A 922,746-nucleotide genomic window follows, 5' to 3' on the forward strand; every position below is an offset into this window, starting at 1 on the left:
CATGCCCAGTTCATGCCACTCTTTCATTCTCAAATAGGAAAGAAAATTGGTTTTGCACAGTTTGCGCAGTTTACTTTGCGAGAGATGGCGGCGCTGATGTTCGTAAAAACGCCACAAGTTCAGGAAAAACAGGAAATCGGAACGCTCGTCTTCCCAGCGTTTATGCGCCTGTCTGGCCGCCTGCATGTTGGCTTCATTGATATCGCGCGGATCCTGTATGCTCAAAGCACTGGCGATAATAATCACCTCGGCCAGCACACCGTTTTTCTCCGCTTCCATCACCATTTTGGCCACGGATGGATCAATCGGCAGCTTAGCGATTTTGCGCCCCTCATCCGTAAGGCGACGTTTTTCATCCAAAGCGCCCAATTCGAACAACTGACGATAACCGTCATTGACCGCTTTATCGTTCGGCGGCTCAATAAATGGAAAATTCTTCACTGACCCGAGACGCAGCTGCGCCATGGTCAGAATAATCGACGCCAGTGAAGTACGGTGAATCTCCGGATCGGTAAACTCCGGTCGGCTGCGAAAATCTTCTTCGTCATACAAACGAATGCAGATCCCTTCGCTGACACGACCGCAACGCCCCTTTCGCTGGTTGGCAGAAGCCTGGGAAATTTTCTCGACCGGCAGACGCTGTACTTTGGAGCGCACGCTATAACGGCTGATTCGAACCTGTCCCGGATCAATCACATATTTAATACCCGGAACCGTCAGGGAGGTTTCGGCGACGTTGGTACTTAGGATAATGCGTCGTTTCTGCGAAGTCTGGAAGACCTTATTCTGCTCAGCCATGGAAAGTCGTGCATACAGCGGAACGATTTCGGTATTTTTCAGGCTTCGTTTACGTAAAATTTCAGCGGTTTCCTTGATGTCCCGCTCACCAACCTGAAACACCAGAATATCGCCAAACGGGTCTTCGTACCCCAACTCTTCGACCGCATCGGCAATGGCCGTACCCATATCCTGCTCGATTTCGTTTCCTGCATCGTCTTCGTAGGTCACCAAAGGACGATAGCGGACTTCAACCGGGTAAGTTCGTCCCGACACTTCGACGATCGGCGGGCGTTTGCCCCCGACGGTAAAATGGTCGGCAAAACGTTCAGTGTTAATCGTCGCCGAGGTAATGACGACCTTAAGATCCTTACGTTTTTGAATCAGCTGTTTGAGAATCCCCAGCAGAAAATCGATATTGATGCTGCGCTCGTGCGCCTCATCGATAATAATCGTGTCGTAGCGATTCAGGTACGGGTCATTCTGCACCTCGGCCAGCAGTATCCCGTCGGTCATTACCTTCAGCAAACTCTGTTCTTTGACCTGATCCAAAAAGCGCACCTGATAACCGACCAGGTCGCCGATATGCGAACCCAACTCCTCGGCAATTCGTTCGGCAACACTACGTGCCGCAAGACGTCGCGGCTGCGTACAACCGATTTTCCCGAAAACCCCCTGACCCGCCTCGAGACAGATTTTAGGAATCTGCGTGGTTTTCCCGGAACCGGTCTCCCCGGCAATCACCACAACCTGATGGTTTTTGATTAAATCGACCAGTTCATCTTTTCTGGCAGAAACAGGTAAATTGTCCGGATAAGAAATTTCCGGAAATTTTTTTAATTTTTCTTCGACTTTTTCAATAGATTTTTTTAATCGGTTAATCCATCCCGATCCACAAACTTTTTCAGGATTATCAATGGATTCAGGCTGATCTTTAAGCGCCCTGAGCAATTTATGTCTGTCTGAAAGCAGCGTCTTATGATTGATAAGATCAATTAACTCTTCTTTTTTGTTAGGTAAATTCAATAACATAGGTTGACTACTGCATTTTAATCCGCATAATAATTAGTAAATTCTAATATGCTTATTAGCTAAATTTATGACAAGCCCAAAATTTTTTTAGGCATTGAGATATACAAAAAATTTGTTTGGGTGACAGTCAGGACGGTTTCAAGTCATGTGTTCTGCATATTTCGAGAAACCGGCATTATACCAAACTCAAAAAAAAGGCTCCGAAACTATGAAAATTCGCCAATTATTTGATTACGACACTTGGACCTACACCTATCTGTTGTGGGACGAAGAAACCAAAGAAGCGGCGGTTATCGACACGGTAATCGAGCAGGTCGATCGCGACATGCAACATATCGAAGAGCTAGGGTTGAACGTAAAATACCTGATGGAAACACACATCCACGCAGACCACATCACGGGTGCCGGACCTTTGCGTAAACGTACCGGTGCGGAAATTGTTGTCCACAAAAATTCCGAATCCCAGTGCGCCGACATCCTTGCCGAAGAAGGCGATGTTTTCAAACTGGGTGAACAGGAAATTCGTATTTTGCATACGCCTGGCCACACTAATACCGACATCACCTATCTAATTGACGGTGCAGCTTTCACCGGCGACACTCTATTGGTTCGCGATTGCGGTCGTACCGACTTCCAATTGGGTAGTAATGAAGACATGTACAACTCACTAACCAATAAACTGTTCAGCCTTCCGGAAGACACCATGGTTTTCCCTGGGCATGACTACAAAGGCTTTACCCAGTCCACAATCGGTGAAGAGAAGAAATACAATGTTCGCGCTGGTGAAGGCAAGTCTTATCAGGACTTCTCGACCATCATGGACAACCTGAACCTGCCGCGTCCTCGTCGTATCGACATTGCGGTTCCAGGCAACCTGAAATGCGGTAATCTGGACGAAGAATAAGGTCTGACAAAGCCCTGCGAAAGCTGAAAAAAGCTAAAACAGATCAGGGCTTCGAACATTTTCCTTTAGCCTTAAAGCAAAAAGGCTCTGCATCGTCATAATGCAGAGCCTTTTTTATTGCGCCGGTTGTGCCGAGCCAGTCGCTAGCTTGTAAAGACTGGCTCGCCTTTCGAAACTCAGTGTACTTCGAGAACCTCAACCTTGTAGTTAAGCGTTTGCCCCGCCAGAGGATGATTTCCATCCAGAAAGACTTTATCTTCGTCGATTTCGATAATACGGAAAGTCACTGTATTGCCGTCCGGATCTTCCGTTTCAACAGTCGAACCGACTTCAATCTCGACATTATCGTCAAAATTATCAGGGCCGGCATACACGATCAGGTCGTCATTTACCGGGCCGTACGCTTTTTCCGGTGGCAAAGTCAGTTTGGCTTCAAACCCCGGCTCCTCGCCTTCCATGAACTCTTCCAATCCCGGAATAATCTCGCCTTCACCTTGAATATAGATCACCGGATCAGAATCAAAAGTGGAATCAATCAGGTTTCCTTCTTCATCTCTCAATTCATAATGAAAAGAGACGCGACTGCCCTTTTTAATTTTCATTAAATCCCCTTTGCTGCAAATAAGCGCTTGAATGCTTTAAAATAACCGGCGTATTTTAACCTGAAAAGAGATAACACATGCGGCAAATATTTCTGGATACCGAAACCACCGGTTTCAACCCTGAAGAGGGTGACCGGATCATCGAAATCGGCGCGGTCGAGCTGATTAAACGACGACTGACCGGAAATAACTACCATCAGTACATCAACCCGGAGAGAAGCATTCCGGCCGAGGCGATTCAGGTTCACGGCATCACCGACGAACGTGTTAAAGATGAGCCGAAATTTGCCGAAGTGGTCGACGCTTTTATGCAATTTGTCGAAGGTGCCGAACTGATCATTCACAACGCGCCTTTCGATGTCGGATTCATCAATCACGAATTGTCGATGCTGCCGAACAACCGATGGGGGCGTATCGAGGATCACTGCCTGATTACCGACAGTTTGAAAATGGCCAGCAAAATGTATCCGGGGCAGCGCAACAACCTGGATGCTCTATGCCGCCGTCTCTATATCGACAACTCTAGTCGTACCTATCACGGGGCCTTGCTGGATTCTGAAATTCTCGCCGACGTTTATCTGGCCATGACCGGCGGTCAGACGGCGCTTTCACTGGACAGTGATAATGGTTCCATTGCCAATAATTTGGATATCAACATTCAAACGCAAGATCGTGCGCCCTTAAAGGTGATTCACGCCAATAGCGAAGAGCTGGCGCGTCATCAGGACAAACTGGCGGAAATTGCCAAAAAATCCGGTAAGGAACTTAACTGGTAACGGTAAGTACCGCACGGCTCAGGCACTTTTCTGCAAGAATTCATCCATTGCAATATTGGCCAGCTCGTCCACCCTCTCGTTTTCCGGATGGCCGGAGTGCCCTTTAACCCAGTGCCATTCCACCTTGTGCGGCGCTATTGCCGCATCCAGCCGCTGCCATAACTCCTGATTCTTAACCGGTTTATTGGCCGCAGTGCGCCAGTTTTTCTTTTTCCAGTTCGCCATCCAGGTCGTAATGCCATTTTTGACATACTGAGAGTCCGTGGTAATAACGACATGACACGGCTTTTTCAGGGCTTCGAAAGCCTGAATCGCGGCCATCAACTCCATCTGATTATTCGTCGCTTCGGCTTGTGCACCCTTAAGTTCCTTAAGATGCTCGCCATATTTAAGCAGCGCTCCCCAGCCTCCCAAGCCCGGGTTACCGCGACAACCACCGTCGGTATAGACTTCCACTATTGGCTGCTTGGCTTGTGTCATGATGATTCCTTATTGTTGGTTTTAACGGTGTTGGCCTGCTGACAGCATTTGGCCCCGGCTATTTTAGTCGAATTCAAAGCGCCGCCGCGAATCGATTGCCAGCGCGGCATATGCCACTTCAATCCGACCAACGTCGGTGCATCGACTTTCTTTTTGGCAACCAGGCAATACACATTGCCAAATTGAAAACCCAAGCGACACAAAACTTTCTCGAAACCGGCGGTAACTCGTCCCCAGAAGCCTTCCTTTGTGGCACAGGATGCGCACTGTATCGGACTGTAGTTTTCAAGCGTTATTTCATACCCCAGAACCGATAACCAATCCTTTAACTTGGACGGTGCGAACAAGTGTGCCTGCTCGAACAGCCGGTCGGTATGTAACCATTTATTCCGCCACACCCAACAGCCTTTAGGATTAAAACCGCTGATGACAACATGCCCTTCCGGCAACAGCATTGCATCCAGCTGGCGCAGCAGATAATGCGGGTCTTCGGCCGTCTCAAGCGTATGCGGCAATAAAATGACATCCACTTTATCGTGACCGATCGGCAGAAAATCCAAATCAGCCAGAACGAAATGCACCGAGTTTTCCAGAACCGATGCTGGAGGATAAACGCAGTCGAGTAACACCTTGGCGTTGACCCGGCTGTGTTGCAGCATATCCTCGTTCGAAATCGATCCGACCTGCAACAGAAAATAACCGAACAGTTTATTCAAAGCGCTGTCGATCAGCTGTTTTTCATGCTCATAGACCGAGCATCGTCCCGAAGAGGCGTATTGTCGCTTCAATAACTGCTGAAAACTGGTTGACATGGGACACACCTTAAGTCGCGTTTTTTTGGGATATCTCAATACTTTTGCCGTCAAACCGCAATTATCCCCATAGAAAAAACTGTTATTAATCAGTAAAATCCTTATCTTAATTCAAAATTCTAAGATTCGACATGATACAGATTGCGGGCATACCGGCCCTGGTGGGCACTTACGACAATTATATTTGGGTTCTTTATGATACCAGCAAACGCAAAGCATGGGTTTTCGATCCGGGTGAATCAGCGCCAGTAATCGACTATTTAGAAGCGCATAAATTGCACCTTGAAGGTATTTTAATCACCCACCGCCACTTTGATCATGTCGACGGCATCCCCGGATTAAAGCAAACCTATCCGGATGCAATCGTATACGGTCCGGTGAAAACGCAAAATCCGTTGATTGAAAAACGGCTTCAGGAAGGCGATGAGATCAAGCTCAGCGACGAATTAAGTTTCAAGGTTCTGGACACGCCCGGACACACGGAAGACCACATCAGCTACTACAACGAGCACGCATTATTCTGCGCCGATACGCTTTTCACCGGCGGCTGTGGACGACTGTTGGGCGGAACCCCGCAAGAATTTGCCGAATCGCTGATTAAACTCCGCAACCTGCCCGATCATCTCGACTTCTACTGTGCGCACGAATACACCGAAGATAATTTGCGCTTCGCCGCTTATGTCGATGAGAATAACGCCGCACTGAAAAAACGCATCGAAAATCTGGACATCCATTACCCGCAAATACACAATGGACAGGTCTCGACTCTTGGCTTGGAAAAAGAAACCAACCCTTTTTTGCGTTTTGATCAGCAACCGATAAAGGACAAACTCAAGTCGCAAGGCAGCGATGATTCGGCCGAGATGCTCTTTGCAACCCTAAGAGAGTGGAAAGACCGCATCGACCAAGGTCTCGAGTCCATTGACTGAGCACAATAATACTAAGCATGATAAAACAATGAATAATCACTTTGACGCTACAGCCCAGAAAAAAACCGAAAAATCGACTTTTAGCGCCCTTCTTCCCCCTTTCCCGAACACGCTGACGAAATCTCTGAGCTTATTAGGATTGGGACTGGCGACATTGCAACTTAGCGGCTGTAATCTGCCGCTGCTGTCCAAGTCTTCCGGCGATCATTACGAACAGAAATTGATCAAACCACAAACACCGGAAATCACCGCTGCGACAGTACCTGCAAAGCAGACGAGCCAACGCGAAGTCCTACACCTTGGCGACAAGCCGGAAATCAAAAAAGAGATCGAAGCACAATATCTTGCCCAAGAGAAGGCAAAGCCGACCAGCAATAATTTGTGGGATCACTTCAAAGGCGAGTTCAAGCTGGTCGAATTCAATCAGGGCCATTTCGACCACTCGATCTCATACTATAAAAAGCGTCAAAAACACATCGTCTCGGTCTCCGCTCGCGCCAAACCCTACCTGTATTACATTGTCGAAGAAGTTAAAAATCGGAATATGCCGTTGGAAATCGCCCTGCTGCCGATGGTCGAAAGCGGCTTCCAACCTCATGCCAAGTCGCACCGCAAAGCACTCGGATTGTGGCAGTTTATGCCCGGTACAGCGGAAATGCTCGGTCTAGAACGAAACTGGTGGTATGACGGCCGCCGCGATGTTGTTCAAAGTACACAAGCGGCTTTGACCTACCTGCAACGTCACTACAACAACACGCATGACTGGCTACTATCGCTGGCTTCCTATAACGCCGGATACGGCAATGTCCTTAAAGCGATCAAACGCTACCAGAAAAAACATGGACAGAGCGAACAGCTGCCAAGCTTCTGGCAGATCAAAAAATACCTGCCGAAAGAAACCCAGAACTATGTTCCGGCTTTACTGTCGCTGGCTTACCTGATCGAACATAATGACCGCTATCAGCTAGCACTTGAGCCGATCGCCAACAAGCCGTTTTTCGATGTCGTTGAGCTGGATAAGCAGGTCTCTCTGTATGCCGTTGCCAGCAATACTCAAACATCGCGAGAACTTCTGGCTATGCTGAACCCAGGCTATATCCGTAAAGCGACACCGCCGCAAGGGCCGCATCATCTATTGCTACCGGTCGGCAAAGATGACGTTTTCAATGAACGTTACCAGAAAAATGCCGCTGTTTTCCGCGTCAACTGGCAAAAACACAAGGTACGATCGGGCGATTATCTGGGCAAGATCGCCAGCCGTTACGGCACCAGCGTGTCGGCAATCCGTAAACTCAACAATATGCGCGGCAGCTTTATCCGTGTCGGACAAACACTGCTCATTCCCGTTGTCAGCACCTCAACGCAACTGGCAAGCAGCAGTCCGACTGCGCCAAAACCGCCAGCAAAGCAACAATCTCGAAAACCGGATAACGTCAAAAACCGCGTTCCGCAAAACCTGCTTGTCTATCATGTACAGAGTGGCGACACCCTGTCGGAAATTGCCGAACGTTTTTCCGTAAGCACTGATGAATTGCTCAAATGGAACAAACTGTCCAAAAAGTCACTCCTGAAAGTCGGCCAAAAACTGTTTTTAGCTGAAAACAAAATTCAGGGACAGCAACTGACCTACAAAGTGAAATCCGGTGAAACCCTGAGTGAGATCGCTTCAGTGCATGGTGTATCGGTAAACCAGCTGATGCAGTGGAACCGAATTCAATCGGCCAAAACCATTCAACCGGGTGAGCAACTTACCATTTGGCAAGGGCCTAAAACCAGCAAACACACCAAGTACACGGTCAAAAACGGCGATAACCTGTGGGATATTGCCAAAGAGTTCAAACTGTCGGTCAAAAGCCTTGCTCAATACAACCGCCTTACGCTTAAGAGCATGCTGCAACCCGGCCAAATCCTGAAAATTCCTTTCAATATCTAACCGTTATCGGGCAGATAAACTCTCTTAGTGGTGAGCATAAAAATATATGATTTATGCTCGGCCACGCCAACCTTGCACCATTTGCTAAAATTAACCCTCAATCGGCGCGACAAAGAATGACCGTCGATTTTTTAAATCCTGCAAAAAGCCAAGACGTCTATGCCCTTTTATCACTGCAAATCTCCCAACTTAATCGCCGCACTGCTGGTCAGTCTGTTAGCGTTTCTTTTAACGCCGGTAGCTGCGCAGAGCAAAGAGAGCAAATTGACTGTCGAACAACAGGCCTACATAGATGCCTATGAGGCAATCAAGCGTAACGACCGCCAGAGCATTGCCAAATACAAGAAGCAATTAAAAAATTACATTCTCTACCCTTACGTCCTCTATCACGACTACCGAGTCAATATCGCGCATACGCCTCCACGGGTAATTCGTCACTTCATCACCTCCAATCCGGATCTGTATCTGTCCGAGAAATTACGCACACACTGGCTGAAACACCTGGCCAAAAAAGAACACTGGAAAACCTATCTGGCCAACTATAAGGCGCAGAAAAGCACCAGTCTGCAATGCCACTACTTTACCGCCGCCTTCAAGCACGGCAGCGAAAAGCTGAAATCCGAAGCCATCAAGCAGGCGCAGAGTGTCTGGCAAAGTCTGAGCTCAACTCCCAAGGCTTGTGCCCCGGTCGAACGCTATCTGCGAAATCATAAGCAGTTTACCGCCGCCATGGTTTGGAAACGGATCACGCTACTGATCCATAAAAAACGATTCAAGCAGGCGGAAGCACTATCCAAAGATCTTTCGACAAAAGACCGTAAGGCAGTCGCTCATTGGATTAAGATCGTTAAAAATCCGCAACTGGCGAGCCAACCGATTCGTGAAATCAGCGGAGTGGTTCGCAAAGAAGCTTTTATGCAAGCCACGCGTTATCTGGCTAGTTCCAACCCGACGCTGGCCAAGCAATCTCTGGATCGGTTTGCCGAACAATACGGCCTGAATCGTGCTCAGTACCACGACCTTGAAAGACGCATTGCCCTGCGCAGCGCTTACCGTTATAAAGACGAGGCTAAATCACTGCTTCTGGACGTCAATAAAAACGGCAGCCGCACCGAAGAAACCCTGCGCTGGCAGGCACAGATCGCCATTCGCGAATCCAAGTGGATCGACCTGCTCGATACCATTGACATGATGCCCAAAACGGAACAGAACGACCGTCAATGGCAGTATTGGAAAGCACGCGCTCTGGAAGCCCGCGGCGATAAGGCAACCGCCAAGAAAATTTACAGCCGTCTGGCGACAAAACGTAATTATTACGGTTTTCTCTCCGCCGACCGCATCGGTACCGACTATAAGTTCAATCCGAAACCCACCAAGAAGACTGATCCTAAGGCGCTGTTGAAAAAATACCCATCACTGCAGCGCATCAAAGAATTGATTGCCATCGACTGGATCAGAACGGCGCAGGTAGAGTGGTATCACTTTCTGCCGAAAGCGAACGCCAATGAGCTGGGATCGATTGCCGTTTTGGCCGATCAGTGGAAACAGTATCCGCACGCAATTCGCAGTCTGGCACTGGCTAAGGAATGGGATCAGGTCGATCTGCGCTTTCCGACACCGCACAAAACCCCGGTAATGCAGAATGCCGAGAAAAATGAAATCGAAGCGGCATGGATCTATGGCATTATCCGCCGGGAAAGTGCTTTCAATCCGACAATCCGTTCTTCTGCCGGTGCAGTCGGTTTAATGCAGATTATGCCGAAAACCGCCAAATATATCGGCAAACAGATCGGGGTTAAAAATACCTCAGTACATGCTCTGACCGAAGCTAAAAACAATATTCAACTCGGCAGCGCCTATATGCGCTATCTCTCCGACAAATATAAAGGCAATAAGGTTCTTGCGACCGCAGCTTATAACGCCGGACCGCACAGAGTGCGACAATGGACTGAGAATCTTCCGGAAATTGAAGCCGATCAATGGGTCGATGCCATCCCTTTCACCGAAACCCGAAATTACGTTAAAGCGGTGATGGAATATACAACCGTATTCAACTCCCTGCTGCATGGAAAATACAATCGTCTGAGCGACAATATGCCGCGCATCGGAAACAAGAAGTTGGCGCAGAAATAAGCCGCATAACGACTTCCCCTCTTAACAGGTCCATTCGTTAAATTCAGAGCAAAAAAAAGCCGCGGTATCGAACCGCGGCTTCAAATAACTTATCTCATTAGAAATAATCAGAGGAGGATACTCATGAAGAAACATGAATGAGCTTAGTTTATTAGCAAATACTTATTCTGTCAAGCATTAATAAAACTCAGACTCAAATTAAATGATTTTATACCCATAAATTAAAGGGCCTTTAATTCTTCCTCAATACTCCTAATAAATTGAAATTGTTAAACAAATTTTTCGCCCGATCTATTTAGTGCAGCAAAGCAGTTAGATTTTTCGCCAGGTAGTTCCCTGAGGACTATCCAACAGCTCAATTCCTTGCTCTTTCAACTGATCACGAATTTCATCGGAACGGGCAAAGTCTTTATTGACGCGCGCCTGTTTGCGCTCTTCGATCAAAGCTTCAATCTGCGCCTCGTCCAATTCCGAATCCGAAGGCTGAGATTTAAAGAAAGCCTCGATATCCTCTTCCAGAAGACCGATCTGGTTGGCCAGCTTAACCAACAACCCTGCCAGTGCAGCATCCTTGGTTTTATTGACTTCTTTCGCCAGTTCAAACAGTACCGCCATCGCTTTCGGCGTATTAAAGTCGTCATTCATTACCGCCATAAAGTCGGCTTCATATTGTGAATCCGCCAGCGGAGCGCCAATCTCAACATTCTGTAGGGCAGAATACAGACGACCGACACTGGCTTTGGCCACTTCCAGGTTTTCTTCGGTGTAGTTCACCGGGCTGCGATAGTGGCTGGCCAACAGGAAGTAACGGATCACTTCCGGATGGTACAGCTTCAATACTTCACGAATGGTAAAGAAGTTGTTCAAGGACTTGGACATCTTCTCATCGTCAACACGGACAAAACCGCAATGCATCCAGGTATTGACGTAATGTTCGCCGGTGGCACATTCCGACTGGGCAATTTCATTTTCATGATGCGGGAAGGACAGATCCATACCACCGCCGTGAATATCGAAATGGTTCCCCAGACACTTGGTCGACATCGCCGAACACTCAATATGCCAACCCGGACGACCGCCACCCCAGTTCGAATCCCACGATGGTTCGTTTTCTTTCGACGCTTTCCACAGAACGAAGTCCATCGGATCCTGCTTAACTTCATTAACATCGACACGTGCACCCGCTTCCAGATCTTCAAGATTTTTACCAGACAGACGTCCGTACTTCTCGAAAGCGTTGACCTTAAAGTAGACGTCACCGTTACTGGCCGGATAAGCAAACCCTTTATCGATCAGAGTCTGAATCATATGCTGGATTTCATCCATATATTCCGTCGCTTTCGGCTCCATATCCGGACGCAGAACATTCATGGCCGCTTCATCGGTATGCATTTCTTCAATCATGCGACTGGTCAGAGACTGAATCGATTCATTATTTTCCAGCGCGCGCTTGATGATTTTATCGTCGATATCGGTAATGTTGCGGACGTATGTAACGTCATATCCCAAAGCACGCAGATGACGAACCACCGTATCGAAAACCACCATGACGCGGGCATGGCCGATATGACACAGATCGTATACCGTAACGCCGCAGACATAGATGCCCACTTTATTTTCATGGATCGGTTTAAAGATCTCTTTTTGACGGGTTTCGGTATTAAAAATCTGTAAGCTCATAGGATTTCCTGTGAAAATGGCAACTAAACGGAATTCATTCGGGCGCAATCTGAACTTCAAGCCTCGCAAGCACTTTGTCAGACTCTATTCAAGGTCCGAAAAAGCGAATCTGCGACACTAAAAATCAGCCTTGGCGCCAAAGGACACCAATTCTGTCTTAATCAACGGCGCCCCAGGTGTTAGAATGCGCCTATTGTATCTTACTGGCTGAATTTTTTTTGGAGTGAATCATGTCAAGACGTTTATTTTTAGCCCTTAAAGCCGCTTTTTTAAGCTTACTACTGAGCCACGCTTTTACAGCGCAGGCAGCAGAAAATCCTCAGGTTCTAATCGAAACCAATAAAGGCAATATTCTGGTTGAACTCTATCCTGAGAAAGCCCCTAAAACCGTGGAAAACTTTTTGACCTACGTGAATGAAAAATTCTATGACGGCACCATCTTCCACCGTGTCATTAAAGACTTCATGATTCAGGGCGGCGGCTTTGATAAATACATGAACCGCAAACCGACGCATGCACCGGTTCAGAATGAAGCGGACAACGGTCTGCGTAACCGCATCGGTACTCTGGCGATGGCGCGAACCAATGACCCGCATTCAGCCAGTTCACAGTTTTTCATTAACACCAATCAGAACAGCTTCCTGGATCATCGCGAAAAATCTTCGTCGCGCGCTTGGGGTTATACCGTTTTCGGACGTGTTATTAAAGGTATGCGCATCGTCAACGAAATCAGTCACGTTCGCACCGGATTTAAAGACGGTATGGGCGATGTACCGGCAGAAACCGTCGAAATCATCAAAGCACGTCAAATTAAATAAGTTCAATTCTAGATTTAATTCTATAAAGGTTTAATTATGTCTAAAGTCATTATCAGCACCACTATGGGCGATATCACCATCCAGCTGGACGAAGAGAAAGCGCCGATCGGCGCGGAAAACTTTATCCACTATGTTATGGAAGGCTTCTTCAACGGTACGCTTTTCCACAGAATCATTCCTAACTTTATGGTTCAAGGCGGTGGCATGCTTCCGGGAATGGAAGACAAGCCAGCCGGCGAGCCGATTGAAAACGAAGCGGATAACGGCTTGAAAAACGTTCGCGGCAGCGTCGCCTACGCGCGCACCATGGACCCTCACTCGGCAACGACACAATTCTTCATTAACCTGAAAGACAACAGTTTCCTGGATCACACCAGCAAAGATATGCAAGGCTGGGGTTATGCGGTGTTCGGTCAGGTCGTTGACGGAATGGATGTTGTCGATGCGATGGCGAAGGTGGAAACCACCAGTCGCCGCGGCCACCAGGATGTTCCGGTCGAAGACATCCTGATCACTAAAACCACGCTGATCGAAGACTAAGTAATCATTACATCTGCTATCAGCAGACATACTGCTTACAATCGAGCCAAGTCAAAATCCGGGAACTTTCCCGGTTTTTTACTTATCAATGCCGTGAAACCTTCAAACTTGTTATCCCTCTATTGTTTCGAGCAATCTATAACAAATCAGCTCTAACAGCTTCCATTCTCTTAAACGCGGCTTTAACCCATAATTCCCATTCGCTATTGGTCGGTTTTTACATTAAGATTTCCCTGAATTAGCAAAGTATGTACACAGATGCCCGATCAGACCCAGCAAACCAGCCTCGTTATCGCTGATATCCACCTGCAACCCAATCAGCTGCAGCACCCTATCAACCAAACGTTTCTGCGCTTCCTTCAGCAAAAGGCGATTCATGCGCAACGGCTGTATATTCTCGGCGATCTCTTTGAAGTCTGGCTTGGTGATGATATCGGCCTGCAGCAATACCCGACGGAAATACAAGCCTTAAAGGAACTCAGTAATTCCGGGACTGAACTCTATCTGCAGTACGGCAACCGCGATTTCCTGATGCGCAAGCGCTTCCAGCAGGCCAGCGGCGTCCACCTGTTAGCGGATGAATACACGCTGACAATTGGCGACCGAGAAGTCCTGATACTGCATGGCGACCAGCTCTGTACCGACGATATCGATTACCAGAAAATGCGTCGTATTTTCCGTAACCCGATCATTCAATGGCTGTTTCTGCATCTGCCGAAAAGCAAACGAATCAAAATCGGTGAAAAGATGCGCCAGGAGTCGATACAGGCAGGAAAAACCAAAAACGCAGAGATTATGGATATTACCGAAGAAGCCCTGCAAGCGCTCCTACAACGCCATCCAGGCTGCACGACGGTCATCCATGGTCATACACACAAACCGGCGCAGCATACACACCACTTCAACGGCCAGGATTATCAGCGTTATGTTCTGAGCGATTGGCGCCCCGCCACACAATATCTATCGCTAACGGCCGACGGTATTGAAACCCACGAATTTGAATAAAACGCACCGCTTCCCGCACCGACAATAAAAAACCCGGCCTGTGAGCCGGGTTCTGTCTAACCGTTTTGGACAATCCGTTCTTAAAAGATTTTACTGACCAGAACGTGTTTTTCACCTTCGGATTTAGCAATGACCGCCGCACCGACCGAATCACTGAAGACGTTAACCGTGGTACGCATCATATCCAAAAGGCGGTCGACCACCATTAGCAGACCGATGGCTTCGGCAGGCAAACCAACCGCAACCAGAATAATCGAGATCGCCACCAGGCTTGCCGAAGGAATTCCCGCCACCCCGATAGAAGTCGTCAAAGCAATGAACACGATCAATACCTGCGTACTTAAATCAAGCGGCACACCGAAAAGCTGGGCAATAAAAATCGCCGCGACACACTCATACAAAGCCGTCCCATCCATATTGATCGTCGCTCCCAGAGGCAGAACAAAACTGGTGACACGGTTGGATACCCCGGCACGATGTTCCAGCGAGTTCATCGTCACCGGTAAGGTCGACGACGATGAACTGGTGGAAAAAGCGGTCAAAAGTGCCGGAAGCATCGCCTGATAATGCAGCCATGGATTTTTAACGCCACCGATAAAGCGCAGTATCATCGGCATGACAACGGCGAAATGAATCAATAATGCCGAGACAACCGTCACAAAGAACAGCGCCAGATTATCGAACTGCGCAAAACCGTTTTTGGCAACCGAAGACGCAACGAGACCAAATACCCCGATCGGCGCAAATTTCATAATCAGCCCTGTCATCAGCATCATGACGTCGAAGACCCCTTGCCAGAAATTCTGAAGGGTTTCCTGAGCCGCGCCTTTGATCTGAGTCATAAAAAAACCGAATAACAAACTGAAGAAGATCAGTCCCAACATCTGCCCTTCAGCGGCAGCTTCGACCACATTGGTCGGAATCATGCGCAGAAATACATCAACGGCATCACCGGCCGAGCGCCCTTCGATCACTTCGCTGATATGTTCTTGCGATTCAAGTTGCGGCGGAGGTTGATCGCTGACGCCGGGCTGAATGATATTCACCATCGTCAGACCGATAATGACCGCAATGAAACTGGTAAACAGATAGTAAGAGATCGTTTTAAGCCCCAAACGGCCAAAACCGCCATTGGAGCCGATACCCGAAACGCCGGTAATGATCGCCGAGACCACCAGCGGTACAACAATCATTTTCAATGCATTCAGGAAAAGCGTTCCGATAAAGGTATACACAGCCAGCCAGTGCACCCCCAGAATGGTCCCTTCTTCACCGCTCCAGGTTCCCATTACCACCGCCAGTAGCAAGGCGATCAGAATTTGCCAGTGCAAGGCCAATCTCATAACAATCTCCAGTTGTGTATTTTTTTCAGCTATAAAAAAAGCGCCTTATACAGCGCTTTTTACTCAACAAGACGGCTTAATTAAGCGTCCGGGCATTGGTGCCAAGCCATATAAGGCCCTAGATTATATACTTCTGCAAAGCCCATAGACAGAAGCATCTGCATCGCCATTTGCGAACGCTGACCTGAACGGCAGAAAACGACTACCGGACGAGATTTATCCAGCTGCGCCGCCAGTCGATCCAATTCTTGTAAAGGAAGGTTGGTTGCTTCAGGAATTTTGCTCGCTTCGTATTCTTCCGGAGTACGAACATCGACAAGCTGGGCATTTTTGTTTTTGACTAATTGTTTCGCTTCTTCACATGCGATAAACATGACATCTATCTCCAAACTACTGTTTATTTTTTAATTTGCAGGTAATAATACAGAAATATTCGATAATCTCAATATCAACAAATCCATTTTAATAAATAAATTTTATCGCCAAATACACCAAAAAACGAAAAGTCGAGATTTTAATATCAAAATCGCTCACTTCTCATTTTGAACGACTCTACTCATTAAACACCCCTTATTTCAGCAAACACTGAAATCCTTTCTCCTGCCGGACTTACCACACAAGCGCATAAACCAGCCAAATTGACACTGCGGCAAAGATTGCGGCAATGACATCATCGGCCATAATACCGAAACCACCTTCCAAATGCGTATCGAGCCACTTGATCGGCCAAGGCTTCACTATATCGAAAAAGCGGAAGGCGATAAACGCCGCCAGCCAGGCAAGCCAACTCTGCTCCGGTAACAGAACCATCACTATCCAGATACCGACAAATTCATCCCAGACAATTCCACCGTGATCATGCACGCCTATCGCATCGGCCGATTTCTGGCAAATCCAGCTACCGGCGAACAGCCCGATTAAGAGAACAATCCAGGCCGCCGTTTCCGACCACAATAAAATCGGCAGAAACAGAATCAGCCCAGCCAAAGTGCCCCAGGTTCCCGGCGCCGGTGTAATCAGGCCGGAACCGAGACCGTAGCCCAGAAACTGGGCAGGGTCTTTAACGATTTGGTTGAATGGGGGCGCAGGAATTTTATTTTTGTGATTAGACATAATTTATTAGATAGCGACTTTATAAGGATATTGGAGAGTATTTTACGGAAAAAGAATCTGAACAGAAAATTTAGCCGCTAAATTCTTGTGTATCGATTATTTTCAACACCGCCCTTGTTAGAAGATTCTAAATGATTCTATTCTGCTTTCTCTTGCAGCATCTTTTGTGCACACTGTCGAACAGCCGGGTCTGAATCCTTGGCTAATTCTCGAATAGCTAAGTCGGCCGGAGCATTGTGCATGGCACCCAAAATCTGGCAGAGCTGTACTCGTTTTTGAGTCTGCCGGTTTTCACGCGAGTAGTTATTCAATTCTTGCCTTATATCGGCAACCGCAGCAGAACCGAGACGGATAAGCCCATTTGCCGCACTTTCCTGGGTCTGCGGTTCTTCGTCCGGCTGAATTGCTGAAACAAGTACCGGTGCCGCCCGGGCATCAACGATCTGCGCCAAAGCTGCAATTGCTTCATCACGGGTTTCCGCCATCCAGGCGGATTGTATAAGGACAGGCACCGCTCGAGAGTCCCCTATCGCACCCAGCGCCTGGGCGCTCATTTCTCTGCCCAGCCAATCTTCATCAGCAAGTTGCAGTAAATCCGTAAGCAGCGGAATCGCCCTTACATCTTTTAGCCGGCCAAGAGTCGGAATAATTTCCGCCCAGATCCCAGTCCTTTGATTAAGGTCTTCTTTGAGTAAACTTAGCAATTCAGGGACATCAGATTTTTCTGCAAGCAGACAGAACTGACGAATGCCGCGACTTTTCTCTTCAAGGTCGTTTGATTGGACCCGTTGCAAGGCCTGCTTTTTTTCACATTGACGATGACATTCAGTCATTATTGCCTCAAACCCCATTGCGACATTCTGATGGCGTCTTTGGCACTGCTCCAGGCAGTTTTGCATCGCAAACTCTTGAATTTCATCGAATGCCTGCCGGTTCTCCTGCAAAGAATCCCTGACCACAGGATCCGATTTCGTTTGTGGATGCTTGCTGCTCAAATTATCCGCTAATGCCTGCAAGGGAAGCTGCAGCAGAAAAAAGAAAATAAATAGGTTGTGAAGTTTATGGATCATGCAGGACATCCCGAAAAGGTCTAAAGGCGAATCGGTTTACAGCGTAAAAACTGAAAAAACTCTACCGCATCATACAATGGAGTCAAAAAGCGTGTAAAGGCATACCCTACCCGAAGATAGATGCTGCAAACCCATGAATAATAAAAAGGTAAAGTTGAACAGAAAATTTCTTCTGATTTATGAGTATTAAAAAAAATACTTTAGACCCTGTTGAAAATTCAATCTATGAAAATCATACTAGATAAGCCATAGCTCTCAAGCTTTTCAGAGAATTCCGGAGGACAAGAATGAAAAAAATCAGCATGATGCGAATGATCTTGATGGGCTTTCTGCTCATTACCTTTACCCTGCAGACCGCGCAGGCGGACACTCTGGCTGAAAAGAAACGGTGGTATAACGAACTTAACCAGATGGTTAAAGACCCCAATGTCCTCTGGCTTCCCACCTCCATCTTTATGGAGGATGTACAGTTTTTGACCATTGATCAGGTCAAAAGAAATATCACCCAAAATCTCCTTTCCAATCCACAGTTTAATGTCCACACCTCGCGCGAATTTCTTGAGCAATATATCCGAACATCGATCAGACAAAGTATTGAGCTCTCCAATTTATCAAAGCTACATGCAAAACAGACCCTACTTCCTCAGTTGGCAGATGAAATCCAACGTTTGGAGTCGCAACAGGGAAATGACTGGCGCAAAGGCGGGAAAGAATTCAGAGATCTGATGACTGAATTAAATTCTCGTCCCGCTCCGGATTATTCAGCAGGCTCTAACCAGGCCATCTCTGATAATAACGAACCACACTACGCCTCCTGTCCGAAGTTCAATACCAAAAGTAAGCGTTGCTGGCCTGCCTATACAAGTGGTGTAACCGGTGGCAACACCTATACCCAATGCTGCTATTATGCAGGGAGCGGCAGCCATATCATTTCTGAAACTCCCTATCTTCACGGAAAAAAAGATGGCACCGAACTTCAATGGACCAAGCATTCAAATAGCTTCTATTTTGCCAAACGAAAAAACTGGAAAAACGGCAAACTTGACGGAATTTTTGAAACCTACACTTGGATGCCGGCAGTAAATGGGCCTTTTTTAACTTCGGTTGACCAATATAGCCAAGGGCAAAAAGTGGGGCACAGCGTTGATTATAAGGTTTCCGGTAAACGAATCGAGACTATTTGGTTTAACGGTGTTAGTGAAAAAATTTATTACTATAATCCAGACGGCTCTCTGGAAAAATGCGCTACAAAAGATCACGCCACCAGACGTTGGAGAGACTGCGATACAGGAAAACTCTGGTAATTTTTTTCATAAAAGAGTGTAAGGAATTCAAATCAACTGCGACTAAGTAGTGAACAACTCAAAACCCGGGCTTTAATCGCCCAGTTATTTAAGTTCAGCTTTTTATAAATCAGAGGTCGCTATCATGAAAACCAAAACATTTTTTTACTCGATTCTTTCCGCAATGCTTTTGTCTGTATCGATGAATGCCAGCGCTGCTGCAGATAATCCTTTTACCACTATTCAGAACGGCTTTACAGTAATTGCACAGACCGAAACATCGGAAGGCAAATGCGGTACGGCCAAGTGTGGCGGTCAACAGAAAGAGGCAACAAAGTGCGGAGCCGTTCAACCCGCTCAAGAACCATCTAAATGCGGGGCCGGTAAATAAACTCATTACTTTGTCTAACCGTCCTGGGCATACGATGATCTAGATTCTATGCTCAGGTCTTCCTTTCTCTCCTCAATTCAAAGGAGAAAGATCATGAACACGCTTATCATAAAATCTGCCAACCTCTATCAGACGGCTCTTTCAGGATTAATGCATTTTGACGGCTTGGCGCCACTATTACTGCGCCTCTATCTTGCCCCGATCTTTATGCAGGCTGGCTGGAATAAACTGGCTAACTTTTCGGACACCGCCGCCTGGTTTGGTAACCCTGAATGGGGGCTCGGACTGCCCTTTCCCGAACTGATGACCCTACTCGCCGGCGGCTCGGAATTTCTTGGCGGTATCGCTTTGATTGTCGGCTTGGCAGTGCGCTGGTTCTCGATCCCCTTAATGATCACCATGATTGTTGCCGCTGTCACTGTACACTGGCCTAACGGCTGGCTGGCTATTTCAGATGCTTCAAGCTGGCTCGCCAATCAACAGGTATTGGATGCACAGCAGCAGCTGGCGATGAGCCATCAAATTCTACAAATGCACGGTAATTTTGAATGGCTGACCAGTAATGGACAGATTGTTATTCTCAATAACGGGATTGAATTTGCCGCTACCTACTTCATAATGCTATTAAGTCTGCTGTTTACCGGCGGCGGTCGTTATGTCAGTGCCGACTATTGGATTCACCGTTGGATACAAGGAGACGCGACAAATCGATAAGAGTCAATACAAGGAAGGCTGAATAATCAATGCCAGCGGAACCATGTCAAAATTGCAGCCAAGCAGAATTCGAACAACGCATAGATCCTCTGCGACCTAGGCTGATTGCCTTTGCAAAATCACATCTGAAATTCGAAGCAGATGCCGAAGACGCGGTTCAGGAATGTTTAATAAGCGCCTGGAAACGATTAGAAAAATTTGAGGGCAAATCATCGCTGGAAACCTGGGTATTTGGCATTTTGCGACACAAATTGATTGACCTTTATCGTCGCCACTCAAAAATTCAGACTTTCGAATATGACGAATCAAAGCTACCCGATACCGACGGCTGGTTTCAAAAAGACGAACACTGGCACAACGAACATGCGCCTTCGAGCTGGAGTAGCCCTTATCAAACGTTGGAAAACGAACATTTTTGGCAAGTGTTTGATATCTGTGTCTTTCACTTGCCGGAACAGACTTCGCGCGTATTTACCCTACGCGAGTTTATGGGGTTTGAAACTTCACAAATTTGCGAATCTCTGCAAATTACCGAACACAACTGCTGGACCATTCTGCACCGCGCACGACTAAGACTGCGCGCCTGCTTGGAACAAAACTGGTTCACAGCGCAGGAGAAACCATTATGAAAGCAATGAGTTCCTGTAAACACGCTACCGCACTGATGTCGCAAAAACAGGACCGCAAACTGACCTTTAAAGAGCAATCCTGGCTGATGACTCATCTGGCCCTGTGCCACAACTGCCGCCGTTGCAACAAACAATTTGAGCTCTTGGACAAGGCTTGTGAACAGCGGCGAGAAACACTCGAAAAGGCCGATCAATAATTTTCAATCGAACCTGATTCCTAATAAACCGCCCTCTCTCGCTCAACAGATTGAGAGAGAACGCTACAATTTATCAGGAGCAGGAATTTTATTTTTATATTGAAACGTCAAGAACGGTGCTTAAAAAGAATGGGCACGAATGCAAAACGACGCTGCATCATTTCGAGATTAAACCGCAAATTGCTACCGTGACAGGTTTTTAATTACTCCGACGCTTCCATCACTATCACGACACCCGAAGGGTCGAACTCCTTAACGATCTGACGCACGCTCTGTACTTTATTATTATCGATAATAAGCATCAGCAATCGTCGCTCGTTTCCGGTGTGCAGCATTTCGCCCTCTAGAATCATGCCGCCTTCGTGTCCCAATTTATGCATCAGCTGCATTTTAATGGTTTCGGCATTGTCCGAGGAGATATGCACGACTTTCTTGGACGGACGTCCGGAGAGAATCAGATTGATGCCTCGTCCGCTGACATAGACCCCCAATAAACTCCACAGCATACTGTCAAGATTAGGGAAAACAAACCCCGCCGAAAAAACGATCAAAGCATCGACAAGGATAACCATATTCCCCTCTTTCCAATGCGTTTTGCGCGCAACAATGCCGACAATGATCGACGGACCTCCCGGGGAGGCGCTGGAATGAAGAATCAACCCGACTCCCAGGCCGATAAACATTCCGCCAAACACCGCCGCAAGGACAGGCTCATGAGTCAGAGCAGGAAGTTTTAGGAGCTCCAGCAAAATATCCGTAGAGAGTGCAATAACGAGAATCGCAAAAACGGTTCGAAACGCATAACCGCGTCCGATAAACTTTATGCTGATGAGAATCAGAGGGATATTGATCGCCAACATAATCATCCCGACGGAAAAGCCTGTGAAATAATTCACCAGAATCGCCATCCCGGGCGTTCCGCCGGAGGTGATTTCGTTTGGAACCAACAACAGACTCACTCCGCTAGCCAGAACCATCCCGCCGACAAGGATCAGCAGATAACGGCTCAATTCTTTGGTGTATTTCGTTTGCATGATTTTCCTTTTTTTACAGTGCAAGCAACTCTATTGCGCCAACAAGAGAGAACTCTCAATATACAGGAAGTACTGACATTTGTAGTTTTCGCAGAAGCGATCGACGGATGCTCGATCAAATTTCGCCAAAACAACCAGAAACAAAAAAGGCGCTGATGAAAATCACCAGCGCCTTTCTTTTTAACAACATTCTTTGATTAGAACGAGTTTATTTACCGCGTTTTTTCGCCGCTGTACGCAGACGCAGCGCGTTCAGCTTAATAAAGCCTTCTGCGTCTTTATGGTTGTATGCACCGCCGTCGTCTTCAAAAGTCGCAATCGCTTCGTCGAACAGGCTGTTTTCAGAAGTACGACCCACACAAACCACATTACCTTTGTACAATTTAATGCGAACGTTACCGGAAACATTTTCCTGAGACTTGTCGATCATCGCCTGCAGCATTTCACGCTCCGGAGCAAACCAGAATCCGTTATAGATCATCTCGGCATACTTCGGCATTAATTCGTCTTTCAGGTGCGCGGCATTACGATCCAGAGTAATCGATTCCATTGCGCGGTGCGCCTTAAGCATAATGGTTCCCGCCGGTGTTTCGTAACAACCACGCGCTTTCATACCGACAAAACGGTTTTCAACCAAGTCGTCACGACCGATACCGTTTTCGCCACCGACTTTATTCAGGTATTCCATCACGGTTGCCGGAGACATGGCTTCACCGTTAATCGCTACAATATCACCTTTCTCATAAGTGATATCCAGATAGGTCGGCTGATCCGGTGCATTTTCCGGTGAAACTGTCCACAGCCACATATCTTCTTCCGGCTCATTCGCAGGATCTTCGATAATGCCGCCTTCATAAGAGATGTGCAGCAGGTTGGCGTCCATAGAGTAAGGCGATTTTTTGCCTTTTTTCTTCTCGATGGAAATTCCGTGTTCTTCAGCATACGCCATCAGTTTTTCACGGGACATCAGATCCCACTCACGCCAAGGCGCGATGACTTTAACGTCCGGCATCAGAGAGTAAGCATTAAGTTCGAAACGGACTTGATCGTTCCCTTTACCGGTTGCGCCGTGAGAGATTGCGTCCGCACCGGTTTCCTGAGCGATTTCGACCAGACGTTTGGAAATAAGCGGACGAGCGATTGAAGTTCCAAGACGGTATTCACCCTCGTAGATCGCATTGGCACGCATCATCGGGAAAACGAAATCACGCGCGAACTCTTCACGCAAATCTTCGATATAGATCTCTTTAATGCCCATCGCCTGCGCTTTAGCTCGAGCCGGCTCAATCTCTTCACCCTGACCGATATCGGCAGTGAATGTAACGACTTCGCAGTTATACTCATCTTGCAACCACTTAGCGATAATTGAGGTATCAAGGCCGCCAGAGTAGGCTAAAACGACTTTTTTAACTTCGGACATTGCTGATTTCCTTTCCCGGTTTCTTAAAAATTTTGTGTCTTCTATGAATTGCGCGGATTATACCTTAAAATCCACATCTTAGAGAAATAAACAAAGGGATTTTAGGTGGATTTTTTATCTTCCAATCTCTGTTTGAATGATGATTTTACAGCCCTCTCGAGGCGGGACGACACTATGACCAAGTTACTCGACTTTTTTAAAGTCACTCCTCAATATCTTATTCCCCAGCATCTGCTGTCGAGCCTGATGCACTGGTTTATGCATGTCGAGGTGAAATGGATCAAAAACGGCATTATCAGACTGTTGACCCGACTGTACGGGATCAATCTCGACGAGGCCGCCAGCAGTGACCCGAACGACTATCCGCATTTCAACGCCTTTTTCACCCGTGAATTGAAAAAAGACGCCCGCTTGATCGATGAAACGCCGAATTCCTGGTGTTCGCCGGTTGACGGTCTGGTCAGCCAGTCATGCAAAATCGAACAGGGCAAAATCCTCCAGGCCAAATGCCACTATTACTCGGTTGAAGCCCTCGTTGGCGGTGACATTGAATATGCCAAACAGTTCCATAACGGCGATGCGGCGGTTATCTATCTTTCGCCGAAGGACTACCACCGTATTCATATGCCAAGCGATGCCAAATTGATTTCCATGACGTATGTTCCGGGAGATTTATTTGCGGTCAATCCGGCCACGGTCAGAAACGTTGAAGGTCTGTTCGCACGCAACGAGCGTCTGGTTCTGCGCTTTGAAAACGAACACGGTCCCTTCTGTCTGGTTATGGTAGGCGCGATTTTTGTCGGTTCGATGGAAACCGTTTTCCAGGGCAAAATTACACCGGAATACCGCCCGACCATCGAATATTGGGATTATTCTGATCAGGATTTGCACTATGCAAAAGGCGATGAAATCGGCCGTTTTAATATGGGATCGACCGTTGTTCTGCTCACTCCGGAAAATCAAATGCCCGATTTAGGAAAAATCCCTGCGAATACCCCTATTCAAATGGGACAACATCTGGCAGACTATCCAGATACATTGGCGTAAAGACCTTATAAGACCAAAATAAACCAAGTACAAAAATCCGCGCAAAGACCAAGTTAATTGAGGAAAACAATGAAACTGATTACAGCTATTATCAAGCCTTTTAAATTAGATGATGTTCGTGACGCCCTTCATAATATCGACATTCATGGTATGACAGTAACCGAAGTTAAAGGTTACGGCCGCCAGAAAGGTCACACAGAGATGTACCGTGGCGCGGAATATGTTGTCGACTTCCTGCCAAAACTGAAACTGGAAATCGCCATTAGCGGAGACCTTGTCGAAGCGGCGGTTGAAGCCATCATCCAATCTGCGCAAACCGGTAAAATCGGTGACGGGAAAATCTTTGTCACTAATATCGAACAGACGGTTCGTATCCGTACCGGCGAAAGCGGAGTTGAAGCGCTTTAAAATCGACCATACGGCTTTGTGCAACTTAGCACCCAATCAATTTTCTCAATGCTAAGTCTAAGCAAAGCCGCTTTCTTCAAGCCTGCCCTCTTCTTAACTTGTTCGACTATCTAACTCTCTTTATCCTTGCACTACTGTCGGCCACCTTACTGCCCGGCGGTTCGGAAGTCTATCTGCTGACTCTCGCACAGGAACCGCAATCCGTAATCTGGCTTCTCTGGCTGATCGCAACCATCGGTAACACTCTTGGCTCGGCAATCAATTATCTGCTAGGTCGCTATCTGTTGCATTGGCAGGATCGAAAATGGTTTCCGGTATCCTCGACCCAGCTGAATAGAGGGCAGAAATGGTTTAACCGCTATGGTTACTGGTCACTGCTTCTGGCGTGGGCCCCCTTGTTCGGCGACGCTTTAACCCTGATTGCCGGCATTATGCGCCTGAAATTTATGCTTTTTTTGCTTTTGGTTTTTACCGGTAAAGCGATCCGTTACGCCTTGGTTCTCGGCGTCGCGCAAGGTGTCGTATTACTTTAGAAGAACGCCCCGGGCTCTCAGCTGTCTTTACTGCTTCTTTTCAACAATCTGTTTTTTCCATGATCGTTTTTGGCAAACTGCTGCTGAAGTGCCGCAAAATGCGCCACCTTTTTATCGATCAAAGCATTCAGGGTTCCAAGCGGATATTTGCCATCATCTGCTCGCAGCCCCATTTCAACACCGGTCAAAAGCGTCATCGCCTCATCAATCATCGATACGGCGTACAAGTGGAATTTTCCTTTTTCGACCGCCTGACAGACTTCATCCTTAAGCATCAGATGCTGGATATTGGATTGTGGAATGATCACCCCTTGTTCACCACTGAGACCGCGCTCGCGACAAATATCGAAAAAGCCTTCAACCTTTTCGTTGACTCCGCCGATCGCCTGAATTTCTCCGTGCTGATTGACCGACCCGGTAATTGCCAGACTCTGTTTGAGCGGTACTTCCGCAATTGCCGACAGTAATGTACACAGCTCGGCCGCAGATGCGCTATCGCCTTCCAGAGAACCGTAAGACTGTTCGAAAACCAAGGTTGCGGACAGCGCCAGTGGCTGTTCTTTTGCATAATGGGAAGCGAGATAGGAAGAAAGAATCATTACGCCTTTGGAGTGAATTGCCCCGCCCAGTTCGACTTCGCGTTCGATATCAATCACTTTGCCGCTGCCAAGGCGCGCCGTAGCGGTAATCCGCGAAGGACGACCAAAAGCGTAGCCGTCCAATTCGATTACGCTTAAACCGTTCACCTGCGCAATGACTTCTCCGGAGGTCGCAATCTTATAGATGCCGCGGATAACCGCTTCCTGTAAACGCTCTTTGATCTGTCCCATCATAAACAGTCGCATATCGATTGCCTGTTGAACATCCTCTTTGGCAATCGATTCACGCTGCTGTTTCCGCGCCCAGTGGTCCGCCTCGACCAACAGATCGCTGAGATTCCCCATGTGCAGCGACACCCTGAAAGCATCCTGAGCCATACGCGAACTCTGTTCAATCACTTTTTCCACCGCACCCCTATCCAGAGGCAGTAAATGGTTTCGTTGTTGAATTCCGGCAATAAGGCGGACATAGAGTCCAATATTATCGTCATCGCGAATCATGTCCTCCGAGAAATCTGCGGAGACCTTAAACAGACGACTGAACTCGGGATCATAGTGCTTCAATAGATAGTACAAAAGACGGCTACCGGTCAGAACCACCTTGATATCCAGCGGAATCGGTTCCGGCTGCAAAGACGTTGTACTGGCCAGACTCATTAACTGTTCAAGCGATTCGATTTTGATTTCCCGCGACGACAGCGCGCGTTTGAGGCCCTCCCACGCATAAGGCGAACTTAAGATTTTACGCACATCCAGAACCAGATATCCGCCGTTAGCCTGATGCAAAGCGCCCGGTTTGATCAGCGAAAAATCGGTAATCAGCGAGCCGAAATGGGCAATGTGCTCGATACGGCCGATCAGGTTCTGATAACTTGGATGATCTTCAAATACAACCGGCGCACCCTGAGTGGCCGTGTGGTCGACCAAGACATTGACCTGATAGGCATTAAAATCCGGTGGGAGCTTGTTGCTTCCGGTCTGACTGGAGTCTTTCATCTCCGCCGCATACTTACGGAACAGATCGGTATTTTCAATAACGTCTTCGGTTACTTTATCGACAAAATGAAGCACCGAATCCAGTTCAAGATATTTCTGCTTCAGGTCTTCGGCATACTGTTTTACGGTGCCTTGCGAAACTTCGCGATTAAGCTGTTTCACCTTGGCCCGACTCTCTTTCTGCCATTTCGGGATCTGCCGCAAAATGCGCTTAAGCTCGTCACGCACCTCTTCCACAACCTGAGTAACCGCCTGCTGTTCTTCGTCCGGTAACTGGGAAAATTCCTCGGGCGACATGACTTTATCGCCCTGCTTCGGCCCGAGATTCCAGCCACTCGGCGTCCGCATCATCATGATATTATTCTTTTCCGCCTTGGCAGCGACTTCATCCAGACTCTGCTCTTCACGACGCAAATATTCTTCATTAATAGTTTGCATGGCAGCATGATATTCATCACTTTCGAACGCCGCCGGCAAGGCGATCAGCAAATCATCGATGAAACGCAACATATCCTGCTGAAGCTGGCGCCCCATTCCTTTCGGTAAAGCCAGCACCAAAGGCTTGTGCGCCTGCTCAAAATTATTGACGTAGCACCAGTCACTCGGCACAGCCGTCTCTTCGGCTTCTTCAGTCAACAGTTCGCGAATTGTGGTCTGTTTGCCGAGCCCACTTGAACCGAGAACAAACAGGTTATACCCCTCTTGCTTGATGCCTATGCCGAACTTCAGCGCCTGCATTGCCCTCGACTGGCCCAAATGTTCTTCCAACGGCTCAAGTTCGTCTGTCGTTTCAAAAGAGAATTGGCTGAGATCGCAGGCATGATACAGCTCTGACTGCTTGACTGTGAATTGATTGATAGCGGATTGAGAGTTTCTCGACAGGCTTTGCATAACACCATCCCTAATAGGCATTTTTAACAGGTCGTTTACCTGCAATAATTGACTGCAATGCCCTGAGGATAGCACGCGATTTAGAGAAAATGGATCGCTTTTTACGAATAAATACGCAAAACTATAGAGAGATCAAGAGGTAAACCGTGCACGACGAAACTCCGAATCGCACGGCGTCTTTAAAGGGTTACGTTAATTGGCTGGATAGCACGGTTTCACAGAATGGAGACGGCAACCCGGTTGACCTGCCGTCTGTTGGCTCGACCTTCGCCAAAAGGAATCAACTCCCACTCCCAGCTTTCCGTCTCCGGAGGCGGTTCGACTTCCCACCAGGTATCCAAGCGGTCGGTTTCTTCGTCGTAGACGTTGTATTCCACCGATTCCCGATCGGCAATCAGGCAGACCCGGCATGCAAAACGCTGCAGATAATCCAGATGTGAGCGAATCAACTCCCTGCCGAGTTCATCCGCCTGAAGTTCAGAAATACGGTAATTGACAATCAACTGGCGCACTGGAATCAGCGGCAACTGTGTAATCAGATTTAAAGAAACCACCAGATCGACCCGTTCATCGTCCAACCAGCGTGATGGTTGAGGAATGCTCGGAGCACCGTCAAAAACGCTCTCGAGTGATTCGGTGACATCGTGCTCGATCAGTTCGACATTGGAATAGAGCGCCGCCTGCCTGCGGGCCGCCTTGAGAAAGACCAGATCGACCAACAACACCCGCTCGAAATGCTGCGCCAAATAGTCTAAAGGCACATCGCGCAGGGAACCTGCTCCGATAATCAGTACCGTGTGCCGAGAATCTAGATCTTTGGCCGCATCAACAATCGTTTCTTCGCAATGACGGTAATGCTTGTCCCACTGTCGGCGACAGCGTCTGGCACGTGCGGACATGGCAATAGCCTCTTTCAGAAACCCTTTGTTGCGAACATAAGAAAATGCAACCGGTGTCGTAAGGTATTGCCAAATTTCCCGTATCACAGGCCTGAGCCCTCTTAATCTTCCAGTCCCAAAGCCTGCATCTTACGGGTCAGGGTATTACGCCCCCAACCAAGCAGTGCCGCCGCTTTCTGTTTATGCTGACCGCTGGCTTTAAGGGATTCCTGGATCAGTACCGTTTCGAATTTCGGTTCTGCCGAAGTATGCAGCCCCTCTTTTCCGGTGGACAGGAACTGCTGCGCCCAGCGTCTTAAAGGCGTTTCCCAGTTATCGTTTTCCAGTTCGCCGGAAAGGTCTTCGCTCGGTTCCTGAAGTTCCAGCGGAAGATCTTCGATATAAACCGTCTTGTCCGGGGCCATAATCGTCAACCAGGTACACAGACTGCGCAGTTGGCGGACGTTCCCCGGCCATTGCTGCGAAGACAAGAATTTCTCGACTTCTTTGCTGAGCGTTTTCTCTTCCAGACCAAGCGCTTTGGCTTCCTGTTCCAGGTAATAACGAGCCAGAAGCGGAATATCTTCACGTCTTTCACGTAACGCCGGTACCTTGATACGGATAATATTCAGACGGTACAGCAAATCTTCACGGAAACGCCCTTCGCGTACCAGTTTTTCCATATTCTGGTGGGTTGCAGCCACAATTCGCACATTGGTATGAATCGGGTTGCGACCACCGACGCGATAAAAGCTACCGTCGTTGAGAACGCGCAGCAGTCGCGTCTGCAGGTCAACCGGCATATCCCCGATCTCATCCAGGAACAGGGTTCCGCCATCGGCCTGTTCGAAACGCCCGATGCGCTGCGAATGCGCTCCGGTAAATGCGCCTTTCTCATGCCCGAATAATTCCGATTCGAGCAGTTCCCGCGGAATGGCCGCCGTGTTCAAGGCGACAAAAGGACCTTCGGAACGCGGGCTCAACTCATGCAACGCTCTGGCCACAAGTTCTTTACCCGTTCCCGTTTCCCCGTTAATCAGGACGGTTACATCCAGCTTGGAGACGCGCCCCAAAACGCGGAAAACTTCCTGCATTGCCGGTGCGCCACCGATAATATTCAACGGTTGCTTACTGGCTTTGTTGCTGCGTCGCGACTTGACCATACCACCGGAAAGATAGCGTTTTACGGCACGCTCGATCAGAGAAGTCGCCTCATCAATATCAAACGGTTTCGGAAGGTATTCAAACGCTTCGCTCTGATAAGATTTCACCGCCGTATCCAAGTCGGCGTGAGCGGTCATAATAATGACCGGAATCTGCTTATCCTTCTCATGGATCGCTTCCATAAAGGTCAAACCGTCCATGTCCGGCATACGAACATCGGAAAGAACTGCCGAGGGAGGAAAGTCCTCTATGCTTTTAAGTGCCATTAGAGGAGAATCAAATACCTTAACAATATAGGGTTTGTCCTCTAAAGCGGCTTCCAATACCCAGCGGATGGAGGCATCATCATCCACCACCCAAACAATTGGCATTACTTCCATTTCCTCACTCATTTTCTAGCGTTCCTTCTGCTTCAGTGGAAGATAAACATTAAATGTGGTTTTACCCGGTTCGCTTTCCGCTACGATCAGGCCTTCATGCTGTCGCAGGACATTCTGTGCGACCGGCAATCCCAGACCCGATCCCTCTTTTTTCGAACTGACCATCGGATAAAAGATCGAATCAAACACTTCCGGCGGAATTCCTTCGCCTTCATCGCTAATGCTGATCATGGCGACCAGCGGATAAGTCTGGGTTCCAAGGGTAAACTTGTGCTCAACCCGTGTCTTGATCGTCAAAAGCCCGCCGAACTGTTCCATTGCCTGCATCGCGTTCTTGATCAAATTCAGCAGGGCCTGCACCATCGCTTCAAAATCAACGGTTACTTCGGGAATCGACGGATCATAGTCCAGTTTGATGTAAACATTGGCCGGCTTTTCCCCTTCGATAATCTGTAGTACATAGCGGATAATCTCGTGGATATTATGTGCTTCTTTATGCGCCGACTGTTTTGGCCCCAGCATCCGATCAACAAGATTTTTAAGGCGCTGCACTTCACGGGAAATAATTTCCAGAAAGTCATTCGCTTTATCTTCCGGCTCATAGCGTCGCTGCAAAAGCTGAGTTGCGCCAAGAATACCGGCCAGTGGATTTTTCACTTCGTGCGCCAGCGTTCTGATCAGCAAGTTACCCGCTTCGTATTGGTGCCAACGTTCGTCTTCTTCTACGATTCGATGGTGACGTTCGGTATTGTAAAGTTCAAACAGCCAGCCTTTTTCGTCGCCCAGTTCGTAAGGCGAAATGGTACAACTGACACGGACCTTAAACAGGTCGCTCTGTTCTACGACATATTCGTGAATGGTGATTTTTTTCTCGTTCGCCAGACTCAGAGAATCGATTAAATCTGGCATCAGCATCTGCCATTTGGTGCCGAGTACCCGGTTCGGACTGAGTTGAAAAATTTCCCCGGCGGCAACATTCATAAAGGCGATCTCTTCGCTTTCGTTAACCCAGATTACCGCTGTCGTCAGCCCTTCCAAAACTTCGCGAAAAAATTCTGTCTGTCCAGTCGACATAAGGCTCTGTTTACTTTTTTCGACCATTCAACTCCACCATTTAGAGACTCTGAAGAGCCCAGTCATTTTCGGCGCCTGTCAGCAAGCCCCGTCTGATTAATTTCAATAAGGTATGCAGGCAAGATTCCTGCATAAATGCCCGGCCTGGTATGTTAAAACGGCCGGTTTCGAGAGTCCCCTACCAAATAATGTTCCAAAAACGATAAAAGTGGCTAAGAAAGCTTCGAGAACCCACTTATTTCGATTGCGCCATCATTTCCCGAACCACCTCTGGATCGGGGAATGCGAAGACGTAGATAACCAAAAACAGGACATAGAAGACAAAGCGTCCCAGCCCTTGAAACTGAAGTCTCGGGTGACTGATTACCGCAATCGCAAGGCCGGAGACCACCCCGCCAACCGCGCCCAGTGTTGCCGCCAGCATTGCCAAGAGGGCTCCGAGCGCCATCATGTAGTAGTGCCAAGTAAACTTTGCTTTTTGTTGATTCATTGCTAATATCCTTGCTAAATCAAATTCAGCCGTAAGTGGCCAAGCGTATGTTGCGCTCATTTTACTCGAAAAAGAAACAGATTACTTACTCTAATTAACTGTTTTAGTGCATGCTTGCACCAAAATATTTTCTCAAATAAAAGGTTATAGGAAGCAGTATGAAAAACCCTATTGTTGTCGTTGGGCTAGGCGAACTGGGCAGCGTCTTCGCTCGTGGATTTCTCCGTCTTGGTTACCCGGTTCAAGGTGTCAATCGTGATCAAAACATGACCCAGCTAGCGAATGATATACCAAACCCGGAAGCCGTGTTAATTTCAGTCGGTGAAGCCGACATTCATCAGGTCCTTTCGGAAATTCCCGACAGCTGGAAAAATAAACTGATTCTGCTGCAAAACGAGCTTCTTCCGCGCGACTGGAAAGCCGCCGATTTACCGATGCCAACAGTGATTTCCGTCTGGTTCGAAAAGAAAAAGGGAATGGATTCGAAAGTGGTACTGCCTTCACCTATTTTCGGCGAGAGAGCCAAACTGGTCTTCGATGCCCTAGCCAAAGTCGATCTGCCAGCTTACATCGTCGACAGTGAAGAGGAACTGCTGTATGAACTGGTACGCAAAAACCTTTATATCCTGACGACCAATATCGCAGGGCTGGAAGTCGGCGGAAATGTCGAACAGCTTAAAAATGAGCATGCCGACGTGATGCAGGCTGTCGCGCACGATGTTTTGGAGATCCAATCCTATCTGAGCGGACAGACTCACGATGCCGAACGATTGATTACGGGAATGCTGGAAGCATTTGACGGTGACCCGCAACACGGTTGTATGGGACGCTCGGCTCCTGCACGATTGAAACGTGCTTTGACTTTTGCCGACCACGCCAACCTTGAGGTTCCGAAACTGCGAGAAATCGCCCGTAATGCCCTGTAAACAAGGTTGCTCATCAGCTGCCGTACAGGCAGCTGCATTCTTTCTTACACTAAGTAAGCAATCCACTAAAACGCCAAATCGCAAATTTCAACACGATAAGTTTGTCCATCCGGCTGAATAATGCCCTGACACTCCACAAACGCATTCCTTTCTGCAAGACTATTCATGCACCAAGTATTTGCTAGAATACGGGTCTAATATTCACTTTTCACTATGAGTAACGCCATGCTTGTTGAACTCACTCACCCTCTTGCCAAAGATCTGGTCAATCGACTGCGTTCGACTCGAACGGAAGCTTCCGCATTTAAAGAGATTATCGAAGAACTGAGTCGGATCCTGATTTACCGGGCTTTGGAAGAAATCGATTTACAACCGAAACAAACCCAAACCTGGCGCGGAGAATCCGAATACCCGCGAATCAATCAGCAGGATATTGTCCTGATTCCGATTATGCGCGCCGGGCTTCCAATGCTCGATGGTCTTTACTCCCTGTTACCGCACGCGCCAAACGGCTTTATGGCGATGCGTCGAGATGAAGTGACCCATGAAGCCAAATTTTATTACGACAGAATCCCAGACTGTAGCGACAAAACCGTGATTCTTCTGGATCCGATGGTTGCCACTGGCGGATCATTGAACGATGCCGTCGCCGTCATCCGTGAACGGAGTCCGCGAAGAATAATCTCTTTGAATATTATCGGCGCCCCGGAAGGCATCCAACGTGTTCGAGAACGCCATCCAGAGCTGGATATCTATATTGCACAGATAGACGAATGTCTGGACGAAAATAAATTTATCTTTCCGGGATTAGGCGATGCCGGCGATCGTGCCTTTAATACGCCGGAATAAGCATACAAAGCCCTATTTACAACGGCCTGATGTAGACGCTTACTCCAGGCCGGCCAATTTTTTAAGCTGCTCGAGGCCTTCTGCTTTCTGCACATTGAGACTGGTAAAGTCTACCGAAACAGCGACTGTTTTCATGGCTGTATTCTCCACCAGTTCCTCAGTATCTAAATGCAGATCGGCAGGACTGAGAATCACGAAATCGTCTCCCATAACGCGGAATACAATCGCCTCTTCTTCCAGCCCCATCAAATACTCTGCAACCGATTTCAGCACTTCGTTTCCCTTAAGCCAGCCGGCATGCTGATTCAGTTCGGCAAAGCCGTGCAGACAGACCAATTTGGCATGTTTGAACTGGAAATCCAGGCCGTTAATCAGCATAAACTCGAGATAATTTTCGTTATAAACCCCGGTCAACTGATCATTGAAGAAGTAAGCGAAGCGTTGCTGTTCGATTTCCGTTTGCGGCAACTGCTTGGCATCTTCCTCGACAATCACGTTCCGCAGCACGACTTGCGCAGCAGCAACCACCTGCTCGTCGTACTGTCGACCTGCCAGTTCATTCAGCTCCTGCAAAGCGGTTTCCACTGATTTCCGCGGCTTATAGATTCGATAGGAAGTCATGGCATCGAATGAATCGGCAACCGCCATAATGCGCCCTTCCAGGGGAATTTGCTCGCCCTTAAGACCTTGCGGATAACCACTGCCATCAATCCATTCATGGTGATGACGCATAATTTCCGCCAGATCCTGATACATTTTAATTTTGGAAAGTGTCTGATAACCTGCGGTAACGTGCTGCTGAATCAACTTATACTCCAGTGGAGTCAGTTTCCCCGGTTTGAGCAGTACCGAATCCGGAATAACGATCTTCCCGATATCATGTAAAACCGCTGCCCGATACAGTCGTTCAACACTCTCTTCCGGCAATTCCATCTGGCGGGCGATCAAGGCCGAATACTCCGCGACGCGTTGAGTATGACCGGCTGTATAAGAGTCGCGCTGCTCAATCAAATCAACCATTGAAAGAATGGTTTCTTCGTAATTACTGATGCGATCCTGCTGCAAACGGATACGCTCGTTTCGCTGCTCAAAAGCATGCACGGCAAAACCCAAATCCCCCGCCAACTGCTCCAGCATACGCATCTCTTCATAATCAAACCCTTCTTCACGCTCGCTGAAAACCACAAGAACGCCGAACGGCAGATTAAATGCATCCTGCCGAAGAGGCAGAGCGACCACACTGCGACATCCCAAAAGAACGGACGGCAATTGCTCCTGAAGACTTTGATTTGCAGAGATACTGCGTAACGCCAGACTGTCTTCATCTGTATCGAGCAGCGCTCGCATCTGTTCGGCCGAACCGAAAGATCTACCGACTATCTGTAGCCTCTGCGGCAGTGCGTCCTGGATTTCGACAGGAAACTCATCCGGAATACCTTCTAATTTGCCGACCCAGGCGAAACGGTAGTCAGGATGAACGATCAATCGATCACAGGCTGCTTTGAGCATCTGCTGCTCCGCATCGGAGGTAATAATAATCTGATTGACGTCGGCAACCGTCTCCACCACACCACGCAGCAGCCTCTCGTGCAACATCAACCCTTCAATCTCCTCGGTACGCTCTGCAACCCGATTCTCCAAACCGGCATTCAAATTGCGCAACTCTGCATGATGTTTCTTGAGACGCTGATTCATGCTCAATACATAAAAAGCCAGAGACAGCAGCAAAACCATCAACAGAGTAACGATGACCAGCCAATACCAATAGTGTTCCAGAACCTGTTGCCAGCTTACCTCACGCAAATAGGCGTAAGGACCGACCTCCAACTCTTTCAGCGCATCGTGTACACTCTGATAATTCAACGGCAAGGTCCAGCCTGCCAGATTGGAACTTTGAAAAGAAGGGTCCTGCGACGAAATCTGCATTAAAGCGACGGCGACTTTAATCGCTAAAGCTTCGCTGACTCCGGAAACCTTGGCAATCGGCCATTCGGGATAGAGGTCTGTACTGAGCATATAAGGAAAGCCGGCGGGATGCCTTGGTGCCAGAACAACAAAGTCATTCAGAGAAATCCCTCCCTCTGCGGCCATTTTCTCCAAGGTTCCGGTTCGAACGATCCCGACATCGGCGGCACCTTCGGCAACCGCATAAACCACTGCATCGTGAGTACCGATAAATTCAACACGCTCCAGATCGCGATCAATATCGATGGCGTGATGCTTTAACTCGCGCCAACCGATCTGCCAGCCACCGAACGACGCCGAGTCCACCGCCGCCAAAGTCCGTCCTTTAAGATCTCTGAGTGTTTGTATATCCTCTCTATCGGCTCGCGTAAAAATTACACCGCCGTAACGTTTTAACTCGCTACCGCTTACGCCTTTGGTTCGCATGGTCGCAACGGGAGTAATGCCGTCGTTCTTCTCTAATTCAACATAAAAGGCGGGATTGGCAATAATAAAATCCACCCGGTGCTGTCGAACCAGTAAACGGGTTTGTTTAAAATCCAATGGAAGAATAGAGAAGTGATGTTCGGGAATCTGCTGATTGAGTTTTTCGGCAAGCGGCTGCCAATCGACCATGGCTTTTTCTTCACCGCGTAAAGCGAGTACCCCGATACGGACTTCCGCGGCAGAAGCATTCCATCCCAACAAGCAAAAAACAATAATCAGCGTTCTTTGTAAAAGCCGTTGCGGCATAGCGAATCCTCTTGTTCGAGAACACTTTGGTCGACTCGATTTCAAACAAATTCCACTACAGAATATACATGAAAGGCTCATGAATCATTAATTCTCGTTAATAGAGAGTATAAAATAATCCGTGAGATGAATAGGGTAAAAATACAATAACGCTCAAATAACCGATACAAGAGAGATAGACAAACTTAAGTTGCGTGTAAGGGTGAGAGTGCTTTCAACGCTGTTACTAACCGGGAAATAAAAAACCCCGCCAAATCAGAAATTTGACGGGGTTTCAAAATATGGTGGGTCGTGCGCGGCTCGAACGCGCGACCAATTGATTAAAAGTCAACTGCTCTACCAACTGAGCTAACGACCCATATTGTAAGTTTTACAATCGGTTTAATGATTAAAACCAATCGTTTATTCCGTGGTGGGTCGTGCGCGGCTCGAACGCGCGACCAATTGATTAAAAGTCAACTGCTCTACCAACTGAGCTAACGACCCGTTCGGAATGCGGCGTATTATACAAGCCTGAAGCTTACGCGCAAGTCCTTTTACGCATTTTTTTACAACTTTTTTTCAATTTAAACGCCGGTTTTCGCCTTGCTCCTTAAGCCTCAAATAAATGCTTCTGTAAAATCAAACGTTTAGCGGTTAATTCCATTTCTTTTGCATGACATACAGGCTTATGCACCATTTTGGTATAAGGTTGGATCCTCGACTCCCGCTTCTTTAAACCCTTGCTTTCTTAAACGGCAAGAATCGCAGACACCACATGCGCGCCCCTGATCATCGGCCTGATAGCAGGAAACGGTCAACGCATAATCAACCCCAAGTTGATGGCCGGTCTGGATGATTTCGGCTTTGGATAAATCAATCAACGGCGTCTGAACGCTTAAGTGGTGCCCTTCTACTCCGGCCTTGGTTGCCAGATTGGCCATTTTCTCATAGGCTTCGATAAATTCCGGGCGACAATCGGGATAACCGGAGTAGTCGACGGCATTGACGCCGATGAAAATATCATCGGCACCAATTACCTCCGCCAATGCCAGCGCATAAGATAAGAACACCGTATTTCGTGCCGGAACGTAGGTTACCGGAATGGTATCCTTTTCCACCCCGCCCACCGGAACCGCCATCGAATCATCGGTTAAGGCCGATCCACCAATCTGACGCATATCGACATTCATCACACGATGCGTCCGAGCGCCCATGCTTTGAGCCAGACGCTCGGCCGCATGCAGTTCAGCTCTGTGGCGCTGCCCGTAGTCAAAGCTCATTGTATGGCACTCAAAACCGCGATCTTTGGCAATCGCCAGAACGGTGGCCGAATCCAGTCCGCCGGAAAGTAAAATGACGGCTTTTTTGCTCTCTTGCATTCTCTACTCGCTTATTCATTCGGAAATTTCAGTTTCTTGCCGGCTATTATAACGGGCGAAAACAAAAAAACCCGCGATGAACCAAAGATTCATAGCGGGTCGGGTATCAGCCGAAAAAATCGACTTTTACATTTTTTCCAGACGTTTCTGAGCGTTATTCGCCGCACGGCTTTCAGGGAAGAGATTCACTACCTCCTGATAAACCTGTTTGGCCTCATCAAGACGCTCAAGCTTTTCCAGAGCGTCCGCCGAACGGAGCATGGAATCAGAGGTTTTCACGGAATCCGGATAACGCAGATAGACCGCCTGAAAAGCCTCATATGCCTTAGCAAACTGGCCCTTGATAAAGTACCCCTCGCCCATCCAGTAGTAGGCATTGGCAGCCAGATCACTTTCAGCGGAATTTTCGATAAACCCTGAAAACGCCTTGATTGAACCATCGTAATCGGAACTACGCATCAGACCGAAAGCATCCTGATAAGCCTTTTTCTCTGCTGTGGTTGCCGGACGGGTCTTGATCGGCAGTACGGAAGCAGGTTCTGCCGCCTCTTCATTCTGAACTGGTTGTGCTGTTTCAGTTGCCGCTGGCGGTGTTTGAACTTTCGGCTGGCCCTGCGTCTGAGTTGTCTGGGGCTGAGCAGGCACAGCCTTAAGCGCACGCAACTCATCCTCAAGAACGATGATTCGCGCACCCTGCACCGTGAGTTTATCGTTCATTTCATTGAGCCGCGTTTGCAGATCAGCGAGTGTTTTCTGCAACTCGGCGTTCTGCGGCGTACTGGTATGAGCGCTCACCGCCGCAGACTGCGGCATATCGCGCTGAATACGATCTAATTGATCCTGAAGTCCCTGAATTTCCCGCTCCTGATCATTGATCTTACGGGTCATCTCCAACATGACCGGATTACTGGCCATACGTTCAAGGCGTTCAAGGCGCTGCTCGATACTCTGAGCCTGAGCAGTAGACGCTACAAACAGCAAAGAGAGCGATGCCGCAAGCCATGCCTTTTTAACTGATACATTTTTTGGATTCATTCCTTTCCCTGTTCAATGAGTGCACCGATTAGGCTTACTTCAATTCAATTTCCACACGACGGTTTTTTGCCCAGGCCGCTTCATTACTTCCCAGGTCAGCTGGATACTCTTCACCCATACTGACGGCTTCCAGACGTTCCGGAGCAATACCTAAAACGATCATCGCCTTTTTTACCGCTGCGGCACGTTTTTCACCCAGTGCCAGATTGTACTCCGGCGAGCCGCGCTCATCGGTATGACCGCGCAAAATAGCGCGCCGCTCAGGATTGGCCAGAAGCACTTCGGCATAATAATTAACGGTTTCCATCGACTTTGGATCCAGATCGTACTGGTCGAAACCGAAATAGATAATCGGTTCATAAAGTGCGTTTTCCAACTCGTAAGTCGGAAGATTCGGATCCAATAGATCAACGTTGTCCATGCCATCCAACGGATCGACACTGCCCATCGACTGACCGTCTGCACTGATCACTTCAACCCCCTGAATTTGCGGCGAGTTCAAGTCTTCGTTCTTGAGTCGGAAACCGTCCAATCCCGGAGCGGTATCGTTACCATCCAAAGCCTGGTCGACATCTTTTTGCGGCGGCGTACTACAAGCCGCCAAAGATGCGCTCAGTGCCAAAAGTAGCACTTTGGAAAAAGTTTTCATTTTATCTCCTTATGCACCGTCTTAAACGGGCTACTGATCTAGAATTCGTTTACAAACACCTGTCACCCGGTTCTAGCGATTAAGGTACGGCCCCCACGCCGGCTCGCGTACTTCAGCATTTTTGACCTGCAGGGTCTGTGAAGTTTTACCATCAACCGTGACCACAGCCAATTGACCGCGTCCGCCCTTGTTCATTGCATACAGGATCATTTCGCCATTCGGCGAAAAGCTTGGCGACTCGTCAAGGAAAGTATCGGTAATCACCTCGAACTTTTTGGTTTGCTGATCAAGCAATCCGATATGGTAACCGCCACCACCGTGAACCACAGCGACATAGCGCCCGTCCGGCGAGACTTCAGGGTTGGAGTTGTATTTTCCTTCAAAGGTAATGCGCTGGACATTCATCGTATCCAGGAATACCTGAAAAACCTGCGGTTGACCGCGACGATCGGAGTTGAAAAACAGCGATTTGCCATCCGGCGCCCAAGTCGCCTCGGTTTCGATCGCTCGATCGCGCGTCACCTGTTTCAAACCTCCGCTGGCGACATCCATAATATAGATGTCGGCATTACCGCCTTTGGATAGAGTCAGTGCCAATTGCGTTCCATCCGGCGACCAGGCCGGCGAGCTGTTGATCCCGCGATAACCGGCGATCTTTTTACGATAAGTTCCATCCAGGCTCTGTACATAAACCTGTGAACGGTTTTCTTCGAAAGAGACGTAGGCCAACTTACTTCCGTCCGGCGACCAGCTTGGCGACATAATCGGTTTACTCGATTTTAGAATCGGTTGTGGGTTATAACCGTCGGCATCAGCCACTTCCAAGGTGTAAAAACGTTGCTTGGCACCACGCAACATAGTCACATAGGCGATTTGAGTATTGAAAGCACCGCGGATACCGGTAAGTTCTTCATAGACCGCATCACTGATCTGGTGCGCGACCTGACGCAGACTCGCCTCCGGAACATTGCTCCAGCGCTTGCCCATTACCTGTTCTTTGCGCAATACATTGACCAGACGCATATCCACCTGATAGAAACCATTGCTCAGACGAATCACCTTACCGATCACCATATTGTCGATATTCATCGGACGCCACTGGGCATAATCGATTTCGTTCAGTTCGCTTGGCAACGCCGGCATCTGTCCGCTGGACAACGGCTTAAAGCGACCGCTGCGTTTCAGGTCGGCCGAAACCACCTGGGCCAGATCCTGAACCCGGCGGTCAGAACTTTGAAAAGGCACGACGGCAATCGGTAACGCATTATCGAACCCCTCACTGATCTCGATCGTCAACGCGGCTTTCGACTGCGCCGAAAACAACATCAAAATCAGACTTAAACTTAGCGCCCACAAGTTTCGATAATGCATTTTGATTTCCTACATTTTAAGGTTTAAAGGTAAACAGAATCTCTTTTTCATACACTTCCGGTACCGGAGCCTGCGGCAGAGGCGATGCGCGGTAGACCGCATTTACTGCCGCATCCTGGAACTGTTTGGATGCCAGGGCATTACAGTTCAGGACTCGGGCCGAGATAATCGAGCCATCGCGACGCTGCAGAATATGCAAATCACACTGCGCCTCAGGCGATACATTTGCCGGCGTACGCCAGTTGTTTTTTACTTTGGCAGCGATTTCTGTGACATAGCGGACTTTCAGGCTTTGGATCTGTCTGTTACGTTCTGCTTCCAGGCGCGCACTCTCTTCGGCTTTCAGCTGACGCTGCAATTCGGCTTCACGAGCCGCCTGTTCGGCACGCTGACGCTCAAGCTCTTTACGCTTGATTTCCGCTTCCAGCTCTCGTTTGCGTTTCTCTTCTGCCAGACGTTTTTTCTCAGCCTCTTCCGCTTTATGCTGAGCTTCCAAACGCTTCTGTTTTTCCGCTTCAGCACGTTGGCGCTCTTCTTCGGCCTTGCGCTTTTCTTCTTCCGCTATACGCTTGGCTTCCAGTTCTTTCTGGTGGGCTTCCTCGGCCAGTCGTTTCGCCTCTTCGGCTTTGCGTTTTTCTTCGGCCGCACGCTTACGCTCTTCCTCAGCTTTACGTTTTTCCAGCTCCGCCTGCTTGCGCTGTTCTTCGGCAACCCGCTTGGCCTCGTCGGCCTTGCGTTTTTCTTCTTCCGCTTTACGTTTTGCCTGCAGTTCTTTCTGCTTCTGTTCCTCTGCAAGTCTCTGTGCTTCAGCGGCTTTGCGCTTTTCCTCTTCGGCTTTGAGACGCTGTGCTTCTGCCTGACGTTCAGCCTCCTCAGCCTTACGCTTTTCTTCGGCAGCCTGACGTTTTGCTTCTTCTAAACGCTGTTTCTCCTGCTGCGCCTCCTGCGCCAGACGCTCCTTCTCCTGAATACGCGCCTGTTGCTGCTGTTCGATTAATTTAATCTGCTCCTGAACCTGTTTGGCATCGACGGTTCGGGTTTGCATCGGCTGCACAAGATTCGGCTGAGGCTCCTGAGGTTCTTGAGCGGCATCCGAACCGATCTCGATCTTGACCGGGTCACTGAACAACTCCCACTTGATCGCCAACAGCGTGAAAATGGCCAGATGCATCAAAACCGCAAAAGCAAAGGATTTCGGATATTGCTTTAAAAAATCCAGCATCGCTTAGCGCTCCTGAATTTCAGGTTGCGTAATTAACGACACATTATTGACCCCGTTGGCCTGCAACAGCGTAAAGATTTGAATCACTTTACCATAGGGCGCAGAGCTATCCCCTTGGATGTAGAACTGCTGTTCCTGATTGACTTGGGAACGTGCCACAACTTCTGCGACCAGAGTCTGAACTTCACGGTCGCTGATGATAATATCCGGCTGAGCCGACGTGCGGTACAAACCGTCACGGGTAATGGTAATGACAAATGGAGGCGCAACCTCAAGCTGCTCGACGGTTCGTTTCTCGACTTCCGGCGTTTTCGGAAGATCGACGCTGACCGCCTGCTGCACGATCGGCGCCGTCACCATAAAGATAATTAGCAGAACAAGCGTCACGTCGATATAGGGAACGACATTGATCTCCGCCATCAGGCGGCGTTTTTGTCTGGAACTGCGCATACCTTGTCTGAACATGGCAAATTCCTCTTAAGCTTCGGACACGTTATGAACGCTTGGCTGAGATTCCGTTTCTTTTTTGGTGCCGGCTTGCAGGTGATGCGCCTGACGCTGCAGGATACTCATAAACCCCTCGGCAAAGTTTTCATAATCACCCAAAAGACGATCTACTTTTGTGCTCAAACGGTTATAGGCAATAACCGCCGGAATGGCTGCAAACAAACCGATCGCCGTTGCAATCAGAGCTTCCGAAATCCCCGGCGCAACCGTGGACAGTGTCGCGTTCTGTACATCGCCAAGTGATTGGAAAGCGTGCATAACCCCCCAAACGGTTCCGAACAGCCCGATATAAGGTGCCGAGGAACCGACGGTCGCCAATAACGGCAAACGCAGTTCCAGTTCGTCCGCCTGACGGCTGAAGGCGATCTTCATTGCTCTTTGTGCACCCGCCAGTAAATCGTTGGAGTTGGTCACGCCTTGTTTTTGCAGACGCATAAACTCCTTGAAGCCGTCGGCAAAGATGACCGCCATTCCCTCGGAAGTATCACGAGTGGCTTCAACTTTGTAGTAGAGATTGGTTAGATCTTGAGCTTCCCAGAAATCATTTTCGAAGTTGCGTGCCGTTTGCACAGATTTTTTCAACTGATAGGATTTTGCAATGGCAACGGTCCAAGCGGCAATAGACATCACGGCCAAAATTAACATAACGATTTGAACGACCGGGCTGGCCATTAAAATGAGATCTAAGATACCGCTATCCATATTTGTTAACCCTACTCTAAACTATATCTGTCAAAAGAAAATTGTATTACTTTTATTGGCGTTTAATATCCGACTGCACAACACATTGAATACCCACACAGTCAATAAGTCTTTATATTAGCTGCAACTTATTTCAAAATACCGCATTGCACTTTACCCATTCGTTTGCGGTTTTTCAACACCCAAATGCTGATAGGCTTGATTGGTTGCCAGACGTCCGCGCGATGTGCGTACGACAAATCCTTGCTGAACGAGAAACGGTTCAATCACATCCTCGATGGTACCTCTTTCTTCACCCATTGCTGCCGACAAACTGTCGATACCGACCGGCCCACCATCGAATTTATTAATCAATGCGTCCAGAAAGCGCAGGTCCATCTTATCCAGACCAAGTTGATCGACTTCCAGCAGGTTTAGCGCAGCATTGGCGATCTCCTGGGTAATAATCCCGTCCCCGCGAACCTGAGCATAATCACGCACCCGACGCAGAAGTCGGTTAGCGATTCGCGGCGTTCCGCGAGCGCGTCTGGCGACTTCCATCGCCCCTTCCAAATGCGCTTCCAATCCAAGGATATTTGCCGAACGGGTGACGATCTGACACAACTCGTCATGCGAATAAAACTCCAGGCGCTGTACAAGGCCGAAACGATCGCGCAACGGCGACGTCAAAAGTCCCGCCCGCGTGGTCGCGCCAACCAGAGTAAACGGCGGCAAATCGATCTTGACACTCTGTGCGGCCGGCCCTTCGCCGATAACGATATCGATTTGAAAATCTTCCATTGCAGGATAGAGAACTTCTTCAACAACCGGGCTAAGTCTATGAATCTCATCAACAAAAAGTACATCATGCGGTTCAAGACGCGTCAGAATGGCCGCCAGATCACCCGGCTTTTCAATCACCGGCCCGGAGGTTTGACGCAAAGTTACGCCCATCTCTTGAGCGATAATATTCGACAAGGTCGTTTTCCCCAGCCCTGGCGGTCCGTACAACAAAACATGATCCAGCGGTTCCGCACGCATTTTAGCCGCCTGCATCGACAGACTTAACTGCTCGCGAACCGCGCCCTGTCCGATATATTCGAAAAGCTGCTGCGGACGAACAGACGGCACATTGTAAATGTCGTCCTCGGTCTCTTGGGCACCGACAATACGATCCGTTTCAATCATTTAGATTTTCACCCCTTGCAGCGCGGCCTTAATCACTTCTTCAAGAAGCATTCCGTCCTGGTACGCCTGTTTGACCATTTTTTCCGCCTGAGTCGATTTGTATCCTAAAGCCAATAATGCCTCAACCGCCTTATTGACAACCATGACTTCACCCTTAAGATTGTTAAGAGAATTTTTAGCTTCTCCAGCCATATCGCCTGAAGGCTGAAGCGTGAAATCTTCCGTCGCATAGTTAAGCAGCCCAGCTTCGACCAGAGGTTTTAGACGATCACGGATCTCGATCTGCAGACGTTCGGCGGTTTTCTTGCCGACACCGGGAATTCTTGTCAAAGCGGTAACATCGCCCTGCTCGACAGACTGACAGAATTCATTGACCGACATCGAAGAGAGAATCCCCAAAGCCATCTTGGCCCCGACACCGTTAACCTTCAATAAGGTTTTGAACAGAGTTCGCTCCGCTTCCGAAGCAAAGCCGTACAGCTGGATCAGATCTTCACGTACATGCATATGCGTCAGCAACAGCACCTCGGATTCCTCATCACCGCTTTGCAACTGGTAGAAAGTCGACATAGGCGCTTCCACCTCATAACCGACGCCGCGAACGTCAAGCCACAGTAGAGGCGGCTGCTTCTTCACCAAGATTCCTTTTAAAAAACCGATCATATCCTATTGATTCCAAAAAGATAAATTAAAATTTTGTACCCTTAGAAAGGGTTTCCGCATCCAATCCCAGTGACATATAACGATCATGACACAAAGCACAGGCTAAAGCGTCCGCTGCATCTTCCTGCGGACACTCCGTTAACTTCAAAAGATTCTGCACCATATATTGCACTTGGGTTTTTCCGGCATGCCCTTTACCGACAATCGTATTCTTAACTTGGGTAGGGGTATATTCCATAATCGGCACATCTTTGATTGCAGCGGCACATAAAATCACCCCGCGAGCTTGTCCCAGCGTAATCGCCGATTTAGGATTTTTATAGACAAAGACTTTCTCTACCACAACCACATCCGGCTGATATTGGTCGATGATTTGGCAGATTGATTCGAAGATATTTTTAAGACGTTGCGATCCGGAAAGTTTTTCGACCCGGATCACTCCACTGACAATATAGTTGGGATTAAAGCGACCGGATTCGATAACACCGAATCCGGTTTTGCGAGAACCTGGGTCAACACCTAAAATCCGTTTTTTCGCTTTTTGCAAGAGCTTCTCCTGCCGTTAACCCAGTGAAGATTAAAGATAAATGATTAAACGGAGCAAGACTATTTAGTCTGAACCAGTCCCGCTTGACGGGAAAATTCGAGCATCCTCTGCACAGAGTTCAAGGCCTTTTTACGTACCTCTTCGTCAAGCACAATTTCCGGCGCCATATTACGCAAACAATCGCGCAGATTTTCCAAACCGTTCATCGCCATCCACGGACAGTGCGCACAGCTTTTGCAGGTTGCGCCATGCCCGCCGGTCGGCGCCACATACAACTGTTTTTCCGGAGCCAATTGCTGCATTTTGTAGAAGATATTGTAATCCGTAGCAACAATAAACTCTTTATCCGGCATCGTCTGCACAGCGTTGAGCAGAACTTTGGTAGACCCGACCACATCAGCCTGATCGACCACCGATGCCGGCGACTCCGGATGAACCAGAACCTTGGCTTGAGGATGTTTTGTGCACAATTCATCCAGTTCAAAACTCTTGAACTCATCGTGCACAATGCAGTGTCCCTGCCAACGGATCATTTCGATTCCGGTTTCTTTTTCGATCCAGTTGCCAAGATGCCGATCCGGTGCCCAGATAATTTTTTCACCTTTCTCTTTGAGATGACGCACTATCTGCAAAGCATTCCCTGAGGTCACAACCCAGTCGGCAATTGCTTTAACCTCGGCACTGGTGTTGGCGTAAACCACAACCGTATGCTCCGGATGCTGGGCACAGAATTCGGCAAATTCTTTGGCGGGACAACCAACATCAAGAGAACAGGTTGCTTCAAGATCCGGCATCAGAACGGTTTTTTCCGGGCTGAGCATTTTCGCAGTTTCGCCCATAAAACGTACGCCGCAGACAACGAGAACGTCGGCAGCGGACTGTGCACCGAAATTGGCCATTTCAAGCGAGTCCGCGACAACGCCGCCGGTTTCTTCCGCCAGAGCCTGCAATTCATCATCGACATAATAATGCGCCACTAGCTGAGCATTATGCTGTTTCAGAAGTTGCTTGATCTCATCCTTAAGTGCCTGCTTCTGCTGCTTGTTCAACCACGGCTGAGTCGGCGCGTCCGAAGCAAGCTTCTGGATACGCGACTCAAGCTGAACAGGAATCTGCTTGGCGTGAGACTCTGACATCAAAACTCCTATTTATCCGCAGATCGTACCGGCTTACGGAAACGCAACAACAACTCTTGCAGCTGGGCATTATCAACCATTCCCGGTGCTTCGGTCAGAGGACAAGCCGCCGATTGTGTTTTCGGGAAAGCGATTACATCGCGAATCGAAGGAATATCACCCAGAATCATGACCAGACGATCCAACCCGAACGCCATACCGGCATGCGGAGGACAACCGTACTTCAGAGCATCCAGTAGGAAGCCGAACTTATCTTGTGCTTCTTCGTCGCTGATTCCCAGCAACTTGAAGACCGCAGCCTGCATCTTGCTGTCGTGAATACGGACCGAACCGCCACCGACTTCCAGACCGTTAATAACCAGGTCATAGGCGCGTGACAGCATCTGGTGCGGCGCATCATGGTTAAGAATTTCTTCGGTTGTCGCTTTCGGCTGGGTAAACGGATGGTGAATCGCCACCATACGCGCTGTCTCTTCGTCTTCTTCAAACATCGGGAAATCAACAACCCAAACAGGTTTGAAACGCCCTTCCAGCATTCCCAGATCTTCACCCAGTTTAACACGCAGCGCACCGATCGCATCGTTAACGACTTTCGCACTGTCTGCACCGAAGAAGACGATATCGCCATCCTGAGCGCCAACACGTTCCATGATCTGCATTACCTGATCAGGGAAGAATTTAATGATCGGAGACTGCAAACCGTCGATTCCGGCTGACATATCGTTGACCTTAATATAGGCAAGACCTTTGGCGCCGTAAATACCGACAAATTTGGTATATTCGTCAATCTCTTTACGCGACATGGAACCCGCTCCCGGAACGCGCAGAGCGACTACACGCCCTTTCGGGTCTTTCGCCGGACCGGCAAAAACCTTGAATTCGATATCCTGTAGAAGGTCGGCAATGTCCACCAACTGCATGTCGATACGCAGATCAGGGCGATCAATACCGTATTTCTCGATCGCTTCGGCATAAGTCATGCGCGGGAAATCCCCTTCGAATTCATAGCCGATCGCTTCTTTGAAGATGGTTTTTGTCAGACCTTCCATCGTCTGCATAACCTGTTCTTCGCTCATGAAAGAGGTTTCGATATCCAGCTGGGTAAATTCCGGCTGACGGTCGGCACGCAGATCTTCATCACGGAAACAGCGCGTGATCTGATAATAGCGATCAAAACCGGACATCATCAGCAGCTGCTTGAAAAGCTGTGGCGATTGCGGCAAGGCAAAGAATTTATTTGGATGGGTACGGCTTGGAACCAGATAATCACGCGCACCTTCCGGCGTCGACTTGGTCAGAATCGGCGTTTCCATATCCATAAAACCGTTGTCGTCAAGGTAACGACGCATAGCGCGCGTAATCCCGTAACGCAATCTCAGGTTGTTCTGCATTTCATCGCGTCGCAAATCGATATAACGGTATTTCAGTCGCGTCTCTTCACCGACATTCTTCTCGTCCAATTGGAACGGGATCGGTTCCGCCATACTCAAGACATCAAGTTTCTCGGCAACGATTTCGATTTTACCGGTCGCCATATTCGGGTTAATCGTTCCCTCGGTACGAGGAATAACTTTCCCGGTAATGCTCAGAACACATTCGGCACGTAATTTTTCGGCTTTGCTGAAATTTTCAGCAGCATCAGGATTAACAACAACTTGAACAAGCCCTTCACGGTCACGCAGATCGATAAAGATTACGCCACCGTGATCGCGACGACGGTGTACCCAACCGGCAACCTGTACCGTCTGATCGATTAAAGTTTCTGTTACTTGTCCACAATAATGCGTACGCATATTCATTTAACCCTTTTGCTAAAAGTCTTTTAAAAAATTTCAAATCTATCGGTAAGCCATCTTACCTTGCCCCGCGAAGGGAGCTGTTAAACGGGCGGCAATATCAATTTCAACGCCCGATTAACCGTAATACTATCTATCGGAATTCTTTTCCTCGCGAACCGCTTCCGCTTTACTCAATTCTTCCGCAGCCTGCGGCAGTGAGTCCGGCGCAACAACACCTCCGGAAATCACCATTTTCAAAGCATCATCGACCTCAATATCCAACTTAACCACCTCTTTGCGATCCGCCATGATAAAGAAGCCGGAGGTCGGATTCGGCGTCGTCGGAACAAACAGATTGACGACTTCATCGAATCCGGTTTTTCGCTGCGGCTCCGACATATTTTTTCCGGTTTGGAAAGCCAGCGTCCACAACCCTTTACGAGGGTATTCAATCAGAAAGACATTCTGGAATGTCTGCTCGCCGGAGCCGAAAACCGCCTCGGCAATCTGTTTCACCGCTTTGTAAATGCTTCGAACCAGCGGAATTCTCGACAGAATCGATTCCCAAATGCCGACCAATTTACTGCCAAGAAGGTTCGCGGCCAGAACACCGGTAATCAAAATCAGCAGGAAGGACAGAAGAATTCCCAACCCCGGAATATTGAATCCCAAAAGGGTTTCAGGTCGGTATTCCAACGGCAGCAATAACAGACTGCGATCAAACAGATCAACCAGGAACTTGATGACGGCGAGGGTCACACCAAGAGGGAGCCACACCAGAAGACCGGCAATCAAATAACGCTTTAAAAAGGACATGGCCTTATACACCGTTGAAAAAACTTAGCCGCTTATTATAAAGGAATAATACTCAGATTTGAAAAGGAAACCGGCGGTTTTCTTCGGTGATCGAAGAATAAACCGCGATTCAATCCCGAACGCACTTCAAGTCGGGTTAATACTGCACAAACTCAAGACATAAAACCGTTTGCACCAGACTTATTCAGCAGTGCGTAAAAAGAGACAAGACGGAATAAAATCGGGCGTAATCGGTCAGATATAGATTTCAATCGGCGGCTCCTTGGCAAGCCGCTTGATCAGGTCGCCGCGCGTCACCATACCGATAGGCTGCTCGACGGAATTCATGATAACCAGAGCACCGACACGATATTCGCTGAATACCTGAGCAACCTGACGGATATCGGTATCCCGACTAGTGGTAATCACCTGTTTCTGCATAACATCGAAAACCTGCTTCTCGCCGCCAACCTCAATTTCGCCATTGTCGTCCAGCAATATTTTATGCAGCAAACGTTCCCGACTAAGAAGACCGACAAGCGTCGTTTCGTCTACAACCGGCAGATAGTCGATTTTCAAGCGCGTCATCCGATCGAATGCCTGTGCCAGAGTCGCCTCCTGGTTGATGGTAATCAGCGGTTCGGACATAATTTCGGCGACCTGAACCGCAACCCGTCTCTGTGGCTGCTCCTTGGCGCTCTGCTGATAAGCTCTCAACGCCTTGCTTTGACCGGCCAGAACCGACTGCTGCTTCCCCTCGTCCGGTTTCAACTGCTCTAACCCGGTATCCTCCACTTTATTTACCCGAGTGGCAGGGTCAACCCTCAGAACAGGAAGCTGCTGCACGGTTAAAGCTAACGACTGGCCTTCCGGGCTATAGACAATAAACATATCCGACTCTCGATAAATTCAAAAACACATCCCGGGAGACAAACCGCCCGGTGCATATACAATTATATCGGCTTGAATTTCAGTAACTTAATGCAAACAACAACGACGAGTGTACTTTATACACATTCCCTACCATTTAAACGTCGGCAAACAAATTTTGTACAGCGCAACGCTAATTCATTAGAATAATTCTTTTTCGCCGCTAACGGGCGAGATTCTCCATCTCCGACAACCTCAGGAATTGACGTTTGCATACTCAACTAAACCTCTATCAACAGCGCATCAATCAATACTTGTCACTGAAAGTAAGTCAGCTTAAGCAGACAACTTGTCCGCAAAAACTTCAGGAAGCTATTGCCTATGCGACTCTGGACCAGGGAAAACGACTTCGACCTGCATTGGTTTATGCTTGCGGGGAAGCCCTGAATATGCCTCTGGAAATACTGGATACGCCTGCGGCTGCCGTTGAATTGATTCATTGCTACTCACTGGTACATGACGATCTTCCGGCAATGGACGATGACGAGCTTAGAAGAGGAAAGCCGACCGCGCATATTCAATACGACGAAGCGACGGCTATCTTGGTTGGCGACGCTCAACAGACCCTGGCATTCCAACTGATTGCGACCGACGGACATATCAACGATCACAATAAAATCGAGATGATCAAAGTGCTGACGCACGCCGCCGGCTTAAACGGGATGATCGGTGGCCAGCAGATCGACATCGATTCCGCCGGAAAGTTACCGGAGCAATCGGCACTCGAACGGATGCATCAGCTAAAAACCGGCGCGCTGATCCAGGCCTCCCTTCTCCTTGGTGCCTGCCAGCATCCTGCATACCCGCAAATCAAGGAAGACCTTATCATCTACGCCAAGGCGGTCGGACTGGCCTTTCAGGTACAGGACGACATTCTGGACATCACTTCCGATACCGAAACCCTTGGTAAACCGCAGGGATCGGATCTAAAAGCAGACAAATCCACATATCCGAAACTGCTTGGATTGCGCAAGGCACAGGCCTATCGTGACAACCTGGTCATTGAAGCCAAAAAAGCCCTGCAACGCCTGCCGTTTAAGAGTGATTTTCTGTGGGATTTAACGGACTATATTGCATCACGCGAGCATTAAAGACAAAATCCGTATAAAACCGTTAAAATCCAACCAATTTCAGAGACTTATCTTTTAATCGCTGTGTAATTTAAGATATAATTATTTGCTTAATTTGAATTTTTCAGGGTAAGCGTAAATGGCGCAAAAATTTGTATTAAAAACCGTTCTTGATTTTGCCGCAGCCCACACTCTGCAAGGCTACCCCGGCGACTGTTCGAAACTGCACGGACATAACTGGAAAATTGAAGTCCAGATTGTCGGCAGTCAACTGAATGAAATCGGAATGGTCGTTGACTTCAAGGAAATCAAACGTCACGCCAAAGAGGTGATCAAAGAGTTGGATCACACCTATCTGAACGACCACCCGCATTTCACTCAGATCAACCCGACGGCTGAAAACATTGCTGCATTCCTGTACCGCCAGATTGCTGAACGCATCAGCGATGAACGAGTTGCTATGCACAGCATTACCGTCTGGGAAAACGACCGCAACTGCGTCATCTATTCGGAAGACGAATAAGGGGCTCCGCATGTTTTCAATTATCAAAAAGCCGGGAAATATAAACCCGGCTTTTTTGTATCCGACAAACGCCCGATATTTTCGCAAAACCCGTTTCGGCTTGACCTTTTCAAGCCTTACTTTTAGCATTTGTGCAAAATATTCATTGAGACTCAATTCATGCAAACACACCTAATGACGCCAATTGTGGAGCTGCCTCTCTTTTTAACGATTGCATTTTCCCTTCTTCTCGGTCTGATTATCGGCAGCTTCTTAAGCATGCTGACCTGGCGCATGCCGCGCTTTTTATTCGAAGCGGACGAAAATACCCCGCATTACAAAATAATGAGCATGGATCGTTCACATTGTCCGCATTGTCATGTCGCCCTGCCCTGGTACCGACTTATCCCACTCTTTAGCTGGCTTTACAGCAAAGGTAAATGCCACAACTGCCACGAACCGATCTCTAAACGCTATCCACTGATCGAACTCAGCAGCGCACTGTCGACAACTGCGGTCATCATGTATTTCGGCCTTTCACCCTTAGGGCTTGTCGCTTTGGTTTTTACCTGGTACCTGCTGGCCATTACCGTCATTGATATCGAACATCAATTGATTCTAGACAACCTGAGCTTGCCATTGCTTTGGCTCGGCCTACTCTTAAATACTCAGGAAGTTTTCACCAGCCTCGAAATGGCCGTCTGGGGTGCCGCACTGGGCTACCTGCTTTTATGGCTGGTTTTTCACGGCTTTCGTCTGGCCACAGGAAAAGAAGGAATGGGGTATGGTGATTTCAAAATGCTGGCGGCATTGGGCGCTTGGTTCGGCGTCATGGCGCTCGCGCAAATTGTGCTGATCGCCGCCGTAAGCAGTATTGTGATCACAATCCTTTTAAGCCTGATCAAACTGCAAAAACACGATGCGCCTTTTGCTTTCGGTCCATTCTTGGCACTGGCCGGCTGGATCACCCTCTTTGCCGGAAGCAACCTTATTTAAAACACATGCATAAAAAAAGCCGGAAATAATTCCGGCTTTTTACATTATCGGGCTCGCACCAAGGGTTCTGGCTCAGCTTCCCAACTTTTCTTCATCGACATCGCAGACCTGAGTCATTTTCAGACCATTACTCTGAACGAAGTTCATAACATATTGATACATATTGGGGTTTTTAATTTCCAGCTCGGTATCGATAATCAAACACTTCTGCCCTTCATACAATTCAGGATGCAGCAAATCGGAATACACCAGTCGATGCGATTCACCAAAGGAAGCACCCATTGAAGAAATCCGATCAATCCAATCACTTGGCCTAAATTTTCGACCGTCCTCGGTCACACCTTGAATAACGTATTTACAATGCACTATTCTCTTGCCTATTTGCATTTCTTAAAACTGCGAGGATTTTATCATAACTAGTTAAAATTCCGAGTGTTCAGTAGATTATTTTTAACTATCAAGTTAATAAGCATTTTAAATACATAAAAACCCGCATATCCCTCAGCATAGAAGACTGCATAAGAATAAGCTTATGAAATCATTAAATTCGTTGTAAACTAAACCCCAAAAAATGGCATAATAAGCGGTTTGGTGCGGTTTTCATTTATGAAATCCCTAAGAGAAGGTAAGAGGCGTCAAAACCCTCTCTGATCTCTGGCAATTCGCGGATGCGCACAGACGAAAGCGCACACTTAATCACATAAAAAGTAGTAACCATGAGCACGTATCAGACTGACGATTTACGGATTAAAAACATTACCGAAGTTCGCTCTCCGCAGGACCTGCATGAGCTTTACCCTATCACCGAGTTAGCGTCGCAAACGGTGTACGATACTCGCCAGCAGATCCATAACATTCTGGCTGGACGTGACGACCGTATCCTGGTGGTAATCGGCCCATGCTCCATACATGATCCGGGCGCGGCCAGAGATTATGCCGCTCAGCTTAAAGGACAGATCGAAAAGCATAAGGACGACCTGCTGATCGTTATGCGCGTCTATTTTGAAAAGCCTCGCACCACCGTCGGCTGGAAAGGCCTGATTAACGATCCAAACCTGGACGAGTCTTTCGAGATCAACAAAGGGTTAGGCCTGGCGCGTAAATTACTCTCCGACGTCAACAACATGGGCGTACCGGCCGCAACCGAATTTCTGGATCTGATCTCGCCACAGTATGTTGCCGACCTGATCTCTTGGGGAGCTATTGGGGCTCGTACAACCGAAAGCCAGGGACACCGTGAACTGGCATCCGGGCTTTCCTGCCCGGTCGGTTTCAAAAACGGTACCGACGGCAGTGTGCGTATCGCGGTTGACGCCATTCGCGCAGCCAACAACCCGCACATTTTCATGTCCTTGACTAAAGAAGGTCATTCGGCGATTTTTGAGACGACCGGAAATGAAGATTGCCACGTTATTTTACGCGGAGGCAATCAAGGCCCGAACTATGAAGCGCCATACGTTTCAAAAGCCGTCCAGCAATTGAGCGAAGCAGGTGTACAGAGCAAACTGATGGTCGATTGCAGCCACGCGAACAGCAACAAAGACCACACCCGCCAAATGATTGTCGCTCAATCCATTGCCGACCAGCTTAAAGACGGTTCGGATGCAATTATGGGTGTCATGGTGGAGAGTCATCTTGTCGGCGGAAGACAGGATGTTCAGCCAGGCAAACAGTTGACCTACGGGCAGAGCATCACCGATGCGTGTATCGACTGGGAAAGCAGCACCGAATTGCTCGACATGCTAGCTGAAGGTGTACGCCAGAGACGAGAAAAGTCAAAAGCGTAATCACCATCGCGTCTGATAGAGACAATAAAAAAGCCGTCAATCGACGGCTTTTTTATTACCTTGAAACTTTAAAAATGCTGAAACCCAGCAAAATCCGGTACAGCATCCCCCTCTCCGCACAGCGTCAACTCGATTCCGGCATACCCAGTAATTTCGCCGATCCTGGAGAGGACAACGTCATGTTCAGCAGCCAATGCCTGCAAAGCAGACCAGTTTTCCGGCTTCACCGTCAGACAGAGCTGGTACTCGTCACCTCCGCTTAGCGGCATCTGCCACAAAGCTTCTTGAGCAACAAGTTTGCGTACACCCGAAGAGAGCGGTAGATCGTTCAATTCAACCCGTGCCCCAAGGGGCTTCCCGGTGGACATCGAGGAGCGCTCAAGAATGTGCCCTAAATCTTGCAACAAGCCATCGGAAATATCGATCGCGCTATTGGCCAGAGGATACAAACATTGCCCCATAGCCAACTGGGGGATCGGTCGATTCAAGTAATTCAAAGCGTGCCGTTGATCTTGCTCACTCAACCCCGTTTTCAATTCAGTTGATAAGGTATCCAGCGCCAAGGCCAACCCCAAAGCTCCCTCGCCGAGAACGCCAGTGACCGCAACAATATCTCCCGCTTCAGCTCCTGAACGCAGGACTGCGCGCCCTTTGCGAACAACGCCTTTAGCACTGACCGTGAGCGTCAGAATATCGCTGCGCGTCGTATCTCCCCCAACCAACGGAATTTTCATACCGGTTGATGCAACCAGATCATGAAATCCTTGACTGAAATCAGCCATCCATTGCTCAGACTCGGCACAGGTTTTCGGTAAACTCAACCCAAGAGAAAAACCGATTGGCGACGCCCCCATCGCGGCCAAATCACTCAAATTGACCGCTAAAGCCTTCCAGGCAATGTCATAGGCCCGGGTTTCATGCGGAAAGTGGACGCCACTGACCAGAGTATCCGTTACCACGACCAATTGATGCTCCGGAGGAATAGTTATCAGCGCACCGTCATCGCCGATACTCAAATCACCTTCCGGCAAACCAAGGCTTAGAGGAGTGAAATAACGCTCAATCAGATCAAATTCCATAAATCTCTCTGGCAAAATGCAAAAAAGCCCTCAGACGAGGGCTTTCCTGTAATGAGTCTAAATTGACAAAACCGGCCGCTACACTGGACGCACCGCGATACGGCTAGGCATTGACTTCCAGGCTTCGAACCTGCTTGGCAACCTTATCAAGAACGCCATTAACAAACTTATGACTCTCTTCAGCCCCGAAGCGTTTGGCAAGCTCAACCGCCTCGTTAATGACAACCTTGTAAGGCGTTTCCAACTTACTGCGCAACTCATAACTGCCGATACGCAGAATGGCACGTTCAACCGGATCCAGACGCTTGATATCACGATCGATAAAATCAACATACATCTGATCCAGATCGCCGGCTTCTTCGGTAACCTGATTCAACAACTCTTTAAAAAGATCGAAATCCAGTTGCTCCAGATAACCGTCTTCACTGAACTGTTTCATAATCTCCAGAACAGAAGCATTCGTCAACTGCCACTGGTAAAGCGCCTGCAAAGCGACTCGGCGCGACTGACTGCGCGGCGAGACTTGCGGCTCTTTTTCTATAATTTCTTCGCCCTGTCCAGGCTGAATCGAATCGGTAATTTTCATTAAATCTGCTTCAATACATTAACCATTTCAATGGCCGCAAGAGTGCATTCTTCACCCTTGTTACCCGCCTTGGTACCGGCACGTTCAATCGCTTGTTCAATAGTGTCTACAGTCAGAACACCAAACGAAACCGGGACACCGGTCTGCAACTGAATCTGTCCAATGCCTTTCACGCATTCACCGGCAACATAATCAAAGTGTGGCGTTCCGCCGCGAATCACCGCGCCGATCGCAACAATCGCATCATAATCGCCTGACTGCGCCATTTTATTGGCGGCAACCGGGATTTCAAAAGCGCCAGGAACCATGACTTTTGTAATATTGTCTTCGGAACCACCGTGACGAACAATGGTATCGACCGCACCCGCAACCAGGTGATCGACGACAAAACTGTTAAAACGACCTACTACCAGACCGATTTTCATTCCTTGTGCGGTTAGATTTCCTTCAACTGTTTTCATGTATTCCTGAGCCTCTTATTTTTGATCTTCAATCTTGTGATTATTTTCTATGACGCTGATTCAGCGACCTTAGGCATAGCCGCATATTTTGCCATAAAAACCGTCGTCCGAAGGGTAAAAATCCATTGCATTCTGAAAATAATGCATGGATTTCACAATCGTCAGACATCCTTTTTCGGCATAACTTCAACCACTTCCAGGCCGAAACCGCTCAATGCACTCATTTTCATTGCGGAACCGATGATCTTCAGTTTCTTCATGCCCAGATCGGCAATGATCTGCGCACCAAGACCGAAGGTTTTGGTGTCATCCGGATTCTGCGTTTCCGGAACCTTAATACCGCGATCCATCATCTGATAATGCTGGATCTTATCCAGCAAGGCGCCGGCTTCTTCATTCTTGCGCAACACGACAATCGCCCCGCTGCCCTCTTCGGAAATCTGCTTCATTGCCGCCTGCAGCGACCAGCCGCACTCCGGACGCTTGGAACCGAAGACATCACACAGGGTATCCAGCATATGCACGCGGACTGCCGTCGGCTGATCCGAAGAGATCTGTCCGTAAACCAATGCAAAATGCGCTTTCTGATCAAGTACATCCTGATAACCGATCAACTTGAACTCGCCGAACTCGGTCGGCAAAAAACACTCTGAAACGCGCTCGATGGTTTTCTCGTTCTTCAAACGGTATTCGATCAGATCAGCAATGGTACCGATCTTTATTCCATGCTCTTTAGCATAGGTTTCAAGATCATCGCGCCGCGCCATCGAGCCATCTTCGTTCATAATTTCAACAATAACAGAAGACGGTTCAAAACCGGCAAGGCGCGCCAGATCACAACCCGCTTCGGTATGTCCTGCACGCGTCAAGACACCACCCGGCTGCGCCATCAATGGGAAAATATGCCCCGGTGTAACGATATCCTGAGGACCGGCATCCTGAGCGACCGCAGTACGTACCGTAACGGCGCGATCCGCCGCTGAAATCCCGGTAGTCACTCCTTTGGCCGCCTCGATCGAGACGGTAAAGTTCGTTCCGTGAGGATCCGTATTGTCACGCACCATCAGCGGAAGATGTAGCTGATTGCAGCGGTCACGGGTCATGGTCAGACAGATTAGGCCACGTCCGTAACGGGCCATGAAATTAATGTCTTCAGGGGTTACCGTCTCGGCAGGAACCAACAGATCACCCTCGTTTTCACGGTCTTCGTCATCCATCAGAATGACCATTTTGCCCTGCTTATAATCTTCAATCAGCTCTTCTATTGTATTTAATGCCATCTTATTTAAATCCGTGTTCCGCCAAAAAGTTTTCAGTAATATTGGACTGCGCTTCTGCCTGCGGAGCATTCAGCATCCGCTCCAGATATCTCGCCAGAAGATCAACCTCCAGATTGACCTTGGTACCGACCTCGAAATATTTAATGGTCGTTTCCTGACGGGTATGCGGCACGATATTAACATCAAAAACACACCCGTCGACTTTATTGACCGTCAAACTGATGCCGTTAATACAAATCGAACCTTTAGCCGCTATGTATTTACAGATGGTTTGCGGTGCCTCAATCTGATAACGCCACGATCGGGCATCCTGAGAGATCGTCTTAACCTCACCCACGCCGTCTACATGACCGCTCACCAGATGCCCACCGAGACGATCCTGCAAGCGCAAGGCTTTTTCCAGATTGACCGGCGTACCCGGCGTCCATTCTTCGGCCGTGGTAACGCTTAGCGTTTCAGAAGAAACATCGGCAACATAGAAATCTTTGCCGAATTCGATTGCGGTAAGACAGATCCCGTTGGCGGCAATGGAATCCCCTTGCGCCACATCATTCATATCCAGTTTTCCAGTGTGGATCGTGACTTTCCAGTCGCCATCACGCGGCTCGATTTTACTGATTTTTCCTTCAGCTTGGATAATACCCGTAAACATAATTATGATTGCTTTGTTGGTTTGCTATTAATTGCTTTTAAGATGACGTTTCGGTTTTAGAATCATTCGTATATCGTCACCAAAAGTGCTGATATCAGTGACCGAAAACTGTAACTTATCATTCATATTTGTGACCGACGGCAAGACAAACATCGGTTTGGCTTGGTCCCCCATCAGAACCGGGGCGACAAAAGCGTGGATTTCATTAACAAAACCGGATTCGACAAAGGCTCCGGCGACAATCGCACCACTCTCAACCATCACATCATTGACCTGCTCTTCGTCCGCAAGATAGTGCAAGACGGACTCAATATCCAGTTTATCGTCCTGAGCGGCGACGGCGACCAGCTCGACACCATGACGGTGAAACTCCTCAACCCGCTCCAAACTGTTTTCAACGGTCTCTTTGGAGGTCATGACAATCGTTCTGCCGGGAAGCGCAAGCATTTTGGCCTGCATAGGCAGACTTAAATTCGGATCAAGCACCACTCGTATCGGATTGGCTTCTTCCGCACTCAAATTCATTTCAGCCAAGAGCGCTTCATCCAGCCGAACGGTCATACTTGGATCATCCGCCAATATCGTACCAATCCCGATAATCACTGCACCGGCATGGGCGCGCATCTTATGTACTTCAACCCGTGAATCCGCACCGGTAATCCATTGACTTTCACCATTTGCCATAGCCGTACGACCATCCAGGCTACTGGCCATTTTCAGGCGAACATAAGGTAAACCGGTACGCATGCGATGCAAGAAACCATGATTCAATTCATAAGCCTCTTTTTCAAGCAGCCCGACCTGCACGTCAATTCCGGCATTTTGCAGGCGTTTAATTCCATTTCCGCCCACCAATGGGTTCGGATCTTGCATCGCCACAACCACACGACTGACTCCAGCATCAATTAGCGCATCGCTGCACGGCGGCGTCCGTCCGTGATGCGAACAGGGTTCCAGAGTGACATAAGCAGTTGAACCGGAAACATCCTGCGCATTGTTCAGTGCATCCGCCAGAGCTTCTTTTTCCGCGTGCGGCTGGCCGGCTTTATGGTGCCACCCCTGACCGATCACCTTATCGTCCTTAACCAGAACGCATCCTACCGCCGGATTCGGCTTGGTTGAATAAAATCCCTTATACGCCAGCGCAATCGCCTGCTGCATATAGGTCTGATCTTCGCCTTTCCACATCACACCAACTCCTTTCGGTGAGCTTTTGCTATCGCTGCGCAAAGTTATTTTGACTTTGCCGTTGTCGAAACCATCAAACGCTCGATCTCTTCACGAAACGCATTCACATCCTGGAAAGAACGGTAAACCGAAGCGAATCGGACATAGGCGACCTGATCCAGTTCGCTTAGTTCATCCATCAACCATTCACCGATCTGGCTTGAAGAGATCTCTCTAACCCCTTCGGTCATAGCGCGTTTCATAATCGAATTGACCACCTGATCAATCGATTCACTCGCTACTGGACGTTTCTCTAGCGCCTTGATTAAACCGCGACGGATTTTCTCTTCATCAAAACGCTCACGATTTCCGTCACTTTTAACAACGCGCGGCAGTGAAAGCTCGGCGGACTCATAGGTGGTAAAGCGTTCACCGCACTGAATACACTCACGGCGGCGGCGAACCTGAACCCCTTCGGTCGCCAGACGGGAATCTACAACTTTGGTATCCGGGGCATTACAAAATGGACAGTGCATAGTGTTTCCTAATTTTTTTGAATCGGCGTTCCCGGCCGAACATAAATAAGCAAAAATAAGTTATCGCTAAATTAAGATTTTACTTATTTATCTTGAGCCCAGAATTGAAAAAACCACCAGATTTGGTGGTTTTTTCTGTTTAAAACAAGTTTATAACACAAGAGAAAGCCCAACGCGAACTTTTCGCACTGCGTTGCATGGCGCGCTCTAGATGCATACGGACTTATTTATAAACCGGCTTGGCTGCGCAAAGTGCAGAAACTTTTTCACGTACCTCTGCAACCACGCTTTCATCCCAGCTCTCGCTAGACTGATCACACGCGTCGATGACATCACACATCCAGGTTGCAAGGTTGGTACAGTCTTCCACATCGAAACCGCGAGTAGTTGCCGCAGCGGTACCGACACGGATACCGGAAGTTACGAATGGAGACATAGGATCGTTAGGAACCGAGTTCTTGTTGATCGTGATATGCGCCGCATCCAGAGCCGCATCAACCAGCTTACCGGTCAGACCTTTTTCAATCAGGCTAACCAGGAACAGGTGGTTTTCAGTCCCGCCGGAAACCACATCGCAACCGCGCGCCTTAAAGACTTCCGCCATTGCTTTGGCATTTTTGATTACGTTAACGCAGTAATCTTTCCATGAAGGTTCCAGACACTCTTTAAAGGCTACCGCCTTAGCCGCCATAACGTGAACCAGAGGACCACCCTGACCGCCCGGGAAAATCGCCGAGTTCAGTTTCTTTTCAAGATCCGGGTTAGACTTGCACAGAATCAGACCACCGCGCGGACCGCGAAGCGTCTTGTGAGTCGTTGTGGTGACAACGTCAGCGAATGGAACCGGATTCGGATATTGACCACCAGCAATCAGACCGGCAACGTGCGCCATATCGACAAACAGGTAAGCACCGACAGAATCGGCAATCGCACGGAACTTCGACCAGTCAATAACCTGAGAGTAGGCAGAGAAACCGGCCACGATCATTTTCGGCTTGTGCTCGTCAGCCAACTTCTGAACTTCGTCATAGTCGATCTGACCGCTAACCGGATCGATACCGTACTGTACTGCATTGTAGATTTTACCGGAGAAGCTTACGTGAGAACCGTGTGTCAGGTGCCCACCATGCGCCAGACTCATACCCAGAACGGTATCGCCCGGCTCGCACAATGCCATGTAAACCGCTGCATTTGCCTGAGAACCGGAGTGCGGCTGAACGTTCGCATAATCTGCGCCGAACAACTCTTTCGCGCGATCAATCGCAGCCTGCTCAACAATATCAGCAAACTCACAACCGCCGTAGTAACGCTTGCCTGGGTAACCTTCCGCATATTTATTCGTGAAGTAAGACCCCTGCGCTTCCATTACGCGTGGACTGGTGTAGTTCTCAGACGCAATCAGCTCAATGTGAGTTTCTTGACGATTCTCTTCATTTTTAATCGCATCGGCAATCAGATCATCATATCCAGCAATCGTCATGTCTTTTGTAAACATTGTTAAGCTCTCCGTTAAAGTAGAAAAGAGGCGGTCTATCGCGGCTTTTGGAATTCGCAACCCACAACCGTCTCATTAGAATCCAAAGCCAGAATTTTAATCTTTTTGGCCTGACACGGCAAATTAAAGGGCTAATTTTTATCAATAATCATGAAAACAGAAAGTAATAGTCTTTAACTGTTTTTCGATTCTCGGTAAACTTGCCGTCATTCACAGTTAATCCAATCCAGATTAGCCTCTAATCTATTCAGAAATTTAGGAACTTCCATGGCGCAATTTGTTTACACCATGAACCGCGTGGGGAAAGTTGTCCCACCGAATCGTCACATCTTAAAAGATATCTCTTTGTCCTTCTTTCCCGGCGCTAAGATCGGTGTTCTCGGTCTCAACGGAGCCGGTAAGTCGACGCTTTTGAGAATCATGGCGGGCATCGATACCGATATCGTCGGTGAAGCACGTCCGCAACCGGGGATCAAGGTCGGTTATCTGCCACAGGAACCGCAGCTGGACGAATCGAAAGATGTACGCGGCAATATCGAAGAAGCGGTTAAAGAAGTCAAAGATGCTCTGGCTGAACTGGATGCGGTTTACGCCGCTTATGCCGAACCGGATGCTGATTTTGATGCTCTGGCCAAAAAACAAGCTGAGATCGAAGACATTATTCAGGCTAAAGACGGTCACAATATCGACCGTACTTTAGAAATTGCCGCCGACGCTCTGCGCCTGCCGCCTTGGGACGCCGATGTTTCCAAACTATCCGGTGGTGAAAAGCGCCGTGTTGCCCTGTGCAAGCTATTGCTGGAAAAACCGGACATGCTGCTGCTTGACGAACCAACCAACCACTTGGATGCTGAATCGATCGCGTGGCTGGAACGCTTCCTACTTGAATTCCCGGGAACCGTAGTGGCGATCACCCACGACCGTTACTTCTTGGATAATGCCGCGCAATGGATTCTGGAGCTTGACCGTGGTGAAGGCATCCCATTCGAAGGAAACTACTCTTCGTGGCTGGAACAGAAAGAGAAACGTCTTGAACAGGAAGCCAAATCCGAAGCGGCGCGCATGAAAACCATTAAAAGCGAATTGGAGTGGGTTCGCCAAGGTGCTAAAGGCCGTCACGCCAAATCCAAAGCGCGTCTGGCCCGTTTTGATGAGCTGAGTTCGCAAGAACAGCAGAAACGCAACGAGACCAGCGAAATCTTTATTCCGGTTGCCGAACGCCTTGGTGAAAAAGTCATTGAAGTGAATAACCTTTCAAAATCTTTCGGCGAGCGTCTATTAATTGACGACCTCTCTTTCAACCTGCCACAGGGTGGAATTGTCGGGATCATCGGTGCAAACGGTGCCGGTAAATCGACCCTGTTCCGCATGCTGACCGGACAGGAACAGCCGGATTCGGGCTCTGTTGAATTCGGTGAAACGGTGAAATTATCCTATGTTGACCAAAGCCGCGATGCGCTGGATGACAATAAATCGGTCTGGGAAGAGATCTCTGAAGGCGACGATATCTTTATGGTCGGCAATATCGAAGTGAATTCACGCGCCTACTGCTCGCGATTCAATTTCAAAGGTGGCGATCAGCAGAAGAAAATCGGTCAGCTTTCCGGTGGTGAACGTAACCGTGTTCACCTGGCTAAAATGCTGCGCAGTGGCGGTAACGTCCTGCTCCTGGATGAACCGACCAACGATCTGGATGTAGAAACGCTACGAGCGCTTGAAGAGGCCCTACTGGAATTTGCCGGCTGTGCGGTGGTTATCTCCCACGACCGCTGGTTCCTGGACCGTATTGCGACGCATATTCTTGCATTCGAAGGCGACTCTCATGTAGAGTGGTTCGAAGGAAACTTCACCGATTATGAAGCCGACCTTAAACGCCGTAAAGGTGCGGATGCAGCACAGCCTCACCGCATCAAGTACAAGCCGATTTCAAAAGGCTAAAATAACTGTAAACGGCTGTTTTTATACAGCCGTTTTTTGTATGCCCTACTCAACAAATTTTCGTGTGGAGACAACTAAATGAGCGACGCGCTGAAACACACTTACTCTCATCTTGAGGCGATAGCCAATGCAATGCCCGACCCGATTTTCATTATGGGCCGGGACGGCACCTATCTGGACATTGTCGGCGGTCAGGAGCGTACGCTCTATGCTGACGGTTCCAGCCTTATCGGTAAAACCTATCATCAGGTACTGCCGGAAAAGATGGCTGACCGTTTCTTGAAAGTCGTGCAGAAGGCAATCGCATCCAATACGCTGCAAGAGATCGAATACCAGCTGGCGAATGACGAAGTCAACGGCGTTTCCGAAGGCCCTTCCGGCGGGCAATGGTATGAAGCGAGGGTTTATCCGGTTGACAGCGAAAGCTACGGACAACCGGCTGCGATCTGGCTGGCGATTAATATTACCAGCCGCAAGCATATGGAAGAACAGATCGAGCACCTCTCTTCCAATGACCCTTTGACGAATCTGTATAACCGCGACTTCTTCCTTGACCTGCTCAACGAAGAACTCAATCGCGCCAAGATGAATAATCAGCCACTATCCCTGATTAAGATCAATCTGGATTGCTTCAAAAACATTACCGACGGCTATGGTCACGAAATGGGCGACAAAGCGATTTTAGGTGCGGCTCACGCCATTCAATCGGTCATCAAGGATATGGGGCCGATCGGCCGCTTGAGCTGCGATCAGTTCATGGTCGCCCTACCGGAAGTCAAGGCTGTTGACGCTCTACGCATCGGAAAGCTGATTCAGGAAAAAATCTCCGGGCACAAATTCAAACTGGATGACGGCCAAACGACTTGCCTGACCAGCCATGCCGGTGTTACCGAGTTACGTAGCCCGGACGAAGACAGTCAAATCCTCTTCAAACGCGTTAACGAAGCCATTCAAAGCTTAGCCAGCACGCGCGAAATTATCCGCATTATGTAATCGCTTCCAAAGCGGCTCCCTGAACTGGAAAGCCGCTTTTTTTATCTCTAAAAACTATAAAACGAGGAGTAACCCTATGCATCTATTCAAAAAGATGATTCCAATTCTGCTGATCGCTCTGGCATTTTTCGGACTGAACACTCAGGCGCAGGCCGCCGATGACGGTGCCAAGGTGGTGTATCATGTCGATTTTGCCGACCCGACCCGTTACTCGGCAACCCTGACTTCCATCAACAATATTATGAACTTCTACGAATCCGAACTGATGGAACCGGAAGTCCATCTGGTCTTTGTCGGTTACGGTCTGCGCTTTACCACCGATGATGCCTTAAAGGGCACGCCTTACGAGCATGACGCAGCGTTACTGGAACGTCGTGATGAATTAAAAGGCCGTCTGGATGCGTTAATCAACGTGCGCGGAGTCAAAGTGCACTTATGCGACAAAACCCGCGATGAAGTCGGGCTTCCGCAGGATAAGGTCTATAAAGGCATTCAGTTTGCGCCGTCCGGCGTCGCCAAGATTGCTATTTTGCAGAGCGAAGGTTTTGCTTATTTGAAGATCCAGTAATATTCAAATCCACCCCTTCCCAGCCTGTAACAAAAACGCCTGCTTAATGCAGGCGTTTTTATATTTGAAACAGATAGAAGCAGCAGGTTTAGAAATCAACCCAATCTTCACCACTACCGTAGTTTGACTGACCCTTTCCTTTTCCGTCTTTACTTTGTATCTGTATCGGCTCTTCTTTTTTGGCTGCAGGTGCAGCAATTGATTTAACTTCACTCTGCACTGGCTTTGCCGAAACAGGAGGCAACTGAGAAGAAAGTTTGGTCGTTCTGAAGAATGACATTTTCTCCTTGAGTACTGTTGCCTGATCACGCATGCTTTCCGCTGCGGCAGAGGTCTCTTCAACCAAAGCAGCATTCTGTTGTGTCACCTGATCAATCTGACCGATGGCAATCTGCAGCTGCTGAACACCCTGGGCCTGCTCATTTGAAGCGCCTGAAATCTGCTCACTCATACGCGTGACCTGCTCGATTGAATCCGTAATCTGATTAATCACTTCTCCGGACTCCGTTGCCAGTTTGGTCCCCTGATCAATACGATTCACACTTTCATTGATAAGTGATGAAATGTCTTTGGCCGCTTCAGCTGATTTTTGCGCCAGCGCTCTGACTTCTCCAGCGACTACCGCAAAACCTCGACCGTGCTCACCTGCACGGGCCGCTTCTACCGCCGCATTCAACGCCAGCAAATTTGTCTGGAAAGCAATACCGTCAATCATAGAGACAATTTCAGAAATTTTATGGCTTGACTCCTGAATAGCATTCATCGCCACAATTGTTTGACTCATTACTTCAGACGCAGCTTTCGCCTTGGATTCGACTTCATGCTCAATATTGGTCTCTTCAGAAGCGCTCTGTGCATTATTTTGTACAGAAGAACTAAACTCTTCCATCGTTGCACTACTCTGCTCAATTGAAGCCGCCTGTTCTTGAACTCTCTGACTCAAGTCCATTGACCCGGCAGCAACCTCATCCGCTGCAGTCGCCACAGTTCCTGCAGCCTCCATTGCAACAAATACAATTTCATCAAGACTAGCAATCGACTTGTTAATCGCGTCTTTCAGAACAGCCAGCTCTCCTTCATAAGATTGAGTAATGGATTGCGTTAAATCCCCTTCAGATTGAGCGACAACAATACGCTTAATATCGCTAATCGCTTGACTCAACGAATCCATCGAGCTGTTCACTCGCTCTTTCAACTCAGCTAAATCGCCTCTCGCTTCAACCTGAACCCTCTGATCAAATTGCCCTTTATTCATCGCAGACATGACATTAATAATTTCGACCATCACAGTATTAATACTGTTCAAGGCATCATCGACCTGTTGACTGAAAGATTTTGGAACTCGTGGATCCATTTGGATATCAAACTGCCCTTGATACAACGCCTGCATCACTTTTGACAATTCGCTCATCATAAAGTCCACACTTTCCGCTGAACCATTAACACCTTGCTTCAGAATGTCTAGATCACCTTTCTGTTGACTATTGACCCGTTTGGTAAAATCTCCGTTTGCAATGGCACTGACAACGGTATTTGTTTCACTAATGCTGGTTTTAATCGCCATGAGCATTAAATTCAATGCCTTAGATATTTCGCCCAGCTCATCACTTCGATCAGATAGTTTCTGGTTGAAATTCATGGTATCAACCACCTGATTAACCTCTTGAACCGTCGAATGAATTCCCTTACGAATTGACTGAATCAACGTCCAGGATATGGCGACAATAAGTACCAGGAAAAACAATCCCGAACCAAGCATTAAATTTTCCTGAAAACCGGCAAAAGCTTCTGCTTCAGCCTGGGCTTCATGGCTCACTTCTCTCAAGTGTGCTCTGAACTGATCGATTTTCTGTAAAGTTTGCACCGAATCAGGGTTGATTACCGTCAGATAATGGTGATTGGCGTGAGTAAACTCCCCTTTAGAATAAAAGCGAATTCCTTCCTCAATGTCCTGAAAATATTTAAGCAAACGTTCTTCAAATGCTTTTACATCCGACGTAAATTCCTCTGCGGACTCATGCCCTTTAAATTCGCTTAACTGCGTCTTAGTCTCTTCAATCAAATCTTGCATTTTATCCCAATGCATCGACGTCGGGTGATCATGCATTTTGACAATATCGGGATTGGATGGGTCATGTTGCAAAGTCAAAAGATACTGCATATTGATCGATTGAATCTGATTATGAAAACTGGCAGCCTCCGATAACTCGACTATCTGATTGGTATGATGAATAATTTCTTTTTGCTTCTCACTACTCCATAAACTCAAAATAGAAACCAAAACAATCGATATAAAGGCTACCGCCGCCAAAAGTATCAACCTTGCCTTAATAGACATAATCCCATCCCTTAAAATTTTTCTTTATCTGTATTTACGTAACTATAAGCACTATATAAAAAGATTTACCTATAGATTAGCCATCTTGATATAGTAAACGCCTGAATACAGGCTAAAAAATCAAATCTAAGCTGGACTGAACCTATAAAAACATCATATAGGTTTTTTCCAAGTAATACGTAAAATTAATCAGGGTATAAATTCTTCACTCACTCATAAAAAGAAAGGGGATCCAATGCCATTAATAGTAATTCATTTACCCGAAAACACCTTTTCTGCCGAACAAAAACAACGTTTTGCCAAACAGGCAACCGATACCCTTCTTGCTCTTGAAGGAATGTCCGGTCATCCCAAAGCGCAAAATCTCAGCTGGGTTCAATTCTGTGAATTTAAACGAGACGATTTTTATATGGCGGGTCATAAGGTTGATAAACCGCATTACCGGTTGGACATCAGCATATTCCAAGGCACGATGGCCGGCGATAAAAAGGAACAGCTGACCGAACAGCTCACCGATCTGATCTTGCAGGTTGAAGAAACCGATCATAATTTACTGAATGCCGCTCGCGTCTGGGTCATGATTAATGAAGTTCCCGACGGTAACTGGGGCGGAGCCGGGAAAATCTACCGCATTCAGGACTTGATGAAAATGATGCGTTAACAAACAGTTAAAACGCTTCTTTTTTGGCTTTCCAGTCTGCCAAAGGCAAAATCACCGGTTCCTCGCCGTTCTGTCTGAACCATGAATCAACGGCGTACAGCCGACCGTCAGGTATTTCTCGAATGACCGCTGTCCAATGCACATCAAAAAAGAGAGGGTTGCGCACAACTCTTGGCATAACCTGATGATGCTTTAACCAGCCGTTCGCAGAAAAGAATTTGAGATAGGTCGTCGTATTAACCGACTCATCAATACAATCCATCTGCCCGCGCTCGCCGGTTCCGTCGTTTTCCGCCTTATCCCTCCAAGTACCAACGCTCTTTCCGGTCAACTTTTCCATCAATGCTACCGCTTCGGCAATTGCGACACGCTCTCTTTCGGGTTCAATTCCCCCCTCCTGAAACACTTGTTGAATTTGTAATTTTTCGTCGACGTCAAACTCAACTTCATCAAGCTGTTTACAACCGTATTCATGACAGACCATTACACGGTTTGCAGCCGCATCTTCATACAGATGCGCGATATCGGGTGCGGCAACCCAACCGCATCCTTGCAGAGAAAGCAGGGATAAAACAGTAAACAAGCGAACACTGAATGTATAAATAACAGGAAAAGTAAGACGACTGGAATAAATCACCGAAAGCACACCTATATGCATCAAACTCGATTTCTACATAACATCGATAAAAGATGCTTTTTAAATTAACACATCGCCGACGATAATCCACAGGCATAAAAAAACCCGGCGCAGATAAACTGGGCCGGGTTCTTTTGAGTGTTATAACTTAATTGAAAATTAAGCCATTTCACCTGGGTATGCTTCGATACCAGGGTTATCTGAAACACCTTTAAGCTTAGGATGGTTAACTTTCTTAAGCTTCATGTCGTTTTTGTGACGACGTAGGTAATCAGCAGTAACATCCCACATTAGACGACCTTCACCGATTGCCTCAACCTGCGCCCAACCGGCAACAGTATAAGTTTTGTTCGCTTCAAGCGGAGTACCATCGTCAAGACGCATGTCAGAGATACGGTTACCAAGTGCCGCATTAGGCTCACAAGTGTAATCCATACCACCAAGACGAACCATATCACCACCAGACTGTAGGTATGGGTCTTTCTGGAATAGGTTTTCACAGATACCTTCAAGGATATCTTTCATTTGCGCACCTGTCACTTCAGACTTGTAGGTTTCACCGTAAGTCATAGAAGTTTCGTCCATTACGCGTTCCATAGTGATGGTTTCACCCGCTAGTACAGAAGTACCCCAACGAACACCGGCAGACATTGCGATTTGCGTATCGTGCTCTTCACGTAGTGCGTTTACGATGATTTGATCCCAAGTCCCCATGAAGTTACCACGACGGTATAGAGTGTCTTCCGCTACCGCTAGCTCTTCACCAAGGATCTCGCCGTAAGTTTTACCTAGACGATCTTTGTTTACGTAAGCACTTTCACGACGTGATTCGATTACGTTGTTGTCATACTTGGTGTTGTATAGGTCATCGATGAACTTCTGAACGCCTGCATCCGCTTCAACAACGTTAGAGAATACTGGTAGAAGCGAGTAGTTAACACCTTTAAGCTTACCGTTCTGGATATCAAGGTCCATACAACCAACGAACTTACCGTTAGAACCAGCGTTAGTAACGTAACAAACACCGCCTTCAGGAGTTTTAACATTGATAGTTTTAGGAACACCATCGTGCGTGTGACCACCGAAGATTGCATCGATACCAGAAACACGAGAAGCCATCTTGATATCAACGTCCATACCGTTGTGAGAGATCATGACGATCGCAGCAGGTTTTTCGTTTTCACGGATGTGATCAACCGTTTCCTGAAGCGCGTCTTCACGAAGACCGAATGACCAGTCAGGGAAGTTAGACTGAGGGTTCGCGTTAGCTGTACGAGGGAACGCCTGACCAACAACCGCAACACGCTCGCCGTTAACAACTTTGATTACATATGGTTTGAATGCACGAGCTTCGTCTTCGTCGTATAGACCGATACCGTTGTTCGCTTCAACCATTTCACGGTAAGCGTCACCGAATAGTGAATCTTCTTTAACACGGATGTTCTGTGCAACGAACTCACCTTTGAAGTTGTTCAGGTTTTTAAGAACTTCTTCTTCTTTATAAGTGAATTCCCAGTGACCAGTCATAATATCAATACCGATCTGGTTTGACGCTTCAACCATGTCCGCACCACGAGTCCATAGAGCTGTACCGGAACCGTGCCAAAGGTCACCACCATCCATAGTGATCGTGTTTTGCTGACCGCCAGCTTGATCGCGAAGCATATCTAGAACAGTTTTAAGGTGTGCGAAACCACCTACTTTACCGTAAGTTTCAGATGCATCCTGGAAGTTTAGGTAGGTGAATGCGTGTGCAAGTTCTGGGTTAGCGTTCTTATCAATACCTAGTTCTTTAAGAAGCTTGTCACCAACAACGTGAGGAAGCTTACCAAACGCCGGACCTGTACCCAAGTTTACATTCGGCTCACGGAAGTAGATTGGCTTCAACTGAGCGTGTGTATCTGTAATGTGTAACAGACGAACCTTACCTTTCATAGGTTTGTTGTAGATCTCCGCAGACGCTTTTGCAGCAGCAGCTTTATCCGCACCACCAGACATTGCAGAAGCCGTACCTGGCAACATACCTGCCGCAGCAGCCATAGACATTACATGTAGAAATTCTCGGCGATTTAAAGACATCAGGTCTCTCCGTTGTTATTTTAAATTACATCGCTAACGCGAATATTTCTCTTAAAAAGGTCGAAGCTTCCAACCTTCCTGACCGGTAAGATTTAAGCCGGCCCAAAAAATTCTGTCAAATTTAAGGGTTCAGCAAATCAAAGTCAAATAAATGAATGTTATTCATTATTAGAATTTATTTATTAGGATTTACTAATAAATTTTTCCTCTTATATGAGAACTTAATTTACTTCGATCCTGTTACGTAAAAACCCGGATGACCCGGGTTTTCAATTATTGAATCAATGATTTGACGGCAATCAGCCAACCCATTTACGAGCGTTGCGGAACAGACGCATCCACGGAGCATCTTCCTGCCACTCATCCGGATGCCACGAGTTCTGTACGGTACGGAACACGCGTTCAGGGTGCGGCATCATAATCGTCACACGCCCATCCGGAGTTGTCAGACCAGTCATGCCGTTAGCCGAACCGTTCGGGTTGAACGGATAAGCTTCGGTCGGATTACCGGCTGCGTCAACATAACGCACACCAACCAGACCTTCGACCTGCGAGGCATCACCGGCACCGAAATCCATACGCCCTTCACCGTGTGCTACGGCAACCGGAATACGCGTACCTTCCATGCCTTTTAACAGGATAGATGGCGATTCTTCAATCTGAACTTGCGAGAAGCGCGCTTCGAACTGCTCGGAAGTGTTACGTACAAACGCCGGCCAGCTTTCCGCACCCGGAATAATCTCTTTCAGGTTCGACAACATCTGACAGCCGTTACAAACCCCAAGAGTAAAGGTATCTTGACGCTGGAAGAAACGCTCAAAAGTGCTGCGCGCCGTATCATTAAACAGAATGGAGTTCGCCCAACCGCGACCGGCTCCTAAAACGTCACCGTAGGAGAAACCACCACAGGCAACCAGACCGCGGAAATCGTCAAACTGCACTTCACCGGAAAGCACGTCGCTCATATGCACATCAATCGCATCGAATCCGGCTTTAGTGAAAGCGGCGGCCATTTCCTGCTGACCGTTAACCCCCTGCTCACGCAGAATAGCCACTTTCGGGCGAGCCTGTCCGGCAAACTCAGCGGTAATATCCTCATTGATATCGAAAGTAACCAACGGATTAATTTCGGTATTCGCATCGTTCTCGATCGCTGCAAACTCCTGTTTCGCGCACTCTTCGTTATCACGAATCGCCTGCATACGGTAAGAAGTTTCGGACCACCACTTCTGCAACTGTTTACGTGGCATGTTGAAGATTTCTGAACCATTCGCCGCAATTGCGATCTTATCGTCAGCTGCAAGCGTCCCGATAAAGTGGCTCATAGCAGAAAGACCGTGTTCGGCCAATACCGATTCAACAGCCGCTTTATCGGCAGACTTGATCTGCACAACGACACCGACCTCTTCGGCACATAGTGCAGCCACCGGCTCGCCGCCCAAAGCAGAGATATCAATGTTAAGACCGGTATGACCGGCAAACGCCATCTCAAGCAGTGTTACCAATAGACCACCGTCGGCACGGTCATGATAGGCCACAATCTTATCCTCGGCCAACAACGCTTGAGTCGCATTGAACAGGTTCAATAGATCATCCGCAGAATCCAGATCGGCCGAAGTTTCTCCTACCTGACCGTACACCTGTGCCAGACAGCTGGCACCAATACGGTTTTGACCTTTACCAAGATCGATAACCAGCAGTTCGGTATCACCCAAATCAGTACGCAGTTGAGGCGTAACGGTTTTGCGTACATCTTCAACCGGCGCGAAGGTCGTGATGTTCAGAGACATTGGCGAAATAACCGCTTTATCTTGATCACCCTCTTTCCAAACGGTCTTCATCGACATAGAGTCTTTACCGACCGGAACCGCAATGCCCAATGCCGGGCACAATTCCATACCGACAGTTTCCACTGCGTCATACAAAGCCGAATCTTCACCCGGATGCCCTGCGGCGGCCATCCAGTTAGCAGAGATCTTAATGTCCGACATCTTATTAATCTTAGCGCAGGCAATATTAGTAATCGCTTCGGCGATCGACAGACGCGCAGAAGCTTTCGGATTGATCAGTGCGACCGGAGGACGCTCACCGGAAGCCATCGCTTCACCGGTGTATCCGTTATAGTCGGAACAGGTGACACCGGCATTCGCCACAGGAACCTGCCACGGCCCGACCATCTGATCCCGTGTCACCATACCGGTAATGGTACGGTCGCCAATAGTGATCAGGAAGTTCTTCGACGCAATGGTCGGCAGCTTCATCAGACGTTCGGCTACGTCGTTCAAATCCAGATTAGCGGTTTCAAATCCAGCCTGCGGAATCTTGCGGGTTTCCGCAGTACGGTGCATCTTAGGCGGCTTGCCCAGCAAAACATTCAGAGGCATGTCGACCGGATTGTTTTCAAATACAGTATCGTTGACGACCAGTTCCTGTTCCTTGGTCGCTTCACCGACAATCGCATAGATAGCGCGCTCACGCTCGCAGATTTCGATGAACTGATCAATCTTGTCCGGATAAACGGCAATAACGTAACGTTCCTGTGATTCATTCGACCAGATTTCCATCGGCGACATGCCAGGTTCGTCGTTCGGCACTTTACGCAGATCAATCTTCCCGCCGCGACCGGCGTCATTGACCAGCTCAGGGAAAGCGTTCGATATACCGCCGGCACCTACGTCATGGATAGAGGCAATCGGCGAATCTTCACCCAGATAAGTACAACGGTCGATGACTTCCTGTGCACGACGCTCCATTTCAGGATTTTCACGCTGCACCGAAGCGAAATCCAAGTTTTCCGCACCGGAACCGGTTTCAACCGACGAGGCGGCACCACCGCCAAGACCGATCAACATCGCCGGCCCTCCAAGAATCACCAGTTTGGCGCCAACCGGAATTTCCCCTTTCTGAATATGCATTTCGCGAATGCTTCCCAGACCACCGGCCAGCATAATCGGCTTGTGATAACCGCGGATCTCTTCGCCATCATGGGTAATCAATGCATTTTCATAGGTACGGAAATAACCGTTGATTGCCGGACGCCCGAATTCGTTATTGAACCCGGCTGCACCCAGCGGCCCTTCGATCATAATGTCCATCGGCGTAACAATACGCCCCGGCTTACCGTATGGTTTCTCCCATGGCTGTTCGAACCCTGGAATATTCAGGTTCGAAACAGTAAAACCGGTCAGACCCGCTTTCGGCTTGGAACCGCGACCGGTTGCCCCTTCGTCACGGATTTCACCGCCTGAACCTGTCGCCGCACCCGGCCAAGGCGAAATCGCCGTCGGGTGGTTATGTGTTTCGACTTTAATCTGGAAGTGTACCGGCTCGTCGGAGAACTGGTACTGACGGGTCTGTGGATTCGGGAAGAAACGCGTCGCCATCGGCCCTTCGATTACCGCAGCGTTATCACTGTACGCCGAAAGCACACCCTCGGAGTTGCACTGATAAGTGTTACGGATCATGCCGAACAGCGACTTGTCTTTATCCTGTCCGTCAATTGTCCAATCGGCATTGAAGATTTTATGGCGGCAGTGTTCGGAGTTCGCCTGAGCGAACATCATCAACTCGGCATCGACAGGATTGCGACCCAATCCGTTAAAAGCGTCTACCAGATAATCAATTTCGTCTTCCGAAAGTGCCAGCCCCATTTCTTTGTTCGCAACCACAAGCGCATCACGACCACCACCCAGTACGTCGACCGTGGTCATCGGTTTAGGCGACTGATGCGAAAACAGATTTTCCAGTGTCGCAAAATCATGGCTGACAACTTCAACCATACGATCATGTACCAGCGCTTCAACAGTCGCTTTGTCGGCAGCCGTAACACCTTCAAAGTGATAAACAATACCACGCTCGATACGCAGAACTTTGTCGATACCGCAGGTGTGGGTAATATCGGTCGCTTTAGAAGACCATGGAGAAATCGTCCCGATTCGCGGCGTTACAATACAGCTGTCTTCACCCAGATCACCGTTTTGATCCGCAGCGTCTTTGTTCAGCAAGACATTCAGATGCGCTTTTTCTTCAGCGGAAAGTTCCGAGGAAAGGTCAACAAAATAGACAAACTGAGACTGTACCGCGCCAATGGGCGCGGCAGCTTGTAACTTTGCTAACAACTGATTTAAACGATAAGCGGAATGAGCGGGATTTCCCCAAATAATTTGCATAGTTTTTTGTCCTTTCGAAAAAAACAAAGCCCTCAAATAATGAGGGCAAATCTTTAAGTCGGATTATTTTGCCAGTAATCCGAGGCTTTCAAATACGTAGCGTCTCTGCTCGGCGTTAAGCGGCGTATCGCCGTCCAGGGCCGAAACTTTCAGCAGACTTGTCTGGTCGTCGTTTTCTGTCAGCGTCAACTTAACGCGTTCAGGAAGATCGGTTTTGGATCTTTCCTTCCAGAAAGCCAGGGTGTCAAAGAACCCGGTCTCTTCGCGAACCGATTCCGGTACATCCACTTCCATACGTTTAGTCTCGCCATTGCTCTTATGGATATTCCAGTTAGCGCGATAAATCGTAGATTGCAGATAATCCCACGAGGCATCGATAGACGCTTTCATGCGCAGACCTTCAAACTCTTCGCCGTCAACCGTCTCTACCTGCTGAACACTGGCTTTAAGCTGCGCCAGAGCAATCTCTTCGGTTGATCCGAAGAACAACATCGCCTGATACAGTTCCTGAGCTTCAAGTACCGGACTGTACGGACGCATCTGCCAAGCCGCAGAAGTTAGCGTGTCATTGCGTTCACCCGGCTCAACCATTTCGTGGTGGTTAATGTAGACACGGGTTACCCCGTTTTGCATATCGGTTTCGACACGGGCGACATACTTATCAAAGGCTCCGTCGGCCAGTTCCGGGCGCCAGCTGTTTAACAGCTTGCTGATCGCGCTTTCATAACGATCGGTCGGCGCCAGTTCTTTGCGACTCACATAATCCGTTTTCAGAATACCGATATCTTTACGCGCTTCGGCAATCTTAAAGCCCTGGTTACTGAAGAAGCGTTGCAGTCCGGCCCACACCTGATCACTGTCAATCGTGGCAAGTTCCAGCCAACGTTCGGAAAGATTGAACTTGATCGACACGCCATCGGCCTTGAAGGTCGGAATGTAATCATTCTTCATCTGCTCTTGGGCAATTGCATTCTCAGCCTGACGCAACGCAGGCGCCAACTGATTTTCTTTTCTACCCGGATCAAACAGATTAGGAGGAATTTCTAGAGATTTAACCGTTTTCGCTTCACCGTCGCGGTAAGACTCATCTGAGCCGAAGAGATTGGAGATGGTTGAGCATCCGCTCAGGCCGAATGTCATCACAAGGGTAGAAGCTACCAGCGTTTTTTTCGCAAAGCGCATAAACTTTTAAACCTTAAATTTTAGTTTGCTGAAAAGTTTTTTGGCTATCTGCCTGTGACCAGCTTTCACAGGCAACCAGATAAATGTTTAACGAATTCCGGCGCTCTGCATCGCCTGACGAACGGTCTGCTGGGCAGATTCGGACAAGACCGTTAAAGGCAAACGAATGGTATGACCGATCAAGCCCATTTCCGCCAACGCCCATTTTACCGGAATCGGATTGGCTTCGATAAACAGATCTTTATGCAGTGCAGTCAAAGGCGCATCTACTGCACGAGCAGTTGCTTCGTCCCCTGTCAGAGCCGCCGCATAAACATCATGAACAGCTTTCGGTGCAACGTTAGCAGTTACCGAAATACCACCGTGGCCTCCGGCAAGAATAAAATCCACTGCGGTCGCATCGTCACCGGTATAAAGCGCAAAATCTTCACTTACACCGGCTTTGATCTGAGCAACACGGCTGATATCGCCGGTCGCTTCCTTGACGCCGATAATATTATCAATCTCCGAAAGACGAATAACGGTCTCCGGAAGCATATCGACAGCAGTACGCCCAGGCACATTATAGAGAATTTGCGGAATATCAACCGTTTCAGCCACTTTTTTATGGTGCAGGTAAAGACCTTCCTGAGTCGGCTTATTGTAGTAAGGGGAAACCAACAGACAGGCATCGGCGCCGGCATCCTTGGCACACTGCGTCAGCTGGATCGCTTCTCGGGTCGAGTTAGCACCGGTACCGGCAATAACAGGAATGCGGCCGGCGACCTTCTGAACAACAAAACGCACTACTTCACAGTGCTCATCAAAATCCAGAGTCGCGGACTCTCCGGTAGTTCCTACTGCAACAATCGCATCGGTTTGCGATTCTATATGGAATTCAATCAACTTTTCCAAAGCGGCATAATCGACAGATTCATCTTCTAACATGGGCGTAACTAAAGCCACCATACTGCCTGTGTACACAGTAAAACTCCCCAATCCTATAACGCAAATTTTAAAAAGGTAATATTACCCTTTCCCCCAAGACACTTCAACCAAATTCATCCCCTTTAACCCGCTCTCTCCGGGCTGACTGCAACTGCTTGATCCACGCTTAGCCAAGCGCAAGTTTTTTTGCTTTTTTTCGGTTGCCTGTTTTTTTAAAAATGGCATACTGGAATTTCAGAGGCATTCTAACGTAAAAGATCAAAACCGAATCGTAGGCCTTAATCAACTTCAGCAAATAAAAAAATAAAGGATCGAGAATGATGGCAAAAATCGGCGATCGCCTGCCACAGTTTTCACTTCAAGCAACCAACGAAAGAACCCTTTCCGAACAAGACTTCATCGGCCGCTACAGCGTCTTATATTTCTACCCCAAAGACTCAACTCCCGGTTGTACTACCGAAGGCCTAGACTTCACAGCACTGCATAATGAATTCGCCGCGCTTGACGCCCAAATCTTCGGTATCTCCATGGACTCCATGCGCCGTCATGAAAACTTCAAAGACAAGCAGGGATTTACCTTTGACTTGATTTCCGACCCTGAAGCCGAACTGTGCCAGGCACTTGGCGTCTACCAACTCAAGAAAAACTTCGGCAAGGAGTACATGGGCATTGTCCGCTCAACTTTTTTAATTGATCCGGAAGGAAAGGTTGCCGCACTCTGGAGCCCAGTCAAAGTCAAGGGCCACGCAGAAGAGGTACTACAGACATTAAAACAAATGCTTTAAATTCATACACGACGCCAGCAAAGGGTTGACACCCCATTCAAGGCCGACGTACAACAGCCTGACATAAAGGAAATTGCCATGACCGATGAACCACGCCGCCTGTTTATCCTAGACACCAACGTGCTGATGCACGATCCTATGGCGCTCTTCCAATTCGAAGAACACGATATCTATTTACCGATGACCGTTCTCGAAGAACTGGATGCCGGTAAAAAAGGGATGTCGGAAGTCTCCCGAAATGTACGAGAAACCAACCGACTGATCGACCAGATTATCAACAACGCTTCTTTCGAAGAAATTCAAAACGGCCTCAGCCTGGAACGCATTCACCCTAACAGCGGCCTTGAACAGCTGCATTTAGGAAAACTGTTTTTCGAAACCGAACCGATGGTCGCCAAACTTCCGGCGCACCTGCCGAGCCATAAAGCAGACAATCACATTCTACAAACCGGTCTCGCGCTTAAGGAAGAGTATCCGAGCCGTAATGTTACGCTAGTGACCAAAGACATTAACATGCGTATCAAATCTTCCGCCGTCGGACTGCACTCGGAAGATTACTACAACGACCGCGTACTGGAAGATGCCGATCTTCTGTACACCGGATGGGAAGAACTGGAAGAGAACTTTTTCGAAACGCACGGGCAGAACATGCGTTCATGGCAAGAAGACGGCAGCACTTTCTATGAACTTGAAGTCGGTCATGACTGCAAATGGCAACCCAATGAAGCACTGGTCAGCGCAAACGACTCCGGTTTCAGCGCAATGATCCGCAAAATCAGCAATGGCGTCGCCACTCTGGAATACATGCGCGACTATACCTCGCCGACGCACAGTATCTGGGGCATCACAGCTCGAAACAGCGAACAGAACATTGCCTTGAACCACCTGATGGACCCGAATATCGATTTCGTTTCCCTTCTGGGTGTAGCTGGTACAGGTAAAACCCTCCTTACCCTCGCGGCCGCACTGGAACAGACTTTGGACCAGAATCTGTACAACGAAATCATTATGACGCGAGCCACCATTCCGGTCGGGGAAGACATTGGCTTCCTGCCGGGTACGGAAGAAGAAAAAATGACTCCGTGGATGGGCGCCTTGATGGACAACCTCGAAGTACTGACCGAATCCGACGGTTATACCGACTGGGAAAAAGAGAGCACTCAGGAACTGCTGAGCAAACGCATCAAAATCAAATCCATGAACTTTATGCGCGGACGAACCTTCCAGAAAAAGTTCATTATCATCGACGAAGCACAGAACCTGACGCCAAAACAGATGAAAACCCTGGTCACGCGTGCTGGCGAAGGTACCAAAGTCATCTGTCTGGGAAATATCAGCCAGATCGACTCGCCTTATCTGACAGAAACCACAACCGGTCTGACCTATATCGTCGACCGTTTTAAATCTTGGGAACACAGCGCACATATTACCTTGCAACAAGGTGAGCGCTCCCGTCTGGCAGAGTTCGCTTCGGATAATCTGTAAAAGAACCAGCCCCGTTTAGACGGGGCCGTTTCTGCTTGCAATACCTATAAAAAAACCGGGCATTGCCCGGTTTTTTATGTCGTCTGAAAACGCTGGCGGTTCGCTTAGCGACCCATGGTTTTCTGCTCTTCCTCGGTCGGAATACGGAAACCCAACTCCTGTGCACGAGCGCGACAGTAGTTGATAGCAAATTCCAGCAATTCACCAACCGCACGATGACGGAATTTATGTTTCTGACGCACATGCGAGAACGGACGCAAAATTGGCGGATCGAGCGGAATCGCTTTAAGCGTGTTCAACTTCAGCTCTTTAACGATAGTGGTACGGGAAACCACTGCCACCCCTACATCGGACTCGACAGCCATTTTAACCGCTTCAGGACTACCCAACTCCATAACAACATTAAGATCGCTATAACTGAAGCCCTGCTCACGAATATAAGAGTCGATAACCTGACGCGACCCGGAACCTTCTTCACGAGAGATGTAACCGAATTTACGGAAATCTTCGACCGTCACCTTATCGCGCTTGGCAAGCGGGTGATCCAAAGGACAAATCAGCTGCATTTCATCGATACGACAAACATCCACTTCTAGGTTTTTGTTCTGTACCGGCGCTTCCACTAATCCCAAATCGATCATGTTATTCTCGACCATTGAGACAATCGCATCGGTATTACCAACCTGCAGACGAATATTGACATCTTCATACTGTTTTTTGAAAGCACCAAGAAGACTAGGAAGCATATATTCGGCGATGGTAGTACTGGCGCCAATTACCAGAGTCCCGGTCACTTCACCCGTTAGTTCTCGAACCTCGGAATTCATTTTTTCGTACAATTCAAGAATCTGATCGGCGTAGTCATAAACAACCTTACCGGCTTCTGTGAGAGTGATTTTATTGTGAGTTCGGTCGAAAAGACGGGTATTGAAGAAATCTTCAAGCTGCTTTACCTGAAAGGTAACAGCCGGTTGAGTCATATGGAGTGTCTCTGCAGCTTTGGTAAAACTCATTACCTTAGCAACGGTATGAAATACCTGAAGACGTCTATCTGCCATGCGCTCTGTCCTTTTGTCATATTTTTATAAATTAGCGGTGAATATAGGCTTTTAATCGGAAAAAGTCAATCCTATTAATCGCCGGATAAATATACTTTAAATCAGCATTGAAACTGAAATGACCCTTCTCGGCTAAAGATCGTCCTGTTTAGCGGAAGAAACGGCATCCTCCGGCTTTTTATCCGACTCACGTTTTTTATCACCGGCGCTTAACTCTTGACTCTGCTTATGCATAAAAAGCGCTTCTTCTGAATTCTTCTCCTGCTGCAGTCGCTGCAAGTGCTCTTCGAGAAGCTGATAACGTTGCAACTCTTTCTGCAAACGATCAACTTCTTGGGTCGAATGCAGCATAATGCTTTCCACATGTTTCTCGATATCCATACTCTGCTTAATCAGACGCTTTTCGGTCTGGCGGACATAATTCAGAATATCTTTCTCCAGCTTTCGCTGGTCCGAACCGATCAGAAACGCCGAGAAGTTCGCCGTCACCAGCGAGAAAAACAGCACTCCGAAAATAATCAGAACGGTACCGAAAATTCGCCCCTCTTCGGTAAAAGGTACTACATCACCGTAACCGACAGTGGTAATGGTGACGATCGCATACCAGATCCCGTCAATAAACGGCCGATCTTCGATATAAGAAAAAATGCTACCGGCCCCAATGATCAGAAACACGAAACCGATCAGAATCTGCCCGAATCGATTGCGGCCGAGGAGCAGCATCGCATCCTGAAAAAAGCTGGTGATAAAACGCAAAAGCAAGACAAGACGCAGCGAACGGAAAATCAACGCCCAATCCCCCTGCCAATTAACCCATGGCACGGCCAGCATCACTATTAGAAGATTTAACCAGTTTTCGGCAAGGTAACGGCGTTTCTTGTCTACCAGAGAAAGATTGACGACCAGTTCGCAAAAGAAAACACTCCACAGAACCGCATTCAACCAAGGGGAATCGATCGGATAATCACTTAAGGCAAGGATAAGCTGAACAAAGACCAGAAGAAGCGCAAAAGCGACCAGGTATTCAAAAATTTTCCCGACCCTAAGCGCACGGCTATTTTCTCTGTCATGTACGCCCGCAACACCCAAAAGCGCTTTAATCTTCATTCGGCATCCTAAAATTTCGCTTGAATTACTGGGTCCAGAGCCCAAATATCGACTTTATTAGAGAAAGCTTACCTAAGGTACGCACGGGAAAACAGTACTCGATGGAAAATTTTCGACAGACTTGCTCGAACGCAATTAACGGCAGCAATCGTTAAAGCGAATACTTCCTAGCCATCTCGGGAAGCGCTTCACGCCCATTTAACGCCTGTTCCATCAACCAGTTTTTGCCGGGTTTAAGACGTTCCGCAAGCGGAAGCATCGTTTGTCTAAAACCGTTTTTGAGTGGATTATCCTGATACAACCAGGCAAACCACTCCATTGAGCGTTGCACAATCGCATTGTCGCCTCGACGCCAACGCTCATATTGTCGTAGTACCGATAAAGAGGTGAAGTTACGCCCTTCGGATTTGGCACGACTCAGCGTTTCGACCAGCGCCGCAGCATCCAGTAACCCGAGATTAACCCCCTGACCTGCTTGCGGGTGAATGGTATGCGCAGCATCTCCGATCAGGGCCAGACCCCGCTTGACATAATGGTTAGCGTGCTGACGAACCAGAGGGAAAGCGCCTCGTCCACCGACTTCGACGACCTGTCCAAGACGGTAGTCGGACGCTTTTCCAACTTCCGCGGCGAATTGTTGATCATCCAAGGACAAGGCCCAGTCACATTTTTCTTTCGGCAGATACCAAGCGATCGAACTGTAATTGTCCTGCATCGCTAAAAAAGCGAAAGGACCGTCTTTCGTATATCTCTGCCAACAGCAATCCTGATGCGACAGTTCGGTTTTCACCGTACCGACCACGGCACACTGGTCATAGTCTTGAGTGCTCAATCCGATCTGAGCCAGCTGCCTGACCAGAGAACGTCCACCATCCGCAGCGACAATCATGCGGGCATTTAGCTTTCGGCCGTCGGCGAGCGTCAAACTCGAATTAGACAATCCATCCGCAGGCAATTTTAAAGCCGTAATCTCCTGATCAAGCAAAACCGTGAGGCTCTCACAGGCGTCGAATTCCTGCCAAAGCGCATATTGAATCAGATCATTCTCAATCACATGCCCAAGATCTGTTTCACCAACATCGGCGGCATTAAATGTCACTTCAGCCGTCGTAAACTCATCCCATACCCGCATGGCACGAAAAGCATGACAACGTTGTTGACAAATTGCCTCCCAAGCACCGAGGTTGCGTAAAATATTCTCTGAGGCACGCGTCAGAGCACTGACCCGAACCCCCAAAGGCTCATCCGCACTCCAATGAGGCGCCTTGCGCTCCAGCAACAGCACTTCAAAACCGTTGCGAGCCAGACCGATAGCAGCAGCGGCTCCGACCATCCCTCCACCGACAATAATGGCATCCCATACAACATCGTCATTCACAGGCGGTAAGAATTTTGATTCTGTACTCATAACTTTACAATCTACTTTAGCGTTCTGAATAATGAGGTTTCGCAAGGCTCGGAAAACTAGGATTTACCCATTGCAAATCGTGAAAAACGTTTCTTCGCTCCAGGGAGTGCCTGCATGGCCATCAGCCCAAGCCCTCGAAGATGCCCGACCAGAGCCGATTTATGCTGAAAGATATCAATCAAGCTATCCGTCATCCCCATGACTTTCTTATGATCAGGTTGACGAAGCTCGGCATAATGCTGCAAAAATTCCGGCCTTGAAATATTCTCAACGGCACTCGCTCCGACGCCTTGTTTGGCGACCTCATCCAAAAAGACCGCAATATCGCGAATACCCAAATTCAACCCCTGAGCGGCAACCGGGTGCTGCGTGTGTGCGGCATTACCCAACAACAAAGCGCGCCCACGAGTAAAGTTTTCGACATAGGTTTCCTGCAACGGATAGGCAAGACGTTTGGAAACCGAAACAAAACCACCTAATCGTTCACCCATCTTCTCACTGAAAAGTCGCAAATATGCCTGATCGTCCAAAGCCATAACATCCTTAAGCTTTTCATCCGGACAGACCATCACCGCTTTATGGAAACGCCCCTGCATCGGCAAAAGCGCCACCGGTCCCTCGGTCGTAAAGCGTTCATACGACCATCCATGAGGATGTTCAGCCGTTTCCATTTGGGCCAGAATTGCGTGAGCGCCGTATGACTTTTTCTGCAATGGCAGACCAAGCGATTTGCGCACCTGGGAGTCGGTACCATCGGCACCAATCAGCAACTGAACCTTAAAGGATTTAACTTCTCCGTCGATGCTTACTTGAGCCTGAATTCCGTCCTGATCCTCGGTAAAATTTTCCAGTTTCGCCGGTGCCAGAATCTCGATCTGCTCTTTATACTCTTGAACCGACTGCCACAGAACCTGCCCAAGATCACGCCCCTGAATACTGAAACCAAGCGCATTGACATTCATCTCATCGGCATCGATTATGGTAATTCCCATAAAACCTTTCTGCGAAACATGAACATGCTCTATCGGAGTCGCAAATGGTTTTAACGCCTGCCAGACACCAAGATTCTGCAAAACTTCAATGGATCCGAAAGAGAGCGCCAGAACGCGACCATCAAATGCGTTTTCACTTTTTTCCGTGTCTGTGTTCTGTTGCTGGCTAGGCGGCTGAGACTCCAGCAACTGAACGGAAAATCCCTGCCTAGCCAGTCCTAATGCTAGCAAAAGTCCGACAGGACCACCGCCTACGATCATAATTTGCGACGCATCTTGAACCGATTGATCACTCTTCATTAGCTTTCCTTGGGAGTTAAAGTGCCACTGAAACGATGTTATGCATTCTCTGCGAACCAGGCTTCAATCTCTTCGACTGTTCGCGGCAAACCTGTGGTAAGGACTTCATGTCCTGCATCAGTCACAAGCACATCGTCTTCGATACGAATACCGATATTATGCCATTTGGCGTCCACATGAGTATGTCGACTGGAAATATAGAGCCCCGGCTCAACGGTCAGCACCATCCCCGGCAACAAAGGCCGCCATTCGCCATCAATTTTGTAACGCCCGACATCGTGCACATCCAGCCCGAGCCAGTGCCCGGTGCCGTGCATAAAGAAATCTTTATAAGCTTCACTTTTTACAAGGTCGTTCACATCCCCATGCAAAATCTGCAATTCGACCAATCCCTCAGTCAAAACTCGCAAAGTGATCTGGTGCAATTCATCATAGGTTACGCCGGGTTTAACAGCGGCGATAACACTTCTTTGCGCCTTCAGAACCAGGCGATAGAGTGCGGCCTGTTCCTGTGAAAATTTACCGCCAGGAGGAAAGGTATGGGTGATATCTCCGGCATAACCTTGATATTCGGCACCGGCATCAACCAATAGCAACGCCTCCCGATTCAGCTGATCGCTGTTTTCGGTATAGTGCAGAATACAGGCGTTCTCGGCGCTGGCGCTAATGGTATTGAAGGAGACTCGCTGCGCGCCCTGACGAATAAACTCCGCCTCAAGATCCGCCTGAACCGCTGCTTCCGTCGTATAAAGCGCCGCCGCACGCATTGCCGCCAAGTGACCTTTAACGCTGATTTGCGCTGCTTGTCGCATTACGGCTATTTCCGACTCGCTTTTAATCAACCTTTGCTCATGCAGCAGTTGATCCAGATCGGCAATGGCAGCCGGACTTGCAATGCCTTTGCGTACTTGCGCTTTGAGGCTTGCCAGCAAAGGGGTAAGCACCTCAGTCCAGTGAGCAAAATCCGCAAAGCTGACCAGAATGGTTTCAACGCCGCCGACCAGTTCAGGCAGGTGTTCCAGCAATGACTCGATTTCGAATGCCTGATCCAATCCCAGCTTCTCTGCGGCAGCGTCAACACCAAGGCGTCGCCCCTGCCAGATTTCCTGCTCGAGATCTTTAGGGCGCAGAAAAACAGCGGTTTCCTCTTTGCCGTTGTTTTTAAGCAACAACAGAACAGCATCAGGTTCGGCAAAGCCGGTCAGATACCAGAAATCGCTGTGCGTACGGAATGGGAATTCGACATCACGGTTGCGAATCTGTTCTTCACCGGAAAAAACCAAAGCCGCACTGTTATCGGGCAGCTGCGCAAACAGTCTCTGACGATTTTCTAAAGGTCCGTGTAGAGGTTCGTGCATTTAAACTCCATATTAAACTTGTGCACATGCATTACCAATCAATGGATCTGATGCTGTCCTTGAGGTGGATCCATAATCGGTGCCGCCTGCGTCGGGTTCAGCTCCTCATTCAGCATAATTACGCCGACTTTGACAAACTCGTAAAGTTCCGTCAAATCCTGCTCGACCTGCTCGGTAGTTTCCTTTTCCAGATCGATAAGGGTACTGACGTCAATGCGCGCGATTTCACTCAAATCATTAATGACCTCACGCACTTCTTCGCCAAGCGTTTTTTCCATCTCATTAAGCCCGCCGGCCAGACCGATACCGTACAGAATACCTTCACACAGCTGCCCCAGCATAGCGGCACGCAACACCATATCTTCATTGTCGTCAGGCAAACACAAAGACAATTCAAACCCGGAACCGTTTAATCCTTTATTGGTCTCGTTGTACATTTCGTGCAAGGCAATCAGGAAAGATTCCTTGATCGATTTAACCTGCGCCTCTTCAAGCAGTTTTTTAATCCACACGGTTTCCTGAATTTCGTTATCAACACACAGCAAGCCGATCAACATTCCCTGCAAAAACGAGGGCGATTCCAACTCGGGATACGGCGCGACGGCTTCATTGATGCTTTGAAAATCCATACTTAATATCTCTTGTTAAAGCGGGTTAATTGGGGAATAATACCATATCTGCTGTTATACAAAACGCCATCTATTTAAATAAAAACGCCCGGCGAGATAAAATATCTCGAAGCCTGGGAAAATCGAAGCCGGACACACCACCGGCCCCGCAGCACAAGCTATTTCACCCCCTTTCTCAAGAGATTTTGGAGACAAGGGATTTTGCGTTCGAGAACATTTAGGAGCTACACCCATGGTTGAAATCAACGTGATGGGGCATCGGTTTAACTTTCAATGCGAAGATGATGAACGGAAGCGTCTGCAAGAAGCCGCCAATCTGATTGAGCAAAAGATGAATGAACTGCCTAAAGGAAGTCGCAACGAACGCCACCTGATCATGGTATCGATCAATATCGCCTATGACTTGTTGCAACTGAAAGAAGAAGCCATGCATAACAGCGCCGATCTGAAAACCAAGGTTGAGGCTATCCATAAGATTCTGACGAACGCCATTCAGGAAAAAAAATCTGACGGGCAAAACAAAGCAAATCAAAATTAGACGGCTGCGGTGAATTCACCGGGATTCAATAATCGATAACGCTTTTTCATAAAATTCTTTTTATCCGGCAGCATAATTCAATTAAATAAACTTACCATTAATCGCGTTCAACGCCTTTTAAAAGCGTAGTTATATTGAGATTTTCATTACCAACTGATCGTTTTTCAATCTGGCTCTTCGCCTTGTCGGACAATTTTTCACAATCACACCTTAAACCGCATTTCACCAAACTCTTATTTTGCTATAATGTACCTACGGCATGTGGTCACGGGCTTAAACCCCGTTCCGATAATTACGACTTTGGGGCCAGATATTTGAAACGGTGCGCATCTCGCTAGTTCTGCTAGCCCGAGAAGCCTAAGTTTCTTAAGGAGGCTGCCACCTGAACTTCACGGTTCAGGGATTTTAGCTCGGACTGCATGCTTTCTCTTTCCCCTCTTTCACTCGTATAATGACTTTCCGACTTATTAGCTTTGCTTCCGAAAACCATGAGTGATTTAACCGCCGTCCCAGCAAAACTTCTACGTACCTCTCTGCGTGAGCGACGTAATCTTCTTTCACACCAACAACAGAAACACAACGAAGAGAAAGCTTTGCTTCAGGTCCAAAAACTTCTGGCGCAGGAAAACTTGCAAACGCCACTCAATATAGGGCTTTTTCTGAGTCAGGATGGAGAACTCGGCACAGGGAAAGTAATCGAATACCTGTGGTCACAAACCGAACACAAAGTGTTTCTGCCAATTCTGGCCGAAGACAATCATATGTTTTTCGGTGAATATCGTCCCGAAACCAAACTTCAGAACAATCGTTTCCAGATTCCGGAACCGGTTAATGAAACCGTCATCTGCGCAGGCGAATTAGACTGGGTGCTGACCCCTTTGGTTGGTTTTGACCGTTGCGGTAACCGCATGGGAATGGGAGGCGGGTTTTATGATCGAACCTTTGCGTTCAAACACGAACAGAAAGAAGAGTCGCCTTATCTGGTTGGCTGGGCGCACGCCTGTCAGGAAGTTGACCGTCTAGACAGCCAACCGTGGGACGTGCCTCTAAACGCAATTATTAGCGAAAAAGAAACCCTGTGGTTTTAAGACTGGCACCGGCCGTATCAGGTCATATTGTCCAGACGAGCTAGCAGCTGCTCGGTAACCGGGATACGCAACACCTTACCGCGATAAATATGATCGGCATTTTTGATCCGGTTCACCTGTTTGATCCGGGAAACCTCGGCGTTAAAACGGCGCGCAATTCCGCTCAGAGTATCGCCCGACTGAACTTTATAGCGCACAAACAGTGTGTCCGGCATAGTATCTGGCGAATTATTGATATTGTCGACAACATAACGGTTCAGCCCTTTCACGATTGCCGAAGCCATTTTTCTCTGGAACTTGGGATTCACCAGATTTCGTGCTTCGTGCGGATTGGAAATGAAAGCCGTTTCGATCAGCATCGACGGAATATCGATCGATTTCAGTACCGCAAATCCGGCGGATTGAACATGCTCCTTATGCAGGGAGACTCGCCCTTTCATCTCCGCCAATACAGAATTCGCCAGTTTTCGACTGTGTTCAACATTCGCCTGACGTGACAAGTCACTTAAAGCATAAGCAACATCATTATCAAACCCGCTCAAGCTGACATCCTGCAGATAGGCATTCTCCCGCTTCGCTAAAAGGCGCGCCATCGTGCTGCTTGCCCCTCGACGGGATAGAACATAAACGGAGCCGCCGCGAACGCGGTGATCGCTAAAAGCATCGGCATGAATGGAAATGAAAATATCCGCACCTTGCTCTTTGGCAATCTTAACTCGCTCATGCAGAGGGATAAAAACATCCCGGTCACGCGTTAACACCGCACGCATATGCGGCTCGGCATCAATTTTCTTTTTCAATTGTTTTGCCAGCTGCAAGGTGACGTCTTTTTCCATGATTTTTTTCTGACGGTTAATCGCACCGGAATCCTTACCGCCATGACCGGCATCCAGGGCAATCACCACCTCTTTAACACCTTTTTCAGGAAGGTGCAGCGGATTTTTCAACTGATCGGACAGCTCTCTAGCCAGTTGCTGCAGCGTTTTTTCCGCAACCGTATCGGAAACTTTATGTTCAACTACACTTGCAGTTTTCTGTTTTGCTTCGCTGGATTTAATGTTTGGGGAAGGTTTTGCACTTTGATGAGCAAGTTCAGAGGTTTTTCCATGATGTTCATTATGCGTCGAAACCGGTTTTGCAACGGTTGTCGTTTTTTTGACGATTTTTTTCTCAGCCACGTCCAAAGAAGATTTTTTATTGGCATTTAGTTCGCGTAAATCGACCACCAAACGCTCGAATCCCTGGGCATTTTTGGCCAAATGAAAACTGGAAACATCCAAAGTTCTATGTAATTTCAGGGTAACCTTCGTCACCTGCGGATTCGAGTCGACATCCAGCTTATACAATCGAGGGTCATTTAGAGTTTTATTTTTAAAGCTGATCCGGCTTTCGGCCTGCTTAAACACCACTTCCACACGTGACGGATTACTTAGGCGCATCACTTTGTAATTAACGCGATCTTTAAGATCGAAGACTACACGGGTTTTTTGCGAATCCTGACCGACGCGAATCTTATCAATAGCACCTTTGGCCCAGACCGAAGAAGAGCCTAAAAGCGCGCACAGCAAAACGGCAGAAGTCAGTAACTCCGCCTGTCGTTTTACCTGCTTGATCGATCTTAATAACATTTCGCAAACTCCTGATGTCGGCATCATATTGACCTCCGAAATAACAGCAACCCGTTAATCGTCACTCCATTGCATTCTGTAGCGCCCGGCTTTTTCGGGTTTTAAAAACCGGTCGAAAAAGCTTAAGCAAACTGCTTGCCAATTTTGCACACAACTCCTATTCAAGGTGCTCGACAACTTCCTGTCCAATGACCGTATAGGCCCGTAAATTCAGATTTCTACCGGCCTCCTGATATTGCAGGTCAATGATAATATCGGCCGCCGGAAGAACCGGCTGGCCTTTTTCCGGCCACTCTACCAAAGCGATATAGCGCCCTTGAAACAGATCCCGAATAGCAAGAAACTCCAATTCCTCCGGATCACACAGACGGTACAGATCAAAATGGTGAACCTGCGCGGGCCACAGCCCTAAATTCACCTCATAGCTTTCAACCAGTGTATAGGTCGGGCTCTTCACCTTTAACCGCGAATCATAAGATTGAATAAGAGCACGTGAAAGGAAGGACTTTCCGGCTCCGAGATCCCCGTTCAAATAAACAACAATCCCGTTTTCCTTCTCACAGCCAAGCACTTCTTTAAGCGCTTGCGCCAACTTTTGAGCAAAAGAGACAGAAGCCCCCTCATCCTCTAAAAACCGCTGCACGAGATTCGCGCTCTGCGTCATACCAACTCCTTTATCTGTACCAGGACGTCTCTGATAGAATAACGGCTAAGCACCCGATTCCTGATCGGCCCTAAACCCAAACCAAACGCCCCAATCGCTGAATGTCTCGCAATGAATAATTTGACCGCTTACGATCCTGAACAACTCGCCAGGCAGATCAAAACCTGGGGAGTCGAGCTCGGTTTTGCCGATATCGGCATTACCGAATGCGATCTGAGCGCCTATGAAGACGGCTATTTTAGCTGGCTGGACAAGCACTTTCACGGCGAAATGGACTATATGCAGGCTCATGGAACCAAGCGTACACGCCCCCAAGAATTGGTACCGGGCACTCTCCGTTTGATTTCAGTCCGCATGAATTATTTCGACGGTACGGCCGCCAATGCCCTGCAACAGCTTCACGCGCCTGAACGGGCCTATATATCCCGCTATGCACTCGGCAAGGACTACCACAAACTCCTTCGTAAGCGACTGCAGCAGCTGGCCGAAAAAATTCGTCTCCAGGTACCCGATTTACAATTCAGAGCTTTTACCGACAGCGCTCCAGTTCTTGAACAGGCGATTGCCGAAAAATCCGGTCTGGGCTTCATCGGCAAAAACAGTTTGATCATTCATCCTCGCGCTGGCTCCTGGTTTTTTCTCGGCGAACTTTATGTCAACCTGCCTCTTCCGGTCGACGCGCCTTTCGAAAAACAGGGCTGCGGTCCCTGCGATGCCTGCATCCGCGAATGTCCGACCCAGGCGATCATGGAAAATAATCAGGTCGATGCCCGACGCTGTATCTCCTATCTGACCATTGAATACGACGGCGTTATCGACGAATCGCTACGTCCGCTCATCGGCAACCGCATCTATGGGTGCGATGACTGTCAACTGGTCTGTCCGTGGAACCGTTTCAGCGCCTTTACAAATGAACAGGCTTTCGCCCATCGCGCCCCTCTGGACAATAGCGAACTGTTACAGTTTTTTTCCTGGACCGAAGAGCAATTCCTCAAGCATTTCGAAGGCTCTCCGATCCGGCGTATCGGTTATGCGAAATGGACACGCAACCTCGCCGTTGCCCTTGGGAATCTGGTGCAGACGAATCCTGACGCTCACTCGACACACGTTCTGCAGAAAGCCCAACAAGCGGTCGACGATAAAATTGGCCTGCTCAACGAGATGGTCGATATTCATCTTCGCTGGGCCTCAGAGCGTCTCCGTATCGGTCTACAACAACGTCTCGCCGAAAAAAAACCGCTGGACTCGATTGCCGTCGAACTCAAACCCATTGAAGAGATCAGCCCTTTCAAAGTCCGTAAATACCACTATCCGCAAAACCGTAAAGCAAAATGAAGCTGCGATTTCGCTTTACAACATGTCAAAAATCGATCCCTGCGTCGCAGTAAACAGCTTGGCATAAAGTCGCGAGGCATAGGTGTTAGTCATACCGGCAATATAGTCGGAAATCACCCTTTGCTGTTCCTGCTCGGTTTTCTGCGCCTGATATTTGGCAAAATGTTTGGCCGGCAGAAGCGCTCCCGGATTTGCGCGCAAGGATTTAAACAGTTCCAGAACAATCAACTGCCCTTTGTACTCCATCTGCTTCACCTCTGCGATCGTAATGACGTTTTTAAAAACAAATCGCTTAAGCAATTCCAGAACCGCCATCGCCCCCTCTTCAAGTCGAGCCTGGTAAGCCAGCAACGGGTGGCTGAAGTTCGGATTTTCATCCATATAAATGGCTTCAACCATAATCCCCACCATCTGACTGACCGCGTGCTTACGACCTTTGGAAGAGTTGCTGAACAGCCTTTCAGTCATTTCGTCGCCCCATAACGGGTAACGCATCAACTCGTCACTATCCATGACTTCCTTTTGCCATATTTCGCGCCCGACCATCTTCATAGCTACCGCATCTTCCAGGTCATGAATACCGTAAGCAATATCGTCGGCCAACTCCATAATCGTGGTATCCAAAGCCTTATACTGAGTCCGGCTATGCCCGCCGTCACTTTCAGCCACTCGGGTAAAGAGCGATCGATCCGATTCGTTGAAAGGCTGCAGAGCCCACTCCAGAATCGGCATCTCCTCTTTGTAGATACTTTTCGGAGGCAGCCAGCTATTAAAGTCCAGCACCCGGAAATCACTGGTTTCCGGACTTTGCAATTTATTCTGATAGTCCGCATGTTTCGAGAGAACATCTTCATAGACCGCCGGGTATTTCATCACGCCCAATGTTGCTCTACGCGACAGATCGAGACCGTTTTCCCGCGTGTATTCACCCAGTTTGGACAGTATCCGCAAAGTCTGCGCATTACCTTCAAAGCCTCCGTAATGGCGCATCATATAATTTAATGCGACCTCCCCACCGTGCCCGTAAGGAGGGTGTCCAAGATCATGCGCCAGGCAGATCCCTTCAATCAGATACATTGAAGGCAGCCATTGAACATACTCTTTTTCGCGGCCAGCATCGTCGATGCCGACCGTAATCAATTGCTCAACCAGCCCGGAACCGATCTGCGCCACTTCCATGGAATGGGTCAATCGCGTGCGGAAAAAGTCGGATTCATTCAGACCGAATATCTGCGTTTTAGCCTGCAGCCTTCTAAATGAAGCAGAGTGAATCACTCTGGCCCGATCTCTCTGATAGACGATTCTGGCCGGGCGAGAATCTTTTCCGGAAAGAAAGTCGGTGTAACGCTGAGTCCATTCCATTTGCTCTAACATCGGAGGCACACTCTTGGTAAAAGGGTTAGAAACTGCTTTAAAATCAAACATATTAAATAATTTTCTAAAACAGATTCCAACTTTTTCCCCTTAAAAAGTTAAAAAAAGCCATTATTTCCACGAAACCGTCGCTACACAGGATGCAAAAACCGACCTCAATCAAATAAAGGCGAAAAAGTTATTCCCGAATGGGACAAGACTTAGCGATTTGCAGAATGCTGTTTTATACTTAACCTTTCAGAAAAATATCTGAATCGCTGTCAATTGCTCCCGCCCCTATGACGGGCTGAAAGATCATTTGTCGCGCATTCTTTCACTGGTTGTCCCTTGGAGTTGTAGCATGCACCTGATTAAAACGCTCTTGAAAATCCTCTTAGCCCTGATACTTCTATTAATCATCGGCATCGGAGCCTTGTTCGTCTTAGTCGAGCCCAACGATTATCGCCAGGAGATCACCGATCTGGTCAAGAAGCAGACCGGACGGGAACTGACCATTGGCAATATGAGCCTTTCGATCTACCCGCATATCGGAATCAATCTCGAGCAGGCAAAACTCAGTAACGCGCCGGGCTTCTCCCAAAAAGAGATGTTGCAGGCCGAGGTCATCAGTGTTGGAGCGGAAATTCTGCCGCTGCTACAGAAACGTCTTGAAATCGACACCCTGACCCTGAAAGATTTAAAACTGCATCTGCAGAAAGACGAGAACGGCAAAACCAACTGGGACGACTTGATGAGCAGCGATGGCAAAGACGATCAGCATGCTGAAAAGCACGATTCCGAACATGCGATGGATCTGGCTGCGCTCAGTTTCGGCGGTCTGGATATTCAGAATGGCCAAATCACATGGCAGGATGCGACTACCGGCCAGGATATTGCCGTTCAGGATCTCAATATTGCAACCGGCGAAGTCAGTTTCGGCAGCTATTTCCCGGTCAGTGTGCACGCCTCAACCAGCCTGAGCCAACCGCAACTAAAAACCGTGGTCGATTTGAGCATCGAAGCCAAAGTTGAAAAAAACGGCTCCTACGAATTACGCAATCTGCAGCTGAATAATCAGACGCAGAGTTCAGAATTGCCGGTTCAGCAGGTTATCGCAAAACTCAACATCCCTTCACTGGATCTCGCTCTTCAAGAGAACCGAATCGCGCTGGCCGACATGACGCTTGATGTTGAAACAAGCGGTGCCAAAGACTTTCCTCTGGCCGCGATCAATAACCAGATCAAAATGGATCAACTGCAACTCAATCTGAACGACATGTTGTTGCAGATCCCGCAAATCGCCATTGCAACCCAAGCTAAAGGTCAAGCCGACTTTGCCATTGCCGACTTGAGCAGCCAACAAACGGTTGAAAACTTGAGCTTCGATATCAACAAGCAACAATTGAATGCATTCGTGCGCAGCAGCACCGATGCCAGCGGTCCTGCCCTGACAAAAGGTATCAAACAAGCCAAACTCAACAGCCAAATCCAAGTCGACCTTGAGCAACAGATACTTAATATCGAGCAGCTGCAATTACAGGCCATGGGATTACAGGCATCGGGACAGGTTAAAGGCCAGCAAATCCTTGCCGAACCGGTTATCAGCAGCAACCTGCAAATCGCAGAATTCAATCTGAAACAGCTTCTAACAGCCATGGGAGTTGAACTGCCTGCGATGTCGGGAAATGACCGTCTGCAAAAAGTCGCCGCCGTCATGGACGTCAAATTCGATGCAAGCAAACAGTCCGCTCAACTTAACCTGAAAAATCTCACTGTCGACGACAGCACGCTTAAAGGGAAAGGTTCAGTGGCTAATTTTGAAAAACCACAGATCCGCTACGATCTGGCTTTAGACAAAATCGACCTGAACGCTTATCTTCCGCCTAAAACCGAAACCTCGGAAAGTGGCACTCAAAGCGACGAAGAGCTGGTTATCGAACTGCCTAACGAACTGATCCGCTCTCTGGATATCAAAGGGACACTCAAGGTCGGAGATCTGATCGTCGACAAGTTGAATCCGAAAAATATTCTGGTGACCGTCACGGCAAAAGACGGCAAGGTTAATATCACCCCGCTGAAAGCGGACATCTTCAAAACCACCGTGAATGCCAAAGCCGGATTGGATGTCACCGGTGATACGCCTCAATACAGCCTACAAACTCAAGCGCCTAAAGTGCCGGTCGGCGATGTCCTGATGGCCTTTACCGGTGACGACAAACTGAGCGGCTTGGGAAGCGTAAATCTTGACCTGAATACGCAGGGGAAAACCATTAAACAGTTTATGGCCAATCTCAACGGACGCTCCGATGTCGATCTAACCGACGGAGCCGTTAAAGGCTTTAATCTGGCGCAAAGTATCCGTGAAGCGCGCGCAAAACTTAAAGGCGAAACCCTGCCAGAAAGCAGCGAACCGAAACAGACCGATTTCAGTTCACTGATCGCCAAAGCGAATATCGTCAACGGCTTAGTGACCACTGAGACCCTGAGTGCGCTTGCCCCATATATGCGCATTAACGGCGAAGGCACCATCAACCTAGGCAAGGAACAACTCGACTATTTGGTCAATACCAAAATTGTCGGCACCGACAAAGGCCAAGGCGGAAAAGAGCTCGATGACTTGAAAGGCCTGACCATTCCGGTTCGACTTAAGGGGAACTGGCTTGATCCGAATATCTCTCTGGACCTGAAATCGCTGTTTGCTGAGAAAGCCAAAATGGAGTTGGAAAAGAAAAAAGCCGAAGCGGTAGAGAAAGCCAAAGCGCAAGTCGAGGAGAAAAAAGAAGAAGTCATTGAAGACACTAAGAAAAAAGTCGAAGACAAACTAAAAGACGCCCTAAAAGGCTTCGGCTTCTAAAACCTTACCTCCTCCCCCTTAAAAGCCCCGATTACTCAGTAGTCGGGGCTTTTTTTATCCCGGCAATCGGCCTATTCATTCTTTAACCGCTGTTCTTCGCTTGCATATGTTCACTCACGCACAAGGAAAAACAGACACAGAAAATCAAAATACGCTAATATTATCAATTCGTTATAAAATGTCGTTTTATTGCGTTATTGCAATAATCGCTTTGCGATTTCATTAGACCATTTCGTAAAATGGATCGCATGAAACCGGAATAAAGACTCAATTCCACTAGATCGATTTCCGGACAAACTACTGAGGTTTCCAGGAAGAAATGATTCGTTATCTTCGATTAAAACTACATCAGATCGGCCGCGCCACGAAACGTTCGACGTTTCTAAACAAGTATTTCCCGCGTTTCCGCGACCGTGTCTATTGGGCCGGGGATCGAGCTTCCTTTGCCCGTGCCGGATTTATCGGCGCCTTCTGCATGATGCTTCCGGTACCTTTTCAAATGGTTCTGGGCTCTATTTTTGCCTATTACGCCAGAGCCAATATCCCTTTGGCGACCGCCTTGGCGTGGATTACCAACCCTTTAACTATGTGGCCAATCTGGTATGGCGGCTACATTTTCGGAACCTGGATACTCGGCACACCAGACCTTTTCCATGCGTCACAGGGAATTGTCATCGGCTCCACGGAATGGTTTGAAAACGTCTTCCCACATATCTGGCAACCGTTCTTTATCGGTAACTCGACGCTGGGACTGATTTTTGGGACAACCTTGTATGTCATTATCGGCCACTTTAACTGGCACTTCCTGCGCAATCTTTTCAGCAAAAAGAACCGGGCCTAAGCCAACGGCGCTTTGACAGCTCCTCATTTCAAGCGGTTCCGTACAACAAAACCCGGAACCGCCCCCAACCGCAAACCAGCTTGAGGCACTTGATCACAAGGGAGTCGCGGCTTTTTCGACATCTGACAAGATCCCTGCCGCACAATGCGTAATCTGCTTGGTAACTTCCTCGTAAACTTCGCTCTGTGTCATGCTAAAATACGCCGATTTGAACCATGAATTTTGAAGGTAACTGCCCAAGATGAGAACCTCTAATCTACTTCTTGCAACAACGCGTGAAACCCCTTCTGACGCCGTAGTCGCCAGTCATCAGCTAATGATCCGTGCCGGTATGATCCGCTCTCTGGCCGGAGGTCTGTATAACTGGCTGCCGATGGGACTTAGAGTTTTGCGCAAAGTGGAAGCGATTGTACGGGAAGAAATGAATCGCGCCGGCGCTCAGGAACTGCTTATGCCGGTAGTGCAACCGATGGAGCTATGGGAAGAGTCCGGGCGCGACGAAGATATGGGACAGGAAATGCTGCGTTTTACCGACCGTCACGACCGCCCTTTCGTGCTCGGCCCGACGCATGAAGAGATTATTACCGATCTGGTACGTCGCGAAATTCGCAGCTATAAACAGCTACCGGCCAATTTCTATCAGGTACAGACAAAATTCCGTGACGAGCGCCGCCCACGTTTTGGTGTAATGCGTTCGCGCGAGTTCATTATGAAAGACGCCTACTCTTTCCACCTGTCGCAGGAATCTCTGCAGGAAACTTACGACACCATGTTTGAAGCCTACAACCGTATCTTTAGCCGTATCGGTTTTGAATACCGTCCGGTACAGGCGGATACCGGAGCCATCGGTGGTGAAGGCTCACATGAGTTCCATGTGTTGGCCGACTCTGGCGAAGACGATATTGCCATCTGTAAAGAATCCGGCTATGCCGCCAATGTCGAATTAGCCGAAGCGGTTGCGCCAGGTAAACCTCGTGCAGAGGCGAACGAATTGCTGGAAAAAGTCGCCACCCCGAACCAGCATTCCATTGAAGAAGTCAGCGACTACCTTCAGGTCAAGCGCAAAAAAACCGTTAAAACCATGTTGGTTAAAGGGGCTACCGAAGAACAGCCTGTTATCGCGCTGGTCGTTCGCGGCGATCATGAATTGAATGAACTCAAAGCCGAAAAACACCCTCTGGTTGCAACACCTTTCACTCTGGCAACCGATGAAGAGATCCAAGCCGCGGCCGGTTGTAACGCCGGTTCGATCGGACCGGTCGGTTTACAAATCCCGGTATTGGTTGACCGCACCGCTGCGGCCAGCGCCGACTTTATCTGTGGTGCAAACGAAGACGGTTATCACTACAAAGGCGCTAACTGGGAACGCGATGCTCAAATCAGCGAAATCGTTGATCTGCGTAACGTGGTCAAAGGCGACCCTAGCCCATGTGGTCAAGGCAAGCTGGAAATCTTCAAAGGAATCGAAGTCGGTCATATCTTCCAGCTCGGCAATAAATATTCGAAGGCGTTAAATGCGACCGTTCAGGACGAGAACAGCCGTTCACAGGTATTGGAGATGGGATGTTACGGTATCGGTGTCACCCGTGTCGTGGCGGCAGCCATTGAGCAGAACTACGATGACCGCGGAATCATCTGGCCGGATGCGATTGCCCCGTTCCAAGTTTGTATTGTTCCGATGCAAATGCATAAATCACCACGTGTCGCCGAAGCGGCTCAGGCGCTGTATGACGATTTGATGGCCAAAGGCATCGACGTACTGCTTGATGACCGCCCAGAGCGTCCGGGTGTAATGTTCTCCGATATGGATTTGATCGGTATTCCGCACCGTATCGTAATCGGCGAACGTGGCTTGGATAACGGCATGATTGAGTATAAGTACCGTCGTGACGAGAAGGCGCAGGACATCGCGCAAGCCGAATTCATGGACTTCCTGCTTGCACAGTTAAAAAACTAAGCCCAGAATTTAAAGAAAAAGACGAGACAACAAATATGTTTTTAGACAGTTTTTATCAAATGGATCAGGGCTTGATTACCATTACACCGGAGCAAGGAAGTCGCTTTGCCAAAGAAGTCGCCAATGACTTCAACCCCTTGCATAATCCGGATGCCAAGCGTTTCTGCGTTCCCGGCGACCTGCTTTTCTCGCTTGTTTTAAGCACTATGGGCTTATCGCAGAACATGGCCTTCAAATATACCGGAATGGTCGGCAAAGGCGCCGCTCTAAAATTTCCGCAAGCCGGCGACGGCGAATTTGCTATCTGCGACGTGAACGACAAAAGCTATCTTGAAGTCAGTTGTTCCGGCGCAACCTCGGACGATCAAACGCTGATAGAAAATTTTGCGCGCGCTTATGTGGCTTTTTCCGGACTCAGCTTCCCGCATATCCTTGTGCCGCTGATGGAAAAAAATCAAGTCATGATCAATCCTGATCGCCCTATGGTGATTTATGAAAGCATGGCATTTGAACTGCATGATCTCAATCTTGACAAGCCACAGCTTAAATTAACCGACAGCAGCCTTCAGGTAGACGGTAAGCGCGGTCTGGTCACGCTGAGTTTCGACATTCTGGAAAATGACATTCTGGTTGGCACAGGCCAAAAAACCATGACACTTGGCGGCCTTCGCGAGTACGACAAGATCAAGATGCAGGGATTGATCGATCTTTATGAGCAGTCCAAACAGGATTATCTTGAAGTCGCCTGATTCCTTCCTCTAAAAGCAGGCCCGTACCTCTACGGGCCTTTTCTCTTCTGCAATCCCTCCTCAATAGCATCTCAACCTCCCCGCGCCCTTCATAAGGCAAACCCGCCCGAAAACAGCTATAATCAGCCCTGCATTCGATTAGGGAGAAATTTATGGGTATTCAATGGTATCCGGGCCATATGCATAAAGCGCAAAAAGAAGTCCGTGAGATTTTCAATCAGGTTGATGTCTTTATCGAAGTCTTGGATGCGCGAATCCCCTTCAGCAGCCAAAACCCGCTGGTCGAACAGATCCGTAGTGATAAGCCGACCATCAAAATCCTTAATAAAACCGATCTGGCCGATCCGCAAAAAACCGAACAGTGGCAGGAATATCTGGAACAGGAACAGAGTGTAAAAACTCTGGCATTTAACGCCCAGCAATCCGACAAGCGTGAGCAGATCATCCAGTTGATCAAGAAAATGGCTCCGACTAAAGCGGATACCATCAAAACTATCCACGCCTTGATTATCGGTATACCGAATGTCGGCAAATCCACCCTGATCAATAACATTATGGGCCGAACAATTGCCAAAACCGGTAACGAACCCGCTGTCACCAAACAGCAGCAGCGCATCAAGCTGGAAGAGAATATTATTCTGATCGACACTCCGGGTATGCTGTGGCCAAATATCGAAAACGAGAACAGCGGCTATCGCCTGGCGATCACCGGCGGCATCAAAGAAACCGCATTCGAGCTTCCGGATATTGCTTCCTATGCTTGCGAGTATCTGATGCAGGCTTATCCGGATGCCCTTATGAAACGTTTTGAACTCGACGAATTACCGCATACCGATATCGAACTGCTGGAAACCATCGGACGTAAACGCGGTTGCCTGCGTTCCGGCGGAATGGTTGACTTGGAAAAGGTATCACGCCTGTTCATTATGGAATATCGCGACCGTTATTTCGGCGACATCACGCTGGAAACCCCAGAAATGATGATTGAAGAATTAAAACAGGTCGAAATCCAGCGCCAAATCAAAGAAGAAAAGCGCAAAGCCAAAGAAGAGCAAAAGAAAGCGCGTCGATCCCGTCATAAAAAAAATAAGCGCTAATGCCTGCGTTTTTCAGTTTGCGCAAATGCTGTAACACCTACAATAGATACAATTCGCAAAGCGCGCAGACATAAAAAAACCTGAGCCACTCTCTCAAAAACAGAAAAGTGATGCTCAGGTATCAATCAGGCGCAAAGCCTTTTGGGAAATAAACAAATTGGATCGACCTAGCCCACTTAAGCTACTCAAACGCCAATAAGACTAGCTTACGAGAAACTGGGTCACTCACTAATCAAAGCGAGTTCGAGTAGATTAATCTTTCAATTACTCTCCTCGACATAGCCAGATGTCTGCTTTTGCCTTACTCTGTCATGCAAAAGAAGCCTTCTTAACTACGCAAACTATTGTAGGAAGTACGCACCTCGGACGAAAGGGCATGTAAAAAATTTTTTTTGAAAAAATATGCCTAATCATCTGACACCCCGCCCGGAGCGAGGTTCGAAAAATAGCAATATTCCTGCGGAACAGGCAAAATAAGAAGGCACAGAGTTGTTCTGTACCACAGCGTCAATTCAGTCAAGTTACATAAGACGGGGCAATCAGAGTGTTTAGATTTAGTGACTATCTACGCATATGCCGTGAAAATAAAGGGGTAACGCAAACTGAATTAGTGGACGAATTAATCGCAGCAGATTCAGTTTTCCATTCCCTGGACGCCACGACATTAAGCCGCTGGGAACGCGGCGTATCGAAGCCTGCCTTAAGCAAGCAAACCTTAATCATCAAATACTTTTCCAACCACTTTGGAAGAGTCTACCCTTTTCTGGAAGAAGCGGAGCCGATCAAAATCGAAAAAAGCTTCTGCGCCATCGGTTTCTCCAAAATGCTCGGTCGACATAAAATGGTCATGGATTTTCCGACTCAAAGCATGGACATCAACCTCTTCCGGATTCAGCTTTTTCAGGACTCCAGCCATCAGCAGACCGCCGTCAGAAAAAACTACCTGATTCTCAAAGAACTCTACGGCTCCAATTTCAGCGAACAGCAGCACCAGATGCTGGCTGAACACCCTGCCAATTATTTTTCCATCTGTGACTATATGGGCGACTACTACGGGCACTTCTTCGCCTTGAAACTGACAACAGTGGCCTTTGAAAAAGTCATTAACTTCTCGATAACGATCGACCAACTGACTCTGGACGATATCGCCGCTCAGGATGAAGTAGGCAGCTATTACTATTTCGGCTTCTTCAGTATCGGCGAAGTCGTCATCTCACTCATCTGGATCAACTTCTATACCCACCTGATTAAAGAACAAAAACGGGTTCGAAACTTGGGCGCAACCATCGTCACCAAAGAAGGCGAAACCATTGCCAAGAACATGAATACCGAAAACACCTGCAGTATTGAAGTCGGCGGGCAGACGATCAGTAGTTTTCAGGCGACACCGGCACAAATGCTGATCACCGAAAACATCGTCAAGATGCTGTTCAATCCCGAGAGCTGTCCGGAGTTGCACTAGTCTGCAAAATGCAGAACTCGTTTTTGCAAAGACTCCAAAGTTATCGCTCTGCGGAAATTCACCCGGTCATGGATTGAAAAATTCAATCGACCATGGCAAAGCAACAACTTATTTTTATTTATCCATCAATAAAACAAAGTTATAAACAATTTTTTAATTTGAATATCAAAAGTTTTGAATCCAGAAACGCCGCATTTCCGAGCAAATGCACAGCGTTTACTCTATACTTTGCTGATAACTTTCTCTTTTAAACAAGGAACTTATAGATGAAATTGAAACCTGTTATAGCGGCAGTCGCGCTTGGCCTGGTAAGTAATATCGCCTATGCAAAAAACATTACAATTGACGGTGAAGACAAAGGTAACCTTGATCTGATGTTCAAGGTGATGACGATTGTCGATGGGAAAGATAACGGTTTTGATCCGAACTACGGAACTTCCGAGTTATTGAAAATGAAGTACACCACCCCGTCTTTTAACGGTGTACGCTTCTCTGCCGGATCCTACATCACCGGTGACCTTCTAGGCACTAACGATAACACTCTTGATGCCGACCAAAAGCTGGCACGAGGCATGTATGTCACCAACGACCAGTCCGCTGAACAGCTTCTGGGCGAATTGCACTTGAAAGGTCAACACGGCTCGTTTGACTGGTTTGCCGGTCGCGTCATCTATGACTCTCCGTTGACTACCGCTGCGGTCAGCACCATGCCGAATTTCCATACCGGTGCCGGGGCCACCTTTAAAGTTAACGAAAGTTTTAAAGTCGGCCTGGCGCAAATTACCCAGATCGCCTTTGGCGCACGTGCTGCGACGGAATGGGGGCTAATCGGGGAAGGAACCGGAACAGCAGGAACGGCAATCAACCCGCTTGATAAACAAGCTGAATTCCTTGATATTGCCGATGCAACCATTGCTAACAACACTGAAAACACCAATGGCATCACCACTTTAAACGCAAGTTACAAATTGGGCAAAAACGCGAATATCAGTCTCTGGAACTACTATGCGGAAGATATCAGCAATAACGTCTATGTCTCTGCCGACAATAAATTCCCGCTGGCGGACAAGCGAGCGATCAAAGTCGAATTGCAATATCTGAACCAGACCAACGTTGGTGCCGATCTGGCCGGTGATCTGGACTACAGTCTTGCCGGTGCCAAAGCAACCTATATCACACCGAAATGGTCTGCTTATGTAGCAGCGAACAACAGTTTTGGCGATACGAAAATGCTCAATGCCTGGGGCGGAGATCCAGCCTATACCAGCAGCATTTTCTCACGCAATGCATACCGTGAAAACGTGACCGCCTTTAAAGTAGGGGCGAAGTATAAAATCACGCCGAAGTGGATCCTGTCTGCAAGTTATGCCGATTACGGCCAGTCCGACACTTCAACAGCGACTTTGACGCCGTCATCGGACGCAACGGAAGCAAACGTCACGCTGGTTTGGAAAATGAATAAAAACACCCTGTTTAAACTATTCCATTCAAGCCGTACCAGTGAATACGACACGGACAGCAACGACCGCACTCAGGCTCATACCCGTCTGGCGGCTGTGGTTAAATTCTAATCCGCATCCAGTGCAAATAAAAAAGGCAGAGAAATTCTCTGCCTTTTTTATTTTATTCAGAATACCTGAACCGTCACTTGAATTCCCCGCTCCAACAAAAGCAGCCTAACTCTAACTTTATTCAGTCTATCTTCTTTTCCTGTAAATACTTTTCTGCCATCAACATCGCATCGTGCGGCGCAACGCCCTGATGCATAAAATCAAATGCCACTTGCATTTTTTCGGAAATAAAACGGCGCTCAAAATCACTAAGCATTGTCTTCCAATCTTCCCTGTCCTCAACCTTAAGCGGTGTATGGGCAATAAGCTTCGCCAAAATACTTAACGCCATTGCAGATTGCCCCGAGTGCTTAAAAAAGAGTCCGAAGCTTTCGACCTGCTCGATAATATAGCGTAATAAATCCTGCTGTTCTGAGGCACTCATAGGTTCGGCTTGCGGTTGCAAACGCCATTTGATCTGTTGCACCAGATCGGCGACAAGCTGATCTCCATCGTTTTGCTGAGCCTGCATCTCTGCGACAGCCAGATCCAACGCTAAAGAAGCTTCCTGCAGATCGGACGGATCTGTAGAAAGCGGAGACCCTTCTTCGATGAAATTGAATTCATCCATTTCACTGCTGTATAGGGAAATTTCCGCTGTAGCCGCATCGGTTATTACCAGGCGATGATGACTGAGCAGTTGAGAACTGGTTATCTGCACAATGTGACAACCACATAGAAAGCGTTCACCTTCCTTTTGGATATGAACGACCTTTACGGAATTCAGGCTATAGATCTCGCCGTCGTCCAGATTTTGCACCCGCAGACTGATCTCCTGCCCGGGCAGAAACCAGTCTGCATCGTTTATCCAGAAGCCGAGTCCGGTTAAATTAACATCATGGCCGTCAAACGGCTCGGAGAACTCGAGATCGTCAAAATCAGTAACCAGAAAACGTCGTTCGACACGACAGGACTGGCGTTGATCCATTTCCAGTTGAAACATGCAATTCCCTGTAGAAGGAGGAGGTTTGTCACCGAATAATCAGGACTTGGGCTTGAATCCTAATGCCAGACATTCCGCTTCAGGTAGCCAGCCCAGACAACTGCGGACTTTCAGTGACTGATAATTTCGCAGTATCGGCAAAATCGTCACAATACCCCACAGTATCTGATACCAATGCCAACCAATTGAGGATGGCTGTGAAGCCCACCAAAGATTATTGACGCCGAAGTGTTTGGTCTTAAAAATCAGATGAACGGCCAGACGCCAATATTTCATCCCGTACTTTATGCGAGTCGACCACATAAAACTCTCCCGAAGCGTTTAGTTTGGCGCCAGTTCAATCATCGGCGTGTTTTCTTTAAACACCGTCGTCCCGACCGGCGCGTGGATTTTACTGATTTTACCGTTTATCGGCGACTTTATATACAGATACTTGCTCCAGGACTGATGCATCGCAACCTGAGATTCGGCATAATCCACTTCCGACTTGGCAAGATCGTACGCCAACTTGGCCGCATCCAAAGCACGACGGGTGCTTACGGTACGGTCAAACAGATCCTGTGCCTGATCCAATTCAATTTGAGCATCAGCCAGTTTGGCTCGCGCCATGCCGACCTGTGCCTGCAATGACTTCAATTTAGCATGATATCGGCTCGCGTCCAGATCCAGCAGCTTCTGACCGACTTTCACCTGCTGCCCTTCACTGACATAGAGTTTATTAACCTGGCTGGAAACCAGCGAACCGATGACAACATTCTGCGCCCAACCCGCGCTGGAAACCAAGCCCAGACTGATGCCCAAAACCCATGGAGTGAAAGAACGGAAAGCGGTTTTCGAAAAATGACTCATAATACAAACTCTCTTTAAAATTCTTTAGGCAACAGCTTACTGCTGTATCGCCTGAGACAAGGCATCACTTCCCTTAGCCTCTCCGGAGCTAAAGGACTCAAGCGGTTTGCCGAGCAGATAATCCAGTTTCGCCCACAGCAGTGCTTTTCTGAACTGCCACTCGACCTGATTGTAGTTCGCCTGAGACAGACGTACCATCGAATCCCCTAAATCCGTAGCGGATTCGTTTTCATACAAGGCGCGACTGTAGTCAAGATATAGATCCGCGTAATCGGCAAATAAATTATTGGATTTTTCTTCCGCGGCAAGCATTTGAATCTGGAAATACAGATCGGTGACTTCTTGACGCAACGCCTGCGCCAACTCTTCATACTGCGCCTGATAGGAAATCAACTTCGCCTTTTCTTCTTCAACTCGGGCTTGCTGCAGACCGGAGTCGTAAAGCGGCATTGCAAGACTCAAATCGGCACGCCAGCGGCCCTCGCGTAACTCCGGATGACTGGAAAGCTGTCCTACCCAGGCGTCTGCACGTAGTTTGGGGCGATTCAGTTGATGCGCCGCCTGAACCTGTTTGAGCTGCCCCTCCCACTGAGTCTTAAGCGCACGCAGCAAAGGATGCTGTTCTATCTGTTGCTGCAGTTCGCTCAAGGCAAGCGATTTCGGATCGCGATGATCAAAATCAGACAGATCCGGAAAGGCCAGTTTGTCCGGGCGGGCATCGGCATAGCCGATAACATTGGCCAGATAAAGACGCATTTTCAACAGATTTTGCTCAGAACGGGAACGCTTCAATAACGCTTTTTGATAGGTATTTTCCGCTTCGATAAGCTCTACATCAGAAAGCCGGCTCAAGCTATGCTGATCCTTGCTTTTGTCGAAAGCGATATATTCGACCGCCATCGCTTCGTTGTCGATGCGGTACTGAAAATCGGCCAGCAATGCATCGAAAAAAGCGCTCATCACCTGAAGCTTATGGTTTTCCAACTGTGCCTGCTGTTTAATCTGTGCCGCATCGGAAAGCGCATACAGACTCTCCTGATAAATTTTGTTCAAGTCACCGTCATACAAAACTTTCCCGAAATGCAGTGCCAGAAGGTTGTGGTTTTGCGGCTCTTCGGTAAATTCGCGACGCGTTAAACGTCCTTCCAGATCGATTTTAAAACCGTTGGTTGAGTTCAATGTCTGCGCTTGCGCCAAAGCAACCCTGCTTTGCGCTTGCGCCAGCAGATTCGCGCCCGACTTCAATGGAAAGTCATTCAAAAGATATTTCAACGTCAAAGGGTTCGGCAGCGGTTCCTGCAGAGACTGGCTGAGAACGGACCAACTTTCAGCAGCCGGCTTTTGCGGCCCCTGTACCGATTCGGGCGCGGGATCCTGAGCTGCGGCGGCCGAACTCATAGCCAATGGCAGAGCGCCCAACAGGAAAAACAGTTTCAGCTTAAATGGCTTGTTCATTCATTTCACCTCAAGCTGATTAACGGGCGGCTTTCTTGCGTTCGCGTTTATAGGCGGTAAAAGACTGTTTCTGGTAACTACCGTCCAGAACATACTCCGCCAGCCACTTGAACTCCTCTTTGGTTCTGGTCGGGCCGGTATAACGTACAATCGGCTTGCCGTCCAAACCGAAAATAATCATTACCGGTGTGGCGCGAACCCGAAAAACTTTTTCGGCCAGTTCCTGTGCAGTCATATGGTTCCCCATAAAGTCGACCACTTCGTTACTGCCCTCGATATCGTGCATAAAGGTCAGGAAGTTATCCCGATATAACTTAATAACGTCCGGCTCCTGCATAATTGTAGTTCGCATACGATGACAGAACGGACATTCATCCATATAGAAAAACATGAATACCCCTTTTTTGCCGTCCTCTTCAGCGGTAACCAGGTCTTCTTGATAATTACCGAAGGATTCGTCAAAAAACGGATCTTGCGCTTGAGCGGAAGTGCTGAATAGCGAAAAACTAAAAATGGAAACAACTGCCAGCAGTGCGGCAGATCTGAACAACTGCATAATACCTCCTCTTTAGGGTCCTTTTGTATCTATTTTTGTAACAGGACCGGTGCAATATAGCAGGCTTTCAAACTAAGTAAAAGTACCCTGTAGTATAAAAAAACTGGGGGCGTGGAACGGTCTCTTCCTGTAACGGCTAACCCCGTCCCACCTCGTTTGGCCTGCGACTAGCGGGACTGACTGAAGTTTTTTATAAAGTCCTCAAGCATTGCTCCGTCAACCATTCCGGTACGAGCGGCGACAATCTGTCCTTCCGGCGTCACCATATAAGTCGTCGGCAGTCCGCGCAAGTTACCGAACGGCGAGGTCTTGCCATCCGGTTTTCCTTCAAAACGAACGATCGGATAGTTCACCATTTGCGATTCGGCGAAGTTTTTGACTTTCTGCGGATCGATATCTTCATAGTTCACACCGATAACCACTGCGTCCTTCTCTGCATGCGCTTCATGGAACATCACCAGGTCCGGAATCTCTTTCAAACATGGCGGACACCAGGTCGCCCAAAGGTTAACGACCACCCATTTACCGCGATAGTCGGATAATTTGCTTTTGTTTCCGTCCAGATCAATAAATGTAATCTCTTTGCTCTCTTCGGCCTGCACCGATGTACTGAAACCTATAAATACCGCCGAGGCCAAAAAAACGGTAAGCAGTTGTTTTGATAGTCGATTTTGTAAATACTTCATAATTCAGTCCAAAATTAAATATTGATTCAAGCAGGTTTAATTTAACGCCACTCCATGCCGAAACTGTCGGCATTGTATCCAAATCACGGCGCAAAACGAACCTCTTAAGCTATCAAGCCAGAGTTTAGCCATAGTTAACGGAAAAGATTTCAATAGGAGAAAGGAATAAAGGATTGCGACGGCAAGCGCCGTCGCTTCGAAAAGCGGTTACGCCCCTGCATCCGACAGAATGGATTTCACGAATGCCAGAGTGAGGCGGCGTTTCTCCACCAGCGAAGCCTCTTCAAGAACACGCAGAACGTTCATCAACTGAGGCAACTCGCCGGAAACATTCTTAACCAGAAACTCGCCGACATTGTCCGGCAGCTCGAATCCGCGTTTGACGCTGTGTCGTTGCAGCGCCGTAATCAGCTCGTTTTTATCACTCAAGTGCAACAGTTCAACCGGCAGCACACTCACCAGAGCCTTAGCCAATTCCGGCAAAGCAATCTGCCACTTTCCGATCGACGTATTACCGGCAAACAGCAATGTATTGCCCTGTACACTGGATTTGGTAATCAGATTGGCTAAAGCGGTCTCCCACGTCTTTTTCCCGATAATCGAATCAACATCATCCAAACAGACCAGTGAAGTTTGTTCCAATCCGTACAGGACATCCGGAATCAGCGGCAGACTGGCATCACCCAGCGGCAGGTAGACACTGTCCTGATTACGCTCGGTCATATAGCGGCAGGCCGCCTGAAGGATATGCGTTTTACCGACCCCCTGCTCTCCGCCCAGATAAAATGCACTCCCGCGTGGCTGAGAGAGATTTTTCTGCAACACATTCAATGCCAAAGCAACAGACTCCTGTTCGGCAACAAAAGTCTCAAAACTGGCGTCGTCTCGCAACCCCATTTTTAATGGCATTTGAACATACACGTTTACTGTCTCCTAAAGCTGTTTACAGGCATTTATAATGATTGAGAGGAATGTTGCAGTTGCTTAAACATTGCATTTATTGCGCGACTTCCGGCAACTCCGGAACCTCTTCCACCGGTTCGACATATTGGAAACGCATATCGATCTGGCGCAACATTTCGGAAGACGAAGTAATGGAAAATTGCGACAGGCGCTCCAGCCAGCCGATAAAATTCGCGTAATCTCCGCGATAGGCGACTTCAAGGCGCGCAGAATCTTGCTCGACCGTAACCAGCTTAATCTCGGTCACGGTAGGCAACGCCTGTTGCAACTGAGTTTTTGCCTGTTGCAGTGATTTGATATCGCCGATGTTGCTCAGGTTGATACTGATTTGATCACGACTGTCCAGTATCTGCCGATTCACCTCGACTAGTCGCGCCGCAACCATATCCAGCATATTATGCAACAGCGTCTGTCGGTCACTATCCAGCGTTTTACCCTTCGCCAAAATTGAACCGTTATCGGCAAACAGATGCCAGCTTAACTCATACTCCTGCTCGCGTCGCACCAACTTGAAACTCAGAAGATTGTTCTGATCCGACTGTACCAACACATCCTGTAAAGGCGTGATATTGTTCACCGGGTTGATCGGATAGATCCACGGCATGGTTTCCTGTGGCCATGAAACCGGCAACGCCAACTGTTCCGCATAATCCTGAAGATTGATATCGACTCGGTAGCCAAGCGCTTCCTGATCGAGTTTTGTAATGGTGTTACTCTCGACAAGCGTTCCCATAACCAACAGCTTTGGGCGCAGGTTCAGCGGCCAGACTTTAATCTGCATTTCGGCCAAGGCCTGTTTCAGTAAAACCTCATCGTATTTAAGACGGATTTTCAGACCGACCTTAACCCCTTCCTGCATCACGGGAACATAAGCATAGCTTTTCAACCAACGTCGCGAATTACTCAACAGTGACTCTGTACGCGGCGATGAAAGTAACGAGCGTTTGCCGGTCAAACGCACCAGCAACAAACGCATCCCCTCTTCGGCCAGTTGATTTAAAACCGGTTCGGATAATTTATATTCAATGGTGGCTTCCGGGTTCGGATTATCCAGCTCTACCGCATAAAGGTCTTTTTCAAGAACCGTCGGAACAACATTATCTGAGACGCTTAACTGGGTGGAATCTTCCGGAACGGCTAAAGCAGTCTGAGCCGTAAGCCCGCTGACAGACAAAGTCATAGCGGAATAGAGTAGTATTTGCTGAAAACTTCTCATATGGCGACCTAAAAATTTCGTTACAATATCATAATATTTTTTTAGGAAGCCTTTGGCGTTTTTTGTCGGCAGTGTAAACGCCCCGTTTCCGGGAAACGTGATACGCCTAAGCACGGCATATAAAGACGTCAATTCAAAACTCAATTTACCTCCCGCAATTATAGCGGGTAACAGACTATCTAGAGTTAGTAAAAGTTATGACCACGAACAACCAATCGATTAGTTATAAAGACGCCGGTGTCGATATCGACGCCGGTAACGCCCTTGTCCAAGCAATCAAACCAATTGCAAAAGCCACAACCCGTCCTGAAGTACCGGCCTCTCTAGGCGGTTTCGGCGCGCTGTTTGAACTGGACATGGCAAAGTACAAAAACCCGATTTTGGTTTCAGGTACCGATGGTGTCGGCACCAAGCTTCGCCTGGCGATCGACAGCGGAAAACATGACCAAGTCGGGATTGATCTGGTTGCGATGTGTGTCAACGACCTGATTGTTCAGGGGGCAGAACCGCTTTTCTTCCTGGATTATTATGCCACTGGGAAACTGGAACTGGACGTTGCAACCGACGTCGTCAAGGGTATCGGCGACGGCTGTCTTCAGGCTGGATGCGCACTGATCGGCGGAGAAACCGCTGAAATGCCTGGCATGTACCCGCAAGGCGATTACGATCTGGCCGGCTTCTGTGTCGGGATTGTTGAAAAATCGGATCTGATTGACGGCTCCAAAGTCAAAGCCGGCGATGTCATGCTGGGTCTAAGCTCAAGCGGCCCTCACTCGAACGGCTACTCGCTGATTCGTAAAATCATCGAAGTCAATAATGCCGATATCAATCAGGAAATCGATGGTCAACCACTGATCGATGCCCTGATGGCGCCAACCCGCATCTACGTCAAGCCGTTGCTTGAACTGATGAAAGAAATTCAAATCCACGCTCTATCGCATATTACCGGCGGAGGCCTTCTGGAAAACCTGCCTCGCGTTATGCCAAACAACACGCGTGCGAAAATCAACACCAACGCCTGGCACCGTCCAGCGGTATTTGACTGGATTGCCGAAAAAGGCAACGTTGATTATGAAGAAATGCACCGTACACTGAACTGCGGTATCGGAATGGTAATCGTTGTTGATGCCAACGATAAGGACAAAGCGATTCAATCGCTTGAAGCCGCAGGCGAAACGGTTTCAGTAATCGGAACCATCGAATCTTCGGAACAGGAAGAACCAAGCGTTCAACTGACTGCGAAATAAGCAACCCTCTTGCATTCGATCATGCCGTAACCGGCCTCCTGGCACGGCTACGGCAGATACATCTTCAGTCCTTCTACATCAAAACCGGTTTATCAAGCCGACCAATTTGCTTTCTGGAGCATTTCTGTAAATGACCCTAAAGACCCCTTCCGAACACCAACCCAAAAAAATCGCTGTATTAATATCCGGCAACGGTTCGAACTTACAAGCGATCATTGATGATCAGCAAAAACATCCTCAGCTATACCGAATTGCCCTGGTCGTCAGTAACCGTCCAAATGCTTACGGCCTCAAAAGAGCCGCACAGGCCGGCATCCCAACACTTGTTATCGACCACACCAACTACAGCGATCGGGAAAGTTTCGATGCCGAGTTACAGCGACAACTGGATCAAAGCGAAGTCGACCTGATCGTTCTTGCCGGATTTATGCGCATTCTGACTCAAGGTTTTACGCAGCATTTTCTTGGTAAGATGCTCAATATCCACCCTTCGCTGTTACCGAAATACACCGGATTGAACACTCATCAGCGCGCGATTGATGCAGGGGATTCTGAACACGGCTTAAGCATTCACTTCGTCACTCCGGAACTGGATGGTGGTCCGGTAATTTTGCAAGACAAGGTTCTTATCGAGCCGGGCGAATCGGCCGACAGTCTGCAGCAGAAAATCCATCAGCGGGAGCATATCGCCTACCCATTGGCGGTGCGCTGGTTCTGCGAAGGAAAAATTGCATTACAGGATAATCGAGTGCAATATCAGCAAAAAACCTTACAGGAACCGCTACAGCTTAATGAAAGCCGAGACCTGTAAAAGCATAAACTAGTTTGTGGAGGCATCTTTGAAGCATCGACTCTATCCCAAAAGCAGCGCCGATAAGTTCGTCTATATTATTGCTGCCCTGCTGCTTAGTCTTCCACTTCTGCTGAACAAAGCATTGGCTTCCGAACAAGCACAGCCGATCCCAGACTTCGATGCGACCTTTCTCGTTCATGCTTACGGTGTCGACCTCGGCAAAAGTCGACACCAGTTGCATTGCGAACAACAGGATTGTGTCCTGACAACCCTATCCAAACCGGAGGGCTGGGTAAAGATCTTTTTTAAAGACAGTGCCGAAGAAACAATTCAATTGAAGCAGACCGCGCAGAGCATTCTCTGGCAAGGCTATCAAAAGCAGGCGACTCGCTATAAAGGCGACGATGCGAAAATCAAATCAACCACCTACCAGCTTGAATCCGACGACCAACAGATCGTTTATCTTGAGAAAAAACGTCAATGGCCATGGAATCCAGGTGTTTTCGACGCCACTTCGATTGCTTATGCAATTCAATGGTACGCGCTTAATCACAAAGACCTGGCGACGGCACAACTTGTCCTGCAGACGACCAAGGAACAGTACCCGATTAAATTCAGCATTCTGGCACAGCCGGAAACCCTTAAGCTCAAATACGGCAAAGAGTCGAGCCAGAAATATCGTTTTGGTAATCAGCGTTTTGAGATAGACTTATGGCTGCTGCCGGAAAAACAGTACTTCCCCGGCAAACTTCGCATCTATGATCGGGAAGAAGACAAGACCATCGTACTTGTTTTGGAAAAAGCGCCAAAACTGCAAACCTCCTAATTTGCCTTATTTAATTATCAAAGACAAACAACATGAAATTAAGCGATCGCGATATAAAAAAACACCTTGAATCCGGTAAGATCAGTATTGATCCTCAGCCGCCCGAAAGTAAAATCAAAGGAATCAGTGTCGATTTGCGCCTCGACAATAAATTCCGCGTATTCAATGATCATACTGCCCCTTTTATTGACCTGAGCGGCCCCAAAGACGACGTTCAACGCATTATGGATACCGTGATGGGCGATGAAATCGAGATCGCCGAAGGCGAAGCGTTTTTCCTCCATCCGGGCGAATTGGCGCTTGCCGCCACTTTTGAATCGGTCACCATACCGGATGATCTGGTCGGCTGGCTTGACGGCCGATCGAGCCTTGCCCGTCTCGGACTGATGGTTCATGTTACCGCGCACCGTATCGATCCGGGCTGGCAGGGACAGATCGTTTTGGAAATATTCAACAGCGGAAAATTGCCTTTGGCTCTGCGTCCGGGCATGGACATCTGTGCAATCAACTTTGAAACTCTTTCCAGCGCTTCAACCACGCCATATAACAAGCGTCTTGATGCCAAATACCGCAACCAGAAAGGACCAACAGCCAGTCGCATTAACCAGGACCAGCAAGCACAGAGCAACTCCCCACAACTCGACCTCCTTTCGGATTGAAGAATCCCGGCAACAGGCGCATAATTTATTTATGCGCATTTTTTTGCCGTTTAGACACAAAATTCTCTTTACCAAGCACGCGAAAAAATCGATAATTCGCGCTTATAAATAAGTTCACTGTTACGAAAAAGTACCAAGCGTTTATCCACCCTTTTTTTGCCCTGGTTGCCTAAGGAGTCAGCATGCATATCGGATTTATGATCGCAAACTGGTCGGAGTTGACTCCGAGTAAAAATTCGACAATTCTGGTCATTCGGGAATGCCTTCGCCGCGGACATAAAGTATCGATACTTTATCCCGAAAATCTAAGGGTGAAAAACAATGTCGTGTACGGCAGCCTTCTGCGCATTCAGGCGATGGAGAAGATTCCCGAAAACATCAGCCAATTCTATAAAAAAGTAGAATTCAAAACGCTGAGCTCTCCTCTGCACAGTCTGGACAGCCTGATGATTCGTAAAGATCCGCCGATCGATCCGATCGTCTTCAACTTCCTGGATTCGATTAAAAACGAATGCGTCATCATTAACGGAATCGACGGCATTCGTAAAGCGAACAATAAACTTTTCACCACCACCTTCAGCGATCCGAATAACGACTATCTGCCGATTACCCATGTTTCCAAAGACAAGGACTATATCCGCCAGACAATCAACGAAATGCCGGGGGACAAGGTAATCCTTAAGCCTCTGGTGGGTTCCGGTGGACACGGCGTCATCGTACTTGAGAAAAATGCCCAATCGAATATCAGCTCGATTTTGGACTTCTACATTTCCGGTAAAGGCGACAGCAACTACATCATTATTCAGGAATATATTGAGGGTGCCGAACAGGGTGACGTTCGCGTACTGATGCTTAACGGAAAATTCCTCGGCGCTTATAACCGTCGCCCTCCGGAAGGCGATATTCGCGCCAATATTCAGGTCGGCGGCACCGCCCATAAATACACAATGACCGAATCGCAGATGAAAGTGTGCCGTAAGATCGGTCCTCGTCTCGCTGCCGACGGGCTGTATTTTGTCGGCGTCGATATGATCGGCGACAAAATTCTGGAAGTGAATGTTCTGAATCCGGGTGGAATCAGCAACATCAATAAACTGGATAAGTCCAAACTACAAATTCAGGTTGTTGATTTCATTGAAGAAAAGGTTCATGAAAAGCAGGAAAAACACGCCGAACTGGAATATCTGCTTAAACGCCTCAGCGATCTGCGCCAGAACGACCAGTAAAGAACGTCAGATATAATAAAAAAGGGCTCGAAAGAGCCCTTTTTTGTTTTTTGATTCAGGAGATTACAGCCCTCGCTGCAATCCGGCTAGCATCCTAGCCTAGCCGTTAAGCGGTTTTAGAAACAGTTTGTATCCCGGATTACCTGACTCATTCGCATACGGATAGCCCAGATTTTCCAGATACACTTCAAAATCCTGCTGTTCATGAGAAGGCACCTGAATCCCGACCAGAACCCGGCCATAAGCAGCACCGTGATTACGGTAATGGAACAGACTGATATTCCACTCTTCGCTCATATGCGTCAGAAAATTCAGGAGTGCTCCCGGACGTTCCGGGAATTCGAAACGGTATAGCAATTCGTCAGGCAAACCGTTGGCATGTCCGCCGACCATATGTCGCAAATGCAGCTTAGCCATTTCGTTATCGGTCATATCCTCTACCGGATAATTCCGCTCCCGAAGTTCTTGAACAATCGCTTCTCTCTCCGGCTTTCCGCCTTCGGTACGAACACCGACAAACACCACAGCCTGATTATCATCGGAAAAGCGGTAATTGAATTCGGTAATCGAACGACGACCGCCAAGAATGTCACAGAACTGTTTGAAACTTCCAGGTCGTTCGTCGATGGTAACTGCAAAGATTGCTTCGCGTTTCTCTCCGAGCTCGGTTCTTTCTGAAATATGTCGCAGACGGTCGAAATTCATATTGGCTCCGGACACAATGCATCCCAGAGTCAAACCGCTAAAGTTATACTTCTCGACAAAACGCTTCATCCCTGCGACCGCCAAAGCGCCGGCCGGCTCCGAGATCGCCCGGGTATCTTCAAAAATGTCTTTTACCGCGGCACAGATTTCGTCGGTCGTGACGGTGATCATTTCATCGACGCAGCTCTTGGCAATTTCAAACGGCCTTTCGCCGACCTGAGCCACAGCAACACCGTCAGCGAATAAACCGACCTGTTTTAGAGTCACGCGCTCGTTGTGTTTCAACGCCTCGGTAAGACAAGCGGCATCTTCCGGTTCGACACCGACAATCCGTGTTTTCGGCCAGACCTGTTTAATCACTGCGGCAACCCCGGCAATAAGCCCACCGCCGCCAACAGCAACAAAGATCACATCCAGAGGCTTCGGATGCTGGCGAAGAATTTCCAACGCGATGGTTCCCTGCCCCGCGATCACATCCATATCATCGTACGGATGAATAAACGTCAGCCCTTTTTCCAGCATCAGTTCCTGTGCATAAGCGGACGCTTCGTCAAAGGAATCACCGTGCAGAACAACCTTTCCACCCAGACGCTCCACCGCATTATATTTGATCGGCGGTGTCGTATTAGGCATAACAATCGTTGCCTCAACCCCCAGCTTCGCCGCCGACAAAGCGACTCCTTGTGCGTGATTCCCCGCCGAAGCCGCAATCACACCACGCGCTTTCTGCTCTTCAGTCAGGTGAATCATACAATTGTAAGCACCACGCAACTTAAAAGAGAAAACTGGCTGTAAATCTTCGCGTTTAAGCCATACTTGGTTTTGAAAGCGCTTGCTCAGTAAGGGAGCCGGTTCAAAAGGCGTTTCTTGGGCAACATCGTAAACCGGAGCACTTAAAACACGTCGTAAAATCTGTTCAGGCATGAGAATCCATTAGGGTTACGGTTAAAAAATTAAACAAGCGATCATTATAGAACATCACAATACCCGAATATAGAAATGACAAACGATTATGCCAAAGTAATAACGCAATCGCACTTCGACAGCTTCTCCCTTTTTCCCAGTAATGAAAAATACTCTCCGGCACCAAGCGCATGCAGCAACGAAAAACTCCCCCCTCTCTCACATCTCTTGCACACGCTTTTGGTCAACGATTCGATTAAGAGCTCTTATCGGAGAAATGCGGCATCGGTTTATGGCTGCTATAAAACATCAAATTACACGCCGATAAAACCTAATGACAACCAACAAGAAGAAGCAAATACAATACTAATACATATACTTAACAAGTTATTTTGTATCATTAACATAATTCTCAAGGAAATCTCAACGCTCTGATCTCTTATCAGAGTCAATATACTCGCGTCGGACCAACATTCACCTTTCTGCATGCGTCCGGAAAAATTTTGAGCAAACGATGAACTATTGAATCTGAACTATTGAGTCGATTCAAAAATCATTCAGAAACGATGTGAAATAATATGAGCAACAAACTGACACTGGCTATTATTTTAATCGGCGCCTTACTCGGCTTCGTTCTCCTGAGTACGCCAATGCAAGAAAGCAACACACATTCACAAGCCCACCTGATACTTGATGATAAACCTCAGGGCGGCGACTTTACGTTAACCGCATACGATGGACAGCACGCTCTCAGCGAGTTAAAAAACAAACTGGTTCTGGTCTACTTCGGCTACACCTTCTGTCCGGATATTTGTCCAACTAACCTGGGAAATCTCTCCGTCGCATACCGTAACCTGACGCAGGAACAAAAAGACCAACTGCAGATTCTGTTTGTCTCGGTTGATCCTGAACGCGATACGCCGGAGCGTCTGCAACAGTACGCAAACTATTTCGAAGCGAACATTCTTGGCCTGACCGGTTCACCAGAAACACTAAGCGAGATCGCCAAACGGTATGGCGTGGTCTATCATAAGGTGGACGATCCGAACAACGGGACCAATTACGCGGTTGATCACAGCGCATTTACCTATGTAATCGATCAGAACGGCGCACTCCAGGAACAATTGCCGCACGCGACATCACCCGACCAGTTTGTCGCAACCATCGAAAAATATTTGAACTAAAACGAGAGAACTCTTTTTATGAAAAAAACACTTGTCGCACTTTCTTTCGGCGTTATCACAAGTCTATCATCGTTTGCCGCTCTGGCTGTTCAGGCAGATAACATCAGTGTCGAAAACCCGTTTGCCCGTGAAGTACCGCCAACAGCACCTGCATCGGCCAGCTTTATGACGCTGAAAAACGCTTCCGGCAAGGACATCAATCTGGTTCAGGCTCATTCGGAAGTCGCAAGAGCAGTAGAACTGCATACACATATCAATGACGGCGGAGTGATGCGCATGCGCCAGATTGACAAGATCACGATTCCGGCAAACGGTACTACTGAGCTTAAGCCCGGTGGGCTGCACATTATGCTGATCGGCCCACACAATCCGATCAAGGTCGGGCAGACCGTTACCGTCGATCTGGAGTTCGCCGATGGCAGTCATAAAAAGGTCGATATGCCGGTAAAATCCTTTATGGGAATGGGCATGCAGAATCAGCAAAAGGGCCAGCACCGCTGCGGTAGCGGCATGCATTAATCAGAATTATCGGGAGATAATTAAATAAGGCTTTACTGATATTTTAAAAGTCTTTAAAATCAACCGCCTGCATAAAACAAGGATAAGCATTATGAAAAAAGGCATTCTTTCAACTGCCCTTTTAATCGGCTCTTTCACAATGGGGTCAGCGATGGCTTCAGGGGATTCGCCAATGAATCGCGGCGGCGAACTGCCACAGAAAAAAACGCTTGATCTTTGCGTAGAGTATTCAACACTAGAAAATGACGAACAGCGTCAGGCGTATTTCAAAGAGTTGGAAATCCGCGGACAGCTAAGCGTTAAAGATCATAAGCTGGTATCACAAGGCAAAGTGGAAAACAGTATGACCATGTGCGGAATGTATATGGCCAAAGGAAAACCGATGGCCGAACAGTCGCGCCAGATCCGTCCGATGACATTCAAAACAGTACATGTTTACCAAGATATGTACCTTGTGACGCAATCCGGAATGGTGGTTGCCACTTACGAACGTAAGCCGGGTGTTTTGCCTCCTGAGCTGGAAGTTGCAGCCCCAGAGGTTGAACCATCACCGACTCTGAAGCACCATTAAACAGCGTCTGCTTCGCTAAAGCCGGTAATCCATTGAAATTACCGGCTTTTTTTATATCCGAATAAAAATCACCTCTCGATCGGGTGCTATACAATGCATACGGATTTCATTACAATAGCCAGTTAGCTTTAAAAAACACGAAAATAAAATAATAACTTTGATGAAGGATTCTCAACCATGACACAAGATGAATTGAAATTGAAAGTCGCACAGGCAGCCATTGAATATGTCGTTCCGGACACCATTATCGGCGTCGGTACCGGTTCAACTGCCAACTTCTTTATCGATGAGCTGGCCAAGATCAAAGGGCAAATCAAAGGTACGGTTGCCAGTTCGGAAGCAACGGCTGAACGTTTGAAAGGTCATGGCATTCCAGTTTTTGATCTGAACAGTGTGGATCAAATGTCAGTCTATATCGACGGCGCAGACGAAGCCGATCCTGGATTACACCTGGTTAAAGGTGGCGGTGGTGCCCTGACCCGTGAAAAGATCGTTCTGGCAGTTGCCGATAAATTTGTCTGTATCGCCGATGATTCGAAAAAAGTCGACGTATTGGGTAAATTCCCACTTCCGGTCGAAGTTATCCCAATGGCTCGCAGCTATGTTGCACGAGAAATCGTCAAGCGCTTTGGCGGTGAACCGGTTCTGCGCGATGGTTTCACCACCGACAACGGCAATGTCATTCTTGATATCCACGGGCTGCAAATCGTTGACCCGGTCGCAATGGAAACCGAACTGAACAGCATCGTCGGCGTCGTTACCAACGGACTGTTTGCCGCTCGCAAAGCGGACATTTTCCTGTGCGGAACCAAAGACGGCGTTGAAACCATCAGCGCTTAAACCAAGCAGATACATATAATAGCTGTACAACCCAGAGTGAGGTCCGCGGATTACGCGCGGCCCTTCCGCTTTAAGGAGTGAAAAATGCAGAATATTGGTAGTAAGCTATTTGGCGTGGTCGTAATCGGCCTTTTAGCGACTCTGGTTTACGTCACGGTTTTTTCCGACGGTCTCGGAAAAGCCCCGGAAGTCATGGTCACGAATAACCAAGGCGAAGAAATTGCCCTCAACAAACCCAAAAAACCGGTTTTGGTCAACTTCTGGGCGACCTCTTGTCCAAGCTGTATTCAGGAAATGCCGGATATGGCAAAAATGAAACAGGAACTGGGCGACCGTTTCGAATTGATTGCCATCTCCATGGAATATGATCCACAGGAGCAGGTGCAAAAGTTCGTTCAGGCTAACCCTTACCCGTTTGTTTTCGTCATGGATAAAGACGGTAAAATCGCCAAATCCTTCGGTGACGTCCTCCTGACTCCGACCAGCTTTCTGATTGCCCCTAACGGTAAAATCGTCTACAAACAGGTTGGTGAGCTGCATTTCGCGGATGTTACCGAACGCATTAAACAGATGAGCCCGCAGTTCTAAGCTGCCGCTTAACGCCGAAAAGCCTCTTGTCTGAGGCTTTTTTTATTTAAAGTCTCTGTAAAGAATTCCATGAACACAGTTACCAAATCTCGAATTCAAGGGCTCTATGCCATCACTGACCCATCACTCTGCCCGAACGATCAGTTGCTCGCTAAGGTTGAAGCGGCCATTCAGGGCGGAGCCAAAGTCCTCCAATATCGCGACAAAACGCAAAGCACCGAAGTTCAGATCAAAATGGCCAGCCGTCTGGTCACCCTGTGTCGGCAACATAACGTCTGTTTTATTATTAACGATGACATTCAGCTAGCGAAAACCGTGCAGGCGGACGGTGTTCATCTTGGTAAAGACGATTCGGCCATCGAATCGGCCAGAGAAACTCTCGGGCAAAACGCCATTATCGGCATCTCCTGCTATAACAGTCTGCAGCGTGCACAACAGATGCAGCAGGCCGGAGCAGATTATGTCGCTTTCGGGCGTTTCTTCCCTTCCAGGAGCAAACCCCAGGCCCCTCAAGCCGACTTACAGACGTTGATACAGGCCAGAGAGCAACTGGAAATTCCGATTGTTGCCATTGGCGGTATCAACCGGAATAACGCTCACCAGGTAATCGGTAGCGGAGCCGATTCGGTTGCCGTTATTCAAGGGGTCTTTGCACATGAAACACAAACAGCGATTACCGAGGCAAGCCGACAAATCAGCACTCAATTCACGTTATAATAGCGCCACTTGAAAAATCTGCCGCGCCCGACTTCCGGTCGGCGCACATAAGAAAGGATATTTTTATGAGCAAATCACACGACCTGTTTATTGCAGCCCAGAAACATATTCCCGGCGGCGTCAACTCGCCGGTTCGCGCTTTCAAAAGCGTCGGCGGAGATCCGGTCTTCTTCAAGGCGGCAAAAGGTGCCTATCTGACCGATGAAGACGACAAGCAGTACATTGACTATGTCGGCTCATGGGGTCCAGCGATTCTAGGGCACGCGCATCCGGAAGTGATTCAGGCAGTCCAGGAACGTGCAGTTGACGGCTTGAGCTTCGGCGCACCGACCAAAATCGAAACCACTATGGCGGATCTGGTCTGTGACCTGATCCCGTCAATCGACATGGTGCGCATGGTCAGCTCGGGAACTGAAGCAACCATGACGGCAATCCGTCTGGCACGCGGTTATACGGGGCGCGATAAAATCGTTAAATTCGAAGGCTGTTACCACGGTCACTCCGACTCGCTTTTGGTGAAAGCCGGTTCCGGCGCCCTGACATTGGGGGTTCCGTCTTCACCTGGCGTGCCAAAAGCGCTGGCAGAATCAACCCTGACACTGACGCATAACGACGCCGACGAGGTCCGTAAGGTCTTCTCCGAAATCGGCGACCAGATCGCCTGTATTATCGTGGAGCCGGTTGCCGGAAATATGAACTGCATTCCGCCGGAGGAAGGATTTTTGCAGACCTTGCGCGAGGTATGCGACGAGCACGGCAGTGTATTGATTTTCGACGAAGTCATGTGCGGCTTCCGCGTACATCTTCAAGGCGCGCAAGGCTACTATGGAATTACTCCGGACTTGACGACTTACGGTAAAGTTATCGGCGGCGGAATGCCGGTCGGTGCCTTCGGCGGTAAAAAAGAGATCATGTCACACATTGCGCCACTTGGTCCGGTTTATCAGGCCGGAACCCTTTCCGGAAACCCTCTGGCCATGGCGGCCGGTCTGAAAACGCTGGAGTTGATTTCCGCCTCAGGCTTCTTTGAAGATTTGAGCGCCAAAACCGCCAAACTTTGCGCAGGGCTGCAACAGGCAGCGGACGATGCCGGCATTGCGTTCACGACCAACCAAGTCGGTGGCATGTTCGGCTACTTCTTCAGCGAAGAGAAAAATATCTCCCGTTTCGCTCAGGTTGCGCAAGGCGATATGGAACGTTTCAAAAAGTTCTATCACGGTATGTTAAACGAAGGCGTTTATCTGGCTCCTTCCGCTTTCGAAGCCGGATTCGTTTCTCTGGCGCATAGCGAAGAAGATATTCAGGCAACCATCGATGCCGCAGCCAGAGTAATGAAAACGCTATAATCATAAAATTTAAGCGTTTTTCATCCTAAAAGAGCCGCTTCCCCCACCGGGAAGCGGCTCTTTTTTATGTATTATCTGACTTTTATTTCAGCTCTCAAAACAAAAAACAAATCCACCGGATTGCGTCATCAACTGGCCGCACGTTTTCGCAATTTGTCAAAGTCAGCAATCAATCTATCGCGATTGAGCAGTTGTGGAAGCGTATAAATAAAAGTCTTTCCAGTCACTCGCTCAACATTTCCAATCCTACTAGAGAGAACTTCTTTCCGGTCATCACCGCAAATTTCTATACGCAACCCTCTGCGATTAAGCGGGAAAATACACTTTTCAATCACACCTATCGAATGCCATGGAAAATGATAGTAGTCGTTGTAATCGTCACTTTGAATATAAAGTCCTTTCAGGTTGGCCTGCATGGTCACCAGAAAAAAACCTTTGAGATAATTGCGAACAATCCCAAAAAGAACCAAGGCATACAACGATAGACTTAAAACCTTAAGCCATAAAACAATCGGAAGTAGCAGCAAGGCCAAAGGGAGCGCCAGTAATCCCGCCACAACAAACATCTTGGCATACGCAGGCGGGGTGACTTTAATGACGGGAGATTCAATCTCATTTCCATGAATTAACTCCATCCCTTTACCTCAAAAAATCCGATTAAGTCTCAATATTAAACCTGAATTTGAGTCTAAATATACTTTATCGCTCGCAAATCAACAAAACAGGGACAACCAGTCAAACGACCATAAAAGATGATTGATTTAATCAAATCAACCGATTCACACAGTCTCGATAAAACAACGTTTCATGAGTCCACTTTTTACACAAATAACTTACTTCCGCTTAATCGAAGCGCCCGCTTTTTCTTTTAAGGGTTCGTCCGGCCAGCGATGCTTCGGATAGCGACCCCGCATCTCTTTAGCCACCTCGAAATAGGAGGTTTTCCAGAAATTAGCTAAATCCGCCGTAGTCTGAATCGGTCTCTGTGCCGGGGAAAGCAGTTCAAACGTCAGGGCGACTTGTCCGCCGCCCACCCTTGGAGAAGCCAGTTCGCCAAATAACTGTTGCAATTGCAACGAGACTTTAGCCTGAGACTGCGAATAACCAATAACATAATCGCGCCCTGTGGGAGCTGTATAGTGTTGCGGCGCTTCCTTATCCAGAAGCAGCAAATCGCTGTACGCCAGAATCGACTGTAAAATCTGCGCCAGATTGAGTTTTTGCAACTCGGCCACGCTGCTCATACCCAGCGTATAAGGTTCGAGCCATTCCAGCGACTCGCTCAATGCTTTCTCGCTTAATGCGTTCAGGGATTCAAAACCGGAAAACTGTGCCAGCCATCCCGCCCGCTCGACCAGTGATTGTGCCGCTTTGCTCCAGGGAAGCAGACTCAGGTCTTTCTGCACCGCCTGTAATAAACAGGCTTGGGCTGCATCGTTCGGAACCTCTCCGGATTCCCGAGACTGAATCAGAAGTTGGTCGAGCCAAACCGCTTGCTGCGCCACAACCCGCTGTTTCTGATCATCAAAATACACCGAACATTCTTCGCGCAGCGGCAGTTCTCGATCAACACTCTCCCAGTCCAGCGCAGCGGCGGAAAAAACTCTGCCCTGCTGAGTTCTACTATCGGTGGCGGCATCAACCTGCAAAGCAACGATATACTCACTCTGTAAAGCATCGTTCTCCGGCAAGGCTACACCGCGGCCATTCGCCAGCTTGTAATGGCCGGCCCGCCCTCTCTGTTTCCCGATTCGATCGGAAAATGCCAACGCCAACAGAACGCCAACCTGATCAACCTGTGTTTCACCTGAAAGGTTCTGAACATCCAAATCAAAACGACGATACAGACGGCTTCTGGTGCGCTGAAAATTCTGCCAGCGCGCATAATGCAGACGCTTAGCAGCCGTCTTATCTCGCAACGCCTGCCACAGCCAATGCAGTCGCAATTCAATATCCACGGTATCCGCTTGACTTCGATCCCGAGCAGGATCCCCCTCTTGTAATAAAGCTACCAGATCACATCCCAAAGTGAGGCACTCTTTTTCTCTGGCCACGAGCAGTAATTTAGCCAGGCGCGGTTCCGGATGCAGCGCCATTGCGGCCTCGCCTTGCGCAGTCAGACGTCCTTGCTCGGTAAGCAATTGCAGTTGCAACAAAGTCGTCTCTGCCGCCGCAATATGCGCCTTGGGCGGAGGGGTTAACCAGTCGATTTCATCTGCAGTCGCCACACCCCATTGCGCCAACTCCATTCGCAGGCTTGCCAGATCGGCGCGACAAATCTCCGGAGCATCGTGTTCATTTAACCCATGCTGCTGCATTTCGCTCCAAAGACGATAGCAATGGCCGGCCCGAACACGGCCGGCGCGTCCCATTCTCTGAGTAGCCGACGCTTTACTGACGCGCTGTAATTGCAGACGGCTCATGCCGACATTCGGGTCATAGAGCAGGTTTTTCTGCAATCCCGAGTCGATCACCGCCGTGATGCCTTCCAAGGTAATCGACGTTTCGGCAATATTGGTGCTGAAAATCACTTTTCTCTGCTCTGTCACCTTAAAAACCGCATCCTGCTGTTTACTGTTCAGGCTTCCGTATAAAGGCAAAGCCAATACTTCAAACCGGTTACAGATTGACTCGCATTCCTGCATCGCCTTGAGAATCTCGCTCTGCCCGGCCAGAAACAGCAATATATCGCCATCCGATTCCTGTAATGCCCGCGACAGTACAACTGGAAGCTGCAGAAAACGATTTAATGGCGTGTGCGGTGGCGCGGGGTAATAGGAGAGCGTCACCGGGAAAGTTCGCCCGGGACAGGAGATAAAACCGGCATCGGGCAAGAAACGCCGGATTTCGTCTTGATCCAGCGTTGCCGACATAATCAAACATTTCAGATCGTCACGCAGTCCTTGCTGTATCTCCAATAGCAGACTTAGTCCCAAATCAGCCTGCAGGTTTCGCTCGTGAAATTCATCGAATATGACCAGGCCGATGCTTTCCATTTCAGGATCTTTTTGAATCAGACGGGTCAACACCCCCTCGGTCAGAACTTCCAGACGGGTCTGCTTTGACACCCTATTTTCGTTGCGAATCCGGTAGCCGACTGTGTGACCGATATCTTCTCCTAACTGCCGCGCCAAAAATTCTGCCAATCGTTTTGCCGCCAGACGACGCGGTTCCAGCATCAGAATTTTCTTGTTCGCGAAAAGCGGCGATGCGATCAGTGACAAAGGCACCTGAGTCGACTTACCGGCTCCGGGTTCGGCCTGCAATACAAGCTGTCGGGCATCTCGTAGCTGTTCAAGTAAATCGGGAATAATGGCGTCAATCGGTAGACTCATAACAATCGGGCAATCGCTGTAAAATAGGACAAATGAATTCTTCTGCGTGGTGATTTTACTTTTTAATGGCTTCAAGGGTGTCGGGATTTCAGTTTTATTGTTATTTAAAGAATCCCTTGTTTAACCTGAAAACCGCTTTTAGCTGCATCGGTAAAATCACCATCACTGTTTCCGGAAATAAATTTTGCCCATTACAAGTACTTAAGTTTTTAACATTAAAAAAACTTGTATCGCAATAAGATTTTATTTAACCTTATCCGATACACAACACGCTAAAATAAGAATAATTTTTACATTTTTTTGAAATCTATATGCCTCAACAGACAGCTGCAAATCCAACCCTACTGAGCAGTGCTTTTAAACACGCCCTAAAGAGTATTCTGAAACCTTTAATCAAGTTACTTCTGAGTAAAGGAATCACTTACACCTCATTGCTCGAGGCGCTTAAACAGATCTATATTGAGGTTGCAGAAGAATCCTTCAAGCTGGAAGAAAAGCGTTTGACGGACAGTCGCATCAGTCTCTTGACCGGAATTCACCGTAAGGAAGTCAAACGTCTGCGGGAAAATCTCTCCGACGAGCTCAGTGAACCGGAAATCAAAGCCGGCGTCAGCGCCGCGATTATTGCATTGTGGCAGGCATCCGAAGATTACACCGATGAAAACCATAAGCCGCGGGTTCTGCCTCGCAGCGGCGAAAAGCCCTCTTTCGAGAGTCTGGTTTACGACGTATCTAAAGATAAACACTTTCGTTCCGTTCTCGATGACTGGCTCCATCAAGGTTTGGTAACTCAGGATAAGAACAACCAGGTCAGCCTGTGTGTTGAAAGTTTTGTTCCGGACAAGGACGAAGATGAGAAGATCTTTTTCGCCGGGCGCAATATCCACTATCACATCGAAATCATCAACCATAACCTGCATCTGCAGCGCCTGAACAGCAACGAACCGATTGATCCTTTGCAGGCAGCAGCAGCGGCGCCGATGTTCGACCGTTCGGTATATTACAAAAACCTGACCCCAAAATCTGTAGAAATACTCGAAAACAAAGCCAAGGAAAGCGCCCTGAATACCCTGTTGGAGATTAATCAGATGGCGAGCCATCTGCAGCAGAAAGATCAGGGGCAGGAAGATGCGGTTTCACAAATGCACTTCGGCAGCTATTTCTACCGTAAACTCAAAACACCGGATCAATAGAATACAGTCCATTTAGCATTGAAACCGCAAGACATGGAAAAGCGGATAAACTGGCCAACAACGCCAGAAAAAATGAACGGATTGATCCAAATTCTCTTTTTTTAAAACTTATCTTATGAATAACCCATCCAGCGATACCAAGACGCTCATCAAACTGTTTAACACAACTTTCCTTAAGACGCATAACACCGAACTGGTCTGTTGCGAGCCGGAACCTATATACCGACCGGCGGATCATGCGTATCCGCATCACCGGATAGTGTTTGCCCACGGTTTTTTCTCTTCAGCTCTGCATGAAATAGCGCATTGGTGTATTGCCGGAGACGAACGTCGGTTATTAGAAGATTTCGGCTATTGGTATGAACCGGATGGACGAACAGCTGAACGACAGGCCGAATTCGAACGCGTTGAAGTCAAGCCACAGGCTTTGGAATGGATTTTTTCGGTTGCCAGCAATCATCAATTTCATTTCAGTGCGGACAACCTTGAAGCCGGCCTTGCGATATCCGAAGAATTTACGACAAACGTTCGAAAGCAAGTGGAAGACTATCTTACCGATGGCTTACCCCGTGATGCAGAAATCTGGAAAAATGCGCTCGTCAAACACTATCGCGCGCACAACAGTCCTCTCCAGCTTAATGAATTTTGAGCATTGGCGGATTTAGCGGCCTGACATTACAAATGTCTGATTAAAGTATTCCTGCAGGTATCTTAAATGCACAATCACCTCTTGTTAGGATGGAGTTTCTAGCCTGTCACCATACATGGCTAGCCGCCAAGGTTTAGGGCATTTCGCTTGAAACAGGCGACTGAAACGGAACTTCCAAGATTGAAGGGCTTACCGCAATGCTGAAAATCCGCCCCTATCAACCTCAGGATCGGGACAAAGTAAATCAAATAGCGATTGATGCGTTCACTGAATTTCAAGAGCATTACAGTGACTGGAAAGCGATTAAATCTGTCGTGAGTAATATGTCTTCCTTAGCCAGCACTTCGGACCTCCTTGTCGCGGAAATCGATAGCGAAGTCGTCGGAGCGGTTGCACTGGTTCACCCCGGACAAGACAAAAACGTAAACATCTTACCAACTTGGGCGTCAATTCGTATGCTCGTTGTATCGCCTTCGCATCGCTCGAAAGGTATCGGCAAACGCCTGGTTCTCGAGTGTCTAAAAAATGCTCGACATCATGGCTATAATGAAATTGCGTTATTTACCAGTCCTATGATGAAAGTCGCCCTACCGATGTATTTGCGAATGGGCTTCAAGAAAGAAAAAGATATAGAGCCGATTGCAAATGTGGAATATGCTTTATATAAACTAGAACTGTCCACTCAAACCCTTTGATATCGCAACCATAAACTGATTGAAACCTTTAAACAATCGCCATTCCAGACTGAAAAAGGGTTATCTCGTCTTACCACAAGGACACCAGCATGTCACAATTAAGCGAATTTGCTCTTCAGGCCGACTACAACCGGTTAATGAATCAACGTCAATACAATGCCTGTGCAAACTTGTCGGAAGCGCAGTTAAAGCAAGATCAAGGCGCTTTTTTCAAATCCGTGCTGGGGACTTTGAATCATATTCTCGTCGGTGACATTATTTGGTTAAAACGTTTCGCTGCACACCCTTGCTCGCAAAAACCACTTGCTTACGTCAATCAATTGGCCAAACCGGCATCATTGGACAGCCTTTTATTTACCGACTTAAGCGAACTTCATAAAGAACGGGACAAAATAGATGCATTCATTATCGATTGGATCGGCAATCTGGACGAAGGTGCAATGCGGGAATGTATCACCTATACCAATATGGCAGGAGAGCGTTTTTCGAAACCTATGCCAAGTCTGATCACTCACCTCTTTCTGCACCAAGTGCATCACCGGGGACAAGTAACTACTTTGCTGTCACAATACGGCGTCGATTTTGGCGAAACCGATCTGATTGAATTGATTGATGAATGCTAAAAGCGCCCGACTTTAGCACAGATAATTTCGCCAGTAGAAACACATCAGAGCGACGCGTTCCTGCAACCGAAAAAGAGTTTACCCTTTAAAAAGATATTGGATTGAGGTAAGCTTAATTTTCATGCAATTGTCGTTATTCAGGGACGAATTCAGATACTAGTGCCGACAGCACTTATCTTGGTTGGAGGACTCAACCCCTTCAATTCCGGTTCATTTACGGCCTTCGGGCTTTAGATATCAGGAGTTGAATATGTCCCTTAAACATTCTTTGCAAACATTGGCAGGCAGCTGCCTGCTGAGTTTCTCAAGCGTTTTATTCGCAACCCCGGTAAACGTTAATCTGGCAACCTCCTATGAAATTGCCGAATCCCTTCACGTCGAACAACGACTGGCGGAACGAATATCCATCCACTGCCAATATGTCACCTGCCGAAACGCGAAAGACCTGCTCGACATCACCGGCATTAACAAAATCATGCTCAAACAGATCGAGAAAGATCTGATTTTCAATATTATGGATAGAGGCACCGGTTACAGCGACGACTGTTAAACATCTAAGCTTTTGGTGGCTTAATCAGCCACCAAATAACAAGAACCAGAATCGCCAACAGGCCAACTTCAAACAAAGCCCACATCAAGACTGACCGAGCGCGTCCAACAGTTTCTGATGAAGGCCACCAAAAGCCCCGTTACTCATAATCACCACCCGATCACCCGGCTCAAGAAAACGCGTTAACTTCTGTAGCAGTGTTTCATAAGCGTCGGCAACCTGTAACGGCTGAGAGAAGTTCTCGGCGGCAAGCTGCCAGTTCCACTGCGGATCGATAAAAGCAAACACCGCATCTGCGTCGGCAAAAGCATTCGGCAAGGTCTGAGCATGGATTCCCATACGCATGGTATTTGATCGCGGCTCAAAAACCGCAATCAGACGTCCACCATCGGATTCCTTGATCATCGACTGTCTGGCCCCTTTAAGCGTGGTCGCAATCGCGGTCGGGTGATGGGCAAAGTCATCGTAGATACGAATTCCGCCGACTTCACCTACCAGAGTCATGCGACGCCGGATGCCCTTGAAACGACACAACGCTTCAACCGCAATACGCGCCGGTACCCCACAGTGAACGGCCGCGGCAATCGCACTCAAGGCATTACGCACATTATGTAGTCCGGTTAAAGGCCAGTTCACCCGGCCGAGACAGCTTCCTTTATACAAAACTTCGAACTCGCTGCCATCGTCCTGATAGAGCCGGAAACTCCATTCGGCACCAGAACCCTGACGTTCGATCGGCGTCCAGCATCCCTGATCGATGACTTCCTGCAAAGCCTTATCCTCTTTCGGCACAACGATCAGTCCGTTCTGCGGAACGGTGCGAACCAGATGATGGAACTGTCTCTGGATGTCTTTAAGCGAGTCAAAAATATCCGCATGATCAAATTCCAGATTATTCAGGACACAGGTTCTCGGATGGTAATGAACGAACTTGGAACGCTTATCAAAAAAAGCCGTATCGTATTCATCGGCTTCAACCACAAAAAACGGACTCGATCCCAGGCGCGCCGAAACGCCGAAATTCTCCGGAACGCCGCCGATCAGAAAGCCCGGATCCAACCCTGCGTCCTGCAAAATCCAAGCAACCATCGACGAAGTTGAGGTCTTGCCGTGGGTACCGGCAACGGCGACAACCCAGCGATCCTGCAAAATATTTTCCGCCAGCCACTGCGGGCCGGACAGATATTTCTGCTGGGCGTTCAATGTCGCTTCCACCGTCGTCTGACCACGGCTTTTGGCATTTCCGATCACGACGCAATCAGGCTCTTCCTGAAGAAATGCAGTATCTTCGTCATCCGCTACAGCGATACCGGCCTGTTCCAGCTGAGTGCTCATAGGGGGATAAATCGCCTTATCCGAACCACTGACCTGATCGCCTTTGGCTTTCGCCAGCTGTGCAATGCCGCCCATAAAAGTACCGGCAATTCCGAGAATATGAATCTTCACCAGAGTGCGTCCTAATCCATTTATACTGAAAATAATCAAAGGGCTATTGTACGCAAAGCCGCTAAAGAGTGATACCAGTGGAACGAAATACGCATTAAAACAGCCTGAGACAATTGCGCCGCAGCGGACTTCTGGCTAAACTTCGCTGTATGACACATCAAGACAGAAAATCCCGCGCCTATCGATATATCGACAGCCATCAGCAGTTAGCCGAACTTTGTTCCCGTTTAAGCGATCAGAGCGACCTCACCTGGCTGGCGATCGACACCGAGTTTGTCCGCGTCGACACCTATTATCCGCAGCTCAGTCTGGTACAGATTGCGACCCAGGAGCGCGACTTTTATCTGATCGACCCTCTCGCCATCGAAACCTCATATCAGGACGCATCGGCTAATGAAGCTTCCGCTCTCCGTCCCCTTGTCGACCTTCTACAGAACGAACGTATCTGCAAGGTGTTTCATAGTGCCCGACAGGATATTGAAGTACTTTATCAGCTGGAAAGCCGCATGCCGCAAAACCTTTTCGACACACAGATTGCGGCGATTTTTCTGGGGCACGGAGACCTGGCAGGATTCGCCAGAGTTATCGAAGCGGAGTTGAATATAAAATTGCCGAAGAGCCAGACACGTACCAACTGGCACGCCCGTCCACTCAGCGAGGAACAGATCGAATACGCTCTGGACGATGTCGATTACCTGGCCTCTCTTTATCAAAAATGTCTGCAAACGCTCGGCGATGACGAGTTACACGCCGTCACGGAAGACTGTCAGCAACTGTTACAGCCCCAGCTGTACGATCTCGAACCGGAAAAGGCATGGCTAAAACTCAAAGGCCTCAAACGCTTCAACCCGAAACAGCTGGCCATCGTGCAAATTTTGGCTCAGTGGCGTGAAGAGTACGCCGTTGAACACAATCAGCCTAAAAAATGGACTTTGAGCGACGAGGTTTTGCTGCAAATAGCCAAGCGCCCGCCCAAAACCGTTCAGGCGCTGTACAAGGTACCGAATATCAAAACGTCCAGTGTCCGAGAATTCGGCGAGACCTGGATCGCTCTGATTGACCGGGTTTTCGAACAGAATCCGGAAAGTTACCCGACTCTGCCAAAAGCCGGTAAACACCCTTCGGCACAGGAAGAAATTCTGCTCGCCTTAACGCAGTCGGTCTGTCAGCAAATCAGCCTGCAGTACAAAGTGCAACTCTCGAATCTGAGCAGTAAAGAAGAATTGCTGACGCTGATTCGCCATCCGCACCAATCGCCGTGGTCGGGGTGGCGTCACCTGCTTATCGGAATTCCATTGCAAAAGCTTCTGGAAGGCCGTGCCTCTCTGAAACTTGAAGGCCAAGAAATCCGGATTCAATGAATCTTCTGCAAAGAACGATATCCAATTCTTTATTAATTGACGCCATTTAATATTTTTATAAAGATTTTGCATTAGAATGGAACTTAAGTAATCTCTAATTATTGATCCGCTAAATTTCGGGAGTTGAAAATCATGCCTAAAGCGAAAAACGTGCTTTATGCTCAAGCCGGTGGAGTGACCGCCGTCATTAATGCCAGTGCCGCAGCAGTCATCGAAACCGTACAGAAACATCCCGAAACGTTTGGCAAAACCTACGCCGCCATCAACGGCATTAAAGGCGTCCTTGAAGAAGAGTTGGTCGACTTAAGCGAAATCGATCTGGCGACACTGGAAAAGTTGAAATATCAACCTGGAGCCGCCTTCAAAGCCTGCCGCTTTGATCTCGACCCTCTGGAACACAATCCGCAGCAGTATCAACGCGTTTTAGAAGTCTTCAAACACTACGACATCGGTTATTTTTTCTATAACGGCGGCAACGGTTCAATGGTCACGGCGCAAAAGGTTTCTGACTACTGCTGTGAGCAGGGACATGAAGTGATCTGTATCGGCGTCGCCAAAACGATTGATAACGATCTGGCCTTGTCACATTGCAGCCCTGGATACGGAAGCGCCGCCAAATATCTGGCAACCAGCTTCATCGAAGCGACGATCGATATTCTCTCAATGCACGATACCTCGACGAAATTTTTCGTCATGGAAGCAATGGGACGTAACGTCGGTTGGTTAACACTGGCCGCTGGACTGGTCAAAGAGGTTATTCCGGATGCGCCCTTACTGTTGCTGCCGGCCGAACGTCCCTTCCGACGAGAAGCGTTTCTTAAACGCCTTGAACAGTTAGTCGACGAGAAAGGCTATTGCGTCTGCATGGTTTCCGAAGGTTTACAGGACGAAAACGGTAACTATGTCAATATCACCGCGGTGGAACACACCATTGAACAGGATTACACCCAACTGGGCGGCGTCGGACAAGTAATCGCCAAAATTGCCGCCGATCAACTGGACTGCAAAACCCACTGTGCGATTCCGGATTATCTACAGCGATCCGCCAGCCACTGCGTTTCGCTGACCGACTGGGAAATCGCGTACGGTGCTGGAGAAGCCGCTGTACTAGCGGCGCTTGAGGGCGAACATGGCACCTTACCGGTGGTGGTAAAAACTTCCGACACCCCGTTCAACTGGACCTTTGAGTCAGTTACTCTGCAAGATGTGGCCAACCTCGAGCTCAGGGTACCGGACGAGTTTATCAGCGAGGACGGTATGGATATCAGTGAAGCCGGGTTGAACTATCTGCTTCCGTTGATTCAAGGAGAGCATCGTCCCGACTACCGTAACGGCCTTCCTGAAGTCAGCCCGATTGACTTTATGCCTGTCAAACCCTGCCTATCCGCCTTTAAAGCAGTCAAATAAAATTTGACTCTCTAGTGAGCGGTTTCAGTAACCGCTCACTAGAGAATTCCCATCTCTAACCACTTAATACCACCCCGCCTAATACCTTCTCAGCCTCTTTTGCATATTCTCTGCAAAAAGCTCGAAAGCGGTATAAAAATATTACCATTGGATAATTTGTATCTAAAATAGTCATTATATGACATTATTTTTTGGTAAAAAATTCATACAATGAATATCCAAACCTCTCGGGAATGATAAATCATGCTTGATGAAAATAAACTGCAGCAGCTTCTGTTCGAATGTGCCGAACAACGCCAAGCCGCTTTAAGTGAACTCTATACGCTGACTTCTCCCAAACTCTACGGCGTTGCCCGTCGTCTGTTACAAAGCCATCCTCAAGCGGCTAAGGCCTTGCAGGAAGCCTTTGTCTACATCTGGTACCGAGCGTTTGAATATACTCCGGATCAAGGCAGACCCTTTGCCTGGATGACAAGCATTGTCCGCAATCAGGCATTCAGACTGATGCGTCTGGAAACGTCACAAGAAAAACGTAATCACTTACTGCTCGGTGAGCGGGAAGTCTATATGCGCAATGACCGTTTTTTTGATGAATACCATGCCAGAAGCAATCCGCTTTTAAAAGAATTACAGGAATGCCTGGATGAGCTCGAACCCTCGCAGAGACATGCGATCCTGCTCTCCTATTATTACGGCTACTCGCAATATGAGATGGTCAATAAACTTAAGCATCCCGTCGGTACGCTTCGAGCTTGGATTCGTCGCGGTATGAAGAGAGTTCGGAGCGTGTGCGATGCATATCAATAACCCCGAATTACGCCAAAGACTGGCAGACGACTATGTGATCGGCCTGATGACAGCGGAAACCCGACGAAACTTTGAAAAAAGACTGCATACCGATCCTCTGCTGAGGGAAGCCCTGCAAAAAAGCGAAGCCTTGTGGAACAACCTTGGCCTCGCCGTTCCAGATGAAATTCCCCCAAAGATGGTCTGGTCGCGGGTTTCCGAACGCCTATTTGAAGAAAGCGAACAGAACGAGATCACCTTCCTCAGAAACAATTTAGGCTCCTTGTCCGAACCTCAACCGAACAAAACCGCCGGCTGGTTGATCGCATGGAGCCTGATCGCAACCTTAAGCCTGATTACACTGCTTCCCTACACGCTCTACCAGCACTATCTTTCTGTCGGTTCGGACGCCATAGAAGTAGCCAGCCCCCATCATCACTCTCTTTGTGTTCTCTCCTCCAACGTCAAGGGGCCGGGCTGGCTGGTGGAAACAAGCGAAATTAACCGCAGCTTACGCATCTATATGCTTCAAGCCACTCCTCTGGACAGTAACCACACCTATCAGCTATGGCTTCTTACCGACTCCGGACAATTAATCAAATCCTTCGGTTTTATGCCGGAAACCCTGCATTACGAGCGCACCTTAAGCCAGTATGAAATCGAACTGTTAAATGACGCCGTCTACCTGTCAGTCACCATCGAGCCCGCCGGAGGCTCTCCTAACGGGACGCCCTCAACAGCCCCGATTTTTTTAGGCAAACTTCTGCCAAGTGACATGATTCACCCCGCAACAGATCATTGACCTGTTTATTGTGAATAGGCGTGTTTAATTTCTTCGCAGGGACGAAAACCGTTATTATTGGTCATGACAAATTCACCGGTCGAACATGGAGCTTTTATGGGCAAACTTATCTGGCTAACGATTTTTTTTGGTGTGCTGATCTGGTCGGCAATCAACCCGGCCGATCGCTATACCTGGTGGCTTGAAGTTGCTCCAGCTCTGATTGCACTGGCGATACTGGTATTCACTTACCGACGTTTTCCACTGACACCGTTAATCTATCAATTGATTCTTGTACACTGCATTATTCTGATGATCGGCGGGCACTACACCTATGCCGAAGTTCCGCTGTTTAACTGGATGCAGGAGTGGTTTGACTGGAGTCGCAATCATTACGACAAGGTGGGGCATTTTGTACAGGGATTTGTTCCAGCGATGGTCGCCCGTGAACTCTTTATCCGTCTTGAGATCATCGATCCCCTGAAAAACGCCTGGCGCAACTTTCTCATCGTCAGCGTCTGTCTCGCCATCAGCGCCTTCTACGAACTGATCGAGTGGTGGGTTGCCCTGCTCTCGGAACAGGCCGCCGAGTCCTTTTTGGGAACACAGGGTTATGTCTGGGACACCCAATCCGACATGTTTTACGCTTTGATCGGAGCCATCATGGCTCTCGCCATACTTGGCAAAACCCACGACCGACAACTTAATCGATAGGCTCGAAATACAAAAGCCCCATAAAAATGGGGCCTTATCTCATCTAATACAAGTTTAAGAAAAGTTAAGCAACCTCAGAATATCCTCCTAAATCTTCTTTAACATGAGAAAGCATTTCAAATTCCTCCTTAGCGGATTTAGCCACCAATTGTTTTTGACTGTAAATAAAGTAATAAGCTGCACCAATAGCAAATAGAATCATCGTATAGTTAAATGCTCTTGGATCAAACGCATAGACTCCAGTCAGAGCCAGCAAAGAAAGTATCAAAGCTATGCCGGATGTAAAGATGCCTCCCGGTGTTTTATAAGGACGTTCAAGTTCCGGCTGCTTAATTCTCAACAAAATATGACTCAAGGACATTAATGCATAAGAAATGGTCGCACCAACTACCGCCATTGCCAGCATAAGATCTCCCTCACCACTCAGAGAAGCGATAAAGCCTAGTACACCTGGAATAATTAACGCTCGCGACGGTACTTTCTTTTCATTTGTGATAGAAAGCGATTTTGGAAGATAGCCTGCTCTGGACAGAGCAAAGACCAGTCGGCTATAACCATAAATAATCGAGAAAAATGAGGCAATCAGTCCGACCAAGGCCAAAACGTTCACTAAAGTTGCCAAGCCACTGTACTCAACACTATTCAGTGCATCAACCAGAGGAACCCCGCTTTCACTGATTATTTTGGCGCCTGCAGCACCCGCCAGCAGCAGCACAACCAATACCGCCGTAACAATCAGGAACAGCATTGCCGCGATAATCCCCTTTGGAACATCTTTAGCAGGTTCTTTTGATTCTTCCGCTGCCAGAGGCACACCTTCAATTGCCAGAAACAACCACATTGCAAATGGTAATGCCGCCCAGACACCATACCAGCCCATCGGCATGAACTCGGTTGCACCGAAGGCATCGGTCACCGGAATATCAAACAAATTGCTAGCATCGAAATGCGTAATCAAGGCAAAACCCGTCGCCAAAATAGCAAATACAGCCAAGCCGCTAATCACCATCATAATCTTCAAAGCTTCCCCGACCCCCATTAAGTGAATACCGACAAACACCAAATAAAACAACGCATATATTATGGGCCCGTTAACGCCGATAAGCGCCTCAACCGCGGAGCCAATGAAGATAACAATTGCCGCTGGCGCCAAGGCATATTCTATTAATACGGCCAGGCCGGTTAAATAGCCGCCGGTTGACCCCATTGCCTGACGGGCAAAGCTGTAGCCCCCGCCCGCAGTTGGAATCGCCGCCGACATCTCGGCCAACGAGAGGACTAAAGTGAAATACATCAGCGCCATTAAGCCCGCCGCCATCACAAACCCTCCCCAACCGGCTTGCGCCAATCCGAAATTCCAGCCGGCAAAGTCGCCGGAAATAACATAAGAGACCCCAAGGCCGGCTAATAGAAACCAACCGGCTGTCCCCCGTTTTAATTGCCGTTTAGACATATATTCATGATGACTGCTTTCACTGTGACTCATACTTACCTCCAAGGTTCTTCATCAATCAAAAAGGTTTACCAAAAAATTTTCTGTTTCGTTCTTGTGTTCGATTACATGCTCATCACTGCGATCCTTTAAGTGAACACCGGAAAGTTGTTTCCGGCGTGACTCTCGAAGCAGATAAAATGCACGTTCAGCAGCTTCTTTGAAACTTAACCCCATCGGCCGGACATTAGAAATACAGTTTCTACAGGCGTCCGTCAGACCAACCCGAGGCGCCCAGGTCAAATAAAGTCCAAGGCTATCCGGAGAACTTAACCCCGGTCTTTCACCGATCATCACTAAAACTGCTTTAGCCCGTAAACTCTCGGCAACTTCATCGCCAATGGCGACCCGCCCCTGTTGCACAACGCTCAAAGGCGCAAGGCGCCACTCTTGACCATCCTGTGTAAGCTCCTCAAGCAACGCAGCCAAAAACGGCGTTACATTGTTTTGCACCGCTTTGGAGGAGAGTCCGTCAACGACAACCAGAGCCAAGTCGTATTCTTTCCCCGGGCCTGAGCAATAAGTCGAGAGTAAATCCCGCATGGAATGTTGCAATCGGCGCCCAAGATCCGGACGCTGAAGATAGTGCATGCGATCTTTTGCCTGAGAAGCCAATAAAATGGGGGCAGAAGGAAATGTGGCTTGCCGTATAGTCGCCAGTTGCGCCAATAGAGCCGTTACATCCAACGGCGTATGAACCGCATCCCTCGCCTGAGCGTGCGCCAGCTGGAACTCAAGCATCTCTTCCGTCGGCAAACTTACGCCGGCCCGCCCTAAACCGATTCTGGCCGATGTAAATTGACGTAAACTTTGCCAGGGGTTTTCGGTCACACTTGCCGTCTCGCACACTTTCTCTACTCGAGATGTTGTTGATTCATGCCGCTGCGTTTGCTTCATGCTGACACCCTCTTTAGAGTTGCCGCGAAAGGTTCCGGTATGTCTGAAGCCAAAGTGAACTTACCGCTATCGGAAAAAATTTCCATTCGTTGCAACCACTCGGCAAACTCCGGTGCCGGAGCCAGATCCAATACGCGGCGCAAATAAAGCGCGTCATGAAAGGAAGTCGTCTGATAATTCAGCATAATGTCATCCGATCCTGGAATCCCCATTACAAAGGAACAGCCCGCAACCCCCAGAAGAGTCAACAGCGTGTCCATATCGTTCTGGTCGGCTTCGGCATGATTCGTATAACAAACGTCACAGCCCATAGGGAGACCGAGTAATTTGCCGCAGAAATGATCCTCAAGAGCGGCACGGGTAATTTGCTTTCCATCAAACAGATATTCAGGCCCAATAAACCCGACAACCGTATTGACCAGTAAGGGCGAAAATTTACGCGCCACTGCGTAAGCGCGAGCTTCACAAGTCTGCTGATCAACATTATGGTGCGCATTGGCTGACAAGGCGCTCCCCTGCCCGGTTTCAAAATACATCACATTTTGACCGACGGTTCCTCGCTTAAGCTCCAGTGCAGCCTGTTGCGCATCGCCCAACATTGCAAGATTAAAACCGAAGCTACTGTTGGTCGCTTCGGTACCGCCGATGGATTGAAAAACCAAATCCACTGGAGCGCCGCGTTCGATTGCTTCCACTGTATTGGTTACATGAGTCAAAACACAGGACTGTGTTGGTATCTGATAACCCTGAATTACGTCATCAAGCATCTTCAATAACTTAACTGTCTGGTTAACATTGTCGGTTGCCGGATTAATACCGATAACCGCATCCCCATTACCGTAAAGCAATCCATCAAAAATGCTGGCTGCAATGCCGTTCAAATCATCGGTCGGATGATTCGGCTGCAAGCGAGTCGACAAGCGCCCCGGTAGACCGATGCTGCTGCGGAAAGCCGTGCTGACCCGACACTTCTTAGCCACCAGAATCAGATCTTGATTACGCATTATTTTGCTGACAGCTGCGGCCATTTCCGGCGTAATTCCCGTACTTACCTTGCTTAGGACATCGCTATCGCAATAATCACTCAGTAACCAATTACGAAAGTCTCCGACAGTCAAATGCGCTATTTCGCTAAAGGCTTCGAGATCGTGTTCATCCATAATCAAACGCGTTACCTCATCTTCTTCATAAGGAATCAACGCCTCATTCAGAAAATTTTGTAAAGGCACTTCTGCTAGCGCTAACTGCGCTGCACTGCGTTCAACAGCCGAACAAGCAATCACACCAGCCAGACGGTCACCCGAACGTGCTGGTGTCGCCTTAGCCATTAAATCGGCCAGATTATTAAAGCGATATCGAGTTTGCCCAAAACTATAGTGGTAAGCGGCGCACATTAACGTTGCGACTCCTTTCAACAAAACCTTAGATAGAAAAGATGAATGCAAGCCTTGAAGGCGGTATCAGGAATAAACCTTGCTAACTACCTGCTGTCAAACGCATAGTTAGTACGTCTTTCCAACCACTACTTGGCTGCATTCACCTTTATTTTGAGGACAAGCCATAAATATTCCGAGCGGATATCAAGTTTTGGCAAATCAAAATAAATACTTTATTTTCAAATACTTAATACGATCCATTTATTTCTTTAAGACAAAAGAAATATTCTTGAATCATGGAGTGGGAGAAAAATGCACCAAGAACAAAATTTACTGCGTCCAAAAAGATGCATTTTAGAGACCAATGATCTAGAGAATCAGGCTGAAGGCTTAACCAATTGGCAGCAAGAATACGATCAAATCAGCAACGGTAAGTTTTTTGGTCGAATAGAAAAAGTTGAAAGCGGCGGCATGCATTTCTTTAGCGAATACACCAGCCACACCCTGCATCAGGACTGCCAGATCTGGCAAAATGCAGTCTGGTTCGGTATTCCACAATTAAATCAGGATATATGTAGGATAAACGGTCAAATAATAGAACAAAATGCCATCGCCTGTCGTAACAGTAAAAGCAGTTTTGAACTGATTACACCCGAAAATTTCACCATATACGGCATAGTGCTGGAAGAGAAACTACTGCAAAGGCTTTCCGATAAGCAGGGAATTAATTTAATTGAAAACGCCCATCTGGGCATTCAGGAACAATTTCGTGTTAACAGTGAACAAAACTATCTTCTGCAATCTATTTTAAGCCGCTTAACTCACCCTCAAGACAGTCAGGTGGATCAAAGAATCCCTCTGGACTTTTTGACTAACGCTCTGTTAAGCGCCCTGCCACAAGAATTAAGTCGAGAGTATTCTTGTACTCCAAGCTATAAACAACGAAAACTTGTCGTTGACCGAGTGCGCGACTACCTAAGCCAATGCCGCGACGACCAACCAATTTCAATGCAAGAGTTATGTGAAATCGCTTGCGTCAGTCGCCGAACCCTGCAATATAGTTTCGAAACCATTCTCGGCTGCAGCCCTCTCAAGTTTTTACGCGCACTGCGTTTAAACCAGGTACGAAGAAAACTGAAATCGTCACAGGAAGATGAAACCATTGCCGATATCGCATCCTATTGGGGGTTTTGGCATGCTGGTCAGTTCAGTCGCGATTACAAACTATTATTCGGTGAATCACCTTCCCAGACACTGGCAAAAGCCAAAAAAGATTAGAGCGGAATAAATCCGCTCTTAAAACGCAAAAGACTTGAACAGGTTTCCATCCCTGCAAATATTTTCAGACATGAGGCAGAGGTTTACTCACCGACCTTAGGGCCGATCCAGATCTGCTGAATATTAACAAACTCCATAATGCCGTGCGGCCCGAGTTCGCGGCCGTAGCCGGAGCGTTTAATCCCCCCTGCTCGGCAATCGGTAAAGCATCCATATCCGCTCGAAGAGCAATATGATCACCGGGACGATTGATTCCTAAAATGGCTACCGTTCCCAAAGTCGCACAGGATCGCCATTCTATTCCCCAATCATCAAGACAGCTACGAATCTTCTCAGCGGTTTGCTCTTCTTCCCAGGTTAATTCCGGATATTGATGAAACCAATGACGCAATTGAACCGCTTGTTGAACGGCCTCTTTCCAATCCACAGATTTCTCCTTTCCAAGGGTTTCAAACTGCTAATGAAGAAAAGTCGACCGTTAATCGACCATAAAAAGCTTAACTTTCGACTCGCTTCCCGTACTGACAACCGTCAGATATTCTCCCATCCTATCCTTTCACAACATCAGTTTAAAGGCGGCAACGGAAAAACTTTCCGGTAGGGATTCAAGCGACAGCTCATTACAAAAGAAGGTAAACAGGAATTAAAAGTGGTTCAGAAAAGAATATAGCAGCGCTTTAAAAACGAAGCGAAATGGCGCGCCCGAGAAGATTCGAACTCCCGGCCTTCCCCTCCGGAGGGGGACGCTCTATCCAGCTGAGCTACGGGCGCGAATAAAGAAGCCAGTATTATAAGGGTTTGCCGATTGGTTTAAAATTTTTTTCTCGGAAAAATAAAATCAACCGTGAGTTTCACTTAAACAACGGCAAATCAAGCGTACTATATATCCGTTGACAAAGCACTCCTTAAAAAGCTCAACGCGATACGATAACCTTTTAGTCGTACGCTACTTATCCAATCGTATCTCCTTCTTTACAATTAAAGCCGACAGTACATATTGGCAAAACCCGAATAAAAATGCGATAGTGCAAATACGTCAGTGAAACAATCAGCAATGGAATCAAAATGTGTCGAGATCACGATCATCATAAATGGATGCAGCAAGCGATCGATTTATCGCTTGAAAAAATGAATGCCGGATTTGGCGGCCCTTTTGGTGCCGTTATCGTCAAAGACAATAAAATTATTGCGCAAGGTTATAATCAGGTCACCTCACTAATGGATCCAACCGCACATGCCGAAATCACGGCTATCCGTAGCGCATGCCAAACATTAAATAGCTTTGACCTGTCCGGCTGTGAAATCTACACCAGTTGCGAGCCCTGCCCGATGTGTTTGAGCGCCATCTACTGGGCACGTCTCGACAAAATTTACTACGCCAATACGCGACAAGACGCGGCGAAAATCGGTTTTGACGATGAATACTTTTACAAAGAGGTGTGCTCTCCCATTGAACAGAGAAATATCCCTTGTATACAGATCGGTCATGAGCAAGGACTCGAAGCCTTTAAAGAATGGCAAAACAAACCGGACAAAGTTCTCTATTAAAAATAGCCTCAGTATCCTTCATAGTAAAAACCATATGGAGGCAAATACTAAATTCGCCTAACAAAAAAATTATTAGAATTTACCTGTAAATTATCTTTACTTTTAAAGGCCCGTGCATAATATAGTGATTTAAAAGGATCGCTTCCAAACGGAAATGATCCAAATAAAGCAATATATGGGTAAGCTGGCTACAAAGTTATTGAGGCACGAATTCAGCCTTAATTGATCGCCGAAAACAGTTTAATAATAACTGCTACGGCAATATCAAAACCGGGCTGAAAGTATCAAGATCAACCAAGATGGTTAAACCACACTGATCACACGATATTTTTTGTGCAAATTACAATAACGATACTCAACCGCCGCGCTATTATGCGCGGCTTTTTATTTCTCTGAAATGCTTTTCAACCGCCTATAAAAAAGCCCCGACATATGCCAGGGCCTATAACCTCATGATTGACTTGAGTCAGAGATTTATTTGCTCAGATCATCTTCCAATTCACTTTCGATAATCTCTTTCAGAGTTTCATCTGGTGCAGGAGCTTCAGCGACCCCTTCAGGAGCAGCTGTCGTACCTTCTGGAGCGACATCAGGAGACGTTCCTGTCTCACCGGCAAGCAGATCTTGACCTTCACTCTCAGCGCCTCCTTCAGCAGGCACTTCAGTTGCTACATCGACATCTCCTTCGCCTTCGGCTTGGACGAGGTCTTCCACCGAAACGCTTTCAACTCTGGCACTTGCTTGAGGTACCATCATGGCTTCGGTTCCGGCAATCGCTTCGAAATCGAATGACTCATCCATTGCCATCATGGCTGCATCTACACTGGAAATCACCTCGATATTAAGCGTCGATGTATCCGTATCTTGAGGCGCAGTATCGTTCACATCAACCACGCTATAGCTGATTTCAGGCACTGAACCGACATAGCCGGCTTCCGGTGTAAAGCTGTAGTTACCATCGGCTTCAACCGTTACCGTTCCGTAACCGGTCATTACCGCGGTATCGCCTGCATCATAAGTAGTGCCTTCGACCGTAAAGTCATTTACTTCATGGGTTTGATCACTATCATTATCAATGACATTGTCTAGCAGGTTACCTGTCAGAACCGTGCCCTCCTCAACAATTGCCGATTCGCCGACGTCTTCGAACATCGTATCGTCGTTATCTTCATTGACCTGATCAATACCTACCAGAATTGTGCCATTTGCACTATCGCCATCCTGATCCGTTCCGGTCGCATCGAAGCCCAGAGCAACATCACTTGGATACAGAGCACTGAAGCCGTCAACGACAATACCGAAGTTTTTACCGGTAACATTACCTGCGCCAGTATCGGCAATGACTCGAACGTAAGCGTAATTCTCATCACCGATAACAGTATAGGTGTAATCGGCAGCAACCAAGATACCAGCACCGTCAGTATCGATGGAAACATTCCCCAACGTATCTTCAATCCGAACATCAACATCGACCAGATTGCCGTCCAAATCATAGGCTTCAACCGTAAAGGTTGCACCTTTCAAATCACTGGCAATCGAAGGGCCACCCGGAATGATGAACGCAAAGTTATTGATAACACTTTCCGTCAAATCCGCTGGGGAAGAAACGGTGATGCCCAGATCATCGATAACCGTATTACTTGATCCGTTAAGTCCGGAATTTTCATAGAAATCGAACTGCAACCACTCACCGCTATTTAACGATTGACCGCTACCTGCACCAAACTCGTGTGAGTCAGTATTAACAGTTGTGCTCGCGCTGACGATAACATCGACTCCAGAACCGACAGGATCTGTGTCGGTGCTGCCCAAGTTAGTCAGACCGAAGTAATCGGCGTTACCACCGGAAACATCCTGGTTGTTTTCAAACGGTACATCATCATCCTGCACCACAAACAAACCATCTACCGCATAGAAGTCATAAGTACCGTCAGTTGAATCAATCGATAGTGTAAACACAACCATTCCGTCAGCAACCCCTTGAACCTCGGTCGCACTGACTTGATTCCACATCACCGGATCAAAGTCATTACCAAAGTAAAGAAGCTGACCATCTGCAGTTGTCACCTGACCACCGTCACTGTAGTTACTGATATCTAAGTTATACCCGTTTACAGCAGCTCGGTCTGCACCAGCCGAGAAGTTCAAAGATACGTCTGCAACCGTTTCGCCTGGTGTTACCACGGAAATTTCCGGCATGAAATCAATTGGCGTATCATCATTAATCGTCAGATCGAATGACGTTGTCGCCGGAGATCCATCGGAATCTTCCACCAAAACATCAATCGGAATCTGTAGATTCAACTCTTCCGTATCATCCGCCAGGTTCACATCGTGATGACGAACTGCCTGATAGAGTGAGACATCATAGTCGGCACCGGAGTTATCAATGTTATACAACTCCACAGTGAAGACCAGATAACCTTCATCACCGGGACTGGTACCCTCTTTATAACCAACCAAGGTATGACTTACTTCGTCCCAAGTGGTCAGAACACGGGAACCGTCCAGCGTCGTAATGCCGGTTGCGTTCAACTCGCTGGCGTAAGTTGTCGAAAGAGCAACGCTACCCAATGTATCGTTACCCAAGACGAAAGCCAATGAGCCCGTTGTATCAGGAACAATATCACCAACCCCACCTGGGTTACCGATAGTGCCAATATCATCTTCATCAACAGAAACTGTTTCAGCCGTAACGGACGGATTATCCGAATCATCCAATATGGTTGTCGTAACAGGACTGCCGATGGAAACATCCTCAAAGTTACCACCAAAGGCGTCCGAAATACTCACCATAAAATCTTCGGGATTTTCCGCATTCGGATCATCCAGCGTTTGTACGCTAAAGGTCACCTCGTCACCATTCCCGTCGGTTGGATAGGTATCACCGGCTTTGATGACAAAGTTCTGGGATTCGGTCACAAGATCGCCTGAATCTGTATCGATATGACTGCTCACCACTGTAACCGTCATATCTGTTTCCGGAGGATTATCAACGCTCAAATGATAGACGGCTGCTTCACCTTCTACCACAGAGGCAGGACCGGAAATACTCACAGTTGTTGTGTCAATTGAATCAACAATTAAGGTTGATGCGCTGGCGCCACTGTAATCAACGTTTTCGTAGTTACCGCCAGTCGTGCCGGTCACATTGACATCAATACTGTCGCTGTCCACATACACATCTTCGAACTCTGCTTCATCAATAGTAACGGAGGTACTACCGGAGAACTGGTTCGCCAGAATAGTAATACTTTCGCCGTTTGACAGATCAACCGTCATGTCGGTCTGCGGTGCGTTATCCACACTGGCAACGTAAGTGATCACACCACCGTCTTCAGTCAGTTGTGGCGTCGCCGTCAAACTGACCGTTGTGGTATCAATGGTATCGACAATCGCAGTCGAAGCACTGGCACCGCTGTAATCAACGTTTTCGTAGTTACCGCCAGTCGTGCCGGTCACATTGACATCAATACTGTCGCTGTCCACATACACATCTTCGAACTCTGCTTCATCAATAGTAACGGAGGTACTACCGGAGAACTGGTTCGCCAGAATAGTAATACTTTCGCCGTTTGACAGATCAACCGTCATGTCGGTCTGCGGTGCGTTATCCACACTGGCAACGTAAGTGATCACACCACCGTCTTCAGTCAGTTGTGGCGTCGCCGTCAAACTGACCGTTGTGGTATCAATGGTATCGACAATCGCAGTCGAAGCACTGGCAGCGCTGTAATCAACGTTTTCGTAGTTACCGCCAGTCGTGCCGGTCACATTGACATCAATACTGTCGCTGTCCACATACACATCTTCGAACTCTGACTCATCAATAGTAACGGAGGTACTGCCCGAGAACTGGTTCGCCAGAATGGTAATACTTTCGCCGTTTGACAGATCAACCGTCATGTCGGTCTGCGGTGCGTTATCCACGCTGGCGGTATACAGAATCACACCACCGTCTTCAGTAAGCTGTGGCGTCGCCGTCAAACTGACCGTTGTGGTATCAATGGTATCAACAATCGCAGTCGAAGCACTGGCGCCACTGTAATCAACGTTTTCGTAGTTACCGCCAGTCGTGCCGGTCACATTGACATCAATACTGTCGCTGTCCACATACACATCTTCGAACTCTGCTTCATCAATAGTAACGGAGGTACTACCGGAGAACTGGTTCGCCAGAATAGTAATACTTTCGCCGTTTGACAGATCAACCGTCATGTCGGTCTGCGGTGCGTTATCCACACTGGCAACGTAAGTGATCACACCACCGTCTTCAGTCAGTTGTGGCGTCGCCGTCAAACTGACCGTTGTGGTATCAATGGTATCGACAATTGCAGTCGAAGCACTGGCGCCACTGTAATCGACATTTTCGTAATTACCACCAGTCGCACCGGTCACAGTAACATCAATACTGTCACTGTCTTGATAAACATCCTCAAAATCCGATTCATTGACAGTAAACTGTGTACTACCAAAGTTTTGGCCCGCCAAAATAGTAATACTCTGACCATTGGACAGATCCACAGTCAAGTCCGTTTGAGGTGGGTTGTCCACCGCGGCAATATAGGTAATTACACCACCATCTTCAGTCAAGCTTTCTGTTGCCGCCAAACTGACGGTGGTCGTATCAATCGTATCAACGATAAAGGTTGATGCGGTTCCGTAAGTCGTATAGTCATACTCACCTGCGTCACCACCGGTTGCATTAGTGATTTTTACAATGATCTCGTCGCTGTCTTTATAAACATCTTCAAAGTCAGATTCTTCAACCATGGTTGAAACCGAACCTGAAGTTTCGCCTTCGGCAATCGTAACAGACAGGCCATTATCCAGTGTTACCTCTACATCGCTGCCTTGAGGCGCTTCATTAATGGTAACGGTATAAACGATTTCACCGCCGTCTTCGGTTAATTCCGGCGTGGCTTCAAGGCGTAAAACAGCGTTATCAGGAACAACGGTAATTCCAACTACCGCATCGGAATAGTTTCCATTACCATCGGTGATTTGATAAGAAAAAGAATCACTACCGTTGTAATCCTGATTCGGAGTATAGGTATAGGTACCGTTTCCGTTGTCCACAAGTGAACCGTTTTCAGGCTGTGTGACCGAAACGATTGTCAGGTCATCACCGTCAATATCGGTGTCGTTTGCCAACAAATCTTCAGAGGTAATTACAAGACTGGTATCTTCTTGTGTGATAAAGGCATCATCCGCAGCAACCGGAGGGTTCTGCAATAGATCCTCGCCTTCCGGAGAGATCAATGCATCCTGCTCAGCAAAAGGATCGGACTCGAATGCCAGAGGATCGGTTGTTTCAACCACACGTGCCACCTGAGGCACACCACCTTCGGCCTCATATTGAGCACCTTCGGCATCATCCAGACTGTAAATTTCAAGCGTCATGGCCCCGCCTGCTTCAGCGGCACCACCACCGGCAGCTGTTGCATCCAAAGCTTCTAACAAATCACCGCCTTCAGGGTTATCAATTGCTGCCAGCGTCTCTTCAAGAGAGCCCGGCTCAATCACATTGTCACCTTCGGAAGCAACCTGCTCTGACAAAATACTATCCGTCAAAGCCAGAGTCTGATTTGGGCCTATATCAACCTTTTGACCATTGGTCAGCATAAGCGTGACAGCACCATCCACCCCTGTCTGAATAACATCGCCTAAATTTAAAATATCAGCAACTTCCACTAATCTGGAATTACCATTCTGATCATAGACAAGTGCTGAGTTTTGTACGTTGATAATGGTTGCGACTTGAGTTGACATGGTGTCCTCCTACTCGGCCTGAAAAACGAATTTTATTCTTTCTGTGATTTAATTCTAATTAAGAGAAAACAGTATTTCATCGTACAAAAGTAGCAATTGCCTGTCATTTACTCCATTTCTTGATCGTAAATCATTTTTAGAATGAAACCCTTCTTCAGACTTTTATTTGACATCAATTTACGTTTTAGGAAGAACTTTGTAACCAGAAAACCCTTCGGATATGGCGTTTTTCCAACTGCTGTTATAAGGAGCAAAAAACAAAAAAGCCCCGCTTAAAACGGGGCTTTCTATCTCCAGTCTAACGTTTAATCATTAATTATTGTCTAGCTCGCTATCAATAATCTGTTTCATGGTTTCATCAGGCCCTTGAACTGCCTCGGAACCTGCAGGGTCAACTGCACCACCAGGAACGCCACCAGCCGAACTGTGATCAGGCACGCCATCAGGAATATTGGCATTGCCCGCACCGTTTTCGGAAGCTTCCTGAGCAAGGAGATCCTGACCACCTTCATCCGATCCTTCAGCAGGTGATTCAGAACCGAGGGCAACCTCTCCTTCTGTCTCAGTCTGAACAAGATCTTCAAACGAACCATCAAATTCCGTTCTTAATTCTGCGGAAAGCGTGGTAATTCCCGCTCCAGTTTCCAACATCGCGTAGTCGAACGATTCTTCAACCATCATGGCGGCAACAGGGGTTGCTACAACTTCGATATTGAGCGTTGAAGTATCGGTATCTTCAGGTGCGGTATCGTTTACATCCAGCACACTATAGGTAACTTCAGGAACAGCCCCTACGTAACCGGTCTCAGGTGTAAAGCTATAATCACCATTTCCATCTACAGTAAGGCTACCCACTCCGCTAATGACGGCTGTATCCCCTGCAGCGTAGGTTGTTGCATCACCATCGACTGTGAAGTCGGTTACCTGGTGAGTCTGATCAGCATCATTGTCAATAACATTCAATAACAGATTGCCGGACAGAACCGTATCTTGTTCGACAGAAGCCGATTCACTGACATCCTCAAACATTGAGTCATCGTTACCATCACTGACCTGATCAATACCAACCACAATAGTTCCGCTGGCACTGTCACCATCCATATCGGTTGCTGTCGCATCAAAGCTCAAAGCGACATCACTCGGATTAATTGAACTGAATCCGGAAATGACAACGCTAAAGTTTGTACCTGTGCTATTTCCGTCAACACCTGTAATAACAACATTAGCATAAGGTTCATCACCGACTACTTTGTAGTCATACCCTTCTATCGCTGTATAGGAACCATTTAGATTGGTTGCAACCGGAATACCGTTACTATCTACAACCGTAACAGCTACTGCATCGCCATTAGAGTCATAAGCGGTTACAGAGAATGTAGGCGTTGTATTACTCGCTGTATCTGAAACCGTGAAAGTGAAATTATTAATTTCGCTTTCCGTTGAACCAATTCGCGGATCGGTTTCACTACCACCATTCAATGTTGAATCGGAGTAGAACTCGAAATTAAGGAACTGGCCAGCATTTAACGAAGTATTACCTGTACCAAATTCTACCGAGTTAGTATTTACTGCCCCAGTACCAGTCACGACAACATCCGTATCGGTTCCGCCAAGATCGACAATACCGTAGTAGGTATCGTTACCCGCTTGCACCGGCTGATCATTAGTAAACGGAACATCGTCAGTTTGAACCAGGAACTGTCCATCAACGGCACTGAAGTTATAGGTACCGTCAGAATTAATGCTGAGAGTAAACACAGCCTGCTCATCCACTGTGCCGGCATCAACAACCCCTTGTACTTCAGTTGAAGAAACACTGTTCCATGTAATTTCTTTGAATTCAGGGCCGAAGAACAGCAGCTGTCCATCTGCATTGGTTACTTGCTGACCGTCCGCAACACTGATGCTATAACCATCCGCTCCAGCACCATCCGCACCTGCAGAGAAGTTCAGCGGAACATCTGTAACGCCATCGCCAGGGGCAACCGCAGAGATATCTGCCATAAAGTTGATTGGCGTATCATCATCAATGGTTAGGTCAAATGAAGTTGTTGCCTGCAATCCACCAGATGCATTGACGACTACATCAATTGGAAGAACAAGGTCATTCGCTTCGGTATCATCGGCACTGGCTGGTTCGTGATGCTGTAGCGGCTGATAAAGGGTGATCTCATAACTTGCCCCTGAATTATCCAATGAGGTCACTTCAACCTCAAAGACCAAGTAGTCAGGCAGTCCTTCATCACCGGACGGAGCACCATCTTTATAACCGATTAAGGTATTGCTGACTGGATCCCATAGGGTCAGCACAGCCGTACCGTCTACAGTGCTGAGTCCAGTTTGATTTAGGCCACCCACATTGGTTGAAAGCATAATACTATCTAGATTCTGGCCACCCAAATCATATGTCAATGTTCCGGAAATGACCGGGGTGGTTAGATCATCCACTCCGCCTGGATTACCAACAACGCTTGCAATATCATCCTCGTCAACAGAAATATCTGTTGCTAATGCATCGTTATCTAAAATGGTACCGGTTGCAGCTACACCGCCTACAGTGACGTCGTAGAACTCTGTACCTTCATAATCAGCATCTTCTTCAGCATAGGTGGTGATATCAAACTCGGTCACACCGGCTGGTACCGTAATGGTACCGTCGCCATTGTTTACAACACCGTTGGTGAACTGCAGATTACTCCAGTCTTCCGGCTCGGTGGTGTTGTCCGCAATGCTGAAACTGTAGGTTTCATCATTGATGCTTTCACCACTCATGGTGACGGTATGCGTCAAGGTACTGCCTTCCGGTTGAGTATCGGAAGTCACACTTTCAACTGTGATTTCGCTGGTATCGGTAATGGTACCGGTCGCCGCAACACCGCCTACCGTGACGTCGTAGAACTCGTCGCCTTCATAGTTCGGGTCGGTCGCAGCATCGGTGGTGATATCAAACTCGGTCACACCGGCAGGCACCGTAATGGTACCGTCGCCATTGTTTACAACACCGTTGGTGAACTGCAGATTACTCCAGTCTTCCGGCTCGGTGGTGTTGTCCGCAATGCTGAAACTGTAGGTTTCATCATTGATGCTTTCACCACTCATGGTGACTGTGTGAGTCAAGGTACTGCCTTCCGGTTGAGTATCGGAAGTCACACTTTCAACTGTGATTTCGCTGGTATCGGTAATGGTACCGGTCGCCGCAACACCGCCTACCGTGACGTCGTAGAACTCGTCGCCTTCATAGTTCGGGTCGGTCGCAGCATCGGTGGTGATATCAAACTCGGTCACACCGGCTGGTACCGTAATGGTACCGTCGCCATTGTTTACAACACCGTTGGTGAACTGCAGATTACTCCAGTCTTCCGGCTCGGTGGTGTTGTCCGCAATGCTGAAACTGTAGGTTTCATCATTGATGCTTTCACCACTCATGGTGACGGTATGCGTCAAGGTACTGCCTTCCGGTTGAGTATCGGAAGTCACACTTTCAACTGTGATTTCGCTGGTATCGGTAATGGTACCGGTCGCCGCAACACCGCCTACCGTGACGTCGTAGAACTCGTCGCCTTCATAGTTCGGGTCGGTCGCAGCATCGGTGGTGATATCAAACTCGGTCACACCGGCAGGCACCGTAATGGTACCGTCGCATTGTTTACAACACCGTTGGTGAACTGCAGATTACTCCAGTCTTCCGGCTCGGTGGTGTTGTCCGCAATGCTGAAACTGTAGGTTTCATCATTGATGCTTTCACCACTCATGGTGACGGTATGCGTCAAGGTACTGCCTTCCGGTTGAGTATCGGAAGTCACACTTTCAACTGTGATTTCGCTGGTATCGGTAATGGTACCGGTCGCCGCAACACCGCCTACCGTGACGTCGTAGAACTCGTCGCCTTCATAGTTCGGGTCGGTCGCAGCATCGGTGGTGATATCAAACTCGGTCACACCGGCAGGCACCGTAATGGTACCGTCGCCATTGTTTACAACACCGTTGGTGAACTGCAGATTACTCCAGTCTTCCGGCTCGGTGGTGTTGTCCGCAATGCTGAAACTGTAGGTTTCATCATTGATGCTTTCACCACTCATGGTGACTGTGTGAGTCAAGGTACTGCCTTCCGGTTGAGTATCGGAAGTCACACTTTCAACTGTGATTTCGCTGGTATCGGTAATGGTACCGGTCGCCGCAACACCGCCTACCGTGACGTCGTAGAACTCGTCGCCTTCATAGTTCGGGTCGGTCGCAGCATCGGTGGTGATATCAAACTCGGTCACACCGGCAGGCACCGTAATGGTACCGTCGCCATTGTTTACAACACCGTTGGTGAACTGCAGATTACTCCAGTCTTCCGGCTCGGTGGTGTTGTCCGCAATGCTGAAACTGTAGGTTTCATCATTGATGCTTTCACCACTCATGGTGACGGTATGCGTCAAGGTGCTGCCTTCCGGTTGAGTATCGGAAGTCACACTTTCAACTGTGATTTCGCTGGTATCGGTAATGGTACCGGTCGCCGCAACACCGCCTACCGTGACGTCGTAGAACTCGTCGCCTTCATAGTTCGGGTCGGTCGCAGCATCGGTGGTGATATCAAACTCGGTCACACCGGCAGGCACCGTAATGGTACCGTCGCCATTGTTTACAACACCGTTGGTGAACTGCAGATTACTCCAGTCTTCCGGCTCGGTGGTGTTGTCCGCAATGCTGAAACTGTAGGTTTCATCATTGATGCTTTCACCACTCATGGTGACGGTATGCGTCAAGGTGCTGCCTTCCGGTTGAGTATCGGAAGTCACACTTTCAACTGTGATTTCGCTGGTATCGGTAATGGTACCGGTCGCCGCAACACCGCCTACCGTGACGTCGTAGAACTCGTCGCCTTCATAGTTCGGGTCGGTCGCCGCATCCGTGGTGATATCAAACTCGGTCACACCGGCAGGCACCGTAATGGTACCGTCGCCATTGTTTACAACACCGTTGGTGAACTGCAGATTACTCCAGTCTTCCGGCTCGGTGGTGTTGTCCGCAATGCTGAAACTGTAGGTTTCATCATTAATGCTTTCACCACTCATGGTGACGGTATGCGTCAAGGTACTGCCTTCCGGTTGAGTATCGGAAGTCACACTTTCAACTGTGATTTCGCTGGTATCGGTAATGGTACCGGTCGCCGCAACACCGCCTACAGTGACGTCGTAGAACTCGTCGCCTTCATAGTTCGGGTCGGTCGCCGCATCCGTGGTGATATCAAACTCGGTCACACCGGCAGGCACCGTAATGGTACCGTCGCCATTGTTTACAACACCGTTGGTGAACTGCAGATTACTCCAGTCTTCCGGCTCGGTGGTGTTGTCCGCAATGCTGAAACTGTAGGTTTCATCATTGATGCTTTCACCACTCATGGTGACGGTATGCGTCAAGGTACTGCCTTCCGGTTGAGTATCGGAAGTCACACTTTCAACTGTGATTTCGCTGGTATCGGTAATGGTACCGGTCGCCGCAACACCGCCTACCGTGACGTCGTAGAACTCGTCGCCTTCATAGTTCGGGTCGGTCGCAGCATCGGTGGTGATATCAAACTCGGTCACACCGGCAGGCACCGTAATGGTACCGTCGCCATTGTTTACAACACCGTTGGTGAACTGCAGATTACTCCAGTCTTCCGGCTCGGTGGTGTTGTCCGCAATGCTGAAACTGTAGGTTTCATCATTGATGCTTTCACCACTCATGGTGACGGTATGCGTCAAGGTGCTGCCTTCCGGTTGAGTATCGGAAGTCACACTTTCAACTGTGATTTCGCTGGTATCGGTAATGGTACCGGTCGCCGCAACACCGCCTACCGTGACGTCGTAGAACTCGTCGCCTTCATAGTTCGGGTCGGTCGCCGCATCCGTGGTGATATCAAACTCGGTCACACCGGCAGGCACCGTAATGGTACCGTCGCCATTGTTTACAACACCGTTGGTGAACTGCAGATTACTCCAGTCTTCCGGCTCGGTGGTGTTGTCCGCAATGCTGAAACTGTAGGTTTCATCATTGATGCTTTCACCACTCATGGTGACGGTATGCGTCAAGGTACTGCCTTCCGGTTGAGTATCGGAAGTCACACTTTCAACTGTGATTTCGCTGGTATCGGTAATGGTACCGGTCGCCGCAACACCGCCTACCGTGACGTCGTAGAACTCGTCGCCTTCATAGTTCGGGTCGGTCGCAGCATCGGTGGTGATATCAAACTCGGTCACACCGGCAGGCACCGTAATGGTACCGTCGCCATTGTTTACAACACCGTTGGTGAACTGCAGATTACTCCAGTCTTCCGGCTCGGTGGTGTTGTCCGCAATGCTGAAACTGTAGGTTTCATCATTGATGCTTTCACCACTCATGGTGACGGTATGCGTCAAGGTGCTGCCTTCCGGTTGAGTATCGGAAGTCACACTTTCAACTGTGATTTCGCTGGTATCGGTAATGGTACCGGTCGCCGCAACACCGCCTACCGTGACGTCGTAGAACTCGTCGCCTTCATAGTTCGGGTCGGTCGCAGCATCGGTGGTGATATCAAACTCGGTCACACCGGCAGGCACCGTAATGGTACCGTCGCCATTGTTTACAACACCGTTGGTGAACTGCAGATTACTCCAGTCTTCCGGCTCGGTGGTGTTGTCCGCAATGCTGAAACTGTAGGTTTCATCATTGATGCTTTCACCACTCATGGTGACGGTATGCGTCAAGGTGCTGCCTTCCGGTTGAGTATCGGAAGTCACACTTTCAACTGTGATTTCGCTGGTATCGGTAATGGTACCGGTCGCCGCAACACCGCCTACCGTGACGTCGTAGAACTCGTCGCCTTCATAGTTCGGGTCGGTCGCAGCATCGGTGGTGATATCAAACTCGGTCACACCGGCTGGTACCGTAATGGTACCGTCGCCATTGTTTACAACACCGTTGGTGAACTGCAGATTACTCCAGTCTTCCGGCTCGGTGGTGTTGTCCGCAATGCTGAAACTGTAGGTTTCATCATTAATGCTTTCACCACTCATGGTGACTGTGTGAGTCAAGGTACTACCTTCCGGTTGAGTATCGGAAGTCACACTTTCAACTGTGATTTCACTGGTATCGGTTATGACCGTGTTAGCCGTATCATTAACACCGATAACAACCTCTTCGAGACTGCTGTTGTGGCTAACAGAGACGATCTGAGCAACCAGAGGCTCATCGCCCTCATAATTGCTATCGGTCAGGGCTTCAACAGGGAAAGAGGTACTTGAGCCACCGGTAATCACTACAGAATCAGGCAGTGTGCTGGTATCGGCCCCGCCGGATGCTTCACCCGACCATTCCAGATTAACGGTGACGGTTTCTCCTACTGGAACGACAACCGGATTGCCTTGGTCATCAACAAGGTGAACGGTGTAATTAACAATCTCACCTTCCGGAACAGATTCGCTATCGACAATAATTTGCGCATAAACGGTATCAACAACCGGGGTAACGACAATATTTCCCGTTGCAGTGTCATAGCCGCCATTGCCATCAGTAATTTGATAAGTAAAAGAGTCATCACCGTTATAGTCCGGATTCGGTGTATAGGTATAGGTTCCATCACCGTTATCAATAAGCGAACCATTATCAGGCTGAGTTACTGAAACGATGGTCAGACTATCGCCATCCGCATCGGAGTCATTAGACAGAAGGTCTTCGGAGGTAATCAAAAGACTGGTATCTTCAGGCGTTGTAAAAGCGTCATCAACAGCAACAGGAGGAACCTGCAATAGATCTTCACCTTCTGGTGAAATCAATGCATCTTGAGCGGCAAACTCGTCGGATTCAAATGCGAGTGGATCCGTAGTCTCTACAACACGAGCAACCTGAGGAACACCACCTTCTTCTTGGTATTGCGCGTCAGCAGCATCATCTAGGCTATAAATTTCCAGCGTCATAGCCCCGCCTGCATCAGCGGCTCCACCACCAGCAGCAGTCGCATCCAAGGCCTCTAACAGGTCGCCACCTTCAGGGTTGTCAATTGCCGCCAATGTCTCTTCCAGAGAATCAACTTCGATCGAGTTATCCTCAACGGCATTCACTTGCTCTGCCAAAAGGTTACTGCTCAGCGTTAAAACCTGATTCGGGCCAAGACTGACCTTCTGTCCTCCGGTAAGCATCAACGTTGCTGATCCGTCCTCACCTGTCTGGATAATGTCTCCCAGATGCAATACATCTGCGACTTCTACGAGTTTACTATTTCCGTTCTGATCAGTAACGATAACGGAATTCTCTGCTTGAATAATGGTTGCGACTTGAGTTGACATAATTACTCTCCTAACTCTGTCTGAGATTTATGCATGTATTTTTATTGTTATTTGATTGTAAATAACGAAAATCCGCATTTCATCGTACTAAAGTATTAATAAGACTCTATTTACACCATTTCTTGATCGTAATTTACTTTTGAAACAAAACTTCATTAAATCTTTATCGCACAGATGTTTGTACTTTTTTATTGGATATAATCCATAACTATATTAATAATATTTCTTATCGACTAATTAAAGTTGCACAATAGTTTTATACATTGACTTTCGCAAGAAAGTACAAAAAAAACATAATCACAAGAAAAAAGGATACTCATTATGACTACTCAGCCAGACCGTTCTTTTATTCGTAAAGGTTTAAAGTTCCTCGCTTTATCCGGAATGATCGTATCTATGCCATCACTGGCGGTTTCTCCAGCGCCTATGTCGCCAAACAACCTTAACGATACGATTCAGTACGCCATCGATAAAAACCCTGAAGTTCAAGCACAGTGGCATAACTTCCTAGCGTCACAACAGGATACCAACAGCGCTGAATCCGAGTATCGTCCAAACCTGGACTTCTTTGCCGATTATGCTTTTATGTACAAAAGCTATACTCAGAACGAGCGTTATGACGGTGCCAGCGCCAAGCTATCGCTGACACAAATGCTGTACGACGGACACCGCACTGAGAAAAACACGGAAAGCTTTAAAAATACCGAACTGGTTCGCTATTTTGAACTTCTAAGCTCGGTAGAAAACACCGCTCTGGATACTTATACCGCCTATCAAGATGTCTTGAGATACCGCAAACTGACTGAAATCGCTCAGCAAAACTACCAAAACCACCTGGATGTTTATAAAAAGATCGCTGCCGGTGTTGAGACAGGGGCTACGCGACGTGCAGACCTTGAACAAATCAGCGGTCGTCTGGCATTGGCCGAATCCAACCTACTTACTGAAAAAGCGAACCTGCATGACGTCAGCGCCCGCTTTTTGAGAATTGTCGGCAGCATCCCTTCGAAAGATCTGGCGAATGTCGATTTTGACGAGAACACGCTTCCAACCACATTTGACGATGTCATGAATAATGCCTATCAGCACAATGCCGCATTCCATGCCGCAATTCGCAATATTGATGCAAAACGCAGCAGCGTTGAGCGCGAAAGAGCCGGCTTTAAACCTCGCCTTGACTTGGTCGGCGAATACGGAGCCCAAACTTACGATCTAGAAGGTAATGATGACGCAACCCAAAACGGAAGACTGGCTTTGGAGTTCCGTTATAACATTTATAACGGTAAACGTACCGACTCCCAAGTTCAACGAGCTTTGGAAGAAGTCAGTAGAGCAACTTATTTGCGCGAAAAAGCCTGTGTCGATATGCGTCAAAACCTGCAAATTTCTTTTAATGATGTACGCAAGTTAAATGACCAGATGCCAATTCTGAACCAACACTTAGATGCATCCGATAAAGTTCGAGTAGCCTTCAAGGATCAATTCTCGATCGGCCAAAGAACCCTGCTGGATTTATTGGATACCGAAATTGAATATTTCCAGGCTGGACGAGCCTATGCCAATGCGGTTTACGACCGAAACATTTCCACCGCTAAAACTTTGGCGGAAATGGGTCTACTGCTCAGCACACTGAATATTGTCAAAGGCGAAATGCCAAGTCTTGCCGACCTTGGAGCCGAAGAAATCCCGGTCGATCCTGAAACGACTTGCCCGATTGCTCAAATTCCTGACTTGTACGGCGAAGTCGAGCACCCAGGCCCACTTGCAATGCCTAAGGCAACAAAATTCGAAGTTCCAGCAGCTGACGATGCAGATGGCAACACTTATCGTTTGACCGTAAACTTCAAATATAACTCTTCTATCATTGACCAGAGTTATGCCAATGATATTGCCGAATTGGCTCAGTTCATGAAAGATCACCCTGATACTAAGGTTGAAATTCAGGGGCATGCTTCACTGGAAGGACCTGACACCTATAACCAATGGCTATCGGAAAGACGAGCAGAAGCCGTTGCAACCGAACTGGTTAAAACGCATCAGATTGAAAAATCTCGAGTCAGCAGTGTCGGCTTCGGTGAAACGCAACCGATTATCAATGCGATGACACCTGAAGCCCATAAAGCCAACCGACGTGTTGAATCTAAAATCACTTTAATCGTCAAAGAGTAAAGGGTTTTTAAAATCGACTTAAAGCCACTAAAACATTCGTTTTAGTGGCTTTTCCTTTTTTATACCGACTATTTTTTGCCAAAAATAGCTTTTAACAAGCAAATGTCTATAAAATAGAGCGTAAAAAAATGGAAGATAAATACTGTAGCTTTATATGAGTACTGATCTGCAACAACACGACCCTCTGGCAAACTGCCTGCTACACTTGTGCCAGCTTCACGACAGACCAATCTCCAGAGAATCGTTATTGAACGGTTTGCCTCTGGAACAAGGTTTTCTGACTCCTTCAACTTTTGAAAGAGCTGCCAAAAGAGCCGGTTTAAGCAGTAAAGTACAATCACGTAAACTTCAGCAGATCAATCCTCATCTACTTCCTTGCATATTGCTATGCAAAAACCCGACCACCGGTGACAACGACGCCTGCATTCTGTATGGGTTCGACGATCACAACGCACAGGTCGCTTTTTCCGAATTACCTGACAGCACCGATTCGATTCCACTCGAAGAATTGGAAGAGCAATATATCGGACAGGTGATTTATGTTCGTCCCGAGTTCCTTTATCAGAACCAGTCATTGAAAATCGAAAAGCCATCATTGCATTGGTTTTGGGGCGTAATTCAGGAAAGCCGGGGACTGTACAAAGACATTATCCTCGCCTCGGTAATGATCAATTTATTTGCAATCGCCATGCCCCTTTTTGTCATGAATATTTATGACCGCGTAGTGCCGAACCATACAACGGAAACGCTATGGATTCTGGCGGCGGGAATTTTTATCGTCATCGTGACTGAATTGGTATTGAGATTGATGCGTAGCTGGTTTATCGATCTCGCAGCAACACGCACCGATGTAAAACTTTCCTCAACGATTATGGAGAGAATCCTGAATATGCAGCTGGCTAACCGCCCATACTCCTCTGGTTCCTTTATCTCCAATGTACAATCGTTTGAAGCCATTCGCAGCTTTATCGGCTCACTGACCGTCACCACACTGGTCGATCTGCCGTTTGTCCTGTTATTCACCTTAATTATTGCTTTGATTAACCCGATATTAATCATTCCAATCGTTATCTCGATTATTATCGTTTTAAGCTATGCCTTAAGTGCACAGCAGAAAATGCATGAACTCTCAATCGATTCCATGGAAGCCAGTGCAACCCGAAACGATACCCTTTACGAAGGGATCTCCAACATCGAAACGCTCAAAAGTTTTAATGCGCAAAGCCGCGTGCAGTCACGCTGGGAAAAAGCCACACTTTTTATTACCCGCAATACCGCAAAAATGCGTTTCCTTTCCGCGTCAATTACCAGCGGTGCCCAATGGATACAGCACCTTGCCGGTGTCAGTGTGATTATTCTTGGCGTTTACCTGATTATCGAGGGTGAAATCTCCCAAGGTGGACTGATCGCCGCCTATCTTTTAACATCCCGTGCTATGGCGCCAGTCAGCCAAACGGCGGCACTTTTATCTCAATACCATTTTGCCTCCACCTCTTATCAAGCGCTCGAAGAGATTATGAAACGGCAGGTTGAACGTCCAGCCGGTAAATCCTGGATCAGCCAAGGTAAACTGAGAGGCGAAATTGATTTCCAACAGATTGATTTCAAATACCCGAATGATGAACGTCATGTATTGAAAGGTGTAAACTTCAAGATTAAGGAAGGTGAACATGTCGCTATTCTTGGTCGCAATGGCTCCGGCAAGACAACTGTCGAGAAACTGCTTCTTGGATTGTATCAACCAGAAAACGGTAGCATCCTTATTGACGGTATCGACTTGCGTCAAATCGACCCTGCAGAATTAAGACGCAATATCGGCTACATCCCTCAAGACATTGTTTTATTTAATGGAACCCTTAAAGACAACCTGACCTTTGCTGCACCTTTAGCCAGCGATGAACAGATTCTGAATGTCAGTAAAATCACCGGTCTTGAGAGTTTAATCCGCTCTCACCCTGAAGGATTCAATATGCAGGTTGGCGAAAGAGGCCAGCAGCTATCCGGCGGACAGAAACAGATGGTGGCACTGGCCCGTGCATTGATCAACGACCCGCCGATATTGTTATTTGACGAACCGACGGCATCCTTGGACTTCTCTGCTGAGAATCAATTTAGCCGCAATTTAAAACAGATTATTAAGGGTAAAACCCTGATTACCATTACACACAGAACAAGTTTACTTAATTTAGTAGAACGCATTATCGTCTTTGATAAAGGCAGATTGGTTGCCGACGGTCCAAAAGATCAGGTACTTGAGGCGTTGAGACACGGACAAATTGGAAAAAATGCATCATGAGAATGGATAACTCCAAAACAGCCGAAGAAGCAGCATTCAACGAAGTCGGCTCTCTCAGCAATAAAATTGGCGGAAAAGGAAAACCGCTAATGGATCTGGCTATTCCAAGAACGAATAAAATTAATGCCAGTGACTGGGTTGTCGATGCCGAATGGGCGCGAATCCAACAGCAACCGATTCGTGCCAAACGTGTTCTCTATATGGTTGTAATCACGATTATCCTGCTCATCATTTGGGCAGCCAATGCCAGTCTGGATGAAATTACACGCGGTGTAGGCAAGGTCATCCCATCGCAAAAACTGCAAATGGTACAGTCATTGGATGGCGGTGTTATCAAGGAAATACTGGTCGCAGAGGGTCAACAGGTTAAAAAAGGCGATCTGCTGCTGAAAATTGACGCAACCCGCTCGCAGTCGAATTTTTTTGAAAATGAAGCGCAAAGTCTTGCGCTACAGGCTGAAATTATCCGTCTTCAGGCACTGACGGAAAATACTACTTTGGAATTCCCGGAATCATTGGTACAGGCCGCACCGGATATCATTGAACGGGAAAAACGTCTTTACCAGTCAAACCAGTCCGAGTTCAATGAACAAAACAAAATTTTACGCTCTCAACTCTATCAGCGCCAGCAAGCACTGCGTGAAGCCGCTGCGGCAGAGGCACAGCATGAACAAAGTATCGCCCTGCTCTCAAGAGAGCTGGCCGCAACCCGCCCATTGCTTAAATCCGGTGCCGTTTCCCAGGTAGAACTGCTACGTCTGGAAAGAGAACTCAACAGGATGCGCGGTGATTTAGCCAAAACGCAAGCTATTATCTCCCGTAACCGCGGCGCCATTAACGAAGCACGGAACAAAATCGCCGAACTTAAGATCACAACGGATAAACGTTGGCGCGAGCAACTCACCGAAGCTTCGACCAAACTCTCAAGTCTGGAACAAGTGGCAAAAGGGCTGAGAGACGTTGTCGCACAGACTGAAATCAGAGCACCAATTAATGGAACGGTTCAGCGTCTTCTGGCCAACACAATCGGAGGGGTTCTCAGTCCTGGACAAACCGCTTTAGAAATCATCCCAACGGACGATAACCTAATTATCGAAGCAAAAATTTCTCCTAAAGATATCGCCTTTATTCGAGTCGGTCAGGATGCAACCATTAAATTCAGCGCTTACGATTTCGCAATTTACGGAGGTATGGACGCGATCGTCATGCAGATCAGTCCGGACTCCATTACCGATGAAAAGAACGAGACCTACTACATGGTAAAATTGCGTAATAACAGTACGGATTTATCTGATAAACTAGAGATTATTCCAGGTATGACTGCACAAGTGGATATCATTACCGGCAAAAAAACTGTCCTTGAATATCTTTTCAAACCCATTTTACGCGCTTCTTCCGAAGCAATGAGAGAGAGATAAGATGCAACTATTCACCGAAAAAGGCTTTACCACCGATCATTGGAAATCCGTTTTCCCTGACATCCAGGTTGAATTTGTTGAAGAGATGAATATTGATTCCGATAAAGAGCCAACGCCAAATGGACTGACTTGGATCGTAACGCAAACGCCCGGTTGGCAGAAGCGAATTAGTCAGTTTGCAAAACAGGGAAATAAAGTCATTGCACTGACCCGACAAGCTGACCTGAACGAATTCAAAGATGCATTTTCTTCAGGCGCAACCGGTTATCTTGACGCATTATCCAATGCGGAAATGTTGAAGCTAGCGAAACAGACTGTTGAAAAAGGCGCCGTCTGGCTCCCTTCGCCAATCGTAAACGATCTTATCAAAAGAACCTCTCAGAAAATTGAATCCAAATACCAGCCTAATCTTGATGAATTAACTCAGAAAGAAAAAGAAGTTGCTGAAAAAGTAGCCTTAGGTGAATCGAATCATGAAATCGCTGAAGAGATGAAAATTAGCGAAAGAACCGTTAAATCTCATCTAACACAAATCTATAACAAACTGAATCTTCGTGACCGACTGCATCTTATGCTTTATATCAGAGGCGCGGTCAATTAACAGGACAAACCGGTTTATGATGCTTTTCGGTGACTTCACCGAAAAAAGCACGCACAGCTTCCCACAATACAAATAAGAGTAATCAGGTACTAAAAACAATGTTGAGCCAAGGCGAACTACCCTCCCTGACCATGAATGCATGGCAAACTTTACTCAACCTGATGCCCAATCCGGTCGCCATACTACAACGGGTTCCTGGCGCGGATAAAGATAATGACGCCTTAATTCTGGTCAATAAATCCTATCTGGAAACCATTGGCTATCCGCTCGAAGAAACCCCTGATCTCCACACGTGGTTTACAAAGACTTGTCCTGACGACGACTATCGCAATCTGATCACAGAACAATGGAACACACAACTCTCGGCAAACAACGACAAAACCCATAATACACTTTCAGTTCCCTGCCATTTAAGCTGTCAGGACGGTGAAAAAAGATGGCTGCAGATATCCACTCACCGTCACTACCCCATCACCGATAATCTTCGACTGATGGTCATGCTGGAAACCTCGGAACCCGAAGAGATCATTCAATCGTTACAAGAAACGACAAAAGCCCTGCAAGCCAGTAATCATGAACTCCTTAAGCAAAAATCTCTATTAAAACAGACACAAGAGCTGGCCAAAGTAGGAAGCTGGGAATTGGACCTGCAAACCGGGCTGATTAACTGGTCAGACGAGATATATCAGATGCACGGAGCGGAACCCGGAAGCTTTCAGCCGGATTTGGCTTACTTACTGAATGTTTCCACTGAGGCCGACGAAGCACTGAAACTCAAAAAAGCATTGGAAACGGCCATCCTTACCGGGGAAAAGCAACACCTTACCCACAAGGTTAAACGTCGCGACGGTAAAACAGGAATTATAGAACTAACCGGCCTTATTGAATACGATGAAAACAACAAACCGATAAAAGCCGTAGGTTCTTCGACCGATATCACGCATGCCTTAGAACTGCAGACACAAAACAATGAGCTTGCTGAGATCATGGAGCGAGCCTACCAGGAAATCTTTATCTACAGCACTCACAACTCGAAATATCTATACGCCAACAAAGATGCTCTGGAAAGCCTAGGGTACTCTCTGGAAGAGCTTCAAAAAATGAGTATTGATCAGATCTATCCACATTTGACCAATGGTGAACTCGAGCAATACAGCATTCAAGCCGAGAAAAACCCCACTCAACAGAAGTTACTTTCACAGGTTCGAAAAAACGGCACCTCCTATCCGGTTAAGGCCAATATTCAGAAAGTCCAATTCAAAGGCGAGGAAGCCATAGCCCTTTTCAATAGAGACATCAGTGAATTAAAGGAAGTCGAGGAAACGCTGCGCGAACAAAACCAGTTGTTTGAAAACATTTTGCAGACCGTACCAACCCGTATTTTCTGGAAAGATAAGAACGGCGATTACCTTGGCGCTAACCAGCATTTCCTGAATGACCTGAAAATAAGCAGTCAGGATGAACTTCGAGGCAAAAACGATCTGGAAATCGAATGGCCGTCCGGACAAGGAAATGCCTACTTCAAGCAGGACATGTTTGTGCTGAATGAAGGCCGTTCTCTGCTGCAACTCGAAGACGCGTTCATTGATGACGATGGCAGTATTCAAATCTGGATGATGTCCAAACTTCCCCTCAGAGATGAAACCGGTAAAGTGACCGGCTTGCTGGGTACTTATCAGGATATCAGCAGCCACCGGCAGCTGGAAATTAAACTCCGCGAGCAGACTCAGACGCTGCAGCATCAGGCGTACCACGATGCACTAACCCAGCTTCCGAACCGGGCGCTACTGTATCAACGAATCGAACAGGCGATCCATAGAGCCGAACGCAATAACAGCCAGTTTGCCGTTCTTTTTATCGACCTCGACCACTTTAAACAGATCAACGATTCTTTAGGTCACGATACCGGTGACCAAGTACTACAGGCAATGGCCAGACGCCTCAGCGACAGCTTGCGCAAGGACGATACCATTTCCCGTTTGGGCGGTGATGAATTCACGATTCTGCAGGAACCGCTAAACGATTACCAGGATGCTTCGGCACTAGCGCAGAAACTGATCAATGCAACCAGTCAACCATTGACGATTAGAGATCATACTTTTTATCTGTCAAACAGCGTCGGTATCAGTATCTACCCGAAAGATGCCATTACGCCGGACGCGCTGCTCAAAGCGGCGGATGCCGCCATGTATCGCGCCAAAGATCAGGGGCGTAATAACTTCCAGTTCTATACCAACGATCTGACGGAACAGGCGTTCGAGCATTTGTCGATGCAGACGAAAATCCGCCAGGCACTGGATAGCGAAGAATTCATCCCCTACTTCCAGCCGCAGATCAATGCACAAAACGGCAAACTGGTCGGACTGGAAGTCCTTGTCAGATGGAAAAACAAAGACGGTGACATCATTCCACCAAGCGATTTTATCCCGATCGCGGAAAAAACCGGCCTGATCGTGCAGCTCGACCGACAAGTGATGCGAAAAGCCATTGAGCACTATACTCAATGGAAAAAACTCGGCGTTATCGAAGGCCGTCTCTCTTTGAATCTTGCCGTCAAGCAAGTACAACAGAAAGACTTTTTCACCTTTATCTATAACCTGCTGAGTAAGATGCAATGTGAAGGCTCCTGGCTCGAACTGGAACTTACCGAAAGCGATATCATGACCAATCTTGAAGAGATGTCGCAAAAAATGAATCAGCTTCGCGAACTCGGCATCAAAATTTCCATTGACGACTTCGGTACCGGCTACTCTTCGCTTTCCTACCTTAAAAAGCTCCCGGTCAGAAAACTTAAAATCGATCGCTCCTTTATCCGCGACTTGCCTGACGACGAGGATGATGCCGTTATCACCAAAACCATTATTTCCATGGCGGAAAATCTTGGACTGGAGGTTATTGCCGAAGGCGTCGAAACCGTTGAACAACGCGAGTTTCTGTTGCAGAACGGCTGCTATCAATTGCAGGGCTTTCTGTACAGTAAACCCCTCAATGCCACTGAAACTTTAGCCTACCTTCAGAAGCTGTAAACCGGTAAAGCCCTTCTTTCTTTTCCACAGAAACTGTGGATAACTATTTAAAAGATGGGGCGAAAATCAGGCTAAGTTATTCTTTAGCCAACAATTTCTCCAGCAATGCTTAAAGTTTAAGCAATCAGTCAAAATTTGCCCTTTCCAGAACATAGATTTCGTTGTATTCTGGTGAGTTCAGATTATGCTTCAGCACATCCAATTTCATACGTCTCACCGCAAATAGAAGGAATCTTTATGCGCATCTATGCCGAGACCGAAAATACTCCCTCCGTTGATCTATCCAACCGCCCCTACAGTTGGCAACGCATCTTCGATCTGGTGATCCGACATAAAAGCGCACTTATCAAAGCGCATATCATTGCGCTACTGGCTATGCTGGCAACCGTTCCGCTGCCCCTGCTACTGCCAATTCTGGTTGACGAAGTACTTCTGGACAAACCCGGCTACATCATCAATACATTGAACACATGGGTGCCTGATGACTGGCACGGACCGATTTACTATATTGCCGCGATTACCGTCATCACCGTCTTCCTTCGCCTGCTTGGACTCTTATTCGGTGTCTGGCAGATGCAGCAGTTTACCGTCATCGCCAAAGAGGTCACTTTTCAAATCCGTCGAGACCTCTTGTCCAGAGTGCAGAAAGTAGCTATGTCTCGCTATGAAACCATGGGCAGCGGCAGTATCTCCGCCACCATGGTCAACGACGTCAACACCATCGATAACTTTCTGGGGACCACCGTCGGCAAGCTGATTATTGCGGTTTTTTCTCTCATAGGCGTCACCGTAATTCTGCTCTGGCTGCACTGGCAACTGGCTTTGTTCATCCTGCTGATGAATCCTCTGGTTATTCATCTAACGATGCGCCTTGGCCGAATGGTCAAAACGCTCAAACGCGATGAAAACAGCGCGCTGGATATTTTCCAACAAGCTTTAACGGAAACGCTGGACGCACTGCAGCAGATCCGCGCCTCCAATAAAGATCACTCTTTCTTTGAGCGTATTCGAAGTCAAGCTCAGGATATTCGCACCCACTCTGAAGCCTATACCTGGAAAAGCGATGCCGCTAGCCGTTTCTCATTTATGGTTTTTCTGGTCGGATTCGACATTTTCCGCGGTGTCAGTATGCTGATGGTTGTTTTTTCCGACCTTTCTATAGGCGAAATGATGGCGGTCTTCGGTTATCTGTGGTTTATGATGGGACCGGTTCAGGAAATACTCGCGATCCAATACAGCTACAGTGCGGCCAGCGGTGCTTTACAGCGCATCAATAACGTTCTCGACCTGGAACAGGAACCAAGCTACCCGCTGAAACACAACCCGTTTCTCGGTTCAGAGCCGGTGGAATTGAAAGTAGAAAACTTACACTTCCACTACCCCAGCCGCGATGAACCGGTACTGAACAACCTTAATTTCACCATCCATCCGGGCGAAAAGCTGGCACTGGTCGGTGCCAGTGGCGGCGGGAAAACCACCCTGGTACAGCTGCTGCTCGGCTTCTATCAGGCCGATCAGGGAATCATCTCGTACAACGGCATTCCGGTTGAGGAAATCGGTCAGGATACAATCCGGCAGAATGTCGCGACCGTCCTGCAACACCCGGCGCTGTTCAATCAAAGCATCCGCTTTAACCTGACCTTGGGATCAGAGATAAACGATGAACAGTTATGGCAAGCTTTAGAACAGGCCCAGTTGGCGGAAAAAATCCGTGAACTGGATAATGGCCTGGAAACCGTTGTCGGACGCAACGGCATTAAACTCTCCGGAGGCCAGAGACAGCGGCTGGCGATTGCCCGTATGATCCTGCAGGATCCGAAGGTGGTTATCATGGACGAAGCGACATCGGCACTGGATATGCAGACCGAGCGACAGCTTTATCAGGATCTGGCGCCCTTCCTGAAAGGACGCACCACGCTGATTGTCGCCCACCGCCTGAGTTCTATTCGACAGGCTGACCGGATCATGGTCTTTGAAGATGGCCAAATTATCGAAAGCGGCAGCCACGATGAATTAATGGCCAATCAGGGAACCTACCACACCCTGTATCGATAAAAACCTTTTCAAAACACAAAAGCCCCGGCTAAATCGTTTAACCGGGGCTTTCGCTTGAATGGCTTATCTGTAAATACTTAGGCTTTTTTAGACTTACAGTCCAGTTTATAGGCCGCCTTCATGGTATTTTCCAGCAAAGTTGCAATGGTCATTGGTCCGACACCACCTGGAACCGGAGTAATCCAGCTGGCGCGTTCTTTAGCCACTTCAAACTCGACATCACCCACCAGACGGCCGTCTTCAAGCCGGTTAATCCCGACATCAATGACAATCGCTCCCGGCTTGATCCACTCGCCTTTAACCATTTCCGGAATCCCGACGCCGACAACGACCAGATCCGCTTGCGCGACTTTTTCCGGCAAGTTTTTGGTTGCGCTGTGGCAGATCGTTACCGTCGCACGCTCGTTCAGCAATTCCAGCAACTGCGGAACCCCGACAATATTTGATGCACCGACTACAACAGCATCCAATCCTCGCAGCCCGATCCCGGTTTTGGACAACATGGTCATTACGCCATGCGGCGTACAAGGCGCCATAATCGGCATACGCGTCGCCATACGGCCAACATTGTATGGATGGAAGCCATCGACGTCCTTACACGGATCGATACGCTCAATGATCTCCTCCGGGTCGATATGATCCGGAACCGGTAACTGAACAATGATCCCATGAACTTCCGGATCCGCATTCAGCTTATCAATCAAAGCCAGAACTTCTTCCTGTGTTGTCTCAGCCGGCAGAACCTCGGAAACGTCATTGAAACCGGCTTTTTCACAGGCGATTTTTTTATTACGGACATAAACTTGAGAAGCAGGGTCTTCCCCCACCAGAATAACCGCCAGTCCGGGACGACTGTTTCCTGCTGCAACCTGACGATCAACTTCCTGACGAATGGATTCCCGCAACTCTGCGGCAATCGCTTTACCATCCAAAATTTGTGCTGACATAAGAGGCACCCACTCCTTAATTGATAGGAAAAATTGCATTGTATGATACCGTAAAATGTCACATAAATTTCACTGCAAACATAGCTTCTGTTTATAAGAAAGATAAAAAAACCTTTAGAGCTCAATTCTCTCGACAACACCGGCGAATTTTCCTCGCCGTTCCGACCGGTTTGATCACATGAAATTTGCGAAAAGATGGTATCTCAAGCGTAACCTTCGGCCTTATAAAACCTCGCTGTTGTCACATATTTAAATCCACGATAAAAAAAATATATCTTTGATTTATAAAGTTTTTATTACCCCCATCAGTATTATTTCTCTTGTATTCCCCTACAAAAAAGGGGAAAATTACCTTACAAACAGATGGGAAATAAAATAAGAAGATAGACATGGGAAATCAATACGACAGACGCAGTAGTCAGCGCTATTCAGTACGCATACCATGCCGTGTTATTTGTAACGGCGTACAAGTCAAGGCAACGCTGGTTGACATCAGTGAAGAGGGTTTGGGGTTTGTGACTTCGATGCCTTTTCTGTATGAAGGGCGAAATGTCGAGGTGGTCTTTGAAGTAGGCCAACTGCACACCGACGAGAAAGATGGTGCTTTGCATCTGACACTGGAGATTCGCAATCAATTCAGCGACTCCTTTGCCAAACGCTTCGGCGCAAAACTTCGGGAAATTCCGCAGGATTACCTGCGCTATCTCAAAAATATACTTAATAAAAGCCGCTGCAACCTGCTGTGCGACGTTATGGCAAAAACTGCTGTTTAATTCTATTCGCTAGCATTCAATAGTCGAGACGATCGATAGGCCTTTCAGCTCAATTTGCTAAAGGTCTATTTTTGTTTCAGACGTTCCTGCAGAACCGGGAAACTGATGACGGCAGCCACGCCCCAGACAAAAATATAGACCCAGAGAGGGAAATCATCCAGCGCAAACAAGAGTACCGAGGCCATCACCCCCAACACCAAAGCGCCTAGGGCACTCCTTTCGGCAACCCCCATAGCTTGCCAAGTAGACAGTATTCCAATCATCCAATTTTTTTCAAAATCACCCGCTTGCGGCTCATGCAAACTCTCCAGAATAGAACTTTCGCTCTCAAGCGCAGTCAATATTTCACTGTCATTGACAAACTGCACCCTATCCCCCAGAGCGTTCTTAATAACGACCAGCTTTTGATCATTATTCAAACCTACATTTTCCAGAGCCTCGACCGCAAGCCCGAGATAAACCTTTGCCAAACGGTGCAAATGACGCATATACATCTGATTGGGAGCGGCATAAGTTGGTATCAAGTCCGGACTGAGATTAGGCAAAAGTTGTTCAATCATTTGGGCCTTGGTAGGCAAAACCGATAGCTCGAACTGCTCGCTTAATGCCTCCAGCTCATCTTTGCTTAAAAGTTGTAGCGAAAGTTCACGAACTTGTCTGGTTTTTGGTAACGGATCAAGAAACCCCTTTTGCAACAACCATTTATCACGTTCCGTTAATACAAAAAACGGTGTTGGGTAATCCTGATAAAGTTCCAAAATCTGCGGATGACAAGGTATCTGCACTCTCTGCCAAAAGCGGCTGTTTTCAATAACCCTTGCAAACGACGTTAAAACCGGGAAAGAACCTATTTCGGAAGTTTCCGAAACCTGAACAGGGGAAGAATGAAGGCCAAGCGAACTCGCCTCTTTTTGCACGTCACTGGGATTTAAGTCTTCGGCAGCATTGTTGGTTTCAGGCATTCAAGCCTCCTCATCAAGAACACGAAAACACGATTTCTGTGTCACAAAAACGTTTTGAGAATCACCCCATTAAAACCCATTAATCCTTGAAAGAGTGAACAAATATCGTCTGCGAAACAAACTAAGTGTCCATTAAATGATTAAAATCATTCTATCGGTTTACAAGCAATTGAAAATAAGCGCATATCCTGCCAACCTATCTGAAGCAGCCATAGAATTCTCTAACGACGTCAAAGTCTGGAAAACGTCGGTTAAAACGACTATCGATTATTTATTGGCTTTGCTCTGTCGAATACCGGCATAACGTCTTAAAAATATTCATATTTTCGCACTCCGCTTTCAAACCTATTCAATCGCCATGGGGAGTTTTTCCAATGAGCAAAACCACGGACTTCTACTCACAACAGTCACCCGAGGTCTCTATCAACCAGCTGCAGTCCAAGCGTAAAATCGGTTTAAGCGAAAAACAGGTTCGGGATCGACTTGAAGAATACGGATTGAATGAGGTTCAGGCTACCGAGGAAAGCGTTCTTAAAAGACTGATGAAACGTTTCTGGGGACCTATTCCCTGGATGATCGAAGCGGCTGCACTGCTTTCGGCCAGTGCCCAGAAATGGGAAGACTTCAGCATTATTATCGTGATGCTGCTGGTGAATGCCGTGCTCGACTTCCTACAGGAACATCGAGCTCTTAATGCACTAAAAGTCCTTAAGCACAATCTTGAAACGGAGACCCATGTTTTAAGGAATGGAAAATTCCAGACCATTCCCAGCAAATACCTTGTCCCCGGCGATATTATCGAACTGAAAATAGGTGACCGGGTTCCTGCCGATGTTCAACTGATCGACGGGGAGTATTTACTCCTCGACGAATCGGCACTTACCGGTGAATCACTCCCCGTCAGTAAAGAAACAGGCCAAGTCGCGTACACCAATACTCTGGTCAAACAGGGACAAATGCAGGCTATTGTAGTCAATACTGCGACAAAGACACGCTTCCATTCCGTAGTCGCTCTGATTACGAAAACACAACAGAAAGAGACGAGTCATTTCCAAAAAATGGTCCTTAAAATCGGGCATTTTCTGATCGGTTTTACACTTCTACTGGCCATTATTATCGTTCTGGTCGCACTTAGGAACGGAGATCCTTTCAGCGAAATACTGCAGTTTGTTCTAGTGTTGACCGTTGCTTCGATCCCGGTTGCCCTGCCGGCAGTTTTATCCGTCACCATGGCGGTCGGTGCAATGAATCTGGCCAAAAAGCAGGCAATCGTCTCTAAACTGACCGCGATTGAAGAGATGGCTGGCATTGACATTTTCTGCTCCGACAAAACCGGGACACTGACTCAGAATAAAATGCAGATTTCCGACCCTATACTGCTTCCCGGCTATGAATTGGATACACTTTTCCTGAATGCAATTATGGCTTCAAAGGAAACCAACCGCGATCCGATCGAAATCCCCATCTTCGACTATGCACAGAAAAGCTTCCCGGAGCTGCTGTCTTCTTTACCCGAACAATCGAGCTTCACCCCCTTTAATCCACATGATAAATACACAAAAGGCGGTTACCAGAAAAACGGCAACCACTATATCGCCCTGAAGGGCGCTCCTCAGGTAATTTTCAAACTCTGCAATCTCTCCCCTGAAGGACTTGAGCAGATGCTGAAACAGGTCGATGAACTGGCAGCCCACGGCTATCGGACCCTGGCCATAGCCCGGCAATCCGAAATGCAAATCGAGTTGATCGGGCTCTTACCGCTTTATGATCCGCCGAGGGAAGACTCCAAAGACACGATTGACCGTATGGAATCTCATGGCGTTCAGGTCAAAATGATTACTGGCGACAACCTCGCTATTGCACGCGAGATAGGTAAGCTTTTGGGACTCAAAGGCGCTGGAATTCAAGCGTCCAAGCTCAGCGGCGGCGGCGGACAAACCCTTCTGGAACTGGCGCAAGTCTTGACTCAATCCATCTATCAGAACTTAAAGCAGGATGTTACGCATACTGAAGCGGGACAGTTTGCCGACAAAGTCATTCAACAACTCAAAGAAATGTACGACACCCGACTACTGGATCGTGAATTCATCTACCAGCATGAATCGGCGATTGTCGAACTGATTGAAAGCACCGAGATCTTTGCCGAAGTCATACCGGAAGATAAATACAGAATCGTCGATACACTGCAAAAAGGCGGACATATCGTCGGCATGACAGGCGATGGTGTCAATGATGCTCCAGCCTTGAAAAAAGCCGATTGCGGAATTGCAGTTTCGGGGGCTACAGATGTCGCACGAGCCTCTGCGGATATCATTCTGACTCAACCGGGGCTTTCCGTCATCAACGATGCCATTATCCAATCCAGAGAGACCTTCAAGCGCATGCAGACCTATGCGACTTTTCGCATTGCCGAGACCATTCGTTTGATTCTGTTTATCACTCTCGCAATCAGCGTCTTCAATTTTTATCCCATCACGGCAATTATGGTCATTCTTCTGGCCCTGCTGAACGACATTCCGATACTTACCCTGGCCTACGATCACGTAAAAAGCAATGGTACGCCTGTCCGCTGGCAGATGAAGCGGCTCTTAACCCTATCCACCGTTCTCGGCATTTCCGGCGTCATTTCCTCATTTCTGCTGTTTTTGATCCTGGAAGCCGAAGGCTTTGAGCAGGATATCATTCAAACAATGATCTTTCTAAAACTGGTCGTAGCCGGCCATATGACTCTGTGGATATTACGGAATGACGGCTGGTTCTGGGAAAAGCCCTACCCTTCTCCACTACTACTCGGCGCTATTTTGACAACTGAAATAATCGGAACACTCTTCGCGGTCTATGGTCTGTTCGTGACGGCGATCGGTTGGGAAATGGCTCTGCTGGTTTGGAGTTATGCCATTGCATGGATGTTGATCAACAATGCGGTAAAAATCGTCACCGTCAAGTTGCTGAATCGCTACCAGAAAGAAGAAACCGAAAAACCTTCTGCGGCTTTTTCCCAATGAATAAATACATGACAAGGGTATCTCACAGGCTCATTAAAACCCTCAAGCGAAGACAGACTTTTTTCAGATCAAGGAAAAAGTGGATCCAAGAAAAACATTAAGCAGCTCAACTTGTTAAGTAAAGCACAATAGGTTTATAGTAATTATCATTATGGAGAAAAATCTGCATATATTTCTTTTTTCGTTTCTTACAACGAAAATCTTCTCTACACACAAACGCGATCCGGGCAATGAACTGATGATATCTTCGCCCGACATAGACATTTTCGACTCAAACAACAAACCGGAAGACTATGAAACCATCCAGCGATGCCTCCAGCGACGCACTGCATATTGCTCTAATCAGTATTCACGGATTAATCAGAGGCCATGACCTAGAGTTAGGTCGCGATGCCGATACCGGAGGACAAACACTCTATGTCCTCGAACTGGCTCAAGCCTTGGCCAGGCGCCCCGGCGTAGCCGAAGTCGAACTTTTCACCCGTCGCGTTGAAGACCCTGCCGTTTCCGACGACTATGCCCAGCAGACCGAACAACTCAATGATAAATTAAAAATTGTCCGTATTGATGCCGGCCCCAAGGCCTATATTTCCAAAGAACAGCTTTGGGATCATCTCGATGTTTTTGCCGATAATATGGCTAACTATTTCCGCCGTAAAGCGAGGCTGCCGGATATCGTGCACAGTCATTACGCCGACGCAGGCTATGTCGGCTCCCTGCTGGCCAACCAGTTTTCGATCCCGCTGATTCATACCGGCCATTCTTTAGGTCGTGTAAAGCGCGCCCGGCTGATCGCCAGCGGGCTGAATACCGATCAGATTGAAAACCTCTATAACATGTCGAGACGAATCGATGCCGAAGAACATACGCTCGCAACCGCCGAAAGAGTTATTACCAGCACTCATCAGGAAATCGAAGAGCAGTATGAAATCTATGATTTCTACCAACCGGAACAGATGCGGGTCATTCCTCCGGGCACCAACCTGCAACATTTCAAACCGCCACAGGGAAACGAGCTTTCCGGCGAACTATATCAACGCCTGAGCCAACATCTGAAGGAACCGGACAAACCGATTATTCTCGCCTTGTCGCGCCCCGATCAACGCAAGAACATTTCCGCTCTGGTCGAAGCCTACGGAGAATCTTCACAACTGCAGGACAAAGCCAATCTGGTGATCGTTGCCGGAAACCGTGACGATGTAGACGATCTCGAAAGCGGTGCCCAAGAGGTATTCCATAAACTCTGGGCGAGCATTGACCGCTACGACCTGTACGGAAAAGTCGCCTTGCCCAAGCACCACTACCGCAGCGAAGTTCCCGAAATTTATCGTATTGCAGCCGCGTCAGGCGGTGTTTTTGTCAATCCGGCTTTAACCGAGCCCTTCGGCTTAACGTTGATTGAAGCCGCGGCTTCCGGTCTGCCGATTGTCGCAACCGAAGATGGCGGCCCGCGAGATATTCTGTCTAACTGCCACAACGGCATTCTGATCGACCCGCTCGAACCCAAAACCATTACCAGTGCGCTAGAAGATATTCTGGCGCACGCTGCCAAAACAAAAGAAATGATCCAACAGGGTTTGCAAGGCGTTCAGACGCATTATTCCTGGGAAGCACATACGCAAAGCTATCTGGAAATGATCTGCCCGATCATCAAGGAAGCGGAACGTCTCGAGCGCAAACCGCTCACCCGACGTCAGGGGCTTTATAAGGACCGCGCTTTTGTCAGTACCCTGGATCAGAATCTGATGGAGTATCCGCAAGCACTACAGCAAATGCTGGCAAAATTGAAAGAGAACCGCAAAACAACGCTGTTTATCATTGCTACCGGCCGTCGATTGGATTCAGCACTTCGACTGTTAAAACAACACCGGATTCCGGAGCCGGATGTTTTGATTACCAGCGGAGGAACCGAAATTAACTATGCTCCGAAACTGACCACCGATAAAGCCTGGGAACATCACCTGGACTATCATTGGATGCCGCATAGAGTTCGTGCCATACTAAAAGATTACCCTGGTCTCAAATTACAGCCAAAATCGGAACAAACACACTTCAAAGTCAGTTATTTCATTGATACTGAAATTGCCAATCTGGAAGAAATCAAATGCCTGTTGCATCAGGAAGAGCAGTCCGTCAATGCAATGCTGTCATTTGGACAATATCTCGACATTCTGCCGATACGCGCCTCGAAAGGAATGGCTTTGCGCTACGTTGCCGACCGCTGGCAGATTCCGTTGGAAAAAATTCTTGTCGCCGGCGGCTCCGGTGCCGATGAGGACATGATGCGCGGCAATGCCCTGGCGGTTGTAGTCGCCAACCGGCACGACGAGGAACTCTCGCAGCTGACGGACCTTAAACACATCTACTTTGCCAAAAACAGTTACGAGAAAGGCATCTTGGAAGCCTTTGACTACTACGATTTTTTCGGTACCTGCCAGTCACCGCTTACTGCGCCAAAGGAGGGATGATGACCTCAATTTTATTATGTACCGATCTTGATCGAACCCTTATCCCGAACGGAACCCAACCGGAGCACCCCATGGCTCGACCTCTGTTTCGGGAACTATGCGAACTGCCGGAGATAAGCTTGGCGTATGTCACCGGGCGCCACCTGGAGCTGATGCAAAGCGCCATTAAAAACTTCCAGCTGCCGCAACCCAACTACGCCATTACCGATGTCGGCACCAAAATCTATCACCGGGATTATCAAGACTGGCACCCGATGCGGGTCTGGGAAAATGAAATCGATCAAGGCTGGTCCGAACAGAACCTTGAGCAGATACAAACATCACTGCGAAAAATTTCCGGACTGAGGCTCCAGGAGCCGTCCAAACAGAATACCCACAAAATCAGTTTTTACGCGGACTTGCAACGACAGGATTCGAGCGATTATCTGTCGCAAACCAAAGAGTGTCTTGACCGGTTCGGACTGACGCACAGCCTGATCTGGAGTATCGATGAAACCATTGATCTGGGGCTTTTGGACATATTGCCGCCGAATGCCACGAAGCTGCACGCGATCGAATTTTTGCGGGATTATCTGAACTTTCCGTATCAGGCTACGGTGTTCTCGGGTGACAGCGGCAACGATCTGCCAGTGCTGATCAGCCCCATCCAATCAATACTGGTCGCCAACGCCACCGACGAGCTGAAATTTCAAGCGTACAGTGAAGCGCAGCAGAACGGAAACCAGCTACAGTTTTTTCAGGCGGAAAATACCCACCATTCCAACGGCAACTATGCCGCTGGCATTTTGCAAGGCGTCGAACATTACTTTCCGCATATCAAAGAACGATTACACGATTGGGATAAACTTTATGACTGATTTCAACTCCGTCACGATTTTCGGCGAGGTTCTGTTTGATTGTTTTCCGAACGGAGAAAAAGTACTCGGCGGCGCGCCTTTTAATATCTGCTGGCATCTACAGGCTTTCGGCGACAGTCCGGTTTTTGTTTCACGCATCGGACAGGATGATCTCGGCACGCAAATTCTAAACAACGCCAGAGACTGGGGGATTGAAACACAATTTATTCAACAGGATTCCCTACACCCTACCGGCCAGGTGCAGATCGAGTTGACTGACAATGAGCCGCATTATGACATTACAGCCCACAGTGCCTATGACTTTATCCGTTTTGACGAAATGAATTTAAACCATCTCGGCGGCATTCTTTATCACGGCTCCCTGGCTCTGCGTTCAGCCGATTCCAAAGAGCAATTTGCGCGTTTACAAAAAGCCGCCGACTGGTCCGTTTTTCTCGATGTAAACCTACGAGCGCCCTGGTGGGACAAAACCTCGCTTTTCGAGTGGCTTCATGTCGCCAAATGGGTCAAACTTAATATCGACGAGCTGCATGAACTTGGATTCAACAATCCTGATCTGCAAAAAGCCATGCATGACTTTCGCAACAAATTTGCTTGCCAGCAATTGATTGTCACCCAAGGAGCCGAAGGTTCGTCAGTACTGTGCGAAGAAGGATTTTTCCGCCAAACACCGCCGAAGATAAAACACTTTGTCGATACCGTCGGCGCCGGTGATGCTTTTACCTCCGTCTACATTCACGGACTGCTCCATGACTGGCCAATACAAAAGACGCTGCAACAAGCACAGACTTTCGCCGCAAAAATCATCGGTTTGCGCGGAGCCTTGAGCACAGACCCGGATTTTTACCGCAACGCTTTCATGCAATAAGCTGCTAAGATAAAAATTCCTTCGAACTTTTTTCGACGAAAAACAGACAAAAACCGGACAACCCCCGACGAGAGCCCTATGTACGAGCAAATTTCACACTCGCTGCTGAACGACATTCTTAACCAAATCAAACCCGAAATATCCGATCAGGATTTACGTCATTTCTATACCCGGCTTGGTGCCAACTTTTACGCCATTCACGGCTTGTTTGAACGCCTTTACGGAGACCGACCCGATTTCAATGAACAGGCATTGAAACTGGTTGAGACCATGGCCCGTAAATACATTAAACGTTCGGAGAAACTCAAACAGATCGATATCGACCGGGAAAAAGACTACAACTGGTTCCTGAGCCAAAAATGGGTCGGTATGGCGCTTTACGCCAACGGATTTGCCGGCGATCTCAAAGGAATGAAAAACCATCTGAATTATTTTCAGGAACTGGGCATTAATATGGTTCATATTATGCCGATCATGGAATGTCCTGACGGACGAAGTGACGGTGGTTATGCCGTCAGTGACTTCCGCGCCATCGATGACCGTGTCGGAACGCTCGAAGACTTGCAAGCGCTCTCCAAAGAAATGCACTCTCGGGATATCTTGCTGGCTCTGGATGTGGTGCTCAACCATACATCCGATGAGCATGAGTGGGCGCAGAAAGCCCGGGCCGGCGACGAAACTTATCAGGATTACTACTACACCTTCAAAACCCGTAACATCCCGGATATGTTCGAAGAAAGCATGCTTGAAGTTTTCCCCGAAACCGCTCCGGGCAACTTCACCTGGGATGAGGAAATGCAACGCTGGGTAATGACCGTCTTCAACGATTACCAATGGGATTTGAACTACAGCAATCCATCGGTCTTTATCGAAATGCTCGACATTATTCTCTACTGGGCCAATCAGGGAGCAGACATTCTACGCCTCGACGCAGTCGCCTTTTTATGGAAGAAAATCGGCAGCACCTGCCAGAACGAGCACGAAGCGCACCTGATTCTGCAGTTGCTCAAAGACTGCTGCCAAGTGACGGCTCCGGGCGTACTATTTATCGCCGAAGCGATTGTCGCACCGGTTGAAGTCACAAAGTATTTTGGCGAAGATGCCGTTATCGCCAAAGAGTGCGAGATCGCCTATAACGCAACCTTTATGGCTCTGCTGTGGGATGCGGTTGCGACCAAAAATGCCAACCTTCTGACTCAGGGAATCAAAAGTTTGCCGGTTAAACTGGAACGTGCGACCTGGCTCAACTATATTCGCTGCCATGATGATATCGGTCTGGGGTTCGATAATCAGGACATCATTCAAGCCGGTTACGATCCAAACTCTCACCGACGCTTCCTGATCGACTTTCTGACTGGAAGATACGAAAATTCGCATTCGCACGGTCTGCCGTTCGCCGAAAACTCAAAAACCGGAGACGCCCGTATTTCAGGCTCACTGGCGTCACTGGTCGGACTCGAATATGCTCTGAAGAACAACGATATTCAGGCACAACAGGATGCCATCCAGATTATCACCCTGCTGCACAGCATGATCCTTTCGTTCGGTGGAATCCCTCTTCTTTATTACGGTGATGAAATCGGCACCTTGAACGACGACTCCTATCTCGAAGATCCGAACAAAATGGATGATAATCGCTGGGTTCACCGTCCGTTTATTGACTGGGATAAAGCCGAAAAACGGAATACCCCTGGAACGGTTGAATATGAAATCTTCAGCGCGATCAAAAAAATGATCAGCGTCCGTAAAGAGATCGAAGTGTTTTCCGACTTCAATAACCGCGAACTGATTGACGTCGGCAATCCGAACCTATTCGTTTTCAATCGCTATAGCAGTCAACGATATAACGAACAGGTACTTGTGGTCGCGAATTTCAACAACCAGCCGCAAAAACTGGATATGCAGGATGTCGCCGGCTGCATGAAAGAACGCGAGTGCCAGTTTATCGACCTTTATACGCGCCAGAAGCCGGAGATATTCAATAACACCTTGGTTATTCCCCGTTTCGGCTTTTACTGGCTAAGCACGATCTAGGAGCACTAAAACCCTATGCGCAGCTTTATCGCTCTTCCCGTTGATAATAAAACCTCGGAATCGCTGTCGATAATTAGTAAACGTCTACAAACATTGCCCTGGGCAGATCAAGTTCGCTGGTTTCCTGAAGAGAATTATCATCTGACTTTGCAGTTTCTCGGATCGAAAGTGCCGCCAGAAAAAATACAGCAGGTAATGGACTCAATGGAGGAGTGGTTTTCCGAGGGGATGAGTTTTTTCGACGCCGAGGTACGGCAGATTCAGCTGTTTCCGACGCCGAACAAACCGCATACCGTAATCGCATCTCTGGATGCGACCCTACCGATGCAATATCTGGTCAGAGAAATCGAACAACACCTGAAACCCATCGGCCTGGAAGCCCGTAAACAGACCTTCCGGCCGCATATCAGCCTGGGCAGAATCAAAACCCATAGTGATCCAAGCGCAATACACATTCCAGCCGATATCGGGCAACTTGATGATGTCTGGCTTAAAGTTGAACGGATTACGCTCTATAAGAGCCAATTAACGCACACATCCCCCATCTACACGCCATTAAAAAGCATACAGCTGGAAACCTATGATTAATCAGTTGATGGCGTCTGACGCTTTATTGAATACCGAACGAATTTCATGGGACGCAATTTCCCCATCCGAATAAAGTGCAGGAACATGATCCTTCAAAAAAGCACTATTTTGCTTGCCTTCATAGACGGAAAAACCGCCAAAGATTAATAGTGATACACCAATAATCGTCAGTATTTGATATTTGGTTTTATTAGAAATATAGAAAAGAATCAGCGCGTAAATTATAGAAATGGCACCCATCGCCAGGATCAGATCACCGTTTGCAAACATAGATTATCCAGTTATTGGTTAAACAGAAACAGACTCGTACTAAGCAATTGCGTTGTCTTATCGTCAACAGCCTCTTTATCGGTTCTATGCCGATCAGTGAAAACATTATCTTGTGTCAGGCAACAACACAACAACTTTTTCAAATTGGTCACGTCAGATTGAAATACAGCCTATGGCTGCAACGGAAGTATTGCGAACGCCTAAACCAAATTACGACGAGTAACAGTATCCGTTTCACTATGCTTTGCAAACACACTTAAGCAACTGTCTGCGTCTAAAAGAAATTAAAAATCAGCTTTAAGATTCTGAAAGAACTGGGAAAGCAAAAAGATAAGACTAGTCTTGGACTATAAAAATTCAGGAAAAAGCAAAAAACAAAAAGGAAATAAAAGAAGAAAATAAATGGTCGGAGTAGAGGGATTTGAACCCCCGACCACCTGTACCCAAAACAGGTGCGCTACCAGGCTGCGCTATACTCCGAAACAGAAAGCTAAGTCTAGAGAAAAACTTAACTTTTGTTGAAAACCCGAAAAGAATCGAATCTTCAGAATGTGGGGCGAATGACGGGGATCGAACCCGCGACAACAGGAATCACAATCCTGGGCTCTACCAACTGAGCTACATCCGCCGTAATGTATTGATTGACACGCCGTAAATGGCACGCCCATCAGGATTCGAACCTGAAACCCTCGCCTTAGAAGGGCGATGCACTATCCAGTTGTGCTATGGGCGCATAATATCGAACCACAAATACCTTGGACCAAATTGAATGGTCGGAGTAGAGGGATTTGAACCCCCGACCACCTGTACCCAAAACAGGTGCGCTACCAGGCTGCGCTATACTCCGAAATCAAGATGTGGCGTATTGTATAGAGCGTAGCCTAGGGTGTCAACTGGCAAATTACAAAATAATTTATTTTTTTCCCATAAATGCCAAAGCTCGTTAAAACGCCCTTTTCAAGCCCCTAAAAAGAAAAAACCGCACTCGGCGAAAACCGAGTGCGGGCTTTGATAATAAGACATAATTGCAGTGAGATTAGAGGTTATAGGAAAAATTTCAACGATGGAAGTTTTCAGCCTCATAACCTGCAAGCAATCAGCAAGAAAAATTTTCTCTCTGATTTTATCTCAACAGCCCCTCTCTGGATTCTTGCAGTTCCTTGAGCATACACTCGACATCCGTTGATCCTGCCATGCACTCGTCGTTGTCTCGATGATTCAACTTATCCTGACTTGGACCGGCTCCGGTTGCTTCCAATGAATCAAAATCAATCCCCAGATCTTCGTCCGCAGCTGAAGCTTGAGCAATGTTATGGGATGAAAGCTTCTCTCCGTCAACACCGTAATCCGTAACCCAGGAAAGCATGATTAGCGAAGCCAACATACCACCATATATCGAGAAAAACGAGGAGTATACAAACCTCCCCATTATTTTACTGAAAACGACCCATAAACCTAAAAACAGGAGTATAAGAAATAAAATGGAATCCATCATTTAAAACCCAATAACTGCAAACTTAACCCGATTAAAAACAAACGGTTATGAGTTCATGGTACAGAAATAACAGCTAAAGGTAAAAATATTTTACTTACTAAATTCATATATTTTGATGTCATGTTCGGTTTCTGATGCGTGAAAAAAACGCTTAAAAAAGCGTACACACCGCGCGAACAGGGCTTCAATAAAGGAAGAATATCTCTGATACTTATAAAGGACTGAAAAACTCTTCTGGCAAGGCTTGATGGCGCGCATCGATAAAAAGAATAATCGCAATGCCAGGCTTTAACTGAGTTATTCAAGAGAGAATCTTGATCACCCTTTAGGCGTATTTGCAGGACAATAAATAAATGTGGATTTTAAAAACGAAAAAAGCCGAACATTTCTGTTCAGCTTTTTGAAATAATGGCGGTGGACTAGGGATTCGAACCCCAGGTAGGCTACTAACCTACAACGGTTTTCAAGACCGCCGCCTTCAACCACTCAGCCAGTCCACCTTGTCTTGATGGGTGCGTATTATAGAGTGCCTACGAAGATTTGCAAGGCAATTTTGTCATTTTTTACTAAAATATTTGGATATTTTTTTAAGCGCCGTCCGTCATGAAAAAAGACCTTAATAAAAACAGTCACTTAAGCTTTTCGGAACAGGTTTATCAGTTACTACTGGATGTTCCCAAAGGCAAGGTGACAACCTATGCCGCTCTGGCTCATGCTCTTGATAGCCGTGCCTATCGGGCCGTCGGCAGCGCCATGGCCAAAAACCGCCTGCCGTTGATTATCCCCTGCCATAGAGTGATCAAAAACAACGGTGAAATCGGCAATTATGCTCTGGGTAAAAAGACTAAAGAAAAGCTGCTGAAGCTGGAAGGAATCCGGATTAAGGATGGTAAAGTGCTGGACTTGGAACAGGTACTGTTTGTTTTCGGCAAATAAAAAGCCCGGCTGTTGAGACCGCCGGGCTAATCACTTCACTGTAGAAGAACAGAGATGAATTACAGTGTTTCAGTTCCGCCTAAATATGGACGAAGCGCCATCGGTACCGTAATAGAACCATCCGCATTCTGGTAATTTTCCAGAATGGCAACCAAGGTACGACCCACAGCCAAACCGGAACCGTTCAATGTATGCACCAGTTGCGGCTTGCCTTTAGCACCACGAAAACGTGCTTTCAAACGACGCGCCTGGAAATCTTCGAAATTCGAGCAGGACGAAATTTCACGGTAAGCTTCCTGCCCCGGCAGCCAGACTTCCAAATCGTAGGTTTTCGCCGACGAGAATCCGATATCGCCGGTACACAGAGTGACGACACGGTACGGCAGTTCAAGCTTCTGCAAAATGCTTTCCGCCTGAGCGGTTAACTCTTCCAAAGCCTCGTGCGACTTCTCGGGATGTACCAGTTGTACCAGCTCGACCTTCTCGAACTGGTGCTGACGGATCAGACCGCGCGTATCACGCCCGTAGGATCCCGCTTCGGAACGGAAACACGGAGTGTGCGCAACACATTTACGCGGCAACTGATCTTCTTCGATAATTTCATCGCGGAACAGATTGGTTACCGGTACTTCGGCGGTCGGAATCAGATAAAGATCGCGGTCATTGGTATCGTGTTCTTCGTTTTTGCTGATCTTATAAAGATCGGCTTCGAATTTCGGTAGCTGACCGGTTCCACGCAAACTGTCCTGATTGACCATAAACGGCACATAAACTTCTTCGTAACCGGCATTGGCATGCTGATCAAGCATAAATTGGATCAAAGCGCGTTGCAGACGAGCCATAGAACCTTTCAGCACCGAGAAACGGGAAGAGGTGATTTTAACCGCTGCATCATTATCGAACCAACCACGTGCCTCGGCCAAATCAACATGATCTTTAACATCGAAATCAAATTGACGCGGTTCACCCCATTTACGAATTTCGACATTATCGTCTTCAGAATTACCGACCGGAACCGATTCATGCGGAGTATTCGGAACACCAGCTAGAATATCATCCAGTTGCATCTGAACTTCATCCGCCTTCTGTTCGGCTTGCTCAAGCTGAGTTTTAAGATCTTCGATTTCCTCCAAAAGCGGTGCAATATCCTGCCCTTGCGCCTTGGCTTTACCGATCTCTTTGGAACGACTGTTTCTAAGTGCCTGTAGATCCTGGGCTTTAACCTGCCACTCTTTACGCTGTGCTTCCAGCGCTTCAATCTGCGCGACATCCAATTCATAGCCGCGGGTTTTCAGCTGTGCGGCGACATTCGCCAAATCACTTCTTAAACGTTTCGGATCTAACATTTATCTATCCTAAGTAAAATTTCAAACAAATCATTTTCAAACCGAATGCTTCCCAATGCTTACGGCGCTAGGAAGCCAAAAACTGTCTGCCGCCGATCATGCCGAGCCAGACGGCGCTCAAGGTCAAAATCAGACTGAGCGCCATATTTGCCACCGCCTTGGTCATTTCACCGACCTGAATATACTGCATCGTTTCGTAAGAAAACGTTGAGAAGGTGGTAAAGGCCCCCAAAAAACCAACCAGAATAAACGAACGCCATTCGTTCGACAGCGACCATTTATCAATCAATAAGACGGCCAGCAACCCCATGGCAAAGGATCCGGCAACATTTACCGCCAAGGTTCCCCAGGCGAAGTCACGCCCGAACCAAACATAAACCTGATGCGAAACGGCAAAGCGCGCTACTGCACCGAGAGCGCCACCGGCGGCAATCGCCCACCAACTCCAAATACTCATAAGATCCCCTTTGCCGTTGACTCAGTTCAGTCTCTAAACCGTTTACCGCCTTCTATTTACGGCGTTTATAAATCGCTTGCTGGTTGAGGTTTTGCAGATGCCTCATTTTAGCGGAAATTTTTATCTCCAAGCCTCTTTCTACAGGCTGGTAATAGCCTCGCTCTTCCATCTCTTCCGGGAAGTAACATTCACCGGCGGCAAAGGCTTCCGGCTCATCGTGCGCATAACGATATTCCTTGCCGTAATCCAGTTCGGCCATTAACTTGGTCGGCGCATTACGCAAATGCAACGGCACCTCGTAAGAACCATGCTGTTTAATATCTTTCAATGCCGCCTTGTAACCCATATACACTGCGTTCGACTTCGGCGCGACCGCCAGATAGGTTGCCGCTTGTGCCAACGCCAGATCCCCTTCCGGAGAGCCGAGACGTTCATAAGCTTCGGCGGCATTAACCGCTACCTGCAATGCCTTCGGATCGGCATTGGCAATTTCTTCGGAGGCCATGCGAATCAACCTGCGCGCCAGATAACGCGGATCAACGCCGCCATCCAACATACGGGTCAGCCAATAAAGTGCCGCATTCGGATCGGATCCGCGTACCGACTTGTGCAGAGCAGAAATCTGATCATAGAAAGCTTCGCCACCCTTATCAAAACGTCTTAAGCCGCCTTGAATCACTTCCTTGGCATGAGCCACCTGAATATTAGCCTGCAAGCCATTATCTGTAGGCGCCCAGTCAACAAAATCAATTACCTGTTCGAGGAAGTTCAACAGACGACGCGCATCGCCATCACTGGCACCAATCATCATTTCCGCGGCTTTAGGCTCGATACTCAAAACGACCTCTTTGCTCCCCCCTTCAGCAGACATCTCTTCGCTGAAGTCCTTCTGCAATCTGTTCAGCCCCTTTTGCAGAACTTCATGCAACTCCTCTTCATCAAGAGAGCGCAAAACCAATACCTTGGCGCGCGAGAGCAAAGCGTTATTCAATTCAAACGACGGATTTTCCGTGGTCGCACCAATAAATACAAAAGTTCCGTCTTCGACAAAAGGCAGAAAGGCATCCTGTTGCGCTTTATTGAAACGATGTACTTCATCCACGAACAACAATGTTCCCTGATTGAACTGCTCACGCTGCATCTTGGCCTGTTCAACAGCTGCACGGACCTCTTTGACGCCGTCAAGAACGGCCGAAAGACTGATAAACTGCAAATCAGACTGTTTGGCTAAAAGACGTGCCAGAGACGTCTTACCCACCCCCGGAGGCCCCCAGAAAATCAGCGAATACAGTTTTCCCGATTGCAGCATACGCGTCAGCACACGGTTCTTACCGAGCAGATGACTCTGACCGATATAATCTTCCAACGCCTGTGGTCGCAGACGATCGGATAAGGGCTGATACAAGGATTTACTGTTCACGTGGGTCACGATAATTGACTTCAAAGTCCGTTCTGAATCGGCTCGCCGATCAGATCCGCCCCTTTCGGCAGAGTAAAGCGGAAGTTGTCTTCGGCCAGCGGCTGATTGATCTGAATATTGCTGAAAACGATTTTGGTCACCTTGTCCGGCCCTTCATACAACCAGGCTTCGGTCATCACGCCATCCTTCAGACCGATCTCGATGCTCTGGAAATAGGTCCCCTTTTTCGGCTCAAGGTTATACCAATTCATACCCAGACGCTCTCCGGCATCGATAATTTCAAATTTCTCTTCGATTTTTTCATCGTACAGCAACCAGCTGAGCGGAATATCCGCTTGCACTTCGGCAATCGGGCGCACAGTGACCTGCATCAGATCCTTATCCCAAACCCAAAGATTCGCCCCGTCGACGACAATTTTCTGTCCATCTTTCGGTGCATACTCCCAAACCAGCTTGCTCGGGCGGGACAACTTAAAATGCCCTTTTTCGCTCTTCTGGTTGAACTGCAGATAATCCTCTTCCTGCAGAGTCTGAGAAAAGTCCGCCTCGAAAGTTTTCAACTGATTGACAAAATCCTGCAATGGATGAGCATACGCCGGTACGGCAAGAAACGTCGCCCCGAGTAGCAGCGTTTTCAGCAAGTGTTTTAACATCTAATCTTCCTAGAAATATCGTTATTCGCGCAGATGGTCTCCGCCGACCAATACTTCGCGCTGGCCGCTGGAGGTTTTCGAAGTTGAAATCAATCCGGAACGTTCCATCGCCTCGACAATTCGCGCCGAACGATTATAACCAATCGAGAATTGCCGTTGAATCAGCGATACCGATACTTTGCGGTTTTCGATGGCAAAATTCACGATTTGGTCATACAGTGGGTCGTCTTCGGCACTTTTCGGACCGCCGCTTTTGTCTGTCTCTTCCGGTTCCGCCGACTGAGTGATGGCCTGCAGATACTGCGGCTCCCCCTGAGATTTAACAAACTCGGCGACACGGATAACTTCCTCGTCACTCATAAAGGCGCCGTGAACACGTTTCGGTGAACCCGAGCCCGGCGCGAGATAAAGCATGTCCCCCATTCCCAGAAGTTGCTCGGCGCCTCCCTGGTCAAGAATGGTACGGGAATCGATTTTGGTATTAACCATAAAAGAAATACGTGTCGGAATATTCGCTTTGATCAAACCGGTAATAACGTTCACCGACGGGCGCTGTGTCGCCAGAATCAGGTGAATCCCGGCAGCACGCGCTTTCTGGGCAATACGGGCGATCAACTGCTCGACCTCTTTACCGACCACCATAATCATATCGGCAAATTCGTCGACCACCACCACAATATACGGTAATGGCGACAAGGTCGGCGGCGCTTCGGCTTTATCATGCCCGAAAGAGGCCGCCTGCTGATGCAACGGATCAATAATTGGATTGCCTTCGTCGATCGCTTTCTGAACTTTCATATTGAAGCCGGCGATATTACGCACACCCATCTTGGCCATTAACTGATAACGGCGATCCATTTCGAAAACACACCAGCGCAACGCATTGGCTGCATCATTCATATCGGTTACCACCGGCGTCAGCAGATGCGGAATATCGTCATACACCGAAAGTTCAAGCATTTTCGGATCGATCATAATCAGACGAACTTCCTGCGGCGTACTCTTATACAACATACTCAGGATCATACTGTTGACCCCGACTGACTTACCGGCACCCGTTGTCCCTGCAACCAGAAGGTGCGGCATACGGGCAATATCCGCCACTACAGGCTTTCCGGAAATATCTTTACCGATCGCAATACTCAACGGCGACTTCGACTTCAGGAATTCGCCTGAAGAGAGAACATCGCGGAAACTGACGATCTCGCGTTTCTCGTTCGGAATTTCGATCCCGACCACCGATTTCCCGGGAATGACATCAACGACACGCACCGATTTAACAGAAAGAACGCGCGCCAGGTCCTTAGCCAGATTATTGATCTGCGACACTTTGACCCCTGGGGCCGGCAATATCTCGAAGCGGGTCACAACCGGACCAGGCTGCACCGACTCGACCGTTACCTTGACCCCGAACTCGGCCAAACGTTGTTCCAGCAGTAAAGACAGATCGGTCAATTCCTCTTCGCTAAAGCCGTCATCATCCGGTTCGTAAGGATCCAGCAACTCCAGAGAAGGCAATTGCATATTATGCTGCTGATGATAAGCGCTCGGATCGCGATTACAGGATTTTACTTCCGGAGTTGAACCGTCTTCACGCCCGGGCTTGGCCACATCCGCAGTCGCTTGCGCAGCATTTGGCACATTGACCTCGCCCCCCTCAACTTCTTCCACATAAGGGGTCAATTCAAAATCATCCGGAGACTGTGTTGCTGCTTGAGAAGCCGCGGCATTGTCAGACTGAACCTGCATATCCTGTGGCGTTGGCACCTGTTCAGGGAGTCCTTCTTTAGGTGAAGAATCCGCAGAAACTTCTACCGCTTTGGGTTCGGATCTTGATTCAGGCTTGGATTCGTTGTGTATCACAGGCTTCTGAGCCGGCTGCGGTAGAGGATCATCCGGATTGATCGGCGGCATAACTTTATCTTCGACAATCGGATGCGCCGTCGGATTTCCTCTATTTTTCAGACCGTTCAAAGTATTAAACAGAGCCGATTTAACGCCTTGCAGACGGCTATTGTTGGAATCCGGTTTATCCTGAGAGGTTGAAGAGGCTTCAGCATTCGACTCATTTCTAAGGATCTTAACGTTTTTAACCGGCGATGCCTCTTCAGCAGCGGAGAAATCCACAGCCGTAACTCCTTTTTCGCGGGCAAAAGGCAACAAAGCATCTCGCACACGGCAGATTAATTTTTGGCATTTTTCGGATTCGTTGACTCGGTTCTGCCACTGCTGTTTGCTCCACTCAATAAGATTCAGCGTCAGACGTCCCGTCACCTCAAGAATCGTCAGCCACGACTGACTCAATAGCAGACTGATGGAGATGGCGAAAGTTCCCAGCAGAATCAAGGTCGTTGCCAGAAGATCCATAGACTCGACCAACTGGTTACTCAACACCTTGCCCCAGATACCGCCCGGAGAAAACGGCAACTCGTTGGAAAAAACTTCCGGATGCAGAAACAGGTTCGCCATACCTGCGCCGGCACTGACCATCAGCAGAACGCCGAGCAGGCTGAAAAAGAAACGATAAAAATCGATCTCACCTTCATCCTCCCGCAAGGGTAGACGCAGTGTGAACCAGCCGGCGAGCAAAATTCCGACCGGGATGAGATAAGCAAACACACCGAATACCGCAAGTAGGAAAGAAGAGATCCATGCTCCGGTCTTGCCACCGTAATTCTGAATTTCACTGCTCATTGAGGATGAATTGAATCCAGGATCGTCCTGATGGTAACCGACTAGAACAATGGTAAGAAAAACCGCAAACAGAATGCAGAAAATCAGAACAACATCTTTAAACACCCAAGAGTAGGACATGCCGACACCAGAAGGTTTGGCATACTTCTCAGCCTCCCTTAGCGTATCGCTGAGTTCAGCCGTCATTCGATCCTGATCGGCAATACCATCCTGCACGCCTTCCTCCGTATCTCCAAGCGGCTTGTCTTTAACTTTCGCTTTCATGGCCGCGCTCTTGCGACGTGCGGCAGACATTTTAATCGCAGTACGACTGGTTTGATCTAATGGCACAGTATCTACTTTCACTTTCTCATCAAATGAACAATTTTCTCGGGCAGAGAACGCCCTCTCCGTTTTCCTGCTGAGTGAAGTCCGTAAATGGCAAACAACCGCTCGAACGCCTGTTGCGTGTCTATTGTCACGGCCGTACGACGGCTCCATCGATTGCTTAAAACGCTCACCCGGCTCCTGATTTTTTATCCGAAAAATTGCGTCACAATTTTACAAATCGAATATCAAAAAAGCGGTTGTGAAAGCCGTCAGAAAACATCAATAGGCCCCGGAAAACTGCTAAAATTCTAGCACATTAACCTTGGAAACCTGCGAATAACTCCTAATGTTTTCCGCTTCCGATCCAGGAGGCACCATACTCTTCGGAAATTTTAAGGCTATGCGCAGTTTTCCTAAAGAGAAAAGTACCAAGATCACATGTAAAATGGCAATCCATACCATTTCATGATACAAATCACTGTTCTCACGGAATTGTTCAACAACCAAACGCATAAAATTTAAAGGAATTTCTATGTCAGCAAAACACTGTAAGCTTCTTATTTTAGGTTCAGGTCCTGCAGGCTATACCGCCGCGGTTTACGCTGCCCGCGCGAATCTTGAACCGGTGATGATTACCGGTATGCAGCAAGGCGGTCAGCTGACGACAACGACGGAAGTCGATAACTGGCCGGGCGATCCTGAAGGCCTTACCGGCCCGGATCTAATGGTGCGCATGCAGAAGCATGCGGAACGTTTCGGCACGGAAATTCTTTTCGATCATATCCATACGGCAGAACTGACCCAGAAACCGTTTAAATTAATCGGTGACAGCGGAGAATATACTTGCGACGCACTGATTATCGCCACCGGTGCCACGGCAAAATACCTTGGTCTGGAATCTGAAGAAGCCTTTAAAGGCAAAGGGGTTTCCGCGTGTGCAACTTGCGACGGTTTCTTCTATCGTAATAAGAAAGTCGCTGTCGTCGGCGGAGGGAACACCGCTGTTGAAGAAGCGCTGTATCTTTCGAATATCGCGTCCGAAGTTACCGTCATTCACCGACGTGACCAATTTTCATCCGAAAAAATTCTTGCCAAGCACCTGATGGAAAAAGCGGAAAACGGCAATGTCAAAATCGAATTCCATTCCGAATTGGAAGAAGTACTGGGCGATAATATGGGCGTCACCGGATTGCGCATCAAGAACAATCAAAGCGGTGAGAGCAAAGAACTTGATGTTGCCGGCGTCTTTATCGCCATCGGGCACACTCCGAACACCGGTATCTTCGACGGCCAGCTGGAAATGGAAAACGGCTATCTGAAAGTACAGAGCGGATTACAGGGCAACGCGACCCAGACATCCATCGAAGGTGTCTTTGCTGCCGGTGACGTAATGGATCAGCATTACAAACAGGCAATCACTTCGGCGGGAGCCGGTTGTATGGCCGCACTGGATGCGGAAAAATACTTGGATAATCAGGAATAAATTCGAACCGGTCAAAAACCACCTTAAACGGTGGTTTTTTATTGTCTTTACTAAAATTTTCAACATTCAAAAAAGGAATCGACATGCGTTTACCGATGACGGTTTTTGCCGCATTCAGTTTCATTACCCACCCTTCCCTGACTCAGGCCGACGAGCACACTCAATCCGCTCCGACAATTCAAGCAGAATTGACCACCATCGAACAGAAGGCCAGCTATACACTCGGCGTCGATCTCGCCAAAAACCTGGCGAAACAAGGCCTCAAAATCGATGCTCGAGCCTTGGCAATGGGCTTGGACGATGCTTTACAACAACGATCGCTGGCTTTGACTCCGGAAGAGATGAATACAGCGGTCATGGAAGCTAAAAAAATAATGCAGGCCGAACAAGAAGCACAGAGAAAAATTCAGGCAGAAAAGAATACCCAGGCAGGAAAAGATTTCCGTCAGAAATACGCTGCGCAGGAAGGTGTGTTAGAGACTCAGAGTGGTATCTTATATAAGGTTCTGCAACAGGGAGAAGGCCAGTCCCCGACACCTGAAGACAGCATCTTCGCGCACTACGAAGGAAAGTTTATCAACGGAAAAATCTTTGACAGCTCCTATAAGCGTGGACGCGCATTAAGGATCCAAACATCCGACGTCATTAAAGGCTGGGGAGAAATTCTGCAGAGAATGAAACCAGGAGATAAATGGGAAGTGGTGATTCCGCCGGAACTGGCCTATGGAGAAAAAGGCGCCGGCGATATGATCGGCCCGAACGAAACACTGCTTTTCACTATCGAACTGATCTCTTTCGGAAAAGAGTAACAACTAATCCGTCCGCAAAACCAACAGGCCTCTTTAAATCTTATGATTTAGGGAGGTTTTTTTATGCGTAAAAAAATAGCTTAACAGCGAAGAACAAGCTGTAGAGAAAATAGATTCGGTAAAGAAAAGAATAAGAGTCGTGGGAAAAAAAGCCCCAAACAACTTACAAGAATTTATTTGGGGGGTTCCATATAAGGGGAACAATCTTAGCTCTTTTAGAGGAGTGTTGTAATGAAACAACGGTTGTCATAGTAATCGAATACGAACCAGATATCAACATCCTCTAATATTAAAAAGTATGAATAAATTCTTAATGACTCAACAGATTATACATACTTAACTACATATTTTTATCCCCACCCACACAACATCAATAAGTTATTTTTATAATAGATCAAGATTTCCTGACAATTGACATCAATCCAGACAATCTCTTGCGTCCATGCTTTCGATGAGATAGTAAGCCGGTTCTTCATACGGATGGCTGGCAAAAAAAGCCTGCAAAACCGCTTTGATCTTCTGCTGCGCAACATAGACCTCAACTTTATATTCCGGCACGACTTCAAGACGTCCTTGATCACCGATAAATGGCTGACTGCCTTCCAGCGGCTCGAACTGCCCTTGCCCTTGAACCTGCCATGCGCAATGACGATAATCTCCCTGAATACCCGCCCCCGCATCGAAAATCGCCTGCTTGACCTCCTGCAGGTGCGATTCGGGAACGTAAAAAGCAAAGTGGTAAAATGCCATTTTATCTTCTCTCCTGTTTTCCAGAATTTACCCAAACGCGGACTTTATTCACTACAATAGTGCCACGAAAAAGACAATGGAGACATTAAACACTATGCGAACCTTATTAGCGACTTATGCCGGTATTCTGATGTTAGGCATCGCCTCACTGCTGACCCAAAACCACTATTTCGCCAATATCGCCGGTTTTATCTCCGCGATCGGTTTTATGATTATTTTCTTTAAAGACCGGCCGGAAAATGAAAGTGATTCCGCAAAAAAAATGCGCCGTTACTGGTATATCGTATTTGCCACCGGTATCTTTTTCAGTCTGATTTTCGGTAGCTTCTGGAACACCCATATGGGGAACATGGAAGTCCGTTAAGGGCCGATAAAACAAAAAGCCCCGAAATAAACGGGGCTTAAGTCAAATCTCTATAAAGATTGCTTATTTTTAGAAGAGTTCGATTTCACCTTCATCCATTGACTCGGTATTCACCCGACTCATACGAGATTCCTCAATCATCTGTCGTTTAGCGTGAATTTTCTCGCGGAACTGATCAATACGTTGACGATATTCTTCTTCACTTTGTGCCGGCTGCGCTTGATTCTGCTCGAGGAATTCACCGATTTCTCTAGAGAATTGATTCAACTGTTCCAAATGATTCATCGTCTGCTCAACCAACTGACGGACAATATCCTCAAACTGAAGGGAACGGACTGCATTGGACACACTGGTTTCGATTTCGGTAATCATTCCGGAAACATCGCCCAGTTTTGACGAGATACCGTCGTTCATTGCCGACAGGTCGCCCAGCATACCGCTAACCTTATGCTGCGAAGAAACGGCATGTTCCATGTCTTTACTGGCGGTTTCGCTGACGATATTACGCACCTGATCAACCGTCGTGCGCGCTTTTTCCGCCTGTTTACGAATCTGCTCATTGAGGATATTGGAATTCAACGACAGTTTGCGGACTTCGTCGGCGACCACGGCAAAACCGCGCCCTGCTTCACCGGCACGTGCAGCCTCAATCGCCGCATTAAGCGCCAGAAGATTCGTCTGATCGGCAATCCCTTTAACATCTTCAAGCAGATTAAAAATCGCCTCGATCTGACCGACCATATCATCGATTTTATCGACGGTCTCTTTACTGCGCTCGGAAGCATTGGTCAGAAGATCGATCAGATACTGCAGTACCGATTTGATTTCAGAAGAAAACTTCTGAATCGACATCTGATTACTGCCCTCGCCACCGAGATTGTCTAACAGCGAAAGCACCAGTTCGTATTCCGCACGCGTCTGCTGATGCAAGCCAGAAAAACTGCTGTTCAGAGTCTCAATCGCTTCGGCGACCAGATCTTTCACCTGAACCAATTCACCGCGGACAACTTCCACCTCGCGCTCGATTACCGCATCCACATCTTTCATCACTACCTGCAGCGTCTCATCCGCGGTAGTCGCTTTCAACACGGCCTCAGCAACTTGAGAAGAAGAGGCGGACATTGATGTGCCTGCCGCTTCCTGCAACGCCTGGCGTCGACGTAGCGTTTTTAACTGCCGCTCCTCTTGCTTGGCAAGATTTGCCGCTACCAAAAACCAGCTTATGGAGAGCACAACAATCATCAGGATATTGACAACCGTGTTCTCAGACAAGCTTAAAACAATGGCCAATAAGGTTACCGTCAAGGGTATCCAATAGGCTCTGGCTAAATCGAGCATGACATTTTTCCTTTTATATCCGGCTTAAATAAGCTTCTTTTGTCAACGAGTAAGACGAAGCACGGATTATGCCATTTAAAATTAAACATTTATTCTTAATACGATCACTCTGGATTCGCGAAAAGCGATACGTTGCAGGCCCGCATCTTTCGTACAGCGGCAACTCTAAGACAAGTAACCGTCAATAAACGGTACAGATTTACCGTATAGCATTACCGGTAACAGCGGTTAACGGCTCCCGAGCTCAAGAATTTTCTGCGCAATCTGCTCTAATGGCAAAACAAAGTCGACCGCGCCGATTTTGACCGATTCGCCCGGCATTCCCCACACGACACTGGTTTTCTCGTCCTGGGCAACCGTTTTAACGCCCAGTTCATGCAGATCTTTAAGACCTTGAGCACCGTCGGCGCCCATCCCGGTTAGAATCACACCAACTGCCCCGGTTCCCACCGCCTGTTCAACTGAACGAAACATCACATCCACGGAAGGCTTATGACGGTTAACCGGCGGCCCGTCATTTAAGCGACAAACCAGACGAGTTCCCTCGCGCATAACCAATAAATGTTTATCACCCGGCGCGACATACACATGCCCTTTTTCAATAGGCATACCGTCTTCGGCATGATGTACCGTCATGGCTGCAATGCTGTCCATACGATTCGCGAAAGGCGCACTGAATGCCGCCGGAATATGCTGAGTAATCACGATAGGCGGCGAATCGGCTGGCAAACGCAATAAAATTTCCTTAATCGCCTCAGTCCCACCGGTTGAAGAACCTAACGCGATTAACTTAAAGCCTGTTGAGGCTCTGGAAACGGACGGCGTCTTTTTCGGTAACACGGCGTCGGCGGTATATTTTTCCGGAGAGGAAACTGTTGCCACCGTCGGCTGGCGCTGTTGATTGGAAACATAGCGTGCATACTGGCGCTCCAGCATGTAACGGCTTACTTTAGATGCAGTCTTAACCTTGCGTCTGATCTCGAAAGCGTAGTCTTCGAAGGTATGATGGAGATCGATTTTCGGCTTGGTAACAAAATCAACCGCTCCGAGATCCATCGCTTCAAAAGTCACATCCGCGCCCTTTTCAGTCAACGTCGAAATCATGACAACCGGCAAAGGGTGCAAACGCATCAGGTTTTTTAAAAACGTCACGCCGTCCATTTTCGGCATCTCTACGTCCAGCGTCAGCACATCCGGATGCAGCAGTTTGATTTTTTCACGTGCGTCATACGGATCGGAAGCCGTTCCGACCACCTCGATTTCCGGATCGGAACCGAGCATCTCGGATAGCATTTTTCTGACCAGCTCGGAGTCATCGACAATCAATACTTTTACCGACATATGAAATTCCTTTTCAATTTTCTATCACGCCAAAAACCATTTAAATCGGCACGTTTATCAACTGATTTTGCGATAAATCGTTTTACCCAACAATTCAAACCGGTCACAGACGTTATACAGCGATTCCGAATGACCGACAAACAAATAGCCGCCGTTCGGCAGACGGTCGGCATAGCGGTCGAACAGCCGCGCCTGGGTCGGTTTATCAAAATAGATAACCACATTACGGCAAAAGATCACATCGATCGCGTCGCGAATAGGCCAATCCGCCATCAGATTCAGCTGGGAAAATTCGATAATATCCTGCAGCTCTTTTTTCACCTTGGCAAAACCTTCACGCGCGCCGGTGCCTTTCAAAAACCAACGTTTTTTACGATCCAGATCCATCCCTTTCAAACGATCGACATTATAGACACCATTAACCCCCGTCTGAACCACATTCGAATCCAGATCGGTCGCAATCACTTTCGCATCCCAGCCAGCCGGCACCGTTTCTTTGAGAACAATGGCAATGGAATAAGGTTCTTCTCCGGTCGAGCAGCCTGCAGACCAGACCCGTATCTTACGTTTGTCGGCATTTTTCTCCAGCAACTCCGGAATGACCGTCTGTGCCAAATGTTCGAAATGGTGGTTTTCGCGGAAAAAGAAGGTCAGATTGGTCGTAATCGCATTGATTAGATGAACGAATTCTTCCTCACCCTGCTTATCGACAAAATCCAGATACTCTTTGAAACTTTGTTTCTCCAAAAAGCGAATTCGTTTCGCCAGCCGGTTATATACCAGATTCTTTTTGGATTCATTCAGATCGATTCCGGCAAAGTCGTAAACAATCTTTTTTATCTTATCGAATTCTTTATCGGTAAATACAAACTCGCGCTCATCCATGATATTTACCCGTCCTCTCAATGCCTAGTTAACGGATTTTGCTCCGTTAACGTTGAATGGTATGCTTGCGAAAGATTATTCGAGTCGTTATTCGAGATCGCTTTTCGACAAGCTCTACGTATCCAAACGGCCGCTAATGGCCGCTTAATGGGATAATTTTGACAAAAACCTTAAAATCCGGGGTTAATAATGCTCACAATCACCCACAATCTTAACTCAAGTCAACTAGCTCCGGACCTCCAGAAATCTCTGCTCGCCTCCCTTAAAACCGGGCAGATACTTAACGCTTCGATTGAAAAAATTAACGGTCAGGAAGTGACGTTGCGCGTAGGACAAAATGTATTCACGGCCAACACAACCGTCAGCGGACTGCAGACAGGCGAGATACAATTAAGCGTCAAGCAAACTCAACCGTCTCTGGTTCTGGCTATCGCCCAACGCCCGCAATTAACCGCCTCTTCGCAGGAGGTGATTCAGGCTGCAATCCGTCAACACCTGGTCAATCAGCAACCTCTCGGTCAGATTAGTCAACAACTGACACAACTCTTGAACCAACTGCCCAGTCAGCTACAACCACCGCTGACCGCTTTACTCGAACAACTGCGTAAACCGCTTAGCGCAAATACAGGCAACGATCTGAAAAACCAGCTCAATAACAGTGGACTGTTCTTGGAATCCAAACTGCTGCTGGGGAAGTCCGACGGCAACACCCCCAAACAAGATCTCAAAGCCCAATTCCTGCAATTCAAACAACTGGCCCAGCAAAGTAGCGGTGTACAGAATGCCGCAACGCAACTGGCCAGCAAATTAAGCGATCAGGCAATCAGCAAAATCACCCTCAATCAGCTGCAACTGTACCAGAATCCAGCGGTGATCGGTTTTGAATTCGCCCCACCCAATCCACAAACTATCGATGATCAGTTGGAATTCAGAAAAAAACGCACGGACAAAGGCAATCGCTGGGAGGTTTTTGTCAATCTGCAGACCTCTGACGGTGAACTGAAAAGCAAAATCAGCTTTGACGCCGAAGAGAATTTATACTGCGGCATCTGGTGCCAAAACGATACCCTTGGCAAGCGAATCGAAAGCAAGATCACCGAATTGCATGACTTATTCGAAGCTCTGGATCTGCAAAGCGTCCATCTGCGTCTACTGCCCTCACCGCCAGAACAAAGCAAACAGGGACAAAGAGTCGCCCTGATCGATATTCATATCTGACGGTTCCTAGCCTCTGGCGTAATTTGTGGCAAATCAAGTCGCCTGATAAATTTTCATTCAGTTCCGTTATACCCCTAGACCTTTAGTGGGTAATCGGTTAATTTACCCTAAATCCCATTACTAAAAGAGTTTTGCGCATGGAAAACGCGGAAAAAAACCTGGACGATATTCAGGAACAGATTGATCAAAGCCACTCCGATGATGATCAGGTTTTAAGTTTTGTTCTGGGGAATGAAGAATATGGCGTCGATATCCTGAGAGTACAGGAAATAAAAGGCTGGGAAAAAACCACCGACATTCCGAATACACCTGACTATGTCATGGGGGTCATCAACCTTCGTGGCGCGGTTGTGCCGATCGTCGATCTCAGAGTCCGTTTCGGGCTGGATAACATCACCTATAACGACTCGACCGTCGTGGTGATCGTTCGCGCCGAAGACACCAACGGCAGTCACAAGATTATCGGCATGGTGGTTGACGGCGTATCGGATGTACATTCGGTCAGCCAGCAGACGCTACAGGCTGCCCCGTCGATGTCAGGCACGATCAACACGGAATACGTCAAAGGATTGGCTACGGTGGGGGATAAAATGGTCATTATCCTGCATATCGACCAGTTGATTAACGACGGCATTCTATCGGCGATAAAAAAATCGCTTAATATTGAATAGGCCTTGTTTTAAGGCCCGTATCATACGACAATAAAAATCATTTGATTGAAAGCAAAAAGAGAGATTAGGATGTCAAAAATCTTAGCAGTGGATGATTCAAAATCAATGAGACAGATGGTTAGCATGTCCCTGAAATCGGCCGGACACGACGTCACGGAAGCGGAAGACGGCTTAGCAGCATTGGATATTGCCAAACAAAACCAATTCGATCTCGTAGTCACTGATATCAATATGCCGAATATGAATGGCATTGAATTAATCACCGCATTGCGCGCAATGCCGAACTACAAGTTCACACCGATTCTATGTCTGACAACGGAATCCTCCGGCGACATGAAAACCAAAGGTAAAGAAGCGGGTGCGACCGGCTGGATCGTTAAACCTTTCAGCCCTGAAAAACTGCTTTCGGTTATCGGACGCGTCCTTTAACTCCTGCCGGTTGCGAAACTGCCATTTAATTGACCTGATAAAGGATTTAGTGATGAGTTCTACCATTACTTTGAACGACAGTCTGATCATTAACCAGATTGAAGAACAGTTTTCGCAACTGAACGCCCAGTTCAATGAAGCGGAAAACGACATTATCATCGATGCTGCGGCAGTTGATACGATTGACACTGCCGGACTGCAATCCTTGCTGATGCTGATTCAAACCGCTGAAACCAACGGAAAAAGCATTCGCTGGGAATCGCCATCTGAAACTCTGGTTACTTCCGCCGATAAACTGGGCTTGAGTGCAATCCTGCGCTTGAACGCCTAACCCCCCGCCACTTTTCTCAGCCATACCGGCACAGCAATGCCCTCCTCCACAAATACGCCACCGCAAGCGGTTTCTCTGCAATACGACGGAGACGGCGCGCCTAAAGTGACCGCCAAAGGCCAAGGCTATATTGCCGAAGAGATTATTCAGGCCGCAAAAGAACACCATATCCCGATCCAGCAGGACAGCGAACTGGTCGCTCTACTCGGTCAGGTTCAGTTGGATCAGGAAATTCCGGAAAAGCTCTATGCAGCAGTGGCACAGGTTCTTCTGTTTGCGTATGAAGTCAGCGGCAAAGAACTGCCGCGTAAGTCGGAAGATTTATAGCGAAGTCGTGACGAATTTATTCGTGATTGGCAAAAATGGTATCCACATCGACCAGAATAATGACACTGTCCTGATAGTGGGCAATCCCCTGAATATGGCGCGAGGCATTATCTTTTGTCGATGAAAGCGCTTCAAACTTCTTCTCGGGAATATCTTTAACTTCCATCACAAAGTCCACCAGCATCCCCACCGTCCGCTCGTCATCCAGCTCGACAATAATGATCCGTGACAGATCATCGATCTCTTTCGGCATCATATCGAACATAATCCGCGTATCGACTACGGTAACAATCACCCCACGGACATTGATTACGCCTAAAACCTGACGGTTTGCCCCTGGAACCGATCTGATCTGCCCGACGCGCAAAACTTCACGAATCTTGCTCACTTGTATTCCGTAGATCTCATTCTCAAGAGCGAACATCACACAACGGACGCTCGGCCCCATAAAGTCTTCTTCATCCATATCGTTCATGATCGAGACATTATTAACGAATCCTCTACTACCGCTTACTTGCATAAATCACCTCAAATTCTTTATGACTAATACTGGAAGCGCTGAATCACACCGGGGAGATCCAGAATCAATGCAATATTACCGTTACCGGTAATGGTCGCTCCGGCATAACCAGAAAGCTTCTTCAACATAACCCCTAAAGGTTTGATCACGACCTCTTCCTGTCCATTTACCTGATCGACCACCAGTCCGGCCCTCTGATTCCCGATGGAAACAATCACGACTTTATCGTCGTCATAACTCTCTTTGCTGCTTCCCGGCGACAACCAGTCATCAAGGAAAAACAACGGAATACTTTTATCACGCAAACGCACCATTCTCTGACCGTCAATTTTGTTAGTCTTCGAAGCGTCATAATCGAAAATTTCCTGCACGCTGGTCAACGGAATCGCATAGCTGTCTTCACCGAATGCGACCATTAACGTTGGCAGAATAGCCAAGGTCAAAGGCACTCTGATACTGATTTGCGTACCCTGCCCAAGAACCGAATGAATATCGATACTGCCGTTAAGCTTGGTGATCATATTTTTGACCACATCCATACCGACCCCACGGCCGGAAATATCGCTGATCTGTTCGGCCGTCGAAAAACCGGCGGAAAGAATCAGTTCAAACGCAGATTTATCATCCAACTGATTCGCCGCAACCTCGTCCATCAGTCCTTTTTCGACCGCTTTTCGGCGCAGGACATCCGGGTCCATCCCTTTTCCATCGTCGGTAATTGACAGCAGAATGTGATCGCCTTCCTGTTCCGCAGCCAAAATCACCTGACCGGTTTCCGGCTTACCGGCAGCAATGCGATCCTGAGGCATTTCAACGCCATGATCCACAGAGTTACGAACCAGGTGAACCAAAGGATCGGCCAGGGCTTCGACGAGATTCTTATCCAGATCGGTTTCCTCACCTTTAAGCTCGAGAGCGATTTTTTTGCCGAGCTTTCTTGCCAGATCGCGGACAACACGCGGAAAACGGCCGAAGACTTTTTTAACCGGCTGCATTCGGGTTTTCATCACCGAAGCCTGCAGGTCAGTGGTAACATGATCTAAATTCCCTACTGCGTTCGAAATCTCTTCCGAACTGCCACTGCTGCCGCGCAGAGTCAAAAGACGGTTGCGCACCAGAACCAGTTCTCCGACAAGGTTCATAATTTCATCCAGTCGGCGGGTATCGACACGAACGGTAGATTCGGGGTTACTCTTGGCCAGCGGTTTGGGAGTCGTACTGCTGTTACTCTTCGGAGCCGGTGATGGCGTTGCTTGCGCTGCGGGCGCCGCCGGAGCTGAAGAAAGTTGCACGGCTTTTGCCGGAGGAATATCGAGCGTATCCTCATCATGCAACATCAGATCGCGCTGATTCAACAAGGCTTCAAATTCGTCGTCGGTAATTTCGCCATCAGGATCCACGCCTTCGGGCAATTTCAATTCGACAGTTGATGAAGCGTCTTGCGCCGCTGAAGATTGCTGGAGTTGGTCACGCTGATTTAACAGAGCCTCAAACTCGTCATCGGTAATATCACCGTCGGGATCCACACCTTCCGGTAATTCAAGTCTGACATTTTCCGGTTGCGACGATGCACCCGGCTGATCCGCATCGCCGAGGAGGAAATCACGCTGATTTAATAGCGCCTCAAATTCGTCGTCGGTAATTTCACCATCCGGATCAACCCCTTCCGGAAGCTGTAAAGAGACATCTTTAACAGGTTCAGCCGCTTGAGGGGCTGGCTGCACAAGTTCCGGCTCGGCAGCAGCGCCTTTGGTCAACTGATCAAGTTCAGCCAATAGCTGCGGATCGTTTTCCGGAAGATCACGTTCACCGGCATTCAAAGCTTCAATTGAATCGGAAATGACGTCAAACGCCCGCAGAATAACATCTGCTGCAACCGCATCATAGGAAACGTCGCCATTACGGATCTTATCAAAGACGTTTTCCGCTCTGTGGCAAACTTCGACCAGCGGCGTAATCCCCAGAAAACCGGCGCCGCCTTTGACCGTATGAAAACCGCGAAATACGGCATTAAGCAAATCCGCATCGGTCGGAGACTGTTCAAGCTCAACCAGCTGCTCGTTCAACTGGTCAACCAACTCAGATGCTTCGACCAAAAAGTCGCTTAAAATTTCTTCATCCACGATCATACCCTCTGTTAAAACTTGAGAAGCACGGCAAACCGGTTACGCTGCTCGCCTTGCGTTCTTCCATTGCCTGAAAACCGGCAATAATTTCTTATTAGGAATGATTCAGCAATCAATATGCCAAACAGAGTTTTTAGGACTAAATACCAAGATCACTCAGAAGGTCATCCACATCGTCCTGCGAAGCGACCGATTCTTTTTTGGATTCGCGCGTGACATTCGGACCGATTCCCTTCTCAAGCTCCTGTTCCGATTTCGGTTTATCCGGAATCGCATTGTAGTCGTGACCGGCATCCTGAATCAGCGCGATCAAGCTCTGTTCAAGCGAAGAGATAATTAAAATCACACGATTCAGAACCTGACCGGTCAGGTCCTGGAAAGATTGCGCCAGCATAATATTATTCAATTCGTCTTGCAGACGTTGCAGCGCGGCCGCAATATCGCTCGACGGATTTTGTCCCATAACCTGCTCAATTAGAGCCAGACTGTTTTCGGCACTGGTCAATGTCTTGTCACTGGCCTCCTCGACCGTATCAAGAACGTACTGCAAACGCTCGGCGGCATCCGGGATATCGTGTTTGGTCTGCATCAGAAGCGGTAAATGATCCAGTTCGTCCAGAGTCTGATGCAGATCACGGGTAAGAGAGGAAACTTCCTGATAGATGGATTTGTCATCTTGGGCGGAGAGCTGTTGGGTCAATACGCGGGCAGTCGCCTGATCACCGGATTCCAGCGCTTTAACCAGATCTTTGGCCAAAACGAGTTGAGGGTTATTCTGGGAGGCTTGAGTCATCAATTAAATTCCTGAGGGTTATGGGAAGAACAGCAAACAACCCGCATTGAGCCTGGAAAGGACAGGCTCGATCTGTATTTATTATAAGAATTATTAAGCTTGCTGACGTTGAGCGACGCGCTCGAAGATTTTTTGAATTTTTTCGTTAAGAGTCGCCGCAGTGAACGGCTTGACAATATACCCGTCAACACCGGCCTGAGCCGCTTCCAGAATCTGTGAGCGTTTGGCTTCGGCGGTAATCAAAAGAAACGGTGTATCTTTTAATTGCGCATCGGCACGAACACGGCGCAGAAGCTCGATTCCGGTCATCTCCGGCATATTCCAGTCACTGACAATAAAATCGTATTTCCCGGACTGAATCATCGGCCAGGCGGTCGCACCGTCATCCGCTTCGTCAAACTTGCTAAAACCAAGCTCTTTAAGCAAATTCTTAACGATTCGACGCATTGTCGAAAAATCGTCAACAACCAAAATATTCATATCTCGATTAATTTGCATCTGCTTTCCTTACTTTCATTTATATTCCATAAAAATTTTGCTGATTCTATCACAGCCAGGCATCCATACGTGCGCGGATGCGTTTTATCGCCTGCGAATGAATCTGACTAACCCGCGATTCGCTGACATCCAAAACCTGTCCGATCTCTTTGAGGTTCAATTCCTCGTCATAATACAGAGCCATCACCAGTTTCTCTTTTTCCGGGAGATTCTCGATCTCTTCGGCCAGCGCTTGCTGGAAATTATCGTTGGCTAATTCCTGAAGCGGCGTCTGACCGTTTCCAACCATGCGATCTTCGGCAAGCTCGTCATGATCCGGTTGGTCAATCGACAGCAACTGAGCCGAATTAGTGTCGTACAAAGCCTTGTGATACTCCTCGAGACTCACATCCAACTCTTCAGCCACTTCATGATCATGCGCTTCGCGACCAAGACGCGATTCAACCACATTGATCGCTTCACTGATCTCACGCGATTTACGGTGCACCGAACGCGGCGTCCAGTCTCCCTTGCGGATTTCATCCAGCATCGCACCGCGAATACGGATACCGGCATAGGTTTCGAAACTGGCGCCGTGATTATCACTGAACTTCTGCAACGCCTCAATCAGCCCGATAATACCCGACTGAATCAAGTCATCGACCTGAACACTGTCCGGCAAACGGCCCTTGAGATGGTAAGCAATGCGTTTCACCAGAGGAAGATAATCCTCAAGGTTTTTCACCTTCGGCTGAGCTTGCTTCTGTACCTGTTCGTAGATGTGCGCCCCGGTCATGATCGGTTAACTTCCCTGAAATAGGTTCTCGACAAAAAACTGTAAATAGCCGCTGGCATCTTTGGAAATCGGCCAGCGCTCAACACTGCGCGCCATGGATTCAAAAGATTTCGCGGCCAGACTGTTCGGACGGTATAGCGTCACGGGGATCTGTTTCTGGACGGCGTCTTTCAAGGAATAATCAAAAGGCACCGCGCCGAAATAATCCAGCGATACATCCAAAAACTGTTCCGTCACTCTGGATAATTTATCAAACAATTGCTTACCGTGTTCCGGTGTTCGAGCCATATTCGCCAACAGACGGAAACGCGACACCTTGTAATCACGGTTAAGCACCTTAATCAACGCGTAGGCATCGGTAATCGAAGCCGGTTCGTCGGTCACCACGACAATCACTTCCTGCGCAGCACGGCAGAAACTGACCACACTGTCGGCGATCCCGGCGGCCGTATCGATCAGCAAAACGTCCAAATCGTCAGCCAGTTCGCTGAAAGCATTGATAATCCCGGCATTTTCCATCGCATTCAATTGCGCCATCCGTTTAACACCGGAGGCCGCCGGAATAATTTTAAGCCCGCCAGGACCTTCCTGAATGACTTCACGCAGCGTTTTCTGGCCGTCAAGCACATGCGACAGGTTATATTCGGTATGCAGTCCGAGCATGATATCAACATTCGCCAAGCCCATATCCGCATCCATCAGCAACACCCTGTTGCCCATTTTGCTCAGAGAAATTCCCAGATTAACGGATACATTCGTTTTACCGACACCACCCTTTCCACTGGCGACGGCAATCACTCGAATCGGTTTTTGTGTGCCTGCTGCTCTCTGCATAGTCGATTGATTCGGCTGCTGTGCCTCTTTCTCCTGCGTTTGATTTGCCTTGTGCTGTGTGTGCAGATTTCTTAAACCTGCCGCCTGATCATTGAGCATTCGAGATCTCCTTAGCCATTCCCAAACGGAAGCTTTGCTCATCAATATTCTGTTTATTCTGTTGTCCGAGAACGATCGCACGATCGATCAAATCCCGCGGACGGATCATTTCCAAATCTTCCGGGACTCTCTGCCCGGTACTCAAATAACCGATCGGCAGATTGGATTCCAATAATACCGTCAACACATTCCCCAATTGCGTCGCCTCGTCGAGTTTCGTCAGGATACATCCTTTGAGGACGATCTCGCCGAAGGAGCGGACAATATCGCGCATTACACTCAACTGCGTTGCGGCCGACATCACCAGATAATTTCTCACCATATTGACGCCATGATGTCCGGACGTCAGTTGACGGGAAAGCTGCAGATCTTTCTGGCTCATCCCGGCGGTATCGATCAACACCAGTTTTTTGTTGGCCAGCGAGGTCAGCAGACTGTATAACTCCCCCTGAGTATTCGCCAAATGCACCGGAACCTGAATCAGGTCGGCAAACAGTTTCAACTGCGCCTGAGCACCAATCTTGTAACTGTCGGTGGTCACCAAAGCGATATCGGCCGGACTATGGCGCATGACAAAGCGGCTGGCCAGCTTGGCAATGGTAGTCGTTTTACCGACCCCGGTCGGCCCGACCAGCGCGACAATCCCACCGCGATCCAGAAGATCCCGTTCATCCGATGTGATCTTCTGTTCCAGTAAACCCAGAATGGACGACCACTCCAAAGAATTCTGTTCGCTCGCTTTGGCAATCAGACTCTGGCTCAACTCCCAACCGAAACCGAGTTCCATCAGACGCTTCAATAAGGCGATCTTTTCCGGATTGGCCAGCTCTTCCTGCCCCCAAGCCAGGCTGGTAACCTGGTTTTCCAGCAGGCTGCGGACCTGTTTAAGCTCTTCTGCCATCTTCTGCAGTTCAGGCGCTTGCATCGCAGAGGAGTTATGGCCGTCAAAAGCGACCTGCGAGCGCTCGGTCGAGGACATACGCGAACTTTCGGTATAGTACCCGGAGGATTCCGGGCGCTCTTTTTCCGCCTGCTGATAAGCCATCGCTTCCGGATCGAGGGCTGCCACGATTTCGACACCCTCCGCCGTCTCTTTTGTCGACAAAATGACAGCGTCGTCTCCATGTGCGTCGCGGACTGCGTTCATCGCCTGACGCATGTTAGGCGCAAAATAGCGTTTGATATGCATCTATCCCCCTTGTCCTACATTCGCGACCACACTGATCTGTCGATTTTCCGGCACTTCCGAATACGCCAAAATCACCAGACTAGGCAGGCTGTAACGGAAAAGGCGCGCTAACTGAGCGCGAATCTGCGGTGCAACCAGCAGAACCGGCGTCTGTCCGTTCACTTCAATTTTCTGCGACTCCTCTTTGAGAGTGCCGTGCAAACGTTCCGCAAGGCCCGGTTCGACCGCTAACTGTCCCTCCGGAGCGCCTTGAGTTGCTTGCAGCAATATCTGTTCCAGACTTGGGTCTAATGTGATCACTTTCAGTTCGCCTTCGTTCCCCACCAGCTGCTGAACGATCGATCGGCCCAATGCGGTACGAACCGCCATGGTTAATTCCGCAGCATCTTTACTGATGTCCGACTTACTGGTCAAGGTTTCCAGTATCGTACGCATATCGCGGATAGCAACCTTCTCCTGCAACAGGTTCTGAAGCACTTTCACCAGCGTCGCCAGAGAAAGTTTATCCGGAATCAATTCGGACACCAGTTTCGGCGATGACTGCTTCAACTTGTCCAGAAGCTGCTGGACTTCATCGTGACCGAGCAACTCGTACGAATAGTCCTGAATCAACTGACTGACATGAGTCGCAACGACCGTACTGGCATCCACGACAGTATACCCCAATGCCTGCGCCTGATCCTGGTTCTCAGGCACAACCCAAACCGCCTCCAGTCCGAAAGCGGGATCTTTCGTCTTGATGCCGGCAATTTCGCCGAAAACCTGTCCCGGATTGATCGCCAGTTCCTTATCCGGAAAAATCTCCCCCTCTCCGGACTCTACGCCCATCAGCATAATCCGATACTGATTCGGTTTCAGGTCAAGATTATCGCGAATATGTACCGGCGGCACCAGAAAGCCGAGCTCTTGGGAGACTTTACGGCGCACGCCTTTGATACGATCCAGCAGTTGACCGTTCTGACTCTGATCAACCATAGGAATCAGGCGATAACCGACTTCCAGCCCAAGGACATCGACGGCCTGTACATCATCCCAGCTAAGGTCTTTGGGTTTCTCCGCCTCTTCGCTCTGCGGAACCGTCCCTTCAACCGGTTTGGCCGCCTCTTCCTCCTGCCGCTTATGAATCAGGTAAGCGCCGGCACCGGCAACACCGGCAAAAGTCAGAAAGGCCGCATTCGGCATCCCCGGAATTAAGCCCATAAAACCGATGACCCCGGCGGTTGTCCCCAAGGCTTTCGGGTTGGAGAACATCTGCATTTGCATCTGTTCGCCCATATCTTTTTTATCGCCGCCGGTAACGCGGGTAACAATAATCGCGGTCGCCGTCGACAACAACAGCGCCGGAATTTGCGCCACCAGACCATCGCCCAACGTCAGGATGGTATAGATTTCGGCCGCCTCGCCGAAGCTCAGTTGGTGCTGCCCGACCCCGATGGCAAAACCGCCGATCAGGTTGATAAACAAAATAACCAGACCGGCAACGGCGTCGCCGCGCACGAATTTACTGGCACCGTCCATCGAACCGTAAAACTCCGCTTCGGTTGCAATCTCGGAACGGCGCAACTGCGCTTCTTCCTGCGTGATCAATCCGGCGTTCAAATCCGCATCGATCGCCATCTGTTTACCCGGCATGGAATCCAATGTAAATCGAGCACTAACCTCAGCGACACGCCCGGCACCTTTGGTGATAACCACAAAGTTAATGACGACCAGAATGGCGAAAACGACCAGACCCACCGCATAGTTTCCGCCGATAACGAATTCCCCGAAGGCCTCGATAACATTACCGGCGGCGTTACCGCCCTGGTGACCTTCCAGCAGAATGACGCGGGTAGAGGCGATATTCAACGAGAGTCGGAAAAGGGTCGCGACCAGAATAATGGTCGGAAAAATGGCGAAATCCAGCGGACGCTTGGCATACAGGGTTACGATCAAAACCACCAGCGACAGTGCGATATTGAAGGTGAAAAAGATATCCAGCATAAAAGGCGGCAACGGAATCGTAACCATCCCCAGCAAAGCCAGCACGGCAAAAGGCACGGCGATGCTTTTGCTCCACCCCTGCTTGATACTGTTCAATATCTGACTGAAATCCATTTATTTAATCCAAATACCTATGTCTCCTGGGCGCAGCAATAGCTACGCCAAGATTTATTCAGTTCGCACATTCTCCGGAATCGGTAGATTCTGGAAATCAACATCCTGTGCGCTGCCGTGTTCCTTAAGCTGGAACACATACGCCAGTACCGCCGCCACCGCCTTAAAGAGATCATAAGGAATCGGTTGATCGACTTCGGCATTATAGTACAAAGCCCTTGCCAGTGGTGGGGCCTCTACCACCATAATATTATGCTCCTGAGCGATCGTTCTGATCTGAGCGGCCATAAAGTCACTGCCGATGGCAACCACCACCGGTTCACTCATATTTTCAGGATCGTATTTCAGTGCAACGGCAAAGTGTGTCGGGTTGGTAATGACAACATCCGCTTCCGGCACTTTCTGCATCATACGCCGTTGAGACATCTCCCTCTGCACCTGACGAATCCGCCCTTTGACTTCCGGATTCCCTTCCTGCTGTTTAAACTCTTCCTTGACTTCCTGCTTGGTCATTTTCAACTGACGGTTATGATTCCAGAGCTGGAAAGGAACATCAACCAGCGCAACCACCAGCAGCGAGAGACTGACAAAAATAAACGCCTCAACAATGATTTTCCCGGAGTGCGCCAACGCGAAATCTTTTGGTTCGACGCCCAGTCCCAGCACTTCCGAAAAAATCATATACAGAAAAGCCGTCGCCATACTGATCACGAGCAAAAACTTAGCCAAAGCTTTGAAAAGCTCCATCAGAGCCTGGGCAGAGAATATCCGCTTAATGCCTTTGATCGGACTGAGTTTGGAAAACGACGGCGCCATCGCCTTGGTACTGAACGCCCAGCCACCGAGCAACATCGGGGAGACAATGGCAATGAACAGCATCAGCAGAAGGAAAGGCAGGATCATCAAAATGCCTTCGATCATAATGGCGATGATCAGATCGGCCAACTTTTTCTGATCGAAAGCGACATCGCGTGAAAAACTTAAGCCGCGCGTGAGGAGCGTTTCAAAATCGTTCATCATCTGAGCGCCATACAGATACAGAAAGACGGCGGCGCTCAACGTCATCAACAGCGTCGTTAACTCTTTAGAACGCGGAATCTGCCCTTTCTCTCGCGCATCCCGGAGTTTTTTCTCGGAGGGTTCTTCGGATTTTTCCGTTCCGTCTTCGTTTTCCGCCATATCTCAGCTCGCCCCTAAGGAGAAGTCAGTTGCAAATGGGTCAACGTCTCGATCGCCCTGTGTACCAGCTCCTGCAAGTGCGGGAGTATGACCGGCGTGGTCAAGGTCAACATCACCAGACCGGCCAACAAGGTGACCGGGAAGCCCACTGCAAAAATATTCAACGCCGGTGCCGCTCGTGTCACTACACCAAAAGCGACATTCACCAGCAATAGCGCCGTAATAGCAGGTAAAGCAATCAATACGCCAGCGGAAAACATATAACTGCCGAACTCGAAAATCAAGCGCAGGCTCTGCTGATTCAGAAACTCCACGCCTATCGGCAGATATTCAAAACTGTCCACCACTACATGCAATACCAGAATATGGCCATTTAACGCCAGAAACAGTAAAGTGACGATAATAACGAAATACTGTGAGACCACCGGCGTGCTGACTCCGCTGGTCGGATCCGTCATCTGCGCAAAGGCCAACCCCATGCCCATTGCAATCAAATGACCGGCGACGACAAACGCCTGAAAAATAACCAGAAAAATTACGCCCATTGCCAGCCCGATCAAAACCTGCTGCAGAATAAACAGAACCCCTTTCCAGGTAAACGGATCCACCGGCGGCGGAACCGCAATGGAGGGCACGGCGGCAATGGTAATAAACAGTGCGAGAATCACTTTCGTACGCGTTGTAACGGCGCGGTTGCCGTAAAGCGGAATAAGCGACAGCATTGCCCCTATGCGCACAAAAGGATAGAAGTAGAGTCCTACCCACTGCAGGAATTCAGTATAAGAGAAACTCATGCACCGTGACTCGACATAGGCAGGCGGCCTAACCGATATAGGCCGGAATATTGAGAATCAGTTCGCGGGTGAAAGAGACAATCGTTGTCAACATCCAAGGCCCGATAATCACCAAAGCCAAAGCGACAACCGCCAGTTTGGGAATGAAACTCAAGGTCATTTCGTTGATCTGAGTGGCCGCCTGAAACATCCCCACCAGAAGACCGATAATCAAAGCCGGAACCAGAAGCGGTGCGGCCAGCATTGCCGTTACTTCCAGCATCCGCTGACCCAGAGTCAAAACGAATTCCTGTTCCATCAAATACCTCCCGGCACCACAAAACTATTGGCCAGCGTCCCGACGACCAGCGCCCAGCCGTCAATCAGCACAAACAGCATCAACTTAAAGGGAAGCGAAATAATCATCGGCGACAGCATCATCATCCCCATAGACATCAGCAAACTCGAGACCACCAGATCGATAATCAGAAACGGAATAAACAGCATGAAACCGATCTGGAATGCCGTTTTCAGTTCCGAAGTCATAAACGCCGGAATCAAAACTTTAAACGGTACCGACTGCGGATCGGTCAAAGTAACATCGGCCATCTCGGCAAACATCCCAAGATCGTCTTCTCGCGTCTGCTGCAGCATGAACTCATGCATCGGTTTGGAACCGATTTCCACCGCTTCCTTAAACTGAATCTGCTCATCCAGATAGGGCGATACGGCCGTGTCATAAATCTTATCGAAGACCGGCGCCATAATAAACAGAGTCAGAAACAGGGCCAGACCGATCAGAACCTGATTGGAAGGTGTCTGCATGGTGCCAAGCGCCTGACGCAAGAGTGCCAAAACAATGACAATGCGCATAAACGAAGTCGTCGCAATCAACGCCGCAGGCAGAAGCGTCAGACCGGTCATCAACAACAAAATCTGCAGTGTCAGAGTGTAATCCTGATTGCCAGCGGCATCGGTTTCAACGGTAAATGCGGGGATTCCCGGCTCGGCCCAACTGATTACCGGAAAAAAAAGGAACAGCAACGGTAGATATCGAATCACGAACGCGCCTCCTGCTTGCTCGACTGAGCTGTCGAAGGCGTCTTTTGATCCGTGTTCGGCGTTCTTGATTTTGGCTGCATCGCTTCCTGTAAGCGCTGCGAGAAAGCACCGCCGGCGAAATTAGACAGCGGCTTCTGTTCGACTTCGACTGGTTCTGAAAGTTGATGTAACTTACTGATTTTACTGGTAGTCACTCCGACCACAATCTGCTCTTTTCCGGCCTGCAATAACAGAATGCGCTCGCGCGGCCCGACGGAAAGCGCGCCCAGAACTCTGAGATTGCCTTCCGCGACGCCAGGGAAACGACCGTAACGGCGTAGCAGCCAGGCGGCAGCAAAGATAATCATCAGGATAAAAATCAGCGACAGAAGAATCTGAGAAAAATAATCACCCGGCTGAGGAACCGCTTCACCTAAGGTGACTTGAGCAGATGCTTTATCGGCGTTCTCGGCCAAAGCAAATGAGGAAAAGAGCATTAAGAGAGTGGTCACTCCCTGAAGAAAACGCCTAGCACCAGAATGAGTTGTTGCCTGAAACATGAACAAGCCCTTGTATTTAGCTTTCAAAGTCTACGGTACGAAGCATATCATCATACCGTTCTTCGGACTACTTGAGCTTGCGAATTCTTTCTTGCGGGCTGACAACGTCGGTCAAACGCACCCCGAATTTATCATTGATCACCACAACTTCACCATGCGCGATCAAAGTGCCGTTGACCAGCAGATCAAGCGGTTCACCGGCAAGACGATCCATTTCGACCACCGAGCCTTGCGTATAAGACAAAAGGTTGCGGATCGACACCTTGGCACGACCGATTTCCAGCTGCAAAGTCACCGGCACATCCAGAAGCACGTCCAGATCCACTTTGTTTTTACCCGAAGCGGAGCTGTCGGCAATATCCTCAAAATCGGCTTTACTGGCATTCGCCTGCTCGTTGAGGGCATCTCCCCAAGCGCTCATATCATCGGCATCACCAGCAGCGGAATCGCCTTCTGCGGAGCCTTCCGCTTCCGCCTGTTCCGATAAAGCTTCATCCCATGCGCTTAGATCATCTTGTTCACTCACCGTACCACTCCTTCACATTCTCTACAGTTCGGTCCTGATAGGCTGGATGATGCAATATCTGTTCCACCTTGACCGCTTTTTTATCTTTGCTACGTCCAAGTTTTCCACGCATGATCGCTATATCCTCGGCCTTAATAGAAACCTGTTCCGGCATCTCGATCGGAATGATATCGCCGGTTTTCATCTTCATCAGATCGTCGAAACTCATTACCACGTCCAGCAGGTTGACACTCAAATCGACTTCGATATTTTTCGCTTCTTCCTTAAGCGTGCGCGACCAGCGATTATCACTTTCACCCTGCAGGTTCTGCATCCCTTCTTCGAGTTTGTCGCGAACCGGCTCCAGCATGGCATAAGGCATCACGATATCAACCCGTCCTTCAACGCCTTCAAAACGGATATTGATCGGGCTGACGACAATCATGTCGGTCGGATCGACAATACCGGCAAACTTCGGATTCATCTCCGAGTGCATATACTCGATTTCAATATCCATCACCGGCCCCCAGGCCTTGCGCAGATTGTCCGAGATAATATCCAGAATACTGCGCACCATGCTCATCTCAACCGGCGTATATTCGCGCCCCTCGATTTTGAACGGCAACAGACCGGTTCCGCCGAAATAGATATCCACAGCGGTAAATACCAGCTTGGAATCGAGTGTAAACAGCGAGACACCATTCAGCGGATTGACGCGATAAATATTAAGGCTGGTCGGGACAAACAGGTTACGCAGATAATCGATCATTTTAATGATCTTAACTTCCGACGCCGTCACCTCGACGCTGGCCATAATCATTTCATTGAAATGGCGTTGAAAACCGCGTGCAAAACGCTCATTGATAATATCCAATGCCGGTAGACGGCCGCGCACAATGCGCTCCTGATTGGTAAAGTCGTAAACTTTGGCACCAACCGCTTCCGAGCCATCGTCGTTTTCGGTTTCGATATCGCCGCCGCCCATCCCTTTCAACAGGGCATCGACTTCATCTTGGCTTAAAATATCATCCATGAGACTGTTCCATAGTGTTTGGCGTCATCAACACATCAAGTTATTGCATAACAAAACGTGTCATATAGACATCTTCAACCAGATCCGGGTAGATATTACTCTTTTCCAGAACCTGACGCGCTACATCCAGAAGTTCCGCCCGCAATTTGTCCGGGCCTTCCGCTTGAATCAGATCGTTATAATGCTGATTACGCAACAGGCGTTGAATATCGTTCTTCAAAATTGGTCGCAGGTGCTCCATATCCTCAACCACCTGAGGGTAATAGGTCATAAACTGCAAATCGACCGCCAGATATTTGGCCTTGCCGTCACCGTTGAAATTGACGACAAACTTATCCATCACAAAATAGACCGGCGGCGCTTCAGGAGCCGGTGGATCATACTGCTTATATTTTGGCGAATAGGTCTTGGCATGCCCCTTCGGTTCTTCACCATGCTCCGCCGAAGCGTGCACTTCTTCGCTAGCACCATTCGAAGCGCCATTCCCCTGAGAATTTAGCAATAAATAAGCCATGACGCCAATTCCGACCAGTAACAGAATGACGATAACCAACAGGATAATAATTAATCCCTTACCGCCTTTTTTCTCTTCTTTTACTTCCTCTTCGGCCATGCTCTATATCCCCTTTAAGTCAAACTTTTGTCAATCAATTCGGTCAATCAAGGCTGTTGAAATATCATCTGATCCTGAAGATCTTCAATCTGCGGTGCCTCGCTCAGGCTGCGCAACTTCTCTTCCGCCTCTTTATTAAGAACAATAATACTGATTCGACGGTTACGTGGATTATACGGATTCTCCCTATCAAAAGGCACCGTATCCGACATTCCGACAACCTGAGCAATATGCGCGGCGTCGACCCCGCCTTCAATCAACAATCTACGGGCGGCATTGGCCCGGTCGGCTGAAAGTTCCCAGTTGGTATATTCCGAACTTGAATGATAACCCGACGAATCGGTATGTCCGGCAATACTGATTTTCTTATCCGTGTTCGCCAGAACCGATCCGACCTCTTTCAATAATTTAGCGGCATAATCTTTCGGCAGATCGACACCGGTACCGAACATCGGGCGTTTGCGATCGTCGAGAATCTGCACCTGCAAGCCGTTCGGCGTGATTTCTATCTTGAGCTGTTCTTTAAGCTGATTGAGTACATCGTTTTCGGTGATTTTATTCTCCAGCTCCAGCTTCATCGCTTCCATTTGCGCCAGCTCTTCTGCCTTGCCCGAGCCATCTTCTTCACCCTCTTTCCCCTTAGGCGCATCCTTGAAACCACCCATATCAATCATGGCATCGGACGTCTGTCCTGCTTCCTTGGTCTCTACCAGAGTAGAAGGCGAAGCTTCGATCACCGTCGGGTCGCGAAAAAATTCCGCCATCGCTTTCATCTCTTCGTCATTGGTTCCGCCAAGCACCCATAACATAAGAAAGAATGCCATTGCGGCAGTCATAAAATCGGCAAACGCAATTTTCCATGCCCCGCCATGAGCGACATGCGGACATTTGTTTAATCGCTTGATAATAATGGATTGTTCGTCACTCATGCTCTGTTCCTAACAATCTGCCGATCGAGTTTATTTCTGACTCTGCAGATATTCATCCAGTTCCTGGAAACTTGGACGATCATGTCCAGGTGCAGCCTTACGCCCGAACTCGACTGCAACCTGTGGCGCATAACCGTTCAAATTCGCCATAAGACAGGTTTTAATCACGTGAAAGAAAGCCGCCTCGGCATCGGCACGGTTTGCCAACTCGGAAGAGATCGGAGCAACAAAACCGTAAGCAACCAGAATCCCCAAGAAAGTCCCGACTAGAGCAACCGACATATGATGGGCAATTTCCATCGGCCCGGCATCCAGATAAGTCATGGTAATCACGATCCCCAAAACCGCTGCCACAATACCGAATGCAGGCAAAGCTTCGGCAACCTTACCGATAGCGCCGCTGGGCATCATCGCCTCATGATGATGCGCATCCAGTTCCAATATCATCAAGTCTTCAAGCTGATATGGATTGCTGGCACCACTGACCATCAATCGTAAATAATCACAGATAAAGTCGACGGCATGATGGTTTTTAACCACATTTGGCGCGCTGTTGAACAGCTCGCTGGAATGAGGCTCTTCAATATCCGCCTCAATAGCCATTAAACCCTCGCGGCGTGCTTTATTGAAAATTTTAAACATCAATCCAAGCAATTCAAGGAACAGCTCTTTATTGTAAGGAGACGGTTTTGCCAGCCCCAAAGCGCCGGAAAACCCTGCTTTGATCACCCAGCCCGGGTTGGCGATGATGTAAGCACCCAGTGCACCACCACAAATAATCAAGACTTCCAGCGGTTGTATCAGAATGCCGAAACTGCCGTGCGGGAGGTATCCCCCTAACAGCGTTCCTATGACCACTAAAGTACCGGCAATTGCTTTCATTATAAATTCTTCCTGTCTCTTAACTCTCTACAGCAAACCGCTGTCCAGAATTTGACACCTTGAACGGTTATTTTCTCTCGTTTCAGTCACTCTGCAAGACTCGGGCCAACTCACTCTGCGCACCTTTGAGCTGTTCAAGATTCTGATCGATTTCCGATAGAATACGACTCACCTGACTGGCTTCGTTCTGAGTCGCTCCGACGCGCCCCTGGCCACTTTCCATGACCTGAACCGCATTACGGGCCCGCTGTTGCAGCTCTTCGATAATACTTTGAATCTCGGTCGTCGCCTGCTGCGTTTTCCCCGCCAAGATGCGGACTTCATCCGCTACCACAGCGAAACCGCGTCCATGCTCACCGGCACGGGCCGCTTCGATTGCCGCATTCAATGCCAGAAGATTAGTCTGTTCGGCGATATCACGAATCAGAACCAATACCGTACCGATATTGCTGGAATCTTCTTCCAACTGCTTAATTACCGTTGAAGCATGCTCGACTTCATCCGTCAAACCGGAAACTTCGGAGATAACCTGCTGTGCCGACCCCATTCCCTGCTGAGAACCTTCGGACAATTCACCGACCAGAGCGGAAAGTTTCTGCGACAATCCAGCCAGTTCGGCTCGATCATAAGATTCCGTCTGCTGAACGACGGGGGCAGAACTCATCTCTTGTTGCTGAGCATAACAGGCCGCGAGCGTTTCATTTAACTCTTCCATCTGCTGTTCAAGTTCCTGCGCCCTGGATTGAGCACTTGAAGCTTCAATCATCTGCTTGGTGACCGCTTCCGAAGCGGACTGCAGCAAATTATTCAACGCAGTGACCAGTCGCGGATCACTGGTTTCGGATTTAATCTCGACCGTAAAATCTTCACCACGACTGATTTTACGAACCTGTTCGACCAACTCTTCCTGATCACAGCTTCCCGGCTTGTTACACCAAAAGAGGTAAACCAAGGCCCCGACAATCACGGCACTGACCAAAGCGACCAGAGCGACAAAACCGATCGTCGGTATACCAGCAATCTCTGACCCTGCCTGAGCGGAACCGGCGAGCATCAATAAACCACTAAAAGTCACAAAGCGCATTTTCATATTCTGCTCCTAGGCATAAAAGTCGACAAGACTGTCGGAAGACAGTACATCTGCAAGCTGCTCATCACTCTCTGAGACTGCGCTGCTTCCAGACTGTTTAAAATTTCCTGACGATTGCGCCAACTCTTCTTGATCCGCCTGCTGGTCGGCAAAAGAGTCACCGCTATTCACATCCACTGAAGTCAGGTTCACTCCGGCCTGCTCCATCATTTCACGCAAACGCGGGATAGATGCATCGATTGCCTCACGCGTTGCTCCGTTTTGCGCGACAACGCTCAACTGAACCTGCTGATCGCGATCAAAATGCAATTTAATCTGAATCGGTCCGAGTTTTTCCGGGTTCAATGTAATCTGCGCCTGCTGAACCTGAGCATTAAGCATGTAGTTCACTCTCTGACCGAATGCCTGGCCCCATTGAGGGTGCTTCACCGGCAAAGGAATCGTTTGCATCGAAGGCGGCAAAGTCGCACGTCGCTCGCCACTGAGTCCCTCGGCGGTATTACCACCGTCCATCAGAACCGAAGCTCTCTGCAAGGCTTCATCCGCAGCCCGGGTCAGCGCCTGCTGACGCGCGCCGACATCCTGATCCATACGTTGCTGACTCATCTGCGCAGACAGATTTTGTCCAAATTGACTGAACTGTTGTCCCTGCTGTTGAGACGCTTGACCACCTGACGAACTCCCCTGACCTCCGGCTGCGCTCTGTTCTCCACCGGCAGAAACTTGTGTCGACCAGTTCGCGGTTTGCGCACTGGCTGAGGTTGATCCACCGGCTGACGAAGACGCCGTTGCCTGAGTCAGGCCGGCAGAGGAAGCCGGAACAGAGGACTGCGCATTATGGTTTATTTCGACAGTTTTCTGAGCGGCTTGCATTGTCTGCGCAACCGCATCTTCAGCTTGTTTCTGCTCTGAAACCAATCCTTCCACATGATCCGCCGTAGAATCAACAGAAACCTTTACTTCTGCATTAGCGGTCGGCAGCACATCTTCGTCCAAATCCGACAGCAAAGCCTCTTGATGCAACTCCTCGCTCAAGTCCGCTTCAGTCTGTTCATCAGTGCCTAAGGATGCCAAATTCTCTGGTACATCCTCGTTGTGAACAGAATCTGCCACCTCAACCGGTTGTTCAGTGAACTCGGCACTCATCTCGGTTATATCTTGTTCAGATTCCGCTACGGACTGCCCATTATCCTTGTTTGCCGTCGGGCGTACAGTATTTGGGTCAACTTTTTCGTCGCTTAGACGATTTTTCTGTTGGATATTCGATGAAACCTCAACCAGAGGCTTGTCTTTCTCACCATTTCGCTCATTGAACGCTTCGCCAAACGAAACATCAGAAACCGTTTTCAACGTATCGGCAGACGTTTTAAACCCTATAACAACTTCGGTTTCAAGACCGGCTTCCGTCGTTAGAGAGTCGATATTAGTCTGGAGCTGATCGGCAATCTCTTCCTCGCTCATATTCGGAGAAATACCTGTCCTCAAATCGGCATTAAGCTGCTGTTTCGGCACCTCCGCCAACTCCGGGTAAGCTTTCTGAAGGCGGTTCGACAACGCATTCACAACCTGACTCGGTTGATTTCCTGATTGCTGCAGACTTCTCAACCATCCTTGAGGCAATTGCAGCAACGATTCCGTATCCGAAGAGTCGGTATTTTCAGCATCCAAAAAATCAGGTACCCGTTCAGAAGATATTTCTGCTTCCCCCGTCAGGGAATCCGCTTCCAGACTCGAAGTAGCAGCAGGAGAAACTGCATTCGCCATTCCGCGCTCAAGACGCTCCGCAACCTCATCACCCTTCCCCAACAAACGATGAATTGCCATCGAAACCGAATCGACTGACTCTCCGTCGCCGGTGTCCAACAAAGCGTTCGCAACACCTTTAAACGCGGCAGGGTTGTCAGCATCCAGCGCTTTATCGGATCGTTTCTCCGACCATTCAGAAATTGATCCCATCCGCCCTTTCAAACTCTCAAAAAGTTCAGGGAAAGCGGTCTTATCCTGCGAATGTGGCAATTCTTGCCCGTCGGCGGCAGAGCCTTTCAAAGCGGCAACGGCACTGATAGCGGGACTTCTCTCTTGCGTGTGTTCAAGCACTAACATGGTTATCTCTCTCTGCTTGTTCGTTTTACCAAGTGCTCAGCAACTACCATGCCTATTTCTAGATTGCTTTAAAATTACTTTAGTGATGAGAGTGGGAGTTTTGGAAGGCTTGCTGGGAAGCAAGTTCATCAAGCATTTTCTGTTCTTGACGACTAAGACGGGAATCCATCTGTTTCTGTTTTTTGTCATACAACGATTGCAAGGCTTTTAACCGCGCTCTTTTTTCGCGCCAGGCATCCAACGCCTTTTCAACCATTTCCTGTTTTTCAGTCACCTGCTGAGTCTGCGCGGCAATAGCCTGATGCAACTTTTCGCCGAAAGCCTGATGCGTACGTAACTCGATCACGCCCATCGCCACTTTAGCTGTCGGCGCCTGAGCATACTCATCGGTATAGGCCTTTAGCGACTCTAACTGCTGCTGGGCATTCTGGAATTGTTCCTGCATATAGGCGACGGTTTTACCGGCGTTATCCATTTCGATTTCCGCCAACTCAACCAGTTTATGCCATCGCTGCAAATTACTCGCCATTCAGCCTCCAACCCCGTCAGCCCAAAGCACGCTTAAGCGCATTCAATGAGTGCTCAAACGGATACTGCTCTTTAATCGCTTGCGCAAGGAATCCATTCAAAGCTTCCTGCTTATCGATCGACTCGTCAATCAGCGTATCGGATCCCCGTCTATAGGCTCCGACATGAATCAGATCCTGATTCTGCTGGTAGGCGGAATACAACTGCTTGAATCTTCTCGCCATCGCGATCTGGTCATCTGAAACAATTTCAACCATAACGCGACTGACGGAAGATTCGATATCAATGGCCGGGTAACGTCCACTATCGGCAACTTCCCGCGATAAAACGATATGTCCGTCCAGCACGCCTCGAGCCGAATCCACAACGGGATCAGACTGATCATCCCCTTCCGCCAGCACCGTATAGATGGCGGTAATCGAACCACCGCCGGTACTGCCATTGCCGGCTCTTTCGACCAGTTGCGGCAGCTTGGCAAATACCGATGGCGGATACCCTTTGCTGGCAGGAGGTTCCCCTACGGCCAACGCAATCTCCCTCTGAGCTTGGGCAAATCGGGTAAGCGAATCCATCAGCAACAAGACGTTTTTTCCCTGATCCCGAAAATACTCGGCAATCGAAGTCGCCAGCATAGCCCCATGTAAACGCATCAACGGCGGATCATCGGCCGGAGTGGCGACCACGACGGATCGTTTAAGCCCTTCTTCACCAAGGTTGTTACGAACGAAATCGTTAACTTCACGTCCCCTTTCGCCGACCAGACCGACTACGACTACATCCGCATTGGTAAAACGCGTCATCATACCGAGCAGAACACTTTTACCGACACCGGTACCAGCCATCAGACCGACCCTTTGCCCCTGCCCAAGAGTTAAAAGCGCGTTAATCGCTTTAATACCGACATCCAGCGGTTCGGAGATAGGACGCCGGCTCAAAGGATTGATCTTCTTACCGCTCAACGAGACGTAACGCTCGACTTTGATAGGGCCTTTACCGTCCAAAGGCTTGGCAGAACCGTCCACAACCCGACCGAGAAGCGCCGGCCCGACTCCGACTTTAATACCGCCCTCGACCGGCACAACCTTGGCATTCGGTGCGAGGCCGTGAATACTGCCGATCGCCATTAAATACAGACGGTCGTTATGAAAGCCGACGACTTCGGCCTCGACCGGAGGTTCGTTACCGTTAAAAATCTGACAGCGGGATCCGATAGCCGCATAGGTGCCGACGACTTCCAGCGTCATTCCGACCATACGAACCAGACGTCCGGCGACCTGTAAGGAAGGTTTTTGCCAGTGCATCTGGCGAAGGGTTTGCAGCTTATCTTCCAACCCCGAATTCAGCGTTTCACGGAATTGGTCGATATCTATGGCATTAGGTGACGTTTGCGGATTGTCCAGACGATCTTTCGACATCCTCATCCTCCCAGTTCTGAACCTCCGAATCCGCTGCAGTCGCCGGTGCAGAGAGCTCCGAATCAATCTCGCCGCTCCCCTGACTTTCAGACTCGATTTCTTCGGCTGACAAGGCTTCACCATCCCACGGCATACTATCGAGAGAATCTTCGCCGGATTCAGCGGAAATCTCTTGATCATTCAGCATTTTGGCATTGGCGGCCAGCTGCTCCTGCAGACTGACAAAACGCTTCTGCCAACAGTTATGCACGGAACTGTCGTTCTGTTTGACCAGACAACTTCCCGGGCGGATCTTGGGATCCGCACTGAGTCGCCATTGCTGCCCCCACTGCGGTTGAATCTCTTCAAGAAACGCCAAATCGTCCGGGTTCAAAAAAACCTCGATCGTCTCATCCGACTCCGGAAGCGCCTGAATCGACTCTTGAACAACTTGATTCAGCCATTCGGTATTTTTCGGTAAGTGTTCGTTAAGTAACTGCTCGGCAAGGAATGAGGAAAATGCGACAATTTCATCAAAAAGTTTCTGCCGCATCTGTTGCTGAGGCGCCTGCAGACTTTGCAGAAGACGGGTCGCCGTTTCGATTTTTGGGAAAAGAAATTCTCGTGTTTCCGAATAGGCCTGCGATTTACCGGTTGCCAATCCTTCTTCCTGACCGACTTTAAATCCGGCTTCATACCCTTCCTGGTAAGCCGAATCGTAAACCTCTTTTTGCAAAATCTCACTGCGCTTCTGCAATTCCGGCTGAATCTTGCGTTCAACCTCCTGCATGATCGTTTGCTGTTTGAGCGCTTCCTGCTCCTGTTCAACTTCTTCAAAGTCGCTCAGAGACCAAGGGGTTATTGCCTCTCTCGGAACCTTGGCAGACAACTCCTCTTCGGAGATCAACTGTCCCTGTATCAGAGGCTGCACAAGTTGCTTGGCATTCTGGGCGTCATCATGAGAACCGGACATTTACACGAACTCCTCCCCGGCGCCCGGCATCATAATCTTCTCTTCTTCCGCCAGACGTCGGACAATCTGGATAATCGTTCTCTGTGCATCTTCTACCGCGCTGAGCTTGACTGGTGCGCCGGTTTCCAGGTCATCACGAATAATTTCTGCCTGACGTTTAGAGACATTGGACAGGAATTTCTCGCGCAACTTATTGTCCGCACCTTTAAGCGCAACAATCAGTACATCGCTTGGAATTTCGCCAACCAGAGTCTGAATACCACGGTCGTCGATACCGTTAATATCGTCGAAGACGAACATTTTGTCCTGAATCGCACGACTGACATCTTCATGCTCGACCGAAATATCATCCAGAATACGCGTATCGACACCACCGCCGACCAGGTTAAGGATCTCGGCCGCACGTTTCTCACCACCGATAGCCGCCAGCTTACCGCCTTCTCCATCACCTGAGGCCGCTTCAAGGACTCTATTCAAATCAAACAATGCGCGTGGCTGAATGGTAGACAGGGTTGCAATACGGTAGATAACTTCCGCCTGAAAACGTTCAGGTATTCCGCGCAGCACTTCGGCAGCCTGATCGGAGTCGAAATACGACAATACGATCGCCACCACCTGAGGGTGTTCGTTACGCAACATATTGGCGATGGTTGAAGGATGCATCCATTTCAATGCCTCCAGTCCTTTCACCTGATCGCCCAGCATCGTGGCGTCAAGCATGCTGCCGGCCCCCTCACCCAATGCATCCGCCATAAGTGACTGCGCATATTCGCTCGGATCCACACCCAGTGCATCTTCACCCAACTCGTTAAGGAAAGAGCGCATGACATAATGAATGTCACTGTGGCTGACGCTTTCGACGGAGGTCATCGCAGACCCCAACTGCTGAACTTCCCGCGGATTCAGGTGCCCCAATACTTTGGCTGCAGTCTCCTTGCCCAAAGCAAGCAGAAATATGGAGGCCATTTCAATACTGGGGATATCTCTTTGAGGTACTTTTTCCTCAATCTGAGCGTTATCATCTGCCATCTCTAGTACCTGTATTTATCCATTGACGCAGCACATGAGCCGCCACTTTCGGGTCGTTTTCGACAATCGAGCGAACCTTCTCGAGAAGTTCGTGTTCAGCCTGCGATTCCGCTTCTACCGAAGCCGCCGTCTTCTCGACTTCCTCGTTCATCTGCTCAAGCGCTTTGGAAATCTCGTCCGCATTTTCAAGCTCTTCGGCATCTTCTGCCACTTCTTCCGGATACTCCAAAATCTGCTCTTCGCGTTTCGACAGATCTCTCAGAAGCGGTCGGATAACACCGAGAATAATGATCAATACTGCCAGACCTGCAAGGAACTGCTTAACAAAATCCCAGAACCAGGCTTCCTGCCAGATCGGCGTGGTTTCGACCGGCTCTTCCGGCGTCACCGCAAATGACGCGTTAACCACCGTCAGAGTGTCGCCACGAGCTTCGTCTAAAGCCACGGTATCACTTACCAGCTGACGATAACGGAGAAGTTCATCGTCGGTCATGGCAACACGCTCTACCAGACCTTCATCATTTAAAGCCGTCTTGTCATCCAGCACCACGGCGACGGAAAGACGACGAATGCTGCCGACCGAATTCTTGATATGGCTGATGGTACGATCCAGCTCATAGTTACGGGTTTTCTTTTCACTGGAACTTTTGAGATTCGGATCACCTTCCGGCGAATACCCCTCTTCCGGTGCCAGACCTGCCCGCGGAGGCTGATTGGTCAAAGCACCGGGGATACCGGTCGGGCCGTTGTCACGGTTAATTTCGCGAATTTCCTGCTCCGAACGGATCGCATCCGGATCGGGCTGGTAGTTCTCACGCGTCTGCTCTTCCTGAGTAAAATCCAATTCGGCCGTTACCTGAGCACGAACCTTATGAACCCCACCAACGATCGGCGCCAAAAGATCGACAATTCGGTTGGAAAGCGTCTGTTCAACCTGACGGGTATAGTCCAGCTGCTTCATGCTCATATGCAGCATGCTGTTACTGCTTCGGGTTTCGTCAGTGAGAAGATTTCCGTTCTGATCGACGACCGTTACATCGGTCGGTTCCATATTCGGAATACTGGATGAGACCAGGTAGACAATGGAGCTGACCTGCTCTTCATTCAGAGAGCGGCCGGGATAGAGCTTGACTGCAACCGATGCCGACGGCTTCTGTTGCTTACGAACAAACACTGAACGTTTCGGCAAACCGAGCATAACCCGGGCCGATTTAACGGCATTAATACTGGCTACCGATTTGGCCAGCTCGCCTTCAAGCGCACGATGGTATTGAGTGGTTTCCTTGAACTGGGAGATCCCGAACCCCTGTTCGACATCCAGCAGCTGATAGCCGCTGGCGGCCTGCTTGGGAAATCCGGCCGCGGCCAGTTTCAAGCGCAGTGAATGCACCTGATCCGACGGCACCAGAATGCCGCCGCTATTGGTATCGATTTTGTACTGAACGGCATCCTGCTCGAGCGTCTGAACAATTTCGTTCATATCCTGAGGATCGATACTGCCGAAGAGCAATGTATAAGGCTTGGCCTGAGACCACATAACGATCCCGACGACCAGCGCCAGAACCGCAGCCAAGGCAACCACCAATCCCACTTGTTTGGCAATCGGAAGAGAGGTCAGATTATTAATAAACGTCGACCCCGCCGAAGGCGGCGTGTCCAGAGGATTATTAATGGTTGCTTGAGGTTCTGCCATAGGACAATCTTTTCTTTAATGACGGGCTATCGGAATTTACAGAGCATAATTAAATCGGCATCTGAGTAATTTCTTTATAAGCGTCGACCAGTTTATTACGAACCTGAGTCATCGCTTGAAACGACAGACTGGCTTTCTGCGCCTGTAACATGACTTCCGAAAGTTCGACACCCGGGTCGCCACGTTCGAAAGATTCTTTCATCTCTTTGGATAGATTCTGCTGCTCGTTGACCGCTTCGATCGAGCTATTGAGTAACTGGGCAAAATTTTCCGGTTTACCTGCTGCCTCAACAGACTGAATCCCTTGCAGGGGATCAACCGGCTTCGATTGTGCCTGCGCTGCCAAAGAGCGCATCTGCAACATTAAACTTTGCGTATCCACTGTACTCATTTTTCGCTCGTCTCCGTAATAGCCCGTTTCGATCAAAATATTCTTTTGCAGAAACGAGCAAAGCTTGTGCCACTTGCCGAGTTTTATTCATAATCCTGGCTGGCATTATAGCCTTTTCACCCAATTCAACCTTAATTTAATCAAGGGAAACGCATGGGTTTAACCATTTTTATGACTCTACCGCGTTTATAGCCCGACAGTTAAGGAACTTCAACCCCCTGCTCCTTAAGCTTAGCTATTTTATAACGCAGGGTTCGCGGACTGATATTGAGCGCCTCGGCAGTTTTTTGACGGTGCCCGGAAAACTGCTTAAGGGTTTGCAGTATCAGTTGCATTTCCCGCGCTTTAAGATCGACAGGCAAGGCTTCTTCAAAAAAACTGGTTTCGGTAAATTCCGCTTCATCATTACGCACAAACGCCTCACGCGGATGCGTTTCAGCCTCTCGACTTTCAACATCGCTGAACTGTTCCGAAGATGCGTCGGATGAATTATCCGGTACAACCGTTTCGCTTTCGCCGCTCAAACTTAAAGTGATATCCATTCCGTCATCCAACAGGATATCGCTCTCTTTAATGGTGTCACCGGTCATCATGAGCAAAGCGCGCTGAATAACATTATCCAACTCACGAATATTGCCTGGCCAGCCGTACTGCAGTAAACGCTTCATAGCCGGCGCGGAAATCATCGGTTGCACTCGGCTCAAACCGCAGTGTCGTTGAATAAGACGCTCGGCAATCGCCGCAATGTCTTTCGGACGTTCTTTAAGCGTCGGCAGACGCATCGGAAAGACATTCAAGCGATAATACAGGTCTTCACGGAAACCGCCTTCACGAATTGCGCTTTTCATATCGATATTGGAGGCGCTTAACACACGAACGTCCAACTGCAGTGGCTTAGTACTACCGATACGCTCCACTTCCCTTTCCTGCAACACTCGCAATAATTTAGCCTGCAGGTCGGCCTTCATCTCACCAATTTCATCCAGAAACAAGGTTCCGCCCTGCGCCTGCTCGAACTTCCCCGGCATGGCTTTATAAGCGCCGGTAAAGGAACCTTTTTCATAACCGAACAGTGTGGCTTCAAGCATATTTTCCGGAATGGCAGCGCAGTTTATAGCAACAAACGGCTGTCGTGCACGTCCGGACTGAGCATGAATATAGCGTGCTAACACTTCCTTACCGGTACCGCTGGCTCCGCTGATATAGACACTGGCATCGCTCTGAGCCACTTTTTTTGCCATCATTTTCAGCTGAATCGTCGCCGGATCGGCAGCCACAAAATCGTCTTCGCTTGACGCATCGCGGTTGAAATACGCCTGAGCCTTTTCTACCAGCACTTTGGCTTCAAACGGTTTTTCGATATAGTCGACCGCGCCGTATTTCATCGCTTCAACCGCCTGCTCTACAGTACCGTAGGCGGTCATCAGTACAATCGGTAAATAAGGCTTGAAGGCTCGGATCCGCTTCATCAACGTATAGCCATCCATGCCGTCCATACGGATATCACTGAAAACCATGCCGATTTCATCATCCAAAGCTTTCAGCGCTTCTTCGGCACTACTGACCGCAAGGACGTCGAAGTGATTGATGGTCAGAATGTCGACCAGTGCCTCCTGCAGTTCGGCATCGTCTTCAACCACCAGAATTTTCGCAATACTCATAGCCACTCCTATTCCGCCTCCAGAGGCAAACGGATTCCGAATTGAGAACCGTACCCGACAATCGATTTCACCCAGGCTTCGCCATGATGCGCTTCTGCAACCGCTCTGACGACCGCCAGACCCAAACCGGTTCCCTTGGCACGGCTGGTATAGAAAGGTTCAAAGACCTTATGCAGATTTTCCGCCTCAATCCCGGGGCCGTTGTCGCTGACGATGATATCAATATACGCTTCGCTTCGCTTGACACTGATGCGAATCAATGCCTGATCCGGAATATGATCAAGCGCATTATTGACCAGATTCTGCAAGGCCGTTGAAAGGCCGTCCATATCTCCGTTAATCTGCAGGTCACCGGCACTGTGATCATAACTCAGGTGGGCATGGGCATTATTCACCCGCTCTTCCAGGTTACGCATGGTCAAAGCGACGAGTTCTTCGACAGAAAGCGGTTTCCGCGAACTTTTACCGCCCTTGGCATACTGCAGCATATCCTGAACCAGAGATTCAAGATGATGCAGGCTGCTTTGGACTTTCAAGGCAAATTTTTCACGCTGCGCTTGCGTCAGTTCGGCTGCATTTAACTGAGAAACATAAAGAAGAGCTGAAGATAAAGGGGTTCGAATCTGGTGGGCCAGAGACGCCGCCATCTCGCCCATGGAGGTAAGTCTCTGATGACGGCTGACATGCTCCTGCAGTCGTCGTGCATCGGTCACATCTTGCAGCAGAAGAATTCGTCCGACTTCCTGATCCAGAGCGGTATTAGCCAATTGAAACACTTGCCCCTGATGGGTCACCAATTCACCGGCACTGTTTTTTTCAAGGAATACGTTGCGCTGAACAACCGGCCAGGTTCGTCCTTTCGCATCCTCTCCAAGGAGGTTTTCGGCGCTGGGGTTCATTTCGGTAATCCGGTTTTCACGGTCGAGGACAACAACGGAAGCGGGAAGAAGCTGCAGTAAACGAGTCAGACGGTCCGCCATCCGCTTCTTTTCGAGATCACTCTGCGCCAGCTGATCCTGAAGATCCGCCGTCCGCTTCTGGAGCGCGTTATAGCTTTCCGTCAATCGCTCGGAGGTCTGATTAAAGAGCGCAAACGCCTCTTCCAGCTCTTTGATTCGTTCTTGTTGCTCAGCTGACTGCAAAGCTTATCCTCTAGTTGAGTTCATATTTACGAATCTTCTCGACCAGAGTCGTACGATTGGTTTTCAAGAGTTTGGCGGCCTGAGAAACATTACCTTCGGTTTGCGAAAGCGCTTTCTGAATAAGTTTGACTTCCATCTCGACCAGATAGGATTTCAGGTCCAGACCGTTTTCCAGATCCATCACGCTTTCTTGCGCCGATGATTTATCAAGCGCGTCTTCCTGTACAGACTCCTTAAGCGCCACGCCTGCCGGCTGCGCATCCGTTATCTCGTCCGCTTGCGTTGTTGCGATAGCATCCTGTTCACCGACACTTGCCTCGATAACTGCCGCTTCGACAGGAATCGTATCGCTTACTTCGACCTGATAACGTTCCGGTAAATCCTCATAAGCCACCGTCTGACCTTCAAAAAGAATTGTTAAACGCTCAGCCAGATTCCCCAGCTCTCGCACATTCCCCGGCCACTGATATGCCTGTAAAGCACGCAACGCCTGCTCGGAAAGTTGCGGCGTCTGGCGTTCAGCCTGCTGAATCTGCGAAAACATGAAATCCAGCAACTCCGGAATATCCTCAGGCCTTTCACGCAAGGACGGCATCTCGATCGGAAAAACATTCAAGCGATAGAACAGATCCTCGCGGAAGTTGCCTTCGGTGATATGTTCTTCAAGGTTTCTATGGGTCGCCGCCACCACGCGAACATCACACTCAAAGGTCTTGTTTCCACCGACCCTTTCATAGTTTCTTTCCTGCAGTACCCGCAACAGTTTTACCTGCATCGGCAGAGGCATATCGCCGATTTCGTCCAGAAAAATCGTGCCTTTCTCCGCCATCTCAAAACGCCCTTTGCGTGCGGTAATCGCACCGGTGAAAGCGCCTTTTTCATGTCCGAACAATTCGCTTTCCAGTAACTCTCCCGGAATCGCTCCGCAGTTGATCGGAACAAATGCGCGTTCCGCTCTTTTGGAAGCGTTGTGAAGCGTTTGCGCCACCACCTCTTTCCCGGTTCCGGACTCTCCCAGAATCAGAACCGTCGCATCGGTTTTTGCGACCTGTTGAATCAATTTTTTGACTTTTTGCATGGCCGGGCCGGAGCCGACAAGAGAGGAAAACGGATCAAAAGACATTAACTGGACTCACCCTTCAAAGATTAGCTTCTATTTAAAAGGCAATAAGAGGAATTGTCAAAAAATTGACGTGCTTTTTACGAATTAGTGCGTAAAGATAATTTACTTTCAGATTTAATTTGCTCTGGAAAGAGAGAATAAAGCTAAGCACTTGAATTAAAAAGATTATTTAACATTCTAATTTAGAAGAAAAAAACCAACACATTGACTATTGCCAAGACCTGCGGGTAGACAGGGATAATTTTCTTCTATTTAGTTAATTCAACGCAACTTTTTAAAGATTGACATACTTGCGAACGGATTTATTCGCGTTCAAATCTTTGGAAAACGCCTGGACTAAATTTGCCTGTTTCTTTTCAAGGAGGGTTTGTAGCTGATCAGCATCTTTTTGCAAAATCGGACGAATGACTTCAAGTGCGACACCGTGTTTGGTCACCATCTCTTCCAATAACGTTTGCCACTGTATTTGCTGGATCTGTAACTCCGAAAACCGATCCTGCTCAGCCAGAAGCAGGAGGTTTTTTGACGAGCTAAGCAGCTTCAATTTATCTTTACGAAGCTGCTCAGGAGAAGTCTGTAATTCTGAATTCGTCATGGGAAATTACTGCAACTGATCTTTCGAAGCACGCTTGATCTCTTCCGGCATCTGCTGCCAGGCGCCTTGAAGACCGGAAATATGCTCAATTACCTCGTCAATCTTGGCAATATCATTCTTAGCCGTCGCTTCAAAAACCGTTCTATGGCAATAGTCATACAGAGAAAACAGATTCTCGGCAACATCTCCACCTCTTTCCAAATCCACGCCATCCTTTAGGCTGCTGATAATTGCCAGAGCCTTATTGGAAAATTCCGCTTTTTTGGCAAACTGCTTCTGTTCAATAAAAAGTTTTGCCAGCTTTAGGTTTTTAATTGCGCCGGAATACAGCATATCGACCAGCTTATGCGGGGTCGCTTCCGAAACGGCTGTTTCAACAAAATTCTTCGCGTATTGTTGCGCCATTTTATTTTGTGCTGCATAACTCATCTTAAACTCCCTTATGTTTTTCTTATATATTGAGCATTCCCATTCAATTAATTATCGTTGCCACTGTTAAACGTCGCCGTCAGATAATTTCTTGTTTGCTCTGCACTGGAAAGTATCGACTGCAAAGCAGAAAACTGAAGTTGATATTTCATTAAAAGTCGTTCATAACGTGCATCAATCTTTTCTTGTTTCTCGTCGTACTGTGTATTTTTATCGTTCAAGCTGTCAATTCGCTGAGATACCAGACCGTTTTCATCTTCAAAAAGATTATTGATTACCTCTTCCATGCGACTTGCAAAGCCCTGGGTAAAGTTAATCGAACCGCGAGCACCTGTTGCCCCGCCAAGTACTTCAAATTGCAAGCCGCGCACTTCTGCCGGCTCGGTTCCGATAACCGCATAATCGGAAATATTGATCCGACGACCATCTTCAGAAGAGGCATAGGCCCCGATATTCAGCGTACCGGTCGCGGTGGTAATTGTACCGTCAACATTCTGACCCACATCCGCAATCGCGCTTCCATCGGCAAAACCAGCGTTCGCCAGACCGGAGAAGTTGCTTAGATCAATATTGGAAAAAGCCCCAAAACGGCTGGAACTGATATTGAGAATCCCACCTTCGGTCGAAACCGATACCGATGCGCCTACCGCTTGAACTTCGGCATTGTTATTGATTCCCGATTGAATACGTCCCGCCAGCTCGGAAAGTGTATAGTCCCCGGCAGCAATCGTTAAAGTAGAACTGTTAGCGTCATCGATCACAAAATCAAAACTACCGTCTGCTGCCAGATTAATCAAATTTTCACCGGTGTAATCGGTCTGCGTGAAGCCTTGATTGGAGAGGCCGGTAACATTCGAAAGTGAAACCGAACCCTGACCCGCTGCGGCATTGAATTCAAAGCGCGATTGCGTCGAATCGTACGACAGACTAACCACACTGGCTCCAAACGCAGTATCGACCACGCCTTGCATTGCCGCCACCAAATCGTCTTTGCTTGCATAATCACCGGCAATACTGCTGAAATCAATGATTTGACTGCCCGAAGCACCGGTGGTCATGGTAAACCCGGCATTCGCATCCAACGTTAAAACAGCTTGCTGATCATACACTTGACCGGAAGCAACCTGCTGATCCGTTCCGGCGCTTACCGCACCGGAAGCCACCGTTGCACGATCGGCCAATTGGGTAATATCCAAAGTATAAGAACCTGCTTGTGTACGGTCATTACCGCTTAATACATTAACCAGAGGGTCGTCCGAAGACCCGCCTTTGGAAAACAACGATTTCAGTGCATCCAGGTTCGAAGCGGCCACTTCCTCAAAGCGCGCCTGATCAAAACTCATCTGACCTTCAAGATCGATACTGAGACCGATTACCGACAGACTGTTATAAGGCGAATTAATCTGATCCAGAGTACCACGCAAAGAAGTTTGCAGTTCACTGCGTACCTGGCGTAGCAAAGAAGATCCGGCCAAATCGCCCCAGTACTCATACTCTTCGGAGTCCTGCTGATCCGAGGTCAAGGATTCGTAAGAACCCAACTCGTCAAGAATAGTATCCAACTGATTGTAGACATCGACAAAAGACTGTATCGATTCAACCACCGAATTCGTATCCTGATTGACGGACAAAGTATTAACCGTTCCCGGTTGCGCCGATTTAAGGTCAATCTGCATTCCTGGAATCACTTCATCGAACTGGTTGGTTGAACTGGTTACCGCCAGACCGTTCACCACCATAATCGCATCCTGAGCGACGGAGGTCGTCGTTAACCCATTGGTATCAAAATCGGCCAGACCGGAGATCTGCATCTCATTGGCCGCACCGGTATTCTGCGAGGTAAACATCAACTGATAACCGTTTCCGGTATTGATAATCGAAGCATTGACACCGTAATCACCGCTGTTGATGGTTTTCTGCAACCCTTCCAAGGTGTTATTGGTCGCATCGACGGTAATATTGTGCGTGCTGCCGGCAATCGAAATGCTCAGGGTTCCGGATGAAATGGTATCCGAAGCAGAGCTGTATATTTTATTCGCGACCTGAGTGTTGGCCTGAGCAAGTTGTCTCGCTTCAATCTGATAGCTCCCGCTCACAACAGAGCCGGTGACCGTACCGGAGACAACGGCATCATTCGAAGACGAAACAGCCGACTGCATAAAGGTGTCCGGATTCGAAAGATCCTGCAAATAGGTTTTAAACGCCGAAACATTCGACTGCAGATAGGTCAAAGCGTTTAATTCGGTATTGGTTTTATCCCGATTACTCTCCAAAATCGCTTTCGGGCCAGCAACTTCCGCTTCAGCCAAAACTTTTGACATATTACCAATATCAAAGGTGCTATTAGTCAGGGAGTTTAAGAGCGTAGTACCAATTTCATTTGCCATTTCAGGACTCCTTAGGCTTTCTTTCGATCAGTCAGCCCAATCAAAACAATCATCTTACTTATATTTGTATTATCGGCAGGAAAAGTCAAAACTTTAAATAAAAAAAGCGGCCATAAAGACCGCTAAACACACAAGGGAACTGGTTACTCAGGCCTGCTCATCTGTCAGCAAACCTGTTGGAAATTGAGAGGTTTCAGAATTCTGCTTCTGTAACGCCAGATAATCTGAAATATTCTTGGAGATATTTAAGAACGCTTCGGACGGAATCTGTCTGATCACTTCGTCGGTTTCGTTATTCTTAATTATAATCACCATTTTCTGCGATGATTCATCTTTTTCAAAACGCAGATAATTCTGCAGTTTTTCCAGCTGCTGATTGATTCTTTCCAGATTCGCATCGACTTTCTGGGAACCGCCATCAACAACTTGTAAATTCTTGGCCGCAACATCCGATTTTGTTTGCACATCGTCAGTCACTTGAGCCGTTTGCCCCCCGACAAGCTGTTCCGGGGATTGTGAAACAGACGAACTCCGAGTATTGGTATTCGCCTGCTCACTCAAGGTTTTAGAGACATAGACAGACTCAGAACGCAGTGGTGAAATACCGTAACCTTCTGCCATCGGATGCCTCCTGTAAAAAACCTTATTGTTTATATGATTTCATTGATTAAGCTACCTGTCAAACCTTCAGACGGAGCTCCCGTTTGGTTAACCCCTTCTAAGTATGCTTGAAGCTGATGGAGCATCCTTAAAGCATCTTCGGAAGGAATTTGTCTAATCAACTCATCCGTTGCCTTATCCACTACTTGAACCACTGTTGAATCAGATCCCTGATCGACACTGAAAGTAACGGATTGTTGAAGCTTGCTCATCAGCCGGTTAAGGCTTTCCGCTTGAGCAACTAACTCTTCCTGAGAGACTTCTTTTACCTCAGAAACTGAGGTGGCTGAATTAACAACCGGGTCAGGTGTATTAGACTTCTCCTGCCCTGTCAGTTTATTCACTGACTGAGCGGGAGATGATGTCATTGATGTAATATCCATGATCACCTCCTACTCAATCATGCCCTGATATTATCGGAGCAGTGACAGAACGTTTTGCGAGTTAGAGTTAGCCTGACTCAACATGCTCATACCGGCCTGCTGTAGAACCTGGGTACGTGCTAGGTTTGCAGATTCCTTAGCGAAGTCAGCGTCTTGAATACGTGAGCGCGCCGCGTTCATGTTTTCATTAACGTTAGCCAAGTTAGAAACTGTACTTTCTAGACGGTTTTGTACCGCACCCCATTTTGCACGGAATTCATTGATTGATCCCAATTTGGTATCAATCGAAGTGATTGCAGTCGAAGCGGCTGTTGCTGTTGAAATGGTCAATCCACCAAGATCAGACCCCAAAGTCAATGCATCATAGGTCGATAGTTTTACTTGGTTTGCCGAACCGACTTGCCATCCGACGTGTACGCTGAATTGAGTAGCCGAGCCATTCAACAAGTTTTTATCATTAAAGCTGGTTGTTTCACCAACACGTTTGATTTCAGCCGCAAGCTGAGAGTACTCGGTGTTCATCTGTGCACGGTTCTCATCCGAATAAGTACCGTTCAATGCCTGAACACCCAACTCACGCATACGCTGCATCATATTGACCACTTCTTCCATGGATCCATCCATAGTTTGTGCCAAACTGATACCATCGTTAGCATTACGGATCGCTTGGTCAGTACCTCTAATCTGCGAGGTCATACCGGTAGCGATTGCCAGACCTGCCGCATTATCTTTTGCGCCGTTAATTTCCAAACCAGAAGTCAAACGCTCCATCGAAGTAGATTGTTCAACCGTAGTTTTATCCAAAATACGAGTCGCATTGATGGCGGCCATATTTGTATTGATTACCATTGCCATGATATATCTCCTTTTTCAACTTTGTTAGTCGTGCCCTAGTCGGCTTGCTAACTATTTTGTTATCCGCCAACTAGGTGGCAGATTCTTTTTGGGTTACCCCAAATTCAGTTCTGTAAAGTGGATCCACCTGGCCGCTTTACCAATTATTGCAGCAACTGCAGTACATTTTGTGACTGTTGATTAGCCTGGCTAAGCATGCTCATACCCGCTTGCTGCAGAACCTGTGTTCTTGCCAGGTTGGCAGATTCGGAAGCGAAGTCTGCATCCAGCGTTCTTGAACGCGCTGCGTTCATGTTTTCGTTAACGTTTGCCAAGTTGGAAACGGTGCTTTCAAGTCGATTCTGAACCGCACCCCATTTCGCACGGAATTCATTGATTGACCCCAATTTGGTATCGATTGAAGTAATGGCAGTTGAAGCTTTCGATGCAGTGCTAAGAGTAAGAGTACCAAGACTACTTCCCAACGCATCAACATTGTAGGTAGAAACTTTAATTTGATTCGCTGATCCTACTTGCCAACCAACATGGACGCTGAAAGTATCATTTGAACCATTCATCAATTTTTTGTCATTGAATGCAGTTGTCAATCCAACTCGAGAAATTTCAGCCGCCAACTGTTTGTACTCTGTATCCATCTGAAAGCGGTTTTCATCGGAATAGGTTCCGTTCAATGCCTGAACACCCAACTCACGCATACGCTGCATCATATTAACCACTTCTTCCATGGCACCATCCATAGTCTGTGACAAGCTGATACCGTCATTCGCATTACGAATCGCCTGATCCGTACCACGAATCTGCGTGGTCATTTTGGTCGTTACCGCTAAGTTCGCAGCATCATCAGCTGCTTTATTAATTCGCAACCCTGAAGTCAAACGTTCCATAGAAGTTGACTGATCTTTTGAAGTTGTATCCAGAATACGTACCGCGTTCAGGGAAGCCATATTTGTGTTGATTACCATTGCCATGATATTTCTCCTTGTGTGAGATTCTGTGTGTGTTTGTAACTATTATTTTTATTTGTTTGCTTTTTTAAGCTGAGACATTTCTTGCCTTCAATAGGGTTAACGACTCAAACAAAAAAACTTTAGATTTTTTTTAAAAAAATAAAAAAAGCGGCCTATAGCCGCTTTTGTACACAGGAAAATCAGAGTGTTTAAGGTAATTGAGCCGCCAGACCGGCCAAGGTTTTCTGGTATGCGGATGCCGCCTCTTCACGACTGAAAGATTCAAGACGCTGGCGAGCCTGATCAAAACGTTGCAAATCAATCAGGTGCTGTACCTGCTTCAATTGTGTCTGAGCATCTTGCGGATGTTTTTGCAGATACATTTCAAGTACACCGCTTGCCGCCTCTTTACTGCCCATTAAATCCAGCATGTCGGCATACGGAACCATATACTCTAATGAGAAATGACACAATTGTTCGAGAATATTCAATGTCGAACTGTGATCGGCTTGTCTTGTTGAAATACCCAATGCAAATTTCAGTGCATTGTGGCGCAGGAATGGCGTAACAACACTCTGATAACGGAGCAAGGCCTCCGCCTCTTGATTATTCAGTTCCATCCACATCGCTTCGGCAATTCTCGCGATATCAAGCTTCAATGACGTTTCCTGCTCAGGCCATTCCTGTTTAGACATGAAATCCAATGAATCGTATAACTCTTGTGAATCTCGATCTCGGTAGGCTTTTTCTATCCGTTGATACAAAGACTTAAGATTGGTGCTTCTTTTTTTCAGGTTCGCCACTTGCTTGGTTTCTTTAACTTGCAGAACATCCCTAAACAGGCCAATTGATTCTTCAATAATCAATCTATCTTCATCTTGCTCAGGCACTCCGTGCCAATTCTGCCAACATAGAGCCCGGCCAAACTGGTTCAGCTTTTCCCACTCGCTAAAGAGCGGTGACAGATTTTGCCGAGTCTTTAATTCTCTTTCTCTTAATTGCAGACGCTGCTCCGATAATCTGATCTGTTCCAGAAACCTTTCGGTCGCCTGTTGCACACCATTGAAAAACGAGTGCAGCTGTTCGCTGACCTCTTCCTGCGACATGTTCGTTTCGTCGGAAACATGCTGAAAACTGCCTGTGAACGAGCTGTAATCATAGTGAAAAAGAGTATCTCCGTCTTCACCGATCAATTTATTGACTTTATTTTTGGCTTTAAGGACTTTCTTAACAATTTTCGAATCCTCTTGCCCGTCGCTGTACAGCTTAGGGATAAACTTGACGGCTTGTTTCGCTTCGTTTATCAAATCCAGAAAACGTCGTTTTTGTTTTTCAATCTGCTTTTTCGTTGATTGCAGGTGCTTCAACACTTCCTCTGGAGAAAGGCTTAACTGTGTGCGTAACTCACTCATTAATGCCAAAGTCTGCTCGGTATCGGTAAAAGAGATGCTTTCCTGAGGAATATAACTTACCCCTTCTATATAAGCGGCATCGAGACTTAAATGAAGAAAATTCAATTCCGCATTCTGTCCTTTGTAGTGTTTAACCTGCTGCTCGATCGTATCCCGACTGATTGCATAACGCGGTTGTGTACTGACCCACTTACCGGCATTGTTTTTCACCTTCTGCAGATCGGAGAACATAAAGGTCCCCCCGATCTGAGCTTCATCACTGCTGGACTCATATGCTTGACCGCCGGGAAAGCAGAGATCTACACCGGAAAAAATAAAATTCTCGCAGCCTAATTCAAACGCCAGATGGAGCGCGGTATTGATAACATTCGGCCCAGGCGCATTAAGATTCTCTTCGCCCTTGGTTAACCAGGGAAATTTCGCCCCCGTATAAGCTTTAAGTCCCGACCACTGGGAAAGAATAGCGGAATTGATATGGTAGGAATTGAGCAAAACCGACTGATCGGCAAACTGAAAAATACCTTTTGAGTTATCGAAGCTGACATCATGCGGATCAACCGAGATAAAGAAATCCGGAGTAATCCCCTCTTTGGCCAATCTACGCGCGATACGGGCCGCCGAAAAAATAACCATTCCTTCCCGGTTTTCTCTAATCCATTCGATAGACTGATCCAATGTCGGACCGCCCCCCAGAATTAAAGCCGTAGTACCTTCAAGAGCCTGTCTTAGGTTGATAAAAGGAACGTTATTGTCGGCAAGATTATTCAGTTGCGCGTCAATAAAAGGCTTTGAATTCAGAGAGATCAATTCTTTGGATATGAACTTATTGTAGCGTTCCTCAACCGAAGTCCACAAAGCGCGCATAATGCTTTCCGGTTGAGAATCCAGAACACCGATCGAGCGTACCAGACGCACTCTTTGCTGTACGACATAGTTCATATGCGAAACAGCTAAAAGTGCCAGATCATAATCACTGGGAACAACAAAAATTGATTTTTCTTCAATATCATTCAATTCCCGGCTTTCAATGACTTCCGGCAATTCGATAAAAACGTAGGATGTGCTTTCCGGTAACTCCGGATGATTTTTAAGATATTCATACAACAGACCAGAGTCCGATCCGACAAAGACATTTAATACATCTTTCTGGAGAACCAGATCGGCGAACTCTTTTTCAAAGACCATTTCCGAAGATTTTTTGGTAAACGACAGGCCATTTAATGACTCGTAGTAGGAGTCACCATATTTATTCTGGCTCAATGGCCCCAAATTAAAATCCATAATACCCTCTTCTGTTTTTGCGCTTTTTTCTGATCTTTGTTTATTAATGATTCAGAGGTGTAAAGTGCACCTCGTAATCCACTTGTGCCTGTTCAAAATCCGGAAGATGGCCGATATCTTTCCAATATTCTGTAATCGGAAACGCACCGACTTTCGCGGCAGGATCAAGCGTCAATTCATCCAGCAATGTCGGCATGTCGTAAAATTCGTTATAGGGAATTGCGGCAATCTGTTTCGGTGACAACACATAAATACCGGCATTGACGAAATAACGATAGATCGGTTTTTCGACAATCTGCTGAACCGTCTCATCTTCAATTTCCACGACGCCATACGGAACCTGCTGCGAGTATTCACGCACACAGACGGTGATATCGCTTTCATTACTGCGATGCGATTCAAGCAGAGCGGTAAAATCGACTTTGGTCAGAAGATCGCCATTCATCACAATCAAATCGTCGGTCACTTCTTTATCGATAAGGCTCAAAGCACCCGCCGTTCCAAGACGCTGCTCTTCCTTGATATAGTCAATCTCAACCCCCCATTTCTCACCATGACCGAAATAATCCTGAATCTGGTGTCCGAGATAATTAATGCAGAAATAGAAATGGCTAAATCCCTGTTCGATAAAACGCTCCAGAATCGTTTCCAGAATCGGCTTGCCACCGACTTTCAGCAAAGGCTTTGGCGTATCTTCTGTCAAGGGCCGCAACCGCATTCCCTGGCCGCCAAGCATCAGCACCACCGAATTCGGCTGGTTACTGTACGGCATGACTTTGTCGTAAACCAACTGTACCAGCTTACCGTCTCTATCGATAATCGGCAGATGCCGGCAACGGGCGCGTTTCATAATCTGAACCCAGCCCATCATATTCAGCTGATCCGATCCGGTCGCTGGGCGAAGATTAATCGCTTCTTCGACCGGAGAATCCAGAGTACTGCCGGACAGCAAAGCTCGACGGATGTCGCCATCGGTCATGACCCCTTGCAGGACACCGTTTTGATCGGTCACCAAAACAATCTGCATAGCGTAACGGTCCAGCAGAGCCATCGCCTCTCGTATGGAGGCGCCGATACAAAGGGTAATCTGCTTAAAATCAGAATAAAGCTTCATGGTTTACGATCCTATCTCATCAACCTATTCAGGCTATCGACATCCGTTTCAACTTGTTGAATTAAATGCTCAAATTTTTGCCATTCACTCTGCAGCCAGTATCCCGAAACGACATATCGTTCAATTAGAACACACTGCGAACGAACGCAACAGGCGATCATCGCCTCAGCCAAGCTCATCGGGCTATCCAGTATGCCATACGCCTGAAAAAAAGCGGCTACTGACGACGCCCAGTTTTCAGTATCCTCATCTCTCAATGGCAGAAAAACTCGATGAACCAGCATGGCCACATCCATTATTCTGGGCAGATAACTGTAATGACTGTTTTCAAAATCAATCAGTAACGGCGTGCCGTTTTCACCGGCCAGAAGGACATTACCGGGATTTAAATCGCCGTGCACAACCTGAGCCTGGGCCAGATCAAAATGCAGTAACTGCAGCCTCTTCTCAAATTCGCCAACGAAATTTCTCGGCTCTGATTTGGAATCCGTTCGGCAACCAATCATTTCCCAGAATTCCGCAAGTTTCCGATCACGAAATTCCCGCCAGCTCTCTTCAAAATCGTATAAACGCTTCTGCCATTGCAAACGTACCGTTTCGCGCTTGCTCTGGTTTAACTCCTGTGCCAGACAGTTATGAACTGCAGCAAGGTGTCGACCTAACTTGCTGGCCGTCTGAGGGTTTAATTCAAACGGCAGCAACTCAAGATAAGGCAGACGACAGATGCAATAATCCTGTTGCCGGTAAACGGACATTTGTCGAGAACACAGTCCTGCCTGCAACAACAGCTCTTCAAAATGAGCCGAATGTTTTTCCAACTCGAATGCCGCAGCCGGTAAGACCTTATAAAAGTCCTGCCAATTTTTCTGTTCTGTAGGTTTTGCCCGAAAAAAACCCAAAGGAAACTGATAACTGCTCGGTAAAACCTCTAAATCAACTTCATCTAAACCCAACAGACCCTGCAAAAATCTCCTGTGCTCTATTGAGAGCGGCTGGAAGCCTTCCGCGCCATGCCGATGATCTAAAAAAGCCGGAAGTTTATGCATTCTTCTCTAATTCCCGCATGATGAAGTCGTTATTAAACACACAACCAAACCTAGTCCAACATATGCCACTCGATGGGTTGACCTAACTTGAGCTCCTGGCGAAGTTTTCTGCCGGCAACCAACTCCCAGTGCTCAACCGGAATTCCCAAAGCCGGCCAAGCGAATTGGGCTTTATCCAGCGTTAATTTTTCTCCCGGTTGCAAGTCGCATTTTGCAACAACCCCCATTCGGGCGGCATGCGTTGCCTGCGGAGCCGGTCGCATACCGTACCTGGTCGCTTCGGAAATGGCCGCAATCTGTTTGAGCACTTGCGGCACCTCTTCAACCGTCATTGCATGAGCCGTATCCTGCTCTCCCTGCATGGATTGAAACATAACGCCTTTTTCCAGTATCGAAGCGCCTAAAGGAACCGCTGCCAGCAACATCTCATTCCCGTCATAATGATCTGACAAACCGACCGGACAATTAAAAGTTTCCTGCAGAATTGGCAGCATGGATAAATACTGTTCGCTCGGCGGAGCCGGCGGTGCGACAGGGCTGTGCTCAATCAGCATATCCCGGCCTCCCGCCTGTCGGAACCACTCGACCGCGCGGGCGATTTCATAAAAATGCGCCTTACCAGTATCAATAATGGTCGGGATTCCGGATTGTGCGAGATATTGGATCAACGGCTGATGAACCAGATTCGAAGAAGCCACCTTTATTGCCTTTGCGCCGATCGAACGGGCGAAATCCGCTCCTTCAATATCATAGACAGAAAAGACCAGATGCAATCCCTTGGAGGTCGGATAGGAAAACATCGCTTCATACTGTGCAAAAGAAACGATCTTGCGCTCGATCAGCCGACGGTAGTTTTCCTGTTTAAACGCCTGCGCATTTTTGTCGTAATAACTCGCCTGGAAGTCTGCATCCAGAGCGACATCGGCAGTATGAAGAATCTCTCCCTTGATACACTCGACGCCCATATTAACCAATGACTCAACCAGTGCGTGTGCCTGATTCTGATCCTGGTTAAAAAAGGTTCCAACCTCCGGCAAAAAAATTGGTTTCTCGGACTTTAGATCCTGATAATCTCTGAATTCAAACATCCCGCGTCCTTCTTATTCAGCGCGCCGCTTTAAGTACAAACTGCAAACGGTACTTGGCTTGATCCTGACTGAAAGCTTCGGGAGCCATTAAAACCGGAAATAACAACTCTTTGAATACACCAACCCATTCGGCTTTAATCTCTTGGCGATTTTGCGGGCTGATCGAAGCCGCCATTTTATTCAGCATAGGGAAAATCGGTCTTAATCCGAGATTCCAGATATGCGCGATCGATGCAGGGAAAATATTTCGTTGCTCGACAACTTCCAAACCGGCCGCTTCAAATAATTCTCGCCAGCCTTCTTCCGATCTTAAGCCAGGATTCGTCGCCTGTCGCCCGCGATTCAACATCTCCTGCCATTCGGATGAGGTTGATGGGAACATCTTGCCAAAGTCCAACTGCTTTTTCTCGGTTGTGAAAACGTCAATAATCATTTCACCGTCTGGCTTCAATTTGTCCTGCATCTGCTTTAAAGCCACGTCGGTTTCGGCAACCCAGTACAGGCTATTGCAATAAATCTTATCCAGACTGTGGCTTGCAATCGCTTGCACATTGTCTCTTAAATCCGCCAAATGCAGCGCCTCGTAGAAATCCAAATGCTGCGCCTTTTTAAGCAGATTTTGCTTATGATCGGTTCCGACTGCATAGTAAACCTCCGGCTTTACATTCACCTTCGGAAAGTACTGCTCGTCATAATGATCAAACAGATCGACATTTTTCGCCGCAACATCTTTGGTCGACTGAGAGCCGATCCCGGCTAGAAACAGATCGAATTCAGGAGCAAAACGGCCTCCGCATTTGAAAAAAGTATTCACTCCGTCGCCACAGGCAAAATCTGCCGCTTTCTGTCCTTGTGTCGGCTTCAAATCCACACCATGAACCACATAAGAAGCCAGCGCCAATGCGTTTTCCGGTCTCAACCACCAGAGATTCAAAGCATCTTCTAAAACCTGATCGGCCTTTTCCATCATCTCCATTGCAACCATTCAGACACTCCTTCAATTTCAATCTTTTGGTTTTAAAAAACGTTCGTAAATCGCATGCGCATAAATCAGATCTTCTTCTATATCGATATCCACCGAACGGAATTCCGGCATCGGGAGAATTCTGAAATGGCTGCTGTAAAAACTGTTTTCTTTCAAAAATACTTCCGTCCAGGCTGAATAAATCGCACCGTTTGGATAGTACATATCGGGGTAATCCTGACTGCGCGTTTTACCATGAACCACCATAGTATCTTTAACCAGAGGTTCCGCCGTCATACAGTCATCCGCCTTAAAAATAAAATCGGGAACCGTCGGACTGGTCTTCATCGAGATAACCGAATCGTACTCTTCGGTCAGCAACTGATGCGCGTCCCGAATATCCTGAGCCGAACGAAAAGGACAGGTCGGCAACAACAGACAACACTGCGCGAAGTTTTCCCCTTCCTCGGCCAACTCAAGAAGCAGCTGGCCCAAGACCTGCGGCGCAGTTATCTTATCGCCGGAAAGCGCATCGGAACGCTGATGCAACGAAACCCGATCGCGCCCATACTCCTTGGCGACCCGTAAAATTTCCGGGTCATCACTTGAGACCACAATTTTGTCGAAGACACCCGATTCGATGGCGGCTTCGATCGTCCAGGCCACAAGCGGCTTACCATTCAGCAAAGCAATATTTTTTTTGGGAAAGCGTTTTGATCCGCCTCGGGCGGGGATAAAAGCGATCGATTTCATTAATGTCTATTCACTCTGGCTATTGGATATCTTTTAACTGCATAAAACTCTCTGCTGCCATACAAGCAACTTGCGAGCCACGTAAGCTAGCCAAGGCACGAATAGACACTTCACTTCTCGGAAAAGGGTGTGGGGCCATCTCGGAAGCAAAAATTCGCATAATGTCGATTTTGCCTTCCAAATGGTCACTGATATCGATAAAAAGATTCGGCTGGAATCCCGAATCCTGAGTGTTCAAACCGAAATTGGTTTCCGACAGAGTTTCATAGACTCGAACTCTTTTGACGCTCGGGTAACGAAACGATTTGCTACAAGCAACCGCCGCGTCAAACACATAAGCATGATCGGAATGCGCATCGCCACGATATGGCAGATAAAGCGTTGTCGCGCCGATTTCCTGAACAACCTGAGCGATAGAGGTCACAAGATCCGACATGGGTACCAGATCCAGTTGCATTACCGGCCAGCCGAGATGATGTGTTTGCGCAAATCCGTAAGCTTTAGCCGCGGCTTCGATCTCCGCTTGCCTCTGCTGCTGTTTTTCCGGCGCGAACCCCAGGTCTTCGCGCATTTCCGTAACAATCAACCAGTGAACCTCATCTCCTTTCGCTTTGTGCTTAAGGAGCGCGCCGCCGCAGCCCAGAGTTTCATCATCCGGATGCGGAGCAATAACTAACACAACGTCTTTTTCTTTCATAATCTCTAATCTAAATATTGTTCTGGTTGAATCCGCAAATTCCCCTGCCATTCGGTCAGAAGAATATAGCCGTCATAAGTTCTGATAATCGGTCGCACTTTACCGTTGGTTTCCTGTAGCCAAACGCATTTTCCCGGTTCATGATCCAAAGCGGCCCAAGATTCTCGACCGCTTACCGGATAAGGTTCTGCCGCCCACAGAATAAATTCTTCTCCCGAATGCGAAAAAGTCGCTCCGGGATACGGACGTGTTAAAGCGCGAATCAGATTGATAATGGCTTCGCTGGACATCCGCCAGTCGATTATGCCATCCAGACGACTGCGTTTACGCCAGAGATTGCTCTGCGTCAGGTCCTGCCGCTGTGCTCGGAAATCAGGATCTTGCAAGCTTTGTACCACTTCCGGCAATTGCCGTTCGGCCATTTTTTTAATTTTTTGATAGAGATCAAATGCGGTATCGGTAAAAAGAATTTCAAAGTTTTTTTGCGAAACGATGGGACCGGAATCCGCCCCCTGATCCATTTGAAAGAAAGTCAGCCCCGACGTTTTAAGCCCCAGAGCCTTGGCCCATATCAATGGATGACGGCCACGGTTGCGGGGAATCAATGCCGGATGCGCACCAATGACTCCTTTCGGTGCCAGTTCCAGCAAAGGCTCTCTAATGAGCTGTGACCAACCGAAACAGAAAATCACTTCCGGCTTCCGCTCAGAAATCCATTGCAAGATATCGTCTGAATTAATATTGTCGGTTGTGATCGCAGGAATGGCGTTGGCGTCCGTCAGAGGAAGCAGATCGGCAAAATCGGAATACGCCTCCGGCCGACTGGTCGTAACCACGCCTGCGACCTCGGCTTGCATGGTCAGCAAAAGTTCTAGGCAGTGCCTGGAAAAATCCACTGCGCCAATCAATACAATTCTCACGCCTACTCCTTAAAACATGATTCCGGCAGATCATAAAAGCGTTTTTTTAAAAGCCGGCTTTTATCGTTTAAATTTACCTGAAGCAATTGAGCAACGATTTTTTCGGCAGCCCGCCCCTTCCCATACGGATTTTCCATGGCCCGAAGGCAGGAAAGAAAACCTTCGGAAAGCGCCGTCTGTACCGCCGCCTGAATTTTTTCCCGCTCGCAATCGACTTGAAGTACATTCTCAGCCTGAATTCGACCGGCCTGGCGATCGCCGATATTCACCACCGGCAGACGAAAACTGGCCGCCTCCAAAATACCGCTGGAAGAATTCCCCACCATCGCCGCTGAATGCTGCATCGCAGACATATAGCCTTTCATGCCTAAACTCGATACCAGTTTGAATCTCTGCGGATAACGCTCAATGGCTGAAAGCAATCGCTTCTCGATTTGCTGTCCGCCGGTATCCGCATTCGGTAGCGTCGCCAAAACCTGATAAGGTAATTCCTCCAAAGCGGAGACCACTTCGTCAGCCTGCGCTTCCGCTTCCTCATACGAGTCTAAAGTCACCGGATGAAAAGTCACCAGTAAAACCGGTTGACTGAAATCCAGCCCGGTCTTTTGCTCCAGTTCCTGCCGACTCCAAGCGGAAAAACGCCTGAAGTTATCCAACCCTATCGCCCCGACATTCCACACTCTATCCGGCGACTCTCCCATCTGCAGGACCCTCCGGCGATAGGCTTCATGGGCAACAAAATGCAGAGATGCCATTTTCGTGACACTGTGTCGTATCGCTTCATCAATCAGGCCAAAGGTCGCTTCCCCACCGTGCAGATGGGCAATAGGAATTTTATGGATCAAAGCACTGTTACAGGCAGGCAGTAACTCGAACCGGTCCCCCAGAACGACAAGGAGATCCGGCTTAAGCTTTTCAAAGAGCAGAGAAAATTTAACCATACCCGTTCCCATCGCCCGGCACAGGTCGGTTTCAGAGTCGCCGCTCACTTCCAGATCCACCGTTTCCAGCGGCTCGACCCGATCATCCTCAATCTGCTGCAGAGTGCGTCCCTGAGAAGGCATGAGGTGCGCACCGGTCGCGATCATAAACGGATCAAAATCCGTCTTCTGCAACTCGAGCCAGAGCGGCTTGAGCAAACCGTAATCAGCCCGGCTGGTCGTCAACAATGCAATGCGTTTACGACTCACAATTCAATTCCTTCGCCTGCGTGATAATCTTTTTGCGCAACCGCGTCCATCACCTTGTCCCAAGCCTGAGCAAATTCACCCGAAGAGGAACGTTTGATATCGCAATTGTCCGCAGAAAACGGTTCGCCGCTAGAAATCGGTCGCTTGGCGACAATGCGCTTACGGACAATGGCGATGTTTGCCTGTTCGGATGCAGAAGGCTCCTTTAACCCGGAACCTAAAGCCTGTTCGACATGCCGAATAGCAGTGACCATGGCCTTCAATTCATCCGGTTCCAAGCTGGCTTTGTGATCCGGACCGGGCATATGCTTATCCAGCGTAAAGTGTTTTTCGATCACGCGGGCGCCCAGCGCGACTGCAGCAATCGGCACTTCAATGCCTAAAGAATGATCTGACAGGCCGACCGGTAGATTCAAGGCCTGTTGCAAAGTCTGCATGGCCCGTAAATTAACGTCTGGGAAAGGGGTTGGATAGGCGGTATTGGCATGTAAAACACTCAATTTATCTGCTGCCAAACCCGCTTCAAGCAAGGTTTTAACGGCAAACGCAACTTCATCCAGGTCACTCATGCCGGTCGAAAGAATCGTCGGCTGGTTCAACTTGGCGATTTGCCGCAGATAAGGTACTGAAAGCACTTCGCCTGATGGGATTTTCCAGCGTTTCATTCCCAAGCGATTCAATAATTCAACGCTTTCGGCATCGAAAGGCGTCGACATGAACTCAATATTTTTTTCAGCACAGTAATCGAGTAATTCACGATGAGCACTTTCATCAAGCTCCAAACGTTGCAGCATTGAAAACTGGCTCTCTTTGACACCGGTATTTTCGGTTTGATAAGCCGCCTGCTCGGCCGACTCAGTCACCAGATTATGGGCTTTGAAGGTCTGGAACTTGACTGCATCCGCACCGGCCTCTACTGCAGCATCGACAAGTGCTTTGGCCGTCTCGAGAGAGCCGTTATGATTGACGCCGGCTTCAGCAATAATAAACACGCTCATTTAATCGTTCCTGTATAAGTACCGGGCTCGGTAATATCTTTCAGGACCGTACTGTTGGCACCGATCACCACCTTATCGGCCAGAGCAATCCCCTGTTTCAATACCGCTCCGCTGCCGATAAAACAGCTGTTTCCAAGTACGACGCCGCCATTTACTTTGGCTCCCGTGGCAATATGACAGTGGTCGCCGATAATGACATCATGCTCGATCAATGCCTGAGAATTGATAATGCTATTCGCCCCGACCTTTACATAGGCATTGACCAGTGCTTGATGCATTACAATGGTTCCCGAGCCTAATTCGGCGGAACTGGAAACATAGGCCGTTGGCGAGATAATCGTCGGCAGAATGGCGCCCAGTCTTTGCAGCTTTTCGAAAAGGGTCTGTCTTATTTTGGCGGACTTGATCTGGCCTACGGTAATCAGACAATGCGGGAATTGTTCGATCAATGCCGGCAGTTCGGAATCGAAACCAATAAGCGGATAAGGCGTTTTGCTGTCGGCCGTTGCACCGTCCGCTTCGACAACCCCCTGAACTTTATAAACGCCGTCGGCTTCAATCACATCAATGCAACTGCGACAATGCCCCCCGCCGCCGATCAATAAAAGAGGCGTTCTATCACTCACGACAAAGAACCCCGCTCGGTAAATTCACCACTCTGGAAGCCAGACTTTCAGTTATTGGCAAATCTGTTTTAAAAGAGTGACGATAGATATCCAACTGATGCATCGGCGTCCACAATGGGCGCGTCTGGATATCCTGGGCATTGGAGTCCGCCAAAAACGCCTGTGCTGACTCCGATTGATCGAATGTAATGGCATTCAGCCAGTAATTAGCTTGCGTATTGTCCGGTTCGACAAGAAAACCAAATCCTCGACTGTCAGAAAATGCTCCCTGATAAAAGTCTGCCAGCTTGCGCTTTTCCTTCAGGAACTCCGGCAACTGCTGAAGCTGAGCTACCCCCAAAGCGGCATTCAAGTTCGGCATACGGAGGTTATAGGCGATTTCATCGTGTTCAAACAACCAGGCGTGCGGTTTTTTGGCCGTCGTACTGAGGTGCTTGGCCTCTTTTGCCAGGCGTTCATTGTCTGTTACCAGCATTCCTCCGCCGCCAGTGGTCAGAATTTTGTTGCCGTTAAAACTGAAAACGCCGATCTCGCCAAAAGTCCCGGTATGCTTGCCTTTATAAAATGACCCGAGACTCTCCGCCGCATCTTCAATCAAAGCAATGCCGTATTTCTGGCAGAGCATGGCGATAGCATCGATCTCACACGCAAAACCCAAGGTATGCATAGGCACACAACCACGGATAGGTTTTCCGGAAGCTTTATGAATTAAATGGCCGTTTTTATGTTCGGTTTGCGTCGCCAGGAAGTCTTCCAAACCGCTGGCGCTCATCCCTAAGGAAGAACTGTCGACGTCCAGAAACAGCGGTTCGGCGCCAAGCATTGAAATCGCATTGGCGGTAGCGACAAAACTCAGAGACTGGGTCAAAACCAGATCTCCAGACTGAATACCGGCAACCCGCATCGCCAGCATCAGTCCAAGCGTTCCGTTGACCACCGCCACCGCATATTTTGCTCCGGTAAATTGTGCTATTTGCCGCTCGAACTCATCAACATACTTACCAACCGAAGAAACAAAGGTCGAGTCAATGCAGTCGATCAGCTTGGTTTTTTCCTCGCCCTGAAAGCATGGCGCATGCAGAGGCACAAAACCATCGCCATAGTGGCTGCGCACGGTCTCGATAATCGAGGCAAACTCAGACATTATAAATATCCGCTTTATACTGTTTCAGGTTGTCGGGTTGTGTAAACCAATCGATGGTTTTTTGCAGACCGGAACGGATATCCTGTTGTGGGGTAAAACCGGTCAGCTCTTTGATCAAGGTGTTATCGCACCACAGGCGGAAAACTTCGGAATCCTTCGGTCTCAAGCGCTGTTCATCGGTAACGAACTCGACGTCACTGCCCATCAGTTCCTTGATTAACAGCAAAGTATCCTGCACGGAAATTTCAAAATTGGAACCGATATTGACCGTCTGCCCAACCGTTTTGTCGGAAGCGGCAATCGCCATCATGCCCTGACAGGTATCCGTGACATAATTAAAATCGCGTGTCGGAGAGGTATCGCCAAGCTGAATCTGTTTTTTGCCATTAGCAATCTGGGTGATAATCGTCGGGATAACCGCGCGTGCCGATTGTCTCGGGCCGTAGGTATTGAATGGACGCGCAATACAAACCGGTAACTCGAAGGCGTTGTAGTAGGACATTGCCATCGAATCGGCACCGATCTTACTGGCGCTGTATGGAGACTGAGGCTGCAGAGGATGCTTCTCGTCAATCGGTACATATTGCGCAGTCCCATAAACTTCCGATGTCGAGGTATGCATTAAGCGCTCGACACCGTTTTCGAGACACGCTTGGGCAATATTCAAAGTTCCGTTAATATTGGTTTCGACATAGGAATTCGGTGCGACATAAGAATAGGGAATCGCAATCAAAGCCGCCAGATGAAATACGGTGTGACAATCTTTGGTAATCTGCTTACAGAAAAACGGATCGCGAACATCACCGCTCACCACCTCAATCTGATCCTTGTAAGGCGAATGGTCCAGCCAGCCCCAGCTGTTAAAAGAGTTATAGATGGCCAGAGCTCTCACCTTGGCCCCCGCTTGCACCAGCTGCTCGGTCAAGTGGGAGCCGATAAACCCGTCCGCACCTGTAATTAAAACCTGCTTCCCTTGCCAGTCGCTCACATCGCTGTCCTTCTATACTTGATTGTTTTTCTGTCGTGCCGATAACACCTTGTCCAGATACTGCCGTGCTTCTTCCGAAGTATGCTGATAGCGCAAAGTTTGGTACAGCTGCTGTGGCGAAAGCTGATTAATCTCCTCCATCGCCCGCTGCGGGTTATTGGCAAACAGTTTAAGCACCGTATTTAATCCAGCATTATAAGCAGATATCACTAGGAGTTCACGATTCTTGGGGTCTTTCACTTCTTTAAAATACAAATCATGTAAAAGCCCCAGATAAGCAGTACCGATACGGATATTATTCTGCTCGTCAAACAACTCGGACTCGGTTGGCAACTGCATTTTGCCGTCGATCAACTCGTACACATCCCTGCCGGCCGAGCCGGCTTTGATCTGCATTAACCCGATCGCATTGGAGCGGCTTCGCGCCTTGGGGTTAAAGGCACTCTCAACCCGCATAATCGCCATTACCAGATCATAAGGCACCTTATAGCGCAAAGCATAATACTGCGCCCAGTTCCGGTAACGGTCAAGTCTGGCCATCTCATCGCGCGAGTTGAATTCTTCAGTAATTTTCGCCATCGGCGTATCGCTCAGAGGAATCTGAACATGCAGATACTTGTCCCCTTGATCGTCAACCCAGTAGGCATGTTCGGCCAACAGTATCTTGGCGTACTCATAAGCTTGTGCCGGATAGCGAATCGAGTGCTGCGACTTATCCAGAATACGGTTGTAGTAATAAGGCTTAATGGATAAATCGAATTTCTGAACATTCTGCAGGTCACTGTCCCCTGCCGGATTTCCCGATAAAAGCAAATGGCTGATCGCCTTTTTCATTCTGGTCGTCGTTGCCAGCGCTTCGGGAAATTCAATAATAATCTCGTCGTCATATTCAACTGCTTCAATCCGATCTTCTTTAACGATCTCAGAATGGACCTGACTGGCGGTTTGTTCGGTATCGACGGTTGAAGACGAGCTTTTTGCCGAGGCAATAGCGGAATGGGTAGACGCCGGTTTTTCCACTGTCAATCCCGAAGCATTCTGCATCAAAGATAGAGACAGCCAGGGCCACAACGCCTGAGAAAAGCCCGTCTTCTCGGATAAGGCGACAGCACTCTGTGTGGACAGTTCGTCGGTTTCATCGCTTTGAGAAAGCGTCTCGTTATTCAGGGACGGATAAGATGAATTTGATTTATGTCGCTCTTGAGGGAGTGCATTGGGCGTAACAAGATTTGCTTTCTGTGACGATACAGGGTCAACCGTGGAGGTATTAGAAAAAGTGCCGGCGACCGGAGCGCCAGAAAAATCGGAGGAATGTCCTGCCTGCTGCAGCCAATTGTGCATGGAAGAAGCGTAAGAAGCCGTCAGCAGCAAAAAACCACCGACAGCCAGTAACCAGAAATTTGACGCTTTTGCCATGTTCACAACCCCTCTACAGAATGGTTATGATTTCAGCAAAAGCTATACCAATTATCTCAGATAATCAAATAACGACATGCCATTGACTTTAGTAAAGACCTGTTGCGCCATTTGCAGCGCATTTTGACTTTTCGTCAAATCCGTTACGCCTTGAACGACATCAGTCTCTTCTAGCTCCATTCGACGCTCTTCCAAAGAGAGCTTGAAGCTTTCGCCGGCATTATATTGGGTCTCAATACGGTTCTGACGACCACCGATCTCCGCTCTGACCGTGTTCAGTTGATCCAGAGAAGAGTCGATATCATTCACAACCGCTTCCGGAGGCGGATCTCCGGCAAGCAGGCTGTCTCTCAAAACAATCAGACTATTGAGGATATTCGCATCAACTCCGGCAGGTGTGGAATTTCCGTCGACCTGGAAAACTTTGCCACCGTTATCGGTAATTCGAACTCGTGCAGCATCCCCCTGATCGTCCGCTCCCAGACGGTTGTCATCGTCAAAACCGATTTGAACGAAACGGGCTCCGTAATTGGCCAGATTATATTCTGCTGCCTGCTCCGGTGTCGCTGCCGCCGCAACCCCTTGCGGACTGCCGATATAAGCATAATATCCGGGGTTGTTCGGATCTTCGATAAATGCCGCCTGCTGGTTGACGCTGTTACCGGCAAAAAGCAATTCGCCGTCCGAATTCCGGTAATTCATCATGCTCAGCTGCTGTTTGATAATCTGATCAATTTCTTCTGCTGTCTGCTGACGGTTTTCCGCCGAATAGGTTCCGTTCAACATCTGAATCGAAAGTTCGCGAACACGCTGCAAAGATTCAATACTGTCGGTAATCGCAGTCTCTTCCTGAGCCAATTGATTTTTCGCATAAGCGCCATTTTCCGCGTACTGATCAATGGTATTCATCGTACGGTTCAACGCATGCACCTGACTCAAGCCGACTGGATCGTCACTTGGCGCATTGATTTTTTTCCCTGTGCTCAACTGCAACTGTGCATCCAGGACATTTTGCTGATGATTCTGAATCGAATTTAGCCCCTGACTATGAAACAGGTTGGTTGAGATACGCATGATACTATCCTCTTACTACACTCAGCAGCGTCTGAAAAATCGACTGCGAAGTGGAAATAATCTGTGCCGACGCTTCATAGGCCTGCTGGAAACGGATCAAGTTCGCCGCTTCTTCATCAAGACTGACCCCCGAGAGCGACTCGCGTTGATTCATAATCTGGTTGTACACATTCTGCTGCGCGGTCAATTGAATTTCCGTACCGCGGACATACATCCCGACGTTGGACGCCATACTCGAATAGCCGCCAAGAATATTCAGCGTAGCCTCGCCGTTTTCGTCGGAAAGCAGAATTTTCTGCGAAGCGAAGCTGGCCATGTTCGCCATATTGACATTATCACCGTAAGCGGCAGGTGCCGGCGTTTCATCGTCCAGACCTGCGACCCCGGTATCGACAGGAGACTGTCCTCGAGCAGCGACATCATTCGGATTCTGCAAAATCGTGGTGAACTGTTCCAGCATCTCCTGATGAGGTTTAACTAAAAACTTATCGCCGTCGTTATTGGTTTGCCCGCTGAAATCGAATTCCAGTCCATCAACCTTGTAAACATCGCCATTCACGGCATCTGGCGTAATCTGTGCACCGGTTTTATAGTCAAAGAACTCGTAACCGGTTCCATTGGCGCGAATTTCGTAGTCACGTGCCTGCATCTGGCCTATTTCACTTAGAGCCTGCTGCAGATAAGCCTCTTTTTCGCCATAAGTATCCGGTTGAGTGGCTGCCGTATATGGAGGCGTACCGTTCAGCCCCGTCAGAGCCGTGGTGTCCGGATTAAACGTCACCGTTATTCCGCTACCGTCTTCAATATTTCCCTTGGCTGACATGGCTGTTGCCGACAAACTCTGAAAGAAATCCCCTCCGGCATCACCTTCCAGATCATACCCCTGATAATGCTGCCAATTAATGGCGGCGACGAAACCGTTAAGCGTCAAGCCCAATTCATTCTGAGCCTGATCCAATAGATTTTCACGCACATCCAGAACCGCACCCAATTGGCCACCGGAAATCCGGTCACTGATCATCTGCTTCTGACCACCGATCGACATATAGATTTCCATCCGTCTGTCATCCTGATAAGGACTCAGGTCGGCCATAATATAGGTTTTATGGTTATCGGCCAAAAGCGGAAGATTGCCGGGAGAAGTGAAGATATCCAGACCGCCGTCTTCCTGAGGAAAAGTCTTGATATCGATATAACCGCTGAGTTCAAGGATTGCCTGATCACGCTGATCAAGCAGATCGTTCGGCGGCTGCGTACCGGTATTCAACGCACGCTCGACTTCCTCGTTGATCTGCTGGATGGTGTCCAGACGATCGTTAATTTCTGTCATTAGGCCACTGATTTGGCTATTAATCTGCTCCTCGGTATCATCCAGTACCGAAGCCAAATTTCCGATATGCGTTTCCAGATTCCCCGCTTCGTCCAGCAGCATCTGGCGACTGGTCTGCGAGGTCGGATTATTAGCGACATTCTGCAGGCCGTCAAAAAACCGCTGCATGAATTCCTGCACACCTTCATCGTTACTGGCGATCACCCCTTCAACCTGAGTAGCCAGTGAAAGCTGCTGATCGTAACGCTCGACAGCAGAATTACTGGAATTGAGTTGCGTCTGGATATAGTCGGATTGGATGCGCAGAATCGAATCTACCGTCGAACCACCACCGTTAAAGGAAGCACCTATCAGAGATGGCGTATTGCTACTGATTTCCGCTCTCTGACGAGAATAGCCTTCGGTCGAAACATTGGCGACGTTATGACTGGTGACGTCCAGAGCCTGTTTATAGGTATTGGCCGCCTGGGAACCTATCGTTAACATATCTGCCATAATTCTTCTCCAATACCTGCTTCCGTGGAAAAATTCATTCTAAACCAATCTTAGTGAAATCGATAAAGTCAGCGATTTACAAGTTTCTCAATGCCAAAGCATTTTGCGTTGTAGGGGCTGCTGCCTGAGCTTTTTGCTCGCTCTTTTGCTCTTGCATCTGGTAATACGCTTCCGGCGTGTACACATTATCGATCTTCGGCGCCAGCTGCTCGACAATAGTATCGGCCAGTCCGAGAGAACCTTTAGCCGATAGCGACTGCGCCAACTGACTGTCATGCCAGTCTTTGAAAAAACCGCCCTGACCACCGTCAAGCCAACCGTCGTCAAAAGAAACCTTTCTCGCTTCTTTCATAATCTGTTGCAGAAACAAAGCCTCAAACTGCTCGGCAACCGGGCGCAAAGCCTCCTTCGGATCTTCCTGAGCCTGAGATTTCAAAGCATTTAACGACTTGGCATCCGCAACGTTCTGAGCTTGTTTTGCCGCCGCCTGCGAAGCGGATAGCGAATTTAATTCCAATCCTTCCATCATCGTCCCCTCGGCAATCAGATAATCATCAGTTCCGCTTTCAACGCGCCCGACTGTTTCAGCGCTTCGAGAATCGCGACCAGGTCACCCGGCGCTGCGCCGACTTTATTCACCGCCTGCACAATGTCATTCAGCGACACCCCTTTCGGAAACTGGAACATACGCCCCTCACCCTGCTGAACATCAACGCCGGAATTAGGTGTCAACGCCGTGGCCCCGCCGGCAAAGGCATTTGGTTGGGAAACATCGATATCTTCGCTGATCTTAACCGTCAAACCGCCGTGGGTAACCGCGGCCGGACTGACGGTCACATGCTGCCCGATAACAACCGTACCGGTACGCGAGTTAACAATAATCCGCGCCGGCGCTTCACCAAGAACCACTTCCATATTTTCCAGCATGGATAAGAAAGCCACACGCTGGTTCGGGTTGCGAGGTGCCATCACTTCAACCGTCTCGGCGTCCAATGCCTTGGCGGTTCCACCACCCAACTGTTCATTAATGGTATTCACCAGATTAGTTGCCGTCGTAAAGTCGGCATTTTTCAGGTTCAGCTTAATCGTATTTCCGAGGTCAAAACCGGTATTGACGGTTCTCTCCACTGTCGCACCATTCGGAATGCGCCCGACACTAGGCACATTAATGGTAATGCGTGAACCGTCGGCACCGCTGGCATCCAGACCGCCCACAACGAGATTACCCTGCGCCAGAGCATAGACATTACCGTCCACCCCTTTCAACGGAGTCAACAAAAGTGTCCCACCGCGCAAGCTTTTCGCATTCCCTAAAGAAGACACGGTAATGTCGATTTTTTGACCCGACTTGGAAAACGCCGGCAAGTCGGCATGTACCGCAACTGCGGCAATATTTTTAGCGTTCGTTTTAACCCCGTTCGGAACCTTGATACCGAACTTATTCAACATACTCAGCAGGCTCTGTTCGGCGAACGGCGTTTTATCACCAGAGCCATTCAGACCGACAACCAGACCATAACCGACCAACTGGTTGGAGCGTACTCCGGCAACATTGGCGATATCTTTCACCCTTTCCGCGTAACTTAAGGTGCTCCACAACATCAACAGTGTCAGCAAAATGACGGTAATACGTGCCATATGCCCCTCCTTTCAAACCTTTCCAGGCGTTTTAACGCAACCCGGAGAAAGCGTTATTAATTAAAAATCACAAGTTAACCTGAATATAGCACTGTTTATGCCAAAGTTATTGCATGCAAGGATTGAAGAGAAGAAAGAGATAAGCTGTTGTACAGAAGAGAGACACAAAAAGAAAAATGCTGATCCGCAAAAAGGAGATGAAAAACGGATCAGCGCAAAAGGAAAGCTTTTGCCAAAATTGGATTATAAAACCCTTTCGACCCAAAGCCCAGAGGATTTAGCGATTAAATCCCTTAAAATTCATAAATTTAAATCCATTCTCCGACAAAGAATGTTCAAACGATTCAATTAAAACGGCCAGTATTTGCTTAACCACTCTGTTGCGGCGCCGGCTCTAGCCGTACTGCCTGCCATGCCGACGTCTTTGTATACCAAGCGTACATCGGCTACCTTAGTCGAAGAAATCGTATTATCCGGCTGAATATCTTCCGGACGGATAATTCCGGCAAACTGAACCACTTCGTCTCCATCATGAATCGTTAACCATTTTTCACCACGGATCATCAGATTCCCGTTCGGAATGACTTCAACAACTGTCACGGCGATCGATCCGCTTAAACTAGAGTTCTGTTTGACATCACTTTTACCCGAAAAAGCCCCTTTGGAACCGTAACCGATACCCAGACCAACAACAGGTGATGTCACCCCATCCACCACATCACCGGCAAACCCTTTAGGGCGCGTCACACTGATCGGAGAGTTAATGCCAAAATCCTGACTATTGGATTTATTGTATTTGGCCTCATCTTTCTTATTCGCAGAGATACTCTCATCCAGTGAGATCGTAATAATATCGCCGACCCGGTGTGCTCGCGAATCGTCAAACAGCGTCATGGCGCCAGTCTGATATAGTGAACCGTTATTCGGCTGCTTCTGCTGCGGAATATTCAACGGATAAGCCGGCTCGTAATTCAGCGTTTGATGACGCTCTGGTGTGGTACTGCCACAGCCGGTCAGCTGCACTGCCGCCAACAGGCTGACCACCATTAATGAAATTCGTTTGTTCAAAATCATAATCCCTCCTCGCAAACCTGCTCAGTTATTATCGAGATTAGGTGTTATTGTTCAGATACTGCATCATGCCATTGGCCGCAGAAATCGCTTTCGAGTTCATCTCGTAAGTACGCTGCGCTTCAATCATTCCGATCAGCTCTTCTACCGTATTAACATTCGATGCTTCCAACGCCCCTTGCAGCACGGAGCCCGCTTCTGCAGTTCCAGGGTTATTAATGTTCGGCGCACCGCTGGCAGTAGTTTCGCCATAGAAGTTTTTACCTAAAGACTCCAGACCGGCCGGATTGATAAAGGTCGCCAGCTCAATCTGACCGACCTGCACCTGCTGAGTATTTCCCGGCTGGCTGACATACACCGCACCGTCGCTGGTGATAGAAATATCGGTCGCATCCTGCGGAATATTGATGTTCGGTTCCAGTAGATAACCGGATGAAGTGACAATATCGCCGTTCTGATTCACTTCAAACGAACCGTCACGTGTATACATCAGGTTTCCATCTTGATCCAGAGCCTGAAAAAAGCCTTTTCCTTCAACCGCCATATCCAGCTGATTATCGGTCACCATCAAGTTCCCCTGGGTATGGATTTTCTGGACACCAATTGCCTTGACCCCGGTACCCAACTGCAAACCGGACGGTAATGTATTCGCTTCGTCCTGCGTTGCCTGAGCGCCCGGTTGACGAACATTCTGATAGATCAGATCATTAAATTCGGCACGCCCTGTTTTATAACCGTAAGTATTGGCATTGGCCAGGTTATTGGAGATCGCCGCCAGACGGAACTGCTGAGCTTCCAAACCGGTTTTAGCTACATAAAGTGCATTATTCATAACAAAATCCCCTTAAATTCCTTAACGTACCGACAATAATGAGTCGGATTTTTGAGAGTGGGTTTTACTGGTCGCCATCATCTTGACTTGCAGTTCATATTTACGGGACAGTGAAATCATTTCCACCAGTGCTTCCGCAGTATTAACATTACTGGTTTCCAAAGCACCGCTGACAACCGAAATATTTGCCTGATCCAACTCGCCTGCATCCTCACGCAGACGGCTAAATCCATCCAATCCCTTATACAACTGTTTCTCGTCCGGCGCGACCAGACGCAGACGATCAAGAACAATCAACTGATTTCCCTGACCGTCGGCCGGAACAAAAGAAATCGTTCCATCGTCACCGACAGCAATGCTTTTATACGGCGGCACATTAATCGGCACCCCCGCTTCGTTTAAAATCGGGTTTCCCTGCACATCGACCAGGTCACCGTTTTCTTTGACCTGCATACTGGCCGTGCGGACAAAAGCCTCATCCCCTTTCGGAGTCTGGATGGCCATAAAGCCATCGGATTTTGTCACCACATCCAGATCTCGTCCGGTCACCTTTATCGCTCCGGCAGAATAATCGGTTGCCGGTCTTTCATCCAGTGCATAGGTGCGCGTATGTTGACCCGGCCCTTCCATATGCTGGGCACGGAAAATATTGAAGTCTTTTTTGAATCCATCTGTTGATGCATTCGCAAGATTATTGGAATTATTGGCTTGTGCGAGCATTACCTCTTTGGCACCACTCATAGCAACATATAACATCCGATCCATCTTTCGACTCCAATATGAAATTTGAAAAATTGAGGCGCGGTCGCCCGACGCCTCGAAACGATTTGCCTACTTCAAACCACAGTAATGCGATTTACATAGGTCATTTATAAATTCCCTTGTGTGTTAGCGTTTTGACTAACTTTTTTGTTTCATGGAGTATTTAGCAGACACCGTGCCAAAAAAATAGAAAATAACTTAAAAAAAGCTAAAGTTTGTTAAGTTCCCGCCGATTAACTCAATACGGGAAAATAAAAAACCGGCAATAAATGCCGGTTTTTTTAGTTCACGAAAAAGCGTAATTACAGGTTCAGAATAGTCTGTGTCAGCTGCTGTGAAGTCGAGATCACCTGAGCCGAAGCCTGGTAAGTACGTTGCGTCTGAATCATATTCACCAGCTCACCGGCAACATCCACATTCGAATACTCCAAAGAACCGGCATTCACCGTACCCATCCCGTTACCCTGAGGGGTTGCCAGCTGGACGGCACCGGAAGCGAAGCTCTCGGCATAAGTCTGACCGCCTAGCTTTTCCATGGCGTTTTTATCGGCAAAGTTCGCGAGAGCCAACTGGGCAACCGGAACCGAACGACCGTTTGAGTAACGCGCTTCAATAACGCCGTCCAAACCGGTATTCAAACCAACAAGATCCCCTACCGCATAACCGTTCTGAGTGGTTCCTCGCTGGTTATAAGAACCGGCAAACTGAGTCATGGATTCGAAATCAACTGCAATCCCAAGAGGAATATCAATCGGCCCACCTAAAGGATCGCTGGCACCTGTCAAAGGATTGTCAATCACAAATTCCAGTAAAGGATCGGTTGAATCCGCGGCGGTAAGCGCAGCGTTACCAATATCCGCTTGTTCGAAGGCACCGATAAATCCGCCATTGGTATCGAATCGCAACTCATAGATCTGACCCTGATCACCACCGGCTGTTGGCGTGTGTCCGGTATAGGTCACATTCCCCTGAGCATCCGTATCGGTAATAGTGTATTGGACAACCCATGAAGTGTATTTAGGATTGACGCCATCATTGACGACTTCATTTTTATAAAAGTTTGCATTCAGCGTATGCTCGCCACCCAAGCTATCGAAAATCGTCATCGGGTAGAAGTAATCCGGAGCACCGTCATACGCATTGGCATTATCATCACCCGGAGCGGTTAACTGAGTTAAATCCGCCGTGACCGAAACACCGCTTTGATCGACATTGTTCGCCGCTTCGCCGTCCAGGTTAATGTCGTAATTCATTTCCGAGGTCGCTTTCGGAATTTTGTTCAACTCATCCAGATCAATCGAGCTTAGAGCCGTACTGAAAACCGGATTCGCCTCAGTAGATCGGGTCTCATCCAACAGGAACCCCTGCACCTTATTCCCTTCCTGAGTTGTCAGAAATCCGTCTTTATCGAGTTTAAATGAACCGTTGCGAGTATAGACATTGTCATACTGCTGAGTCTGATCTTCCAAGACAAAGAACCCTTCGCCGTCAATCGCCATATCCAGTTCACGACCGGTGTTATTAATGGTCCCCTGACCGAAATCCTGGGTGATCGACGCTACTCGCGTCCCGTTACCGGCAGAGTTCTGTGCGCCGGAAAACATATCCGCAAACTCGGTTCTGGAACTTTTGAAACCGACCGATTGCGAGTTGGCCAGGTTATTGGAAATGACGCCCAAACCGGTTGAAGCGGCATTAATCCCACTTAGTGCATTTAAATCGTATGCTGAACTCATAATATCCCTCCAATCTCCGATTTTCTAACCGGAAAAGTTGTGTGTTGTTAATCTGTATTAAACGTATTGCATAAAATGAAGTAAAAATCTGTATATCGCCAAGTCTTGTGTCACCTAACCCCCAATCTCGCGAACGGAATCCATTGAAACGCGCTCACCGGTGGCAAGCGTCAGAGTCATGCTTCCATCGTCATTGATACTGACGGAACTCACCTGCGAAGCGACCACACTGTTGATCGACTCCAAGTCACCCTCCGCACTCGTCCCGTAAGCGGTTAAAGAGTAAACACCGCTTGGCATTTCATTCCCCTGATCGTCCAGCCCATCCCAGCTGACAACCTCTTCGCCGACGCCAAGAGAACCGAGTGAAATTTCTCGAACCATACCGTTATTGCTGGAAATCACCAGAGTCGCATCTTCCAAAGGTTCTTCCGGCGTCAGGCGGAACTGCGATGCACTACCCGAGGTATGCGAAAAATCCTCGCCATCCACCTGAACGTTTTTACCGATCATGGTTGCGGCCTGCATCGTCTGCATCCCCTGAAAACTTTTGGTCATCGCCATAATCGACTCGTTCATGCGGGTCGTCGCTTCCAACTGATTCATCTGCGTCAGATCGGTAACAAAGCTGGTCGGATCCATCGGCTTTGAAGGATCCTGATTTTGCAGCTGTGTGGTTAACAGACGAAGAAAATCTTCCTGCCCCATGACATTACTGGGAGCCGAAGTGGACGGATTCGAACTCTGCTGCATCGATTTAACATAGTCGGTGCCTTCGGTCGTAATCATTGAACTGTAATCAGACATGGTTCTGTCTCCTTAAAACGTGTTATTGACCCAGCTGAATCGTGCGTAACAAAAGCTGTTTCGAGGTATTCATAACCTCAATATTGGTCTCATAGGAACGCGATGCGGACATCATGTTCGCCATTTCTTCAACAATATTGACATTCGGACGGTAGATATAACCTTCGTCATTCGCCATTGGGTGATTCGGGTTGTATTCCATCTTCAGCGGCGCCTGATTCTCAACAATTTCCTTAACCCGAACCCCGGATGCCGGTTGATTGATGCTGTCTTCAAGAATCGTCTGAAACACTGGCTGCTTGGAGCGATAAGTATCCTCAGCATTTGAGCTGACGCTATCGACGTTGGCCATATTTGAGGCAACCGTATTCAAACGGACCGTCTGCGCATGCATCCCCGTTGCGGAAATATCTAAAACTTTAAATAAAGACATGGTTCTCTCCTATCGGCCGATTATTCGCCTTTGAGGGCGCCGCGAATACCGCTGATTTTGCTGTTAATAAATTCGAGCGTCGCCTGATGCTGCATGGCGTTTTCCATAAACTGCGCCTTTTCGACATGCTCTTCAACGGTATTACCATCCAAAGATGGCTGAGTCGGCATACGGTATTTCAAAAAATCGCTGGTACTTAACAGCGACTCCCCGCCCAGGTGTTGACCGCTGGTTTTACTCATTTGCAGAGACTGCGATGAAAAACGATCACTTTCCTGTTGCAAGGCCTGACGAAAATCTACATCGCGCGCTTTGAAGTTTGGCGTATCGGCATTCGCCAGATTGCTAGCCAATACTTCTCCGCGCAAAGTCCGGATTTGCAACGCCTTTTCATGGATACCGAAAATCGAATCCGCCATTTTGAACTCCCTAGCCAGCCCCCTTTCAGCTTGTGCCAAATAATCGGCACCCAAAGGATCACTGACGGTTAAATTACTTTCTAGTAGAGATTCAGCAAAGCCGATGCCAAAAAAGCGAAAAGAAATGTTTTTTTGAAAAAAAAAGCCTAAAGAAAGGAAGAAAGCGGCCGATAACTCAAGTTAAGGAAAATAAGCGGAAAAATTTGCCGCCGTAAATTTTTTCACTATTAGGCAGCGGCAAATAAAAAATTGAGGGAAAACCGACAACAGAGTTGTGCCGGAAACTTACCAGGGACGGATACGATCTCCGATCTGAACCAGGTTTTTCTGAGTGATCAATTCGGCTACCGCGAATTCGGAATGGATCGCGGTAATTTTGAGAAAGGCCCCCCGGCTGATATTCAGAGCCAAGATCGCGTCCTGCAAAATTAACCGGCATATCGATTCGGTGGTAAACCGCCAGATCATCGCCGACTTTAACACCGACCTCCGGAGTCAAATACAAATAATATTTGCCGTCGCGAACATCAATGACTTCACTCTCGAAACGCTGACAATGTAAAAAGTTCAACACATTGTCAACTTCTTGACTTAACAGCGCATCAAAACCTTTACCGGTATCCGTAGCAAAGAAAGCATTGGTGGCAAACGGTCGCTCGCGGCCGACACGAACCTTGCCCTTGATATCAAAACCGGCTCGAGCCTGATGCACAATCTTCTTATTCAAAAGATCGACCAAATACCAATCCGCTTCGATATAGCGACCGTCATCGGAAATATCCAGATCGTAATGACGCTTTAGCTGGTTCTGCCAGCCGTTATCCTCAAGCACGGACCCCACTGAACGCAACACCGAAAGCAACAGATATTGCGCTCCGCTTGAACTGTATATTTCCTGCAGTAGCTGCGGATCCAGATTCGGAGAGATCTGTCTGTTTGGCTGAATATCTATAGCCCGATCTAATTTCCCCAGATTCTTCTGCCCTTCATTTAAAAGGCGGCGCTCTAATTCCAACTGATACCCGGATACCAGATTCCGGATATCCCGAGCCCCGGAAACATCCTTAACCGCCAGTGGAGCGACCAGTAAACGCGGGAAATATTTACGCCCGTTCAAATCAGGACAAAGACCTCGCTCGGAACTTAGGCAAACCTCAACTTCAACTTCGTAATTCAGAGGCTCCGGCTTGGCTCGTCCATAGAGATCTTCCGGGTCTTCCAAGCCCCCTTTGAGCAGAGTGTAGCTTTTGACATGACTGTTACTGACAAAACGGGAAGTTTCCAGCGTCAATTGCTGATTCTGCATAGTGATATCACTGCCGACTTTCACATCGCGCTGCATGGAAGCATTCTTTAACGCATCCCGGATCGCCATTTTTTTGGCAAATTCCAAATCCACTCCGTCGGTCGACGCACGTCCTTTGACAAGCAGACATTCAGATAACGCCTTTGAAGACGCATCATTGAAGAGATTCTGTTTCTTTTCCACCGCTCGCGCCCCCGGAACACACTCCCCTCGTTCATTACGTTGATACTGGACACCGGGAAGACATTCTGTTTGTGACGGAGATTGCGACGCGGAAGAAACTCGCAGCTCATCAAGCCAGGATCCGCTATCCGCACTCGCCGAAGAAATGAAAAACGCGGTGAGTAAAAGCGCACTAAAAAAACGATTGACCAGGTTAAACACAAAACCGCTCCACGGACCTGTTTTCCAAATGACTGATAGGTGGTTTACCATCTGTAATACTCCGATTACTACCTGTTACGGCCTGTTATGGCCTTCTTAACCCGTCTTTTCACTTCCGGAGGCAGTAACCTCATCGATGCGCGAGACAATAACGCGCGCCAATTGATCGGAATGCCACTTGGAGATAAAGGTATTGGCCCCGACTTTCTCGGTCAACTTATCGTTAAAGCCGCCGCTCAATGAGGAATTCAAAACCACATACAAATCTTTCAAGCGGTCATCCTTGCGAATGCTTGAGGTAAGCGTATAACCATCCATTTCCGGCATTTCGATATCGGAAATTACCATCAGAACTCGCTCGCTGACCGGTAATGCCATCCCCTGATCCGCTTCATCGGCCCATTTTCTCAAGAGCTCAAGCGCTTTCTTACCGTTATTGACAATCTTATTGGCGATGCCCATATGATCGAGAATATTCTTAAGCTGCGAACGAGCCACCGCGGAGTCATCGGCACCCAAAACAAAAAAGTTTCGTCCCTTGGTTTTTGCCAGATTTCGATCGATATAATCATCGGAAAGATCGGTTCGATTGCCAGATACCTCGACCAGAACCTTTTCGACATCAACAATCTCGACCAACTGATCCTGTGCACGGGTAATACCGGTTAAGTAATTTACGTTCTGCAGAGTTTCCGGAGGCGGCAAGATATCTTCCCAGCGCAGATGCACGATGCGATCGACATCTTCAACCAGAAAGCCCTGAACCGAACTGTTAAATTCGGTCACAATCGTCAAGCTTTCAGAATATTTTTGCGGATCGATCGGCTCCAGATCCAGAGCTTTCGCCAGATCAATCATCGGCATGGTCTGACCACGAATATCCGCCACCCCGACAATTCTCGAATCCGCTTTAGGAACAGGGGAAATCTGCGGCGTACGAATGACTTCGCGCACCTTAAACACATTTATGCCAAAAAGCTGCGCTCCGCGAATCGTGAAAAGCAGCAATTCCATGCGATTCATGCCTGCCAAAGAAGTACGTTGATCGACCCCTTTTAGAAAATTAGCCATGAATTTCTCCTTGTTATTCTTGAAAGACGGTACGCTTGGCCGCCTTGATCGGGATTCATTTCCCTACAATAGATATGAGTTTACTGTATTGCACACGCATTTAAAGAGAAAACTCTGCGTCTGCATTCCCGAACCCTTCGGCCTCCGCTTGCTTATAGACCTTCAAATCGGCACAATGAAACCAGCTTGCAATCAATTCCGTTAAAAAAGTTTTCGAAACGACCTATGCCTTTTACCGCCAATCAAATCCGCATTTCTTTTTCCAGACGGCTTTTCCTTGCCGTATCCGGTCTAATAATGCTCTTTGCCTTGGCCCCGGAAGCGCGAGCCACGGAGCAATATCAGTCTGTCGATGAGATTCACCAACGGGTTCTGGAACACATAAAGCAAAAAGCTAACCAAAAAATATTAGAACCGACATTTAAAATTCGCGAACTGAGCAAAACCCTTAAATTGGGCAAGTGTCAGACCGCCTTGAAAATCTCTGACAGAAACCCGAACGACTATGTCGGACGCATGACCATAGGCGTCGGCTGCGAAACCCCGAAATGGCAAGTATACATACCCGCTGAAGTGGACGGTAAAGTACGCGTTGTAATGACGACGCAGGCGCTATTAAAGAAAACCACTATTTCCGCCGATAAAGTGAAAGAGGTTCTGATCCCATACCGCAAGGCACCGCGCCAGAGCCTGCAAAATATCGATACGGCAATCGGAATGCGAACCAAACGCCCGATCGGCGCAGGGCAAATTTTAAAAGCCAGAGATCTGCAACCGCCCTATCTGGTTTTTAAAAAACACAAAGTCAATATCGTAACCTACATTGGCAATATCGAAGTTAAAACCACAGGGATTGCACAAGCCGATGCCGTCAAAAACGAACAGGTGGCCGTCAAAAATTCGGCATCCGGAAAAGTCGTAAAGGGCATAGTTATTGCTCCCAACACCGTATACATTCCTTGAATGTGTCTAAGCAGATGAAATTTATAAAATTAATCGCTAGAATAACGATTAATTTGACTTAAATCCCCGGCAAGGGATAAAGAGTAAAAAAAATTTATTTTTTTTTCTAAAGTTATTTCAGACGTAGCCGTTATAAGAATTAACGAAATAAGATATTTGTCTAATTTTTAGACTCTTATAAAGATATAGAGGCAGAAAAATGGATATTAAAACAATAAACACCCCCGCTGTAAGCGGTCGCAGCAACAGCGACCCCGGCAAGCCAGTGGCTGGGGATGCGGCTACAGCGAAACCTTCCGTATCGGATGAGTCCGGCAATAACATCGATAAAGTTACCTTGACCGAAATGCAGGGGAAGCTACGAGCGTTAGAGCAAAAAACGCAAAGCATCAATAATGAACGTGAAGAGCGTATCGCACAGATCCGCGAAGCCATTAACAATGGCTCATATCAGGTTAATTCGGAAAAAGTTGCCGAAAAACTGATGCAGACTGAAATACTGCTTTCGCGAGTTTAAGGACGTCAAATCGTGTCCGACGCCAATCAAGCCAATAAGAATGCGCTAAAAATCATCGAACTGCTGTCACCGGTAGTCGATGATTTTTTTATTTGCCTGGAAAAAGAATCTTCCGCCATCTCGAATGGCACAGTAGACATGCTGGAAGAGATGACCGAAGGCAAACAGCGCTCGGCCTTGAACCTTGAAAAAGCAACACAAATGGCGCAAAACTACCTGCAAAACACAGATCACACACTGGAGCAGTTGCTCGCGTCCGAAACCGCAAGGGACACTCTCTCCCTTGAACAAACAATTTCAGAACAACTGCATGCACTGACAGCTAAAATTCGCCAATGCTATGACCTTAACCAGGCTAACGGGATCGCCATTCAAGCACTGAAAAACATCAATCAGCACACCTTGAACCTGATCACCGGCAAGGAAAAAGAAGTTAAACTCTACGGTTCCAGCGGCGCCGCTTCTTCCTCAGGAAAAGGGCCTGGATCTCACCTCGGCAAAGCATAACCCTCTCTCCTTTTAAAGATTCTAAAAACCCAGGTCCATTCTGGCTTATTTTCTGCTTTCTCTAACCAAGCTCTCTGATGAGATTCACGTCATATACCCGCCACATGTATTCGCGGGAAAACTGGGCGAAATCAAGTTAGACGGTTTTTTCTGTTCTATCACTTTGGCTTAGAGCGTAAAAACACTACACTTTAACGACCGGAATCTGGAAACAAATTATTATGAGTATTGGACAAAGATCATATTTCCGCATTGATGTAATGATGCGTTGCAGCTATCGAATCGTCAAATCCACAGATATTGAAGACACGCCTCTGCCTGAAAACAGAGACAACAGTTATATCGAAAGCTATATGATGCAGGATCTTATCGAACTGGATAAGCACATCAATGATGCAATCGTTAAAATCAACGAACGCAGCTCTCTGCTAGCGACTGCTTTAAATGCTCTTAACAGCAAAATTAATTTTTTAATGGATACGGTTGATACGTCGCAGATTATCAAAGCGATTCCGCACCGCCCGGTCAATCTGAGCGGCAACGGCATTGCATTTGATATAGAAGAGGACATCGATATCGATGATAAGATTGATTTGCTGATGCAGCCTTTGGAAAATGAAGCGCCGATCTTGGTTCGAAGCAGCGTGGTCAATATTCAACCGAAAGAATTTGGGGCTATTAGCCGCGTCGCCCTGACTTATGACGATTTAAGCGAAGAAGATCGTCGTAAACTGATCTTCTTTATCCAAGCCAAAGAGATCGAACTGGCACAAAAAGAAAGAAGAAACCCGACCGATCAAAACGGCCTGATTTAAATCTAGGGATAAGTGTAACGCTTATCCTCACCACCTTGGCCAACCTTCTCTTTCGACTTTTTCTGCTGTTCCATCTGTTTATCCAGGCTTTTCACCTTGCGCTCGAGAAGATACACCCGGTTCATCCCCTGTTCAAACTGCTGCTGTTGCTCAGCCTGACTGCGAGAAACCTGTTTCACCGTTTTGTCCTGCTTGCTGACTTTGGATTCCAGCACGCGCACACGAGTGCTGATGCTGGCCGCCGCCGCGACACCTTCAAACAAAATCAAGGCACCCAGCACCACAATTTGCAGTTGCCGTTTACTCATAACGTTTCTCTCTACAATGCGCGCATTCAAGCGCGATTAACATCCTGGAATTTACTGATAAGACTGAATCCGGTAAGCCGCTTCCGGCTCACGGGCCGAGACCTCATCACCGGTATAAACAAAGGCCTTTTCGAAGAATGCTTTATCGACATAAACTTCCAGAACGGTTTCATAGTTGTTGTCCGCCATTGGCGTGACACTCACTACTCTCGCTCCACGAACCACGGCATTAATGCGGGCACGGAAAGAGTCATTTTTGGCCGTCAACGTTGAAATCGAAGTGTTACTGTCAATTTTAATCCCGGAAAGCTGTTCGGCCAGAGAACGGTACGCATCCAATTTCGATGCACGGATGGCCATCAATCGTCGCTGACCCGTCGTATAAGCCGCAAACGTACTTTCGGCACCATAACCGATACCGGTAATTTTGATCAGCTCAGATTTATCTTTCTTCACGGCTGCTTTCTCAGATTCATCGTTCTGAACAATCTGCTGATAGATCTTTTGATGAACTGGAGCTGGTTCACTTTGCTGAGTTCCCTGCTGATCGCAGCAGTCATTTCCTTGCGTGTAATTTGGTGTCGCGCTACATCCGCTCATTGCGGCAATGGACAATGCCACCGCGCTAGCCAAAAGATGTGACTTCTTCATTTTAAGTCTCCTTGTTATTATCGCTTTGTCTCAAGCGTCTAATATTATTAACGGCCGAACCGTCGAATTATTTACTACTTTTTTTAAATTATTGCTCTTGCAGATAAATCACTTTTCCAGCTTCTTCTGAATACAATCGGTTACTGTCGCGATAGTATTCAGGCACAACCATATAGCTGCCACGATCCTTTTCGAATCCGAGCTGATCGACCATTTTCTGCGAAGTTTCCTTGACCCAGGGAACCGGTTTCTGACTGCAGCCCGATACGAGCAACACCACCCAAAACAAGAACCCGACAAGTATAAAATTACGTTGCATAAGCCTGCCTTTCTACACCCGTAACACTATGGGTAAGAATCACCAACACCTTGATCATAAAACATACCGTCAGGCGTTTGGTAACGGTACTGACTTTCCTGTTCGGCTTTCTGCTTCGCCTCTTCGGCGGACTTTTCCGCGGCTTCCAGACGACGCTTCTCTTCCAACAATTTCAGTTTTTCGACACTCTTAACCGAGTGCAATACATCCTGCTGTTTTTGCTGCATGGCTTTAAGCTGTTTTTTGACTTCATCCAGAGCTCGCTGGGTTTTAATCAGACGGTAATTAATGGAATCGATCTTCTTCACAACCTTAGGATCGATCTCTGCGGATGCAACGACGGATGAAACAACCGGTGAAGCAACCTGCGGCACCGTCACTTTTTCAGTTTCAATCGGCTCAGGTGATGGTTCTAGCGTTTTTTGGGAGTCAACATTGAGCGCTCCCCCTTGCATTTTCAAAACATCTCCCGCCATCTGCTCAATCTGAAAATTGACGGCATCCAGTTTTTTCTCGACTGAATCCAAATTATCCTTAAGCCCGATGGTCGCGCTGATATTCTGTTCACTACTGACCTTGATCGACTCAATCATGGTCTGGGTTTCTTCGCTAACCCCTGCGTGCGAGGCCGCCATAGCACTCCAAACACCGATACCGATTGCAGTTAAAACCAGCACAACCGTCGAAGCGCCAAAAATAATGATTAGTTTTTTTAGGGAATCCATCTCTGCCACCGTTAATTGTGATTTGGCCTGATTATTTTTTGAGGCGCGTTTCTTAAGTACCGCTTCGAAGTCTTCATCTTCCAAAGGGGACTCAACGCTATCCGAGGATTTGGTATCGGCTTGCACCGCTTCTTTTAAAGCGGCTGCGCCAGCAACAGCAGCTCCGACTGCCGCGACATCTTCTGCATCTAAAGCGGCTTCTTCGGGAGCGGAAGCTTCCGGCTCCTCCGGTTGCTGTTCACTTGATTCAGGTTTATTGTCTTCGACGACATCCGGCTCGGAAGCCTCTTCTTCAGAACGATCGGGTTCCTCTTCAGGAAGCGATTCAGGGGCCTGTGGCTGAGGGGTAGGAACCTCGGCCGACTCGAGATCATTATCAATATCTTCCAAATCGGTATTTGCATCCAATTCTGCTTCATCCAATAAAGCATCGATACTGTCTAGATCATTTGGATCAATTACATCATCCGGGGTTGCCACAGATACATCCTTAGGTTGTTAAGTCCGAAAAAACGCTGGCCTGCCACACAATATGGCTTGCCAACAGTTTATTAATCGGTCACAACAGGCGTAACTTTAGCTGCGTCGAGTAAATAAACGGAGGGCAAGAGGTAAAATTGTCCGGAAAGCCGAGTCTCGACCTGACCGACAGAGGTATTGATTAACCAGTTTTGCTGATCAAACCGCTCTGAAAGGGTCAAAATCTCGATTGCCGCAGTACCTAAAGCATAAAAAATGCCAGTTTCTGCTTCCGGGCGGAAGTTGACTGATTGCTGATAAGCGTCATAAAGATAGGTGGGTAAAAACGCATAGGTTTTTTGCCATGAGGTTTGGTAAAGACTCAAGTCAGTCAGTTTCGGGGCTTGTGGTGAAAACCACAGATGGCGAGTATCGGAGAGCTGATAAAGATCCAGAAACGGAGAGACTTGAACGGCATCTTTAGAAGGCAGCAGACTGACCACGACATCGAAATCCTTTCGTGATCGAGGCACATACTCGATCGAGCGGCGGATCTGCTTACGCAATACTGCCGCACGAGTTTTCGACTCGCGGATGCCCAAACCTTCTTCAATGCTATCATCCAGACTTTTCTCGACGATCTGGGTATCAAACGGAACAGGATTGGCAGATTGCGCATTCAGAACGGCAAACTCATCCACCAATCCCATCGCCTTATCGCCATCCTTCACCAACATCAGAGCGCCTCTGTGGAAGTTCTCATGAATGTGATTCACCAACTTTGACAATCCGCCGGATCGTCCCGGTGACAGCGACTTCTCATTGGAAAAATAATGCAGCGGCGCATCATTCAAGTAAAGTGTCGGGATTCCGGTCTGTAGATCGTGCCATGCCTCGATATTAAGCTTTTTCAGAGGCCCGATTATCAGATCGGGCTGATAATGCTTCAGCCGCTCCCACAGGGAAAACAAGCTGCCGTACTCTTCCGTGTCGAAACGTACCAACTGCCCTTTGTAGCCCAGACGCTGCAAAGCCTGCTCCATTCCTTGAAGAATTCGCGACCCGGCTCGTCGATAGTCTCCGCTCATCGGTAACACCAGCGCAATCGTCGCATCCGGGTTTTGCAGATCAAATTCAAAAGAACTCCCCTGCAACCCCAAAAATTCAAATAGGCTTGGCATTCCTTTTTCACGTTTCAGATAGCGCTTTAGCTGCTCGACACGGGCTTCGTATATCGGCAAAACACCTGCGTTTTCCAGTTGCTCCACATACTGCCGTAATGATTTGATATCACCGTTTTTGATCGCCAATTCGGCCCGCAGGATAAGAATCTCTTGGTCAATCTGTTGCAGCTGGCTCTGCATCGCTTCTGGGCTTTGCTCTGCTTTCGCCTCATTGTGCTGCGACTTTTTCTCAGAGGAAGAATCGGAACCGAAACCGAACAGTTCTCCCAAACTAAAGGCAAAAGTTGCCGATGAGTAACTTAAACTCAAAGACAAGACCAGCAGCCAACTTTTACGCTTCAATTTCATCATCTTTCCAGCTCCGATACCTTATCCCAATGCACTTAAGCTAAAGACTTGCTCGCAATTTCATATACATCTTTGGAAACATTATCTCGATCGAGGATACGCTGTAAAGCCGCACGCATCAACTTCTGACGCTCAGCATCGTAGCGTTTCCAGTGCGTGAAAGGCCCGAGCAATCGAGCGGCAATCTGTGGGTTTAACTCATCGACTTTGATAATCTGCTCAGCCACCATCTGATAGCCGGCTCCGTCCGCACGATGGAACCCGACCAGATTCAGACGCGCGAAAACGCCCAGAAGACTACGAACCCTGTTTGGATTCGTCAATGAGAAGTCCGGGTGCGACAACAGGCTCTGTGCTTTTTCCAGCGCCGTCTCGTTTTGTGTTTCGGCTTGCATGGCAAACCATTTATCAATCACCAGATTATCCCCTCGCCATCTTTGGTAGAAATCCTGCAATGCCTGATCCGTTTGCGAATGACCTTGATGAAGCATGATTTTCATCGCTGCAAGCACATCGGTCATATTATGCTGAGCACGATACTGCTCAAACACGCGTTCCTGATGTTGCGCAAGACAACCAAGGTACGCCAGCGCAACATTTTTAAGCATACGCTCGGCTATCTGTCGTTTATCATAACGGTATTCGGAATCATCCTGCATGCGTAAGTAGGTGTTGCGCCATTCATCCTGCAGCGCTTGCGCCAGGCCATTTTTAAGCCAATTATGCGCTTGGTGAATCGCATCCACATCAACCTCTCGGTACTGCTCACCGATATAACCTAACTCAGGCAACGTCAGACTCATCGCTACCAGCGCCGGATCCAGAGAATGATCAAGCAACAGCTTCTCGGCAGTATCGACAAGCAACTGCGGAACAGCGTACTCTTCGACCGATTTCAAAGCCGCTACCTTGGCCTGTACCGTTCTTAACAACAAAGTCTGCATCGCCTCCCAACGGACAAAACTGTCTTCATCGGCAGAAGCCAGCAGCGCTAACTCCTGATCGCTGTAATCGTAACTCAGTTTCACCGGCGCAGAGAACCCGCGCAAAAGCGACAATATGGGCTGAGTCTGCACGCCGTTAAAAACGAACTGCTGCTGCGCTTTCGTCATTTTCAAGACCGCATTGGTCTCACTGCGCAATTCAACCGTCTGCAAATGGCTTTCAATCGGCTGCAGTTGCAAAGAATGACCTTCGGAATTCAACATCCCGAAACCGATCGGTATCAACAACGGCTTGAAATCTTCTGTCTCGGGTAAACTCTGCTCGCAGTTCACCGTTAAAGTCTGCATCTGAGCATCATACTCACTCTCGATCTTCAGAACAGGCGTACCCGACTGGACGTACCAGTTATGCATCTGCTGCAGATCCACACCGTTGGCATCCGCCATGGCGTTACGGAAATCTTGAACAGTGACCGCCTGACCATCATGACGCTCGAAATACAGATCCATACCTTTACGGAAACCGCCTTCACCAAGCAGCGTATGATACAAGCGAACTACTTCCGCTCCTTTTTCATACACCGTCATGGTATAGAAGTTATTCATTTCAATATAAGACTGCGGCTGGATCGGATGCGACATGGGTCCGGCATCTTCAGGAAACTGATTGGAGCGCAATCGCTTAACATCTTCAATTCGTTTGACCGCCGGGGAGAGCATATCCGCGGTAAACTCCTGATCACGGAAAACCGTCAAGCCCTCTTTCAAAGTCAACTGAAACCAATCGCGACAGGTGACACGGTTTCCGGTCCAGTTATGAAAATATTCGTGGCCGATCACCGCTTCGATTCCCTCGTAATCGACGTCAGTTGCACTCTCCGGCTTGGCAAGAACAAATTTGGAGTTAAAAACATTCAACCCCTTGTTCTCCATCGCGCCCATATTAAAATCGTCCACCGCGACAATCATATAGATATCCAAATCGTAGATCAGTCCGAAACGGCTCTCATCCCACGCCATAGAGCGCTTAAGCGATTCCATCGCATGCTCGCACTTATCGATATTGCGTGGTTCGACATAGATTTCCAAAGCAACATCCCGCCCGTCTTGTGTACGGAAAGTATCGGAAATTTTTTCCAGATTACCGGCAACTAACGCAAACAGATAGCACGGTTTTTTGAAAGGATCCTGCCACACTGCGTAATGTTGCCCGTTAGGTAAATCACCGGACTCGGTTAGATTACCGTTAGCCAAAAGGTAGCGATTTTGCGATTTATCGGCAACCACCTTGGTCGTAAAGACACTTAACACATCGGGACGATCAAAGAAGTATGTGATTTTCCTAAAGCCTTCCGCCTCGCACTGGGTGCAATAATTACCGCTCGTCCGATACAGACCTTCCAATGCGGTATTTTTCTCCGGGTTAATCCGGGTCACAATTTCCAGTTCAAACTGTTCCTTATCGGTTGAAAGGCTCAGTCCGGTTTCTTCAACTCGACATTGGGAGGTAACATCTTCGCCATCCAAATGCACCGAGAGTAAATCCAAACTCTCACCATCAAGCCACAGATCGCCAGCGCGCAAACGCCCTATCTGCATACGATTGGTTACCTGCGTCGCTTCTGGCTGAAGCAGAAACTCAAGAAACACCGAATCAACGGTGAATGCAGGCGTTTGATAGTCTTTGAGATAATTTACTTTCGGAGCACTCTTTGTCATAGAAAACCTTAAGAAAATGGAGTTACAAAAAAACCCCTCTTTTACAGTCAAAGAGGGGTTTTATTACAAGTTTGGCTGATATTTTAGCGCGAAAACGAATTAATAATTAAATTCCGCACGACGGTTTTTCGACCATGACGCTTCTGAATGGCCTTCGTCAACCGGCATATCTTCACCAAAGCTTATAACATTAATACGGTTTGCACTGACCCCTTCGGCCATAATCGCATTTTTAACCGACAAAGCACGGCGTTCACCAAGCGCAAGGTTATATTCACGAGAACCACGCTCGTCACAGTGCCCTGCGATTGTCAGCTTGGCTTGTGGATTCTGACTCAAGTATTCAGCGTTCATTTTGATAATGTCATAATATTCGGTACCAATGTCCGAACGGTCATATTCAAAATAAATCACTTTACCGCTCAATAGCGCCTTCATCTGTTCCGGCGTCAGTGCTTTTTTGCCTGCGTCAAGATCGGTTGCACCGCTCTGAGCGCCTTGATCGGCAGCACTTTGAGTTGTTGAAGCGGCACCATCAGCTTTAGGCTCACTGTATTGGTAATTATCGTTCACTTCCGGTGTGGCACTACAGCCGATCAAAGCTGAGCCCATCAAGGCCGTGGCAAAAAGTTTAGCGTATTTCTTCATTATTCAGAACCCCTTTAAAAATATAACGTTAACAGTTAACTATCCAGTGATTATCAGTTATTCGACACTATACCGCATTAAACTTTAAAAAATAAGCGTCTTAGCGCAAACAGCGCAACAGAAAAAAAGACAGTTTTAACTACTTGATATAAATCAAGTTAATGCCGCAGAGCCTAGTCATAAAGAAAACTACAGGTAAAATTTATCTACCTATTTTGCTAAGATGGTTGAAAATTTAGAATTTGTGCTAGAGAAGCAAAGATACAAGCTGGAGATTAAAAATCATCCACAAGCATACTGACAAAAAAGACAAAAGTATCAGACAAAAAAATCCCGGCAGATTTGCCGGGTAAGCGGGCTACATTATGAAAAACCGTTGAGAAAACCTTTCAAACACTCAACGCCTTCACAATCCTTATTAGAACATAAAACAGCCATGCTTTCTTGTTCTGAATCAACTTCAATTACCAAATGAAAAGCGGAATTACGCCGTTGCTTTGCATGAATCACAGCTTGAGTGCACGCCGGCGATATGCATCAGACGCTGCATATCATGAATCATGACTTCTTTCTTCTTCCAGGTAACGATATTTTCTGCATGAAATTTAGCGAGAATGCGAGATACCGTCTCTGGCGTTAATCCCAAATACACGGCCACATCACGATGCAGAATGCTTAATCTGAATTCATCACTGGCATAACCACGGTTACGGTAACGCTCGGACATATTCCAAACAAACTGAGCAACCCTTTGATCTGCATTGCGGCGAATCAAGAGTTCCGAATGCATTCGACCATCCAGAACTTCTTTACTGATTGCATTAAGCATCTGTTGGTTCAGATTCGGAATCGATTCAGTCAGTTCGGTGAATTTTTCAAAAGGAAGGGTACAAACACTGGTGGTATCAAGCGCGACAGCACTATATTGATGCTGTTTACTGCCCAAAGCATCGATTCCGAGAACATCGCCCGGCAGGTAGAAGCCGTGTACAATCTCTTCACCGCTATCCGTGAACGAATAAAGCTTTATCACTCCGGCTCGTATCGCAAACAGTGCGCTGAACTTATCACTGGCTTCAAAGAGATGCTGACCTTTCTTTAAAGGTGAGCGTCTGTCCACAATATCATCCAAACGATCTACGTCTTCGCGGCGCAAACCAGTAGGGAAACACACTTTTTGCAAACCGCAGTTTTTGCAGCTGACATTAAAGGCTGACTTAACTTCTTTCATAGAACCGTCTACTTAATTGTCCTTAATCAAGTTTTGATTGTATCCCTTTTAAAAATACGAATCACTAAAAAAATTATATGATTATTCTATATACACATAAATACTTACTCAAGACTTTATTCATAGTTCTTAAGGAATTTATATTATAAAAAGGTAATGTGACTATTTTTTAATCAGCAGTTTAACACCCTTGTAATTTCCTGCGTTTAAAGCACTTATTTCATAATTACTCACAAAGTTATCCACAGTTTCTGTGGAAAAACACACAAGTCCCCCACCACCAGCCCATTTTCCGAACACAAAAAACATTCCCTTTATTTTCAATAACTTATATAACAAAAATAAAACCTGTTTCGAGCCAATACTAAATAAAACACCTCCTTGTCAAGTCAATACAAAAATTTTATTCACTTTTATTTTTGTCAAGAGTTAAAAGATTTTTTTCAGGCAAAAATTCTCTCAAATGACGCTTATGTTAAAATTGGGCAAACAGTAACATCGGATAAACTTTTTTAATAAAGGATTAAGGAAATGGCAAAATTTCTGGCAATCGGGAATGCCGTACTGGATACAATTTTTACCGTTGAGCAACACCCTAAAGAGGATCAGGAGATCCGAGCCATTAGTCGAGAAAACAGAGTCGGCGGCAATGTAAACAACATGCTTTACGTCCTTAACCAACTCGGTCACGAAGCGGCAATTTGCTCAACAAGCGCAACCGATACGGAATCAAAACAGCTCATCACAGGGATGCAGGAGCGCGGCATTGACTGCACACATATCCAAAAGTTTATTCAAGGCAGTACGCCAAACTCCATCGTGACTCTTAACGCCCATAATGGTAGCCGCACAATCGTCCACTATCGCGATCTGCCGGAAGTCAGCTTTGATTTTTTTGCCAAAATCGAAATCGAAGAGTATGACTGGATTCACTTTGAAGGACGCAATGTCGATAATCTGCAAGGAATGCTCAATATCAGTAAAACCTTCCTTGATAATCAACCGATCTCAATGGAAGTAGAAAAACCGCGCGAAAATATTGAATCGCTTTTCCATCAAGCCAACCTGATTATCTTTTCGCATCACTATGCTGGAGCCAAAGGCTTCAACAACGGTGAAGAGTTGCTGAACGACATTGCCAAGTTGGCTCCAAACAGTCAGCTGGTCTGTACTTGGGGTGCCAAAGGTGTCTGGTATAAAGCGCTCAACGCGAAAGTCGAACACCTGCCGGCATTGCCGGTCAACCCGGTTGTCGATACCCTTGGCGCCGGGGATACATTTAATGCAGGTTTACTAAGTAAGCTATCCGAAGGCGCGTCCCTGTCCGAGGCATGCGAATTTGCCAACCATCTGGCCGCGCAGAAAATTCAGAAGATGGGACTGGATGATATCCTAAACGCCAAACCGGAAAACCAACCGATTGCCAATATTAAACAGCTGAGCAAAGCCAAAGCGACGGTGATCGACTTAAATAACCGCGGCGGCGTTATTCTCATTAAGCAGGATGAAGAAGTTCGCGCCTACGAAAATAATTGCCCGCATCAGAATGTGCCTCTTAACGAAGCCTACAAAATAGATGTAAACCCTTTTGATCAAACCATGAAGTGTTCGGTACACGACGCCTTCTTTAAAATTGACGACGGCGAATGCGTAGAAGGCCCTTGCTGGGGGGAGCATCTAACGCCCGTCAGCATCCGCATGGATGATCAAGGGGATATTTACTTGGTATAGAATTAAAAAAGGCTCACAATTGTGAGCCTTTTTTTAACTTGGACATTTTTATAAATTTCTCTGTCGGAAAGCTTCGTAAAGCGTCACCCCTGTGGCAACGGAGACATTCAAACTCTCAACACTCCCCACCATTGGAATGGCCGCCAGATGGTCGCACGCCTCACGCGTCAGACGTCGCAACCCAGTTCCTTCCGCCCCCATCACAATTCCGATCGCCCCCGAGAAATCCTGCTGATAAATGGTCTTGTCAGTCTCACCCGCCAAACCGATCATCCACATACCATTCTGCTGCAACTCTTTCATGCTGCGCACCAGATTCGTGACCACAACCAGCTTAACGGTATCCGCCGCACCACAGGCCACTTTTCGCACTGTCGCATTAACCCCGACAGACTGGTTTTTAGGAATGATGACAGCATCAACCCCAACAGCGTCAGCGGTGCGCAGAATCGCGCCTAAATTATGCGGGTCCTGAACTTCGTCCAGAAAAACAAACAGCGGATTAGCCGTTTCTTCGGCGATTTTCAGCAGATCCGCTTCGCTCAAATCTTTCTGCTTTTCAACCATGGCCATGACACCCTGGTGATTGCCATCGATCTTGGCAAAAACGGATTTATTAACCAACTCGACCTGCAGGTCCAAAGAACGCGCCTGATCCAGTAGTGCCTGTTGACGTGGATTCAAACGCCCTTTCAGAAAAGAGATGCTGAAAACCGACTGCGGAGCCTGCTTGATAAAGCGTTCAATCGCATGAATGCCGAAAATCAACTGTTGCTTCACGATTTCGCCTTCGGCTTGGAAGATTTACCTCCACTACGCTTCTTGCGATAGTAGCGTTTCTTACGTGGCTTTTTCTTAGCGCCATTATCGTCTTGTGATTCGCCTTCGGCCGGAGCAGAATCCTCACGAACCTCTTCGGATTCGCCGGTATCCTCGGATTCCGTCAGGCTCTCGATAAAACGCAAATCTACTTTGCGCTCATCAAGGTTAACCTGAGCAACCTGAACCTTTATGCGATCACCTAAACGGTAAACTTTACCTGTACGCTCCCCTTTTAGGCAGTGACGGGCGTTATCGTAATGGAAGTAGTCGTCACCCAACTCGGTAATGTGCACCAAGCCTTCAACATACAGAGGATCCATTTCAACAAACAGACCGAAGTTGGTTGCAGCAGTGATCACCGCTTCATACTCTTCACCCAGTCGGTGAGAAAGGAATTCGCACTTCAAGAAGGTTTCTGCATCACGGGTTGCATCGTCTGCACGACGTTCAGTATCCGAACAGTGCTGCCCCATCTCCACCATTTTGGCATCATCATAGATAAAGTCCGAAATGGGCTGCTTACTCCAAACATGACGGATTGCACGATGTACCAACAGATCCGGATAACGTCGAATCGGTGAAGTAAAGTGCGTATAGTTCTCATAATTCAGACCAAAGTGACCTTTGTTTTCAGGGTGGTACACAGCCTGATTCATCGAACGCAGCATAACCGTCTGCACCAGATGTTTGTACGGCTTATCCTCTACCTGAGCGGCAACTTCAGCAAAATCCTGAGCGGTTGGCGTATCGCCACCGTTTAAGGTCAAACCAAAGTCCGCCAGGAAAGTGCGCAGGTTCTGCAAGCGGTCTTCCATCGGCGATTCGTGAACACGATACACGATCGGCATTTTGTGCCATTTCAGGAAACGCGCCGTAGCCACGTTTGCCATCAACATACATTCTTCGATCAGTTTATGAGCGTCATTGCGCACGACCGGAACAATCTCTTTGATCTTACGCTCGTCATCAAACACAATGCGCGTTTCAGTAGTATCAAACTCCAGCGCACCGCGTTCTTCACGAGCCTTCTGCAGAACCTTGAACAATTCGTATAGCGTATCGACGTTTTCGATCTGCTCGGAATACTCTGAACGCAGCGGAGAATTGGCATCGGTAACCATTTCGTTAACCTGAGTATAGGTTAAACGCGCCTTGGAGTTCATTACTGCCTGATAGAACTGAGTACGTTCAAGCTTACCGCTCTCGTCAATCGCCATATCAGCAACCATACAAAGACGGTCAACATGAGGATTCAATGAACATAGCCCGTCGGAAAGCTTGGACGGCAGCATCGGAACCACGCGCTGCGGGAAATAAACCGAGTTTCCGCGCTTGAGCGCTTCCTTATCCAACTCGGTTCCAGGCTTAACATAATGCGATACGTCGGCAATGGCGACGATAAGCTTCCAGCCGTTCTTGCGACGCTTGGCAAACACCGCATCATCGAAATCTTTCGTATCCGCGCCGTCAATCGTCACCAGCTGCAGATTACGGAGATCCTTACGTCCTTCCAGATCCGCTTCAGTCACCTCGTCACCGATCTGATCCAGCTCGGCAATCAGGGCGTCCGACCAGCTATTCGGAATTCCGTGGGCGTGAATTGCCGAATCGATTTCCATCCCCGGAGCCATATAATCCCCGACGACTTCAACCACTTTCCCGATCGGGCCGGAACGTGCCGACGGCTGATGCAGAATTTCAACCAGAACAATCTGATCTTCCTTCGCATCCATCAAACCATCCTGCGGAATGAATACATCCTGCGCAATGCGATTATTATCCGGACGTACCCAAGCCATACCGTCTTCCAGACTCAAGCGTCCCAGAAGCTGGGCGGTACAGTGTTCGGTTACCTCAACGATAATACCTTCCTGACGTCCACGACGATCCTCTCCGACAACCGACGCGATAACGCGATCGCCATGCAGGATTTTATGCATCTCTTTTTCGGACAGGAACAGGTCCTTGCCGCCCTCATCGGGAACAACAAAACCGAAACCGTCCGGGTGGCCAAGAACGCGACCTTTAATCAGATCCATCTTCTTCAGCAGACCGAAAGCACCGCGGCGGTTTCGGATCAACTGGCCGTCACGCACCATCGCTTTCAGACGGCGCGACAAAGCTTCATAGCGTTCTTCGTCATCCTCGTCGACATTTACCGCTTTGGCTACTTCAAACAGGCGCAAAGGTTTCTGTAACTCTTCCAGCGTCTGCAAAATAAATTCACGGCTAGGGATTGGATTGTCGTACTTTTCTGCCTCACGCGTTGCATGAGGATCGTTAAGGTCTGTTTGTTTTTCAGTAGTCACTGTTTACCATCTAATCTAATTTGGATTCCACGATCTGCAGAACCCCTATTCAAACAAGGCTCCCGAGGCTTTTAACAGCGGAATCGTCTGCAAAATTTGGGCCATTATAACAAAAGAAATTGACCGGTTCCGTTAAAGACGTAACTCAGATAAAAAAGTCAAATTGAAAACCGATTCTCACCCTCTTCCTCCCCCTTTTCCAGCCATTGAAAAAACGTCACTCCCAAGCTTTACCAAGGCGATAAAAAAGGCGGCTGTATTGTGCACACAACCACCCTCTCACAACATCCATCATTATGCTTGATGAATAAACGCTTAACCTTCTAATGCAGACAACTCAGCCTCCATCCAATCAGTGTCTTGCGGATAAAGTTTATGCGCCAACTCTCTTAATGCCGACTGCAGAGCCTCCTCCAAAACCGGGTGATAGAAAGGCATTCGCAACAGATCCATAACCGTCAACTTCTGCTCAATCATCCACGCCAGAAGATGCGCCATATGTTCACCTTCAAACAAAAACAACTCTGCACCCAACAACTGTTTGCTTTCCTTATCCGCAAACAGCGAAATCGCACCTTTATCTTGCCCAATAACAATCGCTCGGCCGTTAGCACAGTTCAATTTAAAGGTTACCACCTCGATTTTATCCGCATCGAGTTCCGTGTAACGCTGGCCAACCAGCCCGATTTGCGGATCGGTAAAAGCGACCCCTAAACTGGTTTTACGCGCATAGGCCGAAATCTGCGGATAGGAGACGGCATTAAGCACTGCCATACGCCCTTCATCTCCCGCTTCATGCAGAATCTGACGGTAACCGTTCACATCTCCGGCAATAAAAATCGGCTTGTCCTCGATCTGCGAAGTATGCAGGTTAAAGTTCGGCATACCACGCCCATCCAACTCGACACCCGCAGCCGCCAGATTCAAGTTGTCGATATTCGGACGACGGCCAAGCGACGCGAAAACCGCATCGACATACACTTTTTCCTCGCCGATCTGTACCTCGACTTCCTCCGGATTATCCGGGTTCAGACGCAAATTCGCGGCAACCCCCAAATGCACCGGAAACTCTTTGGAAAACTCGGCAACCGCCTCTTCTACCACCTCAGGTACACTGAGTCCACCCAAGGTATTGAGCATCTCGACACCGACCACCTCAATACCTAAACGAGCCAGAGCCTGCCCTAACTCCAATCCGATAACACCAAGACCAATTACTGCAATACGCTTTGGAAGCGTTTCGAGCTCAAAAATCTCGTCACTGGTCATAAGCTTATCACCCAGCTCTTTCCACGGAGTAGGCACAACCGGACGAGAACCGTTAGCGATAATAATGCGCTCCGCTTCAATCACTTCGTCATTCACTTTGAGCTGATTCGGAGCCACAAATTCTGCATAACCTTCAATCAGCTGCCCAGGGGCAAGCGTATCCGTCGAGCCGGATTTCACTCCACCGGTAAAACGATCACGCAAAGCACGAACTCTTTGCATGACCTTAACCAGATCGACTTCCTGCTGTTCGGCATTCTCAATGCCGATTTCCGCCATATGATGACGCTGGTGATAATGATTCGCCGTATGAATCAGAGCTTTCGAAGGCATACAACCAACGCGGGCACAGGTCGTTCCGTAAGGCCCGCCCTGAATCATGACAAAATCTTCGTTGCGCTTCTTTAAATAAGAGAGTGCCGTCAAACCGGAAGTTCCCGCGCCGATAATCGCGTATTTCACCTTTCGCATAATTTTCTCCAATACACACAAGCAAACAGTACTCTCTTATATTAGTTAAAATCCATATTTAAAAGTTGAACCAGCACAAGTATTCATCTGAAATCAAAAAAACAGCGCAAAGCAATTTTGAATGACTAAAATAGGTGCTGGACTCACAAGGATTGTATTCAGGTATATGGCAGGAATCCGCTTACCGACTAAAAGGCCTCTGCACAGAGCATTGCTTGTCTTCAGTGTATTCTGTTTCAGTGCCTGCGGCCTCACTCTCAGCCCGTCGGCAGCCTCGCAGGAAGCGATTCTGTCGGATAAGACTCGTACTGGCGATTCAATCAATCAACGCATCAACAGCCAGTTTATCGGCGATCTCGAAGAGATTCGCAAACGCCGGATACTGCGCGTTCTGGTCAGCTACAATCGAACCAACTTTTTCCATACCGATAAAGGCCCGCGCGGAATCGAATATGAATTGATGGCCGCTTATGAAAAATACCTCAACCGCGGACCGCGAAAAGAACGCTTCAAAACGCATCTGGTTTTTCTGACACGCCCTTTCAACCAACTGATTAATGCACTGACACTCGGCGAAGGCGACATTGTCGCATCCGGCTTAACCATTACGCCGGAACGTAAACAACTGGTCGACTTCACTGCCCCCTACATCAGAAACGTCAATGAAATTCTGGTTTCCTACAAGGGTGCAAAGCCGATAACCCGCATTGAAGAACTGGCCGGTGAACAGATCATTGTCGTTGCCAACAGCAGCTATATCGTGCAATTGCAACAGATCAATCTGGCGCTGGGCGGCCTCGGACTGGAAAGCATGGAAATCATTCAGGCCAACGAACTGCTCGAAGCCGAAGATATTCTGGAAATGGTCAATGCAGGTCTGTTCCATTACACGATTGTCGACAGCCATATTGCCAACATCTACAGCTCCGCCTACAAAAATATCATCGTGCATGACGACTTCATTCTGCGTAACGGCGGCGAAATCGCTTGGGCAATCAACAAAAACCTGCCTAAATTCAAAGCTTCGCTGAACGATTTCATTGAAAACTATGCCCGCCAGGGCCGCTATCTGGGCAATGTCCTGTATCGTCGATACTTCGAAAACACCGCCTGGATCCAGCACCCTTTGGATTTTACCGCACTGGATAGAACCCCTTGCCTGCAGTATTACTTTGAAAAATACGCCCAGTTTTACGATTTCGACTGGTACCTGATCGCCGCTCAAGCCTATAAAGAATCCAAATTCGACCAGAAACTGGTCAGCCGGCGCGGCGCTTACGGCGTCATGCAGATCAAGCCCAGTACCGCCAATTCCAAGCACGTACGCATCGCCAACATCAAAACTGACATGGAAAACAACATCCATGCAGGGATTCGCTACCTGGCCTCCCTGCGCGACTATTACTTCGATAAACCGGAATACGCTCCCGAAGATGTCATCAACTTCTCACTCGCCGCTTATAACGCCGGCCCAGGGCGAGTTCGCCAATTACAACGCATTGCCAAAAGAAAAGGACTTGACCCTTATAAGTGGTTCTACAATGTGGAAACCATCGCTCGTAACGAAATCGGACTGGAAACCGTCAACTACGTCACCTTCATTCAAAAGACTAAAGAAGCACTCAAACTGGCGACCCAGCTGGAAAAAGAGAAAAGGCTGTTAAAACAGCAACATCTGAATGAATTAAACCCGGAAAACAGCAATTCTCCGGGTCCTGTCGATGATGATTTGCGATTGGATTATTCGCCGTTCGACGAAACTGATGACTCCGGCGAGGAGCAGGAGAAGAATGAGGGCGATGAAGATATCACGCCCGCCGTGTCAAATCAGCCTGCACCAGCCATAGAACCTAAAACCCCACCCCGTTAGCCCGGCGTTATGCCGGAATAATTAAGACTGTGGGCGGTAGACGCGCACGTTGTCAAACCCTTCATCCCGAAGATACTGTGCATGCAGCTGGCTCATCACCCCTTTATCACAATACAACAGATACTGTTTATCCTGATCCAGACTCTTGAACTCACGCCCCAGCACATTAAACGGCATCGTAATATGTTCAAGCCCAAGTGGTCGTGCCTTACGCTCTTCGTCACGACGAATATCAATCAGCACCGCATCGCCGACCTCATTCAACACTTCTACCGCCTGCGTCTGATTGACATCTTCGATAATCTGATCGACATTCAAATACTGAGCATCCTCAACCGCTTTATCCAAAACCGCCAAATCGAAATGACTCTCTTCGCGCTTGGCGCGTTCGAATGAACCGCTGGTGACCGGGTTGCGAGAAATCACTCCACAATACTCCGGCATCGACTCGGCAAATTCACGGGTTCCGATCTTATCGGCAATAGCCATAATTTCCGGTTTATCCATGACCGCCAGAGGGCGCAGTACCAGTTTATTGCTCGCTTCATCGATAATTGCCAAGTTTCGTAGCGTCTGACTACTGACTTGAGCGACGCTTTCTCCGGTAACCAACGCATCGATCCCCATATTGTGCGCTACCTGTTCAGCAGCCTTGATCATCAGACGCTTGAGCATCACGCCCATATAACTTTCATGCGAAGCACGGAAAATCTCGTCCACGACACCGTCAAAAGGCACTGAAACAAATTTCACACGATGCGATGCGCCAAATTTATTCCACAGATAAAGCGCCACTTGCTTTACACCGATTTCGTGCGCAGCACCGCCAAGATTAAAGAAGATAAAGTGCGTCTTAAGACCGCGCTTCATGGTTAAGTAGCTGGCAACGGTGGAATCAAAACCGCCGGACATCAGTGAAAGAACTTCACCTTGCCCCCCCATTGGAAAACCGCCAAGTCCGTCAAAACGACCGGTTACCACATTTAGAATTTTATCGTGCAGATCAAGCTTCACCGTGACATCGGCATTTTTCAGATCGACACCGGCACTCTCACCAAGCTGAAACAGGCGACTACCTACATAACGCTCGATCTCATTCGAGTTAACCGCATGGTTACCGGCACGCTTTACGCGAACCACAAAACGCTTACCGCGAATTTTATCGGCAAAAAACTCAACCGCCTTATCGGCGATTAAATCCAGGTCGTCGCCGGTTTCAAAAGCTTCAACTTCCCAAAACTGCTGAACCCCCGGTGTACGTTGCAGCAGACTGCGTACCGCCAGATGCATTTCACTATCGCAATACACCTCGATCTTATCGTGAAAACGGCGTACCCGACTTTCGCCTTCAATGCGTCCCAGCAAACGCTTTAAATTATCGGTCAACATCATAATCATACGCTTTTTAACCGGCGCGCCCTTGACCATAATTTCCGGGAAAAACTTAACAATAAATTTCATCAAATTAACTCAATACTACTTTTTTGAAAAGGCGATACAATCAGGCGTCACAAAAGGATATCGACTCTTATCGAAGGATCTCTCAACCCGACGACAGATCTTTATAAACAAGGACTCAGAACCGCCAAATTAAAACAATTTCGCTATTTTACCCTATCCTGTGCGCCACGTCTGAGAAGGCGTTCACAACCCTGTTACAACAAGGGTTGCAAATACGTAAGCACAGTAACAGCAGGTAAAAGGTTTGCGAATTTTTCGGCCGGCATGGTATGATTAGCGGAATTTGTAATTTCAATTTAAACAGCGAGAAACTCGATGAAAAGACTTGATCAAGTATTGGCTGCGGACAAAGTTCCAGCGGAATTAGAACTGGTTATCAATGATGTAATTGTTGCGTGTAAAGATATCGCATACAAGCTACGTCAAGGTGAACTGGCTGGTATTCTAGGCGCAACCGAAGATGAAAACGTTCAAGGTGAAACACAAAAGAAACTAGACGTTATCTCTAACGATCTGCTTAAAGATATGCTTGTTTCCAACCCTTTCGTTCGCGGAATCGGTTCTGAAGAAGAAGACTACACTGTTGCAGGTTCTGCAGAAGGTAAATACCTGGTAACTTTCGATCCACTAGACGGTTCTTCAAACATCGACGTAAACCTTTCTGTTGGTACCATCTTCTCTATTCTTGAAGCACAAGACGATCGCTCAGGCGACCAGCAAGAAGTTTTCCTACAGAACGGTCGCAAGCAGGTTGCTGCCGGTTACGTTCTATACGGACCTTCTGCACTGCTTGTCATGACAACCGGTAACGGTGTTAACATCTTCACTCTAGATACGACTGTTGGTGAGTTCGTTCTTACCAAGTCAGGCATCCAGATCCCTGAAGACACTGCAGAATTCGCAATCAACATGTCTAACCAGCGTTTCTGGGAACCAGAAATGAAGCAGTACATCGATGACTGCCTTAAAGGTGAAGAAGGTCCTCTAGGCAAGCGCTACAACATGCGTTGGGTTGCTTCCATGGTTGCTGAAGTACACCGTATCCTTATGCGCGGCGGTATCTTCATGTACCCTTGGGATAACCGTGATCCGTCTAAAGCCGGTAAACTTCGTCTAATGTACGAAGGAAACCCTATGTCTATGATCGTTGAACAGGCCGGTGGTGCATCTTCAACAGGTCGTATGGACATCATGGACGTTCAGCCTGAAGGTATTCATGACCGCGTTCCAGTTGTTCTTGGTTCTAAGAACGAAGTGGCTAAGGTTGTTGGCTACCACAACAAATAATCGAATTTTCACTTGATTCGACTAACACCCGCTCAATGCGGGTGTTTTACGTTAAAACACTTAATTTAAGGAAGTTACACTATGGGTTATGCAGCAGTTCCTGCCGGTAAAGACGTCCCTAACGACGTTAACGTAATCATTGAAATCCCGGCTTTCGCTCCACCGATCAAATACGAAGTGGACAAAGATACCGATCTTGTCTGGGTTGACCGTCTTCAAGGCTCCACTCTTTCCTACCCGGCTAACTACGGTTACATCAACGACACCCTTTCCGATGACGGTGATCCGGTTGACGTTCTGGTTGTCACACCGCACCCGCTTATGATCGGTTCAGTTATCCGCTGTCGCCCGATCGGTATTTTCAAAATGACCGATGACGGTGGTGAAGATGCCAAAGTAGTCGCAGTACCAGTCGACAAACTTTCTCCGATCTACTCAAACATCGAAAAAGTCGAAGATATTCCGCTTCTTAAGGAGCAGATCGAACACTTCTTCAGCCACTATAAAGACCTGGAACCAGGAAAATGGGTTAAGGTTGACGGTTGGGGCGATGTTGAAGCTGCCCGCCAGGAAATCCTGAACGGAGTAGAAACTTACAACGCGAAAAAAGCGTAAGTTTCCCGTTTTAGATTGCAGAAAATGCCGGAATCATTCCGGCATTTTTTATTTTAATACTGCCTCACCGCCCGACACATTTCTTCCATTTTTACCCCCGCTCAACGACGGCACTCCCCCTTCTCCGTTAATAAACCGATTTTCAAGGCATTTGATTGTGCATCAAGGCAATCATAAAAAAATTCTGCTATAATATTCGCTAATTTTGTTTTGAATAAATTGAGAAGACATATGGCAGAAAATCGTGACAAACAGCTACGAGCGCGAGTGAAGCTTCTTGGGAATATTCTTGGTAAAGTCATTGAGAATCAAGTCGGCAAGGAAACTTACAACGCGGTAGAAAAATTACGCAAAGGCTACATCCAGCTTCAAAAAGAAGACGATCCAAATCTTCGTCAAGAACTCACGACATTCATCCAATCTCAAACCTCAGAACAGCTCAATCTTATTATTCGTGCCTTCAATGTGTATTTCAGTTTGGTTAACCTGGCTGAAGAAGAGCATCAATACCATGAACGCCAAAGCCAGCTTAGATCCGACGGTCCTCTTTGGCCCGGCTCGGTACTGAACACCATTGAAGAATTCAAGGAACAAGGATTAAGCGGCAGCCAAGTACAAACACTGCTTAGCAAACTGAACTACATCCCGGTTTTCACTGCGCACCCGACAGAATCGAAACGTCGCTCCGTGATGGACAACCTGCGCCGCATCTTCCTTGATATCAGCGCACTTAACGAAGCGGAAAACTACAACAACGGCTACGTAATTGACACACTACATCAACAGCTTGAATCCCAGATTCAGGTACTTTGGCAGACCGACGAAGTTCGCCGCCAAAAGCCGACCGTAGAAGACGAAATCCGTAACGGTATCTACTATTTCCGTCAATCGCTGTTTGATGCGGTTCCGAACGTTTATCGTTATATGGACCGCGCTCTGGCCAAGCATTACCCGGACGACAAAATTGAAACGCCTAACTTCCTGACCTTCGGCTCATGGATCGGTGGTGACCGCGACGGTAACCCGTTCGTCACCCACGACACGACCATTCACGCCCTGCTGCTACAAAGCCGCGCGGTGATGTACGAATACCAGAAGCGCGTTTTTGATCTGAGCTCCAAACTGACTCATTCAAAACACCTGTGCCATATCTCGCAAGAGGTTGTTAACCGCGCCGCTATCGTCGATACGGACCTGATCAAATCGGTTTTCAATAGCCGTCCGGAACGTTTCAGAGACGAACCTTACCGTCGTTTCCTATATTTGATTCACGGCAAACTGAAACACAATCTGGAACATATCGAAGCGCAGCTTAACGGCGAACCTTTCGACAAGAGTCCTTTCGCTTATGACTCCGAAGACGACTTCCTGAACGACCTGCAGATCATCTTTGATTCACTGTGCGGTCACGGCGATAAAAATGTTGCCGAAGCCGAATTGCTTGACCTTATCCGTCTGGTAAAAACCTTCGGTTTCTATCTGATGCGCCTGGATATCCGTCAGGAATCTACGGTACATACCGAAGCGGTTGCCGATCTGCTGCAACACCTGAATATCGACTATAACGCCCTTAGCGAACAAGAACGAATTGACGTTCTGGCAAACCATGTCGCTTCGGCAACCGTAATCGATACCCAGCACCTTGATCTGCAGGACATGACCCGAGAAGTACTCGAAGTCTTCAATGTCATGCGCCAAATGCGCCAGGAAATCAGTCCGAAAGCGTTTAACAACTACGTTATCTCCATGACACATGAAGCAAGTCATATCATGGAAGTCTTGTTCCTGGCTCACCAGGCCGGACTTGCCGGTTATAACGCAGGTCAGGCCTATTGCGATATCCGCATCAGCCCGCTATTCGAGACCATTGTTGACCTTGAGCACATTGTTCCGGTCACTAAAGCGCTGTTCGATAACAACACCTATAAAGAGCTGCTGGCGGCATCCGGCAACCAGCAGGAAATCATGCTTGGTTATTCGGATTCGGCCAAAGACGGCGGAAACCTGTCTTCAGCTTGGAGCCTATACCAGGCACAGCAACAAATTATGAAACTGGCCGACGCCAACGGTATCGATTGCCGTCTATTCCACGGACGAGGCGGAACTCTGGCTCGTGGGGGCGGCCCGACGCACCACGCAATCCTGTCACAGCCGACAGGAACCGTACGCGGTTCGATTAAATTCACCGAACAAGGTGAAGTTCTATCGTACAAATACAGCAATGCTGAAACCGCTATGTACGAACTATCGCTGGGCGTAACGGGATTGATGAAAGCCAGTCAGAACCTGGTTAAACCGGTCACTGCGGACAACAGCAAGTATCTGGATATCATGCAGCAGCTAGCTAAAGATGGGGAAGCCTGCTACCGTGAACTGACCGATCATACCGACGGTTTCTTCACGTTCTTCTACGAGGCTACTCCGGTTACCGAAATCGGTCTTCTGAATATCGGTTCCCGCCCGTCACACCGTAAAAAAGGCAATCTGTCGAAATCTTCGATTCGCGCCATTCCTTGGATTTTCGGATGGGCTCAGGCTCGTCTGACCTTCCCGGCCTGGCAGGGAACCGGGTTTGCTATCGACCAATGGATCAACCAGCACGGCGAAGAAGAGCTCAAAGCCATGTATAAAGAGTGGCCTTTCTTCCGCGCTCAAATGAGCAATATCCAAATGGCTCTGTCAAAAACCAACCTGGTGATCGGTAAGGAATACAGCAAACTCGGCAGCGATCAGGAAATTGCGCAAAATATCTACAACCAGATCGCCACAGAGCATACACGTGCCTGTAAACGTATTCTGGAGATCAGCGAAAACGAATACCTGATGGCGGACAACCCGACCATCGCGCTTTCGTTGAAACGCCGCAATCCATATCTGGTGCCTCTGAACAATATCCAGATCGAGATTTTGCGTCGTTATAAAGACGAATCGCTAAGCGATGAAGATCGCAATATCTGGCTGACGCCGCTATTAAACAGCATCAATGCTATTGCGGCCGGTATGCGCAACACCGGTTAAAACCGAGCGCTATCGCAAATAAAAACGCCGGGGTTAAAATATTAATCCCGGCGTTTTTTGCTTTTTGGGACAGGCTGACTGACAATCAGTCGAAGATTATGTCAGGATTGTCATCCCATACTTCGAAAAAACCCAGTATAATAATCGCCTTATATTTGCCATTTAACTCGGCCAAAAGCCATTAACATCTATTCAGTTCAAGTAACAACGAGAGAACTATGCAAATTACCTTACTTAAATCCAAACTGCATCGAGTTACCACAACACACTCCGAGTTGGACTACGAGGGATCATGCGCGATTGACGGCCATTTAATGAAGATGGCAAACATTCGTGAATACGAACAGATTCAGATATACAACGTCAACAATGGCGAGCGTTTTACTACCTACGCCATTCTTGCCGAAGAACACAGCGGTATCATTTCGGTCAACGGTGCAGCCGCACACAAAGCTTCACCGGGCGATCTGCTGATTATCGCAACCTATGCGACCATGAGCGAAAAAGACGCCGATAAATTCAAACCGCAGATGGTTTATTTTGACGAGAACAATCAAGTCACACGGACATCGAACGCCATTCCGGTACAACTGGCTGAAAAAGCAAGCTGATTTCTTCTGTAAACAGGTGAATCCTCCGGACTCACCTGTCCTCACCCAAAACCGGTAAAGTCGGGCGATTTCTTTTCGCAACCAAGACCTCTACGCGTCGGTTTTTTGCAAACGCCTCTTCCGTATTACGCACATCAATAGGCTGAGTATCCGCCACCCCGACCGCCATACCTTGAGACGGTTCAATACTGCCGTCACGGATCAATTGCGTAATGACCGATGATGCACGTGCGCTGGAAAGCTCCCAGTTAGAACAGAAACGACCGCCGACAACCGGACGACTGTCGGTATGCCCGACAACTTTCACGATCAGATCGGATTTATGCAGAGATTGCAGCTTGCGCAACAGAACCATAAAGCGCGGCTTAAGCTCGGCCTTCCCGGGGTCAAAAGCAATCTGCTCCGGAAAGACCAGCTTTACTTCCTTACTGACTTCATCATACTCAACGGAAATCGCTCCTTCGCCAGAACCGGCAAAACGGTTACTGAGCTCTTTATAGAGCTGCATCATTTCCCGATTGACCATCTCGTTTAAAGCCAGTTTATGCTTAAGTTCCTCTATGACCAGAGGGTCGGCCTCAATCTCTTTCTGCACCGACTGGAAAAAAGCCTCCTGCTCCGGCGTCAACTCACTCCCCTGCCCGAGGGTCTCATTAAAGGATTTAACGATCGCTTCGTATTTCGAAATATCCACCGAAGACATGGCAAACAGAAGGACAAACAACGCCATCAACAGCGACATCAGGTCGGCAAAAGTCGCCATCCATTGCGGACTGCCGCCTTTTTTATTACTCACCCGACTCATCCTTCGCTTTAGGATTAACCGTTCCCTGAAGGTACGGCTCCAGAAGATCGCGCATGACCGCAGGATTATGGCCGCGGGCGATACTACCGACCGCCTCGATAATCATGGCCTGACGGTAGGTTTCGTTTTTCGCCCAGGACTCGATCTTATCGGCAATCGGCAACGCCAGAAGATTGGCAATCATCGCACCATACAAGGTGGTCAGCATCGCCACTGCCATAGCCGGTCCAATCGAAGAAGGATCATCCAGATTAGAGAGCATCTGTACCAGTCCGACCAGTGTACCGATCATGCCGAAAGCCGGCGCCGCCTCACCGATGGATCGAAAAACACCGGCACTGGTTTCCGCTTTATCGGTCAATAACTTGGTCTGTTCGTGCAGACTCTGACTAACCAGCTCGGCTGAATAACCGTCAACCAGCATACGCACACCGTTTTGATAAAAACGATTACCTACCTCGTAATCTTCCATCGCCAAAGTCCCTTTGGCGCGAACCAAGCGTATCAACTCTTCGGTAATATCAACCAGCTCGTTGAGATCGGTTTTCTCTTTATTCACCTTAAGAACGTCAAAAGACATTCCGATCGCGCTGAAAGAATTGGCCAAAGAATAACGAATCATGGTCGCAGCGGCCGTACCTCCGACAACAATCATCATGCCGGGAATATTAAAAAAGACGCCAAGTGAAACACCTTCCCCCATGGACATGGCAACAAGAACGATGGTAATCCCGGCCAATAGACCAATCAGAGTGGAGTAACTCATAATAAGAAAGACTCTTGATAACGTTTGACGCCCGAAACATGACTCGGGCGCTTAATTTAGAATGGAAATTATTTTTGGATACTAGCCAAGAGAAAGCAATATATTATCCAATAAGCGCGTTTCTCCCAATCTTGCAACGGCAAGGATGACAAACGCCTGATCCTGATCACTCGATTCAAGAAGCGTCTCAGGATGACGGATTTCAATATAATCAACTGTATCAAAACCGGCCGCCAGAACCGCTTCCTGTGCCGCATGACGCAGATCGGCAAAGTTACGATTACCGGATTCCAGCGCCAATGCGACGTCCATCAAAGCCACTTGAAGCTTCGGCGCGACCTGCAATTGGTGATCGGTCAGATATTGATTGCGCGAACTTAGCGCCAAGCCGTCAGCATTGCGCGCAATCGGCGCCGCAACAATTTTAACCGGCAAAGCCAAATCCTCGACCATCGCCTGGATTACTTTTAACTGCTGATAGTCCTTTTGACCGAAAACCGCCAAGTCCGGCTGAACCATATTAAACAACTTCAGCACCACAGTGGAAACACCGTCAAAATGTCCGGGACGACTAGCCCCTTCCAACAAACCGGTTAATGCTTGTGAAACAAGCACTTTAGTCTGGTGCTCCTGACCATGCGGATACATCTCCTGCACACTCGGGAAAAACATCAGGTCCGCCTGTGCTTCGGCCAGTTTCTGACGATCTTCCTCAAAAGTCCGCGGGTAGCACTCAAAATCCTCATCCGGACCGAACTGCAGCGGATTGACAAAAACGCTGCACACAACCTTATCCGCTTTCTGTTTAGCCAGTTCGATCAAACTCAAATGACCGGCATGCAGGTTTCCCATCGTCGGTACAAATCCGACAGTCAAACCCTGGCGTTTCCACTCTTTAATCTGGGCACGCAGTTTACTTAAAGTCTCAACAACTCTCACGATATTTCTCTCTCGAATCAAGGGGCTATCAAATGTTCTTGCGCAGGGAACGCCTGCGACTTAACCTCGGAAACATAACTCTCGATCGCTTCTTGAATCGAAGCGCTCTGCTGCAGATAATTCTTACTGAATTTCGGCGCTCTGCCCAGAGTCACCCCGAGAATGTCATGCCATACCAGAACTTGACCCGATGTGTGCACGCCGGAACCGATACCGATCACCGGAATCTTAAGCTGCAAGGTAATCTCTTGCGCCAAAGTCGCCGGCACACATTCAAGCACCAGCATATCCGCTCCGGCATTCTGCAAATCGGCGGCATCCTGCATCAGTTTCTGCGCCGATTTTGCATCCTTGCCATTGACCTTGTAACCGTACTTTTCAACCGACTGAGGTAACAAACCTAAATGGCCGCAAACCGGAATGCCAATATCGGAAAGCGCTCTGACGGCAGGTAGCGCTCGCGCGCCACCCTCCAGTTTAACCATATTCGCCCCGCCCTCCTTCATCAGCTGAGCGGCCGAGGACAATGCCAGCTCTACCGTGGCATCACTCATAAACGGAAGATCGGCAATACAGTAAGCGGAATGATTGGTTCTTTGCACCATTTGCGTGTGGTAGACCATCTGCTCGATAGTGACCGGCAAAGTTGTTTTATGCCCTTGAACGACCATCCCCAGGGAGTCACCGACCAGAATGACATCAACCCCGGACTGCGCTGCCCAATGAGCCTGAGAAGCGTCGTATGCCGTCAAACATGCGATCTTTTCTCCCTGGGAATACATTTTTTGCAGATCTGATAAGTTTTTGCACATGGTGTTAACCTACGGTGATTTGAAGCGATAATAAAAGGGAATGGAGAGGGCATAATTTACCGCAAAAGCGGTCTTAAGAAAACTGACCGGACCAAGAAAAGAATAATCTAAATCGTTCTTAGGAAACTGTCCTGCAGGCCCGCGATCAACTCTTCCACCTTGTCGCGCCCCGGAACAAGAATACCCGGTGCAATTTCCGCCAATGGAACGAGAACAAAGTCACGCAAATGCATTTGCGAATGCGGAATCTGCAAATGCTCGCTTTGTAACTGCAAATCATCATAAAGCAGAATATCCAGATCGATAGTTCGCTCACCCCAGTGACGTTTTTTGACGCGCCCCTGCTCGATCTCCAGCCTCTGTAGCTGCTGCAACAGTTCATCCGGCGCTAGCTGAGTTTCCAGCAAGCACACCGCATTCACATAATCCGGCTGATCTTGAGGCCCTAAAGGGCTCGAGGTATAAAGCGCCGAGCTTTTTATTACCCGACTTTGAGGCAGACTATCCAGAGCGCGCAGTGCCGCTCGAATCTGTTCGGCGGGCTGATCTAGATTCGCCCCCAAACCAAGAAAAACACGATGAGCCATCCATCACGCCTTAAGAGCTTGTATCTTCATGACCGCTCTCAACCTTATCCGCATTCTGGCTACGTTTGCGGTAAAAATTTCGGTTACGACGTCGCGGGCGACGCTTGCGCTGCGGCTTCAAATTGGAGACAAACGCCACTCGCTCAACCGGAGTTTTTTCCTGATATTCCGTCCACCATTCGAAAAGATGTTCCTGATCGGTTTCCCCGGCAGCAACACGAATACCCAGAAAATCATATGCCGCCCGGAAACGCGGATGTTCAAGAAGCGCCTGAGCACGCTCCCCACTACGTTTCGGCAAACGGTACTGCAACCCCCAGATCTCGCGAATCTGCGCCGTAAAACGCTTCGGAATAGCGGTATTGGCAATCTGCTTTTCAATGACTTCGTTCGCGGCGGCAAACAGCGCATTCTGATGCACCATTCCTTCGTCTAGCAATTCCTGCTTTCTCTGAACCATCGGCTCCCACAACATGGCGGCAAACAGAAAGGACGGGTTGACCGATTTTCCGCTGCGGATTCGCGCATCCGTACTCTTTAAAGCCTCAATGACCAGCATACGCGGAAAACCTTCCACTTCCTGTTTCAAAATCGCATCCGTCTGCGGAAAGAGGTGCTCAAATAGGTGATAGTGACGCAGTTTTTCGAATACCTGCAAAGCCACACCGCTATGGAACAGCTTCAACACTTCTTCGAACATACGGGCATTGGAAACATCCAAAAGAAGGTGCGCCAGAGCAGGAATTGGTTTCTCGGTTTTCGGCTCGATCTGAAAACCGAGCTTGGCGGCAAAACGCACAGCGCGAATCAAACGAACCGGATCTTCACGGTAACGCGTTTCCGGATCGCCGATCAGACGTAAAACGCCATCATCAATATCATCTACCCCTTGCCGGGTATAATCCAGAATAGAGAAATCATTAATGCTGTAGTACAGCGCATTAACGGTAAAATCACGACGCCATGCATCTTCATCGATCGTGCCGTAGATATTGTCTTGCAGCAATCTTCCGCTCTCATCGACTTCGCGCTTCTGAGCAAACTTTTTACGCCCGAAAAATTTATTATCGCGCGGTTGACTGACACTCTGCCCACGGAAAGTCGCGACCTCAATCACAACCCGACCGAAGCGAACATGCGCCAGACGGAAGCGGCGCCCGATCAAGCGACAGCGCTTATGAAAAACTTTTTTAATCTGTTCTGGTTCGGCGCTGGTTACCACATCGAAATCTTTCGGCTCCAAACCCAGCAAAAGATCGCGCACGCAGCCGCCGACCAGGTAAGCATCATAACCGGCGCGCTTAAGAGAATAGAGTACATCCAGCGCCGCTTTCTCGATTTCTCTCCGGGAAATATCATGCTCATCTCTGGTAATGACAAGAGGAGAATGATCGTCTGAACTTGAGGCGTTAGAGCCGGTAAAAAAGGCACTGATTTTTCGAATAAAACTCTGCATAGATTGTGATTTAATATCTCTGAAACGCTGCCTGCTGACCGCTAAACTAATTGCACTGTAAACTAGGTTCAGTTTAAAAGTGATGAAACTTTAAGAAAGTCATAAAAAATTTTTCCCATTTTAACGCCTTTTGCCCAGACTGCAACGCAAGTACTCGATTTTCCGCCTGCTTTCCAGCCTTTGCAAGCACACTTTAATCAAAAACGACTACCATCCACTCGACAGACCAGGAACCCGGCAAATGACCCCAAACGGAAAAACTGCAAAAATCCCGCACCCGATCTGGTCTTACGGACTGGTTTTTTCCCAGTTCGCACTGATCGCCCTACTGACTTATTTAAGCTTTCCCTGGTCGCTCGATTACTGGGTACTCGTCATCCAAAGCGCCGCCATCTTTCTGGGCCTATGGGCACTTAAAAGCATGCATCTGGGGCATTTCAATATCATCCCCGACCCCATGCCGGAAATAGATTTGGTGACGACAGGTCCGTACCGTTTTATCCGTCATCCGATGTACGCCAGTATTCTTTATTTTTTTGCGCCGGTTGCAATAAGCGAAAACCGTGCAGCTATCTGGGTACCGTTTCTGTTACTGGCCTTAACCTTGATCCTCAAACTCTCTTACGAAGAAGCCCTTCTTAAACGCAAACTGCAAGATTATGCACTTTATCAAGAGAAAACCTGCAGACTGCTTCCCTATCTTTTTTGAACCGTTCACCCCTCTGGCGATTCTGCCTTAAACGTGCGAAAATACTTCGCTATTTAAATTATTTTCTGCCGGCTGCGGCATCGATCAACCCCAACAAAAGTTTAGACGAACCATGACAGCAAAACCGACTCTTTTTAGCGGAATCCAGCCTTCCGGCGACCTGATGATTGGCAACTATATCGGCTCAATTAAAAACTGGGTCAAAATGCAGGACGACTACAACTGCCTGTTTTCCCTGGTCAATATGCACGCCATTACGGTAGAGCAGAGCCCTATCGACCTTAAAAACCGTAGCCTGGACTTTGTTGCATGGTATCTGGCATCCGGAATCGATCCGGACAAAAGCACGGTATTTATTCAATCGCACGTCCCGGAACACGCTGAACTGTCGTGGATCCTGAACTGTTATACCTATATGGGCGAGTTGAACCGCATGACGCAGTTCAAAGATAAATCTGCGAAACACTCTCAGAACATCAATGTCGGGCTTTTCGACTACCCGGTTCTGATGGCTGCTGATATCCTGCTCTATCAAACCGAAATGGTTCCAGTCGGAGCAGATCAGAAACAGCATCTGGAATTAACCCGAGATCTGGCCATTCGTCTGAACAATAAATTCGAGCGCGAAATATTTAAAGTACCGGAACCTTTCATTCCACCAGCGACTTCCGGCGGTCGAATTATGAGCCTGCAGGATCCGACCTCGAAAATGTCGAAATCGGACGAAAATAAGGACAACTTCATCGCGCTGGCCGATGACCCGAAAAAAATCCTTAAAAAATTCAAAAAAGCGGTTACCGATTCCGGCTCCGAAATTTACTACGATGTGGAAAACAAACCGGGCGTTTCCAACCTGCTGACCATCTACTCGGTGATCAGCGGCAAATCAATCGACGAAGTGGTCAAACACTTCGAAGGCAAAATGTACGGCCACCTGAAAGTCGAACTGGGTGAACTGGTAGCCGACTATCTGTCGCCGATACAGGAACGCTTCAAGCAGATTCGCGGAGACGAAGCAGAGCTTAAAGCGATTCTTGCCGACGGTGCTAAAAGCGCTCGCTCGCAAGCACAAAAAACGTTGCAAGACTTCCAGGAAACAATCGGTTTCGTTCTTCCATAAAACAATCCCGATATCAAAAGAGGGCAATCCGCCCTCTTTTTATCTATTCATAAAGCATTCAAATAATACTTTTTCTCAAACTTTCCAAGCATCAATAACCGCACTAAACTCAGATCCTCTGCTTTTAGGCCTTGAATCATCGCCATTATTCCTGTTAATAGACCATTTACCTACAGATAACAGCGCAGCCGCAAAAAAAATACCCCAACAAGCTCGCTGGCCCGCGTAAAATAAGTACTTATTCGTATTTCTATTACACTTCAGGCTCCCCTATTATTTATGGGGTATATACAAAACAAGCCTGCTGAGAGGATGTCAAGCATGGAAAAAGGCAACACCGGAAAGTCCATTAAACTTCTCCTGACGATCTATACGATCCTGTTTTTAGCGATCAATATCATCGGAGTCTCTATCTATATCGCTGTTGATAAACAATACAACACCGAACTGCAAACCCTTCAATCCGATATTCAGGAAAAACGCACCATCTTCCATGAAATCGATGCCCAGCTCGGTTACGGACAATTCATTCACAACTTTAAGAACTTCATCCTGCGCGGCGACAGTGATTACCGTACCTCCAGCTACCTGGAAGCATTCAACCAAAACGTTCAAAACATTAATCAGGCACTCGATAACTACAAAAAACTTGGCGACCTTTCAGCCGTAGAGACGCAATCTATTGAGACCATCCGTAATACCGTCAATGAATTCTCACAGAAAGCGCAAGTTGTCATGGAGTTGAAACAACAGGGAGCACCGGCCGATTATATTGACAGTCAGGTGGTTGTCGATGACCGCCCTGCGATCAAAGCCAAAGCGGACTGGTTTGAATATATCGAAACCACCAGTAATGACCGAATTATTCAACTGAACCAGGAAAGCGCCACTTTTCGCATGACCGAATTACTTACCTTCGTCATTATTCTTGTCCTGATCAACTTCTTGGCTATAGAGCTACTGGTTCGACAGCGACTGGTTAAGCCGATTGTAGCTTTGCGCGACAGCATTCTTACCGCCTTCCCGGACGAAGAAGGTATGAATCTGGATGCGGTAATGCCGGAAACCGGATCGGCGGAAACCCATAAACTCGGGCAATATATCAACTGCATGATCCGTGCAATCCGCTGCAACATGAACAAAGCGGAAATCATCACCCACGTCGTCGACCAGAGTACCTCGAATATTATGATCGCGGACGAAGATCTCAATATTACCTATATGAACGAGTCGATCTTAAACACGCTGAAAAACGTTGAAGCAGACATTCAGAAAATGCTGCCACACTTCAAGGCCGATGATTTGATCGGTAAAAACATCGACATTTTCCACGTAAATCCGGTGCATCAGCGTAAATTATTGAAAGAACTGAAAGACACCTATATCGCCGACCTCGCGCTTGGCGAACTCCACCTGAAAATCATTGTTAACCCGATCTGGAACATTGACGGTTCTCGTGAAGGCTTTGTTACCGAATGGAAAGACGTCACTCAAGAAGCGAAGATGGCCGAAATGCAATCCAAGGTCGAAACCAACCTGAAAACCATGGTCGAGAAAGCTGCTAAAGGCCATATCGGCGAACAGATCGATGTCAGCGTTCTCGACGGTTTCATTTATGATCTGGGTGAACAGATCAATCATATGTCCAGCGCCATTGCCACAGCCAACCACAATATTGCCGATGCGATTCACGCTTTGGCGGACAGCGATTTGACCCATCGAGTGCAAGGCGAATTCGAAGGCGGCCTTGGCGAGATAAAAGACGCCATTAACAGCTCGCTGGACAACCTGTCGCAAACACTGGCAGAGGTCAACCATGTTGTACACGGCATCGCCGAAGACATGAGAGCAACATCCGTCCGCAATGAAAACCTCTCTGGACGCATCCAGCAGCAAGCGGCGTCGATCGAACAGACCGCCGCAACAATGGAAGAGATGACCTCCACAATCCGCAACAACGCTTCAAATGCCCAACAGGCCGACCAACTAACTGAAAAAGCCTCGCAAAAAACTCAGCAAGGGGCCGCAATCATGGCGCAAACCATCGAAGCGATGCAACAGATCAAAACTTCTTCGGAACAGATCGAACAAATCATCGGACTTATCGACTCCATCGCCTTCCAGACCAACTTACTGGCCCTGAATGCGGCTGTAGAAGCCGCGCGAGCAGGTGAACACGGCCGAGGATTTGCCGTCGTAGCCGGTGAAGTTCGCGCACTGGCAGGAAAATCCGCCGATGCTGCCAAAGAAATCAAAGGCCTGATCGATCGCTCGGTTGACAAAATTCAACAGGGAACCGAACTGGCGCAAAACTCTGGAGAATCGCTCAATGAAATCAATGACGCAATTCAACAGGTTACCAGCATTGTCGCAGAAATCGCCGCTTCATCGAATGAACAGGCTCAAGGTGTCGAACAATTGAATCAGGCGATCGCCTCACTGGACAGCAACACTCAAGAGAATGCCGTTCTCGTCGAAGACTCGGCCCGAAGTGTCGCCGCAATCGAGCAGCAAACATCCGGGCTGGTTGAACGCATGCAGCAATTTAAAATCTCGGCCGAATTCACCGAACAAGCCAGAAGAAATTCGCAAAAGCCTCACGGAAACCAAACTGCTGCGATCGCAACAAACCCGAGCAAGGCGACAAAGATCGAAAAACCCAAACCGCAAACTCAACCGACCAGTGAAAATTCGGCGTCCAAATCGGAAATTATTAGCCCGCTCAAAAAGAATACGACCGACGAAAGTTGGGAAGAATTCTAAATCCAAACCTGCCAATACAAACTAAAGGCCCGCATAATGCGGGCTTTTTTATACATTAGCATTGCGTAATATAGAAGCAGACAATAGAGGAGAAATTATTTTTATTTTAATTTCGTGGCAAAGATAAGTACTCTTAATACATGGTTATAAGCCATATTCCGCAATAGCATCAGAGGTATCATTATGAAAACTACCACTTTAATTGCATCCGGCGCTTTGATCGCGTCCATCTTCTCCGCCCCAATTGCCAGTGCACAAACAACGCCTTCAACCAAACAAATCAGTTGCGAACTCATGAAAGTCGTTGCACAAGACGTAATCAGTTCCCGACAAGAAGGCCTGGTAATGACCGCTGTCGGCAACCGCTTACTTGAGCAAGGCTGGGAATACAAACAAGCCAACAGCATCGCCTACCAATATTTACAAAAAGCCTACCAAGTTCCTGTTCAACTTGATGATGAATCCAAACAGCACGTTATTCAGCAGTTCAGCAATCAGGCATATGAAGAATGCCTATGCAACTGGAGCGCTAAACCACAACAGGGAATCTAAACTGCACAACAAACCGACTTATGACATTAAATAAAAAAACCCAGTAGCCAAAAACTACTGGGTTATTTTTTTGCCACCGATAAAACAGTGTAAAAGCAAAAAACCCCGTCAGTGAACACTAACGAGGCTTTGAAATAATGGCGCGCCCGAAGGGAGTCGAACCCCTAACCGCTCGGTTCGTAGCCGAGTACTCTATCCAGTTGAGCTACGGGCGCTTTGTTTGTGGCGCGTATTATAGTTATCAACTTTATCTGTGTCAAATAAAATTTAAACTTTTTTGCGCTAGGCTTGCTTGTTCCATACGGTTCATCGCTTGCCTGTTGAGCGCGTATTATAGGGGCTAAAAAACGCCTGTCAACTCTTTTGCGGCGATTTTTGAAAACTTTCACCAACAGCAATTCAATGTACGAAAACACACCAATTCTCACCTCTGTCAAACTTACCCTACACGGCTTGAAAAGAAAATTAAAAGCGTCTCCTGTTACTCAGGCTTGTTTAAGAAAACCTGTCCTAATTTTCATCTAAATAGTTGATTTTAAGCAGGCAATACGAAATTGACAGTATCCTAGGCTTATGAAATCATAGTTGTAAGCAGAATTTACTTGGCATTACTCCTAAGCTGCCTTCATCATTTTAAGGATCATGCAGTGGCGATATTTTTTTCTTACCTCCTTAAAACAGACCTTAATCGGCGGAAATTATTCTCTGCTTTGGTTGGCATTCTTTCATTGAGCCTGCTCTTGAATGCCCAAACCTCTGCCGCGGCCGATGCCACCGTCTCCGTTATCGTCCACTACCCGAATGGCCATGTCGTCGAATATCAGCAGCAAAATGCCTACAGCCCGGAAATGATCGATAAAATATTCACCTCCAAATTGCGAAGCTGGCCCAACGGCTTGCCGATACAAGCCTTTATCCTTCCTGTAAACAACCCCGTTCACAGAGAATTTGTTCACAAATACCTGAATACCAACGTTTACCAGATTCAACGAATCTGGAATAGGCTGATTTTCAGCGGTCGCGGTATCGCTCCGATAGAACTCCAAAATGAAGAAGAGATGATCCAAAACGTTTATAAAACCCCTGGTGCAGTTGGCTACATTGCAACACGAAACCTTTATCGACTCTCACAAACATCTATTCTAAAGGAGAGCAAATAATGTTCCCGGCCATGCATCTCCGAAACCGTTTCGGCAAACCCGTCAGCAAACTTTTCTACGCCATGATTCTAGCCTCAACACTGGCAGTATCTCCTGCAAGCGCAGAAGTGCAAGCCAACGCTTTTATCTCTCAGGGGTTCATCAAATCGTATGACAGTCCGTTTTTAACCAAGGACTCGGAAAAAGGCTCCCTCAAACTAAATGAAATTGGCTTAAACCTGAACTGGATTTACAACTCCGACTGGCGTTTCAGCGGCCAACTTCTCTCACAGACTTTCGGCGATATCTATGAAGGCGAACCCAAGATCGATTACCTTCTTGCCGATTATCTGATTTTTGACAATGGACTCAATAGCGCAGGCATTCGTGCCGGACGCGTCAAAACCCCTTATGGACTGTACAATGATTCGCGTGATTACCCTTCATCTCGGCCGGGGATATTTTTACCAAGCGCCATCTATTTCGAAGGACTGCGTGACTTCATGGTGTCCACCGACGGCGTCAACCTCTATTCAACCCACTTTCTTTCCGGAGGAACCTTGGAAGTTGATGCCTATTATGGTGAAAAATCAACTTCTGACGATTCATTAGAACTCTACCTTCTAAAAGGGATCGATAACCGAGGTGACATCAACCGTATGAGAAAATACGGACTCAACCTTTATTTTGAGCCGAACGCTCTTCCAAACCTGCACTTTAATTACAGTTATATGAATGCTGAACCCATGATCGATCTTGACCCAGCTGTCACAAGCCTTATTAGCAATGCTCGATATACTGTGGGTCTACATATGCTTTCCGCCCAGTATCAGTATAAGAATCATATTTTCAGTTCCGAATACCTGGATATCCAAACCCATACGGATATCGAATACACTTTCCAGCCCTCTGACAATATCGACACCAAAGGCCATGCTTACTATTTCCAGTGGCAATGGCTTCCGTTACCGAGTCTGGAAACCTGGATCCGTTACTCTTACTACTTGGGAAACAACGACAAAAGAGATGAAGACAATCTGCGCGGTTACAGCAAGGTCTCGACCTTGGCATTACGCTGGCATATTCTTCCGGAGTTAAACTTCACTGCGCAATACGATCATCGCCAAGGGCACGCGAATATTCCGATCTTCCCGGATTATGACGACAATGAAATGGATAAACACTGGTCAGTGCTGTCGGGTCAGTTAAACTATCACAAACAGTTCTAACCTCATCAAGGACCTGACCCCCTATGAAGGCACAAAAGATCCATACCGCAACTTTGAGTTTACAGGCCGTTTCGGTATTGATTTTTGCCTTGTTTGTCTGGATATTGGGAGAAAACCTCTCAACTCTGTCCGAGGAAATCAAATGGATCGAGAGTTCTAAAGACGCCATCAATATCATAGAAACGACCAATCAATTAAGCGAAGAGGACAACCTCGGTTACCGACTGATTAATGGTGAAAGCCGTTACTTTAGCGCTTGGCAGGCTTCACAAAAAAAAACCGATGCCTTAATGACGAATTTCCTCGGAAGCACTCCGCTCTTCGAGATTCCCGGACTTGAAATCGCCTGGACAAACTTTAAAGACAAACGTCAGGTAATCGAGAATTGCGCCAGCGGGAAAAGCTGTTATTACTCTCCCTACGAAGGCGAAGAGATCCCACCTCTTGAACTCCAGAACATCCTAATCAATGCCAAGAAAAAGCTTTTTAACAGCCATTACTTCAATAACAACATCAGTGCATTAAGCGAGTTTGCCTGGCAGTTTAAAATCTGGAACAGTCGCTACCGCAGACTTTTAAGCATGCTGGAAATTTATGCCGAAAAGCCAAGCCCACAGCTGCGTAAACACATACTCGACATCAGCCTGATTATGGAAAAAAACGGGCTGCAACTGGACGCCGACCAAAATCTCTTCCAAACCTACCCGCTGATTTTCGAAAAGCTTGGAACAATCGCTAAAGACTACCAGCAAATCACGATCGATTATCTTCGCCCCCTGCATCAGTCGGGAAATAAACTCGTCAAACTCGAACATCTTCCGGACAGCAGTCACAATACGATTATCGAACACTCCAATGCGATGCAGAGTTTGGTTTATGAAACCATTATGCAAGAAGTGAACAAGCTTTATCACACCCGCTTCAACAACATCCTGTTTAAGTCCTTACTGATGCTGTTCGGCTTTATCGCCCTGATCGTACTGATTCGTCTGGTAAAAATTTCAGCACTCGAACCACTACGCCAGAATGAAGCCATTCTTGAAAATGCCGCCGCCGGAATTATCCAAATCAATGCACAAGGCGTGGTGACCCGTGTTAACCGCTCTGCCGAGGAGATGTTCGGTTATTCGGGCCAAGAGATGATCGGCAATAATATCGAAATCATTATGCCCCCTTCTTATGCCAACCACCATCAGGAGTACATTAACCGCTATCTTCAAAACGGCCACGGTCATATCATCAATCAGGGCGAGCGCGAGGTTGAAGGGCTGCGCAAAAACGGCACCACTTTTCCGCTTGCGCTGGCCGTATCGGAAATTAAATTACAAAACGATTCGGAATTTATCGGCATTTTGACCGATCTCACCGAGCGCAACGAAGCCCGAGACGCAGCGCAATTAAGAAACAAACTGCTGGACGCCTTAAAAACCGCCACCGAAGCTTCCGTAGCGACGCAAGACGGAGAAAACAAAGTCTGGGACAAGCTTCTTAAAGTCATCCTCGGCATCACCGGCAGCGAATCCGGATTTATTGCTGAAGTCGTCTATAAGGACGACAATCACCAGCGTTGCCTTAAAATGCATGCCATGAGCAATCTAGCCTGGGATAAAGAGTCCCAGTATATGTACGATCAGTTTAAACAATCACAAGAATCATTTTGCTCACCGGATACTCTGATCGGAGAAGTGCTCTATAAAGAGCACATGATCATCAACAATAATATGGAAAATGATCCCCGTTCGCAGAAAACGCCAAACGGCCACCCCAAACTTAAACGCTTTATCTGCATTCCGATCAAAAAAGGCAACCAACTCATTGGGATTTACGCTTTGGCTAATGCGAGAACGTCTTACAACGAGAAAGTTGTCGAGTTGCTTGAACCGTTCCATAGCACTTGTCTGGTCATGTTTACCGGCATGCATGAAGCTGAAATTCGTAAACAGCTGATGGAAGAATTGCATACCGCAACCCAGGAAGCCATTAGCGCCAAGGAACAGGCCGAAGCTGCTGCAGAGACCAAAGCGATATTTTTGGCCAATATGAGTCACGAAATCCGCACACCAATGAACGCAATTATCGGTATGGCTTATCTCGCCCTGAGAACCAAGCTTGATCCGCGGCAAAAATATTATGTCGAGCGAATCCATTCGGCCGGCGAATCGCTTTTAAAAATCATTAACGACATTCTGGATTTTTCGAAAGTCGAAGCCGGCAAGATGGAAATCGAATCCATCCCTATGAAACTCGAAGAAGTACTAGGGAACTCGGCCAGCCTGCTGGCGGAAACCATCCAGCAACGCCCTTTGGAACTTTTGGTGGAGATTAAATCCAAAGATGTTCTCGGTAACGCCGGCTGGGTTTTGTGCGACCCGCTGCGTCTTGAGCAAGTCATTAACAACCTGCTGTCCAATGCTTTGAAATTTACCGAAGAAGGCTATGTCAAACTGAGTATCGACGGTAAGTTCACCGGAAAAAGCATCCAGGTGCATATCGAGGTTCAAGATACCGGTATAGGCATGACTCAAGACCAGGTCGCAAACCTGTTCCAGCAATTCAGTCAGGCGGATGGTTCAACAACCCGAAAATACGGCGGTACAGGGCTTGGGCTGGCAATTTCGCAAAAAATCATCAACCTTCTTGACGGAACAATCCGCGTCAAAAGCGAAAAAGACAAAGGATCGACATTTTATTTTGACCTGGATCTGCCAGTCGCGCCTCAACGTCGTGATCCAACACAAATCAAAGAAAACCTCAAAGCGCTGATTGTCGACGACGTGAAAATTGCTCAGGAAACCCTCGGTAACCTGCTTAAAATCTACGGCCTGCAGATCACCAGCTGTTCAGATGTTGATGAAGCTCAGAAAGTGGTCTGTACCAAGGAGTTCGACCTGATTTTCATTGATATGGTCATGCCTGAAAAAGACGGTGAAGAGTTTATCAAATTCATCAGGCAGAACTGCCCCGCTCAGCTGCCTAAATGCATCCTTGTCTCCGCCTACGATCAAGAATCGATGGCCGAACTGGGTAACCGGTACGAGATTCCGGATGTCCTGAGCAAACCGGTATTACCGAAACATATCGAACAACTTCTGGCGCAGCACTTCCCTCATCTGCGCAGCACTTTAAAACTGGAGACGACAAACGGTCAAATCGAACAAAGTATGGATCTGAACGTCTCAGGAATGAAAATATTGCTGGCGGAGGATAATCTTTTAAACCAGCAGATTGCGGTTGAGTTAATGGAATCCAAAGGCGCCCAGGTAACCGTGGTCAATAACGGCCTGGAAGCCGTCAACGAATTGCAGGCCAAAGGACCCGATTTCTACGAGATGGTATTTATGGATGTGCAAATGCCCGAAATGGACGGCCACACCGCAACCAAAACTATTCGCAAGGATCCTCAATTCAGCAAATTGCCGATTATCGCCATGACAGCACATGCACTTGAAGAGGAGCGTCAACAATCCTTTGCCAGCGGCATGAACGGCCATTTAAGCAAACCGGTTGACCCGCAGGAACTTTACCGGATTCTGGGCAAATATTACCACGGTGACGACTCTACTTTTGCCGACTCAAACGTCCCCGACAACAAAGAGATCATTCATCCGCACAAAGGTCAGGCTTTCAAATGGGTCAATCTTGACGACGGCCTGCGCATGGCCGGTGGCTCGGAAAAACTGTACCACTCAATTCTTGAACAGTATGTGGATAAATACCAAAATCTGCCGGAGAATTTCCTTCAGCTTCAGAAAGAAAACAACTATCCGGAAATGTTACGCCTGATTCACTCCTTTAAGGGAATCAGCGCAACGGTTGGCGCGCAGGAACTTTCCGCACACAGCGCTGAGCTGGAAAACTTCCTGAAAGAGCATGAACAAGACTGGACGACAAATCAGAGCGAACTTGAAGAACGCTTAACCACGCTGGAAAATGCCCGTCAGGCAGCCTTTGAAGAACTCTCCGTGTATGTACAGACCGTAAACGAAGAAGCCACGGAAGCACATTCTGCGGCACCGGCATCAGTTGACACCAGCGAACATCAAGATAAGCTGAGTCAGCTCAAGGCAATGCTGGAAAATTTCGATGGCGAAGCCACCGTCTACTTTGAAAACAATCAAACGCTGTTTGAGACGCTGCTGGATAAAAAACGTTTCAACACGCTTTTACACGCGATCAACAACTTTGATTTCGACAAAGCCCTGGAAATTGTTAATTCAACCGACGAATAAAATGAAGAAGGCATTATCGGCAAAGATCCCCCTCTTATCTTGGCGATGGTTCCCTCAGAGATAAGACAAGCGTTCGAAGCAAACGACGATCAACAAACCTCAGCGCGAGTGATTGCTATACAGCAGCCAATTAGGGGATCTACGCGCCCAAACTCAATGGCGAGTCGGTTTGTTACACAACGCGAACCAGAAAAGGCTTAACAAGGCGCAAACGCGTTATTAAGGAATATGAAATTACATTATCTATAAATCCATCAAATGATTGAATCATCATAAATTCCACTCTTATATATGATAGAAGCGGTTTAATGTTTTTTTGGCATAGATAGAAAAATGGGAATGCTTCATGAATAAACAGTTTGTCGCTGTTATTACCGTTATTTTGTTTATTTCCCTCGTGTTTATTTATGACGTTTACAGTAACGTCACCAATACATACCGAAATATTTCCAGCCAAGTCGAATCGCAACAAACAAAACGTAACCTTCTAACGACTATGCACAATGCTGCTCGTGAACGCTCGTTAATTCTCTTGCAGATGATGGCGGAAACGGACGAATTTATTCTTGATGAATATTCTCTACGATTAAGCTTGCTGGCCAATCGCTTTATCAACGCCCGACAAGAACTCTATACCCTGAAGCTGAGCGACAGAGAAAAAGCATTGCTTTCCGAACAAACGGCCCTGACCAAAATCAACGCACCACTGCAGGATAAAATTTCTCAATTATTTCTTGATGGCGCCAAAGAAGAAGCGACGACGATTCTGCTCAATAAAGCAATCCCTGTCCAAACCGAAATTCTAAATAAATTAGCGGGCGTCATTGAGCTGGGGAGTATCGAGTCGGCCCTCTTGGTGGATAACGTCAACCAGAAGCTTATCGGTTCCAAACTGCGGTTTGGTCTGATTTTCGTGATTTTTTTGGCGCTGGTTTTATTTTTATTTTTCTACGCCTTTAGAAGCTCCCGCAAGGAGCAACGTTTACTGGCTTCCAACTTGAAAATGCAGCAAGAAATCTCCGAACAGCTGCAAACCTCGAAAAACAAACTGAGTCAATATACCGATGCGCTATCGACCTTCACCGTGATGTTAACCACTGACGGAATGATTGAACTGGTTAACAACTCTGCCGCGACATCCATGGGAAGTAATCAAGACAACTGGGTTGGACGCTATTTTTTCGAGTGCTACTGGTGGGGAGATAATGCGCTTCGTTCGCAAATTAAGTCAGACATTCAAATGTGTGCCTCGGGGCAGCAGATAAATAAAGAAGTGACCATTCGCTCTGCGAATGGGGAAAAAATGATCATTCACTTTATCTTGACCCCTATTCGTAATTCCGAACAGGAAATCACCTACCTGGTTGCCGAAGGGCAAGATATTACCGAGCGAAAGCTCGTTGAAAAGAAAATTTCTTATCAGGCTTCGCATGATGCCTTGACGGATTTGATAAACCGATATGAATTTGAACACCGCCTGTCTCTGCTGCTGCAAAGAGCTGAAGATCATCAATTACACTACGTTTTTTACCTGGACCTGGATCAGTTTAAAATTGTCAATGACACCTGCGGCCACAGTGCCGGTGATGCGTTACTCCGTCAAATCCCTCGTTTGATTCAGCCCTATATTCGCCAGTCTGATGTCTTAGCCCGCCTCGGAGGCGACGAGTTCGGTATTATTCTCGAAAACTCGAATCAGGATAACGCCAAATCCATTGCCAACGAGATTATCAATGCGATTCGCGATTATCAATTTGCCTGGGAAGGCAAGGTATTCCGCATTGGTGTAAGCATCGGAATCGTCGAAATTGATGACTCCATGACAAAACCGGACATGATTATGAAGTGGATTGATTCCGCCTGTTATGCCGCGAAAGACAAAGGGAGGAATACTTTCCATTTTTATGTATCGAACGATGAAAAATTACAGCTCAGAGCCGAAGAAATGGGCTGGATTTCACGTATCGAGTCCGCGTTACAGGAAAACTTGTTCGAGCTTTACGCACAACCCATCATGACCATTAATAGTGACAAGGATTCCGATAAAGGCAAAATTAATTATGAACTGCTGTTACGGATGAATTCCAACACTGGCATAGCCCTACCCGGCGCTTTTCTGCCCGCCGCAGAACGATATGACAAAGCGATTGATATCGATTACTGGGTATTTTCCAAAGCATTTGAGCTCTTCAGGGAATATCCCGATTTTTTACCTTCAATCGGTTATTGCGCCATTAATATTTCTGCGCAATCCCTGACCTCTCACGAATTTTTAACCTTTTTAACTGCCAAGTTTGCCGAGATGGGCAGCCTGGCACCAAAGTTCTGTATTGAAGTCACGGAAACCACTGCAATCGCGAATTTAGAGAATGCTCAGCACTTTATCTCTACTTTAAGAGAAAAAGGAGTGACCTTTGCACTGGATGACTTTGGCAGCGGGCTATCCTCTTTCGGATATTTAAAGACCTTGAAGGTAGACAAGTTAAAAATTGACGGTATGTTTGTCAAAGACATTGCTAACGATCAGATTGATCATGCCATGGTTAAGTCGATTCATGAAGTCGGCACGGTAATGGGACTCAAAACCGTTGCTGAATTTGTTGAAAACGACAGCGTACTAGAAAAGCTTAAGCAGATTGGCGTGAACTATGCACAAGGCTATGGAATCGGCAAACCACAGCCCTTAATTGAAATTTTACAACGTTAAACTGGTCAACATTTCTTGAATCCAATCCCTGTATTGGTCGGATAAAAATACAATTAAATCTTAAGATCTGTCGAACTTCGGCAAACCGAAGATTTCAGACATAAAAAAACCGCGACAAGCGCGGTTGATTTATCAATATGGCGGAGACGGAGGGATTCAAAAACTACTATCAATAAAGGAATGTAAAGCATAAAAAATAAAATATACTCACTTTTATACTCACATTTAAAAGAGTCACTTTGAACAGGAACGGGATTTAAAACCTAACCTGACTTGCCTCTAGCTCTTTTTTTGACCTTCTTATGGATCTCCCCCCGACCAAATCTTCTAACACTAAGAGGCTTTCCGATTTTATTGTCATTCAAACTGACATCCATAGGAACACTAAAAACAATATCAGAAGTAACAAAATAGTCTATTAAATAATTCAACGCCTGCTTTGAGCTACCATCCCTCTTATCAAACTCCCCGTGCAATGATTCAAGCGCACTTTTTCTTTTCGGTACTTGTGGCCGCAACCCTAATTTGTCTATATTCTTGATTAAATTTGACTGACTCGGCAAAGCTATATAAACCGAATAAGGTCCTTTACACGTTCCAACGCGACCTGTCGTAGGCTCCTGTTTTATGCAGTTTTCCTCTATGGACCTGTTGTTAACATTTAGCTTATTCCATGCTATAAACAATTCCTCTAAAATGTTTTCTTCAAACGATGCGCCGAACTCTTTTTCAAACACCAATAACAACTGCACCCCCCAAACCGGATGCGTTTTGTTTATAAAAGCATCTTTCTCTCCAACAACTTCAATTTTCCACACAAACCCTTTTACATCTGGCCAAAAGAACGCTTCCTTCGATTTTATCAATTCATTCCAGCTCTTAACTAAGCCCTTAACATCAATAGCATCAGGCCTATGAAAATCATGAAGTAAGAAGACTCGCATCATGTAAGGAGAATCTGTATTCTTTAAAACGCTCTGTAAATATCCTTTCAACCCCCCTCTTTTTTTTGCCGTATTCACATCAGAAAAAGCTAAAAGCGTGTCCTTTCTATCATCAACCCATACTTTTAAAGCATCTGATATTTGTTGAATTTCATCCAGTACAGCCTTACCTAAAGCGTATTCATCTGCACACCATTCTTTATATGTAATCAGTCTTTCTTTACCTTGAATTCCATTCAAAAACCTACTTAGCGGAGAACCAGATTCGAATTTTGAGAAGCAAAATAAATACAACTTATTATATTTACTTGAGCGTCCTATAAATGTACTTGGAAGTTGATACACCCTCCCCAATATTTTATGCATACGCTCAAGAGCACCTCCTTCTAAAATTCGTATTGGAATAAAGCTATTTTTATAGTGCTCAAGTAAAAAGGGATTCCTCTCCCAGACTCTCAACTCATTTTCTACCTCAAACCGATACCAACCATAATTATCTACATATTCAAGAATCTCTTTTTCTAACAAAAGTATATTTTTAAGCGCCTTGCTTTTACCTTCCAAGGCATTTACCAAATTGATTACTTTTTTACCTGCATCATTGCACCACAATATTTCAGGGACAACTTTATTGACCATCCTTATCTGATTATCAATTTTATTTATTCTAGCATTCGTCATTACACTTCCCGTCACATCGAACAAACGATTTCGACTAGTATTAAGTTAGAAGTTTTTTTATATAAAGTAACATTAAAATAAATTAAAAAACAATAACTTATAGTCCAAAATAAGGGAAAGCATTATAGCAATCAAACATCACCGCCAGACACCTCAATTCCATCTAAAAAGAAAAACCTCATTCCACAAAACGAGCAAGACGGCAGCCCCCCCCTATACAAAACTCAACAAACATAAACTTGATAATCGCTAGAAAAAAGCAACCCAGTGAATACAAAAGATGCAATCACTCAGCTAGGACTTGCTTTATTCTTCGTGTAAATACTTAGGCTGCTTAGTGCACATTTAAACAAATAAAAGTACAATGCAATAATTCGAAAATTCAGTGAAAATACATGACGAACCAAGAATTCAAATCCAAACTCTTTGCCGCCGCTGATAAGCTGCGTTCCAATATGGACGCGTCCGAATACAAGTACCCGGTTTTAGGGCTGATCTTCTTAAAATATGTCTCCGATGCCTTTACCAATTTTCGCACTGAGTTAGAAAAGCGCATTTCCGATCCAGACGATGAGTTGTACGAAGAGCCTGAATACCGCGATGATGTCTTAAACGACCGCGACGAATACACCTCTGAAAACATCTTTTGGACACCGGAAAAAGCCCGTTGGGCGTATCTCCAAGCCAACGCCAAAAGCCCTGATATTGCCAAGATTTTGGACGATGCCATGCGTGAAATCGAGCATGAGAACCCAAAACTCAAAGGCATTCTTTATAAAGAATTCTCGCGCCTTAATATTGCCGATAAACTGGGGCAACTGATTGATGAATTCTCAGTGATTAACTTCGATCAAGGCGAACTCAGCCGTGGCGATGCCTTTGGTCAAATTTTTGAATACTTCCTAGGTAACTTTGCCTCCAGTGAAGGTAAACGAGGCGGTCAGTACTACACGCCCGTTAGCATTGTTGATTTAATCGTTGAGATCCTCGCTCCGAAAAAAGGCCGGGTCTACGATCCAGCTTGTGGATCTGGCGGTATGTTTGTGCATTCTGAAAAGTTCGTCATGAACCATCACGGTAACCCAAACGACATTTCCATTTACGGTCAAGAATCCAACCCTACCACTTGGAAACTGGCAGCCATGAATCTTGCCATTCGAGGGTTTGAATTTGACCTTGGACGCGAACCAGCCGACACTTTCCATAACGACCAGCACAAAAGCGTGAAAATGGACTACGTACTCGCAAATCCTCCATTTAATATTTCTGACTGGGGACAAGCCGCGCTGATTGAAGATGCCCGCTGGCAATTTGGTGTGCCACCGGCCGGCAATGCTAACTTTGGCTGGCTGCAACACATGTATGCCAAACTTTCACCCAAAGGTCGTGCCGGTGTGGTGTTAGCTAATGGCTCCATGTCGTCTAATACTTCAGGTGAAGGCACCATTCGTAAAGCGATGATTGAGGCCGATATTATCGATTGCATGATTGCCTTGCCTGGTCAGCTATTTACCAACACCCAAATTCCAGCCTGTATCTGGTTTGTAAACCGCGACAAAGGCGCACGAAAAGGTCAAACCCTGTTTATTGACCTGAGAAACAAGGGCCAGATGATTAGTCGTGTACAAAAAGAACTGAACGCTGAGGACATTCACGAAGCTGCCCAGCTGTATCACAACTGGATGCAAGATGAATTTGCCGATGGCGATTATGAAGATATACCAGGCCTGGTGAAATCCGCTGATTTGACAGACATCCAAAAACACGACTATGTTCTTACCCCGGGGCGTTATGTCGGCGCGGCAGAAGTCGAAGACGACGGCGAACCCTTTGCCGAAAAAATGGCACGCTTAACCTCCCAACTAAGCGAACAATTCAAAGAAAGCGACCGTTTAGAGGCTGAAATTAAAAAGAACCTAGCGGGGTTGGGTTATGAGCTTTAAGGAGTATAGCTTTCAAGATTTATTATCTAATATAGTTGATAACAGAGGAAAAACCTGTCCAGTAACAGATTCTGGAATTCCCTTGATAGCAACAAATTGCATTAAGAATGACTCGTTATATCCTGTGTATGAGAAAATCAGATTTGTTGATGATGAAACTTATCAGAACTGGTTTAGGGGACATCCAGAGCCAGAAGACATTATTTTCGTTTGTAAAGGTAGTCCTGGACGAGTTGCATGGACTCAAAACCCTGTACCATTCTGTATTGCTCAAGACATGGTTGCAATTAGAGCAAATCAGGATTTAGTTTTTCCTAAATACCTTTTCGCTCTACTACGTTCTCCTAAGACTCAAAAAAAAATTGAGGATATGCATGTGGGGTCATTGATTCCTCACTTTAAAAAAGGTGACTTTAAAAACCTATACCTAGATATCATCGAAGATAAAGTTATACAGAAAAAGATTGGCGATATATATTTCAGCTTTTGTGAAAAAATAGAAGCCAACCGCCAAATCAATCAAACCTTAGAAGAAATGGCGCAGGCGATTTTTAAAAGCTGGTTTGTCTATTTTGAACCCGTTAAAGCCAAAATCGCCGTCCTCGAAAACGGCGGCACACAAGCCGACGCCACCCTTGCCGCCATGCAAGTCATTAGCGGAAAAACTACTCAACAACTACAAACCCTACAAGCTCAACACCCCGACAAATATCAACAACTCCACCAAACCGCCGATCTCTTCCCAAACGCCATGCAAAACAGCGAACTTGGCAAAATCCCTAAGGGGTGGCGAGTCAGCGAAATTGGAAATGAAGTAACTGTTGTTGGAGGAGGTACGCCATCAACTAAAATCCCTGAATTTTGGGATGACGGTGAGATTAATTGGGCAACTCCCAAAGATTTGTCATCGCTTCAAGATAAAGTGTTGTTAAACACCGATAGAAAAATTACACCGGCTGGTTTAACAAAAATTTCATCTGGGTTGTTGCCAGAAAATACTGTTTTAATGTCCTCTCGTGCCCCTGTTGGTTATTTGGCTTTGGCAAAAGTACCTGTTGCAGTCAATCAAGGTTTTATTGCCATGAAATGTGAGGGTGAACTTACACCGGAATTCGTTTTACAGTGGTGTGACTCAGTCATGGATCAAATCCAAAATCGTGCTTCGGGTACAACCTTTATGGAAATTAGTAAAAAGAACTTTAAACCTATTGCCGTAATTGTGCCTTCAAAAGCCGTGATGGAAAGATTTAGCACAACTGTTGGTAATTTGTACGATGGAATTAAATCAAATGTCGTTCAATCCAAGAGCTTAGCCAAAATAAGAGATTCATTGTTACCAAAACTTTTATCTGGTGATTTTAATTAGTAAAGAGTAAAGAGAAGTTTAATGTCAAATTCATGCATCCCTTTAAGTGATATATACCAGCAGAAGATCAACTTTATTATAGGATCAGGAGCTTCACATGGTTTGTTTCCTACACTATGGCTGCCATTAAAAGACTCTAATGATGAGACTAAAACTGAAACCTTAGAAACCCTTGCCACCAAATTAGAGCAAGGTGGGTGCAAAAATCATTTAACTTTACTCTTCATGTATTATTTTAGAAAAGTGATTGAGCCAGCAATAAATTTCAATCCTAATGATTTTTTGATTGATAACCCTTGTGAAAGGGATTCTTCCAGTGACGATTGTCTAAAAAGAAAAGTTTTAGATAATTATGAAACTTTTATAGACTCTATAGTCCGTCTTCTGCAGCAAAAAAGTGCTTTTAGTCGCCGATGCAATGTTTTTACTACCAACTATGATGGTTGTATTCCTTTCGTAGCTGATTATTTACTTAAAAAGAATTCTCTTGATTTTGTCTTAAATGATGGTGCAACGGGGTTTCTAGATAAAACATTATCTGCGAAAAATTTTAGTAATTATGTTTGCAGATCTGGAGTGTTTGGAAAAAACTCTACAGATATTCCGCAAATTAATTTAATTAATCTTCATGGTTCTGCGTATTGGAGAAAAAGTGCTGATGTTATTAAGGTCGATTATTCATCGCATGAGGCAGATGTTGTTATTCCAGAATCAGTAGGAACAAGTTTAGCTCAACTTGATTCAGTATTGAATGATGCAACAAAAAATACTCGTGATGTTTTAGCTATAGATGTTCAACTATCCTCTCAAGAAATTGAATCGTTTTGGAACTCATACAATCAATTACCTATCGTTAACCCAACGAAGTGGAAATTTCATGAAACAGTGTTTGAAGAACACTATTATCAAATGCTTCGGCTTTTAAGTTACCAATTGGAAGAAGCGAACTCGGTACTCATCAGTTTTGCTTTTTCTTTCGCAGATGAACATATTCTTAACTTAGTAAAACGATCTCTATCAAATCCAAAGCTGAAAGTTTATATCTGTTGCTTTAATGATCAAGAGAAGGCCGTTATGCATGAGCGTTTTAAAGGGTATCGTAACGTAGAACTTATCGCTCTTGACGGAAAGGTGCTGGATTTTGATGCTTTCAATGAAACAGTTTTTAACGCTGATTTACTTCGAGATGGTGAATAGATGAGCATTGATGTAGGAGAAGTTATCGCTGTTAGAGGCACTCAAGTTACGTTGAGGATTTTTGAGGAATCCAGCTTAGAAACTTTGTTTTATGAAGGCGACAAATACAAAGGCGTTTCAATAAGGGAATACCTGAGTATTAAACGTGGATTTCGCCAAATTGTTTGTATGGTCGAGGGAGAGTTCCTTGATGAAAATCGTTTTGACAACGATGACAATAAAAAACAATACATTAGAAAGGTTGAAGTAAAGCCAATAGGTTATTTCGAGCAAAACAGCTTTTATGATGGTGTTAAGGTCATGCCAATGATTAAAGATAAGGCCTATTTGTTGAATGAAAAACAAGTTGGTCAAATTTTTAGTCAAGGAGCTGATGGAACCTTCAAAATTGGCAATATGTTAAAAGAGGATATTCCTGTCTTCCTTCCGTGGAGTAAAATTTTTAATAGTCATATAGGTATCTTTGGAAATACGGGAAGCGGAAAATCTAATACTCTAACAAAACTGTATACGGAGTTATTTGATAGTTTCGAAGATGTAATCAAGGGTAAAAGTACTTTCTTACTAATCGACTTTAATGGCGAATATGTCGGCAACCAATTGATTAAAGATACTTCTAATAAAAAGTCTTATAAATTAAAGACACGAGATGACTCTGGTGACAAATTTCCACTGCCAAGTTCACAGATTTGGAACACAGAAATTCTTGCTCTGTTGTTTCAGGCTACTGCAAACACCCAAACTCCATTTTTAAACAGAGTTGTCGAGGGAAGAGAAAAATTTAAATCTAATCCTGATAGCTTAGCAATTTATATAAAGAAAACATTCGAACATTGTTTTGTATCTACATCCCAAAATAACGATTCTCTTAACCAGTTGAAAGTTATAGCTAAGCATATTGGTGCAGAAGATCTCGAAGAGAAGTTAAGTAAAATCTTTTGGTATGACCAAGGTGGAAAATTTGCTTGTCATAAACCGCCACCTAGTACGTCTTGGGAGTTTTTTGATACACAAGATGGTTATGATGCAAACCTTAAACCTATAGTCGACACTATTGATGTTGAAGATATCTCTGTGTTTGATGAATTACTTGTCAGAATTAACTTGCAACTGTTACGGGATCTGAATAACGGATATATTCAATACGAGCACATTCAACCACTTTTAAAGCGGGTCGAGTCTGCCATGACTGACTTAATTAAGATATTCAACGTTTCGGATAATGCTGAGAGTCCTTTTAAGCTTTTGAATGTTATTTCCTTGAGAGATTGTAACCAAGCTACGAAGAAAATAGTACCGTTATTACTTGCAAAAATGTTTTATCAAGAACATCGAAATTCCGTGACGAACCCAGTAGATAAAACACTTCATTTCATAATCGATGAAGCACACAACATACTTTCCCAACAGTCCAATAGAGAGCATGAAAGCTGGAAGGATTATAGATTAGAAATGTTTGAGGAGATAATTAAAGAAGGTCGAAAATTTGGTATGTTTTTAACTTTATCAAGCCAAAGACCAGCGGATATTTCTCCAACGATCATGTCTCAACTTCACAACTTTTTTATCCATAGGCTTGTAAATGACAAAGATCTTTTTTTAATTGATAACACAATTAGTACCCTAGATCGTATGTCAAAAAGTTTAATTCCCAATCTTGCAAAAGGCAGTTGCGTTGTAACCGGAACAGCATTTGACTTACCAATTGTAATGCAAGTTGATTACATTGAAAACAATGAGCATAGACCTGCTAGTGACGATGTAAACCTTCAAAAGCTGTGGTCTGAAAACGTAGAGGTGGACTTTTTCTAATGCTGATTAACGAAGATACTTTAGAACAAGCCACCCTCCAATGGTTCTCTGATCTTGGATATGAATACGTTTGTGGCTATGACATTCAGCCTGACGGCCCTTCACCCGAGCGAGAAAGCTATCATCAAGTTTTATTGAATGAGCGTGTGCAAAAGTCGATGCGAGAGTTTAATTCGCACTTGCCAGCACAGGCTTTAGAGCAAGCGTTTGATTTATTAATCGAACGCACTGCACAAGGTTTGGTGAATCGTAATGAGCAGGTCTATTACTGGTTGCGTGATGGCATTCCGGTTGAGTATTCCAAAGACGATGAAGTGATTGGCGATAAGGTGCGCTTAATTGATTTTGAGAGTATCGACGCTAATGATTTCCTAGTGGTTAATCAGTTTAAGGTTAAAGACCTCGCCAAACCACGCAAGCCCGATATCGTACTTTTTGTAAACGGCATTCCATTGGTGGTGATTGAGCTGAAAAACCCCGCTGATGCCGACACCGATGTGTGGAAAGCTTTCGACCAGATCGAAACCTATAAAGACCAAATCCCATCCCTATTTGAAACCACACTGGCCAATATTATTTCTGACGGTTTAGAAGCGTTGATTGGTTCGTTGACTGCGTCTAAAGAACGCTATATGCCTTGGCGAGTGGTTAGGGATGAAAACGATATTCCAAAAGGACAATGGGCGTTAGAAACACTAATCAAAGGCTTTTGTGACAAACACCGTTTGCTGGAATTTTTCCGCAACTATGTACTGTATTTAGGTAAAGAAAATCGCTTTAAAGTCATAGCTGCTTATCATCAGTTTCATGGGGTACGTGCGGCGGTGCGTAATGCGTTACTTGCAGTCAATCATAAAAATGATGGCAAAGTCGGTGTCTTCTGGCATACCCAAGGTTCGGGCAAGTCTTTTAGTGCCTTGTTCTTCTCAGCGATTACCATGACGCACCCAGAAATGTGCAATCCTACGATTTTAGTGGTGACTGACCGCAATGATTTAGATGGCCAGCTTTATCAAGATTTTGCCGCAGCAGAAAAGATTTTACGTGAAAAGCCGGTGCAAATTGACAGTCGTGATGAAGTGAAAGCAAAATTGATGAACCGCCCATCCGGCGGTGTTTTTTTTACTACTATTCAAAAGTTTGCGCCATCGGCGGATGAAAACACCTATCCCGTATTGTCGGACCGCAAAAACATTATTGTCATTACCGATGAATCTCACCGCTCGCAATATGGCCTGCGTGCCACGCTCGATCCCAAAACAGGGAAAATCAAATACGGCTATGCCAAATATTTGCGCGATGCGTTCCCGAATGCGTCTTTCCTTGGCTTTACCGGTACTCCGATTGATCAAGTGGATAAAGACACCCGCGCCGTGTTTGGGGATTATGTCTCGATTTACGACATAGAAGATGCCGTGAAAGATGGCGCAACGGTTCCACTGTATTATGAAAGTCGCATTATTGAACTGGATGCCGATGAAGATGTGCTGAAAAGCATTGATGAGGAAGTCGAATCGATTATTGATGATGACGATGTTAATGTGTCAAATCGTGCTAAATCGAAATGGGCTGCTCTGGAAGCCTTAGCCTCCGCTGCACCTCGTATTGAAAAACTAGCGGCTGACTTTGTTGAACACTTTGAAAGTCGTTGTGAAAAGCTAGACGGTAAAGCAATGATTGTGGGCATTAGCCGCAATGCCTGTGTTGATCTGTATGATGCAATTACCAAACTGCGTCCAGAGTGGCACAGTGACGATTTAAACAGTGGTGCGATTAAAGTCATTATGACCTCATCGGCGCAAGATGGCGCTAAACTTGCCAAGCATTCAACGTCTAAAACCGAAAAAGACACCCTTGCCAAACGTTTTAAAGACCCTGAAGACCCGCTACGCATTGTGATCGTGCGGGATATGTGGCTAACCGGCTTTGATTCGCCTTCTGTGCATACACTCTACATTGATAAGCCCATGAAAGGGGCAAACCTTATGCAGGCGATTGCTCGTGCCAACCGTGTGTTTAAAGACAAGCCTGGTGGTTTGGTCGTGGATTACATCGGCATTGCCAATGAGCTTAAAGAAGCGCTGATGAATTACACCAAATCTGATGGTAAAGGCAAACCGGTGGTGGATACCGCAGAAGCGGCGCAAAAGTTACTGGAAACGGTGGAACTCGCCAGAGAGATGTTGCATGGCTGTGATTACTCTGGCTTTGAAGATCCTAAAATAGCCATGAAGGTTTTACCACTGGCGATGGATCATATTTGTGGTGTAGATCCGGGCGAAGTCGGTGCTGAAGTCAGAACTACGGATAATCCAGGTGTTAAACAATATTTGGATATAGTCGCTGCTATGTCTAAAGCACAAGCTTTAGCCGGTGAGCATGAAGATGTGTTGCACTTAAAGCCCGAAATCGCTTTTTTTCAAGCGGTTGGCTCAATGCTAAAAAAATTCACCAACACCAAAAAGAAAGTCTCTGATGAAAATCGGGATCATGCCCTCAAACAGCTTTTATCGCAATCAGTCTATGCGGGTGACGTGATTGATATTTACTCGAAGATTGGTATTGAAAACCCAGATATTTCGATTTTGGATGAGCGATTCCTTGATGAGGTCGCACACCTTGAGCAAAAGAACCTAGCGGTTGAGTTATTGGAAAAACTGCTTGCAGACAAAATTAAAGCACGAGGCAAGTTGTTTGTCGCTCAGGAGAAGAAATACTCCGAGTTGCTGGAACAATCCATTATCAAATACCGCAACCGAAGTATTGAAACCGCTCAAGTCATTGAAGAGATGATCGAGTTGGCCAAGAAATTCAATGACGCTATTGCCAAAGGTGATGAGCTAGGCCTAAACGATGATGAATACGCCTTCTATGATGCCCTAGAAAAGAACGAAGCCGCTGTAAGAGAGCTTGGAGATAAAACCCTGAAAAAGATAGCGTGTGAACTCACAGCTCTGCTTAAAAAAGAGTCTCGCGTCGACTTTTCTAAAAAAGACAACATCCAAGCCAAGATGCGTAAATCCATCAAACGGCTGCTTCGCAAATACAAATACCCGCCAGACGGACAGCTTGAAGCGGTAGAGCGTGTGATGCAACAGGCCGTGGCTATTGAAGATAATTGGGTAGAATAACAATTAAGGGAAAAGAAAAGCCGTTAATACCCTAACACCTTGCCAAGTGAGCCACGAGCAACGGCAAGACTAACAAAGACTGAAAACCGGTCAAATATTTCTTACGCCGTCTGACCTAAACTTGAACCAAAATTCCTACAACCTCTCCCAAACTTTTTTGTCTCGGCTTTGAACAGATATGACAACCTATAGAATGCATCACCAATCTGCTCATCGGCGCTCGTATTGTTAAGATCAATATACTCCACTGGTTTCTGGCAATACTTTGGGTTAGAGCATGCATGTACTAACCTTTGAGCAGGATAATACGGATACCCAATTGCATCTGCCCATGCTTTGGCTATTAACTCATATAGATTGTCTCGCCCGCCAAACCGCCCTAAAGTCATATAAGCATCCTTATTTAAAAATAGCGCAAAATGATAATGAGGGCGTCCGGATGCCCTACCATACTCCTTTACCCAAAGATAATTGACTTCGGTTTTATGAACCCTTTTTCCAGACCTTAACTTCTCAAGCTGATCCTGTTCTATGAACTCTTTAAGCCCTCTAGTAAACGAGTTAATCATTCCTTCATTAAAAGCATTGCCATAGTCCTGTGGAAAACGTAAATCAAATCGAAACATAGCGGTTCTGACTTGCCGGTTAATTGCCCACAAAAATGATCTGAATCCCTCTTCAACATATTCTGCTATTAAAGCGCCTCTTTCCGACATGACAGGAAATGATTGGTATTTAGAATAAAGGTACAAGCTTAAGTTTCTATTTGAAGGATGTTTAGGATAGTCAAACATAATCGATACTCAACATTTTTAAAATAAACATTAGCTATCCAATATCGATGACTAGAACAGGCCTTGTTTCACATGCCTTTACAACCAATTTTTGATTAACCCCCCTTCTTTATTACTATACCGACAGGAAATACCCAAAATCCCCCAGTCATATCGAGGAAATCGCCGAAAGTAATAACACTCTGGCAGTTAATAAATATCAGCTCATCATCGAATTTGATAGCCACTCATACAAGTTGAAAAATCCGTAATTTTTTACACGCCCCAAATACGATTCAAACCAATCTCAGGTACATACCACTCTCCTGAAGACGAAGCCGTTACTTCGTCAAACTTCTGCCATATCTAGGAGAAAGCTATGAACATTCATTGCCCTGCTTGCGGGTCAAAGCAAGTGATTACAAGAAACCTTGGCAAGAAGACTGCCGGAACGATTGGTATAGCCGGTGGTGCTTATGCAGGTTTTATCGGTGCAGCCAATGGTGCTCGTACTGGTGCCCATATAGGTGTTGTTAGCGGACCAGTAGGCTTAACGCTTGGGACGCTCGGTGGTTCAATTCTTGGCGCTCTTATCGGGGCTACATCAGGCGGTGTTACCGGAGCCAAGTTAGGTGAACGAATAGACAAAACGGTTCTGGATAACTTCCACTGCAAACAATGTGGTCACAGCTTTTCTGAATCCGAATAGTGATCTATGCCTGAATAAACAAGATTGGAGAAATATCATGAGTGAATTACACAACACTGTTACCAACACTAACAATCACCCTAGTACAGATCAACACTCTGCTCGATCGTACGCACAGGCGAAACGAATGCTGGCAACTCGTAACCTGAGTCAAGACCAGTGGTTAAAAGCTCGGCTGAAAGGCATCGGCAGTTCGGATGCGTCCGCTGCGGTTGGCTTAAACCCATACAAATCCCAGCTTGAGCTTTGGATGGAGAAGACCGGACGCATTACCCCTGAACAACCGAGTGAAGTTGAAGACAGCCCACTATTATGGGGAACGGTACTTGAACCGATTGTTGCAGAACATTATGCCAAACGCACTCAACGTAAGGTACGTCGTGTAAATGCAATCCTCCAGCATAGTGAACATGAATGGATGCTTGCTAATCTGGATCGTGACATTGTCGGTGATGAAGAAGTACAGATTCTGGAGTGCAAAACCGCCGGCATTCATTCTGCCAAGTTTTGGGAGAACGGGGTTCCAGAGTACATTCAATTACAGGTACAACACCAATTGGCCGTCACTGGACAATTCGCTGCCGATGTCGCCGTACTGATTGGTGGTCAGAAGCTAGAGACCTACCGAGTAGAACGAGATGATGAGTTAATCAAACAGCTCATTAAACTCGAAGCGCTGTTTTGGAAAAGAGTGGAAGATGACATCCCGCCGCCGGTTGATGCAAACAGCTCTTCAGCTCAGGCACTCCGGCTCCTCTACCCTCACGATAATAATCAAACTCTTAATCTTGAAACAGATGAGGAAGCTAACCGGAGATTTAACACTCTTCTCTCAGTACGCGAGCAATTAACAATCCTGTCAAAACAAGAAGCCTTGTTAAAACATCAATTACAAGAAACGATTGGTGAAAACAGCATCGCCTTATTTGAACAAGGAAAAATAACTTGGCGACAGTCCAAACCTAGCACTCAACTTGATACAAAACGCTTTAAACAAGAAGAGCCCAAACTCTATGAAAAATACTCCAAACCCAAACTTGGTACGAGACGTTTCTTAGTTCAAACCACACACTAACCCCAGATAACACGAAATAAGCCCAGCCATCTCGCTGGGCTTTTTTATGCCCTTTTTCCAGTAAGGAGAACACATCATGTTAAAAGGATTCGCTTTAACCCCACCAACCATCGGGCGGATATCCATTGGACAGATCATTGAGAAGAACGGTAAACGCTTACCTAAGAAAGATGATCAGTTCACGATCACCAGTCAGATTCAAACATCGGAGGGCTGGATCAAACATCCCCTAGATAAAGCTCTTCGCAGCCAATCAGCCAATGGAAAACTTCGTGAGATTCCAATACAGGTTCTGTTTAACCAGCCCGATCTAAACCTTCGTGCTGAATACTGTCTATTTGATCGACAAACGGCTAGACCAATCTGTACGGGTAACGGAGAAACTTGTCTTCGTCACACGCCAAATGGATTTGAATCATTGTCTTGCCCGAGCCCTGAACACTGTGAGTTTGCATCTGCTGGCTGTAAACCGTACGGACGCCTCAATGTAGTCATCACACCAGAACCGAATCACGATAAGGATCCAATAGGCAGCTTTGTCTTTCGTACAAGCGGCTTTAATTCCATTCGCACACTGGCATCTCGATTGAGCTACTTCCAAGCCTTATCAGGTAATCGTCTTGCCTGCTTACCACTGGCTTTAAAGATACGCGGTAAATCCACCCGACAGAGTTATGGACAGCCAATTTACTACGTTGATCTGACTTTACGCGATGGTACTGACCTTGAATCGACTTTAGAACAGGCAATAAACCTTGAGCAGAAACGCTTGGAGATGGGCTTTGATCAAAGTGCTTTAGATGAAGCCGCTAAACGGGGTTTTGGTAATGGGTACTTTGAAGACGATGAAGACACCATCGAATCAGTGATTGAGGAATTCTATCCAGAAGCAGGTATTAACGCTCAATCAGTTTCAACGTCCTCTGCTAACTCGCTGACCGATCGCATGGATCAGCAGATACAACAACTAAACCGTCATTAAACAACACTAATTTATAGGAGATGCCTCATGGCCATGAATATCTTAACAACTCAGCAACTGTTTAAAATCGCACCTGCCATTTTTGCTGAATCACCAGATAAAGCTGTGTCTGATCGTTACGGTTTTGTACCAACGATTGATGTGGTGGAATCTCTGCAAAACGAAGGTTGGTATCCAGTGCGTGCCCAACAAACCAATGTCCGTAACTCAGACAAACGAGACCTTGCTCGACACATGATCCGCTTTCGCCAAGATCCAGACCGTCAAATGGCCGTGGGCGATTCAATTCCGGAATTGGTACTGACGAACTCCCATGATCGTAGCTCCGCTTATCAGTTGGATTTAGGATTATTTAGATTGGCATGTTCAAACGGCATGGTCACACCGGCTGGTGACTTAGGCAATATCCGAGTCCGTCACGGTAAAAACGTGGTGGACAACATTATTGAAGGATCGCTGCAACTGGCAGGTGAGATTCCGCATATCTCAGAATCGGTTGATGACTTTCAATCGACATTGATTTCCAGTGAAGAAGCGTACTTGTTTGCGAGAGCGGCATTGTCTTTACGCTATGGAGAGGAGTGGCAAGCACAAAGCCCGATTTCACCTGAATCACTACTGCAAGCACGTCGTAATGAAGATAAAGAACCTAGTCTTTGGAAGACCTTTAACCGAGTGCAAGAGAACATGATGAAAGGAGGTGTTTTAGGAAGATCAAATAATGGCCGTAATACTCGAACTCGCGCTATTAAATCTGTTTCCGAAGAAGTACGCCTGAATCGCGCACTATGGCAGTTGACGGAAGAGTTTTCAAAGCTTAAACACCATCATCCTAAGCAATCAATGAAAAAAATCTATGCTGCCTAGTCCACTTGAGATAGCTGTTAAAACTGTTCAGAACCAAACAACGGAGCCGATCAGCAGGGAAGCAATCATGGATATGACAAATTACCTTGCCAAACAACGGCTTCGTCAAAGGTTCCAACCTTCACTTCATCACACCTCTCCCATGCATCTACATCTTGCACACATGATGTATTCAGCTTCCCCCTGGCCAAAACATCGAGTTTTTAACCACGAGGCATTCTTCCAAGGCACTATCGATTAAGCGTCCCTTCTTCGAGACGTTGTAAAACAGCGCCTTAAACTGATTGAACTACCCATTCTTGACCATTCAATCGCAGGAACAAAAAAGTTTTTTCTCTCACTTACTCAAGCAAACAAAGTGTGTAGCCAACAGTAATTCTTTACGCAGCAGCCATATGGTTTAGAGCGAGACAGGCTCGTTCAATTCAAACCAATTTAAGAAGGATTACAGCAATGAACGACAACGTTAAAAACAATATGGTTGAAACAGAAGATAAAGAAACAATCGAACAAAACTATGACATCAGTCATGAAAACTTCATCACTCTACAGCAAGTCATGAAACGAATCGGCTTATCGAAAAGTGCCATTTATCGAAGACTAAGTTCTAAAGAAGAGCTATATGACCCTACATTTCCCAGACCTGTTGTATTAGGCCAAAGCACTAAGCGTTGGCTGGAAAGTGAAATTCATACATGGATGAAAGCACAAATTGATAACCGTAAAATTGCCGCATAAAAAATGGACGGGATAACCCCGTCCAGACTAAATCAAACATCTCTATTCAAAGCCACATTTTTTAAAGCAATTTTCCCATTCTCTTTACTAACTACTTTATAGTCTCTCAACTTCTTCAAAGACCCACCCCCTCCTCCTTAAACAGCTATTGCTATTGCTATTGCTATCGCTGCTACTGTTGTACTAAGCCCTAATACAGAAACTGCTCCAGCAGCAGGAGTTAAAGCGAAACTTTTATTTAGTCACTATTTACAATCTTCTTTCGATAAATCAAGGGCGAAAATTTCTTTTAAAATTGGCTTATAACCTGTATGGCCAAGATTTTCTTGGGCGCTTTCTGCATTGATATTCTTTATTTTTGTTAGTTTTTGCTTATGACACTTTTCGATACCTGCTCGACCAATAGGTTCACCATCTTCGAATTTAACCGCTTCCCCTACTTTATATAGAGTCTGAAGTATACGATCACCCGAAGAATAGTAATTATAAATATTTCCTGAAACAGCCTTATCGATACCAAACCAATTTACTCCCTTGGCTTTCCCTGCATCCTTTTCAACCGTATTATTTACAGCTCCAGCCAATAAATGAACTGTATCAATAAACTGTTTATCTTTAGTAGCAAGAGCTGACAAACAAGAATAAATAACCCTAGACCCCAAAGAGTGACCTATCAATATATATTCTTTGTCTGTCCTAGAAATGATATCCGCTAGCAAAGCTCCTGTTTGATATGCCTTTACGCTTGCCACAGACCAAGGGTTATTCGCTACCCCCAGAGCTTGGAAAGCCATTCCTAATGGCGCTACTTTCTTCGCTGCTTTTTTTGAAGCAGACATCGCAAGACTTTTTGCGCCTCTTCCAATTCCAGACTTACCGCCAGTGACCAAGCTATAATCAGCAATATCTCTTAATCGCTTTGACTCCCATTTAACATGATAGACCTCATTTTCAGGGTATTTTTCTCTTATTCCTTCAAGCCAAGCATCTGGAGACTTCAAATCTTCTTGAGTAAGAAAGCCGTCAATGCAAATTACTACTGGCTGCTTGCCATGCTTAATTCTGACAATATCGAATCCTTCAATATCACCATAATAACTGTTTGCAATTACAGCTCCATAACGCCCCCCTAAAGCAGCTCCCGTTGCGGTTACAACAGCAACACCACCGGCCATACCCGCACCGCCAGCAGCGAGAGCGCCTCCACCTAAAGCGGCAAGCCCTCCATTTGTTGCTGCTGCACCGCTAAGCCCCAGAAAACTCGAACCTACAGCTCCCCCTATAGCAGGTGCGGCCATTAAAGCCATTGGTGCAATTGCTGCAACGCCACCAACTGTCATGGCGGTCGTCATACCTATTTTTTTATAGTTACGGTCTGATCTTTGAACAATCTCTCTATATTCACCAATGGTTTCAAGTTTCCACGCTAAAGTTTCAAATTTTGCTATAGAACCTTCATGCACTGCACAAAAATTACCAGACCAAATTCCCACTTCATCACTTACACTATCTTCTGAATTATCCGCATATTTAGCTTTGTTATCACAAGCACGGCATTTGGTTACTTTGTTCCCGCAGTTATCACACACATAAATATTTCGAGATAAACTATTCTTCTCACTTAGAGTGCAAGTTGTCTTTTCAAAACACCATGAACAATAACTTTCAATTTGATCTAGGCCCGAATCCAAATATTCATCTGATAATTCTGAAACAGTTTTCTCTACCTTATTTGATACATCTGATGCTAGATCACTCACGGTATCTGTTACACTGCTTGCGACTTCTTTTACATCATCTGCTAAAGTTGAAGCCTTCTTAAGACCTTTATCTAAAGATTTTTTTAAATTATTAAACACCTTATCCCTCTCTAAAGTGAATCCACGGTTAAAATATTAGTGCCATTCATATACTAAATTTAATACTTACATCCCAATAATTGAGCTATAACTTTCAACATAAAGTTATTAATAACTTCCTTTTACAAATTTTCATTTCCGCACTTAGGACATTTTTTAGGTAAAGGCTTTATTAAGATATCAGACTGTGGTGTACAGAGCTGTATCCAGCCAAATTTATGACATTTCAATTTAAATGGGTAGGTTTCCAAACCATTAAACACCCTCAAAATTAGACCTTTAAATTTGTTAAATTTAGGATAGTATTCTAATAAGTAGAGTAACGTAATTTAAATCAATTTATTACAAAATAATTCCCTATGCACAATATCATTGTTCTCATCGCTACAACCCCAAGAGTATCTATGCTCAAAGAGAATGCGCTTCCTTCCATAATCAATCAGACAGTTCAACCTACAGCAGTAGTAATCGTTTCAGATCGCCGTTCTTTAAATAAAGACGAAGTTTTATGCTTTAACACTACTATTGGCAAGGAAATCCCTTTATATACAATTACAAACTCAAATAAAGCAGGTGTTGCTGGTAGCTGGAATACAGGAATTGATTTCATATCTAAAAAATATCCAGAGAGCTACATCGCAATTATTGATGATGATGATCAATGGCATACAAACCATTTATCAACTTGTATTTCTCACAGTGCTAATGGCACTGCCGATGTAGTTCTCTCTGGAATCAATGTCATCACAAATAAAAAGAAGGTTAAAGCTAATATCCCGTTAAATATTTCTATTAATGATTTTCTCGTTGGAAACCCCGGATGGCAGGGATCTAATACATTTATTAAAGCCAATCTCGCTATCAAAATTGGTGGATTCACAAATGGACAGATAAGCGGAAATGACAGAGATTTCGCTATTCGCGTTTTAGAATCAGAAGCAGTTAAAATCACTTATACTACTGAAGCTACCGTTGATTGGAGGTGCAATCAATCACCAGAAGCTCTTTCTGCTCCCGGCTCTAAACAAAAACTAAAAGGGTATGCTCAGTTTTTAAAATTACATGGCCACAAAATGTCTTCTAAAGAGCGGTCATCTTTTTTTGCTAGATCAGAACAACTATTCTCAATTTCCAAACAAGATATTCTTAAAGAACTCGAACTACTAACCTCAGCCAATGAATAAATATCAAACTCACGCACCAAACAGATACAGCGACATACTTTGTGGACGAAATGTGCAGTTAATTCACGATGCCGCTCCTGAATTCAAAAAGGCTCAGGTTTTGATAGCCATACCACATAAAAACCAATATGAAGAGTTAGCTAGAGCTTTAATCAGTGCAACCAATCAGACACTAGTAAATCAGCACTTAGCTCGGATTGTTGTAATGGACGATAATTCTGAGCATGACTGGACTGAAAAACTAAAAGGACTACTTAAACATCCATCGATCACTCTACTGAAAGCAGAATGTGGTTCACCTGCAAGAGCCCGAAACCTTCTTTTAGATTGGGCAGATAGCCAAACTAATATAAGTTGGGTAGCCCGGTTAGATGCTGATGATGAATTCCATTCAGAAGACAGTCTTCATGGGTTGTGGAGTTCGGTTCACAAAACAAATAAAGTCGCGGCTATAGGAAGTAATCAACTTCGACAAAACGGAAAAATACTACCAGAAGAGAATATTGCTAAACCAGAGGAACTGTGTGATCACATCGAGCTGGCAGAATTCATCGAACGGTTTGCTTCAGGAAAACAAAACCGCGAACTTCCCTCATGCAACTTACTTCTAAAAACCAATATAGGACTGAGATACCCCAACATTAGAAGCGCTGAAGATCACTGGTTTGTCTGTAAACTATTAATGTCATATCAATCAAAAATTGCTGTATGTCCTTACCCTATTTATTCAATTTACTCACTTGAGGGAAAAGACACAAACATCAACAAATCCACTTCTTCGTGGCTGGAACAAAGATCTCGACTGGCTTATATGGCTAAAAAGTGGAGTTACTTTTTATCTAAAAAACAAAATGTAATAGGAGCAGGGTTAGAAGGAATAGCTTTTCTTCATAACAACCAAGTTATAAAGAAATTTTTCCCATGGGCAATTACAGACTCAGAAGTGGATAATCTAAAAAAGTTAATTTCGAAAAATAACTTACCTATCCCCAAAGTCAGATGGTTCAAAAATAACGGATTATGGCAATATCAAACTGATTACTTGGGAGACATATATAAAGAATCTAAAATACCTAAACAAAAAATTCTTACTTATCTTAAAAAACTCTATAAAGCTGGTGTAAGTACTCTTAATGTCAAAAGAGAGAATCTACAAATAACGCCAAGTGGTGAACTGCAATACATCGACATCGGTAAAGACATCCAACCCTTGAGCACATCAAATTATAGAGACATGTGTGCTCGACTATATTCCATAGGTATTCTTGGAAACAAAGATGAAGAAGTGGTTCGTAGATACACTTGGCGCCGACAAGATGAGGCATTAAAAGCTTTGCCAGGCTTTGAACAGTTCTACTCTGAGCTCATAGCTTCAATGCACCCGCAGTGCACAAGCTACATTAAGGACTCTACACCAAAAGCAACATGTCAAAATAGAACAGTAACATTACTAATTAAATGCTGTGGACAAGATGCGAAAGTCCTAACAGATCAGGTAGAGCATATCACCACCCAGCTTTGCTATCCAACTACGTTTTCTAAAACTATTCTACTTATAGACTCACATCAAGGTGCATTTTTACGCCAATATTCGGAATCAAATCTAAGCTCGGTTATAGAACAGGCTCAAACACTCAAAAAAACAAAGATAATTGATGAATTTCTAGTCTCTCCCAATGACTTAGAATCCATTAAAACAACCTACGAAAAATGGTTTGCTTGTTCAGAATGTACAGAAACTCACACCTCAAACAATGCTCCTCTTTTCCCTCAAATATGGGGGTTTGATCAAATTACGACCCCCTATGTATTACAGTGTGATGTGGACATACTGATTGGTCGACGTAATTGGCAACACAGTTATTTAGACGACATGTTAGAAGCCTGTTCACCAGAAAATATTTTGAGTGTTGGATTCAATATATCTAAGAGAAGTTCCTGTTTTAACCCTTATCGTGGCGAGCCAGGAGAGTTTGCCGCTGAAGTTAGATTTGGCCTTCTCGACTTAAGAAAGATTCATCGCCTTCTTCCAATCAAAAATCCAATATCAGGTAATAAGCTATCGTTAACATGGCATCGAGCGCTACAAAACACAATGCGTGAAAAAGGTTATCGTGCTCTCAGAGGAGGAGACCCTAGCAGCTTTTATGTGCATCCCAAAAATGAACATAAGTGTTTACCAGAACTGGGTATCGCCAAAGACTTGATTTCGCAAGGTCGTGAACCTGATAAGCAATACGAACAATTTGACTGGATTCCAGAAGCAAACTGGAAATATGATCATAGAAATGAACCTGTGGTATTTCTTCTAAAAGGAAGACATACAAACCATGCTTTACTCCAGCGCTGTTTAAATTCCCTTCGTAATCAAAAAAATCAAGACTTTGGCATTATTCTTCTTGATGACGCGAGCGGCCCTTCCCACAACTGGAGTTACCCACTTTTATTAGGAGAGTTACAAATAAAAACAACTTTAATAAGGAGAAGTGTCCCTGTAGGCAGAATGCCCAATTTTCTTATGGCAGTCAAAGAGGTCTGTCAGCGTCCTGAAACGTTAATAGCGGTGTTAGACCAAGATGACTGTCTAATGCAAAACACTGTCGTTGACTCTCTTCTTGATGCCCAAAAAAATGGTTCTGATTTGATTCAGATGCCGATGTACCGCCCCAATAAACCAATAAATCTTTATCGTCCAAGTTATAAGAGCCCAAGAGAGGAAGCAGGTGCAAATGTATGGAGTCATCTAAGGGTATTCACCAAATACCTATTTGAGCAAGTACCAGAAAAATATTTTAAACGTCAGGATAAAACGACCTGGTTTGACTCAGTCACTGACTATTTAACAATGCTACCGATGGCAGAAATAGCAGAAAATCCTACGTTCCTTGACACCGGTTATACATACTGGCATTCACGTAAAGATCGCGACTCTGAAGAAAAACAACAGGAAAATTTATTAATTGAAGAACTCTTATCTATGCCTTCTCTTTTTTATTCTGATAAATTCTCTGTTGTACAAGTGCCAGAATTCTTTGAAGACGAGAAACGCTGATTGAAAGCTGATTGTCATACATCCACCAATTTGAGGTATTTTTCTCATTTCTAGAAAGATAAAAAAGTGGTTCTATAGACTTCAACTTTTCATAATCTGCCTGTTTCAGCCACTTTTGATTGCTTATATTTGAGAACTCATGCCACAAATGTCGCCCTTCTTTTCTAGATCGCGTTGGCAATTCCAGTAATTCAGAAAAACTAGGGAAAAACTCAGACTTCCCACCACTATCCACTTTCAACCAAAACTCAGGCCAGTCTAATTGCTCTAACCTAGAAAAAGCAAATCGTCTTTCCCCTAACCAATTATGATAAGCAGCAGGTAAGGCTTTTCTATGAGGATAATCTGACGGCCTAATCAAGGAAGGCAGTAAATCCATACGACTTACTCGTATAGGTTCACCGTATTCAAGCATTGTCATTATTGTCAGGAAGCCCAATGACGGCTTGTTTCCGAGTTGTCTTTCTAACTCTAAACTATTAAATTCAAGCTTCTTAGAAAAGTCTGTACCAGGTGTTTTTCCGCAAATAAGGAAATTTTGCTCAACTCCTGATAATTTACTATTGGTGATGGTTAATTGCGTTTTTACATGGCAAGTTAAAGGCTGATTAAATCGAATAACCTTATCATGTTCATTCAGGGCTAATTTGCCTTGACCATTCCCAACAATATGCCACATCCCTACCCCAGCTCGTAAAACTAATTCCTTTTTATAAAAGGATTGATATCAGAAATTATTAACTATAAACCAGACTTATTGAAACAGCCTCTTAAATATATTGACCATTCTTCCATCATCTTCTTGCGAACATCTAAATACTCAGCTTTATTATAAATTCCACGAATCTTATTTTTCTCTTCATGAGAAAGCTGCTTTTCAATTGCGTCAGCAGGCCACCCCATTTCATTAAGCATCGTACTGGCCGTATGCCTGAACCCATGCGTTGTTAATACATCAGGGCCGATATCAACCGTTCTCAAAGCCACCCGTAAACTATCAGGAGTTATAGGCCTAGTTTTCGACCTTGGACTAGGAAACACAAACTGACTATCCGTTTTCACCTCTAGGGCCTCACGCAAGATCCCTTCAACAAAATTACTCATTGGAACAAGGTGTTCTCTCTTCATTTTCATTTTGTGGCTTTCAATTCGGACAATCTTCCCATCAAAATCAACATTCTCCCATTTGATTGAGACTAACTCACTTGGACGTAAGAACACATGGGGAGCGATCTTCAAGGCACTTGATACAGAGAAACCTCCGTTGTAACTTTCAATTTTAGATAGTACGACTGCTAACTCTTCTTTAGAAGTAATATGAGCGAAGGATTTTACTGTTTCTTTCTTGAAGACATCTTGAGGTAAATCCCTAGTCGGATCAAAAGAACAGATGCCCATTCCCACTGAATACCTAAAGACACGGCTCGCATAACCACGAACCTTCTTAAGCATATTTAAGGTTCCCTTTGTTTCTATACGCTTAAAGACGTCTAACATATCCATTGCCGAAATCTCTGCAATGTTTCTATCTTTTAAAAATGGTAGTAAATGATTCTGGCAACGTTCATCAAGATCTTTAGCATAACCTTCACTCCAACTTTCAACATTATGACGATACCACTCTAAGTACATATCGTAAAATGTTTTAAACTCTAACTCTGAAGTTAACTCGTCTTGAACTTGTTGACGGGGATCTATTCCTGACTTAATCAATGCCTTTAAATCATCCCGGGCACGACGTGCTTCAGCCAGAGAAACTTGCGGGAAGTTACCTAGAGACAGCATGGTTGCTTTGCCATTAATACGACAGCGATAGCGCCAAGCCTTAACCCCACTGGGTTTTACTTCTAACACTAAACCATGAGAATCCGTTTCTCGATAAAGCTTTTCTCGAGGCTTTAGATTTTTAATTTGTGTATTGTTTAACACCCTGTACTCACATTTTTTCTACCATTCCTAGCTTGTACTCACATTTATACTCACAAAAAAAAGGAATGTAAAGAAACGGAATGATTCAAAATGGGAAGAGCTCTTAACGTAAGAACACGTCAAAACCCTTTAAAAACGGGAGTTTCAGACATAAAAAAACCGCGACAAGCGCGGTTGATTTATCAATATGGCGGAGACGGAGGGATTCGAACCCTCGATAGAGCTACAAACCCTATACTCCCTTAGCAGGGGAGCGCCTTCAGCCTCTCGGCCACGTCTCCTAAAATTGTGGGCGTATGATACAAGTTATCAATGGTCTTGTAAACTATTTGAGAGAAATTTTTCAGAAACTTTCGAGGGAAAATAGTGAATCTTAAATTCACAACAGAGCAAGAGAAAATCGGTGGGAAATGTTATGAATTCGCGTCACCTTGTAGTGCCTTATCCGTTACATCAGAGGACTGAAGATCATCCTCATTAGCATCCTGCTTCTTGTCTGTACGAGTGCTTTCAGCATTTACTTTCGCATTGCTGTCCAACAACTCTTCCCGGTGAATGGGGATGTTCTGTGGCGCTTCAATACCGACTCTGACCTGACTTCCTTTTACAGAAAGAACGGTGACTTTGATATTGCCGTCAATAACCAGCGCCTCTCCTTCCCGTCTTGTTAAGACCAGCATATTGCCCCCTCCACTAGAACATAAACTCAAGTATAAGGTTTTGCCGTTGAGAAAAAAACGCGGCGGCTGGAAATGCCCGAAGAGAATTACCGATAATTGACTGAAGATAATTCTCTTATATTCAGTAAGTTAAATTACTTCAAGCGAATTTTTGACCAGGAAAGAGCTCCCAAATCCGCGATTATCAGGTCGATTCGACAACTCGAAAAGGAGCGACTGAAAATAAAAAACCCGCTAAGAAATGTCCTTAGCGGGCTTATTTACTAACAGGATCAAGTAGCGTACTTACTTGGCTTCAACCCATGCTTTAACAGAGGCCAAAGCCTCTTCAAGCTTGCTTGGATCGTTACCACCGGCTTGCGCCATGTCCGGGCGACCGCCACCTTTTCCACCGACCTGCTGGGCAACATGGTTGACCAACTCACCGGCTTTATAAGTACCGGTTACCGCTTTACTGACACCGGCAACCAGAGCGATATTATCGCCGTCAACCGCCGCCAGAACCAATACCGCAGGCTCAAGCTTGTCTTTCAGCTTATCAGCGGTTTCACGCAGCATATTGCGATCCGCACCTTCCATCTTGGCCGCCAGAACATTAACGTCACCGACTTTGATCGCTGCATTAGCCAGATCATCTCCTTGCGAAGACGCAAGTTTAGCTTGCAGAGCTTTCAATTCTTTCTCAAGCGATTTATAGTCCGCCATCAGCTGATTGACTTTATTTTCAACCTGAGCCTTATCGCTTTTCACCACGTCCGCAATGTTCAGCAGAGCGTCTTCTTCTTCATAAATGACTTTCCAGGCCGCCTCACCGGTAATTGCTTCGATACGACGAACACCGGAAGCGATACCGCTTTCAGAAAGGATGCGGAAAGGACCGATATCGCCAACCGAATTGACGTGCGTACCACCACACAACTCGACTGAGAAATCCCCCATATCGACAACACGAACAACATCACCGTATTTCTCGCCGAACAGCGCCATCGCGCCGCGTGCTTTGGCATCTTCGATCGCCATTTCAGAAATGGTAACCGGGGTATTATTCATGATTTCCTGATTGACCAGACGCTCAACTTCACGCAACTGCTCCGAAGTAATCGGCTCAAAGTGAGCAAAGTCAAAACGCAGTCGGTCATATCGAACCAGAGAGCCCTTCTGATTTACATGTGAGCCCAAAACTGTTCTCAAAGCCGAGTGCAACAAGTGCGTCGCAGAGTGATTACGTTCGCAGTCGCGACGCTTGGTGATATCAATCTTGGCATGGACTTTCTGCCCGACCGCTACTGTACCCGCAGTCGCCTTACCGTAATGCAGGAATAAAGAACCCTGCTTTTGCGTATCGTCGACATGGAAGCTGTGCATCCCTTCGGTCAAACTACCGCAATCACCGGTCTGACCACCGGATTCGGCATAGAATGGTGTCTGATCCAAAAGTACGACCGCGTCCTGACCTTCATTGATCGACTGCACTGATTGGCCATCGACAAAAATCGCAATAATGCTGGCATCCGCTTCATCCTGCTGATAACCGATAAATTGTGTGCTGCCGTCAAATTCAATACGCGCATTACCTGCCGCACCGAAGTTCGATGCCGAACGCGCGCGTTCGCGCTGTGCTTCCATTGCTTCGCCGAAGCCGGCTTCGTCTACGGTCAGATTCCGTTCACGCGCCACGTCTGCCGTCAAATCAATCGGGAAACCGTACGTATCGTAAAGCTTAAAGGCCATGTCGCCATCGATGACGGTACCGTCCATCTCTGCAATATAGTCTTCCAGCAGTTTCATACCGTTTTCCAGAGTCTCGGCAAAACGCTCTTCTTCCATTTTCAGAACGCGTTCGACATTGCCCTGTTCTTTCGCCAGTTCAGGATAGGCTTCACCCATCTGTTCGACCAAAGTCTGAACCAACTGATGGAAAAACGGTTGGCTCTGACCCAGCTTGTAGCCGTGACGGATCGCACGACGGATAATACGACGCAAGACATAACCACGACCTTCATTCGACGGCAAAACACCGTCGGTAATGGTAAAGGCGCAAGAACGGATGTGATCGGAAATAACGCGCAGAGAACTGTTGCTCAGATCTTTTTCACCGGTCAGTTCAGAGGCTTTTTTCACCAACGCCTGGAACAGATCGATGTCGTAGTTGTTGTGTACGCCTTGCATAACCGCCGCCAGACGTTCAAGCCCCATACCGGTATCAACCGAGGGTTTCGGCAATGGCGTCAGGGTGCCGTCCGCGGAACGGTCGAACTGCATGAATACCAGGTTCCAGATTTCGATATAGCGATCGCCGTCTTCATCCGGTGATCCCGGAGGCCCGCCGGCAACGTCTGCACCGTGATCATAGAAAATTTCCGAACAAGGTCCGCAAGGGCCTGTGTCACCCATTGACCAGAAGTTGTCTTTGGCACCGCAGCGGGAAAAACGCTCCGCCGAAACACCCATTTCTTTCAGCCAGATGTCTTCGGCTTCCTGATCTTCTTCAAAAACCGTCACCCACAGTTTCTCTTCCGGAAGTTTCAGTTCCTCAGTCAGGAATTTCCAGGCAAACTGAATCGCTTCGCGTTTGAAATAATCACCAAAGCTGAAGTTACCCAGCATCTCGAAGAAAGTGTGGTGACGAGCGGTATAACCGACGTTTTCCAAGTCGTTATGCTTACCACCTGCACGAATACAGCGCTGGACCGAAGTCGCTCGCGTATAGTCACGCTGCTCCTGCCCAAGAAAAGTATCTTTAAACTGTACCATCCCTGCATTGGTGAAAAGCAGTGTCGGATCGTTCATCGGCACCACAGGGCTTGAGTGCACTGAGGTATGCTGGTTTTTCACAAAAAAGTCGATAAAAGCTTTTCTGAGTTCTGCACTGGTCATAAGTCGTTAAACCTTAAAAAATAGTAAAAATTTATTTTCCTGACGGATAGCCCATCAAGAAGAATGTAATTCCATTAAATACGCTCTGCACTCTATACAGGAGGCATCAAAGTTAGCGAAACACCCGCCAAATCAAATCTGGACTGAAACCGCGGTTCTGCAGAAAACGCATCCGTTTCGCCTGCTCTTTAGGTGCCAGACGCCCTTCACTGTCGCCGTATTTCTTTTCCAGAACGTCTTTCATCAATGCCAGCCAGTCACTGGAATCCAGATCGAGAAAAGCATCCAGAAGATCGCTGCGTGAACTGTTCATGCGCGCTTTCTGGCGAATTTTCATCGGCCCGTTCCCCTTGGTCAACAGGCTATTCACCAACTGCTCCAGATAACGTTCGTCACTTTGCCAGTTATTCTCCTGACAACAAAGCAGGCACGCCTGCAGCTGCTCATGAAACTCTTCTTCACTGACCGCATATTTCTGCAACTGCTCAACATTGGCAGCCATTTTTTTGCGCAACTTGGAAACTAGCTCAAGATCACCGTGTTCGCGCTGACTTAACAGTCTTAAAGCGCGGTTCTGAAGATCCTGTTGCAACTGGGCCGTCTGCGCCTGTTTTCCGTCGAACGGCTGCAAAAAATCCTCATCCCAGCTGGCCTCGAGAATCGAGTCCTTTTGCGATGAGGATTTTTCGGTTGCATCCAGCCTTTCCGTATCAACGCCAAGTTGCGCCAGAAAGTCTTCTGCTTTTTTCAAAATCGGAATCCGCTATTTTTCTCTAGCTGCCGTCAAAAAGTGACTCTGGTGCCTCTTCAATCTCGACACTGTCTTCCGCCGGCGCTTTTTTAGTCGGCATCAGATTGGTTTTGATCTGCGACATCAAATCACCTGCCACGTCACGGTTATCAATCAGAAACTGGCGGGCATTGTCTTTCCCTTGGCCGATTTTGGCACCATTATAACTGTACCAGGAGCCAGATTTTTCAATCAGCTTCTCTTTGACACCGAAATCCAGAATCTCGCCTTCACGAGAGATCCCCTGACCGTAAAGAATATCGAATTCAACCTGTTTGAACGGAGGCGAAACTTTGTTTTTCACGACCTTGACGCGCGTCTCGTTCCCCAAGACCTCATCGCCTTTCTTGATTGCACCGATACGACGGATATCCAAACGAACCGACGAATAGAATTTCAATGCATTACCACCGGTAGTGGTTTCCGGACTTCCGAACATGACACCGATTTTCATACGAATCTGGTTGATAAAAATCACCAGAGTGTTGGTGCGCTTAATGTTCGCGGTCAGTTTACGCAGAGCCTGAGACATCAGACGAGCCTGAAGACCGACATGCGAATCTCCCATATCGCCTTCAATTTCCGCTTTCGGTGTCAAAGCCGCTACCGAGTCGATAACCACAATATCGACCGCGCCCGAACGTACCAGTGCATCGGCAATTTCCAACGCCTGTTCACCGGTATCCGGCTGAGACACCAGCAGGTTATCAATATCCACGCCAAGTTTTTCGGCGTAGATCGGGTCCAAAGCGTGCTCGGCATCAATAAAGGCCGCCGTACCACCGGTTTTCTGCATCTCCGCAATCGCATGCAACGTCAAGGTCGTTTTACCGGAGGATTCCGGACCATAGATTTCAACAATTCGTCCGCGAGGCAGACCGCCGATACCAAGTGCAATATCCAAGCCTAGAGAGCCGGTCGAAACCGCTTCGATATCGCGTGGCGCAGAGTTATCGCCCATACGCATTATCGAGCCTTTACCAAACTGTTTCTCAATCTGGCCTAGGGCGGCACTCAGAGCTTTCTTTTTATTGTCATCCATGGGTTTTGAATCCTCATTTATTGTCGTAAAGCCACGTTGATGCGGCTTTGAGTTTGCAAGCAATCGCGCAAGAGATTCGCCAATTCTTTACGAGAACACGACTCCCGAAAAATTGGCCTGAAATTATCCCATAATCACACCGTAAATCCTAGAGAAGGTGTCAATAAGAATTCATCATTTGCTGAACTCTTGCCCGGAAATGACAATAGTAAACCACAAACTTGATTACTGATACAAAAATTAAACACTGGGGAGGAGGTTTTTCTATCCTTAGACGGTATAAGAACCCCCTCTTTTCACCAGACAATAAAAAAGCGCCTGCCGAACAGTTCGACAAACGCTTACCGCAGCCACTAAATTCTGGCGATTTAAATCAGGTCGGAAATCCCCTGCAAAGCTGCACGGGTTGCTTGTTCACGCACCGCCTGACGATCTCCGTCAAAGACAAAACACTGGCTTTCGACTTTATCATGTCCCTGTTTGGCCCATGCCAGCCAAACGGTGCCAACCGGCTTCTGTGGTGAACCGCCGCCGGGACCTGCAATACCGCTACAGGCAACGGCAACGGTTGCGTGCGATTGCTGCAAAGCGCCAAGTACCATCTCTTCGACGCAAGCCTGGCTGACCGCCCCCTGCTTCTGTATGGTCAGCTCTTTAACACCAAGCATTTCACGTTTGGATTCGTAACTGTAAGTGATATAAGCGCGGTCGAACCAGGCGGTACTTCCGCCGATTGACGTGAGTGCTTCGGCAATCATCCCGCCGGTACAGGACTCGGCGGTGACCACAGTTTCATTTTTTTCCACCAGTTTCTGCCCCAGAGCAGACATTTGATCGGTAAAATCCATCCTTCACTCCAAATTTATTCACGACAGCCGACTGCATTCACTTTCTGCAATTCTATCCGGCCATCCGGAAATTGCTGCGCTTGCGTTGATCATTGTTGCCATTGGAAAAATTATCGCCTAGCATACCCCTTTTTCAATACCTTGCAAAACCTCCTGCGCAAAAAAAGAAAATAAGGACAATTCAAAAGCCTATGAGTAACCACACGCCGATGATGCAACAATACTTGGCAATTAAAGCGGAGCATCCCGAACATCTGCTTTTTTATCGCATGGGTGACTTTTACGAATTGTTTTATGAGGATGCGCAAGAAGCATCCAAGCTGCTCGATATCACGCTGACTGCACGCGGTAAATCCGCCGGCGCGCCGATCCCGATGGCCGGGATTCCACACCATTCCGCCGAGGGCTATCTGGCCAAGCTGGTGAAACTCGGCAAGTCGGTGGCGATCTGCGAACAGGTCGGAGACCCGAACAATTCCAAAGGCCCGGTGGAACGCAAGGTCGTACGCATCATCACGCCGGGAACGCTGGTCGAAGACGCCCTGCTGGAAGAAAAAAGCGAGAATCTGCTGTGTGCGCTGTGCGAAAGCGGAAAACACCTTGGCCTGAGCTATCTGGATGTCGCCAGCGGACGCTTTGAAACCACACAGATCGAAAACGAAGAGCAACTGTTTGCCGAACTGGAGCGCTTAAAACCGGCGGAAATCATCTTGCCGCAAGGAACCGATTTCGCACAGAGCATGCAGGACAAACTGCCGGCAAACAGTCCATTACAATTCTATCCCGCCTGGCACTTCGACGAGCAAAGCGGACGGCAAAATCTGTGCCGCCACTTCGGTACTCAGGATCTGGTCGCTTTCGGTTGCGAAAGAGCGCCAGCCTCGATTGCCGCGAGCAGCGCGATACTGCATTACGCGCAAGCCATGCTGCAAAACGACATCAGCCACATTCACAGTCTGCAGACCTATCAGATCAGCGACTCACTGGTATTGGATGCCATCAGTCGCCGCAATCTGGAAATCGATACCAATCTCAACGGAGGCCATGCCAATACGTTAGCTTCACTGCTGGACAATACGGTAACGGCAATGGGCAGTCGTTTGCTTAAACGCTGGCTTAACCAGCCCCTGAGCGATCACAAGGTTCTGATTGCCCGCCAGGATGCGATTGAAGAGCTGGTTAATCTAGCGCAGATCGATACCTTCCAACAGGAACTCAAACAGATCGGCGATCTGGAACGTATTCTCGGACGCATTGCTTTAGGCTCGGCGCGTCCGCGCGACCTTCTGCAACTCGGACGCAGCGTCAACGCCCTGCCTGCGCTGCAGGATTATCTGGCGCAATACCGTGCCAAACGCCTGCAACAGCTGGCGGAAAAAATTCAGACCTTCCCGGAGATCGCCGACCGACTTGACCGGGCAATTATCGACAACCCGCCGGTACTGATCCGCGATGGCGGCGTAATTGCCGACGGTTTCGATGATGAGCTGGACGAACTGCGCAACCTGAAAGAAAATGCCGGACAATATCTGCTGCAATTGGAAGAACGCGAAAAAGAGCGTACCGGTATCAGCACCCTCAAAGTAGGCTACAACCGGGTTCACGGCTACTACATCGAAGTCAGTAAACTGCAAAGCGAACAGGTTCCGCCGGAATATGTACGACGCCAGACGCTCAAAGCGCAGGAACGTTACATCACACCGGAACTGAAAACCTTTGAGGACAAAATCCTCAGTGCAAACGAAAAGGCTCTGGCGCGCGAAAAATGGCTCTACCAGCAGCTGATCGACGGTTTGAACGAAGACTTACACCCTCTGCAGCACTGCGCTCAAGGATTGGCGGAACTGGATCTTTTAATCAATCTCGCCCATCAGGCGGTTCATCTCGGCTTATCGCGTCCGCACCTGAGTACAAAACCCGGGATCGAGATCGAACAGGGACGCCACCTGACCGTTGAAGCCCTATGCAGCGATCCGTTTATTGCCAATGACTGCACATTCAACGGAAAGCGCCGCTTACAGATTATTACCGGACCCAATATGGGCGGTAAATCGACCTTTATGCGACAAACGGCGCTGATCGTATTAATGGCCTATATTGGCAGTTTCGTCCCAGCACGTTCGGCGACGATTGGTCCGGTTGACCGCATTTTCACGCGTATCGGCGCCTCCGACGACCTGACTTCAGGCCGTTCGACCTTTATGGTCGAAATGACTGAAACGGCTAATATTCTGCATCACGCCAGCGAGAATTCATTGATACTGATGGATGAGGTCGGCCGAGGCACATCGACTTTTGATGGTCTGGCTCTGGCTTGGGCGATCGCCGAGCAGATGGCTAAACAGATTAAGGGCATGTGCCTGTTTGCGACTCACTATTTTGAATTGACCGCTCTGGCGAATGAGTACGGCAACACCGTCAACATCCATCTCGACGCCATTGAACACCAGGATAAAATCGTCTTTCTGCATCAGGTTCAGGAAGGCCCAGCATCACAAAGCTACGGTCTTCAGGTTGCCGCTCTGGCCGGAGTGCCGAACGATGTCATTCAAAGAGCCAAAGAACATCTGCACGACCTGGAGAATCAGAGTGTAGCCAATTCAGTCCATAAAACCGCCGCCGATGACAAAATTCAACAGTTTGATATGTTCAGCAGCATGCCGGATCCAAAGTGTGAGGCGATGGAAAAGTTTGATCAAGAACTACAACAACTCGAATTGGATAACATGACGCCTAGAGAAGCGCTGGATTACCTGTATCAATTGAAGACGCAACTCAAAGGTTTGTAACCCCCGAAAACAGAGACAAGAGAAATTGACCATGACACAAGCGATGATCGCGGACATCAACCAGGAAAACTTCTCGGAGCTGGTCGCCTTTGCCTCCAAACGCCATCCGGTTGCCTTGGTTTTCTGGAGTGATAAAAACACTGACAGTCTACAGATGAAAGAGGCTTGGGAAGCCCTGGCGCAGCAGTTTGCCGGGAAAATCATCCTCGCCAAACTCAATGTCGACCAAGAGAACGAGCTGGCAAAAAAACTGGGATTTGAACAGTTACCTCTGTGTAAAATGGTCAAAGACGAAGCTTTTATTGCCGAGCAAAATCAGTGGTCCGATAAAGCTGCCTGCGAAGCGCTTTTACACGAAGTTGTGCCACAGGATCCGAGCGAAGCAAAACGGGAACAGGCGATAAACGCCATCCGCCATGGCGATTTTGTCCAGGCCGAGCGACTGATGCTTGAAGCGATTGAGTTGAACAACAATCATCCAGAGCTGCACCTTGACCTGCTGGACATTTTTCTCAAACAGGGAAAAAACCAAGCTGCGGAAACGCTTTTTCAACAACTTCCGGAATCGATACAGCACTCGCCGCGCGGAAAATATTTCGGCGGGATTTTCTATTTTGCCGACAAAGCCAATCAAGGGCCGGACATTAACACGGTACAAAACACTCTGGCAGAAAACCCGGATGACCCGCAAGCACTGTACGCCATAGCCTGTATTCTGATGCTGAACGGTCGTATCGAACAAGGATTACAGGCACTTTTAAAACGCTTGCAGATTGAAAGCGCTGCCGGAATCGACAAACAGGCTCAGGAAGCTCTTGTGCAAGCATTCAATATGCTCGCACCTTTTAAACCGGAACTGGTGAAAACCTACCGCCGCCAAATGCAAAACATACTCAGTTAACCGAGTTAACTTCCCGGGAACGCGAATGCGACCAGGACACAAGCAATAAGGATAGCTATGCCAACTCTAGACGACTTGAAAAACACACTTTGTTTAGGCATCGCCGGTAACTTTGCCGGCCACTTGGAACAGGCCGGAGAAACCCCAGATTTCGTGAACGTCAAAACCAAAGAAGCCAAGGCGCCAAAAGGCATTTTTCCGTATTATGTACCGGGCTCGGAAAAACAGGTCGGTGAATTCCCTCTGTCCGACTGCACCATCAAATACCCGCAAGATCTGGCGGAAAATGCACACCTGCAAGCTGAACCCGAGGTTTGTGTTCTATTTCAGGCCAAATACGAATACGGCAAAATCGCCTCACTTCAGCCGGTGGCATTCGCCGCATTTAACGATTGTTCAATACGCAAACCCGGCGCGAAAAAAATCAGTGAAAAGAAAAACTGGGGACCGGAAACCAAAGGAATTGCCGCAGACTTTCTACCAGTGAGCTCTCTGGATGAAGGTGGAGAACTGGAATCCTTCCGCATAGCCTCTTTTCTGATTCGCGACGGGGAAATTCATATCTACGGCAACGACAGCGCAGTTAACAGCTACTCTTATTTCTACGGCAAACTTCAGGAGTGGATGATCGAAACGCTGAACCATCAGGCGGACTTCGGCCCACTGGAAAATCTGAACCAGATCGTTCACCAGGCCGGTTTTCCGAAGCAGTTGATGATTAGCCTCGGCGCAACCACCTACACTGAATTCGGCGAAAATGTCTTCCTGCAACCGGGCGATAAAATAAAAATCTACGTCTATGACGGCAAGCAGAATACCTCTGAAGAGATCGCAGCACATGCTTCCGGTCAGCCTGTAGACCTGCGCAAAGCCTCCGTTTTGCAACAGCAGATCCGCTAAAGCGAGTCCTCCCTTCTCATGTCACAAAAAACAGATGAACAGCTTCTCAAGCCGGTGCAAACCTGGCTTGAGCAGGTCGTAATCGGATTGAACCTGTGCCCTTTTGCCAAACGCCCTTGGACAAACCATCAGGTACATCTGCAAGTCACCCGGGCCAACAGTGACGAGTCGTTACTTGAGGATCTGGCACTGGAAATCCAAGCCTTGCTGGCGCAGCCGATTGAAAAACGCGAGACCACCGTGATGATCGTGGCGCAGCATCTGCAAGCGTTTGACGATTACAATCAATTTCTCAACTGGGCCGAAGCACTGATTGAACAACAGAACTGGCAAGGCATTATTCAGCTGGCCAGCTTCCATCCGGATTATCAGTTTGCCGGCACACAAGCGGATGATGCCGAGAACCTGACCAATCGTGCCCCTTTCCCGCTGTTGCATATCCTGCGCGAAGAGAGCCTCGAAAAGGCATTGGCTCGCTATCCGCACGACCCGGAAAGTATTTTTGAGAACAATATCCGTTGCATGCACGAACTGAGCGAAGAACGCAAACGCGAACTCTTTCCATACCTTTTCAGCTAAATCTTCCCTGAGCGGAGAACCCGCTACAGATCCTCCAGAAACGAAAACTCGCTACGCTGATGCGCAACCTGCCGTTGCAGTTCCACCATAGAGATTGAAAAGTCGTTCCACGGCTGCTGCTGACAATCCAGCAGGCAGTCGCCGTTGGCGTTGAAGATGACCGAACCGCCGGCATAGTGCAGAGTGTTTTCATCCTCGCCGACGCGATTGACCCCCACGACAAAACACTGATTTTCAATCGCACGCGCCTTCAGAAGTGTCCGCCAGTGCGTTTGACGGGAACTCGGCCAGTTTGCAAGCACAAACACGATCTCAACCTCTCTGGCAAGCTGACGGAAAAGCTCGGGGAAGCGCAGATCGTAACAGATAAATACCGCAGCTCGGAGACTCTGCTCGGCACACGCTATGTGAAAAACACGGTTTGAGTCTCCGGCCTTATAGATCCGGTTTTCACCCGCATAGGAAAACAGTCGTTGTTTGGAATAAGCCTGTTTCAGTTTCCCGGCTTGCGTCAAATACAGGGCCCGATTATAGAATTCGCGCCGACCTTGACCCGGTTCATCGCTTTGGGCGACACCAGCCAGAATATTCAGGTGATACTCTACAGCAAGCGCTGACAGAGCCTGCGAAACCTCCCCATGCGGACTTTCCGCAAACTTTTCAGGCTGCATGGAAAAACCGCTGGCAAACATTTCCGGGAGCAGTAACAGCTGACAGACATCTTCATCTCCGACAGATTTCTGGCCGACTCGTTCATTCAGGAGCCCTCGCAAGTCGCGCAAACTGGCGTCAATATCGAGCCATTGCGGAGCAAACTGGGCTATATACAAGCGTAACTCGCTACCTTGCATAAACAGCTCCTCTATCAAAACAGGGTCCCGAAAAGCAAAAAACCGCTTACAGAATAACATTCTGCAAGCGGCCTGCGTTAGCCGGTTATATGACCGAAACGCTGTAACTACTGCTCAAGCGTTTGCAGATAAGACTCATAGTCGCCACGGTAGTCTTCGATACCGTTTTCGCTCATGACCATCAAGCGCGTCGCGATCGAAGAAACGAATTCACGGTCGTGTGAGACGAAGATAACCGTACCAGGATAATTTTCCAGCGCGATATTCAAAGATTCGATCGACTCCATATCCAAGTGGTTGGTCGGCTCATCCATAATCAGTACATTTGGTTTCTGCAGCATCAACTTACCGAACAGCATACGTCCCTGCTCACCACCGGAAAGTACCTTAACCGATTTACCGATCTCTTTTTGCGAGAACAATAGGCGCCCAAGAATACCGCGAATCGCCTGTTCATCATCACCTTCCTGCTTCCACTGGCTCATCCAATCCAACAGACTCAAATCTTCTTCAAAGTCGGCAGCATGATCCTGAGCGTAGTAACCGATAGTGACATTTTCCGACCATTTCACCTCACCGGCAGTCAACTCGGTATCGCCGACCAGACACTTAAGAAAAGTGGTTTTACCGATCCCGTTGCCCCCGATGACCGCCAGACGTTCTTCAACTTCCAGCATCATGCTGAAGTCTTTAATGACTTCGTTATCGCCGTCTTCGTCGTGATAGGTTTTACTCAAGTTCTCGATTTCCAGCGCCAGACGGAACAGTTTCTTATCCTGTTCGAAGCGGATAAATGGGTTAACGCGGCTCGACGGCTTCACCTCTTCCAGTTGAATCTTGTCGATCAGTTTGGCACGAGAAGTCGCCTGCTTCGCTTTAGAGGCATTCGCCGAGAAGCGGCTGACGAAAGTCTTCAACTCGTTGATCTGCGCCTGTTTCTTGGCGTTATCGGACAATAGACGCTCGCGCGCCTGTGTCGAAGCGACCATATACTCGTCATAGTTACCCGGATAAACACGCAATTCGCCATAATCAAGATCCGCCATATGGGTACAGACCGAGTTCAGGAAGTGACGGTCGTGGGAAATAATGATCATAGTGCTCTTACGATCATTCAAAACCCCTTCCAGCCAGCGGATGGTATCGATATCCAAGTTGTTAGTCGGTTCGTCGAGAAGCAGAATATCCGGATCGGCAAACAGTGCCTGTGCCAGAAGAACACGCAGTTTCCAGCCCGGAGCCACTTCGCTCATAGGCCCGAAATGCTGTTCGACCGGGATACCGACGCCCAAAAGCAATTCACCGGCACGCGACTCGGCGGTGTAGCCGTCCATTTCGGCAAATTTCACTTCCAGCTCGGCAACCAGCATCCCCTCTTCTTCGGACATTTCAGCAAGCGAGTAAATGCGGTCACGCTCTTTTTTCACTTCCCACAGCTCGGCGTCGCCCATAATAACGGTATCGACAACACTAAACGCTTCATAGGCGAACTGATCCTGCTTCAATTTACCAAGACGCTCATCCGGATCCAGACTGACGGTACCGCCGGTCGGCTCCAGATCGCCCCCGAGAATTTTCATCAGGGTGGATTTACCGCAACCGTTGGCACCGATCAAACCGTAACGGTTACCCTCACCAAACTTAACGGAAATATCTTCAAAAAGAGGTTTTTCACCAAATTGCATGGTGATATTAGCGGTTGATAACACGACGGCATCCCAAATAACTGATAATCAAAGCGCGTTATTTTGCCATAAGCGGCGCCGAAAATGGCACCTTAAATCAGAAATAGACGACTAATCCCTCATCCCGGGAAATTATTCGAAGCGGATCGGATTACCGAGCGCCTGCATCGATTCGTTCAACTTGCGCTTTAAATAGAAACCATAGAACTCGTAAGCCCCCGAGAACAGCGGCGTGGTCAACTGGTCGCCCTCGGAATCGACAAAAACCATTGCCGGCAGACTGGTGATATTGAACAGCGTTTGAAACTCTTTGCGCTGCATCGGTTCGCCGTAAAAGTCGATCACCGTTCCGTCCACATTCACCTCGATTTCACGGAACATGACCTTGTCGTCGAAGACACCGCTGAGGAGATTCGGCAGTAACGCTTCCTCTTTCAACATGATTCCGGAGCGCACCCCTTTATGCACCAGCAGGATGGCAATCGGCTGATTCAATTGCGCCGCCTTTTTTCCGTCTTCAAGAAAATTGCTCGCCGGAACCAGTTCCGCTGCCGCAACCTGAAAACTGAGTAACAGCGCCGTTAACATCAAATAAATTCGCTTCATTCCTTTCACTCCCGCCGGTTCAGTAAAGCCCTCTTACCTTAGCGTCTAAAGCGCATCCTGCCAAGAGCGGACAACACAATAAAAGTTGTTTCGCCACAATTCTTGATGAATTTTAGAACCGCAGACTCTTGATCGCCTGCACCGACAAATCTCCGCTATGCTAAGCTTTGAAAAAATCCTTAAGGAGTGTGTGGTGAAAGGCATAGTGTTTTCTGAGTTTATTGAACTGGTCGAAGAAAAGTTCGGTCTTGAGATTCTGGATGCCATTATCGAAGAAGCCGATCTGCCATCGCAAGGCGCTTACACGCAGGTTGGCACCTATGATCATAAAGAATTACTGGTCTTGCTTGATAAACTCAGCGCCCATAGCGGCATCGACGCTACCTCGCTGAGCAAAATCTTTGGTGAACACCTTCTCAAACGCTTCGCAGAACTGTATCCGCAATTTTTTGTCGATATCGACAACTGTTTCGATTTGCTGAAAACCATCGATACCAGGGTGCACCTCGAAGTACAACAACTCTATCCTGAAGCGGAACTCCCCTCTTTCGACAATATGATGGTGAATGCCGACACTATGCAGCTGATCTATCAATCCAGTCGTCCGTTTTCGGCGCTAGCCTATGGTCTGATCAACGGAAGTGCCAGCTATTTCGGGGAAACGATCGACATCCAAATGAACGACCAGTCCGACGCCGGCAAAAGTTTTGTGGTCTTTACCCTGAAAAAGCGCGCATAACCTCTCCACATTAACGCTCTAAATCTACAGCAGGTTTCGGTACCACCGCTTCAGAAAAGCAAAAAGCCGCCGGGTTGCAATGAACCCGGCGGCTTTTGAACGGCAAAGAACTTAGCGTTCTATTACATTTCGATCACATCACTTCGGACAACAGACGGTTCATGCGCTTAATGAATTCGCCCGGTTCCGCCAGCTGATCACCTTCTGCCAGCTGAGCCTGCTCAAGAAGGAATAGAGACCACTCTTTGACCTTCTCATCATCCTCAAGCTTATCCAGCTTCTGCACCAGCGTATGCTCCGGATTCAGTTCCAACACCGGCTTCTGTGCCGGAACGGACTGTCCCATCTGCTCCATAATTCGCGCCATGTGCGATGAAATTCCACCTTCAGCAGTCACCACACAAGCCGGTGAATCGGTCAAACGGTGCGTAATGCGCACATCCGACACTGAATCTTCAACCGCTTTTTTAACCTTTTCGGTCAAGGCTTCGCGCGCCTTTTTGTCCTCTTCAGACAGATCTTTTTCAGCATCTTCTTCGAACTCTGTAAGATCCGCCGAAGTAATCGACTTCAACGCTTTACCGTCAAATTCGTTCAGATGCGAAACCAGCCATTCGTCGATGCGATCCGACATCAGCAGGACTTCGATTCCTTTCTTGCGGAACATTTCCAGATGCGGACTGCCTTTGGCTGCCGCATGCGTATCGGCAATAATGTAATAGATCGCCTCCTGACCTTCCTGCATCCGGTCGACATACTGCTCAAGAGAAACATTCTGTTCCTGGCTACCCTCGTGAGTCGAAGCGAAACGCAACAGCTTGGCAATCTTGCCTTTATTGGCGAAATCTTCGACCACACCTTCTTTCAGGACATTACCGAACTGCGACCAGAAACCTTGATAAAGTGTCTTATCATCATCTTTAGCCAGTTTTGCCAGCTGATCCAAAACTCGTTTAACCGAAGCGGAACGGATTTTATCGACAACCTTGTTGCTCTGCAGAATTTCGCGCGAGACATTCAACGGCAGATCGGCTGAATCGATCACCCCGCGGACAAAACGCAGATAAGCCGGCATCAGATGTTCGGCGTCATCCATGATAAAGACACGTTTAACATACAGTTTCAGGCCGTAACGACGCTCGCGGTCGTAAAGATCGAACGGTGCCTGCTTTGGAATATACAACAGCGAAGTATATTCCAGAGTCCCTTCCACCTTATTGTGGATGTGCGCCAGCGGCTCGTTGAAGTCATGCGAAATTGTCTGATAGAAGTTGGTGTAATCTTCTTCGCTCAATTCGGACTTCGGCTGCGTCCAAAGCGCGGTTGCCTTGTTAACCTGCTCCAGTTCGTCCGTCGACTTTTCTTCCTTGGCTTCTTCGTCCCATTCGGTCTTGACCATTTTGATCGGGAAGTTAATGTGATCGGAATAGGTCGAGATAATATTTTTCAGGCGGAACTGATCCAGAAATTCATCCATATCCTCTTTCAGATGCAGCGTAATCGTGGTTCCTTTGGTAGCTTTTTCAATGTTCTCCAAAGTGAACTCGCCTTCACCTTTCGAGGTCCAACGGGTACCCTGTGCTTGATCGTCACCCGCTTTACGGGTTTCCAACGCCACTTCGTCGGCAACAATAAACGAAGAATAGAAACCAACCCCGAACTGTCCGATCAGATTGGAATCTTTCGCCTGATCTCCGCTCAGGCTCTCAAGGAATTTTTTGGTTCCCGAGTTGGCAATCGTTCCGATATTGGCAATGACTTCATCACGGGTCATACCGATACCGTTATCGGCAATCGTAACCGTACGCGCTTCTTTATCGAAGCGCACTTCGATCGCCAATTCATCCTGCCCCTCATGCAACGCATCATTCGATACGGCCTCAAAACGCAATTTGTCCAAAGCGTCGGATGCGTTGGATACCAGTTCGCGTAAAAAGATCTCCTTATTGGAATAAAGCGCGTGAATCATCAGCTTCAGCAGTTGATTCACTTCCGTCTGAAACGCATGAGTTTCGGTATTGCTCATTATTCTTGTCTCCACTTATTTTTGAGTAAGTAAAACGGGGCCTGACGCCCCTTTTAATGATTTAACAAACTGATGCTAGATATGGAGGTGATGGACATTTTTTTCAAGGGCGTAAAATAAAAAAAGCACAGAATTTCTTCTGTGCCAAAGGCGTGCCTGTACCAACTATCACACGCTGTTTGTTGTAGAACTTGGAAATATTTGCCCTCAGAACGCGCTCATATTAGAGCGCGCAGAGAGTTTAGAAATCGTTGTTGCTGGCAACATCTGAATTTTTTGCAACTGCAGTCAGAGAGGCCGTAATGTGATCCGGTGCCGACATAATGCTCATAAAGCTACCTTCGCCGGCCATTGATAGACTCGGCCAGTTGATTGCAATACGGAATTTACCGTTCAGCGCCAGTACTTCGTCATCACTTACCAGAATCTCATATGGGAAGTGTGCCGCATGCGAGTGCTTGGTTGCGCTGTTGATCTGGCTGTTGATATTACCGTCAGCACCGGATTTGTAGTTAAGTGCCACACCGAACACACTCATTTTCTTACCAGGAATATCGATACGATACACTTTTTCAGCTCCACCGCGCTTCGCTTTTAAGCCATCTTCAACCGCTTTTACCGCTTCTTCATAAGAACCGTATTCCGCCAGCTCATCTTCATCATCGAAGTAAGGCATCGCGAACATATAGTGATAACCGCGCAACTCTTCCGCAGTCAGCCCTTTTTCAGCACCGAACTCCTGCTGTTTACCCAGTGCTTTTTCGATCGCAGCCTGAACGCCACTGATATCTCCGTCCATACGGTAAGCGTTAAAGTGATAACTCGGGTTGGTGTAGCTGACTTCGACTTTTCCACCCTTATTGGTTACTGCAACACGCTCCATTGCACCGAAGCCGCCATTTTCCGAATTCCCTGCCATCGATTTCAAAGCGTCATTCGTAACCACGATGATATTGGCCCCTTGATCCGGAGAATACTTACCGACAACTTCGAAACCGGCTTGTTTCAAAGCCTGTTCAGTAGATGTTGTAGCCGCGTTAAGGTCACCGCTTGGAGCACTCCCCAGGATAAATGGCATCATCGCTGCCGCCATAGCGCTGATAGGCGCTCCCATCAGAGCAGCACCGATAAAAAGTTTACCGATCAGCCCATTTCCGGAACTTTGCTTGTTCATTCTCATTCTTCACTCCTCATTATTTTTGTAATCAAGTTAAGTTTGCCGGATCATTCTTATAAAAAATATTTACCCTTAAAAGATAAAAAAATTTATTGGTTTATAAAGGAGCAGAATAAAATGCTTTCTATCGCGCTGAAAAAGCAATTTCAAGCAAACCATATAAAAAAAGCCCGCATTTAACTCATAAAATGCGGGCTTTTCATTTGTCTTGATATATAAGGATATTAATTAATTTTAAATTAGCAATTCCTTATTCAGGAGGCCATAACAACGAAACTAGAAAAACTCTACCTCGTCTTCAGCCTGATCTTCCTCATGCATACGCGAACGCATACGATCCTTCATCACTTCAATCGCTTCTTCGGCCGGAACATGCTGATCAAAAATCAATTCAAACAATTCCTCTTCTTCACGCATAGTCGTTCCTTTGCGTACACTGGCCTTAAAATCTTCCCACTCCTGAGGACTCTTAACGCGCATTTCATGCGAAACGATCTCCGCCAAACCGGAAAGACCGTGGGAAACATGCGACAGACGCTGACTCAATTTGTCGTAAAACTGGAAGGCGATAATCGCCTGCTGCATTTTTGCGGAGAGTTCACCGGCTTCATTCAACAGAAGACTGCTATGTGACTGTACGGCTTCTCCAGCCTCTTCGGCCTGCTCTAGCAGATTCTGACTCGCCGCCTGAATCTGTTCGATATGCTGAGACATGTAGGTGAAAGAATCGATCAATGCATTGACCGAGTTATCCCCTTCGGTAATCGACAAATCAATTTGAGCAATCGATAAATTCAGAATCAGTATCGTCTGCTGTACCTCTTTTGCGCCCAAAGAGTAATCAAAGTTATTCATATCGTTTCCTAAACTGCACGCCCAAAGGCGTAGTGGCATTTATAGCTCTTATTTTCAGGCGGCACTCAACTGCGCACCGCTTCCTTTATTATGATTCGACAGGGTTTCTGTAACATCAAGAATAAGTGAAACCGTTCCGTCTCCGAGAATGGTCGCACCAGCAATACCGTCAATCTTCATAAAGTTGCTTTCCAGGCTCTTAATCACGACCTGCTGCTGTCCAAGCAAATCATCGACAAAAATTCCGGCCCGTTGCCCGCCGTCTTCAACCACGACCAGCAAGCCTTTTTCCAAATCTTCCTGAGCATCGTGGACACCAAGCTTCTTATGCAGACGAATAACCGGAATATAGGCGTCACGCAATTTGTACAGTTCAGTCTCGCCGGCAATGCCTTTGACCAGAGATTTGTCGACCTGAATCGACTCGATAATCGATACCAGAGGGAAGACATAGGTCTGAGAACCGACGGTACATAACTGTCCGTCCAAGATCGCCAGCGTCAGAGGCAGACGAATGGTAAAGACACTGCCGACGCCTTTTTCGGTTTTAACGTCAACCGAGCCGCCAAGCCCTTTGATATTTCGGCGTACCACATCCATACCGACACCGCGCCCAGAAATATCACTGATCTGTTCTGCGGTCGAAAAGCCCGGATGGAAAATCAGATCAATAATTTCGTCACGCGTCAGGTGATGCTCCGCATCGATAACCCCTTTTTCAATCGCTTTCTGTTCAATGCGTTCGTGATCGATTCCGGCACCGTCGTCGGTAATCTGAATCAGAATATTCCCGCCCTGATGGAAAGCGGCCATCTTGACCGTACCGGTTTCGGGCTTACCTTTTTCCGCGCGTACTTCAGGCATTTCCACACCGTGGTCAATCGAATTACGAACGATGTGTACCAGCGGATCCGTTAACTGTTCAAGCATGGTTTTATCCAGCTCGGTTCCTTCTCCTTCCATAACCAGATCGATTTTCTTACCCAGTTTCTGGCTGACATCGTGCACGATACGCGGCATACGGTTAAAAGCGAAGCTGACCGGCAGCATGCGGATATTCATCACGCTTTCCTGAAGCTCACGGGTATGACGTTCCAAATGCGTCAAACCTTCCTTGAGCTTATCGACCCAATCGGTATTGCTACTGCTTTCGGTATCCTGCTCCGCCTGCTCTCCGAACTGACTCAGCATCGACTGAGTAATAACCAATTCACCAACCAGATTAACCAGCTGATCGATTTTGCTTAAATCGACACGAATGGAGCCTTCCGCCTTATGACCTTTATCGGCAACCGCCGCCTTGGCTTTTACCGGTGCTTTCTGAGCCGGCGTAGCGGCTGACTCAGTCTCCTGCTTCGGCGGCTGTTCAACCGCTGGTACAACTTCGCTTACGCTGGCAGCTTGTTGCGCAACCGCTTGTTCAACAGCAGGCGATTCGGACTTCTGCGGCGGATGAATATGAATTTCGGCTCCATCGCCATCAATCCATTCGAAAACTTCGCGGATCGCTTCTTCATTAACCTCATCGCCTTCGAGTTCCAGAGTCCAGGAAAGATAAACATGTTCCGGATTGAAAGCATGGATTTCCGGAAGTTTTTCGGTATTGACGGTTACCTTCAGATCACCGAGCGTTTCCAACTCGCGGAAAATTCGAATCGGCTCATTACCCGTCTGCAGCAGTTCAGCCTCGGGAATCATGTCGATTTTCCAGGATCCGCCAACGGCTTCCGGTTCAGCGGATGCATCCTGTCCGGCTTCATCGGAAGAAGCGCCGAGGATGTTCTCCATCCATGCCTGAACTTCGCCCGCTCGCTGTTCGTCGATGGGTTGATGTTCCTGCAGACGTTCCAGCATATCGCGCAACACATCCACCGCAGCCAGCATGGCATCAATCGAGTCCTGAGTGACCTCTCTGCGGCCATCGCGCATTTCATCCAACAAGGTTTCCAGAACATGAGTAAAACCGGCAATTTCGGTAAAGCCGAAAGTTCCGCTTCCCCCTTTGATAGAGTGCGCCGCACGGAAGATCTCGTTAATCTTCTCGTTATCCGGAACGCCCGGCGGAAGATTCAGCAATCCGTTCTCCATCACGTCGAGTCCTTCAAAACTCTCTTCCAGATAGGTTTGGCGGAAGGTTTCCATCATGTCCATAGTTATTTCCTCAGAATAGTTCTACATCGCCTTCAACAGGTTTCGATTCGATGTTGTGAATATATTGATTTTCCTGTGCGGCAAGACTTTGATTATGCATAGGGTTCAGTCGGCGGACCCGTGCACGTCCGCTGTTAGGGTAATAGATCACTTTGCGCGGGAAAACGTCTCCGATGTCTTGGGCCACCAGTTGAAAGCCTTCGGTATAGACATAATCGAAAGCGAAACCGATGTTGTACCAGCCGATATTGGTCATGGAACTCATAATCCGCCCACCACCGAACAGCTTAAATTCCAAACGCTCACGTCGACCGCCCTTGGTCAGAATCGAGTTGACCAGATTCTCCATCGCATAGTTTCCATAACGATTGGCGTCGGAAAGTTCGGATACGGATGCGGTATTTTTTTCCACCGGAAGCATAAAATGGTTCATGCCTCCGACACCGGCGATAGGATCGCGAACACAGGCGGCGATACAGGACCCGAGAACCGTTTCAATCCTTTCATTATCTTGGGTGACATAGAACTCACCCGGTAAAATTTTTACGGACGTAATCCCTTCGGCCGGATCAATACTAATCTGCATAATTCTTCAAATCGACACCTGCAGCGAACTCCCTTCGCTTAAACCAATCTGCCGAACCGAAACCGACAACAAGCAGTCAAACGCCGATTCCGCCTCAAATAACATAAAAAATATGGGGTTTATATTCGCATTAAAGCCGGCAACTAGCAAGGCTTAGCATCACCTGATACAGCGGAATTTTGGGTTGATTGTGATGAATCAACTTTTGCCTGTTTCTGCTCACGTCGGCGACGTTTAAAAAAGTGACGGATTTTCTCGGCGCACGGTTCCTGTAAAACGCCAGCAGCAATCTGGCACTGATGATTGAGTTCCGGTGCCTGCAACAGTTGAAAAACCGATCCTGCCGCACCCGTTCGCGGATCAGGGGCGGCATAGACGACCCGCCCTACACGCGCATGCACCAAAGCACCGGCACACATAGGACAAGGTTCCAGCGTCACGTACAGCGTGGTATCGACCAAACGATAATTATGCATGGCAGTGCCGGCATTGCGCATCGCAACCACCTCAGCGTGTGCCGTCGGATCGGAATCGGTAATTACCCGGTTCCAGCCTTCCGCGATCAGCTCACCCTCGGCGACAATAACCGCTCCAACCGGCACCTCACCGAGCTGCTCCGCTTTATCCGCCAACTCAAGCGCATACTGCATCCAGAAAGCATCCTGCTGCTCTTGAGATAAATCTTCATGTACTTGCATAAACAAAACTTTATTTAGATACAAAAAAGGCCTTCTACAAAAATTTATAGAAAGCCTATTATTCTGCCGATCATTTCTAACTAAAACGGATTTAGTTCGAGGCGTAGCGCGCGAAGTTTATCGTGAATAAACGAGCAAGCTACAACAAAGAAATAAACCGTTTTAGGACGAAATTATTCCCACTCGATGGTTGCCGGCGGTTTTGACGAGATATCATAAGTTACGCGCGTAATACGCGGAATCTCGTTAATGATGCGTCCGGAAACATGTTCCAGAAACTCATACGGCAGGTGCGCCCAACGCGCGGTCATAAAGTCGATTGTTTCCACCGCGCGCAAGGCGACAACATAGTCGTAACGACGTGCATCGCCAACCACACCAACCGATTTAACCGGCAGGAAGACGGCAAATGCCTGCGAAGTTTTATCATAAAGATCCCACTTATGCAGTTCTTCGATAAAGATATGATCCGCAAGACGCAAAATGTCCGCATACTCTTTTTTCACTTCGCCAAGAATACGTACACCCAGACCTGGTCCCGGGAACGGATGACGATACACCATATTATATGGCAGACCTAAAGCGACCCCCAGTTTACGGACTTCGTCCTTAAACAGTTCGCGAAGCGGCTCAATCAGAGACATCTTCATATCTTCCGGCAAACCACCAACATTGTGATGTGACTTGATTACTTTCGCTTTACCGGTTTTCGAACCGGCCGACTCGATCACATCCGGGTAGATGGTGCCCTGCGCCAGCCAGTTGACGCCTTGCAGCTTGGCAGACTCTTCATCAAACACTTCAATGAATTCACGTCCGATAATCTTACGTTTCTCTTCCGGATCCGTTTTACCGGCAAGTGCGCTCATAAAACGATCTTCAACATCGGCACGAATCACACGGATGCCCATATTCTCCGCAAACATCGCCATGACCTGATCACCTTCCTGGTGACGCAGCAGTCCGTGGTCAACAAATACACACGTCAGCTGATCGCCGATTGCTTTATGCAACAGAGCGGCAACCACAGAAGAGTCAACACCACCGGAAAGCCCCAACATAACCTGATCGCTACCTACCTGCTCGCGAATACGCTTAATGCTGTCGTCGATAATATTTTCGGTCGTCCAAAGTTTTTCACAGCCACAAAGATCGACAACGAAACGTTCGATCATGCGCTTACCTTGCTTGGTATGCGTCACTTCCGGGTGGAACTGAATACCGTAGAAATTTTTCTCTTCGTTCGCCATACCGGCAATCGGGCAGTTCGGCGTAGACGCCATCAGTTTGAAACCTTCCGGCAGCGCATCAACGCGGTCCCCGTGCGACATCCAAACATCCAGCATGCCGTAACCTTCCGGCGTCACTTCGTCCTCGATATCAATCAGGAACTTGGTGTGACCGTGCGCACGAACCTGAGCATAACCATACTCATGTTCCAGCGCATTGATAACCTGGCCGCCCAGTTGCTGAGCCATAGTCTGCATACCGTAGCAGATCCCCAGAACAGGAACACCCAGCTCGAACACCACCTGTGGCGCAACCGGCGCATCATCACCGGTAACGGTTTCCGGACCTCCGGACAGGATAATCCCTCTCGCTCCGAATTTTTCCACGTCGGCCGCATCGATATCCCACGGTTCAACTTCACAATAAACACCGATTTCACGGATTCGGCGGGCTATCAGTTGCGTATATTGAGAACCGAAATCAAGAATCAGGATGCGGTGCTCATGAATATTTTGTTGTGACATATTTTTATTCCAAAATCGCTTTGTTATAAAACAGACAAGGCTTTTGCAGTGATCCTGCAAAAGCCTTGCATAAGCTTAAGAGTTCACCAATCGACTAGATGCGATAGTTCGGTGCCTCTTTAACAATCGTAACATCGTGTACATGGCTTTCCGACATACCGGCAGAAGTGACACGAACAAAAGAAGGTTTCTTATTCATAGTCGGGATATCTTTACAACCGGTATATCCCATCGCCGAGCGCAGACCACCTGCCAACTGGTGAATAATCGGAGAAAGCGGACCTTTATAGGCAACACGACCTTCAATCCCTTCAGGAACCAGTTTGTCTTCCGCGTTCGACGACTGGAAGTAACGGTCCGAAGAACCGGTCGGCTGAGCCATAGCCCCCATAGATCCCATACCGCGGTAGGACTTATAGGCACGACCTTTCAGATATTCGATCTCACCAGGAGATTCTTCGGTACCGGCAAACATTGAACCGAACATACAAGCCGAAGCACCGGCGACGATCGCCTTGGCAACATCGCCGGAGAAGCGCATACCACCATCTGCGATCAGAGGCACACCGGTGCCTTCCAGTGCTTTAGCAACATTCGAGATCGCCGAAACCTGTGGCACACCGACACCGGCAACAATACGAGTGGTACAGATCGAACCAGGACCAATACCAACCTTAACACCATCTGCACCAGCCTTGACCAGATCAAGAGCCGCTTCTCCGGTTGCAATGTTCCCGCCGATAACCTCAATTTGCGGATAATTCTGTTTAACCCAGGCAACACGATCCAATACACCTTGCGAATGACCGTGGGCAGTATCGACGATAATGACATCAACGCCGGCTTCAACCAGCGCTTTAACGCGATCTTCAGTTTCCTTACCGGTCCCGACCGCAGCACCAACACGAAGACGACCTTCGGCATCTTTACTGGCGTGCGGGTGATCAGAGGATTTCATCATATCGGAAACGGTGATCATTCCGCGCAGTTTGAAAGCATCGTTGACAATCAGAACACGCTCGATACGGTGCTGGTGCAACAATTCAAGAACGTCCTCACGGCTGGTGCCTTCTTTAACCGTTACCAGTTTTTCTTTCGGCGTCATGATTTCTGAAACCGGCAGAGACATGTCGGTAACAAAACGGATATCACGGCTGGTAACAATACCCACCAAGTCATCACCGTCCATAACCGGTGCGGACGAAACGCGGTTATCTTTGGTTTTGATAATCACTTCTTCAACGGTCATATTTTTCTGAACCGTAACCGGATCGGAAATTACACCGTGTTCAAATTTTTTCACTTTGCTGACGGTACGCGCCTGCTGTTCGATGGTCATATTCTTATGGATGATACCGATACCACCTTCCTGTGCCATTGAAATGGCCAGGCGAGCTTCAGTAACCGTATCCATAGCGGCAGAAACGAATGGAATATTTAACGTAATATTTCGAGTCAGTTGAGTTTTCAATGACACATCTTTAGGCAACACAGTCGAGTGCGCAGGAACCAAAAGAACGTCATCAAAAGTGAGGGCTTCTTGCAATATTCTCATTTCTTTCTACCTTATACAAAAGCTTATAGGCTAATTAGTTATTTTTCTAAAACCAGCTGAAATCTGCAGTAAAAACGAACAGACCGTTAAAAATCAATCACTTAGATTAATTTCTCTTGGTTTGCTATAAGAAAAATAACCCCAATATTTTAAGTTAACGGCTATTATAAAGATTGACACGGACGGGGTAAACTTAATAACGTATGCATCTATGTAAAAAACAGTGAAAAATTGCTTTGAAACAGCCATTCTTCACCGCTTACTACATAACAGACATAACGAGTAGCTAAAAAAATCAAACAGCTCAAGTTAACTGAGTTTGGCCGTTTCAAAAAAACAGGAACGCGACCAAAACTCAAAATAACATTTTGGAGGACGACGAATGAAAAAATTACTAACTGGTGTAGCTCTAACGCTTGCAGTATCAGCTTTTAACTCAGCGGCTTACGCGAGCACTGATACCGATGCAATGATGGATAAAGCGGCACAGCTACACAGCCAAGCGAAAGACGGCGGTTTTGTCTGGAAACAGAAAAAAATGAAGCAGCCTTACTTCGACACTTATGCAGCCCAGTACGAAGAAGCCAAGAAAAAAGGCGACATGAAAAAAGCGCAAACTGCTGCTGAATTCGCACTGAAAACAGCTGAAGGCGAAGTTCGCCAGATGACTGCAGAAGTCAAAGCAGGTTGGGAAAAATAATCTCCTCCTGACTGACATCACCGATGTCGATTATAAAAAACCCGGACTGCTCCGGGTTTTTTATTGCCTGTTTATTAACGGCTCCCCCTTTCTATCCACAGCCTACTTTCCCTTTAGATGGGTATCATCGCTGAAGCTGCATAACCACTCCGGTTTCAATGCCACTATGGCCGCAATCAACATCCCATTCACAAACCCTTCCGGCGTAGCCATCATCGGGATAAACGGAAAATACTGTTGTGCCAGATAGTCAAAACTGTGCACCTCGTTCAACCCCATGATCAGACCGCCCAATAACAGCGCAACGACAACACCGATACCGGCAGCCAAAAAAGCGTTGAAAAAAACATACACAAAGAAGTTCTGCTCCAGATAACGCTGGCTCAAGCGCAACATCCCCTGAGTAATGGCAATCGGCACAATTCCCATCAGAATGGCATTCACCCCCAGACTCCACCAGCCCAAATCGGAATAAAAAGTGACACCGAGAAGCGCCAGCAGCATTCCCATAAAGGCGAACTGAACGCCGAACATCAGGGTCATCAAGGTCATTAATAGAAAATGGAAGGTGATGCCTTCACCCAAACTGGCCCCGAGCTGCCAGATTAAAAAGACCGCCAGCGAAACGAACAGCCAGATATTCTGCGCGCCGCGATCATCCTTAACCTTAAACCACGGAGCCGTCCTTAAAGACCAGATCAACATCGCCAACAGACTCAACCAGCCAAAAACCAGCAGACTGAAACTTAACTGACTGGAATAGAGATTCATTTACAGACTCCTAAATCAAGCTTTGCCGCATAGAAGCGGCGGGATTACGGTTTTTCAACAAAGAGCACGCGCTTAGGTACAATAAGCTCTCAATGAAAACACGAAATTGAGCACAACCGAACCATGCCTTTCAAAATTATTTTTGCGATGCTATACGATTTTATCCTACTTTGCGCCATCTGGTTTGCGGCCAGCATTCCTTTTGTGCTTTGGCAGGGAAGCGGAGAATTCGCCACCAACGATAAAATCAATCTGGCCTTTCAGATCTACCTGATCGCCATCACCTATCTGTACCTGACCTACTTCTGGACACAATCCGGACAAACGCCCGGGTTACGAACCTGGAAACTGCAACTGCAGCGTGAAGACGGTTACCTTCTGACACGGCACAACGCCAACCTGCGTTTTTTGCTTGCGGTTCCGCTGACACTCTTTTTCGGCCTGACCCTGATCGGTTTTATTACTCCGAAAAAACAACTTTTGCACGACCAACTGGCAAAGACTAAAATAGTGCCCATTTCAGATTAAGCAATTCAGGACAAGTAATGCCAACCCTAATTATTCACAGCCCGACGCTCAACGATGCGCAACACACCCTACTGAAATCCGTCGGTGATTTACAAGCTTGCAACAATCACTATCGCATTACATGCGATGAGATTGATGCCGAAAAACTGTTTGAGTTGCGCCAAGAGTCGGAACTCGACATCAACCTTTTACCGGAAGGTTTCGATGGCACCCAGGTGAAACTGTTGATCAGCGATATGGATTCCACTTTGATTTCAATCGAATGCGTCGATGAAATTGCCGATTTTATGAACATCAAAGACAAGGTATCCTCCATTACCGAAGCAGCCATGCGCGGTGAACTGGATTTCGAAGGCTCGCTGACTCAGCGCGTCGGACTGCTTAAAGGGCTTGACTACAGTGCTCTGGAACATGTGTATCAAGAACGCCTGACACTGAACCCGGGCGCGGGAGAATTAATCAGCGGACTGAAAGATAAAGCGATCAAGTTTGCACTGGTTTCCGGAGGCTTTACCTACTTCACCGACCGTTTGAAAAGCAAATTGGGCTTGGACTTTGCACGCGCCAACGTTCTGGCGGAAAGCGACGGTAAACTCGACGGGACAGTCGTCGGTGGCATTATCGGCGCTCAGGCGAAAGCGGACTTCTTGAATGAGCTGTGTGCGGAGTTGAACATTTCGCCAAACCAAGTGATTGCCGTCGGCGATGGCGCCAATGATTTATTGATGATGCAAGAAGCGGGACTCAGTGTTGCCTACCACGCCAAACCGGCGGTACAAAAACAGGCGAGCACTTCTCTAAACCATCGTGGTCTTGATGCCATTCTCGACTTCCTGAGCTGATGTAAACAATAGTCTATTCAGTCCAAATAAAAAAACCGCGCTCTGGAATCCCAAAGCGCGGTTTTTTTAACGAAAGCCTCTTCCCTGAGGCCCAATTGTTAACGATCAATCAGGAGAACATTGCCTTCTCAACTTCCTTAATCGCAACAACGATGAATTTACCTAGCGCAGAATCATAACCAGGCCACTTGCTGGCAACATCCTTCATAAAAGGCTTATCCATAATGATCGGCTTCATTTCAAAGTCCGATAGACCTTCATCGTAAAGCTCTTCTACTGAGGTATAGATCGTCTCCATGAACTCGATACCTTCATTGATAAGCGATACATCATCCGCCTTGCCGTGCATCGGAACGAAATGCTTGATATCCATCTCGGCCATTTTGCTCAGCCCGTCGATGGTGCCGCGGTAAGAACCGTCTTCCATGTTCGCAACACGGCGCATTACCATATCGCCGGTATAGACAAGCTTGTCGGTAACCACTTCAACCGCCAGATCGGAAACAGTATGCATCTGACCGAAGTGATGGATACGGAACTTCACGCCACCCACTTCAAACTCTTCACCGCCCGCAAAGGTTTTATTCGGCAGAGTAATCACCGTACCGGTAATCTTGTTATTGGTATTGGACTGCATAAAGTCAAACCAGAACTTATCCTGACCGGATTTCAAGTTATCGATACATAGCTGATGAGCATAGATCTCAACATCCGGGTTTGCCTCGACGAAAGCGTGATTCCCTAGCCAGTGGTCGCCGTGAAAATGCGTGTTAATTAGCTTAACAACCGGTTTATCCGTCACTTTCTTGATTTGACGAAGCACCATCTCCCCGATCTGCACGGAGCTACCGGTATCAACCACAACCACTCCGGCGTCTGTTACTACAAATCCTGGGTTAGAGAACATACCGAAGTTATCCGGAGTCGGGTGCGGACCCATTGCCGGAATCATATAACAATGCTCTGTGACTTTGACCGCATCAATATCAGGAACCTTTGGCCCACGGAACTCTTCGAGATCCTGAGAAGCATACAGTGGACGCAATGCCGATGCACCAACCAGACCGGCACCCATTGCAAAAGCGGACTTAAAAAAATCACGACGTTTCATTAAACTCTCCTAATCGAAAATTTGTAACTGGCCACGGTAACCGCTTGATGAAAAGCACCGTTGACCGAGATAACCCGACGATTTTATCACCATTCGCTATGAGCTGCAGAAAACCGAATTAACAGAACTGAAACCGCAAAAAGAATCTTAATAAAATGTGGAGGAAGAATGACACCTCATCCATATTTTTTTCAACACAGCGCGCAAAGTTTAATTTATAATCATTCTCATTTCTAAATAACAGTATAAAAAACAACAATGGAACTATTAAAAGCCTATCTGGATTACGCCGTTTTTGGAATTTTAGGCCTCATGGGATTTATTGCCCTGTGGGTCACTTTACAGAGAATTTTCTACTACCGTTCCGTCAAATGGCAGGATTTCCAACACGCCGAACACCTGAATATTGCATTGACCAAACACCTGACGACCCTTTCGATCGTTGGTGCCAATGCACCGTACGTCGGTCTTCTTGGAACCGTACTGGGTATATTGATCACTTTTTACGACCTCGGACAAGGCCAGAATCTGGATACCGGAGCCATTATGCTTGGTCTAGCCCTTGCACTGAAAGCAACCGCGGCCGGGATTGCCATCGCCATCCCAAGCATCATGGCCTATAACGGTCTGGTTCGAAAAGTGGACGTCATTAACGCACAGTTCCGCGCAATGAAAACCGACACTAACCAGTAATACGCCAAGGAAACTCCAATGAAACGCTTTGACAATATCAATGTCATTCCGCTGATTGATGTCATGCTGGTTTTGCTGGCGATTGTACTGACGACCGCCAGCTTCATTGTGCAGGATAAACTCAATATTGAATTGCCGAAAACGGAAAACACCGAGTCTTATCAACCTAATACGGAATTAGACCCTCTGTCATTGGCAATCGACCAGAACAACCAGATCCTTGTTAAAGAAGAAATCCATAGCACGGAGCAACTGGCTTCCGTGTTTGCCGCTCTGCCAAAAGAACAGGCGATTACGCTCCGCGTTGACCAGCAGGCCAATTTCGGTACTTTCGTTGAAGTCGTTGACCTGCTTAAAGGCCAGAACCTTAACAATCTAACAATTCTTACAGAAAAAAAATAATCTCATCTCATGCGCCGTTGTTCTCTTTTAGCCACCCTGTTAAGCAGTTTCATCTATCTGCTGATTATCGCCGTCGGTATCTGGTTATGGATGAAGCCAGTGGAGAAACAACAGCAGGCGCTTAAACAGGTCGATATCAATCTGGCGATGTTTGCCGCACCTCAGCCGCAACCGGAACCTAAACCGGAACCTAAACCGGAACCTAAACCGGAACCTAAACCGGAACCTAAACCGGAACCTAAACCGGAACCTAAACCAGAGCCTAAACCGGAGCCTAAACCGGAGCCTAAACCGGAGCCTAAACCGGAGCCTAAACCGGAGCCTAAACCAGAGCCTAAACCAGAGCCTAAACCAGAGCCTAAACCAGAGCCTAAACCAGAGCCTAAACCAGAGCCTAAACCAGAGCCTAAACCAGAGCCTAAACCAGAGCCTAAACCAGAGCCTAAACCAGAGCCTAAACCAGAGCCTAAACCAGAGCCTAAACCAGAGCCTAAACCAGAGCCTAAACCAGAGCCTAAACCAGAGCCTAAACCAGAGCCTAAACCAGAGCCTAAACCAGAGCCTAAACCAGAGCCTAAACCGGAGCAGGAGACGCAAGAGGAACCGATTTCCGAACCTATCAAGCCGATTGAAGCGCAACCGGTCACCGCTCAGACGGCAAAGCCAATCGCCAAACCCAAACCGATGCCGCCAAAGTTCAATGCTCAGCAGATCGCCTCAGCCGAAAATGCTTATTTGCAGGCGCTGCGCCAGCAGATCATGCAATACGCGCAAGATACTTACCCGCGCCGCGCCAAGCGCCGTCATTGGGAAGGTGAAGCGCTAATCAGTTTCACATTATATGCAGATGGGCGCATTACCGATTTGAAGCTGGTTAACAGCTCTGGACGAGACATCCTCGACAAAGCAGCCCTATCGATCATTACCGAAAAAATGCGCTCACAATTCAAGGCCTTTCCGGAAGCAATCGGTCGCGACAGCTGGCAAATACGCGTTCCTGTCAGCTATGAGCTGCGCTAAACCTGATTTCAACACTCAATCAAATCGGTGCTGAATCAGCCCGGCTGTTAAAAATTTGCTAAACTATGCCTTTTTTGAATTCGCAGGAAAAAGACATGGACTTTACTGTGCCGAGCAAAAGCATTGCCGAAGTACAAGACGATCTGGTAAAGCGTTTTACCCACTTTGCCAATCCAAAAGATCGCTATCGCTACCTGATCGACATGGGAAAAACCCTACAGGGAATGGATGAGAGTTTTCAAACCGAAGAGAATCGTATCCACGGCTGTCAGTCGCAGGTATGGATTCATATTGAAGAAAACGACGGCCGCCTGTTTATGCAAGCCAAAAGCGACGCCGCCATTGTCTCCGGTCTGATCGCCCTCCTGCTACGTGTCTATAACGGACGAACGCCTGAAGAGGTTGCAACGGCGCCTTTAGACTTTCTTGGCAAAATCGGCCTGTTGCAACAGCTCTCGCCGAACCGTTCGACCGGTCTCTACCATATGATCAAGCGCATTCAGTCTGAAGGTAAAAAACGTATCGCGGCTTAAACGTCGAATCCGCAGCTCCGGGCTGCGGTCAACTTTTCTAACATTTCCCTTAAAAAAACCACTCCCGGACTTCATCCGCTCAGAATTTATCGGTATGCTTTTAACTCGACCTAAAAGACATCATCAGATAATCAAAAAAGGATGGAGAATCGAATGTCCTACTTAAAAAACAGTCCGAATGCAGAAGGCTATTTTGGTGAATTTGGCGGCGCATTCCTGCCACCGGAACTAGAACCCCATTTTGCCGAGATCAACAAAGCCTATCAGGAGCTGGGACGCTCGGCGGACTTTCTGAATGAACTGAAATACATCCGCAAACACTATCAGGGGCGTCCGACGCCGGTTTATTAAGCGCATAATCTGAGCAAGGAAGTCGGCGCGCACATTTACCTGAAACGTGAAGACCTTAACCACTCCGGTGCCCACAAGCTGAACCACTGTATGGCTGAAGCACTTTTGGCTAAACACATGGGCAAAACCAAACTGATCGCCGAAACCGGTGCCGGCCAACACGGCGTGGCACTGGCGACCGCCGCGGCCTATTTCGGAATGGAATGCGAAATCCATATGGGCGAGATCGATATTGCCAAAGAAGCTCCGAACGTCACTCGCATGAAACTGCTCGGCGCAACGGTCGTTCCGGTTTCTTTCGGCGGACGCAGCTTGAAGGAAGCGGTCGATTCCGCATTCCAGTCTTATGTTCCACAGGCTGATACGGCGCTCTTCGCGATCGGCTCGGTTGTCGGGCCGCATCCGTTCCCGATGATGGTACGTAACTTCCAGTCGGTTGTCGGGCATGAGGCGCGTGAACAATATCTTGAGATGACCGGAGAACTTCCGGATCAGGTGGGTGCCTGTGTCGGCGGCGGTTCCAACGCCATGGGAATGTTTGCCGGCTTCATCGAAGACGAAGGCGTCGGCCTGAACGGCGTCGAGCCGCTGGGTAAAGGTACCAATCTGGGTGAACACTCGGCCACCATGACCTACGGAAAACCGGGCATGATTCACGGCTTTAAATGCCTGCTTCTATCAGATGAGGAAGGCAATCCGGCTCCGGTTCATTCGATCGCGTCTGGACTGGATTATCCCGGCGTCGGTCCGGAGCACTCCTATCTTAAGACCTCCGGCAAGGTCAACTACCACGCCGTAACGGATCAAGAGACTCTGGATGCATTCTATAAGCTATCGCGCATGGAAGGAATCATCCCGGCGCTGGAAAGCTCGCACGCCGTTGCCTGGGCAATGAAACACGGTCAGGAGAATCCCGGCAGTACCATTCTGATCAACCTGTCCGGCCGTGGCGATAAAGACATCGACTACGTCGCCGACAATTTCGGAACCGGCGAATAAGTTCTTTAACACAGAGGCGCTTACAATTTTGCTTTGTAGGCGCTCACCGCTAATGTAATTTTCAATTCCTTACAGACCCAGTCAATAAAATAAAGAACCCGTTTTTACAACATCTGATTCTGTGAAATCAGATACAGCATGCCCAAATTGAGTAAAACGCTCAACCAAAAACCCACTCTAAACGAAATCTTTTTTGTCTTATGCCGATAGCGCTGCTGCGCCAGGATCGCGCCAATCCAGCCACCCGAAACATCGATTAGATGCAACATATTCTCCGGCAATCGCCAAGCCTTTCGCTGCGCAGCATCTTTGTCATACCAATAGAAACTAAAAGACAAAAGACTCATCAGTACATAGACGGGCACAACCCAGATAGTCAGCAAGCCGCTTAAGACAAGATAGATCATGGCAATTAAAAACAGCGCGATAAAAACAAACCCAACATAATTTATTGAAGAGCCCTTTTGTTGCTTTAGGTAATCGCCATAAAGGATCGCATTTTGCGCACACGGCCGCCCCTGCTTATCACGCCCGACAACAAAACTGATTTTCTGCCCCTGCTCGGGACGCCAATCGAATTCTTTAATATGTATAAACAATTCTTTGGCATTACTGTCGGGTTTTACAAAACCATAACCCTTTTGCTCATTCCACTTAACAATTGACCCGGTTAATCTCATTAAAAACGCCACCTGTAGATTTCAATAACAAAAATCTACCATTAATTAAGCCTGCAAAACGATAAAAACAACCGCAAATAAAAAACCCCGCTAAGAATCAACTTGCGGGGTTTGTATTGCAGCCGGTTTATACCCGGCCAGCGAATTCGAATCGGTAACGATTACTGAACGCTTAGCATTGGCGCAACAATCTGGTTTACCAGAACAATTGGAGCCACCAGCAACAGAGCGCCAATAATGCCGTATTTGATCAATGAACTATTTTTTCTTGTGTTATTTTCGTTGTTGTTAGACATGTCAAAACTCGCTTGTCAGTTTAAAAAAGCGACAATATATAACATTCACTTATTAAATCTTATTTAATTTATTTATCAATCAAAAAAATAATTAAATACCCTGACCATCCCTACCCGTTTACCTGGATCTTTAGCAAGCTGTCTTCTAAAACCCACCCATAACATGCAATAAAAAACCCCGCGAAGGCAGACCTTGCGGGGTTCCATCAGAGCCGGTTTACGCCGACTCAAATATCCGTATAGTGGATTAAGCGACTTTAAGCTGATCCTGAGTAGTCGCTTCCAGCTTGGCGATACGGTCGTTCAAATCAGGGTGCGACTTGAACAGGTCACCGAATGAAGACGGTGCTGCCGAGATACCGAATGCCGCCATCTGGTCAGGCAACTGTCCAGGCTGCATAGTCTGCAGGCGACGCAGAGCGGCAATCATATTCTCTTTACCGGCAAGATAAGCACCGCCGTTATCGGCATGGAATTCACGGTAACGCGAGAACCACATAGCAATGATACTGGCCAGAATACCGAACAGAATCTGCGCTACGATATCGGTAATGATAAACGCCCAACTATGCCCCTCTTCTTCGTTCTTAAGTACAACGCGGTCAACCACATAAGCGACGATTTTCGCGAAGAAGATAACGAAAGTGTTCAGCACACCTTGAAGAAGCGCCATCGTCACCATATCACCGTTGGCAACGTGTGCCACCTCGTGACCCAGAACCGCTTCGACTTCGTTACGCTGCATAAAGCGCAACAGACCCGTAGAAACGGCAACCATGGAGTTGTTTTTGCTCATACCGGTCGCAAAAGCGTTCGGTTCAGGCGAGTCGTAGATCGCAACTTCCGGGCATTTAATACCGGCTTTTTCCGCCTGACGACGAACCGTCTCGACCAACCACTGCTCGTCAGCATTGCGCGGTGTTTCGATGACTTGTGCACCGGTAGTCATTTTCGCCATCCACTTCGACATCGCCAAAGAGACAAAAGAACCGGCGAAACCGAAAATCAAGGCAAACATGAACAGGTTACCCAGATTCAGACTGGTTCCCTGCATATAGTTACCGACCCCTAAAAGGTTCAGCATAATCATTGCAACCGCGATGACCGCAATGTTTGTTAACAGAAATAAACCAATTCGCTTCATGAAACTCTCCTTAGCCGTTGGTTATGAACTCACTTATCAAGAAATATGTATGACTAATATAAGGTTTTTCTATAACCTTTCAAGCCTTTTGAACATTATTATCTGCTGATTGTACCGATTCGGCGGATTTTAGCGAGTATCAAGAGTGACAAAATTCGCTTAAACCCTGACAAAATCTTGAAGCAACAAAAAACGGGGTGACGCCAAAGCAGTTCACCCCGTTTCATCCGTCCGTTACGACAAGTAATTTAGCTGTTCAATTTCTCTTTCAACAGCTTATTGACCTGCCCCGGATTGGCCTGTCCGCCGGATGCTTTCATTACCTGACCGACAAAGTAACCCATCATCTTCTCCTGACCACCTTTATAGGCTTCAACCTGAGAAGGATTATTGGCCAATACTTCGTCAACCATCGCTTCAATCGCACCGGTATCGGTAATCTGCTTCAGACCTTTGGCTTCGATAATCTCATCGGCACTTCCCTCACCTTTCCACATAGCGTCAAACACCTGTTTGGCGATCTTACCGGAGATCGTATCGTCCTGAATACGGTTAATCATGCCCGCCAGCATCTGTTCACTGATCGGAGAATCCGCAATATCCAGACCCGCTTTATTCAGCGCTCCCGCCAAATCAGACGTAATCCAGTTGGCGCAGACTTTAGCGTCTTTGCCTCCAGTATGCTCCAACAACGCTTCGAAGTATTCCGCCATGGCGCGTGACGAAGTCAGCACACCGGCATCGTACTCGCTCAACCCTAAGTCAGCCACATAACGCGCACGCTTGGCATCCGGCAACTCCGGCATGGTCGCACGTACTGCATCAATATCTTCGTCGGTAATGCGTACCGGCAACAGGTCCGGACAAGGGAAATAACGGTAATCGTTGGCTTCTTCCTTGGTACGCATTGAACGCGTGGTATTGGTTTCCGAATCGTACAGACGGGTTTCCTGAACCACCTTGCCGCCGCTTTCGATCAGATCGATCTGGCGCTCGATTTCAAACTCAATCGCTTTTTCGATAAAGCGGAAAGAGTTGATATTTTTCAGCTCGGCACGCGTCCCCAGCGGCTCGCCCGGACGACGAACCGACACGTTGGAGTCGACACGGAAAGAGCCTTCCTGCATGTTTCCGTCACAAATCCCCAGGAAAGTCACCAGTTCGTGCATTTTACGGGCGTAAGCGACCGCCTCCTGCGCCGAAGACAGATCCGGCTCGGAAACGATTTCCAATAGCGGCGTACCGGCACGGTTCAAATCGATCCCGGTCATCCCCGGTACGATCCCGTGATTCGATTTGCCGGCATCTTCTTCCAAATGCGCACGGGTCACACCGACACGTTTGGTTTCACCGTCAACCTCAATATCCAGATATCCTTTACCGACGATCGGATAGTCCATCTGTGTGGTTTGGTAACCTTTCGGCAAATCCGGATAGAAATAATTCTTACGGTCAAAAACCTGTTTTTTACCCAGCTCGGCATTCAGAGCCAAGCCCAGCGCAATCCCCTTATCGATAACCGCATGGTTTACCACTGGAAGCATTCCCGGCATACCCAAATCAACCGCGCAGGCCTGGCTGTTCGGTGCCGCACCATAAGCGATTGACGCGCCTGAAAAGATTTTTGATTTGGTGGTCAACTGAGCGTGAATCTCAAGACCGATTACAACTTCCCAACTCATTAAATTCTCTCCCTGCGCTTATTGGTACTGTGCTGGCGTTTGTTTGTGCCAGTCGGTGACTTGTTGGAATTGGTGCCCGATATTCAGCAGCTTCGCTTCCGAGAAGTAAGGCCCGACAATGTGCAAGCCTACCGGACGACCGTTGGCAAAACCGGCCGGAACCGACATCCCCGGGAAACCGCCAAGGTTAACCGGAATGGTATACAGATCCGCCAAATACATGCTGGTCGGATCATCGGTTTTTTCACCGATATTAAACGCAGGCGTTGGTGCAACCGGCCCCATAATCACATCACACTGTTCGAAAGCATTCGTAAAGTCATCACGAACCATACGGCGCAGACGTTGTGCTTTCAGATAGTATGCATCGTAGTAACCCGCCGACAGCGCATAGGCTCCGACCATAATACGACGCTTCACTTCGGCACCGAAACCTTCGGCACGCGAACGCTTGTAAAGGTCTTGCAGATCGGCAGGGTTCTCACAACGGTAACCGAAACGCACACCGTCATAACGCGACAGGTTAGATGACGCTTCCGCCGGAGCCAGAACATAATAAGAAGGTACTGCCAGGTCTTTGTTCGGCAGACTGACCGGAACTGTCGTCGCGCCAAGTTTTTCGATCTCGGCGATCGCATCTTTTACCACTTTCTCAACTTCCGGATCCAGACCGTCACCGAAGTATTCAGCAGGAACACCAACTTTCAGACCTTGCAGTGAATCCCCCAGATTCGCCGCAAAGTCCGGACGTTCCATCTCCAGACAGGTTGAATCACGCTGATCGAACGCGCTCATCGCGTTCAACATCCACGCCGACTCTTCCGCCGAACGTGTCATAGGCCCGGCCTGATCGAAACTGGATGCGTAGGCAATAATCCCGAAACGCGACACGGTTCCGTAAGTCGGCTTAATCCCGGTAATCCCGCAGAAACTAGCCGGCTGTCGAATCGAACCACCGGTATCGGTACCGGTCGCCATAGGCGCCAGGTTCGCCGCGATAACCGCCGCCGCTCCACCGGAAGAACCGCCCGGAACCGCATTCAGATCCCAAGGGTTTTTGGTCGGGCCGTAGTACGAGCTTTCCGATGAAGACCCCATTGCGAATTCATCCATATTGGTTTTACCCAAAATCGGCATTCCCGCTTTTTTCAGCAAGGCAACAACGTGCGCATCGTAAGGCGCGATAAAGTTGTCCAGCATTTTCGACGAACAGGAGGTTTTAACGCCGTCGGTACAGAAAATATCTTTATGCGCGACCGGAATACCCGTCAGGACACCGGCGGAGCCGTTTTTCAAACGCTCATCCGCTTCGCGCGCCATTTCCAATGCCAATTCAGGCGTCACCGTGACGTAAGCATTCAGTTCCGGATCAAATTGAGAGATGCGGTCCAGATAGTGCTGTGTCAGTTCGACACTGCTGATCTCGCCCGCATGGAGCTTTTCGCTCATCTGTTTTACGCTTAGAGTGTGTAACATGCTTTTTCTCTTATCATTCAATTACTTGCGGAACAAGATACATATCTTGCGCAGTGGCTGGTGCAACGGCCTGAAGTTTCTCGTGCTGATCCGTTTCGGTAACCTCATCCGTGCGTAGACGCTGCGTTACCTCGTGCGGATGCGCCATAGGCTCTACACCGTCGGTATTGACCGCTTCCATCTGCGCAAACAGATCCAGCACCTTACTCAGTTTTGCAGAGACTTGCTCTACTTCATCGTCTGCGACATCAATCATCGCCAAACGCGAAATATATTCCACTTCGCTTTTTCCAATAGACACTTCGACACTCCCAATCTGGAAATTTGATATGGCCCGCGACCTTACCTTTACGGCCAAAAGCCGTAAAAAGCGACGAAAATACGCAAGGCCACGCCGGGCAAAAAATAACGCAATAAAATACCATAAAACCGCCTTCATATACAGTCCGGGCGAACGGACTTTATCTGAAAACCGGCTTTATTCCGAAATGAGCTTCGCTTAAGCGCTGGGCAAACTTACGCAGGAAATCAAAAGCCCTCGGGCTAAGATCGAATTCTTTTACAAAGCGCCATCAAACATAAGCATTTTATAATACAAACAGCAGCCAACTGAATACCTTAGCCAATCCTCCTATTGCCGATCGATCACGCTTGGCTTGCGCCCTATTTTTCTCATCCGTTTTACACAGAGAATACTTCTACCCTCAAATTAATTCAGTTAGAATAGGCCAATTGTTTAATTTTGACCGACATCAAGGATTCACCATAATGTTTCGCAAATTAATGGGGCTTTTCTCTAACGACCTTTCTATCGACCTTGGAACCGCCAACACCTTAATCTATGTCCGCGGTAAAGGCATGGTACTGAATGAGCCTTCAGTCGTCTCGATTCGCAACAATCATCGCGGGAGCGGCATGCGTTCGATCGTCGCCGTCGGTGAAAACGCCAAAATGATGTTGGGTAAAGAGAATAAAGACATCGAAACAGTCCGTCCTATGAAAGACGGTGTCATTGCCGACTTCGAAGTCACTGAAAAAATGCTGCAGTCTTTCATTCGCAAAGTACACGAAGCGAAATTTTTTCAGCCTAGCCCTCGCGTTCTGGTCTGCGTTCCTTGCGGCTCAACTCAAGTAGAACGCCGTGCAATCCGCGAATCCGCTGCAGGAGCCGGCGCACGTGAAGTTTATCTGATCGAAGAACCGATGGCAGCCGCCATCGGTGCCGGTATGCCGGTTTCCGAGCCGACCGGTTCCATGGTTGTTGATATCGGCGGCGGCACGACCGAAGTCGCCACCCTGTCGCTGAACGGGATTGTCTGGTCGGATTCCGTCAAAGTCGGTGGTGACCGTTTTGACGATGCCATTATTAAATATGTGCGTCGTAACTACGGCATGGTCATCGGTGAATCGACTGCTGAACGCATCAAAAAAACCATCGGTACCGCTTACCATGAAGTTAATCCGCAAACGATGGAAGTTCACGGCAGCAATATGGCCGAATCGGTTCCACGTCGCTTCACATTGAACAGCAATGAAGTTCTGGAAGCACTGCAAGAGCCGTTGCAGGCGATCATCAGCTCGGTTCGCACCGCTCTGGAAAACACTCCGCCGGAACTGGGTGCCGATATCGCTGAACACGGTATTGTTCTGACCGGCGGCGGCGCGCTTCTGCGCAATATCCACACATTAATTTCCGAAGAAACAGGTATTCCGGTGATTATCGCCGATGATCCTTTGACCTGTGTTGCTCGTGGTGGTGGTCGTGCCCTCGAGCTGATGGACGAAAAAGGTCTTGATGTCTTCTCTTTTGACTAAACCGTCAATTCAGGAGTGACCTATCAAGCATTCGGCAACAACCCCTCAGCAGGAAGCCATTCACTTTCTCGTGGCCTTCATTCTCTCCTTGAGCGTGATTGCTGCGGATCGCTATGGCGATTTCATGGGCGACTTTCGCAGCGCCCTGCTGACGCTGCTCGATCCGGTTGAGCGTATCGCTCAAGCGCCGAAACTAATCTACGACAACCTGACCACCGACTTCACTTCGTATGACGAACTGAAACTGGAAAACGAGCGTTTAAAAGCCGAACTGCTGTTGCTTAACGCAAAACAGCAGCAGCTGCTCAAGATGGAACAGGAGGTCGGTCGCTTACGTGCCCTGCTTGGCACAACGGGTCAAGTCAACAATGCCACCTTTCAGATCGCTACCGTTAACTATTTCTCCAATAATCCTCTGTCACAATTTATTACCATAAACAAAGGCAGAATGGATGGGGTTCAACCCAAACAGACGGTCATTGACGCGAAAGGAATTATCGGCCAAGTGGTTACCACAACGCCGAGCTCCTCACGGATATTACTGATTACCGACCCGGCACATCAAATTCCGGTACGCATTCAGCGAACGGGGCAGAGAGGCATCCTCAGCGGAAGCGGGTATGATGCGACTCAACTGAACTTTATTCCTAAAAGCAGCGAAGTCCGCGTCGGCGACCTACTGGAAAGTTCCGGACTCGGCGGCGTTTTTCCGTCCGGCTATCCGGTTGCAGTGGTGACAAAAGTCATCAGTCAGGACAGCGCTCCTTATTATGAAATTCATGCCAGCCCGCTCGGCGAACTCCATCAGGCGCAACAGGTACTGATTCTCAAGCAGTACCGGGATTCACTGACGGAAATTAAAACGCAACCAAGCGAGACTTCGGAACAGGACGCGCAGAAGGAATCCAACGCCGAAACGGAACAAACCAAAGCCACCGAAAATTAAACGGGTGTCACTTCTGACAGGATAGAAAGAAACGATTATGGGTGATAATTTTATTTACATTTCCAGCCGTCAGGTGCGCTGGCTTATCGTTCTGAGCTTTGTCTTTGCCCTGATTCTGGACAGCATCAATATCATCGGCCAGAACTACCTGTTCCTACCGCCCTTCACCCTGTTGGTGCTGCTGTACTGGGCCGGTCACTTTCTCGACTATACCTATATGGGTACCGCTTTTGCCATAGGCTTGTTCGCCGACACCATCTATCAGAACACTCTGGGTGTGCATGCGCTGATCTATGTCGTTCTTACTTTTGCCATGTTGCGCCACCGCCTGCGTTTCCGCGGCTATACCATCTGGCAGCAAAGCCTCAATATCGTCGGTTTCTGTTTTATTTACCAGATCATGCATCTCTTCACTCTGGCTCCAAAGCTTGACGATCAGCAACAGCTTGCCTACTGGATTATGCCGTTGGTCGGCGGTGTTTTATGGGCCTTGATCGCACTGTCGCTCAACCGCCTGAGCCAGCAGAATGTGACTGAAAATTAAGTTCACCGTCACTATGCAAGAAAGACTGGAGTTCAGCACCGATCGGGAAAACCAGAGACGCAAACGTCAGTTTCGCCAGCGACTGATTGTCGCGTTTGTCTTTACCGCTTCGCTGTTTCTGTTTCTCATCGGACGCATGGCCTACCTGCAATGGTTTAACTACGAGCGTTACCACGGCCTTGCTGAAGGGAACCGTATCTCGATTGAGGTTTTGCCTCCTACCCGCGGTAAGATTTATGACCGCAACCATGTACTGATTGCCGATAACCAACCGGTTTTCGCGATCAAGATGATCCGTGAGGACATGGACGACATCGATCTCTTTGAAGAAGATTTAAAGAGCATTCTCAGCGACTATCCGACGGAACGACTGGATAAATTTTTCGATAAATTCCGCAAGGGACGCCGCGCAAAAACCTATACTCTTCCGTACACACTGAACGAGCAGGAAGCAGCGCGTTTTGCCGTCATCAGCCACAAGCACCCGGGCGTCACTCTGAGCAGCCGCCTAAAACGCACTTACCCATTTAAGGACATCGGCGTGCATGCCATCGGCTATGTCGGTCGCATCAATCAGAAAGAGCTGCAAAAACTGGATGAAAAACGCTACCGCGGCACCGAGATTATCGGAAAATCCGGAATCGAGAAATACTACGAAAATATCCTGCACGGTTATCCCGGCGTACAACAAGTTGAAACCAATGTCCGCGGCAGCGTACTGCGCAAACTGGAAACTACTCCGGCCATCAGCGGACAGGACATTCATCTGACGCTGGACATCACCCTGCAGGAATTTGCCGAAAAACTGATGGGCGAAAGACGCGGCAGTATCGTCGCAATAGATCCACAGAGCGGAGAAATTCTGGCGTATGTCAGCACGCCGACGTTCGATCCGAACCTCTTTGTTGACGGGATTGATGCCAAAACCTACAGACAACTGCTTAACGATCCGAACCGGCCGTTCATCAACCGCGCGATAAACGGCCAGTACCCTCCGGGTTCGACCATCAAGCCGTTTGTCGCTCTGGGTGCCATCGAAAACGATTACATTACGCCGACCAAAAAGGTCTACGATCCCGGCTATTTTGAGTATAAGGGGCATCGATACCGTGATTGGAAACGCTGGGGCCATGGCTTGGTCGATATGCACAAAGCGATTGCCCAGTCCTGCGATACCTATTTCTACGAACTCAGTCTCGACATGGGAATCGATGCCATCCATGACGCCATGGCCCCATTCGGTTTCGGCGAGCGCAGCGGAGTGGATATCCCCGGCGAATCCAAAGGAATTCTTCCCTCGCAGGAATGGAAACGCGCGGTCAAAGGCAAACCATGGTATCGCGGTGAAACGATTATCTCCTCGATCGGCCAAGGCTACCATCTCTCTACGCCACTTCAATTAGCACGCGCCACCGCGATCCTGGCTAACCGAGGTAAACAGATTACACCTCATCTATTGCAAAAAATGCAGGATGAGTTCGACGCGCCCATGCAGATCGAAATCAAAAAAATCGAAAACTGGGAAAAAGTTATCCAGGGCATGGTCGCGGTCATGCACGGCAAAACCGGAACCGCGCGCCGTTACGGTGCCGATCTGCCTTTTACCATGGCAGGCAAAACCGGAACAGCACAGGTTTTCAGCTTGAATGAAGCAGACTATGATGCCGCCAAACTGGACAAATCGTTGCATGACCACTCGCTGTTTGTCGGCTTCGCGCCAGTCGAAAGACCGCGCATTGCCGTAGCCGTCATCGCCGAAAACTCCGGAAGCGGCTCGAAAACTGCGGCGCCGATCGCCGTCAATGTGATAAAACGTTATTTAAGACCGGATCTGCCCCTCACGCCGATACCGGCAGAAGCAGGATATGACCGATGAAAATAGTCGATCAAAGCGAACAAATGTATCGTAGAAACCGCGGTTTCCTGAACCGTCTTCACCTCGACGGCCTATTGCTTCTTGGCATACTGCTGCTTTTGAGCACCAGCGTCGCGGTCGTTTACAGCGCCTCGGGCGGCGATTGGGATGTAACCCAGCGACATATTATTCGTGTCACTTTCGCTCTCGGGTTAATGGTGCTTTTTGCGCAGATTAAACCTTCGCTGATCTTCCTGTTCACCCCTTTTCTGTTTCTGTTTGCTCTGGCACTGCTGATAGCGGTGCCACTTGTCGGGGAAATCGGCAAAGGCGCCCAGCGCTGGCTGGAGTTCGGGCCGGTTCGCTTTCAGCCATCGGAATTGATGAAAGTGGTCCTGCCGATTATGGTCGCCTGGATTTTCGCCCACAGCAGCTATCCACCGAGTTACCAGCGCATCGTATCAGCTCTTTTGGTCATCGCGATCAGCGCCGGACTGATCGTCATTCAGCCGGATCTGGGGACCTCCCTATTGATTGCCATGTCCGGTCTATTCGTCATTTTCTTTGCCGGGCTGCCGTGGAAACTGATTTTCGGCGCTCTGCTGCTGGCAGCAGCCAGTGTTCCGATCGCTTGGGAATATATGCATGACTACCAGAAGCAGCGCGTTTTAACCTTTCTGAACCCCGAGTCCGATCCTTTAGGCGCCGGCTACCATATTATTCAGTCGAAGATCGCTATCGGCTCCGGAGGCATTGAAGGTAAAGGCTATCTGGGCAGCACTCAGGCGCATCTGGAATTTCTTCCGGAAAGTACCACTGACTTTATTTTCTCGGTGCTTTCCGAAGAGTTTGGACTGATCGGCGTCATTCTGTTACTGGCCATGTATCTGTTCGTTATCGGTCGCGGACTCTATATTGCCGCCAGCGCACAGGATCAATTTACCCGCCTGATCGCCGCCAGCCTAACGATGATTTTCTTCGTCTATGTCTTCGTCAATATCGGCATGGTCAGTGGGTTGCTGCCGGTTGTCGGACTTCCGCTTCCGCTGATCAGTTACGGAGGTAGCTCGCTGGTTACGCTGATGATCAGCTTCGGAATCATGATGTCGATTCAGACCCACCGTAAGATGTTAACCGAGTAAGCAAACTCGACTTTTTACGCTTCAAGGGTTTTGTCATTAATGCACTGAGGTTGCATTTAGGTTTTGCGACAAAATATGGTAAATTAGCAAACAATTTTATTATTGATATCCGAGCCTTCGCGCCGGCTGTCATTTCTTTTCTACTTTTTAGAAAATTGAGAAAATCTGAATACTATGCATTACACACAAGCTTTTAGCACCTATTTGCGCCTCTTCTTTTTAAGTCTGACGGTTCTTTTCACACCGCAGAGCATGGCTACGCCGGTTGCCGACGCGCTTGCTGCACCGGTTCCGCACGTCGTGCCTTCTCCTCCGGAAATCGCCGGTAATGCCTACCTGTTGATCGACTTCAACAGCGGCCGCGTTCTGGCGGAAAAGAAATCCAATGACCGTGTAGAGCCGGCCAGTCTGACTAAAATCATGACCGGCTATGTTGTAATCAACGAACTGCGCAACGGCAATATGAAAATGGACGACATGGTTACCATTTCCAAAAAAGCGTGGAAAATGCCTGGCTCGAAAATGTTTATCGAAGTCGGCAAGCAGGTTTCGGTTCGCGACCTGATCAAGGGTATGGTTATCCAGTCCGGTAACGATGCCAGCGTCGCTCTGGCCGAGCACATCGCCGGCAGCGAAGAAGTTTTTGCGCAGTTGATGAACAAGTACGCCAAATCTCTGGGCATGACCAATACGCACTATGTCAACGCGACCGGTCTGCCACACCCTGAGCACTACACCACCGCTCACGACCTGGCTATTCTGACTAAAGCATTGATCCAGAACTTCCCGGACGAGTACAAGTGGTATTCTGAAAAGAAATTCACTTTTAACGGCATTACACAATACAACCGCAATAAACTGTTGTGGCAGGACGAGACGGTTGACGGCCTGAAAACCGGTCATACCGAAAGTGCCGGTTTCTGTCTGGTCTCTTCCGCCAAACGCGACGAAATGCGTCTGGTCAGTGTGGTTCTTGGAACCAGCAGTGCCAACACCCGTATTCAGGAAACGCAAAAGCTACTTAACTACGGTTTCCGTTTCTTTGAAACACACAAACTGTACAACGCTTTCCAGCGTCTTAAAGACGTAACCATCTGGGAAGGGAATCGCGACTTGGTCGGCCTTGGCTTGAGCAACGACCTGTATGTCACCATCCCTCGCGGGCAGTACAAAAACATCAAGATCGACACCTTGGTCGAGCCTACTATCAAGGCTCCGGCCAGCCAAGGCGATGAACTTGGTTCACTACAGATCACGCTAGGCGGTGAAGAAGTCGCTAACCGACCTCTGGTCGCTTTAGATACCGTCGAAGAAGGTTCTTTCTTCAAGAAACTGATCGACCAGCTGAAGTTGACTTTCAAGTCTTTATTCGGTAACGAAGCCTGATAGAGAAAGATCCTTTTAGGATACCGTCAGTCTGAAACGGTAGCGGCGCAGGCCGCACTTGCAGAACCCCATACAGAGTCGCGATCCTTAAAAGGTCGCGACTTTTTAGTTGCTGACGCTAAAATATAAGCATTTCAACCAGCCAACCAGAAGCGGATTTTGTTGATCTGAGTGGCGAAGAATACAGAGAACACCTATGACAAAAGATTTACACACTCCCGATAGCGAAACGCTGATTGAATTCCCGTGTGACTATAAACTCAAAGCAATGGGCCGCAACCATGACGAGTTTATCGATCTGGTGTATGAAATTACCTGTAAATACGCACCCAATACACCGCGGGAAAATATCTATATCAATAACTCGAAAGGCCAAAAATTCATTTCGGTGAATATTACCTTCTATGCTACCTGTATCGAACAGATTCACGGCATTTACGGTGACCTGAAAAAGCATCCTGAAGTCCTGATGACCCTTTGATCGCCACGTTATGGACTTGATTGTCAAACAACTCGGCCGGCAGGACTATCAAACAACCTGGCAGGCGATGCAGGCGTTTACCCAGCAACGCGGCGAAGAGACCCCGGATGAATTGTGGATCGTCGAACATTCTCCGGTTTACACTCAGGGGCTCAACGGCAAGAGCGAACACCTGCTGCGCCCAAACCCGGAAATCCCGGTTGTGCAAACCGATCGTGGCGGCCAGATCACCTATCACGGCCCTGGACAGCTGGTGATCTATATTCTCGTAGACCTCAAACGACGCAAGCTCGGTGTGCGTGCACTGGTCAGCATTATCGAAAACGCCATTATCGAACTGCTTGCGACCTTTCATATCGAAGCCGTAGCCCGTGCCGATGCGCCCGGAGTCTATGTCAACGGACAAAAGATCGCCTCGCTCGGTCTGAAAATCCGCAAGCAGAAGAGTTATCACGGACTGGCATTGAATGTCGATATGGACCTCACCCCCTTTCAGGCAATTAATCCTTGCGGTTTGCTTGGTATGCAAATGGCGCAACTCAGCGATTTCGTCACAGCTGCACAACGTCCTGAACTCAGTGAGTTAGGAGCCCATCTGTGCCGTATTCTGCAACAGCAACTGGATGCCGGCGCCCCCACAGGCACTCAGTAAAACTGCGTGGATTTCTTAAAACTTTACGGATGGCTTATAATAGCTGCCTTTCTAGCGAACACGAGTGAAAACTTATGTCTCAACCGCCGCAGCGACAAGAGATTACTATCGAGCAAATCGGCTCTATAAAAGAGCGCAATGCCGCTATGCCCAAAGGGCAGTACAAAACCAAATCTCTGAAACACCGCCCGGACCCGAATGCGGAAAAGCTTAAAAAACCGCGCTGGATTAAAGCCCAGTTACCGAAAGCCAAAGACATTCACCGTATTCGCGAATTAAAAAACATCATGCGTGAGCAGGGTTTACACAGTGTCTGTGAAGAAGCCTCCTGCCCGAATCTGGGCGAGTGTTTCGGGCACGGCACGGCTACCTTTATGATTATGGGCGACATCTGTACCCGTAAATGCCCTTTCTGCGACGTTACCCACGGCCGCCCGAAACCGCTTAATCAGGAAGAGCCGGCCCATCTGGCGCGCACGGTTAAAGCGATGGGATTGAACTATATCGTGATCACTTCGGTTGACCGCGACGATCTACGCGACGGCGGCGCGCAACATTTTGTCGACTGTGTCCACGAGCTCAGAGAACAATCGCCAAACACCAAAATCGAAACACTGGTACCGGATTTCCGCGGCCGTCTCAGCGTGGCCTTGGAAACCCTATCCAAACAGCCGCCGGATGTCCTCAACCATAATCTGGAAACCATTCCTCGCCTATATGAGGAAGCGCGCCCAGGTGCCGACTACCAATCGTCACTGGACCTGCTGAAACGTTTCAAGGAAATGCACCCGGAAGTGAAAACAAAATCCGGTCTGATGGTCGGCCTTGGCGAAAGCATGGAAGAGTTGTTGCAGGTCATGCGTGATTTGCGTGCTAACAATGTTGAAATGCTAACCGTCGGCCAATATTTACAACCGAGCAGTTATCATTTGGCGGTCAAAAAGTACTGGACGCCGCAAGAGTTCAAACAGGTTGAAGAAGCCGGTTACGAAATGGGCTTCGAGAATGTGGCATCCGGCCCGATGGTCAGATCGTCCTACCACGCCGATCTGCAGGCCAAAAACGATAACGGCAAACAAGATATTCAATTCAATGCGCTTTAATTTTGGAATAAAATCATGGCACAAGATGTAATTCAGCGTTTTCTATTTAAAGAACACAGTATTCGCGGGCAGGTAATCCAGCTGGACGAAGCCTGGCAAAAGATGACCCATGATCGCCACTATCCTGAGGTAATCAGTCAACTGTTAGGCGAACTGACCGCGGTCAGCGTTATTCTGGCCAGCGGTCTGAAACACGACGGCAAGATCACCTTGCAGATTCAAGGCAAAGGTCCGGTCAACCTGCTGGTGGTTGAAGTAACCCATGACTTCAAACTCCGCGGAGTGGCTAAAACCTCTCAGCCAATCGAAAATCAGAAGACAATGGATGAACTGCTTGGTAATGGACAGATACTGGTCACACTGGAAAATAACCAGACCAACAGTCACTTCCAGAGCTATGTTCCTCGTGAAGGTGACACGGTAGCGAAATGTTTTGAAACCTTCTTCCAACAATCCGAACAGCTGCCTTCCAGATTATGGCTGGCCGCTGACGAGAATCAGCTTGGCGGCCTACTGTTGCAGAAAATGCCGGATACCGACAACAAGGATGCTGACGCCTGGGATCGCGTCAGCCATCTGGCGGAAACGGTCAAAGATGAAGAATTGATGCAATTGCCGAGCGAGGAATTGTTGCATCGCTTGTTCCATGAAGAAACCGTCGAACTTTTCGAAGGCAATACCGTTGTCTATGAATGTCCGCAAGACAAATCACGTGTCGATGATATGCTGCGTAAACTCGGTGAAGAAGAAGTTCGCGAAATGCTCGAAGAACAGGGAGAGATCGTTATTCACAATGAGATCTGTAACTATCATATCCGCTACGATGCCGAGGATGTTGATGCCCTGTTTGCAAAACACGAAACACTACAATAATCGATCCTGCCCTGAATCCATCGAGGGCAAGGCAAACAAAAAAACCGCTGCAGGATTTTCCCGCGGCGGTTTTTTATTACCGGAAAAGCGTTGTCCCGGCAAAGCCGAACACTGACAAACGAATTTATTCTTCCAGTTTGCGCGTAAAGACCCAGTCGGTTTCATTCGACATTTCCGGCTCAAATTTATAACCCTGATAATCGAAATATTTAAGCCCTTCGGCTTCCTCCAACTTGTGATCCGCCGCATAACGCGCCATCAGACCGCGCGCCTTTTTCGCATGGAAGCTGATAATCTTATATTTACCACCTTTCCAATCCTTGAAAATCGGCGTAATGATCCGTCCATTCAACGCTTTTTTATCAATCGCTTTGAAATACTCATTCGACGCCAGATTTACGATTGTCTTGCTGCCCTGCGCTTGCAGATCCCGGTTCAGAGACTCGCTTAATTTCGCCCCCCAGAACTGGTATAGATCCTTACCTTTATGGTTAGCGAACTTGGTGCCCATTTCCAGACGGTATGGCAACATCAGATCACACGGTTTCAAGAGCCCGTAAAGACCGGACAGGATACGTAGATGATTCTGCAGATAATCGATCGACTCCTGATCCAGGCTGTACGCATCCAGCCCCTGATAGACATCCCCTTTGAAAAGCCATGCCGCCTGCTTTGCTCTATCTTCAGCAAACGGATAAGCCCACTCCTGAAATCGCTGGTAATTCAACTCGGAAAGTTTTTCGCTGATGCTCATCAGTTGGCCGATCTCCACCGGTCCAAGCTGCTGCAGCTGCTCAATCAGCTCCTTGGCTTCCTCAGCAAACTGAAACTGGGTCGCGGTCGCAGTCTGAACCGGCGTCTTTTCATCCAGCGACTTGGCCGGAGAAACAAGCATTAACATGGTGAACTCCTGAAAAAATTAACGGGGTAGAAAAATTCGCTGATAAAAAACCCAGCACAAGGCCGGGTTAGAGCGAAGCTGGCAACGCTTTACTTATCTTCCGGAAGAACCAGGTTCAGCTCCAGAACCTCGAAACCGTTCTCTTCATCAATTGAGATCTTCAACTGATCCTGATCGATTTCAACGTATTTAGCAATTACCTGCAAAATTTCATCACGCATTTTCGGCAGATAGTCCGGCGCTTTGGATTCCGTTCTTTCATGCGCTAAAAGGATCTGCAAGCGATCCTTTGCCAGATTTGCAGACTTCTTTTTTCGTTGCCCGAGTAGATAGTCTAGTAAAGCCATAATTATTTTTTCCCGAATAGTTTATTAAGGAAGCCTTTCTTCTCTTCAGTCAGGAAACGGTGCTCCTTCTCTTCACCCAAGAAACGCTCAACAATATCCAGGTACGCCTGAGCCGCATCGGAGTTGTCGTTCAAAACAACAGGCTCACCCGAGTTTGAAGCATTCAATACTTCCTGTGATTCAGGGACTACACCCAATAGCTTGATGCTTAGCAGGTCGATAACGTCATCATGCGACAGCATTTCACCGGCATTGACTCGGCCAGGGTTATAGCGGGTTAGTACAAGATGCTCGACAACCGGATCATCACCCTTCTCGGCACGGCGCGATTTGGCTTGCAGAATCCCCAGAATACGGTCGGAATCGCGCACTGAAGAAACTTCCGGGTTGGTCACGACAATCGCCTCGTCCGCGAAATACAGCGCCAGCTGAGCGCCCTTCTCGATACCGGCCGGAGAGTCACAGATAATGTAGTCAAAGCCGTCCGCTTTAAGCTCTTCGATGACTTTCTCAACGCCTTCCAGTGTCAAAGCGTCTTTATCACGAGTCTGTGAAGCGGCCAGAATATACAGACCTTCAACACGTTTATCTTTAATCAATGCCTGTTTAAGGGTCGCTTCACCCTGCACGACATTGACGAAATCGTAAACTACGCGGCGCTCGACACCCATAATCAGATCCAGATTACGCAGACCTACATCAAAATCGATAACCGCAACCTTGTTGCCTTTCAGCGCCAGCGCCGTTGAAATGCTCGCGCTCGTCGTGGTTTTACCGACTCCGCCCTTTCCAGAAGTGACCACTATGACTCTTGACACTCTAAACTCTCCTAATCTCTGATTAATCTTAATAATCAACTATTTAAAATTAAATATGGTTTATCACCAATTGTTCTTGTTGTAATTTGACTTCAACCAGACCGTTGCCTTTGAACTCTTCGGCAATGTCGTCCGCCAGCTGATAAACACCGGCGATGCAAACCAGTTCCGGATCCAGCTGCTTGGCAAAAATTTTCGCCTCCATTTCACCGGATGAACCGGCAATCGCCTTGCCCTGCATTTTACCGAAAACGGTGATATTACCGTCAGCAATAATCTCCGCACCCGGATTGACCGACCCCAAAATAATCAGGTCGCGGTCTTTCGCATAAACCTGTTGTCCGGAACGCACCGCACGCTCGATCACCAACGCAGACTTCAATCCGCCGTCGTCCAATACCACAGGTGCATAATTCTGTTGCTCTTGCGCCGCCTGCTGGTCAGCGGCCGGCTCTTCTTTTTTCTCTTTGGTCGTCGGACGACGCGTATCTTCCGGGAAAATTGCCAGACCGGCGAAGTTCGCCTGACTCTGAATCATCGGATCCTGCGAACGCAATCCGATCGGAATCATCTGCAACTGATGCAGGTACTCAACCAGCAAGGCGAGAAAAGTCGGATCGCTGATTTCAATTTTAGGTTCGAGAATGATCGGAATTCCGACAAAGAAACTCGGTGCCTGCTCGATCTTTCTGGCCAGAGCCGCTTTGGTTTCATTAATATCCGCTGAGTGGAGATGCAGAACGGTAAGAGAGAGTACCGAACCTTTTAATTCTATGACTTTTTCAGACATTCGTTATGACTTTATCGTTTTTGTTTATATGTATTTTTATATGCATTGGATCTGCTACCGATAAACATCTCAACAGTATCCTATCAGGCTGCCCTGACGCCGCTGAAAGCGACTTGTTCGATGTTTTTCCTAACGGGAAAATCGCTCGCGAATCGAGGTTACGAGACCCGCTGTAAAACCTTGCGAAACATCTCGCACTGATTTTAGATTTTAATTGCCGTAAATACTACCTTATGGCAGAAATAAGCACCGATTTTCGCACAAAATAGATTAAGGGGTAATCCCCGCGCCTTCCAGAAAGTGTTTCAAACGGGTGACATCCCCTTTATCACTCAGCTCGTGTCCGTGATGCGGCAGACTGATAATCAACTCCGCATGGCCGACACGAATGCGCGCTTTACTCGCGGTCGTATAGTCGATTTCGGCACCGTAATGCTCCAGAGTCGCAGCCAGCTTTTTCCAATCCAGATTGGTCGCAATCGGATGCGCAAAAACCTTACGCAGCATATTTTTATGTTTCTGACTCATCTCCGCCTCCTTAAGATCTGCGATAGCGTCGCCACTCTCTCAACGCTCTGGTACTACACATCATAGTCGATCTATCGCAAATTACGTTGCAGCAGGTCAATTTCCTTCTCACTCAGGTGGCGCCACTGCCCCGAAGCCAGACCACTTAGCGGCAAACCGGCGAACTCGACACGCTGCAGACGCAGAACCTGCAGCCCGACCTGTCGACACATACGTCGAATCTGCCGGTGCAACCCCTGCTGCAATACTATCTGCAGAATATTCGGCGCCAGCAGGGAAACACTGCAAGGCAAGGTCTTTTGTTCGCCTAACAGCATGCCGTCCGCCAACTGTCGTTGCTGCGCTTCGCTGACGACTTTATCGACAGTGACCAGATAAATTTTGTCCTTACCCTGACGCTTGTGCAGCAGAGCATCGGCAAACTGCCCCTGGTTGGTCAAAAGCAGCAAGCCTTCCGAATCTTTGTCCAGACGTCCGATCGGAAGCCAGTGCGACGGCAGAGCAAGCCCTGCATCGATCAAGGCTTGCGTCAGATTCCCCTCAACCTCGTGCGCTTTTGAACAGACCACGCCTCTGGGCTTGTGATAAAGCACAAACCAGCTCTCGGGAAGAAAATTGGCGACCGGACGGCCTGCGACACGAATCTGATCCGCTTCGGAAACCTGCATCCCCAACTCGGCCGGAAGACCGTTTACTTCGACTTTACCGGATCTGACCAAGCGGTCGGCCGCACGGCGGGAGCAGACTCCGTAACGACTGAGGTATTGATTAAGGCGCAAAACCGCTCCTTAGGCGTCAGGACATAAATGCTGCTGAGCTTCCTGCAACCGATCCAGCGTACCGATATCCGACCAATAGCCATGAAACACTTCGCCGTCGAGCAGCTGCTTGTTCATTGCCGCCCTAAGAATCGGTGCCAGCGCAATAAAATCGACTTTCATCCCGGAAAACAACTGCGGCTTCAACACGCTCAACCCGGCAAACGTAAATTCGCCCTGTTCACTCACTAGTCCGTTATGCAGGCCGAAATCCCCCTTGGCATTGAACGCCGGGCTCGGTACAAGCGTTAAATGCCCCATTTTTCCGGAAGACTGTTGCAGTTGGCGTGCAGACTGCACCAAGCAGTTAAAGTCATAGTCACAGTAAACATCGCCGTTAATCAACAAAAACGGCTCTTCGCCCAGTTTCGGCAATGCATTAATAATCCCCCCAGCCGTTTCCAGACCGCCTTCGGGTTCGGGCGAATAATCGATTTCCAGCCCCCAACGCTCTCCGTTTCCCAAACCCTCTTCAATCTGCTGGCCAAGCCAGGCATGATTGATCACCACTTTACGGATTCCGGCAGCCGCCAATTTCCGCAGATGATACTCGATCAAAGGCACGCCACACAGCGGCACCAGCGGTTTGGGAAGTTTATCGGTTAAGGGACGCAGACGGTTACCGCGTCCGGCGGCCAGAATCATCGCACACGGAATAAACGCGTTTACCTCACTCATGAGGCCGCCTTGGATGAGGCGACCGCTGAAAATTCGCGATTCAGTTTTTCCACTTGCGGAAGCCACTGGTTTTCGATCCAGCCGACCAGAGGGCCCATTTCCTTGTAGCTCGATCCCACGGAAACGATATATTGCAGAGTCTGCGGAATATCGTGCAGATAGCCTTCCTTACCGTCACGATGCCAGAGACGGGCAAAAATCCCGGAAGCCTTAAGATGTCGCTGAATACCCATCAAATCGAAAGCACGCTGAAAATCATTCCATTGCCCCTTATCCAGAACCTGGTACTGACACAATTCCAGGAAGTAGGCTCGCAGCCACTCTTCAACCTGCTCCCGAGGCCAGGCGATATAGCAGTCGCGTAACAAAGAGACAGCGTCATAGGTCAAAGCGCCGTTAACCGCATCCTGAAAATCGAGAATACCCGGATTGCGTCCCGGCGCAAGCATTAGGTTGCGACTGTGATAGTCTCTGTGCACATAAGTTTGCGGCTGTTGCAGCGCAGAATCGATCAGGTACTGCTTCATCTCCTGCCACTGCGCTTTTTGCAGTTTATCGAATTCGCGGGTCAGGTGTTTTTCGCCAAGCCAGTCCGGAAACAAGTCCATTTCGCGATTCAGCAGCTCAGAATCATAATTCGGTAAACGCTGAGCCTCCTGACGGGAACGACTCTGCAGTCGCACCAGGGCACTTAACGCCTGCCGATAAAGTTCGTCGACACGGCTTTCATCAACATTTTGCAGTTCGCTCAGGTAAGTTGTTGATCCAAGATCAGTCAATAACAGAAAGCCCTGCTGCAGATCCTGATCCAGCACCTTAGGGACATTCAGGCCGATTTCCTGCAGCGTCTGCGCCACATCGATAAAAGGACGACAATCTTCATGCTGCGGCGGTGCATCCATAATAATCAGACGATCATTGTGATAGCCGAGTTCCTCGGAACTCGGCTCGCTAAAAGGCGCGCTCAACTCTATTCGGAAGTAGCGTCGGAAACTCGCATCACTTGAAGCCGGTACCGGCTCACTAAAAGTTCGTCCCTGTAAAATCGGCAACTGTTCAAGCCAATCACAAATCTGTTGAAATCTTTCGTCCATTAGTCGTTAATCCAGTTAAAATAGGCGATTCACGAATAATTCATTATTGTCTGCGTAATGTCAAATATCGGGCCTCATTTCCAACTGCATTCTATACCGCATTTAAAACGTAAAACGCTGCTCTGTACGCTCGCAGCCCTTGGCGTTGTCGGCGCTACACCCGTTTATTCGCTAGAAGAATTCGCAGGCAAAACAGAATTAACCGCAGAACAGAAAGCCTGTCTGCCTGCGCTGATCACCCCGCGTCCGGAAATCTGGCCGAAATCCGACCTGAGCGAAATGGTCGGCCCGATGCAGGAAGACGATGCGCTTTTAAATCAACCGATCCGCATTCGTGCCGACGCTCTTGAGCAGCAGGGTAAACAGTCTCTGAACCTATCCGGCAATGTCGAACTCGAACATCCGAAAATCCGTATCTACTCCGATGAGTTACAAGTCGACCTTGAAAACAAACGCGCACAGATGCAAGGCAATATCCGTCTGTTGCAGGAACAGTTCAGTCTGACCGCGCAACAACTCGACATCGACGAGCAGAACCTGAAAATCGGCCCTAACCGCTATCAGATCATTCCCAGCCGGGCTTACGGCGAATCCGATGCGATACAGGTCAACCAACAGAAACAGCGCGCCGAACTGAAATCGGCCAGCCTGACGACCTGTAAGCTGAACAGCAAAGGGAAAAAAGACTGGGATCTGCAAGCACGGGAAATTGTGGTCGATCAGCAAAAGCAACGGGTTATCGCCAGAGACGCAACACTGAAAATCAGAGAAATTCCGATTTTCTACAGCCCATACTTCGACTACCCTTTGAACGATCGCGCCAGCGGATTACTCTTCCCGGAAATCGGCTCTTACAAAGCGCTGAATAACGATGAACGCACCCAATACATCAAAATTCCGTACTATTTTGCCTTGGCGCCCAATTACGATGACACCGTGAACATCATCCCCATGTCGCAACAGGGGCTGGCGTTGGACAATGAATTCCGCTACCTCGGCAATATGGGCAGCAGCCGTCAGCGTTGGGAAATCGAAACCAGTCTGTACCGCAGCGATGAAAGTTTGAGTGAAGCCGAAAACCCGCGCTGGCGTATGGCCGTCAATAATCAGCAGCAATGGGGCGAACATATCAACGCCCGAATCAACTGGCACCAGACTTCGGACGCCAACGTCTACAACGACGCGCCGATCGATAAGGATTACACCAACGCGACCCGTGCCCCGCAGGAAATGCAGCTGAACTATCAAAGCGAACGTTTTTCCGCTCATGCACTCTACAGCGGTTATGAAAAGCTGATCAATTTTCAAAACAACTATGAGAAACGCCCTGAAGTCGGCATGCAGTATCGTCAGCCGCTTAACGCTGCGACGAACTCTGTCTTACCGGGCGACCTCGACTGGTACTTCAACAGTCAGGTGACCGATTTCCGTCTCAAGGATACCGATACCTCGCGAGCAGAAGGAATGCGCTGGCACAATCAGAGCGGGTTACGCTACGAACAGAGAAAAACTTACGGTCAGTTCAATGCCCAACTCAACGCCTATTACAGCGACTACCAACTGGACAACAGCGTCATAGAAAGTGAAGAACGCTTTATTCCGCAAGCGGTCATCGGCGGCGGACTGATTTTTGATCGCCCTGTTTCGATCGCAGGGAAGTCCTATACCCAGACGCTGGAACCGCAGATTCAATATCTGTACACTGCTTACCGCGAACAGAGTCAACTGCCGCTTTTCGATTCCGCTCTGCGCAGCCCAGATTTCAGCAACCTCTTCGCACTGAATCCTTACGTGGGTTCCGATCGCATCGCCGACACCCATCAGGTCAGCGTTGCCCTTAGCAGCCGCTTTATCGACGACAGCGGCAAAGAGCGCCTGAATCTCGGTATCGGTCAACTGTACCGTTTCACAGACGCCAAAGTTCTTGCCGAAGACGGTTTCAACGGCGACAGCGGCGCATCGGATATTTATACGAAAGCGCAGCTGAATCTGGATGCCTTACGCCTGCACTCTACGCTGCTATTCGATCCACAGCAAAAAGAGTTTACCGCCAGCAGCAACCGTATTTTCTGGCAGGTGAACGAGCGTAATGAACTGTTTATTAACCATATTAAAATGGATCAGTCCTCTACGCAGACAAACGAAAACCTGATGCTGGGTGGTTATTCCAAACTGAACCAAAACTGGCAGATGAGTCTGGTCACGAATTATGACCTGGATTTAAACCAGACTGTTGAATCACAATTGAGTCTGCGTTACGAAAGCTGTTGCTGGGCAGTATCTGCTACAGCGGAACGCACACAACTGGAAAATGATTTGTATAATGACAGCATTCAATTTCAGTTCGAATTCAAAGGACTCAGTAATAACGACCAGTCTTTGAAGAAGAACTTGAGCAACCTATTTAACTTTTAGTGATACATGATGAAATCAAAACTTAATTCCACCCTGCTTTCCCTATTGACGCTGTTTGCCGTCGGCGGCCCTATCAGCGCGGTTCATGCTGCCGAAACACCGGTAAGTTCTCAGGATGCCCTGGTCGACAGCATCGTTGCGGTGGTCAATGACCGCATCATTCTCAAAAGCGAACTGAACGCCAAATTACTGGAACAGGCGGAGCAGCTGAAAAGCCAGAATATTTCGGTACAGGACGTTGACGCCCTGCGAGAGCAAGTACTGGATAGTTTGATTTTACAGGCCGTGCAACTCAGCCGCGCTGAACAGATCGGCTTGAAGATTTCCGATCAGGAACTCAACCAGCAGATGGAAAAAGTCGCCGCGCAAAACAACCTATCATTGCTAGACTTGCGCAACCGCTTGAATCTGGAAGCGGACAACGGCTTTAACCGTATTCGCGACAAAATCCGCAACCAGATGATTATCCAGAAACTGCGTCAGAAAGAAGTAGTCAGCCGCGCTCAGGTGACCGAAAGCGAAATCAACAACTACCTGAAACGAATGACGTTGGCGAACAAGTATCGCGAAATCGAACTCCAGCACATTCTAATCGCCCTGCCGGAATCGGCAACCCAGCAGCAGCGCCGTGACGCCTTGCAGAAAATAACGCAACTGCGTCAGCGTATTGTTCAGGGAGAAGATTTTGCTCAGTTGGCGGTACGCTATTCAAACGGCGCCAAAGCGCTGGATGGCGGGAATCTCGGTTGGATGAAAGACAGCGAAGTACCGACCTTCTTCTCGAAACAGGTCGAACAGCTGTCTCTGGGCCAAGTCAGTCAAGTAATTCAAAGCCCGAGCGGCTTCCACCTGATTAAAATCGCCGATGAACGTCAGGCGGGAACCCAAAAAGTGGACGAATACCACCTATACCGTTTCCTGATCCTGAGTGATGACGCCATGCAACAATCCGAAGCGCCGCAATCTCTACAGAGTGTCGTCGCCAATATCAAGAGCCTTGAAGATTTCGAGGCGCTTAACCAGACCTATTCCGATATTCCGGAAGAGGTTAACGCCGACAGCGATATGGGCTGGCGGGCTCAAGAGGAACTCGCCCCCGAACTGCAGAGTATTGTTGCCACACTGGATATCGGTCAGGCAACCCAGCCGATCGCCACCGACCGCGGCTGGCTGATCTATTATCTGGATGCAGTACGCTCGGTCAGTGAAGATGCTGCGGACAAGAAAGAACAGGCCGCCCGTGCGGTGCGTATGCGTAAGGCCAACGAGATGTTTGATCTTTGGTTACGCCGTCTGAGAGACGAAGCGTTCGTACGCATTAATTTATAATTCAGTACATACGCTTGATCAATCCAAGACCAGAGCGCACAACCGCGCTTTGGTCTTTGTTTTTTATTCAGGCGCATGAAAACAAATTTCAATAAAATTTTGAACAGGATAATTGAGTGACTGCACGATTTGTCATTACTTCAGGGGAACCGGCCGGAATCGGTCCGGATTTGGTACTGCAACTGGCGCAACAGGACTGGCCGATCGAACTGGTTGTTCTCGCCGATAAATCCCTGCTCCAGCAAAGATCGGCCATGCTTGGCTTGGAAGTGGAAATGATCGATTACGATCCCGAGCAACCGGCACAACCAAGCCGCGCAGGTACCTTGCTGATCGAACAGATCAACCTGCCGCAGGCCGTTGAAACCGGCAAGCTCAACCCGATCAATGCCCGCTATGTGATCCAGATGCTCAAGCGTGCAATCAACGGCTGCATGAATAAAGAGTTTGCCGCCATGGTCACCGGACCGATTCACAAAGGCGTGATTAACGACGCCGGCCTGAAATTCAGCGGCCACACCGAAATGCTTGCCGAAGTCAGCGGTACCAAACAGGTCGTGATGATGCTGGCGACCCCGGGATTGCGCGTCGCACTGGTCACGACCCACCTACCGCTTAAGGATGTACCGGAAGCGATCACGCAACCGTTGCTGACCGATATTCTGAGTATCACCCATGATTCCTTGAAAAACCAGTTTGCCATCGACGACCCGCGTATTCTGGTTACCGGCCTAAACCCGCACGCCGGCGAAGACGGTCATATGGGCCGCGAAGAAATCGACGTCATTAAACCGGTTCTGAACAAACTTGGCGAGAACATGAACGTCCAGGGGCCTTATCCGGCAGACACCCTGTTTACACCGAAATACCTGCAACAGGCCGATGCGGTGGTAGCCATGTATCACGACCAGGGACTGCCGGTACTGAAACACATGGGCTTCGGCAACGCAGTCAACATCACGCTGGGCTTGCCGTTTGTACGTACCTCAGTTGACCACGGCACCGCGCTGGATCTGGCCGGAAGTGGCAAAGCGGATATCGGCAGTTTCCACTACGCGATCGAAGTCGCGATGCAGATGACTCAGCAGGTTTAACAGTTATGGCAAAAGCCCCAAACAAGCGTCGCGAAGCCGGCAGCGGACATAAACATAAAAAGCAGTTCGGTCAAAACTTTCTGAACAACAGCCGCATTATCGACCGAATCGTCGCGGCAATCCGTCCGCAAGCGCAGGATCACATGGTTGAAATCGGTCCCGGCGAAGCGGCCTTGACCGAACCATTGATCAAGACGGTTTCCCATCTGGACATTATCGAAATCGATAATGACCTGATCGGCCCGTTAAAAATCCGTTTCGCCTGCGAACCGGCGTTTCATCTGCATCACACCGATGCATTGACGTTCGATTATTCGACACTGCTTAAAACGCCAGACGAACAGCTTCGAGTTGTCGGCAACCTGCCTTACAACATCTCCAGCCCGCTGATGTTTCACCTGCTGGAGCATGCAGAGAATATCCGCGACATGCATTTTATGCTGCAAAAAGAAGTCGTCGACCGGATTTGCGCCCAGCCGGGAAGCAAAACGTTTGGCCGTCTCAGCGTGATGATGCAGTACTACTGCAAAACCGAACATCTATTCGATGTCGGGCCGGAAAACTTCACTCCGCCGCCAAAGGTCGACTCAGCAATTGTGCGTTTATTGCCATACAAAGAGAAACCACTGCTGGCAGAGGATGAGGCTTTATTCGAAAAATTCGTCAAACAGTGTTTTGCCCTTAAACGCAAAACCCTGCGCAACAACCTCAAAGGCTGGCTGGAGAGTGAGCAGATTGAGGCCTGCGGTATCAACCCTTCGGCCCGCGCCGAGACTTTGCAATTAGCCGATTTTGTTACCCTGTGTAACTATTATCGAAAAACCCTGAACACGTAATTCTGATCCATGAAAAATACCTATATCATCGGCGACCTGCAAGGCTGTTTCGACGAGCTGCAACAGCTACTCGGGAAAATCAATTACCGACCGGAAGAAGACTGCCTGTGGTTTGTCGGCGATTTGATTAACCGTGGGCCGAAATCGCTGGAATGCCTACGTTTCGTCAAAGCGCTCGAAGAACAGGGTAAAGCGAAAACCGTACTCGGCAACCATGACTTTCACTTGCTGGCGGTCTATTCAGGGCTGGTAACTTTCCTGAGTAAATCCGATACTATCCAGCCGATACTGGATGCGCCGGACGCTGATGAACTTGTGGATTGGTTGCGTAAACAACCGTTAATGATTCACCACCCGCAACAGAACGCGGTCATGGTTCACGCTGGAATTCCGCCGCAGTGGAGCATTGAAGAGGCGCTGCAATTCGCCTCCGAAGCACAGGTTCCGCTGCTTGGTGATGACTGGCAGACATTCGTACGCGAGGAACTGTTTGGCTCGGAAGACACATCCTGGGATCCACAGATGTCCGGCTGGCCGCGAATCCGTTACATTATTAACGCCTTTGCCCGCATGCGCTATTGCGATAAAAAAGGTACGCTCAACTTTAAGCTCAAAGGCAGTCCGAAAAAAGTTAAAAAACTCAAACAGAGCGATCCAGCCCTGAAGGGAATCAAACCTTGGTTCAAGTTTAAAAAACGTAAAAGTCTGGGCACGGAGATCTTTTTCGGGCACTGGTCAACGCTCGGTGAAGTGGACAAACACGATGTCCACTCGACCGATACCGGCTGCCTGTGGGGTGGCAGTCTGACCGCTTACCACCTTGAAAGCGGTCAAAGACTCTGTATCGACTGCCAGCAGCAGATGGCGCCAAAAGGATCAAATTAAGCGATTTTGCAGGCAAACCGTTACAGAAAACGCCGATTAAGGTATTCTTATTGCTTAAAGAAAACTCAGAAAATTCTTAACAGGGCAATATTCACGAGGACAGCGATTCACTATGGCGCAGAAGAAAATGGCAACGGACGCCAAGGCCGCTTATAAGCAAACCGCAGAACAAGAGACGAATTCGCAACCGCTTCCCGACCCGAACGAGTTATTGGATCGTCTCCAGGCGGTGGATTGCGAACAGTACGATGTCGATAAGCTGGCCGAACTCTATAAAGGACAGAAAGTCTGGTATTCGGCGCTGGCGATTCCGGTCAGCACACTGGTTCTGACCGTGTTTACCCTGATCGGCGCTTTCGTATTCGACCAGCCGATTATCAGCTTTATTGTCGCCGCCGCTCTTCTGTACTGGATCGCCAGCATGATTGACGGCCAGCAAAAGCATATTCCACTACAGGCACGCAACGAGGTCATCCAACGAATTGCCGCAACCGAAGGCGAACACGGGCTGGTTCCGCACTTTAAAGACTTTCTGCCGAAGCGTTATCGCCATCTGTGGCAATCCCTGCGTAAAGGTAACTATATCTATATCGACCAGTATGTTCAGGCGGTAATGCTGCTTCAGAAACAGATCGAACGGGACAAATTCATTAAATTTTGGTACCTCAAATATCCGCACACAGCGCCGGAGGCTGAGGAAGAAGAACACCCTTTCGCAGATATTATCCGCAACCAGAATCCTTCCTGACAGCTTAATGCCCGCCGCCGCATTTTGGCGAGGCGGGAATTGATTCACCCTTAGCCATCCATTCTTCAGGCGTATAGGTATGCAACGCCAAGGCGTGGAATTGCGGCATTAACTCCGATAAAACCTTATACACCGCCTGTTGACGTTTGACACGAGTCAAATCGATAAAATCCTCGCTGACCAGCGTCAGTTTAAAGTGCGACTCACCCGCCGGTCCGGCATGCATATGGCTCTCGTTATCCAGCTGCATAAAGCTGATGGCAAAATTCTCTTCAATGGCTTTTTCGATTTGTTGCTGCAAAGACATAAATCCTTCCCAAGTAATATAAAAATCAATTCAAAAAGAGATTATAAAGAATCGAACTGCGAATGGGTCAGCCTATGTTCATAGATAGACACTGCATAATCCCGCTTCAACTCAGTATAATAACGAACACCTAATTCAAAACATAACTGCCTTTATTTGGAGTCAATATGTCCCTCTCCCACAAATTCATGGCCCTTGGACTAGCACTTAGCCTTAGCTTCCCTGCACTGGCGAGCGATGTCCCTGCCGCTAAAAGCACCTTTCAATTGAAACCGGTTCCGGAACTGCAGGATCCGCCAAGTGACCGTTTTCCCGGCGACCCGGCCGAGCACAAAGCGGTCTATATGTGGAATAAACACGATACCGATTATCAGATCGGTATCCTAAACTCGATTCAGGCAATGATTAAAAAATACGGCGACAATGTCGAGATCGCCGTCGTCGCCATCGGACCTGGGCTGCATGTACTGGCCAAAGAGCCGCAACGCAAAGTCGACCAGCTGATTTATGATCGTGTCGAAGGTTTCGCCAAAGACTATAACGTACGCTGGATTGCCTGCGGGAATACCATGAATACGATCCATTGGGAGCACTCCGATATGCGTCAGTTCGCCGAATACTCCGAGGTCGGTGCGGCAGCCTTAATGGAATTGCAGGAAGAAGGTTACAAACTGCTGGTCTGGTAATTCCTGAAAAGCAGAAGAGCACAAAGTCGGTTGAGATTTAGCCGCAATGTGCTCTTTTTTATATCGAAACCGGCTATTTCTTATCTGACTGCATGGCCATCAGCTGATCCAGCTTCGTATGCAGTGACTGCATCTCGTCCTGAACACGTTTTTCAAAGGATTCATGCTCTTCAAGCGTCAATCCCATCTTTTCCGCTTCCATCTTTTTGTGCTCTTCGGCCAGAACATCGACCACGATTCCGATCATCATATTCAGGAAAACAAACGCCGAGAAGAAAATAAACGAAATGTAATACATCCAACTCAGACTGTACACCGCCATAGTTTCGTACATAACATCGGTCCAGTCCTCGAAAGTGGCAACGCGGAACAATGTCAGCAGCGAAATACCTAAATCGCCCCACAGATTCGGGTTGATCTGCGAGAACAGCAGATTACCGATCACGGCATACAGATAAAAGATAATGAACATCAGCAAGGCGACATATCCCATGCGCGGTAACGCCGTAATCAAAGCCGTTACCAGCACGCGTAATTCCGGTATAAAAGAGATCAAACGCATGACACGGAAAAGGCGCAGCATTCGCGCAATCAGCGCATATTCCGTCGAATCCATCGGAATCAAACTGACCACGACAATCACGAAGTCGAAGACATTCCAGCCTTTCTTGAAAAAGTTCAGTAATCGATCCTCGGCCGCCATGCGGATCATGATTTCAATCAGAAAGAACAGCGTAACGGCATAGTCCAGGGTTAAAAGAATCGATTCGTACAGCGGATCCAGCTGATAAGTTCGAATACCGATCATCAGCGATGAAAAGATAATCACCGTAATAACAAACATCTCGAAAAGTTTGTTATCACGAACCATTTGAAATCTTCGTTGAAAACCGTTCCAGGTCATATTCATGCTCACTATAAAAACTGATAAATTTAACTTATGGGTTGATCAGGCGGTATTTTACTGCAAATATTGCCAAGGTGTTCACCTTTGAAATTGCTAGAATAACAATTTCGAATACGATCAGAATGGAGGAAGAAACTATGTCGAAAATCACAGTCATCGGACAGGGAGAGTGCGAATTTGACGGGCAGTTTTCAATGCTGGAAGCGCTGGACGAAAGCGGCTTTGATATGCCGTACAGCTGTCGCGGCGGTAACTGCGGCGCCTGTCGCGTCAAACTGGTTTCCGGAGAAGTTGAAGAAATCCAGACACCGATCTATGAAACCGGGGAAGGCGAAATTCTGACCTGTAGCGTGATTCCGCTAAACGACGTGGTTATCGAGCTACTTTAATCTGAAAACAGAGCCCGGAAAACGGTTAAACCGCAAAAGAAAACCCCGCCGGAAATCCCTTTCCGACGGGGTTTATCTGTATCATCGGCCGGATAAAAATCCGGCTTGTAACCTGACTAAATCTTACTTGATTTTAGCTAGCTGTTTCTCAACAACCGCTTTAGGTAGCGCGATGTAACCATCTTTTTCTACGTCTTCCTGACCTTTCTTAGAAAGAACCAACGTCAAGAATTCCTTAACAACCGGCTCAAGCTCTTTGTTAGGCGCTTTGTTGACATAAACGTAAAGCAGACGAGACAGAGGATAAGTACCGTTCACCGCGTTAGTCGGATTCGCTTCAACGAAAGGCTTACCGTCTTTCTTCGCTAGAGGAACCGCTTTAACACCAGCCGTTTTGTAACCGATACCAGAGTAACCGATACCGTTGATCGATGCTGAAACCGACTGAACCACAGAAGCCGAACCAGGCTGTTCGTTTACAGAAGATTTGTAGTCACCTTTACAAAGGGCTTTCTTCTTGTAGTAACCGTAAGTACCGGAAACCGAGTTACGACCATAAAGCTGGATAGACTTGGCAGCCAGATCCCCTTCAACACCCGCCTGACCCCAAGTAGCGATATCTTCTTTCGCGCCACACTTACGGGTAGAAGAGAAGATTGCATCAACCTGAGGAATCGTCAAACCTTTGATTGGGTTATCTTTGTGTACGTAAACCGCTAGCGCATCAATCGCAACCGCAACTGGAGTTGGCTTGTAACCGTGCTTCTCTTCGAACATCGCGATTTCTTTATCTTTCATCTTACGGCTCATAGGACCGATGTTTGAAGTGCTTTCAGTCAGAGCTGGAGGTGCAGTAGAAGAACCTGCCGCCTGAATCTGAATATTAACGTTCGGATAAGTACGTTTGAACTCTTCCGCCCAAAGAGTCATCAGATTCGCAAGAGTATCGGAACCGACAGAAGAAAGGTTACCGGAAATACCAGAAACTTTCTGATATTCAGGCAGGTCATCTACCGCATAAGCGTTCGCTGAAACAAAAGAAGCAGCGGCAATACCCATTGCTAGAAGAAGGCTAGATTTTTTCATTGGAAACTCCAGGTAAGTGAAATCAATTTGCTTAAAAAGTGATCCAAATTATAGGTAGGCTCTGTAACCCCCTCTTGACATAAATATGACATTCACATGACAAACGGAAAGGAAGAATTCTTGTCCCATCTCCATAAACCTGTGCGTTCAAGTACTCTCTCCTTCTTTCCGGCCAGACCAGATCGCCGTTTCATAGTGCAATTGGAAAATCGCTTAATGACAAATTTTGACTTGCTAAGCTATTCAGCTTCAATTTTCTGTAACATTTCTTCTTAATCGGAAGAAAAATTCTATACAATTCCCCAGACTGATAAACACATAAAAAATCGGAAGGCCTTATGGATTTTCGCGATATACATGACTTAGAAAACGCCACAACCAAAAGCCGAAAAGAGATGTTCCGTTTCGGAACGGCAATGCTCTTTATTGTCTTGATCATTCTTTTCACCTCAAACATGCAAATCGGAACCGGCACGGTCAGCACTGAACTGGTTATTGCGGCCATGATCGGTGGCTATATGGCATTGAATATCGGTGCCAATGACGTCGCCAACAATGTCGGTCCGGCCGTCGGCTCGAAAGCTCTGACACTGACCGGAGCAATCATTATCGCTGCCATTTTCGAATCGGCGGGCGCATTGATTGCCGGCGGAGATGTCGTCAGCACCATTAAAAAAGGGATTATCGACCCGGCATTGATCGGTGACGCCGATACCTTTATCTGGCTAATGATGTCCGCTCTGCTTGCCGGTGCTGTCTGGCTTAACCTGGCAACTGCGCTCGGCGCCCCTGTTTCCACCACTCACTCGATTGTCGGTGGCGTACTCGGTGCTGGGATTGCAGCCGCAGGCTGGAACATTGCCAACTGGGATCAGATGAGTGCCATCGCCGCCAGCTGGGTAATTTCCCCTGTCATCGGCGGATTGATCGCTGCTGCCTTCCTTATGTGGATAAAAAAATCCATCACCTATAAAGAAGACATGCTTGAGGCCGCAAAAAGGGTGGTGCCGATTTTAATCGCGATCATGGCTTGGGCATTCTCAACCTACCTGATCTTAAAAGGTCTGAAAAAAGTCTGGAAAACCGACTTTATTACCGCCCTACTTATCGGTCTTGCCATAGCCAGCGTCGTCTATCTTATGGTGAAACCGATGATCGCCCGTCAGGCCAGATTTCTCGACAGCAGCAAGGCCAGCATTAACCAGCTATTCACCATGCCGTTGATCTTTGCCGCAGCGCTATTGAGCTTTGCGCACGGCGCCAACGACGTCGCCAACGCAGTCGGCCCGCTGGCAGCAATCAACGATGCGCTACAAAGTCATGAAGTCTCCACCAAAGCCGAAATCCCGTTATGGGTCATGGTAATCGGTGCCTTGGGAATCTCGTTGGGGCTGATGCTTTTCGGCCCTAAACTGATCCGTACCGTCGGATCGGAGATCACTGAACTGGATCAGATGCGCGCTTTTTCGATCGCTATGGCTGCAGCCATTACCGTTATCGTTGCCTCTCAGCTCGGACTACCCGTCAGTTCAACACATATCGCCGTTGGTGCTATTTTCGGGGTCGGTTTCCTGCGTGAATATCTAAAGCGTAGCTATGCTAAAGCGATTCAGGAGATCAAGGATCACCATCAGGGTGAAGATGAACAGGAAGTTAACGAATTCATCAACCGCTTCTCCAAAGCCTCGGTTCCGGAGAAAAAAGTGATGCTGGCGCAGTTAAAAGAGAAAAAAGCGGAAGTTGAGTTGAGTAAAAAAGAACGCAAATCGCTGAACAAGGTATATCAGAAAGAGCTGGTTAAACGTTCGGCCTTTTTGAAAATCGTTGCCGCTTGGGTTATTACCGTTCCGGCCTCCGCCCTGCTCGCGGCGTTCCTTTTCTTTGCTATCCGCGGAATGATGCTGCCGTAAGACAGGACGTTTCGACCGGACAAAATAAAACCCGCTTAATGCGGGTTTTATTTTGTCTGCTAATCATTCCTGCGAGAGTTACACGGCCACTTTTAGCGACGCCTAAATCAACGCATCAGACAGACTTCATCAGGCGTCCTTCTGAGTGTGAACCACCCGACTAAGTGCAAAACTGCAACCGAAAGTACTGCCTACGCCCGGCATACTGCTCACTTCCAGATGAGAGTCGTGCTTATCCAGAACATGCTTAACGATTGCCAGACCGAGCCCTGTACCACCGGTCACTCGCGAACGGTCTTTGTCGACGCGGTAAAAACGCTCGGTCAGTCGTGGAATATGCTCGGGAGAGATTCCCAAGCCCTGATCGGATACGCTGAAATGCGCCCCCTCTTCATCAGCATACCAGCGGACACTGACTTCACCGCCATCCGGCGAGTAGCGGATCGCATTCGACAACAAATTCATGAATACGCTTTTCAGCGGCTCCGGCATACCTTTAATCATCAATCCCGGGGTAATTTCAAATTTCAACCTATGCCCTGCCGATGCCAACTGCTCGACTTCCGCTTTCAGCTGTTCGAGAATTTTCGGCACATCGACCTCTTCCTGTTTGGCATTGATTGACCCTGCTTCGATTGAAGAAAGCGTCAGAAGATCCTCGATAATTGCACGCATTCGAACCGTCTGGTTACTCATATGTTCTAAAGGCGTATCCCACTGCGGTTCGTGCGGCATGTCGGTTAACAATTCCAGATAACCGTGCAAGACGGTCAAAGGCGTGCGCAATTCATGCGAAGCATTGGCTACAAAGTCGCGGCGAATCTGCGCCAGCTGATACAACTCTGTTATATCCGTGGCAATCAACAGACGGTGATTTTCAAAATAATTAATGATCTTGACTTCAAAAATCCGCGACTGATCCAGGGTCAGAGTAATGGCACGGCGGTAATCGCCAGATTTCAGATATTCCAGAAAATCCGGTTGTCGGATAATCGCCTCTATCCGGCGTCCGACATCCTGACGAAGCAGGCCAAGCATTCGCGTCGCAGGCTCGTTAAGCCATTCGATATAGTGATTCTGATCAATCGAAACCACCGCCGACGGCAGTAGCATCGAAGCCGCCTTAAACTGCTCGGATTTATAGAAGTTCAAATCCGCGTGCTTTTCCAGAGCGCGCTGCTTCTTCGAAACCTGATAGGAGACTTCGCTCCACAAACCGGTCAACGGCGGATGCGCATCAATACTGGTACCCTGAATCCATTTTTCGAAGCGCCGTACACTCCATAAATGACGGCCGATATACAAAACGACAAAACCGGCTGAGGTTGAATACCACCAGCCGGTCAGCCAGGCAAATCCGAAAGCAAGCCAGAGAGCCCCAATGACCCAGGTCAGCTCGCGTTTAATTCCACTTGTTAACAATCAGCTTATTCCTCAACAACTGAAAAACGATATCCCGAACCACGAATAGTCTGAATGTAATTATCCACTCCGACGGGTTCCAGAAGCTTGCGCAAACGACGAATATGCACATCGACAGTACGTTCTTCGACCACGACATTCAGCCCCCAGACCTGATCAAGCAGCTGAGTTCGAGAGAACACCCGGTTCGCATGCGACATAAAAAAGTTAATCAACTTAAATTCAGTCGGCCCCAACTTAAGTTCTTCACCATCGACATAGAAACGGTGGCTTTCAATATCCAAACACATACGACCGGCAATAATCTGCTGCCCGTCGTTCGCGCCTACAGCACCATGCTGGCGGCGAAGAATGGCATTCACTCTCGCAACCAAAGCCCGCGGAGAGAAGGGTTTAACGACATAGTCATCGACCCCGGCATCAAAACCTTGAACCTGAGCCTCTTCCTCGCCCCGCGCAGTCAGCATGATAATCGGCATATCGCGGGTCTGATCATTCTGACGCAGCTTCTGCGCCATAGTCACTCCGGAAATTCCCGGCAGCATCCAATCCAAAAGGATCAGATCCGGTGTTTTATCCAAAGCCAGGCGCATGCCCTGCTCAGCATTATCGGCTTCTTCGACCCAAAAACCCGACGAGCTTAGCGTAAATTTAAGCATATCGCGGATTGCGGCTTCATCTTCAACAATGAGAATCGTTTTTTGACTCAAACCTCTTCTCCAAACAGTAAAATAACGTCTCTATTCCTGTGACAAAATTCTTGCCATAGTCTCTTCATCAAGATCACGCACATCTTGACCTTTAACCAGATAAGCCACGCTTTCACCGATGTTCAAGGCATGATCTGTAATACGCTCGGCAGCACGAACCGCCATCAGCATACGCAACTGCAAATCTACCTTATCGGCAGTGTCAGAAGCAAGCAATTCCGCCTTAATTGCCTCAACCGCCTGATGAAGGACTTCATCCATGCGCTCTTCTTCATGATAGATCGACATCACATCGGTCGTATCCAAACGGGAGAAACCATTCAAAGCGGTTTTAATCATCTGGCTGCTCGCCGCCATCAGCTGACGCAGATGAGTGTAGGCGGGCATAGATGAGCAGTCACCACCAAGCGTACACTGCTCCATTGCCATTTTGGCAATTTTGACCGCTTCGTCGCCCATACGCTCAAGATCCATCGCAATGCGAATCGCCATCACAATTAGACGCAAGTCAGATGCTGTCGGCTGCTGTCGAGCCAGAACCGTCGCGCACAGACGGTCGATCTCCATCTCGCCGCGGTTAATATTTTCATCCTGCAACATGGCGGCTTTCGCCAGTTCGATATCATTGTTCTCCAATGCACGGTTCAGATCCGCCAGCTGCTGCTCGACCAGACCGCCCATTTCCAAAACTTCATTAAACAGAGCCTCAATATTGCGGTTCATCTGTTCTGAAATATGGGTGTTAAATTCATCACGATTCATAATTTTCTCCTCCCGCTAAAATTAACCGTAACGGCCGGTAATATAATCTTCGGTACGCTTCACCTGCGGATTGGTGAACAAAGTGTCCGTATCGGTATATTCAATCAGCTCACCCATATACATAAAGGCCGTGTAATCCGAGACACGAGCCGCCTGCTGCATATTGTGGGTTACGATCAGAATAGTGAAATCTTTCTTCAATTCAAAAATCAGCTCTTCGATCGCCAGAGTTGAAATCGGATCCAGTGCCGAGGTCGGCTCGTCCAGAAGCAGAACTTCCGGCTTGATCGCGATTGCGCGGGCGATACACAGACGCTGCTGCTGACCACCGGACATCCCCAGTGCATTATCATTCAGACGATCCTTGACCTCTTCCCACAATCCGGCACCCTTCAGCGCCCACTCAACGCTTTCATCCAGAACACGCTTATCTTTAATACCTTGCAGACGCAAACCGTAACAAACGTTTTCATAGATCGACTTCGGAAAAGGATTCGGCTTCTGGAACACCATGCCGACACGACGACGCAAAGCGGCAACATCCATTCCTTTGGCGTACATATCGTCGCCATGCAGAGTCATTTCTCCTTCCACACGGACAATATCGATCAAATCGTTCATACGGTTAAAACAGCGTAACAGCGTTGACTTACCGCATCCCGAAGGACCGATAAATGCCGTTACGCGGTTTTCCGGCAATTTCATCGAGACATTGGATAATGCCTGCTTACTGCCGTAGTACAGGTTCCAGTCATTGACTTCAATCGCAACCTTCTCATCCTCCAAACGAAGATTACGGCTGTCGCGATCCATTGTAATGCTTACGTTACTTTCACTCATAATTTAACCCTTCTAGCCAACTCCGTTGGCAAATTTAAATCTGTATTTACTTTAAATATGCTCAATTTACCCACTGAATTGGCTTAATTATCCAGTGCCTTATATTTCTCACGCAGGCGGTTACGAATCGAAATCGCGCCCAGGTTCAAACCGACAATAATCAGCACCAGCAGCAGCGAGGTGGCATAAACCAACGGCTGAGACGCTTCGACATTCGGGCTCTGGAAACCGACATCATAAATATGGAAGCCCAGGTGCATAAATTTACGATCCAGATGCACAAACGGTGCAATTGCATCAACCGGTAACTCCGGAGCCAGTTTAACCACACCGACCAGCATCAGCGGCGCAACTTCACCGGCCGCACGCGCGACCGCCAGAATCAGACCGGTCATAATCGCCGGAAGCGCCATCGGAAGTACGATCTTGCTGATCACCTCAATCTTGGTTGCCCCCAGCGCCAATCCGCCCTCACGTAATGCACGCGGGATTCGGGAAAGCCCTTCTTCGGTCGAAACAATCACCACCGGCAGCGTCAATAAAGCCATAGTCAGTGAAGCCCATAGCAGACCCGGCGTTCCGAAGGTCGGACTCGGCAAGGCATAACCATAGAACAGTTCGTCAATTGATCCACCAAGGATATAGACAAAGAAACCGAGACCAAAAATACCGAATACGATCGACGGCACCCCTGCCAGATTGTTAATCGAAATTCGCACCATACGCAGCACTGGGCCGTCTTTGGCGTATTCGCGCATATAAACCGCTGCAATGACCCCCATAGGCGTGACCAGAATGGTCATAATTAACACCATCGTAATGGTACCGATCATCGCCGGGAATATACCGCCTTCGGTATTGGCTTCACGCGGATCTTCGGTCAGGAAACGCTTGATACCGTGGAAAAAGAAGCCCAGTTTGTCGGCAAAACTCATTTCGTTCGGCTGCCAGTATTCAACGATATTTTTCACCGGAACATTCAATGTCTGACCGCCACTGACGCTCATCGTCAATTCACCCAGTGTTTTCTGCAGCTGATAAAGCTCTTGCGTCTGTGCCTGATACTCGCGGAACTGCTCATCTAAGGCCGCACGTTCGTCCTTCATAAGCTGCGCTTTCGCATCCGTCCAGTCGCCTTCGGCTTGCAGACGTTTTTCTTCAAGTCGAAGTTGTTCGATTTTATAGTTGATCAAACCGATATCGCCTTTTTCGATCGACTTGATCTCGTCATGCAGGCGTTTGCCTTCAGCGACCTGTTTGGCAAGCGCTGCCTGTACGTCAGAACCGCTAAAAGTGTCACCCGCGACCTTCAGGCTCTGATACCAACCATAAACATTACCGTATTCATAGCGCTCGATGACCACTGCATCCTGAGCAATCTTCGGCTCGTCGCTGACCAGTTCGTCGCTGCTTAACCAGCGAAAATCGATACCATACAGATCACGGTTACCAACCTTGATCAGCAGCTGTGGGACTTCCTGAGGCGCCTGACCTTCGCCGGCAGAAACCTCTTTCATTTTGCTGTCGCGCAACTCGCCGACAACGCTTTCGATCTCTTTACCGTTTTGTAGCTGGTACTCATACACCTCATGCGGCCAGAAATGCACCAACCCCTTATAGGTAATCATTGAAAACAATCCGAATACCAGTACGACGCTCAACGCCACCATAGCGGAGCTCATCCAGATCCAGTGTTCGCCTTTTTTGAACCATTCTCTCATTATGAAAATCCTTATAGTGAACCGTACTTGCGACGCATACGCTGGCGAACCACTTCGGCAAGCGTGTTAAAGAAGAAAGTAAAGATAAACAGAACCAGTCCGGACAGGAACAGGACGCGATAATGTGAACTGGCCACCTCCGCTTCCGGCATTTCAACCGCCAGGTTCGCCGATAACGTACGCATCCCTTCAAACAGGTTCGTATTCATCAACGGCGTGTTACCGGAAGCCATCAGTACGATCATCGTCTCACCGACGCCGCGTCCAAAGCCAAGCATGATCGCCGAGAAGATTCCCGGAGACGCCGTCGGAATCACTACGCCGACAAGCGTCTGCCAACCGGAAGCACCCAGCGCCAGAGAACCGTTGACCAGATAGGAAGGCACGTTATAAATCGCATCTTCCGCAACCGAGAAAATCGTCGGAATCAGCGCGAACCCCATAGCAAAGCCGATGACCATAGCGTTACGCTGATCAAAATCAATGCCTGCTGAATAGGTCAACCAGTGACGCATATCACCGTTGAAGAAAGCGTTTTCCAGCGGCGAACTCAATTGCAGCGCGAACCAGCCAAGGAAGATAATGACCGGGATCATCAACACCGCTCGACGACCGACCGGTACTTTCTGACGAATCGCTTTCGGCAGTTTGGTCCAACCATAGCCAAACAGAATAATACCCAACGGCAAGACGATGAAGATCGCGAAGAATCCGGGAAGATTCGCTTCCATATGCGGAGCCAACCACAGGCCGGCGAGGAACCCGAGGATAACCGTCGGCAAGGCCTCGATCATTTCCACCGAAGGCTTAACCCATTGACGGGTCTGGCGATCCATAAAGAAGGCCGTATAGATCGCGGCCAAAATCGCAATCGGCACGGCAAACAGCATCGAATACAACGCCGCTTTGATCGTGCCCCAGGTAAGTGGCATCAAAGAAAATTTCGGTTCAAAGTCCGAGCTGGCTGATGAAGACTGCCAAGTATAAGACGGCTCTTCATAACCTTCGTACCAGACCTTGCCCCACAGACTTTCAAGCGAGACGTCCGGATGTTCATTCTCGATCATATAATGAACCAGATTTCCCTTAGCCGTCTCGACCAGCGCACCGTTGGCACGCGGAGCCATTACGACGCGATTCAGAGATACATCCGCCGCCTGTTCGGTTCCCAAATAACGATGGGCTGTCGAATGCAACAAGTGAAACTGACCGTTGGCATCGGTTACTGCGAAACCTTTACGCGCTTTTTCGATGCCGATCGAGGTGATCGCCGATTGGCTGACATCGAACTCGCGGATACGCTGAAGTTTGAAACTGTTATCCGCCTGACGAACCGGGAACCATTGATAGACCTTCCCTTTTTCAGTTCCGACCATAATCGAATAATCGCCCAGCAGGAAGCGAACAACACTTGGTTTATCATCCTGAGCCAATTCGACCTGTTCGATAACCTGCGGCGAACTGACGTCACTTAGATCGATGTATTCGGTCTTTCCGTTCGCATCGATGTTATACAAATTACGCCCCAGGCTGTCGAGTAGAAGCCACTGGGTCGGCAATGAAGCCTGCAGAGAACCGTCTGTATCTTCTTCCAGCTGAATGCTGTCCGACAACATGGATTCGACCTTACTGAAAAGCATGACTTTGATTTCGGCGGAATCTTTGAGCTGATAAACAATACGCACTTCAGAATCGGATTCACGTACTGCAAGATGCTCAATCGCGCCGTCGGCCAATTTGATCGGCTCTTCCCCAAACGGATAGGTTACTTTTGGGGTAATGGTTTTGACATTATTCGGATAGGTAACGGAATAGCCATATTTTGCGACCAGAATCTCACCTGTCGAAAGCCCGAAAGCCATAACACTTTTCAGCTCATTAACAACGGTAAAACTGGTGACCTGTGCTCCATTCAGGGGCAGCATTTCCTGCGTAGTCGCACGCCCTTTGACTAAGTCAAAACCGTAGGCATTCCCGGACTGGGTAAATCTGAGACCGGAAGTCTGATATTCATCAACACCGTAATAAAGGGTGGCCTCACCCGCACCACCAGGCAAAGCAAATGTCTGATGCTTTTCTATATGCGCCGGCACAAACAACGGCAGAACCACATAGAAAAGAAAGAACATAATCAGCATCACAGCACCGATAATGCCTAAACCACCGACCGAGATACCGATTTTCGAAAGGTAATCGCGAAGATTACGACGTTTGATACGCTTTTCAAAAGCAGGCCCTGAGAGCGCTTTATCCAAGGCATTATCTACGGAATGACTCATAATGTTTACCTATCCAAACTAATATTTATTGGTGGAATCACAGACGGCAAACAGTAAAAACTGTCATTACCTGAACTCTGTTTTTCTACCTATATAACTTAAGCCTGAATGGTAGAGATTGAATGTGACATTCAAATAACATTTTGCGCTCTTTTTCATGTTCTTGTAACATAACTGTCACATTATAAATCAGCAGTTTGCACCACTACTAAACACCAGTTGACCCAAATTGAAGCCAGCCTTTGCACAAATGTCGTTCTTTGGAGAAAACTGAACAATCCATTCCACAATCAAATCAATCATTTAGTGCATTAAGAAAAAAAAGGTGCAATCTGGCACGATTCCAGCTAACATCAATTCTGTTTTTTATTTCAAATAACCCAGTCATATAGGATTATTAACAATGCCACAAGCAATCTTAGACTTAATCAAAGAAAACGACGTTAAATGGGCGGACCTGCGCTTTACCGATACTCATGGTAAAGAACAGCACGTAACCATTCCTGCTTCTCGTGTAGACGAAGACTTCTTTACTGACGGTGAAACTTTCGACGGCTCCTCAATTCAGGGCTGGAAAGGCATCAACCAGTCAGACATGATCCTTATGCCTCAGACTGACGGTTACTACATGGACCCGTTCACCAACGATCCGACTATCGTTATCCGTATGATGATCGTTGAACCGTCAACGATGGAAGCTTATGAAAAAGATCCTCGTGGTATTGCCAAGAAAGCAGAAGCTTACCTTAAATCAACCGGTATTGCGGACACTGCATTCTTCGGTCCAGAACCTGAATTCTTTATCTTTGACGATGTTCGCTGGGGTGCGGACATGTCCGGTTCATTTGTTAAAATCAATGCCGGTGAATCGACTTGGGAAGCCGAGCGCGTTGTTGAAGGCGGAAACCTGGCTCACCGTCCACGTGTTAAAGGTGGTTACTTCCCGGTTCCTCCTGTTGACCAGCTACATGAAGTTCGTGCGGATATCTGCGCAATGGGTGAAGCAATGGGTCTTAAACTTGAAGCACACCACCACGAAGTAGCTGGTGCAGGTCAGTGTGAGCTTGCCGTTGCAGGTAACACTTTGACAGCAAAAGCGGACGAAGTTCAGATTCTTAAATATGCGGTTCACAACACCTGTCAGGCACTTGGTAAAACGGCAACGTTCATGCCTAAGCCGATTGTTGGTGATAACGGTACCGGTATGCACATCAACCAGTCACTATCTAAAGATGGTAAAAACATCTTCGCGGGTGACATCTACTCAGGTCTTTCTCAAGAAGCACTTTGGTATCTTGGTGGTCTGATGAAGCACGCACGTGCACTGAACGCATTCTGTAACCCAGGTACGAACTCGTACAAGCGTCTGGTTCCAGGTTTTGAAGCGCCAATTCTTATCGCTTACTCTGGTTCCAACCGTTCTGCTTCGATCCGTATCCCATACGCGCCTTCAGAAAGATCTCGTCGCGTAGAACTACGCTTCCCTGATCCAACTGCGAACCCATACCTAGCGTTCTCAGCGTGTCTGATGGCTGGTCTTGACGGTATCATGAACAAAATCGATCCAGGCGCTCCTTCAGAAAAAGATCTATACGATCTTGAGCCTGAAGAAGAAGCAGGTTACGAGTCTCTATGTGCATCTTTGGAAGAAGCTCTGGACGCACTGGACAAAGACCGTGAGTTCTTGACTGCTGGCGGCGTATTCACTGATGAAGCGATTGATTCTTACATCAAGCTTAAAATGGAAGACGTTACTCGACTTCGCGCGACAACTCACCCAATCGAGTTTGACATGTACTACTCAAGCTAATCCTACGGATACAGCTCGTCTTCTGCCTGTCCTTAACAAACAGGCAGATACAAAAAAGCCTCGAAATTTTCGAGGCTTTTTTATTTCTGCCAACAATAACAAAACGTCAAAACGCAACTAAAGCGCTCATCCACCCAACTCAGTCAACCATTAGCTTCTGCCAGATTGCAGCAACATTCTCACGCTGTTGCGGATAACAACTATTCGGCACCATCGCCTTCTCGTTCTGCAGTGAAAGACGATGATATTTGGAGCGATACACTTGATAAGCTTCCATCAGAGCCTCAACCTGACCGGTCTCAAGTAACTGATGCTCAGCTACCTTTTCCAGAATCCGCATATTATCGCTAAATTCCGTCAGATCCGGATATTGATAGGCATGACCGAGTACCAGATACTGCATCATGAATTCAATATCAACGATTCCTCCGCGCCCCTGCTTCAGGTCAAACACCCCTTGATTCGACTTATCCAGAGAGTCTTGCATCTTCTGACGCATCTCCACTACTTCTTCACGCAACTTGGACAGCCGGCGCTCTCTGGCAATAAACGCCTGTTTAAAACCGTTAAAACTCTGCACCGCTTCATCACTACCGGCCACCGCCCGCACCCGGACCAGAGCCTGATGCTCCCAGGTCCAGGCTTTATTCTCGATATAGTTACAGAATTCGTCAAAACTGACCACCATCATGCCTGAAGCGCCATTCGGACGCAGACGGGTATCCAACTCATAAAGCACCCCTGCCGGCATCAGCGTGGTAATCAGCGAGACTACCTTCTGGCCCATGCGTACAAAATACAGGGAGTTATCCAGTGAGCGACCGGTCGGCGAAACCGACTGCGCACCGGGCTCAACGCCATGATAAAGCATCACAACATCCAGATCGGAGCCATAGCCAAGCTCGATTCCGCCCAGTTTTCCGTAACCCAAAACCAGCATCGGATTCGGATCCGACTCATTCAAACCACCAGGCAGCCCGCTCTTATGCTTCATTAGGCGCCAGGCAAATTCGACCGTGACCTTAAGCACCGCTTCGGCAATCCAAGTCAAATAGTCACTGACTTTCATAATATGTACATTGCCGGTCACATCCGCAGCGGCAACCTTGAACACCTGAGCATGTCGCCACTGACGTAAATCCTGCATAAAGCGCTCTTCATCCAGATCGCACTGCTCCATCAACATCCAGGCTTCTTTCAATAGCGATTCGGCATCCAGCGGCGCATAAAGACTGCGCTCATCGATCAGCTGATCCAGCAACGCCGGATACTTGACCAGCATATCGCTTAACCAAGCACTGACATGACACAACTGCAACAGATTTTTAAGCGCCTGAGGGTTCTCTTTCAACAACACCAGATAAACACTGCGGCGTGCGATCGCCTCAATGACCGCCAGAGCACGCCCAAGTGCCACCTCGTCATATTCAGGCTTCAGTGCCTCATGCAACAGCAGCGGCATGACTACATCCAAACGATCCCGGCCATCCTTACTCAACATCTGCAAAGTTCTGGAACTTTTCAACCCCTTAAGCAGAGCGAGCACCTCCGCTCTACGCTCATCGGACAATTCAAACTCGGTAAGCAAATCAGAATCATCCAGATCGCCCTGCCAAAGCTGATCCATCGAATCACGCTCGCCGATCACATCCTGCTCGGCAAACACCTGGGAAAACTGATCCTGAACAAACTGACGATGATCACTCAAGACATCAATAAAGCGCTCGTAGGAGGCAAACCCCATCGATTCAGCCAAAGACTGCTGCTGCTCCGGATTCTGAGGCAAATCATGCGTCTGCAGGTCGTTCCACATCTGCAAACGATTCTCAGCCCGGCGTAAAAAGCGGTACGCCTGACGCAGTTTTTCGGCGACTTCCGCATCCAAAAAACCACGCTCTTCCAACAACGCAAGCATCGGTAGAAGCTGACGCCCCTGCAGAGCACGATCGCGGCCACCATGCACCAATTGAAACGCCTGGACAATAAACTCCACCTCGCGAATACCGCCAGGACCGAGTTTGATATTATCCAGCATCCCCTTCTTATTGACCTGATCGCGAATCATACGCTTAAGATCGCGCAAAGAATCCATGGCGGTGAAATCGACGTAACGGCGATAGACAAACGGGCGCAAAACTTCAAACAACTCAGCGGCCTGCTCGGACTCTCCGGCCATTACTCGCGCCTTAACCAAAGCGTAACGCTCCCAGGCACGCCCGTGAACTTCGTAATAATGCTCCAAGGCTGAAAAACTAACCGCCAGAGTACCTGCATCACCAAAAGGACGAAGGCGCATATCCACACGATAAACAAAGCCATCACCGGTCACTTCAACCAATGACTTGTTCATCGCCTGACCGAGACGCACAAAAAATTCCTCATTCGAGACTTTTCGTGCACCGTTAGTCTGCCCGCGCTCCGGATAAGCAAAAATCAAATCGATATCGGATGAGAAATTCAACTCTTGACCACCGAGTTTGCCCATACCGATTACCAGCATCTTCTGCGGCTCGCCGGATTCGTCCCCGATCGGCACACCATAACGTTCAGACAATTTGGCATAGTGCCAATCCAAGGCCGCATTTACCAAAGCATCCGCCAAATCCGATACTTCACGCATTGACTCCTCAAGATCCGCCAAACCACCTAAATCGCGAATAGCAATACGAGCCATTATCTGATTACGCTCTAGCCGTAGACGCTGTTTCAACGTCGCCTCGTCGCCACTGGACACAACGTGTTCATACACCTGGCGATACAAAGCGCCCTGCTCCAAGGCTTTTTCCCACGGCCGCACTTCCAACAGCTCCGGATAGCGACGCAAATTTCGCTCGACAAACGGGCTCCACTTTTGAACCTGCGCTAAATCATATTTCATTCAACTTCACCTTTGATTCCGGCTGTTCCTTGATTACTCTGGCTCCCCATTTTAAAGCCAGACATTTTATAGATATAGAATTGTGTTTGACGCCGGTCATCTAATGACCATATTTCACTCGGCTCCACTCCTGGAACTGCAAAGCTGTTACTGACAAAAACCGCTTCGTCCGGCAATTCGCGAAGCAACTTTTCCCACAGGCGCGACATAGGCTGAGGAGAGAGAAACGCGTACACAAGATCATACTCAGAGAGGTTCGTCTTCCAGATATCTTGCGCCAAAACGGTGCCTCCTGACAGAGCCACCCGCAACTTAGCTAAAAGCACCGAAAGCAGTGCTGTCTCTACACCATCAGAAATCTTAATCTCCGGCTGTTTAGACATAAAAGCGACATTTGCGCCGAAACCGCATCCCAAATCGATAAAGCGCGTACTCTCGGCCTCCTTAGCCAACAGAGCCAGGGCTCGTCGCGCAGTTTCATTGCTTAAGTACAAGGGAACACTTTCCGTGAAAGCATTTTTGAACAGCAGCCAGACCATCAGCGCCAGAAGTAAGCCAAACAATGGATTGATACCGCTTGATACAGCAAGATAAAGCAGATAAGGGAACAGCAATTGAATCCAGCCCCACCAGCGCGGCAACCCTAACAAGCGGCTAAAAAGTACGGCCAAAACCGCTTGTACGGTAAGAAGTATCCAATCGCCATAGGGCGGCTTAATGAAATACGTTGCCGCTAATACCGCCAAAGCCAAAAACCCCAACGCCAACAACTGAGCGACAAAAGCAAGAAAAATCCTCGGCACCCTGTTAAACCAATGCAACAAACTTTCCCTCTGCACCAAACAAAAACACCCCTTTTGCACCAATTACAAACACAATTGCACCATACAAAAACAATTCACCGGCATAAAATCGGACGATTTTCGAAAAAAAACCCAAAAAACGAATTATCTAATTGATATGAAAGGAATTTTTAAAACTATGGCACGTTAAATGTTTATTGAAATTCGAACTTTACATTCAAATACATCAGAGAGGTTAGTATGAAACTGGTTGTTGCAATTATCAAACCTTTTAAACTCGATGACGTACGTGAAGCCCTACACAACATTGATGTTCATGGGATGACCGTTACCGAGTCTAAAGGTTTTGGCCGCCAAAAAGGCCACACCGAAATCTATCGCGGCGCCGAGTATGCGATTGAATTCTTACCAAAGCTACGCGTTGAAATCGCGGTCGCAGATGATCAGGTCGAAGGCGTGATCGAAGCGGTAAGTGAATCAGCTAAAACCGGGAAAATCGGCGACGGAAAAATTTTCGTTATGCCACTTGAACAGGCGATCCGTATCCGTACTGAAGAATCCGGCGATATTGCACTGTAAAAGATAGGGGAAAAACAATGGAACAAGTATTACAACTCAGTTATGCCCTCGACACATTTTATTTCTTGATGTCTGGGGCACTCGTTATGTGGATGGCAGCTGGTTTTGCCATGCTGGAAGCCGGTATGGTCCGCGCCAAAAACACAACGGAAATTCTCGCTAAAAACGTCGGGCTTTTTGCTATCGCCTGTATTATGTATATGCTAGTTGGTTACAACATCATGTACCCTGGTGAAGCAGTATCAAGCTTCTTCCCTGGCATCAGCTTCCTTCTAGGTGGTGACAATGCCGTTGCAGATGTTATTGCCGGTGGCGATGACGCTCCTTACTACTCAGGTATGTCTGACTTCTTCTTCCAGGTCGTTTTCGTTGCGACTGCAATGTCAGTAGTCTCTGGTGCGGTTGCTGAGCGTATGAAACTGATGGCGTTTTTCACTTTCGCAATCGTTTTCACTGCATTCATCTACCCTATGCAAGGTTTCTGGAAATGGGGCGGCGGTTTCCTTGACGGTCTAGGATTCCTTGACTTCGCAGGTTCTGGTGTTGTTCACATGGCTGGTGCTTCTGCAGCTCTAGCAGGTGTTATTCTTCTAGGTGCCCGTAAAGGTAAATACTCTGCTGAAGGCGAGTCTCGCGCTATCCCTGGTGCAAACCTACCTCTTGCAACTCTAGGTACGTTCATCCTTTGGTTGGGCTGGTTCGGTTTCAACGGCGGTTCAGAGCTTAAAATCTCTAACGTTGACGAAGCGAACGCTGTTGCAATGATCTTTGTTAACACGCTAATGGCTGCTGCCGGTGGTGTTATCGGTGCCCTAGTAATGTCTAAGATCAAATTCGGTAAAGCGGATCTGACTATGATGCTGAACGGTGCCCTTGCAGGTCTGGTTGCAATCACAGCTGAACCTTTGACACCTAGTGCTCTATCTGCAACTCTAATCGGTTTCGCAGGCGGTATCATCGTAGTATTCTCAATCCTGATCGTTGACCGTACTTTCAAAATCGATGATCCAGTTGGTGCGATCTCAGTTCACGGTGTTGTCGGTATCTTCGGTCTGATCGCGGTAACCTTCACTAACTCTGACGCTTCACTTGTTGCTCAGCTTACAGGTATCGCAGTGATCTTTGCATGGGTATTCATCACAAGCTTGATCGTCTGGGCGATTATCAAAGCGGTCATGGGCATCCGTATCTCTGAAGAAGACGAGTACGAAGGTGCAGACCAATCAGAATGTGGTATGGAAGCTTATCCAGAATTCACTAAGTAATTCGAAAGCTTGCCACTAAAAGAACCTTACCAAACTCCTCGGTAACGTTTCACCCCGCTTAGGCGGGGTTTTTTTATGCCTGATATAAGCAGGCTTTTTTGATAAAGGACAACTTAAACACAGTTTGCCCCATCAATACTCAGGCTTCCGCAATGGTTACGGGTAAAATCTAAATTGCCAGAACCAACCAGGAACCTGCAATGAACCGAAAGCTATCCACCCTCCTAATTACGACACTGCTCACGCTGCCAATCGCCTTCCCGGTAAATGCCGAAGAACAGGAGGCTCTCAGTTACTCACCTAAATATAAACAGTTCGATGCACCGGAAGAAAAAATTCCAAAGTATTTTTCGATGGAAAAAAATGTGGTGAACTTTCGCGGAGAAGGCAAAGCGAAATTCCTTGCCGTAGACCTGAAATTCATGTCTTATTATCCGCAACTGGTGGAAATCGAGATGGAGCACCTGCGACCGATTTTAAAGAATGATGTAGATCGCGTTCTTCGAAATCAGACTTACAGCGATTTGAAAACGCCCGACGGCCCGGATCAACTGCGCGAAGAGCTGTTGAACACAGCCCGTTCGATCCTGGAAAAACACAATCTGTACCCGGGGCTGCTCGAAGACGTCTATCTGGAACGCTTTGTAATGCAATAATGCACAACAAGGTCCTGACAAAAGTTTTGTCCGCTAACGGCCGAGATTGCGCATTTTATAAAGAAAGCTCAGCCAGCGTTCTTTCAACGTTGGCTTTTTCTCTACCAGGTGTCCGTACACCATCAGAACAGGCGTTTCGCTTGGATTGTACAACGGGTGTCGATACCAGTTGATCAACTCTTCATACTCCATTCCGCTGTCGTGTGCGACCAGCTGCCAAGGGATAACGTCATCCGAACCGATCGGCTTCAGTTCACCGGGCAAAACCTGAAGTGGCATTTTACGATCTATGACCACTGTTTTTGTTTTGCCGGACTCCATCCAGATGCGCACAACCTCCCCCTGTTCCAGCAAGGAGCCATACGCAAGAAACTGATATTTGGCTTGCAGGTTACTGACCGGATCATCCACAATCGGAGGCCCTTCCGGAAACTTAAACTGACAGTAACCTCCTGAACAACAAGACATTTTACCCGGGCTCCTATTCGATAATTTCTTTAATATGACCGCCAAAAAGCGTAAACTTAATATATAAGGAATTCAGTTTTGCGGAGATCATATCATGGCTATTAACGGTTACAACGTCTTAAATATACCGTCATACGCGTTGAATAATGAAATCAGCCGTACCAATCAATCCATGACCAGCGGATCGCAAATCAATCAATCGGCAGACAATGCCAGCGGTCAGGCGATTGTTACCGCACTCAACACGCAGATTACCACTCAGGATATAGCTGGCCGTAACACTCTGGACGGCATGTCTCTTTTGCAGACAGCGGACGGAGCCAGCGCAACGATTGCCGAACGCTTGCAACGCATGACCGAACTGACGGTACAGGCTTTGAACGGTACCATGAGCGTTTCGCAAAGAAGCATGCTTGATCAGGAATTTCAGCAAAACCTAGCCGGCATTAACGAAATCGCGCAAAACACCAGTTTTAACCAGCAAAATTTGCTGAACGGCGGCACCAGTTCCATTGAGATAGCCATGGGCGATACTAGCACAAGCCTGAATCTTCCCGATTTAACGACGAACGGTTTAGGACTGTCCGGACTGTCCATCGACAACCCGGCCAACGCCTCGACTGTACTCGACGGTTTGGGCAGTGCAATGGAATCCCTTAGCTTGACTCGAAGCGGATTCGGCGCCCAGCAACAGGGGTTAATGACGGCTTACAATAACCTCCAGACACAAAACGAAAACGCTCAAGCAGCGCGAAGCCGAATTAACGACACCAACATGGCTCAGGCTTCAACCGATCAGGCCAGACAAAACATGCTACTGGATGCGCGCATCACCATGCAGGCGCAAAGCAACCAGCAACAAGCTTCCGTTCTGCAACTACTGAACAGCTAAACTCACTGCCTCTCTCCTTTGGCAGATAATTAAAGCGGCGCAAGCCGCTTTATTTTTGCTGCAAACAATCACCCCATTCAAGAAACAACAAACAACGATTTACTGACTTAGCTATGACAAGCCTATGCTGGATTGCTATAATCTCACGATTATTTTTCACAATATTTTAATGAGTTGATTAAGAGTTCCATGGATAAGCATTTCGACCCTAACGCAATTGAAACCAAGTGGTATCAGACTTGGGAAAACCAAGGTTATTTCAAACCGAGCTACCAGGATTCCGCAGATCCGTACTGCATCATGATTCCTCCGCCGAACGTCACCGGTTCTCTGCATATGGGGCACGCTTTCCAAGACACCATTATGGATACCTTAATCCGCTTTAACCGTATGCGCGGCAAAAACACGCTATGGCAACCGGGGACAGACCATGCCGGTATCGCAACGCAAATGGTTGTTGAACGCCGCCTGGCCGCCGAAGGCTTAAGCCGTCATGACGTCGGCCGAGAAAAGTTCATTGAAAAAATCTGGGAATGGAAAGAAGAATCCGGCGGCACGATTACCAAACAGCTTCGCCGCATGGGTGCTTCTCCAGACTGGAGCCGAGAGCGTTTCACTATGGATGACGGTCTCTCCGAGGCGGTTAAAGAAGTTTTCGTTCGCCTATACGAAGAAGACCTGATCTATCGCGGTAAGCGATTAGTTAACTGGGATCCAGTTCTGCACACCGCAGTTTCCGACCTCGAAGTTATCTCGGAAGAAGAACAAGGGAACCTGTGGCACTTTAACTACCCACTGACCGACGGTTCAGGTCACCTGACTGTTGCCACTACTCGTCCGGAAACCATGCTCGGAGACCAGGCCGTTGCGGTTCACCCGGAAGATGAACGTTATAAAGATCTTGTTGGTAAAACCATCACTCTGCCACTGGTTGGCCGTGAAATTCCGATTATCGCCGACGATTACGTCGATATGGAATTCGGAACCGGTTGCGTGAAAATCACCCCCGCCCACGATTTCAATGACTACGAAATGGGGAAACGCCATAATCTGCCGATGCTGAACATCCTAACCGTAGATGCTGCGATCAACGACGAAGCGCCGGAAAAATATCGCGGCATGGATCGCTTTGAAGCGCGTAAAACCATCGTTGCCGACTTGGACGAACTTGGACTGCTGGACAGCATAAAGCCACACACGCTAATGGTACCGCGCGGCGACCGTTCGCACTCGGTTATCGAGCCATTCCTGACCGACCAATGGTATGTAGCGGTTGAATCCCTAGCCAAGCCGGCAATCGACGCAGTCAAAAACGGCGATATCGAGTTTGTGCCAAAGAACTGGGAAAACACCTATTTTGAATGGATGAACAATATCCAGGACTGGTGTATCTCGCGCCAAATCTGGTGGGGACACCGCATCCCGGCCTGGTACGACGCCGACGGCAAGGTTTATGTTGGCCGCACCGAAAACGAAGTGCGTGAAAAATACAACATCTCAGCCGATATTGAACTAAAACAGGATGACGATGTTCTGGATACCTGGTTCTCATCAGCACTCTGGACTTTCTCGACACTGGGCTGGCCGGAAAAAACACCTGAACTGGAAACTTTCCACCCGACTTCGGTACTGGTTACCGGTTTCGACATCATCTTCTTCTGGGTAGCCCGTATGATTATGATGGGTCTGAAATTCACCGGTCAGGTTCCATTCAAACAGGTTTATGTACACGGTCTGGTACGTGACGGCGAAGGTCAGAAAATGTCTAAGTCGAAAGGTAACGTACTGGACCCTATCGACCTGATCGACGGTATCGATCTTGAATCACTGGTCAGCAAACGCACCTACGGCATGATGCAACCGGAGAAAGCAGCGAAAATCGAAAAAGCGACCCGTCGCCAGTTCCCGGACGGCATCGAGCCTTACGGAACCGATGCCATCCGCTTCACTTTCGCATCTCTGGCATCAACCGGTCGCGACATCCGTTTTGACTTGCAGCGTGCCGAAGGTTACCGCAACTTCTGTAACAAGCTGTGGAACGCGACCCGTTACGTGCTGATGAACACCGAAGGTTTCGATACCGGCGTTGACGAATCTCAGCCTTGCGAACTCTCACTAGCAGACCGTTGGATTACATCTCGTCTGCAACAGGTAGAAGCGGAAGTTCAGAAGCACTTCGACAGCTACCGTTTTGACTTGGCGGCAAACGCGCTATACGAATTCACCTGGAACGAATACTGCGACTGGTATCTGGAGCTAGCGAAGCCGATTCTCAACAAAGACTCTTCAGCCGAAGCGAAACGCGGCACGCGTAAAACGCTGGTTCGCGTACTGGAAGCCCTGCTGCGTCTGATGCATCCGGTTATGCCGTTTATTACAGAAGAAGCCTGGCAGGCGGTCGCCCCTCTAGCAGGTAAAGACGGTAATACCATTATGACCCAGCCATACCCAGAAGCGGACGAGAGCAAGATCGACAAAGCCGCAATGGCCGAGTTGGAATGGGTAAAACAATTCATTGTCGGTGTACGTAAAATCCGCTCCGAAATGGATATCGCACCAAGCAAGCCGCTACCGGTGTTACTTGCCGGTTTGAACGCGCAAGACCAAAGCTGGTTAAACAATAACCAGTTGTTCTTGCAAACCCTGGCAAAACTTGAAAACATCACGGTTCTGGACAATGAGGCCGAAGCACCGGAATCCGCGGTTGCACTGGTTGGCGAAATGAAGGTATTAATCCCAATGGCCGGCTTGATCGACAAGGATGCCGAACTGGCACGCCTTGACAAAGAGATCAAGAAACTGCAAGGTGAGATCAAACGTCTAAGCGGCAAATTAAATAACGAAAGTTTTGTCGCTAAAGCGCCAGAAGCGGTCGTTGCCAAAGAACGTGAAAAATTGGCCGATAGTGAAACCGCCCTAACCAATCTAGAGGGACAGTATGAAAAAATCTCTAAACTCTAATTCCGTCTTTTCCCGCGCCAAGCCGCTTGCCTTGGCAACACTATTGGGTGCATCGTTTTTGCTGGGCACACACAGTACTCCTGTTCAGGCGGCGGTAAGTGGCTACACCAATTATGTCACCGATTCGATTGATGTTCCGGTTCGTCGCGGTGCGGGTTACAAATACAAGATCTCGCAAATGCTGAAGTCCGGTACGCCGGTTAAGATCCTTGAAGTCAATAACGATGGCTGGGCCAATATCCAGTACAGCAAAGGGTCGAAAACCCATACCGGCTGGATGCCTTCGAGTATGCTTCAAAACCAGCCGATTGCCAAAATCCGACTGCAGGAGCAGATTGAAAAGACCAATAAAGTCGAAGAGAAATTCAATACATTAACTTTGGAACTGAACACGCTAAAAGAGCGTTTTGAAGCGGCCAGTGATGAACTGAGCACAATCAAACAGGAAAAGTTCGAACAAAGCCAGGAACTGGAACACCTTAAATCTATTTCCAGCAACGCCGTTGCGATGGATGAAGAAAATAAGGCGATGAAAGTTCGACTGAATGAGATCGAAAGCCAGAATGCCATTATGCGTGAACAGATCGATCAGTCAGAAGATGCGATTAAACGCCAATGGTTCCTGACCGGTGGCGGAGTTCTCCTACTCGGCTTGCTGCTTGGCCGCTTCTTCCGAATGCCGACTAAACGCAAACGCTGGGGCGAAATCTAAGGTTAACCCCCTTATCTTAAGGCATAAAAAAATCCCGCCATGGCGGGATTTTTTATTTACAACATATATGAAAACGAATGTTTTCCGATCGTTTTATGCTGCTGGCTCTTCAGGAGCTGGGTCAGCAGGTACCTCCAAAGAAACACCTGTCGTTATTTCTCCCTCAAAAACTTCTACAGGCTCCACAGCTCGATAATCATTAGTATCAGTGGTCGTCACCTCACCTGTCTCGGCATTTGTTGTTGTTTCAGAGATCACACAATTAAAAGCAACACTATAACTTCCTGCCGGAAGATAGCCTACTTCAAATTCATAAGCACTGCTATCCGAGTTATAACTAATTAAAGAAGAGCTAACTTCTTCAATACCTTCAAGCTCTAGTAAATCATAAGTGCCATTAAAAGCATAAACCACCGGCGATGCCACATAAGTGGTGTCTCCAGTATTCTCTGGAGCAATACACTCACTCATTAAAGTTGCTCCAACAGTTCCTTCTATATGGCCAATTGAATTATCCTGTTCGATACGCAAAACCGGTTTAAGCTTATATTCGCCATTTCCCTGAGCAACGATTGATTTACGCACATCAAAGTCAATTGTAAAAGCCACATGACCATTTTCTGGAACACTCAGGCTATCTTCAGCAACAATCTTCAAACCTGTTTGCTCAAAACTAGGTCCTGCAAGCACATGAGGTACACCATCATTTGTGACGATATACGTATCATAATCAGCTGGATCTTCCTTTGGATCATCCAGTACTACATCCAAGCGAATCTGCGTATATTCACCAGATGGCAGGGGCTCCTCGCTAAGCAGACTTTCTTTCTGAACTCCTTGCAATGTAAGTAGATCAATCTTTTTGGGAACATCAAATACAAAATCTTCCCATTCATCATCTCCTTGCTGAACAGAAAGACCAGTAATGGTAATCCAAACCTCTTTAGCACTATCAATTGGAGCATCTGTAAGGCTAAACGATACAGTTCCTGAACCAGAGCTTGAATCTCCTCCTCCGCAACCCGTCAGCATCATTGCTGGCAGAAGACTGGCAAGCAGTAGTTTTTTCGCCGTTTTAATATGAGATAAATTTGTCATTGTTTTCCTCCTCGGCCTTTTTTAGGCACTGTACTTATGGGCAAGTTAATTTTTTTAACTGGCTTTTAAAAAGAATAACAAATCCTTTGTTACCCTCGATAGAGTAAATATTAGTTATTCTTACATTATACCCCTGCTAAAACTCAGTCTATTATCTCAACTCAATAACCGCAATACGCAGCACTCCCCCTAAAAACAAAAAAGCACCTGAAATCAGGTGCTTAAATAGTCTACGGATAAGAATCTTAAAGAATTCTTTTATTTATCGTAGATCTCCTTGAGCAACTCTTTGGCCGGAACATACCCTGGGATCAGCCTGCCATCATCCAGAAGAATGTTCGGGGTTCCGTTCACTTGAAAGAACTGAGCCAGTTGCATATGCTGCTTAATCGGATTATCACACTGCTTCTCAGCCACTTTCTGCCCCTTCATCACCTGATCCAGAGCCTCCAGAGGCGTATCTGCACACCAGGCGGAAACGGCATCGGTATAGGATTGCGAAGCAACACCTGCTCGAGGATAAGCGAGATAACGGACGGTCACACCGGCCTTATTCAATTCCGGCACTTCCAGATGCAATTTTCGGCAGTAAGGACAGTGAATATCGGTGAATACGGTAATGGTTGACTTGCGCTGCGCCTTTTCGTCACCAGGATAAATCCACATTGACGCTTCAGGAATTTCCGCCAAAGCCTCGGTTCTCTGCTGCATACTGACCTGTCGCGTCAGGTTCACCTTATTTTTCAAATCAATCAGATCGCCTTGCACTAGAAATTGGCCGTCTTCACTCATATAAACGACATCCACCCCCAAAATCACCTGATAAAGCCCTTTAACGCCGGTCGGCTGGATATCAAAATGATCCAACCCGGGAATCATCGTCTGCAGCTGTTTCTGGATAGCCGAGAAATCATGTGTTTGAGTCGGCTGAGCGGCCGGCGGCTGAGCATAAGCTGAAACCATTACAGAGCTAAAAATAAGCCCACCCAAAAGTTTTTTCGCAAAATTCACTGTGTTGCTTCCCTGAGGTTGATAAATTCACTTGGGCCGACCCAAAGAGAGCGCCCTAAAAAGTGCACATCAATATACCACGCTCAAATCAATTTTTAAGTCAAAGAGTCGCTCAAAACCTTTGAAAACCGTTAAATTATTAGGGAGTTATCAGGAATAATATCGCCATGCTACGAATCGTTTTAACTTTAACCCTCTCTTTGATGCTGATCGCCTGTCAACAAAGCTCAAATACACCGGCTCCCAACGAGAAACCTGAACTTCTCATCTACAGCGGTATCACTATGGTTCGCCCGCTGCAACAGCTTGCGACCGAATTCGAAAAGCAAAAAGGCGTTAAAATCACGATCATTCAAGGTGCTTCCGGTTTTATTCTCAAAACTCTGAAAAACCAGCAGATCGGGGATATCTACTTCCCAGGCTCGACCATCTTCCGCTCCAAACCCGAGAACCAGCAAATATTCGATCGCTATGTACTGGTCGGCTATAACCGTTTGGCATTAATCGTCCCCAAGGGCAACCCAAAACACTTGAACTCGGACTTAAACCAGCTAACCGACCCGGAACTCTCGATTGTGCTTTCTTCGCCCGGCAGCAGCTCTGTTGGCAAAGCGACTGAGGCACTGTTGAATCAATTAAAATTAAAAGATCGTGTTTTCGAAAATGTCACCTATTTCACTACCGACTCGCACCGCCTTTTCAAATCGATTCAAAACGGCGACGCTGATTTAGCCGTAAACTGGTTCGCCACCACCAAATGGCCGGAAACAGAGTCTTACATGGATGCCATTCCGATTGATCAGGCGCTCGCCCCTAAACGCTCACTGGAGTTAATCCTGCTTAAATATTCGAAAGATAAAGCGCTTGCATTGGAATTCATGACCTACGCCAGTTCTAAACATGGTCTGGAAACCTTTGCCCAATACGGTTTCCTGAACGAAGAGGAACTCAAAATGCTGTCAGCCTCCCCGCAGCAGATCAAAGTATTGGAGCCAAATAAATGACGACCCGTATCACCGAAAAAAAACCATCCATCGTCACCCGAACCGGCATCAATCTATTTCTTTTGCTGATCATTTTTATCCTTGGGCTAGGGGCTCAGGCCATCTTGAATTTCAGCATTACCAACTATACCAACGAACTGGATAAAAAAATCCGTAATGCCGAAGTCGAAAACAATCTCGGCCTGGAAGTTATTTTGGAAATCTACAAGATCGAAGCCAGCTTCTTCCAAGTAACCGCTTTCCCGAATAAACACCTGCGAAAAATTATCGAACATGAAATAGAAGAGAGTCAGGAAGAGATTACCCATGTCTTGCAAGTATTGAACCAAGGCGGAACCTATAAACACAATCTCGACTTGAACTTGCCGAATACCGAAGAACAATTCGAGATCATGTTCTACAAGCCGATAACTGCCGATCAATTTTCGTTTGCCGAGGCCGACGTCCTTCCCAAGCTTGGACTCATTACACATAAAATAAAAGAGCTTAATCAGCTGCTCAAACAAATCGACCGGTATCGCCTAACTCAAGACCCCCGCCTGGGAAAAAGCATCTCGACACTGAAACTTGAGGTTAAGCTGTTTGAACCGATTTTCCACCGCCTCAAAGAAGACGCCAATCAGATCTTCTACACCCACCGCCTGAACTTTACCCAGATCCGCAAAGAAGTTGAAGAGCAAAAACGTTTCTACAAAAGCCTGCAGATATTCCTGACCCTGTTCTTACTGATTGCAGGGTTATATGCTTTCTGGCGCCTGAGTCGAAACATCCATCGCACATCGCAGGAAATCGAAAAAACGCATGACTACACACGAGACATCCTGAACTCCCAAGACAACATTATTATTGTTAACGATGGGGAAAAAATCATTGATGTCAGCGGCGGATTCTTTAAATTCTTCTACGAATACCCTGATCTCGATGCATTTTCCGCAGACTACAACTGCGTCTGCGATCTCTTTGTCAAAGAAGAAGGTCTGGTCTATAAATTCGAAGATAAAAGCTGGATCGAATATGTCGTCGAAAACCCGAATAAAACGCATAAGGCCAAACTGCGTTATCACGGCACTGAGCATATTTATAAAATCTACGGACAAAAATCCAAAAAATATCAGCGCTATATCATCTCGCTACTGGACATTACCGAATTTGAAAAGATTAACCGCGATCTTCAGGAACAGAAAAATCGTGCGCTCGAAGCAACCCGCTCTAAAGGCGAATTCCTGGCCAACATGTCACACGAAATTCGTACACCGCTGAATGCGATTCTCGGATTCATTGACCTGCTCAAAGAAAAACCGCTGGACCCGGAAGGAAAGAAATACCTTGAAACGGTCACGCAATCGAGCCATACCCTGCTTGGCATTATCAATGACATTCTCGATTTGACCAAAATTGAAAGCGGTAAACTGGATATCGACATCAGCGAGTTTTCACCGAAAGACGAGTTAACCGGTGTTGCCGATCTGTTTAGAGCGCGTTGCAGCGAGAAAAACATCAATTTCGTCACCCATTTTGCGGAAAACCTCCCAGGCGGAATTAAGTCCGACGCTCTGCGCATTAAGCAAGTAATCTCAAACCTGCTGTCAAATGCGGTCAAATTTACCGATCCCGGAAAAACCATCACTCTCGATATCAGCTACAACCCTGGCTGGTTGCGTATTTCAGTCGAGGATGAAGGTATCGGCATGACACGGGAAGCGCAGGAAAAAATCTTCGAGGCGTTCTCTCAGGCGGAAACCTCGACAACCCGAAAATATGGTGGTACGGGACTTGGCCTGACCATCAGCTCACGCCTGATTAAAATGCTGGGCGGAAGTCTCAAGGTGACTTCTCGTCTTGGAGAAGGAAGTAAATTCTATTTCAGCATTCCGGTTCAAGCGGTAGAACTCACTCAAAAAACTCAGGCACCTGCCGAAGGGAAAGAACTTGTCCGTTACAGCGGTGATATTCTTCTGGTTGAAGACAATAAAACCAACCAGATGCTGATGGTTGCGATTCTCAAGAAATTCGGTTTAAGCTGCCTGATCGCCAACGATGGCTTGGAAGCCTTGGAACAAGCTAAGAACCGACGTTTTGATCTGATCCTGATGGATGAAAACATGCCGAATCTGAACGGTATCGAAGCCACCAGACAGATCCGCGAACACGAAAAACAGAGCGGAGCGCACAGGCAACACATTGTGGCGCTGACGGCAAACGCCATGACCGGTGACCGGGAACGCTTTATCGAAGCGGGCATGGACGAATACCTGACCAAGCCGGTGAACATCGGCGAACTGACCAAGGTATTCGAGAAGTTTTTGCCTAAAAAATAGTCGCCGTCATCACCCTCGTGGGTGATGCTGCTGATGCAGGCTTTGCAATCGCTGTTTGGCAACATGCGTATAAATCTGCGTGGTCGACAGATCGCTGTGTCCGAGCAAAAGCTGAACACTGCGCAGATCGGCGCCGTGATTGATCAGATGGGTTGCAAAAGCATGCCTTAAGCCGTGCGGCGAAAGTTTATTGAAGATCCCGACCGATTCCGCCAGCTTGCGCACCCGATGCCAAAGCGTCTGACGCGTCATTGGACGACCGAGGCGGGAAACAAACAGCGTTGACGCTCTTTTCTTTCCGACCAGTTCACTACGCGCGCCCTGCAAATAGCGTTGCAACCATTCCGAAGCCACTTCGCCGATTGGCACAATGCGCTCCTTGGCTCCTTTACCGGTCACCTGAACCACCCCGGCGGATAAATTAAGCTGCTCGAACGGCAGACCGACAACTTCGGAGACCCGCAGTCCCGATGCATACATCAGTTCCAGAATGGCACGATCGCGAATCCCCAGCGCCGTAGTCAAATCCGGTGCCTCAAGCAGCGCCTCAATCTGCACTTCGCTCAATACTTTGGGGATCTTACGTTCGGCTTTCGGTGCCTTAAGCTGCTGAACAGGATTATTTTCAATCGGGTACTGCTGATTGGCCCACTGATAGAAGCGTTTGATACTGCTTAACATACGCGCATTCGAACTCGCTTTTCGCTTTGCCATCAGTTGTAATACAAAATCCTGAAGACTTTCGGAGCTCAGTGTTTCCCAAGGCTGACGGCTTTCCAGTAACCAGTCACGGAATTTCTGCAGGTCTGTTCGATAAGCCGCAACCGTATTGGTGCTCAAGCCCTGATTAAATTGCAGATATTCCAAAAACTCCAACAGCGGCATTGCGGCGGACATAAATCACTCCGAATTCAACTCTTGAGCCAAAGTATAGCGGAAAGCGTTTGTTAAAAAACAGTGGGCAATAAAAAAACCCCGCCAGAAAATCTGACGGGGTTTTTCTTAAAGAAAAGGTTTTCAGCCCACGCGGGGCGGAAATTATACTTTTTCTTTGATACGAGCCGCTTTACCGGATAGGTTACGCAGATAGTAAAGTTTCGCACGACGAACATCACCGCGACGCTTAACAGTAATACTGTCAACTAGCGGGCTGAAAGTCTGGAAAGTACGCTCAACGCCTACACCGTGAGAGATTTTACGAACGATGAAGTTAGAGTTGATACCACGGTTTTTCTTCGCGATAACAACACCTTCATACGCCTGTAGACGTTCGTTTTTACCTTCAACAACTTTAACTTGAACAACAACAGTGTCACCTGGCGCGAAAGCCGGGATTTCTTTAGTCATTTGTTCTGCTTCAATCTTTTTAATGATATCGCTCATTTTAAGCTTCTCCATTAGTGGCTCTTTATCTATAGCGAGCCTCAGGGGTTTTGCCCCTGTGAACTTTATCCAACAATACACGCGACAAGGCGTCAGAGGTTGAATCCTAATTGTAGACTCCGGTATCGGAGTGTGACCTACTCGCCGTCCTGATATCGGGCCAGTAGATCCGGGCGTCGCTGCTCAGTGCGCAGTAACTTTTGTTGGTGACGCCAAGCGTCGATTTTGGCGTGATTCCCCTGCAACAGAACCTCCGGTACGCGCATTCCATTAACCTCTTCAGGCCGTGTGTAATGCGGACAGTCCAGAAGACCGTCGGAAAAAGAGTCCTGCTCTGCCGACTGATCATGCCCCAAGGCACCCGGCAGCAAGCGAATCAAGGAGTCCATCAGCATCATAGCCGGTAGCTCCCCGCCACTGACGACAAAATCGCCAATACAAATTTCTTCATCCACCTCGGTTTGCAGCAGTCGCTCGTCAATGCCTTCATATCGACCGCAAAGAAGCGTGATCGAATCCAGCTGTGCGAGCTGCGCCACCTTCTCTTGAGTCAGCGGCTGCCCCTGCGGGGAAAGGTAGATCACATGAGGTTTTGTTGTCTGTGCCTGACGAATCGCATCAACGCTGTCTTTAAGCGGCTGATACATCATCACCATGCCAGGTCCGCCGCCATAAGGACGGTCATCGACCGTTTTATGACGATCATGGGTAAACTCACGGGGATTCCAGGTATTCAGGCTGTATAACTGCTTTTGCAAAGCCCGGCGGCTAACGCCGGACTCCGTCAAAGCCCCGAACATTTCCGGAAAGAGGGTGATGACATCAAATCTCACTCGTTCTCTTCCGCCTGCCAATCCACCTTGATCCGTTTGCCCTGGACGTCGATCTCTATAATGAACTCATCCATTACAAACGGAATCAGTTCCTCAGTCTCGCCCTTGACACGCAAAACATCATGCGCACCGGTTTCGATCAAATCGGCCACTTCGCCGAGGTTGACACCCTGCAGGTTTTCCACCTGGCAACCGATCAGATCGATCCAGTAAAATTCGTTCTCACCCTGTTTCAGTTGTGCGCGATCGATTGCGATCTCGCACCCCATATATTCACGCGCTAAATCGCGATCACCGATGAGATCAAGTTTGGCAACCAGGGCTTTACCGCCCTGCTGCCCTTTGAAGTCTTCAACTTTGACTTCCAACCACTCGCCTTTGTGTTTAATCCACCAAGGCGAATAGCTAAAAATATTTTCGCGGGGTTCGGTATCGGAGAAAATCTTCACCCATCCATGAACCCCGAAAACGCCGTTAATCTGGCCGACAGGCAAAAGATTTTCCGGTAATTCCGCCATAAAACTTTCCTGTTAGCCAAAGAATCAATTAAGCGTTTTTAAGGATGCTCTTAACGCGGTCGCTCATTTGCGCACCTTCAGCAACCCAGTGGTCAACACGCGCCTGATCAACACGTAGTTTTTCTTCTTGACCACGCGCGATAGGGTTGTAGAAACCTACCTGCTCAATGAAACGGCCGGTCGCGCTGAAACGCTGATCAGCAACAACTAGCTTGTAAAAAGGACGCTTTTTAGAACCACCACGGGCCAAACGAATAACTACCATAACATTTTCCTTTATGTTGTCAGGCGATGAGAGGAAACCCTCTCAACAATTTCTTCTAGTTTAAAACTATCTGTATGCCCGTTTTCGGCAAGCCAAAAACAGGAAAGCCGCGATTATAATGAAACCGCGGCCTATTATCAAGCCTTTCTTAGAGTAAAAGGCATTTTATTTATACTGCAAAAACAAATGCTTAGATGAGTATCAATGCATTCCCGGCGGCATCCCGCCCCCCATTCCCGGAGGAAGCTTACCGGCCAGACCGCGCATCATGTTTTTCATGCCGCCGCCTTTCATCTTCTTCATCATTTTCTGCATCTGCGTAAACTGCTTAAGCAATTTGTTGACGTCCTGCACGGAAGTACCGGAACCGGTCGCTATACGACGCTTGCGCGAGCCTTTGATAACAGCTGGGAAACGTCGTTCCTGCGGTGTCATAGAATGGATAATCGCCGCCAAACGACGGAATTCTTTTTCCGCCATGTCATTATCGACCTGACCTTTAAGCTGCCCCATACCCGGCAACTTACCGAGCATACCGCCGATACCGCCCATTTTATTAATCTGTTGCAGCTGTTCCAGAAAGTCCTCCAAGTCAAACTGACCGGACTTCTGAATTTTCTGAGCAAATTTTTCCGCCTTTTTCTTATCGATTTTGCTTTCGGCTTCTTCGATCAGGCTCAGTACATCGCCCATGCCGAGAATTCGGCCGGCCATACGCTCCGGATGGAACGGCTCCAGTGCATCGGTCTTCTCACCGGCACCCAGGAATTTGATCGGCTTTCCGGTGATTTCGCGGATTGATAGCGCCGCACCGCCGCGGGCATCACCATCTGTCTTGGTTAGAATAACCCCGGTAAGCGGCAACGCATCGTTAAACGCTTTAGCGGTATTGGCCGCATCTTGACCGGTCATGGCATCGACAACAAACAGCGTTTCCGCCGGCGTGATCGAGTCATGTAGACGTTTGATCTCACCCATCATATCTTCATCGATATGCAGACGACCCGCGGTATCCAGAATCAACACGTCGGCAAACTTCTTACGCGCCTCGGCATGAGCATTGCGCGCAATCTCGACAGGATCCTGATCGGCCGTAGACGGGAAGAAATCTACCCCGACTTGCTCAGCCAGAGTCTCAAGCTGTTTGATCGCAGCAGGACGGTAAACGTCAGCTGACACCACCATGACCTTTTTCTTTTCCCGTTCGGTCAACCATTTGGCCAGTTTCCCGACCGACGTGGTTTTACCCGCCCCCTGCAGACCGGCCATCATAATGACCGCCGGCGGCTCCACATTAAAGTTAAGCGGGCTCGCCTCTTCACCCATGACCGTCGTCAGTTCGTCCTTAACGATCTTGATAAACGCCTGCCCCGGATTCAGGCTGGTGGAAACTTCCTGCCCGACGGCGCGCTCCTGCACTTTGGTGATAAATGATTTAACAACCGGCAGCGCGACATCGGCTTCAAGCAGTGCTCGACGCACATCTCGCAAGGCATCTTTAATATTCGATTCGGTTAGACGCCCCTGACCTTTCAGGGTTTTTAATGTTCGGTTTAAGCGATCGGATAAATTATCAAACATCTCTTTCTCCACTTTGCGCAAAGGCCTTAGTACTCACACCCGACAAGGCGATGCTTTACGCTCTAGCGCTCTTCTATTCAAAAATTAATTCCGCTATTATAAACAATTCATTCACTAATTTATGTACCGATCAGAACAAGCGGTGCAGATTTCGTTCACAAGACAACACGTTCGGACGCGCAATAAAGCCAGGCCGGGCAATTTTCAGCAAAGGACATCTATGATACTCAGTGGATTCAGCGCACTTATCGCTAGCATTCTTTATTTGTTTGTTAGTCTGTTGATCTGGCGAAAAATCCGGTTTGTTGAAAAAGTCGATCCCGGCTACCAGCGTAAGCACATTCTGCTTTCCGCCTCTCTAGCCGCTGTTCTGCATCTGTTCTCGCTAAGCCAGACTTTATGGCAGGGTTACTTCGTCTTTAATTTTGCCAACGCGCTTTCCATGATCACGCTACTGGCGACAATGATTTTGCTCTACCTTAACCGCAAGATGGTCGTTGAAACTCTGGGAATTTTCGTCTTTCCTCTGGCGGCCCTGAGCACCCTTCTTCCGATCGGATTTAATGAACACACTCGTCTGCCGCTCGAACTCGGCAGCCACGTACTGATCTCAATCGCGGCCTACAGTACGCTCGGCATCGCGACAGCTCAGGCGATCTTGTATTCAATTCAGGAAAAACGATTCCGCAAGAAGCAGCTTTCTAACCTGATGCGCGCACTGCCGCCGTTACAGGAAATGGAGAACCTGATGCTGAAACTGCTTCTCATCGGTTTCACCATGCTCAGTTTTGCGCTCTTAAGCGGCATCTTCTTCGTTGAAGACCTGTTCGCCCAGCACCTGATTCACAAAACCTTTTTCGCCATCCTGTCCTGGCTGGTCTACGGCTGGTTCATTGTCGGCCATTACCGCTATGGATGGCGTGGTCAGAAAGCAGTTCGTTATGTAATCTGGGCTTATCTTCTCCTGATTGTAAGCTTTATCGGTACCGAACTGATTCTGCACGCCCTGTACGACTAAGATAGCGCCATACCACAGTTCAGTGCCGACATCCTGGAAAAGAGGAAACTCTTTTCCCAAAGTCTTTTTATAAGCCGAATAAAAAAGTATAATTGAACTCCGATTCATAACCTGTTTGAAAGACTTTGAACTCACTTGATGTCTCAATCCTGTTTGGGATTCTTATACTGCTGATTATTCTCTCGGCCCTGTTTTCCAGCTCAGAAACCAGCATGATGGCGTTGAACCGCTATCGCTTGAAGCACAAGGTCAAATCCGGCCATAAAGGTGCCATTCTTGCGCAACGTCTGCTGGAAAAGCCTGACCGTCTTCTGGGCGTGATTCTGCTTGGAAACAATTTCGTCAATATTTTCGCCTCCTCGATCGCAACCATTATCGCCATGAAGCTGATCGGAGAAGCAGGCATCGCTCTGGCCGCCGGTCTGCTGACGCTGGTCATTCTGGTCTTCGCCGAAGTCGCACCGAAAACCGTTGCCGCCCTTTATCCGGAAAAAATCGCCTATCCGGCAGCCTATGTCCTAACGCCATTGCTGAAACTTCTGTCACCGCTGGTCTGGTTGGTGAACTTTTTCGCCAACGGTTTTTTACGCAGCCTCGGGATCAAGGTAAAACACCATGACGACGACCACGCTCTGACCCATGAAGAATTACAGACATTGATCAACGAAGCGACCAGCCAGCTGCCGGCGCACTATCGATCCATGCTCAGCAGTGTCCTGCAACTGGAGAGCGTTACGGTTGAAGACGTGATGATTCCTAAACAGGATGTGTATGCAATCGATGTTGATCAGCCGATCGAAGAGATTCTAAAAGACCTGCAAAAATCGCCTTACACCCGAGTACCCATCTATCGCGGCTCTCTCGACGAAGACCTGATCGGCATTCTTAACCTGCGCCGAGCACTGCCGGTACTGATGCGCGGAGACGTCACCCTAAAAGATCTGATCAAAATCAGTCGCCAGGCATATTTCATCCCGGAAACCACCTCCTTAAGCGTGCAACTGGGCAAATTCAATCAGAAAAAACGCCGTATGGCGCTGATTGTTGATGAATACGGCGACCTGCAAGGACTACTGACCGTCGAAGATCTTCTTGAAGAGATCGTCGGTAAACTGTCCACCGACGCCAAAGCCAAACCGAACAGCGATACAGTGGAAATGAACGAAGACGGTAGTATGGCAATCGATGCTTCGGAATTTATCCGTGACCTTAACAAGGATTATGAACTGGATCTTCCGACCGACGGGCCGAAAACCATTAACGGCCTGATTCAGGAAACCATGGAATCGATTCCTCCGGTCGGCACCTGTATCAAGGTGGACGACTATGTGTTCGAGGTCACGAAAATTTCCCAAAACGCGATTGAGACGGTCAAGCTCTCTTTCTATACCAATCAGAGAACAAGACACAGTACCCATGACTAAACACCCATTCAACGCCGCGGAAGAGTGGCAGAAGCTTAAAAACGGTATCCGTCAGCTGGCCAAACAAGAAATCTTGCCACGCTTCGAAAAAGTCGGATTTGAAGAAAAACAAGACGGGTCGCTTCTGACCGAAGCGGATCTCGAGATGCAGAAAGCAACACAAAGTTTTCTGCTTCAAAACTGGCCGCAGTTCGCCTTTCTTGGCGAAGAGATGTCGCAACAGCAACAGGAAGACGCATTAAAGAGCACCCAGGGTTGCTGGATTCTGGATCCGATCGACGGCACCAGCAACTTTGCCAGCGGCATTCCAGTTTACGCCGTCTCACTGGCACTGATGATCGAAGGCCGACTGGTCGCCGGTCTGGTTTATGATCCGGATCGTGACGAAATGTTTGCCGCCCGCCACACACTCGGTGCTGAACTGAACGATAAACCGCTTATTGCCAAAACAGCTAAAACCAAACTGAAGCAGACCAGCGGGATTATCGACTTCAAACGCCTGACACCGGAACTGGCGTGCCGGATTATTCATGACAATCCATACTCGTCACAGCGCAGCTTCGGCTCGGTCGCTCTAGACTGGTGCTGGATCGCTGCCGGGCGCGGCCATATCTATCTGCACGGCGCGCAGAATATCTGGGATTACGCAGCCGGCTATCTGATCCTGCACGAAGCCGGTGGTCAAAGCTGCACCCTGGACGGTGAAGACGTATTGCTTCCTAAAGTGCAAAAACGCGCTGCCGTCGCCGCAACCACACCGGAACTTTTCCAGCAGTGGCATGACTACCTGCAGATATAAGCGCTTCTGAAATTCTTCTAAAAAAACAAAACCCCGGCATCAACCGGGGTTTTGTCTATTCCGTTAAAGCGAATGTTCGAATCAGAAATTCCACACCAGCTGTGCACTCAAAATGTCGACAGCGGAATCATAATAGCCGCGCAAATCATATGACCCGAGCGAAGTCGTGACGTTGTAATCGACATCCGAACGATTGGCAAACAGATGACTGTAGCCGACATCCAGATTCATCCGCTTATTAAGCTGGTAACCCAAACCGACAGAGACCCATTTACGATTGGAATCCGGCGTGCGCGGTGAACGGCTGTACTTATCCGGCACCGGGGTATAGTCGATTGCCAGCCCCCCTCTTAATTTCAGCTGTCGGTTAAATTGATGAATCATCCCGACGGCATAACGCATACTGTCTTCAAAATTCTGATTGGACTCCGAACTCGAACCGTCCTCTAGCTCGATTATCAACTCGTCATAGCCGGACCAGCCGGTCCAGGTTGCACTCGCCAATAACCGAGTGTGCTCTGAGAGGCGGTAGTTCATCGCCAGACTGGCAGATGCCGGCAAAACAACATTAGAGGACGCATCCATATCATACAAAACACCCCCCAATGCGGCATTGATATCGGAATAATCAATCTTTCCTTCTACATCATGCTGCATTTTTGAGCGATAGGAAAAACCGATATCCAAGTCCTCATCCGCTTGATAGAGCAACCCGAGATTATAACCAAACGCCCAGCTGTTACCGCTGACCTTGGCATTTCCATCGCTATCGCCAATAAAAGACTGATCGACTTTCTGCTCTAAAATCACATCCACATATTGGGCATTCAGACCAAAACCGAAACTCAGCTGATCATTCACCTTCCCTGCGATTGCCGGATTAAGATTCAAAGTCTTCAGATCGGTTTCCGTTGCATGATAGCGACCGACCCAGTCTTCGTCATAAGAGATGTGCTGGCCGAAAGGGACATTGACGCCAAAACCAACGTCATAGGCCCCCAAACGGCTTTTCCAATAGACATTAGGAACAAAACCGACTGTAGCGCCATTATCGCCTTCGCCGCCAATCGGCGTGGCACCGTTTTTGACGGATGCCTGCTCGGTAAAATCCGCCTTAGGCGAAATAACATGACCACCGATAATGAGTTGATCGCCTTCGAAACGCGTCAGGCCGGCCGGATTAAACCACATAATACTGGCATCCTCGGCATTGGCCGCAGCCCCCGCATAGGACAATCCCTGTCCGCTTGCGCTCTGCTCGATCAATGCAAATCCAGACGCCATTGCCGATACCGGGGCAAGCCCCATTGCAACCAACAACGCTCTACTCGAAAAAACGTTCATACTCACTCCTCAGATCAATTCACAGAGCCATTCGTTTCGACAAGTCATCGTTACGACAGCACCTGCATTCAAATTACCGATTGCCGTTTATTCCATCTGTTACGGCTATTCTTCGTTTTTTAAAAATCGATTTTTCTGTCTGCATCAAGACAGACACAACTCTACAACGCATCCAAAGCCTGCTGCAAGGTTTTCACCCCGATAATTTCCATATCTGGAATTCCGCCCTTTGGCACATTACTGAACGGTACGATTGCCCGGGTAAAACCGTGCTTGGCCGCCTCGAATAGACGCTCCTGCCCGCTAGGAACCGGACGAATTTCTCCGGCCAGCCCCACTTCACCAAAAATAATCATCTCCTGCGGCAAGGCGCGGTTGCGCATACTGGAAAGAATCGCACACAGCAGAGCCAGATCGGCACTGGTCTCGAACACCTTAACCCCGCCGACGACATTCACATACACATCCTGATCTCCGGCCTGCACACCGCCATGACGATGCATCACGGCCAACAGCATGGCCAGCCGGTTCTGCTCCAGACCAACTGTTACCCGCTTCGGCGCACCATACGGCGACTCGTCAACCAGCGCTTGAATTTCCACCAGCAAAGGACGTGACCCTTCCCAGATAACCATCACGACTGAGCCGGGTGCAGGTTCTTCCCCGCGACTTAAGAAAATCGCCGACGGATTCTTTATCTGTCGCATGCCTTTTTCGGTCATGGCAAAGACACCCAGTTCGTTGACGGCCCCGAAACGGTTCTTTATCGCGCGCAACGTACGGAAACGACTATCCGATTGCCCTTCAAGAAACAATACAGTATCGACAATATGCTCCAAAACACGCGGCCCGGCCACTTCACCGGACTTGGTGACATGGCCGACCAGAAAGATCGCAATATTATTCTGTTTGGCAAAACGGGTTAAGTAAGCGGCACTCTCCCTGACCTGAGAAACACCACCTGCCGCACTGCCTATCTCTGCCAGTTGCATGGTCTGTATCGAGTCGACAACCATGACCTTTGGCGATTCTTTCTGTGCCGCGACACTGATCTCTTCCACATCGGTCTGAGTCAACAGACGCAGATTATCGTCCGGCAACTCCATGCGTTTAGCGCGCGAAGCCACCTGCTGCAAAGACTCTTCACCGGTTACATAGAGTACCGACATGCGCGTACTCAGCGCACACATGACCTGCAATAGAATCGAGGATTTACCGACACCGGGATCGCCGCCGATCAAAACGACCGACCCGGGAACAATCCCGCCTCCGAGAACACGATCCAACTCGGACATATCACTGCTGATTCGCGGCACTTCACTCAGATCGACATCCTTGATCGACTGAACCGCGCTTGCGGAAGCGCCTGAATAACTGGCATTACCACTTTTAGCCGTCTTTTTACCGCTGCCGAGCTTGATCTCTTTCAGCGTATTCCAAGCTTTACAAGCCTGACACTGACCAGCCCACTGGGCATATTCCGCACCGCACTCGGTGCACACATAAGCTGTCTTCGCTTTTGCCATTTTTCTCTATCGATTAATTTTCAAGAAGGGTCATTATAACGGTGTAGCAGTGTAATCCCTTTAAATGTACCGTCGGCGACAACATCCGGATACAACTCTGCGAAATTTTCCGAGACACCATGCCGCATCACTTTTCTTACATGAGCCCGGCTTAGGAGACGGGGCTCGACGACGCCGCAGGAGTGAGCGATTGATTCCACTTCGCGCATAAGATTGCGGTGGTAATTAGCAACTCGCTGCGATTTTTTATGCGGTAGCAAACCGCGCTGCAAACGTGGATTATGGGTGGTTATGCCGGTAGGACAACTGTCCAGATGGCACTGCATCGACTGAATACATCCTAAGGAGAACATGAAACCGCGCGCCGAATTAACAAAATCCGCGCCCATGGCGATCGCCCAGGCGACCATTGTCGGATTAATCAGTTTACCCGAAGCGATCACCTTGATTCGCGAACGCAGACCGTAACGGTTTAAAGTGTCAATCAATAACGGTAGAGATTCGTTAATCGACATGCCGACATCGTCCATCAGTGCCACCGGTGCGGAACCGGTACCGCCTTCGGCACCGTCCAAGGTAATGAAGTCCGGTGCAAACGTCTCACCTTTAATCAGGATATCCCGGCATAAAGAATCAATCCAATCCTGAGAACCCATCACAAATTTAAAGCCGACCGGCTTTCCGGTCACTTCGCGAATATGCTCGATCATTTGCAACAGATCTTCGTTACTGGCGATATCCGGATGGCGATTAGGGCTGATCGAATCCTCGCCGATGCGAATGCCACGGATTTCGGCGACTTCATCCGTCACCTTAGCCGCCGGAAGAATCCCCCCTTTTCCCGGTTTGGCCCCTTGGGAGAGCTTGATTTCAAACATTCGGATCTGTTCATAAGCAGCCATCTCCCTGAGTTTTTCATTACTCAGATTGCCGTTTTTGTCGCGGAAACCGTACTTCGCCGTACCGATCTGCGCCACCAGATCACAACCGCTCTCCAAGTGATAGGGGGAAACACCGCCCTCACCGGTATTGAGCCAGCAACAAGCCAGTTTAGCCCCCTGACTCAAGGCGCGCACCGCCGGCCGGGAAAGTGCGCCATAGCTCATGCCGGAGATATTGAACAGCGATTCCGCCCGATATGGCATTTTGCAGCCTTCGCCGATTACCATCGGTGGCGATGTAACCGCATCCTTGACCAGCATAGGAAAGGCGCAATTAACAAAAGCAATCTTGCCCGGATGCGCGGCATCACGAGTCGAACCAAAACTCTGTACCGTAGACAATCCTTTGGCAGCACGATAGACCCAGGAGCGCTGGGCACGATTGAAAGGCTTTTCATCCTGATCGGCCGCAAACATATACTGGCGGAAAAACTTCCCCAAAGACTCCAGTAAATAGCGAAAACGTCCGATTAACGGATAATTTCGACGGATAGCGTGCTCCGTCTGCAGACGGTCCTGAAGATACATGGTCAGCAACCAGAGAACAATGATCCCGACAACCAGAATAAACAGCAACGACATCCAGTGCAGAACCTGCTGCACTACATCCATAAGCGCACTCATAAAACTCTCCTCAAAACCGGAAATCTTGGGCTCCACGCTAGAATGCCATCTTTTCAGGTATAAAAAAAGCCCGCAATAAATGAATTATTGCGGGCTTATACGCTAAAGCGTGTATCGCTTAGTGCTTGATATCGCGCCAGTACTCACGCTTCAACAGATAGGTAAGAAGCAGCAGCACCAGCAGGAAAGCAATTACTTTCCAGCCCAGATCGAATCGTTCAAGCTTGCCTGGCTCACCGGCATATTCAAGGAAGTTGGTGATATCACGCGCGGCCTGCTCATAATCTTCCGGAGCATAATGACGCTGCATCCCTTCCAGAACATTCGGCATGGACGTCCCTTTCAGAGCGCTGTTATCCCAGTTGCCGTTCTCATCCAGATGATAGGCACGCAGGAAAGTATAGATATAATCAGGCCCTTTCAGACGCGCCATCAAAGACAGATCCGGCGGCTCGGTTCCCAGTATATCCATTGCAACGCCCGGAAGCATACGTGTTTGAACATCATCAACGACCTTGGCCTGGTTATAAGCCATTTTCGCTACGACTTCATCGTCACTCCAACCAACATCACGGGCAATGCGGTTGTAACGCATGTATTTGACCGAGTGACACGCCATGCAATAGTTACTGAACAGAACCGCACCACGCTGCAATGAGTCCTGATCACGCAGATTATTATTGGCCTTTTCCAGTTCGATAGCCGGCCCTCCTGCCGCCTGTGCGACAGAGGAAACGCTTAGAATCAGAAAGCTGATTAGTAAAAATACGTTTTTCATCTATTTCACCCTCTCCGGTACGGGTTTAGTCTTTTCCCGGGCCGATGTGTACGGCAGAATCAGGAAGAACAGGAAGTAAGTCGCAGTAAAGATCTGCGCCAATACTGTCAGAGTCGGCGTAGCCGGCTGAGTCCCAAGATACCCAAGGATAATAAATGAGATGACAAACATCGCCAGCAGCAGTTTGAATGACAAACCACGGTAACGAATCGACTTCACCTTACAACGGTCCAGCCAAGGCATGGCGAACAGGAACATAATCGCTGCACCCATCGCAACAACACCGAGGAATTTATCCGGCACCGCACGCAAAACCGCATAGAACGGCGTGAAATACCATACAGGTGCGATATGCTCCGGCGTCTTCAGCGGGTTAGCCGGCTCGAAGTTAGGCGGCTCAATAAAGAAGCCACCGCCTTCCGGCCAGTAGAAGACCACAAAGGCAAACAGAATCGCAAAGAACACCGCACCCATTGAATCTTTCACCGAGTAGTAAGGGTGGAAAGGAATTCCGTCGAGAGGAAGCCCCTGCTCGTTTTTGACCTTTTTGATTTCAATGCCGTCCGGGTTATTCGAACCAACACGGTGCAAAGCAACAATGTGCATAAAGACCAGAATCAATAGAACCAGTGGCAAAGCAATAACATGCAGAGCGAAGAAACGGTTCAGAGTCGCATCGGAGATAATGAAGTCACCACGTACCCATAGCGCCAGATCCGGTCCGATCAAAGGGATAGCACCGAACAGCGAGATAATAACCTGAGCACCCCAGTAAGACATCTGTCCCCATGGCAGCAGATAACCCATAAAGGCTTCGGCCATCAATACCAGGAACAGCATCATACCGATCAGCCACACCAGTTCACGCGGCTCTTTATAGGAGCCGTACAGCAGGCCACGCATCATGTGCAGGTAGATGACAATAAAGAAAGCCGATGCACCCGTTGAATGCATATAACGAATCAGCCAGCCCCACTCAACATCGCGCATGATGTACTCGACGGAGTTAAAGGCTTCAGCCGCACTCGGCTTGTAGCTCATTGTCAGCCAGATACCGGTAACGAACTGGTTGACCAGCACCAATAGCGCCAGCGAACCGAAGAAGTACCAGAAGTTGAAATTTTTCGGCGCATAGTACTCGCCGACATGCTCATTCCAGGTACTGACCAGCGGGTAACGCTTATCCAGCCATCCCAGGACAGTCCCCTGCTTCGCTTCAAATTTAGTATTTTGGTTATCAGCCATTATGCCGTCCCTCCTTCGGTTGGACCTTCACCGATGCGCACAATGCTGTCGCTGACAAAGCGGTATGGCGGAATCTCCAGATTCGTCGGTGCCGGTACCGCTTTGAATACACGTCCTGCCAGATCGAATCGTGAACCGTGGCACGGACAGAAGAAACCACCCTGCCAATCGTCGCCGACATCCGGCGAACCGATTGCCGGACGATACAGAGGTGCGCACCCAAGGTGCGTACAGACGCCGACCACAACCAAGAATTCATCTTTAACAGCACGGGTTGGATTTTTACAGTATTCCGGCTGATCCGATTCATTTGAAGCAGGATCACGCAACTCGCCATCCATATTCGGCAAATTGGCCAACATATCCGGAGTACGTCTGACAATCCAAACAGGTTTCCCACGCCAAGCGACGGTCAACATCTGACCCGGCTGCAATTTGCTGATATCAGCATTGACCGGAGCACCGGCGGCTTTGGCCTTTTCACTAGGTTGCCATGAGCTAACAAACGGAACCGCCAAAAAGGTGGCTCCCGCTGCCCCGACAACACCCGTTGCGCCTGTAAGGATTCTACGGCGCTGTAGGTTTACACTAGAATCATTATTGTTTTTTATCGACATAGCTGTCTTCCTAGTTAGGGAACTCGCAAATAAACGCTTGCGAACTCCTTTTGTCTACAAGCAAATCGGCCCTATTCTACAGAAGGGCTTGCTAAACTTAAATCAGTATCTACTTATAGAGTTATTAATAAATTTTTTCTATAGCACAAAATAAATTTATCGAATAATTTCGCAGTTGTCCAAAAACGGGCGTCTTTACACCGGATTTGGGACATCAATAAAAGTCACATCCAAGCCAAATTTGGCCTGCAAATGTTCGCCCAAAACCTGAATTCCCAGGCGTTCGGTCGCATGATGACCGGCGGCAAAATAATGAATTCCGCATTCTGCAGCCAGATGAGTCGTCTGCTCCGACACTTCGCCGCTGATGAACAGATCCGCCCCCATAGCAATCGCTTTATCGATATAGTTTTGCGCTCCACCGCTGCACCAGGCGATCGTTTGTAGCTGCTCCGGACCGCCTTTTAACCACAAAGGGTCACGACCCAGAGTCTGTTTGACGGTCTGATAAAAGGTATCTGCCGCAATCGGTGATTCCAGTCGCGAACAGAATACCAATCCGTCCTGATCCGTGACCGGAAGACCCCATAATTTACCCAACTGCGCGTTATTGCCCAGTTCAATATGCCCATCCAATGGCAAGTGATAACCAAAAAGATTGATATCATGCGTGAGTAGCGACTTGATCCGTTTTTGTTTGAAACCAACGATCTGCTGAGGCTCGCTTTTCCAAAAATAGCCATGATGAACCATTATCGTATCGGCACCGCATTCAATCGCCTTATCAATCAAAGCCTGACAGGCGGTAACGCCGGTAACGATCTTTTTGACCTCTCTTTGCCCTTCGACCTGTAAACCGTTAGGCGCATAATCTTTATACAAACTCACTTCCAACAGTTCGTCCAAATAAGACGCTAACTCATCTCTGTGCATACTTTTCTCCCTGTTTTCAGACATTAAAAAAGCCACATGGTGCAACACCAGTGGCTTTTTTTTAGCAAGCAGACAATCTGAAAAGATTAATCTTTTACTCGGTAACGTGCCGAAGCAGCGTGCGCCTGCAAACCTTCACCGTCGGCCAATTCGCCGGCGATCTTACCTAGAGTGTTGGCACCGTCTTCAGAAACCATAATCAAACTTGAACGTTTCTGGAAGTCGTACACTCCCAAAGGTGACGAGAAGCGCGCAGTACGCGAAGTCGGCAGAACGTGGTTCGGACCGGCACAATAGTCACCCAGCGCTTCGGCAGTATAACGCCCCATAAAGATCGCACCCGCGTGACGGATCTTAGGCAGCAGCGCCTTCGGATCGTCAACCGACAGTTCCAAGTGTTCAGGCGCAATGATATTAATCATTTCAATCGCCTGGTCTTCATTGTCGACAACGATAATCGCACCGCGGTCATCCAACGCTTTTTGAATAATTTCTTTACGCGGCATAGTCGGTAGCAACTTGTTCATGCTGTCGTAAACCTGAGCGGCGAAGTCAGCATCCTGAGTGACCAGAATCGCCTGCGCATCTTCATCGTGCTCGGCTTGCGAGAACAGATCAACCGCGATCCAGTCAGGATTGGTTTTACCATCGCAGTACACAAGAATTTCCGAAGGCCCGGCAATCATATCGATACCGACGGTGCCGAATACCAGACGCTTGGCCGTTGCAACGAAGATGTTCCCCGGACCAACGATTTTATCAACCGCAGGAACCGTCTCGGTTCCGTATGCCAGAGCCGCAACCGCCTGAGCACCACCTAGCGTGAAGACGGCATCGACTTCGCAGATTGCCGCAGCCGCCAGCACCATTTCATTCACTTCACCGTCCGGAGTCGGTACAACCATAATCAGTTTTTCGACACCGGCCACTTTGGCCGGAATCGCATTCATGATTACCGAAGACGGATAAGCCGCTTTCCCGCCCGGAACATACAAACCTACGGAATCAAGCGGAGTAACCTGCTGCCCCAACATAGTGCCGTCGGCTTCTTCGTAAGTCCAGGAATCCTGAACCTGACGCTCGTGGTAATCGCGAACACGCTGAGCGGAAATTTCCAGCGCTTCGCGCTGCGCTGCCGGGATATTCTGCAACGCCTGCTGCAGACGATCTTTGGAGATTTCCAACTCGGCACCGCTTTTCAGTTCAAGACGGTCAAATTTGGCGGTATATTCCAACAACGCCGCATCACCTTCCTGACGAACGCGGGCACAAACCTCGTTAACGATATCATTGACCGATTGGTTCGATACCGTTTCCCACGCCAATAGTTGATCTAACTCTTCTCTAAATCCTGCCGCATTGGCAGATAAACGACGAATATTTAACATCTTACTTCTCGATCACTGATTTAAACTGTTGAACAATGTGATTAATCTGGTTGAACTTAGTCTTATAAGCGTGCTGATTTACAATCAGACGCGAACTGATATCGGCAATATGCTCCATCGGCACCAAACCGTTGGCACGTAATGTATTCCCGGTATCCACCAAATCCACAATACGGTCGGCAAGATCGATCAGAGGTGCGATCTCCATAGAACCGTAGAGCTTGATCAGATCAACCTGCTCACCTTTTTGCGCATAATAAGCCTGCGCGGATTTAATATATTTTGTCGCAATTTTAAGACGATGACCATGAGGCTTCTCAACTTCCGGACCGGCCACCATCAATTTACATTTGGCGATCTGCAAATCCAGCAGTTCATAGATATTATCCGTTGGCGCTTCCATCAGAACATCTTTACCGGCGACACCGATATCGGCAGCTCCATGCGCAACATAAGTCGGCGCATCGGTTGCACGCACAATCAACAAACGGATATTGTCGTGATTGGTCGGGATAATCAGTTTACGGCTTTTGCTCGGATCTTCCAGCGGCTCAATCCCCGCCGCTTCCAGCAACGGCAAGGTATCCTTGTAAATACGCCCTTTGGACAAGGCGATCGTCAATTGTTCATTCATAGTCATCTAATCTGTAAATCGTTTTAAATTGGTTGCAAGACCGGTAAACCTTCGAATCAACGGCGGTAGATATGTGCACCGATCTTATGAAATTTTTCTTCAATCAACTCGTAACCACGGTCGATATGATAAACACGGTCAATCACGGTTTCGCCCTGTGCAATCAAACCGGCCAACACCAGACAGGCGGAAGCGCGCAAATCGGTCGCCATCACATTCGCGCCCTTAAGCTTTTCCACGCCGGTAATCCGCGCCGTATTGCCGTCAATAGCAATTTTTGCACCCATTCGGGCCAGCTCGGAAACATGCATAAAACGGTTTTCGAAAATCGTCTCTTCAATCTCCGATTCGCCGTCGGCAACCGCATTCATCACCATAAACTGCGCCTGCATATCGGTCGGAAACAACGGATAAGGTTCAGTGACGATATTCACCGGCTTCAGGCGTTTGCCGCGCATATCCAATGTAATAGTATCCGCAGTTGTAGTCACTTCCGCCCCCGCCTCGATAAATTTATCCAGAACGGCATTTAAATGCTGCGGATTGACCTTACTCACCGTCAACTTGCTTTGCGTTACCGCCGCGGCGGCCAGATACGTCCCCGCTTCGATACGATCGGGAATCACCGAATATTCCACACCTTTAAGGGATTTCACGCCTTCGATGACCAGTGTATCGGTTCCGATACCGGTAATTTTGGCGCCCATCTTAACAAGAAACTGTGCCAGATCGGTTACTTCCGGCTCACGCGCCGAATTGCGTAAAGTCGTGGTTCCTTCCGCCAGAACCGCTGCCATAATCAGGTTTTCCGTTCCGGTTACGGTAACAATCGGCATCTCAATATCGGCACCGTGCAAACGGCCATTGCTTCTGGCAAGGATATAGCCGTTTTCGACTTCAATTTCAGCCCCCATTTTACGCATGCCGTCGATATGCACATTCACTGGACGCGAACCGATGGCACAACCACCCGGCAGAGAAACCTTTGCTTCGCCAAAACGCGCCAAGAGAGGACCGAGAACCAGAATCGAAGCGCGCATGGTTTTAACCAGCTCGTAGGTCGCTTCTCTGTGGGACACAGAACTGGCATCAATTTCGATACAGCGGTTTTCGTCAAATAACAGGCCGACGCCCATTGCGCCTAGCAGATGCAGGGTTGTAGTCACATCCATCAAATGCGGAACGTTTGCCAGCTTGACCGGTGTTTCGGCCAGCAAACAGCCCATTAAAATCGGTAAAGCGGCGTTTTTAGAGCCGGAAATTTCCACTTTGCCAGAGAGTTCTCCCTGACTGTTATCGATAATGAGTTTATCCATGTTTGTTTAATTCCGCCCTAAAAGAAGACGCCCTGTTATTTGTTTTAAAGGTTTGTTTTTAGGCGTAACGTTACGCCGGCGTTTGGGTTTTGATCGACAAAGCGTGCAGAGCACCGCTCTCGATATCCGCCTTAAAGATATCGTTGACAATTCTGTGACGTTGCAGCGGGCTCTTGCCCTCAAACGCATCGCTGGTAACCACGACAGCAAAATTGCAGTCCGCACCACTGGTTTCAACTTGGCTTCCGGGCAGAACTTCTTGAATTTTCTGACGAATCGTTTCCGGTGACATAGTGACTCCTGAATAAAATTATTGGCGTATTTTAACGCCTTTGTTTAATAAAATCAGATTTATCACCGAAACCGCGAACAGGAACAGCAGCGTAATCGAAAGACTCAGCCAGATCGAAACATCTGCCTTTTCGAAAAAGCCGTAGCGGAAGCCATCGACCATATAGAAAAACGGATTAAAATGCGACAGCTGCTGCCAGAAGTCCGGCAAGGCCTTAATCGAATAGAAAACGCCGCTTAAGAAGGTCAAAGGCATAATAATGAAGTTCTGGAACGCAGCCAGATGATCGTACTTATCAGAGACGATCCCAGCCAGCATACCCAGTCCGCCCATCATCGCTGCGCTGAGTATCGCGAAAACCAGAATCCAGTGTGGCGCCTGCCAGCTCAAGTCGAAACCGACCGCCCCGACAACCAGAATTCCGGCTCCGACAGCCAGGCCACGAACAATCGCCGCCGCAGTAAAAGCAAGATAAAATTCCAGCGGCGAAATCGGACTCAAAAGCACAAAGGTCAGATTGCCGTGCATCTTCGACTGTATCAAGCTCGACGAACTGTTGGCGAAGGCGTTCTGCAGAATCGCCATCATGACCAAACCGGGGATCAAAAACTGGCTGTAAGCCAAGCCACTGAAAACATCCAGCTGCGAATCAATGACCTGACCGAACACCAGCAAATACAACAGCGTCGCAACAACCGGCGCAAAAATCGTCTGCACGGCCACCGAATAGAAACGACGCACCTCTTTAACAAAAAGCGCCCAGCACCCTGCCCAGTTCAACATGCCGTTTCTCCTGTTGCGACAGAATGATCTGCCGTTAAATCGATAAACACCTCTTCCAGCGTCGCATCGCGACTGATAATGTCTTCAACCGGTACGCCTGCCTGACTCAAATGCCCCAAGACATCCGCCAAAGCGACATCCTTATCGACACGGAAAATCAGCGCATTAGCTTCCGTTTCCACCAGAATTTCCTGTAACGGCTGCGGCAGTTGCGGAGTTTGCTGCAGATAGGTTTTTGGAACGACGACTTTCAGGTAACGATAGGCATGTTTAGACAACAGAGCCGAAGTCTGATCCAACGCTTTAATCTGTCCCTTCTGCATAATCGCAACACGATCACAAAGCGTCTCCGCCTCTTCCAGATAGTGGGTGGTCAGAATAATGGTATGCCCTTTTTTGTGCAATTCACGGGTAAAGTCCCACAAAGTACGACGCAAATCCACATCGACCCCGGCCGTCGGCTCATCCAGAACCAGCACCTGCGGTTTGTGCACCAGAGCCATTGCAATCAAAGCACGGCGTTTCATTCCGCCGGAAAGTTGATGGGTCAGAGAATCCGCTTTATCCGCCAGAGCCAGACGCTCCAACAGTTCATCAACCCAAGCCCGCTGCTCGCGCCCTTTAAGACCGAAGTAGCCGGATTGCAGCAGAAGCAATTCACGGATATTGAAAAAAGGATCGGCAATCAACTCCTGCGGTACCAACCCCAAAGCGCGACGGGTTTGGCGATAATCGGCAACGACATCCTGCCCCATGACCCTGATCGAACCCGATGAAGGCACGACCAAACCGGACATGGCATTGATAAGCGTCGATTTACCGGCACCATTCGGCCCAAGAAGACCGAAAAAAGCCCCCTCTTCGACATCGAAGCTTACGCCCTTAAGGGCCTGTAAGTCTCCATACTGTTTTTTAACATTACAAAATTCAACGGCAGACATAGAATAAGAAAAAATCGAGTTATATTGAAAGAAGAGACAACTAAGAGAGAACGACAACCAACTCTTCAAGGTCATAGAGATCAAGCAGTGTTTCCACCTGATCACCGGCATTAATCAGCTCAATCGGCTGTTCGGCCTTAACCGCCCAATAAGCGATCAACGCCAAAACTGAGCTGTCCACTTTTCGGCTGGCGGAAAAATCCACTTTACGCACGGGTAAAGTAAGTACGCGGTTCTTTTTCAACCACTTATCAAGATTGGAAACGGTCAGATCTTCCGGAAGAATCAAGGTAGCCTGATCCTGTTGCCAATTCGCGTCTAAGGGCTTCGCCATAAGTTCCGCCTAATTAACAGCCGGTTCGGATTGGATCGGCGTAGAGTCGTTCTTTTTCAACTCATCAATCACCGCATCCACGCCTTTTTGGTCGATCATCGCTCCGTAAACGTTACGGAAACTGACCAGCGTACTGATATTGTTGAAAGTAAAATCGTACAACAACCACTTCTTGCTTTCCTTATCCTGGAAAGCGCGATAAATGACCTCGACGACCTGACCGTCTTTCATGGTAATCGTCGAGGTTACTTCTGCACGGCGCGGCTTAGGTTCCTTAACCTGATCGACCGAAGCGGAAACCACCTCCAGCTTCAGAAAGTTACTGGAGTAGCTGCGGATCAAATTCTTGGTAAAAGCCTCGATAAACTCCTGACGCTGCTTATCACTCGCAGAACGCCAGTGAATTCCCATAACGAAACGGGCCATTTTCTCTTGAGCAACATACGGCAGCACATACTCTTCAGCGAACTTAACCACTTCTTCGGTACTGCTCTGCAGCTTTTCGCGGTTTTCATCAACCTTAACAATCAGCAACTCGGAGAGCTCCTGAACCATTTTCCCCGGATCGTCCTGCGTTACCGCCTGAGCTTTCAGACTCATCAGCCCAAGTATGAATACCAACCCTAATGACAACCAGAATCCGACAGTGCGAACATTTGTGTTCATATTTAGTCTCCGCTTTCCGTAAACTTAACTAAAAATTGACCGATCAGCTCTTCCAGAACCAACGCCGACTGCGTGTATTCGATCTCAGAGCCGTCTTCCAGATACTCCATATCTCCGCCCGGCGTAATCCCGATATACTGATCACCCAGCAGTCCGGAAGTCAAAATCGAAGCAGAAGAATCAAGCGACAACTCATTATACTGGCGATCGACATCCATCCACACACGTGCCTTAAAGGTCTTCTGATCGATCGTAATATTGGTCACACGGCCGATGACGACGCCACTAAGCTTGACCGGCGCACGAACCTTAAGGCCGCCGATATTGTTGAACAGCGCACTGATCTGATAACTTGGCGTCTCTTTCAAAGCCGAAAAATTACTGACCTGCAAAGCGATCATCAGTAAAGCGCCGAAGGTCATTACAACCAAAGCACCCACCCACATTTCAAATTTTGTCTTTTGTTTCATCCTGACTCCTGATCAGCTCAAACGCTGTCAAACAACTGTTGCGCTAATCAAACATGATTGCGGTTAAGATAAAGTCTAGCCCGAGCACGCCCAAGGAAGCATGCACGACTGTCCGGGTTGTAGCCAAACTGACGCCTTCCGAAGTCGGCACGGCATTGACCCCTTGAAAAAGAGACACGATCGCGATTAATACCGCGAAAGCGACCGATTTAATAATTCCGTTAATGACATCGTCATTCCAGTCAACCGAGGAATTCATCTGCGACCAAAAGGCGCCATTATCGACACCAAGCCAGCCTACCCCGACCATGTAACCGCCGATAATCCCCATAGCGGTAAACAGCAGAGCCAGCATCGGCAACGCCAAAATCGCCGCCATGAAACGTGGTGCATAGATATATTTCAGCGGATCAACGGCCATCATTTCCAACGCCGAGACCTGTTCGGTAGAACGCATAAGCCCGATCTCCGCCGTCAGTGCAGAACCGGCTCGACCGGCAAAAAGCAATGCCGCGACGACCGGCCCCAACTCGCGCAACAGCGACAGTGCGGTCATAGTTCCGACCGCTTCTTCGGAGTTATAGTCAACCAGCACATTATACCCCTGCAGACTCAGTACCATGCCGACGAAAAGCCCGGCGGTAAGAATAATCGGCAGAGACAGTACGCCCGCGATATAGACCTGCTTAACCCATAGATCAAAGCGTAGAAACGCCGCCGGCAGCGCCGGTAGCATTGACAGGACAAACAGAGCGCCCCGTCCGATCAAAGCCAAGCTGGAAAGAAAGCTGGCTCCGATCGATCCCAGAAATTCACTGATTGAAAAACGACCCCGCATTTAAGTGCCCTAAATTAGTTAACTAAACCTGACAAACAGTCATTCGAAAATTTATTTTGCATCTCGCAAAGCGTTCAAGCTTTGCTGATAAGAATCTTTACTGAAATGGAAAGGAACCGGCCCATCGGCCAAACCATGCACAAACTGATTCACGAAAGGATTCGATTCCGACAGAATCGTCTCCTTATCGCCCTGAGCAATGATCTTTCCTTCCGATATAACGCACACATAATCGGCGATCGAAAGTACCTCGTCCACATCGTGCGACACGACAACCGAAGTCAAGCCCAAAGCCTCGTTCAGCTTGCCGATCAGTTCGATCAAAACCCCCATAGTGATGGGGTCTTGTCCAACAAACGGCTCGTCGTAAAAGATCATGTCCGGATCGAGCGTAATGGCTCTCGCCAGAGCTACGCGGCGAGACATACCGCCGGAAAGTTGCGCCGGCATCAGATGACGGGCACCTCTAAGACCGACGGCCTGAAGCTTCATCTGCACCAAAGGCTCGATAATGTCATCCGGCAACTTGGTATGCTCGCGCAATGGAAAGGCGACATTCTCGAAGACGTTCAAATCGCCAAGAAGTGCTCCGCTCTGGAACAACATGCCCATACGGCGGCGCAGTTCATACAACTTTGACCGTGACAGCTTGTGGACATCCTGTCCATCGACCAGAATCCGTCCTTTATCAGGCAGCAGCTGACCCGCGATCAATTTGAGCAAGGTCGTCTTACCGGTTCCGCTTGGCCCCATAATCGCAGTCACTTTCCCACGGGGAATCTGCAAACTGATGTCATCAAAAATGACGCGTTCGTCGCGCGAGAAACTAACACCTTCAATCTGAATTAAACTATCCGCCATGGCTCTCTACATTTAATTTTAGTTTTCCACCCAATTTTCCACTCAAGGAAAGTCGCGGTGTTAAGTACCGCGTTTAGTTTAACGTTTCCTAATAAGCACGCAAATAATTAAATTGTGAATATATTATTGCTGCCAAAGGGCGCGAGTCTCCCCTTTTTAACTCAATACCCCAGCAGTTCGGCAACGGTTTTAAGGTTCTGCACCGAGCTAATCGACATTTCCGGATTGGCTACACAGACCGGCACCGCCGACTTCTGCTGCGGAATGGAGGCAACAAGATCTTTCAATAAATCGGCCTGCTGCTTGCCGTCTTGCGGTAAATCGTTAATCCACGCCATCGGCTGGCCGGAGACAACAACACCGTCATTGCGCCATGACCAACCCGGAAACGTCAAACGGGACGAGACAAGCGTTACCGGGAGGCCCTGTATTTCGCTCGGAGGCAACTGCATTTCTGCCAAAACCGCACATCCGATCAAACGCTCGGCAAAGTCGCTACCCTGAGTCAGCTCAAGCAACCTTTCCAGCTGCGCCAATTGCTCTTCGGCCACAATTAACAGCAGCAGTGTATTCTCGTTCAGACAGTCGACAAAATCGTCAAACGGTTCCTCGTCCAACCCTTCATCAAGCAACCAGGGCAGCCATATATGCTGTGGAATTGCGGCCAGGCGGAAATGATTCAAATAGAAATCCAAACGCCACTCTTCCGGCAAATCATCCGGATAAAAAGTGTCCTGCCATTGCGAATACTGCCACCCGAGAGTGGTCACTTCCAGATTATCCAATCTAAGATTTTCCATAAAGTCCCGTCCCCCGCGATCACTCAATAACTCAAGCTGAAATGGTTACTCAAAATAAAAAGCCCGCTTATTTTAGGAGCTAATGCACAGAATTGCCAAAATATCTAAACACACAAACCGTTCCGAGATTGTGACAAACTGCTGCAAAGCCTGCCAGAGTGGCCCGTAACGGTGATCTGCGGCGAAAAAACAAGCAACATCCAGACGATTATCTCCATAGATTAGATAGCAGGAGTTATAAATATGTTTTATATTGTTAAACAATTTCCGCTATAATCTCAGCCCGAAAAAAGATAACTTACTGAATTCATACGCCTATGACAACAACACTTATCCTTCCAAGCTTGCTGCTCATAATCGGCCTGGCGCTTCTGGTTTGGAGCTCCGATGTCTTTATTGACGGTGCGGCGAGCACCGCAACACATATGAAGATATCCCCCCTGATTATCGGTGTTGTCGTTCTTGGCTTCGGTACCTCCATGCCGGAAATCATTGTGGCGATTCTGGCCGCCCTGGAAGGCAGCCCAAGCTTGGCAATCGGTAACGCCATAGGTTCAAACATCGCCAATATCGGTCTGGTTCTCGGAATTACCGCACTGATCACCCCTGTCATCGTAAAATCCTCCATACTCAAACGTGAACTGCCGGTTCTACTGGCTATTTCGTTCGGTGTCTACCTATTGGTTCTGGATGGCAACTTAGGCATGTGGGACGGTGTGATTCTGCTGATTGTCCTGGTAACCGTCATGACCTGGATGATTAGAAGCAATAAAGCTCTAGACCCATCCGACCCCCTGGCGCAGGAAACTGCTCATGAGATGGAAGAAATCGCGGATCTTTCGCAGAAAAAAGCCCTGATTTATCTGATCGGAGGCCTGATCATTCTGATGATCAGTGCACGCATGATGGTGTCCGGCGCCGTCGAAATCGCCCAATTTTTCGAAGTCCCAGAAGTCGTAATCGGTCTGACGATCATTGCAATCGGTACCAGCCTGCCTGAATTGGCCGCCGCCATCGCTGCCGCACGCAAAAATGAAGCCGACCTGATTATCGGCAATATCGTCGGCTCCAACCTGTTTAATATTCTCGCGGTTCTTGCGGTTCCGGCTCTTCTAGCACCATCCCTTCTTGAACCGGAAATCCTGAACATCGACATGCCGTTCATGCTTGCCTTAACCGTCGCCATGCTGCTCTTGGCTTTATCCAAAAGCGGCGAAGCTAAAATCAATCGCCTACGTGGCTTTTTGCTAAGCCTTGCCTTCTTGAGTTATTTGTATATGCTTTATCTGCGTTCCACCGGTTCGCTGTAAAACCGACCAATATAAACCAGGGAAACTGAACGATTATGCAGATCGCCGCAGACATTGCCGCTAAAGCCAAAAAGATCAAATTTCTGATTCTGGACGTTGACGGCGTCATGACCGACAACCGTCTGTACTATTCCGACGACGGCCAAGAGATAAAATCCTTTTATACCCGAGACGGACACGGCATGGTGCTTTTGAAAAAAAGCGGCGTAGATATCGGCATCATCACCGGGCGCAAATCCAACCTGGTCGCCAAGCGTTGCCAAGATCTGAAAATCGAACATCTTTATCAAGGCGTTCCGGATAAATTGCCGAGTTTCCTTGAACTGGTTGAAAAGCTTGGTCTCGAACTGGAACAAATCGCTTACATCGGAGATGATATTCTCGACTTGCCGATTCTTATGCGTGTCGGCTTCAGCGTCACGCCGGCAGACGGAGAAGAGGAAGTCAAAACGCGCGTCGATTACACCTCTAGTTACATCGGCGGGAAAGGCGTTGTCCGCGAAGTGTGTGAAATCATCATGCGCTCTCAGGACACCTGGCAACAGCACATGGACTTCTATATGCGAGGCCTTGCAGAATAAGCCCGTCATAAACTTTCTGCATTTTATGTTTTATAATAGGTGCTTCAAAATGGTTAACCAAAAACACCTATGCGCCTGACTCCTTCAAAACTGCTGATTTCCACGCTTACTCTGGCCGCTGTAGCGATCTGGACCAACGTCTGGCTTGAATCCAGTCAGAAAGAGCAGGTTAGCGATATTGCCGCAACCTTGAAGGAAGCAACCTGGCAGTTCAGCGAGACGCAAATTTGGCGTCCGGGCATCGAAACCGAGAGCAATACTCTCAACTTTACCGCCGGACAGATCCGTTACCAGCAGAACCGAGAACTCAGCCATATCGACCAGCTGGTTCTAGTAGATTTCCGACAGAACAGCCTCAACCTGATCAGCAGTCAAGTTGCCGTTCTTGACCCCCAATTCAATATCACTCTTTCGCAGAATGTCCGCTTTAGCCACTATGCGCAACAGGACGAAACACCCGCTTGGCAGCAACAAATTCAGCTCACCGGGGAACAATTTACCTATAATAATCCTCAACGCCGCCTGACAAGTTCGCAACCCGTTACGATTACCCAGCTGTATGCCGTCACCGAAGCCGGAAGCCTAAGCGCCGACTTAACCAACGGCGAATGGCTGTTCTCTGACGGCGTCAAAGGAACGATACAACCGCAGACAATGGCGAAAGACGACAAGTAAAAGCCAGGAATAATCATGCCAAATGCTCCCCATACCTTTCAGCACATATTGAACAAGCTTCTGCTCGGAGGCGCTCTGTGTCTCTTTGCCTTGACCCCTCTGCATGCCGAAGAACGACCGTCTGAAAGTCAGGAACCGATTAAAATCAGCGCCGATCGCCTGCTGGTCAACGAGAAGCAAGGCGTCAGCCGCTACCAGGGGAATGTTCTGGTAAACCAAGGCTCCCTCCAGCTTCAAGGCGAACAGATCGAAATTGTTCATCCTGGCAATCAGCTGCAGAAGATCGAAATTCTCGGTAAACCGGCGCGTTTCCAGCGTGTCGACGCCAGCACACAGAATCTGACACGAGGAGAGGCTGAGAAAATCATCTATCAGGCGGACAAAGACATTTTGACCTTTATCGGCAATGCTCGGGTCGAAGAGAACGGTAAACACCAGATTAGTGGCTCCAAACTGGTGTACGATCTGCAGAAACAGACATTACAGGCTCAGAGCGACAGTCAGAAGCAGAACCGAGTCGAAGTGATTCTGGTTCCCGAGCAGAAAAACAAATAATCCATCAACCTAAAAGACTGAATCGAATCCATGGCTCATTTCTACGCGCGCAATCTGGCAAAAAGTTATAAAAAGCGACAAGTCGTTACCCAGGTCGATCTGGATGTACACAGTGGTGAGGTTGTCGGCCTGCTCGGACCGAACGGTGCCGGCAAGACCACGACTTTCTATATGATGACCGGGCTGATCAAAAACGATGGCGGGCAGATCTTTCTCGACAATCACGATATAACGAATATGCCAATTCATGAGCGCGCTCATTTGGGAATCGGTTATCTCCCTCAGGAAAGCTCCATCTTTCGCCAACTGACCGTCGCCGACAACATTAAAGCGATACTGGAAATGCGCAAGGAACTGGATCGCGACCAAAGAGCGCAACTTTTCGAGAGTCTGGTTGACGACCTGCAAATCGGCCATATCCTCGAGCAACCCGGCCAAGCGCTTTCCGGCGGTGAACGCCGCCGTGTCGAGATTGCCCGCGCTCTGGCGATGGAGCCGAAATTCATTCTACTTGACGAGCCTTTCGCAGGGGTCGACCCGATCTCCGTCAAGGATATTCAAAACATTGTGATTCACCTCAAAGAGCGTGACATCGGCGTACTGATCACTGACCACAATGTACGCGAAACCCTTGGCGTCTGCGACCACGCCTATATCCTGCATGCAGGAACCATTCTCGCTAAAGGGCCTCCGCAGGAAGTGCTCGAACACCCTGAAGTCAGAAGAGTCTACCTCGGTGAGAACTTTGCATAAAGAAATAAAATTTGTCAAAAATTCAGCATTTCTTGAGCGGAGTCATATTAAATTTTTCTTGTAAAAAATTGCACCGATTCGGATCTTTCATTTAATAAAACAACTGCTATACTGAAATTGAAGACAGGAAAAAGAGCCTAAAATAATAAAAGAGAGTTTATAATCCCTTCTTTTTAAAATGACTCTCACACTTGTCAAATCGCAATCAGATAACTAAAGGAGCGATTGTATGCAAATCAACATCACAGGCCACCACATCGACGTAACCGATGCCCTTCGTAGCTATGTTTCTGAAAAACTAGAAAAATTAGAGCGCCACTTTGATCACGTAACCAATGTTCACGTCATCCTGACTGTAAACAAGCAGGCTCAGATTGCTGAAGCGACGGTACATGTTTCAGGTGCGGATCTTTTCGCTCAAGAAGAAACAGAGAATATGTACGCATCTATTGACGGCTTGGTTGACAAACTTGATCGCCAAATCATCAAACACAAAGAAAAAATCGGCAGCCACAAGCAGAAGTCCGGTGGCGTTAAAAACATGGCAGCAGAAGCCTAAGAGTTTAACGCTCAAACCAGTCACCCAAAAGACCGGTACAAAAAGTCAAAACGCCTCGATTATCGGGGCGTTTTTTTATGTTTATGAAACTTTCTTGACACAGACATAAAAACCCCCGCCCGGCATTCTCACAGCCTGTTAGAATAACGCTTACAAGGCGCGCCAAACGGGTCTTTCCAAGCGATTTTTCCCGACCTGCGCATCCAACGACCGTACGGTGCAAAAAGCCAAAACCCAACCTGGCTTAAAATTTGTTTGCCCAAAAAGCATAATCGACCAAATAAAAGGCAGCCCGTGAGTAACAGCAATATCGACAAAAAGATCATTACCGATCAGCTTCTCAATGCCGTCAAGGATCAAAACCTTGAATTGATCTCTTCCTTAAGCAACCAGTTTGTTGCCGAAGAACTCGCAGAACTGTTGGAATCCACGCCTCCAAAAGAACGATCTGTTCTTTGGAGTGCCATAGCGGCGGAAATTCAGGGGGAAATTCTTACCCACCTGAACGAAGAAGTGCGAGCCAACCTGCTCGGTGAACTGGAAACACACGAGATTGTCGAAATCACCGAAGAGCTGGCCGTCGACGACATCGTTGATATTGCCCAATCTCTGGAGCAAAAAGAGCAGATCGAGTTTGTCGAATCGCTTGGCGAAGAAAACCGTGAAGCCGTGCAGATGGTATTGGCCTTTGAGGAAAATACCGCCGGTGGTCTAATGAGCACGGACTTCATCTCGGTTCGTGCCGACATAACACTTGGCGTCGTACTGCGTTATCTGCGCCAGCTTGGCGACCTCCCTCCGTCAACAACCGCCCTGCTGGTTCGCGATCGCGACGATCACTATGTCGGTTCTTTACAGCTGCGCTATCTTCTGACTCATGACGAGGACAGCGAAGTTCATGAATTCGTCGATCAAGCGGTGCCGGCAATCAACGTTTATACCTCGGCCAAAGAAGTCGCACATCTGTTCGAGAAACAGGATTTGATTTTCGCGCCGGTGGTCGATGATCAGAACCGAATTCTCGGCCGTATCACCATCGATGATGTGGTCGATATCATCCGTGACGAAGCGGAACACGAACGTATGGCCAGCGCGGGTCTGGACGAGGATGAAGATATTTTCTCGCCGCCGAGCCGTTCGGCCAAACGCCGGACTTTCTGGCTCGGGATCAACCTGCTGACAGCGATTTTCGCCTCGATCGTGATCGGGCTGTTTGACGCTTCGATTGAAAAAGTCGTCGCACTGGCGGTGCTGATGCCAATTATTGCCAGTATGGGAGGAATTGCCGGAACACAGACTGCGACCATTGTTATTCGCGCTCTGGCCACCGGAAAGCTTGGGAAATCCAACAGTCGTTCTCTACTGATCAAAGAGTCGACGGTCGGTCTGTATAACGGTTTAATTTGGGCGGTTTTGACGGGGGCTGCGGTGATGCTCTGGTTTCAGGACTGGCAACTCAGCGCCATCTTCGCCACCGCCATGCTGGTCAATCTGCTGGCAGCGGCTTTTGCCGGCGCGATGATTCCGCTGATTTTGCAGCGCATGCGTATCGATCCGGCTCTGGCTTCCGGCCTTATGCTGACAACCGTTACCGATTCGCTCGGCTTCTTCGTGTTCCTCGGTCTGGCAACGATTGTCCTGTTGTAAACCGAATTATTCGAAAACGCGATAATAGCCTTTATCGGCCAGTGCCAGCATCGGCTTGTCGCCGGATGAGTCACCGTAGGCATGGACAAAATCGAATTCATCAAGCACATAACGTTGCTTGATACGACGCACCTTCTCTTGCCCATAACAGTTGTTACCGTCAAATTTACCGCTTAAGACGCCATTTTCAACGGCAAATTCGGTTGCGATTAATTCAAAACCTTTTTGTTCGCACCAGGGTTCAAGCCAATTACGCAAGGACGCAGAAATGACGACGATTTTCGCGCCCTTCTGTTGATAACGCTCAATCGCCAGCTTTGCTTTCGGACGCAACAGCGGCTCAATCCGGCTTAAAGAATACCTCTCGGCAAGCGCATTAAAACGTGCCTCGTCCCAGCCTCGAAAAAAATGCCCCAGGAGTTTTTCTTTCGCCTTATCATTCGGCATCAGCTTTAGGACATACAAGCTCAACCACGGTGACAGACACAGAAGCCCCCAATAGTAGCGCCAACGTCCGCAGGCAAACTGAATAAAATCCGGGAGACTGTCTTTTGTGGTCAGGGTTCCGTCAAAGTCAAACAATACCAAGCCTTTTCTGTCTTTGGAAAGCTCCGCAACCGATGAAGCGTTTTCTTGCGACATACTCAGATACTCATCTTTTTAAAGATCGCTTCCGGAATATGACGAATAATCAGCATCACCAACCACCAGACCGGTTTGACGTAGATGACATTACGCCCTTTCTGCTGAGCTTTAACGACCATTTTGGCAACCTGTTCCGGCTGGGCGGTCAGTTTCTCCGGCAGATCCATCCCCGCTGTCATTTTGGTCGCCACAAATCCCGGTTTAACCGTCAGCACCTGAACCTCGACTTCCGCCAGGCGATTGCGCAGGCCGGACAGATAGGCCGTAAAACCGGCTTTGGCGGAACCGTAAATATAGTTTGCCTTGCGTCCGCGATCTCCAGCCACTGAGCTGATTCCGACAATAAACCCGCTTTTCTTTTGTTCGAAATCGGCTGCAATCGGCTCCAGGACCGCCACCAGCGCATTAAAATTGCTCTGCAAAATCTTTTGTGCCAAAGCGGCATCCTGCTGCGCCTGAGTTTGATCGCCCAGAAATCCTAAAGCCGTCACCACTCCGACCGGCGCCGGAGTAAGACCTTGATAAAACGTCGACTGTTCTTCCAGCTTTAAGGCATCCCATTCCAACAGACGTACCTCGACTTGATGACGGATCTGCAGATCGCTTTGCAAACTTTCCAGCTCGGCTACATTGCGTGCAGCCAGATACAGATTAAATCCCAAACCGGCATATTCGCGGGCAATTGACTGGGCCATATCGCTTTTGGCGCCCAGAATCAGAACGAACCCTTTATCACTCATAATCATCCTTAAATTTTATAACCCCAGTCGTACAGACTGCCGGGAATTCAATGTCTTATCCAGTCCATGCTGCCTGCGAAAAGTCCGGAACTGTTCGATCTGCGGATAGCCTTGCTCGAAAACCGCTTTCGGCACGCGCGCATCCTTGGCCAGATAGAAACGTCCGCCACACTTCACAACCACTTCATCGAGACGTTCCATAAGCCCCCAAAGCGAAGGCTCAACCTTAAAGTCCAACGCCAGACTGTAGCCTTCCATCGGAAAAGAGAGCCAGTTGGCATTATGCTTTCCATACAACTTCAGCACTGCCAGAAAAGAGCCTTTCCCGCTTGCGGCTATGATCTGCAAGATTTCCTGCAAGCCTTGATAACTGTGCTCTTTCGGCAGGATAAACTGATATTGAACAAAACCGTCTTTACCGTAAATACGGTTCCAATTGGATAACGCATCCAGCGGATAGAAAAACTGATCGATCGACACCATCTGCTGAGAGATTTTCTTGCGGACCTTGTGATAGTACAGCCAGTTAAACGCGGACAGGGTCAAGCGGTTAAGCGCAAATTTCGGAAAGTTAAAAGGGATTGCTGGCCCGCGCGGAGAACGATAGTCCAGATCGCCGTCAGCGGCAAAATCTCCGACCATCAGCAGACTGCGCCCGAGGTTTTTGCCTTTGGCCAGACAATCAATCCAGGCAACCGAATACGGCGATGCCTGATAGTCTTCAAAAGCCGCGAAAGTCTCTTCTAGATTAGCTGATTTAATGGTCGTTTGTTCGATATTCTGCGATTCAATTGTTTTTAACTGCAGCCTTGCCTCCAGAATCACCCCAGTTAACCCCTGCCCGCCACAGGTTGCATGAAACCAGTCGCTGTTTTCGTTCTCGGAGCAATCGATGATTTCGCCGTTCGGCAGCATCAGCTTCAGATCCAGAACGCTTTGACTGAAACTACCGAAATGATGATGGTTTTTACCGTGCACATCGGAGGCAATGGCGCCGCCGACGGTAATCAGTTTCGTCCCCGGGGTTACCGCCAGAAACCAGCCGTGCGGAACCACGACTTGTAATATTTCGGACAACAGAACACCGGACTGCACCCGGAGTATGCCGCTTTCCTTATCAAACTGTAAAAAGTGATTCAATTTCCGAGTCACTATCTGCTTATCGGCAATTGCGCTGTCGCCGTAACTGCGCCCGTTACCGTAGGCAATGACGTCACCCTCATCATCCAGAAAGCCGGCAATTTCCTGAGCACTCTGTACCGAACACGCCTTACTTTTGCTGCGTGGAAAACGCCCCCAACCGGAAAGATTCTTTTGCGGACAAAGCAGCATCAGTGCGAATCCTGCAACTGGACAGCAGCGGAATTAAAGACATAACGCCGGTCGAGAAAATATTTAATCAGATAGCCGATCGCCAAACCGACGACTGCGCCGACGTAGAGCGCGCCCGGCCATGCAAATAGCCAATCGAACAGCCACTCGGTACCCCAGAAAATAAAAGTTGTACCAACACCGGTCAAAGTATATTTGGCAAATTTCTTCCCATGATCGCGAATATGTTCCGACTTATCGTAAAAAATAAACCATTTATCCAGCAGGTATTTCACGACCAGTCCGGCAGCCGTCCCCCAGAACATGGCAACAAACAGATAACCAACGCCCTGATACAATGCCAGACTCACGGCCTGAAACAACAGGTTCAGCAAGGTCGCAATCACAGCAAACAAAATATAGCGTTGCGCCAGTTTCATAAGCGATCCTTAGTAGAGAATCCAGACAAAAGTTAAAATCCAACCCAGTAGATTCAACTGAACAAAACGATCTTGTAAAACCACTTTGGTCGGAGAACCGCTGTCCTGATAAACAAATGCGATCTGCAGATAACGCAAGACACCAAGAATGACGAAAAACGCCGTCAAATAGAGATATTCACTGTGCAGGCGAGCAATAACTTCCGCGGACGTGGTATAGAGAATATAAGCCATGATCACCACCGAAGCCATAATTGCCATGGCGATATCGAGCAACTGCAGATTGTAACCGTCAATCACCTTGCGCATTTTCTGCCCGGTTTCCATAAAGGTCAGTACGTCGTCGCGCCGTTTTGCCAACGCCAGAAACAACGCCAATAGGAATGTCATCACAACAATCCACATTGAAAGCGCCATGCCCGAAGCCAAAGCACCGATAAACAGGCGCAGAACAAAACCGATGGCAATCGTTGTCACATCCAGTAAAGCGATATGCTTGAGTTTAAAACTGTAGGCAATATTCAAGACAAGGTAGAGCAGTAAAACCCATAGAGCCTCAAGCGACAGACTCCCCATAATCACGATGGCAATAACAACCAGCCCTATCATCAGAGCAAAACCCTGTTGCGGTTTTACAGCACCTGATGCCAGCGGGCGAGTACATTTTTTAGGATGCTGACGATCATCTTCAATATCGCGATAATCGTTAAGAATATAAATTGCGCTGGCGCCCAGAGAGAAAGCCACAAAAGCCCAAAACACCTGAATCAGCAATTCCAGGTTAGTAATCTGCAACCCAAAAAACAGCGGCAGAAACAGAAACAGGTTTTTAACATATTGATGCGGGCGCATCAGGGCTATTAACGCTTTAATCGGCATAGTTCAATCGCAACAGTGATAAAAAATTCCCGCCTTCTGAGCAGACAAGATAGATAATTTCAAGAAGGCTAATATTAACGGATTTAAAGGTTAAATGCGCCCCCACTGCTAACCTTTTCAAAAAATCGCCTGAATTATTGAGCGCAGAAAGGATTTCGCCACACTTTTCTGTTCAAATTTCATTAAAATGAAAAAATTCATACTCTCAAAGAGAGCCAAAAAAACCTTTCTACATCAAGAAAAACCTGAGGAGTTTTCAATGAAAAAACAGATCTTTACCAGCCTCGCACTTGTCGCAGCAGTCGGCTTAAGTGGTTGTAGCCAAAACCCGAATAAAACTAAAGAAGAAAAAGAGAGTGAAGCGAATGTCGCGACAGTACTGGGGGCAATCGGCGGCGCCGTTCTGGCACGACAAATGGGCGTAGACAGCCGTACCGGTACCGTCATTGGTGGTGTTATCGGTGGTGTCACCGCGCGTAAAATTTACCAGGACGTCAATAAAGACACCGCTAACGATCCAAACACAAATGTAGAAGCGGTTAATATCGACGGGCAGGAATACATCAAAGTCGATGTACGAGACGTTAACTTCCGCTCCGGATCTGCGCACCTTGACCCGGAAATGCTGGACCGTTTAGGGCCTGTATTGAATGCTCTGCGCAACTACCCTAATACCCGAGTCCATATCGAAGGGCATACTGACAGTGACGGCAGCCGTGCTTTCAATCAGCAGCTTTCAGAGAACCGTTCCAAAAACGTCGCCTTCTACCTGATGGATAACGGTATCAGCCGCGATCGCATTATCACTTACGGTTACGGTGAAGATCGTCCGATTGCCAGTAATGACACACCAGAAGGCAAACGTATGAACCGTCGCGTCACCTTCCTGATCAGCGAATACTAAGCGCTGAATAAAATAGCCGCGACTGCTTTTCTCTGCGTTCGCGGCTACAACCATATCCAGACTAATTCACATCCGTCATTGCGAGCTGCAAGCGAAGCAATCTATTTCAAGGCAAAATCCATAAAAAATAGATTGCCGCGTCACTCCGCTCCTCGCAATGACCAAACCACTGTTTACCGTCATTGCGAGCCGAAGGCGAAGCAATCCATCTCAAGGCATCATCATAAATAAAATAGATTTCCGCGCCGGGCTCAGCCCTCCTTGCAATGACAATCCCTTTGAAGTTTATTCCGAACCTCTAAAGGACTAATTCAGTGCGCAAAGCCTGAATCCATTTCAAAGAATCGATTCGTAAAGATCGTTCCATTCAGGATTAATCAACTCAATAAGCTGGATTTTCTTTTTTCGGCTTCCAGCTTTTAACTGTTTTTCCCTTTCAATCGCCGTTCGTATATCTGCAAACTGTTCATAGTAAACAAGATTGTCCAGACCATACCGCTTGGTAAAACCTTCTACCAGGTGGTTTTTATGCTGATGAACCCGTTGCACCAGATTACTGGTCACTCCAATATACAGAGTGCCGTTTTTCTGATTGGTCATTATGTAAACAAAACCCTGTTTCATAAAAACCTCGAGTTATTTAATTAGATTTGACCGTCTGGATTGCTTCGTCACTCCGTTCCTCGCAATGACCAAACACTAGTCATTCAACATTCAACATTCAACATTCAACATTCAACATTCAACATTCAACATTCAACATTCAACATTCAACATTCAACATTCAACATTCAACATTCAACATTCAACATTCAACATTCAACATTCAACATTCAACATTGATCATTCAACATTAAACAATTCAGCGGCATTTTGATAAGCGATTTTATGCGCCACGTCCGGCGGGAGATCCCCCAGCCATTCGCGTATATTGCTCACAACCTGATCGAAGTTCTCCCAACGCTGAACACTGTATGTGTCAACCGCGGCCATAAAGCGGTTCTGATGGGTAACAAACAGCTCGCGCCACTCTTTGCTCAGCTTACCGTTACTCAATAGCATGCCGTCTCGAACGGACGTATCGATATAAAGCCCTTGCGGGTATTTTCGTAGCATAGCGTTCAAAAACTCCGTTTCGGGGCGAGTTCCCAGATGCGCCCAAAGCACCGTTGCATCCGGGTAGAGTTCAAACACCTTATCCACCACTTCGGCATCACCATGCACCTGAAGCGGTAACCGGTGTTGTTTCGCCAGCAGTACGACCTGCTGGAAAACGGGGCTATTAACCTTATCCTTAAACAGGTGCAACTCGCCGACACCGCGGTAAAATCCGCTCTTTAAAGCCTTCTCTGTTGCCAGCACAACAGAAAGATCGTCCATCCATTTAGCTTTGTCGTGAAAACCGTGGTAGAAACTGTAGAAAGGTATGATTCGCTGCGGCATGGCACGATAAAGAATTTCCGTGCCGTCGGTCGGCGCGCTGGAAACCTGGGCAAATGCAACCTGATTACGGTCAAAAATCGCCTCAATTTGCTGTGGCGAAAAGTTCTGTACATCTTCCGCCGCATAGTGCAGATGAGCGTCAAACAGCTTGCCTTGGTAGACACTGTTATCACTCTTTATGTTTGAACGGCTTGTCGCAGCAGAAGATTCACTTGCCAACAAAACTTCGGGCTCATGCGCCTGAACGGAAGAAATTGATAGAGAGCCCGCAATAGAAATAAACAGGCCGCAATACAGCCCTTTGACAATACGTTTAAAAAACGAGATGGAAAATGCTTGGCAGACCATAGTGTTCTTATTCAGATTCTTTTTTACTGCTTGCCATAGCATTACGGATTAATGCCCAGAACACACCCAACATAAGCCCCAGCACCATAGCTACCGCCATAATAAGGGAACGTTTAGGCTTGGATTTTTCTTCTGGCACCACCGCCGGATCAATCGTTTTGAAGACAACATCATCCGAAGTATTGGCCAGCATCATAGTTTTGATATTGGCTTCCATCATCTGATAAATCGACTGCCTGACCTCTGCCAGAGAAGTCTTTTTAAGCTGCTGTTCCAGATAGGCATTCGAACGCTGCGCTTCGGCAAGCGACTGCGTTTTCATCAGCTGATTAATATCCTGCACCATTTGAGTCGCCCACTGCGCCGCTAATACAGGGTCGGTAAATTCTACTGAAACAGTAACAAATCCAGAATCCTTAGCCGTAGAGACCGTAAGCATTTTACTAAATTCTTTATAAGCATCCCACAAACTAGGCTCTCCTGGCGCTAACGGTTCTCTCTGATAACCGCCCTGACCACCGGTAGAGGCAGGCATAATCAATGCCTTAATAGATGCCATAACTCCGGGAGACTGTTCAATCCAGACCTTTTTATCCGCATCCCAACTCTTAGAAAAAAGATAAGGCTTAAGGTTATTCTCCTGAATAAAACGTTCACCGAATTTACGCGACTGCAAAATGGCAATCGCCGTACCGGTATCGGAGGCACCACCGCCACCAAGATTAATTCCTGCCAATGATGCCAAACCGCCAAACTGCGCGGCCAATCCCGCACTTTTGCCCTCAGACTGAACCGGCGCCAAAACCACTTGAGCTCTATAGTAGTTTTTGGCATTCAACGCATAAACCAAAGCGGCAATCATGACCACTACAGTAATCAGAGCAATGCCCCATTTACGCGACCAGACGGCGTGCCACAGTTCACGCAAATCAATTTCATCATCCGCGTAAGCCTGCTGATAATTAGAAGTATAGTTCGGTGGACAGTTTTGCAGGTTCTTTTCCGGCGTATTCAAATCGCTTCGCTGACTCATCAGAAAACTCCTACTGCATTGAAACTAGCCAATGCCAAACCGACCTGACCGGCTATCGTTGCGATCTCTTTCCACAACTCAAGCGGTTGCAGTTTCTCGACGTCCATCGGTATCACTATGACGTCACCCTGATCGATCTCCGTTCGCGCCGAAGCATAAAAGAAACCGCTTTGCTGCAGAGGCACGACTCGTCCGGAAGCTTTAACGATATAGGCGCGATCCATATCCGCCAGACTGTTTGGTCCGCCGGCCATCTGAATGTAATCCGAGGCATCCATATTGCCGTCGAAATTAAAGGTCTGCGTCGCAAAGACTTCTCCGATAACCGATACCGTTCTAGGTTCTTCCGGCACATGCACTTTATCCAGATCCTGCAACAGCACAGAAGAGAAGGCGGCGTAGTAATTTTCGTCACGATTCACCAGACTCAGTCGCCCGGTTGCCTTAGCCTGATTCGCCTGTTGCAAAATCTTGGATAACTGTTCGGTTGCCTCTGATGAGGTCATGGACGTCTTCTTGGAAGCATTCTGTGCCAGAATCGATTCCAACTGATAACGCATTTTTTCAAGTTCCTGATTCTGTTTATCCAGCAGTGCCTGTCTCTGCAAGATGGTTCCGCGAATAAAGGCCTGATTGGTAAAACCGCCGGCGCGCTGAATCAGATCGGCCAAAGTTTCCTGCTCCTTGAGAACATAGGTTCCGGGAAATTTGACTTCCCCTGACAGGGTAACAACCCGTCTTTCCGTCCAGTCCGGTTTACGCTTAACTACCAGACTATCCATTGACTGCAGTTTCAGCGACGCAAGCGACTGTTCGTCCAGAGAGACGATTTGGTTCTCAACTCTTAACTGCTGATCCTGTTGGCTGATATTGCGACTGACGACCTCGCCTTTCAAGGTATAGGCGGACTCGGCAAACCCACCCGCCAGTTCAACCAGCTCCTGAGCGCTCATTCCTTCGGTCAGGGGATACTCACCGGGAAATTTGACAAAACCTTCCACCGAAACAACTTGTGCCGGCAATTCAGACGTTGACTGCTCACGCAAACGTTTTACCAGAGCTTGCACCCTCATATGAGAATCATTGACTTGGTTCTTGTCAGAAGAAACACTCTTTTCATCTTCGCTGTTATCAACCAATTCACGTGAATTATCCGCCTGAATTTTCGACAGTTCACGCTTCTCGCTCTCGATCTCTTCGATACCGTTGACATCCAAAACAATTAACTCATCCATTGCCTGCGCTTTAAGCGACATCTCGGAATTCAAGCCGATCAACAATACAGAGACCTGACGGTTATAGGCATTTTCTCGTTTCAGAAGCGCTTTTTCCATTGAAGTCAAAGACGCTCCACCGGCAACAGAAAGCAGTTCCTGAATGCTCATCCCCTGTACATAAGGATACTCCCCCGGATAGTTGACGCTTCCGGAAACAGAAACAACCTGCGCCAGTTGATTTTGATTTGCCTGACGTTTCAACTCCGCCACCCAAGGCTGTAATACTTCGACCCGATTATCATCGAAATTCAACACAAGTAACTCGTCGCGCGCCTGCAGGGAAATATTCTCGGCACTTTTCGGGTTTGACAATGCCGCTTTCAGATTCACCATCAGAACCTGAATATTGCGTTCAATGCCGACTTCACGCTTGATAAAGACATGCTCCAAATCGGTTCGAGCCAAGAACTCATCAGCCGATTGACCTCTAAACAGGTCTGCAATTCGCAAGCTGTCGCGCCATTGATACTCACCCGGGCGACTAACGCTGCCGCTCACCAGAACAATATCTTTATATTCATCAACGGAAGCCAATACGCGGATCGAATCACCGTTCTGAATGCGTTGCTGCAAAACCTTTTTCGCCCGCAAATTAACATCTTTCACTTCGCGGAAACCATCCTCGCGAATACGCTCCAGCTTGGAGTGCGCCGGACTGGCATCCTGCGTAAAACCACCTGCCAACTGGATAATTTCACGCAGAGTGCGTTCTTTTTTCAATTCATATACTGCCGGGCGTTTGACTTCGCCGGCAACGGTAACCGTCTTTTTCAGCGTCGGTACAAACAGCACGTCACCATCCAGAAGACTCACATCTTTGGACATATCACCTTTTAACAGAAAATCATATAAATCCAGTGTGGAGATCACCTTGCCATTACGCTTAAGCTGAATATTACGCAAAGAGCCGATCGTTTTGATTCCACCGCTGGAGAGCAACGCGTTGGACATAGTAGACAGGCCACTGACAACATAAGCCCCCGGTTTATAAACATCCCCCAGGACAAAGACTCGAATCGAACGTAAAGCCCCCGCCGTCACACTGACTTCCACGCCGATCACTGCACGGGTAATTTCCGATTCAATCATTTTTGACGCTTCGTTGAAGCGCATTCCGGCAATCTGGAGCGGCCCTACATTCGGCAACTGAATATTCCCCTCGCGATCGATCTGCAAGATGTAAGAATCATTCTCCGCACCGTAAATCTGCACATTTAAGGTATCTCCCGGCCCCATGACGTAATCCGCCGGAACCGGTGCATTAGCCAGTGGCGCAAAGGTTGAAGGCGTACCGGCAAACAGGTCATAACCGAAAGGTTTGACCTCTTCTTCAATTGCTGTTGTTACCTGGCGTTCCTGCAAATCGGCAGCATCAATGGATTTTTTTGCTTCCTTGGCCTGCATTGAACGGCTAAGATCTTCTTCAACTTCACGACTTTCAATTACCGGTTCTGCCGTGGTTTCTAAATTTGACTCTACAGGCATCTGTGTAGAGCTATTCTGGATCAGGTCAGGAGCATACTGTTTGATCAACGCCTCCTGCTGCGATTTGGGCAGCGACTTAAGCATTTCCAGTTGCGCGGCGCTCGGCTGCACAGCAAACCCGGCACTTCCCCATAAGCCGGTGAATAGTACACTGCCGATAACCAACGCCTTGGGAAGCACGCCCTTCTTGTAAATCTTTCCTAATCCAATATTCATTAAAATCAGACCTAAACTTTAACTTTAAATATTCAATACAGAGACGACTCTCGTCGTCAGCCAGTATTCCTTACAACGCCTTCAATACCTCTAATAGAGATAACTGAGGCTCAACCCCAAACCGGCATTATTATCCATCAACTCCGACTGATGGTTAAACTTTTGATAAAACAGTGTCGGTTCAATTTTAAAGTGCTTATTCCAATAAAATTCGCCGGTCAGCGTCATACCAAGAAACTCAACATCCTCTCCCTGCACACTTTCGGGGAACAACGGCATAACGGTTTCGCTATGATCACTTGCTTGCCATTCAGCGTATTTAACAGAGGACTTCACCGCCCATCCGGATTGCGCAGACCATATACCGCCAAGAGTCACGCTGCGCCCGCCATAGCCGATATTACTGGCAAAACTCTGATCATTATGACGAAAACCGGCCGAAGAGTCATCCTGATCCACGCCCTGTTCGAAGACTCCTTCGGTTGCATCCAAGGCTTCAAGGTACCAATGCAATCGGCCTCGTAATGAAGGAAAATCCGCATAAGAATTGATACCTAAAAGCGCGTTCCATCCCTGGTCAGCCACAGAATCGACCTCTTTAGCCGCTTGCCCGTAAAATGAAAATGGCTGATCTAAGACAGAAAATCCGTAGCGAAAATCAATCCCCATCAGGCTTTGCTTGACCGGCTCATCGGCGACGACATTAACATCGTCAAATGTCAGCCCGGCAATCCCAATCTGCAAACGCTTAAATGGTCGGGCTTCGATTCGTGCAGAATAAAAGTTGACCGACTTATCATCCGGATTTGGCGTCGACGAGTCCTGCAAAGAACCGATAAAAGCCTGATAATTCAGCGGACCCAGTGCATCGAAAAGAGGGAGAGAAGATGGTTCGGAGCTGACGCGCTGAAAATGTACTCCGAATACCGGACGCGACTGCGTCGACCATAACAGACTACTATCCTGACCCGGTCCCCACCAACGGTTTTGCGAGCCGACCGTCACCACAGTATCGGCAAGAGTTGTCGCAATATAACTCCCATCCAGGCGATTATCGCCCTCGGCACGAGACAGATTAACTTGAAAAGCGACGGACTTATAAACCTGACGAGTCACAGCGCTGGCCGAAGAGCCTTGACCATAAACGCTACGGCTTTCAAAGGCTGAAAACAGAAGCGGTTCGGAAACAGTGGAGATGCGCAACAACTTTTCCGGCTTCAGATCCAACTGTTTGGAACGCACTCTCGACACGCGACTTTTCAGACGGTAATAAGCCGCTTTTTCAACCTTGTTCAATGAATCCAAGTTCGATACAGACGTTAAAGCGCGATCCAAATCCGGCGCATATATCGGCCAGCTTCCCGAGGTTACCGGCAAAACACCACGATCACTGAGAAGTTCGATATCCAATTTCAGACGGATATCCGAGGGCTCAAACCAGACGCTGGCGCGCGCGGAAAAGGATAAAAAAGCCAAAAAGAAAAAAAACCATAGCGGTTTTCCAATAAATGCCAATCTAAGCATTCTTAACATTTACCACACCTAATTTCGGTTTTGTGTCTAGATCCTTTTTGTAGGATGAAACCTGCTCTGGAGAAACCTTGAAGTAATCGACAATCCCAGATGTATGATTAAACCCGGAAACAACCTGACCGACCAATTGTGCCAGTTGCTCATAATCTGAATTCCTGATCGCAGCCTTCATCTGAACAAAAGTCGTTTCAAGTTCTTCAAGCGGAACAAAATATTCATGCGCTTTCATTATCTTCGGATGGCTTGTGCCGTCAATATCCTCTCCAATCAATAGTTCCTCATACAGTTTCTCCCCTGGACGCAAGCCGGTAAACTGAATTTCAATATCACCATTCCCCTCTTCATCCATTACTTCCAAACCTGACAGACGAATCATTCGCTGTGCCAAATCGACAATTTTTACAGACTTCCCCATATCCAAGACAAAAACATCGCCACCGGTTCCCATAGAACCAGCCTGTATTACCAGCGATGCCGCTTCCGGAATAGTCATAAAAAAACGGGTAATCTCAGGATGAGTTACCGTGAGCGGACCACCGGCTTTAATTTGCTGGCGGAATAAGGGAATAACCGAACCGGATGAACCAAGCACATTCCCAAAGCGTACCATCACAAAACGAGTACTGCGGTACTGCTCCTGCAATGCTTGCAAAGCGAGCTCAGCCATTCTTTTGCTGGCCCCCATAAAGTTCGTTGGCCGTACCGCTTTATCGGTCGAGATCAAAACAAAGTTTTTTACACCACTTTCAGCGGCCTTCTTGGCAATCGTCATAGTACCAAAACTGTTGTTCTGAATACCTTCAGCAATATTATGCTCAACTAAGGGGACATGTTTATAGGCCGCAGCATGGTATACCGTATCAACCGAATACATATTCAAAATCTTCTCAAGCTTAACGCCATCCTGAACCGAGCCCAGAATTGAAACGATATCAACTCCATGACCTTGCAGTTCCTTATCAATCTGATACAGAGCAAACTCACTTAGTTCATACAAAATAAGTGATTTAGGGTTTAGTTTGACCACCTGACGGCAGAGCTCAGAGCCAATTGAACCACCCGCACCGGATACCAAAACCACCTGATCTTTGACACAGTGCTCCAATAATTCAGCTTTGGGCGGCACGGTTTCCCGACCAAGGAGATCTTCAATACCGACCTCACGAACATCGGAAACCTGAACCTGACCGCCGACAATCTGATCCATAGGAGGCAGAATTGACACTTTAACGCGTTTCTTTTCCAGCCAACTCAAAATGGATTTTTTCTTTGCCGGAGACAGCGAGGGAATAGCTAAAAACAGATCCGTGACAGACTGCTGCTCGATAAGCTCATCCAGGTCTTCCGGCTTAAAAACCCTGACGGCATGAATATCATAATTCTGTAATTGAGGACAGTCATCAATGAAGCCAACAACCCTGACGAACGGCATCTTAACCGTTGCATTAAATAACTGCTGACCGGCACTACCCGCGCCATAAATGACGACTCTCTTCTTATCAGAATATAGTTTTCGACTCACACCATCATTCAGCAAAGAGCGCGCAATCATCCTGCTGCCGGATATAGCCAGTAAAGCCAGAAGCCAGGCAATAATCATAGCCGAACGAGGAAACTCAAGATTGAGCATAAACAGCACGGCAGTCCATAAAACAAAAGCGATTGAAACCGCCAAAAAGACCGTATAAGCAAAACGCACGCCTATATAGCGTACAACAGCACGGTAAAGACCTAGACGGATAAAGACAGGAATTGCCACTAGAGGAAGGATAGGGATACCGATCCATTGAACAGGCGTTGGCCAATACAGCTCTCCAAAACGCAGGGTAAGGGCCAAATAAGCAATAACCATTAAAGCACAAGTATCAATCACTAAAGAGAGCAAACGCTTCTGCCAGCGGGGAATCTGTAAAAGAGGGGTAAAAAGCGAAGTAAAACGTGTCATATTTTTATACTAAGTTAAGGTTTTATCCGATCACCGGAACCTTTTCCAGTCACAGTCTGCAAAATATATTTAAAGTAATTTACCAGTGTCATGGAGTTAATCATTTTCGCATCGGTTTGGGCTAATAGTTCAGGCGTGGACATATCAATTTCATTCACCTGCGATAGGCCTGTAATACCTGGGCGAACTTTAAACACTCCCTGTTTTTCACGTGCAGCGGTTAACTCTTCCTGGTTGAATAACCCTGGGCGCGGCCCCACCAAACTCATCTCGCCTTTTAAGACATTCCACAACTGAGGCAATTCATCCAATTTGGTTTTACGCAAAAAAGCACCAAACTTTGTGATCGAAGAAGTACTTGCCAAGTGTGAGGCCACTGACGCTGTATCCTTTTTCATAGTACGAAACTTCACCAACGTAAACGGTTTTTGATTACGCCCCACCCGTTCCTGAAAAAACAGAGGAGAACCGGTATCAAATAAACCGATTACAAATAAAACAACCAAAACCGGAAAGCCAACCATTAAACCCAACAATGAAAAAAACAAATCTAGTAAGCGAATCATTTAAAACTCTTTTTATCATATTCGGCCATTTTAGCGAGCTGTTGATCCATGGTTATCACTAGCTTCCAGCCTAATAATTCATGCGCCTTCAAACTATCGACCTGTAAATTAGCAAACAACCTGTCTGCAACAGCTCCCTTACCTAATAACTTTGCGGCAAATTTCATTAAACCGACAGGGATAGGCAACAAACGCGATTTCACGCCGTAAGCTTTTGCCACACTACGCAACAATTCAGAAGTAGAAACTTCTCTACCATCTGAAATCAAAAACACTTCATTTGCCGCCTTCGGAGAACGCTCTCGATCTGCACACAAGGCAATAAAATCCACCAAATTATCCAAAGCCACTAAAGAACGTTGATTTTGAACCGAACCCAATGGCAACGGAATTCCTCTTTTGACCCAATTTACTAAACTAGCAAAATTTCCCGGAGCACCTGGCCCATAAACCAAAGGGGGACGAATAATTACCACTTCCATCCCAGTTTCATTGGCAATTTCTAACAATCCTTGCTCTGCTTCATACTTAGACAATCCATAAGGATCAACAGGCGGCTCAGAAATTTCCGCTTCAAAAGGCATTCCAGCACTAGTCATCTCCCCATTAACCTTTATCGAACTAATAAACACAAACCTTTTTACGCCTGATTCAGCCGCCAAAGAAGCTAAAGTCAAAGTTGCATCTCGATTAACCTTTCGATACTCCGCTAATGGATCAATAGATTCATCATTCATAATATGCGCCCGCGCTGCTGCGTGCACCACCACGTCACTATTTTTTAGAGTCATCGCTAGCGAATCTAGACCATTAAAATCTTTACCGTCGTTTTGATTTTGTTTACGGTCATTGTAAGAAACAAAATGAGGAGGCAACCCTCCAATTTCAGCCAAAGCACTTAAATCCCAAGTCAAAGACTTTACACCGGCTGGTAAAGAATGTGATCCTTCACGAACCAAAGCAAAAACATCCACTCCATCGTCGACTAAGCGCTTCAACAATGCCGACCCCACAAATCCCGTTGCACCGGTTAAAAAAATCATAATTTGTTTTCCTTAGATGACAAGCTTACCTCCTCAAACCAAGACTCAAGCTGGGAAATTAAAGTATATCGATCAAACTCTTTCTCAGCATAGGTGTTGGCATTTACTCCAAAATTGAGCAACTCATCCTTAGTACATTCAGATAAGCTGATCATATTTTTGGCGAGACCTAAATGATCCCCTGATTTCGCCGTTAATCCACACTGAGCCTCATCCACTACTCTCGACCCCTCTCCTGACAACATAGTTAAAATTGGTTTACCAGCAGCCATATAGGTTTGAATTTTACCTGGAATAGTCATAGAAAAAGCTTTGCTTTCTTTTAAAGTAACCAGCAAGGCATCCGCAGCAGAATAAAATGCAGGCATATCATCTAAGGGAAAACGCCCAAGTAAAATCACAATATCCTCTAAACCTTTTTCCTTAACCTGATGCTTTATGCCATTAAACGCACGACCATCGCCCACCACATAAATTTTGATATTATGGTTATGCGATTTAATCTCCTCTGCGGCTAAAAGAATTGCTGGAAAGTCTTGTGCGTCACCAATATTGCCTGCAAATAAAACTTTAAATGAACCTGATTCCATGAGTTCATTGACACTTGAATTACTTGATTCCAAGAAAACAGGTTCCGACCAACTTGGAAAATATTTAATTTTATTTTCATCTTCACAATACTGTGAAATCCCTTCATAAAAAGCCTTTGATTGACCTAAAACGAGATCGCAGCGGTTGTAAATATAGCTAACCAGCTTTCCAACCCAAGACAAGATTCGTGGAGACTTAACAACGCCAATCGCCTCTAAGGTTTCTGGCCATAAATCTAAAACCCAAAATACAACAGGTGTTCCTTTTAGCTTTTTATAAAAAATAGCGGGGAGACAAACCGTTACCGGAGAAGGCTCATAAACAAATGTGACATCAAACCGTTGTTTTCGTAACTTAAAAAAGCCGATTATTGACGCAGACAAAACATAACTAATGTAATTAGAGACAAGTTTTCTCCCACTCCCTTGTCCACGCATTACTATAGGAACACGGACAACACGACAACCTCTGTATTCACTAAATTCATCAGGCTTAGCCTCAAACTCAGGAAACAACTCACCAGAAGGATAGTTTGGTTTGCCCGTCAAAATAGTGACTTCATGTCCTCGTTTAACGAGTTCTTCGGCAAGATCATTGATTCTGAAGTTTTCAGGCCAAAAATATTGAGAAACGATCAGAACACGCATAGCTTAGTATTGTTTCCACACCACACGATTTACATAATCGGTATAACTATGAACAATACGTACGATTTTGTCCGATACATTCGGCATAGAATAGTCATAAACTTGGCGGATTAATCGTTCATCATCTCTCGGCTGACTGTCGATAACCGCTAAGCTCTGCATAATTCTGTCTTTATGCAAACCGGTCATAATCACCGCCGCTTCTTCCATGCCCTCTGGACGTTCATGTGCTTCACGCAAATTTAAGGCAGGGAAGTTCATAATCGAAGATTCTTCGTTGATTGTTCCGCTGTCTGAGAGCACTGCTTTTGCGGATAATTGCAGCTTGTTGTAGTCCTTAAAACCAAGTGGTTTTAACAAACGCACCAAAGGATTAAACTCAACACCCATTGCGTCCACACGCTTTTGAGTTCTAGGATGCGTCGAAACAATCACCGGCATTTGATAAGTTTCAGCAATTGTGTTCAAGGACTCCACCAAGTTTAAAAAATTCTTATCGGAATCGACGTTCTCTTCGCGGTGAGCACTCACCACAAAGAACTGGTGTTTTAAAAGCTTCAAACGCTCTAAAACGTCTGACTGATCAATTCCTTCACGATAAGTATTCAACACCTCAAACATCGGGCTACCGGTTTTAATCACCATGTCAGCAGGCAAACCTTCAGCTAGTAAATAATCACGAGCAATTGAACTGTAAGTTAGATTAATATCAGCCATATGATCGACCAGGCGACGGTTTATTTCTTCCGGAACACGCTGGTCGAAACAACGATTCCCCGCCTCCATATGGAAAGTCGGAATTTTGCGACGCTTGGCGGGTAAAACAGCCATACAACTATTGGTATCGCCCAATACCAGCAAAGCTTCAGGCTTTACTTCCGCCAAAACCTTATCAACTGCAATAATGACATTACCAATGGTTTCTGCACCACTGGCACCAGCGGCACCTAAGAAATAATCCGGCTTGCGAATCCCTAGATCATTAAAGAAAATCTCGTTCAATTCATAGTCATAGTTTTGGCCTGTATGCACTAAAATATGCTCACAATGCTCGTCAAGCTTCTTCATCACACACGCCAAACGAATAATTTCCGGTCGTGTGCCCACCACTGTAACAACTTTTAATTTCTTCATTTCAACCCTTAAAGCGGTTTTGCATAAGTATCTGGATTTTCTCTATCAAAAATCTCATTCGCCCACAACATAACGATCATTTCATCATCACCTATATTGGTAATATCATGCGTCCAGCCAGGCACTGTTTCGACAACCTGAGGTTTATCACCTGCTGTCGTGATTTCATAATATTCATTAGTCACAACATGCCGAAACTTAAATAAGGCCTCGCCCTTTAACACCAAGAACTTTTCTGTTTTCGAATGATGATAATGTCCGCCGCGCGTAACTCCAGGATGCGCAGTAAAAAATGAAAACTGCCCGGAATCCCTGGTTTTAAGCATTTCCACAAAAACGCCTCGGGGATCTTCATGCTTAACCAAATCATATGAAAACGCATTCGGCTCTAGAAAACTCAAATAGGTAGCATGTAAAGCCCTGTCCAGACCAAGACCAACCTGCTCGGTGATAAGACTTCTCCTCGAATCATGATAAGCTTCTAGCTTCTCAGCCAGATCACCAAGTTTAATCTCATAAATGGGTGTAACATCACAAAAACCGGCAAGTGCATCCGAATCATCCAAAATAGAAACAAAACGGTTAACAACATCATCGACATAAACTAAACGTAGATTAGCCTCTGCATCGTTTATTTGAATCGGCAAACCACGAGCGATATTATGGCAAAACGTCGCTACAACCGAATTGTAATTAGGCTTGGACCATTTCCCAAAAACATTTGGCAATCTAAAAATAAATACCGGTGTTCCAGCTCTATCGGAAAAATCAAGCAGTGCTCTTTCTGCCAAGCGTTTGCTTTCACCATAAGGGGTGTCTAAGTCCACTTGAATAGAGGAACTGTAAATAACAGGGATAGAGCGACGAGTTTTTTCGACCGCATTAATCAGTTCAGAAGTTAAATCTGTATTACCAGACTTAAAATCCTCGGTATTTTTCGGACGGTTAACTCCAGCAAGATGAAATATAAAATCAACGCCTTCTAGCTTAGCCGATAGATCAGACAAGGAATCGTTACGTGTCAACGTTTCGATACACAAATTATCTCTTTCGGACAAATGAACATAAAGATTTTTGCCAATAAAACCATCTGCTCCAGTAATTAAAACTTTCATTTTTATTCCTCTGGAGTCACCTGTTCACCACGAACGATCTTTTGCATGAAATCGAGCTTCAATAACAATTGCTTCATACCCTCAACATCCAAACGCTGGGTATTGTGCGAGTTGTAGTCTTCAAGCTCAGAGACATGCTTGTCACCCACTTCAACATATTTAGAGTAGTTCAAATCACGCAAATCCGGCGGAATACGGAAATAGTCACCCATATCTTCAGCACAAGCCATTTCTTCGCGACTACACAGCACTTCAAACAACTTTTCACCATGACGAGTACCGATAATATCAATTGGATGTTCAGCCAGGCCAATCATTTCACGCAAAGCAATCGCCAAGGTTTCCACTGTCGCCGCAGGGGCTTTTTGCACAAAAATATCACCGTTATTGCCATGTTCAAATGCATACAGAACCAGATCGACTGCATCAGCCAGTGTCATCATAAAGCGGGTCATATTTGGATCAGTAATCGTTAAATTTTTACCCGCTCGCATCTGTTCAATAAACAAAGGAATCACCGAACCACGAGACGCCATCACATTGCCATAGCGCGTACCACAAATAACCGTTTGTTCATCACTCACTTCACGTGACTTGGCAACAAATACCTTCTCCATCATCGCCTTAGAAGTCCCCATCGCATTAATCGGGTACACCGCCTTATCGGTACTCAAACACACCACACGTTTCACACCATTTTGAATGGCCGCTTCCAAAACATTATCCGTGCCGATTACATTCGTTTGCACCGCTTGCATAGGATAAAACTCACACGAAGGCACTTGCTTTAACGCCGCCGCATGAAAAATAAAATCCACACCACGTGTTGCACTTAGCACCGAATTGAAATCACGCACATCGCCAATATAAAACTTCAACTTAGAATTGGCATAACGCTTACGCATATCATCTTGCTTTTTCTCATCACGAGAAAAAATCCGAATCTCTTTCAAATCCGAATCCAAAAACCGCTTTAATACTGCGTTACCGAACGAGCCTGTACCGCCTGTGATCATTAACACCTTATTATTGAACATTTTGTGCCCTTAATATCTTAACTAAACTCTTTAATTCATCAAAAGAATAGACTTTTAAAATACTTTCATCTTTTAACGATGGAAACATAAATTCAAAATACGCTCTATCTTTCATATCCACCAAAATAGCTATTGGAACTGAGTGGTTATAAATCGCCTCAAGTAAAACTGTGGACTTTCTTGCAAGACAGATACTATTTGAGATTGCTTGGTCAAAATCGTCTACTAAGCAAGACTCATCAATAACTGATCTATAATTTTCTAGACTGTCTTTTCCATGCAGCTTAACCAAAAAATCAAAACCTTGCCTTTTCAAAAAATCAATAATTACAAGATTTTTTTCAGGTTCTCTCGACTCAGGAAAAAAAACAAGCTTCTTCGAACTTAATGCTTCTGTATGCCTTGAAAGCATTTTGAAAACTACATTTTCATCAAATAAAAATTTTGTTCTACTCTGAGCGTATAAACTCTCTAAGTGATATTTTGCAGACTCAGAATTACAATAAAAGATATCACCTACTAAGCCACCCGGCATCTTAAACGAATACTCAAGCCCATGAGGAATGCATACTGATTTTATTCCCACCTCATGACAAAGCCGCTTTTCAATTAAAGCAAATCGGTCTTCTTTATTACCTGTATAGAAAACATGTGGCTTAACGTTTTTAAGCAACCTGCTTAAATAAAATCCAAATGTTACCTTATGAGAAAGTCGTTTACGATAATAACTAAGCATACCTACCGCGGAAACAAACCCGAGGTGTCTTCGTACCATTAAAAAAAGCGAAAAAAAATCCTTAATGCTTAACCAGGGTATGACAAAAACCCCGATTAACCGGGAAAGAAAAGATTGAGAGTAAAGACTTAGCTCAACGTCAGCCGAACTAAAGACAAGTGAATCAGCATAAAACAGAACACCTTGATTTTTTAGAAAGGCCATTTTGGAATATGTCGCTGGCGAGCGAATCACCGCTAAGGACTGAGTTGGATTTAACCTTTTCTCATTACGTCTATATTTAAGTAAAACGTAACTGGGTATGACAACCGAATAAAAAACACTGATAAAAAATAAATACACACCATGTAAGGTAAATTTGAAATAATTCCAATAACAAACTGAATTCTCTATCTCGGTATTATTTTGCATTTTCAATTGGCGTGTACGCTCAAGTTGAGGAACGACAAAATAGAGAAAAAATTCGTTCACATAATCATTTCGTTCAACAATCCGGTCAGAATAATTATTAACTTCTTCTAAAAATTCAGCCGTATAAAGTTCATCGGCTTTATTTTGATCTTCTACTAGTTTAGCGTTTGCTTGGTCATCAATCATAAAATAGCTAAATCTTCAATATTACGGTAGCTTTGTATTTTATTTTCATCGACCCAAGCCTGCCAGACCTTCACCTCTGTCCAATCGCTTAAAAAAACGAAATCCAAGCCTGCTTTACTAGCGGCCTTGTAGTCATACTTACTATCCCCTAAAAACAAAGCATTGCCATTGATGTTTTTACTAGATTTTTCTCTCGCTAAAATTTTATCTTTATCATCTGGACTTCCAAAAATCCCGCCATCAAAGAGTTGATATAATCCACGCGCTTTAAACACTTCTCTTAGCTCAGCCTGATCTCCTCCAGAAACAATTAACCAATTTGCATCAGCGGTTTTCTGTTTCAATGAGTCCAATTCAGGAGCCACCTCACACTCCATCAACCCCTGTTTAACAGCATTGGCAAAACGGTTTAACAAATCTTGCAAAATAGAATCAACAATCGAGATCTGCATAATCTCTTTTAAGAAATACTCAAACTTTAAGTAACGCGAAACCCCGCCATTGGCAACATGGTAATCAACTAATGCTTGCGCCGGCTCGTGACCAAAATGTTTAGTGGCTTCATAAAAGGCTTGAGTCTTAATCTTGTTAGAGTTCAAAACAACACCATCACAATCAAACACTAAAGTTTGGTAATCCGTTAATAATTTATTCACCCCCAATGCTCCCTTAACGCCGCCTCAACTCTCTCCACATCCTCTGGCACATCCACTGCTAAACTACCAGGCCTGGTTTCAACCATACGAATAGGCTGCCCCCACTCTAAGAAGCGAATAATCTCAATATCCTCAGATTGTTCTAAAATGCTTTTTCGACCAAATTCACCATAAGCTAAAAGCTCTTGCCGATTAAAAGCATAAATACACACCTGCTTATAATATTGAAGCGGCGCATTCTTCTCTTCTTTAAACCCAGGTAAGGCTTGGCGTGACATATAAACCAAACGCTCATCTTCCGTAAAAATTACTTTTGGAATATTTACACTCTGCGGATCTTCATTTTTCCCAATCACAGAATAACCATTAATCACATCGGTCATGTGTATTTTTTTGGCTTCAATGACCTTTAAAATATCTTCGGGATCAACTAAAGGCTCATCACCCTGTACGTTAATATAAACGTCAGCTTCAATTTTTTTGGCTACTTCAGCAAGGCGATCTGTACCGGTTAAGCATTCTTCAGACGTCATTACCACTTGATATCCCATTTCTAAAACAGCCGATTCAATTTGAATATCATCAGTAGCGATATAAACATTATCTTTTCCAACAGCCCTTGCACTAAGCTCCGCGACCCATTGAATCATCGGTTTACCGAGTAACTTAACCAAAGGCTTACCGGGAAATCGGCTTGATTTATAGCGTGCCGGTATGACGACAATTGTTTTCATAAAACCATCCTAAAAACTGTTAAAACCCATAAATGGACTGAGTTGGAATGTCATAACGTGTTGGCGTTAATGAGCTTAAAGAAACAAAACCAAACGATTTATAAAGTTGCAATAGATGCTCCATTTCTCGGCTACGTGGATCATCCGCAGAATAACCATCAAACCCTACCAAATGAATTTTCTTCGCTCCACCACTATTCGCAATCGCTAAAACATATGAAAAAACTAACGAATTCGGCAAAACACAAGAAAATTCATCAAACACAAACTGATCCTTCTCTACATACAAACCAAAATCAAAAACAGGTTTACCAGAAAGCTCATTCTGTACATCTTCAGGCAACATAGAATAAGGCGTAATCAAAGGCTGAGAGAGTTTTGAATATTGATGACAATCGGCAAGTAAACGCACGGGGTGACAAGCCGCTCTAGCACAAACCAACTCTTGATCAAGGCTCGATTCGGTATTTAACGCAATAACATAGGGCCGATAGCACTTAATATACTTTTCAATTGCCAGCTTATGATCTTTAACACTTGGTCCTGACCCAACTACCAATACATCTCGACCAGCTAAAACCTCTTTAGGCGACCATGAGCCACTTTGTTCACCCGAATAAAAATGGCGTGCTGCCTCAAGAGTATCTAAGCTAAATTTTTTACCACCCTCAACACGCAAATGCTCAATCACCGCAATCATATCTTCATCACTGTACCGTGCATCTTGTAACATTTCCTGTATATAGCTAGGGTGTATACCATATTGTCCAGCAAGATAATAATACGGATTGGTTCCCCAGCCATATTTTGCTTGCAGCGGCTTGAAATATGAGCGAATCACCTCAAACAACTTGGTTGGGTTGCCTGCATTTTCAGGATATTTTTTAATCGCCATGGCTAAAAATTCAGTCTGCGCATTACCCGGCCCACGTCCCATACCAGTAACCGTTGAATCTACCCAGGTTACACCCGCATTAATTGAAGCCAGTGTATTAGCAATCGCTTGATTCATATTATCGTGAGTATGAATACCCAAATGGCCTTTCCACTCCTGTTGAAAAGCTCTAACAATTTCGCACGTTTGCTTTGGATCCAAACTTCCCATCGAATCCGCAAAATACAATACATCTATGGGGTAACCACAGGCCTCTCTTGCCAGATTAGCAATTTCATCTACAGAACGATCAGCCACCTGCATTAGATTAAAACCGACTATGTAGCCTTGTTCTTTCAACCAAGCCGAGATCGGTAAACAAGCCTTAAATTCATGTACATGGCAGGCTATACGCACTAAGGAAATAGGAGAATCTTTTTTAGGGGTAAAAAGACGCTTTAGACGATTCAACTGAGTTTCTGGATCACTTAGCTCAGAACCATTAACCATCACACCAATTTTTGACTTTAAACCATCTGGTATTGGAAGCGTTTTCAAAAAACCATCTTGACTAAACGCATAAGGGCCCTTGAAACCATTGTTTTTTAACGAGCGAAATCCAATCTCGACATAATCAAGACCAAGCGCATCCATGGCTAATAAATAGTCATAGACGAGGTTTTCGTTAAAATTCCAAGCGTTATAGTACCCGCCATCACGAAGTGTACAGTCTAAATGTATCAATTTTTATCTCAGCTTCTTTAGTAAAATTTTTAATGACTTCAAATATTTTACTTTCGAGAAAAAATACAACCTAAAAATACTACCGTAACGTTTCTTTAGGTAAGCATCAATAAACTGCTGATTTTTTAAAACCTCTGCTTCCTTATTCGGTTTAGGCAAAAAACCTTCAAAAACATCTACAAAATCATCCGATGCACCCGAAGAGTGGGCTCCTATTATAGAAAGCCCAACATTCTTAATCATGTTTCTTTCAGGTAAAATTTGTAGTTGATTATTAGCTCTAAAATTGATGTCGTATTGGTAAGCCCATGAATTTACCTGCTTAGATTCAATAAGGCCATACATTCCTTCAACAAGACATCTTTCAGCCCAGTTCAAAGGCTTTAATACTTGTTTTTTTATAATTTGGTTTGAGCTCACATCTAAATCAAGACCAATTACACGATCCGCCCAACTAGCCCAACCCCAACAAAAAAACTTAGATGAAAATAAAAAGCCGTTTTCGGGGTCAAACTCACCAAGTTCATTTCGACCACCAATTGAAGCTACACTCCTATCATATTTATAGAATTCAAGCATTTCTTCGCAAAACTTAAAGAAATTTAAAGAAGGTACAATATCATCTTCTAAAACAACCCCTTTCTCTTCTTGCGAAAAAAACCATTGGACAGCCTCATGAACAGATTTTTTGCATCCTAAATTTTTTTTCTGAAAAAGGGTTTTTACCTCGCAATCCCAATCAATGGCAGATTCAACATAGTTTCGAAGCTCTAAAACCTTCAAATCTTCACCTTTTATCCATTCTCGCGGTCCATCAGAAGCCAAATATATAACGTCAGGAGCATATTCCCTAACCGACGCTAATACTTCGGACAACGAATCCAACCTATTAAAAAAAACAATCAAAACAGGGAGCTTATTATTCATAATAATTCAGTTATTAAATGCCCTTGAAGAAGAAGCATAAAGAGACAATAAAATAAAAACATCCTTCAATTGAGCCAGATTAAAACTAAACATTTTTATAAGCAAAACTGAGAAAATTGATGACAAAAAAATCCTTAAATAAATATTTTTTTGAGTACAAATACGAAATAAAACAAGCAAAACCAGAAGAATAAAAAAAGAAAGACCAAGCACACCAAATGATACAAAAAGTTCTAGCATTAAATTATGAGGATAAGACCCTTCTGTATAATTTTGATAAGCATAAGTCCCCCACCCAACAAAAGGTTTAACTGAAACCATATCAATAGCTATTGCATATAGTTCAACTCTTTCAAGAACCGAACCTGATTCCAATGGGTTTGAATACCTTTCATTAAGAGCACTTACATCCAGTAAAAATAAAATAAAAGAAACCAACACAGTAATAAGCATACCAACTAAAAACATTCGTTTTGAAGACGTAATTAACAATATCAAAAAGAACGTTAATGCCGCCAGCATAGAAGCCCTGCTCCCGGTCAAATACAAAAGAGTGAGTAACAAAATAATTGAGAGAAACAGTATAGTAAACTTAATAAAACTGGTATCCACCATACCAAGAGTCATAAATACAATTAAAATAAAAAAAATTGATGCTAAGCCTACTGGATTTATCAACTCTCCTCCCAATCGAGCTCTTATCAAAAGTTCTTCAATCCCAACTACAAACAAAGAGTGAAATATACCTATAACCAAAACCAACAATGATGCGTATGACAACATTTTGAAAAAGAATACTTTATCAAAAACATTATTCATTGCAGCTCTTATCAAAAAATAAGGAACAACCGAATAAACAGTAAGCTGGACTAGAAAAAAAATTGAATCCTTATTAACATCTGTTAAAAGCAACCAAAACCAAGAAACCACAAAAATAAAATAAGGAAACAAGTCCTCATACATGAAACTTAATCTAAAATTCCTAACTTCAAAAACAAATACAAGAGAAAAAATTGTAAAGAAAATAAAAAAAACAAAAGTAATGAAAAATGACATTGAGTAGAAATTACCTATTTTTAAAAAATAGGAACTAGCAAAAGAAACCAAAGATAGCGCTAAAAAAAAAGACATCCCCTTTAAAGTTTTCATAGAATTTTAATGCCTTCCAATATCTCTAACCAAGTAAACTGGATTGACCCAGTAGACCCAAACAGACATCCAAAAAACTTGAGCAAGAACCACCAGATAAAGAGTCTGTTCTCCTTCATGAGAAAGTTCAAAAACAATAATTTGAGAACCCAAAATCATTATTGTAGAAAAAACGTAATTCCAATGAAAAAGAACTTTATTTTTTATTTCATAAACCTGAGAACTGGTAACTCTTAGTAGCTCAAGAAATGCAAACACAACTAACAATAAAAACAACCCTGAATCCTTAACGAAATAATCTTCCTTACTATAAGAGACAAATTGCAACACAATCTCTCCTAAATAATAAAAAGAAAACACACCAAACAAAAACAACATAAAAGTCACTATGAAGTATCTCTTAACTTCATACGCATTAAAAGACTCTGTTTCAATATATTTCTTATATAAATCGGGCAACCCTACTGACAAAGGAACTTGAGAAAATGACACAACCACCATCAAAACTCTTAACGTCAAAACAAATTGGGCAAAATCATTGATAGCATAATTTACAAACAATAAACTTGAAGAATAACTTGAGAAAAACAAAGAAACCTTAATTACAAAGTTCTTATAAACATTTTTCAAAACATCCTTAACAGGCTCAATATAAAAATCAAAAGACAAGCATTTTCTCGAAAAAAAATAATAAACTAAGAATTCTATAAAAGAAAACAACAAATAATTGAAAACTAAATAAACTACAGCAAAAGCATAATAAACCAGAAAAACAGAAACAACCAATCTAGAGCCATTAACTAAAAACTGTACACGCCTTTGAAAAACAATCATTCCTCTAGACAAAAGTGAAGATTTAAAAACGGATGAAAAAACCAGTACCGATGAAACAAGAGAATAGACGATAATCTCATAGTAGTACTTGTCAAAAAAAACACTTCCAAAAATGAAAGAAAAAAACAAAACAGTAATAAAAGTGACTACTGAAACCACTGCATAAACAATGACCAAACTTGCAAATACTGAGTTATATGAATAACATTCGTGGTTTAATTGACCTTCAACATCAACATACTTACCACTTTTATCAATATAACTTAAGAATCTTGTAACAACAGAGATCAAACTGGTTTCAAAAACGACTCCAACCAATGCAATTAAAGTCACAAACAACCATAATTCATACACCTCTTCACCATAACCAGACCTTATCAAAGGTAGCAAAACTACCAGACTCACCAAACCCAAAAATTGGATTAACCAAGAATAAAGACTAGCCATTAAAAAAGCCCATTAGCTTCCTATACCCTGCCCTTAACACAGAATTGCCAAGTAAACAATAATAAACATGCTCTATATCAAGAAGTGGACATTGACTAAAACAAGCACATCTAAAAGATTTAGAAGTATACATATCCTTTAAACCAAAATATGAAATCTTATACTTAGTACTCACCAAGCCCAATTTCAAAAAACTTCCGATATAAAAATACTTACATATTAAAACCTTATGGAGATCAATAAGATCAACATCATTATTTAATACCTTTTCCATCAAATTCAGGTTTTCTACACCATCTAAAAAATTTATTACTATCCATTGCTCAGCATTCAATACTGCATGTTTTTTATTAACATTATTAATCACTAATAGGCTCGAAGGGTAGAGATCAATATCAAACACTTTTTTTAGAAGTTCCGTTTCGCCAACATAAACCCAGTCACAAACCGCAAAATACCGCTCTCTTCTCAATGGGTCAACAGAAGTCAAGTTAACTACTAATAGTTTAGAGAGCACTTGATCAATAAAACAATCAATCAATTTGCTATTGTTAAAAACTACATCACTCCTTACTTTTACACTATATTTTCTAGTTGAACTATTAAGTCCTTTTCGACTGCTAATTATTTGCCTATTGACATTTAAAATCCCTGAATCTGTTTTTATGCCTCCAGGATCATTTGAAAAAACCACTTTATCAGACACCTCAGCCAGCTCTGAATCTAGTGCTTCAGCTTGAACCCAAGTAGATAATATCAATTCCGATCCAGGAAAATTTTTTCTTATGCTTTTTAATACCTCTAAGGTTACATAACTAGAACGGTACTTTCTCGTATCGATAGCACCTTGAATGATAAATGCAAAGTCAGAGTATTTGTTTATATTCTTCATATTCATCTGGAACACCGCAAAAAATCACATTTTCACCACCAATAACGCTATAACGTATATCTTTACCCTCTGAAATCAAATCGTTATACATTGGAGCAATATAGTATTCACCAGCCTGAACCTCATCTAAATTCTTTTTTTTAAAATTTTTGAAAATTCGACAGAAGTCAGAGCAATAACGCCAATAATACAAACCTGTGCAGCAATATTGTGAAATCTCCTGTTTTTCGGCTGTCATTTCAACTGTTTGTAATGACTCATCAGCTGGCAAAACATTACTCCAGTTTGCTCCTGAACCGATAAAAGTTTCCAGATAACCATCTACAGATTTAATATCAAACTCCGTTGGCCATGAAAAATCAGGACGAAAAGTATCGATATTAAAAATAAGCAAATCCTCATCACCTTTCAATCGAGCCTGAGTCACCCCCAAAAAAACAGTTTCTGCCTGTCCTCTTGTCGGCTCTGATAATATGACGATGTGGTAATCATTGATACCTAAACAAGCACATTCACGCTCGATAAACTCTCTCGTTTCAAAGACATCTAAAGCAATAAATAAAAATTTTTCAGAGTCAAAATACTTCTCAAAACTACCAACAGAATGAGCAAAAAGAGTTTTCCCCTTTGCTTCAAGCATATATTTAGGCAGTTGGTATCCTGCTTTTTTAAAACGACTGGATAAACCAGCCATAGGTATCACAATCATCAGCTCAACTCACGCAACAATTTAAACAAACGTAATGCATTGGCAATAAATGCCTGTTGCCTTTCAGGCCGATCGGCATGTAATGGCAGCATTGATAAAAAAAGATGCACAGTAATCCCTAAGATCTCTTTTTCATCATACCCTTGCGGCTTCAAAACCATTTCTCTAAAACTGTCAATCATCTCCAAATGTAGTTTTTGATTCTTAGAAAAAGATATCTCGAAATCCATATTTTTATTTTTTTGCAGCGAAAAATGTCCTGCAATTATCAGATCATAAAGCCCTACAACAGAATGATAAAGTTTGGCCAGATCATAACGCCGATCTCCATACAAGCTAAGTTTTCCACTAGGTGTAATGCCACGAGGGTCTATACATTTAACAGCTTCGACCCTGCTATCGAACAAAATATTGCTAAAACACAAGTCACCATGCACAATTGCAACATCCCGTTCCGTAGCAGGTTGAATATAATTAGAGGAAAGTTTCGCCACCTCGACTAAGCTATACGCATCTTCTCCAACAAAACATACAGGAGCCTGAATATCAAAAGCACTTTGCCGAGCATACTCTTCTAGCCGATCTATAGTTTTAGGCAAATACAGACTGTTAATCTCGTCCAATGTTGTTTGTTCGACTTCTTCAGGTCTGAATCGACTAAAATCTGAAAGCATTGATGAAAGACAGTTAAATATGGTTTGCCAACACCCTTTAGCAATACGACTAAAAACAAACAAGTCACTTAGTGGCAATTGATACAAATACTCTAATTGATAATTAGCATTACGGTAACCTTTCCCTCCCATATCCAAACCCAGCAATGCTGGTGTATATAATCTCAATGGCAAAGGCAGATTAGCGAACCAACTTCCTTCAGCATAAATTTTCTTGGATCTTTTTTTAGAGGTTTTAGATACAGAACGTAATCCAATATTTAAGTCATTGAACGCCCTCTGGGTCGTCATTCGAGTACGAGAATGATAAAAACTATTGATATGACCAAAGTCGAGCCAATCTCCATTAGTGATTAGTTCTACAGGATACTCCTGATGATAAGAGACAATTGCTTGAACAAAATCACTTCTTGACTCGACCAACGACTTCATAAAAAACAGGGGATTCTCAAAACGAAAAAAACCAGACACAACCTGATCACAGTCATTTGACCATTCATCATGAACGAGCTCTAACGAACGTACTTCTTGCCCTAAAGTTGCTCGCTTATAAAAACCTCGGTTTGGATGAACAGAAATAGCATCACCACCATTAAAAACACCATTTATAAAAAGCGTATCCCCATGCAAAATGGTCAATTCGTTATGATGTTTAGCGGTTGCATTCCAGCAGTAGAGGAGAGAATCACTCAGTGACAAACCATCAGGCACCTCTAATACTTGAACCCCAAGAGCCGCTAGACGCCCCTGGTCATACACATCTATTTCGTAGGAACTCGGTACAGAAAGGTATAGATCCTCCGCACTCTCATTCCACTCCTTTAAGAGCTGCACCTGATATTCATACAATCGCTGATTACCTATTGGCAAAAAACTAGGGGGCAGCAATCCGACTTCGGAAGCAAACTCTCCTTGAAGATAGGCTCCAGAAGCAATTAAAATCACTTATTACCACCATCTTTAAAGGGATTCTCTTTAGCTAGAAGCTCCTTAATTTCATCATATGAGAGTGACGCAAACTCTGACGGGCGAATAGACTTATCATCCACATAAAACCCGTCAAACCCGCACCATGGCTTTCCAACATGGATCTCATCATATGGAACCTTATGCTTTTCTAACCATTCAATAATGCCAGGCAACGTATGTACATTGATTTTTCCAACATTCCCATCAAATGTACGCATATTTCTACTCGTAGACACAACTATCTCAAACCCTAATTTCTTATATTTTCGACATGCTTCAAAAACATCTTGATTAAGTGGTTTTTCGGGATACCCAGTTTGTTCATCAATGGTTAATGTGCCATCAAGGTCAATTACAATTCGTTTCACTGAAAAACTACCCTTTTACACTTGGTCACACATAAAAAATCCATATATCTACAACCCCTACTAGCACCTAAAAGACACTAAAAATATTCCCTATCTTAAGCTGATTACTCACTAAACAAGATACTTAGTTCAATGAGACAAATTTAAACAAAACATCTTTAGAAAGCCAAAAAATAATTACTCCACTAAGGCTTTTCCAATATAAAGTTAAATATATCTGCTAAAAAAAGCCTAAACCTCTATATTAATAATTAATCACATAAATATTTTTATTTTCAAATCAAAGACACCCATTTTTAAACAAAAAAACAAATTACTACTAATTTGTTTTCTTCAATTCAAAACCTAACTGTATCGATGAACTTATAGACATCAGCAATCCAGCTCTTGTTATTGAAGTACATAACAAAAAGAACGGCCCCCAATCCCCTCATATTTTTTGAACATTTTATTTCTAAATTTTATTTGTAATATTGTCTGTACCATTCAACAAATTTACCTATCCCCTCTTCTATCGAGGTACTTGGTTTGAAACCGGTATCTGCGATCAGATCGTCAACATCGGCATAGGTGATCGGCACATCCCCGGCTTGCATAGGCAATAGATTCTCTTTAGCCTTTTTGCCACAGGCATCTTCGATGGAGGTAATAAAACGGCGAAGCGTAACCGGTTGGTGATTTCCGATGTTATAAACCTTGTAGGGCGCTTTGGCATTGGTAATTTCGGAAACTTGCGGCTCGGGAATGCGGTCCATGACTCGGATCACGCCTTCAACAATATCGTCGATATAGGTAAAGTCGCGCTGCATTTCACCGTTGTTATAAACGTCTATTGCCTTACCTTCAAGAATCGCTTTGGTGAATTTAAAATACGCCATATCCGGACGTCCGAAAGGTCCGTAAACGGTAAAGAAACGCAAACCGGTGGTCGGAATGCCGTACAGGTGGCTATAGGTGTGGGCCATCAATTCATTGGATTTCTTAGTCGCGGCATACAGACTGATTGGGAAGTCGACACGGTCATCGGTACTGAACGGCTGTTTGGTATTCATGCCATATACTGAACTGGAACTGGCGTAAACCAAGTGTTTCACTTTGGAATGACGACAACCTTCAAGAATATTCACGAAACCGACCAGGTTGGAATCCACGTAAGCATGCGGATTATCAATCGAATAGCGCACACCGGCCTGAGCGCCCAGATTCACGACCACGTCAAACTGCTGTTCGGCAAACAAGGTTTCAATCCCTCTGCGATCCGCCAGATCCAACTCAATAAAGCGGTAATTGGCCGCATGTGAATGTTCCGCTAATTCAGCCAACCGATCATGCTTTAGTTGCGGATCATAGTAGTCATTCAGGTTATCGATACCGACAACTTGATCACCACGGTTGAGCAACTGCTGTGTCAGGAAAAAACCGATAAAGCCGGCTCCGCCGGTCACTAATACCTTCGCCATCTTTTAGTCCTTCCCAAACAGGTCGCGAGTGTAAACCTTATCAGCAACATCTTGCACTTCATCGACCAAACGGTTGGCGACAATTACATCGCTCATCGCTTTGAAAGCATCCAGATCGGTGACGACTTTTGAATGAAAGAACTCTGTTTCACCCTGTTCGATCAGAACCGGTTCATAGATAACCACTTCAATCCCTTTAGCCTTAATGCGCTTCATAATGCCCTGGATCGCTGACGCGCGGAAATTATCCGACCCCTGCTTCATAATCAGACGATAAATACCGACAACCTTCGGATTGCGCTTAATAATTTGATCGGCAATAAAGTCCTTACGCGTCGTATTGGCATCAACAATCGCTGCGATCAGGTTCTGCGGAACATCGCTGTAATTCGCTAGAAGCTGCTTAGTGTCTTTAGGCAGACAATATCCACCGTAACCGAAAGATGGGTTGTTATAGTGGTCGCCAATACGTGGATCCAGGCCCACCCCTTCAATGACCTGCTTGGTGCTCAGGCCATGCGTCTCGCAATAGGTATCCAACTCGTTAAAATAAGACACACGCATCGCCAGATAGGTATTCGAGAACAGCTTGACCGCCTCTGCCTCGGTCGCATCGGTAAAGAGAACCGGAATTTCACTCGCCGGTTTCGCCGCACCTTCCACTAGAAGATCAGCAAAAGCCTGGGCGCGATCGGATTTTTCGCCGACAATAATACGTGACGGGTAGAGATTATCGTACAGCGCCTTCCCTTCTCTCAGGAATTCAGGCGAAAACAGAATATTATCGCAATTAAATTTGGCTTTAACGGAATCGGTATAACCAACCGGAATAGTCGATTTAATCACCATTACCGCTTCGGGGTTAATCGCCAGCACATCGGCAATCACCGCTTCGACTGATTTGGTGTTAAACGTATTGGTTTCGGTATCGTAATCGGTCGGCGTGGCAATCACGACGAATTCCGCTTCTGTATAAGCCAACTCTTTATCCAGAGTTGCCGTAAAATTCAGCGGTTTATTGGCCAGAAAATCAGAAATCTCATCATCGACAATCGGCGACTGTTTTTTATTTAACAGATCGATTTTTTCCGGCACGATGTCCAAAGCCATTACTTCATGATGCTGAGCAAGCAACACCGCCAAAGACAAACCGACATACCCGGTTCCCGCAACTGCAATCTTCATAAACACTCTTTAGCTAAATTAATCCAAATCTAAATACAATCTTGTCATTTTAAAGACATTAAATGACAAAGGCGTGACGATCCGAAACAGGATTTACTGACAACCGTTTCTTCACACCTGAGAAAAGTTTCAAAATTAGAGACGAATATTAGCCAAGGCGCAACAGCATTGCAAATAACAACGCAGAAATTATCAAAGATAACAGTACTTATTTAGAGGAGTTTATGCAAAAAATTACTTAAGGAAAAGTAATTGGTACGACCGAGTGGATTCGAACCACCGACCCCCACCATGTCAAGGTGGTGCTCTAACCAGCTGAGCTACGGTCGTATATATAGAATTGTATGGTACCAGAGGTCGGACTCGAACCGACACGGTGTTGCCACCAAGGGATTTTGAATCCCTCATGTCTACCAATTTCATCACTCTGGCACGAATTGTGGCGCGTATTTTAATCAGCCCTCCCCATACTGTCAAGCGATTAAGTGAACTTTTGACTATTTTAGTTAACCAGTCGTTCACATGACGAATATACAAAACAAAGCACCACAACCTGCTCACTCGCTTAAGCGCTTGAAAACAAAGGGGCAATCGGCGAAAATAGCGCCCCTTTCCGAACAGCCGGCACCGAGAAACTATCCCGTGAAACGACAAGACTTTTATTTCGATCTTCCCGAAGCGTTGATTGCCCAGCAACCTGCCAAAGAGCGACGTGACAGCCGACTGCTGGTTTTACAGGGTGACGGCACAGTAAAAGACGCCCGCTTTCCGGACATTCTCGATTTCATCGAAGCGAACGATCTGCTGGTCTTTAATAACACTCGTGTCATTCCGGCCCGGCTGTTCGGCCAGAAGGCAACCGGGGGCAAAATCGAACTGCTGATCGAGCGGATTATCAACGACACAACCGTATTGACGCATATCCGCTCAAGCCGCTCACCGAAACCCGGCACGGTATTAAATATTGAAAATGCCTTTGAGGTGGAAGTCATTGGTCGCGAAGAGGCGCTGTTTGTCGTTAAGGTCATTAATAACAACCACACCGCACTGGAGCTGATTGAAAGCCACGGTCATATGCCGCTACCGCCTTATATCGAGCGCCAACAGGAAGGACAGGAAGATTCCGCTGCTGACAAGGAACGCTATCAGACGGTTTATTCGGAAAAACCCGGTGCCGTTGCCGCCCCGACTGCCGGCCTGCACTTCGACAACGACATCATGCAGGCGATCAAAAACAAGGGCGCCGACATCGGATTCGTCACACTGCATGTCGGTGCTGGCACCTTTAAACCGGTTCAAGTCGACGATATCTCCGAACACGTCATGCACTCGGAATATTTGGAAGTGGACGCACCTTTAATCGAGCAGATCGAACAGTGCCGGGCTAGAGGCGGCCGAGTCATCGCCGTCGGAACCACTTCGGTTCGCAGCCTGGAAAGTGCCGCCAAATTCAGTGCTGGAAAACTGCAGCCTTACCGCGGGGAAACCGATATCTTTATTACCCCTGGCTATCAATTTCAGGTAGTGGACGTTCTGCTGACCAACTTTCACCTGCCGGAATCGACTCTGATTATGCTGGTCTCGGCGCTGGCAGGATATGAGCAGACTATGAACGCCTACCGCCACGCAGTCGAACAGCAATACCGTTTTTTCAGTTATGGAGATGCCATGTTGGTATTTCCACCAAAATAACGCTTCACAAAACGACTAGTGGACTGCAAATACCTTTTTCTGTGCTTCCGATACTCATGTACTTCAATGTACACTCCGTTCCGGTTCTCGAAAAAGACATTTTCGCCACACAATTCAGTTTGTGACAGCGTTATTTCCGAATTATTAAAGAGTTAGAATAATGGAATTTGAACTAGATAATACCGATGGTCGCGCTCGTCGCGGACGTTTGAAATTTAAGCGCGGGATCGTGGAAACCCCGGCCTTTATGCCGGTCGGAACCTACGGTTCGGTTAAAGGCATGACCCCGGAAGAAGTTGCCGAAACCGGAGCGCAGATCATCCTCGGGAATACCTTCCATCTGGCCTTGCGTCCGGGCACCGATATTATCGAACTGCACGGCGATCTGCACGGTTTTACACACTGGGAAGGCCCTATTCTGACCGACTCCGGCGGATTCCAGGTTTTCAGCCTCGGCCAGATGCGTAAAATCAAAGAAGAAGGCGTTACCTTCCAAAGCCCGGTAAACGGCGAAAAAATCTTTATGGGTCCGGAAGAGTCCATGGAAGTTCAGCGCAAGCTCGGCTCCGACATCGTCATGATCTTCGACGAATGCACCCCTTACCCAGCCAGCCACCAAGTGGCTCGCGAATCAATGGAGATGTCTCTACGCTGGGCCAAACGTTCCAAGGACGCGCACGGCGACAATCCGTCTGCACTTTTCGGAATTGTTCAGGGCGGGATGTATGAAGATCTGCGTAAAGTCTCAATTGACGGCCTCAAGGAGATCGGCTTCGACGGTTACGCAATCGGCGGCTTGTCGGTCGGCGAACCGAAAGAAGAGATGATGGCGACGCTGGACTATACCGAACCGCATATGCCGCAAGACAAACCGCGCTATCTGATGGGCGTCGGCAAACCGGAAGACATTGTTGAGGCGGTGCGTCGAGGGATCGACATGTTCGACTGTGTAATGCCGACCCGCAATGCACGTAACGGCTTCCTCTTCACCCGTGAAGGCGTAGTCAAAATCCGCAATGCCAAACACAAAACCAGCCTTGAACCGCTGGATAAAGAGTGTAACTGCTACACCTGCCGCAACTACAGCCGTGCCTATCTGCACCACTTGGATAAGTGTCGTGAAATTCAGGGCGCACGCTTGAATACCATTCACAATCTGACCTATTATCAGGATCTGATGAAAGGCTTGCGCGAAGCGATTGCGGAAAACCGACTGGACGATTTTGTTCAGGAATTTTACGACGGTATCGGCCAGCCGGTTCCGCCTCTTCAGCCGCTGGAAGCCGGCGAATAAAGACTCGCTCTATGGAGGATCAGGCCCTCAGTGGCCTGGGCCCTCCAAATTAACGCTCAGCAAATCGCAGAGCAGCAATAAGCCTCGATAAAAACAGCGCCGCGCTCATCCCGGTCAAAGCCGCCAGCATCCACAACCAGCCGTGCAGACTCCCGGATACGATCGCACTGAAAAACCCGCCGACATTACATCCGTAAGCGGTTACCGCACCATACCCCATTAAGGTTCCCATAGCGGAATCCTTAACCCCTCTTCCTAACTTGGCAAAAGGCCGATTAACCTCTTCAATCAGCAGCTTATCGTCTTTCGCCTGATCTTTATGCAAACCGCCTTGCAGCGCAAACGCCAGACTGACTCCGATCAACATCCCGACGCTGGTCAGAACAATCCCGTCATCCAGCAAGCTTTTCGAGAGCGCAGTTTCGTTCTGCGCACTGAATGCCCAGAACTCCCATTCAACCGGTAAAGAGAGCGTTTGAATCCCCAGAACACCGAGTTTCGGAAAAATCCAACTGACCGCCCACGGCGAGTGACTGCTCAATAAAATCAGAAAATTCAGTACCGCCAGCAACAGCACTGCCAGCATAAGCGGTGATGCACGGAAAAACAGTGGATCGACAACACCAAACCGCTTTTGCTCGCGATACAGCAACAGCTTATAGAGTGCCAAAATAACAATGAGATGCAACGCCAGCCCCAAATACCAGGGCAAATCTACAGCTGCGGAAAAACTGCCCCAAACCGGCATATCGAGCCAGAAATCCGCCTGAGACGCTGCGAACGTACCGCCCACAACCATCCATAAAAACACCAGATAAAAGCGCCCGTTCAGGGACCCCATATGACGTAAGGTACCAGAGGAACAACTTCCGACTAGAGCCATCCCGAGACCAAACAGAAAGGCCCCGACCAGTACATTCATACCCAAAGGACGAATCGCCCCGGAAACCTCGACGCCTTGTGCCGGCAGCAACGCCAGAGCCGGAAAGAAAAGCACCCCGCCAAACGCCAAAAGCAACAGATGTGAACGCATGCCGAGAGTTCGACTTTCCACCAAACCCTGACGCCAAAAATTGGCGAAGCCGAAGCTGAAAAATTGAAAAACGACGCCCAACAGAATCCCCAGCGCCAACATTTGCGGCTGAGCTGCATTCAACATCAACCCAACCAGTGCCAATAACACTGCGCTGACAAAAACGATCTGTCTGTTAACTGTAACTTGCACGCGCCCCTCACTCCACAAAGATTGCTCCACTTTCGCTTTGCAGAATAACCCTGCAAAACACAGGATTATTTTATCTGATTAGTTTTTTAAATAACTGGTGATAAACCAAATTTGTGATTGAAATTTTAGATGACGGGATAACCTGATTCAGGGCAGTTTTAGGACAAACCATCCGCGCACAATTAAACGCTCTCCATCTCAAAGAAGCTCCAGTTAGCATCAAGCTAAACTTTGAACGCTTATCTGCTCTGCATTTCATACAAGAGATTTTGACAAATTGGACTCAGCCAAACGAATTCAGTAAAAAATTCAGATTTTGAGGATTTTTTAATAAAGCTGTGCCAAAATACAGCGGTTTATCTTTTAAAAGACATTAGGAGTGATCTATGAGCTTTTTTATCAGTGATGCGATGGCGGAAGGAACTGCAGCAGCACAAGGCGGCGGCTGGGAAGGCCTGATTCCGTTAATTCTACTATTCGTGGTCTTCTACTTCTTGTTGATCCGACCACAACAGAAGAAAGTAAAAGAACATAAAAACCTGGTTGAATCGCTGAAAAAGGGCGACGAAGTCGTCACCTACGGTGGTCTGCTTGGCAAAATCCGCGACATCAACGATAGCTTTTGCGATCTGGAAATCGCTGATAACGTGACGGTTAAGGTTGAACGCCAAAACATCTCACGCCTTCTTCCGAAAGGCACTATGCGCGAAGGTAGCGAATAAACCAGCGCAAATAGAATAAGGGGCATTGGCCCCTTTTGTTGTTTCTAGGGCAGTTATTTTTGCGGGCTGTCAGCAACTATCTGGAAAATAATTTTATGTTTCAAACGCAACAGAAAATCATCAGCAACCAATATCCGGCATGGAAATATCTGCTGCTGGTGGTGGTTACCGTTATCGGTATTCTCTACGCCATGCCGAACATTTTCGGCGACGATCCGGCGGTACAGGTATCTCCGGCCAAGTCTGTCGAATTCAACGATCAGACCCGAACGCAGGTCGCCGGCATTCTCGAAAATGCCAATCTGGCGGTGAAATCGTCTGAATTTGAAAACGGCAAATTCCTGATCCGTTTCAAAAACACCGAAGACCAGCTTAAAGCCAAATCACTCCTTAAAGAGGCGCTTGGCCGTTCCGCCGTTGTCGCACTTAACCTCGCTCCGGCAACACCTGCGTGGTTAAGCGGCATGGGCGGACAGCCAATGTATCTCGGGCTTGACCTGCGTGGCGGTGTCCACTTCCTGATGGATGTGGATATGGAAGCGGCGGTCGAGAAAGCCTACCAACGCAGTGTCGACGAAATTAAAGGCCGCCTGCGCGAAGAGCGCGTGCGTTATCTGCCGTTCGAAGCGGAAAAAACCCAGATTGAAATCGCCTTCGCCTCGGCGGAATATTTCCAGAGCGGTGCCGAGCTGTTGCAAAATGAATTTGCCGACCGCTTTATCGTTACCACTGACGAAACTACCGCGAAACCGCGTGTCACTCTGCGTTTGACGGACAAGGCCATTGCCGAAACGCAAAAATACGCTCTGCAGCAGAATATCACTACTCTGCGTAACCGTATCAACGAACTGGGTGTCGCCGAGCCGGTTATCCAGCAACAAGGCGATCGCCGCATCGTTGTTCAGCTGCCGGGTGTTCAGGACACTGCACGCGCCAAGGAAATACTTGGCGCCACCGCAACGCTTGAATTCCGATTGGTGGATGAAAAAGGCGATCCGTTGCGTGCGGAAAAAACCGGATTCGCACCGAACAATGCCTCGTTGGAACATTTCCGCGACGGCCGTCCGATCCTGTTGCAGCGCCAGATTATCGTTTCCGGTGAAAACGTCATCAACGCTCAATCCAGTATCGACCCACAGCAAGGCTCGCCAATGGTCAGCGTAACGCTGGACGGCGCCGGCGGCCGTAAGATGCTGGCGACCACCAAGCAGAACGTCGGTAACCGCATGGCAGTGCTGTATATCGAGAATCGTGTCGACACCATCGAAGTAGACGGTAAAAAAGTCAAAAAACGAGTTACCACCAAAGACGTAATCAATGCGGCTGTCATCCGTGGACAGTTTGCCGACCGTTTCCAGATTACTGGTCTGGACTCGCCTCAGGAAGCTCAGGACTTGGCACTCCTACTACGTGCCGGTGCCCTGGCCGCACCGATGGAGATCGTCGAAGAGCGTACCGTTGGGCCAAGCCTTGGACAGGATAATATCAACCAGGGCTTTATGTCGGTTGTCGTCGGATTCGTTCTCGTGCTGATTCTGATGGTCTGGCGCTATAAATTCTTCGGAATGATCGCCAATGTGGCTTTGACGCTGAATCTGGTCATTATCGTTGCGGTACTATCCATGCTGCAGGCCACCCTGACCCTACCGGGGATCGCCGGTATCGTTCTAACCGTCGGTATGGCCGTGGATGCCAATGTACTGATCTTCGAGCGTATCCGCGAAGAGCTCAAGAACGGTTCCATCCAGAACGCCATCTACTCCGGTTACGAAAAAGCCTTTGTTACCATCGCCGATGCCAATATCACCACCCTACTGGCGGCGATCGTGCTGTTCAGCTTTGGAACCGGGCCGATCAAAGGCTTTGCGATTACGCTGTCAATCGGGATCATCACTTCGATGTTCACCGCGATTCTAGGCACACGCGCCATTATCAACTGGTACTACGGCAACAAGCGTGTTGAGAAACTGTCTATTTAGGGATTCGATATGAGTACAGCGACTGAAACAAAAATGATTAACTTTATGGGGCAGCGCTTTCTGGCGATGGCGCTCTCCGCGGTGGTGATTATCGCCTCCCTTGGCGGCCTGTGGATGAAGGGCTTGAACTTCGGTATCGACTTTACCGGCGGTACCCTGATTGAGGTCTCTTACCAGAAACCGGTCGACCTGACGGTATTGCGTAATGATCTGGCTGAAGCCGGATTTGACGAAGCGGTCGCGCAACACTTCGGCGCGGCGGAAGATGTTCTGATCCGCATCGCGCCACGCGATGGCATGAACTCGGCGCAATTGAGCAACCAGGTCATGGACGCTTTGCGTAGTGCAAGTGCGGACCCGATTGAACTGCGCCGAGTTGAATTTGTCGGCCCTCAGGTCGGTGATGAACTGACTGAAGACGGTGCTCTGGCCGTTCTTTACGCCCTTTTCGGTGTTTTGATTTACGTAGCGTTACGATTCGAATGGCGCTTCTCTTTGGGCTCGGTAGCCGCGCTGGTACATGATGTTATCATTACTCTCGGTGTTTTTGCCTGGACCCAAATGCAGTTCGATCTGACGGTGGTAGCGGCCATTCTTGCGGTTATCGGTTACTCACTCAACGACACCATCGTTGTATTTGACCGTGTGCGCGAAAACTTCCGTACCATGCGTGAAGCGGATCCGGTAGAGGTGACCAATATCGCCGTCAACCAAATGCTTTCGCGAACCATTATGACTTCCCTGACCACTTTACTGGTTCTGCTGGCTCTATTCTTCCTCGGTGGCGAAGTGATTCACGGTTTTGCCGCCGCGCTGATTGTCGGTGTCGTAGTCGGTACCTATTCTTCAACCTACGTGGCTTCCGCGATCGCTCTGATACTCGGCGTATCCAAAGAAGACCTGATGAAGGCACCGAAAGAGGATCGCAATACGGAATCCGAAGAGGCCGAGTTGCAACGTTTATTCCTGGAGCAGGAAGCTAAACGCGAAGCGAAGCTGGCTTCTAAAGGGATTAAAGAAGACGAGTAAAAAAATCTATGGCTCTCGTGCACAAAACAGAGTAAATTAAAGCGGCTACATAGCCGCTTTTTTATTGGGAAATCAAAAAAAGTTACTCATCTCTATGGACTCAATAAGTTTACAGAAACTGCAGGACGCCAAAGCGCTGGCACAGAAATTTGCCGCTCAGGTTGAAGCAAACCCTCAATTAGAGTCGAACAGCAGCGACGACACCGCCAAAAGCGGAAAACAGCTCAAAAGCAAAGCCAACTTCGCCCGTAAAAGTTTCCAACCCAAAATCAGCACTTACGAAAAAGCCTTCTGGCGCGAACGTCTCTGGCTCAACCCGCTTCTGGCTCTCAGCGCTCTATTGTGGTTTCCATTTATCCTGCAACTCTTTACCGACAATCTCTGGTTCAACCTGATCGCCCTTCTACTGTTCGTCAGTCTCGAATACTGGCTTACCCGCTCCGTGTGCACGCCTTTGCACACGGTTCAGCCGCCTTTATGGCAGCGCTTCCTGCTCTTCTATGCCCTACGCAGGGGAGCCGTCGCCGGTGCATTGGTGCTTGTGTACGGAGCTTTGCAAAAAACCGGGCTGCCGCTGATTCTTATCTATACAGGAGCAATTTTCCTGTATTGGGTAATGCAAAGTTTTCTCTACTGGCAGCGCAGAAAATTCCAGCGTCTGCAAATTGCACAACTGAGTTAGGAGATCGCATGAGTACACCTGAACCACAAAATCTCAGCGAAGCGCTGGAACTCTACAACGACCTTTACGCGCTTACTTCGCAAACCCAAGGCTTCCCTTATGCCGAGGAATGTCTTTTGAGCGCACTGTATCGGCAGGCGACAATCGGCGACTGCATCGGCTCTCGACCGAGCCGCAAAGAATACTTTGAACGCCACAAATTCGATGTCTGGCACGAACTCAAAGGCATGCCGCAGGAGGATGCCGAAGTACTCTTTATCCAAGAGCTGATGAGAGTCAACCAGGAATTGACCCAAACCATCGAAACGACCGCCGCCTGAAGCCGCCGGAAAGTGCTTTAACAAAATAACCGATATTACCTGCGGAGTTTTTGAGTTCGGGCACGCACGCTTGTATAATACCGCTCTTTGATTTTGCCCTATTTTGAGCATCTTATTATTCGTAAGCGGTTGATATTCCATGTCTTTACAACTTGAAACCTCCAAACGTCGCACCTTTGCGATTATCTCCCACCCGGATGCCGGTAAAACTACCGTGACCGAGAAGCTGCTGCTTTACGGTGGAGCCATTCAGATGGCCGGTGCGGTCAAAAGCCGCAAAACCGATCGCGGGGCGACTTCCGACTGGATGAAAATGGAGCAGGAACGTGGAATCTCGGTTGCATCCTCGGTCATGCAGTTCCCGTATAAAGGCGCGGTCATGAACCTGCTGGATACTCCGGGGCACGAGGATTTCTCCGAAGATACCTATCGCGTACTGACCGCAGTTGACTCGGCACTGATGGTTATCGACGTCGCCAAAGGGGTTGAGGACCGTACCATCAAACTGATGGAAGTCTGTCGTCTGCGTACCACACCGATCCTGACTTTTATCAACAAGCTCGACCGTGAAGGGAAAGAGCCGATCGACCTGCTGGACGAAGTCGAAGAAGTCCTGAATATCGCCTGCGCGCCTATGACCTGGCCGATCGGTATGGGCAAACGTTTTAAAGGGATCTACCACCTGTATAACGATACCGTGCGTATTTTCGCACAGGCTGATGGACAGACCGCATCGGAAGGCGAACTGATCAATGGCTTGGACAATTCTCGCCTTGACGAGCTGCTGGGCGCTCAGGCCGAAGAACTACGCGAAGAAGTTGAACTGGTACGCGGCGCCAGCCACGAATTTGATCTTGAGCTGTTCTTGGCCGGAGAACTGACACCGGTCTTCTTCGGCTCGGCGGTTAATAACTTCGGCTTGCAGGAACTGCTGGACGGCTTCGAGCAATATGCACCTGCTCCGAAAGGCCGCGAAACCGAAGACCGCTATGTGGAAGCGAATGAAGATAAAATGACCGGTTTCGTCTTTAAGATTCAGGCGAATATGGATCCGAAACACCGTGACCGTGTTGCTTTTATGCGTATCGTTTCCGGAAAGTACGAAAAAGGCATGAGCCTTAAGCATGTCCGTATCGGCAAGGACGTCAAGATCGCCAAGGCGATCACCTTCCTGGCGAATAAACGCGACCATGCCGAAGAAGCTTATCCCGGCGACATTATCGGCTTGCATAACCACGGAACCATCAAAATCGGCGATACCTTTACTCAGGGCGAAGACTTGAAATTCACCGGAATACCGAACTTCGCGCCGGAACTTTTCCGTCGCGCGCAGCTGAAAGATCCGATGAAAATGAAAGCACTGCAGAAAGGCTTACAGCAGCTTTCCGAGGAAGGCGCAACTCAGCTGTTCCGTCCGGTCAATAATAACGATCTGATTCTTGGTGCCGTCGGTGTCCTGCAGTTCGAGGTGGTCGCACAGCGTTTGAAAGACGAATACAACGTCAACTGTATTTTCGAGCCGGTTAATGTCAATACCGCTCGCTGGGTCATCGGCGACAAGGCGGAAATTGAGAAGTTCACCAAAAAGGTTACGGAAAACGTCGCCTATGATGCTGCCGATCAGCTGGTCTATATTGCGCCGACCCGTGTCAACTTGAATCTGATTCAAGAACGCTGGCCGGATCTGCAATTTGTCGCAACCCGCGAGCATTAATCCAAACCGTTTGTTACGGACGCGATTTAAAAAATAAAAAAGCCGGAAATCATTTCCGGCTTTTTTTGTTTACAGCGTCGTAAAATCAGCGCCCCATTTTTCCACCCATTCCGCGATCCATTCGGTAATTGTCGCGAATCATATCGCCACGGCGAGCGTCTTCGTCTCTAAACCGATCCTGATAAACCTTACGCTCTTCTCTCTGCTGCTCTTCACGATATTTATAGGCATTTCTTTCCTGTTCTTCGCGATATTTTCGGTTTTCGCGCTCGCTCTCTTCACGGTATTTACGCTGTTCCTTTACCGCTTCGTTATACTGCTTGCGCTCTTCAACCCGGTACTGTTGCTCTTGCTGCAATCGGCTACGTTCCTGTTGCATCTGTTCTTTCTGAACTTGCACAGCCTGCTTATCTTGCGGTGCGGCTTGAACCGCAACAGAACCCAGTAACGATGTCATCGCTAGGGAAATTAAACCAATCTTAAATTTTTCTGATTTCATTATTGTCTCCTTTCTGTTCCTTATCGAACGGAACGGCTTCAAGTATAGTTCTGCTACATGAATTTAACCTGAAAAAGCCTTATCAACTGTGCAGTTTCTCTGTTAGCAATTTAAGTTCACAAAATACTGCAATAACATTGGGACAATAAAAAACCCCGGTCTGAATACTCAGGCCGGGGTTTCGGAATATGGCTCCCCAAGCTGGACTCGAACCAGCGACATACGGATTAACAGTCCGGTGTTCTACCAACTGAACTATTGGGGAAAAGTCTTTCAAAATCGCCTAAACGATTTGATGAGGCGTATTATATTGAGCAGAATCTGCATTGCAAGTTTTTTTAAAAAAAATTATGCGCTTGCAGTCGATTCCGACTGCGAATATCTTCTAGCGTGCGACTAACTGCAAACCCGATTTTTACCGCTGTTTTTCGCCTGATACAACAATTCATCCACTCTTTGATAAATGGCATCAAAGCTTTCGTCTTTACGTATTTCAGCCACACCCAAACTGATGCTCACATGCCGCCCCTGCAGTACATCTACATTTTCGTAAACGGCCAGACGGATTTTTTCAGCCAGAACCTCGCCTTCCGATAACACCGTTTGCGGCGCAAGAACGACAAACTCTTCGCCACCGACTCGGAAAAGCAGATCCGTCTTTCTGACCACCGAAGTAATGACTTCGCTCATTCTGATAAGCACGTCATCCCCTACTTTGTGACCGTATTTATCATTAATGGCTTTAAAATCGTCGATATCAAAAATAATCATGCAGAATGGCTGCTGGTAGCGGTTAAACAGATCCAGCTGCTCTTTCATCCGTTCATTGAAATATTTTCGATTACGTAACTGGGTCAGCTCATCGGTATTGGTCAATCTGAGCAACTGCTGCTCATAGTAGCGCATTTCGGTATGGTCGACCGAAATCACGATGACCTGGTTGGTATCCGGAATCAACGACAGGGAAGAACTCAGAATTTTTTCTTTGCCGTCTTTTCCGATACAGACCCTTTCAAAGTCTTCATAGAAACCTTTGTAGAACACCTCTTGCATGATCTTTTTATTCTCTTCCAGATAGTCCGGATGCGTCAGATCATAACAGGAAATTTTCAACAGCTCTTCCTGCGAGTAGCCCAGAAGATCACAGTATTTCTGGTTCGCTTTCAGGTAGCGCATATCCTGATCAACAACGGCAATCCCTTCTCGCGCCGTATCGAAAATCGCCTGCAACTCATGCGTTCTATCGACAAGAAGGCGCTGCTGCTGATTTTTCTCGGTTACGTCTCTCACCGAAGCATAGATCAGATCCTGCTCTCCGACACGGATCAGGGTTGCCGAGACTTCCGCTTCATAAGTTGTACCGTCTTTACGAGTATGAATTCTTTCTAGATTTAACGGTTTGTCATGGGAAAGCAGAGAAACGACATCGCCGAAATTATCCTCAGACATTTCCATATCCCAATCCCAGACACTCAGTTGCAGAGCCTCTTCCAAAGAGTAGCCGAGGAACATCTGAACGCGCTTGTTCGCTTCAACTACTTTGCCATCGGTATTCAGAATAAAAATCGCATCCGACGCATTGTTCATCAGCTCAAGCAGTTTTTTGCGCTCGCTTTCGTAACGTGCCTGAATCAGATGTTTTTCGGTAATATCATAGATACTGCCAAGCGAGCGGACGTACTCGCCGTTGTCGTCATAGATATGATGCGCCCGCTCCTCAACATATTTCGTTTCACCATCGGCAGTAACGATCTGATGGGTTACGAAATACGCTTTCTTTTCCGCCATGGATTCAGAAAAAGCGACTTGCAGTCTGGCTCGGTCACTCTCGGGGATATAGGACAGAAAATCTTCGAAGGTGATTTTTCGAGAATAATCGTGAACCTTGAAAATATCGAATACGCCTTCGCTCCATTTAAGATATTGCGCCCCGTTTTCAAACTCCCAAAAGCCGATTTTTGCCACCTTGGAAGCCTCGTTCAAACTGCTGTTCAGCTTATCGATCGTGTCGAGCCGTAACAGAGTCGAACCGAACAGCTTAACCACTACATAGGTCATCACAATGGAAAAGAACAGAACCACGAAGAATACTGCCGTTTCTCTTTCGGCAAGCTGATCGCGCTGACTCTGCGCAAAAGACGCTTTCAGTTTGAAAAGAATGCCGAGTTCGGTATTAATCGGCGTATTGAGCTTCTTAAAATAGAAATTGCCACCGTCATAAGATTGGCTTTGCAAAATCGCCTGATAAAGCGCGGGATACTCATCCGCCAACAGATAAGGCTTGTCCTGATAACTTCCCCAGCTTTTGGACGGATCGTAATGGAGTAGAATTTCGCCTTTTTCGTTAAGCAGAATCGAGTCATACAGCGGCGCATTCATCAGGCTGTTAAGCGTTTTCTCCATAAAGAAATTAATTACCAGAATACCGCCGAATTCTCCATCAACAGCGACAGGAAGAATCGCTCTCAAGGTCGGAATAAACGGCTTAACGACCGCACCGTTTTCGGTCTGCAAATCGATATCCGAAAACCAGACTTCATTCAGAGGCTTGTTTTTGGATTGCTGAAAAAAGTAACGCGAACTTTTGTCCTGCAAATTTTCAGTCGCAACCACCTCAACCGGTGACTCATAATGGGAGCGATGTACACGGACGACTTCCATCCCGTCGCGATCGATAAAGCGGATCTGCATAATGTCATGACAGTTACGGGTAAAATTACCGAATAGCGCCTCTACCGAATCCTGTTGCAACGGATTCTGCAAAAAATTCTGAAATGCGGGAAAGCCGGAAATCGACTGCAGCTTATGCTTGGATTGGTGTAAAAAACCAAGCAGAAAGCGCTCACGTTCAACACTTTTGTTCGTGGCATTCTTCAAGGCCGCGTTTTCAATATAATCACTGAAATACACTCTATCCAGAGTGTTGTAGGCAAGAGAAATAGAAATTCCGAACCCGAGTAGAATCAGAATCAGGATTTTAATTTGGCGTGATTTTAAAACTTTCAACCGTGTTTCCGGAAATGTGTTTTTATCTAATTATTGTACAATTTATAGGGATAAATAAATAGTGTGCTTTATGCATGACATTCCGCCTGTTTCCCGCTAAATTAGGCACTTACACCCTCTACGCAACCACTAAATCTATGCCGGAAAAATTACCCGAAATCACCTTCGAGGTCATTGACTCAATCGACCGAATCGATGCCAATCAATGGAACCGTCTGCACCAGAGCAGCTACCCTTTTATCCAGCACCAGTATCTGGCCGCGCTGGAACGTCACGGCTGCGTCAGCGAACGCTTCGGCTGGATTCCGAAACATCTTCTTTTGCGTTCAGGTGGAGACTTGATTGCCGCCATGCCGCTGTATGAAAAACACAATAATTACGGAGAATTTGTCTTTGACCAGCCTTGGGAGCAGGCATGGAACAGCATCGGCCTGAACTATTATCCGAAACTGGTCAGCGCGATCCCCTACACGCCTGCCCGAGGGCCGCGCCTGCTGATACACCCGGATTTTCGGAATAATCCGCAGTTAATCGAGCAGATTATTGAAACGCTTAAAAGTCTGAGTCAGCAGCAGGAATACAGTGGCTTTCACCTGTTATTCTCCGACGAACAGGCCGAGTTAGCCAAACAACCTGAAATACTCAGCCGCCACGATGTCCAGTTTCAATGGTTTAATCAACAGTATCGCGACTTCGACGGATTTCTCGCGACGCTAAAATCCAAAAAACGCAAAAATATCCGCCGCGAGCGCAAGAGTGTCAAGGAACAGGGCATAGACTTTCGTTGTCTGGACGGCCGCCAGACCACAGATAAAGACTGGCTGGAGTTCGACTATTTCTATCAGAAAACCTTTCTCGAAAAGTGGTCTACGCCAACCCTGAACTTCGACTTTTTCCGTGAAATTGCCCATACCATGGCAGACAAAATTCTGCTGGTTCTGGCGGATAAAGACGGTGAAACCGTGGCCGGTGCCCTGATGTTCAAATCCGATCAGGTTCTATACGGTCGCCACTGGGGATGCAGAGAACAGATCAAAGATCTGCATTTCGAAGCCTGTTTCTATCAGGGGATCGAGTTTGCCATCACCCACGGACTGCAACGTTTCGAACCGGGTGCCGGCGGCGAGCATAAAATTGCCCGCGGCTTTGTTCCGGTCCGCCTCCAATCCAGCCACTGGCTGACGGTTAACCCTTTCGTCGAGCCGCTTAACCGCTTTATTCACGAAGAACGGGAAGTCATTGCGCACTATATCGACGACCTGTGGCAGAGTTCCCCCTATCAGGAGACGGAAAACCTGCAACGTCTGGCGCAGGAAAGTGAAAAGGTGACGGTTTAAAACGATTTAAAGCGAAAAGACCACTTCCAGCGGATTATGATCGGAGATCGCTTTCACATCAAAGGCGCGCGCGGATTCGACCGACAGCCCGCGGTAGAAAACATAATCCAGTATCTGACGGTTAAGGGTTTTAATCGGTGTGACGTCCGGATAAACGACTTGCAACAATCCCAGCTGACGCACGGCGTTTTCCAATATGGCGACTCGGGTTTTATTCCAGGTATTGAAGTCGCCGCTGACAATCATCGGGCCGCTCTTTTCGCTTATCAAACTCCAGAGTAACGTCAATTCTCGCTGAAAAAGCCGATTGGGCACGAAATTGATAGCATGGATATTAATGTGCGTCAAAACCTGCCCATCGCTTAAACGATGCTCGGTAACCAGAGCGGTTTTATGCGTCGTCCAGCCCAATTCCCGACTGCGCGTCAGCAATTGGTGTTGTGCGCTCATCGCAAACCGGCAAGCGGTCAATACGCCGAAATGTCTGCGCCGGGTTTCAATATTCGGCGCCATGATAAACGGCAGATTAAAGAAGCGGTTCTGCATCGGGAAAATTGCCGCCTCCTGCATGGAGAGTAGATGCGGTGTTTCGATTTCCAACAATTGCTCGATCGGTCGATGGGTATAGTGGGAAAAGTCGGTTTTTTGCAGATTCCAGGTCAGTAAACGAAACGGATTAGGCAGAACGGCGTCGGCGTCAAGCGACGTACCGGCATGAGAAATAAGCGTCAGTTTCGGTTTGAACATAGCAAAGGCGGCCAACAGGAATCGTATCTTGCTTCCGATTATAGAATAGGCGCAAAGATCCGCGTAAAGTTTTCAAACAGTCTGCGCCCTCTTGTATCCGGAACTTGATAATGCTGACTCTCGGCGACTACTTCCTCAACCCATTGCCCGGCCTGCTTGATCAACAGCGGATCATACACCCAGCTGGTCAGCTCATGATTAATGAAAAGCGATCGGTAATCGAGATTGGCCGTACCGAACAGCATCGCCTCGCGGTCGATAAAGACCAGTTTGGCATGCAACATTTTACCGGTATAGAAATGGATTTCGCCCCCCGCTTCATGCAACTCCCGCAGATAGGAACTGCGCCCCAGATCAAAAATCAGGTGATCCGATTTTTCCGGCGAAACCAGTATGACCTTGACCCCACGCTTCATTGCAATCATCAAAGCCGTCATGATTGATCCCTCGGGAATAAAATACGGCGAGACGATAACAATTTCCTGCCGAGCGGCGTAAACCGCCTGCATCAGCGATTCAAAAAGCGGTTCTTTATGAATATCCGGACCGGAAGGAATGGTTTGAACCAGTTTTTCCGTCGTCGAGATCTCTCGGATTTCAATTTGCGGCAGGCTTTCCTGTGTCGAATAGCGCCAATCCTCATTAAACACTATATGGTAATGTGACAAAACCGGCCCTTGCATTTGAAACAACAGATCCTTCCAGCGACCGTTTTTCGGCTTGTCACTCTCCGAACCGAGATAGTCGTTCGACAAGTTCATTCCGCCGGTAAACCCGAGGGCATCATCAAAAAGATAGATCTTGCGGTGATTGCGCAGATTAACCTGACTATTGAAAAAGTTTTTGAAGACTGGCTGGAAGAACGCGACCTGACCGCCGGCAGCAAGTAATGGACGCAGTGCTTTCGGACGACGGTAAAGCGCAAAAGAGCCGACGGCATCCAGCAACAGCCGAACTTCGACTCCCTGACGGGCTTTTTCGGTCAAGGCGTGCAGAATACGCTCACCGGTGACGTCCAATTCAAAAATATAGGTTTCAATATGAATTCGCGATTGTGCCTTTTGCAGTGCCTGCATAAACGCTTCAAAAGCCTGACTGGAATCATCCAACAGCTCGACTTGATTGCCGCCCGTGGTACAGGCGATCTGATCGGCAACCAGTAACTGATCGACCTGCCGCGCCAGAGGGTTTTCTGCGGGAATCACCAGACTGTCACGCGGCTTAATCGGAATCACGATATTCGGTTTATTGCGCTTATAGAGCAGTTTCCGCGAACCGAAAATCAGGTATAAAAGAATGCCTAGATAAGGCAACAGCAACAGCGTCAGCAACCAGACCGTGAGATTCTGCGGCGAACGTTTCTGGTACAGCATATGCACCACCGCCGACAACACCAGAAAGATATAGGCGAAATAGAAAATGGCTAAAAGCGGATTAAAACCGATATCCATAATTGGGCACCCCAGAGACTTAAGGTCTCGATAGCATAGTCGCTTAATCACAAGATTGAAAGCTGGGACGAGCTGTCTGCACGGTCAGGATAAGCCAGCAAAAACGAAAAAGCCCCGGCCTGAATAATTCAGACCGGGGCTTCGGAATATGGCTCCCCAAGCTGGACTCGAACCAGCGACATACGGATTAACAGTCCGGTGTTCTACCAACTGAACTATTGGGGAATTGCATTGCTAACAAGTCATTTCTGACTGTTGGAGCGTATTATATTGACTCGCTTTGTCAATGCAAGTATTTTTCATAAAAAATTTTCCGCCTCGACAGGCATCTGTTCATTTCATTACACCTTCCCTGACAGTGTGATTTTGCGCGCCGCTCTCCATTCCCAAATATGTCAAACACACAAATCAGCAAAAACGAATATTGACAGCACAACAGAGAAAAATTTATATTATGCAACCGTTATATACAAAATGAAATAACGTATATCTCTAGCATTTAAATAATAAAAAGCTCGACAACAGCATGCGGGCTTTTTTTACAGCTACCGTTATGTACAAAGATAAATACTGAATCTGGCGAGCACAATCATGACTAGACCCCCATTTACCAAAAGCGCCTTACAGCATGCGCTTCTTATCGCGAGCGCTTTTTCCTTGGCCGGCACCGCTCACGCACAGGACAACGTTTTTAAACTGGGTGAAATCACCGTTCTGGAAAATGATGAACCCAAAACTTATTCTGCCGTAGACAGTGGAATCGCTCAGGAAAAAGGCGATAGCAATGTCGGGGAAGCGATTCAGGAGATTCCTGGTGTCACTCTGCAGATTGGCGGTCGTCGCGCCGAAACGCGCGCTAACATCCGCGGTTTTGATTCACGGCAGATCACACTGAATCTGGACGGCATCCCGATCTATGTTCCTTACGACGGCAATATCGACCTGAGTCGCTTTCTGCTTGGCGATCTGAGTCAGATCGAAGTCACCAAAAGCCTGGGCTCGATGCTGGAAGGTCCGAACAATATGGGCGGTTCGATTAATCTGGTGACCCGTCGCCCGCACACGGATTTCGAAGGCGACATCAATGCCTCGATCGAAGGTGGACGCGAAGGCGTCTTTAAACAGACACAAAATGCCCGGATCGGCGGCATCATTAACGAAAACTTTTATTTTCAGGGCGGCGTCAGTGCCGTGCAGGCAGACAATTTCCCGCTTTCCGCCGACTTCCAACCCAAGGATAACGCAGGCAGCATCTATCAACCGGAAGGCGAACGCTTAAGATCCGGAAACGAAAACCTCAGCGCCAATTTAAAGCTAGGGTATACGCCGAACAGCCATGACGAATACACCCTGAGTTACTACCAGACCGAAGGCTCCAAGGAATCCAGTCCTTATGCCGGCACTCAGGATACCGTTCGCTACTGGGACTGGCCGCAATGGGACAAACAGAGCCTGTATTATGTCGGCTACACCGAGTTTGGCGCCAGCGACAAACCCGGCTATCTGAAAACCCGTCTTTTCTACGACAAGTTCGACAACGCCTTGAACTCTTATGATGACGATCAGTACAACAGCGTCACCAAAAAATACGCTTTCCGCTCGCAGTATAACGATTACAGTATCGGCGGTTCGCTGGAAGCGGCTGTGCCGGTCGACAAGCACCTGCTCAAAACCGCGCTTTTTCTGAAAAAGGATGAACATAAAGAGCGCGACCTGGATTCGGATATACAAGACTTGGATAACAGCTGGCGCACCTTTCAATCGGAAACTGCCAGCCTTGGCTTTGAAGACCGCATCAACATAACCCCTCAAACCCAGTTCACGCTGGGATACCGACTTGACCACTACAAGCTGACGAAGGCCGACGACAACGACGATGCCACGCAACCACAAGGTGCGCAACAGCAGAGCAACTGGCAAATGAAACTCGACCACGATCTGGGCACCCAGCGCATTCTCGCCGGAATCTCGCTCAAGTCGCGTTTTCCGAATATGAAAGATCAGGTTTCCTATCGTCTCGGGCAGGCCATCCCGAACCTGCAACTGAAAGCCGAAAAGGCGCTGCATTACGAACTGGCACTGCTGGGAGAGCTGAATACTTTGCGCTACCGTGCCAATGCGTTCTATGCGTCGATTCAGGATGCCATCGAAACTGTGACCGTGGCCAGCGACCAGTGCGGCAGCACTACCTGTGATCAGAACCAGAATGTCGGTACCGCGTCCTCCAAAGGATTTGAATTGCAGGCAAGCCTGCCGCTCAGCACAACGCTTGATCTTAGCCTCAGCTATAGCCGGCTAATCCGCGATTATGCGGATGATGCCATTGTAGCGACCTATGCCCCGGAACACAGCGCCAACCTGAGTCTGGATTGGTTTGCCAATTCCGACTGGCACCTAGGCTTGGACGGTCACTATCAGTCCGATAGCGAAACCCGCTTTGACGGCAGTCGACCGACTGACGGATTTAGCCTGTGGGATATCCGCGCCCACTACCGCATCAATAAAGCGTGGCATGCCGACTTCGCGCTCAAAAACCTGCTCGACGCCGATTATGAAATTGCCGAAGGCGATCCTATGCCGGGCCGCACATTTTGGGCGAATATCCAATATCAGTTTTAATACGGGAGTAGTTTAAATGTCAGTATCCTCTTTTTGCTTTAGGCCAAGCAAACGGTATAACACTTCCCGTTGCCAAGATCCGCACGCAAGATTTTTACGGCGTTGGAAAAACTGTCCGATAACGCTTTTGCTATGCATGGGACTTTTTCTGGGTACGCCGGCTTTCGGCGCGCAAACCGCTCAACAAACACCGGAGAAGTGCGCGATCGAAGCCGAACCTGCGCGCGTTTACGGCGCCAATCCGATTGTGACCTATCTGCTGGTTGCTATGGCGCCGGAAAAACTGATCGGCTGGAACTTCCCGCCGGCACCTCAGGCAAAACACGTGTTTGCGGATGAGCTCATGCATAAACCGATTATCGGCGGCTGGTTCGGACAAGGACGGACACCGAATATGGAAGTATTGCTGGCCAGCAAACCGGATCTGATTGTCATGTCCGGCGCCATGGTGCATGCCAAACGTCAGGCAATGTTGGGGAAACTCGGCATTCCCGTGTGCAACCTGCGTCTGGATACCCTTGAAGACTACCCTCAAGATCTGAGAAATCTCGGTAAATGGCTCGGCAAAACCGAACGCGGCGAAATGCTGGCGCAAAAATTCGAACAGCTTCTACAACGTCAAAAACGCTTGAAAGCGCTTTTGCAGCAACGCAACGTGACGCCCAAAACCGTTTATTACGCCGAAGCTCCGAATGGCCTGGCGACCGAGTGCCGCGGTTCGATTCATGCTGAAACGTTGCCTTGGGCAGGAGCCTTGAATCCGCATCGTTGCCCGGCAGATCAGGGCAAATACTCGCGTTACGGCAAAGTCGAAATCAATATCGAGCAACTGCTTAAATACAATCCGGATGCGATCGTCACCCAGGAAAAAATTTTCTACGACAAGGTTTATCTGATGCCCACCTGGCAAGGTCTGAGCGCGATACAAAACAAGCAGGTTTTTCTGGCGCCGCAAACCCCTTTCCGCTGGCTGGATCGCCCGCCCTCTTTTATGCGCATTCTGGCTGCACAGTGGCTAATGCAGAAACTCTATCCGCAGGTGCGCGAAGTTGCCGAACTGGATACGGTCGCCGAGACACAGGAAATTTTCCAACTCTTTTTTCAAACCGATTTAAGCCGCGCACAGGCGCAATCGATTTTACAGGGAAAAACACTATGAAACCGAATCTGAACGCTCATCCTCAACTGGGGGTCATGCTGCATATTACCCCGGAACTGAATCAGACTCCGCAAGCGACCTACAGCGCTTTTACCGATCTGGTGCACAAACTGGACGTCATCGGTTTCGACAACGCCTGGGTGACGGAACATCACTTTAACGACATGAGCCTGACTCCGGCGCCGCTGCATCTGATCGGTCACCTTCTGGGGAAAACCGAAAACATTAAAATCGGCTGCGCTGCGCTTTTGCTCGGTTTCCACAACCCGATCGAGATCGCCGAACAACTGGCGGTCTTGCAGTCTCTCTATCCACAAAGGATTTTGTGCGGTTTTGCCAAAGGTGGTCCTTTCGAATCGCAAAATGCCGCCTTTAAAACCGACAAGGATCTGAGTCGAGAGCGGATGAATGAAGCCTTGCCTGCGCTGATGCAATTATGGAGTAGCGACACGCCGCAGAACCATCGAGGAAAACATTACCAGTGGGAAAACATCAATCTGCAACCGCGTTGTGATTTGCATTCACAGCAGTTGTTTGTCGCCACCGGTGACGAACAGAGCGTGCAGATGGCGGCGCAAAATGGACTAGGATTAATGAGTGCTCAATTCTGGGACAGCGACAAAATCGATCAACAGATCAAACTGTACACACAATTCGCGCAACATACACCGAATATGATGGTGGCCCGCGGCCTGTTTATCGATGACAACTCTTCGGTCGCCAGACAGATGGCGCTGGAACATATCGAACTTTTCCGCGAAGAGAAGGCCAAGCACTGGGGCAAACACCCCGGGCCCATGGCAAAACTGGATCCCGAAGCGCTTTTGAGTCGCATGCTGTGCGGTTCGCCCGATCAGGTTCGACAACAACTGCAACGCCTGCTGAGAATGGGCGTTAAGCATCTGGCGCTGAACCCTCTGACACACAGCCACCAGGTGCGCTTTCAACAGTTACGCTGGTTCAAGGAGGAAATCTGGCAACCTTTAATGGCGCAGAGCAATGCGGCCTGATCTGTATCAGCCGAAAGCCTGCTGCGGCATTTTTTCCGGGGCACAAGTATTACTGCTCTTGAGCCTGATTCTGCTCGCCGCCGCCCTGCTCTCTTTAAGCCTCGGGCGATACGACTTTGCGCCTTTAGGGAGTCTGGCAGAGTTATTCAAATATTGGGATCTGATCGACGGCGCAGCCGATCCGATGGTGACCAGTATTCTGCTTGATGTCCGCCTGCCGCGCATTGCGGCGGCTATTATGATCGGTTCGGCTCTGGCGATCAGCGGCGCCGCCTTTCAGGCGCTGTTTATGAATCCGCTGGTCTCCCCCGGAATACTCGGTGTACTCTCCGGCGCGGCTTTCGGTGCCTCATTGGGGATTTTGCTCTCCGAACAGATCTGGGTAATGCAGCTGCTGACTTTTATCTTCGGTTTACTGGCGGTGTTTATCGCCTTAATGCTGGCCAAAGGCGAACTCAAGCAGAACATGATTATTCTGGTACTCGGCGGCATGATTACCGGTGCGCTTTTCAGCGCCTTTCTTTCGATTATCAAGTATGTCGCGGACCCCTACAGCAAACTGCCGGCAATTACTTACTGGCTTATGGGATCGCTGGCGAATGTGAATGGCGAATTACTCCTCTGGCTGCTGCCGTTTGTTGTGCTCGGCCTGCTGATTCTCAGCCTGCACGGTCATGTCCTGAATGTACTCAGCCTCGGGGACGATGAAGCACGCAGTCTCGGAGTGAATGTCGAACGCAAACGCCTTCTGGTGATCGTTATTGCAACGTTTTTAAGCGCTCTGACAGTGACGCTTGGCGGCATGATCGGCTGGGTCGGCTTAGTCATTCCGCATATCGTCCGCCTACTGCTCGGAGCCGACAACCGCTTGCTTCTGCCGGCCTCTGCGCTTTTAGGCGCCATCTATCTCTTAATGGTCGACAACCTGGCCAGAATGGCGCTGAGCATCGAAATCCCGATCGGTATTTTGACGGCGCTAATCGGCCTGCCGGTTTTTGCCTGGGCGCTGAAAAACGCCAAAAAGGGCTGGCAAAACTAGTTTTGGAGGAGAAGTAATGAAATTCTTTAACCGGTCACTTAATGTTCATCGCTCGGAATGGCCGCACAGTTCCGCGCCAGCAGTACAGAATCAAGCAAGCAACTCGCTCAGGCCTCTACTGACAGCGGATGGTTTAGCGGCTCGGCAGGGTTGCAAAAACATATTTTCGGACATTGCTTTGCACTTAAATTCCGGTGAAGTCGTGGCCCTGTTGGGGCCGAACGGCTGCGGCAAAACTACGCTGTTGCGTACTATGCTAGGGTTTCACCCAAAAAGCGCCGGCCGGGTTGAGATCAACGGTCAGGACAGCTCGCAACTGAGCGCCGAACAGATTGCGCAATGGATCAGTTATGTGCCGCAATACCATCGCACCGCTTTCGGCTATCCTGTCATCGACATGGTACTTATGGCAACTCGCGGAGCGAAGACCTCATGGATCAAATCCTCGGCCGAGCAATACGACACAGCGATAGAGGCTCTGAAATGGCTTCATATCGAACATCTGGCGCACCGCCCCTATACCGAACTCTCCGGCGGACAACGACAGATGGTGCTGATTGCACGCGCCTTTGCCCAGAACACACCGCTGATTATGATGGACGAACCGACTAACGGACTCGACTACGGCAATCAGATTAAACTGCTGGAAAAGATCACTCAATTGAAAATCGCCGGGCGCACGGTGCTGTTTACCACCCATCACCCGGAACACGCCATCGGAGCGGCCTCTCGTGCCATTACGATGTATAACGGACGGATACTGAAAAACGGTCCTCCTGATGAAGTCCTACAAGCACATGACATTCAACGCCTCTATCAACTCTCGTCTAATCAGCTTCCGGCAAACGTCTTTTAATCCGACGATTGATCGGACATAAAAAAAGCGGCTCACCGAGCCGCTTTTCCTTTTGATCACTTAAATACTGTAGATCTTAACTTAATTTTGTCGCTCAATTTCTCAGTTGAACCCCCGGACCGGTTGCGCCATCCATTCCCAGCGTTTCCAGTTCGTTGATTTCCTGGAAGTCCTGAATCCCTTCGGCGATCAATTGCAGACCGATCGAATGCCCTAGGGTACAGGCGCCTCGTACAAAGCTCTTCGTCTCCTGATCCTGCTTGGAGATATTGTGGATCAGCGCCGAATCGATCTTAATATAATCCAGACCGACTTCCTGCAGTCGGGAGATATTGGCAAAGCCGGAACCGGCTTTATCCAGACCGACTTTACAACCCAGCGGTTTAACCAGTTCACAGAACTCGACAAAGTGACCGATATCTTCCATAACCGCACGCTCAGGCAGCTCCAGCCAAAGCCGGTCGGCAACACCGCTGTTCTTGATCGCCTCGATCAGCTGATCGCGGACGTCCAGATCTTTCAAGGTTTCAATCGCCAAATTCACCGCAACCGAGTGTCGAATGGCGCCATTTTTCATCTGGTCAAGCAGATATCCAGTCAACGCCATATCCAACTGCGGCAACATATCGAATCGACGGGCCCAAGGCAGGAATTCGCCGGCGGTAATGGTGTTCTCTTCCACTTTCAGACGCATCATCGCTTCGTGATGCAGAGGTCGGTTTTTAATATCCACCACCGGGAACAGCTGAGCCACCACACTTGAAGCATCCAACGCTTTCTCCAACAGCTCGCGCCATTGTTGCGAATTTTTCAAACCGTCCTGCACAGCCCCCTTGTCTTCCATGACCAGCAATGTCTGTTGCTCATTCTCCGCTTTTACCAGCAAAGCGTCCATTTTCTGGAAAATATTCTGTCGGCTGTCATTCGCCTTGAAGGAGGAGGCCGCCATCGGCAACTGCAACTCAACCTGATCTTTATAGGTATTGGCGTAAGTCGCCATAAAGACTTCCAGCGCTTTTGCCAAAGCATCCATTTCCTGAATATTGCTGAGCATAATCGCAAAATCGGTACCGCTCAGACGACCGAAAGTGCTATCGTCAAACTCTTTGTCGTGCTGACGGATGGTCTGAATGATTTTTTCCGCGACGCCTTTCAGCAGCGCATCGGTTTTTTCATGCCCCAAGCTCTGATTGATTTTGACCAGATTGGCAACGCGCAGGAAAATCATCGCATTGCGGGCGTTTTTGTCTTCATTCGCTAGGACACTTTCCAGTTTGCTGACAAAAAACTCGCGATTGGCAAAACCGGTCAGGGCATCATGCTGATTTCTGTAACGCATCTCTTCGAGACGGCGGCTTTCGTTTTCCAGCATGGTGCGAACGCGCGCCGACAAAGTATTCATCGCGCGAACCAGACGGTTGAACTCCAGTGTTTTCGGTTCTTCGGACGTGATAAAGCGGCGCCCGCCAATCGCCTCCGCCTGCTTGACGACATCTTCCAGAGGACTGGTCAGAATGCGCAATACCCAGGTTCCGATGGCTCCGAGTATCAGCGCGGCGACAAAGAACCACATCAGAAACTGCAACATGGTTTTCCATAGGGATTCATAAGCGAAACGGTCGTCACTCTCGACAATCAGGGTACCGTACTGCTGCCAGCCGTCTTGAACCTGTGCAATGCCTTTTCCGACTTTCAGAGGAATCAGCGCCTTGAACCACTGCGGAACCTGAGCGCTGATTTCCACTTCATGAGTTTTACTCAGTCGCTCGTCGCCGTTCGGATCCAACAGTTCGATGCGCTTATAGTTCCCGGTGTCGAATTGCGCCGCAATCAATAGCTCAACCATCACTTCGTCTTTTTCCATCTGTGACAGCATTAATGCTAGGGAGTTGGCGTTATCGCTGTTTTTCAAGTTCAGCTGCTCGATGTAATAGCTTTTGGCGCTATAGGTACTGATGAAAAAACTGGTAAAGAACACCAGAATCATCAGGCCAATAATCGCTATCCATAACTGCTTGACCAAAGACATAACCTACTCCTCTTATTGAATGCGTGCGGTTATATGCATCCCATTAAAATTTAAATTCCTATCCCGACTAACGCAGGCTGATGCCTTCACGTTCAATCTTACTCATGACCTGCTGCCAGCGCGACAATCGCGCCATAGGGTTGGACTTGGTCGCTTTCGACAAGCCCGCCCACAAACCGCGGCTGTTGAAACTGAACACCGGCTTAAGATCCTGACGGGTGTTGGCCAGTTTGACCTCGCCAATCAGATTATCCAGAATCAGCGGCATCGAATTCGGCGTCGGATAGTAGCCCAGTACCAGATGCGCCTGTGTTCGTCCGCCGTAGAAAGCCTTAACGTAAATCAGCCGCAGGTGCGAATCATCCACCCCTGCCAGACGCAGGGTGACATACTTGGCAATCGCATAATCTTCGCAGTCTCCCGCGCCTTTCCCGAAAGTTTCGGCAATGGATGCCCAGTGATCCTTGACCCGGTTATTACTGATATCGGACTGATAATAGACCACCTTATTGACGAAATTATTCACTTCGACCAGCTTCTGCTGATCCGGCAGTGTTTTAATTCTTTCCAACATCTTTTGCCAGGTTACGGCCAGACGTGCGCGCTGTTCACCGTGCTGCGAATAGATAGTCTGATAAAAACGGTCGAAATCCAGAGAAAGATTTCCGAGAGTGGGCCGACCGAAACTCCCTAAAAGAAGCAGGCCAAAGATCAGAGATAACGACCAGAAAAGAAGCCTGCGACGCATCAAGCAGACCTCCATTCCCGCCGCTGAAGCCGATATCCTTTCCTGTCTGCAAAAAGCCGACGGAGGCTCGTTTCAAAGCTTTTACAAGCGAAAGAGATCGCACAAAGAGCGGCATTATCGCCAAGATACTGAAACGCCATTACTCTCCCTGCTCCCTCAAAAAGATTCATTTAGCGATAACCTTATCAGAATCGGGTGCTTTGGCAAGCTGATATCGCGCCTCAGCACCGGGAAATCGGCTAATTCGTGACGGCAGTCAAGAGATAGCGCTTCAGAAGGCGTTGCTAAAGGAGGTCAACTCATAACGGGTACGGTCAATCATCGCGGAACAATAGGCTTCACCATAGGCTCCGCTGGTAAAACGGAACTGCCCTGCGCTGTAATCCAGATGGTAGCAACGATTGGCTTGCAGTTCGACCCTCATCACTTGCGAACGCTTGCGCCCGGAGTGATCGCGGTAACTCACTTTAAACTGATAGGTTTTCGGCACCAACAACAGCTTGTCCCGGAAAATATACTGATCGTTCAAATACACTTTCGGGTACAACTTATTGAAAGAATCCGCCAGATTCACCACCAAAGCGTAGTGCTTTGACGGCCGATCCGGCTCCGGTTGGGTCTGCGGAGTGCTACAACCGTGGAGTAGCGCAGCCGAGATAATAAAAATCAACCCTGCTGACCACAACTTGGCTGAACGTCGAACAAGAGAATAAGCAGCTTGAAACACAGTAGTTATCCATATAACTTAATCAAAAAAAGTTGACTCATTATAAATGAGCAAAAGGCGAATAAAAACGGAGAAATATCAGGGTTAAAGGCAAAAACGAGAGAATTATTTAAGCGATTTGCGCACCTTTTTGAGAATGGCGTTCTGTTTCGACTGAAGATGCTTTCTCAGCTGCTTGAGAAATTCCGGATCCAGATCAACAGCGTATTTACGGATCAGATTCCCTGCCTGAGAAAAATCATGAAATTTTCCGAGCTGCTCCTGCAGGAATTTCAACTCGGCCAGCAATTTGTTTTTATTGCGGTAATGGTGTGCGACCTGATAGCGCAGACGCTTCACTTTCAAGCGAATCTTGTGAACCTGTTTCTCTTCCAGATCAACCAGCAGAAGACGCTTCCTGATCTGGCGAAACTGTTTTTCGATCTGTTCAAGTTCTTCAACACCTTCCGAAACGGCCAGAGAATCCTTCTCGCGGGTAAAATTGGCCCGCAAGTTACACAGCTCCGGCAGAATATCCAGCTGCAGAAAATTTTTGAAATCGTCGTCCAACTGATTGCGAATCCCCAGCAGTTCCTTCCTCAGCTGATCGCCCGCATCCCGCATATCTTTGGGAAATCCCGGAACAACCTGCAACATCAAAACATCCAAGTCACGAATTTTATTGCTTGCCTGAATCACCCTTTTGAAAAACTCACGATGATAATCGTCTTTCGGCAACAGAGACACCAATTTGCGCGCTGACACTCGCAGCTCGTGCAGAGTTTTCTCCTGCTCTTGAAGAACGTTCTCCAACTCAAGATAAACGACAAGTTGGTCGTAAAGTTTTTGCGCCACAGGATTCATCTTGAGCCAGCTCTCCCAATTAACATCGCTACGTCTTGCCGGAAATCTTGCCACAGAGCCTTTTAAGAAATTTGACACTCTTGTGACAAAACGCCTCATCGGCAACCATTGCCGTCATATTTCGCACATAAAACAAAATATAACAATCACTTAGCCTTAGCAATCGGAAGATCCTCCCAGCGCGTGGTATAGCGCGGCGACAGTAAATTACGCGCCATCTGCCAACCTTGCGGACGACTTGATCCGCTTGAGGCCAAAAACAGACTGCCACGCCCATGCTTGCGATTTAACTGATCCATTACCGTCATCAGCTTATCCTGACGGGGGTTGGCGGAAAATTTCGGTTGCGCGGCAAAAAGATCCAGTTGCAACTGCGTCTTGGGCTGCAGCTCGGACAAAACCACTCCGGCTTTGTGAAAACGGAACCCCGGCCGCCAGATCTGTTTCAAAGCGCGTCTGACAATTTTGGCAAACAGCACGCTGTTATCCGACGGATAAATCAGGCTGGTCGCATAACTCGGCGCATAATAAGTTTCCGGTGCATAAGGATCGGTGCGAATAAAAACCGTCACAATCTGGCAAACACTGTTCTGCCGACGCAGTTTCTCCGCCGCTCTTGAACTGTAGACAATCAAGGCCTCGACAAGACGTTCGAAGTCGCTCACCTTCTGTGAAAAAGAACGCGATACGACAATCTGCTTTTTGCCTCCTACCTGTTCCAGCTGCAAACAGGAAATACCGTTCAATTCCGCCGCAGTCCGTTCCAGCACCACACCGTACCTGGCTCTCAGGCGCGACCTGTCAGCCTGTCGCAAATCTTCCACCGTAATAATGCCATCCCGGCGCAAAGCCTGATTTAGGCTTCTACCGACGCCCCAAACCTGCCCGACGTCAACCTGTTTCAAGAGCTGCGACAAGGCCCCGTGCTGCAATTCGGTCAAATCGCAGACACCTTGATACTGCGGCAGTTTTTTTGCCAGATGATTGGCCAACTTGGCCAGCGTTTTCGTCGACCCAAATCCGACCGCCACCGGCAACCCCAGATCTCGTCTGACCGCAGCCCGGATCTGCTCCCCGTAGGCGGCCAAGCCCTGAGGGTAAAGCGCCGGGTGTACCGCGGTAAATTCCAGAAAAGACTCATCAATCGAATATACTTCCTGCCGCGGAGCAAAGCGTCCCAAGAGTTGGTGCATACGATTGGACATATCGGCATAGAGCTCGTAATTTGAACTGAAAACTTTGGCCCGATGCTTATCCAGCAGCCATTTCACTTTGAAATAAGGCTGAAACATCATGTTATCCGGTCGGGCTGCGTAATAACCTCCGTCACCGAGGCTTTTTACTCTGGCAAGCAGCTCGCTGTTGAGGCTTTTGGCTTCGGCATTGGCGGCAACGATACAGCCGTCGTTATTGGATAGAACCACCACCGGCCGCCCTTGCAGAGCGGGCTCGAAAGCCATCTGACAGGACGCATAAAAAGCATTCCCGTCAATCAGCGCAAAGATTCGCCCCATACAACCTCTTTTGATTTATGTTACAATATCCAAAAATTGCATTCTACGGCAAAGAGAACAACATAAACAAGCAGATTTTATTAAGCTATTTCAAACGCTTAAATATCAAAGACGACAAGCCTCCATTTACCTCGGCTGAAACCGATACAATATGGAGCAGTTTTGCGGAAAGTCGAACGGTAAACGTTACTCTTACTCAAATGGAAATTGATTTATGACAATAGGACATGGCGGGAAACGAAGCGGCGCGGGACGCAAAAAAGGCAGCGGCGCTTTTGGCGAGGCGACTAAGGTTGTACGCATTCCGGAGTCTCAGGTCGATACTGTCAAACAGTGGCTCGACAACTATAAACAAAACCTCAGCGACGCCAGTCTGCAGCAGCTGGATGCGCTCAGCGGCATGGTAGAGGAAGCCGAGCAGTTGCTGCCTCTGTACAGCCATAAGGTGATCGCCGGTTTCCCCTCTCCTGCCGACGACTTTGTCGAAGCACGCCTGGATTTAAATGAAAAGCTGGCACCGAACCGCCACAGTTCGTTTCTGTTGAAAGTTCAGGGGGATTCGATGCGCGACGCCGGAATCTTTGACGGCGATATTCTGGTGGTCGATCGCAGCCAGTCTCCGCAGAGCGGAAAAATTGTTATCGCCGCGTTGGACGGCGAATTAACGGTCAAACGCCTGGCCATCCGCCAGGACGGCACCTTTCTACTGCCGGAAAATCCCGATTATCCGGAAATCAAAGTCAGCGAAGAGAATGACATGGTGATCTGGGGCGTTGTGACCTCCTGCATTCATCAGTTTTAATTTAAACGTACCGCCATCTGAAAAACACGGTTATTAATAAAACTTACCCTACGACATTTACTTATTTTTGGTAAGCGAATAGGATAAAGCAATGGGTATCCAGTTCGTATCAGACATTATTTAATCCAGATTTTTCTCGGCGGTAAGTTTTATGGATAGAAAAGAAGCGACTACTGACAATCGGCCAATGATTCTCTGTGTCGATGACGAACCTCTTAATCTGAAACTTCTTGTTGACCTCTTAAGCCATCGCTTCGCAACCCGAATCGCGACCAACGGCCAAAAAGCGCTGGAGGTCATCGCCCAACACAAACCCGACCTGATCCTGCTGGATGTAATGATGCCGGTAATGGATGGTTTCGAAACCTGCACCAGACTGCGTAGGGATCCGCAAACCGAAGACATTCCAATTCTCTTTATTACCGCCAAAAACCAACCCACCGATGAAGAACACGGACTCAAAATCGGCGGCAACGACTTCATTTCCAAACCCATCAACCCCGGCGTCCTGCAAGCCCGAATCGATACGCAACTCAAACTCAGATACGCCCAGGAAAAAATCCGCCAGCGCGCGGAAACTCTGGAGGAAGAAGTCACACAACGCCTTGACGAGATCAATCGCCTCCAGGACAGCAGTATCTTTGTCATGACCTCAATGGCCGAATTTCGCGATGAAGCTACCGGCAATCACATCCGTCGAACACAATATTATGTTCAGGCATTGGCCAGAGAGCTGGCCAAAAATCCCGAATTTACTTCTCGTTTGAGCGACGAGCGGATCGAACTGATGACCAAATCCGCCCCCTTGCACGATATTGGCAAAATCGCTATTCCGGATAATATTCTGCTTAAACCGGGAAAACTGACCTCCGAAGAATTTTCCGTCATGAAAACCCATGCCGAAAAAGGCTTCCGTATTCTGCAACGTGCCGCCGAGTCCATGGGGAACGGCGGTCAATTTCTGGAGGTGGCTCAGGAAATCGCTTACTACCATCACGAAAAGTGGGACGGTTCCGGTTACCCGCATGGCCTGGCCGGAGAAAACATTCCCCTTTCGGCACGGATCATGGCAATTTCCGATGTCTATGATGCACTAACCAGCGAACGGCCCTATAAAAAAGCCTTTTCTCAGGAGCAGGCGCTGGAGATCATGCTGGCCGAATCCGGCATGCATTTTCAACCGGTCTTACTGGAGACTCTGACGCAGATCAAAACGCAATTGCTCGAAATTGCCAACCGCCACCCTGACAAAAAACAACAATAATCTTTAATACTCTATGCGAATAAACTGCAAAAACTCACCTGTCGTTTTTTTTTAAACGAGTTCATAGAAATTCAATAATTATTGGTTAGAATGAAAATATGCCTTATTCGAAATACAAAAACTGAAAACAAGAGCGAATAGATGAAAAAAGTTGTGATCCCCGTTGCCGGACTCGGCACCCGATTCTTACCTGCTACCAAAGCCATTCCCAAAGAGATGATTACGCTGGTTGACCAGCCTCTGATTCAATATGTTGTCTGCGAGGCGATTTGCGCCGGATTTACCGATATCATTCTCGTCACCCACTCTTCAAAAAACGCTATCGAAAACCACTTCGATCATAATTTTGAATTAATGACGACCCTTGAAAACAAAGGGAAACACTCGCTGATCAACGTCGTTGACAATATTCTACCGAGCGACGCCAATATCATCTCCATCCGCCAACCGGCACCACTTGGACTAGGGCACGCCATTCTGTGTGCAGAACCGATTATCGGCGATGACGATTTCGCGGTCATTCTGCCGGACGTCATTTTAAATTCGAAATCCTGCGATCTGGCCAAGATGGTGCAAGCCTTCCAGACCAGCCGCAAGAGCCAGATTATGGTCGAACCTGTGGCGCACGAAGATGTGCATAAATACGGCGTGGTCGACTGCCAAGGCGTTGATGTGGACCCAGGACAGTCTGCCAATATGGTCGGCATGGTCGAAAAACCGAAAAATGAAGAAGCGCCATCCAATCTGGCAATTACCGGACGCTATGTGCTCGACAATCGAATTCTCGGCATTCTGCACACAACCCCGAAAGGTGCCGGCGGCGAAGTTCAACTGACCGATGCGATCGCGACCCTGATGAAGGAGCGCGGAGCTCAAGCTTACCAAAGCGCCAGCAAAAGCTATGATTGCGGCGATAAATTAGGCTACTTGAAAGCAACTGTCGAATTTGCCATGCAACATCCGGAACTTGGTAAAGAGTTCAAGGAATGGCTGGAAACGGAGATTAAATGAAGCAGCTAAAAGCTTATCAACCCTTAAGCGCCCTGGCTGAACAACTCAAACAGACACACCTCAACAGTCTGTTTGACGATAATGCGCAACGCTTTGCACAATTTCATGTTCAGATGCCGGGCATCATGCTGGATTTTTCCAAGCAGAAAATCACTCAAGAGGTGCTTGACGGCCTGGTTTCCATGGCGGAAGAAGCCGATTTGAAACAGTGGATCGAGCGCCTCATCGAGGGTGACGAACTGAACCACACCGAAGGCCGCAAAGCCTGGCATACCGCACTGCGCAATGTCAGCAACCCGGTTCCGGAAGTTGCCGAGCAGTGGGATAAGATGGCGTTTATCGTTGAGGAACTCCACCTCCAACAGATGCGCGGTTATTCGGGCAAGGCGATTACCGATGTCGTGAATATCGGTGTCGGCGGCAGCGACCTCGGACCACTGATGATTACCCACGCTCTGGAAATGCAAAAGCTTCCGCAAAGCCCGGACATCCACTTCGTTTCGACCTTGGACGGCCGTCAGTTGCAATCTCTGCTGGCCAAGCTAAATCCTGAAACCACCCTGTTTATTGTCGCGTCGAAATCTTTCACCACCATTGATACCCTGTCCTTAGCGGAAACGGCAAAGTCATGGATGAAAGCCAACTGTCAAAGTAACTGCCAGTCGCAAAACGCGATTATGCGTCATTTTATCGGTGTTTCAGCCAACCCAGCCAAGATGAGCGAATGGGGAATCCTGCCGCAAATGCAACTGGCCTTCTGGGACTGGGTCGGCGGACGCTTTTCAATGTGGTCTAGTATCGGCCTGACTATCGCGATTCAGCACGGCATGGAAGGTTTTAAAGCAATGCTTGAAGGCGCCCACGCGGTGGATGAGCATTTCCGCAACGCCCCCTTCAAAGAAAACATTCCAGCCTTACTTGGCCTGATCGGCGTGTGGAACACCAACTTCCTTAACCTCGCCGGACAGGCGATTCTACCTTACGACTCGCGTTTGAAGCACTTCGCCGGCTACCTTGAACAGCTGGTAATGGAAAGTAACGGTAAACACACGCAACGCGACGGCACCTTTGTCGATTACCGTACCTGTCCGATCCTGTGGGGTGAAGTCGGGCCGAACGCTCAGCACGCCTTCTATCAGCTGCTGCATCAAGGCACAGAGCGTGTTATGTCCGACTTTATTCTGTTCAAGGAAGGACAGGGAAGCGACGAACGCTCTACTTTCCACCAGAACCTGAATATCGCCAACTGTCTTGCGCAAAGCCGCGCCATGATGGTCGGACAACAAAGTGACGACCCGCACAAACACTACCCTGGAGACCAGGTTTCCAATACCTTGCTGCTCACACGCGTCGATGCCTACCATCTGGGAATGCTGGTCGCGATCTACGAACATAAAGTCTTTACCGAATCGGTCATCTGGAATATCAATCCTTTCGATCAATGGGGGGTTGAACTCGGTAAGAAAATTGCCCTGAGTATCCTCGAATCGATAGATCAACGAGATGCATCCGAACTGGATCAGTCAACACAGGGTATTCTGCAGCAAATCTGGGAACATAAAACATGATTATTAACGTATTTGGCTCAACCATCAGCGCACTGGTTACCGCCGCCTGTCTGGCCGAGACCGGAAATAACGTCACCCTGATCGGTCAAATCCCAAACGAACTGGCCGAACCGGGTCTGAAGAAACTGCTCAAACAACAAATGGAGCTTGAGACCTTGCAGGTCTCAGAAAGCCATCAGGTAAATGCCGATTTTCATATCTTCGCCTATGGCGATGGCGATTGCTCGCAGGCTCTGAAAATAACGGCAAAACTGGCCGAAGAGAAACACGATAACAGCTGTCTGATCATCCGCTCCAATTTCAGTATTCATATCGTTCGCGACATTATCGAAGCGGCGCAAATGCCGATTATCATCAATCCGGACTTTGCTCCGGAAGGTGCGGCCATCGAGGGCTTTCAACGCCCGGATCGAACCATTATCGGTGCAACCAACGGTGATGCGGTCGCAAAATTCCGTCGCTTACTGGCGCCGTTCAACCGTTTCCGCGACACCTTTATCCAGATGACGCCAGAATCGGCCATTTTGACCAAATACGCGACCAACGTCCTTATCGCGACACGAATCAGCCTAATGAACGAACTGGCACTGGTAGCCGAACAGATGAACGCCGACATTGAAGAAGTTCGCCAAGGGCTGGGCTCTGATCACCGTATCGGTTTCTCCTATCTGTATTCCGGGGTAGGATTCGGTGGCGCCTATCTCGAACGAGACCTGGAACGCGTACAGACACTGATTGACGAGTCCGGTTCCAAAGAGAACCTGCTGAAATCGGTCTACAATATCAACCAGCAGCAGAAAGAACTCTTGTTCCGCAAACTCTGGACGCACTATCAGTGTGACCTTGATAAGAAGAAAATCGCGATTTGGGGGGTCAGCTATAAGCCCAACACCAACTCAATCGACGGTGCACCGAGTCTGGTCATGATTGAAGCCCTTCTGCATCAAGGATGCGAGTTGCACATATTCGACCCCAAACTGGACGATATTTTCCAGAACTGGATGCAGGCCAACCTAAACAGTGAACAACGCTCGCGAATTCATACCCATGCCACGATGTATGAATGTCTCGACCAAGCCGATGCACTCTGTGTTCTAACCGAATGGAAAAGCTTCTGGAGCCCGAACTTTACGACCATCAGGGAAAAAATGGCCGCGCCAGTCATTCTTGACGGTCGTAACCTGTACGACAAAATCTGGCTACAGGAAAACGGCTTTACCTACTTCGGGGTCGGGCGTTAACTCTCTCACTCAAAATTTACTGCAAAGCCCAAAATCATTTTGGGCTTTTTTATTTGATCACGGAAAACCCCATGCAAAACCTAAGCTGCTTTAAAGCCTACGATATTCGCGGAGAAGTTCCTTTAGATTTGAATAACGATCTGGCTTACCGGATCGGGCGCGCCTATGCCAGCGAATTCACCCCGAAAAACGTGGTGGTCGGTCACGACATCCGTCTGGAGAGCCCCGATCTTAGTGCCGCCCTGTGCCGCGGATTGACTGAAAGCGGCGTCGAAGTCTGGCATCTGGGTCTGTGCGGAACCGAGGAGGTTTACTTCGCGACCAGCCACTATCAGGCCGATGGCGGTATCATGATTACCGCCAGTCATAATCCGAAAGGCAATAACGGTATGAAACTGGTTACGGCTGGCTCCAAACCGATCAGTAAAGACACCGGCCTGCTGGAGTTGAAAAGACGAGTGCTGGAAAAAGACTTCGTGCCAACCGTCGAACAAAGCGCACAGATCCACCCGAAACACGATAAAAGCGCCTATATTCAGCAATTGCTGAGCTATATCGACCTTGATAGCATCAAACCGTTCAAAGTCGTGGTCAATGCCGGCAATGGCGCTGCCGGACCGACATTCGATCTGCTCGCCGAACACCTGCCCTGCGAATTCATCCGCATCAACCACGAAGCGGACGGTAATTTTCCGAACGGCGTCCCCAACCCAATGATCCCGGAAAACCGCAAAGTCACGGCAGATGCAGTGATCGAACACCACGCGGACTTTGCCGTTGCCTGGGATGGCGATTTTGACCGCTGCTTTCTGTTCGATGAAAACGGCGGCTTTATCGAGGGCTATTACCTGATCGGTCTGCTCGCGGAAACCCTGCTCAAAAACCACCCCGGCGCCAAAATCGTCTACGACCCTCGTCTGACCTGGAACACGATAGAACAGGTCACCCAGGCCGGAGGGGTTCCGGTGCAGTCGAAAACCGGACACGCTTTTATCAAAGAGCATATGCGCAAAATCGACGCCCTGTACGGCGGAGAGATGTCGGCACACCACTATTTCAAAGACTTTTTCTTCTGTGACAGCGGCATGATTCCGTGGCTGCTGATTATGCAGCTGATGAGTCGAAGTGGGAAATCACTGAACCAACTGATCCGTGAACGTGCGGCGGCCTATCCGTGCAGCGGTGAATTGAATTATAAGGTTGAGCACAGCGACAAGATCATCGCAGCAGTCAGAGAGCATTACGCCGATCAGAATCCCGAAATTGATCTGACTGACGGCGTTGGCCTGGCGTTCGCCCAATGGCGGCTGAATATCCGCACCTCCAATACCGAACCGTTATTGCGCTTGAATGTAGAAAGCCGTGGCGACCCGCAACTGGTGGCGCAAAAAGTCAAAGAAGTCGAGGCGATAATAGATCAATTTGCATAATGCCGGAATAGCCGAATGGCCAAGCCGATAGCCTCCGCCTGTTGATACGGATACAGCGATCCCTTCATTGGATTTAAGAGGCTACGGCAGCCGACGCATCCAAAGCAATGCGATGGCCAATAGAATAAGCGCTGGCAAAAAAGCGCCCAGCGCGATCGGAAGCTGGTAGACCAGAGCCAGATTACCGATCAGCATATTGACCAGCTGAAAGCCCAGACCGACGACGATTCCGACAAACACCCTCTGCCCTGTACTGATCTGACGCTGAGACCCGAAAATTAACGGAAAAACGATCGCCAGCATCGCGAAAGCGACCAACGGCATTGCCAGCTTACGCCAGAAATCCAGCAGATAAGGCCCTGCATCCAGCTCATTCTGCTGCAGGAATTGAATATAGGCATAGAGATCGACAAGACTCAAATAACGGCTATCCATATCCAGCTTGGCGAGATCATCCGGTGCAAAGGGCAACCCCAGAGGAGTCTGATCAAGTTTCTGGAATTTCAAACGTAACTGGCGCAGACGCTCCGGCTGTAATTGAGCATTATCCTCCAGAAGCACTCGACTCAGATCGTCAGGCAGATCGGTGAACAACAACCCCATGGCCTGGCCCTGCTGCATTTTCCAGCCGCGACGTTCGTCATAAACCACTTTCGGGCTTGATTGTACTTTCTGCAAACGCCCGTCTTTGAGGTGATATAGGGTGACCTGACGCAACTCTTCGGCGGACACAACCCGCCCTATATGAATATAGCGCTCGCCATCTTTGACCCAGAAACCCTGCGAATTTCCTAAAGAAAGACTCTTATTCAACGCCTCTATACGCATTTTCTGCGCATAGGACTCACTCTGTGGCGCGACATATTCGCCGATCAATGCAATCACTAACCACAGCAGAAACGCGCTTTTGGCGACGGCAAACAAAATACGTCGGATTGACCAGCCAGTCACTCGCAAAACCGTCAGTTCGCCGTGATTGGCTAAAGATCCCAAACCCATTAAAGTCCCGATCAACAGCGCGACCGGAAACAACTCGGAAAAATAACCGGGAACTTTCAACACCACAAACAGCGTTGCCTTCGCAAAGGTAAAACTCTCGTTTACTTTGCCGAACTGGTACAACGCCTCAAAGAAACTCAGCAGCGCAACCAGCACCATCAAAACCAAAAGGCTGAAAGAGATGACCGTTTTTCCTAAATAACGTTCCGTAAGATTCATCGCTCCCCCTCTTGAACGGAGCGCTTATTCCCCGTAGCGGTAGATCTTGAAAAAACGGCAGTAATGCGATGTTTCAACCAACCGAAAACACCTAATGAGAAAAACAAAAACAGCAGCGGAACCGGCCAAAGCCCGATCGTTGCCGGCCAGTAGCCGTCTTCAATCGCATTTCGCCCGGCGATCAATAGCTGATTAAACAGAATGAAGAATACGATAGCGATAAATACTTTCGAAAAACGTCCCTGACGAGGGCCGGTTCTGGAAAGCTGAAGACCGAGCATTCCCAAAACCAGAATCCCCAAGGGAGCGGCAATGCGCCATTGCAGAATGGCCTGCTCTTTAGGATCTTCGGAATCAAACAGGGTCAAAGTAGACAGCTCTTCTTTTTCCGGATCGCGGCGACTTCCGGTAAGTTCGGGCAAAACACCTTCAAAAGACTCGAAATACTGTACTTCAAAGGCTTGTTCAGCCCGTTCCTGAGTCGGCTCAACGCCAAGAGCCAGGTTCAGGTTCTGATAACGCCAGCCCTGTTGCAGCCTCAGGACAACCTGATCGTTATGGGTAATGAACTGCCCCTTGGGCGCCATTAGAATCAGATCGTTCTGCTTATCGAGGAACTTAACCCAGACATCTTCCAAAGAGCCATCGGCGGTGATCGCCTTGGCATAAAAGACCCCTTTGTTTCCGGGAAGCGAATTAAATTTCCCGGGAACTAGGGCCGCAACCGGAGAGACCACTTCCTGCTTATCCAGCAACACCCTTTCCTGCGATAACGCATAGGGCGAAAAATAGTGTGTGATCGAAACACCGAGCAGAGTCAATGGCAGCAGAAACCATAACAGCAAACGGCGAAAATAACTCGGTGCAACGCCACAGGAATTCAGAACCACCATTTCCTGATCCTGATAGAGACGGCCGAATGTCAGCATGACCCCGATCATGGTCGCGAGAGGCAGTATCAACTCCAGTACGGTCGGCAGTTTCAACAACAGAACCTGACCGACAACCGCCACCGGCAGTTTGCCTTCCATTGCAATGGCCAGAAGCTTAGTCGCTTCGGCACCAAAAGTGATCAGCAACAGGACAATCAGTACAGCCGAAAAAGACCATAAAAGCTCCTTAAGGAGCATCTTATCGATAATGCGCAAAGTGCCGTTCCATTAAGATGATGAGTTAAGTGATTATTAAGATTATCGCAAACTGCCACTATTATAGCCGCATACTGGCGAAACGATTGGCTGAACCTGCAGAAATCGATTTCAAAGCTGATATTCCGCGTCATTTATGATTCAATAACCCAAAATATCCACAGCCCTTCTCCTGACAAGCTCCGGGCTTGCCATAACTTAAAGGATGAAAGAATCAAGACTATGCAAAAAATTCAATTTTCCGCAACCGCCAGCTCAACTCTGGATCATTTTGACAGCCTGATCGTCGCGGTCAATGCCGACGGCAACCTGATCAGCAACGATTTGACAGATAAGATCCAGATTCAGAACCTGATCAGCCAACTTCACCAGAGCGGTGATTTCACCGGAAAAACCGGCAGTTGCCTGATGTTGAGCATGCCAAACGGTGTGGATGTACAAAGACTTTTCCTGGTTGGATTGGGAGACACTGACAAGCTGAGCGACAAGGCTTATCTTGGCGCACTACAAAACGCTGCCAAACAGGTACTTGCCAGCGGCAGCAACCAACTTCTCAACGGCTTGGCCGAAGTCGCTCCCAAAGGACGCAACAGCGATTGGTCTGCACGCCAGAACGCCCTGATTTTTCAGAAAAGCTTCTACCAGTACACGCATCCGAGCCGCGGAACTTTCAGTAACGACACTCCGAAACTGAATGCCATGAGCTTCACTGTTAACGCGGATCAGAAATCCCTTTCTCTAGCGCAGGCAACAGCACTCGGCATGGAATTAACTCAGGATTTGGCGAATATGCCGCCAAACTACTGTACACCTTCCTACCTGGCGCAAACCGCGCAAGAGCTGGCCAATACCTATGGTTTCAAGGCTCACATACTGGAAAGAGAACAGATGCAGGAAATGGGCATGGGGTCATTTATGGCCGTCGCTCAAGGCAGCGCGACTCCGCCGAAGATGATCTGTATCGAATACAACGGCGGCGGTGATGAAGCACCGATCGCCCTAGTGGGTAAAGGTGTCACTTTCGACACTGGCGGTATTTCGCTTAAACCGGGCGAATCCATGGACGAAATGAAGTACGACATGGGCGGTGCCGCCACCGTTCTGGGCGTCTTTAAGGCGCTTGGCGAGTTGAAGCCGAAAATCAATGTCGTCGCGGTCATTCCTTCAACCGAAAACATGCCGGGCGGAAAAGCTGCAAAACCGGGCGATGTCGTCACTTCGCTTTCCGGACAGACCATCGAAATCCTCAATACCGATGCCGAAGGCCGTCTGATCCTGTGCGATGCGCTGACCTACGCGCAGCAGACTTACAAACCGTGCAAAGTAATCGACATGGCGACTTTGACCGGTGCCTGCATTATCGCTCTGGGCAACCACGTTTCCGGCATCCTCGGTAACGACCAGACGCTGGTCGATCAGATCCGTGCCGCCGGTGACGAGACTTATGACCGTTTATGGCAGCTGCCGCTTGGCGAAGAGTGGGACGAGCAGCTTAAATCGAATTTTGCCGATATGGCGAATATCGGCGGACGTGCTGGCGGCACCATCACCGCCGCACAGTTCTTGGCTCGTTTCACCAAAGAAGTGCCTTGGGCGCATCTGGATATCGCCGGAACTGCCTGGGTCAGCGGCAAGGATAAAGGGGCCAGCGGCCGTCCGGTTCCAGCAATGGTCGAGTTCCTGAACCAGCAGGCAAAAAGCTGATCAACGATGACCGAAGATCAGCAAAATACCCCACAGGAAAACACCGAAAACACGGCTGCCCGGGACGTGCTGTTTTATGTTTTGAACAGCACCGACCAACAGAGTCGCGACCGGTTTCTGTGCCAGCTGCTGAATAAGATTTATCAGCAGGGACGTCGATGCGACGTGCGTTTTGCTTCCGAGCAGGATGCGCGTCGCTTTGAACTGACATTATGGAACTGGAAAGCGACCAGCTTTATTCCGCACTCGGTGATGCATGAAATGGCAGCACCGATTCAGCTTTTCGGCGAACGTCTGTCGAAAAAATGCGCCGACGTACTGATCAACCTGCACCCGGATTTCTGCGAAGATTACTCGGATTACCAGCGAACTATCGAAATCGTTGACCAATCGGAATTTCTGGTTCAGAAAGGCAGAGTGCGCTGGAAAGACTACCAGCAGAGACAGTTGACACCGACCGTGCACAAGATTGGCTTCGACTGAGCGCCTTTTACTATACAAAACATGATTTAGCACATCTCAAAAAGCAATAGTTCACTCTTAAACTAGGCTTTAAAACCCCCATTAACTATAATTGATTGCATCTTTTACCAATCGCCCCGGGGTATGTTTATGGATATTACCAGCCTGTTGACTTTCAGCGTCGAGCAAGGCGCTTCCGACCTTCACCTCTCATCGGGTCAACCGCCGATTCTGCGAATCAATGGCGACATTACCCGTATCGATGCGCCCGATTTCGAAGCCGAGCAGCTACAGATCCTGATCTATGACATTATGACCGATGCCCAAAGACGGCATTTCGAAGCGGAACTGGAAGCCGATTTCTCATTTGCAATCCCCAAACTGGCGCGTTTCCGTGTCAACGTCTTTATGCAGAACCGCGGTATCGGTGCCGCCTTCCGTACCATCCCGAGCGACATCCTGACCCTGGAAGAACTCAAAGCGCCGCCGATTTTCAAAGATATCTCCAGTTTCCCGCGCGGCATCGTACTGGTAACCGGGCCGACCGGTTCCGGTAAATCGACTACGCTGGCGGCGATGATCGATTTCGTCAATAAAAATTTTGCTTCGCATATCCTGACGATCGAAGATCCGATCGAATTCGTTCACCAGCCAATTATGAGTTTGATCAACCAGCGTGAGGTGCATCGTGACACCAAGAGTTTCAGTAACTCACTGCGTTCCGCCCTGCGTGAAGACCCGGATGTCATTCTGGTCGGGGAAATGCGTGACCTGGAAACCATTCGTCTTGCGTTGACCGCCGCGGAAACCGGGCACTTGGTATTCGGAACCCTGCACACCAGTTCGGCAGCGAAAACCATTGACCGTATTATCGACGTATTCCCGGCTGCTGAAAAAGAAATGGTACGCTCGATGCTCTCGGAATCTCTACGAGCCGTTATCTCGCAAACCCTGCTTAAGAATACCTCCGGTGGCCGTGTCGCGGCTCACGAAATCATGCTCGCCACCAGCGCCATCCGAAACCTGATCCGTGAAGCGAAAATTCCGCAGATGTACTCGGTCATCCAGACCTCCAACCAACTGGGCATGCAGACACTGGATCAGGATTTGAAACGTCTGATGGAAAGCGGCATCGTCACCCGTGAAACGGCCCGCTCCAAAGCGGTCAACAAACAAAACTTCAGCTGATCCCCGTCATCAGACGAGGAGCACCAGAGACAAGGAATTTTTACTATGAGCGAACAGGAACTGACCGATTTTCAAAAACTTCTGGTTCACTTTACCGAACAGAACGGTTCCGACGTATTTGTAACCGCCGGTCGACCGATCGTCATGAAAAAGGACGGTGGATTGGTTAATCTGACCAAAGACATCGTCACTCAGGATATGGCTCGCGAACTCTGTTACGAGATCATGAATCACGATCAGCTGACAACATTCCAGACCACCTCGGAAGCCAACTTCGCCTACCGTATTTCGGGGCGTGCCCGTTACCGTGTCAATGTCTTTGTGCAACGCGGTACTCCGGGAATGGTCATCCGTTCGGTCCATACGGAAATTCCCGACTTTCACTCTCTAAACCTGCCGCCGGTTCTTAGAGAACTGGTTTTGAAAAAACGCGGATTGATTCTGATCGTAGGGGGAACCGGTTCCGGTAAATCAACCACTCTGGCCAGTATGATCGGGGTGCGCAACCATGAAACCCAGGGGCATATCATCACTATTGAAGATCCGATCGAATTTATCCACCGTCATGCAGGCTGCATCGTGACGCAGCGCGAGGTCGGGGTCGATACAGACTCCTATGAAAACGCCCTGAAAAACACCCTGCGTCAGGCACCGGACGTCATTCTGATCGGGGAGATTCGCGCCAGAGAAACCATGGAACATGCGATCGCTTTCGCCGAAACCGGACACTTGTGTTTATCGACACTGCACGCCAACAATACCAACCAGGCATTGGACCGGATTATCAACTTCTTCCCGGTTACCCATAAAAACCATCTTTTACTCGATCTTTCTTTGAACTTACGTGCTATCATCTCGCAGCGACTTATCCCCAAGATCGGCGGGGGAATGATTGCGGCAGTAGAAGTTCTGATTAACTCGCCGCGCATCGCCGAACTGATTCTTCAGGGAAGTGTCAGTGAAATTAAAGAGATTATGGCCAAGTCGACGGCTCAGGGAATGCAGACCTTTGACCAGCATCTGTTCGAACTTTACGAGACAGGACAGATCAGCTACGAAGAAGCGCTGAGAAACGCCGATGCCATGAACGATCTGCGCCTGAACATCAAACTTAACAGTAAGCGCCCGCCACCAATGGCCATGGGAGATACCTCCGAAGAACAGGGCTTTACCTTAAGAGAAACCAGTACGGAATGATCTTTTCAAAAACAAAAAAAATAATTAACCAATCGCTTCTACTCGGAATGGCCGGCCTCTGTCTGGGGCTGGCAACAACTTCCGCCCATGCCTTAAGCGGGACTCAGACGTCAATCGACGGCTACTGTAAAGAATGGTCCGAAAAGCTACGCACGATCCAGTACCAGGGCTGCAAGGAATTAGATCTTCAGGTCGCCGATCAACGCAGTTTTGAAAAACGCCTGCTGACCTATAAAGAGTTCGTACCACTAAACAGCGACCCGAACAAAGGAACCCCTGCGCTTCCTAAAGGGAAAATCCTTTTTATCAGCGGCATTCATGGCGATGAATATTCGGCAATCAGTATCACCTACCTGTGGATGCAGGCGATGCTCAACAACCGGGAATCAACGCAACACCACTGGCTTTTCTTGCCGATCGCCAACCCGGACGGACTTTTCCGCAGCGATCCGGCCACCCGCGTCAACGCCCGTGGCGTAGACCTGAACCGCAACTTCCCGACACCTGATTGGGATGATGCCGCTCTAAACTTCTGGAAGCAGTACTATCGTAAAAATAAACGCCGTTATCCCGGCCCAACCGCGGCTTCCGAAGTGGAAACGCGCTGGCTGGTCGATACCATCAAACGCTTCCAACCGGATGCAATCATCTCGATTCACGCGCCATACGGTCTTTTGGACTACGATGGCCCGGAACACGCGACACCAACAAAGATCGGTATCCTCACCCACCGCGAACTTGGGACCTATCCGGGGTCACTGGGGCGCTATGCCGGTGAGTTTTTAAAGATTCCGGTTCTAACGCTTGAATTGCGCTCGGCCGGCAGCATGCCGAAAGAAGAAGATATCGTACAGATGTGGCAAGATATCGAACAGTGGTCCAACGAAAAAATTGAGCATCAGGAAAAGGATTTCTAAATTACGGCTGGCTCTCTTGCAACCAATAAAAAAGGCCGTTGCGATAACGGCCTTTTTTATTACTGAATGATGTATCCCGGCTAACGACGGAAGACATATTTTATTTCGTTGTTTTCGGTGTCTTGAAGCACCACTTTCCAGTCCCCTTCCATATCTCTGCGCCAGAACTGGTGCACCATCTTATCCTTCTCCTTGGCAGGATAAGTCACATAGAACAGATCTTTTTCGTTCGGATAGAGATAAACGCTGACCTGCGACCAGTCGACTTCCGGTTGATTGTCGCCCAACCACGCTCGAACCTCTTTAACCAGATACTTTGAATCCAGGCTGAAATTCAGGTTCTCGCTTTCCTCGTCGACGATCAGAATCGGCGTACTCAGCGGCAGCTTGTATTCGGATAACAGCTTCTGCATGGCGCTGTTATTCAGTACTACACAGCCCCGACTTGAACGCGGTGCACGAGTATAGGTATTACGCGGAACGCCGTGTAACCAGATACCTGAGCCGGTTTTCCCCTGAGACTGATCCCACTTATTCGGATAATTCAGCGGCAAAGCGCCGACACCGTACAAATCCGGCAACTTGTCATCCGATATCATATCAACTACATGGTATACACCAATTGGAGTACGCTGATCACCTTCACGCTGTTTACCGGCACCTTTCGCACCGATGGTGACATAGTAGTCCGCTAATTGCTCGATCTGCTTTTTTGCATTGCGTCCGAACAGATAAAGGCGGCTCTCTTTGAGGTTAACGATCACAACATTCTTTTGCGGCCCGGCCTTAAGTACATAATGGTCAAAACCGGAGTTCTGCTGCAGTGCGCCTTGGGCAAATTCCCAACGTACCTTGGCTTCATCCTCAAGCTTGCTGATTTCATCTTTGTGCGCTTTGCGATAGGCATCGATCATACTCGGCTGCCCCGCTTTCAAAGCCAGCAAATCCGCTTTGACCAACTGTACCAACTTATAAGTGGGATGCTCTTCACTGAGCTGGTCAAAAGTATTCAATGCCTGTTCAAATGACAGGGACTGCATGGATTGCAACCCGGACAGTAGTTTCTGCTCAACCTGTAAAACTTCGTCAGCCTGCGCCACCTGAACGGTCGCCGCCAGAGACAAAGCGAAAACAAGTTTAGTTTTTCTTAGCATAAACTACTTCCTCTTGAATGATCTTCCAGTCGCCGCGATCTTTTTTCCATAACAGCACTTTATGGATTGTATCCTGAAAGCGGTCAGACTTGTAGCGTTGTCTGAAATCCACTCGGACTAATTCACTTGTGATTTCAACTGCTTGAACATCATCCAGATACACTTTAATGAATTCCGGATTGCGCAGACTGCGGTGACGGCTACGCTCCCAAGCTTCGTAATTCATACCGTTTTTGGGCATGAACTGGCGATCGTCGTAGAAACTCAGATAACGGTCAACATCCTGGCTGGCCCATGCCTGACGCCAGCCTTCCACCAGGCCGGTCACCTCAAATGCAGCCTCACTGAACCGCTTCTCAGGCGCATCCTTTTGATCCTGGCGGGTATTTTCCGTCTTCGCCAATCTGTTAAGGTCAATGACTAGCCAATCGCCCTTCGGCTCTTTGAGTTTGCTTTTTTCGAAAACGCGGTTATAAGCTTTTTGAGCCTGATAAGCGTATATCTGATTTAAATTATCCAGTGTTTTGGCGACCTGTTGATCGGCCTGCAAGGCGGCATCAAGGCGTTTTTGCGCCTGATCGTATTTCTTCTGGCGCATCAGCACCACCGCCAGATTGTTTTCCAATGCGCGCTTTAATTCCGGTGCATTAGTGGGGTTCTGGCTAAGCTGGTTCCAAATTTTATAGGCTTTTTTCAAGTCATCACGTTGAGCGGCAACCCACCCTTCCTTAAACGCTTGTGCCTGCTGTTTCGGCGTAAGAAAAGACTCCTGACCGGCTGCATGAGCGCTGCTTAACTGCAAGGCGGATGCGATTGCAAACGCGAGCACAAAAGACGTTTTCCGAATGTTTTGACATGACTTTCGACAAGACTTTTTATATGCCGACAAGAAACCGTTATCCATTTCTATCCCAAAGTAAAAAATTTCCATCAAGCGGGCTATTCTAGCCTAAATCTCCGACTCCGACCATGCTCGATTTAAGAGTTTTAATCTGATCGCGCAGACCGGCAGCCGTTTCGAAATCGAGATCTTTGGCCGCCTGATACATTTTTTTCTCTAACTTCTTGATATGGCTCGCAATCTGCGCTGGGGTCATCTGTTCTTGCGCATGATAATCCGAACTGCTTTCCGCCACTTTTGCCGTACTGCCTCGACTGCTCGCTTTAGCGGCATAAGGCGATCCTTCAAGGATATCAGAGACTTTTTTGTTCAACGGCTGCGGCGTGATCCCACGCTCTTCGTTATAACGGATCTGTTTGGCACGACGCCGCTCGGTCTCGTCCATCGCCGCTTTCATCGAACGGGTAATCTTATCGGCATACAGAATCGCCTTACCATCGACATTTCGCGCCGCACGCCCGATCGTCTGGATCAAGGAGCGTTCGGAACGCAGAAAACCTTCCTTATCGGCATCCAGAATCGCCACCAACGCCACTTCGGGGATATCCAACCCCTCTCGAAGCAGGTTAATTCCGACCAGAACATCGAACTCCCCTAGACGCAGATCGCGAATGATTTCAATCCGCTCGACCGTATCGATATCCGAATGCATATAACGCACCCGAACATTGTGATCCTCAAGATATTCGGTCAGGTTTTCCGCCATCCGCTTGGTCAAAACGGTCACCAGAATGCGCTGTCCTTTCTCCGCGCGCACTTTGATTTCACCCAGCAGATCATCAACCTGAGTCAATGCTGGACGAACTTCCAGCTCCGGATCAACCAAACCGGTCGGGCGCACCACCTGCTCGATAATCGTATCAGTGTGCTCGCCTTCATAAGTTCCCGGCGTCGCTGAGACAAAAATCGTCTGCGGCATGAGTCGCTCGAACTCCTCGAACTTCAGCGGGCGGTTATCCATCGCCGACGGGAGACGGAAACCATAAGTCACCAGATTCTCTTTACGAGACCGATCCCCTTTGTACATCCCGCCGATCTGGGGAATCGTGACGTGACTTTCGTCAATGACCATCAAGGCGTTTTTGGGCAGATAGTCCATCAGAGTCGGCGGCGGTTCGCCCGGCCCTCTTCCGGAAAGATAACGCGAGTAGTTCTCGATCCCCTGACAATATCCGAGCTCCATCATCATTTCGATATCCAGTTTGGTGCGCTCTTCAAGGCGCTGGGCTTCGACCAGCTTGCCCATCTCGCGCAACTGGCTCAAACGCTCTTTAAGCTCCACCTTAACCTGCTCGATCATTTCCAGCACGCGCTCGCGCGGCGTGACATAGTGGGTTTTCGGATAAATGGTAACGCGGCTTGGCTTACTAAGCGTTTCGCCGGTCAAAGGGTCGAACCAGACAATCTGCTCAACTTCATCGTCAAACAGTTCGATACGTACCGCATACTCTTCGGCTTCGGCCGGAAAGATATCAATCACGTCGCCGCGTACACGGAAAGTACCACGCCACAATTCGATATCGTTGCGTGTGTATTGCATGGAGGTCAGACGCTGCAGAATATCTCGCTGAGAAATTTCATCGCCGAGACGCAACTGCAGAATCATCTTCAAATACATTTCCGGGTCACCAAGACCATAGATGGCCGAGACCGTCGCGATCAAAATAACGTCCTGACGTTCCATCAACGCTTTGGTTGCCGACAAACGCAACTGTTCTATCTGCTCATTGACCGAAGAGTCCTTGGCGATATAGGTGTCGGACGCCGGGACATAGGCTTCCGGCTGGTAGTAGTCGTAATAGGAAACGAAATACTCCACCGCATTGTTCGGAAAGAAGCTTTTCATTTCGCCATATAACTGGGCGGCCAGCGTTTTGTTATGCGCCAGAATAATGGTCGGACGCTGTACTTGAGAAACCACATTGGCAACAGTAAACGTCTTACCGGAGCCGGTTACCCCAAGCAAGGTCTGGTATGCTTCGCCATGCTGCAAGCCTTCAACCAGCTGCTGAATCGCTGTCGGCTGATCACCGTTCGGGGCGTAGGATGAGACTAATTCAAATTTCTTAGCAGTTTTCGCCACAATTATTCCTTTTTAACTACCCCTAAATCCAGTAAAATGCCCAGTAATATTTTTGTAATAGAGCAATGATTTTACGCCCCTTCCCGACAGGGGATCTCGAAAAACCCATTGTAGGAATTTTTATGGGTTTTTATCCCGCACATGTTTAAAGAGGAAAGCCGAGTCTTTCACAAAGACTTGAGCACTGCAACCACCTCTAATTTGATCCCCCGGAAACTCCGGAGCCGATCAGGGACTTTTGAGATCGCCTCTTTCATCCTTCCGGCGTGCGTATTATACAAGCTCGAGAATTTGTGGAGAACAACAATACAATGGCCCTTCTATCCGATCGCGTGAATCGAGTAAAGCCTTCTCTTACTCTTGTTATTACCGCTAAAGCCGGCGAAATGAAACGAGCCGGCAAAGACATTATCAGTCTCGGTGCAGGAGAGCCTGACTTTGATACGCCGGATCACATTAAGGCCGCGGGGATTGCCGCCATTGAAAACGGCGAAACCCGTTATACCGCAGTGGACGGCACAGCTGAATTGAAAGAGGCGATTCAGGCCAAATTCAAACGCGATAACAATCTGGAATATGCGGCCAATCAGATTCTGGTCTCTTCCGGCGGAAAGCAAAGTTTCTATAATCTGTGTCAAGCCGTCCTGAATGACGGAGACGAAGTAATTATTCCAGCGCCTTACTGGGTTTCCTACCCAGATATGGCATTGCTGGCAGGCGGAGAACCGATCATTATCCACGCCGGTATTGAACAGGGCTTTAAAGTCACTGCCGAACAGATTGAAGCGGCCATTACACCGAAAACCAAACTGCTGGTTCTGAACAGCCCGTCCAACCCGACCGGCGCCGTTTACAGTGCCGACGAGTTGAAAGCGATCGGTGACGTATTGGCCAAGCATCCGCAAATTCTGATTGCATCGGATGATATGTACGAACACATCATGCTCAGCGATAAAACATTTACCAATATCCTGGAAGTATCGCCGGAACTGTATGAACGTACCGTCGTCATGAACGGTGTTTCCAAAGCTTATTCCATGACCGGCTGGCGTATCGGATATGCCGGCGGCCCGGTGGACATCATTGCGGCAATGCGCAAAGTTCAGTCGCAAAGCACTTCGAACCCTTGTTCGATTTCGCAAGCGGCCTCAGTCGAAGCGCTGAACGGACCTCAGGAATGCATTCAGACAATGCTGGTGGAGTTCAAGAAACGCCATGAATATGTCGTCGAGCGCGTTAACCGGATTCCAGGCTTTAAATGCCTGCATGCCGACGGTGCTTTCTACGCATTCATGGACATCTCCGAAGCCATGAAAATGAAAGGCTTTGCAACGGATGCCGACTTCGCCACCGCGATTCTGGAAGAAAAACTGGTTGCTGCGGTCCCGGGCTCCGGCTTCGGCAGTGAAGGTCACCTGCGAATCTCTTTTGCAACCAGCATGGAAAACCTGGTCGCCGCATTGGATCGTATCGAAGCCTATATGCAGGCTTAACCCTTAATCCGCCCCTTAAATGAAAGCCGCCTTTATGGCGGTTTTTTATTTTGCTTCGTACAGCTGACTCTCCAGACTCAAACTACGTACCTCCCGAGCGGAAAACCTCTGTCGTATAAAAACGGGAAAACGCGGCAGACCATGCCGAGTCAAACCACTGTATTTAAACGTGACCATCGCGCCAACTTCCGGTGGTTTCGCTCGCTCCCGATCGCTCAGCCCGGAACCAAGGTAAATAATCGTCCGGGAGGAAACCGGTAATTCCGGAAACAGACGAGGCTTCTGATGATTCAGCAAGGCACACGACAAAGAACCGACCTTCCCCTGCAAGCGCCCTTTACCTGGCTTATAGCCGACAACAATGCACTCTGCATCACTGTAAGGTTTTATTTTAAGCACACTTTCTAATCGCCCCGTTTGATAATCCAAAGCGCCGTTACGGAGAATAATCCCTTCACCTCCTGCACCCACTATTTTCCGGAAATAAGAGGTTAACTGCTTTGAGGAATTAATTCGATGCTGCGCAATCGGTTTCAGATATTCTGACGGATGCGCACGCAGATAATGTTTAAGTATAGACATTCTTGCCATGAGACCTCCCTCCTGATTTGGAACCTCAAAAACCCTGTAGGTCACGGCTCGCCAACCCTCCTCCCACTGCCTGCTGTCGTCTGAAGAGCGAATCAATCCACTAATAAACGAAAACTGACCTGTCGCGCTCCACAGCTCCCCGTCCAATGCAAAAGGTGGCAATGCATCGGTAAACCAAGCCGGGGCAGAGATTTTGTTTCCCTGCCGGGTCACTAAACTTGCTCCATTCCAGTAGGCCCGGACGCCGTCATACTTACGGCTTAAAAACCACTCGTCCGCTCCGTCTGCGGAAACTTCTATCAAACGGCCTGCTTCCGATAAAGACAATGACGTCGGCAAAAATAATTCCGGTCTGGTCGCTATGTCCGCGCTGGCGAGACCACTCGCCACCCAGCCGGAAAAGGTTACAAAAAAGCCCAGCAGAGCCGGGCTTACAGTCGATAATGCCGTGCGTTTCAATGCATTAATCCTCGAAACGTAAATCTTCACGAATTTTCTCCAGCGTTTTAACGCCAATTCCTTTAACGCTCAGCAGGTCCTCCGGCTGCTTGCATTGAACTTTCTGGCAGTACTCAACAATCCTCTGAGCTTTTACGCTACCAATACCATTCAATGCCTGAGCAACTTCTTCACCGGAAGAGGTATTCACATTGACCGGACTGGCATAAACAAAATGACTGAAAACCAACATAGACAACAATAAAAAAATTCTCATTAGACCCTCCTAAAACAATAATTATCTACATGCATATACAACACTATATACATACGCATTTTATACACATAAACCCTGCAGATTTACAAACAGTATTTTTTATACAAAGCAACAAATATACTTATTAAAGTGTATTTTTATTAACGATAAAGGAAACTTTATTATCAATACAAACTTAGAAGGCGGCTTAGTACCGTGCTTTTTCAGGTAAAGATCAGCAATAGCCAAAAGATAGCGATAAAATAAATGAGTCAATGAACAACTCTGCATTTTCAACAACTTTAAAGGATTCACAATGACCCCTAAAGAGCGTTACCAGAAACTGGAACAGCTTCTCAGCCTGGAAAATCCGGTTCTGTTGGAAATCATTCAAAGTTACAAGAATCTTGATAAGGTGGGATATAAAACCGGCCTCTTAGCGCGGACAGAGTCCTATGCGGAACATATTTCGTGGTGGCCGCTAATTTCAGTACTGGGAACTTTTTCTGCGGGTAAATCCAGCTTTATTAACCAATATGTCGGCAAAAAATTACAAACCACCGGAAACCAAGCGGTCGATGATAAATTTACCGTGATCTGCCATGGTAACAGCGACGAAATCACCACCTTACCGGGACTCGCCTTGGACTCAGATCCACGTTTTCCGTTTTACGGCATGAGCGATCAAATCGATCAGGTCGAATTTGGGGAAGGGAGCCGAATCGACAGCTACTTACAGTTGAAAACTACCAAAGCGGACGCTCTACGAGGAAAGATTCTAATCGACTCCCCCGGCTTTGATGCCGACTCACAAAGAGACGCGACCCTGCGGCTGACAAACCACATCATTGACTTGTCGGACCTTGTCTTAGTCTTCTTCGATGCCCGCCACCCAGAGCCAGGAGCCATGCGTGACACGCTGGAACACTTGGTTGCCTCAACCAGAACACGTCATGACGCCGACAAAGTTCTGTACATCCTTAACCAAATCGACACTGCAGCCAAGGACGATAACCTGGAAGAAATCATCGGTTCCTGGCAGAGAGCCCTGTCTTCCAAAGGCCTGATCGGCGGCAACTTTTTTGCAATCTATAACGAAGAAGCGGCCGAAGCCATTTCCGACCCTGCGGTTAAAGAGCGCTTTCAACGCAGGCGCGACAAGGATATTCAAAAGATCGTACAACGCATGGATAAGGTCAGCATAGAACGCAGTTACCGTATTGCCCGCGCCCTGGAAAATGTCGCGCATGAAATCACGCAAACCCAAATTCCTCGCCTGCAGCAGGAACTTGCTAAATGGCGCAAACGCGTGCTATTGGCAGACGCTGGCGCATTTACAGGAATTTTTGTACTCCTGATCTTTATTCTTTCAAGCTTCGGCGCTTTAGACACTCCGTTTTCCGAATGGTCAATCGTCACCGCGATTGGAGAGTCATCGATTTTTGCCGGCCTGCTTTTCGTCGCCATTTTAATGGCCGGCTTCAGCCTGCATCAGTTCATCCGTCTGAAATTATCGCAATGGCAACAGAAAACATTACGCCAACAGGATGAATCGCGCTTGGCAAACGCTTTAGCCCACAGCACGCGTTTTTGGCGCGGCCTGTTTAATGAAAATCCTCGAGGTTGGAATCGCGGTACACAAAAATTGCTCGGCAAAATCGGTCAGGCATCGAAAAAAGCGATACAAAAACTTAACGACCAGTTTACCAACCCTTCTGGGCAAGAAAACAACTCACCGAAATCAGCCGGCGTGGATAAAGAGATGCGACACGAAGCGGTCGACGGTATGACGAAATCAGAACTTAACGCAGACTCGGAAAGTCAATCGGAACGAACAGAAGAAAAATAAGAGAAACTTAAACTAACAGGACGAAGAAATTGATCAGAAACCTGTATTCAGAAATTATCAAGCTAGATTATCCGACCCCTCAAACGGAAAAACCAGCGCTTACGCGCTGGCATAACATCTCAATTTAAGGAGTCAAACAAAAGCAATTACATCAAGTCGAATGTTTTGCTCAGACCCACTACAAAGTAGGTATCGTCTTCAGCATTTTCACCACTGAAGATCAAGTTGGCAGTAAAGTCCAGACCGTAATCCAGAGTCGTGCCGTAAGCGATGTCAAAGTAGCTCGCACCATCTTCGAAATCATCATCTTCATAAACGGTTGTACCGTAAGTCAAAGAAACACCGGTAACATATGGGTCTAGATCAAGAGAAGCAGCATAGTGGTTATAATCAAGCTCATCAGGACCAGTATTATCTTTACCTAGATCCAGATTGAAAGACAACATGCTTACGCCAACAGACAGGTTAACTTCTTCAAACGCCTGGAAATCGGAATCACCTACCTCTTCCGAGTAGCTGTATGCGGTATAACCTACACCGAAATCAAAATCAGAGATTTTGCCGGCCCAACCGATATACAAATCGTATTCATTCTGATCTGCGCCCATAGTCGAACCCCAGATACCGGCATAAATACCCATATCGTTCTGGTAGTCGATACCACCCTGCATAGACAGACCACCAGTTTGGTCAAAACCACGGAATACATAGTTCGTGACACCACCTAAATTAGCGGTAACACTTGCTTCGGCATGCGCTGCTGGAGCCGCGGCAAATGAAGCCGCACCAGCAATTGCCATTGCTGCCATTAAAGGCTTGATAGATAATTTTTTCATATACACTCTCCCAATCAAGATGTCATTTAAATTAAAACAAAAACAACTTAAATACCAGTTTTCGTTTCTATTACATTATCAATAAGTTACTTTAAACTAAACAAAACCCGCCTGATTTAAAGTCTTTTTTGAGTATTTTAACTTAAGGTTTTGGTGCAAACAATGCACCCTATTAAAATCTGCCGTCAATCCATTACAATTCTGAATTGAAAGCCTTAATTTGCTGACTGGCCTGTTGTAAAAAGGTTTCAAAATCCTTTTCCATCTTCCGAAACAGTGCAATCAAAGCCTTTCCTTTCGGCGTCAAAACACTCCCGCCTCCCGACTTGCCCCCTTGCGCTTTAACCACAAGCGGCTCATCATAAATCTCATTCAATTCGTCGATCAGCTTCCAGGCTTTTTTGTAAGACATACCCATCTCTTTTGCCGCACGGTTCATCGAGCCGAAACGTTCTATATTTTCCAGAAGCTCAACCCGCCCGATACCGACAAAACTGGCATTTTTTCCTTTAATCCAAAAACGCGCGTGAACCCAATCCGAATAAGCTCCGCCCGGGATCTTTTCACTCGCTTTAATCTCTTCATCCAGTTTAGGTTGACTCATACTAATTAAAACTACCTCATATTATTCTTTGAAACCATTGGATTATCAGAGAAAACGCATAAATCTCGCTCAACCACGATCCAGATCAATTTTAAACAGCAAAGCGCCTTAAAAACTGTTCTAAATCAGGACTTAATTTATCAAAAAAAACCTGAAAAGATTGACAATCTTTGCAGGAATTAGCACGATAATAACGCCTTCAAAACCTCAACTCCAAAAGCAGGTTTAAAGGAAAAGAAAACCAATATACAAATTAAAAACCTTAACTCAAAGGAATAGTCTTTATGAACGTTGGCTTAGTTGATCGCATTATCCGCATCTTGATTGGTGCACTGCTTATCGCGCTTTCTTATTTCGATATTATCGGCGCGTGGGGTTATATTGGTGTTATCCCGCTTGTTACCGGTTTAATTAAATGGTGCCCACTGTACACGCTTCTAGGTATTCAGACCTGTCCGGTACACGCTAATATTAATTACGACAAGTAAAGATTCCGGCAGTCGCTTCGACTGCCGAATCCCCTCCATAATTAAATCCCATACATGACTCCATCAAACCGCCCCAGCTGTAAAATCAATTTAATTTGCGGAACCCTGGGAGCAGGAAAAACCACTTTACTGCGCCACCTGTTAAAGCAAAAACCGAGTGACGAAACATGGGCGATCATCGTTAATGAGTTCGGCGCTATCGGCCTTGACGGAGCCATACTCAGCAGTCAGAATTCAGCAAGCGTTCACGAGATTCCCGGCGGTTGCATTTGCTGTAGCGCCATGCCCGAGTTACAGGAAACGCTCGATACATTACTCCGCGAATACAGGTTTGACCGCATCCTGATCGAACCGACCGGCCTCAGCGAGCCCGAAACCCTGGTTGACCTGCTAAGAAATCTCAAACAGGAACTCGGTGCACAAAAATCGGTTTTTCTTGAAAATATTATCTGCGTATTTGCTGCCAACGAACTGGATCCACAGCTATGGCAGACAAAACTGAGTTACCGCAATCTCAGCCACATGGCCGACATAGTATTGTTAAACAAAAGTGACCTATGCAGTGACGAACACCTCAAATCTCTTACTGACTATGCCTCCGGTCTCTACCCCCCGAAACAGGCGGTTGTATTAACTCAACAATCAGAGGTCGATGCAGCTCTACTCAAACCGACTGCGAAAGCTGAAGGCCTGTACTTTTTAAACGATCCGCAAACGGCTAAAACCACCTCACCGAAACAGAAGAGCCTCCATCAACCGCGTCGTATCGTTCACGAATCCATGCCTGACCACCCTCTGCTTCTCGACTACCAACAGCAACAAAGCCGCGCAACCCTTAGTTATGGCTGGCTGTTTTCTCCGGAAGCCGAGTTCGATTGGCAAAAGCTGCACACCCTGTTCGAAGACTTCAACAATGAACCTTCTGTGAGCGAACTGAGACGAATGAAAGGCGTTTTTCGTGTCGGTAAACCATGGATGTTATTCCAATGGAGACAGAAGCAACTCAGTCGAGAACTGATCAGCTATCGCAAAGACTCACGAATCGAAATCCTGATAGCAGCACAGCAAACCGATAAACCATTTAATCCCTCTGACTTCTATCGAGGCCTAATAAACTGCCTAAAAACGCAAGACGGATAAAGTTATGAAATTGCAAGCCCCCAAGACCAATATTCAATCCGTTTTCACACTAATTTTTTTTAAAAGTAAATAAAAAAATTTTTCTTTTTTTAATTTTTGTATTCACAAAGTTATCCACAAGTTATCCCTGACAAAAAAGTACTGAAAACTCGGGGTTTAGAGATTATTTCCACAGAAATCCGCAGTGCAACCTGTGAATTATCCCCACGTTTTAACCTCTTGCGATTCATATAAATTTACACTATATTCTGTGTAACCGAGCAGACGCATCACCATATCTTGTAGAGCTTCTTTACCTTTAACACTATAGATTAAGGCACACAGTTCACAAGCTACTGCTCATCTAGGCGCTAAGCCTATGAAATAGAAAATAAATCTGTCAATTCCACCGAAATTGACGATGTTTTATTTATACACAGGTTAAAAGATCCGTTCATGAGTCAGCCAAACATCCTAGTTACTAAGCGCAATGGTGCCACCGAAGCCATTGATCTGGAAAAAATTCACCGCGTCATCCGCTGGGCCGCAGAAGGCCTGGAAAACGTTTCCGTTTCCGAAGTCGAACTGCGCTCGCACATCCAGTTCTACGAAGGCATTAAAACCGCCGATATTCACGAAACGATCATCAAGTCTGCAGCAGACCTGATCTCCGAAAGCGCTCCGGATTACCAGCACCTTGCCGCCCGTCTTGCCATTTTCCACCTGCGTAAAAAAGCATTTGGTCAGTTCGAACCGCCGCATCTGGAAACCCATATCCAGGCAATGACCGATAAAAAGGTCTACGACAGCCAAATACTGGAAGACTACACTTCCGAGGAACTGGACGAACTTAACCGCTATATCGATCATGGCCGTGACATGAATTTCAGCTACGCCGCAGTAAAGCAGCTTGAAGGAAAATACCTGGCTCAGAACCGTGTCACCAAACAAATTTATGAAAGCCCGCAGTTCATCTACATGCTGATTCCGATGTGCCTTTTCGGTCACTACCCGAAAGAATCTCGCCTGCAGTATGTCAAAGACTTCTACGATGCGGCGTCGCTGTTTAAACTGTCTCTGCCGACGCCAATCATGTCCGGCGTTCGTACTCCGACCCGTCAATTCAGCTCCTGTGTACTGATTGAATGCGGCGACTCTCTCGACTCGATTAACGCGACCTCCTCTTCTATCGTGAAGTACGTTTCGCAACGTGCCGGGATTGGTGTCAACGTCGGACGCATTCGCGCCCTCGGTTCGGAAATCCGTGGCGGCGAAGCTTATCACACCGGCATGATTCCGTTTATCAAACACTTCCAGACAGCGGTTAAATCCTGTTCACAGGGTGGTGTTCGCGGCGGAGCGGCAACCCTGTTCTACCCGATCTGGCACCTAGAAGTCGAATCCCTTGTGGTACTGAAAAACAACCGCGGCGTCGAAGAAAACCGAGCCCGCCATCTGGATTACGGCGTACAAATCAACAAGTTGATGTACCAACGCATGCTGGAAGGCGGCATGATCACACTATTCAGTCCGTCCGACGTACCAGGCTTGTATGACGCTTTCTTCGCCGATCAGGATGAATTCGAACGCCTGTATAAGATATACGAAGCCGATCCGACCATCCGTAAAAAACAACTTAAAGCGATCGAACTGTTTACCCAGGTCGCCCAAGAGCGTGCACAGACCGGCCGTATCTACATTCAAAACGTGGACCACTGTAACAACCACAGCCCGTTTGATGCGCACCAGGCTCCGATTCATCAATCCAACCTGTGCCTGGAAATCGCTCTGCCGACTAAACCGCTCAACTCTGTCGAAGATCCGGACGGTGAAATCGCACTGTGCACGCTTTCGGCATTTAACTTGGGTGCCCTGGAAAACCTTGATGAGCTGGAAAAACTTTCCGATCTGATCGTTCGCGCGCTGGACAGCCTGCTTGACTATCAAGACTATCCGGTTCCGGCAGCGGAACGCGCCAGCATGGGGCGCCGTACATTAGGAGTCGGCGTAACCAACCTGGCTTACTATCTGGCCAAGAACGGAACAAAATACTCCGACGGCTCCGCCAACGGACTGGTTCACCGCGCTTTCGAAGCAATTCAGTACTACCTTCTTAAAGCGTCCAACAGATTGGCGCAGGAACATGGTGCGTGCGATTACTTCAATGAAACCACCTATTCGCAAGGCATTTTACCGATCGACACCTATAAAAAAGATATCGACACTGTCTGTGATGAACCGCTGCACCTGGACTGGGAAGCGCTGCGCAGCGATATCAAACAACACGGTTTGCGTAATTCGACACTAACGGCTCTAATGCCTTGCGAAACTTCTTCGCAAATTACCAACTCAACCAACGGGATTGAACCGCCACGAGGCTATGTTTCGGTCAAAGCGTCCAAAGACGGTATCCTGAAACAGGTTGTACCAGGCTTTAAAGAGTGCCGCGATAATTACGAGTTGCTATGGCACATTCCGAACAACCACGGCTATCTGCAACTGGTCGGAATCATGCAAAAATTCGTTGACCAGGCGATTTCCGCCAATACCAACTATGATCCGTCACGCTTTGACGAAGATAAGGTGCCAATTAAAGTCATCCTTCAAGACCTTCTATACGCTTACAAGATGGGATTAAAAACACTTTATTATCACAATACCCGTGATGGTGCTGACGATGCACATGAAGACGATGGTTGCGCCGGCGGCGCCTGCAAACTGTAACACTGTGTTACCTAGAAAAAGCCCTTTTAACCAAGGGCTTTTTTTATGCCCGAAGCACATTCCCCTCTAAAAAACCCACACGCTAAAAACCGATAAACAAGATACCAATCTAAAAAGTCCACCCTTCCACATAAGAAGCAATAAGCCGTTTTATTGACCGATCAATTCTTGATCCAGAACAAAAAACCAAACATTGCACCAATAATAAAAAATCCTCACCAATAAAGTGCGGAATAAACCTTTTAAACCAAACAAAAACCATTTCAAACATTGTATTTCAATGATTTATAAAAAATGGCATGTTCAATGCTTAAAGAGAGGCGAAATTTTCTTCAACCACTCAATCTAAGGAAAATTCTATGGATAACAAAATTTCGCCAGCAACAATGAAACGACGAAAAGTTCTTAAATCACTCCTTGCCATTCCAGCAGCCATGGCTCTGGCAGGCGGAACTTTCGGTTCTCTTGCTCACGCTTCAGAAGCTAACACTACAGGCCTGGCCGTCACTGACGACACGGTAAAAGTGGGGATTCTTCACTCTGTAACAGGGACTATGGCAATCAGTGAAACCGGTTCCGTTCAGGCAGAAAAACTGGCCATTGAGCAAATCAACGCAATGGGCGGTGTTTTAGGCAGAAAGATTGAATATATTCAAGAAGATGGTGCAAGTGACTGGCCAACCTTCGCTGAAAAGTCTAAAAAACTATTGGTTAACGACAAAGTTGCGGCGGTATTCGGATGCTGGACATCTGCTTCACGTAAAGCAGCACTTCCAGTATTTGAACAATACAACGGTATGCTTTTCTACCCGACTTTCTATGAAGGGCTAGAGCAATCTCCTAACGTAATCTACACAGGTCAAGAAGCGACTCAGCAGATCCTGAAAGGTATCGACTGGGCGAAAGAAACCAAAGGCGCTAAGAAATTCTTCCTACTTGGTTCTGACTACATCTGGCCTCGTACTTCAAACAAAATCGCTCGTAAACACATCGAGAAACTTGGTCTGAAAGTTGTTGGTGAAGAGTACTACCCTCTTGGTCACACTCAGTTCAACTCAGTTATCAACAAGATCAAACTTAAAAAACCAGACGTAATCTTCACGACTGTTGTAGGTGGCTCTAACGTTGCATTCTACAAGCAGCTTAAAGCAGCCGGTATCGATCTAACTAAAGAAAAACCATTAGTACTGACACTATCTGTTACCGAAGATGAAATCCTAGGTATTGGTGGCGAGAACGTTGAAGGTCTATACGCTTCAATGAAGTATTTCCAGAGCCTACCGAACGACAACAACAAAGCATTTGTTGAAGCCTTCAAGAAAAAATGGGGTGAGAAGAGCGTTATCGGTGACGTAACTCAAGCAGCTTACCTAGGTCCTTGGCTATGGAAAGCAGCAGTAGAAAAAGCAGGATCTTTCGATGTTGACGCTATCAAGAAAACACTTCCTGGTATCGAATTGACTACGGCTCCTGAAGGTTATGTAAAAGTTCACCCGAACCATCACCTATGGTCTAAATCTCGTATCGGTCACGCTAAAGCAGACGGTACCTTTGAGGTGGTTTACGAATCAAAAGATTTGATTGAACCAAACCCATTCCCTAAAGGTTATCAATAAGCACTTAGTGCGCGCGCAGCTAAAGGCTGCCGCGCCTAATTAAATACTTTCTATAGAGAGTATTTAATTAGGCGAATTCAAAATAACAAGATCTTTTTTTCACTTCCGAACAACTCACTTTATCCACTAGGAGGAAAGTACATGTTTGCCGATTATACATGGGCTGAACTCGGCTCAATCTTTGCAATGCAAGGCTTCTCTGGATTAATACTGTTTGCAGTATTACTCCTGATGGCCTTAGGTCTAGCGATCATCTTTGGACAGATGGGCGTAATCAATATGGCACACGGGGAATTTATGATCCTGGGCGCTTATATTACCTACCTCACATCCAATCTTTTTGCCGACTTTCTTCCTAGCCTGTTCGACATCTATTTCTTTGTCGCCATGATTTTTGCCTTTATAGGGACTTTCATCCTAGGCATGCTTGTGGAGTGGAGTCTAATTCGCCATCTATACAAAAGACCACTGGACACGCTTCTAGCGACATGGGGACTGAGTCTAATCCTACAACAACTTTACAGAACCGTTTTCGGGCCTCGTGAAGTCGGCGTAAGTCTTCCGGATTGGATGATGGGATCTTATGCACTGACAGATACCATCGAAATTCCGATTAACGGGATTATCGTTATGGTCATTACTTTCGTTATCACCGTAGGCGTTTTCCTATTCCTACAAAAATCACGAAAAGGTAAACAAGCGCGAGCAGTCGTTCAAAACCGTGCCATGGCAGGTGCTGTTGGTATTAACACCGCTAAAGTCGACCGTTTCACCTTCGCACTGGGTTGCGGGATTGCCGGGATTGCCGGAGCGACTTTCACCATGATCGGCTCGACAGGACCAACTTCAGGCCAGCTGTATATCGTAGATACCTTCCTGGTCGTCGTATTCGGTGGTGCAGCAAGCTTACTTGGAACCATTGCATCTGCGTTCTCAATTGCACAAGCACAATCCATTATGGAGTTCTTCTTAAGTGGCTCTATGGCAAAAGTATTAACCCTACTAGCGGTCATCGTAATTTTGATGCTACGTCCGCAAGGCTTGTTCTCGCTTAAAGTGCGTAAATAGGAGGCATAATGTTACAAAGTAAATTTAAATCGTTAACCCCAAGAAATGACGTACTGTCATTTGTTGTACTCGCAGTTTTGCTGCTTGTCCTACTGCCTCTATTGTTTGATATTTTCCGACTAAACCTGATCGGGAAATATCTAACCTTCGCATTCGTGGCAATCGGCCTGGTTTTATCCTGGGGTCTGGGGGGAATTCTCAGTCTGGGGCAAGGTATCTTCTTTGGTATCGGCGGCTATGCCATGGCGATGTTCCTTAAACTGGAAGCATCGACACCGGAAAATACGGCAATCCAATCAACTCCTGGAATTCCTGACTTTATGGACTGGAACCAGCTAACGGCTCTGCCATGGTTCTGGGAACCCTTCCACAGCTTCGGTTTCACACTTGTAGCAATCATCGTCTTACCGGCAATTTTTGCTTACATTATCGGTGCTGCAATGTTTAAACGACGCGTGGGCGGGGTGTATTTCGCAATCATCACTCAGGCAATCGCTGCAATCTTGACCATCCTTATCATTGGTCAGCAGGGCTACACAGGTGGTGTTAACGGTATCACTGACTTGAGAACGCTACTTGGCTGGGATATCCGTACCGATTCAGCCAAATATGTACTCTACTTTGTCAACGCCATCTTACTGCTAGCGGTTCTAGTTGCTGCACAGTACATTCGTAAAAGCAAACTGGGTCGTCTACTGGTCGCAATGCGCGACAGTGAAGACCGTGTCCGCTTCTCCGGATATGACGTAGATAACTACAAAATTTTCATCTTCTGTATTGCAGGGATCTTCTCTTCGATCGGTGGCGCCATGTTCACGCTGCAAGTCGGATTCATGTCGCCTTCACTGATCGGTATCGTTCCATCGATTGAAATGGTTATCTTCGCAGCCGTAGGTGGAAACCTGTCTATCTTCGGTGCCGTTTACGGAGCGCTGATCGTCAACTGGGCAAAAACCATCTTGTCCGAATCCTACCCGGAAGTATGGTTGTTTGCGATGGGTGCACTGTTCATCGCGGTTGTACTGGCATTCCCTAAAGGTTTGGCAGGACTGTATGAGACTTACCTTCAGCCAAAAGTCGACAAGTTTCTCGACAAGAAGCTAAAGAAAGATAAAGCAGAGTAAAAGGAAATTTGGAGAAGACCATGTATCAACAAAAAGATTTTGTACTCAGTGTTGAAGGCTTAACGGTTTCATTTGATGGATTCAAAGCGGTGAACAACGTTTCCTTCTACATCGAAGAACAGGAAATTCGCGTCATTATCGGCCCTAACGGTGCCGGTAAGACCACCATTCTGGATCTTATCTGCGGAAAAACCAAATCAACAGAAGGGTCCATTAAATTTAAAGGTAAAGAACTTACCAAACTGCGTGAGCACGAAATTGTTCACGCTGGTGTCGGCCGTAAATTTCAGAACCCGTCAATCTATGAAGATTTAACGGTATTTGAAAACCTGGAGCTTTCTTACCCTAAGGGCAAGAAAGTATGGGGTGCTCTAACCTTCACTCGAGACCAAGCGGTTATCGACAAGGTAAATGAGATTGCCGAAATGATTTTCTTGAAAGAGATGCTGCAAAGCAAAGCCAGTCTACTGAGCCACGGCCAGAAGCAGTGGCTGGAAATCGGCATGCTTCTGATCCAGGACCCTGAGCTGCTTATGCTGGATGAACCTGTCGCCGGTATGTCGGTTTCGGAAAGAAAGCAAACCGCGGCACTACTGCAAAAAATTACCCAAGACCGTTCAGTACTTGTTATCGAACATGACATGCACTTCGTTGAAGAGATTGCTGACCGTGTAACTGTAATGCACCAAGGTCAAGTACTTTCGGAAGGTTCAATGGATCATGTTCAGTCAGATCCGAAAGTTATCGAAGTCTACCTAGGTCATTAAGAGGAGATCTACAACATGTTAGAAATTAAAGACTTACATGTCGCCTACGGAGAGAGTGAGGTCGTAAAAGGGTTAAATCTTTCTCTTAAAGAAAACGAAATTATCGCGGTACTGGGACGAAACGGGATGGGTAAAACCACACTCATGAAATCCCTGATCGGCATGATCCCGTCCAAAAGCGGATCGGTTCAACTCAAAGGCAAAGAGCTTAACGGAATGAAAAGCCATGACCGCGTTGCGGCTGGCGTCGGCTTCGTTCCTCAGGGAAGAATGATTTTCTCGACTATGACCGTCGAAGAAAACATCGAAACCGGCCTGACAACAACCAAGGAAACCAAGGTTCCGGAAGAGCTGTACAACATCTTCCCGATCCTGCGTGACTTCCGCAAACGTCGAGGCGGGAACCTTTCCGGTGGGCAACAACAACAGCTGGCCATTGCCCGCGCGCTGGCCAGTAACCCTGACGTGCTGCTACTGGACGAACCGACAGAAGGGATCCAGCCATCGATCATCAAAGAGATGGCACACACCCTGAAAGAGATCCGCGATTCGCACGGGTTATCCATCATCGTGTCTGAACAGGTTTTGAGCTTTGCACTCGATGTTGCTGACCGAATCATCGTCATTGAGAAAGGCAAAATCATTCACGATCAGCCTAAAGATGAAGTCGATGAAGACCAGATAGCGAAATTCCTATCGGTTTAACAACAAACGGAATTCCTCTCAACCACTAACTTCTCACAACCACAACGGAGCTTTTAAAATGGCTGAAACGATAGTTAAAATCGATCTTTCAAAGTCCGCCTACGAAAATGAACAAGTTCATAACCGCTGGCACCCTGACATTCCTATGGCCGCCACAGTCAAGCCAGGTGATGATTTCATCCTTGAATGTTATGACTGGACTGGTGGACAGATCAAAAACGACGACGACGCATCGGATATCCGTGACGTTGACCTGTCTCAGGTTCACTTCCTTTCCGGTCCGGTCGGCGTTGAAGGCGCACAGCCTGGTGACCTTCTTGAAGTCGATATCCTTGATATCGGTACTTTTGAAGAAAGTAACTGGGGGTTCAACGGACTTTTCTCGCTTAACAACGGTGGCGGCTTCCTGACCGATCACTATCCTGATGCACAGAAAACCATCTGGGACTTCAACGGTATCATGACCAAATCTCGCCATATTCCTGGCGTTGAATTTGCAGGTCTTCTGCACCCGGGTCTGATCGGTTGCCTACCTTCAAAAGAGATGCTTAAAGAATGGAACGAGCGTGAAAAAGCGCTTTACGATACAGAACCTGATCGTGTTCCTGCACTGGCTACCCTTCCATACGCTGAGACCGCTCACATGGGTCAGATGAAACCGGATGCAGCAAAAGAAGCGGCTAAAGAAGGTGCTCGTACGGTACCACCACGTGAACACGGCGGTAACTGTGACATCAAAGATTTGACCAAAGGTTCAAAAATCTACTTCCCAGTATACGTAGATGGCGCCGGTCTATCGGTTGGTGACCTACACTTCAGCCAGGGTGACGGTGAAATCACTTTCTGTGGTGCGATCGAAATGGCAGGATGGATTCACCTGCGTGTCAACCTGATCAAAGACGGTATGAACAAGTACGCAATCAAGAACCCGATCTTCAAACCAAGCCCTCTGACTCCTCGTTACGACGACTACGTTGTCTTCGAAGGTATTTCGGTTGACGAAGAAGGCAAACAGCACTACCTGGATGTGAACGTCGCATACAAGCAGGCGTGTTTGAACGCGATCGAGTATATGAAGAAATTCGGTTATACCGGTGAACAGGTTTACTCACTACTGGGTACCGTTCCGACGCAAGCACATATCAGTGGTATCGTTGATATTCCAAATGCGAGCGCGACACTTTGGATGCCAACCGGAGTATATGACTTTGATATCAACCCTAACGCCGAAGGACCAACCAAACAAGTCGATGAAAGCGTCAAGGTTCCAATCGCTCCGGACGAGAAATAATTTAAGGAGTTTTGCCAATGCCTGTTTATGATTACAAATGCCAAGAACATGGAATTTTTCATGAGTTAGCGACCATCGATGATGCCGCTGAACCCATGCCTTGCCCACACTGCCAAGAACTTGCGCCACGAATCCTAATGGTTCCGCCGGAAATTCTTGATATGGCGCCTGAAAAGCGAAAAGCCATTGAGAGAAACGAAAAAGCCCAGCACGAACCAAAAATGTCGACTAAGGAAAGTCGTGCAGAGGATGAAGAACGTCGCAAGTTTGAAGAAAAGCTCCACAAACACCATCACAAGGGTTGTGGTTGCGGAGGCCATCATAAGAAAAAGGCTTCCAATCTAATGTGGACCGCAAATGGCGAGAAAATGTTCCCATCAATGCGTCCTTGGATGATTAGTCACTAAATAGCTTCGGCAAAGAAAAAGCCTCGAATATTCACCTGAATATCGGGGCTTTTTTCATCTCTACAAGCCACGTTTCCAAGTTACTGTACCGGTCCGTTTCCAACCCCCCTTACCTTCTCAAGTCACCGTTAATTGACATTACTGAGTGCTGCACGCATTGGGAAACAAACACCACCTGTACCGTACCGATCTTAAACGTCAACTGTATTACAAAGGATAGATAATTTGAAACTCGCAACATGCATACTCCTGCTTACAGCCTTCTTTTCTGCTCAAAGCCTGGCAAATGACGCCGACGATAAGAAGCAGCAAATTGAAATCGGCAAACTTTACTACCAGAACCTGTTCGCTAACCAACCAGGAAAAAGCTATGAACTGCTTTCATCCAAGGACAAGGAATCCTTTAGCAAAGAACAATTCTCTCGAGTCATCGCTTTAAAAACGGCCGTTTTGGATAAAAACAGAGTGGTCACCATCAAAGGGGCAAGTATTACCGAATCCGATGACAACATGGCTGTGGTCCAGGTCTCGGCAGAACTCTCAACCCCGGGCACTAAGGAGGTAAAAACAGTCAAGGCAACGCAACTACTGCTAAAAGAAAACAATGAATGGAAAGTGTATTCTGCGCACGCAATCGCATCAATCCTCATGCAAGCTAAATATGCATGCGATAAGGACACTTCTATCGCCAAGCAACTAAAAGAAGAAGGCTGCACCCTTTATTACGGAACAAAAAACCCGAACATAGAGCAAAAATAATTAATTCGCTATCGGATGACAGGCACGGGCTTATAACATAGCGTGCTATTTATGAATCTGGAACTGGCGCTGAGAAGGTGAAGAAAACCGTATCATCAGAGTGTCTCCCTCTTCTCAAAGCGAAAAAAGCCCCTTAAAGAGGAGTACACAGATCAAGGTAAGCAATCAAGCCAGGAACGACTTAAAGACCTTTAAATAAAGCTTAGTCAGGATTTGCGGAAGCTTCTCCGCATGCTCGACCACCTCATAATGCCCTTTTCTGAAAATTTTCTGCACGTAATCGTCTGCATTCTTATCTAGAGAAAGGCAAAATGTCTTGCAACCGGTCGACTCAATGTCTTTAATCGCCACTGCGCTATCTTCAATCAAATACTGAGAGTCATACACATCGATATCAGAGGGCTGACCATCGGTAATCACCAGAATCAGTTTATGCCGCTCAGGACGTCGGCTGATTTTATGAAATGAATGCCTTAGTGCCGTACCCAGTCGCGTTGAATAAGCGGCTTTGGCCTGCCCCAAAGTAGCCAGAGAGCTTTCCGATTCGCCATCGAAGTCTTTAAAGTTGTAATAGGACACTTCACCACGGCCGTTGGAATTAAACCCCTGAATCGCATACGAATGCCCGAGACCGTCGAGCAACTGAGAAAGTACGACCGTGGAATCCAACGTTAGATCCAACACACTCTCGCCACCTTCCGCATGCTGATCGTTCATCGATTCAGATAAATCCAGCAACACCAGCAAGGACAGTTCGTGCTGACGTTCGCGGACGTGATCGATATAGATACGCGACTCCGAGGCCGCACCGCCTTTTTTCAATTCAACCAGCTGATCGACAAGGGCCTCGAAATCGAGTTCCACACCATCTTCCTGCTTCTTTCTGCGATGCATCTGAGACTGATAGGATTGAATAATATGCTGCAGCTTGTTTACAAAGCTTCGATAGTGCTCTATCCGCTGTTCAAGCGCGTTTGAATCTTGTTCGTGGAAAGTAATTTCATCCAGCGAACACCACTTCTGCTTCCAGCGGGCGATCTTATAATCCCACTCGGGATAGGCAAACATTTCATGCGTCGGCGAATGTTTTAACAGTGAGGACTGAACCTCTTCATCGACGGTTGTAAAAACCAGCCCCTCAACCTCGCCGGCTCCCTCTTTATAACTGGAAACCGACTTACCATCCAGCACTTCTTCGTAACCGATTCCGGTAACGCTGACCGACTCGTCATCTCCGCTAGCCTGTTCACTTTGGGTCGCGACTTCTTCATAGGCATTCCACAGATAGGAATTATCATCGCGGTAATCAACCAGCCTGAATTCATCCCTTTCATTCATACTGATACGCATCTGACCGATATCGTTGGCCAGTGCGAGACCGATTGAACGGAAAAGCAATGGATTTTCGACATCCTCATCTACCGCCTGCTGAAAAAGCCGACGCGCTTTAGTGACAAAAGGATTGTCCTCGATATCCACCTCATTCACCAAGGCATAAGCGACGGCATAGGCGATCTCGGCAAACTGCAACGAGTTAGACGGCGTTTTAGTGAAATGCCTGCGGAAAAGCGAGCGCATACCCGGAAACACCTGAGACGCCAAATATTCCACTCTGGCATCTTCTAAAAGCGAAATCAGAACCAGTTGGCGATTATTCAAACCGGAGGAGTCTTGGGGTACGGAATACACAAGGTGTGCAGCCGCATGTAAAGCCGAACTCAAGAAGCGCTGACGGGCTTCTTTAAAGGTCTCAGCTTCAATAAATTCGGGAAGGAAAATGGTACCGGCTCTGACAAGCGGCACCATTTCATTATCGTTTAGAGGAAGCACTCTGAATGAGCGCCCCCAGAAGGCTAATAATGTAAGTTCTAATTGACGCTGTACATCATTTAATAAAACGTGGTAACTCATGCATACATCGTCAATTCAGAGGAGCTTAGCGATGCTCGGTTGAAGTCTCTTCGTTAGGAATGCCGTCGATAGGACACTCTGCAGTTCCCACTGTCTTACGGGTAATCTTCTCAACCTGCTCTTTGGCTTTTTCAGGATCATTGATCCAAGTTGAATAGAACTCGTAAGGACACGCTGCCACACCCTGATCATCTTCACCGGAGTTGATCTTACCGGTGTAACCGCGGTGCAGAAGCTTGAACAGGTGGTTTTGAGACTGAGCGTTTTTACGGAAGTCACGGATTTGCGAAACGGATAGCTCGGCATACTGAATACCGTAATCTTCTTCACCACACTCACCCAGGGTATGACCGTCGAAACCGATAATCGCAGAGTGACCGAAGTAAGAGTAAACACCGTCGAAACCACTTGCGTTAGCAACCGCTACGTAAGTATTGTTCATCCAGGCCATCGCTTTAGAGACCATGACTTGCTGCTCTTTAGCCGGATACATGTAACCCTGACAACGAACCACCAGTTCGGCACCCTTCATCGCACAATCACGCCAGATTTCAGGATAGTTACCGTCATCACAGATAATCAGACTGATCATCATACCCTTAGGCCCTTCGGTAACATAAGTCTTGTCACCTGGGTACCAACCTTCAACCGGACACCAAGGCATAATTTTTCTGTATTTCTGAACAATTTCACCTTCGTCATTAATCAGAATCAAAGTGTTGTATGGTGCCTTGTTAGGATGCTCTTCGTGCTGCTCACCGGTCAGGGAGAAAACACCCCAGGTTTTCGCTTTCTTACAAGCTTCAGAAAAAATTCGTGTTTCGTCACCAGGAATTGTCGACGCGGTGTCGTACATTTCCTTGGCGTCATACATAATGCCGTGAGTAGAGTACTCAGGGAAAATCACCAGATCCATCCCCGGTAGCCCCTGTTTCATGCCAATAATCATGTCGGCAATTTTCTGTGCGTTATCAAGCACTTCGGCCTTTGTATGCAGGCGCGGCATTTTATAGTTAACAACCGCGACACCTACTGTATCGTTACTGGAAGAGATATCTCCATGTCTCATGCTAATTCCCCATAAACTCTGAATTACTAATTAAAAACATTAAAACTGCGCTATCGTCGAAATGGGCAATAACTCTCAGCCCCAGCGCAGTACATAGGAACTATCAATAACAAAAGACATGCCAAGATCCTTTATTTCAAACCTGAGACAAAAAAATAACTATCTAATTGATTTAAAAGAAAAAAATATCTTAAAGACAAAATAAGATATCCAGTGAAAAATTCAACACACATTACTACATGGTTGAATGAGGGGCTTGCACCATAAAAGTGCATTTAATTTCAAAAACGCAACACTCTCTGGAACACCTATTCTCAAAACACCACCCGATCTCCAAAAACAAAAAAACAGGCCGAAGCCTGTTTTTTAAGAGTCATTTGCCATCAACTAAAGAGAAGATAGCCACCAACACCGATAGAGGTCACCCCCATAAGCGAATAACCGCCGCGCAGCAGCACTTTAGACTGCATCAGTTTTTGATTCAACAGCATGAGCGCAAAGCCGAAAACCACAAAGATAATGGCCACGCCCAAGGTAAAGCTAAAAATCATCATCGAGCTAACCGCTTGCTCGGACAAGGCCGCTAACGACACCAGCATACCACGCGCACCGCCGATACCCATCAGCACACCCAGCGTTGCCGCCATTGCCCAACCCCTTTTAGTCACATCGGTCGTCTGCCCGTCGGCATGGCTGTGGGATTTTCCATACCAGATATGAATATGCTCACGGCCATCATGCGAGTGTTTGCTCAGGTGAATACGATCGGCAAGCACCAGATACAAAAGATAAGCCCCCATTATCATTAACAGCGAAACACCAGCAATATCACCCCAGGACAACAGATCCTCGGAAAGATCAAACTGCTGCAACAACAAGGCAAACAGATACAAGCTGACACCATGTCCAATGGCAAAACCGAGCGCCACCTTAAACACGCGACGGCGCTCACGACCAATCGAAAAATCAGCAATCGCCGTAAGATGATCCGGCCCGAAAGCGTGCAGCATGCCATAAAAGAAGACGATTAACAGGCCGGTTTCCAACATCACAACATCCCTTTTTCAACAATAAAGTCGACGACCGTCTGCAGACCATCGAGCTTTTTCAGATTGGTAAATACATATGGCTGTTCGCCGCGCTGCATTTTAGTATCGCGATCCATCACCTCCAGACTGGCACCGACATAGGGGGCTAAATCAGTCTTATTGATAATCAGCAAGTCCGACTGCGTAATACCCGGCCCGCCTTTACGAGGAAGTTTATCGCCAGCCGCAACATCAATGACATACAAAGTCAGATCAGAGAGTTCCGGACTGAATGTCGCGCTCAGGTTATCGCCGCCGGATTCGATAATCACCATATCAAGGCTATCGAACTTTTCCTGAAGCTCTTCGATCGCGGTTAGATTCATCGACGCGTCTTCGCGAATCGCCGTATGCGGACAACCACCGGTTTCAACCCCGACAATACGCTCTTCATCCAAGGCGTTCTGTCGAATCAGGATCTGCTGATCTTCCTTGGTATAGATATCGTTCGTCACAACGGCAATATTGTAATCGTCGCGCATTGCCTTACATAACATCTCAATCAGAGCTGTTTTTCCCGAACCAACCGGCCCGCCAATTCCCAATCTCAAAGGACCTTTCATGCGTACTCCATCGCTTTCTTATGAACGAAATAATCGTGAATATTGAATTTCATGCCTGGCACTGAGAATGGCGTAATTCGGCAAACTCATCCCCAAAGCATCTTTTGGTAAATTTTGCGCCGTTTCAACCGCTTCCAGCACAACTTCGTCTAATTCGAGCATCATCACCTGGGCCTGCGTCTGACCGATCGAACAGAGCTTCAACAATGCGGCAATCTGGTTTTCAAGCCAACTCCAGGCAAAAGCGGTCAATGCCTGCTGCAGATCAACCCGCCAAGCCTGGGCAAAGCGGGCATAAACCACGGGAAATGAAGTCTTGCGGTTAAACCGATCCTCGATCGGCACGCCCATCGGCTCTGCCAGCCGTAGCAGAGCGCGACTCAAATGGGTATCTTCCTGCAAAAGTTCCTCGGTCTCTCTCAGCGCCCGACTGGTCTTGGCCAGTACATTAAGCTGCGTATAATCCTCTTGCTCCCAAAGCGCATAGGCCTGAGCAATCACGGCCAAATCATTGTTAGCCAGCGAATGCCTGAGTAGCAAAGTCATCCATGCCTTGGCTTGCCCAATATCCGCAATCTGACCTTGATGAACCGCAGCCTCCAAGCCTTGCGAATAGGCGTAGGTACCAATCGGCAAACTCGGACTATTGAGTTGCAGGAGCCTGAGGAGTTTTTGTTGTGACACTCGTAAACCCCGTTAATCAGTGATGATGGTGGTGTTCATGGCTGTGCGCATGTGCATGAGAGTGCTCATGTCCGCCGTGATGATGACCGCCCCCATAAGCACCGCTCTCCGGCTGGAAACTTGCCATTTCGGAGGTAACCGTTCCGCCGAGCTGGCGCACCATATCATCCAGAACATGGTCGTGCACATAGCGCAACCATTCCGGCTCGACCTGCAAAGGAACATGGCGATTCCCCAGATGATAGGCAATGCGTAACAGCAGATGGGTGTCGGGCGCTGTAATCGTCGAGACCGATTCCAAGGCTGCTTTAACGACAACGCTTTCCCCCTGCTGGTTACTCAGCACATCGCCCTCACGCAACACCGTACCGCGCGGCAAGAACAACCCAACCTCTTCTCCACTGTCCAGAGAGGCTTTTAAACGGCTTTTCTCGCGCTGACTGAAACTCAGCGTCAAGGTTCCAAGATTCAAATCATCTTGTTTCGCCTGATTAACAACAAAAAACTCTTTCATAAACGATTTCCTTAAAACAAAAAGTAGCGCTGAGCCAGTGGCAACTGGTCAAAAGGCTCGCAAATGATCAATTCACCATCCACCTTCACTTCATAGGTTTCCGGGTCAACCGTAATATTCGGCATCAAATCATTCAGAACCATATCCTGCTTGCGGATATTGCGCGTATTACGCACAGGCTTGACGATCTTCTGCAGCTTCAATTTATCCGCAATCCCGTCCTCATAGGCCGTCTGCGAGACAAATGTAATCGAAGTATTGCTCATCGAAGGCCCTTGAGCGGCAAACATGCCTCTATAGTGAACCGGCTGAGGAGTTGGAATCGAGGCATTGATATCCCCCATCGGCGCTGCGGCAATCATGCCGCCCTTGATAATCATTGAAGGCTTAGCTCCGAAAAAGGCCGGTTTCCACAGCACCAGATCGGCAAATTTTCCGACTTCGACCGAGCCGACATAATCGGCAATACCATGAGTGATTGCCGGGTTGATAGTGTATTTCGCGACATATCGCTTGGCGCGGAAGTTATCGCAATCCCCACCCTCATCTTCAGGCAGAGCGCCTCTCTGAACCTTCATCTTGTGCGCCGTCTGCCAGGTACGGGTAACCACTTCTCCGACTCGACCCATTGCCTGCGAATCGGAAGAAATCATCGAAAACGCGCCCAGATCATGCAGAATATCCTCTGCCGCAATGGTTTCGCGACGGATTCTGGACTCGGCAAAAGCGACATCTTCGACAATATTCGGATCAAGGTGATGGCACACCATCAACATATCGAGATGCTCGTCAATCGTATTCACTGTAAACGGGCGCGTCGGATTAGTTGAGGAAGGCAAGACATTCGGCAGCTTACAGGCCACGATAATATCCGGGGCGTGCCCGCCTCCGGCACCTTCCGTATGATAAGTATGGATAACACGATCTTTCAGGGCAGCAATCGTCTCTTCGACAAAACCGGATTCATTCAAGGTATCCGTATGAATAGCAACCTGTATATCGTAGTCTTCGGCAACCGACAGACAGTTATCGATAGCGGCAGGCGTGCTGCCCCAATCTTCATGCAGTTTCAGTCCGATAGCACCGGCTTCCACCTGCTCGATCAACGGATCGGGAAGCGACACATTCCCCTTGCCGAGAAAACCAAGATTCATTGGAAAAGATTCTGCGGACCGTAGCATCTGATGAAGATACCAAGGGCCTGGAGTACAAGTCGTTGCATTAGTACCGGCCGCAGGACCGGTTCCACCGCCGATCATGGTCGTTACTCCGGACATAAGCGCTTCTTCAATCTGTTGCGGACAGATAAAGTGGATATGCGCATCGATACCACCTGCGGTCAGGATCTGACCTTCTCCGGCAATCACTTCCGTTCCGGCACCGATCTCAAAATCCACTCCCGGCTGAACATCCGAATTACCGGCTTTACCGATGGCGGCAATATTTCCATCCTTAATACCGACATCGGCTTTAACGATTCCCCAGGTATCCAGGATCAACGCATTGGTAATAACGGTATCCATAACCCTGTCAGAACAGGCCTGTCCCTGCCCCATACCATCGCGGATAACCTTACCGCCACCGAATTTGACCTCTTCGCCGTATAAAGTGTAATCCTGCTCGACCTTGATCCACAGCTCGGTATCGCCCAGACGCACCTTGTCGCCGACAGTCGGGCCATACATCTCGCTGTAAGCTTTTCGATCCAATTTATAACTCATGCATCCTCCCCAAGCGGTCCCATGACTTTCTGTTGAAAACCGTAAACTTTGCGTTTACCGCCAATGGCAACCAACTCGACTTTGCGAACCTGCCCCGGCTCGAATCGCACGGCTGTTCCCGCCGGAATATTCAAGCGAAATCCCTTGGCCATTTCCCGGTCAAACTGTAATGCCGGATTTACTTCATAAAAGTGGTAATGCGACCCAACCTGAACAGGACGGTCCCCCGCATTGGCGATTTCAAGCGTAACCACCTCTCGGCCGACATTCAGCTCTACGTCACCTTCGGCGACTAAAATCTCTCCCGGAATCATCTCGACCTCCTATACAATTGGCTGATGCACGGTAACAAGCTTGGTTCCATCCGGAAAAGTCGCTTCTACCTGTACTTCATCGATCATTTCGGGGACACCATCCATCACCTGTTCCCGACTTAGGACCGTGGTTCCAAAATCCATCAGTTCGGCAACCGTTCTTCCATCCCGGGCACCTTCCAATATCGCACAACTAATCAGCGCAATCGCTTCCGGATAGTTCAATTTCAGGCCGCGGGCGAGCCTGCGTTCTGCAACCAGACCTGCCGTAAACAGCAACAACTTATCTTTTTCTCTTGGTAAAAGCTCCACTCCGCCTCCTTATAACCTTACTTAACGAATACCGATCCTAAGTCTTCCAAATTCTCGGATAGACCGGAGGAACGCCAATTACTAAAGACCTTGAAATCTCCCAAGCGCGTATCAAGCGACTTTTCAAATCATCGAGATCAGAATCCAATGTTCGTAAAACCAACACTTCATCGACCAGTGAAATGCCGCACGAAACCGACCACGCCTCCTCAAGCAGCAGCGAGCGAATTTCTTTAAGAATGTTTTTATCCGCATGATAAAAAAGCATAGTCGCCATCAGCGTCTGTGCATCAAGGGAAAAAGGACTGCTTAAAAGTTCCGATTGGCCCGAGAACACAAACCGGTCGATAAAAATCGGTTCTTCATGCAAATTGATCGTCAAACTCTGAACCAGCTGACCGTTCTCGAATGCTTCTTGCATGGCTGGACGGCCCAAGCCGACGATATCCCAGGCAATCAACCGGCAATTTGTATCGTGCAAATTAAAGACCAGACTGTTCTTGACACTGGAGCGGTCGAAAAACAGGGTTTCCTGAGGCAGCCATTCAAGCTCACATCCGCCCGATACTTCGACCGTTTGAGTTTGACAGGCTGTTTTGCCCAGACTCCGATAGAATTTCGTTGCCGCAGGCGTACTGATCAAAGCCTTGGAGTCAGGCTGCATATCGACATTTAACGACAACTGGTCGCCGGCAACGACGCCGCCCGGCGGGTGAATGACCAGAATCGTCGGTCGATCTTCTTCCTGATAGTAAGGCCGTTGCAGTACAAGAGGACCAAAGTGTTTCTTATCTTTTACAACGGTTTTATTCCATCGGTTAACCAATGAAAAAGATAAAAAACCTTTCCATCCCTGATTCAGTGAGGTATTAATCATTTTGAATAAAAAAAGGAGCCGCAGCCCCTTTTTTCCTAAACTAGGCTGACAAACGTCAGATTAGAAAGTAAAGCCGTAAGTAAGTTGCAACAGAGGCTTCTCTAGTGCAGTATCGTCTACCGCATCACCGAACGCCTTGCTCACTTTGAAGCTTAGGTTGTCAGTTGCCGCATAGCTGATGTTTACATCGCTGTATTCAGCTGCGTCGTTATCTGACAGAGTTGTACCGTAATGAAGACCGATCGCTCCCATTCCGTAATCTAGAGAAACGTACTTGTAGTTATCTGCATCATCAGTCTCTGTATTGATATATACAGTTGCAGAGAAATCTTTATAACCTAGACCAAGAACATATTCAGAGATCAAGTTCACATCACCATTCACGTCTGGATCGCGATCATAGCTTGAACCAGCTGCTGCAGGATAGAAATAAGCGGCATAACCGATATTCAAAGAAACATCACCGAAAGTTGGTGCATAACCACCGTAAACATCGAACTCAGTACTTCCAGAAGCACCTTCAGAAGAAGTCCAAGTACCTAGATACAAACCTGATTCATGAGAATAATCGGCTCCACCAAAAACAGTACCAGCACTCTCACTGATCTGTAGACCACGCCACAGATACATGTTACTTACTGCTGCGTTATAAGAAATCTCACCCGCTTGAACTGATGCAGGTGTTACCGCCATAGCTGCAGAACCAGCAACAGCAAGTGACAGAAGAAGTGGTTTTAGTTGTAGTGATTTTTTCATCTATTAAATCTCCAAGACGGGTTTGAGTTGTTATAAAAAAGCAAATTAATTTCACAAACCCTATTAACCCGATATAGGCCAAAAAATAAATAAATCTTATATTTCAATCACTTAAAATTTATTACCAAAAAACAAGGTTTTTACCAAGCTTACAAGAGCACCAAAAAGAAACGTCAAAAGACACTACTTGGTGCAATAAGGATTCACTTCAATCCCCTACAAAGCAGGCGACAAAGTGTTGGGAAATGGCGGTATTTGCAGCCCGAAAACAAAAAAGCCTCCGGTGCTTGCCGGAGGCTTTTTTAACAAGAACGCGTAATTTGAGCTTTTACATAACTTCAGGAATGGCTGGCCACGGGTAATCTTTCTGGCAGACCGAAATAAAGAAAGGATTTAACAGGGTTGGCGTTTGCACATATTCCAGAGGGTGACCGGCGGCATTTAACACCGCGCCTCCGGCAGCCTCCAGGATGGCTTGCGAGGCCGCCGTATCCCACAGAGAGGTCGGACCGAAGCGAGGATAGACATGAGCCTTGCCCTCCGCGACCAGACAGGTTTTTAATGCCGAGCCCATTTTGACGGTTTCATTGCTACCCAACTCCGCCATAAACTGCTGGGTTCTTCCTCCATGGCGACGACTGACGGCGACTTTAGTCACTTCTTCCTCGCTTAAGCGAGCCGCTTCGATCGGCTCGGCTGCGGACAACAGATCTCCCATATTCAGGTTATCCATATCCTGCTGATAAATATCCAGCGGCAGTTTATAGGCGCATGCCTCTTCACGAAGCGCATAATAAAGCGTCCCCACTTCTGGGCCGAAGACCACACCAAGAACAGGATGATGCTCGACAATCAAAGCAATGTTAACGCTGTATTCACCGGTACCGGCAATAAACTCTTTCGTTCCATCCAGAGGATCGACCAGCCAGAATATCGGCCAGTGGCGTCGCTCCTCGAACGGAAAACGGGAAACACTTTCCTCGGTCACCAAAGGGATATCCGGAGTCAGTTTCTGCAAGGCTTGAAAAATCAGATTGTCGGCATAGCGGTCGACTTCGGTAACCGGTGTTCCATCCTTTTTATGCTCGACAGCCAATTCCCGGTTATCCCGGTACATTCTGGAAATTTCCAAACCGGCATTCAAAGCGATCCGACACACTTCCGGAAGCCATTGTTGAAGCTGGGTCAACGTAATCGCAGACTGTTGCATTTAAATTTTCCCCAGATGTTTCAGAACCAATAAAAGTGCTGCATAAGCGCGTCCTTCGGAAAAGTCCGGATGGGCAACCAATTCCTGCCAGTCATCCAGATGCCACGGAACGACTTCCAACGGCTCCGGCTCATCGCCTGGCGCTTCGGAAGGGTGAAGATCAGTCGCCAACACTATATGTGTCTGATGCGTCATATAACCGGCCGCCAGACTGACACTGTCCAGCAACTCGACCTTTTTCGGAAGATGACTGATCTCTTCCTGGCTTTCTCTTATCGCAGCCTCTTTCCAACCTTCACCCGGATCAATCTTACCTTTCGGAAAACCAAGTTCATAACGCCCGACACCGGCACCAAACTCGCGAATCAACAGTAAAGTTCCGTCTTCCAGAACCGGCACGATCAATACCGCTCCGCCATCGCCGGCAAGCAGGCGTTCATAGACTACTTCCGCGCCGTTCGAAAACGCCAGATGCTGCGATTGAACCGTAAAAATCCGCGACTTGGCCGCGATTTTTTCCGCTAGAATAGAGGGCAGTTTTTGACTCATACAACCTCGTCAGGCTTTAGATATTAACGATCAAATAATCATACGCTAAAGGGGAAAGGCTTGCCAATGAACTGGAACCAGATCGACACCGTTTTGCTGGACATGGACGGCACCTTGCTGGATCTGCACTTCGATTATCACTTTTGGATGGAAAGCGTGCCCGAAGCCTACGCACATCAGAACCATCTCTCCATCGAACAGGCCAAAGAGCAGATTCACCAGCAGATTCACTCGCAGACCGGAACCTTGAACTGGTACTGCTTGGACTACTGGAGCGAAACGCTGAATCTCAATATTGCCGAATTGAAACGAGAATTCAAAGATCAGATCAAGGTTCACCCGGAAGTCATCGATTTTCTGGCCGCTTTGCGCCAGCATGGCAAAACCGTCGTCATGGTCACCAATGCGCACCGTGACAGCCTGGCCATTAAACTCGAGATGACCGAAATCGGTCAGTACTTCGATCATTTGATCTCGGCACATGACTTCGGCATTCCAAAAGAGGACATCCGCATCTGGAGCGAGATCCAGCATGTTCAGCCGTATGATCCAGAGAGAACGCTACTGATTGACGATAACCTGCATGCGCTGCAAACTGCCAGGGAATATGGTATCGCTTTCCCGCTGTGCGCGACTCATGTCAGCCCGAAACTGGACAAGATCGACCCACAAGGCTTTGCGCATTTTGAAAAATACTCGGAAATCATGCCGCGCTGAACACAAATCCGCTCAGAGGCGAAGAATCAGCACCTTCTCGACCACACGATTGCCTTTACGCTCGAAAACCTCCTGATCGACAACCTCAATCGAAGAAAAACCGCCGAACAGCTGGCGGACTTCCTGCTCGCTCACTGAAAACGGCGGACCGGCCATCGAAGACTGATCATATTCCATAACCACCATTAAAAACGGTACCCCTTTCGGCAAAATCCGTTGCAAGTGCTGCGCATACTCGAGGCGCATCTGCGGAGGCAGAGCAACAATTGCCGCTCGATCATAGACCGCGCCGACCGCTTTGCAGTCCTCGGCCGTCAAACTGAAAAAATCACCGCACAAAAGCGTCATCTGCTCCAGCTCATAACCACAGAAACAATCGTGCGGCACCGGCCGAGCCGCCAGGTTATTTTCCTGCAGAAATTCGTCTAAAGCCTTCTGCGACAACTCTACACCGATAACATCATGCCCTAAGTCACGAATCCAAAGCATATCCAGCGTTTTTCCGCACAGCGGCACCAACACCTGCTCGTCTCCGCGCAAACCTAACTTGGGCCAAAAATCCCGTAAAAAACGATTAATCTCTTTCTGATGAAAGCCAACAACTCCGCTTTCCCACATCTCGTGCCAAAAATCCGCCTGCACTGCGTACTCCCTGATAACTTGCTGCGTATGCGTTTATAATAAGCGCGCAAAATTGTGCCATATTTTACAAGGATCGGCGATGGAACAGACGCAAAACGCTAAAAGCTCAAAACTCTGGCATAAAGCCTGGTTCAAGAACCTGTTAACGGTTTTGGTTTTCGTCACCGTCTTTTTGGCATTGCGCCCGTTTATGCAAGGTGACGTCCTCGAAGGTCAGGCGCCGAAACTGCAACTGACCAGCCTGAACGGACAAACGCTGGACCTGCAGAAAATGAATGCCGAAGGCGAAGTGGTACTGATTCACATCTGGGCTACCTGGTGTCCGATCTGCAAATTCAGCCGTGACGGCATTGAGGATATTGCCGCCGATTACAAAGTAATCAGTATTGCCACCCAGTCCGGCGATGACGAGCAGCTTCTGAGTTATGCCCGCCAGCACGAGATGAACGCCGACTATCTGGTTAACGATCTGGACGGCGCGCTCGCTGCGCAGTTCGGCGCCAAAGCGGTACCGGCGGATTTTGTCATTTCCCCGAACGGCGAAATCGCCTTTGTCGAAGTCGGACTGACCAGTTCCATCGGTCTGCGCTTTCGTCTCTGGTGGGCAGGACTCTAGAGCATTCATATGAAATTTAACGGCATGATTATCCATACGGCGCGCGACGAGTACGGCCTGGTTCAGGTTGTCGAAAATCGCACTACCCGCAAACTGCACTTCGACTCACCTGTCGAGCAAAGCTGCATTTTCCGCAACGCGCCCATGACCTTGAACTTCGAATACCAGCAGAAAATGATCGCGCTGGTCAACGAACATTTCCAAGCCCGTAAACAGCCCAAAAACTATCGGGTATTGATGCTCGGCATGGGCGGCGGCACCATGGCGCACCACCTTTATCACAGCCTACCAAATCTGCAAATGACAATAGTCGAACTGCGCCAGATCGTGATCGATATTGCTTATAAATTTTTCGGTTTGCCGGATGCTCCGGAAATCGAAGCGGTACAAGCCGATGCGATTAAATACATTCAGGAATTAGCCGACGAGTGCGAAAGCGACGCAATTTTTAAGTACGATGCCATCCTGATCGACATTTTCGATGCCGAGGGACTGCCTTCCGAACTGAGTTCCTCTTCTTTTCATCAGGCGATTAGCCGCTGTCTGAAACCCGGAGGCCGCTTGATTTTCAATTTATGGAACCGTATCGAACCGGGCAGAGAAAGGGAAAACACTGAACAGAGTGCGGAAATCCTCGCCTATTGGCAGAGAGAAGAAACCCATAAAACACAAAACCAGTATCTGATGCATTCGACCAGCAATCTGATTTTGTGTCTGGATTTTTAATTCTCAGTCGTTATCCGACAAACGCTGGCCTGTCATGCGTTTTAAAGTGGCGTCCTTGTCGATAAAGTGATGTTTCAAAGCCCCTGCAATGTGCAGAACCACGGCCAAAATAATCAGATTACCGCCCAGCCCGTGCAATGTCTTGCCTAAACCGGCCAGAGTTGCATTCAACGCAATGACTTCCTGCGGGTTTTGCGGATCCGGGTTTCTGGCCAGCAATTCCAGTCCGAAAAATGGAATACCATGGCCGCCCAGCCCGGACATCATCATACCCGAAATCGGCATCAGAACCGTCCCAACAATCAACACCCAGTGAACAACTTTAGATAAAGTGATTTCCAGAGGTTTGTACTCGCGAACCGGCTCAAGCCAACCGTTTTTCACTCGCCAGTAGATACGCCACAAAATGAAGGCCAGCAGCAAAACTCCGAACGACTTATGCCACGGATAGAGTGCAAAAACCTCCGCTTCGTCCATATAGACGCCGGAGGCCAACATCGCAATCATTCCGAAAGCGACGACCCAATGAAGAAAGAGAGTCTGTCTGCTGAGTTGTTGTTTTGTATCCATTTAATCCTCCTGAGAGCGGTGAGCTGATCATAATAAAAGCGCTTTGAACATTTTAGGAAACGGCGGCCGTTGATTATGAAATTTTTATTATGTCTGCTGACGGTCGCCGATTAATCCTACAAACTTAAGCTGCTGGACCAAATGCTCGCTGCGGTAACTTGGCGCGCTGTTCGTCCGTCAACAGCTTATGTACCTGCTGGCGTGTCTGCTGACGCATCTGTTGCATGTTCTGTTGTTTTTGCATCAGTACCTTACGAATCGCATCCTGCTGCTGCTTGCTTAAATCCAGTTTTTGGGTCATGCGCTCGATCCGGTTTTCCACTTTCAGCTGCATCAAAGCTTCGCGTTTTTCAGCACTCATGGCTTTGTTTTGAAAATGCCCTTTTTGCATTCCACCGCCATAACAGCCTTTACGAGCGGCGTCCTGCAGACGGTTATGTTTATGCTTCATGCATTGCGAATGACCATAACTGCCTTCGCCTTTGTACATTCCTTTGTTCTGACAGAAGTCTCCGTTGCCGGCAAAAGCCAATGTCGTAATACCACTTAGAGCAACGATACCGATAATAGATGCTACTTTTTTCATTGTCATTCTCCTGAACCATTCATTGAAACCGAAGGGTTTGCTTCGGGTTGTGTTCAGTATGCAATCGAATCGTGCAAACTTTATGCAAGGAAAAAGAGAAGCTGTGCAAGATTATGCATCGCTCGGAGAGACATCCTCCGCAAAAGCATTCGCGGCAAACTTGTAACCGACGCCGTAAACTGACTGAATCCAATCATTTTCCCCTAAAGCCGCATTCAACTTCTGACGCAGCTTTTTAATATGGCTGTCGATGGTACGGTCAGAGACGATCCGGTGGTCGTGATAAATGCTGTCGATCAGCTGAGCCCGGGAAAAAATTCGTCCCTGCGCCTGAGACAAGGTACGCAGAATCTCAAACTCCACTGCCGACAGATCCACTTTATTGCCCTGATAACGAACCTGATAACGCTCGCCATCCAGAATCCAACCGTTATCCTGAGGGGGCTCGCCGACCGGTTTGGCGCGACGCAGGAGCGCTTTGACACGAGCAACCACTTCGCGCGGACTGAACGGTTTGCAGATATAATCATCCGCCCCCATCTCCAAGCCGAGAATCCGGTCAACTTCTTCGACTCTGGCGGTCAACATCATAATCGGTATCTGGCTGAAAGCGCGAATCTGCTGACAAAGTTCAATGCCGTCGCTATCCGGTAGCATGATATCCAGAATAACGCAGTCGGCCGGATTATCCTTGAGCCATGGCACCACTTCCGCGCCACGGTCAAAATACTGCGTCTCATAGCCGAAACTGTGCAGATACTCGATTAAAATTTCGGCAATTTTGACTTCATCTTCGACGATGACGATTCTCTCTCGGCTCATCCATGCTCCTTTTTCGGCAATCTCACCGCAACTTGCAAACCACCTGATTCAGAGGCGGTGAACTCTAGTGACCCGCTATGCGCGTCAACGATTCGACTGACCATCGCCAACCCCAACCCGGCGCCTCCAGAGCGGCGATTACGCGACGGATCGGTACGGAAGAAACGTTCGGTCAGTTTCTGCAAGTCCTCCGTTTCGACGCCCGGTTCCGAATCTTTCACGAGTATCAGCCAGTTTCGATTTTCTTCCTGCAGCGATAATTCAATCCCCCCTTGAGCGCCGTTGCTGCGCGTGGAATCGGTATAAGCCACGGCATTATGCAGCAGGTTACTCAACATCTGCGTCAGGCGCTTTTCATCACCATGCACCAAAGCCTTCAGCGACTCTGGAACATGCAACTGGAATGCAACGCCCTTGGCTTGCGCCTTGGCACGATAATTCGCCGACACCATATGGATCAACTGCGTCAGATCCACCGTCTGCATCACATACTGCAAGGCACCGACATCGCTCAAACTCAGTTGATAAAGATCTTCGATCAAATGCTGCAACAACTCCACTTCCTGGTGCAGGTTGTGCAAACTTTTATCATCCATCGGGCGGATACCGTCGCGCATGGCCTCAATGGAGCCTTTCAGTACCGTCAAAGGCGTGCGCAGTTCGTGTGAAATATCGGCAACCCACTGATTACGGCTCTGCAGAGAAGCCTGCAAAGTATTGGCAAGATGGTTGAAATCTCTTTGCAAAGCGCCGAACTCGTCCGAGCGACTGACCTTGGTGCGTTTCTGATAATCTCCTTGCGCCAGAGCGCGAACCGACCCGGTCAGTTCACGGATCGGCACCAGAAAATGGTTAGCCAGCGGCCACAGAATAATCAGAACCAGCAAGGTAATCAGAACTGCGCCCAGCGTTAGAATCTTGAATTGCGTCTGGGCAAACTCGATATCGGCCTGCTCGATCAATTCACGCAAGGGGTGATAACCGATCTGCGCAACAACTTTATCGTTCACATAGACCGGGAGGCGCATGCAGGCTTTTGTCATTTTCGGACCGAGAACCATCTGTCCGTCGCTGCTCATCAAACTGACACGCTCTTCGAATGCATCCGGCGCATACGGACGTCTTCTCGGCTCGCGTTTGAGAATAAACGGCAATATGGCCGGGTTTTGACTTAAATCGATACGATGCGAAAGGTGCAGCAGCCGCTGCCAGTTTGCAAGAGGAAGATCATCGACCTCTTCGGTCGATTCATATTGCAGATAGACTTCCAGATTGTTTTTCAGACGTTCCAACCGCTGCTGATCTCTTTGATCCACATAGTGCAGAATCGTCTTGTGCAGCACATATTGATTGCTCCACAAAAGCGCCCCGAGAATGACAAACCCGAACAGCAGCAGAAAACCGACCAGTTTTAAACGAATCCCCATAGCCTTCCCTTTGGCACTATTTCGGTTACTTTACCGTAAAATCGACAGGCAAAATTGCAAAAAATATGCAACCCGAACCGAGGCGAACTCAGCTTAATCCCGAACCATAAACTGCTATACTCATAACCAGATTGATCCATTCCTAATAATTCACAGCAGGCATCAAAGAGTCCGCGATTCCATGAAACGATTTTCACATTTATTCTACGCCATTCTGACTATCATCCTTTTTAACCCGCTCAATTTGGCACAGGCGAACCCGGGAGCTGAAGAACATTCCGATTCGGACAAGGCTCCGAAGCTCGCTTATCTGGTCTCCGATATCCATATTCCTTTCTGGGAGATCATGAGCCGAGGCATTCAGGAGCAGGCGCGAACGCTTGGCTATCAGCTAGAGATATACAGCGCGCACAACGAAGCTAAACGCGAACTGAAAAACACCCTCCAAGCCATTAAACAGAATGTTTCCGGAATCATTGTTTCGCCAACCAACTCTTCCGCTTGCGTCACCATTCTCGAATTCGCCCGCAAAGCCGGCATTCCGGTTGTTATCTCGGACATCGGAACCGAAAGTGGCGACTACGTCAGCTATATCTCTTCGGATAATTTTCAGGGCGCCTACCAGATCGGACAGGTGTTGACCGAAAAGATGCACGCTCTCGGCTGGCAAAACGGCAGTGTCGGTATCATCGCAATTCCGCAATCGAGAGAAAACGGAAAAAGCCGAACCGCCGGATTCCTGAAAGCGTTGGAAGAAGCCGGTATTAAAGGCGGCGGTCTCAAACAGCAGATTACCTTCTCCTATCAGGAAACCTATGACTACAGCATCGAACTAATCAAACAGACCCCGGATCTGAAAGCGATCTGGCTTCAGGGCTCCAATCGTTACCGGGGAGCTCTGGACGCAATACGTGACAGCGGTAGAGAAGGCGAAATTCTATTGCTGACTTTCGACGCCGAACCGGAGTTTCTGGAATTGATCCCGCAAGGCGTCCTGATCGGCTCCGCCATGCAGCAGCCGTTTTTAATGGGCGCCACGGCCGTTTCGGTATTGGATAATTTTTTACATGGGAAAAAGGTCGAGAAAGAGATTAAACTTTCCGTCTTACCGATTTCCACTGCGAACATCGATAAAATGCAGTCGACTATTGAACGAAATGTACTGGGAATACTGAAGTAACCTGTGAACGTGAAATCCAAACCGATCAAAAACAACTCGATCTATCTGAGATCCGGACTGATCATTATCGCCTCGGTGCTACTGGTCATGGCCGTCACGACTTTTTTTGCCTACCAGGGCGAGAAACAGCGTCTCGATCTCGAAATCAAGGAAAACGCGCATCGCACCATGATCGCCGCCGAAGATCATATTACCGACATGATCGCTTCCTACTCGGTCAACGAATACAGCAAAATCATTCATAACGAAATCGAACACAACGGCCTCTTTGCGATGATTATCCAGGACAGCAATATGAGCGCTCTCCTCGGAGAGGCGGTTTATTACAAAGGTTATATTCGCAACCCGAAAGGAGAAGTCGTCGAATACGACCCTGACAACAGTCTCCAGAATCAGCAACTGCGCGAGGCCTATTTTTCTCTGAAAAAAAATCTGACCGATGCGCAAGAAAACCCGCTTGGCACTATCACGGTGTATATCTCCGATAACGAACTGAAAAAACGTCTGGACGGTCTGTTGATCGATAACCTGCTCAGCGCCTTGGCAATTTCGCTTTTGCTGGTCACCACCCTGTTTATTATGATGCGCATGCAGCTTTTGCGCCCGCTGACGGAGATTATCGAAACTATTTCCCACCGGGATTCCGACGGCCTGCCGAAACACTTTGTACCGATCAAAGGGCCTAACGAGATCCAGACGCTGGGCCGAACCCTTAATCACATGGTCGGCGCCATCAAAGCCTCACAGGGCCAGCTGCTGCAACAACAAGAGGCACTAAAAGCTGCGACCAACCGCTTCCAACTTGCCATTGACGGCTCTCGCGACGGGCTTTGGGACTGGCTTATCAAAGAGAATGACATCTACTTCTCGGAGCGCTTCGCCAATATGCTCGGCTACGAGCCGGAAGAGCTGGATTCAACACCTGATGCCTGGATGCAACTTATCCACCCCGACGACCTGGATAAGATGAGTTATCACATTAACCAATACCTGAAAGGTAAAGGCGACAAAACCTACGAAAGCACCTTCCGCATGCGGACCAAACAAGGCGAATGGCGCTGGATCAGTTCGCGGGGCAAAGCCCTGTTTGACGAAAACGGCGAGGCAGTCCGTTTTGTCGGTTTTAACTCGGACATCACCAAAGCGATACAACAGCAGGAAGAGCTGCAGGAACAGAAAAACATTCTGCAGTATTACGCCAGCCACGACCCGCTGACCGGTCTAGCCAACCGCAGTCTGTTTTATGACCGGCTCGAACAGGCCATCAAGAAATCACAGAGAAATTCCGAGAAACTGGCCGTCTTCTTTATCGATCTCGATAACTTCAAAGAGATCAATGACTCTCTGGGGCACGATATCGGCGACGAAGTGCTCAAAGCGGTTTCCGAACATCTCAAAAAGCTGATCCGCTCCGGCGATACTTTCGCCCGTCTGGGCGGCGATGAGTTCACAATCCTGATTGAAGAGCTTAAACAGGAACAGCACGCCTCGATCCTGGCGGAAAAAATCGTTAAAGATCTCAATCAGCCGATCCTCGTGCGTAACCATGAGCTTCATCTCGGCTGCAGTATAGGTATCAGCATCTATCCAGAAAACGGCGACAACCCGACCGATCTGCTGAAAAATGCCGATGCCGCCATGTACCGCGCCAAGAATCAGGGGCGTAACAACTTCCAGTATTATTCACGGGAGATGACCGAAGAAGCTTTCGACCGTTTGAATATGGAAGCCAATATCCGCTCCGGAATACAGAACGACGAGTTCGTGGTCTATTACCAACCGCAGATCGATTTTAGCAACCGCAAAATTATCGGCATGGAGGCTTTGGTCAGATGGAATCATCCGGAACTCGGCTTTATTCCTCCGGCGAAATTTATTCCGGTAGCGTCCAGCACCGGGGTGATTGTCGAGCTTGACCGCCATGTCATGAAAAAAGCCGTTCAGGACTTTGCCGGCTGGCATAAACAGGGATTGGAACCGGGTCGTCTTTCGATGAACCTGAATATCAAACAGTTGCAGCGCGAAGACTTTGTCGAATTCCTCAAATGGTTGATTACCGATTCCAACTGTCAGGCTCGGTGCCTGGAACTTGAAGTGACCGAGGGCGAGCTGATGAATAATCCTCAGCAGTCGATCCAGCTCCTGAAACAGATCGATCAGCTTGGCATCACCCTCTCTCTGGATGATTTCGGAACCGGCTACTCGTCACTGTCGTACCTGAAACGACTGCCGATCTCCAAACTGAAAATCGACCAGTCCTTCGTACGCGACCTGCCGGACGACAAAGAGGATGCTGCCATTACCGGTGCGATTATCGCTCTGGCGAAGAGTCTGAAGCTGGATATTCTGGCCGAGGGTACCGAAAACGAAGAACAGGTTCGTTTTTTGAGTGAGCAGGGCTGCTCGAACTTCCAAGGCTACTATTTTGCCAAACCGATGCCTGCCGATAAGATCAAAGACTATCTGAGCCAATTCCGCTCCGAAGCGTTCGCGGAAGATAAAGGGTAATGACACTGAAACGGCTGAGCGCTCTGTCAAAAAGATAAATCAAAAATAAACCGAGGCAAGCGAAGTTTTAAAAAGCGCAATCGGCGAAGCGGAAACAACGTCTCCCGGAGCAGAGTCCGCTTCCGGAAAGACGCCAAAAAGAATGCTCGGGAGCAATTATTCTTTTGATCTGAAAATGCAGTTTTCAGCGTAGGATTTCGCTTCGTTTGCAGACCACTCCCCTTTCGGCTTCTGATCCATCTCTTCACACCAGGCCTGACTACCGACTTCAGCCGAACAGCCACCAAGAATCAGTCCACTCAGCAAAACCGTTAAATAGAAACTTTTTTTCATTTTCTTTCCTCTATGTAAATACACCGGCGGAGACGACCGTCCACTCCGCTTGAAAATATGCTATCACTATCCGCATAAAACTTCGCAAAATCATATCCCTAAAAACCGCATGGACACTGTTTTTCCGCGACAGATCCATTCCCGTTTCCGTTTCCGCAAAAGAAGCCGGACAAATCGAATCCTCTGCACTCGACGCAATACAAGGTTTATAATCTGCAAATTCTTTATTGAGCACTAAGGTATTTGTATGGCACTGCTGTTTCTACGCGATATTCAACTCAGCTTCGGCTCGGCGCCGCTACTCGACAAAGTCAGTCTGCAGATCGAACCGAACGACCGTGTCTGTATTGTCGGACGAAACGGCGAAGGCAAATCCACTCTGCTCAAGGTCATTGAAGGCATTATTCCGCCGGACGACGGAACGCGCATCGTGCAGGATGGCGTGCATATCGCCAAATTACAACAGGAAGTACCGCACGACACCCATGGTTCGGTATTCCATATCATCGCCCAGGGACTCGGCGACATCGCTCCGCTGCTGGATAAATTCCATAAATTGAGTGTCAAAATGGAGCAGGATTACTCCGACGAGGTTTTGGCGCATTTCACCCAGGTACAACAGGAAATCGATGCCAAAAACGGCTGGGAGTTGAATCAAAAAGTCGATACCGTCATATCCAAACTCGGTCTGCCGGCCGATGTCGAATTCTCAACCCTTTCAGGCGGAATGAAACGCCGCGTCCTGCTCGCTAAAGCCCTGGTTCAGGAACCGGACATTCTGCTGCTCGACGAACCGACTAACCACCTGGACATCCCTTCAATCCAATGGATGGAAAACTTTTTGACCTCGATGCGCTGCGCACTGGTTTTCATTACCCACGATCGTTCGTTCCTGCAGGCGCTGGCCAACCGCATCGTCGAACTGGATCGCGGAAAACTCTCCAACTGGGAATGCGATTACCATACCTATCTTGAACGCAAGGCCGAATGGCTTGAGGCGGAAGCCAAACAGAATGCCGAATTCGACAAGAAACTGGCTCAGGAAGAAGCCTGGATACGTCAGGGAATCAAAGCGCGTCGTACCCGCAACGAAGGTCGCGTACGTGCCCTGAAGCAACTGCGCGAGGAACATAAGGCGCGCCGTTCGCAGCAAGGCAAAGCCAATCTGCAGACCAATATTGCCGACACCTCCGGAAAACAGGTTATCGAAATCAAAGAGCTGGGCTTCAACTATCCGAATAAACCGATCGTTAACGGCTTGTCGAGCGTGATAATGCGCGGAGACAAGGTCGGCATTATCGGTGAAAACGGCTGCGGTAAATCCACGCTGATCAATTTGCTGCTTGGCAAACTGGAACCTCAGGAAGGTTCGATCAAACTCGGTACCAACCTTAAAATCGCGTACTTCGACCAGCATCGTGCGCAGTTGAATGAAGAGTTGCCGGTCATCGAAAGCGTCCTCGAGGAAAGCGATCATGTCGAAATCAACGGTCAACGCAAGCATGTCATGGGCTATCTGGGCGATTTCCTGTTCAGCCCGGATCGAGCGCGCCAGCCGGTCAAAGCGCTCTCCGGCGGGGAACGAAACCGACTTCTGCTGGCGCGCGTCTTTGCCAAACCGTCCAACCTGCTGATTCTGGATGAGCCGACCAACGATCTGGACGTCGAAACACTGGAACTGCTTGAAGAGCTGTTGATGAACTATCAGGGTACGGTGCTGATCGTCAGCCACGACCGTGAATTCCTCAATAATGTCTGCACCAGTTCACTGGTCTTCGACGCGCCGGGCGACGTCAACGAATACGTCGGCGGCTACGACGACTGGTTGCGCCAGCGTCCGAGACACTATACGGAACAGAATAAAACCGAAAAACCGGAAAAGAAAACCGAGAAAAAATCAGAGACTCCAACTGCGCCCAAAAGCGAAAATAAACCGCCGCAAAAGAAAAAACTCAGCTACAAAGACCAGCGCGAATACGACGCGCTACCGCAATTGCTGGAAGACCTGGAAGCACAAATCGAGACTCTGAACGAAGAAATCTCCCAGCCGGATTTCTACTCTCAGGATCAGGAGACGATACAAGGCGTGCTGGGCAAACTGCAGGAAAAAGAAGCCGAGCTTGAGGCTGCCTTTGAGCGTTGGGAAGAGTTAGAGGCTCTGATTTCATAAAACATCACACTTTCAAGGGGCTTGCACGCCCCGCCCTTCTATTAGCCAGAACCTATCATAAACACTAGAAACCATTGTATTTACCTATAGAAACTTGAAATAGAGTTTTCACTTTGTTAGGGTATGCAGCAACTTTAAGCAACCAAGACTTAAATTATCTTTTTTCATACTGCAATTACATTGCTGTCTTTTGCGTTTAGGCGCACTTTTTTAGGCCGTGAAAACCGGTCAAGTCTAATCCCTAGGGCAAAACCCTCAGGATCAATCGTAAGGCATATGCAGCGAGGGACAACCCTGCCTCAGTCAATTCACCGACTTTACGCTGTTTCGAATATGCTCTTAACGTCTTTTGTGTTTCTCAAATTAACTTTTGTTTCAGCGCGATTGGTCAAAGATTCATCTTTAACCGAAGACTTCTACTATGGAGATCGATACAGATAATTCACTGATTAGATATCGCCGTCCCCGTCTGGAAGACGGCCTCAGAATTTACCAACTGATTGCCGATTCACCTCCTCTGGATCTGAATTCGAGCTATCTGTACTTTTTGCAAAGTTCGCATTTCGCCGATACTTGTGTTGTTGCCGAAAGTGACGGCGAATTGCTGGGTTTTATTTCCGGCTATCTACGCCCGGACAAACCCGAAGAGCTGTTTGTCTGGCAGATGGTCGTCGCCCAAACGGGCCGTGGCCGAGGTATCGCCAAAGGTTTGGTCAAGCAATTGATCAAACAGAGCCTGGCTTTCAGTCAAGCACCTTTGCAATCCCTAAGCTGCACAATCAGTCCGAGCAATCAGGCATCGCAAGGCGTGTTCAAGAGCCTGGCAAAAGCTTTCGGACTGACTCTACGCAGCGAAACCTTTCTGACCGAGGCGCATTTTTCCGGTCAGGAACATGAAGCGGAGGATTATTACTTCCTAACCGCTCCCGATGGCCAAAGCCTGAATGATTACTTAACCGATATTTAAATAGCACCAATAACACTATTTAAACCGTTTTAAACAAATTTAAGATTGAGAGAAAACTATGTCAGATTTAGAAATTTTTAATACTTATGAATCCGAAGTTCGCGGGTACATTCGTTCTTTCCCGACTATATTCGACACCTCTAAGGGTGCCGAAATTTGGGACACCAATGGTAAACGTTACATCGACTTTTTCGCCGGTGCCGGTGCCTTGAACTACGGCCACAACAATCCGACAATCAATACCGCGATTATTGAATATCTGCAACGTAACGGTATTGGTCACGCCCTGGACATGGGGACGGTCGCCAAGAAAGAATTTATCGAAGCTTTCGTTACCAAAATCCTGCAACCGCGTCACCTGAACTACAAGCTGCAATTTGTCGGCCCGACAGGAACCAACGCCATCGAGACGGCGCTGAAAATCGCGCGTAAGGTAAAAGGCCGCAAACAGGTAATGAGTTTCACCAACGGTTTCCACGGTATGTCGATGGGTTCTTTGAGTATTACCGGTAACCAGTATTACCACGACGACAGTTACGGCGTTCCGGGTTATACCTATCAGGTACCTTTCCATAACTACCTTGGTGATAAGGTCGATACCATCGCTTACCTGCGCAAAATTCTTGAAGATGCATCTTCAGGTACCGAACTGCCGGCAGCGATCGTACTGGAAACCATTCAGGCCGAAGGTGGGATTAATGTCGCCGGTCCACAATGGCTGAAAGACCTGCGTAAGATCTGTGATGACTTCGACATTCTGATGATTGTGGATGATATCCAGGTCGGTAACGGTCGTACCGGTGACTTCTTCAGTTTTGAACGCGCCAACATTCAGCCTGACATCGTTACGCTGTCGAAATCCATCGGTACCGGTCAACCTATGTCGCTGGTACTGATGAAACCGGAACTCGACAAATGGTCTCCGGGTGAACACTCAGGTACCTTCCGCGGTAACAACCTGGCATTTGTCGCCGCTGCCACCGCTATCAACGAATACTGGTCTGACGACAACTTTGCCAACGAAAACAAAGAAAAATCCAAATTAATTGAAGAGCGTATGCAAGATTTGGCGCTTTCGTATCCGCACCTGACGAAAGATGTTCGCGGACACGGCTTTATCTGGGGGATTGAATTCCGTGACCCGGAATTGTGCGGCAAAGTATGCAGCGAATGTTTCGAAAAAGGTCTCGTCATTGAAACGGCCGGTTCGGAAGGCAATGTCATTAAATTCTTGGGGCCTCTAGTCATCTCTGAAGAGCTGATCAACGAAGGTTTCGACATCCTGAAGAACGCGATTAAAACCTGTTCGGCAGATTACTAATCCAGAAACGATGAATAAGAAAAGGCTTGCCGCTCGGTGAGCCGAAAACAAGGAATTTCCATGATTGTAAAAAACCTATATGACGATGTTATCGGCACCGATGCCGATGTTGACAGTAAACAATGGACCAGCCGCCGTTTGCTGCTGGCCAAAGACGGCATGGGCTTCTCCCTGCACGACACTTTGATCAAGGAAGGCGAAGATCTTCACCTCTGGTATAAAAACCACCTTGAAGCGGTGTACTGCATTGAGGGTGAAGGTGAAATCTACGATAAAGCGACCGGAATTACTCACCCGATCCGCGAAGGGACTGTCTACGCATTGAACGAGCATGATCAGCATATCCTTCGCGCCAATAAGGGCTCGCAAATGCGCATGGTCTGTGTATTCAACCCACCGGTCACCGGGCGTGAAACGCACGACAAAGACGGCTCTTACAACCTTCCAAGCGAAGACTAAGCGTTTTTAAGGATCCTTTCGGAAAGGCGTATTTTTTTAATGAATCGCGCTTTCCGAAGAAGATTAATTCTTCCCTTGAGAAAAGTGTGGCGGTAAAATATCGCCCATTTTTCTCAGGCAAGTAAATGGCCCTTAAAAATCGTTTTAGAGATCGCTAAACCTATGTCAAACCAAGAAAATTCACAAAGCGCGCCCCGTCAACTAAGTGTTGAAAAAGTCGGCGGCACCTCAATGAGCGCCTACGAAGCGGTGCGCGATAACATCGTGCTCTATCCGGCATCCCCTTACAATCGGGTTCTGGTCGTCTCGGCCTACGGCGGCGTGACCAACCTGTTGCTTGAGCACAAAAAAACCGGACAACCCGGTGTTTACGGCTTGTTTGCCCGTGGCGACGACAGCCATAACTGGCAGGAAGCGCTGGAAACCTTGCGTGCAGAACTGTTAAAAATCAACAGTGAACTGTTCAGCGACGGTGAACAGCTGAAACATGCCAACGCCTTTATCGATGCCCGTATCACCGACACACGAGAAGTACTGGTTCACCTGCATGAAATCTGCCGTCACGGCCACTTCGAACTGCGTGAACATCTTTTGACCGTGCGCGAGCTGCTGGCTTCGATCGGTGAAGCCCATTCGGCCTACAACCTGGCTGAATTGCTCAAGAACCAAGGGGTCAACAGCGTATTTGTCGACCTGACCGGCTGGGATCGTAAAGAGATCCTGCCTTTGGACGAGCATATCGAAACCGCTTTCGCCGATGTCGACTTTAGCACCACCTTACCGATCGTCACCGGTTATGCACACTGTGAAGAAAACCTGATCAGTACCTTTGACCGCGGTTACTCGGAGATGACCTTTAGCCGCATCGCCGTTATGCTGAAAGCGACCGAAGCCGTCATTCATAAGGAATTCCACCTTTCTTCCGCGGACCCACGTCTGGTCGGTGAAGAGAACGCGGTACCGATCGGAAAAACCAGTTACGACATTGCCGACCAACTGGCCAACCTCGGTATGGAAGCGATTCACCCGGGTGCAGGTAAAGGCTTGCGTCAGGCACGAATCCCGCTGCGCATCATGAACACTTTCGAACCGGAGCATCACGGTACGCTGATTACTGCGGACTATAAGAGCGAGGAACCGAAAGTCGAAATCATCGCAGGTATGGATTCACTGATTGCTGTCGAAATCTTCGATCAGGAAATGATGAACGAACAGGGCAACTACGAAGCCCAGATTCTGAAAGTGACCAATCGCAATAAGTGCCAAGTGGTAAGTAAGGATTTCAACGCCAATACGATCACCCTGTATATCAACAGTACCTTGAACAAGGTAAACCACGCGACCAGTCAACTGGAAGAACTGTTCCCATCGGCGCAGATTACCACCAGCAAACTGTGCATGGTTTCGGCAATGGGCAGTAATATGCGCGTCAAGGGGCTTCTGGCCAAAGCGATCCAAAGCTTGGCCGACAAAGGCATCAATATCGAAGCCATGCATCAGAATACCCGTCAGGTAGAGATGCAGATCTTTGTCGATTCCGACTGCTACGCAACCGCCGTCAAAGCGTTGCACCAGAAACTGATTGAGGTGCACGATCACGGTATGGCAATCGCCTCGCACTAAAAGTGCTACATACGCGCCGGCATTCGATCGGCCTTGAAAAAGAAAAGCGATGACGGATCTTCCGCCATCGCTTTTTTTCACTTCGTAGCCCTGAAAATTACCGGCGCGATCTCCTCTGCTCCCCATAGTGGAGATTAAACCGAATCATCTGCAAGAAGCAACATGTAATACTCGCCGTAACCACTATAAATTGTTACCATTAAAAACCAAAAACACAACCTATAGTAAAAAAACACAAGAAAGAGAGAACTCCTGAAATATTTTAAATGACAATTAATCTCATTCAGTACTAAAATAGTCAATCTCTTAAAATTTCGGGGCCAAGCCCCTGTTTCGATTTAGAAGGAATAAACGGATATGAGTTGCCAAGATAAAAACACCTACTCAACTTTTTGTCAGGGTCACAATAATGCAATGAAAGAGCCGATGTTCTTTGGACAAAATGTGAATGTGGCGCGTTACGATCAGCAGAAATATCCGTTTTTTGAAAAATTGATCGAAAAGCAACTTTCCTTCTTTTGGCGCCCTGAAGAAGTAGACATCTCAACCGACCGTTCCCAGTATTCGCAACTGCCGGAAAACGAGCAGCATATCTTCGTCAGCAACATTAAATACCAGACCCTTCTGGACTCGGTTCAGGGACGCAGCCCAAACGTCGCGTTGCTGCCTCTGGTATCCATTCCTGAACTGGAAACCTGGATCGAAACCTGGGCCTTTTCGGAAACGATTCACAGTCGCTCCTATACGCACATTATCCGCAATATCTTCACCAATCCGTCCGAAGTATTTGACGATATTGTCGATAACGACGAAATCACCAAGCGCGCACTGGCTGTCACCTCGCACTATGACGAACTGATCGCCTTGACCAACAAAATGTACGCCGAAGAGATTGACCTGAATGACAATCCGGAATTCCGCAAACAGATCAAGAGCCAACTTTATCTGACCATGGTTTCGGTCAATGTTCTGGAAGCCATCCGTTTCTATGTTTCCTTCGCCTGCTCATTCAGCTTTGCCGAAAGATCGCTGATGGAAGGTAACGCCAAAGTCATCAAACTGATTGCCCGCGATGAAGCTTTGCATCTTTCTGGAACCCAGAACATCCTTAATCTGATGGCCGATGGCAAAGATGACCCTGAAATGGCTGTCATCGCCAAAGAACAGAAGGAAGCGGCCATCGAAATTTTCCGCTCTGCAGCGCAACAGGAAAAAGAGTGGGCCGAATACCTGTTCAAGGACGGCTCGATGATCGGTCTGAATGCCAGCATTCTCAAAGAGTATGTCGAATACATTACCAATGTGCGCATGAAAGCGCTGAATCTGGAACCGATTTTCGAAAACCGCAGTAATCCGCTGCCATGGATGAATAACTGGCTGGTCAGCGATAATGTACAGGTCGCTCCGCAGGAATCGGAAATCAGCTCCTACCTTGTAGGGCAAGTCGACTCCAAAGTCGATACCAACGACTTCAGCGACTTCTCCCTATAAGGGTTACACTTCTCATTTTCCGTCGGCGGCAGAGTTTCTGCCGCCTCTCTCCCCCCGTCATAAATTTTTCACCTAGCTGTGACATAAGCGTCATTCGTGCTCACTAAACTGGCCGAATGAAACGATGTTATTTAGCTTTTTTACGCCACGCACAGTACGAACAACAGCCGCAGACGCCAAGCGCCCTACAACCCTACGGATTGACTGAAGAAGGGTTTGCGCAAAGCCGCAAGGCCGCCAAAGCGCTGCAAAAACTGATCAAGCACCAAAAGTGGCAACTTTACCCAAGCATTTACAGCTCGAATCTGTTGCGCTCCTGGCAGACTGCCACCGAAATCAAGCACCAACTCAAACAGTCCTGTCAGATAGAAACGACCTCTGCGTTGAACGAGCGTTCCGTCGGTGCTCTGGCCAATCTGACGCTTGAACAGATTGAAGCAGTGATTGACCAGGATCCTCGGTTCGCACCTCTGCCACCGCACTGGAAAAGCAATTCCGACTTCTGCCTGCCGGTAGACGGTGCCGAATCCCTTATGCAGGCCGGCACACGTGTCAGCCAGTTCATTCAACAGACTGCTCTTCAGGTCATGGCCAACAGCGAGTCGAATAATCAGTTGATCGTAATGGTCGGCCATGGTGCAGCCTTTCGTCATGCCGCCTATAAACTCGGTCTGCTGGAAAAAGCGGAGATCGGTCGTTACTCAATGCACTATGCGCAACCGATGGTTTTCGAATGCCGCCTAAAGGGACACCAACTGGAAATCGACCTGCTCGCCGGAAAATGGAAAGTGCGTCAGGAAGAAGAACGCCCTGATTAAACGGATCGCAAAATTTTAGTGGAGGACTTCTGATGAATGCCCTGACAGAAAGTTGGTCGACTGCCAACGAATTCAATCCCCCTCACCGCTGGCAGACGCCGGGAAAAGATATCTACTTTTTCTGCGACCTGCATGCCGATGCCGACGCTCTGCTCAACTCCCTGAAATTAAGCGGACTGATCGAACAGCGTTCGACTCATGAAACGCTTTATCTTTCACCCGGCGCAGAAAACGCTCAGATTCTGATCGGCGGGGACTGCTTTGACAAAGGCCCGAGTAATCTGGCGCTATTCCGTCTGTTGAATCAACTGCGTACACGCCATCCCGACCTGGTTCTGCTGTCAGGCAATCACGATCTGAGAGTCTATGCCGGACTTTTAGCCACCAATCATCTGGACGATCTGCGACAATCCCACTTTTTCGTACGAATGGGGCGAAAAACCGCCGCTTTTTTCGCCGAAATCTTCGAGCAGTATTGCTGGAATGAAAAAGTTGAACCTTTACCACAGAGCCTGATTGAAGCTCAGCTGATGCCCGACGAGCAGTGGTTTGAACTTTTTCCGCAGTACGCCTGTAACTTTATGAGCGACAAACAGCTCAAAAAAGAGCTCAAGCAGATCCGCAAAAAGAAACTGGACTTCATCGAGGCGTGGAGTGCATACGGTTATGACTGGAATCAACTGATGCAAGCGGTTAACAAAGCCAAGCAGTTGTTCATCGAAGCAGAGGGGGAATTTTCCTGGTTCTTCCAAAACCTGCAATTAATGCAGCAGCATGGCAGTTATCTTTTTTGCCATGCTGGAATCGACGACCGGATCGCACACCGTCTGCTGAAAGAACCGGTCGAACGCATCAACCAACAGTTCAATCAGGCATTACAGCAAGGCAAGATTTTCGAAATCTACTACAGTGAACTGGGGAATGTCGTGCGCACCAAATACCGCAATAAAGACTGGGCCTTTTCAGAACTGGGCGCGCAGGCTCTGAAAAACCAGCGAATCTATGCACTGGTTAACGGACATCGGGCCCACCACAACGGTCAACAACTGGTTATTCGTCAGGGCATTCTGCATTTTGAATGCGATACGGAACTTAACGCCAACTGCCGAGCCAAAAGCAACCTGCCGGCAAACGGTCAAGCTGTTACAATATTCTCTTCCGACGGCACGGTTCAGGCGTTAAGCAACGATCTGAGCGCGCCGAAACAGTTCCACCCTTCAAGGTTCACAAACCCGAACGTTAGATACAATTGATCAGCGGGTAAAAGAGGGCGTTCATAATGGCAAAGAAACCGCAATACTTCGAGCATGAATCTCTGCAAGACAAAGAGTCCGTTGTTAATTATCTGAAAGCCCTGTCCAAAGGGATCGAAAAGGGCGAAATTCTGCTGTCGGACGATGAAGATACCCAGATCATCAATACCAGCGAACTTACGCAAATGAATATCAAAGCCAGCAAAACCAAAAAAGAACAGAGCCTGCGCATCAAACTCAGCTGGACCAACGATACCGATGACGACGACCCGGATAATGCACCGCTTTTTATAAAAGCCAAAAAGCCCAAGAAAAAGAAATAAGCCTCTTGTTCACCGATCTGTCTTGTCAATTTCACGGTACACAACCACTATGAATCATTTTCCCGAGGTCTATGAAAGTCTGCGCTTTCTATTGATCGATCTGCAAAAACAGCTGCAAACCATCTACGACGGCATCGCGGAAAATGATCCGAGCCTGTTCCTTAAAAGCCTCGAACGTATCGACTATATCGAAAACGCCCATCTCAGCTTACTGAACCGCTCTTACAACAGCAGCCTGCGACAAGACCGCGAATATCAGGCTCAGCTGCAGGGCTTTGAACATATTTCCTATAGCCTGCATCACCTCTCCTCGCAGCTCGAAGCCTTATGCTTTCAATTGGAACAGTGCAAATCACTGAAACTGTTGCAGAAAAAGCGTATCTTCGCAGCGCTTGAAGACCTCAATAAAGGATTGTCGCTGATCGAACCGGCCGTCGAAAGTGAAGAGCTGACCCTGTCGATCGACATCTGCCAGCTCCAGGGGCGGATTGAGAAAAGCTGTCGTCAGCAACTGGACCGCTATCAGGACAACCTGAAAACCGGACAGTACAGCCAGGCACTGATGCAAAGCAGCTTTATCGTCCGCGACATTCTGAATATGGCCGATGCCCTACTTAAAATCGGAGAAGGAATTATCTCCGGTAAACTCGGTCAGTTTATCCAGATTGACCGTTATCAGACGCTGGAAGCCAGCTTGTCCGAACTGGATTACGACCTGACCGAACAGAGCATCAATATCCACTCTATGGGCGAAACCAAATCCGGCTGTACGATTTCCGGCGTCACCTCGGCCAGCGAAGCGCAGGAAGAGATTCTGGCGATCTTTAAACAGGGACGTAAAGACAAGCTTCTGGAAGAAAAGATCGGTATCGAAAGCTGGCACGAGAAATTCCCCGGGATCGCTCCGGAAGTGTATTCCTATCAGAAACAGGGCGACAAAGCCGCATTGCTGTTTGAATACCTGACCGGAAAGACCTTCGACAAGCTGCTTCTGGAAGACCGTCAGGCGCTGCAATCCGGTCTGAACCGATTGTTTGCCACCCTCAGCGAAATCTGGCAAGCCACCGAAAAAAGCAAGCCGATCAGCGCTAACTTTATGCGGCAGCTGCAGAAACGACTGAAAAACGTCTACGCCGTACACCCTGAATTCAACCTTAAAAGCAAGGGACTGCGCATCGGCGATGCCCAGCAGGCGTCATTGGAACAGCTGATCAAGCAGGCCGCCAAACTGGAAGAGAAGTTTCAGGTGGCCAATGCGGTTTATATTCACGGCGACTTCAATGTCGACAATATCCTTTACGATGCCGAAAAGGACGATATCAGCTTTATCGACCTGCATCGCTCCGAATACCTTGACTACACTCAGGACCTCTCGGTACTGATGGTCTCTTTCTACCGCCTGACCAACTACGATCCGAAAGTGCGTCGGCGCATCCGTCTGACCATCGAAGCGATTTACGACTTCGGTGCCGACTATGCCGAACAGAATAACGATAATGACTATGCAAAACGCATGGCACTCGGACTGGCGCGTTCTTTTATCAGCTCGACCCGCTTCGTGCTCGATAAGGAACACGCCAAATCCATGCTCTTTAAGGGGCGTTACCTCTTGGAACAACTGATAAATCTTCCGAAAAAAGAACTGCCCAACTATCAGCTACCAAAGGAGCTCTTCCGTGACTAATTTGAAAATTGGCGTTGTCGGTATTCCCGGCAAATGGTCAACCGAAGTCCTGGCCGACGAGATCGAAGCGAAAACCGGTTTCCGGATGGTCATCGATATCGAAAAAGTCGTCGCCGATCTCTCGACGCCGAAAGTCACCTATCAGGGGCAGTGCCTGTGCGAACTCGACGGCATTATTATCAAAAAGATCTCTCAGACCTACAGCCCGATGGTGATCGACCGTCTGGAAATTCTGCGTTTCGTCGAATCCTGCGGTGTGAAAGTCTATTCCAAACCGAGCGAGATCATCCGCCTGGTGGATCGCATGAGCTGCACCATCTCCCTGGCGCGGGCAAAAATCCCCATGCCGAAAACGTGTATTACCGAAGATCACGACGCCGCCTTCAATACCGTCAAAGAATTCGGTGAAGTGGTGCTCAAGCCGCTGTTTTCCACCAAGGCGCGCGGTATGGAAGTGATAAAGGCGGATCAGAAGGAGAGCGAAATCCGCAAACAACTGCAGGCGTTCTATCACACGCATCAGTTTTACTACATTCAGCAGAAAATGAATTTGCCCGGTCATGACATGGGGCTGGTTTTCCTCGGCGGCGAATATCAGGGCGCCTATGCCCGGGTCGCCAACGGCGACAGCTGGAACACTACCATTCACTCCGGAGGCAAATACGCCGAAGTGAAGCCGTCGCAGGAAATCATCGACATGGCCCAAAAAGCACAGGCGCAGTTTGACCTCTCCTATACCACGGTCGATATTGCCGAAACCGATCAGGGGCCGGTCTGTTTTGAAGTGTCTGCATTCGGAGGGTTCAAAGGCGCCAAAGAAGGATTGAACCTTAATATGGCGCAGGCCTACACTGATTACGTCATTCAGGATTTACAGAAAAGCGATGCCAATGATTAATGCGTCCCTGATTTCGGAATTGATTGCCAGCCAGCCTGAGGTGCACTCTTCCTGCCTGGAGATTAACCTTAAAGACGCCTGTTACCGAGTGCACAGCAACAGTGAAACTTTGTTGCAGGAGCTGGCCGACTATTTCGGTAATCTGTCCGTGTGGAGCGACGAGGACACGAATAGCGATAAGACGCAAACTTGGGAGACGATTTTTATCTTCGAATCGTCCCTTGCTGAAGAACTGATTGCCGCCACCGACTGGCAGGACTGGAAACGCGAAGCCGGCAAAAGCGGACGCAAAGATGCGGTTTATGATCTCGACACTGCGCACGGCAAACTGCGCCTGCTGTATAAGGTCAAAACCGGGATGCTGTTCCTGCAACCGGCCAGACCGACCCCGGAGTTTCCTCTTATGGCCTTCGGCCCTGCGGAAAAGCATCCCAACCAGATTATCAACTTTATTCTGACCCAGTATCTGAACCGGCATATTCGAAGCAACTGGCTGCTCGGGCACGCCGCAGGCTTGCAGATCAAACAACAGGGTGTCGCCATCGCCGGGCTCTCCGGCGGCGGTAAATCGACTCTGATGCTGCATCTTCTGGAAGAAGGTGAACACTTTATCAGTAATGACCGTCTGCTGTTTAAAGCGGATGCCGCAGAGCACATGCTGATGCGCGGCATCCCAAAGCAACCGCGAATCAACCCGGGCACAATTGTTCATAACCCGCGTCTGCACTCGCTGATTAGCGAACAGCAACGCAGCGAATTTCTCGCCATGCCACAGGAAGCACTGCGCGCTCTGGAGATGAAATTCGATGCCCCGGTAGACCGGCTGTATTGGGAAAACTGCTATGTTCAGGAGCGTGAACTGGACTGGATAGTGATTCTGAACTGGCAGGCGGTCAGCAATGAACGCACTCAAGTGCATCGCACAACTTTGCAGGAGTCGCCGCACCTGATCCCGGCACTGGTCAAAAGCCCCGGCCCTTTTTACAGCGACGCCTCGGGCGAATTTCTGAAAAACGGTCTGATTCCGAATCCCCTCGACTATCAGCAGGCTTTAGGCAAAGTACCGGTTCTGGAACTGACCGGCAAAATCGATTTCACCGAAGCCAAATCGTTAATACTCGACCAACTGAATCAGTCGTCAGAAAACCTGTAATTGAATCAGAACTGCGGCAGATACAGCGCCTGCCCGCTCTCGTCATGAAAGCTCTGCAGCTGCATCTCCAACGCTTCCTGCAGAATCAGCGGTTGCAGGACCTCTTTGGCTTCGCCCTCAGCGACAACCTGCCCCTGTTTAAGTAGAAGTACCCGATCGGCTAGCTGCATGGCCAAAGGCAGATCATGCACTACCATAATCACGCCCAGTCCCTGTCTACACCACTGACGTAACATCGCCGCAAAACACTGCTGATGACGCATATCCAGAGCGGCATTCCACTCATCCATCAGCAGCCACCTGCCGCTGAAATCCATTTCTTCGCCGCGCTTTTCACAGTCGCCAAGAGGCCAGATCTGCGCCAGAGCACGCGCCAGCTGCGCCCGTTTAAACTCCCCGCCGGACAGACTCAAGATCGAACGATCCAGCAGGTTATCCAAGTCGCAAATCGTGATAATACGCTGCAGACAGCGTTCGAAGCGCCCTTCATGCCGATAGGCTTCCAGTAATTCACTGCTGTACTGAATTTCCAATCCCAAACTGACGAGTTGACGGACGGTGAAATCAAACTGCACCCCTTGCTGCTGCTCGACGACGGCCCGTTGCAGCGCAAGCGCCTGTAGACTGATACTGGACAGCGCCTCTTTGTGCCAGAAAATCTCGCCCTCGGTCGGTTCGAGGCTTTTTGCCACAAGGCTTAGCAAGGTGGATTTTCCCGCGCCGTTCTGCCCTAGAATGACATTGATCTGCCCACTCTGGAATTCGGCATTGATCTCTTCAAGCAACTCCGTTTTAGCGATTCGGTAAGCGAGGTTCTGACAGACGATTCGTTTCATTGACGCCATCCTCTACGCTGTTTAAGCAACATCATCAGGAAGAAAGGGGCGCCGATCAAAGCCATCAGAAGCCCGATCGGCAACTCGAGAGGATGCAGCATGACTCGCGCCAGCCAGTCGGCCAGAACCAGCAGTATCGCTCCGCCAAGGGCACTTAAAGGCAAAACCAGACGATGATCGGAGCCGACCCATAAACGGACAATATGCGGCACCACCAGACCGACAAAACCGATGACACCGACCACCGAGACGGCACTGCTGACCATCAGGGCGCTGAAAATCATTACCTGCCATTTGAAACGACCTGTATCGAAGCCCATATAGCGAGCACTGTTTTCGCCCAGAACAAACGCATTCATCGCTCGGACCAGCCGCCACAAAACCGCCGTACAGAACAGCACCACAGCCGACACACCCACTACCGATGGCCATGAAAGATTGACCAGCGACCCCATCAACCAGAAAGTCACCGTCCGCAACTGCACCAGATCCGCGACACTAAGTAACAGCTGAGTGGCCGCACCCATAATGGCATTAACGGCCACCCCAGCCAGCAGCATCAGCGCAATATCGGTCTGACCCGATTTCGTCGCCAGTCGGTAAATCAGCAGCGTCGCCAGAAGTCCGCTGGCAAAAGCGAAAAAACCGATCTGCCATAATGCGACCTGTTGCCAGAGCCAGCCGCCAAGCACCATAATCGCTACCGCACCAAAGGCGGAACTGCTGGCGACGCCAATCAATCCCGGCTCGGCCAGCGGATTGCGGAAAAGCGCCTGCAAGGCAACACCGGCGACGGCCAGACCGGCCCCAACAATGATCGCCATCAGGACGCGCGGCAAACGGAACTCCTGCAAAATAAACCACTGCTGGGTACTGACCCCTTCCGTCAGCAAGGTACTCCAGTTCAGCGAACTGTGCCCGACAAACAGATGCCCGAGCACAGCCAGCAGCAGAATTCCGCCCAATATCGCCGATCTGCGTGCCGGAAACGCTCCCGAAGCTTTTCTCATGTCATTGCCTCGGGTGCCTGCGCTTTCAATTGCGCCTTTTTCCAACCCAGATACTGTTCGCTGAGCGTTGCGACCACAGCACCGTTCCAGATCACAATAAACCAGATCAGGTACAGCCAAAGCAGAAACAGCGGCACGGCGGCAAAAGCGCCGTAGATAAGATCATAGGTCGGGAAGAGCTTGACGTAGATTCCGAAACCGACTTTGAGCAATTCCATCTGCAGCATGGCCATAAAACCGCCTAAAAAAGCCGCCCGGGTGGAAACGTGACAAGCCGGAACGAATTTATACAGCAAGGTAAATCCGAGCCAACTCAAGGCGACCGGAATAATTTTCAAACCGAACAGCAGTTTCTCGATAAAAGGCGTGGTATCGCTGACCAAAGGCAATGCCAGAATCGCCGAGCTCACCAACAGGCTCAATCCGAGCAGAATCGGCCCAAACAGACTGATGCCGAGATAGTGCAACAGACTGACCCACCAGCGCCGTTTTGCCCCCTCAGGCCAAAGCTGGTTGAGTTTCTGATCCACTTTCCACAGCAGCATCACAGTGGTTAGAAACATCATAATCAGCCCCGGCCATTTCAGATGCGTTGCCTGAAACGAGAACTGCAACAGATAATCCTGAATCACCGGTTGGGAACTGGGCATCAGGTTTTTGACGACCTGATCCATGACCAACGCTTCGAAATCGTAAAAGTAACTCGATACCGAAAACAGCGCCAGCATCACACCCAGCATCGGCACGATTCCAATCAGCGAGGTATACGCCAGAATCGCGACGGCATCGGAGCCTTTCTGCTGCTGAAAACGCACCGCCGACCTGAACCAGAAACGCCAGTGGGCAATGTTTTTAAACACGGAAAATGAACTTTTGTAATCTGTTTGTCGTGCCGAAGGCATAGTCGGGAGGATCCTTGGAACAGTTTTTAGACATTTGCGCCTATAATAACGCCGCCGGAGCTTTTTTTCTTGCTCTGCGTGCCTTTGAAGGCAAAAACCGAGGCAACTTTTTCAAACGGAAAATCAACGGGGAAATAGAGTGGGTGTAAAACAGTGGCAATTCTGGATAGACCGCGGCGGAACCTTTACCGATATCGTCGCGCAGGCTCCCGACGGCAAGCTGTACACTCATAAACTGCTTTCGGAAAACCCAGAACGCTACCAGGATGCCGCCATCGCCGGTATCCGGCATTTCCTTCAGGTCGCCGAACCGGCACCAATCCCGGTTGAACAAATCGCCTGCGTTAAAATGGGCACGACCGTCGCCACCAACGCCCTGCTGGAACGTAAAGGCGAAGCGGTGGCGCTGGTAACCAACCAAGGCTTTGCCGACGCTCTCAAGATCGGCTATCAGAATCGCCCGGACATTTTCGCTCTGGAAGTCCGCACCGCGGCACCGCTGTATCAAAAGAGTATTGAAATCCCCGGACGAATGGATGCCGACGGCAACGAAATCGAAGCGCTTGACGAAGCGGCAACCAAAGACGGTTTACGTACCCTCAAACAAGCCGGCTACCAGGCCATTGCGATAACCCTGCTGCACAGCTATCTCAACCCACAACACGAAAAACAGGTGGCTCAATGGGCGCAGGAGATCGGTTTTACCCAGATATCCACGTCTGCGGATACATCGGCATTGATCAAATATATCGCGCGCGGCCGCACGGCGGTCGTTGACGCCTACCTCAGTCCGATTTTACACCGCTATGTACGTCAGGTTGCCGGTCAGCTTCCAGGCGTTGATCTGCAGTTTATGCAGTCTCATGGCGGCCTGTGTCAGGCAGAGCGTTTTCAGGGAAAAGACGCCATTCTCTCAGGCCCTGCAGGTGGTATCGTCGGTGCCGTCAAAACCGCGCAAATGGCCGGTTTTGATGAAATCATCGGTTTCGATATGGGTGGCACTTCGACCGATGTCTCGCACTATGCCGGAGAGTTGCAACGCAACTTCGAAACCGAGGTCGCCGGTGCGCAAATGCGCGTGCCCATGCTCGATATCCACACGGTCGCCGCCGGAGGCGGGTCGATTATCCACGCCCATCACGGTGAGTTGCGGGTCGGCCCGGAATCTGCCGGAGCCAATCCGGGACCGGCGGCTTACCGACGTGGCGGCCCTCTCAGCGTAACCGACGCCAACCTTCTTCTCGGCCGCATTCAAAGTCAGCACTTCCCGGCCGTTTTCGGTGCCGACGGTACACAACCGCTGGATCGAGAGATCGTCGAGCAGAAATTTTCCGCTCTGGGCCAGGCATTGAATATGACGCCCGAATCACTCGCCGAAGGCGCTTTGCTGATCGCTGTCGAGACCATGGCGAATGCGGTGCAGACCATTTCTACCCAACGCGGCTATGACCTGAAAGACTACACCATGGTCAGTTTCGGTGGTGCCGGAGGACAACATGCCTGCGCCGTTGCCGATAAATTAGGGATTGCTCAGGTTTTGCTGCATCCTTACTCGGGCGTTCTCTCCGCTTACGGTATGGGACTGGCGCAGAATTCGGTACTGATTACCCGCTCCCATCAACAGCCTCTTGAACACCTCAAAGAGCTGCATAACAACTTGGAATCGCAAAGAGCGGAAGCCAGAAAAGCACTGGAACAGCAAGGCGCTCAGTTCGCCGAAGACAAAATCACCCTGCATCTTAACTACCAGGGCAGTGACACCACTTTGGATGTCCACTGGCAGGAAGAATCCGGTGCCAACGACTATCGATGTGCCTTTGAGATTCAGCACCAGCGGCAGTTCGGCTTTCGTCTGGATGCGGACATCCATATCCACAGCATCAGCGTTGAAGCTTTGAGTACCGCCCATCAGGCCCGCAAACTGGCGCCTGCCGACAAGGCTGTGGCCGAAGCCGAAGAACAGGTGCAAACCTATCATGACGGCCAATGGCACGATACACTGGTTTTTCAGCGCGATCAGCTCGCTTTGCATCAGATCTTGCAGGGACCGGCGCTGATTCTGGAATCAACCGGCACCATCTATCTGCAGCAGGGATGGCAGGCAAAACTGCTGCAAGACGGACAGCTGCTGCTGGAAAAGAATCTGCAGCAAGACGCCGCTCAAGCGCCTGCGCAAGACACGGGATCAACGGATTTGAATGCGAAGATCGACCCGGTTAAACTCGGACTTTACAATCACCGCTTTATGGCGATTGCCGAACAGATGGGAGCGGTTCTGGCGAAAACTGCACACTCGGTCAATATCAAAGAACGTTTAGATTTCAGCTGCGCACTTTTCGACCGCTACGGCCAGTTGATCGCCAACGCCCCGCATGTTCCGGTTCACCTTGGTTCAATGGGCGAATCGGTTAAAACCGTCATTCAGCGGCATGCCGAACAGCTTCAGGAAGGCGACTGTTACGCCCTGAACAACCCTTACGCGGGCGGAACCCACTTGCCGGATATTACCTTGATCTCACCGGTATTTATTGATGGAGCCTGCCAATTTTATGTCGCATCACGCGGGCATCATGCCGATGTCGGTGGCCTGACGCCCGGTTCCATGCCGGCTGACAGTCGTCATATTGAAGAAGAAGGCGTTCTGCTTGACTGTGTGCAGGTTGTTAAAGCCGGCGAACTGCAGTCCCGGATCATTCACGACGCTTTTAGCCAGGCACGCTATCCGGCACGCAATCTAACCCAGAATCTGCACGACCTTCAAGCGCAAATTGCCGCCAACCAGACCGGAATAAGCGGTTTGCAAAAACTCTGTGCCAAAACCGGCGTGTCCGAGGTCAGTGCTTATATGGCATTTGTTCTGCAGCATTCCGAGCAGGCAGTCAAAGCTTTGCTTGCACAATTAAACAACGGACACTTCTGTTACAACACCGATCAGCAAACGCAAATTTGCGTGCGCATCGACATTAATCGCAGCGCTGGGAAAGCACGTATCGACTTTACTGGAACCAGTGCGCAACAGAACAATAATTTCAATGCCCCCTATGCCATTACCCGCGCGGCAACGCTGTATGTGCTACGCACCCTGATCGATCAGCCGATTGCGCTGAACGACGGCTTTCTTCAACCTATCGAGCTGGTTGTTCCAGAGAACTCGATGCTCAACCCGAGTTATCCGGCCGCGGTGGTTGCCGGTAATGTCGAAACCTCGCAAGTAGTCACGGATGCACTCTACGGCGCCTTGAAAGTTCAGGCCGCTTCACAGGGAACCATGAACAATCTGACTTTCGGTGATGAAACCTGGCAGTATTATGAAACCCTGTGCGGAGGAACCGGAGCTGGGAAAAGCTATAACGGAGAAGATGCCGTGCACAGCCATATGACCAATTCGCGCCTGACCGATCCGGAGATTTTCGAGCTGCGCTATCCGGTTCGTTTAAAACGCTTTGCGATTCGCCACAACAGCGGCGGAGAAGGTCGTTTTCACGGCGGTAACGGCTGCGAAAGACATATCGAATTTCTCAAACCGATGACGGTCTCAGTGCTGAGTAACCACCGCACTGTCGCCCCTTACGGCATGGACGGCGGCGCTCCCGGAAAAACCGGACAACAGGGTTATCTGGCGCAAGAAAGCGACCATGTCGAATGGTTGCAGAGCACCTTTACACAAACCTTCAAATCCGGTGACCAGCTATGGATGCATACGCCGGGCGGCGGCGGTTACGGTAAAAAGTAGTACGGCAAGAAGAGCGTGAAAACGCTTTCTTATAGCGAATTCAAACAGGGAAACGGCTGCGGCTAATGCTTCGCTTGCCGTAATCAATCCCGGAAAATTCGGCAAAGTCCTGCAGACTCCTTTCGCTTCCCAAACCAAAAGCACCTAACGGCTTGCCGTGATACAGCAGATCGGCCATTCTTTGCCGCGCTAAATCTTTCAGCTCATACCAGCGGTAATCTCTCTGCGAATCCCATTTTTCATGCCAATGATGGGCATCATAGGCGTTATCCGGCAGCTTATAAAGATGATACAAAGGAATATGCGGCGGGTGAAAAATATCCCAACCACGAGTAAAAGCACGAATCGCAAGATTCTGCTCTTCGCCGTGAAAGTACAAACGCGGATCATAGGGCACTTCATCCACAAATCGCCCCCAAGTAAAGATAAAGCCGCCTGCCAGATGAAATCCGGGAACCATTTCGCGCGTCATTAAATGTTCCGCACGAAAATGCAGAACCGGATCGTCATCTTTTAATGCTTCTTCAGCCTTCGGTCTGAGGGCCAGAACCGTTTCCTTGGACGGCGTGGATTTGATTACCGGCTGAGTGCCTTCGAACTCAAAGGCATACGGATAGGTTGACAGAATCGGCTTGGATGAAAGCCCATCCAGCGAATGAAACTGCTCGATTAAAACCGAGTCCCATCCCTGCTCGAAATAAGTATGCGAATCAATCTGCAATAAATAAGTCTCATTCTGGTAAAGCGAGAAAACCAGTGACCGGGCCCAGGAAACGCCTCGACTCTGTACCGGATCGATATGCACATAGCGGATCTGCTTCTGGAACTTGAAACGGCGGATTATGTCATTGCGGCTTTGTGGGTGCTGATCAACCACCCCGAACACCAGCCGTTCGGGATTATCTGCCTTGGCATAAGCCTGAGCCAGCGTAAACAGCAAAACTGGATCGACATAAGATGCCAGAGACACAAAGATCTTATCCATGCCCGCTTCCCTGTTTACGCCCTGACCAATCCGGCCTCGACCGTTTGCCGTACATCAGCGCCCTGCAGTTTCTGCAGAAGATGCAGAGCGAAATCCATTGCCGTCCCCGGGCCTCTGGAGGTAATAATCTGACCGTCTTCTACAACAGATTCATTTGAAAACTGCATGTCATGCGCCGGCTGTTTTTCAATTACCCCAGGATAACTGGTTGCCTGCTTGCCATCCAGCAAGCCGGCGGAAACCAGAACCTTCGGCGCCGCACAGATTGCGGCCGCCAAACCACCCATTTCAACCGTATTTTTGAGTTTTGCAATAATTCGCGGATCTGCCTGAAGATAATCTGCGCCCGGCAAACCACCCGGCAAAACGACCAAGTCATAATGATCGTCGATCACTTCATCCAGTGTTTTCTGGGCAACTAACTGCACGCCGCGACTTGCGGTGATGATGGTATTGTCATCCAAACTGGCGGTCACGACCTCGACGCCACCACGCACAAGAATATCGATAATGGTAACCGCTTCGAGCTCTTCACACCCTTGTGCCAAAGGAACCAGTACTTTGCTCATTTTTCACTCCCTATGCCGTTTTGTTTCATCCTGACAAATAAAAAAGCCACCGTCACTTTCGTTCAGGTGGCTTTATTTCGCTCATACGCGCCGCTTATTTAAGCTGCTGGGCCAGAATCATAGTTCTGACAATACGCATGGCCTCGCTCAATTCAAAGTCTTTATCCAGCAGCGCTTCCGTTTCCTTGGAAACTCTCTCCTGCTCGGTCAGCTCTTCTTCCTCTTTATCGCCATTCCCGTTGGACAGGTGACCGGAAAGGTCCTTCTCTTTGATGTTACCGATCTTGGACTTTTCGACCTTCTCAACTTTCAGCAAATCGATCTTCACATCCGGTTGAATCCCTTCGGCCTGAATCGAACGTCCCGACGGCGTAAAATAACGAGCCGTGGTAATCTTCATGGCTGCTCCGTTATTCAGCTGCATCAACGTCTGTACCGACCCTTTACCGAAGGTATCGCGGCCGGCGATAATCGCGCGTTTCTGATCCTGAAGCGCCCCGGAAACGATTTCAGAAGCCGAAGCTGAACCTTCATTCACCAACACGACAATCGGCTTACCTTTCATAAGATCGCCACCTTCGGCTTCGAAACGCATCTGTGAATTACGAATACGACCTTCGGTGTACACAATGAGTCCGTCATCAAGGAAAGCGTCGGAAACTTCAACCGCTGCGGTCAAAACGCCGCCCGGGTTGTTACGCAGATCCAACACAAGCCCCGACAAAGGCTTGCCATTCTCTTTTTCCAAAGTTGAAATCGCTTTGCTCAGATCCTGGCCGGTACGCACCTGGAACTGACTGATACGAACATAGCCGATATCGTCTTTAAGCATACGCTGCTTAACGCTTTTCACCTTGATGACTGCTCGCGTCAATTCAACCGTAAAAGGCGCATCAACACCGTCACGTACGACGGTCAATTCGATTTTGGTTCCCGGCTTACCGCGCATGATCTTGACCGCTTCGCTCAAGGTTTTGCCCTTAACCGGCTCGGAACCGAGTTTGATAATCAAGTCACCGGCTTTCATGCCCGCTTTCTCAGCAGGAGTATCGTCAATCGGAGAGATGACCTTCACAAAGCCGTCTTCCATACCGACTTCCATTCCTAACCCGCCAAATTCGCCGCGCGTATGTTCTTCCATCTCCTTGGCGTCAACCGGAGGCAGGTAAGCCGAATGCGGATCCAGGCTGGAAAGCATGCCGCTGATTGCGCCTTCAAGCAATTTTTTATCATCAACCTGATCAACATAATCTGTGGAGATTCTTTCATAGACTTCAACAAAAGCACGTAGCTCCTGCAAAGGAATGGAATTGGTCTGTTGAACGGTCGTTTCGTCACGATCCGCCCATACAGTGGTTCCGACAGCAATCATAGCTCCAAAAATTACGCCGGTTCCGACCCACATGACTTGTTTTATTTTCGATATAGCCACAAGGCTCTCCAATTAGATAAATCTTCAAAATAATCTAGCATTTATAATGTTTTCAACCACAGGATTCAAGTTTGTTCGCCATTTTTCCACAAAAAAATATTAGCAACTCATAAAATATCCTTGAGGTGACTTATTCAGGCAACTTCTATAGAATTTACATAAATTTTCAGTAATATCGTTATATAGTGAATTGATCAGAATGAGTGAAGAAAACGTCCCATTTGAAATGAAAGAAGACAATATCAATAAAGCCTCTAAAGCATTAAAAGCGATGGGGCATCCTCTTCGGCTGAAAATTCTTTGTGTTATCGGACAAAATGAATTGCCTGTAATGGAAATTGTCAAACAAGTGGGAACAACTCAAAGTAACATTTCCCAACACATCGATATTCTGCGTGAAAAAGAGATTATCACCTCCCGCCGGGAAGGCAGCAAAATCCTTTGCCGAGTCCGCGATCATAACATTCTCACTCTAATGAGTGCGATGCAGCAGACCTTCTGCCCGACCGAGAACTAAGCACTAAACACCGTTCTCAGTTCAAAGCGAAAGGCGACATCAGCCTAAGGTTCGAACCCCCATTTTCTATAAATGCTTTTCCTGCAGAGGAAGCATTAAGCACCGTTCAGATTCATACGCAGATCAAACTGCGCTCTTGCCGCCTGAAGCTGATCGGTTCTCTGCGCTAAATTGGCACCATCAACCCGAACTGACTGATTATCCATCTGCGCCATCTCAGCGTTAGGAAGGATAGTACTCGCCGTTTCCATCCGGGAATCGCTGTCAGCCCCCTGTATGGAATCTGCTCCCTGTACCTCTGAAGATTCAGCGGTATTGCCGTCATCCTCTGTCGTTTGCCGAGCCATTTCCGCGCGTGCCTGCATCATCATCTGTGATGCTGCGGACGCGACCCGCATATCCTGTGCAGAAGGCTCGGCAGGCGCCAAGGCAGCATTTTGTACTACGATCGCTTTTTGCAGAGTCGCTTCCGGATCATTAGCAACGGCCGAAGTATCTATCCCCACTTCTCCGCCAATAGCATAGCGTTTACCATCCGGCCCTGTCTGATAGGTAAAACTCATTCCCCGTGCATAGGCTCCGGCAACACTTAAGTGTGCCATTTCATGCGCACGCACTTCCCGATCGCGAGATTTCAGCTGACTGATCACCTGCTCGACTTGTTGCTGGCTAAGTCGCTGATCTTGAGTCTCTTGAGGAGCCTGACTGCCGGAAACGACTTGCTGCGACTGATCGGACACTGTTCCTTGATCCGGAACTCGTTGCGAAGGCTGAGATTTTAGATTCTGTTCTGTAACGGAATTCGTGTTCGAAAACGGTAACTGAGTAGCACTCTCCTGAGGCATCACTTTTCCCTGCCCGGTCAAAGCCGAACTCAAAGGAATTGAGGTTGCAGGTTGTGATGAGACAGTGCTGAATGAAATCGCCATTGTTTTACAAAACCGTTAAAAATTACAGTCGATAAATTGATTATAATAAAAACAATCGGACTTGATAAATAAAAGTCACTTACGAATCATAGACTTAGTTTTTTTGGAGGTCTATTATGGCGATTTCCACAGACGTATCAATGAATGCGCTGCCAATGCAACCGACCTATAGTCAGCAGCAGGCGCCGGTCGGTATGCTGAAAAAATCCATTGATCAGCAAAGCCAGGCGGCAATGATGTTAATCAACAGTATTCCGCAAATTCCCAGTAATCCGGCACCGCAGGGAAGTTTGGGACAGAATATCGACGTCAAAGCTTGAATACCTCGACTGAGAAAACGCGGAACCAGAAACGACAAAGCCGATCCGTCTCTAGTGACTGACCGGCTTTTTTTCAGCTCTTCTTGTAAAGAAGCTGTTTTTACTCAACTGTTACCGATTTAGCCAGATTACGCGGCTGATCAACGTCGGTTCCCTTAATCAGCGCAACATGATAACTCAATAGTTGCAGCGGGATATTAAAGGTGATCGGCGCGGTAATTCGTCCGACATTGGTGGTTGCCTTGACGACATGAAAGTTATCATTATCGCTACTGACACAAGAACCTTCGTCTTCAAAAACGATCATCTGACCGCCACGCGCCTTAACTTCCTGAAGATTGGATTTCAATTTCTCAAGTAACTCGTCCTTCGGAGCAATGGCGACTACCGGAATCTGCTCGTCGATCAACGCCAGAGGGCCGTGCTTCAACTCGCCTGCCGGATAGGCTTCAGCATGAATGTAGCTGATCTCTTTAAGCTTGAGTGCCCCTTCCATGGCAATCGGGAACATGGTTCCACGCCCGAGAAACAGAGCACTGGTTTTATCTGCGAAGGAGAGCGCAATCTGCTTGATTGTCTCTTCATGCTTAAGCGCATTCTGAATCAGCGTCGGTAGCTTTTGCAGCCCATGAACAATCGTTTTTTCACGTTGTTCCGTTAAGCGCTTCTGTACCTGACCGATAGCCGTCATTAACAGCGCCAGCGCTACTAATTGGGTGGTAAACGCCTTAGTCGATGCCACACCGATTTCCGGACCGGCATGCGTCAGGAAAACCAGATTCGACTCACGCGTCAAACTTGACTCCGGCGCATTACAGATGGTCAGGGAAGCGATTCCCGGAAACTGCTGTTTAGCCTCTCTTAAAGCAGCCAGAGTATCCGCCGTTTCACCGGACTGACTGATTGTAACCAGCAACGTTTTATTCCGGATCACTGGATGGCGATAACGGAATTCGCTAGCAACTTCAACCGAACAAGGCAGCCCGAGGATATCTTCAAACCAGTATCTCGCCACCATTCCGGCATGATAACTGGTACCGCAGGCGATGATTTGAATATTCTCGATCTCGGCAAAAATGCTTTCCGCGCGATGACCGAATGCGGAAACCAGAACCGAAGAATCCGTTATACGCCCCTGCAAAGTATCGATAACCGCCTGCGGCTGCTCGAAAATCTCTTTGTGCATATAGTGCCGGTGCTCGCCAAGCTCGACAGAGTGGCTGCTTAAACTGGAGGTAACAATCGAACGTTCAACCGGTTCGCCGTCTTTGTCGAAAATCTGCAGCTGATCGCGGCGGATGCTGGCAACATCCCCTTCATCCAAGAAAATAAATTGCTGCGTCACCGGTAGAAGTGCGGAGACATCCGAGGCGATAAAATATTCGCCGATTCCAACGCCGATCACTAAAGGGCTGCCACAACGGGTCGCCACTAACAGATCGGGCTGGTCGATGGCGATTACGCCCAAAGCGTAAGCACCGTCCAGATGTTCCACCGTGGCTTGCACGGCTTTAAGCAAGTCGCCGTTAGCGTTATCCAATTCGGAATCCAGACAATGGGCAACCACTTCGGTATCGGTTTCCGAGGTAAAGCGATACCCCTGTTCAATCTGCTTTTCTTTCAGATCGGCAAAATTTTCAATAATACCGTTATGAACCACGGCAACGCGATTGTTACAGATATGCGGGTGTGCGTTCTGCTCAGCCGGTACTCCATGAGTTGCCCAACGGGTATGCGCGATGCCGATTTGTCCTTGAAACGGATGTTCCGTGCGTTCGATCTTATCATTTAACTGTCGAATTTTGCCCAGTGAACGCACTCGCTCGATTGCTCCCTCCGAACTGATTAAGGCAATACCGGACGAGTCATAGCCACGATATTCAAGACGACGTAAACCCTCAAGTAAAATAGGAGTCAGATTCCTTTCCGTGACTCCCCCAACAATTCCGCACATAGTTATTTTTCTCGTATCAAAATTTACCGCTTATAGTAGCATTCACGGCCGTAAGCCCCAACCAAAACCTCGTTATAAGGTCAAAGATAATTACTGTCCAACTGGCAATGGAACAGAGAGCATCCGGATAAACTAAAAAAAGCAAAGCCGATTCATGTCGGCTTTGCTTTTCTAAGGCGACCTTTCAAGCGATCCCTAACAGGCAATATCAACCGAACCGGTATCGATCGGCGTTAACCCCCAAATCTCGTCGTTATACTGCTGCATGGTGCGATCGGTCGAAAAGATACCACTGCGCGCGGTATTAACGATACTTTTACGCACCCAGCTTTCACGATCCTGATAGGCGTGTGCCGCCTGTTCCTGAACGGAAATATAACTTTGGAAATCCGCCAAGGTCATCCATGGATCTTGCGAAGATTTCATCGAACGAATAATCGGATCAAAAATCCCCGGCTCAAACTGATTGAAATGACCGGATTCAAGCAGCCCCATCACCGCCTGCAGATCGTTGCTCTGATCAATAAAGATCTGCGGATTGTAATAGCGACGCAGTTCTTCCACTTCGGGAGTTTTCAAACCGAAAAGGAAAAAATTTTCTTCGCCGACCGTTTCCAGAATCTCGACATTGGCGCCATCCAAGGTACCGATGGTTAAAGCGCCGTTCATCATAAACTTCATATTCCCGGTACCGGATGCCTCTTTACCGGCTGTCGAAATCTGCTCAGAGAGATCCGTCCCCGGGCAGATAACCTCCATCGCCGAGACCCGGTAATTCGGAAAGAAGGCCACCTTAAGTTTATCACCGACATCCGGATCTCGATTCACCACATCGGCGACATTATTGATCAACTTGATAATCAATTTTGCCATGGCATAACCCGGAGCCGCCTTACCGCCGAAAAGTACTGCGCGATTGGTCCAGTTATCGATTTGACCCCGCTTGATGCGCGAATACAGATGAATGACATGCAACACATTCAATAATTGGCGCTTATATTCATGAATACGCTTGACCTGAACATCGAACATTGACTCCAAAGGCAAGTTTACGCCGGTTTCTTCCAAAACCAGATCTGCCAGACGCTTTTTGTTCTTCTGCTTTACTTCATGCCAGCGTTTACGGAACATTGCATCCTCAGCCAAAGGCTCGATCTGTTGCAAATCCTCCAAATGCGTAATCCAGTTTTCGCCAATATGCTCTTTCAGCAACGCGCGCATATCCGGGTTGCATCCCGCCAACCAGCGACGCTGGGTTACACCATTGGTTTTATTGTTGAACTTCTCCGGCCACAGCTGATAGAAATCATTGAACAGCCCTTCTTTAAGAAGATTGGAATGCAATTCGGCCACGCCGTTAACCGAGTGGCTGCCGACAATAGCCAGATACGCCATACAGATATTGTCATTCTCGTCGACAATCGACATTCGACGCTGTCGTTCCGTATCCGCAGGCCACTTCATGGCAACTTCGGTCAGGAAACGACGGTTGATCTCGTAAATGATATCCAGCGGCCGGGGCAACAATTTCTGAAACAGTTCTCGCGGCCATTTTTCCAGCGCTTCCGGCAGCAACGTATGGTTGGTATAAGCCATGGTCTGCGTCGTAATGCGCCACGCTTCGTCCCATCCCATACGCTCTTTATCGACCAGAAGTCGCATGAGTTCGACTACCGCCAAGCTAGGATGCGTATCATTTAACTGGAAAGCGTTATATTCAGCAAAATCACTGAAATCGGAACCGTATTTTTCCGTCCATTGTGTCAGCACATCCTGAAGGGATGCGGATACCAGAAAATACTGCTGTTTGAGACGCAATTCCTTACCGTTTTCGCTCGAATCGTTCGGGTACAAGACCTTGGTGATATTCTCCGCTTCCGATTTCTTCGCGACCGCTTCGTGATACGAGCCGGCATTGAATTCGGACAGGTCAAACCCTTCCTTAGCCATCGCCCACCACAATCGCAGAGTATTGACCGTCTCGTTTTTAAAACCGGGAATAGGGACATCATACGGAATCGCCAAAACCACATCGGCATGTTCCCAGTGCGCAATCAGATTACCGGAAACCGGATCAATATACTCTCGCGATTCCCCGCCGAACTTGACGACTTGCGTATATTCCGCCCGCTGAATCTCCCATGGATGGGGGCCGAAACCCAACCAGTGATCGGGCTGTTCAACCTGATAGCCGTTCTGGATTATTTGCCGGAACATCCCGTATTCATAACGGAGACCGTACCCCATAACCGGTAGTTTCAACGTCGCGCAACTGTCCATAAAACAGGCCGCCAGACGCCCCAGACCGCCGTTGCCCAGACCCGCATCGCGTTCGGTATGCTCAATCTCTTCGAAATCCAGACCAAGATCGTAAATCGCTTTTTCCGTCGCGCTCTCGATACCTAAATTCAATAGATTATTTGTCAGTGAACGGCCGATCAAAAACTCCATTGAGAGGTAGTAAGCTTTTTTGAGTTTTCCATTATGATTGTATGCGGCCCAGGTTCGTTTCCAATGCGTCATCAAGCGATCACGCGTTGCATAGGAAAGCGCTTTAAAAAGATAGTAGTCCTCGGACGTCAGCTGTCTTCCCAAGGTATGGCATAAGTACTTCAAAAAGTCCGCTTCGATCGCGTCTTTGTTCATGCCGATATGAGGCAACATATCGCTGATCACTTCCAGTCTTTTGGCTTCGATTTCCGTTGGCATCAGACTATCTCCTTATAAAGGGATTCATACTGTTTGGCACTTTCTTTCCAGTCGAACGTCTGTAGCATCCCCTGCTTTTGAATCTGTTGCCAGCGACGTTTCTTGTTCGTGAACAGATAAAGCGCATGCTGAATGGTCGAAAGAAGGGCATGTCGGCTGGGCTCATAAAAGACGAAACCGGTCGCCTCTCCGGATTTCAATGCATCCTCGTTCGCATTCACCACGGTATCGGCAAGACCTCCGGTATGATGGACAATTGGAGGCGTTCCGTAAGCCAGACTATACATCTGATTCAAACCGCAAGGTTCGAAACGAGACGGCATCAGGAACATATCTGTTCCGGCTTCGACCAGATGTGCCAACTCTTCCGAATAACCGATATGACACCAGACTCTTTTCGGAAAATCCCGTGCAATGCGGCATAGCTCCGCTTCAAAATGTTTATCTCCCGAACCGATAAAAGCAAAATTGGCATCCGTTGTGGCCAATATTTCCGGCAGCACAGACAGCACTAGATCGATTCCTTTCTGCGCTACCAGCCGACCGACGAAACCGATTAGCGGTCTGTCCAGCCATTCATCAAAATGGTTTTCATCCGGCAATGACTGATCCGGATGCAGAGCGCAAAAGGTCTTTAAAAGTTCCGCTTTGTTTTTTCTTTTGGCGCTGGTGCGTCCTTTCTTCTCGGAATAGCGGTAAGGAATCAATGGATCGCTGTGCGGATTCCAGACATGCTCGTCAATTCCGTTAAGAATACCGACCAGACGGCCCTGTTCGGCTCTTTCCTGAAGAATCCCTTCAAATCCGTACGCGTACTCATAGGTGCAGATTTGCCGCGCGTATGTCGGGCTGACCGTCGTGATCCAATCGGCATAGGCGACACCGGCTTTCAGCATCGAAAAATGCCCCCAAAACTCCACACCGTGCATTGACCACAGATTGTTGGGCAATCCTAATCCATCAAACAACTGCTTCGGAAAGTTGCCCGGGTAAGCCATATTATGGATGGTAAAAATCGTTTTCGGGCGATGGATTTCGACACTCAGTAAACCCGCGGCCAACCCCGTCTGCCAATCGTTGAGGTGAACCACATCAGCCGCCCACTTAAGATTGCAACGATCCATTGCCAATTCAGTAATCACCTTGGAAAACACACCGAAGCGTTCGCCGTTATCCCACCAATCAGTTCCATCCTCGGCCAGATAAGGATTCCCGGCACGACCGAAGAGTGCAGGAATATCCACCAACCAGACCGGAACCTCTATCGAATCAAAAGCACCGGCTTTTAATTGCAGAATACGGACATCCAACTGTTTGCCGCACCCACCGATCTTGAAACTGGCAACCTGACGATAGGACTTGTCCGGCAGTTTTTCCATCACATCGTGATAGGCAGGAAGCACCATGCGAACCTGATGTTTAAGCTTTTTCAAGGCGTTGGGCAAACTGCCGCTGACATCCGCCAGACCGCCGGTTTTAATTAAAGGATGCGCTTCCGAAGTGGCAAATAAAATTTTCATAATGGCTGTTCAAATCCGTTTTCTTAATCTTTTCTTTTTAAGACCAGTACACCCAAAGGCGGCAGGGTTAAATCCAGATGGAAGGGTTGATTCATCCAATCGCCCTCCTGCGCCGGAAGGTGGCCGCCATTGCCGAGATTTCCGCCCCCGAAACATTCCGCATCCGAATTAATCAATTCCAGATACTCGCCCGCCTCCGGAACACCGATACGATAATTTTCGCGAGGAACCGGCGTGAAATTGAAAAGGCAGATTACAGTCTCGTCATCACTGTGACGCATAAAACTCAAAACCGACTGCTGGTAGTCGTGACAATCAATCCAGCTGAAACCATCGCTTTCAAAGTCTCTCTGGTGCAAGGCGCTATGCTCCTTATACAGGCGATTCATTTCCCTGCTGAACAACTGAACGCCCCGGTTTAAAGGATGATCACACAAATACCAGTCCAGAGAATGCGACTCGGACCACTCTCCCCATTGGGCGAACTCCGATCCCATAAAGAGCAGTTTTTTACCCGGGTGCAGCATCTGATATCCCAATAGCAGTCGTACATTTGCCGCTTTTTGCCAATCATCGCCCGGCATCTTGCCGATCAGAGATCCCTTCAGATGCACCACTTCGTCGTGCGACAAAGGAAGAATGAAATTTTCCGAATAGGCATACATCTGACTGAATGTCAGTTCACTGTGATGATAGGAGCGGAAAACCGGCTCTTTCTCAATATAGGACAACGTGTCGTTCATCCAACCCATATTCCATTTCATCGAGAACCCGAGTCCGCCCATCCAGGTTGGACGCGACACCATCGGCCAGGAAGTCGATTCTTCGGCCATAACCAATACGCCCGGAGCCTGAGCATGGACTTCGGCATTCATCGTCTGCAAAAATTCAATGGCGTCCAAATTTTCCCGACCGCCATATTTGTTCGGCAGCCAGTCACCGTCATTTCGCGAATAGTCCAGATAAAGCATGGACGCAACCGCATCAACCCGCAGACCGTCGATATGCAACTCCTTAACCCAATAGAGCGCATTCGCAATCAGGAAATTTCGGACTTCATTGCGTCCGAAGTTGAAAATATAGGTCCCCCAATCCTGATGCTCACCCATACGAGGATCTTCATGCTCATACAACGCAGAACCGTCAAAACGCCCCAATGCAAAACTGTCTTTTGGAAAGTGTGCCGGAACCCAATCGAGAAAAACGCCAATCTGATTCTGGTGACAGTGGTCAACAAAATAACGGAAATCGTCCGGCGTTCCGAAGCGGCTTGTCGGAGCGAAATAGCCGGTCGTCTGATAGCCCCATGACTGGTCAAGCGGATGTTCTGAGACGGGCAAGAGTTCAATATGGGTATAACCCATCCACTGAACGTATTCGACCAGACGGTGCGCGATCTCCCGATAATTGAGAAAATTCCCGTCATCGTCTTTTTGCCAGGAACCCAAATGCACTTCATAAATATTGATCGGTGCCTTATGCCAGTCGGAATGCCCGCGCGCCTGCATCCAACTCTGGTCTTGCCAGCGATAATCCGATTCGGTAATCCGGCATGCGGTCGCAGGACGAATCTCCATCGATTGCGCGTAAGGATCGGTTTTGACCATCACCTGACCGCTATCGCGGTTACGGATCTCGAATTTATACAAATCGCCCAGCTGCAATCGCGGAATAAAGATTTCCCAAACACCTGAACCACCCAGCACTCTCATTGTATGACGCAAGCCATGCCAGCCGTTAAAGTCGCCAACGACCGAAACACGCTCGGCCGATGGAGCCCAAACCGCGAAACGTACACCGGATATGCCGTCGACTTCCATAACCCGTGCGCCGAGAACTTCATACAGATGCCAATGACGCCCTTCGGAAAACAGATGCAGATCCAACTCGCCAATCTGCGGTAAAAAAGTATAAGGGGATTCCGCCTTATGCCACTCGCCATTGCCTTCGCACCATTGAACCTCGTAATGCTGCGGCAGTTGATGGAATTGCTCCTCGTTCAACAGAGCATAAAACAGATCACTGTCTGGGTAGCGGAGCAGATCGATAAAATCCTCTTGCAGCAGTTTCACTCTTGCTCTTTCTGCCGTCGGCAGCCATTCGCAGATAACCCACTGTTGGGAAGAACCAGCTTGTACGGCATGAATTTTGTGAACCCCCAGAAAATCGTAAGGATCATGATGACGCCCTTGTTGCAGACGATTAACATGATCTTTGACTTCTGGAATTAGACGATCCAACGGTTCGGCAGCCTGAAAGCTATTTGGCATAATTTTTCCTTAAATCGAACTTCATTACCGCGAAATGATTAAAGCACTTTCGCGATTTGTTTTTATTATCACGCACTGTCACCGCGATCGGTCAAGGCAACTAAAACAGCAATTTCCTTAGACGTTTCTTTCGAAAGCTGGGACCAATCAAACTGCCAGCGCCAATTTCCCTCGGCGACGCCCGGAACATTCATCCGGTGTTTAGAATCCAGCATTAGAAAATCCTGCATCGGAACAATGACTCTTTGAGCGACCGAAGCAAAAGCGGCGACGATTAACGGCCATGGCATAGCGTTTTCCAGACCGGATTTTTCCAAAAGCGATCCGCAGTGTTCTTCAAGCTGCTGCCACACCCAAGCCTTACCGCCTTCGTCGAGCGTCTCAAACCAGCCGATGGTCGTATCGTTGTCGTGTGTCCCGGTATAGGCCACCGAATTGACGACCTGCTCATCCAGCGCATGCGGATTATCAGGCAGACCGTTAAAACCGAACTGCAATACCGACATGCCCGGTAGATCGAATTTCTCCTTGAGCTCAACCACCTCTTCGGTAATGACCCCGAGATCTTCGGCGATTAAGGGTAAATGTGGAAACTCCTGCTGCAACTTCTCTAGAAGCGCTTCGCCCGGAACCTCTTTCCAGTGACCATTAATCGCGGTCTCTTCCTTTGCGTCAATCTGCCAGCACGCCTGCAGGCCTCTGAAATGATCGATACGCAGAAGATCAAACTGTCGCAAGGCATGTTCGATTCGCCTTATCCACCAGGAGAAACCGTCTTTCTGCATCGCATCCCAGTCATAATGGGGATTTCCCCAACGCTGGCCGGTTTCGGAAAAATAATCCGGCGGCACGCCGGCGACCACTTTCGGCATCAGCGACTCATCCAATAGAAACTCTCCGGTATTCGACCAGACATCCGCACTGTCCAAAGCAACAAAAATCGGCATGTCACCGAACAGCTGAATACCTCTCTGATTGGCGTCACTCTTGAGTTTCTGCCATAAATAATCGAGTACGCACTGCTGTTGCTTCAGTTGTTCGATTCGTCCCTGATGCTGCCTGCTAAAACGCTTCAAACTCTCCGGATCGCGTCGTTTGAGTCCTTCAGGCCAGTTCACCCAACTGGCTCCCTGCAATTGCTCGCGAATCGTTACAAAAAGCGCATAGTCCTGTAACCAGTGCGGTTCATTCTGCAAAAATTCGGCATAACGTTCGGCGTTGAGATACTGCATCCAATCGTCCGGCAAAAAAGCCGGATTAAACGCAAAGGCCGATAAGGCCGAATAAGGCGACAGGTCGGCATGCGGATGATTCAGTGGCAACGTCTGCCAGATACTGAGACCGGATTCCTGAATCCAATCCAGAAAACGCCACGCTTCGGAATTCAATTGTCCCAGTTTTCCCGCCGCATTCGGCAAGGAGGTAATATGTAATAAAACGCCGGCTTGGCGTAGTGGTGGATCGGACGGCTCGGCTCTATCAATCAACTTTTTCACTGCAACCGCCTCCCGATACTAATTTCGACGCATGGTGCCGGAGTTTTCCATCTCTCCGCCCCCGAAAGAGATCGGAGTCTCCAGGTTTACCGGCGGAGGCTCATCCAGAATCTGATACAGCTTACGCAGATGAGAGCGGAACAACAGATCAAAATCACTGACACTGTCGGCCGGGTTATATCCTCCGAACCACCAGAACCAATCCGAACCTTCACAGATGGCCAACTGCTCGGTCGCCTGCTTCTGTTGCTGGGCCGTCAACTGGCCCGACGCGACCTTCTTATCATACGCCTGTTTCGCCTCGATCAATCGATCCCAGCCAACATTCTTATCCGGGTCGCCCATCCAGGTTGAAAAAGAACCATACACCCAGCTTCCTGCCTGAATTTCCGGCAACGGAATCGGTTTAACACCGGATTGCAAAGCCTCGCTGAAAGTCGTCAATTCCACATGAGAGTGATCGGAAAGTACCGAATAGAGTTCAATCAAAAAGTGATAAGCGTTATCCGGGTAGTACTCCCAGGCATTTTCTCCATCGAGAATAACGCTGACGGTATGCGACTGCCCGTCTTTACAGACAAAATTAGCAATATTGGTCAAATGATTGGCAAAATCGTTCGCCGCATCTTCGGCACGCCAGTCTTTGTACTGAAATCCGATCAGATCGGAAAGACCGTCGTCCCGGAAAAACAGCGAGCACTCTTTCCCTACCGGACGCATCGGACGGTACAGCGCCTTTTTACTGTTAAGGTCGTGTTCATTAATATGCGATTTTTCGCAGGAGTGGCGCCAAACCCCCTCTCCCGAAGCACTCCACTTAATTTTATATTCATCCAGCAAAGCGATCGCATCGTTACTGATCGCGCCCTCAGACAGCCAGACCCCGCCAGGTTTACGGCCGAAATAATGTTCAAAGACCTCAAGTCCTTTCTTCATATGCCAATGCGCTCTTTCCCGACCGCCCGGATATTGCGGATAGGACGGCATAGGCGCGTTCGGCATCGCTTCCAGCAGACTGTCGAAGTCCAGTAACAACGGAACAATCGGATGCCCGTAAGGCGTCATCGAAAGCTCGACCTGACCGCTGTCCTGCAGGGCTTTGTAACGGGGAATAATTCCGGAAATAGCATCCGCCATAATCTGCATCAACAAGCGTTGATCTTCCGCAGAAAAATTACGTTTTTTGAACATCAGCGTCTGAATACGCGAATCGTCCTGGCGCAGACTCACCCCCATCCATGCCAAGTGATACCAAACAAGCAAATCGGTAAAAAACTGGCTGTTAAGGTAGGTGATCAAGGTCTGATTCGGCTCATCCAGCAATTTGCTTTCATTCAGCAAATCGACCAGTTCTCGAAAAGCGGGGAAAACATTAATAATGGTCGGTGCATGCGCTTTCTGGCAGGCTTCCGCAATCGCAATACGCTGCTCGGCATCTTCAGGAATGGCTTGTGCACCGGAAACCCAATTCAGCAACGGATCGGACATCAGACTGCCTTCATCCAGCCACGCCTGAATCTGCGCCTGATAATCATCCAGCTGCTCGAGCAAAACTGGAGCAAAATTCACCACTGCCTTGGCCGCTGGCTGTTTTTCAAGGTGCCAAACCATATCGGTATAATCTTTAAGGGCATGCAGATAAACCCAAGGCAGTCGATAGATGCCATCCTCACCATCGCGATAGTGCGGCTGGTGCATATGCCAGCACAAGACAACTTTAAGTTTATTTTCCTGCATAATGCTTACCTTTTTTTAATACCTGAAAATCCCTTAGCGAACGACATGCAATCTCTGGCCGAACATATCCGGGGTCACCAGAACAATACCGGACGATTCTTCAACATAAAAACGTTCGGCATCCGCTACCGGGTCTTCGCCGATAATGGTGCCCGGAGGAATGACGGTTCCTTTGTCGATCACGGCATTCTGAATACGGCAGTTACGCCCTACCTCAACACGCGGCAAAATGACCGAATCCTTAATCAGGCTGTAGCTATGAATATGGCATCCGGTCGAGATAATCGAACGCTTAATACGCGCACCGGAAACAATGCAGCCGCCGGAAACGGACGAATCAATCGCTTCCCCTCGGCGTCCTTCGTCATCGAAAACGAATTTAGCCGGTGGATACTGAGCCTGGTATGTCCAGATCGGCCAGTCACGGTTATAGAGGTTCAACTCCGGTTCGACCGAACACAAATCCAGATTCGCCTTCCAGAAGGATTCGATGGTTCCGACATCACGCCAATAAAGCGGTTCTTCTTTTTCATCTACAAACGGATAGGCACGGACATACTGATCGTCGATAACCGACGGAATAATATCCTTACCGAAATCGCGGCTCGAACTTGGATTATCGCGATCTTCAATCAATTTCTGATACAGGAACTCGGTCGAAAAAATATAGATCCCCATCGATGCCAATGCCATATCCGGTTTGCCCGGCATTGCTTCGGGATCCGACGGTTTCTCGGTAAATTTAGTAATGCGCAACGTCTCATCGACCGACATGACACCGAACCCTTTGGCCTCTTCACGCGGTACTTCGATACAGCCAATCGTTACATCTGCACCTGAATTGGCGTGATCGAGAAGCATTTTGCTGTAATCCATCGAGTAGATATGATCGCCACCAAGAACCAGAACATATTCCGGATTATGGCGACGCATAATATCCAGATTCTGGTACAACGCATCCGCGGTTCCTTTATACCAGTCTTTATCGATACGCTGCTGTGCCGGAAGCAATTCGACAAACTCTCCGACTTCATAGCGCATAAAACTCCAGGCACGTTGGATATGACGGATCAGAGAGTGCGACTTGTACTGAGTCAAAACCCCGATCTTGCGAATCCCGGAATTCACGCAATTGGAAAGAACAAAATCGATAATCCGGTATTTTCCACCAAACGGCACAGCCGGCTTGGCACGCCAGCGGGTTAACTCTTTCAGGCGGCTTCCTTCTCCTCCAGCCAGAACTAGGGCCAGGGTTTTGCGGGTTAAATCCGAGCTGGTTTTGGTCTCAGTGTAATATTTCATTCAATCTCTATCCTCATCTAGCTATCATCGCTTTAAAGAAACGTTCCATTTTGGTGTCGTGCACCAAAATGCATCGCAAAGGAAACCATTTAAAGCAAAAACATGCCTTGAAATGCCTACAGCAAAAAACAATCCTGATTTATTATTTTCTGTTTAACAGACCAGTTTTTTTAAGGTTTTATGACGTCTCAGTCACCTATTCAATAAACTTTTCAGGTTTCCGGTACGCTTTTAGACATGCATCTTTGGCTAGGATAGCAAAAGGGAAAATACTCGGCTCAGATTCTCTTCCGTAATCCAAGGAATCGTATAAAATCTTGATACTACGCAAATTCACATAATTCAATTTAAAAACGAAATCGATTAAAAACCGCAACAGATCACCCAGAAGAGGGTAAAACCGACCCCGCGTTCGGCTTTCACTTTTAGGCAAGCCGCCCGAGAATATCGGTATAATCTGAACCGTTTAAAAAGCAAACGCGATCTGTATTACTTTTTTCAGCAAGGACGCCACTGTCGATGACCAATCAATACCAAAATATAGCCAAACGAGTTTTCAATATAGAAGCCGAAGCCATTGCCAATCTTAGCCAGCAACTGACTGACGACTTCGATCAGGCAGTGGCCGCAATTTTGAAGACGCAAGGCCGAGTGGTTATTTGCGGCATGGGAAAATCGGGACTGATCGGTAAAAAAATCATGGCAACTCTGGCCAGCACCGGAACGCCGTGCTTTTTCATGCACCCCGGCGAAGCTTTTCACGGCGATCTCGGGATGGTTGCGCCAAACGACATTTTTCTGGCCTTGTCCAACTCGGGTGAAACCGAAGAAGTGATTCGCCTGCTGCCATTCCTGAAGGACAACGGTAATACACTGATCTCGATGACCGGCAGACCACAGTCCACTCTGGCAACCAACTCCGATTACCATCTTAATATCGATGTTCCTCAAGAAGCTTGCCCGCACCAGCTGGCCCCGACCTCCTCGACTACCGCAACCCTGGTGATGGGAGATGCTCTGGCCGTGGCGCTGATGGAAGCACGCGACTTCCAACCGCACCATTTTGCACGCTTCCATCCGGGCGGAAGCCTTGGACGTAAACTGCTGACTCGAGTAAAACATGAAATGAGTGCCCAAGTTCCAACCGTCGACCCGCAGGCTCCGATGAGCGAAGTGATCCACGCGATCAGTCAGGGACGCTTGGGCTTATGTGTCGTCGGCAACGGCGTAGGCATTATCACCGACGGCGACCTGCGCCGTCATATGGAACAGGATCCTGCCGGCTTAATGCAAAAAACCGCTCAGGACATCATGAGCCGCCAGCCGAAGTTCATCTCTGCGGAAGCGCGTCTATCCGAAGCTGAAGAAGTCATGAACCAACATAAAATCACCGCCCTACTGGTTCGCGAGAAAGAGCAGGTCGTCGGTATCATTCAAATCTACGATCTGAAATAAACCTTCGTAGAATGCCATGCGAAATCTGCTCTATCTGCTGCTGACCCACCTAGCCCTTCCCGCTGTTGCCTGGATCAGCTGGCGCAAATGCCTTAGAGCCCAAAAAGACAATCCGTCCCTGCCGGATTGTTTTGCCGAAAAGTTCGGCCGCATCCACCCGCAGAAACGGCATGGCATCGTCATCCATGCCGTTTCGCTAGGCGAAACCCGTTCCGTCCTCCCTTTAATCAGCGCCTTGCAGAACCTGCATCCCGACCTGCCGATCACCTTGACCAACGGTTCGGTACGCGGCGCAAAACAATTAGCCGGAACCCTGCCCGAAGGCGTCGAGCATCACTTTCTACCTCTCGACTACCCGTTTGCGGTCAAAGGCTTCCTAGAGTCTCTGCAACCCAAGCTGGTCGTTATTGTCGAAACAGAAATCTGGCCAAACCTGATTCGCGCCTGCGAAAAACAGAATATCCCGATTGTTCTGGCCAATGCACGCTTAAAGACAAGTTCAATGCGCTCTTATCGAAAATTCGGCGGCGCCTGGCTACAAAGCAGACTGCAGGCATTTAAGTGGATTGGCTGCCAGTTTGAGGCAGATAAGCAACACTTTATCGAACTTGGCGTACAGGCCGATAAACTGAGGATTCACGGCAACCTCAAATTCGACCTGACGCTCGATCAGCAACTCGCACACAAGGCCAGGGCGTGGAAACAGCAATTTATTCCGACCGCCGGAGAAAGGTTTATCTGGGTTGCTGCCAGCACCCATAAAGGCGAAGAAACGTTAATGCTTGATGCCCACCGCACCCTGCAGGCGAAACACCCGAACGCGCTTTTGATTCTGGTTCCACGCCAAGCCGATCGATTTTCGGAAGTCGAACAGTTACTTCAGCAACAGCAGAGCAATTACGCCACACGCTCCAGCCGGACCCCCATACAGCAACAAACGGAAGTCTTACTGGCCGATAGCGTCGGAGAAATGATGCTTTGGTTTGAATTGGCGGATGTCGCTTTTGTCGGTGGCTCTCTGGTGCCTTTCGGCGGCCATAACATTCTCGAGCCTGCCGCAGTCGGAACGCCGGTTATCTCAGGAAAATGGCACCACAATCTACAGACACTCTACGATGCGATCAAACAGGAAAATGGGGTAGTTATTGTCGATAGCGCCGAAGCCCTGGCCCAACAGCTACTTCTGTTTGCGGACGCACCCGACCGACGTCAGCTTCAGGGCCAGCAGGGCTATCGGGCATTCCGCAAACACAGCGGCGCCCTGCAGAACCTGCTGCAGGACATTGAGCCGTCACTCAAAAATCATAATCGCCAATAAAAAAGGAGCCTGAGGCTCCTTTTAAAAACAGACTGACCAAGCTGGCTTTTTTATTGCATTCCGTTGATCGTCTTATATTCAGCCATCAAAGCAACCGGCTTCTCTTTTTTATTACTCTTATTCAGAACAAAAACCACCGTTTCGCCTTTAGGACCCGCACCGATCTGCGTATACATATAAGACGGTTCACCAACTTGACGTACAGCATCCATATCTTCTTTTGAAGCGAACACATAAATACGGCCATGCTTTCTCATTTCGCCATAAAACTTGCCTTCAACCTGCGCCTTGCCATCCCAGATCATCGCAGCCGGAGTTTCTGAGCCCTTCTTCTTATCTGCTTTCGCCAGACCGAAGACCAATGTCTCGCCGTGCGGCCCGCCGCCGATACGCGTCAGACGGTAAGCCGTTTCACCGACACTCAAAAATGACTGATAAGTCGCAAAGTCGTAGAAACTGTAATAACGGCCATCATGAACCACATCAAACAGCTTAGTTGTAACCGCTGCTTGCTGAACCGCCGACGCCTCAACCTTTTGCTCTTGTGCTACAGGCGCTTCGTTTTTTACCTGCGCAGACTCACACCCTGCCAACAAGGCCGCACTGATCGCGGCACCAATTACTGCTTTAGAAAACTGCATGGGAACACCCTTTCTCTGATTATTTAAAATTCGTCAATACGCCTGAAAAACGTTGCGCCAAGAATAAAATAAATTAGTAACAGACAAATAACAGCTTGATGACAGTTTTGTTTAAGGTCTAAAAACGCCGAAACGACAGACAATAAAAAACCCGCTTAAGTTAAACTTAAGCGGGTTTTAACGGACAGAATTTCTGTTCGGTTTAGTGCGAGTAGGCTTTATGCGAAAGATAAAGAGCCAAGGCAACTAACATGATCGCCAAAGAGTAGTACAGCAATTCCAGTGGTGCGGTCGGCTTGAGGAAAATCGCCTGCTCGAAGAACATGACCACCAGAATCATCAGAATCACTTTGGCCAGCTTATCTTTAAGATCGTCCAGCGAGTTGATAATCAGAATTTTACTGGTACTGTTGCCTTTCGCCAGATCGATTTTGGAAATAAACAGTTCATACAACCCCAAAGCGAAAATCAACATAATCGCCCCGAGTAGAAAGCCGTCGACCGAACCGACTACATGCGCCACCGTCTGTGCTTTCAAGGTCGCGCGATCAGCATCGCCCAACTCATGATAGTGCGTCAAGTGGGCGATGGTATAGAAGACATCGATCGTCGTGGTATAAAAAATCGCAAACGCCGTCAGCAGACTGGCGATAACCGCAACCATGACCACATAACGGCTATTCCATAGAGCCGATTCCACCACCCTTTCGGTAACGCCTTGCTCTCTTGGCGTACAGACCATTGTGGACTCGTCAGTCATCTCTTCGAACGTTTCTTGTTGCGCTTGTTTTGCTTGTTGCGCCATAAATTTCTCCTTAAACCGAATAAACGGAAAACGTTTATTCTCCGCGTTTCAGACTCTCGATCGTCAAATTATGGTTAGTATAGATACACAGATCGGCGGCAATGGTCAGAGATTTCTCAACCACATCGTGCGCACTGAGTTCGGTATTCTTCATCAGAGCCGCCGCTGCCGCGTAAGCGTAATTACCGCCGGAACCGATAGCGATGAAATCTTCCTGCGGTTCAATCACATCTCCGGTACCGGAAATCAATAACATATTGTCCTGATCAGCGACCAGCATCATCGCCTCGAGCTTACGCAAAGCGCGATCGGTTCGCCAATCCTTAGCCATTTCCACTGCGGCACGCATCAAATGGCCGCTGTGCGTCTGCAAACGCGCTTCAAAGCGCTCGAACAATGTAAAAGCGTCGGCGGTCGCTCCGGCAAAACCGGCAATGACTTTACTGCCGTACAGACGGCGCACCTTGCGCGCATTGCCCTTCATCACAACATTGCCCAAAGTAACCTGGCCGTCACCGCCAATCACCATTTCACCTTCGCGTTTTGCACATAATATTGTGGTACCTCTGAAGGACATCGGCTCTCCTTTATTTCTGGTTTATTTCGAGTACACCGCTGCGAAACGGCGGGGTAATATTTCCATAATCGTTCAATATTAGCAGGCACTATTCTAAAGGAAATCCGCAACAGAAACGAGATGAATAAAATAACGGCGGAATGATTAAGCGTCTCTATCACTCGCTTCAGAGCGAAAAAGTCTGCGCACAATTATTGGCGGCGCTTCTTGGCTCGAGGGTGCGTCTGGTCATAAACTTTGGCAAGGTGTTGCAGATCCAACTTGGTATAAATCTGCGTGGTCGAAAGATTCTCATGGCCAAGCATCTCCTGAACCGCGCGCAGATCTCCGCTGGATTCCAATACATGGGTAGCGCAAGCGTGTCGCAATCGGTGCGGCGACATCTTGGTCGGCAGCCCTGCCTCAGCGGCACGCTTATCCAAGCGAGACTGAATCGAACGCACACTCAAGCGGTTCCCGAACCGGTTTACGAACACCGCCTCTTCTCCGGTTTTCGCATACTCATGGCGTATTGCCAACCAAGCCTGCATGGCCTGCTGCGCTTTAGAACCGACCGGCGCCAAACGTTCTTTGGCTCCCTTCCCGAAAACCTGAACCCAACCTGCAGAAAGATTATCCAGTCCGGGCGACAAGTCCAGCTGAGCACACTCGCTGACACGCAGTCCAGCCGAATACAGCAGTTCGAAAATCGCCTGATCCCGCACATCCTGCCAAGAATGCAGTGGTTGATCCAGCAACTGTGAAGTCAGATCCACATCCAGACTTTTCGGCAAAGGCTTAGGGAGTTTAGGCGCTTTCAGCCCTTCGGCCGGATTGATTTTGAGCTGTTTGCGTTCCAGCAGAAACTGAAAAAAACTGCGCAGGCTGGAGAGTTTACGCGCCAGGGAGCGCGCCTTGATTCCTTCGGCAAAACGCTGACTGATAAAGTGCTGGATATCTTGAGAATGCAGCCGAGTCCATTCGACACGGCCGGATGAAGAAACTATCTGCAGATCTGAATGCGTCAGATAGTCGATAAATTCGTTTAAGTCCGCGCGGTAATTCTTAATGGTATGAGGCGATCGGTTCTGCGCCTGCATCGATTCGCAGAATCGGACAACGGCCGTATCTAATTCCTGCGACGAAGCATAGCCCTGCTCTTCCCGAGACAACTCAGTCACTCCTTCTCCGAGGCGGTCGCCGGCTCCACGACACGTAACTTTGCACGTTCTCCGGAAGACGCCTTCGGTTTTCTCAAAGGCTGGGCCTCTTTATTGAACAGGCATTTCAACTTGGCATCGACCATTTCGCAAATCAGACGTAAAAAGAAGTGTCCGAAGTCGTTTTCAAACCGCAGATCATGGCTGCCCAAAACCAGTATCCCCCAAATCCGTTCTTCCCCTAAAGGCAAAATACACACGGAATGAATCGACTCGCCGTTTTCAAACAACCCTTGACGCCACTCCTTTTCCAGAGCGCCGCAGAACGGTGTCTTCGGCGATAAGAGCGCACTTAATGCGGCGGTCCACTTTGCTGACATCCCAAGCTGGCGAATACCGGCAACACTGCGAATCGGCATATCAAAAGAGTGAATCACACTCTGGTCAACCCGGAACAACTCACGAAGCTGATCATGCAGCAACCGAACCGCCTCTTCTTCCGTTCGACTCGCCATCAACCCCGAATTCAATTGCATCACCCGTTGGAAAAGCTGACCGTTCTCTCCGGCAATATCCAGCATGGTTTCAACTTCGACCTGATAACGGTCCCGCTGTTCGCGGAACTGGTGTAGCTGACGTTCAATCAATGAAATGGCATTGCCGGTCTGCGGATGTGGCAAACTCAGCGTCTCCAGCAATTCCGGATGACTATGAAAAAAATCCGGATGCTCATGCAGATAACGGCTGACCTCCTCCGGCAACAGAGTACGATCACTCATCGGCAATGACTCCCTCGAAAACCGTTTCCGCCGGCCCAGTCATCCAGACGACGGAATCGGGCTTACCACTCCATTCGACCAACAGGTCGCCGCCCGGCAGGCGAATTTTGACACGATCGCTGACCAGTCCCCAGTTATGCAGTACCACCATCGCGGCACAAGCACCGGTTCCACACGCCAGAGTTTCCGCAGCGCCGCGCTCGTAAACGCGCAAACGCACTTCTTCGAAATCGAGTACCTGAGCAAATCCGACATTGACCCTTTCCGGAAAAAGTTCGTGCGACTCCAGGGCTTCACCCAAAGCTTCAACCGGCGCGGCATCGATGTTGTCGACCTTAACGACCGCATGCGGATTCCCCATGGAAACCGCACCAAGCACCACGTCTTCGCCAAGAACAGGAACCAGATAGCGTTGCTGCTGCTGCGGCACCAAAAAAGGCAAGCTCTGCGGCGCAAAGTTCGGCACCCCCATATTCACTTTGACCCAGCCGTCATCCTGAACATACAGCACGATAATGCCGGAAGCGGTCTCGACGCGAATCTCTTTTTTATCGGTAAGCTGCTTGTCGACCACAAAACGGGCGAAGCAACGCGCGCCATTACCGCACTGCTGAACTTCGGAACCGTCAGCATTAAAAATACGATAGCGGAAATCCACATCGACCTGCTGCGCCGGTTCGACCACCAGCAACTGATCAAAACCGATACCGAAATGGCGGTCGGCCCAGCGACGAACCTTTTCTTCGGAAAACGTCACCTGCTGGTTGATGGCGTCTATGACCATAAAGTCATTGCCAAGCCCATGCATTTTGCTAAAGCGTAACTCTTTCATCCTGTATTCTTTATTGTTATTTCTCTTAATTGCCCCTTGCACTGCGGATATTGATGCAGTCGGACAGCGTTGTGCCACATGCCCGGGGAGGCATTTCACTTCTGCTGAATTTAGCAAACAAAGCGACAACAGGCAAACCGCCATAAAAACCATTTTTCCGTTCAAGCAAGCGCCTGGAGACGCTTCAGAGGAAGCTTAGACAGCTGTCGGAAAAAACATTTTGCTTTGTAAGGAAGTATTATGACTTATTCACTGCTTCCTTAGCGACAAAAAAGCTTGATAAGTTTTATAATGCCCCCATTAATCCAATTCGGCGGAAAACTCCCGCCCCATCGAAAACCAAATAAGCATTCCAGATTAGAAAGAGATTGAAAGGACCCGAATTATGATGACGCCAAAAGAGATTGTGCACAGCTTAGACGCCCATATCGTTGGTCAAGCAGAAGCAAAAAGAGCCGTAGCCGTTGCGCTGCGCAATCGCTGGCGTCGCAGTCAACTGTCCGAAGAGTTACGCGCCGAAGTGACACCGAAGAACATTCTGATGATCGGACCGACCGGGGTCGGTAAAACCGAAATCGCCCGCCGTCTGGCGAAATTGACCAACGCCCCCTTCCTGAAAATCGAGGCAACCAAATTCACCGAAGTCGGCTATGTCGGGCGAGATGTTGATTCGATTATCCGCGATCTGGCGGAAACCGCGGTCAAAATGCAACGCGAGCAGGCGATGAAAGAGGTGCAGCGTCAGGCGGAAGATCGTGCCGAAGAACGTATTCTGGATATTCTGCTGCCTCCGGCGCGCGGCCGCGAAGAGGACAGCTATAACAATATGTCCGAAACCCGCCAGAAATTCCGCAAGCGTCTGCGCGAAGGCGATCTGGACACGAAAGAGATCGAAATCGACCTTAGCGCAGCGCCAAGCCATGTGGAAATTCTCGGTGCGCCGGGAATGGAAGAGATGACGCAACAGCTGCAAGGCCTGTTTGAAGGCATGGGTCAAGGCAAAAAAGAGAAGCGCAAGATGCCGATCAAACAGGCGATGAAAGCGCTGATCGAAGAAGAAGCGGCAAAAATGGTCAATGACGAACAGATTAAGGCGCAGGCCATCGAAAGTCTTGAACAGAACGGCATCGTCTTTATCGACGAAATCGACAAGGTAGCCAAAAATCAGGATAACAGCAGCGGCAGCGTTTCCCGCGAAGGCGTACAGCGCGACCTGCTTCCCCTGATTGAAGGCTGCAGCGTGTCCACCAAATACGGCATGGTTAAAACCGATCATATCCTGTTTATCGCGTCGGGCGCTTTCCATCTTTCCAAACCGTCGGATCTGATTCCGGAACTTCAGGGGCGTCTGCCGATCCGCGTCGAAATGAAATCCTTGAGCGTAGACGATTTCGTACGCATTCTGACCGAACCGAAAGCCGCCCTGACCACTCAGGCAATCGCCCTGCTGGGAACCGAAGGTGTCGAACTTTCGTTCACCGACGAAGGGATCCGTCGTCTGGCGGAAATCGCCTTCCAGGTGAACGAAGGCACGGAAAATATCGGCGCCCGCCGTCTGCACACCGTTCTGGAACGCCTGCTGGAAGACATCTCCTTCGAGGCGTCCGATATGCGTGGTGCGCGAGTGGAAATCACCGCTCAGTTTGTCGATGAGCGTCTTGGCGAACTGGCGGTCGACCAGGATCTGTCACAATACATTCTATAAATTGGAGAGAATCCGTGCCGCATCCAATCGAAATCAAACTGCACCAGAAATCGCGTAAACTGGAAATCGGTTTCGATACCGGGGAAACCTTCGAGCTCAGCTGCGAGTTTTTGCGCGTCTACTCTCAGTCGGCCGAAGTAACCGGCCACGGCCCCGGGCAGGAGACTCTGCAACTGAATAAACAGAATGTGAACATCGAGGCTATCACGCCTGTCGGCAATTACGCCGTCAAGCTGCATTTCGACGACGGTCACGACACCGGACTTTATACCTGGGAACGCCTGTACGATTTAGGGAAAAACCAGCACAAGTACTGGATGGATTATCTGCGCCGTCTTATGCGCGAGGGGCATTCCCATCCTGAACTGGACGCATTAAAATCGCAACAAACCCATTAAATGACCGTCAGTACAGCCGGCTAGCAAAACGAGGAAAATTATGAGCGACAAGAAATCCACCATCGACTTTGGCTTCACCGAGGTTCCCCTCGAAGAGAAAGTCAAACGCGTCAAAGGCGTCTTCGACTCGGTTGCCGGCAATTACGACATTATGAACGATGTCATGTCGATGGGTGTTCACCGCCTGTGGAAGCGTCAAACGATCGATCTGAGCGGCGTGCGCCCGGGGCACAAGGTTCTGGATCTGGCCGGTGGTACCGGTGATCTGACCAAAGCCTTCGCCAAGCGCGTCGGCAAAAGCGGTCAGGTGGTTCTAGCCGACATTAACGAAAGCATGGTTCGGGTCGGCCGCGACCGCCTGATCAACGAAGGCATCATCGGCAATGTGGAATACACCATTACCAATGCCGAAGCGCTGGCTTTTCCGGACAACACTTTCGATCTGGCAACCATCGCCTTCGGTCTGCGTAATGTCACCAACAAAGACAAGGCTCTGGCCGAACTGTACCGGGTTTTGAAACCGGGCGGTCAGCTGATGATTCTAGAGTTTTCCAAAGTGACCAATCCGGCTTTCGCCAAGCTCTACGACTTCTACTCGTTCAATATCCTGCCCAAAATGGGCAAAGTCATAGCCGATGATGAAGAAAGCTACCAATACCTGGCAGAGTCGATTCGCATGCATCCGGATCAGGAAACCCTGAAACAGATGATGCTCGATGCCGGCTTCGACAAGGCCGAATACATCAATATGACTCAAGGCATTGTCGCCCTGCACCGCGGCTGGAAGTACTAGACGATCAGGAATAAAACCATGAGCACCGAACTGCAAAGACTCCCGATTTTTCTCGCCGAAGCACTGGAGAAGACATTAAACGGCAGCTTACGACTCGACAGCGATCACGGCGCTTCGATCAAAGCCTTGCCGGAATGCATCATCACCTTGCAGATTCTGCCGCTGAAAACGCCTTTCTACTGCCTGATCAATGAACAACAGATCTCGGTGCAGACTCACCTTCAGGGAGAAAGCGACGCCTCCATCTCCGCTCAGGCGGCAGACTGGATCGCGCTCAAGCATGCGAAGGATCTGTCCTGCTTCGAACTTGACGGTAATCGCGACTTGGCGCAACAGTTCCTGCACGCTCTGGCCGCAATCGATATCGACTGGGAAGAGCACCTCTCCAAGATCACCGGTGATCTGATCGCGTTCAAAGTCGGTCACGGAGTACGATCCTATATGCAGCTCAAACGCGACCAGCGCGATTACATCATGCAAACCCTGAAAGAGTACCTGCAGTTCGAACTTCAGGCCGTACCGAGCAAACCGCAGATCGCCGCTTTCAGCCAGGAAGTCTCCGCTGTCGAGCAACGCCTGCAAGAGCTGGAACAGCGTTTTAACCAGCTCGACGCCTCTTCAGTCAACCGTTAACCCCATTTAGAAGCACATTCATGAAAGCCATCAAGCAACTGCGCCGCCTTATTAAAATCAACCGAGTCCTGAGCCATTACGAAATCGATAAAATGGTGCTGAGCGGCAGTAAATTCGCCTGGCTGGTCTGGTTTAACAAACTCTTTCCGTGGAACTGGAAAACGCCGTCCAAACTGAGCCGTGGCGAACGCATTCGCCTGGCTCTGGAAGAACTCGGACCAATTTTCATCAAACTCGGTCAGGCACTTTCGACCCGTAAGGATCTACTTCCGTACGACATCGCCATTGAACTGGCCAAATTGCAGGATGATTGCCCGCCGTTTGACGAACAGCACTCGCTGCAACTGATCGAAAAAGCATTGCAAAAACCGGTCGGCGAAGCTTTTTCGGAATTTGACCCTATGCCGATGGCCTCCGCGTCTATCGCTCAAGTTCATGCGGCCAAACTGCACGACGGCACCGAAGTGGTCGTCAAGGTTGTGCGTCCGGACATTAAGCCGGTGATCGAACAGGATGTGGCGATTATGTATATCCTTGCCAGCCTCTTCGAAAAGGCCGTCAAAATCGCCAAACGCCTGCATCCGGTCGAAGTGGTCGCGGAATTCGAAAAAACCATTCTCGACGAACTGGATATGATCCGCGAAGCGTCAAACGCCGCGCAGCTGAAACGCAATTTCGAAGACTCGGATCTGTTGTATGTGCCGGAGATTTACTGGTCGCACACCGCCGAAAACGTCATGACGATGGAACGTATTTACGGCATCCGCATTTCGGAAACCGAAAAGTTGATTGAAGCCGGCGTCGATCTCAAAGACCTTTCTGCCAAAGGCGTAATCATCTTCTTCACTCAGGTCTTCAAGCATAATTTCTTCCACGCCGACATGCATCCCGGCAATATTTTTGTTCTTCCCGACGGTCGTTACGCCGCGATCGACTTCGGTATTATGGGAACTTTGACGCCGGAAGATCAGCGTTATCTGGCAGAAAACTTTCTGGCATTCTTTAACCGCGATTATCTGCGCGTTTCCGAACTGCATATCGAATCCGAATGGGTGCCATCCGATACCCGTGTCAATGAGCTGGAAGCGGCGATTCGTTCTGTCTGTGAACCGATCTGGGATCGCCCGCTGAAAGAGATCTCCTTCGGTCTGGTGCTGATGCGCCTGTTCCAGACTGCACGACGTTTCGGGATGGAGATTCAGCCGCAACTGGTTCTGCTACAGAAAACCCTGCTTAATATCGAAGGACTGGGACGCCAGCTGGATGACGAACTGGATCTGTGGGATACCGCCAAGCCTTTCCTCGAAGATTGGATGCAGGAACGTGTCGGACCTAAAGGCCTGGTTAAAAACATCAAGGCCAACCTGCCTTTCTGGATGGAACAAGCACCGACTTTACCGGGTCTGTTGCACACAACACTAAACAAACTTGCGCATCAGGGCGTAGGCCTGCAGTCTGAACAGTTACAGAAAATCGAACGCGAACTGGAAAAGCAGAACCGCCAAAACCGTAACCGCTGGATCGCCGTTGCTCTCGCCGCTGCGCCATTCCTGGCCGCCAGCCAGAATATGCCGCTGGATCAAAATGTCACCTTGGCAATCTGGCTTTTGGCTGTCTGGTTCCTGATTAAAAAATAAATGCGATCTTCGTGAATAGCCGGGCCAGACCCCGGCTTTTTACTATTTAGCGCACTGTATTTATGGAGAAAATTATGTTATCCCGTCTGGCCCTCTTGACACTGTTTTCCGTACTTTTAAGCGCCTGCGCCAGTTCAAACCCTCTAGGCATGAGCGATGAGCAATGGCAACAGCTTACGCCAGACGAGCGCAAAGAGCTGTTATTACGCGAACAGCAGATCCGTGCCGAGCGCAGCAAAGCTCAACAGATTGCGAACAATCAGGCTCGCGAACTGGAGCTTCAGCGACAGATTGAAGAACAGAAACGTCTCGATAAACTGTACGCTGCACCGCAGAACGGCAATGTCATTCGCGTTAATATTATGGGCGGCAGTTTCCAGCGCGATAAGCAGCACTATAAAATCATGCCGCAGAGCTACACGCTGGCTCGGGGAGAACGCTATGAAATTGATATCGAATTGCGTGATGCCGCTAACGGCCGCTTGAGGGATCTGCCAGCCTATCTTCATTATCGTCCCGACGGAGCCGGTGTAGAATTGAGTCTGCATTATCAGAACAGTTCGGATCAACTGCGCTTTCTGAATGATGGCGACTGGCAGTGCGGCAGCCACTATCAGCAGTCGCTGAGACTGGACAAAAAAGAACTGATCAAACTGAAAACCTATATCGAATACCTTGGCGGCAAGGCAAACCGCTGCAACCGATATCGATAACAAATACTAGTGAGGAGTCCTACCGATGCGAAATTACCATAAAAAAAGCTCGGTCAGCCTGAAAACCATCCTGCTCGGCCTGCTACTGAGCCTAAACCTTTCCCATGTAAGTGCCGGAGACGTACTTCCGCTGGCCGTCGACCTGCAGAAAGCGGGGCAATCCGCCGCCAAAAAGAATGTTCCGGTGGTTATTTTCGCCACGGCAACCTGGTGTAACTACTGCAAGAAACTGGAACAGAATATTCTCTACCCGCTTCTGCAGACGACCGATCTGGAAGAGTACGGGCATTTCAGTCAGCTGGTTCTCGACAAGGATCACTGGATGATGAAAGATTTCCAGGGACGAGACATCGAAATGAAAACTCTGGGACCGAAACTCGGCGTCAAGGTTGCTCCGACGACACTGATTTTCGACTCTCAGGGCAACCAGATCGCCGATCCGATTATCGGTCTTACGCTTGAAGAGTTCTATCCGGGAAATCTCGAACGCGCCATCAATCAGGCACTGGAAAAGCTGGGCAATCCAAAACGGGTCGACATCTATAAGATGGTTGAAGAGAGCAAAGTGGATTATCAGCCGCAATAATCTCTCTTCCCCCCCGTGACCATATAACGCAAAAGGCTCGGAACTCCCGAGCCTTTTTACTTTTAAATGACTTTTAAACAGCTGTTAAACGCCTATTAAAACGTCCTAGACAACTAACGCAGCTGATAACGCGGTTCACTCATTAAAGGCGCAACCAGCTCGACATCGCGATCCTTATCCAGCATCTCGATCATATCGTCGTAGGACTGAATCGGTTTGACATCGATAATCACCGTATCCGGCTTCGGCAAGCGGGTCACCAGACGAAAACCGTAGCGTTCAATCACCTCATCAAGGTGCTTCGCCCGATAGGTTTTTAAAAGAAAAGTTCCGGTCAGAACCGCATTACGCCCGGTCTTTTTATTCAAAAGCACCGGCATAAACTGCAAGTTTTTGCCCTGTACCGTTCGTAGCTGAGGCCCGCAGGTTCGGCGTTCAAACCACGGCTCCGGTGTCTGATAGATATACCAGCCGCCATGACGCTCGAGCAACTCCAAGCCCATCGCTGCCGGCAAATCCTCCGGCGCCGTCATGGAAGCAACCCGCTGCAACTTTGCTTCATACACCTCGGATCCAGCCATCTGCGTTACCAGCTGACAAGGCAATAGATACGCCTGTACCTGAAAAGAGAGGAATAAGCCGGCGATTGCCAGTAATTTCAAAAAGGTTCTTTTAAACAGCATATTTACGACTCATGCACATAGAATTTAAGAGACCAATCGACCAGCTTTCCTTCGCCGGTCAGCTCGGCTTGTGAATCCAGATCACGGACAATTAACTTCCAGTCGCCATTCAGGTTTTCACCATAAAACGCATGACTGATCATCGGGTAATCAATAATATCTTGCTGCTTATCAAATCCATGGAACGGGGTCATTAAAATGCTCTGGGTACCATTCGGCGACTCGAGAAGTATTTGATAATCGCTGAAATCAAAGTTTGTTGCTTCAATTTCGGGATGCTCTGAATCATAATTTGGAAGCCCATCGGTTCCTGAAAGAGAAATAATAAGCTGAACACTCTCGACAATCGGGTTCCCCGTCTCGTTAACGCTTAGAGTTTCACTAATCCCTGATGCAGATGCATCGGGGATCTCACCGGTATTGGTAACCGGACCGGCGAAACCGTTGTCTCCCGGAAGCAGTTGCATTGCCGGAAGGAGCGAGTAACCGTTCTTCGCCATACTGATAGCGGCATCCGCATCCAGAGCGCCAAAACCGAAATAATTGGAAAAATGATAACCTGCCGCATTATCGACCCAGCCATCTTCGAGCACAACCTGACTCAACCCAAGCGTCAAAGTTTTTTCGGCGTAGCCCGGATCGATCTTACGCGCCGTTGTTGCCAGAATATGCTTGATATCACGCCAGGTCAAAGCCGGATTCGCTTCCAGTAACAAGGCCGCGGCGCCACTGATGATCGGCGTCGCTGCGGAAGTTCCGTTAAAAATACTGATGTAATTACACTCAAGGTTCTCTTGCGTATTTCCATTATCGAAATCCGAAGAACTGTAGGTAGAATCGGTTTGACTATAACCCGCGTCACAGCCGCTTTGATCCGTTGTCAGCATGGCGGGGCTGAGCTGCCCGTATTCACCACCCGGAGCTGCAATCCAAATCGACGATCCTGTACTGGCATAGCTGGCTCTCTCGCCCTCTGCGTTAAATGCCCCGACCGGGATCACAAACGGATAAGCCTGATCACGTTCAAGATTCGTATTGAAACAGGTCACACCGTTTTCGATTGCCTGGGTACATTTCTCTACCGGCAGCGGGTTATCCGCAGGATTGACGTACTCACTGTCTTCGTGACCGGAAAACTCATTCCCGGCCGCTTTGAAATACAAAGCACCTTTGCCTTCTCGCAGATTTTCCGTTCCCCACTGTTGCGCATACACTAAAACAACGTAATACAGCTCTTCCCCGCTCGGCAGATCATAAGTTATGGTTCGTCCGTAACTCAAATTGAAAATATCGACCTGAGGAGAAGTTAATTCCGGGTAATTGCCGTTATTGACAGTATCCTGATAGCCCAGCGCAGCCAATTCGTTCGGATAGTCCTGGGCCAAAAGCATATTGTACCCGCGCAGTTCTGCGCTCGGCGCCACGCCCGTTATACCGAGTGCATTCCCCCCGCGGGCAGCGAGATAACCGGCGACACTGGTGCCATGCCCACCGCTGGAATAGGTCGCGGTCGGGTTATGTAATCCCTGTCCATTGGAAGGAACCGTGTCTTCGGCGACATAAGTGAAGTTATAAGACGCATCGGGAACAACATTCTGCTGCAGGTCTTCATGGGCAATTTCCAGATCGGAATCAACGACCGCGATTTTGATGCAATCACCGCTGTACCCCTGAGCCATCTGACCGGCGGCGAAAATATTAATATCTTCACCGGCGACACCACCGCTTCCGTCAGCGGTCAAAGCTGTTTGGCCAGTATTTTCCAGATACCACTGATACCCGAACAGAGAATCATCAATCGAAGTTATCGGGGAATCTTCGCCGCAGGTTTCGTACTCAACCGCGGGTGTATCCGATGAACCGCCTCCACCGCCGCAGGCGGTTAAAACACTCGAACATCCCAACAGCAGCAACAAATTAAATCCGGACTTCATATATCAACTCCATGGCAGCCCGATTAATTGAGCGCCCAATTCCCCTGAAAACGGCTCTGTGCCGAAGAGTCCGAAGAGTCCGAAGAAGACTTCATCAGACTGGCCCAATTAGGCAAACTCTCAGCAGAGGGCGCCGAAACCTTGACTAACCCCTGATATTGAATCGATTGCAATCCCTTTTCCCGTTTAAGCGGCGTCAAAACAATTTCACCGCTCATCGTCCATTTTTGTTCGGCAGAGAGTTTAATAATGACCTGCTCATCCTGCTGACTGACGGTAATAAACACCGGCGGCAAGGATTCCCCCAGAAAGCTGAATCCGTTGAGACGCATGGCGCCCTGTGTTTTTTGCAACCATTGTCCGGCATCGACCCACCGGGTTTGCAGAGAAATCCCCTCGAGTCGTCCGCTTAAACCGTTCAACCAGCGTCCGATATCCCGATTCAATGCCAGCAGCGGCATAATATCTTCAAACTGGAGCGTACCTTCACTGAGACTTAGCGCAAGGTCGCCCGACAAAAGAGACCACTCTGCGGAGAACGGCAATTCACTGCTTCGTCCGCGGAACTGCCCGTTCAGCTGCGGATGCAACAGCAACCAGTCGAGATAAGACTGCTGCCAGCGCAGAATACCCAAAGGCTGATAATCCGGATTCGCAAGCCCGATAGCCAGAGAACCCTGCGCCAAATCTCCTTTAAGTTCACTTAACTGAACAGGCTTGTTTTCCATGCCTATAAATGAATTCAAGGCACTGATTTTAAAAGAACTTATCAGTGAGATACAAAACAGCACTATTGCCAAAAATAATAGCAGAATTACCTGTTTCTTTCTAAAGAAATACATATAAATCAATCTTTATTATGAGTAAACCGGCGCGTTTCCAGCCACCAAACACCTGCACCTACTCCGGTACAACAAATTCAATCTGAGCCTCGACCACACCGCCTTCAAGAGGAACTATCTGCGCCCTTTGACTGACAACACCTTCCTGCTCCAGGGTCGCCAACCATTGCAAAAGCCTCGGGGCATCCGCCTGTTTGAATACCACTTTCACCCCCTTGGATGTCAGATCGACTTTGCTGATCTGTTTATGCAGATTAAGTTGGCGTAAAGACTGTTGAACCTTGCTCATCAACTGATTGCGGTTTGAAATCGCCGCCTGATTCTGCTCCGGTCCCTGACGCTGCCAAAGAGGTATCTGTTGATTAAGCCACTGCCATTGGTTCTGTGCATTCAACAACTGCTGATGCGCTTCCTTCTGCTGTTGCTGAATCGGCTGCCACAACAACGCGTACAGCAACACCCAGAAGAGGAAAATACCCAGCATCGCCAGCAACACTTTTTCCCGGTCGGCCAGCGGTTGCCAGAAAGCATTAAAGCGCAGCTTGATCGGCTGCAGAAGATTTTCAATTTGCGACCACATTTAACTCTCCCAGAGCCACTTCAGGCGTGACATTCTTAATGCTCAACTGCGCCTGCAGTTTACCTGCCCGCTGTTGAATCTGCTGCTGCAGCTTTTGCAAATCACCGCTCTGTTTCGCCGTCAGACGCAGATTCAATTTGCCGCCCTGAGCCTGGCGCTGCCAATTCAATTCATCGATACGAACTTTTGTCTGCCCGGATAACACCGGTTCGAGCTGGTAAACGAGCGGCATTAAACGCGCACTCGTTACATCTTGCGACGGCGCTCTCAGGCGGGTCATGGTCTGCGTCTTGATACTGACCACTCTCTTTACATCAGGAAACATCGCTTTAAAGAGCTGCTCGCTCTGAGAACGGTAAACCTGCGCATCCTGCAGCGCCTGCTCCTTTTCTAGCCAGTTTGATCCCAGCAATACCACGAACAGAAGCCCCGCGGCCAGATTCGGCCATAACCATTGACGCCAGAGATTTTGCGACTCCTTCAACGCGAACTCGCCGACCGCCAGATTGGTGCTCTGTAACTGCTGCCAGGCACTCGGCGAAAAGGCGATTTTCTGCCATTGCGCCTGCTGAGGCGTCAAATTGCGCACCTCCTCGGAAGAAGATGCCAACTGCTCGCTAAGCGTTTCGGGAATGGCAAAACCGCTATAACGCCCATCACGATAGATCACCACCGGCGCTCCGGGAAGCACCATCGCGACAGATACGTCAGTTTCCGGTTCAGGCAGAGCGAAACAATCGGCGCTCAACAGACAGTTATCCAGTTCGAGACGCTTAAGGGCTTGATACCATTGATTCATTAAAACCTTGGCGATCACGGCAACCTGTAACTGTGTTCCCTCTTGCGCCGGCTGTTTGTGCAAAATAACAAAATGGTAATTCTCGACCGCGTCGGACAGTTGCTCTTCCAGTGCATACGGCAGGGCTGCGCGCAACTCTGACTGACGGCTTCCCGGCAAAACAACCTGCGCTATAACCAACTGGGAAGTCGGAACCCAGACAACACCGATCTGTCGGAGCTGTTCCGAAGTGATACGCCCCTGCTGTAGAAGCGATTCAACGCTTTCCTCTTTGACATCCGCTGCCCCGTCGGCGAATTGCCGCAACAGCAACTCCCCCTGCAGATTGAAGCACAGAGCCTTAGCGTCGGCTTGTAAAGTTACATTCGAGTTATTCGGGGACACTTAACCACCTTTGCAGTATCTTCACCTGATTTTGCTCATTACGATAGAACAGCCCTGAAACCTGCTGCCGCGCCAGACCAAAATCAATTCGTCCGTTTAAAATAAAAAAATCACTTCTGACCGAAATCAGGCCTTCCGGCAAATCCTTAGCCACCTCTTCCAGAGTCAGCCCCGTAACGCCGATCAGAAAACGATGGAAATCATCCACCTTCTCGGCCGGATTGCCGATCCTCTGGTTTAACCAGGCCTGCACAACCTGCACCGTCATCCAGGGACTCAAACTGAGCAACACCGCTTCGGAAGCGGTATTAATATTGACCGCAGTCTCCTGCGGCAAGGCGCTTAAGTTCGCCACAAGCAGCGTTTTCTGCTGAAAAGTTAACGTCTGCACTCCTTGCAGATTGAACACTTCCTGCGGCGTAACCATCGGCTGATTGGCGGCACTGAAAGCCGGAGTATTCAATAGATATTGATCGCTTTCCGCGCCACCCGCCAACGGCTCTGAATCACGGTCAATCCAGTCCTCGATCAGATCCGCCAGATTCAAATTCAGGTTCTGCTGCTGGGCATAACGGTTAAAAACCGCATGCCACAACTCTTTACGCTTAGCGTCAACACTCAACAGAGCGTTTACATTCAGTTTTGCCTGAGCATCCAGCAACTCGCCGGAAATTTCGCCGTCCTCAAACGGAATCGGCGGCAAAGGCTGCGCCCAGAGTTCGCCCAGATGATCGGTTTTATTGTTTTTCCCATCCAGAGCCAATCCCTGTTTCACCCAGGACTCCAGCCCCCAGGCAACACTCAAAGCCTGTGTCTGATGCAGCATATAACCGCTGCGCTGAATCTGTGCCTGTTGCTTGCTTAAAAGCTCCGAACTGATAATCGCCACCAGAGCAGCCACCAGAATTACAGTAATCAAGGCGAAACCGGACTGAGTTTGTCGCTGCCGACTACTCATTGACTCCCTCCTGTCCGGAGACACTGTCCAATGCGGCTGCCGGATAAGGGTTAAACTCCATCCAATCCGTGCCTAAAAAAAGCCGCTTCACTTCACCAAGCCGATTAAGCATGCGCACCTCGACGGCCTTCGGCAGGAGATTATTTAACGGCGGTGTTTCACGGTTTTCCGGCGGCCAGTTTTCCCGCCATTGACTCTGCTCATCGAGAAAACGCAAATCAAACCTTTGCACATCCTCAAGCAGAACCCTTCTAACCGGAACCGAATCCGGCGCCCGATCCATCACCGGCCACAGCAGACGCACCAGCTGCTTGTTTTCCAGACGATAGGCCACACGATTCAGCCCATAAGAACCCGCCATCGCCATAGGACTTTGCGCATCACTTAAACGACTGAACTCCAAACCCAAATCAACGCGATAGGTCATAGCAGGAAGTGAACCGCCTAAACCGTCGTTGACCGCTCTTGGAGCCATCTGAATCAGATCCTGTTCCAGCCACCACCAGGCACCTTGCAGGCGCTTCAGTTCCTGCTGATGCGTCTCCAGAGACTGATTGACCCGTACTCCCGAATCGATCGTCTGGTAAGCCAGCATACTGATAATCGCGGCGATAGACATGGCGATCAACAACTCGATCAGGGTAAAACCTTTCTGCGATTTCATGGTACGCCCACCACAGTGACCAGACGAGTACTGACAGATGCGTCATCGCCTGTAGACGCTGTATCCGGCTTGACCTCTATCGTCAATTTTTTGAATTGCGCCAACTGTGTCGCTTCGATCTTCTGGGTAAGAAGCCAGTTTCGTCCCAGCATCTTCTCTTCACGGGAAAACTGGTTGCTGCCGGTTTGGATCTGTTGCTGCGTTAACGCATTTTGCGCGACCCAGGTGGCGACCACTTTTTCTTCAAGCAAAGCCTGATTGTGAGTTGTGACACCGAAACTTCGACTCATGGCCGCCAATGCAATCGCTGCGATAACCAAAGCGATCAGCACTTCAATCAGCGTAAATCCGCACTGGCGCTGTACCGTCTTTTCTGCCATACCTGCCTCGTTAAACAGCATCACTCGCAACCAATTCAAATTCCAGCCACTGGTCCCACTGCAGGATCGTGTCTTCAGCCTCGGCATTTTTCACTCGCCAGCTGATTGATCCCGGCTGAACCTCTCCGCTCGGCAAAACCCACCAGCCTCTGTTAATCAGGCTTTCCTCACGGCTCTGCAACATAGGCAGTTGCCACTCGACGTCAAAAGACGCTTTCCACGACAAGGCTTTGGCCTCGTCATCTTTATGCCACTGCCCTTGCTGCCACTTGAAAAGCGTCAACCCCTTATTATCCGGAATGAGCAGATACGTCCTCTGCTGCCATGTAGCCTGATCCTGAGCATAATGAAACAGCGCCTGAATCTGACTCGCCTGCTGGCGGGACAGGGCGCTGTCGCTGTTTTTGAAACTCAGACTGGCGGCCGTCAACAGAAGGCCGATAATCAAGAGTACGACCATCAGCTCGATCAGAGTAAAACCGTTTTGCCGAAGACGCACCCGAGGCTCCAAATCGTCTATTTCTGTTGCCAGTTACCGATGGTGGCATTTATGTCTTCACCGCCTTCTGCACCATCCGCACCATAGGTGAACAGATCGAACTCCCCATGCTCGCCGGGAGAAAGATACAGGTAAGGATTACCCCACGGATCCAGAGGCAGGGTATCCAGCAGCTTTTTCCAATTCTTCGGCTGCGGATCATCGCTTGGCTGCTTAACCAGTGCCTCCAACCCCTGGTCGGTTGTCGGATACTGATAATTGTCCAGCTTATAAAGCTGCAGAGCCGAAGCGATCGCGGCGATGTCCTGCTTCGCCTTCACTATTCTCGCTTCATCCGGGCGATCCATCAGTTTCGGTACTACAAATCCGGCCAGAATCGCCAGGATGACGACCACCACCATCAATTCAATCAAGGTAAAACCTTTCTGACGTGACTGTTTCCACTGCTGTCTGTCTAATCTCATTTTCTTTATCCTAAATTTACAGTTAACCTATCATCTGATTCATTTCGAAAATCGGCAGCATAATCGCCAATACGATGACCAGCACGACCGCACCCATCACCATAATCAAAATCGGTTCGATCAGGCTGACCAGAGTCGAAGCGGCGTTTTCCACCTCGTTCTCGTAATGCTGCGCACCGCGCAACAGCATCGAATGCAGCTGCCCTTTACCTTCCCCTGTTCCGACCAGGTTCAGCAACAACGGCGGGAACACTTTCGATTGCTGCATTGAATAATGCACGCTTTTCCCCTGACGGACCAGTTCGACCATATTCATCACCGACGCTTTCAGCGGCTCTAAAGTCATCACTTCAGCGGAAATCGCCATGGCGTCGCGCACCGGAACACCGGAGGCCAGAAGCACCCCAAAAGTCCGCGCCCAGCGCGCAGCGGCCGAATATAATAAAAATTTTCTCGCCCCCGGCAGGCGCAGCCAAATCTGATGGATCCGGTAACGGCTTTTTTCCCGCGAAAGAAGCCAGCGGTACAGTAACCATACGGAAATCAGCGCCAACCCGATCCAGCCCCAATTGGCCTGAACAAAATCGCTGGTTGTCAGCAAACCTTGAGTCAACGGCGGCAGCGTCTGTTGCATATTATCGAATACCGTCACGACTTTAGGCACAACATAAACCATCAGAAACAGCACGATTGCGATAGACACCACAACCATCAACACCGGATAGATCAGCGCGGTTTTGAGCTTTTTGTTCAACTGTTCACGCTGCTCGATGGTGTCCGCCAGACGCGACATCACTTCAGTCAAATGACCGCTGTGTTCGCCTGCCTGAATAATGGCGATATAGTCGGACGGCACTTTATAGGGAGCTTTCTGCAAAGCCTGCGTCAGCGAATACCCTTCCCCGACCTTGGCGTGCAAACTACGGATAAAACGCATCATGACCTTTTTCTCAGCCTGTTCGGTCAGCGCCTTTAACGCCTGATTAAGAGGCGTCCCGGCATCAAGCAGAGTATGCAATTCACGGGTAAACAGCGCCAGATCGGCTACCGCCAACTGACTCTGCAGAAATTTTGCCGAGCCGTCGGCCGTTTTACTCGTTTTGGCTTGAATCTCCTGCAGCGCAATTGGCGTCAATCCTTGGTCGCGAAGCTGCTGACGCGCCAAACGTTCGGAATCGCTCTCCAGCATGCCTTTCTGGGTTTTTCCGCGTCTATTAAGCGCCTTGTATTCAAATACCGCCATCTCGATTCAAGCCCTGCCTACGACTGAGTGACCCGCAAAACCTCTTCCAGAGAAGTTTTGCCGTCCAGCACCGCCTGATAACCGCTTTCGTTCAACGAAGGCGTGGTTTCGCGCAGATAAGCTTCGATTTCCGATTCGGAGTGGTTGGAGTGGATCATAGAACGAACCTCTTCGTCGACCAGAAGCAATTCATACAGTCCCATGCGCCCGGAATACCCGGTCTGCTGGCAGTGATCGCAACCTTTAGGCAGATACAGCAGCGCCTGTTGCACACCAAGCAGTTCGCATTCCGCCTGATCGGCAGAGTGCGCCTGTTTGCAATGCGGACACAGACGTCGTACCAGACGCTGCGCGAGCACGCCGTTCAGACTCGAAGCGAGAAGAAACGATTCGATGCCCATATCTCTTAAACGGGTGATGGCACCGATGGCCGTATTGGTATGCAAAGTAGATAGCACCAGATGCCCGGTTAAGGATGCCTGCACGGCAATCTGCGCAGTCTCATGATCACGGATTTCCCCGATCATGACAACATCCGGGTCCTGACGAAGCAGCGCCCGCAAACCTTTGGCAAACGTCAGTTCCGCTTTGGTATTGACCTGAGTCTGGTTAATGCCTTCGATGTTATATTCGACCGGATCTTCAATGGTCATAATATTGCGCTGAGAATCGTTCAGTCGTGTCAATCCGGCATACAACGTTGTGGTTTTACCGGAACCGGTCGGGCCGGTCACCAGAAAAATCCCGTGCGCCTTGGACAACGCCAGCTGCATGCCCTGCTCCAGCCTTTCCGGCATACCGAGATCTTTGAGGGTCAAGCGTTCCGCACCTTTATCCAACAGACGCAACACAACCCTTTCTCCGAAACTGGACGGCAGAGTGGAAACACGCAAATCCACCGCACGACCGCCGAGTTTCAAGGCGATACGACCATCCTGAGGAATTCGTTTTTCGGCAATATCGAGACGCGCCATAACTTTGATACGCGACACCAGCATCGAAGCCAGCGCCGGTTTGGGAGACAATACGGTTTTGAGTACGCCGTCGACCCGGAAACGGATACGCAACTGATTTTCATACGGCTCGATATGCACATCGGACGCTTCCGAACGGATCGCTTCGGTCAGCACTGCATTGAGCAATTTAATAATCGGCGCATCGTCGGCACTGTCCAACAGGTCTTCAGGCTCTCCGATTTCCGCCACCACCGAAGCCAGATCGTCGGTCTCGATCGAATGCGCGACCTCGATGGAATTCGAACCGCTGTCGGCATAAGCACGCTGCACTTTGGCTTTGAACGCCTGTTCGGAAATTTTTTGCCAGCGGATTTCAGCAATCCCCGAAGCGAGTAGGCGAGCCTGAACATCCTGCAGTGCCACTATGGGCGTCTGTTCGGTGAAAAAGACCTCTGGCCCATTATCGGACTGCAGCAGAACCTCGTTCTTGCGGGCGAAGCTGAACGGCAGATCAATAGTCGCCATTGGCAATCGCCTCATAAGCCTCATAGGCACTCTGAGCCTTTATTTCGTCAGCCGTCTCGACTTTATCCTCAGCGACCGGTGTCGGTGCGGATACCTGCTGCGCTCGATTCTGATCCGACTTCAACGGAATATTCTGAGGATTTTTTTCCGGCGTATTGTTCTGCCACTGCTGATAGTCCGGCAGCTTAGGACGCAATCCCGGCGTCACCCAAGACTTTTGCGGCTGATCCAGCAAACGCTGTTGCTGTTCGTTGATATATTTATATTTCTGCTGACTGTAGAAATCACTTTTAAGGTTGTCGCGTACAATTACCGGGCGCAGGAAAACCATCAGATTGACTTTCTCACGCGTGTTTTTGGTTGAGCTGAATAAAGCCCCCAAGCCCGGAATATCACCCAGTCCGGGAACTTTGGAATCAACCTGAGTCTCTTTCTCATTAATCAATCCGCCCAATACGACCACATTGCCGTCGCCGACAATCACTCTCGTCTTAATCTGTCGTTTGGTCGTTTGAATATCAACGGCCTCGCCTTTCGGAAGAACGTCGGACACTTCTTGATCGATTTCCAAATAAATTTCGTCACCTTCGTTGATCTGCGGCTTGACCACCAAGCTTAAACCGACATTTTTACGCTCAATGGTGCTAAACGGATTGGACACACTGGTTGTAGTCGACGTATAACTCCCGGTCTGAAACGGCACTTCCCGTCCGACCAGAATTTCCGCTTCTTCGTTATCCAGCGTCAGCAGCGAAGGCGTCGCCAGAATATTCGATGCCGAATCGCTGTGCAGGGCCTGCAACAAAGCTCCCCAACCGCTATTCGAATCATAATCACCGACCGCAAAATTAGCACCGGTACTTAAAGCACCGACCTGCGCCAAAGGATTGCCGATATTACCGAGAATGGTTGGTAAAGTACCGGAAAAATTAATCAACCCGGCACCTTTGTCACCCAACGCGCCCCACTCAACCCCCAGATTGGCAGCACGGTCTTCCGAGATTTCCACGAAAATCGCTTCGATCAGCACCTGGGCGCGGCGAATATCCAACTGACGGATTACTTCTTTTAATGCGGTTAAAATCGGCGTCGGCGCACTGATGACCAGTGCATTCATACGCTCATCCGCTTCAATACTGATCTGTTCCTTGAGCTGCTTTTGATTGGCCAGAGTCAAAGGATTGGCCGAAGTTGCCGGCGCCGCACTTTTTGATTCGCCAACACCATTATCAGCCGGCGCCGCAGGTGCAACATCGGCCGGCGTATCGTTAGCCACCGCAGCCTGCGCCAAAGATTGGTTTGACGAGATTTTTTGCAGCACCGGAACCAGATCCGCCGCCTTCGCATAGCGCAGATAAATAACCTGAACCCGCCCTTCAGAAGCCATCGGCACGTCCAGTTCCGCCAGCAATGCCCGCAGCATGATGCGCTTCTGCTCGTCTCCGGTCAGAATAATTCGATTGGAACGCTCATCGAAAGAGATCGTGACATCGGTACCGCCTTTATTTTTCGGAATCAGACCTTTCAAGGTTTTGGCCAGATCCTCCGCCGGCGCATGTTCAACCTGAATCACTTCAAATTGACCGTAATTATCGATATCCACTTTGCGCAATACCGATTTGATGCGGCGGATATTGGCAACGGTATCGGTAATGATCAAACGGTTGCTTTCCGCCAGCCCGACTAGATGGCCTTCACGCGCAACCAACGGACGCAAAACAGCAACCAGCTTGGTGGCCTCGACATGCTGCACATCCAGCACCTCAGTAACCCAGTCTTCAGACGTTTCCTTGTAATTTCGATAACTCAGCTGGTCCTTTGCCAGATTGGCCGGAACGATCTTTGTCACTCCGCCGGATTCCACCGCAACATAACCGTGGACATTGAGAATAGACAATAGTGTCTGATACAGCTCCTGCGGATTCATGCCCTCCGGGGCAATCAGCGTCACCTTCCCTTTTACCCGCGGATCAACGACAAAGTTATGTCCGGAAATTTTTGCCACCGCTTCGATAACCTTTTCCAGTTCAACATTCTGGAAATTACCGAAACTCTGCTCACTCATGGCCTCGTCAACCTGTGCAAAAATCGGCACACTGTAACCTGCAAAGCAGAGTGAACCGGCCAGTAAAACGCCTTGAAGCCATTTATGGGTCGAGTTAAAAAGCGGGGTCTGTTTCATGAAATCAAGCCTTTAAAATTAGCCGGTTTTATTAATCGTTTTACGGTTCAATGTTTATGCTACTGCAATACCACGGACAGACTTTGCTGCTGTCCACTACGTTCGATCTGCAGATCAAAACGGGACTTCTGTAACAGTTTCTGCATCTGTTGCGGATCCTCGGCCAGTGTCGAAACCGCCACGCCGTCTACCTGTAGAATTTTGTCACCGTTTTTAAACCCGAGACTTTCAAACAGCTGCCGCTCACGACGCGGCCAGACTTGAATAGCATTAACCTGTCCATTGCCCTTCAACATACGGAAACGGACATAACGATTCAGAGCGAGGGGAGACTTGCGAACTTCGTCACGAATCTTTTGCAAATCCGCGCTCTGACCTTGGTTTAAAGAAGCGTTACCATTGGTTTCAACAGCCTTTCCGGGCAAATCACTTTCTTCAAGCATCAACCGTTCCAAGCCGCCACGGTTATTCAAGACGACAAAATCCGGTTGAATCTGTTCAACCGCAACCCCTTGACGCAACACCTCCCCCTCTTTCAAAACAAACGTCTCCCGCCCGGATTCAATAACCGCCACGGAAGATTGCGGCGTATAAATCACACCGGTAAGTTTGACATTCAAGCGGGTTTGTTTGATCTCGTCCTGGTTAAGCAATTCTGCTTTGCTCTTGGACGCGTTTGCCTCGGGCTGACCGAAAAGAAAAGACGGTTTTTGCGGCATCAGCTCAACGGAAGAGTTATCCGATAATTTCTGTAAACTCGGCACTAACACCTTGACCGGTGGTTCAAGCCATATGGCAATCAAGTTTCCGATACCCCATACAGACATCAAGAACAAAGCCAGAGTCGCCCCCTGAACCAGAAAAGTCTGAATGTTTTTTTGTAGAACGGAAAAACTCAAGATCACCTCTGAGCGATGAAAAACAAGAAATTAATCGTAAATTGTAGCTTAATCTCAATAGGGTTTGGTTATCAATAATCGAAGGATAGATGACGATTGCGTGACAAACGAAAGGAAAGGTAAGCAAAATGCGTTTTTAGTAGCGTTCTTTTAGATACGACGCCGAATAAAATTCATTGCTTTCCATGCTCACTCGGCGCTCTCAACCTGCGGTATGGAAAAGAAATGCAACATTCTATTGATTAACGCACTTCTTAATATCTGAATATCTACTCTCTAAACTTAAACAATGCCGCCAACCCATCTAGGCACGACATTTTCAAACCCTAGTTATGAGTGTTTTTTCAGCATCAAATCCCGTAAGAGTTTCGAACGAAAAGAGACACGCGTATTATTCTTTTGCTCGACAAACTTCCTAAATTCTTCATTGCTGTGAATGACCTGACAACCGTAGACGTTGTGGTCGTGCAATTCGGTAACGTGCATCACTCTCAATACACACTCCACAGAATCCAATCCAAGCTCGGTAATACCACCTATCTCGAGAATAACATGCTCATGCAAAAAAAATTTGGAGCTCGAAATAAAACCAACCCCGTTTGCATCAAGAGAAAGATCTTTTAGATGGCAAGGATACTTGACCCCTCTTTTCTCGATGACACATTTTCTACGTGCATTAATCCTATCGGATAACCTACGGTTAGTACCCATACCCCTCCCAAAAAGTCACTATCCATGTAAATGAGCGTGCTCCAATAGTACACTTAGTTTTACGCAATTAGCAACCAGAGCCAGTACCGAAGTTCGTTTGAATCAATTTCCAACATCAGATCGGGCAGAGAGGTCGAAAACCCAACAGAAATGCAAAATAAACACTGTCGGCTTGAGCGGTTTGAAGCGAGCTTAAAGAGTAAAGAAGAAACCCTTTCCCACCTCAAAAATCAGATAATAAAAAAGCCCGTAAACATAGGTGTTTACGGGCTTTTAAAATATGGTGGCTACACCGGCCTTTAACTACCCAACAAATTCAAATACTTAAAACACACCCATAAACTATTACCCTCAATATTACCCGCTTTTTTCAAAGTAACCCCCTATTTTTTATCTTTTTGGGGGTGGTTCGCTGTTTGTTCTATTCAAGGCAGAAAATATGCTTTGTTCGGGTCTCAAAATGGAACCCGAACTCTGGACCCCATCTTTATTAATTTGCTTGCCTTGGCCAACACATACGCTAAGAACACTAAACCGGCTGAACCTTATTACAGCTAAACACCTAAGTAATATAAAAACCGCTTGGCATTTTTGCCAAAGGGGAAACACCCCGCGCGCAAATTGGCCTAGGTGTGTCTTTCAGTTTTCGGTCACTGGACCCACTAACCAACCAGATCACATACCGCAACACCGGCAGGCGATAACCATTCTTATTTATACCTTTTATTTTTTAATAGAGAAAACTTAGTAAATAGAGGGAACTAGGGAATAAACCGGAACCCCCTACTATAAAAAATACATCTACATAAAAACCGCGGTTCTAATTCCCCGTGCATGGAAAACATACGCAAGGACCCAACCCAAGCACCGGCCTACATACTTGCCTTTCATATCCCACCTTAAAAAATATTGGTCGTGGTATTTTTTGACCGCCCACTATGAACCGCTTCAATTCTGGGAAATCAAAAAGCTAATATATAAGCACTTTTACTAGATACCCCCCCCTATAAAATTTGCCGTGCGAGTACGCAAAACTAGGGCTACGGTCTAGGTCTAAGGCCGCCTAGACTTTTAGACCCGCCCTTGCCCTATGGCCAACCAGATCACCAAGGAAAAACCGCGGCCGGTTTCTGCTTTCCGTTCGGAATTTACAGCAATTAGAAAAAGTTACCGGCTATCGGTTCGCGTTCACTTTTTGGCAAATCAACACAATCAAACCGCCACCAAAGCAAACCGGCCGAACTTAAAAACCTTTTCCCTAGTTCCCTCTATTTACTAAGTTTTCTCTATAAAAAAATAAAAGGGTTAAATAAGAATGGTTCTTACTGATTTGGCAAAGTGATAAACGCGGCTTATTCCGGTTTCGTTTTCTGCTTTGGTAAATGTGGGGGCGTATTTTGTAATATGCCGTTTTTCGGTGGGAATGGTGGGAACAGTGGGAACCGGCAAGCGTCGCGCGGCTTGCAGCGGTTCCCCCTAAATTTTTCGTGGTGGGAACGGTGGGAACTTTTGCGAGTTTTGATAACAAAAAGGCGCGTTAAGTTTACTGAGTGCCATTTTTGAATTGTGTAACTCTTTGCCCGCCAACCGGTATTAGCCTACAACCACAAACCAAACGCCCCAACCGCCATTAACTAAATTTATGCTCTGGCCATTATCGAACATTCAACTAAGCACCTGCACCAAAGCGGTGAATCTGTTGCAGGTTGCCTATAAATCTCATACGCGACCTAGCGCTTTTCCGCGCCTCTACGCACCCGTACAGGGTAAATTGTTGCAGGGACCCTGAAAAAATCGCGCGGGAGTTTTCTTTATGGCCAAAAGGCCAAGCGCGTTTTTTAGTTCACGACATAGCCGAACGGATTAGAGTTAATAGAGATAAAAAGGCAGATAAACAAAAGCCCCGTAAAGGGGCCAAGGTTTAACGATTAGAAAGGATTGATAAGACACACCTAGGCCTGTGCTTGTTGCTCAGTGCTTGGCTCTGGCTCTTCACCGTGGCCATGATTCAGAATTGAAGCGTACACCGCGTAAACACTCACCTTGTTTTTACGGTGTGCCTCTTCTTTTTCTTTATTCAGTTCAGGCGGTGCAATCTTGTAGGTATTGCGCTGTTTCGTCTTACCGGTACGCTTATCAAATTCCGCTTTATTGGTCTTTAAATAGCCGTACTTGCGTAACACTCTAAACACTGTCTTAGGGTCTAGGCCGCTGATTACTTCGTTAAAGTTACTGGTAGTAAAACAGAATAGCTTTTGCTCTGCTTCATGGTCGTACTTAACGTAACCATATTTATAAACGGTCTTGGCTTGATGGTCGCGGTGCGCGTCCATATCCATAAAGCCGCCCTCGTTATTGCGCTCAATAAACACCTTAACGCGCTCTATGGCTTGCTGTTCTTCCAGTGAATCGCTAATGCTTGGCTGACTGTACATCCAGTTCTTAGCGCATTCCCCGACCAACTTAAACGCCATGCCTTGTGGCCAACCAGTAAGCCCCCAAACGGTAGCCAGTTCACCGGCACCGGCTACCGTGGCAAACATACCCAAACCACGCCCAATAGTGCTATTTGCATCTTTAGGCAGATAGGTTTGCATAAATGCCTCTTGAGCCTTTCTAACCGCCTCTAGCGCGCCCTCCTTATCCGTTATTAGTCTATTAATGAACTCAATACCCGCTAAACCGTAATACTCGCCAGTATTTGCAACAATCGTTTTAGATTGCTTTATAGCGCCCTTTTTCCCCTCCCCCATACCGCTAAACAGTTCGTCATAGATACCAAGTGCCTCACTGCACTGGGCTTCAATATCCAGTAAACGCACCTCTTGGCCCGCTTTGGCTTCTAGCCCCGCGGATTTCATCGCATTTTTTAAACTCAACTCCCCAGTAGAGAGAAACAAGGTACGCCAAGACATAATCTTGCCGCCATTATTGCCGCGTGTCTTGGTTAAGCCATTGGCCAACATATAGACCGTTTTACCGATTACTTTAGGGTCCATCTCCCCCATTTCATCAAGTAATAACAAGTTATCGTTATGCTGATAAGCGGCAATCTCTAAGCCGTTATCCGTAGCCCGCCAAGTCTGTTTACGTTGGTGACTCCCCCAAACCGAACCGGCCATAAATAAAGCCGTGGTTTTCCCTTGTGAAGAATCACCGCGTAAATGCAGGCCGCCACCCTCAACACCAAGAGGAGTTAATAAAGGCGCGGCAAAGGCGGCACTAATCGCCAAACATGGGCGGCTATTGTTTACCGCAAAAGCGCTGACATTTTCCCGCCATTCTTGCAAAGTGCCTTTTGATTCAAACCCTAGGCTAGCCGGTATCTCACTTTGATAAACAACTTCTTTAGAATCAGGCGGTGCAATGGTCCGATCAGGTAGAACATAAACACTGTTCTCTAAGTTCCAACCGGTTTTATTGGTGCAAGTTACCACCTTGGTTAAGGGGGTGTTTTGAATGAACTCATTCAGCAAATTCTTAGCGCGGCTCGTATGCAAACCACGCACCCCCATATTTAGCAAAGTACCATGTAACAGATCACCGCGGCCGCCTAGCATTTCGGCAGGCATTACCCATTTTTTCACACGGTTTAAACGGTCTTTAAATTCCAGAACATAACCCCAGTTATTGCCCTCAATATCACACGTAACCGCGCTAACTTTGATATGCGAACAAATCCGCACCTCTTTAGCGTTCTCATGGTCTGGGTCTTTAAAGCTGATACCGCTAGCACCCGACTCAAACCCCTCCGGAAACACGGCATTTTTATAGAAATCATCGGCTACCGCTTTTTTAAAACCTTTCTTAGCCTTTTCAAAATCTAACGGCTTGTTATCACTCATACGCGCCCCCAGATTTCATTAACGGCTACACCTCGACCAACTACAGGACGTTGCAACCCTTGCGGGCAATCCAACAAAAAGCGGTCGTTCCAATCGCTACCGGCTTCACTCTCTGCAAACTCAGGATAATTCATAACACAATCAATCGCCTTAGCCGCGGCCTTAGCTTTAACTAGCCCAACATTAACCCCCGTGGTGCGTTCAGTGTCGCGGTCGTTATCCGCGGCAATGGTAAAGGCCGCAGTGGGGAACGCCTGCTTAAACGCTTGCGCTACCGGCTTCAAATTAGCGGCATTAAAGGCACAAATTACATTCGCGTAACGCTCGTAAAACCCTGCAATGGTCAAGCCGGTGGCCACCCCCTCACAAAGAATAAATTCACGGCATTCATAAGATAGGCGAACCGGAAAGAAACCGCCCTTAACGCGGCCACTTTTTAAAAACCACTTAAAGCCGGTGGCGCTGATTTGTTGCAAGTTCCAAGGCTCATACTCGGGGGCGGTAATACCCGGCTCGTATGGGCGCTTAATAGTTCGCATTGCATCGGTAAACTGATACACTGGAACAATCAAATTTAAGCCAATTTGATAAACATTATCTAGGGGTGAACCAATCACCCCTTTTTTATTCAAATATGGGTGTTCAGGATTGCACCGAACCGCCCGCGCTAACATATCCACCGCTTGCGCTTTTGTTGCCCGCTGATTCAATGCCGTTTCGCGCTTTTGCTGTTCCTCTTCCTGTTTACGTTGTGCCTTGCGCTGTTTCTGCTCATCGCGTAAACGCTGTTTATCTGCTTTGCTCATTGGTGCAAACTTAAAGCCGTTATCCTTGGCCATACTCACCAAAGTAGCGATCGTGACACCGCCACCGGCTTTAATGCTTTTCCAAGTGGCATTAAAAGCATCCTGTTTAAAACTCTCAGCCGTTGCGCTCCAATCTTGGGCCACGCCTTTTCCAGAATCACCAAACTCGGATTTAATCGCCATAAGAACGCGGGTCCATGTTTCACGGTCACACTCAGCGCTAATAAAATTCAGCATATTGGCCACGGTGCCAAGGTCTAAAGGTTCGTTATTTATCATCAAAGCACTCTCCTTTCCCTAATTGAATAAAGCTATGCTCGACTTCTCTAAATGGAACCAAACTAGACCCTGCCTTATCAGCATCTACCAACAAATTAAACTGCTTGATCTGCTCTAAAGTAAGTGCCAAATAGCAATCTTTTAAGGTTCCGGCTTGCCTTGCAATTTCATCACCGCGACCACGCCCAACAAACTTTAATAAATGCACCAAGCTAAGCGCCTCCTTAACCGTAAAATCTGGAAATCGTTTAAGGGCCGCTATTGCGTTCTCATAACCACACACCCAAACAACCGGCATACCATGCGCCAAGCGGTGAATATGCAAACTAGGTGGGATAGCGCCAAAGATTTCACCTTGCAGATCATCGGCTAGCAGTGAACGGACCGCGGTTAATTTGGGCTCTACCGGCCCGCGTTCATCTTGTCCTTTCGGTGAATAAAACGGCTGTAAGATTGCTTCCTTATGCTTGCGTAATGCACCAGCTGTTACACCATTGGGGAAATAATCATCATGGCCACCCAATACACCGGTTAATACAGGCACCTTATAACCCGCTTCCAATAGCAAAGGTTCAGTGCTTAGCGTTACCGATTCAGCCGCTTGGTACATCCACTTAACTTGCTCAATGATTTCATTTAGCCGGATTGCTTGCGCCTTATTTCGGTAATCTTGGTAATCCCGATCAACTCCGTTAAAAATGTAATCCTCTTTGGTATCTTTAGAAAGCAAGCGTAATTGTTCACCCCCTAGATACACCAAAATAGCGCGGTTCTCTTTATCCGTGCCATTAGGTAGCGGGATATTAATTTGACGGCCTACAGGGGGCGCAACTTCTGGAATATTGAAACCGGTTACAGACTCAACAACCGACTTTAAAAGCAAATACGTTTTAGCATCATGTGAAAGATTCATAAAAGCGCCTCCTGTTGGCTATCGCTTTGTACTGAATAGGCGAACTTGTACACCTTGCCGCCCTTGGCTTTTTGGATAACACACACGCTCTTTCTAGTGTCCATCAGGTAAATAAACCGCTCGCTTTGCCCATTGCGAACCGCGGTAAACTTGCGCCAATGGTCATCAAACACAATAGGCGGCATTCGCTTGATCTGATAACCGTTAAACTCGGTTTGCAAGGCTTGGCGAAGCTTGGCTTTAATATCGTCATTCATCTGCCGCGCCCTCTTCTGGTAATGGCTTACCACCATGCTTGAAATGCTGTTCAATCCCGAAATTAGCGTTCGACTGGATATAATCCAACTGGTTTAACAGGTCCATTTCATCCTCTAACCAGAATGCAAAGGTTTCAATCTCATGCTGTTCTAAAGGGTTATCTTCAAAATGCAAACCGGCCCGCAATAACTTGGCCATTAACTTAATTCGATCAGGTCTAACTTCAAATTCATTACTGCTTAACTGCCGCGCTGTATGCAAAGCCTCTAACTGCTTATCGGTTCGCACAGGGTTTGAGTAATCCACTTCAAGATTTTTTGAAAACTCAGGGGTTCTTAGGTGTTCGATTAGGGTAGCTAGATTATTCATTACTCACCCCCTCCTGCCACGTTCACGGCATTCGGTAGCATGACTTGCATTTGTGGCACACCTTGAGAGGCTAACCAAAGGGCTAGGCTATCCAGTGTTTCAAAGTAGCGCGGTGCATTGGTGGAATGGTTTTTAACCGTGGCCATTTGGCCGCGTTCGGTTTCGATAGACAAAACCCAAGCACCGGCAAACGATACGGCAATAAAGCGCTTAATAAAGCTGTTTTCAGGCAGATTAATAGAAAATGAGAACTGCCCCACGGTAGCGCGGGTAATAGGTGACATAGCCATAGTTTGGCCTCCTTGCGGTTTTAGTAAAGCTTGGCCACCTGTTTTAGTTTCAGGTGGTCGGGTATCACTAATCGCCGCAAGACGACTGCACTTCTTCCCCTGTAAAGGGTCTTTTATCCGTGCATTAACCCGACCATATTTAGAAATACGGTTACGGTTTTTCATGCCTATACGGGTACAGATACCCCATAATTTAGGCACAAAAAAAGCACTGTTTAAGACTTTGCTCTGTCTCTTGCGGTTTTTAGTTAGGCTTGCAATATTAGCGGCAATCGAACGCGGGTGCAAGTTGAAAACGGTTACAGCGGTCATACTGCACCCCCAAGCGCGGCCTGTTTTCGCGCTTCAATAAATTGGTAAACGTCCGAACTATCCCAAACACTGGTATTTTCAGAAAGCTTGATAGGTTTAGGGAACTGCCCAAGGCGGGCTAATTTATAGATTTGCGCACGGCTTAGCGTGGTGATCTCGCACACCTTACCAATGCGGATTAAAGCACCAAAAGGCGGTAACTCGGGGGCGGCGGTTTCTGGGTTTGGCGCTTGGCCATGAATTGGCACCACATTACCGGCTTGGCTTGTGGCGGTTTTTGGGTCTTGGGTCATAACAATACTCTCTATTTCGGTTTAATCGAAGATAGAGCCGTTTAACTTGTCTATTCGCGGCTCTTGAGACGTATTAATGACCTGTAAAAAATGGAAAACAAAACAACTAAATTAAGCTTTCGAATGTTTTCTATTACTTTCTAAAACTTCTGAAACACCTATCAATAAAGGGCTTCAATGTTTTCTAAAAAAAATTAAATATTTCTGGGAAAAGGGAGTTTGTACCAACCTGAACCAAGCCTTTTGGCTAATTCTTTCTGGATTGAGTCTTTGCTTACATTTCTCCCGTTCGCATTTTTATGCCCTAATTCTTCTAGTCGAACCTCCAACTGTTCCGCATAAAACCCTGCTTGACTTATAGGAAATTTATTCTTTAAATCTTGAAGCTCAAGATACATTGCTTCTTGCCAAGATTTAGCCTTTTCTTTTATTTTTAAAACATGGCCAGATTCAGAGTTAAACCCCCGTAGCATTTTTTCCTTTCTTTTATTGATTTGCTCAATTGTTGGCATTGGCGCGTACTCTTCGACTTGATCAGGCGTTAAGCCATGATTCATAAAGCCTGCTTTTTGCTCAAATGCCATGAGATTTTCGCGGGTAGTAAAAACTTCATTAAAGTTAACAGGATCCAATTCAGCAGACCTATAGAGAATTTCACGCTGCCGTGGATCCACTTCATTAAGAATTTTTGCAACCTCAATAAATTTAGCCTCTTTACCTAAAAAAGAAATTTCATCTATTTCAATCTGGAAATCACGATTTATACTCATCATTTCTATTTGTAACATCGGTTGCTTAAATTCACCATTCGCCTCCATTGGGTACTGATCAATAAGCTCAAACCCTAACTGATCTATTTCATTTTCAGTTACACCGTGCTCAGTTTCACTAACGCTATCTCTACAAAACAGCCTATCCCATAAACGCCAACCATCTTTAAAAGGCGGAACTGTTCTGTTACTACACATAACGTTTACATGACATAAAAAGTAATTCGCGTTGTATAAAAAGTGAAGCTCCTGTTCATCGTGATATTGTGTAATTAATGTTGCGAACTGGTCTAAACAATCTTTATCTTTCGGTTTGCCAATTTGGCCAAACCCCCAACGATAGAACAAAAAATCAAAGTTTGGGTAAATAGGTATAGGGGCATAAAAGTTACTCATACGCGAACCTCAAACCACCAAAGACAAAGCACCGGCCTGCCTTATGGTGATCTATCAAATTTAAGCCAATACCACGCCCATTAAGCGCGGCTGTTTATGTATTACCGTCTATTGCGGTCTATTTCATTATGATAACGGCTTAAATAAATAATTGGGGGCGCAAATAACCGGCTATTTTTGAATAAGGCGAACGCCACTAACTGGCATAGGAATACAGAAAAGAAAACGACAACCGGCCGCATAGGTCCTATGTTGGACTGGTTCGATAAATACTACCGACACCTAGAAACAAAAACGCCCCACTACTATAGGCGGGGCGTTCTCTTTCAATTTAACATAACGTAGCACCATATTAAGCCGCTATACTAATCAAACCACCGTCCTAGAATTCTAGAAATGATACCTACACCGGTTTCACCCGTCTTTGATAGACGCTGAGCAAAGAAATAATTCTTTACCGCAAAGAACGCTCCTACAAGCCCTAAAACAATACCTAGATACTCAACCCAGTGAATACGATGCTCAAGCACTAACCGCAAAGCACCGCTTAATGGTGATTGAGTTGAGCGACTTTCAAACCAGTTCTCTAACCAGATAGGAACCATCCAATAGAAGAGAATAAAGAACACCGCCCCCATTAACGCGGAACCCCACCAAGGCAAACGATTGCCTACGGCTACCGAATCCCGAATTAAAGCACCGGCTGAATTTCTACTTCTTCTACGATAACGGCGGGCCATTGGCTTACCTCTCTATATTGGCTTCAAAACCAAGAAACAAAAACGCCCCTCGATGGGGGCGTGTTATCGTACTACTTTGGTTCTGCGAACACCGGCTTTTGCCCAGCTTCCCTTGGCAAAAATATACCTTTTATGCAGTCATGATTAATTATCGCTATTTGAATATGACTTCCTGTATAGAACTTAGCCCCATTATAGACTTCATCACCTTCAATGAATACCGCTCTTACTGAATCAAATGGTGGATTCCCTATTTCTTCCCAAAGAGTACAAGCATGGCGAATAACAGCACAATCCAATTCTCTCTTACTCTCGTCTGTATCACTTGGATAAAATTTTGCATTGACCGGCATAGTCTTCCCTTCCTGCGCCAGGATGTCTTTCAAATCTTCATAGGCAACAGGTAAAAAATCAATGTACCTTTGATCTAGCAAATCCATACAGTTACCTAACTCAATAACAGAACCCAAAACAAATGGGTCTTTAATGCTTGACTCTTTGCGTTCACTGTCTTTTTTAGCATACTGCTTAGCCCGTTCAAGGTTATTTTCCCAAAAATAAATACCTTGACCTAGCCAATCGTAGCTATTGTTGCTGTGCAAAAATTGATCTTTGTGATTTAGAATATTTAGAGCGGCTTCCCTATCAATACCATGGAAGCCATAAATAACGGCAGGTTTAGAGTTATACAAATTTTTATGTACTTTTTAACTTACTTTTTATAAAGAAAAGACACTGTAGAACTATTATTGTAATTCTGTGTATATGTTGTATTTATCTGTATTTTTGCATGTCTACTGACATTCCGAATAGTAGTAAAAAATTCATTTACACTCTCATCTTCATCTAAGATTCGGGACTTTTTCAAAAGGCGAATACGTTCTTCATGAGTGCGATTCTTTGCATTCTCTTGAACACGCTTTGTAAGTTCTGCAATGGATAGCATTTAACGCCCCCTTACTAGTTAAAAGCTTTAATAAACTATATTACACACGATAAGACTCTATTAGACAAGAATTAAACCTGTATTAAGTCTTACCATAGCTACTAAACAAACATACTCGGGGGCGTTATAAAACGGTTATTCAACGACTACACGCCATTAGTGTACTTATCAATCCTTTTAACAAAAACAAGGCCGTTAATAAAGGCGGGGCGGCCTATCTTAATTTAACATAACGTACCACTCTATTAAAAACGCGCTATTTTATTATCAAAATTCCAGAAAGTTCCCACCGTTCCCACCACGGAAAATTTAGGGGGAACCGCTACAAGCCCCGCCACGTCTGCCGGTTCCCACCATTCCCACCGTTCCCACCAAAAAACGGGGTATTACAAAACACAGGCACAAAAAAGGGGCTAACTTGCGCCCCCTATTGATAAACCTAGCTTATTAGACTGCTAACTTTTTAGCTTGCCATGTATTGGCACCACATCAGCACCGGCTTTAATGCTATCTAGGTGATCCGCCCAAACTTGCATCATTTTGATACGCTCAGCTAGGTACTCAGCCTTGTTATAGGTGCCACGTACTTTATTGCCCTCTTCATGGGCTAGCTGTTTCTCGATATGGTCACGATTAAATCCCATTTCATTTAGCAAGGTGCTAGCGGTATGCCTAAAGCCGTGGGCGGTCTGTTTGCCGTTATAACCAAGGCGGTGCAAACCGGCATTAAGACTCTGTTCACTGAATGACTTACTAAAGGTTCTAGGGCTTGGAAACACATAGCGGCTTTTCTCGCTGTAATCCTTGATACTCATAAGCAACCGCTGAACCTGTTTACTCATTGGCACCACATGGGGGCGGCTCATTTTCATACGTTCGGCCGGTATGGTGATGATATCCGCGTAAAAATCCACATCAGCCCACTCTAGGCCCGCTAATTCATCCGGACGTAAAAAGATATAAGGCTGAACCAATAAAGCCGTTTTAACGCTTATATGACCCTTATAGTTTTCTAGGTCGTTTAATAGTTGGTGCAGGTCTTTGGTAGCGGTCAAAAATGCAAAGTTCTTTCTAACCGGTGCTTTAAAAATATCCGTAGGCAGATCACGAACCGGATTAAACGCACAATGGCCCATACCTACCCCATATTGCAGAATAGCGTTAGCGAACTGCTTAACCTTGCGCAAGGTTTCCAGTTTGCCGGTGGCCTCAATCGCTTTAAAGGCATCGCGGGCAATTTCGGGGGTGATCTCTTCTAATGGATAGTTACCAAGGTTCGGCAGTAAATTACCCTCGATGCGTTCGCGGTTCTTTTTAGCCGTGTAGTAGGTCCACGATTCCGACTTGTAGAGGTGCCATTCTTCAAACAGTTCTTTAAAGGTCATACGACTGGCTAAGCGCTCTTTCTCTTGCTCAGCGGCTTTAACTTCCTGCTTAGCGGCTTGTTTCTGTTCGTTAGGGTCAATGCCACGGGCTAAGAGTTCTTTTGCTTGGTCGCGTTCCATTCTGGCAAGCGCCAAACCGACCGCGGGATATTCACCAATAGTAAAGACTTGCTCTTTCTTGGTCAGGGGGTGACGGTAGCGGAACCGGAAAAACTTAGCACCGGATTTACGCACCTCTAAATATAAGCCTTGGCTGTCAGTTTCCTTGTAGACCTTATCAGCCGGTTTTAGTCTCTTGATTCTGGTATCAGTAAGCATCGGCTCCCCCTTTGTTCTGATTTGCTTATAGCGTTTTGAACGGGTAACGATAAAACGACAAAAGCGGGTAACACCTAGAAGAAAAAACGGATAACGCTAAGTGTTACCCTCAATATTACCCGCTTTTTTCGGAGCTTGCACGATTCAGAATAGACCGTAAAATACAGCAATAGACGCTAAGTTATTGATTTTACGTTCTTACAGACACAAAAAAGCCCGTGCTAGACGGGCTAATTTATAAATATGGTGGCTACACCGAGATTCGAACTTGGGACCCCATCATTATGAGTGATGTGCTCTAACCAGCTGAGCTATGTAGCCATAAATGTGGTGCGTATTATAAAGACTGGCGACCAGCTGTCAACCCAATTTTTAGAAAATTTTAAATAAAGCGGATTATTTTTTTCCAACCCTACTCTACACGACAAAACGAGGGGATCAGGCAATCCATTCGAGCTCCAATTCCATTCATTCACACGCCCCTCCCTGCCAGTATCACGCGCAAAACATCACCGTTTACAGCCACGTCAGCTTAACAACTTTTAATAGCAATTGATTAATTGGGATTATTTTCCCAAATATATTGATTTTATATTTAATGGGAATATAATCCCAAAACATGAAAGAGAAAACACTGAACACCATCAATCGCAATATCACCAAACTATTGCGTCCATTGGTTCGAATCCTGATTCGCCAAGGCATTCCATCGTCACACCTGGAATCCCTGGTAAGAAAGGCGTATGTTGACGAATCTTTTGCTCTGAACGAAGCAAAAGGCGGCAAAACAACCGTCAGCAGCGTCGCCGCTCAAACCGGACTATCCCGAAAAGAAGTTAAACGACTCAAAGAACTCCCGGAAAGCGATGCTCAACGGCAACAACAGAAATACAACCGTGCAACCCGGGTTCTTAGCGCATGGGTTCATCACGATGCCTTTATCGATCAAGACGGAAAACCTCTTCCACTGAATTTATCCGATAAAGAACCGAGCTTTGCACAACTGATTAAAAAATTCAGCGGAGACATCACGGTTAAAGCGATGCTTGACCAGCTGACTTCTGCCGGCTGTATTCGAGTCGAAAACGATCAAGCCTATCTGCTTAAGGTGTCTTACCTGCCTGCAAACGACCAAGAAGAACTCATCAAAATTCTCGGGGCCGATACCGCTGAGTTGCTCGACACCATCGACCACAACATAAACACTGCGCTCTCGGAAGATAAGCGCTACCAGAGAAAAGTTTCCACCAAACATCTGGATGTTAAACACCTGCAAGCGTTCAAGGAATTGAGCTCAGAACAGGCCCAGTCTTTACTGCTCTCCTTGGATAAATGGTTATCCGAGCACGAAGCCGAGGAACCAGAAAACGGATGCTATGTCAGCTTAGGCATCTACTTTTACGAATCGACAAATGAATTGAAAAAAGGAGACGCAAATGACATCTCTAATTAAACGCCATCGCCTCAAACTCACCACTCTAAGCGGCGCGCTCGCTCTGGCATTGACCGGGTGCGGCGGCGGGGGCACAGCAGGCATTGGCGGCACGGGCTACATTTCAACCGGAACCATTACCGGCTTCGGTAGCGTCATGGTCGGCGGCGTCAAATACGAAACGGATAACGCAGTTTTCGAAGTCGATGGCAATACAGTTGATGCAACCCAGGACGATCTGAAAGTGGGGATGGTCGTGCGCGTCGAAGGGACGATTAATGACGATGGAATCAGCGGGACGGCAACCAAAATTATCTTCGACGACGATCTACAAGGACCTATTGCCAATTTGGCGGTAGATCCAAATGACCCTGACATCACGACTTTCACCATTTACGGCACAACCGTTATCGTCAAACGAACTCGCACAGAATTCGATGATGCCTTGACCTATGCCACTCTGGCAAACGACATCCCGGTAGAAGTCAGCGGCTACTACAATGCCGACGGCGCACTGGTTGCCACCTATATCGATGATAAAAATGATGCCGAAAGCGACAGCAACGAATTCAAAATCAAAGGGGAAATCACAGCTCTTGATACAGACAACGGCACTTTTGTCATCAACGGACAACAGATTCAGTACACCGATCAAACCGATCTGGACGACGACATTAGCGCTCTGGCAAACGGCCTGACTGTTGAAGTCGAAGGACTAATCGATGGCACATCCGGTGCGCTTATCGCATCTGAAATTGAGTTTGAAAGCCCTGATGATTACTTGCAAGGCGCATCCGACGACGATGAGTTTGAACTTGAAGGCTACATTGAGAATTTCGACGGCACCAACTCAACCTTCACTTTACACGGCATTACGGTTGACTTTACCGGCGTGGAAATCGAATCCGACTTTATCTCGCTGGCTGACAACGTCTGGGTGAATGTCGAAGGCTTCCTGCAAGACGGAGCCTTAATCGCCACGGAAATCGACCTGCGCGACTCAGAAATCGACTTGGACGGAACCGTTAAATCGACAGACCTTGATGCAAACGGCGTTGGCAGCTTCGTGCTTACCGTAGCTGGCTCGGATTTAACCATCTATACCGGCTATGCGACCTCTTTTGATGATAGTGACGACCACATTGATAACCGCCAGTTGACTGTCGGCGAGTTTATCGAAGTCGACGCCTATCGCACTGCCGACGGCGAACTCTTTGCACTGGAAATCGAACGCGACGATGAAGGCAGTAGCTCCGACGATGGTTCCTATGAATTCCAGGGCATCTATGAAGGAACGGTTGACTCCGAAATTACGGTTTCAGGCGTCACCTTCACAATCGACACCAGCGGAACCAATACGCTGTTTGAGAACGACGAGCTCAGTGGCCCGCAGAGTCTTAGCGAACTGCTCAGCTACGACACGACAACTCAACCGAAACTGCTGCTGGATCTTGACTATGATAGTAACGGATTTGTTAGCAAGATCGATGTCGAAGATACTGAGGACAACTAAGCAGTCGTCCGCAATACGGAATGGCCCGACACACAGTTGGGCACATCTCATTACTGCAATAAAAAAGGGAGCCTATCGCTCCCTTTTTTATTATCGAGACAAGGAAATCCACTCTTCCCGAATAAAACCCTTATAACAACAAAACGGCCAAACCGCAGTCGATTAAAACGCTATCCACCTAGTTGCAGATTCCCGTTTAACCTTTATGCCGTTTGACCGTTTAAAATGCTGATCAATTCCGTAATCAGACGATGCTACTGCGCTTAGACATTGAAACGGAAATGCATCACATCACCGTCCTGAACAATGTACTCTTTCCCTTCCAAACGCTGCTTACCGGCCGCTTTCGCTCCGGCATCCCCTTTACAGGCAACGAAATCTTCATAGGAGGTCACTTCGGCACGAATGAAGCCTTTTTCAAAGTCGGTATGAATCACACCAGCCGCCTGCGGCGCGGTTGCGCCCTTCTTAACCGTCCAAGCACGAACTTCTTTAACACCGGCCGTGAAATATGTCTGCAGACCAAGAAGATCGTAGGCAGCACGGATAACACGGTTCAAGCCCGGCTCTTCCTGTCCCATCTCTTCCAGGAAATCCGCTTTATCTTCGTCGTCCAACTCGGCGATTTCCGCTTCAATCGCGGCACAAACCGGCACCACGACCGCGCCTTGCGATTCGGCAATTTCGCGCACTTTATCCAGAAGAGGATTATTTTCAAAACCATCTTCATTGACATTGGCGATATACATCATCGGCTTAATGGTCAGAAGCTGAAGATCACGCAACAGTAGCTTTTCGTCGTCAGTTAGTTCAACCAAACGAATCAACTTACCGTCTTTGATTTCATCCAGAACACGCTCATACAGAGCTTGACGGGCTTGCGCTTCTTTATTACCGCTCTTACCTAGCTTTGCTTGTCGTTGTGCATTTTTTTCCAGCGATTCCGAGTCAGCCAGAACCAGCTCCATATTGATAATTTCAATATCGCTCACCGGATCCACCTGACCCGCCACATGCACGATATCGTCGTTTTCAAAACAGCGAACAACCTGCACGATTGCATCGGTTTCACGGATATTCTGCAGGAACTTATTCCCCAGACCTTCACCTTTTGAAGCACCTTCTACCAAACCGGCAATATCCATGAAATCCACCGTTGCCGACAGTACGCGCTCCGGCTTAACGATTTCCGCCAACGCATCTTCACGAGGATCTGGAACCGCCACAACACCAACATTTGGATCGATGGTACAGAACGGATAGTTTGCAGACTCGATTCCCGCATTCGTCAAAGCATTGAACAGAGTGGATTTACCAACATTCGGCAAACCAACAATACCGCATTTAATTGCCATGGAAGTCTCCTCGTGGGCAGATAGGGATAAGTAAAAAGTAGATTAGGATTTGGTGTGCAGCGTCATCATCGCTTTTTCAAGCTGACCATTTACCAGCTCAGGCACAACTTTCGAGGCTGCATAACTGGCGTCATCAATCAGCTGTCGATCGCTTTTGGAAGGTGCCTTAAGAACATAATCGACAACCTGGTCACGATGACCCGGATGACCGATTCCCAGGCGTAGTCGAAGGAACTCCTTGCCCATTGCAGCAATCGTATCGCGCAGACCGTTATGCCCGCCGTGACCGCCGGCTTTCTTCAACTTCGCCGTACCTGGCGGCAGGTCCAGTTCATCATGCACAACCAGAATCGATTCGACCGGAATCTTATAGAATTTGGCCAGAGCCGAAATCGACTGGCCGCTGCGATTCATAAACGTAGCGGGCTTTAGAAGCCAGAAATCCAAACCGTTGGACTGGACTCGCGCCGCTTCACCAAGAAATTTGGTCTCTGGACGAAATACCACACCGTACTGACGTGCTACTTCGTCCACAAACCAAAAACCAGCGTTATGTCGGGTTAAATCATATTTGTCGCCCGGATTACCCAAACCGACAATTAATTTAATCTGTGACATAAGCGCTGGCTCTCGATCTAAAGGTTAAGGGTTAATTAACCTTTACGCTTAGGCTTACCGATGTTTACAACTGCTTGGTCGTAGTCAGTGTTGCCGTGAGTCAATGCAGTCAGGATAACACCTTCAGGCATGTTCAACTCAGATAGACGCATGCTGGTACCGGCTTCCATTTTAGAAACGTCAACTTCGATTGACGCTGGAAGGTCTTTCGCCAAACAACGTACTTCAACAGTAGGCTGTAGGAAAGACATAAGGCCACCCATTTTCACACCAGGAGCAGCTGCTTTACCGTTGAAGTTAAGCGGAACTTTCTTAGTGATCATCTTGTTATCAGACGCACGCTGAAGGTCCATGTGCGCAACATCGTTAGTAGCAGGATGACGCTGGATGTCTTTTACGACAACCTGCTCTGCATCACCACCTTGAACATCAACAGTAACAACTGTGTTGAACAGGTCTACGTTTTCAAAAACGTGTGCAATGAAGTTAGCGTCGAAAGCAATTGAAGTTGCTGCCTTGTCACCACCGTAGATGATCGCTGGAACCTTACCAGCTTTACGAAGGCGGCGGCTCGCACCTTTCCCTTCTTCAGAGCGAATTTCTGCAGTCCAATTTTGGCTCATTGTTTTTTCTCCAATAGGATCAAGATCATAAAGATCGGATCAATTAACAAAACTCATGTTCGCGACCAAACACAAGCAAAGCGCGGATTATACTAAAAACGGCAGAAATTTCCACAGATTTTTCAACACCTTGCCGCATTTCCAGGCAAATAATTTATTTTGCGATTGCCGAAAAACAAAAAAGCGCCTATTAAGGCGCTTTTCACGGGATGCGGATACGATCAGTGCGACATCAAAGCAGTCACCGACTCTTCCTGGTTAATGCGGCGAATCGTTTCACCCAGAAGTTCGGCGACAGACACTCGACGAATCTTCTCGCAATGCAGTGCAGCTTCGCTTTCAGGGATAGAATCGGTTACTACCAACTCTTTCAATACAGAACCTTTAACATTGTCTACAGCCGGACCAGACAGTACCGCATGCACAACATAAGCGGACACACTCTTAGCACCGCGATCCATAAGTGCTTGCGCTGCTTTACACAGCGTACCGGCGGTATCGACCATATCGTCGATAATGATACAGTCGCGACCTTCGATATCACCAATGATATTCATAACCTGGGCGACATTCGCTTTAGGACGTCGTTTATCGATGATCGCCATATCGGCATCAATCGCTTTCGCAACGGCACGCGCACGCACTACCCCACCCATATCCGGCGAAACAATCGTGACATTTTCCAGATCCTGATTCTTATGCATATCTTCGACCAGAAGAGGCGATCCGTAGATATTATCAACCGGAATGTCGAAGAAGCCTTGAATCTGGTCGGCGTGAAGATCAACCGTTACTACACGGTTAGCACCGGCAATAGTAATCATATCAGCAGCAAGACGAGCGGTAATCGGAACACGCGCCGAGTGAGGACGACGATCCTGACGGGCAAACCCGTAATAAGGAATCACAGCGGTAATACGACCGGCTGACGCACGTTTTAGCGCATCGATCATCACCAGCATTTCCATCAGATTGACGGCTGGTTCCGGAGTACAAGTCGGCTGTAAAACATACACATCTTGTCCACGAACAGATTCTTTGATTTCAACCATGATTTCGCCGTCACTGAAACGACCAACGTCTGCTTTGCCGAGGGGGATATCTAAATACTGAGAGATCTTTTCTGCTAGACTGACATTTGCGTTTCCCGCAAAAATCATGACATTTTTTGTAGCCATTTAAGGCACTCCTGTTCAGAGGAAAAAATGATTTGGGGAATTCGGAAGGTAGATAATGGCAGGGATAGCAGGATTCGAACCTGCGGTACACTGGATCAAAACCAGATGCCTTACCACTTGGCCATATCCCTGTATATCTGTGTCGTTGAAGACAGGTGCGTATGATACAACGATTTTTTAGAAGTTCAACACTTTTTTCGAAAAAATCGTTATTTTTTTAACCCCATCAGAGCAACTTATCATTATTCCACCTTCTCGATCCACTCCTGTAAAGTTGTAAACTCTTGATTTAACTGTTGCTCTTCGCGGTAACGCTGCCAAAGGGCCTCTGCATCACTGCGCATGCCAGCCATCCAATAAGCGCGAATCAGGTGTTCCATCACCACCTCATCTTCATTAACGGCAAACGCTTTGCGCAGAAATTCCACCGCCTTAGCGTACTCTTTAAGCTGATAGTGAACCCAGCCCATACTGTCGAGAATGAAGTAATTATCCGGATCAAGTTCCAGCGCTCGGGCAATCAGCTTCTTCGCTTCGTCCAGCTGGATATGATTCTCTGCATAATAATATCCCAAGCCGTTAAGAGCATCGACATTGTCGGCATCCAGTTCCAACAGACGCTGCATATTGGCAACATAGCTGTCGTAACGCTCAAGCTGAAAATACAAATTACCCTGTTCCAGCAGCGCACGCTGATTATCCGGTTCGACTTCCAGTAACTCCTGCAAGACATCGACCGCCTGCGAGTACTGTTTCTCATAGCGATAGAAAATGGCTTTGGCCAAAAGCACCTTTTTCAGACTGGCAACATTACTGGTATCAACACTGTCCAACGCTTCGAACGCTTTGGCGAGATCGCCCTGAGTGAAATAGATTTCCGCCTGATGCAATAACGAATCGGTCAGATACGCCGGAGAATAAACTTTCTGAAAATATTCAAGCGCCTCATCGAGCTGCTGCATATTCTGCAGTACATACCCCATATAATAGGTAGCGATATCCTGATAGGCCGGCACCTGCAATAAGATTTCCAGCAATTCTTTCGCCTGCTGGTTCTGATTGTTTTCCAATTTCAACAAAGCCAATGCAAAGCGCGCCGAGTGCTGTTGAGGATTTTTATCGATAATCGATTGATAGCGTTGTTCGGCCTGCTGCACCATACCCGCCTGAACTTCCAGACGCGCCAGCTTTTCCTGCAGAGAGATGCTTTCCGGATCCTTGTCGACATACTGGCTGAACTGAGCCACCCCTTCCTGATACTTCTTCATCTGCAGGTAGAGTTTGGCAATCAAGTCATAGATACTGTCTTTCTGCTCCAAGCCATCAAAAGTCAACGCCTTCTGAAAAGCCTCCAAGGCTCTGGGAAACTCCTGCCTTGCCATCAAAACCGTTCCGAGCCCCAGTTGACTCGACCATTGATCAGGGTAACGTTCGGCAATCCGCTGCATAAATTCGGTCGACGCATCCACATTGCCGATCATAGCGGAGCCCAGCCTTTGAGCTGCCGTCAGAATATCCTTATCTAAAGGATCCGCTGACAGATCCGCATAGGTCTGCCACTGCTGCAGCGCACTGTCGACATCGCCGCTACGCAGGCTTAACACGAAACTGGCCCGCCAGACCACCGGTTCTTCCGGCTCGATCGAACGCCATAAAGAAGCCGCTTGAGCAATATTTTCCGGTTGATAGGTTGCCATAGCGACTGCAAAGGCGCGACGAGCCAGTTCGGCTTCACGCGTTTCATCCGCGAGCTGATAATAGGTATCGAAAGCGTCTTGACCCAATCCGCGTTTAAGCTGCATCTCCGCCCGCAAAAGCAAAAACATCTGCTCCGCCGTCAGAAGATGGTCGGCAATGACATTGTGTTTGACTTCATCCTCTTTCAGGATTTCGTCCATCGCTTTCTCTTTACTCACTTCATCCATCGGAACCGACGGTGCCGCCTGAATAAATTGACTGCTGGAGGCACAGCCCTGCAACCCCATAATACCGGCACAAAGCATTAAGGCGCCCGGTAAGCGTCCCAAAGCGAAAGGTTTCAACCTGAATGTCGGCAGAGCTGGCACACAAAACTTCATAGTATTTTTTGATTCCGGATAAAGTAGTCGACCCGTTACATGAAATGACAGCCACAAAGGTCTAAACGGCTGTCATAATTAAGTAATTTTATAAATCTTTGACTATTCGACCCCGTACAGGGCCTTCTTATAAAAACTTGCAATTGAGGGGATAATTTAGCAGAATTACGCCTCTTTAGTTGCATGTTCATGCGTTTTGATCAATGGTAAACAGTTAATATGAAGCTTATTACACTCGGTGTCAATCACGAAACGGCTCCTGTCGATATCCGTGAAACAGTTTCGTTTACCCCTGAGCAAGCGAAAAGCGCTCTGCATGAACTTAAATCCAATTCGTTGGTGGGCGAGTGTATCATTTTATCGACCTGCAACCGAACCGAAATCTACTGCACACCTAAGAAAGACACCGACGCTGACCGGATCAAAGAGTGGCTGCATCACTTCTTCGAACTGGAATCCAAAAGCATCAATCCATTCCTGTACCAATATCAGAATATCGACGCCGTTAAACACATCATGCGTGTCGCGTCCGGCCTGAATTCATTGGTCCTCGGTGAGCCGCAAATCTTCGGACAACTTAAAGACGCCTATAATCTGGCGCATAAAAATGACAGCATTCATCAGTCGATGGATACGCTCTTCCAGCATATTTTCAAAACCGTCAAACAGGTACGTACCGATACGGCAATCGGAACCAGTCCGGTTTCCGTCGCTTTCTCCGCCGTCTCGCTTTCCAAGCAGTTTTTCGGCGACCTGAGTGAACAGACGGCCGTGCTGCTGGGTGCCGGCGAAACCATCGAACTGGTTGCACGCCACCTGAAAGAAGCGAATATCGGCAAACTGATTATTGCCAACCGAACGCTGGAACGCGCGCACAGCCTCGCCGAAAGCGTTGCCGGTTACGGAATCCAACTGGACGAACTGGACGATCATCTGCATGAGGCAGATATCGTGATCGGTTCGACCGGCAGTCCGCACGCTATCCTTAAACGTGATCAGGTCAAACAGGCGCTGAAAAAACGCAAGAACCGTCCAATGTTCATGATAGATATTGCCGTTCCTCGCGACATCGAAGCCAGTACCGGCGAACTGGATAACGTCTATCTATACACAGTGGACGACCTTCAGGAAATTATCGAGAGCAACAAGCAATCGCGCCAGAGTGCAGCGGTGCAAGCCGAAGAGATCATTGACCTGCAGGCGGAAAACTTTATGGCGCAGCAAGACGCCATTGCACGCGTCAAGCCGATTATTCGCGACTACCGCCGACAGGCGGAACAGATCAAACAGCACGCGCTTGAACATGCTCTGCATCAGATTGAAGAAGGCGGCGACCCGAAAACCGTCATCAAACTGCTGGCCAATCAGCTAACCAACCGTCTGCTGCACACACCGACATCGCAACTGAACCAGGCCGGAATCGAGGACAATCAAACCTTGATTGATTCGGCCCAACAACTGCTGATCTGTCCTGACCTCCAAAACGACAAACACTAGCCTGCCGTAACCGGAACTGCGCTGCCAAGTCTTGCTGCGCAAGGCGCAACTGAATATTTAAGAGATTACTACCGTGAAAGAGTCGATTCGTCAAAAACTGGAAAACCTGGTTGAACGCCTTGAAGAACTGAACCACCTGATTTCCGATCCGGAGATCATCAGCGACCAGAAAAAGTTCACCGCACTGACTCGCGAACATGCGCAACTCACTCCGGTCGTGAAAACCTTCACCGCTTACAATGCAACCGAAGGCGACATTGAAGAAGCCAAAGAAATGCTTCAGTCCGGCGACGCCGATCTGGAAGAGATGGCCAAGGAAGAACTGCCAGATCTGAAAAATCAGTTGGAACAGCTGGAGCTGGAGCTGCAAAAAATGCTGCTTCCGAAAGATCCGCGCGACGACTCCAATATCTTTTTGGAAATTCGCGCCGGTACCGGTGGCGACGAAGCGGCAATTTTCGCCGGCGATCTTTTCAAGATGTACTCTCGCTATGCCGAATCCATGAAATGGCAGGTAGAGGTCATCAACTCCAACGAAGGTGAACACGGTGGCTACAAAGAGATCATCGCCCGCATCATCGGCGGCGGCGCCTATTCACGTCTGAAATTCGAATCCGGCGCGCACCGCGTACAGCGTGTTCCGGCGACCGAAACCCAGGGCCGCGTACACACCTCCGCTGCGACCGTGGTTATTATGGCCGAAGCCCCTGAAGTCGAACAGGTCGAGCTTAATCCTGCTGATCTTAAAGTTGATACTTTCCGCGCTTCCGGTGCCGGTGGACAGCACGTCAACAAAACCGATTCAGCCATCCGCATCACCCACCTTCCGACCGGAACCGTGGTCGAATGTCAGGACGAACGCTCGCAGCATAAAAACCGCGCCCGCGCCATGTCGCTTCTGGCCGCCCGCATTATGGATGCGAAACAACAGGCACACGATGCAGAAATCGCCCAGGAGCGCAAAAGTCTGGTCGGAACCGGCGATCGTTCAGACCGTATTCGAACCTATAACTACCCACAGGGACGAGTCACCGACCACCGTATCAACCTGACGCTGTACAAGCTGGATGAAGTAATGAACGGTGCCCTTAACCATGTTATCGACCCACTGATTCAGGAGCACCAGGCGGAACTGCTGGCAAGCCTGAACTCTGACACCTGATTGCAGGTATATTGATGCCCTCCGATTACACCATTCAACGGGCTCTGCTTGAAGCGAGCGAAAAACTCTCTGCCTGCAGCTTTATCGACAGCCCGAAGCTGGAAGCAGAAATTCTTTTGGGCCACTTGCTTGGATGCCGTCGCAGCTACTTTTATACCTGGCCGGAAAAATTGCTTTCCGCTGAAGAAGCCGAACAGTTTCAGGCCTTGTGCAAGCAGCGCCTCTCTGGACAGCCAATCGCCCACATTATCGGAAGCAGAGAGTTCTGGGGCTTGGAACTCAAGGTATCCGCCGATACGCTGATCCCTCGCCCGGACACCGAAACACTGATCGAAACGGCGTTAGAACTGCTGTCAGCAACACCGCAAGCCCTCATTCTGGATCTCGGCACCGGAACCGGAGCCATCGCCCTTGCCTTGAAAAGCGAACTACCACAGGCCGATATCACCGCCGTCGACTTCTCGGCGGCAGCCCTCGGGATCGCCAAAGAAAACGCCAAACGCCTCGATTTACCGGTCACCTTTATACAGGGAAGCTGGTGCCAGCCACTGACAACAGAGCAGCGTTTCCACCTGATCGCCAGCAATCCGCCCTACATAGAAGAACAGGATCCGCATTTGCAGCAGGGAGATGTTCGCTTCGAACCCCTCAGCGCGCTGACATCGGGTCATGATGGACTGGACGACATCCGCCTGATAGCCGAACAGGCATGGGCGCATCTTCTGGATAACGGCTGGCTTATCCTGGAACACGGTTACAATCAGGCACAGGCGGTACAGCAAATCCTCGCACAAAACGGCTATCAGCAGATACAAACTCGCTGCGATTACGGCGGCAATCAACGGATTACCTTCGGACAAAAAACCGAACGCAAGAAAGAGGTAAGCGATGAACACGAATAAAACGGAACTCAACGATCAGGAACTCTCCCGCTACAGTCGACAGATTCTTATGCCGGAGATCGACTATGCCGGCCAACTGACTCTGGCGCAATCGCACGCGGTTATCTTCGGACTGGGCGGGCTCGGTTCACCGGCCTCGCTGTATCTGGCGGCAGCCGGAATCGGCAAACTGACGCTTGTCGATTTCGACGAAGTCGACGACTCAAACTTACAACGTCAGATCGTACACAGGGAAGCCAATATCGGGCAGGCCAAGGTCGCATCGGCAAAAAGCAATCTGGCTCAGCTGAACCGACATATCGAGATCGAAACCATTGCCCGCCACATGGACGAAAAAGAGGTAAACGAACTGGTCCGCCAGGCGGATGTAGTTCTCGACTGTACCGACAATTTCGCATCGCGCTTCGCGCTCAATCGAGCCTGTTATGCCGAGAAAAAACCGTTGATTTCCGGTGCCGCCATCCGCTGGGAAGGACAGCTGAGCACCTACGATTTCCGCAATGAAGACTCTCCTTGCTATCAATGCCTCTATCCGGAAGATAACGGTCAGGAATTAACCTGTAGTCAGAACGGGGTGCTATCCCCTGTCGTCGGAATGGTTGGTTCGATGCAGGCGATAGAAGTGGTCAAAGCGCTACTGAAACTGCCGACCTTAACCGGAAAACTGATGATTATTGATGCCTACAGCATGATGATCCGCACCCTGAATCTGAAAAAAGATCCAGGCTGCAAGCACTGCGCCCGATAAGGCTACTGGCGCCCTGCTTTAAATGCGTTGCCTTGCGGCGGCTGATAAGGATTGACCGTCGGCTCTTCCTTAGGCGTGGTCTTATCGACATAAATTACCACGCGGCGGTTCAGTGAACGTCCGTAGGCCGTATCATTACCGGCCACCGGATCGTTATCCCCTTTACCGGCAATCGTCACCAGCGCAGGATCGACCCCCATATAGATAAAGGTTCGCGCCACGGTCGCAGCACGCGCTGCAGACAACTCCCAGTTGGACGGAAACAGGATACTGCTGATCGGAATATTATCGGTAAAACCGGTGATCGTAATATCCTGTTCACGTGATCCCAGCGTTTCGCCCAGCTTCTCCAACTCCTCACGCGTGTTGTCACTGATCGTCGCCCGCCCGCTCTCGAAAAAGCTGTCCGAGCGCAGGGTAATCTTGGTGAATTCCGGCGTATCCTCGATATCGACATCTTTAGGATTGATATTATCCAGCGCCTTCTCCACTTCCTCTCTTGAGACCGGAGGTTTCATTTCCAGATTAATCAATGACTCCTGCGGCGGCAGCAGTTTCTGATCGTCGACCTCAGCACCGATCGGCGGCTCCCCCATCATGCTGTTGACAAACGATTGACGGTCTTTCGGATCCACAACGGAAATCAGCCACAGAACCAGAAAGAAAACCATCAGAACGGTCATCAGATCCGCCAGAGCGATTTTCCAGGAACCACCATGCGCCCCGCCTTCGTCATGATCACGGCGACGCGACATATTCACATCCTCGGCAAGGGGTTACACAAAGCATCGGCGTTATTCTTCCTCTTCTCTCGGAATGGCGAATTCAGGCGGCACAATTTGCCGTCCGATCTCAATTGCCAGGTTCGGCGAGACACCGTTCGAATAGGCTTCCAGGAAAGCCGCCGCCATTTCAAACAGCGTACGATCCTGACGAATCATGACTTCAACCGCATGCACAAAAGGCGCGACAACCGCAAAAGCGAAAAAGACACCCGTCAGGGTTCCGACCAGCGCGGCACCGATTGCCGTACCGATCTTGGCCACGTCCATATCACCGCCAAGCAGTTCCATGGTCAGAATGACCCCCATAACCGCCGCGACGATCCCGAAGCCGGGCAACCAATCAGCGACCTTCCCGGCCGCCTTCGGCACTTCCATCATCGACTGAGAAATCGAGTAGATCTGATTCTCCATATGCGCACCGAAACTCTGCGTCGCAGGCGGATTCAGCATCAGGTAATTGAAATTATCAATAATGAATTTTTTCAGATCGGGATGCTTGAGCACTCGCGGATATTCGGCAAAGATCGGACTGTCGTCGGGGTTCATAATATGTTTTTCAACGGCCAGCACCCCCGAGCTACGCGACAGGCGGGCAAGATCTTCCAACAAACCCAAAGTTTCGCGGTACAACTGCTTGGTAACTCTTTCCCCGGAAAAATAACGTCCCAGAAAAAACAGCGTCCGCGCCCAGACATAAACCGGAGTCGATGCAAGAAATGCACCCAGTGAAATACCGAGAATAACCAACAGCTCGGACGGGTGCCATAAAGCTGACAAACTCCCGCCCATCAAGATAAAGCCGCCGAAAAAGCTCAAGGCGATAACTAAAATTCCAAAAGGTTTTGCGAACATAAAATAACCTTACTAGCCTGTCTGAGGCGCGCCATCAAGCACGTACTTCAAACCTGACTCGACAAATTCTGATTCATTTACGAAATCCAATGATTAAGCAAATCTAAAACAAACTCTTCAAAAGGGTTAGCTGCTGATTTAGCTTACCGAAATAGCCTAAGCAAATGTCATACCATTAGCTATTCACTCTATATCAAAGGGCTTCATCTTATTGTCTAGACGGCCGATTCCTCTTGTTCGCTATCAACTTCCCAGAAAATTAAAACTCTTTTACTCGGCTGCCTCGATGGAATGGACCTTTTTCAAAGTTCTCGGCAAGACAATACCGCGTTTCGCCCGCGCGCCCAGCGCCTCCTGCAGCGCCGTCGGCCCGAACTGTTTCTCATATTTTTCAGTCTTGAGATTCAGCTTCTCCCCGTCATTGAACGCGAATACCGCATTCACTTTCTCGCCTTTCGGCAATTGAATCAGCTTGTTGCCTTTTCCTTTTGCCAATTCAGGTAATTCCTCCAGCGAGAACACCAGCATCCGCGGCTCAGAAGTGACAACGGCAATAAAGGCTTTATCTTTCACAGCCGCAGGTGTCAAAACATCCGCACCCTTCGGCAGGGTAATCACACCCTTACCGGATTTATTTTTCGAATACAGGTTTTCAAACTCGGTAATGAAACCATAACCAGCGCTGCTGGCCAGAATAAATTTGTCTTTCGGATTCGCCAACAGAACCTGAGTAAACTGACTGTCAGCAGGCGGATTTAAACGGCCGGTCAACGGCTCCCCGTGTGATCGCGCCGAAGGCAGGCTGTGCGCGGCCAAAGAATAACTGCGCCCGGTAGAATCCAGAAAAACCGCCATCTGACGACTCTGCCCGGCAGCCTGCCCTCTAAAGGCATCTCCGGATTTATACCCTAAGCTTTCACCGTCAATATCATGCCCTTTGGCTGCTCGAACCCAGCCATTTTCCGACAGTACAACCGTAACCGCTTCGGACGGCAACAGATCCTGCTCGCTCATTGCCTGAGCGCCTTTGGCTTCGACGACCGGAGAATTTCGTTCATCGCCGTACTCCTCGGCATCCGCAAGCAATTCTTTTTTCACCAGCGTCTTCAAGCGTGCAGCCGAATTGAGAATTTTCTCCAGCTTGTCGCGCTCAGCAGCCAGCTCTTCCTGTTCGGCTTTGATTTTCATCTCTTCCAGACGAGCCAAGTGGCGCAGTTTCAATTCCAAAACCGCTTCAGCCTGAATATCGGTCAAACCGAAACGTTCCATCAAGACCGGCTTCGGCTTTTCCTCTTCACGGATAATCTGGATCACTTCATCGATATTCAAAAAGGCGATCAGCATCCCTTCAAGAATATGCAGACGTGCCAAAACCTTATCCAGACGGTATTGCAAGCGACGGCGAACGGTCTCTTTGCGATACACCAGCCACTCATTCAATATCAATGCAAGATTCTTAACCTGCGGCCGACCGTCAAGACCGATCACATTGAAGTTTCCGCGGTAGCTTTTTTCCAGGTCGGTAGTCGCAAACAGATGCAGCATCGCCGCCTCGACATCCACGCGTTTGGAGCGCATTTCCACCACCAGACGCACCGGATTCTCGTGATCGGATTCATCGCGCAGATCGACCACCATCGGCAATTTTTTGGCGCGCATCTGACTGGCAATCTGCTCCAGCACCTTGGCACCGGAAACCTGATACGGCAAAGCCTCAATAACCACATTGACACCGTCTTCCACCGAGTAGACCGCACGTTGCTTAATGGAACCGTTACCGGTTTCATACAACTTCGCCAGTTCTTCTTCGGTACTGATAATCTGCGCTTTATTCGGGTAGTCCGGAGCCGGAAGAAACTCCATCAATTCACGCGAAGTGGTTTTCGGGTTATCCAGCAGATGAACGCATGCGTTGGCGATTTCACGCAAGTTGTGCGGCGGGATGTCGGTCGCCATACCGACAGCAATCCCCGAGGTTCCGTTCAGCAGAACATGCGGCACACGAGCTGGGAGTACTTGCGGCTCATCCATGGTACCGTCGAAATTCGGCGTCCAGTCAACCGTACCCTGGCCAATCTCTTGCAACAGGAGCTGACTGAATTTCGATAGACGCGCCTCGGTATAACGCATAGCGGCAAAAGATTTCGGGTCATCAAGCGACCCCCAGTTTCCCTGACCATCGACCAGAGGGTAACGATAGGAGAAGTTCTGTGCCATCAGAACCATCGCTTCGTAGCAGGCCGAGTCGCCGTGCGGGTGGAACTTACCAAGCACGTCACCGACGGTTCTGGCTGATTTCTTGAATTTTGCTGTCGCTTTCAAGCCGAGCTCTGACATTGCATACAAAATGCGACGCTGAACCGGTTTCAGGCCATCACCAATATGCGGTAAAGCGCGATCGAGAATGACATACATTGCATAATCCAGATAGGCCTGTTCGGCAAATTCCGCAACGCTGCGCTGTTCGATTCCATCGTAATTCATTGTGGTCTGATCCACCCGCTAACTCCTTGGATTCAAAAAAGTTAATTTCCGCTAAAAACTATTTCTGCGCCATTTTACCAACTGCGCAGGAAACAAACGACTTTGCCTTTGCACCCAATGCTTTGGTCCCCTCGACAGTACCGCTTTCCGGATACCCCATACTCAACAGCGCCTCCCTGGCCTGCTGTAGAACAGTATCATTCTCCTCAGCCGTTTCAAGGGTTACAATCCCTTCTTCAATCGCCACTTCAACCGACAAAACGCCCTCTATCGCCTGAAGCTTGTTACTGATTGAAGCGGCACAGCCACCGCACTTTATATTCTCGACATCCAACTGATAACGCATCCAATTTCTCCCATTAAACTCTAAGGGATTCCTAGCTTAGCACAGACTCTCTAAAGAACACGCTCTCATAAAACAAATCCCCCCTGTCAATCGATAGCGACTCCGTTAAAATAGCCCTTAAAGTTACTCAACTTTTATGTACACCACCCACAAATCAAGCGAAGCGCCGTGAACCGTTTTACCAACCACTATCTTGAACTGCCAAGCCATTTCTATCGCCCCATCGATCCGGAACCGCTTATCGATGCGCGACTGGTGCATTACAACCAAACATTGGCGGAGCAGCTGGGAATCCGTCTGGAAAACAGTCAAGTCCTGCAGCTCACCGCCGGGCAAGCAATGGCACCCGGGCTGGAACCGCTTGCGCAGAAATACACCGGGCATCAGTTCGGCTATTACAATCCGGATCTGGGAGACGGTCGAGGGCTGCTGCTGGGTCAGGCGATCGACTCCGAAAACCGTTCTTGGGATCTGCATCTGAAAGGCGCCGGAATCACTCCTTATTCGCGCCGTGGCGACGGTCGGGCCGTATTACGTTCTGCCGTCCGCGAATATCTGATCGGAGAAGCGCTGCACCATCTGAATATTCCGACAACCCGCTGCCTGAGTCTCTGCCACAGTCCGGAGCCGGTGCGTCGCGAAAAAATCGAAGATCGGGCTAGCTACATCCGGGTTGCCAAAACCCATGTTCGTTTCGGACACTTCGAATGGCTGGCACAAAGAGGCGACCGCAGTGATTTTGAACAAATGGCTAACTATGTCGTTGAAGTCGTGTATCCGGAACTTATTGACGAGCCTCCCGCTAAACGCTATGCCGAACTTTTCCGCACCATCTGCATCCGAACGGCTCAACTGATTGCCAAATGGCAGGCCGCCGGATTCTGCCACGGCGTCATGAACAGCGACAATATGTCAGTCGCCGGAGAGACATTCGACTTCGGACCTTACGCCTTTCTGGACGACTTCAAAATTCATCACATCTGCAACCACTCGGATACCGAAGGCCGTTATGCTTACAGCCAACAACCCAACATCGGCTTGTGGAACTGTCAGGTACTCGGCCAGGCTTTCAGCATGCTGCTTAGCAGCGAACAGATCGAACAGGGCTTGGATGCTTATGTCATTCACTACAATCAGGCTTATCTACATGCTATGGGAAGCAAATTCGGTCTGCCGAATCTGGCGGAAGGAGACAAATACTTTATCGCCGACAGCCTGATTTTAATGGACCAAAGCGACATCGACTTCCACCACTTCTTCCATCATCTAGGAAAACTGGAGAGCGAGCAGGAACATCAATGGCTTGATTTCGTCGGCGACAGCAAAGCTTGGCGAGAGTGGCGACAAACCTATTTAAGCCGAACCGACCAGATAGACAGAGAGCAAAGACGGCAGAAAATTGCCGAACAGACGGCATCTTTTGTTTTACGCAATCATATCGCCCAGGAAATTATCGAATCCTGCGAAAAAGGCGATTACGATCTTCTGTCTTCTGCGATGGCATGGCTGCAAACCCCCTTCGCCCCTCCTGCCGATCTGCTCGAGAACTATGCGCATTTTCTGCAGGCTCCGAGAAAAGAGCAGAAAGGGATCGCCTTAAGCTGTTCATCCTAAACACAAAAAATGGCAAGCTTTTCGCTTGCTATTGCTAATTAAACTGTACCTAAACTCGTATAAAACCGGACTGTCTTATGTTGAAGAATGCCCACGGCTCCGAAAGGCGCTGTTCGCCACGCATCGCCATTAACCTCCCCGTCTCACTGGAGTGTAATGAGCACGTACTTGAATGCAAACTGATCGACATCTCAATGTGCGGCATCGGGCTTATCAGCAATGCAACGCTCCCCGTCTGCACTCCGGCAATAATTCGCTTAAAACTACCGAATGAAGACGGTTTTATCAATATGAAACTGCAAGCAAAGATTACTCGCTGCACTAAAATCCGCGAACAGTATTTAATCGGCTTGCAATTCGTCGATCTGAGCAGCTTTCATGAATACGAGCTCAGCGCTTTTTTTAGTTACCACAGCCGCTTTAGTGCATAATAAGGGCTTACCAGTAGAATCTGGGTCTGATAATTAAGGGATTGATTATGGATTCAATCAGTGTCAAAACTGATCGTTCAGTTACCCTGATCGGAAAAAACGGTCAGGCAAATGGTATTCTGGCCGATCTCTCGACTGAAAGCGCCGGCGTCCAATCGCCGCGAGGTGCGCGCGTCGGTACCGAACTGGAACTGGTGTTTGAAATCCCGACGTCTGAATACTTCCGAACATTGCGAATCCTGGGCAAAGTAACCCATCGTCACAATAACGCGGACGGCTCCTACCTTAAACTGCATTTTGACCGCATCACACCAACCCAGCGGCAATATATTATGGAGTTTATCGAATACAAACAGCGCCTTGCCCTGCTCGGGAAAAAGAGTCACGTTCGCAGCTACTGACCGTCAGCATTTCCCCGCCTCACGATCACCTATCCAAAATCACCCCATAAAGCTGAAAACGAAATTGACGCCCCTCAAGCTTTACCCCAAAGATTCCTAATGCAACTTTATCCATACAGTTTATAATGGATTTTCAACTAAAAAAGTATTAACCAAGGTAACTCCCCATGCGCGACAATGGACCTGTCACTCAAAAAGAGCACATTCTTCCGCCTGATACGAAAATCGTCTCCCATACCGATCTACAGGGCAATATCATTGCCGCCAACGAAGCCTTTATCGATGCCAGTGGTTACAACTGGAAAGAACTGGTGGGACAGCCGCACAACATTCTGCGTCACCCGGACGTTCCGGCCGAAGTTTTCAAAGACTTCTGGCAAACCATTCAAGCCGGAAAACCGTGGTCGCAGGTTGTTAAAAACCGTTGTAAAAACGGCGACCACTACTGGGTTTACGCCAATGCTACGCCGACATTTGAAAACGGCAAAATTACCGGTTATATGTCATTAAGAGTGCCTGCCAGCGATGAAGAAAAACGTCAGGCAACACATGCATATAAAGAGATTGCCGCCGGCCGAATGCAGATTAAAAACGGGATCATTCTCGACGCGGAACATCGTTTAAACCCGCTTCGCCATATCAATACCGCATCACAGGTCATTTTCTTTGCCGTCATGTTATTGCTGAGCGCATCGGTTTCATCCATGTTCCCATCCATTCATGACTGGCTCCCGACGTGGCTGTTTGAAGTCTTCGATTTGGCGATGGTCGCCGCAATCATTTTTGTCATGTTTAAACATAATCAGAAACTGACACTAATAGAAAATCTTCTGACATCCATCTCCAGCGGCAAATTCGACAATAAGATCGATAGCTTCGGCAAAAACCATGTCCAGCACATCTTGGGGCGTATCCAGTCAATGCAGGTTAAACTCGGTTCGGATCTCGATCATGCCCGAGCAGCATTACTGAAGTCGACACGAATCGAACAGGCACTGAAGTCGGCCAACACCAACATCATGGTTGCCGACCGCTTCCGCAATATCATTTTCATCAACGACTCGCTGATGGAAATGCTCAAAGCCGCCGAAAAAGATCTGCAGAAAACCCTACCGAACTTTGATACCGAAAATCTGATGTATCAGAGCATCGATATTTTTCATGTCAATCCGCAGCATCAGCAGAGCATTCTGGACAACCTTAGCGGAACCCATCATGCACGTTTCAACATCGGTGAGGTGGTTATTGATTTAACCGTTGACCCAATCTACGACAATGACGGCCAGCGAATCGGGACGATTGCCGAATGGAAAAATATGACCGACCAGCTGGAAATCGAACGCGGCATTGAAAGCCTCATCAACGAAGCGGCACTCGGTGAACTTGGACATCGCATCGATGTCTCCAAACTGAACGACTTTGAACGAGAGCTTTCCGGATCGGTGAATACACTGCTGGAGAAATTCTCGGGAACCCTGAACAATGTCACCCAGGTACTGGCAAGAATGAGTCAGGGCGATCTGACCGATCGCATGGATGGCGCTTTTGCAGGCCAGTTAAACTCGATCAAACTGGCGATCAACAATTCGATGAACAACCTTGAACTGACGCTCGGCAACGTCAAAAGCGGTGCCGAAGAGATCGGTACCATGTCGAAAGAGGTCGCCACCGCCAGCGAAGACCTTTCCGAGCGTACCCAGCAACAGGCCGCCTCTCTTGAGCAGACCGCCGCCAGCATGGAAGAGATCACTTCTACGACCAAGCACACGGCAGAAAATATGCAGGCCGCAAACGAAATTTCGCATGAAACCGCGCGCAACGCCCAAGAAGGCATCGCGGTCATGAAACAGACCATTGAAGCCATGCAAGGCATCAGCGATTTGAGTCAGAAAATCGGCGAAATAACTTCGGTGATCGATAGCATCGCTTTCCAGACTAACCTTCTGGCCCTCAATGCAGCGGTCGAAGCCGCTCGTGCCGGAGAGCACGGTCGAGGTTTCGCAGTGGTTGCCGGCGAAGTTCGCAGCCTGGCGCAGAAATCAGCAGAAGCCGCCAAGGATATTTCCAACCTGATTAACTCCGCCACAACACAGATTAAAGTCGGAACCGAACAGGTGGAAAACACCAATAACGTTTTTGCCGATATGGTCGAAAAAATCAACAATCTTGAGACCCTGATCTCGGAAGCATCGCAGACTTCTTTTGAACAGGCGAAAGGCATTGAACAGGTCAACCAGGCGATGGCGCATCTGGATCAGACAACGCAACAAAACGCGGCGCTGGTGGAACAGCTTTCGGCCACGGCAAACAATATGAGTGAGCAAGCCGAAAATCAGGCCACCTTTATTTCGCGCTTCCAGCTACACCAGCAAAGTGGTATCCGTTCGGCTTTAAGCGCCAAGTTTGCCGAAGCCAAAATGGCGCACAACACGTGGATTATCCGCATTGACAGTTACCTTGCCGGGATGCAAAGCGACATCAATAAAGAGCAGGCTCGCCTGGATAACGTCTGTGCACTGGGCCAATGGATTTATTCAGACGGACAGAACCTGCTACATATGCAGGAAATGCAGAAATTGCAGGAAACACACCGTGAATTCCATGCAATGGTAGGACGAATTATGGATGCAAAGGAGATTGGTGATGAAGCGACGGCACAACAACTCAAAGAACAACTGATGACGCTTTCGACCGAGATCACTTCTCTTCTGGATGAACTCGACAAAAAAATTGCCGGCTCGGGCACAATCGCTCCCGTGCCTTCACAACCATCAACAACACCGAAACGTCTGGCTTCGGCGCAACCCGCACCGGAAAAAAGCGATGAGTGGAGCGAGTTCTGACACCGGACATAAAAAAAGCACCTAAAGGTGCTTTTTTATTATCCAAATCATCCGTTTCAGAATTAACGGCAGACTCTTTGATAAGGCTGCAAAACTGCTTTCAGTCCTTGCAAAGAAAAGCGATAGCTTTTTTTACCGGTATGGCGATGCTCGACCGTCAACTGAACCGTTTTCCCCTGCTCCAACTCATCCAGCAAACGATGATAAGCCTGCTTCATCAGATCCATCCGTTTCTGCACCTTTGTCGAATCAACCTCGAAACGCAATCTATTAACAAAACGGTCTGCGGTTAAATCGGCTTTAAGAATGGCCTGAAGAGGAACATCACCCGGCCTACCATCGATTTGATAAGACGCCTTCATCAATCGCGGAAACTCACTGATGATCTCATCTTCGAAAAGCAAAACCTGCATGGACGGAAAAGGCGACATTGCCGAGCAAGTCACCCCAAAGAACACTTCCTGATCGGATTGTTTGGTAAACGCCTCCAAATCCAGAACATCGCCCTGAATATCCGGATAAAGCGTTAAATGGTAATCGCCGAGTTGCTTACTGACACCCTCCTGCGCAGCAGCATCGAAAATCACAACCAGTCCCAGAAACAAGCTGGAGATTATTTTTAAGATGGCGTATCGACTCACTTTCATAATTTTATGCACCTCTTTTTGGCGGTGCATCATAACTGAAAAAACGCCGTAAAACACAATTAACAACCATGCGGAGAGACCTTTCAAGATCAATAAAAAAACCGGCATAGCCGCAAAAGACTATACCGGTTTTCTTTAAGTATGCGCTATTTAGAGCAAAAGCGCCTAAATCAGGAAACCGCGATTATGCTCTATTTCTTTTCAACCAGTCGTGCGAAACTGTCACAGCCCTTCTGGTTCTGATTACCGCAGGACAGGCCATACCATTTCTTCGCTTCATGTCTGTCTTTGCGAGCGCCCTTACCGTTTTCGATCAACAGTCCCAACTTGTATTGCGCATCCGGATTTCCCTGCAATGCCGATTTTTTAAGCCAGTTAATCGCCGTAAAAAAGTCCTGCTGGACGCCTTCGCCTTCAAGATACATCAACCCTACATACAATTGAGCGCGCGGATATCCCTGATCAGCCGCTTTCTGAAACCAGTTCAAAGCCTTTTTCTGATCGACTTCAAGGCCGCGGTTTTCAAGATACATCGTTCCCAGCGCAACCTGAGAATAGACATCCCCCTGATTTGCCGAAGCCGTAAACTGAGTCGCGGCTTGCTGGTAATTACCAGCCATATAGGCATCAAATCCTTTATCAAAATCGGCATAAACCAATGAAGACACCAGCATTGAACAAAATAGCCAGAAAAATTTCAAAGGAGCTTTCATATTTCTCACCCTATGCGTTTTTAAACTGCAGAATAGTTAATGACACGTGTCAACCTGCGCCGAGTGATCAAAGCTTTATGCGCCTCGGAGCACTCCGGCATTTTTCCGTGAAAACTTTTAAATCCGCCCTGTCTCATCTCAGCAATTTTTTGCTTTTGCAGTGCGCTTACTTTTAAAGAGGTCGCTTTTTTCGACAACTTGGCCGAGACCTCAGCAATTTTGCCAGCCGTCTGCGCCGACACCTTCGCAATCTGTTTTTTCGCCGCTTGGATATAACGCGCGACCCTCTGCAAGAAGTCAAAATACTCCAGCGGCTCAAACTCGTGGCAAACGACACATTCATCCAGTAAACCGGCATGATTGCGGTAATGTGGACGTAGCTTTTTTGACAGAAGCAGCTTTTGTTCCAAAGCGTCTTTTAGAACGTAGGGTTCTTTACGGCACTGATTAACCACTCGGAAATGCTCGACGAAAACATAAGCCGATACGATAACGAAAACCAGCAACTCGACGAGCAGAATCAGTCCGTTATTCCATTCGAAAGCGATACTGGCCAGTACTGAAAATAAATAGAGCACAATCAGCGCCCCGGCCATCCCCCACACAAACCCGCTATTCGCTCGTAGAGAACCTTGAAGATAATAAGCGTCGGTGAAAAACTCTTTTCGCAAACCCGACAGAGCGACTACAGCATCCCGAGTCTGCTCCAGATTCGCAACCATGCTTTTTAGAATTTGCTCATGATTTCTTTTCATCCCTGACATCCTCACAAAGGCCAAACGGCCACCTCTTATAAGAAGCAAAAAAGATCATATATCAAACACTTACTAACTTTCCTGACCTAGCCCTATCCTAGTTTCACTAGGTTTATTTTATGAACCAAATAAGGAAAAGTTATCGACATCATATAAAAACCCTAATATAAAGTAAACATTATTTACCATAAACATCATTTACATAGTATAATTTTTCCAGACTAGCTACATAAACTCATGAAAAACAAAGAAAATTCTGGCCAATTAATACATATTTACCCGTAAAAATTGCGCCAAATTTAAGCCCGTAATTTCAGGCAATTAAAGCCTGTTGCTGAACCTGCAAGAAACGCAGGCCAGAATCCAAGCACGGATTTTTTTGAAAAAAGGCTGACGGACAGGCCGCTGAAAAAAATGAAGTCATCCGGATAAACTCCGGCTTTTAAACCTTTTGGATAAGAACTCAGGACTAAAGAGTTCGCCGCTTTATCTCAGGAAAGAGGTAAAGCTTTGAAACTACAGGGACAGCAATGATAAAGCACTTGGCATCCGTTTTAGTAATGATGCTTTTGAGCACGCACGCTTCGAAAGCAGAAAACCAAACTTTTAGTAAACTTCTGACTCAGGTTATTGACGAAATAGAAGGAAAAGACGAAACCGCAAGAGCAATTACGATAAACCGGATCATCAACCGTTATAAGTACATTGACGATCACCAATTGTATCGCTCAAGAGATTACTGGGCGCAACCGGAAGAATTCCTGGCAAACCGAGGCGGAGACTGCGAAGACTTTGCAATCCTGAAATTAACGCTATTGCAGCTGATCGGTATCGATTCGACGCTGGTCAACTTTAGAAAGAACGGTGCAAACCATGTAGCCGTGGTCGCTATAGCCGATAAAAAACTGTTGCTTTTGGATCTTGAAAACCAGGAGAGTGTTTTGAACAAACGGAGCGTCAAAAACTACCGTTTCTTTCGCCTGAAAGAAGCCTCCGTCCATCAGAATTCAGCGTTTAACAACACCCCTCAGGTGTACATCAAAAATGGCTTGCCTAGTCTGTAAGCAGGCATAAAAAAACCGGTTCTTTTTCGAAAAGAACCGGTTTTTTACCATTCAGGTCTGTAACATTTTTATACGCTGGCAAGGTCGCCTTTCTGTTCCAGCCAGCTTTTACGATCCGGGCTACGCTTTTTCGCCAGCAGCATGTCCATAATTTCCGTTACCGCATTTTCGCCTTCCAACTGAAGCTGAACCAACCTGCGACTTTCCGGCAACATCGTCGTTTCTCGCAGCTGCACCGGGTTCATCTCACCCAAACCTTTGAATCGGGTTACCTGAACCTTGCCCGGCAATTTCTCGGCAACGATACGATCAAGCACGCCCTGTCGCTCGGCTTCGTCCAGTGCGTAGAACACCCGCTTACCGACATCGATTCGATACAGTGGTGGCATAGCGACATACACATGCCCCTTCTCCACCATCTGCGGAAAATGGCGCACAAACAGCGCACAGATCAGGGTCGCGATATGCAAACCATCCGAATCCGCATCGGCAAGAATACAGACCTTACCATAGCGTAAGCCACTCAGATCTTCCGAACCCGGATCGACGCCGATCGCCACCGAAATATCATGAATTTCCTGAGAAGCCAGCACCTGAGCGGACTCAACCTCCCAAGTATTCAAAATTTTGCCTCGCAGAGGCATAATCGCCTGAAAATTTTTATCACGCGCTTGCTTGGCGGAACCTCCGGCGGAATCCCCTTCAACCAGAAACAGTTCAGTCCGTGTCAGATCGGTATCTACGCAGTCGGCCAATTTCCCCGGCAGCGCCGGCCCGGAGGTAATTTTTTTACGCACCACTTTTTTGGCTTTGCGCACACGGCTGCTGGCATTCTGAATCACCATATCGGCAATCTTTTCGGCTACTTCGGTGTGCTGGTTGAGCCATAAGCTCAAGGCGTCCTTCACCACGCCGGAAATAAATGGCACACACTCCCGCGAAGAGAGTCGTTCTTTGGTTTGCCCGGCAAACTGCGGTTCCTTGAGTTTGGCGGACAGTACAAACGCCACGTTTAGCCATGCGTCTTCCGGCGTAATCTTAATCCCGCGCGGCACCATATTGCGGAATTCGCAAAACTCGCGAATCGCTTCGGTCACGCCGGCACGCAAACCGTTTACATGGGTTCCACCCTGCGGAGTAGGAATCAGGTTGACATAGCTTTCACTGAGCATTTCACTTGGTTCTTCCAGCCATGCGACCGCCCAGGAAACTTCTTCATTATCCGAACGGCTCTCGCCGACAAAACCTTCCTGAGGCAAGCGTTCGCGCCCGTCCAGAGCATCGTTCAAATAATCTTTAAGACCGTTCTCATACTGCCAGACTTCCTTCTTGCCATTCGTCTCGTCGACAAATGTCACCTTAAGTCCAGAGCAAAGAACCGCTTTAGCCCTTAGAAGGTATTGCAGTCGACCGATGGAAAATTTCGCCGTATCGAAGAACTGCGCATCCGGCCAGAAACGCACCATCGTTCCGGTATTGCGCTTGCCGACCTTGCCGATCACTTCCAGCTTCTGTTGCAGATCGCCGTTTGCGAAGGTAATCTGATGCAGCTTGGCATCGCGCCGAATCTGCACTTCAACCTTGGTCGAAAGCGCATTCACCACGGAAATACCTACCCCGTGCAGACCACCCGAGAAATTATAGGATTTATTAGAGAATTTCCCCCCTGCGTGCAGGCGGGTCATAATGACCTCAACGCCGGGCACTCCCTCTTCCGGATGCACATCCACCGGCATGCCGCGCCCGTTGTCGAGCACGCTCATGGAGCCATCGGCATGATGGGTAATGGTGATTTCCGAAGCGTGTCCGGCGAGCGCTTCATCGACGCTGTTATCGATGACTTCCTGAGCCAGATGGTTCGGACGGGTGGTATCGGTGTACATCCCCGGACGTTTGCGGACGGGTTCCAGTCCGGTTAAGACTTCAATTTCGGCAGCATTATAGTTTTCGGCCAAGCTCAAACTCCTGATGATAGAATGACGCAAATTCAAAAATCGGCATAACGCCGATAATACCATATTCTGCCGGCCAACCGACAGAAGCGCGGCAATAACCCATACAGGATCAGGTTTTAGGAATAAATATGAGTCAGATTCAACTGGAGAGCAGCTGGCTGTCCCATCTTGAAACGGAATTTTCGCAACCTTATATGCAGCAACTCAAAAACTTTCTGCAACAGGAAAAGGACGAAGGTAAACGGATTCTGCCACAGGGCAACCTATGGTTTAACGCCCTGAATTCAACCCCCTTGAACAAGGTCAAAGTGGTTATTATCGGTCAGGACCCTTACCCGACACCGGGACATGCGCACGGCTTATGCTTTTCGGTGCAGCCGGACGTCTCCCCGCTGCCGAAATCTCTGGTTAATATCAATCAGGAACTGTGGGATGACCTTGGAGTCGACAACCGACATAACGGCAATCTCCAGCCTTGGGCCGATCAAGGGGTTCTGCTTCTTAACGCCGTTCTGACGGTTGAAGCACGCAACAGTAACTCGCACCAAGGGAAAGGCTGGGAAACCTTTACCGACAAAGTGATCGAACTGGTCGATCGCTACTGCGAGCATTGCGTATTTATCCTGTGGGGAAGTTACGCGCAGAAAAAAGGCGCGAAAATCGATACCTCGCGCCATCTGGTCATCAAAAGCCCGCATCCGTCCCCCTTGTCGGCCTATCGCGGCTTTTTCGGCAGCCGACCTTTTTCCCGGGCCAATGCCTATCTTGAAGAGCACGGCAAAACGCCGATTAATTGGCAACTGCCTCAACTTCCTGAAGCTTCTCAAATCCCGCAGTAAGCAGAATCTCGATACGCCGGTTCAACTCTTTACCGGCTTCATTGCCATTATCTGCAACCGGATGGTATTCGCTATAGCCGGAAATCGAAAACAGATCGGCCGGCAGCTGCGAAACCTTGAAGAGTTCACCCATCACCGTCTGCGCACGCATCGCACTCAAGAACCAGTTATTTCGCAAAGGGGATGTCGGCAGAATCGGATCATTATCCGTATGCCCCTCTATGACAATTTCCGCTTTCCATTGCATCCCCTGTTCCAGGGCGTAATCAATGATCTTCGCTTCCTGCGGCAAATTTTGCAGATTAAACAAACGATTTTCCCTTAACAAACTTCCCAGATATTGCAATTCACCCAACAGTTGCTGCGAAGGATAATAGTCTGCGCTGTTGAAAGCGGCCGAACTCTGCACTGCAAACAGGATGCCCTGCGGGGTCTGGGTAACCGAAATCACCTGCAACCCCTGGTTCTTGATCTCCTCAGCAAACGACTGGTAAGCGATTGTGATCTGCTGATCAGTCCAGCTCTGCAACTTACTGACCTGAGCGTTGTTCAATGCAATCACCATAATAAAAAAGGTAATCAGCAAAGTAATGACATCCCCGAAAGCCAACAGCCAGGAACTGCGCGCTCTTCTGTCCGCGGTCACATTCATCGCTCACCCCCGTCACCCTCTACGGAAGCTCTCTGCGTCGATTTAAGCTGTAACTTCGGAAGCAGATAAATTTCGACACGGCGATTTTCCGCTGAATAAGCATCTTCAACCAGCGGATGAAAACTGCCGTAGCCGGCAATCGTGAAATAGCGTTTCGGCAGTCGGCTGTAGAGGCGCAGAAAATCCATCACGGCATAAGCCCGGTAACTGCTGAGTTCAACATTGTCCTTGAATCGCGATCCGGGATGCAAAGGGTGCGCATCCGTATGCCCTTCAATACGGACAAAAAATTCCACCTGCATACCGGAGCGTTGCAAATTATCGACCCAGCGCTGGTAGTAAAGAGAGGATTGCGGCAGATCAATTCGTGAAATCAGATTCGCTATCTGCCGCAGATAAGGCGTCTGCTGGGGATTGATGTTAGCCTGAGCGGAGTCGAACAGATTTTTATCTTTCAGCAACTGATAGTCCAGACTGAGTTTAACGCCCTTGGTCAGCGTGTTTTCCACCTTCAGCCAGTCCAGTTGCTCCTGTTCTTTAATCGAAAGCGATTTCTGATACAGATCCGCGACGATATTCTGATAAGCGCGCTTTGGAGGAACCGTTTCCAGCTGAACACGGGTCAGAATAAACAGAAAAATCGCCAGCAAAGAGGTGAACAACCCGATGTACACCAGAAGCCAGACCGGCACTGAACGGATCGGATTGCGGTCTCTCAGCAGAGTTCCGTTGCGGTTTGAGCGGCTGATAATCGTTAACATGGACAACTCCCCCGTTACGGCGGTCTACGCCATCTCGCCGAGGCGCTGCTGGGTTTTCTCGTGAACGAAAGACTTCAATTGTTCTTTAATCAGCAGTGGCGACTCCTGCGCTTTCATGGCAACCACGGCATGGATGATCATTTCGTTGCGCAGCAATTCCTGCTCGCCCAAAACTTTCAATTTCCCGGCAATCGGCAGAAACAACAGGTTAGCCAGAAGCACACCGTAAAAAGTAGTCACCAACGCCAACCCCATACCATGCAGCAAACCGGAAAGCATGTCGTTACTTTGCGCAGCGACCAGCGAATACATATCGGCGTTAATCTGCGTTGTCATCATGACAATCAACCCCATGACCGTTCCCATCATCCCGAAGGCAGGCGAATAAGACGCCATATTGATAAAGACTTCCTGAGAATTAAGATCCTGAAGGCGATTGGTCATCAGGCGTGTCTGCAAACTGCTGCGCAGTTTTTCCGCATCCTGATACAACAGCATCTCGTTCAGCGAATGACGGAAAAACTTGTCCTCCACATCGGTCAACTGATTTTCGATTGCCAGAGGCCCTTTGCGTTTCGCCAGAGTCGCCAAATCGAAAATTTCGGTAATCAGCTCTTCATCCGAACGGGATTCAGTAGCGAAAACTTTATAAATCCCGGGGAAAATCGACACAACCTGATTCAGCGGATAGTTAATCAGGGCGGCGGCAAAGGTTCCGCCTAAGACAAGGAGCAGCGCCTGCCAGTTCAAAAAGGCGCTGATAAAACTCTGTTGCTGGTAATCGAACATGGTTGACGCAAGCAGCACAACCCCCAAAAGAATACCTAAAAAACTGGCAAGACGACTCATCTAAAGTCCCTCTCTACTTTTCTGGCCCTCCTTCGGACAAGGAGGACTCGTCAAAATGCGTTTGATACCAATCGGCTATCATCTGATTCAATTCGGCAGTGGATAGGTCGCTGACATCATCCAGACGTTTAATATAAACGTCAATCGTACCCGGTTTTTTAATAAAACCGTTTTTCGGCCAGAACTTTCCGGCATTATGCATCACCAGATAGATCGGCACCTGAGCCTGCTTGGCGAGCATTGAGCCGCCGATATTGATTTTACCCAGTTCATTCGGCGGCATACGGGTTCCTTCCGGAAAAATGACCACCCAATTACCGCCATCCAAACGCTGTTGACCTTCGGTCAAAATCTGCTTCAGCGCCTTACGCCCCGCTCCACGGTCAATCGCGATCGGGTGCAACAAAGCCATTCCCCAACCGAAGAACGGAATTTTCAGCAACTCCTGCTTCAAAACATACGCCTGACGCGGGAAGATTGTCTGAAATTTCAATGTCTCCCAAGCCGATTCATGTCTAGCAAGGATTAAGCCAGGTTTTTCATGATCGACCTGATCCAAACCGTGAACCCGCGAGCGGATTCCACAGGTCATACGCAGCCACCAAAGACAGAAATAAGCCCATTGAGACATGACCCCATAGCGCACTTTATAAGAGAACGGACGGGTAAAACTGCCCAATGAGCGAGAAAAAAACCAAAGAAATCATCTGCCCTATGGCAAATAGCGTTGATCGTACAAACCAGATCAGCTTCACAAATTTTCCTCCGCTAAAAGATGGCGCACCAACGCCAATAAGTTGACATGCACCGGAATCGATTGCAACACAGGGTCCTGTGTGGACAGCGTCCGCTCACCCTTGCCACTTCGAACCAGATGAGGCCGCATCCCCTGTCGCAAAGCAGCCTTAAGATCGCCGAGCGTATCACCGACCATCGGAGCGCCTTGCAAAGAACAACCCAAGGCTTTCTCGATTGACTGCAACAATACCGGTTCCCGGTTTACGAGCCGGAGACCCGTCCTCGCCAAGATAGGGCGCAAAACTGATCCAGTCAACCGACTGGGGTGCCAGTAGACGCTGCATTTTCTGATGCATCGCACTTAAAGTCGCCCGATCGTAATAACCGCGTTTGATACCGGATTGATTAGTCGCAACCGCAACTTTCCACCCGGCCTCTTTAAGCATGCGGATCGCCTCCAGACTTCCTTCAACCGGCCCCCACTCTTCAGGCGACTTGATAAAGGCGTCCGAATCTTCGTTAATTACGCCGTCACGATCCAGAACAATGACTTTTGTCATAAGAACAATGCTTCACAGTGCTTGTAAAACAAAAAGTCCCGCCAATGCGGGACTTCACTTAACCTAGCTGCGTATTACAGTCGCGAAATATCCGCAACCTGCATAAACAACTGATAGATCTGATTCAACAGCGCCAAACGGTTGTTGCGAATCGCTGCGTCGTCAGCCATAACCATGACGCTATCGAAGAAGCCGTCGACCTCTTCGCGAATAGTCGCCAGCTGCTCCATCGCCGCAATGTAATCTTTGTCGGCAATCAAATTGCTTACCGATTCACGCAACTGATCCAACTTGGCGAACAGCGCGCTTTCGGCATCATCTGCAAACAGTCCGGTATCGACCGTTTCCGCAATCTCACCGTCGACTTTTTTCAGCAGGTTAGCGATACGCTTATTGGCCGCACTCAAACTTTCCGCACCGTCGATCTGTGCAAAGGCCTTGACGGCATCGATACGTTTGGCGAAGTCCAGTGGATGCGTCGGCGCACAAGAACGAACCGCTTCAAACTGTTCGGCGGTAACGCCCTGATCGGCAAAATACGCTTTCAGACGACTGACAATAAAGTCATAGATATCGGCAACCAGTTCGTCTCCGGCGTTCACCTGCGGATGCAGATCCAGCGCAAAACGGATCATCAGCATCAGATCCAGATTCAGCTCTTTTTCGATAATGATACGCAGCATACCCAAAGCCGAACGGCGTAGAGCAAACGGATCCTTATCTCCGCTCGGTACCTGGCCGATACCGTAAATACCGGTAATCGTATCCAGTTTATCGGCAATCGCCAGCGCCTGTGCGACGGCAGAATTCGGCAGCTCATCACCGGCAAAACGCGGCTGATATTGCGCATCCAAAGCGTCGGCTACCTGCTGGTCTTCTTTCTGCTCCATGGCGTAGTAACGCCCCATAATCCCTTGCAGTTCCGGGAACTCGCCGACCATTTCCGACATCAAGTCGCATTTAGACAGACGTGCGGCACGTTCAAGAATCTGCGACTCCGCACCCAAAGGCTTACCGACTTTGACCGTCAGAGTTTCCAGACGCTCGACCTTGTCGAACAGAGTTCCAAGCTGCTGCTGGAAGACCACTGTTTTCAAACGCGGCAGGAAATCGTCCAACGGTTGCTTGCGATCCTGATCCCAGAAGAATTTCGCATCCGACAGACGCGGACGAATCACACGCTCATTACCCGATTTCACCGAAGCCGGATTCGAGCTTTCGATATTCGAAATGGTGATGAACTTCGCCATCAGTTTGCCGTTGGCATCCAGCATATGGAAGTATTTCTGGTGTCCTTTCATCGCCGACACCAGCGCTTCTGAAGGCACGTTCAGGAAAACCTCGTCGAAGTCGCCGACGATCGCCTGTGGCCATTCATTCAATGCGGTAACTTCTTCCAACAGATCTTCGTCGATCTGTGCAATGCCGCCCTCGGCTTTCGCGGCCGCTTCGACCTGCGCACGAATCATATCGGAGCGCGTATCGAAATCGGCCTGAACATAGCCTTGGGTACACAGGGTATTGATGTAATCTGCCGGTTTAGCAATCTCGATTGCCTGCGGTGCGTGGAAACGGTGACCGCGCGTCGTATTGCCGGTTTGGTGACCAAGAATGGTTGCTGGAACCACCTTATCGTCCATCAGCATCACAGCCCAATGAACCGGACGCACGAATTCGACATCCGAAGCGCCCCAGCGCATACGTTTCGGAATCGGCAACTTGGCCAGCGACTGATTGACGATTTCAGGAAGCAGCTCGGCGGAACCCTGTCCTTTCTGTTCCTGCATAAACGCCATCCAGACACCTTTGTCGGTATCGATCTCGACCAGATCAGCAACCTCCGCTCCGCAACCGCGGGCAAATCCTTGCAGCGCCTTGGTCGGATTGCCGTCAGCATCGAATGCCGCTTTTTTCGCCGGCCCTTTCTTCTCAACGGTTTTATCGTCTTGCTTGGCCTGTAACTCCTGAATACGAACCGCCAAACGACGTGGAGACGCGTACAGAGAGACGGCGCCATAGCTTAGCTCCGCATCGATCAGACCCGCTTCAATGCCTGCGCCAAAAGCCTGACTCAGTTTTTTCAGCGCCTTTGGAGGCAACTCTTCGGTTCCAATTTCTACTAGAAAATCGACAGTCTGAGTCATTATTTTGCCTCCCCTTGTGAATCTTTAACTAATGGGAAGCCTAAAGCTTCACGTCCTTCATAATATGCTTCGGCAATCTGACGTGCCATGGTGCGCACGCGACCGATAAAACGTGCACGTTCGGTCACCGAAATAGCGTGACGTGCATCCAGCATGTTGAAAGCGTGCGACGCTTTCAATACTTGCTCGTAAGCCGGCAACGGAAGTTTGTCTTCAACCAGCTTGGCAAAAATTTCTTCACATTCGTCGAAAGTACGGAACAGTTTCTCGGTATCCGCTTTCTCGAAGTTATAGGCTGACATCTCAACCTCGTTCTGATGGAAGACATCGCCGTAGGTGACTTTCCCCCCCGGTCCGTCAACCCAGGTCAGGTCATAAACCGAATTCACGCCCTGAAGATACATGGCGATACGCTCAAGACCGTATGTAATCTCACCGGTCACCGGACGACACTCCAAACCACCGACCTGCTGGAAGTAGGTGAACTGTGTGACTTCCATGCCGTTCATCCAAACTTCCCAACCCAGACCCCAGGCACCCAAAGTCGGCGATTCCCAGTTGTCTTCAACGAAACGGATATCGTGCTCCAGCGGATCAATTCCAAGACGTTTCAGGGACTCAAGATACAACTCCTGAATATTATCCGGAGACGGTTTTAACATCACCTGGAACTGGTAGTAATGCTGCAGACGGTTCGGGTTTTCGCCGTAACGACCGTCGGTTGGGCGACGGCAAGGCTGAACATAAGCAGCGCGCCAAGGCTCCGGCCCGATCGAACGCAGGAAAGTCGAAGGGTGAAAAGTCCCCGCGCCCATTTCGTTGTCATAGGGCTGCATGACGACGCATCCCTGTTCCGCCCAGAACGCTTGAAGGGTTTGAATCAGACCTTGAAAGGTACGAATATCTGTTGCTGCTTGTGCCGACACAGGATTAAACCTCTTGATAAATTTTGTACAATGCTTGCATCGCCCGCCCTTTTGAGTGGAAAGAATTCAGGCCAACGATAAAATTTTAAAAATTGGCTGATTATAGCGCATTATCGAATAGGGTTTAACTCTAAGGAGAAAAAGTGAATACAGAGATAATAGATGCCAAAGGACTGAAATGCCCGATGCCGGTCATTAAACTGCAACAAGCGGTACGAAAATCCGAAAATGGCGACGAACTGAGTATCGCCTGCACCGACCTCGGAGCGGAAAAAGACATCGCCAGCTGGGCCAAAGTCAATAAACACCAACTTCTGGCAGTTGAAAAAACCGATTACGGCCTGCTCATTTCGATCAAAGTGGACGCCCTGAAATAACGTAATAAATTAAAGCCATCAACCAATAACTATTATCTATAAAAAACAATAAAACGCTCACCATTTCATATTGAAGATGATTTGACTATAATCAATAGATAAATAACGGTTTTTGTGCACAACCGTTAACCGGAAACGATAGAGAGTCCTTCGATACGCTTATGAAAAACTGGCCAATTTCCTTTCATATCGCAACGCTAGCCGTCCTTTCAGGATTGCTGGTTTTCTTGCTAGCCGCCATCCCTTCCAAATCTGACGCCAATCTGCCGGTCGAACCGGAATCATTGCCGCTACCGAAGCTTGATTTAAGCAAATCGGCAGCCATTGGCGCAGCACAAGCGAACGAGATGGAAACATCGCAGAATAACTGGATTCAAAAAACCGTTACCATTAAACGCAACGACGCCTTAAGTACCGCGCTTGAGCGCATTGGTGTCGGGGCATCGACGGTTTATAAAATCAGCCAAACCAAAAACAGCGATCTGATGACCAATCTTAAGGTCGGTGACAAGCTGACCGTCTGGCTGGATCAGAACAGCGGTCTGCAACGCATCGTCTATCCGAAATCGAAAACACTGGATCATGAACTGATTCGCACCGATACCGGTTTTCGTATCAACAAGGTTGAAAAGTCGGTGGAGATCCGCACCAAAACTGCTTACGGTGAGATCAAAGGGGCGTTCTACCCGGCGGCCGAGCGTGCCGGTTTGAGCCCTAAAAGCATTATGCAACTGGCCGAGATGCTTGCTTGGGATGTCGACCTTTCCCGCGAATTGCGCGACGGCGACTACTTCAAAGTCATCTACGAAACGCGCTATCTGAACGACGAATACATCGGTGACGGTGATATTTTGGCGGTACAGATCACCTCCGACGGCGGTAAACAGATTCACAACGGCTTTATCCTGCGCGACGGCGATGAAGTGATCGGCTACTATGACGAAAACGGCAATAACCTGAAAAAAGCCTTCCTTAAGGCGCCGTTGGATACCGTCAGAATTACTTCGCGTTTCAACCCGAAACGACTGCACCCGATTTTCGGTAAACGCCGACCACACCGTGGTGTTGACTATGGCGCGCCAACCGGAACACCTATTAAAGTAACCGGTAACGGTCAGATCGTCTATCGCGGTTGGAAAGGCGGCTACGGCAAGGTAGTCAAAGTGCGCCACAACAATACCTACACCACGATGTATGCGCACATGTCGCGTTTCGGCAAATACAAAAAAGGTCAGATGGTTAAACAGGGACAGGTTATCGGTTATGTCGGTAGCACCGGGAATTCAACCGGAGCGCACCTGCATTACGAATTCCATATGAACGGGAAACACGTTGACCCTCTGAAAATCAAATTCCCGGCAGCAGGCCCGGTTAATGCCAAATACAAACAGGATTTCCTGCGACGCAGTCACTTCCTGTTAGGCCAGCTTGACCGCTTGGACCAGAGTACGCAGTTGGCTTTCAATTTTGAGTAAAGCACCTTCCAGTCAGGCCGAGGAACTCTATATCGGCCTGATGTCCGGCACCAGCGTTGACGCCGTGGATGCAGCGCTGATTGCCATCTGCGACCAATCTCTTCAACTCAAACATTTCACAACCACCCCAATTCCCGACAAGCTTAAACAGTTACTGCTTGAGTGCAACAGTGAGCAAAAACTCAGTTTACAATCTTTCAGCCAGCTACACAGTCAAATGGGGCAACTATTTGCCGCAGCGGTAGCTCAGCTTTTACGCGAAACCGGATTGGAAGCCCGCGACATTACCGCTATCGGCAGTCACGGACAAACCATTTATCATGCACCGGATTTAATGATGAGCCTGCAAATCGGCCATCCGGCCATTATCGCTAAACACAGCGGCATCACCACGGTGGGCGACTTCCGGGTTGACGATATGGCGCTCGGCGGTCAAGGCGCTCCCTTTGCACCGGTTTTCCATCAACGCCTGTTTTCCGAGCCCGAACAGACAGTGATTGCGGTCAATATCGGCGGCATTGCCAATATCAGCTTACTTCCAGCCGATCACGCCACCGAGGCCGTCACCGGCTGGGATACCGGGCCGGGCAACGGTCTGATCGACGAAGCTTGCCAAAAACTGTTCGCCTGCTCATATGACAGAAATGGTGATCTAGCCAGACAAGGCGCAGTACAAACCGCCGTACTGGACTCCCTTGTGCAAGACAGCTATTTCCAGCAGCCCGCACCGAAAAGCTCCGGCCGCGATTACTTTAACTGGCCGTGGCTAGTGGAGAAACTGGGCAATGATTTTGCCCAACGAATAGACGCACATGACCTCTTGGCGACTTTGACCGAGCTGACCGCCGTCAGCATCGCGCAACAGGTTCGCCCGGCGCTCGGCGAGCAAACCGGAAATAGCGTCTGGATTTGTGGAGGCGGAGCTTTCAACCGCTATCTGCTTGAGCGGATTCAGGCTCACCTGCCTGCTTGCACGGTCTGCTCAAGCAGTGATGCCGGACATGATCCGAATGCGATCGAAGGGATGCTGTTTGCCTGGCTGGCGCACGAACGCCTACATAATCGACCAGTCAAACTCAGCGCAGTAACCGGTGCCGAACGGGATGCCGTTCTCGGCGGCATCTGGCACCCTTAATACAAACTTAAAGCGAATAAAAACGGTTATTTTTTTCGCGGCTATTTCTTTTTAAAATCCCGATAGGCGTTAACGCTGGAACGCAAAGCCAGTTCCGCCGGATAAGGGTGAATGATTTTCTGGGTCGCCAGATAATCGCTGCCAAAGTGATGAATCCACTGTTCGATCAATTTCATCACGCTGACCAGCGGCACTATGCCCAACTTAAACTCCGCCAGCGTCTGCTGATAAAACTCTTTCTCACTCTCACCGAGCTGATCCTTAAAATAGCCGTACATATGCTCGATGGCATTAACCATTTTACCGCGTGAAGTCGAGGTACCCACCGCCTGCAAAAACAGTTCGCCGTAACGTTGAAGACTCTCAGACAGATTGGCTTTAGCGGCTTCGGCAACAATCGGCCCCATCTTGCGGTACAGCCCTTCGTTTTTGGATAACAACAGATATTTGTGATCACGATGGAAGCTTTGCAACTCGGCAACCGAAGGATCGCTATGCACAAACTCGCGCCAGCGTGCCGCAGAAAAGATATGCAACATAAAATTTTCTCGCAGCCAGGCGTCCTGCAGACGCCCTTCCTCTTCAATTGCAATCATCGGAAACTCGCGACGCAGGTTTTTGGTAAACAGACCGGCATCCATCGGATCCTGGGATCCGAACCATTCACCCGTTGGGCGATACACCTTGATCCGTTCCAAACCGCAACTCGGAGAGCGCGACTTAACCACCGCCCCGTCGATCTCTTGCTGATGAAAGAAACGCATCTTCTTGTCGGTATAGTCCTGCAATCCGTCGGTATAGTCCGAACCGGATTTCGGGCCCATCACGCGAATTTCCCCTTCGACCCCAACCAGACGGACCGTTTCACGCGGCGTTCCAATAACCGCCGCCTCCGGGCAAAAACGTTTAAACTCGACATAATCGGCCAGCTTGTAACGCACAAAATCATATTGCGCATGCCCACCGTTGTAACGACACTCCGTACCCAACAGACAATCAGAAACGGCAATTTTCGGTTTCGGAAATGCCACTTGCGGATATCTTCTGTTAATCGCCTGATTCATATTACAAATCTCCTGCTGCGCGATCCAAAAACAGATGCGCTATTTGATTAAACGCACGCCACCATCCACCGGCATGCTGGCCCCGGTTATATAAGGATTATTCATCAGATACTGAACGCTTTGCCAGATCACCTCCGGCCCGGGCTCAATCGGCAAAAGCTGATTTTGCAGACGCTGCTGTTTATAAGATTCACTATCGTCCGCATGAAACATCAACAGTCCCGGCGCAATATCATTCACTTTGATCTGCGGTGCGAACTTACTGGCAAAAACGCGCATCTGGTTCTGCAACGCCGCCTTGGAGCTTAAATAGGCGATATAGTCGCTGCGGTTCAAATCGCAATTGGCGTCCGACAAACTGATAATATCTTTCAATCCGGAAGCAGTGTTTTTCAATAACCCCGATAACGCCATATTGATCCGGTAAGGCGTTTCGACATGCACCTTGAACAGTTGATCGTACAGTTCGGGCCGCTCGGCGATCTGGGCATCGGTCACCCAGATGGAGGCGTTATGAATGATCGCCCGCAGACTCTCGATGTCATCGCGTAAATTTTCGAGCCAGCTCTGAAACTGCTCCTGATCACAAAAATCCACTTGATAGACGATCGCTCCACGCTCGACCAGTCGGTCGATTTCCGGGCGCGGCTTACGATAAGTAATCACCACCGGATAGCGCCCCTGAGTGAGAAATTGCTCAGCCAGGTAGAACCCGACCCTTTGCCCGGCACCGGTTATTAAGACCGCTTGTTCGATTTTTGCCACAATTCATCCTTGCTGTTTCTGCGTATCCCTATAAAGAATGGTACATTAAAAACGGCAAAAGTGAACACGCTCATACCCCAAAGGAGATTCGTATGCAGATCACGATTCTGGGCGGCACCGGCATGATCGGTCAGGCGCTTAAGCAACATTTGAGTTCGCAACACACGGTGGAGTTATACGGTCGACAGGTTTTCAGTCAGCCGGAAAAACTGCTTGAGGCGATCAAGGACGCCGAAATTATCATCCAGCTTGCCGGCGCCAATATCGGTGCGCGCTGGAATCCGGTATACAAACAGGAAATCTGGGACAGCCGTATCGACACCACCCGAATGCTGGCGCAGGCACTACAGGAAACTGCGAATCCGCCGCGTGTTTTTTGTGCCTCAGCCATCGGTTTCTATCCGCAGGCCGAAGCGTGTGAACATCATTACACGGAAAAGGATGTTCAACCCGGTGAAGATTTTCTGGCCCAGCTTTCGGTTGCCTGGGAAGAGGAAGCAAAAAAACTGGTTGCACCGGAGCTACTGACGATTACCCGTTTCGGCGTGGTGCTTTCGCCAAAAGGCGGAGCGCTGGCCAAAATGCTGCCGGCGTTCAAATTCGGTCTTGGCGGTCCGGTTGCTGGCGGCAGACAATGTTTCAGCTGGATTGATATTGATGATCTGTGCCGCGCCTACGCCTGGCTGATACAGCAACCGCAGATGCACGGCACTTTTAACCTGACCGCCCCGCACCCTCTGGCGCAAAAGGCGTTTGCCGAAACACTCGGCGAGGTTTTGCACCGTCCGACGATACTTCCGCTTCCTCTGTGGCAGTTGAAACTGATGTTCGGCGAAGGGGCGCAGGTTTTAACCCATAGCGCCAGTGTCTATCCGCAACGTTTACTGGATGAAGGGTTCGAGTTTAAATATCCGGATGCCAAAAGCAGCCTGAAACACCTGCTGACATAAAATGCAGATCTTGTGAGACCGGCCTGTAAAAGACCGGTCGCAACTTAACTCGCTAATTAAGTTGCTGTGACACTCGCCGGCTGGCGGATTTTTCCGGCCAGTAATCCGGCCAGCAGAACGAAAACCGCCGCCGTCATCAAACAGGCCTCCATTCCGGCTACCTGATACACATAGCCGGACAACAATGTACCGACCAAACGCCCGGCGGCATTCGCCATATAGTAGAAACCGACGTCCTTGGAAGCCCCGTCCGCATCTGCATAAGAGACGATAAGATAAGAGTGCACCGCGGAGTTGAGCGCAAACACAATCCCGAAAATCACCAGTCCAATCAACAGAATCCATTGCGGTTCTTTATTCAGAAAAAGCGCCATCAGAAAGGGAATCGCTCCGAGCGTGAAAGCCAACAGCTTGGCTGTATTAGCGGTCGGATTGCGTGATCCGTTATCCCCACCCTTCTTAATCCCGGTTAAAGCCGGTGCACTGGCCTGCACCATACCGTACCCGATAATCCAGAAAGCCATATAGGCGCCAATTGCCGTATGCTCCCACTGCAACACCGTTGCCAGATACAGCGGCAAAGCGACCACAAACCAGATATCGCGTGCGCCGAACAGAAAAAAACGCGCCGCGGAAAGCATATTGATCGGCTGGCTTTTGGAAAAAATTTCACGGAACTTGTTTTTCTGTTTCGCCTTACCGATTTCCGATTGCAGCATCAGCAGCGACAACAGCCAAATCACCGCCAGAACCGAAGCCATTAACAGCATCGCGTCGGCAAAACCGACCAATTCCAGCAACAGAGCCCCCACAAAAAAACCGGCACCCTTCAGAGCATTTTTCGAGCCGGTCAGCAAAGCCACCCAACGGTACATCTGACCGTCTTTTTCCTGGGTCAGCGATTTGATCGAGCTTTTGGCACTCATCTTATTGAGGTCTTTGGCGATCCCGGACAATGCCTGCGCCAGCATCACATAGGCGACCGACAGCCAACTCGGATCGACCGTCAACATCAGCAAAGCGACAACCTGCAACGCCAGTCCGAGATTCATCGTCACCTTCAAACCAAGGTGTGCGCCAAGCCAGCCGCCGAACAGATTGGTTACGATGCCGAAAAACTCATACAACAGGAACAGCATGGCAATTTCCAGCGGGCTGTAACCAAGCTGATGAAAAAACAGCAACACCAACATGCGCAGCGCGCCGTCGGTTACGGTAAAAGCCCAATAATTGGCGGTCACGATCCCGTATTGTGCAACGGGCGAGTGCAATGACATAAGAACTCCTTTGGAATGTTTATATCCTAACTGACCCGGACTGAACAGCGGCTGCCGTCCAGGTTCAATGCTTAATCACTCCAACCCTTGCGGCTTCGGCAACAGCGCCTGATTCAAACGACCGACCTTGGCCGCCAGTTCCATCATACGCACCACATAACCGGTTTCATTGTCGTACCAGGCCAACACCTTCAACTGCGTACCGTTAACAACCAGAGTCGACAGCGCATCAATCACCGACGAGCAGGTTTCCCCCTCATAATCGACGGACACCAGCGGCCGGGTCTCGTAACCGAGAACGCCTTGCAAATCATTCTGTGCGGCATCGGCAAACAGCAGATTGACCTCTTCGGCCGTTACCTTGCGTTTCATCTCCAGAGTGAGGTCGGTCAATGACGCATTCATAAAAGGGACTCGCACCGCCAGACCGTTCAAACGCCCGTTCAATTCAGGGAAAATAGTGCCGATCGCCTTGGCTGATCCCGTGCTGGTCGGAATCAGCGACTCAAAACTGGAGCGGGCACGACGCAAATCCTTGTGACCGTGGTCAACCACCTTCTGAGTATTGGTACGGTCATGCATAGTCAGAATCGAGCCATGCTCAATACCGATCTTCTCCTGCAATACCTTGATAACCGGAGCAATACAGTTGGTGGTACAGGAAGCGGCGGTAATGATTCGATCCTCGCCGGCGACAAAAACATCGTCATTGACTCCCATGACAATATTCTTGATCGGCTCTTTCATCGGCGCGGCGACAATGACCTGCGGAATTCCCTGATCCAAATACGGCTGCAGACTTTCCTCTGTCCGAAACTGACCGGTTGCCTCAATCACTACATCCACCCCGAATGCGGCCCAATCGGTAGCATCAATCTCTTCGTGCTGAGAGTAACTGATCGCATGGCCGTTAATCACAATCTGGCCATGGTCTTCCTTGGCTTCATGTTGCCAGCGCCCGTGCGCCGAATCGAAATTCAGAAGATGTGCCGAACCGTAAGCGTCGGTCGCAATTTCATTGATATGCACAAATTCAATTTCCGGCCAATCGAAAGCCTGACGCAGCGCCAGCCGTCCCATGCGCCCAAACCCGTTAATCGCCACTTTAATTGTCATTTATATGTTCCTTAAAATCATAGGTTTAACTCAATTGGCCGCATTTAAACGCCCCAAGGTGACACCCGCATGACAAAAGAATGAATATTTATCCTGAATTTAATTAACTTTCCGACTTTAACCAGCCTGCCACCTGATCGTGCGTCGGAACGCCACCGGAGTGAACCACCTTGTCATTCACCACCACGCCCGGCGTACTCATTACCCCGTAGGAAGCGATCTCTGCAACATCTTCGACTTTGCTGATATTGACACAGACATCCAGCTCTCCGGCAACCTTTTCGATCAGCGCAACGGTATTGTTGCAGTTACTGCAACCGGTTCCCAAGACCTTGATCTCCATAGCATCGTCACAACAGACGGATTTTTGAGAATCGCCGCAGCATGACGATTTATCGCTTGCAGGACTGCAGCAGGAAGAATCCTCTTCAGAACAGCAGGCGCTTTTTTTGTTTTTGTCCGTAGCAGCGGAATCGCAGCAGCTGTCATCGGAACAACAGGCTTTATCCCCGGCGTCGGCATCACAGACCACACCGCAGGCAACACACTCGCCGCGTGAATTTTTAAACATCGGGCAGAACCCGGTATAGGATGCCTGAATCGCGTTCAAAGCCATCAGGATCATCAACCACAGAAATGAGACCTGAGTCAGATCAATCTGCCCCATAAAATGTGAAACAGCTAATAAAATCAGCATCATCACAGCAAAGATGCGTAGTGGACGATTTCCCTTAATTGCAACACTCATTCAACTTTCTCCTCATTACAATTTAGCGTAAAAATAATTAAAGCCGTACCCGACCAGAATAAAAGCCACCACCAAGACTGCGACAAACAGCAGCAGTGCCGGCCAGCGAATCACTTTTCTTAAAATAAGCAGTTCCGGCAAAGACAGCGCGGCAATACTCATCATCAGCGCCAGACTGGTACCAAGCGGCACGCCCTTGCCCAGCATGGCTTCGATGACCGGAATTACACCGGTGGCGTTGGAATACAAGGGAACGCCGAGCAGCACCGCCGCCGGCACACTCCACCAGTTACTTGCATCCGCCAGCGTTTCGGTAACCCAGACTTGCGGGACATAACCATGAAAGGCCGCTCCGACACCGATACCGATAAACACCCAGTGCCAGATGCGTTTTACAATCACTTTTACCTCGCTCCAGGCAAAACCGTGTCTGGCACGCCAACCGTTGGCAAGCGCTTGCTGTTCCTGAGCCTGGCGCATCTTGATATCCCAGACATAAGCCTCAACCCAGCGCTCCGGCTTAAACCAGCCGATGACCACCGATCCGATATAGGCGACCACCAATCCCGCCAGTACGTACCAGAAAGCGACCTCCCACCCCAGCAGGGAAATCAACAGTACCACAGCCACTTCATTAATCATCGGGCTGGCAATCAGAAAAGCAAAGGTGATGCTGAGCGGGATTCTGGCTTCAACGAAACCGATAAACAGAGGAACCGACGAACAAGAGCAAAAAGGCGTCACCGATCCCAGACCGATCGCCATGGAACGGCCTAACCATAATGGCTTGCCGACAACCACACTGCGCACACGTTCGGTAGAAACAAACGCCCGCAGCAACCCCATCAGATAGATAATCAGCACCAGCAGGAAAAAGATTTTCAGCACATCCATGACAAAGAAATGCATGGCCTGCCCGAATGCGGTTTGAGAGTCTATGCTCAGAATGCCATAAACAAACCAGCTTGCTGTGCTTTCAAACGGTGTCATTTTTAGAGCCCCTGCTCAAACTGTAAGTAAGTACGGTTAAGAATCATTTTATGCCAAGAGTCGTAATGCTCCAGGTGTTTAAATTCCGGCCAATCCTTATTATCGGCAACTGCCTGATCTACGCCGAGCATTTCATCCGCCGCTGCAGACATAACGTCAACCAGTTTATCCAGATAAGCTCCGGTATCCTGACGCGCCTTATTCCAATCGCAAACCTGTCCGTGTCCGGGGACAATCTTTACCGCCGGCAAAGCTTCGGCCTGATGAAAGGCGTTGCGCCAACTCGCCACCTTGGAAAACGGATGCACTCCAAGCATTCGGTCTACGTAAATCAGATCGCCTGAAAACAGAATTTTCTGCTGCGGCAACCAGACAACGACATCACCGGGAAAATGCGCATCACCGAAAAATTTAAGCGCAAAATCCACGCCACCGATATTAAACTGAGCGTCGTTCCCTTCAAAAGGCTTTGCGGCATGCTCAGGCGAAGTTCCAGCAAAAACAGAAGAAACTTTGGACATCTTTTCAATCAGTTCTGCCGCCATCTTCTTCTGAGTCGCCACCGTCCGCGAGAGCGCATAGACGGGGACACCCTTTTGAGCAAAATAATGATTTCCTAACCAACGATGATCCTGACTGCCGGTATTGATCACTGCAATAATCGATTTATCGGTCACTTCTCCTGCCGCTTTTTCCAACGCTTTGGCAGAAACATCTCCCGCGCCCGAGTCGATCAACACGGCGCCATCCTCGGTTATTACAAGGCCGATATTATTATTCAACCCCAAATTTTCTTCCGAACGATTCGTTAAAGGCCCGATGTAAGCATAAACCTGATCCGCAACCGGCTTAAAGTGAAACTCCATGGCCTGCCCGGGAACAGCAAACAGACTCAGACAGAAAGTGACTAAAACTGAAATTTTTTTCGACCAATCCACGAGATACCTCCAAGATTCACATATACGCATAAGCAAATATATTATTCTCAAACCGGAAACTTTCAAAGCACTTTTAAAAGTTTTAGAAAAATCCGTGCATTTGCTTCAAAATAGACAGACATCGGAAAACATCCGTCGAGATTGATACACAATAGAACCCGTCAAAATTTATGACATTAGAAACCGTCACTCAAACCTTTAAAGCGCTCTCGGAACCAGTCCGCCTGCGCATCGTCCACTTGCTACTACAGCGCGAATCGCTCTGTGTCTGCGATCTGGTCGAAACACTGGAACTGAATCAAAGTACCGTGTCCCGTCATCTAGCCTATCTGAAGAACTCCGGCTTGGTCACGTCCTGGCGCGACGGAACCTGGATGCACTATGCGCTGATTCCCGAAACCTTGCAAATACTTAACCTTGAAGTACTCAAGCGACATTTGTCCGAACAGTTAAGCTTGGATTTACAAAAACTACAGGCTTACGAGCAAAAACCAAGAAGCTGTAATCTGTAAAATACGCGGCGTAAAAAAATTAAGAAAAAAAGCACAAAAAATCATCCACTTGCCCATTTCAGGCACGATCTTTTATATAATAGCGGGTTTTCCAGCTTCATCACTTAAGAGTGCGTAAATGAAAAATAGAGTTTTTGATGTGGTCATTGTCGGCGGCGGTATCTCGGGTTGTGCCTTGACCTATATGCTGTCACGTTACACCGATGTAAAGAAAGTGGCTATGCTTGAAAAGTACGGCAGCCTGGCACCGTTGAATTCCAGCGCAAGATCCAATAGCCAGACCCTGCACTGCGGCGACATCGAAACCAACTACACACTGGAAAAAGCCAAAGTCGTCAAACAACAGGCAAGTATGATCGAATACTTTGCCCAGCAGGTTGAAAAGAACGACTTCCTGTATAAATTCCCGAAAATGATTCTTGCCGTCGGCGATGACGAATGTGAACGTCTGGAAAAACGCCATCACGAGTTTGCCGAAGCCTTCCCGTATATGGAACTGTGGGACGCCGACAAGATCGCCGAAGTTGAACCTGCGGTGACGATGAAAGACGGCGAACGCCGCCCGGAGCGCATTCTGGCTTCCGGCTGTACCGACGAATATTCTGCAGTCAATTACGGCAACATGTCCAAGGCACTGATTAATCAGGCACGTAAAACCAATACCGAAATTCAGGTTTCCCTGAGCACGGAAGTACAGAAAATCAGCAAAGTTGAAGACGGCTACGAGTTAAATACCTCGCAAGGCACGTTCTTCGCGGATTTCGTTGTGGTCTCCGCCGGCGGTCACAGCCTGCTACTGGCCAACCAATTAGGACACGGCATGGACATGTCGATTCTGCCAATGGCCGGCAGCTTCTATTACGTACCGAAAATCCTGAACGGTAAAGTCTATACCATGCAGAACGACAAGCTGCCTTTTGCCGCGCTGCACGGCGACCCGGACCTAGTTGAACTGAGCAAAACCCGTCTTGGGCCGACGGCTCTGGTTCTACCGAAACTGGAACGCTACACCGGCGGAACTTATCTGGATTTCTGGCGCAGCCTGAAACTCGATCGAAAGGTCCTCAAAGTCTTCTGGGATCTGATGAAAGACAGCACCATCCGCAACTACATTTTGCGTAACTTTGCCTTCGAGATTCCATGGTTGCGTAAACGCCTGTTTGCAAAAGACGCACAGAAAATCATTCCGGATCTAAAACCGGAAGATCTCGAATATGCCTCCGGCATCGGTGGCCTGCGACCTCAGGTTATCGACAAAACTACTATGCAGCTGAAGCTGGGAGAAGCGAGCATCGTTCCGGAAAACGAGCGCCTGATTTTCAATATGACGCCTTCCCCGGGTGCCACCACCTGTCTTGGTAATGCCTACCGCGACGCGCAAATCATCTGCGAACGTTTGAATATTCAGATGCACAAGCAGCAGGCGATCGACGAACTCCTCGGCGGAAAAGACCTGCCTTAATCGCGATGGCCGGCATTCCGACGTATTTAATCAGCGGTCTCCTCGGCAGCGGTAAAACCACCTGTCTAAGGCAGCTGATTAAACAGAAACCGGAAAACGAAAACTGGGCGGTACTGATCAACGAATTCGGCGAAGTCGATATTGACGGTGCCACCCTGTCGCAAAACAACGCCGTCACGATTAAAGCCGTTTCCGGCGGCTGCATCTGCTGCTCCGCGCAGTTCAATCTGGCTCAAGCGCTCGGGGAATTGAGTCGTCAGCCAATCGACAAACTGTTTATCGAACCGACCGGACTCGGCCACCCGGCCAAGGTGCTCGATACTCTGAAACAGTTCCCGCAGTTCACCCTCCACAAAACCCTGTGTGTGATCACGCCACAGCAACTGACCGAAGTACGCTGGCAAAAATCGCAGGTCATGCGCGATCTGGTGACACTGGCCGATCTGATCGTGCTCAACAAAACCGACCTGAGCTCGCAACAAGAAGTGACGAAGAGTCAGGCGATCCTTAAACGGCTATATACTCAAAAAACAATACTGCCGACACAGTTTGCCCAAATCACCATCGAGCAACTCAAGCCACCCGAGCAAGCTCGCCCCCTTTTTCAGTTTCAGGCCGTTGCAACGGATTTCAGCCTTAAACAGAACGCGGACGCAGTGCATGCAAGCGAAAACCGCGACTGGAACAGCACCCTTCCCGGTGTCGAACAGGCTTTTCTGCAAATCGATCCGCAAAACGGCCGACTGCTCGCTATTGGCTGGCAATTCAGTGCCGAAGTGCAGTTTAACCGCATCGCATTGAAGGCCTGGATAGACAATTTCGCTCCTCTTATGGCTCGCGCTAAAGGCTTGGTGCGCACAGGAAAAGAGTGGCAGCTATTGAATTATATTGATAACCATTTACAATTAGAAGATATTGCCTGGCGACAAGATAGCCGACTGGAATGTCTATTTACAGAAGCACCAAACAGCATCCCACCGCATAAAGACACTATTATTTCTATGGAATCTCAATTGCTTAGCGCTATCCAGCTTCGCTAAATTCCAACAATTAAGCCGCCGTTTTTTTAAATATTTGTTAAAATCGCAGCTCATTTTTTAATCACGAGACGTGCCCCACTTGCTTTTGCCAATAGGACCCGTCCACAACAGCCGAAGGAAATTGCATGACTAAGCACATGCCCGATATCGCGTGTCAGCCGCACCAAACACCACAAGGAACCCTTAATTGGGTCGGAATGAGCGGCATTGAACTGCCTGTTTTGGTTCAACAAGGAACGGATGCCTCGCAAAGCGTTCGTATGTCCTCTTTAGCCCAAGCTTACGTCAATCTAGGAAACCCGCTCAGCAAGGGTATCCATATGTCACGACTGTATCTGATCCTCGATCAGATGGCAACCGAAGAGCCGCTTTCACCGAACCGCGTTAAAGCGATTTTGGATAAATTCATTGAATCGCATGAAGGACTGAGTTCGCATGCGTTTGTTGAGTTCAAGTTTGATTACTACGAGCGCCGTAACTCGCTGAAAAGCGACAACAGCGGTTGGAAACACTATCCGTGCACTGTCCGCGGTGAAATGCGTGACGGCAATTTTGATTGTGAGATATCCATCGAAGTACCTTACTCTTCAACCTGTCCTTGCTCGGCTGCACTTTCTCGCCAGCTGATTCAGGAAGCGTTTGAAAGAGATTTCGACGGTAAAGATCTGAGTTATGCCGAAGTCATGGCTTGGCTGGGCACACCGGAAGGTATCTGTGCGACGCCGCATAGCCAGCGCTCTTATGCTCAGGTCAAGGTCAAAGTCGAGGAAAGCGATTCATTGGGCATTTCCAATCTGATTAACGACATTGAAGCCGCTCTGCAAACGCCGGTACAGGCCGCGGTTAAACGTGAAGACGAACAGGAATTCGCACGCCTGAATGCCTCCAACCTGATGTTCTGCGAAGACGCCAGTCGTCGTTTGCAGGCCGCTCTTAGCGCTCAGGAAGAACATTACCTGGATTTCTGGGTACGCGTTAACCACCTGGAAAGCCTGCACCCGCACGATGCGGTAGCGATTGTCACCAAAGGGATCGACGGCGGTTACACCGACGAACCGAATTTGATGGATCCTATGAAGTAATTCACCTTACTTCTTCCATCTCTAAAGAAGCCCGCCCGGACAAAGTTCTCGGCGGGTTTTTCTTTCTTCCTGAATCGAAGCAAAATAAAACTCTGCAATCATTTCTACTTAAGCTCTTCGCACTCTTTTCTGTTCATAATAAGAATCCCGGCCGGGCCAACCCAATTTGACGGGTGAACCTGCTCTTCACGTTCAAAGACCAACCGGCAGCCGCTATCCAGATAGATAACAAAATTTTCATAATCAATATGCTCGATATGGCCATGAAGTGCCCGGTGATCCCGAATATACTCATCCATTGCATGACGGTCTTTATCCGCTTGAATCGAAGGCGACAAAACCGAGAAAGCCTCTGTGTTGAAGACCAATAAGCCCAAGAAAATGATCGACTTCATATTCCCTCCTGATTGTTGCGGCACCCTTTTACAGATTCCATAAAATAAATCATAAGTTCTATCTTAATTTTCAGTGTAGAGGTTGAATATGCAACTGGACAATATCTTTAAAGCACTCCCAGAAAACCTTGATTTAGAAATTTTTGAAACCCTTGTCGAGTCCTCATCGATAAGAATTGAGCGCATTGTTTCCAAGGGGCATACGTCGCCGGAGAGAGGCTGGTATGATCAGAATGAAAATGAGTGGGTTTTAGTTTTGGAAGGCAAGGCGATTCTGGAATTTAGTGATGGCACTCAATACCCGCTGACTGCCGGCGATTATCTGAATATCCCGGCACATACACAACACAAGGTGGCTTGGAGCGATCCAGATAAAATTACTATCTGGCTTGCGGTGTTTTATCTGTAACAGACATTCATCCCGTTAAACAGATCAAAACACCTTAAATACCCTGCAAGGGCTTTCTGGAGAAACTCGAACGATGCACCTAACCGAAATCAAAAATTTCCGTGACATTCCCAATGTCGGCGCAGCCATTGAAGGCAAGTTCATGACACTGGGTCTGAAAAGCCCTCAGGAACTGATCCATAAAGACCCTTATCAACTGTATGAAGACCTTTGCGAGATTATGCAAACAAGACTCGACCCCTGTCTGCTGGATGTTTTTATCTCCGCTGTCCGCTATATGCAAGGCGAACCGGCACAGAAATGGTGGCACTACACTCCGGAGCGTAAACAGAGAATGTCGTCAAAAAAATGACGACCGTAAAATCAAAGCGTTTCTGAATGCTGAATCGACCCGTTTCTTTTCGAATTTGTAAAATTCCAATATAAAAAATACCTCTTTAACCATTTGTTTTTAATCATAAAAATAAAAAACAACTTACCTTTCTACGGCACAGAAAAATCTCTGGCATGGCTTATGCTTAATACCCATTAAAGAGGTTATTAAGCCTGCGTTTTGAGCAAAGCAAAACGTTCATTCCCAACAGAAGAAAGGATACAAAGATGAGTCGTTTAAAGTTTCTGAAAGAGGTTTTTGAGTTACGCAACCAACAGGCACTGAAAAATAAATTGGCGAATGCACATGTGATTTGCCAGCAGTCTGCGTTTAAACAGCTTAGAAGAGCTTAAAGAGACTCTTCTTTCCATAAAATCATATCCTTGACCGACTGCTTAATGGCTCTGGCAATCACCTCGCATTTAACGATAAACAGATAATAGACATCGCGCGGGGTCTGCCGGTAAAGGCTTTCAAAATTCCCCATCCCTTTGGCGAGTACGACATCCGCGTTTTTAAACAGTTCAAAAGAACGCTCGTTGACTTCGCTCAGATCATAGCCCGGCGTGGCCACCCCGGAGTCAATGACTTCCGCTGTCCCTTCAAAAATCTTAGCTTCCGCGATGGTTACATCATTGATCACCGGCCTGCCACGCACGAAGAAATACAGCTGCAGATGCGGGTATCGCTGCTTAATGATTTTGAGCAGATGCAGATCAAGAATATGCTCGCCGACATTATCACCGATCAGAACCAGCGAACGGGCGGACACTAAATCCGCTTCCAATTTAAGAATATCGTTTCTGGCAAAAGGTTCATGAAAATGCGAATCGACGGTTGCCTGGAGGTTAAACTGATTAGGCGCTCCGAAATCGATTACATTGCCGATCACGCTGAGCTTGAGAGCTTCCTCCAGCGTGTTAATCTGCGAAGTATCGACCTTTTGCGCCTGCTCAAGCGCGATCTGTTTCGCTTCCTTTACCGGATCGTCAATACCGCTAATCTCACTGACTGCCTGATAAATCTCTTTCGCCATCTGTGGCGCGGTGGAATCCAGTGAATGTGATTGCAGAATCTGGGCGGCCCGATCCAACACCGCTTTACACTCCTCATCGTTCAACTTCAGCAGACGACTGGTTTTCAGGGCCTGTGCATACAAACAGGAAAAACATTCCGGCTGGGATTTCATGGCGAGCGCTCTCAATAAAATATCAGAAAAAAAGCCGTTGCACCTGCATCTCAATGCAACGGGTTGTCTGCCTTAGACAAAGGCAATTCAAGATTTATATTGGATTTTATCAAGAAAAAAGGACATAAAAGCTTTTCAAACCTTTAAGATCGAACAAGCCCCCGACTGACCAATTGATGTTAAGGCGCTTAAATCGCCAGAGGATTGTTTTCCTCGCCCATAAAAGCGGCGGATTCAAAAGCGTCGATCACTTCTTTAGATTGCAAAGCCTTACGTAAGGTATTCATGGTTTCCGCTGCCGGGGCCAGGAACTGACAGGAAATCTGATAAAAGCCGATATCGGGGTGCTCGTCGATACGCACCACTTTCACTTTCTGGTGAATCACATCATAGACGTTCTTATCCGGATCGTCGGAAAGATCGAGCTGAAAGAACAATTCCAGAATATCGTTGACGCTGACCAGAAATTCGCTGTAAAAAGAGAAACCAACCGGTGAGGCGTCGTGATAATGCTCGGACCAGTACTCCGGAAAAATAATAATGTAGTTACTGGCCGAAATATTGTTATAGATCTTTTCCAGCAGCTGCGCATAGTTGTACAGATCGATAAAGGAGGAGAGCAGATAGGAACGGTTTTTCTCGCGTTTTTCCTGATAATCGACAATGTCTTTGTCAATTTTGAGCTGCTTGAGCACCGGTCCGTCATACAACTGGTGCGGCGTCGATTTTTCCAAAAGCGTCAGAGTACTGGCGCTGATCTGATCGATTTTTTCCTCGAAGTCTCGCAGAATACTCTCGGTACGGATATTCCCGCTCAGTGACGCGTAATCAAGCGGTTCCTCCACTCCCTGGCGCAAAGAGCGTTTCGCCTCTTCGATCGGCAGAACGCCAACCGAGATACCATTCAACACCTTGCGCAGATATTCCAGCCGCTCAATGACCACCATAAAGAGCTGATACGCCGCCGGAAAGGGTTTCGCCAGTGCCTGTCGGATATTGGTATGGTAGTTGGCGTGCAGGATATCGAGCTTTTCATTAACGATTTTGGTGAAGTGTTGAATCCCGGTGGTATAGATATCGCCGGTCAACTCCTCTTTGCCTTCCTGTGAACCGATACGGATAAAGTGGTATTTCAGCTTTGCTCTATAACGGAAATAACGACGCGTGTTCTGAAAACGTTTGCGGATCGCCAAAGTTCGGCGGTCTTCATTATCCGATTTGTGGAGCCATTGATAAGTTTTCGAATGCGCCAGTTTAAGATAGTCCAGCAGTGTTTCATCACTCTCATCGGTAAATTCCAGAGCACGTTTGGACAGAAAGCGCAGCGACTTGAAGAGCACTTCGTTAATGAAAACCTCGTGGTCCGAATTGATATACAAGGTTTTATCGAGTCCGGTGATTTTAGCGACAATGCAGGCGTGTATCGTCCGCTCTTTTTTCTCGGCGCTGACCTGCCCCAGCTTGGGAAAGGCGTCAAACTCTTTGGAGTGTTGACTGCGCAGATTAAGCAGCATGGTTTCCAGAGAGTCTTTACGGATAATCCGATAGGCGACCAGCTTTAATTCTGTCGGCAGACTTTCAATAAAAGAGTGATCATTGTCGTAATGAGTGCCCGGCATAGTGGAATCTTAAAGGAAGATAGATTTTTAATATTAACAGAGATTTTACCCTTTCTAGCCGAAGAGAAAAGAACTCTTATTCAAGAAAATTAAAACACTTTATCCATGGCATTTATACAGCTTGCGCCAGACGCTCTTTTTCGGCCTTGGACAGGCGTTTAATCTGATACTCTCTCTGGCTCGCATGGCTGCGACTGGAGGCTTGTTCAGAGTAAACCAATCGGCATGGCTGGCGGCTTTTGGTGTATTTCGCCCCCCCGACCAACTCTCCGTTGTGCTGCTTCAGGCGCTTGGAAAGATTATTGGTAATGCCGCAATAAAGCGAATTATCGGCGCAACGCAAAAGATAAACCGACCAGCAGAGCTCGGACGCCTGAGGATCCGTATTAATATCGTGATTAGACATACAGGGAAGATTAAAGAACTTTACCGTTTTTTTAAAGTTCTTTCGCTACAGAGAAGGCCAGGAAAAATCAAAAACATATAAAACCGGATATGATTTTCCAAAAAGCTTTAATGCCATTTTCGAGGAAGTTTTGGCGCAATTCCATGCGGCGCTTGGTGACGTTAAGTAACACCTAAACGAACCAAACGCCAAATAAAATTACCAAGTCTAGTTTAGGCATATGGGAGATGATTTTTAAAGATTTCCAGGCAAGGTATTTTGACCTAATTTGAGAGATTATTTGAGGAAAGTTCGCGGCGGGAGCAGACGAAGTTAAGTATCACTTAATGAATCTACGCCCAACAAAGAAACTTACCAAATCAGACTCAAATTAAAAGTCGCCGCCGGTAATTTCGATGTAAATATGCTCAGCATTATTGGTCGCCGCCTGCTGGAAAACCGGACGATCCTTATACATCGATTGATCGACCTGCACGGCGTCTTCCATCTTGCCGCCGGCATCTACGACTTTTTGCACTTCCTTATGCATATAAACCAGATAATCATACATCTGTTTCTTCGCCGTCTGCATATCGGTCGGCGTACCATGTCCCGGCACAACAATCGTATCTGCCGGAATTTCATCCATCATCCTCTTGAACGAGGCTTCCCACGCAAAAGAATCCGTGTAGCTGAAGAATACCGGCATACGCTCGTTAAAACCGAGATCGCCGGTAAGAATCACCTTACGCGACGGAATATAGGCACTGGTCGAAGCCGGAGTATGCCCTGGACCGAAGTCCTTCAGTATCACTTTCTCTCCGCCACCAACATCAATGGCCAGTTCATTCTCGAAAGTCGTGAATTTGTCGGATACATTTCGTGCATGCAGAGTTAATTCCTTGCCGACGCGAGTACCCCACTCCGCTTTAATCATGTCAAAAGCGGCATCAAACTGATCATTCGCCAACTGGCTCGAATAGAGGTTTTTCACACCGACATCGACCCAGTAGCTGGCGCCGAGATAGGCGTGTCCCTGATTATTTTCGACCGCCACCCATTTGACCGGCTTGCTGGTTACCTGCTTGATCTGCTGGTGCAAACTGTAAGCCAGAGCCGGATTGGCTCCGGCATTGAAAACAAAGACGCCGTCCTCGAAAACAATAAAGGAGAGGTTGTTATTGAGGCCGAAATTCGCCGGGTTATGCCAGATCATACTGCCTACCACCGTATAGACGCCATCGGTGACCTTTTGCGCTTTTGGAATCGGCAATACGCGTCCAATATAGCCAACCGATTTTTCAGTGCGTTCGGCGTCGGCAACATAACTGTTAACCGCCTTATACAGACTGTCGGTATAGCTTCGCACCTCCTTTGCATAGGCCTCGAAGCCCGCCAGGTAAGGATCTTTCTCCTGCGCAACAGCATTATTTGCCGTCAATCCTAGAACGATTCCGGCAAACAGGACACCGGTTTTACTGACAAAAAAACGAGATCGGTTCAGCAACTTCATTGTTTTCTCCCTTCAATTGCTTCACCCAAATCATAACACCAACTCTGCGCTGCTCAGCACCCCGGAAAACTTCAATTTTTTTTATGTACGGTCTAATCGCTCTGAATGCATCTCTTCATAAACATCGAAAATGGTTATCGCCATCGCGGCGATAACCGGACCGAAGAACAGGCCGATGACACCGAAATGGATCAAGCCGGCAAAGGTGGACAGTACCGTAATCAAGGTATGATTGGCCACCGCCATATCGTTGCCTCCGCCACCGACCACCGCCGTCAAGCGCTTAATCAGAATCGGACGGACAACATTATCAATAATAAAACCGGTGACCACGATCCCCCAGACAGCGATAACCACGGCGCTGATATACTCACCCTGCAAGCCGGTATAGATCACCAGAGGCACCCATACCAGCGCCGCGCCGACAATCGGCACAAAAGAGGTCACGGCAATCGCCATACCGATGAACATCCCCGGCAATCCAAGGATCCATGCCAATACCGCAAACGAAACGCCTTGCAGAACAGCGATGCCCAGTACACTCAAAGTCAACACGCTGGAGAGGCTGGAAAAACGGTTCATAATCATACTATCGAACTTGTTTTCCAGAGGCGAAAGTACTTTAAGATGCCTGGCGATCGCACTGCCGTCACGATAGAAAAAAAACAGCGCAAAAACCGACAAGCCAAGGAAAGTAATAAAAGAAGAGGTCGTCCCCAATACACCCTGTAGCAGAAAAACGGTCACTTTCTGAACAAAGTCGAGGATCTTCTGCGAATGCGCTTTCAGTTGCGCCAGCAGATCCATCTGGGTATTTTCGCTGATCGGCAGATAAGCGATCAGCGAAGCATTCAGCTTGGCCAGAGATTCCGGGCTCTGCTGGCCGAGCCAGGTCTGGGCCTGACCATACAACTGTCCGACCTGCAAACTGATTTCTACCAACAGATAGGTTACCGGCGCGATGACACCAAGAAAGATCAGCGTGCTCATCACCCCAGAAGCAACCGTCGGCGAATAGTCGAAACGTTTCTGCAGCTTGAGATAGTAAGGATAACTGGCGGTTGCGACGATCATGGCGAAAAACAACGCTTCCAGAAAAGGGTTAAAAAGCCAGAAGAGGCCGACAATGGCCAACAGCAGCAAAATAATTAAAAAACCTTCCTCATAAGGACGACTGTCACGCATAATAGACCCTCAACAGATGAACGCTGTTTAGATTACGTAAAATTCTTAATGAATTCCAATTAAAAAGACATCTCTATGAATACCGATATCGCTGAAGTCATTATTCGTCCGGAAGGCTCATTGCAGATCCTTTCCTATCAGGAAGCCAATCAGTTGAGCGATGCAACCCAAAGCGGCTTGAACGAGATTTTGCGCCAATGTGCGCTGGCGGTTCTCAATACCGGCTCAAACGAAGACAATATGCTCACGCTACTGGAAAAATATCAGGACTTCGACATTATGGTCAGTGTCAAAGGCCGCGGCGTTCAATTAATTATTAAAAACGCGCCGCGCCACGCCTTTGTCGATAACCAGTTAATTGTCGGTCTTAAAGAACATCTGTACGCGGTTATCCGCGACCTTGTCTATGCGCGCAACGATGTGCTCGACAGCGGACAGTTTAATTTGCTGCGCAGCCACGGCATTACCAATGCCATTTTCCATATCGCTCGCAATGCCCAACTGCTCAAAGCCAATACTACACCGAATATCGTTGTCTGCTGGGGCGGCCATTCGGTATCCGGCGAAGAGTACAAATACAGTAAACATCTCGGCTATGAACTCGGATTGCGTAATCTGGATATCTGTACCGGTTGTGGCCCGGGAGTCATGAAAGGCCCGATGAAAGGCGCTATGCTCGGCCACGGAAAACAGCGTTATCAGCACGGCCGTTATATCGGTATTACCGAACCGGGCATTATCGCCGCCGAAGCGCCAAACGCCTTTGTCACCGAACTATGCATTATGCCGGACATCGAAAAACGTCTGGAAGCCTTTGTCCGCCTCGGGCACGGCATCGTGATTTTCCCGGGCGGCGCCGGCACCATGGAAGAATTGCTGTATCTGATCAGCATCCTGCTGCACCCGGAAAACCAGGACATTCCGATGCCGGTTATATTGACCGGGAATGAGGCCAGCCGCGAATATTTCGACGCCATTATGGAATTTATTAGCGAAACGCTTGGCGCCAAAGCCTGTGAACTGTTCGAAGTCATTATCGAACATCCGCGCGATGTTGCGACCAAAATGAAATTCGCAATGGAAACGGTGCGTCAGGATCGGAAAGCCTCCAGCGACGCCTACTACTTCAACTGGCGCCTGACACTGGAACTGGATCAGCAACAGCCGTTTATTCCAACCCACGAAAACATGGCCAATCTGGACCTGCATAAGGATCAGCCGGCCTATAAACTCGCCAGTCAGCTGCGTAAGGCGTTCTCCGGTATTGTTGCCGGAAACGTCAAGGCGGAAGGCCTCAGAGAGATCGAACAGCACGGTCCTTTCCGCATCAGTGGCGACGCCGATATTATGCACGCTATGGATAAGCTGCTGCAGAAGTTCGTCGATCAAAAACGCATGAAACTCGATGCCAGCGACTATAACCCCTGTTATACAATAGTGCACCAAGAATAAGAACAATAAAAAGACAGCAACATGACCTTTGACGAATTCGACCTTGACCCGATTCTGCTCAGCGCAATTGAGAAGATCGGTTACCACAAACCAACCCCGGTACAGCAGGAAGCGATCCCGGCAATGCTGGATCGTGCCGATGTTCTGGCAGGCGCAGCAACCGGTACCGGAAAAACTGCCGCCTTTGTCATTCCTGCATTGCAGTATCTGCTCGACGAGCCGAGACCGGCTCGTTTCCCAAGAGTATTGATACTGGCGCCGACACGCGAACTGGCTTTCCAGATTCATAAAACGGTCAAACAGCTCGGTACCCACTGCGAATTCCCGACAGCTGTTATTACCGGCGGTTTCAATCAGGGAAAACAAGCGCAGACACTGAGTAACCCAACCGACATTCTGGTTGCAACTCCCGGCCGTCTCTCGAAAATGATGGAGGAGGATCAGGTCAACCTATCCTATGTCGAACTGCTGATCATTGACGAAGCCGACCGTATGCTTGATATGGGTCAGGGACCGACAGTCAGAACACTGCTTGAAGCGATTCCAGGCGATTTCCAAGCCGGGCTCTTCTCGGCTACCCTGTCCGGAAGCGGCGTGCGTAAATTCGCTGATGAAATTCTCGACGAGCCGGTGGAAATCCTGATTGACGCACCGAACCGGAAGTCGGAACAAATTCAACAGGTCAGCTATCTTGCCAATGACAAGGATCACAAGCACGCGCTTCTGACCAACCTGCTAAATGACCCTTCCTGCCAAAGCGCGATTGTCTTCTGCAACAAAAAAGAACGCGCTATTGCCGTAACCGATTTTCTGCAGTCGCAGAATATCAGTGCACAGGTGCTGCATGGCGATTTTATTCAGGCGGTTCGCCTTGAGAAAATGCAGAAATTCAAAAGCGGTAAGATCAAAGTACTGGTGGCAACCGATGTTGCCGCGCGCGGACTAGATATGCTTAATATCACGCATGTCATTAACTATGACCTGCCTTATCGCGGCGACATCTATATTCACCGCATAGGCCGAACCGGTCGTGCGCAGCAGGTCGGTATCGCCGTCAATCTGGTCGAACGCCATGACCTTAAAGCGCTGGAACGCATCGAATATCACCTGCAGCAGAAAATTCCGGAAGCCAAAATCGCCGGCTTGGAGCCGAACTTCACCATTAAATCGGCGATTAAAGTTCAATCCAAAGCTCAGAAAAAGAAACCCAAAAAAAGCGCCAAGAAAAAAGCCGCTAGCAAGAAAAAAAGCAAAAAATAAATCAACGGACTCACCATTTCAGGTGAGTCCTCCCCCTCCTCCTTGAAACACTCCTTAAGGCTACGATTACAGATAGATAAAATTACCCTGCATCAATTTCTCTGACACTTTAACAGAGTAAATACAACTTACCTAATGAACTTTTGTACCTTTAAAGCTATTTTAAAAAGGTCAAAAGCACAGTAAAGGAAGTTGTATGTTATTTATCACCAACCGATTCCCTAAAGGCTCGATCCGCAGCCGAAAAAACCGTCCTTTCAAATTCGACCTGAACAATAACGCGCCAAGCAACTCCGTCTTTTACTGCCAGCGACACCCCGATGGCAGCATGAATGAAATCATGGGCGAAAACCTGATGAGCGAGCTGAAAAAATCCGATTACCGACAAGTCCTGCTATATATTCACGGCTACTCGAATCTTCCGGATGACGTCTTCGAAGCCGCTCAAGAATTTCAGCAACTCTGCGATCGCGAAAAACCGAAAGAAGTTCTGGTGGTGCCCGTGATCTGGCCTTGCGACAACGATCTGGGCATTATCAACGACTACTGGGACGATCAGAAATCCGCCGACAGCAGTGCCAGTTCTTTCTCGCGGGCGCTTAACCACTTTATGCAGTGGCGTGATCAAGAAGCCCATAAACCCGATTACGCCCCCTGTCTGAAAAGAATCAACGTACTCGCTCATTCCATGGGCAACCGGGTATTGCGCGAAACCCTGCAAGCTTGGAACAAATACGATCTTGGCGCCGGGGTTCCGATGCTCTTTCGCAATACGTTTCTGGTTGCCGCAGATATCGAAAACGAGTCGGTTCACCGTGACGAGCGTGGCCGCCTTATCAGTGACGCTTCGCGCAATGTCGTAGTCTATTTCGCCGGTGACGACCTGGCCCTCAGAGCCAGTAAAGTGGCGAATGTCAGAAATAAAGTCGCCTCGCGCCGTCTTGGTCATTCCGGCCCTGAAAACATGAACAAGACGCCGCAGAATGTCTACAAGGTGGACTGCGATGACGTCAACAGCCGTTACGACCTTAAAGGGCACAGCTACTTCAGAAGCGACGGTGACGGCAACCCCGGGCTGGTGTTCAAACATATCTTCCAGTGCATTCACAGCGGACGTGTTTTTCCAGAAGATCCGGATCAGCGCTCAACCGTTATTCGTTACGAAGATTAGTCCTATGCCAGGCGATCAACTGAGATTAGGAAAGGAGCGAAGATGACTCATCCAACGCTACAAAGACATACGATCAGCGATGCGGTCAAACCCTTGCAATCGCTGCTTAACCGTGTCGGAGCCATGCTTTCCGTCGATGGGGATTTCGGCCCGGGAACCGAACGCGGCGTGCGTTTTGCGCAAGAAGCCGCCAATCAAACGGTCACTGGGATTGCCGGCAGCGAATTATGGCAGTGGCTGGAAGCCCAACCTGAACCCTTTGAGCGTCTGAATACGGACGGTATCGCCTTTATCGCCCGGGAAGAGACTGGCGGTTTAGCTTTTTACGAACGCTTTACCAAATGGCCGCACTATCCGGGACATGCCAGTGGCATCACGATCGGTGTCGGCTATGATCTGCGTTTTCATTCACTCGACGCCTTTGAAAATGACTGGGGAGAACTTCTATCGCAGGAGGTTGTTAACGAACTGAGCAAAGATATCGGGCACAAAGGCAACAGACAGAGAAGCGACGAACTCAAGGAACTGGATATCAACATCCCTTTTACGGCCGCCTGGCAGGTCTTTTCCCGTTATACCATTCCCAATTTTTTTACACAGACCGAATCAATCTACCCTTCCATCAGCACATTGCCTAAACCGCTTCGCTCCGTTCTGGTAAGCCTGGTTTACAATCGCGGTACCTCGCTGAACGGCTCTCGACGTCGCGAAATGCGCAATATTCAGCAAATCCTGCAAGAAGCAGAAAATTCAGGACTTTCAGAAACCGAGCGTAAAACGATTCTTAATCGTGTCGAAGATGAAATTCTCTCGATGCAACGTCTATGGTCAACAAGTTCCGGATTGAATAAACGCCGTCAGGCAGAAGCGAATATGTGGCGTCAGGCGCTGCATCAATGGCAGGATGTTTGAGTCCGGGAACAGGACTCTTTGAAATGCGTAGGTTTCATCAATTATGTAACGCTTTACGCTCTGCGGATAACATCTCCTGTTCGTGCCGCGCTTTGGACTCCAGCGGTACACCAAGCAAGAGATTTTTCAGGGTCCTTTTGATCTGATCGCGCATCATCTGATCGATTGCAGGATCGTAATCAACCTCGATCCCCTGAGGTTTTTCAAAACGCTCGTCAGGCGGATTTTCCTGACGGACTTCAACCGCTTCCTCTACCGAAGTGACGCCCATAATCTGACTGATAGTTTTGAGCGGAAAACCGGTTCCGGAGATGGTAAAAACCTTAACCCCGGTCGCGCTGGTCATATCGCAGCGGTAGCCATGCAGAGTGAGAATATCCTTCTGAACCTTCCCTTGCATGCCTTTTAGCAGGTAAACCCCATTTTTACCGGCATTTTCGGCGATTTTAGCCTGTTCTTCCGCCGTGTATTTATCCAGCTCCTGTTTGAAAATCTTGGTGGGATTGCTGGTTTTGACCGCAGAATGATTCACCATATCGAAAGTATAAATCCATTCCGGTTCGGTAATGACAATCTCTTTCTGCTGCTGCTTCATACCGAATACGCTCATCGAAAGATCGCTGTACTCCGCGCTTTTTCGGCCATATTCGCGAACGAAAACGGTCTTGGTTCCACTCATGGTTCCCTGAACCTGATAAGTCACCACGGCTTCTTTAAAAGGCAACTTCGGATCGTACCAGGTACCGGAGAAAGCAAGATGGGAAAATACAAGCAGCCCAACGGCAACCATTGATCGAAAAAACATTACGTCATTACCTTGCAGAAAGCGATGCTGACAGCATACCTCTAAAAAACAGGGAAATGTATAGCGAAGACCGGTGTCGCTCTGCTTTGTGTACGCTAAATTGACAGTCATCAACTCGCGCTCTATACAGAGAATTTCATAAAAAAATCAAGGTGATAGAAAAAACCACTCTATAGCATAAACGCGCCCCTGATCCAGCACACATTCAAGCTAAAACCATTTTCGCCATTTGAAAATAACCAGCTGGATGGCAATCAAAACAACCACAAGCCAGATGAAATAACGGAATGCCTGCGGATTATCCGCTCCGGGGATACCACCGACATTGATTCCCAGAAGCCCGGTTAAAAATCCCAGCGGCAGAAAAACCGCCGTAATAATCGACAGCAGATACATCCGGTTATTGAGTTGTTCACTGAGCCGGTTCTGCAGCTCTTCCTGACCGACGACGGCTCTTTCCCGTAGAGCTTCGAGGTCTTCCAGGGTTAAGGTGATACGATCAACTACTTCGCGTAACTCCACACGTTCCGAAGCCGTCATCCACGGCAGTTTTTCCAGAGAGAAGCGCAGTAATGCCTCTTTCTGCGGTGCCAGATAACGGCGCATCGCAATCACCTGGCGGCGCAAGCTGCTGAGCTCCGAACGCAGGCGCGCACTACTGTGTTCGATAACCTGATCTTCGAGGTTTGCCATATGTTCTTCGAACTCATCGACCACTTCACCGATTTTCCAGACCATGCGGCCGGCAAGATCCACCATCAGTTCCGCCAGAGTCGTCGGCCCTTTATTCTTCATCAACGCCTGAGAAACCTCTTCCACGGAAGCCAGATCACGACGTAAGGTGGTGATTAAGCGCCCTTCCTCATACCATAGACGCAGAGCGATCATATCTTCCGGATCGGCGTTGGGGTTCATATTTACGCCTCGCCATGCCATCAGGGTACCGTTATCGAATTGACTGAAACGCGGTCTGGATTCGCTGCTCAACAGAGTTTCGGCAACTGAAATATCCAGATTCGATCCGTGAAACAACCACTCTTTAACAGAGAACACACTGTAATCCAGGTGAATCCATAATTCGCCATCTCCCGGTTTCCAGCTCTGTAACTGCTGCCATTCCAGTTTTTTGGCACCACCTTGCCCATCCAGCAATAAAGCGTGAATTAAACCGTCCTGCATGTACACCCCCTGGTAAATATGCATAAAAAAACCCCGGCAATGCCTCTATTCTGCATGACCGGGGTTTATTTGAAAACGCTTTTTAACGGCGAGAATCAGACTTCGATAATTTCGAAGTCGTGCGACATTTCCACCGTTGCTTCCAGCATTTTGGAAACCGAGCAGTATTTTTCCGCCGAAAGATCGACAGCTCGTTTAACTTTTTTATCGTTCAATTCGCTACCGTAAACTTTAAAGTGCACATGAATTTTAGTGAACACTTTAGGAATTTCCGAGGAGCGTTCCGACTCGATTTCGATCTGTACGTCCTTGATATCCTGACTCATCTTCTGCAGCATCATCACCACATCAATGCCAGTGCAGCCGCCAAGCCCCATCAGAACCATCTCCATCGGGCGCGGGCCGGTGTTTTCACCACCGACTTCCGGCGCCGCATCCATACGTACCGTGTGCCCGGTACTGGCCGTTGCATCAAATGCCATACCAGAACCTTGCCATTTTACAATCGTCGTCATTGTCGCTCCTCGTTATTCTTATCGCGCTTAGAGTGCTTCGCTTTCCGGGTCGAAAATATCTTCGACCACGACCACTTTCGGCTTAGGATAGTAGTTGAACTCGGTAGCCGATGCAATAGTGTAGGCCCCCATCTGCTTACCGATCAGAATATCGCCAACCTCCAGCTCAGGCAGCTCGATATCTTCGGCAACCACATCGATCGAGTCGCAGGTCGGGCCCGCCAGTACGCTCGGGAAGAACTCACCGGTCGGGTCAAACGGCTTTAACGGAGCGATCGGATAAGCGGCATGGTCAAACATCTGACCACTGAAACCACCGTAAACTCCGTCATCCAGGTAATACCACATACGCGCGCCGCGTTTTGCTTTACCGACCACAGAGACCACTTCGATCATTGCCGGGCCGGAGATAAAACGTCCCGGTTCGGCAAACACGTCAACGCCTTGTGGGAGTTCAGCCAATGCTTCGTTAATCGGCACACAGAAATCTGCAATCGGAGACACCGACTCCTGATAGACAATCGGAAAGCCGCCGCCGATATCCAGGAATTTCCAGTCCACATGACTCATCACTTTCATCGCTGCGACACTGGAACGAACCGCATTGACATGTGTCATCGGCGACATCGACTGCGAACCGACGTGGAAAGACAGACCAACGACACTGATACCGTGAGCCGCCGCATCATCCACCAGACGAGGCAGTTCTTCCAGCGTACAGCCGAATTTACGCGACAGATCAACCACCGCCTGCGGACTGCGGAAACTGACACGAATAATCAGTTCGACTTGTCCGGCATATGGATAGAACTTCTGCATCTCGGCGAAGTTATCGACCACAAAACGGGTACAGCCGAACTCCAAAGCGCGTTTGATCTCTTTGTCTTTTTTAATCGGGTGGGTATGAATACACTGATCGCCGGTAATCCCCAGGGATTCGACCAGCTCCACTTCACCAATGGTCGCCAGATCAAAATAAGAACCCAGTTTCTTCAGACGCTTGATCAGCTCCGGATGCGAAAGCGACTTTAGAGCGTAAAACAGCTTGGTGTTCGGCAGAGCCGCTTGCAGTGATTTGAACTGATAATCGACTTCCTCCAAGTCCAGCACCATAAACGGTGTTTCATGCTTGGCGACCAACTCTTGCAGGCTGGCGCGGTCAAACTGTTCCAGTTCATCAGGGTGGGTTTGTTCAGCAAAGTGCTGAATAATATCTTGAGTGTCCATTCGACTCTATTTAAACCTCAAAAACGAGAGAACCCATTGGCTCAAAACCGCCGATTGAAAGGCGGTTTAGTGTTACTGTGGCTCAAAATTAACTGCAATCTCTGTATAAATTAGCAGCTTAAGCAATGGCATCCAGCACATATTGAGGCAGTGCGAATGCGCCCTTATGCACTTCAGGAGTATAGAAGCGCGTTTTGATTCCGGACTGCTTAAAACGCTGCTGCAGAGTTTCCAGAGAAACCTCTTTGAGCGCTAAGTTATCGGTTGCCCACGCAAAGGTCATAATACCTCCGACATAGGTCGGTACAGCACCGGAATAAAAACTCGCTTGCGCAAACAATGGAGACAGACGTTTATGTGTGGTTGACACTTCGTCAGTCTGCATAAAACTTACGCCGTTCTGGGCGACAAAGACACCGCCGTCGTTCAGACAGTTTTTGATCCCCTGATAGAAACGCGAAGTGAACAGAACTTCGCCCGGCCCCATAGGATCGGTCGAATCGGAAATAATCACATCGAATTTTTCCGTACACTCGTTGACGAAATCGACGCCGTCGGCAATAACAATATTGGCTTTCGGGTTATCGTAAGCGCCCGCCGAGTGGTTCGGCAGATATTTCACGCACATATCGATAACCTGCTGATCGATTTCCACCTGAGTAACCGAATCCACATTTTCGTGTTTAAGCACTTCACGCAGAATTCCGCCGTCGCCGCCACCGATAATCAGTACCTTCTTGGCATTGCCGTGCGCCATCATCGGCACATGCACCATCATCTCATGGTAAACAAACTCGTCTTTTTCGGTTGTCTGGATCACGCCATCCAACGCCATCACCGTGCCCCACTGCTCATTTTTGAAAATAATCAGGTGTTGGTGACCGGTATTAACTTCAAACAGAACTTCATTCATCACAAAGCTCTGTCCCCAGGTCGGATAAAGTGTTTCCAGATAAGTTTGCTGACTCATTAGACTGTCCTTTTGCTTGCCTTACTGTTTCGCGTTCTCGACTTCGCCGCGCAGAATGGTATCGACTTTAACGTCGCTCGGCGTAAATGCCGCCTGCAACACTTCAATCGCTTTTTCCGGCTCAGAATCGCCGCACATGAAGACGTCGAAAGCCGCATAGTTGCGCTCCGGCCATGAGTGAACCGAAATGTGCGATTCAGCAAGCACCGCGACACCGGAAATTCCGCCGTTCGGCGTAAAGTGGTGCAGGTGAATATGCAACAGAGTCGCTTTGGCTTTTTCCACCGCTTCACGCAGTGCACTTTCCATCACTTCAAGATTATCCAGGTTGCTTGCGCCCCAAAGGTCGATAATCAGATGCGTTCCGGCAAAGACTTTACCGTCACGGCAGATGAAGTGATCCAATGTCTGATCTTCAACCGCTTGATCGTGGGTTGGCCAGGTATCGTCGATAATCGTAGTTTTTTCAACGACTTCAAAATGGTCATTACTGGTGACCAGAATATTTTCTGAATGCGGCATTCTAGGAGTACCTTTATAAAAACACCCGTTAGAAAAGGAAAGTAACGGATGAATGATTAATTATTAGTCCGACAAACAAAGGCTAGTTTGCCAAACCCCAGCCACGCCGCTTCGCGTATTTATATTGCAAAAGCATTACGTGAGGTGTTAACCATTTTTCTTTCTGTTGCCTTCAACTCGGAGGGAGTCACACGAAGGTTTCTGTGTGAAAAAGGAAGTGGGTATTATTCTTCTTTTTGGAAAATATGCAAGCAGATTTTTTCTTTTTCTGAGGGGAAATAAAAAGCGTCGAAAAAACGCATCAACCGGTTGATTTAACTTAGAAATTCCATTATTGGAAAAATCCGTCAAAAGAGACGGTTTTCAATGGCTTGCGGTCACAAAGGTGGCCGAATTACCCCATTTTTTCAAGGCGGCGCAGGCCGAGGCAATTGCCGTATCAGGAAGTTTCAGATACTGCTTGCCCACATAGCCGTAATCCTTAAGCTCCTGGGTAATGTATTGCGCATTATCGCTACCGCTGACCAGATAACTTGATACCACGCCCAAAGCAGCCAGATCGCAAACTTCTTTGCTGGCTGACAGCTTGCGCTCAAAGTCCTGATCATGATGAAACAGCACCGACTTGACGACCTTATTCGGCAGATTCCATTTACTGCCCAGAAGACTGCTGAAAACCGCATGATTCGTGTGATATCGCTTATCTTCCTTGAGAAACTGGGAAATGGGATTGATACGGAGGCGGTTAATCATTCCATCATAACCGTCAGGATCGTGACGGCGCATGAAAATGTATCCGGTATTCTGCAACAAACCGAGCATATAGGCCTCCGAACGGGATACGCCGTACACCCAGTAAGATAGCTCGGCGGCAACGATACCGATCTTCATACACTCATTAAGAATCTTCTCTTCTTCCGCTGACGAACTCAACAAGCGGGCAAAAAGCGTGGAGACAAACAGGTTAAAAACATCGTCCAGACCGATCAGATTCACCGCCGCCTTGGCATCCTGAATTACGCCCTTTTCTTCGGCAACGCAGGCATTGGCAATTTGCAGAAAGCTGGAGAGGTATTCGGGATTTCGGCTGATCAGATTGGCGATCGTAACACTGTTGGGATACGGTTTATCGAATTCTTCTTTGAGAAGCAACACCTTCTGAGGAACCGACGGCAGCGATTGCTGCGCCAGAATCGCTTTGGCAACCTGAATTTTGTCCTGCAGAGATGGGTTCAATACACTTTGCTCCTCGATAAAAAGCCCATTCATTATAAGGAATTATTTACAGTCACTCATTAAATGTAATTATTAGTAAACAATATCTTTTTATCCAAAACAAACGAAATCAACTAGATTTTTGGCTTTTCCCATTCCTTTTATGGCATGAAATCCATCTCAACCGACACACGAAACTACTTCGGCAAAGCGTTTAACCTCTCCCTAGAAGCCCCCTTAATACTTTCGTTACCATTAGGATTATCATAGGATTTTTGATACCAGTATCGTGCTTTTGTAATATCCTGCTGTACCCCGCATTGTCCGTATTCATAGCAGAGACCTAAATCATGCTGTGCTGACGCAATTCCCTGATTGGCGGCCTTTTCCGTCCAGTAACCATATTTCTTATCACTCGACTCAACACCCCAGCCATAATAGTAGTACTGAGCCAGTGCGCTCTGCGCTTCTGCATGCCCTTTTTCTGCCGCTTTCTGCAACCAAACTGCAGATTGCGCAGAGTCTTTAGCAATACCTTCTCCATTTTTATACAGCATGCCTAAACGATATTGCGCTTTTACATGACCTAACTCTGCCGCCTTCTGATACCAGTATGCAGACTCTTGTAAATCCTGTGGGATCCCTTCGGCGTTACGGTACATCACTCCTAGGTTGTAGGAAGATGAAGCATCCCCTTGCTCGGCTGATTTTTTGAACAGACGCACCGCTTCCGAATAATCTTTTCGTTCATAGGCTTCAACCCCTTTGTCGAAATCACTTTTACCCTGCATGGGTGCAGCAGACTGTGTGGAAGTTTGAGATGAAGAGCTTTTTGGCGTAGGGGAAACTTTTTTTGCTTTTGAAGATTCTTCTTCCGGGCACTCTTTACGAACACAAACCATAACATCATCATATTCTGAGTGGCACATATTTCCTTCGGAATTACATACCCATCTTATCTGTTGTTTATAATCCCACTCCACGCATTTACAGTCCAACGCAGAACAACCGCTTAAAGTCCCTAAAATCAGTCCAGCAAAAACAACCCCAGTCACCTTTTTATACATCACCATTACCTCTACTTATTGCATCATTTACACTGTGTAATGTCATTATAATGAGTCATTTATGGCTGTAATATCTTGACAGACTGATTGGCGTATAAAGTTACTGTCTGAATTGATTCAAGTCAGTTTAACGGCAAAATACAGGAGATAAAAAAAGCGATTTAAGTACGACAGGGCATTTCGTTACAGGGAAATACTGAAAAATCTTGCGCAGATGCACCGCCAAAGAGAGAGCGGCGCACACAGGAAAGGGAACTTATTTGAAAAGTTCGGCCAGCTTCTCGCCCGGATTTTCGGCGCGCATAAAAGCTTCTCCGACCAGGAAAGTATTGACATGATGCTCGCGCATTAAAGCGACATCTTCCGGAGAATGAATACCGGACTCGGTGACCACAATACGGTCATCCGGAATTTTATCGAGCATATTCAAAGTCGTTTGCAGACTGACATCAAAGGAATGCAGATCCCGATTATTAATGCCGATCATCGGCAAAGGCAGACGCAAAGCGCGATCCAGCTCTTCTTCGTTATGCACTTCGATCAAAACATCAAGCCCCAGCTGCAACGCCGTCTCGGTCAGCTCATACATCTGCGCATCGCCGATCGCCGCTGCAATCAACAGAATACAATCGGCTCCGATTACACGTGCTTCATACACCTGATAATCATCGATAATGAAATCTTTGCGGATAATTGGCAGATCGACCGCAGCACGAACCTGCTGCAAATACTCGTTGGAGCCCTGAAAGAAATCGCGGTCGGTCAGTACCGACAGACAGGCCGCGCCGTTTGCTGCATAGCTTTTGGCAATTTCGACCGGATCAAACGGGTCGCGCAATACGCCTTTGGATGGCGACGCTTTTTTGATTTCCGCGATCACCGCCGACTTCCCTTCATCCAGTTTGGCCTGCAAAGCATCGGCAAAACCTTTGGTCGGGCTCGTAGTCATCATCAGCGCTTTTTGCTTCATCTCGCGCAACGGAATCTTATCGCAGCCTTCCTGGATCTCTTCCATCTTACGGAAAATAATTTTTTTCAAAATCGTTGGCGTACTCATCTTTCAACCCTATTTCTCTATTTGCGCGCTAGTTTATCAGATTTGCCCACTTGAGACACCGAGGTGCACTGTTTTTAAACCGTGAATTCATGCACTTGAAGAAGTGGCCGAACGCCTTGTTTATGAAATTGATTGGCACAAAAAAACCGCATCCTGGCAAACGCGGCTTAGGTTGAAAACCTCTAGTGATAAAATCGACTCAATCCGGCCAGACGCGACTCGAAGGCATCGGCTGAATGTGCTCTTCCTGAGGTGCCGAAGATTCTACAGGGGTTTCTTGCGGCACTTTATCCTCTAGCGTTTTCGCAGCTTGGGTGGTTTTAGCCCGCCGGACACTGCTGGCCAATTTGGAAGCGCTTGTCTTTGCCTGTGCCTGATTCTTCGCCGGCGCTGTCTTCGCTGAACGTGTGCTTGTACTTTTTTCTGTGGTCATAATACCTCCTGAATAATTCCTTCAATCTCTTCAACCGCCGTCTGGCCGCGTTTTCCGATGCAATAGACGCTTAAGCCTTCCATTGCGGAATTTCGATAAACGGCGCGGCGGCGAAGACCGTTCTCTAAAGCCGGAATGTCGAACTCCTCCAACGCCTGTTGCATCGCTTTCGATAAGGCACTGCGGGGTTCCAATTGGTTCACAACAATATAGGGTTTGAGTGCACGATTACGAATTCGTGCCTGCTCGAGCACCTCGACAATGCGGAGGCTGGCCCATAAATCCACTGGAGAAGGTAGAACCGGAATCAGTGCCGCTTCGGAAATATCCATAGCCGCCTGCATCACCCCGGTCTCCAGCGTCGGAGGGCAGTCGATCACAATGAAATCGTAATCCTTGGCAAAACGTTCGACTTCACGCTTTAAATGTCCGCCCACCGAAATCACCGAAACCGGAAACGGCTTGCTGTCCGAGGAAAGGCCGCTCCACAGAGAAGCAGACCCCTGAGGATCGGCATCAATCAACAGAGCCCGTCCCTGCTGGGCCAAACCCGCTGCCAGATTCATACTCAGGGTGGTTTTACCTGTACCGCCTTTTTGATTCGCAATCGAAAAAATACGTGCCGCCATAGTCCTTCCAGATAATTTATTTTCAGAGCACGCTGTAGCGGGAGCTCCGAAGGATTTGACTTAAACCAAGTGCTCGTTGATCAAGGTATCCACAAAATTCTCATCAAAATTCGAACTCAGAATATCGTCGATCCATACCGGTTGAGGCTGATAACCTTCAAACATGGCAAAGCCCACTTTGTACTCGTCGCCGAACTTCGCCAGCATAAACTTGAACTTAATCCCGTTGCTTTTGTTACTGACCGTGCAGGAACCGTTTTCTTCGCTTTCAAAGGAAAACGTCGCCGAAGTATCTTCTTGCGCCATGTAATTTTGCAGTTGTGTCGCAATTAACTGATGCAGTTGCTCGTAAGTTTGAATCACAATTCCTTCCAGTAATGTGTTCTCACATTGGTTATCGAAAATAACGGAAAATGCAAATACGCGAAATCGGCTTCACCCTTCCCAACGATGTTGCCTTATTTGCACACTTCTTTCAGCAGATTCTAGCAACGCTATAGATTGAAACTATCGATAATACAAATCACTACCAAAGACCCCAATCTATGCATTTAGCTCCCAAACCCCTCAAAAGGGCGCTAAATCGCGGAAAAACCGCGGCAACAGAAACCTATTGATAATGTCTATAGGTTGCAGTGGGATCATCAATTATTAATCTCAGCGCCCTCTCTCTAAGATAACTTCGCTGAACAACCTCTACATTTGAACGAACAAAACCGCAGCGGGCCTCGCCGAAAATTTGAAATTTACAACGGCTCCGGCAAATCGAATATAGAACCGTTGTCCTTCCTGGCGGCGACTTTTCCGTAAAGTCATTACCGATGGCTGAATAAACGACTAAGGCACACAAGTAATCATGGCAAACGAAACGATAAAAACTTCGGTATCTGATTCCGGCTCCGCGGCTTTTAGAAAAGAGTATGCATTAAGAGATATTCAGGCAGGCGTCATTACCGCCACTATGGCGATTCCGCTGTCGATAGGGATCGCATTGATGTCCGACTACCCGATCCAGGTCGGTCTGGCGACTGTCGCTTTCGCTTCGTTTATCGGCTTCCTGTTCGCCTGGTTCCGTCCGGGCAACTTCATCGGCGCCCCTGGTATCGCCGCAGGTCTGGCGCCAATCCTCGCGATGGGGGTCGCCACTTTCGGCATAGAGAACATGGCTTTCATTGTTTTCCTGACCGCCGCCTTTCAGGCCATCATCTGGAAATTCAACTGGCAGCGCTATCTGCTGATGGCCGTTCCGGGCTATCTGGTGGAAGGTTTACTGGCGGGAATCGGTTTAAAGATCGCTTTGAAATTCCTGCCGTTCCTGTGGATGCTGCCGGTTGCAGCATCGGCAGACGTTTTCTGGACCGAAGAACGGATTAACGTCGTTGCGCTGTCCGTGATAGGCGCGATAATTTTCTTCGGACTGTTTCAGCACTTTAAGGACTCCAAACCGGCGCTGCCGTATTTCTCACTGATTCTTTTCGGCATTGTTTCCGCGCTTTTCATTGAAGTGAAGATGCTGCACATCGAAGATATCGACTTCAATATCGGCTTCCCTGTGCCGTCATTTGACAGCGCATGGATGTGGCTGTATGCCATTTTCTTTGCGCTGATGCTGGCCGTAGTCGATGTCATCGAACAGGTTATGAGCAATGCGGCGATTGAAAAAATCGATCCGCTGAAGCGACCATGTAACTCGAACAACTCTTTGCTCTCTATCTGGGTGGCCAATATGGGCTCCTCCTTCTTTGGCGGCATGACCAATCTAGACGGCCTGGCAAAATCGTCCACTAACCGGCTGGCCGGAGCCTATACCAAACTGTCGGTTCTGGTCATCGGTGTGCTGATCAGCTTTCTACTTTTTAATCAGGAGTATCTGCATAACCTGCCATATTTCGCGCTCGCCATCATCATGTCGTTTGTCGGCATCAAAATGGCGCTGGGCATTCTGCATATCGCCCACCACGGCCCTTATGCAATGCTGCTCGCCACTCTGTGCGCTATTTTGGTCTTCAAAGTCGGTATCTTTGAAGGGTTGATTATTACCCTCGCGGTGCACGCAATTATCTATTACGTGATCTTTAAAAGAGTCAACTGCGAGCCGAATGGACGCATTATCCGTCGCTACTTCAAGAAATTTAAAAAAGACGAGCAAGAACTTAACTGAATGAATAACCGCCTGGATCAGGCGATTGAATAATGAACAAGGAACTATCTGTATGAGCAATCGTTACCCAATCAGCGGAACCGTCGGCATCGAATGGGATACTGGCCGAAATGTCAGCGTCAGCGGCTTTCAACGCACCCATTCGCAAAAGGATCGCCGCGTGACCCAGAGAGATCTGCGCGCCCCGATCGACACCCCAATCGCCAATGAGTCTTGCTCTTGCGCACCCTCTTCGGAAAAACTGGCGCAGGAACTGTTTGATAACTGGAATAACGCCCTGCAAAGCGGCAACCCGCAAACCGTGGCGCAGCTCTATTGGGAAGACGCCATTCTTCTGCCGACCGTCTCGAATGTGCCGCGAGTCAATCACGCCGAAATCGCAGATTACTTCCAGCACTTTCTGCAATCGAAACCGTTCGGCACGATTGTTTCACGGAATCTGAAACAGGGCTGCAACAAGCTGACCGATGCCGGTGTCTACGAATTCAAAGTGACTAAGAACGGCGAGCAGAGTACAGTTCCGGCGCGCTACACCTTTGTGTATGAATTCCGCGACGGCCTCTGGAAAATCAGCCATCATCACTCATCCATGATGCCGGAGAAATAATCTCCGCAAAACGAATCGCGTCAGAGGCCTTCCAACTTCCTACCCTCGGGCATCTGACGCCCTTTTAACCCTCTATCTTTACACCCCCAACTCATTTTCACTCTCACCTCAAACAGTGAAATAGTGTCTCTGTAGCCGTGTTTGTTCCTGTAATTTCTGCGGACAAAAAAAGACCTCCAAAAGGAGGTCAATTCTCGGCTTACGGATCAAAAGCGGATTGAATCGCTTTTAATGGTTTTTTAGTTATGCCAGCTCTGATTGAGATAACGTTCGATAGTGCCGTCTCGATCCCAGCGGAAGCAGTATAGCCATTCGTTATCAATCAACTGACGCACCACTTCGTGTTCGCCGACGACTTGTGCGATAAAATCGCGCGGCGCGTCGATATAGACGCTCAGACGCAGAGGTTCGTGCATCCAGTTATTACCGTTGTGCAGCGACTGCAGCGGCAAACCGATGCGCAGATCCCCCCCATTACCTTCAAAGACGCCGATCGAACCGTCAACGACATTGTGCAACACCTTGTTACCGCTGCCGTACACATAGTTATCGCACACGGAGGCATAATACTGCAGGTTGATCCAGTTGGTCACGACCATCGGCGCGGTCATGATCTGGGTCAGCAAGGAGACATCCGCATCCTTCTGCCAGTCATAATCGTGCAGGAATGCCCGCCCCTGGAAGTTTTGCCCGCGGCTGCGCTTACGCGGCGCAACGATAAAGGAAGCGTTGCCGGACAGACCCCATTCCGGGCGCACCTGCGACCAGTCTTTAGCTCGGCGGCGAATCGATTCATACACCGCTTCCCCTTGCAGATGGTCTAACCCCAGATTCATAGCACGTTCTTGCATCGACAGTTCCGAAGCACGGGCAAACCAGCCTTTCATTTCCTCGTCCAGTTCATCAGGGCCGTAGAAGGTAAAGGCATCGGTGGTGGTGTTATGCATGGCCGCCACAAAACGCGTATTCTCGGGGATCGCTATGCCTTTTGCTTTGAGTCCGGCACGCAACTCCGGATCATTCAACAGGAAGCTCAAAACCCGTACATTGATTTCACCGGTCTGTCCACCGCAGGCACCACAGTCATAACTGGCCGCATGCGGATTATTACAGCTGCTACTGCCGTGCCCGACCAGCATAACGGTTTCCGCCAGATTCTGATCCAGCCCCAGACCATGCAAAATACCGGCTGCCAGACTGATCTTATCATCCAGACTCAAAGGCGAGTTGTCGGATGACAATTCATAAGCATCCGCCGTCGGTAGATGGTTAATCGGGTGTTCATGCTCATGCGGAAAAAAGCTGTTACGCAGCATCTTAAAGGCATACAGCAGTCCGGTCGCTTCAACCATACTGAAAGTTGCCGGTGGCGCATTCCCCCACTCAATCCAGCGCGCTTTTTTATTAAGCGATTTTTTAGTGCCTTGGTCGGTCTCTTGCGACAAGATCGCCTTAACCTGCAATTGCGGCTTCAACAATGCTGGTAGCTGCGAACGCAGCGCTTCGGTTCCCACCGGCTGATAAGCGATCGGCAGACCGAAGAAACCGGCGAAACCGATCGTTTCGATGCGAGGATCCTGCGCTTCCAGAGCACGACGAATCACCTCGGAACGCACATCGATACAGAAAGCCGCCTGTAGTTTCGGCTGGGTTTGCTGTTTTTGAGCGTTCTGCTGATCCGCCTGCTCCAACTGTTGACGTAATGCCGACTGATACGCGATTTCCGCCGCTCTCTGCCAGATCCAGCCTTTTGCCTGCGCCGCTTTATGTGTCTCAATCAATTCCGGGAGAATATTCATCTGATGACGCCACATCACTTTCAGTTCATTAAATACGGAACGATCGTGAAATTTCTGGTGACGCCAAAGTACGCGTTCCCAAGCGATACGGATCGCCAACAGATCGAGCATCAGATTGTTTTCCACTCCGTCGAGACGATCCTGCCAACGCAGATAGGCAACCCAGGATGCCCAACCGTTAATATCCAGCAGCAAAGCGTGCGCGTAATCCTCCAGACTTTCGTCGGTCACACGCAACACCGTCAGCGCTTCGGCAAGAAGCTCTTCGGCCGTGTCCGGCAGACTCATAAACTGCTCGGTCAGACCGTCTTCGGCCATCAGAATCTCAATCCCTTTATCCTGACGGGTCGTCGCCAGCCATTCGCTGTACAGCCCCTGATAAGTTTCGGCATAGGACGCCGTGTGCTCGCGATAACGGAAAAAGTCGGCGCAGAACTGGCTGATCTGATGGGTAATCTCGTCACGCCACGCCATCTTGTATTTACGATCACGACCACTATCAACAAAGTCACTGATATTGTGCCAATGCGTATGCTCGTCGTCCTCAATCAGAAAGCGTTCGAGGTTTTCAATCGTATAGTCTGCACCGGACTCTTCTATCGCCTGCTTTAGATGCTGCGGAGAAACCATCTCCATCCAAACTTCCTGGAAGTAGGATTTCGGCATTAAGCACTGCGCCTGACTCAAGGCCGTCAATTTAGCGGAAACCTCAGTAAAGTGCTGCTCTCGCATCTCCCACCAAGGATTAACCGCAACCAACTCGTCCAGCGGCCAAGTCGGTGCAACTTTGCTACACGCAGATTTAAGCTTTTCCCTCTGTCCTGCTGATAAATCCGGAATCAGCGGGCGGGCTTGCGCCTCCCCATAAGAGGTCGGCGATTTATTCATCGCTGTCATTAGTGATATAACTCCTCTTTAGGAACCTGTAACTTTTTGGGCTTAAAACGCACCGGTAAACGAGTCGGGTAAATACGCAAATTCAAACGCGTCACCAACTCATCAAGATAAAAACCGGCGTAAAATGCGCGGCGAACTTTCGCCATCCACGGCAAATGCTGGTAGTAGCGCAACAGAATGTACCCCGCCATAAACAGCATCAACAGGAAAGCGATCCATAGATCCCCGGCCCAGCCGACACTGGTCGGCAGATTTTCGACAAAGAAACTCAAGCTCGATTTCTGAATGCTATAAACAATCAACAGGAATGCCGCCAAACCGATAATTTCCGGCAAACCGGCCGTCCAGCTGCGACCGCGACGCTCAGCGACCAGCAGCGTCAGAGCAATGGCAAACAGTAACCACGGGCTATAAGGCTCCGGAACCTGCATCGCGACAGCCAAACCAGCAACCAAGCCGATTGAAATCAGTCCGGCGATCGTCCAGTCTTTTGCCTTTGGTGTTTCCGACTGCGCCAAACGACGTTTCATGCTCGCTTCCACCTCGGAACCGGAGTTCAGGAAGGCATAGGCCTTGTAGCAAGAGTGCGCAATCAAGTGCAGCAACGCCAATTCAAATAAGCCCAGAGCACACTCAACCATCATCAAACCCATCTGCGACATGGTTGACCAGGCCAGACGCACCTTGACCGACGCGCGCGTCATCATGACCAATGCAGCCAGTACCGTAGTGATGCCACCGACAATCAACAGCATCCACTGGGCAACATCGGACATAACAATCAGCGGCGCAAAGACAATCAGCAGGTAACCGCCAAGGTTAATAATCCCGGCATGTAACAGTGCGGAAACCGGGGTCGGCGCTTCGACGACCTGAATCAACCAGCCGTGCAAAGGCAATTGCGCACATTTAATCAAAGCGGCTAAAGCCAACAGGAGCGCAGCAAATTTATCCCAGTTACTCAAAACATCCGCAGCCTGTACATTGCTGTAAATCTCGCTGATAAACCAGGTATCGTGCTCGTAGTACAAAATCAATACCGCGCCGAGCAAACACGCCTCGGCAATGCGCGCGAAGATATACTTCTTATAAGCGGCCAGCACCGCTCTCTGACGGTTCGGATAAAAGATCAGCAGTCGATGCAGACTCAAGGTGATCGCCAGCCAGCCGAACGCCAGAACCAGCATATGGTTGGTGGTAATAACGATCGCCACACTGCCCAAGGTCACCAGAAGCCAGCGCAGATAGCGCTTCTCGTCTTCGGAATTCCCGGACATGTAGCTGCGCGAATAACCGATATTGATGAAACCGATAAACGTCACCAGACCGAGCACAATCAGACTTGCATCGGACGCTACGGTCCAGCGGCGATCGTCGCTCAGCGAGACCCAGTCAAACGAGATGGCGATTCCCAGAAACACCGCCAGCATAAAACCGACAAGGGTAACCCCTCTGGCCAGACCCCAGCTAGCTCTTCGCTCATTGGTGATCGCCGCCACAAATAAACTTAACGGGATAAACCATGGCATTAAGGTGCCAATCCACTGCATGCTCATAGCGAACTCCTTTCAGTTGAAATTGGTTATATGACACAAATGTCATTTGAATTTCCGAACCGCAAATCGGCCGGACATAAGTTTGATTTCAATATTAAAAGAAGTCGTTATTGATGAAAAATTGGGAAATCGAATGCAACCCATAGACTCTATCAAATGATTGGCTGGCGCGGGTTTGAGCACCTAAAAGAGGCAGACAGGAGGTGTTCTCCGAGCAGAGCGGTACCTTTTACAGGAATGCTCCTTCGCCGTCGGATAATTTAAAAAAAGGTACGCGATCCGCCGTCTGGACCGGTACCCAAAAGGATGGATTTTGACCGTTTGTACGCAGCGCCGGATTACAAAACCCGACTCATGGCTTCCTGCTCGAGTTGAATATAGTTACGGCCCTCTTCTTGAAGAAATTCGAGGAATTCCGATGCCAGCAGCGAAAGCTCCTTTCCGGACGGATAAACGATATTCCACTGCTTCTGAATCGGAAAGCCTTCAACGTCCAGTTCGACAACCGGACCTTCACGATCCTCGAGATAAAGTGCATGTCGCGAAACGCAGGCAACGCCCAACTCGCCGACTACGCAATGTTTGATCGCCTCATTGGTATTCAGCGTCAGTCGTTCATTCACTGCCAGCTCTTTTTCCGCGAACACTTTCTCAATCGCCCGACGAATCCCGGAGCCCTCTTCACGCATAATGAACGGCTCCTTCGCCAGACGTTTCAGGCTGACCCTCTTACCGACCAGCGGGTTATTGCGGTTCGCAATAATGACCAATGGATTCGGCGCAAACGGCAAAACTTCCAGATCCTGACTGTTATTTGGAATCTGCCCGAGAATATACAGATCATCCATATTGTGATCGATACGCTTATGCAGGGTTTCACGATTACAGATCGTCAGATCAAGATCGATATCGGGATATTTCTTACAGAATTTGCCCAGCGCGATCGGAATAAAGTACTTCGCCGTCGAGATAACCGCGACGCGCAGCTGCCCTCGCTTCATACCGCGAAAATCGTCCAGCATGATCTCCAGGTTGGAGAAATGGTTTATGACCTCGCGACAACTGCAGGCAACCTGTTCGCCGACCTCGGTCAGATAGATATTTCGCCCGATCAGTTCGTATAAAGGCATATCGATGGCTTCGGCCAGACTTTTTACCTGTGCCGAAACCGTCGGTTGAGTCAGATGCAGCTCTTCGGCTGCACGGGTAAAGCTCAAATTACGTGCAACCGATTCAAACACCTGAATCTGGCGTAGAGTCGCATGCCTGATTAAAAAGTTTTTCTGTACAGGAAGGTGATCATTCATAGTAAAAACCCTTTATTTCGCATGCCCACGGCACGTTAATTTAGACAAAGCATCATTCGCCGCTCTTGCCGCTTCATTAATATCTTCTTCCTTACCGCACATCAGCAGTCGACCGTAAGCGCCGACCGCGCGTGCTTCAACCAGCGTCACATTCGCCGCCTTTTCCGCCTCATTCGCCGCATAAATAATATAGCCGGCCGGTTCAGTCTCCATAATGAACATACTTTGCCCAGGCAGAATCATCGAGCCCTTGCGGTTGTCGCGGTTGATCAGGGTCGCATGGTCTGCAGTGACCCCTCTGATCACTTCGCTCCACATGACGACACACTGCTGACGGTCATACTCATGGGTATTAAGATGCTTCAGCATGTGCTTTCCGCTCTCGAGAACGTCGCTCTGATCACGGTGGTGAATTACCGTCGATCCGTAGGCCCTTTCAACAATCTGCTGGGCCAGACGTACGTTCGACGCCTTAAGTGCTATGTCCGACAGACGGTGCACCGCCATACCGGGAGCGACCTCAACCCACAGACAGGAGTCGCCCGGAATCGGCAGGAATCCCATTGACGCCGTCGCCATATAAGAGGCGAGCTGCGGCTGCAGAGAATCCAAAAACACATAGGTTCTCAATTCAATCATTGCTCAGTCCTCTTTCCCAACTGCTCCATTACGGAGAGTACGGCTTGTGCACGGTGGCTTATCTTGTTTTTCACGTCAAACGGAATCTCGGAGACCGTTTTTACTAATTTGGGGATCCACATAATATCGTCGTAACCGATCCCTTGACCGGTTCTTCTTTCCATTAAAATTTCGCCATGCCACTGTCCGATACCGATAACCGGCATCGGATCTTCGGCATGTTCAACATATACCGCCACACAGCAATAGCGTGCCTGGCGCTGTGAATAAGGGCGTTGACCCAAATCCACCAATACTTTTTGTAAATTCTCTTCGTCGCTGCTTTTACCGCTCGCGTCGTTGGCACCGGCCGCATAGCGTGCCGAATAAATCCCCGGCTTTCCGCCCAGTGCGTCAACCTCGAGTCCGGAATCATCCGCCAGAGCAGGGAGACCGGTCATACGGCTGGCGAAACGCGCTTTCTTAAGCGCGTTTTCGACAAAACTCAAACCGTCTTCTTCAACTTCATCCTTGAAAAAGTCGGTTTGAAGTTTGACTCTGAAACCGGCCTGTTTTAATAACGGCTCAATTTCAGCGACCTTGTATGGATTGCCGGTTGCTAAAACAATCATTCTCCTACCCGCGTCCGTTCGGTACCACCAACTGCTCTTTGGCTGAAAACATCATCACCGGAAAATCGTCATCGGAAATCTGTTTCATCTTCTGTTTCAGCGTCAGTTGTTCGTTCTGATTCACCTTGAGCATAAACATAATGCTTCTGCCCGAGCCTTGCTTTTTGATCGCTTCGAACTCCGGGCCCGGATCACCGTGCACGTCGCAAACGGTAAAGGAACCCAACCCGAGTTTTTTCAAAGCTACCGAGATCTTGCCCTCCATCAGACGGTTGGCAAGAATCTGAATCATATCTCCGGGTCTGGAAGGCTGCAGATTATCCGCCTGAGTCATTGACGAAGCTGTCGCTCGATCAACACTCGAATTAAAACTCCACATTTCCCCATCGTAATTATCTTCTATCCACTTCATACCAAATCCTACTTTCGCTAATACCGTCTATAAACAGTTGTCTATGTTTAACCAAGGTAGCGACTCTTCAGTTCGCGAAATCTATCCTATTGAATTATCTACAATTATAAAAATTGAAGATTCCTCTCCAGTGCATAGACCCGAGTCAATGAATACAAATTCAGGAATAAACGGATGCCTCTTCAATCAAGAAGCGTGCGCGCTGTTTGAGGTAGGAAAAAGGGGTAGAACCGGCACTACCCCAAGCGGAATCGTCAAATCAGTTAGAGGTAAGCTTTTGGAGGTTGCCTGCAATGCAGACCTTGGATCAGTCAACCAAAAACCCGTTAAAGAGGTCAAAACCTATTTGACGTTCCCAGACAAAGACCATCCGGTTAATCCGCCCGCAAAACGGGCGGGGGTATATCGCTTAATCAGGCCAAACTCTGTTTCGGGGCATCATTTTGATCTGATCAGCAATATGCTGTGATGCCGTTTCAGATTTGCTGCTTGCAGCTGAAACGGCGCCAGAAGTCGACTTGCTCGCTGGCTTGCGAGCCGTTGACTTACGACTTGCGGTTGTCGTCTTACTCGCGGTCGCCTTGGTCGCAGTGCTTTGCGTCGCAGGCGTTTTTGAATTCTGTTCAGTGCTCATGCCTGTGCTCCTTCGATAAGACTACCGGTGACACGATGGAAACCGTCATCAATCCCTTTTGCCAGGGCAAAATCCACATCGTCAAGCTCATTGGCCTGTGAGTAGATAATCACCGAGACATGCTCTCTCCCGAAACTGATATTCGGGTGATGTTCGAGTTGATCCGCCTGTTCTGCAAGTTCATCCAAAAAACTGCGCAGTTTTTCAAAGTTGTCAAATTCAAAACGTGCTTCCATGCTCGCGGGTTTCTGTTTCAGTTTCCATCGTTCATTCATACAAAGCTCCTAGTTGGCTGATAAGCCTGTGTCATATTGTGGAAGTACTCTTCCAACCAAGACTGTACTCTCATCAACTGTGTATGCTCTTCTTCCAGTAATCGGCTAAAAAGTGCATGATCTTCATGAGCGCCAAAATTGGCGCAATACTGCGAAGCTTCAGAGTAAAGCTGAATCAGAGCAACTTCGCGCTCCTCACAACTTCTTAAAGCTTCAGCGATATTGGTCGCTGGACCGGCAGGACGTAAAACACTTCCTGCCGGTAAAGCTCCCTGCGCAACCATTCGATCAGTGATCAGATTGGCGTGCTGGAACTCTTCATTTGCCAAGGTGACAAAACCTTCCGCAAAAGCGATTTCTTGACGGAATTTTGCCAACGAAGCCTGTGCGAGATAGTGCTGACCGGCGGAGAATTCAAGACTTAAAGCGCGTCCCAGATACCCTAGAATCTGACTGTTGGCAGAAACCGTCTGAGCCTGTGGTACTTGAGGATGAGCGCCTAGTCCCGGCATCACACTGCCCGGCATTCTAGAAGAATAATGCATCTTTCCCTCCTAACTTCTTAAATGAGGGCTAACTTTGTAAGGTTAGCCCGGTGAGTCCGTTCAGCTCAGCGAATTAGCTGCGGTCAGCGCCTGAGTTACCGATCGTCAGAACCGGTTCAACTTCTTTGTGCGGACGTGCAATGATGTGCGCTGCTACCAGACCGTCACCAACGCGCTCACAAGCATCTGCACCGGCACGAACCGCTGCGTTGACCGCACCTGTTTCACCACGAACCATAACCGTAACGTAACCGCCACCAACGAATTCGCGAGATACCAGGCGTACTTCTGCTGCTTTAGTCATCGCATCGGCCGCTTCAATCGCTGGAACCAGACCGCGTGTTTCAATCATGCCTAGGGCAATACCGTATTCACTCATAATGTTTCTCCTTTAAGGAATCTTTAATACTTGAGTTAATCGCGCCAAAGCCCATTATTGAGCTTTGCGCGATTGAAAATTATTTGCTTTCTACTGTTAGAACCGGCTCAACTTCTTTGTGCGGGCGTGCAATGATGTGCGCCGCTACCAGACCGTCACCAACGCGCTCACAAGCATCTGCACCGGCACGAACCGCTGCGTTTACCGCACCTGTCTCACCGCGAACCATAACCGTAACGTAACCGCCACCGACGAACTCGCGAGATACCAGACGTACTTCTGCTGCTTTAGTCATCGCATCAGCCGCTTCAATCGCTGGAACCAAACCACGCGTTTCGATCATTCCTAGTGCAATACCGTAATCACTCATAACTTTTCTCCTTAAAGGGATGTTTAATAACTTATTAGATTGTTTGGGTTAATCACTTCGGAGAAACTCCGAAGCGACTCAAAAATTATTTGCTTTCTACTGTTAGAACCGGCTCAACTTCTTTGTGCGGGCGTGCAATGATGTGCGCTGCTACCAGCCCGTCACCAACACGTTCACAAGCATCTGCACCGGCACGTACTGCCGCGTTAACCGCACCAGTCTCACCGCGAACCATAACCGTAACGTAACCGCCACCGACGAACTCGCGAGATACCAGGCGTACTTCTGCTGCTTTAGTCATCGCATCAGCCGCTTCAATCGCTGGAACCAAACCACGCGTTTCGATCATACCTAGCGCAATACCGTAATCACTCATAACTAATCTCCTTTGAGTTGCTACTTTTTTAAAACTTACATTTGATCTGGTTGCCAGTCATCGATGATGCCCCCAACCGTTAAATCTGTTAAATATCGCTTATCGCCTGCCGCATCTCGTGCCGCAGAGTTGGCGATGGTAAAAACCCAGTCGCCGTTTTTCGTTCCGATCGGATCCATTGCCACAAAGACTTCACCCGATGCGGTGGTTAGAACTTTGATAGGCAGATGCCCCATATCGTCTAACCGGCTGGTTAAAACCAGCTGTTGCCTAACTTGTAGTATTTGCATCCTCAGGCCCTTCCCATTTGTCGATAATTCCAACGATGGTCAGGTCACTTGGATAACCTTTAACCCCGGTCGCATCACGCGCTGCCGAACTACCACAACAAAGAACCCAATCCCCCGGTTTGCACCCTACCGGGTCTACTGCAACCTGAGGTGTACCGCCATCCTTTTCGCGTACCACCAGAAGAGGCTTATGCTCCATCATGGCGATACGGTTAGTTGAAACGAGGGTCTTATCGACTTTATAAATTTTCACCATTTACCTCCTTTCTAAGCGGTTCTACGTTTTAATGCAGAATCCATCTCTTTTGCCACCAACTCCGCCGGCTTACTGTCAGTGAAATCTCGCAGCGTCGCCATGGTTTGCAATAAACCTGAAGCGGCCAGTTCCTGATAGCGGCTATGCAGAGCCTTCTCTATGCGTAAAGCTTTCGCTTTCGCGCGGTCTTTTGAGCCTGGTACCCGTCCGTCGTAATCGCAACGGATAATGATTGGAATCGGTAGCAGGCGTTTGATATTCAGACCTTTAAAGATCTTGATCCCCACATCTACGTCATTGACCCCTTCTTCAACCGTGTCGAGGAAGCTGTAGTAGGTCAGATTACGAAGCTGTACCTCTTCAAATCCATTACCGATTCCGATAAATCGTTCGGCATGTCCCAAGTCACTGTAGCAACCGTTTTCATATTGATTGACATAGGCAATCTGCGAAAAATTGTTGCTGATCAGCCAGCGAATCAATTTCATGACTTCCGGCTGCGGAGCCGAAGCTCTCATTAGCTGGTTACAGCTGCTAATCGCTGTTTGCAAAAGTTCATTTGCTTCATCTTCAGACAGGTCCATGGTTGCCTGATAGAGCTGATCGGTTTCCACATAACGCTGTAAATCGATCTCGCCATTGCCATCAGGAATATGCACCTTCATGCTGTCGTCATCGGTATTGAGTCCTAAAAGGATGGTCTGTACCGTTGAACCACAACCGAAGCGATTTTCAATCGCCTGTCTGAAGTCCTGTAATTTCTGTAAAGCGGCTTGCGCTGCTTTCTGGTCATCACTGCCATGGGCTGCACAACCCTGATGGGTCGGGTCCGCTTTGGAAAAGTGATATACCGCTATCTTCAAATAACGCGTCGGTTCGTCGGCCGAATTCGGCTTTCCGTCTCTGAAACGCGTGTGTTCGATAAATACCCAGTTTCGAACGCTTTCGCTGATATCGAAGAGTGAACCCGCATGGGCCTTTCTTCGCACCGCGGCGTAAGGCAGTCTGAGTACGTAGCTCACGATATGGGCAAGACGTCCGTCTGCACATGGCGCAATGCCGACTGCGTGAAACCCAGCTTCCCGAAAGAGCTGCTCAGCTTCTTGTGTCCGTTGTCCCGCGAGGGGATCGTTGTTAAAGAACTCTTGCGACATTCTTAAAAATTGTGCAAAGAGGGTTTTCGCATACAGCTCCTGGAAGCCAGTCTGAAATTGCATATTCAATCCCGCCTGCCAATCCTGATCTGTTAAGGTCACACCCAACTTTGCATACAGCTGTTGGTTTGCCCAACCGATAAAACCGTTCTGTCCACGTTGTAATAAAATGTCTTTCAAGGTCGTTTCGATTTCATCGAACCGCGCTTTAATTTCCACTTCATACTGCCGAAGCAGCTGGTTTTGTCTCTCATCAACTAAAGCATGGGCGCCTGTCATCAGCGCTGAGAGAGACTCTCTTGTATTGGTTTGCCTCCTACTGCCTAAGCTCTCCCCGGAAACGCCATGAGCGATTGGCATCTCCGGCTGGGAACGCTTAGGGGGCGTAATCGGCCTCCAAAACAATGACCTTTGACGATGACTCTTTTTATTTCGATTCATCACAACACCCATTTTTTAGTATTAAAGTTAAGCTCTGGCACCACCTGATAAAGTTACTTTCGCCCCCGTATCGGTATTACCTGAAGAGCCTGTAATCGGGCTCATAGGAACCTCACTGTTCTGTGGTCGGAACTGGCTGGCTCCCATAGGAGACTGCCCTCTTTGACCGCGAACTGATGAGTTGCGTTGCGCAGCCCATGGACCTTCGGTACCAGTGACTTTGCTTCCGCGATCCCAACCGTCGCCGGTAATTTTTGCGCCTTGTTCGACTGCTTCTTCAACAGTCGGCATAGGTGCAGCTTGTGCCATAGCCGGAGCCATTGGCTGAGCCTGAACTGGAGCCTGTGCTGCGCCCATCATCTGCGGAAAATCCGATTCACCTGGAATCGCCGCATTGTTGGAGTCACATACCATGGCCGTTTGCTCAGGACCCTGATAGTTCGTACCGGATACCAGCTGGCAAGCCCCTTTTTGTGCTCCAGTCAGCCCCTGTAATCCAGGTTGAACACCTGAGACAGCTTTGTTAGCGCCTTGACGCTGACGCACTTTCATCTCATTTTGTTGATCAACTGAACACAGTTGCGACTGTTCGGCACCTGTATAGGGCGTGCCAGTTACCGCTTGGCAGTCACCTGCTTCCGCGCCAGTCATTCCAATCGAGCCACCGCTACGTTCACCGGTAATTGACTGTCCACGAGTCGTCGCAGAGGCTGTCACTTTAATGGCTGGTTTCGGCATTTCGACGTTACACGCCTCAGCTTCTTCCTTCCCTTGATAGCCGGTTCCGGTTACGGATTTGCAAGCCCCTTTTTCGCTTCCGGTTACCGCTTCAAGTCGCCCTACCTGGGTACCTGTTGTGGTGTTACCGAGAGACGTCTGCGAAGGCATCACTTTTTGCGGTGCTTGCGCCGGGGTCTTTGGTTTAATTGTGGTCGATTGCGAGCTGCGGTTTTCGCCGCCGCTGGTAATCTTGTTTGCTTTGCTCTGCGCCGGCTGTGACATGACCGAAAATCCGGTCTTCTTAGCTTTTGCAGGCTCGCCACCGCAATACATCTGGCTTTGATCAGCTGGCAGATACTCCGTACCTGTAATCGCCGAACAAGTCCCCACTTCGTTACCGGTCATGCTTTCGCCGCGTCCAACCTTGGTTGAACCGCTTACTACCTGGCCGCGAGTGGTTTGCGTTTGCGTTACTTTTGCTGGCTGGGCGCTTGGCTGAGTCTGGCAGTTTTTGGCAAACTCTTCAGAACCTAAATATTCGGTTCCGCTGACCAATTGACATGCACCGGTTTCAGCACCTGTCATCTTTTTTTCACCCTGACCGACCATCGTGCCTGAAACAGTCTGACCACTCAGGGTCTGCGACTCCTCTACTTTAGAGGGCGCCGCCGTTTGACTGTTGCGTTGCTGACGCGTTGGACGGGACGTACCAGTCGAACAAGTCTTACCACGTGAACATCTTTCTGCACGTACTTGCTTGGCAATGTCGCGAGCGGATGCGTCCGGGTTAGCCAGCTTGGCTTTGGCACCCGATTGGCTGCCACCCTTCGACTTGAATGCATCTTGCGCAGCTTTGCCTTTAGCCTGTGCCTGACGATACGCTTTTGACTGCAGACGTCCGCCGGATTGAACTTGATTCGTTTGCGGCTTCACTTGCGCTCGGCCACTGTTGGCACGCTCTGCGCGAGGCGCCGGTGCAACCGTTTCAGTTCTCTCTTGCTTGGCTTCTACAATCGGCTCAACGGGTTTACGTTGTGCTCTTGTTCTTTGAGGTTGAGTCGTATTTGCTGAAGTTGCACTCTTCCCATTCTTCTGTTGCTGTCTGCGTGCCTTAGCCGCGTTGCGGCCAGCCGCCGATGCTGTGTCAGCAGCGGCAACCGGATTTACTCCACGACGAGGACGACGAGACGGTTCAGATGAAGTAGAAGTTGTGGCAACCGGCTCGACTGCCGTCTCAACTACAGGCTCAGGACGCTGTCGACGGCGCGGTACTGCCGGAGCATCTGCCGCTTGCGAACCTTTTCCTTGTACCTGAGCTTTACGACGTGCAATCGCTGCAGCTCGACCGCTTTGAGCATTACTTGTACTCATGCTAAAGCCTCCTATTCGTCTTTCTGACTCTTAAATCACTCGTTAATTTATGGCTAAAGCCGCAAATTACATTCCGCGAGGACGGTAAACTACGAAGTTATGCCCTTGGCACTGAGTGTAGTTGTCGTAACCGATCAGACGGATAACGTGATTTGGGTAAGCTGAACGACACTGGTCGATTTCAGCAAGTACGGCATTCGGGTCACGCTCACCGAACATTGGAAGCTTCCACATACCCCAGTAATGCGCTGAAGTGTTTGCTGGATCTTCGTGCTCGATTGAACAGTTCCAACCTTGGTTGATGATGTATACGATCTGGTCGTAGATTTCATCAGCCGTGAACTCAGGCAGGAAACCGAAAGTTTCTAGCGTCGATTTAGTACGGTAATCATCAGTTTGGATTGACATCTCTATCTCCTTAAATTGTTAGGATTGATTCAAATAAGCGTGGCTAATTAGCCCACATCCAATTTGTCAACGGTGTCGAACTCAAACTTGATCTCTTTCCAAGTTTCCAGAGCGACTGCCAATTCTTTGCTGTTACGAGCCGCTTCACGCAGGATGTCACCACCTTCACGCTCCAGATCACGACCTTCGTTACGCGCTTTAACACAAGCTTCCAGTGCAACACGGTTAGCTGCTGCACCCGCTGCGTTACCGCCTGGGTGACCTTGCGTACCACCACCGAACTGAAGTACTGAGTCATCACCGAAGATGTTTACCAGTGCCGGCATGTGCCATACGTGGATACCACCGGAAGCAACCGCCATAACACCTGGCATTGAGCCCCAATCCTGGTCGAAGAAAACACCACGAGAACGGTCTTCAGGAACGAATGACTCACGTAGCTGATCAACGAAACCTAGCGTTGACGCGCGGTCACCTTCCAACTTACCAACGACCGTACCGGTATGTAGGTGGTCACCACCTGACAGACGTAGACACTTAGCCAATACGCGGAAGTGAATACCGTGTAGTGGGTTACGGTCGATTACGGCGTGCATCGCACGGTGAATGTGCAACAGCATTCCGTTCTCACGACACCAGTTAGCCAACGTCGTATTGGCAGTAAAACCAGCAGTCAGGAAGTCGTGCATGATGATTGGCTGACCTAGCTCTTTCGCGAACTCGGCACGTTTCATCATCTCTTCTACCGTACCGGCGGTAACGTTCAAATAGTGACCTTTACGCTCACCTGTTTCAGCAGTTGCTTTGTCTACCGCTTCGGCGACAAATTCAAAACGATCTCTCCAGCGCTGGAACGGCTGAGAGTTGATGTTTTCATCATCTTTGGTCAAATCTAGACCACCACGAAGACACTCATATACTGCACGACCGTAGTTCTTGGCAGATAGACCCAACTTAGGCTTGATCGTACAACCCAACATCGGACGACCATATTTGTTAAGCTTGTCACGCTCTACCTGAATCCCTGATGGTGGCCCACCACAAGTTTTGATGAATGCCATTGGGAAACGCAGATCTTCCAAGCGAAGAGAACGAACCGCTTTAAATCCGAATACGTTACCAACCAAAGAAGTTAGTACGTTTACAACCGAACCTTCTTCAAAAAGGTCTAGTGGGTACGCGATAAAAGCGTAGAATGCGTTCTTGTCACCCGGTACGTCTTCGATACGGTAAGCACGACCTTTATAAAATTCCATGTCGGTCAACAAGTCGGTCCAAACAGTTGTCCAGGTACCTGTTGATGATTCCGCCGCAACAGCAGCCGCTGCTTCTTCACGAGGTACACCTTCTTGCGGTACTACTTTGAAACAAGCAAGTAGGTCTGTATCCAGTGGAGTGTAGTCTGGAGTCCAATAAGTCAGCTGGTAATCCTGTACACCAGCGTTAAACGTTTTATTAGCCATTAATGCTCTCCTTGGTTTTTGGAGTTGAAGTAAATTCGAGTGCAATCTTAGGAAATAAAGTGACCTATTGACTAATTGAAAGAAACGATACTTAAGATTGAGGGAACTCTATATACATCGCCTTAAAAACAAATAAAGCATTGATATAAAAGAATTTTTTATTTTGGTAAAAAAAGATAAAAATGACTTTCCTGCACCAGTAGAGAGCAGAATATTTTTCTTTTGGACGGTTTTATAACGATTTTTTTCAGAATGATTTCCGTATAAGGAGCCGCAAAATGATGCGATTTACCCAAACTGAAAAATCGCTTAAGAGACATAAATTTTCGTAAAAATACTAAGGAAGAAGGCGCGACCGATGTAACTTCATCAATCGCGATTGGACAAAGAATTCACTGAAGGTTTATTTTCTGGCACACGCCATAAGAAGAACAGCAGGACGACAGCAAGAGCAAGCAACATCAGTTGCAGCCAATGCCGGTCGTAGAGAACGACAATCGAGAGAGAGAAAGTGGCAAGAATGACCCAGGTCGCGCGTTTTTTAGTTGCTCGGGACATGGTGCCTTCGCGCTCCCAGCGCTGCAGATCGGCACCGATCCAACGGTTATTGATGAGGGCCTGGTGAAAACGCGGCGAACTTTTAGCAAAGCAACCGGCCGCAAGAATCATAAAAGGTGTCGTCGGCAATAACGGCAGAAAGATACCGACAAACCCCAAGCTGAATGCAAGACTCCCAAGGGTAAAGCAGAGTGGTTTTTTCATTGCTTGAATCGTTCTGACACTGTTCGTTTTCAACGGTTCTAGGAAGCGAGGTATCTGTAACCGGTTTAACCGGCGACACCAAATACCAGACCGACACCGGTCGTAACGGCCATAGCAACCGCACCCCAAATCAAAACGCGCAGCCCCCCTTTCATCATATCCGCACCACCGGTTCTGGCGGCGACCGCCCCCAGAATGGTTAATAGGAATAACGAACTGGCCGCAACGATAACCCCTAAGTTCTGCATAGGGAGCAACGCTACCAGAAGCACCGGGATCCCGGCGCCTGAGATAAAAGAAGCCGCCGAAGCAAAGGCCGCTTGCAACGGACGGGCGGTATGAATTTCCGACAACCCCAGTTCGTCTCGGGCATGGGCGCCGAGCGCATCGTGGGCCATTAATTCTTTAGCGACCTGATGCGCGGTTTCCGGGCTCACCCCCCTTTCCCGATAGATAAGCGCCAGTTCGGCCAGCTCGGTTTCCCAGTCCTCTTCCAGCGCTTTGCGCTCAATTTCCAAATCCGCTTTTTCGGTATCGGATTGAGAGCTGACCGAGACATATTCGCCCGCGGCCATCGACAAGGCTCCGGCAACCAGTGCGGCAATGCCCACCAGCAAAATATCTTCCTTGCTTGAACCGGCGGCAATCACCCCGACCAGAATACTGACGACGGAGATAATACCGTCATTGGCACCCAAGACGGCAGCACGCAGCCATCCCATACGGTGACTGTAGTGTTTATTGCTCAGATGTTCGTCTAACATCTCTTCGGTAAAGTGACCCATAAAAATCTCCGGAAACGCTTCTGCGGGATAATCGATCAGAGCCGGGAATCAATGTCCGTAACATTGCCCCTGGTCTCTTTGGTAAATCACCTCGTTATGACTTGCCGTGTCTGGCCAAGACAACGAGTGCTTGCGGTGATTAAAAGGCCTGAGTCTTGGCAACAAAGTCGTTTAGCTTCTGTTGCGCGCGACCTTCGACAATCACTTTACGCGCCAGCTGAACGCCTTCGGCATAGGTTTCCGTCAGTCCGGCGACATAGATTGAAGCCCCGGCATTCAGGCAGATAATATCTTTGGCCGCACCGTCGCTATTGGCAAAAGCGGCACGAATGATATTCAGGCTCTCCAGAGCCGATTCCACCGACAAGTCGCGCAAATCAACATGATCCATATCGTAGTCACTCGGATCAATTTCCCATTGAGTGATCTCGCCGTCTTTCAATTCGGCAACATAAGTCTTGGCAGCGACCGAAATTTCGTCCAAACCGTCATCGGCAGCAACAATCATGACATGCTTGGAGCCCAGATTTTTCAGCACTTCGGCAAAGATCGGTCCCAGTTCCTTATTGAAAACGCCGATGACCTGATAGGGCGCACCCGCCGGATTGGTCAAGGGCCCGAGCATATTGAAAAGGGTACGCACGCCCATTGCCTTACGCGCACCGATGACATGCTTCATTGCGCTGTGATGCGCCGGCGCGAACATAAAGCCGATGCCCAGTCCATCAATACATTCGGCAACATGCTCGACTTCCAACGCCAAATTTACGCCGGCCGCTTCCAAAACATCTGCGCTGCCCGATTTACTGGAAAACGAGCGGTTACCGTGTTTGGCAACCGTCGCCCCGGCCGCAGAGACCACAAAAGCGCTGGCGGTCGAAATATTAAACGTATTGGCACCGTCACCACCGGTTCCGCAGGTATCCACCAGATGAGTTTTGTCTTTAACCTCAACGGCCGAAGCCAGCTCGCGCATGACTTCAACCGCCGCAGTCATCTCGGTTACCGTTTCACTCTTCATTCGCAAAGCGGCGAGAATTGCGCCAATCTGCGCATCATGCGCCTGTCCCGTCATCAACTGCTGCATCACCGAACGCATCTCATCTGCATTCAGATCCTGACGGTTGAGAAGTTTTTCCAAAGCGACTTTTAGTTCCATAGAGATTTTGTCTCCGAATATAGAATGAATGGCTTGATAAGCACAATACGGGAAAACGTCATGAGAGGAGCAAAGTAGCGGCAAAAATTTTCTATGATGCGCAGTTTACAAATGTGTAAATGCGCAATCAGAGGGAGTTTTTAACCATGGATTTGCTGCTCGGAACAATTTTCCACCCTTAGCTGGCGTTCTGATCCAGGAAATTCTTAAGCATTTGATGCCCCTGATCGGTCAGAATCGACTCAGGGTGGAACTGCACGCCTTCAATCGGCAACTCTTTATGACGCACGCCCATAATCTCATCGAAATTACCGTCTTCGTCCTGCGTCCAGGCGGTCACTTCCAGACACTCCGGCAGCGTTTCTTTCTCGATGACGAGTGAGTGGTAACGGGTGGTCTCCACCGGATTAGGAAGCCCGGCAAACATACCGGCGTCTTTATGAAAAACCGGAGAGGTTTTGCCGTGCATGACCTGTTTGGCACGAACAATCTTACCGCCGAAAGCCTGACCGATCGACTGGTGACCAAGACAAACGCCCATAATCGGAATTTGTCCGGCAAAATGTTTAATCGCCTCAACGGACACACCTGCTTCGGTTGGCGTACAAGGCCCCGGCGAAATCACCAGATATTGCGGGTTCAGGGTTTTAATGGTTTCCAGATCGATCTGGTCGTTACGATACACCTCGACCTGCTGCCCCAGTTCACCGAAATACTGAACCAGGTTATAGGTAAAGGAGTCGTAGTTATCAATCATTAACAACATGGTGTCTTAATCTCTGTCTTTTTCGATAAGCGCTGTGCTTGAATTATTTATGCTGGTTCGGATTGGCGGTTTGCAGCCCTTCCGTCACAAACTGAACGGCACGGAAAATCGCCCGCCCTTTGTTCATTGTCTCGTCCCACTCCGATTGCGGTACGGAATCGGACACCACGCCGGCGCCGGCCTGCACAAACAATCGGCTGTCCTTAATGACTGCGGTGCGGATGGCAATGGCGGTATCCATATTGCCGTTCCAGCCCAGATAACCGACGGCTCCGCCATAAATGCCGCGCTTGACCGGCTCCAGCTCATCAATGATCTCCATCGCGCGGATCTTCGGCGCGCCGGAAAGCGTCCCGGCCGGGAAGGTCGCTCGCAAAGCATCCATTGAACTCATACCCGGTTTGATTTTACCGTTTACGTTGGACACGATATGCATGACATGCGAATAGCGTTCCACGACCATTTTCTCGGTCAGTTCAACCGAACCGATCTGGGCGATGCGGCCAACGTCATTACGCCCCAGATCAATCAGCATCAAGTGCTCGGCAATCTCTTTCGGATCGCTCAGCAGATCTTTTTCCAGCGCCAGATCGTTCTCCTCGGTTGCACCGCGGCGGCGGGTTCCGGCAATCGGGCGCACTGTGACGATATCGTCTTCAAGGCGGACAAGGATTTCCGGCGAAGAGCCGACAACATAAGTATCTTCCAAATCGAGGTAGAACATATATGGAGAAGGATTCAAGTGACGCAGAGCACGATACAGATCCATCGGACTCTCTTTGAAATCGACCGACATCTGCTGAGAAATGACCACCTGCATGGCGTCCCCGGCGAGAATATAGTCTTGAATTTTCTGTACCGCGTCTTTAAAGCTTTGCTCACCGAAACTGGACTTGAAATCCGCTTCTTCGATCTGTACATCGCTCGGCAGATCTTTCGGCATTACTTGCGGCGACGACAGCTGCTCGCAGATATCATCAAGTCTCGCCAGCGCCGAATCATAGGCATTTTCCTGCGTCAGGTCGGCATGCACAATAACATGCACCTGCCCGCTCAGGTTGTCGAAGACCACCAGCTCTTCAGAGACCATCAACAGAATATCCGCGGCACCGATATCATCCTTCTCCGGCGTCGACTGCGCCAGACGCGGTTCGATATAACGCACGGTATCGTAGCCGAAATAACCGACCAGACCGCCGGTAAAAGCCGGCATATCCGGCTTATGCAGTACTTTGAAACGGTTTTGATAAGCTTCGATCCACGCCAGAGGATCGTCTGCAACCTGTTGTTGCAGCAAGGTATCCCCGTCGTATTCGGAAATCTGCTGACCGTGAACCTCAATGCGTTTGCGGCAAGGCAAACCGATAATCGAGTAGCGACCCCACTTTTCTCCGCCCTGCACCGATTCCAGAAGGTACGAGTAGGCACCTTTGGCAAGCTTATGATAAACACTCAGAGGAGTATCAAAATCCGACAACACCGTGCGCATTAGCGGAGCACGGTTGTAGCCTTGTTGGGCAAGGGTAGCAAAAACGGCTGGGTCCATGAAAATCTGCCTTGATTTGAAATTACGAAGTTACGGGGGTTTAACGTTTTTTCGAGTCCTGTTTTAACCATCGCTGAAACTGCCAGTAGCGGTAGATTCCGCCTAACGAACAGGTCACAGGTCGAAACAACTGAAGGATCAATGTTTTAAAAAAAGAAAGCAAAGCATTCATCGTTTAATTGTCTCTTAAAAAAGCCGATGACTGAACATAGTCATCGGCCTTAAAGGGTTTTATTTCGCTTCCAGATAATCTTTCAGCTCAACAAAAGAATCCATCACGACATCCGGGTTGTAGTCGCGGATATCTTCGCCGTGGTTGTAGCCGTAGGTCATGCAGAAGACATGGAAACCAGCCGCACGCGCCGCTTTCACATCGGAACGTGAATCACCGATCATCAATGCATTTTCCGGCTCGACGCCCAACTGCTCCGCTGCGAACAGCAACGGCATAGGATGCGGCTTTTTCTCGGCACAGGTATCGCCGGAAACCACAACTTCAAAGTAATCGTACAGACCTTTGTCTTTCAGTAGAGGAACCGTGAAAGCTTCCGCTTTATTGGTCACACAGGCTACACGGTATCCCTGCGCTTTCATCCATTCGATCCCTTCAATTACACCGTCGTACACGCAGCTGCGCTGTGACGTGTTTTCTTTATAAAGCTCCAAAAAAATCGGGTAAGCCTTATCCATCAATTCTTGATCCGGCATACCGTCAACCGAGTTAATCAGAGCGCGTTCGGTCAGGCGCTGAACACCGTTCCCGACCCAGTTACGCACAGCGTCTTCACCGCGCACCGGCATACCCAGTTGCTTCATCATTTCGTCTACGCAGTACGCCAGATCCGGCACACTGTCGATCAAGGTTCCATCTAAATCAATTAGTACAAAGCCCGGTTTAAATTTTTCCATTTATTCTATCTCTTCTTATATTCAAAGCGGTTGAAGCAAGCAGACAGCTTGGGCTAAAACCACTTTCTAAAACGACAAAACGCCGGCGGGCACCAGAGGTGACAAACGCCAGCGTTTGGAGGTCTAGTCAATATTTTGATTAGAATTAAGCCTTTGCAAGTTCATCTCGCATCTGCTTAATAATCGTGTCATAACGGTTTGCATCATTTGCATTTGCGTTACCGAAGATACCAGAACCCGAAACGAAGGTATCACAGCCGGCCGCTGCAACTTCCGCGATGTTTTCCGCTTTAACCCCACCATCGATTTCCAAACGGATATCACGACCGGAAGCATCGATCAGCTGACGCGCCTGACGCAGTTTTTCCAGCGCCTGCTCGATAAATGCCTGACCACCGAAACCAGGGTTAACCGACATGATCAAAATCATATCGATCTTATCCATAACGTGCTCAAGATAGCTCAGAGGGGTCGCTGGGTTGAAAACCAAACCTGCTTTTAGGCCTTGATTTTTGATCAGCTGCAAAGAACGGTCGATGTGCTCGGAAGCTTCCGGATGGAAAGTGATGTAATCTGCACCAGCATTACCGAAATCGTTGATCATCTGATCAACCGGCTTAACCATAAGGTGAACATCGATTGGCGCTTTAACACCTTCGCTATCCATGAATTTTTTCAACGATTCACAAACTAGAGGACCGATGGTCAGGTTAGGAACGTAATGGTTGTCCATTACATCAAAGTGGACCACGTCTGCGCCCGCCGCAATCACGTCTTTAACATCTTTACCCAGCTGAGCAAAATCCGCAGATAGGATTGAAGGAGCGATCCAGTTTTCTTGCTTTGCCATCTTTTAGCACCTATTTATTAAATGTTTAAAAATAATTCGTGCATTTTAACAGTATCCATTAAAATGGCAAAAAATCTTTGCCGGAATAAGCTTTATCTCAGGCTTTTGGCAGCCAAGGAGCCGATACATGTCCGACTACGAAATTCATCAAGAATCCGACAAAAAAGTAGACTCTCAGAATTCCGCTCACACCAGCAAACCGACGGATCGTCGCCCCATTCAAGATAGAGTTCTCAGCGGAATCATCCATGTTGCCGAATACTTCGGTCTACTGGTCATCGCGATTGCAACGATATTTGCCGGGATGACGGAAGTGTATCAAATGGCCCTGGCCGGCGAGGTCACCTTGGGCGACCTGCTCTTGCTGTTTTTATACCTTGAAGTTCTGGCGATGGTTGGAATTTACCTGAAATCGGGTAAACTGCCGATCCGTTTCCCGATCTATATCGCCATTGTCGCTCTTGCACGACTGCTGATACTGGATCTGAAATCGCTCACCGAGTGGGAAATGATCGCAATCGCCGGGACCATCACTTTACTGTCCTTTGCAGTACTGGTCTTGAGATATGGTCACATTCAATTCCCTTACGTCATGAATCGCAAAAAAGACGATTAATAAAGTTTCATTTTATTTAGGACTGAATATGCACGCACTTTATGAGTCAAACCTAACCAGCCTTCCACTTATCGGCAAGGGTAAAGTCAGAGACATCTACGATATCGATGAACAGCACATGCTGATCGTAACGACCGACCGCATATCGGCCTATGATGCGATTCTTCCGACTCCGATTCCAGGCAAAGGCCGTATTCTGACCGAAACCGCTCAATTCTGGATGAAGAAAACCGAATCAATCGTGCCGAATCAGCTGGTCACAGACAAGAGTCTGGCGGACTACTTAACTGCGGATGAACTGATCCAGCTCGACGGGCGCGGCATGATCGTCAAAAAACTTAAACCCCTACCGGTCGAAGCGATTGTTCGCGGTTACCTGGTCGGATCCGGTTGGAAAGAGTACCAACAGACCCAAAGCGTTTGCGGCATCGCTCTGCCGGCGGATCTGCAGCAGGCCGACAAACTGCCTGAACCTTTATTCACTCCTTCGACCAAAGCGGAACAGGGCGACCATGACGAAAATATCAGCTTTGAACAACTGGTCAAAATCATGGGTGAAGAGAAATCCCAGAAAGTTAAAGAAATTGCTCTGAAGCTGTATCAGTTTGCCGCGGACTTCGCGCTGGAGCGAGGGATTATTATCGCCGACACCAAATTCGAATTCGGTGAAGACGAAAATGGCGTCATTCATCTAATCGACGAAGCATTGACTCCGGACAGTTCGCGTTTCTGGCCGGCGTCGAGCTATGCGGTTGGCTCAAACCCGCCGAGTTTCGATAAACAGTATATCCGCGACTATCTGGACTCTCTGGATTGGGACAGAAATCCGCAAACGGCACCGGAACTTCCGGACGACGTGGTCAAACGCACCTTCGAGAAATATCAGGAAGCGCAAGCCCGTCTGACTGAGAATCTGTAATGGTACGGGTAAGACAAAAGAGACTGTAAAAAAACGTAATGGGAAAGACAAAGTCGAGGCAAAAACTGATGACAAAGCGCAGTTTACAAATAGTAAATGAGCATTTGGAAGAGGTTTTTAACAAAGAATTTGCCTTTCGGAATAGTTTTTTATGACCGGCTTTTTTATCACCGGCACGGACACCGACGTCGGCAAAACCTTTATCGGCGCCAGCATTGCTTACACTCTAAGTAAGCTCGGCCATCCTGTCGCCCCGCGCAAACCGATCGCCTCTGGGTGCATTTTGCAAAGCGACGGTTCGCTTCTGAGCGAAGATGCTCTTGCTTACTATAAAGCGATACGGGGAAAAGAGTCCATGGAGATCATTTGCCCGAATCGCTTTGAACCGCCAATCTCCCCGCATCAGGCCTTACTTCAGGCCGGAATCACCTTAACAACGCAACAGCTAGCCGAGAACTGCGCCGTTCCGGAGACGTATCTGCAACTGGTCGAAGGCGCCGGTGGCTGGTACTCCCCCTTAAGCAGCGACGGTCTGAATGCGGATCTGGCACAAACCCTGCAGCTTCCGGTCATTCTGGTTGCGGCCAACCGCCTCGGCACCATCAACCAGATTCTGCTCAGCCAGGAAGCAATCCTGAACCGCGGCCTCTCTTTGGCAGCCGTAATCATCAATCAGCCTGAACCCGGCAACGACTTTACCTCGGATATCGAACCCTATCTCAAAGCACCGAAAATAATGGTATCCCATCAAAAAAACGGCCAGCCGCTCTTTTTAGAACAACTGGCCGTTATATTGGACTCAATCTAATAAAGCACCGTCTTCGAGACGGACGCAATCAATCTTCAAGTCTTAAAAGCATTTTATCCGCTTCTTCCAAGCTGCCGACACTGACATTCAGGTTATGCAGACGACCGTCTTTAATTGCGTAGATAAACCCGTGAACCGCCAATTCCTGGCCGTTCTCCCAAGCTTTTCTCACCGCCGGAACATGGCAGATATTGCGTACTTGCTCGACGACATTGATCTCGCATAAACGATCGATTCTTTCCGATTCCGGCAATAGATCTAACGTTTCTTTGGCTCTCTGGTAATACTTACGAATCGGGCGAACCCAGTGATCGATCAGATCGGGGTTACCCGGCTTCATCGCTGCAGCAACCCCGCCGCAACCATAGTGGCCATTGACAATAATATGCTTAACCTTAAGGACTTCAACGGCATATTGAATAACACTCAAGGCATTCATATCGCTCGAATTGATTAGGTTTGCGATATTACGATGAACGAAAATCGTTCCCGGATCCATCTTGACCAGCTCATTTGCCGGTACCCGACTATCGGAGCAGCCTATCCACAGATATTCAGGCTTCTGCTGCGCAACCAGACTTTGAAAAAAGCCTGGGCGCTCTTGATTCACCTGCTGTACCCAGGATTCATTTCTGTCCAGTAGATCCTGAATCTTTTGGTCGCAGTCACACTTCTCGCACATCTCTTTTCACTCCTATTTCGCGTCGTTCCCGCCCCGAACGGCAAACAGTTTCATAATCAATAACACGGCTAGCACACCCGATAAAAAAGCAAAAGCACCGGCCTGCCACAAGACCCCAAGAACTTCCCAACCCTGTGCAATCTGAACAAGATTGCCGTCAAACGACTCACTGAGTATCAGACTTTCAATCTGTCCTGAAAGGCCGTAAAGAAGAATCATCATTAAGGCAACAATAATCAGACACATTGAGAATCTCCTTGGAATTTGTGGGGAATACAGATATAAAAAAGGCCCGTAAATAAATTTACGGGCACTTTTTCAATCGCCGTGCTATAGCTATATTTCTCACAAAGATGGGTTACCCATAGACAATCATCTTTCGCTAATGTTCGCTATTACACACTGAAGCGTCGCATTGGTCAAGAAACCTGCTTCTATAAAGGATTACCACCAGGTCGTTGCCTGAGGCTTTTCCTTAGGCTTATGTCGATTCCCCAACAGGTAGGCTTCCTTAAGCGCCTTAGCCAGTTGTGGATTAGCCTGCAAATCAAGCTGATGCTCTTCGGCAATCACGGCAAGATGCGCATCAGGCCCAATCTCTTCGTATAGTTCAAGAAACCGGTCAACTCGCATTGGCAAGTCGGCGATGCTGGATGCAATCTTTGACTGAAATTTAATTACCTCAATCTCGCTTGATTCCAACATCTCAAACTTATAAGAGAGGGTCGTTAAATCATTTAGCTTCGCAAGGCGATGCGGTAGCTGTTCCAAAAACAGGTCAAAATCACCAAACGAATCCGGCAATGCAATCTCACCTTCATAGCAAAAGCTTTCACCACGAAAATCAAATTTTGAACGAACTGTAATGGTCGATTTCACGAATTCTCCTCTTATGCTGTCAGCTTCATAAATACTTGCGGGAGCAGTTCAGGCAGTTTATCAACATGGTCAATAACCGTATATTGATTACCAAAGATATCCGCCACATACTCATCCGCTTTCGGATCAACCGTAATACAGTATGAGTAAATCCCCTGACTCTGCAATTCTTCAACCGCTTTACGGGTATCTTGAATGAGCGTTTGCGGATCTTTGGCATCGATATCCGCTGGCTCACCATCGGTCAGAATCAACATCAGCTTCTTCTCAGCCTGTTGCGCTTCCAGATAGTGTGCCGCATGACGCATCGCAGATCCCATACGAGTTGAGAATGACGCTTCCATACCGGCAATACGCGCCTTAACCTCATCACAATAACGCTCAGAGAAGCCTTTAATGTGTTGATAACGCACTTCATGACGCGTATCAGAGCAGAAGCCGGCAATCGCGAATTTATCACCCAGCTGATCTACCGTCCAAGCGGTAATCGCCAGCGCTTCTTCGGAAAGCTCCAACAAAGTCTGACCGGTCTGGTCATTACGTTCATTCAAAGATTGCGAGGTATCCACCAACAACGTCACCGCGATATTACGGCTATCGGTCGTGTGACTGTAATTAATACGCGGATCCGGTGCTTGACCACTCTTGAAATCGATAATCGAACGCAGTGCAATATCCAAATCCAGCTCTTCCCCTTCCTCCTGGAAACGGATACGCTTTTTGTTTTGCGGTTTCAGCGCTTCAATCATCTTCTTCAGACGATTCGCCAAATCGCTGTGTTTATCCATCAAGCGGTCAATCTTAGCGGCATCTTTGGAAGGGTGAAGGCGTTCATAAACCGTTGTCCAATCCGGACGATAGCTCTCTGAAATGTAGTCCCACTCATCGTAATGACGCGGTGGAAGGCCACCATCATCAGCAATTTTCGGCTCTTCATTCTCATACTCGTTCGGCATGATTTCGTCTGACTCATCGTACTCTTCGTAGTAGAACCAGATATAACGATTATCGTCACGGTAAGAAACTTCGGTATCGTCAAAGAAAACGGTCGGCTGACTATCCGAAGACTGCTTACGTGTCTTCACATAGAAATCGATCCCCAACTCTGCCATATCTGCAGTAGTGGACTCTTCACCTTTCTCTGCCATAACTTTATGGAAACGCTCGCGGAAACTTTCCAGCAATTCGTTTTGCGGATCAAAGTTTTCATCCAACAGCGCACGCGACATACGTGTTGCACGGTAACGCAGGCACGACATTTTCTTATCATCACACGCCCCTTTTTCAGGATAAGGGTGTAGCGACAGGAACAAGTTTTTCAAGCCCGGATAGCGCTGAATCGCAAGATGTTCAACACGGCAATCTTCGAACACCGAGATAAACAACTGCATATGCGGCGCATAGTTATCTGCCATTAACTGCCCAGACCACTTTTTATGCGCCATCATATGGGCAATGGTCGCACGATAGCGATCCGTTCCCGAAACACCATTTTCAGCGTCATACACATCCGGTACCGCAATAATGTCGTCATCCAGATAAGGCACCGGTTTACGCAATTGGTCAAACGCGGTCGAAAATGTCTGGAACGGCAGGTCACAATCCCACATACACTCTTTGAGCATATCCATGTGACGCTCTACGTCTTTAAAGGTTGTTCCTTTACGCTCACGAGTAATAATTGATTTCGCATCGTGAGATTCCAGCTCAAAATAAGCGATCTGCTCGTCTGGCGAGTTCAGATAGTTGCGCGCTCCGTAATCAATAAAGTTACGAATACCATTTAGACATAGCTTAGAAATTAGCTGCGGCATGGAATTCATCAACGACACCATACCCGGGCTTTCATGAATTGAATGATGCCCATGGATAACGGTCTGCGTCTTATCGACATACTCGTCGATAATATCGAAATACAGCTGTAAATCTTCAATACGGTCAATACGACGACAAACATGGCCTAAGGTTGATAAAAAAGGAACCAACGCTTTTTTATTCGGACTACGCGCCATTAGATAAGCGTAGTCGGCAACCATCTTGTTTGTTCCTTTACCGAAGTGCGACGCGATATCCGGCATCACTTCCATATAAACCAAGACCGGCTCGACACCCTGCCCGATTTTACATAGGAAGTTCGCGCCTTCTAAATACGCCTCAACCCCTTCCGGCGAAAGCTTGGCAACCGCATATTCGATCAGTTCCGGAAAGAGCTCAACTGCTTTTGGAAACTTACAGGTAAACTTTTCCTGATATTCGGCAAATAATTCTTCATTCATACTTAAACGTTCTCATTCGTTCAGTTGAAAAATAAGCTCTTAAATTAGAGACAAGAGCAATCATAAGTTTGATTCGCCGAATTTTCGTGCTGGTCAAGGCCAGAATAAGGGAGTGTACAATCCAGTACATGACCGTTTCTAACGAAGAGCAGCACGTAAAGACGGATGAATCAATTTATGATTTAGCCGAAAATCATTTCAATTGCGTTATCCAACGTTTCGCGGATGTCTGCATCATCGGTAATCGGGCGAACCAACGCCATCTTACAAGCCTCAACCGGCGTGATACCTTTGTTAATCAGGGTTGCCGCGTAAACCATTAGACGAGTCGAAATACCTTCATCCAGACCGTGACCTTTCAGGTTACGAGCGGTTTCACCGATCTGCACCAGTTTCTTAGCCGTCGCATCATCAACACCACCCTCTTTTTGCAGGATGTGCGCTTCGGTTTCCGCATCTGCGTAATCGAAATCCAGCGCACAGAAACGTTGTTTAGTCGATTGCTTAAGGTCTTTCATTAGCGACTGGTAACCCGGGTTATAAGAGATAACCAGCTGGAAATCTGGGTGCGCTTTGATCAGCTCACCTTTTTTATCTAGCGATAGTTCACGACGGTGGTCAGTCAGCGCGTGGATAACAACCATCGTATCCTGACGTGCTTCAACGATTTCATCCAGGTAGCAGATTGCGCCGTAACGCGCTGCCATTGTTAGAGGCCCGTCAACCCAACGAGTACCGTTAGCGTCCAGCAGGTAACGACCGACAAGGTCGGAAGCGGTGATATCTTCGTTACAAGAAACCGTGATGATCGGCTTGCCTAATTTCCACGCCATATGCTCAACAAAACGTGATTTACCACAACCTGTTGGCCCCTTAACCATGACTGGTAGACGTGCATCGTAAGCCGCTTCGTATAGCTCAATTTCGTTCGACTGAGCATCATAAAATGGTTCGTTATCAATTTTGTATTGTGAAATATCCATGTTAGTTCCCCGAAAACTAGTAGATAAAAACAGAAATTTTTGCCTGAAAACAGACAGAAATGAAATTAAAGTAATTTGAATTTAAGCCCTACAAACCCAGAAAACTCTTCTAAATTTTTCTGAAATTCTTACCTCAAAAGGCTTAAATCGAAGCTACTTCATTACAACTTTTTTGATGTGAAATCAGTACGTAAAATTTACAAAAAACCCTGCTCAAGAGCAGGGTTTTTTATAGGTTCACATAAACAAGTGTTTATACACTTAGATTATTTATGTACACCTAGTTTCTCACGCCAATCTGGGAATAGCTTGTCAGCATCACCAGGGAATGATTCGAACGCACGAGCGAATTCTGGGTGCTCTTTAGCGTATTCGATTGGGTCTGCACCAGTTTTCCAGCACTCATATGCTTGACCTAGTGAAGTACCACCAGCAGCTGGGCTGTCGATGTGACCGAATGAACCACCACCACAAGTGTTGATTACGTTACCGTGACCTAGGTTTTCGAAGAAACCAGGTAGACGTAGCGCGTTCATACCACCAGAGATGATTGGAGTAGTAGGCTTCATGCCGTACCACTTCTGATAGAAGTAGTGACCTTGACACTCGTCACGCTCAAGCATGTAAGCTAGTACGCGCTCATCACCGTGACCTTCCATTTTACCGTAACCCATAGTACCAGTGTGGATACCAGAAGCACCCATTAGACGAGCTAACTTCATGTAACATAGTGGATCCATACCCATAGGTGACTTATAAGAAGTCAACGCACCGTGACCTGCGCGGTGGAAGTGTAGGTAAGTATCAGGGAAGTTACGACGTGCAGTAGTAACACCAGCTGGACCAGTTACGAAACCGTCAACAAGGAAAGCAACGTGTTTTTCGTTACCGTACTTAGCGAATTCACCTAGGATGTACTCACCACGCTTGATCATTTCTTCGTGGAAGTCAGCAGTTACGTTAGCTGAGAAAAGCTTAGCTTCACCAGTTTCTTGCTGTGCACGATCCATAGTTTCCGCAACCATAGGAATAACAGTTTCCATTGGACAGAAAGGCTGGTTAGCTTGTGGCTCATCGTTTTTGATGAAGTCACCACCAAGCCAGAAGTCATAACATGCTTTCGCGAATGGCTCTGGACGTAGACCTAGTTTAGGCTTGATGATCGTACCAGCGATGTAACCACCGTCAACTTCTGGACGACCTAGAACGCGCCATAGGTCAGAGATGTCAGTAGCTGGACCGTCGAATTTCTTAACCATTTTCTCTGGTACTAGGAAGTCAAGCATACGTAGACCTTCGTGGTCACCCATACCTTGGTTGTTACCTAGGATTAGAGACCACATGTGAGATACGTTGTAGTGACCATCGATTAGGTTAGGATCGAATAGATCTACTGGGTAAGCGATCTTCATCAGACCACCTTTGTCACCAAACGCAGCTTCGTCAACTTCATATACTAGAGCGTCAACACCACGAGTGAAGTCATCAGTAGTAGATACTTCAACGTTAGTACCAGTTGAAGATTCAGCAGCAACGTGAGCAGCTACTTCAAGGAAACCGTAACCAGCAGCTGGTTTTAGACGGTATGCAACTAGAAGGTGATTACCATCAGCAATCAATTTTTCTTCTGATAGAGTTAAGTCAGCGTAACGATTCGACTGATCCATTTTTCTTACCTCAATATATAGGGATGCCTGAGCTTAGTCGCTCGAAGTGAACATCCTTTATTTTTGTCGAATCAAACTCTTAGAATTTGATCCGACCCCGAAACTTGAGAGGCCATTATAAAGATCCAACCGATAACTTCCAATCAATAATATTGATTAATCCTATTGCTTTAGATCTATACCAGATTCTGATATATATTGACGGAATACAATACTTTTACCCATTCTTGAAGCAACAACTGATATCAATCAATTTTGCACACTTTTATAGCGATAAATTTATCTTTTACGCACAACCAAACGACTCGAAAAGAGACAGAAAAGCGTTCATCTTTTTGATTCTAATCAATAACTTACCGTATTAAGAAAAACCGACAGGGCTTAAATCTCAATCCAGTTTCTGAAATGCTTTGCGACTTAATTTTTCCCCTTCGGAACGAAGCAGTTCAATCAGCTTTTCGGCAGCGATGGACAAAACCTTGCCTTTGGAATAGACCAGATACCAGTGGCGATTAATCGGAAAGCCTTCGACATCGAGAATGGATATCTCACCCTGATTGATTTCATTCATCAAAGTCGGTACCGAAGCCACGGTAATCCCCAGATTTTGCAAAAGCCCGAGGCGGATCGCCTCGTTCCCGCCCAATACCATCTTGATATGCGGCTGAAAGCCAAACTCTTCGAAGACCTTTTCGATATGCGCGCGAATTCCCGAGCCGGTTTCCCGCATCAAAAAAGGCTCATCTTCAAGATCTGCAATGGTCAATTTCTTGCCGACAAGCGGATGCTTGCTGTTGGCAACAAACGCCAAAGGATTGATAGCCAGCTGCGAGGACTCCACATTCAAGGCTTCCGGCGGCTGACCCAACAGATAGAAGTCGTCTTTATTGTTAGCAATACGCTCAAGCAAGGTTTCCTTATTGCCGACACGCATAATAACCGTAACATCCGGATAAGCCTGGGTGAAATCATGCACCACTTTCGGCACGAAATACTGCGCGGTAGAGATGACCGATAACTTAACGCTCCCCCCGGAAAAGCCCTTGATATGATTAATCTTCTGCTCGGCAAAAGAGAGTTGATTAAGAATAATGCTGGCGCAATCATACAAAACCTGACCGGCATCGGTCAGATAGACTTTACGGCCAATCTGTTCAAATAAGGGCGTTTCAAGGACTTCGACCAGCTTTTTGACCTGCATGGAGACGGTCGGCTGGGTCAAGTGCAACTCCTCAGCCGCTTTGGAAAAGCTGTGATGGCGGGCAATACTTTCGAAAACCTGCAACTGGCGCAGGGTCGCATTACGGGCTAGAAGGGAGATTTTTTCAGGCATAATGGAAACGCAAATTCAATAAGAGAGAAGCTTATTGTACTGCGCCCCGCCTGAAGGTGTGAAGCATCGTAAATAACTTAACGCGTATCGGACATCGCCAACAGCTTCTTAATATCCACACTCTGCAAAAAGTCGGCAAACGCTTGAGCCTGAGGCATCAGTGTTTTGTCTTTCATCTTGGCGCAATACCAGTCTCGAATCACCGGGAATCCCTGTACATCCAGAACCACCAGATGACCGTATTTAACCTCAATGCGGATGGCCTGCTTGGGCAGGATGGAAATCCCCAGATCGGCCATTACCGCCTGTTTCATTGACTCGGTACTGCCCAGTTCCATATAAGGTTCGATATGCACGCCGTGCTCACCGAATTTCTCAACCACCGACGAGCGAATCCCTGATCCGACTTCGCGCATCAGGAAGCGCTCGTTGGCAATACCTTCGATTGCAATATTCTTCTGTTTGGCCAACGGATGACTCGGGTGTGCGACCACAACCAGTTCGCTTTCAAAGAATGGAAAAGCGTCCATTTTCAGCTCTTCAGGAACCCGGCCCATAATCGACAAGTCGTACTGGTTATTCTTAAGTTCGTCGATAATCCGGCGCCGGTTAATGACCGTCACCGAAGGACGAACATCCGGAAAACGGTTCAGAAACGCCTTCAAAATATACGGCATAAAGTATTTAGCCGGAGTTACCACGGCAATCCTCAGCTCACCTTCTATAGAGTTCTGCGCGGATTTGATCGAAACATTCAGTTCCTGCAACTCTTCGAGAATTTTCTGACAACTTTTATACATCTGTTCGCCGGGCGGCGTCAGATAAAGTTTCTTGCCGACCACTTCGATCAACTTGACGTCATTATTCTCTTCCAGTCTTTTTATCTGGATTGATACGGCCGGTTGAGTTAAATTTAACTCTTCCGCAGCCCGGGTATAACTCCCTAAACGGACAACCGCTTCAAAGATTCTTATCTGTTGCGCGGTAATGTGCAAATTTTGCATAAACCTACTCCAAGCATGACCTTTACTCTTATCAGGCTTTCCGCCAGTTCCATAAACATTTGTTTATTTACACTATAACAAAGCATGTGCGAAAAAAAATTTGATTTTTCATAACATAGCTTTCAACGAAATTTGACGGGCACAAAGAAGCCGAGAAGTTCTCCGAATTTTATCAGCCGAGCTCATCAAATTTTATTTAGCTAAGGGCATCACAAAAATTAATGATTATCAAATTCATTAATATTATTGATACCCATAATATTTAAACCATTATTAACCGTTAAAGAGGTCAAATATGGCAAAGACGTATAACGCTGGTGTAAAAGAATACCGCGAAACTTATTGGATGCCGGAATATGAGCCGAAAGATTCAGATTTCCTAGCATGTTTCAAAGTAACTCCACAAGATGGTGTTCCTCGTGAAGAAATCGCTGCTGCGGTAGCTGCAGAATCTTCAACTGGTACTTGGACTACAGTATGGACTGACCTTCTAACTGACCTGGATTACTACAAAGGTCGTGCATACCGAATTGAAGACGTTCCTGGTGACGATACTTGTTTCTACGCTTTCATCGCTTACCCAATTGACCTTTTCGAAGAAGGTTCAGTTGTATCTGTTATGACCTCTTTGGTTGGTAACGTATTCGGCTTTAAAGCTCTACGTGCATGTCGTCTAGAAGATATCCGTTTCCCACTTGCATATGTAATGACTTGTGGTGGGCCTCCACACGGTATCCAGGTAGAACGCGACAAGATGGATAAATACGGTCGCCCAATGCTAGGTTGTACTATCAAGCCTAAGCTAGGTCTATCTGCTAAGAACTACGGTCGTGCAGTATATGAGTGTCTACGTGGTGGTCTAGACTTCACGAAAGATGATGAAAACGTAACTTCACAGCCATTCATGCGCTGGAGAGACCGTTTCCTATTCTGTCAAGACGCTATCGAGAAAGCTTCTGCAGAAACTGGTGAGAAAAAAGGTCACTACCTGAACTGTACAGCTGGTACTCCAGAAGAAATGTACGAGCGTGCGGAATTCGCTAAAGAGATCGGTACTCCGATCATCATGCACGATTACCTAACTGGTGGTTTCACTGCTAACACCGGTCTTGCTAACTACTGCCGTAAGAACGGCCTGTTGTTGCACATTCACCGCGCAATGCACGGTGTAATCGACCGTAACCCGCACCACGGTATCCACTTCCGTGTACTAACTAAAGCACTACGTCTATCTGGTGGTGATCACCTTCACTCAGGTACTGTTGTAGGTAAGCTTGAAGGTGACCGTGACGCAACTCTAGGTTGGATCGACATCATGCGTGATTCATTCATCCCAGAAGACCGTTCACGCGGAATCATGTTCGACCAAGACTTCGGTGCTATGCCTGGTGTTATGCCGGTTGCATCTGGTGGTATCCACGTATGGCACATGCCTGCGCTTGTTACCATCTTCGGTGATGACTCTGTACTTCAGTTCGGTGGTGGTACTCTTGGTCACCCATGGGGTAACGCTGCTGGTGCGGCTGCGAACCGTGTTGCTCTTGAAGCGTGTGTTCAAGCTCGTAACGAAGGTCGCGAAGTTGAGAAAGAAGGTAAAGACATTCTTACTAACGCTGCTAAATCTAGCCCAGAGCTTAAGATCGCAATGGAAACTTGGAAAGAAATCAAGTTCGAATTCGACACTGTTGACAAGCTAGACGTTAAGCATAAGTAATAGAAATTTAGGAGAAAATACTAATGAGTATTCAAGATTACCCTTCTCGTATCTCTGATCCAAAGTCACGTAAGGCTGAGACTTTCTCATACCTACCAACTATGACTTCAGAGCAAGTTAAAGCACAGGTTCAGTACATCATCGATAAAGGCTGGAACCCAGCGATCGAACACTCAGAGCCTGAGCGTGCGACTGACTACTACTGGTACATGTGGAAACTACCGATGTTCGGTGAAACTTCTGCAGATGCAGTACTAGCTGAAGTTGATGCTTGCATCAAAGCGAACCCAAACAACCACGTTCGCCTGATCGGTTACGACAACTTTGCACAGTCTCAAGGTGCAAACATGCTAATCAAACGTGGTGATATGTAATATCCCCCGCTAATTAGCAACTCGTCACACAAGGCAGCCGCCTTGTGTGACAGCCAAATTCTGAGAGGTGACATTAAAAGCGATTAATGCGCATCTCTTAACCTCGTCTTACCCGTTTGGATCTTACCTCCCGGGCGGGTAATACAAACGTCGGCCAGCCCCCGAAACCTGGCCGACTTTTCATCTCTTTTAGACTTGTTCATTTGACACAAGTGACCAACTCTAAAACTTTTGGAATCTGAATCGACTTACCAAGGAGAGTTCAATCATGTCAGAAATCAACACGTTAGATCCTTCTCAGTACCTAATTAAAGAAGAACCTTTTTATCAGCCAGTTGCCGACGAAATCGAACTGTTCGAGTCCGGCTATGCGTCACGCATGCCGATTATGCTAAAAGGGCCAACAGGTTGTGGTAAATCGCGTTTTGTTGAATATATGGCGCACAAGCTAGGTAAGCCGCTTATCACCGTTGCCTGTAACGAAGATATGACCGCTTCCGACCTTGTTGGTCGCTACCTGATCGATATTAACGGTACTCGCTGGCAAGATGGTCCTTTGACCGTTGCCGCCCGTATCGGTGCGATCTGTTACCTGGATGAGGTGGTTGAAGCACGTCAGGATACGACGGTTGTTATTCACCCTCTAACGGATCACCGTCGCGTACTGCCTTTGGATAAAAAAGGTGAGCTGGTTGAAGCCCACCCTGACTTCCAGTTGGTTATTTCTTACAACCCTGGTTACCAGTCAATGATGAAAGACCTGAAACAATCGACTAAACAGCGTTTCGGTGGTTTCAAGTTTGACTATCCTGAAGAGAAAATTGAAGCAGAAATCGTTTCTAAGGAAGCCGGTATTGATCTGGCGATCGCTGAGAAACTGGTACAGATTGCCCAACGCTCTCGTAACCTGAAAGGTCACGGTCTGGATGAAGGTATTTCGACTCGTCTAATGGTTTACGCAGGTCAGCTGATTAATAAAGGTGTTGATCCGAAGAAAGCTTGTACTATGGCACTGATCACTCCACTGACGGATGACGACGATATCCTAGATACCCTAATGACAACCGTCGATACATTTTTTGAATAAGCATTAACTGGAGTCGGAGCAGAAACACTGCACCGAGCCGATCAAAAAAAATGTATAGGATAATGTTATGAGTTTTGATCTAGAAGAAGTCAAAGCATCTTTGATAAAAGCCGTTCCGCAACTTGAGGAAATGCTGGATTCATTGATCCAAGAAGCTTCTCACTACATGAACGAGCACTCACGTGAAGAGTGGTTGGATAATGCCAACGCCCTAGCCTACTTGGGTAAAGGTCAAGATGTAGTTGTGAGCTATCTTGAAGCAGTACCGCAAGTTATTGCCAAAGTAGATGACGAGATTCTGGACGATATCCATGAAACCGTTATGAAACTGTCGTCGGTAACTTCCGGTGAAGTTATCGCGCTGGTGCTCGATTCTTTGCCAACGATTGCTGATAAAACCCGTGATATTGATCTGACTCGCCAGTATCTAGCTCTGATTTACCAAATCGGTTCGAAAACACCGCGCGGTATGCGTCCAATGTTAGCCAACATGGACGAGTTAATGTCAAAGCTGACCGTATCAGGTCTACGTCGCTGGGCACAATGGGGGGCACAAGCGCACGCCCGTAATTTCCCGGCGCAGATTAAATACTTCGGGCTGGAGTCAGAAGACTCGAAAGCGGTATTCCAGCAGCAGCGTAAAGGTTCATTGTTTATCGATTTCCATCGACCAATCAACTTCTACCTGCGCGCTTTCTGGGCCCGTGATTTCTTTATTCGTCCTGCTGCGGCGGACTTTGAAGATTTCAAACCCTATTTTGAAAAAATGGCACTGCACCTACCTGACGCCCTGAATGATATTGGCGAAGTAAAAGGTGGTGAAGTCTATCGCGCTATGGCGGCTCACTTGGCATCCCATATCTGCTACAGCAAATGTGCGATTTCAATGGAGCAGTTAACACCACAACAGATGTTCTTTATCGAGATCATGGAAGATGCGCGTGTTGAATATAACGCCATTAAAAACTTCCCAGGCTTGAAAAATCTGTGGATGAAGGTGATTCGTGCCAGTCAGGAACAAACGCCACTGGATCCGAAGAGCAACGCCTACCGCATTGAGCAGTTAGCGCTGAAATTAATGGACCCGCAGCACGAGCTGAATGACGAACAATTGACTGTGGTTGCCGATCGTTTCTATGCAGAGATCGAAGACAATCTGGACAATGAAAAGTGGTCGTGGGATATGGGTATCCTGCTGCACAATGTTCTGAATATATCGACCAACAAGTGGGTTTCGCTTACTGAGCTGAACAAACAGCGTTTCGGCTATCGCGATGATAACCGTCTGGTCTGGGATTCGGACGAATGGGGTGATATGGATGCCGGCGGAGCCGCATACCAGGAACCTGTTCGCAAACACGTATCGGTTATGGAGATGATCAACGAGATCGATTCCGAGCTGGTTGACGTTGACCACGACGAAGTCTGGGTACTGGGCTCTGAGCTGTACCCTTACGAAGACAACGGTGTCTCCTATAACGAAATGGAAGGCGTGGAACCTATCTCTGATCCGTTCCACTACCATGAGTGGGATTACCGTGTGCAATTGCACCGTCCGAGCTGGGTAACACTGTACGAGCGTCGCGCCAAGAAAGGCGATCCGGAATTGTATAACCGTATACTGGATGCCAACAAAGGTATCGCGCACCGTATCAAACAGATTGTTGATAAGCTGCAAGCGGTTGGTCTGCAACGTATCCGTCGTCTTGAAGACGGTGACGAGCTTGACCTGAATGCCTGTGTTGAAGCGATTACCGACATTCGTATGGGCCAGGAACCGGATCCGCGTATCACCATGAAAAACGTGATTCGTTCGCGAGAAGTATCGGTAGTGGTACTGCTTGATTTGTCGGAATCGACGAATGAAGAAATTCCGGGCGTGGGTAAAACCATTCTGGAAGTAACGCAAGAATCGGCGATTCTGGTATCGCACGCGATTAATGGTATCGGTGACCAGTTTGCGGTCCACGGCTTCTCGTCCGACGGTCGCCACGATCTGCAGTATGTACGCTTTAAGCAGTTCGACGAGCCATTTGACCAAGAAGTGCATTCACGTTTAGCCGGTATGCAAGGTGGATTATCGACTCGTATGGGTGGTGCTATGCGTCACGCCGGTCATTATCTGGCCAAGCAAAGCAGCAAGCAGAAACTGTTGCTGGTAATTACCGATGGTGAACCAGCGGATATCGATGAACAAGACGGCCAGTATCTGAAGCAAGATGCCAAGAAAGCGGTTGAAGAACTGCAAACCAACGGTATCTACTCATACTGTCTGACCATTGACCAATATGCGGACAAATATGTGCAGAATATTTTCGGTCAGAACCGTTACGCGATTGTCGATGACGTACTGAAACTGCCGGAAAAACTACCGCAACTATTTGCCAACCTGACGACCTAACCTTAACTAGAGTTTTTGGTTACAATCGAGCCCTGGTCAGGAAACTGGCTGGGGCTTTTTATTAGAGATTTATTTTCGGGGAATATATCGATGAATGCAGAACAATTTACACAAGCACTGACTGAGTTTTCCGATGAAAACTATCAAGCCATTTTGGATGGTGCTGCACTGATTATTGAGCAGGATAAAGGCCTAACTCTGGGTAAAACTGAACAGGCATTTGTGATTTTTGAACTCGGTGACGAGTCATTCGACTCCGTTGCAGAGTTAAAAGCCTCTCTGATCGACCGTGCCGAAGAACTGATCAAGGAATATTATCAATTCAACCCGGTCAGTAAGTTGCACTTTAATAATCAGCTACAGCGCCTGATTCAGGAACATGGCGCCAACGCCTTTGTCAGCATGCCGGGACAGGAAGCGACCGTAAAAGTATTTGTCGATGATGATGCCGTGGTCGCAGAAGGGTCGGAGAGCCCGAGATTCAAATACGGCTTTTGCATGGTCTTGAGCGAAAAAATGCTGCCTCAGGCAATTGAAAACAAAGTAAAAAACTGGGTTCAATCCGGCAGTGCCTATGATGACTATATCAGCGTAAATGTCTGTCGCTTCAGCAGTGCCGATATGGAAAATATCGAACACAGCGACTATATCTAATCCGATACCGCGCCAGGCGCTCTAAAAAAGCTATCCATTCGGATGGCTTTTTTATTCCTAAAATAATTCCATGAATCGGCTCAATTAGAACATGGAAAGAAGCTGAATCGCTTCGTCAAAATCGTAATTCTGTATCGCCTCTTCAATTTTTCTGCGCGCTTCGCTGGCGATCACTCGGTTAATTAAATTCCGGTTTTCAGTCCATAATTCCAAAACGCCACCATCGAGCTCTTCCAGTCCGCGGATCAACTGTTGCTTGAGCGCAGACCATTCATCGGCATCAAACTCACCGCTTTCCTGAACACCGTCGTCTTCGTCCTCTTTGGAGGCTCTGTCTTCATAGGCATCGATAAAACTTTGCGACATCTTCCAAGCATTTGTATGCCCTTGCTCAACTTGCTCAAGAAAAGCCATGAACTCCTCTTTCTGCGACTGTTTTAACAGGCTCATCTCAAAATCCGCCACATAAGTGTCCAGACGTTTTTCCAAAGCGGTAAATAACTCCGAAAGCGCCTTAAAACCGACACTGGCCGACAGGCCTTTTAAAGTATGTACAAAACGTTTGGCTTCATCCCACTGTTGATCAGCAATGTATTTCTGCAACTGTGCCGGTGCATTGCGGTAAGTGTCCAAATAGCTATAAAGCATCTTTTCAAAAAATGCGTCTTCGCTATTAAGCAGCTGCTTTGCCGCCTTAATATCCAAACCGTCCCCCACTGGCAACGCCAAACCATCACCTTCCGGTAAAGCCTCAGCTTCATCTTCCAGTGACTTGTCCAACTTATCAACAAACTTATCCACACCCAAAGTCTTGGCCAAAATGTCATACAACTTCTCGGGAAGAATCGGCTTGGAAATATGCGCATCCATCCCGACAGCCAGACAGCGTTCGACCTCTTCTTTAAACGCATGAGCGGTCATGGCAATAATCGGCAAATTCGAAAACTGTGCATAGCCACGAATTGCACGGGTGGTTTCAATCCCGTCCATCACTGGCATCTGGATATCCATCAACACCAGATCAAAATGCTGATGACAACGCAATAACTGATACAACGCCTGTTCGCCGTTATCAGCAAGCGTGACCCGAGCGCGTGTCCGGGAAAGCATTTCTTCGGCGATCTGCTGGTTAAGGATATTGTCTTCCACCACCAGCAAGTGTTTATTCTCAAGGTTCGGTACAGACGGCTGTTCACCCGAAGAAAGCGAACGGTCATCCTGTCCTTCTTTGAACAGACGAGCCAGATGTCTCGGTAAAATCGGCTTGTGCAGGCAATAACCGATACCATTCAGTTCCGCCAGCTCCTGCAGTTTATTCCAGTCATAAAACGAGTTAAGCACAACCCTTTCCAGCAATTCGGGATGCTGTTTCTTAATCGCCTGCACAATTTCGACACCATCTATCTCAGGCATCATCCAGTCGATAAAGAACCAATCAGGTATCGATTTTCCATCTCCCAGCGCTTTTAAAAGCTCTTGGCCGGTGGCAAACAACTGTACCTGTATCCCGAAGCTCTCCAGTTGCAAACACAGCTGTTCGCGAGCCATGGGAATATCATCCACAATCCATGCCGACTGACGCACCTTAAGCCCCTTGGAAACCGAGGATTCCCCGAGTTTGGCAAACGGAACCGTCAGCGAGAAAATACTGCCGCGTTGCAATGCACTGGCAACCGTCACGTCCCCGCCCATTTCGCGCGCCAGATTACGGGAAATGGCCAAGCCCAATCCGGTTCCGCCATGTTTTCGGGTGGTTGAAGCATCCGCTTGCGTAAAGGCGTCAAACAGCTGATCCAATTGCTCGTTACCGATACCGGCCCCGGTATCTTCGACATGAAAAGCGACTGTCCAGCGATCCTGCGCCTGCTCGGTCACCTCAACATATAAAAGAACGTAACCTTCATCGGTGAATTTAACGGCATTCCCCAGCAGATTAATCAGAATCTGCCCTATTCGAACCGGATCCCCAACCAGAACAGGCTGTTTGCACTGATATAAAGATGGTGCCAGATGAACAAAGACTTCAAGCCGCTTCTGTGCCGCGAGCGTCTGCACCGCGATCATGCTGTCTTCGATCACTTCTTCGATCTGTACCGGGATATGTTCCAACGACAGTTTTCCGGATTCGATTTTGGAGAAATCCAATATATCGTTAATGATATGCAGCAGACTGTTTGCCGAGCGGTTGATCTTCTCGACATAATCCTTCTGCTGAAAATCGAGATTAGTATTTAATGCCAGATGCGACAAGCCTAATATCGCATTCATCGGAGTACGAATTTCATGACTCATATTCGCCAGGAAATCGGATTTCAATGCAGTGGCGGATTCAGCCTGAACTTTGGCCTCTTCCAGGTTATTAACTAACTCTTGCTGTTTCCGAGCCTGGCGTATTCCGGCAATCATGACGCCACAGGTAGCATGGAAAGGTTCAAGAAATTCGGCCAGTTCATCGCGATACTCATCCGCGCGATTGGCGATACCATAAACACCGACCAGCTCCTTGCCCTGAAAGATCGGCACCCCCATATAACGATGCAATCCCGGAAGCTCAGGAGCCATTCGGCCGGCACGCAGATCATTCGACACGTCATTACTGATAACGCGTCGCTCTTGATACATGACTTGACCGATCAAAGTATCCGCGTCACAAAGCAACATATCCTGGGACAGGATCTTTTCGAACATCCTGTTGGATTCACCATTCCAGGCAATATTGCTCAACGCATGCAGCTTAAGACAACGGGTGCCATCCTCTTGAAAGATCACTTCACCGATAAACCCGTATTCACTCTCTGAAATGTCCAGTAAAGAGTTCAGCAGTTCATCCCAGATATGCGCACTATCCAGCGTATTGGCCATAAAATCTTCAGTCGCCTTACGCAATGCGTTCAACAGCTTATTTCGGGTCTGGATTTCGTGGCGCTCTTGCTCTCTTTCACTTAAATCCGTCACCACCCCGATAAAACTGGTTTCATTATCCGAATCAATTCGGCTGATCGCCAAATGCATAGGGAACATACGGCCATCGCTGTTGACCCCGGTTACCTCCCGACCGGTACCGATAATTTTATTCTCACCGGTTATCAACTGCCTGCGGATAAAATCATCATGTTGATCCGCCTCTGCTTTAGGCATCAAAATCTTGACGTTTTGCCCCAGCAGTTCCTCTTCGCTAAACCCGAAAATTTCCTGCGCCTTATTATTAATCCGGTTGATGATCCCTTTACTGTCGATCTGAATAATCCCCGAAGCCGCATTATCCAGAATCGCCTGATTTTGCTGTAACGGCAACAATGCATCGACACGAATTCGGTGAATGACCCTGCGGCTCATCAGGAATAAGAAGATAATGGCGATCAGCTCTACCAAAAAGATGATCAGATCATTGCGCTGATACTTGTGATACTGCTGAAGAGAGTGATCGTAAAAAAGCTTAATCGTCGCCACGCTCTCTTCGAGAAGCGGCCGTGCAATTGTTGACCGGAACGGCAGCTCGGTTGTAACAGGCAGCTCTTTGTCAAGGATTTCGTAGGTAAAGTGGGTATTCAGATAATCGAAGTTACTGACCAGGGATTTCAACGCCTGCTTCACGCTCGGTAGAAGGTCGTCTTCGTAGATTTCCAGCATTTGCACCAGAATCCGATGCTCGGTCTGCAACTCGGTGCTCGCCTGCTGGAGCATTGGCAGAATACTCAGGTCATTAGATTCCTGAAAACTGCGGATCATGGACAAAAGTCGGTGCAATTGATTATTCCATCGCAAAAGATGGGCAATAAACTGCATTTTGACGGTAATAGAACGCTCGTTAATCGGTAGATCCAAGAACAAGCGCTCCATGCGATTGATCAAATCATTGCGAAGAATATCACTATGATAGTGGAGCGATTCAATCTCAGTTAGGCAAGGTTCCTTTATCGGGCATTCCCATACCATACGCCGGTGACCGGTAAAATCCAGGAAATGCCTTTCCAAAGCCATTAGATCGGCTGTCTCATAATTATAATGATGGATACTCTCAAGAAACGCCTGATAACTGACATCCGTTTGATCCATAAGACGCTGCAATTCGCTTTTGGGAACACTGCTGTGATTTAACAGGTAGGTTGTACTGCGGCCGTCCTCGAAGGAGATCGCCTCGTTCAGGTCGAGCAGGGCATCAATCGTATGGTATTTTCGATCGAATTCAGCCTGATGGATCAGCCCCTTTCCCAAAAACCAGATTGCAGCACCACCCATCACCAAGGTCAAAACCACGATAATGAACAAGCTTGACTGTATCTGCTTTTGCGTATCCTGCAAATAACTCATCTATCCATCCCGTTCCGATATTCAAAGCAACTCTTCGGTAATTGCAGCAACCTTCTCTCCGATATTCTTAAAACATTCCGTCAGGCGCGGATCGAAATGTTTTCCGGCGCCCTCTTCGATAATCGCCAACGCTTCCTGATGGCTAAACGCTTTTTTATATGGTCTTTCGGAACGCAAAGCATCATACACATCAGCAAGCGCCATCAGCCGGCCGCTGATTGGAATAGATTCGCCCTGCAGGCCTTGAGGGTAACCGCTGCCATCCCATTTTTCATGGTGCGTCAGCGCAATCTCCTGAGCAACTTCAAGAAAACCGCCATAGGAGCCCATTTCGTTTATAGCCGTTTTGAGAATATCCGCACCGCTCTGCGCATGCTGTTTCATAATGTCGAATTCTTCCGGAGTCAGCTTGCCTGGTTTCAACAGGATATGATCGGGAGTGGTAATCTTACCGATATCATGCAGCGGAGCCGCCTGAACGATCAGATCCCGGGTATTCTCATCCAATCCCATATGCGGGTAAGTCCGCTCCACTTCTTCGGCCAACATCTGCACATAAGACTGGGTTCGCTTGATATGATTCCCGGTATTCTCGTCACGGAATTCGGCCAATGAGATCATCACCGTCAAAGTTGCCTGCTGCAGTTTGAAGAGATCGGTCAGACGCTCACTCAGCTTTTGCTCCAACATCTGATTTTCATCACGCAGTTTTCGATGATAGTCTCCAAGCTCCAGATGTGTTTTGATTCTCGCCAGGAGGATATCGGGATTGATTGGCTTGGGAATAAAATCACTGCCACCCTCCTGAAGCGCGCGCTTCTCGTCTTCGGGCGAAGTTTTAGAGGTAATAAAAATAACCGGAATATCGCGCCAGGCTTCATGCTCCTTAATCCGTCGGCAGACGTCGTAACCGTCCATATCCGGCATCATCACATCCAACAGAATTAAATCCGCCAATGCCTTTTCGGGGGACTTCTCAAGCAGACTTAACGCTTTCTGCCCGCTATTGGCCAACTTAACCGTATAGTGCCCTTTCAGACATTCATTCAGCAATGTAAGATTGGCCGGCGTATCATCAACACAAAGCAGGGTTTTTGTGGAGGCCAAAGGAGCGCTGCCCATAAAAGTTTTCTCTCTAAACCTTAATAAATCAATACAAATCCTATCACAACCCTAAACTCTACAGGGTAGCTGATTGAGGATACTCACCTTAAAACCGGGTGGCAAACAGACAAAATGCCGGTAATCGTGATTACCGGCATTTTTCCTATATAACAATAAATCTTTGCAAGACCGTTTGTTAGAATTCACTCCATTCGGCACCGTCATCGGCTACCGGTGCAATGACTTTTTGCACGGAAGCTGTCTCGGTGGGCTTCATTCGTTTGTCTTCGACTAATGCCGGCTGCGGCTTGCGTTTTTCAATGGCCGGTGGCGTCATCATTTTCAATTGCTGCGAGTCGATTTTGAAGAACGCCATATCCTGACGCAGAATCTCCGACTGTTCGGTCATACTGGCCGCAGCGGCAGAGGTTTCCTCCACCAGAGCCGCATTCTGCTGAGTTACCGAATCGATCTGACCGATGGCGCTATGCACCTGATTAACCCCTTGCGCCTGCTCTTCGGATGCCTGAGCTATATCCAAGATCATCTTCGAGAAAGATTCGATTTCCTGATTGATCTGATCCAGCATTTCGCCCGACTGCTTCGCCAAATCACTTCCCTGATCGATTCGATTCACGCTCTCTTCAATCAGGGATTTAATCTCTTTGGCCGCCTCGGCAGATTTTTGCGCTAAGGAACGTACCTCTCCGGCCACAACAGCGAAACCGCGTCCGTGTTCACCGGCACGCGCCGCTTCAACAGCCGCATTCAATGCCAGTAGATTCGTCTGGAAAGCAATGCCGTCAATCAGATTGACGATATCGCCGATCTTATGACTCGAATCCTGAATCTCGCCCATCGCTTCAATCGTGCTTTGCATGACCTGAGATCCGGCATTCGCCTTGCTCTGCACTTCCACGGCAACTTGACTGGCCTGCTGGGCGTTCTTACTATTGCCTTGAACCGCGGAATTCATCTGGTTCATGGTCGCGGAGGTTTCTTCCAGCGCCGAGGCTTGCTGCTGAACACGGTCACTCAGATCCATCGACCCCTTGGCAACTTCATCTGCCGCACCGGCAACAATATGCGTTGCATTCAGTGCCTGCGCAACCACGTCCGCCAGACGACTGATCGAGCTGTTAATCGCTTGCTTGAGAGTGTCCAACTGGCCGTGATATTCATTAGTAATCTGGTGCGTCAAATCCCCTTCCGATTGAGCGACAACCAGACGGGTAATATCATTGATCGCTTTTTCCAAAGCGTCCATCGATAAATTAATACTGTTCTTCAATTCATCCAGCTGTCCTTGCGCATCCGCATTCACTCGAACGGTAAAATCGCCCTGCTGCATTTGATGCATCACGTGCGAAATGTCGGAAATAATCCGATTCATGCGATCCATGGTCTGGGCGGTGTTATCCATAATCTGTTTGAACTGCCCCTGAACATTGGCATTGATCTCAATATCGAAATGACCGCGATTCATCGCATCAAGTACACCGTTGATTTCCTGCATGGTGCTTTCGATCGAATCGACCGAAGTATTGACGCCTTGCTTCAGATTGTCCAGATCACCTGAAACATTGACCTGAATACGTTTTGAAAAATCGCCCATAGCCAGCGCCGAAACAACCTGATTGGCCTCGTGCAGGGCTTCCTGAATCGCCATCAGCGTCATATTCAATTCTCTGGAAATTTCGCCGATCTCATCATTTCTCGACTCATCCGCGCGAATATCGAATCGACCGGTTGCAGCGATCTCTTTAAGCGTGTTCTGAATAGATGCAATTCCGGTACCGATCAAACGCGGAATCACAATCGAGATCATGATCGCGAAGGCGGTAATCAGCAGTGCAACCCATATGGTGATATTGAGAATGTTTTCGTTGTTTTTCTGAATCTGCGGACCGAGACGATCCTGATTCTGTTTCGAATGCAACTGAACCGCCGCGGCGTCTGCTGCCACTATTTCGCCCAGACGCGTCAGCTGATTATGGCGAATCTCATTGCGCTTATTAATGGTCGCATAGAGGTCGTTCACCCCTTGATTGTATACCTTGATCGTTGCGATAAGCCCTTCCAGCTTTTCCTTGCCGATCGGCGAGGCGATCTCGGAGATCAGATTCTCAATCTGAGCGGACAAAACCGCAAATTCCTGCTGAACCCGATCCATATCCGCTTGTGAATTCGATTTAATGAACTTTGCTGTATAGAGGCGGGCCAGTAGCAAAGTTCGCAAACTTTCCGCAGAGGCGTTTTGAACTTCAAAAACCATATTCTGGTAAGAAGAGCGCATAATCGCGGTCAGCGTCTGTTCCATTGTCTTGCCGTTCGCATCGAGGACATTATCGACAATGTCATTTCGCTTCAGCATCAATTGATGCACCTGCTCAAATGATGCCTTAAAAGAGTCAACATCATTTCTTAGTTTGTCGAACTCTTGTAATTGCTGTTCTGTCGCCGCGACCTCTTTCGCATCATCAATGGCCTTACTGACCTTCAGATAAGCCTGCTCGAATGCCTCTATGTCGCGATGCTCATCCTGCAACAGGTAATCTTTGGTCGTCATGCGCATCTCAAGAACATTTGAAGCGATAATCCCGCTGTTAACAGATGTTCTTGCCATTTGGCGATAGTCGGCAAAGGCATCGGAACTGTCCGAAACTTTCGCGTAGTTAAAAATAGAGTTGGCAATAATGACCAGATTGATGGTTATAAAACCTGCAATCAACTTGCCTCTTAATGTTTTCAACATAGGCTTCCCAGAGAGGTTATCAATTTAAAACTTCGAGTATGCTATCTTCCCGAACCACGGGGATAAAGCTTTTCAGTGAAGAGATGAATCCAAAATAAACTTCCATCAACTTTTAAGCATGCGCTATTTTGGCATTTCTTTCGGCGTTCTTCACCCAAATACCCCTACATTTTGTATAAATATTTTTTGTAGGCATAAAAAAACCCGGCAAATACTCAGTATTTGCCGGGTTCTTACAAGAACTAATTAAATAATTTTAATTAGTTTACTTTCTGATCAAGAGAACCAGAAGCGTAACGAGCTTGCATCTCTTCTAGACCAAGAGACTTGATCTTAGACGCGTGACCCGCACAACCGAATGCTTCGAAACGCGCTTTACAGATTTCCATCATCGCGTTTTCAGCTGCATTGTAGAACTTACGAGGGTCGAAGTTTGAAGGGTTCTCAGTTAGGTGCTTACGGATCGCACCAGTAGATGCCATACGTAGGTCAGTATCGATGTTTACTTTACGAACACCGTGCTTGATACCTTCAACGATTGCTTCAACAGGAACACCGTAAGTTGCGCCCATGTCACCACCGTAGTTGTTGATGATTTCTAGCCACTCTTCTGGTACAGAAGAAGAACCGTGCATTACGATGTGAGTATCAGGGATACGTGCGTGGATCTTAGCGATCTGGTCGATCTTAAGAACATCAGCAGATGGCTTAGAAGTGAACTTGTAAGCACCGTGAGAAGTACCAACCGCAACTGCTAACGCATCAACGTTAGTATCTTTAACGAACTGAGCCGCTTCTTCAGGATCAGTTAGAAGCATAGAGTGATCTAGCTCTTCATCAGAACCGTGACCATCTTCTTCACCCATCTTACCAGTTTCAAGAGAACCTAGGCACCCTAGCTCACCTTCAACCGATACACCACCTGCGTGAGCGATCTTAACAACTTCAGCAGTGATGTTTGAGTTGTACTCGTAAGAAGCAGGAGTCTTCATATCAGCTTCTAGAGAACCATCCATCATTACAGAGGTGAAACCTGACTGGATAGCGCGTAGACATACGCCAACATCAGAACCGTGATCTTGGTGCATAACAACAGGAATGTGTGGGTACATTTCAACTGCAGCAGCAACCATGTGACGAAGCATTGGCTCACCAGCGTACTTACGAGCACCCGCAGAACCCTGAAGGATTACTGGAGAGTCACAAGCGTCCGCAGCGCGCATAATTGCACGTACTTGTTCCATGTTGTTTACGTTAAACGCAGGCATACCGAAGCTGTTTTCTGCTGCGTAATCCATTAATTCACGAAGTGTAATCATCGCCATGTGCGAGACTCCTCTTTTTATGGCCGATTAACTCAAGTTAAATCAGGCCTGTTACAAGTTAAAAAATTTTAGCTATTCTAGCAGGCTTTAAATTCGCCGCCAAATAATAAAGTCACTGCACGCCACAGCGTACAGCACCTTTTACAAAAGCTTAGTCAACCTTTACGATTTCCATTAGATTGGTTCCGCCCATCTGTCCACGGTTTTCGCCGCGGGTAAACAGAACCATATCGCCGGTTTTTACCAGTCCATGGTATTTAAGGTGTTCAATCGTCGAGTTACGGACACCCTTATCATCCAAACCGTCATAATCAATCGATGACGGATAGACACCACGGTACAGGGTAACTTTACGACGCGTTGCGATATGCGGAGTCAAAGCGATGATCGGCTTACCGGAAGAAATACGCGACATCAGTAGCGCGGTATTACCGGATTCGGTCAAAGCCGCGATACATTTAACATCGAAATGGTTGGCCGAATACATCGCCGCCATCGCAATTGTCTCATCAACCGCAGTGAAAGACTCGTCGATACGGTGTGTCGATTCACGCGCAGAACGTTGTTTTTCCGCTTCGGTACAGATACGCCCCATGGTTTCGATAACCAGGCTTGGAGAACGACCCGTTGCCGTTTCTCCGGAAAGCATAACCGCATCGGTACCGTCCATAACCGCGTTCGCGACGTCGAATACTTCCGCACGAGTCGGGATAGCGTTTTCGATCATGGTTTCCATCATCTGCGTTGCCGTAATGGTGACACGGTTCAGCTGACGGGAACGCTTAATCATTTTCTTCTGCAATGCAGGAAGCTGTGCATCACCGACTTCAACCCCTAGGTCACCACGAGCGATCATTATGACGTCAGACGCCAGAATAATTCCGTCCAGAGTTGCGTCATCAGCAACCGCTTCAGCACGTTCGACTTTAGAAACAATTGCACAGTTAAGACCGGCTTTCTGTGCCAGCGAACGACAGTATTCAACGTCTTCCGCCGAACGAGGGAAAGACAGCGCAAGGTAATCCGCGTCAATCTCGGCCGCAGTAATAATATCTTCTTTGTCTTTATCGGTTAGTGCCGCTGCAGACAGACCGCCGCCAGACAGGTTGATCCCTTTGTTATTCGACAGGGTTCCGCCAACGATCGTAGTGGTGTTGACACGCTCACCTTCAACATTATCTACTTCAAAAACCAGACGTCCGTCATCCAGAAGCAGTTTATCGCCCGGCTTAACGTCATACGGAAGGTTCTTATAGGTTAGACCGATTTCATGCTGGTTACCGTCGGTATTACCAACATTGTTATCGAAAGCGAATTTATCACCTGGGTTCAAAAAGATTTTATCTTCAGCAAAACGGGTAATACGAATTTTAGGCCCCTGAAGGTCAACCAGAACACCAACTTCGCGATCATACTTCGCAGCCAGTTCGCGAACGCGCTCGGCACGCGCTTTATGCTCTTCCGGATTCCCGTGAGACATATTGATACGGACCACATCCAGTCCGGCTTGAATCATTCTCTCCAGTTCACCTTCACGATCCGTTGCAGGCCCTAGAGTAGCGACAATTTTAGTTCTTCTTAAACCATTACTTGGCATTTGAAATGATTTCCTTTATAAAAAAGCTGCTTGGTATTTCCTTCTTTGCTGAAAGATGTCTCGCGAAATAGATTTACCGCCGAACAGCCACAGCCAGTATAGGCTGGGGTCTTTGGTAAAATTACTTAACGAGCCACCCTTTTCGTTCAGAATCCAAGCTAAGGGTTAAAAATAAAATGAACCAGGCCGCAAATGCGGCCCGGAAAGATTAAGCTAAATTATTTTTTAGCCGCTTCTTCAAGCATCGCTACTGCAGGTAGCTTCTTACCTTCCAAGAATTCAAGGAAAGCACCACCACCGGTAGAGATGTAAGATACTTTATCTGCGATGTCGTACTTATCGATCGCCGCAAGCGTGTCACCACCACCTGCGATAGAGAACGCTGAAGATTCAGCAATCGCCATAGAGATCGCTTTAGTCCCTTCACCGAACTGATCGAATTCGAATACACCTACTGGACCGTTCCATACAACTGTACCGGCGTTCTTGATAATTTCAGCAAGTTCTGCTGCTGAATCAGGACCGATATCAAAGATCATATCGTCTTCAGCCGTGTCTGCAACATTCTTAGTTTCCGCAGCAGCCGTTTCAGAGAACTCTTTACCGCAAACAACATCAGTTGCTAGAGGGATAGCCGCACCGCGACCTTCCATGATTTCGTTCAGCTTGTTACAAGTCGGGATCAGGTCTGCTTCATATAGAGACTTACCTACAGGGTTACCAGCAGCCGCGATGAAAGTGTTCGCGATACCACCACCAACAACTAGCTGATCAACTTTCTCAGATAGAGACTCAAGCACCGTTAGTTTAGTAGATACTTTAGAACCACCAACGATTGCAACTAGAGGACGCGCTGGGTTGTTTAGCGCTTTACCTAGAGCGTCAAGCTCAGCAGCTAGAAGAGGACCTGCACACGCTACTGGAGCGAAAGCACCTGCACCGTGAGTAGAAGCTTGCGCACGGTGAGCGGTACCGAAAGCGTCCATTACATACACATCACAAAGTGCTGCATATTTTTTAGATAGGTCTTCAGCATTTTTCTTCTCACCAACGTTGAAACGAACGTTTTCTAGAAGAACCACTTCACCGTCTGCAACTTCAACACCATCAAGGTAATCTTTAACTAGACGAACTTCTTTACCTAGTTTTTCAGAAAGGTTTGCTGCAACTGGCGCTAGAGAAGCTGCTTCATCATATTCACCTTCAGTTGGGCGGCCTAGGTGAGACATAAGCATAACTTTAGCACCTGCATCCGCTGCCATTTTGATGGTAGGCAAAGAAGCACGGATACGCGCATCAGAAGTAACTTTACCGTCTTTAACTGGTACGTTCAGGTCTTCACGGATAAGAACGCGCTTACCAGCCAAATCTAGGTCAGACATCTTAATTACAGACATGTTGAGTCCTCTTTCATTAAAGTTAAAACCACTGGAACCAGTGGTATTTGGATTTAAATAAAAATTAAATTTGCTTTTCAATTCTCACAAGGAAAACCGACAAGCAAATTTAATTTGAGAGATTAAAGACCTAACCTCTCAAATTACACCAAGAAAAGTTTCGCTGAGTAGCGAGATTAATTCTAGGAAGACTGCGGGAGCGTACAACTAGTACGAGACCAAAGTCTGACAACGAAGTAACTCGCTAATCAGCTAGAAACCTATTTCTTAGTTACTACCTACGTGACGAACAACACGCATCATGTTACAAGTGTAACCATACTCGTTGTCGTACCAAGCAACGACTTTAACGAAAGTAGGATCTAGAGCGATACCTGCAGTTGCGTCAAAGATAGATGGGTGAGAATCACCACGGAAGTCAGTAGAAACGTTAGCTTCTTCAGTGTAACCAAGAACACCAGCCAGCTCGCCTTCAGAAGCAGCTTTCATAGCAGCCTTGATGTCTTCCATTGAAGTTTCTTTTTCTAGTTCAACAGTTAGGTCAACTACAGAAACGTCAGAAGTCGGTACACGGAAAGCCATACCAGTCAGTTTACCGTTTAGAGCAGGTAGTACTTTACCTACTGCTTTAGCAGCACCAGTAGAAGAAGGGATGATGTTCTCTAGGATACCGCGACCACCGCGCCAGTCTTTCATAGAAGGACCGTCAACAGTTTTCTGAGTTGCAGTTGCAGCGTGAACAGTCGTCATAAGACCACGCTTGATACCGAAGTTGTCGTTAAGAACTTTAGCAACCGGAGCAAGACCGTTAGTCGTACAAGAAGCTGCAGAAACGATCGCTTGACCAGCGTATTCGTTGTGGTTTACACCGTAAACGAACATTGGAGTAGCGTCTTTAGAAGGCGCTGACTGAACAACTTTCTTAGCACCCGCATCGATGTGCGCCTGACAAGTTTCTTCAGTTAGGAAGAAACCGGTACATTCGATAACTAGATCCGCACCAACTTCGTCCCATTTAAGGTCAGCTGGGTTACGCTCAGCAGTGATACGAATAGTTTTACCGTTAACGATTAGGTTACCGTCTTTAACTTCAACAGTACCGTCGAAACGACCGTGTACTGAGTCATACTTAAGCATGTATGCTAGGTATTCAGGATCAAGTAGATCGTTGATTGCTACAACTTCGATGTCTTGGAAGTCTTTAGCCGCTGCACGGAAAGCCATACGACCGATACGGCCAAAACCATTGATACCAACTTTAATTGTCATTATCGTTTTCTCCAAATTACACCGCACTGAATGTAGTGCAGTTTCTTTCTTTAAAATAAAAAGTGTTTGTTAGCCGACAACTTGTTTTTCACTATCATCCACTAACTTTAAATTCTTAATTCGCTGCCAGGGCTGGCGAATTCCAGGCGGGCTGCAGGAGTGTATTGAAATACACGACTGCCAAGCCCAACACCGAAGTCGCCGCTCTAGCAGATGAATTACTTGCCTAGTACCTTATTGCACGTAGCAACAACGTTCTCAACAGTGAAGCCGAACTCTTTGAATAGTTCGTCAGCTGGCGCAGACTCACCAAAAGTGGTCATACCAACAACATCACCGTCTAGACCAACGTACTTGTACCAGCAGTCTTTAACGCCCGCTTCAACCGCAACACGCTTAACACCTGGGATAAGAACAGAGTCTTTATACGCTTGATCTTGCTCGTCGAACGCATCAGTACATGGCATAGAAACAACGCGAACGTTTGCATCCATCGCAGCCGCTGCATCAACCGCTAGGCCAACTTCAGAACCGGTCGCGATGATGATTAGGTCTGGCGTACCTTCGCAATCTTTCAGTACATAACCACCTTTCTCGATCAGCTTAACCTGCTCAGCAGTACGAGCCATAGGCGCTAGTGCCTGACGAGAGAAGACAAGAGCAGTCGGAGCGTTACCGCGCATCATGGCAACTTTCCAAGAAACTGCAGATTCAACCGCATCACAACCACGCCAAGTCTGGAAGTTAGGGATAACACGCATCGTCGCTAGTTGTTCAACTGGCTGGTGCGTAGGACCATCTTCACCTAGACCGATAGAGTCATGCGTGTAAACATAGATCGTACCGATCTTCATCAGAGCCGACATACGTAGAGCGTTACGCATGAACTCCATGAACATGAAGAAAGTACCACCGAATACTTTGAAACCACCGTGAAGAACCATACCGTTCATCATGTGTGCCATACCGAATTCGCGAACACCCCATGACAGGTAGTTACCGTTCGCATTTTCACGGTTAACCTTAACCATCTTCGACCAGTTAGTCAGGTTAGAACCAGTCAAGTCAGCAGAACCACCGAACATTTCTGGAAGGATTTCACCCAGTTTTTCGATTGTTTTCTGAGAAGCCTGACGAGAAGCCAGCTTAGGAGACTCTTCCTGAGTTGCTGCAATGAACTTGTCCATTTCAACTTCGAAGTTAGCTGGTAGTTCACCAGACATACGACGTTCGAACTCAGCCGCTTCAGCAGGATATTCCGCACGGTAAGCTTCAAACTTAGCATTCCAATCCGCTTCGTCTTTAGCACCTTGCTCTTTGTGATCCCAACCAGCGTAGATATCTTCTGGGATTTCGAAAGGCGCAGCTGTCCAGCCAAGCTCTTTACGAACTAGATCGATCTCATCGTCACCTAGTGGCGCACCGTGACAAGAGTAAGTACCGCACTTGTTAGGAGAACCGTAACCGATTACAGTTTTAGTACAGATCAATGAAGGCTTGTCAGTAACTGCTTTCGCTTCTTCGATTGCTTTGTTGATTGCTTCAGCATCGTGACCGTCTACGTTAGGAATAACGTGCCAGTCATAAGCGTTGAAACGACCAGGAACACCTTTTTCCATCCAGTCACCGATGTTACCGTCGATAGAGATATCGTTGTCATCCCAGAAAGCGATCAGTTTACCAAGACCTAGAGTACCGGCTAGAGCACAAGATTCGTGAGAAAGACCTTCCATCAAACAACCGTCACCCATGAATACATAAGTGTGGTGATCAACGATTTCGTGACCTGGCTTGTTGAACTGAGCCGCTAGAGTGCGTTCAGCGATCGCCATACCTACAGCGTTAGTGATACCTTGACCTAGAGGACCAGTCGTTGTTTCGATACCATCTGCATAACCGTATTCTGGGTGACCCGCAGTTTTAGCATGTAGCTGACGGAACTGCTTGATGTCATCCATGCTCAGGTCGAAACCAGTCAAGTGAAGTAGAGAATAAATAAGCATTGAGCCGTGACCGTTAGATAGCACGAAACGGTCGCGATCCGCCCACTTAGCGTTGGTCGGATTGTATTTCATGTGGCTATTCCACAGTACTTCAGCGATGTCCGCCATACCCATCGGTGCACCTGGGTGACCAGAGTTGGCTTTTTGAACCGCGTCCATACTTAAAGCGCGGATAGCGTTAGCTAGATCTCTACGAGTTGCCATAGATTTTCCTCAATTTTTATAGAAAAAATTCGGTTATTGCGGTGCCTGTTTAAAAGAGTTTCACGGAGATTTTCAATATCTCTAGGCTTACCACAGGATAAATTTGGACGCATATTCTCTCTCAAATTGAGTCAATCATCAAGTTTTCTTAATTAATGCAAACAACTCAGTAGATTTTATCCCTTAGTAAAATTCATTAAAAATCAGCCATCTAGGCTAACTGAATTTCCCGGGCACGTCCCATTCTTATGAAAAAACAGCCCTCATTATGCTCCCGTTAAATGACTAAATGATGAACGGCAGATGACAAAACGCCCTCACATCGTCCTGCTAGAAATAAAGAAGCCCTGAAACAGACGACTGCAAAACCGCTGATTCAGGGCTTGTTTAAAACATCAACGCAACAGGACTTGGCATCCGGTGTTCATTTCCGTAACTCGGACGCCGATTTAACCGGCCGATACCGACTGCGGATGCATCTGATGACTTTTTCCCTGCGCCTTCAATAATAACTGCTCATAAATCGACAGCATGGCCGGTAAGACCAGCAGAATCAACAACGTCGAAAACATCAGACCGAACGCGATCGCCGTTGCCATCGGAATCAGGAACTGCGCCTGCAAAGACGTTTCAAACAACAACGGAGTCAGACCACCGATCGTAGTCAGTGAAGTCAGCAACACCGCACGAACCCTTTGCACCGCAGCCTCTTCAAGTGCTTCATTCACCGCAAGACCGGCGGCACGCAACTGTTTGTAGAAGCTGACCAAAATAATCGAGTCGTTGACAACAATCCCTGAAAGACCGAAAAAGCCGAACATCGAGAGAATCGTCATATCGATACCCATCCACCAATGGCCCAGGATCGCGCCGACCAAACCGAAAGGAATCGCCATCATCACTACCAGCGGCCATCCGTAAGAGCCGAATACCCAGGCAAGCACAATATAGATCATCGACAGTCCGATCAGCAGACCGATCTTCATATCATTCATCGCCTCCGCCTGATTGGCATTCTGCCCTTCCAGCGAATAGCTGATACCGTATTTAGCCTGCAACTCAGGCAGAGTCGTCTGTTGTAGCGTTTCCAGAATACGGTTGGCGTTATTGACGGTTTTATCCACTTCGCCAATCACCGTTACCGCCAGCAGACCGTCGACATGACGCATCACATCGAAACCGCGCTGCGTTTTCCAGTTGGCGACGACACTTAAAGAAACCCGCTCGCCGTTCGGCGCAACCACCTGCATCGAGTTTAAGGTCCCCAGCGTAGCCTGTTGCGCGCGCGGATACTGAACCCGCACTTCAACCTCATCTTCGGCATCGGTAAAAATCTGCACCAATCGCCCGGAGAAAGCATCCGATAACTGACGTCCCAAAGAGAGATAAGTAAAACCGAGCGCCTCGCCTTGCGGAGTCAATTCATACAATAACTGATCGCGTCCGAACGGCAGGTCGTCGCGAATCGCGCTAACGCCCTGAATCTGAGTCAGCACCTCCTGCAGTTCAATCGAAGCTTCTTTCAGCTTCTGTGGCTCGGCACCCGTTAAACGGATATCGATATCGCTTCCGGGCGGCCCCATTCTCGGTGCCTCGATGGTCAACACATCCAACCCCGGGACGGTTCCCGCCTTCTGATGCCAGACGCGAATAAACTCGGCATTGCGCGTCTTGCGCTGATCCGGCTCCGACAATTCGATATTAATTCCGGAAAAGTTCGGTCCGCTCTGGCGGGAAGTTTTGTTGTAATGCACCACGGCAACTTTGAGAATCCCCGGCTCCAGTTCGCGCTCAGTTTCCAATAACGCCTGATACAGCTTCTCGACGTAATCACTGGAAACATCCGACGGGGTTCCGGCAACAAAACGTGCATCCGCCGACAATTTCGTCGATTCCGGAGACGGAAAGAAAACAAAACCTAAACGCCCGCCCGCCAGCAGGGCAACAACAAAAATCATCATTGCCAGCGCACTGCTGATGGTAATGCTGCGGTGCGCCAGACACCAGCGTATGACCGTACGGAACTGGTGATGCCTGAAATGGTCGATTGCCGTATCCAGCTTATGACGTACCGAACCTTGTTTGGCCGGCTCCACCTTATGCAGAGCATGACGAAGATGCCCCGGAAGAATGGTAAAACTCTCCAACAAAGAGGCGAAGATCACGGCAATAATCACCAACGGAATAGCAAACAGGATATTCCCCATTTCTCCGCCGATCATCATCAGCGGCAGGAAAGCCGCCACAGTGGTCAGAGACGATGCCGTTACCGGCCCGAGCATACGGTGCGCACCACCTTCTGCAGCCTGCAACGCCGGCTCGCCCCGCTCGTGGTGCGCCAGCGCGTCTTCCCCGACCACGATGGCATCATCGACAATAATCCCCAACGCCATAATCAGACCGAAAAGGCTGACCATATTGATCGAACCACCCGACAGATAAAGAATCATCAGAGTGGCCATAAAGGAGACCGGAATCCCGACCGCAACCCAGAAAGCAACTCGCCCGTTCATAAACAAATACAGAATCAAGACCACCAGAAGAAGCCCGCCGACTCCGTTATTGACCAGCAGCATAATCCGCTGATTAACCAATGACCAGGTCTCATCATATACTTTGAACTCGACCCCCTGCGGCAATTGCGGTTCAGTTTGCAGCAGCCATTCCTGCATGATTTTCGACGATTTCAACGTGTCGCCGCTTTCCGCACGCTGCAACTGCATTTCAATTGCCGGATAGCCATCTACCGTAATATAAGGCGCATCTTTCTGCGGACGACGGTCGATATCGGCAATGTCTCCGAGCGTAATCTTCTCCATATTCGACGTGACTATCGGTGTCTGTGCAAAAGCCATCTCATCGCGTTTCTGCTGCAAAGCGCGCAATTCGCGCACGCTATCGTCGTCCCCGACGGTACCGGCCGGATAATCGCGACTCATCGACGATAGTTGATTACCGATCCCTTCCAGAGAGAGCTGATACTGCTCCAACTTCTGCTGCGAAACTTCCACCGACATCTCTTCGATCGGCAAACCGGTAAAGCTGATTTTATCGATTCCGCGATCGAGCAGCTCTCGTTCAAAGCGGCGCACCAAAGGCCGCAACTCTTCAAGCGAGCCGTTCTGATTGACCACCAGCAGGCGTGCGACCGGTTCATAGCGAACAATCCGCTCAATCACCGGTACCTGTATATCCTGCGGCAGATTCCGTAATTCACTGACCCGCTGATTGATCTGATCAATCGCCTCGATCATGTCCGTTCCCTGCTTGAACTTCAGGGTAACCGTCGACAGCCCCTGAGCCGAGGTCGACGTCATCTCGTCAAGGTTATCCAGATTACGCAGCACCCGTTCGATCGGATCAGTAACGCTTTTTTCGACATCTTCGGCATTCGCCCCCGGCCAGACAACGCGCACCGAAGCATAATCCAGTTCGAAATTCGGAAAGAACTGTACATTCAATTTCATCAGTGCAACGATCCCGGCCAGGATCATCACTACCATCAACAGATTCGGGGCCACTTTATGGCGCGCAAAAACCCCGATCATACCGTGTGATTTAAAGCGCTTTTCCGGGATTTCGAAATCGTGATCAAGCTTACTTTCGTCAGGGGATGAAGCCTTGCTTACCGTTTCCTTATCGGTCATGGCGACACCTCAGACACTTTCAAGCCGTTAATTGCGTTTGGTAAATGCGTCGTCAGCACCTTGATGCCATCCTGTAATTCGGCGGAAGCAATCAAAGCCATCAATTTACCATTGCGCATCACCTCACCCTTCAATTCGATCTGAACCGAACGCAGTCGTTCGTTTTCAATCAGATAAATCCGGTCATTACCGTAAATCGCACTATAAGGCACGGCCGCCACCTGATGCATTTCCCGACCTCTAAAATACACTTCCATCAACTCCCCCGGACGCTTGCCGTATAGAGCATCCGGCATGGAAAAATACGCATCCACGCCGCTGGTTGAAGCCTCTCCGGCCAAGCGCAGCAGATTCAATTGCAATGGACTGCCCGCCATTTCGTATTCGGCAATCAGACGCTGTTTAGACAAAAGCGCTTTTTCCGCCTGTGCCAGGCTGCTCACCGGCAATTTCGCTTTCAGCTCCATACTCTCCAGCGCATAAAAGCTGACCAGCAGCGATCCGACATTGACGCGGTCGCCGACACTGACATTCACTTCTGCGATGCGTCCGTCGAACGGCGCGTACACCACCCCGCGCTGCTGATTGAGTTTAGCCTGATCCAGCGCTGCCTGCGCTTTTTGCAGGCGCGCCTGAACCTGTGAAATTTGCGAGTCACTCTGCTCTACCGCCAACTGAACACCGACAACCGTATATTCCTGTTTGACGAGCGCCTCCTTGGCGGCATCCACAACCGACTGCGACGCCAGATTCTTTTTCAGCAAAGTCTTGGCCCGAGCCAGCGCCTCTTTCTTCAATTCCAAAACCTTCTGCTCATGCAACAGACGCTTTTGATTGGCTTTAATGGTCAGTTGCTGCAGTTTTAGCTGCGCTCTGGCATCCGCCACGTCGGCGCGCGCCTGATCCACCGGCAAACGCAAATCTTCGGAGGAAAGCGCAACCAACATTTCACCTTTCTTAACTTCATCCCCCGGCAGAACCGCAACCTTTTCCACCACGGCGGAAATCGGTGCCGACGCTTTAACCAAAGCGTTCGACTCCACCACGCCATATAACGTCTGCACCGCGGCCAGATTTTCCAGCGATACCGAGACGCCATTAACCATCCATACTTTCTCTTTCACCTCAACCGGCGGTTGTTGCGGCTTGGAGTTTTTCATATAGATAAAAAGCGCAATGGCAACGCCAACAATAAGAATCGGAATCAGTCGTTTAACCAGTTTGTTCATGTATTTTGCAGCCTCAAGCTCTTCAAACGCCGGCAGTTATGCGTTCACCGTTAAATTGAATGTTTTAAGTATCGGCTAATCATGCCTGATTTCTACGTAAAAATCGACACGCGTAACCATAAACAAACCATAACAAAAAGTAATGAACAAGACATTGAGTTTTTTATTAGAGATTGCTAATATCCACTTATTAGATTTTCTTATACACCAATAAATACACACATCAGGAGACCTTCACATGAAAAAAATTCTGCTTACCGCATTAATCGGCGGTCTGACTCTTAATGCACATGCATCCGAAGTAAATAGCGACCTGCAAGAAGCGCGTCAAATGGTTAAAGAATTTGGCGGACAGCTTAAACCGGCCCTCAAAGGCGCGATGAAAGCCGGCGGGCCGGTCGAAGCGGTCGCAATGTGTAACACCAAAGCGCCGGCAATTGCCAAGGCCGTCAGCGAGAAACATGACTGGAACGTCAACCGTGTCAGTCTGAAGCCGCGCGGTGCAACGGCCACGCCTGACGCCTGGGAAACGCAAACTTTGAAATGGTTCGAAGAACAGATCGCTGCCGGCGTCAGCCCGAAAACACTGGAAAAATTCGAAATCGTCAAAGCGGAAGGCAAAGAAACCATCCGTTATATGAAACCGGTTATGACTGGCGGCGTATGCCTGACCTGTCACGGTTCGGCAGAACAGATCCCTGACGGCGTCAAAGCCAAGCTAGCGCAACTGTATCCGAACGATAAGGCAACCGGCTTCAAAGAAGGCGATATTCGTGGAGCCTTCAGTTTCCAGAAAGCGGCTAACTGATTCATAGCCCCTCACCCGTCTAAAAATGCAGATTCCAGCGAGCAAATTCGCTTGAGTCTGCAATACATATGTCCTATAAATCTTATCCAGAATCATCAAACTTTCACCTGCCTCAAGTTTCCGCTTTCCCCTCCCATTAGCGTGTGATTAAATCGGTTTCATATCACTACTCAACAAGCCTCTCTTCAGGAAAAAGATCGATGGATATTGTACAAGCCAGCAATCTGGTCAAACGCTACCTGGTTGGCGAACAGCAAGTAACTGCAATCCGTAATGCCAACTTTAATATCAAACAGGGTTCCTTTGTCTCTTTTGTCGGCCCCTCAGGCAGCGGAAAAAGCACACTACTCAACATGATCGGTGGACTGGACAAGCCAAGCGACGGCAAGCTATTAATCAATAATACCGATATCAGCACCCTGAACCGCAAACAGGCGGCGAAATTCCGCGGCGAGCATATCGGCTTTATCTTTCAGGACTTCAACCTGATTCCTGTTCTGACCGTGGCCGAAAACATAGAATATCCGCTGTTGATGGTTCAGAACTGGCCGCTGGCCAAACGTCAGCAACGAGTCAAAACATTGATGGAAGCCGTCGGCATAGCAGAACAAGCCAACAAATTTCCAAGCCAACTGTCCGGCGGACAGAAGCAGCGGGTTGCCGTCGCCCGGGCACTCGCTTCCCAAGCCAAACTGGTGCTGGCCGACGAACCCACCGCCAACCTCGACCATCAGACCGCTTTCCGGATTATCGATCTGATGAAACAGATGCGCGACGATTTCGGCACCACCTTTATCTTCTCGACCCACGACAACAAAATCATGAATGCCGCCGAAAGCCTGTTTATCCTCGAAGACGGTGAAATCAGCGAGCATCGACAGACAGCAACCGAAGGAGAGCGCGCATGAAAATTCTACGCATTGCCGGACGCAACCTTTGGCGTTATCAGCGACGAACGCTCTTGACCACTCTACTGATTACGCTCGGCGTGGTTGCCATGCTACTGTTCATCAGCACTTCAGGCTCCTTTAAAAACATGATGATCGGCCAGATTACCGATTCCATGCTCGGTCACCTGCAGATTCACAAAAAAGGCTATGTCTCCTCCATCGACAGTCTGCCGCTGACGATGAATATGAAACCGAAAATGGTCAGCAAAGCCGAAGAGGCACTTGACGCCATTCCGGAAATCGAAGGCTGGTCGCCGCGCCTGAAATTCGGCGCCATGTTCAGTAACTTTAACGAAACCACCAATATCCGCCTCAACGGTGTTCTGCCTGACAGGGAAATTCAAGCCTGCCCGGACCTACCGGGACGCATCCTCGGCGAGCAACCGCAACAGCTGGTCGAACCCGGCAAAATACTGATTCCCGAATTGATCGCCAAAGGACTTAAGGTTAAAGTCGGCGACTCCATTGTGCTGGTCGCCACCAATCGCGACGGTTCGGTCAACGGCATGAATTTTCAGGTGTCCGGTATCCTTGAAGGCCTTTCCGGCCCTGGCGGTCGCGACGGCTACCTGCACCTAGACGATGCGCGTGAACTGCTCCGTCTGGAGAGCAATGAAATCAGCGAAATTGCCATACGCCTTAAATCGCCCGAACAGCAGAAAGCGGTATTGCAGAAATTGCAACAAACGCTCGGTACACTCCAGAACCAACAGGGCAAACCGGCTTTCGAAATTCACAGTTGGGAAAAGCTTTCGCCTTTCTCCAACATTGCCAATATGATTGATCTGATGACGCTGTTCATTAAGATCATGCTGGTGGCGATCGTCCTTATCAGCGTAATGAACGTGATGATTATGGCAGTTTATGAACGTGTCCGCGAAATCGGAACCCTTGCGGCAATGGGCACCCAGCCGGGAACCATCCTCAAACTGTTCATTACCGAAGGGCTATTGCTCGGTATCGCCGGCGCTTTGATCGGCGTATTGATCAGTGCGCTGGTGATTTTCGGCCTGCAACAGGCGGAACTGAGCTTCTCCTTCGGCCGCCAGAGCGGTTTGATTCTCGATCCGCAACTGGCGCTCAAAGACGTCCTTTTCGCCTCGCTAATCGTCATCGCCGCCGCCGTAATCGCCAGTTTGCAGCCGGCGTGGAAAGCATCCAAATTGAACCCGGTCGACGCTTTGCGTCAAGTTTAACCCGCACGGAGTCCTACTGATGAAATCTTTGCTCGTCCCGTTTTTCCTGCTCATAAGCAGTTTAAACTTAATTTCCGCTCAGGCGCAGGATGCAACTGCGGCTAATGCCCTGCTGCTGGAAGTCGACCAGCGCTTACAGCCGCAAAGCTACGAAATGTATCGCAAGCTGATCAATATCGAGCCGAACGGCAAGCAGAAATCCTTTGTGCTCTACACGGTCAAAAAGGGCAAGGATAAAATGCTGGCGCTGTTTCTCGACCCGGCCAGCGAGCGTGGACGTTCCAGTCTGCGTATCGGCGAGAATATGTGGCTATACATCCCCAATGTCGGCAAGCCGTTGCGTATCACCAGCCTGCAATCGGTGGTCGGCGGCGTTTTCAATAACTCCGATATCCTGCAACTTGACTACAGCGTCGAATACGACGCCACGGAAATGCTCGAAGAAGCACAGCACTACCTGCTGACACTGAAAGCGAAAAGCCGCAGCGTTGCCTATGACCAGCTGAAAATGTGGGTCGACAAGGAATACAAAACACCACTAAAAATCGAAGCCTATTCGGCCAGCGGCATGCTCATCAAAACACTGCACTACAGCAAAATCAAAGACTTCGGCAACGGCTATATCCGTCCGGCCATGCTGGAAACCGACAGTCCTCTGTACAAAGGCTACAAATCGGTCATGCTGTTCGACGGCATTCAACCGCGCGAGTTCAATGACGAGGTTTTCTCGCTGAACTATATGAACAAGGTCGGCGAGCTTAGAGAATGAGGTTTTCACTTGCACTGCTGATCGCCCTGACGGCATTCAACAGTCAGGCGGAAGACTTCAGTTTCGACCTGCAGGCTTATCAGAAGAAGCCGTATGAGTTTTTCGGTCATGCCGACCTGACCGCAACGCATCTTCAAGTTGACGAGAACGCCGCTCTTAGCCGTTTAAGCTTTCGCGATCAAACTCCCGAAGACTTGCAACGTTACTACGGAGAACTGGAACTGAACGGCCTGTACCGTTTCGATAACAGCCTAATCAGCTTCCGCGGCTTAGGAAGCTATCAGCACGATACTTTACAAACGCTGAGCAATCGCACCATTCAGGAATTGTACTGGCAGCTTCAACCGACAACCTCATGGCAGTTCGACATAGGTAAAAAAGCGGTCAAATGGGGCAAAGGCTATGCATGGAACCCGGTCGGTTTTATCGAGCGCCCTAAAAACCCCGACGACCCTGAAGTAAACCGAGAAGGTTATGTCATGCTCGGTTCGGAGTGGACACATAGCCTCAACGGCCCAATCCGTAATATCAGTGGTGGCCTGTACGCGTTACCGAGAAGTGAAGCCGTCAACAGCGACCTGACCGACAGCGATACGCTTTTAATGGCGGCCAAGCTTTCGCTGCTGATCGATATGACCGATCTCGACTTTTATCTGAGCCGTTCTTCAACCAACAAGAATGCCTTGGGCGTCAGTTTTGCCAGCAACCTTAGCAGCAACCTTGAAGTACACGGAGACTTCGCCTGGCGCGAAGCCGTTGAACGCCCTCTTCTGGTGGACAACGTCATACAAAACCAAAGGGATGCCCAATTCCAGAGTCTGATCGGCTTACGTTATCTGGACAGCCGAGAAATCACCTGGATTCTGGAATGGCTGCATCAGCCGCAAGCTTATAGCACCGATGAAATGCGCACCTTCTATCAACTGGCCTCCAGCGAAGACCTAAACGATCTGCAACTGGCGCAGCAAGCGAGAACGGCCGGTTACGGCCTCAGCAATGTCGGGCGCAACAGTTTGTACCTGCGCGCCAGCCTCAAAGACTGGTGGGACATAGTGTACCTCAACGCCGCGCTCACGCTTTTCTACAACCCGGAGGATCACAGCAGCGCCGTGACTCCGGAATGGGTTTACACCCCTTTGAAAAATCATGAATTGCGGTTCAGAGCCGGTTTTCTGCAAGGAAGTCGTTGGAGCGAATACGGTGAAAAACTGAGTGACCGTAAAATCGAATTACGCTGGCGCTGGTATTTTTAGACAGTACGGTTTTAGTGCCCGGAGCTTCTCGAAAAGAGATTAATCACCATCACACCGGCGAGAATCAAAGCGATGCCCAGCATCGCCGCCGGATCCAGTTTCTGATCGTACAGCCACCAGCCGATCACGGCAATCAGGACAATCCCCAGCCCTGCCCAGACTGCGTAGGCAATCCCGAGCGGAATCTGTTTCAGACTCAGCGAAAGGAAATAGAAGGCGATTGCATAACCGATGACAACCACTAGCGTAGGCCCTAAACGGGTAAAGCCGTCACTGGCTTTCAGTGCCGAAGTGGCAAAAACTTCCGCCACCGTCGCCAAAGCCAAAAAAAGCCAGTATTTCATAGTCAGTCCTTCTATTCCTTTATCTCTTTGAATCAGATCTCGATATCGATCGGCTTACGGCTGTGAAAAGCGGTCTCGAGCTTATCATAGAGCATCTCCAGCGTATCGCCGGTGGCATATTCGGCCACGGCAATATGCAAATCCCCCAAACGATCCTTAAGCTTATGGGCAAAGATGGTCGCAGCATCAATATCCGAGTAAGTGGCCAAAATGGCGTACCGCTGAGGACCAAGTTTGCCGAAATAATCCGACTTCCTCAAAAAGGGCAGCACTTTATGTTTAATCAGTTTGACGTCCTCGGTCTCAAACGCCAAAAGTGCAAACGGTTCCAGATGGCGTTGCGAGCGCGCCATCTCCTTTTCGACCAGCTCCTCGAATACCAGGGCATTATAAGCCTGCGTCTTACTGTCTTTCTGCAGAATTTTCTTCAATTGCTCTTTAGCTTCCTGGTCAGAATAGTGATGCCGGTCGTCCGCTTTGTCGAGTGCGAAACCGGCCGCATAATATTTCAGAAAGGGAACCAACAAGCCGGTATAGACGAACATCGAGAGCATCACTACCCCGAGAACGATCGCCATAAAAGCCTCCCGATAGATAAAATCTTCGGGCAGAGCAAAGACCATAATCACTGCCAGCCCGCCTTTCATTCCGGCCAGCGTCAATGCGCCGGACCAGCGAAAAGGATGTTTCTTCCACCAGATCAGCGGCGAAATCATCAAAAAGCGAATCAATGTCGTCAAAACAAAGACCAGCAGAATTTCCAGATGATATTTCCACAGCAGCTGCAAATCGACCACACTGGCAATAGCGACAAAAATCACCCCGTTGGCAAAGAAGCCGAGATAGTGCGCCTCTTTTCGATAGGCGCGGAAATTGACCTCGGAAGCACTTTCGCTGTTCAGAAAACCATACAACGACGAAGCATCCAACTTTTTATAGTGACCTTCCTTGTCGAACAGATATTTGAACAACAGAATGGTGACCACAACGCCCATAATCCCGGAGACCCCCTGATGCTCGCTGACCAGAAACGCCATACTGGCCATGATATACAGCGAAAGGAACTGTTCGACACTGTCGGAGAAAAACTTGAACGCATAATAGCCCATCAAGCCGACCGCCAGCCCGATCAGCACCGACTCAAACAGCATCTTGCCGAAATTCAGTGTGAACTGTGAAAAAGCGAAATCATGGCCCGATATCAACGGCAATGCGACAAAGAAGAAGATCATCATCGCAGTAATATCGTTGAACAGACTCTCTCCCTCGGCATACAGCTTGAGTTTTACCGGCAGCTTGAAATGTCCGAAAATCGAAGTCACCGAAACGACGTCGGTCGCCATTAAAGGGGCGAATAGCGCCAGCAGAACGCCGACCGCAAAATAATATTCCGGCAGCACCAGATAGGTGATGCCGATCGCCATTGCGATCGAAAGAATGACCGCAATCAGCGACAGATAGGTAATGGCCACCAGATTGTTTTTCAATTCACTGCGCGACACTCCCAGAACGTCAGGAATCAGAATAATCGGCAGCATCAGATAGACGATTTCGGGGAAAAAGTCGCCAAACGTCTGAAGATCGAAGACAAAATTGGCCAGATAGGCTAAAAAAATCGAGCTTAAGGCAAAGGGAACCCTGAAACGCTCTTCAAAAAAGCGTGCCAGCAGCACCACTGAAAGAATCAGGGTAAATAACAGCAGCATACGGACTCCCTAAGAATGCCAAATTCCCTTATCAGATAAGGGTCTTTGTTATTAAACCCGATTTTCGTTGCGAATCAATTGAGAGATATTATGAATCCGCGTCTTTTCGATCTGTTCGGCAATCTCTTTACCTTGATACCCTTGCGCGATAATCGCCTGATTATCGACTTGCGAAGCCGCTGCCAACACTTCCAGCCAGAAGGCCTTCTGCGGATAAGGCGTCTCCTCAAAACCCAAACGTCCGCGCGCATCCGCCATACAGGCGATAAGGATTTTCTCGAAGCTTTCCGCGTCTTTATAGGCGCCGCAGTTCTGCAAAACCTTATGATAGGTTTTCGGTTTCAGGTAAGGTTTAGCGTCCTTGTCCAGCCCGTTATGAATCAGACCGTGGTATTCGGTTACCTTAAGCGCAAACTGTTCGATCTTTTTCGGCACGCGATAACGTTGGCATAACGCCTTAACCAGCGGGATACCGGCCGCCTCATGACCGTGATGTTTCGGCCACAGCTCTTTTGGCGTGATCCCTTTACCGAGATCATGTACCAGGGCGGCAAAACGCACCGACAGATCACCGCTTAACCGGCACGCCGCTTCCAGCACCATCATAGTATGAATCCAGACATCCCCTTCCGGGTGATGTTTCTCCGGCTGTGTCACGCCGTGCAGCGCATTCAGTTCCGGAAAAAGCACCTCGGTGGCTCCGACAGCGTCGAGTACCTCGAAAAAACGGCTTGGCTGCGGCGAATTCAAGACCTTAACCACTTCCTGCCAGACACGCTCCGGCGTCAATTCGGCTAATTCGCCGCTGGCGGTCATGGCACTCATAAGCTCTCGAGTCTCCTCGGCCAGTTCAAAGCCGAAAGGCGCCAATTTCGCGGCAAAACGCGCCACTCTCAATACTCGCAAAGGATCTTCGCTGAAAGCCGGAGAGACATGACGCAGAACCCGCGCCTGAAGGTCCTTCTGTCCGCCGTAAGGATCGATAATCGCGCCATCCTCACTGCGAGCCATAGCATTAATCGTCAGATCGCGGCGGATCAGATCATCCTCTAACGTCACCGAAGGATCGGCAAACACCTCAAAGCCGTGATAACCGCTGCCCTGCTTACGCTCAGTACGCGCCAGTGCATATTCTTCATGCGTTTGCGGATGCAGAAAAACCGGAAAATCCTTTCCGACCTGTTCAAAGCCTTTACCAAGCATCGCCTCTGGCGTCGCTCCGACGACGACCCAGTCACGATCATAAACCTCTATCCCCAATAGCGCATCACGGACCGCGCCGCCGACCAGATAAACCTGCATCCCTAAACCCATCTAAAAACGGTGCTGAAAAATAAAAAAAGCCGTCAAGTGACGGCTTTTTATGAAATCGTTTCGTCCTGTATCAGGATCAATCACGATTCGCGTACTTACGGTAGCTATTATAGCGTTCGCGCAGATGTTTTGGCGCGGCGTAACCGGCAATCACCCACTCAATGCTGGCCGGTTCGAAACCGAAAAGCTCGGCAAACGACTGATCGGTCACCGCATCTTTCTTCAAGGTCAGCAACTGCGACTTGTTCACCGACTGGAACGGAGCCAATCCGCCCAAAGCCGCCATAATTCTGGCATTCAGATTACACATCGGGAAAACCACCGCATCTTCGATCTGCATTTTTTCGGCAACCAGGCGACCCAGTTGTTTCAAACTCATCGCTTCATTACCGGCGACTTCCAACTTGTGACCGAAGGTAGCCGGATTTTTGATCGACGCGACCATCGCTTCGGCAAAATCCCGAACCCATAGAGGCTGAACTTCGGTGCTCGAATTTGCAACCATCAGCACCGGCATGCGTTGCAGCTGTTTGACAAACGGCGCGGTCGTATCGTCATCTTCACCGATCAACAGACCGGCTTTGAAGACGGTAACCTTGGCATTTGCCACAGTATTCATATGGTTGTCCAGTTCGGCCAGCGAACCCAGCCAGCAGTGGCTGTCCTGCTCGGTGCTCGCACCGATACGCGACAAGCTCAGAACACGCTCGACTCCGGCGCTCTCCATAGCGGTTTTCAGCTTAAGCGAGACATAATCAAGATCGTCCTTTTCCACCAATTCGGTGCCGGTAGAACGATCAGCAATCAGATTAATAACGATTTTCGAGCCCTTCAACAGCGCTGCCAGCGCCTCGGCATTATCATACGAATCCAGCTGAACAAGCTTGGTTTGCGGATAAAGAGCAAACTCGCGGAAACGCTCCGGACGGCGAACCACGACCTGTGTCTGGTAGCCTGCTTTCGAAAGCTGATTCACCACCGCACGACCAACAAACCCTGTGCCGCCAAAGACGGTGACTTGATTTCCTAACATCTTTAAAATCCAATTTTATTTTTCAAATCCGCAAAGGATAATCAATCATCCGCGTGTTGGTCAAGTATTTCATGGTCTCGGCCTGCGGAAGTTTTTGGTACAATAGCCGGCTAATTAATTTAATAATTTCAGTGAAATAGGCTTTTTTATATGCAAGCAATAAAAGTTTCTGCGTACCGCAGCCCAAAAAAAGAGGAGCTTTACCTCTTTGTTCCGCATGAGGATGGACTCGAGAAACTGCCTAAAGAACTTTTAGTAATGTTCGGCGAGCCGCAGCATGTCATTGACTTTGACCTGAGCCCGGATCGCAAAATGGCGCGTGAAGATGCCGCCGAAGTTTATCAATCGGTAACCACCAAAGGCTTCTTTATGCAGATGCCCCCTACGGAAGTCGAAAAAATCAGCGACTACGCACCACCTCCGGAAAACCTGGACAATATTTATTAAAACAGCAAGGCTACGTGTATTTACAAATAGCAGGCGCTAGCTACAATAACTATTCGACGTTTTAATTCACCGAGATAAAAGGAAAACATCATGGCATTTACGCTACCGGATCTACCTTATGATTACGATGCGCTGGAAGTCTCTATCGACGCGCGTACCATGGAAATTCACCACACCAAACACCACAATACGTACATCACTAATCTGAACAACGCCATTGCAGATACCGAATATGCGGACAAGTCTCTGGAAGAACTGGTTAAGAATGCCGGATCAATTTCTCCTGCGGTGCGTAACAACGGTGGTGGTCACTGGAACCACGCTTTCTTCTGGGAAATCATGACCGGCGACAGCATGGGCACACCAAGCGGCGCTTTGGCTGACGACATCAACGCGACTTTCGGTAGCCTTGATGCGATGAAAGAAAAATTCAACACCGCCGGTGCAACCCGCTTCGGTTCAGGCTGGGCTTGGCTAACCGTTTCTGCAGACGGCAAACTGGAAATCTCTTCTACGCCAAATCAGGACAACCCGCTAATGGACGTTGCCGAAACCAAAGGGACGCCTATTCTTGGTCTTGACGTTTGGGAACACGCTTACTACCTGCGTTACCAGAACCTGCGCCCTGCATACATGCAAGCGTGGTGGGATGTCGTCAACTGGAACAAGGTTGAAGAGCTGTACACTGCCGCTAAGAAGTAATTCCAAGCGACTGCAAACACAAGCAGACAAAACCCAAAAAGCCGGATTTCACTCCGGCTTTTTTATTACTTCGAAAACGTCGGAATCCTTAATCCTGCAGATCTCTGATCCAAACTTTGTTCTCCATAAATGACGGAATCAACACTCGGTTGCGCTGGCTGTCCAGCCCCAGATCGGCTGGCGACTGCATATTCTCAAACAACGCTTTCGGTGCCTCTCCGTCCTGCCACTGCAGCACGGCCTTGGCGGTCCAGCTTGAAAAAATCACTTTCCCGGTGACATCTTCAATCAGCCCGTCCAGACGGTTGAAAGGCATTTTTTCGCTGCGCAACAGCTTTCCTTTAAGATCGAAGTGGTGCACCTCCCCGCTACCGATGGTCACCATCAACAATTCGTCATTCTTTTCCAAAATACCGTTCGGACGCCCCAGATCCATATCCTTGACCAGAGTCGTCAACTCGCCTTGCGGGCTGATATGGTAAATGGCATCCTTACCGTTCGGCTTAAAGCCTTCCTTGACACCGCTGTCGGTCACCCAGACACCGCCTTGCGAGGCCGGCGTTACACCATTCAGAAAGCTGGCGTCCGGTACCGGGATTTCCAGCAACGGCTTACCTTCCGGCAAAGAGAAAATACGCACCCGGTCGATATCGGCCACATACAGACGGTTACCGATCGCCACCATCCCTTTTGGCGCATTCAAAACCACACCATGCTTTCCGCCTTCAACCCATTTCAACTGCTCTACTTCCCCCTGAGGATTCAGCAAGGAAATAAAGCCGTTATTATCCTTGCCGAACGGACTGCCGTTAATATTGGCAACATAATAACGATCCGTCTTAACCGAATACTCGACAGACTCCGGCGTCGCGAAACCGACATTTTCAACGGTCATATCGGCATTCGCCGTCAGCGAAAAACAGCCACAAAGCAAGCCAAGCCATAATCGTTTCATAAGATGTTCTCTCCAAAATAATCCTGAAAATCGTGCCATTCCAATCATACGATTTTTTACGCAAATCTGGATAGCTATTTTCACCTGTCATTCGGCCGAATCAACTGCATGAGCAGCATACTGCAAGCATCCCCGCTATAATAAAATTCGATCGGCCGACTCTGAACGCCCCCGGCCTCTGCACAGAGAGCGGTACAACCGGAAAACACAGCAGCACAACGTTTTATTTTGAGCATTCAACAAAGGCGAAAACCTTGCTACCACCAGAGATATTGATTCCTTTCATTGTCGCTTCGGCCCTGCTCAGCATCGCGCCCGGCCCCGATAATTTGTATGTCCTGACCCAATCGGCGCTTTCCGGGGCGAAAAACGGCTTAATCATTACCCTTGGACTGTGTACAGGACTGATTGTACATACCACACTGGTTGCCGTCGGCGTGGCGGCGTTGATACAAGCGTCCCCGGCCGCTTTTACGGTATTAAAAGTTATCGGTGCGCTCTACCTTCTCTATCTCGCCTGGCAGATTTTATCCTCTCCGGCCGCAAGACTTTCCGGCAGCAAAACGCAGTCGCTAACGCCGTTTCAACTGTACCGTCGCGGCATATTAATGAACATTTCCAACCCGAAAATTCTGGTCTTTTTTCTGGCCTTCCTGCCGCAGTTCGCTTTGCCGCAAAACGGGCCGCTTATGCCGCAACTCTTTCTGCTCGGCGCGCTCTTTATTGTGGTCGGATTTAGCATTTTCAGCGCCATTGCATTCTTATCCGGAAGACTGGGAGACTGGCTCAAACACTCCCCCAGAGCGCAGCTCTATTTGCACCGCATCGCCGGCGCGGTATTTATCGCTCTGGCGATTAATCTTCTCGCCGCGCAGGTATAGCCTTTTCAGGCACCTGCATCAGCAAAGTGCTTTGCCATTGAATTTGCAATAAAATGCCACTAACCCAACACTTTAATCAGGAGAGAGACAAATGGTCAGCTTAACAACCCCGGTCTGTGAATTCGGCAAAGACGCCATCGACTTTAATCTGCCCGGCGTAGACGGTCAGAACTGGACGCTGGAAAAAGCCAAAGGAGAAAACGGTCTGCTGGTGATGTTTATCTGCAGAACCATACCAACCCCTTTCTAAAAAGGGTACTTTATAAAAGCACTTAATTCGTTTCACCACATTTTTGTAAAGATACAAATTTTTTAATTATTCCTGTACAAAACTCCACCATCAACATACAAATTGTTAAGAAAGTTAACCCCATTAATTGTTTTCATCTTTCCACTTAATTGAACATCCCATAGATGGAACTTGTTCTAATGGCCCTTTACCGGTTTCAGCGACTTCCTTCATGGCTTGAAACAAATCTCTTCTAGAGCCTTCTGGCGCAGCGTCTTTTCGTGAAGCATCGAAACGACCACGATACTGAAGCTTTAAATACTTATTGTATCCAAAAAAATCGGGAGTGCAGACGGCACCATAATCTTTGGCGACTCCTTGTGATTTATCCATAACGTATGGAAAAGAAAAATTCATTTCCTCAGAAACTCTCTTCATATTTTCGTCCGAATCTTCCTCATAAAGAGTTTGGTCATTTGACATTATTGCAATGGTGTTAACCCCAAAATCCTCTTTTAATATTCTGGCATCCTCAACCAGTCTTGGAAGGATCGCTTTTATGTACGGACAGTGATTGCACATGAAAACCACCAAAAGGCCATTTTCGCCTTTGGCTTTCTCAAGCGTCCAAACCTGGCCATCTACGTCAGAAAGATTGAAATCGATGGCCGGCTGGTCGAAGTCGCAAACCGGCGTGGTCAAACTAACCATAACGCATCCCCTTTACTTGTTTTCTAAACAAGTCCAACTAAAGGCATAGATCGCCTCAAATTACTTATAAAAAACAGAAACAATCTATTTATGTTTTTGCTATTTAATGACACATTCCCAATAAAAAAATCACAAACTCATGTAAGAATAATACTCAATAGCTCTTTAGCCTTCTGACTTCCAACCTTCTCAACAAGACGCTTTGACAAAAGATTAATCTCATCACCTTCCTTGCTTACCATTTCACTTCTTTCGATTTCCTTTTCTCCCTTAATAAGAACCGGTTCTTCCCCTGTAATAATGAAATGAATGTTAGGATGCTCCCCTTTATTATTTGTCAGACTTCCAAACAACTGAAGTTTATCTGGACCGATAAACCCCTTCCTATTCCTGACTTTCGTTAATGTTGATTGATTTTTATACCCCAACTCATCTGCCAACCGTTTCATCGACAGACCGAGATAATTTTCTGAAACATCTAAAAAGCGATCACAAATATTTATTAATGCATTTTTATCTATCTGATTTCTCATAACTAAATATGATTTTATAAAAGAATTGACTGGATTATACACCGTAAAATATGATAAAATCATATAAAATAAGGAAATTAGTAGTAGAACCTATGAAAAAATCAAAACTTGGTCAGTTTTATACCCCTGACAACATAAGTAAACTCATGGCCAAACTGATTACGTCACCTTCAACCAAAGAGCCTTTGAATATTATTGACATGGCTTGTGGGACTGGATCTCTACTAACACCGTTACAAAAAATTCTGCCGAACAGTAACTTCGAAGCTTGTGACATTGATAGCGAAAACATCGAATATTTGAATAAAAAGCATCCCAATTGGGATAAAAAGAATATAAACGCACTTTCACAAGAATTTAAAAAAGAGTTCTATGACATAGCTGTAGGCAATCCTCCGTTTATTAAAACGAAAACAACATCACATATAGCCAATTTAATTGAACGGAACTATGAATCCACTTCATTAAAAAACAGCAGTACTGTTCGTGCAGAAATTGTCTTTATTGCCAAATATATTGAATCAACAAAAATTGGTGGAATGGTTTCATTGATCATTCCTGAATCAATAGTTTCGAATGAAAAAATGAAATTCGTAAGAACCTTTATTTTTAAAAATCTCAGCAACATAAGACTATATGAGATTTCTTCTAGGTACTTTGATTCAGCAGAAGTTAAAACATATTTGATTTCAGGAAGGAAAACGGTTAATCCTGATCATAATATTTCCATAGGACACGTCACAGCTAATGGCGACATTATTGACGACAGGGAAATTTCCAAAAAGTTTTGTATTGAAAGGGCAGATATCAAATACCTATCACACCTTGAACAAATTAAAGAAATGAGAGCTAAATATCTCTCTCTAGGAGATCTTACATCCTCCATAAACCGAGGAAATAAAACAAAAAATCAACTTGAAAAAGAAAACACCGTTTTCTTTCATACATCTTCATTTAAAGAATTCACATCATCGAATATTGAATTAGAAGGGAATCTAGACTTAATAAAAAAATACAGCCCCAAACATGTCGCTCAAAAAAGCGATATTTTAATTCCTCGCATAGGGCGTAAGTGTCATCAACATCAAGTATTCATATCGGAAGGCAATGCCGTTGTTACTGACTCTGTATTTAGATTAAATGTACCCGAGAGCCTGGCTTTAAAAGTTTTTGATGCGCTTCAAACTGAAGAAAACCAATTCTGGAGAGACCTTCATTCAAAAGGAAGCTGTACAAAATTACTTACTACACAGGACATATTCAATATGCCACTAGTAGGCCTAACTCGTTAAACTATACAGATACACATTCCCAACTCCTGATGACCTATGAGAAGATTTATTTGGGAAATCATACTGTAACGATATTTGCAATATCCCTGAAAAATCACCTGCTAACATTTTTTCATTTTGCTCCAATAGCTTTTCAACAGCATAAACTGACGCTCCAATGGAGCTAGGCTTAGTTCCATATGCAGCTATTTGAAGCACGTCATTGTCTTCAATAACAGGCTCAATCCTATCTGCTAGAAACACATATGTAGATAATGGGGAATATGCAGAAATGAACTCCGCCTCTCCGCAGACACTCTCTTCAAGAAACTGAGCATGTTGAAAAATTGAATGATTTTCCCATCCTGACTGAAAAGGGGGCACAGCAAATGCAATCAACAAATTTTTAATAGTAGCATTTTCATCATCATTCAAAACCCTACCAACCCTACTTCCTTCGAAGCCGACAAAAGCCACTAAACTAACTTTGCTGCCGTGAGAGCCTAACATAGGGGTAAAGCCAGGAACCGGCATGGATTTCTTAAAGGAATCACTTAATTGAAAGTCATGAGTATTTATAGAAGGAGAGAAGCCTTTACCATAAGAATCAGGAGATAAATATAAAAAATCAATTGCATCAACTTTGCCATAAAGTTGTTTCAAAATAAAAGTAAGTTCAACAAAATCAATTGTTGTGCACTCTATCAAAACACTCTTTCCCGCGACCTCACTTATTAAATTAAAAGCTTGATCCAAGGTATAGATCTTGCCATTAACTTGCATTTTGAAACTCTGACTATCATAAAAAACATAAAAAATTTTCTTTTTAGAAAAGCCTTTTAATATGTATTTATTTACCAATTCAGAACGGTCATCTAAGTCTACACAGCTACCAATAAATATACTGTCATACCCATCTCTAAACTCGATTTGATCTATTGAGCTGGTCTTTTGATCACACAAAAACTTCATCAGTTAACTTCCTAAAACTCAATTACACTTTGATGAAGAATCGACTCAACCCCTTCATTTTCTGCATTTTTCCATCGAGCCAGGTAGTGCTTATACACGCTTTCAAAGTCTTCCTCACTTCCGAGAAAAAGAGCCTTAACTTCTCCCTCATTAAACTCTACCTTTCGTATTTTTCTATAACTAATACCATAAAAAGGAGCGAAAATAGGGTTTAGCACATAATCTTTATCTGCAATATCATCCGACTTACTTTTCGTTTTGTTTTCCTCAAAAAGAACATTCCAAACCTTTGCACTTCTTATTAATTCTTGAAGTTCAGAAGACAGACAAGAGCCCGAAGATATGTTAATTGAAAAATGATTGATTTCAGGCTCACTCTGCGAATATCTTTTCGCAGCGACTGAAAATATCATTCCTAGCCTAGCAACAAATGTACGCAGGCTTTCTCCATGTTCACCAAGGCTTGGAACGACCTCAATTAAGTTCTTCTCACTTACTTTTCTAGCAGCCTGCGCTTGGATAGGAATCGGAATTGAACTAAAGCCGTCGGGCATTTCAGCCAATGATTCAATTAAAGCCTCATGACAAAGCTCTTGAAAATGCCTCATATTTTTTCTAGAAAGTGTGCAAAATCGTTCAAACCCAGCATACAAAGGAGTTGTTCGCTTCGGGAACGATTTATAAATCATAAAAATCACTCCGAATATATTATTTTCAATCCACCCCTTAAACTTGTTATCTTCTTTCCTGCCATCAGCCCATTGCAGAAGCTCACTCAACACCTGTTTGGGATCTTGGTTTTTTCTATTTAGGATCGCTGCGGTTACAATCGAAGCTTCAGGCTGACTATCAATAACAAAATCCTCTGGCTTAATATTGCTATTCGCATTCTTTAAACCCACTTTTATTATATTTAAGAGTTTATTTCTTAAAGTCTTATCACTCAAAATCTCTTCAGCCACTTCACCCGAACTCATAGAAGGGAAAATTGCAGATGCTATATCTACAAATTTTTGCACTCTATAGTCATCTAATCTCAAACTTAACTGTTTTTCCTCAGTAAGAATTTCGGGATTGTCATAATCTGGGTCTGCCTCAATTGCTCCAACCTGCCTAAGCCTATAAACAACAAATTCAGCAGCCATTAACTTAAACTCTTCAGCAGTGGTTTCAGTATCCAAATCTATAGTTTTAAAATCATGAGTTTCGCTTATCTTTTCAGTCGCACTCGTATCTCGAGACACCTCAGCATATTTCTTCATAGCAAAACTAAATCGTAGTCGAGGCCTGCTGTGCTTGATAAAATCATTTATTAAAGCTTGTTGAACTTTGGCCAAATTCTCATACTCGTCGACGTAAACCATATAAGACATATCCGATAGTTCATCAATATGCTCTACTATCCCGTCTATAAGAGTAGGGATTAGTGGAAATGGAGATAAGAACTTTGGTTGCTCAACAACATTAAAATTATTCAACCAAAAGGATAATTGAAACTTTTGCTTGTTACAGAAGTCCTTTAAATCAGAGATCTTTTCTATAGGTTGCTCAAAACACTCTTTTAAAATAGAGTCTATTTTAATTTTTAGTAAATCTCTTCCACCTAAATCAAGTTTTGATTTTTGGATACTTTTGATTGAATGGTAAATTTCCTCAAGCAAAATTAAGGTCAAATAGTGCAAAAAAGCCATCTTCCACTGCGGTCCGAGCCAACTATCTGAAATCAGGGAACATAGCTGTGTATCTGGCCTCCAATAAACACCAATATTTTTAACCGACTCTATACTTACATCACTTCTCTTTGGCGAAAACACCGTTGCATGACAAAGAGACTTCAAAAACATCGTCTTGCCAGTCCCTCTGGCGCCAACTATTCTCCATGACTGATTGATATTTAGAAAATTATAGTTTTTTACAAAAGGAGGAATTGCAAACACGCCATAAACATCATCTGGATAATATTCAGCTCTATTCTTTGTAAATGCATCTTTAATATTGTCTTTCATCGCTTATCGCCTAAAGATAGGTTTCCATTTTGCTTCATCCTCATCATAATAAAAAATTGGCAGACTGTTATTGGGAACAGAAGCATTCGAGAAAAAGCACGTCAGAGCTTGTTTTTTAAACCCTAAAGGACCGCTTAATTTTATCCCCCTACTTATGAAAATATTTTTATAAAACTCTAATGCATCTGACACTGAATTTATTCCATCCCTGAATAAACCGTTTTTTGAATAGAAAAAGCTATGCTCATCACTTAACACTTCTACAGGAGAGACATAAACTGAGGGAAATTTGCTAATTTTTGCTAGAGCCTTTGTATGACCAACTAATGGACAGTAAATAATCAATTTTTCACTATATATTTCACATAGCCTTTGTCCTTTTTTCCCATACACTTTATTCAAACACGCTGAAAACTGAGTCCCGGTACCGGTTATATCATCGATAAATACGAGTACATCTATTTGGTCAACGATTTCGGCAGCTTTAGCTAAACTAATTATGTGTGATTTGTGTATTCGAAGACTCTTTTTAAAATTTCGTATAAATAAATCTCCACTAGCTCCAGGAGAGTCTTTTTCAACCGTGACAAACTTTATTGAATAAGGTTCTTTTATCTTTAACTTCTCATGGTAATCATCTAATAGACTTACGTATCCTTTGTATTTTAGAATCCTAGGAATAGTTTGATAAAAAATTTCAAAGAAACTGGAATTTATCATCTTATCGCTTCGAAAAATCAATGCATCCAATAGGTGTGCGGCAAAATACTTCTCTTCATCAGTATTAAAGTTTCTTAACCAAGTATCGAAAGCAAGCTTGTCAATTTCACCCCAAACTTTCTTTGAAATTAGAATTTGCACCTTTCGAACAGTTTGTTCGAAAAAATGATATCCACTCTCCGGTATATGAAATGCCACAACCTTACCTTTTTCAACTTACATATATTCTTAAGAAATAATAAATATCATAACATGTGTAAAACTTAACCTTTTGGTGGATGAGGATCATTACCATGACTATCTTTCCGTGCAATCTTTCCGTCTTTGTTATGAATAACCAATTCAGTTTCTTGGTTGCGACTAATTTCTCGCGCCCGAGCCTCTGCGTCCCTCTTGTTATCAAAATGACCGGAAGACCTCTCTGAACCAGATTGACGAATATCCCAACCACCTCGTTCTTTATTGGGAACTACATGAGTGCATTTCTTAGTCACAACAATCTCCATAGAATTAACATTTCAAAATTGAGTTATCTAACAAGGATCATAATCTATTAAATTTTTCAAAAACACCGCCTATGACACTCTCACCCCTAATCTTCGCCCTGTAGAGTATGAAACCGACTTATAGGGAAATTACTTGGGGTTTATTCACTACCTGATAACGTTCATTTAAAACCGAGCTATTTAAAGCTAAGGAAACACAGATTAAGTCTCCAATCATCGTAGCTATGCGATAATTTGGCCAGTTTTTGAACTCAGGTACTCATAATGACTCAACTCAGCTTTTCAGACAGTGAGCTCACTCACAAAAAAACGCCAGACACGCAAAGAGAAGTTTCTTGGTCGAATGGAAAAGCTGATGCCGCGGAAACGGTTTGAAGCAATTATTGAGCCGTATTATCCAAAAGCTGGCAATGGCCGCAGACCTTATCCGCTTTCAACCATGTTACGAATTCATTGCATGCAAAACTGGTATAACCTTGCTGATGAAGCGATGGAGGATGCGCTCTATGAGATGTCTTCAATGCGTCAGTTTGCAGGTTTAAATCAGTCTGTGCCTGACAGCTGTACCATTATGAATTTCCGACACCTACTAGAAAAACACCATCTCTCACGAAAAATCTTTGAGGAAGTGAACCAGTGGTTAACGGATGCCAATGAGTTTTTGCGCGAAGGCACCTTGATTGATGCCACCATTATCGACGCCCCGAGTTCAACCAAAAACAAAACGGGCTCACGAGACCCCGAGATGCATCAGACCAGGAAAGGCAATCAATACTACTTCGTTATGAAAGCGCATATTGGCGTGGATGCCAGATGCGGTATTGTGCATTCGTTTAGCACCACAGCAACGAATGAACATGACTTAAACCAAGGCACACGTTATTGCATGGGAATGAATCGGTGGTGTTTGCGGATGCAGGATATTTTGGGGCACAGAAACGAGAAGAACTCAAAGATCATGACGTTGATTGGTTTATTTCGCAACGCCCAAGCAAAACTGCTGCACTGAAGAAACATCCTCGAAAAAACAAAGTCGCGTTGAACATTGAATACGGCATATCGAGTCTTCGTGCAAAGGTCGAGCATCCGTTTCAAGTGATCAAACGACAGTTTGGTTTTACCAAAACCCGTTATCGTGGATTGGCGAAAAATGATAACAAGCTTTCAATGTTATTTTCGCTCGCTAACGTGTTCAAGATTGACCAGCTGATTCGACGAAATGCAGGGTAGGTGTGTCTAAAACCACCTGAATTCCCTGTTTTCAGTGAAATTCAAGTGGTAAATGGCAGAATAATGACCGGAATTCAGTCAATTTTAGAATTTCAGCTCAAGCAATCGAGGAAACAGGACTTATTTGGCGTTTCCATAAACAAGACACTGTTAATTTCTTTCATGTTCTGACCAAGAAAGGGGGTAAGAGCGAGAATAATCGCTCTTTACTACTTAACACTCCCTTATCCCCCTCATAAATCACACTTGTGCGACAATTTGTCACAGGCAATTTTGCCCGTCTCCCGGTACAATTCCGCCATCTGATTAAACTTACCGAAAAAAGACGATGAAAAAAAAGTTACTCGCTTCCCTAATTCCTTCTTTAATGGCGACTTCGGCCTTTGCTGCGCAGGATCTGCCGGCAATCACCGTTGTTGAATCCTCAGAAAATTCTGAAATCAACCTGAGCAATATTTCCAAAGAAGCCATTCAATCCGGCACCTCTTCGTCCAGTGATCTGACCGGCATCTTGAGCGAATCGCCAAGCGTCTCCGTCAATCAGGCCGGCGGTATCTCCGGATTTCCGGTCATCCGCGGTATTGCCGACAACCGCCTGAACGTTCAGCTGGACGGTATGCAGCTTGTCGCTTCCTGCCCGAATCATATGAACACGCCTCTGTCTTATGTCTCTCCGACACAGGCGGAATCAATTGAAATCTACCCGGGCATCACTCCAGCCAGCGTCGGCGGCGACAGCATCGGCGGAAGTATTCTGGTCAAAACTGAAGATCCGGTATTTGCTCCGGCCGGCGAACAGATCACCCAGGGTGAATATGGCGGTTATTTGCGCAGCAATGGACAGGCAAAAGGCGCCAACCTGACTGTAACCACCGCCAGCGACAAACTGAATCTGACCTACAAAGGCTCTTACGCGGAGTCGGGCAACTACGATGCGGCGAGTGATTTCAAAACTTTCACCACCACTACCAACCCGGCGGCCGGCACCCTTTTCACATCCGGCACCGAAGGTTCAACGACCGATAAAGACGAAGTGGCCGGAACCGCCTACAAGGTCATGAACCACAAGTTCAGCGCGGCCTATAAAGGCGATGACAGCCTGTTGACCGCCAGTGTTACCAAACAAAACACGCCTTACGAGCAGTATCCTAACCAGCGAATGGATATGACGGCCAACGACAGCACCAAGCTCAATGTCTCTTTCGACAAATCACTAAACTGGGGTGAAGTTCATCTGCAAGCCTATAACGAACAGGTCGATCATGAAATGGCGTTTATGGATTATAAAATCCAGACCCAGATGCCGATGGTGACGGAAAGCACGACTAACGGTTTTAAACTGTCTGCCGACCTGCCTTTAAGCGCGAGCAGCGACCTGGTCGTCGGTACTGAAATCCAGCAGTTCGCTCTGGATGATTACTGGGATCCGAACCCGGCTTCAGCAGGGATGAGTCCGAACACTTTCTGGAACATTAACGACGGAACCCGTGACCGCTACGCGCTTTTTGCGGATTGGGAAAAGCAGCTTAACAGCGCATGGAAAACCCGTCTGGGCGCTCGCTTTGAGCAGGTACTAAGCGATGCCGGTGACGTTCAGGGGTATCATGACAGCGATACCTTCACCAAACCGAACAACCAGGTTGTGACCACCAATGAACTTACGGAATCCGAAGCCTTTAATGCCTCTGACCGTTCCAAAACCGATAACAACCTGAACCTGACAGCTCTGGCCAGCTATCAGCACAGCGATACCTTTGATCTGGATTTCGGTCTGGCGCGTCAGGTGCGTTCGCCTAATCTGTATGAACGTTACACCTGGTCAACCTGGACCATGGCGGCGGTCATGAACAACTTCGTCGGTGACGGCAACGGTTATGTCGGTGACATCAACCTGAAACCGGAAGTCGCCTATACCGTCAGCGCCAATCTGGACTGGCATGCAGCAGACCGTAGCTGGAGCCTGCAGGCTATGCCGTATTTCTCCTATGTTGAGGATTATATCGATGCACTGGCGCTTACCGGCTTCGACGGCTTTAACGTTCTGCAATACACCAACCAGACGGCGCGCATTTACGGTATCGACATCGCCGCAAACACCCATCTTGGCAAAAATGCATACGGTGACTGGAATGCGAAAGCGAAAGTCAATTACGCGCGCGGCGAAAATCTGGATACCAACGACAACCTGTACAACATTATGCCGTTGAATGCGACGGTGACACTGATGCAGAAAATCAACCGCTGGAGCAATGCACTTGAAGTGGTTATGGTAGAAGCCAAAGACAGTGTTTCCGACGTCCGCAATGAACTGGATACCGCCGCTTATACGCTGGTAAACCTGAAACTGAGTTATGCGGTTAAACGTTTCCGCTTCGATATTGGTGTCGATAACCTGTTCGACAAGGCCTACGATCTGCCGACCGGCGGCGCCTATACGGGTGAAGGTAAAACCATGTCAATCAGCGGTGTTCCACTGTTAGCCGTACCGGGTGCAGGACGCAGCCTGTATCTTGGCTTCAACGCTAAATTCTAAAGCGGGTTTCGAATGAAACCTCAGAGGAAATAACAGCACCAACAAAAAAACGGCACTTCATGTGCCGTTTTTTGTTTTCGCTGGGGCGAAATGCTTCGCCGACCCGATCTACTTTAAATTCATTAACGGCAGCAAATTCTGCAGGCATGCGGCAAAAAGCGGTTGGGCATTGGTCATCGCATCCACTTCATGCATCGGCGTATTGACGATACTGAACAGCGAGGTAAAAGCCTCCAGCTCACTGACCCCGAGACTGCCGCAGATTCCGATACAAGGAATACCACGCTCCTTTGCCATTTCGGCAATTCGCATCGGCAGCTTGCCATAAGCGGTCTGCTCATCGATCCGACCCTCGCCGGTAATGACCCAATCAATCGCCTGACCATCCACGGCTTCCATCGCTCTATCGATCTGCAAACTCTGTCGCAAGACTTCAAAGCCCGGTTCGATTTTGGCATCAAGAAGCCCGATAAAGCCGGCAGCCATACCGCCGGCTGCGCCCGCACCCGGAAGATCGCGAACATCTCTGCCGGTCTTTTGCAGAATGACATTCGCCCAGTTTTCCAACCCCTTTTCCAGAATATCGAACTGCTGCGGCTGCAAGCCTTTTTGCGGGCCGAACACGGCCGTCGCGCCATGATCACCTAAAAGCGGATTGGTGACATCGCAGGCCAATACCCATTCAATCTCCAAAAGATGCGGCGGAATGTCGCCGATTTCGGCAATCTGCCCGAGCCCTTGCCCGCCGAGCATCACTTCCTTGCCCTTGGCGTCAAAGGTAGAGATTCCCAAAGCGCTTAAGGCCGCGGCGCCTCCATCGTTGGTCGCAGAGCCTCCCAGACCGAGAATAATCCGCTTCGCTCCCTGTTGAATGGCCGCTGAAATCAATTGCCCCGTACCGAGACTGTGTGTCTGTAAGGGGTTACGCTCTTCCTGACGAATTTTCGGCAGACCGCTTGCCTGCGCCATCTCGATAATCGCGGTGTGCGTTTCCTGTTGCCAACCATAGGCTGCTTTGATTTTACGCCCCAGAGGATTGCTGACCCACAGCGTTTCACGACTTGCCAGACCGGCAGTCACATAGGCATCGACAAACCCTTCTCCGCCATCGGAGAGCGGCAGACTGATCACTTCGGTCTGCGGTGCGTAAGCTTCAATTACCTGCGAGGCAATCTGACAGAATTGCGTGGCGCTCAGAGAGCCTTTAAAACTGTCCGGCGCCAGTAGAATTCGACTCATGTATCCTGTAACTCCCGTTGTTTAGCTGGTTGAGAGTGCCCAAAGCGCACTTTCTCCGTCTATCTGTTCCGGCATCAACCATAACGACTGATAAGGTTGCAGAACAAACTTGTCGCTCTGCGACTCGACCATCGTCGCATCCAGAAGATTGACCCAGACCGGATGGTCGTTAAAACCGTCAATCTGCGACAGATCGAGCATCTGTATATCCGGTGTCAGGTTATGAATGGCCAGTATCGGGAATTTTACGTCATCTCCGGCGCGCCACAAGGCAAAAAACTCTTTGCCGAGATCCAGAATCTGTTGCGGCGTATTCGGATCAAAGGCTTTATGTTTTTTACGCAAGGTCAGCAAACGCGTCAGACGTTTGATCACTTCGGCATTCGAACTGCGCCCGCTGTCGATTAGAGCCTGCAAATAAGGGTATTCCCATTTTCGACGGTTAATCGAGCGCGTTCTTCCCGTTTTTTCGACCCCTTCATGGTCGTTCGGCGTCGCCACCAGTGAATGGATATAAAACGCCGGAACCCCTTGCAGACACATCATGATATTCTGCGAACAGATGAAGCGCTCCACCTGCCACTGATCGGGGCCGTTACTGTTATGCGTCTCGCGCAAAGCGCTGAAATAGGTGATATTGATCTCGTACGGGCTCTGGCTGCCGTCCGGATTACTCTTCATCGAAACGAAGCCGCCGAGACGGTGCATATTAGTGACCAGATCCTCAACTTCTCGTTGCGGCAGGATGCCCTCTACCGGACGCAGACCGATCCCGTCGTGCGATGCGGTGAAATTCAAAAAGGTACAGCCTTGCGGAGGCGGCTCAAGATTGAACGCCCAATCGGTCAGATAATTTCCGTCGCCACGGTGCAACGCATGCAAAATCAGCGGCGCCAGACTGAATTGATAGACCATATGCGCCTCGTCCGACTCCCCGAAATAGGACAGGTTTTCAAGATGCGGTACATTGGTTTCGGTCAGAATAATCGCATCCGGCGCAACCATCTCGACCAGATCGCGCATCAGCTTGACCGCCTCGTGAGTCTGCGGCAGATGGATACAGTTGGTGCCGATCTGCTTCCACAGAAAAGCGATCGCATCCAGACGAATAATTCGCGCACCCTTACTGACATAAAACAGCAGAACCGAAAGCATTCGCAGCAACACCAACGGATTGGCAAAGTTCAGATCGATCTGGTCGGCACTGAAAGTCGCCCAGACCTTTTTGCGTCCGCGATGGGTATAGGCGGGAACCAGAAGCGGGGTATTTCGCGGCCGCGTTACCTGCGACAGATCCGGCTCGCCTTCAACTTCGATAAAGAAATCGGTATAGGGTGAATTATTGGCTTTGTAATCGGTAAACCACAGACTTTCGCGCGAAACATGGTTGATCACCAGATCGAACATCAAATTATATTGCTGACTGATTTCGTCGACATGCTCCCAGTCGCCCAGATCGGGATCAACCATACAGTAATCGATGACCGAAAAACCGTCATCGGAGCTGTACGGAAAAAACGGTAGTATATGCACACTACTGATCGCGCCCTTAACATGCTCGGACAAAAAGCGCTGCAAAGTGGTCAGAGGCATCTCGCCTTCCTGCAAGAAGGTATCACCGTAGGTGATCAGTACCGCATCGGTCTGGTCCCATTTCGCTTCTTTGTGCGGAGTTCTTTTGGCCTGTTTGGCCAGCAGCTCGATAATGCCTTTATAAGCAATCTCGACCTTGACAGAGTCTTGATAAATCGCGTCCAGACGCTTTTTGATCCGATCCAGACCGGAATCTGCGCTGAGGTCTCGAGGTTCGGTCATGGGCCCACCTTTTCCTTTTTGTGCTATAAAAATCCGCGGCTACCGGTTATCCAGCTCAACCGCCTCGTAAAGTTCTTCCAGAATGGTCGGACAAGCGCTGGTTACCCGGTTCCAGTTTGGCAGGAAAGGGCGTTCCTCAGTGTTATCCAGGAATATATCTCCGGCGGCAAGAATACTGCGTGCAAACAGTTCTATCGCCTGCTCTTCGGCATGCAGGTCGAGCTCCAGACCGTTCATCTCAGCATCAAAGGCATAGCTTTCCAGCTGATCCAATGCCGTACGCAGATAAACCGCACGCACCGAACGCATGGTTCCACGCGAGAAGACATGCCCGCGTGTCGCTAATTTTCTGAACAGCGATTTGGCGATATCCTGGCTCATTCGCGCCAGTCCCTTATTCTGATCATCCAGCGACAGATCCTGATGCTTGTGATCATAAACATCGGCGATATCGACCTGACAGATGCGGCGATTGGAGAAATTACGGCGCATCTCCGCCAGCACCCCCATTTCCAGCCCCCAGTCGGCCGGGATACGCATATCCTTCAGCGCATGCGTATGAATGGCAAACTCGCCAGCCAAGGCATAGCGGAAACTGTCCAGATAGACGAGCAGCTCATCCGGCCCTAAAACATCCTCCAGCGCACGCAAAAGCGGCGTTACCATCAATCGCGCTACGCGGCCGTTCAATTTCCCTTCAGCGTGTCGGGCATAGAACCCTTTGGAAAAAACAAAATTAAACGTGGGATGCGCGACGGGGTAGAGGAGACGTGCGAGTAGGTCACGTTGATAAGTGATAATGTCACAATCGTGTAACGCAACCACATCCACCTGCTTTGCCGCCAACACATAACCATAACACCCCCAAACATTGGTTCCTTTTCCAGGTTCAGTCGGTGCCAACTCCATTGCCTTGAGCTTATTCATGACCTTTTGCAAGCGCGGTCCGTCGTTCCATAAAATCCGATGCTCCTGTCCCAGGTCGGCAAAAAAGCCTTTGGCAAACTCAAACTGCTTTTTGTCGGCCCGATCCAGACCGATAACGATCTGGGAAAGGTAAGGAACCTTAGAAAGTTCACTGACGATGTTTTTTAAAGCGGGTGCTTCTAATTCACTAAATAAGGAAGGCAAAATCAGCCCCAGCCGATTCTGTTGAGAAAACTTTAGCAAATCCGATTCCAACTCTTCGATTTTGCGGTCGGTTAAGTTATGGAAAGTCGTTACTGTTCCGTTTTGAAAAAAATCACTCATAGCTATTGCCTCTCAAGCTGGCTGTTTAATGGAATTAACAAGTGCTGCTGAACGGCCTCCGCCCAGCCCTCAGGAGCCGGTTTATCGGCCTCAAAAGCACTTTTTTTATCAATTTTCAGGGTATTTCCTTTCTGCGCCGGAAGAATCAGGCTTAAGTCAGCCTCTTCCAACATGCGTCGATCATTCTCGCCGTCACCCAAAGCGACAATATAAGGCGACCGCCCAAAGACATTGAATGCCGTTTGCTGCACTCCGGGGTCAGAGGGATTATTTCGGGCGCTCTCACTGCGTTCCACGACCCATTTAAGTGCACTTGCCTTATCATGGTGCGACATCACATGGTAAAAACGCCCGCCTTTAAGCAGTCGCAGATCATGGTGCTCTAACGCCTGTTTGAATTTGAGCAGATTCGCGTCACTGTCCTGCCAGCTGATGGGTTCGCTCACTGCGCGACGCTTTGCCATCGCAGCCGATTCGTAATCCAAAGAAGTGGAAGCCATAACCTCCTCGACCGAGCAGTCACCGAATCCGGTAAAACGCCAATTGTATTGCTCGCGAATCTGCCCAAGAATTGTGCGAATCTCCGCGTAATCCCGACCCAGAAGATATTTCTGTTGCGGATCCTCTTTGGAGAAATAGATCACCCCGCCATTCTCCGCAATAAACGGCGGCTGCAGATCAAGGCGATCAAGCCATTGGCTGATTTCGGCAAAGGTTTTACTGGAATTCAAGATCAGCGGAATCCCGAACTGTTTAAGCTGTTCGATCGCCGGCAGAACAGGGGCATATTGATAGTCGTGGTGCCCCAGTAAAGTTCCGTCCAGATCGGTAAAAACATAGACGCCGCTTTCGGAAATGGAATTTACATAATTAAACTGATTCATAGCCGAACCCAAGCAGTAGCCATGCCATAAATTTCAATATACGCGGAATATCAGCTTTAAACAGGTGCAAAACGCCTATTTTTGGTGCGCAACAAAGACATTAGTCTTTTACACTCTAACAGATCCGCGAAATAAAAAATCGTCAGGAAGAAAACTATCTTATGACTAAGCGTTTCTGTCATTTTCCTGTTACCTAAGCTTCACTCGAAGTTCACTTATCTTGCCAGCCGGTCTCCTAACATAACCTTGGATTTTTCAAGATAGTGCACGTTCACGGAAAAATCTTTTGATGAAGAACAATGCAAGGCAAAACATGAATAGCCCTCGTATCGAAAACGCATCAAAACCGAATTTTCCGCTTTACAAGAGCTCCCTTATGACACAGTGGCAAAACACCGATACCGCTCTCGATAGAGAACATTGGCTCGCGTCGACATTGACCGAAGAGGCTCACTCAGAAAACCTCACTGAAGACCCCATCCGCTACCGGACGATTTGGATTTCCGACTGTCACCTCGGCTCCAAAGGCTGTAAAGCGGACTTTCTCAGCGACTTTCTAAAACAGCACGACTGCGAAAAACTGATCCTTAACGGCGACATTATCGACGGCTGGCGCATGCGCAAAAAGATTCACTGGCCACAGGCGCACACCAATGTCATCCGTCGCATTCTGACGCGCGCCAAACGCGGTACTCAGGTAATCTATATCACCGGAAACCACGACGATATGCTGCGTCGCTATTCCGGCATTGATTTCGGCAATATTCACCTGGTCGATGAACATGTCCATATCACCGCCGACGGCAAAAAATTGTGGTGCATTCACGGTGACCAGTTCGACGGCGTGATTCAATGCCATCGCTGGCTCGCCTTTGTCGGCGACTTTCTGTACGAAACCGTCCTGACCTGGAACCGCTGGTTCAATAAAGCCCGCGCCCGCCTCGGCTTCGGTTACTGGTCTTTATCGGCCTACCTCAAGCACAAGGTCAAACGCGCGGTCAACTTCATCTCTGACTTCGAACACGCTGTCGCCAAAAGCGGCAAACAGAAAAAAATGGACGGCGTCGTCTGCGGCCATATCCATCACGCTGAAATCCGTGAAATGGAAGACGGTGTAATGTATTTCAACAGCGGCGACTGGGTTGAATCCTGTACCGCTCTCGCGGAAGATTTCGACGGTAGAATCCACCTGATCCGCTGGATCGATATCGATCATCAGAGTGTTAAACAGCTTACTGCGCAAGAGACTTCCGCCGAAGCGGCTTAGGCTTCGGCGAAAATTGCTTGCGGCAGAAGCGAATTCAGATAATTTTTGCACGCCAGACTGTTAGAATAGGGCCTTTGTTTTAAGTCACTACAAATCGCTATCCAAATGAGCAATGCACAACTAATCCTGATTGATAAACGTAACCAACCGCTCAAAGAGTATATTGTTGCGGTTGCCGCATCCGACGGCCTTAATATTAAAGGCGTAGAAATCATGGCTTCGCCGGCCAAAGGCGAAACCTCTTTGCTGAATGCACAGGTGATTATCCCGCCTCTGGAGCAGCACGACTTTAATCTGAAAAAGCTGGTTAAAGAAACCTTGAAAGCCGTCAGCGTCAAAGACGAAATCATGGACATCGATACCTTTATCGAGCGTTGCTCGGAAGATGAAACGGTGCGCGCAGCTTTGAAACGTTCGGTTCCGAAACTGAGCAAAAAGATCGAAGAGCTGCTTAAAGAATTCCTCGATTCCGAAGTCATCCCGTTAATTCTGGAACGCCGCAACGATGCACTGTACAAGCTTAAAGAGCACGCACAAGAGCTCAAAGGCAAAAAAATCGTCTGCATCGATATTGAAGCGACCAATATTTCAACCGATCCGGATGCCGATATTATCCAGCTTTCCGCCTGCGACGGTGATGGGAAAGAGCTGTTTAACCAGCTGATCAATCCGGGCTACGATATTCCGGAGAACGAGAAACACAACATTACCACCGAAATGGTTGTCAATGAACCGCTTCTGGCCCAGGTATGGGACCAGATTCACGATACCCTGCGCGACGCCGATGTGGTTCTGGCTTACAGCACGGAAAGCGATTTTATGTATCTGGAAAAGAGCGCGGAAAAGAAAATGCTGCGCTTTGAACTGGATTACAACACTTGGCTGGATGTCGCCGAACTGAGCCGCGACCTGAACGGCGCCATTCGATGGCACTCCGAACGTATGTACTGGTTCTACAAAACGCCGAAATTGACCGATGCTTATGAAAAAGTGCTCGGCAAGCCTTTCCCGGGTGATGCACACGATGCACTGGCGGATGCTCAAGCAACCGTCGATCTGTTCAACGCCATGCTGGACAAAGGCCGTAAATCGCAGATCGGCGAGAAGAAAAAACCGAAACAGGTTAAGCAGGAAATCACCAACAACCCATTTGCCGCCGCTTTCGCGAACGCCAAACGCAGCTGATTTCAGGAACCGTTATGAGTGATATCAATTTCAAGCAGCTTGAAAAAGCCAAAAAGGGCGCGCACTTCGAGTGGCAGGATCTGAAAGACAAGGTCAAATTTGACCAAGACGGCTTAATTCCAGCCATTGCCCAGCAGTACGACAGTAAAGAAGTACTGATGATGGCCTGGATGAACGAAAAGTCTCTACAGGAGACTCTACAGACTGGCCGCGTCTGTTACTGGTCGCGTTCGCGTCAGAATTACTGGCGTAAAGGGGAAGAGTCCGGACAGATTCAGGTATTGAAGGAGCTTCGCTTCGATTGCGACGGCGACGCCATCCTGATGCTGGTTGACCAGACCGGACCAGCCTGTCACACCGGCCGCCGCAGTTGCTTCTATACTCTGGTGGAAGGCGATCAGGCGACCATTACTTCCGAACCGCTGATCGCGCCGGAAGATCTGTATAAGAAATAACAGAAAGCCGTCGCCGAGAATCTCTGCGCATAAAAAAGCCGCTCTTTTGCGGCTTTTTTATTTTAAGCCCCGGCAGATTGTTCGCTGTCGTTATAGACGCGAAGAGGTTCTTTGGCAATCAATAACTCGCGCAGAACCATGGTGGCAAAGGCTCCGGCCGGAAGAATAAATTCCAACTGCAGGTCCAGCCTTTGTTCACCGCTTTGCGAATTAACCGGCAGCCACTGCCACTGAAGCTCCTGCGGCATCAGACGCAGAGCACGATAATCCGCTTGTACACCGAGTTTATCAAGCCCTTCCCGCCATGCATTAAACGCCTCAATCCAGCGCTGATAAACTTCAACAGCGGCTTTTTCCGGAAGCAACGTTTTTGCGTTCATTCGACCAATTAACATCCCCGCCGGGTGAATATCGCCCTCTTCAAGGCGTTGCGGCAGATTGTCCGAGCCGTCATCCGCAAAACAGCGACTGGATCCCTCAAGCTGAAAAACATCCCCCGCCAGATAGCGGCTCCAGTTTCCTTGTTCGATGCGTTCGCTGACATAACAGTTAAATGCCCATGACCGCAGTGCTGAAAGATAGAGGCTCTTCTTATGTCTGGGCACTCTCTGCCCGCCTTCAAGCATTTGCAACGCTTTGGGAATATTATTACCGTTCTTGCCAAATCGCTGCGGGCCGAAATAGTTTGGGACGCCTTCGGACTTAACGGTTTCCAGACGAGCGGTCAGCTCATCGATAATCTTCCCCGGGTCCTGCTCGGCAAACGATTGAAGATCACGCAAGCGAATAATAAAACGATTACCGCTCAGCCCGCCTTTTTGCAACTTGCGATTATGCCGCGTGGATTTAATCAATTGCACCTGGGGATGCGGCCACACACTCCAATCCGGATCGCTTTTGCCTGGCAAATGCACACTGAGCCACTGTCGGGTAACGGCATGTCGATCCTTCTGTCCGGCCATACCGACCGCTGAGCGGGATACACCTGCCCATCTGGCGATTTCTTTGGCCAGCCATTCGCTGTTCTCACCGGTTTTCTGCAGATAGAGCCACAGATGCTCGCCTTCACCACTCAGGGTGTAAGGATTCATTTCCTGAACCTGGAAATCCTCTGGCTGTTCTTTAAAAACCGCCTGCAGTTGCGGAGGCGAAATCGCGTAGGCGAGCCGGGAAAAATCGGCTTGGTCAATCGTTGGCTTACTCATAATTCTTTCTTTACTCAAATAAAAACCCCGGACGCCTGGAACTTCCAAACATCCGGGGCTCTATTTTAAAGCCTTAATGCCGACCGGCTCAGAGATTATTGAATACCTTTTCGGCAATCGGCGGTTCTTTGCCTTGCGGCTTTTCGTTATATATCTGAATCAGCAACTGGCGTACATTGCCCGGCACCATATAATCTTTAATTAAAGCTCGCGCATCGATCGGCGAGTCTTTATTGATATACAGATAAAGGTTACGCACATAACAGGGATTATCCGGATCGGACGCCATAGGCTTGAGAAGTCCGTCACCTTCGATTTTGAGGTTCTCTTTGGAGATAATTACCATCTTGTGATAGTAAGTTGACGTCAAAGGCTTATCGAAACAGACTTCAAACAAACGGTCGAAATTACCGGATCCGCGATCCATCGTATCAACCATTTTGGCACTGACAATTTTGACCGGCTCTTTCGAACACGCCGTCAGACCGAACACCCCCAAAATAAAAAGCGCACCGATCAGCCATCGTTGGGAAAGATGCATACCCCCTCCTGATTTTTCAAATAAGCACGCCAGCATTTTACGGCCTGCAAAATAAAAAAGCCTTAAAACGTATTTTAAGGCTTTTACATAAGAGGGGTAAACCGGCTGCGGCTTAGCGAGATTCCTGCTGAATCCCCGCGACCTGCCAATTACCTTCACCCTCCTGTAAACGGCGAATGTGCCATACTTCGCTGAAGGCGTGCGCCCCTTCACCGGCGCTTTCTTCAATAAAGCCACTGTAACGTACGCTGACAATAAAATAGTTGTCCTCAATCACCTTATCGGCAATTTCGGCATAGACTGAATCAACACTGGTCTGATTATCTCCCGGCTGAACACCGTCCAACTCTTCACTCAAAGCTTTGAACAGTTCCGGCGTACAGTAACTTTCAAGGGCGGCCATATCGACATCATCCCAGGCTTTTTGCAGTGCAATGAAATGGTCTTTAGCCGCTTCGACAAAACCTTGTTCGTTAAACCATTCCGGCATTTCAGACACCGGCTGCGCTTTATCCGATGGCGCTTCTCCGCTCAATCCGGATCCAATAATGGAACCACCGGCATTCGGGTCGTAGGCTGCATGGCTGTCACGCTGCTGGAGCTGCATTGGTTCTGGTTGAGATGGCTGTTGCGACGAATACTGCTCACGCTGATAGCTTTCATAGGCAGGTTGATATTGAGCTTGTTGCTTTTTACGCGCAAACATCTTGAACAGAATAAATGCGATCAGAGCAAACAGAAGAATATCGAGAATCTGAATACCTTCAAAGGCATCACCAAAAATCATCGCTGCCAACAGACCGCCAACTGCCAGACCGGCAAGCGGTCCCAGCCACTTGGCGGCACCGGATTTGGCCGCCGCCGTTCCTGCAGCACCAGCGGTTGTACCGGCTGTCTGAGTCGTTTTGCTGTCGGTCGTCGATTTCTGAGTATACGATTTAGGCGCTACCTGTTTGTTGTATCCAAAGGTTTTCCCTCCCCCTAAACGTTTTGCCTCCGCCGTCTGACTGATCGCAAACAGTAACGCGAATACGCTTATCATCACCAACCAAAAACGTGTACCGCTCGTACTCATCAAGAACTCCATTCCAATTTTTATGAATTTACCTTAATGGCATTGTACTTAATTTTATAAGGATTTCATCAAATTCTATAAACTCAGTTTATTACAAAGCCATTACGTTTAATTCAAGCAAATTTATAACGGTTTTTTCCAGCCTGTTTCGCAGCATACATTGCCTGATCGGCAAGCTTAAGAAGCGTCTCCGGATCCGACGCATTAAGCGGATAAAGCGCCACTCCGAGACTGCAAGACAACTTGATCGTGTGTGCATTCAGCTCAATCTCGCTTTCCATCTCCAGCAAAACCCGTTGCAGATACGGTTTAAGCTGCTCTTTATCTTCGAGATCTTCAATTACCGAAATAAACTCATCCCCGCCCTGACGGACAACCGCATTTTCACGCCGTGTAATATTCCGTAAACGCTCAGCCAGAATCTTCAGCACAATATCGCCCGAATCATGTCCATACAGATCATTAACGTCTTTAAATCCATCCAGGTCGATAAAGCAAACGGCAACCAATTTATCATGCCGCCATGCTCGCGCCAGCGCTTCGAGAATTTTCTGTTTCATGGCGTTACGGTTGAACAGACCGGTCAAGGGATCATACAACGCCATCTGTGAAAGCAGACGCTCGCTCGCCCTTCTCTCTTCAAAGAGCACGCCGAGAATCAGCGCCAGAAGAATTAAAGAAAGCACAAAATAATTCAGTTCGATCAACTGCTCAAAGCTACCTTCTTTAAAAGGACCGAAGCCCTGATATGTCTGATACAAAATAGTCACGGTCAGCACATTTACGGCAAACCCGGACAGAGCAACGCCTTTCTTAGCGGCAATCAGAATGACCAAAGGCGTCATCAGGGCCATTATCAATACAAAATTGGACGCAATTTCATAACGGGTAAACAGGTAAGTCGTAACCGCGAAAAAAATCCCGATCGCCGCCAACTCAATCCTTTTATGCCGAACTCTTCCCGAACTGAAGGCGAGCAGCATGGGCACAAGCAGGATTTGCCCCATGGCATTCCCGAACCACCAGGACAACCAACTTACCGGATAACTTTCCCAGAACAAAAGCCCACTGGAAACTAAAGAGAGCGTTCCGAGCGTAGCGCTAAAAGGTTGCAAGATAAAAAGAATCAACAGCAGAATACCGCCCAGATCACGCATGGTTTCCATTTTTCGATTAAGCTTCAGTAACTGAAACAGAGTAATCCCAATCCAGGCTTCTAGGGTATTGATAATCGAAACAGCAAGACTGGTTTCCAGAAGCAGGCCGTTATGCCAGGCGAGCGCCAGTTGGCCGAAGAAAATTCCTGGGAGAATGCGCTTACCGAAAATCAAAGCGCCGGCCAGAGCAAATCCTTCGGCCGCAAAAATGACAATCGTAATAATACTGTGCTCGTATGAGAACGCAAAACTGAGCTTGCCGGAAACGAAATAGGTCACCGCCATCAACAGGTTTAAAGTCAGAAAACTGTAAACCGACTTATCATCCTTGTCAGTGATCAGGCCTTGAAATCCTTTTAACACTCGCTTTTCTCCCGTTTCGAGACAAATAAAAATTCTAGCACTGCCTATCAGGCCTCACTCTATTCGTAATCAACAAAAACGCTCTTATTTATCGGCAAAATCTAAAGATCGAAAACTTTACCACCCGCAAGAAATACTTAAATTCAATTGATTACTGCTTGAGTTTATCGGTATTAACGGCAATGATTCTATAAACCAAGACATCACAAATGCACTCATAGGAGGGGTTACCGTGTTATCAACAAAGCATTCTTCAATCAGAGTTCTGGTTTCGACAGGACTGTTAATCTCTCTTGCCGGCTGTGGCGGCGGCGGTGATGGATCATCTTCGATTGCCATACCGACCTCGGCGGAAGTTTTCATCACCTACGAAAACTCCGAAGCCGTCGCCAGCTCGGCACTCGACGCGACTTACGGCACTGCGGAAGTCTCCGCAACCTACGGAGACTTGATTCCTGTCGGAGCTGAGGTCTAATCCGGCGAAGAGAGTGTCGAATTCAATATTAACCAGGAACTCTATAAACTCTTCAAACTCACTGCGGAAAAAGCCAATTTGCCAAGCCGTTCCACGGCCGTCGGCGGAGAGGTTTCCAGCAGCGAGAACTGTGACAGTGGCTATATCAGTGTCAGCGGGTATGTAGCCGACGATTACTATCCCTTCGAAACGGCCGGAGACTATGCCTATGCAACTTTCAACAACTGTTATTTCACCGACTTTGGAACCTACAACGGCGAACTCTATTTCAGATTGGACAGCTATTCGGACAGCCTGATTGAGTTAAGTATGGAACTGACGGACTTCAGTTTTGAAGATGACCTGTATAACTTTGGACTGCAATCCGGCAATCTGTTCACGCAGACCGCGCTTTCTCATTTTGACGATTATGGCGATCCGGGCATCATCAATTCTACGGCGACCGGCGACTTAAGCGTTATGGAAGACGGCTTGACACATACACTGGCCCATAACGACTTCCTGACCATTTACGAAGACGGCGTCACCCTCAGCGAAGCCTTTTATGCCCGATACAGTGCCTACGGCCTGACCTCCTACATGCTTAACGGTCAGGGCATTGGAGCGATTGATATCAATACCCTGATTCCTTTCGAAGAGGGGTACGATTATAACTACACCATTCAGGGACAAGCCGAGATTTACGGAATCTTGGGACAAATGCTGATGACCGCCAATCCCGACGGAACCATCACGCTTGATATCGATTCGGACGATGACGGCTTCTATGAAACGACTAAGACCGTCAATTGGGAAGATCTATAATGCGGCACTCTCCCGGCCACACGAAGGTGTATGTGGCCAAACGCTTTAAAGTGAAGCACTTATTTTACGGCTTCCTGCTTGCATTAAGCGCCTTTCCGGCACGAGCGGAAGTTCAAATCGGCCCTGCCCTGCAGTATTTTCATCTGGAAGAAAGGAACAGCGATGGACACTTTCTGGATAGCGAAAAAGGCTTTTTGCCGACAATCGGCCTCTCTGTGCAAACCGAGAACCTTATCGTCAACGCCTCCTTTGCCCAAGCGGACATCGACTATTCCGGTCAACTGCAAAACGGTACGCCTTATTCAACCGATACGGCAACGACACTTTTTGATATCGCCTTGTTCTATAAACTTCCCGTTGTCCGGCAAGCAGGCTATGCCTTGCATGCCGGCATGGGATTCGCTTTCTGGAAAAGAGACATCACCTCAAGCCGAGAAGACGTCCTTCCTCTGTACGAAGAATACCGCAACCCGTACTTGAGTCTTTCGGCGCGGATTCCGCTCAAAGATATGACGCTCAATTTAGGAATAAAACATCATTTCAACGCAGAAATGGCTTTGGAGATACCGGACACGGGAAGCGCCGATCTGGATTTACCGGACAGTAATGAACTCATTGTCGGACTCAATTACAACATTGCGCCCCAATGGACTCTGTTTTCACAATACAGCTACCAGCTCGTATCGCGTTCGCAAACCTTCCCGCTCAAAAACAACGTCGGAGAGATCATCGGCCTGGCGAGGGAACCGGAGCACGATCTGCAGAAATTGATAATCGGCGTGAAATACGGATTTGAGTAAAGGGCAATAAAAGGCCTTTTCTCTTCAAAACCCGCAGTGCACTTCTTAACAGAGATCCCTTTACGGCGTGCGAAGCGGGTTCAAAGGAAACACTCACCTCTACGCCATGAGATTCCACTCAGGACTCTTTAACACATCTGGAGATGGTGTAGTCCTTGCCCTGTTTGACTTTTTGGTAGTTACCAAAAACTTCTTTAAAGTTTCGTTTCATATAGTCGCGCAATCCGTTAATGGTCACTACGACCAATTGTCCGCCCGGAGCCAGCTGCTGATGAATATCGTGCAGCATAATACTCAGCATCTCTTTGCCGACCTTGGCCGGGATATTGGAAATCACCGTGGTGAATTCCAGATCCTTGGGCACATTACTTAAACCGTTGGACAGATACGCTTTGGCGTGGCTAAGGTGGTTCAGTTCGGCATTTTTATTGGCATATTCGACCGCGACAAAATCCTTGTCCACCATATGAACTTCTCCTTGCGGCGCACTGGCGGCAATCGCCAATCCGATTGGCCCATAACCGCAACCGATATCCAGCGCAACCTCATCTTCCTTGATCTCCAGATAGCGCAACAGCAAGTCCGTTCCGGAATCAATCTCGCGCGGGCTGAAAATCCCCCAGGTGGTGGCAAACTTCAAAGGTTTGTCCATCAGCTTCGCTTCAATATGTAAGTCCTGTTTGAGTTGTTCGATTGTTGCCACTTTGTCCTATCCTAAATGTTTTTTCGCGCCGAATATTCAAGGCGGTTCAGAGAAAATTTGCTAGAATATTGTACTCTTTATTTCCCAACTGTGCCCGCGGCTTAAGCGCGACAGCACGGCAATTCCGACAACCATCACGATTACTGTTTTTCAGATGCACGGATTAAACGACAGACAATTACAAGCGGTACTGCATATTGATACGCCGGCACTGGTTCTCGCCGGAGCCGGATCCGGAAAAACTCGCGTTATCACCGAGAAAATCGCACACCTGATCCGCAAGCATGACTTCCAGCCGCATCACATTTATGCGGTGACCTTCACCAACAAATCCGCCAAGGAGATGAAGGAACGTGTCAGCAAGCTGCTCAAGGATGACAACAGCAAAGGATTGAATGTTTCGACCTTCCATAACCTGGGGTTGAATATCATCCGCCGCGAATATAAAGCGCTTGGCTACAAATCCAACTTCAGCATTATGGATGCCGCCGACGCCGGCCAGATCCTCAAAGAACTGATGCACAAACAGAACATCGATCCGGAAGTGGTTGACGGCGTTCAGTGGGACATATCCAACTGGAAGAATGCCCATATATCGCCGGAAAAAGCGCTGGATATGGCTGAAGACAACCAGCAGCAAGCGCGCGCCATCCTTTATCAGGCATATCAAAAACAACTTAAAGCGTACAATGCCGTCGACTTCGACGACCTGATCGGCCTGCCGGTCAAACTTTTCCACGAGCAGCCACAGATTCTCGACAAATGGCAGAACCGTGTCCGCTACCTGCTGGTGGATGAGTATCAGGATACCAATGCCGCACAGTATGAACTGGTCAAACAGCTGGTCGGAATTCAGGCCCGATTCACCGTGGTAGGCGATGACGATCAGTCAATCTACGCCTGGCGTGGCGCCCAGCCGGAGAACCTGGCACTACTGAAAGAGGACTTCCCGTCTCTGGAACTGATCAAACTGGAGCAGAATTACCGCTCCAGTAACCGCATCCTGCAATCCGCAAACAAACTGATCGCCAATAATCCGCACGTGTTTGATAAAAGCCTGTGGTCCGAAATGGGCCAGGGAGATCATTTACGCGTCATCTCCTGCGCCAACGAAAACCAGGAAGCGGAACGTGTGGTTTCGGAAATTATCCTGCACAAGTTCAAACACCGCACCAAAAACCGCGACTACGCAATTCTGTACCGCGGCAATCATCAGGCGCGACTGATCGAGCGTGCACTGCGCGAAAACAATCTACCATATGTTATTTCCGGCGGAAAATCCTTCTTTGACCACGCCGAAATCAAAGATGTGATGTCGTATCTGAAACTGATCGTCAACCCGGATGACGACGCAGCATTCCTGCGGGTTATCAACACACCGCGTCGCGAAATCGGTGCCTCGACATTGGAAAAACTGGCGACCTACGCCACCAATCGCGGCATCAGTCTGTTTGACGCCACCCAGGAATTCGGCCTGACCAATGTCCTCGCCGACAAACCGCTACGCCGAGTGCAGCTCTTCGGCGAACAACTGCTGAAATGGATCAAGGAAGCCGACGCCGCACAGGGCGAAGAAGTTGTGCACTTTGTCCGCGGCCTGATTGAAGAGATCGAATACGACAATTGGTTACATGAAACGGCCACCACGCCGAAAGGTGCGGAAAAACGCATCAATAATGTCCGAGACCTGATTCTGTGGATCGAACGGATTATTAACAAAGCGCTGGAAGAGGACGGCGAAGAGAAACGGCTGTCGACCATCGTGACGCATATGACACTGATGGACATGATGGAGCGTAACGAATCCGAAAAAGAACATGACATGATCAGCCTGATGACCTTGCACGCCTCAAAAGGTCTGGAGTTCCCGCACGTTTTCCTGATCGGTATGGAAGAGGAGCTCTTGCCGCATAAACAGAATCTGGAATCTCCGGGTCTGGAAGAGGAACGCCGCTTGGCCTATGTCGGCATTACCCGCGCCAAACAGACACTGACCATGACCTACGCCAGCAAGCGCCGTAAATACGGTGAAGACATGGCCTGCGAACCGAGTCGCTTCCTGCACGAACTGCCGCAGGAACTGCTGCATTGGGAAGGCAAGCCGGGCGTCGTTATCAGTGAAGAAGAAAAACTCAAACACGGTAACGAAAATCTGGCCAGCTTAAGATCCATGCTCGCCGGTGGGCCTTAATCCAGGAACAGAATAATGAATGCACAACCGATGATCGCCCCTTTTGAATACGCTCCCATGCCGCACCTGTATTTCGGCTGGGGAATTCGCCAGCAATTTCTGGCTTCGGCAAAACAGCAATACCGTCGAAGCGTCGTACTTATCAGCAGTCGTTTTCTTGCCGGATCGGGACAGTTTGCCGCACAGATAAAAGACGAACTCGGTCAGCAATGTCAGGTGCTGCTGTTCGAGGTCAGTGGAGAGCCTTCGCCGGAGCTGGTCGATCAAATCGTCAGCCAGTGTCCACGCGATTGCGAAGCTGTAATCGCCATCGGCGGCGGCAGCGTATTGGACGCAGCCAAAGCCGTAGCCGGACTGATCCCATCGCAAACCAGCGTGATGGATTATCTGGAAGGCGTCGGTGCCGGCAAACCGTTTGACGTTGAGGTCTGTCCGTTCGTCGCAATACCGACCACTGCCGGAACCGGCAGCGAAACCACCAAAAATGCCGTTTTATCACGTATCGGACAATTCAAAAAATCGTTCCGCGACAATAAGCTGCTGGCCAAAGAAGCCTGGCTTGACCCGGAACTGCTGCAAACCTGTCCCAAGGAAATCCTCTACTCCACCGGCATGGATGCCTTTACGCAGCTGTTGGAAAGTTATGTCACCCTCAAAGCCAACCCGATTAGCGATGCGCTTGCCTGGCAAGGGATGCAGAAATTTCTCGGCGCTTTTGAAATGATCAATCTTGGCAATGAAGAACAGCGCAAAATCGGCTATGGCAACCTGATGCTGGCCGCGACCCTTTCCGGAACCACCTTAGCCAATGCCGGGCTGGGAGCCGTTCACGGACTGGCCGGACCGATCGGCGCTTTTTTCGAGGCTCCGCACGGCATCGTTTGCGCCAAACTTCTAAACCCGATTACCCGGGCCAATATTGAAGGCCTGCAGCAACACCCGAATCAAACCTTTAGTCGTCCGATTCTGGGGAAATATGCCGAAGTGGGACGTCTAGTCAGCCAGAACTCCGACCTGCAAGAGGATCAGGCACTGGAAGCCCTGCTGGAGTATCTGCAGACCTTAAGTGATACCTATGCACCACAAGGCTTAAAGCAATATGGCTTGAGCAGCCAAAACATCGATCCGGTTCTGGCCAATTGCCGCAGTGGAAGTATGCTCGGCAACCCTTTGGAATTATCGGACTCAACCCTGCGACAGGCGATAATCAGCAGTTTATAAACTCGCCTTATCCTATTTAGAATTAATTTTTTTCTAAAAAGGGCTTTTGTTACATAACAGGCTTTGCGTTTTAAACAATAAAACGTGTATGATGGTTAGAAATTAAGATTCTATACCTGTATACGTAAAAAAATTAAACACTATCACTATATTATCTAAATCTAAAAAATTGAGAGACGGATACTCATGAAAGTTCAGAAAAACGCATTCAAACTTGGCCTTATCGCAGCGGGCGTTGCATTTGCTTCGGCATCTTATGCCGACAGCAATGCCATGAAAAGCTTAAACAGTAATGACGTTGAAGCCATGGTTCAGTTCTATGACGATATGGATCAGGATGGCGTCAACGACGCTCAGGATCATTGCCCGAACACGGCGATGGGCGCATCGGTTGATGCCAACGGTTGTACCCCGGTTGCTCAACCGGAAATGAATACCGTCATCGAAGAAGTAACCATTTACGAGCCGGTTGTTGCAGAGAAGATTGAAGCACCGTTACCTGAACCGGTATTCACTATGAGCAGCACTTTCTTCGACCTTGATAAAGCAACGCTTCGTGCCGATCAGATCGGTGAGCTGCGTGCAAACCTGAGCAAGCTGAACAGCATGAAACCGACCGACAATCTTCTGATTATGGGGCATACCTGTGATCTTGGTCCGGATGCATATAACATGCGTCTTTCATGGCGCCGAGCCAACACAGTTCAAAAATTCATCACTGCCGAAATGCCAAATCTTGCAGATCGCATCTATATCGTAGGCCGTGGTGAAAAAGAACCAATGGTTGCCAACACCAGCGAAGCAAACCGCAAACAGAATCGTCGCGTTGAATTACGCGTCCTTCCTGGCAATCAAATCCTACCATCGGATGCAACGAAAATGATGCCGTCATCCATGGCGAAACGTTAATATTTTCTTGTACAAATAAACATAAAAAAGCCCCTAGACAGCGGTCTCGGGGCTTTTTTTATTTGGAGGCATCCTGTTATTGCACTTCTATCAAAAAAATCAATATTTGATATAGCAACATAAAGTTAATTAATCGCAAAAAAGCGTCGTAAAAGTTGCAACTATTCCTGTTACATCTCTTTTCCTGCGCCCTTAATTTGCTATACTTGCCTGCATAATAAAAATAAAAACAAGCTTGGCTCAGTCAGGCTTCTATCATTCCTTATCCGATAAGAAAGACATTATCCCATGACAATAAATTCAGAGGCTAAGGCGACAAGCGAAGCAGCAAACGCATCGCAGCAAACAAAAATTAACGCCACTCACATCGAACTCAAGAGCCCTCTTCTAGATTGTTTGGTCATATACACCAAACTCAATCGTAAACCTTACACTAAAGATGCTCTGATCTCGGGTCTTCCGATCAAAGACGAGAAAGTTACCCCGGAAATTTTTCAACGCGCGGCCGAACGCGCCAATCTGAATGCCGCTTTCAAACAGCGCCAGCTTGAAGACATCTCCAATCTGGTTCTTCCCTGCATTCTGATTCTCAAAGATAAACAGGCGTGCATACTTGAAAGCATCGATCTGAATAAAGGGCTGGCCGAAGTTATTATTCCGGATGCAGACCATGGTAAAACCGAAATTGATCTGGAAAACCTGAAAGCCAACTATACCGGTTATGCCGTGTACCTGACCAATCGTCATAACTTCGACAAAAAACAGGAAAACCTGCTCGGCTTTGAAGAAGGCCATTGGTTCTGGAGCACGATCTGGAAATCAAAATCCATTTATCGCGATGTATTGATCGCCTCCTTCCTGATCAACCTCTTTATTATCGCCACTCCGCTATTCATCATGAACGTCTACGACCGTATCGTACCGAATAACGCAGTGGAATCGCTTTGGGTTCTGGCAATCGGTATTTCGGTGATCTACCTGTTTGATCTGACACTTAAATACTTGCGCTCGTACTTCCTGGAAGTCGCCGGCAAGAAAAGCGACATCCTGATGTCCTCCAAGCTTTTCGAGCAGACGTTAGGGTTGACCATGCCGAATCGCGTCGGCTCGATCGGTGCGTTTGCCAATATCTTGCGTGAATTCGACAGTATTCGTAATTTCTTCACTTCTGCGAGCGTGACCGCCATTATCGATCTGCCGTTTGTCGTCATCTTCCTGCTGGTCATCTATTACATTTCCGGCTGGATCGTGATGGCACCGATCGCTATCATCGCCATCATTATGATCTACAGCTTTATGATGATGGGGCCGATCCAGCGCAGTATCGAAGCGACCTACGAGGCCAATAACGAAAAAAACGCCATTCTGATCGAAACCTTGACCGCAATGGACACCATTAAATCGATGGGTGTTGAAGCCCGATCGCAGTGGCAATGGGAGCAAGCCGTCGGCGAAATCGCCCGCGTCAGCTTGAAATCCAAAATGCTGCAGGCCTCAATCGGCCGTGCGACAGAGTTTTTATCGCAGCTCAGTACCGTCGTCATCATTATCGCCGGCGTTTATATGATCACTGAAGGCGATCTGACAATGGGTGGACTGATCGCGGCCGTCATGCTGAGCCAGCGTGCTGTCGGGCCGATGGGACAGTTTGCTAATTTGGCGACCTCCTACCAGCAGACTCGCACCGCACTGAACTCTTTGAACAGCCTGATGGAAAAAGAGATCGAACGCCCGCGCAACAAACGCTTTATTCAGCACTCGAAGTTTGAAGGAAAAATCGAGTTTGTTAACGTCACTTTCACCTACCCTGGCGATAGCAAACCAGCCTTGAGCAATGTCAGCTTCACTATTCAGCCCGGCGAACGCGTCGGGGTGATCGGACGTATCGGCTCCGGAAAATCGACGATCCAGAAGCTGATTCTCGGTTTTTATCAACCGAATGAAGGAAGCATTCTGATTGATGGCATTGATATCACCCAACTCGACCCGGCTGAGCTGCGTCGCAATATCAACTATGTTCAGCAGGATGTCACACTGTTCAGCGGCGATGTTCGCGACAACATCGCTTACCGCGCACCTTTTATCGAAGACAGCCGAATTATCGAGGCAGCCCGTATTGCCGGTGTGGATGATTTTGTCAAACGCCATCCGGCCGGCTACAGCATGAAAATCACCGAAGGTGGGAAATCGCTCTCCGGCGGTCAGCGTCAGAGTATCGGCGTTGCGCGCGCACTTTTGGTTGATGCCCCGATCTATATGCTCGATGAGCCGACCAATGCAATGGATGCGAAATCCGAACAGATTTTGATCGAACGTTTGAAAGAAAACCTATCCCAAAACACCCTGATGGTCGTTACTCATAAAATGAGCATTTTGCAATTGACTGACCGATTGATGGTTATGGAAAACAGCAAACTGGTTGCTGACGGTCCGAAGTCAACCGTTCTTGAAGCGCTTAAAGCGGGCAAAATACAGAAGAGTAGCTAATGATGAAAGTAACCGATATTAAGAACGCTCTCAAAGCCGTCAAAAAAGATAAACCACTGAAAGACGAAATTCAGGAACAGGATATTGAGTTTATGTCCAGTCTGAGCCAAGCCAGTCTGGAAAAACCGACAATACGCTCCCAACTGGTTGTTTGGATCATGCTTCTGGTCGTTATCTGGCTGATTATCTGGGCAAGCTACGCGGAACTGGACAAAATCGTCCGCGGCGATGGAAAAGTCGTACCATCCAGTCAAATTCAGGTGATTCAAAACCTTGAAGGCGGGATTGTCGAAGACCTTTTCGTACATGCCGGTGACAAGGTAGAAAAAGGGCAAACCCTTTTGAAGCTGGATAATACCCAGTTTGCCAGTTCTTTCGGTGAAAGCGAAATCCGAGAAGGACAGTTGATCGCTCGCGCTCAGCGTCTTGCTTCGGAAGCGAACGACAAAGAATTTCAGCCACCGCAAACTTTCAGCAATCCGAAAGTACAGAAACTTTTTGAACGTGAATACGAGCTTTATAAGGCACGACAAAAACAGCTGAAGAGTAACGACACCATTATTGTCGAACAGATCGAACAGAAGAAATTCGAGCTTCGCGGCGCACTGGATCAACGTTCCCAGTTAAAACGTTCTTTAGAGCTGATTACCAAAGAAGTTAACCTGATGCGACCACTGGTTAACCAAGGCGTGGCCTCTGAAGTTGATCTGCTGCGTATGCAACGCGACCAGAACGAAGTCCTGTCCAAACTAAAAGATGTTGAAAGCTCCATTCCACAGTTACGTTCGGTGATTACCGAATACAGAGCGAAACGTGTGGAAGCCAAAGAAGACTTCATGAACCAGGCACAGGAAGAACTTAACGACGTTCTTGCCGAAAAAGCACAGCTGGAAGAGTCAAAAATCGCCCTTGCCGACAGAGTTAAGCGTACCGACGTCAAATCGCCGGTACACGGAACCATCAAGCAACTTTTCGTGAATACGATCGGCGGGGTTGTCCAACCGGGAAGCGATATCGTTGAAATCGTACCGGATGACGACACTCTGGTTCTGGAAACGAAAATTTCACCGGCGGATATCGGCTTCCTTTATCCGGGACTTTTGGCCAAAGTGAAATTCACGGCTTATGACTTTGCTATCTACGGCGGTCTGGATGCCAAGGTAATCAGTCTTTCTGCCGACACCATCACGGACGAAGAAGGCAACAGTTTTTATCTGGCCAAGATTGAGACCGTACGCAACCACTTGGGAAGTGAGCAAGATCCTTTGTACCTTCTCCCCGGTATGACCGCCAATGTGGATATCATCGTCGGTAAACATACCGTCCTGGATTACATTCTTAAACCAATTATCAAAGCAAAAGATCTGGCATTAAGAGAGTCATAATGTTTTACTAGTAAAATAAAAATCCAGAAAATATGCTTATTAATAGATTCAATTAGTGATTTTGCTTGATAAAAGATAACATCCATTCACTCTGGGTTTAAAATCCGGTTGCATATGGCACAATTTTACATTTAGAATAACTTACATCATATTATTGGCGACCAATTGATAGATGAAACCTCTATTGCTCTATATAAAAGATAAAAATGCGTTAGAAAATTGGGTTTCAACTTGTTCCGGAGAATGTTTAACCTTAAACAATCTAGATGAAATAGTTGACTTTCCAGCACAGGATCAATTAATTTTTATCCAGATTGACGATACGGCGCCAACTGATGAAATCATCAGATTAGCCAAACAGGGATACGGAGTGGTTGCCTTGAGCAATACCCCTAACGATGCGGAAGGCATTAAGTTATTCCAGAATGGCATCAGAGGTTACGCCAACACTTTTGCCGCGAAGCAACGAATTGAACAGATTGTTGCAACGGTAAAAGCCGACAGCGTCTGGCTGGGACCTTCGATCATGCAGGCGATTTGCCAATCCCTGATGGTCAATCAGGAACCGAAGGATGAGTGGAAAGATCCACTGACCGAACGTGAGATTGAAACCACCGAATTGGTATTACAGAGCAAAAGCAATCGTGAAATTGCTGAACAACTTGGGATTACAGAAAGAACCGTTAAAGCGCATTTGCGTAATGTTTTCGAAAAATTGGAGGTCACGGACCGACTTTCTCTGGTTTTGAAAATTAAAAACTGGCCTTAAACATTTTTAAAGATTTTGCATTGATAGAGACGATGACTATGAACAAACGCTTTCCTAAACTACTTGTCGCGCTAAGCAGCGCTCTTGCCCTCAACAGTTTTGCAACTTCCGCGCAGGCAATTGAGCTGGTACCAACGGTTGAAGACGCAATTCTGCACAGCCCTGAATTCAGACAGCAAGTCAAAGAAAAACAAGGGGTTGAAGCTGACTTAAGAGGCGCTGAAGGCGGCTGGTTGCCATCTGTAGACCTGGGTGCAGGTATCGGTAAGGAAAAACTGGAGATCGAAGGCCAGGAAGAAACCGATCTAGATCGCAGAGAAGCTTCCATCAGCCTGACCCAAAACCTATTTGAAGGTTTCGGTACGCAAAATGAAATCAAACGTCAGGAAGCGCGTTTAGAGTCCTCTAAATTCGCAACCAAAGCGGCGGCGAACAAAGTTGCTCTAGATATGGTTTCCGCTTATATGAACCTGTTGAAAGAACAGCAGCTTCTTAACCTGGCCGAAGAAAACAAACTGACACACGAACGTATTCTGGATCAGATCGTTCAACGCAGTCAGGCCGGTGTCGGAAACCAGGTTGAAGTCGATCAGGCAAAAGCTCGTCTAGCCCTGGCAAACGCTAACGTTACCGCAGCGAAAAATAACTATCAGGATGTACTGACTCGTTTCCACCGAGTTCTTGGCCGTTTCCCTGACAGTGACTTGATCAAGCCAAACATGGACATCACGATTCCAAACACACTGGAAGAAGCAATTAACACCGCCCTAATGCAGCACCCTACTCTGCGTTCGGCCAATGCTGATATCACCAGTGCACGCGCTCAGTATGCTACGGCACAAAAGCTTTACTATCCTCGCGTAGATGTTGAAGTCATGCAGACGTTTGACGAAAACATCAACGGTATCGAAGGCAAGTACGAAGACTTCCAGGCCATGCTGCGCCTTCGTTACAACCTGTTTAACGGTGGTAAAGACCAGGCAGTTGTCGACCGCGCGGCGGCTGATATCTACCAGTCTGCAGAAGTACGCAACAACACTCGCCGTGAAGCGATCGAAAACCTTCGCTATGCATGGGAAGCGACAAACTTCCTAGGCGAGCAGCTAATCTTCCAACAGCAGCAAATCGACTCCACTTTGGAAACCTTGAAAGGTTACCGCCAGCAATTCAGCCTGGGTCGCCGTTCATTGCTTGACCTATTGAACACTGAAGACGAATACATTCGCGCTAAAATTGCGCTTGTTACCAGTGAAAACGATTACATGATCGCAAAATACCGCGTTCTGAACGGTATGGGTTCATTGGTTGAAGCCTTAGGCATTCAGTTGAACTACGAGAAAGCTCCTGAACAGAAATAATCCCTTTCTGTCAGGACAATAAAAAAGCCCTCATATGAGGGCTTTTTTATTTGTCGGCTCTGCTTGATGATTCAACCACTAAATCAGTCAATGACTGACTCAGTGTATAAAAGCAGTGGCAGTAGCCTATAACGAACGCGCTTTCAGGAAAGCCCCTTCGGATACAGCCGTCCATTGAGAAACCTGTTCCTTAAAGGCTTTCTGCGACGCCCAGACTTTCTCTGACAGCGGATCCGCCTTGGCTTCTTCCTCAATCACCTGTTCGGAAATTTTCTTCAACTCAATAAGCACTTCATCCGGGAAGTGGCGCAGTTCAACTTTATGCTTGTTGATAAGCGTCTGCAATGCCTGCTGGTTACGAGCCGTATATTCAGCCAGCATATCGGCATTCGCCACCTTAAGCGCATTGCGCACGATACTCTGAAGATCCTCAGGCAATTCGTTAAATGCTTTCTCGTTGATCATGCACTCCATAGTGGTCCCCGGCTCATGCCAACCTGGAGTGTAGTAGTATTTCGCCACTTTATAGAGCCCGAACGCCAAATCATTGTATGGCCCGACCCACTCGGTCGCATCCAAGGCACCGGATTGCAATGATGGGAAAAGCTCTCCACCCGGCAAAGTCACCGGAATTCCGCCGGCCCGTTTCAAAACTTCGCCGCCCAGTCCCGGCATACGCATTTTCAGACCTTTCAGATCATCCAGGGAATTGATTTCTTTGTTAAACCATCCGCCCATCTGTGTACCGGAGTTACCACCCGGATTCGGAATCAGACCGAAAGGCTTATAAGCCTCTTCCCAAAGCTCCATACCTCCGCCGTAGTAAAGCCAGGCGTTCATTTCCTGAGCCGTCAAACCGAAAGGAACCGACGAAAAGAAAGCCGCCGATGGGATTTTTCCTTTCCAATAGTAAGCGCCGGCGTGGCCCAACTGTGCATTCCCCTGGGAAACCGCATCGAAAACCTCAAAGGCACCGACCAGCTCTCCGGCTCCATAAACTTTAACCTTGATTCGGCCACCGGACATCTCATTAATCAACTTCGCAATATTATTTGCGCCCGTTCCCAATCCCGGAAAGTTTTTCGGCCAAGTGGTAACCATTTTCCACTCGTAGGTTTTCTGTGGCTGCATCGCCTGCGCAGCCTGAGTATTGTCTTCACCGGAACCACAAGCCGTTAACGCCGTGGCAGCAGTTGCGCCCGCCACAGCTCCTAAAAACTCTCTACGTTTCATGTGTTTCTCTACCTTTTTATCAAAAATCAACCGTGCCATTTTAAGCAAAAAAATAAGGTGAAATAAGTTTTTTGGCTTTGTTACTACCAGCCCATTAGCGTAGTTGTTCGAAAGACATATAATAACCTTACTTTTAAAAATGGATTGGGCATCACTATGAAACTGCTCCCAAAACTGATCATCAGCTTCCTTCTTATCGGTTTAATCCCTCTGTTTATTTTCGCCTCTCTGGCTATCCATAAAGCCGATCAGGGGTTACACACTCTCGCAGTCCAACAATTGGAATCGGTGCGCGATAACAAGAAAGCTTCAGTCCAAAGATATTTCGAAACGGTACGCCGTGAGGTGCTGACCCTTGCCGATACGCAGGTTATCCTCCAAGCAATGTTTTATCTGCCACCCCAGGTCAAAAGCTATCAGGCACTGTCCGATACCCTCTCCGACAACGACAAGCAAGCTATTCGCGAGAAACTGAGCGCCAAACTTGCTTCGGAAGCAGACAGCGATGCCGCCAAAACCTGGCTTAGAAAAGCGGTTACTCAGCTTGACGACATTGCCCTATTGATGCAGAGCGACTATATCGCCGGCAACGAAAACCCGAAAGATCAACGCTGGAAACTGCTTAAAGGGACCAGCAAATCCGCCTACCACGCCATTCACGCTTCAATGCAGCCGGTGGTGCACAAATTCATTACGAACAGCCATTTCAACGACCTCTATCTGCTTGATAAAGATTCTGCACGCGTTCTCTATTCCGTCAGCAAACAGGGCGACTTCGGGATTGATCTGCAACAACCGAACTGGCAAGGTTCCGCACTGGCTCAGGCCTGGCAAAAAGCCCGCAATCTGACCGAAGGTCAAACCGCTTTTATCGATTTCAGCCAATACGCCCCTGCTGGCAAAACGCCGGTCGCATTCATGGTTGCTCCGGTCGTATTTGAAGGAAAAAAAATCGGCCTGCTTGCCGTTGAGTTTACCTATGAGGAACTCAATGCCATTATGAGCGACCGCTCGGGAATGGGCAGTAGCGGCGACAGCTTCATTATCGGCAGCGACGGCCTGATGCGCACCGATGCCAGCCTCGACCCAAAACACAGCGTACTCTATGCCTTTACCCATCGTAACGAGACTGGCGCCCATCATACCTTTAAGACGGCTTTGCAAGGCGACAGCGGCGTACAAACCGGCAGCAGCTTTCAAGGCACCGAAGTCATCAGTGCCTACACGCCACTGAAAATTGAAGAAACTGAGTGGGTACTGGTAACAGAGATGTCGCAGGAAGAAGCTTTTGCCAGCTCGGAAGCGCTACAAAAATCGACCTGGTGGATGGTTATAGTTGGCTTGTTGCTTATCAGCACGGCGGCCTATCTGATTGCCCGCAGTATCTCGCGTCCGGTGCAGGATTTGGTCGAAACCATGAAAAACATCCAGCAAAGCGGTGATTTCAGCCAACGGCACCCGGTATCCGGCAAGGATGAAATCGCCGAAGCGGCTCAAGCACTCAATCATCTAATGCAGAGTCTGGATATGGCCTTTAAGGAAATCCGTCTTGTGATGCACTCCATCAGTCAGGGTCAATTCAATCTACGGGTCAACAGCGATCTACATGGCGATTTGTCCGATCTCAAGGAGGATATCAATCTCTCTGCGCAAAGCGTGGAAACGACCATGCAGGCCCTATCGGAAGTTATGCTCGGTATCGCCGAGGGCGATTTCTCGGTACGTTTGGATCAAAACGTCAAAGGAGAACTTAAACAGCAGGTTGATAACGCGATGCAGCAGATGGATGTTGCCGTGAATACAATTTCCGAAGCGATGGAATTCGCAGCAAAAGGTGAATTTTCGCATCGAGTAACCGGTGATTTAAAAGGCGATATGGTCAAGTTAAAACATTCGGTCAACGCCTCACTGGAAGAAATTGAAAAAGCGATCGATGAGATTACCTTGTCGGCCAAAGCCATGTCGGAAGGCGATCTTACCCGTCTGGTCGAAGGCAAATACGACGGTGAGCTGCTGGAGCTGCAAACGGCGCTGAATCACTCTATCGACCACCTGTCCGAAATGGTCGCAACCATCCGCAACGCCTCCGACGAAGTCACCCGCGGTGCAGACCAAATCTCTCACGGCAGCATGGACCTGAATGAACGCACGCAAAATCAGGCCGCCGCACTGGAACAGACCGCTTCTTCGATGGAACAGATGACCTCTTCGGTACGCAGCAACTCGGACAGTGCGCAACAGGCTTATCAACTGGCCGAGAAAGCTCAAGACAAAACCCAACAAGGGGTTTTGATCATGAACCAGACTATTGAAGCGATGCACGGTATCGAAAGCGCCAGCGAACAGATCAGTAATATTATCGGCCTGATCGACAGCATCTCTTTCCAGACCAACCTTCTGGCGTTAAATGCCGCGGTTGAAGCCGCTCGAGCCGGTGAAGCCGGGCGCGGTTTTGCGGTCGTTGCCGGAGAAGTCCGCAATCTGGCAGGTAACTCGGCCGATGCCGCCAACCAGATCAAACAACTAATCGACAATACTGTAGAGCAGATTCACAAAGGGACCGAACTTGCCGGACAATCCAGTGAAGCCTTACAGGAGATCCGCTCGGCCATTCACGAGGTCAACGAGCTGATTGCCAGAATCAACCAATCCAGTTCGGAACAAGCAACAGGCATCACTCAAGTCAATCAGGCGATCAGTAATATCGACCAGACGACTCAGCAAAACGCCCATCTTGTAGAATCGCTCTCGGAATTTTCCGGCGACGTCGACCGCCAATCCAAAGCCTTGCAGCAGACGGTTTCCGGATTTGCCATCAATCTAAACCGTCGCTTGCCGAACAAGTCGTAAAGGAAGCCACAGCACAAATAAAAAAACGCACACCAGACTCATCCGGAGTGCGTTTTCTCTCTAACAGAAGCGCGTAACAATTACACGGTCTGCACACCCTCTTCTCGAGGATTGAATGGCATAATTTCAGCCATTTGCTCATACAATGCCTTAGCCTGCTCTGAATCGGCCGGTGGCGTATGAATTTGGATCACTACGTACTGGTTTCCCGGCTCTTTACCTAACCCGCGACCTTTCAGGCGCATTTTCGCACCCGATTGTGTGCCCGCTGCAATCGACATCTTGACCTTTCCTTTCAGGGTCGGAATTTCCACCTTGGCACCCAAAGCGGCTTCCCATGGCGTAACCGGAAGCTCAACGATCACATCCTTGCCGTCCACTTTAAAATTCGGGTGCTTCTGCAGATTGATTTCAATAATCACATCACCGCGTGGACCGCCATTCACGCCCTGAAATCCTTTTTCCTTAACGCGAATCTTCTGGTCCTGCAGGACTCCAGCCGGAATACGCACCTTAATCGGCTTCGTATCATAGGAATGACTGCGCGAGCTGGAGACGCCGGTTTCGACATTGATTACGCGCTCACAACCTTCAATGGCCTCCTCCAGACTGACCATAACTTTGGCAACCTGATCTTCCCCCTTACGTGGGCGCGCTTGACGCTGACCGCCAAAACCGCCTGCGCCACCGAAACCACCAGCACCGCCACCAAACATATCGCCAAAGATATCCCCGAAGTCAGCGCCGCCGAATCCACCTGCGCCACCGAAACCGCCACCAAAGCCTCCTGCACCGGCCTGCTGATAATTCGAACCGAACTGGTCATACATATTACGTTTTTCCGGATCGCTCAGGGTTTCATAAGCTTCGGAAAGTTCTTTAAACTTGGCTTCATCCCCGGTCTTCTTATCCGGATGATATTTAGCCGCCAGCTTACGATAGGCTTTTTTGATTTCCGCATCACTGGCCGCTCGCGACACACCTAAAATCTGGTAATAATCCTTGCTCATTCAAGCTCCTTAACGAATTCTTTTTCTGCCCGCATATATAAGGACTCTCTAAACAAATTTCAAGGATTCTTGTTCTACTGGCATCAATATTGCGTTAACAATCATAAAGCGTTCACAAAATGTCAGTAAAATTCAATCCAATTTGCCTAAGATCCACTTCTTTTTCAGGAGGCGTTTATGTCAAACCCCAATTATATCCTGATTGCCAAAGGCCGTAAGCACCTGACCTTTAAAGCAACCCACTCCAATTACCACTATCTTGAGGAAATCGGAGCCTTAATCTTGAAACAACCCAAAAGCAGCTACCTGCGATATGATATTTTCGAAACAGAAAACGCAACACTTGCACTAACTTCAGCGTAGTACGCCTCTTTTTTGGGCAAAAAAAAACCCCGGAGCGAAATCGCGCCGGGGTTTCAAAACAAATCTACAAGACTTTTTTAGAAATCCACGCGCAGATTCAATTTGAAGTTCCGTCCTTGCGCCAAAGTATAACCTTTATAGGTATCCAGGAAATCGACATAGGACTTGTCAAACAGATTCTCGACAGCCAGATTCATATACAGTTTCTGATTCTGCGAGCCTTTAATCATCGCCGAGTAACGCAGATTCCAAAGTGCATAAGCCTCGGTTGAAGCGCGACCGATCGACATATTGTCGAACTGAGAGAAAGGCTCATAAGCACCGGCCGAGTCTTTATCCGCCACCAGTTTGGTTTCCACGGTCCACTTCTGACGGGTAAAGCCGTTCCAATCCGCCGGCAAATAACTGTTTTGAATCAGCATATTATGCGCCGGAATCAGAGGCAGATCACGCGAATTATCTTCGTCGCGCCCCTCAATCCACTCCAAAGCCAAAGACGACTGCCACTGCTTGTTCCAGCGGTGATCAATGTTGAATTCAAAACCGCGAATAACCGCATCCGTCTGCTGCGCCTGCATTTCAGGCAAAGCTCCGCCCGAATCACAGGCGACAATTTCACCTTCATTTGGCGAACCTTCGGATCCGCGACACAGCCCTGTATTGGCCAGATAAATATAATTATCGACCCAGTTCTGATAAGCGGTCGCCACCATACGGGTAGATCCGTTGTCCCAGCGCAAAGACAGATCGGTGTTCAACGCCGTCTCTTCTTCAAGCTCCGGATTTCCGATCTGATACGCCTGAACACCGCCGTGCTCACCACCGGCATAGAGTTCGAAAATGCTCGGGGCACGGAAACCGCGGGCAATATTCCCAGCCAGGCTCCAGCTGTCATTCAGGCGATAGGTGGTACCGAGCGACCCGGACCAAACTGCGAAATCGCGTTCATTATTGGACTCGTCAAAAATACCCGCTTCTTCGGTAAAGTGTTCATTATTACCGTCTACCGGCGCATATACATGATGCCAGTCATAACGCGCTCCGACCTGCACCAGCCAGCGATCATAATCCGCCTCTTCAAACAGATACACCGCCTGTTTGCTGACATCGGCGCTTGGCGTCAGATGCCCGGACAACAGACGCTGCTCTTTTTCGCTGAACTCAACCCCGATCTCCCCCTCGAAATCACCGAATGCAGGGTGTTCTGCAGCCATTTTCCAGTCGTGGCGTTTCACTTCCAGATTTAGATAATGGTCTTCGCCTTCATCCTGCGCCATGGTTTCATATGGCAAATCGTGCGCCGCTTCACGTTTGTTCAGCGTATACACCCAGGAAGGCTTCAAAATCCAGTCGCCGGAAAAAATTTCCGCGCTCAACTGGGTTTCCTGATTACTCAACTTCTGTCCGGTCGGCAATGCCTCAAATTCGCTATTCGGCCCGTCCGCTTCAATTCCCAAATAGTTCTGTTTCGACTGCCAAATCTGGTGGCGCAAAGTGACTTGACCCCAATCCTGACGCCAACCTAAACCGATATTCGCTGCCCGATTTTCAAAATTGGTATAGGGAACCGTACCGACAAACAAGGGACGATCATCCGCCGGAGAGGCCGGAGTTGGACTGACGGCGGTATCCGCATTCGGAACCTTGAAATCGTCTGCTTTGCGGATGCTCGCACCGGCGCTGATAGCGAAATTACGCGAGCCGGCACCGACCTTAGTACCGAAATGCATCTCATCATTATTGCTATTAAGTTCAAAATCCACTTCGCCGTGCTGTTCCTGCTCAAACGGCAGCGGATCGGATAATACATTGACCACGCCCCCCAAGGCTTCCGAACCGTACAGAACACTCTGCGGCCCGCGGATCACCTCAATACGTCCGGCAAGGTAAGGATCGACATTCGGCAAATGACGTGTTCCATAAGCCTGATAATCTGTGCTGCTCCCGTTCGATAAAACTTTTACACGCTCGCCGGTCATGCCGCGAATCACAGGCTTGCCGGATTGTGGGCCGGCCGACAGGTTGTTCACTCCGGGCGTCTGCGACAGCATTTCACCTAAAGAGCCGCTTTGCAAAGCGCGTTTAGCCTCTTCATCCACCGCATCAATTTGCGACGGCACTTCAAAAGCTTCATGCTCGTGAATCGGTGACGCCGATACGGTAATGTTTTCCAGTACGGTGCCGCTTGTCTGATCTGCATAAGCAGACAAAGGTATACCACCGGCCATCGCAATAGCCAGCGTTAATCGATTTAATCTCATCTCTCTTTTCCTGAATCAGTTAATTTGTACGCAATCCTCCCTGAACGTTACTGCCTCGAATGCAGACGAACGGGTTCATTACGTATGAAGGATTACGGATTCAGGCTTGGTGGCGCGCGGACGGAATAGGAGGCATAAGCCCTAATTTGAACGACAAACGAATAGAGTGTCGGAAGATACTCCGGCGTGGAAAAACCGGGAGCCAAAAAACTGAAAAAAGCACTGTGAACTCGCGGCTCGGAAGCCTGATCAAAGGCATCACAGTACGCAGAGTGTTCATGGAAAGGGTGAACCTCGGCGTGAATGACCGCCGCCGTCTGCGCCAATACAAATAGCAACAAAATCCATTTCCAGAAGCGGAATGGATTTAAGAAAAATCGCGATTGCAGCGTTGGCGAAGCGGCTTGAGAGAGTTCCATTCTTTGGATTATAAAGGAATTTTGGTTAAAAGCAGTCCTGTAATTCGCAGAAAGCGCCTTTCCCTGCCTACAGAAATTTATCCTCCGAGCATTCATCTATAAAAAAAACTAATTATCCAAGAAAAATTTTAAAAACGATTTCACTTCCTGAATATAGATAAAAGCGTTCTTAGCCTTTACCATGCCTCAGTAAGCAAATTTTACTAGTCAGAAATACCACCCTTTATTTTTAATGGGAAATCCGGAATTTCGCTTCCGGAGCTTTCTTGCCGGCAAGTTTGCGAACCTGAATCGATACGCGATTTAGAAAATATATCAATAACTTATTAACAATAATTACAGACGAAGGATAATAAACCATGGCAATGCTATTTACAGGCACTCCATTTGAAACAGAAACGCCTGAAGGAACGCTTTTTAACAACTTTCCCGGTGAAGCAGCCAATCCGCTTAGCGGGTTGGAAATGCTAACCGGACTTATCTCTTCAGGTATCGGCGAGTCACCTTTCTCAGGCCTAGGCGAGATGCCAACCCCTTCCTTTCCTGGAATGGGCGATGCCGGACTTCCTGGCCTTGATTCTCTGACCGAAGGCGGACTGCCGACAGCAGCCGAAGTGGGAAACAGTATTCTTTCGGGTGTGACCGGCGGCTTCGATCAGGCACTGGCGACTTTCAACGGAGATGTACTGGGAGCGGTTACCGGCGGTATTTCCCAAGGGACTGCAGCGTTTGCCGGAGGACTTGAGGTACTGAACACCGAGGTTATCGGCGCAATTCCGGGGGCGATTGAAACACTCAGCGAGAACATGGGACCTTTGCAGGAAGCGCAAACAGCTCTACTAGGCCTTCCTGCTCAAGGCACAGGTATGTTTGTGGAAGGCATCAGCAATGCAGCGGGAACCATCTCCTATGCCGCAACGGCCGTTGGAAGCCTTCCGCAAATCGCCAGCTCCGTTATCGGTTCAGTAATCTCCACAGAAGACGGTTCGGCACTGCCGCAAATGGTTAACGCTGCGAACGAAATCGTAAGCACGGTAGCCACAACTTCAGGATCCATTGCGACACTGACCCAAACGCTGTTCGACGCATCCGGCATGATCGATGTTCAAGGCACGCTGACCGGCATTGCCGAGAGTTTTGATCCTGAAACCGTCGCAACCGCATTTCAAGATTCTGCGACAGCCGTAGTCACTAGCCTGGAAGGCCTTGCAAGCATGCCTGAAAGCATGGCTGGCTTCGGCCAGGAACTGATTGCCAGCCTTCAAGAAACCGGCGGCTATTTAAGCGATGAATTCTTTAGCGGAATTATTGATCCGCAAGCACCTGAATCCGGATTGATCGGCAGCTTCATCGCAGAGGCAACCGCTCCGGCACAAGCATTTGTCGAAGGAGCAAACCCAATGCCGGCAGCGCCTGGCGATATGGGCAATCCTCTAGAAGGACTTATGAGCGCATTCGACGGTTTACAGCCACCACAAGGCTTCAACCCGGCTCAATCTTTCCAAGACTTCTTCGCAGGCTAATATTAAGCCTTAAAGAAGACATTAAGAAAGGCGTAATTTCGCGTTACGCCTTTTTTGCCGTCTAGCGTTTAAGTAATACCTTATCGAAATATGGCATTACTTAAACGTTAGAACGACACCATGTCGCTTAGACAACTTAACCGGACATGATCATGCCAATAGACATTTTGAACAAAAATATCACCGCGTTCTCTGAACTTTTCGAGAGACACCTAAATAACCTGCACAACACCGAATTGCTGGAAAATCATTTACAAAACCTGCAAAACACCGAACTGTTAGAACGTCATTTGAACAATGTGCACAGTCTAACGCCTTCCGGAGTTAAGCCCCCCTCTGAGCTGCCGTCCTTGGACACACTGATCGAACCTCTGAATAAAGTGCCGGAAACACTTGTCTCTCTGGCTAAGACGGTATCTGCTGAAGCTTCGAACATTCTGGGTGATAAAACGGACCCACAAACCGTAGCAGAAGCGCTTAACCAGCTGGGCGAAATCAACGGACAAGCAATGGAAGTGGTCCAATCGGGAATCGGTGATTTCGCGCAAACGCTCAACCCGATGAGCGCCACTTTAATCGACATTGCCAGAACCGATCTTAAAGCGGTACCGGTATTAATCGATGAACAGGTTACGCCGCAGGTGACACAAGTATTCGACGTCTTAAATGAGCTTGCCCCCGAATACCAGCAGAGCCTGCTTTCATTATTCTCGGCAATCCGTACCGGCTCCGGCGATTTTCAGCAGACCGTTGAATCCGGCTTAACCGCTTTGCCGCAATCAATCGCCAAAGAGTCAGTCGCAATACTCGAAACGGGGCTGCAATCGGTCGATTTCATCGGCGAACAGATGCTGCCGGTAGCGAATGCGGCTTTGAAGAGCATGCTATATGAATCAACCGAACCGACAGCGGCTTTTATTGACAAGCAGCTGTACCTGATCGATGGCAGCGCAGGTTTACTGGTCGAGAATGAAGAGATTCTTCCACTGGAACAGCTTCCAATGCAGGCGCTCTCCTCGTTTATTGAACCGGGCAACGAGTTTGATAATGCCGCAGGAGGGCTAAACCCGACAGGAGCCGCCGAGTTTTTACTGCTTGCAAGTCAACAGATCACTCCAGTTTGGGATACGGCTGTTAATTAACAAAAACATCCGCAACGGAGCTTTTCATCTTTATGGAAGTTCAGCGGTCGAGGCAGCCTGCAAAAGCTCTTCGAGTTTGAGCAAGTGATGCTCGGCCTGCCAATCAGTACCACCGAAAAGCGCAAAGCGGATAACGCCTTCGGCATCGATTACGTAACTGCTCGGATAAGCAAAGACTTTCCAGTCTTTTACCGCTTTACCTTCGGGGTCGAGCAAAACAGGAAAATTCAGCTGATGCTGGCGATTAAACGCTTGCACCGTTTCGCGGTCTTCGCCCAGATTAACTGCGAGAATTTCAAAAGGCCGGTTTTTCAGCTGTTTTTTCAATGCCGCCATCGACGGCATTTCATGCACGCAAGGCGGACACCAGCTGGCCCAGAAGTTCAGCAACACAACCTTGCCCTTGAGACGCTGCAAATCGACCGTCTCGCCCTGCAGACTCACCAGCTTTAATGGCAGATTCTGAATCCCCTGATAAACATTTAACTCTATGGAACGTGTTGCTTTCGGCTGAGCCTGTGCACTCGCTTTATGAATTTGTCGTGATTCAGTCAGGTAAGGAAGCTGCCAATGCATGGCATCGATAAGCTGTTCGGCGAGCCGATCCGCCGCCTGCTTCTCGCGCGGCAAGGCATCCGGACGGAAATAGAAACGGTCCCGCAATTCCGGCATCAACTGAATGAAAACATCACTTCCCTGAAGACTTAGGGTTTCCTGCAACTCCAGCAAATGCCAACGCCACGGGGAGAGTTCCGCCTGCAATACAGATATCGGTAAATTTGCATTGCTGACCTGCGGCCAGTAATCGGCCGATTTCCCCGGTTCCGGCGTATTGAGATAGAGATTGGGGTTGATCAGCAACAGACCAACCTGACTGAGCGGCTCGGAGCGCTGATAAGCCTCCAAAGCCTTTAACGCCAGAATACCGGCCCGGTTCGGGGCAAGAATCCACAGAGGTTTCTGCCCGTCATGCAAACGCTCAATCAGAATTCTGATCCAGTCCGTCGGTATTTTCTCAAAAGCGCTGGGAGTCGGTGAAAGGAACAGCGCTTCATAAGGATCCAGCATCGTCACTGAAAATCCTTTGTCCGCCAGTTGCTCGGCGATTTTTCGTTCCTGACTCAGAACGCCGTATTCCGACGGTAACCACAGAATCTGTGCCTGAGCGTCCTTCGGCTGCAATTCGAAAAGCGGAATTTCCGCATCGCCTATCTGCTCAAGACGCCCCTGCCACTCGGCCGCCTGAGACGACCCGAAGCAAAACACAAACATGAGCAGATAAACGATACGCATCTATTTTTTCGCCTTTTCAAGAACACTCAAGTGTAAGCGCTGGCGCTCGTCAAACAGCTTCTTAGCCGCCATTTCTACCGCAATCAAAGTCCCCGCCGCGGTCGATGTCGCAATCAACAGCATAATCATAATCTGGTATTTAACCGCTTCCATCGGACTGGCACCGGCAAGAATCTGTCCGGTCATCATTCCCGGCAGAGAAATGACCCCGGCTGCGACCAACATATTGATTACCGGAATCATCGAGGCGTGCAGACTCTGCTGTTTAATAAACTTCATCGACTCTTTGGCACTGTAACCCAATGCCAGTTGCGCTTCGACCTTATTCTTAAGCTGTTTGGTATTGCGGGTTAAATTATCCAGGCCGACGCCGATCGCCGTCATGCTGTTACCGAGCAACATCCCGAGAAGCGGAATAGCGTATTGCGGTTGATACCAGGGATCTGGCTGAATGACCAGCGTCAAAACGGCGACCAGCAACACCAGTGCGGTAACGGAAAGGGACATAAGCCCGATCAGAATACTGCTGTACTTCTGAAAACGATACTGCTGCCGCTTGGCAATCTCATAACCGGCTGCCAGCAGCATAATCAACCCCACCAGCGCAACCCAGAGCGGGTTATCGGCATAAAAGACCCAGGTAAGCCAGACGCCCATAAAAGAGAGTTGCGCCACCGCCCGCACATTGGCCCAAAAATACTGGCCGACATGGGTAAATCCCTGCAACCATAAAACGCTGCCCATTAATACAACCAGTACTGAAAGCATTGCCAGATCCCAGTAACTAATCAGAATCATCTGCGTTTCCATCGTCAGGCCTCCTGTACTTGCGGCGACTTATGCAACTCCTCAATGGAGCAGCAATAGGTCGGACATGCTAAGCGCTCTCTTTGCGATTGATCGTGGCTGATCCAGATCGCAGCTCTTTGCTCCTGCCGTAAATAGTCCTGCAACAGCGTTTCCACCTGCAAGGTACTCTCCGGATCCAGATTGGCACTGGTCTCATCCAAAAGCAACACTTTCGGTTCGAATGCCAACCCCCTAAGCAACGCCAAGCGCTGTTTTTCGCCGCTGGAAAGCTGATCCGGATGCTGCTGCAGAATCGATTTATCCAAGCCGATTTTCTGCAGCGTCTGCGTCGAAGGCGATTGGACAAAATGCTCGCCAACGGTTTCCAGCCACCAGGCAGTTTCCGCCGAAAAATACATCACCTGCCGTCGCCAAACCGGGGCAGGCATGGAATCGGACGCCTGCTCCTCAAGCAAAACCTTGCCATCATGCGCGATCAGATCGGCCACTGCTTTCAGCAATTGCGATTTACCGCTGCCGGAAGGCCCGTACAGCAACCATAGCTGCCCCGCATCAATCCGCCAGTTAACCGGCTGGCGCATTCCCGGCGCCTGTAAGTCAGCGATTTCCAATAAAGCTTGCATCAATATCCCACTTTATTTAATTCTAGAACACTCTGAAGTTTTGCTAATCAAGGCGCTCGGAGCGCGGTTTATAAAGCACATCCATGTGCTTTACCCCTTTGGGGCTTACGTTCAAAACCGTTCCAGACGTTTTTGCAGTCACTCTAAATAAGCGACGAGCAAAACCAGACCTTAAAATTCTAGAACACTCTGAAGTTTTGCTAATCAAGGCACTTGAAGCGAAGTTTAGCTAGACTAAATGAGCGCCAAGTAACACAGAGTAGCAAAACTTCAGGAAGTTCTAGCGTTTTTCCAGGCGGGCATAGGCCAATACCAGCCACTTGCTGCCGAACTCGGTGAAATTCACATGAATCCGCGCATGCTCGCCGCTGCCTTCGTAATTCAGCACGATACCGTCCCCGAATTTAGCGTGACTGACCCGTTCTCCAATCTGAAAACCGGTCTCATTCTGTCTTGCACTCGAAGTAAAACCGGCCGAACCTTCACGCTCCATCGTCGGTTGCACGCGTCCGGAAAGACGCACTTCCTGAATATACTCCGGCGGAATCTCTTTGATAAAGCGCGACATCACCGGAAAAAACTCGGAACCGTGCAAACGGCGGCGTTGAGCGAAGGTCATAATCAGCTGTTTCTCGGCACGGGTAATACCGACATAGGCCAGACGACGCTCTTCTTCGAGACGCGAAGCATCTTCCTGCGACTGCTGCGACGGGAAGAGCCCTTCTTCCATGCCGATCATAAATACCAACGGAAACTCCAACCCCTTGGCCGAGTGCATTGTCATCAGCTGCACACAGGACTCCCAGGCATCTGCCTGCTGTTCGCCCGCTTCCAATGCTGACTGTGCCAGAAACTCTTCCAGAGTACTCTGTTCCGGATTATCAATAAGGGTCGTGCCGTCCAGTCGGACAGACTCATCCTCGGCCGCCATAACCGATTCTTCGGTATTGATTCCGGCAGCCGTCTGCTGTTTGGCGCGATTATCGAATTGCGCGGCGGCGCTGATTAATTCATCAAGGTTTTCCAATCGCCCCTGTCCCTGCTCGGATTGATCCTTTTCAAAGTGCGCCTGCAACCCGGACAGCGAAATGGTTTTAACGAACTGTTGTTCAAGATCCTGTGCGTGCAAGGCATCCTGTAGCTGCTCGATCAGATCAATAAACCCTTGAACCGCCGTCTTGGCTCGTGCTTTCAAACTGTTCTCAAGCAGCATCTGAGAAGCCTGCCACAGCGAAATCTGCTGATCGCGAGCCACCTGCCGGATCGAATCGGCGGTTTTCTGACCGATACCGCGCGGCGGATGGTTGTAGACCCGCTCGAAGGCAGCATCGTCTTCGCGATTCACCACCAGACGCAAATACGCCAGTACGTCTTTGACTTCAGCCCGGTCATAGAAGCGCAAGCCGCCATAAACACGGTACGGAATCTGCGCCTGCATCAGCGCCTGCTCGATCATTCGCGATTGTGCGTTGGAACGGTACAAAACCGCGACTTCATCACGCTGACCGCCCTGTTCAACCCAGTTTTCGATCTGTGAGGTGACATAACGCGCCTCGTCAAACTCGTTAAACGCCTCATATAGAAGGATCGGGTCCCCTTCTTCGCCGGCACTCCATAACTGTTTCCCCATACGGCTGTCGTTATGCGAAATCAGCGCATTGGCCGCTTTCAGAATCGTACCGGTCGAACGATAATTCTGCTCCAGACGCACCATCAGCGTGCCGGCAAAATCCTGATCGAACTGACGGATATTTTCCACCCGCGCTCCGCGCCAACCGTAGATCGACTGATCATCGTCGCCGACGACAAACAATTTACCGCTGGCGCCAGCCAAGACACGCAGCCAGGCGTACTGAAGGGTATTAGTGTCCTGAAACTCGTCGACCAGAATGTGACGGAAGCGCGCCTGGTAATGACCGAGAATATGCGGTTTCTTCAGCCACAGCTCATGCGCGCGCAACAGCAATTCGGCAAAATCCACCAGACCGCCGCGCTGGCAGAGCTCTTCATACTCCTTATAGATTTCGACCAGTTTGGCGACATAAGGGTTATGACCGATTTCGATATGATGCGGGCGTCGCCCTTCTTCTTTTTCACCGTTAATAAAAGCCTGCACCTGCTTGACCGGCCATTGCGCCTCGTCCAATTCCATTGCTTTCAAAAGCCGTTTCAAAACGCGCTTCTGATCGTCGGCATCGAGAATCTGGAAATTATTCGGCAGATTCGCATCTTGGTAATGCTGACGCAAAATTCTATACGCAATGCCATGAAAGGTTCCCATCGTCAAGCCGCCGGCCTGCTGCCCGATCAGGTTTTCAACACGCCCGCGCATTTCGTTGGCGGCTTTATTGGTAAAGGTCACCGCCAGAATATTGTACGGCGAGTACCCCATGACTTTGGTCAGCCAGGCGATGCGATGCACCAACACCCGCGTTTTTCCGCTGCCGGCTCCGGCCAGAATCAAACCGTGACTTTCATCCAGCGTCACCGCTTGACGCTGGGCATCGTTTAAATCATCTAAAATAAAGGAGATATCCATTAATCTTTATCGTCCGCTTGGAAGCTTTTTACCCGTTGATCGGGTTGTTTGAATAATTCGTATATCCTACGCCAATTTGATCCTTTTTTCCGCCTAACTCCCTCCAAATACACCTTAATAAGGAAGCGTAGAAAATGCCCGCAAATAACAAAAAAATTCCAACGATATCTCTTGCTATTTAATTTTAAATAATGTAATAATTAACAAATTCAAAAAACTTCATTGATTCAAAGACTCTAAAAAACGCTCGTCTTTGAGTCTTTTTAAGTCATTTCAGACAAAAAAGCTCCGCAACTCTTCCCCCTATTTTGCTTTCAAAACCAAAAATTTTGGGCGAGGTGTATTTGCGCAAGGAGCTAAATAAAAGTATGCAAGAGAGAAGGAGAAAACATGATTTCTACAAGCGACGCGAACTTTGAAGCGGAAGTGCTACAGTCAGACGTACCGGTACTGGTCGACTTTTGGGCAGAATGGTGTGGCCCGTGCAAAATGATCGCGCCAATTTTGGATGAAATTTCCACTGAGTTTGAAGGGCGAGTAAAAGTTGCCAAACTGAATATCGATGAAAACCCGACAACTCCTCCTAAATACGGTGTACGTGGTATCCCGACCCTAATGTTGTTCAAGAACGGTGAAGTGGACGCAACTCAGGTCGGCGCACTATCAAAATCTCAACTGGTTAAATTCCTAGACGATAACCTATAAGAATTTTCTTGCACTTCCGGGCACCGCTCGGGAGTGAACCCTTCACAGACACATCCTATACGACTGCGACTGCAGCTTCCCAGCTACACGCTCACAATTAAACAATCGAAATTGAAGTATGCATTTATTAGATTTAAAAAAACGTTCAGCAGCAGAACTTATTGACCTAGCAAGCTCAATGGGACTGGAGAATCTTGCCCGTTTACGTAAACAGGACATGATTTTCGCCATTTTGAAAGCACATTCCAAAAATGGTGAAGACATCTATGGTGAAGGGGTATTGGAAATTCTGCCGGATGGCTTTGGTTTCTTGAGAACCGAAGACAGTTCTTATCTTGCCGGTCCGGACGACCTTTATGTTTCGCCTAGCCAGATCCGCCGTTTCGGCCTGCGTAAAGGGGATACCATTCAAGGCAAAATTCGCCCGCCGAAAGAAGGCGAGCGTTATTTCGCTCTGTTAAAGGTTGAGAAGATCAACTTTGAAGACCCTGAAGTCGCGCGCAAAAAGATCGCCTTCGAAAACCTGACGCCTCTGCACGCCAACGAGCGCCTGCGCATGGAGCTGGGCAACGGTTCGACCGAAGACATCACTTCGCGCATTATCGACATCGCAGCACCATTCGGTAAAGGTCAGCGTGGTCTGATCGTCGCGCCGCCGAAATCCGGTAAAACCGTGATTCTGCAGCAGATGGCTCAGTCCATTGCCGAAAACTATCCAGACTGTTATCTGATCGTCCTGCTGATCGACGAACGTCCGGAAGAGGTTACCGAGATGCAGCGTACCGTTAAAGGTGAAGTTATCTCCTCGACCTTCGATGAACCGGCCGCTCGCCATGTTCAGGTTGCGGAAATGGTTATCGAAAAGGCCAAACGTCTGGTTGAACATAAAACCGACGTGGTTATCCTGCTTGATTCGATCACCCGTCTGGCGCGTGCTTATAACACCGTGGTTCCGGCTTCCGGAAAAATCCTGACCGGTGGTGTCGATGCCAACGCTCTGCATCGTCCGAAGCGTTTCTTCGGTGCGGCACGTAATATCGAAGAAGGCGGTTCTCTGACAATTATCGCCACGGCACTGGTCGATACCGGTTCTAAAATGGATGAGGTTATCTTTGAGGAATTCAAAGGTACCGGTAACATGGAACTGCACCTGTCGCGCAATATCGCTGAAAAACGTACCTTCCCTGCGATCAATATCACCAAATCCGGTACCCGTAAGGAAGAACTGCTTATGGATCAGGATGAGTACCAGAACATCTGGGTATTGCGCCGATTCATGGGCGGCATGAACGAAGTCGAAGCGATCGAAACGCTGATTGATCAGATGAAAGTCAGCAAAACCAACGGCGACCTGTTCGAGGCAATGAAGCGATAATTATCGAAAAACTGTCTCATGGCATCTAAGCCGTTGATTCTTTTTACTTAAACTAAAAAAGAAACTTGCATTTACGGATTGAATCCATATAATGCATTTTTCTTTCGAAATTAACTATTAATGGACCGTCATCATGAAAGCAGACATTCATCCAGAATATAAGGACGTAGTTTTCCAGGACATCTCTACTGGTGAAACTTTCCTTACTCGTTCGACAATTGAAAAAACTTCTGGCGAAACCATTACTCTAGACGGTAACGAATATCCGCTAGTACGTATTGAAGTTTCTAGCGCTTCTCACCCTTTCTACACTGGTAAGCAGACTCTTGTTGATACCGAAGGTCGTGTTGAGAAGTTCAAGCAGAAGTTTGGTCGTCGTCGCGCTTAATCGCCGAAACGATTCAACTTTTGTCAAAAGCGCGGTTTATACCGCGTTTTTTTATGCCTGGAATTTCGCAAACCGGCATGCAAAAGTGGCAAAAGGCCCAAAAACTGCTTAAAGTAACAGCATTATTGTATGAATTCACCGGGTTGAGAATGCACACGAAACCAAGGTTTACCAATCGTCTTCTGCTGACGCCATTATTACTCCTTACCTTCCTGCCGACATTTCAGGCCAGCGCGCAGGAGAACTGCCGCAATCTTGAACCGGATGTCTGGGTGGAAGCGCAATATGCCATCAACGGTTCAACCATTATCGTCCAGAATCAACGCGTACACCTGATCGGTCTGTATACTCCACAGAAAGCGCGCACCTATAAATTTCACACCCCCGGTGAACCACTCGCTAAAGCGGCTCAGGAGCATTTAAACACCCTGTTGGCCAACCATAATCTGCAGATTGGTGTGGTCTATGACAAAAATCAGGTTGATAAAAACCGTATTCAGCAAGCGCACGTCTTTTTCAAAAACGGTAACAGTCTGAATGAAGCGATGCTTCGTTCCGGCTATGCCATTAACCGGACGCAGAACGACAACACCCGTTACGCCGAATGCTATTACGCAGCGGAGCAGCAAGCTCGCCAGGAAGGCTATCAACTCTGGGATCAGCTCCAAAAAAACCCGAACAGCCACTTTCCTTTGGTCAAAAGCAGCGAGATCACCGATCAGGATCAGGGATTCCGTATCATTCAAGGGAAAATCCTTGAAGTCAGGCAGTCTTCGACAAATTACATTCTGAATATGGATACCACCGGCGTTCGTATCCCCAAAAAAGCTTGGGATAAGTTCGACTACGCCAAACTACAGGCGCTCAATGGGCAAACCGTTGAAGTGCGCGGCTATGCTTACCTCTATAAAGGCCATATGTATATGGTGATCGACCACCCTTATGCCTTTGATGTCTTCAGTCCTCTTAAGCGATCTTGAGCGCAAACGCCTGCGATCGCAAACCTCCACACTATCTAAAGTTTTATAACAGCGCGCTTTCGGCTAGAATAGTCTGATTTTCAAACAGATACAGAGAAAGGGCCTAGCAATGGCAGAACTACAAAACGACCGCTTCTTACGTGCTTTATTAAGAGAACCTGTTGACCGCACACCGGTATGGATGATGCGTCAGGCAGGTCGTTACCTGCCAGAATACCGCGCAACACGTGCGCAAGCGGGTTCGTTTATGGACCTTTGCCGTAATGCCGAACTCGCCTGTGAAGTGACTCTACAACCGCTGGAGCGTTTCCCGTTGGATGCCGCGATTCTTTTCTCGGATATTCTGACCATTCCGGATGCCATGGGACTGGGGCTGCGTTTTGAAACCGGCGAAGGTCCGGTTTTCGACAAGCCGGTTCGCTCGATGGCGGATGCCAAGAAATTGTATGTTCCGGACATGGGATCGGATCTGGGCTATGTCATGAATGCCGTCAGCACCATCCGCAAAAACCTGAACGGCCGCGTGCCGCTTATCGGTTTCTCCGGTAGCCCTTGGACGCTGGCGACCTATATGGTCGAAGGCGGATCAAGCAAAACCTTCTCGAAAATCAAAGCAATGATGTATGACGAGCCGGCGACACTGCACCACATTCTGGACGTTCTTGCCGAATCGGTTATCCAATACCTGAACGCACAGATTGAAGCCGGCGCCCAGGCAGTACAGATTTTTGATACCTGGGGCGGCGTACTGACTCCACGTGATTACAAAGAGTTCTCGCTGCAATACATGCACAAGATTGTTGACGGCCTGAAACGTGAAAACGAAGGTCGCAAAGTGCCAGTAATCCTGTTCACCAAAGGCGGCGGACAATGGCTGGAAGATATGGCTGCAACCGGCTGCGATGCACTGGGGCTGGATTGGACCACCGATATCGACGTTGCACGTGAGCGCGTTGGCGACAAGGTTGCCATCCAGGGGAATATGGATCCGTCCATGCTGTATGCTTCACCGGAACGCATCCGCGCGGAAGTCGGCTTCATTCTAGAGAAATACGGTAAAGGCTCCGGTCATGTCTTTAACCTTGGCCACGGTATTCACCCGGAAGTTAAACCGGAACATGCCGAAGCCTTTATTAAGGCGGTCGTTGAGCTATCCCCTCAATATCACAAATAAGTCAGACAACGATTGCCATCCGCAATCGCTTCATCAAAATAGACTTAAGTAAAAAAGAAAACGCCCGGAGGATCAATCCTCCGGGCGTTTTACATTTTGCCGAAGCAATTCAGGCTTATAAAGCTTTGAATTCCTCTGGCATATCAACATCTTCATCGTTAAAGAGGAACTTCTGCATCTCTTCCATCAGGAAGCTGCGAGCTTTCGGGTCCAGGCTCGACAGACGGTATTCATTAATCAGAATCGTCTGCTGTCCTAACCATTGCTTCCAGGCTTCTTTGGAAACACTATCAAAAACCTTCTGTCCCAATTCGCCCGGAAACGGCGGAAAGTCCAGACCATCCAATTCTTCACCCAATTTGACACAGTGTACTTTGCGAGACATCATTCTCTCCTAATTTAAAGCTTAGTAATTCTGCAGTTGCTCAACCAATTTCTGCACCGGAGCCGGCAGGCCGATTTTGTCCTGAGCCAGTTCTTCCAGCCTGACCCAGCGACCGACACCTCCGATCGGATAATCACCTTCCGTTTCACCGACCGCCGGTTTCTGCTGAGCGAAAACCGGCGTAATATCCAAGTGATAGTGCGAAAAGGTATGCCTGAATGGTTCCCATTTTAACAAACTTGTCTGCGAACCGAGTCGGCTTTGCGCTTTGTCTTCACATTCCTGCCAGCTTTGCAGCTCAGGAAAAGACCAAAGCCCTCCCCAGATCCCCTTTTGCGGCCGCTCCTCCAACCATAAACTGCCGTCGGATTTTTGCAGCATCACCAGATAGGTCTCCTTGATAGGCTTCTCTTTTTTCGGCTTTTTCCCCGGATAATCGGTGACAGTGCCAATCTGCAAGGCGCGACAGCCTTTGGCGACCGGACAGCTTTCACACTGCGGTTTGGAACGGGTACAAAGGGTTGCGCCGAGATCCATAATCGCCTGAGTATAATCGGCAAAACGCTCTGCCGGCGTATGCTCGTCAGCTTTGTGCCACAACCAATTTTCGGCCTGCTTCTCGCCCGGCCAGCTTTCCAGTGCATAGAAGCGTCCCAGAACCCGTTTAACATTGCCATCAAGAATCGGATGACGCTTCCCGAGCGCAATCGATAGAATTGCGCCCGCCGTAGAACGGCCGATGCCCGGCAACGCCATGACCTCTTCCAGAGTAACAGGAAATTCCCCGTCATACTGTTCCATAATCAGTTGCGCCGCCTTATGCAGATTGCGACCGCGCGCGTAATACCCCAAACCAGCCCAATGCGCCAGGACCGTTTCCTGCTCGGCGGCGGCGAGGTCCTGTACCGTCGGAAAACGCTGCATGAACTTTTCGTAATACGGTATCACCGTCGCGACCTGAGTCTGTTGCAACATGATTTCCGACACCCAGACACGATAAGGATTGATCGCTTTCTGCCACGGCAGGTCGTGACGGCCATAGACGTCAAACCATTCCAGTAAACGCTGGCTAAACGCCTGCGACTCAAATGCGTCAGTCAAATGTTTTCTCCCGTTTTCGGCTATACTATGCGGCAATTAAAACAGCGTTATTGTAAAGCACCTTTCTTTTAGGAATCAGAAAGATGAGCAAAGAGACTGAAAACCAAAACACCGAAACAGCCCCGCAACAGACGGCAGAAACTGCCAAGCCGGAAAAATACTCCACCCGCATCCGCAGTTTCGCCCTGCGTCAGGGTCGCCTGACCGCCTCGCAGGAAAAAGCCCTGAATGAACACTGGCCGGAATTCGGTCTGGAAGTAAAAAACGGCATGCTGGATTTTAGCGAAGTATTCGGTCGTCAGGCACCGACCATTGTCGAAATCGGTTTCGGCATGGGCAAGAGTCTGGCGGAAATGGCCGAGGCCAATCCGCACAACAACTACATTGGTGTCGAGGTGCACAAACCGGGTGTCGGCGCTTTGCTGAAACTGATCGAAGAAAAAAAGCTGAGCAATGTTCGCATCTTCAATCACGACGCCATCGAAGTGCTGGAGCAATGCATTCCAAAGGACTCGCTGGATGGCGTTTACCTGTTCTTCCCGGATCCTTGGCACAAGAAGCGCCATCACAAGCGCCGCATCGTCCAGCCGGCATTTGCCGCCACCATTGCCGAACACCTTAAAATCGGCGGCCAGTTCCATATGGCGACCGACTGGGAAAACTATTCGGAACATATGATGGAAGTCATGTCGGAAGCGCCCGCTTACCGCAATGTCAGCGGCAAGGGTCAATTCACCCCGCGCCCGGATTACCGCCCCCTGACCAAATTCGAACAGCGCGGCCACCGTCTCGGCCACGGCGTCTGGGATCTCATCTTCGAACGCGTTTAATCCTGCGAAATAAAAAAACCGCTTTTCAGCGGTTTTTTATTGGCGAAGTGTTTACTGCGCAGGCAGCGTTGATGTACTCGGCTTCTCCAGATAAGGTTCAATCAAGATCTCCTCGCCTACCCAGCTCCAGCGGAATTCTCCGTTCACCTTCTGCCATTTCGGGTCGTCTTTCTGCGCCAGAGGCAAAGCCAGATGTTTCGACCACAACGGCAGATCAATCTCTTTAGCTTTCAATTCACCGGTAATATCCAGTGCCGCACCGAAACGTCCGCTGAAATTGGTCTGCAGTTTACCGTTCAACCCTTCAAGATTAAGCTGCTCCATCTGCACTCGTTTCTGAGTCAGGTCGATTTTCATCGCCGAACCGGACGTCGTCAGATGCGCTTGCGGTACCGCAAACTCTTCCGGCAACGAAACCGTGACAACGCCCTGCCAGTCGGAAAACAGATAATTCTGCAACTTCTGGTCCATCTCGAAATTCGACGTTATGCGAAAATTCACCGTTCGTGGCGACAAGCTATGGTGATACTGAAAATCGCTGCGAACTTCGAATGGTTTATCAGCCTGAAGATTCAGCGCAAACAGATTCACCTTCTCCAGGTTCATTCGATAATTTTCTTGCTGCTCACTGAGATTAATACAGCCGTCACTGATCACCAGACTCTGCAGACTCCATGCATCCGTGTCGCTCTGCGCCGAAGCATTCGGTGTAAAGAACGCATTCAGCGGCAATGGTTGCACGCCGTTAGCGGAAACTTGTTGCTGAGCAGGTAACAGCGGCAGCAGATTCGACAGAGCCGGAAGATCCGACCAGTTATCCTGACCGTCGACGTTTCGCTGAAGGTTCAGCGTGGGGCCGACCAATTCGACACTTAGAATTTCCAGTTTCTTATGCAACAGCAGAGACCACATCGATAGTTCGACTTCGACACTTTTCATGCTGAATTGTGGCACTTTGGGATCGAAGCCCGGCGGTTGCGCCAGAGAGGCTTTACCGACCGAAAAAACAAACGGCATTACCGAAACGTCAATACTTCCCTCGATCTTGAAATTCCGACCGGTGTAGTCGGAGACCTCTTTTTCGATTTGTGGTTTATAACCGTTGAAATCGATAAAGTTGATCGCCCCCAAAAACGCCAGAAAGATTAACATCGGAATAATCGCCAGTATCAGTACCAGGCGTTTAAACCATTTCCTTGCCATTGCAGTCATACAGCCCTCATGTTCCTGTGTTTTTTATTAGATGCCGCTTTATTATGCCGAAAAAAAAGCCATGCAATGCATGGCTTTTTACGTTCAAGGAAGATTCAATCCTTAGAAACCGTAATAGACACCGATATTGGTGAAGAAACCGTGACCGTAGTCAGGTTTATCATTAATCAGGTCAGCTGTCTCGCCCTTGCCGGTTGAGCCTAGAGCAAAACGCGCCATCCAGTTTTTCTGATCGCTGAATCCGAAAGGCACATCCAGATTCATCTGACCGAAAATATTGGTGGTCGCATCCGCCGTTGAGATATCGTCCGCTTTATCCATATATTCCAGACCCAGCGTCGCGCTCATGGTGGCAAAACCGCCCAGATCGGCCAGGGTACGATTTACACCCAAAGAGTAGCTCTGATAAGGGTGCCATTTGGAATCTTCGCCCGCCAAAGCGCCTTCGATATAGTTGGTGTGCACACCCAGCTCGACACCGTATAGTTCGTTAATACGATAGTGGTATTTGAAAGCGCCGCCTTCGTTGCCGTTCAGCTGATAGGTGTCATAACCGATAAAGTGTTTCGCCGGCCCTTTTTTCTCGGCAACAGACGACTTGCGGTCATCCGATGCATTGAACTGATAACGCATGCCCAACAGGAAATGCACTGCAGTATTGCTCAGTTCGGTCGAACCGTTTTCCAGATCAATCTTGGCGTTTGGCGAATAGGTCAGTTTCACTTCTGGAACCAGCGCCCAGTTTTTGTTGATTTCAAACGACTTTTCCGCAGCAATCTGCATTGATGGCCCCGCTACCTGATAACCTTCGCCGATAGGAAGTGCCCCACCGCCTTGCGTGTAGGTTTCCGTGTTACGAACCGTAATCTGTGGATGCGCCAGAACGAAACCGGCACCGGCACGAACCGCGTAACCATCGCCGAGTTCACGCTTCAGGTTCAGATAGAACAGGTTGAAGCCGTCAGTAATTTCATAGTGCTGAACATCCGCAGGAAGGTCATCAATATAGATCTTCTGGTGAATATGTTCGAATTCCAAGGCATAGCCTTCCCAGTTGCCGTGCAGATTTTTACCGATCTTCACCGCGTAATAAGGAGGTGCCGTAAACGGTTTGGTCTTCAACTCGGCATCTTTGATTTCGATATCGCCACCGGTATCTTTAATCGTGACATCTTCATTCATGCTGATTGAACCGCCAAGAGAGCCGGTAAAATACCAGTCGCTCAATTCTTTTGCCTGAGCCGATCCGGCTGAAAATACAGCGATCCCCATCACCGCCGCCAATACTGTTTTAAGCTGCATACCCACCTCATTTACACTGCTGTTTCCCGCCTACCTGCAACTAACAAATAAGCAAAGACTTAAATAAAAACAAAATTTTAGCAAATTTTACAGAAACAAACTGACTACATTATTCAGATAGGTCTTACCGCTCTTAGTCAGGATCAATTTATTGTCCTGTATTTGCGCCCAATCATGCTGCTGCATGGTTTGCAGATGCGGCTGTAAAACCGACAACTCCAACCCCGTATGCTGCGAAAACAGACTTAAGTCAAAACCCTCCTGCAAACGCAAGGCATTGAGCATAAATTCAAATAGCAGCTCGCCTTCGTCCACTTCGGTAGTGCGCCCCGGATTCGGTTGTTTCATAGTCTCAACATAGCCGCCGGGGGATGCCGGCATCTGAGTGCGCAGAACTCTGCCCTCGGGCGCCATGGTGATTTTACCGTGTGCTCCGGCGCCCAGGCCGATATAGTCGCCGAAGCGCCAGTAGTTCAGATTGTGCTGACACTGATGCCCCGGTTTGGCGTAGGCGGACACTTCATAATGCTGGTAGCCGGCTTCGGCAATCACTTCTTGACACGCTTGCTGCATCTCCCACGCGAGATCATCGTCCGGCAGAGGCGGCGGCTGTTTATAAAATGGCGTATTCGGTTCCAGCGTCAACTGATAATGCGATAGATGCGGCGGCTCGAAATCCAGCGCCTGCCGGACATCCTCAATTGCCTGCTGCAAGGACTGCTGCGGGAGCGCAAACATCAGATCGAGGTTAAAGTTGTCGAAACCGGCGTCTTTGGCCGCTTGAATCGCTTTCTTCGCTTCCTGCGAAGAGTGGATCCGCCCGAGCGCCTTGAGTTTATCGTCGGCAAAACTCTGTATCCCCATTGATAATCGGTTGATCCCAGCCTGACGGAACATGGCGAATTTCCGGTAATCGACCGTTCCCGGATTGGCTTCCAGCGTTATCTCGATCTGCGGCGAGAAACCGAGCAAAGCTCTGGCCTGAGACATAAACTCGTTAATACCCGCTTCGGAAAACAAACTTGGTGTCCCCCCGCCGAAAAAGATGCTGCGGATCGGTCGCCCCCAGATCATCGGCAAAGTCTGCTCCAACTGGCGCAACAGGGACTGGACATACTGCGCTTCATCAATCTCCTGCTTGAGGGTGTGTGAATTGAAATCGCAATAAGGGCACTTTTCGATACACCACGGATAATGTACATAAAGGCTCAAAGGAAGCGGCTGGGTAAAATTCAAATTTCCTCCTAAGAATTCTGCGAGGCGACAATGGGTTCGAAACTCGAATGCGTCTTCAACCATCGCCAGATAACGAAGGCGCTCAACAGCATCAACGCTTGAGACACCGCCATCATGAACAGACTGTCGTGTACTACCGGAACAATCAGCGAAGTCACCAACCCTGCCGTCCCCATCTGAACCAGACTTTGCAGCGAAGCCGCCATACCGCGTTTATCCGGCAAGCAATCCAGACCGAAAACCGTCAGGCCGGGATTGGCCAAAGCGAAGCCGACGGCATATACACTCAAGGGCGCGATTACCCAGAACGCCTCCTGCATTGACAGACTCTGTAGCGCGACATTCAGCGCAATGGCGAACAACGCCAATATAAACGCCAGATTGACCATCGACACCGCAGTAATACGATGGGCCAAACGATGCGACAGCCAGGATCCCAGAAGAATACCACTGACCATCGGAAGGAACAGAATCCAGAAATCCTGTTCCTGCAGATGCAGGTGATCGAAAATCAGACTGGCCGAAGAGGCGACATAGATAAAAAAGCCGCCGATCAACAGCCCCTGAACGATGACCAGACGCAAAAACAGAGGATGACGCAGACTGTGCACATAAGAGCGCATCAGAAAATGCGGATGTATCGACTGCACCGACTCCGGAGCCTGCGTTTCCGGTATTTTCACCAAAAAAATAGGCAAAATCAGCAGAGCAAAAGCGGCGAGGAAATAGAACACCGAACGCCAACCGAGGTGGGCATCCAGCCAACCGCCGATAATCGGCGCCAGCGCCGGTGCCAGAGTAAACAGCATCATCACGACGGCCAATGCTTTCTGCGCTTCGGGGCCGCGGAAAAAGTCACGGATCATCGCCCGGCTGGCCACCACACTGCCAGCCGCCATTACGCCCTGCAACGCGCGACCAATTAACAACCAAAAGTAATCTTCGGCCAGGGCGCACAACAGCGCGGCCATAAGATATCCAAGCAAACTCAGCAGCACCACACGTCGGCGTCCGAAACGGTCGGCCAGCGGCCCCCAGAGCAGTGTAGAAACAGCAAAAAACGCCAGATAAACCGACAGGCTCTGCGTCAGCCACTCGCGACTAACGCCCAGTTCGGCTTCAATTGCCGGAAAGGAAGGCAGATAGGTATCAATCGAAAAAGGCGCCAGCATACTGATTAAGGCCACCAGAGTGATCAGCCACCAGGGCGACAGCACGCTATGCCGGGCCTGCATCGACATCATGCGCCTCGTCTTAACTGCATCAAGAGCGCATTCAACGCCTGAGCGCGATGACTGATCTGATTTTTCTGCTCTTTCGGCAACTCGGCCGCGCTTTTACCGAGCTCTTCGACCCAGAAAATCGGATCATAGCCGAAGCCACCTTCGCCGCGCTTGGCACGTAGAATTTCACCATACCAGCGCCCCAAACCGACAATCGGCGTCGGGTCTTCGGCGTGATCCACATACACCATGGCGCAGTAATAACTCGCTTGACGCGCATTGTCCGGAACACCTTCAAGTTCTTTCAGCAGCTTCTGCAAATTGCTTTCATCACTGACCTGATCGACCTCGTCGGCCGAATAACGCGCCGAATAAATTCCCGGCCGTCCTTTCAGAGCATGCACCTCAATTCCGGAATCGTCGGCGATCGCCGGCAATCCCGTTTTCTGCGCGGCAAAGCGCGCTTTTAGAATGGCATTTTCGATAAAACTCAAGCCGGTTTCTTCGGCCTCTTCACTGAAAAACTCGCTCTGCGCATGAACCTCCCAGCCATAAGGGGCCAGAATATCGCTCATCTCCTTGAGTTTTCCGCGGTTGCCGCTGGCTAAAACGATTTTTTGCATTTCCCGAGCCTCTCTTTTTTACTCGGCAAGCGCCTGACGCTGAATTTCAGTCAATTCGGCAACCCCTTTACGTCCCAGCTCAAGCATCGCCTGCAACTCGTCCATCGAGTAAGGCGCAGCTTCCGCCGTCCCCTGTACTTCGATAAAAGTGCCTTTATCGGTCATGACCAGATTCATATCGGTTTCCGCATTCGAGTCTTCAGCATAGTCCAGATCCAGCACCGGCGTCCCCTGATAGACACCGACCGAGATCGAAGCGACTTGCTGGATAATCGGGTTTTCGGCAAGCAATCCTCTTTCGATAAGATGCTCAATCGCAATCGACAGGGCAACAAATCCGCCGGTGATCGACGCGGTGCGCGTCCCGCCGTCGGCCTGGATGACATCGCAGTCGATGTGAATGGTGCGCTCGCCCAGACGGGTCAGATCGACCGCCGCGCGCAACGAACGTCCGATCAGGCGTTGGATTTCCTGAGTGCGCCCGCCCTGTTTGCCGGCGCTGGCTTCACGGCGCATACGCGTCCCAGTGGAACGCGGCAACATGCCGTACTCGGCGGTAACCCAGCCTTGCCCCTGCCCACGCAGAAAAGGCGGTACTTTTTCCTCGACACTGGCGGTACAGATCACCTGCGTATCACCGAACTCGATCAAAACCGAGCCCTCTGCATGTTTGGTAAAGTGCTTGGTAATTTTTACCGCGCGCAACTGATCGGCCGCGCGACCGCTCGGGCGAGACCCGTTTAAGTCCGTCATCCTGTATCCTTTTTGATCAAAACGTATAGAATGGCTGAATTATAAACGATTCCCTGCCACCTTATGGACGCAAACCCTGAAAGGAGTCTCAATGAATACGACCGCCAAAGTTTACAGCATGACAGCGTTTGCCCGCAGCCAACAGCTGTTGAACAGCGCGTATTATCAAGGCCAATTCAGCTGGGAGTTGCGCTCGGTCAACCAGCGCTATCTGGAAATCAATTTCCGCATGAACGACAGTCTGCGCCATCTGGAAATACCGATCCGCGACAAGCTCAAACAACACTTTTCACGCGGGAAAATTGACGTCAGCCTGAGCATTGCGACTCAAAGCGCGCAAGCGTTGATCATTAACCGGCAATTGCTCGGTTCACTGAATCAGGCGATCGGCGAAATTCAGCAACATCTTCCCGAAGCGACCCACGTCAATCCACTGGAACTTCTGCAATGGCCCGGAATTCTGCAGGAAAACAGTGACCGCGAACAACAGGAACAACTCGATCAAATCCTGCTCGAAGCGCTGGACGAAACCATCGCCGAACTCAAAGCGCACCGCGCCCGCGAAGGCGAAGCCTTAAAGTCGATGATTCTGCAAAGATGCGACCTGATAGAACAGCAACTGTTGGCTCTGCAACCTCTGATGCCGGAAATCCAGCAGTCTCAGGCCGATAAACTTCGTCAGCGACTGCTCCATCTGCAGGCACAAGTGGATGAACACAGACTGCATCAGGAGGTCGCTCTGCTAGCGCAGAAAACGGATGTGGCCGAAGAGCTTGATCGGTTACAGGTGCAGGTGAATGAAATACGCCATGTGCTGGAAAGCGGGCAGCCGATCGGACGCCGACTGGATTTTCTGATGCAGGAGCTCAACCGCGAAGCCAATACCCTCGGCTCGAAGTCGGTGGATGTCCGTACCTCGCAAGCCAGCGTAGAGCTGAAAGTCTTAATCGAACAGATGCGCGAACAAGTGCAGAATATCGAATAGCTTTTCAATCGCCAAAACCGCTACAGACACCCCATTCAGGCGATGCCAGAAATAATCGCACAACATTTCTTATGGCCTGACATAACAAGGACTTATTCTCACTCCCCTTTCCTTTGGTCTACAAAGAAAGAGGCAAATAGAAACTTACCTCAAATCAATCCGAATGATTGAAATTTACCCCTAACAGCAGTATAGTTTCGCTGCGTAATAAATATATTTCTTACTGAGGCGCAGGAAATTATGAGTAACTTAATGAAAATGCTACTGGTTTTGGCCATCACAGTAGTCATTCCTCTAGCGGTTCTACTTGGTATTTGGGCAGATATTCTTCCTCAATCACTACAGGTAGCTATCGGGCTTGCAGGCGTTGTTCTCGCAATCGTGTATATCGTAGGCGGGAACCTAGCCCTAATGTGGAGCGACATAAAAACAGGTCGTTATTCTAAAAAATCCTGATTCAGGATACGGAATAAACCACATCAAAACCGGCTCTAAGCCGGTTTTTTTTATGCGCAAAGCGCCCCGCATATCGCCATCCTTCTTCCATAATTTCTCCCCATTCCGTAAAGATAAAAAGCTATAATCAGAGTCAAAATTTTCATTATTGACCTTGATCGCAAACGATCTAAAAACAACATAAAAACCTGGCCAAAAGTGACCGAAAAACACACAGCAGGCAGGGATATAGAATTTCGAGTAAAGAATGAGCGAATCTAAACCGCAAATCACCTCTGACAATGAAATGCCGTCCGTGGGCTCGGCCAAAGAAATTATGGGGGCAGACTCGGACACTTCCTCTCCGGAACAGCCTTCCGAGAATAAACCGTCCCCCGAAAAACCGCCTAAAAAATCTTCCGGACGCCGCCTGTTTAAATGGTTTGTCTGGTTCAATTTTGTCGGTGCATTTTTCGCAATCCCTCTCGCGGCCGGACTTTTCTACTACCTGACCATCTACCCGACTCTGCCGGAAGTCAGTGAACTTAAAGAAGTCTCCTATCAGGTGCCTCTGCGCATTGAAACGCAGGACGGCAAACTGATTACCGAAATCGGCACCAAGAAACGCGTTCCTCTCGAGTATCCGGAAATTCCCGAACGCATGACGCAGGCGATTATCGCCGCCGAGGATGAAAGTTTCTTCGAACACAACGGTGTCGATTTCAAAGGACTGGGACGCGCCGTTTATCAACTGGTCACTACCGGCGAAAAGAAATCCGGCGGCTCGACAATTACCATGCAGGTGGCGCGTAACTTCTTCCTTTCCAAAGAGAAGACCTATCTGCGTAAACTGAATGAGATCATTCTGTCCTATAAAATCGAAAACGAACTGTCTAAACAGGAAATTCTCGCTCTGTATCTGAACAAGATTTTCCTTGGTTACCGCTCCTACGGCGTTGCCGCTGCGGCTCAGACGTACTACGGAAAACCGATTGCCGAATTAAGTCTGGACGAGTTTGCGATGATTGCCGGTTTGCCGAAAGCGCCATCGGCCTATAACCCGATTCGCGATGCGGAAAGAGCTAAATTGCGCCGAAACTATGTTCTGCGTCGCATGAACGAATTAAACTTCATTACCGAGCAGGAAATGCAAGAAGCGCTCGCGGTCGAGGTTCATGCCGAGCTGCACGGCCCGATCATTGAAGTCGAAGCGGACTATGTTGCCGAACAGGCGCGCGCCTTTGCTCTGGAAAAATTCGGCGAAGAAGCCTTGCAGAACGGTCTGACCATTGTGACCACTCTGGACAGTCGTCTGCAACAGCAGGCAACCACCTCGATCCGCCACGGGTTGCAGGAATACGAACGTCGTCACGGCTATCGCGGAGCCATTGAGCAAATTGACCTTGCGGAATTTCAGGAGGATCTTCCGGCCTTAATCACTAAACTTGAGGAAATCAGCAACTACGGTGACTTGCTGGTTGGTGTGGTCACCGGCTTCAACAAGCAAGGTACAGACGTTCTTCTGGAAACCGAAGAAGCCGTTCAGATAGACTTTAAAACAATGGAATGGGCATCACCCTATATCGACGTCAATCGCAAGGGGAAAGGCCCGAAATCGGCCAAAGACGTACTTAAGGTCGGCGATGTAATTTATGTCCAGAAACTGGATGACCAGTGGCAACTGGCCCAAGATCCGCAGGTTGAGTCCTCGCTGATTTCCATGGACACGCACAGCGGTCGAATTCTGGCGATGGTCGGCGGTTACGACTATTTCCGCAGTAAATTCAACCGCGCCACGCAGGGTAAACGTCAGGTCGGTTCCAATATCAAACCGTTCCTGTACTCGGCGGCACTGAACAGCGGCATGAGCGCTGCCAGCACGGTAAACGACGCACCGGTGGTCTTCCACGATCGCAACCTGGAAGACTACTGGCGTCCTGAAAACTACTCCGGCCAATATTACGGCCCGACCCGTCTGCGCAAAGCGCTGGCTTTGTCGCGCAATCTGGTCTCGATCCGCCTTCTGCAACAGATCGGGATTAACAATGCAGTCGACTATTTCCAGCGTTTTGACTTCCCTCAGAGTGAAATCAATGCGCATAAAGACCTCTCTCTGGCTCTGGGAAGCGTCGAACTTACGCCGCAGGAAGTTGCCCGTGGCTATGCGGCTTTCTCTAACGGCGGTTTCCTGATTACCCCTTACCTGATCGACGAAGTGCGCGACTTCAACGGCGATACTCTGTATCAGGCCGAACCGAACAGAGTCTGTAACGAACCGAACTGCCTGAGCGAAAATACCCCTCCACGCATTATCGAAGAACGCAACGCTTACATTATGACCAGCATAATGCAGGATGTTATTCACTACGGTTCCGGTAAGCGCGCACGCGCGTTGAAACGCGAAGATATTGCCGGTAAAACCGGAACTACCAACGATCAGAAAGACGCCTGGTTCTCCGGCTTCAATCCGAATATCGTCACTACGGTCTGGGTCGGTTTCGACCAGCCATCAACCTTGGGACGCTATGAAGTCGGTGGCCGCGCTGCACTGCCGATCTGGATGGAATATATGAGCGAAGCGCTGAAAGATCAGCCGAACGAACCTTTCAGCATGCCTCAGGGCATCGTCGAAGTACCGATTAATAAGGATACCGGTCTGGCGGTACCGCACGGCACTCCGGATGCCTTATACGAGATATTCCGCGAAGAGAACGCACCGGAAGTCCCGAAAATCTCGCAACAACAGATCGAATCGATCACCGAAGAGTTATTCGATTAGGGCGTCGCGACGATGAACTGGCAGGATTTTGCAGAAACGCTCTCCGCGCAACTCGGGCAAACCATTCAGATTCATAGCGCCACGTCGGTATCCGGCGGCGATATCAGTCAGGCCTTCAAGCTACATACCAGCGCCGGTAATTTTCTGCTGAAAACCAACCGGGCGGAGTTTGCCCAACTTTTCAGCAGCGAACTGCATAGTCTGCAGAAAATCGCCAACTCGCACAGCATTCTGGTACCAAAGGGGATCGCCAGCGGCCTATTCGACAATAACGCCTGGCTGCTGCTCAAGTTCGTTGAAATGACGTCCCACGGCGACGACGCCCAACGCGGGCGCGATCTGGCGCTGATGCATCAGCACCTCAATCACAGCGCCAAGCCTTTCGGCTGGGATGAAAACAACTTTATCGGTCTGACGCCGCAATATAATCGCTGGCATAAAGATTGGGTCGAATTTTACGCGCAACAGCGATTAGCACCCCAGCTGGAAATGGCCGAACGCAACGGCATGCACCCGGCGACTCTCGACAGCGGTTACCGTCTGATCGAATCACTCGATTTCTGGTTTCAGGATTACCAACCCAAAGCCTCTTTACTGCATGGCGATCTCTGGGGCGGCAACAGCGCCTTCACCCGCGATGGCGATGCGATCATTTTCGATCCGGCCAGCTACTACGGAGACCATGAAACCGATCTGGCCATGACCGAGCTTTTCGGCGGTTTTTCACAAGCTTTTTACCGGGGTTATAGCGAGGTTTTCGCCATCGACAAAGGTTATCAAAGCCGAGTGCCGCTGTATAACCTGTACCATATCATCAACCACTTCAACCTGTTTGGCGGTCATTACCAGCAGCAGGCGGCTAATACGATACAGTCCTTATTAAATCAGGCAGGCTAATCGAAACCGTATCATCGGGATAATTTTGTACCCTCGCACAAAGCCCGTATAATAGTCGGATTTTCGAAATCCATTAAAACTTTAGGAAACTGCCATGAAATGCATTCTTCTAGGCGCACCAGGGGCCGGTAAAGGTACTCAAGCGCAATTCTTGACCAAAGAGTTCTCCATTCCGCAAATTTCAACCGGTGATATGCTGCGTGCGGCAATCAAAGCCGGTACCGAGCTGGGTCTGAAAGCAAAAGCGGCCATCGACGCCGGTCAGCTGGTTTCCGATGAGATCATTATCGGCATGGTGAAAGAGCGTATCGCCGAAGACGATTGCGCCAACGGTTTCCTGCTGGATGGTTTCCCACGTACGGTTCCACAGGCGGATGCGTTGGCAGAAGCCGGCGTCAGCATTGATGCGGTCATTGAAATCGACGTTCCGGACGAAGTGATCGTCGAACGTATGTCCGGCCGCCGAGCTCACCTGGCATCAGGCCGTACTTACCACGTCGTTTACAACCCACCGAAAGAAGAAGGTAAAGACGACGTAACCGGTGAAGAACTGGTTCAACGTGACGATGACAAACCGGCGGTGGTTCTGGATCGTCTGCGTGTCTACCACGAGCAGACTGCTCCTCTGGTCGGCTACTATAAAGACGCCGCCAGCAAGATCGAAAACCTGAAATACATCACCATTGACGGTACTCAGGCCATTGATACGGTTGAAAAAGAGATTCTAAGCGCGCTGAAATAATCCCGCAGTCTCTTTACCAATAAAAAAGGCGCTCAAATTGAGCGCCTTTTTTTATGTGCAGAAACCGCTTCACCGTCGCCTTACAACCAGTCCGGCTCAAGCAGCGGCATGAGCTGCACCTGAATTCCCCCTCGCGGAAGCTGCTCGCGGATATGCAGATAAATCGATTTCGACTGCTCGCAATCGACCGTGACTTCGAGCATCGTTTTATTTTTATAACCCGACACCTGTTCGCTGATATTTTCCAGCGGATAAGTGTGTGCCTGCACCGGCAGTGCGACAAAGGTCAACTGCTCCTGTGGATAGCTTAAAAGCGCATCTGTGACGCTGTCATACAGCTCGGAATCAAACTGCAGACGTAAAATACATTGTTTAAATTCCATAGCTTATTGTCCTTCCTGAGTTGCTTGATCACAACATTTAACCGGATTGAAACGGCGGTAGATAATCGGCAATATCAACAGGGTCAGCAGAGTCGAGCTGATCAGCCCGCCGATTACCACAATCGCCAGAGGACGCTGAATTTCCGAGCCCGGACCTTCGGCAAACACCAGCGGAACCAGACCGAGCGCAGCAATCGAAGCGGTCATCAGAACCGGGCGCAGACGGCGCATGGCGCCTTGTACCACGACCTTACCGATCTCCATGCCTTCCGACAGCAGCTGGTTGAAATAACTGATCATAACCACCCCGTTCAGAACCGCGATACCGAGCAGTGCGATAAACCCGACCGATGCCGGAACCGAAAGATATTCACCGGTTATCCACAGGGCCATAACACCACCGATCAGTGCGAAAGGCACATTCGCCATAACCATGACCGCCTGCGGAATCGAACCGAAAGTACTGAACAGGATCAGGAAGATCAGCACCAACGCGATCGGCACCACAATACTCAAGGTCTGAGCGGCACGCTGCTGGTTTTCAAACTGTCCGCCCCACTCGAAATAGTAACCGGCCGGAATATCCAGCTCTTTGGCCTTGGCTTTGGCTTCTTCAACAAAACCGACCAGATCGCGTCCGGACACATTACTGACCACGACCGCAAAGCGCTTGCTCTGCTCACGCTGGATCGAAACCGGCCCTTCAACTTCCTCCGCATTCACAAGCTGGCTCAACAGAACCGTCTGCATACCAAAAGGACTGTTGACCGTAACCGGCTGTTGCAGCATGGCATTAATCGAACTTTTCTTGTCCTCGTCGGCACGCACCATTAGAGGAACGCGGCGAATTCCCTGATAAAGATAGCCGACTTCCAGTCCGTTGATTTGCACGCGCAGCATTTCTTCTACCTGAGCGACACTCAAACCGAGTCGACCGGCCATCTGATGATTGACCTGCAGCTGCAGATAGCGCAGACCGTCGTTAGTCGGTGTGAAAACGTCCTGAGCGCCATCGATCCCCTCAACCATCGTCACCATTTTCTTGGCCACTTCATTCAGTTCCTGAGGATTGTCACCGAAAATCTTGATCGCGACATCACCACGCGCTCCAGTCAGCATCTCATCAACACGCATCTGGATTGGCTGAGTAAAGGCATAATTCACACCTGGAAAATGACTTTCCAGAGTCTGACGTATCGCCTCGATCAGTTCATCCTTCGTCTCCATGCGCCACTCTTCTTTCGGCTTCAAGACCAGAAAGGAGTCGGTATCATTCAGACTCATCGGGTCCATGCCGATCTCATCGGAACCGACACGGGCGACAATTCGGGTGATCTCCGGTACTTCCTGCAGCAAAGCTGCCTGAATGCGACGATCCAGTTCCGTCGAAGCGTCCAGACTGACCGATGGATTTTTCTCGATCTGCAGGATGACATAGCCTTCGTCCATTTCCGGAATAAAGGTTTTACCGACCTGGGTAAAGCCGACTACGGCGACCACAAGCGCGATCAATGCTCCGCCGACCACTTTCTTGTCATTCGCCAGACTCCATTTAAGAGCAGGCTGATAGAAAGCACTGATCTTGCGAATCAGCCACGGTTCCTGGTGCGAAGGCTTGCCGAGAATGAACGACGCCAGCGTTGGAATCACCGTCAGGGAAAGCAACAGAGATCCGCCAAGCGCGAATATGATTGTGACCGCTACCGGCACAAACAGCTTACCTTCCAATCCTGACAGGGTCAGCAACGGCAGGAAGACCGTCATAATAATCAGTATCCCGGAAATAACCGGCACCGAGACCTCTTTCAAAGCACGGAAGATAATATGCATCTTCGGCAGTCGCTGCCCCTGATGCAACGCCTTTTCCTGATGGGAGACGATATTTTCAACCACCACCACGGCCGCATCCACCAGCATCCCGATGGCAATCGCCAGACCGCCAAGCGACATCAGGTTGGCGGAAAGACCGAACCAGCGCATTAGAATAAAGGTTGTCAGAGCCGCCAGCGGCAGGATCAGCGCTACAGTCAGCGCGGCACGCACATTCCCCAAAAAGACCAGCAAGACCAGCAGAACCAGTACAACCGCCTCGAGCAGTGCTTTGGAAACCCCGTAGATAGCAGTATTGACCAGATCGCTCCGGTTATAGAAAGCGCTGACCTCGATTCCTTTTGGAAACGCCGGTTCCAGATCGGCAAGTCGTGCTTGTACGCCCTCGACTACATCGCGAGCATTCGCGCCGCGCAACGCCATAACCAAGCCCTGAACGGCTTCGGATTGACCATTCTGGGTGACGGCCCCGTTGCGATAGATCGAATCGATTTCAACCTTGGCAATATCGGCCACTCGAATCGCAGCGCCGTTTTGATAAGCGACCACCAGATTTTCGATGGTTTCAATCGATTCCAGATTGCCCTGAGTTCGAACCAGAAGAACTTCTTCCCCCTGATTCAAACGCCCGGCACCATCATTGCGGTTATTTTCCTGCAAGACCTGAATCAAACGATCCAGCCCGATCTCGCGCGCCGCCATTTTCTGATAATCCGGCTTAACGGCATAAACACGCGCCAATCCACCCAGAACGTTGACATCGGCAACGCCGGGAACCGAACGCAAAGCAGGACGAATTACCCAGTCAAGCAGATCGCGTTTTTGCATATTGCTCAGACCGTCGCCTTCGATGGTAAACATAAAGACATCGCTCAAAGGCGTCGATAAAGGCGCCATACCGCCGGTCACGCCGGGAGGCAGATCAGCATTACCGAGACGTTCCGCCACCTGCTGTCTCGCCCAGTAAATATCGGTACCCTCTTTAAAATCGAGCGTGATATCCGCCAGCGAGTATTTCGCCAATGAACGCAGAACTTCCTGCTTCGGAAGCCCAAGCAACTCCAGTTCCAGCGGCGCGATCACGCGCTGCTCGACTTCGGATGGCGTCATCCCCGGTGCTTTGAAAATCAGCTTCACCTGCGTCGGTGAAACATCCGGAAAGGCATCAATCGGAATCTTCTGGAAAGCTTGCCAGCCACCGCCGACAACCGCCAGAACCAGCAGCAGAACCAGCGTCCGCTGCACTAAAAAGAACTGTAAAAATCGACTTAACATAGATTACTCACCCTGCTCTTCGTCGCTTTGTGACAAAAAAGCCAGTTTGATTGCCGTGGTACCGTGCGATACAACCTTCGGTGCAGTCAAAACATCGCTTTTCTTGCTTGAGAAGTACAAATAGTCGCCGTCGATCTGACGAATCTCGATCGGCAGGCTTTCTACCTGATTCTCGGCCGTCTGTAAAAAGACCACAGCCTGTCCGTCCAGTTGGGCAACCGCATTACGCGGAGCGCGGAAAGTCTGTTGTCCAGGCAGCATAAAGCGAACCTGTAACGCCTGCCCCGGCAGGATTTTCGCCGCAGAATTATCCATCAGTACATGCACTTCGACCTTCTGCGTCAAAGGATCTACCATCTGCTCGATATGATGAATTTCTCCGATTTGCGAATAGCCTTCTACCGAAACCGGCATTCCTTCATTGAGCTTGGCGACGAATTCCACCGGAACCAGCACATTGAGCATAATCGGGTTGACCGGACCGAGAGCGAAAAGCTTCTGATTCTGCTCGACTCTTTCGTTAAGGCGCACCGCCACTTCGAACAGAGCGCCGTCGATTGGCGAAACAATCGGTAACTGCGTGCCCTGAACTTTATTCGTGCTTAACAGGCGTTCAATTTTGTCAGCGGCAAAACCGATCAGTTTCAGCGCTTCCACTCTTTGCACTTTAGCCGCCTGCAAACGGCTGACTTCCGCCTGAGCCTGCTGCAGCTGTTTAGCCGAAGCAACTCCGCTGTTATGCAGCTGCTTGGTACGTTTAAGCGATTGATACGCCAGATTCAATTCCGCACTGATACCAATTAACTCGCTCTGAATCGCTGCCAGTTCGGCACTGTCGAGCATAGCGATCTCTTCACCCTTGACGACCTGACCATGCACCTTATTCAGGCGAACGATCTTTCCGCTGACCGGGCTGGAATAATTCTGCACCTCTTTCAAAGGCATCATCGCTTCCGCCTGGAAGAGAATTGACGGAACCATAGCCGATTTTTCGGCTTCAGCGGTTTGCACGCCCATCGCCTGCCACTGCTGGGCGTTCAGCGATAACGGGGTTTGCGCCAGTGCGCTATGACCGGCCAAAAGAGAAACGAAAGCCAGAGAAAGGCCCAATCCCTTTGCTTTGATAATATGATGAACTGTCATTCAAGACTCCTGAAATTTGATCTGTTACTAAATTCGGTTCTAATTCCGGCTTTAAATTCGGCTTAATTAATTCGAACTGAGGCTATGGCCGTAGATTTGATTCAACTCGGCCGTTGCAAAGCCCAACTCGACTTCGGTCATAGCCAACTGACGTTGAGCCATTAGAAATTCCTGCTGCACGCGCAAAAGTGATTCGATGGAAACCGCCCCCAGCTGATAGGCTTTTTGCATCATCTGCAATTTTTCCCGGTTCAATTGCAAATTCTTCTGCCAAAGCGACTGCTGCTTCTGAAGATCGGAGAGCCGTTGCTCGCCGCTGACCATTTTCTGTTGCAGATCCAGTTTGGCCTGCGCCAGATTCACTTTCTGGTCGGTCAATTTTTCACGCTCCATGGCAATGGATACCCGGCGCTGCTGATCCAGACCGAGCGGCACGCTGAACTCGGCAATCAAGGTGCTGTGATCGGTGCCGGGATTGCTGTCATGCTTGGCGCCAAGATAAAAACTCGGCGGCGCAGTTTTGCGCGACTGTGCGACAGACAACTGCGACTGGGCAAGATTCTGCTGCGCTTGCAGCCATTGCAACTGAGGATGCGCGGATTCATCAAGCTTTGTCAGAAGCTTCTCTTCAAGGTTTTGCGGAAGACTGGCTCCCTGAGTCCACAAAGTGAATTGCTGCTGCGCCAGCTGTAACTGATGACTGACCGCTTCAAGCTCGGCTTCCTGCTTAACCGTCTCGCTTTGCGCCAGAAGACGTTCCAGCTGAGTTGCATCACCGGCCTGATATTTCAATTCAACCTTCTGTTGCAGCTCTCGACTTTGCGCAAGCGCTTCTTTGGCGGTCGAGAATTGAACCTGCGCCCGTTTCAGCTGCCAGCTTAGCTCGCGAACCTTGGCCGAAGCCTGCCAACGCAGATAGCTCTGCTGAATTTCTGGAAGCATCTGATAGGCGCTGGCAACTTCATTCAGCGGCTTCTGTCGGCCCGGCAACTGCAAGGCCGCCGAAGCGCCGACTTCGTAATTACGCAGATCATCGTTGCTCATCAGCGCATCGTTTTCATAGTGCAGCGTCAACTCAACATCTTCGGATATCCAGCGCTCAGACTGTTTGCGATAGGTTTCGGCCAGTTCCTGCCAGTCCTGCTGCTTGAGGGTCTGCGGCTGCTGCTGCAAAACCTTATCGATCAGACCGGCATAGTCGCCCGAGACCGTACTGTCCGCCAGAACCGGCGCGGACAAAAGTGCGCCGGAGAGAAAAATAGAAAAATAGCGTTTCCAAACGTACATAGACATCGATCCTGTTTCGGTAGTTTGAGGCTAGCCTAAACGGCCAAGCTGAAATAAACCTGAAAATAGAGCAATTTCAGGAGTATTCTGGGAAAAATTATGAATTCGCCTTTAGCGAGACGAGATCTGTGAAAACCGGATCGTCACCTTAAGACCGCCCAAATCCGAATGCGTCAGTTCGAGTTCCGCTTTATAGGCGCTGATCAGCTGTTTGACGATCGACAGCCCGATACCGTGACCCGGCTTGCTCTCATCGGTACGATAGCCGCGCTTGAGCAATCTGGCCAACTGAGCGTCGGAAACGCCCGGCCCGTCGTCTTCGATAACCAGCTTCTGGCCGTCGAAAACGCAATGAATCTTGCTGTGCGCCCATTTATAGGCGTTATCCAGCAGGTTACCGAACAGTTCGAAAGCATCTTCCTGCTCGATCAGCAAAGCGGCACTCTCCTGCACGTCGCATTCAAACAAAATCGACTTTTGCGGATAAAGCCGGGCAAAACTGGCTTGCAGATCATCCACCAGCGGCTTCAGCGGTAAAGGCTGAATGATCTGGTTATGCGCAAAACGTTCCGCTTTCAACTCCCGTTCGATGAGTTCCAGAATTCTCTGACTTTGTTGTCTCAAAAGCGCTTTTAACTCCGGTTTATCGCGTAATGCCGGATCTTCGAGCAATTGAAAAATCAGGTTCAGCGGCGTTTTCAGACTGTGCGACAGATTGCTGTTATGCTGCCGCGACTGCTCGAACTGCAAGCGCGACTTTTCCAAAGCAAGATTGAGGCTGTGCAACAGAGAATGCACTTCCTGCGGCAACTCCTCCTCTTTCAGTCCAAGCGACTGCCCGAGGCGGAACGCCTTGAGTTCCTCCTCAAGCGGAGTCAAACGTCCAAAAGCACGTCTTAACAGCCATTTATGCACAAAATACAGACTCAACAACGCAACCAGCGTCAGAAACGCGAACAAAAAGTCGTAGCGCAAGACCATTCTCTGAATCGGTTCGTGGTTCTCTGCTATATAGATGCGTACATCCTGACCATCCTTATGCAACAATTGAGAACGCACCAGCACGCGCTGCTCGGCAGGCCCTTTGGTTTCATACACATCGACCCGATCGTTACTGGGCCGCATATAGAGCCGGAAACCATCCAGGGAAGGAGAGAAAAAACGCTCTGTTGGGGTCTGAATCGCGTAATAGTGACCGGAGTGCGGCGTCAGATAGATCGGACCGATACTGGCAGAGCCCATCCACCAACGTTCATTACGAAAAACCAGATGCTCTTCGACCAGATCCTTATCATGCTCAAGACGCGTCAGCAGATACGACTCGCTAATCGTATGCAACGCCGTTTGCGACAGCCACCAGAAAACCGAGAAAATCGCTACCAGACTCAAGGTCAAGGTAAGAAAAAGCTGCCCTTGTATGGAACGGGATGCGATCTCCCGCGTCTTGAAAAATGCCATTCTAAGATTCCCCGCCTGTATCCGGAACGAACTTATAACCCAACCCCCTCAAAGTCTGAATGGCCTCCTTGCCGAGCATTTTTCGAAGTTTACGCACATAGACTTCAATCACGTTCGATTCCCGCTCCTGGCTGTGGTCGGAAATACGCTGTAAAAGCTGTTCTTTGGATAAAACCCGGTGCGGATTTCTGAAAAAAGCCTGCAGCAGACGAAACTCGGTCAGCGTCGGCACCACTTCCTTATCGCCGACCAGCAGCGTCTTAGCGCCCAAATCCAGGCGATACGGAGGAAACTCCAATACATCGAGCATTTCCACTTTCGCAGCCCGACGCCCGAGCACTTCAACGCGCGCCCAAAGTTCTTCGAATTCAAACGGTTTGGCCAGATAGTCGTCGGCACCCAGCTTCAAACCTTCCACCTTTTCCTGCCACGAACTGCGGGCACTAAGGATCAGCACCGGCGTGTGATTGTTTGGCCCCGCCCCGCTGCGCAGCTGCTGCAGAACTTCCAGCCCGCTGAGATCCGGCAAACCGATATCCAAAATTACGACATCGTAGGCAAACTCCTGCAGATAATAGAGTCCTTCGCGAGCGGTTTCAGCCGTATCGACCAGCGCCGCTTTCGAAGTAAACTGTAATTGCAAACGCTCCTGTAACAGCGATTCATCCTCAATAATCAACAGCTTCATTATTTACCGCTCTTTTCTCAATTCCGTCACTCTATAACCTGAGATACCCCGTCGACGCTTTTAGATTCCCGCCGCAAGCGAAAGCTTAGCAGAATAATCGAACCAAGTAATCTTCCTGCCAAGAATGGAATTAAGAGCCCTTTGCAATTCACCCTCTTAAACAGTGCGTTTTAGACAGACAAATAAAAACAAATATCTCCTTAGCACCTTAACCTTTCTCCTCAAGACTGTATTCAGCTTTTTGCCCGAAAAAAACCGCTTTTCACTCTTGCCAAGCCCGATTAAAGCTGATTAAATACGCGTTATATCTTCTTGGGAATAACGACTGTTGCGAGTCGTTTTCGCTGTAAACTCCTTCCCATTTAGATATCAGGATATCTTTATCTGTCATTTTTGAATGAGTTAAATAATTCATGACCGCCCGGTAGAAAAATCTTCCGGGCTTTTTTTATTCTTCCGTCCAAATATTCTCTCTGCCCCGGTAATTCACATAAAGCGCTTGCTTTTTCGCTATCGCTGTTTCATATTTATTGCACATTCCAATGATAATAATAATGATTCACCTAACCGCTTCAGAGGATTCAGGGCTTGTCCTTCGCTAACGTATTTTTTTACCGCTCCCGTTCCGCTTTCCTGCTTATGCCACTGTTCATTGGCATACTTGCTTTAACAGCGGTCGGTTTCGGCACACCCGCTTCGGCACAGGAAAATAAAAAGCCACCGGTCAGCGTGATTGCCTACCCTGTCGAATCCGAGACCGTTCCACAGACATTGGAGTTGCTTGGGCTTTTACAGGCCAAACAGTCGGTTGAGATCCGTTCCACCGTTACCGAAACCGTACTGACACTGCCTTTTACCGAAGGTCAGAAAATCGCCCGCGGCGAAGTCATTGCCGAACTCAATAAACAGGAAGAACTGGCCGAGCTGAAACAGGCCGGAATTATTGCTGCCGAAGCAAAACGTCAGTATCAGCGCGCAAAAAACCTGAAAGGACGCGGCAATATTACCGAAGCGACGATTGATGAACTCAAAGCGCAGTGGCTCAGCGCCGAAGCGGAAATCGCCATTATCGAAGCCAGAGTGCAGGATCGTACCCTGCGCGCGCCTTTCGACGGCCAGCTAGGATTCAAGCAGGTTCATCCTGGCGCGCTGGTCAATAACAACACCCTGATCACCACTCTGGACAGCACCGAGCAGATGTATCTCGATCTGCAGATACCCGACCGTTATATCGAGCAAATTCGTCTTGGCCAGCAGATCGCTGTCAAACTCGACGGCGGCACCCTGTATCACGGCGAGATTCACGTTATTAACCCGCGCATTGATCCGCAAAGCCTGCTGTTGCAGGTTCGTGCTCTGGTTAAGAACCCGAACGGCCTGTTAAAAAGCGGGATGCAGGTCGCCGCACAGCTGAATCTGGGTTCCGAACGCCAACTGCTGGTGCCGGAAACTGCAATTCTGATGCAGGGCGAAAAAAACTTCATCTACCTGATCAATCCCGAAGAAGGCGAATCGAAGAGCTTCAGCGTACATAAACAGCCGGTCGAACTCGGCAAACGCTATCGAGACCGGGTACAGATTCTCAAAGGCGTCGCGGATGGCGATACCGTCATCAGTCAGGGCATCTTTAAAGTTTCGCCTAAGAGTCGAGTCCGCATCAAAGCCTATCAGCAACAACAACCTCTGACCGAGCTTTTGCGCGGCAAGCCGTTAAGCGTACCGGGCGGAAAATCCGCAGCGGAGAACTGATATGTGGCTTTCCGATACTTCGGTCAAACGCCCGGTTCTGGCGTTTGTCGTATCAATGCTGTTGCTCGCTTTCGGTCTGCTTTCTTTCGAGCGCATGAGTCTGCGCGAATACCCGAATATCGATCCGCCGATCGTTTCCATTAACACCGATTACCTCGGCGCTTCCGCCAGCGTCGTCGAGAGTCGCATTACCAAAGTGATCGAAAACCGGATTTCCGGCGTTTCCGGCATTGAATACATCGAATCCTCTTCCGAAGACGGTCGCTCGCGGATCAAGGTCGAATTTTCTTTGGATCGGGATATTGATGCCGCTGCCAACGATATCCGCGACCGCGTTTCCAGAATTCTCGACAATCTGCCTCAACAGGCCGATCCGCCGGAAGTGGTTAAGGTAGACGGAGACGAAAACGTCATTGTCTGGTTTAACCTGGCCAGCGACCGCATGACCGTCAGCGAGCTGACCGATTACGCCGAGCGCTATATTGTCGACCGTTTCTCGGTACTGGACGGCGTTGCACGGGTTCGTGTCGGAGGCGGCCAGTCATATGCGCTGCGTATCTGGCTCGACCCGGTCAAACTGGCACGCAACGACCTGACCATTGCCGATATCGAAACCGCATTGCGTAACACCAATGTCGAATTACCCGCCGGGAGTGTGCAAGGCGAGCAGGTGATGCTGACCGTACAAATTGACAGACAGCTGTCCTCTGTCGAAGACATCGAAAATCTGGTACTGAAACAATTTGCCACAGGCCGCATCACTTTGGGCGAGGTAGCCAAGGTCGAACTCGGTGCAGTCGAGAAACGCCGCCTGTTTCGCGGTAACGGCATTCCGATGGTCGGTATCGGGATCATCAAACAGTCCACGGCCAACACTTTGACCGTCGCCGAATTGGCGCGGGAACGCAAAGCGCAGATCAATCAAAGCCTACCGGAGGGCATGTCGCTCGAAGACAGTTACGATGCCTCGGTGTTTGTGCAGAATGCCGTACACGAAGTCTATAAGACCTTGTTTATCGCACTCGGTCTGGTGGTTCTGGTGATGCTGGTTTTCCTGAAAAACCTGCGTGCCGCGCTGATTCCGGCCGTGACCTTACCGGTTTCCCTGCTGGCCACTTTCTGGATTCTGTGGATGCTCGGTTTCTCGATCAACCTTCTGACGCTGCTGGCTCTGGTACTCGCCATCGGTCTGGTCGTCGATGATGCGATCGTGGTACTGGAAAATATTCAGCGCCACCTGACCCTGGGACACAAATCCCTGTCCGCCGCCTATCTCGGTACGCGCCAGGTTGGTTTCGCCGTGGTCGCCACGACTCTGGTACTGATTTCGGTGTTTATGCCGATCAGCTTCCTGCAAGGAAATATCGGCCGCCTGTTTACCGAGTTTGCCGTCACTCTGTCGGTTGCCGTCCTTTTCTCCAGCTGGGTTGCGCTGACGCTTTCCCCTGCGCTGGCATCGAAAATTCTCAAACCGGTAGCTTCCAAAACGCAGAACGCGCCGAAAAAATCCCTTTTATGGCAGAAGTTCCGCCCTCTGTTAAAGTTCAACCTGCGCCGTCCGTGGATCGCCATGCTTGTCTTTTTCGGCCTTCTGGCACTGATGTTCCAGCTTTTCAAACAGGTGCCGCAGGAGTATGTGCCCAAAGAGGATCGCGGCGCATTCTTTATCAGCGTAAAAGGGCCGGAAGGTGCCAGTTATGAATATATGCAGAGTTACATGCAGGAGATCGAACGCCGTCTGATGCCGCTGGTCGAATCCGGCGAAGCCAAACGTCTGTTGATCCGCTCGCCGCGATCCTTCAGCAATGCACAGGTATTTAACACCGGATTCGGCATAGTGATTCTCAACGACTGGAGCGAACGCCGCTCGGCTTTCCTGATTATGCAGGAAATTCGTAAAAACCTCAGCGATCTCAGTGGCGTCAAGGTCGCGCCGATTATGCGCAACAGCATCGGCGGACGTGTCAGCCGCCCGGTTCAATTCGTAATCAGCGGCAACAGCTACCAGCAGCTCAGCGAGTGGAAAGTCCTTTTGAACGACGCCATTGCCGAAAATAACCCCGGCCTGACCGGAATCGATTGGGATTACGAAACCAATAAGCCGCAACTCGGCGTCACGGTCGATTACGCAAAAGCCCGTTCTCTCGGCATTGAACAGAAAACGCTTAACGAAACCCTGCAAACACTGCTCGGTGCCAAAAAGGTAACGACCTTTATGCATCAGGGCGAAGAGATCGATATTCTTCTCGAAGCGGATCATAAACTGTTGCAGTCTCCGGAAGATCTCAACAAAGTCTATCTGCGTGCCGACAGCGGCGCCATGATTCCGTTGACTCAGGTCGCCACCTTGCAGACTTACGCCGACGCGGCGGTATTGAACCGCTATAACCGTATGCGCTCAATCACGCTTTCGGCCAACCTAGAAGATGACTATCCGCTCGGCGAAGCGCTACAGTATTTAAACCAACTCACTCGTGACACCCTGCCGGAAGAGGCGATTATCAGCTATAAAGGACAAAGTAAGGAATTCGCGCAAAGCAACCAGTCGCTGTACTTCGTTTTCCTGTTTGCACTGGCAATCATTTTCCTGGTGCTGGCCGCACAATTCGAAAGTTTCAAATCGCCTTTGGTCATTATGCTCAGCGTTCCTTTGGCGGTAGTCGGTGGCCTGCTGGCGCTTCTAATCCACGGGCAGACCCTGAATATCTACAGTCAGATTGCTCTGGTGCTGCTGATCGGGCTGGCGACCAAAAACGGGATCTTGATTGTCGAGTTTGCCAACCAGCTTAGAGACCAGGGGAAAAGCCTGTATCACGCATTGATGCAGTCGGTCAAACTGCGTCTGAGACCGATTCTGATGACCACTATTACCACCTGCGCCGGAGCCATTCCGCTGATTTTTTCCAGCGGTGCCGGAGCGGAAACCCGACAGATTCTCGGTCAGGTTCTGCTATGGGGCGTCGCCTTTTCGACGCTGTTGAGCCTGTTCATGGTGCCGATGTTCTACGCGCTGATCGCGCGCCGCGCGCATGCACCGCAATACACCAGCCGATTGCTACAGCAACAGTTGCATAAAAAGAGCAAAGAAAAACAGACTGACTAGGCAAATTACCGCTAAAAAATAGAGGTAAAATGCCATTAAAATTCACCAATAAGCATCTATACTTAAATTTTGGTCGGACAATTAAAGGCGCTCCGATGAGAGAATTTGAGCATAAGTTTGTATGGCACGGGCACGACACATCCCGAAAGCGCGCAAGCGCTATCTTGGTTAGATTACCTGACACTCAAGCGTCCCCGGCACTCTGTTTTGCCGAATCCGGCGGCGTCATGCGAGAGTGTTGATTGATGCCGAACTCGAACCACCCACACCACCTGCTGAATCCGAATCAGTCACACAGCCCGCTCTCCTTACAACCTTGGCAGGTTTTGATTGTCGATGACGACGAGGAAGTGCATTTCATTACCGAACTGGTCTTGAAAGATCTTTATTTCGAAGAACGCGCCATAGAAGTTTTACACGCCTATAACCTGGATCAGGCGACCACTCTGCTGCAACATAATCCCGATATCGGAGTGATCTTGCTCGAAGCGGTTATGAATCACGAGAACTGCGGCTTGAAACTGATCAATATCATCCGCAATGAATTAAAGAACCAAGCGCTGCGCATTATTCTCCGCACCGGTTATCCGCAAGAGATTCCGGAGCAGGAAACCATGATTCAATACGATATCAACGGTTATAAAAGCAAGCAGGAACTGACCGCTCAGAAACTCATTACAACCGTCATCGCTTCCCTTCGTGCCTTTAAAACCATTCATGCACTGGAAACCACTCGTCTCGGAATGGAAATGATCCTCGACAGTTCCGAGAGCCTGTTTGAATTTCAATCAACTCAAAAATTCGCTTCCGGCGTTCTCACGCTTTTGAGTGCCTTCTTAAGAGCCTCTCCCGACGGGATCCTATGCGTTCAAACGGACACGCTCAATCCGACACCGCCGCCGGATAAAAATTTCCGCGAAATGCATATTATCGGCGCAACCGGCGACCTTCAACTGACCGAAGGCACCATTGACCAGCATACCGGGGCTTTGTCGGCACTTGAGCTCGCCCGAGAAGTCTTCAAACACAAGCACAGCATTCTTAAAGACGACACCTTAGCGCTATTTCTCAATGCGCCAAATGTTCCGGACGCCGTCGCAGTGCTCCAGGGTGTACAGGAAATCAACGATGAAGACCGTGTCTTGCTGCGTTATTTCAGCACGAAGATTTCACTGGCTCTGGCGAATGTCATTCACTTCAAGAAATTCAAAGAAGCCAGAAAGGCTGCTGCCATCGACTTTTTGACCAAACTGCCCAATCGCCGAGAGTTTCTGACAATCGGTGAACAGCTGATTCGCTTATGCAAGAATTCAAATCAATCGATCACACTGGCCATGATTGATATCGACCATTTCAAAGAGATTAATGACCTTTACGGCCACGAGGCGGGAGATCTGGCTCTTAAAGCGTTTTCCCAGTTTATGAGCGATCATATCCGCGAGGAAGACTTCTTTGCGCGGATCGGAGGTGAAGAGTTCTGTCTGATTTTGCCGAGAACCGATCAGCAAAAGTCGAAAACCATTCTGCAGAGAATTTGCAGAAGTCTGGCCGAGCATATTTTTGAAATCAATGAACTGCAGATCAAACTGACTATTTCGGTCGGAGCCGATTTCATGGCCGACGATCTGAATCATATGATGTCGCGCGCCGATAGACGGCTGTATCGCGCCAAAAACAGCGGCCGCAACCGCCTCTTTATGACCGATGAACGGGGCGATGAAAACTTCTGTGAAGAAGCCTGAGAAAAATCTAACGCTCAGACACCAGCCAGAAAGCCCCTAATTATCGGCTAAGAATGTCCGGGCGGAACATAGTGGTAATTATTGCGGCCATGCAACTTGACGTAATACAGCCCGGCATCAGCCCTTTGAATTGCCTTGTCGATTTCAGCCTCGTTGACAACCAACGTACCGCCAAAACTGCAGGTGACCGGACCGGTTGAACTCTGGTATTCGTTCACTGCGCCGCGGATTCCGTTCGCAACCTGTTCCAGTCCGCTTTCGCCATCGACAGAAAGCACAATCAGAAACTCTTCTCCGCCCCAGCGGATCAGCAGATCGCTTTCCCGCAAACTACTGCGGATAAGCGCGCTCAAGTCGCGCAGAACTTCATCACCTTTGCCATGCCCAAACTTATCGTTGATCTTTTTAAAGTGATCGATATCCATCATAATCAAACCGACTCTACGCTTATTACGGTGCACAAGATTCATGAAGGAACCAATCGACAGTTCAAAGAAATAACGGTTGTAGGCTCCGGTCAACGCATCCATCGACGCCTTCTGGCGCCACATCAATTTTTCGGTAAAGGTATCGCTGATATCGGAAAACGAAACGACAAAATGTCTGTCATCGAAATGATTCACCTCGACCGAAAAAGTCGCCAGACCACCCTTGGCATCTTTCATTGCGACATTCCGCTCGCTCGGCGGATAACGTAAAATGGCATCGACCCAGTGACGATCTTCGAGTGTCAGTTTGCTTAAATCAAAGAAGTGCTCGCCCGGCTGGAAAAAGTCGCAGATGCAACGGTGGTTTTCGCTGCCTTCGGCCTCTCTGTCCAGACCGAAAAAATTAAAATATGCGCTGTTGGCGAATGCCAGAACATAACCATCGGTCAGAATGACAATATTTTTCTGGGTGTCGATGAACTTTTGCAGCTTGGCAAGCGCTTTTCTCTGCGAGGTAATATCAGTGATGACCCCTTCAACCTGCCAATCGTCCTGTTCGCCGATAATTTTCCGTCCCCGATCGCTGACGTAGATTTCGGTACCGTCCAAACGGCGCAACCGGTACTCGATTTCATAAGGTTTATCCGCCTCGAGCGCGCTGTAGATATGCTGCTGAACCCGCTCCAGATCCTGCGGATGAATCATATCCAGCAGGCGGACTTTCTTGGCCAGCAACTCGTAAGCGTAATAACCGGTAAAGAAGCGTGCCGATGCATTGGCAAACTGGATTTTCCAACGGTCCTCTTTCCCCCAGTCAAAGCGATAAACCAGATTCGGAAGCCTTTCAATCAGCGATTGGTAGCGGTTACCGAGATATTCCAAACGGTTTTCACGCTCGACAATGTCAGTAATATCGTGAATCGTACCGAAAGAACGCACTACGATTCCGTTTTCATCCATTTCATGCTCGCACTCTTCCTCGACATAAAGCATCGAGCCGTCCGATCTGAAAATACGGTGTTTGACCTGATAAGGAGAACCATTTGCCAGAGAGGAGTGGAACGCATAGTCCAGTTCTTCCCTGTCTTCCGGATGCACATAACTCAATAAACGCTCATAGCTTGGATTAAAGCTCTGCGGCGTCTCGCCGAAAATACGAAACACCTCGTCGCTCCAGTATAGCGTCTGAGAACTCGAATCAAACTCCCAGGTTCCCAGATTGACGATTTTCTGCGCTTTTTCAAAACGCTCGACATTTTGGCTCAACATCGCCTGACTGTCAGCCAGCGCCAGTTCATTCGAACGACTTCGATACAGCAGGAGAACGACAATAACAGCCACCAGCGAGGTAAATACAAAGATCAGCAGATATTGCCCGATCAGATATTTGTTTTCATCATCCCGCTGGTAAAAAACCAGAAAACCGATTGTCTTATCACTGACAGCGTTATTCACCGGTAACAGTGTGACCATGTAGCTGTTGCCTTCCGCATCAATCATCCGGGTCTCCGGGTCGGCACGTACAACACTCTCTTTCAGGGATTCACTGCGGTTCCATTTCGACAGCAGCTGCGTAAACAGCATGCGCGTATTAAGGTGCATCAGAGAGGCTTCATACATGAAATCCGTCGAAAACGGCGTCACTTCATAATTCCCCATCTCGTTCTTAAATACTTTCGACTCGACAATATCGCGACGGATAATGAAGCTGACATTTCCGCCAAGTTCTCGGGCAATCGCGTTCATAATCACTTTCATCGACACCGAAGTTTCAACCGAACCGGCAGGTTCCTTGTTCCAGAAAAGAGGGAATACGAAGCGGAAACCGTTGAAAATACGTCCCTCTTCAAATCCCTGAATAGCGAGACCGGTCTGATTGGTAAAAGCGACCGTCGAACGAACGTGCGTCAGGTCATCGCCAAACTTGTTCGGGCGGTGAAAACGCAGAAAACTTTCGTTATTGTGCAGGTGAAAATGCAGTTGCTTGAGTTTGAACTTATCCATTGAGTTATACAACGGATAAAGACTATTGAAGATTTGATCGCGAATCTGCTGCTTGCGCGTGTCGTCAGCCCAATTCGCCTCCCACATGAGATTCTGGTAGAGCGGCGTATCAAGAACGTTATCAAAGATCAGCTCGGCGTTATTGGCAAAGCCGTGCAGAACAGACTGCTTAGTGACCGACAAAAGATGATTCTGCGCTTCGATGTTTTCACTGCGCTGCTGGTTGAACAACTGCAACAGAAAAACGGCATCAAGGCAGATAAATACTGCCACGGCCAACACATAATATTTCGCAGATTTAAAAAGCCCTTTTGAACGTCGCATGCAATCCGTTACTTTGTCCGCTTCAATAAGTTAATCAGTATAACAAATCCTTGAAAAAGTTCGGGATTTCCATGCCCTTTTCCACCGATTATTTAGGGATTTCCGGAATGCTGTTGTCGGGGTAAAGCACGCTGGCTTTTTGAATTTCTTCATGGAACACATCCACTTTTTCGGCGACGATATCGCTGCGTGCAAAGCGCGCTATATGAAACAGTGCTTCGCCCTCATTCACCAGCGGCATTTTCATCTGCCCGATAACGATACCGCTGGCTGCGGAGTAGACCTCTTGTTCACACTCGCCGAAAGGATCGGAAATAATCCCCAGACAGGTCTGCTGCGCAATCACCCGGGTACCGTCGGCAACCAGCGAACGGAAGATTCCGCTCTGATCGGCCCGCACCCAGAAACTCTTGCGCGAGATCACCGCTTTGGACACTTTGGATTGCGGCGTTTTTCGACTCGGCGTTGCAATCTGCCCCAACTCTCGCATGACATTGATAATGCCGCGTACACCGGCACGAATGGAAACTTCGTCGAAACGCAAAGCTTCTCCCGCCTCGTACAGCAATATCGGAATACCGCTTTTGACCGCGGCGGCACGCAGTGAGCCTTTTCTCAGCTTCGCGTTGAGAATCACCGGAGCGGCAAAGGCCTGCGCCAGTTTCAGGGTAAAAGGATCGTCCAGATCCGCGCGAATCTGCGGAAGATTACTGCGGTTAATCGCACCGGTATGCAGATCAATCCCGACATCCGCCTTACTAACGACTTCGCGCATGAACAGATAGGCGGTGCGTCCCGCCAGAGTGCCGTCTTCCGCGCCCGGAAAAAAGCGGTTAAGGTCGCGCCGGTCAGGCAGATAGCGACTGCCGTGAATAAAACCGTGCAGATTGACGATCGGTACAGCGATCAGCGTTCCGCGCATACGCTTTAAGGATTTAACCTTCAAAAGGCGGCGAATAATCTCGACACCGTTGAGTTCGTCACCGTGAATGGCGGCACTGACAAACATCACCGGCCCGGCAAGACGCCCGCACACCACCTGAACCGGCATCGAGAGCTGGGAATGGGTATAAAGCCTGCCCATATCAAGATCGATTGTTTTACGCTCGCCCGGATTGACGGTCACACCGCCAATCGTAATCGGTTTATTCAGCTGCCGCTTGCCCGGATTTAAATCCATCGCCATTGTCCCTCCACAGCGCTCTATATCCGCTTATCGAATCTCAGCAACATAATGCCTTAATTCCTGAAAACTCCCCAGCATTTTTTACGCTTTGCGCGCGTTTTCAATGTATGAAGAAAGGCTGACTGTTTTCCGCACCGGATACCCCCCATCGCAAGCTGTTACTAAAATAGCTATTTTGCTCCGAGGGCTTCCCATTGAAGGTTACAACGGCTGAACGATCAAAAACCAGAAAACCGCCCCAACAGTACTATTACCTGAGCCTTTTAGGTTTTCTGTTACTGCTTTGGGGCGCGACCCTTTTATGGTTCCATTTTGAGTTACAGATGCATTTCTCGCATCTGGCCGTCGGCATTTCAATGACCCTGTTTGCCGCGACCATTCCGGTTGTCTCCTGGCTGATCCCTTTCAATACGCTGCAGCAGCATCAGCGCCAGTGTCAGCTGGTCTGGTTTTCCCTGCTGGCCTGGCTGCTGCTTTTGAACAGTTTGCTGCTATATCACACCGGTGGAACGATCAACCCTCTGATATACCTTTTGCTGGCGCCTCTGGTTCTGGGAATGCTGATCCTGTCGACTTCATGGTTTATGAGTCTGGCGCTGCTGGCTTCGGCCTGCTACCTGTCACTGGGCTTTTTCTACGTGCCGATCATGTCTCTCAAGGTACAGAGCCTGCCGGCTTTTTTCGCCTGGTACCTGCACGGTTCCATGCTGGCCTTCATTCTTCTGGTCATGCTACTGGCGCTGCTGATTTTCCCTTTAAGGAAACGCCTCGAAGCGCAACGCTCGGCGCTGTCGCAACAACAGAACCGCGCCCTGCAAAATGAATATCTGCTTTCGGTGGCCAGTCTCGCCTCGGCCTCCGTTCACCAGCTCAGCACGCCTTTGAACACGCTTTCGCTATTGCAGGATCTGTTGAAAAACGAGATAACCAGCGATCAGGGCAAAGCCTATCTGCAAACGGCCAATCAGCAGCTTTCGGTATGCATCAACGCCCTGCACAGTCTGCGCAATAAAGCGGAAGAGGTTTCACAACCGGCCAACGCGGGAATTGAAATCGGCGCGCTTCTGAAAGATCTCCGTCAGGAATTCGCACTGCTTCATCCGCAAAGCGAACTGATGACATCCTCCGAAGTTGACTCGGGATTGCTGTATGTCGATGCCGCTTTTAAACTGGCGATCATGAATCTGCTCGACAATGCCGCCCGCTACAGCCCGACTTTTATCCGCCTCAGGGTATCGAAGCACACCGGGAGATGGAAACTGCGCGTTGAAGATCAGGGTGGTGGCCTTGCGCAAAACGATCTCGAAGCGCTGGGACAAGGGTTAATGGAAGAGTATCATGGCACCGGTATGGGCGTATTCCTCAGCCGCATGATTATCGAACGTTTCGGCGGCACTCTGAATTTCCGCAACGGCGAAATTGAAGGGCAGCCGGGACTGATCGCCGAAGTATCGCTCCCGATTTCCGAAGCGCATGACAAGTTGCAAGACAACCCATAAGGACTTTACCGATGACGCAACTGAATAACCTGTTACTGGTAGACGACGACCTGACGTTCCTGAATATCCTGCAACAGGCCTTCAAATATCGGGATATTACTACGGAACAGGCGCAGACACCCGAGCAGGCCGTACAGCTGATGCAACAGAAAGCGTTTGAATACGCCGTGGTTGATCTTAACATCGACGGTCAGAGCGGATTGAACCTGCTGAGTGAGCTGCTCAGCCTTCAACCGGACTGCAAAATTCTGATCCTGACCGGCTATGCCAGCGTGGCGACCGCGGTCGAGGCGATGCGTCTGGGCGCCGTCAACTATCTGTGCAAACCGGCCAATATCGACGATATTATTCAGGCCTTTTCACCCCAGGCCGACCATCAGGCATCGCCACCGTCCACCGAACAGGAAGAAACCTTTCAGGCGATGTCGGTCAAGCGTCTGGAATGGGAACATATCCAAAAAGTACTGATGGAAAACGACGGCAATATCAGCGCCACGGCACAGGCATTAAACATGCACCGTCGCACGCTACAAAGAAAACTTCAAAAACGGCCGGTCGACAAATAAATATGTGATTTTCATCAATTTAACGCCATAACAGCATATCGCTTTCACCTCGGTTGCATTACTATTCTTCATGCTTTATTCCATTTCACAAAGGACTTCCAATGAAACCGACTTCCCTATTAGCGATCGCTGCCGGCTGCCTGATCGGATGGCAAACCGCGCTGGCCGCAACCGTCGCCGAATCCGTTGAAATCAGCGATCCCTATGTCCGCATGGTACCGCCGACAGCGCCGGCTACAGCGGCCTTCATGACGATCAAAAACACCGATGGCAAAGACCATTCTGTCGTCTCGGCTAAAGGTTATATCAATAAGATCACCGAGTTACACACTCACATTCATGACAATGGCGTCATGCGTATGCGCCGAGTCGAAAAAATCGATCTGCCTGCCGGTCAAGTCACTGCATTACAGCCGGGCGGACTGCACATTATGCTGATCAACCTCAATGAACCGGTGAAGGACGGGCAAAAATATCAAATCGATCTTACCTTTGAAGATGGCTCGACGAAAACCATCGAAGCACAGGGTCGTCCGATCGTTCCACCGCGAAACGGCATGGGCGCAGGCTCTAAAATGGGCATGGGATCGGGGCTGGGTATGAAATGCGGCGGCATGATGAAAGGACCGGGAGCCATGTCCGGCGCACAACTTTCCAACGGTCGCAATAGCAATCCGATGCGAATGGTCATGCACGCCAACCCGGCTTTCCCGAACCTGACCGGTATTGCCGTTAAAAATGCTGCCGAGCTGAATCTGAGCGCTGAACAGGTATCGAAACTGAAAGCCTGGACAGCCGAGCACGGCGACAAAATGCAGAAAATGTTCCAACAGGTTGATGCTTTGGAAAAAGCGTTGATTCAAGATGCTCTGGCCGGGCAGCCTAAAGCGGAATTAATGGCCAAATTCGAAAAAACGCTGGCTTTGCGCAAGCAGATTGCCGCAACCAAAATCGATTGCCGCGACAATATGAAGAAAGTGCTGAACGCCGAACAGTTCGCCAAATTGGCGTCGATCTATCCGATGATGTAATCGGTTTCATTTCGCAGAAAACAGTAATAAACAAAAACGCCGCATGGAATTTTCATGCGGCGTTTTTTTTCGCCCGACAACGGTCGGATATTCAGAAGCCAGCTCAGCAGCTTATGCGGTTTTCGAGAAACGGCGATTAACCTTTACCGCGCGTTTTCGTGTTATGGGCACGGCAGTTCTTTTCCAGAAATTCGATAATCATTCCGGCGATGTCTTTGGCTATCGCCGCCTCGATCCCTTCGAGACCCGGCGAGGAGTTTACCTCCATCACCACCGGCCCGTGGTTAGATCGCAGCAGATCGACGCCGCAGACATTCAATCCCATCACTTTCGCCGCACGAACCGCCGTAGAACGTTCTTCCGGCGTAATCTTAATCAGGCTGGCCGAACCGCCGCGATGCAGATTCGAGCGGAATTCCCCCTCCTTGCCCTGGCGTTTCATCGCCGCGACGACTTTATTGCCGATCACGAAACAGCGGATATCCGCACCCTTGGCTTCCTTGATAAATTCCTGCACCAGGATGTTTGCCTTCAATCCCTGGAAAGCCTGAATAACACTCTCAGCCGCCGAATGGGTTTCCGCCAGAACGACTCCGACCCCTTGAGTTCCCTCAAGCAGTTTAACCACCACCGGTGCTCCGCCGACCATCGCCAGCATATCGTCGATATCGTCCGGACAATGCGCAAAGCCGGTAACCGGCAGACCGATTCCTTTACGCGACAGAAGCTGCAGACTGCGCAACTTATCACGCGAACGGCTGATCGCCACCGATTCATTCAGCGGATAGACACCCATCATTTCAAACTGGCGCAAGACTGCGGTGCCATAGAAAGTAACCGAAGCACCGATACGAGGAATCACCGCATCAAAGCCTTCCAGCACCCGCCCCTTATAGTGAATCTGAGGATTATGCGGACTGATATTCATATAACAACGCAGAGCATCGATCACTTCGATCTCATGACCTCTACTCTGTGCCGCTTCGACAAGACGACGGCTGGAATATAGGTTCGCGTCACGCGACATCAGTGCAATTTTCATAGCAGACTCCTCAAAAAGTCATAAAAATCATGATAAAACAGGATTTGTCAGAGGCAGGACAAACCGGATAAGACCGGATGTAAAAAACTGCAATTATCACTCTTAACAGGCATTTTGCCTATCGAAATTTTGCATTAAACAAGAAAAAATTGATAACGGAGAACTTCGTTTTCCGGCAGAGAATCCGCCTGGAAGGAGAAATAAAAAAACCGCAGCTGATTCAGCCTTAGACAAAGGGACTGACGGGAGTTCAGACTGCGGGAAACGTGGGAATAAGTTACGAAATATTGCAAGATGTTGCGAAATATCGCGAACCGTACCGCTACTTTCGCTGCCGGAAAACGCCGGGGAAAGCGCTTTCTACAGCTTCGCACAAGCAAAGGTTATTTCTTGGTGGAATCCTCCGGAACATAAATCATGCTGCCGTCTTCCAAGCGGTAAGCCACACCCGCTTTAGACCCTTTACCTTCACCCATCTGGCCGGTCGACTTATACTCTTTAAGCTCATCGCCCTCTTTGACCAGAATTTCCATATTCGGCTGCCCGGCATTTTTAATGACCATGACATCCTCGGCACTGTTAAACGGATTGATCGGGTTGCTCATTACGATAATCAGCAACACCGCGATCACGACCAGAAACAGATCCACCATATTGACCACGCTCAGAATCGGATCGTCTTCGTCTTCTTCAATAATATTCAAATCAATCTGATTCATCGCCCTGCCTCAAGCCGCTTTTAATTTTGCTTCCGGCTGCGCGTTTTTGCTTTTAAGCAAAGCTTTAAGCTCTTCAAGCAACCAGCGGCGGCGCACCGACAAGGTCATAAAAGTCATCGAAGCCGACAAGAGCGCGATAATAACCGCAGCAAAAGCGACCGTCAGTTGGCTGGCCACTTCCTGAAAGTTACCGTTGGCGACCGCCATCAGCGCCGGCCCCATCGGAATCATGGTCGCTACCAACCCAAGCATCGGCGCAATCCGGCTAACCAGACGCAAAGGCTCGATCTGTCTCAGCAATTGAAGCTCGACTTCCTGTTGATCGGCCTGAGGATTTTTCGCCCAAAATTGTTGTAAAGGCTGATGGGCATCCTTGCCCAAAGAGCGCATGAGCCACTCCCAGCCAAATCTTCCTAATTCGTAGAACGCAAACGCGAACATCAGTGCCAGAATAATCAGCACCGGCATTAAAAACAGACCGGCGATCTCCGCCATTGTCATTTCGATAAAATTCATGGTTTCTCCTGAATACGCTCTTCTGATCAGTTCACACCTCTGCTGAGCAAAGGTCATCATGGCGCTTTTATATGCGAAAAATTTTAGAGGGCGGGAGACAAATAGACAATGCGACAAATTGTCGCACTCCAGACAATTACGCTCGGTTGCAGGCAGTGATTTGTATTTTTACAAAAGCAGGAGTTTTAGGAGCACAGCCCCACAATAGAGTTAATACAGGGAGTTTAGAAGTTTCGGAACCGCAAATAAAAAAGGGATTAGCGCCTTATTCTGACACTAATCCCCACTTTGCAACTGTTAAGAATTTCTCCCTGCACCATTCCCGCGAGGAAACGCACGAAAAATCCTTAGTATTTCGGATAGATCGTTAACAGCTGCTCAACTTCTTCACGACAGCAACCCAGGTCAAATGCCAACTTAGCCAGTTGCGATGCACGTGACTGCAGGTTTTCCATGGTTTCGCCCTTCTCAATCGCCTCCTGCAACCAGGCAGAAAGTTTCGATAATTCACGCACCTTAGACTCCATCTCCTCGGCAGGCAAACCGCAACTGCAAAGGTTTTCTAAATTAATATCAAAACGTCGCAAGGCCTCATCCGAACTGATATTGGTATCCTTAACGATATTTTTAAAATGGCTGCTTCCCGGCATCATGCAAATCACCTTGTCTCTGGAATATTTAGGAAGAGTTATTTTAATCAACGTTCGACAAGCGATTCATAACAACAATTTATTGAAATCATTAGATTACAAGGAACCAATCTATAAATAGCAATCTGTTTACATCCCATCGCTTATAAGCTTCTTTGACCTTTTCTTTCTTGGCTCTTCGCCAAGTTCGTCGTTTGCTTGTCCAAAGAAAAGGTCGAAAAGAAAAGACCCCCTCTACCGTTCGATTAAGGCTGGCTAGCGTTCAATTTTGCGCGGCTTAAACTAAATTTCTTTTTCAATGTTCATTTCTTGCTTGCCCAAGAAACGAACCAAAGAAAGGCACCCTCCGTTCCATTCGTGGGAGCCTTCTAACGCTTGAGTTTGGCGCGTCGTAACTCCCTCGCGGACACGCTCGGTCTAACAATCGCCGCGCTGATCAAACTCATCGCTAAGAATACTAACCACTCATTCCAAGAGGGAACCCATTATTTGGCTTTCAATTAGTCAAAAGAACGAAAAAACTCTATCGCCTGAAAAGTGTAAAAAAGGAATTACGCAGAAGTATCGCCTAAAGACCAAAATCCCCTTTGGAGTGCGCTTAGGCTGAGTTAGCGAGAATTTTGCATTAGCGGCGCTGGTGTTAGAGCTTGCGTAGCAAGCGAGTTGAAGCCGCGCAAAATTGAACGCTACTCAGCCTTAGCAAGTGGAACGGGGTGTCCTTTTTTGCCTACTTTGTTGATTGTCCAACAAAGTAGGGGGAAGCCTTTAGATGAAAACAAGGCAAAGTGAAGTTTTAAAAAGGCTTATCAATTAAAAAACCAAGTTTTAATTTTACTCTGACCCCGATTATTTCTGAGCCTAAAGAATCAAATCCCCTTTGGAGGGCGCTTAGGCTGAGTCAGCGAGAATTTTGCATTAGCGGCGCTGGTGTTAGAGCTTGCGTAGCAAGCGAGTTGAAGCCGCACAAAATTAAGCGCTACTCAGCCTTAGCAAGCGGAACGGGGTGTCCTTTTTTGCCTACTTTGTTGGACAATCAACAAAGTAGGGGGAAGCCTTTAGATGAAAACAAGGCAAAGTGAAATTCTAAAAAGGCTTCTCAATTAAAAAACCAGATTTAATTTTACTCTGACCCCAATTATTTTCGTTTTTTTGGTTATTTTTTGCCGAACAGAAAACGAAGAACTCGGCGAAGAGCCGAGAAAAAGTAACGGGAAGCCTTTAGATGAAAATAAGGCAAAGTGAAATTCTACAAAGGCTTCTCAATCTATCAAAAAGCAATGGCTGACCCCTTTGCCTCTTAAATAACTCCACCAAATCCCTTCATTTCACCAAGCCAGATAGCTGATAAGACAGGAATTAGGTTTGTACCTATCATCAATCCTTCAGATTTTTTATATGTATGAAAAATACCTATTAGTTTAGGGAGACTCCAATCATTTGACAATTCATGGCCATAAGGCCATAAAAAAATACCTCCACCACTAATTCCTTTAGGACTAATTGGATTAATTTTTTGTCCACTTTCTGGAGACACTGCTCTTTTCTTATGAAAGTGAATAATAATATTGGTTTCTTCAGATAATCCTAATTTTGTATAAACATCACTACTTGCAGCAACACCTCTGAAAGTAGCTGATTCAGATTCATATTTTCCTTTTCGTTTTTTCCCTTTACTAATCGGGTAGCCATAAACTGAGCAAACCCCAGATTCTAATGAAGACTTAATCAACTTAATTCTAGATTGTGGAAATGGCTTAAAGTGAATCATCATTGAACTAGCAAAATTAGTACTTAAACGATAATAAGCAATATCAATTGCATCATCTTGTCTTTTGACTTCTGGAGGCAAGTCAATATAAGCCATATATCCATCAATAGGCTCTATTCCAAAACGAGTAGGAATCATTAATTCCCCAGAATGAGAATTATCAGTAACATGAGCAGCGGTATACAAAAAAGGCTTTCCCTGAAAATCAATAAATATGCCCGTTCCAATCTGCTGGATTTTGCCAGAGTACTTCTCTTTAGCAAAGATAGGAACAACTGCATCTTTAGGGTCATTAGCAAACATTTTATACCTTTCTTTTAGATTGTTATCATTTGATAATACAACAAAAAACGCCCATTTAAGGGCGTTTTATTAGTTAGAAAAAGCTGTGCTTTATCGTCTTAAATAGACTTGACGCAAAGCGCCTGCCGCGAGCAGAGCGACGAGCAGTAGCCACCATTTCGGTTGGTCGATTGGCTGTTGCTCTTCGGGCTGTTGTTCTTGCATCACCTGCCCTTGCACGGTTTCCAGTTCTTCGCTTTGCTCGGTTTGTTCCGAGTTTTCAGACTCCGGTTGCTCCATGGCTTCAGCAGGCGTTGCTTCCGCCGCAGAAGTTGCCATATCCGGTGCGGGAGCGGCGCTTAGGCCGTAACCCGCCGCCAGCTCGGCGACATAGGCTTTAAAAGTCTGGTTATCGGTATGCACATCATACTTCTCGGCCATTTCCTGATAGACCTGCACCAGTTCCTTTTTGGTCTCCTCACTCGCTTTCCAATAGTCTTTGCGAATCGCTTCCAGCATACGCTCGGCAATTTGCGCCATGGCGGTTGGATTGGACTTCTCGAACCACTCTTTCATATCCAGTTCGTATTTGTCCTTGATATAAACTTCGTGGAACTCCTGCCACTGATCGTCGCGCACCACATTGCGATCCATTACCTGCCAGCCCCAGAAGTTGTTGATGGTATTCAACATCTGCAAGGTTCCGGCATAGCCCTCTTTCTGCATCTCCTTGACCCAATTCGGATGCTGATAAACGGCACGCAATTCGGTCGCTAGGAAACGCTCGGCCGTTTGCAGCTTGGCCTTTTTCGGGTCGCGCATATTGGAGATATACAACTGCGGCGCTTCGCCTTCCAGGTGTTGCAGAGCCAGTGAAATCCCGCCGAGATATTCAAACGGATGATCGGTATCCAGCAGACCGCGCAGGTTCGAGGAACGTGAGAAGACCGCCGCCGATGTGCCTTTTAACTGCTCGGCATAGACATTGACCGGCTTGCCGTCTTTAGTGGTCAGCTTTCTGCTCCACTGCGAGGTATCCGGACCGTAAGCCCAAGACATGCGCGACAGATACAGCTCAGCCAGTTTGCCGTCGTCTTCTTCCCACTTGTCCGAAGCCAGCGTGGCATCCGGCAATTTGGTGCCGTAGTCGCCGCTTTCGGTGCCGAAGACACGCGTTAGCGCGAAGTTCTTGGCCGCTTTTGGCTCGACACCCTCTTCAAGCAGAGCCTTTTCAATACGCAAGGTATTGGCACGGATAAAGTTATCCTCTTCACCTTCATTAAGACTGGCAAGCATGACAATCGCTTCGTTAAAGCGCTCCATCACATTCGGGAACTGGTCGCGATACAGACCAGTTAACGAGATGACCGTGTCGATACGCGGACGCCCCAACTCTTTGAGCGGAATCACTTCCAGACCGGTAACGCGCCCGCCTCGATCCCAGATCGGCTTGACGCCCATCGCATAAAACACCTGTGCTTCCAGCATCCCAAGATGACGCAGAGTTTCGGTACTCCACATCGAGAATGTCAGCTTTTTCGGGAATTCGCCGCGCGTCGTCTGATGACTTTCGATCAGTTGCTGCATCGCTTGAACACCTGCTTCATAGGCGGCTTTGGTCGGAATACGCGACGGATCGAAACCGTACATATTGCGCCCGGTCGGAATCGCATCCGGATTCCGGATCGGATCGCCTCCATAAGACGGATCAACCCATTTCGCAGCCAATCCTGCTAAGATTCCATCCGTTTCCGACTCGGCACGCATATTACGCGCATGTTTAATGCCCTGCTTGACCGCCGCAACCAATTCCGGCTTAGCGGCATCAACGGAACTTAAAGGCTGCTCGTCAATAATATGCGATCGCACAAATTTGAAAGGCGCCGTCTCTTTCAGCAACTTATAGTCGGTTCGAAACAGTTGACGACTGTTTTCGACACCAAGCGGCTTCATAATGTCATCACCGAGCATCAGCATAATATTCAACGCCAGATGATCCTGCTCGGCGGTTTCGCCGAACGTATGCAACCCCAAAGGCTGCATCGCCGAACCGAGATCTTCCAGATAGTCTTCGATATCGCGCAGGAAGTTGTCGAAGTTCGCGTGCAGATCGGCCACCTTCCAACCCATATCTTCCGGAATCTTCATTTTCACCGCCTGTTCGATAATCAGGTCTTTTGCGTTGGATTTGACCAGACCCTCGTCAAGCGAGATATATTCGCGGATAGCGTCGTTAATGGCGACAAAATCGTCCGACAGGCCTGCCGGCGAGAAAGGCGGTACCTGATAGCTAATGATAACGCCGCGCCCGCGACGTTTCACGTGAAGCGCTTCGCCGATATTATCAACGATATACGGATAAACCACCGGCGTATTGCCGACCGCCAGATTCGGATAATCGTAAGCCCACAGACCGCGTTCTTTGCCCGGATGCCATTCCTGAGTCCCGTGGGTTCCGAAATGGATAATCGCGTCGGTGCCGTACACTTCGCGCAGCCACAGATAGGCCGCCGCGTAATAATGATTCATCGGTTTTTTAGTGTCGTGGAAAAGATCCTTATCCTGTTCGGCGGTCGAGCCGCCGCGGTTCGGCTGCGGCATAATAATCAGGTTGCCCAGTTTCAGACGCGGAATGACAAACCCTTTCTGCCCCTGATAATCGACCACCCAGCCGTTTGTCGCGGCATCGCCCCAATGGCCGTTCATATCATCCTGAATCGACTGCGGCAGCGTCGCAAACCATTGGCGATAGGTTTCCAGCGGCATAAAGTCCCACAGCTCGGTTTTCATCAGATTTTCGACTTCGTTGGGTCTATAGGCCGGACGCAACATGGTGGCCACCGCATCAATCATTTCCTGCTCACCGACATTTTCCAGCGCATAACCTTGCGCCTTAAGATCGGCAACCAGCTTCTCGATCGAGCGCGGTACATTCATATTCGAAGCGCCCTGATTCTTCTCGCCCGGAGGATGGTTCCAGAACAGCAGCGCCAGCTTTTTATCGTTATTAGCTTTGCGTTGCAGCTTGGCCAGATTAATCGCCTTGCCGATCAGCAAGTCCATCTGTTCCGGCAACGGAATCATTTCACCGTCCGGATTGACCGTCAACACCACCGGATCCTGAATCCCGATATATTCGGCATTGGTCAGAGTAAACGGCAGTCGGAAAGAGCTGACACCGGCAAGGTCCTGCATATAGACTTCGCGACCGCCGTCGCGGTAGTGCAGAATATTGAGCACCGGAATCCCCTGGGCCTGATAGCGCAGCTTACGCCCTTCGACATCACCACCAAGGAAGGTATTGACCAACATCACCTGCGGCAAGACCTTGCCCTGCCAGGTAATCAACGGCTCATTGAATTTATACGGACGCCCTGTTTTCGGATTCGGGAAAGGATTATCATCGCTGCCTGGCTTGGCTTGCGCGCCCCAGCGTGATGCAGATGGTCTTCCGGAAGCATTCGCCGGACGGCCAGATGGACGACCGGAGATTACCTGCTGATCACGCACCGGTTTAGCCGATTTCACCGCCGCTTCGCGCGCCACGGACTGCTGCGATTTAAAGGTGTTCTGAGTGACACGGGCGGCTCGATAGAAAAACAGCGGCATGGCACCACGCTTTTCGATTTCGGCAATTGTCTCATCCAGATGGCGCGTCTGGCCGTCGGCGATATAGCTCGACGTAGTTTCCATGGCAATGACCAGCCCCTCGGTACCGTCCCTGCCCGCACGCTGATTCCACCACCGGATATAAGTTTCCAGATCGGCGAAGATCTGTTGCTGATACGCAGGATGGTAAATACCTCCGTTCGGCATTTCGATCGGCAGAGGCACGGCGTCAAGATCCGTACCGTTGATAATCGCCGCCGCATAGTCAAACAGCAGGCGGTGATTTTCGCTCATACCGCCCAGATAATAGCCGTACACCTGCTGACCGACTTCGGTCGGCAGATTGACCGTTTTCAGGCGCAGCGGACGGCTCATACGGTTGATATGTACGATCGGCACCTGCAAAGCGCGCAGACTGTCACCGGAGATCGAATCCACTTTCGCTTGATCGTCGGTACGCGGCGCATCGACAATTACCAGTCCGGCATTTTGCAACGCCTTGTGCACACCATTCTTACCGCCGGAACCGTCTTTGGCATCCACCTGCACCCAGTTCAGTTGCACGCCCTGTTGTGCGGCCGCTTCGCTCAGCAGCTTAAACTTTTTGCTGAGCACAAAATCGGTGGAAACAATCGCCACCTTGGGCTCTTTTTTATCAAGGCTTTCCGACGCAAAAACGGGCGCCGTCAAAAATGACAGACACCCGCCGATCAGAAACACCCAGTTCATCAGGCGTTGCATCACTTTACTCTCTCCTTAGAATTTCACTTTCAGACCTGCCATCCAGACACGGCCCGGATCGACGTTGATCGACAGGTCTTCGGCGTCATACACGCCGTCGGAATTGCTGTCGTAGGTACCGCGAACAATCGAGTAGAACTGATCATTAAACACATTGTCCACCTTCAGGAACAGGGTCATCAGCCCTTGCGTTCCGCCGACAATCTGCGCTTTGGTCTGATATTCCAGACCTAAATTCAGCAGTGTACGCGCCGGCATTTTTTCCTGATTAATTTCATCGGCATAACTCTCGCCGCGGTAATCGATTTCCGTGGTAAAGGTTACTTTGCTTGTCGGATACCAGTTAATGCGCAAGTTCGCCATATGCTGCGGCGTACGCGGCACATAATTGCCGCTGTTGTCGTAAGGCTTAAAGTAAACGCAGTCGTCAGGGGTACAGGTCTGTGTCCCGGCACGGGTGGTGTAGGTACCGGTCGTCAACTCCTCTTCCGAATTCACCACCACACCGTATGGATTACCCAAAGCCAGATAGAAATCGTCATAGCTGCCGAACTTACTGATCAGATAGGTATAGGCGAAATCAAACGAGAAATTATGTTTTTTCTCGGTTTGCAGCGCCAGTTCAAAACCTTTGGAAGTTGTTTGCCCGATATTGTCATAGTAGGACTCGACATCATCCAGCTGATCGACATTCGAGTTGACGTACTGGCCGGTGGAATTGGTAATGAAATCCCGTCGGTCGATATAGAACACGGAACTGTTCATATGGGTATTCCAACCGAACAGATTCAGCTCGGAGCGCAGCCCCAGCTCATAGTTAAAGGTCGTTTCAGGCTCCAAATCGGCATTGGTACTAAGTTCGCTCAGGCTCGGCGCACGGAAACCGGTGGAAACCGCGCCATACAGAGAGGTTTTTTCGGACAGATTCTGATCCGCACCGAAGCGCCAGGAGTGAACATTGAACTCATTACTGTCATAGCTGTCTTCCAGACGATCATGTCCGTCCAGCTCGATGCGGTCAAAACGGTAGTTCCCGGTCAGCGTCGTGTTTTCGGTCGCTCTGAATTTCGCCTCGCCGTAGACCGCTTTGGTAATCTCTTCGCGGTAAGAGTCCGACTTTATCGTCCCGGCGGTAATCGTTTCGCCGCGCGAATAGGTACGATAGTCCTCTTTCACCGTGGTCTGCTCGTCAAAGGTATTTTTCTTCAGTTCAACCCCACCCATCAAGGCAAATTCACCGAAAGAGTCACGAAGCTCCAGTTTCAGGCCGCGCTGCACCTGCTCGTAATCGTTCAGATTGGCATACATATCGACCTGATCGTCACCGACCGGATTGCCGTCGCCGTCGTATTTAATCGGTGCCGACCAGAAATCGGTAATGTCTTTGTACTGATAGGCGACCGCCATAAAGTTACCGCTGTCCGAAAAGTCGTTCGAATAGGTCAGATTCAGTCGCGACAGATCGACATTGAACATTCGGGTGTAGCCGCGTCCGGCCTCTTCCCCTTCCGGATCCTCTTCGGCGGCGGTGACCCCGCGTACAGAGCCGTCTCGATCACGGAAGCGCTGCGCATCTTCAAAACCGAACGTCAACTCGCTATGATCGTTCAGGTAATATTCCAGCGCACCGGAGACCGCTTCAGCATCGCGTTGCGACAAAGCATAGAAGCCGTCGTTATGACGATCGGTTACCTGCACATGACCGGCAAAATCCTCTTCGGCAACGCCCGCTTTGACCAGAGTACGCGTATAACCGTAAGACCCGAGATCCGCTTCAAGCGTCACACCGGCATGCGCAGCGCCGCGCTTGGTGGTAATAATCACCGCACCGGCCAGCGCATCTTCACCGAACAGATAGGAAGCGCCTCCTTTGACGACGCGGATCGATTCAATATTATCCAGATCGATATTCACCTTACCGGTACGCTCGAAAACCGGAACACCGTCGATCACAATCGCCACACCCGGCTTCTCGCCCATATAACGCTGATTATCCACACCGCGGATTTTGATCTTGATGCCATCGCCTTCACCGGCCAGATCAGCGGTAACTCCGGGAATGGAACGCAGTACCTCGATAATATTGGTCGCGTGCTTTGCTTCTACCGCTTCACCGCTGATCACCGTCGTACTGGCCGGAATATCGGCATCCGATTCAAATCGGTCTTCGATGGTCGAAGAAGAAATCGTTACTTTGGAAAGTTCGCTGCTGTCGTCGGCGTAACCGAATTGAGTGAAGCTCAGCAATAAAGCCGAAATTAATGCATTGTAGTGAAAAGGTTTAGGATGCATCGCCGCCTCTGGTCTTCTGTTCTAATGATTTGAATTAGCGCAAAATTTTAGGGGCAAGCCAGCAACGAAACAATGCGACAAATTGTCGCACCGGCGCGGCATAGGCGGTTTTTAAGCGACCATTAAAAACCGGTACCGAAAGCCATTAATGACAAAACGGTTAAAGGATCTACAGCAAGTGACGGCAACCGCCATTGACATCAGTAAATTCTTATGTAGAATCAAATTAACTTATATTAGTAAAAGTTAATATTCATACTAAGGAGAATATTTATGAAAACACTATTGGCTTCACTCTTTATCGCCGGATCACTATTTACTGTAAACGCTACGGCGGACTCATGGTCATTTGACGGCCAACCGGTTACCGGTTCTAACTCCGGCGGCTGTACCTGGTCTTTCGACTGCGAAAAACCGCTGAAATAATTCTCGATTCATAGCCTCCTAAAAGCAAAAGGGCCTGGTGAATATTCACCAGGCCCTTTGTTTTTGCACATCAATCAATGGCAGTTTAGAGGTGCTGCAACATCCCTAGGATGACTTTGGCGGAATGGGTCGCCGCCTGCTCAAGATACTGCTCGAAAGTGACCTTGTTCTCTTTGCCGGCAATATCCGATAGAGAGCGGATAATTACAAACGGTTTCCCGAAGCTGTGGCACACCTGAGCAACGGCTGCTGCTTCCATTTCACAGGCAATCATTTCCGGAAAGGCTTCACGTGTACTGGCAACATCGTCAGGATGATGCATAAAACGGTCGCCGGTCGCAATCAAGCCATGCATATGCACCACTTCGCCCAAATCTTCAATCGAAGCCTGAGCCGCCTTGACCAGTTTGTCTTCCGGCAGAAAATGCGTCGGCATTCCCGGAACCTGTCCCTTGTCATAGCCGAAAGGCGTCACATCGACATCGTGATGACAGACCGAACTGCTGATGACCACATCGCCGACATTCAAATCAACATGAAAGCCACCAGCGGAACCGGTATTGATAACAAAATCCGGATCATACAATTGCAGCAGGATCGTGCTGCTGATTGCGGCGTTGACCTTGCCGATACCGGAACGCAGCAATGCAACCTCGATACCGTCGATCTTACCCAGATAATATTCGAAACCGGCGTGGGTCTCGGTCTGCATATCGGTCAAATTGCTGCGCAGCAATGCAACCTCTTCTTCCATCGCCCCGATAATGGCAACTTTCATCGCTCAGACCTCATTACCCAGCTTGCGCAGAGTTTCTTCGTCCATCTTAAGCTCTTCGTTTTTATTCACGCCGATGCCATGCTCAAGAATGTCCTGCGCGATCTCTTTGGCTTCTTCCAGAGAGTGCATCATATAGGTACCGCACTGATATTCGTTCAGTTCGGGAATATCTTCCATACGCTCAACATTCAAGACATCCTGCATGGACTCCGACCATGCTTTGGCCACACGTTCTTCGCTCGGCGCGCCCATCAGGCTCATATAGAAACCGGTACGGCAGCCCATAGGCGACACGTCGATAATTTCCACACCGTCACCGTTCAGGTGATCACGCATAAAGCCGGCAAACAGATGCTCCAGAGTATGAATCCCCTTCTCGCCCATCATGCTTTCGTTCGGTTTATTGAAACGCAGATCGAAAACCGTAATGGTATCGCCGGACGGAGAAGTCATGGTCTTGGCGACACGCACCGCAGGCGCATTCATAATCGTATGATCAACAGTAAAACTATCTAGTAGAGGCATATTTCTTTCCCAAAATATATAGGTTAAAAATCAAATTTGTTCGTGACCGTCGTCGTTTTCAAGACGGCCCTTAATCATCCAGCCGTTGTCGGTCTTGATAAACAGGTAATTGCGCTTAAAGTCCAGCTGATCCCCTGCGGCAAACTCGGGCAAAGTCATTTTCCACATCCCGATCGCCATGGTGCGGGTAATCTTATCCAGACTGGAAGTCGCTTTGTCTTTCATAATCTCGCGCGCATAGTCATCCAGCGAACGCTGCGCCGTCGCCTTGATGCTTAATTCGGCAACATAATGGGTGTCATTTTGCTTATAGCCATTCTCTTTAATCACTTCGTCCGCCAGAAACAGTCCGGCAAACTCCTGATTAAAGGTGTTCTTTGCCATCTCTTCAACATCCGATTCTGTCGGCTGAGTGATGCCGAGACATCCGGACAGCAACAGACTGAGCCAGACAACAGCTAAAACAGGTAAAGATTTGTACATAGCATCGATCTCCAGGCGCGGCGGCAAAACCCGTACGGTCTTTTCGCGGTCTAAAAACGCCTCGAATAAGGCGTCGCATTCAAACCCAAAAGGATACCATAAACGCCGTCATAAACCTATTCCGCAACAGCCCCGCACCGGCATATTCGATGCGCCGCAACGACTTTGACAAAAGGACCGAATTCCCTCTCAGAAAAATCTCAATTTCCGTTAAAATGGCTGCAAACACCCTTATCCCGGAAGCGCGCGTGGATCTGCAGAATCTGACTGTTCAATGTCCTTATTGCTGGAGCGAAATCGAGATTATTGTCGACCCCAGTGATCCATCGGAGCATTTCATCGAAGACTGTTCCGTCTGCTGCCGCCCGATCCATTTTCATAAAATCATACAGGATGACGGTGCTATCGAACTGATCGCCAAACACGAGGACGAATCCTATGACTGATAACGCACACAGCAACCACTCTAAACGTGATTTGAGCGCTTATCGCCAGCGCTATCTGCGCGGCGGACTGGACGAAAATGCCGTTCCGGCCCTGCCGACCGAACTGTTTGGAGAGTGGTTTGCGCAGTGTGAAGAAGCCGGAATCAATGAGCCGAATGCCATGATTCTGGCCACCGTGGATGAAGAAGGCCAGCCTTCCACCCGTACCGTACTGCTGAAGTACTTTGACGAACGCGGTTTCGTCTTCTATACCAATTACGGCAGTGACAAGGCCAAGCATATCGCCAACAACGCCAAGGTCAGCCTGCTGTTTCTGTGGCTCGATCTTGAACGTCAGGTCAAAATCGAGGGCGTTGCTGAAAAAGTCTCTACCGCAGAATCCCTGAAATATTTCACCAGCCGCCCGAAAGGCAGTCAGATCGGTGCTTGGGTCAGCCAACAAAGTCAGGTCATCACCTCAAAAAAACTGCTGCTGACGCAATATCAGAAGATGCTCGACAAGTTCAAAAAAGGTGATGTACCCTTGCCGGATTTCTGGGGTGGATTCCGCGTCAAACCACACAAAATCGAATTTTGGCAAGGCGGCGACAACCGTCTCCATGACCGGATTCTATATACGAAAACAGACGAAAACCAATGGGATATCAGCCGTTTATCACCTTAGATTGTGCGCCATCAAGTCGGTTGTTGCTCCTTAAGGCTAAGATGAATTCCCAACCTCTTCCCTCTCAGGAGGAAGCATGCCCGACTACTCAACACCTGGCGTTTACATTGCAGAAAACGCAACTCTGCCGCCGACGATAACATCTGTCACAACGTCTATCACCGGCTTTGTCGGCGTAGCGGAAACCCGCTACCGGCTCAATCAACCGACAAAAATTCACAGCTGGAAGGAATACACGCTCTGTTACGGACGCTACTCTCCCGCCGCACCTTATCTGGCTCCGGCTGTCTGCAGCTTTTTTAAGAATGGCGGCCAAGTCTGCTATGTCGTCAATGTCGCCGATCATAGTGACTCGTCACTGATCGGTTTCGATACAACGGATGGAAGCGCAGGCGGCCTGCAAAGCCTTAAAGCCGTCGATGAGGTCAGTACGCTCTGTATCCCCGGAGCTACTTCGCCGAGTGTGCAACTGGCCATGATTTCACACTGCGAGTCGCAAGGCGACCGGTTCTGCATCCTCGATTCGCAAGAAGCCGCAACGCTTACCGATATTCAGCAGCAGCGCACGCTTCTGCATTCCGATCAAGGATTTGCCGCTCTCTACTATCCGTGGATTGAAGTCGCCGTCGAAAAACATTCCGCCACAGGCGAATTACAGCTGGAAAACCGATTCATTCCGCCAAGCGGCGCCATCGCCGGGATTTACGCATGGAATGATTTACAACGCGGCGTCCATAAGGCCCCGGCTAATCTGGTGATAAAGGATGCCATCAGTCTTGAGATGAACATTTCTCAATCGGAGCAAAGCCTGCTTAATCCACAAGGCATTAATTGCATTAGACTGATTGACGGCCGAGGAATTCGTTTCTGGGGTGCCAGAACGCTGGCGGAGAACTCCGATGAATTGAAATATGTGCCTGTTCGCCGTCTACTGCTTTTTCTGCAAGAGTCCATTCAAAAATCCACCCAATGGGCCGTGTTCGAGCCGAACGGTGAAGCGCTTTGGGCGAAAGTGCGGCTTTCTGTTGAAAATTTCCTGCTCCAGAACTGGCGTAAAGGAGCCTTTCAGGGAAGCCGTCCGGACGAAGCCTTCTTTGTGCGCTGCGATAAGAGCAGCATGACGCAGGAAGAGATCCGCACAGGCATTTTGATCGTTACCATCGGCATCGCAGCAATCAAACCGGCGGAATTTATTGTCTTTAGAATTGCTCAGAAAACAAGCACGGCCGACCCCGCCTGAAACAGGAACAGACAAGGTATGAAACAGATAAAACAGTGGTTACTATTAACTGGCTTGGCACTGTCCTTCCAGGCTCAGGCATTCGAGTGTACCGTCGAGGAGTGGGACATTATCGTCCTCCAGCATCAGAATTTGTCCGCCGAGCTGACGCAGCAACTTCAAGAATATAAAGCGCTTTGCGCTTCCGATTTCAGCCAGTTTCCAGACGACAGCGCCTGCTCCTCCCTGATGCACAAAAACAAACAACTAACGGATATGACTGCTCGCCTTGACGAGACATTGCTTGGACTGAAACAAGAAGCCGACGAATGGAAGAAAATGAGCGAAGCCTGCCAGAGGAAGGAATTTACCAAACTGGCGGAAATCTCTCTGGTCAAACACGATAATCTGCTTCGCTTAGTGGATAAGCTGACACACGGCGAAAACAGCTTGAAAAGCCGAATCCGTCAATGTCAGGAATCGCTCGGAAGAGAAAGCGAAAACCATTGCCACTGACAAATACCCGTCTAAACGGACGGCTGCTTTTGAATCACGAACATTGCATCGAACTTGAAGCTTTGCAAAAACAAGTAGGCACTCTCGCTGACATTAATCAGTTTCAGGCGACTCGCTTCGAAATTGACGGCCTCATAAGCCCCGATAATATACGAAACAATATGACTGCCTAAGAATT

The 922,746-nt window shown here is 48.3% G+C and carries 823 protein-coding genes, 16 tRNA genes and 3 pseudogenes (2 of these 842 cut by a window edge); 324 read left to right on the plus strand and 518 right to left on the minus strand.

Translation table 11 applies throughout. The annotated features are described in order from the left end of the window. On the minus strand, nt 1-1,809 hold the start of the coding sequence (gene hrpA / locus HQN79_RS07205) for an ATP-dependent RNA helicase HrpA (RefSeq protein ID WP_173285264.1). 2,169 nt of this gene lie to the left of the window's left edge; 1,809 of the gene's 3,978 nt are visible here — the first part of the coding sequence; it begins with the start codon at nt 1,807-1,809; the stop codon falls past the left edge of the window. A 208-nt stretch (nt 1,810-2,017) separates the two neighbouring features. Between hrpA and HQN79_RS07210 the strand changes: the two genes are divergently transcribed. After that, entirely contained in the window at nt 2,018-2,713 is a 696-nt protein-coding gene (locus HQN79_RS07210) for an MBL fold metallo-hydrolase (protein WP_173285265.1), read from the plus strand. A gap of 176 nt (nt 2,714-2,889) precedes the next feature. On the opposite strand, the gene HQN79_RS07215 is transcribed toward HQN79_RS07210, so the two are convergent. Continuing rightward, nucleotides 2,890-3,315 (minus strand): FKBP-type peptidyl-prolyl cis-trans isomerase, encoded by a 426-nt coding sequence (locus tag HQN79_RS07215; protein ID WP_173285266.1) that lies wholly within the window; start codon nt 3,313-3,315, stop codon nt 2,890-2,892. Nucleotides 3,316-3,392: 77 nt separating this feature from the next. Here HQN79_RS07215 and dnaQ point away from each other — a divergent pair, with 77 nt between their 5' ends. Then, entirely contained in the window at nt 3,393-4,091 is a 699-nt protein-coding gene (gene dnaQ, locus HQN79_RS07220; RefSeq protein WP_173285267.1) for a DNA polymerase III subunit epsilon, read from the plus strand. Nucleotides 4,092-4,109: 18 nt separating this feature from the next. Here the strand turns inward: dnaQ and rnhA are convergent, their stop codons facing one another. Both rnhA and HQN79_RS07230 read right to left on the minus strand, forming a co-directional pair. Next, nucleotides 4,110-4,571 (minus strand): ribonuclease HI, encoded by a 462-nt coding sequence (gene rnhA, locus HQN79_RS07225; RefSeq protein WP_173285268.1) that lies wholly within the window; start codon nt 4,569-4,571, stop codon nt 4,110-4,112. Then, complete coding sequence (locus HQN79_RS07230) at nt 4,568-5,383, minus strand: class I SAM-dependent methyltransferase (protein ID WP_173285269.1); 816 nt, start codon at nt 5,381-5,383, stop codon at nt 4,568-4,570. The genes rnhA and HQN79_RS07230 overlap by 4 nt, the downstream gene beginning before the upstream one ends. A gap of 131 nt (nt 5,384-5,514) precedes the next feature. On the opposite strand from HQN79_RS07230, the gene gloB reads away from it, so the two are divergent. The 3 genes from gloB to HQN79_RS07245 all read left to right on the plus strand — a co-directional run bounded on the left by gloB (nt 5,515) and on the right by HQN79_RS07245 (nt 10,378). Continuing rightward, the gene (gene gloB / locus HQN79_RS07235) at nt 5,515-6,312 is read left to right on the plus strand and encodes a hydroxyacylglutathione hydrolase (RefSeq protein ID WP_173285270.1); all 798 of its coding nucleotides are present in this window, start codon (nt 5,515-5,517) and stop codon (nt 6,310-6,312) included. A 28-nt stretch (nt 6,313-6,340) separates the two neighbouring features. Continuing rightward, entirely contained in the window at nt 6,341-8,245 is a 1,905-nt protein-coding gene (locus HQN79_RS07240; RefSeq protein WP_173285271.1) for a lytic transglycosylase, read from the plus strand. Between the two features lie 159 nt (nt 8,246-8,404). Continuing rightward, a complete protein-coding gene (locus tag HQN79_RS07245; RefSeq protein WP_173285272.1) occupies nt 8,405-10,378 on the plus strand; it encodes a transglycosylase SLT domain-containing protein in 1,974 nt (657 codons plus the stop codon). Between the two features lie 312 nt (nt 10,379-10,690). On the opposite strand, the gene cysS is transcribed toward HQN79_RS07245, so the two are convergent. Continuing rightward, the gene (cysS, locus tag HQN79_RS07250) at nt 10,691-12,058 is read right to left on the minus strand and encodes a cysteine--tRNA ligase (RefSeq protein ID WP_173285273.1); all 1,368 of its coding nucleotides are present in this window, start codon (nt 12,056-12,058) and stop codon (nt 10,691-10,693) included. A 230-nt stretch (nt 12,059-12,288) separates the two neighbouring features. Between cysS and HQN79_RS07255 the strand changes: the two genes are divergently transcribed. The 3 genes from HQN79_RS07255 to HQN79_RS07265 all read left to right on the plus strand — a co-directional run bounded on the left by HQN79_RS07255 (nt 12,289) and on the right by HQN79_RS07265 (nt 14,421). After that, nucleotides 12,289-12,876 (plus strand): peptidylprolyl isomerase, encoded by a 588-nt coding sequence (locus HQN79_RS07255; protein WP_173285274.1) that lies wholly within the window; start codon nt 12,289-12,291, stop codon nt 12,874-12,876. A gap of 36 nt (nt 12,877-12,912) precedes the next feature. Then, entirely contained in the window at nt 12,913-13,416 is a 504-nt protein-coding gene (locus HQN79_RS07260) for a peptidylprolyl isomerase (protein WP_173285275.1), read from the plus strand. 258 nt (nt 13,417-13,674) lie between these two features. After that, nucleotides 13,675-14,421: a UDP-2,3-diacylglucosamine diphosphatase gene (locus HQN79_RS07265; protein ID WP_173285276.1), complete on the plus strand. Its 747-nt coding sequence runs from the start codon at nt 13,675-13,677 to the stop codon at nt 14,419-14,421. An 80-nt stretch (nt 14,422-14,501) separates the two neighbouring features. On the opposite strand, the gene HQN79_RS07270 is transcribed toward HQN79_RS07265, so the two are convergent. From HQN79_RS07270 to HQN79_RS07285, 4 genes are all read right to left on the minus strand, one after another. Next, on the minus strand, nt 14,502-15,764 hold the full coding sequence (locus HQN79_RS07270; protein ID WP_173285277.1) for a dicarboxylate/amino acid:cation symporter: 1,263 nt from the start codon (nt 15,762-15,764) through the stop codon (nt 14,502-14,504). Between the two features lie 80 nt (nt 15,765-15,844). After that, nucleotides 15,845-16,138 carry a rhodanese-like domain-containing protein gene (locus HQN79_RS07275; RefSeq protein WP_173285278.1) on the minus strand — a complete coding sequence of 98 codons (294 nt, stop codon included), beginning with the start codon at nt 16,136-16,138 and terminating at the stop codon, nt 15,845-15,847. A 235-nt stretch (nt 16,139-16,373) separates the two neighbouring features. Beyond that, nucleotides 16,374-16,877 carry a phosphatidylglycerophosphatase A family protein gene (locus HQN79_RS07280; protein WP_173285279.1) on the minus strand — a complete coding sequence of 168 codons (504 nt, stop codon included), beginning with the start codon at nt 16,875-16,877 and terminating at the stop codon, nt 16,374-16,376. A gap of 137 nt (nt 16,878-17,014) precedes the next feature. Beyond that, a complete protein-coding gene (locus tag HQN79_RS07285; RefSeq protein ID WP_173285280.1) occupies nt 17,015-17,947 on the minus strand; it encodes a HEAT repeat domain-containing protein in 933 nt (310 codons plus the stop codon). Nucleotides 17,948-18,234: 287 nt separating this feature from the next. On the opposite strand from HQN79_RS07285, the gene HQN79_RS07290 reads away from it, so the two are divergent. The 5 genes from HQN79_RS07290 to HQN79_RS07310 all read left to right on the plus strand — a co-directional run bounded on the left by HQN79_RS07290 (nt 18,235) and on the right by HQN79_RS07310 (nt 21,161). Beyond that, nucleotides 18,235-19,251, plus strand: a complete 1,017-nt coding sequence (locus HQN79_RS07290) for a toxin-antitoxin system YwqK family antitoxin (protein ID WP_173285281.1) — start codon at nt 18,235-18,237, stop codon at nt 19,249-19,251. A 124-nt stretch (nt 19,252-19,375) separates the two neighbouring features. Next, entirely contained in the window at nt 19,376-19,621 is a 246-nt protein-coding gene (locus tag HQN79_RS07295; RefSeq protein WP_173285282.1) for a hypothetical protein, read from the plus strand. Between the two features lie 93 nt (nt 19,622-19,714). Continuing rightward, nucleotides 19,715-20,335, plus strand: coding sequence for an HvfX family Cu-binding RiPP maturation protein (locus tag HQN79_RS07300; RefSeq protein WP_338065231.1), 621 nt, complete (start codon nt 19,715-19,717; stop codon nt 20,333-20,335). Between the two features lie 29 nt (nt 20,336-20,364). Further along, nucleotides 20,365-20,964, plus strand: a complete 600-nt coding sequence (locus HQN79_RS07305; protein ID WP_173285283.1) for a sigma-70 family RNA polymerase sigma factor — start codon at nt 20,365-20,367, stop codon at nt 20,962-20,964. After that, nucleotides 20,961-21,161 (plus strand): anti-sigma factor family protein, encoded by a 201-nt coding sequence (locus tag HQN79_RS07310; protein WP_238843333.1) that lies wholly within the window; start codon nt 20,961-20,963, stop codon nt 21,159-21,161. The genes HQN79_RS07305 and HQN79_RS07310 overlap by 4 nt, the downstream gene beginning before the upstream one ends. 203 nt (nt 21,162-21,364) lie before the next feature. On the opposite strand, the gene HQN79_RS07315 is transcribed toward HQN79_RS07310, so the two are convergent. Both HQN79_RS07315 and HQN79_RS07320 read right to left on the minus strand, forming a co-directional pair. Continuing rightward, nucleotides 21,365-22,195 (minus strand): YitT family protein, encoded by an 831-nt coding sequence (locus HQN79_RS07315; RefSeq protein ID WP_173285284.1) that lies wholly within the window; start codon nt 22,193-22,195, stop codon nt 21,365-21,367. A 208-nt stretch (nt 22,196-22,403) separates the two neighbouring features. Then, entirely contained in the window at nt 22,404-23,615 is a 1,212-nt protein-coding gene (locus HQN79_RS07320; protein WP_173285285.1) for an argininosuccinate synthase, read from the minus strand. A gap of 174 nt (nt 23,616-23,789) precedes the next feature. Here HQN79_RS07320 and asd point away from each other — a divergent pair, with 174 nt between their 5' ends. The 3 genes from asd (at nt 23,790) to HQN79_RS07335 (ending at nt 25,603) form a co-directional block, all read left to right on the plus strand. Beyond that, nucleotides 23,790-24,662: an archaetidylserine decarboxylase gene (gene asd, locus HQN79_RS07325; protein WP_173285286.1), complete on the plus strand. Its 873-nt coding sequence runs from the start codon at nt 23,790-23,792 to the stop codon at nt 24,660-24,662. Nucleotides 24,663-24,731: 69 nt separating this feature from the next. Continuing rightward, on the plus strand, nt 24,732-25,070 hold the full coding sequence (locus HQN79_RS07330; protein ID WP_173285287.1) for a P-II family nitrogen regulator: 339 nt from the start codon (nt 24,732-24,734) through the stop codon (nt 25,068-25,070). 98 nt (nt 25,071-25,168) lie between these two features. Next, complete coding sequence (locus HQN79_RS07335) at nt 25,169-25,603, plus strand: YqaA family protein (protein ID WP_173285288.1); 435 nt, start codon at nt 25,169-25,171, stop codon at nt 25,601-25,603. A 17-nt stretch (nt 25,604-25,620) separates the two neighbouring features. On the opposite strand, the gene HQN79_RS07340 is transcribed toward HQN79_RS07335, so the two are convergent. The 5 genes from HQN79_RS07340 to HQN79_RS07360 all read right to left on the minus strand — a co-directional run bounded on the left by HQN79_RS07340 (nt 25,621) and on the right by HQN79_RS07360 (nt 32,075). Further along, nucleotides 25,621-28,089: a Lon protease family protein gene (locus HQN79_RS07340; RefSeq protein ID WP_173285289.1), complete on the minus strand. Its 2,469-nt coding sequence runs from the start codon at nt 28,087-28,089 to the stop codon at nt 25,621-25,623. Between the two features lie 215 nt (nt 28,090-28,304). Continuing rightward, nucleotides 28,305-29,075: a class I SAM-dependent methyltransferase gene (locus tag HQN79_RS07345; RefSeq protein ID WP_173285290.1), complete on the minus strand. Its 771-nt coding sequence runs from the start codon at nt 29,073-29,075 to the stop codon at nt 28,305-28,307. 14 nt (nt 29,076-29,089) lie between these two features. After that, nucleotides 29,090-30,523, minus strand: a complete 1,434-nt coding sequence (gene ntrC / locus HQN79_RS07350; protein WP_173285291.1) for a nitrogen regulation protein NR(I) — start codon at nt 30,521-30,523, stop codon at nt 29,090-29,092. Nucleotides 30,524-30,526: 3 nt separating this feature from the next. After that, nucleotides 30,527-31,612 (minus strand): nitrogen regulation protein NR(II), encoded by a 1,086-nt coding sequence (gene glnL, locus HQN79_RS07355; protein ID WP_238843334.1) that lies wholly within the window; start codon nt 31,610-31,612, stop codon nt 30,527-30,529. Between the two features lie 208 nt (nt 31,613-31,820). Beyond that, on the minus strand, nt 31,821-32,075 hold the full coding sequence (locus HQN79_RS07360; RefSeq protein ID WP_173285292.1) for a hypothetical protein: 255 nt from the start codon (nt 32,073-32,075) through the stop codon (nt 31,821-31,823). A gap of 158 nt (nt 32,076-32,233) precedes the next feature. Between HQN79_RS07360 and HQN79_RS07365 the strand changes: the two genes are divergently transcribed. Then, nucleotides 32,234-33,001: a hypothetical protein gene (locus HQN79_RS07365; RefSeq protein WP_173285293.1), complete on the plus strand. Its 768-nt coding sequence runs from the start codon at nt 32,234-32,236 to the stop codon at nt 32,999-33,001. A gap of 225 nt (nt 33,002-33,226) precedes the next feature. Next, complete coding sequence (upp, locus tag HQN79_RS07370; RefSeq protein ID WP_173285294.1) at nt 33,227-33,850, plus strand: uracil phosphoribosyltransferase; 624 nt, start codon at nt 33,227-33,229, stop codon at nt 33,848-33,850. A gap of 39 nt (nt 33,851-33,889) precedes the next feature. On the opposite strand, the gene HQN79_RS07375 is transcribed toward upp, so the two are convergent. From HQN79_RS07375 to HQN79_RS07455, 17 genes are all read right to left on the minus strand, one after another. Beyond that, the gene (locus tag HQN79_RS07375) at nt 33,890-36,547 is read right to left on the minus strand and encodes an HD domain-containing phosphohydrolase (protein ID WP_173285295.1); all 2,658 of its coding nucleotides are present in this window, start codon (nt 36,545-36,547) and stop codon (nt 33,890-33,892) included. Nucleotides 36,548-36,829: 282 nt separating this feature from the next. Continuing rightward, nucleotides 36,830-36,905, minus strand: a tRNA-Lys gene (locus HQN79_RS07380). 52 nt (nt 36,906-36,957) lie between these two features. After that, nucleotides 36,958-37,033 (minus strand) — tRNA-Lys (locus tag HQN79_RS07385). A 182-nt stretch (nt 37,034-37,215) separates the two neighbouring features. Continuing rightward, nucleotides 37,216-37,908 (minus strand): 7-cyano-7-deazaguanine synthase QueC, encoded by a 693-nt coding sequence (queC, locus tag HQN79_RS07390; RefSeq protein WP_173285296.1) that lies wholly within the window; start codon nt 37,906-37,908, stop codon nt 37,216-37,218. Nucleotides 37,909-38,034: 126 nt separating this feature from the next. Then, nucleotides 38,035-38,943 carry a tol-pal system protein YbgF gene (gene ybgF, locus HQN79_RS07395; RefSeq protein WP_173285297.1) on the minus strand — a complete coding sequence of 303 codons (909 nt, stop codon included), beginning with the start codon at nt 38,941-38,943 and terminating at the stop codon, nt 38,035-38,037. Between the two features lie 34 nt (nt 38,944-38,977). Next, the gene (locus HQN79_RS07400) at nt 38,978-39,592 is read right to left on the minus strand and encodes an OmpA family protein (protein WP_173285298.1); all 615 of its coding nucleotides are present in this window, start codon (nt 39,590-39,592) and stop codon (nt 38,978-38,980) included. 72 nt (nt 39,593-39,664) lie between these two features. Beyond that, nucleotides 39,665-40,963, minus strand: a complete 1,299-nt coding sequence (tolB, locus tag HQN79_RS07405) for a Tol-Pal system beta propeller repeat protein TolB (RefSeq protein WP_173285299.1) — start codon at nt 40,961-40,963, stop codon at nt 39,665-39,667. Nucleotides 40,964-40,979: 16 nt separating this feature from the next. Further along, the gene (gene tolA, locus HQN79_RS07410; protein WP_173285300.1) at nt 40,980-42,185 is read right to left on the minus strand and encodes a cell envelope integrity protein TolA; all 1,206 of its coding nucleotides are present in this window, start codon (nt 42,183-42,185) and stop codon (nt 40,980-40,982) included. 3 nt (nt 42,186-42,188) lie between these two features. Continuing rightward, nucleotides 42,189-42,650: an ExbD/TolR family protein gene (locus HQN79_RS07415; protein ID WP_238843335.1), complete on the minus strand. Its 462-nt coding sequence runs from the start codon at nt 42,648-42,650 to the stop codon at nt 42,189-42,191. A 12-nt stretch (nt 42,651-42,662) separates the two neighbouring features. Next, nucleotides 42,663-43,394, minus strand: coding sequence for a protein TolQ (gene tolQ / locus HQN79_RS07420; protein WP_173285301.1), 732 nt, complete (start codon nt 43,392-43,394; stop codon nt 42,663-42,665). A 153-nt stretch (nt 43,395-43,547) separates the two neighbouring features. Continuing rightward, on the minus strand, nt 43,548-44,561 hold the full coding sequence (gene ruvB, locus HQN79_RS07425) for a Holliday junction branch migration DNA helicase RuvB (protein WP_173285302.1): 1,014 nt from the start codon (nt 44,559-44,561) through the stop codon (nt 43,548-43,550). Further along, a complete protein-coding gene (gene ruvA, locus HQN79_RS07430) occupies nt 44,562-45,224 on the minus strand; it encodes a Holliday junction branch migration protein RuvA (RefSeq protein ID WP_173285303.1) in 663 nt (220 codons plus the stop codon). Nucleotides 45,225-45,249: 25 nt separating this feature from the next. Further along, nucleotides 45,250-45,771, minus strand: coding sequence for a crossover junction endodeoxyribonuclease RuvC (gene ruvC / locus HQN79_RS07435; RefSeq protein WP_173285304.1), 522 nt, complete (start codon nt 45,769-45,771; stop codon nt 45,250-45,252). A gap of 59 nt (nt 45,772-45,830) precedes the next feature. Further along, nucleotides 45,831-46,907, minus strand: a complete 1,077-nt coding sequence (gene nadA / locus HQN79_RS07440) for a quinolinate synthase NadA (RefSeq protein ID WP_173285305.1) — start codon at nt 46,905-46,907, stop codon at nt 45,831-45,833. Between the two features lie 8 nt (nt 46,908-46,915). Continuing rightward, entirely contained in the window at nt 46,916-48,700 is a 1,785-nt protein-coding gene (gene aspS / locus HQN79_RS07445; RefSeq protein WP_173285306.1) for an aspartate--tRNA ligase, read from the minus strand. A gap of 132 nt (nt 48,701-48,832) precedes the next feature. Then, nucleotides 48,833-49,501, minus strand: a complete 669-nt coding sequence (locus HQN79_RS07450; RefSeq protein ID WP_173285307.1) for a DUF502 domain-containing protein — start codon at nt 49,499-49,501, stop codon at nt 48,833-48,835. Between the two features lie 234 nt (nt 49,502-49,735). Beyond that, nucleotides 49,736-50,371 (minus strand): CBS domain-containing protein, encoded by a 636-nt coding sequence (locus tag HQN79_RS07455; protein ID WP_173285308.1) that lies wholly within the window; start codon nt 50,369-50,371, stop codon nt 49,736-49,738. 248 nt (nt 50,372-50,619) lie between these two features. Here HQN79_RS07455 and HQN79_RS07460 point away from each other — a divergent pair, with 248 nt between their 5' ends. From HQN79_RS07460 to HQN79_RS07470, 3 genes are all read left to right on the plus strand, one after another. Next, complete coding sequence (locus HQN79_RS07460) at nt 50,620-51,501, plus strand: polyprenyl synthetase family protein (RefSeq protein WP_173285309.1); 882 nt, start codon at nt 50,620-50,622, stop codon at nt 51,499-51,501. A 118-nt stretch (nt 51,502-51,619) separates the two neighbouring features. Next, on the plus strand, nt 51,620-52,003 hold the full coding sequence (queD, locus tag HQN79_RS07465) for a 6-carboxytetrahydropterin synthase QueD (RefSeq protein ID WP_173285310.1): 384 nt from the start codon (nt 51,620-51,622) through the stop codon (nt 52,001-52,003). A 159-nt stretch (nt 52,004-52,162) separates the two neighbouring features. Further along, nucleotides 52,163-52,978, plus strand: coding sequence for a prepilin peptidase (locus HQN79_RS07470; protein ID WP_238843336.1), 816 nt, complete (start codon nt 52,163-52,165; stop codon nt 52,976-52,978). A 72-nt stretch (nt 52,979-53,050) separates the two neighbouring features. On the opposite strand, the gene HQN79_RS07475 is transcribed toward HQN79_RS07470, so the two are convergent. Then, nucleotides 53,051-53,365, minus strand: a complete 315-nt coding sequence (locus HQN79_RS07475; RefSeq protein ID WP_173285311.1) for a DUF3579 domain-containing protein — start codon at nt 53,363-53,365, stop codon at nt 53,051-53,053. A 329-nt stretch (nt 53,366-53,694) separates the two neighbouring features. On the opposite strand from HQN79_RS07475, the gene HQN79_RS07480 reads away from it, so the two are divergent. Further along, nucleotides 53,695-54,765 (plus strand): 3-deoxy-7-phosphoheptulonate synthase, encoded by a 1,071-nt coding sequence (locus tag HQN79_RS07480; RefSeq protein ID WP_173285312.1) that lies wholly within the window; start codon nt 53,695-53,697, stop codon nt 54,763-54,765. A gap of 68 nt (nt 54,766-54,833) precedes the next feature. Here the strand turns inward: HQN79_RS07480 and thiL are convergent, their stop codons facing one another. The 8 genes from thiL to glyA form a co-directional block, all read right to left on the minus strand. Next, nucleotides 54,834-55,844, minus strand: coding sequence for a thiamine-phosphate kinase (thiL, locus tag HQN79_RS07485; RefSeq protein ID WP_173285313.1), 1,011 nt, complete (start codon nt 55,842-55,844; stop codon nt 54,834-54,836). 103 nt (nt 55,845-55,947) lie between these two features. Next, nucleotides 55,948-56,430 (minus strand): transcription antitermination factor NusB, encoded by a 483-nt coding sequence (gene nusB / locus HQN79_RS07490; RefSeq protein ID WP_173285314.1) that lies wholly within the window; start codon nt 56,428-56,430, stop codon nt 55,948-55,950. Further along, nucleotides 56,430-56,891, minus strand: a complete 462-nt coding sequence (gene ribH, locus HQN79_RS07495; protein ID WP_173285315.1) for a 6,7-dimethyl-8-ribityllumazine synthase — start codon at nt 56,889-56,891, stop codon at nt 56,430-56,432. The genes nusB and ribH overlap by 1 nt, the downstream gene beginning before the upstream one ends. Nucleotides 56,892-57,052: 161 nt before the next feature. After that, nucleotides 57,053-58,171 carry a bifunctional 3,4-dihydroxy-2-butanone-4-phosphate synthase/GTP cyclohydrolase II gene (gene ribBA / locus HQN79_RS07500; RefSeq protein ID WP_173285316.1) on the minus strand — a complete coding sequence of 373 codons (1,119 nt, stop codon included), beginning with the start codon at nt 58,169-58,171 and terminating at the stop codon, nt 57,053-57,055. Nucleotide 58,172: 1 nt separating this feature from the next. Continuing rightward, nucleotides 58,173-58,823 carry a riboflavin synthase gene (locus tag HQN79_RS07505; RefSeq protein WP_173285317.1) on the minus strand — a complete coding sequence of 217 codons (651 nt, stop codon included), beginning with the start codon at nt 58,821-58,823 and terminating at the stop codon, nt 58,173-58,175. Between the two features lie 27 nt (nt 58,824-58,850). Next, nucleotides 58,851-60,011 (minus strand): bifunctional diaminohydroxyphosphoribosylaminopyrimidine deaminase/5-amino-6-(5-phosphoribosylamino)uracil reductase RibD, encoded by a 1,161-nt coding sequence (gene ribD / locus HQN79_RS07510; RefSeq protein WP_173285318.1) that lies wholly within the window; start codon nt 60,009-60,011, stop codon nt 58,851-58,853. 44 nt (nt 60,012-60,055) lie between these two features. Further along, nucleotides 60,056-60,526 carry a transcriptional regulator NrdR gene (gene nrdR / locus HQN79_RS07515; protein WP_173285319.1) on the minus strand — a complete coding sequence of 157 codons (471 nt, stop codon included), beginning with the start codon at nt 60,524-60,526 and terminating at the stop codon, nt 60,056-60,058. A gap of 223 nt (nt 60,527-60,749) precedes the next feature. Then, nucleotides 60,750-62,021: a serine hydroxymethyltransferase gene (glyA, locus tag HQN79_RS07520; protein ID WP_173285320.1), complete on the minus strand. Its 1,272-nt coding sequence runs from the start codon at nt 62,019-62,021 to the stop codon at nt 60,750-60,752. A gap of 267 nt (nt 62,022-62,288) precedes the next feature. On the opposite strand from glyA, the gene ettA reads away from it, so the two are divergent. The 3 genes from ettA to HQN79_RS07535 all read left to right on the plus strand — a co-directional run bounded on the left by ettA (nt 62,289) and on the right by HQN79_RS07535 (nt 65,520). Continuing rightward, nucleotides 62,289-63,959: an energy-dependent translational throttle protein EttA gene (gene ettA / locus HQN79_RS07525; RefSeq protein ID WP_173285321.1), complete on the plus strand. Its 1,671-nt coding sequence runs from the start codon at nt 62,289-62,291 to the stop codon at nt 63,957-63,959. Between the two features lie 78 nt (nt 63,960-64,037). Then, nucleotides 64,038-64,952: a sensor domain-containing diguanylate cyclase gene (locus HQN79_RS07530; RefSeq protein WP_173285322.1), complete on the plus strand. Its 915-nt coding sequence runs from the start codon at nt 64,038-64,040 to the stop codon at nt 64,950-64,952. Nucleotides 64,953-65,028: 76 nt separating this feature from the next. Next, a complete protein-coding gene (locus HQN79_RS07535; protein ID WP_173285323.1) occupies nt 65,029-65,520 on the plus strand; it encodes a DsrE family protein in 492 nt (163 codons plus the stop codon). An 88-nt stretch (nt 65,521-65,608) separates the two neighbouring features. Here HQN79_RS07535 and HQN79_RS07540 read toward each other — a convergent pair whose 3' ends face one another. Then, nucleotides 65,609-67,858: a methyl-accepting chemotaxis protein gene (locus HQN79_RS07540; RefSeq protein WP_173285324.1), complete on the minus strand. Its 2,250-nt coding sequence runs from the start codon at nt 67,856-67,858 to the stop codon at nt 65,609-65,611. Between the two features lie 235 nt (nt 67,859-68,093). Here HQN79_RS07540 and HQN79_RS07545 point away from each other — a divergent pair, with 235 nt between their 5' ends. After that, entirely contained in the window at nt 68,094-68,519 is a 426-nt protein-coding gene (locus HQN79_RS07545; protein WP_173285325.1) for a tautomerase family protein, read from the plus strand. Nucleotides 68,520-68,526: 7 nt separating this feature from the next. Here HQN79_RS07545 and HQN79_RS07550 read toward each other — a convergent pair whose 3' ends face one another. From HQN79_RS07550 to dapA, 5 genes are all read right to left on the minus strand, one after another. Continuing rightward, nucleotides 68,527-69,156, minus strand: coding sequence for a hypothetical protein (locus HQN79_RS07550; RefSeq protein ID WP_173285326.1), 630 nt, complete (start codon nt 69,154-69,156; stop codon nt 68,527-68,529). A gap of 159 nt (nt 69,157-69,315) precedes the next feature. Then, a complete protein-coding gene (locus HQN79_RS07555) occupies nt 69,316-71,235 on the minus strand; it encodes a 5'-nucleotidase C-terminal domain-containing protein (protein ID WP_173285327.1) in 1,920 nt (639 codons plus the stop codon). A gap of 299 nt (nt 71,236-71,534) precedes the next feature. Continuing rightward, a complete protein-coding gene (purL, locus tag HQN79_RS07560; protein WP_173285328.1) occupies nt 71,535-75,404 on the minus strand; it encodes a phosphoribosylformylglycinamidine synthase in 3,870 nt (1,289 codons plus the stop codon). Nucleotides 75,405-75,467: 63 nt separating this feature from the next. Further along, nucleotides 75,468-76,586 (minus strand): outer membrane protein assembly factor BamC, encoded by a 1,119-nt coding sequence (bamC, locus tag HQN79_RS07565; RefSeq protein ID WP_173285329.1) that lies wholly within the window; start codon nt 76,584-76,586, stop codon nt 75,468-75,470. Nucleotides 76,587-76,673: 87 nt separating this feature from the next. Next, nucleotides 76,674-77,549, minus strand: coding sequence for a 4-hydroxy-tetrahydrodipicolinate synthase (dapA, locus tag HQN79_RS07570; protein ID WP_173285330.1), 876 nt, complete (start codon nt 77,547-77,549; stop codon nt 76,674-76,676). Between the two features lie 281 nt (nt 77,550-77,830). On the opposite strand from dapA, the gene HQN79_RS07575 reads away from it, so the two are divergent. Both HQN79_RS07575 and HQN79_RS07580 read left to right on the plus strand, forming a co-directional pair. Beyond that, nucleotides 77,831-78,298 (plus strand): peroxiredoxin, encoded by a 468-nt coding sequence (locus HQN79_RS07575; protein WP_173285331.1) that lies wholly within the window; start codon nt 77,831-77,833, stop codon nt 78,296-78,298. 78 nt (nt 78,299-78,376) lie between these two features. Further along, nucleotides 78,377-79,783, plus strand: a complete 1,407-nt coding sequence (locus HQN79_RS07580; RefSeq protein ID WP_202984488.1) for a PhoH family protein — start codon at nt 78,377-78,379, stop codon at nt 79,781-79,783. A 104-nt stretch (nt 79,784-79,887) separates the two neighbouring features. On the opposite strand, the gene HQN79_RS07585 is transcribed toward HQN79_RS07580, so the two are convergent. From HQN79_RS07585 to HQN79_RS07610, 6 genes are all read right to left on the minus strand, one after another. Continuing rightward, nucleotides 79,888-80,841, minus strand: coding sequence for a LysR family transcriptional regulator (locus HQN79_RS07585; RefSeq protein ID WP_173285332.1), 954 nt, complete (start codon nt 80,839-80,841; stop codon nt 79,888-79,890). A 132-nt stretch (nt 80,842-80,973) separates the two neighbouring features. Continuing rightward, nucleotides 80,974-81,948 carry a potassium channel family protein gene (locus HQN79_RS07590; RefSeq protein ID WP_173285333.1) on the minus strand — a complete coding sequence of 325 codons (975 nt, stop codon included), beginning with the start codon at nt 81,946-81,948 and terminating at the stop codon, nt 80,974-80,976. 151 nt (nt 81,949-82,099) lie between these two features. Continuing rightward, the gene (locus tag HQN79_RS07595) at nt 82,100-83,356 is read right to left on the minus strand and encodes a UbiH/UbiF/VisC/COQ6 family ubiquinone biosynthesis hydroxylase (protein WP_173285334.1); all 1,257 of its coding nucleotides are present in this window, start codon (nt 83,354-83,356) and stop codon (nt 82,100-82,102) included. Between the two features lie 56 nt (nt 83,357-83,412). Beyond that, nucleotides 83,413-84,648 (minus strand): FAD-dependent monooxygenase, encoded by a 1,236-nt coding sequence (locus HQN79_RS07600; protein WP_173285335.1) that lies wholly within the window; start codon nt 84,646-84,648, stop codon nt 83,413-83,415. A 38-nt stretch (nt 84,649-84,686) separates the two neighbouring features. After that, nucleotides 84,687-86,006: an aminopeptidase P N-terminal domain-containing protein gene (locus tag HQN79_RS07605; RefSeq protein WP_173285336.1), complete on the minus strand. Its 1,320-nt coding sequence runs from the start codon at nt 86,004-86,006 to the stop codon at nt 84,687-84,689. Nucleotides 86,007-86,044: 38 nt separating this feature from the next. Continuing rightward, nucleotides 86,045-86,635 carry a UPF0149 family protein gene (locus tag HQN79_RS07610; protein ID WP_173285337.1) on the minus strand — a complete coding sequence of 197 codons (591 nt, stop codon included), beginning with the start codon at nt 86,633-86,635 and terminating at the stop codon, nt 86,045-86,047. A gap of 232 nt (nt 86,636-86,867) precedes the next feature. Here HQN79_RS07610 and HQN79_RS07615 point away from each other — a divergent pair, with 232 nt between their 5' ends. Together HQN79_RS07615 and HQN79_RS07620 are read left to right on the plus strand one after the other, a co-directional pair. Further along, nucleotides 86,868-87,173 carry a cell division protein ZapA gene (locus tag HQN79_RS07615; protein ID WP_173285338.1) on the plus strand — a complete coding sequence of 102 codons (306 nt, stop codon included), beginning with the start codon at nt 86,868-86,870 and terminating at the stop codon, nt 87,171-87,173. A 488-nt stretch (nt 87,174-87,661) separates the two neighbouring features. After that, nucleotides 87,662-88,261, plus strand: coding sequence for a 5-formyltetrahydrofolate cyclo-ligase (locus HQN79_RS07620; protein ID WP_173285339.1), 600 nt, complete (start codon nt 87,662-87,664; stop codon nt 88,259-88,261). A 17-nt stretch (nt 88,262-88,278) separates the two neighbouring features. On the opposite strand, the gene HQN79_RS07625 is transcribed toward HQN79_RS07620, so the two are convergent. Together HQN79_RS07625 and tsaE are read right to left on the minus strand one after the other, a co-directional pair. Beyond that, nucleotides 88,279-89,889, minus strand: a complete 1,611-nt coding sequence (locus HQN79_RS07625) for an N-acetylmuramoyl-L-alanine amidase (protein ID WP_173285340.1) — start codon at nt 89,887-89,889, stop codon at nt 88,279-88,281. A 157-nt stretch (nt 89,890-90,046) separates the two neighbouring features. Continuing rightward, a complete protein-coding gene (tsaE, locus tag HQN79_RS07630) occupies nt 90,047-90,553 on the minus strand; it encodes a tRNA (adenosine(37)-N6)-threonylcarbamoyltransferase complex ATPase subunit type 1 TsaE (RefSeq protein ID WP_173285341.1) in 507 nt (168 codons plus the stop codon). A 111-nt stretch (nt 90,554-90,664) separates the two neighbouring features. Here tsaE and queG point away from each other — a divergent pair, with 111 nt between their 5' ends. Beyond that, complete coding sequence (queG, locus tag HQN79_RS07635) at nt 90,665-91,888, plus strand: tRNA epoxyqueuosine(34) reductase QueG (RefSeq protein WP_173285342.1); 1,224 nt, start codon at nt 90,665-90,667, stop codon at nt 91,886-91,888. Between the two features lie 15 nt (nt 91,889-91,903). Here queG and HQN79_RS07640 read toward each other — a convergent pair whose 3' ends face one another. Next, nucleotides 91,904-93,262 carry an anti-phage deoxyguanosine triphosphatase gene (locus HQN79_RS07640; RefSeq protein ID WP_173285343.1) on the minus strand — a complete coding sequence of 453 codons (1,359 nt, stop codon included), beginning with the start codon at nt 93,260-93,262 and terminating at the stop codon, nt 91,904-91,906. Nucleotides 93,263-93,602: 340 nt separating this feature from the next. Here HQN79_RS07640 and HQN79_RS07645 point away from each other — a divergent pair, with 340 nt between their 5' ends. The 7 genes from HQN79_RS07645 (at nt 93,603) to HQN79_RS07675 (ending at nt 103,772) form a co-directional block, all read left to right on the plus strand. Continuing rightward, the gene (locus tag HQN79_RS07645; RefSeq protein ID WP_173285344.1) at nt 93,603-96,095 is read left to right on the plus strand and encodes an AsmA family protein; all 2,493 of its coding nucleotides are present in this window, start codon (nt 93,603-93,605) and stop codon (nt 96,093-96,095) included. Between the two features lie 319 nt (nt 96,096-96,414). Then, nucleotides 96,415-96,936: a DUF2062 domain-containing protein gene (locus HQN79_RS07650; protein WP_173285345.1), complete on the plus strand. Its 522-nt coding sequence runs from the start codon at nt 96,415-96,417 to the stop codon at nt 96,934-96,936. A gap of 241 nt (nt 96,937-97,177) precedes the next feature. Then, nucleotides 97,178-98,893, plus strand: a complete 1,716-nt coding sequence (locus tag HQN79_RS07655) for a proline--tRNA ligase (RefSeq protein WP_173285346.1) — start codon at nt 97,178-97,180, stop codon at nt 98,891-98,893. A gap of 35 nt (nt 98,894-98,928) precedes the next feature. Next, nucleotides 98,929-99,642: a DUF3581 domain-containing protein gene (locus tag HQN79_RS07660; RefSeq protein WP_173285347.1), complete on the plus strand. Its 714-nt coding sequence runs from the start codon at nt 98,929-98,931 to the stop codon at nt 99,640-99,642. 152 nt (nt 99,643-99,794) lie between these two features. Next, nucleotides 99,795-100,739, plus strand: a complete 945-nt coding sequence (ylqF, locus tag HQN79_RS07665; protein ID WP_173285348.1) for a ribosome biogenesis GTPase YlqF — start codon at nt 99,795-99,797, stop codon at nt 100,737-100,739. A gap of 544 nt (nt 100,740-101,283) precedes the next feature. Then, complete coding sequence (locus HQN79_RS07670) at nt 101,284-102,201, plus strand: helix-turn-helix domain-containing protein (protein ID WP_173285349.1); 918 nt, start codon at nt 101,284-101,286, stop codon at nt 102,199-102,201. A 266-nt stretch (nt 102,202-102,467) separates the two neighbouring features. Further along, on the plus strand, nt 102,468-103,772 hold the full coding sequence (locus tag HQN79_RS07675; RefSeq protein ID WP_173285350.1) for an OprD family outer membrane porin: 1,305 nt from the start codon (nt 102,468-102,470) through the stop codon (nt 103,770-103,772). A gap of 121 nt (nt 103,773-103,893) precedes the next feature. Here the strand turns inward: HQN79_RS07675 and HQN79_RS07680 are convergent, their stop codons facing one another. The 8 genes from HQN79_RS07680 to HQN79_RS07715 form a co-directional block, all read right to left on the minus strand. Continuing rightward, a complete protein-coding gene (locus HQN79_RS07680; protein ID WP_173285351.1) occupies nt 103,894-104,754 on the minus strand; it encodes a PilZ domain-containing protein in 861 nt (286 codons plus the stop codon). A gap of 39 nt (nt 104,755-104,793) precedes the next feature. Beyond that, nucleotides 104,794-105,057, minus strand: a complete 264-nt coding sequence (locus tag HQN79_RS07685) for a hypothetical protein (protein ID WP_173285352.1) — start codon at nt 105,055-105,057, stop codon at nt 104,794-104,796. Nucleotides 105,058-105,075: 18 nt separating this feature from the next. Then, nucleotides 105,076-105,603 carry an efflux RND transporter periplasmic adaptor subunit gene (locus tag HQN79_RS07690; RefSeq protein WP_173285353.1) on the minus strand — a complete coding sequence of 176 codons (528 nt, stop codon included), beginning with the start codon at nt 105,601-105,603 and terminating at the stop codon, nt 105,076-105,078. A gap of 36 nt (nt 105,604-105,639) precedes the next feature. Then, nucleotides 105,640-107,058: a TolC family protein gene (locus HQN79_RS07695; protein ID WP_173285354.1), complete on the minus strand. Its 1,419-nt coding sequence runs from the start codon at nt 107,056-107,058 to the stop codon at nt 105,640-105,642. A 19-nt stretch (nt 107,059-107,077) separates the two neighbouring features. Next, nucleotides 107,078-107,614 (minus strand): thioredoxin family protein, encoded by a 537-nt coding sequence (locus HQN79_RS07700; RefSeq protein ID WP_173285355.1) that lies wholly within the window; start codon nt 107,612-107,614, stop codon nt 107,078-107,080. 167 nt (nt 107,615-107,781) lie between these two features. After that, the gene (locus HQN79_RS07705) at nt 107,782-108,300 is read right to left on the minus strand and encodes a TlpA disulfide reductase family protein (RefSeq protein ID WP_173285356.1); all 519 of its coding nucleotides are present in this window, start codon (nt 108,298-108,300) and stop codon (nt 107,782-107,784) included. A 207-nt stretch (nt 108,301-108,507) separates the two neighbouring features. Beyond that, entirely contained in the window at nt 108,508-109,209 is a 702-nt protein-coding gene (gene hda, locus HQN79_RS07710; protein WP_238843337.1) for a DnaA regulatory inactivator Hda, read from the minus strand. A gap of 88 nt (nt 109,210-109,297) precedes the next feature. Then, nucleotides 109,298-110,479: a DUF2066 domain-containing protein gene (locus tag HQN79_RS07715; RefSeq protein WP_173285358.1), complete on the minus strand. Its 1,182-nt coding sequence runs from the start codon at nt 110,477-110,479 to the stop codon at nt 109,298-109,300. A 197-nt stretch (nt 110,480-110,676) separates the two neighbouring features. On the opposite strand from HQN79_RS07715, the gene purM reads away from it, so the two are divergent. From purM to gshB, 5 genes are all read left to right on the plus strand, one after another. Then, entirely contained in the window at nt 110,677-111,726 is a 1,050-nt protein-coding gene (gene purM, locus HQN79_RS07720) for a phosphoribosylformylglycinamidine cyclo-ligase (RefSeq protein ID WP_173285359.1), read from the plus strand. A 130-nt stretch (nt 111,727-111,856) separates the two neighbouring features. Next, nucleotides 111,857-112,537, plus strand: a complete 681-nt coding sequence (purN, locus tag HQN79_RS07725; protein WP_173285360.1) for a phosphoribosylglycinamide formyltransferase — start codon at nt 111,857-111,859, stop codon at nt 112,535-112,537. 28 nt (nt 112,538-112,565) lie between these two features. Then, nucleotides 112,566-113,345, plus strand: a complete 780-nt coding sequence (locus tag HQN79_RS07730; protein WP_173285361.1) for a DUF3108 domain-containing protein — start codon at nt 112,566-112,568, stop codon at nt 113,343-113,345. Nucleotides 113,346-113,377: 32 nt separating this feature from the next. After that, complete coding sequence (gene dcd / locus HQN79_RS07735) at nt 113,378-114,004, plus strand: dCTP deaminase (RefSeq protein WP_173285362.1); 627 nt, start codon at nt 113,378-113,380, stop codon at nt 114,002-114,004. A gap of 182 nt (nt 114,005-114,186) precedes the next feature. Then, nucleotides 114,187-115,230 (plus strand): glutathione synthase, encoded by a 1,044-nt coding sequence (gene gshB / locus HQN79_RS07740; protein WP_173285363.1) that lies wholly within the window; start codon nt 114,187-114,189, stop codon nt 115,228-115,230. Nucleotides 115,231-115,329: 99 nt separating this feature from the next. Here the strand turns inward: gshB and ilvA are convergent, their stop codons facing one another. Continuing rightward, the gene (gene ilvA, locus HQN79_RS07745; protein WP_173285364.1) at nt 115,330-116,859 is read right to left on the minus strand and encodes a threonine ammonia-lyase, biosynthetic; all 1,530 of its coding nucleotides are present in this window, start codon (nt 116,857-116,859) and stop codon (nt 115,330-115,332) included. A 557-nt stretch (nt 116,860-117,416) separates the two neighbouring features. On the opposite strand from ilvA, the gene HQN79_RS07750 reads away from it, so the two are divergent. From HQN79_RS07750 to hemL, 7 genes are all read left to right on the plus strand, one after another. After that, a complete protein-coding gene (locus tag HQN79_RS07750; RefSeq protein WP_173285365.1) occupies nt 117,417-118,022 on the plus strand; it encodes an SCO family protein in 606 nt (201 codons plus the stop codon). 18 nt (nt 118,023-118,040) lie between these two features. Further along, nucleotides 118,041-118,541 (plus strand): copper chaperone PCu(A)C, encoded by a 501-nt coding sequence (locus tag HQN79_RS07755; protein WP_173285366.1) that lies wholly within the window; start codon nt 118,041-118,043, stop codon nt 118,539-118,541. 91 nt (nt 118,542-118,632) lie between these two features. Then, the gene (locus HQN79_RS07760; protein ID WP_173285367.1) at nt 118,633-119,112 is read left to right on the plus strand and encodes a hypothetical protein; all 480 of its coding nucleotides are present in this window, start codon (nt 118,633-118,635) and stop codon (nt 119,110-119,112) included. A 177-nt stretch (nt 119,113-119,289) separates the two neighbouring features. Further along, the gene (gene rpiA, locus HQN79_RS07765; protein WP_173285368.1) at nt 119,290-119,952 is read left to right on the plus strand and encodes a ribose-5-phosphate isomerase RpiA; all 663 of its coding nucleotides are present in this window, start codon (nt 119,290-119,292) and stop codon (nt 119,950-119,952) included. 84 nt (nt 119,953-120,036) lie between these two features. Continuing rightward, on the plus strand, nt 120,037-120,540 hold the full coding sequence (locus tag HQN79_RS07770) for a TlpA family protein disulfide reductase (RefSeq protein WP_173285369.1): 504 nt from the start codon (nt 120,037-120,039) through the stop codon (nt 120,538-120,540). Nucleotides 120,541-120,609: 69 nt separating this feature from the next. Beyond that, the gene (gene thiE / locus HQN79_RS07775) at nt 120,610-121,257 is read left to right on the plus strand and encodes a thiamine phosphate synthase (RefSeq protein WP_173285370.1); all 648 of its coding nucleotides are present in this window, start codon (nt 120,610-120,612) and stop codon (nt 121,255-121,257) included. A 65-nt stretch (nt 121,258-121,322) separates the two neighbouring features. Beyond that, a complete protein-coding gene (hemL, locus tag HQN79_RS07780) occupies nt 121,323-122,603 on the plus strand; it encodes a glutamate-1-semialdehyde 2,1-aminomutase (RefSeq protein WP_173285371.1) in 1,281 nt (426 codons plus the stop codon). 128 nt (nt 122,604-122,731) lie between these two features. On the opposite strand, the gene HQN79_RS07785 is transcribed toward hemL, so the two are convergent. Together HQN79_RS07785 and hrpB are read right to left on the minus strand one after the other, a co-directional pair. Next, nucleotides 122,732-123,238: a hypothetical protein gene (locus HQN79_RS07785; protein ID WP_173285372.1), complete on the minus strand. Its 507-nt coding sequence runs from the start codon at nt 123,236-123,238 to the stop codon at nt 122,732-122,734. 198 nt (nt 123,239-123,436) lie between these two features. Continuing rightward, the gene (hrpB, locus tag HQN79_RS07790; RefSeq protein WP_173285373.1) at nt 123,437-125,938 is read right to left on the minus strand and encodes an ATP-dependent helicase HrpB; all 2,502 of its coding nucleotides are present in this window, start codon (nt 125,936-125,938) and stop codon (nt 123,437-123,439) included. Nucleotides 125,939-126,249: 311 nt separating this feature from the next. Between hrpB and HQN79_RS07795 the strand changes: the two genes are divergently transcribed. From HQN79_RS07795 to HQN79_RS07815, 5 genes are all read left to right on the plus strand, one after another. Next, nucleotides 126,250-127,131, plus strand: coding sequence for a DUF6502 family protein (locus HQN79_RS07795; RefSeq protein WP_173285374.1), 882 nt, complete (start codon nt 126,250-126,252; stop codon nt 127,129-127,131). A 115-nt stretch (nt 127,132-127,246) separates the two neighbouring features. Continuing rightward, nucleotides 127,247-127,780, plus strand: coding sequence for an elongation factor P hydroxylase (locus HQN79_RS07800; RefSeq protein ID WP_173285375.1), 534 nt, complete (start codon nt 127,247-127,249; stop codon nt 127,778-127,780). A gap of 197 nt (nt 127,781-127,977) precedes the next feature. Beyond that, nucleotides 127,978-128,475, plus strand: a complete 498-nt coding sequence (locus tag HQN79_RS07805) for a GNAT family N-acetyltransferase (protein WP_173285376.1) — start codon at nt 127,978-127,980, stop codon at nt 128,473-128,475. 89 nt (nt 128,476-128,564) lie between these two features. Continuing rightward, complete coding sequence (locus tag HQN79_RS07810) at nt 128,565-129,098, plus strand: DinB family protein (RefSeq protein ID WP_173285377.1); 534 nt, start codon at nt 128,565-128,567, stop codon at nt 129,096-129,098. A gap of 250 nt (nt 129,099-129,348) precedes the next feature. Then, a complete protein-coding gene (locus HQN79_RS07815) occupies nt 129,349-129,648 on the plus strand; it encodes a hypothetical protein (RefSeq protein WP_173285378.1) in 300 nt (99 codons plus the stop codon). An 84-nt stretch (nt 129,649-129,732) separates the two neighbouring features. Here HQN79_RS07815 and mpl read toward each other — a convergent pair whose 3' ends face one another. Then, nucleotides 129,733-131,094: a UDP-N-acetylmuramate:L-alanyl-gamma-D-glutamyl-meso-diaminopimelate ligase gene (gene mpl / locus HQN79_RS07820; RefSeq protein WP_173285379.1), complete on the minus strand. Its 1,362-nt coding sequence runs from the start codon at nt 131,092-131,094 to the stop codon at nt 129,733-129,735. Between the two features lie 149 nt (nt 131,095-131,243). Here mpl and HQN79_RS07825 point away from each other — a divergent pair, with 149 nt between their 5' ends. From HQN79_RS07825 to HQN79_RS07845, 5 genes are all read left to right on the plus strand, one after another. Then, complete coding sequence (locus HQN79_RS07825) at nt 131,244-132,455, plus strand: ribonuclease D (RefSeq protein WP_173285380.1); 1,212 nt, start codon at nt 131,244-131,246, stop codon at nt 132,453-132,455. Between the two features lie 132 nt (nt 132,456-132,587). After that, on the plus strand, nt 132,588-133,862 hold the full coding sequence (locus tag HQN79_RS07830; RefSeq protein ID WP_173285381.1) for a 6-phosphofructokinase: 1,275 nt from the start codon (nt 132,588-132,590) through the stop codon (nt 133,860-133,862). A gap of 243 nt (nt 133,863-134,105) precedes the next feature. Next, complete coding sequence (locus HQN79_RS07835) at nt 134,106-134,669, plus strand: sigma-70 family RNA polymerase sigma factor (protein ID WP_173285382.1); 564 nt, start codon at nt 134,106-134,108, stop codon at nt 134,667-134,669. Further along, nucleotides 134,656-135,450, plus strand: coding sequence for an anti-sigma factor (locus HQN79_RS07840; protein ID WP_173285383.1), 795 nt, complete (start codon nt 134,656-134,658; stop codon nt 135,448-135,450). The genes HQN79_RS07835 and HQN79_RS07840 overlap by 14 nt, the downstream gene beginning before the upstream one ends. A gap of 96 nt (nt 135,451-135,546) precedes the next feature. Then, nucleotides 135,547-136,143, plus strand: a complete 597-nt coding sequence (locus HQN79_RS07845) for a DUF2238 domain-containing protein (RefSeq protein ID WP_173285384.1) — start codon at nt 135,547-135,549, stop codon at nt 136,141-136,143. A gap of 64 nt (nt 136,144-136,207) precedes the next feature. Here HQN79_RS07845 and eat read toward each other — a convergent pair whose 3' ends face one another. The 3 genes from eat to HQN79_RS07860 are packed head-to-tail and all read right to left on the minus strand — an operon-like array spanning nt 136,208 to nt 139,926. Then, nucleotides 136,208-137,629, minus strand: coding sequence for an ethanolamine permease (eat, locus tag HQN79_RS07850; RefSeq protein WP_173285385.1), 1,422 nt, complete (start codon nt 137,627-137,629; stop codon nt 136,208-136,210). 21 nt (nt 137,630-137,650) lie between these two features. Next, a complete protein-coding gene (gene eutC / locus HQN79_RS07855) occupies nt 137,651-138,532 on the minus strand; it encodes an ethanolamine ammonia-lyase subunit EutC (protein ID WP_173285386.1) in 882 nt (293 codons plus the stop codon). Beyond that, nucleotides 138,529-139,926: an ethanolamine ammonia-lyase subunit EutB gene (locus HQN79_RS07860; RefSeq protein WP_173285387.1), complete on the minus strand. Its 1,398-nt coding sequence runs from the start codon at nt 139,924-139,926 to the stop codon at nt 138,529-138,531. Before HQN79_RS07860 ends, eutC begins: the two co-directional genes overlap by 4 nt. 294 nt (nt 139,927-140,220) lie before the next feature. On the opposite strand from HQN79_RS07860, the gene HQN79_RS07865 reads away from it, so the two are divergent. Next, nucleotides 140,221-141,186 carry a helix-turn-helix domain-containing protein gene (locus HQN79_RS07865; RefSeq protein WP_173285388.1) on the plus strand — a complete coding sequence of 322 codons (966 nt, stop codon included), beginning with the start codon at nt 140,221-140,223 and terminating at the stop codon, nt 141,184-141,186. Nucleotides 141,187-141,250: 64 nt separating this feature from the next. Here the strand turns inward: HQN79_RS07865 and HQN79_RS07870 are convergent, their stop codons facing one another. Then, on the minus strand, nt 141,251-141,613 hold the full coding sequence (locus HQN79_RS07870) for an amidohydrolase (protein ID WP_173285389.1): 363 nt from the start codon (nt 141,611-141,613) through the stop codon (nt 141,251-141,253). A gap of 267 nt (nt 141,614-141,880) precedes the next feature. Then, a tRNA-Arg gene (locus HQN79_RS07875) sits at nt 141,881-141,957 on the minus strand. Nucleotides 141,958-142,251: 294 nt separating this feature from the next. On the opposite strand from HQN79_RS07875, the gene HQN79_RS07880 reads away from it, so the two are divergent. Beyond that, nucleotides 142,252-142,734 (plus strand): nucleoside deaminase, encoded by a 483-nt coding sequence (locus HQN79_RS07880; RefSeq protein ID WP_173285390.1) that lies wholly within the window; start codon nt 142,252-142,254, stop codon nt 142,732-142,734. Nucleotides 142,735-143,208: 474 nt separating this feature from the next. On the opposite strand, the gene HQN79_RS07885 is transcribed toward HQN79_RS07880, so the two are convergent. The 3 genes from HQN79_RS07885 to HQN79_RS07895 all read right to left on the minus strand — a co-directional run bounded on the left by HQN79_RS07885 (nt 143,209) and on the right by HQN79_RS07895 (nt 156,797). Then, the gene (locus tag HQN79_RS07885; protein ID WP_173285391.1) at nt 143,209-148,506 is read right to left on the minus strand and encodes an immunoglobulin-like domain-containing protein; all 5,298 of its coding nucleotides are present in this window, start codon (nt 148,504-148,506) and stop codon (nt 143,209-143,211) included. A gap of 312 nt (nt 148,507-148,818) precedes the next feature. After that, entirely contained in the window at nt 148,819-152,118 is a 3,300-nt protein-coding gene (locus HQN79_RS07890) for a beta strand repeat-containing protein (RefSeq protein WP_173285392.1), read from the minus strand. Then, a complete protein-coding gene (locus HQN79_RS07895) occupies nt 152,115-156,797 on the minus strand; it encodes a cadherin-like domain-containing protein (protein ID WP_173285393.1) in 4,683 nt (1,560 codons plus the stop codon). Before HQN79_RS07895 ends, HQN79_RS07890 begins: the two co-directional genes overlap by 4 nt. Nucleotides 156,798-157,118: 321 nt before the next feature. On the opposite strand from HQN79_RS07895, the gene HQN79_RS07900 reads away from it, so the two are divergent. From HQN79_RS07900 to HQN79_RS07925, 6 genes are all read left to right on the plus strand, one after another. Next, on the plus strand, nt 157,119-158,966 hold the full coding sequence (locus HQN79_RS07900; protein WP_173285394.1) for a TolC family outer membrane protein: 1,848 nt from the start codon (nt 157,119-157,121) through the stop codon (nt 158,964-158,966). A 154-nt stretch (nt 158,967-159,120) separates the two neighbouring features. Next, on the plus strand, nt 159,121-161,262 hold the full coding sequence (locus tag HQN79_RS07905) for a type I secretion system permease/ATPase (RefSeq protein ID WP_173285395.1): 2,142 nt from the start codon (nt 159,121-159,123) through the stop codon (nt 161,260-161,262). Continuing rightward, on the plus strand, nt 161,259-162,680 hold the full coding sequence (locus tag HQN79_RS07910) for an HlyD family type I secretion periplasmic adaptor subunit (RefSeq protein ID WP_173285396.1): 1,422 nt from the start codon (nt 161,259-161,261) through the stop codon (nt 162,678-162,680). The genes HQN79_RS07905 and HQN79_RS07910 overlap by 4 nt, the downstream gene beginning before the upstream one ends. A gap of 1 nt (nt 162,681) precedes the next feature. Next, nucleotides 162,682-163,281: a response regulator transcription factor gene (locus HQN79_RS07915; protein WP_173285397.1), complete on the plus strand. Its 600-nt coding sequence runs from the start codon at nt 162,682-162,684 to the stop codon at nt 163,279-163,281. A 98-nt stretch (nt 163,282-163,379) separates the two neighbouring features. Further along, nucleotides 163,380-166,307: a bifunctional diguanylate cyclase/phosphodiesterase gene (locus HQN79_RS07920; RefSeq protein WP_173285398.1), complete on the plus strand. Its 2,928-nt coding sequence runs from the start codon at nt 163,380-163,382 to the stop codon at nt 166,305-166,307. 237 nt (nt 166,308-166,544) lie between these two features. Beyond that, complete coding sequence (locus HQN79_RS07925; RefSeq protein WP_173285399.1) at nt 166,545-168,362, plus strand: ABC transporter ATP-binding protein; 1,818 nt, start codon at nt 166,545-166,547, stop codon at nt 168,360-168,362. 77 nt (nt 168,363-168,439) lie between these two features. Here HQN79_RS07925 and folD read toward each other — a convergent pair whose 3' ends face one another. Further along, a complete protein-coding gene (gene folD / locus HQN79_RS07930) occupies nt 168,440-169,309 on the minus strand; it encodes a bifunctional methylenetetrahydrofolate dehydrogenase/methenyltetrahydrofolate cyclohydrolase FolD (RefSeq protein WP_173285400.1) in 870 nt (289 codons plus the stop codon). Between the two features lie 389 nt (nt 169,310-169,698). Here folD and HQN79_RS07935 point away from each other — a divergent pair, with 389 nt between their 5' ends. Further along, entirely contained in the window at nt 169,699-170,082 is a 384-nt protein-coding gene (locus HQN79_RS07935; protein WP_173285401.1) for a PilZ domain-containing protein, read from the plus strand. 65 nt (nt 170,083-170,147) lie between these two features. Here the strand turns inward: HQN79_RS07935 and HQN79_RS07940 are convergent, their stop codons facing one another. Beyond that, nucleotides 170,148-171,044, minus strand: a complete 897-nt coding sequence (locus HQN79_RS07940) for a hypothetical protein (RefSeq protein ID WP_173285402.1) — start codon at nt 171,042-171,044, stop codon at nt 170,148-170,150. 374 nt (nt 171,045-171,418) lie between these two features. Here HQN79_RS07940 and HQN79_RS07945 point away from each other — a divergent pair, with 374 nt between their 5' ends. From HQN79_RS07945 to thpR, 6 genes are all read left to right on the plus strand, one after another. Continuing rightward, nucleotides 171,419-174,049, plus strand: a complete 2,631-nt coding sequence (locus HQN79_RS07945; protein WP_173285403.1) for a plasma-membrane proton-efflux P-type ATPase — start codon at nt 171,419-171,421, stop codon at nt 174,047-174,049. Nucleotides 174,050-174,342: 293 nt separating this feature from the next. Then, entirely contained in the window at nt 174,343-176,517 is a 2,175-nt protein-coding gene (locus tag HQN79_RS07950) for an HAD-IIB family hydrolase (RefSeq protein WP_173285404.1), read from the plus strand. Next, entirely contained in the window at nt 176,517-177,374 is an 858-nt protein-coding gene (locus tag HQN79_RS07955; RefSeq protein WP_173285405.1) for an HAD-IIB family hydrolase, read from the plus strand. The genes HQN79_RS07950 and HQN79_RS07955 overlap by 1 nt, the downstream gene beginning before the upstream one ends. Further along, complete coding sequence (locus tag HQN79_RS07960) at nt 177,367-178,242, plus strand: PfkB family carbohydrate kinase (RefSeq protein ID WP_173285406.1); 876 nt, start codon at nt 177,367-177,369, stop codon at nt 178,240-178,242. The genes HQN79_RS07955 and HQN79_RS07960 overlap by 8 nt, the downstream gene beginning before the upstream one ends. Nucleotides 178,243-178,320: 78 nt before the next feature. Next, nucleotides 178,321-180,276, plus strand: a complete 1,956-nt coding sequence (locus HQN79_RS07965) for an alpha-amylase family glycosyl hydrolase (RefSeq protein WP_173285407.1) — start codon at nt 178,321-178,323, stop codon at nt 180,274-180,276. A 15-nt stretch (nt 180,277-180,291) separates the two neighbouring features. Beyond that, complete coding sequence (gene thpR, locus HQN79_RS07970) at nt 180,292-180,864, plus strand: RNA 2',3'-cyclic phosphodiesterase (protein WP_173285408.1); 573 nt, start codon at nt 180,292-180,294, stop codon at nt 180,862-180,864. On the opposite strand, the gene HQN79_RS07975 is transcribed toward thpR, so the two are convergent. From HQN79_RS07975 to HQN79_RS08005, 7 genes are all read right to left on the minus strand, one after another. Further along, nucleotides 180,865-181,134: a hypothetical protein gene (locus HQN79_RS07975; protein ID WP_173285409.1), complete on the minus strand. Its 270-nt coding sequence runs from the start codon at nt 181,132-181,134 to the stop codon at nt 180,865-180,867. It lies immediately after the preceding gene. 403 nt (nt 181,135-181,537) lie between these two features. Then, nucleotides 181,538-181,614 (minus strand) — tRNA-Pro (locus tag HQN79_RS07980). Nucleotides 181,615-181,686: 72 nt separating this feature from the next. Further along, nucleotides 181,687-181,762, minus strand: a tRNA-His gene (locus tag HQN79_RS07985). 28 nt (nt 181,763-181,790) lie between these two features. Further along, nucleotides 181,791-181,867: transfer RNA gene (locus HQN79_RS07990), tRNA-Arg, on the minus strand. A 37-nt stretch (nt 181,868-181,904) separates the two neighbouring features. After that, a tRNA-Pro gene (locus HQN79_RS07995) sits at nt 181,905-181,981 on the minus strand. A gap of 276 nt (nt 181,982-182,257) precedes the next feature. Further along, nucleotides 182,258-182,518 (minus strand): hypothetical protein, encoded by a 261-nt coding sequence (locus HQN79_RS08000; RefSeq protein ID WP_173285410.1) that lies wholly within the window; start codon nt 182,516-182,518, stop codon nt 182,258-182,260. 520 nt (nt 182,519-183,038) lie between these two features. Beyond that, nucleotides 183,039-183,129 (minus strand) — tRNA-Ser (locus HQN79_RS08005). A gap of 103 nt (nt 183,130-183,232) precedes the next feature. Here HQN79_RS08005 and HQN79_RS08010 point away from each other — a divergent pair. Further along, nucleotides 183,233-183,565 carry a methylated-DNA--[protein]-cysteine S-methyltransferase gene (locus HQN79_RS08010; protein ID WP_173285411.1) on the plus strand — a complete coding sequence of 111 codons (333 nt, stop codon included), beginning with the start codon at nt 183,233-183,235 and terminating at the stop codon, nt 183,563-183,565. A 59-nt stretch (nt 183,566-183,624) separates the two neighbouring features. On the opposite strand, the gene serS is transcribed toward HQN79_RS08010, so the two are convergent. The 5 genes from serS to HQN79_RS08035 all read right to left on the minus strand — a co-directional run bounded on the left by serS (nt 183,625) and on the right by HQN79_RS08035 (nt 190,465). Further along, complete coding sequence (gene serS, locus HQN79_RS08015; RefSeq protein WP_173285412.1) at nt 183,625-184,911, minus strand: serine--tRNA ligase; 1,287 nt, start codon at nt 184,909-184,911, stop codon at nt 183,625-183,627. A 67-nt stretch (nt 184,912-184,978) separates the two neighbouring features. Further along, on the minus strand, nt 184,979-185,368 hold the full coding sequence (gene crcB / locus HQN79_RS08020; protein WP_173285413.1) for a fluoride efflux transporter CrcB: 390 nt from the start codon (nt 185,366-185,368) through the stop codon (nt 184,979-184,981). Nucleotides 185,369-185,420: 52 nt separating this feature from the next. Beyond that, nucleotides 185,421-186,812 (minus strand): replication-associated recombination protein A, encoded by a 1,392-nt coding sequence (locus tag HQN79_RS08025; protein ID WP_275284659.1) that lies wholly within the window; start codon nt 186,810-186,812, stop codon nt 185,421-185,423. Further along, nucleotides 186,809-187,441 (minus strand): outer membrane lipoprotein periplasmic chaperone LolA, encoded by a 633-nt coding sequence (gene lolA / locus HQN79_RS08030; RefSeq protein WP_173285414.1) that lies wholly within the window; start codon nt 187,439-187,441, stop codon nt 186,809-186,811. Before lolA ends, HQN79_RS08025 begins: the two co-directional genes overlap by 4 nt. 21 nt (nt 187,442-187,462) lie before the next feature. Beyond that, nucleotides 187,463-190,465: a DNA translocase FtsK gene (locus HQN79_RS08035; protein WP_238843338.1), complete on the minus strand. Its 3,003-nt coding sequence runs from the start codon at nt 190,463-190,465 to the stop codon at nt 187,463-187,465. A gap of 511 nt (nt 190,466-190,976) precedes the next feature. Here HQN79_RS08035 and trxB point away from each other — a divergent pair. Both trxB and HQN79_RS08050 read left to right on the plus strand, forming a co-directional pair. Next, nucleotides 190,977-191,927: a thioredoxin-disulfide reductase gene (gene trxB / locus HQN79_RS08045; protein ID WP_173285415.1), complete on the plus strand. Its 951-nt coding sequence runs from the start codon at nt 190,977-190,979 to the stop codon at nt 191,925-191,927. Nucleotides 191,928-192,010: 83 nt separating this feature from the next. After that, nucleotides 192,011-192,736 (plus strand): BamJ family beta-barrel-assembly machinery protein, encoded by a 726-nt coding sequence (locus HQN79_RS08050; protein WP_173285416.1) that lies wholly within the window; start codon nt 192,011-192,013, stop codon nt 192,734-192,736. A 417-nt stretch (nt 192,737-193,153) separates the two neighbouring features. On the opposite strand, the gene HQN79_RS08055 is transcribed toward HQN79_RS08050, so the two are convergent. Further along, nucleotides 193,154-193,486, minus strand: coding sequence for a YqfO family protein (locus HQN79_RS08055; RefSeq protein ID WP_173285417.1), 333 nt, complete (start codon nt 193,484-193,486; stop codon nt 193,154-193,156). 94 nt (nt 193,487-193,580) lie between these two features. Between HQN79_RS08055 and HQN79_RS08060 the strand changes: the two genes are divergently transcribed. Next, a complete protein-coding gene (locus HQN79_RS08060; RefSeq protein WP_173285418.1) occupies nt 193,581-193,850 on the plus strand; it encodes a hypothetical protein in 270 nt (89 codons plus the stop codon). A 69-nt stretch (nt 193,851-193,919) separates the two neighbouring features. On the opposite strand, the gene HQN79_RS08065 is transcribed toward HQN79_RS08060, so the two are convergent. From HQN79_RS08065 to HQN79_RS08075, 3 genes are all read right to left on the minus strand, one after another. Beyond that, complete coding sequence (locus HQN79_RS08065) at nt 193,920-195,188, minus strand: methyl-accepting chemotaxis protein (RefSeq protein ID WP_173285419.1); 1,269 nt, start codon at nt 195,186-195,188, stop codon at nt 193,920-193,922. Between the two features lie 228 nt (nt 195,189-195,416). Continuing rightward, nucleotides 195,417-196,529 (minus strand): protein-glutamate methylesterase/protein-glutamine glutaminase, encoded by a 1,113-nt coding sequence (locus HQN79_RS08070; RefSeq protein WP_173285420.1) that lies wholly within the window; start codon nt 196,527-196,529, stop codon nt 195,417-195,419. A gap of 57 nt (nt 196,530-196,586) precedes the next feature. After that, the gene (locus tag HQN79_RS08075; RefSeq protein WP_173285421.1) at nt 196,587-197,414 is read right to left on the minus strand and encodes a CheR family methyltransferase; all 828 of its coding nucleotides are present in this window, start codon (nt 197,412-197,414) and stop codon (nt 196,587-196,589) included. 189 nt (nt 197,415-197,603) lie between these two features. Here HQN79_RS08075 and HQN79_RS08080 point away from each other — a divergent pair, with 189 nt between their 5' ends. The 5 genes from HQN79_RS08080 to HQN79_RS08100 all read left to right on the plus strand — a co-directional run bounded on the left by HQN79_RS08080 (nt 197,604) and on the right by HQN79_RS08100 (nt 200,390). Further along, nucleotides 197,604-198,632 (plus strand): hypothetical protein, encoded by a 1,029-nt coding sequence (locus tag HQN79_RS08080; protein ID WP_173285423.1) that lies wholly within the window; start codon nt 197,604-197,606, stop codon nt 198,630-198,632. Nucleotides 198,633-198,769: 137 nt separating this feature from the next. After that, entirely contained in the window at nt 198,770-199,303 is a 534-nt protein-coding gene (locus HQN79_RS08085; protein ID WP_173285424.1) for a chemotaxis protein CheW, read from the plus strand. 69 nt (nt 199,304-199,372) lie between these two features. Next, nucleotides 199,373-199,732 carry a response regulator gene (locus tag HQN79_RS08090; RefSeq protein ID WP_173285426.1) on the plus strand — a complete coding sequence of 120 codons (360 nt, stop codon included), beginning with the start codon at nt 199,373-199,375 and terminating at the stop codon, nt 199,730-199,732. Between the two features lie 52 nt (nt 199,733-199,784). Beyond that, nucleotides 199,785-200,063 carry an STAS domain-containing protein gene (locus HQN79_RS08095; RefSeq protein ID WP_173285428.1) on the plus strand — a complete coding sequence of 93 codons (279 nt, stop codon included), beginning with the start codon at nt 199,785-199,787 and terminating at the stop codon, nt 200,061-200,063. A 36-nt stretch (nt 200,064-200,099) separates the two neighbouring features. Further along, nucleotides 200,100-200,390, plus strand: a complete 291-nt coding sequence (locus HQN79_RS08100; protein WP_173285431.1) for an EscU/YscU/HrcU family type III secretion system export apparatus switch protein — start codon at nt 200,100-200,102, stop codon at nt 200,388-200,390. A 16-nt stretch (nt 200,391-200,406) separates the two neighbouring features. Here HQN79_RS08100 and HQN79_RS08105 read toward each other — a convergent pair whose 3' ends face one another. The 54 genes from HQN79_RS08105 to HQN79_RS08370 all read right to left on the minus strand — a co-directional run bounded on the left by HQN79_RS08105 (nt 200,407) and on the right by HQN79_RS08370 (nt 256,393). After that, nucleotides 200,407-200,910: a chemotaxis protein CheW gene (locus HQN79_RS08105; protein ID WP_173285433.1), complete on the minus strand. Its 504-nt coding sequence runs from the start codon at nt 200,908-200,910 to the stop codon at nt 200,407-200,409. 23 nt (nt 200,911-200,933) lie between these two features. Next, nucleotides 200,934-203,039, minus strand: a complete 2,106-nt coding sequence (locus tag HQN79_RS08110; protein WP_173285435.1) for a chemotaxis protein CheA — start codon at nt 203,037-203,039, stop codon at nt 200,934-200,936. Between the two features lie 136 nt (nt 203,040-203,175). Continuing rightward, nucleotides 203,176-203,829 (minus strand): protein phosphatase CheZ, encoded by a 654-nt coding sequence (locus tag HQN79_RS08115; RefSeq protein ID WP_173285437.1) that lies wholly within the window; start codon nt 203,827-203,829, stop codon nt 203,176-203,178. 93 nt (nt 203,830-203,922) lie between these two features. Further along, nucleotides 203,923-204,327, minus strand: a complete 405-nt coding sequence (locus tag HQN79_RS08120) for a chemotaxis response regulator CheY (protein WP_243755394.1) — start codon at nt 204,325-204,327, stop codon at nt 203,923-203,925. 49 nt (nt 204,328-204,376) lie between these two features. Then, nucleotides 204,377-205,102 (minus strand): RNA polymerase sigma factor FliA, encoded by a 726-nt coding sequence (locus tag HQN79_RS08125; RefSeq protein ID WP_173285439.1) that lies wholly within the window; start codon nt 205,100-205,102, stop codon nt 204,377-204,379. Nucleotides 205,103-205,108: 6 nt separating this feature from the next. Then, a complete protein-coding gene (locus tag HQN79_RS08130) occupies nt 205,109-206,035 on the minus strand; it encodes a MinD/ParA family protein (protein ID WP_173285441.1) in 927 nt (308 codons plus the stop codon). Then, complete coding sequence (gene flhF, locus HQN79_RS08135) at nt 206,025-207,224, minus strand: flagellar biosynthesis GTPase FlhF (RefSeq protein ID WP_173285443.1); 1,200 nt, start codon at nt 207,222-207,224, stop codon at nt 206,025-206,027. Before flhF ends, HQN79_RS08130 begins: the two co-directional genes overlap by 11 nt. Beyond that, on the minus strand, nt 207,225-209,321 hold the full coding sequence (flhA, locus tag HQN79_RS08140) for a flagellar biosynthesis protein FlhA (RefSeq protein WP_173285445.1): 2,097 nt from the start codon (nt 209,319-209,321) through the stop codon (nt 207,225-207,227). Between the two features lie 54 nt (nt 209,322-209,375). Then, entirely contained in the window at nt 209,376-210,500 is a 1,125-nt protein-coding gene (gene flhB, locus HQN79_RS08145) for a flagellar biosynthesis protein FlhB (protein WP_173285447.1), read from the minus strand. Between the two features lie 14 nt (nt 210,501-210,514). After that, nucleotides 210,515-211,294, minus strand: coding sequence for a flagellar biosynthetic protein FliR (fliR, locus tag HQN79_RS08150; protein ID WP_173285449.1), 780 nt, complete (start codon nt 211,292-211,294; stop codon nt 210,515-210,517). A 28-nt stretch (nt 211,295-211,322) separates the two neighbouring features. Beyond that, complete coding sequence (gene fliQ, locus HQN79_RS08155) at nt 211,323-211,592, minus strand: flagellar biosynthesis protein FliQ (RefSeq protein WP_173285451.1); 270 nt, start codon at nt 211,590-211,592, stop codon at nt 211,323-211,325. Further along, complete coding sequence (fliP, locus tag HQN79_RS08160) at nt 211,592-212,335, minus strand: flagellar type III secretion system pore protein FliP (RefSeq protein WP_173285453.1); 744 nt, start codon at nt 212,333-212,335, stop codon at nt 211,592-211,594. The genes fliQ and fliP overlap by 1 nt, the downstream gene beginning before the upstream one ends. Continuing rightward, on the minus strand, nt 212,332-212,811 hold the full coding sequence (fliO, locus tag HQN79_RS08165; RefSeq protein WP_173285455.1) for a flagellar biosynthetic protein FliO: 480 nt from the start codon (nt 212,809-212,811) through the stop codon (nt 212,332-212,334). The genes fliP and fliO overlap by 4 nt, the downstream gene beginning before the upstream one ends. A gap of 130 nt (nt 212,812-212,941) precedes the next feature. Continuing rightward, nucleotides 212,942-213,400, minus strand: coding sequence for a flagellar motor switch protein FliN (gene fliN / locus HQN79_RS08170; RefSeq protein WP_173285457.1), 459 nt, complete (start codon nt 213,398-213,400; stop codon nt 212,942-212,944). Then, complete coding sequence (gene fliM, locus HQN79_RS08175; protein ID WP_173285460.1) at nt 213,393-214,412, minus strand: flagellar motor switch protein FliM; 1,020 nt, start codon at nt 214,410-214,412, stop codon at nt 213,393-213,395. The genes fliN and fliM overlap by 8 nt, the downstream gene beginning before the upstream one ends. A 40-nt stretch (nt 214,413-214,452) precedes the next feature. Further along, nucleotides 214,453-215,025 (minus strand): flagellar basal body-associated FliL family protein, encoded by a 573-nt coding sequence (locus HQN79_RS08180; RefSeq protein WP_173285462.1) that lies wholly within the window; start codon nt 215,023-215,025, stop codon nt 214,453-214,455. Nucleotides 215,026-215,072: 47 nt separating this feature from the next. Beyond that, on the minus strand, nt 215,073-215,954 hold the full coding sequence (gene motB, locus HQN79_RS08185) for a flagellar motor protein MotB (protein WP_173285464.1): 882 nt from the start codon (nt 215,952-215,954) through the stop codon (nt 215,073-215,075). A gap of 30 nt (nt 215,955-215,984) precedes the next feature. Beyond that, entirely contained in the window at nt 215,985-216,836 is an 852-nt protein-coding gene (motA, locus tag HQN79_RS08190) for a flagellar motor stator protein MotA (protein ID WP_173285466.1), read from the minus strand. 82 nt (nt 216,837-216,918) lie between these two features. Further along, nucleotides 216,919-217,926, minus strand: coding sequence for a methyl-accepting chemotaxis protein (locus HQN79_RS08195; protein ID WP_338065232.1), 1,008 nt, complete (start codon nt 217,924-217,926; stop codon nt 216,919-216,921). 9 nt (nt 217,927-217,935) lie between these two features. Next, nucleotides 217,936-220,029 carry a flagellar hook-length control protein FliK gene (locus HQN79_RS08200; RefSeq protein WP_173285468.1) on the minus strand — a complete coding sequence of 698 codons (2,094 nt, stop codon included), beginning with the start codon at nt 220,027-220,029 and terminating at the stop codon, nt 217,936-217,938. Nucleotides 220,030-220,108: 79 nt separating this feature from the next. After that, the gene (gene fliJ, locus HQN79_RS08205) at nt 220,109-220,558 is read right to left on the minus strand and encodes a flagellar export protein FliJ (RefSeq protein WP_173285470.1); all 450 of its coding nucleotides are present in this window, start codon (nt 220,556-220,558) and stop codon (nt 220,109-220,111) included. 16 nt (nt 220,559-220,574) lie between these two features. Further along, a complete protein-coding gene (fliI, locus tag HQN79_RS08210) occupies nt 220,575-221,858 on the minus strand; it encodes a flagellar protein export ATPase FliI (RefSeq protein ID WP_238843456.1) in 1,284 nt (427 codons plus the stop codon). A gap of 73 nt (nt 221,859-221,931) precedes the next feature. Next, the gene (locus HQN79_RS08215) at nt 221,932-222,924 is read right to left on the minus strand and encodes a FliH/SctL family protein (protein ID WP_173285474.1); all 993 of its coding nucleotides are present in this window, start codon (nt 222,922-222,924) and stop codon (nt 221,932-221,934) included. Next, a complete protein-coding gene (gene fliG, locus HQN79_RS08220; protein WP_173285475.1) occupies nt 222,925-223,953 on the minus strand; it encodes a flagellar motor switch protein FliG in 1,029 nt (342 codons plus the stop codon). Next, nucleotides 223,943-225,646: a flagellar basal-body MS-ring/collar protein FliF gene (gene fliF / locus HQN79_RS08225; protein WP_173285476.1), complete on the minus strand. Its 1,704-nt coding sequence runs from the start codon at nt 225,644-225,646 to the stop codon at nt 223,943-223,945. The genes fliG and fliF overlap by 11 nt, the downstream gene beginning before the upstream one ends. Before the next feature lie 49 nt (nt 225,647-225,695). Further along, nucleotides 225,696-226,037 carry a flagellar hook-basal body complex protein FliE gene (fliE, locus tag HQN79_RS08230; RefSeq protein ID WP_173285477.1) on the minus strand — a complete coding sequence of 114 codons (342 nt, stop codon included), beginning with the start codon at nt 226,035-226,037 and terminating at the stop codon, nt 225,696-225,698. 200 nt (nt 226,038-226,237) lie between these two features. Next, nucleotides 226,238-227,698: a sigma-54-dependent transcriptional regulator gene (locus HQN79_RS08235; protein ID WP_173285478.1), complete on the minus strand. Its 1,461-nt coding sequence runs from the start codon at nt 227,696-227,698 to the stop codon at nt 226,238-226,240. A gap of 8 nt (nt 227,699-227,706) precedes the next feature. Next, a complete protein-coding gene (locus tag HQN79_RS08240) occupies nt 227,707-228,840 on the minus strand; it encodes a sensor histidine kinase (protein ID WP_173285480.1) in 1,134 nt (377 codons plus the stop codon). A 10-nt stretch (nt 228,841-228,850) separates the two neighbouring features. Beyond that, complete coding sequence (locus HQN79_RS08245) at nt 228,851-229,963, minus strand: sigma-54 interaction domain-containing protein (protein WP_173285482.1); 1,113 nt, start codon at nt 229,961-229,963, stop codon at nt 228,851-228,853. Nucleotides 229,964-230,237: 274 nt separating this feature from the next. Further along, nucleotides 230,238-230,558, minus strand: coding sequence for a hypothetical protein (locus tag HQN79_RS08250; protein WP_173285484.1), 321 nt, complete (start codon nt 230,556-230,558; stop codon nt 230,238-230,240). A gap of 6 nt (nt 230,559-230,564) precedes the next feature. Beyond that, nucleotides 230,565-230,987 (minus strand): flagellar export chaperone FliS, encoded by a 423-nt coding sequence (gene fliS, locus HQN79_RS08255; RefSeq protein ID WP_173285486.1) that lies wholly within the window; start codon nt 230,985-230,987, stop codon nt 230,565-230,567. A 47-nt stretch (nt 230,988-231,034) separates the two neighbouring features. Then, nucleotides 231,035-233,374, minus strand: coding sequence for a flagellar filament capping protein FliD (gene fliD / locus HQN79_RS08260; protein ID WP_173285488.1), 2,340 nt, complete (start codon nt 233,372-233,374; stop codon nt 231,035-231,037). Between the two features lie 147 nt (nt 233,375-233,521). After that, complete coding sequence (locus tag HQN79_RS08265; protein WP_173285490.1) at nt 233,522-233,995, minus strand: flagellar protein FlaG; 474 nt, start codon at nt 233,993-233,995, stop codon at nt 233,522-233,524. Nucleotides 233,996-234,024: 29 nt separating this feature from the next. Then, nucleotides 234,025-234,417, minus strand: coding sequence for a flagellar protein FlaG (locus HQN79_RS08270; RefSeq protein WP_173285492.1), 393 nt, complete (start codon nt 234,415-234,417; stop codon nt 234,025-234,027). A gap of 30 nt (nt 234,418-234,447) precedes the next feature. Beyond that, complete coding sequence (locus HQN79_RS08275; RefSeq protein ID WP_173285495.1) at nt 234,448-235,272, minus strand: flagellin N-terminal helical domain-containing protein; 825 nt, start codon at nt 235,270-235,272, stop codon at nt 234,448-234,450. Nucleotides 235,273-235,415: 143 nt separating this feature from the next. Next, on the minus strand, nt 235,416-236,240 hold the full coding sequence (locus tag HQN79_RS08280) for a flagellin N-terminal helical domain-containing protein (RefSeq protein WP_173285497.1): 825 nt from the start codon (nt 236,238-236,240) through the stop codon (nt 235,416-235,418). Between the two features lie 188 nt (nt 236,241-236,428). Further along, nucleotides 236,429-238,912, minus strand: a complete 2,484-nt coding sequence (locus tag HQN79_RS08285) for a motility associated factor glycosyltransferase family protein (RefSeq protein WP_173285499.1) — start codon at nt 238,910-238,912, stop codon at nt 236,429-236,431. Between the two features lie 43 nt (nt 238,913-238,955). Further along, on the minus strand, nt 238,956-240,026 hold the full coding sequence (locus HQN79_RS08290; protein ID WP_173285501.1) for a nucleotidyltransferase family protein: 1,071 nt from the start codon (nt 240,024-240,026) through the stop codon (nt 238,956-238,958). Nucleotides 240,027-240,037: 11 nt separating this feature from the next. After that, nucleotides 240,038-241,072, minus strand: a complete 1,035-nt coding sequence (locus HQN79_RS08295) for a phosphotransferase (RefSeq protein WP_173285503.1) — start codon at nt 241,070-241,072, stop codon at nt 240,038-240,040. A 50-nt stretch (nt 241,073-241,122) separates the two neighbouring features. Continuing rightward, nucleotides 241,123-242,160, minus strand: coding sequence for an N-acetylneuraminate synthase family protein (locus tag HQN79_RS08300; protein ID WP_173285505.1), 1,038 nt, complete (start codon nt 242,158-242,160; stop codon nt 241,123-241,125). A gap of 16 nt (nt 242,161-242,176) precedes the next feature. Next, nucleotides 242,177-243,145 carry a class I SAM-dependent methyltransferase gene (locus HQN79_RS08305; RefSeq protein WP_173285507.1) on the minus strand — a complete coding sequence of 323 codons (969 nt, stop codon included), beginning with the start codon at nt 243,143-243,145 and terminating at the stop codon, nt 242,177-242,179. Between the two features lie 18 nt (nt 243,146-243,163). Further along, nucleotides 243,164-243,877 (minus strand): acylneuraminate cytidylyltransferase family protein, encoded by a 714-nt coding sequence (locus tag HQN79_RS08310; protein WP_173285509.1) that lies wholly within the window; start codon nt 243,875-243,877, stop codon nt 243,164-243,166. A gap of 19 nt (nt 243,878-243,896) precedes the next feature. After that, on the minus strand, nt 243,897-244,556 hold the full coding sequence (locus HQN79_RS08315) for a PIG-L deacetylase family protein (RefSeq protein WP_238843340.1): 660 nt from the start codon (nt 244,554-244,556) through the stop codon (nt 243,897-243,899). Nucleotides 244,557-244,579: 23 nt separating this feature from the next. Further along, nucleotides 244,580-245,494, minus strand: coding sequence for a formyltransferase family protein (locus HQN79_RS08320; protein WP_173285514.1), 915 nt, complete (start codon nt 245,492-245,494; stop codon nt 244,580-244,582). A 2-nt stretch (nt 245,495-245,496) separates the two neighbouring features. Next, on the minus strand, nt 245,497-246,684 hold the full coding sequence (neuC, locus tag HQN79_RS08325; protein WP_173285516.1) for a UDP-N-acetylglucosamine 2-epimerase: 1,188 nt from the start codon (nt 246,682-246,684) through the stop codon (nt 245,497-245,499). After that, entirely contained in the window at nt 246,681-247,682 is a 1,002-nt protein-coding gene (neuB, locus tag HQN79_RS08330) for an N-acetylneuraminate synthase (protein WP_173285518.1), read from the minus strand. Before neuB ends, neuC begins: the two co-directional genes overlap by 4 nt. After that, nucleotides 247,679-248,308, minus strand: coding sequence for an acetyltransferase (locus HQN79_RS08335; RefSeq protein ID WP_173285520.1), 630 nt, complete (start codon nt 248,306-248,308; stop codon nt 247,679-247,681). The genes neuB and HQN79_RS08335 overlap by 4 nt, the downstream gene beginning before the upstream one ends. Beyond that, on the minus strand, nt 248,301-249,452 hold the full coding sequence (locus HQN79_RS08340) for a LegC family aminotransferase (RefSeq protein WP_173285522.1): 1,152 nt from the start codon (nt 249,450-249,452) through the stop codon (nt 248,301-248,303). Before HQN79_RS08340 ends, HQN79_RS08335 begins: the two co-directional genes overlap by 8 nt. After that, complete coding sequence (locus HQN79_RS08345; protein WP_173285524.1) at nt 249,445-250,440, minus strand: NAD-dependent 4,6-dehydratase LegB; 996 nt, start codon at nt 250,438-250,440, stop codon at nt 249,445-249,447. Before HQN79_RS08345 ends, HQN79_RS08340 begins: the two co-directional genes overlap by 8 nt. A 12-nt stretch (nt 250,441-250,452) precedes the next feature. Beyond that, entirely contained in the window at nt 250,453-251,856 is a 1,404-nt protein-coding gene (locus tag HQN79_RS08350) for a murein transglycosylase domain-containing protein (protein WP_173285526.1), read from the minus strand. Nucleotides 251,857-251,907: 51 nt separating this feature from the next. Further along, nucleotides 251,908-252,930, minus strand: a complete 1,023-nt coding sequence (gene flgL, locus HQN79_RS08355) for a flagellar hook-associated protein FlgL (protein WP_173285528.1) — start codon at nt 252,928-252,930, stop codon at nt 251,908-251,910. A 4-nt stretch (nt 252,931-252,934) separates the two neighbouring features. After that, nucleotides 252,935-254,755 (minus strand): flagellar hook-associated protein FlgK, encoded by a 1,821-nt coding sequence (gene flgK / locus HQN79_RS08360; RefSeq protein ID WP_173285530.1) that lies wholly within the window; start codon nt 254,753-254,755, stop codon nt 252,935-252,937. Between the two features lie 76 nt (nt 254,756-254,831). Then, nucleotides 254,832-255,281, minus strand: coding sequence for a rod-binding protein (locus tag HQN79_RS08365; RefSeq protein WP_173285531.1), 450 nt, complete (start codon nt 255,279-255,281; stop codon nt 254,832-254,834). 17 nt (nt 255,282-255,298) lie between these two features. Next, nucleotides 255,299-256,393: a flagellar basal body P-ring protein FlgI gene (locus HQN79_RS08370; protein ID WP_173285533.1), complete on the minus strand. Its 1,095-nt coding sequence runs from the start codon at nt 256,391-256,393 to the stop codon at nt 255,299-255,301. Between the two features lie 97 nt (nt 256,394-256,490). On the opposite strand from HQN79_RS08370, the gene HQN79_RS08375 reads away from it, so the two are divergent. After that, nucleotides 256,491-256,745, plus strand: coding sequence for a hypothetical protein (locus HQN79_RS08375; protein ID WP_173285535.1), 255 nt, complete (start codon nt 256,491-256,493; stop codon nt 256,743-256,745). Here HQN79_RS08375 and HQN79_RS08380 read toward each other — a convergent pair. The 9 genes from HQN79_RS08380 to HQN79_RS08420 form a co-directional block, all read right to left on the minus strand. Continuing rightward, on the minus strand, nt 256,742-257,467 hold the full coding sequence (locus HQN79_RS08380; RefSeq protein ID WP_173285538.1) for a flagellar basal body L-ring protein FlgH: 726 nt from the start codon (nt 257,465-257,467) through the stop codon (nt 256,742-256,744). The genes HQN79_RS08375 and HQN79_RS08380 overlap by 4 nt on opposite strands. 37 nt (nt 257,468-257,504) lie before the next feature. Beyond that, nucleotides 257,505-258,296, minus strand: a complete 792-nt coding sequence (gene flgG / locus HQN79_RS08385) for a flagellar basal-body rod protein FlgG (protein ID WP_173285540.1) — start codon at nt 258,294-258,296, stop codon at nt 257,505-257,507. Between the two features lie 21 nt (nt 258,297-258,317). Next, nucleotides 258,318-259,061, minus strand: coding sequence for a flagellar basal body rod protein FlgF (locus HQN79_RS08390; protein ID WP_173285542.1), 744 nt, complete (start codon nt 259,059-259,061; stop codon nt 258,318-258,320). 299 nt (nt 259,062-259,360) lie between these two features. Continuing rightward, nucleotides 259,361-260,794 carry a flagellar hook protein FlgE gene (locus tag HQN79_RS08395; RefSeq protein ID WP_173285544.1) on the minus strand — a complete coding sequence of 478 codons (1,434 nt, stop codon included), beginning with the start codon at nt 260,792-260,794 and terminating at the stop codon, nt 259,361-259,363. Nucleotides 260,795-260,908: 114 nt separating this feature from the next. Further along, nucleotides 260,909-261,601, minus strand: a complete 693-nt coding sequence (locus tag HQN79_RS08400; RefSeq protein WP_238843341.1) for a flagellar hook assembly protein FlgD — start codon at nt 261,599-261,601, stop codon at nt 260,909-260,911. A 22-nt stretch (nt 261,602-261,623) separates the two neighbouring features. Beyond that, a complete protein-coding gene (flgC, locus tag HQN79_RS08405) occupies nt 261,624-262,034 on the minus strand; it encodes a flagellar basal body rod protein FlgC (RefSeq protein WP_173285545.1) in 411 nt (136 codons plus the stop codon). Between the two features lie 20 nt (nt 262,035-262,054). Next, nucleotides 262,055-262,453 (minus strand): flagellar basal body rod protein FlgB, encoded by a 399-nt coding sequence (gene flgB, locus HQN79_RS08410; protein ID WP_173285546.1) that lies wholly within the window; start codon nt 262,451-262,453, stop codon nt 262,055-262,057. Nucleotides 262,454-262,628: 175 nt separating this feature from the next. Then, entirely contained in the window at nt 262,629-264,194 is a 1,566-nt protein-coding gene (locus HQN79_RS08415) for a hypothetical protein (protein ID WP_173285547.1), read from the minus strand. A gap of 45 nt (nt 264,195-264,239) precedes the next feature. After that, complete coding sequence (locus tag HQN79_RS08420) at nt 264,240-265,214, minus strand: chemotaxis protein (protein ID WP_173285548.1); 975 nt, start codon at nt 265,212-265,214, stop codon at nt 264,240-264,242. A gap of 297 nt (nt 265,215-265,511) precedes the next feature. Between HQN79_RS08420 and flgA the strand changes: the two genes are divergently transcribed. The 4 genes from flgA (at nt 265,512) to HQN79_RS08440 (ending at nt 268,016) form a co-directional block, all read left to right on the plus strand. Continuing rightward, nucleotides 265,512-266,177, plus strand: a complete 666-nt coding sequence (flgA, locus tag HQN79_RS08425; RefSeq protein WP_173285549.1) for a flagellar basal body P-ring formation chaperone FlgA — start codon at nt 265,512-265,514, stop codon at nt 266,175-266,177. A gap of 199 nt (nt 266,178-266,376) precedes the next feature. Continuing rightward, nucleotides 266,377-266,694 carry a flagellar biosynthesis anti-sigma factor FlgM gene (gene flgM / locus HQN79_RS08430; protein WP_173285550.1) on the plus strand — a complete coding sequence of 106 codons (318 nt, stop codon included), beginning with the start codon at nt 266,377-266,379 and terminating at the stop codon, nt 266,692-266,694. 12 nt (nt 266,695-266,706) lie between these two features. Continuing rightward, nucleotides 266,707-267,201, plus strand: coding sequence for a flagellar export chaperone FlgN (flgN, locus tag HQN79_RS08435; protein ID WP_173285552.1), 495 nt, complete (start codon nt 266,707-266,709; stop codon nt 267,199-267,201). Between the two features lie 221 nt (nt 267,202-267,422). Continuing rightward, complete coding sequence (locus HQN79_RS08440) at nt 267,423-268,016, plus strand: PilZ domain-containing protein (RefSeq protein ID WP_173285554.1); 594 nt, start codon at nt 267,423-267,425, stop codon at nt 268,014-268,016. 2 nt (nt 268,017-268,018) lie between these two features. Here HQN79_RS08440 and HQN79_RS08445 read toward each other — a convergent pair whose 3' ends face one another. The 8 genes from HQN79_RS08445 to fnr all read right to left on the minus strand — a co-directional run bounded on the left by HQN79_RS08445 (nt 268,019) and on the right by fnr (nt 276,552). Continuing rightward, entirely contained in the window at nt 268,019-268,324 is a 306-nt protein-coding gene (locus tag HQN79_RS08445) for a hypothetical protein (RefSeq protein ID WP_173285556.1), read from the minus strand. Nucleotides 268,325-268,375: 51 nt separating this feature from the next. Continuing rightward, nucleotides 268,376-268,975: an LPP20 family lipoprotein gene (locus HQN79_RS08450; protein WP_173285558.1), complete on the minus strand. Its 600-nt coding sequence runs from the start codon at nt 268,973-268,975 to the stop codon at nt 268,376-268,378. Nucleotides 268,976-269,063: 88 nt separating this feature from the next. Further along, on the minus strand, nt 269,064-269,294 hold the full coding sequence (locus HQN79_RS08455) for a hypothetical protein (protein WP_173285560.1): 231 nt from the start codon (nt 269,292-269,294) through the stop codon (nt 269,064-269,066). 26 nt (nt 269,295-269,320) lie between these two features. Further along, nucleotides 269,321-270,499 carry a hypothetical protein gene (locus tag HQN79_RS08460; protein WP_173285562.1) on the minus strand — a complete coding sequence of 393 codons (1,179 nt, stop codon included), beginning with the start codon at nt 270,497-270,499 and terminating at the stop codon, nt 269,321-269,323. 71 nt (nt 270,500-270,570) lie between these two features. Then, the gene (locus HQN79_RS08465; protein WP_173285565.1) at nt 270,571-272,013 is read right to left on the minus strand and encodes a penicillin-binding protein activator; all 1,443 of its coding nucleotides are present in this window, start codon (nt 272,011-272,013) and stop codon (nt 270,571-270,573) included. Between the two features lie 32 nt (nt 272,014-272,045). Continuing rightward, nucleotides 272,046-274,673 (minus strand): aminopeptidase N, encoded by a 2,628-nt coding sequence (gene pepN, locus HQN79_RS08470; protein ID WP_173285567.1) that lies wholly within the window; start codon nt 274,671-274,673, stop codon nt 272,046-272,048. A 99-nt stretch (nt 274,674-274,772) separates the two neighbouring features. Next, nucleotides 274,773-275,321, minus strand: coding sequence for a peptidoglycan-associated lipoprotein Pal (pal, locus tag HQN79_RS08475; protein WP_173285569.1), 549 nt, complete (start codon nt 275,319-275,321; stop codon nt 274,773-274,775). A 484-nt stretch (nt 275,322-275,805) separates the two neighbouring features. Further along, nucleotides 275,806-276,552, minus strand: coding sequence for a fumarate/nitrate reduction transcriptional regulator Fnr (fnr, locus tag HQN79_RS08480; RefSeq protein WP_173285571.1), 747 nt, complete (start codon nt 276,550-276,552; stop codon nt 275,806-275,808). A gap of 531 nt (nt 276,553-277,083) precedes the next feature. Between fnr and HQN79_RS08485 the strand changes: the two genes are divergently transcribed. After that, nucleotides 277,084-278,283, plus strand: a complete 1,200-nt coding sequence (locus HQN79_RS08485) for a PfkB family carbohydrate kinase (RefSeq protein ID WP_173285573.1) — start codon at nt 277,084-277,086, stop codon at nt 278,281-278,283. Between the two features lie 48 nt (nt 278,284-278,331). Here the strand turns inward: HQN79_RS08485 and rlmB are convergent, their stop codons facing one another. The 3 genes from rlmB to HQN79_RS08500 all read right to left on the minus strand — a co-directional run bounded on the left by rlmB (nt 278,332) and on the right by HQN79_RS08500 (nt 283,154). Next, nucleotides 278,332-279,063, minus strand: a complete 732-nt coding sequence (gene rlmB, locus HQN79_RS08490) for a 23S rRNA (guanosine(2251)-2'-O)-methyltransferase RlmB (RefSeq protein WP_173285575.1) — start codon at nt 279,061-279,063, stop codon at nt 278,332-278,334. Continuing rightward, nucleotides 279,060-281,414: a ribonuclease R gene (gene rnr, locus HQN79_RS08495; protein ID WP_173285577.1), complete on the minus strand. Its 2,355-nt coding sequence runs from the start codon at nt 281,412-281,414 to the stop codon at nt 279,060-279,062. The genes rlmB and rnr overlap by 4 nt, the downstream gene beginning before the upstream one ends. Nucleotides 281,415-281,729: 315 nt before the next feature. Further along, complete coding sequence (locus HQN79_RS08500) at nt 281,730-283,154, minus strand: dihydrolipoyl dehydrogenase (RefSeq protein ID WP_173285579.1); 1,425 nt, start codon at nt 283,152-283,154, stop codon at nt 281,730-281,732. Between the two features lie 166 nt (nt 283,155-283,320). Here HQN79_RS08500 and HQN79_RS08505 point away from each other — a divergent pair, with 166 nt between their 5' ends. After that, on the plus strand, nt 283,321-285,024 hold the full coding sequence (locus HQN79_RS08505) for an MltF family protein (RefSeq protein WP_238843342.1): 1,704 nt from the start codon (nt 283,321-283,323) through the stop codon (nt 285,022-285,024). A gap of 21 nt (nt 285,025-285,045) precedes the next feature. On the opposite strand, the gene thiI is transcribed toward HQN79_RS08505, so the two are convergent. Further along, nucleotides 285,046-286,485, minus strand: coding sequence for a tRNA uracil 4-sulfurtransferase ThiI (gene thiI, locus HQN79_RS08510; protein WP_173285581.1), 1,440 nt, complete (start codon nt 286,483-286,485; stop codon nt 285,046-285,048). 315 nt (nt 286,486-286,800) lie between these two features. Between thiI and HQN79_RS08515 the strand changes: the two genes are divergently transcribed. The 4 genes from HQN79_RS08515 to panD all read left to right on the plus strand — a co-directional run bounded on the left by HQN79_RS08515 (nt 286,801) and on the right by panD (nt 292,016). Beyond that, on the plus strand, nt 286,801-287,772 hold the full coding sequence (locus HQN79_RS08515) for a class 1 fructose-bisphosphatase (RefSeq protein ID WP_173285583.1): 972 nt from the start codon (nt 286,801-286,803) through the stop codon (nt 287,770-287,772). An 81-nt stretch (nt 287,773-287,853) separates the two neighbouring features. After that, a complete protein-coding gene (ppa, locus tag HQN79_RS08520) occupies nt 287,854-288,387 on the plus strand; it encodes an inorganic diphosphatase (protein ID WP_173285585.1) in 534 nt (177 codons plus the stop codon). A gap of 231 nt (nt 288,388-288,618) precedes the next feature. Further along, a complete protein-coding gene (gene ppc, locus HQN79_RS08525) occupies nt 288,619-291,405 on the plus strand; it encodes a phosphoenolpyruvate carboxylase (RefSeq protein ID WP_173285587.1) in 2,787 nt (928 codons plus the stop codon). Between the two features lie 218 nt (nt 291,406-291,623). After that, nucleotides 291,624-292,016 (plus strand): aspartate 1-decarboxylase, encoded by a 393-nt coding sequence (gene panD / locus HQN79_RS08530; RefSeq protein ID WP_173285589.1) that lies wholly within the window; start codon nt 291,624-291,626, stop codon nt 292,014-292,016. Nucleotides 292,017-292,047: 31 nt separating this feature from the next. Here the strand turns inward: panD and HQN79_RS08535 are convergent, their stop codons facing one another. The 6 genes from HQN79_RS08535 to pcnB form a co-directional block, all read right to left on the minus strand. Then, on the minus strand, nt 292,048-292,812 hold the full coding sequence (locus HQN79_RS08535; RefSeq protein ID WP_173285591.1) for an OmpA/MotB family protein: 765 nt from the start codon (nt 292,810-292,812) through the stop codon (nt 292,048-292,050). Beyond that, on the minus strand, nt 292,805-293,587 hold the full coding sequence (locus HQN79_RS08540) for a motility protein A (RefSeq protein ID WP_173285593.1): 783 nt from the start codon (nt 293,585-293,587) through the stop codon (nt 292,805-292,807). Before HQN79_RS08540 ends, HQN79_RS08535 begins: the two co-directional genes overlap by 8 nt. A gap of 81 nt (nt 293,588-293,668) precedes the next feature. Then, nucleotides 293,669-294,526: a pantoate--beta-alanine ligase gene (panC, locus tag HQN79_RS08545; RefSeq protein ID WP_173285596.1), complete on the minus strand. Its 858-nt coding sequence runs from the start codon at nt 294,524-294,526 to the stop codon at nt 293,669-293,671. 17 nt (nt 294,527-294,543) lie between these two features. Beyond that, nucleotides 294,544-295,338, minus strand: a complete 795-nt coding sequence (gene panB, locus HQN79_RS08550) for a 3-methyl-2-oxobutanoate hydroxymethyltransferase (protein WP_173285599.1) — start codon at nt 295,336-295,338, stop codon at nt 294,544-294,546. A 107-nt stretch (nt 295,339-295,445) separates the two neighbouring features. Next, nucleotides 295,446-295,925, minus strand: a complete 480-nt coding sequence (gene folK / locus HQN79_RS08555) for a 2-amino-4-hydroxy-6-hydroxymethyldihydropteridine diphosphokinase (RefSeq protein WP_173285602.1) — start codon at nt 295,923-295,925, stop codon at nt 295,446-295,448. Nucleotides 295,926-295,935: 10 nt separating this feature from the next. After that, nucleotides 295,936-297,381: a polynucleotide adenylyltransferase PcnB gene (gene pcnB / locus HQN79_RS08560; protein WP_173285604.1), complete on the minus strand. Its 1,446-nt coding sequence runs from the start codon at nt 297,379-297,381 to the stop codon at nt 295,936-295,938. Nucleotides 297,382-297,622: 241 nt separating this feature from the next. On the opposite strand from pcnB, the gene HQN79_RS08565 reads away from it, so the two are divergent. The 4 genes from HQN79_RS08565 to HQN79_RS08580 all read left to right on the plus strand — a co-directional run bounded on the left by HQN79_RS08565 (nt 297,623) and on the right by HQN79_RS08580 (nt 302,525). Further along, nucleotides 297,623-298,090, plus strand: coding sequence for a methyltransferase family protein (locus HQN79_RS08565; protein WP_173285606.1), 468 nt, complete (start codon nt 297,623-297,625; stop codon nt 298,088-298,090). Nucleotides 298,091-298,202: 112 nt separating this feature from the next. Continuing rightward, on the plus strand, nt 298,203-299,210 hold the full coding sequence (gene trpS / locus HQN79_RS08570) for a tryptophan--tRNA ligase (RefSeq protein WP_173285608.1): 1,008 nt from the start codon (nt 298,203-298,205) through the stop codon (nt 299,208-299,210). 321 nt (nt 299,211-299,531) lie between these two features. Beyond that, complete coding sequence (locus tag HQN79_RS08575; protein WP_173285610.1) at nt 299,532-301,973, plus strand: methyl-accepting chemotaxis protein; 2,442 nt, start codon at nt 299,532-299,534, stop codon at nt 301,971-301,973. A 183-nt stretch (nt 301,974-302,156) separates the two neighbouring features. Next, on the plus strand, nt 302,157-302,525 hold the full coding sequence (locus HQN79_RS08580; RefSeq protein WP_173285612.1) for a hypothetical protein: 369 nt from the start codon (nt 302,157-302,159) through the stop codon (nt 302,523-302,525). 138 nt (nt 302,526-302,663) lie between these two features. Here HQN79_RS08580 and HQN79_RS08585 read toward each other — a convergent pair. After that, nucleotides 302,664-302,740, minus strand: a tRNA-Arg gene (locus HQN79_RS08585). 432 nt (nt 302,741-303,172) lie between these two features. Here HQN79_RS08585 and HQN79_RS08590 point away from each other — a divergent pair. The 4 genes from HQN79_RS08590 to HQN79_RS08605 all read left to right on the plus strand — a co-directional run bounded on the left by HQN79_RS08590 (nt 303,173) and on the right by HQN79_RS08605 (nt 311,829). Continuing rightward, complete coding sequence (locus tag HQN79_RS08590; protein ID WP_173285615.1) at nt 303,173-303,685, plus strand: hypothetical protein; 513 nt, start codon at nt 303,173-303,175, stop codon at nt 303,683-303,685. Next, on the plus strand, nt 303,685-304,893 hold the full coding sequence (locus tag HQN79_RS08595; RefSeq protein ID WP_173285617.1) for a porin family protein: 1,209 nt from the start codon (nt 303,685-303,687) through the stop codon (nt 304,891-304,893). Before HQN79_RS08590 ends, HQN79_RS08595 begins: the two co-directional genes overlap by 1 nt. A gap of 23 nt (nt 304,894-304,916) precedes the next feature. Next, a complete protein-coding gene (locus HQN79_RS08600; protein WP_173285619.1) occupies nt 304,917-309,122 on the plus strand; it encodes a response regulator in 4,206 nt (1,401 codons plus the stop codon). A 346-nt stretch (nt 309,123-309,468) separates the two neighbouring features. Continuing rightward, entirely contained in the window at nt 309,469-311,829 is a 2,361-nt protein-coding gene (locus tag HQN79_RS08605) for an EAL domain-containing protein (RefSeq protein ID WP_173285621.1), read from the plus strand. A 263-nt stretch (nt 311,830-312,092) separates the two neighbouring features. Here HQN79_RS08605 and HQN79_RS08610 read toward each other — a convergent pair whose 3' ends face one another. Beyond that, the gene (locus tag HQN79_RS08610) at nt 312,093-313,454 is read right to left on the minus strand and encodes a metal-sensitive transcriptional regulator (RefSeq protein ID WP_173285623.1); all 1,362 of its coding nucleotides are present in this window, start codon (nt 313,452-313,454) and stop codon (nt 312,093-312,095) included. Between the two features lie 395 nt (nt 313,455-313,849). On the opposite strand from HQN79_RS08610, the gene HQN79_RS08615 reads away from it, so the two are divergent. The 5 genes from HQN79_RS08615 to HQN79_RS08635 are packed head-to-tail and all read left to right on the plus strand — an operon-like array spanning nt 313,850 to nt 322,903. Then, nucleotides 313,850-315,397 carry a type I restriction-modification system subunit M gene (locus HQN79_RS08615; protein WP_173285625.1) on the plus strand — a complete coding sequence of 516 codons (1,548 nt, stop codon included), beginning with the start codon at nt 313,850-313,852 and terminating at the stop codon, nt 315,395-315,397. Beyond that, on the plus strand, nt 315,387-316,763 hold the full coding sequence (locus HQN79_RS08620; RefSeq protein ID WP_173285627.1) for a restriction endonuclease subunit S: 1,377 nt from the start codon (nt 315,387-315,389) through the stop codon (nt 316,761-316,763). Before HQN79_RS08615 ends, HQN79_RS08620 begins: the two co-directional genes overlap by 11 nt. 21 nt (nt 316,764-316,784) lie before the next feature. Beyond that, nucleotides 316,785-317,960, plus strand: coding sequence for a hypothetical protein (locus HQN79_RS08625; RefSeq protein ID WP_173285629.1), 1,176 nt, complete (start codon nt 316,785-316,787; stop codon nt 317,958-317,960). Next, entirely contained in the window at nt 317,961-319,772 is a 1,812-nt protein-coding gene (locus HQN79_RS08630; RefSeq protein ID WP_173285631.1) for an ATP-binding protein, read from the plus strand. Then, on the plus strand, nt 319,772-322,903 hold the full coding sequence (locus tag HQN79_RS08635) for a type I restriction endonuclease subunit R (RefSeq protein WP_173285633.1): 3,132 nt from the start codon (nt 319,772-319,774) through the stop codon (nt 322,901-322,903). Before HQN79_RS08630 ends, HQN79_RS08635 begins: the two co-directional genes overlap by 1 nt. Before the next feature lie 101 nt (nt 322,904-323,004). Here the strand turns inward: HQN79_RS08635 and HQN79_RS08640 are convergent, their stop codons facing one another. Beyond that, the gene (locus HQN79_RS08640) at nt 323,005-323,697 is read right to left on the minus strand and encodes an inovirus Gp2 family protein (protein ID WP_173285635.1); all 693 of its coding nucleotides are present in this window, start codon (nt 323,695-323,697) and stop codon (nt 323,005-323,007) included. A 394-nt stretch (nt 323,698-324,091) separates the two neighbouring features. On the opposite strand from HQN79_RS08640, the gene HQN79_RS08645 reads away from it, so the two are divergent. The 5 genes from HQN79_RS08645 (at nt 324,092) to HQN79_RS08665 (ending at nt 328,047) form a co-directional block, all read left to right on the plus strand. After that, complete coding sequence (locus HQN79_RS08645) at nt 324,092-324,385, plus strand: hypothetical protein (protein ID WP_202984489.1); 294 nt, start codon at nt 324,092-324,094, stop codon at nt 324,383-324,385. 37 nt (nt 324,386-324,422) lie between these two features. Further along, on the plus strand, nt 324,423-325,460 hold the full coding sequence (locus HQN79_RS08650; RefSeq protein ID WP_202984490.1) for a YqaJ viral recombinase family nuclease: 1,038 nt from the start codon (nt 324,423-324,425) through the stop codon (nt 325,458-325,460). Between the two features lie 76 nt (nt 325,461-325,536). Then, on the plus strand, nt 325,537-326,442 hold the full coding sequence (locus HQN79_RS08655; RefSeq protein ID WP_173285639.1) for a recombination directionality factor: 906 nt from the start codon (nt 325,537-325,539) through the stop codon (nt 326,440-326,442). 27 nt (nt 326,443-326,469) lie between these two features. After that, complete coding sequence (locus HQN79_RS08660) at nt 326,470-327,309, plus strand: DUF932 domain-containing protein (RefSeq protein ID WP_173285641.1); 840 nt, start codon at nt 326,470-326,472, stop codon at nt 327,307-327,309. Nucleotides 327,310-327,762: 453 nt separating this feature from the next. Beyond that, complete coding sequence (locus HQN79_RS08665; RefSeq protein ID WP_202984491.1) at nt 327,763-328,047, plus strand: helix-turn-helix transcriptional regulator; 285 nt, start codon at nt 327,763-327,765, stop codon at nt 328,045-328,047. Nucleotides 328,048-328,292: 245 nt separating this feature from the next. Here the strand turns inward: HQN79_RS08665 and HQN79_RS08670 are convergent, their stop codons facing one another. Continuing rightward, entirely contained in the window at nt 328,293-329,906 is a 1,614-nt protein-coding gene (locus HQN79_RS08670) for a DUF726 domain-containing protein (protein ID WP_173285643.1), read from the minus strand. A gap of 404 nt (nt 329,907-330,310) precedes the next feature. Here HQN79_RS08670 and HQN79_RS08675 point away from each other — a divergent pair, with 404 nt between their 5' ends. After that, nucleotides 330,311-331,090, plus strand: coding sequence for a glycosyltransferase family 2 protein (locus HQN79_RS08675; protein WP_238843343.1), 780 nt, complete (start codon nt 330,311-330,313; stop codon nt 331,088-331,090). Then, the gene (locus HQN79_RS08680; RefSeq protein WP_173285647.1) at nt 331,083-334,142 is read left to right on the plus strand and encodes a glycosyltransferase family 2 protein; all 3,060 of its coding nucleotides are present in this window, start codon (nt 331,083-331,085) and stop codon (nt 334,140-334,142) included. Before HQN79_RS08675 ends, HQN79_RS08680 begins: the two co-directional genes overlap by 8 nt. On the opposite strand, the gene HQN79_RS08685 is transcribed toward HQN79_RS08680, so the two are convergent. The 8 genes from HQN79_RS08685 to HQN79_RS08720 all read right to left on the minus strand — a co-directional run bounded on the left by HQN79_RS08685 (nt 334,066) and on the right by HQN79_RS08720 (nt 342,308). Further along, nucleotides 334,066-334,821 carry a hypothetical protein gene (locus HQN79_RS08685; protein WP_173285648.1) on the minus strand — a complete coding sequence of 252 codons (756 nt, stop codon included), beginning with the start codon at nt 334,819-334,821 and terminating at the stop codon, nt 334,066-334,068. The two genes, HQN79_RS08680 and HQN79_RS08685, sit on opposite strands and share 77 nt — an antisense overlap. Nucleotides 334,822-334,883: 62 nt before the next feature. Next, nucleotides 334,884-336,071 (minus strand): tyrosine-type recombinase/integrase, encoded by a 1,188-nt coding sequence (locus tag HQN79_RS08690; RefSeq protein WP_173285650.1) that lies wholly within the window; start codon nt 336,069-336,071, stop codon nt 334,884-334,886. A gap of 188 nt (nt 336,072-336,259) precedes the next feature. Further along, nucleotides 336,260-336,352: transfer RNA gene (locus HQN79_RS08695), tRNA-Ser, on the minus strand. A gap of 132 nt (nt 336,353-336,484) precedes the next feature. Continuing rightward, entirely contained in the window at nt 336,485-336,751 is a 267-nt protein-coding gene (gene csrA, locus HQN79_RS12050; protein ID WP_173285652.1) for a carbon storage regulator CsrA, read from the minus strand. Between the two features lie 285 nt (nt 336,752-337,036). Beyond that, complete coding sequence (gene alaS, locus HQN79_RS08705; RefSeq protein WP_173285654.1) at nt 337,037-339,628, minus strand: alanine--tRNA ligase; 2,592 nt, start codon at nt 339,626-339,628, stop codon at nt 337,037-337,039. A gap of 112 nt (nt 339,629-339,740) precedes the next feature. Then, the gene (locus HQN79_RS08710; RefSeq protein WP_173285656.1) at nt 339,741-340,379 is read right to left on the minus strand and encodes a regulatory protein RecX; all 639 of its coding nucleotides are present in this window, start codon (nt 340,377-340,379) and stop codon (nt 339,741-339,743) included. A gap of 22 nt (nt 340,380-340,401) precedes the next feature. Then, on the minus strand, nt 340,402-341,460 hold the full coding sequence (gene recA / locus HQN79_RS08715) for a recombinase RecA (RefSeq protein WP_173285658.1): 1,059 nt from the start codon (nt 341,458-341,460) through the stop codon (nt 340,402-340,404). Between the two features lie 368 nt (nt 341,461-341,828). Then, nucleotides 341,829-342,308: a CinA family protein gene (locus HQN79_RS08720; protein WP_173285660.1), complete on the minus strand. Its 480-nt coding sequence runs from the start codon at nt 342,306-342,308 to the stop codon at nt 341,829-341,831. A gap of 191 nt (nt 342,309-342,499) precedes the next feature. Here HQN79_RS08720 and mutS point away from each other — a divergent pair, with 191 nt between their 5' ends. From mutS to HQN79_RS08740, 4 genes are read left to right on the plus strand one after another with little or no spacing between them, the layout of a single operon-like run. Next, a complete protein-coding gene (mutS, locus tag HQN79_RS08725) occupies nt 342,500-345,097 on the plus strand; it encodes a DNA mismatch repair protein MutS (RefSeq protein ID WP_173285662.1) in 2,598 nt (865 codons plus the stop codon). Nucleotides 345,098-345,128: 31 nt separating this feature from the next. After that, the gene (locus HQN79_RS08730) at nt 345,129-345,998 is read left to right on the plus strand and encodes a tetratricopeptide repeat protein (protein WP_173285664.1); all 870 of its coding nucleotides are present in this window, start codon (nt 345,129-345,131) and stop codon (nt 345,996-345,998) included. Nucleotides 345,999-346,055: 57 nt separating this feature from the next. After that, nucleotides 346,056-346,898 (plus strand): DUF5718 family protein, encoded by an 843-nt coding sequence (locus tag HQN79_RS08735; RefSeq protein ID WP_173285666.1) that lies wholly within the window; start codon nt 346,056-346,058, stop codon nt 346,896-346,898. Between the two features lie 18 nt (nt 346,899-346,916). After that, nucleotides 346,917-347,477, plus strand: a complete 561-nt coding sequence (locus HQN79_RS08740; RefSeq protein WP_173285668.1) for a DUF1415 domain-containing protein — start codon at nt 346,917-346,919, stop codon at nt 347,475-347,477. Nucleotides 347,478-347,500: 23 nt separating this feature from the next. Here HQN79_RS08740 and HQN79_RS08745 read toward each other — a convergent pair whose 3' ends face one another. The 3 genes from HQN79_RS08745 to HQN79_RS08755 all read right to left on the minus strand — a co-directional run bounded on the left by HQN79_RS08745 (nt 347,501) and on the right by HQN79_RS08755 (nt 350,619). Continuing rightward, nucleotides 347,501-348,328, minus strand: a complete 828-nt coding sequence (locus HQN79_RS08745; protein WP_173285670.1) for a nitrilase-related carbon-nitrogen hydrolase — start codon at nt 348,326-348,328, stop codon at nt 347,501-347,503. 107 nt (nt 348,329-348,435) lie between these two features. Next, nucleotides 348,436-350,037, minus strand: coding sequence for an ABC-F family ATPase (locus HQN79_RS08750; protein WP_173285672.1), 1,602 nt, complete (start codon nt 350,035-350,037; stop codon nt 348,436-348,438). Between the two features lie 108 nt (nt 350,038-350,145). Beyond that, the gene (locus tag HQN79_RS08755) at nt 350,146-350,619 is read right to left on the minus strand and encodes a hypothetical protein (protein ID WP_173285674.1); all 474 of its coding nucleotides are present in this window, start codon (nt 350,617-350,619) and stop codon (nt 350,146-350,148) included. Nucleotides 350,620-350,812: 193 nt separating this feature from the next. On the opposite strand from HQN79_RS08755, the gene HQN79_RS08760 reads away from it, so the two are divergent. After that, nucleotides 350,813-351,358, plus strand: coding sequence for a heme NO-binding domain-containing protein (locus HQN79_RS08760; protein ID WP_173285676.1), 546 nt, complete (start codon nt 350,813-350,815; stop codon nt 351,356-351,358). Between the two features lie 133 nt (nt 351,359-351,491). On the opposite strand, the gene htpG is transcribed toward HQN79_RS08760, so the two are convergent. From htpG to guaB, 8 genes are all read right to left on the minus strand, one after another. Further along, nucleotides 351,492-353,384 carry a molecular chaperone HtpG gene (htpG, locus tag HQN79_RS08765; RefSeq protein ID WP_173285678.1) on the minus strand — a complete coding sequence of 631 codons (1,893 nt, stop codon included), beginning with the start codon at nt 353,382-353,384 and terminating at the stop codon, nt 351,492-351,494. Between the two features lie 241 nt (nt 353,385-353,625). Next, entirely contained in the window at nt 353,626-354,564 is a 939-nt protein-coding gene (locus HQN79_RS08770; RefSeq protein ID WP_238843344.1) for a hypothetical protein, read from the minus strand. A gap of 273 nt (nt 354,565-354,837) precedes the next feature. Then, nucleotides 354,838-355,416: a hypothetical protein gene (locus HQN79_RS08775; protein ID WP_173285680.1), complete on the minus strand. Its 579-nt coding sequence runs from the start codon at nt 355,414-355,416 to the stop codon at nt 354,838-354,840. Between the two features lie 54 nt (nt 355,417-355,470). Continuing rightward, nucleotides 355,471-357,567, minus strand: a complete 2,097-nt coding sequence (locus tag HQN79_RS08780) for a chemotaxis protein CheA (RefSeq protein ID WP_173285682.1) — start codon at nt 357,565-357,567, stop codon at nt 355,471-355,473. 10 nt (nt 357,568-357,577) lie between these two features. After that, nucleotides 357,578-358,153, minus strand: coding sequence for a chemoreceptor glutamine deamidase CheD (gene cheD, locus HQN79_RS08785; RefSeq protein ID WP_173285684.1), 576 nt, complete (start codon nt 358,151-358,153; stop codon nt 357,578-357,580). 143 nt (nt 358,154-358,296) lie between these two features. Next, nucleotides 358,297-358,851: a tRNA adenosine(34) deaminase TadA gene (tadA, locus tag HQN79_RS08790; RefSeq protein WP_173285686.1), complete on the minus strand. Its 555-nt coding sequence runs from the start codon at nt 358,849-358,851 to the stop codon at nt 358,297-358,299. A gap of 173 nt (nt 358,852-359,024) precedes the next feature. After that, nucleotides 359,025-360,605: a glutamine-hydrolyzing GMP synthase gene (gene guaA, locus HQN79_RS08795; protein ID WP_173285688.1), complete on the minus strand. Its 1,581-nt coding sequence runs from the start codon at nt 360,603-360,605 to the stop codon at nt 359,025-359,027. Between the two features lie 94 nt (nt 360,606-360,699). After that, complete coding sequence (gene guaB / locus HQN79_RS08800) at nt 360,700-362,160, minus strand: IMP dehydrogenase (protein WP_173285691.1); 1,461 nt, start codon at nt 362,158-362,160, stop codon at nt 360,700-360,702. A 382-nt stretch (nt 362,161-362,542) separates the two neighbouring features. Here guaB and HQN79_RS08805 point away from each other — a divergent pair, with 382 nt between their 5' ends. After that, nucleotides 362,543-362,860, plus strand: coding sequence for a hypothetical protein (locus tag HQN79_RS08805; protein WP_238843345.1), 318 nt, complete (start codon nt 362,543-362,545; stop codon nt 362,858-362,860). A 102-nt stretch (nt 362,861-362,962) separates the two neighbouring features. Here the strand turns inward: HQN79_RS08805 and HQN79_RS08810 are convergent, their stop codons facing one another. Next, nucleotides 362,963-363,631: an energy-coupling factor ABC transporter permease gene (locus tag HQN79_RS08810; protein WP_173285693.1), complete on the minus strand. Its 669-nt coding sequence runs from the start codon at nt 363,629-363,631 to the stop codon at nt 362,963-362,965. A gap of 123 nt (nt 363,632-363,754) precedes the next feature. Between HQN79_RS08810 and HQN79_RS08815 the strand changes: the two genes are divergently transcribed. Both HQN79_RS08815 and serB read left to right on the plus strand, forming a co-directional pair. Beyond that, nucleotides 363,755-364,159 carry an RDD family protein gene (locus HQN79_RS08815; protein WP_173285695.1) on the plus strand — a complete coding sequence of 135 codons (405 nt, stop codon included), beginning with the start codon at nt 363,755-363,757 and terminating at the stop codon, nt 364,157-364,159. A gap of 17 nt (nt 364,160-364,176) precedes the next feature. After that, a complete protein-coding gene (gene serB, locus HQN79_RS08820) occupies nt 364,177-365,001 on the plus strand; it encodes a phosphoserine phosphatase SerB (RefSeq protein ID WP_173285697.1) in 825 nt (274 codons plus the stop codon). Nucleotides 365,002-365,110: 109 nt separating this feature from the next. Here the strand turns inward: serB and HQN79_RS08825 are convergent, their stop codons facing one another. Next, nucleotides 365,111-366,112, minus strand: a complete 1,002-nt coding sequence (locus HQN79_RS08825) for an MBL fold metallo-hydrolase (protein ID WP_173285699.1) — start codon at nt 366,110-366,112, stop codon at nt 365,111-365,113. A 258-nt stretch (nt 366,113-366,370) separates the two neighbouring features. Here HQN79_RS08825 and exbB point away from each other — a divergent pair, with 258 nt between their 5' ends. From exbB to trpB, 5 genes and pseudogenes are all read left to right on the plus strand, one after another. Next, nucleotides 366,371-366,805: a TonB-system energizer ExbB gene (gene exbB / locus HQN79_RS08830; protein ID WP_173285701.1), complete on the plus strand. Its 435-nt coding sequence runs from the start codon at nt 366,371-366,373 to the stop codon at nt 366,803-366,805. An 18-nt stretch (nt 366,806-366,823) separates the two neighbouring features. Beyond that, nucleotides 366,824-367,207, plus strand: coding sequence for an ExbD/TolR family protein (locus HQN79_RS08835; RefSeq protein ID WP_173285703.1), 384 nt, complete (start codon nt 366,824-366,826; stop codon nt 367,205-367,207). Between the two features lie 9 nt (nt 367,208-367,216). Then, on the plus strand, nt 367,217-368,227 hold the full coding sequence (locus tag HQN79_RS12130) for an energy transducer TonB (RefSeq protein WP_173285705.1): 1,011 nt from the start codon (nt 367,217-367,219) through the stop codon (nt 368,225-368,227). 95 nt (nt 368,228-368,322) lie between these two features. Then, nucleotides 368,323-368,760 carry a SufE family protein gene (locus HQN79_RS08845; RefSeq protein WP_173285707.1) on the plus strand — a complete coding sequence of 146 codons (438 nt, stop codon included), beginning with the start codon at nt 368,323-368,325 and terminating at the stop codon, nt 368,758-368,760. 153 nt (nt 368,761-368,913) lie between these two features. After that, nucleotides 368,914-370,110, plus strand: a pseudogene (trpB, locus tag HQN79_RS08850) (tryptophan synthase subunit beta). 104 nt (nt 370,111-370,214) lie between these two features. Here trpB and HQN79_RS08855 read toward each other — a convergent pair. From HQN79_RS08855 to gatC, 6 genes are all read right to left on the minus strand, one after another. Further along, nucleotides 370,215-370,802, minus strand: coding sequence for a DUF1294 domain-containing protein (locus HQN79_RS08855; protein ID WP_173285709.1), 588 nt, complete (start codon nt 370,800-370,802; stop codon nt 370,215-370,217). Between the two features lie 149 nt (nt 370,803-370,951). Next, nucleotides 370,952-371,086 carry a hypothetical protein gene (locus tag HQN79_RS12135; RefSeq protein WP_275284661.1) on the minus strand — a complete coding sequence of 45 codons (135 nt, stop codon included), beginning with the start codon at nt 371,084-371,086 and terminating at the stop codon, nt 370,952-370,954. A gap of 247 nt (nt 371,087-371,333) precedes the next feature. After that, nucleotides 371,334-372,230 (minus strand): protease HtpX, encoded by an 897-nt coding sequence (gene htpX, locus HQN79_RS08860; protein ID WP_173285711.1) that lies wholly within the window; start codon nt 372,228-372,230, stop codon nt 371,334-371,336. A gap of 248 nt (nt 372,231-372,478) precedes the next feature. Further along, nucleotides 372,479-373,912 carry an Asp-tRNA(Asn)/Glu-tRNA(Gln) amidotransferase subunit GatB gene (gatB, locus tag HQN79_RS08865; RefSeq protein WP_173285713.1) on the minus strand — a complete coding sequence of 478 codons (1,434 nt, stop codon included), beginning with the start codon at nt 373,910-373,912 and terminating at the stop codon, nt 372,479-372,481. Nucleotides 373,913-373,930: 18 nt separating this feature from the next. After that, the gene (gene gatA, locus HQN79_RS08870) at nt 373,931-375,388 is read right to left on the minus strand and encodes an Asp-tRNA(Asn)/Glu-tRNA(Gln) amidotransferase subunit GatA (protein WP_173285715.1); all 1,458 of its coding nucleotides are present in this window, start codon (nt 375,386-375,388) and stop codon (nt 373,931-373,933) included. Between the two features lie 13 nt (nt 375,389-375,401). Next, complete coding sequence (gatC, locus tag HQN79_RS08875; protein ID WP_173285717.1) at nt 375,402-375,689, minus strand: Asp-tRNA(Asn)/Glu-tRNA(Gln) amidotransferase subunit GatC; 288 nt, start codon at nt 375,687-375,689, stop codon at nt 375,402-375,404. A gap of 467 nt (nt 375,690-376,156) precedes the next feature. On the opposite strand from gatC, the gene HQN79_RS08880 reads away from it, so the two are divergent. From HQN79_RS08880 to hslO, 10 genes are all read left to right on the plus strand, one after another. Beyond that, nucleotides 376,157-377,203, plus strand: coding sequence for a rod shape-determining protein (locus HQN79_RS08880; RefSeq protein WP_173285719.1), 1,047 nt, complete (start codon nt 376,157-376,159; stop codon nt 377,201-377,203). A 58-nt stretch (nt 377,204-377,261) separates the two neighbouring features. After that, the gene (mreC, locus tag HQN79_RS08885; protein WP_173287054.1) at nt 377,262-378,149 is read left to right on the plus strand and encodes a rod shape-determining protein MreC; all 888 of its coding nucleotides are present in this window, start codon (nt 377,262-377,264) and stop codon (nt 378,147-378,149) included. A 37-nt stretch (nt 378,150-378,186) separates the two neighbouring features. Further along, nucleotides 378,187-378,693, plus strand: a complete 507-nt coding sequence (mreD, locus tag HQN79_RS08890) for a rod shape-determining protein MreD (protein WP_173285721.1) — start codon at nt 378,187-378,189, stop codon at nt 378,691-378,693. A 13-nt stretch (nt 378,694-378,706) separates the two neighbouring features. Further along, complete coding sequence (gene mrdA / locus HQN79_RS08895; protein WP_173285722.1) at nt 378,707-380,569, plus strand: penicillin-binding protein 2; 1,863 nt, start codon at nt 378,707-378,709, stop codon at nt 380,567-380,569. Further along, nucleotides 380,566-381,690, plus strand: coding sequence for a rod shape-determining protein RodA (gene rodA, locus HQN79_RS08900; RefSeq protein WP_173285724.1), 1,125 nt, complete (start codon nt 380,566-380,568; stop codon nt 381,688-381,690). Before mrdA ends, rodA begins: the two co-directional genes overlap by 4 nt. A 174-nt stretch (nt 381,691-381,864) precedes the next feature. Continuing rightward, nucleotides 381,865-383,076, plus strand: coding sequence for a D-alanyl-D-alanine carboxypeptidase family protein (locus tag HQN79_RS08905; RefSeq protein ID WP_338065233.1), 1,212 nt, complete (start codon nt 381,865-381,867; stop codon nt 383,074-383,076). A gap of 196 nt (nt 383,077-383,272) precedes the next feature. After that, nucleotides 383,273-383,557 carry a YbeD family protein gene (locus HQN79_RS08910; protein WP_173285726.1) on the plus strand — a complete coding sequence of 95 codons (285 nt, stop codon included), beginning with the start codon at nt 383,273-383,275 and terminating at the stop codon, nt 383,555-383,557. Nucleotides 383,558-383,567: 10 nt separating this feature from the next. Beyond that, nucleotides 383,568-384,209, plus strand: a complete 642-nt coding sequence (gene lipB, locus HQN79_RS08915) for a lipoyl(octanoyl) transferase LipB (RefSeq protein WP_173285728.1) — start codon at nt 383,568-383,570, stop codon at nt 384,207-384,209. A 74-nt stretch (nt 384,210-384,283) separates the two neighbouring features. Continuing rightward, a complete protein-coding gene (lipA, locus tag HQN79_RS08920; RefSeq protein ID WP_173285730.1) occupies nt 384,284-385,312 on the plus strand; it encodes a lipoyl synthase in 1,029 nt (342 codons plus the stop codon). 15 nt (nt 385,313-385,327) lie between these two features. Then, nucleotides 385,328-386,185 (plus strand): Hsp33 family molecular chaperone HslO, encoded by an 858-nt coding sequence (gene hslO / locus HQN79_RS08925; RefSeq protein ID WP_173285732.1) that lies wholly within the window; start codon nt 385,328-385,330, stop codon nt 386,183-386,185. A gap of 124 nt (nt 386,186-386,309) precedes the next feature. On the opposite strand, the gene yaaA is transcribed toward hslO, so the two are convergent. The 8 genes from yaaA to HQN79_RS08965 all read right to left on the minus strand — a co-directional run bounded on the left by yaaA (nt 386,310) and on the right by HQN79_RS08965 (nt 392,159). After that, nucleotides 386,310-387,086, minus strand: a complete 777-nt coding sequence (yaaA, locus tag HQN79_RS08930; protein WP_173285734.1) for a peroxide stress protein YaaA — start codon at nt 387,084-387,086, stop codon at nt 386,310-386,312. A gap of 89 nt (nt 387,087-387,175) precedes the next feature. Beyond that, entirely contained in the window at nt 387,176-387,433 is a 258-nt protein-coding gene (gene minE, locus HQN79_RS08935; protein WP_173285736.1) for a cell division topological specificity factor MinE, read from the minus strand. 2 nt (nt 387,434-387,435) lie between these two features. After that, on the minus strand, nt 387,436-388,251 hold the full coding sequence (gene minD, locus HQN79_RS08940) for a septum site-determining protein MinD (RefSeq protein WP_173285738.1): 816 nt from the start codon (nt 388,249-388,251) through the stop codon (nt 387,436-387,438). A 49-nt stretch (nt 388,252-388,300) separates the two neighbouring features. Beyond that, nucleotides 388,301-389,041, minus strand: a complete 741-nt coding sequence (gene minC / locus HQN79_RS08945; protein WP_173285740.1) for a septum site-determining protein MinC — start codon at nt 389,039-389,041, stop codon at nt 388,301-388,303. Nucleotides 389,042-389,311: 270 nt separating this feature from the next. Further along, complete coding sequence (locus HQN79_RS08950) at nt 389,312-389,569, minus strand: hypothetical protein (protein WP_173285742.1); 258 nt, start codon at nt 389,567-389,569, stop codon at nt 389,312-389,314. 71 nt (nt 389,570-389,640) lie between these two features. Continuing rightward, nucleotides 389,641-390,348: a pseudouridine synthase gene (locus tag HQN79_RS08955; RefSeq protein WP_173285744.1), complete on the minus strand. Its 708-nt coding sequence runs from the start codon at nt 390,346-390,348 to the stop codon at nt 389,641-389,643. A gap of 9 nt (nt 390,349-390,357) precedes the next feature. Beyond that, on the minus strand, nt 390,358-391,065 hold the full coding sequence (gene murU / locus HQN79_RS08960; protein WP_173285746.1) for an N-acetylmuramate alpha-1-phosphate uridylyltransferase MurU: 708 nt from the start codon (nt 391,063-391,065) through the stop codon (nt 390,358-390,360). Then, a complete protein-coding gene (locus HQN79_RS08965; protein ID WP_173285747.1) occupies nt 391,062-392,159 on the minus strand; it encodes an aminoglycoside phosphotransferase family protein in 1,098 nt (365 codons plus the stop codon). The genes murU and HQN79_RS08965 overlap by 4 nt, the downstream gene beginning before the upstream one ends. Nucleotides 392,160-392,216: 57 nt before the next feature. On the opposite strand from HQN79_RS08965, the gene HQN79_RS08970 reads away from it, so the two are divergent. From HQN79_RS08970 to HQN79_RS08995, 6 genes are all read left to right on the plus strand, one after another. After that, nucleotides 392,217-394,574, plus strand: a complete 2,358-nt coding sequence (locus HQN79_RS08970; protein WP_173285749.1) for an LPS-assembly protein LptD — start codon at nt 392,217-392,219, stop codon at nt 394,572-394,574. Nucleotides 394,575-394,583: 9 nt separating this feature from the next. Beyond that, nucleotides 394,584-395,903, plus strand: a complete 1,320-nt coding sequence (locus tag HQN79_RS08975; protein ID WP_173285751.1) for a peptidylprolyl isomerase — start codon at nt 394,584-394,586, stop codon at nt 395,901-395,903. 116 nt (nt 395,904-396,019) lie between these two features. Then, a complete protein-coding gene (pdxA, locus tag HQN79_RS08980; protein ID WP_173285753.1) occupies nt 396,020-396,997 on the plus strand; it encodes a 4-hydroxythreonine-4-phosphate dehydrogenase PdxA in 978 nt (325 codons plus the stop codon). A 5-nt stretch (nt 396,998-397,002) separates the two neighbouring features. Beyond that, nucleotides 397,003-397,833: a 16S rRNA (adenine(1518)-N(6)/adenine(1519)-N(6))-dimethyltransferase RsmA gene (gene rsmA, locus HQN79_RS08985; protein WP_173285755.1), complete on the plus strand. Its 831-nt coding sequence runs from the start codon at nt 397,003-397,005 to the stop codon at nt 397,831-397,833. A 9-nt stretch (nt 397,834-397,842) separates the two neighbouring features. Further along, the gene (locus tag HQN79_RS08990; protein WP_173285757.1) at nt 397,843-398,718 is read left to right on the plus strand and encodes a symmetrical bis(5'-nucleosyl)-tetraphosphatase; all 876 of its coding nucleotides are present in this window, start codon (nt 397,843-397,845) and stop codon (nt 398,716-398,718) included. Between the two features lie 112 nt (nt 398,719-398,830). Next, nucleotides 398,831-399,466, plus strand: coding sequence for an ABC-2 family transporter permease (locus HQN79_RS08995; protein WP_173285759.1), 636 nt, complete (start codon nt 398,831-398,833; stop codon nt 399,464-399,466). Nucleotides 399,467-399,470: 4 nt separating this feature from the next. Here HQN79_RS08995 and HQN79_RS09000 read toward each other — a convergent pair whose 3' ends face one another. After that, on the minus strand, nt 399,471-399,773 hold the full coding sequence (locus HQN79_RS09000; protein ID WP_173285761.1) for a BolA family protein: 303 nt from the start codon (nt 399,771-399,773) through the stop codon (nt 399,471-399,473). Between the two features lie 167 nt (nt 399,774-399,940). On the opposite strand from HQN79_RS09000, the gene HQN79_RS09005 reads away from it, so the two are divergent. Continuing rightward, entirely contained in the window at nt 399,941-400,459 is a 519-nt protein-coding gene (locus tag HQN79_RS09005) for a DsrE family protein (protein WP_173285763.1), read from the plus strand. A gap of 73 nt (nt 400,460-400,532) precedes the next feature. On the opposite strand, the gene HQN79_RS09010 is transcribed toward HQN79_RS09005, so the two are convergent. Beyond that, nucleotides 400,533-401,330, minus strand: coding sequence for an ion transporter (locus HQN79_RS09010; protein ID WP_238843347.1), 798 nt, complete (start codon nt 401,328-401,330; stop codon nt 400,533-400,535). Between the two features lie 173 nt (nt 401,331-401,503). On the opposite strand from HQN79_RS09010, the gene HQN79_RS09015 reads away from it, so the two are divergent. After that, nucleotides 401,504-401,755: a 2Fe-2S iron-sulfur cluster-binding protein gene (locus tag HQN79_RS09015; RefSeq protein ID WP_173285767.1), complete on the plus strand. Its 252-nt coding sequence runs from the start codon at nt 401,504-401,506 to the stop codon at nt 401,753-401,755. A gap of 123 nt (nt 401,756-401,878) precedes the next feature. On the opposite strand, the gene HQN79_RS09020 is transcribed toward HQN79_RS09015, so the two are convergent. Further along, on the minus strand, nt 401,879-402,841 hold the full coding sequence (locus HQN79_RS09020) for a PstS family phosphate ABC transporter substrate-binding protein (RefSeq protein WP_173285769.1): 963 nt from the start codon (nt 402,839-402,841) through the stop codon (nt 401,879-401,881). Nucleotides 402,842-403,179: 338 nt separating this feature from the next. Here HQN79_RS09020 and HQN79_RS09025 point away from each other — a divergent pair, with 338 nt between their 5' ends. Further along, nucleotides 403,180-404,751: an inorganic phosphate transporter gene (locus HQN79_RS09025; protein WP_173285771.1), complete on the plus strand. Its 1,572-nt coding sequence runs from the start codon at nt 403,180-403,182 to the stop codon at nt 404,749-404,751. Between the two features lie 129 nt (nt 404,752-404,880). Here HQN79_RS09025 and phoR read toward each other — a convergent pair whose 3' ends face one another. The 6 genes from phoR to HQN79_RS09055 form a co-directional block, all read right to left on the minus strand. Then, nucleotides 404,881-406,173: a phosphate regulon sensor histidine kinase PhoR gene (gene phoR, locus HQN79_RS09030; RefSeq protein WP_173285773.1), complete on the minus strand. Its 1,293-nt coding sequence runs from the start codon at nt 406,171-406,173 to the stop codon at nt 404,881-404,883. A 5-nt stretch (nt 406,174-406,178) separates the two neighbouring features. Further along, a complete protein-coding gene (gene phoB, locus HQN79_RS09035; RefSeq protein WP_173285774.1) occupies nt 406,179-406,883 on the minus strand; it encodes a phosphate regulon transcriptional regulator PhoB in 705 nt (234 codons plus the stop codon). Between the two features lie 30 nt (nt 406,884-406,913). Continuing rightward, complete coding sequence (gene phoU / locus HQN79_RS09040; protein WP_173285776.1) at nt 406,914-407,645, minus strand: phosphate signaling complex protein PhoU; 732 nt, start codon at nt 407,643-407,645, stop codon at nt 406,914-406,916. 21 nt (nt 407,646-407,666) lie between these two features. Continuing rightward, entirely contained in the window at nt 407,667-408,485 is an 819-nt protein-coding gene (gene pstB, locus HQN79_RS09045; RefSeq protein WP_173285778.1) for a phosphate ABC transporter ATP-binding protein PstB, read from the minus strand. Nucleotides 408,486-408,568: 83 nt separating this feature from the next. Next, entirely contained in the window at nt 408,569-410,206 is a 1,638-nt protein-coding gene (gene pstA / locus HQN79_RS09050) for a phosphate ABC transporter permease PstA (protein WP_173285780.1), read from the minus strand. An 11-nt stretch (nt 410,207-410,217) separates the two neighbouring features. Continuing rightward, the gene (locus HQN79_RS09055) at nt 410,218-412,485 is read right to left on the minus strand and encodes an ABC transporter permease subunit (RefSeq protein ID WP_173285782.1); all 2,268 of its coding nucleotides are present in this window, start codon (nt 412,483-412,485) and stop codon (nt 410,218-410,220) included. A 403-nt stretch (nt 412,486-412,888) separates the two neighbouring features. On the opposite strand from HQN79_RS09055, the gene glnA reads away from it, so the two are divergent. Beyond that, on the plus strand, nt 412,889-414,295 hold the full coding sequence (glnA, locus tag HQN79_RS09060; RefSeq protein WP_173285783.1) for a type I glutamate--ammonia ligase: 1,407 nt from the start codon (nt 412,889-412,891) through the stop codon (nt 414,293-414,295). A gap of 139 nt (nt 414,296-414,434) precedes the next feature. Here glnA and glnE read toward each other — a convergent pair whose 3' ends face one another. Both glnE and HQN79_RS09070 read right to left on the minus strand, forming a co-directional pair. After that, nucleotides 414,435-417,173 (minus strand): bifunctional [glutamate--ammonia ligase]-adenylyl-L-tyrosine phosphorylase/[glutamate--ammonia-ligase] adenylyltransferase, encoded by a 2,739-nt coding sequence (gene glnE, locus HQN79_RS09065; protein ID WP_173285784.1) that lies wholly within the window; start codon nt 417,171-417,173, stop codon nt 414,435-414,437. After that, a complete protein-coding gene (locus tag HQN79_RS09070; protein WP_173285785.1) occupies nt 417,170-417,994 on the minus strand; it encodes a class I SAM-dependent methyltransferase in 825 nt (274 codons plus the stop codon). Before HQN79_RS09070 ends, glnE begins: the two co-directional genes overlap by 4 nt. Before the next feature lie 222 nt (nt 417,995-418,216). Here HQN79_RS09070 and HQN79_RS09075 point away from each other — a divergent pair, with 222 nt between their 5' ends. The 3 genes from HQN79_RS09075 (at nt 418,217) to HQN79_RS09085 (ending at nt 420,476) form a co-directional block, all read left to right on the plus strand. Further along, the gene (locus HQN79_RS09075; RefSeq protein WP_173285786.1) at nt 418,217-418,555 is read left to right on the plus strand and encodes a P-II family nitrogen regulator; all 339 of its coding nucleotides are present in this window, start codon (nt 418,217-418,219) and stop codon (nt 418,553-418,555) included. A 17-nt stretch (nt 418,556-418,572) separates the two neighbouring features. Further along, the gene (locus HQN79_RS09080) at nt 418,573-419,820 is read left to right on the plus strand and encodes an ammonium transporter (protein WP_173285787.1); all 1,248 of its coding nucleotides are present in this window, start codon (nt 418,573-418,575) and stop codon (nt 419,818-419,820) included. A 200-nt stretch (nt 419,821-420,020) separates the two neighbouring features. Further along, nucleotides 420,021-420,476, plus strand: a complete 456-nt coding sequence (locus tag HQN79_RS09085; RefSeq protein WP_173285788.1) for a flagellar basal body-associated FliL family protein — start codon at nt 420,021-420,023, stop codon at nt 420,474-420,476. Between the two features lie 33 nt (nt 420,477-420,509). Here the strand turns inward: HQN79_RS09085 and HQN79_RS09090 are convergent, their stop codons facing one another. Further along, nucleotides 420,510-420,944, minus strand: a complete 435-nt coding sequence (locus tag HQN79_RS09090) for a hypothetical protein (RefSeq protein ID WP_173285789.1) — start codon at nt 420,942-420,944, stop codon at nt 420,510-420,512. A 94-nt stretch (nt 420,945-421,038) separates the two neighbouring features. Here HQN79_RS09090 and HQN79_RS09095 point away from each other — a divergent pair, with 94 nt between their 5' ends. From HQN79_RS09095 to HQN79_RS09105, 3 genes are all read left to right on the plus strand, one after another. Further along, complete coding sequence (locus HQN79_RS09095) at nt 421,039-421,836, plus strand: flagellin N-terminal helical domain-containing protein (protein ID WP_173285790.1); 798 nt, start codon at nt 421,039-421,041, stop codon at nt 421,834-421,836. Between the two features lie 189 nt (nt 421,837-422,025). Continuing rightward, the gene (locus HQN79_RS09100; RefSeq protein WP_173285791.1) at nt 422,026-424,797 is read left to right on the plus strand and encodes a valine--tRNA ligase; all 2,772 of its coding nucleotides are present in this window, start codon (nt 422,026-422,028) and stop codon (nt 424,795-424,797) included. Further along, a complete protein-coding gene (locus tag HQN79_RS09105) occupies nt 424,775-425,509 on the plus strand; it encodes a TIGR04211 family SH3 domain-containing protein (RefSeq protein ID WP_173285792.1) in 735 nt (244 codons plus the stop codon). Before HQN79_RS09100 ends, HQN79_RS09105 begins: the two co-directional genes overlap by 23 nt. Before the next feature lie 93 nt (nt 425,510-425,602). Here HQN79_RS09105 and HQN79_RS09110 read toward each other — a convergent pair whose 3' ends face one another. Next, nucleotides 425,603-426,607: a DUF4382 domain-containing protein gene (locus HQN79_RS09110; protein WP_173285793.1), complete on the minus strand. Its 1,005-nt coding sequence runs from the start codon at nt 426,605-426,607 to the stop codon at nt 425,603-425,605. 258 nt (nt 426,608-426,865) lie between these two features. Continuing rightward, a complete protein-coding gene (locus tag HQN79_RS09115) occupies nt 426,866-427,618 on the minus strand; it encodes a DsbC family protein (protein WP_238843348.1) in 753 nt (250 codons plus the stop codon). 167 nt (nt 427,619-427,785) lie between these two features. On the opposite strand from HQN79_RS09115, the gene HQN79_RS09120 reads away from it, so the two are divergent. Both HQN79_RS09120 and HQN79_RS09125 read left to right on the plus strand, forming a co-directional pair. Next, nucleotides 427,786-428,622 carry a substrate-binding domain-containing protein gene (locus HQN79_RS09120; protein WP_173285794.1) on the plus strand — a complete coding sequence of 279 codons (837 nt, stop codon included), beginning with the start codon at nt 427,786-427,788 and terminating at the stop codon, nt 428,620-428,622. After that, nucleotides 428,619-430,940, plus strand: a complete 2,322-nt coding sequence (locus HQN79_RS09125; RefSeq protein WP_173285795.1) for a hybrid sensor histidine kinase/response regulator — start codon at nt 428,619-428,621, stop codon at nt 430,938-430,940. Before HQN79_RS09120 ends, HQN79_RS09125 begins: the two co-directional genes overlap by 4 nt. Nucleotides 430,941-430,949: 9 nt before the next feature. Here HQN79_RS09125 and xerD read toward each other — a convergent pair whose 3' ends face one another. The 6 genes from xerD to ffh all read right to left on the minus strand — a co-directional run bounded on the left by xerD (nt 430,950) and on the right by ffh (nt 435,520). Then, nucleotides 430,950-431,837, minus strand: coding sequence for a site-specific tyrosine recombinase XerD (xerD, locus tag HQN79_RS09130; protein WP_173285796.1), 888 nt, complete (start codon nt 431,835-431,837; stop codon nt 430,950-430,952). A 141-nt stretch (nt 431,838-431,978) separates the two neighbouring features. Further along, a complete protein-coding gene (rplS, locus tag HQN79_RS09135; protein WP_173287060.1) occupies nt 431,979-432,323 on the minus strand; it encodes a 50S ribosomal protein L19 in 345 nt (114 codons plus the stop codon). Nucleotides 432,324-432,460: 137 nt separating this feature from the next. After that, nucleotides 432,461-433,156 carry a tRNA (guanosine(37)-N1)-methyltransferase TrmD gene (gene trmD / locus HQN79_RS09140; protein ID WP_173285797.1) on the minus strand — a complete coding sequence of 232 codons (696 nt, stop codon included), beginning with the start codon at nt 433,154-433,156 and terminating at the stop codon, nt 432,461-432,463. After that, a complete protein-coding gene (gene rimM / locus HQN79_RS09145; protein WP_173285798.1) occupies nt 433,153-433,674 on the minus strand; it encodes a ribosome maturation factor RimM in 522 nt (173 codons plus the stop codon). Before rimM ends, trmD begins: the two co-directional genes overlap by 4 nt. 28 nt (nt 433,675-433,702) lie before the next feature. Continuing rightward, on the minus strand, nt 433,703-433,939 hold the full coding sequence (rpsP, locus tag HQN79_RS09150) for a 30S ribosomal protein S16 (protein ID WP_173285799.1): 237 nt from the start codon (nt 433,937-433,939) through the stop codon (nt 433,703-433,705). Between the two features lie 201 nt (nt 433,940-434,140). Next, on the minus strand, nt 434,141-435,520 hold the full coding sequence (ffh, locus tag HQN79_RS09155) for a signal recognition particle protein (RefSeq protein ID WP_173285800.1): 1,380 nt from the start codon (nt 435,518-435,520) through the stop codon (nt 434,141-434,143). Nucleotides 435,521-435,740: 220 nt separating this feature from the next. On the opposite strand from ffh, the gene HQN79_RS09160 reads away from it, so the two are divergent. The 3 genes from HQN79_RS09160 (at nt 435,741) to HQN79_RS09170 (ending at nt 438,761) form a co-directional block, all read left to right on the plus strand. Continuing rightward, nucleotides 435,741-436,538, plus strand: a complete 798-nt coding sequence (locus HQN79_RS09160; protein ID WP_173285801.1) for a cytochrome C assembly family protein — start codon at nt 435,741-435,743, stop codon at nt 436,536-436,538. A 125-nt stretch (nt 436,539-436,663) separates the two neighbouring features. Further along, entirely contained in the window at nt 436,664-437,962 is a 1,299-nt protein-coding gene (locus HQN79_RS09165) for an HlyC/CorC family transporter (RefSeq protein WP_173285802.1), read from the plus strand. Continuing rightward, a complete protein-coding gene (locus tag HQN79_RS09170; RefSeq protein WP_173285804.1) occupies nt 437,955-438,761 on the plus strand; it encodes an inositol monophosphatase family protein in 807 nt (268 codons plus the stop codon). The genes HQN79_RS09165 and HQN79_RS09170 overlap by 8 nt, the downstream gene beginning before the upstream one ends. An 81-nt stretch (nt 438,762-438,842) precedes the next feature. Here the strand turns inward: HQN79_RS09170 and HQN79_RS09175 are convergent, their stop codons facing one another. The 19 genes from HQN79_RS09175 to HQN79_RS09265 form a co-directional block, all read right to left on the minus strand. Beyond that, nucleotides 438,843-440,105 (minus strand): OmpP1/FadL family transporter, encoded by a 1,263-nt coding sequence (locus HQN79_RS09175; protein WP_238843349.1) that lies wholly within the window; start codon nt 440,103-440,105, stop codon nt 438,843-438,845. 161 nt (nt 440,106-440,266) lie between these two features. Then, nucleotides 440,267-441,631: a DNA repair protein RadA gene (gene radA / locus HQN79_RS09180; RefSeq protein WP_173285808.1), complete on the minus strand. Its 1,365-nt coding sequence runs from the start codon at nt 441,629-441,631 to the stop codon at nt 440,267-440,269. A 20-nt stretch (nt 441,632-441,651) separates the two neighbouring features. Beyond that, the gene (locus tag HQN79_RS09185) at nt 441,652-443,196 is read right to left on the minus strand and encodes an FMN-binding glutamate synthase family protein (protein WP_173285810.1); all 1,545 of its coding nucleotides are present in this window, start codon (nt 443,194-443,196) and stop codon (nt 441,652-441,654) included. 118 nt (nt 443,197-443,314) lie between these two features. Then, nucleotides 443,315-443,974 carry a cytochrome c1 gene (locus HQN79_RS09190; RefSeq protein ID WP_173285812.1) on the minus strand — a complete coding sequence of 220 codons (660 nt, stop codon included), beginning with the start codon at nt 443,972-443,974 and terminating at the stop codon, nt 443,315-443,317. Continuing rightward, nucleotides 443,975-445,219 carry a cytochrome b gene (locus HQN79_RS09195; RefSeq protein WP_173285814.1) on the minus strand — a complete coding sequence of 415 codons (1,245 nt, stop codon included), beginning with the start codon at nt 445,217-445,219 and terminating at the stop codon, nt 443,975-443,977. Next, entirely contained in the window at nt 445,219-445,836 is a 618-nt protein-coding gene (gene petA / locus HQN79_RS09200; RefSeq protein WP_173285815.1) for a ubiquinol-cytochrome c reductase iron-sulfur subunit, read from the minus strand. Before petA ends, HQN79_RS09195 begins: the two co-directional genes overlap by 1 nt. A gap of 195 nt (nt 445,837-446,031) precedes the next feature. Then, nucleotides 446,032-446,769, minus strand: a complete 738-nt coding sequence (locus tag HQN79_RS09205) for a Nif3-like dinuclear metal center hexameric protein (RefSeq protein ID WP_173285816.1) — start codon at nt 446,767-446,769, stop codon at nt 446,032-446,034. An 86-nt stretch (nt 446,770-446,855) separates the two neighbouring features. Then, nucleotides 446,856-448,157 (minus strand): histidinol dehydrogenase, encoded by a 1,302-nt coding sequence (gene hisD, locus HQN79_RS09210; RefSeq protein WP_173285817.1) that lies wholly within the window; start codon nt 448,155-448,157, stop codon nt 446,856-446,858. A 1-nt stretch (nt 448,158) separates the two neighbouring features. Continuing rightward, entirely contained in the window at nt 448,159-448,791 is a 633-nt protein-coding gene (hisG, locus tag HQN79_RS09215; RefSeq protein ID WP_173287062.1) for an ATP phosphoribosyltransferase, read from the minus strand. A gap of 56 nt (nt 448,792-448,847) precedes the next feature. Further along, entirely contained in the window at nt 448,848-450,107 is a 1,260-nt protein-coding gene (murA, locus tag HQN79_RS09220) for a UDP-N-acetylglucosamine 1-carboxyvinyltransferase (RefSeq protein ID WP_173285818.1), read from the minus strand. 70 nt (nt 450,108-450,177) lie between these two features. Further along, a complete protein-coding gene (locus HQN79_RS09225; RefSeq protein ID WP_173285819.1) occupies nt 450,178-450,399 on the minus strand; it encodes a BolA family protein in 222 nt (73 codons plus the stop codon). A gap of 18 nt (nt 450,400-450,417) precedes the next feature. Then, nucleotides 450,418-451,182, minus strand: coding sequence for an ABC transporter permease (locus HQN79_RS09230; protein WP_173285820.1), 765 nt, complete (start codon nt 451,180-451,182; stop codon nt 450,418-450,420). Beyond that, nucleotides 451,176-452,123 carry an ABC transporter ATP-binding protein gene (locus HQN79_RS09235; RefSeq protein WP_173285821.1) on the minus strand — a complete coding sequence of 316 codons (948 nt, stop codon included), beginning with the start codon at nt 452,121-452,123 and terminating at the stop codon, nt 451,176-451,178. Before HQN79_RS09235 ends, HQN79_RS09230 begins: the two co-directional genes overlap by 7 nt. Before the next feature lie 40 nt (nt 452,124-452,163). Continuing rightward, nucleotides 452,164-452,457, minus strand: a complete 294-nt coding sequence (locus HQN79_RS09240) for an STAS domain-containing protein (RefSeq protein WP_173285823.1) — start codon at nt 452,455-452,457, stop codon at nt 452,164-452,166. A gap of 9 nt (nt 452,458-452,466) precedes the next feature. Further along, a complete protein-coding gene (locus HQN79_RS09245) occupies nt 452,467-453,123 on the minus strand; it encodes an MlaC/ttg2D family ABC transporter substrate-binding protein (protein ID WP_173285826.1) in 657 nt (218 codons plus the stop codon). 2 nt (nt 453,124-453,125) lie between these two features. Beyond that, nucleotides 453,126-453,593, minus strand: a complete 468-nt coding sequence (mlaD, locus tag HQN79_RS09250) for an outer membrane lipid asymmetry maintenance protein MlaD (RefSeq protein WP_173285828.1) — start codon at nt 453,591-453,593, stop codon at nt 453,126-453,128. A gap of 43 nt (nt 453,594-453,636) precedes the next feature. Beyond that, entirely contained in the window at nt 453,637-454,431 is a 795-nt protein-coding gene (gene mlaE / locus HQN79_RS09255; protein WP_173285830.1) for a lipid asymmetry maintenance ABC transporter permease subunit MlaE, read from the minus strand. Nucleotides 454,432-454,482: 51 nt separating this feature from the next. Next, entirely contained in the window at nt 454,483-455,292 is an 810-nt protein-coding gene (locus HQN79_RS09260; RefSeq protein ID WP_173285832.1) for an ABC transporter ATP-binding protein, read from the minus strand. A 161-nt stretch (nt 455,293-455,453) separates the two neighbouring features. Further along, nucleotides 455,454-456,092, minus strand: coding sequence for a hypothetical protein (locus HQN79_RS09265; protein WP_173285834.1), 639 nt, complete (start codon nt 456,090-456,092; stop codon nt 455,454-455,456). A 317-nt stretch (nt 456,093-456,409) separates the two neighbouring features. On the opposite strand from HQN79_RS09265, the gene HQN79_RS09270 reads away from it, so the two are divergent. The 7 genes from HQN79_RS09270 to mgtE all read left to right on the plus strand — a co-directional run bounded on the left by HQN79_RS09270 (nt 456,410) and on the right by mgtE (nt 462,172). Continuing rightward, a complete protein-coding gene (locus HQN79_RS09270) occupies nt 456,410-457,402 on the plus strand; it encodes a calcium/sodium antiporter (protein ID WP_173285836.1) in 993 nt (330 codons plus the stop codon). A 35-nt stretch (nt 457,403-457,437) separates the two neighbouring features. Beyond that, nucleotides 457,438-457,983, plus strand: a complete 546-nt coding sequence (locus HQN79_RS09275; protein WP_173285838.1) for a KdsC family phosphatase — start codon at nt 457,438-457,440, stop codon at nt 457,981-457,983. Between the two features lie 69 nt (nt 457,984-458,052). After that, nucleotides 458,053-458,658: an LPS export ABC transporter periplasmic protein LptC gene (gene lptC / locus HQN79_RS09280; RefSeq protein ID WP_173285840.1), complete on the plus strand. Its 606-nt coding sequence runs from the start codon at nt 458,053-458,055 to the stop codon at nt 458,656-458,658. 15 nt (nt 458,659-458,673) lie between these two features. Then, nucleotides 458,674-459,213: a lipopolysaccharide transport periplasmic protein LptA gene (lptA, locus tag HQN79_RS09285; RefSeq protein WP_173285843.1), complete on the plus strand. Its 540-nt coding sequence runs from the start codon at nt 458,674-458,676 to the stop codon at nt 459,211-459,213. A gap of 30 nt (nt 459,214-459,243) precedes the next feature. Continuing rightward, nucleotides 459,244-459,966, plus strand: a complete 723-nt coding sequence (gene lptB / locus HQN79_RS09290) for an LPS export ABC transporter ATP-binding protein (protein WP_173285845.1) — start codon at nt 459,244-459,246, stop codon at nt 459,964-459,966. Nucleotides 459,967-460,195: 229 nt separating this feature from the next. Then, nucleotides 460,196-460,525 (plus strand): ribosome hibernation-promoting factor, HPF/YfiA family, encoded by a 330-nt coding sequence (gene hpf / locus HQN79_RS09295; protein ID WP_173285847.1) that lies wholly within the window; start codon nt 460,196-460,198, stop codon nt 460,523-460,525. Between the two features lie 294 nt (nt 460,526-460,819). After that, on the plus strand, nt 460,820-462,172 hold the full coding sequence (gene mgtE / locus HQN79_RS09300) for a magnesium transporter (RefSeq protein WP_173285849.1): 1,353 nt from the start codon (nt 460,820-460,822) through the stop codon (nt 462,170-462,172). A gap of 6 nt (nt 462,173-462,178) precedes the next feature. Here mgtE and HQN79_RS09305 read toward each other — a convergent pair whose 3' ends face one another. Genes HQN79_RS09305 through HQN79_RS09325 form a run of 5 tightly spaced genes read right to left on the minus strand, consistent with a single transcriptional unit; the run spans nt 462,179 to nt 466,187 of the window. Further along, entirely contained in the window at nt 462,179-462,814 is a 636-nt protein-coding gene (locus HQN79_RS09305; RefSeq protein WP_173285851.1) for an HAD family hydrolase, read from the minus strand. A gap of 2 nt (nt 462,815-462,816) precedes the next feature. Further along, a complete protein-coding gene (locus HQN79_RS09310; protein WP_173285853.1) occupies nt 462,817-463,557 on the minus strand; it encodes an SDR family oxidoreductase in 741 nt (246 codons plus the stop codon). A 15-nt stretch (nt 463,558-463,572) separates the two neighbouring features. After that, a complete protein-coding gene (locus HQN79_RS09315; protein ID WP_173285855.1) occupies nt 463,573-464,889 on the minus strand; it encodes an FAD-binding oxidoreductase in 1,317 nt (438 codons plus the stop codon). Then, nucleotides 464,889-465,308 carry a GtrA family protein gene (locus HQN79_RS09320; protein ID WP_173285857.1) on the minus strand — a complete coding sequence of 140 codons (420 nt, stop codon included), beginning with the start codon at nt 465,306-465,308 and terminating at the stop codon, nt 464,889-464,891. The genes HQN79_RS09315 and HQN79_RS09320 overlap by 1 nt, the downstream gene beginning before the upstream one ends. 9 nt (nt 465,309-465,317) lie before the next feature. After that, nucleotides 465,318-466,187 (minus strand): UbiA prenyltransferase family protein, encoded by an 870-nt coding sequence (locus HQN79_RS09325; RefSeq protein ID WP_173285859.1) that lies wholly within the window; start codon nt 466,185-466,187, stop codon nt 465,318-465,320. Between the two features lie 259 nt (nt 466,188-466,446). Here HQN79_RS09325 and HQN79_RS09330 point away from each other — a divergent pair, with 259 nt between their 5' ends. Beyond that, on the plus strand, nt 466,447-467,091 hold the full coding sequence (locus tag HQN79_RS09330) for an OmpA family protein (protein WP_173285861.1): 645 nt from the start codon (nt 466,447-466,449) through the stop codon (nt 467,089-467,091). A 336-nt stretch (nt 467,092-467,427) separates the two neighbouring features. Here HQN79_RS09330 and HQN79_RS09335 read toward each other — a convergent pair whose 3' ends face one another. The 27 genes from HQN79_RS09335 to HQN79_RS09465 form a co-directional block, all read right to left on the minus strand. Then, the gene (locus HQN79_RS09335) at nt 467,428-467,715 is read right to left on the minus strand and encodes a GIY-YIG nuclease family protein (protein WP_173285863.1); all 288 of its coding nucleotides are present in this window, start codon (nt 467,713-467,715) and stop codon (nt 467,428-467,430) included. Nucleotides 467,716-467,934: 219 nt separating this feature from the next. Continuing rightward, the gene (locus tag HQN79_RS09340; protein ID WP_173285865.1) at nt 467,935-468,924 is read right to left on the minus strand and encodes an amidohydrolase family protein; all 990 of its coding nucleotides are present in this window, start codon (nt 468,922-468,924) and stop codon (nt 467,935-467,937) included. Beyond that, entirely contained in the window at nt 468,890-469,915 is a 1,026-nt protein-coding gene (locus tag HQN79_RS09345) for a Wzz/FepE/Etk N-terminal domain-containing protein (RefSeq protein ID WP_173285867.1), read from the minus strand. The genes HQN79_RS09340 and HQN79_RS09345 overlap by 35 nt, the downstream gene beginning before the upstream one ends. Then, the gene (locus tag HQN79_RS09350; RefSeq protein WP_173285869.1) at nt 469,915-472,893 is read right to left on the minus strand and encodes an SLBB domain-containing protein; all 2,979 of its coding nucleotides are present in this window, start codon (nt 472,891-472,893) and stop codon (nt 469,915-469,917) included. Before HQN79_RS09350 ends, HQN79_RS09345 begins: the two co-directional genes overlap by 1 nt. A 90-nt stretch (nt 472,894-472,983) precedes the next feature. Continuing rightward, nucleotides 472,984-474,369: a capsule assembly Wzi family protein gene (locus HQN79_RS09355; protein ID WP_173285871.1), complete on the minus strand. Its 1,386-nt coding sequence runs from the start codon at nt 474,367-474,369 to the stop codon at nt 472,984-472,986. A 40-nt stretch (nt 474,370-474,409) separates the two neighbouring features. Then, nucleotides 474,410-476,371, minus strand: a complete 1,962-nt coding sequence (locus tag HQN79_RS09360; RefSeq protein ID WP_173285873.1) for a polysaccharide biosynthesis protein — start codon at nt 476,369-476,371, stop codon at nt 474,410-474,412. A gap of 14 nt (nt 476,372-476,385) precedes the next feature. Next, the gene (locus HQN79_RS09365) at nt 476,386-476,937 is read right to left on the minus strand and encodes a sugar transferase (RefSeq protein WP_173285875.1); all 552 of its coding nucleotides are present in this window, start codon (nt 476,935-476,937) and stop codon (nt 476,386-476,388) included. Next, complete coding sequence (locus HQN79_RS09370; protein WP_173285878.1) at nt 476,934-477,980, minus strand: UDP-glucose 4-epimerase family protein; 1,047 nt, start codon at nt 477,978-477,980, stop codon at nt 476,934-476,936. Before HQN79_RS09370 ends, HQN79_RS09365 begins: the two co-directional genes overlap by 4 nt. Further along, entirely contained in the window at nt 477,977-479,218 is a 1,242-nt protein-coding gene (locus HQN79_RS09375) for a glycosyltransferase family 4 protein (protein WP_173285880.1), read from the minus strand. Before HQN79_RS09375 ends, HQN79_RS09370 begins: the two co-directional genes overlap by 4 nt. A 3-nt stretch (nt 479,219-479,221) precedes the next feature. Continuing rightward, complete coding sequence (gene wecB, locus HQN79_RS09380; protein WP_173285882.1) at nt 479,222-480,352, minus strand: non-hydrolyzing UDP-N-acetylglucosamine 2-epimerase; 1,131 nt, start codon at nt 480,350-480,352, stop codon at nt 479,222-479,224. Nucleotides 480,353-480,360: 8 nt separating this feature from the next. After that, nucleotides 480,361-481,467, minus strand: coding sequence for a UDP-2-acetamido-2,6-beta-L-arabino-hexul-4-ose reductase (gene wbjC, locus HQN79_RS09385; RefSeq protein ID WP_173285884.1), 1,107 nt, complete (start codon nt 481,465-481,467; stop codon nt 480,361-480,363). 2 nt (nt 481,468-481,469) lie between these two features. After that, nucleotides 481,470-482,504 (minus strand): polysaccharide biosynthesis protein, encoded by a 1,035-nt coding sequence (locus HQN79_RS09390; RefSeq protein WP_173285886.1) that lies wholly within the window; start codon nt 482,502-482,504, stop codon nt 481,470-481,472. Beyond that, nucleotides 482,494-483,837 (minus strand): hypothetical protein, encoded by a 1,344-nt coding sequence (locus HQN79_RS09395; RefSeq protein ID WP_173285888.1) that lies wholly within the window; start codon nt 483,835-483,837, stop codon nt 482,494-482,496. The genes HQN79_RS09390 and HQN79_RS09395 overlap by 11 nt, the downstream gene beginning before the upstream one ends. Then, nucleotides 483,834-484,493: an HAD family hydrolase gene (locus tag HQN79_RS09400; RefSeq protein WP_173285891.1), complete on the minus strand. Its 660-nt coding sequence runs from the start codon at nt 484,491-484,493 to the stop codon at nt 483,834-483,836. The genes HQN79_RS09395 and HQN79_RS09400 overlap by 4 nt, the downstream gene beginning before the upstream one ends. Further along, nucleotides 484,490-485,227, minus strand: a complete 738-nt coding sequence (locus HQN79_RS09405; RefSeq protein WP_173285893.1) for a 3-deoxy-manno-octulosonate cytidylyltransferase — start codon at nt 485,225-485,227, stop codon at nt 484,490-484,492. Before HQN79_RS09405 ends, HQN79_RS09400 begins: the two co-directional genes overlap by 4 nt. A 19-nt stretch (nt 485,228-485,246) precedes the next feature. Continuing rightward, entirely contained in the window at nt 485,247-486,755 is a 1,509-nt protein-coding gene (locus HQN79_RS09410; RefSeq protein WP_173285895.1) for an aldolase catalytic domain-containing protein, read from the minus strand. Between the two features lie 93 nt (nt 486,756-486,848). Continuing rightward, on the minus strand, nt 486,849-487,721 hold the full coding sequence (locus tag HQN79_RS09415; RefSeq protein ID WP_173285897.1) for a hypothetical protein: 873 nt from the start codon (nt 487,719-487,721) through the stop codon (nt 486,849-486,851). A 57-nt stretch (nt 487,722-487,778) separates the two neighbouring features. Further along, a complete protein-coding gene (locus HQN79_RS09420; RefSeq protein WP_173285899.1) occupies nt 487,779-488,921 on the minus strand; it encodes an O-antigen ligase family protein in 1,143 nt (380 codons plus the stop codon). A 6-nt stretch (nt 488,922-488,927) separates the two neighbouring features. Beyond that, on the minus strand, nt 488,928-490,202 hold the full coding sequence (locus tag HQN79_RS09425; RefSeq protein ID WP_173285901.1) for a hypothetical protein: 1,275 nt from the start codon (nt 490,200-490,202) through the stop codon (nt 488,928-488,930). After that, entirely contained in the window at nt 490,195-491,100 is a 906-nt protein-coding gene (locus HQN79_RS09430) for a WavE lipopolysaccharide synthesis family protein (RefSeq protein ID WP_173285904.1), read from the minus strand. Before HQN79_RS09430 ends, HQN79_RS09425 begins: the two co-directional genes overlap by 8 nt. Beyond that, entirely contained in the window at nt 491,069-491,788 is a 720-nt protein-coding gene (locus tag HQN79_RS09435) for a glycosyltransferase family protein (protein WP_202984492.1), read from the minus strand. Before HQN79_RS09435 ends, HQN79_RS09430 begins: the two co-directional genes overlap by 32 nt. 14 nt (nt 491,789-491,802) lie before the next feature. Beyond that, nucleotides 491,803-493,422: a hypothetical protein gene (locus HQN79_RS09440; RefSeq protein WP_173285908.1), complete on the minus strand. Its 1,620-nt coding sequence runs from the start codon at nt 493,420-493,422 to the stop codon at nt 491,803-491,805. Then, nucleotides 493,419-493,814, minus strand: a complete 396-nt coding sequence (locus HQN79_RS09445) for an HAD hydrolase family protein (RefSeq protein WP_173285910.1) — start codon at nt 493,812-493,814, stop codon at nt 493,419-493,421. Before HQN79_RS09445 ends, HQN79_RS09440 begins: the two co-directional genes overlap by 4 nt. Nucleotides 493,815-494,275: 461 nt before the next feature. After that, the gene (locus tag HQN79_RS09450) at nt 494,276-495,274 is read right to left on the minus strand and encodes an NAD-dependent epimerase (protein WP_173285912.1); all 999 of its coding nucleotides are present in this window, start codon (nt 495,272-495,274) and stop codon (nt 494,276-494,278) included. Between the two features lie 3 nt (nt 495,275-495,277). Further along, nucleotides 495,278-496,459, minus strand: a complete 1,182-nt coding sequence (locus HQN79_RS09455) for a nucleotide sugar dehydrogenase (RefSeq protein WP_173285914.1) — start codon at nt 496,457-496,459, stop codon at nt 495,278-495,280. Between the two features lie 253 nt (nt 496,460-496,712). Then, nucleotides 496,713-496,789, minus strand: a tRNA-Val gene (locus tag HQN79_RS09460). Between the two features lie 15 nt (nt 496,790-496,804). Next, a tRNA-Leu gene (locus HQN79_RS09465) sits at nt 496,805-496,891 on the minus strand. Between the two features lie 210 nt (nt 496,892-497,101). Between HQN79_RS09465 and queA the strand changes: the two genes are divergently transcribed. Continuing rightward, complete coding sequence (queA, locus tag HQN79_RS09470; RefSeq protein ID WP_173285916.1) at nt 497,102-498,151, plus strand: tRNA preQ1(34) S-adenosylmethionine ribosyltransferase-isomerase QueA; 1,050 nt, start codon at nt 497,102-497,104, stop codon at nt 498,149-498,151. A 160-nt stretch (nt 498,152-498,311) separates the two neighbouring features. Beyond that, nucleotides 498,312-499,445 carry a tRNA guanosine(34) transglycosylase Tgt gene (gene tgt / locus HQN79_RS09475; RefSeq protein ID WP_173285918.1) on the plus strand — a complete coding sequence of 378 codons (1,134 nt, stop codon included), beginning with the start codon at nt 498,312-498,314 and terminating at the stop codon, nt 499,443-499,445. 49 nt (nt 499,446-499,494) lie between these two features. Here tgt and HQN79_RS09480 read toward each other — a convergent pair whose 3' ends face one another. Then, complete coding sequence (locus tag HQN79_RS09480) at nt 499,495-500,670, minus strand: YeeE/YedE thiosulfate transporter family protein (RefSeq protein WP_173285920.1); 1,176 nt, start codon at nt 500,668-500,670, stop codon at nt 499,495-499,497. Nucleotides 500,671-501,056: 386 nt separating this feature from the next. On the opposite strand from HQN79_RS09480, the gene yajC reads away from it, so the two are divergent. The 6 genes from yajC to HQN79_RS09510 all read left to right on the plus strand — a co-directional run bounded on the left by yajC (nt 501,057) and on the right by HQN79_RS09510 (nt 507,116). Next, the gene (gene yajC / locus HQN79_RS09485; protein WP_173285922.1) at nt 501,057-501,392 is read left to right on the plus strand and encodes a preprotein translocase subunit YajC; all 336 of its coding nucleotides are present in this window, start codon (nt 501,057-501,059) and stop codon (nt 501,390-501,392) included. A 95-nt stretch (nt 501,393-501,487) separates the two neighbouring features. Beyond that, entirely contained in the window at nt 501,488-503,371 is a 1,884-nt protein-coding gene (secD, locus tag HQN79_RS09490) for a protein translocase subunit SecD (protein ID WP_173285924.1), read from the plus strand. A gap of 9 nt (nt 503,372-503,380) precedes the next feature. Next, nucleotides 503,381-504,400 carry a protein translocase subunit SecF gene (gene secF / locus HQN79_RS09495; RefSeq protein ID WP_173285926.1) on the plus strand — a complete coding sequence of 340 codons (1,020 nt, stop codon included), beginning with the start codon at nt 503,381-503,383 and terminating at the stop codon, nt 504,398-504,400. A gap of 94 nt (nt 504,401-504,494) precedes the next feature. Next, the gene (locus tag HQN79_RS09500; protein ID WP_173285928.1) at nt 504,495-505,082 is read left to right on the plus strand and encodes a hypothetical protein; all 588 of its coding nucleotides are present in this window, start codon (nt 504,495-504,497) and stop codon (nt 505,080-505,082) included. 8 nt (nt 505,083-505,090) lie between these two features. Then, nucleotides 505,091-505,402: an acyl-CoA-binding domain-containing protein gene (locus HQN79_RS09505; RefSeq protein WP_173285930.1), complete on the plus strand. Its 312-nt coding sequence runs from the start codon at nt 505,091-505,093 to the stop codon at nt 505,400-505,402. A gap of 139 nt (nt 505,403-505,541) precedes the next feature. Beyond that, on the plus strand, nt 505,542-507,116 hold the full coding sequence (locus tag HQN79_RS09510) for a peptide chain release factor 3 (protein WP_173285932.1): 1,575 nt from the start codon (nt 505,542-505,544) through the stop codon (nt 507,114-507,116). Between the two features lie 85 nt (nt 507,117-507,201). Here HQN79_RS09510 and HQN79_RS09515 read toward each other — a convergent pair whose 3' ends face one another. The 3 genes from HQN79_RS09515 to HQN79_RS09525 all read right to left on the minus strand — a co-directional run bounded on the left by HQN79_RS09515 (nt 507,202) and on the right by HQN79_RS09525 (nt 510,621). Further along, nucleotides 507,202-507,615 (minus strand): hypothetical protein, encoded by a 414-nt coding sequence (locus tag HQN79_RS09515; protein WP_173285934.1) that lies wholly within the window; start codon nt 507,613-507,615, stop codon nt 507,202-507,204. Nucleotides 507,616-507,804: 189 nt separating this feature from the next. Then, nucleotides 507,805-507,880: transfer RNA gene (locus HQN79_RS09520), tRNA-Asn, on the minus strand. Nucleotides 507,881-508,011: 131 nt separating this feature from the next. Beyond that, complete coding sequence (locus tag HQN79_RS09525) at nt 508,012-510,621, minus strand: diguanylate cyclase (protein WP_173285936.1); 2,610 nt, start codon at nt 510,619-510,621, stop codon at nt 508,012-508,014. 74 nt (nt 510,622-510,695) lie between these two features. Here HQN79_RS09525 and HQN79_RS09530 point away from each other — a divergent pair, with 74 nt between their 5' ends. After that, nucleotides 510,696-511,958, plus strand: coding sequence for a GNAT family N-acetyltransferase (locus HQN79_RS09530; RefSeq protein WP_238843350.1), 1,263 nt, complete (start codon nt 510,696-510,698; stop codon nt 511,956-511,958). Between the two features lie 6 nt (nt 511,959-511,964). On the opposite strand, the gene HQN79_RS09535 is transcribed toward HQN79_RS09530, so the two are convergent. The 3 genes from HQN79_RS09535 to HQN79_RS09545 form a co-directional block, all read right to left on the minus strand. After that, the gene (locus HQN79_RS09535) at nt 511,965-512,705 is read right to left on the minus strand and encodes an endonuclease/exonuclease/phosphatase family protein (RefSeq protein WP_173285938.1); all 741 of its coding nucleotides are present in this window, start codon (nt 512,703-512,705) and stop codon (nt 511,965-511,967) included. Between the two features lie 38 nt (nt 512,706-512,743). Further along, nucleotides 512,744-514,156, minus strand: coding sequence for a cardiolipin synthase (gene cls / locus HQN79_RS09540; RefSeq protein WP_173285940.1), 1,413 nt, complete (start codon nt 514,154-514,156; stop codon nt 512,744-512,746). A gap of 149 nt (nt 514,157-514,305) precedes the next feature. Beyond that, nucleotides 514,306-514,381, minus strand: a tRNA-Asn gene (locus HQN79_RS09545). Nucleotides 514,382-514,747: 366 nt separating this feature from the next. Between HQN79_RS09545 and HQN79_RS09550 the strand changes: the two genes are divergently transcribed. The 5 genes from HQN79_RS09550 (at nt 514,748) to HQN79_RS09570 (ending at nt 520,839) form a co-directional block, all read left to right on the plus strand. Next, nucleotides 514,748-516,775, plus strand: a complete 2,028-nt coding sequence (locus HQN79_RS09550; RefSeq protein ID WP_173285942.1) for a TonB-dependent receptor plug domain-containing protein — start codon at nt 514,748-514,750, stop codon at nt 516,773-516,775. Between the two features lie 136 nt (nt 516,776-516,911). Next, nucleotides 516,912-517,934, plus strand: a complete 1,023-nt coding sequence (locus HQN79_RS09555; protein ID WP_173285944.1) for an ABC transporter substrate-binding protein — start codon at nt 516,912-516,914, stop codon at nt 517,932-517,934. Then, nucleotides 517,931-518,944, plus strand: a complete 1,014-nt coding sequence (locus tag HQN79_RS09560) for an LLM class flavin-dependent oxidoreductase (RefSeq protein ID WP_173285946.1) — start codon at nt 517,931-517,933, stop codon at nt 518,942-518,944. Before HQN79_RS09555 ends, HQN79_RS09560 begins: the two co-directional genes overlap by 4 nt. After that, nucleotides 518,934-519,983, plus strand: a complete 1,050-nt coding sequence (locus HQN79_RS09565; RefSeq protein ID WP_173285948.1) for a FecCD family ABC transporter permease — start codon at nt 518,934-518,936, stop codon at nt 519,981-519,983. The genes HQN79_RS09560 and HQN79_RS09565 overlap by 11 nt, the downstream gene beginning before the upstream one ends. A 16-nt stretch (nt 519,984-519,999) precedes the next feature. Then, nucleotides 520,000-520,839: an ABC transporter ATP-binding protein gene (locus HQN79_RS09570; RefSeq protein ID WP_173285950.1), complete on the plus strand. Its 840-nt coding sequence runs from the start codon at nt 520,000-520,002 to the stop codon at nt 520,837-520,839. 94 nt (nt 520,840-520,933) lie between these two features. On the opposite strand, the gene HQN79_RS09575 is transcribed toward HQN79_RS09570, so the two are convergent. The 5 genes from HQN79_RS09575 to HQN79_RS09595 all read right to left on the minus strand — a co-directional run bounded on the left by HQN79_RS09575 (nt 520,934) and on the right by HQN79_RS09595 (nt 526,700). Beyond that, complete coding sequence (locus tag HQN79_RS09575; protein WP_173285952.1) at nt 520,934-522,868, minus strand: bifunctional diguanylate cyclase/phosphodiesterase; 1,935 nt, start codon at nt 522,866-522,868, stop codon at nt 520,934-520,936. Nucleotides 522,869-522,935: 67 nt separating this feature from the next. Next, nucleotides 522,936-523,616 carry a transglutaminase-like cysteine peptidase gene (locus tag HQN79_RS09580; RefSeq protein WP_173285954.1) on the minus strand — a complete coding sequence of 227 codons (681 nt, stop codon included), beginning with the start codon at nt 523,614-523,616 and terminating at the stop codon, nt 522,936-522,938. A gap of 271 nt (nt 523,617-523,887) precedes the next feature. Beyond that, nucleotides 523,888-524,343, minus strand: coding sequence for a hypothetical protein (locus HQN79_RS09585; RefSeq protein ID WP_173285956.1), 456 nt, complete (start codon nt 524,341-524,343; stop codon nt 523,888-523,890). Nucleotides 524,344-524,448: 105 nt separating this feature from the next. After that, on the minus strand, nt 524,449-525,177 hold the full coding sequence (locus HQN79_RS09590) for a CHAD domain-containing protein (protein WP_173285957.1): 729 nt from the start codon (nt 525,175-525,177) through the stop codon (nt 524,449-524,451). Nucleotides 525,178-525,332: 155 nt separating this feature from the next. Next, nucleotides 525,333-526,700 (minus strand): Y-family DNA polymerase, encoded by a 1,368-nt coding sequence (locus tag HQN79_RS09595; RefSeq protein ID WP_173285959.1) that lies wholly within the window; start codon nt 526,698-526,700, stop codon nt 525,333-525,335. Between the two features lie 214 nt (nt 526,701-526,914). Between HQN79_RS09595 and umuD the strand changes: the two genes are divergently transcribed. The 6 genes from umuD to HQN79_RS09625 all read left to right on the plus strand — a co-directional run bounded on the left by umuD (nt 526,915) and on the right by HQN79_RS09625 (nt 534,016). Continuing rightward, nucleotides 526,915-527,502, plus strand: coding sequence for a translesion error-prone DNA polymerase V autoproteolytic subunit (gene umuD / locus HQN79_RS09600; RefSeq protein ID WP_173285961.1), 588 nt, complete (start codon nt 526,915-526,917; stop codon nt 527,500-527,502). A 151-nt stretch (nt 527,503-527,653) separates the two neighbouring features. Further along, nucleotides 527,654-528,766 (plus strand): HD-GYP domain-containing protein, encoded by a 1,113-nt coding sequence (locus tag HQN79_RS09605; protein ID WP_173285963.1) that lies wholly within the window; start codon nt 527,654-527,656, stop codon nt 528,764-528,766. A gap of 141 nt (nt 528,767-528,907) precedes the next feature. After that, on the plus strand, nt 528,908-529,777 hold the full coding sequence (galU, locus tag HQN79_RS09610; protein ID WP_173285965.1) for a UTP--glucose-1-phosphate uridylyltransferase GalU: 870 nt from the start codon (nt 528,908-528,910) through the stop codon (nt 529,775-529,777). After that, entirely contained in the window at nt 529,774-531,345 is a 1,572-nt protein-coding gene (gene pgi, locus HQN79_RS09615; protein ID WP_173285967.1) for a glucose-6-phosphate isomerase, read from the plus strand. Before galU ends, pgi begins: the two co-directional genes overlap by 4 nt. Then, nucleotides 531,342-532,586, plus strand: a complete 1,245-nt coding sequence (locus tag HQN79_RS09620; protein WP_173285969.1) for a nucleotide sugar dehydrogenase — start codon at nt 531,342-531,344, stop codon at nt 532,584-532,586. The genes pgi and HQN79_RS09620 overlap by 4 nt, the downstream gene beginning before the upstream one ends. Before the next feature lie 71 nt (nt 532,587-532,657). Beyond that, nucleotides 532,658-534,016 (plus strand): phosphohexomutase domain-containing protein, encoded by a 1,359-nt coding sequence (locus HQN79_RS09625; protein ID WP_173285970.1) that lies wholly within the window; start codon nt 532,658-532,660, stop codon nt 534,014-534,016. Between the two features lie 81 nt (nt 534,017-534,097). On the opposite strand, the gene lptG is transcribed toward HQN79_RS09625, so the two are convergent. Both lptG and lptF read right to left on the minus strand, forming a co-directional pair. After that, entirely contained in the window at nt 534,098-535,234 is a 1,137-nt protein-coding gene (lptG, locus tag HQN79_RS09630; RefSeq protein WP_173285972.1) for an LPS export ABC transporter permease LptG, read from the minus strand. After that, a complete protein-coding gene (gene lptF, locus HQN79_RS09635; protein WP_173285974.1) occupies nt 535,231-536,382 on the minus strand; it encodes an LPS export ABC transporter permease LptF in 1,152 nt (383 codons plus the stop codon). Before lptF ends, lptG begins: the two co-directional genes overlap by 4 nt. A gap of 222 nt (nt 536,383-536,604) precedes the next feature. On the opposite strand from lptF, the gene HQN79_RS09640 reads away from it, so the two are divergent. The 5 genes from HQN79_RS09640 to HQN79_RS09660 all read left to right on the plus strand — a co-directional run bounded on the left by HQN79_RS09640 (nt 536,605) and on the right by HQN79_RS09660 (nt 541,850). Then, nucleotides 536,605-538,086: a leucyl aminopeptidase gene (locus HQN79_RS09640; RefSeq protein ID WP_173285976.1), complete on the plus strand. Its 1,482-nt coding sequence runs from the start codon at nt 536,605-536,607 to the stop codon at nt 538,084-538,086. A 6-nt stretch (nt 538,087-538,092) separates the two neighbouring features. After that, the gene (locus HQN79_RS09645) at nt 538,093-538,569 is read left to right on the plus strand and encodes a DNA polymerase III subunit chi (protein WP_173285978.1); all 477 of its coding nucleotides are present in this window, start codon (nt 538,093-538,095) and stop codon (nt 538,567-538,569) included. A gap of 129 nt (nt 538,570-538,698) precedes the next feature. Then, nucleotides 538,699-539,736 (plus strand): type IV pilus twitching motility protein PilT, encoded by a 1,038-nt coding sequence (locus HQN79_RS09650; RefSeq protein ID WP_173285980.1) that lies wholly within the window; start codon nt 538,699-538,701, stop codon nt 539,734-539,736. Nucleotides 539,737-539,781: 45 nt separating this feature from the next. Then, nucleotides 539,782-540,933 (plus strand): PilT/PilU family type 4a pilus ATPase, encoded by a 1,152-nt coding sequence (locus HQN79_RS09655; protein ID WP_173285982.1) that lies wholly within the window; start codon nt 539,782-539,784, stop codon nt 540,931-540,933. Then, complete coding sequence (locus HQN79_RS09660; RefSeq protein ID WP_173285984.1) at nt 540,930-541,850, plus strand: M14 family zinc carboxypeptidase; 921 nt, start codon at nt 540,930-540,932, stop codon at nt 541,848-541,850. Before HQN79_RS09655 ends, HQN79_RS09660 begins: the two co-directional genes overlap by 4 nt. Nucleotides 541,851-541,930: 80 nt before the next feature. Here HQN79_RS09660 and HQN79_RS09665 read toward each other — a convergent pair whose 3' ends face one another. From HQN79_RS09665 to uvrB, 3 genes are all read right to left on the minus strand, one after another. Then, entirely contained in the window at nt 541,931-543,004 is a 1,074-nt protein-coding gene (locus HQN79_RS09665) for a L,D-transpeptidase family protein (protein ID WP_173285986.1), read from the minus strand. Further along, nucleotides 542,988-543,833, minus strand: a complete 846-nt coding sequence (locus HQN79_RS09670) for a L,D-transpeptidase Cds6 family protein (RefSeq protein ID WP_173285988.1) — start codon at nt 543,831-543,833, stop codon at nt 542,988-542,990. The genes HQN79_RS09665 and HQN79_RS09670 overlap by 17 nt, the downstream gene beginning before the upstream one ends. A 115-nt stretch (nt 543,834-543,948) precedes the next feature. Continuing rightward, complete coding sequence (gene uvrB / locus HQN79_RS09675) at nt 543,949-545,988, minus strand: excinuclease ABC subunit UvrB (protein ID WP_173285990.1); 2,040 nt, start codon at nt 545,986-545,988, stop codon at nt 543,949-543,951. 311 nt (nt 545,989-546,299) lie between these two features. Here uvrB and HQN79_RS09680 point away from each other — a divergent pair, with 311 nt between their 5' ends. Continuing rightward, on the plus strand, nt 546,300-547,481 hold the full coding sequence (locus HQN79_RS09680) for a pyridoxal phosphate-dependent aminotransferase (RefSeq protein WP_173285992.1): 1,182 nt from the start codon (nt 546,300-546,302) through the stop codon (nt 547,479-547,481). A 45-nt stretch (nt 547,482-547,526) separates the two neighbouring features. On the opposite strand, the gene HQN79_RS09685 is transcribed toward HQN79_RS09680, so the two are convergent. Together HQN79_RS09685 and HQN79_RS09690 are read right to left on the minus strand one after the other, a co-directional pair. Beyond that, nucleotides 547,527-548,561 carry a DNA ligase gene (locus HQN79_RS09685; protein WP_173285994.1) on the minus strand — a complete coding sequence of 345 codons (1,035 nt, stop codon included), beginning with the start codon at nt 548,559-548,561 and terminating at the stop codon, nt 547,527-547,529. Then, nucleotides 548,536-548,787, minus strand: a complete 252-nt coding sequence (locus HQN79_RS09690; protein WP_238843351.1) for a ComEA family DNA-binding protein — start codon at nt 548,785-548,787, stop codon at nt 548,536-548,538. Before HQN79_RS09690 ends, HQN79_RS09685 begins: the two co-directional genes overlap by 26 nt. A 295-nt stretch (nt 548,788-549,082) precedes the next feature. On the opposite strand from HQN79_RS09690, the gene HQN79_RS09695 reads away from it, so the two are divergent. Further along, nucleotides 549,083-550,615 (plus strand): dynamin family protein, encoded by a 1,533-nt coding sequence (locus tag HQN79_RS09695; protein ID WP_173285996.1) that lies wholly within the window; start codon nt 549,083-549,085, stop codon nt 550,613-550,615. Nucleotides 550,616-550,761: 146 nt separating this feature from the next. Here the strand turns inward: HQN79_RS09695 and HQN79_RS09700 are convergent, their stop codons facing one another. Beyond that, nucleotides 550,762-551,451, minus strand: a complete 690-nt coding sequence (locus HQN79_RS09700; protein ID WP_173285998.1) for a TorF family putative porin — start codon at nt 551,449-551,451, stop codon at nt 550,762-550,764. 193 nt (nt 551,452-551,644) lie between these two features. Next, on the minus strand, nt 551,645-552,055 hold the full coding sequence (locus HQN79_RS09705) for a winged helix-turn-helix domain-containing protein (protein ID WP_173286000.1): 411 nt from the start codon (nt 552,053-552,055) through the stop codon (nt 551,645-551,647). A gap of 284 nt (nt 552,056-552,339) precedes the next feature. Here HQN79_RS09705 and HQN79_RS09710 point away from each other — a divergent pair, with 284 nt between their 5' ends. From HQN79_RS09710 to HQN79_RS09760, 11 genes are all read left to right on the plus strand, one after another. Beyond that, a complete protein-coding gene (locus HQN79_RS09710; protein WP_173286002.1) occupies nt 552,340-552,543 on the plus strand; it encodes a YgaP family membrane protein in 204 nt (67 codons plus the stop codon). Between the two features lie 54 nt (nt 552,544-552,597). Beyond that, nucleotides 552,598-553,683, plus strand: a complete 1,086-nt coding sequence (locus HQN79_RS09715; RefSeq protein WP_173286003.1) for a CobW family GTP-binding protein — start codon at nt 552,598-552,600, stop codon at nt 553,681-553,683. 435 nt (nt 553,684-554,118) lie between these two features. Further along, nucleotides 554,119-556,386, plus strand: coding sequence for a class 1a ribonucleoside-diphosphate reductase subunit alpha (gene nrdA, locus HQN79_RS09720; RefSeq protein WP_173286005.1), 2,268 nt, complete (start codon nt 554,119-554,121; stop codon nt 556,384-556,386). 359 nt (nt 556,387-556,745) lie between these two features. Beyond that, nucleotides 556,746-558,002: an urea ABC transporter substrate-binding protein gene (gene urtA, locus HQN79_RS09725; protein WP_173286007.1), complete on the plus strand. Its 1,257-nt coding sequence runs from the start codon at nt 556,746-556,748 to the stop codon at nt 558,000-558,002. A 231-nt stretch (nt 558,003-558,233) separates the two neighbouring features. Beyond that, a complete protein-coding gene (gene urtB / locus HQN79_RS09730; RefSeq protein ID WP_238843352.1) occupies nt 558,234-559,070 on the plus strand; it encodes an urea ABC transporter permease subunit UrtB in 837 nt (278 codons plus the stop codon). Between the two features lie 8 nt (nt 559,071-559,078). Further along, entirely contained in the window at nt 559,079-560,194 is a 1,116-nt protein-coding gene (gene urtC / locus HQN79_RS09735) for an urea ABC transporter permease subunit UrtC (protein ID WP_173286011.1), read from the plus strand. 20 nt (nt 560,195-560,214) lie between these two features. After that, a complete protein-coding gene (urtD, locus tag HQN79_RS09740) occupies nt 560,215-560,961 on the plus strand; it encodes an urea ABC transporter ATP-binding protein UrtD (protein ID WP_173286013.1) in 747 nt (248 codons plus the stop codon). 15 nt (nt 560,962-560,976) lie between these two features. Further along, a complete protein-coding gene (urtE, locus tag HQN79_RS09745; protein WP_173286015.1) occupies nt 560,977-561,666 on the plus strand; it encodes an urea ABC transporter ATP-binding subunit UrtE in 690 nt (229 codons plus the stop codon). Between the two features lie 58 nt (nt 561,667-561,724). Further along, nucleotides 561,725-562,957 (plus strand): formamidase, encoded by a 1,233-nt coding sequence (gene fmdA / locus HQN79_RS09750; RefSeq protein WP_173286017.1) that lies wholly within the window; start codon nt 561,725-561,727, stop codon nt 562,955-562,957. A gap of 17 nt (nt 562,958-562,974) precedes the next feature. Then, a complete protein-coding gene (locus HQN79_RS09755; RefSeq protein WP_173286019.1) occupies nt 562,975-563,364 on the plus strand; it encodes a zinc ribbon domain-containing protein in 390 nt (129 codons plus the stop codon). A 225-nt stretch (nt 563,365-563,589) separates the two neighbouring features. Beyond that, nucleotides 563,590-564,123 carry an NTF2-like N-terminal transpeptidase domain-containing protein gene (locus tag HQN79_RS09760; protein ID WP_173286021.1) on the plus strand — a complete coding sequence of 178 codons (534 nt, stop codon included), beginning with the start codon at nt 563,590-563,592 and terminating at the stop codon, nt 564,121-564,123. Nucleotides 564,124-564,288: 165 nt separating this feature from the next. Here HQN79_RS09760 and HQN79_RS09765 read toward each other — a convergent pair whose 3' ends face one another. The 13 genes from HQN79_RS09765 to nudE form a co-directional block, all read right to left on the minus strand. Beyond that, nucleotides 564,289-566,034, minus strand: a complete 1,746-nt coding sequence (locus HQN79_RS09765; RefSeq protein WP_173286022.1) for a nitric oxide reductase activation protein NorD — start codon at nt 566,032-566,034, stop codon at nt 564,289-564,291. Between the two features lie 25 nt (nt 566,035-566,059). Next, entirely contained in the window at nt 566,060-567,103 is a 1,044-nt protein-coding gene (locus HQN79_RS09770; RefSeq protein ID WP_173286023.1) for an aliphatic amidase, read from the minus strand. A gap of 383 nt (nt 567,104-567,486) precedes the next feature. Beyond that, nucleotides 567,487-568,152 (minus strand): hypothetical protein, encoded by a 666-nt coding sequence (locus HQN79_RS09775; RefSeq protein WP_173286024.1) that lies wholly within the window; start codon nt 568,150-568,152, stop codon nt 567,487-567,489. Next, nucleotides 568,152-568,754 (minus strand): urease accessory protein UreG, encoded by a 603-nt coding sequence (ureG, locus tag HQN79_RS09780; RefSeq protein WP_173286026.1) that lies wholly within the window; start codon nt 568,752-568,754, stop codon nt 568,152-568,154. Before ureG ends, HQN79_RS09775 begins: the two co-directional genes overlap by 1 nt. 18 nt (nt 568,755-568,772) lie before the next feature. After that, nucleotides 568,773-569,438 (minus strand): urease accessory protein UreF, encoded by a 666-nt coding sequence (locus HQN79_RS09785; RefSeq protein ID WP_173286028.1) that lies wholly within the window; start codon nt 569,436-569,438, stop codon nt 568,773-568,775. Nucleotides 569,439-569,454: 16 nt separating this feature from the next. After that, nucleotides 569,455-569,952, minus strand: a complete 498-nt coding sequence (gene ureE, locus HQN79_RS09790; RefSeq protein ID WP_173286030.1) for an urease accessory protein UreE — start codon at nt 569,950-569,952, stop codon at nt 569,455-569,457. Nucleotides 569,953-569,963: 11 nt separating this feature from the next. Next, on the minus strand, nt 569,964-571,673 hold the full coding sequence (gene ureC, locus HQN79_RS09795) for an urease subunit alpha (RefSeq protein WP_173286032.1): 1,710 nt from the start codon (nt 571,671-571,673) through the stop codon (nt 569,964-569,966). After that, complete coding sequence (locus HQN79_RS09800; protein WP_173286034.1) at nt 571,670-571,987, minus strand: urease subunit beta; 318 nt, start codon at nt 571,985-571,987, stop codon at nt 571,670-571,672. Before HQN79_RS09800 ends, ureC begins: the two co-directional genes overlap by 4 nt. Before the next feature lie 9 nt (nt 571,988-571,996). Further along, complete coding sequence (gene ureA, locus HQN79_RS09805) at nt 571,997-572,299, minus strand: urease subunit gamma (protein ID WP_173286036.1); 303 nt, start codon at nt 572,297-572,299, stop codon at nt 571,997-571,999. A gap of 37 nt (nt 572,300-572,336) precedes the next feature. Beyond that, complete coding sequence (locus tag HQN79_RS09810) at nt 572,337-573,125, minus strand: urease accessory protein UreD (protein ID WP_173286038.1); 789 nt, start codon at nt 573,123-573,125, stop codon at nt 572,337-572,339. A 111-nt stretch (nt 573,126-573,236) separates the two neighbouring features. Continuing rightward, the gene (locus tag HQN79_RS09815) at nt 573,237-573,932 is read right to left on the minus strand and encodes a TorF family putative porin (protein WP_173286040.1); all 696 of its coding nucleotides are present in this window, start codon (nt 573,930-573,932) and stop codon (nt 573,237-573,239) included. Between the two features lie 328 nt (nt 573,933-574,260). Beyond that, nucleotides 574,261-575,142, minus strand: a complete 882-nt coding sequence (gene cysQ / locus HQN79_RS09820) for a 3'(2'),5'-bisphosphate nucleotidase CysQ (RefSeq protein WP_173286042.1) — start codon at nt 575,140-575,142, stop codon at nt 574,261-574,263. Beyond that, entirely contained in the window at nt 575,143-575,691 is a 549-nt protein-coding gene (gene nudE, locus HQN79_RS09825) for an ADP compounds hydrolase NudE (RefSeq protein ID WP_173286044.1), read from the minus strand. Between the two features lie 66 nt (nt 575,692-575,757). Here nudE and yrfG point away from each other — a divergent pair, with 66 nt between their 5' ends. Further along, nucleotides 575,758-576,408, plus strand: coding sequence for a GMP/IMP nucleotidase (yrfG, locus tag HQN79_RS09830; protein WP_173286046.1), 651 nt, complete (start codon nt 575,758-575,760; stop codon nt 576,406-576,408). 12 nt (nt 576,409-576,420) lie between these two features. Here the strand turns inward: yrfG and HQN79_RS09835 are convergent, their stop codons facing one another. Beyond that, nucleotides 576,421-577,050, minus strand: a complete 630-nt coding sequence (locus HQN79_RS09835; RefSeq protein ID WP_173286048.1) for a thiopurine S-methyltransferase — start codon at nt 577,048-577,050, stop codon at nt 576,421-576,423. A 79-nt stretch (nt 577,051-577,129) separates the two neighbouring features. Between HQN79_RS09835 and HQN79_RS09840 the strand changes: the two genes are divergently transcribed. Next, nucleotides 577,130-577,666, plus strand: coding sequence for a protein disulfide oxidoreductase (locus tag HQN79_RS09840; RefSeq protein ID WP_173286050.1), 537 nt, complete (start codon nt 577,130-577,132; stop codon nt 577,664-577,666). A gap of 9 nt (nt 577,667-577,675) precedes the next feature. After that, nucleotides 577,676-578,392, plus strand: coding sequence for a spermidine synthase (locus HQN79_RS09845; RefSeq protein WP_173286052.1), 717 nt, complete (start codon nt 577,676-577,678; stop codon nt 578,390-578,392). Nucleotides 578,393-578,395: 3 nt separating this feature from the next. On the opposite strand, the gene HQN79_RS09850 is transcribed toward HQN79_RS09845, so the two are convergent. The 4 genes from HQN79_RS09850 to HQN79_RS09865 all read right to left on the minus strand — a co-directional run bounded on the left by HQN79_RS09850 (nt 578,396) and on the right by HQN79_RS09865 (nt 581,797). Beyond that, nucleotides 578,396-578,962 carry a cytochrome b gene (locus HQN79_RS09850; protein ID WP_173286054.1) on the minus strand — a complete coding sequence of 189 codons (567 nt, stop codon included), beginning with the start codon at nt 578,960-578,962 and terminating at the stop codon, nt 578,396-578,398. Between the two features lie 124 nt (nt 578,963-579,086). Beyond that, complete coding sequence (locus HQN79_RS09855; RefSeq protein WP_173286056.1) at nt 579,087-579,548, minus strand: hypothetical protein; 462 nt, start codon at nt 579,546-579,548, stop codon at nt 579,087-579,089. A gap of 111 nt (nt 579,549-579,659) precedes the next feature. Then, a complete protein-coding gene (locus HQN79_RS09860; RefSeq protein ID WP_173286058.1) occupies nt 579,660-580,370 on the minus strand; it encodes a response regulator in 711 nt (236 codons plus the stop codon). Beyond that, nucleotides 580,367-581,797 carry an ATP-binding protein gene (locus HQN79_RS09865; protein ID WP_173286060.1) on the minus strand — a complete coding sequence of 477 codons (1,431 nt, stop codon included), beginning with the start codon at nt 581,795-581,797 and terminating at the stop codon, nt 580,367-580,369. Before HQN79_RS09865 ends, HQN79_RS09860 begins: the two co-directional genes overlap by 4 nt. Before the next feature lie 181 nt (nt 581,798-581,978). On the opposite strand from HQN79_RS09865, the gene HQN79_RS09870 reads away from it, so the two are divergent. Beyond that, the gene (locus HQN79_RS09870) at nt 581,979-582,977 is read left to right on the plus strand and encodes a substrate-binding domain-containing protein (protein WP_173286079.1); all 999 of its coding nucleotides are present in this window, start codon (nt 581,979-581,981) and stop codon (nt 582,975-582,977) included. A gap of 3 nt (nt 582,978-582,980) precedes the next feature. Beyond that, nucleotides 582,981-585,485, plus strand: coding sequence for a bifunctional diguanylate cyclase/phosphodiesterase (locus HQN79_RS09875; RefSeq protein ID WP_173286081.1), 2,505 nt, complete (start codon nt 582,981-582,983; stop codon nt 585,483-585,485). Nucleotides 585,486-585,641: 156 nt separating this feature from the next. On the opposite strand, the gene HQN79_RS09880 is transcribed toward HQN79_RS09875, so the two are convergent. Then, nucleotides 585,642-585,818, minus strand: a complete 177-nt coding sequence (locus tag HQN79_RS09880) for a DUF3012 domain-containing protein (RefSeq protein ID WP_173286083.1) — start codon at nt 585,816-585,818, stop codon at nt 585,642-585,644. A gap of 247 nt (nt 585,819-586,065) precedes the next feature. Between HQN79_RS09880 and uup the strand changes: the two genes are divergently transcribed. From uup to HQN79_RS09940, 12 genes are all read left to right on the plus strand, one after another. After that, nucleotides 586,066-587,988 carry an ATP-binding cassette ATPase Uup gene (gene uup / locus HQN79_RS09885; protein ID WP_173286085.1) on the plus strand — a complete coding sequence of 641 codons (1,923 nt, stop codon included), beginning with the start codon at nt 586,066-586,068 and terminating at the stop codon, nt 587,986-587,988. Between the two features lie 421 nt (nt 587,989-588,409). Then, nucleotides 588,410-588,955, plus strand: coding sequence for a diaminobutyrate acetyltransferase (ectA, locus tag HQN79_RS09890; RefSeq protein ID WP_173286087.1), 546 nt, complete (start codon nt 588,410-588,412; stop codon nt 588,953-588,955). A 58-nt stretch (nt 588,956-589,013) separates the two neighbouring features. Further along, nucleotides 589,014-590,276: a diaminobutyrate--2-oxoglutarate transaminase gene (gene ectB, locus HQN79_RS09895; protein ID WP_173286090.1), complete on the plus strand. Its 1,263-nt coding sequence runs from the start codon at nt 589,014-589,016 to the stop codon at nt 590,274-590,276. 60 nt (nt 590,277-590,336) lie between these two features. Continuing rightward, the gene (locus HQN79_RS09900; RefSeq protein ID WP_173286091.1) at nt 590,337-590,735 is read left to right on the plus strand and encodes an ectoine synthase; all 399 of its coding nucleotides are present in this window, start codon (nt 590,337-590,339) and stop codon (nt 590,733-590,735) included. A 162-nt stretch (nt 590,736-590,897) separates the two neighbouring features. Then, entirely contained in the window at nt 590,898-592,358 is a 1,461-nt protein-coding gene (locus tag HQN79_RS09905; RefSeq protein WP_173286093.1) for an aspartate kinase, read from the plus strand. 357 nt (nt 592,359-592,715) lie between these two features. Continuing rightward, on the plus strand, nt 592,716-593,849 hold the full coding sequence (gene nrdB / locus HQN79_RS09910; RefSeq protein WP_173286095.1) for a class Ia ribonucleoside-diphosphate reductase subunit beta: 1,134 nt from the start codon (nt 592,716-592,718) through the stop codon (nt 593,847-593,849). A 116-nt stretch (nt 593,850-593,965) separates the two neighbouring features. After that, a complete protein-coding gene (locus HQN79_RS09915) occupies nt 593,966-594,667 on the plus strand; it encodes a histidine phosphatase family protein (protein WP_173286097.1) in 702 nt (233 codons plus the stop codon). 32 nt (nt 594,668-594,699) lie between these two features. Beyond that, complete coding sequence (locus HQN79_RS09920) at nt 594,700-595,920, plus strand: metallophosphoesterase (RefSeq protein WP_173286099.1); 1,221 nt, start codon at nt 594,700-594,702, stop codon at nt 595,918-595,920. Nucleotides 595,921-595,946: 26 nt separating this feature from the next. Beyond that, entirely contained in the window at nt 595,947-596,243 is a 297-nt protein-coding gene (locus tag HQN79_RS09925; protein ID WP_173286101.1) for an amphi-Trp domain-containing protein, read from the plus strand. Nucleotides 596,244-596,292: 49 nt separating this feature from the next. Next, nucleotides 596,293-597,927 (plus strand): phosphotransferase, encoded by a 1,635-nt coding sequence (locus HQN79_RS09930; RefSeq protein ID WP_173286103.1) that lies wholly within the window; start codon nt 596,293-596,295, stop codon nt 597,925-597,927. Continuing rightward, a complete protein-coding gene (locus HQN79_RS09935; RefSeq protein ID WP_173286105.1) occupies nt 597,920-598,825 on the plus strand; it encodes a GAK system ATP-grasp enzyme in 906 nt (301 codons plus the stop codon). The genes HQN79_RS09930 and HQN79_RS09935 overlap by 8 nt, the downstream gene beginning before the upstream one ends. Then, nucleotides 598,812-599,978: an HprK-related kinase B gene (locus tag HQN79_RS09940; RefSeq protein ID WP_173286107.1), complete on the plus strand. Its 1,167-nt coding sequence runs from the start codon at nt 598,812-598,814 to the stop codon at nt 599,976-599,978. The genes HQN79_RS09935 and HQN79_RS09940 overlap by 14 nt, the downstream gene beginning before the upstream one ends. A 5-nt stretch (nt 599,979-599,983) precedes the next feature. Here the strand turns inward: HQN79_RS09940 and HQN79_RS09945 are convergent, their stop codons facing one another. Genes HQN79_RS09945 through HQN79_RS09955 form a run of 3 tightly spaced genes read right to left on the minus strand, consistent with a single transcriptional unit; the run spans nt 599,984 to nt 602,726 of the window. Next, nucleotides 599,984-600,814 (minus strand): ATP-binding cassette domain-containing protein, encoded by an 831-nt coding sequence (locus HQN79_RS09945; RefSeq protein ID WP_173286109.1) that lies wholly within the window; start codon nt 600,812-600,814, stop codon nt 599,984-599,986. Then, entirely contained in the window at nt 600,811-601,824 is a 1,014-nt protein-coding gene (locus tag HQN79_RS09950) for a FecCD family ABC transporter permease (RefSeq protein WP_238843353.1), read from the minus strand. Before HQN79_RS09950 ends, HQN79_RS09945 begins: the two co-directional genes overlap by 4 nt. Further along, nucleotides 601,821-602,726 (minus strand): YihY family inner membrane protein, encoded by a 906-nt coding sequence (locus HQN79_RS09955; RefSeq protein ID WP_173286111.1) that lies wholly within the window; start codon nt 602,724-602,726, stop codon nt 601,821-601,823. Before HQN79_RS09955 ends, HQN79_RS09950 begins: the two co-directional genes overlap by 4 nt. A 14-nt stretch (nt 602,727-602,740) precedes the next feature. On the opposite strand from HQN79_RS09955, the gene HQN79_RS12140 reads away from it, so the two are divergent. Together HQN79_RS12140 and HQN79_RS09960 are read left to right on the plus strand one after the other, a co-directional pair. Continuing rightward, entirely contained in the window at nt 602,741-602,875 is a 135-nt protein-coding gene (locus tag HQN79_RS12140) for a hypothetical protein (protein ID WP_275284665.1), read from the plus strand. Beyond that, entirely contained in the window at nt 602,866-606,459 is a 3,594-nt protein-coding gene (locus HQN79_RS09960; RefSeq protein ID WP_173286113.1) for a hydantoinase B/oxoprolinase family protein, read from the plus strand. Before HQN79_RS12140 ends, HQN79_RS09960 begins: the two co-directional genes overlap by 10 nt. Before the next feature lie 40 nt (nt 606,460-606,499). Here HQN79_RS09960 and HQN79_RS09965 read toward each other — a convergent pair whose 3' ends face one another. The 3 genes from HQN79_RS09965 to HQN79_RS09975 all read right to left on the minus strand — a co-directional run bounded on the left by HQN79_RS09965 (nt 606,500) and on the right by HQN79_RS09975 (nt 609,418). Next, on the minus strand, nt 606,500-607,444 hold the full coding sequence (locus tag HQN79_RS09965; protein WP_173286115.1) for a GlcNAc-transferase family protein: 945 nt from the start codon (nt 607,442-607,444) through the stop codon (nt 606,500-606,502). A 14-nt stretch (nt 607,445-607,458) separates the two neighbouring features. After that, nucleotides 607,459-608,013 (minus strand): DJ-1 family glyoxalase III, encoded by a 555-nt coding sequence (locus tag HQN79_RS09970; RefSeq protein WP_173286117.1) that lies wholly within the window; start codon nt 608,011-608,013, stop codon nt 607,459-607,461. Between the two features lie 94 nt (nt 608,014-608,107). Beyond that, complete coding sequence (locus HQN79_RS09975) at nt 608,108-609,418, minus strand: S41 family peptidase (protein ID WP_173287071.1); 1,311 nt, start codon at nt 609,416-609,418, stop codon at nt 608,108-608,110. Between the two features lie 226 nt (nt 609,419-609,644). On the opposite strand from HQN79_RS09975, the gene HQN79_RS09980 reads away from it, so the two are divergent. Next, nucleotides 609,645-609,962, plus strand: coding sequence for an ArsR/SmtB family transcription factor (locus HQN79_RS09980; protein WP_173286119.1), 318 nt, complete (start codon nt 609,645-609,647; stop codon nt 609,960-609,962). Between the two features lie 95 nt (nt 609,963-610,057). On the opposite strand, the gene HQN79_RS09985 is transcribed toward HQN79_RS09980, so the two are convergent. Next, the gene (locus HQN79_RS09985) at nt 610,058-610,891 is read right to left on the minus strand and encodes a putative metalloprotease CJM1_0395 family protein (protein ID WP_173286121.1); all 834 of its coding nucleotides are present in this window, start codon (nt 610,889-610,891) and stop codon (nt 610,058-610,060) included. Between the two features lie 116 nt (nt 610,892-611,007). Between HQN79_RS09985 and HQN79_RS09990 the strand changes: the two genes are divergently transcribed. Then, the gene (locus tag HQN79_RS09990; protein ID WP_202984493.1) at nt 611,008-611,211 is read left to right on the plus strand and encodes a putative motility protein; all 204 of its coding nucleotides are present in this window, start codon (nt 611,008-611,010) and stop codon (nt 611,209-611,211) included. Between the two features lie 100 nt (nt 611,212-611,311). Here the strand turns inward: HQN79_RS09990 and glmS are convergent, their stop codons facing one another. The 7 genes from glmS to glgC form a co-directional block, all read right to left on the minus strand. Continuing rightward, on the minus strand, nt 611,312-613,165 hold the full coding sequence (gene glmS / locus HQN79_RS09995; protein ID WP_173286122.1) for a glutamine--fructose-6-phosphate transaminase (isomerizing): 1,854 nt from the start codon (nt 613,163-613,165) through the stop codon (nt 611,312-611,314). 195 nt (nt 613,166-613,360) lie between these two features. Next, nucleotides 613,361-615,874, minus strand: a complete 2,514-nt coding sequence (locus tag HQN79_RS10000) for a glycogen/starch/alpha-glucan phosphorylase (RefSeq protein WP_173286124.1) — start codon at nt 615,872-615,874, stop codon at nt 613,361-613,363. Then, nucleotides 615,874-617,394, minus strand: coding sequence for a glycogen synthase GlgA (gene glgA, locus HQN79_RS10005; RefSeq protein ID WP_173286126.1), 1,521 nt, complete (start codon nt 617,392-617,394; stop codon nt 615,874-615,876). Before glgA ends, HQN79_RS10000 begins: the two co-directional genes overlap by 1 nt. 23 nt (nt 617,395-617,417) lie before the next feature. Continuing rightward, entirely contained in the window at nt 617,418-619,664 is a 2,247-nt protein-coding gene (gene glgB / locus HQN79_RS10010; protein WP_173286128.1) for a 1,4-alpha-glucan branching protein GlgB, read from the minus strand. A gap of 68 nt (nt 619,665-619,732) precedes the next feature. Beyond that, nucleotides 619,733-621,160, minus strand: a complete 1,428-nt coding sequence (gene malQ / locus HQN79_RS10015; protein ID WP_238843354.1) for a 4-alpha-glucanotransferase — start codon at nt 621,158-621,160, stop codon at nt 619,733-619,735. Between the two features lie 18 nt (nt 621,161-621,178). Continuing rightward, the gene (locus tag HQN79_RS10020; RefSeq protein ID WP_173286130.1) at nt 621,179-622,897 is read right to left on the minus strand and encodes a glycoside hydrolase family 57 protein; all 1,719 of its coding nucleotides are present in this window, start codon (nt 622,895-622,897) and stop codon (nt 621,179-621,181) included. Between the two features lie 33 nt (nt 622,898-622,930). Further along, nucleotides 622,931-624,199, minus strand: coding sequence for a glucose-1-phosphate adenylyltransferase (gene glgC, locus HQN79_RS10025; RefSeq protein ID WP_173286132.1), 1,269 nt, complete (start codon nt 624,197-624,199; stop codon nt 622,931-622,933). Between the two features lie 519 nt (nt 624,200-624,718). Here glgC and HQN79_RS10030 point away from each other — a divergent pair. Together HQN79_RS10030 and waaA are read left to right on the plus strand one after the other, a co-directional pair. Beyond that, nucleotides 624,719-625,654: a KpsF/GutQ family sugar-phosphate isomerase gene (locus tag HQN79_RS10030; protein WP_173286134.1), complete on the plus strand. Its 936-nt coding sequence runs from the start codon at nt 624,719-624,721 to the stop codon at nt 625,652-625,654. Nucleotides 625,655-625,670: 16 nt separating this feature from the next. Continuing rightward, nucleotides 625,671-626,972 carry a lipid IV(A) 3-deoxy-D-manno-octulosonic acid transferase gene (gene waaA / locus HQN79_RS10035; RefSeq protein WP_173286136.1) on the plus strand — a complete coding sequence of 434 codons (1,302 nt, stop codon included), beginning with the start codon at nt 625,671-625,673 and terminating at the stop codon, nt 626,970-626,972. A 50-nt stretch (nt 626,973-627,022) separates the two neighbouring features. Here waaA and HQN79_RS10040 read toward each other — a convergent pair whose 3' ends face one another. From HQN79_RS10040 to dapF, 6 genes are all read right to left on the minus strand, one after another. Next, nucleotides 627,023-627,613, minus strand: a complete 591-nt coding sequence (locus tag HQN79_RS10040; protein ID WP_173286138.1) for a hypothetical protein — start codon at nt 627,611-627,613, stop codon at nt 627,023-627,025. Between the two features lie 202 nt (nt 627,614-627,815). Next, nucleotides 627,816-628,418, minus strand: coding sequence for a YqhA family protein (locus HQN79_RS10045; protein WP_238843355.1), 603 nt, complete (start codon nt 628,416-628,418; stop codon nt 627,816-627,818). Between the two features lie 34 nt (nt 628,419-628,452). Further along, nucleotides 628,453-628,995 (minus strand): ATP-dependent protease subunit HslV, encoded by a 543-nt coding sequence (gene hslV / locus HQN79_RS10050; protein ID WP_173286140.1) that lies wholly within the window; start codon nt 628,993-628,995, stop codon nt 628,453-628,455. A gap of 191 nt (nt 628,996-629,186) precedes the next feature. After that, complete coding sequence (gene xerC / locus HQN79_RS10055) at nt 629,187-630,155, minus strand: tyrosine recombinase XerC (RefSeq protein ID WP_238843356.1); 969 nt, start codon at nt 630,153-630,155, stop codon at nt 629,187-629,189. After that, a complete protein-coding gene (locus HQN79_RS10060; protein WP_173286142.1) occupies nt 630,152-630,913 on the minus strand; it encodes a DUF484 family protein in 762 nt (253 codons plus the stop codon). The genes xerC and HQN79_RS10060 overlap by 4 nt, the downstream gene beginning before the upstream one ends. Next, on the minus strand, nt 630,906-631,745 hold the full coding sequence (gene dapF, locus HQN79_RS10065) for a diaminopimelate epimerase (RefSeq protein ID WP_173286144.1): 840 nt from the start codon (nt 631,743-631,745) through the stop codon (nt 630,906-630,908). Before dapF ends, HQN79_RS10060 begins: the two co-directional genes overlap by 8 nt. Nucleotides 631,746-632,130: 385 nt before the next feature. Between dapF and hslU the strand changes: the two genes are divergently transcribed. From hslU to HQN79_RS10100, 7 genes are all read left to right on the plus strand, one after another. Further along, nucleotides 632,131-633,450, plus strand: coding sequence for an ATP-dependent protease ATPase subunit HslU (gene hslU / locus HQN79_RS10070; RefSeq protein WP_173286146.1), 1,320 nt, complete (start codon nt 632,131-632,133; stop codon nt 633,448-633,450). Nucleotides 633,451-633,464: 14 nt separating this feature from the next. Continuing rightward, the gene (locus tag HQN79_RS10075; protein WP_173286148.1) at nt 633,465-633,848 is read left to right on the plus strand and encodes a gamma-butyrobetaine hydroxylase family protein; all 384 of its coding nucleotides are present in this window, start codon (nt 633,465-633,467) and stop codon (nt 633,846-633,848) included. A 40-nt stretch (nt 633,849-633,888) separates the two neighbouring features. Then, nucleotides 633,889-634,641, plus strand: a complete 753-nt coding sequence (ubiE, locus tag HQN79_RS10080; protein WP_173286150.1) for a bifunctional demethylmenaquinone methyltransferase/2-methoxy-6-polyprenyl-1,4-benzoquinol methylase UbiE — start codon at nt 633,889-633,891, stop codon at nt 634,639-634,641. Nucleotides 634,642-634,659: 18 nt separating this feature from the next. Further along, nucleotides 634,660-635,274, plus strand: coding sequence for a ubiquinone biosynthesis accessory factor UbiJ (locus tag HQN79_RS10085; protein ID WP_173286152.1), 615 nt, complete (start codon nt 634,660-634,662; stop codon nt 635,272-635,274). A 20-nt stretch (nt 635,275-635,294) separates the two neighbouring features. After that, nucleotides 635,295-636,911 carry a ubiquinone biosynthesis regulatory protein kinase UbiB gene (ubiB, locus tag HQN79_RS10090; protein ID WP_173286154.1) on the plus strand — a complete coding sequence of 539 codons (1,617 nt, stop codon included), beginning with the start codon at nt 635,295-635,297 and terminating at the stop codon, nt 636,909-636,911. 74 nt (nt 636,912-636,985) lie between these two features. Then, the gene (locus tag HQN79_RS10095; protein WP_173286156.1) at nt 636,986-637,624 is read left to right on the plus strand and encodes a hypothetical protein; all 639 of its coding nucleotides are present in this window, start codon (nt 636,986-636,988) and stop codon (nt 637,622-637,624) included. Between the two features lie 25 nt (nt 637,625-637,649). Beyond that, nucleotides 637,650-638,210, plus strand: coding sequence for a thioredoxin fold domain-containing protein (locus tag HQN79_RS10100; protein WP_173286158.1), 561 nt, complete (start codon nt 637,650-637,652; stop codon nt 638,208-638,210). 113 nt (nt 638,211-638,323) lie between these two features. On the opposite strand, the gene HQN79_RS10105 is transcribed toward HQN79_RS10100, so the two are convergent. From HQN79_RS10105 to HQN79_RS10240, 28 genes are all read right to left on the minus strand, one after another. Then, entirely contained in the window at nt 638,324-638,872 is a 549-nt protein-coding gene (locus HQN79_RS10105; protein WP_173286160.1) for a hypothetical protein, read from the minus strand. 23 nt (nt 638,873-638,895) lie between these two features. Continuing rightward, nucleotides 638,896-640,827: a S8 family serine peptidase gene (locus HQN79_RS10110; protein WP_173286162.1), complete on the minus strand. Its 1,932-nt coding sequence runs from the start codon at nt 640,825-640,827 to the stop codon at nt 638,896-638,898. A gap of 23 nt (nt 640,828-640,850) precedes the next feature. Further along, the gene (locus HQN79_RS10115) at nt 640,851-641,555 is read right to left on the minus strand and encodes a hypothetical protein (RefSeq protein WP_173286164.1); all 705 of its coding nucleotides are present in this window, start codon (nt 641,553-641,555) and stop codon (nt 640,851-640,853) included. A gap of 172 nt (nt 641,556-641,727) precedes the next feature. Beyond that, nucleotides 641,728-642,249, minus strand: a complete 522-nt coding sequence (gene gspM / locus HQN79_RS10120) for a type II secretion system protein GspM (RefSeq protein ID WP_173286166.1) — start codon at nt 642,247-642,249, stop codon at nt 641,728-641,730. Next, nucleotides 642,233-643,432, minus strand: a complete 1,200-nt coding sequence (gspL, locus tag HQN79_RS10125) for a type II secretion system protein GspL (RefSeq protein WP_173286168.1) — start codon at nt 643,430-643,432, stop codon at nt 642,233-642,235. The genes gspM and gspL overlap by 17 nt, the downstream gene beginning before the upstream one ends. Further along, nucleotides 643,419-644,390, minus strand: coding sequence for a type II secretion system minor pseudopilin GspK (gene gspK, locus HQN79_RS10130; RefSeq protein WP_173286170.1), 972 nt, complete (start codon nt 644,388-644,390; stop codon nt 643,419-643,421). The genes gspL and gspK overlap by 14 nt, the downstream gene beginning before the upstream one ends. Then, nucleotides 644,383-645,054 (minus strand): type II secretion system minor pseudopilin GspJ, encoded by a 672-nt coding sequence (gspJ, locus tag HQN79_RS10135; protein WP_173286172.1) that lies wholly within the window; start codon nt 645,052-645,054, stop codon nt 644,383-644,385. Before gspJ ends, gspK begins: the two co-directional genes overlap by 8 nt. Beyond that, a complete protein-coding gene (gspI, locus tag HQN79_RS10140) occupies nt 645,051-645,434 on the minus strand; it encodes a type II secretion system minor pseudopilin GspI (protein WP_173286174.1) in 384 nt (127 codons plus the stop codon). The genes gspJ and gspI overlap by 4 nt, the downstream gene beginning before the upstream one ends. A 10-nt stretch (nt 645,435-645,444) precedes the next feature. Beyond that, complete coding sequence (gene gspH / locus HQN79_RS10145; protein WP_173286176.1) at nt 645,445-645,933, minus strand: type II secretion system minor pseudopilin GspH; 489 nt, start codon at nt 645,931-645,933, stop codon at nt 645,445-645,447. Between the two features lie 17 nt (nt 645,934-645,950). Continuing rightward, nucleotides 645,951-646,397 (minus strand): type II secretion system major pseudopilin GspG, encoded by a 447-nt coding sequence (gene gspG / locus HQN79_RS10150; protein WP_173286178.1) that lies wholly within the window; start codon nt 646,395-646,397, stop codon nt 645,951-645,953. Nucleotides 646,398-646,419: 22 nt separating this feature from the next. Continuing rightward, nucleotides 646,420-647,640 (minus strand): type II secretion system inner membrane protein GspF, encoded by a 1,221-nt coding sequence (gene gspF / locus HQN79_RS10155; RefSeq protein WP_173286180.1) that lies wholly within the window; start codon nt 647,638-647,640, stop codon nt 646,420-646,422. A 17-nt stretch (nt 647,641-647,657) separates the two neighbouring features. Beyond that, complete coding sequence (gene gspE, locus HQN79_RS10160) at nt 647,658-649,121, minus strand: type II secretion system ATPase GspE (RefSeq protein ID WP_275284666.1); 1,464 nt, start codon at nt 649,119-649,121, stop codon at nt 647,658-647,660. Then, nucleotides 649,108-651,303, minus strand: coding sequence for a type II secretion system secretin GspD (gspD, locus tag HQN79_RS10165; RefSeq protein ID WP_238843357.1), 2,196 nt, complete (start codon nt 651,301-651,303; stop codon nt 649,108-649,110). The genes gspE and gspD overlap by 14 nt, the downstream gene beginning before the upstream one ends. Before the next feature lie 59 nt (nt 651,304-651,362). Then, entirely contained in the window at nt 651,363-652,202 is an 840-nt protein-coding gene (locus HQN79_RS10170) for a type II secretion system protein N (RefSeq protein ID WP_173286184.1), read from the minus strand. A gap of 330 nt (nt 652,203-652,532) precedes the next feature. Next, on the minus strand, nt 652,533-652,913 hold the full coding sequence (locus HQN79_RS10175) for a PilZ domain-containing protein (protein ID WP_173286186.1): 381 nt from the start codon (nt 652,911-652,913) through the stop codon (nt 652,533-652,535). A gap of 1,952 nt (nt 652,914-654,865) precedes the next feature. Continuing rightward, nucleotides 654,866-656,758: a DUF927 domain-containing protein gene (locus HQN79_RS10180; protein WP_173286188.1), complete on the minus strand. Its 1,893-nt coding sequence runs from the start codon at nt 656,756-656,758 to the stop codon at nt 654,866-654,868. Then, entirely contained in the window at nt 656,755-657,843 is a 1,089-nt protein-coding gene (locus HQN79_RS10185) for a PriCT-2 domain-containing protein (protein ID WP_173286190.1), read from the minus strand. The genes HQN79_RS10180 and HQN79_RS10185 overlap by 4 nt, the downstream gene beginning before the upstream one ends. After that, entirely contained in the window at nt 657,833-658,756 is a 924-nt protein-coding gene (locus HQN79_RS10190) for a hypothetical protein (RefSeq protein WP_173286192.1), read from the minus strand. Before HQN79_RS10190 ends, HQN79_RS10185 begins: the two co-directional genes overlap by 11 nt. Then, nucleotides 658,753-659,013 (minus strand): hypothetical protein, encoded by a 261-nt coding sequence (locus tag HQN79_RS10195; protein ID WP_173286194.1) that lies wholly within the window; start codon nt 659,011-659,013, stop codon nt 658,753-658,755. The genes HQN79_RS10190 and HQN79_RS10195 overlap by 4 nt, the downstream gene beginning before the upstream one ends. Then, nucleotides 659,006-659,383, minus strand: a complete 378-nt coding sequence (locus HQN79_RS10200) for a hypothetical protein (protein WP_173286196.1) — start codon at nt 659,381-659,383, stop codon at nt 659,006-659,008. The genes HQN79_RS10195 and HQN79_RS10200 overlap by 8 nt, the downstream gene beginning before the upstream one ends. Next, entirely contained in the window at nt 659,383-659,985 is a 603-nt protein-coding gene (locus HQN79_RS10205) for a hypothetical protein (RefSeq protein ID WP_173286198.1), read from the minus strand. Before HQN79_RS10205 ends, HQN79_RS10200 begins: the two co-directional genes overlap by 1 nt. Then, entirely contained in the window at nt 659,982-660,278 is a 297-nt protein-coding gene (locus tag HQN79_RS10210; protein ID WP_173286200.1) for a helix-turn-helix transcriptional regulator, read from the minus strand. The genes HQN79_RS10205 and HQN79_RS10210 overlap by 4 nt, the downstream gene beginning before the upstream one ends. Nucleotides 660,279-660,472: 194 nt before the next feature. Beyond that, nucleotides 660,473-661,444: a hypothetical protein gene (locus HQN79_RS10215; protein WP_173286202.1), complete on the minus strand. Its 972-nt coding sequence runs from the start codon at nt 661,442-661,444 to the stop codon at nt 660,473-660,475. 365 nt (nt 661,445-661,809) lie between these two features. Continuing rightward, nucleotides 661,810-662,184, minus strand: a complete 375-nt coding sequence (locus tag HQN79_RS10220; protein ID WP_173286204.1) for a hypothetical protein — start codon at nt 662,182-662,184, stop codon at nt 661,810-661,812. A 71-nt stretch (nt 662,185-662,255) separates the two neighbouring features. Beyond that, on the minus strand, nt 662,256-662,876 hold the full coding sequence (locus tag HQN79_RS10225; protein ID WP_173286206.1) for a hypothetical protein: 621 nt from the start codon (nt 662,874-662,876) through the stop codon (nt 662,256-662,258). A gap of 20 nt (nt 662,877-662,896) precedes the next feature. Beyond that, a complete protein-coding gene (locus tag HQN79_RS10230) occupies nt 662,897-663,130 on the minus strand; it encodes a hypothetical protein (protein ID WP_173286208.1) in 234 nt (77 codons plus the stop codon). A 455-nt stretch (nt 663,131-663,585) separates the two neighbouring features. Further along, entirely contained in the window at nt 663,586-664,833 is a 1,248-nt protein-coding gene (locus HQN79_RS10235; protein ID WP_173286210.1) for a tyrosine-type recombinase/integrase, read from the minus strand. 244 nt (nt 664,834-665,077) lie between these two features. Continuing rightward, a tRNA-Met gene (locus HQN79_RS10240) sits at nt 665,078-665,154 on the minus strand. A gap of 298 nt (nt 665,155-665,452) precedes the next feature. Here HQN79_RS10240 and HQN79_RS10245 point away from each other — a divergent pair. Continuing rightward, nucleotides 665,453-666,286: a DUF6502 family protein gene (locus HQN79_RS10245; RefSeq protein ID WP_238843358.1), complete on the plus strand. Its 834-nt coding sequence runs from the start codon at nt 665,453-665,455 to the stop codon at nt 666,284-666,286. Further along, the gene (locus HQN79_RS10250; protein ID WP_173286212.1) at nt 666,270-667,778 is read left to right on the plus strand and encodes a DUF5666 domain-containing protein; all 1,509 of its coding nucleotides are present in this window, start codon (nt 666,270-666,272) and stop codon (nt 667,776-667,778) included. The genes HQN79_RS10245 and HQN79_RS10250 overlap by 17 nt, the downstream gene beginning before the upstream one ends. Nucleotides 667,779-668,041: 263 nt before the next feature. Here the strand turns inward: HQN79_RS10250 and ychF are convergent, their stop codons facing one another. The 6 genes from ychF to HQN79_RS10280 form a co-directional block, all read right to left on the minus strand. After that, nucleotides 668,042-669,133, minus strand: a complete 1,092-nt coding sequence (ychF, locus tag HQN79_RS10255) for a redox-regulated ATPase YchF (RefSeq protein ID WP_173286214.1) — start codon at nt 669,131-669,133, stop codon at nt 668,042-668,044. A gap of 42 nt (nt 669,134-669,175) precedes the next feature. After that, complete coding sequence (gene pth, locus HQN79_RS10260) at nt 669,176-669,751, minus strand: aminoacyl-tRNA hydrolase (RefSeq protein ID WP_173286216.1); 576 nt, start codon at nt 669,749-669,751, stop codon at nt 669,176-669,178. A gap of 35 nt (nt 669,752-669,786) precedes the next feature. After that, nucleotides 669,787-670,374 carry a 50S ribosomal protein L25/general stress protein Ctc gene (locus HQN79_RS10265; RefSeq protein WP_173286218.1) on the minus strand — a complete coding sequence of 196 codons (588 nt, stop codon included), beginning with the start codon at nt 670,372-670,374 and terminating at the stop codon, nt 669,787-669,789. A gap of 221 nt (nt 670,375-670,595) precedes the next feature. Continuing rightward, a complete protein-coding gene (locus HQN79_RS10270; protein ID WP_173286220.1) occupies nt 670,596-671,552 on the minus strand; it encodes a ribose-phosphate pyrophosphokinase in 957 nt (318 codons plus the stop codon). Between the two features lie 56 nt (nt 671,553-671,608). Further along, nucleotides 671,609-671,683: transfer RNA gene (locus HQN79_RS10275), tRNA-Gln, on the minus strand. A 111-nt stretch (nt 671,684-671,794) separates the two neighbouring features. Then, a complete protein-coding gene (locus tag HQN79_RS10280) occupies nt 671,795-673,630 on the minus strand; it encodes a tetratricopeptide repeat protein (RefSeq protein WP_173286222.1) in 1,836 nt (611 codons plus the stop codon). A gap of 219 nt (nt 673,631-673,849) precedes the next feature. Between HQN79_RS10280 and hemA the strand changes: the two genes are divergently transcribed. From hemA to HQN79_RS10300, 4 genes are all read left to right on the plus strand, one after another. Next, nucleotides 673,850-675,127: a glutamyl-tRNA reductase gene (gene hemA, locus HQN79_RS10285; RefSeq protein WP_173286224.1), complete on the plus strand. Its 1,278-nt coding sequence runs from the start codon at nt 673,850-673,852 to the stop codon at nt 675,125-675,127. 73 nt (nt 675,128-675,200) lie between these two features. Then, on the plus strand, nt 675,201-676,289 hold the full coding sequence (gene prfA, locus HQN79_RS10290; protein ID WP_173286226.1) for a peptide chain release factor 1: 1,089 nt from the start codon (nt 675,201-675,203) through the stop codon (nt 676,287-676,289). Nucleotides 676,290-676,303: 14 nt separating this feature from the next. Then, nucleotides 676,304-677,191 (plus strand): peptide chain release factor N(5)-glutamine methyltransferase, encoded by an 888-nt coding sequence (prmC, locus tag HQN79_RS10295; protein ID WP_173286228.1) that lies wholly within the window; start codon nt 676,304-676,306, stop codon nt 677,189-677,191. Then, the gene (locus tag HQN79_RS10300; protein WP_173286230.1) at nt 677,178-677,939 is read left to right on the plus strand and encodes a HesA/MoeB/ThiF family protein; all 762 of its coding nucleotides are present in this window, start codon (nt 677,178-677,180) and stop codon (nt 677,937-677,939) included. Before prmC ends, HQN79_RS10300 begins: the two co-directional genes overlap by 14 nt. Before the next feature lie 2 nt (nt 677,940-677,941). Here the strand turns inward: HQN79_RS10300 and HQN79_RS10305 are convergent, their stop codons facing one another. The 4 genes from HQN79_RS10305 to HQN79_RS10320 form a co-directional block, all read right to left on the minus strand. Then, nucleotides 677,942-678,694: an OmpA/MotB family protein gene (locus HQN79_RS10305; RefSeq protein ID WP_173286231.1), complete on the minus strand. Its 753-nt coding sequence runs from the start codon at nt 678,692-678,694 to the stop codon at nt 677,942-677,944. Between the two features lie 39 nt (nt 678,695-678,733). Then, entirely contained in the window at nt 678,734-679,576 is an 843-nt protein-coding gene (locus HQN79_RS10310) for a motility-associated protein (protein WP_173286233.1), read from the minus strand. Between the two features lie 270 nt (nt 679,577-679,846). Further along, the gene (parC, locus tag HQN79_RS10315) at nt 679,847-682,075 is read right to left on the minus strand and encodes a DNA topoisomerase IV subunit A (RefSeq protein ID WP_173286235.1); all 2,229 of its coding nucleotides are present in this window, start codon (nt 682,073-682,075) and stop codon (nt 679,847-679,849) included. Between the two features lie 43 nt (nt 682,076-682,118). After that, the gene (locus HQN79_RS10320) at nt 682,119-682,406 is read right to left on the minus strand and encodes a heavy-metal-associated domain-containing protein (protein ID WP_173286237.1); all 288 of its coding nucleotides are present in this window, start codon (nt 682,404-682,406) and stop codon (nt 682,119-682,121) included. A gap of 168 nt (nt 682,407-682,574) precedes the next feature. Here HQN79_RS10320 and HQN79_RS10325 point away from each other — a divergent pair, with 168 nt between their 5' ends. The 4 genes from HQN79_RS10325 (at nt 682,575) to HQN79_RS10340 (ending at nt 687,695) form a co-directional block, all read left to right on the plus strand. Further along, complete coding sequence (locus HQN79_RS10325; RefSeq protein WP_173286239.1) at nt 682,575-684,020, plus strand: protein adenylyltransferase SelO; 1,446 nt, start codon at nt 682,575-682,577, stop codon at nt 684,018-684,020. Between the two features lie 77 nt (nt 684,021-684,097). After that, nucleotides 684,098-684,451 carry a PilZ domain-containing protein gene (locus HQN79_RS10330; RefSeq protein ID WP_173286241.1) on the plus strand — a complete coding sequence of 118 codons (354 nt, stop codon included), beginning with the start codon at nt 684,098-684,100 and terminating at the stop codon, nt 684,449-684,451. Nucleotides 684,452-684,498: 47 nt separating this feature from the next. Further along, the gene (locus tag HQN79_RS10335) at nt 684,499-684,852 is read left to right on the plus strand and encodes a PilZ domain-containing protein (RefSeq protein WP_173286243.1); all 354 of its coding nucleotides are present in this window, start codon (nt 684,499-684,501) and stop codon (nt 684,850-684,852) included. Nucleotides 684,853-685,019: 167 nt separating this feature from the next. After that, nucleotides 685,020-687,695: a methyl-accepting chemotaxis protein gene (locus HQN79_RS10340; RefSeq protein ID WP_173286245.1), complete on the plus strand. Its 2,676-nt coding sequence runs from the start codon at nt 685,020-685,022 to the stop codon at nt 687,693-687,695. Nucleotides 687,696-687,757: 62 nt separating this feature from the next. Here the strand turns inward: HQN79_RS10340 and HQN79_RS10345 are convergent, their stop codons facing one another. From HQN79_RS10345 to HQN79_RS10355, 3 genes are all read right to left on the minus strand, one after another. Then, on the minus strand, nt 687,758-688,342 hold the full coding sequence (locus HQN79_RS10345) for a hypothetical protein (RefSeq protein ID WP_173286247.1): 585 nt from the start codon (nt 688,340-688,342) through the stop codon (nt 687,758-687,760). Between the two features lie 191 nt (nt 688,343-688,533). After that, the gene (locus HQN79_RS10350) at nt 688,534-689,055 is read right to left on the minus strand and encodes a tetratricopeptide repeat protein (RefSeq protein WP_173286249.1); all 522 of its coding nucleotides are present in this window, start codon (nt 689,053-689,055) and stop codon (nt 688,534-688,536) included. A 20-nt stretch (nt 689,056-689,075) separates the two neighbouring features. Then, on the minus strand, nt 689,076-689,810 hold the full coding sequence (locus tag HQN79_RS10355) for a hypothetical protein (protein ID WP_173286251.1): 735 nt from the start codon (nt 689,808-689,810) through the stop codon (nt 689,076-689,078). A 530-nt stretch (nt 689,811-690,340) separates the two neighbouring features. Between HQN79_RS10355 and HQN79_RS10360 the strand changes: the two genes are divergently transcribed. Further along, nucleotides 690,341-690,874: a transglutaminase-like cysteine peptidase gene (locus tag HQN79_RS10360; protein WP_173286253.1), complete on the plus strand. Its 534-nt coding sequence runs from the start codon at nt 690,341-690,343 to the stop codon at nt 690,872-690,874. Between the two features lie 68 nt (nt 690,875-690,942). Here the strand turns inward: HQN79_RS10360 and parE are convergent, their stop codons facing one another. Continuing rightward, nucleotides 690,943-692,829 carry a DNA topoisomerase IV subunit B gene (gene parE, locus HQN79_RS10365; protein ID WP_173286255.1) on the minus strand — a complete coding sequence of 629 codons (1,887 nt, stop codon included), beginning with the start codon at nt 692,827-692,829 and terminating at the stop codon, nt 690,943-690,945. Between the two features lie 128 nt (nt 692,830-692,957). Between parE and ung the strand changes: the two genes are divergently transcribed. Continuing rightward, complete coding sequence (gene ung / locus HQN79_RS10370; protein ID WP_173286257.1) at nt 692,958-693,668, plus strand: uracil-DNA glycosylase; 711 nt, start codon at nt 692,958-692,960, stop codon at nt 693,666-693,668. Here the strand turns inward: ung and HQN79_RS10375 are convergent. From HQN79_RS10375 to glyQ, 8 genes are all read right to left on the minus strand, one after another. Further along, entirely contained in the window at nt 693,619-694,320 is a 702-nt protein-coding gene (locus tag HQN79_RS10375; RefSeq protein WP_173286259.1) for an OmpA/MotB family protein, read from the minus strand. The two genes, ung and HQN79_RS10375, sit on opposite strands and share 50 nt — an antisense overlap. Further along, complete coding sequence (locus HQN79_RS10380; RefSeq protein ID WP_173286261.1) at nt 694,317-695,081, minus strand: OmpA/MotB family protein; 765 nt, start codon at nt 695,079-695,081, stop codon at nt 694,317-694,319. The genes HQN79_RS10375 and HQN79_RS10380 overlap by 4 nt, the downstream gene beginning before the upstream one ends. 24 nt (nt 695,082-695,105) lie before the next feature. After that, complete coding sequence (locus HQN79_RS10385; protein ID WP_173286263.1) at nt 695,106-695,930, minus strand: motility protein A; 825 nt, start codon at nt 695,928-695,930, stop codon at nt 695,106-695,108. A gap of 13 nt (nt 695,931-695,943) precedes the next feature. Next, nucleotides 695,944-696,561: a lysophospholipid acyltransferase family protein gene (locus HQN79_RS10390; protein ID WP_238843359.1), complete on the minus strand. Its 618-nt coding sequence runs from the start codon at nt 696,559-696,561 to the stop codon at nt 695,944-695,946. 120 nt (nt 696,562-696,681) lie between these two features. Then, nucleotides 696,682-696,915, minus strand: coding sequence for an HAD hydrolase-like protein (locus tag HQN79_RS12065; RefSeq protein ID WP_238843360.1), 234 nt, complete (start codon nt 696,913-696,915; stop codon nt 696,682-696,684). Next, nucleotides 696,854-697,228, minus strand: a complete 375-nt coding sequence (locus tag HQN79_RS10395; protein WP_238843361.1) for an HAD-IIIA family hydrolase — start codon at nt 697,226-697,228, stop codon at nt 696,854-696,856. The genes HQN79_RS12065 and HQN79_RS10395 overlap by 62 nt, the downstream gene beginning before the upstream one ends. A gap of 74 nt (nt 697,229-697,302) precedes the next feature. Then, the gene (gene glyS, locus HQN79_RS10400) at nt 697,303-699,372 is read right to left on the minus strand and encodes a glycine--tRNA ligase subunit beta (protein ID WP_173286265.1); all 2,070 of its coding nucleotides are present in this window, start codon (nt 699,370-699,372) and stop codon (nt 697,303-697,305) included. Next, complete coding sequence (glyQ, locus tag HQN79_RS10405) at nt 699,372-700,298, minus strand: glycine--tRNA ligase subunit alpha (protein ID WP_173286267.1); 927 nt, start codon at nt 700,296-700,298, stop codon at nt 699,372-699,374. The genes glyS and glyQ overlap by 1 nt, the downstream gene beginning before the upstream one ends. 143 nt (nt 700,299-700,441) lie before the next feature. Here glyQ and HQN79_RS10410 point away from each other — a divergent pair, with 143 nt between their 5' ends. The 3 genes from HQN79_RS10410 (at nt 700,442) to HQN79_RS10420 (ending at nt 703,285) form a co-directional block, all read left to right on the plus strand. Then, the gene (locus HQN79_RS10410) at nt 700,442-700,675 is read left to right on the plus strand and encodes a sulfurtransferase TusA family protein (RefSeq protein WP_238843362.1); all 234 of its coding nucleotides are present in this window, start codon (nt 700,442-700,444) and stop codon (nt 700,673-700,675) included. Between the two features lie 161 nt (nt 700,676-700,836). Further along, the gene (locus HQN79_RS10415; protein WP_173286269.1) at nt 700,837-702,150 is read left to right on the plus strand and encodes a peptidoglycan DD-metalloendopeptidase family protein; all 1,314 of its coding nucleotides are present in this window, start codon (nt 700,837-700,839) and stop codon (nt 702,148-702,150) included. Beyond that, nucleotides 702,143-703,285, plus strand: coding sequence for an anhydro-N-acetylmuramic acid kinase (locus HQN79_RS10420; protein ID WP_238843363.1), 1,143 nt, complete (start codon nt 702,143-702,145; stop codon nt 703,283-703,285). The genes HQN79_RS10415 and HQN79_RS10420 overlap by 8 nt, the downstream gene beginning before the upstream one ends. Before the next feature lie 41 nt (nt 703,286-703,326). Here the strand turns inward: HQN79_RS10420 and HQN79_RS10425 are convergent, their stop codons facing one another. Continuing rightward, on the minus strand, nt 703,327-704,349 hold the full coding sequence (locus HQN79_RS10425; protein ID WP_173286271.1) for a YbgA family protein: 1,023 nt from the start codon (nt 704,347-704,349) through the stop codon (nt 703,327-703,329). Nucleotides 704,350-704,388: 39 nt separating this feature from the next. After that, nucleotides 704,389-705,114: a dihydromonapterin reductase gene (gene folM / locus HQN79_RS10430; protein WP_238843364.1), complete on the minus strand. Its 726-nt coding sequence runs from the start codon at nt 705,112-705,114 to the stop codon at nt 704,389-704,391. A 92-nt stretch (nt 705,115-705,206) separates the two neighbouring features. Here folM and HQN79_RS10435 point away from each other — a divergent pair, with 92 nt between their 5' ends. After that, nucleotides 705,207-706,064: a TIGR01777 family oxidoreductase gene (locus HQN79_RS10435; protein ID WP_173286273.1), complete on the plus strand. Its 858-nt coding sequence runs from the start codon at nt 705,207-705,209 to the stop codon at nt 706,062-706,064. Nucleotides 706,065-706,120: 56 nt separating this feature from the next. On the opposite strand, the gene arsJ is transcribed toward HQN79_RS10435, so the two are convergent. The 5 genes from arsJ to HQN79_RS10465 all read right to left on the minus strand — a co-directional run bounded on the left by arsJ (nt 706,121) and on the right by HQN79_RS10465 (nt 711,133). Next, nucleotides 706,121-707,341 carry an organoarsenical effux MFS transporter ArsJ gene (gene arsJ, locus HQN79_RS10440; RefSeq protein ID WP_173286275.1) on the minus strand — a complete coding sequence of 407 codons (1,221 nt, stop codon included), beginning with the start codon at nt 707,339-707,341 and terminating at the stop codon, nt 706,121-706,123. 75 nt (nt 707,342-707,416) lie between these two features. Then, nucleotides 707,417-708,457, minus strand: a complete 1,041-nt coding sequence (locus HQN79_RS10445; protein ID WP_173286277.1) for an ArsJ-associated glyceraldehyde-3-phosphate dehydrogenase — start codon at nt 708,455-708,457, stop codon at nt 707,417-707,419. A 103-nt stretch (nt 708,458-708,560) separates the two neighbouring features. Further along, a complete protein-coding gene (locus HQN79_RS12145; protein ID WP_275284667.1) occupies nt 708,561-709,205 on the minus strand; it encodes an MTH895/ArsE family thioredoxin-like protein in 645 nt (214 codons plus the stop codon). 15 nt (nt 709,206-709,220) lie between these two features. Beyond that, the gene (locus tag HQN79_RS10460; protein WP_173286279.1) at nt 709,221-710,195 is read right to left on the minus strand and encodes a permease; all 975 of its coding nucleotides are present in this window, start codon (nt 710,193-710,195) and stop codon (nt 709,221-709,223) included. Between the two features lie 2 nt (nt 710,196-710,197). Further along, the gene (locus HQN79_RS10465; RefSeq protein ID WP_238843365.1) at nt 710,198-711,133 is read right to left on the minus strand and encodes an MBL fold metallo-hydrolase; all 936 of its coding nucleotides are present in this window, start codon (nt 711,131-711,133) and stop codon (nt 710,198-710,200) included. Nucleotides 711,134-711,303: 170 nt separating this feature from the next. On the opposite strand from HQN79_RS10465, the gene HQN79_RS10470 reads away from it, so the two are divergent. The 4 genes from HQN79_RS10470 (at nt 711,304) to folE2 (ending at nt 715,229) form a co-directional block, all read left to right on the plus strand. Further along, on the plus strand, nt 711,304-711,645 hold the full coding sequence (locus tag HQN79_RS10470; RefSeq protein ID WP_173286283.1) for an ArsR/SmtB family transcription factor: 342 nt from the start codon (nt 711,304-711,306) through the stop codon (nt 711,643-711,645). A 118-nt stretch (nt 711,646-711,763) separates the two neighbouring features. Next, entirely contained in the window at nt 711,764-713,107 is a 1,344-nt protein-coding gene (locus HQN79_RS10475) for an FAD-dependent oxidoreductase (protein WP_173286285.1), read from the plus strand. A gap of 5 nt (nt 713,108-713,112) precedes the next feature. Then, nucleotides 713,113-714,147 carry a CobW family GTP-binding protein gene (locus tag HQN79_RS10480; RefSeq protein WP_173286287.1) on the plus strand — a complete coding sequence of 345 codons (1,035 nt, stop codon included), beginning with the start codon at nt 713,113-713,115 and terminating at the stop codon, nt 714,145-714,147. 125 nt (nt 714,148-714,272) lie between these two features. After that, nucleotides 714,273-715,229: a GTP cyclohydrolase FolE2 gene (folE2, locus tag HQN79_RS10485; protein WP_173286289.1), complete on the plus strand. Its 957-nt coding sequence runs from the start codon at nt 714,273-714,275 to the stop codon at nt 715,227-715,229. A gap of 104 nt (nt 715,230-715,333) precedes the next feature. On the opposite strand, the gene HQN79_RS10490 is transcribed toward folE2, so the two are convergent. Continuing rightward, nucleotides 715,334-715,624, minus strand: a complete 291-nt coding sequence (locus tag HQN79_RS10490) for a ssr3402 family protein (protein ID WP_173286291.1) — start codon at nt 715,622-715,624, stop codon at nt 715,334-715,336. A gap of 88 nt (nt 715,625-715,712) precedes the next feature. Here HQN79_RS10490 and HQN79_RS10495 point away from each other — a divergent pair, with 88 nt between their 5' ends. The 3 genes from HQN79_RS10495 (at nt 715,713) to HQN79_RS12150 (ending at nt 716,759) form a co-directional block, all read left to right on the plus strand. After that, nucleotides 715,713-716,033, plus strand: coding sequence for a cupin domain-containing protein (locus HQN79_RS10495; protein WP_173286293.1), 321 nt, complete (start codon nt 715,713-715,715; stop codon nt 716,031-716,033). A 73-nt stretch (nt 716,034-716,106) separates the two neighbouring features. Beyond that, nucleotides 716,107-716,385, plus strand: coding sequence for a helix-hairpin-helix domain-containing protein (locus tag HQN79_RS10500; protein WP_173286295.1), 279 nt, complete (start codon nt 716,107-716,109; stop codon nt 716,383-716,385). 248 nt (nt 716,386-716,633) lie between these two features. After that, nucleotides 716,634-716,759 (plus strand): hypothetical protein, encoded by a 126-nt coding sequence (locus HQN79_RS12150; RefSeq protein ID WP_256438065.1) that lies wholly within the window; start codon nt 716,634-716,636, stop codon nt 716,757-716,759. Here HQN79_RS12150 and HQN79_RS10505 read toward each other — a convergent pair. From HQN79_RS10505 to HQN79_RS10525, 5 genes are all read right to left on the minus strand, one after another. Next, nucleotides 716,756-717,595, minus strand: coding sequence for a damage-control phosphatase ARMT1 family protein (locus HQN79_RS10505; RefSeq protein ID WP_173286297.1), 840 nt, complete (start codon nt 717,593-717,595; stop codon nt 716,756-716,758). The two genes, HQN79_RS12150 and HQN79_RS10505, sit on opposite strands and share 4 nt — an antisense overlap. A gap of 188 nt (nt 717,596-717,783) precedes the next feature. Next, the gene (locus HQN79_RS10510; RefSeq protein ID WP_173286299.1) at nt 717,784-719,214 is read right to left on the minus strand and encodes a hypothetical protein; all 1,431 of its coding nucleotides are present in this window, start codon (nt 719,212-719,214) and stop codon (nt 717,784-717,786) included. Nucleotides 719,215-719,326: 112 nt separating this feature from the next. Beyond that, nucleotides 719,327-719,620, minus strand: coding sequence for a GIY-YIG nuclease family protein (locus HQN79_RS10515; RefSeq protein WP_173286301.1), 294 nt, complete (start codon nt 719,618-719,620; stop codon nt 719,327-719,329). 370 nt (nt 719,621-719,990) lie between these two features. Next, complete coding sequence (locus HQN79_RS10520) at nt 719,991-721,112, minus strand: MBL fold metallo-hydrolase (protein WP_173286303.1); 1,122 nt, start codon at nt 721,110-721,112, stop codon at nt 719,991-719,993. A gap of 81 nt (nt 721,113-721,193) precedes the next feature. Then, on the minus strand, nt 721,194-722,297 hold the full coding sequence (locus tag HQN79_RS10525; protein WP_173286305.1) for an AI-2E family transporter: 1,104 nt from the start codon (nt 722,295-722,297) through the stop codon (nt 721,194-721,196). A gap of 75 nt (nt 722,298-722,372) precedes the next feature. Between HQN79_RS10525 and ppnN the strand changes: the two genes are divergently transcribed. From ppnN to HQN79_RS10545, 4 genes are all read left to right on the plus strand, one after another. Continuing rightward, nucleotides 722,373-723,749, plus strand: a complete 1,377-nt coding sequence (gene ppnN / locus HQN79_RS10530) for a nucleotide 5'-monophosphate nucleosidase PpnN (RefSeq protein WP_173286307.1) — start codon at nt 722,373-722,375, stop codon at nt 723,747-723,749. Between the two features lie 21 nt (nt 723,750-723,770). Continuing rightward, nucleotides 723,771-725,009 carry a DEAD/DEAH box helicase gene (locus HQN79_RS10535; RefSeq protein ID WP_173286309.1) on the plus strand — a complete coding sequence of 413 codons (1,239 nt, stop codon included), beginning with the start codon at nt 723,771-723,773 and terminating at the stop codon, nt 725,007-725,009. Between the two features lie 196 nt (nt 725,010-725,205). Then, nucleotides 725,206-726,180, plus strand: a complete 975-nt coding sequence (locus tag HQN79_RS10540) for an alpha/beta hydrolase (protein WP_173286311.1) — start codon at nt 725,206-725,208, stop codon at nt 726,178-726,180. 42 nt (nt 726,181-726,222) lie between these two features. Continuing rightward, on the plus strand, nt 726,223-727,092 hold the full coding sequence (locus tag HQN79_RS10545) for a peptidoglycan-binding protein (RefSeq protein WP_173286313.1): 870 nt from the start codon (nt 726,223-726,225) through the stop codon (nt 727,090-727,092). A 37-nt stretch (nt 727,093-727,129) separates the two neighbouring features. On the opposite strand, the gene HQN79_RS10550 is transcribed toward HQN79_RS10545, so the two are convergent. From HQN79_RS10550 to HQN79_RS10605, 12 genes are all read right to left on the minus strand, one after another. Further along, the gene (locus HQN79_RS10550; protein WP_173286315.1) at nt 727,130-727,897 is read right to left on the minus strand and encodes a hypothetical protein; all 768 of its coding nucleotides are present in this window, start codon (nt 727,895-727,897) and stop codon (nt 727,130-727,132) included. Between the two features lie 210 nt (nt 727,898-728,107). Then, nucleotides 728,108-729,100 (minus strand): zinc transporter ZntB, encoded by a 993-nt coding sequence (locus tag HQN79_RS10555; protein WP_238843366.1) that lies wholly within the window; start codon nt 729,098-729,100, stop codon nt 728,108-728,110. A 71-nt stretch (nt 729,101-729,171) separates the two neighbouring features. After that, entirely contained in the window at nt 729,172-729,591 is a 420-nt protein-coding gene (locus HQN79_RS10560; RefSeq protein WP_173286317.1) for an OsmC family protein, read from the minus strand. Nucleotides 729,592-729,618: 27 nt separating this feature from the next. Continuing rightward, entirely contained in the window at nt 729,619-730,818 is a 1,200-nt protein-coding gene (locus HQN79_RS10565; RefSeq protein WP_173286319.1) for a type III PLP-dependent enzyme, read from the minus strand. Nucleotides 730,819-730,936: 118 nt separating this feature from the next. Beyond that, the gene (speE, locus tag HQN79_RS10570) at nt 730,937-731,788 is read right to left on the minus strand and encodes a polyamine aminopropyltransferase (protein WP_173286322.1); all 852 of its coding nucleotides are present in this window, start codon (nt 731,786-731,788) and stop codon (nt 730,937-730,939) included. A gap of 21 nt (nt 731,789-731,809) precedes the next feature. After that, nucleotides 731,810-732,310: an adenosylmethionine decarboxylase gene (gene speD, locus HQN79_RS10575; protein ID WP_173286324.1), complete on the minus strand. Its 501-nt coding sequence runs from the start codon at nt 732,308-732,310 to the stop codon at nt 731,810-731,812. A gap of 363 nt (nt 732,311-732,673) precedes the next feature. Then, the gene (locus tag HQN79_RS10580) at nt 732,674-733,546 is read right to left on the minus strand and encodes an HDOD domain-containing protein (RefSeq protein ID WP_173286327.1); all 873 of its coding nucleotides are present in this window, start codon (nt 733,544-733,546) and stop codon (nt 732,674-732,676) included. A gap of 176 nt (nt 733,547-733,722) precedes the next feature. Further along, on the minus strand, nt 733,723-734,598 hold the full coding sequence (locus HQN79_RS10585; RefSeq protein WP_173286329.1) for a tetratricopeptide repeat protein: 876 nt from the start codon (nt 734,596-734,598) through the stop codon (nt 733,723-733,725). A 250-nt stretch (nt 734,599-734,848) separates the two neighbouring features. Further along, nucleotides 734,849-735,649, minus strand: coding sequence for an indole-3-glycerol phosphate synthase TrpC (gene trpC / locus HQN79_RS10590; RefSeq protein ID WP_173286331.1), 801 nt, complete (start codon nt 735,647-735,649; stop codon nt 734,849-734,851). Nucleotides 735,650-735,848: 199 nt separating this feature from the next. Next, complete coding sequence (locus HQN79_RS10595; protein WP_173286333.1) at nt 735,849-736,082, minus strand: hypothetical protein; 234 nt, start codon at nt 736,080-736,082, stop codon at nt 735,849-735,851. Then, nucleotides 736,079-736,711, minus strand: a complete 633-nt coding sequence (gene parA, locus HQN79_RS10600) for a ParA family partition ATPase (protein WP_173286335.1) — start codon at nt 736,709-736,711, stop codon at nt 736,079-736,081. The genes HQN79_RS10595 and parA overlap by 4 nt, the downstream gene beginning before the upstream one ends. A 60-nt stretch (nt 736,712-736,771) precedes the next feature. After that, the gene (locus HQN79_RS10605) at nt 736,772-737,074 is read right to left on the minus strand and encodes a hypothetical protein (RefSeq protein WP_173286337.1); all 303 of its coding nucleotides are present in this window, start codon (nt 737,072-737,074) and stop codon (nt 736,772-736,774) included. A 493-nt stretch (nt 737,075-737,567) separates the two neighbouring features. Between HQN79_RS10605 and HQN79_RS10610 the strand changes: the two genes are divergently transcribed. Continuing rightward, the gene (locus tag HQN79_RS10610) at nt 737,568-738,872 is read left to right on the plus strand and encodes a SulP family inorganic anion transporter (RefSeq protein WP_173286340.1); all 1,305 of its coding nucleotides are present in this window, start codon (nt 737,568-737,570) and stop codon (nt 738,870-738,872) included. Between the two features lie 52 nt (nt 738,873-738,924). Continuing rightward, entirely contained in the window at nt 738,925-739,479 is a 555-nt protein-coding gene (locus HQN79_RS10615; protein ID WP_173286342.1) for an SgcJ/EcaC family oxidoreductase, read from the plus strand. Between the two features lie 239 nt (nt 739,480-739,718). On the opposite strand, the gene HQN79_RS10620 is transcribed toward HQN79_RS10615, so the two are convergent. From HQN79_RS10620 to HQN79_RS10645, 6 genes are all read right to left on the minus strand, one after another. After that, nucleotides 739,719-742,175: a YbcC family protein gene (locus tag HQN79_RS10620; protein WP_173286344.1), complete on the minus strand. Its 2,457-nt coding sequence runs from the start codon at nt 742,173-742,175 to the stop codon at nt 739,719-739,721. Beyond that, a complete protein-coding gene (locus HQN79_RS10625) occupies nt 742,175-743,731 on the minus strand; it encodes an NADH-quinone oxidoreductase subunit L (protein WP_173286346.1) in 1,557 nt (518 codons plus the stop codon). The genes HQN79_RS10620 and HQN79_RS10625 overlap by 1 nt, the downstream gene beginning before the upstream one ends. A gap of 338 nt (nt 743,732-744,069) precedes the next feature. Beyond that, entirely contained in the window at nt 744,070-745,038 is a 969-nt protein-coding gene (locus HQN79_RS10630) for a LysR family transcriptional regulator (protein WP_173286348.1), read from the minus strand. A gap of 12 nt (nt 745,039-745,050) precedes the next feature. Then, nucleotides 745,051-745,677: a BMC domain-containing protein gene (locus tag HQN79_RS10635; protein WP_173286350.1), complete on the minus strand. Its 627-nt coding sequence runs from the start codon at nt 745,675-745,677 to the stop codon at nt 745,051-745,053. Continuing rightward, the gene (rdgB, locus tag HQN79_RS10640) at nt 745,674-746,288 is read right to left on the minus strand and encodes an RdgB/HAM1 family non-canonical purine NTP pyrophosphatase (protein WP_173286352.1); all 615 of its coding nucleotides are present in this window, start codon (nt 746,286-746,288) and stop codon (nt 745,674-745,676) included. Before rdgB (HQN79_RS10640) ends, HQN79_RS10635 begins: the two co-directional genes overlap by 4 nt. Nucleotides 746,289-746,292: 4 nt before the next feature. Next, complete coding sequence (locus HQN79_RS10645; RefSeq protein ID WP_173286354.1) at nt 746,293-746,700, minus strand: hypothetical protein; 408 nt, start codon at nt 746,698-746,700, stop codon at nt 746,293-746,295. 43 nt (nt 746,701-746,743) lie between these two features. On the opposite strand from HQN79_RS10645, the gene HQN79_RS10650 reads away from it, so the two are divergent. Continuing rightward, on the plus strand, nt 746,744-747,169 hold the full coding sequence (locus HQN79_RS10650) for a hypothetical protein (protein WP_173286356.1): 426 nt from the start codon (nt 746,744-746,746) through the stop codon (nt 747,167-747,169). Nucleotides 747,170-747,330: 161 nt separating this feature from the next. Here the strand turns inward: HQN79_RS10650 and HQN79_RS10655 are convergent, their stop codons facing one another. The 18 genes from HQN79_RS10655 to rpe form a co-directional block, all read right to left on the minus strand. Then, a complete protein-coding gene (locus HQN79_RS10655) occupies nt 747,331-747,609 on the minus strand; it encodes a 4a-hydroxytetrahydrobiopterin dehydratase (protein ID WP_173286358.1) in 279 nt (92 codons plus the stop codon). Next, nucleotides 747,606-748,154 carry a ferritin-like domain-containing protein gene (locus HQN79_RS10660; protein WP_173286360.1) on the minus strand — a complete coding sequence of 183 codons (549 nt, stop codon included), beginning with the start codon at nt 748,152-748,154 and terminating at the stop codon, nt 747,606-747,608. Before HQN79_RS10660 ends, HQN79_RS10655 begins: the two co-directional genes overlap by 4 nt. Nucleotides 748,155-748,227: 73 nt before the next feature. Continuing rightward, nucleotides 748,228-748,536, minus strand: coding sequence for an alpha-carboxysome major shell protein CsoS1 (locus HQN79_RS10665; RefSeq protein WP_275284715.1), 309 nt, complete (start codon nt 748,534-748,536; stop codon nt 748,228-748,230). 76 nt (nt 748,537-748,612) lie between these two features. Further along, nucleotides 748,613-748,903 carry an alpha-carboxysome major shell protein CsoS1 gene (locus HQN79_RS10670; RefSeq protein WP_173286364.1) on the minus strand — a complete coding sequence of 97 codons (291 nt, stop codon included), beginning with the start codon at nt 748,901-748,903 and terminating at the stop codon, nt 748,613-748,615. 85 nt (nt 748,904-748,988) lie between these two features. Next, the gene (locus HQN79_RS10675) at nt 748,989-749,279 is read right to left on the minus strand and encodes an alpha-carboxysome major shell protein CsoS1 (protein ID WP_173286364.1); all 291 of its coding nucleotides are present in this window, start codon (nt 749,277-749,279) and stop codon (nt 748,989-748,991) included. 35 nt (nt 749,280-749,314) lie between these two features. Then, nucleotides 749,315-749,569 (minus strand): carboxysome peptide B, encoded by a 255-nt coding sequence (locus HQN79_RS10680; protein WP_173286366.1) that lies wholly within the window; start codon nt 749,567-749,569, stop codon nt 749,315-749,317. Then, complete coding sequence (locus HQN79_RS10685; protein WP_243755236.1) at nt 749,550-749,825, minus strand: alpha-carboxysome shell vertex protein CsoS4; 276 nt, start codon at nt 749,823-749,825, stop codon at nt 749,550-749,552. The genes HQN79_RS10680 and HQN79_RS10685 overlap by 20 nt, the downstream gene beginning before the upstream one ends. Before the next feature lie 11 nt (nt 749,826-749,836). Beyond that, entirely contained in the window at nt 749,837-751,258 is a 1,422-nt protein-coding gene (locus HQN79_RS10690; protein ID WP_238843368.1) for a carboxysome shell carbonic anhydrase, read from the minus strand. A gap of 189 nt (nt 751,259-751,447) precedes the next feature. Next, nucleotides 751,448-753,511 (minus strand): alpha-carboxysome scaffolding protein CsoS2, encoded by a 2,064-nt coding sequence (csoS2, locus tag HQN79_RS10695; RefSeq protein WP_173286369.1) that lies wholly within the window; start codon nt 753,509-753,511, stop codon nt 751,448-751,450. A 66-nt stretch (nt 753,512-753,577) separates the two neighbouring features. Then, on the minus strand, nt 753,578-753,919 hold the full coding sequence (locus HQN79_RS10700; protein WP_173286371.1) for a ribulose bisphosphate carboxylase small subunit: 342 nt from the start codon (nt 753,917-753,919) through the stop codon (nt 753,578-753,580). 47 nt (nt 753,920-753,966) lie between these two features. Further along, nucleotides 753,967-755,382, minus strand: a complete 1,416-nt coding sequence (locus HQN79_RS10705; RefSeq protein WP_173286373.1) for a form I ribulose bisphosphate carboxylase large subunit — start codon at nt 755,380-755,382, stop codon at nt 753,967-753,969. Between the two features lie 369 nt (nt 755,383-755,751). Next, a complete protein-coding gene (locus tag HQN79_RS10710) occupies nt 755,752-756,144 on the minus strand; it encodes a YbaN family protein (protein WP_173286375.1) in 393 nt (130 codons plus the stop codon). A gap of 65 nt (nt 756,145-756,209) precedes the next feature. Then, a complete protein-coding gene (locus HQN79_RS10715; protein WP_173286377.1) occupies nt 756,210-756,929 on the minus strand; it encodes a VIT1/CCC1 transporter family protein in 720 nt (239 codons plus the stop codon). 139 nt (nt 756,930-757,068) lie between these two features. Continuing rightward, nucleotides 757,069-758,088 (minus strand): anthranilate phosphoribosyltransferase, encoded by a 1,020-nt coding sequence (gene trpD / locus HQN79_RS10720; protein ID WP_173286379.1) that lies wholly within the window; start codon nt 758,086-758,088, stop codon nt 757,069-757,071. A gap of 178 nt (nt 758,089-758,266) precedes the next feature. Beyond that, the gene (locus tag HQN79_RS10725) at nt 758,267-758,854 is read right to left on the minus strand and encodes an aminodeoxychorismate/anthranilate synthase component II (RefSeq protein ID WP_173286381.1); all 588 of its coding nucleotides are present in this window, start codon (nt 758,852-758,854) and stop codon (nt 758,267-758,269) included. A gap of 43 nt (nt 758,855-758,897) precedes the next feature. Beyond that, nucleotides 758,898-760,400: an anthranilate synthase component I gene (trpE, locus tag HQN79_RS10730; protein WP_173286383.1), complete on the minus strand. Its 1,503-nt coding sequence runs from the start codon at nt 760,398-760,400 to the stop codon at nt 758,898-758,900. Nucleotides 760,401-760,631: 231 nt separating this feature from the next. Then, nucleotides 760,632-761,309: a phosphoglycolate phosphatase gene (locus HQN79_RS10735; RefSeq protein WP_173286385.1), complete on the minus strand. Its 678-nt coding sequence runs from the start codon at nt 761,307-761,309 to the stop codon at nt 760,632-760,634. A 145-nt stretch (nt 761,310-761,454) separates the two neighbouring features. Continuing rightward, a complete protein-coding gene (gene rpe, locus HQN79_RS10740) occupies nt 761,455-762,159 on the minus strand; it encodes a ribulose-phosphate 3-epimerase (protein ID WP_173286387.1) in 705 nt (234 codons plus the stop codon). Between the two features lie 127 nt (nt 762,160-762,286). Between rpe and HQN79_RS10745 the strand changes: the two genes are divergently transcribed. From HQN79_RS10745 to bioD, 3 genes are all read left to right on the plus strand, one after another. Further along, on the plus strand, nt 762,287-762,775 hold the full coding sequence (locus HQN79_RS10745; RefSeq protein ID WP_173286389.1) for a phosphate-starvation-inducible protein PsiE: 489 nt from the start codon (nt 762,287-762,289) through the stop codon (nt 762,773-762,775). 28 nt (nt 762,776-762,803) lie between these two features. Further along, a complete protein-coding gene (locus HQN79_RS10750) occupies nt 762,804-763,694 on the plus strand; it encodes a phosphoribosylaminoimidazolesuccinocarboxamide synthase (RefSeq protein WP_173286391.1) in 891 nt (296 codons plus the stop codon). Between the two features lie 151 nt (nt 763,695-763,845). Beyond that, entirely contained in the window at nt 763,846-764,502 is a 657-nt protein-coding gene (gene bioD, locus HQN79_RS10755) for a dethiobiotin synthase (protein ID WP_173286392.1), read from the plus strand. A gap of 28 nt (nt 764,503-764,530) precedes the next feature. Here the strand turns inward: bioD and HQN79_RS10760 are convergent, their stop codons facing one another. From HQN79_RS10760 to HQN79_RS10795, 8 genes are all read right to left on the minus strand, one after another. Continuing rightward, nucleotides 764,531-765,184: a carbonic anhydrase gene (locus HQN79_RS10760; protein ID WP_173286394.1), complete on the minus strand. Its 654-nt coding sequence runs from the start codon at nt 765,182-765,184 to the stop codon at nt 764,531-764,533. Between the two features lie 12 nt (nt 765,185-765,196). After that, nucleotides 765,197-765,430, minus strand: coding sequence for a hypothetical protein (locus HQN79_RS10765; protein WP_173286396.1), 234 nt, complete (start codon nt 765,428-765,430; stop codon nt 765,197-765,199). A 198-nt stretch (nt 765,431-765,628) separates the two neighbouring features. Continuing rightward, nucleotides 765,629-766,063 (minus strand): hypothetical protein, encoded by a 435-nt coding sequence (locus HQN79_RS10770; RefSeq protein ID WP_173286397.1) that lies wholly within the window; start codon nt 766,061-766,063, stop codon nt 765,629-765,631. An 11-nt stretch (nt 766,064-766,074) separates the two neighbouring features. After that, entirely contained in the window at nt 766,075-768,339 is a 2,265-nt protein-coding gene (locus HQN79_RS10775) for a nitric oxide reductase activation protein NorD (protein ID WP_173286399.1), read from the minus strand. Between the two features lie 182 nt (nt 768,340-768,521). Beyond that, nucleotides 768,522-769,322, minus strand: coding sequence for a CbbQ/NirQ/NorQ/GpvN family protein (locus HQN79_RS10780; RefSeq protein ID WP_173286401.1), 801 nt, complete (start codon nt 769,320-769,322; stop codon nt 768,522-768,524). Between the two features lie 266 nt (nt 769,323-769,588). Then, nucleotides 769,589-770,989 carry a ribulose-bisphosphate carboxylase gene (locus HQN79_RS10785; protein ID WP_173286403.1) on the minus strand — a complete coding sequence of 467 codons (1,401 nt, stop codon included), beginning with the start codon at nt 770,987-770,989 and terminating at the stop codon, nt 769,589-769,591. 388 nt (nt 770,990-771,377) lie between these two features. Further along, complete coding sequence (locus HQN79_RS10790; protein ID WP_173286405.1) at nt 771,378-772,322, minus strand: LysR substrate-binding domain-containing protein; 945 nt, start codon at nt 772,320-772,322, stop codon at nt 771,378-771,380. Nucleotides 772,323-772,399: 77 nt separating this feature from the next. Then, nucleotides 772,400-773,326 carry a LysR family transcriptional regulator gene (locus HQN79_RS10795; protein WP_173286407.1) on the minus strand — a complete coding sequence of 309 codons (927 nt, stop codon included), beginning with the start codon at nt 773,324-773,326 and terminating at the stop codon, nt 772,400-772,402. A gap of 295 nt (nt 773,327-773,621) precedes the next feature. Here HQN79_RS10795 and HQN79_RS10800 point away from each other — a divergent pair, with 295 nt between their 5' ends. From HQN79_RS10800 to HQN79_RS10820, 5 genes are all read left to right on the plus strand, one after another. Continuing rightward, nucleotides 773,622-775,040: a form I ribulose bisphosphate carboxylase large subunit gene (locus HQN79_RS10800; protein WP_173286409.1), complete on the plus strand. Its 1,419-nt coding sequence runs from the start codon at nt 773,622-773,624 to the stop codon at nt 775,038-775,040. A gap of 23 nt (nt 775,041-775,063) precedes the next feature. Next, complete coding sequence (locus HQN79_RS10805; RefSeq protein WP_173286411.1) at nt 775,064-775,414, plus strand: ribulose bisphosphate carboxylase small subunit; 351 nt, start codon at nt 775,064-775,066, stop codon at nt 775,412-775,414. 268 nt (nt 775,415-775,682) lie between these two features. Then, nucleotides 775,683-776,501: a CbbQ/NirQ/NorQ/GpvN family protein gene (locus tag HQN79_RS10810; RefSeq protein ID WP_173286413.1), complete on the plus strand. Its 819-nt coding sequence runs from the start codon at nt 775,683-775,685 to the stop codon at nt 776,499-776,501. 67 nt (nt 776,502-776,568) lie between these two features. Next, nucleotides 776,569-778,902, plus strand: coding sequence for a nitric oxide reductase activation protein NorD (locus HQN79_RS10815; protein ID WP_173286415.1), 2,334 nt, complete (start codon nt 776,569-776,571; stop codon nt 778,900-778,902). 90 nt (nt 778,903-778,992) lie between these two features. Further along, complete coding sequence (locus tag HQN79_RS10820) at nt 778,993-779,556, plus strand: hypothetical protein (RefSeq protein ID WP_173286417.1); 564 nt, start codon at nt 778,993-778,995, stop codon at nt 779,554-779,556. 84 nt (nt 779,557-779,640) lie between these two features. On the opposite strand, the gene HQN79_RS10825 is transcribed toward HQN79_RS10820, so the two are convergent. The 10 genes from HQN79_RS10825 to HQN79_RS10870 all read right to left on the minus strand — a co-directional run bounded on the left by HQN79_RS10825 (nt 779,641) and on the right by HQN79_RS10870 (nt 800,397). Continuing rightward, nucleotides 779,641-783,867, minus strand: a complete 4,227-nt coding sequence (locus HQN79_RS10825) for a response regulator (protein ID WP_173286419.1) — start codon at nt 783,865-783,867, stop codon at nt 779,641-779,643. Between the two features lie 21 nt (nt 783,868-783,888). Then, nucleotides 783,889-784,989 carry a response regulator gene (locus tag HQN79_RS10830; protein ID WP_173286421.1) on the minus strand — a complete coding sequence of 367 codons (1,101 nt, stop codon included), beginning with the start codon at nt 784,987-784,989 and terminating at the stop codon, nt 783,889-783,891. A 178-nt stretch (nt 784,990-785,167) separates the two neighbouring features. Next, complete coding sequence (locus tag HQN79_RS10835) at nt 785,168-787,726, minus strand: methyl-accepting chemotaxis protein (protein ID WP_173286423.1); 2,559 nt, start codon at nt 787,724-787,726, stop codon at nt 785,168-785,170. A 260-nt stretch (nt 787,727-787,986) separates the two neighbouring features. Next, nucleotides 787,987-789,051, minus strand: a complete 1,065-nt coding sequence (fba, locus tag HQN79_RS10840) for a class II fructose-bisphosphate aldolase (protein WP_173286425.1) — start codon at nt 789,049-789,051, stop codon at nt 787,987-787,989. Between the two features lie 151 nt (nt 789,052-789,202). Further along, nucleotides 789,203-790,648: a pyruvate kinase gene (gene pyk, locus HQN79_RS10845; RefSeq protein ID WP_173286427.1), complete on the minus strand. Its 1,446-nt coding sequence runs from the start codon at nt 790,646-790,648 to the stop codon at nt 789,203-789,205. A gap of 218 nt (nt 790,649-790,866) precedes the next feature. After that, nucleotides 790,867-792,045 (minus strand): phosphoglycerate kinase, encoded by a 1,179-nt coding sequence (locus tag HQN79_RS10850; protein WP_173286429.1) that lies wholly within the window; start codon nt 792,043-792,045, stop codon nt 790,867-790,869. Nucleotides 792,046-792,312: 267 nt separating this feature from the next. Then, nucleotides 792,313-793,314 (minus strand): type I glyceraldehyde-3-phosphate dehydrogenase, encoded by a 1,002-nt coding sequence (gene gap / locus HQN79_RS10855; protein WP_173286431.1) that lies wholly within the window; start codon nt 793,312-793,314, stop codon nt 792,313-792,315. Nucleotides 793,315-793,532: 218 nt separating this feature from the next. Further along, nucleotides 793,533-795,521, minus strand: a complete 1,989-nt coding sequence (tkt, locus tag HQN79_RS10860) for a transketolase (RefSeq protein ID WP_173286433.1) — start codon at nt 795,519-795,521, stop codon at nt 793,533-793,535. A 449-nt stretch (nt 795,522-795,970) separates the two neighbouring features. Continuing rightward, nucleotides 795,971-799,168 (minus strand): efflux RND transporter permease subunit, encoded by a 3,198-nt coding sequence (locus HQN79_RS10865; RefSeq protein WP_173286435.1) that lies wholly within the window; start codon nt 799,166-799,168, stop codon nt 795,971-795,973. Further along, complete coding sequence (locus HQN79_RS10870) at nt 799,165-800,397, minus strand: efflux RND transporter periplasmic adaptor subunit (protein WP_173286437.1); 1,233 nt, start codon at nt 800,395-800,397, stop codon at nt 799,165-799,167. Before HQN79_RS10870 ends, HQN79_RS10865 begins: the two co-directional genes overlap by 4 nt. A gap of 238 nt (nt 800,398-800,635) precedes the next feature. Between HQN79_RS10870 and HQN79_RS10875 the strand changes: the two genes are divergently transcribed. The 5 genes from HQN79_RS10875 to HQN79_RS10895 all read left to right on the plus strand — a co-directional run bounded on the left by HQN79_RS10875 (nt 800,636) and on the right by HQN79_RS10895 (nt 805,373). Next, complete coding sequence (locus tag HQN79_RS10875; protein WP_173286439.1) at nt 800,636-801,205, plus strand: Tll0287-like domain-containing protein; 570 nt, start codon at nt 800,636-800,638, stop codon at nt 801,203-801,205. Between the two features lie 200 nt (nt 801,206-801,405). After that, the gene (locus HQN79_RS10880; protein ID WP_173286441.1) at nt 801,406-802,113 is read left to right on the plus strand and encodes an ABC transporter ATP-binding protein; all 708 of its coding nucleotides are present in this window, start codon (nt 801,406-801,408) and stop codon (nt 802,111-802,113) included. After that, nucleotides 802,110-803,351 (plus strand): ABC transporter permease, encoded by a 1,242-nt coding sequence (locus HQN79_RS10885; protein ID WP_173286443.1) that lies wholly within the window; start codon nt 802,110-802,112, stop codon nt 803,349-803,351. The genes HQN79_RS10880 and HQN79_RS10885 overlap by 4 nt, the downstream gene beginning before the upstream one ends. Nucleotides 803,352-803,370: 19 nt before the next feature. After that, the gene (locus tag HQN79_RS10890; protein ID WP_173286444.1) at nt 803,371-804,120 is read left to right on the plus strand and encodes an outer membrane lipoprotein-sorting protein; all 750 of its coding nucleotides are present in this window, start codon (nt 803,371-803,373) and stop codon (nt 804,118-804,120) included. Continuing rightward, nucleotides 804,117-805,373 carry a hypothetical protein gene (locus HQN79_RS10895; RefSeq protein WP_173286446.1) on the plus strand — a complete coding sequence of 419 codons (1,257 nt, stop codon included), beginning with the start codon at nt 804,117-804,119 and terminating at the stop codon, nt 805,371-805,373. The genes HQN79_RS10890 and HQN79_RS10895 overlap by 4 nt, the downstream gene beginning before the upstream one ends. A gap of 11 nt (nt 805,374-805,384) precedes the next feature. On the opposite strand, the gene HQN79_RS10900 is transcribed toward HQN79_RS10895, so the two are convergent. The 4 genes from HQN79_RS10900 to HQN79_RS10915 form a co-directional block, all read right to left on the minus strand. Beyond that, nucleotides 805,385-805,717, minus strand: coding sequence for a DMT family transporter (locus tag HQN79_RS10900; protein ID WP_173286448.1), 333 nt, complete (start codon nt 805,715-805,717; stop codon nt 805,385-805,387). A 32-nt stretch (nt 805,718-805,749) separates the two neighbouring features. Beyond that, entirely contained in the window at nt 805,750-807,423 is a 1,674-nt protein-coding gene (locus HQN79_RS10905) for a cation:proton antiporter domain-containing protein (RefSeq protein WP_173286450.1), read from the minus strand. Between the two features lie 51 nt (nt 807,424-807,474). Further along, on the minus strand, nt 807,475-808,725 hold the full coding sequence (locus HQN79_RS10910) for a multifunctional CCA addition/repair protein (protein WP_173286452.1): 1,251 nt from the start codon (nt 808,723-808,725) through the stop codon (nt 807,475-807,477). 88 nt (nt 808,726-808,813) lie between these two features. Then, entirely contained in the window at nt 808,814-809,770 is a 957-nt protein-coding gene (locus HQN79_RS10915) for an NAD(P)H-binding protein (protein WP_173286454.1), read from the minus strand. A gap of 150 nt (nt 809,771-809,920) precedes the next feature. Here HQN79_RS10915 and HQN79_RS10920 point away from each other — a divergent pair, with 150 nt between their 5' ends. Both HQN79_RS10920 and HQN79_RS10925 read left to right on the plus strand, forming a co-directional pair. Continuing rightward, a complete protein-coding gene (locus HQN79_RS10920) occupies nt 809,921-810,217 on the plus strand; it encodes a YcgL domain-containing protein (RefSeq protein ID WP_173286456.1) in 297 nt (98 codons plus the stop codon). Between the two features lie 90 nt (nt 810,218-810,307). Next, nucleotides 810,308-810,919 carry a superoxide dismutase gene (locus HQN79_RS10925; RefSeq protein WP_173286458.1) on the plus strand — a complete coding sequence of 204 codons (612 nt, stop codon included), beginning with the start codon at nt 810,308-810,310 and terminating at the stop codon, nt 810,917-810,919. An 88-nt stretch (nt 810,920-811,007) separates the two neighbouring features. On the opposite strand, the gene HQN79_RS10930 is transcribed toward HQN79_RS10925, so the two are convergent. Then, nucleotides 811,008-811,874, minus strand: a complete 867-nt coding sequence (locus HQN79_RS10930; RefSeq protein WP_173286460.1) for an SMP-30/gluconolactonase/LRE family protein — start codon at nt 811,872-811,874, stop codon at nt 811,008-811,010. Between the two features lie 254 nt (nt 811,875-812,128). Between HQN79_RS10930 and HQN79_RS10935 the strand changes: the two genes are divergently transcribed. Both HQN79_RS10935 and HQN79_RS10940 read left to right on the plus strand, forming a co-directional pair. Beyond that, nucleotides 812,129-812,755, plus strand: a complete 627-nt coding sequence (locus HQN79_RS10935; RefSeq protein WP_173286462.1) for a LysE family translocator — start codon at nt 812,129-812,131, stop codon at nt 812,753-812,755. A gap of 91 nt (nt 812,756-812,846) precedes the next feature. After that, nucleotides 812,847-812,993 (plus strand): annotated as a pseudogene (locus HQN79_RS10940) (thioredoxin family protein); the annotation flags it as partial. A gap of 135 nt (nt 812,994-813,128) precedes the next feature. Here HQN79_RS10940 and HQN79_RS10945 read toward each other — a convergent pair. Continuing rightward, nucleotides 813,129-813,695: a thioredoxin family protein gene (locus HQN79_RS10945; protein WP_173286464.1), complete on the minus strand. Its 567-nt coding sequence runs from the start codon at nt 813,693-813,695 to the stop codon at nt 813,129-813,131. Between the two features lie 137 nt (nt 813,696-813,832). Next, entirely contained in the window at nt 813,833-814,228 is a 396-nt protein-coding gene (locus HQN79_RS10950) for a hypothetical protein (RefSeq protein WP_173286465.1), read from the minus strand. 92 nt (nt 814,229-814,320) lie between these two features. Between HQN79_RS10950 and HQN79_RS10955 the strand changes: the two genes are divergently transcribed. Further along, a complete protein-coding gene (locus HQN79_RS10955; protein WP_173286468.1) occupies nt 814,321-815,520 on the plus strand; it encodes an N-6 DNA methylase in 1,200 nt (399 codons plus the stop codon). Here HQN79_RS10955 and HQN79_RS10960 read toward each other — a convergent pair. The 4 genes from HQN79_RS10960 to HQN79_RS10975 form a co-directional block, all read right to left on the minus strand. Then, complete coding sequence (locus HQN79_RS10960; protein WP_173286470.1) at nt 815,509-816,471, minus strand: hypothetical protein; 963 nt, start codon at nt 816,469-816,471, stop codon at nt 815,509-815,511. The two genes, HQN79_RS10955 and HQN79_RS10960, sit on opposite strands and share 12 nt — an antisense overlap. Before the next feature lie 11 nt (nt 816,472-816,482). Further along, entirely contained in the window at nt 816,483-818,477 is a 1,995-nt protein-coding gene (locus HQN79_RS10965; RefSeq protein ID WP_173286472.1) for an ORC-CDC6 family AAA ATPase, read from the minus strand. 3 nt (nt 818,478-818,480) lie between these two features. After that, nucleotides 818,481-819,395, minus strand: coding sequence for a phosphoribosyltransferase-like protein (locus tag HQN79_RS10970; protein WP_173286474.1), 915 nt, complete (start codon nt 819,393-819,395; stop codon nt 818,481-818,483). 65 nt (nt 819,396-819,460) lie between these two features. After that, on the minus strand, nt 819,461-819,691 hold the full coding sequence (locus HQN79_RS10975) for a DUF2188 domain-containing protein (protein WP_238843369.1): 231 nt from the start codon (nt 819,689-819,691) through the stop codon (nt 819,461-819,463). 276 nt (nt 819,692-819,967) lie between these two features. Between HQN79_RS10975 and HQN79_RS10980 the strand changes: the two are divergent. Continuing rightward, nucleotides 819,968-820,933 (plus strand): annotated as a pseudogene (locus HQN79_RS10980) (IS5 family transposase). A gap of 328 nt (nt 820,934-821,261) precedes the next feature. Continuing rightward, nucleotides 821,262-823,466, plus strand: a complete 2,205-nt coding sequence (locus HQN79_RS10985; protein WP_173286478.1) for a TonB-dependent receptor — start codon at nt 821,262-821,264, stop codon at nt 823,464-823,466. A gap of 108 nt (nt 823,467-823,574) precedes the next feature. On the opposite strand, the gene HQN79_RS10990 is transcribed toward HQN79_RS10985, so the two are convergent. From HQN79_RS10990 to HQN79_RS11005, 4 genes are read right to left on the minus strand one after another with little or no spacing between them, the layout of a single operon-like run. Next, nucleotides 823,575-824,705, minus strand: a complete 1,131-nt coding sequence (locus HQN79_RS10990) for a glycerate kinase (protein ID WP_173286479.1) — start codon at nt 824,703-824,705, stop codon at nt 823,575-823,577. A gap of 21 nt (nt 824,706-824,726) precedes the next feature. After that, nucleotides 824,727-826,520: a sugar phosphorylase gene (locus HQN79_RS10995; RefSeq protein ID WP_173286498.1), complete on the minus strand. Its 1,794-nt coding sequence runs from the start codon at nt 826,518-826,520 to the stop codon at nt 824,727-824,729. Nucleotides 826,521-826,559: 39 nt separating this feature from the next. Then, nucleotides 826,560-827,771 (minus strand): glycosyltransferase family protein, encoded by a 1,212-nt coding sequence (locus HQN79_RS11000; RefSeq protein ID WP_173286500.1) that lies wholly within the window; start codon nt 827,769-827,771, stop codon nt 826,560-826,562. 2 nt (nt 827,772-827,773) lie between these two features. Continuing rightward, complete coding sequence (locus HQN79_RS11005) at nt 827,774-828,655, minus strand: HAD-IIB family hydrolase (protein ID WP_173286502.1); 882 nt, start codon at nt 828,653-828,655, stop codon at nt 827,774-827,776. A gap of 376 nt (nt 828,656-829,031) precedes the next feature. Between HQN79_RS11005 and HQN79_RS11010 the strand changes: the two genes are divergently transcribed. The 3 genes from HQN79_RS11010 to hisI all read left to right on the plus strand — a co-directional run bounded on the left by HQN79_RS11010 (nt 829,032) and on the right by hisI (nt 831,562). Further along, the gene (locus HQN79_RS11010) at nt 829,032-829,922 is read left to right on the plus strand and encodes a UDP-2,3-diacylglucosamine diphosphatase (protein WP_173286505.1); all 891 of its coding nucleotides are present in this window, start codon (nt 829,032-829,034) and stop codon (nt 829,920-829,922) included. A 105-nt stretch (nt 829,923-830,027) separates the two neighbouring features. Then, entirely contained in the window at nt 830,028-831,107 is a 1,080-nt protein-coding gene (locus tag HQN79_RS11015; protein WP_173286507.1) for a 3'-5' exonuclease, read from the plus strand. A gap of 14 nt (nt 831,108-831,121) precedes the next feature. After that, nucleotides 831,122-831,562: a phosphoribosyl-AMP cyclohydrolase gene (hisI, locus tag HQN79_RS11020; RefSeq protein WP_173286509.1), complete on the plus strand. Its 441-nt coding sequence runs from the start codon at nt 831,122-831,124 to the stop codon at nt 831,560-831,562. A 62-nt stretch (nt 831,563-831,624) separates the two neighbouring features. Here the strand turns inward: hisI and truD are convergent, their stop codons facing one another. The 4 genes from truD to HQN79_RS11040 all read right to left on the minus strand — a co-directional run bounded on the left by truD (nt 831,625) and on the right by HQN79_RS11040 (nt 835,903). Further along, nucleotides 831,625-832,767 carry a tRNA pseudouridine(13) synthase TruD gene (gene truD / locus HQN79_RS11025; RefSeq protein WP_173286511.1) on the minus strand — a complete coding sequence of 381 codons (1,143 nt, stop codon included), beginning with the start codon at nt 832,765-832,767 and terminating at the stop codon, nt 831,625-831,627. A gap of 88 nt (nt 832,768-832,855) precedes the next feature. Continuing rightward, a complete protein-coding gene (locus HQN79_RS11030; protein ID WP_173286513.1) occupies nt 832,856-833,308 on the minus strand; it encodes a hypothetical protein in 453 nt (150 codons plus the stop codon). A 112-nt stretch (nt 833,309-833,420) separates the two neighbouring features. Further along, nucleotides 833,421-834,383 carry a Tim44 domain-containing protein gene (locus HQN79_RS11035; RefSeq protein WP_238843370.1) on the minus strand — a complete coding sequence of 321 codons (963 nt, stop codon included), beginning with the start codon at nt 834,381-834,383 and terminating at the stop codon, nt 833,421-833,423. A 113-nt stretch (nt 834,384-834,496) separates the two neighbouring features. After that, a complete protein-coding gene (locus HQN79_RS11040) occupies nt 834,497-835,903 on the minus strand; it encodes a diguanylate cyclase domain-containing protein (RefSeq protein WP_173286515.1) in 1,407 nt (468 codons plus the stop codon). A gap of 232 nt (nt 835,904-836,135) precedes the next feature. On the opposite strand from HQN79_RS11040, the gene HQN79_RS11045 reads away from it, so the two are divergent. The 3 genes from HQN79_RS11045 to HQN79_RS11055 all read left to right on the plus strand — a co-directional run bounded on the left by HQN79_RS11045 (nt 836,136) and on the right by HQN79_RS11055 (nt 837,982). Then, nucleotides 836,136-836,378: a hypothetical protein gene (locus HQN79_RS11045; protein WP_173286517.1), complete on the plus strand. Its 243-nt coding sequence runs from the start codon at nt 836,136-836,138 to the stop codon at nt 836,376-836,378. Nucleotides 836,379-836,456: 78 nt separating this feature from the next. Beyond that, nucleotides 836,457-837,182: a hypothetical protein gene (locus HQN79_RS11050; protein WP_173286519.1), complete on the plus strand. Its 726-nt coding sequence runs from the start codon at nt 836,457-836,459 to the stop codon at nt 837,180-837,182. Beyond that, nucleotides 837,182-837,982, plus strand: coding sequence for a hypothetical protein (locus tag HQN79_RS11055; RefSeq protein WP_173286521.1), 801 nt, complete (start codon nt 837,182-837,184; stop codon nt 837,980-837,982). Before HQN79_RS11050 ends, HQN79_RS11055 begins: the two co-directional genes overlap by 1 nt. Before the next feature lie 118 nt (nt 837,983-838,100). On the opposite strand, the gene HQN79_RS11060 is transcribed toward HQN79_RS11055, so the two are convergent. Continuing rightward, nucleotides 838,101-838,685 carry a class I SAM-dependent methyltransferase gene (locus HQN79_RS11060; protein WP_173286523.1) on the minus strand — a complete coding sequence of 195 codons (585 nt, stop codon included), beginning with the start codon at nt 838,683-838,685 and terminating at the stop codon, nt 838,101-838,103. Between the two features lie 154 nt (nt 838,686-838,839). Here HQN79_RS11060 and rep point away from each other — a divergent pair, with 154 nt between their 5' ends. The 7 genes from rep to HQN79_RS11095 all read left to right on the plus strand — a co-directional run bounded on the left by rep (nt 838,840) and on the right by HQN79_RS11095 (nt 849,005). Next, the gene (rep, locus tag HQN79_RS11065; protein ID WP_173286525.1) at nt 838,840-840,876 is read left to right on the plus strand and encodes a DNA helicase Rep; all 2,037 of its coding nucleotides are present in this window, start codon (nt 838,840-838,842) and stop codon (nt 840,874-840,876) included. 15 nt (nt 840,877-840,891) lie between these two features. Then, the gene (locus HQN79_RS11070; protein WP_238843371.1) at nt 840,892-842,097 is read left to right on the plus strand and encodes an iron-containing alcohol dehydrogenase; all 1,206 of its coding nucleotides are present in this window, start codon (nt 840,892-840,894) and stop codon (nt 842,095-842,097) included. A 186-nt stretch (nt 842,098-842,283) separates the two neighbouring features. Beyond that, nucleotides 842,284-843,006 carry an OmpA family protein gene (locus HQN79_RS11075; RefSeq protein ID WP_173286527.1) on the plus strand — a complete coding sequence of 241 codons (723 nt, stop codon included), beginning with the start codon at nt 842,284-842,286 and terminating at the stop codon, nt 843,004-843,006. Between the two features lie 288 nt (nt 843,007-843,294). Next, nucleotides 843,295-845,493, plus strand: coding sequence for a type I secretion system permease/ATPase (locus tag HQN79_RS11080; protein ID WP_173286529.1), 2,199 nt, complete (start codon nt 843,295-843,297; stop codon nt 845,491-845,493). After that, nucleotides 845,493-846,878: an HlyD family type I secretion periplasmic adaptor subunit gene (locus tag HQN79_RS11085; protein ID WP_238843372.1), complete on the plus strand. Its 1,386-nt coding sequence runs from the start codon at nt 845,493-845,495 to the stop codon at nt 846,876-846,878. Before HQN79_RS11080 ends, HQN79_RS11085 begins: the two co-directional genes overlap by 1 nt. Before the next feature lie 379 nt (nt 846,879-847,257). Then, entirely contained in the window at nt 847,258-847,647 is a 390-nt protein-coding gene (locus tag HQN79_RS11090; protein WP_173286531.1) for a response regulator transcription factor, read from the plus strand. A gap of 38 nt (nt 847,648-847,685) precedes the next feature. Beyond that, nucleotides 847,686-849,005, plus strand: coding sequence for a TolC family outer membrane protein (locus HQN79_RS11095; protein ID WP_173286533.1), 1,320 nt, complete (start codon nt 847,686-847,688; stop codon nt 849,003-849,005). Nucleotides 849,006-849,131: 126 nt separating this feature from the next. Here HQN79_RS11095 and HQN79_RS11100 read toward each other — a convergent pair whose 3' ends face one another. Continuing rightward, the gene (locus tag HQN79_RS11100) at nt 849,132-850,238 is read right to left on the minus strand and encodes a TRAP transporter substrate-binding protein (RefSeq protein WP_173286535.1); all 1,107 of its coding nucleotides are present in this window, start codon (nt 850,236-850,238) and stop codon (nt 849,132-849,134) included. Between the two features lie 156 nt (nt 850,239-850,394). Between HQN79_RS11100 and HQN79_RS11105 the strand changes: the two genes are divergently transcribed. Continuing rightward, nucleotides 850,395-853,088, plus strand: coding sequence for a methyl-accepting chemotaxis protein (locus HQN79_RS11105; protein ID WP_173286537.1), 2,694 nt, complete (start codon nt 850,395-850,397; stop codon nt 853,086-853,088). An 80-nt stretch (nt 853,089-853,168) separates the two neighbouring features. Here HQN79_RS11105 and HQN79_RS11110 read toward each other — a convergent pair whose 3' ends face one another. Then, nucleotides 853,169-854,098, minus strand: coding sequence for a DnaJ C-terminal domain-containing protein (locus HQN79_RS11110; protein WP_173286539.1), 930 nt, complete (start codon nt 854,096-854,098; stop codon nt 853,169-853,171). Between the two features lie 177 nt (nt 854,099-854,275). Between HQN79_RS11110 and HQN79_RS11115 the strand changes: the two genes are divergently transcribed. Next, the gene (locus HQN79_RS11115) at nt 854,276-854,461 is read left to right on the plus strand and encodes a hypothetical protein (RefSeq protein WP_173286541.1); all 186 of its coding nucleotides are present in this window, start codon (nt 854,276-854,278) and stop codon (nt 854,459-854,461) included. Nucleotides 854,462-854,538: 77 nt separating this feature from the next. Here the strand turns inward: HQN79_RS11115 and HQN79_RS11120 are convergent, their stop codons facing one another. Both HQN79_RS11120 and HQN79_RS11125 read right to left on the minus strand, forming a co-directional pair. Further along, the gene (locus HQN79_RS11120; protein ID WP_238843373.1) at nt 854,539-856,722 is read right to left on the minus strand and encodes a TonB-dependent receptor; all 2,184 of its coding nucleotides are present in this window, start codon (nt 856,720-856,722) and stop codon (nt 854,539-854,541) included. 92 nt (nt 856,723-856,814) lie between these two features. Continuing rightward, nucleotides 856,815-857,063, minus strand: coding sequence for a hypothetical protein (locus tag HQN79_RS11125; protein WP_173286543.1), 249 nt, complete (start codon nt 857,061-857,063; stop codon nt 856,815-856,817). A gap of 437 nt (nt 857,064-857,500) precedes the next feature. On the opposite strand from HQN79_RS11125, the gene HQN79_RS11130 reads away from it, so the two are divergent. Together HQN79_RS11130 and HQN79_RS11135 are read left to right on the plus strand one after the other, a co-directional pair. Beyond that, a complete protein-coding gene (locus HQN79_RS11130; RefSeq protein WP_173286545.1) occupies nt 857,501-858,664 on the plus strand; it encodes a hypothetical protein in 1,164 nt (387 codons plus the stop codon). A 152-nt stretch (nt 858,665-858,816) separates the two neighbouring features. Continuing rightward, on the plus strand, nt 858,817-859,806 hold the full coding sequence (locus HQN79_RS11135) for a hypothetical protein (RefSeq protein WP_173286547.1): 990 nt from the start codon (nt 858,817-858,819) through the stop codon (nt 859,804-859,806). 30 nt (nt 859,807-859,836) lie between these two features. Here HQN79_RS11135 and HQN79_RS11140 read toward each other — a convergent pair whose 3' ends face one another. The 4 genes from HQN79_RS11140 to uvrD form a co-directional block, all read right to left on the minus strand. Beyond that, nucleotides 859,837-861,099 carry a TlpA disulfide reductase family protein gene (locus HQN79_RS11140; protein ID WP_173286549.1) on the minus strand — a complete coding sequence of 421 codons (1,263 nt, stop codon included), beginning with the start codon at nt 861,097-861,099 and terminating at the stop codon, nt 859,837-859,839. Then, the gene (locus tag HQN79_RS11145; protein ID WP_238843374.1) at nt 861,100-861,909 is read right to left on the minus strand and encodes an ABC transporter permease; all 810 of its coding nucleotides are present in this window, start codon (nt 861,907-861,909) and stop codon (nt 861,100-861,102) included. It lies immediately after the preceding gene. A 2-nt stretch (nt 861,910-861,911) separates the two neighbouring features. Next, complete coding sequence (locus HQN79_RS11150; protein WP_238843375.1) at nt 861,912-862,532, minus strand: ABC transporter ATP-binding protein; 621 nt, start codon at nt 862,530-862,532, stop codon at nt 861,912-861,914. A 280-nt stretch (nt 862,533-862,812) separates the two neighbouring features. Then, nucleotides 862,813-865,071: a DNA helicase II gene (gene uvrD / locus HQN79_RS11155; protein ID WP_173286551.1), complete on the minus strand. Its 2,259-nt coding sequence runs from the start codon at nt 865,069-865,071 to the stop codon at nt 862,813-862,815. Between the two features lie 390 nt (nt 865,072-865,461). Here uvrD and trxA point away from each other — a divergent pair, with 390 nt between their 5' ends. From trxA to hemE, 5 genes are all read left to right on the plus strand, one after another. Further along, nucleotides 865,462-865,776 (plus strand): thioredoxin TrxA, encoded by a 315-nt coding sequence (gene trxA / locus HQN79_RS11160; RefSeq protein ID WP_173286553.1) that lies wholly within the window; start codon nt 865,462-865,464, stop codon nt 865,774-865,776. A gap of 118 nt (nt 865,777-865,894) precedes the next feature. After that, complete coding sequence (gene rho, locus HQN79_RS11165) at nt 865,895-867,151, plus strand: transcription termination factor Rho (RefSeq protein WP_173286555.1); 1,257 nt, start codon at nt 865,895-865,897, stop codon at nt 867,149-867,151. A 133-nt stretch (nt 867,152-867,284) separates the two neighbouring features. Then, nucleotides 867,285-867,539: a type B 50S ribosomal protein L31 gene (locus tag HQN79_RS11170; protein ID WP_173286557.1), complete on the plus strand. Its 255-nt coding sequence runs from the start codon at nt 867,285-867,287 to the stop codon at nt 867,537-867,539. Nucleotides 867,540-867,688: 149 nt separating this feature from the next. Continuing rightward, nucleotides 867,689-868,519: a thermonuclease family protein gene (locus HQN79_RS11175; RefSeq protein WP_173286559.1), complete on the plus strand. Its 831-nt coding sequence runs from the start codon at nt 867,689-867,691 to the stop codon at nt 868,517-868,519. Between the two features lie 109 nt (nt 868,520-868,628). After that, nucleotides 868,629-869,693: a uroporphyrinogen decarboxylase gene (hemE, locus tag HQN79_RS11180; RefSeq protein ID WP_173286561.1), complete on the plus strand. Its 1,065-nt coding sequence runs from the start codon at nt 868,629-868,631 to the stop codon at nt 869,691-869,693. 115 nt (nt 869,694-869,808) lie between these two features. On the opposite strand, the gene HQN79_RS11185 is transcribed toward hemE, so the two are convergent. Continuing rightward, the gene (locus HQN79_RS11185; RefSeq protein WP_173286563.1) at nt 869,809-870,078 is read right to left on the minus strand and encodes an oxidative damage protection protein; all 270 of its coding nucleotides are present in this window, start codon (nt 870,076-870,078) and stop codon (nt 869,809-869,811) included. A 21-nt stretch (nt 870,079-870,099) separates the two neighbouring features. Further along, the gene (gene mutY, locus HQN79_RS11190) at nt 870,100-871,179 is read right to left on the minus strand and encodes an A/G-specific adenine glycosylase (protein ID WP_173286565.1); all 1,080 of its coding nucleotides are present in this window, start codon (nt 871,177-871,179) and stop codon (nt 870,100-870,102) included. Between the two features lie 83 nt (nt 871,180-871,262). Between mutY and trmB the strand changes: the two genes are divergently transcribed. Continuing rightward, nucleotides 871,263-872,009: a tRNA (guanosine(46)-N7)-methyltransferase TrmB gene (trmB, locus tag HQN79_RS11195; protein ID WP_173286567.1), complete on the plus strand. Its 747-nt coding sequence runs from the start codon at nt 871,263-871,265 to the stop codon at nt 872,007-872,009. 51 nt (nt 872,010-872,060) lie between these two features. Here the strand turns inward: trmB and HQN79_RS11200 are convergent, their stop codons facing one another. The 6 genes from HQN79_RS11200 to rph all read right to left on the minus strand — a co-directional run bounded on the left by HQN79_RS11200 (nt 872,061) and on the right by rph (nt 878,358). Continuing rightward, a complete protein-coding gene (locus tag HQN79_RS11200; protein ID WP_173286569.1) occupies nt 872,061-873,221 on the minus strand; it encodes an AsmA family protein in 1,161 nt (386 codons plus the stop codon). Between the two features lie 102 nt (nt 873,222-873,323). Then, nucleotides 873,324-874,523: a hypothetical protein gene (locus HQN79_RS11205; protein WP_173286571.1), complete on the minus strand. Its 1,200-nt coding sequence runs from the start codon at nt 874,521-874,523 to the stop codon at nt 873,324-873,326. 87 nt (nt 874,524-874,610) lie between these two features. Continuing rightward, nucleotides 874,611-875,759, minus strand: coding sequence for a radical SAM family heme chaperone HemW (hemW, locus tag HQN79_RS11210; protein WP_238843376.1), 1,149 nt, complete (start codon nt 875,757-875,759; stop codon nt 874,611-874,613). An 8-nt stretch (nt 875,760-875,767) separates the two neighbouring features. Further along, on the minus strand, nt 875,768-877,003 hold the full coding sequence (locus HQN79_RS11215) for a multidrug effflux MFS transporter (protein ID WP_173286575.1): 1,236 nt from the start codon (nt 877,001-877,003) through the stop codon (nt 875,768-875,770). After that, the gene (rdgB, locus tag HQN79_RS11220; RefSeq protein WP_173286577.1) at nt 877,000-877,605 is read right to left on the minus strand and encodes an RdgB/HAM1 family non-canonical purine NTP pyrophosphatase; all 606 of its coding nucleotides are present in this window, start codon (nt 877,603-877,605) and stop codon (nt 877,000-877,002) included. Before rdgB (HQN79_RS11220) ends, HQN79_RS11215 begins: the two co-directional genes overlap by 4 nt. 18 nt (nt 877,606-877,623) lie before the next feature. After that, on the minus strand, nt 877,624-878,358 hold the full coding sequence (gene rph, locus HQN79_RS11225) for a ribonuclease PH (protein WP_173286579.1): 735 nt from the start codon (nt 878,356-878,358) through the stop codon (nt 877,624-877,626). Nucleotides 878,359-878,449: 91 nt separating this feature from the next. On the opposite strand from rph, the gene HQN79_RS11230 reads away from it, so the two are divergent. From HQN79_RS11230 to adk, 5 genes are all read left to right on the plus strand, one after another. Next, nucleotides 878,450-879,343, plus strand: a complete 894-nt coding sequence (locus HQN79_RS11230) for a YicC/YloC family endoribonuclease (protein WP_238843377.1) — start codon at nt 878,450-878,452, stop codon at nt 879,341-879,343. Between the two features lie 240 nt (nt 879,344-879,583). Then, nucleotides 879,584-879,799, plus strand: coding sequence for a hypothetical protein (locus HQN79_RS11235; protein ID WP_173286582.1), 216 nt, complete (start codon nt 879,584-879,586; stop codon nt 879,797-879,799). A gap of 247 nt (nt 879,800-880,046) precedes the next feature. Further along, nucleotides 880,047-882,557, plus strand: a complete 2,511-nt coding sequence (locus tag HQN79_RS11240; RefSeq protein ID WP_238843378.1) for a penicillin-binding protein 1A — start codon at nt 880,047-880,049, stop codon at nt 882,555-882,557. Nucleotides 882,558-882,569: 12 nt separating this feature from the next. Beyond that, nucleotides 882,570-883,454, plus strand: a complete 885-nt coding sequence (locus tag HQN79_RS11245; protein WP_173286584.1) for a fructosamine kinase family protein — start codon at nt 882,570-882,572, stop codon at nt 883,452-883,454. A 94-nt stretch (nt 883,455-883,548) separates the two neighbouring features. Continuing rightward, on the plus strand, nt 883,549-884,196 hold the full coding sequence (gene adk / locus HQN79_RS11250) for an adenylate kinase (RefSeq protein ID WP_173286586.1): 648 nt from the start codon (nt 883,549-883,551) through the stop codon (nt 884,194-884,196). An 80-nt stretch (nt 884,197-884,276) separates the two neighbouring features. Here the strand turns inward: adk and HQN79_RS11255 are convergent, their stop codons facing one another. The 6 genes from HQN79_RS11255 to HQN79_RS11280 all read right to left on the minus strand — a co-directional run bounded on the left by HQN79_RS11255 (nt 884,277) and on the right by HQN79_RS11280 (nt 892,260). After that, nucleotides 884,277-884,579, minus strand: coding sequence for a DUF3240 family protein (locus HQN79_RS11255; RefSeq protein WP_173286588.1), 303 nt, complete (start codon nt 884,577-884,579; stop codon nt 884,277-884,279). A gap of 3 nt (nt 884,580-884,582) precedes the next feature. Then, a complete protein-coding gene (locus tag HQN79_RS11260) occupies nt 884,583-887,684 on the minus strand; it encodes an efflux RND transporter permease subunit (RefSeq protein ID WP_173286590.1) in 3,102 nt (1,033 codons plus the stop codon). Between the two features lie 3 nt (nt 887,685-887,687). Beyond that, on the minus strand, nt 887,688-888,827 hold the full coding sequence (locus tag HQN79_RS11265; protein WP_173286593.1) for an efflux RND transporter periplasmic adaptor subunit: 1,140 nt from the start codon (nt 888,825-888,827) through the stop codon (nt 887,688-887,690). Nucleotides 888,828-888,893: 66 nt separating this feature from the next. Continuing rightward, nucleotides 888,894-890,114 carry a TolC family protein gene (locus HQN79_RS11270; RefSeq protein WP_173286595.1) on the minus strand — a complete coding sequence of 407 codons (1,221 nt, stop codon included), beginning with the start codon at nt 890,112-890,114 and terminating at the stop codon, nt 888,894-888,896. Between the two features lie 111 nt (nt 890,115-890,225). Further along, on the minus strand, nt 890,226-891,572 hold the full coding sequence (locus HQN79_RS11275) for a sensor histidine kinase (protein ID WP_173286597.1): 1,347 nt from the start codon (nt 891,570-891,572) through the stop codon (nt 890,226-890,228). 1 nt (nt 891,573) lies between these two features. After that, a complete protein-coding gene (locus HQN79_RS11280) occupies nt 891,574-892,260 on the minus strand; it encodes a response regulator transcription factor (RefSeq protein WP_173286599.1) in 687 nt (228 codons plus the stop codon). 588 nt (nt 892,261-892,848) lie between these two features. Between HQN79_RS11280 and HQN79_RS11285 the strand changes: the two genes are divergently transcribed. From HQN79_RS11285 to HQN79_RS11295, 3 genes are all read left to right on the plus strand, one after another. Continuing rightward, entirely contained in the window at nt 892,849-894,009 is a 1,161-nt protein-coding gene (locus tag HQN79_RS11285; RefSeq protein WP_173286601.1) for an efflux RND transporter periplasmic adaptor subunit, read from the plus strand. 1 nt (nt 894,010) lies between these two features. Then, a complete protein-coding gene (locus HQN79_RS11290; RefSeq protein ID WP_173286603.1) occupies nt 894,011-897,112 on the plus strand; it encodes an efflux RND transporter permease subunit in 3,102 nt (1,033 codons plus the stop codon). Nucleotides 897,113-897,357: 245 nt separating this feature from the next. Further along, nucleotides 897,358-898,854: a diguanylate cyclase gene (locus HQN79_RS11295; RefSeq protein ID WP_173286612.1), complete on the plus strand. Its 1,497-nt coding sequence runs from the start codon at nt 897,358-897,360 to the stop codon at nt 898,852-898,854. A gap of 47 nt (nt 898,855-898,901) precedes the next feature. Here the strand turns inward: HQN79_RS11295 and HQN79_RS11300 are convergent, their stop codons facing one another. Continuing rightward, the gene (locus HQN79_RS11300; protein ID WP_173286614.1) at nt 898,902-901,610 is read right to left on the minus strand and encodes a diguanylate cyclase; all 2,709 of its coding nucleotides are present in this window, start codon (nt 901,608-901,610) and stop codon (nt 898,902-898,904) included. 88 nt (nt 901,611-901,698) lie between these two features. Beyond that, on the minus strand, nt 901,699-902,796 hold the full coding sequence (locus HQN79_RS11305; RefSeq protein ID WP_338065234.1) for a succinylglutamate desuccinylase/aspartoacylase family protein: 1,098 nt from the start codon (nt 902,794-902,796) through the stop codon (nt 901,699-901,701). A 194-nt stretch (nt 902,797-902,990) separates the two neighbouring features. On the opposite strand from HQN79_RS11305, the gene HQN79_RS11310 reads away from it, so the two are divergent. The 3 genes from HQN79_RS11310 (at nt 902,991) to HQN79_RS11320 (ending at nt 905,892) form a co-directional block, all read left to right on the plus strand. Then, complete coding sequence (locus HQN79_RS11310; protein ID WP_173286616.1) at nt 902,991-904,295, plus strand: sensor histidine kinase; 1,305 nt, start codon at nt 902,991-902,993, stop codon at nt 904,293-904,295. Between the two features lie 11 nt (nt 904,296-904,306). Beyond that, nucleotides 904,307-904,861, plus strand: coding sequence for a response regulator transcription factor (locus HQN79_RS11315; protein ID WP_173286618.1), 555 nt, complete (start codon nt 904,307-904,309; stop codon nt 904,859-904,861). A 101-nt stretch (nt 904,862-904,962) separates the two neighbouring features. Beyond that, nucleotides 904,963-905,892 carry a copper chaperone PCu(A)C domain-containing protein gene (locus HQN79_RS11320; RefSeq protein WP_173286620.1) on the plus strand — a complete coding sequence of 310 codons (930 nt, stop codon included), beginning with the start codon at nt 904,963-904,965 and terminating at the stop codon, nt 905,890-905,892. 136 nt (nt 905,893-906,028) lie between these two features. On the opposite strand, the gene rimK is transcribed toward HQN79_RS11320, so the two are convergent. From rimK to HQN79_RS11355, 7 genes are all read right to left on the minus strand, one after another. Beyond that, the gene (rimK, locus tag HQN79_RS11325; protein ID WP_173286622.1) at nt 906,029-906,934 is read right to left on the minus strand and encodes a 30S ribosomal protein S6--L-glutamate ligase; all 906 of its coding nucleotides are present in this window, start codon (nt 906,932-906,934) and stop codon (nt 906,029-906,031) included. A 383-nt stretch (nt 906,935-907,317) separates the two neighbouring features. Further along, nucleotides 907,318-907,653, minus strand: coding sequence for a DUF2149 domain-containing protein (locus tag HQN79_RS11330; protein ID WP_173286624.1), 336 nt, complete (start codon nt 907,651-907,653; stop codon nt 907,318-907,320). A 9-nt stretch (nt 907,654-907,662) separates the two neighbouring features. Next, a complete protein-coding gene (locus HQN79_RS11335; RefSeq protein WP_173286626.1) occupies nt 907,663-908,169 on the minus strand; it encodes a MotA/TolQ/ExbB proton channel family protein in 507 nt (168 codons plus the stop codon). A 347-nt stretch (nt 908,170-908,516) separates the two neighbouring features. Further along, the gene (locus HQN79_RS11340) at nt 908,517-908,822 is read right to left on the minus strand and encodes a hypothetical protein (RefSeq protein WP_173286628.1); all 306 of its coding nucleotides are present in this window, start codon (nt 908,820-908,822) and stop codon (nt 908,517-908,519) included. A gap of 1,294 nt (nt 908,823-910,116) precedes the next feature. Beyond that, the gene (locus HQN79_RS11345; RefSeq protein ID WP_173286630.1) at nt 910,117-910,890 is read right to left on the minus strand and encodes a hypothetical protein; all 774 of its coding nucleotides are present in this window, start codon (nt 910,888-910,890) and stop codon (nt 910,117-910,119) included. Between the two features lie 90 nt (nt 910,891-910,980). Continuing rightward, entirely contained in the window at nt 910,981-915,219 is a 4,239-nt protein-coding gene (cobN, locus tag HQN79_RS11350) for a cobaltochelatase subunit CobN (RefSeq protein ID WP_238843463.1), read from the minus strand. Nucleotides 915,220-915,234: 15 nt separating this feature from the next. Then, nucleotides 915,235-917,511, minus strand: a complete 2,277-nt coding sequence (locus HQN79_RS11355) for a TonB-dependent receptor (protein ID WP_173286634.1) — start codon at nt 917,509-917,511, stop codon at nt 915,235-915,237. A 273-nt stretch (nt 917,512-917,784) separates the two neighbouring features. Here HQN79_RS11355 and HQN79_RS11360 point away from each other — a divergent pair, with 273 nt between their 5' ends. Beyond that, nucleotides 917,785-917,937, plus strand: coding sequence for a hypothetical protein (locus tag HQN79_RS11360; RefSeq protein ID WP_173286636.1), 153 nt, complete (start codon nt 917,785-917,787; stop codon nt 917,935-917,937). A gap of 85 nt (nt 917,938-918,022) precedes the next feature. Here HQN79_RS11360 and mtnN read toward each other — a convergent pair whose 3' ends face one another. Genes mtnN through HQN79_RS11375 form a run of 3 tightly spaced genes read right to left on the minus strand, consistent with a single transcriptional unit; the run spans nt 918,023 to nt 919,723 of the window. Next, the gene (mtnN, locus tag HQN79_RS11365) at nt 918,023-918,715 is read right to left on the minus strand and encodes a 5'-methylthioadenosine/S-adenosylhomocysteine nucleosidase (RefSeq protein WP_173286638.1); all 693 of its coding nucleotides are present in this window, start codon (nt 918,713-918,715) and stop codon (nt 918,023-918,025) included. 3 nt (nt 918,716-918,718) lie between these two features. Further along, the gene (luxS, locus tag HQN79_RS11370) at nt 918,719-919,240 is read right to left on the minus strand and encodes an S-ribosylhomocysteine lyase (RefSeq protein WP_173286640.1); all 522 of its coding nucleotides are present in this window, start codon (nt 919,238-919,240) and stop codon (nt 918,719-918,721) included. 30 nt (nt 919,241-919,270) lie between these two features. Beyond that, nucleotides 919,271-919,723 carry a hypothetical protein gene (locus tag HQN79_RS11375; RefSeq protein WP_173286642.1) on the minus strand — a complete coding sequence of 151 codons (453 nt, stop codon included), beginning with the start codon at nt 919,721-919,723 and terminating at the stop codon, nt 919,271-919,273. 215 nt (nt 919,724-919,938) lie between these two features. On the opposite strand from HQN79_RS11375, the gene HQN79_RS11380 reads away from it, so the two are divergent. From HQN79_RS11380 to HQN79_RS11395, 4 genes are all read left to right on the plus strand, one after another. Continuing rightward, nucleotides 919,939-920,169, plus strand: a complete 231-nt coding sequence (locus HQN79_RS11380) for a CPXCG motif-containing cysteine-rich protein (RefSeq protein WP_173286644.1) — start codon at nt 919,939-919,941, stop codon at nt 920,167-920,169. Beyond that, nucleotides 920,162-920,833 carry a pyridoxamine 5'-phosphate oxidase gene (gene pdxH, locus HQN79_RS11385; RefSeq protein WP_173286646.1) on the plus strand — a complete coding sequence of 224 codons (672 nt, stop codon included), beginning with the start codon at nt 920,162-920,164 and terminating at the stop codon, nt 920,831-920,833. Before HQN79_RS11380 ends, pdxH begins: the two co-directional genes overlap by 8 nt. Nucleotides 920,834-920,909: 76 nt before the next feature. Continuing rightward, complete coding sequence (locus tag HQN79_RS11390) at nt 920,910-922,073, plus strand: phage tail sheath family protein (RefSeq protein WP_173286648.1); 1,164 nt, start codon at nt 920,910-920,912, stop codon at nt 922,071-922,073. Nucleotides 922,074-922,091: 18 nt separating this feature from the next. Beyond that, on the plus strand, nt 922,092-922,568 hold the full coding sequence (locus HQN79_RS11395; RefSeq protein ID WP_173286649.1) for a hypothetical protein: 477 nt from the start codon (nt 922,092-922,094) through the stop codon (nt 922,566-922,568). Between the two features lie 11 nt (nt 922,569-922,579). On the opposite strand, the gene HQN79_RS11400 is transcribed toward HQN79_RS11395, so the two are convergent. After that, nucleotides 922,580-922,746, minus strand: partial view of an STAS domain-containing protein gene (locus HQN79_RS11400; RefSeq protein WP_173286651.1) — the 3' portion only. It continues 148 nt past the right edge of the window; 167 of the gene's 315 nt are visible here — the last part of the coding sequence; its start codon lies beyond the right edge, outside the window; its stop codon occupies nt 922,580-922,582.

This window comes from Thiomicrorhabdus xiamenensis (genome assembly GCF_013282625.1).
GTDB lineage: Bacteria > Pseudomonadota > Gammaproteobacteria > Thiomicrospirales > Thiomicrospiraceae > Thiomicrorhabdus > Thiomicrorhabdus xiamenensis.

Bases quoted from the DNA above. Each gene is read 5' to 3' on its own strand.
- hemA (WP_173286224.1), top strand. From the start codon at position 673,850: ATGAAGCTTATTACACTCGGTGTCAATCACGAAACGGCTCCTGTCGAT.
- mrdA (WP_173285722.1), top strand. From the start codon at position 378,707: ATGCAAGAAAGACTGGAGTTCAGCACCGATCGGGAAAACCAGAGACGC.
- HQN79_RS09950 (WP_238843353.1), bottom strand. From the start codon at position 601,824: ATGAGAAAAGCTTCGGGAGCGTTTCCGGCACGCAGATCGGCGATATTG.
- HQN79_RS09965 (WP_173286115.1), bottom strand. From the start codon at position 607,444: ATGGATAAGATCTTTGTGTCTCTGGCATCTTATGTCGATCCAGTTTTG.
- HQN79_RS08200 (WP_173285468.1), bottom strand. From the start codon at position 220,029: ATGTTAGTGCTTGAACACACGCAAGAGAGAAGTCCCGCTATCAGTGCC.
- HQN79_RS09815 (WP_173286040.1), bottom strand. From the start codon at position 573,932: ATGAAAAAATCACTACAACTAAAACCACTTCTTCTGTCACTTGCTGTT.
- HQN79_RS10210 (WP_173286200.1), bottom strand. From the start codon at position 660,278: ATGACCCAAGACCCAAAAACCGCCACAAGCCAAGCCGGTAATGTGGTG.
- HQN79_RS07900 (WP_173285394.1), top strand. From the start codon at position 157,119: ATGACTACTCAGCCAGACCGTTCTTTTATTCGTAAAGGTTTAAAGTTC.
- flgG (WP_173285540.1), bottom strand. From the start codon at position 258,296: ATGAATAATGCACTTTATGTAGCTAAAACCGGTTTGGAAGCTCAGCAG.
- lipA (WP_173285730.1), top strand. From the start codon at position 384,284: ATGTCTCAACCGCCGCAGCGACAAGAGATTACTATCGAGCAAATCGGC.
- HQN79_RS10510 (WP_173286299.1), bottom strand. From the start codon at position 719,214: ATGCCGGGCACTCATTACGACAATGATCACTCTTTTATTGAAAGTCTG.
- HQN79_RS10515 (WP_173286301.1), bottom strand. From the start codon at position 719,620: ATGTCTAATCACGATATTAATACGGATCCTCAGGCGTCCGAGCTCTGC.
- HQN79_RS08370 (WP_173285533.1), bottom strand. From the start codon at position 256,393: ATGGCACGTATTACCGTCATTTTGCTGACACTGTTGATGTTGTGGAGC.
- HQN79_RS08735 (WP_173285666.1), top strand. From the start codon at position 346,056: ATGCCAACTCTAGACGACTTGAAAAACACACTTTGTTTAGGCATCGCC.
- HQN79_RS10995 (WP_173286498.1), bottom strand. From the start codon at position 826,520: ATGACCGAACCTCGAGACCTCAGCGCAGATTCCGGTCTGGATCGGATC.
- HQN79_RS08680 (WP_173285647.1), top strand. From the start codon at position 331,083: ATGAATAAATATCAAACTCACGCACCAAACAGATACAGCGACATACTT.
- HQN79_RS08910 (WP_173285726.1), top strand. From the start codon at position 383,273: ATGACAAAAGATTTACACACTCCCGATAGCGAAACGCTGATTGAATTC.
- fliG (WP_173285475.1), bottom strand. From the start codon at position 223,953: ATGGCAGATGATAACGCTCAGATTGAGGAAAAAGTACCTCAAAGAGAT.
- HQN79_RS09235 (WP_173285821.1), bottom strand. From the start codon at position 452,123: ATGTCTGCCGTTGAATTTTGTAATGTTAAAAAACAGTATGGAGACTTA.
- HQN79_RS09325 (WP_173285859.1), bottom strand. From the start codon at position 466,187: ATGCCGATTAAAGCGTTAATAGCCCTGATGCGCCCGCATCAATATGTT.
- HQN79_RS08565 (WP_173285606.1), top strand. From the start codon at position 297,623: ATGACCCCAAACGGAAAAACTGCAAAAATCCCGCACCCGATCTGGTCT.
- mutS (WP_173285662.1), top strand. From the start codon at position 342,500: ATGAGTAACCACACGCCGATGATGCAACAATACTTGGCAATTAAAGCG.
- HQN79_RS07785 (WP_173285372.1), bottom strand. From the start codon at position 123,238: ATGGAGTTAATTCATGGAAATGAGATTGAATCTCCCGTCATTAAAGTC.
- HQN79_RS10560 (WP_173286317.1), bottom strand. From the start codon at position 729,591: ATGACGACGATTGTAAAATGGCAAGGTTCTGGTATGGCATTTGATGCA.
- HQN79_RS10525 (WP_173286305.1), bottom strand. From the start codon at position 722,297: ATGCGTGACAGTCGTCCTTATGAGGAAGGTTTTTTAATTATTTTGCTG.
- urtA (WP_173286007.1), top strand. From the start codon at position 556,746: ATGGATAACAAAATTTCGCCAGCAACAATGAAACGACGAAAAGTTCTT.
- HQN79_RS08610 (WP_173285623.1), bottom strand. From the start codon at position 313,454: ATGACGAATGCTAGAATAAATAAAATTGATAATCAGATAAGGATGGTC.
- HQN79_RS10925 (WP_173286458.1), top strand. From the start codon at position 810,308: ATGGCATTTACGCTACCGGATCTACCTTATGATTACGATGCGCTGGAA.
- HQN79_RS09390 (WP_173285886.1), bottom strand. From the start codon at position 482,504: ATGTTCAATAATAAGGTGTTAATGATCACAGGCGGTACAGGCTCGTTC.
- HQN79_RS07245 (WP_173285272.1), top strand. From the start codon at position 8,405: ATGCCCTTTTATCACTGCAAATCTCCCAACTTAATCGCCGCACTGCTG.
- rimM (WP_173285798.1), bottom strand. From the start codon at position 433,674: ATGGCGGAATTACCGGAAAATCTTTTGCCTGTCGGCCAGATTAACGGC.
- yrfG (WP_173286046.1), top strand. From the start codon at position 575,758: ATGAACTGGAACCAGATCGACACCGTTTTGCTGGACATGGACGGCACC.
- HQN79_RS09755 (WP_173286019.1), top strand. From the start codon at position 562,975: ATGCCTGTTTATGATTACAAATGCCAAGAACATGGAATTTTTCATGAG.
- HQN79_RS08235 (WP_173285478.1), bottom strand. From the start codon at position 227,698: ATGAGTATTGCGAAAATTCTGGTGGTTGAAGACGATGCCGAACTGCAG.
- HQN79_RS10375 (WP_173286259.1), bottom strand. From the start codon at position 694,320: ATGAATGTGACCGCGGACAGAAGAGCGCGCAGTTCCTGGCTGTTGGCT.
- HQN79_RS10650 (WP_173286356.1), top strand. From the start codon at position 746,744: ATGTTTAACCAAGGTAGCGACTCTTCAGTTCGCGAAATCTATCCTATT.
- HQN79_RS10910 (WP_173286452.1), bottom strand. From the start codon at position 808,725: ATGCAGGTTTATCTGGTCGGCGGCGCGGTCCGTGATGCGCTATTGGGG.
- HQN79_RS08130 (WP_173285441.1), bottom strand. From the start codon at position 206,035: ATGCTCAATGATCAGGCGGCAGGTTTAAGAAATCTGCACACACAGCAC.
- HQN79_RS10495 (WP_173286293.1), top strand. From the start codon at position 715,713: ATGCAACTGGACAATATCTTTAAAGCACTCCCAGAAAACCTTGATTTA.
- HQN79_RS10795 (WP_173286407.1), bottom strand. From the start codon at position 773,326: ATGCAAAATTTGCACATTACCGCGCAACAGATAAGAATCTTTGAAGCG.
- HQN79_RS09360 (WP_173285873.1), bottom strand. From the start codon at position 476,371: ATGACACGTTTTACTTCGCTTTTTACCCCTCTTTTACAGATTCCCCGC.
- HQN79_RS09570 (WP_173285950.1), top strand. From the start codon at position 520,000: ATGAAATTCTTTAACCGGTCACTTAATGTTCATCGCTCGGAATGGCCG.
- HQN79_RS11240 (WP_238843378.1), top strand. From the start codon at position 880,047: ATGAGCGAATCTAAACCGCAAATCACCTCTGACAATGAAATGCCGTCC.
- ribD (WP_173285318.1), bottom strand. From the start codon at position 60,011: ATGTGGAAAGGCGAAGATCAGACCTATATGCAGCAGGCGATTGCGCTG.
- nudE (WP_173286044.1), bottom strand. From the start codon at position 575,691: ATGAGTCAAAAACTGCCCTCTATTCTAGCGGAAAAAATCGCGGCCAAG.
- HQN79_RS09920 (WP_173286099.1), top strand. From the start codon at position 594,700: ATGAATGCCCTGACAGAAAGTTGGTCGACTGCCAACGAATTCAATCCC.
- HQN79_RS08500 (WP_173285579.1), bottom strand. From the start codon at position 283,154: ATGCGAAAGGTGAAATACGCGATTATCGGCGCGGGAACTTCCGGTTTG.
- HQN79_RS09365 (WP_173285875.1), bottom strand. From the start codon at position 476,937: ATGATTCGCTTACTAGATTTGTTTTTTTCATTGTTGGGTTTAATGGTT.
- HQN79_RS07595 (WP_173285334.1), bottom strand. From the start codon at position 83,356: ATGAGTACAGAATCAAAATTCTTACCGCCTGTGAATGACGATGTTGTA.
- HQN79_RS11215 (WP_173286575.1), bottom strand. From the start codon at position 877,003: ATGATGTCGATGCAGGCCCGGCATAGCGTGCTGTCGCCCTGGTGGCTG.
- HQN79_RS10045 (WP_238843355.1), bottom strand. From the start codon at position 628,418: ATGGCGCAACAAGCAAAACAAGCGCAACAAGAAACGTTCGAAGAGATG.
- HQN79_RS08265 (WP_173285490.1), bottom strand. From the start codon at position 233,995: ATGGCAGAAGGTTACGGTATTTCACCACTGCGTTCTGAGTCTGTCTAT.
- gspE (WP_275284666.1), bottom strand. From the start codon at position 649,121: ATGGCGACTATTGATCTGCCGTTCAGCTTCGCCCGCAAGAACGAGGTT.
- flgL (WP_173285528.1), bottom strand. From the start codon at position 252,930: ATGCGTATCTCAACCAACCTGTTTCATAGTCAGGGGCTAAATTCGATT.
- motA (WP_173285466.1), bottom strand. From the start codon at position 216,836: ATGAAAGCAATTGCCGGTACTTTAGTGGTCATAGGAACGCTGTTAGGG.
- pgi (WP_173285967.1), top strand. From the start codon at position 529,774: ATGAAGCAGCTAAAAGCTTATCAACCCTTAAGCGCCCTGGCTGAACAA.
- HQN79_RS10990 (WP_173286479.1), bottom strand. From the start codon at position 824,705: ATGAGTCGAATTCTACTGGCGCCGGACAGTTTTAAAGGCTCTCTGAGC.
- HQN79_RS08105 (WP_173285433.1), bottom strand. From the start codon at position 200,910: ATGCAAGTAAGCGGTAGTAGAGGATTCGTTAATAATGTCTCGATCATG.
- cobN (WP_238843463.1), bottom strand. From the start codon at position 915,219: ATGCAACGCCTGATGAACTGGGTGTTTCTGATCGGCGGGTGTCTGTCA.
- HQN79_RS08815 (WP_173285695.1), top strand. From the start codon at position 363,755: ATGCCTTTCAAAATTATTTTTGCGATGCTATACGATTTTATCCTACTT.
- ybgF (WP_173285297.1), bottom strand. From the start codon at position 38,943: ATGAATCCAAAAAATGTATCAGTTAAAAAGGCATGGCTTGCGGCATCG.
- HQN79_RS10380 (WP_173286261.1), bottom strand. From the start codon at position 695,081: ATGTTAACGATTATCAGCCGCTCAAACCGCAACGGAACTCTGCTGAGA.
- HQN79_RS08365 (WP_173285531.1), bottom strand. From the start codon at position 255,281: ATGGAAGGATTGGAATTAAATTCGCTATCCGCTTCGCAGGCGGCGGCA.
- HQN79_RS09190 (WP_173285812.1), bottom strand. From the start codon at position 443,974: ATGAAAAACGTATTTTTACTAATCAGCTTTCTGATTCTAAGCGTTTCC.
- HQN79_RS10215 (WP_173286202.1), bottom strand. From the start codon at position 661,444: ATGAGTAACTTTTATGCCCCTATACCTATTTACCCAAACTTTGATTTT.
- thiI (WP_173285581.1), bottom strand. From the start codon at position 286,485: ATGAAATTTATTGTTAAGTTTTTCCCGGAAATTATGGTCAAGGGCGCG.
- HQN79_RS07925 (WP_173285399.1), top strand. From the start codon at position 166,545: ATGCGCATCTATGCCGAGACCGAAAATACTCCCTCCGTTGATCTATCC.
- HQN79_RS07290 (WP_173285281.1), top strand. From the start codon at position 18,235: ATGAAAAAAATCAGCATGATGCGAATGATCTTGATGGGCTTTCTGCTC.
- mlaE (WP_173285830.1), bottom strand. From the start codon at position 454,431: ATGCGGGGTCGTTTTTCAATCAGTGAATTTCTGGGATCGATCGGAGCC.
- HQN79_RS07680 (WP_173285351.1), bottom strand. From the start codon at position 104,754: ATGTTTCAACTGGAAATGGATCAACGCCAGTCCTGTCGTGTCGAACGA.
- HQN79_RS10760 (WP_173286394.1), bottom strand. From the start codon at position 765,184: ATGTGCGAGAAGTGTGACTGCGACCAAAAGATTCAGGATCTACTGGAC.
- thiL (WP_173285313.1), bottom strand. From the start codon at position 55,844: ATGGAATTTGATCTGATTGAGCGTTATTTCACTCCTCTAAGCCTTGGT.
- HQN79_RS09655 (WP_173285982.1), top strand. From the start codon at position 539,782: ATGAGCGAACAGGAACTGACCGATTTTCAAAAACTTCTGGTTCACTTT.
- gspG (WP_173286178.1), bottom strand. From the start codon at position 646,397: ATGAGATTAGACAGACAGCAGTGGAAACAGTCACGTCAGAAAGGTTTT.
- HQN79_RS09305 (WP_173285851.1), bottom strand. From the start codon at position 462,814: ATGTCGCAAGAAAACGCTTCATCGGTTGCGGAGCTTTCCAAAGACAGA.
- HQN79_RS11395 (WP_173286649.1), top strand. From the start codon at position 922,092: ATGAAACAGATAAAACAGTGGTTACTATTAACTGGCTTGGCACTGTCC.
- HQN79_RS09085 (WP_173285788.1), top strand. From the start codon at position 420,021: ATGAACCGAAAGCTATCCACCCTCCTAATTACGACACTGCTCACGCTG.
- HQN79_RS09990 (WP_202984493.1), top strand. From the start codon at position 611,008: ATGGCGATTTCCACAGACGTATCAATGAATGCGCTGCCAATGCAACCG.
- secF (WP_173285926.1), top strand. From the start codon at position 503,381: ATGAGTACAGCGACTGAAACAAAAATGATTAACTTTATGGGGCAGCGC.
- gspF (WP_173286180.1), bottom strand. From the start codon at position 647,640: ATGGCGGTATTTGAATACAAGGCGCTTAATAGACGCGGAAAAACCCAG.
- HQN79_RS08745 (WP_173285670.1), bottom strand. From the start codon at position 348,328: ATGCAAGGTAGCGAGTTACGCTTGTATATAGCCCAGTTTGCTCCGCAA.
- HQN79_RS11075 (WP_173286527.1), top strand. From the start codon at position 842,284: ATGAAAGTTCAGAAAAACGCATTCAAACTTGGCCTTATCGCAGCGGGC.
- hrpB (WP_173285373.1), bottom strand. From the start codon at position 125,938: ATGAGTCTACCGATTGACGCCATTATTCCCGATTTACTTGAACAGCTA.
- HQN79_RS10475 (WP_173286285.1), top strand. From the start codon at position 711,764: ATGAAAAATAGAGTTTTTGATGTGGTCATTGTCGGCGGCGGTATCTCG.
- HQN79_RS07935 (WP_173285401.1), top strand. From the start codon at position 169,699: ATGGGAAATCAATACGACAGACGCAGTAGTCAGCGCTATTCAGTACGC.
- HQN79_RS10645 (WP_173286354.1), bottom strand. From the start codon at position 746,700: ATGAAGTGGATAGAAGATAATTACGATGGGGAAATGTGGAGTTTTAAT.
- HQN79_RS09800 (WP_173286034.1), bottom strand. From the start codon at position 571,987: ATGATTCCGGGAGAGATTTTAGTCGCCGAAGGTGACGTAGAGCTGAAT.
- HQN79_RS07480 (WP_173285312.1), top strand. From the start codon at position 53,695: ATGAGCACGTATCAGACTGACGATTTACGGATTAAAAACATTACCGAA.
- HQN79_RS07975 (WP_173285409.1), bottom strand. From the start codon at position 181,134: ATGTTTGCAAACGGTGATCTGATCCTGGCGATGGGTGCCATTTCTATA.
- hslV (WP_173286140.1), bottom strand. From the start codon at position 628,995: ATGTCCTTCAGAGGTACCACAATATTATGTGCAAAACGCGAAGGTGAA.
- HQN79_RS07300 (WP_338065231.1), top strand. From the start codon at position 19,715: ATGAACACGCTTATCATAAAATCTGCCAACCTCTATCAGACGGCTCTT.
- HQN79_RS07840 (WP_173285383.1), top strand. From the start codon at position 134,656: ATGCATATCAATAACCCCGAATTACGCCAAAGACTGGCAGACGACTAT.
- HQN79_RS09015 (WP_173285767.1), top strand. From the start codon at position 401,504: ATGTCGAAAATCACAGTCATCGGACAGGGAGAGTGCGAATTTGACGGG.
- HQN79_RS11035 (WP_238843370.1), bottom strand. From the start codon at position 834,383: ATGAGTACGAGCGGTACACGTTTTTGGTTGGTGATGATAAGCGTATTC.
- hisI (WP_173286509.1), top strand. From the start codon at position 831,122: ATGAGTGATATCAATTTCAAGCAGCTTGAAAAAGCCAAAAAGGGCGCG.
- HQN79_RS10490 (WP_173286291.1), bottom strand. From the start codon at position 715,624: ATGAAGTCGATCATTTTCTTGGGCTTATTGGTCTTCAACACAGAGGCT.
- phoU (WP_173285776.1), bottom strand. From the start codon at position 407,645: ATGAATCGTGATGAATTTAACACCCATATTTCAGAACAGATGAACCGC.
- HQN79_RS07275 (WP_173285278.1), bottom strand. From the start codon at position 16,138: ATGTTTATCGCATGTGAAGAAGCGAAACAATTAGTCAAAAACAAAAAT.
- ribBA (WP_173285316.1), bottom strand. From the start codon at position 58,171: ATGGCATTAAATACAATAGAAGAGCTGATTGAAGATTATAAGCAGGGC.
- serS (WP_173285412.1), bottom strand. From the start codon at position 184,911: ATGTTAGATCCGAAACGTTTAAGAAGTGATTTGGCGAATGTCGCCGCA.
- HQN79_RS07845 (WP_173285384.1), top strand. From the start codon at position 135,547: ATGGGCAAACTTATCTGGCTAACGATTTTTTTTGGTGTGCTGATCTGG.
- hemL (WP_173285371.1), top strand. From the start codon at position 121,323: ATGAGCAAATCACACGACCTGTTTATTGCAGCCCAGAAACATATTCCC.
- HQN79_RS09690 (WP_238843351.1), bottom strand. From the start codon at position 548,787: ATGAGAATTTTTTTATTGTTGTCTATGTTGGTTTTCAGTCATTTTGTT.
- urtB (WP_238843352.1), top strand. From the start codon at position 558,234: ATGGCCTTAGGTCTAGCGATCATCTTTGGACAGATGGGCGTAATCAAT.
- HQN79_RS08540 (WP_173285593.1), bottom strand. From the start codon at position 293,587: ATGAGTTACTCCACTCTGATTGGTCTATTGGCCGGGATTACCATCGTT.
- HQN79_RS10305 (WP_173286231.1), bottom strand. From the start codon at position 678,694: ATGTCGCGTCGCCGTGATCATGACGAAGGCGGGGCGCATGGTGGTTCC.
- HQN79_RS10785 (WP_173286403.1), bottom strand. From the start codon at position 770,989: ATGGATCAGTCGAATCGTTACGCTGACTTAACTCTATCAGAAGAAAAA.
- flhA (WP_173285445.1), bottom strand. From the start codon at position 209,321: ATGGATTTCAGTCAGATATTGAACAGTATCAAGCAGGGGTGGAGCAAA.
- HQN79_RS08270 (WP_173285492.1), bottom strand. From the start codon at position 234,417: ATGGATATTACATCAATGACATCATCTCCCGCTCAGTCAGTGAATAAA.
- HQN79_RS10020 (WP_173286130.1), bottom strand. From the start codon at position 622,897: ATGCAGGAAAATAAACTTAAAGTTGTCTTGTGCTGGCATATGCACCAG.
- rsmA (WP_173285755.1), top strand. From the start codon at position 397,003: ATGGCAAAAGCCCCAAACAAGCGTCGCGAAGCCGGCAGCGGACATAAA.
- HQN79_RS07505 (WP_173285317.1), bottom strand. From the start codon at position 58,823: ATGTTTACGGGTATTATCCAAGCTGAAGGAAAAATCAGTAAAATCGAG.
- wbjC (WP_173285884.1), bottom strand. From the start codon at position 481,467: ATGAAAGTTTTAATTACTGGAGCAGATGGTTTTATTGGCAAAAATCTT.
- alaS (WP_173285654.1), bottom strand. From the start codon at position 339,628: ATGACCAGTGCAGAACTCAGAAAAGCTTTTATCGACTTTTTTGTGAAA.
- HQN79_RS08195 (WP_338065232.1), bottom strand. From the start codon at position 217,926: ATGAAAATGCGCTTTGTGACTTTTAGTGGTTTATTGATGCTCGCCGGT.
- pyk (WP_173286427.1), bottom strand. From the start codon at position 790,648: ATGCCAAGTAATGGTTTAAGAAGAACTAAAATTGTCGCTACTCTAGGG.
- HQN79_RS09345 (WP_173285867.1), bottom strand. From the start codon at position 469,915: ATGAGTCAGCGAAGCGATTTGAATACGCCGGAAAAGAACCTGCAAAAC.
- HQN79_RS07360 (WP_173285292.1), bottom strand. From the start codon at position 32,075: ATGAATCAACAAAAAGCAAAGTTTACTTGGCACTACTACATGATGGCG.
- HQN79_RS10955 (WP_173286468.1), top strand. From the start codon at position 814,321: ATGAAAAAATCAAAACTTGGTCAGTTTTATACCCCTGACAACATAAGT.
- HQN79_RS11345 (WP_173286630.1), bottom strand. From the start codon at position 910,890: ATGTTTGCTAATGACCCTAAAGATGCAGTTGTTCCTATCTTTGCTAAA.
- recA (WP_173285658.1), bottom strand. From the start codon at position 341,460: ATGGATGACAATAAAAAGAAAGCTCTGAGTGCCGCCCTAGGCCAGATT.
- HQN79_RS10390 (WP_238843359.1), bottom strand. From the start codon at position 696,561: ATGTCTCAATGGGCTTATTTCTGTCTTTGGTGGCTGCGTATGACCTGT.
- HQN79_RS11360 (WP_173286636.1), top strand. From the start codon at position 917,785: ATGAAAACACTATTGGCTTCACTCTTTATCGCCGGATCACTATTTACT.
- HQN79_RS08805 (WP_238843345.1), top strand. From the start codon at position 362,543: ATGAAAAAATTACTAACTGGTGTAGCTCTAACGCTTGCAGTATCAGCT.
- rimK (WP_173286622.1), bottom strand. From the start codon at position 906,934: ATGAAAATTGCACTGATGTCGCGTGACGCGAACCTATATTCCAGCCGT.
- tolQ (WP_173285301.1), bottom strand. From the start codon at position 43,394: ATGGATAGCGGTATCTTAGATCTCATTTTAATGGCCAGCCCGGTCGTT.
- HQN79_RS07700 (WP_173285355.1), bottom strand. From the start codon at position 107,614: ATGCAGTTGTTCAGATCTGCCGCACTGCTGGCAGTTGTTTCCATTTTT.
- HQN79_RS08615 (WP_173285625.1), top strand. From the start codon at position 313,850: ATGACGAACCAAGAATTCAAATCCAAACTCTTTGCCGCCGCTGATAAG.
- HQN79_RS08620 (WP_173285627.1), top strand. From the start codon at position 315,387: ATGAGCTTTAAGGAGTATAGCTTTCAAGATTTATTATCTAATATAGTT.
- HQN79_RS07625 (WP_173285340.1), bottom strand. From the start codon at position 89,889: ATGTTATTAAGATCGATCAAGCAGGTAAAACGACAGGCGGAGTTACTG.
- rodA (WP_173285724.1), top strand. From the start codon at position 380,566: ATGAAAATAGTCGATCAAAGCGAACAAATGTATCGTAGAAACCGCGGT.
- HQN79_RS09555 (WP_173285944.1), top strand. From the start codon at position 516,912: ATGGGACTTTTTCTGGGTACGCCGGCTTTCGGCGCGCAAACCGCTCAA.
- HQN79_RS10195 (WP_173286194.1), bottom strand. From the start codon at position 659,013: ATGAATGACGATATTAAAGCCAAGCTTCGCCAAGCCTTGCAAACCGAG.
- HQN79_RS10235 (WP_173286210.1), bottom strand. From the start codon at position 664,833: ATGCTTACTGATACCAGAATCAAGAGACTAAAACCGGCTGATAAGGTC.
- gspD (WP_238843357.1), bottom strand. From the start codon at position 651,303: ATGAAACAGACCCCGCTTTTTAACTCGACCCATAAATGGCTTCAAGGC.
- HQN79_RS07830 (WP_173285381.1), top strand. From the start codon at position 132,588: ATGCCTAAAGCGAAAAACGTGCTTTATGCTCAAGCCGGTGGAGTGACC.
- HQN79_RS10615 (WP_173286342.1), top strand. From the start codon at position 738,925: ATGAGCAATCGTTACCCAATCAGCGGAACCGTCGGCATCGAATGGGAT.
- HQN79_RS09970 (WP_173286117.1), bottom strand. From the start codon at position 608,013: ATGAGCAAAGTACTGGTTCCTTTGGCACAAGGGTGTGAAGAGCTCGAA.
- HQN79_RS09395 (WP_173285888.1), bottom strand. From the start codon at position 483,837: ATGATTGATGACCAAGCAAACGCTAAACTAGTAGAAGATCAAAATAAA.
- rplS (WP_173287060.1), bottom strand. From the start codon at position 432,323: ATGAGCGATATCATTAAAAAGATTGAAGCAGAACAAATGACTAAAGAA.
- HQN79_RS08880 (WP_173285719.1), top strand. From the start codon at position 376,157: ATGTTTCGCAAATTAATGGGGCTTTTCTCTAACGACCTTTCTATCGAC.
- ilvA (WP_173285364.1), bottom strand. From the start codon at position 116,859: ATGCCTGAACAGATTTTACGACGTGTTTTAAGTGCTCCGGTTTACGAT.
- HQN79_RS09080 (WP_173285787.1), top strand. From the start codon at position 418,573: ATGGAACAAGTATTACAACTCAGTTATGCCCTCGACACATTTTATTTC.
- bioD (WP_173286392.1), top strand. From the start codon at position 763,846: ATGACCGGCTTTTTTATCACCGGCACGGACACCGACGTCGGCAAAACC.
- HQN79_RS09945 (WP_173286109.1), bottom strand. From the start codon at position 600,814: ATGAAACGAATCGTCTGTCAGAACCTCGCTTACCGAATCGCTAAAACG.
- HQN79_RS10320 (WP_173286237.1), bottom strand. From the start codon at position 682,406: ATGCGTTATCAGTTGGATGTCGAGAATATAAAGTGCGGTGGCTGTGCC.
- truD (WP_173286511.1), bottom strand. From the start codon at position 832,767: ATGAGTAAGCCAACGATTGACCAAGCCGATTTTTCCCGGCTCGCCTAC.
- motB (WP_173285464.1), bottom strand. From the start codon at position 215,954: ATGAGTGACGAACAATCCATTATTATCAAGCGATTAAACAAATGTCCG.
- ribH (WP_173285315.1), bottom strand. From the start codon at position 56,891: ATGAAAACAGTTGAAGGAAATCTAACCGCACAAGGAATGAAAATCGGT.
- glmS (WP_173286122.1), bottom strand. From the start codon at position 613,165: ATGTGCGGAATTGTTGGGGGAGTCACGGAAAGGAATCTGACTCCTATT.
- pdxH (WP_173286646.1), top strand. From the start codon at position 920,162: ATGACTGATAACGCACACAGCAACCACTCTAAACGTGATTTGAGCGCT.
- HQN79_RS08740 (WP_173285668.1), top strand. From the start codon at position 346,917: ATGTCACAAAAAACAGATGAACAGCTTCTCAAGCCGGTGCAAACCTGG.
- HQN79_RS09980 (WP_173286119.1), top strand. From the start codon at position 609,645: ATGAGTGAAGAAAACGTCCCATTTGAAATGAAAGAAGACAATATCAAT.
- HQN79_RS10620 (WP_173286344.1), bottom strand. From the start codon at position 742,175: ATGACAGCGATGAATAAATCGCCGACCTCTTATGGGGAGGCGCAAGCC.
- HQN79_RS10350 (WP_173286249.1), bottom strand. From the start codon at position 689,055: ATGAAAGCTCCTTTGAAATTTTTCTGGCTATTTTGTTCAATGCTGGTG.
- HQN79_RS08465 (WP_173285565.1), bottom strand. From the start codon at position 272,013: ATGATGAAATTGAAGCGTAAAAGTTGGCTGCTGGTCTTGTCTTTGAGT.
- HQN79_RS10250 (WP_173286212.1), top strand. From the start codon at position 666,270: ATGACATCTCTAATTAAACGCCATCGCCTCAAACTCACCACTCTAAGC.
- ffh (WP_173285800.1), bottom strand. From the start codon at position 435,520: ATGTTTGATAATTTATCCGATCGCTTAAACCGAACATTAAAAACCCTG.
- HQN79_RS10565 (WP_173286319.1), bottom strand. From the start codon at position 730,818: ATGGACACTCAAGATATTATTCAGCACTTTGCTGAACAAACCCACCCT.
- tolB (WP_173285299.1), bottom strand. From the start codon at position 40,963: ATGCATTATCGAAACTTGTGGGCGCTAAGTTTAAGTCTGATTTTGATG.
- HQN79_RS08310 (WP_173285509.1), bottom strand. From the start codon at position 243,877: ATGAAATCGATCGCTTTTATCCCCGCCCGAGGCGGATCAAAACGCTTT.
- yaaA (WP_173285734.1), bottom strand. From the start codon at position 387,086: ATGTTAATGCTTGTTTCTCCGGCCAAGTCGCTGGATGAAAAGACGCCG.
- HQN79_RS07910 (WP_173285396.1), top strand. From the start codon at position 161,259: ATGAGAATGGATAACTCCAAAACAGCCGAAGAAGCAGCATTCAACGAA.
- HQN79_RS08780 (WP_173285682.1), bottom strand. From the start codon at position 357,567: ATGGACATGATGGAAACCTTCCGCCAAACCTATCTGGAAGAGAGTTTT.
- HQN79_RS09850 (WP_173286054.1), bottom strand. From the start codon at position 578,962: ATGGATACAAAACAACAACTCAGCAGACAGACTCTCTTTCTTCATTGG.
- lptB (WP_173285845.1), top strand. From the start codon at position 459,244: ATGGCTCATTTCTACGCGCGCAATCTGGCAAAAAGTTATAAAAAGCGA.
- HQN79_RS07615 (WP_173285338.1), top strand. From the start codon at position 86,868: ATGGTTGAAATCAACGTGATGGGGCATCGGTTTAACTTTCAATGCGAA.
- HQN79_RS10330 (WP_173286241.1), top strand. From the start codon at position 684,098: ATGTTGAAGAATGCCCACGGCTCCGAAAGGCGCTGTTCGCCACGCATC.
- murA (WP_173285818.1), bottom strand. From the start codon at position 450,107: ATGGATAAACTCATTATCGATAACAGTCAGGGAGAACTCTCTGGCAAA.
- lolA (WP_173285414.1), bottom strand. From the start codon at position 187,441: ATGTTAAAACACTTGCTGAAAACGCTGCTACTCGGGGCGACGTTTCTT.
- HQN79_RS07310 (WP_238843333.1), top strand. From the start codon at position 20,961: ATGAAAGCAATGAGTTCCTGTAAACACGCTACCGCACTGATGTCGCAA.
- HQN79_RS10395 (WP_238843361.1), bottom strand. From the start codon at position 697,228: ATGACAAAAGTCATTGTTCTGGATCGTGACGGCGTAATTAACGAAGAT.
- bamC (WP_173285329.1), bottom strand. From the start codon at position 76,586: ATGCGCTTTGCGAAAAAAACGCTGGTAGCTTCTACCCTTGTGATGACA.
- htpG (WP_173285678.1), bottom strand. From the start codon at position 353,384: ATGAGCAATACCGAAACTCATGCGTTTCAGACGGAAGTGAATCAACTG.
- HQN79_RS07575 (WP_173285331.1), top strand. From the start codon at position 77,831: ATGATGGCAAAAATCGGCGATCGCCTGCCACAGTTTTCACTTCAAGCA.
- HQN79_RS11320 (WP_173286620.1), top strand. From the start codon at position 904,963: ATGAAACCGACTTCCCTATTAGCGATCGCTGCCGGCTGCCTGATCGGA.
- HQN79_RS09700 (WP_173285998.1), bottom strand. From the start codon at position 551,451: ATGAAAAAATTATCTATCAAGCCTTTAATGGCAGCAATGGCAATTGCT.
- HQN79_RS11085 (WP_238843372.1), top strand. From the start codon at position 845,493: ATGATGAAAGTAACCGATATTAAGAACGCTCTCAAAGCCGTCAAAAAA.
- HQN79_RS10725 (WP_173286381.1), bottom strand. From the start codon at position 758,854: ATGTTGTTAATGATTGATAACTACGACTCCTTTACCTATAACCTGGTT.
- mlaD (WP_173285828.1), bottom strand. From the start codon at position 453,593: ATGAAACAAAAGACAAAATTTGAAATGTGGGTGGGTGCTTTGGTTGTA.
- HQN79_RS11140 (WP_173286549.1), bottom strand. From the start codon at position 861,099: ATGCGTATCGTTTATCTGCTCATGTTTGTGTTTTGCTTCGGGTCGTCT.
- gap (WP_173286431.1), bottom strand. From the start codon at position 793,314: ATGACAATTAAAGTTGGTATCAATGGTTTTGGCCGTATCGGTCGTATG.
- HQN79_RS07605 (WP_173285336.1), bottom strand. From the start codon at position 86,006: ATGCACGAACCTCTACACGGACCTTTAGAAAATCGTCAGAGACTGTTT.
- HQN79_RS10100 (WP_173286158.1), top strand. From the start codon at position 637,650: ATGCGAAATTACCATAAAAAAAGCTCGGTCAGCCTGAAAACCATCCTG.
- gatA (WP_173285715.1), bottom strand. From the start codon at position 375,388: ATGTTACACACTCTAAGCGTAAAACAGATGAGCGAAAAGCTCCATGCG.
- HQN79_RS08640 (WP_173285635.1), bottom strand. From the start codon at position 323,697: ATGTTTGACTATCCTAAACATCCTTCAAATAGAAACTTAAGCTTGTAC.
- HQN79_RS09010 (WP_238843347.1), bottom strand. From the start codon at position 401,330: ATGGTTCGTGATAACAAACTTTTCGAGATGTTTGTTATTACGGTGATT.
- pstB (WP_173285778.1), bottom strand. From the start codon at position 408,485: ATGAGTGAAAGTAACGTAAGCATTACAATGGATCGCGACAGCCGTAAT.
- HQN79_RS09605 (WP_173285963.1), top strand. From the start codon at position 527,654: ATGGATAGAAAAGAAGCGACTACTGACAATCGGCCAATGATTCTCTGT.
- eat (WP_173285385.1), bottom strand. From the start codon at position 137,629: ATGAGTCACAGTGAAAGCAGTCATCATGAATATATGTCTAAACGGCAA.
- exbB (WP_173285701.1), top strand. From the start codon at position 366,371: ATGGAACTATTAAAAGCCTATCTGGATTACGCCGTTTTTGGAATTTTA.
- HQN79_RS10660 (WP_173286360.1), bottom strand. From the start codon at position 748,154: ATGCATTATTCTTCTAGAATGCCGGGCAGTGTGATGCCGGGACTAGGC.
- HQN79_RS08245 (WP_173285482.1), bottom strand. From the start codon at position 229,963: ATGTCTTTTGATCCGTTTTCCTCTCTTGTCGGCTCCGGCCCGGCCATG.
- HQN79_RS10835 (WP_173286423.1), bottom strand. From the start codon at position 787,726: ATGTTGAAAACATTAAGAGGCAAGTTGATTGCAGGTTTTATAACCATC.
- HQN79_RS08070 (WP_173285420.1), bottom strand. From the start codon at position 196,529: ATGTCGGTAAAAGTATTGATTGTCGATGACTCCGAGCTGGTCAGAAAA.
- HQN79_RS08485 (WP_173285573.1), top strand. From the start codon at position 277,084: ATGGCAAAATTTCTGGCAATCGGGAATGCCGTACTGGATACAATTTTT.
- galU (WP_173285965.1), top strand. From the start codon at position 528,908: ATGAAAAAAGTTGTGATCCCCGTTGCCGGACTCGGCACCCGATTCTTA.
- gspK (WP_173286170.1), bottom strand. From the start codon at position 644,390: ATGAGTAGTCGGCAGCGACAAACTCAGTCCGGTTTCGCCTTGATTACT.
- HQN79_RS07280 (WP_173285279.1), bottom strand. From the start codon at position 16,877: ATGTCTAATCACAAAAATAAAATTCCTGCGCCCCCATTCAACCAAATC.
- rho (WP_173286555.1), top strand. From the start codon at position 865,895: ATGCATTTATTAGATTTAAAAAAACGTTCAGCAGCAGAACTTATTGAC.
- minC (WP_173285740.1), bottom strand. From the start codon at position 389,041: ATGTCTGAAAAAGTCATAGAATTAAAAGGTTCGGTACTCTCTCTTACC.
- HQN79_RS10300 (WP_173286230.1), top strand. From the start codon at position 677,178: ATGAACACGAATAAAACGGAACTCAACGATCAGGAACTCTCCCGCTAC.
- HQN79_RS09870 (WP_173286079.1), top strand. From the start codon at position 581,979: ATGAAACGATTTTCACATTTATTCTACGCCATTCTGACTATCATCCTT.
- HQN79_RS08000 (WP_173285410.1), bottom strand. From the start codon at position 182,518: ATGTTGGCTTCGCTAATCATGCTTTCCTGGGTTACGGATTACGGTGTT.
- HQN79_RS09245 (WP_173285826.1), bottom strand. From the start codon at position 453,123: ATGAACACAAATGTTCGCACTGTCGGATTCTGGTTGTCATTAGGGTTG.
- HQN79_RS11275 (WP_173286597.1), bottom strand. From the start codon at position 891,572: ATGGCATTTTTCAAGACGCGGGAGATCGCATCCCGTTCCATACAAGGG.
- HQN79_RS09550 (WP_173285942.1), top strand. From the start codon at position 514,748: ATGACTAGACCCCCATTTACCAAAAGCGCCTTACAGCATGCGCTTCTT.
- speD (WP_173286324.1), bottom strand. From the start codon at position 732,310: ATGCCGCATTCAGAAAATATTCTGGTCACCAGTAATGACCATTTTGAA.
- ubiB (WP_173286154.1), top strand. From the start codon at position 635,295: ATGAAAGCCATCAAGCAACTGCGCCGCCTTATTAAAATCAACCGAGTC.
- HQN79_RS07320 (WP_173285285.1), bottom strand. From the start codon at position 23,615: ATGTCCGAAGTTAAAAAAGTCGTTTTAGCCTACTCTGGCGGCCTTGAT.
- HQN79_RS09105 (WP_173285792.1), top strand. From the start codon at position 424,775: ATGAAAAAATCTCTAAACTCTAATTCCGTCTTTTCCCGCGCCAAGCCG.
- HQN79_RS09560 (WP_173285946.1), top strand. From the start codon at position 517,931: ATGAAACCGAATCTGAACGCTCATCCTCAACTGGGGGTCATGCTGCAT.
- fliD (WP_173285488.1), bottom strand. From the start codon at position 233,374: ATGGCAAATGAAATTGGTACTACGCTCTTAAACTCCCTGACTAATAGC.
- HQN79_RS11260 (WP_173286590.1), bottom strand. From the start codon at position 887,684: ATGTTAAGTCGATTTTTACAGTTCTTTTTAGTGCAGCGGACGCTGGTT.
- HQN79_RS08810 (WP_173285693.1), bottom strand. From the start codon at position 363,631: ATGAATCTCTATTCCAGTCAGTTAAGTTTCAGTCTGCTGGTTTTTGGC.
- HQN79_RS11030 (WP_173286513.1), bottom strand. From the start codon at position 833,308: ATGCATCTTTCCCAACGATGGCTGATCGGTGCGCTTTTTATTTTGGGG.
- trpE (WP_173286383.1), bottom strand. From the start codon at position 760,400: ATGGACCCAGCCGTTTTTGCTACCCTTGCCCAACAAGGCTACAACCGT.
- HQN79_RS10535 (WP_173286309.1), top strand. From the start codon at position 723,771: ATGACCTTTGACGAATTCGACCTTGACCCGATTCTGCTCAGCGCAATT.
- HQN79_RS09170 (WP_173285804.1), top strand. From the start codon at position 437,955: ATGACTAAACACCCATTCAACGCCGCGGAAGAGTGGCAGAAGCTTAAA.
- trxB (WP_173285415.1), top strand. From the start codon at position 190,977: ATGTCAGCAAAACACTGTAAGCTTCTTATTTTAGGTTCAGGTCCTGCA.
- HQN79_RS10825 (WP_173286419.1), bottom strand. From the start codon at position 783,867: ATGAGTTATTTGCAGGATACGCAAAAGCAGATACAGTCAAGCTTGTTC.
- HQN79_RS10190 (WP_173286192.1), bottom strand. From the start codon at position 658,756: ATGAATCTTTCACATGATGCTAAAACGTATTTGCTTTTAAAGTCGGTT.
- HQN79_RS10270 (WP_173286220.1), bottom strand. From the start codon at position 671,552: ATGGCTACAAAAAATGTCATGATTTTTGCGGGAAACGCAAATGTCAGT.
- HQN79_RS10175 (WP_173286186.1), bottom strand. From the start codon at position 652,913: ATGGGTACTAACCGTAGGTTATCCGATAGGATTAATGCACGTAGAAAA.
- HQN79_RS09840 (WP_173286050.1), top strand. From the start codon at position 577,130: ATGGAACAGACGCAAAACGCTAAAAGCTCAAAACTCTGGCATAAAGCC.
- htpX (WP_173285711.1), bottom strand. From the start codon at position 372,230: ATGAAGCGAATTGGTTTATTTCTGTTAACAAACATTGCGGTCATCGCG.
- lptG (WP_173285972.1), bottom strand. From the start codon at position 535,234: ATGAATCTTACGGAACGTTATTTAGGAAAAACGGTCATCTCTTTCAGC.
- cysS (WP_173285273.1), bottom strand. From the start codon at position 12,058: ATGAGCTTACAGATTTTTAATACCGAAACCCGTCAAAAAGAGATCTTT.
- HQN79_RS10060 (WP_173286142.1), bottom strand. From the start codon at position 630,913: ATGAGTGATCGTACTCTGTTGCCGGAGGAGGTCAGCCGTTATCTGCAT.
- HQN79_RS10895 (WP_173286446.1), top strand. From the start codon at position 804,117: ATGAGGTTTTCACTTGCACTGCTGATCGCCCTGACGGCATTCAACAGT.
- HQN79_RS10550 (WP_173286315.1), bottom strand. From the start codon at position 727,897: ATGTTTTTTCGATCAATGGTTGCCGTTGGGCTGCTTGTATTTTCCCAT.
- HQN79_RS07960 (WP_173285406.1), top strand. From the start codon at position 177,367: ATGACTGATTTCAACTCCGTCACGATTTTCGGCGAGGTTCTGTTTGAT.
- HQN79_RS08965 (WP_173285747.1), bottom strand. From the start codon at position 392,159: ATGGACGAAAGATTTCAACAGATTTGTGATTGGCTTGAACAGTTGCCG.
- HQN79_RS11380 (WP_173286644.1), top strand. From the start codon at position 919,939: ATGGCTGCAAACACCCTTATCCCGGAAGCGCGCGTGGATCTGCAGAAT.
- HQN79_RS08300 (WP_173285505.1), bottom strand. From the start codon at position 242,160: ATGTTTGAATTCAGAGATTATCAGGATCTAAAGTCCGAGAAACCAATT.
- HQN79_RS07585 (WP_173285332.1), bottom strand. From the start codon at position 80,841: ATGGCAGATAGACGTCTTCAGGTATTTCATACCGTTGCTAAGGTAATG.
- HQN79_RS07915 (WP_173285397.1), top strand. From the start codon at position 162,682: ATGCAACTATTCACCGAAAAAGGCTTTACCACCGATCATTGGAAATCC.
- HQN79_RS07860 (WP_173285387.1), bottom strand. From the start codon at position 139,926: ATGTGCGCCGCTTACCACTATAGTTTTGGGCAAACTCGATATCGCTTT.
- HQN79_RS08065 (WP_173285419.1), bottom strand. From the start codon at position 195,188: ATGCTCGATTTAGCCAGAGCCTATTGGATACCCTTGACGGTAACCTTA.
- HQN79_RS09975 (WP_173287071.1), bottom strand. From the start codon at position 609,418: ATGTGGGTCGGAACCGGCGTAATTTTTGGAGCTATGATTGCTGTCGGA.
- glgB (WP_173286128.1), bottom strand. From the start codon at position 619,664: ATGCCAAATAGCTTTCAGGCTGCCGAACCGTTGGATCGTCTAATTCCA.
- HQN79_RS08770 (WP_238843344.1), bottom strand. From the start codon at position 354,564: ATGAGAATGAACAAGCAAAGTTCCGGAAATGGGCTGATCGGTAAACTT.
- HQN79_RS09435 (WP_202984492.1), bottom strand. From the start codon at position 491,788: ATGGCTGGTTTATCCAGTCGTTTTAAAAAAGCAGGATACCAACTGCCT.
- HQN79_RS07685 (WP_173285352.1), bottom strand. From the start codon at position 105,057: ATGTGGTCGACTCGCATAAAGTACGGGATGAAATATTGGCGTCTGGCC.
- yajC (WP_173285922.1), top strand. From the start codon at position 501,057: ATGAGCTTTTTTATCAGTGATGCGATGGCGGAAGGAACTGCAGCAGCA.
- HQN79_RS08685 (WP_173285648.1), bottom strand. From the start codon at position 334,821: ATGTGGCATATTGTTGGGAATGGTCAAGGCAAATTAGCCCTGAATGAA.
- tkt (WP_173286433.1), bottom strand. From the start codon at position 795,521: ATGGCAACTCGTAGAGATCTAGCTAACGCTATCCGCGCTTTAAGTATG.
- HQN79_RS08115 (WP_173285437.1), bottom strand. From the start codon at position 203,829: ATGACTCAAGCCTCCCAGAATAACCCTCAACTCGTTTTGGCCAAAGAT.
- HQN79_RS07260 (WP_173285275.1), top strand. From the start codon at position 12,913: ATGTCTAAAGTCATTATCAGCACCACTATGGGCGATATCACCATCCAG.
- HQN79_RS09695 (WP_173285996.1), top strand. From the start codon at position 549,083: ATGACCCCTAAAGAGCGTTACCAGAAACTGGAACAGCTTCTCAGCCTG.
- HQN79_RS08605 (WP_173285621.1), top strand. From the start codon at position 309,469: ATGAATAAACAGTTTGTCGCTGTTATTACCGTTATTTTGTTTATTTCC.
- HQN79_RS09320 (WP_173285857.1), bottom strand. From the start codon at position 465,308: ATGAAACTGGCGCAACGCTATATTTTGTTTGCTGTGATTGCGACCTTG.
- HQN79_RS10830 (WP_173286421.1), bottom strand. From the start codon at position 784,989: ATGGGCAGCGCTCCTTTGGCCTCCACAAAAACCCTGCTTTGTGTTGAT.
- glgC (WP_173286132.1), bottom strand. From the start codon at position 624,199: ATGAAATATTACACTGAGACCAAAACCAGCTCGGATTTAACCCGCAAA.
- HQN79_RS07470 (WP_238843336.1), top strand. From the start codon at position 52,163: ATGCAAACACACCTAATGACGCCAATTGTGGAGCTGCCTCTCTTTTTA.
- csrA (WP_173285652.1), bottom strand. From the start codon at position 336,751: ATGCTGGTCTTAACAAGACGGGAAGGAGAGGCGCTGGTTATTGACGGC.
- hisD (WP_173285817.1), bottom strand. From the start codon at position 448,157: ATGTTAAATATTCGTCGTTTATCTGCCAATGCGGCAGGATTTAGAGAA.
- HQN79_RS07835 (WP_173285382.1), top strand. From the start codon at position 134,106: ATGCTTGATGAAAATAAACTGCAGCAGCTTCTGTTCGAATGTGCCGAA.
- HQN79_RS07865 (WP_173285388.1), top strand. From the start codon at position 140,221: ATGCACCAAGAACAAAATTTACTGCGTCCAAAAAGATGCATTTTAGAG.
- HQN79_RS09350 (WP_173285869.1), bottom strand. From the start codon at position 472,893: ATGAATATTGGATTAGGAAAGATTTACAAGAAGGGCGTGCTTCCCAAG.
- HQN79_RS11135 (WP_173286547.1), top strand. From the start codon at position 858,817: ATGCCAATAGACATTTTGAACAAAAATATCACCGCGTTCTCTGAACTT.
- HQN79_RS08420 (WP_173285548.1), bottom strand. From the start codon at position 265,214: ATGGCTAATTTTCTAAAAGGGGTCGATCAACGTACTTCTTTGGCAGGC.
- HQN79_RS10610 (WP_173286340.1), top strand. From the start codon at position 737,568: ATGGCAAACGAAACGATAAAAACTTCGGTATCTGATTCCGGCTCCGCG.
- tolA (WP_173285300.1), bottom strand. From the start codon at position 42,185: ATGCTGGATTTTTTAAAGCAATATCCGAAATCCTTTGCTTTTGCGGTT.
- HQN79_RS09985 (WP_173286121.1), bottom strand. From the start codon at position 610,891: ATGGCGATTTCATTCAGCACTGTCTCATCACAACCTGCAACCTCAATT.
- HQN79_RS09925 (WP_173286101.1), top strand. From the start codon at position 595,947: ATGGCAAAGAAACCGCAATACTTCGAGCATGAATCTCTGCAAGACAAA.
- HQN79_RS08990 (WP_173285757.1), top strand. From the start codon at position 397,843: ATGAAAAATACCTATATCATCGGCGACCTGCAAGGCTGTTTCGACGAG.
- HQN79_RS10670 (WP_173286364.1), bottom strand. From the start codon at position 748,903: ATGAGTGATTACGGTATTGCACTAGGAATGATCGAAACGCGTGGTTTG.
- HQN79_RS10555 (WP_238843366.1), bottom strand. From the start codon at position 729,100: ATGCATATTTACCAGGGGGTGTACATGCAGGACGGTTTAATTCACGCT.
- HQN79_RS07675 (WP_173285350.1), top strand. From the start codon at position 102,468: ATGAAATTGAAACCTGTTATAGCGGCAGTCGCGCTTGGCCTGGTAAGT.
- HQN79_RS09430 (WP_173285904.1), bottom strand. From the start codon at position 491,100: ATGAATATGAAGAATATAAACAAATACTCTGACTTTGCATTTATCATT.
- HQN79_RS09195 (WP_173285814.1), bottom strand. From the start codon at position 445,219: ATGGCTGATAACCAAAATACTAAATTTGAAGCGAAGCAGGGGACTGTC.
- HQN79_RS11080 (WP_173286529.1), top strand. From the start codon at position 843,295: ATGACAATAAATTCAGAGGCTAAGGCGACAAGCGAAGCAGCAAACGCA.
- guaA (WP_173285688.1), bottom strand. From the start codon at position 360,605: ATGTCACAACAAAATATTCATGAGCACCGCATCCTGATTCTTGATTTC.
- HQN79_RS10735 (WP_173286385.1), bottom strand. From the start codon at position 761,309: ATGGAAAAATTTAAACCGGGCTTTGTACTAATTGATTTAGATGGAACC.
- ureG (WP_173286026.1), bottom strand. From the start codon at position 568,754: ATGAAAGGTCCTTTGAGATTGGGAATTGGCGGGCCGGTTGGTTCGGGA.
- HQN79_RS11390 (WP_173286648.1), top strand. From the start codon at position 920,910: ATGCCCGACTACTCAACACCTGGCGTTTACATTGCAGAAAACGCAACT.
- pal (WP_173285569.1), bottom strand. From the start codon at position 275,321: ATGAAGAAATACGCTAAACTTTTTGCCACGGCCTTGATGGGCTCAGCT.
- ectB (WP_173286090.1), top strand. From the start codon at position 589,014: ATGTCAGATTTAGAAATTTTTAATACTTATGAATCCGAAGTTCGCGGG.
- HQN79_RS09455 (WP_173285914.1), bottom strand. From the start codon at position 496,459: ATGAAGATTGCAGTTGCGGGAACCGGGTATGTCGGTTTGTCTTTGGCG.
- HQN79_RS11355 (WP_173286634.1), bottom strand. From the start codon at position 917,511: ATGCATCCTAAACCTTTTCACTACAATGCATTAATTTCGGCTTTATTG.
- ppc (WP_173285587.1), top strand. From the start codon at position 288,619: ATGGCAGAAAATCGTGACAAACAGCTACGAGCGCGAGTGAAGCTTCTT.
- HQN79_RS07365 (WP_173285293.1), top strand. From the start codon at position 32,234: ATGAAAAACCCTATTGTTGTCGTTGGGCTAGGCGAACTGGGCAGCGTC.
- HQN79_RS11295 (WP_173286612.1), top strand. From the start codon at position 897,358: ATGCCGAACTCGAACCACCCACACCACCTGCTGAATCCGAATCAGTCA.
- HQN79_RS11290 (WP_173286603.1), top strand. From the start codon at position 894,011: ATGTGGCTTTCCGATACTTCGGTCAAACGCCCGGTTCTGGCGTTTGTC.
- HQN79_RS07455 (WP_173285308.1), bottom strand. From the start codon at position 50,371: ATGTTTATTGTCTATAGCCCGGAAGGCCAGTCGTTAGCTTTAACCGTG.
- folD (WP_173285400.1), bottom strand. From the start codon at position 169,309: ATGTCAGCACAAATTTTGGATGGTAAAGCGATTGCCGCAGAGTTGCGG.
- HQN79_RS09160 (WP_173285801.1), top strand. From the start codon at position 435,741: ATGATACTCAGTGGATTCAGCGCACTTATCGCTAGCATTCTTTATTTG.
- HQN79_RS10805 (WP_173286411.1), top strand. From the start codon at position 775,064: ATGAGTATTCAAGATTACCCTTCTCGTATCTCTGATCCAAAGTCACGT.
- HQN79_RS07415 (WP_238843335.1), bottom strand. From the start codon at position 42,650: ATGTTCAGACAAGGTATGCGCAGTTCCAGACAAAAACGCCGCCTGATG.
- HQN79_RS10470 (WP_173286283.1), top strand. From the start codon at position 711,304: ATGACATTAGAAACCGTCACTCAAACCTTTAAAGCGCTCTCGGAACCA.
- HQN79_RS11270 (WP_173286595.1), bottom strand. From the start codon at position 890,114: ATGTACGTTTGGAAACGCTATTTTTCTATTTTTCTCTCCGGCGCACTT.
- HQN79_RS09205 (WP_173285816.1), bottom strand. From the start codon at position 446,769: ATGCACAGAGATGAGTTAGCGTCTTATTTGGACGAACTGTTGGAAGTG.
- HQN79_RS09710 (WP_173286002.1), top strand. From the start codon at position 552,340: ATGAACGTTGGCTTAGTTGATCGCATTATCCGCATCTTGATTGGTGCA.
- HQN79_RS10545 (WP_173286313.1), top strand. From the start codon at position 726,223: ATGACTCATCCAACGCTACAAAGACATACGATCAGCGATGCGGTCAAA.
- flgC (WP_173285545.1), bottom strand. From the start codon at position 262,034: ATGTCTTTATTTAAAGTTTTAGATATTTCCGCAACGGGGATGCATGCG.
- glyS (WP_173286265.1), bottom strand. From the start codon at position 699,372: ATGACTCAGACTGTCGATTTTCTAGTAGAAATTGGAACCGAAGAGTTG.
- HQN79_RS11130 (WP_173286545.1), top strand. From the start codon at position 857,501: ATGGCAATGCTATTTACAGGCACTCCATTTGAAACAGAAACGCCTGAA.
- luxS (WP_173286640.1), bottom strand. From the start codon at position 919,240: ATGCCTCTACTAGATAGTTTTACTGTTGATCATACGATTATGAATGCG.
- HQN79_RS10230 (WP_173286208.1), bottom strand. From the start codon at position 663,130: ATGCTATCCATTGCAGAACTTACAAAGCGTGTTCAAGAGAATGCAAAG.
- HQN79_RS10950 (WP_173286465.1), bottom strand. From the start codon at position 814,228: ATGAGAAATCAGATAGATAAAAATGCATTAATAAATATTTGTGATCGC.
- HQN79_RS09125 (WP_173285795.1), top strand. From the start codon at position 428,619: ATGACGACCCGTATCACCGAAAAAAAACCATCCATCGTCACCCGAACC.
- HQN79_RS10095 (WP_173286156.1), top strand. From the start codon at position 636,986: ATGTTATCCCGTCTGGCCCTCTTGACACTGTTTTCCGTACTTTTAAGC.
- trmB (WP_173286567.1), top strand. From the start codon at position 871,263: ATGAGCAAAGAGACTGAAAACCAAAACACCGAAACAGCCCCGCAACAG.
- trpS (WP_173285608.1), top strand. From the start codon at position 298,203: ATGACAGCAAAACCGACTCTTTTTAGCGGAATCCAGCCTTCCGGCGAC.
- HQN79_RS09765 (WP_173286022.1), bottom strand. From the start codon at position 566,034: ATGAGTTACCACGTTTTATTAAATGATGTACAGCGTCAATTAGAACTT.
- prmC (WP_173286228.1), top strand. From the start codon at position 676,304: ATGCCCTCCGATTACACCATTCAACGGGCTCTGCTTGAAGCGAGCGAA.
- HQN79_RS08515 (WP_173285583.1), top strand. From the start codon at position 286,801: ATGAAAAGACTTGATCAAGTATTGGCTGCGGACAAAGTTCCAGCGGAA.
- HQN79_RS08010 (WP_173285411.1), top strand. From the start codon at position 183,233: ATGAAAAAAGACCTTAATAAAAACAGTCACTTAAGCTTTTCGGAACAG.
- trpC (WP_173286331.1), bottom strand. From the start codon at position 735,649: ATGAGTACGCCAACGATTTTGAAAAAAATTATTTTCCGTAAGATGGAA.
- HQN79_RS10480 (WP_173286287.1), top strand. From the start codon at position 713,113: ATGGCCGGCATTCCGACGTATTTAATCAGCGGTCTCCTCGGCAGCGGT.
- HQN79_RS12130 (WP_173285705.1), top strand. From the start codon at position 367,217: ATGCGCCGTTGTTCTCTTTTAGCCACCCTGTTAAGCAGTTTCATCTAT.
- rpsP (WP_173285799.1), bottom strand. From the start codon at position 433,939: ATGGTAGTTATTCGTTTGGCCCGTGGTGGTTCTAAAAAGCGTCCTTTT.
- gatB (WP_173285713.1), bottom strand. From the start codon at position 373,912: ATGAGTTGGGAAGTTGTAATCGGTCTTGAGATTCACGCTCAGTTGACC.
- HQN79_RS11005 (WP_173286502.1), bottom strand. From the start codon at position 828,655: ATGAATCAGTTTAATTATGTAAATTCCATTTCCGAAAGCGGCGTCTAT.
- dcd (WP_173285362.1), top strand. From the start codon at position 113,378: ATGAAATTAAGCGATCGCGATATAAAAAAACACCTTGAATCCGGTAAG.
- HQN79_RS10985 (WP_173286478.1), top strand. From the start codon at position 821,262: ATGAAAAAAAAGTTACTCGCTTCCCTAATTCCTTCTTTAATGGCGACT.
- ppnN (WP_173286307.1), top strand. From the start codon at position 722,373: ATGAATACCGATATCGCTGAAGTCATTATTCGTCCGGAAGGCTCATTG.
- HQN79_RS08450 (WP_173285558.1), bottom strand. From the start codon at position 268,975: ATGAAGAAGTCACATCTTTTGGCTAGCGCGGTGGCATTGTCCATTGCC.
- aspS (WP_173285306.1), bottom strand. From the start codon at position 48,700: ATGCGTACGCATTATTGTGGACAAGTAACAGAAACTTTAATCGATCAG.
- petA (WP_173285815.1), bottom strand. From the start codon at position 445,836: ATGTCGATAAAAAACAATAATGATTCTAGTGTAAACCTACAGCGCCGT.
- HQN79_RS10635 (WP_173286350.1), bottom strand. From the start codon at position 745,677: ATGATTGAATTGAGAACCTATGTGTTTTTGGATTCTCTGCAGCCGCAG.
- HQN79_RS11245 (WP_173286584.1), top strand. From the start codon at position 882,570: ATGAACTGGCAGGATTTTGCAGAAACGCTCTCCGCGCAACTCGGGCAA.
- HQN79_RS08455 (WP_173285560.1), bottom strand. From the start codon at position 269,294: ATGCAACGTAATTTTATACTTGTCGGGTTCTTGTTTTGGGTGGTGTTG.
- HQN79_RS08720 (WP_173285660.1), bottom strand. From the start codon at position 342,308: ATGGATTTTACCGATCAAATGTCTGCTCTGGGGCAGAAACTGGTGGAA.
- ppa (WP_173285585.1), top strand. From the start codon at position 287,854: ATGGGTTATGCAGCAGTTCCTGCCGGTAAAGACGTCCCTAACGACGTT.
- HQN79_RS10920 (WP_173286456.1), top strand. From the start codon at position 809,921: ATGCAAGCAATAAAAGTTTCTGCGTACCGCAGCCCAAAAAAAGAGGAG.
- fliQ (WP_173285451.1), bottom strand. From the start codon at position 211,592: ATGGAACAGGAATTCGTTTTGACTCTGGGTCAGCGGATGCTGGAAGTA.
- dnaQ (WP_173285267.1), top strand. From the start codon at position 3,393: ATGCGGCAAATATTTCTGGATACCGAAACCACCGGTTTCAACCCTGAA.
- HQN79_RS07305 (WP_173285283.1), top strand. From the start codon at position 20,365: ATGCCAGCGGAACCATGTCAAAATTGCAGCCAAGCAGAATTCGAACAA.
- HQN79_RS10685 (WP_243755236.1), bottom strand. From the start codon at position 749,825: ATGGTGAAAATTTATAAAGTCGATAAGACCCTCGTTTCAACTAACCGT.
- HQN79_RS07555 (WP_173285327.1), bottom strand. From the start codon at position 71,235: ATGTCTTTAAATCGCCGAGAATTTCTACATGTAATGTCTATGGCTGCT.
- gloB (WP_173285270.1), top strand. From the start codon at position 5,515: ATGATACAGATTGCGGGCATACCGGCCCTGGTGGGCACTTACGACAAT.
- HQN79_RS07770 (WP_173285369.1), top strand. From the start codon at position 120,037: ATGCAGAATATTGGTAGTAAGCTATTTGGCGTGGTCGTAATCGGCCTT.
- HQN79_RS11175 (WP_173286559.1), top strand. From the start codon at position 867,689: ATGCACACGAAACCAAGGTTTACCAATCGTCTTCTGCTGACGCCATTA.
- HQN79_RS09575 (WP_173285952.1), bottom strand. From the start codon at position 522,868: ATGTCTTTGGTCAAGCAGTTATGGATAGCGATTATTGGCCTGATGATT.
- ylqF (WP_173285348.1), top strand. From the start codon at position 99,795: ATGGGTATTCAATGGTATCCGGGCCATATGCATAAAGCGCAAAAAGAA.
- HQN79_RS07760 (WP_173285367.1), top strand. From the start codon at position 118,633: ATGAAAAAAGGCATTCTTTCAACTGCCCTTTTAATCGGCTCTTTCACA.
- thiE (WP_173285370.1), top strand. From the start codon at position 120,610: ATGAACACAGTTACCAAATCTCGAATTCAAGGGCTCTATGCCATCACT.
- hemE (WP_173286561.1), top strand. From the start codon at position 868,629: ATGGCAGAACTACAAAACGACCGCTTCTTACGTGCTTTATTAAGAGAA.
- HQN79_RS09930 (WP_173286103.1), top strand. From the start codon at position 596,293: ATGAATCATTTTCCCGAGGTCTATGAAAGTCTGCGCTTTCTATTGATC.
- HQN79_RS07920 (WP_173285398.1), top strand. From the start codon at position 163,380: ATGTTGAGCCAAGGCGAACTACCCTCCCTGACCATGAATGCATGGCAA.
- glyA (WP_173285320.1), bottom strand. From the start codon at position 62,021: ATGTTTACAAAAGACATGACGATTGCTGGATATGATGATCTGATTGCC.
- pth (WP_173286216.1), bottom strand. From the start codon at position 669,751: ATGTCACAGATTAAATTAATTGTCGGTTTGGGTAATCCGGGCGACAAA.
- HQN79_RS08445 (WP_173285556.1), bottom strand. From the start codon at position 268,324: ATGAGTAAACGGCAACTGCAAATTGTGGTGCTGGGTGCCTTGATTTTG.
- HQN79_RS10810 (WP_173286413.1), top strand. From the start codon at position 775,683: ATGTCAGAAATCAACACGTTAGATCCTTCTCAGTACCTAATTAAAGAA.
- panD (WP_173285589.1), top strand. From the start codon at position 291,624: ATGCAAATTACCTTACTTAAATCCAAACTGCATCGAGTTACCACAACA.
- uup (WP_173286085.1), top strand. From the start codon at position 586,066: ATGGCACTGCTGTTTCTACGCGATATTCAACTCAGCTTCGGCTCGGCG.
- HQN79_RS10820 (WP_173286417.1), top strand. From the start codon at position 778,993: ATGAATGCAGAACAATTTACACAAGCACTGACTGAGTTTTCCGATGAA.
- ung (WP_173286257.1), top strand. From the start codon at position 692,958: ATGAGTCAGATTCAACTGGAGAGCAGCTGGCTGTCCCATCTTGAAACG.
- HQN79_RS08600 (WP_173285619.1), top strand. From the start codon at position 304,917: ATGAAGGCACAAAAGATCCATACCGCAACTTTGAGTTTACAGGCCGTT.
- HQN79_RS09230 (WP_173285820.1), bottom strand. From the start codon at position 451,182: ATGTTGAACTGGGCAGGGTGCTGGGCGCTTTTTGTTAAAGAGGTGCGT.
- HQN79_RS10335 (WP_173286243.1), top strand. From the start codon at position 684,499: ATGGATTCAATCAGTGTCAAAACTGATCGTTCAGTTACCCTGATCGGA.
- HQN79_RS10595 (WP_173286333.1), bottom strand. From the start codon at position 736,082: ATGACCACAGAAAAAAGTACAAGCACACGTTCAGCGAAGACAGCGCCG.
- xerD (WP_173285796.1), bottom strand. From the start codon at position 431,837: ATGTCCGCCGCAATGCCGCTGTTGGAGTTTTTGGAATATCTGCAATTT.
- HQN79_RS08180 (WP_173285462.1), bottom strand. From the start codon at position 215,025: ATGGCCGAAGAGGAAGTAAAAGAAGAGAAAAAAGGCGGTAAGGGATTA.
- fliM (WP_173285460.1), bottom strand. From the start codon at position 214,412: ATGGATGATATTTTAAGCCAAGATGAAGTCGATGCCCTGTTGAAAGGG.
- HQN79_RS10800 (WP_173286409.1), top strand. From the start codon at position 773,622: ATGGCAAAGACGTATAACGCTGGTGTAAAAGAATACCGCGAAACTTAT.
- HQN79_RS08350 (WP_173285526.1), bottom strand. From the start codon at position 251,856: ATGGCAAAAGCGTCAAATTTCTGGTTACTGGCTGTCGGTGGTTTTTTG.
- wecB (WP_173285882.1), bottom strand. From the start codon at position 480,352: ATGAAGAAATTAAAAGTTGTTACAGTGGTGGGCACACGACCGGAAATT.
- umuD (WP_173285961.1), top strand. From the start codon at position 526,915: ATGACAATAGGACATGGCGGGAAACGAAGCGGCGCGGGACGCAAAAAA.
- HQN79_RS09410 (WP_173285895.1), bottom strand. From the start codon at position 486,755: ATGGATGCGCTTGGTCTTGATTATGTCGAGATTGGATTTCGCTCGTTA.
- HQN79_RS10500 (WP_173286295.1), top strand. From the start codon at position 716,107: ATGCACCTAACCGAAATCAAAAATTTCCGTGACATTCCCAATGTCGGC.
- HQN79_RS12135 (WP_275284661.1), bottom strand. From the start codon at position 371,086: ATGTCTAACAACAACGAAAATAACACAAGAAAAAATAGTTCATTGATC.
- urtD (WP_173286013.1), top strand. From the start codon at position 560,215: ATGTATCAACAAAAAGATTTTGTACTCAGTGTTGAAGGCTTAACGGTT.
- HQN79_RS08375 (WP_173285535.1), top strand. From the start codon at position 256,491: ATGCCAAAGTTATTGCATGCAAGGATTGAAGAGAAGAAAGAGATAAGC.
- HQN79_RS09075 (WP_173285786.1), top strand. From the start codon at position 418,217: ATGAAACTGGTTGTTGCAATTATCAAACCTTTTAAACTCGATGACGTA.
- cysQ (WP_173286042.1), bottom strand. From the start codon at position 575,142: ATGCAACAGTCTGCGATTACGTTGACCCAGCTTCAACAATGGCTTCCG.
- HQN79_RS09645 (WP_173285978.1), top strand. From the start codon at position 538,093: ATGACCGAAGATCAGCAAAATACCCCACAGGAAAACACCGAAAACACG.
- HQN79_RS09580 (WP_173285954.1), bottom strand. From the start codon at position 523,616: ATGCGTCGCAGGCTTCTTTTCTGGTCGTTATCTCTGATCTTTGGCCTG.
- HQN79_RS07940 (WP_173285402.1), bottom strand. From the start codon at position 171,044: ATGCCTGAAACCAACAATGCTGCCGAAGACTTAAATCCCAGTGACGTG.
- HQN79_RS10520 (WP_173286303.1), bottom strand. From the start codon at position 721,112: ATGAAGTTGCTGAACCGATCTCGTTTTTTTGTCAGTAAAACCGGTGTC.
- hisG (WP_173287062.1), bottom strand. From the start codon at position 448,791: ATGAATGAACAATTGACGATCGCCTTGTCCAAAGGGCGTATTTACAAG.
- HQN79_RS09310 (WP_173285853.1), bottom strand. From the start codon at position 463,557: ATGAGTGATAAAGGGTTCGTTCTGATTCTGGGCGCCAAAAGCGATATG.
- HQN79_RS11110 (WP_173286539.1), bottom strand. From the start codon at position 854,098: ATGAGCAAGGATTATTACCAGATTTTAGGTGTGTCGCGAGCGGCCAGT.
- HQN79_RS09620 (WP_173285969.1), top strand. From the start codon at position 531,342: ATGATTATTAACGTATTTGGCTCAACCATCAGCGCACTGGTTACCGCC.
- HQN79_RS09100 (WP_173285791.1), top strand. From the start codon at position 422,026: ATGGATAAGCATTTCGACCCTAACGCAATTGAAACCAAGTGGTATCAG.
- flgA (WP_173285549.1), top strand. From the start codon at position 265,512: ATGCTCTTTGCCTTGGCCCCGGAAGCGCGAGCCACGGAGCAATATCAG.
- HQN79_RS07880 (WP_173285390.1), top strand. From the start codon at position 142,252: ATGTGTCGAGATCACGATCATCATAAATGGATGCAGCAAGCGATCGAT.
- HQN79_RS08635 (WP_173285633.1), top strand. From the start codon at position 319,772: ATGCTGATTAACGAAGATACTTTAGAACAAGCCACCCTCCAATGGTTC.
- HQN79_RS09530 (WP_238843350.1), top strand. From the start codon at position 510,696: ATGACATTCCGCCTGTTTCCCGCTAAATTAGGCACTTACACCCTCTAC.
- hslU (WP_173286146.1), top strand. From the start codon at position 632,131: ATGATGACGCCAAAAGAGATTGTGCACAGCTTAGACGCCCATATCGTT.
- HQN79_RS09535 (WP_173285938.1), bottom strand. From the start codon at position 512,705: ATGTTCAAACCGAAACTGACGCTTATTTCTCATGCCGGTACGTCGCTT.
- HQN79_RS07400 (WP_173285298.1), bottom strand. From the start codon at position 39,592: ATGAAAACTTTTTCCAAAGTGCTACTTTTGGCACTGAGCGCATCTTTG.
- HQN79_RS07805 (WP_173285376.1), top strand. From the start codon at position 127,978: ATGCTGAAAATCCGCCCCTATCAACCTCAGGATCGGGACAAAGTAAAT.
- HQN79_RS08075 (WP_173285421.1), bottom strand. From the start codon at position 197,414: ATGGATGAGCGCGAGTTTGTATTTACCGATAAAGAATTCGATAAGATA.
- uvrD (WP_173286551.1), bottom strand. From the start codon at position 865,071: ATGGATATCTCCTTTATTTTAGATGATTTAAACGATGCCCAGCGTCAA.
- HQN79_RS10085 (WP_173286152.1), top strand. From the start codon at position 634,660: ATGAGCACCGAACTGCAAAGACTCCCGATTTTTCTCGCCGAAGCACTG.
- HQN79_RS11185 (WP_173286563.1), bottom strand. From the start codon at position 870,078: ATGTCTCGCAAAGTACACTGTGTCAAATTGGGTGAAGAATTGGATGGT.
- HQN79_RS09175 (WP_238843349.1), bottom strand. From the start codon at position 440,105: ATGAACGTTTTTTCGAGTAGAGCGTTGTTGGTTGCAATGGGGCTTGCC.
- HQN79_RS09940 (WP_173286107.1), top strand. From the start codon at position 598,812: ATGCCAATGATTAATGCGTCCCTGATTTCGGAATTGATTGCCAGCCAG.
- neuB (WP_173285518.1), bottom strand. From the start codon at position 247,682: ATGAGCGTGTTTATTATTGCTGAAGCCGGCGTCAATCATAACGGCTCT.
- HQN79_RS07450 (WP_173285307.1), bottom strand. From the start codon at position 49,501: ATGTCCTTTTTAAAGCGTTATTTGATTGCCGGTCTTCTGGTGTGGCTC.
- HQN79_RS11145 (WP_238843374.1), bottom strand. From the start codon at position 861,909: ATGGAAACGCAGATGATTCTGATTAGTTACTGGGATCTGGCAATGCTT.
- HQN79_RS10115 (WP_173286164.1), bottom strand. From the start codon at position 641,555: ATGGAAAACAAGCCTGTTCAGTTAAGTGAACTTAAAGGAGATTTGGCG.
- HQN79_RS07215 (WP_173285266.1), bottom strand. From the start codon at position 3,315: ATGAAAATTAAAAAGGGCAGTCGCGTCTCTTTTCATTATGAATTGAGA.
- HQN79_RS09660 (WP_173285984.1), top strand. From the start codon at position 540,930: ATGATCTTTTCAAAAACAAAAAAAATAATTAACCAATCGCTTCTACTC.
- HQN79_RS10890 (WP_173286444.1), top strand. From the start codon at position 803,371: ATGAAATCTTTGCTCGTCCCGTTTTTCCTGCTCATAAGCAGTTTAAAC.
- HQN79_RS10710 (WP_173286375.1), bottom strand. From the start codon at position 756,144: ATGAAAAAACCACTCTGCTTTACCCTTGGGAGTCTTGCATTCAGCTTG.
- HQN79_RS10030 (WP_173286134.1), top strand. From the start codon at position 624,719: ATGACCAATCAATACCAAAATATAGCCAAACGAGTTTTCAATATAGAA.
- csoS2 (WP_173286369.1), bottom strand. From the start codon at position 753,511: ATGAGTACAAGTAATGCTCAAAGCGGTCGAGCTGCAGCGATTGCACGT.
- HQN79_RS09880 (WP_173286083.1), bottom strand. From the start codon at position 585,818: ATGAAAAAAAGTTTCTATTTAACGGTTTTGCTGAGTGGACTGATTCTT.
- HQN79_RS10625 (WP_173286346.1), bottom strand. From the start codon at position 743,731: ATGAGCATGCAGTGGATTGGCACCTTAATGCCATGGTTTATCCCGTTA.
- HQN79_RS08950 (WP_173285742.1), bottom strand. From the start codon at position 389,569: ATGAGTCAGAAACATAAAAATATGCTGCGTAAGGTTTTTGCGCATCCG.
- folK (WP_173285602.1), bottom strand. From the start codon at position 295,925: ATGGCTCATCGTGTTTTTCTTGGTTTGGGGGCGAATCTAGATCAGCCC.
- HQN79_RS09225 (WP_173285819.1), bottom strand. From the start codon at position 450,399: ATGTCACCGGAAACGATTCGTCAGAAAATTCAAGAAGTTCTGCCCGGA.
- HQN79_RS07330 (WP_173285287.1), top strand. From the start codon at position 24,732: ATGAAACTGATTACAGCTATTATCAAGCCTTTTAAATTAGATGATGTT.
- eutC (WP_173285386.1), bottom strand. From the start codon at position 138,532: ATGAAGCAAACGCAGCGGCATGAATCAACAACATCTCGAGTAGAGAAA.
- adk (WP_173286586.1), top strand. From the start codon at position 883,549: ATGAAATGCATTCTTCTAGGCGCACCAGGGGCCGGTAAAGGTACTCAA.
- HQN79_RS08215 (WP_173285474.1), bottom strand. From the start codon at position 222,924: ATGTCCGGTTCTCATGATGACGCCCAGAATGCCAAGCAACTTGTGCAG.
- hpf (WP_173285847.1), top strand. From the start codon at position 460,196: ATGCAAATCAACATCACAGGCCACCACATCGACGTAACCGATGCCCTT.
- HQN79_RS10945 (WP_173286464.1), bottom strand. From the start codon at position 813,695: ATGGTTAGTTTGACCACGCCGGTTTGCGACTTCGACCAGCCGGCCATC.
- murU (WP_173285746.1), bottom strand. From the start codon at position 391,065: ATGAGTGAGGTAAACGCGTTTATTCCGTGTGCGATGATTCTGGCCGCC.
- HQN79_RS10875 (WP_173286439.1), top strand. From the start codon at position 800,636: ATGAAAAAAATTCTGCTTACCGCATTAATCGGCGGTCTGACTCTTAAT.
- HQN79_RS10655 (WP_173286358.1), bottom strand. From the start codon at position 747,609: ATGAATGAACGATGGAAACTGAAACAGAAACCCGCGAGCATGGAAGCA.
- HQN79_RS08250 (WP_173285484.1), bottom strand. From the start codon at position 230,558: ATGACGAATTCAGAATTACAGACTTCTCCTGAGCAGCTTCGTAAAGAT.
- HQN79_RS09900 (WP_173286091.1), top strand. From the start codon at position 590,337: ATGATTGTAAAAAACCTATATGACGATGTTATCGGCACCGATGCCGAT.
- HQN79_RS10965 (WP_173286472.1), bottom strand. From the start codon at position 818,477: ATGAAAGACAATATTAAAGATGCATTTACAAAGAATAGAGCTGAATAT.
- HQN79_RS08650 (WP_202984490.1), top strand. From the start codon at position 324,423: ATGAGTGAATTACACAACACTGTTACCAACACTAACAATCACCCTAGT.
- HQN79_RS10715 (WP_173286377.1), bottom strand. From the start codon at position 756,929: ATGGGTCACTTTACCGAAGAGATGTTAGACGAACATCTGAGCAATAAA.
- HQN79_RS10905 (WP_173286450.1), bottom strand. From the start codon at position 807,423: ATGCTGCTGTTATTTACCCTGATTCTTTCAGTGGTGCTGCTGGCACGC.
- HQN79_RS07610 (WP_173285337.1), bottom strand. From the start codon at position 86,635: ATGGATTTTCAAAGCATCAATGAAGCCGTCGCGCCGTATCCCGAGTTG.
- queG (WP_173285342.1), top strand. From the start codon at position 90,665: ATGAATAATTTGACCGCTTACGATCCTGAACAACTCGCCAGGCAGATC.
- HQN79_RS08775 (WP_173285680.1), bottom strand. From the start codon at position 355,416: ATGAATAACTTTGATTACTCTTTGGGCGCAAAAGAGGTACAGCAGACG.
- HQN79_RS10880 (WP_173286441.1), top strand. From the start codon at position 801,406: ATGGATATTGTACAAGCCAGCAATCTGGTCAAACGCTACCTGGTTGGC.
- fliR (WP_173285449.1), bottom strand. From the start codon at position 211,294: ATGAGTTTCTCTTATACTGAATTCCTGCAGTGGGTAGGACTCTACTTC.
- HQN79_RS09650 (WP_173285980.1), top strand. From the start codon at position 538,699: ATGGATATTACCAGCCTGTTGACTTTCAGCGTCGAGCAAGGCGCTTCC.
- HQN79_RS09595 (WP_173285959.1), bottom strand. From the start codon at position 526,700: ATGGGGCGAATCTTTGCGCTGATTGACGGGAATGCTTTTTATGCGTCC.
- HQN79_RS07800 (WP_173285375.1), top strand. From the start codon at position 127,247: ATGAATAACCCATCCAGCGATACCAAGACGCTCATCAAACTGTTTAAC.
- HQN79_RS09005 (WP_173285763.1), top strand. From the start codon at position 399,941: ATGTCCCTCTCCCACAAATTCATGGCCCTTGGACTAGCACTTAGCCTT.
- gshB (WP_173285363.1), top strand. From the start codon at position 114,187: ATGCATATCGGATTTATGATCGCAAACTGGTCGGAGTTGACTCCGAGT.
- HQN79_RS09770 (WP_173286023.1), bottom strand. From the start codon at position 567,103: ATGAGACATGGAGATATCTCTTCCAGTAACGATACAGTAGGTGTCGCG.
- fliO (WP_173285455.1), bottom strand. From the start codon at position 212,811: ATGCTCTTTTCCTCATTTGCTTTGGCCGAGAACGCCGATAAAGCATCT.
- HQN79_RS08400 (WP_238843341.1), bottom strand. From the start codon at position 261,601: ATGTCTGATTACAGTTCAATGATTACGACCGAAGGCACCGACTATGTT.
- HQN79_RS10310 (WP_173286233.1), bottom strand. From the start codon at position 679,576: ATGTTCGCAAAACCTTTTGGAATTTTAGTTATCGCCTTGAGCTTTTTC.
- HQN79_RS10425 (WP_173286271.1), bottom strand. From the start codon at position 704,349: ATGAATCAGGCGATTAACAGAAGATATCCGCAAGTGGCATTTCCGAAA.
- rdgB (WP_173286577.1), bottom strand. From the start codon at position 877,605: ATGCAAAAAATCGTTTTAGCCAGCGGCAACCGCGGAAAACTCAAGGAG.
- HQN79_RS09515 (WP_173285934.1), bottom strand. From the start codon at position 507,615: ATGAAATCAGAAAAATTTAAGATTGGTTTAATTTCCCTAGCGATGACA.
- HQN79_RS08125 (WP_173285439.1), bottom strand. From the start codon at position 205,102: ATGACCGGGGCGCACATCTACGAACAGGTACAGAAGCAAGCTCAGCCG.
- HQN79_RS07650 (WP_173285345.1), top strand. From the start codon at position 96,415: ATGATTCGTTATCTTCGATTAAAACTACATCAGATCGGCCGCGCCACG.
- HQN79_RS09450 (WP_173285912.1), bottom strand. From the start codon at position 495,274: ATGGCGAAGGTATTAGTGACCGGCGGAGCCGGCTTTATCGGTTTTTTC.
- lptA (WP_173285843.1), top strand. From the start codon at position 458,674: ATGCCAAATGCTCCCCATACCTTTCAGCACATATTGAACAAGCTTCTG.
- HQN79_RS12145 (WP_275284667.1), bottom strand. From the start codon at position 709,205: ATGAGTGTTGCAATTAAGGGAAATCGTCCACTACGCATCTTTGCTGTG.
- arsJ (WP_173286275.1), bottom strand. From the start codon at position 707,341: ATGTCATTGCACTCGCCCGTTGCACAATACGGGATCGTGACCGCCAAT.
- HQN79_RS11055 (WP_173286521.1), top strand. From the start codon at position 837,182: ATGCGGCACTCTCCCGGCCACACGAAGGTGTATGTGGCCAAACGCTTT.
- HQN79_RS10280 (WP_173286222.1), bottom strand. From the start codon at position 673,630: ATGAAGTTTTGTGTGCCAGCTCTGCCGACATTCAGGTTGAAACCTTTC.
- rdgB (WP_173286352.1), bottom strand. From the start codon at position 746,288: ATGATTGTTTTAGCAACCGGCAATCCATACAAGGTCGCTGAAATTGAG.
- HQN79_RS09095 (WP_173285790.1), top strand. From the start codon at position 421,039: ATGGCTATTAACGGTTACAACGTCTTAAATATACCGTCATACGCGTTG.
- fnr (WP_173285571.1), bottom strand. From the start codon at position 276,552: ATGAAAGAAGTTAAGTCAGCCTTTAATGTCAGCTGCAAAAACTGCGGT.
- HQN79_RS08415 (WP_173285547.1), bottom strand. From the start codon at position 264,194: ATGGTAAACCACCTATCAGTCATTTGGAAAACAGGTCCGTGGAGCGGT.
- HQN79_RS07795 (WP_173285374.1), top strand. From the start codon at position 126,250: ATGCCTCAACAGACAGCTGCAAATCCAACCCTACTGAGCAGTGCTTTT.
- HQN79_RS09680 (WP_173285992.1), top strand. From the start codon at position 546,300: ATGGCCCTTCTATCCGATCGCGTGAATCGAGTAAAGCCTTCTCTTACT.
- HQN79_RS11375 (WP_173286642.1), bottom strand. From the start codon at position 919,723: ATGTACAAATCTTTACCTGTTTTAGCTGTTGTCTGGCTCAGTCTGTTG.
- HQN79_RS07580 (WP_202984488.1), top strand. From the start codon at position 78,377: ATGACCGATGAACCACGCCGCCTGTTTATCCTAGACACCAACGTGCTG.
- HQN79_RS07590 (WP_173285333.1), bottom strand. From the start codon at position 81,948: ATGAAGATTAAAGCGCTTTTGGGTGTTGCGGGCGTACATGACAGAGAA.
- hslO (WP_173285732.1), top strand. From the start codon at position 385,328: ATGGCACAAGATGTAATTCAGCGTTTTCTATTTAAAGAACACAGTATT.
- HQN79_RS08580 (WP_173285612.1), top strand. From the start codon at position 302,157: ATGAAAACTACCACTTTAATTGCATCCGGCGCTTTGATCGCGTCCATC.
- HQN79_RS08730 (WP_173285664.1), top strand. From the start codon at position 345,129: ATGACACAAGCGATGATCGCGGACATCAACCAGGAAAACTTCTCGGAG.
- ureC (WP_173286032.1), bottom strand. From the start codon at position 571,673: ATGAGTTATAAATTGGATCGAAAAGCTTACAGCGAGATGTATGGCCCG.
- HQN79_RS07545 (WP_173285325.1), top strand. From the start codon at position 68,094: ATGCCATTAATAGTAATTCATTTACCCGAAAACACCTTTTCTGCCGAA.
- HQN79_RS08110 (WP_173285435.1), bottom strand. From the start codon at position 203,039: ATGATCGTGGATGAAGAAATTTTAAGCGACTTTTTGGTCGAAGCATCT.
- HQN79_RS09865 (WP_173286060.1), bottom strand. From the start codon at position 581,797: ATGGGGATTCGTTTAAAACTGGTCGGTTTTCTGCTGCTGTTCGGGTTT.
- HQN79_RS11150 (WP_238843375.1), bottom strand. From the start codon at position 862,532: ATGCAAGCTTTATTGGAAATCGCTGACTTACAGGCGCCGGGAATGCGC.
- HQN79_RS07375 (WP_173285295.1), bottom strand. From the start codon at position 36,547: ATGCCGCAACGGCTTTTACAAAGAACGCTGATTATTGTTTTTTGCTTG.
- flhF (WP_173285443.1), bottom strand. From the start codon at position 207,224: ATGCATATCAAACGCTATTTTGCGCCTAACATGCGTCAGGCGATGAAC.
- HQN79_RS07660 (WP_173285347.1), top strand. From the start codon at position 98,929: ATGTTTTTAGACAGTTTTTATCAAATGGATCAGGGCTTGATTACCATT.
- HQN79_RS07230 (WP_173285269.1), bottom strand. From the start codon at position 5,383: ATGTCAACCAGTTTTCAGCAGTTATTGAAGCGACAATACGCCTCTTCG.
- HQN79_RS09020 (WP_173285769.1), bottom strand. From the start codon at position 402,841: ATGAAAAAATCTAGCCTTCTTCTAGCAATGGGTATTGCCGCTGCTTCT.
- HQN79_RS10185 (WP_173286190.1), bottom strand. From the start codon at position 657,843: ATGATAAATAACGAACCTTTAGACCTTGGCACCGTGGCCAATATGCTG.
- HQN79_RS07895 (WP_173285393.1), bottom strand. From the start codon at position 156,797: ATGTCAACTCAAGTCGCAACCATTATTCAAGCAGAGAATTCCGTTATC.
- lipB (WP_173285728.1), top strand. From the start codon at position 383,568: ATGGACTTGATTGTCAAACAACTCGGCCGGCAGGACTATCAAACAACC.
- ychF (WP_173286214.1), bottom strand. From the start codon at position 669,133: ATGGCAATTAAATGCGGTATTGTTGGTTTGCCGAATGTTGGTAAATCC.
- HQN79_RS10780 (WP_173286401.1), bottom strand. From the start codon at position 769,322: ATGGATATTTCACAATACAAAATTGATAACGAACCATTTTATGATGCT.
- HQN79_RS10000 (WP_173286124.1), bottom strand. From the start codon at position 615,874: ATGCCAACGGAAATCGAAGCCAAAAGACTGGAAGTGATCAGCGATATG.
- HQN79_RS07955 (WP_173285405.1), top strand. From the start codon at position 176,517: ATGACCTCAATTTTATTATGTACCGATCTTGATCGAACCCTTATCCCG.
- HQN79_RS10360 (WP_173286253.1), top strand. From the start codon at position 690,341: ATGATAAAGCACTTGGCATCCGTTTTAGTAATGATGCTTTTGAGCACG.
- HQN79_RS08630 (WP_173285631.1), top strand. From the start codon at position 317,961: ATGAGCATTGATGTAGGAGAAGTTATCGCTGTTAGAGGCACTCAAGTT.
- HQN79_RS09270 (WP_173285836.1), top strand. From the start codon at position 456,410: ATGACAACAACACTTATCCTTCCAAGCTTGCTGCTCATAATCGGCCTG.
- HQN79_RS11330 (WP_173286624.1), bottom strand. From the start codon at position 907,653: ATGAATCAGATTGATTTGAATATTATTGAAGAAGACGAAGACGATCCG.
- HQN79_RS09905 (WP_173286093.1), top strand. From the start codon at position 590,898: ATGTCAAACCAAGAAAATTCACAAAGCGCGCCCCGTCAACTAAGTGTT.
- HQN79_RS11205 (WP_173286571.1), bottom strand. From the start codon at position 874,523: ATGCAGCTTAAAACAGTATTGGCGGCGGTGATGGGGATCGCTGTATTT.
- guaB (WP_173285691.1), bottom strand. From the start codon at position 362,160: ATGAGAATATTGCAAGAAGCCCTCACTTTTGATGACGTTCTTTTGGTT.
- HQN79_RS07815 (WP_173285378.1), top strand. From the start codon at position 129,349: ATGTCCCTTAAACATTCTTTGCAAACATTGGCAGGCAGCTGCCTGCTG.
- HQN79_RS11335 (WP_173286626.1), bottom strand. From the start codon at position 908,169: ATGAATTTTATCGAAATGACAATGGCGGAGATCGCCGGTCTGTTTTTA.
- HQN79_RS07950 (WP_173285404.1), top strand. From the start codon at position 174,343: ATGAAACCATCCAGCGATGCCTCCAGCGACGCACTGCATATTGCTCTA.
- HQN79_RS08505 (WP_238843342.1), top strand. From the start codon at position 283,321: ATGGCAGGAATCCGCTTACCGACTAAAAGGCCTCTGCACAGAGCATTG.
- HQN79_RS09260 (WP_173285832.1), bottom strand. From the start codon at position 455,292: ATGGCGGATAGTTTAATTCAGATTGAAGGTGTTAGTTTCTCGCGCGAC.
- nrdB (WP_173286095.1), top strand. From the start codon at position 592,716: ATGAGTTGCCAAGATAAAAACACCTACTCAACTTTTTGTCAGGGTCAC.
- HQN79_RS11000 (WP_173286500.1), bottom strand. From the start codon at position 827,771: ATGAGTGATTTTTTTCAAAACGGAACAGTAACGACTTTCCATAACTTA.
- HQN79_RS07695 (WP_173285354.1), bottom strand. From the start codon at position 107,058: ATGAACAAGCCATTTAAGCTGAAACTGTTTTTCCTGTTGGGCGCTCTG.
- HQN79_RS08060 (WP_173285418.1), top strand. From the start codon at position 193,581: ATGCGAACCTTATTAGCGACTTATGCCGGTATTCTGATGTTAGGCATC.
- HQN79_RS09775 (WP_173286024.1), bottom strand. From the start codon at position 568,152: ATGTTGGAAACCGGCCTGTTAATCGTCTTCTTTTATGGCATGCTGCAC.
- HQN79_RS10460 (WP_173286279.1), bottom strand. From the start codon at position 710,195: ATGACACCGTTTGAAAGCACAGCAAGCTGGTTTGTTTATGGCATTCTG.
- HQN79_RS11340 (WP_173286628.1), bottom strand. From the start codon at position 908,822: ATGATGCCGGGAAGCAGCCATTTTAAAAATATCGTTAAGGATACCAAT.
- HQN79_RS09185 (WP_173285810.1), bottom strand. From the start codon at position 443,196: ATGAGTGCGCTTATGGATGTAGTGCAGCAGGTTCTGCACTGGATGTCG.
- HQN79_RS09510 (WP_173285932.1), top strand. From the start codon at position 505,542: ATGTCTTTACAACTTGAAACCTCCAAACGTCGCACCTTTGCGATTATC.
- HQN79_RS08285 (WP_173285499.1), bottom strand. From the start codon at position 238,912: ATGGATTTTAATTTGGGGCCATTGAGCCAGAATAAATATGGTGACTCC.
- HQN79_RS10705 (WP_173286373.1), bottom strand. From the start codon at position 755,382: ATGGCTAATAAAACGTTTAACGCTGGTGTACAGGATTACCAGCTGACT.
- HQN79_RS07540 (WP_173285324.1), bottom strand. From the start codon at position 67,858: ATGTCTATTAAGGCAAGGTTGATACTTTTGGCGGCGGTAGCCTTTATA.
- panB (WP_173285599.1), bottom strand. From the start codon at position 295,338: ATGTGCAAAAACTTATCAGATCTGCAAAAAATGTATTCCCAGGGAGAA.
- fliF (WP_173285476.1), bottom strand. From the start codon at position 225,646: ATGGCAGAACCTCAAGCAACCATTAATAATCCTCTGGACACGCCGCCT.
- purN (WP_173285360.1), top strand. From the start codon at position 111,857: ATGACCCTAAAGACCCCTTCCGAACACCAACCCAAAAAAATCGCTGTA.
- HQN79_RS09090 (WP_173285789.1), bottom strand. From the start codon at position 420,944: ATGTCTTGTTGTTCAGGAGGTTACTGTCAGTTTAAGTTTCCGGAAGGG.
- flgB (WP_173285546.1), bottom strand. From the start codon at position 262,453: ATGGCGGATTCGATTTTCGGTATCCATGAAAAGGCGTTGCAAATCCGG.
- HQN79_RS10815 (WP_173286415.1), top strand. From the start codon at position 776,569: ATGAGTTTTGATCTAGAAGAAGTCAAAGCATCTTTGATAAAAGCCGTT.
- fliJ (WP_173285470.1), bottom strand. From the start codon at position 220,558: ATGGCGAGTAATTTGCAGCGATGGCATAAACTGGTTGAGTTGGCGGAA.
- HQN79_RS09505 (WP_173285930.1), top strand. From the start codon at position 505,091: ATGAGTACACCTGAACCACAAAATCTCAGCGAAGCGCTGGAACTCTAC.
- HQN79_RS10340 (WP_173286245.1), top strand. From the start codon at position 685,020: ATGCGCGACAATGGACCTGTCACTCAAAAAGAGCACATTCTTCCGCCT.
- secD (WP_173285924.1), top strand. From the start codon at position 501,488: ATGTTTCAAACGCAACAGAAAATCATCAGCAACCAATATCCGGCATGG.
- HQN79_RS07715 (WP_173285358.1), bottom strand. From the start codon at position 110,479: ATGAGAAGTTTTCAGCAAATACTACTCTATTCCGCTATGACTTTGTCT.
- HQN79_RS08305 (WP_173285507.1), bottom strand. From the start codon at position 243,145: ATGGTTGCAATGGAGATGATGGAAAAGGCCGATCAGGTTTTAGAAGAT.
- HQN79_RS09715 (WP_173286003.1), top strand. From the start codon at position 552,598: ATGACTCCATCAAACCGCCCCAGCTGTAAAATCAATTTAATTTGCGGA.
- HQN79_RS08120 (WP_243755394.1), bottom strand. From the start codon at position 204,327: ATGCAAATTAATCGAGATATGAATATTTTGGTTGTTGACGATTTTTCG.
- radA (WP_173285808.1), bottom strand. From the start codon at position 441,631: ATGGCAAAAGCGAAGACAGCTTATGTGTGCACCGAGTGCGGTGCGGAA.
- HQN79_RS10700 (WP_173286371.1), bottom strand. From the start codon at position 753,919: ATGTCAATCCAAACTGATGATTACCGTACTAAATCGACGCTAGAAACT.
- HQN79_RS11235 (WP_173286582.1), top strand. From the start codon at position 879,584: ATGAGTAACTTAATGAAAATGCTACTGGTTTTGGCCATCACAGTAGTC.
- HQN79_RS08595 (WP_173285617.1), top strand. From the start codon at position 303,685: ATGTTCCCGGCCATGCATCTCCGAAACCGTTTCGGCAAACCCGTCAGC.
- HQN79_RS10870 (WP_173286437.1), bottom strand. From the start codon at position 800,397: ATGAACAAACTGGTTAAACGACTGATTCCGATTCTTATTGTTGGCGTT.
- nrdR (WP_173285319.1), bottom strand. From the start codon at position 60,526: ATGCACTGTCCATTTTGTAATGCCCCGGATACCAAAGTTGTAGATTCC.
- HQN79_RS08905 (WP_338065233.1), top strand. From the start codon at position 381,865: ATGCATTACACACAAGCTTTTAGCACCTATTTGCGCCTCTTCTTTTTA.
- glnA (WP_173285783.1), top strand. From the start codon at position 412,889: ATGCCACAAGCAATCTTAGACTTAATCAAAGAAAACGACGTTAAATGG.
- HQN79_RS11095 (WP_173286533.1), top strand. From the start codon at position 847,686: ATGAACAAACGCTTTCCTAAACTACTTGTCGCGCTAAGCAGCGCTCTT.
- HQN79_RS08080 (WP_173285423.1), top strand. From the start codon at position 197,604: ATGCTCACAATCACCCACAATCTTAACTCAAGTCAACTAGCTCCGGAC.
- HQN79_RS08625 (WP_173285629.1), top strand. From the start codon at position 316,785: ATGTCAAATTCATGCATCCCTTTAAGTGATATATACCAGCAGAAGATC.
- HQN79_RS09405 (WP_173285893.1), bottom strand. From the start codon at position 485,227: ATGAAAACAATTGTCGTCATACCGGCACGCTATAAATCAAGCCGATTT.
- minE (WP_173285736.1), bottom strand. From the start codon at position 387,433: ATGGCTTTACTAGACTATCTACTCGGGCAACGAAAAAAGAAGTCTGCA.
- HQN79_RS10265 (WP_173286218.1), bottom strand. From the start codon at position 670,374: ATGAGCCAAAATTGGACTGCAGAAATTCGCTCTGAAGAAGGGAAAGGT.
- fliS (WP_173285486.1), bottom strand. From the start codon at position 230,987: ATGAGTTATGCAGCACAAAATAAAATGGCGCAACAATACGCGAAGAAT.
- fmdA (WP_173286017.1), top strand. From the start codon at position 561,725: ATGGCTGAAACGATAGTTAAAATCGATCTTTCAAAGTCCGCCTACGAA.
- HQN79_RS08290 (WP_173285501.1), bottom strand. From the start codon at position 240,026: ATGAAGCTTTATTCTGATTTTAAGCAGATTACCCTTTGTATCGGCGCC.
- HQN79_RS09665 (WP_173285986.1), bottom strand. From the start codon at position 543,004: ATGCTAAGAAAAACTAAACTTGTTTTCGCTTTGTCTCTGGCGGCGACC.
- HQN79_RS11255 (WP_173286588.1), bottom strand. From the start codon at position 884,579: ATGGAATTTAAACAATGTATTTTACGTCTGCAGTTTGATTCCGAGCTG.
- HQN79_RS11300 (WP_173286614.1), bottom strand. From the start codon at position 901,610: ATGCGACGTTCAAAAGGGCTTTTTAAATCTGCGAAATATTATGTGTTG.
- HQN79_RS10435 (WP_173286273.1), top strand. From the start codon at position 705,207: ATGCAGATCACGATTCTGGGCGGCACCGGCATGATCGGTCAGGCGCTT.
- HQN79_RS08825 (WP_173285699.1), bottom strand. From the start codon at position 366,112: ATGAAACGTCGTGATTTTTTTAAGTCCGCTTTTGCAATGGGTGCCGGT.
- flgK (WP_173285530.1), bottom strand. From the start codon at position 254,755: ATGGCAGATATGTTAACGATAGGTTCCCAGGCGGCCAATACCTATAAA.
- HQN79_RS09915 (WP_173286097.1), top strand. From the start codon at position 593,966: ATGAAACGATGTTATTTAGCTTTTTTACGCCACGCACAGTACGAACAA.
- HQN79_RS10865 (WP_173286435.1), bottom strand. From the start codon at position 799,168: ATGACCGATAAGGAAACGGTAAGCAAGGCTTCATCCCCTGACGAAAGT.
- HQN79_RS11105 (WP_173286537.1), top strand. From the start codon at position 850,395: ATGAAACTGCTCCCAAAACTGATCATCAGCTTCCTTCTTATCGGTTTA.
- tgt (WP_173285918.1), top strand. From the start codon at position 498,312: ATGGAATTTGAACTAGATAATACCGATGGTCGCGCTCGTCGCGGACGT.
- pcnB (WP_173285604.1), bottom strand. From the start codon at position 297,381: ATGCAGAGTTTTATTCGAAAAATCAGTGCCTTTTTTACCGGCTCTAAC.
- flgM (WP_173285550.1), top strand. From the start codon at position 266,377: ATGGATATTAAAACAATAAACACCCCCGCTGTAAGCGGTCGCAGCAAC.
- pepN (WP_173285567.1), bottom strand. From the start codon at position 274,673: ATGACAAAGAGTGCTCCGAAAGTAAATTATCTCAAAGACTATCAAACG.
- HQN79_RS08085 (WP_173285424.1), top strand. From the start codon at position 198,770: ATGGAAAACGCGGAAAAAAACCTGGACGATATTCAGGAACAGATTGAT.
- HQN79_RS10040 (WP_173286138.1), bottom strand. From the start codon at position 627,613: ATGCAGTTTTCTAAAGCAGTAATTGGTGCCGCGATCAGTGCGGCCTTG.
- HQN79_RS11015 (WP_173286507.1), top strand. From the start codon at position 830,028: ATGAGCAATGCACAACTAATCCTGATTGATAAACGTAACCAACCGCTC.
- rpiA (WP_173285368.1), top strand. From the start codon at position 119,290: ATGACACAAGATGAATTGAAATTGAAAGTCGCACAGGCAGCCATTGAA.
- mreD (WP_173285721.1), top strand. From the start codon at position 378,187: ATGGGTGATAATTTTATTTACATTTCCAGCCGTCAGGTGCGCTGGCTT.
- flhB (WP_173285447.1), bottom strand. From the start codon at position 210,500: ATGGCGGAAAACGAAGACGGAACGGAAAAATCCGAAGAACCCTCCGAG.
- HQN79_RS09565 (WP_173285948.1), top strand. From the start codon at position 518,934: ATGCGGCCTGATCTGTATCAGCCGAAAGCCTGCTGCGGCATTTTTTCC.
- HQN79_RS07475 (WP_173285311.1), bottom strand. From the start codon at position 53,365: ATGCAAATAGGCAAGAGAATAGTGCATTGTAAATACGTTATTCAAGGT.
- HQN79_RS11200 (WP_173286569.1), bottom strand. From the start codon at position 873,221: ATGACTGCAATGGCAAGGAAATGGTTTAAACGCCTGGTACTGATACTG.
- HQN79_RS11170 (WP_173286557.1), top strand. From the start codon at position 867,285: ATGAAAGCAGACATTCATCCAGAATATAAGGACGTAGTTTTCCAGGAC.
- HQN79_RS08845 (WP_173285707.1), top strand. From the start codon at position 368,323: ATGGACTTTACTGTGCCGAGCAAAAGCATTGCCGAAGTACAAGACGAT.
- HQN79_RS11010 (WP_173286505.1), top strand. From the start codon at position 829,032: ATGACACAGTGGCAAAACACCGATACCGCTCTCGATAGAGAACATTGG.
- ettA (WP_173285321.1), top strand. From the start codon at position 62,289: ATGGCGCAATTTGTTTACACCATGAACCGCGTGGGGAAAGTTGTCCCA.
- HQN79_RS07965 (WP_173285407.1), top strand. From the start codon at position 178,321: ATGTACGAGCAAATTTCACACTCGCTGCTGAACGACATTCTTAACCAA.
- HQN79_RS09340 (WP_173285865.1), bottom strand. From the start codon at position 468,924: ATGCTATGGCAAGCAGTAAAAAAGAATCTGAATAAGAACACTATGGTC.
- serB (WP_173285697.1), top strand. From the start codon at position 364,177: ATGCCAACCCTAATTATTCACAGCCCGACGCTCAACGATGCGCAACAC.
- ruvA (WP_173285303.1), bottom strand. From the start codon at position 45,224: ATGATCGGTTTTTTAAAAGGAATCTTGGTGAAGAAGCAGCCGCCTCTA.
- HQN79_RS11280 (WP_173286599.1), bottom strand. From the start codon at position 892,260: ATGAAGCTGTTGATTATTGAGGATGAATCGCTGTTACAGGAGCGTTTG.
- HQN79_RS09855 (WP_173286056.1), bottom strand. From the start codon at position 579,548: ATGAAAAAAGTAGCATCTATTATCGGTATCGTTGCTCTAAGTGGTATT.
- ruvB (WP_173285302.1), bottom strand. From the start codon at position 44,561: ATGATTGAAACGGATCGTATTGTCGGTGCCCAAGAGACCGAGGACGAC.
- HQN79_RS10765 (WP_173286396.1), bottom strand. From the start codon at position 765,430: ATGTGTCTGATTATTGTTGCCTTAATGATGATTCTTCTTTACGGCCTT.
- HQN79_RS08675 (WP_238843343.1), top strand. From the start codon at position 330,311: ATGCTCAAAGAGAATGCGCTTCCTTCCATAATCAATCAGACAGTTCAA.
- tadA (WP_173285686.1), bottom strand. From the start codon at position 358,851: ATGCAAGTACATGAAGATTTATCTCAAGAGCAGCAGGATGCTTTCTGG.
- HQN79_RS10960 (WP_173286470.1), bottom strand. From the start codon at position 816,471: ATGAAGTTTTTGTGTGATCAAAAGACCAGCTCAATAGATCAAATCGAG.
- HQN79_RS10205 (WP_173286198.1), bottom strand. From the start codon at position 659,985: ATGACCGCTGTAACCGTTTTCAACTTGCACCCGCGTTCGATTGCCGCT.
- ntrC (WP_173285291.1), bottom strand. From the start codon at position 30,523: ATGAGTGAGGAAATGGAAGTAATGCCAATTGTTTGGGTGGTGGATGAT.
- HQN79_RS10345 (WP_173286247.1), bottom strand. From the start codon at position 688,342: ATGAAAGTGAGTCGATACGCCATCTTAAAAATAATCTCCAGCTTGTTT.
- nrdA (WP_173286005.1), top strand. From the start codon at position 554,119: ATGAGTCAGCCAAACATCCTAGTTACTAAGCGCAATGGTGCCACCGAA.
- HQN79_RS10200 (WP_173286196.1), bottom strand. From the start codon at position 659,383: ATGAATAATCTAGCTACCCTAATCGAACACCTAAGAACCCCTGAGTTT.
- ubiE (WP_173286150.1), top strand. From the start codon at position 633,889: ATGAGCGACAAGAAATCCACCATCGACTTTGGCTTCACCGAGGTTCCC.
- HQN79_RS08275 (WP_173285495.1), bottom strand. From the start codon at position 235,272: ATGGCAATGGTAATCAATACAAATATGGCCGCCATCAATGCGACTCGT.
- HQN79_RS09335 (WP_173285863.1), bottom strand. From the start codon at position 467,715: ATGAAACAGGGTTTTGTTTACATAATGACCAATCAGAAAAACGGCACT.
- HQN79_RS07750 (WP_173285365.1), top strand. From the start codon at position 117,417: ATGAGCAACAAACTGACACTGGCTATTATTTTAATCGGCGCCTTACTC.
- HQN79_RS07905 (WP_173285395.1), top strand. From the start codon at position 159,121: ATGAGTACTGATCTGCAACAACACGACCCTCTGGCAAACTGCCTGCTA.
- purL (WP_173285328.1), bottom strand. From the start codon at position 75,404: ATGCAAATTATTTGGGGAAATCCCGCTCATTCCGCTTATCGTTTAAAT.
- HQN79_RS08575 (WP_173285610.1), top strand. From the start codon at position 299,532: ATGGAAAAAGGCAACACCGGAAAGTCCATTAAACTTCTCCTGACGATC.
- HQN79_RS08975 (WP_173285751.1), top strand. From the start codon at position 394,584: ATGAAATCAAAACTTAATTCCACCCTGCTTTCCCTATTGACGCTGTTT.
- HQN79_RS08055 (WP_173285417.1), bottom strand. From the start codon at position 193,486: ATGGCATTTTACCACTTTGCTTTTTACGTTCCCGAATCGCACCTGCAG.
- HQN79_RS08280 (WP_173285497.1), bottom strand. From the start codon at position 236,240: ATGGCAATGGTAATCAACACAAATATGGCTTCCCTGAACGCGGTACGT.
- HQN79_RS09265 (WP_173285834.1), bottom strand. From the start codon at position 456,092: ATGGAAAATCTTAGATTGGATAATCTGGAAGTGACCACTCTCGGGTGG.
- urtC (WP_173286011.1), top strand. From the start codon at position 559,079: ATGTTACAAAGTAAATTTAAATCGTTAACCCCAAGAAATGACGTACTG.
- HQN79_RS10220 (WP_173286204.1), bottom strand. From the start codon at position 662,184: ATGGCCCGCCGTTATCGTAGAAGAAGTAGAAATTCAGCCGGTGCTTTA.
- trxA (WP_173286553.1), top strand. From the start codon at position 865,462: ATGATTTCTACAAGCGACGCGAACTTTGAAGCGGAAGTGCTACAGTCA.
- HQN79_RS07645 (WP_173285344.1), top strand. From the start codon at position 93,603: ATGCACCTGATTAAAACGCTCTTGAAAATCCTCTTAGCCCTGATACTT.
- HQN79_RS09375 (WP_173285880.1), bottom strand. From the start codon at position 479,218: ATGCGTGTTCTGATCGTTTCTCAATATTTTTGGCCTGAAAACTTCAGA.
- HQN79_RS08340 (WP_173285522.1), bottom strand. From the start codon at position 249,452: ATGTCTGAGTTTGCCTCGATTATCGAGACCGTGCGCAGCCACTATGGC.
- HQN79_RS10690 (WP_238843368.1), bottom strand. From the start codon at position 751,258: ATGACAGGCGCCCATGCTTTAGTTGATGAGAGACAAAACCAGCTGCTT.
- HQN79_RS10110 (WP_173286162.1), bottom strand. From the start codon at position 640,827: ATGAAGTCCGGATTTAATTTGTTGCTGCTGTTGGGATGTTCGAGTGTT.
- lptC (WP_173285840.1), top strand. From the start codon at position 458,053: ATGCGCCTGACTCCTTCAAAACTGCTGATTTCCACGCTTACTCTGGCC.
- HQN79_RS09240 (WP_173285823.1), bottom strand. From the start codon at position 452,457: ATGGCGAAGCCCTTAGACGCGAATTGGCAACAGGATCAGGCTACCTTG.
- HQN79_RS09425 (WP_173285901.1), bottom strand. From the start codon at position 490,202: ATGGCTAGTCTTTATTCTTGGTTAATCCAATTTTTGGGTTTGGTGAGT.
- HQN79_RS11315 (WP_173286618.1), top strand. From the start codon at position 904,307: ATGACGCAACTGAATAACCTGTTACTGGTAGACGACGACCTGACGTTC.
- HQN79_RS08095 (WP_173285428.1), top strand. From the start codon at position 199,785: ATGAGTTCTACCATTACTTTGAACGACAGTCTGATCATTAACCAGATT.
- glnL (WP_238843334.1), bottom strand. From the start codon at position 31,612: ATGGTCGAAAAAAGTAAACAGAGCCTTATGTCGACTGGACAGACAGAA.
- HQN79_RS08100 (WP_173285431.1), top strand. From the start codon at position 200,100: ATGCCCTCCTCCACAAATACGCCACCGCAAGCGGTTTCTCTGCAATAC.
- crcB (WP_173285413.1), bottom strand. From the start codon at position 185,368: ATGAGTATTTGGAGTTGGTGGGCGATTGCCGCCGGTGGCGCTCTCGGT.
- HQN79_RS09025 (WP_173285771.1), top strand. From the start codon at position 403,180: ATGGATTTTCGCGATATACATGACTTAGAAAACGCCACAACCAAAAGC.
- HQN79_RS10355 (WP_173286251.1), bottom strand. From the start codon at position 689,810: ATGAAAAGAAATCATGAGCAAATTCTAAAAAGCATGGTTGCGAATCTG.
- gspM (WP_173286166.1), bottom strand. From the start codon at position 642,249: ATGTGGTCGCAAATTGAAAATCTTCTGCAGCCGATCAAGCTGCGCTTT.
- HQN79_RS09420 (WP_173285899.1), bottom strand. From the start codon at position 488,921: ATGAAAACTTTAAAGGGGATGTCTTTTTTTTTAGCGCTATCTTTGGTT.
- HQN79_RS08665 (WP_202984491.1), top strand. From the start codon at position 327,763: ATGAACGACAACGTTAAAAACAATATGGTTGAAACAGAAGATAAAGAA.
- cls (WP_173285940.1), bottom strand. From the start codon at position 514,156: ATGGATATCGGTTTTAATCCGCTTTTAGCCATTTTCTATTTCGCCTAT.
- HQN79_RS07255 (WP_173285274.1), top strand. From the start codon at position 12,289: ATGTCAAGACGTTTATTTTTAGCCCTTAAAGCCGCTTTTTTAAGCTTA.
- gspJ (WP_173286172.1), bottom strand. From the start codon at position 645,054: ATGAAATCGCAGAAAGGTTTTACCCTGATCGAGTTGTTGATCGCCATG.
- HQN79_RS10790 (WP_173286405.1), bottom strand. From the start codon at position 772,322: ATGCCTGAAAAAATCTCCCTTCTAGCCCGTAATGCGACCCTGCGCCAG.
- trpD (WP_173286379.1), bottom strand. From the start codon at position 758,088: ATGGAACTAAAAGTCGCTTTGGAAAAACTTCTCAACCGTCAGGATCTG.
- rnhA (WP_173285268.1), bottom strand. From the start codon at position 4,571: ATGACACAAGCCAAGCAGCCAATAGTGGAAGTCTATACCGACGGTGGT.
- HQN79_RS10630 (WP_173286348.1), bottom strand. From the start codon at position 745,038: ATGAATGATCACCTTCCTGTACAGAAAAACTTTTTAATCAGGCATGCG.
- HQN79_RS08970 (WP_173285749.1), top strand. From the start codon at position 392,217: ATGTCAAATATCGGGCCTCATTTCCAACTGCATTCTATACCGCATTTA.
- HQN79_RS09860 (WP_173286058.1), bottom strand. From the start codon at position 580,370: ATGAGCCGAGAGAGAATCGTCATCGTCGAAGATGAAGTCAAAATTGCC.
- HQN79_RS08660 (WP_173285641.1), top strand. From the start codon at position 326,470: ATGGCCATGAATATCTTAACAACTCAGCAACTGTTTAAAATCGCACCT.
- HQN79_RS09120 (WP_173285794.1), top strand. From the start codon at position 427,786: ATGCTACGAATCGTTTTAACTTTAACCCTCTCTTTGATGCTGATCGCC.
- HQN79_RS11100 (WP_173286535.1), bottom strand. From the start codon at position 850,238: ATGAAACGTAGAGAGTTTTTAGGAGCTGTGGCGGGCGCAACTGCTGCC.
- HQN79_RS12150 (WP_256438065.1), top strand. From the start codon at position 716,634: ATGAGTCGTTTAAAGTTTCTGAAAGAGGTTTTTGAGTTACGCAACCAA.
- HQN79_RS07945 (WP_173285403.1), top strand. From the start codon at position 171,419: ATGAGCAAAACCACGGACTTCTACTCACAACAGTCACCCGAGGTCTCT.
- HQN79_RS10850 (WP_173286429.1), bottom strand. From the start codon at position 792,045: ATGTCTGTAATTAAGATGTCTGACCTAGATTTGGCTGGTAAGCGCGTT.
- HQN79_RS09370 (WP_173285878.1), bottom strand. From the start codon at position 477,980: ATGATTTTTTTAACCGGTGCAACGGGATTTGTGGGGTCGGCATTGTTG.
- urtE (WP_173286015.1), top strand. From the start codon at position 560,977: ATGTTAGAAATTAAAGACTTACATGTCGCCTACGGAGAGAGTGAGGTC.
- glnE (WP_173285784.1), bottom strand. From the start codon at position 417,173: ATGAAATATGATTTAGCGCAGGTTCAAAAGTGGAGCCCGTTTGTCGAG.
- HQN79_RS09640 (WP_173285976.1), top strand. From the start codon at position 536,605: ATGCAAAAAATTCAATTTTCCGCAACCGCCAGCTCAACTCTGGATCAT.
- gspI (WP_173286174.1), bottom strand. From the start codon at position 645,434: ATGGCAGAAAAGACGGTACAGCGCCAGTGCGGATTTACGCTGATTGAA.
- HQN79_RS07210 (WP_173285265.1), top strand. From the start codon at position 2,018: ATGAAAATTCGCCAATTATTTGATTACGACACTTGGACCTACACCTAT.
- HQN79_RS10540 (WP_173286311.1), top strand. From the start codon at position 725,206: ATGTTATTTATCACCAACCGATTCCCTAAAGGCTCGATCCGCAGCCGA.
- HQN79_RS07620 (WP_173285339.1), top strand. From the start codon at position 87,662: ATGAGTGATTTAACCGCCGTCCCAGCAAAACTTCTACGTACCTCTCTG.
- HQN79_RS08995 (WP_173285759.1), top strand. From the start codon at position 398,831: ATGGCGCAGAAGAAAATGGCAACGGACGCCAAGGCCGCTTATAAGCAA.
- HQN79_RS08050 (WP_173285416.1), top strand. From the start codon at position 192,011: ATGCGTTTACCGATGACGGTTTTTGCCGCATTCAGTTTCATTACCCAC.
- HQN79_RS11120 (WP_238843373.1), bottom strand. From the start codon at position 856,722: ATGAGATTAAATCGATTAACGCTGGCTATTGCGATGGCCGGTGGTATA.
- waaA (WP_173286136.1), top strand. From the start codon at position 625,671: ATGCGAAATCTGCTCTATCTGCTGCTGACCCACCTAGCCCTTCCCGCT.
- cheD (WP_173285684.1), bottom strand. From the start codon at position 358,153: ATGCAGATTAGTATTGATCCGGCCGAAGGGATTACGTCCGTAAAAATT.
- HQN79_RS07810 (WP_173285377.1), top strand. From the start codon at position 128,565: ATGTCACAATTAAGCGAATTTGCTCTTCAGGCCGACTACAACCGGTTA.
- queC (WP_173285296.1), bottom strand. From the start codon at position 37,908: ATGCAAGAGAGCAAAAAAGCCGTCATTTTACTTTCCGGCGGACTGGAT.
- HQN79_RS11070 (WP_238843371.1), top strand. From the start codon at position 840,892: ATGAATGCACAACCGATGATCGCCCCTTTTGAATACGCTCCCATGCCG.
- HQN79_RS08395 (WP_173285544.1), bottom strand. From the start codon at position 260,794: ATGAGTTCAGCATACGATTTAAATGCACTAAGTGGGATTAATGCCGCT.
- HQN79_RS11265 (WP_173286593.1), bottom strand. From the start codon at position 888,827: ATGACAGTTCATCATATTATCAAAGCAAAGGGATTGGGCCTTTCTCTG.
- HQN79_RS09330 (WP_173285861.1), top strand. From the start codon at position 466,447: ATGAAAAAACAGATCTTTACCAGCCTCGCACTTGTCGCAGCAGTCGGC.
- HQN79_RS09275 (WP_173285838.1), top strand. From the start codon at position 457,438: ATGCAGATCGCCGCAGACATTGCCGCTAAAGCCAAAAAGATCAAATTT.
- HQN79_RS07340 (WP_173285289.1), bottom strand. From the start codon at position 28,089: ATGCAAAGCCTGTCGAGAAACTCTCAATCCGCTATCAATCAATTCACA.
- HQN79_RS07240 (WP_173285271.1), top strand. From the start codon at position 6,341: ATGAATAATCACTTTGACGCTACAGCCCAGAAAAAAACCGAAAAATCG.
- HQN79_RS10900 (WP_173286448.1), bottom strand. From the start codon at position 805,717: ATGAAATACTGGCTTTTTTTGGCTTTGGCGACGGTGGCGGAAGTTTTT.
- rep (WP_173286525.1), top strand. From the start codon at position 838,840: ATGCACGGATTAAACGACAGACAATTACAAGCGGTACTGCATATTGAT.
- hda (WP_238843337.1), bottom strand. From the start codon at position 109,209: ATGCCATTAAAAATGGGGTTGCGAGACGACGCCAGTTTTGAGACTTTT.
- HQN79_RS10445 (WP_173286277.1), bottom strand. From the start codon at position 708,457: ATGACAATTAAAGTGGCGATTAACGGGTTTGGGCGCATGGGACGGCTG.
- ureE (WP_173286030.1), bottom strand. From the start codon at position 569,952: ATGAAAGAGTTTTTTGTTGTTAATCAGGCGAAACAAGATGATTTGAAT.
- HQN79_RS07825 (WP_173285380.1), top strand. From the start codon at position 131,244: ATGACACATCAAGACAGAAAATCCCGCGCCTATCGATATATCGACAGC.
- rph (WP_173286579.1), bottom strand. From the start codon at position 878,358: ATGACGGACTTAAACGGGTCTCGCCCGAGCGGTCGCGCGGCCGATCAG.
- thpR (WP_173285408.1), top strand. From the start codon at position 180,292: ATGCGCAGCTTTATCGCTCTTCCCGTTGATAATAAAACCTCGGAATCG.
- folE2 (WP_173286289.1), top strand. From the start codon at position 714,273: ATGACTAAGCACATGCCCGATATCGCGTGTCAGCCGCACCAAACACCA.
- HQN79_RS07315 (WP_173285284.1), bottom strand. From the start codon at position 22,195: ATGCAAACGAAATACACCAAAGAATTGAGCCGTTATCTGCTGATCCTT.
- nusB (WP_173285314.1), bottom strand. From the start codon at position 56,430: ATGAAAATTACCGATTCGATTCAGCCTGGACAGGGCGAAGAAATTATA.
- HQN79_RS08090 (WP_173285426.1), top strand. From the start codon at position 199,373: ATGTCAAAAATCTTAGCAGTGGATGATTCAAAATCAATGAGACAGATG.
- parA (WP_173286335.1), bottom strand. From the start codon at position 736,711: ATGGCGGCACGTATTTTTTCGATTGCGAATCAAAAAGGCGGTACAGGT.
- HQN79_RS10245 (WP_238843358.1), top strand. From the start codon at position 665,453: ATGAAAGAGAAAACACTGAACACCATCAATCGCAATATCACCAAACTA.
- HQN79_RS07705 (WP_173285356.1), bottom strand. From the start codon at position 108,300: ATGAAGTATTTACAAAATCGACTATCAAAACAACTGCTTACCGTTTTT.
- HQN79_RS09955 (WP_173286111.1), bottom strand. From the start codon at position 602,726: ATGCCTTCGGCACGACAAACAGATTACAAAAGTTCATTTTCCGTGTTT.
- rpe (WP_173286387.1), bottom strand. From the start codon at position 762,159: ATGGCAAAGCAAGAAAACTGGATCGCTCCTTCAATCCTATCTGCGGAT.
- HQN79_RS10415 (WP_173286269.1), top strand. From the start codon at position 700,837: ATGAAAAACTGGCCAATTTCCTTTCATATCGCAACGCTAGCCGTCCTT.
- HQN79_RS07755 (WP_173285366.1), top strand. From the start codon at position 118,041: ATGAAAAAAACACTTGTCGCACTTTCTTTCGGCGTTATCACAAGTCTA.
- HQN79_RS10930 (WP_173286460.1), bottom strand. From the start codon at position 811,874: ATGAAACGATTATGGCTTGGCTTGCTTTGTGGCTGTTTTTCGCTGACG.
- HQN79_RS08440 (WP_173285554.1), top strand. From the start codon at position 267,423: ATGAGTATTGGACAAAGATCATATTTCCGCATTGATGTAATGATGCGT.
- upp (WP_173285294.1), top strand. From the start codon at position 33,227: ATGCTTGTTGAACTCACTCACCCTCTTGCCAAAGATCTGGTCAATCGA.
- queD (WP_173285310.1), top strand. From the start codon at position 51,620: ATGGCGCAAAAATTTGTATTAAAAACCGTTCTTGATTTTGCCGCAGCC.
- HQN79_RS10585 (WP_173286329.1), bottom strand. From the start codon at position 734,598: ATGGTGATGTATAAAAAGGTGACTGGGGTTGTTTTTGCTGGACTGATT.
- HQN79_RS07640 (WP_173285343.1), bottom strand. From the start codon at position 93,262: ATGTTAGAGCAAATGGAATGGACTCAGCGTTACACCGACTTTCTTTCC.
- fliE (WP_173285477.1), bottom strand. From the start codon at position 226,037: ATGAGTACAGTGGATACGCAAAGTTTAATGTTGCAGATGCGCTCTTTG.
- HQN79_RS07530 (WP_173285322.1), top strand. From the start codon at position 64,038: ATGAGCGACGCGCTGAAACACACTTACTCTCATCTTGAGGCGATAGCC.
- fba (WP_173286425.1), bottom strand. From the start codon at position 789,051: ATGGCGATGATTACACTTCGTGAATTAATGGATTACGCAGCAGAAAAC.
- HQN79_RS09705 (WP_173286000.1), bottom strand. From the start codon at position 552,055: ATGAGTCAACCTAAACTGGATGAAGAGATTAAAGCGAGTGAAAAGATC.
- HQN79_RS07535 (WP_173285323.1), top strand. From the start codon at position 65,029: ATGCATCTATTCAAAAAGATGATTCCAATTCTGCTGATCGCTCTGGCA.
- purM (WP_173285359.1), top strand. From the start codon at position 110,677: ATGACCACGAACAACCAATCGATTAGTTATAAAGACGCCGGTGTCGAT.
- HQN79_RS08295 (WP_173285503.1), bottom strand. From the start codon at position 241,072: ATGCATAAACTTCCGGCTTTTTTAGATCATCGGCATGGCGCGGAAGGC.
- HQN79_RS10180 (WP_173286188.1), bottom strand. From the start codon at position 656,758: ATGAGTGATAACAAGCCGTTAGATTTTGAAAAGGCTAAGAAAGGTTTT.
- HQN79_RS10915 (WP_173286454.1), bottom strand. From the start codon at position 809,770: ATGTTAGGAAATCAAGTCACCGTCTTTGGCGGCACAGGGTTTGTTGGT.
- HQN79_RS09000 (WP_173285761.1), bottom strand. From the start codon at position 399,773: ATGTCTTTGCAGCAACAAATCGAAAAAGCCATTGAAGAGAATTTTGCC.
- HQN79_RS11115 (WP_173286541.1), top strand. From the start codon at position 854,276: ATGTCAAACCCCAATTATATCCTGATTGCCAAAGGCCGTAAGCACCTG.
- HQN79_RS10745 (WP_173286389.1), top strand. From the start codon at position 762,287: ATGTCCGACTACGAAATTCATCAAGAATCCGACAAAAAAGTAGACTCT.
- speE (WP_173286322.1), bottom strand. From the start codon at position 731,788: ATGAGTCAGCAAACTTATCTGGAAACACTTTATCCGACCTGGGGACAG.
- HQN79_RS08390 (WP_173285542.1), bottom strand. From the start codon at position 259,061: ATGGATCGGATGTTATATGTTGCTATGAGTGGTGCCAAAGAGGTAATG.
- mtnN (WP_173286638.1), bottom strand. From the start codon at position 918,715: ATGAAAGTTGCCATTATCGGGGCGATGGAAGAAGAGGTTGCATTGCTG.
- HQN79_RS08380 (WP_173285538.1), bottom strand. From the start codon at position 257,467: ATGATTTTGAACAAACGAATTTCATTAATGGTGGTCAGCCTGTTGGCG.
- HQN79_RS11230 (WP_238843377.1), top strand. From the start codon at position 878,450: ATGAATACGACCGCCAAAGTTTACAGCATGACAGCGTTTGCCCGCAGC.
- HQN79_RS10750 (WP_173286391.1), top strand. From the start codon at position 762,804: ATGCACGCACTTTATGAGTCAAACCTAACCAGCCTTCCACTTATCGGC.
- HQN79_RS10775 (WP_173286399.1), bottom strand. From the start codon at position 768,339: ATGAATGAAGAATTATTTGCCGAATATCAGGAAAAGTTTACCTGTAAG.
- HQN79_RS09110 (WP_173285793.1), bottom strand. From the start codon at position 426,607: ATGACAAATTTATCTCATATTAAAACGGCGAAAAAACTACTGCTTGCC.
- HQN79_RS07270 (WP_173285277.1), bottom strand. From the start codon at position 15,764: ATGAGATTGGCCTTGCACTGGCAAATTCTGATCGCCTTGCTACTGGCG.
- pstA (WP_173285780.1), bottom strand. From the start codon at position 410,206: ATGAGAGAATGGTTCAAAAAAGGCGAACACTGGATCTGGATGAGCTCC.
- fliI (WP_238843456.1), bottom strand. From the start codon at position 221,858: ATGCACTGGCAAAAACCTTCCTTACAGGTCGCCGGACGTCTGGTTCGT.
- dapF (WP_173286144.1), bottom strand. From the start codon at position 631,745: ATGAAAGAGTTACGCTTTAGCAAAATGCATGGGCTTGGCAATGACTTT.
- HQN79_RS08755 (WP_173285674.1), bottom strand. From the start codon at position 350,619: ATGAAGCGAATTTATTTGATGTTAACGGCGCTGTTACTCAGTTTTCAG.
- nadA (WP_173285305.1), bottom strand. From the start codon at position 46,907: ATGTCAGAGTCTCACGCCAAGCAGATTCCTGTTCAGCTTGAGTCGCGT.
- HQN79_RS09315 (WP_173285855.1), bottom strand. From the start codon at position 464,889: ATGCTGCTTTGTCCGCAAAAGAATCTTTCCGGTTGGGGGCGTTTTCCA.
- HQN79_RS10680 (WP_173286366.1), bottom strand. From the start codon at position 749,569: ATGCAAATACTACAAGTTAGGCAACAGCTGGTTTTAACCAGCCGGTTA.
- HQN79_RS10385 (WP_173286263.1), bottom strand. From the start codon at position 695,930: ATGAGTCGTCTTGCCAGTTTTTTAGGTATTCTTTTGGGGGTTGTGCTG.
- HQN79_RS11305 (WP_338065234.1), bottom strand. From the start codon at position 902,796: ATGGCGATGGATTTAAATCCGGGCAAGCGGCAGCTGAATAAACCGATT.
- HQN79_RS07600 (WP_173285335.1), bottom strand. From the start codon at position 84,648: ATGAAGAGTGATCAATCGGTTCAAGATGCGTCGCAAATTATGATCGTA.
- HQN79_RS07655 (WP_173285346.1), top strand. From the start codon at position 97,178: ATGAGAACCTCTAATCTACTTCTTGCAACAACGCGTGAAACCCCTTCT.
- HQN79_RS09845 (WP_173286052.1), top strand. From the start codon at position 577,676: ATGAAATTTAACGGCATGATTATCCATACGGCGCGCGACGAGTACGGC.
- HQN79_RS07690 (WP_173285353.1), bottom strand. From the start codon at position 105,603: ATGAGTCATTTTTCGAAAACCGCTTTCCGTTCTTTCACTCCATGGGTT.
- HQN79_RS08835 (WP_173285703.1), top strand. From the start codon at position 366,824: ATGAAACGCTTTGACAATATCAATGTCATTCCGCTGATTGATGTCATG.
- HQN79_RS10675 (WP_173286364.1), bottom strand. From the start codon at position 749,279: ATGAGTGATTACGGTATTGCGCTAGGTATGATCGAAACGCGTGGTTTG.
- asd (WP_173285286.1), top strand. From the start codon at position 23,790: ATGACCAAGTTACTCGACTTTTTTAAAGTCACTCCTCAATATCTTATT.
- tsaE (WP_173285341.1), bottom strand. From the start codon at position 90,553: ATGACGCAGAGCGCGAATCTCGTGCAGCGGTTTTTAGAGGATGAGGGG.
- HQN79_RS07285 (WP_173285280.1), bottom strand. From the start codon at position 17,947: ATGATCCATAAACTTCACAACCTATTTATTTTCTTTTTTCTGCTGCAG.
- HQN79_RS07885 (WP_173285391.1), bottom strand. From the start codon at position 148,506: ATGTCAACTCAAGTCGCAACCATTATCAACGTACAAAACTCAGCACTT.
- HQN79_RS10505 (WP_173286297.1), bottom strand. From the start codon at position 717,595: ATGAAATCCCAGCCGGAATGTTTTTCCTGTTTGTATGCACAGGCCCTG.
- HQN79_RS07295 (WP_173285282.1), top strand. From the start codon at position 19,376: ATGAAAACCAAAACATTTTTTTACTCGATTCTTTCCGCAATGCTTTTG.
- ectA (WP_173286087.1), top strand. From the start codon at position 588,410: ATGGAGATCGATACAGATAATTCACTGATTAGATATCGCCGTCCCCGT.
- HQN79_RS08655 (WP_173285639.1), top strand. From the start codon at position 325,537: ATGTTAAAAGGATTCGCTTTAACCCCACCAACCATCGGGCGGATATCC.
- glgA (WP_173286126.1), bottom strand. From the start codon at position 617,394: ATGAAAATTTTATTTGCCACTTCGGAAGCGCATCCTTTAATTAAAACC.
- HQN79_RS09500 (WP_173285928.1), top strand. From the start codon at position 504,495: ATGGACTCAATAAGTTTACAGAAACTGCAGGACGCCAAAGCGCTGGCA.
- HQN79_RS09055 (WP_173285782.1), bottom strand. From the start codon at position 412,485: ATGAGTCATTCCGTAGATAATGCCTTGGATAAAGCGCTCTCAGGGCCT.
- HQN79_RS10885 (WP_173286443.1), top strand. From the start codon at position 802,110: ATGAAAATTCTACGCATTGCCGGACGCAACCTTTGGCGTTATCAGCGA.
- HQN79_RS09625 (WP_173285970.1), top strand. From the start codon at position 532,658: ATGCAAAACCTAAGCTGCTTTAAAGCCTACGATATTCGCGGAGAAGTT.
- HQN79_RS07265 (WP_173285276.1), top strand. From the start codon at position 13,675: ATGCCCGATCAGACCCAGCAAACCAGCCTCGTTATCGCTGATATCCAC.